Origin of the sequence: Paenibacillus sp. FSL K6-0108 (genome assembly GCF_045040695.1) — a bacterium.
Taxonomy (GTDB): Bacteria; Bacillota; Bacilli; order Paenibacillales; family Paenibacillaceae; genus Paenibacillus; species Paenibacillus pabuli_B.
The window spans coordinates 5,882,303-6,805,048 of the sequence record NZ_CP150288.1 but is presented as its reverse complement, the minus strand read 5'-3'; the positions used below and the strand labels follow the sequence as shown (position 1 = coordinate 6,805,048).

Sequence of the window (922,746 nt, the reverse complement as noted above, 5' to 3'; positions counted from 1 at the left end):
ATTACAGAAGCGATTAAGTTGAAAAATGATTTTTTACCCGTGATCGGAAAGTATTTTGAAATTGTAGAGAAAGCGGGGCTTCCTCAGGAAGAGGTATTTACAAGCGCCAACCATTTATTCTCAATAACTAGCAGCAAACAGATGGAGAAGGTACTAGAAGCACTTTATCAGCTAAGGCATCCGCTCTTGCAGAGATATCTGACCTTATATAAGATAACGGTTCAGGATCATGTCATGGCTGTTGCAAGTCAGTATGCGAAGAACTACAATCAAGCCCGGGAGCTATGGTTAGGTTTACATGAGCAAGAAGAGCAAAATGGAGTGGATATACTTTTATTAGCGATTCTTCTCAAAGATGAGGTGTTATTCAAGAAGGCTTCGCCATTACTTAATCTAAGTGAAAAAGAAAAAAAGTTCCTAGCCAGCGTTGTACAGAATGGATCAATTGATAAGGTAAGTTTAACAACTTATATGGAAAGTATTTTAGAGCGAATGCTGGTTCAACTAATCCGTTTACAAGAGTTCGAAGTAATGGAGACTATACTTGATTATTTATGGCATGGGTGTGTTGAAGTCAAGATTAAGGTGTGTGAGCATCTGGCAGCCTATGGTTTTAGTGAAATTTCTATTGACTTATTAATAGAGTTGTTTAAGCAACATCCAAGAAATATAAATATTATAAAGTTATTGGGTGATATCTGTCTCAGAACCAATTATATACAGGATGCGCAACTATTCTATAACAAACTGCTTGAAATAAATGAAGAATATAGTTCGTATGAACGGATTTATAACTTATATGATAAGTCCAATAATCAAACTGAGAAAATGAGTATAACCAGAGTAATACGGCAGAAATTTGACTTGTGTCTGTGGGTAAATTAGGTTTTCCTGAAATAGTTTGTTTTAACTTAAGGCTACTACAAGGGGTGCAAAGATGAATTATAACAGGGAGCAATATGAACAAGAAAAAAACTACATTAAGAGACAGATTGAAAGTCTCATTAATCAAGGTGACATTGATAATAGCAAAATTCTAATTAATGAATTTCAGGCGCTTCAGGGAATTGATGTAGACATTTTGAATATGAAAGCTATTGTTTCTATTATAGAAAATAATCTGGAAGATGCAGAAAAACTTCTCTGGGAAGCCATTGATTTGAGCTCGCATCATAGTGATGCTTTTGTTAATTTAGCATACGTATATGAAACTCAGGGAGAGAACACCAAGGCTTTTAATTTTTATTGTCTCGCTTATCACAAAACAACAGATGCACACCGGAAAGAGGAGTTGGGTTCCAAAATACAAAAAATCCAATTGACGGAAAATGGCGTATTCAGAAAATTTGTGGTGTTATCTTCATGTTTTTGGGGAGAGATGCTACATAGGCCCCATCATATATCAAAAGGATTATCTAGATTGGGCTATTCAGTTGAATATCTCCAACCAGTTGCTACAGCTACTCCTTCTAATAGTAATGTTTCTATTGCTAATTTGATGGAGTTTAGTAACAGCAATATTAGAAATATAGACTTAGTAAACATTATCTCTCCTATTTCTGTAAGAAGAATGGATAATTCAATCTTAGATAACTACTACGAGATCATTCAAAATATAATAGATCAGTCAGAAGAAGAGATTGTACTTATCTGTTACTTGCCATCTCAAATAAACATTATTGATAGATTAAGTGGTAATTTCAAAGTGGTTTATGATTGCATGGGTGATCATAGTGATTTGGAATATTCTTATCAAAGCAACAAGAAAGAACAAGAATATGAGAATTTGATGTTGAGAAGGGCAGAAGTTGTGACGGCAACTAGTTCGGCGCTATACCTAACAAAAAAAATCAATAATGACAACGTTTATTTGTTGAGGAACGCAGTTAACATTGAAGATTTTATGGATGTAGAAAAAAGTATGCCCTCTGAATTATTCCGTATTCCTGAGCCCCGGATTTGCTATATTGGTACTGTAGACGGGCGGTTTGATGAGGAGTTTTTTTACAAACTGGTAAGAAGCAATAAAGATAAATCATTTGTCGTTATAGGGAATACCGTAGAAGGCATGCTGACGAAAGCAGAAGACAATTTATATATTCTCGGCGTGAAAAAACATAGTGAGTTGAAATCATATTTGCAACACATGAACGTTGGAATTATACCTTATAAAGATGATACTGAAGTAAGCATAAACTGTGATCCGATAAAAATGTATGAATATGTAATAAATGATTTACCTGTGGTTGCAACTAATATGCCTGAATTAATACTTGAACTGAATTCCATCAAAGTAAGCAGAGGCTTTGAAGCATTTAATCAATTTTTAAATGAAGCATTGGAGTTGAAGATTGATTGGCAGTTACGAAATGAATTTGTTTCTTTAAATACTTGGGCTGTAAGATGTGAACAATTACTTAAGATTTTGAATGGAGAAGTGCAACAATATTCTGAGGAATTAGTATTGGCCGATCTGCGGGAAAGATGGCTCGAGAACATTAATGTAACACATAATCCTCTACTTGAATCCTTATTTTCACTTACATTCGCTAAAGCTGATGTTAAACAATATTTTAAATGGGCTAATGAATCTTATCAGAATTTGAAGATTCCGTTTACATTAAAGAATTATATTCAGTCTGCAATCTTGAATGGTCACATCGCAGAATGTGTGAACAATATTATAGAGGATACTAATGTAAGGGAAATAGACAGAGCTGAGCTTCGATATTTGTTTGAAAGTAATGAAATAAATTATTTGAAGATTCGTTTATTGCACATTGTAGGCAATTATTACGAAATTAGCAACTTAATGAATTCTTATCCTGTTGCCGACAATGAATATTTATATAATCTGGCTAATTATTGTTATGATATTGGACGTTATGATCAATCCATTGAAGAGTACAACAAAATTCCGAGTGATTTTTTATACGAAAGTCCAATTTATAATAAAAATATGAGTGAAATACTTATAAGTAAGGGGGAGATTTTAGAAAGCAGAAGATTCAAAGAGAAGGAAAAAATGGTCGTTTCTAGATATATACAACAATTTAATGTTCCGACTGAAAAGAAACGCCTGAGATTTAGTGTAGTTATACCTACAAGAAATAGCCCAAATGTATTGAAACATACATTGATGACTTGCTTGGATCAAAACTTTTACAATTATGAGATTGTTGTTGGAGATAATAGCAGCAATGATTTAACGAAGTTATTAATAGAAGAGTTAAATGATTCCAAAATTAGATATTATAAAACCGAAAGTGAATTAAAAATGACGGACAGTTTTAACTTTGCAATTAGTAAGGCAGAAGGAGAGTATATTCTAGTGCTTGGTTCTGATGATGGTATGCTGAAACATGCTCTAAAGACACTAGATGACATAATCTACTCAACAGATGTAAAGATACTACACTGGAATTCCGTTTTTTATTGCTGGCCTGACGTTAAGTTGGAAGGGCAGGAAAATTTAATTCATATTCCTAAAGTACCACCAGGGAAAGTGAATTTAAATACGATAAAATATAGTGAAGTTGTTAAATATGTTGGGAATTTTGAATTACCATACAACGCTATGCCAATGCTTTACTGCAATGCGGCTGTACACAGAGACCTAGTATTGGAATTGAAAGAGTTAACTGGTCAAGTTTTCAATGGACTAATACCTGACGTTTACTCTGGATTTGCACTGGCTTCCATTCAGAAAGAATATACTCATATAGATGCCCCCATTACTATTGGAGGATCTTCAGGGAAAAGTACAGGTATATCTTTTGTAAAACCGAATCTCGATAATGAATCTAAGAAAATTCATCAGGACTTTTTAACTCTGAATAATAATGGAGTAAATCGATATAGTATCATTCCTGATGTGCCAAGTGTTGCGGTAGCCGTTGCAGAGGCATGTTTAACAGCTCGTAGTTCATTTGGAGAGAAGAATCTGAAATATGATTTGAATAGAAAGAAGATGTTGGAACAATGTGCTGAAGAACTGAAGGCTTCTGGTTCTAACCTCCCTATTTATTTGCAAAAAATTTATGAAAGTCTAGCTGACGATACTCATCTCCAACAGTGGTTTGTCGAAAATTATATTGAGAATTATGACTATTATGAAAAGGCTGCTAAAAGATTGGATAGAACGTATCAAAAAGGATTCAGCCCAAACGGAGATCTTGTACTGGATTTGAGCGACTTTAACATAACCGACGTTTATGGTGCAGCGGTAATGTTTAGCCGTATTACCGGGTGGTAGATGTAATGAAGTTCTGGAAAATAGACTAGCATGGGAAGTGAAATAGATGAAGGCTGTCATTCTAGCGGGAGGTTACGGTACGCGAATTAGTGAAGAAACCCACCTAAAACCGAAGCCAATGATTGAAATTGGTGGGAAGCCTATTCTATGGCATATTATGAAAAACTATTCTCATTATGGTATAAGCGATTTTGTTATTTGTTTGGGATATAAGGGCTATTTAATAAAAGAGTATTTTGCTAATTATTACTTGCACATGTCGGATGTGACTTTTGATATGAAAAATAACGAAATGCAGGTACATCATAATACAAGTGAGCCTTGGAGGGTGACTCTTGTAGATACCGGATTAGAAACAATGACAGGAGGCCGCTTGAAAAAGGTAGAAAAGTATGTAGGAGATGAAACTTTTTGCTTTACGTATGGCGATGGTGTCAGTGACGTTAATATTACTGATGTTATTAATTTTCATCGAAATGCCGGAACCAAAGCTACTTTAACAGCAGTGCAACCCCCTGGACGTTTTGGTGCAATAGATATCTTAGATAATAGTAGAATAACAAGTTTTGAGGAAAAACCTCAAGGGGATGGGAACTGGATAAATGGAGGGTATTTTGTTCTCGAACCTGAGGTTTTTGATCTGATCGATGATCCTACAACAGTTTGGGAGCTTGGTCCGATGGAGAAGTTGGCAAATGATAATCAATTATCGGCATTCAAGCATAACGGTTTTTGGCAACCTATGGATACGCTAAGAGATAAAGTTAAACTGGAAGAATTATGGAGCTTGAGAAAAGCACCGTGGAAGGTGTGGGATTAAATGGTGTCTAGTTTCTGGGAGTCTAAGAAGGTATTAATCACAGGACATACAGGATTTAAGGGAAGTTGGCTAGCGTTATGGTTACAACATTTAGGGGCTGATGTATATGGTTATAGTAGCTTCCTTCCGGTTAGCCAGCCTAATCTATATGAAATTGCCCAAGTGTCCGAGAGTATGAATTCTATGTATGGTGACATTTTGGATTTCGAGAAATTGCAATCTTTTATTCTTAGAATTCAACCAGACATCATATTCCACCTTGCAGCGCAACCCCTGGTACGTGAATCGTATGCTGATCCAGTTGGAACATTCTCTACAAATGTTATGGGGACAGTGAATCTATTAGAGATTGCAAGGCATATTAATTCAGTAAGAGTTGTTATAAATGTAACAACTGATAAATGTTACCAGAATAATGGGGGTTCGCTTCTGGGTTTTGTAGAAAACAACCCATTGGGAGGACAAGATCCTTATAGTGCTAGTAAAGCATGCTCTGAACTTGTTACTTCTGCATATGAACAATCCTTCTATTCTAACAATGGAAAGTTATTGTCCTCTGTAAGAGCGGGGAATGTGATCGGCGGCGGTGATTGGGCTATTGATCGTATCATACCGGATATTATTCGCTCAGTAATAAATGGGGAAGTAATGGAAATTAGATATCCTCATGCTGTTCGACCTTGGCAACATGTGTTGGATTGCTTGGATGGGTATCTATTGCTTGCTCAAAACATGTGGAGGTCTGGAAATAAATTCACAGGTGCCTGGAATTTTGGCCCTGGGGAATCTTCAATTTTGTCAGTGGAGAAATTAATTGAACAATGTAACAGACATTTAGGAAATAGACTTAAATGGAATTGTGAATCTGAGATACAGTTGTATGAAGCTTCCCGTTTGGTTCTGAATATTGACAAGGCAAAGAAAATGTTACAGTGGGAGCCCAAACTAAACATAGATCAGACGATAGAATGGACTATGGACTGGTATTTGGGTTATATGAACAATAGTTTTGAGCACAAAACGCTACAGCAAATAAAGGATTTTGAAAAAATAAAAGAAAGAAAAATTGCCTTAGCTTAAGGAGAATGATTTAATGTCAATTGAGAATTGCCGTTGTTGTGGAGCTGCATTAAATACTGTTTTTCTAGATTTGGGGATTTCACCACTGGCTAATTCATATGTGAAGTCAGAAAATCAAATGGAGAATATGTATCCATTGAGAACGTATGTTTGTGAAGTCTGTTTCCTTGTTCAAGTGCAGGAGTATGAGTCACCTGAACATATATTTAGCGATTATGCATATTTCAGTAGCTATTCAGATACTTGGCTAAACCACTCTAAAAATTATGTTCAACACATGATGGATAAGTTCCATTATACAAACGAAACACAAGTGGTTGAAATCGCAAGTAATGACGGATATTTACTCCAATACTTCAAAGAAAAAGGGGTAGCGGTACTAGGCATCGAGCCTGCGGAAAACGTAGCAAAAGTCGCTGTTAGCAAAGGTATCGAGACTTCAGTGAATTTTTTTGGAACTTCAGTAGCAAAAGAATTAAAGAAAGAGGGAAAGGAAGCAGATCTGCTTCTGGGAAATAATGTACTTGCACATGTCCCTGATTTGAATGATTTTGTTGCAGGCATGAATATATTGTTAAAGCCTCAAGGCACTATTACAATGGAATTCCCTCATCTACTTCAACTTATAGAGCATAATCAATTTGATACGATATACCATGAGCATTATTCATATTTTTCACTCACTACAGTTATTCGACTTTTTAAGCAGCATCATCTAACTGTGTATGATGTCGAGCAATTGAGTACTCATGGTGGATCTATTCGTATCTACGCAACTCATTCAGAAAACCCAGACTTACTAATTCAACCGTCTGTTCATGCACTGCTTGCTAAAGAAGATGAGCTGGGGATGACAAATATCGAGATGTACAGAGGGTTTCAAACAAAAATTGTCCAGTTAAAGCGAAAAATCACAAAGTTTCTTATTGAACTGAAAGACGGAGGAAAAGTTATAGCAGGTTACGGTGCCCCTGCTAAAGGTAACACTTTACTCAACTACTGTGGTATTGATTGCGACATGATTGATTTCACTGTGGACCGAAGCCAATATAAACAAGGTACTTTTCTGCCTGGATCACGAATCCCAGTAATTTCTCCAGAGAAGTTGAAATTAGCTCAACCTGATTATGTATTAATTTTACCGTGGAATTTAAAGGACGAAATTATGGAACAAACTTCATTCATTCGTAAATGGGGAGGTAAGTGGATTTTACCTATACCAGATATACACATTGTCGAATAACTGAAAAGGGATGTGAGCACACATGGATAAAGAACGCTTCGAGTTAGAGAAAAAAGAGAATATGAAACGACAAGCTGCTGATACAAAGTTGAGGAATACTGTGCATGATTTTATTCTTCAGCAAACGGCACATAACTATACTTACAACTTCACATGGTTGGGACTGCCTATTATTCAGTTCCCGCAAGATATTATTGCTCTGCAAGAAATTATTTGGAAAGTGAAACCTGATGTAATTATTGAAACAGGTGTTGCACGTGGAGGTTCAATTATTTTCCATTCATCTATGCAAAGATTAATTGGCAAGGGCGGAATAGTCATAGGCATAGATATTGATATTAGATCTCATAATAGGGAAGCTATAGAGAATCATCCATTTTCGGATTGTGTCCATTTAATTGAGGGTGACTCTACTAGTGTTGAGGTTATAGATCAAGTAAAGGATATTATCTCTGAACGTAAATGTGTGATGGTCATACTAGATTCTAACCATACTCACGATCATGTTCTAAAAGAACTAGAAGTGTTTTCTCCATTAGTTTCCAATGGGAGTTATCTAGTGGTATTGGATACTATTGTTGATGACATGCCGGATCACTTTTTCAAAGACCGTCCGTGGAAAGCTGGAAACAGCCCCAAAAGCGCTGTAAGGCAATTCTTGCGGGAAAACAATCGCTTCATAAACGATAAAGATCTAGAAGATAAACTTTTAATAACTGTTGCTCCTGAGGGGTATCTGAAATGTATAGCTGACTAGTGAACATTCAACGGAGGAATACTGGATGAGATTTACAGAAACGGCTTTGCCCGGAGCTTATCTTATAGAATTAGAGTTACTGACAGATGTAAGGGGACATTTTGCTAGGGCTTGGTGCCAAGATGAGTTTAAGTTACATGGACTTGAGAGTGCATTTGTTCAGTGCAATATCTCATATAACGAGAAAAAGGGAACTCTGCGAGGATTACATTATCAGACTACTCCCTACGAAGAAGTCAAAATAGTTCGTTGTACGAAGGGGGCTATTTATGATGTTATCGTTGATCTGAGACCTGGTTCTCCCACCTATAGACAGTCGCTTTCTTTTGAATTATCGGATACAAATTACAAAATGCTTTACATCCCCAAAGGTTTCGCACATGGTTTTCAAACATTGTCTGATCATACGGAAGTTTTTTATCAGATGAGCCAGGTTCATAAAGCAGAGTATGCACGTGGAATCAGGTGGGACGATCCTGTGTTTAATATAGAATGGCCTAAAGTAGAAAAGAGAATCATGTCAGAAAAAGACCAGAATTATAACGAGTATCGCCCATGAAAAAAAAGATAATTGTGACGGGAGCAAATGGGTTTATCGGGAGCCATGTAATAGATGCATTGGGGATTACTGGGGACGAGGTGTATGCTATTTCCTCAAAAGTTGAACACAAAATAAATACCAGTAATGTTACATGGCTGAAAGCTGATTTGCTTGATGATAATCAAATTGAGAAAATCTTCTCTATTGTCAGTTCTCCCACCCATCTTCTGCATTTGGCATGGGACACCACACCAAATCAATATTGGAACTCATCTTCAAACTTCAAATGGGTTAGTGCAAGTCTTTCTCTATTTGATCGTTTTCGTGTAGCTGGAGGTAAAAGAATAGTAGGGGTAGGCTCTTGCGCAGAGTATGATTTAAGTCAAGGATTATGCAGAGAGTCTGAGACTCTCCTGAATTATAATACTGTCTATGGATCGAGTAAAAACTCACTACAGCATATGCTGATGACATATTCACAGCACTATGAAATTTCCAGTGCCTGGGCGCGGATCTTTTATCTATATGGCCCTCGTGAACATCAATTGCGTTTGGTTCCTTCGGTTATTTTATCTTTGCTGGATGGTAAGAAAGCGAAATGTTCACACGGACAACAGATTCGTGATTATATGTACGTTAAAGATGCGGCCCAGGCATTAGTGAAGTTACTAAGTGGTGAAAGTAATGGACCCGTTAATATTGGTTCTGGCAAGCCGATTAGCTTGTCTGAAATTATATATATAATTGCTGATATTCTTCAACATAGAGAATTAATCCAGTTAGGGGCAATCCCAACCTCAGTTGAAGAACCTAAGATCGTTCTGGCCGATATAACTAAGCTGATAGAAAATACGGGTTGGGCTCCATCCACGAAGATGGAAGATGGGTTATATGAAACTGTTCAGTGGTGGAAGTCTAGTCTGTTTGGAGGCAAGTAATGTTGAAAAAAAATCATTGTCCTATATGCCAGTCATCTAGTTTAAGCGACGTACTAAAACGTAGTAGTATTCCTGTTTACCAAAATGTCCTGATTAATAATTTTGAGGCTGCAAGACAAATTCCAAGAGGTGACTTGGAAATTTTGGAGTGCAAGGAATGCGGGTTTGTTTACAATAGTGTGTTTGATACTAACAAAGTTGTGTATGGTAGCGACTATGAAAATACACAGTCGTACTCGACATACTTTAATAGTTATTTAGATGAATTGGTAGAAACACTCGTGACCCAAAAAGGTGTCAGCAATCTCAATGTAGTAGAAGTTGGATGTGGAAAAGGCGGCTTCTTAAAGAAAATAGTTGAGGCTGGGAATAATTATGGATATGGGTTTGACCCAAGTTACATTGGACCCGAAGTAGATTGCGGAGGCAAATTGAGATTTGAAAAAAAGCTATACAATGAAGAGAGTGCTAGTTTTAAAGCCGATGTAGTTCTTTGCCGACATGTTATTGAACATATCTCTGAACCTGTAATTTTACTTAAATCTATTAGAAAAGCATTGGTTCACTCTCCCCAAGCCAGAGTGTTTTTCGAAACGCCCTGCGTTGACTGGATTTTCGAAAATAAAGTTATGTTTGATTTTTTCTATGAGCATTGTTCATATTTTAATGAGAAATCGATTTCCAAGGCATTTGAGTTTGCAGGGTTTGAGGTTGTGAGTATAGATCGTATATTTAATGGGCAATACATGTGGTTGGAAGCAAGACCTGTTGAAGATAATAGAGAATTGAAAAATTTGTCATACACAAAGTATGTTGACCCAAGAGGCCTCGGGTTTTCCAAAAATGAATTTGAGTGGAAGCGTAAGGCATTGGAGCAGGTTTCTATATATTCTTTAGGAGGAAAAGTTGCTCTTTGGGGAGCCGGCGCTAAGGGAGTAACGTTTTTGAATTTAATTGATCCAGGAGTGGAATATATTGATTGTGTCATAGATGTAAATCCCAACAAGGTAGGTAATTATATACCTGGAACTGGTCATGAAATAATTGGGATTGAAAGTTTAGATAATAGAGAGTTCTCAACGATTATTATAACGAATTCCAATTATCTAGATGAAATCAAAAAAATAGTTCAACAGAAGATACTTAATATAAACCTTGTCGATATTGAAACATGGTCTGCTCAACAAGAATGACGTTCCGGAAAAAGAACGGGAGCGAAGATATTTTATACAAATCTTAGTCTTCAATAATCTTTTTATGAGGAAGAGGCATTAAAAATTGAGTTCTATTATTCAATGTCGAACCTCACTAGCCGATAAATATAATAAATAATTCCATCGGAGGATGAACGATGAATCTACAATTTTCACTTTCGACGAATATGGTGAATGGAACGTCAGGTTCAATAAGTCAGCCAAGCGATATACCACAAAATCCAAACAGTAAACTTTTGCAGGCAGTCAGGAATGGAGTAGACCTGTCCAAACTTGAACAGCAAGGTGTTAGCATTCCATTTGGTGACGAGCAGCTTATCAAAGCGATTGACAGGGCGGTCAAAGCTCTTCAGGGCCCTACGACCACCTTGGAAATGAGCGTTCATGAGAAAACGCACCAAATTTTGGTGAAAGTGCTTAACAAGGAAACAGGTGAACTGATTCGTGAGATTCCGCCAGAAAAAACGTTGGACTTGGTAGCCAAGATGATGGAAATAGCAGGGATTTTAATAGATGAAAAGGTATAGGGGGCTGGAGTAGATGGTTTCTCGAATTAATGGGTTTTCAGGTATGAATATCGACGACATGGTTAAATCGCTTATGACAGTCAAGCGGGCTCCACTAGATAAGTTGAACCAGCAAAAACAAATCCTCGAATGGACGCGGGACAGCTATCGGGAAATAAACAGCAAAATTGTTCAGTTGAGTGATAAGTTGCAGAAAATGAGTTTTTCTGATGCCACAAACACTCAAAAATCAACGGTAAGTGGGAATACGGCAGCTGTTAGGGCAGAAGCAACAGCGGAGGCAAGTTCTGTTCCCTTTTCAGTTACAGACATTAAGTTGGCCAAGCAGGCTCAAATGCAAAACGATACCAGGCTGGAAATTGCAAATCAGCCTACTGCTAAGGTTACGCTTGGTACCACTTTAGCTGAAATTTCAGGGACAACCGATCCCACATACGATCTGAATATCAATGATAAATCTGTGACTTTCCTTAATACAGATTCTTTATCTGTAGTTATAGCGCGCATTAATTCAAGTATACCAACGGTAACAGCAAGTTTTGATGAAGTGAGCGGCAAACTTTCAATAACATCAAAAGAGTATGGTAAAGCCATTTCAGATACAGGGGCAGACCAAACTCCGCAATCTAGTTCACTGAGTACTTTATTGGGATTAACGAAATCCCCTCCAAAAACAGGTGAAGTTTCAATAACTAATGGTACAGATTCTGTGACCTATACACTAAATGATAACAAATTAAAGATTAATGGCATTAACTTGACTTTTTTAGAAGAGACAACGGCGGCTAATCCTTCTAAAATTACGACACAGTCCGATCCGACCAAGGCCGTAGAGACCATTAAATCGTTTGTGGACACATATAACGAATTACTTGGATTGTTGAACGGAAAAATATCAGAGCAAAAATTCCGCGATTTTCCACCTTTGACAGCGGATCAAAAGAAAGATATGAAGGAAGACGATATTAAAAATTGGGAAGAAAAAGCCAAGAGCGGACTGTTGAAGAATGATTCGATTCTAAGCGCGGCTGTAAACTCAATGAGAACGATTATCACAGGAAATCTAAAAGCGCTAAGTGAAGCGGGGATTACAACAGGGCAGTATTATGAAAAAGGCAAGCTGCAGATTGATGAAACCAAACTCAAAAACGCTCTTACGAACAATCCTGATAAAGTTCTAAGTATTTTCCGCGGTTCCGTTTCAGACATAAATAGTAAACCTTTGTTTAGTGAAATGCGTAGTGAACTTAATTCTACTCTAGACATGCTCGTGAAAAAAGTGGGTACGTCGAAATTGGACTCCAATGCCAGTATGACACTGAAGACGGAAAGTATCATGGGTGAGCAGTTGAAGCAATACAATAAAAGATTATCCGCTATGGAACGAAAAGTTTCAGATTGGGAAACACGATACTACAAGCAGTTTGCTGCTATGGAAAAAGCTATGAGTCAATTCCAGTCTCAGTCGTCCAGCTTAACGAGTTTTTTACAATAATTAATGAGGAGGAATAGCTTAGTATGATCTCATCTCCTTACGAGAAATATAAACAGTCTTCGGTACAAACCTCTACTCCAGGTCAATTGGTGATCATGTTGTATGATGGGGCCATCCGGTTTGCGAAAACGGGTCTGGAAGGAATTGAAGCTAGAGATTACTCCAAAGCGAATTTAAACCTAGGCAAAGCTCAGACTATTATCAGTGAGTTGATGTCTACCTTAAATCACTCCTACCCTGTAGCTAAAAATTTATTTTCGCTCTATGAATATATGAACTATTTACTGATTCAAGCGAACATCAAAAAAGAAGTTAAGCACGGAGAAGAGGTTTTGGGTTACTTGCAGGAACTGCGGGAAACTTGGGTTGTTGCTAGCAAACAAGTGCCAGGAACTCTATCGAATGAGTAGCCATAAGGCAGAGTTGGATACGGTTCTCAACCAACTTTCAGAACTAACCCTGAAGTTTACCAGCGAATTGGAAAGCAAAGTTTCTGAGGACGTAGAAAACTTTGTCGATGAGCGTCAAATTTTAGTGCAGAAATTGCAGAAAATTGTTAATGATCAAGAGATAAGTGATTTGCAAAAAGAAGAACTCAAGCTTATTTTGGCGTATGACGTGAAAATAGAGGAACGCATGTCGTCACTCAAAAATGCAGCGCAAGAATGGTTGCTTCAGCGAAATGTAGCGAAGACACAACGTAGCGTGTATGAAGCCAAGTATGCGACTGAAAGTTATCTTATGGATAAACGAAAGTAGTATAAAGTTAACCGATGATTATGACAAAGACCCGTACTGTACATTTGTGCAGTTTCGGGTCTTTGTTGTTAATGAGGTATGAAACTTGCAATGGACTATCAATAAATATTTGTAAAATCGATTAAATCGTCTTCTTCCTCATAATTAAACACTAATGTGTGTTTCCCCAGTCTGTAGGTCATTTCATATCCGCCAACCGCTTCGTTATAATATTCATAATTAGGTTTACCCAACCAGAGCCGCACATTTTGTGGAGCAAGGTTTTGTTTCTCGTTGTAAAGTTGTAGGATGGCTACCCGCGATTTGGCATTAAGTTCGTGCATATACGAATCAAAGCCTAAGCCAAATTGAGGGTAGTAATAAAAGGCTCCCCATTCCTCGTTTCCACGAGACTTAGGTTTATTTAGATTGTTTTGCACGGACTTGAGAGTCATTCCAATCTTGATGTCAGATCGACCTGGCAACATGCCCTTTGATGCTGCGGCCTTAAGACTCTCCAGATAAGCACGATCCCCCATCCCGGAGTTTGGCCAAGATGATTGATCCAAATAACGGGTATCGCTGAGACGCAGCTCCAGCTTGTTAACATTTAGCTTGAATGTATCGACTGCATACTTGAACTGCATATTGTTATAATATTTGAATTGTACTCTGGAGCCTGACAAACTGCGGATACCATTATTTCTGGAAGCCCAGTATGTGTCGGAAATCTTTTTGCCTTTATTGTCGGTGAATTTTATTGGTTGTAACACACCAGAACGGATTATATAAGTGTGCACCTCATTGAAGTTGGAAGTCCCCCAATCTGTAAGCATTAACATGTCAGGTGTTCCTGATTCTTTTCCTTTGATTGTATAATTCCAGGTCTGAGGCAAAATAATGGTTTCAATGGGTAACTTAGTTGTTTGAACGGTTCCATACTTAGCTCCTTTTTTTAGAAGCGCTGCACGATACGTTCCGGAATAACTTTTGTCGCCTATTTTATTGTTTGTCCAGTCATTAGACTCTGTAAGAGTATATTTCTGCTCATCATCCGCGAATAGATAAACGGTATAAGACGTTTGATTTGCATCCCGCAGTGTAAAGGAGATACGGCTTTTACTTTTGAGTTGATCGGCAGAGATTTGTTTTTCTTTTGCAGCGGCAGTTGTCGGTAGCATTAGTAATGTGCATAATGTGATACTTGCGAAAGTTAGTATTGCTAGTAAAGTCCACTTTCTGTAATACTTTGAATAAATCATCGTTGATTCTCCTCTGGCTATTGTAGTAAAAATATGTAATATGAAACTCTATGAATTGTATCATTTTTGCTGTTATCCGCACAGTAGAGGAATTCCAATTAATCAGTAATTAATATTTAAAAATAGTCTTATCATTCGTCTAGTAAACTGATATATTAGCAATACTCCATCGTTCAACAAAATCCCCAATTAACCTACAAAAAATTCCAAGAAAACATTTACTTTACCAATTGACAATGGATAACTTTGGATGGTATAGTCTGAATTGTGGGCAAGGGTCTTTGACACAACCTCACTTCATTTGATGACGAAGGGAATGTTAGTGCATGCAAGGTAAAGTAAAATGGTTCAACGCAGAAAAAGGTTACGGTTTCATTGAAACTGAAGACGGCGGCGACGTATTCGTACATTTCTCCGCAATTCAATCCGAAGGATTCAAAACTTTGGAAGAAGGTCAATCCGTAGAATTCGACATCGTCGAAGGCGCGCGTGGACCGCAAGCAGCTAACGTAATCAAATTATAATCATCCGGACAATCCGACCTACATATATGGTTAGATGGTTACCAATTGAATTATCGCTAGCATCAGACTCCGGTTTTTCCGGGGTCTTTTTTTGTTCTAATAGATTCGGGATTTGCGATCAGTTTGCGTGTTAATAGAGGGATGAATCTGATAGGTTCAAGGTGTAGTTTTAAGTTCATTTTACATAACAGATTGAGCAAGCTTAAAAACGGTTAATTACATCATCAAGTGCCTAATAAGACAATCCATATTAATGAGTGATTATGCTCTAAAATGCCGAAATATCGCGAAATATGGCGGTAATCCTATGTTGGCTGATGTGGCTTGAACAGATGTCATTATTCGGTCACCGGGAGTTTTTACATGGCGCTTACATTCGTGTTATAATGAAGTGGCAAAGGAAAAGGAGGAGTGCCCTATGAATTTAAGTATTCGAGGTCAACAAATCGAGGTTACCGATGCTTTGAAAGATTATGTCGACAAAAAGTTGAGTAGACTCGAGAAGTATTTCGATGCACCCCTTAACTCTGACGGTGCTGTTACTCTGAGCACAACGAGAGGCTTGCATACGGTAGAGGTGACGATCCCTTTGAAAGGCTTTGTGCTCCGCGCCGAGGATGAGAGTGACGATATGTACGCTTCCATTGACTCCGTGGTAGATAAGCTGGAACGTCAGATCCGTAAACACAAAACGAAAATTAACCGTAAGTTCCGTCAAGAAGGCAGCCTGAAAACGCTCTTCGTGGAAGATCCGACAGGCACAGTAGCTACTGCTGAACTGGACACGGATACGGACGATGATGACCTGGAAGTGGTACGGACGAAACGGTTTATGTTGAAACCAATGGACGTGGAAGAGGCGATCCTCCAAATGAACATGGTTGGCCACAATTTCTTCGTATTCTCCAATATTGAGAACGAAGAAGTCAGCGTTGTGTACAAACGGAACGATGGAAAATACGGTTTGATTGAACAAGGTTAATGGATTGATTAAAATACTTAGCCTAGTTTAATGACTGAACCAAATGAATTTAACTGTAAAATGATTTTTTAATGATAACGAATGAACACAGGGATGATTCTTTCCTGTATAGAATTAAACTAACAAGAGCCTCCAACCTTTATAGGATGGGGCTCTTTTGTGCGTAGTGGGGTTGGAAAAAAAGTCGCTGAAGCAAGATTGTGAAACTATTTCCCATGCTGCTGCGTCTAATAGATAGTAGGAATGGGACAGATCCGTGTTATGGATATATTAAATTTTCATAGGCACGAAGATGTCATGGTTGATATAATTCTCAGATGTATTCTTTTTCTCTATAATGAGATTTTCATCCAAATTTACCACCAAAACTCGTTAACATGGCTTATCTATCTGGAAAAAGAAACGGCATAATTTAAGGCTTCCGCTAACGACTATGATTTTTTGCACTTAAACTCCATCGGAGAGGCTTCGGAAGTTCAAAGAAGTGTGCCGTGGCGTGTTGCGGGGACCCTTACAAACTGTTACAATTTATACAAAGAGAATCATTGTCCTGATGAGGAATTGTCAACGAATGATCGCTAATCATAATCAATGACAGGCACAGCACCATGAACATGATTCATAAAGCTTGGTATTCGGCTTATTTCTAATAACCGGATCCGGTTGAATACCGAATCAGCTTCATGAGGAACCTTGGCAAGCCTGGAGTTGATTCATCTTATATTATTTATATCGTTTGTCACCCCCGGGCAAGTGGATACATATCCAATCCGATGGTGTCGCGCGGCGGCAGCAGGGGGTCTATTCTGTTTTGCACGAAAGGGGTATACCATGCTAGGACTTGTCAAAAAGATCTTCGGCGACATGAATGAACGTGATGTTAAACGTCTGATGAAGACAGTCGATGTGATCAATAAACTGGAACCACAATTTCAGGCTCTGTCTGATGAACAACTGAAATCCAAAACGGAGGAATTCCGTGCCCGCATTGAAAAGGGTGAAACCACGGATGAACTTCTTCCGGAAGCATTTGCAACCGTACGGGAGGCATCTCGCCGTGTACTGGGCAAACGTCACTATGACGTACAGATGCTTGGGGGCATTGCCCTTCATGAAGGCCGGATTTCAGAGATGAAAACGGGTGAAGGTAAGACACTGGTTGGAACACTCCCGGTATACCTGAATGCATTGATGTCCAAAGGTGTACACGTGGTAACGGTCAATGATTATTTGGCTCAACGGGATAGCCAGGAAATGGGACAGATTTATGAATTCATGGGCATGACTGTAGGGGTTAACCTGAGCGGTATGGACCATGCTTTGAAACAACATGCTTATGCATGTGATATTACGTACGGAACAAATAATGAATTTGGCTTTGACTATCTGCGTGACAACATGGTGTTGTACAAAGAGCAGATGGTACAACGTCCATTGTTCTTCTGTATCATTGATGAAGTGGACTCCATTTTGGTCGATGAGGCACGTACGCCTTTGATCATTTCCGGACAAGCTCAGAAATCGACAGACCTGTACTATGCAGCTGACCGTTTCGTGAAACGTTTGGTTCCAGAAGAAGACTTTACGGTGGACATCAAGGTGAAATCCGTAGCGCTGACTGAAGCTGGTGTGGCAAAGGCGGAGAAAGCATTTGGTATCGAAAACTTGTATGATCATGCGAATGTTACACTCAACCATCACATCGTACAAGGATTGAAAGCCAACGTAATCATGCGTCGTGACGTTGACTATGTGGTGAGTGATGAAGAAGTGCTGATCGTCGATGAATTCACAGGTCGTCTGATGGCAGGACGTCGTTATAGCGATGGATTGCACCAAGCGATTGAAGCCAAAGAAGGCATTGAAGTACAGAACGAGAGCATGACCCTTGCTACGATTACATTCCAGAACTATTTCCGTATGTATCGCAAGCTTGCGGGAATGACGGGTACCGCGAAGACCGAGGAAGAAGAATTCAAAAAAATCTACGGTCTCGAAGTATTGCAGATTCCAACCAACCGTCCGAACAAACGGAATGATATGGCTGATGTGGTGTACAAGAGCATCGACGGCAAGTTCAAAGCGGTTGTGGAAGAAATCGTGGAACGTCACAGCAAGAACCAGCCGGTTCTGGTTGGTACGGTATCGATTGAGAACTCCGAGCGTCTTTCGGACATGCTGAAACGCCGTGGAATCAGACATCAGGTATTGAATGCCAAATACCACGCTGAAGAAGCGGAAATCATCTCAGGTGCAGGTCAAGCAGGAGCGGTGACGATTGCAACCAACATGGCTGGACGGGGTACGGATATTATCCTGGGTGAAGGTGTCGCTGAGGTGGGAGGTCTTCACATCATTGGTACAGAGCGTCATGAATCTCGCCGGATTGATAACCAGCTGCGCGGACGTGCAGGACGTCAGGGTGACCCGGGTTCCACACAGTTCTACCTGTCGCTGGGTGATGAGCTGATGAAACGCTTCGGTGCAGATAATGTACTGAACATGATGGAGCGTCTTGGTTTTGAAGAAGACCAACCGATCGAGAGCCGGATGATCACCCGTGCGGTAGAGTCGGCACAAAAACGGGTTGAAGGTAATAACTTTGACGTACGTAAAGTCGTTCTCCAATATGATGATGTCATGAACCAACAACGTGAAATTATATATAAACAGCGCCGCGAGGTGCTTGAGTCCGAGAACATCAAACAGATCGTTATGGATATGATTAAGCCTTCCATTGAACGCATCGTGGAAGCTCATTGCAGTGACGATATTCCGGAAAACTGGGAGTTGCAGGAAGTTGCCGACTACATGAACAGCAAATTGCTGGATGAAGGCTCGGTAACGAAAGATGACCTGTGGGGCAAGGAAGCCGAAGAGATTGTCGAGTACCTGTTTGAGAAAGTTCAGAACAAGTACAATGCACGTGAAGAGCGCATCGGTGAAGAGATGGTTCGTGAGTTCGAGAAAGTGGTTGTGCTCCGTGCAGTAGACAGCAAATGGATGGATCATATTGATGCAATGGATCAATTGCGTCAAGGTATCCACCTTCGTGCTTACGGCGGTACAGATCCATTGCGTGAGTACCAGTTCGAAGGCTTCGAAATGTTCCATCAGATGATTGCTTCGATTCAGGAAGAAGTAGCAACTTATGTGATGAGAGCACAAATCGAAAGCAATCAGGAGCGTCAGGCGGTTGTGGACGAAAGTCAGATCTCAACTAGCGGCGAACCTACGGAGAAACGCCCGGTCAAAGTGTCTGACCAAATCGGTCGTAACGATGCTTGTCCATGTGGCAGCGGCAAAAAGTTTAAACACTGCCACGGCCAAGAGTAGTTAAACGACTCTCTTATATTACCCTGTGTATAAGTTGGATCTAAATTTTTTACACCATAACGGAGAGTGCAGAAGCAATCTGAAGAAGCGGAGCGTTCGCCTTTATCACCGGATTTTTCCCTTGTGAGAGGGAATCGAGAAAATCTGGGGATAAGAGCGATCGGAAGATGCTACTGCAATTGGAGTGGTAAGGTGTAACGAATGCTGGCTCAACTTAAATAGAATGACATGAACGGCTCCTTGCAGCCGGGTATTTCAAATGATCAAGTGTAGGATGCATAACCTGTAATTGGTGCATAGTTATAACTATGTGACCATGATCAAGGAGAGGAGGATTGCCGATATAAAGGTAATCGAGACTCCAAGGTGAAACATCGGAAACGTGATCTGGAGGAATGCCCTGGATGCGGGGAGCTTATCTTAATGAAAAGAGGAATTGCACATGATCGATCCAAGTGTGAAGCAGGACCTGCGTGAAATAGGCAAGAAACTAACAAATCTTAGGGGGTCTCTTTGACTTAGATCTGAAGCAAGAGATGATTGAGAACTTCGAAGTGAAGATGTCCGCCCCGGATTTCTGGGATGATAACGATAAGGCACAATCCGTAATCGCCGAGTTGAACGCGGTGAAGGGATCTGTGGATCAATACACCAAGCTGCAGCAGGATTACGACGATGCGGTCATGATGGCAGAATTGGCTGACGAAGAAGGCGACGATGATCTGGCCGTTGAGATCGCTAACAGCGTGACAGCCATCGTGAGCAAGGTAGAAGAGTTCGAGCTGCAACTTCTCCTGAATCAGCCGTATGACAAGATGAATGCGATTCTGGAGCTTCACCCGGGTGCTGGTGGTACCGAGTCACAGGACTGGGGACAGATGCTGATGCGGATGTATACACGCTGGGCCGAGAAACGTGGCTTCAAGGTTGAGGTGTTGGATTATCTGGCAGGAGATGAAGCAGGAATCAAGAGTGTTACACTTTCCATCAAGGGGCACAATGCTTATGGGTATCTGAAAGCCGAGAAGGGTGTTCACCGATTGGTGCGGATCTCACCTTTTGACTCCTCGGGACGCAGGCATACTTCCTTCGTATCGTGTGATGTGGTTCCTGAGATTGATGACACGATTGAACTGGACATTCGGACAGAAGACCTCAAGATCGATACGTACCGTGCGAGCGGCGCGGGTGGACAGCATATCAATACCACCGACTCAGCCGTACGGATTACTCACCTTCCAACAGGTGTGGTGGTAACGTGTCAGAATGAACGGTCACAGATCAAGAACCGTGAGCGAGCGATGACGATGCTTCGTTCCAAATTGTATGAACGTAAAATTGAAGAACAAAAACAACAGCTGGACGAAATCCGAGGAGAGCAGTCGGATATTGCGTGGGGTAGCCAGATTCGCTCCTATGTATTCCATCCCTATAGTATGGTAAAGGATCACCGTACGAGCGTAGAGACTGGAAACACAGGAGCAGTCATGGATGGCGACCTCGATGGATTCATCGATGGTTATTTGCGCAGCCAGATTAAAGTAGATACCGATTAATCAAAAGTTCCTGTATAGACCCGATACGTGTAGGCGTATGATGGTGTATACAGGGGCTTTTTTTTGAGCATATAAACAACAAAAGGAGAGCAAGATGACATGCAGCAGCAACAGCAATTACAAAATAATCGTAAAAAGAGGTTAATTAGCTTCATCCCCCTGAACGGACCCTGGAGAAATGTTGTAGACACCGTTTCTATCATTCTTGGTTCGTTTCTGATTGCTGTGGCCTTTAATTTATTTTTACTACCGAACCAGATTGCGTCAGGTGGGGTATCCGGGCTGTCGATATTGGGCAAACATTGGTTGGGGCTTGAACCGGCTTATACCCAATGGGCCATTAATATACCGCTATTGATCGCAGGTTTTCTTCTAATTGGCAAGCAGTATGGTATACGATCTGTACTCGGAAGCATTGTACTGCCATTGTTTGTCTATCTCACGAAAGACTGGGCCATTCCCACAACGAATCCACTGCTTGGTTCTCTTTATGGAGGGATTGGAGTTGGACTCGGCATTGGGATCGTATACCGGGGAAGAGGATCAACAGGCGGCATGAGCATCCTCGCCAGGATCGTGCAAAAGTACAGTGGGCTGAGTTACTCTCTTTGTGTGGTGATTATGGATGCGACAGTCATTATTATGGCTGCTTTTGTATTGTCATTGGAGCAGTCCCTTTATGCCCTGATTGGGTTGTATGTTACAGGGAAAGTCATTGACGCCGTCGAGATGGGGTTGGGTTACTCGAAGGTAGCCTATATTATCTCCAACCAGATTGAGCCGATTACGAAAGTAATTCTCGAAGATTTGGATCGTGGACTGACGAAGCTGGAGGCAAAAGGCGGCTACACCGACGACCAGCGAACCGTACTGATGGTGGTGGTTGGGCAAAATGAGGTGCCTAGACTGAAAGCCTTGATCCGGTCCGTAGACCCGGGGGCCTTTGTCATCATAAGTAATGCGCATGAAGTACTGGGTGAAGGCTTTAAGCGTGAGGAAGTGTAAGGAACAACAAGTAGAGTAACTAGTGGTTTACAGTAAAAATAGATCAATGTTCTAAATGGCTGCACTGTAGTGATATCCTTTCAAAGAATGATGAAAGATCAGATCGTAATCAACCACTAATTATGGTTTTTGAGCCAAAAAAAGCAGGTACTCCTTCCCCAGACATAACTGGAAAAAGGAAGCACCTGCTTTTTGTTTTAACTTTTGAATAAAAGTCACTTAATACTGTATCTACAGAATTGGAGACAGCAGGCGAGAGATTGCTTCCTTGAAGCGGATCTTCACACTGCGTTTATTATATTCCTCCAGCGTCATTTCACGGGATACGAGAAGATCATGCTCAAACGTCTGCACAAGAGTAGTCGCAATGGCCTCATCATACATAAAGGCATTAACCTCAAAGTTCAATCGGAAGCTGCGGTAATCAATATTAGCTGTTCCTACAGATGCGACCATACTGTCGATAATGAGCGTTTTGGCATGAATAAAGCCGTTATCGTAGATGAATACCGTTGCCCCTACTTTTAACAACTCACCGATGTAAGATAGCGTCGCCCAATATACAAAGGCATGATCCGGTTTATTTGGAATCATAATGCGAACATCAATCCCTGACAGGCACGCAAGACGAATGGCTTCGAGCACACTGGCATCTGGAATAAAATAAGGCGTTTGAATCAGAATCGAATGTTTGGCTCCATTAATCATTTTCAGATAACTGTTCTTGATGTGCTCCGTCTCTGCATCCGGTCCGCTGGATACAATCTGCATGGCTGTCGTTCCTGGTCCCTCAATATGAGGGAAATGTGCCGGAACATACGGGGTATCGTGCTGTTTGGACGCTTCATTCCAATCCAACAGAAAACGGGTCTGAAGCGCATGGACAGCATTACCCTGAATCCGCAAATGAGTATCACGCCAGTAACCGAACTTGGAATTTAAGCCGAGATATTCATCCCCTACATTAAACCCGCCTGTATATCCAAGGTTGCCGTCAATGATGACGATTTTACGGTGATTTCGGTAGTTCATACGCAGATTGATCAGACTGAATTTGGATGGGAAAAAGACTTCAACCAAACCGCCTGCTTCTCGCAGTTCTTTGAAAAAGCGTTTGGACACCCGCCGCGAACCGAGCGCGTCATACAGCAGACGAACTTTGATGCCTTCCCGAGCTTTGCGGATGAGGGCATCCCGGATTCTTTTACCGAGTCGGTCGCCTCTATAAATGTAATATTGCACGTGAACATGATCTTTCGCTGCTTCGATATCATCGAGCAAACGCTGAAATTTGTCTGTTCCGTCGGTAATAATCTCGACTGCATTATCTTCGGTCAAAAGAGCATCGTTTTGCTTCAGGTTCATATAGATCATGTCCTGACTACTCTCTGTCGCCTGATTACGGAAAGGTGTTCTATTGTCTTGCAGTTGTGCAAGCTGGGCAGCAATACGTTCTTCAAGCCCAAGCTTCTTGCGCTCTTTCCACTGGAAAAGTCGGTAGCGCGTCAGGTTTTGCCCTGTTAATAAGTAGAGTACAAACCCGAAAACCGGAATAAAGTTCAAGACGAGCAGCCAAGCCCAGGATGCACTGGCATCCTTTCGTTCGAAGAAAACGACCGCTGCTGCAAAAATAATATTCAGGCCCAGGAGTACAACAAGTAAAATGGATTCGATATGCACTGTAGTCCCCCATGTCTCATAATGACCATTATGAATCCATTCATAAACCCTTCAGCTTGTAGATTGATTATGAATTAGACCCTGGTTGTAATGTTTCCTATAATACGTATTTTAGCAGAAGTATACGGGTTCGTCCGCAGATGTTGGAAAGATATGTTCGGAAGCAATGAGAATCCATGTGAAATTGATGATAGAGTGTTGTATTTATATAACTAGAGTTGTATAATAATACACAAATATGCATAGAAGCGACGGAATTGCTGTATGAAAGCTCATTGGGAGCAGGAGAACAGTATAAGTAGCGCATACGACAAGATTGGGGGAGCGAGAGTGAATAACAAATTAAAAGTGGCAATCGTCGGTTCCACCGGCTACGGCGGGGTGGAACTGATTCGTTTTTTCCAGAATCATCCGCAGGTTGAAATTACTTCGGTAATCTCTTCATCCAGCAGTGGTGAGTCCATCGCAGATGGATTCCCGCATTTGACGGATGTGATTCAGAGGCCACTCGACGGCGTAGACCCGGCTGAGATTGCAAGTCGTGCAGATCTGGTGTTCACAGCGACCCCGTCTGGTGTAAGCGCAAAGCTCGTTCCAAGCCTGCTTGAAGCAGGTCTTAAGGTCATTGATTTGTCTGGAGATTTCAGACTGAAGGACGGAACGGTGTATGAAGAGTGGTATAAACATCCCGCACCATCTGCTTCATTGCTGGAACAGGCAGTATACGGCTTGGCAGAGGTGTATGGAGACGAAGTGAAGGGCAAGAACTTTATTTCCAACCCAGGCTGCTACCCAACGGCTACGTTACTCGGATTGATCCCAGCTGTTGAGGCAGGATGGATTGATCCTTCCAGCATCATCATTGATGCCAAATCTGGCGTATCGGGTGCAGGACGGGGAACAGCTCTAGCTTATCATTATGCAGAAATGAATGAGAATTTCAAAGCATACAAACTCAATAAACACCAACATATTCCCGAGATCGAACAAGTGCTGGGCAATATCACTGGAACAGCAGTCACAGTAACATTCACAACGCAGCTGGTGCCGATGACGCGTGGGATCATGAGTACGATGTATGCCAAACTAACTGGCGAACACAGTGACCGTGAAATCGTTGATCTGTACCGCAAATATTATGAGAATCGGCCGTTCGTGCGTGTACGCGAGCCCGGGATCTGGCCTTCAACGAAGGAAGTGTACGGATCGAACTATTGTGATATCGGATTTGCGGCTGATCCTCGTACAGGTCGTTTGACGATTATTTCAGTTATTGACAACCTGGTGAAAGGTGCATCCGGGCAAGCCATTCAAAATATGAACCTGATGATGGGATGGGAGGAGAACCTCGGGCTGAACATGACGCCGGTATATCCATAAGGTTTTGATTAGTTGGGAGAGCGTCTAGACGCAATTTCAAAATCATGTGGGAATGTCGGATCAGGCAAAGCAAGCGGACAATCGGCATGCAGCCGAACGCATAACGGGGGATAACATATGGGAACAAAAGTGGAGCAACAGGCTTTTACGATAGTTGAGAACGGAACGATTGTAACCCCGCGTGGGTTTACGGCTGGTGGATTGCATTGTGGTTTGAAAAAAACATCTCGCAATGACATCGGAGCAATCCGCTGTGATGTGCTGGCAACTGCAGCTGCGGTGTACACAACGAACGTATTCCAGGCAGCACCTTTGAAAGTCACACGCGAGAGCTTGAACAATGGACGTCTTCAGGCAGTCATCGTGAACAGCGGGAATGCCAATGCGTGTACCGGACAACAAGGGGAAGAGGATGCCTACGCCATGCGTACGGCGGCTGCACGTGAATTGGGCGTAGCGGAAGAGGATGTTGCTGTCGCTTCCACAGGAGTCATCGGTGAATTGCTGAAGATGAACGCTGTACACTCGGGAATTAGCGGACTTCCGGCACGCTTGGGCAAGGAAGCAGAAGAAGCGGAGCATTTTTCCCAAGCTATTCTGACCACCGATTTGGTGAAAAAAGAAGCCTGCGTCGCCGTTGAGGTGAACGGCAAGACGATCACCATTGCAGGTGCCGCCAAGGGATCGGGGATGATTCATCCGAATATGGCGACCATGCTGGCCTTTATGACCTCGGATGCGGTCATTAGTGCAGAAGCGTTGCAGCGCCTGCTGCGCCAGGCGACCAATCATACCTTTAACATGATTACAGTGGATGGAGATACAAGCACGAACGACATGCTGGTAGCAATGTCCAGCGGTCTGGCAGAGAACGAAGAACTGACCGTGGAACATCCGGATTGGGAAGCTTTTGCTGCCGGTTTTACTTATGTGTGCGAAGTGCTTGCCAAAGCCATTGCACGTGATGGTGAAGGAGCAACCAAGCTGGTAGAAGTACAGGTAACGGGTGCCGTAAGTGATGAATCCGCGCAAGCTATTGCAAAGACCGTCATTGGGTCCAGCCTGGTGAAATCCGCGATGTTTGGCGCTGATGCCAACTGGGGACGAATTATTGCAGCCGTAGGGCGAGCAGGACAGCCGGTGAACCCGGAGACGGTGGATATCCGTCTGGGAGACATCTCTGTACTTGAACAATCCCGTCCAGTTGTATTTGACGAAGAGGCGGCACTGGCCTACTTGCAGACCGATACCGTACGCATTGTAGTCGATCTGCACCACGGCGAGGGAACAGCTATCGCTTGGGGCTGTGATCTGACATATGACTATGTACGAATTAACGCGGCATACCGCACGTAATAAGCAACTATTTATATTTACACGTTAACGGAGAATGCTGCTTTCCTATGAGTAGCTGCTTCGTAAAATATGTTGAAAATGTATAAGGATTGAACTTTCTTTGGTGGTTGATAACTGCGAAGTTAGTGGAGAAGGCGGAATCGATTCTGTAGAAGCGAAGCGTTCGCCTTTGTCTCCGGGTTTTCCCCTCAAAAGAGGGGATTCAAAAAAAACCTGGAGACAACAGCGATCGAAAGAACGATCCGGATTCGGAACGTCAGCCGAAGAATATTGCATCAATGAAGTGTTAATCTCGTTAAAACATTTGAATTGAAAGGAGTGCCCTCATGAATTCAACATTGCAAAATGAGAGTACCGGAACTGAAGCAGGTGCCGAGAAGCAGACGTTTGTCATGAAATGCGGAGGCAGCACGCTGGCGGCATTGCCTGAATCCTTTTTTGCAGATCTGCGTGACTTGCAGTCCAAGGGAACTCAGCCTGTCATCGTGCATGGAGGCGGCCCTGCGATCTCGGACAATCTGGCGAAGCTCGGTATTGAGACCGAATTCGTAAACGGACTGCGTAAAACAACAGAACCCGTGCTGGATGTCGTGGAGATGGTTCTTGCGGGGAGTATTAATAAACAGATCGTTCGTCTTATCCAGCGTGTGGGTGGACGTGCGCTGGGCGTGTCGGGTGTGGACGGTGGTCTAATCCAAGCGAAACCGGTCAGTAACCATGCAGAGATTGGCTGGGTCGGTGATGTAACGGGCGTTAACGCAGAGATTATTCAAGGCATTGTGGAAATGGGCTATATGCCAGTGATCGCGCCAGTTGGTGTAGATGCATCTGGCCAGCGCTATAACATTAATGCGGATACAGCCGCAGGTGCGGTAGCTTCCCATCTTGGAGTTAGCCGAATGATCGTTGTGACCGATGTCCCTGGCATCATGAAGAATGTAGGCGGCGAGAAAAAAGTATTGGCAACTGTCTCCGTACAGGAGATTGAGGATATGATCCAAACTGGAGAAATCTATGGCGGCATGATTCCAAAGGTGCGTGCAGCGATCGCTTGTATTCACGGCAAAGTGCGTGAGGTCATTATCGTAGATGGCAGCGAACCACAGATCTTGAGCCGTGTGCTCGGCGGAGAAACGATCGGAACCCGCATTATCCGTATGCAATAATTTGCTCTCAATGCGCTAGAGTCTTAATAGTCTTATATTATATAAAAAAATATGTACACGATTTTTGTGAATCTGGCATAGCACGATAAGGAAGAGTGCAGAACCAATCTGAAGAAACAAAAATGCGAGAACGGAGAGGACAGAAATAACCTGAAGAAGCGTAGCGTGCGCCTTTATCACTGGATTTCCACCTTTAAAAATTAATTAAAGAAATCTGGGGATAACAGCGATCGGAAGGTTGTTCTGTCATCGAAGTGGGAGTATGCATATGTTCGGAAGGTGGACTGCAATCGAAGTGGTCTAGTGTTATGTTTTATTCACCTTAGAAGTGTACCAACGAATAAGGAGTGATAGGTGATGGCAAAAGGCAATGAACAGCCAGGTTCTGGCACAGCAGTAGCGGGCGTAGCAGCAACAGGTGCAGCGGTACAGACGGAAAGCTCTCTTTTCCAAACGTATGCGCGTTATCCAATCAGTCTGGTCAAGGGTAAAGGCAGCTGGTTATGGGATGATCAAGGCAATCGTTATCTTGATTTCATGTGCGGGTTGGCTGTAACGAGTCTGGGCCATGCACCGGAGAAAGTCGGGGCCAAGCTAAAAGCTCAGATTGATGAGCTGTGGCATGTATCCAACCTGTTCCAAATTCCAGGGCAGGAAAAAGCAGCGGCTTTGTTGACAGCAAATACATGTGCAGACGCTGTGTTCTTTTGTAACAGTGGTGCAGAAGCGAATGAAGCGGCAATTAAACTGGCTCGTCGCTACCACCAGAAGGTAAAAGGCACAGGTCGGTACGAAGTCATTACATTTGCCCAATCCTTCCACGGACGGACACTCGCAACATTGACAGCAACTGGACAGGATAAGGTGAAAGAAGGATTTTTGCCATTGCCAGCCGGATTTGTAACTGTACCATTGCATGACACAGCGGCTCTCGAAGCGGCGATTGGACCTAATACAGCAGCGATTATGCTGGAGATGGTGCAAGCCGAGGGCGGAGTACATCCAGTCAAACCAGATTTTGTCCATCACGTTCGGAAACTGTGTGAAGAGCACGGATTGCTGTTGATTGTGGACGAAGTACAGACCGGAATGGGACGTACAGGCAAACTGTTCGCGCATGAGCATTATGGCATTGAGCCGGACATTTTCACGGTAGCCAAAGGTATTGGTAGTGGATTCCCTGTAGGTGCGATGCTGGGTAAAGGTTATCTGAAGGATGCGTTTACTGCGGGCAGCCATGCAACGACGTTTGGCGGTACACCCCTCGCTTCCTCCGTGGTCATTGCAACGATTGAAACGATGCTCGAAGATCAATTGCCAGAACGTGCAGCTGAAATGGGCGAATACCTGATGAACTCTTTGCGGGAGCGTCTGGCTGGTAATTCGTTTGTAAAAGAAGTTCGGGGTATGGGGCTGCTTGTTGGAATCGAATGTGCTGAAGCAGTTGGCGATATCGTGCTTGCTGGTCAGAAGCGGGGCATCCTCTTTGTATCCGCAGGACCGAATGTCATTCGTCTGCTTCCAAACTTGTATGTGAGCAAGGAAGAGATCGATGAGGCAGTATCCTTGGTTGCTGCGTTGATTGAAGAGCATGTGGCGGCGAAGAACGCCTAATAAGACTTTATACAACCTTTCTGACTCGGGGCCTTTAGGGGCCTCGAAGCGGAACAAAAAGATGAATCATGAATCCCTGTAGCCGCGCGGTAAACAGCGGAAGATGAAAGTGAGCAGCTGAATGCTTAGAGCTCAACCTTCTACACTCTTCTGCCCATGCGGGTGCAGGGAACCGGAAATAAGGAGGACAACACTAACATGACACAAACGCAACAGACGGAGAAGGTACAGAAGGTCGATCTTAGAGGCCGTGATTTTATTGAATTTACAGACTATACAGCGGAAGAAATTCGCTATCTGTTGGATCTTGCGATCGAGATTAAAGGCAAACAAAAAAATGGTGTGCCGTATCAGCCTCTCCAAGGCAAAACGATCGGACTCATTTTTGAAAAATCATCTACACGTACGCGTGTATCTTTTGAAGTCGGCATGTTCCAACTGGGCGGTCACGCGCTCTTCCTGAGCAAAAATGATATCCAGCTTGGTCGCGGGGAAACGACACATGATACAGCCAAAGTCCTGTCTCGTTACCTGGACGGCATCATGATTCGAACCTTTGGACACCATAATGTGACTGAACTGGCACAACATGCGGATATTCCGGTGATTAACGGCCTGAGCGATGCAGCGCATCCATGCCAAGTACTTGCGGATTTCCAAACCGTGTTGGAGCATAAAGGCAAGCTGGAAGGTCTGAAAATGGCTTATGTCGGAGACGGCAATAACATGGCGCATTCCCTGATGCTTGGTGCAGCGAAGATGGGTATGCATGTTGCGGTAGCGACTCCGGAAGGATATGAGCCTGACAGCACCGTTGTAGAGCAGGCGCGCAGCATTGCACAGGAGAGCGGCTCACAGGTGATTGTGACTTACAGTGCACAGGAAGCTGTGAAAGATGCGGATATCGTGTATACGGATGTATGGGCGAGTATGGGTTTTGAAGAGGAGCAGAAAATTCGTGAACAAGCATTCGCTGCGTATCAGGTGGATGAGGAACTGATGAAAGGCGCCAAGCCGGATTACATGTTCCTGCACTGCCTGCCAGCTCACCGTGGAGAAGAAGTGAGTGCTGGGGTAATCGACGGTCCTAACTCCCTGATTTTTGATCAGGCGGAGAACCGACTGCATGCGCAGAAAGCATTGATGGCTGCGTTAATGAGCTAATAGACGCTGTTTGCCTGAATGGGTTGATTTTAGGCACAGATTTCGCGATGATAGATTAAAGTTTATAGCAACTGAACTTGGGGAGGACCATTGAACATGGCTAAGGAAAAAATCGTACTCGCTTATTCTGGCGGGTTGGACACATCTGTAATTTTGAAATGGTTGAAAGAAACATATGATGCAGAGATTATCGCATTTACGGCGGATATCGGACAAAAGGATGAACTGGACGGCCTGGAGGAAAAAGCACTCGCTACAGGCGCTTCGAAAGTGTATATCGATGATCTGCGCGACGAGTTCGCTAAAGATTTCATCTATCCCATGTTCCAGGCGGGTGCTCTTTATGAAGGACAGTATCTGCTTGGCACAAGTATCGCACGTCCATTGATCGCTAAACGTATGGTGGATATCGCTCGTGCAGAAGGCGCTACAGCGATTGCTCACGGCGCTACAGGTAAAGGGAATGACCAGGTTCGTTTTGAGTTGAACGCAGCTGCGCTGACACCAGACATTCAGGTCATCGCGCCTTGGCGTCTGGAAGAGTTCCGCAACCAGTTCCCAGGACGTGCGGAGATGATCGCTTACGCTGAGAAACATGGGATTCCGGTAACCGCATCGGCGGCGAAACCGTATTCCACTGACCGTAACCTTCTGCATATCAGCTATGAGAGCGGCGTGCTCGAAGACCCTTGGTTCGATCCGAGTACGGATGAGAACAAAGACATGTTCCTGCTTAGCAGTGCACCTGAAGATGCACCGGATCAAGCGGAATATGTTGAACTTGAATTCGAAAAAGGCGACTGTGTTGCACTAAATGGTGAGCGCTTGAGCCCACTGCAAGTGATGGAGCAATTGAATGAACTTGGTGGCAAACATGGTATCGGCCGTGTGGACATGGTAGAGAACCGCTTCGTCGGCATGAAGAGCCGTGGTGTATACGAGACACCAGGTGGAACAATTTTGTTCACGGCACACCGCAAAATGGAATCCATCACGATGGACCGTGAAGTTATGAACCTGCGTGACAGCTTGATCACACGTTACAGCACACTCGTATACAACGGTTTCTGGTTCGCACCAGAACGTTTGGCGCTGCAAGCACTGGTGACGGAAAGCCAGAAAAATGTAACAGGTACCGTTCGTGTGAAACTGTATAAAGGCAACGTTATTGGCGCAGGTGTGAAAAGTCCTGTCAGCCTGTACAACCCGGACATTGCCACAATGGAAGCTGATCCAACACAAGCATACGATCAAGGTGATGCAACGGGCTTTATCCGCCTGAATGCATTGCGTTTGAAAGTACATTCCGGTGTGGAACAAAACAAAAACTAATTCATCATGCATATAAAGCATCACGATAATAACTGACAAGGCGGGCCGTTCTTGCACATCTGGCAGGAGCGGCTTTGTCCATGAACGAAAGGGGAGTACTCACTGTGAGTAAGCTGTGGGGAGGACGTTTTACCAAACAAACCAATCACCTGGTTGAGGAATACACAGCGTCAATCAACTTTGACAAAGCGCTGGCCGAGGAAGATATTCAAGGAAGTCTGGCTCATGTAACGATGCTGGGCAAATGCGGTATTCTGCCGGCAGAGGATGTAGAGACGATCAAGGAAGGTTTGATCACCGTTCTGCACAAAATCCGTGCAGGCGAAGTGGAATTCTCCGTATCGGATGAAGACATCCACATGAACATTGAGAAAAACCTGATTGATACCATCGGCCCTGTAGGCGGCAAATTGCATACAGGACGCAGCCGGAATGACCAGGTAGCAACGGATATGCACTTGTACCTGCGTGAGCGCGTGGTTGGATTTGTTGGCATGCTGCACTCGCTCCAGGAAGCGCTGATCGGACAAGCTAAAGATAACCTCGACACGATTGTACCAGGATATACGCATCTTCAACGTGCGCAACCGATTCTGTTCGCCCATCACATGATGGCGTATGTCTCCATGTTCCAACGTGATGCGGAGCGTCTGATGGACAGCTACAAACGCATTAACGTGCTGCCACTGGGTGCAGGTGCGCTTGCGGGCACAACGTTCCCGATTGACCGTCATTTTGTGGCGGAACAACTGGGATTCGATGGGGTATATGAGAACAGTCTGGATGCGGTCAGCGACCGTGACTTTATTGTGGAGTTCCTGGCAGCCGCTTCGCTGATCATGACTCATTTGTCCCGCCTGAGTGAAGAACTGGTGCTGTGGAGCAGTACGGAGTTTGGTTTTGTTGAACTGGATGATGCATTCTGCACGGGCAGCAGCATTATGCCACAGAAGAAAAATCCGGATGTTCCGGAACTCGTTCGTGGTAAAACAGGACGTGTGTACGGCAACCTGATCGGTTTGCTGACTGTATTGAAATCTCTGCCGCTTGCTTACAACAAGGACATGCAGGAAGACAAGGAAGGCATGTTTGACACGGTAGCGACGCTGGAGGGTGCACTTCAACTGTTCGCTCCGATGATTGCGACGATGACGGTCAACAAAGGCCGGATGCGCCAAGCGGTCAATCAGGATTTCTCCAACGCTACAGATATTGCGGACTTCCTCGTGGGCGAAGGTTTGCCATTCCGCCAAGCGCACGAAGTTATCGGAAAAACAGTATTGTACTGTATCCAGAACGGCAAATATTTGCTGGATCTGACCATTGATGAATTCCGTCAGTTCTCCCCATTGTTCGATGAGCGTATTTACGACGTGCTGCAACCAGAAGCGGTTGTAAATGCTCGTAATGTGTACGGCGGAACAGCATCGAACCAGGTGGCTGAGGCGATTGCACGCAGTGAAAAGGTGCTGGAAGTGACAGAGCAATGGATCACCAATCGGGGTTAATGACGCATTTACTATAATGTAATAAAGATATACAACGCAAAAGCAGGCCGAGAATTTCTTCTCAAGGGCCTGCTTTTTTTTGTGTGTTACAACAATCTGGCTATGTTCAACTCAATATTTACACGATAACAGCGATTGGAGCTATTTTCGTTCACGCAAAGGCAACCATTTCAATACATTCTGAATCTTCTTATCCCAATAGCCCCACTCATGTTCACCGGGTTCCTCCTCATAGGTCAATTGGAGATCGGTCTGCGCACAGGCTTCACGGAAGGATTGGTTCTGATCATACAGGAAGTCTTCCGTACCACAGCATTGATAAAGCAATGGCCGAGGTCCACTGCTCGCTTGGTTATCCTTCAGTAGTTGGAGCAGGTCGTTCTCCGAGCCTGCAATCTTCGGCCCAAAGATCCGTTCCATTTCGGCCCGCCAGAGTGGGCTGGAATTTGTATTATCCAGATGCGCCGTCATGTCGAGTGCCCCGGATAAACTTGCTGCTGCGGCATATTGATCTGGTTTACGCAGAGCTAGCTTAAATGCACCGTAGCCCCCCATTGACAAGCCGGCAACGAAGTTATCCTCCCTTTGATGCGATAAGGGGAAGAATGAGCGGGCGATTGTGGGCAGTTCCTCACTGATGAAGGTCCAATAAGATCCACCCTCAACCATGTCCGTGTAGAAGCTGCGATGCACTTGAGGCATGACCACAGCAATCCCCAAGTCAGCGACGTAACGTTCAATGGATGTGCGGCGCAGCCAGATAGAGTCATCGTCCGATAGACCATGCAGCAGATACAGTGTGGGATGCAGTCCTTGGCCCGATACGTTCTCCATGCCAATCTGATTGTGGGTTTGTTGTGGCAGGATGACATGCATGCTGGTGCTTAAACCAAGCGTGTCCGAGTAAAAATTACATTGAATAAGTGCCATGTTTATAGTAACCCCTTTCATAATTCATTCTCAAAGTGTTTATAGTAAACAGGTTATACGTAAATCTCTTCCGATGCAAGAACAAGGTTCACTGTAGGGAGAAGGCAGTAAGCGCTTCCGAAAATATGTAGATTTTTTTATATGGGAGCAATAGATATGAATAGAAACGAAGGTTCGATTCACCATGTTTTTCGCCTTCTTTACAACGTAACAATGTTATGTTACACTGATTTCAACACAAAGGGGGGCCATATATGACGGATGATTTGATCTCCAAAAAAGAATTGCTGGACCTGACGGGGATCTCTTACGGCCAGTTGTACCGCTGGAAGCGGAAGAATCTCATTCCGGAGGAATGGTTTATTCGGAAGTCGTCCTATACAGGACAAGAAACTTTTTTTCCAAAACAACAGATTTTAATGCGGATTGACAAAATTCTCAATATGAAAGACGGCTTGTCGCTGGATGAACTGGCAGACGTGTTTTCACCAACGTTGGGTGAAGTGGAAATGTCCAATCAGCAGCTATTAGAGCGAAACATTGTTTCGAGCGTTTCGCTTGAGTTGTTGAAAGAAGCGGGCCAGGAGCGGTCGCTGTACGCTTTGGAGCAGATCATGATGCTCTATGTGCTCGATAAGCTGCTAATGAGCGGGGATATTACCCGCCAGGAGGGTTCGCTGCTGATCGATGTCATGTCCGAGCATTATTATCGTTTCACAGGGAAACCGAGCGAACTGGTGCTTATTCGCAAGATGGGTGTCCCTTCATTCATGCTGGTAACGGCAGGAACAGAGCTTTATTTTGACAATGGAGTGAAGGTTGTTCTCAGGCAGCCATTGGGGACGTTCATGGAAGAGTTAAAACTCAAATTGGGATAAGGAGAGGATCATATATGGAGGAACGTAATTTGCGCAATGATCTGAACGTAGCGGGCATGAGCCAAACGGCAGGCGGGAATTTTCATCGAGTATCCATTGATGGCATGGCTAAGGTAAACGGTAACCTGGACTGTACCTCCCTTAATGTGAATGGAACATTGAAGATGCACGGTGCTTTGAGCTCAGAGAGCGCAACGATCAACGGTATGTGTACGCTGAACGGCCCCTTGATTAGTTCTCGTGTTCGTGTGGATGGCTTAACAACCATTAATGGAGACCTCCAAAGCCCTGAGCTCGAAGTCAACGGGAAGTGTACTGTTCGCGGACGGGTAGATGGGGAACGAATTGATATTGGTGGTGTGATCGATATTGAAGGCGACGTACAATGTGAGTCTTTGAACGTACAGGGCAATATTAAAATTAGTGGCTTTCTGAATGCGGGAACGGTAGAGATCAAGCTGCATACATCTTCTTCGGCAAGAGAGATTGGCGGGGAACGCATTGATATTCGGCGTAAGGAACAGACTGGTTTTTGGAAAAGTATTGGCCTGGGCGGTACCCCATCCTTCAAGACATCCTTGATTGAGGGGGATGAAATCGTGCTGGAAGATACCGAGGCTGATATTGTTCGTGGCAGCAAGGTTCATATCGGTCGTGGCTGTAACATCAGGTTGGTCGAATATTCGGGTGAACTAGAGGTTGATCCAGATGCCAAGGTGGGCAGCAGTCAGCGGATTTAAGTTTTAATTTAGTTTTGACCTGGAGAGAAAGGGAAGTGATTGATATGAATAAGCATTTGGCTGGTTCATTGGATAAAAAACATGACATTAGCATTATCGGCGACGGCAGTTCTTCTGGCGGTGTGTACGGCAAGGTCAAGGTAGTGGGGGATTCGTCTTTTAACGATAATCTGATCTGTGATCAATTCAAATGCACCGGTACATCGGTCATATACGGATCTCTTGAATCAACCGATATCAAAATTACAGGAACACTTACCCTGAAGGAGCGGGCTGCTGCCAGCGACGAAGATCAGGAGAGCAATTATGCATCTAACCTGTATGCAAAAGCTGAGCATATGAAAGTAGTAGGTGAGCTGCATGTATCAGGTGATTGTCAGGTGGAACATATGAAGCTGAATGGCCGTTTTACGATAGCGGGTATGCTCAGTGCCGAAGACATGACACTCAGAATTATGGGTCCATCCGAGGTCAGGGAAATGGGCGGTTCCATCATTTCAGTGAAGAGCGGCAAGGGAAAACTGTTCGAAAGTTTATTTTCGGAGCAGAAGTCGGTACTCAAGGCAGAGTTGATCGAAGGCGATGATATTGAATTGGAGTATACAGAGGCAGAAGTTGTACGAGGAGATAAAATAAAAATTGGCCCAGGCTGCCGGATTGGTACAGTGGAATACCGATCTTCTCTGCTCATTCATCCGCAATCGGAAGTTTTGGTGCAAAGCAATCGGTCCTTGGACTGATTATCCGACGTAACTTTTCGGATATACTAATTCAGTCATATGAATCGGATGTGAATGGGAGAGATTGAGTAGAATGGTTGCAAGTAAAAATAATATTGGATTGGTGCTGGCAGGGCTGCTGCTGAGCATACTGATGGCTTCGATGGACAATACCATCGTGGCAACAGCTATGGGCGACATTGTCGGGAAGCTGGGTGGGCTCGACAAATTCGTATGGGTGACCTCCGCTTACATGGTGGCCGAGATGGCGGGTATGCCAATCTTCGGTAAGTTATCCGACATGTATGGACGGAAGAAATTTTTTGTTTTCGGCATACTGGTATTTATGCTCGGATCCGCGTTATGCGGAACGGCAACATCCATCGTTGAGCTGACGATGTACAGAGCTATACAGGGTATTGGCGCAGGTGCACTGGTGCCGATTGCCTTTACGATCATGTTTGATGTGGTCGCACCGGAATCACGAGGCAAATTGGGCGGTTTGTTCGGAGCCGTGTTTGGCTTGTCCAGCGTATTTGGGCCCCTATTGGGTGCTTACATTACGCAGTATGCGACATGGGAATGGGTATTTTATATTAACCTGCCGCTTGGTCTGATTGCGTTTGTGTTTATTGCATTTTTCTACAAGGAATCCCATCAGCATCAATCCCAACAGATTGACTGGCTGGGTGCCATCACACTGATTGGCGCGGTAGTCTGTCTTATCTTTGGGCTTGAATTGGGTGGCAAAACATATGCCTGGGGCTCGTGGCAGATCCTTGGTTTGTTTGCTGGATTTGTGGTATTAGCACTGCTCTTCCTGTTTGCAGAGACGAGAGCCAAGGAACCCATCATCTCCTTTGGCATGTTCCGCAACCGGGTGTACTGGTCCAGTAACGTTATTGGCATGTTCAGTGGTGCGGCTTTTATTACAGCATCCGTGTATATTCCAATCTTCATTCAGGGTGTGCTCGGCGGCAAAGCAACCAACTCGGGTCTTGTGTTATTGCCCATGATGCTGGGATCTGTCGTAACTGCCTCAATGGGTGGGGTACTGATGACCAAGATCAAATATCGCAACATTATGATTCCTACGCTGGCCTTGCTGGTGGTCGGTCTTGGCTTGCTGACGACGCTGGATGAAAGCTCGTCACTATGGACGATACGAATCTACATGGTGATGATTGGTCTCGGTGTCGGAGCATCATTCTCGGTACTCAGCAATGCAGCCATGAACGCGTTTGAACCGCAAAGACGCGGAGCGGCAAGTTCCACACTTAACTTCCTCCGTTCTCTTGGGATGACGATGGGCATTACGATCTTTGGTATCGTACAGAGCCAGGTGTTTACGCGCAAAATGAATGATGCCCTCGCCGGATCAGCGGCGGAAGCAGGGGGCGCTGGTGCTCCTGCAGGCGGCGTGCCTCAGGGAGTGAATCTGAGCGATCCACATGCATTGCTGTCGCCAGAACTAAGAAAGGCGATTCCGCCTCAGGTGCTGGATGCCATTACACATGCGTTGTCTTCATCTATCGTGCAGCTCTTTGCCTGGGCTGCGATCCCGGCTGCACTTGCGTTGATTGCTGCTTTCTTTATGGGTAAGGAGAAGATGGTTATAGGCGAAGGGCAGGGAGAGTACACAGGCGGACATTAAAAGGTTTTATTCTGATAAAATACACAAAATGAATCTGTACAGTTAACCAAAGACACATCTCCGAGGGACCCATTATGGGGAACGAGAGATGTGTCTTTTTTATTTAGGTTAAGTTTAAGGCTGCTTCGTGTCGCTGATACCGTCTTCTACAACAGAAGGCTCCTGAGGATCTGGCAGATTGGTTTGACCAGAGCGGGCAATTAGACGGTTCTGGGCTTTGTACGTGTCACGCGTAATGGTTTTGGATTCGACAATTTTGCCATCGACTTTTTTGGTACGGACCGTCTCCACAATATATCCGGGCTGACCGTTCTGGAGAACCTGCTGGGCGCCGGCAGGCAGCACATTGCTTGATACATATTTAACGGGAGCACTTAATGTCTCAATGGTACGGGATTCAACTGCATAACTGACATTTTCCGGGAAGGTGCCGAAGAATTTGACCGTTAAGCTTCCACCTTCCACTTTGGCATGAATGAGCAGGGACTTGCCAGTATTGTTTTTGAATCGAAAATTGATGGAACCTGAGGCAAACGTGGCATCCAGCCCCTTTGGCAAATATTTGACTGGCAGAGAATGATTGCGACGCTCCACGATGTCCAGCCCGGTCAACAATGCTGCGTTATAGACTGTGCTGGATACCTGGCAGATGCCGCCTCCAATACCGGGGGTCAGCCGTCCATTCACGATGACTGGAGCTTCCCGGAAGCCATAGTCTTCCTCCGCCTTGCGGATGACCTTCTCATAATCAAACGTACCATTCGGCGGCAAAATCATGCCGTTAACGGCTTGCGCTGCTGCACTGACGTTATGTATCCGCCCTTCACTGCTGTTGCCAAGGCCAGTGGAGAACTGGATGATTTTCCGGTCAATTCCCTCTTGGCGCAGCGAATCGAGAGTCACTTCAGGTTGCAGGGTATACAACGGCAGTTGAATCAGCAGCGGATCTGGCTCTGCATCATCGTCCAGTGCAGCGAAATTCCGGTGCAGTTTAGCCTGCATCAGGCTTGCAAGTTCATCCCAGGCGATCCGACGGACGCCTTTTTCCGGGATGTACTGGACTTTGTCGCTTGCGGTAATGCGGCGAACGGCGTTCGCGGGTGTACCGAAGGTCTCCTTTTCCCAGGCTGGGGTAAGCTGCTCTTTCAGCGATTTTGAATGATACGTCAGTTTCAGGGACCAGTCCTTGATGAAATGATACCGGGCATAAGCGCGCTCCCATAGATTGCCCTCATCCAGTTGCTGTACAGCAGTCCGGAAGTCGTCCGCACTGTAGCTTGCGCCTGTCTGGGCGGCGGTGAACGTCATCGCTTTTGGTGCAGGATCTTCAACCTCCAGGGTGATCGGCCACGCCTCCATTTGTTTTAATCGTTTATCCAATTCCGGTAGAACCTCTTTGCGATTCACGCCCTCTACCGACCATTCCCCAACACTTACGCCTTTGGGTAGGGCAGGCTGGTTCACGTACATATGCAGCAACCCATAAGACGCGGAACCGATCAAGAGGATGGAGAACAGCACAATGACCGTCAAATGTATTTTTTTCATATTCGTACGCTCCTTTGTACTTCTGTTGTTCCGCAATTCGTAACACTTTCCATATATATGATCCAATGATGGAAAACTTTCGGGTACTCAATAGGTAACAAATTTGTTACAATAAAATTCATATGAATCCATGCTTCACCATCGAAAAAGGGGTGAAATGGATTTTCCCTGATGAAATTCAGGTCTTTTTAAAGGAAATGCCGGGATTGTGTCGAAATGATAATGGCTAACTATGCAACGGGAAGTGATGATGTGATAGAAATGCAGGACGTGTGGAAGACCTACGCCAATGGGACCCACGCATTACAAGGGGTGTCGGTGAAGATCGACCGCAATGAATTTGTCTATATCGTTGGTCCGTCCGGCGCAGGCAAATCGACATTTATGAAATTGATGTATCGGGAAGAAATTCCGACCAAAGGACAAATATCCATTAACGGATTTAATATCGGGAAATTAAAACCACGCAAAATCCCTTATGTACGCCGAAATATCGGTGTTGTGTTTCAGGATTTTCGACTGTTGCCGAAGATGACTGCATTTGAGAATGTGGCTTTTGCCATGGAAGTTATTGAAGCACCGAAGCGTCACATTAAGAAGCGAGTGATGGAAGTTCTTGATCTGGTGGGGCTGCGCAGCAAGGCGAACCGTGAACCTTCACAGTTGTCGGGCGGGGAACAGCAGCGTATTGCCATCGCACGTGCCATCGTGAACAATCCGTCTGTCATTATTGCGGACGAGCCTACGGGCAACCTTGATCCGGAGACATCATGGGGCATTATGCAGCTGCTGGATGAAATTAATTTTCGCGGAACCACCATCGTTATGGCGACTCACAACAAAGATATTGTAAATACCATGCGCAAACGGGTCATCGCGATTGAGCGCGGGCAGATTGTACGGGATCAGATGAGAGGAGAATACGGTTATGAATTTTAGTACTCTCTTGCGCCATCTGCGGGAGGGATTCAAAAACGTATTCCGCAACGGCTGGATGTCCGTGGCCTCCATCATGTCCATTATCGTATCACTGCTCATTCTGGGCGTATTCATGCTTCTGGTGCTCAATGTGAATTCCATGGCTAACCAGGTGGACAGTCAGGTTGAGATCAGTACGTTTCTCGAGTTGAACGTGGATGAGAGCCTGCGTAACACGCTGGAGCAGGAAATCAGTGCCATGCCTGAAGTCAGTGAGATTCGTTTCGTCTCCAAAGAGGAAGGGCTCAAAGAGTTCCGTGAACGTCTTGGAGACAGTGCAGACAACGTGCTAAGCGGTTTCGATGTGGATAACAATCCACTGCCGGAGACCATTGAAGTAGAGGTCATTGAACCGGAAACCGTCACTTTTGTGGCGCAAAAAATCGAAGCATTGAACGATAAACACCCGGAGAAGCCAATCATGAAAGTGAATTACGGCAAGGAAACGGTGGAAGTGTTGTTCAAATTTACGAAGCTTGTCCGGAATATCGGATTTATTTTTGTCGGGGGACTGGGATTGATGTCCATGTTCCTGATCTCGAATACGATTCGCGTAACGATACTGGCACGGCGCCGGGAGATCGGCATCATGAAGCTGGTTGGAGCAACCAACACGTTCATCCGTTGGCCTTTCTTTATTGAAGGGGCATTGATTGGACTGATCGGTTCAGCAATTACAGTAGCGGTACTGTTCTTCGGTTACAGCCGCCTGATGGCTACGATTGGTCAGGATGTATTCATGCAGATGCTTAATTTGATTCCACTCGGTGATATTTGGCTGCTGTTTGGAACACTGTTGATCGGACTGGGTGTGCTGGTTGGTATTTTGGGAAGTACATTGTCCATCCGCAAATCGCTTAACGTTTAATCGACAAAGAATGGCAAAGCAGGTTCACAACTGAACGCTGTTTGACGATATGTAGTAAAGACGGAGTCTTTCGTGTAAAGAAAGCAAAAGAACATGCTGTTCACCACCTGTGCAGGTTGCTTTCTTGTGAATTCATAGGATGGGGGATCACATTTTGAAAAAAACAGCTTCGCTGCTGGCCTTAACGTTATTGGCCAGTTTGACGCTTCAACCTTCTGACGGATATGCCAAGAGTAGCATTAGCGACATTGATCAGCAGATTCAGCAACTGGAGAGCAAGGCGGCTTCGGCCAAAAAGGAGCAGCAAAAGGCTGCCAGCAACAAAAAGGAAGCTCAACATTACAAGAACAAGACCAATGCTTACTTGAAAGTCGTCATGGAGCAGATCAATGTAGTTAGTGATGAGCTGGCAAACGTATCCTTGCAGATTGAAAATACGGAAGAGGATCTCCGGACAACGAAAAAAGATCTGCAGGCCGCAGAAGAACGTATCGTTGCAAGAGAGAAATTACTTGAATCACGTGTACGGCTGATGTATACAGACGGTGCCGTTTCGTATCTTGATGTGTTATTAAGTTCCACAAGCTTCTCTGATTTCCTGACTCGTGCCGATTCACTGAAAACGATTGTGGATCAGGATCAGCATCTGCTGGATGAACACAAAAAGGACAAGCAGCTCGTCGTGGACAAAAAAGCAGAACTCGATGTGCAATACGCAGAAGCCAAGAGTCTGTATGCGCAGAAGAAACAGCGCAAGTCCCAATTGAATGAGAAGGAACAGGAGAAGCAAGTGCTTCTCGCTTCCTATGATGCTAAAATTGAAGAGTCGGAAGAGCTGACGCAAGAACAGGAAGACGTTCTGATGCAAATTGCCAGCAAGCGCTCGGCCCTTTTGCAAGAGAAAAACAAATTGCGTGAGCAGCAAGCGGCGGCGGCCGCCAAAGCAAAAGCAGCAGCTGCTGCTCGTGCGGCGGCTGCTGCGAAGGCGCCGACCAAGGTCAGCACAAGCGCCAGTGATGAGGTCACGTATTCATCGGGAAGTGGCATATTCTCAAGACCAGTATCCGGTGGGCGTATTTCTTCACCATTTGGTCGTCGAACACATCCGATTACGGGTGAAGTGGGCAAAATGCATAATGGTGTTGATTTCGCAGTGCCTGTGGGAACTTCTGTTCACGCTGCTTCTGGTGGCATTGTTATTATGGCCGAATGGTACAGTGGATATGGCTACACAGTCATTGTTGACCATGGTGGCGGTTTATGGACGTTATACGGTCATTTGCGTGAAGGCGGGTTCAAAGTCAGCAAGGGAGATACGGTAAGTAAAGGGGATACCATTGCGGAATCGGGCAATACCGGAAACTCCACTGGACCGCATTTGCATTTTGAAGTCCGTGATAATGGTACAGCTGTGAATCCAATGAACTATTTGTAGTTTTTAGCCAACAGTTGGAATGGAACAAACATATTCCGTACAAGCTAGGCATATACTAAGCTGGCATGTTCAGGGAATGATTCACAGAACAATTGAATCTGACACGCTTCAATACTAAAGGCGGTGACAAACGGATGATGAAGAAAAGATCGGCCCTGCTGCTTGTCATTGTAGCCCTTCTCGGAGGCAGCCTGCTTACGCTGGTGCTGATGAGCTCCCCAGGTCTGGCACAGACGACACCTGGCGAAGGATTGCTCGCCAGCGTTACTGGCAGTTCGCAGCAGAAGAACGATTTGAAAAAGATTGAAACCGCGATGGATTTGATCTCAAGCAACTACTATAAAGACGTGGATCGAACCAAACTGATTGATGGTGCGATCAACGGCATGATGGAATCTCTCGGTGATCCATACTCCAATTATATGGGGCAGGAAACAGCAGCCCAGTTCGAGGAGTCAATTGAAGGTTCGTTTACCGGAATTGGCGCAGAGGTATCCTCACAGGACGGTAATGTCGTAGTGGTATCACCGATCAAAGGATCGCCTGCCGAGAAAGCAGGTATTCGCGCCAAAGACATGATCATGTCCGTGAATGGTGAATCCCTGCAAGGTTTGGAATTGAACAAAGCCGTTAACAAAATCAGAGGTCCAAAAGGCAGTGAAGCGAAGGTACAGGTTAAACGAGCTGGATCTTCCGAGCTGATTGAATTCGTCATTGTGCGTGATGACATTGATTTGGAGACGGTGTACGCCCACATGGAGGATAACGGTGTTGGTGTGATTACGATCACCCAATTCTCGCTGAACACAGGAGATCGCTTTAAGGAAGAATTGGCGAAGCTGGAGAAGCAGAACATGAAGGGCCTAATCATTGATGTTCGTAATGACCCGGGTGGTGTTTTGCAGGTCGTTATTGATATTGCAGAGCAATTTGTTCCAAAAGGCAAGGTTATTGTTCAAGTCGAAGACAAGAACGGTAAAAAGGAACAAAGCAAATCGAACGGATCAGGCAAATCGTATCCCATTACGGTATTGATGAACAAGGGAAGCGCGAGTGCGTCGGAAATTTTGGCTGGTGCACTGCAACAGTCGGCAGGCGCAACGCTGGTTGGAGAAAATTCCTTTGGTAAAGGAACCGTACAGACGAGTTATGACAAGCAGATGGGTGATGGCAGCCTGCTGAAAATCACCATCGCGAAATGGCTGACTCCGAATGGAGATTGGATTCATGAAAAAGGCATTAAACCGGATATTGCGGTGAATCAGCCGGATTACTTCTCGGTGGCACCAATCAACAAAGAAAAATTACCTTTGAAATATGACAGCAATAGCACGGATGTGAAAAGTGCGCAGACGATGCTTAGAGGACTTGACTTTAAGCCGGATCGTGTGGATGGATACTATGACCAGAAGACAGAAGAAGCGGTCAAAGCATTCCAGAAACAAAAAGGCATTCAGGCAACAGGCCAGATTGACGAGAAAACCGCGGAATCACTGGAAGCGGCTCTGATTGAACGTATTGCCAATCCTCAATATGATGCACAGCTGAAGCGCGCGATCGAAAATGTCTCAAAGGATATTTCGTCCGCAGTGTCGAAGCCATAAAGAAGGCTGATTTTCAGCCTTCTTTTTTTCTGAACCGGCTGAAGGAGAGGAGTGACCGTCCACAATGGAATGGGTTTGGCCATGGTTAACCACATTAGGGGAAGCATTGTTGCAGTTGTTTATTCAGCCGTTTTATTATATTGCGGTAATTTTGATTGCTCTCGTTTATCATCGTCAACTCTTGCAGGAACGTAAGTTGTTCCACGTTCGTCTGCAAAGCTCGATAACACAGACCATCCGTGCAGTGCTTGGAGGTATTGTGATCGGTGTAATGGTCTCCGTCGTGTCGTTGTTTCTTGGGGCACATCTTACACTGGCCAGCCTGATCTGTATATGGGCAGCTACGTTATTCTTGGCATTATTCCGTATCCGATATCTATGTTTTGCTTATGCTGCAGGTTTGCTTGGTGTGTTGCAGTTTGGTTTAAATATGGCCTCCGGCTGGCAGCCGGAAGGATGGATTGGAAATGTCACAGAAGCATTACGTGCGCTGGATATGCCTGCACTTCTTGTGCTCGCAGCTGTATTACATATTGGTGAAGCACTGATGGTACGCATGCAAGGCGTATCCATGGCATCGCCTTTGCTCTTCGAGGGCAAACGCGGCAAGCTCGTTGGAGGGTACCAGCTGCAGCATTTTTGGCCGATTCCGTTACTGATTCTTGTTCCCGTTTCGGGCGGGGCAGCATTGCCATGGACCGCTTTGATCAGCGGAGGGAATGGCTACATGCTGGTTGCGCTGCCGATTATGTTGGGATTTGGAGAAGTTACGCAAAGCATGCTGCCAGGAAAAAAAGTGCAGATTTCCGCAAAGCGATTGCTGCTATATGGGACAGGCCTGCTTGTGCTCAGTCTCCTGGCTGCATGGTGGTCTCCGCTCATGGTTGTCGCAGCCTTGGCTGCTTTCATTGGGCATGAGTTCCTGGTGTGGTACAGTGGCTTCGAGGAACAAAACCGCAGCCCACTGTTTGTACACCCTGAGCACGGCTTGAAGGTGCTGGGTGTCATTCCTGACAGTCCTGCGGAAGAGCTGGGGATTGGAGCTGGGGAGACCTTGTACAAGGTGAATGGCGTAATGGTACATTCGCCTGAGCAATTACATCGCGCCTTGCGCATGAATCCGGCTTTTTGCAAGCTGGAGGTACGCAATCATCAGGGCGAGAGCAAGTTCATGCAGCGGGCGATCTATGAAGGCGAGCATCATCAGCTCGGGGTGCTCATGGCCCCTAACGATCATGAAGCTTGGGCGCTCCGCTTGCGTCCGCTAAACTTGTTTCATATCGTAAGTCTGAAGTTGTTCGCACGACGTCGGAAAGAGCAGCTTGATGGTGAAGCTCCACTTGCATTGCCGCCCGCCCCAGCGGGGGAGCAACGATCTATAGAGATGTAATGAAGAAAGGGTATTTCCTCCGCCATATCAGGCGAGGGAAATACCCTTTTTGCTACTTTTTCAACATAAAAATGGCGATTTGAGTCCGGTCGCGCAGACGAAGCTTGCCAAGGATGTCAGTAACATAGTTTTTGACCGTGCCTTCGCTCAGGAATAGTTTTGCAGCAATTTCTTTATTGGACAGCCCTTCCGATATAGCCTCTGCAACAGCCAGTTCCATGCGGGTTAATCCGTAAGAGTCAATGGGTTCATGTGTCTGAGGTACTGCAGCAGGGCGAAGCAGGGTCGCGAGTTTACGTGCAATATCAGGATGAATCAACATATCCCCGTTATGTACAGTTTTGATGCCCTGAATGATCCGGTCAGGTGGCACATTTTTGAGCAAATAACCGCTGGCCCCATTTTGCAAAGCCTGAATAATATACTCATCATCGTCAAACGTGGTAAGCATCAGTACGTGCACGTCAGGGAAGCGTGTCTTAATGATTCGGGTACCTTCAACTCCATCACAATCCGGCATGCGAATATCCATAAGTACAACATCGACAGTTATTCCTGACTCCAGCAGTTCCAGAGCTTCTCGTCCGTTTGAAGCTGTACCTGTAACGGTAATGCCGGGATCGAGTCCGAGAAGGACTTTGAGACTTTCACGGATAAAGGAATCATCATCCGCAAGCACAAGCCGAATGGACTGCGGGTGGACAGAATGGTCCGAGTTATTTAATTCATTCATGTCAGACATAGCAAATCACTTCCTTTTTCAGATGAGTTCAGCTTTGTTCGTCATGGGCAGGCGTGTGATTACCGTATAGGGATAATCCGGCTTGATCTCCAGTTTCCCGCCAATCAATTGTGTGCGCAGGCGCATTCCCTCAAGTCCCATGCCGAGTTCTGAAGACTCTGTCTTTACGCGCGGATTAGCACGAGATCCTTCATATTTTCCTTTCGTTTGTTCCTTGGTGGAAGGGGTGTGTATCTTCCCATCGTTGCTGATGGCCATACAGACTTCTCTTTCTCCAAATTCCAGTTCCACAGTAATCGTAGTGGCATTTCCATGACGGAGTGCATTGGTCAGTGCCTCTTTGGCATTTTTGTACAAGACCATCTGCATACTCGGATAGAGTACATGTGAATATCCACGCACTTCGTAATGTGTCTTCACACCCGTTTCCCGGCCAACGTCTTCAAGCAGACGATCTAGTGCGTAGGCATCGGATATATAAGAGGTAGGCCGCAATTTGTGAAGCGTGGTACGCATGTCATCCATACTGGCAGCCAATTGGTCCCGAATCTGTCTCACCATTTCCGTGCCCTGTTCCGGGTGTATAGGGAGGGTGAGGAGGGCTGCCTCAGACATCATTTTGGTGCGAATCAGGCGATGGCCAATATCATCATGAAGCTGCCGGGATATGCGGGTACGTTCCTCAACCTGTGCCGCTCCTTCAAGATGCTTCGTGAATTGAAGCAATTGTGCGCGTGCATCCTGAAGCTCGTAATGTTTACTGCGCAGCTTATCGTACACCTGCTCAAGCTGTTCCCGACTGTTCGCTGTCCTAGACCCCTGCCAAGAGAGCGCCACGGCGACGAGCAGGAGCAAGTTAACGGCAACCCGAGCGATTGTCTCTTGGGTGAAGGTGAAGGGAACGGCCGTGTTTGTGTGGAGTGTAAGCCATGGAAGAAGCCCCTGTGGTGGGGCGTAATACCAATGTAACGCGATATTGCTGGCGACAAGCTGAATTGCGAGCATTAACCAGCGCTGGGCCCCATCCAGTCTGTACATATACACATAGAGCGCAGATAAGGAGAGGAAAAACATAAATGGACCATATCGAGCGATCAGCCAGCAGCTGAAAAGGATTTCGGCCATGAGCAGCAAACGCTGCATAACTGATCGGGTGAAGTCTTTCCACACCGCGAGTCCTAGCGCAATGATAATATACAGCGTATAGCTATCTTCTTGTTCCATGGGTAGCACCAGAATGTACAGGACCGCGGGAACTAAGAGTAAACCGTATTGCAGCAACCGCATCGGCATATGTCAGAGACATCCTTTATTTTAGAAGTGAAGGTATACCTTCCGGTAATCTATGTCGATTATATCATAGGCAGTTTTTCCAACCGAAGATGACTTAAGTCACCTTTGTTTCATGACCTTTCGTACCTTCGCAGAAGATCACAATTCGATACAATACAGATATGAAATCCGGTCGCAGGAAGTTGGACGGAAGAGGAGTGTATAATCTATGGCTATGCTTGAAGTGGATCATGTAGTAAAACGATACGGCAGCAAGCTCTCGGTGGATCATTTAAATCTGAGTGTAGGCAAAGGCGAGATTTTTGGATTGCTTGGACCGAATGGAGCAGGGAAAAGTACCACTATTAGCATGATTGCCGGTCTGTTAAAGATGGATCAAGGTGAAATTCGGTTGGATGGCATATCGGTCAAGGAACGGCCACTTGAAGTGAAACGCAAAATCGGGCTGGTACCACAGGATCTGGCTCTATACGAAACGATGACTGCTGCGGAGAATGTAACTTTTTTTGCTCGGCTGTACGGACTGCGTGGAAAGATGCTTAAAGAAAGAGTGCAGGAATCCCTCGAATTTGTAGGTTTGCAGGACAAGGCGAAGGATGCCCCATCCACGTTCTCTGGTGGTATGAAACGCAGGCTGAACATTGCGTGTGCCATTATGCATCGCCCGGATTTAATCATTATGGATGAACCGACAGTGGGCATAGACCCGCAATCGCGCAATCATATTTTGGAGTCGGTGCGCACGCTTAACCGGATGGGATCAACCATCATTTATACAAGTCATTACATGGAGGAAGTTGCTGCAATCAGTCACCGGGTAGCAATTATGGATCAGGGGCACATCATTGCCTGTGGCACCGAAGCAGAACTGAGAGAACGAGTTGCATCTGAGGAAAAAATAGTGCTCACCACTTCGGGTATTGGTCTCGATGTTGTGGAGGAGTTAAAGCTTCACCCCCGTGTGCGGGCGGTAGAAGTAACAGACGATACATTGACCGTTACGCTGCCTTCTGCGCAGCAGGATCTTCAGGACATGCTTTTCATTTGCAGCAAACATGAAATCTCCATTCAATCGCTCAAGGTCGAAGAGCCTGATCTGGAAACGCTTTTCCTCAATCTGACCGGGCGTACGCTCCGGGACTAGGAGGATTCTCAGATGAACATATGGCATATTTGCATCTTTGAGTTGAGGCGGATTCTGAGAATTCGCTCGGTTCTGCTGAATCTGTTTATTCTGCCGCTGCTGCTCATCTTTATATTGGGTACTGCACTTTCCAGTACAATGGGGACGGCAAAAGAAGCCATACCTGGACCGGCGAGAGTAGGGATCATTCAAACTAAAGAAAATTCCGGTTCCGATGCGATCAGCAAAGCTTTAAATACATTTGTGACATCCCCGGCGGTAGCCGACATGATGAAGGTGCAGAACATTTCTACGGAGGAAGAGGCTGTAAGTGCACTGCGACGTGGTGACCTGGATTTTGCCGTAATCATCCCATCCAATCTGGAAGAGCAGATCATGAAAGGGGAAGAGGCAAGGTTGCAATGGATACTGGGGAAAGATGGCACACTCAACGTCGTGGGTCAGACTTTGTTTACGCGGTTTACGGATGAACTGAACAGACAGGTTGCTGCGGCGAAAGTGTTAGGGCCCGACGCAGTAGCTGCAATGGCTGAGTATTCACAGACTAATAGCGCCAGCACTTCATATATAGCCGTTAGCAGTCCCGGAAAAGTGGAAACCTCTTATAGTGCTTCACAATACTATGCGGCTTCCATGCTCGCCATGTTCATGCTTTACTCGGGCATGACAACCAGCAACAGCCTGTTTGGTGAAAGAGACAAAAAAACGCTAACCCGCCTGCAGGCAGCTCCGATTGGCAACGGAGTCATCTTTGCAGGGAAAATTGCAGGCAACAGCCTTCTTGCTTTCTTGCAGGCCATCCTCATCGTACTGATGACACATTGGTTATACGGTGTGAACTGGGGTACACATCCCTGGCTGATTGTTCTGATCTGTGTGCTGATTACGCTGGCTGCGATGACTCTTGGTGTAATTGTTGCTCTGGTCTGCAAAAATGCCACATCGGCAAGTGCCGCCCTTCAAGGCATCATTATTGCCATGACATTTATCAGCGGTGGTTTTACACCCATTGCCATTGGTTTTGTACAGAGGATAAGCGAATTTACGGTAAATCACTGGGCTTTGCAAAGTTTTCTTCGGATGATGCTGGATGCTCCCGTAAGTGAGATTATGTACAGCATCATGATGCTTGGTGCGGTATGTACGGTATTAGTAGCGGCAACGGCACTGATCTATAGAAAGGTGGGATACCGCTATGAATAGCCTGAATATTGCCTGGTTGATGATCCGACGAACGATATTGCGCAAACGGGGTTTCATTGCCTTCTTTCTTCTTCCTTGCCTTGTCGTCACAGGAACAGTTGCGCTGTTTGGGAGCGAGGAGGGGACACGTGCGGTCATTCCTTATGTAAACGAGGATCAGGGCGAAGCAGGCAGATGGATATTGGATGAGCTTGGTCACAAAGAGGAGTATCTCCTCAAACCCATGAACAACGTTGCGGAAGTTAAGGAGGCCATCGAGCAGCAAAGGGGGAGTTCCGGCCTCGTAATCCCGGCGCATTATACGGACCATTTACTGCAAGACAAACATCCTGAAATTCAGCTGGTAGAACTTCGTGTCAGTGAAAGCTCCTATACGCTGAGAGCTGCGATTGAAGGTTTGGCAGCGGGATTGAATCAATCTGCTTCAGCAGTATTGGAAGCCGGAGATACGGCTTCGGGTGAGACTCCCGATCCGGCTCAAGCTGAAGCAAAGTTTAAAGAGTTATTACTTGAACTGGGCAAACATCAAGTTTCAGGTCAAGCAACAGAGCTGCAGATTTATCCCAAACCGGGTCTGAACAACGTGACCGGATTTACAATCATGTTTATGATGGGTCTCTTGACCAGTACAGTTGCTGTTATTATGGAAGACCGCAGGCAGCGTACGATGGCAAGAATTTACACAGCTCCGGTTCGCGCCTATGAAATCGCACTGGGCAATTTTCTGGGAAGTTTTGCGATCGGTTTGATTCAGATTGTGTTGGTCCTGGGGATTAGCAGATGGGTGCTTCATTATGATGCGGGGATTCCATTTGGCATCCATCTTCTTATTTTGGCCGCTTTTATGCTGGTGTCCATGGGGATTGCGAGTACGGTAGCAGGTCTGATTCGTGAATCCAAAAATGCAAACATGCTGAATTCGCTGATTATCACACCGACGTGTATGATTGGCGGCTGTTTCTGGCCGCTGTCGATCATGCCGGACTATATGCAAAAACTCGCTAATTTTGTTCCGCAGAAATGGGCAATTCAAGCCGTGGAAACGATCTCTGCTGGCGGCACGCTGTCGGACATTGCACTACCGCTGCTGATTCTGTTTGGCATGGCAGCCATCCTGCTGACGGTGGGTTCTGCGATTCTTCGTCCCAGCCAGCCAGGCGTAGATGCATGATGTGTGAAATCGCTTGTATGGATGAAGGTAATCACATCGTGTTCCATTGCTGTAAAACGAAGAAAACAAGTGATCCGTTGCTTTAAGAATAGAACTACAGATGTATAAAACCAAAAGCACGTTCTGCTGAATCGAATTCAGTTAGAACGTGCTTTTTAAATTGATTTGATGCTGCTTTATGCGAAATAATACAATTTAAGGCTGGAGTTGACGCAAGACGGTGATTTCCACACGTCTATTTTTTTGCCGCCCTGCGGCGGTGGTATTATCCGCAGTTGGGCGGGTATCCGCGTATCCTGCATATTGAAAACCGTCTGGGTCAAGCTTTTCTTTATCGAGAAAAAATCGCAATACAGACAGTGCACGTTCCCCGGAAAGCTCCCAATTGTCCTTATAGGTAGCGTTTGCCCCGACAGGAACGTTATCCGTATGCCCTTCAATGCTGACAACAGTGCTCAGATCACGGAACAGGCTTGCCAATTTGCTCAGTGTGGGTGCAGCATCACTTTTGAGTGCGGCTTTGCCCTGATCAAACAGGAAGCGGTCGCTGAGTGTAATGGAGATGCCTTGCGGCTTGTCCGCAACAAAAATCTGGTTTTCCAGTTTATTGTCCTCGATATACTGGGTAATCACATTGAACAGATTTTGCAGTTCCTGCTCCTGTGATCTGAATTGCTCCTCCCGCTCCGTAAGTGGCTGATCGTCATCATCTGACGTACCTGTTTCGGAGCCGGAAGAGGATCCTTCGCCTTCTCCGAGATCTTCTCCCTGAATCTGGGAAGGTGGATTTTTGGTAATGGCTTGTCCCGCAGTACCAGCAATCCCTTCACCTTGGTCAAGCAGGGAATTGGATTGGTTAAATGTATTTTGCAACGATTGGGTAACCACATCGTATTTGCCAGAATCCAGATGGCTCATCGCATACATAATCACAAAAAAGATCAGCAGCAGGGTAATGAGATCGGCATAGGTAATCATCCAGCGATCTCGATGATCTCCAGGTTCACGTTTTCCGCGCCGTTTACTGCGCCGACTCATCCAATCCCTCCTTCACTACAGGGCGTGTGGACTGGCGGTGAGTAAGGGTGAAGGACTCCAGCCGTTTACGCACAAGTTGGGGGTTTTCCCCGTTCTGGATGGAAAGTACACCTTCGATCAGCATTTCCATTGTCTGAATTTCGTCTGCGCCACGGGATTTAATTTTGGATGCAATGGGTAAAAAGATAAGATTGGCGCTAGCGACCCCGTATAGGGTTGCCGTAAAGGCAACAGCAATCGCTGGTCCGAGTCCTGTAGGATCGGTCAGACTGCCGAGTACCTGAATAAGTCCCATCACGGTACCAATGATACCCATCGTTGGAGCATAACCGCCTGCTGATTCAAAAATTTTGGCGTAACCTTCATATTTTTGTTCGACGGAATCAATCTCCATCTCCATGATCTGGCGAACAACATCCTGATCTGTGCCATCGACAACCATCTGAATACCATCTTGCAAAAATGGATGCGGATGGTCCATTACTTTTCGTTCCAGTGCAAGCACGCCTGAGCGGCGGGCGATTGAAGACATATCTACAAGTTCTTCAACCCACTGGCTCGAGTCATTGTTGTTACGCCCAAAGGCCATGCGGAGGGCAGCAGGAATCGTACGCAGCCGATGTGCAGGAAAACTGGCAACAACTGCGGCAATCGTTCCACCAAATACAATTAGAGCAGCCGTCTTTTGCATCAGACCGGATAATTGACCACCTTCCCACAAAAAACCACTAATGACTGCGGCAATCCCGGCAATAATGCCGATAAGTGTCGCAATATCCATAAATTAACCCACTCCTATCTTTACTTCGCGATTGCATCACTTGCACAGACGAGGTATAATCAAACGGGAACAAATATTCTTATTACTATAAGTTTTCCCATATGTAAATTCGGGGAACTTCGACAATATATAGTGACTATTATTTTAGACGATAGGGTGAGATACGGCAATGAGCGATATTATAATGAGCGACAAAACGTTCGAAATCGAGTCAGAGTTTTCTCCCCAAGGTGATCAGCCAGTAGCCATAGAAGAATTGGTGAAGGGTGTTCAGGAGGGGAAGAGATATCAGACGCTGCTGGGTGCAACCGGTACGGGCAAGACGTTCACTATTGCACAGACGATTGCCAAGCTGCAACGTCCCACACTGATTATTGCCCACAATAAAACGCTGGCAGCACAGCTTGCAAGTGAGTTCAAAGACTTTTTTCCGAATAACATGGTTGAGTATTTTGTCAGTTACTACGACTACTATCAGCCAGAAGCCTACATTCCTTCATCCGATACGTATATCGAGAAGGATTCGAGCATTAATGAAGAGATTGACAAGCTGCGGCATGCGGCGACCAGCTCGTTGTTTGAGCGCAGGGATGTCATTATTGTAGCGAGTGTATCCTGCATCTATGGTTTGGGTTCGCCGCATGATTATTCCAGCATGCTGTTGTCACTGCGGGTAGGCATGGAGAAGCCGCGTAATCAGATTTTGTCTCGTCTGGTAGAGATTCAGTATCAGCGAAATGACATTAATTTTGTGCGTGGCACGTTCCGCGTTCGCGGTGACGTTATCGAGATTTTCCCGGCATCCAAGGGTGAACATGCGATTCGGGTGGAATTATTCGGTGATGAGATTGAGAAAATTACGGAGATTGACGTGTTAACCGGAGAACTGGTTGGCGAACGTGAACATATTGCCATCTTCCCGGCATCTCACTTCGTAACCCAGGAAGAGACGATGCGAGTGGCGCTGGTGAACATTGAGCGTGAACTGGAAGAACGTCTTGAAGTGCTGAGAGAACAGGGGAAACTGCTGGAGGCTCAGCGACTGGAGCAGCGTACACGTTACGATATCGAGATGATGAAGGAAGTCGGGTTCTGTTCAGGGATTGAGAACTACTCCGGACCATTGACGTTCCGCGAACGTGGCGATACACCATACACATTGTTGGACTATTTCCCGGATGACATGTTGATTGTGGTCGATGAGTCTCACGTAACTCTGCCACAGATTCGTGCCATGTATAACGGTGACCAAGCACGGAAGACTGTACTAGTTGATCACGGATTCCGTCTGCCATCTGCCCTGGATAACCGTCCGCTCAAATTCGAAGAGTTCGAAGAAAAGATGAATCAGATCATCTATGTCTCCGCGACACCGGGTCCTTACGAGATAGAGCATACGGATACGATGGTCCAACAGATCATTCGTCCAACCGGTTTGCTTGATCCAATTATTGAACTGCGTCCAACGAAGGGGCAGATTGATGACTTGATTGGTGAGATTAACGATCGGATTGCGAAAGATGAGCGGGTTCTGATCACCACATTAACGAAGAAGATGTCCGAGGATTTAACAGATTATCTGAAGGAGATCGGAATCAAGGTACGTTATTTGCACTCCGAGATCAAGACGTTGGAGCGTATGGCAATCCTGCGTGATCTAAGGCTGGGTACATTCCATGTGCTGATCGGAATCAACTTGCTCCGGGAAGGTCTGGATCTTCCGGAAGTTTCTCTGGTAGCCATTTTGGATGCCGACAAGGAAGGCTTCCTACGCTCAGAACGCTCACTGATCCAAACGATTGGTCGGGCAGCACGGAACAGCGAAGGTCGAGTCATTCTGTACGGTGACAAAGTGACGGATTCGATGGATAAAGCGATTAAGGAAACGGAACGCCGCCGTGCCATTCAAATCGCATATAACGAAGAGCATGGCATTACACCACAGACGATTCGCAAAAAAGTGCGTGATGTGATTGAAGCAACCAAAGTTGCTGAATCCAAGAAGGACTATCTTACAGGCGCTGCCGAGAAGATGTCGAAGAAGGACCGCCAGGCGCTTATTCAGCGCCTAGAAGCAGAGATGAAAGACGCAGCCAAAAACCTGCAGTTTGAGCGTGCTGCTGAACTTCGTGATGCATTGTTGGAGCTGCGCGCAGAATAGATCGTTAAGGCAGATAGCACAAGTTAAGATATAGGCACAGTAATGAGATCTGCAACAAGAGAACGGCCGGGTGGCCGTTCTCTTGTTGAGTAAAGAAATCAGTAGTATCTTCCGATAATTAGACATGTTGAAAACGGATAATCAGGTCTATACTGATAGAAAACTTGAAATTGGTTAAAAGGTTTATAGGAAAGCAATTGAAAGTTGTGTCCTTGGGAGCCGAGCCAAAGGCAATGGCGACCATCGCGAGCGAGGCGAAGCCGTGAGCGTCCTGGTGTTTAAGGGGAGCCGAGCCAAAGGCAATGGCGACCATCGCGAGCGAGGCGAAGCCGTGAGCGTCCTGGTGTTCAAGGGGAGCCGAGCCAAAGGCAATGGCGACCTTCGCGAGCGAGGCGAAGCCGTGAGCGGCGCTCTCGTGGTAGAGCAGTCATTCAGGATACCGGCCAAGAGGCCGGATCCTGGATGAAGCTGCGGGCACACAACAACCATTCACATAGCAAGACCCGACCAATCACAATTGCACCGCCTGTTTCGGGTGTCCAGAGGGCTGCGCCCTCTGGGGCCCTCCCTTGGAAGGGAGGGTTTGGGAGGGATCGAAAAGCCTTTAAAAAAGGTTGGAATGATAAGGTTGGAATTTCAACATTGAGAGGATGAATACCATTGGCGAGCGAGAACATTGTCATCAAAGGCGCACGAGCGCATAACCTCAAAAACATTGATATCACCATCCCGCGGGACCGTTTTGTTGTATTGACTGGTCTAAGTGGCTCAGGCAAGTCCTCGCTGGCTTTTGATACGATATATGCCGAAGGACAGCGACGTTACGTTGAATCATTATCGGCTTATGCACGGCAGTTCCTGGGACAGATGGAGAAACCGGATGTCGATTCGATTGAAGGGTTGTCACCGGCTATTTCCATAGATCAGAAAACGACAAGTCGTAACCCGCGTTCTACCGTCGGAACGGTTACTGAAATTTATGACTATCTGCGTCTGTTATTTGCGCGTATCGGACATCCTCATTGTCCGGATCATGGCGTGGAGATCACATCTCAGACCGTAGAGCAGATGGTAGACCGCGTGATGCAATATCCTGAGCGGACCCGGTTGCAGATTCTGGCACCGATTGTCTCGGGACGCAAAGGTGAACACAAAAGTGTGTTTTCCGATATCTCGAAACAAGGTTTTGTCCGTGTTCGGGTGAACGGGGAACTACGTGATCTGTCTGAAGATATTCAATTGGAGAAGAACAAAAAGCATACGATTGAAGTTGTTGTTGACCGGATCGTGATCAAGGAAGATGTGCAATCACGTTTGGCCGATTCGATTGAGACTGCACTTAATCTGTCCGGTGGACAACTACTGGTAGATATTATGGGTGAAGAAGAACTGCGTTTCAGTTCCAACTTTGCCTGCCCGGTGTGTGGATTCAGTATTGAAGAGCTGGCGCCGCGCATGTTTTCGTTCAACAGCCCATTTGGAGCCTGCCCGGACTGTGATGGATTAGGTGTCAAAATGATTGTTGATCCGGACTTACTGGTGCCGGATCGCAGCAAAACAATTGAAGACGGTGCGTTTGATGCGTGGACAGGTGGCACATCAACCTATTATCCACAGTTCCTCAAGTCGGTATGCGAACACTTTAACATCCCGCAAAACGTACCTGTAGAAGATCTCCCTGCTGACCAAATGAACAAGCTGTTGCAGGGTACAGGTACGGAGAAAATTCGTTTCCGGTACGAGAATGATTTTGGACAACGGAAAGAAGCACTGGTTACCTTTGAAGGTATTGTGAATAATCTGGAGCGTCGTTACCGTGAGACAGCATCCGAAGGTATCCGTGAATTCATTGAAGGTTATATGAGTGCCAAGCCGTGTGGATCATGTAAAGGACAGCGACTGAAACGTGAAAGCCTTGCTGTTACGATTAACGACCACAACATGGCTTATGTGACAAGTTTGTCCATTGGGGAAGCTGGCCGTTTCTTCGATTCGCTGCAATTGAGTGAGAAAGAGGAAATGATCTCCAAACTTATTTTAAAAGAAATCAACAGCCGTCTCGGCTTCCTGGTGAACGTAGGACTGGATTACCTGACCCTGAGCCGTGCTGCAGGAACGTTGTCTGGTGGTGAAGCTCAGCGGATCAGACTGGCAACACAAATTGGTTCCAGCCTGATGGGCGTGCTGTATATTCTGGATGAGCCGAGTATCGGCCTGCATCAACGGGATAATGATCGTCTGATCTCCACACTCGCTCACATGCGGGATATCGGTAACACACTGATCGTGGTTGAGCATGATGAGGATACAATGATGGCCGCCGATTATATTATCGATATTGGTCCGGGAGCAGGTATCCACGGTGGTACTATCATGTCGCAGGGCACACCTGAAGAAATCATGAATGACGAGAACTCGTTAACGGGTCAATATCTAAGCGGTCGCAAGTTTATTCCGGTACGTACCGAACGTCGTAGTGTCGGAGACCGCTGGCTGGAAGTGCGCGGAGCGAAGGAAAATAATCTGAAAAACCTGAATGTAAAAATTCCGGTTGGTGTATTTACCGCAGTAACGGGTGTATCCGGCTCGGGTAAATCGACGCTAATTAATGAGATTTTGTATAAAACGCTGGCTCGTGATTTGAATCGCGCACGTGTACGCCCAGGTCTGCATAAAGAGATTCGGGGACTGGAACATATCGATAAAGTCATTGATATTGACCAGTCGCCAATTGGACGGACACCACGCTCCAACCCGGCTACGTATACAGGCGTCTTTGATGACATCCGTGATCTGTTTGCACAGACCAATGAAGCCAAAGTGCGCGGATACAAAAAAGGTCGGTTCAGTTTTAATATTAAAGGTGGACGTTGTGAAGCATGTCGTGGGGACGGTATTATCAAAATTGAGATGCACTTCCTGCCAGATGTCTACGTGCCTTGTGAGGTCTGCAAAGGCAAACGGTACAATCGCGAAACCCTTGAAGTTAAATACAAAAACAAAAATATTGCAGATGTGCTGGAAATGACGGTAGAGGATGCAACGCAATTCTTCGAGAACATTCCGAAAATTCATCGCAAAATGCAAACCTTGCTCGACGTGGGTCTGGGCTACATTAATTTGGGCCAGCCTGCAACAACGTTGTCCGGCGGTGAAGCACAACGCGTGAAGCTCGCTTCCGAGCTGTATCGTCGCAGTACAGGCAAAACGATATATATTCTGGATGAGCCAACAACTGGTCTTCATGTGGATGATATTGATCGTCTGCTGAACGTCCTGCATCGTCTGGTCGATTCTGGTGAATCTGTACTGGTTATTGAGCATAACCTGGATGTTATCAAAACAGCCGATTATATCGTTGATCTGGGTCCGGAAGGTGGAAGTGGTGGCGGAACCATTGTTGCGACAGGTACGCCTGAGGATATTATTAAGGTGGAAGCTTCCTATACCGGTAAGTATTTGAAACCAGTGTTGGAGCGGGATACGGAACGAAGCAAGACGTTACAATTGACGGAGTAAATGCTCCAGTATACAGGTTGATTGTGAATATCTAACCCTTTTTTTCATGAAGTAGGCGGCATCGGTGTATGAGCTGATGTCCTCTTCTTCCGAGGAGAAGGGTTTTCTGATATTTTGCCGTTGTCTAAATCTCATTCAGACATTAGTGAAAGTGTTTACATATGCGGTAGAGCAAGCATTCCATCAATCTATTGCCTAACTGGATTTTTTTCATTTTTATGGATGATAGGGCTTGCATTACAAGCAGGGTACAGATAACATAGAGGAAGATATTAGGGTATGCGTTAGCATTCGGCATTTTGCATGACTTGAATCGGTTCAGGGTACAAGTTGTAAGTTGTAAGTTGGAAGTGATAGCCTTATTTCAATTTACTTCATGCTGATGGGGATTCAGTCATTGGATTTATGCAAAATGTATGTTCAACTATGGTGAGGAGGTCTGTCTATCCATGCTGTTTGCAGAAGCTGCCGCGGCGAGTACTTCGAATTTTAATGCGTTTGATATTTTTGTCATCTTGTTTACGATCCTGATTTTCATCGGAGTAGTTCGCCTGATTCGCGCACCGAAGAAGAATTTATTTGCTATCGGATTTGCAGTGGTCAGTCTGCTGGTATTCCTTTTGACGGATTACGCCATGATTACCGGTTGGTTTGGTTCGTAGAGACACCGCTGAACTTACATGAAAACAGTAGGTAGAAGAACAGACAAACACTTTCCAGGCAGTTAAGGAGGGTGTTTTTTTGTGTTTTGCAGAGTGGTTTGGATAATAGGGTCTTCTCTATGGAAATTAGGTCTTAAAGCAATTGTAGAGGAATAATTTGTATGTTAAATTGGAGGATACCGGTATTGCAAAGATAATAGAGAAAAAGATTCAACGATGGATCTTAACGTTTGGTTGCATAACGGAGGATATACAGAGAGGGTCAGGTGAGAGAATGAGAGTGTTGGGGAAAAAGGGCATAGCCATACTGGTGGCTGCTGTACTCTCGATCAGTGTTGCAGCAACGGCTGGAGCAGCGGAGTCTTCATCAAGTATGCAAGCCAAAGTGGTAGATGGACAAGTATATGTCAGTTCAAAGGATTTAGTCAAAGCGCTCGGAGGAAGTGGGCAATATGACGCCAAATCTGGAACGTTTCAGTATAAGGGCAGTGAAGCTGTTCCAAAAGTAATTGAAAAAGTATCTCCATCTGTTGTAGGCATCATCGGCAAATCTACTGAATCACAGGATGGTATCACATCGGATCGCTATAACCTGGCTCACGGTACTGGCGTGATCATACGCTCCAACGGCTGGATTGTGACGAATGCCCATGTGGTTGATGGATTAATCAATCCAGTGGTCGTGACGACCGATGGCAATACATATAAAATCACCAAAACATACAGTGACCCGTTAAGCGATATCGCTCTAATCAAAATTAATGCCAAATCTCTTAAACCGGCGACCTTCGCCAAAGCTTCAAAAACAACCGTTGGAGAAACCGTTATTGCCATCGGCACACCGATTTCCTTCTCTTTGCGCAACTCGGCGACAGTGGGCGTAATCAGTGGTCTTAATCGCGGAGTGGAGGCCACCTATCGCTTGATCCAAACAGATACGGCCATTAACCCAGGCAACAGCGGCGGACCGCTGGTCAACCTCAAAGGGGAAGTCGTCGGTATTAACTCTATGAAATTTTCAGCAGTGGGTATCGAGAGCATGGGATTTTCGATTCCAGTAGATACCGTTCAATATATTATTAATCAATTCTTTGAATACGGAAAAATCAAGCGTGCAAGCCTCGGATTGCAACTTGAAGAGAGCTGGTCAGCGATTGTAGGCCTGCCTACGGATGATCCTTTGACAATTACGGGCGTGCTGTCACCTCAAGCGAAGAAAGCCAAAATCAAAGAGGGAGATGTATTATACAGTGTGGCAGGCACACGTGTGTCCTCTGTGGTGGATATCAATGAGCTGCTCAAAACGTATGTGCCAGGACAGAAGGTCAAACTGCTGATGCAAACAGACGGCGATATTGTCACTCGGACGGTGGTCCTTGCTGATCGAGCGGATATCCAGGACGATGAAGATGAGCAGTTCCCTGTAGATGAAGATCAATAAAGCCCGGCGAGCCATCCGGATCCAGAGAGGACGAATGAACGGAATGAAAAAAACTTTTTTACGTGTGCTGAGCACAGGTGTGTTAGCCGGGATGCTGAGCATTGGAACGGCATTGCCTGCGTGGGCATCCGATCTTACGACGAGTGAGCTGCGGATCACAGCAGGAAGCACGAGCGCTTACATCAACGGCAGCAAACAGACAATCGCGAAACCATATAAGTTCAAAGGGGTTACGATGGTTCCTGTCGGTGTATTCAAGAAGGCGTTTGGCAGTGAAATTCGGCTGGAAAAGAATGATGTGGTCAAAGTTAAGGAAGGTCCGCATACGGTCACCTTAACGATTGGTAGTTCCATTGCCTGGGTGGATGGAGTCAAAAAAGAGATGGGTGCAGCTCCAAAAATGGTGAATGGGGTGCTTATGGTTCCACTCCGCCCGGTAGCTGCGGGGATCGGCGCTACACTTGCCCCAAGCAGCTCAGGAGAAATGGCCATTCGTTTATTGCAAACGGATGAATCGGCAGATGACGACGAGGGCGGCATTAATCTGGACGAAGGCAAAACGAGAATTGGTAACAGTTATTACGGCTGGTCTATTAATTACCCATCAGACCTCATGATTCTGCAAGCGGGTGACCAGGAGCGCATGATGACATTTGGCGCGGAGGACAGCAGTTATTATCTTGAAGTGTATGTGAGCGACCAGGAAGTGAGTCTGGATTCGGATGATTTGTTGCAACAACTGGTTCAGGAAGCAAAAGAGAGCGGAGATACAGTGCTCGATCGGGAATCAATTACCAAAGGGAAAACCCCTTATGCGCGGATTGTGGTTAAAGATGCGGACGGGGTGTTATGGGAAATGCGCCAATATATCCATGATGGTCGCCAATATGATGTATATCTTGCGGATTATGAAGCTCTGAATTATAAGGATCTGGGCAAACGTGCAGCGCTGCTCAATTCATTCCAGCCTACTTATGTTCAGTCAGATCGTACAATTAAGGATCTTTCGACTGTTGAAGAGGGGATGCGCTTGACCTGGAATGACGATTATGGCATCGAACTGAAGATTCCAGCAGGCTGGTCCATGGACAATACTCAGATGATATACGAAGCCAAGGATGGTGCATATCTGCAACTGCGTGTTACATCTGCACCGAAAGGTGCGACGGTCAAAGAGTGGAGCGGCCAACTGGACAAATGGATGCGTGAAACGTTCACACCGGAAAGTTATGAACCGATCGGTTCGTATACGATGGATGTATCAGGCGAGACTGCTGAGGTGAATGAGTTCCGTTATAACTTTGGCGATGGATGGCAGACGGAGTTCGATGTTCTTTTGCAGAAAAACGGCTATCGCTATTATGCAGAGTATACGTTCCCTGAGGAGCAGACGAAGGACCGTGAATGGTTTAAGAGTATCATGAAGAGCGTCGAGATTGATTTTGATACCGTATCTGATAATTTCGGACAGCTGGATGAAGACCCGTATTTGACGGATAAAACAAAAGCTGTGACACGAACGTCCAAACGTTATCATTACAGTGTGGATATTCCGCGGTACTGGACGCCGTACAATGATCGATTTGAGTATTCTCCCGTCGTGTATACCTTCACAGGTGGTCAGTTCTCCATTGCTGCGAGTGAGGACAAATCCATTGAAATGACCGTCAGTCAACTTCGAGAGGCTTATGCGGAAGCAACCAAAACGCGTAAAAACTTCAAATTGCTTAGCAGTGAGGAATTGACGTTTGCGGGTGTGCCTGCGTTTTCCTTCAACTATCATGAAGTGGATAATGGTGTGCCGTATACCGGACGTCAGATCGTGTTTGAACAGAACGGAACGACGTATACGATTACAAGCGGGCTGAATGACGCCAACAAGACGGAAGTTCAGGCAGCAGCGCTGGAAAAAGCCGTGAACTCATTTACTTTTATCAAATAATGCAAGTGCTGAAATAAATAGATTCATGTTGCCGGAGGGTCAAGAGACCTTCCGGTTTTTCATGTTGAGATGGAAATGAAAATGATAAACGGTTTTTTCAGGAAAGCGTAGAAGAGTCAGTGCAGAAGTGGTACAATATATTAGTTCAGGAGTTATGACTGCTGATCTGATAAATAAAGATGACTGTAGGCTTGGGAATCAGGCAATACAGACATAATGTATAGATATAGCGATACAGTGACAATGCAGACGTATGAAATTAAAGTACAGAATTTAGCGTACAGGATATACGGATCAAATCCGGCTATGCCGGTTATGGGGAGGATACACATGAAAACAGCAACAATACGAAGAGAAGACGTTGAGCTTCTGGCACCTGCAGGTGACTGGGACTGTATGCGTTCGGCGGTAGCCAACGGCGCGGATGCAATTTTCTTCGGAGTCGAAAAATTTAATGCACGGGCACGCGCGAACAATTTCCGTATGGACGAGCTGCCGGAGATTATGGCGTTTTTGCACAGTTATGGCGTAAAAGGCTTTTTGACCTTTAATATATTGATTTTTGAAAATGAATTGACGGATGCCAAAGAACTGATCGACGCTTGTGTTGATGCAGGTGTGGACGCCGTGATTGTACAGGATTTGGGTTTGGTCAAAATGATTCGCGAGATCTCACCGGATTTCCCGATCCACGGTTCCACCCAAATGACGATTACGTCACCGGAAGCGGTGGAGTTTACGAAGCCATTTGATATGGAACGTGTCGTTCTTGGACGGGAGAACAACCTGAAGCAGATTCAGAAGATCGGAGAACAGGCGAAGCTGCCGATGGAAGTATTTGTTCACGGTGCACTATGTGTGTCTTATTCCGGGCAATGTCTGACTTCTGAAATGTGGGGTGGACGCTCCGCCAATCGTGGGGAATGTGCACAGGCTTGTCGTCTGCCGTACGACCTGATGGTGGATGGCGAGCATAAACCGATGGGCGATGTGGCGTATCTGTTGTCTCCGAAGGATTTGGCTGCGATTGACTTGATGCCGGAACTGATCGAAGCAGGCGTAACTTCCTTCAAAATCGAAGGACGTCTCAAAACGCCGGAATACGTGGCCAACGTGGTTAGTAAATACCGCAAAGCGATCGACCGTTACTTTGATGGAGATAATACGCCTCCAAGCAAGGAAGAAGTTCGTGAATTGCAGCAAAGCTTCTCTCGTGGATTCACGCACGGTTTCCTGGAAGGAACGAACAATAAACAGCTGGTTGACGGCACGTTCCCGAAAAGCCGTGGCGTCTACCTGGGTCGTGTAGACCAAGTATTGCGTGATGGTGTCGTCCTGAAGCTCGATGCGCCAGTGAAACGTGGAGACGGCATCGTATTTGATGCCGGAGATCCGACCAAGAAGGAAGAGGGCGGACGTGTTTACGATGTACGTCGCAAAGGTGTGAAGCTTGAAGGCGAAGCCGAGGAAGGCTGGATCGTGGACGTTGTACCAGGCCGTAGTGACGTGGACCTGCGCCGCGTGAAAGTTGGCGACAAAGTATGGAAAACGAATGATCCGGCGCTGGACAAACGTCTGCGTCAGAGCTTTGAAACCGAGAAGCCTTATCGCATCTTCCCGGTAAACGTCAAAGTGATCGGCAGCCCAGGGCAGCCGCTTAGCACCTGGTGGACGGACGTGCAGAAGGGCACGACCGTCCGTGTGAATTCCGAGATGGAACTGGATATTGCCCAGAAGCGTCCAATGACGCACGAACTGCTCGAAGAGCAATTTGGACGTCTGGGCGGCACCGTGTTCCAGCTGGAAGAATTGGACGTCAACCTGCACGGTGACGTCATCATCCCGATGCGCGAGTTGAATAACATTCGCCGTCAGGCGGTGGAACAACTCGCGGGCGAGCGTCCTAAACCGCCCGTCTACGTGAAACGGGCGGTGGAAGTCTACGGCGATGCGGTTAAACCAGCAGCGCCAGTGGCTCGCGGTCATGCAGAGCTGACCGCGCTCTGCCGCAGCCTGCCACAAGTGGAGGCAGCGCTGGAAGCTGGTGTCGGCATGATCTACGCCGACTTCGAGTTTATCAAGCAGTTCCCGGCAGCGGTGGAAGCTGTTCGTGCCGCTGGCCGCAAGATTGCGTTGGCAACACCACGCATTCATATGCCTGGCGAGAACGGGTACCACAACAACATCCTGCGTTTGCAGCCGGATGCTGTGCTCGTACGGAATACGGGTGCATTGTACTTCTACTTGCGTCATCGGATGGAGAACCCGGAAGCGAAGCACCCGGAATTGATCGGCGACTTCTCGCTCAACATCGCCAATCACAAAGCAGTGGAACTGTTCCTGGAAGCGGGTTGTGACTGGATTACGCCTTCTTATGACCTGAACATTCAGCAAATGGTTGATTTGCTGGGACACTCCCGTACAAGTCAGACGGAAGTCGTTATTCATCAGCATCTGCCGATGTTCCATACCGAGCACTGTGTGTACTGTACGTTTATGAGTGAAGGAACGGACTATACGAACTGTGGGCGTCCTTGTGAAGATCACCGGGCTTCCTTGCAAGACCGGATCGGCATGTCCCACCCGGTACGTGTGGACGAAGGCTGCCGTAATACCGTGTATAATGCGGTGGAACAATCCGGTGCAGAATATCTGACCAACTTTATGGATCTGGGTGTATCCCGCTACCGTGTGGAATTCCTGGAGGAAACTCCAGAGCAGGTGCGCGAGGTTATTGATCTGTATAACCGTGCGCTGCGTGGCGAGATCAGTGGTACACAAGTTTGGAAAACACTGAAAGCAACCAACCAGCTTGGCGTAACGCGTGGTCAACTGGTAAAATAATAGAGCGATACAGAAATAAACTAGTAACCAGCAACAAGTATGAACGATGAACTATACTGCAACCCCAATCTCTGCTTTACGGAGCTCTTGGGGTTTTTTCTATAAAAGAGACTAGAACTACGCCGATATCAGATTCGTATGGGGTATCTTGGTTGTTAGAGAAATAGAGGAGGCGAAGAACCGTGGCGCCATTCACGATGATGGATATCAAATTGCTGTGCGGGGTCACGGCATTCAAACGGGGAGAAGCATATAACCAATCTGGCAGGGTGACCAATCTGGTCGCCAGTCAGGATGAACGTCATTACGAAGCTGTGGTTCGAGGTACAGAACGATACAAAGTAACGGTTGACCTGGATGATGCTGGTGAGGTTGTTGCCGGATGCAGTTGTCCGGGCGATGGGAGATATTATGACTATTGCAAACATGTGGCTGCCGTTTTATTGGCGATCCATGAATGGGGAGAACAGCGTGACACGGGCTCTCAAACATCGTCGAAGCTGGTGTCTAAACCTGATCGTGGCTCCAGTTCCAGAATAGGAACACTGGTAGAGGAGCATGAATGGGAGCGCCCCAATTCCATTTTAAATACCGACTCAGTAATGAATGCGGCTTCTCATTCAACTTCATCTGCTCAGGTCTTTGCATCCGAGCCACTGCCTTCCGATTCCAAGCTTGATGACCATGCGGACAGGGATCGTCCGTCTGTCCATTTCGCTCAAGCGGGTCGACCAAGCTCTGCTCCTGGATGGGGAAGATCAGCAGATAAACCTTCGTACCGAACAGCCGATCAGATTCTTTCCATGTTTGCCAAAGAACGCAGCCCTTTGCATGCAAATGATCGTAAATACACTGCGCCTGTAACCCGGTCTTCATTGCGGGAGGAGCTGCAGCTCCAATTTATATGCAAGCTTGTGCAGGTTCACAAAGGCGGAGCCAAACTCGCGCTTGAACTGAAGGTCGGAAATAAACGTCTGTATGTCGTTCAGAAAGTGAAGCAATTCCTGAACTGCATTGAGAATGGTGAGCCGATGTCGTTTACCAAGCTCTTCTTTTACGACCCTTCAATGCATTATTTTAATCCACAGGATCAGGCGATCCTGTCTATGCTTATCCGGATGAGGCAGAGTGAGGAAGCGTACCGCGAATCCATCTCCGGCTACTTGGGTGCTTCAGACGGAAGAGATATCTTGATTGCTCCTCTGGTCTGGAAGCCTCTATTGGATTTGCTGCTTCAGGCAGATAGCCGGATGGAGGGAACAGGGTTGGCGAATGGACCGCTCACTTTGGGCGAGGGGGCACTGCCTTTATTTTACCGTATTGCGCAGGGGACTAATGAAGGTTATCAGCTTGAGATTTCCGGATTGCGTGAGTTGATTCTTCTTCCAGCCTATGATGCTGCCGTGGTGGAAGGGCAATTGCATATGTTGGAGCCGATGCAGATGCGAAGTCTGGAGGATTTGAGCAGAGCGCTCACTTCTTACGGGATCAAGGAAAGTATCGATATTTCTGCTCAGCAGGTGGATGAATTTGTGCAGCATGTCGTGCCGGAACTGCGTACACTTGGACATCTGTCCATCGACTCCCAGGTGAGAGAACGAATTGCAGAGCCGGAGCTTGCGCCAAAGTTATATATTGATTTCTACCGGGAACGAATTACTGCGCGTCTGGAGTTTGATTATGGTGTAATGGTGATTAATCCGCTGGCCGAATATTTGATCGATGAGGAAGAGAAAAAGGTAATTTTGGTACGTGACCGCCATGCGGAGAGGAACCTAATTGACCGGCTGGATCACTCTTTCCTGGAACGGGAAGGCAGCGTGTGGGCGAGTGAACGTGAAGATGCTATCTATGATGTGATGTATCATTTACTGCCGGAGCTTGAGAAGAAGGTAGATATCTATATCCCGAATGCAGTGAAGGCCATGGTACAATCCTATCCGACACCACCGAAAGTTCGGGCAGATCTGGGCAAAGGCTTGGATTGGCTGGAGATCTCATTCGAGATGGAAGGGGTAGATGAGCTGGAGCTTCAGGAAATTATGCGCAGCATTGTGGAAAAGAAACCGTATTTCCGCTTGCGCAGCGGTGTGTTTGTCTCTCTCGAAAATGAAGGAGCCGACAGCTTCGCACACATGGCGGATTCGCTTGGACTTGCGTCGGGCGATATCAAGGACAGCCATATTCGGCTGCCGGCAGTCCGAGCGCTGCAGCTTCCAGGTCGGGACGAGGTTTCTGGACATGTGAAGTGGGGCGGTTCTCTGAAACGTTTCCTGGATGATCTTCGTGACCCCGAGCGGATGGATTTTGCCTTGCCGGATGCACTTGCTCCTGTGCTGCGTGATTATCAGGCCAGTGGGTACCAGTGGCTGCGTACACTCGCATTTTACCGATTTGGCGGCATTCTGGCAGATGATATGGGACTTGGAAAAACGCTGCAAAGTATCGCTTATATCGCGGCAGAACTGAAAGAAAATCCGAAACAGCACATTAGCAATCCAAGTGATGCTAGCCACACCGTCGATGAGGGAATTTTCGAGAGTAACATCCCAGATGAAGTACAGGCCGGATTGTTGCACCAACAACCTGCTCATCCTCCAGTACTCGTCGTTGCACCAGCTTCATTAACGTACAACTGGGCGAATGAATTTGCCCGATTTGCACCGCATTTGCGAGTATTGATTGCAGCGGGGCAGAAAGACGAACGAGCCAGTGTGCTCTCAGGCATGGATGACGCAGATGTTATTGTAACTTCCTACCCGCTATTGCGGCGTGATCTGGACACATATCTCGGAAGAACATTTCATACGCTTATTTTGGATGAAGCCCAAGCGATTAAGAACTCATCTTCGCAGACGGCACAGGCGGTTAAACAGATTCAGGCACCACGTCGCTTCGCTCTTACAGGAACACCCGTGGAAAACTCCTTGGATGAGCTGTGGTCGATCTTTGAAGCGGTTTTCCCGGGCCTATTTCCAAGCTATCGCAGATTCCGAGATCTGCCTCCTGAACGCATTGCCCGGATGGTCCGTCCTTTTATTCTCCGTCGTCTGAAGAAAGATGTACTGGAAGAACTGCCGGATCGTATTGAAACCGTACAGCGCTCCGAACTAAAGGACGAACAGAAGAAACTATATGCCGCCTACCTGTCCCAGCTTCAGGATGAGACATCCAAGGACATGGAAGAGAACGGTTTTCAGAAGAATCGGATCAAAATACTTGCTGGTATTACACGCCTGCGCCAGTTGTGCTGTCATCCCGCTCTCTTTGTGGAGGGTTATCAAGGGGATTCCGGGAAAATGGAACAGCTGCTGGAGACGGTCCAGGATTGTCTGGCTGCTGGCAAGCGGATTCTCATCTTCTCCCAGTTCGCAAGCATGCTGAATCTGATTCGACAGACGCTCGCTGCACAGGGGAGAGATTTGTTCTACCTGGATGGTCAGACACCTGCACAAAGTCGGGTAGACATGTGCCGCAGATTCAACGAAGGTGAAGCTGAGCTGTTCCTGATCTCCTTGAAAGCTGGCGGTACCGGATTGAATTTAACGGGTGCCGACACCGTAATTTTATATGACCTTTGGTGGAATCCCGCCGTAGAAGAACAGGCCATCGGGCGTGCCCATCGTATGGGGCAGAAACAAGTTGTACAGGTTATCCGTCTCGTTACGGAAGGTACGATTGAAGAGAAGATTCTGGAGCTGCAGCAGCGCAAAAAAGATCTGATTGCCGAAGTCATTGAACCGGGAGATCGAGGATCGACTACCTTATCCGAGCAGGATATCCGGGAGCTGTTGATGGTATAATGAAGTCCAATCACATTGGAGTTTGCCATCATTTAATATATTAAAATATGACTCTAGCAAAAAAAAGGAGTGGGGCTCAGCATGCGTATTCGCAAAGCAATTATTCCAGCGGCCGGGCTCGGTACCCGGTTTCTGCCTGCCACGAAGGCGATGCCCAAGGAAATGTTACCAATCGTTGATAAACCAACGATCCAGTACATTATTGAAGAAGCTGTGGCTTCAGGTATTGAGGATATCATTATCGTAACAGGTAAAGGTAAACGGGCCATTGAAGATCATTTTGACTACTCATTCGAGCTGGAGCAGAACCTGGCTGGTAAACAGAAGTGGGATCTGCTGAATGAAGTGCGCAAGCCCTCCGAGATGGCAGACATCCATTATATCCGTCAAAAGGAACCAAAAGGTCTTGGACACGCCATCTGGTGTGCCCGCAAGTTTATCGGAAATGAACCATTTGCTGTCCTGCTGGGAGATGACATTGTGGAGTCCAATCATCCTTGTCTTCAGCAAATGATTGAAGTCTATGATGAATTGCAATCTCCGATCGTAGGTGTACAGCCAGTGGATTGGAGCGAAGTGTCTCGTTACGGGATTGTGGACGGGGAATTACTCTCTCCGACTGACAATCGTGTATTCCGCGCCCGTCGTTTGATCGAGAAACCGAAGACCGAAGAATCACCTTCGAATCTGGCGATTATGGGACGTTATATTCTGACACCGGACATCTTCGATATCCTTGGTCAGCAGTCTGCTGGCGTGGGTGGAGAAATCCAGCTAACGGATGCCTTGTCCCGTCTGAATGACCAACGGCAGATTCTTGCCTATCACTTTGATGGTCTGCGTCATGACGTTGGGGAGAAGCTTGGTTTTATTGAAACCACGATTCATTATGCGCTCCAGCGCCCGGACTTGCGGGAGGATTTGTTGAAGTATTTGGAGCAGATTGTATCTTCGAACTTGCATAGGGATTAAATGCAAAAAAAGGTTTGCCCTGATAAGGGCAAACCTTTTTGCTGTGAAATTTATATTTGGATGAAATCGCTAGTGTATCTTGTTAATTAGAAGTTCAATTCAGCGATTTGTTTAATCTCATCTGCTTCGTTAGGGGCGATTGCAATGAGCTTATCATAGACAGCTTGATCCTGTTGTCCTTCTTTCGTCAGCGCTGCCAGATACCACCTTGCAATTTCACGGTTGGTTGCATCGGTTAAATCCTCTGCTATCCCACCTTTCAGGATGGCAGCAGCTCCGGCCGCGTCGTTTAACATATATTTCATTTTCCCTGAATTGAGGATCATGGTTGGAGTCAGCTCAAAGGCTTCTCCCTGCATTTGTCCTTCAGGCAGAGTCTTCAGATGTGCAATTCCGTCTACAACGTGCTGATAAGCATCCAGACCCGAAGCGAAGTACGATTCCTTCTTAGTTGTATCCCCTTGTCCAAGTACCTGATACCCAAGATTGAAGGAGCGACTGATCAACTGTTCATACCAGCTCATATCCCAGGCATAATTGTCAGCGTACTCTTTTTGGAGAGTATAGGCTTGGTCAGCCTCACCCTTCAATTCGTACAGATTGATGAGTTGCTTCACCATGCTCTTATTGAATGGCTCGGCTTCAAGACCATGCTTGAGCAACTGTACGGAGGCAGTATAGAACTGATCATCTTTTGTCTGCTCGTAGCCCTGTTGATAGAGGGAAGAAAGCATCAGCAATGAATCAAAATGTGTACTGCGAATAGATAAGTCCTTGTCCAGTGGAGCTTTGATCTCTTCAAAAGACTGACTGGTCTGTGCGACTTCTTTGGCCTCATATGCGTAATAATTGGCTTGTAGAAAACGAACAGATACAATGAGCAGAATGATTACAGCTACTCCGGCAATCACACTATAAATCCCACGAGCTGTGGAGTCACTAAGCTTCAATCGACGCATCGGCTTAGGATCCATCGCAGCAGCCATTCCCCCGACACCAAGGAATACCAAAATTCCAATAAAGACATAACTCATATTGAAATCGAGGATACTCAGTACCAGAATGGACATGGATAGAATGAAGTACACGAAATGAGATTCGCGCTCTTCCTCACTCCTTCTTACATAGGCACGTACATATTGATAGAAAACAAAGAGAATGAATGCCATAAACACAATAAATCCAATAACCCCGACCTCGACCAGATATTGCATGAAGAAGTTGTGCACTTGAGCACTGAGATACGGATTGTTCTGATATTTTTCATATAAAGAAATCCACGCACCACCACCTGCACCAATAATCGGATAGTCAGCGACGAGCTTCATGGCATCTTTATAAAACGTAATACGCTCCAGCACACTGTGCTGTTGGAAATTGATATTTTCAAGCCGCGTACTAATGCTGTCTGGCAAAATGTTGCGCACGCTGGTACTGAGCAGAAGCACGGCAACAATGACGGTGAGAACGACGGAGCCTAGTGGAATCCATAAACTGGACCCTTTCCGGTTTGACCAGGATTGAAGTCTGCCCTCGAGGCGAGGTGCAATCCAGCGCTGGATAACCCAACATAACAACGCCACAACTATGGATGCAACAATTAGATAAATCCAACCCTTGGCTGCGAGTGAGCCAGAGTATTGCTTTTGTACTTCTAGTCCAGCTGTATTTATCGGATTTAAAACGATAAGTGTACCGATTCCTGCTACTCCACAATAGATAAACCACAAAATTTGCTTTGCAGGTTTCAACAGCAACAAAAGAATAATAAACACAATCGGAAGCATGACAAGCCCCGTCCGGGAGAGTGTCAACAGTAGGGACAGGATGATCGGCACAAGCATGAAACCATGTAGAAGCTGCATGTACCCTTTTTTGGAACGGATCATACTAAAAATGGTAATAAACAGAAATGCCATCAGGAAAGCGGCGTATGTATTGGGATACTGAAACACCGATGCAAGCCGTGGACCGTTTGAATCGCTCCAGATGGCTTGATTATAGACGCCATTCACGACACCAGATGAGAACCACCCGACAAGCTTGCCTGCGAAACTAAAGGCCCCCAGCCAATTTAACAACCCAAATCCGACAATTACATATGCAATTCCTATTAAGGAAGATTGTATGATATGATTGGTTTTGTTGTTTTTGAGTAGGTACATAGTCATTACAAAGATCATGGCATAAATACATTGGATAAGGATCATGTTAACTGCCAGATATTTTGATGCTGCACTTACGAGTGACAAGATGTAGGTGAGTGGCAGTAATATCACCGCGATTTTAAGCCAATCTTGCTGTGTTTCTAGTTTCATGTGCTTGAAAGAGGCAGCTGCCCAAATAACGAATAGTAGGGTTGAAATTACAACTGCCCAATAAATGGGGCCATCGTATTGGAGCAATTGCCCATTAAATAACGCAACTTGGAAAGAGGACCAGAGTAAAAATAAGCTGAGTCCTATGGTCAATGTCCATAGCAGTGGCGTAGTCGAGTTGCTATTTGCTTTCCTCGACGTCTTATTAGATTTCCCGTATACTGGATTCGACAAGGTATGATTCTCCTTTTCTTGTAGATACGACAATATTCTAGCACAAGAAATCAAATTGTTAAAACATTGATAGATAAAGGATGGAAAGTTCTAATTACTTAGATACGATAGGATGTGGAATTTGTATTATGTTAATGAAATTATTGGGGGTTCGTAATTACGGTTTTCTACTTTCCCAACTGGTAGAACGTGATTTTAAAAACAAATACAGGAGATCCGCTTTGGGTGTTCTCTGGAGTTTGTTTAATCCCCTTCTTATAATGGCTGTACAATTTATGGTGTTTTCTACGATATTCCGCTTTGATATACCGAATTATGCAGTATATCTCTTAAGCGGAATTGTTATGTTTAACTATATGTCTGAAGCTACTTCGCAATCAATGACATGTATTATTCAAAATTCTTCTCTAATTAACAAAGTGTATGTGCCCAAATATATTTATCCTTTTTCTCGCGTGTTGTCTAGCGGGGTTAATTTTCTGTTTTCGTTATTAGCCCTTTATATAGTAATTATTTTTAGTGGAATGGATATTACTTATCATCACGTGGCTCTTTTATATGGATTTGTTTGTTTGTTTGTATTTACGTACGGAGTCTCTTTGTTCCTCGCTTCTGTAATGGTCTTCTTTAGGGATACTCAATTTTTGTACGGTGTAATTTTAACAGTTTGGACCTACTTAACTCCCATTTTTTATCCTGAAAGTATTTTACCTTCACAAATTTCGTCAGTCATAGAATTTAATCCTATGTACCATTTTATAAGATTTGTTCGAGTAATTATTTTAAATAACGGGTTCCCTGATCCTAAAGCGTGGCTTTTGTGTGCAGTATTTTCTATGATGAGTATTTTAATAGGCGCGTATGTCTTCAAGAAAACACAAAATAAATTTATTCATTATTTATAAGGTGAGGGTTCATTTTGATAAAAGTTGAGAATGTAACTATGAAGTTTCGTATGGCAAATGACAGAATTAACAGTCTGAAGGAATTTGTTGTAAAAAAAACATTGGGCAAAATAACATATAAAGAATTCACAGCACTTAAGAATGTTTCGTTCTCTATTCAAAAGGGTGAGGTAGTTGGAATAATAGGAAGTAATGGCGCGGGTAAAAGTACCCTTCTAAAGGTCATATCGGGAATTATGCAACCAACAACAGGCTCTGTTAAGGTCGAAGGTTCCATTGCTCCTATGCTGGAACTGGGAGCTGGTTTTGATGTCGACTTAACGGCTAGAGAAAATATTTTTCTTAATGGAGCTGTGCTGGGCTATTCTAAAAAATATCTAACAGAAAGATATGATGATATTGTTGAATTTTCAGAATTAGCTGAATTTATGGACGTGCCTATTCGGAATTTCTCTTCAGGCATGACCATGCGTCTTGCTTTTTCAATAGCAACACTTGTTAATCCTGATATTCTCATTGTAGATGAGATTTTATCTGTCGGGGATGGGAGTTTCCAGAAAAAAAGTGCGAAACGAATGGGTGAACTGATGAGCGGAGGAACAACAGTAATATTAGTTTCTCATAGTATTGAGCAAATTAAGGCGATGTGCTCAAAGGTTATATGGCTTGAAGATGGTTTAGTACAGATGGTAGGAGATACACGGGATGTATGTAAGGCTTACAACGATAAAATGAAAAACGATTATCTAATAAATGAACAGAAAACTATGAGTAAGAAGGAAGATAACACAGACTGGAAAACGAAATTGTATACACCAACATCAATTGAAAAAATAGAGGAACTATATTTTATAGTGGACTGTTGGCATCATCGTGTTATTTATAACGATAATTTAACAGATCCTATCAAAAATTGGAAAACTTTATCCAATAATATAGGTGATCCGCATTCTATAGTTAGTGACGGAATATTCTATCTCGTTGAAGATGCACAGCTTAATGAGGTCAAGGTATTTAAGAAAGAAAACAATAGTTTCAGACAAATACAGACTATAGAACAATTGGGACAAAGACCAAACAGATTGATATATGATAGTGATAACAAGAAATATTATGGCATTTCTGCAATGTCACAACATGTATTTGTATTAAGTAATGAAGAAGATGAGACGATAATTTGTGAAAAAGTTATAAGACTTGGCTATTTAAAAGAAGGCTCATATATAAGATCTATTAGTCTAATTGACAAAGAATTGTATTTCGTTTCGGGTCCGGGGAAAATAATAGTTGCAAACTATATGAACTCATCTTTTGATAAGCTCCGTGAGTATAAAGTTCCATTTGAACTACAAGGTATGAATGATATCACTAAGATCGACTCGTATTATTATATTAGCGTTTATCAAAATGGAGCAGGTGAAATTGCACCTAGATTAGTAAGGGTAAAAGACTTGGATGATTTGGCTCAGTCCAAGTATGAAGACATTTATGCTGAATTAGGACTAAGAGGGGTACCATATAACTTTTCATTTATTGAAGATCGGGTTTTCTTAACTGAGATTGACTCGTATTCTAGCATAATCTCCTTCAAAGTGGATGGAGACAAAATAGTAGATGTTTGTTCACATTACGAGGCAGGTGCTGCTGCTGATTCCTCTTTATGGAGACGCAATTCCTAGTGATCACGGTAAAGAAATCTAATCGAGGGAGAAAATATGGCTAATTTAAATATGGAATTTTATAAAGGTGAAAATGAATATACAGATGGGATTTCTGTTGAAAATGAAATTTTAGAAATTGTCCGTAATCAAGGTCATGTGAATCATGAGGTGTTAAAAAATGTTAGTTGGCCGATTTTCTATCATCTTTCTCCTTTGAGGGAGAATATTTTGAACTGGTATCCTTTTAAAGAGGGCTGTTCCATATTAGAAGTTGGATCCGGTTGTGGTGCCCTTACTGGGTTGCTATGTGAGAAAGCAAATTATGTTGCTTCAGTAGAACTCACCAAAACGAGAGCGACCATTAATTATGAGCGACATAAACATTGTGACAACCTGGATATTTTTGTTGGGAATTTAGAAAATATAACATTTGAAGGTCGTTTCGACTATATCATTGTAAATGGAGTTTTGGAGTACGCGGGATCCTTTATTTCAGGTACCAGTCCCTATGAAACTTTTCTTAGGAGATTATCAGCCTATTTAAATGATGATGGAAGTATTCTAGTTGGAATTGAGAATCGTTTAGGACTGAAATATTTTTCTGGCGCCAAGGAAGATCATACAGGAGAATTATTTGAGGGTTTAGATGGATACAAAACGGCGGACCGATCTGTAAAAACTTTTTCCAAGAATGAAATTATAAATTTGATGGATAGATCAGGATTGAAAACTGACCAATTTTACTATCCTTTTCCAGACTACAAATTTCCGGATTTTATTTATACGGATGATGGATTTGATAAAATTCCTTTATCTTATGATACTCATAGTTATGATGAAGATAGATATATGTTTTTCGAAGAAGTTCAAATGCAGAACCAACTTATTAATGAGAATGCAAAAGGTATATTTGCTAATTCGTTTTTAATTGTAGCAAGTAAGAGTTCGTCCGTGATGAAAGATGAAAACAATATACTTTTTGTTAAAGTCAATTCAAATAGAGACGATGCATATAAAATTTGTACTGTACTGTATACTGATGGTGATGTACTTAAAGTAAAGAAACGGCCACTTACTATAGAAGCGATCACGCATCTCAAAAATATGGAAAGTCACCACAAACAAATGGATGGACTCAAAAACATGACTTTACTGCCTGTGGAGATCATTGATAAAGATTTGGTCTATGATTTTGTGCAGCTCCCTACGGTCGAAGTTGTCCTTCTGGAAAAGAAAGCTGCGAATGATGTTCTAGGTTTCAAAACATTGTTAACTCAATTTTACCAGATGTTAGACTCTACAACTCATAAGGAAATCAATGATTACTCTAAGGGATTTCATTCAACCTTTGGCCAGCTTAGAGTAGAAGAAGATTTGGAATTTACTAATTTCAAAAATATTGATGTGTTGTTTGATAATGTTTTTTATGATGAGCATCAGAATTTTAAAATTTTCGATTATGAGTGGATCCTCGAATGTAAGTTGCCAGTAAAGTTTATATTCTGGCGCTCAGTTAAAGATTTTTTTGAGAAGTATGGTGAGCAAAAGTGGAGTGTAAGTGACATAGAAGTTTACGATTTTTTTGGGATTTCTAATGAAATGATTGACGTCTTTTACAAATGGGAGGCTCATTTCTCAGAGAATTATGTAAAGATGTTCAACAAAATCCCTTTCCAAAAAGAGACAATTAAGTTCCGTAAAGAAATGGATGTATTTAATGCCAACCATTGTAGTGCCAATTTATATTTGGATACTGGAAGTGGTTTTAATGATAATGAAAAAGAGCATGCGATTTATGATGCCACTTCTGAACGAATAGTCCTGACATTTGATTTGGCTGCCTACTCTAATATAAAGAATATAAGATTCGATCCTGTAGAGGGAAAGTTAAGCGTTTGTGACATTATAAGTGCTAAAGTCAATGGAGAACCTGTTGAGGCAACAGCATACAATAAGTATCCTTTTCATGCCAATGGGGATTTGTTCCTAACTACGGATCCGATGTATTTATTTACGTGTCCTCAATCACAAAGCGTAGTTTTTGAGATCGAATTTGCAATTCGTTTTTTGATTGCTAGTCAAATTAATGATGAAATTGAGAACAGCCTTGAAGTGGGAAAATCCGTGAACAAACAGTTAGAAATTTTCCGAGATGAAAATGAGAAATTGAAGCAAGTTAATCACAATCTAATAAACGAGACAGAGTCTCTGCATACCCGAGTTAGTGATCTTTTGACTCAACAGGTGGTAAAGGATTTAAAATTTGAGGCCATAACACTTGAAAAAAATAAGTTGTCAGATGATTATTATGCTTTAATTAACTCAACAACATGGAAGATAACCAAACCAGTTAGGGTGACCATGGATAAACTAAAGAAGTTCAAAACTAAAACGATAAATCTTAATAGAGAAAGTCTAAAACTATTGAGGAAAACGAAACAAAATATCAAGAGTTATGGATGGAAAAAAACAGTGCACAAGATTCGAACAAAAGGACATGAGTCACTTTCTAATGTTAAAAAATCCAACGAAATAGCGGAGAATATATCCAAAGATTCAACATGGAAAGTAATTGAAAAGTGGATTAATGAAACGCCGCATGAATTCATTGACATTTTCCATGTTCCGATGGGATGGAACACACCATTGTTCCAAAGATTCCAACATTTGTCTATACAAGCTGGAAACGTAGGGGGGATCTCCTTTTACGGAGCACACCCTTTAGTGGACAAGGATATTGAAGTATTCAAATTTATATCGCCAACCTTATGTATAGTGAATCTTGATAACTACGAAATAAAAAAGGGCTTATTTGAATTGTTGGATAGACAGAACTGCATGAGAATAATAAGGCTCCAATCCATTGATTTAGCAACCACAATTGAGGAACTGGAAGTATATCTCAGTAAAGGTTATCACATCGTTTATGAGTACATCGACGAAATTACTCCTCAAATTACAGGTGATATACCTAAGTTTGTAATGGAACGACATCAATATGTTTTGGCGAATGAACAGATAACTGTAGTCGCGACCTCAGATAAATTATATGGTCAAATAGAGCCCTATCGTAATAACAACATGGAAATGATCACAAATGGGGTAGATTTCGAGCATTGGAATATTGATCGGGGCGATATCCCTTGCCCTGCTGACGTTCAGTATATTTTGGATAAGAAAAAAATCATTGTCGGCTATCACGGTGCACTTGCACAGTGGATAGATTATAAGTTGTTAAACAGGATAGCAGATGATAAAAGATTTGAGCTATTACTAATAGGATATGAGCACGATGATTCACTTAAAGAAAGTAGAATACTTCTAAAAGATAACGTTCACTTCATAGGATCGAGACCCTATAGTGAACTTAGCAAATATAGTGCCTTTTATGATATAGCGATATTACCATTTGTGATGAATGATTTAACCAAATCCGTCTCACCTGTAAAAATATTTGAATATATGGCACAGAATAAACCGATTGTAACTTATGCTTTGCCAGAATGCCTAAAGTATAAATCTTGTATTATTTCGTATTCCGAGGATGAGTTTGTAAAAAATTTAGACAAGGCGTTATCTTTACGTTTTGATGAATCATATCTTGCCTTAATGAAAAGTGAAGCCTTGGGAAATACTTGGAAATCAATTATGGAGAAAACTATAGCATTGGTTAATTCTAACCATGTCCCATTAGTTGGTGTTGAACAAGACGTTGCAGTATATCAAAGTACGCCTAAATATGTACAGGAGACTAATTGGTATCGGAACATGAAAAAAGTTTTCTGGAAGACACCGTTTATGTCTAATAGTCTGAAAAGCAAATTCATTTATCGTGTCAAGAGAAAGTTCAAACCTGAATTGTTAAACTATGAGGTGGCTAACAACAAAGATAATACCGAGGATACTGAAATAAGAATGGCCGCAACACCTGAGAATACGTTCCAGTCAGATTATATTTCTCAGATTTTAGGTCTCCCTGAATCAGGAAGGGATTCATATGTTCCGATAACTGACGAATCCTATCAATTTAAAAAAGGTGATCCTAAAATTATTGCGTACTACCTGACACAGTTTCATCCGGATAAACATAATGAGGAGTGGTGGGGGAAAGGAGTAACAGAATGGAATAATGTTTGTAGAGCTGTTCCTCAGTTTGTTGGACATTACCAACCTAGATTGCCAGGAGAACTTGGCTTCTATGATTTAAGGATAAAAGAGAATATGTTAAGACAAATTGAATTAGCGAAAATGTATGGTGTTCACGGGTTTTCATTTTACTATTACTGGTTCGATGGAGAACGATTACTCGAAAAGCCAATTGAAATGTTCCTCTCGGATCAGAGTTTGGATTTTCCTTTTTCTATTTGTTGGGCTAACGAAAATTGGACAAGGCGTTTTGATGGGACAAACACTGATATTCTTATGGAACAGCCGAAAACGGTAGAAAGTTATCAAGAAGTTATGCATGATATGATACGTTTTCTAAAAGATGATCGCTATATTACTGTAGAAAACAAAAAGGTGATTACAGTATATAGACCTTCCCTTATACCTGAGCCCAAAAAAATCATTCAATACTGGAGAAAGTATTGTGCAGACAATGGTGCGGGAGAGCTATACATTATAGGTGTAAAAGAAAATATGGTTGAGATGAATCTGCTAGAAATAGGGTTTGATGCCATATCGGAATTTCATCCAGGAACAGTTTATCAGAATTCGAAAAATATTACGGAAGAGATAAATTATATAAGAAAAGATTTTTCCGGACAGGTGTTTGATTATAGAGACCTAGTAGAGAACCAGAGATACTTTGAGTACAATCTCCCTAAACTCTATCGGGCTGTTATGCCTATGTGGGACAATACTGCTAGGAGAAATAATAAAGGCATGATTTATCATGGCGCAACACCAGACTTATATAAAAGATGGCTCAAAGATGTTATAAATGAAGGGGCCAATAGAACTGACATCGAAGAACGAATGGTGTTCATCAACGCTTGGAATGAATGGGGAGAAGGGGCATACCTTGAGCCGGACAAAAAATATGGATACGCCTATTTACAGGCCACGAAGGAAGCGGTGGAGGAAACCAGAGGAGAATAAATCTCCTTTGGCTTCCTTGTATCTACTAAATTCATCGGAATGTGAAAATATTTATAGAATTGAATTGACAATGTTAGGAGTATGCTATGTTTGACTTGAAAGGGTTTAAAGCAGATGTTGCATTGGATTTTAAATGCTTCAAAGAATACGTTAAACAAAATTATTTTTTATTTTTTGTTGGCTTAATTCTAATTGGTATAGCCTATGGCATTCCTTTAACCCAATATACACTATCTATTGATGAAGAAAAGGCAATGTTCTCGACAACTGTAGATAAAGATTGGGGAGAACAAGGTAGATTTGGAATTGTACTGTTAAAGATGATATTTTTTAATTGGCACTCTAATTCAATAACAAGTACATTCCTTGCTATTGTATGTTTATTTTTTAGTAGTATTTTAGGCGCATTTATTTTTAGCTTTTTTTCTAATGAAACCCGAATTAATAGAAAAAATAGTTTAGGTTTTATTTTTATATTTTTGTTTATAACGTTTCCGTTTCATTCTGAAAATATCGGCTTCGCTATGATGAGTTTTGAGCTGTATGTAGGATGGATATTAGTTTTACTTTCACTTTTCTTTATTTGTTCAACAATCCTAATGAGAAAGAGTAATATATATTTTGTCTTAGGTGTTGTGTTGTTGACTTTTTCCATTTCAATTTACCAGTCATTTTTGTTTGTTTATGTAGGCGGAGTTTTCAGTGCAACATTTTTGTTTTTACTGAGTAGTGAGATGAATGCTATTAAACAGAATAATTTATTTTACGTATACTTAAAATATTTCTTTGGTGTAGTATTGGCTTACGGTCTTTACTTTTTTATAAATTTTATAGTGGAGCTATATTATCCTTCTACGGGTTATGTAGACAATTTTGTGGCTTGGGGTAAGTCTGATTTCAAGGAGATCGTTGGCAATCTATTGGCATATTTTTCAGGGATCTTCCTTGGAACGGCTCACGGTGGCATTATCATCACGATTTCGTATTTTATTGGTCTGATTGTTTGCATTTTACTTTTGATATCTTTATTACGCAATAGATATATGATTAGCACTTTTATTACTTTTGTCGGATTCCTTTTTACACCACTTCTCATGCCTATACTTCTTGGGAGTGCAGTTCCAATACGTACGAGTTTAACGTGGGCATTAGTTATCCCCGTGATCTGGATGGGATTAAATATTCTCATAAAAAGTAAATATTTAAAAGTTATTGTTTTTCTGGTTTTGATTACTCTTGCCGTATCTCAAGCGCTGGCACTTTCCAGGCTTTTTTATGGAGATTATATGAGGTATCAAAATGACGTCAGACTGGCGAATCAAATTGGAACAGTAATATCCAATCTAAATCAAGGAGAAGATCCTTCTTTACCGGTGCTCTTCGTGGGTAAATATCCTCAAAAACAAGATGAAAATGTTATTAAGCAAGAGGTTTTAGGATATTCTTTTTTTGAATGGGACGGTTCAGAAACAAAAAGAATTCGATTATTCATGAAATCTCTAGGTTATGATTATATTTCGCCAACAGAAGAGCAAAGAATAATCGGCAATGAATATGCTATACATATGCCTGCTTGGCCATATAAAGGATCGGTATCCATAAAAGATGATATTATTATCGTAAACCTTTCGGAAAATATGGAAAAATATAATTTAGGTATTATCCATGAGAGCGACAAAGTTCGATCTGCACTATCTGGATCTCAAGTTATCTATAATTTATTTAGAGAGCGAAAAGAAGTGGGTGTATTCGATATGAATCTTTTAAAGGACGATGTCAGCTTTGTGTCTTACAAAGCAGGGTCATATGATCCTCAAGTATCCTTTACTTTAGGTCAACCGTTGGAATCAACAGATTATGATTTTATAGAGATGGATTTTGAAAGCGATGTTGAAGGGGAGGGGTATATATTTTTGGCTCAACAAAATGAACAGTATTCAGGGAAATATAGTGGTAAGGTGGTCATTAAGAAGGGGGGGAATAAAATTCTTGTTAAGAAAAATGTATTGATGAAAAATGTCGCTTCTTTACGAATAGATCCACCTAATAATTCTAAATTCACCATTAGAGAAATTAGTTTTTTGATTAATAAGAATAAGTGATACTAGTCTCTTTCAACTTACTCCTATTCGGTTTACTTTGAGTAGCAGAAGTTAAAGTTAGAATAGTGCTCAGTTGTTGGATAGTTAATTACAATTTGAGTTGTTGATTTCAAACACTATGTTTCGTGTAGAGCCTTAAGAATGTTAAATTAAATTTTGATACGACTTTGGGAGGATTAAACGCAAGTGATTATTATCAAGAAGTGGAAGATCGGAATTATTCTTTTTTTCTCCGTAGCAATGTTTATTTATTACTTAAAAGCAAACTATAATATTAATTATTATGATGAATCCGGCTATATTCATCTGAGTAGAGGAATACTTGATAATGGACTGTTTAGTATGGTTAATGATTTAAGAACCTATTTATATCCACTCATTATCGCAATAATTAGTGTTTTCACTGATGGTGATATTTATGTGATTAAAATCGTAGTTAGTATTTTGCAGTATTTGCTATATTGTTACACCGTCATTAAGTTAGCAAAACATTCTGAAAACTATTTTAAGAGCAAATTAGTTTACTATTCAATCCTTTTATTTGGTTTGTTAAATCCATATCTTATTCATGCAACTACTTTGTTATTAACCGATATAACAGCTTCATGCTGTGCTCTATTAGCTTTGATCTCGTTGATGTTCGGTGACTTCAGAAAAAATAGAACCTATTTTATGATATTTGGATTTGTTTATGCAAGTGTAATGATTCGCCCTGCATCCATAATTTTCGTCCCAATCGTTATATTCTTATTATGTGTTAAAAATTATATGTTTAAAGATGTCCGAATGAAGATCAGTATAATAAGTCTTTTATCACTGTCTATTATATTCTTCCCCCAATTATATAATAATGTTAAAACTTATAATGATTGGACGCCTCTATTGCATGCCGATTTATATGAGTTTCAAAGTAATCTTGCGGCTTCAAATTTAAAATATGGGACCGTGGTTATTCCAGGTGAAAAGGCACAACTTTTTTTCAAGTCACCCTTTGTGGAAGGCACTGAAAGTGGGAGCATATATAGTTTGATATTTACTAATTTTTTTGCTTTTGTCATGACGTATTTCTCGCATCTGTTTGGCGTTTTGGATTGGGGATATATTCAGACCTATATATCTAATTTTTATCCTCCTAGTAGGATTCTAGGATCATTGTTTTTGTATATATTTTGGTTATTAGGTTTTCTCGGACTTGTTTTATTTCTGCAGAGATGTGTAAAAGGGAAAGAGGAAAAAAAAGGGGTGTTTATTGGTATCACCTTATTATCCTCTTTTATGATTTACTGGGCTTTTCTGGGGACGACCATTATAGAGTCAAGATTTGGCTACCCATTATATTTATTAATGATGTTTTTCGCTGCATTCGGGGTCAAAAGATTCGAAGTGTATGTTAAAAATAATGGTGCTGTAAACTTAAAAAGATTATCTATGATTTTAATAGCTGGTGTAATATTTATTTTGAGTATTTTTTATGTTTCTTTTCTACTGGACTATCAGACGGGGAGGATTAATTGGTTTCATTGGTTTGGATTGTGAAAAGTAAGTATCGAATTAGTTGTTAAAGTCGTTATAAAGGATGAAATGTTTTTATAGTGATGCTAGTTAGGCTTTGTAACGGAATATAGATTAGATTTTCAAATACTAAATTAATACGGAGTGGATGTGTATGTTGGCTAGCCATAGTAAAATTGTGGAGATAAGTGAGTTCGGTGATGAAAGAGGATTTTTAGCTGTGTTAGAACAAAATAAGTGGTTACCATTTGAAATTAATCGCGTTTTTTATATTTATAAGACGTTACATGGGGTGCGCAGAGGATTTCATGCACACTATAAAACACGACAGGCATTAGTATGTGTGTCAGGCTCGTGTAAAGTATACTTGGACAATACAATCAGAAAAACAGACGTGTTGCTGGATTCTCCCACTAAGATTCTTATACTCGAACCTAATGATTGGCATGAAATGTATGATTTCTCAGACGATTGTGTACTTTTAGTTTTGGCTTCACATTTGTATGATTCTGAGGATTATATTCGAGATTATAATCGGTTTTTGGAGGTGTATGGTGGTTGAATAAATATTTCGTTCATTCTCAGGCTATTGTTGAAACCAAAGATATCGGTGCCGATTCGCGGATATGGGCATTTGCTCATGTTTTGCCCAAAGCTAAGATTGGTTCTAATTGTAATATTAACGACCATACTTTTATTGAAAATGATGTAACTATAGGAAATAATGTTACGGTAAAATCAGGAGTTTATATTTGGGATGGAGTTACTATACAGGACAACGTTTTTATAGGACCTAATGTAACTTTCACTAATGATCTTAGACCTCGATCTAAACAGTACCCGCCCGAATTTCTTCAAACAATTCTTGAGGAATGGGCATCTATAGGAGCAAACTCTACTATAATAGCTGGAAATACTGTTGGTAAGTATGCCATGGTTGGAGCTGGTTCTGTTGTTACAAAAAATATTCCTAATAATACTTTATGGTATGGAAATCCAGCAGTGTTCAGAAGTTATATTTGTAATTGTGGAGAAAAATTAAACAAAATATTGAAATGTTCAGAATGTCAAAAGAAGTACTCTTTGGAAGATGGCTTCATTGTAGAAGATTAAAATTCTATAGAAAATAGGTGGCAAAGTTGATTCCTTTTTTGGACCTTAAAAAAATTAATTTGCGGCACGAAGAAGCCATTTTGGACGGAGTACATAAAGTTCTTCATTCAGGTTGGTACATTTTAGGCAATAACGTGACAGTTTTTGAGAGTAAGTTTGCTGAATATTGTGGTACTCAATATTGTGTAGGTGTTGCCAATGGCTTGGATGCTCTTGAACTTATTATTCATGCTTACAACATTGGACCTGGTGATGAGGTGATCGTGCCTTCCAATACCTACATTGCTTCTATATTATCAATTTCCGCCACCGGCGCTACTCCCATTTTAGTAGAGCCTGACTTGCTAACGTACAATCTGGATCCCTCTAAAATAGAAGAACATATCACTTCAAAAACAAAAGCAATTTTAGTAGTTCATTTGTATGGACAATCCTGTGATATGAATCCTATTCGAGAAATTGCAAATCGTTATGAATTGAAAATTATAGAAGATTGTGCCCAGGCACACGGAGCAATGTATAACGATCAAAGGGTTGGAAATCTCGGAGATGCAGCTGCCTTTAGTTTTTATCCAGGTAAAAATTTAGGCGCGCTTGGGGATGGTGGAGCAATCACAACAAATGATGGGACTTTGTTTAATAAACTAAACGCTCTTCGGAATTATGGTTCTCATAAAAAATATGAAAATTTATATAAGGGATACAACAGCAGACTGGATGAGATTCAAGCTCCCATCTTGAGTGAAAAATTAAAATGGCTTGATCAGGATAATGAACGTAGGAGAGAAATTTCTTTATATTACCTAAATAATATTACTAACTCAAGCATTGCTCTACCTACTGTACAGTCTGGTCCTGAATCTCATGTGTGGCATCTTTTTGTAATTCGCGTAAACCATCGGAATCACTTTATAGAATACATGAACAGGAATAATGTACAGACTATGATTCATTATCCGATTCCTCCTCATAAGCAGGAAGCCTATAAGGAATGGAACGATCTTGTATTCCCTATATCTGAGAGAATACATGCTGAAGTGGTTAGTCTTCCCATCAGTCCAGTTATGGAAATGGAGGATATCAAGAGAGTTGTGGAGGTTGTAAATGAGTACAGAACGAATTAAATTCTCTATTGTTGTGCCCATTTACTACAATGAGTTAAATATTCCCTTCACTATACCGCGACTGCAAAAACTGCAAAATCTTATGCCTGAGTGTGATTTGGAATTTGTATTTGTTGATGATGGGTCAAAAGATAAATCTTTGGAGTTACTGCTTGAAGCGAGGAAGCAAGATTCAAGAATTAAAGTGATAAAACTTAGTCGTAACTTTGGCTCCATGTCGGCTATTCAAGCCGGACTTAAATATACAACTGGAGAATGTGTTGGGGTTATTGCGGCTGATTTGCAAGATCCACCTGAGATGTTTAGGGAAATGCTGGATTACTGGAAAACAGGTAAAAAGATTGTGCTTGGAACTAGAGCGGATCGGGAAGAATCGTTTTCTCAGAAGTTATTTTCAAATACGTATTATTACTTTCTGGAGAAACTTGCCTTAAAGGATTATCCGAAAGGTGGATTTGATTTTTTATTAATTGATCGGCAGGTTGTTCAGGAAATTCTTCACATTGAAGAGAAAAACACAAATGTGATGAGCCTGATTTTCTGGCTGGGGCATGATCAAGCTCAAATTCCCTATATTAGACAAGAGCGGAAATTAGGTAAATCAAGATGGACGCTTGCGAAAAAAGTAAAGTTATTTGTAGACTCATTTGTAAGCTTTTCTTATGCGCCTATCCGTTTTATGTCTATGATAGGATTTTCTACGGCCATACTTAGCATATTATATGGCGTTTTTGTAGTAATAAGTACGTTATTTGGAATCATTGAATTACAAGGATGGACCACAATTATTGCATTAATCACTTTTTTGCTAGGTATCATAATGGTAATGCTAGGGATTATTGGAGAATACCTTTGGAGGATTCTGGATGAAAGCAGGAAACGGCCTTCCTATGTTATTGACGAAAAATTTGAATAAGGAATTTCTGAAATTTGTGATCAGTGGAGGAATAAATACGTTGGTCACATACCTGATGTATTTACTTTTGCTTCTGTTCTTTAATTATTCCTTATCTTACTCCGTATCTTATGCAATAGGCATATTTTTATCCTATTATCTGAACTCGGTATTTGTTTTTAAAGAAAAAGTATCATTCATTAAATTCCTTAAATTCCCAATTGTTTATTTGGTACAATACCTAGTCAATTTACTGCTTCTCTATATTTTAGTTGAGTACTTGCAATTATATGTTCAAATCGTGCCTTTAGTTGCCATGATCATTACAGTTCCGATCACCTTTCTCTTAACCAAAACGATTATAAAAAGCAAATAATGGAGGCTATACTTATGAAAGGTATAATTCTAGCAGGCGGTACAGGCTCACGTTTGTATCCCTTGACTAAAGTTACCAATAAACATCTTCTCCCTGTAGGGAAGTATCCTATGATTTTCCATTCTGTATACAAGCTTAAGCGAGCAGGTATAAAAGATATCTTGATCGTTACAGGGAAAGAACATATGGGAGATGTAGTCAACTTGCTTGGAAGTGGAAGTGACATGGGTGTTACTTTCACATATAAAGTGCAGGATGAGGCGGGTGGGATCGCACAAGCTCTTGATCTTGCTGAACATTTTGTAGGTGAAGACCAAATGGTGGTCATTTTGGGGGATAACGTATTTTCTGATGATATTGCCCCCTATGTTGAGAATTTTCGAATTCAAGGCACCGGGGCCAAAATACTAATTCAAAAAGTATCCGACCCCCAACGATTTGGAGTCCCCGAGATCGAAGGTTCACGTATTATATCGATCGAAGAGAAGCCGCAACAGCCTAAAAGCAATTATGCTGTAACTGGAATATATATGTTTGATAGCCAGGTATTTGATATTATTAAAACATTGAGACCATCGGCACGAGGAGAACTTGAAATAACAGATGTGAACAATGCATATATTCAAAATGAGCAGCTGACTTTTGATATATTGCAAGGCTGGTGGACAGATGCAGGGACTCATGCTTCTCTAGCCAGAGCAAACGAGCTATCTCAAGGGATTGTTTTTGGAGAAGAGTTTGGAAAATTAAAACTATAAAGGGGAGCTCAGTGATGAAAGTGACTTCCTCAAAGTTACAGGGGGCTGTTCTGCTCGAACCGGTGGTTCACGGAGATCACCGGGGTTTTTTTATGGAAAGCTACAACGACCAGCTTATGAAGAAGCACGGACTCCATTCTCATTTCATTCAGGATAACCAATCTTTGTCTGCCCAGCCGGGCGTATTGCGAGGTTTGCATTATCAACTCAGTCCTAAATCGCAAACGAAGCTGATTCGTGTCATATCCGGTGCAATCTATGATGTCATCGTAGACATTCGCCATAGCTCACCAACTTTTGGTGAATGGGAGGGCTTCATCCTAAGTGAGCACAATCACCGTCAGCTGCTGGTACCTAAAGGATTCGCCCACGGCTTTTGTACGTTGGTCCCGAACACCCAAGTCTTGTACAAAGTAGACGAATACTATTCCCCGGAGAACGATCGAGGCATATTATGGAGTGACTCGGCACTTGGAATTGACTGGCCCACATCGAATCCGACCTTATCAGATAAGGACCAAAGGCACCCGCTGCTGAAGGATGCGGAAATCAATTTCAATTTTGAAGTGAAGTAATTAGGAGGTTTCCAACATATGAAACTGCTCGTTACCGGCGGTGCCGGATTTATTGGAAGTAACTTTGTTATGTATATGCTTGAGCAGTACCCAGACTATGAGATTATCAACGTAGATGCCCTCACGTATGCGGGCAATCTGGAGAACTTGAAGTCGCTTGAAGACAACAAAAGGCATACCTTCGTCAAAGCAGATATCACTGATGCCAAGGAGATGGAACGCTTGATCGGTCAGGGTGTGGATGTGGTGGTTAACTTTGCTGCCGAATCTCATGTGGATCGTAGTATCCTGGAACCGGATGTGTTTGTGAGAACGAACGTCAATGGTACTCAGGTATTACTTGATGCTTCCAAGAAGCATAATGTGACCAAGTTTGTTCAAGTTTCAACGGATGAGGTGTACGGCTCTCTTGGACCTACAGGATTGTTTACGGAAGAGACCCCACTTCAGCCCAATAGCCCGTACTCCGCCTCCAAGGCTGGAGGAGATTTATTGGTACGTGCTTATCACGAAACCTTTGGTCTTCCTGTAAATATTACACGCTGTTCCAACAACTATGGACCGTTCCAGTTCCCGGAAAAACTTATTCCACTCATGATCTCACGTGCGTTGAATGATGAAGCTCTCCCTGTATATGGAGACGGGCTGAACATTCGAGATTGGCTATATGTAGAGGATCATTGCAGTGCGATTGATCTGGTTATTCACCAGGGACGCAATGGCGAGGTGTATAATATTGGTGGCAATAACGAACGAACCAACGTACACATTGTCCAAACCATCTTGGAGCAGCTTGGTAAACCCGAATCTCTGATCCAATACGTACAGGATCGACCTGGACATGATCGCAGATATGGTATCGACCCAACCAAAACGATGACCGAACTCGGCTGGAAGCCCAAGCATAACTTTGAGACGGGAATTAAGGAAACCATCCAGTGGTATCTCGATAATAAGGAATGGTGGACGCGTATCCAATCGGGCGACTATCAGGATTACTATGAGAAGCAATACGGTTCTCGTTTGGGAGACACAAAGGCATGAAGGTCCTTGTGACTGGATCCAACGGACAGCTGGGGCGCGATGTGGTGCTTCTTTTGGAAAAAGAGGGGCATTCCGTTCTGGCTTGTGCTCGCGATGAATTGGACATTACGGATCAGCATGAATGCAACAATGTTATATCGACATATCATCCAGAGGTGGTCATCCATTGTGCGGCTTATACCGCGGTGGATGCCGCCGAGACGGATGTAGACGGAGCATATCAAGTCAATGCCACAGGAACTCGAAATATTGCAGTAGCTGCTGAGCAGACTGGAGCCAAGCTCATCTATATCAGTACGGATTATGTATTCGACGGTACCTCCGAAGTACCTTACCAGGAATATGATAACACCAATCCGCAAAGTATCTATGGCAAATCCAAGCGCGCCGGAGAGGTGCTGGTACAATCGTTATCTTCACGATGGTTTATTGTCCGCACTTCGTGGGTGTATGGCGTTTACGGAAATAATTTTGTTAAAACCATGTTGAAACTTGGTCAGGAGAAACCCAAGCTTCAAGTTGTACACGACCAGAAGGGATCACCTACGTATACAGTTGATTTGGCCCATTTTTTGCTTGAATTAATGAGTACAGAAAAATACGGCGTCTACCACGCTTCCAACAGTGGGGCATGTACATGGTATGAGTTTACTCAAGCCATTTTTGAAGAGGCTCAGTTATTACCTGGTTTCCATATTCAAGCTGAAGTTGATCCTTGTGCTACAGATCAGTTTCCTCGTCCTGCCCCGCGCCCACAAAACTCAGTGATGGAGCATCTGTCAATCCGTACCAATCGTTTAAAAGACCTTAGACCTTGGCGAGAAGGATTGCGCGATTTCTTGAAAGAAATACACATAGAGCAGAATTGAGTATTTTAAATCTCCCGCCCAGTAACTTATGAGCGGGAGATTTCGTTTATAATAGAGAAAATCTCTATTAGGAGAAAGACGTAACCCTATTTAACAAAGAGGTGCGATGTGAAACAACCCAAGGTATTAATTATGATGTCCACCTACAATGGTGAGGACTATATCAATGAGCAGATGGACAGCTTGATGGCCCAAGTAAATGTGGAGACTCAAATTTATATAAGAGACGACGGCTCTACAGACGGTACAATAGAGAAGTTGACACCATATATTGAAGCATACCCGGACCGGATTCATATTCGTTCGGAGCAGAATCTGGGGGTCATTCGCAGTTTCTTTGAATTGATGCGTTCTTCACCATCCACGTTTGACTATTACGCTTTTTGCGATCAGGATGATGTGTGGGAACGAGATAAGCTCATTCGAGCAGTTACATTCCTTCAGACCAGAAGTGTAGCAATTCCATTACTCTATTGTTCTTCAACGCAGATGGTGGACCAGCACTTAAACGCTATTGGTGTATGGCCTAAGGTTCCTCAAAAACCACTTGAACTACACAATGCATTAGTGGAAAATTCGTGTGTTGGGTGTACGATGGTTATGAATAACAGTACGTTTAACCAAGTCAGAGCCAGTTTGCCGTCCGAAGTAAATCAGGTGATTATGCACGATTGGTGGATTTATCTGTATGTTACTTCATTCGGTGAAGTGCTCTTTGATGGACAACCAGGTATAAAGTATCGGCAGCATCAAGGTAATGTACTTGGTGGGGGGCGTGACGGATGGATTCAGAAATGGCGTAAGCGTTTGAATCGATTCGTGAACGGGAACAACCATTATATTTTAAGTAGTCAGGCTAGGTTATTTCTTGCTATGTATGAAGATCGCCTAACCCATACACAAATTGAAGAAATGAGAAACTTGCTTCATATCTTAGAAAAAAGAGTTATTCATAGAACCTGGTATGCGTTTAAGACACCCTTTTACAGACAGTCTTTTCTGGATAATATTGTTCTGAAATTTGTTATTATTGCAGGCAAACTCTAAAAAATGCATGCATTGCGATCTGCTTCCTCCATCCAAAATATGCTATACTCACGTTAAGTGGGTAATAGCCATGATAGGTGTATCATCATAACCTATTTTATTAATTCAAGATCGATTTATTATATAAAGCACTACAAGTCAGGAGTTTTACAAATGACCCGAGTATCAGAAGCCGTCCAGACGGTCGGTTTACAATCAACGGAAGCATCTCAAATGGTCGACGCCAGCATCATCATCGTTAACTACAATACTCGTCAGCTGACACTGGATTGTCTGGAATCTGTCTATGCCTCCATTACGTCATACAGCTACGAAATCATCGTCGTGGACAACGCTTCACGAGACGACTCTGTACAAGCGATCCGAAAGGCATATCCTCAAGTCCAACTTATTGCTAACCGTGATAATACAGGATTTGCTAAAGCGAACAATCAAGGCATGAAGGTAACCAAGGGGCGCTACATTTTACTGCTGAACACCGATACCATCGTACAGCAGGATACCCTCCATACAATGATTGGATTCATGGACCGTCATCCTGAGATGGGGGCATCGGGCTGCAAAGTCATTCTCCCGGATGGCTCACTGGATAAAGCATGCAAGCGTGGATTTCCTACGCCATCGGCATCCTTTTATTACGCATTCGGTATTTCTCGCCTCTTCCCGGATCAGCCGAAGTTTAATCAGTACCAATTGGGACATCTCAGCCCGGACGATGAATATCCGGTAGACTGTCTTGTTGGTGCGTTCATGCTGGTACGTCGTGAGACGATTGAGCAGGTTGGTGGGTTGGATGAGACGTTTTTTATGTATGGAGAAGATATCGACTGGTGTTATCGCATCAAAGAGGCGGGTTGGGGCATTTTTTATTATCCGCGTACATATATTGTGCACTACAAGGGCGGCAGTGCCCGTCGCAAACCTTTGAAAATTACGTATGAGTTTCATAGAGCGATGTGGGTGTTCCACCGCAAACATTATGCGAAGCAATACAATCTGTTTACGAATGCAGCCGTGTGGATGGGCATCTCGCTCAAATTCTCGTTGTCCCTGCTGCGCAGCAAGCTGTCTCTTCCTGCCCGCCCGGGGCAGACTGTAACCCGCATGAGAGCGGAGAATGAAGCTTCTTCCGAGGTGAACCCATGATTCGGCGTAATCAGCGATTTTTAACCCAACTGTATATTGCGGCTGACTTTGGCGTGATCCAGCTTTCGTTCCTGCTGGCCTGGTGGCTGAAATTTGAAAGTGATCTGTTAACACACCAGAGCCCCTTGCCTATAGAGAAATACATGTTATGGAGTCTGATTTACGGAGTTCTTGCGATCTTCGTTGGCATGATGTCCTCTCTATACACGCCCAAGCGCAAAAAGCGTTTTGCAGACGAATTTTGGAGAATTGTTCAATCTCATGGCGTGGCCTTCTTCATGCTGCTGAGCCTGATGTTCTTTTTCAAAGAAGTAAACATCTCTCGTGCGTATCTCGCCATGTACATGATTGGCAACGTATCTTTCACATTGTTTTATCGCTATGCTGTGAAATTACAACTGAAACGATTGCGTAAAAAAGGATTTAACCGCCAGTTCGTGCTGATTCTTGGTGCAGGTTCGTTAGGCAAAAGATTTTATGACAACCTTCGAAACTATCCTGAGCTTGGATATGAGGTGACCGGATTTCTGGACGATTACCGCCGCTGGGATCGGACGGAACAGGGGAGATACAAACCAATCCTCGGTCGTATTGACCAACTGGAAGAGTTTTTGTCCAACCAGTTCATAGACGAAGTCATTTTGGCGCTGCCCCTGGATGCTCACGATAAGTACTCGCACATTATTAATGTCTGTGAGAAGGCGGGAGTGCGGACGCTAATCATCCCAGACTTCTTTGATTATTTACCGGCCCGTCCTCATTTTGATAACTTCGCTGGTATGCCTATGATCAACGTGCGTGATATCCCGCTGGATATTGCGGTGAACAGACTGATGAAGCGGGCGTTCGACATCGTTTTTTCGTTAGCTGCGATAATACTGACTTCCCCAGTAATGGTCGTTGTTGCACTCGGCGTACGAATTACGTCATCCGGTCCTGTAATTTTCAAACAGGAACGTGTTGGGCTCAACCGACGCAACTTCATGATGTATAAATTCCGCTCCATGAAAGTCATTCCTGAAGGCACAATAGACACGGGTTGGTCAACGAAGAATGATCCGCGCCGAACGGCCTTTGGCACATTTATAAGACGTACGAGTCTGGATGAATTGCCTCAATTTTTCAATGTACTGCTGGGTCATATGAGTGTAGTCGGTCCAAGACCGGAACGTCCATACTACGTGAATCAATTCCGGGATGAAATCCCGAAGTATATGATTAAACATCATGTCCGCCCAGGAATTACCGGATTGGCGCAAAGTAAAGGGCTAAGAGGAGATACCTCTATCGAGGATCGGATCGAACAGGACATCTTTTATATTGAGAACTGGTCCTTATTATTTGATATCAAAATCATATGGGAAACCATTCGAAATGGTCTCAAGAATGCTTATTAGGCTTGAAACGCTAGATTGTCCACCATTGTGAGTAACAAATAATAGCACCATTTAACAGCCGCCTTCAGGCGGCTTTTTGTTTTACACCTCTCCAATCAGGGTAGTTAGCTATCAAAAAGGAAAAACCGCACATGCTTCGTCATCTCATCATAATCATACTCTTTTTCTCTTCCCTACCACCCTACTAAGGATGTGAACGCCATATGAAACGGATTGCCGCAGTCATTTCACTACTCATCGTAACCGTGGGCACACTCTTTTTTGCCTATGACAGTCAAAGTGAGGAGCAGCACGACGGGTTTACAGCCTACCGACTGATTGCCCATGCGATGGGCAGTATCCGTGAGCAGCCTTATACGAACGCCTATGAGGCGATGATTGCCAATTATGAGAAGGGCACACGTGTGTTTGAGATCGACTTTATGCTGACATCCGATCGTGTAGCTGTAGCAAGGCATGAATGGACCGCCAACATGAGCAAAATGCTGGGACAGGATGAGGAGCTGCCGGAGGACAAACAGGCTGAGGCGCTGACACATGATGAATTTATGAATACGCCCATTCTGGGTATGTACCAACCGATGGATGCGGACGACATTATGGATGTGTTGGCCAAGTACCCGGACATGTATATCGTGACCGATACCAAAGAACAGAAAGATGAGGATATTCAGCAGGTACTGAAATCACTCGTGGACGCAGCCAAGAAACATGACCCTGCAATTCTTAATCGGGTTGTGGTTCAGATCTATAACGAGCCGATGCTCGAAACCGTGAAAGAAATTTATGCTTTTCCTTCGATTATTTATACACTTTACGCTACGCAGGATTCGGAAGCTCAGGTGATTGATTTTGTACAAAAAAATGACATCGATGCCGTAACCATGCCGGAATATAAAGTAAACCAGAATTTCGTGGCCAAGCTGAAGCAGGCTGGAGCCGTCACCTACGTGCATACCATTAATGACACCGACCAGGTGGCTAACTATGAGAAATGGGGCGTGTACGGCGTGTATTCGGATGTATTGACCGAGCAGGAACTGGATGAGATGAACACACGTTTTGCCTGGAAGCCTTGAGACAATATACTGTGATTCGAATGGATTCAGTGCTCCTAGAAAGAATGTTGAGCTCTACCCATGATGTGGATGTTCGTAGTGGAACCTTGTGTCTATACCTGACTTAAATTCTGTAGCTTCACGATCTTGCCTTATTAAAATGACAGGCTTCTCCTGCAATTTCAGGGGAAAGTCTGTGATTTTTTGTTCCCCTTTTTATACGAACATTGACACTCACTCCCTGCTGACTTAGACTTAGTTTACAAGCTTTTTAGGATGCAGAAGAACCTCTGGAGGAATGTTCGTTGATAGACATGATTAAGCAGTGGAGACATGTATTTAAGCTGGACCCGGACCGGGAAATTACGGATGGAGCACTTGACCTGATCTGCATGTCGGGAACCGATGCTATTATTGTTGGCGGGTCTTCGGGAATTACCTATGACAACACGGTGGACCTGATGTCCAGAGTACGTCGTTATGAGCTGCCCTGTGTGCTTGAAGTATCCGATCTGGAGGCAGTTGTCCCCGGTTTTGACGGATATCTGATTCCGATGGTGCTGAATGCGACGGATAGCAAATGGATGATTGGACAGCATCAGCAAGCTATTGAGCGTTACGGTTATCTGATCCCTTGGGATCTGCTTATTGCAGAAGGCTATATAGTCCTCAATGCTGACTCTACTGTTGCCCGAATGACCGGAGCGGATACGGAATTGACGACGGATGCTGCAGTTGCTTACGCCCAGGCTGCGGAACGTCTGCTTAACCTGCCTATCGTATACATGGAGTACAGCGGAACGTTTGGAGATATGGAACTGGTTGGAGAGACACATAGACAACTCACCAAGACGCATCTCATCTATGGCGGCGGGATTGATAGTCCGGACAAAGCTGGACAGGCCGCTCAGGTAGCAGACACCGTAGTGGTTGGCAACATTGTGTACAGTGATCTGAACAAGGCGCTGGAGACGGTACAAGCTGTGAAACAATCCGTTTAATCGGTTTAGTTTACCATTCCCCCAATTTCCCCTCTTGATCTGTTAAAATAGAATTTTGACCTTACTAATTAAATAAGTTACATGAGCGCAATGTCGTTTACATGAGAACGAAGAGGACAGAAATAAGCTGGAGAAGCGGAGCGTTCGCCTTTATTACCGGATTTCCACCTTTGAAAAAGTGAATCAAAAAATCCGGGAATAACAGCGATCGGAAGATTATTCTGTCATCGGAGTGGCGAGTGTAACCTAATATTCTGCTCTATCGACCAACCAACGAAAGGAGCATGCATGCATGCAACCTGTAAATATACATGATGCCGTAGCACGGCTTAACACCCCCCAACGGCAAGCCGTCGAAGCGACGGATGGACCGCTGCTAATAATGGCCGGAGCGGGTAGTGGCAAGACCCGGGTGCTTACACACCGGATTGCCTATCTGATTGCAACACGAAAAGCACCACCGTGGGGTATTTTGGCTATTACCTTTACGAACAAAGCAGCACGCGAGATGCAAGACCGGGTATCCCAACTCGTTGGCGGCTCTCAGGGTCGTGACATTTGGGTATCCACGTTTCACTCCATGTGCGTGCGTATTTTGCGCCGTGACATTGAACGTATCGGATTCACCTCCAATTTCAGCATTTTGGACTCATCTGACCAATTATCTGTCATTCGTAGTTGTATGAAAGACCAGAACATCGACACCAAGAAGTTTGAACCAAAAGCTGTACAATCGATGATGAGCACGGCAAAGAATGAACTGATCAGCCCGGAGCAATATGAGAAGCAGGCTGCTGACTATTTTGAAGGCATTGTGGCGAAGGTATATAAGATGTACCAGAAACGGCTCAGAGCCAACAACTCGCTCGACTTTGACGATCTCATCATGGCGACTATTCAACTGTTCAAAGAGGTGCCGGAAGTTCTCGACTTTTACCAAAAGAAATTCCAATACATCCACGTCGATGAGTATCAGGATACCAACCGTGCGCAGTATATGCTGTGCCGCATGCTGGCTGACAGTCATCACCGGATCTGCGTCGTAGGGGATAGTGACCAATCGATCTATCGCTGGCGTGGAGCGGATATCAGCAATATCCTGAACTTTGAGAAAGACTATCCGGAGGCACAGACCATCTTGCTGGAGCAAAACTATCGTTCCACTTCGAATATCCTGAATGCAGCGAATGAGGTAATCGGCCTGAATACGGGACGCAAACCGAAAAAACTGTGGACGGACAAAGAGGGTGGCTCCAAGATCAAGGTGTACCGTGCGGATTCCGAACATGATGAGGGGTATTTTGTAACCTCTGAGATTAGTAAAAACGTGAAGAACGGCAAATCTTATCAGAATCACGCTATTTTGTACCGTACCAATGCCCAGTCCCGGGTTATAGAGGAAATTTTGATCAAGTCTGATATTCCGTATCAGATCGTTGGCGGCATCAAGTTCTATGATCGTAAAGAGATTAAGGACATTCTGGCGTATCTTCGCCTGCTTTCCAACCCTGATGATGACATCAGCCTTACTCGGATTATTAATGTACCGAAACGCAGCATTGGGGATACAACAGTTGCGAAACTGGCAGCTGCGGCAGGAGAACGGGGGATTTCAATATTCCGTGTGCTTCAGGTCGTGGATGATCTCGGTTTTGCCGGTCGAACGCGGAATGCGCTGGTGGAGTTCTATGACATGATTGCCGCGCTGCATCAGATGGTAGAATATCTGTCTGTGACCGAACTGACCGAGAAGATTCTCGAGATGAGCCAGTACCGACTAGAGATGCAAAATGAAAACACACTCGAATCCCGTGCACGACTGGAGAACATTGATGAGTTCCTGTCCGTTACGATGGAATTCGAGAAAAATAATGAAGACAAAACACTCGTTTCTTTCCTTACCGATCTCGCATTGATTGCGGATATCGACAGCATGAACGATGATGAAGAGGATCAGAGTGACGCAGTTACCCTGATGACGATGCACAGTGCCAAAGGTCTGGAATTCCCCGTCGTCTTTATCATTGGTATGGAGGAAGGGGTTTTCCCGCACAGCCGGGCCTTCATGGACAACGAGGAGTTGGAGGAAGAGCGCAGATTGGCTTATGTGGGCATCACGCGTGCTGAAGAACAACTCTTCCTGTCTTGCGCGCAAATGCGGACCTTGTTCGGGCGCACAACAGCGAACCCGCCTTCACGTTTCCTGGATGAAATTCCGGATGAGCTAAAAGAAGATACCTCCATCGCTCGTGACCGCTACCGTCGTGGCAGCAGCGCAGGTGGATCATATGGTGGCCGTGGACTGGGAGCCAGTGGCGGGAGCAACTTTGGTGGCGGCAGTTCGGCCAAGCTTTTTGAACAACAAAGTAGAGGTGGTTCTTCTGCCACCGCATCCACACCAACTTCGCGTGTGACTACAAGTACTTCCCGCCCAGCATATGCTACGCCAACATCTGTTTCCAAGCCCGCAGCTTCTAATGGTGAAGCAGGGTTCAAGGCCGGAGATAAAGTACAACATGGCAAATGGGGAACAGGTACGATTGTTGGGGTGAAAGGTACAGGTAATGACACAGAGCTTCAGATCGCGTTCCCGGCCCCGGTGGGCCTAAAACGTCTGCTTGCAGGCTTTGCTCCCATTACCAAAGTAGAATAGATTTAAGAACGAAACATTCATGTTGCACAAGCTGGTTCTATGATCTTAGTTCCAATGCAATATGAGTGTTCGTTCTACATAGATTCAAATTATAATAACGGAGGGATGGCCCTGTATGGACCCGATGCACCGGATGGAGCAGCTTGTTAACGAGCTGAACCAGCATAATTATCAGTACTACACGATGGATCAGCCGCAGATCAGCGACAAGGAGTATGATCTTCTGTACGACGAACTGGTTACGCTGGAACAGGAGAGTGGCATGGTTTTACCTGATTCTCCGACACAGCGTGTGGGTGGTGAACTGCTCAAAGGCTTTACACCGCATCGCCATTTATCCGCATTGTGGAGCTTGGACAAAGCCCAGAATATAGAGCAGCTGCGAAACTGGAATACGCGTGTGCTCAAGCTAATTAATGACTACAACACCAAAAATCCGGATAATCCGTTGCCCGAACCGGGTTATGTCATTGAGCTGAAGTTTGACGGTCTGACCCTGAATCTAACGTACACAAACGGTGAGTTGGTTCAAGCCTCTACGCGTGGGAACGGCACTGTAGGGGAGGGCATTTTGGCTCAGGTTAGAACGATTAAATCTGTTCCGCTCAAAATCCCGTATACAGGCGGTACGATTGAAGTCCAAGGTGAAGGCATCATGAACCTGTCTGTATTGAATCGATATAATGAAACGGCAGCAGAGCCCCTCAAAAACGCTCGGAATGCCGCAGCAGGAGCACTGCGCAATTTGAATCCGAAGACTACAGCTGAACGGCGGTTGAACGCCTATTTCTATAATGTAGGTTATTCGGGTGATATTCAGTTTGCCAACCATCAGGAGATGATGGACTTTCTCCGTGAGAATCGATTCAAAGTCAATCCATCCATTACATATTTCCATGAGTTTGATGATGTGATGGAGCAGCTTGCAGCGATACAAGAGAGCCGTGGTCAACTGGACTACCTGATCGATGGAGCTGTTATCAAAATTACAGACATGCGCACCCGTGAGGTATTGGGTTACACGGATAAGTTCCCCCGTTGGGCGGTAGCGTACAAATTCGAGGCGGAAGAAACCACGACCGTTCTGAACTCTGTTGTCTGGAATGTGGGTCGTACCGGCAAAGTGACTCCGCTTGCTCGTGTAGAACCGGTTGAGCTGGCTGGGGTAACGGTACAGAACTGTACATTGAATAACGTGGGTGACATTGAGCGTAAGAATTTGAAGTTCGCCTTGGGTACACGTGTCTTTATCCGTCGTTCCAACGATGTCATTCCTGAAATCTTGGGTAAAGTGACTGAAGAAAGTGACGGCGAGGAGATTGTATTCCCTGAGCAGTGTCCGGCATGTGGATTTCCTCTGGAACAGCGTGGAGCGCATTTATTTTGTAACAACAAACTGGCGTGCAAACCGCAGACGGTGGCCCGTATTTCTCATTTTGCTTCCCGTGATGCAATGGACATCGAGACGTTTAGCGAGAAAACGGCGATTCAGCTGTACGATGAATTGAACGTGCGTGAGCCGGCTGACCTGTATACGTTGCAATTTGATGATCTGGTCAAGCTCGAACGGTTTGGTGAAAAGAAGGCAAACAACCTTATTGCTGCCCTGGAGCAGAGCAAGGATCGTGACCTCGCTTCGTTCCTGTACTCACTGGGAATTCCGAATACAGGTAAATCAACTACACGCATGCTGGCTGATCATTACCGTGACCTGCATGCCATTATGAATGCAACGGCAGAGGAGCTCGTTGAACTTCCGGACGTAGGCGGCATTGTTGCCGAGAGCATTGTGAATTTCTTTGCCGATCCGTTTACCCAGGCGGCCATCGAGAAGATGCTGAATTTGGGCGTGAAAGCTCAAGCGCCTGAGGCACCAGCAGCGATTGTGGAAGATTCCTTCTTCAGTGGCAAAACGGTCGTGCTCACCGGAACGCTGCACCAACTCACGCGCGAAGAGGCAACGCAGCGGCTGGAAGCTCTAGGAGCGAAGGTAACGGGCAGTGTCTCCAAAAAGACAGACCTTGTTATTGCCGGAGAGAAGGCTGGCTCCAAACTGACCAAAGCCCATGATCTCGGCATTCCTACCATTGAGGATGAGGACGAACTTGTACGTCTTTTGAATCCACAAGGATAAATCCTGAGTGTGGGGTAGGCTATGATTTAGTTGTCAGTTTATCCAAGTAAGTAATAAATAACTTAAAGACCCCCATACCACGATTAAGTGGAATGAGGGTCTTTAAGTTACGCGTTTATTTAAACTTAACTGTATCTCGTAGTAATTTTGAATCAGTGGTTCAGATCAGGAACGTACCTGAGTAGCACCAGTAAGCCATGCATCCTTGTCGTATCCTCGTTCTTCCCAATAGCCGATATGTTCGCTGTCAATCAGTTCAATACGATTCAGCCATTTGACGGACTTATAGGCATACATCTGGGGAATGACCAAACGTACCGGACCGCCCAGGTCTGCTGGAATCGGTTTGCCATCATGCATGACAGCTATCATAATATCCTCCATCTGTGCCTGATCCATTGTAATGGCGTCTGTATATACACCATCTCCGGAATAGAACTTGACGCTGTGCGCTTCGGGTTTCACTCCGGCTTGGGTCAGTAATTGCTTAAGAGGTATGCCTTCCCAAGTGTTCTTGTATACAGACCAGCCTGTAACGCAGTGAAAATCACTGACTTGAACGGTACGTGCAAGCTTCACAAACTGCGCCCAGTTCCATACTTGCGCCCGTTCGACAAGTCCATCAATCTTGAATGACCAGTTTGCATTGGAAAAGGAAGGTATCGGTGTCACTGTATATACACGAAAATGACCTTCGGCTCCGCCTCCCATCGGTGGTGAAGAAGCAGGCAATGCTTGTGGTAAGGGTACCATGTGATTGGGATCGTTCTCCAGCATGCTATCAATACTGTTGTCTATATTGAGGTTTCGTCCAACCCATGATATAAAAGTAGGTCCCAAAGTCACAGCTAGCCCGACGCCTACAGCAGACCGAATAAATGCCCGCCGTGTATACACGGGTTGAGGTTTCTCTGATTGGTGGGGAGGACCTTCTGCGACAACTGTTGTTGCTTTTACTGCACGGCGTGCAGGATCTTTTAACCATCTCGTTCGCGTGATGGAGTGGTAGATAATATAAGGCAGGCCCACCCAAGTCAGCAAATCATGAATCAAAAGCGCGGCATTTGACCATCTCGGTCCAGCGAGCTTGAACTGCCACAACACAATACCAGATAACAGCCACCCTACCAGCAGTGCAAGAACAACGATTGTATTTGCTCTCTGCCAAGGCCTATTCCGAAGTTGTTTCCAGTGCTTTCCCGCCAAAAGTAAGTAATACACCACGGGTGCCAGCATGGCTAACCCGACAATAATATGTAGCCACTTTAACCATACGCGTCCAATCCCGAGTAATTCACGCCAGAAACCACCAACCAACATAAGACCTGATACCGCGAGGATGACAACAATCCAGGCATTCCAGGCATGAATGGAAACAAGCTTTTTACCGTAACCCTTTCGAATGTTCTTCAGCCATTGCTTCATATGCGTTCACCCCATATAGGTTATTCATCTGTGCACTTTCAATATAAATGAAGCCGATTGTAATCAGAAAGCGGGTGCTTGTGTAGGTGTCATTGAGAAATGATTGCCATAACTAATTAAACGGAGTATACATCCTCATTCTATATTATATATACCGTATTATATTGCCTTTGGATCACTTGAATCAAAAGGGGAGGGAAAACACTTCTTATATAGAAGTATCCTCTAAGTGGGTTATCTAATACTATTTGTCATAAGTAGATGTGCTCATCTACTTATAGTAATCAGAATTTATGTATTCAGTCACCCGAAGAATCTGTATGTATATAGAGCTGATCTTTCGATTGATGTTGTTGAGAGGATTCTTAGTTATCGGGGAGGTGGGTTAACAAACGTTTATATTAAGGTTATTATAAAGTGCTTGCTAAATGAATTAGATCATGATATATTATTTCTTGTCGCCTCAAACGAAAGATTGTCGAAACGCTTTGAACGCTGACAAAAAAAAGTTGACAGTAAGTTAGTCAACATGATAAGATGAAATTCCTGTCCGGTTGACAAGCATTAACACAAACGGACAACAAGTTCTTTGAAAACTGAACAAATGGATAGTAACTTTTGATTCATAATGAATCGTCAGATTCAAAATGAGCTCATCGCTCTTTTCAATACTTTATTGGAGAGTTTGATCCTGGCTCAGGACGAACGCTGGCGGCATGCCTAATACATGCAAGTCGAGCGGACTTGAAGAGAAGCTTGCTTCTCTGATGGTTAGCGGCGGACGGGTGAGTAACACGTAGGCAACCTGCCCTCAAGTTTGGGACAACTACCGGAAACGGTAGCTAATACCGAATAGTTGTTTTCTTCGCCTGAAGGAAACTGGAAAGACGGAGCAATCTGTCACTTGGGGATGGGCCTGCGGCGCATTAGCTAGTTGGTGGGGTAACGGCTCACCAAGGCGACGATGCGTAGCCGACCTGAGAGGGTGATCGGCCACACTGGGACTGAGACACGGCCCAGACTCCTACGGGAGGCAGCAGTAGGGAATCTTCCGCAATGGGCGAAAGCCTGACGGAGCAATGCCGCGTGAGTGATGAAGGTTTTCGGATCGTAAAGCTCTGTTGCCAGGGAAGAACGCTTGAGAGAGTAACTGCTCTCAAGGTGACGGTACCTGAGAAGAAAGCCCCGGCTAACTACGTGCCAGCAGCCGCGGTAATACGTAGGGGGCAAGCGTTGTCCGGAATTATTGGGCGTAAAGCGCGCGCAGGCGGTCATTTAAGTCTGGTGTTTAATCCCGGGGCTCAACCCCGGATCGCACTGGAAACTGGGTGACTTGAGTGCAGAAGAGGAGAGTGGAATTCCACGTGTAGCGGTGAAATGCGTAGATATGTGGAGGAACACCAGTGGCGAAGGCGACTCTCTGGGCTGTAACTGACGCTGAGGCGCGAAAGCGTGGGGAGCAAACAGGATTAGATACCCTGGTAGTCCACGCCGTAAACGATGAGTGCTAGGTGTTAGGGGTTTCGATACCCTTGGTGCCGAAGTTAACACATTAAGCACTCCGCCTGGGGAGTACGGTCGCAAGACTGAAACTCAAAGGAATTGACGGGGACCCGCACAAGCAGTGGAGTATGTGGTTTAATTCGAAGCAACGCGAAGAACCTTACCAGGTCTTGACATCCCTCTGACCGGTACAGAGATGTACCTTTCCTTCGGGACAGAGGAGACAGGTGGTGCATGGTTGTCGTCAGCTCGTGTCGTGAGATGTTGGGTTAAGTCCCGCAACGAGCGCAACCCTTGATCTTAGTTGCCAGCATTTCGGATGGGCACTCTAAGGTGACTGCCGGTGACAAACCGGAGGAAGGTGGGGATGACGTCAAATCATCATGCCCCTTATGACCTGGGCTACACACGTACTACAATGGCCGGTACAACGGGCCGCGAAGCCGCGAGGTGGAGCTAATCCTAAAAAGCCGGTCTCAGTTCGGATTGCAGGCTGCAACTCGCCTGCATGAAGTCGGAATTGCTAGTAATCGCGGATCAGCATGCCGCGGTGAATACGTTCCCGGGTCTTGTACACACCGCCCGTCACACCACGAGAGTTTATAACACCCGAAGTCGGTGGGGTAACCGCAAGGAGCCAGCCGCCGAAGGTGGGATAGATGATTGGGGTGAAGTCGTAACAAGGTAGCCGTATCGGAAGGTGCGGCTGGATCACCTCCTTTCTATGGAGAATCGTTTCCCGAGTGGAAACATTCAAATAGCAGACTAGATCTGCAACAGCAACACAGTTACATATCCATTTGTTCAGTTTTGATGGAATTTGAGGGGCCATAGCTCAGCTGGGAGAGCGCCTGCCTTGCAAGCAGGAGGTCAGCGGTTCGATCCCGCTTGGCTCCACCAAAGAATTTCGTCTATTTAGCTTGTTCTTTGAAAACTAGATATCGAAACGAAATATGCGAATTAGAACATTCCTTTAAGCTGATCTTGTGTAAACAAGTGAAGTGTTTATAAGGTAGACTGCTATTGCGATGGTATCGAATGGGGAGCGACTTTTGGCTTTGGAAGTAGTCCAAAACAAGCGGAGCGAGCCATCGAAACCGGAGCAACTGGTTAAGCTACTAAGAGCACACGGAGGATGCCTAGGCGCTAGGAGCCGATGAAGGACGTGGCGAACAACGAAACTGCCTCGGGGAGCTGTAAGCAAGCTTTGATCCGGGGGTGTCCGAATGGGGAAACCCAGCTGGGGTAATTTCCAGTTACTCGTAACTGAATACATAGGTTACGTAGAGGCATACCAGGGGAACTGAAACATCTAAGTACCCTGAGGAAGAGAAAACAATAGTGATTCCGTCAGTAGCGGCGAGCGAACGCGGAGAAGCCCAAACCAGAGAGCTTGCTCTCTGGGGTTGTGGGACGTCTCACATGGAGTTACAAAGGAGCCGGTTAAACGAAGAGGTCTGGAAAGGCCCGCCAAAGAAGGTAAAAGCCCTGTAGTTGAAAGTTGGCTCTCTCCGAGACGGATCCCGAGTAGTGCGGGGCACGTGAAACCCCGTATGAATCCGGCAGGACCATCTGCCAAGGCTAAATACTTCCTAGCGACCGATAGTGAAGCAGTACCGTGAGGGAAAGGTGAAAAGCACCCCGGAAGGGGAGTGAAATAGAACCTGAAACCGTGTGCTTACAAAAAGTCAGAGCCCGTTTTAGGGGTGATGGCGTGCCTTTTGTAGAATGAACCGGCGAGTTACGTTCCCGTGCAAGGTTAAGGTGAAGAGCCGGAGCCGCAGCGAAAGCGAGTCTGAATAGGGCGAATGAGTACGTGGACGTAGACCCGAAACCGGGTGATCTACCCCTGTCCAGGGTGAAGGTGCGGTAACACGCACTGGAGGCCCGAACCCACGCACGTTGAAAAGTGCGGGGATGAGGTGGGGGTAGCGGAGAAATTCCAATCGAACTCGGAGATAGCTGGTTCTCCCCGAAATAGCTTTAGGGCTAGCCTCGGAAAACAGAGTCGTGGAGGTAGAGCACTGATTGGGTGCGGGGCCCGCAAGGGTTACCAAGCTCAGTCAAACTCCGAATGCCATAGACTTACTTCCGGGAGTCAGACAGTGAGTGCTAAGATCCATTGTCAAAAGGGAAACAGCCCAGACCATCAGCTAAGGTCCCCAAGTGTGTGTTAAGTGGGAAAGGATGTGGAGTTGCACAGACAACCAGGATGTTGGCTTAGAAGCAGCCACCATTGAAAGAGTGCGTAATAGCTCACTGGTCGAGTGACTCTGCGCCGAAAATGTAACGGGGCTAAACACACCACCGAAGCTATGGCTTGATGCTTTGCATCAGGGGTAGGGGAGCGTTGTATAAGGGTTGAAGGTGTACCGTAAGGAGCGCTGGACATTATACAAGTGAGAATGCCGGTATGAGTAACGAAAAGATCAGTGAGAATCTGATCCGCCGAAAGCCTAAGGGTTCCTGAGGAAGGCTCGTCCGCTCAGGGTAAGTCGGGACCTAAGGCGAGGCCGAAAGGCGTAGTCGAAGGACAACAGGTCGAAATTCCTGTACCACCGTAAGCCGTTATGAGCAATGGGGGGACGCAGCAGGGTAGTGACGCGGACTGATGGATGTCCGTCTAAGCAGTGAGGCTGATGTGTAGGCAAATCCGCACATCGTTAAGGCTGGGCTGTAATGGGGAGCGAAAATTATAGTAGCGAAGGTCATGATCTCACACTGCCAAGAAAAGCCTCTAGCCAGGTGATGGTGCCCGTACCGCAAACCGACACAGGTAGGCGAGAAGAGAATTCTAAGGCGCGCGGAAGAACTCTCGTTAAGGAACTCGGCAAAATGACCCCGTAACTTCGGGAGAAGGGGTGCCCCGGTAGTGTGAATAGCACGAGGGGGCCGCAGTGAAAAGGCCCAAGCGACTGTTTAGCAAAAACACAGGTCTGTGCGAAGCCGTAAGGCGAAGTATACGGGCTGACGCCTGCCCGGTGCTGGAAGGTTAAGGGGAGCGGTTAGGGAGTAATCCCGAAGCTGTGAACCGAAGCCCCAGTAAACGGCGGCCGTAACTATAACGGTCCTAAGGTAGCGAAATTCCTTGTCAGGTAAATTCTGACCCGCACGAATGGCGTAACGACTTGGGCGCTGTCTCAACGAGAGATCCGGTGAAATTTTAATACCTGTGAAGATGCAGGTTACCCGCGACAAGACGGAAAGACCCCATGGAGCTTTACTGCAGCTTGATATTGAATTTGGGTACGATCTGTACAGGATAGGTGGGAGCCTTTGAAGCCGGAGCGCCAGCTTCGGTGGAGGCACCGTTGGGATACCACCCTGATCGTATCTAGGTTCTAACCTGGTACCGTAATCCGGTGCGGGGACAGTGTCAGGTGGGCAGTTTGACTGGGGCGGTCGCCTCCTAAAGAGTAACGGAGGCGCCCAAAGGTTCCCTCAGAATGGTTGGAAATCATTCGAAGAGTGCAAAGGCATAAGGGAGCTTGACTGCGAGACCTACAAGTCGAGCAGGGACGAAAGTCGGGCTTAGTGATCCGGTGGTACCGCATGGAAGGGCCATCGCTCAACGGATAAAAGCTACCCTGGGGATAACAGGCTTATCTCCCCCAAGAGTCCACATCGACGGGGAGGTTTGGCACCTCGATGTCGGCTCATCGCATCCTGGGGCTGAAGTAGGTCCCAAGGGTTGGGCTGTTCGCCCATTAAAGCGGTACGCGAGCTGGGTTCAGAACGTCGTGAGACAGTTCGGTCCCTATCTGTCGTGGGCGTAGGAAATTTGAGAGGAGCTGTCCTTAGTACGAGAGGACCGGGATGGACGTACCGCTGGTGTACCAGTTGTTCCGCCAGGAGCACCGCTGGGTAGCTATGTACGGACGGGATAAGCGCTGAAAGCATCTAAGCGTGAAGCCCCCCTCAAGATGAGATTTCCCAGTATGTAAGACCCCTTGAAGACGACGAGGTAGATAGGCTGGGGGTGGAAGTGCAGCAATGCATGGAGCTGACCAGTACTAATCGGTCGAGGGCTTATCCAAATATGCAAGTTGTAAGTCGCAGATTTCGTTTCGGATCTAGTTTTCAGAGAATAAACTCTGAAATGAAAATCGGTACATCACGGAAAGTGTGTATGATTTTCAGTTCCACAACCGCTGAACCATTCATCCACACAGCCGTGTCGGACCGAATGGAACGCGAACGCATTTGTTGCACAAATGCTCGTTTGGTGGCGATGGCGGAGGGGTTCCACACGTACCCATCCCGAACACGACCGTTAAGCCCTCTAGCGCCGATGGTACTTGGACCGCAGGGTCCTGGGAGAGTAGGAAGTCGCCAAGCAAAGAACCACTGCCGATGTAATTCGGTGGTGGTTTTTATTTGCGTGTTTTTACTAAATTACATGATAAAAAGTTAATCCCTGAGAGATGCTCGTGCATCTCTTGTTTGACTTTGTCCTGTTCCTCTGACACACTCATAAATGGATACATACATCACGTATCAGGCCATGATTTTGAAAGATATCATAACTTAGAGAACGGGGTGCAGGACGACATGCAAATTCAGAAATTAACCGCAGATGATTTTGAGCCAGCTATGGCACTCTCCGAGTATGCTTTTCAAATGGTAATGAGTGAAGAACAAACGGAGAAGCGACGGAGTCAATTTGATTCACAGGATATATGGGGTGTATTTGAAGAAGGACAATTGGGCGCCAAACTTCACATTATCCCTTTTCAAACCTATATTCATGGGAGATCGTTCGAGATGGGTGGTATTGCAGGAGTAGCCACATGGCCAGAATATAGACGCAAAGGCTGGGTAGCTGGGCTGTTGAAGCATGCGCTGGAGGAAATGAATCGTAACAAACAAAGTATATCGTTTTTGCATCCGTTCTCTTTTGCTTTTTATCGGAAGTATGGATGGGAAACGTATGTTGAGTTTAAACGATATAGAGTGCCTACAGCTCATTTGCCTGCGAAAAAGGTAACCTCTGGAACGATTCGGCGCGGAAATCCCGGCCTCAGCATTTTCAAGGAAGTATACGGTGCCTACGCTGAGCGCTATAACGGAACCTTGATCCGGGATGATGCGAGATGGGAGAATTCGGTTCTCACTAATGGAACAAGGCAGAAAGCCGTATATTATGATGAAGCTGGTAAAGCACAAGGCTATATTTTATATGAGGTTAAGGAAAGAAAGTTTACTATTAAAGAGATCATTTATCTGAATGAAGAGGCAAGACAAGGTTTATGGACCTTTATTGCTAACCATGATTCCATGATTGAGGAAGTCACTTTACAGGCACCAGCCAGTGATTTGCTTGCATTTCAATTGGACAATCCGCGGATTCAGCAGGAAATTGTACCTTTCTTTATGGCACGTATTGTGAGTGTAGAACAATTTATTTCGCAGTATCCTTTTACGAACCCAGATTCACCATTACAGATTACTCTCCAGGTAGAGGATGCCTATGCACCATGGAATGAAGGGGTGTGGCAGTTGAACGTGGCGATGAACGGTACAGCTTCCATTTGGAAGACATCTGAACCGGGAGCTCAAGATCATATTGTTAAAGTAGACATTCAGGCGCTCACCGCAATACTGATGGGGTATCGCAGACCAACCGAGATGGCTCAAATAGGTAGAATTGAAGGACCGACAGGAGCGATTAAGGCTTTGGAACAAGCGGTTCCTAAACGTGAAACGTATTTGCTTGATTTTTTCTGATCCTCATAGTGTCACGAAAGCGTTCGTATCAATTTCATAGACTTAACTTGTATAGCATTACGTTGCTAGTATGAGACAAATGGACTTCTCCAGCTCTTTTGGAGAGGTTTTTTTGTGTCAGCCGAATATTTCGTGTAAAATCGTAAAAAATGAATAGTGCTCCCTCTTGGCAAAACCACAAAATATGCTATAATGTATATAAAGTCAAAGAAAGTCAAAGTCAACTAAAGGTTAAATACTTATGTAGCTTTCTTTCTGCAATCCGGTGGTGGGAGCCATTTTAAAGGGAGTATACATCAACGGATAAAAGCAATATTAAAGGACCTTCGAGCGTCCTTCGCTCTCCTGTTAAGACCGTTGAAGATCAGTTTCGCTGTTTCCTTGATTGGTTAAATGGGTTGAGAAGGTGTACTCTGTAGGGGCGTGTGGGTCCTTATTGACTTAACGTTTCAGACAGTGGAGGATGAGTGGATGCGTAATATCTCTGATATTATCGAACAATATCTGAAGAGTATTTTGCATGAAAGTCCCGAAGGAATGGTTGAAATTCAACGTAATGATCTGGCTGACCAATTTTCATGTGTGCCTTCACAGATCAATTATGTCATCAGCACCCGATTTACACTCGAAAAAGGTTACCTTGTAGAGAGTAAACGTGGCGGAGGCGGTTATGTTCGCATACAGCGGATTGAATTGCCGGCTCACTCGGCTCTGCATAACCATTTGCACCATAGCATTGGTGATGAGATCGGGCAGACAGCTGCCGAAGGTCTGATCTATCAGCTGGAAGAAGCACGTTTCTTGAGTAAAAGGGAAGCCGGGTTGATGCGAGCAGCTGTATCAAGAGAGATTATATTGGTCAAACTTCCTTACCGGGATCAAATTCGTGCCAGAATGTTGAAGGCGATGTTAATATCTTTGCTCGGTAAATGAAAACTATCGGGATCAAGGGGGTACATCATTGTGCTGTGCCAAGAATGCAACAAACGTCCGGCAACACTCCATTTCACGAAGATCGTGAACGGAGAGAAGACGGAATTCCATATTTGTGAGTCATGTGCTCGTGAAAAAGGGGAAATGATTCCCGGAACAGCAGGCGGATTTTCCATTCACAACTTATTGTCAGGGCTGCTTGATTTTGAACCCTCAGGCAAGAATGGCAGTGCTGGAGCACCACCTGCGCAATCTCTTCGTTGTGAAGAATGCGGCATGACCTATTCACAGTTTAGTAAAATCGGCCGCTTTGGCTGTAGTTCTTGTTATAAATATTTTGACAGTCGTTTGGACCCGCTATTCAAACGGGTTCACGGCAGCACTTCCCACGTGGGTAAAGTGCCTGCGCGAGCTGGTGGTCGCATCAAGGTCAAAAGACAAATTGCTGATCTGAAACGGGATCTTCAGGAGAGCATAACGCAAGAGGAGTTTGAAGAAGCCGCTCAAATTCGTGATCAGATCAGGGAACTTGAAAAAGAAATAGCTGAGGAGTAAAGTTTGTGATGAGTAGGAGGGATGCGTAATGCCTAATCTGCGCTTTACAGAGAAAGCGCTTAGCGACTGGATGCGCAGTGATGCGGCTGATTCCGAAATCGTCATTAGCAGCCGGGTCCGGATCGCACGCAACCTGCAGCATTATCCGTTTCCGATGCTGGCTTCCAATGAGCAATCGGAAGAAGTGCTGAATAAGCTGAGCGAAGTACTTCAATACGATGACGTTCATGCCTTTGGAGATTTTCATACCCTGGATCTGATTGATATTGATGACCTTGACAAAAGGGTGCTGGTGGAGAAACATTTAATCAGTCCCAGTCTTGTGAACGAATCCAGAAATGGTGCTGTTATTCTCAGTGAGGATGAGTCGGTCAGTATTATGATTAATGAAGAAGATCATCTTCGTATCCAGTGCCTCTATCCGGGGTTCCAGGTGAAAGAAGCCTGGGAGAAAGCTTCCGCCATAGATGATGCTTTTGAAGCGCATGTGGATTATGCTTTTGATGACCGCAGAGGATATTTAACCAGTTGTCCTACGAATGTAGGTACAGGTGTAAGAGCATCTGTCATGATGCATCTTCCCGCTTTGGTGATGACACAGCAGATTGGCCGCATTCTAACCGCAGTCTCCCAAGTCGGACTGACTGTACGGGGAATTTACGGTGAAGGCAGTGAGGCCATGGGTAACCTGTTCCAAATTTCGAACCAGATCACACTGGGGCAGACGGAACAGGAAGTCATCGATAACCTGCATAGTGTTGTGTTACAGATGATTGGGCATGAGCGTACCGCCAGAGAACGGTTAATTACCGACTCCAGACTGCGGATTACCGACAGGGTTATGCGATCTTACGGCATTTTGTCCCATGCAGCCATTATGGATTCAAAGGAAGCTGCACAGCGACTGTCTGATGTTCGGCTTGGTGTGGATCTCGGCTTGTTGGACGGCTTGTCCATAACCGTGATGAACGAGTTGAATGTGATGACGCAGCCGGGCTTTTTACAGAAAACATTTGGGGAAGACATGCGGACAGATGAGCGTGACATATATCGGGCGCAGTTGATCCGTGATACGATCAATGCAGCCAATCAATCATAGGTTGTTTAAGAGTGGTGTATAAAGGTTTCACGCCGCATTTGCGGCTTTTATATAATAGAGCATTTTCAATCAATGAATGCTTAATGATTTTATTCGCAGCACGGCTGCAAACAAAAATGATATGAAGAATACGGTGGGATCCTTTTAACAGCCCCCGTTTTATCCAAAACCATGGAGGTGCAGGAGATATGATGTTTGGAAGATTTACGGAACGGGCCCAAAAGGTGCTCGCATTGGCACAGGAAGAAGCTGTCCGTCTTGGTCATAATAACATCGGTACAGAGCACATTCTGCTCGGCCTCATTCGTGAAGGCGAAGGCATCGCAGCCAAAGCGCTGATCGGCCTGGGACTCGGATTGGAAAAAATTCAAGATGAAGTAGAAACGCTGATTGGCCGTGGCCAAGAGCAACCTACGAACATTGCATATACGCCTCGTGCGAAAAAAGTAATTGAACTGTCTATGGATGAAGCTCGCAAATTGGGCCATACCTATGTAGGTACAGAGCATATTTTGCTCGGATTGATTCGAGAAGGCGAAGGGGTTGCGGCACGTGTGCTGAACAACCTGGGTATTAGTTTGAACAAAGCACGCCAACAAGTATTGCAACTGCTTGGCAGCAGTGAAGCCGTATCCAGTCATAACGGTACGCCTGCCAATGTCAGCACACCAACACTGGATAGTCTGGCGCGTGATCTCACGGCATATGCCAAAGAGAACAACCTGGACCCAGTGATTGGACGTAGCAAAGAAATCGAGCGTGTTATTCAGGTATTGAGCCGTCGTACCAAGAACAACCCAGTACTGATTGGTGAGCCTGGTGTGGGTAAAACAGCCATCGCTGAAGGACTTGCGCAAAAAATCATCGCCAACGAAATTCCGGAAACTTTGCGTGACAAACGTGTCATGACTTTGGATATGGGTTCCGTTGTTGCAGGTACAAAATATCGCGGTGAATTTGAAGATCGTCTGAAAAAAATTATGGATGAGATTCGTCAAGCGGGTAACATCGTCCTGTTCATCGACGAATTGCATACTCTGATCGGTGCAGGCGGTGCCGAAGGCGCAATTGATGCTTCGAACATTTTGAAACCGGCTTTGGCCCGTGGAGAATTGCAGTGCATCGGTGCGACAACACTGGATGAATACCGCAAATATATCGAGAAAGATGCTGCCCTGGAGCGTCGTTTCCAACCAATTACAGTGGATCAGCCTTCTCCTGAGGAAGCAATTCAGATTTTACACGGTTTGCGTGACCGTTATGAAGCGCATCACCGGGTGAAAATTACGGATGAAGCGATTGTTCAGGCGGTTAAACTGTCTGACCGGTACATTACAGACCGTTTCCTGCCAGACAAAGCGATTGACCTGATTGACGAGGCGGGTTCCAAAGTAAGATTGAACTCTTACACGATCCCACCAAACCTCAAACAGTTGGAAAGCCGTCTCGAAGATATCCGCAAGGAAAAAGACGCAGCGGTTCAAAGTCAGGAGTTCGAAAAAGCAGCTGCTCTGCGTGATACGGAACAAAAAATCCGTGAAGAGCTGGATGTAACGAAGAACCAATGGAAAGAAAAACAAGGTCGCACGGATTCTGAAGTAACCCCTGAGGATATCGCACAAGTGGTAGCCAACTGGACTGGAATTCCGGTAAACAAGCTGAAAGAAGAAGAAACACAACGCTTGATGAACCTGGAGTCTATCCTTCATGAACGTGTCATTGGCCAAGATGAGGCTGTGAAGTCCGTCAGTCGTGCAGTTCGTCGTGCTCGTGCTGGACTTAAAGATCCGAAACGTCCGATGGGTTCGTTTATCTTCCTGGGTCCTACCGGGGTAGGTAAAACCGAGCTGGCTCGTGCTCTTGCAGAAGCCATGTTCGGCGATGAAAATGCAGTCATCCGGATTGATATGTCCGAGTATGGTGAGAAGCATTCCACTTCAAGACTTGTCGGAGCGCCTCCGGGATATGTGGGCTATGAAGAAGGTGGACAGCTGACAGAGAAAGTTCGTCGTAAACCTTACTCCGTGGTCCTGCTCGATGAGATCGAGAAAGCACATCCGGAAGTATTCAACATCTTGCTGCAAGTGCTTGAGGATGGTCGTCTGACCGACTCCAAAGGTCGCGTCGTAGACTTCCGGAATACGCTGATCATTTTGACATCCAATGTGGGTGCAGAAGCGATCAAACGTAACTCTACACTGGGCTTTACAGCAGTAGTGGATGCAGGTGCGGATTACGATAACATGAAGGGGAAAGTAATGGATGAGCTGAAGAAAAGCTTCCGTCCTGAGTTCCTTAACCGGATTGATGAAATTATAGTGTTCCACTCTCTTGAAGAGAAACACATTGCTGAAATTGTCTCGCTTATGAGTGAAGAGCTACGCAAACGGCTGCGTGAGTATGAGGTTGACTTCGAGCTTACGGACAATGCCAAGGCTTTCCTTGCCAAAGCAGGCTTTGATCCAGCCTATGGTGCACGTCCGCTTCGTCGGGCGATCCAGAAGCATATCGAAGACAAATTGTCTGAAGAGTTGCTCACCGGTAACGTAACTAAAGGTGATTCGCTGCTCATCGATGAAGAGAACGGAGCGTTGTCTGTAACGAAAAAAGATGCTGTTGTTCCTTCCACTGAGGAAATCGAAACGAAATAACTGACACTAACTAGTGAATAGCTGGTGATACTGAGTTTAATGTATAAAACAAAAATCCTTCCTGGCTTTGTCGGGAAGGATTTTTGTGTTTTGGGCCAGTCATAGACCTAAAACAGATGTTTACCAGAAAACAAACGTTGAATTGGCTATGAACATGTGTAAAGTTTGCGATAATCCTTTACGAAAAATCTCAAACAATGGTAAACTTTTAGTAACCCTGCACGTCAGGGAGTTGAGGGCAAAATTCGTCGAAAAATGCAAAATGCTGTTATAAAATAAATCCTAGGAGTGCTGAAGTGGCCAAAGTTAAAACCAAGTTTCAGTGTACGGAATGCGGCTATGAAGCCCCCAAATGGTACGGCAAATGTCCGGGTTGTCAGTCTTGGAATTCAATGGTGGAAGAAATCGAAACGGTGGTCAAAACACAAGGGAGAAATTCACCTCTTTTTGAGAGTAAAGATAAGCCACTTCCCATCATAGATATAGATAGCGGTCAGGAACCGCGTGTACAGACTGGAATTGAAGAGCTGAACCGTGTTTTGGGCGGCGGAATTGTTCCAGGATCTCTCGTTCTGGTGGGCGGAGACCCCGGAATCGGAAAATCAACATTGATGTTGCAAACCTCTCATGCATTGACTCATTCAGGTTTGCGCGTGTTATATGTCTCAGGCGAGGAATCAGTTAAGCAAACAAAATTGCGGGCTGACCGTCTGGGTGCGCTGTCTCCTGAGTTATATGTACTATGTGAGACAAATATGGAGCGGGTCGAGGAAGCGGTGGAGCAGATCCAGCCGCATTTTCTTGTCATCGACTCGATTCAGACCGTATATCTGCCAGAAGTCACCAGTGCACCTGGCAGTGTAGCTCAGGTAAGGGAATGTACGTCACGGTTCATGCGGATCGCCAAAGGGCGAGGCATTGCAACTGTGCTTGTGGGGCATGTTACGAAAGAAGGCGCCATTGCCGGTCCACGTATGTTGGAACATATGGTGGACTGTGTTCTTTATTTTGAAGGAGAGCGGCATCATACGTATCGCCTTTTACGTGCGGTAAAGAACCGTTTTGGTTCGACCAATGAGATTGGCATTTTTGAAATGGGCGAAGATGGACTTCGTGAAGTAGGCAACCCTTCCGAGCTCTTTTTGTCAGAACGTCCACTGGGTGTAGCGGGTTCTACCGTAGTTGCCAGCATGGAGGGCACACGTCCTCTGCTTGTGGAATTGCAGGCATTGATTTCAACCACACATTTCCCTTCTCCCCGGCGTATGGCAACAGGGGTAGATCTCCATCGATTAAACCTGATTATTGCGGTACTGGAGAAACGGATGGGCATGTTCTTGCAAACGCAGGATGCTTATCTGAACGTAGCTGGTGGTGTGAGATTAGATGAGCCGGCAGTAGATTTGGCTGTTGCGATCAGCATCGCATCCAGTTTGAGAGACGTACCGACCAAGCCGGATGACGTCATCTTTGGCGAAATCGGTTTGACGGGTGAGGTTCGGGCCGTTTCACGGGCTGAACAACGTGTAAAAGAAGCCCAAAAGTTGGGTTTTAAGCGTGTTATTTTACCAGAAAAAAGCTTAAAGGGCTGGAAACATCCTCGCGGGATACAACTGATCGGTGTGAATACCGTGGCAGATGCACTAGCGGTTGCTTTAGATTAGGGGGCATAACAAGATGAAGGATTCGAGCCAACTGGATAATATGAACGAATTGTTAAGGCTGATCGCACCAGGTACACCTTTCCGCGAAGGTCTGGAGAACGTGCTGCGTGCTAAGACGGGTGCACTGCTGGTTGTAGGATACAGCCCTGAAGTGATGGAAGTGGTGGACGGAGGATTCTCAATTAACTGTGATTTCTCCCCGAACTATCTGTATGAACTCGCCAAAATGGACGGTGCCATTATCCTTAGCGAGGATTTAAAGCGTATTCTATATGCCAACACTCAGCTCATTCCTGACTCATCCATTTCTTCATCTGAGACAGGGATTCGTCACCGGACGGCAGAGCGTGTTGCGAAGCAAACGGGCAAATTGGTCGTATCCATATCGCAACGTCGGAATATTATTACCTTGTATCAGGGAACGCTTAGATATTCCCTCAAAGAAATCGGGGTTATTTTGACCAAAGCGAATCAAGCGATTCAAACCCTGGAGAAATACAAGGCAGTATTGACACAGTCCCTTACGAATCTAAGTGCTTCCGAGTTCGAGGAACTGGTGACAATTCCTGAGGTAGTCAATGTCATTCAGCGTACGGAAATGGTGATGCGTATCAAAACGGAAATCAAACGTTATATTCATGAACTCGGCAACGAGGGACGTCTGATCTCCATGCAGATGGAGGAACTCGTCGGTACAACGGAGGAAGAAGCCTGGTTGCTGTATAAGGACTATGCCCGTGATGATAGTGATGAGAAAATTCGCGAGATTATTGTAGGCCTGAAAAGATTGTCGGACGATGAATTGCTGGATGCACATCATATCGTACGTTTGCTGGGATATCCTTCTTCAGCTGCTACATCCGAAGATTCGGTTGCACCTCGCGGATATCGGGTATTAAATAAGATCCCCCGCTTGCCGAATGTCATTATCCATAACCTGGTGGATCAATTTGAGCAATTGCCTCATGTCATTATGGCTACAATTGAAGAGCTGGACGAAGTGGACGGGATTGGAGAGGTACGCGCCCGCACCATTAAGGAAGGTCTCAAGCGTTTGCAGGAACAGATGTTTATTGACAGACAAATGTAAGAGTTTTCCTATAACCGCATGAAAATAATGAGGTGAAACAACGATGTTAACCAGATTCATTCCGAATCTCTTTACCTTGGGTAATCTGTTTCTTGGAATGATGGCAATCCTGCTTGCAATTGATGAGAAATATAGTTTAGCTGCCATTTTGGTCATTGTTGCCATGTTGCTGGATGGTCTGGATGGCCGTGTGGCACGGGCACTGAATGCCCAAAGTGAGTTTGGTAAAGAGCTGGATTCCTTGTCTGACATGGTTTCATTTGGGGCAGCTCCAGCGTTGATTATATTCATGGTCTCGTTTCAGGATGCAACTCCGGTTCTTGCCTGGATCGCAACCGCAAGCTTTCCAATTTGCGGGGCCATCCGTCTTGCTCGGTTTAACGTTCGCCCCGGTATCCCCGGATACTTTACAGGTTTACCGATTCCAGCTGCGGGAGGGGTACTGGCTACTCTTTCCCTGTTTAACAAGGATATCGGTCCGGTGAGTATGATGATTGCCACGTTGCTGTTATCGTATCTGATGGTAAGTTCCCTGAAATATCCCAATTTCAAAAAGGTTGGTCTGCCGCGTAAAGCGATCTGGATTGCACCTTGGGTTATCATCTTTGCGGTAGTGGTGGCGGTCATGTTTCCAGAGCAACTGTCCAAATTGATCTTTATTCCACTTGTGTTATACGCTCTTTATGGGATGAAGCATAATATGCGGACAGCAGCCTCACGTAACCGGGCCAAAAAGCGTAAAGAAGAGAAGTCTTCCCGTCCTTCCGATCGATAGGTATTTCATTATTCCGGAAAATAGAAAGAAAGCACGTACGCTCCTGAACGGAGAATACGTGCTTATTTTTGTTTTCCAAATCTATACGGTAACTTAAAACCATTTGCAACGAAATACGTATTGTTTACGACAAGTTGAACATCCCTAACGTCGAACATTTCTGTGACTCGTGATTTACGACTTCTTCCATGTTGATGTCCAGCAGATTGCAGAGAGCCGACATATAAAACAGGTTTCGCCCCAGTTCAGAGCTGATTACCTCTTTACAATTCTCACACAATTCACCTTCCACATGCGTTTCCAGCAGCCCTTTGGATTGAGCAATATTGCTCTCCGGGGCATATTTCTGCTTGGTGGCGTGCAGCTCAATGCAGCCGCATTCGGTAATGGCCTTGGACACAGCACGGTTGACAGAAGCTCCGGCTTGTCCTGTTTTGGACAGTACATCAATCAAGCTGCGATGACGCAGCAACAGCTCGGAAACTTGATCCTGAAAAGCCTGTAAACTTAGCGTACTCATTTTTGCTACTCACCTCGGGATATGAATTGAATTCATTATATGCCAATAATTTACCTTCTTTCAACTGACGATTTCAATATTTCCAAAAAGTTCTTGTAAAGCGGGATTAGCAATCCGGGAATTGGATCATACTGGATATAAAGATGAAGATACATTGAAGGAGGTGCAGGGACTTATGTGGAAAAAAGGCATTTTAACTTTTACAGGATTGTGCGGTGCATGGTTCGGCTACACGGCATATCATCTGGCAGGAAAATCTGTCCCTTGGATGGCTGAATGGATTCAGTCAGCAGGATTACTGGGGGCTGGGGTATCCATCCTACTAGGAGCTGTATTGTTTATGTCCGTGTGTAACATCGGTGGAACGTTGATGGCAACCAGACTGCATAATAGTATTGATTCCTTGGCAAAAGTACCGATGAATGAATTGGCTGCAGGTACGGCAGGGACAGTTGCAGGGCTGCTGGTGGCTTTGCTGTTATATCCTTGTGTAGCATGGTTGGGTACGGCCGGAGAAGTGCTGCAGGTGGCGCTGACGGTCGTAAGTAGCTATACAGGCTACATGCTTGCAATGGCGAAGAAAGACGATCTGGCGGCCTTCTGGATGTCAGGACGCTGGGGTCATCCCGAGGTGGACGAGGACAGGCGGCTGGAAGAGCATAAAATTTTGGATACCAGTGTAATTATCGATGGTCGCATCGCAGATATATGCAAAACCGGATTTATCGAAGGAACGATTGTAATCCCGGAATTCGTTCTGGAGGAATTGCAGCACATTGCTGATTCATCGGACTTGCTCAAGCGGAACAGAGGACGGCGCGGGCTTGATATTCTGAATAAAATTCAGAAGGAATTGGACGTCAAAGTGCTCATCTACGAAGGGGATTTCGAGGAAATTTCCGAAGTGGACAGCAAGCTGGTCAAGCTCGCCAAGGTGCTTCAGGGCAAAGTTGTCACTAACGACTTCAACCTGAACAAGGTCTGTGAACTGCAAGGCGTATCCGTGCTGAACATCAATGATCTCGCCAATGCGGTTAAGCCGGTGGTATTGCCAGGTGAGGAGATTATGGTACAGATTATCAAGGATGGTAAGGAACATGGTCAAGGTGTAGCCTATCTGGATGATGGTACGATGATTGTGGTGGAAGGCGGACGTGAGTATATCGGCATGATGATGGAAGTGCTGGTGACCAGTGTGCTGCAGACGTCTGCAGGACGAATGATTTTTGCCAAGCCGAAACTGTTGGAAAAAGCCCAATAAAGCGGTATGATGGGTAGTGTATCGTTAGAGCTTATAATATAACTGTATTATATCTCTAAACGGTAAACTGACAGACAAGGCAGGGATTGCGGCATGGATAAAGAGTGGGGTGTTGTCATTGTGGCAGCAGGTCGGGGGACCCGGATGGGAACAGCCGAAAGTAAGCAGTTTCTGCTGCTGCAGGACAAGCCCGTTTTCATACATACGCTCGAAGTGTTTGCGGCTTTGGACGAGGTCAGCGAAATGGTGCTGGTCACAGGAGCTGTCGATGTTGAACGCTGCCAGGATTGGGTAAAAGAATACCGACTGGAATCACGTGTCCGTGTCATCCCCGGAGGGAAAGAGAGACAGCATTCAGTCCACGAAGGCCTTAAGGCACTAGGGACAGACTGGGTCCTCGTTCACGACGGGGTACGCCCTTTTATAAACTGTGAGCAGATTATGGGGTGTATGAAGGCTGCCATGTCGAGTGGAGCAGCTGTCCTGGCTGTTCCAGTGAAGGATACGATCAAACAAGTCAATGCGGATGGAATCGTTACAGCGACGCCGGACCGCAGCAGTCTGTGGAGCATTCAAACCCCGCAGGCTTTTCGTCTTTCTTCACTGCTGAATGCTTATGAATCGGCGGACCGGGACGGATTTCTAGGAACGGATGACGCAATGCTGGCTGAACGCCAGGGAATGTCGGTTAAGGTTGTGGAAGGCAGTTATACGAACATCAAATTAACGACGCCGGAAGATTTGAAATACGCCGCATTTTTGCTGGGGGGAGAGAAGAAGCGATGATACGTGTAGGACAGGGATTTGATGTACATCAACTGGTAGAGGGACGCCCATGCATTATTGGCGGAGTCACGATCCCTTATGAGAAAGGACTACTGGGTCACTCGGACGCAGACGTGCTGCTGCATGCTATCAGTGATGCCATTCTTGGCGCACTTGCACTTGGGGACATTGGCAAACACTTCCCGGATACCGATCCGGAATTCAAGGACGCCGACAGCCTGAAACTGCTGGAGCATGTGTGGCAGTTGGTGAAGGATCGCGGATACCGTCTGGGAAACATCGATTCAACCATTATTGCACAGAAACCGAAGATGGCACCTTACGTTCCGCAGATGGCCGAGGTGATTGCGAAGGCACTTGAAGCGGATGTAACTCAGGTGAATGTCAAAGCGACAACAACAGAGCAACTGGGATTCCCCGGACGGGGAGAGGGTATAGCTGCCCAATCGGTTGTTTGCCTTGTTCGCGTGTGATATCATCAACCAATTAGAGACGGAGGGGATATTATGAGCACTGAAGTTCGCGTGCGTTACGCGCCGAGTCCAACGGGACACTTGCATATCGGGAATGCCCGTACGGCGCTGTTTAACTATTTGTATGCCAAACATAATAACGGCAAATTCATTATTCGTATTGAGGATACGGACGTGAAACGCAATATTGCCGGTGGTGAGGAAAGTCAGCTGAAATATTTGAAATGGCTCGGAATCGAATGGGACGAAAGTATTGATGTCGGCGGCGAGTACGGACCATATCGTCAGACGGAACGTCTGGACATCTATCGCAAATATACGCAGGAACTGCTGGACAAAGGTCTGGCTTATCGTTGTTATTGCACGGAAGAAGAGCTGGAGCAAGAACGCGAAGAACAGACAGCACGTGGAGAAACCCCGCGTTATTCGGGCAAACACCGTGATCTGACACCGGAGCAGCAGAGTGCATTTGAAGCAGAAGGCCGTGTGGCGAGCATTCGTTTTCGTGTACCGGAAGAACGCATTTATACGTTTGATGACATGGTCAAAGGAACAATTTCATTCAACAGCAAGGAATCCGGCGACTTCGTCATTGTGAAAAAAGACGGCATTCCCACATACAACTATGCAGTTGCTGTGGATGATCACCTGATGAAGATCTCTCACGTTCTGCGTGGCGAGGATCACATCTCTAACACACCGCGTCAACTGATGATCTATGAAGCGCTTGGCTGGGAGCCGCCGCAATTCGGTCATATGACGTTGATCGTGAATGAAAACCACAAAAAGCTGAGTAAACGGGACGAATCCGTTATTCAGTTTATTGAACAATATGATCAGCTCGGCTATCTGCCTGAAGCGATGTTTAACTTCATCTCCCTGCTTGGCTGGTCCCCTGAAGGAGAAGAAGAGATCTTCTCGCAGGAGCAGTTAATCTCCATTTTTGACACGAAGCGTCTGTCCAAGAGCCCGGCGGTATTTGATACCCACAAGCTGGCTCACTTGAACAATCACTACATCAAAAATGCGGACCCGGATCGCATTGCTGAAATGGCGATTCCACATCTGCAAAAAGCGGGACGTATTGCTGCTGAGCTCTCACCTGAACAAAAAGAATGGGCATACACGCTTGTTCATCTCTACCAGGAGCAAATGAATTCTGCCTCTGATATCGTGGAATTGTCGGAAGTGTTCTTCCGTTCACACCTGGAGCTGGAAAGTGAAGGGGCTGCTGTACTCGCTGAGGAACAAGTACCAACCGTGCTGAAGGCATTTGCTGACAAAGTACAGGCCAGCGACGAATTTACACCAAGCAAAATGGCTGCGCTGATCAAAGAAGTTCAGAAGGAAACCGGATTTAAGGGTAAACAGCTGTTTATGCCGATCCGTGTAGCTCTTACAGGTCAGACCCATGGTCGTGATCTTAACCAAACGATTGTACTGCTTGGCCGCGATACGGTTATCAATCGATTGCATGCTCAGGTAAAAGGCGCGTAAGCAACGTCCTTGTTTAGTATACTTCGACTTAAGGATGGAACTTCGTTTATACCGATATGAAGGAAGATTGTTGTCAGTCCATGACCTTTTCGCTATAATAGCAACACAAAGGTTAAATGGCATGATTTTATCATTCATCATAAAAACAGCAAAGACCGGGAGAAGTAGGCTGAACCGGACAGATTCAGAGAGGATGGCCCCGCAGTAAAATGCGGTGGCTGTGAGCCATCCGCTGTCCAACAGTCGAAATGCACCCGTGAGCTGCACAGCCGAATCCGGCCCCGCCTCTTGTTATGTAGGAGAGAGGAAAACGTCAGGATAGGTTGTGACGGTTGGTTCCCGTTACGGAACTGTTGAGGGTTCATTCTTGTACAAGGATATGAGGCGGCTATAACAAGCTCCCCGGTTCTTGTATGTTATTAAGGCATGAACCGAGCAGAGTGGGACCGCGATAAACGCCTCTGCAGCTTAATAGCTGCAGGGGCGTTTTCTATTTAGGTCGAGTCAGAAGTACACTACCATGAGGGCCGCGCCATCCGGTAAGCCGGAGACGAAGACCTGAACAAGAGGGGAACGAGCATGTTCAAGAAGATCAGATCAGATATCCAGGCGGTGTTTGAAAACGATCCAGCGGCCCGGGGATGGTTTGAAGTTGTATTTACTTACTCGGGGCTGCATGCGATATGGGCGCACAGGGTGGCACACTTTTTATACAAGCGGAAATGGTTTTCTTTCGCCCGGTTCATTTCACAGGTCAGCCGTTTTATGACAGGCATCGAAATCCACCCTGGGGCTACGATCGGTAATCGGTTGTTTATAGACCATGGAATGGGCGTTGTGATTGGGGAAACATGTGAAATTGGCGACGATGTTGTCATCTATCAGGGGGTCACACTTGGCGGAACGGGTAAAGAAAAAGGGAAGAGACACCCGACAATTGGCAATAATGTGGTTATCTCATCTGGGGCCAAGGTGCTGGGTTCTTTCAGCGTGGGGGATCAATGTAATATTGGTGCGAACTCGGTTGTGCTGAAGGAAGTCCCTTCAAACAGCACGGTTGTAGGCATACCGGGCAGAATCGTGAAGCAGGACGGCCGCCGGGTGGACCGTCTGAACCAGCAGCTTCCCGATCCGGTCATCGATTCCCTGCGCAGTATGCAGCAAGAAATCGAACGATTGCGCGAAGAAGTGCGTACTCTGCAGAGTAGCCGTGAAAGTGAGTATTCCCGTGGTACAATAGAATAATGATGGAAACGGATGAAAGGAAAGTGACTATGACGCTTCAAATTTACAATACGATGAGTCGTACCAAAGAAAATTTTGTTCCCCAAGAGCCAGGGAAAGTGAAAATGTATGTGTGTGGACCAACAGTGTATGATTACATTCATATCGGGAATGCACGTCCAGTTATCTTTTTCGACACGGTTCGCGGATACCTGGAACAGACCGGTCATGAGGTGAACTATGTCGTGAACTTCACGGATGTCGATGACAAACTCATTCGCAAAGCCGAGCAGCTCGGCACGGATGTTCCTCATGTCGCCGAGAAATTTATTGCAGCTTACTACGAGGACCTTGAAGGGTTGGGTATTCCGAAAGCAAGCAGTAATCCAAGAGTGACGGAAAACATGCCGCTCATTATTGATTTTATCCGTGAGCTGGTGGAGAAGGACTTCGCCTATGAAAATGGCGGTGACGTATATTATCGCACAGGCAAATTCGCGGAGTACGGCAAATTGTCGAAGCAGAACCTTCAGGAATTACAGTTCGGTATTCGTATTGGGGTTGATGAACGCAAAGAGCATCCGGAAGACTTCGTACTCTGGAAAGCTGCAAAGCCAGGTGAGATTTTCTGGTCCAGTCCATGGGGCGATGGTCGTCCGGGCTGGCATATCGAGTGCTCTGCCATGGCACGGGAATACCTGGGGGATACGTTGGATATTCACGGCGGAGGACAGGATTTGCAGTTCCCGCACCATGAGTGCGAATGCGCTCAATCCGAGGTGTTGACTGGAAAACCACTGGCAAACTACTGGATGCATAACGGGTTTATCCGTATTGATAACGAGAAAATGTCGAAATCACTCGGCAACGGCGTGCTTGTTAAAGACCTTCGCAATCAATATAAACGCGAAGCCATTCGTTATTTCATGTTGTCTACTCACTATCGTAATCCGTTGAACTTTACGGAAGATACGATGGAACAGGCACAGAATAGTGTGGACCGGATTGCCAATGCCGTAGGTAATCTTAATCATCGCTTGCAGGCTGTAAGCGTGGATCAGGCTGTGTCAGCAGAGTTGGCAGCGAAACTGGAGCGGATTCGTCAGCAGTATCATGAGAAAATGCAGGACGACTTCAATACGCCTGATGCGATTACGGCACTGTTTGAATGGGCTGGGGAAGCTAATCAACTGCTGCAGCAAGATGTGGTAAACGCTGCAGACATTCGCGCTCTGCTGGAATTGTTCAGTGAGCTGAATGCGGTGCTTCGCATCTATACTGAGGCTGAACCGGAACTTTTGGACGAAGAAATTGAACGTCTGATTGAAGAACGTAACGAAGCGCGCAAGTCCAAAAACTGGGCGCGGGCTGATGAAATTCGGGATGAACTGTCTGCCCAGGGCATCTTGCTTGAGGATACCGCTCAAGGAATGAGATGGCGTCGCAAATGAGCGAAGAACAACTGAATAAGTTGTCTGAAACCGTCGAACATGCCGAGCAACTGGAGGAACAACAGACAGATGAACAATCTCTGAGCGTTGACCAGGGAGGGTGGTTTCCTTATCCGCCCTCTCGGCCTGCACGGTTGATTCCCCCTATCGCTCTCGCCTACATTGGTGATGCGGTATATGAGGTAGCCGTAAGGCAGTATCTGTTATCCAAAGCCAATATGCGTCCCAACCATCTGCACCGTAGTGCGACGGGTTTGGTATCGGCGAAGGCACAGAGCCGTATTCTCACAGGTATTGAGGCTGAGCTGACCGAGGAAGAACGTGACATTGTAAGACATGGTCGTAATGCCAAGTCTGGCAGTATTCCCAAAAACGCAGATGTTTTGGAATATAGACATGCCACAGCTCTGGAGTGTCTGATCGGTTACTTGTATAGCAGTGGTCGGCATGACCGCATGATTGAACTAATTCGCCGGGGCATCGAGCATGCGGAACAACATTCGCAATCACCGACAAAATAATATAAATTACAACAAAGCCGCTTCTGTAAGATGTGCCGAACAGGGTGCAGTGTATCACAGGGCGTTATAGAGAGGATCGAACAAAGATGGAAGAAGAATGGATCGCTGGTAAGCACTCCGTGACGGAGGCGCTGCGTTCAGGCCGGACCATTAATAAAATATGGATTGCAGATACAGCACAAAAACATCTGACACAGCCCATTATCGCGGAAGCAAAAAAACTAGGTATTGTTATTCAGCACGTAGATAAGCGTAAACTGGATCAAACCGTTCCAGGCGTTCAACACCAGGGTGTCGTGGCGCAAGCGGCTCCTTATGCTTATGTGGAGGTTGAAGATATTTTAGCTGCAGCGGCTGCAAAAAATGAACATCCATTTTTGATTTTGCTGGATGAGATTGAAGATCCACATAATCTTGGATCGATTTTGCGAACGGCTGACTGCACAGGTGCACATGGTGTCATTGTACCTAAACGGCGTTCAGCTGCAGTTACAGTAACTGTATCCAAAACTTCGGCAGGTGCGGTGGAGTATGTGCCAGTGGCTCGTGTAAGCAATCTGGGCCAAACCATTGACCGTCTCAAGGAAGAGGGCGTATGGGTTGTAGGTACTGATGTGGCTGCTCAGGAGAGCGTGTTTGGTAACGGAGTCTTTACAGGCCCGGTAGCTCTCGTGATCGGAAACGAAAACAAGGGGATGGGACGACTCATTCGTGAGAAATGCGATGTGTTGATCAAATTGCCGATGCAAGGTCAGATTAATTCCCTGAATGCTTCTGTGGCAGCGGGTGTTGTCATGTATGAAGTGCTCCGCTCGCGCCAAGCGCAGGACTAGAAGATATGGCTGATTCCCGTGATGTGCTTCTTGTAGACGGGTACAACATGATTGGTGACTGGCCGGAGCTATCCAGATTGGCGGAAAGTGGATTGGAGGAGGCCCGCAACAGGCTTCTCTCCCGACTAGCCGACTATCAGGCATTCTCCGGCCGGAGAGTCATTGTTGTTTTTGACGCCTACCTCGTGCCTGGACTCGGTAAATCCTTTACACAGAGCAAAGTGCAGATCTTTTTTACAAAGGAAAAAGAGACGGCAGACGAATGCATTGAGAGACTCGTTCGGGAACTGAGCACGCGAAGACGCCAAATCTATGTGGCTACAAGCGATATGGTAGAGCAGCATGTCATTTTTGGACAGGGAGCTCTGCGTGTATCCGCAAGGGAATTGCTGATCGAAGTAGAGCAGAACGAAAAAGAGTTACAGAAACGTCTGGAAGAAGATCAGGCTAAAACAACGCGAAATACACTCGGCGGCAAGTTAAGTCCGGATGTTTTGAAGCAGTTTGAGCGATGGCGCCGGGAATAACAATGCGGTTTTACAAAAATTAGAATTTTGAAACTCTTGACAATTATGTTATTGATGTTCTTTTTTAGGCAGAGCGTGGTTGACGGTGTGAGGTGCCATCATATATACTGGTCCTATATTTCATAGAGTAGAGTAACGGTGTACCTTGCGTTGCAGCCGGAGGGATTGTCTGTGAGTGTCGACCTCAAAGATATCATGTTATCCAAGTATGATTACCAAAGTGACGAAGACATTGTCGAATCGGTCCGTGAAGGTGAAAGCGAAGCGCTGGAGTTTTTGATTAACAAATATCGTAACTTTGTACGCGCCAAGGCAAGATCTTATTTTCTGATTGGGGCTGACCGGGAAGATATCATTCAAGAAGGAATGATTGGACTCTATAAATCCATCAGGGATTTCAAAGGGGACAAGCTCGCTTCTTTTAAAGCCTTCGCCGAGTTGTGTATTACACGACAGATTATTACGGCAATCAAGACAGCTACACGTCAGAAGCATATTCCGCTTAATTCTTATGTATCACTGGACAAACCTATTTATGACGAAGAGTCCGATCGTACGTTACTCGATGTGATTTGTGGAACACAGGTCAGCGATCCGGAAGAACTTATTATCAATCAGGAAGAGTTTGTGGGCCTGGAAGATAAGATGTCTGAGATTTTGAGTGATCTGGAACGTAAAGTATTGATGTTGTATCTGGACGGGAGATCTTATCAAGAGATTGCAGTGGATTTGGACAGACATGTGAAGTCTATTGACAATGCACTTCAGCGCGTGAAGCGCAAACTTGAAAAGTACCTGGAAGTTCGAGATAATTGAACACATGTTGTCGTTGACGGAAAAGGCTCGGGGTTTGAGTCTTTTTTTGCTGCCTCAAGTTTATAAAGTAAAAGAATGATTATACTAGTAATCGCTTGGTCCATGCAGGAGAAGAGAAAAAACAGAGATGCGAAACCAAATGTGTTGGCGAGGAACTATTACCCAATAATGAAAGGCTATTCTTTCATTGACAGGGTTATACCCATATGATAAAGTGTTTTAGGTAGGCCTAAATTCGCGGCTTTTTTTTAGGATCAATTTAGAGACTCCGCTTCAATGTGGAAGTCTTCGGGAGGTGTACATCATGCGGGTAATTATTACTTTGGCTTGTACAAACTGCAAACAAAGAAATTACACTACGACGAAAAACAAGCGTAATCACCCCGACCGCATGGAGATGAAGAAATTTTGCAAGTTTTGTAACGAGCAGACTTCTCATCGCGAAACCAGATAGTTTTTTGGAGGTGTAGTCGGCGTGAAACGTAGTTTCAAATCTCTGATTTCCTTTTTCTCTGAAAGCTGGGCTGAACTTAAAAAAGTTCGCTGGCCTAATCGTAAAGAGCTGACCAACTACACATTGATCGTTCTTGGTACTGTTGTGGTTATGACGCTGTTTTTTTGGGTCGTTGATATCGGCATCTCCGCTGTGATCGAAGCGATTATTTAAGAAGGGTCCCAGGTGGCTTGATATGGAAAAAAGATGGTACGTCGTTCATACCTATTCAGGGTATGAGAATAAGGTCAAAGCCAATTTGGAAAAACGCGTAGAGTCCATGGGCATGGAAGACAAGATTTTCCGCGTTCTTGTTCCTATGGAAGAAGAAGTGGTAAACAAAGACGGTAAGAAAAAAACCGTTATGCGTAAAGTTTACCCCGGATATGTCTTGGTGGAAATGGTCCAGACGGATGACTCTTGGTATGTTGTTCGTAACACGCCAGGTGTTACGGGATTTGTCGGTTCGACAGGTTCCGGGTCCAAACCAACAGCCTTGCTGCCTGAAGAAGTGGAACAAATTCTGAAGCACATGGGCATGGTTGAGCCGAAGCCTAAAATTGAATTCGATATTAAGGAATCCGTACGTATTAAAGTTGGTCCTTTTGCGAATTTTGTGGGCTCCGTGGAAGAAATTTTGGTAGACAAAAGCAAGTTGAAAGTGCACGTGAACATGTTTGGACGGGAAACGCCGCTTGAGTTGGAATATACGCAAGTGGAGAAGATATAGTCTCTTCAAGTTTCTTGTGGGAGGGCTGAGAGGCCCGTTAACCACTATTTTGCAAGGAGGTGTCAATCATGGCAAAAAAGGTAATCAAAATGGTAAAACTGCAAATTCCAGCAGGTAAAGCGAATCCAGCGCCTCCGGTAGGTCCAGCTTTGGGTCAAGCAGGTGTCAACATCATGGCATTCTGTAAAGAGTTCAACGCTCGTACAGCCGATCAAGCGGGATTGATTATTCCTGTTGAAATCACAGTATTCGAAGACCGTTCCTTTACTTTCATCACTAAAACTCCACCAGCAGCAGTTCTGTTGAAAGTGGCAGCTAAAGTAGAAAAAGGATCCGGCGAACCGAACAAGAAAAAAGTCGCTACCGTTAAACGTGATGCGGTACGTCAAATCGCGGAAACAAAAATGCCTGACCTGAATGCTGCTGACGTTGAGTCTGCAATGCGTATGGTCGAAGGTACTGCCCGCAGCATGGGTATCACCATCGAAGACTAATTTTTCATCTGAAACATGGCTTCGTAAAGCCGGCCGATTCGCGGCCGGTTGATGTGGGAGGTATATCCGCTAACACCACAAAGGAGGAATATAACATGGCTAAACACGGTAAAAAATACCTGGAAGCTGCTAAGCTGATTGACAGCGAAGCAACTTACGAGCCTTCAGAAGCTGTAGAGCTTGTGAAAAAGGCAGCCACTGCAAAATTCGATGAAACGATCGAAGCAGCAGTACGCTTGGGCGTTGACCCACGTAAACAAGACCAGGCAGTACGTGGTGTTGTTGTCTTGCCACACGGCACAGGTAAAACACAACGCGTATTGGTATTTGCAAAAGGTGACAAAGCGAAAGAAGCGGAAGCGGCTGGCGCGGACTATGTTGGTGATGCAGACATGATCAACAAAATCCAACAAGGCTGGTTCGAGTTCGACGTCTGCGTAGCGACACCGGACATGATGAGTGAAGTAGGTAAATTGGGCCGTCTGCTCGGCGGTAAAGGTCTGATGCCTAACCCTAAAGCCGGAACGGTAACTTTCGATGTATCCAAGGCTGTTCAAGAAATTAAAGCCGGTAAAATCGAATATCGTCTGGATCGTGCAGGTCAAATTCATGCACCGATCGGTAAAGCTTCTTTCTCGGCAGAGCAACTGAATGAGAACCTTAAAGCTCTCATGGATGCTTTGACTCGTGCTAAACCGGCGGCAGCAAAAGGTGTTTATCTGAAGAATGTAAGTCTTTCTTCCACGATGGGCCCTGGCGCACGCGTGAACGCAGCATCTTTTAGATAATATCACTTGACAGGCTTGTCCTGTTCTGATAATCTATAAAAGTTGTGAGTCCGAGTGACTGACCGTTGACATTTGAATATGCTTGCCGTAGACAGTAGGTGCCATTATGGCTTAATTTCCTGCCGAGGTGTGATTATAGAACTTAGAACGATGTAAATCGATTATGAGTATATATCAAGCCTTCGTGATTCTACGGAGGCTTTTCTTAATGGGATAAATTTGATCAGGAGGTGTACAGTTTGGCAAACGCAAAAGTGATTCAAGCAAAACAAGAGTCCGTTGATGCAGTAACAGCAAAATTGCGCGAGAGCGCTACTAGCGTTGTTGTTGACTATCGCGGTTTGAACGTTGCCCAAGTAACTGAGCTGCGTAAGCAGCTTCGTGAAGCCGGAATCGAATTCCAAGTGCTGAAAAACTCGTTGCTTCGCCGCGCAGCAGCTGCAGCAGAACTGACAGAACTTAACGAAGTACTGACAGGTCCTAGTGCAATTGCATTCAGCGTAGACGACGTAGTGGCTCCAGCCAAAATTCTGAACGACTTCGCGAAAAAGAACGATGCACTGGAATTGAAAGGTGCAGTTGTAGAAGGTCGCGTAATTGGAGTACAAGAAGTCAAAGCGTTGGCAGAATTGCCATCCCGCGAAGGTCTCCTTTCCATGCTCCTCAGCGTGCTTCAAGCGCCAGTGCGCAACTTCGCGCTTGCGGTTAAAGCTGTTGCTGATAAAGAAGAACAAGGCGCGTAAGCAACTTGATCTGAATGCTGCTTAGGCAGTGATGAATTACAAAAAAAATAATATTATATATGGAGGTTCAATCATGAGTAAAGAGCAAATCTTGGAAGCAATCAAAGGCATGACTGTACTGGAATTGAATGATCTCGTTAAAGCAATCGAAGAAGAATTCGGCGTAACTGCTGCAGCTCCAGTAGCTGTTGCAGGTGGCGGAGCTGCTGCAGCTGAAGCTGAGCAATCCGAGTTCGACGTAATCTTGGCAAGCGCTGGCGCTTCCAAAATCAACGTTATCAAAGCAGTTCGTGAAATCACAGGTCTTGGCCTGAAAGAAGCTAAAGAAGTAGTTGACAATGCTCCAAAAGCATTGAAAGAAAAAGTTAGCAAAGAAGAAGCTGAATCCATCAAAGCTAAATTGGAAGAAGCAGGCGCTTCGATCGAAGTTAAATAATTTGGCTTTTATAAGCTAAATGAACAAAACAACAAACCCCTTGACTTATATCAAGGGGTTTGTTGCTGTAATTGTATATGGAAAGTGAGTGAGGACATGTCCAATCATTATTATTCGGACAAACCGCAGGTGGCACATGACAGACGGGCTACAGAAGCGGAGCTACGCGGATGGAAATTACGACTCATTACGGATGCAGGGGTATTTTCCAAAAACGGAATCGATTACGGCAGCAGAGTGTTGATTGATGCTATGGATTTGCCTGCTAGAGCTCATGTATTGGATGTGGGCTGCGGGTATGGACCCATTGGTCTTACAGCAGCCAAACTTGTACCGAATGGACATGTCACCATGATCGATATCAATGAGAGAGCAGTTGAGCTCTCTAGGGAAAATGCAAAAGCGAACGGCATAACAAATGTAACGGTTATGCAAAGCAATCTTCTGGCTGAAGTTAAAAAGGAAGACTTTGACGCGATTCTGACCAATCCTCCGATCCGTGCCGGTAAGGAAACCGTGCATACAATCTTTGAACAGGCTTATGGTCATTTGAAGATGGGCGGAGCGTTATGGATTGTCATTCAGAAAAAGCAGGGAGCACCTTCGGCAAAAGCGAAGCTGGAATCTCTCTTTGGAAGAGTGGAGGAAGTAACGAAGGACAAAGGCTACCGGATTTTCAAAGCGACAAAGTTGGAAGAGACACCTTTAGGCTAAATCCTGATTTGTAAAGTAAGCAGGGTAGCATTTTTTTTGCAATAGGACTATTGACTTGAAATTCAGGTCGTGGTATTATTGTAAAATGTCAGTATTAAGATGCCCTATTTGGCTTTAGCTAACTAAAAATGTCAACCTTTTTTACGCCGAACGGGCTTATTATGCCTACGTTTGGCGTATAATATGTACATTTTGGGCAAACTGGGGATAAGTATGATTTTGGAAAGACATCCGCCGATCAAAGTTGCTCTTTTTTCGAACGACATTCGAGTAAGGGCTTTTCTTTATTTGTGGATGCATTGCTTTGCTCTGTATGTGTACCATTATAAGGTTACAAACAGAGGTTCGCAACGAAATTTTTAAAGTGAGTAGACATTGAGGGGTGAGTTTAAGTTGGCAGGACATCTTGTTCAATATGGTCGACGCACTCGGCGCAGTTATGCACGAATTAACGAGATACTCGAAGTTCCGAACCTGATTGAGATCCAACAAAAATCTTACGATTGGTTTTTGGAGGAAGGGTTGCGCGAAATGTTCCAGGATATCTCGCCGATCCAGGATTTTACAGGTAACTTGATTTTGGAATTTATCGATTACAGTCTCGGTGAACCGAAGTATACAGTAGACGACGCGAAAGAGCGTGACGTTACTTATGCAGCACCGCTTCGGGTCAAAGTCCGGCTCATTAATAAGGAAACCGGCGAAGTCAAAGAGCAGGAAGTATTCATGGGAGATTTCCCGCTGATGACCGACACCGGCACATTTATTATTAATGGTGCGGAACGGGTTATTGTCAGCCAGTTGGTTCGCTCTCCTAGCGTTTACTTCAGTACCAAAGTAGATAAAAACGCCAAAAAAACGTATACCGCTACAGTTATTCCTAACCGCGGCGCTTGGCTCGAACTGGAGATGGACGCGAAGGATGTTGTTTACGTCCGGATCGACCGCACACGTAAAATACCGGTGACGGTTCTCCTGCGTGCACTTGGTTTTGGCACAGACGCTGAGATTCTGGATCTGCTCGGTAATGACGAATATATTCGCAATACGCTGGACAAAGACAATACGGATTCCACGGAGAAAGCGCTGATTGAAATTTATGAGCGTCTTCGCCCGGGCGAGCCGCCAACGCTGGATAACGCGAAAAGCTTGCTTGTAGCCCGTTTCTTTGATCCAAAACGTTATGACCTGGCTAATGTGGGTCGTTACAAAATCAACAAAAAGCTTCACATCAAGAACCGTTTGTTCAACCAACGTTTGGCTGAGTCTCTTGTGGACACCGAAACTGGCGAAATTATCGCTGAAGCAGGTCAAATGATAGACCGTCGTTTGTTGGATGAAATTATGCCGCAACTGGAGAAGAGTGTTGGTTTCCGCACATATCACGTTGCTAACGGCGTTTTGGATGCCAATGATATCCCGATGCAAACGATTGATGTATTTTCACCGATTGAGGATGGTAAGGTCGTTAAACTGATTGCCAATGCTAATATTGATAAATCAGTGAAGAACGTTACACCGGCTGATATTATTTCCTCAATCAGTTACTTCATTAACCTTTTGCATGGAATCGGCAGCACAGATGATATCGATCACCTGGGTAACCGTCGTCTTCGTTCGGTTGGTGAACTCTTGCAAAACCAATTCCGTATCGGTTTATCCCGTATGGAACGTGTAGTTCGTGAGAGAATGTCTATTCAGGATGCTAACGTAATCACGCCTCAGGCTTTGATTAACATACGTCCTGTTATCGCATCCATTAAAGAGTTCTTCGGTAGCTCCCAATTGTCACAGTTTATGGATCAAACGAACCCGCTGGGTGAGTTGACGCATAAACGCCGTCTGTCCGCACTCGGACCGGGTGGTTTGACACGTGAGCGTGCCGGCATGGAAGTCCGTGACGTGCATCCATCCCACTATGGCCGGATGTGTCCAATCGAGACACCGGAGGGACCAAACATTGGTTTGATCAACTCCCTGTCGACATTTGCCCGTGTGAACGAATATGGATTCATTGAAGCTCCTTATCGCTGGGTAGATCCGAAGACTGGTGTCGTAACCGAGCAAATCGATTACCTGACAGCAGACGAAGAGGACAACTATGTCATCGCGCAAGCGAATGCGAAGCTGAATGAAGACAGCACTTTTGCCGAAGAAGCGATCATTGTACGTTACAACAAGCAGTCGGATAACATCCTTACGATGCCGAGTGAACGTGTTGACTACATGGACGTATCTCCTAAGCAGGTAGTATCTGTCGCTACGGCGCTCATTCCGTTCCTTGAGAACGATGACTCCAACCGTGCGCTTATGGGATCGAACATGCAGCGGCAAGCCGTTCCACTCTTGATTCCTAAAGCTCCGCTGGTGGGAACAGGTATGGAACACAAAGCCGCAAAAGATTCCGGTGTATGTATTGTCTCCAAATATGACGGGATTATTGAACGTTCTTCTGCGAATGAGATTTGGTTGCGTCGTGTTGAAGAAGTCGATGGTCAAGAAGTCAAAGGCGATATCGTTAAATATAAATTACACAAATTTATGCGTTCGAACCAAGGAACATGCATTAACCAACGTCCGATTGTCAAAAGAGGTGCTGTTGTCAAAGCTGGCGACATCCTTGCAGACGGTCCTTCGACGGAAATGGGTGAATTGGCACTGGGACGTAACGTCGTTGTTGCTTTCATGACTTGGGAAGGTTACAACTACGAGGATGCGATTCTACTCAGCGAAAAACTCGTCAAAGAAGATGTGTATACATCCATTCATATCGAGGAATATGAGTCTGAAGCGCGTGATACCAAGCTCGGGCCTGAAGAGATCACACGTGATATCCCTAACGTAGGGGAAGAAGCGCTGCGTAATCTGGATGAGCGTGGTATTATCCGTATCGGTGCAGAAATCAGTGCCGGTGACATTCTGGTTGGTAAAGTAACACCAAAAGGTGTAACAGAACTGACTGCAGAAGAACGTCTCCTGCATGCGATCTTTGGTGAGAAAGCGCGTGAAGTGCGTGACACTTCCTTGCGTGTACCTCACGGTACTGACGGTATCGTAGTAGATGTAAAAGTCTTTACCCGTGAAAACGGTGATGAACTGCCTCCAGGTGTTAACCAGCTCGTTCGTGTTTATATCGCTCAAAAACGGAAAATTTCCGAGGGTGATAAAATGGCCGGACGTCACGGTAACAAAGGGGTCGTGGCCCGTATCCTGCCGGAAGAAGATATGCCTTTCCTGCCGGACGGTACACCAGTTCAAATCGTTCTTAACCCACTGGGCGTACCTTCCCGGATGAACATTGGTCAAGTACTTGAAGTTCACTTGGGTATGGCAGCCATGCAGCTCGGTATTCACGTAGCTACTCCTGTATTCGACGGTGCGAAGGAGTATGACGTCTTCGATACGATGGAAGAAGCAGGTATGCAGCGTAATGGTAAAACCGTTCTGTACGATGGACGTACGGGAGAAGAATTCGAACGTGAAGTTACTGTCGGCGTCATGCATATGATCAAGCTGGCGCACATGGTTGATGATAAAATCCATGCTCGTTCCACAGGTCCTTACTCACTCGTTACGCAACAGCCTCTGGGTGGTAAAGCCCAGTTCGGTGGACAACGTTTCGGGGAGATGGAAGTATGGGCGCTTGAGGCTTATGGTGCGGCCTATACACTGCAAGAAATCTTGACCGTTAAGTCCGATGATGTTGTAGGTCGGGTGAAAACGTATGAGTCCATCGTCAAAGGCGAGAATGTTCCTGAACCAGGTGTTCCTGAATCATTCAAAGTATTGATCAAAGAGCTGCAAAGCTTGGGTATGGACGTTAAGATTTTGAGCGAAGATGAGCAAGAGATTGAAATGAAAGAAATGGACGATGAAGATGACGCTGCGAGCGATAAGCTCAGCCTCAACCTTGAGGGTACAGAGGTCGGAGCGGAGTAACCGCTTCGGGCGCATGATGACCGGCGTTTTTCATCAGGCTCGCGTCTTGCTCCGGCTTCGGCCGGAGGGGGCGTAACCTAGAATACAGGACTTGGTTAAGGAGGGTTGCTCCTTGTTGGACGTCAACAATTTCGAATACATGAAGATCGGGCTTGCTTCCCCAGAAAAAATTCGTTCTTGGTCCCGCGGAGAAGTGAAAAAACCGGAAACGATCAACTATCGTACGTTGAAACCGGAAAAAGAAGGGCTGTTCTGCGAAAAGATTTTTGGCCCTACAAAAGACTGGGAATGTCATTGCGGTAAATACAAACGCGTCCGTTATAAAGGCGTTGTCTGTGATCGTTGTGGCGTTGAAGTCACACGTGCGAAAGTACGCCGCGAACGGATGGGCCATATTGAGCTCGCTGCTCCGGTATCGCATATCTGGTACTTCAAAGGTATTCCGAGCCGTATGGGTCTCGCATTGGATATGTCTCCAAGATCTCTCGAGGAGATTATTTATTTTGCATCATATGTAGTAACTGATCCAGGAGAAACTCCACTGGAGAAAAAACAGCTGTTGTCCGAGAAAGAATACCGCAGCTACCGCGAAAAATACGGATACGGATTCCAAGCGGGCATGGGTGCAGAAGCGGTTAAGAAACTGCTTCAAGACCTGGATGTGGAAAAAGAGCTTGAGTTCCTGAAGGAAGAGCTCCGGACTGCACAAGGGCAACGTCGCAACCGTGCAATCAAACGTTTGGAAGTCATTGAGGCTTTCCGCAACTCGGGCAATAAACCTGAGTGGATGATCATGGATGTACTTCCTGTTATCCCGCCGGAACTTCGTCCAATGGTACAGCTGGATGGCGGACGTTTTGCAACGTCTGACTTGAATGACTTGTATCGTCGTGTAATTAACCGGAACAACCGTCTGAAACGCTTGCTTGACCTTGGCGCACCAGACATTATCGTGCAAAACGAAAAACGGATGCTGCAGGAAGCTGTTGATGCATTGATCGACAACGGCCGTCGTGGACGCCCTGTAACGGGTCCTGGTAACCGTCCTTTGAAATCCCTCAGCCACATGCTGAAAGGTAAACAAGGACGTTTCCGTCAGAACTTGCTCGGTAAACGGGTTGACTATTCGGGTCGTTCCGTTATCGTAGTTGGACCTTACCTGAAAATGTATCAGTGTGGTCTGCCTAAAGATATGGCACTTGAACTGTTCAAGCCTTTCGTTATGAAAGAGCTTGTAAATAAAGGGCTTGCCCACAACATCAAGAGCGCTAAACGTAAAGTTGAGCGTGTAAGTCCTGAAGTATGGGATGTTCTTGAAGAAGTAATTAAGGAGCACCCGGTTCTGTTGAACCGTGCCCCTACGCTTCACAGACTCGGTATTCAAGCATTTGAACCGATTCTCGTTGAAGGTAAAGCAATCCGTCTTCACCCGCTCGTATGTACAGCATACAATGCCGACTTTGACGGTGACCAAATGGCCGTGCACGTTCCGTTGTCTGCTGAAGCTCAAGCAGAAGCACGTATCCTGATGCTTGCATCAGGTAACATTTTGAACCCGAAAGACGGTAAACCGGTTGTTACCCCTTCCCAGGATATGGTGCTTGGTTCTTATTACCTGACCATGGACAACAAGGAAGAAAAAGGAACAGGTATGATTTTGCGCACGGTAAATGAAGCTGTATCCGCGTACCAACGTGGCACTGCAGGTTTGCATGCACGTGTAGCAATCCCGGTTAGAGCACTTGGCAAAACTAGCTTTACCGATGAACAGCAAGATGCAATGTTGCTGACTACTGTCGGCAAAATCATCTTTAATGAAATCTTCCCGGCAAGTTTCCCTTACATCAATGATGCAACTCGTGCGAACCTTTACCAAGGTACTGCCGAGCATTCATTTGTTTATGAGAAGGGTGCTGACCTTAGAGAAGCAATTTTGAATGCTCCTCAGGCTGGTGGTGTTGGTAAAGAATATCTCGGTTCAATCATCGCTCGTTGTTTCGAAATTTACCATACAACGGAAACAGCCGTTATATTGGATAAAATCAAACAACTCGGATTCACATACTCTACTCGTGCCGGTATTACGGTTGCAGTATCGGATGTTGTCGTTCCGGAAGAGAAAACCGAGATTCTTAAACAGTCGGAAGAAAAAGCACAAATCGTTACGAACCAGTACCGTCGTGGTCTGATTACGAACGAAGAGCGCTATGACCGCATCATTGATATCTGGTCGAAATCGAAAGATGATATCACCGAGATTCTGATGAAATCGATGGATCGTTACAACTCCATCATGATGATGGTTGACTCCAAAGCACGGGGTAACAAATCGCAAATCACCCAATTGGGCGGTATGCGTGGTCTGATGGCCAACCCATCCGGTCGAATCATTGAACTCCCAATCAAATCGAACTTCCGTGAAGGTCTGACGGTACTCGAGTACTTCATCTCGACTCACGGTGCCCGTAAAGGTTTGGCCGATACGGCCCTGCGTACAGCGGATTCAGGTTACCTGACTCGTCGTCTCGTAGACGTGGCACAAGACGTGATCGTGCGTGAAGATGATTGTGGTACAGATAAAGGCTTTACGGTAAGTCGTATCCAGGATGGTAAAGAGGTTATTGAGGATCTCTACGACCGTATTGAAGGCAGATACTGCTTCGAAACTGTTCGTCATCCGGAAACGAAAGAAGTTATTGCACACCGCAATGAGCTGATTGATTCCGATAAAGCAGAGGCAATCATCAAAGCTGGCGTAACCAAATTGCAAATCCGCTCCGTACTCAGCTGCCGTGCTCGTCACGGTGTCTGCAAGAAGTGTTATGGTCGTAACTTGGCGACTGGTAAACACGTGGAAATCGGTGAAGCAGTTGGTATTATCGCAGCACAATCCATTGGTGAGCCAGGAACACAGTTGACAATGCGTACGTTCCACACCGGTGGTGTAGCCGGAGACGATATTACGCAAGGTTTGCCGCGTATCCAGGAGTTGTTTGAGGCTCGTAATCCTAAGGGTCAAGCAACAATCAGTGAGATTGATGGTGTTGTCAAAGAGATTCGCGAAGCGAAAGATCGTCGCGAAATCGAAATTCAAGGTGAAGCAGAATCCAAAGTTTACTCTGTTACCTACGGTTCCCGTGTGCGCGTAAGCGAAGGCATGGAAATTGAAGCTGGTGACGAGTTGACAGACGGTTCTATCGATCCAAAAGAAATGCTGCGCATTAAAGGCGTACGTGGCGTACAGAACTACATTTTGCAGGAAGTACAGCGCGTATACCGTAACCAAGGCGTAGAAATCAATGACAAGCACGTTGAAGTTATGATCCGTCAAATGTTGCGTAAAATCCGTATCGTCGATGCAGGGGACACTACGTTGTTGCCAGGATCGTTCGTGGATACGCATGAGTACGAAAGAGCTAACAAAACAGCGATTCTGAGTGATAAAGAGCCAGCGGTTGCGAAACCAATCCTGCTCGGTATTACGAAGGCATCCCTGGAAACAGACTCCTTCCTCTCAGCGGCATCGTTCCAAGAGACTACACGTGTCCTGACAGATGCAGCGATCAAAGGTAAAGTCGATCAGTTGCTCGGTCTGAAAGAAAATGTAATCATCGGTAAATTGATTCCTGCAGGTACGGGTATGAACCGTTACCGCAGCATCAAATTTGCTGAACCAGAAGATGGCCAATCTTCAGTAGAAGAACTTGAGCCAGTTTCGGTTGATTAAATTGATTTGCTAACTTTATTCTGATTAATAGGATAAGTTGAGGTTTTGTATGCCAGGGGGCGGACGACTGTTTTATACAGACGGACGTTTCCCGGTATAGCAAAACTTGCAAATAAATGTTTTAGGATTAGCATTGACATTGCTTGCGCTAGATGCTAATATATCAAAGGTGCGTGGGCAGCTGATTGTATATGGTCCTATTCGGAGGAATGAACAATGTCTAATGAAAAAGGTCTGCAAGATGCTCATGTCAAAATTGGTACCAAACAGACCATGCGGATGGTCCAGTCAGGAATGGCTGCTGAAGTCTATGTGGCTGAAGATAGTGATCCGCAGCTCACTTCCAAAATCATTGCCTTGTGTGAACAACACAATGTGAAGTACACGAAAGTGGACACAATGAAAAATCTCGGCAAAGCTTGCGGGATTGGAGTGGGAGCAGCAATGGCTGCTGTCGCAAAATGATAGAGTAAGGAACGTTTTTGTCCGAGAACTTTTAAGGATTCTCCAAGGCAAAAACTTTTCATTTGTCTTTTTATGAACCGCCTGGGTCTGTGGACTTAGCGTAATGAGGTTTATAAAGAAACATGAACAATTGAGGAAGGGGGTGGCAATCACATGCCAACTATTAACCAACTGGTTCGTAAAGGACGTCAAGCTAAAGTTGACAAGTCCAAATCGCCAGCTTTGCAAAAAGGGTTCAACGCTTTGAAACGTGAATCTACTAACATCAGTGCCCCACAAAAACGTGGTGTCTGCACTCGTGTAGGTACAATGACTCCACGTAAACCAAACTCTGCACTTCGTAAGTATGCCCGTGTTCGTTTGACGAACCGTCTCGAGGTAACTGCTTATATCCCGGGAATCGGACATAACCTTCAAGAGCACAGTGTTGTGTTGATCCGTGGAGGTAAAGTTAAAGACCTTGCAGGGGTTCGTTATCACATCGTTCGTGGAGCTCTTGATACTGCAGGTGTAAACAACCGTATGCAAGCTCGTTCGAAATACGGTGCTAAACGTCCAAAAGCTAAAAAAGCCTAAAACATTATAAGTAGCCATCCTATATATCTTTTGGATTAATATCTGAAAGTGTTGGATTGGCTAAACAAGAAAGAAAGGGGGATATCCATGCCACGCAAAGGTCCAGTTACGAAAAGAGACGTGTTGCCAGATCCGGTATACAACTCCAAGTTGGTTACTCGTTTGATCAACCGCATCATGCTCGACGGAAAACGCGGTGTTGCTCAAAGCATTCTGTATAATGCGTTCAAGTTGATTCAAGAACGTACGGGTAATGACCCGATGGAAGTATTTGAAGCAGCAATCAAGAATATCATGCCAGTCCTGGAAGTTAAAGCTCGCCGTGTCGGCGGTGCCAACTACCAAGTACCAATCGAGGTAAAACCAGAGAGACGTACTTCTTTGGGATTACGTTGGCTCGTGAACTACTCCCGCAACCGCGGTGAGAAAACAATGGAAGAGCGTTTGGCGGCTGAGATCATCGACGCTTCCAACAACACAGGCGCTTCCGTTAAAAAACGTGAAGACACGCACAAAATGGCTGAAGCGAACAAAGCGTTTGCTCACTACCGTTGGTAGGATTCAGTTCACAATAATAACTTCAATTTTGAAGGGAGACCCAATTCATGGCAAGAGAGTTCTCCTTGAAAAATACACGTAATATCGGGATCATGGCTCATATTGACGCGGGTAAAACCACTACAACTGAGCGGATCTTGTTCTACACAGGCCGTACGCACAAAATCGGTGAAGTTCACGAAGGCGCTGCGACAATGGACTGGATGGAACAGGAACAGGAGCGCGGAATTACGATTACTTCCGCTGCGACTACCGCTGCTTGGAAGGGCCACCGCGTTAATATCATTGATACCCCGGGACACGTTGACTTCACTGTTGAAGTTGAACGTTCCCTTCGTGTATTGGACGGAGCAGTTGGTGTATTCAGTGCGAAAGAAGGCGTTGAGCCTCAGTCCGAAACCGTATGGAGACAGGCTGACAAGTACGGCGTACCTCGTATCGCTTACGTAAACAAAATGGATATCATCGGTGCTGACTTCCTGAACGTTGTATCTGACATGCGTGATCGCCTTCAAGCGAACGCTGTTGCGATTCAACTTCCAATCGGCGCTGAAAATGATTTCATCGGTATTATCGATATCGTTGAACAAAAGGCTCATATGTACAAAGATGACCTTGGTCAAAATATCGAAGAAACAGAAATTCCTGCGGAGTTCAAAGAGCAAGTTGAGGAACTTCGTAACGAATTGATCGAGCGTGTCGCAGAACTGGACGAAGAATTGACAATGAAATACCTGGAAGGCGAAGAGATCACTGTTGAAGAGATCAAAGCCGCTCTCCGTAAAGGTGTTGTAGATGTTAAGATCTTCCCTGTTATCTGTGGTTCCTCATACCGTAACAAAGGTGTTCAACTGATGTTGGATGCTGTTATCGACTACTTGCCAGCTCCAATCGATGTACCGGCTATCACTGGTCACCTCGAGGATGGAACTGAAGCAATTCGCAAGTCTTCCGATGAAGAGCCATTCTCTGCATTGGCCTTCAAAATCATGACTGACCCTTACGTTGGTAAGTTGACATTCTTCCGCGTATATTCCGGTGTTCTTCAATCCGGTTCTTACGTATTGAATGCCACTAAAGGCAAACGTGAGCGTATCGGTCGTATCCTTCAAATGCATGCGAACAGCCGTCAAGAGATCACTGAAGTTTACTCCGGTGACATTGCAGCTGCCGTAGGTTTGAAAGATACTGGTACAGGTGATACACTGTGTGATGAGAAAAACCCGGTTATCCTGGAGTCAATGAACTTCCCTGATCCGGTTATCGAAATCGCCGTTGAACCTAAAACCAAAGCTGACCAAGATAAAATGGGTGTTGCTCTCGGTAAGTTGACAGAAGAGGATCCAACTCTTCGTGCTCATACTGATGAAGAAACAGGTCAAACAATCTTGGCAGGTATGGGTGAGCTTCACCTTGATATCATCATTGACCGTATGCGTCGTGAGTTCAAGGTTGAAACTACTGTGGGTAAACCACAAGTAGCTTACCGTGAAACATTCCGTGCACCAGCGCGCGTTGAAGGTAAATTCGTTCGTCAATCCGGTGGTCGTGGTCAATACGGTCACGTATGGGTTGAGTTCGAACCTCTCGAGCCGGGTACAGGCAGCCAGTTCGAAAGTAAGGTTGTCGGTGGTTCCGTTCCAAGAGAATACATTCAACCAGCTCTTGCAGGTATCGAAGAGCAAATGAAAAACGGCGTTATCGCAGGCTTCCCGCTTGTTGACGTTAAGGCTACAATCGTAGACGGATCTTACCATGATGTCGATTCCAACGAGATGGCATTTAAAATTGCCGGATCAATGGCGCTGAAAGCTGCGAAAGACAAATGTAGTCCAGTTCTGCTTGAGCCAATCATGAAAGTAGAAGTAACCGTTCCAGAAGAGTACATGGGTGACGTTATGGGTATGCTTAACTCCCGTCGTGGCCGCATCGAAGGTATGGATTCCCGTAGTGGAGCCCAAATCATCCGTGCTAAAGTACCTTTGTCTGAAATGTTCGGATACTCTACAACTCTTCGTTCCGGTACTCAAGGACGCGGCGTATTCTCCATGGAGCTTTCTCACTATGAAGAAGTTCCTAAGAGCATCGCTGAAGAGATTGTTGCCAAAACAAAAGGAACCGAGTAGTTTTCTCTCATTGAATGAAAGTGCATAAGAGTCATGAATTCTTTGCACTTCATTTAGTGAAAAACATAAAATTATAATTTTAAGGAGGCCACGTTCAAATGGCAAAGGCTAAATACGAACGTAATAAACCCCACGTTAACATTGGTACTATCGGTCACGTCGACCATGGTAAAACAACTCTGACTGCTGCAATCACAACTGTATTGTCCAAAACTTACGGTGGTGCTGCTGTAGCATTCGACCAAATCGACAAAGCTCCAGAAGAGCGCGAGCGCGGTATCACAATCTCCACAGCTCACGTTGAGTACGAAACTGACACTCGTCACTACGCTCACGTAGACTGCCCAGGTCACGCCGACTATGTTAAAAACATGATCACTGGCGCGGCACAAATGGACGGAGCTATCTTGGTAGTATCCGCAGCTGACGGCCCAATGCCACAAACTCGTGAGCACATCTTGCTCTCCCGTCAAGTAGGCGTACCTTACATTGTTGTATTCTTGAACAAATGTGACATGGTTGAAGACGAAGAGTTGTTGGAATTGGTTGAGATGGAAGTTCGCGACCTTCTTAACGAATATGAGTTCCCAGGTGATGATACTCCAATCACTCGTGGATCCGCTCGTGAAGCTCTGCAAAACCCTGATGGTGAGTGGGCTCAAAAAATCGTTGAGATGTTCAAAGAAATCGATACTTACATCCCACTGCCTGAGCGTCAAACTGACAAACCTTTCTTGATGCCTGTCGAGGACGTATTCTCCATCACTGGTCGTGGTACTGTTGCTACAGGTCGTGTAGAGCGTGGTACTGTTAAAGTCGGCGAAGAGATCGAAATCGTTGGTATTACTGAAGAAACTAAAAAATCCGTAGTTACGGGCGTTGAAATGTTCCGTAAATTGCTGGATTCCGCTCAAGCGGGTGACAACATCGGCGCATTGCTGCGTGGTGTTGACCGTACTCAAATCGAGCGTGGACAAGTTTTGGCAAAACCGGGTTCTGTTAAGCCACACACAGAATTCTCTGCTCAAATCTACGTTTTGACTAAAGAAGAGGGTGGCCGTCATAAGCCTTTCTTCACTGGATACCGTCCACAGTTCTACTTCCGTACAACTGACGTAACTGGTATCATCAACTTGCCAGAAGGTACTGAAATGGTAATGCCTGGTGACAACATCACGGTTACTGTTCAACTGATCTCCCCAATCGCGATTGAAGAAGGAACTAAGTTCTCCATTCGTGAAGGTGGCCGTACAGTAGGTGCAGGTTCCGTAGCAACTATCCAAAAATAATTCAGCTATTCGCTGAGTAAGCATATGCAACAGTGTACTGGAACGAGTAACATTGTACTGTAACGAAGCTTCGGAAGAGTTCTTTATCCGACATCGGATAGAGAACTCTTTTATTATGTCTATGATTCGGAACCTGCGTCACAAGGTTTGAAGATCATTCGGAATTGTAAAGAAAGATTGGTTAAGGCAGCTAGTATAGAGTAGGGAAACTACATATTAAACGCAATCATTTCATGAGAAAAGATTAGTTTAAGTGTTTTTCTTAAATATGCTTGCAATACGCCCATCTTTTCTATATAATAATGAATGTTGTTCTGAGACGTTGCGATGATGTGAGAGGTTACTGGCACACCCGGCCCCTTTGCCATGGGACAGTGGCTAGAAAATTTTCACGGAGTATGTCCGATAAAAAATTGGGCGATAGAAGGAGGGACTAAAATGGCAAAGCAAAAAATTCGTATTCGTTTGAAAGCTTACGACCACAGAATTCTTGATCAATCCGCGGAGAAAATCGTTGAAACTGCAAAACGTTCGGGTGCTGGTGTATCCGGTCCGATTCCGCTTCCTACTGAAAAACAAATCATTACTATTCTTCGTGCGGTGCACAAGTACAAGGATTCTCGGGAACAATTCGAACAACGCACACATAAGCGTTTGATCGACATCGTTAACCCGACTCCACAAACTGTGGATGCCTTGATGCGCTTGGATCTGCCGTCCGGTGTAGATATCGAAATTAAATTGTAATTCAAGTTACAACAAAGACCATGTATAAAGGAAAAGAGGTGTCAACATGAAAGCAATCTTAGGAAAAAAACTCGGAATGACTCAAGTATTTACACCTGAGGGTAACGTTGTACCAGTAACGGTTATCGAAGCAGGCCCTTGTGTTGTTTTGCAAAAGAAAGACATTGAGAATGATGGCTACGAAGCAATTCAAATCGGTTACTCCGATAAGAAAGAGAAAAATGCTAACAAGCCAGAAGCAGGTCACGCTAAAAAAGCGAACACTGCCCCTAAGCGCTACGTTCGTGAAGTTCGCGGTATCAACATCGCAGAATATGAAGTTGGCCAAGAACTGAAAGCTGACATTTTCGCTGAAGGCGAATTCGTTGACGTAACGGGTGTTTCTAAAGGTAAAGGTTTTGCCGGCGTTATCAAACGTTGGGGACAAAGCACTGGACCTATGTCACACGGTTCGCGTTACCACCGTGGCCCTGGTTCAATGGGTTCGATCCAAGCTAACCGCGTTCCTAAAGGCAAACGCCTGCCAGGACACATGGGACATGATACTGTTACAATCCAACGTCTTGAAGTAGTTAAAGTAGACGCTGAACGTAACGTGTTGCTCGTGAAAGGTTCCATTCCTGGACCGAAAAACAGTCTCATTAAAGTTAAAGAAACGGTGAAAAAATAACCACTGAAGAAAGGAGGAACACAAAATGCCAAAAGTATCAGTTTACAATGTAGATGGTAGCCAAGTAGGCGAAGTTGAATTGAACGATGCGGTTTTCGGAATTGAGCCGAACCAACACGTTCTGTACGATGCAGTTCTTATGCAACGCGCTTCCCTTCGTCAAGGTACCCACAAAGTAAAAGGACGTTCTGAAGTACGTGGCGGTGGACGTAAACCTTGGAAACAAAAAGGTACAGGTCGCGCTCGTCAAGGTTCGATTCGTTCTCCACAATGGAAAGGCGGCGGTATCGTATTTGGTCCGACACCACGGAGCTATGCATACAAACTGCCTAAGAAAGTTCGCCGTTTGGCGATCAAATCAGCTCTTTCATCCAAAGTGATCGACAATGACATTATCGTTCTGGATGCTCTCACGTTGAGCACACCTAAAACAAAAGAATTTGCAGCCATCTTGAACAACTTGAAAGTTGGACGCAAAGCTTTGATCGTAGCTCCTAGCTATGATGATAATGTGGCTCTTTCCGCACGGAATATTCCTGGCGTGAAATTCGTAGCTGCTGACGGCATTAATGTTCTTGACGTGCTTTCGCACGACAAATTGATCATTACGAAAGAAGCAGTTCAGAAGGTAGAGGAGGTGCTCGCGTAATGAAGGATCCTCGTGATATTGTAAAACGTCCGATTATTACGGAACGTACTGCTGACATGATGAATGACTTGAAATATGTATTTGAAGTCGATATCCGTGCAAACAAAACCGAGATCAAAAAGGCCGTAGAAGCTATTTTCAACGTAAAAGTGAAAAACGTGAACACTCTGCGTGTTCCAGCTAAGCCTAAACGGTACGGACGTTATTCCGGATATACAAGCGAATGGAAAAAAGCGTTTGTAACGCTGACACAAGACAGCAAAACGCTTGAGTTCTTTGAAACTGTATAATTGAAATTTTTGAAGTAAGGAGGGAAACCTAGTGCCAATCAAAAAGTATAAACCAACATCCCCGGCAAGACGGAACATGTCCGTTTCTACATTTGAGGAAATCACCACAGATAAGCCGGAGAAATCGTTGTTGGCCCCTTTGAGCAAACAAGCAGGCCGCAACAACCAAGGTAAAATTACAGTTCGTCACCACGGTGGTGGACACAAACGTAAGTACCGTATCATTGACTTCAAACGTACTAAAGATGGAATACCGGGCCGCGTTGCTACGATTGAGTATGACCCGAACCGTACATCCAACATCGCTTTGATTCACTACGCTGATGGTGAGAAACGTTACATCATCGCTCCTAAAGGTCTGAAAGTTGGCGATCAAGTATTCTCCGGTCCTGACGCAGACATCAAAATCGGTAACGCACTGCCGCTTGAAAACATTCCAGTAGGTACCGTTATCCACAACATCGAGTTGAAACCAGGTAAAGGCGGACAATTGGTTCGTGCTGCTGGTACAGAAGCTCAATTGCTTGGTAAAGAAGAAAAATACGTTTCCGTTCGTCTCTCTTCCGGAGAAGTTCGTCGTATTCTGAAAGTTTGCCGCGCAACAATCGGATCTGTTGGTAACCAAGACCACGAGCTCATCAAAATCGGTAAAGCCGGTCGTAGCCGTTGGTTGGGACAACGTCCTGAAGTTCGTGGTGTAGTAATGAACCCTAACGATCACCCACACGGTGGTGGTGAAGGTCGTGCTCCAATCGGACGTAAATCGCCAATGTCACCATGGGGTAAACCTACTCTTGGTTACAAAACGCGTAAGAAAAATAAAGCTTCTGATAAATACATCATTCGCCGCCGCACGAAGTAATACACACTGTGCATAACTTCGTGCGGCATCTGCGGATGCATAATAGCTACGTTTGAAGGGAGGATCTCCACATGGGTCGCAGTTTGAAAAAAGGGCCATTCATTGATGGCTACATGCTGAAAAAGGTAGAAGAGATGGAAGCATCCGGTAAAAAGCTTGTTATTAAAACCTGGTCCCGTCGTTCTACAATTTTCCCGCAATTCATCGGACACACATTTGGCGTATATGACGGTCGTAAACACGTGCCAGTATACGTAACTGAGGACATGGTCGGACACAAACTGGGTGAGTTCGCTCCAACCCGTACGTACAAAGGCCATACTGATGATGATAAGAAAACAAGAAGATAAATGAACATCTTTAATGTTTGAGAGGAGGTTACACAATGGAAGCAAAAGCACATGCTAAGTTTATCCGGATTGCTCCTCGTAAAGTTCAACTCGTTGTTGACTTGATTCGCGGCAAGCAAGTTGGTGAGGCGGTTGCCATTCTCCGTCACACTCCGAAATCCGCTTCTCCGATTGTTGAGAAGTTGCTTAACTCCGCGATTGCAAATGCGGAACATAACTATTCTTTGGATGTTAATAACTTGGTCATTTCGCAAGCTTACGTGAACCAAGGACCGACAATGAAACGTTTCCGCCCTCGTGCAATGGGACGTGCAAGTCGTATTAACAAACGTACTAGCCACATCACTTTGGTGGTATCTGAAAAGTAGAAGGAGGGGAAATGTGTGGGCCAAAAGGTAAATCCAGTCGGACTCCGTGTCGGAATTATCCGTGACTGGGAATCTAAGTGGTATGCAGGTAAAGACTTCGGCGATCTTTTGATGGAAGACGTGAAAATTCGTGAATTCCTGAAAAATAAATTGAAAGACTCCGCTATGTCTCGTGTTGAAATCGAGAGAGCGGCTAACCGCGTAAACGTAACGATTCACACTGCGAAACCAGGTATGGTTATCGGTAAGGGTGGTTCTGAAGTTGAAAATCTTCGTAATCAAATTACGAAAATTGCTGGCGGTAAAAAAGTACACATCAACATTTCTGAAATTAAGAACCAAGACCTGGACGCAATCCTCGTAGCTGAAAGCATTGCACAACAATTGGAACGTCGTGTTTCTTTCCGTCGTGCTCTGAAACAAGCTATTCAAAGAACAATGCGCTCTGGTGCAAAAGGTATTAAAACTCAAGTGGGCGGACGTCTTGGCGGTGCTGAGATTGCTCGTTCGGAAGGCTACAGCGAAGGAACTGTTCCACTGCACACGCTTCGTGCCGACATCGACTACGGTACAGCAGAGGCTCATACTACTTACGGCCGTATCGGCGTAAAAGTATGGATCTATCGTGGAGAGGTTCTTCCTACGGCTAAGAAACAAGCTGCTAAGGAAGGAGGCAACTAATCATGTTGGTACCAAAACGTGTAAAACACCGTAAGCAACAACGCGGACACATGAAGGGTCAAGCTAAAGGCGGAACTACGCTGAACTTTGGCGAATACGGTCTGCAAGCTACGGAACCCGCTTGGATTACGAACCGTCAAATCGAAGCGGCTCGTATTGCGATGACTCGTTACATCAAACGTGGTGGTAAAGTTTGGATCAAAATCTTCCCAGACAAACCAATCACTCAAAAGCCTCTCGAGGTTCGGATGGGTAGCGGTAAAGGTAACGTAGAAAAATGGGTTGCAGTTGTGAAACCAGGTAAGATCATGTTTGAACTTGCTGGTGTACCGGAGGATGTTGCTCGCGAAGCAATGCGTCTTGCCGCTCACAAACTGCCAATCAAAACGAAGTTTGTGAAACGTGAAGAATTGGGTGGTGAAGCAAATGAAAGCTAGTGAATTTCGCAACCTAACCTCTGCTGAAATCGAGCAAAAGATTGCCGGATTTAAAGAAGAACTCTTTAACCTCCGCTTTCAACTCGCTACCGGTCAGCTGGATAACCCGACTCGAATCCGTGATGTGCGGAAAGAAATAGCTCGTGCTAAAACCATTATCCGTGAAAGAGAATTGGGAATCGGTTAATTAGGGATCGGATATCTAATCCGTCCGTAATCAGGAAGGAGGCCAACAATGAGCGAAGAACGTAACGCACGTAAAGTGCAAACAGGTAAAGTAGTCAGCGATAAAATGGATAAAACGATCGTTGTTGCTGTAGAAACTTACAAAAAACACGAATTGTACCATAAACGTATCAAGGTTACTAAAAAATTCAAAGCACATGACGAAGAAAACACTGCGAAAATCGGTGACACGGTGAAAATCATGGAGACTCGTCCGCTTTCGAAAGATAAACGCTGGAGACTTACTGAAATCGTAGAAAAAGCGATTATCATCTAATGCATCAGCAGCACAGCTGAAAGGAGGAATACTAAATGATTCAACCATTTACACGTTTGACTGTGGCCGACAACTCCGGTGCGAAGGAACTGATGTGTATCCGCGTACTCGGCGGTACGGGACGTCGTACAGCTCAAATCGGTGATCTGATCGTTTGTTCGGTAAAACAAGCAACACCAGGCGGCGTTGTCAAAAAAGGTGATGTAGTTAGAGCGGTTGTCGTTCGTACGAAACGTTCTGTACGTCGTAAAGACGGTTCCTACATCGGTTTTGATGAAAATGCAGCGGTTGTTGTAAAAGACGACAGAAGCCCGCGTGGAACACGTATTTTCGGACCTGTTGCTCGTGAACTCCGCGAGAAAGACTTCATGAAAATCGTTTCCTTGGCCCCAGAAGTTATCTAAAGCTTAATCTCGTGATGTTAGAAACAGGAGGTGTACGAAATGCCAAGAGTGAAAAAAGTTCTGGAATCCCATAACAATAAACTTCATGTTAAAAAAGAAGATACAGTTATGGTGATCAGCGGTAAAGACAAAGGTAAAAAAGGCCGTGTCATCGCTGCTTATCCTCGTGAGAACCGCGTCCTTGTGGAAGGTGTTAACATGATTAAAAAACACCAGAAGCCTAACCAGCAAAATCCGCAAGGCGGCATTATCGAGAAGGAAGCTCCAATTCACGTTTCCAACGTAATGCACATCGATCCGAAGAGCGGAAAAGTAACCCGTGTAGGTTACAAAGTGTTGGATAACGGAAAGAAAGTGCGCGTTGCAAAACGTTCCGGAGAAATTATCGACTAATTGAACCGAATGAGAAAGGAGGTCTATGATTCATGGCAGCAAGAATGAAAGAACGTTACCTGAACGAAATTGCTCCTGCTTTGATGCAGAAGTTTAACTATACAACGGTAATGCAAGTGCCGAAAATCGAGAAAATCGTTATCAACATGGGTGTGGGCGACGCAGTTCAAAACTCCAAAGTGTTGGATTCCGCAGTAAACGATTTGCAACTGATCGCAGGTCAAAAACCTGTAATCACTCGTGCTAAAAAATCTATCGCAGGTTTCAAACTGCGTGAGAACATGCCTATCGGTGTGAAAGTAACATTGCGCGGCGAGCGTATGTACTTCTTCCTCGATAAACTGTTCAACGTTACGCTTCCTCGTGTCCGCGACTTCCGCGGTGTATCGAGCAAAGCTTTCGACGGACGTGGTAACTACACACTGGGTCTGAAAGAGCAATTGATCTTCCCAGAGATCGAGTATGATAAAGTAGACAAAGTCCGCGGTATGGATATTGTCATCGTAACAACGGCGAAAACAGACGAAGAATCCCGTGAATTGCTCACGCAACTCGGAATGCCTTTCGTAAAATAATGTTGCTATAACGTTTCCGGGTGTCTGGAAAGACTCCCTTTTCTCCGAAATTATTTAGGAGGTGTCAGGCTAAGTGGCAAAAACTTCGATGAAAGTTAAACAACAACGTACACCAAAGTTTAAAGTACGTGCTTATACACGCTGTGAGCGTTGCGGACGTCCACATTCGGTACTGCAGAAGTTCAAAATTTGCAGAATTTGCTTCCGTGAATTAGCTTATAAAGGCCAGATCCCTGGCGTGAAAAAAGCAAGCTGGTAAAAAGTCCTGAACGGGAAGGAGGTTAACTCACAATGACTATGTCTGATCCAATTGCAGATATGCTTACTCGTATTCGTAACGCGAACACAGTTCGTCACGAAACGGTAGAAATGCCTGCTTCGACAATGAAAAAACAAATCGCCGACATCCTGAAGCGTGAAGGTTTTATCCGTGACGCTGAAGTTATCGATGATAACAAACAAGGGATTATCCGTGTTTTCCTGAAATACGGTCAAAATAACGAGCGTGTTATTACTGGTCTGAAAAGAATCAGTAAGCCTGGTCTTCGTGTTTACACGAAAAGCAACGAAGTACCTCGTGTACTTGGTGGTCTGGGTATCGCTATTATCTCGACATCCAAAGGTATCATGACGGACAAAGAAGCTCGTCAATCGAAATCCGGCGGAGAAGTCGTTTGCTACGTTTGGTAATATAACGTCACAAGATAGGAGGTGCAACATATGTCTCGTATTGGTCGCAAACCAATTACAGTACCAAGTGGTGTGGACATCACACTGGACAACACCGTTATTACGGTAAAAGGACCAAAAGGATCTTTGACTCGTGAACTTCATAAAGACATGAAGGTTACAGTTGAAAACAACGAAATTACAGTTGTGCGTCCTTCCGATAACAAAACTCACCGTTCTTTGCACGGCACAACGCGCAGCGTTGTAAACAACATGGTGAGTGGTGTTACTGAAGGATTCGCAAAATCTCTGGAGCTGGTTGGGGTCGGATATCGTGCAAGCAAATCCGGAGATAAAATCGTTCTGAACGTTGGCTACTCTCACCCGGTTGAAATTACACCGGAAGCGGGAATCGAATTCGAAGTTCCTTCGAATACGAAAATCATCGTTCGCGGAATTGACAAAGAGCGCGTAGGTGCTTACGCTGCTAAAATCCGTTCCGTTCGTGAACCTGAGCCGTACAAAGGTAAAGGTATCAAATATGAAGGCGAGCGTATCATCCGTAAGGAAGGTAAAGCCGGTAAGAAGAAATAAGATTTCTCTTACCGCCTTTGCGCGGCTTTCGGCTTGCTTGCTTCTTGTGTTTCTAATATACCCCGTGGCTTCCGGTTTGAAGCCAGCGAGGTAACCTGAAAGGAGTGAATCCCTGAGATGATTACGAAACAAGATAAAAACAAGGCTCGTCTGAAAAGACACCTGCGTGTTCGTAAGAAAATCCAAGGAACGGCTGCACGTCCTCGTTTGAACGTATTCCGTTCTGGTAAACATATGTATGCTCAAATCATCGATGACGTAGCTGGTGTTACGATCGCTTCAGCGTCTACTGTAGACAAAGAATTGAGCGGCGACATCAAAAACGGCGCATCTGTTGAATCTGCTCGTAAAGTTGGCGAACTCGTTGCTAAACGTGCTAAAGACAAAGGCGTTTCCAACATCGTATTTGACCGTAGCGGTTATCTGTACCATGGTCGTATCGCAGCATTGGCTGCAGCGGCTCGTGAAGCAGGACTTGAGTTTTAAGATATTTTTCAAAAGGAGGTTAACGACTTGCGTGTAGATCCGAATACTTTGGAACTGACTGAAAGAGTTGTAAATATTAATCGCGTAGCTAAAGTAGTAAAAGGCGGACGCCGTTTCAGCTTTAGCGCACTGGTTGTAGTCGGCGACGGCAACGGCTGGGTTGGAGCTGGTATCGGTAAAGCGGGCGAAGTACCTGATGCAATTCGCAAAGGTATTGAAGATGCTAAGAAAAACCTTGTACACGTTCCACTCGTAGGAACTTCGATTCCTCACTTGGTAACAGGTAAGTTCGGCGCAGGACGCGTTCTGTTGAAACCAGCATCTGAAGGTACTGGTGTTATCGCTGGTGGTCCTGTACGTGCGGTTCTCGAACTTGCTGGTGTAGGTGACATTTTGACAAAATCTCTGGGTTCTTCGAATTCCATGAACATGGTCAATGCGACTTTGGAAGGTTTGTCCCGTTTGAAGCGTGCTGAAGACGTGGCAAAACTGCGCGGCAAATCCGTCGAAGAGCTTCTGGGTTAAGGAGGGAATCTCATGGCTAAATTAGAAATTACCCTCGTCCGCAGCTTGATCGGACGTCCGGAGACGCAAAGAACAACTGTGAAAACATTGGGCTTGCGCAAAATCAACAGCAAAGTGGTTCAAAACGACAATCCTGCCATTCGTGGTATGATTAACAAAGTTAGCCACTTGGTCGCTGTTAAAGAAGTAGAAGCTTAAAAAAGGGTTAATCCCACAAATCTTTAAGGAGGTGCAACGAACGATGAAGTTACATGAGCTTTCACCATCTCCTGGATCCCGCAAAGAACGTAAACGTCTTGGTCGCGGTCCAAGTAGTGGTACAGGTAAAACATCAGGTCGCGGTCACAAAGGACAAAACGCTCGTTCTGGCGGTGGAGTACGTCCAGGCTTCGAAGGTGGACAAAATCCATTGTATCGTCGCTTGCCAAAACGTGGTTTTGTAAACCCAACTCGCAAAGAATATGCAGTTGTGAATACTGAAGACCTGAACAGTTTTGCTGCGGGTACTGAAGTAACTCCAGAATTCTTGATGACGAACGGCGTAGTTAAAAACGCTAAATCCGGAATCAAAATCCTGGGTAACGGTGATGTCACTGTGAAGCTGACTGTTAAAGCTAACAAGTTTTCTCAATCTGCTATTGAGAAAATTGAAGCTGCCGGCGGTACAACAGAGGTGATTTAATGTTCAAGACCCTAAAGAATATCTGGCGGGTTGAAGATCTGCGCAAAAGGGTATTATTTACCCTTTTTGTACTGATCATTTACCGCATCGGATCCTTTGTTCCCGTACCGGGAGTTAACAAAGATGTGTTCGAGGCGACAAATTCTGCGGGTAAAGAAGTTTTTGGACTTCTAAACACATTCTCGGGTGGAGCGCTCTTTCAGTTCTCGATATTTGCGCTCGGGATCGTGCCTTACATCACTGCGTCTATCATAGTACAGCTGCTTTCCATGGACGTTATTCCAAAATTAGCGGAGTGGGCAAAGCAGGGTGAACAAGGTAAGAAAAAATCTGCACAACTTACCCGTTATTTAACGGTAGGTCTGGCATTGATTCAAGCGTTTGGTACGTCGATCGGATTCAACCGCTTGTACAATACAGAAATGGTGCCTAATGCAACATTTGCAGATTATATCTTGATCGCGATTGTACTTACGGCCGGTACTTCATTCCTAATGTGGCTTGGTGAGCAGATCACCGAGAAGGGCATAGGAAACGGGATTTCGATTTTGATCTTTGCGGGTATCCTATCAACGGTGCCTAACATTATCAAACAAACGATCGAATCCGACTTCATCCAAGCTGACCAATTGTTCATGAACATTCTTAAAGGGGTAATCGTTGCAATTGTTATTGTGTTGATTATCATAGGTGTCATTTACATCCAGCAGGCGATTCGGAAAATTCCTGTACAGTACGCTAAACGCGTCGTAGGTAACAAAATGTACGGTGGACAGAACACACATATCCCGCTGAAGATTAATGCAGCAGGTGTTATCCCTGTCATCTTTGCTTCATCTCTGTTGATGTTCCCATCGATCATCGCAAACTTCTGGGCTGATCGCGCATGGGCACAGTGGATCGGAGCCAATCTCACTACTCATAAACCTCTGGGTATGTTACTGTATGTAGTGATGATTTTCGGGTTCACATTCTTCTATACTTTTGTACAGATGAATCCACAGCAGATGGCTGACAACATGAAAAAGAACGGCGGTTACATTCCAGGCATTCGTCCGGGTAAAGCAACCGAGAAATATCTGACCCGTGTCATGACTCGTTTGACAACGGCAGGTGCCATCTTCTTGGCAGTCATTTCCGTTCTGCCTGTAATTTTGGGGGCACTTTCTGGTTTGCCTCAATCTGCGCAAATTGGAGGAACATCTCTCCTGATCGTTATCGGTGTTGCGCTGGATACGATGAAGCAAATCGAAAGCCAATTGATCAAACGCCACTACAAAGGTTTTATCAATAAATAGGCAATAGGTACCGGTCGAGTGAAGATTTACTTGCCGGCACCTATTGTGCTGTTTGTTGATGTAGGGTAGTCTTGGAGGGAGTGACATAACGTGAACATCCTATTCATGGGCCCTCCGGGGGCAGGAAAAGGAACGCAAGCAGACGTCATTGTGAAAGAGTTCGGTATTCCCCACATTTCAACAGGCGATGCATTTCGTCTCGCGATTAAGCAGGGAACTCCCATTGGCCTGAAAGCCAAGGAATATATGGATCAAGGATTGCTCGTACCAGATGATGTAACGATCGGCATCGTTGAAGAACGATTGCAGCAGCCTGATTGCAGAGAAGGATTCCTCTTGGATGGTTTTCCAAGAACCCTGTCTCAAGCAGAAGCGCTCGATGGCATTCTGGATCGACTGAACTCAGGTCTCGATCATGTAATCAACCTGAAAGTGGACCGCAACAAACTGCTCGCCCGTCTGACGGGTCGTCGCATTTGTAAGAACTGTGGTGCCACCTATCATGTCGTGTTCAATCCGCCCAAGCAGGAAGGTATCTGTGATAAATGCGGCGGTGACTTGTACCAGCGCTCTGATGATAATGAAGAGAGCGTAGGCACACGTCTCGACGAATATATCAACAAAACAGCACCACTCCTCACATTTTATGAGAACAAAGGCCTTCTTCGTCAAATGGACGGAGAACAGGATATCGATCAAGTTTCTCATGATATCGTGTCCCTGCTGCGAGGTTAATTGATGATCATTGGTAAGTCCGAAACGGAACTGGGCTTGATGAGGGAAGCAGGGAGAATTGTTGCGGAAACGCATCGTCTCTTGGCAGAGCATATCGCTCCCGGTATTACGACTGGAGAACTTGACCAAATGGCCGATCAATACATCCGCAGTCAAGGAGCTGTGCCGTCTTTCAAAGGTTATAACGGTTTCCCTGCCAGTGTGTGCGCTTCAGTGAATGAAGAGTTGGTGCATGGATTTCCCGGCAAACGAAAGTTGAACGAGGGCGATATCGTTACGTTTGACATTGGCGCGCAGTACCAGGGGTATCACGGAGATTCCGCCTGGACTTATCCAGTCGGCCGTATTTCCGAAGAAGCCCGTCGTCTTCTGGACGTTACCGAGGCTTCGTTATACGCAGGTCTGGCGCTGGTTAAACCGGACGTTCGCTTGTTTACAATATCTCATGCGATTCAGAAATATATTGAAGATGAAGGGTTCTCGGTAGTACGTGAATATGTCGGTCACGGCATAGGAGCTGATCTCCACGAAGAACCACAGATTCCGAACTATGGTCTTCCTGATCGGGGACCACGGCTTAAAGCGGGCATGGTGCTGGCCATAGAGCCGATGGTTAACGCAGGCAGACGGTATGTGAAAACGTTGGAAGATAACTGGACTGTCGTCACTGTTGATGGATCGTTATGCGCCCACTTTGAACACACCGTAGCAGTTACACCAGAAGGCATGGAAATTTTCACAAAACTGAATGCGTAGGTGATAAGGCATGAACAATCAGTCTAATCCGCAGCTCGGTCAACTTGTGAAGATCCGTAAAGGCCGCAATGCGGACCAAGCCGCAGTAATTGTTGCTATAGCGGACAGCAGGTTCGTATATATTGCGGATGGAGACAAACGTAAGTTTGATCAACCCAAGAAGAAGAATATTCTTCATCTTGAACTCCAACCGATGATCAGCAGCGAGGTCGTAAACAGTTTAAACGAGAGTGGTCGGGTGACAAACGGAAAGCTCCGCTATGCGGTTCATTCGTTTCTGGAATCCACCAACATTCAAGCTGAAGAGAAAGGAGACTGACTAATGGCCAAGGAAGATGTCATTGAAGTGGAAGGTACGGTTCTCGAGCCGCTACCGAATGCAACGTTCAAGGTTGAGCTTGAGAACGGTCATCAAATTCTCGCTCACGTTTCCGGCAAGTTGCGGATGCACTTTATCCGTATCCTGACTGGAGACAAAGTGGTTGTTCAGTTATCACCTTATGATTTGACAAAAGGTCGTATAACTTACCGTAAATAGTAGTAGACAGTTGCAATGAACTGTGAAGCTTATGAAGCGGGTTTTGCCCGGCAAAACTTGCGAAAGCTTCGAAGCCGGTTTTACAATGGTAAAACGAGGTCAATGCTTACGAAGAGGGTTTTGCTAAGCAAAACTTTGAGGAGGTAATTCACATGAAGGTAAGACCTTCGGTCAAGCCGATTTGCGAAAAATGCAAAGTCATTCGCCGCAAAGGGAATGTTATGGTTATCTGTGAAAATCCGAAACACAAACAAAAACAAGGTTAAAGAAGGGGGTGTAGCGTAAAATGGCACGTATAGCTGGTGTGGATTTGCCACGTGATAAGCGCGTTGAGATCGCCTTGACTTATATTTTCGGAATCGGTAAAACGACTTCCCAGAAAATTCTGAGCACAACAGGCATCAATCCGGACACTCGTGTTCGTGATTTGACGGAAGATGAAGTCAGCAAATTGCGTGAAAGTATCGATAAAGAGGTCAAAGTAGAAGGTGACCTGCGTCGTGAAATCTCTTTGAATATTAAACGTTTGACGGAGATCGGTTGTTACCGTGGAGTTCGTCATCGTCGTGGTCTGCCTGTTCGTGGACAACGTACGAAAACGAATGCTCGTACTCGTAAAGGTCCTCGTCGTACTGTAGCGAACAAGAAGAAATAATAAGGGGGGATAAGAAAAAATGGCTAAACCGAAAAAAGTCGTACGTACTAAACGTCGTGACCGTAAAAATATTGAATCTGGCGTGGCGCATATCCGTTCCACTTTCAATAACACTATCGTTACCATTACGGATCCTCACGGAAATGCAATTTCGTGGGCAAGCTCCGGCGGCCTCGGATTCAGAGGTTCCCGTAAATCGACTCCGTTTGCTGCACAAATGGCTGCTGAGACTGCTGCCAAAGCAGCAATGGAACATGGGATGAAAGCCGTTGAGGTTATGGTTAAAGGACCAGGCGCAGGCCGTGAAGCAGCGATCCGCTCTTTGCAAGCTGCTGGTCTTGAAGTTAACCTGATCAAAGACGTAACTCCAGTCCCGCATAACGGATGCCGTCCTCCAAAACGTCGTCGTGTCTAATGAGATTTGCCCCTGCGTGTGGTATATTTCCAGCACAATCTGCTAATAATGGTTGTTTAGGCATACTACTACATGTTTTCGCAAGAGAAGGTAAATGTTTCATAGAGGACCGACGTTTTGAAGGAGGGGTATTGCAGTGATTGAAATCGAAAAGCCGAAAATTGAGACGGTAGACGTCAACGATGATGGCACCTATGGGAAATTCGTAGTAGAACCGCTGGAGCGCGGATACGGAACGACGCTTGGAAACTCGCTTCGCCGAATCTTGCTCTCGTCACTGCCGGGTGCGGCAGTGTCTTCGGTTCAAATCGATGGCGTTCTGCATGAATTTGCTACAGTTCCTGGCGTAATGGAAGATGTTACGGAGATTATTCTAAACCTGAAAGCTTTGTCGCTCAAAATTCATTCTGACGAGGAGAAAGTGCTCGAGATTGATGCTGAAGGTGAAGGAGCAATTACGGCTGGAGATATCCGTGCTGATTCCGATGTTGAAATCCTTAACCCGGATCTTCATATTGCTACGCTAGGACCAGGTTCGAGACTTCACATGCGTATTTTTGCCAATCGCGGTCGCGGCTACGTCCAGGCAGATCGGAATAAACGCGATGACCAGCCGATCGGCGTCATCCCTGTCGATTCCATCTTCACCCCGATTAGCCGCGTTAACTACGCTGTGGAAAATACGCGTGTTGGCCAAGTAACCAACTATGACAAGCTCACGTTGGAAGTTTGGACTGACGGAAGTATTCGTCCTGAAGAGGCTGTAAGCCTTGGCGCTAAAATTTTGACCGAGCATCTGATGCTCTTCGTAGGTCTTACAGACGAAGCGAAAGATGCAGAGATCATGGTCGAAAAAGAAGAAGACAAAAAAGAAAAAGTACTCGAAATGACGATCGAAGAGCTGGATCTCTCTGTTCGTTCCTACAACTGCCTCAAACGTGCCGGTATTAATACCGTGCAAGAGCTGACTACGAAAACGGAAGAAGACATGATGAAAGTCCGTAACCTCGGACGCAAGTCTTTGGAAGAAGTTCAAGAGAAGCTTGAGGAGCTCGGTTTGGGACTCCGTACAGAAGAATAGACAGCCGAGTGCTTGAAGTGAAGGAGGGAAAACAATGGCATACCAAAAGTTGGGCCGTAATTCCAGCGCACGTAAAGCTTTGTTCCGTGACCTGGTAACCGACCTGTTCTTATACGAACGCATTCAGACAACTGAAGCGAAAGCAAAAGAGGTTCGCTCCATTGCTGAAAAACTGATCACTAAAGCGAAAAAGGGAGATCTTCATGCCCGTCGTCAAGTGGCAGCTTATGTTCGCCGCGAAACTATTGATGGTGAGCAAGATGCAATCCAAAAACTGTTTAGCGAATTGTCCGGTCGTTACGCTGAGCGTCCAGGTGGATACACTCGTATCCTTAAACTGGGACCTCGTCGTGGTGACGCTGCGCCTATGGTTTACTTGGAACTGGTTGACCGCGCGTAGAACAGATGAGATGAGGAAAGGGGACAGAATCGTTGATTCTGGTTTAACCCTTTTTTTCTCTTCATTTCGGATTTCGTGCTGTAATAGAAGCTCCGGAAGGGGCTTCTTTTGCTGTTCGGGATAGGCACATGTATAGTATGGAACAAAGGTGTGGTATTGATGCGCAACTTGTGCATGACGTTAACTTATGATGGCACTGCCTATTACGGCTTTCAGGTTCAGCCAGGTGGGAACACCATTCAGGACCATCTTGAAGATGCCATTCGTGCCCTAACCGGTGAGAAGGTCAAAATTACTGGTTCAGGCAGAACGGATGCAGGCGTTCACGCACGCAGACAGATCTTCAATTTCCCTACGGAATCCCAGATCCCGATTGAACGATGGTGTATTGCGCTCAACGCCAGATTACCATCCGATATTATCGTTATTGATGTGGTTGAAGTACCTAACGATTTTCATTCTCGCTATGCAGCGAAAAAGAAAACCTATCGGTATACCATCAATGCGAATCAATTTCCGGATGTATTCAATCGGAGGCTGCAATATCATCACCATGCCAAGCTGGATATTGCTGCAATGCAGGAGGGTTTGCGTCATTTTATTGGTACGTATGATTTCACCTCCTTTGCTTCACGCAAGTCTCAGAAAGAAAATCATGTACGTTCGGTATACGAAGCATGGATAGAAGTGGACCGATCCATGTGTAGGGACCATCCGCGCGATCAGGGTGTCATTCACGTCTATGTGAGTGGTAACGGCTTTTTGCAGCATATGGTTCGTATCATTGTGGGTACACTGCTGGAGATCGGAGAGGGCAAACGGAAAGCCTCTGATGTACCGAATATGATTGCTGCTTGTAATCGTTCTGCTGCAGGACCTACTGCGGTTAGCTGCGGTTTAATGCTCTGGGACCTTGAATACAAAAAAGATTAAAATTGCGAAGTGAAATGCTTAATTAACACTTGCGATTTAATCTCCTATCATGTAATATAAAAGTTGTGTTTTCTTAATGGCTTTCCCACAGCCCCAATTAAGAGGTTCACATAGCAACAACTAATCCATCAACACCTAAAGTTATAACTTAATGAATGAAGATAAATGAAAATGATGATTTTGAACATTTTAAGGAGGAAATTTTCATGCGTACTACGTACATGGCGAAGCCTAACGAAGTTGAGCGCCAATGGCACATCATTGATGCTGAAGGCAAAACGCTCGGACGTTTGGCGAGCGAAGCAGCTGCTTTGATCCGCGGCAAACATAAGCCACAATTCACTCCACATGTGGACACTGGCGATTTCGTTGTTATCATCAATGCAGAGAAAATTGTATTGACTGGTAAAAAAATGCAAGGTAAAAAATACTACCGTCACTCGATGCACCCAGGTGGTTTGAAAGTAACTACTGCTGAAGAGATGGTTAAAAACAAACCGGAACGTATGTTGGAATTGGCTGTTCGCGGTATGCTTCCTAAAACTCGCATGGGCGAGAAAATGAAGCTGAGACTTAAAGCGTACAGAGGCACTGAGCATCCACATGCAGCACAAAAACCAGAAGTTTATGAACTTCGCGGTTAATTAAAAGGAGGACAGTTTCATGGCACAAGTACAATACTATGGGACAGGTCGTCGTAAACATTCGGTAGCTCGTGTTCGCCTTGTACCGGGTGAAGGACGCATTGTCATCAATAAACGTGATATTAATGAATACTTCGGTTTGGAAACACTCAAACTGATCGTAAAACAACCATTGAACCTGACAGAAACACTCAGCAACTATGATGTTCTTGTTATCGCTCATGGTGGCGGAATCTCCGGTCAAGCCGGCGCAATCCGTCATGGTATCTCCCGCGCTCTGTTGAAAGCAGATCCGGAATACCGTGCATCCCTGAAAAAAGCTGGATTCCTGACTCGTGACCCACGGATGAAAGAACGTAAAAAATACGGTCTCAAAGCCGCACGTCGCGCACCTCAGTTCTCCAAACGTTAATATGCATTACAAGCCTTTGGCCTCGGTCAAAGGCTTTTTTGTATTCTAGGGACCATCTAGACTATATTAGATTGCTCATTTCTCCATCTGAGTGCAGTGGGGTGGAATCAAGTTCCTTATAACTGTTAAAGTTTCTTCCTCTTGTTGAATACTCCAGACTCCAGTATAAACACCTCACCACTAACCTATTTAATTACAGTTTTGAACTTCACAGTGTTTGTAATCATATACCTTTCATCCTCAATTCTCATCAGTTTTTCTTATGGTTTTGATAAAGGTCCCTTACAATTAAAGAATGCGATTCCCGGATTTAATTCATTCGTATATCCTTCTTGTTAGTCTATTTTCGTTAAGTTCTATAGAGTTATTCTATACTCTGTTTTCTCAAACGAACACCGTAAACCCAGCAGTTGCAAAGGATTTCAGCCATCCCCAAATTGAGATAAGTTAAAAAAAGCTCATATTGCAAATGTATAATTTTATCCAAAAATCGCTTATGTGCGTAATGAAGACCAATTCATTTCAAAAATGAACAACATAAAAATGGGCTAAAACTGATGTATTTTACCATATGGAAGGCATTGACATCCCTCATGAAAGATTTATACTATACATAATTCATATTAGATTAGTCGGCTTTAGTATTTGTTGAATTGCAGAATGGGGGAAATGCAGAGATGAACTTGTTGGAGAAGGAAGAACTTGCACGGACGAAAGCTGAAGAGTTGGAAAACGCTAGTCCAGAGGATATTATTCGTTATGCGATTGAGACGTTTCCAAATATTACTTTTGCGTGCAGCTTCGGTGCAGAGGATGTTGTACTTGTAGATATGCTGCAAAAGATCAGTCCATCGACAGATATTTTTTATTTGGATACTGATTTTCATTTTAAAGAAACATATGAGACACGTGACAAAATGAAAGAGAAATACAATCTTGAGTTTGTACGTGTGGCACCAAAAATTACTCCAGAAGAGCAGGCAGCTCAACATGGGGATGAACTATGGAAGTTGGATCCTAATGCTTGTTGTAATATTCGGAAGGTTGAGCCGCTGACACGTATTCTTTCCCAATATGATGCATGGATTACCGGTATTCGGAGAGATCAGGCGCCGACGCGTGCAAATTCCAAGAAGGTCGAGTATGACGTCAAGTTTGGTCTAATGAAGTTTAACCCGATCGCTCACTGGACTTCTGAGGATGTATGGGACTACATCCGTGCCAATAATGTCGTGTACAATCCGTTGCATGATCAAAATTACCCGAGTATCGGTTGTGAGCACTGCACACGTCAGGTTATGCCTGGAGAAGATCCACGTGCGGGACGCTGGTCTGGGAATGAAAAAACGGAATGTGGCCTTCATAAATAATTGAGTGTGAGTAAGTGATGGATTTTATAACGCTCATGCATTGAATTTATTCTCGATAATATAAAAAATGGTGAAACAGGGAGCGACAAGATGACTTCGATTCTGCCTCATGGAGGTACGCTGATTCAGCGTGTCGTACAAGGAGAAGAACGGGAACAATTATTACGAGAGAGTGAAAAACTGTCCTCTTTACGTATTAGCAGCTGGACAATTTCGGATTTGGATCTCATTGGTGTGGGGGCATTCTCACCGCTTCAAGGTTTTATGACTGAAGAAGACTATCTTTCGGTTATATCTCGTATGCGTCTTGCTGACGGAACAGTGTGGAGCATACCCATTACCTTGGCTGTAGATGAGCAGCAGGCTGCATCACTACAGCTCGGTGAGACTGTGGCGCTTATTGGCGATGATGATGGAGTAACTTATGGATTGCTGGAAGTGAAGAGCTTATATAAAGTAAATCAGGGTGAAGAAGCGCATCGCGTCTTCAAGACCGATGATCCAGAACACCCGGGTGTGAAGAAACTGCTGGAACGACCTGCAACGTGTGTAGGAGGTCCAATACAAGTGCTGAATCGCCCCAAACCTGCTAGGTTCGAACAGTTCTATTATGATCCTGCTGAGACACGGAAAACGTTCCAGGATAAGGGCTGGAAGACGGTTGTCGGTTTTCAGACGCGTAATCCGGTCCATCGTGCCCATGAGTACATCCAGAAGAGTGCAATGGAGATTGTGGACGCCCTGTTCTTAAACCCGCTTGTAGGCGAAACGAAGTCTGATGACGTGCCTGCCGATGTACGAATGAAGAGTTATCTGGTTTTGCTGGAGAACTATTATCCGGGATAAAGAACACCATATGGCTCTGTCTGGCACCAAAGTACGTGGCTTGCTAAGAGATGGCCAATGTCCTCCACCTGAATTTACGCGCCCTGAGGTAGCTGAGGTGCTGATTGAAGGAATGGCGGAGCAAGTCCGGTCCTAACGGTATATTTGTCCATCTTGTCCCATATAGATGATTAGAGTCATTTATAGGGACGAGGTGGTTTTTTTATGCGTAAAAATATGGGGAAGCACTTTGTAATCTGGATTAGGTTACGTACAATGAAGAGAATCATGTTAAGCCTTTGTTTGCTTGCCATGTTTGTGGCAGTGGTGACGTATGAGCTGCCCTCCTCCAAAATGTCCGGTTACTGGGGATTGCCTCTAGCGGGTAAAGTCATAGCCATTGATGCAGGACATGGTGGACCAGATGGGGGAGCCGTGAGTAAGCAGGGAGTCATCGAGAAAGATATCAATCTGTCCATCGCGCTGTACGTACGAGATTATCTGCAGCAAGCAGGGGCTTTGGTTGTGATGACACGGGAAATAGACTCCGATCTGGCTGCTACAGATACCAAGGGTTACTCCAAACGCAAAACGGAAGACCTGAAACAAAGAGTAAGAAGAATCGAGGATAAGCAGGCAGATCTCTTTATCAGCATTCATATGAACAGTGTTCCTTCGAACCGCTGGAGTGGTGCTCAAGTTTTTTATACACCTAACCATCCTGATAATGAAGGGTTGGCCAATCTGCTTCAGCAAGAAATGATTCGTAATTTGGAAAATACAGATCGAATCGCGAAAACGGTAAATACCGTTTATTTGCTCCAGGCGTTAAAAATTCCTTCGGCACTTGTGGAGGTCGGTTTCCTTTCTCACCCGGAAGAGGCGCGTCTGCTGGCTAATGAGGCCTATCAGCGTAAAGTGGCTGCATCCATTTATAACGGAATTCTCCGTTATTCTTCAGGCGAACGTCCTAAAAGTTAGTCACAACGAGAAAGGTAATGATATAATTGGATTAGCATACCTAATTACATGCCAATAGATAAAGCTGAGGTGCTGTCTGATGTTATCAAAAGAACAGATACTTGAACTATTGCAGCCATTGCAGGAACCGCAATTGGGCGTAAGTTTGACTGAACTGCAGTGGGTCCGTGATGTCATGGTTAAAGAAACTCATGTTGCTCTTACTATGGTGACGCTGGAGAACCGCACAGAGGATACAACTGCTCTAAGTGATGCTGCGCGCAACCTGTTGTCCCAACACGGAGTGAGTGATGTACATATTCGGCTGCGTGCAGCGTCAGAGCATGAGCGTGAGAGTCTGAATATAGGACAAGCGGATCATGAGGAAGACCAGGACGAAGTGCTTGTTAAAGGCCATGCAGCAGGGCTGGATGGGCATGAGTTGTTAAGTCCTGAATCCGGCGTACGTTTTATTGCTGTTGCTAGTGGTAAAGGCGGCGTCGGCAAATCGACGGTAACCGTTAATTTGGCTGCGGCCCTGGCACGTCAAGGCAAGAAGGTTGGCCTAATCGATGCAGATATATATGGCTTCAGTGTACCTGATATGATGGGCATAGAAGAATATCCGGTCGTTGAGGACGGGGTGATCCAGCCTGTAGAACGTTTCGGCGTAAAGGTCATGTCGATGGGATTCTTTATTCGGGAGAATAACCCGGTGATCTGGCGTGGACCTATGTTGGGGCGGATGCTGCGCCAATTCTTTACCGATGTAAACTGGGGAGAGTTGGATTATATGCTGCTTGATCTACCTCCGGGTACGGGTGACGTGGCATTAGACGTTCATCAGATGCTGCCACACAGCAAAGAAATCATCGTTACAACCCCACATGCAACCGCTGCTTTTGTAGCTGCACGCGCAGGTGCCATGGCTATTCAGACCGAACATGAGCTACTTGGTGTCGTAGAGAATATGGCTTATTATGAATGCAGCAAATGTGGAGAGAAAGATTATGTATTTGGTCGGGGCGGCGGGGGGACTCTTGCCGAGAGCCTTCATACAGAGCTGCTTGCGCAGATTCCACTGGGAGCACCGGATAATCATATCTCGGAGCCGGATTTCTCCCCATCCGTGTATAAGGCAGATTCAAGCATCGGTGTGATCTATGACGAGGTTGCTCAGTCTGTTGATGCCAAATTTTAAATTTTTGAATAAGTAAAATGTAAAAACAAAAGCCCACATCTTCGAATGCGGGCTTTTGTGCGATCTATACTACATAACTGCTTTAATTCGAATCGTTTGAGGCGTTTTTATCATATTTTAAGCTCCTCCGCTACTTCCAGACTCTCCGCCGCTGCCGCCATCACCACCATTTCCACTTCCGCTGCCGCCATCTTCACCTTTACTTTTACCTTGTTGATCCCCTTGACCGCCTTGTTCTGTTTTGGGTTGCAGTTCGTCCTGAACTACCTTCTTCAGCAAAGTCAGAACTTCCATCCGGAATAAAGGATTCTGCATGACTTCCTGCATGACGGTCATCGTTTGTTTACGATATTCTGGCGTTTTGGTCATATCCATAAACATCTTGGATACTTCAGGAGATTTCATCACGTCTCCAATGGATTTTTGATACGTTGGGTCTTTGATTAACTGCATATGCAGTTGCTTGCTTTGAGAGTTAATTACCTTGGCGAACTCACCTGCAAACTGTGGATCCGTCATAATTTTCTCGAATTCCTTCTGATATTCGGGAGCCGTGATGGTATCTTTTACAGCTATACGTATTTGTTCTGAAGATTGCATAGGCATTAACATTTTCATACCCACTGTTCCAGATCCACCGCCTGAAGCTCCACTTTGGCCAGAAGCGCCACCTTCACCACCACCAGAAGAACTCTGTCCGGTGAGAGCTTCTTCAACCGCTTTTTTACCTTCGTCACTTTTGAGGATATCCACGACCATTGTTTTCATTTCTTTATAACCGCCCTGAGGAGGCGAGTAATTCTGATCTGAGCCACAGCCGGCAAGCATGACGGATAGTCCAAGTACGACACAGCATAACTGCCACAAAGGCCGTTTCATGTGCACAATCCCTCCTTGATTAGATACTGGATGTAGTATGTGATGGGAAACCGCTAAATATGTTGAAAGATGATGGTTTTTTGCTGTGAAGGTTGGTAAAATAAACTCTCGGGGGTGGAAAACATTTGAATTTACGTAAATGGTTTTTCCTATTTTGGTCAGCTTTGCTGATCGGGGCTGCTGGATCATTAGTGACGGGTCTAATTATGATGTTGGTTAATGGTGAGAAAACGAATGGAATGACCGATTTTTTATTTTATCTTCTGATCTTGTTTGGTTCCGGTATTATGATAAGCGTATATTCGCAAATGGGTTTTTTCGCATACTTGATATTAAACTATATGGGCAAAGGTGTATTTTCGAAACGCAGCTGGCAAATTGTACAGATCGTTCTAACCGTTTTGGCGCTACTTGATGTTATGTTTCTACGTTTGTTTGTCGGTGGGGAGCGAGAACGGCTATCTGATATTGTACTTGGAATCATTATTTTGGCAGCTGCAATTGTTACCGCTTACGTAAAGGTGAAGCAGACACATATTTCGGCACTAGTGCCTACACTCTTTTTCATGGTGGCTGTTACTGTGGTGGAGACGATTGGTGTTTTGCGAATTGATGTGAATGCGGCCACCATCTTTATTGTGGTTCCACTGTTACTCTGTAATGCATACCAAATGCTGATATTGCACAGGCTGGTAGATGGGGCTATGGAGCAACGAATGAGTGGTAAGACCGAGCAGGTACAAGAAAGCCATGCATAGCGATGATATCCCAAAAAAACGTCAAAAAGAGCTAACTTGGTTAGCTCTTTCATTTTTTTAGGGCGCTTCAGCGCCCTTTTACAGAGGAATTCTCCAAAGATAAAATATAGTTTGTGCAGCAATACTGTTTAATTGTTTAATTTAACGTTTTACTGTACACTGGCCTGGTCGCGAACTTCAGTACCTTTGACGCTTGAATGGTTAAGCAGCTCGGAAACCGTCACGAATTCATATCCTTGATTTTTCAACTTGTCGATAATGACGGGTAAAGCTTCATGTGTTTGTTTCGAGGAATCACTGGCATGCAGCAGCACGATATCACCCGGATGTGCCTTGCTAACTACACGATCAACAATGGTCTGTACACCAGGGTTCTTCCAATCCTGCGAATCGGTGTCCCACTGGACCACTTGATAATTGAGACTGTTCGCAACTTGAAGAACACGTTTGTCAAAGTCACCATTAGGGAGACGAAGCAATTTCGGTTCTTTTCCCGTTAAGTCGGTTAAAATGCTATGAGCTGTCAAAATTTCTTTGCGGATCTCTTCTTCCGTCAGACTACTGTAGTTATCATGCTTGTGACCATGGCTGCCAATTTCGTATCCTGCGTCTTTGATGGCTGTTACAATCTCGGGGTGTGTCTTACTCCAGGGGGAGGACAAGAAGAAAGTGGCCTTCTTTACTTTATTATCTTGAAGGACCTTCAGAATAGGCTCTGTCCTTTTATCTCCCCAGCTAATATCAAAGGTGAGTGCGATAACCTTCTTCTCGGTTGGAACGCTGTACACGGCGGATGGTGCATCCTCCGAGAATACAGAAATATTGCCGCTCTCCAGATAAATAATCCCGATAGCAAAGACGGCAGCAACCAGTACAATCAGGAAACGTTTGATCTTTTTGCCGCTAAATACATAGAACGAGTTCATTTCAATAAGCGCCCCTCTCCCATAAGAAATGCTTGTTTACTCTCCAATGTATGCTCGTACCTCGCAGTTATTCGTATCAGTCGTTTGTTTGTCCAACATCTTGATTACACAGGAGGATATTATGTTAAAATTCAGTACATTTCTTAGAGCTTTAGGTTCCATTCGTGGCGCATTAATTTGGTCGATCGTATTGTTTGTTGTTGGAATAGGAACAGGATGGGTGAGTACAGGACCACTCGAGGATATATTGTTGAATCAAATTGGGGGACTAAGAGAGATTAGTGAACGGCTGGAGCAGGGGAATAATGTGCAATGGAACTTCTTCCTCTTTATTTTTTTCAACAATGCGATCAAAAGTGTTCTCGTAATCTATGCCGGTATCTTTTTTGGCATTCTGCCAGTCGTGTTCCTGTTGATCAATGGAATGGTTATCGGTTTTCTGGTACACACCACAATGAACTATGGGGCAAGCTTCTTTGATATTGTTGTAAAAGGACTTCTTCCACATGGCATTATTGAAATTCCAGTCATTATAATCGCATGTGCATTCGGTTTAAGGTTAGGTGGTTTGGTTCTCAAAAGTTTTGTTCAATTGGGCGGGGAGAAGCGAAATATGATTGGAAGCCAGTGGAGTGCTTTTATGCGAACCACGGTGACTGCCTCCTTCTGGATTGTTATTTTGCTTTTTGTTGCAGCGATTATTGAAAGTACACTTACCTACAGCCTGGTGCGAGGATAAATTTGTATGGGACGACATTCATAAATTTTCAGAAAGTTGACCATAACAATAAAACGGGTTTCAGTAGCAACCACAAAAGGACAAACAAAGACGATCCTGGGTTTGCTACTAAAACCGGCGCTGTCCGATATATAGCCTGAATAAGGGGCATGAATATGACATACACTGGGACACGCCATTATCCATATGCAGAAAAAGGAGAACTCTAATGCTGGGTATGCTGTTTAACGAGAAGGAATGCAAGGAACTGGATTATGTATTGCGCAAAGAGCTCGATGAAATGTTGTTTGACTTAAGTGACAATCGTCTCGATCAAGAAATTAAATACGCTATAGCGAATCGCTATAAGACTGTGTTCCGTATGTATGCACGCTTTGCGCCACCCAAAGAGCTATCCAAATATGCTAGAGGTGGCAAATTAAAAAAATCCAAGCCATAATGACCGACAGTACTGAAGTTCACCTATATCAAAGAGGTGCGGCCCGTAAAGCCAGCGCTGTACCTCAGACATCATGAATCAGGGAATAGGTAGAATAGACAGCTTTGAAAATGGAGATGAAACAATTTGTCGAAAAAGGGTTGACCTTTTTTGTTCAATATGATAAATTAATTTTCGTTCCTTTTTTAAGGAAAAGTTAACCGAAACAAGCGCTGATAAAAACGAGTTGAAGTAAATCGAAAAAAAAAAGTGCTTGCAAAGTAAACTTAAACATGATACATTATAAAAGTCGCCGCTGAAAATACGGTGACGCGAAAAACTGAAACAATTTGAATGTTTGATCTTTGAAAACTGAACAACGAGTGAGTAATCATCCTGCTTTCAGGATGGATGTGAAAGTTTTTGGTACATGCCGTTTGGCTGTATGAAAACTGGAACATAAATGAGATTTTTAATCTCGTCAGATTCAAAATGAGCTTATCGCTCTTTTCAATACTTTATTGGAGAGTTTGATCCTGGCTCAGGACGAACGCTGGCGGCATGCCTAATACATGCAAGTCGAGCGGACTTGAAGAGAAGCTTGCTTCTCTGATAGTTAGCGGCGGACGGGTGAGTAACACGTAGGCAACCTGCCCTCAAGTTTGGGACAACTACCGGAAACGGTAGCTAATACCGAATAGTTGTTTTCTTCGCCTGAAGGAAACTGGAAAGACGGAGCAATCTGTCACTTGGGGATGGGCCTGCGGCGCATTAGCTAGTTGGTGGGGTAACGGCTCACCAAGGCGACGATGCGTAGCCGACCTGAGAGGGTGATCGGCCACACTGGGACTGAGACACGGCCCAGACTCCTACGGGAGGCAGCAGTAGGGAATCTTCCGCAATGGGCGAAAGCCTGACGGAGCAATGCCGCGTGAGTGATGAAGGTTTTCGGATCGTAAAGCTCTGTTGCCAGGGAAGAACGCTTGGGAGAGTAACTGCTCTCAAGGTGACGGTACCTGAGAAGAAAGCCCCGGCTAACTACGTGCCAGCAGCCGCGGTAATACGTAGGGGGCAAGCGTTGTCCGGAATTATTGGGCGTAAAGCGCGCGCAGGCGGTCATTTAAGTCTGGTGTTTAATCCCGGGGCTCAACCCCGGATCGCACTGGAAACTGGGTGACTTGAGTGCAGAAGAGGAGAGTGGAATTCCACGTGTAGCGGTGAAATGCGTAGATATGTGGAGGAACACCAGTGGCGAAGGCGACTCTCTGGGCTGTAACTGACGCTGAGGCGCGAAAGCGTGGGGAGCAAACAGGATTAGATACCCTGGTAGTCCACGCCGTAAACGATGAGTGCTAGGTGTTAGGGGTTTCGATACCCTTGGTGCCGAAGTTAACACATTAAGCACTCCGCCTGGGGAGTACGGTCGCAAGACTGAAACTCAAAGGAATTGACGGGGACCCGCACAAGCAGTGGAGTATGTGGTTTAATTCGAAGCAACGCGAAGAACCTTACCAGGTCTTGACATCCCTCTGACCGGTACAGAGATGTACCTTTCCTTCGGGACAGAGGAGACAGGTGGTGCATGGTTGTCGTCAGCTCGTGTCGTGAGATGTTGGGTTAAGTCCCGCAACGAGCGCAACCCTTGATCTTAGTTGCCAGCATTTCGGATGGGCACTCTAAGGTGACTGCCGGTGACAAACCGGAGGAAGGTGGGGATGACGTCAAATCATCATGCCCCTTATGACCTGGGCTACACACGTACTACAATGGCCGGTACAACGGGCCGCGAAGCCGCGAGGTGGAGCTAATCCTAAAAAGCCGGTCTCAGTTCGGATTGCAGGCTGCAACTCGCCTGCATGAAGTCGGAATTGCTAGTAATCGCGGATCAGCATGCCGCGGTGAATACGTTCCCGGGTCTTGTACACACCGCCCGTCACACCACGAGAGTTTATAACACCCGAAGTCGGTGGGGTAACCGCAAGGAGCCAGCCGCCGAAGGTGGGATAGATGATTGGGGTGAAGTCGTAACAAGGTAGCCGTATCGGAAGGTGCGGCTGGATCACCTCCTTTCTATGGAGAATCGTTTCCCGTAGCGGAAACATTCAAATCAAGTCTTCAGGAAGCATGCTTCCGAAGCGAGCTTTACTTCGTAAAGCTTTTAACTCACTCGTTGCTCAGTTTTGAGAGTTCAAACTCTCAAACGTTTGGTGGCGATAGCGAAGGGGTTCCACACGTTCCCATCCCGAACACGACCGTTAAGCCCTTCAGCGTCGATGGTACTTGGACCGCAGGGTCCTGGGAGAGTAGAACGCCGCCAAGCGTAAACCCATTACGGGTTTCAATATAATATATAATGTGGGCCCTTAGCTCAGTTGGTTAGAGCGCACCTCTGATAAGGGTGAGGCCGGTGGTTCGAGTCCACCAGGGCCCACCATTTAACTTCATAAGTATTTTGTACGCGGGGTTCCCGGAAAGTGATCGGAATCGACTTCGTAGGTAAACTTCACTTTTTGGGGTAAAATTTGGGGCCATAGCTCAGCTGGGAGAGCGCCTGCCTTGCAAGCAGGAGGTCAGCGGTTCGATCCCGCTTGGCTCCACCAATAAGATTTTACAAGCTTGTTCTTTGAAAACTAGATATCGAAACGAAATATGCGAATTAGAACATTCCTTTTTAGCTGAACTTGTGTTAAACAAGTTTCAATAAAAACGGTAGATTGCTGGAGCGAGTGATCGAAATGGAGCGACTTTTGGCTTTGGACGACGTCCAAAACAAGGGAAGCGACAGCTCGAACACGAGCGCAATGGTTAAGCTACTAAGAGCACACGGAGGATGCCTAGGCGCTAGGAGCCGATGAAGGACGTGGCGAACAACGAAACTGCCTCGGGGAGCTGTAAGCAAGCTTTGATCCGGGGGTGTCCGAATGGGGAAACCCAGCTGGGGTAATTTCCAGTTACTCGTAACTGAATACATAGGTTACGTAGAGGCATACCAGGGGAACTGAAACATCTAAGTACCCTGAGGAAGAGAAAACAATAGTGATTCCGTCAGTAGCGGCGAGCGAACGCGGAGAAGCCCAAACCAGAGAGCTTGCTCTCTGGGGTTGTGGGACGTCTCACATGGAGTTACAAAGGAGCCGGTTAAACGAAGAGGTCTGGAAAGGCCCGCCAAAGAAGGTAATAGCCCTGTAGTTGAAAGTTGGCTCTCTCCGAGACGGATCCCGAGTAGTGCGGGGCACGTGAAACCCCGTATGAATCCGGCAGGACCATCTGCCAAGGCTAAATACTTCCTAGCGACCGATAGTGAAGCAGTACCGTGAGGGAAAGGTGAAAAGCACCCCGGAAGGGGAGTGAAATAGAACCTGAAACCGTGTGCTTACAAAAAGTCAGAGCCCGTTTTAGGGGTGATGGCGTGCCTTTTGTAGAATGAACCGGCGAGTTACGTTCCCGTGCAAGGTTAAGGTGAAGAGCCGGAGCCGCAGCGAAAGCGAGTCTGAATAGGGCGAATGAGTACGTGGACGTAGACCCGAAACCGGGTGATCTACCCCTGTCCAGGGTGAAGGTGCGGTAACACGCACTGGAGGCCCGAACCCACGCACGTTGAAAAGTGCGGGGATGAGGTGGGGGTAGCGGAGAAATTCCAATCGAACTCGGAGATAGCTGGTTCTCCCCGAAATAGCTTTAGGGCTAGCCTCGGAAAACAGAGTCGTGGAGGTAGAGCACTGATTGGGTGCGGGGCCCGCAAGGGTTACCAAGCTCAGTCAAACTCCGAATGCCATAGACTTACTTCCGGGAGTCAGACAGTGAGTGCTAAGATCCATTGTCAAAAGGGAAACAGCCCAGACCATCAGCTAAGGTCCCCAAGTGTGTGTTAAGTGGGAAAGGATGTGGAGTTGCACAGACAACCAGGATGTTGGCTTAGAAGCAGCCACCATTGAAAGAGTGCGTAATAGCTCACTGGTCGAGTGACTCTGCGCCGAAAATGTAACGGGGCTAAACACACCACCGAAGCTATGGCTTGGATCGACTTCACTGCTTCTTTGAGGCGTGTTGTCCACAAGGACATTTTTGTCAGACAAGGATTGAAATCTTGGATGACCAAATGCTTCCCAGGGGATAAACACAGGGCTTCGAAGCTGGAGTGAAGTCGATCCAGGGGTAGGGGAGCGTTGTATAAGGGTTGAAGGTGTACCGTAAGGAGCGCTGGACATTATACAAGTGAGAATGCCGGTATGAGTAACGAAAAGATCAGTGAGAATCTGATCCGCCGAAAGCCTAAGGGTTCCTGAGGAAGGCTCGTCCGCTCAGGGTAAGTCGGGACCTAAGGCGAGGCCGAAAGGCGTAGTCGAAGGACAACAGGTCGAAATTCCTGTACCACCGTAAGCCGTTATGAGCAATGGGGGGACGCAGCAGGGTAGTGACGCGGACTGATGGATGTCCGTCTAAGCAGTGAGGCTGATGTGTAGGCAAATCCGCACATCGTAAGGCTGGGCTGTGATGGGGAGCGAAAATTATAGTAGCGAAGGTCATGATCTCACACTGCCAAGAAAAGCCTCTAGCCAGGTGATGGTGCCCGTACCGCAAACCGACACAGGTAGGCGAGAAGAGAATTCTAAGGCGCGCGGAAGAACTCTCGTTAAGGAACTCGGCAAAATGACCCCGTAACTTCGGGAGAAGGGGTGCCCCGGTAGTGTGAATAGCACGAGGGGGCCGCAGTGAAAAGGCCCAAGCGACTGTTTAGCAAAAACACAGGTCTGTGCGAAGCCGTAAGGCGAAGTATACGGGCTGACGCCTGCCCGGTGCTGGAAGGTTAAGGGGAGCGGTTAGGGAGTAATCCCGAAGCTGTGAACCGAAGCCCCAGTAAACGGCGGCCGTAACTATAACGGTCCTAAGGTAGCGAAATTCCTTGTCAGGTAAATTCTGACCCGCACGAATGGCGTAACGACTTGGGCGCTGTCTCAACGAGAGATCCGGTGAAATTTTAATACCTGTGAAGATGCAGGTTACCCGCGACAAGACGGAAAGACCCCATGGAGCTTTACTGCAGCTTGATATTGAATTTGGGTACGATCTGTACAGGATAGGTGGGAGCCTTTGAAGCCGGAGCGCCAGCTTCGGTGGAGGCACCGTTGGGATACCACCCTGATCGTATCTAGGTTCTAACCTGGTACCGTAATCCGGTGCGGGGACAGTGTCAGGTGGGCAGTTTGACTGGGGCGGTCGCCTCCTAAAGAGTAACGGAGGCGCCCAAAGGTTCCCTCAGAATGGTTGGAAATCATTCGAAGAGTGCAAAGGCATAAGGGAGCTTGACTGCGAGACCTACAAGTCGAGCAGGGACGAAAGTCGGGCTTAGTGATCCGGTGGTACCGCATGGAAGGGCCATCGCTCAACGGATAAAAGCTACCCTGGGGATAACAGGCTTATCTCCCCCAAGAGTCCACATCGACGGGGAGGTTTGGCACCTCGATGTCGGCTCATCGCATCCTGGGGCTGAAGTAGGTCCCAAGGGTTGGGCTGTTCGCCCATTAAAGCGGTACGCGAGCTGGGTTCAGAACGTCGTGAGACAGTTCGGTCCCTATCTGTCGTGGGCGTAGGAAATTTGAGAGGAGCTGTCCTTAGTACGAGAGGACCGGGATGGACGTACCGCTGGTGTACCAGTTGTTCCGCCAGGAGCACCGCTGGGTAGCTATGTACGGACGGGATAAGCGCTGAAAGCATCTAAGCGTGAAGCCCCCCTCAAGATGAGATTTCCCAGTATGTAAGACCCCTTGAAGACGACGAGGTAGATAGGCTGGGGGTGGAAGTGCAGCAATGCATGGAGCTGACCAGTACTAATCGGTCGAGGGCTTATCCAATATGCAAGTTGTAAGTCGCAGATTTCGTTTCGGATCTAGTTTTCAGAGAATAAACTCTGAAATGAAAATCGGTACATCACAGAAAGTGTGTATGATTTTCAGTTCCACAACCGCTGAACCATTCATCCACACAGCCGTGTCGGACCGAATGGAAAGCGAACGCATTTGTTGCACAAATGCTCGTTTGGTGGCGATGGCGGAGGGGTTCCACACGTACCCATCCCGAACACGACCGTTAAGCCCTCTAGCGCCGATGGTACTTGGACCGCAGGGTCCTGGGAGAGTAGGACGCCGCCAAGCGAACTCTTTCATCCTACATAGAAAACAGGCTCTGCATGTTAACGTTGTATGATGAATTGCATTTGCCCTGCAAATGCATATTATTCCCTGATAGCTCAGTTGGTAGAGCACTCGACTGTTAATCGAGTTGTCACAGGTTCGAGCCCTGTTCGGGGAGCCATTTGCTCTCATAGCTCAGTAGGTAGAGTGCATCCATGGTAAGGATGAGGTCACCGGTTCGATCCCGGTTGAGAGCTTTGGAAATGGGGCCCGTTGGTCAAGGGGTTAAGACACCTCCCTTTCACGGAGGTAACAGGGGTTCGAATCCCCTACGGGTCATAGCTATATTTATTAGCTTAAAAAAGGGATGAGAATCCCAAAGGTTCGTCGGAGGATAAACTTCGTTAGCATTGGCTTCGCAGTCTCGAACGAAGTGAGAGTATCCCCTACGGGTCATAGGATGGAGGCTTAGCTCAGCTGGGAGAGCATCTGCCTTACAAGCAGAGGGTCGGGGGTTCGATCCCCTCAGCCTCCACCACTTAATTTAATGGGGATTAGCCAAGCGGTAAGGCAACGGACTTTGACTCCGTCATGCATAGGTTCAAATCCTATATCCCCAGCCATTTTAGTTTGAGTCATTAGCTCAGTTGGTAGAGCACCTGACTTTTAATCAGGGTGTCGAAGGTTCGAGCCCTTCATGACTCACCATCATATGCGCGTGTGGCGGAATTGGCAGACGCACTAGACTTAGGATCTAGCGTCTTTGACGTGGGGGTTCAAGTCCCTCCACGCGCATCCTTTATAAGCGGACGTGGCTCAGCGGTAGAGCATCGCCTTGCCAAGGCGAGGGTCGCGGGTTCGATTCCCGTCGTCCGCTCCAATATTTGCGCCCTTAGCTCAGCTGGATAGAGCGTTTGACTACGAATCAAAAGGCCGGGAGTTCGAATCTCTCAGGGCGCGCCATTATTTCCATAAGTATCGGGATGTAGCTCAGCTTGGTAGAGCACCTGGTTTGGGACCAGGGGGTCGCATGTTCAAATCGTGTCATCCCGATTTTTATTTGCGGGTGTAGTTCAATGGTAGAACTTTAGCCTTCCAAGCTAATAGCGTGGGTTCGATTCCCATCACCCGCTTCATGATTTATTGAAAAGTCTCTGTAATTATAGAGGCTTTTCTTTTATTTATTGAAACAACACCTCTTTAAAATACCGATCTCCTCTATATTCAGATGATAAGTGAAATAATTCCTCGAACTTCTGCATTCATTTCTACTAAAAGAAACAAAAAATTATAAATACACTCTTTAATTTATTGCGTCAGTGTGATAAAGTATACAAAAGCTTGCTTTGCCGGTCATGTTTCTTTATGTTTCGTCTGGTTTGTAACAATGGAGATCATGCAGATACGAATTCATTTAGTGTACTGAACATTCCCAGTTTAACTGTATATTTATGAAAAATTAAGAATAGGTATTAGTTATTCGAATGATTAAAAGTACGTGAAAAAGGTATCATGCGACAGCATTTGACCATTAATCGAAGCAGAACAAGAAAATGAATAATAAAGCGTGTTTTTGTGCTGTAAATCAGGGTAAATCCCCATTTTTACTAGTAGAAAAATAAAGATTTTCGTACCATTTTATTGTATGATGTTATGAAGGTGTCAAATTTACGTGTACGAATGGAACGATCAGATGGGAGGATAAGCATGACTGAAACTATGGTAACCGCCAGCAAAAGCCAAACCAACAACCTGCTTCGGCGAGACGTGCGGTTCCTGGGCAATATACTCGGAGAAGTTCTTGTCCATCAAGGAGGCACGGAGCTTCTAGATATCGTTGAGAAGATTCGGGAAACGAGCAAATCGTTGCGTGCAGAGTTCTTGCCAGAACTTTATGCAGAGTTCAAAACGATGATCCAGGAATTAGACTCTGAAAATCGCCATCAGGTGATTCGAGCTTTTGCGATTTATTTTCAACTAGTTAACATTGCTGAACAAAACCATCGGATCCGGCGTAAACGGGATTATGAACGTTCTGCAGGGGACGCTGTGCAGCCAGGATCTATTGAGAAAGCAGTACAAGATCTGAAGGAACGTGGACTGTCTCATACGGAAGTAGAGGATATTCTAGACGAATTATCGCTGGAATTGGTGATGACAGCTCACCCAACCGAAGCCATGCGTCGGGTTATACTGGACATCCACAAACGGATATCCGAAGATGTCATGCTGCTTGACAATCCTACGCTGACGTTGCGTGAACGTGAACAGTTGCGGGAGAAGCTATTAAATGAAGTCATTACACTATGGCAGACTGATGAGCTTCGTGACCGTAAACCAACTGTACTTGATGAAGTACGGAATGGGATGTATTACTTTCATGAAACGTTATTCCATGTACTTCCGGATGTATACCAGGAGCTTGAACGCTGCCTGAATAAATTTTATCCTGACCATGACTGGCATGTGCCGACGTATTTGCGGTTCGGTTCCTGGATCGGTGGAGACCGGGATGGAAATCCTTCGGTAACTTCAGATGTAACATGGCAGACACTGTTGATGCAGCGTAAGCTCGCATTGCGTGAGTATCAACGCATTATGATTGAACTTATGGGACACCTCAGCTTCAGCACAAACATCATCCACGTATCGGATGAGCTGGTGCAGTCGATCGAGCAGGACCGTAGTTGTGTAACCTTGAAAAAAGTGGATATGTGGCGGAATGAAAAAGAGCCATATCGCATTAAATTGGCATATATGATCGCCAAGCTTAACAATGTATTGGATGAGAACAAAGTAGGGCACCCAGATCGCTATGACAGCGCTCAAGGACTGATGGATGATCTGATGATTATTGATCGCAGCCTGCGTCATCACTTTGCAGACTATGTAGCAGATACGACCATTCGCAAAATGATTCGTCAAGTGGAGCTGTTCGGTTTCCATACAGCTGCATTGGATGTGCGTCAGCACAGTAAAGAACATGAAAATGCGATGTCGGAGATTTTGGCCAAGATGAACATCGTAGAAGATTATGCTCGTCTGACGGAGGATGGCAAAATCGATTTGCTGGCTCGTTTGCTGGATGATCCTCGTCCGCTGACTTCCCCTTATCATCAGTACACAGAGGGGACCAAAGAATGTCTGGATGTATTCCGTACGATCAAACGTGCTCAGAGCGAGTTTGGGGCCGGTTGTATCACAAGCTACCTGATTAGTATGACCCAAGGCGCAAGTGATCTGCTTGAGGTTATGGTATTTGCCAAAGAAGTAGGTTTGTTCCGCAAAGAACATAACGGTGAAGTGGTATCTACGCTTCAAGCGGTTCCACTGTTTGAAACGATTGATGATCTTCATGCCGCTTCGGAAATTATGGAGAAACTGTTCAACCTTCCGGTATATCGCGCAAGTGTGAGCGGACGGAATGAACTGCATGAAATCATGTTGGGCTACTCGGACAGCAACAAGGATGGCGGAGTTGTTACAGCCAACTGGGAGCTGCGTGTGGCGATGAATGCCATCACCGATGTTGGTAATAAACACGGCGTTAAGCTGAAGTTCTTCCATGGTAGAGGTGGGGCGCTCGGACGTGGAGGCATGCCTCTCAACCGCAGTATTCTTGCTCAACCACCACATACCATTGGTGGGGGGATCAAGATTACAGAGCAGGGTGAGGTTATCTCTTCCCGTTATTCCCTTCAGGGAATTGCATACCGCAGTCTTGAGCAGGCTACATCGGCTTTGATTACAGCTGCACTTAACGGTCTGGAGCCGCAAGAGTCGGCATCAGAGCGTCATTGGGATAGCATCATCAAAGATATTTCCGAAGTTTCTCTGACCAAATACCAGGATCTCATTTTCCGTGATCCAGACTTCTTTACCTTCTTCAAGGAATCGACACCGCTGCCTGAGGTTGGGGAACTGAATATTGGTTCACGTCCATCCAAACGGAAAAACAGCGACAAGTTCGAGGATTTGAGAGCGATCCCTTGGGTATTTGCCTGGACCCAAAGTCGTTATTTGCTTCCCGCATGGTATGCGGCAGGAACGGGACTGCAAAGCTACTATCAGGATAAAGAAGAAAATCTGGTTGTCCTGAAAGAAATGTATGAAAACTTCCCATTCTTCCGTACACTAATTGATACCGTGCAGATGGCTGTTGCCAAAGCAGATCTGGTTATTGCGAAGGAATACTCAGCCATGACTTCCAATGAGGAAGCACGTGATCGCATCTATGGGCAAATTGAATCGGAATTCAAGCTCACCAAAGAGCTGATTCTGAAAATTACCGGAGAAGCTGAAATTCTGGATGATGTACCGGTGATTCAAGAGTCGATCCGGCTTCGTAATCCGTATGTTGATCCTTTGTCCTACATGCAGGTCCAACTTCTGAGTGAGCTCAGAGATATGCGTGAGCGTGGCGAGGATGACACGGAGTTACTGCGTGAAGTGTTGCTTACGATTAACGGCATTGCAGCAGGACTTCGGAATACGGGCTGATCATTAAGCTGCTTAACCATAAATGAAGTGAATTTTTCAACCAAACAGATCGCAAAAAGCTTAATTCTTTCCTCAGCATGAGTGAGAGATGAAACGGGACTCCTTTCAGGAGTTCCCGTTTTTACTGTTTTTGGCGGATATTTTCCGGCACAGTCTTGATTTTTGACCAAAGTTGATTTACGATTTGATTGGTGAATTACAAGTGTGGACGGGTATCAGAAGGCGGAAGACCCATCAGCATGTCTGGGGGAATAAGGGTGGACAATTTGGAGAACAGGCTTGTTAAGCTGGTACTGAAGGGTGACCAGCGGGCCTTTGCAGAAATCGTTGAATTATACAAGGACAAGCTGTTTCATCTGGCATACCGGATGCTGAACAATCGTCATGAAGCTGAAGACGTTGTACAGGAGACGTTTTTGCGTGTGTTTCGCAATATGGAAAAGTATGATCCGAATCAGAAGTTTTCAACCTGGATATACCGGATTGCAACTAATCTGTGTATTGACCGCTTACGGCGGAAAAAACCTTCTTATTCATTGGATGCAGAGCTGAATGATCAGGAAGGATCTGACGGTTATGCGATGCTTCCAAGCGATGATCGTACACCAGAGAGTGAAGCACTTTTGTCTGAAACACAGACACTAATCCGTGAAGCGATTGACAGTTTGCCGGCCAAGTATAAATCAGTCATGATTTTGAGATATTTACAGGACTTGTCGCTACAGGAAATCAGTGATGTGACAGGTATGCCCGTAACAACGATTAAGACTCGTGTTCATCGGGGTCGTGATTTTTTGCGTAAAAAACTGGAATATAAGTTGTAAATGGTTAACGTCTGTATTTTGGGCGAAATTATTTGAAACATATCCGAAACGGATGCGTATGTAATGTATGCAAGTCTTATGCGTGCTTTTTGGCGATGCAAGGACTAAGTGATCTAAGAAAGGATTGGCTCTCATATGGATTGCAACTCGGCCGTCTCTTTAATGCATGAATGTTTGGATGAGTCGTTGTCCCCGGCCCAGAAGGTTGAACTGAAAAGTCACCTTGTGACCTGTCCGGATTGTCGCATGCGCTTTAAAGAGTTGGAACAGACGGAAATGCTACTCTTTGCCATGAAACATTATTCACCGTCTGCCTCGGATGAGCTGACCAATCGAATTATGAATGCTCTGCCCCAGCCCAAGAGACAGCAAGTATGGCTCAAATGGGTCAAAGGACATCCCGCGCTGACGGCGGCAGCCTTCTTTTTGGTCGTGATGCTCTTTAGCGCCTGGAATTTCTGGAATCAGAATAACGAAATGGTCGTGAAGGGAAACAATCTGGACCAGATCGTGATTGAAGGAAACACGGTTATTGTTCCGGAGGGCAAGTCCATTGCTGGCGATCTTACGATAGAGAATGGAACTGCTCAGGTGTACGGTGATGTAAACGGTAATCTGACGGTCATCGACGGACAACTGTATCAGGCTTCAACGGCACATATTTCCGGTCAGGTGAAAAGTATTGATCAGGCGCTGGACTGGTTCTGGTACAAAATAACCAATATGGTAAATGAAGTGGCTTATCGCTAAAACAGGGTAAATTCTTCAATGGTATATACCAAGCAGGGTACCTCCAGATTGCTGGGGTACTCTTTTTTTATCTTTTTACTTTGTAATTTATGGGATTTGTGCTGTTTCCGCGCAGTTTGTGACTCTCGTAACTTGCAACCTGAACGTTAACGTTATAACCTAGATACTAAAGAGAACATACTACATATAGAAAAAGGATTAATTAAATCCTAATGGGTTAATATGAGATCAGGGTTTACTCATCAATGGGGATAGCGGGGGCTGGCTTATGAACTATTTTGCTGACTTAACGTGGAAAGAGTCCATTAAGGACGTTATCGATATATTGATTGTTACCTATATTATGTACAAATTGATTTTGCTTGTACGGGGTACCCGTGCTGTTCAACTGCTGAAAGGTATACTGTTTCTTGTGGTGATCTGGGCACTAAGTACGTGGCTAAACCTCTATACACTCAAATGGCTGATGAACCAGATGTTTACGTTTGGAGTCGTCGCGGTCTTCATTATCTTTCAGCCGGAACTGCGCCGTGGTCTGGAGCAATTGGGTCGTGGCAAACTGTTTGGACGCTCGGCAGCGGCAAGTGATGAGGAATTAACGGTGTTAATTGGTGAGATCATTAAGTCCGTCAATTATTTGTCTCGGCGAAAAATTGGTGCATTGGTTGTATTCGAACGGGAAACGGGTCTGAACGATTATACGGAGTCCGGGATCCAGATGCAATCACTGGTCAGTTCAGAGCTGATGATTAATATCTTTATTCCGAATACACCTCTCCATGATGGAGCCGTCATTATACAGGGCAAACAGATTTCGGCAGCAGCCTGTTATTTGCCTTTGTCCGAGAATCCTTTTATTAGCAAGGAGTTAGGAACGCGTCACCGTGCAGCAATCGGGATTACCGAGGTGGCAGACGCGATCTGTCTGGTTGTTTCAGAGGAGACAGGACAAGTGTCGCTTGCGATGAATGGACAAGTTGTTCGTGATATTAAAGAAGAATCGCTGATTGCTAAATTATATGAAGAACTGCGTCCAACATCCAATTTAACTAAAAAGAATGCTTGGGCTACCTTCTGGAAACGGAAGGGGGGACGTAAAAATGGATAAATGGTTCAATAACAACAATTTTGCCAAAATTCTTGCCCTAGCGGTGAGTCTGTTGCTCTGGTTCATGATCCATCTGGATGAAGTACCAACGACGCCAACGATTGCGACAGGCACGACCAATAAGGTTGTGGAGCGCACTGTGCCTGTTCAGCCCTATGGACTCGACAGCAACTCTTATGTGCTTACTTCATTAAGTACGGATGAGGTCCGTCTGGAGATTAAAGGACAGCGCTCGATGTTAACTTCGATTTTTACGAATGATGATTATAAAGTGTTAGTGGATCTTAGTCAGGTGAAGGATGGGTCCAACACGTTACCGCTAGTACCGGATCTGCCATCCGGGGTTGAAGTAGTCAGCATGGAGCCTTCCATGGTTACAGTCAACGTTGAAAAATTGGGCACCAAATCGTTCGATGTGAATATTGTACCCGAAGGAGAACCATCCACCGGATACAACGTTGGAACGCCCGTTGTTGAACCTTCAGGTCAAGTTAAGGTAACTCTGCCAGAAGGGCAGCTTGACGCCGTAGCGAAGGTTCAGGGCAGTGTGAGCGTGAAGGATGCGAAGGATGACGTAACACAGAAAAAAGTGAAGCTACAGGCATATGATGCCGAAGGCAAAGTCATTGAAAATGCGATTGTTACACCAGAAACGGTTGAAGTCCGTATTCCGGTCAGTCAGCCCTATACAACTGTACCCTTAAGAATCAAATATTCGGGACAGCTTCCAGAGGGAATGGTGCTCTCCACGGTTGAGCCAAGCGTGAAAGAAGTCTCGGTTTACGGCTCAGAGGATGCACTTGCGGGTATACGGTCCTACGACCAAGTAACCCTGGATCTTACACAGTTTGATGAACCAGGGACGTCGACAGTTAACGTGGACTTGACGCCGCCTTCCGGTTTTGAGAAAATCGAGCCTAGTTCGATTCAGCTTAAGGTGACGGTATCACCATACGATGAGCTTCAGGAGACGACCAAAGTCTTTCCGAACGTACCCATTACGCTTACTGGAGCTGGGAACGGACTGGAAGGTACACTGGTTACTCCCAAAAGTGGTGGCTTAAATATTACGCTTAGAGGTTCTTCAACAATGCTTGAAGGTCTAAGTAGCGATGATATCAAGCTGACTGCGGACCTTGCTGGACTTGCGGCAGGCACGCATGAAATAAAGCTTGAGGCTGACTTGCCTCGTTTTGCCAAACTGGATGAGTCATCAGATGGTCTGAGTGCTACCGTCAAGATTAGCGAAAAGGCTGATAATACGACGGTTCCTCCCGGCGACGATCCGAATGATGAAAGTACGGTCGGGCCTGAGCCTACGCCAGCCGAAGTTGAGAATGGGGATACCGAAACTGCTCCTGGAGAAGAAGAAACAGAATCGAATACGGACAATCCGGAGCAGAATCTACAGGGGAATTCCACTCGAGGTAACCCCAGTAACAGCGGCAGCAGCAATAGTGGCTCCAATCCGTAAAAAAATTGTTAGTGATCAGATCAAAATTTTAAAAATAACGTTTATGCTCTTATATGATGCGAATAGAAGGAGTTAGATCATGGGGAAATATTTTGGTACAGACGGCGTAAGAGGTGTTGCCAATAAAGAGCTAACGGCTGAGCTGGCTTACAGCATCGGACGTTGTGGTGGTTATGTGCTTGCAGGCGGTGTAGAAAGACCAAAAGTGGTTATCGGTATGGATACCCGAATCTCGGGGCTTATGCTGGAATCCGCACTGGTTGCAGGTTTGCTGTCCATTGGCGCTGATGTCATTCGTCTGGGCGTTGTATCCACTCCTGGAGTGGCGTATATTGCTCGTCTGCTAAAAGCCGATGCAGGGGTAATGATCTCGGCTTCTCACAATCCGGTTGAGGATAACGGCATCAAATTTTTCGGGGGAGACGGCTTCAAGCTGTCCGATGAGACGGAGAACCGGATCGAAGAACTGATGGATGCAGAAACGGATCAATTACCGCGCCCTGTGGGTGGTGGTTTGGGTACTGTAACTGTGGATGAGGAATCCCGTTACCGTTATTTGGACTACTTGAAAACAACGGTAAATGAATCGTTCTCAGGACTCAAAATTGTTCTGGACTGCGCTAACGGGGCAGCTTATGAGCTGGCACCCAAATTATTCAGAGAACTTGGTGCAGAAGTCATTGCCATTGGCGCTGAGCCTAACGGCCTGAATATCAATGAGCAATGCGGATCAACTCACCCGGAGCATTTGAAACAAGAGGTGCTGAAACATAAAGCGGACCTGGGCCTTGCTTTTGACGGGGATGCGGATCGTCTGATCGCTATTGATGAGACAGGCGCTGAGGTCGATGGTGACTTCATTCTGTGCATCTGTGGTGATGCGATGAATCGTGCAGGCAAGCTGAAAGACAGTACCGTGGTATCTACTGTAATGAGTAACATCGGATTCTACAAAGCAACGGAGAAACTGGCATTGAAAACAGCAAAGACTGCCGTTGGTGACCGTTATGTGATGGAAGAAATGCGCCGTGGAGGTTATAACTTGGGTGGAGAGCAATCCGGTCATGTTATTTTCCTGGATTACAACACAACAGGTGACGGCATGCTGACAGCAATTCAACTCGTGGACACAATGAAGGCTTCCGGCAAAAAACTGAGTGAACTTAAGGCGCTGATGACCCAGTACCCACAAGTGTTGGTGAACGTGCGTGTTGAAGATAAGAGCAAATATGAGGGCAATTCTGCGATTGAGCAAGCCATCGCAACAGTGGAGCAGCATCTGGGCGATAATGGACGTGTACTTGTTCGTGCGTCCGGGACCGAATCCTTGATCCGCGTTATGGCGGAAGGACCAGATAAGGATGAACTTGAGCAATTCGTATCTCAAATTGCAGATGTTGTGCAAAAAGAACTGGTATAGGACCTGATTGATAGGCCTTCCAAACTCAGTTGCCTCAAGGGAATCACTGTTATACAAGGCTTAATCTAACAGAGGTTATCCCATATAAACCCATATTCCTGCGTCCCGGCCTAGTGAGACCATGGTTCTGTTTATCTGGTCGGGATTGTGGGTAAATATGCCGAAATTGTCACAGGTACTTTGCTCCATTGCAAAATGAACCTGACGTGCATATAATGAGTGGAGTCGTCATTCAGACACAGAAAGTGAGGATCGTAAGGTACTAGTTACACAAGCGCCAGAGCTTGAAGTTGCGCGGGAAGGATTTTGATCGGTACAAATCTTGAATTATTAAGAGACTACTGAGCAGGATCGACGGCAATCAAGCTGACGAGGTGGAGGTGTTCGGATTGTTCGGCGGGGACCTCCCGGTGATGCACCAGAGCCGTAAACCGGATTGCGGAAAATGGATGGGTGACTGTCCACACAACGCGCCGGTAGGTGCAAGATTCAACTAAAAATTAAAATGAATGTGCGCGAAGAGCGTGAACAGTGCGCGGACGGGAAAATGATGTGCATTCATGATTGCATCTAATAACAGCTTATGACTGCGGGGCGGCAAGAGGCTGCTCTGATCATTGATAATTGAATAATTGAAAGTTTTCATGATACGTTAGGCAATCATTTTCATTTTTTCGATATGCCGTGCCAGCCTGTTTCTCTTCGTGACACAGTATTCATATACAATCGGAGGAACTAAACTATGTGCGGTATTGTTGGATATATTGGTAATAAGAACACTCAATCGGTATTGATCGAAGGTCTGAAAAAGCTTGAGTATCGTGGTTATGATTCTGCAGGTATTGCGGTATTTACACCGGAAGGTCTGCAAATTTCCAAAGCTCTGGGACGTCTTGCGAACCTTGAAGCCAAACTGGAGGGTGCTCCGCTGGTAGGTAATGCCGGAATTGGACACACTCGCTGGGCTACTCATGGTAAACCATCGGATGAAAACTCCCATCCACATACGGATGAGAGCCAGAAGTTCTCTGTTGTTCATAACGGAATTATCGAGAACTATCTGGATCTGAAAGACGAACTGATCGCTCAAGGCCATACCTTCACATCCGAGACAGACACTGAAGTCATCTCCCACCTGATTGCACGTGAATACGATGGAGATATCGTTAAAGCTGTGCAAAAAGTGATCACGTTGATGCGCGGAGCGTTCGCGCTGGGTGTTCTGACAGAGTATGAGCCTGAGAAACTGGTAGCTGTTCGTCAAGCAAGCCCACTGATTATCGGTATTGGTGAAGGCGAGAACTTTATCGGTTCCGATATCCCGGCCATTCTGGAACACACACGTAATGTGTACATTCTGAATGACGGTGAGATGGCTGTTTTGACACATGATGCTGTCGAATTGATGACGATTGAAGGCAACTTTATTTCTCGGGAAATGATTCATGTCGATTGGGATGCTGTAACCGCAGAAAAAGGCGGATTTGAGCACTTCATGCTGAAAGAAATTCATGAGCAACCAAAAGCATATCGTGATACAATGCTGGGTCGCATCGACAATGAAGGCAAAAAAGTTCAACTTCCTGAGTTGAAAATGACAGAAGAGCAAATTAAAAATATCCGTAACGTTCAAATCATCGCTTGTGGTACAGCGTACCATGCAGGTCTGGTTGGACGTACGGTTATCGAGCAATTGGTACGTATTCCGGTAGAAACGGATGTTGCTTCCGAATACCGCTATCGTTCCCCGATCGTAAGCAAAGATACTCTTGTGATCGTGGTAAGCCAATCTGGTGAAACGGCTGATACACTTGCTGCACTGCGCGAAGCACAGTCGAATGGTGCACATGTACTCGCCATCACGAACGTTGTAGGCAGCTCCATTGCACGTGATGCGGACGATGTGATTGCAACATTGGCAGGACCGGAAATTGCTGTAGCGTCCACCAAAGCGTACACTTCGCAATTGATCGCGTTCAACCTGCTGGGTCTGTACCTTGCACAAGTTCGTGGCACACAAACAGCAGAAGAGATTGCTCACACGCTCGCAGCAATGCAAGCTCTGCCTGAGCAAGTTGAATCCATGCTGGAGCAAGCGGAAGCCATTAAAGGATATGCAGAACAAATCTCCAAACATCAACATCTCTTCTTCATCGGCCGTGGTCTTGACTATGCAGTAGCCCAAGAAGGATCGTTGAAGCTGAAAGAGATCTCTTATATTCACTCCGAAGCGTACGCTGCGGGTGAGTTGAAACATGGTACGCTCGCATTGATCGAGGACGGTATCCCTGTCATTGCTCTGGCAACACAGGAGAACGTTCTGGAGAAAACCGTGAGCAACATTAAAGAAGTAAAAGCACGTGGTGCAGACGTACTGGCAATTACGTATGAAGAGCACGTAGCGCCATTGCTGAAGTCCGTTGACCAAGCGTTTGCGATTCCTAAGACGCTGCCACTGCTTAGCCCGGCTCTGTCCGTTGTAGCTTTGCAATTGCTTGCATACTACGCTTCCCTGGCACTGGGTCACGATGTGGATAAACCACGTAACTTGGCGAAAAGCGTAACGGTTGAGTAAGGGATTAATCTTTATTTTCAAAGGTGAATGCGTTAAATTTAGTATGTAACTGAAAAATTAAAACTGTAACTGATAAAAAAAGTATGTAACTGAAAAATATAGATTGTAACTTCTTAACCAACATACAAATGAGCTCAGATTAGTCTGAGCTCATTTGTTGTTTAATCAGGAAAATCAGGGGTCTTAATAAGATTAAAAACAAATTCCGTATTGGAGTGGCCGTTCTCGGGGCTTAAATTTCCTTTCAACAGCCTTTTTGTCGCTTTCCAAGGAAAATATATGTCTCCAACACATATGTCCCTCCTAAGGGCCATGAAATGGGCTAACGGCCAATCTAAGTATCTTATTGTACTTTGGGGTTCATAGAGCACCGTTGGTAGCTTGCCTAGGGGCTTAGGAAAAAGAGAAGGGATAATAAATGATGGTTTCTAATATGTGATTTTTAGCAGCAGTTTTTTAATAATAATTAGTATCTATTCTCGTTGTGCTTTCTTGATGAGATTCTAGAAATCAAAAAGATCAGTAAAAAGAAACCAAGAGCAGAAAATTGCTCTTGGTTTCTTTTAGCACCTTCGCGCGTACTTTCTTCAACGATCAACTTACAGGTTTCTAGATGATTAACTTTTCTTATGAAAAACTCATTCACTGAACCATCCCCCTGGATACACTTGCGTATTAGGCTTTACTGTGAAGGGTAACTAGGTAACCGTCTGGGTCGGCGAATGTAAAGGTTCGCCCGAATGGTCCATCTATTGGTGCGGATGTAATCTTTACGCCTCCTGCAATAAGCTTGTCGTGGATTTCTTGCGTATCAGGGGCATGAAGCCACAGAGCGACACCAAGTCCAGGCTGAGTACCTGAACCGAGTTCTATTCCTGGCATTAGGTCACAAAGAGCAAATGCAATAGGCTTTGTTTCAAAGACCACAGCATGAGGTGGTCCCGCCTGTGAGCGGACCAGTCCGAGATAGTTTTGATAGAATTCCGCAGAGCCTTCAAGATTGCTCACTTGAAGTGAAATGAAGTCCGATTGCCTGAATTCTTTGCTTCATTACAGAATTAGCTGAACTTGACAGATGAGCGTGATCTAACAGCAGGGCAAAAGAATCTCAAATTCCGTGCCTTGCCCAATTTTCGATTGGACCTTGATTTCGCCGCCGTGTGCTTCGACGATGGTTTTGGCGATGCTCATTCCGAGTCCGGAGCCGTCTGTTGATTCCTCGGTATTGGTTCCGCGGTAATAGCGATTGAACAAATGATGCAGTGTCTCCTCATCCATCCCGTTCCCATTATCGAGTACCCGTATGCAAGCTTGGCCGTTGACTCGGATAAGATTGACGGTAATGGTTGTGCCTGGCGGATTATGCTTGACCGCATTGGACAGCAAATTGTCCATCAGCCGCTGTAACCAGGTTACATCTCCCTGTATCAACGGGGAATCCTCTTCCCCGGTGTAGTGAAACAGATACTCAGACATGGTGGCATCGTTGACGTACTTCAACACGGAGCAGCGTACCAACTCTGCCAGATCGATGTCCCGGCGGACCATGATGGAATCGCTCTGCTTGAGCTGATGGATTAGAGAGAAGTCGGAGATCAGCTCAAGCATATAATCCCCTTTTTCCCGGATGGTCGCACCCATGATCCGCATTTCCTCTTGGCTCCATTGCTCAGGCAGCTTCTCCAGCATATATCCGTAGCCTTGAATCGTGGCCAGAGGTGTGCGCAGATCATGGGAGATCCCTGACATCCACTCCGCCTGCTCCTTCTCGAGCCTCTTGCGGTCCCTCTCGATTTGAGCCAATTGATGAGTCATTTGATAGAAGGCTTGAATGACTTCCTGATAGAGCCTATTGCGGGTTCGCATAGTGCCATTGCGGCGGAATACCTTACGTTTGTCCTTGGCGGTCAGCACCTCGTCGTACTGCCCTTGACCCATCTGTTCGAACCAGCCTGCGAACAGAATCAGAGGCCGCCCATAGCGGTAGCCATGCCAGATGGAGATCGACAGAGCGAGGATCAGGATCAGTACCGCAATCCAGATGAGTCTCGGCGTTGCGTTTTCCAATACAGGATGCTTCAGAGGGAGTCCGGCTGCATGGGGCGTATAGACGATCCAGGTCATTCCGCTCGGCTCGTCCCGGTGGGCCACAATACCCGCGTCATAGTTGTCTGGAGACTGCTGGATGGCCAGAATATCCAGCGGTCGATATGCCTTTTGTACATACGTTTGATCGCCAATGCCTTGTACGGTGTTACTCTCAGGGTCGATCACTTGCAGATAACTGCCAGTCTCTCGAAGCTGCTGTTCCAAGAGGGGAACCGCTTCACTTCTTACCATGCCCTGCTGTCCGTAAGCGTTGAACCACGCCGTGAGCTGGTCAAGGTCAGGGGTTGAATAGCCGAGTACATATAGAAGCGGGTCCTGGAACGAGAAATTCAGTTGCGTCTGCACAGCATAAGACCCCAGTCTCCGTGTCTCCTGGATATCGAGCAATTGAGCGGTGGAGTAGGAGGCAGGCAGTGCGGGGTAGGGAGTTGTATTAATGCTGTAGACTACGTCTCCTTCCGCACTAACCACCTGCAGCCACATCTCTTTCTCTTTGATAAGCTTGTTCCACTGGGAGAAGATGTGAATTTTTCCGTCTTTGTACTGGGCTTCTTGGGCAATCTGTTGCAGGACGCCAACCGGAAAGTTCCGGCGTATCTCATTACTGGTCATGTTCTGAAAGAACAGGATGCAGGCAACCAAAGCAATGGTCACAATTGCCAGAGCATAGAAAATCAACTGATACGTGAAGTGGAAAGCCATACGTTGCTGGATTTTCATCGCTCCTCCGGCTCCTTCACCAGCTTGTAGCCAAGTCCGCGTACCGTAAGCAGCAGCTTTGGATTGCCGGGATCGAGTTCAATCCTCTCCCGTATGCGGCGGATATGCACCATCACGGTCGAATCATCGCCCTGTCCGTTGATCCCCCAGACATTGTCGTAGAGCTGGGTTTTGGAGAATACGATTCCGGGATGTCTGCAGAAGTGCAGTAATAGCTGGAAAACCTGTGCAGGGCAAGGAACGGGCTGTCCCTCTACGGTCAGCTCGCCCTCCGCCTCGTTGATGGTAAAGCGGCCGAACCGGTAAATTCCCGCATCGGGATGCTTCGCAGAACCGGACGCCAGGGCTTCCGGGTCCAACCGGCGTATGCGCGCTTGTATTCTTGCGGCTACCTCCAGGGGGTTGAAGGGCTTGGTGATATAATCATCCCCACCCATGGCGAAGCCTTTTAGAATATCGAGATCGGACGCCTTGGCTGTCAGGAACAGTATATACGGGTTCCCGTATTCGCGGATCTTGGAGCAGAGCTCCAGTCCGCTGCCGTCGGGAAGCATAATGTCAAGCAGAACAATATCGGGGACCACGCGTTGCACTAGGCTGAGAGCTTCGGTACAAGTGGAAGCCCCGTACAGTTGATGAAAACCTTCCCGGCGAAGCACCATTTGCAGCATGGTGATCATCGAAGGTTCGTCGTCAACGATAGCGATTTTAATAGCGGATAGATTTGGCATTTTCTCACCCTTTTTTCAAAATAGCATATTTATCTTAACAGAACCTAAACACCGGGGACAAAATTAAGCAAAAATTCATCGGTTCGTTTAAGTTCTGTTCCAGCGGGGTTGGTAGGATAGGTCTGAGCAGCACATTCGAGCTTCGATGAGAGGAGTAGGAGGAAAAGGATGGCTGCATTCAATCTATTAAAGCGGAGGTTAATAGCATGAGTAAAAAATGGTCACTATCGGGAGGCTGGCAATGAGCAGTCCATCCATGTCTGAAATACCTCAAACCCGGCCCGGCTGGCCGGAGATCCTAACTGCACTGTTCCTCTATATGGTTGGCGTTGTTATCCTTGGTGTCTGGATGCTTCAACTTCCTGATGAGCAAGCCATCTTGCGGATTAATATCGGAGGTGCGGGCAATGGTCTGATTGGCTTCCTGGCTTTGTTTGCAGCCTACGCCTTGCGGATTCGCAATTTACGTGCTTTCGGGTTTCGGATGACTGAACGGAAATGGTTGCTGATGGCGGTCGTAATCGGCATTGCCGCGTTCGGGGGATGCTTTGTTATTGAAGGAATCTATTATCACTTTATTACCGAGATCAACACCCAGGCGGACTTCCAGACGGCAGCGCAAGGCGGTCCGCTCTCGCTCTTCATTCTGATTATCACCGGGGCCATCCTCACGCCACTCAGCGAGGAGTTTGTATTCCGCGGCGTAATTGCCAATGCACTGAACCGATATGGAGCATGGGCCGGGGTGGTAGGCAGCGCTGCAATCTTCGGCGTGATTCATGGATTCACCGTTATCCTGTTAGACGCATTCATGGTCGGCATCCTGGTGGGATACCTGTTCCGCAAGACAGGCTCCATCTGGCCGGGAGTCGTGGTGCATATCGTGTATAACGGCCTCAATCTTCTCTATTATTCTACGCTGTAGACGGAGGAGAATTTTGGAGCTGGAGGAGCGGTAGCGTCCGCCTTTGTCGCCGGATTTCTACTCCTAATATAGTTCAAATTAAGAAATCTGGGGACAACAGCGGCCGGAAGGCCAAACATTCTCTGTAGTCACGGCTATCCCGAAACGGACATTCTTAAGTTCAATCTATCTGCCAAACACCCAAGTCACAACAACAAGGAGAGAACCATGACCATCCAAATCATAAACGGCGATCTATTAGAAGCCAGTGAAAATATTCTTGGGCATCAGGTGAATTGTCAGGGGGTGATGGGGTCGGGGATTGCGAAGATTCTGCGGGACCGATATCCGAACTTATTTCCTGAGTATAAAAAGTACTGTGACCAGTACACGCCTGACGAGTTGCTTGGACACTGCCAGCTGGTGCAGACGGGCGCGAAGTATACGGCGAATCTGTTCGGCCAGCTTGATTATGGGAGGAGCAAAACCCGGTATACGGACTATGCTGCGCTGGAGCAAGCGTTAACCATCCTGAGGACAGAAGCGCAGGCCAAGGGACTGTCTGTCGCCCTCCCGTGCAACATTGGCTGCGGGCTGGCGAACGGGGAGTGGAGTGTGGTAGAGCAGATGATCGGAAGGTTTTTGCAGACTATGAAGTTACTTTGTATAAAATATAGACAGTTATACAAGGCACATCAGGCCAGACTGCTTACAAGCCGTCTGGCTTTATTTTGTGCTCCCTATACTGGACATCTTGTTGTAATGCGTGTTGCCGACTTCCTTCTGGGTGGAGTGAATCCGGTTGCTCAGCTTAATGAAGAATAAGCGCACAGAGAGCCTATAATTTCTTCATTAAAGAGTTATGAAAATATAAGATTTAATAGTTACAACAGATCAATACCGATCTTATGATTCGTGATGATGATGAAAGGTATAGTCGGGCTGAGAGCATAAAGTTACGAAATTCTAAGATGTGGGATAAATATTTTTTTGGAAACTGAATCAATAAACAGATCTACTGAAATGAACTACCCTGATATGAAGTTACAAAATTTATTTTCCTGTAAAGAAGATTCAGTTACAAACTTTAAATCGATCCTAAGACAAGGAAAGTTAGAAGTGGCATGGGTTTTCAGTTGCGAACTATTTTTAACTTCTTCAAAAAGAGATGACAGAAGAAAATAAAGTTCTATATAGACCGAGAGAATAAAATGTTAGACTGGCGATGCTTCATTTAGCTAGCAGGCAAGTTAGTGACATTAGAACGGGGCTGTCCCATAAGTCATAAAAATGGCTAGGGACAGCCCCGTTTTCTAAATTGTAAAACAAAAAGAAACCGTTCCTTGATAAAATGGAGGTACACCCAACCATTTGAAAAGCATGATGGAAAAGCACAAACGGGACGAAGCAGGATAGACCTTTGCTTCGTCCCGTTTGAACATATCGGGTTATTACTCTTCATCGATATGCATTTTTTAAGAGCTTGTGAGACATCTCATTTTCTAATTATTATAAAAGCCATTCCTTAGATCTATCTGCGAGTTCCTGAATAGAGTTCATAAACAATCCTGTATGATAACCATCACAAACCGAATGATGGACTTGTAATGACAACGGTAAATATATTGAATTGCCTTCACTAATGAATTTTCCTGCTGTAATAATGGGCAGAAGATAGTTACTGTTATTATTAATATTTAAGTTAAACCCAGTAAACGGAGTCCATGGAAGAATAGAAATGGAAAAAGTATATTCAGGTATAGGTGTTTTGGGAAACAATTTCCCAGAACCTTGATATTTCTCTACATCGGAGAGGTAAAAATCATAAAACTCTTTGAAGTCATTCTTTCCAGTAGTCCAAATACCAGAGAATGTTTCAGATACACTATCAAAAATCGTATAAAGTGGGTCTAACTTATCCCAATAACCTAAATCTCCCTCGCTATTGTAACCAGTTCTAAAAGCTGTATTAGAGTTTATCACACTTGTCACTAAGAAGATTAATGCAGGATAAAATTTATATCCTGTTTGTTTAATGTTTCGGTATAGAACACTAATATCAATTTCTGTGGTTATGCTAAAAGTCGTTTGTTGGTTCAAATAATGATTAAATATCTCTTTTCTATTCCAATTGTCTATATCAATTTTATTAAAGTTCATTTGATATGCCTCCTAATTTTTATCTAAAGTGAAATTAGGAGGCTGACTTGTCTGCTTTCTTCATTAGAATCAATCCTTTTTTAAGAGTCCCTATTATTCTATCATAAATATTTATTTGAAAAACAACACACTTCATCACAACACATGAATTTTGATTTAATTTGAAATAATAGAGTACACATCATTTTGTATCTGTATCCCCCCAGTCCGTCCAGTTTCAACTTTCACCTTAGTAGCAAATACCCCGGGCTTGCGTCCGTCGGGGAACCAGGGCTTCTCTTTGTCGATGACAATAAACATGCCTTCTGCGTCACCGATCGGGGCAAATTGTTTTCCGTCTCCGGCAAAGGGTTCAAGGTGATACTGTCCCTTCATTTTGCTTATGGTATCAGGAACATCATCGACAGGCAGACCAATCTCGCTAATGCATAGTAGCTGCCTGGAATCAAAGGCATCGTCGACTGCATTTTCCAACGAATGGTGAGCGATGAACTCCATCAAATTACCGCTTGGGTCATAGAAATAGGAAGCTGTTGCATCCCAGTAGGGAAAATAGAATTCATCCTTATCGTCCTTGGAAAGCAAAGAGATGTTTCGAGCTTGAATCCATTTCTTGGCTTCAGCGAGTTTATTCGTTGGAATCGTGAAAGCGACATGATAGAAGGGCTTTTCCTGATCAGAAGCCTCCTGTAATCCAAGGATTGAATCTCCTGCGCGGAACGATACCGACGATGTACTCTCCTCCAGCAGCGCCAACTCCAATAACGTACCGTAAAACTGCTTCATGGCCTCTAGTTGATCTGTGAACAAGTTAAGCTCTTTTATACGCATTCAAGTCACTCTCCTTCTAAACTTAATCTTGATTAAAATATTCAATGGTTTTCTCAATAAATGCTTTGGCAGATTGGGTCAGGTAACGGTCGGACCGATGAATGATCTCAAAGTGCCGGTAAGGAGCATCGTCCGAGATTCGGATGATGCGCAGTGCCGGTTCATTCATCGCCTTGATCAGTGGATATGGAAGCACGGTTCCGCCAACGTTAGCTTTGACCAGACTAATGATGGAGGTTGCCGAACTTGTCTCCATGATCGTATTCAGGGTAAAACCATATTTCCGGCAATAGCCATCCACCAGCTCTCTGCCAGTGAAACCTTCCGGGAACATCACCGTCTGGATATCATGCAGTTCCTTGATTCCAATCTCCTTTCGGTCGGCCCAAGCGTGGTTCTCGGAGACAACGAGTACGTATTCTTCACTGGACAAAGGAATACGGACAAGACGGTCATCAGGAGGAGAAGTTAGCTCAATTCCGATGTCTACTTCGTTATCCAGCACTTGATTTATTACGTAAATCGAAGAGACAACTTTTAATTTTACTTTGGGAAAACGGGCATGGAAATGAACAAGCAATGGAGTGAGACGGTAGTCCAAATCGGACGGTAGGACTCCAATCACCAGCTTGCCTCGCTGATCATTGCGGAATTCAGCTAATGCATCCTGGGTATTCTGTATATGCCGAACCATTTGTACACAATGCTCCAGGAACAGCGTTCCCGCCTGGGTCATTACAATTTTTTTGCCCACCCGGTCGAACAGGGGGACACCTAATTCATCCTCCAACGCTCGAATTTGCTGGCTCAAGGTAGGTTGAGAAATGCCAATTTTGTCTGCTGCACGTGTGAAATGGAGTTCCTCACAAACGACGATAAAGTTCTCCATTTGACGAATTTCCATCTGTATCTCCTCGAATCATTGGTTTTTATAATCATTTTAATAGAAATGATTGTATTGTTCAATCATTGGGATGCTTATATACTAATCTTGCACCACAAAAAAATCAACAGCCTGAATCATTAGTGAGTGCAACGATATAACCATACTTGAGGTGATCCATAGTGAAACTGTTATATGTCGTCCTGGCACTTATTCTGGCTTCGTTGAATTTGCGGCCACCTATTACATCCATTTCTCCCTTAATGAGTACGATACAAAGTGATCTGGGTATCAGCGGAATTACCGCTAGTTTGTTAACTACGCTTCCCGTATTATGTATGGGCTTATTCGCTCCATTTTCCGTAAAATTAAGCAGAAGATGGGGGAATGAGGGCGCAATTGTTTTGGCTTTAATCTTTATTGGGGGAGGTACGGCATTACGGTTGTTCGTGGGTGCCACGCCTCTGATGATGTTTACTTCATTTCTGTCCGGAGTAGGGATTGCCTTAGCCGGGCCGCTGTTGTCCAGCTTTATCAAGCAGTACTTCCCTACCCGAGTGGCTGTCATGGTGGGGATCTACTCTACAGCAATGGTCGTGGGAGCCAGTATTAGTGTTGGGTTATCAGTTCCTCTTCAAAATATTCTGGGTGGGTCGTAGAGGGGATCGTTAGCGATGTGGGCATTGCTCGCCGTCATTGCTTTGCCGATCTGGATGAAATTAGCCTTATCAGCACGAAAGGAACAACAATCGGGGCAGATTTCTGCTGTTAACGTTGAAGCTCTTCCAGTAAAAAATAGTCGAGCATGGGTGCTGACCTTGTTCTTTGGACTGATGGCAGCGATCTTCTATTCATTGACTGCATGGCTTGCACCGGCGATCCAAAGCCAGGGATATACGAAAGAGACTGCCGGAAGCATCCAAACGTTATTTACGTTGATTTCATTACCGTCTACGTTACTCATTCCAATACTCGTACACCGTTACCAAAGACGTGTATTCTGGCTTGTTGGATGTGCATTAATGGAGTTGATAGGAGTTTTAATGCTGAACTTGTCCGTCAGTCCCTGGCTGGCCGCGATCCCACTCGGTATTGGTGCCGGGGGACTGTTCCCAATCGCATTGATGCTGCCCATTGATGAGACGAATAACGCTCAGGAAGCCAGCGCATGGTCAGCGATGACTCAATCCGGCGGCTATATTCTGGGTGCCCTTGGTCCGCTGACGATCGGTTGGCTTCATGATGCCACGGGCAGCTTTGTCCAAGCATTCTATGGTCTGGCTATAATCATTGTGCTGCAAATCATCGTTCAGTTGGCGATAGGCAATAAAAAGAGCTCTCCAGCGAGCTATGATAAACCAGAGCCAGGTTTATAAAAATAAGATGTGATGAGATCACAAATATCAGCGGGACTAAATCAGGTGAACTAAAATAAGTGGACTAAAATCAAGTGAACTAAATGGATGCACGATAACAGGAACCGGAAGTTTTGACTGCCCGGTGATCCAGTGTAAAATCATTCATTCAACTGACTTATATAGTTGTAACGATTTTTAAACATGATCAAGTAAATCCCGATAGTGCTGTCTTAAGGATTCCTTTAATGTATCGGGTTCCAAGATCTTAATGGACTTACCAAAGCTTGCAAGATAGCGAACGATGAACTCAAGTTCAGGGGGTTCATAACAACCTGCAAGAATGGTCTGTCCGGGTTCGTTTTCTGATTCGTGAATGAGCCGCATGGATGGAAACGGTTCTTGCTGGAACAACTCCATCCCGGCTTCATTGATCAGACATTTGAAAGGGATAGCGTCTTCTGATGGTTTCCATAACGAGTGGGCATCCTGTAAATTAAGTTCATTAATATGCATTATAGGTTCGATATCTGTCGCCTCGCATGAGGTGATTCGGTCACATCGGAACACGCGGTACGCCTGTTTACCCAGATCATACGCCTGGCAATACCAGTAGCCTTTCATGGCATAGAGGGCGATTGGCTGAATGGTACGGATACTGCGCTTGGGTTTGTCGGGATTAGGGTTGTTATGTGGGTTACTGCCACTGCTGCGAATGTTCTGATACGTAATCTGTATCACTATATTTTGAACAGCGGCCATCAATAGAAACTCCAGATGCTCACTATCCCGAATTTGCTCGGTATGCCGGAAAGACACCCGATGCTGAATTTGTTCAATATCCTTTCTTTGATCTTCAGATAGGGCGCTTAGAAACTTCTCGTGAATGGAACGAAAAGAGATTTCAAAGGGCAGATTGGTAAAGCTTCGCAAAGCCTGCATGGCAAAGTAAAGGGCATGAAGCTCACTCGTATTAAACGAAATGGGCGGCAGCTGCATCTGCTGTAGCAAACGATATCCTCCATAACGTCCATACTCGGCATAAATGGGTGCACCAATCTCCTCCAATGAAGCGATGTCTCGTAATGCGGTTCTCTTGGATATCTGAAACTCCTGCATGAGATCTAGCAGGGTGAAGTGTTGTTTTTGATTGATAAAGCGCAGCATCTGGTTCATGCGTTCTGATTTTTTCATAAAAAAAACCTCTCAATGGTGCCATGGATTGGCATCTTTATTCGTTATAGTAAACAGTGTAATCCAATCCAACGAAGGAGGCAAACCAGATGAATGTTGAAGTGATCCCGTTTCTGTCGATGAATGGAGATGCTGCGGCAGCCATTGCTTTTTATGAGAAGTACCTGGGCGCTAACGTGTTATTTAAGAAAAATTACAAAGAGATGAAGGAAATGAATCCGGGGTTTGAGTATCCTGAAGGTCAGGATGAATATATTACACATTCGGTGCTGCAAATCGGGGTAAACAAATTGATGATTGCTGAGGAGGAAATGGATACGGAGCGGCCTTGGCAGCTGGGAAACAGCACGTCATTATGCATTCAATCGAAAGACAAAACTACGATGACGGAACTGTATCATTCGTTGGTACAACATGAAGAGGTAACGGTGCTGGTGCCGTATAAGCAAAACGAGTTTAGTCCGGGGTATGGAATTATCCGTGATCCGTTCGGAATCGTGATTCAGCTCTGTGTGACGGTGCATGATTTTTAATTAGGTAAAAATGAATCCGTAATGAGCCTGGAGGATGAACGTCCTTTGGGCTCATTTTGAATTCTTTAAAAAGTTGCAGTCTCCTCTAAACGCTCTGTAAACGGGCGTTCTCCAGCTTGGCCAGACGTTTCATTACTTTCTTGAGCATAACGGAGGCTTTGACACGGAGAGGAAGATCGTTGGAGATTTCAATCGTGTATGAACCGGCGAGAATCTGCTCTTTGAGCTCGGCAACCGATGCACATGGACGATCCAGCACATTGAATACACTACCGTATTGCAGACACTGGTGGGTATCGCTTCCGGCAGTGACGGGTTTACCGAGGGACTGGGCGAATGGTTCAACCTGCCCGCGGCACGTCTCGATGCCGTATTGGTACATATCCTTGGCGTTCAGATCAAAAGCATCCAAACGTCCCAAAAAATCACGGTCCAACTGATACAGCGGGGTGGACTCGCGGAAAGGGTGTGCGCCAATTTTGAGCAAAGGCCAGGCTTCGGCCATATTCAGCAACTCGGCAAAAGGAATGAATGAACCTTTAGCTGTGTATGGTTCCAGGCCGCTGCGGAGGGCAAGGATATGTTCTTTTTGGCCCACCAGCAAAATATGTCCTGTCTCCTGAATATCCACTTCCATGCCGGGAAAAATGCGCAGTCCATCTGCCTCGTAGTACTCTCCGTTGTATGGATAGAGACGATCCAGCGTCTCATAGACTTCGTAGAAGTTACGGGTGTTAAAATGTTCAGTGAGTGCGAGGGCTTCGAGCCCGCTGGCCTTGGCTTCGTTGAGCATTTCGGTGAAGTAATCAACCGAGAAATCAGAGTTTTTGGATAGTTTGCCGTGAGTATGAAGATCAATGCGCATAGAAGACACTCCTTTATATCATGAATGATTAATGAGTTGAATTTGAATTTACAGCTTCATTTCCAATTACAGAATTTCGTAATGCCCACCGAGCCAGAACAGCAGTACAACGTAGATTGCCGATCCGGCAAGAAATCCGAGATCACGCCGGGTGATCTTCAGATGGGCGAGCTTCAGGCGTTTGGATTCGGGATGCTTCATGCCGTATGAGAAACCGCGTGTCTCCAGTGCTTCCACGGTTGTGCGGGAACGTTTGGCGGTAGCCAGCATGAGCGGGAAGAAGGACACAACGAACAGCTTCATATAGTAGACAACGAGCCGCCAATAGAGCCATCCGTGCCGGGAAGGAACCTTACCCCGTAGTCTGTACGACAGCATGATGTTGCGGAATTCACCGAACAGCACCGGCAATATGCGGTAAGCATAAGAGAGGCTGAAGGAGAACGTTGCAGGCATGCCGAGCGCAAGCAACCCATCGCCAATCCGTTCAGGGTCCATGCCCGAAAAGACGGTGATACTCGCGAGCGATACGATCGACAGCTTCAGGGTAAGCAGCAGCAGGGGGAATGCAGATTCCAGATTGCCACCGAAGAACAGCGAGATGATAAACATCCATCCAACTTGACCGATCAACCCCAGGCAGAGAATGATAATGATAAAGGGAGCGGCTCTGGACAGTATGGTGGTCGTCACCATCAATAGAAACATGCCGAGCAGCACAGTCCCGTTATGAACAAACCAGGGAACAATGGCAAAAAAGAGATACCAGATCAGCATGGCACGGGGATCAATCCGAGACAGGCTGGCATGTCCGCTGCCATATACAGTATTCATCAGCTCAAGCTGAATGCGTTCAATGGATATTTTGTCAAACCAGTTGCGGACAAGCTGCATGATGCATATCCTCCTTGGTGAGTGAATGATTCAACAGGCTATCAACAAAAGCCTCGGTTGTTGATGAAAGTGTAGGCAGTCCCATAAGGTGGGAGAGCTCCATGATCTGTGTAAGCGCAAGTCCAGAGCGGCGCAGAAGGGATTCATCTGCAAACACGTCGGCAGGTGTGCCGTCTGCTTCCACCTGACCATTGTGAAGCACGATAACGCGACTTGCCCACTGGGTAACCAACTGCATGTCATGCGTGGCAATGACGGTTGTTCGCACATGCTGATCCAGCTCATCCAGCACACCTATCAGTTCCTCGCGAGTGGCAAGGTCCAGATTAGCGGTTGGCTCATCCAGCAGCATAAGTGAAGGCTTCATGGCTGCACCGATCGCAAGTGTGACACGCCGCTGTTGTCCACCACTGAGAAGTCGGGCATCCCGCTCTTGCAGCGAAGTAAGCCGGAAACGCTCCAGTACATGTGCAATTTGCTGGTCAGCATCCGGGATGCGACGGTTCTTCAGGAAATACGCGACTTCTTTGCGGACACTGTCCTCGATAAACATTTCGGAAGAGTTCTGAAAAATATAGGCGACTTTCCCCGCCAGCTGCTCCAAAGAGGAACGGTGCGTAACTTCACCCAGAACGCTAACGCTGCCTTCCTGAGGCAGGCTAATACCAGCCATCAGCTTCAGTAAGGAGGATTTGCCGGCACCATTGTTGCCAATCAAGGCAATCCGTTCTCCTTCATGGAGTGAAATATTAACACCACGAATGACTTCATGTTCTTTTTTGCCCAGTCCTCTGTAACGAAGCCGCGTTTGATGAAACTGTACAATAGGGATCAACGGTTCAGCAACCGAAGCAATCGTTAGGCGCTCGGAATTCACCATCTGATTGGGAACGTCGCGTGCCAAGTTCGAATGGGATGAAGGTTCATTTTGCAAAGAAACGGATGGAATGGATGGGTAATTGTCGGCAAAATAAACATTTGCTTCTTCCACCGTAATGGGGAAGCGTTGTCCTGGACTTGAGGGGTCCGCATTTGTTTTTATTCCCTGCGTTAACTCTGCAGCCTGGATAGCGGCACGTGTCACCTCAGGAGGTTGAATGCCCAGCCGCTCCAGATCGGTAATGCGATTCAAGCCTTCCTTGACGGGAAGGTTCCACAAGACCCGGCCTTTGTCCATGAGGACCACATCTGCGCAAAAGTCAGCGATAAATTCAGTATGGTGTTCGATGACGATAATCGTCTTGCCATACTCCGTATTCAATCTCGAAAGGCACTCATAGATGAGTCTTGCATGCTGCGGGTCAAGCTGTGAGACAGGTTCATCCACGATCAGGATATCCGGGTCGAGCGACAGAGCTCCGGCCAGGGCGAGCAGATGTTTCTGCCCACCACTCAATTCCCAGATGAATCGGTTATGAATGGCATCCAGACCACACATGGCAAGAGCTCGTTCACCGAGCTCCCGATAGTTGGACAGTCCGTAATTGAGCGGTGCGAAGCAAGCCTCGTCCAGGACGGTAGGCCGTACCAGTTGGTTATCAAAATCCTGATAGACGTAACCGATCTTTCTGGACAGGTCTGCAACACTTCGGCCTTCGGCAGGCAGGCCAAACACATGGACTTCACCGGAGAAGTCCCCCGTATAGAACTGAGGGATTAGGCCGTTGAACAGCTTGCACAGGGTGGATTTGCCGCACCCGTTGCCTCCGATAATGGCTGTAAAACTGCCTCGTGGGAGCTCAAGCGAAGCTCCGTTCAGGACAGGCTCTTCCGAGCCAGGATACGTAAAAATGACATTTTGAATAGAAATGGCGGTATTCGCTGCAGAAATAGAAACAGATGTGGACAGTTCATTATGCATAAGGACGGTTCTCCGTACCTGGTACCGTTTTGTTTTTACTCCGTTTAGCGCGCATGATCAGCAGGGTCACCACGGCAATCAATGCAGCCGCTCCGATACTGATCCATATTGAAGCCGAACCATATTGATCTGCATAGTCCGTCTCCCAAACCGCAAAGTTGATATCCATCTCGGACAAGGATTCCGCACCAAAGGCGAGCGCGAGCAGCAGCACTCCGATTAGGATTAGTTTCGGACGGAAGAAGCCGATGCCTTCATATTTCATTCCTGGATTACGAGGTTTGATACCGAGCAGCGGTTCAATTTTGCCGTAGAGTAGGGGGACGAGATACAGTGTAGGCAGCAGAGCGAACAGGATACCCGAGAACAGCACGTCATTTAGAAAGCCAACTCCTTCGATCAGTACAACACTTTCCGCAAGACCAGGGACGGCTTCCAGCTGCTCCACACCGATCCACACTTTACCGATATCCACCAGTGAACTGAGGAACTGATGAATGATGACTCCGGTCATGGCTGCAATGCCGACCTGCCTGCGATTGCGTGGATCACTGACCATACGTCCTGCGACATACATGGCAAAGGAAAAGGTAATGAATTTCTCCAGTTCGCCCAGTCCGCCGAATTGCCCTAACATCAGCTCACCGAAGATTACTTCGCCAAGAGCCGCACCAAGAGCAGCAATCATGGGGTGGAACAAAATGCAAAGTGTCAACGGAATGAAGGCAAAGTATTCAACAGACAATTCAATTGGTCCAAGCTGGAGCTTGGGAATAAGCTCTGTGAACATGTTGGACAAGCCGTACAGTGACATGGAAAGCACAAACACCATCATTTTCTGTGAAGACGTCAGCGTATAACGCTCAGTCATCTTCTTCATTGTTACATACCTCCCTGAAAGTTGGTGATCATCATAGCCACAGTCTAGGGGCAGAGTATTAACGGGAGAGAAGACATTTGTAAATCAAATGTAATTTTTATTACACAATCTGAAATTAATGAAAAAAATATTACATACATAACCCACTTCTTATTCTCTCAACTGATATACTGAGTGCAGAGCTATTTAGATTGAACTAAACATTTACACAAGAACGGAGAGGACAGAAATAACCTGAAGAAGCGGAGCTAAAAGCTTTCTGAAAGAAAGCTGCATCGGAAGCATACACCTCGCCTTTATCCCCGGATTGTCCCCTTTGAAAAAAGGGAAACCAAAAAAATCTGGGGATAACAGCGATCGGAAGGTTGTTCTGGCATCGAAGTGGCAAGTGTAAATATTCTTTAGTTCAATTGATATAGAAAAGGAGTGCATACGGAATGAATTTGTTTACTCATAAAGAACAGCTGTCACCAGGCCATCTGAAAATTGCTGATTTTGTTGAGCGGAATCCGGAAGAGATTCTGTTCATGACGGAACAGGAGATTGCCGACAGGCTGGGAGTCAGTATTGCGACCGTATCCCGTTTCTGGCGGGCGGTTGGATATGATAATGCCAAAGCGTTCAAAATCCGGCTTCGTACATCCGAAGACACTACACCTGCCCTCAAATTAAATAAAACCATATCCCGCATGGATACGGACAGCCTTCCTGTTCAGTCACTGGAGGCCTCTGTCAGCCATTTGCAGGAGACGTTGTCCCATATGAAGCAGGGGGATCTGGAGCACGCAGCATCCATCCTTGCTGAAGCACGAAGAGTATACGTATATGCTCCAGGGCCCTCCGCTGGTTTAGCGGAATTATTGTCCTTTCGGCTATCCCGATTCGGATTGACGGTCATCCATCTCGCCGGAGGTGGTCATGAATTATTGGAATCACTGATGCACATGCAGCGGGAGGATGTTGTGCTGCTGATGTGTTTTACAAGACTCTTGCCTGAAGCAGAAGTCATTTTGGATTATGCCAGAGACACAGGCAGCAAAGCCGTACTTGTAACAGATCGGGAAGACTTGTTATATGGATTGGCGACGGAGTTATCTTTTTATGTCAGCAGAGGGGAACTTGGCGAATTTCATTCCATGGTTACTCCGCTCCTGTTAATGGAGCAGCTGGTGCTGGCGGTGGGATTGAGACAGAAGGAGCAGGCGCTGTCCAAGCTGGAACGGCTGGCTGATCTGCGGAGTCGGTACGCTGACAAATTGCCGCGAGGCTGATAGATGAACAGGGTAGCTTAATGCACAGAGACGACTACAGATAACATCAAAGGTATGGAAGGTTATACCATAATAAGGGGCGGTTAAACCGTCCCTTTTTGTGTTAGCATTTGTTTATGAAATATAATGTTTAGACAGTTAGTTTATTGGGTATAAAAAGGCAAACCGTAACCGAATTGTTATAAATTGATTTGGGAGTGATCCAATTGACTGCAATTGGAGTATACAATAATAGAGTCGTCTCTATTCAGTTGAATACATAATTGCGATACAACAGGAACTGCCAAAATGAGAACGGTTTAATCATGGGAAGAAGTCAGGGAGTGGGGATTGCTTTGCCTATATTAGATGTGGAAAATAAAGACGTTGTCACCGATGCGTTGGTCATTAAGGCCATGGAGAAAAGTCTGGCTATCATTCGATTTGATCTGGATCGACGTGTTACGTATGTAAATGAAGTCTTTGCCCAGACGATGGGTTATACGGTAGACGAGATGTATGGCATGCAGCATGAGCAATTTTGTTTTGACGAATTCGTGAAAAGCCCTGACTATGATGCATTTTGGAGCAGTATACTGAATGGTATAAGCTTCCAGGACAAGGTTGAACGCAAGGATAGAAAGGGAAGTCCCGTATGGCTTGAGGCGACATATATGCCTGTATATGATGAGTTGAATCAGAACATATTGGGTGTGTCCAAAATAGCTACCAACATCACAAGCCGTCAAAACAATATTTCAGCTGTCGTAAACGAACTGAAGATGATGTCACATGATCTGAATGAACATGCGGATATCGGCATTGAGCGGAGCCGTGATTTGATGTCCAGCATCACGTATATATCTGAAGTCTCTGCCCTCAACCGAGCAACATTGAATCATTTGCAGGAACAGGCACGTTCGATCCAGGGAGTTGTCAAAACGATTCGTGAAATTGCCTCGCAGACCCAGCTTCTGGCCCTTAACGCTGCGATTGAGGCGGCACATGCTGGTGAATATGGGAGAGGGTTCGATGTTGTAGCCAAGGAAGTACGGAAACTTTCGGCCGTGGTCGAAGATTCCATTAATGAGATTCGAGATAGTGTGAATGGGATAACCAAAGAAATTACGAATATTTCTGACGGAACACAGAAGGTTGAAGGATATGTGGAGCGAAGCCAGCAGCAGATTGCGGTGGCGTTGAGTGATTTTACAACCATTGCATCGTCTGCACAACTGCTGGATGCCAAAGCGCAGCACGTAACCAAAATCGTATAGATATGATAAATTCCATAACCCTGTAGGGAAGCGGGTGCCAATAGAGGCATCTGCTTTTTTGTTGTTCAAAAAACGGGAATTATTGTGGGCAATCAAGGAAACAATACTCAGTGATACCAAGGAAGTCTAGATAATGGGGTGAGAGGGATGTGGTCGAAAATATTCTCTTATGTGCCGGAGTGGTCTACTTGGGGACAGGCCTTTTTATTATTTTTGATGCCAATCTTGTTCTTGAAAGGATTCCAGTGGGTTCGTTCATCCATAAAGAAAGGGACCTTTTCGAATAAAGATCAACAAAATCGGGATTCTGACTCCAATCCTTCTACGGGCGAAGAGACAGGGAGTTACGCAAATATAAGGCTTACCGGGAAGTATGCTACGGATCTGATTAGTGTAAAAGAAACGTTTGGTCAAAATGCAGATGTACATATAAGGGAATTTACGATAAGGGGAACCCATACGTCTGCGGCTGTCATGTATGTGGATGGTTTGGTAGATCATGATCTGATTGATACGCACCTCGTCACACCCCTTATGATTGAGGGGGTACCGGAAACAGAGCGAGAAACATTTCAACACCCCGAAAATGCAAATGAACTCAAAGCTTATATAAGCAGTCAGCTGCTGCCTGTTAGTGAAGTTCAGGAAGCGGAGACGTTGCAGCAAGCGGCACGGGCAGTTCTTATCGGCAAAAATGTACTATTGATTGACGGGATGCCAGGAGCTCTCCTTGTCGGATCAGCAAAAGGGAAAACCCGCAGCTTGGAAGAACCGCTATCTGAAGCCCTGCTTCGCGGGCCAAGAATCGGCTTCACCGAACGGCTAAGCGATAATACCGGAATACTACGGCTATTCGGAGGTAACGAGGCTTTATTTATGACCAAGCATCAGGTTGGTACCCGGATGAAAAAGGATCTCGTCATTGCATATATTCAAGATATTGCAAGCTCCGATCTTGTCGCCGAGGTGGAGAGACGAATCCAGAACCTGGACATGGATATGATGCTGGAATCCGGTTATGTGGAACAGCTTATTGAAGATGATGAGCTGAGCCCCTTCCAACAGGTGCAGAACACAGAGAGACCCGACCGTGTAATCAGCGGGTTGTTGGAAGGACGCGTAGCCATCTTACTGGATGGAACACCCTTTGCATTAATTGTGCCGTCGACCTTCAGCATGCTGCTTCAATCCCCCGAAGACTATTACGAACGCTGGATTCCGGGAACGTTTCTGCGTATGCTTCGTTTCCTGGCGGCCATGCTTGCGCTGTTCGCGCCTGCATTGTATATCTCTTTTATCTCTTTTCATCCGGGTCTGATTCCAACGAAGCTGGCTCTAACCATCATTCAAACCAGACAGGGCGTGCCTTTTCCCTCTGTTATCGAGGCACTGATTATGGAAGTCTCCATTGAAATTTTGCGGGAAGCTGGAATTCGGCTTCCGAAGCCGATCGGACCTGCGATGGGCATCGTTGGCGGTTTGATTATTGGGGAGGCCGCGGTGAAGGCTGGAATGGTCAGTCCATTTCTGGTTATAGTTGTGGCCGTTACTGCGATTTCTTCGTTCTCGATCCCTTCATATAGTGCGGGGATTACACTGCGTATATTACGTTTTTTTGGAATGCTCAGTGCGGCGGCCTTCGGATTGTTTGGGGTAGTCATGTTTTTCTTGCTGCTCTGCAGTCATCTGGTTCGGTTGAAAAGCTTTGGAGTTCCTTACGTCACCCCTGCGGTGCCATTCAGCCTGTCGGATTGGAAGGATTTCATTATTCGGGTACCCTTACGAATGATGAGGAAGCGCCCAAGTATGATGAATCCGAAAGACCCTGATCGTAAAAAGTAGGCATATCGGATATTCAGGAGGTGGATCATGAATCCTAAACAGGACCAGCTGACGACAGTTCAAGCCGCAGTCTTTATCATCAATTACATGCTCGGTGCAGGAATACTTACACTTCCCCGAACTACGGTATCGGCGGTCAAGACACCCGATGTGTGGATTTCAATTATATTGTCCGGTCTGTTGGTTATGCTGCTGGGTATAATCCTGGTGACCTTGTGCCGAAGATTCCCAGGGAAGACCGTTTTTCAATTCACTGAGGAAATCACAGGGAAGTGGATTGCTTATATTTTGGGAGCTGCGATCATCCTGTATTTCCTTGTCATCTCTGCCTTTGAAATCAGGGTGATGGCTGAAGTCACCCGATTATATTTATTGGAGGGAACCCCGGTGTGGGCCATTGTCATGGTATTTATGTGGATTGGCTTTTATTTGATCTCAGGAGGGATCAACTCCATGGCACGTTTGTATGAGATCATTTTACCCATTACGCTTATTCTTTTTGTACTGGCCATTTTTCTGAGCAGCAGTCTGTTTGAGATCAATAATTTGAGACCTGTGCTGGGAGAGGGGATCATGCCGGTGTTTAAAGGGGTGAAATCTTCGGTGCTTGCCTATACGGGTTATGAAGTCATGTTTGTGGTGATGGCATTTATGAAAAATCCAGAGAAGGGCAGGAAAGCCATGGTCTGGGGAATCCTTATCCCTATGGTGATCTACCTCATCACATTAGTTATGGTTGTTGGCAGTTTATCTATTGAAGGCATGAAAACAAGAACGTGGCCAACCCTTGATTTGATGCGCAGCTTTGAGATCGAGGGGTTGTTCTTTGAACGGTTCGAATCCCTGCTGCTGGTTATTTGGATTATGCAAATTTTCTCTACGTCTACGATCACGCATTATGCCGCTTCTCTTGGATGTTCGCAATTGTTCAAGAAAAAAATGCTGCCTTTTCTTATCATCCTGCTTCCGATCAGTTACATCACTGCTATGCTTCCGCAGAACGTGGACGAAACGTTCAAACTCGGAGATGCTTTGGGAAATGCATCTATTTATTTGTTTGGTGTTTTGCCACTATTGCTTCTCTTGTTGAGCATGTTACGAAAGAAAGGAGGCAAGTACAATTGAACAGGATCAGAAAGAAATTAATCATTTTGTCAACGGCGCTGCTGGTTTTTACCTCAGGGTGCTGGAGCAGCAAAGAGATCGAAGATTTAAGTGTTTATGTGGGTCTGGGACTGGACGTCGCTGAGGAATCGAAATTTGAACAGGACATTAATAAACAAGGAGGTCATTATCCCAAAAACAACGTATTTACAGCTACCGTACAGATTGTCCCACGAGTTGGGGGAAAACAGGAAAATCAAAACAGTTCCAGTGGTTCTTCCGGCGGACAAACCTTTTTGAATGAGCGGTTGACCGGAGATTCCCTTATTCAGATCTTTCGTCAATTTGCTCTAAGAAGAGACCGTCCGCTCATTGGTCATCATTTAAAGGTAATTGTCGTTTCCCAAGAGTTGTCGAAGAAATATAGCCTGGAGCAGCTGCTTGATTTTATTTTACGGGACAATGATATCCGACCCAGTTCCCTTGTTCTGGTGAGCAGAGGACGCGCTTTGGATGCTCTTAGCTCCAAGGAGCCAGGAGAAATCCCAGCCTTTTATTTGAGGGGGTTGGTGAATAATGCTTATCGTACCAATAAAATTCTTCCTCCTGTATCCCTCGCGAAACTTGATGGCAAGATGCAGTCAGGATCAAGCTTTTTGCTGCAAAATGTTCTTACTGCTGATGGGGAGCATAAATTCTCAGGTGCAGGCGTCTATAAAGGGAAAACGAAAAAGTGGATCGGCGCCTTAAATCAGGTGGACCTTCAAGGATTGTCCTGGATCACTGGGGAGGCTAAGGGAGGGGCATTAAAATCGTATGCACCAAAAAAGGGATATACGATAGTCTATGAAATCAAGTCTACTAAGAGCAAAATTGTGCCAAAAGTCCACGGAGATGACATTTCTTTTCATGTAAAAGTTGAATCAGAAGGTCAGCTCATGGAAGATTGGAGTTCACCGGAAATTCCTGCAACGGAAGACTACATTGATGAATTGGAGGCTAAGTTCGCTGATGCAGCCAAAGAACAAATGCAGCAGGTAATGAACAAAATGCAGCACACCTATCGGGTGGAAGTGGCCGGATTTGGAGAGCAGCTGCGGATCAAATATCCGAAAGTATGGAAAAAGGTCAAAAAAAATTGGGATGAAACCTTTAGTCAGATTCCCGTGACCTATGATGTGAAAATGAAGATCACAGATTATGGATCATCGACGGATTAAAGATGGAGTTGAAGATTTCCGTTATCCACAAATGAATGATGATATTTAATTGTTGACACAATCATGATAGATCGCTATATTTATAAAAAATCATTTTCTTATCCAGAGAGGTGGAGGGACTGGCCCTTAGAAGCCTCAGCAACAGATCTGAAGGATACTGTGCTAATTCCAGCGGGTGAACAGCCTGATAGATAGGAGCGTTTGTCTTTATTTGTCAGTTACGGCGCACTCTTCGGGAAGAGTGGGTCTTTTTGTTGTTCTGGATGAAGAAGTAGGGGAGCAGGCATGGATAACAACAAAGATACAGGGCATTTTCAGCGCAAAATGCAGGCACGGCATGTGGTCATGCTCTCACTTGGAGGAGTTATTGGTACAGGTTTGTTTCTTAGCTCAGGTTATACCATTCAGCAGGCAGGGCCGATCGGGACTATTCTATCTTACCTGATCGGAGCGATTGTCGTTTATCTGGTTATGCTTTGTTTAGGTGAACTGTCCGTTCATATGCCGGAGACTGGGGCGTTTCATAGCTATGCGGCAAAATACATTGGGCCGGCAACAGGATACACCGTAGCCTGGTTGTATTGGCTAACCTGGACGGTTGCCCTCGGTTCCGAATTTACAGCAGCAGGACTGCTGATGCAGCGCTGGTTTCCTTCCGTGAATGTATGGATCTGGAGTGCGCTCTTTGCGCTCATGATCTTCCTGTTCAACGCGCTGACGGTCAAATTTTTTGCAGAATCGGAATTCTGGTTCTCTTCGGTTAAAGTACTTACGATTGTGGTCTTTATTATTCTCGGTGCGGCAGCCATGTTCGGTATTATTCCAATGGCAGACTCGGAAACCGCCCCTTTTCTATCCAATATTACAGCATCAGGCTGGTTCCCGAATGGCGCTTCTGCGATACTGATGACGATGCTTGCCGTAAACTTTGCGTTCTCGGGCACAGAATTGATCGGAATTGCTGCCGGGGAGACGGAGAATCCGGAAAAGACGATTCCGAAAGCGATCCATACCACGCTGTGGCGTTTAATTATCTTTTTTATCGGAACGATTGTTATTCTCTCGGCCTTGCTGCCGATGTCGGATGCGAGCGTGCTCGAAAGTCCGTTTGTGGCGGTCATGGAGCGGGTGGGTGTACCCTATGCAGCAGACATTATGAACTTTGTTATTCTGACGGCGATTCTCTCTGCTGCTAATTCAGGCCTATATGCATCTTCACGGATGCTCTGGTCTCTGGCTGATAAAAAGACGATCTCTCCGTGGTTTGCCAAATTGACCAAACGTGGGGTGCCACTGAATGCACTCTTGATCAGTATGGTTGGGGGCGGTCTGGCTTTGCTGTCCAGCATCATTGCGCCAGGTACCGTGTATATTACACTGGTCTCCATTTCAGGTCTGGCTGTTGTTGCGGTATGGATGAGCATCAGTGCTTCACAGTATATGTTCCGCAGACAGTATGTTCGTGAGGGTCATTCCGTAAAAGATCTTGTCTATCGTACGCCACTATATCCAGTGGTGCCTATCATCTCGTTTATATTGTGCCTGGCTTCATGTGTAGGCATTGCTTTTGACCCGACACAGCGAATAGCACTGTATTGTGGGGTTCCGTTTATCGCAGTATGTTACGCAGCTTATTATCTGACAGAACGTGTGAATAAGAAAAGAGGACAAGTACATGACGCAAGCACAACAGACTAACCCCATAGAACAGATCCTACGTAAACATCCGATCATGATTCTGGATGGGGCGCTGGCAACGGAACTCGAACAGCATGGATGTGATCTGGATGACCCGCTCTGGTCTGCACGTGTCCTCCTGGAGAATCCGGAACTTATCGTTCAGGTGCATGCGGATTATTTCCGGGCGGGAGCCGACTGCGCCATTACATCCAGTTATCAGGCGACGGTGGAAGGCTTCGGCAAGAGGGGCATCGGAGAACAGGAGTCGCTGGAGCTGATTCGCAAGACGGTGGAGCTGGCTGCTCAGGCGCGTGATGATGTCTGGGCGGAGGTGCAAGGTGGAGCCACTGAGCATGTAACCGGCAATGATTTAAACGCTAAAAAACAAACGGCAGTTGCCATGGGAAAAAGGGCATCGGCTCGTCCAAAACCGATTGTTGCTGCCTCCGTTGGACCGTACGGCGCATATCTGGCAGATGGTTCGGAGTATGTCGGTCACTATGGTGTCTCGGACGAGACGTTGAGCGCGTTTCACCGTCCACGGATCACAGCCTTGCTGGAGGCAGGGGCGGATATTCTGGCCTTTGAGACGATCCCATCCTTGCAGGAAGCACAGGTATTGATCGCTTTATTAAAAGAATTTCCGAACGCCTATGCATGGCTCTCCTTCTCATTAAAAGACGGGACAGCAATCAGTGAAGGCACGCCATTGGAAGAGTGTGCACGATTGTTAGGAGCGGAATCTCAGATTGCTGCGATTGGGCTGAATTGTGCTCCCATGGAAGTGGTAACGGAGGCGGTTGGTATCCTGAGCCGTGCCAGCGATAAACCGATTATTGTATACCCGAACTCGGGTGAGATATACGATCCAGTAACAAAGACATGGAGTGGTCACGGTACCTGTGGCAGCATGAACGATGCTTCGGAGCAATGGGTGGCCGCTGGTGCGAAAATTATTGGTGGCTGTTGCCGCACTACGCCACATCAGATTGGCGAACTTGCGAAGAAGTGGCGGAGCTGAAGTCTGCTTAGCCGTCCAGATCTGCATGGAAAAGCCCTTTCGTATCCTATAAAGGATAGGAAAGGGCTTCTTTTGCATGAGCATACCTTCATTCTACACGTTATTCGACGACAAGAATACGCGGCGATGCCTGACGAATCACCTTGGACGATACCCAGGATCCTAGCGCTGCGGCTACAATACTCAGACAAGCAAAGAGTATAATGCCTCCCCAGTTCAGAATGAGAGGAATCTGTACGATACCGTATGCCGATAGGACTTTTTCAAGTAACAGGGGGAGAAGGTATACGCCTACAATGACTCCAAGCATTGAACCAATCAGAGCTAAAGCAGCTACTCCAATAGCAATGGAGAAACGGATTTTTCCAGATGTCATGCCAATCGACTTATATATGCCATACGTCTTGCTCTCTTTGCGAATGCTGATCCGGCAGGTGCTGAAGATGATAATAAATGTAACCAAAATGAACAGCAGACCAATGAGAGCCATGGGGTACACAAGAATGCTTGCAGCTTCTGCATAAACGGAATCCAGCAGTGTTTTTTGCGTGACGATGGCAGCAGAGTCTTTGAACCGCTCATTCAATTGGTTAGCAATGGCTCCCGCCTGTGAAGGATCGTTGACATTGATAAACGCGACATCTACATCTGCGTAATCCGGATTCACGCTTCGAACCGCTTGAGCTGTGATTCTTCCGGATACCGACAAGTCGGAGATGGCCTGATAGATGCCCGAAATCATGAACGTGCGCTTCTCTCCTTCAATGTAGAGATCAATGAGATCTCCCATATCCTTGTTAAACATCTTGGCAACACTAACCCCGATTGAAATTTCATTTTCGAGTTCCGGATTGTTTCCTCTCAACGTCTCAAAACCAAGATCTTGATAGCTTCCATCCAGTACTCTTAGATAAAGACTGGTAGACTGGCTGGCCACGTCGGTTGAATCATCTGGAAGGATAACTCCGGTGATGTTCCCTTGCCAGCCCACATTTTTGATGCCAGGGTCTTCTTCCAACACGTTCTGCAGCTCTGCTCTCGGAAACGTAGCTTTGTTTACAACGACTGCGGCAATGTTAGCATTGTCATAACCCCATTTGGCCGCCGTCTGATAGATTCCGGTAATGCTGGTCAGTACAACATACCCGAGGACAAGTACGGAAGCAGCCATCATTGTTAGCAATAACATCAGAACCGAGCTTTTAATGTTTTTGATCAGATTGCGTATGCCGATGACAAAAGATACGGGCAATCGTCCAAACAAGGCCCGGTTTGCGAGCGGTGAATTCATTCGTCGCGCCATGCGTACATTGTCACTCTCCGACATACCGTACCGAATGGCCTGAACAGGCTCGATCGTGCGAGCTTTTCTGGCGTATAACACGACAAATGCAATAACCATGACGAGTAATAGCAGCCCTACAACAATAGCTGCGCCAATGCCCTCTATTGGAAGATCACCCTGGCCAGTCCGCAGGGACGATACGGAGATATTGATGATGAATTTGGACACAAATACGCTCAGTACCAGCCCGGGAAGAACGGCGATGATGGACAGCAGGGCATATTGAATCACGTAAGTACCAATGGTCCCCCGGGAAGTGAGTCCGAGCGATTTAAGAATACCTATCGTTTTGTAGTTGGCCAGAATGGCATCGGATATGGTGAAGCCAATCGTAATGAGGGCAATAATCATCATGACGGCCCCTAAGAATATCATAATGAACCCGACGATCTGATTGATGATCAGATAAAAGGATGAGATACTTTCAAATTCCATTTTGGTTTCCAGAAATGGGGCACCCGTCTCGCTTGTATAACGATCCCAGTAGCTGGAGTTCGTACTGTAATCATCAAAATGGATGCCCATCATGTGAATATCTTTTCCTGCAAGCGTACTAAAATCATTTTGGTAATCCGTACTGTTCATCCAAATTCTTGCCGTATTGGTGAACGGGGCTCCATAAGGAACATCCACAACAATAGCTGAGACTGCGAGGTCAAGTGTGGTAGATCCGGTTTTGAATTGAATGGTATCACCGACAGCGATGTTATAGGCATTCGCCATGGAAGTTGGGATCCATACGCTTCCTTGTTCAGGAGCCGAATGCTGTGTACCACTTGCAAATACAAGTTCATCTACACTCCACGGCGGAGGCGGGGTATTCATCATGTACAGATACAGGTTAGGGATGTCAGTGCCGCCAAAAGTGATGCCCGACAAGATGCGGTAAGTAAGCAAAGGTGAGACTTGAACACCGTTCTGGGCAGCCCACCAGTCATGCACAGTTTGGGGATCATTCAGTCCATTGTCGAACGTCAAGATCTGATGGGACCCGTTGGTCCGACTATGCATTTCCTTGAACTGGTTACCCGTATTGGCCAGGATGATGACAGATGTGGACACCAGAAGGGTAGACAGCAAAATAAGCAGGGTGATGAACAGGTTTTGAATTTTATTTTTACTCAGATAAGAAAAACTCAGCTTTAGAATGGCGGCCATAGGTTACTCCTTCCCCGAAACGAAGGCGAAGACCATGGATTCCCGATTCTGAATCTGGGTTTCGTCATATTTATCGAACTCGAGAATACCTCCGACTTTACCATCTCGGACAAAGATCAGGCGGTCGGCCCGGCAAGCGGCCTTGATGTCATGTGTCACCATTACCACCGATTGTCCTTTCCGGTTAATATCTGTCAGGATGTCCAGCACCGCTTTCCCATGATCATAGTTCAAACTTCCGGTAGGTTCGTCGGCAAATATAATATCCGGTGAATTGATGAGCGCGCGTGCAATAGCCGCCCGCTGCTGCTGTCCCCCGGACGTTTGGGAGGGCAGGCGATTGTTCTGGTTGTCGATGTCCATGGCCTTCATAAGATGGGCCGCCCGAGCTTTTACTTCATGTTTTTTGTTCCCGGCAATATATCCGGGAAGAGCAATATTATCCTGAATGGAAAGGTCCGGAACAAGGTTGATGCTTTGATAGATGTAGCCAATTCGGCGGGTGCGGAAATCAGACATCTCCCGCTCACTATAGGCGTCAATACGCTGATCCTGAAAATAAACCTCGCCGGCTGTTACTTGGTCCAGTCCGCTTAACAGATAGAGCAGCGTTGATTTGCCTGATCCGGAATTACCCATGATGACGGTGAAATCCCCTTCATAAATATCAAGATCAACATTGCGTATGGCATGATATTGTTCGCTTCCAGTATTATATGTCTTGCATAAGTTTTGAGCGCGGATAATGCATGTTTTGGTCAAGCAGATCACTCCCCATGACAGTATACGATTCATTCTAATAGGGGGATGTTGAGAAAGACTTATCAAATTATGAATAAAGTATTACAGCCCTATTGGTAAATGGATTGAGATGAAAAGAAGGTTGGAAATGAACTTCTATGCTCAGCAGATTGGAAGAGTGAACTGAAACAGGGTGCCCTGACCCTCTTTGCTGGAAAAGGAAATATGTCCTCCATGGGCTTCAATAATACTTTTGCAGATGGACAAACCGAGACCGGTTCCCTCATGTATATTCCTTGCGGAAGGTGAGGCATTTCCCCTGAAATATCGTTCAAACACAAAAGGCACATCTAGAGCTCGGATTCCCTGCCCTGAATCGGCGATACTAATCCTCAATTTACCTAAGTCAAGTTCCGCGTTAATCCGAATAAAATCCCCCGGGACGGTATGTTTGAGGGCATTGGAAACCAGATTGGACAGAACCTGTTCAATTCGTATGGGGTCCATTCGGATAAGAACATTGGGAATGTGTTCCGGCTCCTCATAAATCAGACCGTTCATTCGTACGCTATGTCCAATAGGGTTCAACATCGCTTCAAATACGGATCGACTGTAAACCTCACGCGGCTCCACCGATATCTGGCCCAGCTCCTGCAGCGCATGAACAAGCAGGTCCTCGACAAGACGAGCTGTTTTGTCCGTATGTGTACGCATGATCTCCATATATTCTTTCAGCGTGTCCTCATCAGAGCACAGTCCTTCAAGAATGGCTTCTATGTATGCTTTTACCGTTGTAATCGGGGTTTTAAGTTCATGGGATATATTCGTAATCAGTTCTTTTTGTGCTTTTTCTTGTCTAATACGCTGCTCACTCAAATGCATGATCTCCGTACGCATCAAATCCAGCATGGCATAAAGTTCGCCCATCTCATCCATCCGGTTATACTGAATCTGGTCATTATACTGCCCTTTGAGAATGGTTTCCGCATGTTGTTTCAACTGATGGATGGGGGACAACATCCGTTTTCTGATCTTACGCTTCATGAATATGAGGAGGAATCCCAGGAGGATAGAGATGATAACCAGGGTTCCCAGGACGAACAAAGTGAATGTAGAGGACTTTTGGACGATGACAAGTGATTGTGGAATCGTAAAAATGGCATTGCCAATTTGCCCGCCACCCGGTCCATCCATCACAGGAAAGGCGATGTTCAGAGACTGGCTCCCGTTCATGGCCACCAATGCATGATTCAGATCATAATGCAAAGCAGATCGCAGATTGATCTGTGTTCCCTCGGAGGAAGGAGTGGAGGACAGTATCACCATTCCGTCCAATCCGACATAGGAAAGCTCAACCTCGTTTTCCTTGACGATAGAAAGAAGATGTTCCCGAACTACTGGTTCCTGCAGTAGATGAATGTTCTGCTCCAGGTCGAGCAGGATGGGGTTAACCCGGAGGCGGACTTGCTGGATGGACAGTGTAGACTCAGTAGAATTTCTGCTTTCAAGTTGATTAAGAAATAAAACCAGACCGCATCCGACCAGAATCAACAGGAGGAAGAATGATGTTTTCAGCCATCGTGCGGACCAGGTGTTCAGTGACATGTTGCCTCCTCCGATCTTTACCTATTCAACATTAAATTTGTATCCGACGCCCCACACCGTCTTCAGAACAGTCGGGTGGGAGGGATCTGCCTCAATTTTCTCTCTCAATCTGCGTATGTACACAGTAACGGTATTCTCATCGCCATAGGCGGCATATCCCCAGATCGCATCAAGCAATTGGGATTTGGAAAAAACCTGATTTTTGTGATTGGCCAGATGAAACAGCAATTCAAATTCCTTGGCGGAGAGAGAAACCTCATTCCCGTCGACGGTGACCTTATAGGCTTTCTTGTCAATCTGGAGGTTACCCAGACGCAGTATATGGGTGTGATCTTGTTCTGTGCTCACACTATCATATCGTCTGAAATGAGCATTGATGCGGGCCAGTAACTCGCTTAGGGAGAAAGGTTTGGTCATATAGTCATCCGCGCCAAATCCAAGCCCGAGCACCTTATCCGTATCACTTCCCCTCGCACTCAGAATGAGAATGGGGATGTTATTTCGTCTCCGAATTTCACGGCATACATCAATGCCATCCATATCCGGAAGCATGATGTCTAGAATGATATAATCCGGCTGCAGCATATCCATCATCCGCAGGCCGTCCTGACCATTAACGGCTACTGCCGCTTCATACTGATTCTTCGTCAAATAGTCTCGCAAAATGCGCGAAATATCGTGCTCATCCTCGATAATGAGAATTTTACGTTTAGAGTTCATGTTAATCGCTCCAGATAGTAGAGTGGTAGAGTTTAAAACTAACTATGTATGAATTTGTAAGAATACTATATTTTAACTATACAGGTTTGTTCCCATGAAGTCATGGGAAGTGAAAGAGGTTTTGGGAAGAAGTTTTGAAAAAAGAAAGCAGCCGATTGAAAATCAGCTGCTTTCATCCTGAAATAAGGAGAGAATTTGAAATTCAACGGCACCTAGACATGCTCCAAATCGATGGATTGATGGGCCTGGGATTTGAGATATTCAGCCGGGGACATTCCAAAATGGGATCGGAATACCCGATGAAAATAGGAATAGCTTGCAAAGCCGCATGTTTCGGCAATATGCTCCAAGGTCATATCGCTGTACTTCATACGCTCCAAGGCAGCGTTCAGTCGAATCTCAATCGCATACTGAATCATCGTTTGGCCGTAGTGCTCTTTGAATAATCGCACCGCACGAGACAGGCTGAGTCCTGCATAGCGGGCGGCTTCTTCAAGTTTGAAGGTCACGGTGGCATGCTCTTCAATGAAACGCTTCAGTTTCAGTGTCGAGGAAACTGAACGATCCGTCTGGATATTCTCCTTGATGGCCCGATCGATATACAAGCACAAGCCGCGCAGTAGTGCGTCACTCAGTTCTACATTTTCTTCCAACGGTCCGCGGCGTTTCTCCAGGAGCATATTGCGCCAAAGACTGATTAATTTATCGTCCAGTCCAATATGACTCACGGTGGAGCGATGATGGCGTTTCCACCAGCTGTCGATCCAGTCTCCTTCACAGAACAAGTAATAGTCCCCGCTGGACAACCTGCCCTCCTTATGAGGTTCTTCAACTACGAGATAATAGTCATCTCCGGGTTTGAGCAGGAGCAGGTCACCGCCAGTCATCTTAAATTCTTCATCCTGTACATATACCTTGCAAGAGCCTTCGGTTTGCAGACGGAACAGATACGTTTGCAACTCACCCTTCATATTGTGGTTAAACGCCTTGTAGTGATAGGAATAGTCACAGATCAGTACTGAGGTTTCCAAAAGATGTATCCTCCAAATTTAAAAATTTGATCAGATAGTTCATGTTCTGACGATATTGTATATGTTCATTCTAGCCTGTTTTGCGTTAGGATGATACCAGATAGAGCAATGAAAGCAAATTTGAGAGCAGAGGTGCATCTATTATGAAAAAACTTAATATTGGTTTGCAACTGTTTACACTCCGTGATGAAACGGCAGCAGATTTCCGTGGAACGTTGCGCAAGGTAGCAGAACTTGGTTATGAAGGTGTCGAATTTGCTGGATATGGTGACATTCCTGCCGAAGAAATGAAAGCGCTGTTGGATGAGCTTGGACTGAAAGGTTTTAGCAGCCACGTTTCATTGCATGCCATGCGTGAAGACTTGCAACAACAAATCGACTACCTCAAAACGATTGGGGCTCAATATATGATTTGCCCTTACCTGATGCCTGAAGATCGTCCAGAGAATGCAGAAGGCTGGACCAAACTGTTCAACGAATTGCAGCAATATGGTGCAGAAGCGACTAAACAAGGTCTGATCTTCGGTTATCATAACCATGATTTCGAATTCCACGGTCAGGTTGGCGACGAAAATGCCTTTGATGCGATGTTTGCTCAAACGACACCTGAAGCGGTTCAAGTGGAAATGGACGTATGTTGGGTACAATTTGCCGGACAAAATCCGATTGAGTACATCAATAAATATGCAGGCCGTCTGCCGCTGCTTCACTTGAAAGACTTCAGCAAAGATGAACAGGGCCAGATGAAGACATTGGAACTGGGACAAGGTTCCGTTAATCTGCCAGCTGTTATTGAAGCGGCTACAAGTGCAGGGGTAGAATGGCTGATCGTGGAACAGGACGTTTGCCAGAATCCACCGCTTGAAAGCGTAGCCAACAGCCATAACTGGCTGAAAGAAAACTACCTGAACCAATTTTAATCCGAGCATCTTGCACCGGTGAGCGATAAGAAACGAATTATGTAAAATGTAAATCTATTTGTTAAAGGAGAAATTTGTACATGAGTAAAATTAAAGTTGCTGTATTCGGCTGTGGTGCCATTGCCGAGCGCAGACATATTCCAGAGTACGCTGCCAATGAGAACGTAGAACTTGTCGCTTTTGCCGATCCGATCGTGGAGCGTGCGGAGAAGATGGCCGAAACTTACGGCGGTAAAGCATACTCCAACTATGAAGAACTGCTTGCAAGCGAAGAAGTGGATGCAGTCAGCGTTTGTACGCCGAATTATCTGCATGCCTCGATGGCCATTGCTGCTGCGAATGCCGGTAAACATGTACTGGTCGAAAAACCGATGGCGGTGACAACCGAAGAAGGCGAGCAAATGATCGAAGCTGCCAAGAAAAACGGTGTGTATCTGATGGTTGGACACAACCAGCGTTTGATGCCTCCACACGTGAAAGCCAAAGAAATTCTCGACTCCGGCAAACTCGGCAAAGTCCTGAATTTCCGTACTTCCTTTGGTCATCCGGGTCCGGAAGGCTGGAGCGTAGACGGTGCAGGGAGCTGGTTCTTCCGCAAAGAAGAAGCGATTATGGGTGCCATGGGTGACCTGGGCGTGCACAAATCGGACTTTATCCGTTATTTGCTGAATGATGAAGTGTCCGAAGTTGCTGGTTTCATCAGCACATTGCACAAGGAGAACACCAAAGTGGACGATAACGCAACATGCCTGCTTCGCATGAAGAGCGGTGCAATCGGTACGCTGGTAGCGAGCTGGACACAATACAGAGCAGGAGATAACAGTACGGTTCTGTGGTGTGAAAATGGTGTGATGAAGATCGGTACGGTAGAAGGCGACGAGGTTATCGTTGAGCTGACTAACGGTACGGTTGAAACATACAAAGTTGGCGCAATGGCTACCAACGAGAAACAAGTACCAAGCGGCGTTATTGACGCTTTTGTTGAATCGATTGTAACGCAAACACCGCCAAGCATTTCCGGTGAAGAAGGTCTGCGTTCCCTGCAAGTAATTTTGGCAGCATTTGAATCCGAGAAGACAGGCCAGATCGTGAAGTTGTAATCGTAACGATATCATCGTCATTACTTTAAAAGTTTGACTATGTAATATTAAAAAGGGGTTACCTCCAGAGAAATATTTCTGGTGGGTAGTCTCTTTTTGTTACTTCTTTCATGACTATCAAATTTACGAACGTTAACTGGCAATTCAAAAAGGACTGACCACCCCGCCACATCGCGGAAGAGTCAGTCCCTTAATCTTTAGACTTGATTCAAAGCGTATATATCTGTATTAGATACTAGGCTTCACATCACTGCCCAGGTCCAGCCATGCTACTTCTTCAGGAGATAGGGTGATGCGAGAACCTTCGTCACAGGAGAGCAGTTCTGCACGATTTTGAGCGCCAATCAGCGCACAGGTCGGAAACGGTTGGTTCAATACATAAGCAAGTGCAATCTGAATTGGCGTGGTATTTTTCGACTCGGCCAGCAGTTCAGCACGGTGCAAACGTTCCCAGTTGCCGTCACTGTAAAATACACGAACAAGATCTTCATTATCCCGCACTTCAGGTGTGAAACGTCCGGTAAAGAAGCCGCGAGCCTGGGATGACCAGGACAGCAATGGAAGCTTGGTGCGCTCATGCCATGCCAACGTTTCTTCATCTGCCGATACACATCCGGCCCAGAACGGTTCGTTCGCTTTGGCAAGACTGAGATTCGGACTGCTGAATGTAAAACCTTTCAGACCGTTAGCTGCAGCATAAGCGTTAGCTTCCTCCAGCCGCTGCCAGGTCCAGTTGGAGGCGCCAATCGCGCCGATTTTGCCGGATTCAATATGTTCATTCAACGCTTCGAGAATTACGCCAACCGGAATGTTGGGATCGTCCCGATGCAGGGCATATAGCTCCACATGTTCCGTTTGCAACCGTTCCAGACTGGTAAGAAGGTCGCTGCGGATAGCATCTGCGTTAACACGTGGGCCATTCTGGTCATGATGCGCACCTTTGGTCAAAATAACGATCTCGTTACGGTTACCCCGTTCCTGCATATAACGTCCGAGCACTTCTTCACTCTGCCCGCCACAATAAATATGCGCGGAGTCAACGGTATTACCGCCAATTGCCAGGAATGCATCCATGTTCGTAGCTGCTTTTTCATAGGCATCATGGTAGAAATAATCGGTTCCTTTAATCAATCGGGAGATAGGTTTGCCTGCACCAGCAATTTCAATGTATTCCATAATTCAGTTCATCCTCTCTTCTTATAGTGTAATGCGTGTACGTTCTTCTGCTGAACGAAGACAAGCTTCGAGTACTTTCATATTGGCTACAGCATCGGATGGAGCGAAGCGCAGAGCTTTACCTTGAAGTACAGCTCGTGCCATGTCGTCTCCCTGGAGGGAGTAGTGATTCACCTGTGGAACTTCAATCTCCTTACGCTCACCGTCAACCGTTACGAAGAAGTTGGAGCCGCGGTCTGGATTGCTGATGAAGGCAGAAGGAACCTCGATGATGCCATCCGATCCGAGTACTTCCAGCGTGTTGCGGAAGGCTGCCCACATGCTGCTGTCAAAGGTCACGCCAATATGATTGTCAAACTCAAGCAGACCGGAAGCCATCATATCCACATGACCATGCTCAGGGGAGAACATGCCAATGACGGTTGCCGCCGATGGCTCTTGGCCAAGGAGTAAGCGTGCTGCACTGATGGAATAACAGCCGATATCATACAGGGAACCACCGCCCCAATCACGCCGGAAACGAACGTTACCTTTCGAACCTGAACTGTTGAACGAAAATGTACTATGAATGCCGCGGATCTCACCAATTTCTCCGCTGGCGATAATATCTTTAATTTGATCATAACGTGGATGGTGTCGGTACATGAGTGCCTCAGCGAGATGCACACCAGCATCTTCGCAGGCTTGCACCATCTCTTGAGCTTCCTGCTCCGTCAGTGCAAGTGGCTTCTCACACAAAATATGTTTACCGGCTTCTGCGGCACGGAGTGTCCACTCCCGGTGCAGATGGTTCGGAAGCGGAATGTAGACCGCATCAATGGAATCGTCAGCAAGCAAAGCTTCATAGCTGCCATAGGCTTGGGAAATGCCGAGTTGATCAGCGGTTTGTTTCGCTTTTTCTTCGTTCCGGCTGGCAATGGCGGTTACTTCATTCAACTCGGATTGCTGCAAACCTGGAATAACGGATCGCACAGCAATGCTAGCGCTACCAATAATTCCCCAACGCAATTTTCGATCGGAATTCATTTGTTGTATCCTCCTATGAATGAATGTATATTGTGATTATAAGTAATAGATGAATGAATTAAAATGATAATATATTGAAATGAGTTGACACAATATTGTTTAGAAAAGAGAATGAACCATGATGAGACAGACGGTATTGCTAACCCTGCAGGATATTCCATATTTTTGTTATCCGGAGTCCGTTGGACTTTATGTTGATCACCCCGAGCATACCGTATTACGGGAAGCTGGAGCTCTTAATAACTTCAATATTCATTACGTTGCCTCAGGCAAGGGGTACGTGGAAGTGGATGGGGTTGTGCATGAGCTTCGTGCGGGTCAGGCTGTGCTATACTTCCCGCAGCAGCGGCAGCATTACTATAGCAGCGAGGACGATCCATGGGATGTGCGCTGGGTTCATTTTTACGGTGAACGACTGCATGATTATATGATTGAGCGGGGGCTGCACCGCAATCTGTTGTGGACGCTAAGGCAGCAGGCTCCCTGGGAAGAAGCACATATGGCCCTGTTGAATGAAGCCGAGCAGAACCGGATGCTGCGTCCCGCTCAACTATCTACCCTGACCTATGCTGTGCTGGCCGAGTTTGTGCAGCATGCTGTTCCACTGAAAAGCACACGCACAAGCAAGGCCGAGAGTCGTATCCTTGGAATGCTTCCACAGATGCAGCAGGAGGCATGCCAGCCATTTTTGTTACAGGATTGGGCGGATAAGGCGGGCGTTAGTTCGTATTATTTTTGCAAAATGTTCAAGAGTGCTGTGGAGATGACCCCGATGGAATTTATAACCCGCTCGCGGTTGCAGATGGCTAAGCAGTGGCTGCTGGAACGGCCGACGGCCAACATTGGACAGATCGCAGAGGAGGCAGGGTATCCCAATGCCAGTTATTTTAACCGTCAGTTCTTGGCTCATGAGGGCATGACACCAACGGAATATCGCGGTCTTTACCACATTTAAATGGAATGATGTTTATTGGTATATTGTGCGAGAATTCTGGCGTTTGACAGAGCGTTTAATCAAGTCTATTATAGATAAATTAAATCCGTATATAATGAGGTGCCCTCATGAAATATTCGAAAGCTACAAACTATGCCTTGCACACCATGCTTTTTCTGGTTGCGACTGAACCGGAACAGCTGGTTAGTGTCCATCAATTAGCTGAGAGGCAAAAAGTATCTCCAACCTATCTATCCAAAATTTTGACGAAGCTGGTGAAAGCCGGCATGATTGAATCTACTTCCGGTGCCAATGGTGGTTATCGGCTTAGCCGGAAGAATCCGGATCCTTCTTTTCTGGAGATTATCCATGCGATTGAAGGACAGGCTTCCCTGTTCGAATGCTCGCAGGATCATAACGAAGGCTGCCTGATTCAGCAGGTGATGGTCCGTGCGGAAGAAGAGATGGAGAGCTATTTGCACAATAAAAAAATGTCTGAGCTGGCTGCCCAGATGAAAGCTGCACATTCTTTATAACCTCAATTAAAGATACAGCCGATTCCGTTGCTGTGTCGGTTGAAGGACGAATATAAAATCTCTCCTCCCCGCTTAAGGGAAATGAGGAGGGATTTTTTTTTGCTATGCTCTAAGGAGGTCTTTTACAGCGGTAATATTGTAACTAATATAAGTGCAATGGTACAATAAGGAAGGGAATTGTTAATACATATTCGTATACATCTTAGATTTCTGGGGGGACAACACATGAGCCAATCAACCATCACAGGTCTGGAACAACTGCTTGCACTGGAGAACATTCGGAACACCAAAGCGCGTTATTGCCGTTATATTGATACAAAGCAATGGGATACATTGGGTGAGGTGTTCGCTCCGGATGCCGTAGCTGATTTCAGTACAGAAGGGAACCCAATACCGGTATTAACTGGCCGTGACACCATCGTTCAAGTATTCCGGGATTTGGTGGATGTTGCCGTAACCGTGCATCATGTACATAGCGCTGAAGTTGAATTTGTATCCGAAAATGAAGCCAAAGTCATCTCTCCAATGGAGGATTGGGTAACGTTCCCTGAAGGCAATGAGAATAAGTCTTTTCACGGATTTGGACACTACCATGAGACGTTTGTCAAAATAGACGGCCAATGGCTCATCCAGCATACCAGCCTGAAACGTCTTCGTCTGGACCTGTTTGAATAATGATTGTATTCATATAAGAATATTAAAACGATAATAACGAAAGCCCCAGGAGCGCTATTGCTGCGTCCTTGGGGCTTTGTTTTGTTTCAAGCCTTTACGTTCACTCGGCTATGCTCCAGATCTGATTAGAGGGAAACTGGCTGCCGCTTTTTATTTGAGAATTGTTGTGTAATAACAAGCATGCCTAACGAAAATAGAACAAGCAGCAGACATACCCAGTAGGCATTTCGATACCCCCACGCTCCAGCTGTCCAGCCCCCTACCAGACTGCCAAATAATCTTCCCAATGTGGAGGCATTCGAATAGAGTGTTGATGCATAACCTGGCATGGACGGAAGCAAATCCTGCATGTAACTGATGCCGATGGCAGAGATTACAGCGACGAAGAACGCGAGCAATAGTTGTGCTGCAAGCAGATGCCACATTTCAGTGGAGAACAGTACAACTACATAATATGCAGCACCGATTACGGAACCCCATAACATAAGGGAGCGGTTGGGATACTTGGAGGCAAGCAATCCCAATGCCAGCATAATGGGAATTTCAAGACCTGCACATAGACTGGAGACCCAGCCAACTTCCCGCGTTCCTCCGCCAAGATGGTGAATTATGAACAAGGAGGCATTCAGATTATTCATCCAATGTGCCGTATACAGGAGTGTGGTAATGAGAAAAGGCACATAGATTCTTGCATCTTGATGAAGCCTTACGGGCATACCCGCAGATAAATGAATGGCAGAAGTGGCGGGGGCCTTTTTTAACAGAAAGAAAAATAATAGTGCATTGATCAAAAAAATAAGACATGTGGAGCTAAAAATGCCGCTATATCCGATATACGCAATCAATAATGTTCCAATTAAAGGCCCCGTAATAAATCCCAGTGAAAAGGCCGAACGCAGGGTTGAATTGGCTAAAGCATGATCCACGCCCGAAACCGTATTGACGGCTTCTCTTGCGGCTGCAAACAACTGTGGCATGGCGGGAGCCCCCAATGCAGTCAGCACGGTCATATAGATAAATAATAAAGTGAACTCATGAATCCATAGATACCCGGCAAAAGCAAGAGCATTGCAAATCATTGCACCCACAAGAATGATTTTGCGAGATCCGGGTCGATCTGATCGTCTGGCGATCCACGAGCTGAAAAGCACACCCCCCATCAAAGTTATTGCAGTGAATAACCCAAAGGTTGCGATGGACACTTCAAGGCGAGTTGTAAAGTAGACCGCGAGGAAGGGAGCACTTATGGAAATAGCCATACCTTGCAGCAGCATACAAACCAGGAACAGACGGTATGCAGGAATACGAAATAGTGAATTAAACTGTTGAAGCTTCATATGTGATTAGACATCTCCTTGATAGTGCTTTTCTGATGTTACATCTACTATTTGGTTATCATATAGGAAAAACCGCAATAAAGTAATGCCATTTGATACGCGAGCTATATTATTAGGCTATGTTGATTCCTGATGTGATTCCGTTAATCCTGACAGAACAGAGAAAAGCCAGGGATCCGAACGAATCCCTGGCTTTTATATATGAAAAGTCTGCTAAAAGATGTTTGTGAAACTGCTTCATATTACGCGGACATTCTTTTCCGTGATTGTATTCTCAGATACACTTGGGAGAAAACAATAGATGCCAGAGCAACCACGGTCATGCCCCAGAAAATATTCGTGTACGCTGATGATAATGACAATTGCTGCATGGCTGTCAATGCCACACCAGTTACCGCCACGCTAAATGCCCCGCTAAAGAATTGGCTAAGCTGGAACAGCCCCATGCCTGCACCAACCTGCTCCTTCGTCAGATTGCCCGATAACTCATTGGAAACGCTCGTTGTCAGTGCTGAGAAACCTACGCTAAGCAAAATGTATACGGCCATAATGGCATAGATGCTGTCGGTTGCAAGAAGAGCAAACAATCCAGCAGCAGCGAGCAGCAGCCAAGGGGCAAACTTGAGCAGTTGTGTATTACCATGCCGGTCAATCATTCGTCCGATCCGATTGGATAACAGCATGGACACGATTGCTCCTGGGAAAATGACGAGTCCGGACTGGGCCGGAGTCAAGCTATACAGATGTGCCAGAATTTGCGGCAGCAGGAACAGCGTCGAGAAATTGTTGATATACGATACAATCCCGAGTGAGCTGAGCATCATATATTTTTTGTTTTTGAACAGGGCTGGTTGAACAAAGGGATCAGCCGCACGGCGTATACGTAACCAGAACAGAACCAGTGCAGCCGCACCAATAACAAGGGTTACCCATTCACGAGAAGTCAGAAATAGCAGGACGCCGGTTGTCCCGATCGCCAGTAACAGCGCGCCGAGCAGGTCGAAGGCCCCCTTTTGCGGCAACTCATTTGGAAGCAGTCTGAAAAATATAGGGATCAGGAACAAGGTTAGTCCGGTAACGATAAACAGATCATGCCATCCGAGAAACTGTGTAATACTGCCGCCAATCACAGGTCCGAGTCCAAGTCCTAGCGAGCTGGCCGACATGACAACAGCCATGGATTTACCCCGGCGATCATTCGGAATGTAACGAGTAATAAGAACGATGGCCAGCCCAGGTACAGAAGCTGCTCCCGCAGCCTGAATCAGACGTGCAATGAGCAGAATGATAAAGTGATTACTGAAGAAGCCAAGAACGGATGCCGCACCAAGCAGTGTAAGACCGGTCGTAAACAGGGTACGAATCGGCACAAAATCCGATAGGCGTGAGAACGTAATCGAGGAAATAGCAAAAACGATCGAATAACCAGTAACAATCCAGGAAGAAGAGACAGATGAGAGCATAAATTCGGCTGCAATTTTGGGCAGGGCCAGGTTGAACATCATCGTATTCATAACGACAAGCACAACCGTAAAACCAAGCAGACCTACGATTAAGCCCTCCTGTATTCCTGCTGTCCGTCCCCCAGATGATGCAGTTGCGGTGTTGTTCATAAAAACCTCCTTGATTGATGTGTATTTCGCAACATTTCAGAAACGGAGTGTAACATTTGCAAAATGTGGTATGATGTGAATCCCATGCTTGGCAGCAAGGGATACATAAACGAAATATGTTCGTAAGTTCGATTGGTATCGAACATTAGAAATATATCATGGAACTATGCTAAAATACAATGGATAGTCTGAAAAAAAGGAGACTACAACGATGAAAATTTTGCACCATCCCCAAGTGGAGGATATTGAACTTTCTTCCGTGTTGTACGCTTTAAGTGATCCCATCCGTCTTGGGATCGTAACCGAAGTTGCCAGAAATGGTGAACAGCCATGCAGTCATTTTCGTGCACCTGTTGTGAAATCCACGATGTCACACCATATTCGGACCCTACGGGAAGCTGGAGTCATTCGAGTGAGAATACAAGGAACACAGCATTTCCTGACGCTAAGATCCGAAGATCTGGAAGAGCGCTTTCCCGGTCTGTTACAGCCTTTGTTGCAAGCAGCAGCTCAGTCCGAAATGCATGATTCCTAGAAAATGTCCTTTCTTCAAGCTGAAGAGGGGATATTTTTTTAGGTTTGGCATGTTTCATACTGATGCGACATTCTATGTCGTACCGTCCCCTCTATAATAACGGTGAACACACAAACCATATCGAAAAGGGGTTCACAAACGTTGGCAAAAACAAAAAGAGGACGCGTCCTGTGGAATCTGCCATCCCGAGGAAGAGGAACATGCCCGGTGTGCAGCAGTACCCGGATTAAACTGTTGTATTCACAAACCAAAACAGATGGTACGAGTCTGAAAGTATGCAAGAAATGCTCCAAAGCCATTCAGTCCAGAGTGGACAAGGCTACCGTATAACATAACAGGCCTGTTCTTCGGAACGGGCTATGTCTTTTGGTATAATGAAATATAGTAAATGATGGGATTAAACAGGGGGCGGGAAAATGAGCAATATGCATCGTATTCACTGGTTTGACGAGCAGATTCGGAGTGGACGTTTTCCGAACAGCAGCTGGCTTGCACGTGAATTTGAAATATCCCGGCGCCAGGCCCAGCGTGATATTGAATATATGGCGATTTCTCTCCGTGCCCCCCTGGTGTATATGGCAAAATATCGGGGGTATTGTTACGAGGATCAGACCTATCGGCTGCCCCATTTATATATGACGGAAGAAGAACAGCGGGTGCTTAAGTATTTGGCACATCGTTATCGGCATTACAATTATGATCAATCGGATGCGGTGAAGCGTGTGGCACATTTGCTGGAGCGTTTTACGCTCGAGGAACAGCAGACGGGAAGCAGCCAGCTTCCTGTGTTTAAAGCAGATCCGCAGCAGCTTCAGTTTTTTGAGATTTTATCCCATGCGATCGCCGAATCGCGTAAAGTACATATTCATTACAGAGACCATGTCGGAGAACGGCAATTTACCTGGTGTCCATTGAAGATGCTATCCCAATTCAACGCGGATTACGTGGTTGGCTATGAAATGGACCCTTTACAGCAAACGGCCATCCGGCTGGAGGGCATGATTCATGTTCAGATGACGAACGAGACGTTTCAGTGCCAGACAGACGGATTGCTGGGTGCATGGGAAGAGGCGCTGCCTGTCCGTAAACCGTTTGTCGCTGAGATTAGACTGAAAGAAGTGCAGCAAACAGAGCTGTGGCAAGGATATCGGATTCGAGATAAGCAGGATCAGCTCCATTGGATTGAATTTTATGATACGGATGCTTTCCTACAGCATTTGTTCATTAGCGAGTGGGAGGAGCTCTTGTCCCCAACGTGGCTTAGACGAAAGCTTCAGCAGCGTACTGAGGGAATAATCGACAGACTCGCAATGAGCACAAGACAAACGTGAATTATAGCAACCATGGAGAGGAGATTCTTTTTGACTGAAGTGGTGTTAGAAAATCTGATCATGAAGCGGGAGTCCAAATCGTATGTGGATAGCCTGCACGCTGTATTGACCCATGCGGGTCTATTTCAGGGTTCCAAGTATGTGCTGGCTGGATATACGGGTATGGCATTCAAACTTTCAATACATCGCAGACTACTGCCCATGTCGGTTACAGCCTATGGCCAATGGGGAGAATCCCATCGCCCTGGAATCGATAACTTGGGGATATTCACGATCTGGGATGGGGGACGGACACGTCACCCGACATTCGGGTATTACCAGCGGGATGCGGTGAACTGGGTGAGACGAAGCTTGGATGAAGGTATCGGGGTGATCTACTGGATTCCGGAATTTGGTGTCATTCAAGGGTATGATGACCGTGATCGCATCTTTTATGTGCAGGATGGGTGGAATAAGGAACCACAGATTCTGTTGTATGACAATTTCGGACTAAACTTCACCGGGTTCTGGTATTGTCAGGTTTTTGGTGACCAGGTACATATTCCCGATCAACAGATGCTGTTGGAATCATTGAGATTGGCAATTGAGGATTGGGATATTCCTTATCGACTGCTGCCTGATCGGAATATCGCCTCGGGCAGACTGGCGTATGACGTGTGGGTAGAGGCCCTTCGGAGTGGAGATTACGATGAATCGGGTGCTGCGTATGTTTTGGAGTCCTATTGGCAGTCCCGAACTGAAATTCAGATGTACTTGCAGGATGCGAGGGAAATATGGAGCGAACTGGATCAGGCCTGTGCATGTTATGAACAGCTCGGAGCTTTGATTCTCCAGATGAAGAAATGCATGATTCAGGAACATAACAGATGGATCATACAGGCAGATGCAATAGAGGAGCTGGCACAGGTTTTATTGGAAGCGAAAGCATTGGAAGAGCAGGCAGTTGATCATTTTCGTTTGATATCGCTCAAGTATCCTGATCGCAAACGATCCACTGTGCCACGTTGGGGAGCGCACTCGGCGAGGTAGGGGAGGGAGAATAAGGTGATGGGGAGTAAAATACTGCCGGATTTGATTCGTTTTCCACAGACTCAGCGTATTAGGGATGAACATTTGTCATGGAACGGAACAGGCTCCTATATAGATGCGATGTACCGGATTCTGGTGCATCAACAGTGGACAGATTTACCTCGTCACATGATTGCGGGGATGACCGCAAGTGTGTTTCGATTGGTGGTGGATCGACGTTTGACGACAGAATCAATTTCGGCGTACAACTGGATGGCTGAGAACTTTGTAGCTGCGGATTTCATTGGCGTCACGACCGGACAACACGGGGGATTTTCGTTCCAGCCGACCTTCCCGCTCTATCAGAAGCAAGCCTTGCTGGATATCATGGCTTCCATTGATCGGGGGGTAGGCGCTATTCTGTGGCATGACGAGTTTGTCATTTGTGTCGGATATGATGATGGGGAGCAGGCGCTGTTCATTTGTGAAAGTAACGGAAATGACGTCATTCGTCTTCCCTATGCTTCTTTTGGTCGAAACAGTACACCATACTGGTACTATCAGGTGCTTGAATCTCATACAACCGTAGACGTATGGGAAGTGTGCAAAGAATCATTAATTCAGGCCGTGTACAAATGGGAGACCCATGATTATATGCTGCCACTCCAGGATTACGCCTGTGGAGCCGCTGCTTATGCAGCCATTGCTGCTGCCCTGCAATCGGGGGCATATGATACTAATCAAGCTGCCGTGGTATTGCGCTATTATGCCCAATCAAGAAAGGATATGGCCTCCTATGTTGCAGAGCTTGAGCATTTATCCAATCAGATGAATCATGTTGTGCAGGAGTATGTGTTACTCGCAGAACTACATGCTCAGATGATGGAGAAGGTTGAGGAATCATCAGCGTGGGATGCGAAGGAGCCAGGACATATGCTAAGGGTTGTCCATTTAATCAAGCAGGCGGGGGAAGCGGAACAGTGTGCCATCGATGCTATTAAACAAGCATTCCCGGAGACAATCAGCAATCGTTTTGAGGATATCGGATTAAGATAAGGAACATCGTATAGGCGAAAAAAATACCGGACAGGCGTGAGGGCCTATTCGGTATTTTTTTGCATTTTGCCACATCTTAATTCATGACTCATCCCTTATTTCAATCTGTACAAGAAAAAATAACCATAAATTCGATTTTGGGGTAATGTGCAGCTCCCTTTGTTCCGAATATTATAATAGATGGTCTTTTTTGGATGGAGTATATTGAAGGACAACAGGGGGCGGGAGTATGGTGCATAATCCGGAAACCATTCAGGAATGTATCGAAAAGGCACGACAGAGGCTCTACCAGATTGCAAATTCTCATAAAGAACTGTGGCATCCGGAGGTCATTCGTCAATCGATGGTTCTGGATGAACTCATTAATCAATATAACAATGCCATTCGCGGAAAATCATCCCGAAGTAAATAACGGCGCGTTATAAACCTCGGGATGAAATGATGCGAATGAATTCAGTTTTAGTATACAAATCCTATTCTTTTACAGCCCCAAGTACAATTCCTTTGACAAAGAATCGCTGCAAGAATGGATATACGAGCAGAATTGGCAGTGCCCCGATAAAGATCTGGGCTGCGTTAACGGTACGCTGCGACATGTTCTGTAGCTGAGTCGCATCGACGTTCATGTTGGAGAAGTCCTGCTGCACGATAATGGTTTGCATTAACGTAGCGAGCGGATATTTGGCTGCGTCATTCATATAGATCAGTCCATCGAACCAGGAATTCCACTGCCCCACCATGGTGAATAGGGAGATCGTCGCAATGGCCGGCATGGATACGGGCAGATAGATGCGGAACAATGTGGTGATATGGTTGGCACCATCGATGAACGCCGCTTCTTCGAGCTCCTTGGGCACGTTACGGAAGAAGTTCATCATGAGAATCAGGTTCCAGACCGCCACAGCCCCAGGCAAAATCAGAGCCCACAGGGTGTTGATCAGCCCCAGCTTTTGAATCAGAATATAGGACGGGATCAGTCCGCCGCTGAACAGCATCGTGAAGATGAAAAACCACGCATACAGCGAACGTCCCTTGAAATTCAGACTTTCCTTGGATAACGGATATGCCGTCAGGATGACCAGTACCATGCTGAGCAGTGTTCCGAACACGGTACGTTGTACCGAGATCCAGAGCGCGCTGAGAAAGTTGCTGTTACCAAACGTTTTGGTATAGGCATCGACTGTAAAATCAATTGGCCAGAGCGTTACCAGATTGGCAGAAGCTGCCGCTTTACCGCTGAAGGAAACCGCCAGAATGTGGATGAGCGGCAGCACACACAGCAGCGAGACGGCCGCGATGAAAAACAGGTTGAAGCCGTTAAATATACGGTATCCGGTCGTTTTGTGATACACCTTAATTCCTCCTTAGAAAATGCGGTAATTGGCGATTTTGTAAGCCATCCGGTAGGCAGTAATAACGAGGAACATGGCGACAAAGGATTTAAACAAACCAACCGCAGTCGCAAAGCTCATTTTGCCATTCAAAATACCCATCCGGTAAACAAACGTGTCAATAATATCGCCTTTATCATATACAAGTGGATTGTACAGGTTGAAAATCTGGTCAAATCCGGCATTAAGAATATTCCCCAGTGACAGCGTTCCCACCACAATAATCATCGGCACGAGTGCAGGCAGCGTAATGTGTAGGGTCTGCTTAAGTCGTGTTGCCCCGTCAACTTCGGAAGCTTCGTACAGAGCAGGGTTAATGCCCGCAAGGGCTGCAAGAAAGACAATGGTACCAAATCCGAACTCCTTCCATACATCACTGATAACCACGGTTACACGGAACCAGTCACCATCGCCCAGAAAGAAAATCGGTTCAATGCCAACGGCCGCCAGAACCTGGTTAATCAGTCCGCCTTCGGGGGAAAGCATGTCCAGCAGGATGCCGCCCAGCACAACCCAAGACAAGAAATGGGGCAGGTATACCAGCGTCTGCGAGAACCTTTTGAACGTGGAATTCCGTACTTCATTCAGCAAAATAGCAAATACAACCGGGGCCACGAGTCCGGCCACAATTTTCATGGCGGCAATCAGTACGGTGTTCCAGATGACCTGAACACTGTCCGGATATTCGAACATGAATCGGAAGTTATCCCATCCTACCCATTTGGAGCCAGTGAATCCCAGCCATGGTTTGAAATCCTGAAACGCAATAATAATGCCGCCCATAGGCACATAGGCGAACAGCAATGTGAGCAGTACCGAAGGCAGCAGCATCAGGTGCAGCGGCCAAGTGCGTTTGAAATTCCAGCGGGTACGTTTGCGTGGATGGTGTGTTGCCTGCCGCACCGGCGTATTGGTCGTTAGTGGTTGTTCCATAGCCATCAGGTCCCTCCTTTATATCGTCCAGCCTCTGCATCATGAGGCCAGTCAGCCTCTGCAAATAGTGGAGCAACTGAATTATAGCAATGGAAACGGGCTGGCTATAGAACAACATTTCAAGGCGGATGTTGATTTATTAACTTGTTAAAAACGGATACCGAATAGTGACTCATTTGAAATTCAGTATAGATATGTAAGGGGTTTCAATATAAAATAGGACTTCCATATGGTTCTTTACTTTAATCCGGGACAGGGTGAATCAATGAAATTTACAGTATTCTCAAAAACAGTTATGCTTCTGGTCTGCTTGCTGGTACCCATCTTGCTGCTCTATACCTACGCGAATCAGGCGAACGTGAACATGATCGTGGAGGAGAAGCAGCAGTCCAGCCTGAATCAATTTAACTATTTTAGCTCCCAGGTGGATAAAAATATTGAACAGCTCTCGCTCTACGGTCTTACTTTACTGCGTGATCCAAGCATTTTGCATTATCGCTACATGACAGATTCGACCAGCCAATATGAGAAAAACAGCATCTATCTCGACATTCTCGACAAATTGTCGCTGTATCAGTCCACCAGCCGCTGGAAGAACGATATTACCATTGTGCTCCCTCAGGCGGAGTTGGTTTTATCCACCAAGGCGAGTCGAACCGTTTACAATGAGAACATGTTGAAGTTCCCCCAGCCTGGACAGTGGCAATTGGATCGGGAAAGTTTCACTTATTTCTTCACGGATAACTATGAATGGAGTGCCAAACCGGTGGCTACGGGTGTTCGAACCGTGATGGAGATTAATTTTGATCCGATGAACATTGTAGCCATGCTGGACGACTTCAAGGAGGCCCAGGGGGGAGATCCTTTTCTTTTTGTACCAGGCAATGAACCGTTGTTAAACCGCAGTGCGGATCCTGAACTGATACAGGCCATTATGAAGGATATGCCTTTAAACGGATTGGGCAGCGAGGGTAACCATAAGCTGGAGGTGGGGGGCAAGCAGTACTTGGTCAGTTATGTGCTCTCGAAACAGCTGAATGGCATCTATGTTAACCCGGTTGTACTGGATGATTTGCTTACGCCGATGGACAAGAGCCGAAATATGTTCATTACTTCCATTTTGCTGCTGCTCGTGCTCAGTATTGGTGCTGCTCTGTTGTTATACCGAAAGGTACAGGTGCCGATACAACGTCTGATGAGAGGGCTGCAGCAGATTCGCAAAGGACAGCTGTCTACACGAATTCCGGTTGATCACTCCCGTGATGAATTTGCGTACCTGACGCAGAGCTTCAATCATATGGCCGAGCAGATTCAGGAGCTGATCGAAAAGGTATACGAGGAACGTATCCGTTCACGGGAAGCAACGTTGAAGCATCTGCAGTCACAGATCAATCCTCATTTCCTGTACAATTGCCTGTTTTATATTAAAAATATGACGCAGCTCGGCAACCGCGAAGCGGTTATTGCCATGTCGCTCAGTCTGGGAGATTACTACCGCTACATCACACGTGACGAGAATGATATGACGACCGTGGAAGAAGAGATCCGGCTGCTGGACAATTATTTGTCCATTCAACAGATGCGCACCAACCGTTTGTCGTATGAGATTGCCGTACCGCAGGAGTTAATGCAGCAGCACATCCCAAGGCTGCTGATCCAGCCTATCGTGGAGAATGCAGTCATTCACGGCATTGAACCGATGGAGGGCAGCGGTCACATCGTGGTTACAGGCATGGCAGCACAAGAGCAAATGGATGGCAGGCAATACACCCGATACAGTCTGTTTGTTGATAACGACGGTGTTACCTTGACCCCGGAAGAGATTGCGGGTCTTGAACGGGAAATCAATGAGCCCATGGGCGAAGAGATTGGTACAGGTACCTGGAATGTACACCAGCGGCTTGTCACGCGATATGGTCATTCTTCGGGGCTTCATTTTGGAGCTATCCCTTATGGGGGTCTCAGTGTAGAAATACGATGGTTTGAGGAGGAATATCCTAATGATGAATCTAATGGTCGTGGATGATGAACATTCAGCGGTGGAATCGATTGCAGCTTCCATACCGTGGAGGGAACATGGGATTGGACACGTATATAAGGCGTACTCGGTGAAAGAGGCATTACAGCAGATGGCGGCACATCAGGTGCATATTATCATCACCGATATTCGTATGCCGGGCTTGTCCGGTCTGGATCTGGTGAGCCATATTCGGCAAAAGTGGGAGCGGACCAAATGTATCATTTTATCCGGACACGCATCGTTTGATTATGCGAAGCAGGCTCTCCGTCACGGAACAGTAAGTTATCTGCTGAAGCCTGTGCGGGATGAGGAATTGATTGAAGCTGTGCAGCAGGCATCCGTCCAGATTCGGCTGGAGGGGGAGAAACAATTGATGCATCAGCGTGCCATGTATTCGGTGAGGGAGCATTTGCCGGAAAAGCGGGCGGGATTGATGAAGGATGTGCTGCTTGGACATAAATTTGCAGAAAATGAACTTGTGGAAAAGCTGGAGCAATTGGAGATTGGCTTTCGTCCCCAGGATAAAATGCAGCTGCTGCTCATCCGCTATGATGACCCACAGCCAACACACAAGGCATTCCGTCTGATGAAATACGCCATCTCCAACGTGGTGGAAGAGATCTTTGGCAGCAGTTATCATCTCTGCCATACGGATGATGCTTATGATGATCTCGTTTTCATGGCAAGCCCGAAGCAGACACAATCTGAACCGGAACTGCTGATGGGGCGGCTTGGAGAACGGCTGCTTCACAGTGTGAAGCAGTATTTAAACGCAACGATTTCACTGTCCGTCAGCCGGATAGGCCGTTTTCCAGAGCAGGTTCCACAATTGTATCATCAGGCTGTAAGTGCCTTGCGCAAGCAGGCGGAAGCGGGTAAAGGTCTGCATCTCAATGCGGCTGCCGGCTCCCATGGAGCAACATTGAAATCACTTGCGGCGCTCTATGAGCCACCCGGACTGACCGCACTGCTGGAAGCAGGACGGATGGAGGACGCGAGTCGCAAGATTGATTCGATTTTCGCCGAGTTATCGGATAGTGTGTTCCCGGAGCATGTGTATGTTGCTTTCCACTATCTCGCAGCAGCCTTCTCGTACATGGCTCATCGGGAAGGCAGACAGTTGTCCGATGTCCTCGGTGAGCAGTATCAGCAGCTATTGAAGGACGGTTACGGCGTGTCTCTTCGGAGTCTCGAAGCATGGACCCGGAGCGTGATGGAACAATGGGCTCAAAGCACAACCGACACGGGTCAGGAAAGTGGATCAAACATGATCCGGCAGGTTCAGCAATGGATTGACAACCATCTGGGCGAGGATCTTTCCTTGCAGGTTATTGCCGGGGAGGTACATCTGCACCCGGTGTATTTGTCCAAAATGTATAAACAATCGACCGGTGAAGGCATCAGTGATTACATTATCCGTTCCCGAATGGAACGTGCGGTTCACCTGCTGAAGCACACGGCTATGAAGATTTATGAAGTCGGCCAGGAAGTGGGATATAACAATACCCCTTATTTCATTCAAGTCTTCCGCAAACATTATGGCCTGACCCCGCAGGATTTTCGGAACGGTTAACAAATCAATATGAACATTGAAATTGTGATATATGTTTGCTTCCCCGGCTGCACTATCCTTTTCATGTAAGGGCATTCAAAGTGAATGAGGAGGGGTTTCATGTATAGAAAAATGATGACTGCATTGCTTGCACTGACGATGGTTGCCGTAACGGCATGCAGTTCGGGGGCAAAAGAAGAACCGTCCAAGGAAGCGGCTGCGCCACTTGCACTGCAAGACGGTAAGTATGAACCTGCGGTTCAGATGAGCTATTTAAGAGCCTGGAATGATGATACAAAGTTTAAGAACGGAGAGACAGCACAGAACAACGTGCACACCAAATGGGCGAAGGAACGGCTGGGCATCGACCTGACCACACCTTGGGCTGTGTCCGTGACCAATGATGCGTTCTACACGAAGCTGCGCCTCTCCCTGTCGGCGAACGAAGAGCTGCCGGATATCGTCTCCATCCGTGGTGACTATAATCTGGTTCGTGAGTTGATTGAGTCGGGTAAATTCGCCGATGCAGGCGAGCTGTTCGACAAGTATGCTTCAGATACATGGAAAGGTGCTGCAGAATCTGCACCGGAAGAGTGGTTCCCGTACATGTATGAAGGCAAACGCTATGGCATTCCGATCTTCGACTATGCCTACAATGGTGACCCAGTTATGTTTATCCGTGAAGACTGGCTGAAGAAGCTGGGACTGGAAGAACCCAAAACGATCGATGAGCTGGTAACGGTGATGGATGCATTCACGAATAAGGACCCGGATGGAAACGGTAAAAAGGATACGTACGGTCTGACGGTCGGCATGAAAAATGCTCTGAATACCTGGATGACCGAATCCGGCTGGATCTTCGGGATGTATAACACGATGCCGGGACAGTGGAATCTGAATGCAGAAGGGACACTGGAATACGGCTCGGTTCAACCGGGTGTGAAAGAAGGACTTGCAACGATGAAAGACTGGTTATCCAAAGGCTATCTGCCGAAGGAAGCCGGCGTATATGACGAGATCAAGGCAGCCGAACTGTTCACAGCAGGCAAAGCCGGAATCATTGTGGGACCACACTGGATGCCGAACTGGCCGATCGATGATGTGAAGAAAAATGTGGACGGTGCTACCTACAAAGCAATCGCTCTGCCAACCGGACCAACTGGTGAAAGCCATCACCACGGTTCAGGTGCCAGCAACGGGGTTGTGTTGATCAATAAAGATATGGCGAACCCGGAAATTTTCTTCACGTATCAGAACTATTTGTTCGATAACTTTGCCAACCCGGAAGTGGGTAGCGAATTCGAACACGGCTTTGCCCAAGGCTATGACTTTGATATTGTAGACGGCAAAGTGCTTGGTGAAGCTGAAGTGAAAGACGGCGTATCCCCGCTGAAATATACACTTACTTATGATGGTGCCCGTATTCCGAATCTGATGATGGATACACTGGCTGAGCTTGCTTCGGGCAAGGAGCCTGAAACACCATTTGAGAAGAATACAAGCATTGCAAACAAACCGGAAGTGTTCGCTGCGGCTCAAGTCGTGGTAGCTCATAAGGATGATGCAATCAAGAATAAATTCACGGGTGCACCTACGGATACGATGAAAATGAAAAAAGACGCACTCGACAAGCTGGAGAAAGATACGTTCAGCAAAATCATTTACGGTCAGGTTGGCATCGATGAATTTGACGCGTTCGTGACCAAGTGGAAATCCATGGGCGGCGATCAAATCACAACGGAAGTTAATGAATGGTTCAAAACAGTTAATTAAATCTGTGAATGATTCAACAGATGAATCATACTAAAGTAATAATAAGCATCGTATAATTTTCGTGAAAACACCGGATTTGGGCGGGGAATCGCCTGGAATCCGGTGTTTTTGTGTTTTTGTGCGAGAACTACAGACACAGGAAGAAAGAGGATGGTTCTTTTTACAGCGAACAACCGTGCGCAAGACTTATTGTTCCACAGATGCCTGAGGGAGTAAAATAATAGGTGGACTGCGAACGTAGATACGTATTTTATATAGATGGTTTGTGAAACGTGGAGCCTTTGGTTGATATATGTTTATGGACATTAGCAGACAGCAGCAGACATCAGATAAATGGGAAGGCGGTTGAAGCATGAGTACACTCTATGATCAGGCAATGGAAGAGATGATTGCGGTCATTCATGAATGGTTTGATGAACAGATGAAGCGGGATGACCTGGAACAGGCAGTGAAGCGAACCACGCTGCAAATGGGATCTTTAATGATATTTTGCTGGATTACAGACCTGGACGGACCACGGTAGACAGTGTGGATCTTGGATTGGATGAAGGATTGAAATCAAAGAATGCAGGTCCGTTTACGGAAGAAGAGGTGCGGAATGAGATCCAGCCCAAGCTTGTAGAAGTGATTCAAGAGAAATTGGACAAGCTGGCAGATACGCCGCTGATCGACTATCGATTTACCTTTCGCGGGAAATTCCCGACGACAGAAGGAAAGCTGCAAGTGACCATGCTCGAATATATCAACGAAGGGAAAAAGCAGCAGTTGCTTGAGCGCATTCATACATACGTAGACCAAAAGCTGCTGAAAGGTTCGTATCCAACAAAACCGTTGGAATCCTTTTTTCTGACGCGTCATCTGCTTGACCCAAAATTGTTTCCTGAACTGAACGTAGCTTGGACTATAGCGCAATACGACCGCATACAGGAGTTAAACAAAGGACGTCAGGAAGCCCTGGCGGAGCATCGTGGTGATATTATCCGTGCGATAACGTCATGGGCGGAGCATTATTTTTTGCCACGATACTTTGATGTGCAGTCCTCTGCGTACAGCGCCAATGTGTATACACTTAAGCCGGGTGTTTCTTTGGAGAAGGGTCAGCCTCAAAGTGAGCATGGGGAGCATGTGGCACAGCCTATCGATCTTCTGCTGTATGCTGCCGTAATGATTCTTCGTTATGAGCCTAGTTACAGTAAAGCACAAGGCCTTACTTTCTTGGAACTGGCCAAACAATTGGGCAGCAGCCGTGCGGTTCGCATGATGACTGAAGGTAGCGGAACCTATGCCAAGGAAGATATTCATGTGAAAAATGAGCAGGTGGAGTTCACCGCGAACGATGTGTTCTCGATCATTACCATCATTATTCGCAAGGAAGAAGCAGCTGCCTATGAACAGGCCCTTGCTTTTATTATCCGTTTATTGAAGCAGGGATTCCCAAAAAGCTACAAGATCAAGCTCAAATCCAGCCTGAAGCAGTATTTGCCTGTGAAGGGCCTTGCGAAGTCGGATACGCACCGTTTTTTTGCAAACGCGCTGGAGTACCCAGAGCTGCATCCGCTGCTTGAAGAATATGCACGTGCAGCGATTGAAGAGTTCGAATTTTATGCGGATACAGAGGGTGAAAAGAATTGTATGCCAGGCAGTTACGCAGCATTCGGACTTGGACTGGCAGATGAGCGGTATTTCCCATTGGTTGAATATTACATGGGTAAAGTGGATGATGAGCACCAGTCGGTACAGGACAAATTCACCGCTGCCTTGGCTGAGAAGCATGGTGTAACGTCCAGTTCCATACCTGTGCTGGTAGCTTGTTTGCGTCGTTCTACGGATAACCTGAAGCTGAAAATTCAGCCAGAGCTGGAGGATGAGGCGAAGCTTGAACTTCTGGTCCAATCGTTGCAAGGACTGAAATCCTATGAAGTGGAGCATGTGCTTTATCCGATCTGGGGCAAGGTAGAGAAGCTTGCAACAATGGCACGCAAGGCTGAGGGAAGACGGAAAGAATTGCTGTTAGAGCTGTTAAAGGCGGCTGGGAAATAAGGATATGCCCGTGAGGTATTTTCAAGGTTAATGTGAAGTATAAGGCAAAAGTGAAAGGTGGGGGAGTGCGTGGAAGCACTGAATCGGGATGCATGGGTAGGGCTGTCTGCTCAGCAAAAAGAGGAACTATTGCGTGGGATGGTCATTCATTTTCCCGCAGGTATGCAGTATAAAGGATTGGAGACATTTGAACGATTCGGTCAGCGAATGGAGACAGGTGTGTTTTCATATGAGGAGCAGAGATTTGTGTTTGTGCCTGGTGACTGGGTGACGCTTGGCTGGGATCGTTGGCAGGATGGAATGGACAAAGAAACGTCAGCCGATTTACTGGAGACGGTCAGTGAGTATGGCGTGGAAGACGTGGATTCTTTTTTGAGCAGCCAGATGTCTCCGGTTAGAGAAGTGTACATTGCTCCCATGCTGGTGGAATGCACCAACCGTTCACTTGGCTGGATTGAAGTGACGGAAGCTGAAGCGATAGCGCAGGAAAATGCCTATTTTGCAGAAGAGTTGGAGAAATTCAAGCTGTCTGATCTGAACCAATATGAACTGCATCAGGAATTCCGTCTGGTTCGTCAAGGGGAGGCAGTACAGATATTTTGGTTCAATGAAGATTTGACGCTGGAGTACTTAATTGAAAAAGAGATTGAAGCCGGCTTTGGATTGCTGACTGAAGATGAGTGGGAGTACTTATATGGAGGGGGCTGCCGAACATTATTTCCATGGGGGGACAGCTTTGACTACACGATGAAACTGAAGCATTTTGGAAGCCTCAAAGGCGTGGAGGGAATCGTGGATGTAGAGGCAGTGCCGGACCTTTCACTATTTGAAGAGGACGGCCGCCCATATGATCTGGAACTGCCCAACTTTTTTGGTGTCCAGTTTGCAGGAGATCCCTACAACTATGAGCTTACGCTTGATGCGTCTGGAAACATGATGCCCAAAGGTGGCGACGGTGGCGCGATGATCTGTGGCGGCTTGGGACCGCTGGTCGGTTTCCTGCCTGCTGCGGCCGTGTACTATCGTGACGGTAATGCAGGCGAGTTGGACTGGGAGGATATGATCGATTATATGAACTATCGGAGAGTGATTCGTTTAAACGATTTGGAGGTGTAAACGTTATTAAAAAATAGATCTTCGGCTGCGAACTGGAAGTAAATGTAATGAATATTTAGGTAGGAAGTTCTATACTTAACAGGTCACATAAAATATATATTACATAGAGAAGGAGTTAAGTATGTCCAGAATATCTATTTGTTTAGTTACTGTGTTGGCTTGCATTATGCTTTTTTCCTTACCCGGACTAACCGTTGCAGCTTCTAACCCTGGAACCGATAAGCAAAGCACGCAATCCGCAACCACTTCTTTAAAGGAACGGGTAAGGCATAGCATTAATTTTGCGATCAGGGAACATGAGGTTGTTGTAGAAACCATTCGAACGAGTTTTGATACAGGTGAAAGAAAGGTGAATGAATATCACTTTACCGAGAATGCAGTTCTCCCCCAAATGTATACTGGCTCAACGATGACTTCAGGACATTCTGATACGATTGTTTCCGATACACCACTAGGCTTAAAGGGATACATAACTTACTACGCTACTGATAACAATCAATATTATTACGTCTTATATGAGTATGATTACAATAGCAACTCTCTTCGCAAGGTACATGAGGGTGAAAATAGAATTTACCTGGAGCCACAATTAGGGATGTTTTATACGCTTTATGTAAAAGAAGAACATAAACCAATATATTATTCCATGACTACAGGCAAAAAGGTATATACTGGCGGACAAATTTTGCTTGAGAAGGATTTTACCGATACGAATTATGCCATCTCACCACTCCCGCAAACCCGCAACGTCGGTGTATACTGCACTAATAAGTACCAATGTAACTATATTGAATATGGCGGTGCCAAAGGAAAGACAGCCAAGGTGAATGAGCTTTGGATGAAGCCTGACATAAAGACAGGGCTGTCTACCAAAGCTTTTCAGGCAAGTACAGATGTTAATCTGAATATTTCACAAGCCAACACCAGAGACCGAAAATCCGATTGGACTGTTGTTGCGACCAAGAATGGAAAGAAAACAACGCTTTTGAAAGATCGTATTGGCTATGTTCATACGTCTGTTTCACCAGAAAGAAAAACGCTGATTCTGGTTACTGAGAATGGACTGGATAGCAAGATGGAATCGTCCACGGTTCATTTATATGACTTAAAGACCCTCAAACTGATTCGAACTTATGATTCTCCCTATCGTGCTCGTACACAGGGTGTTCAGTGGATAACAGAGGATGAATACATTATTGAGCAATATTTTTCAGCTCCAGGTTCATTTCCTCCCTCTCTGTATATCATTTCAGAGAATAAACATCTGAAACTGCAATATGATACATATCGGGAATGGAAGGGCTACTGGGATTCATTTCAATTTTCTGACATATTCTTTCCGTTGCAGCCAGTAGGAATCAAGTCGGGAGAAGGAGTGTTGAATTACAAGGGACAGCCTTCCTTTTATCTGGAGGGGCAACATTATGTTCCTTTAGAGGAATTTGCCAAGGCTTTTCATATTCAATATGTATTGGGTAAGGACCAAATCACATTCAGTCGTGGACAGCGTTCATCCAGTGTGGCTCGATCCTCAAGCAAATTGCTGACACTCTATAACCAAACCTTTATTCCTTTGGGACAATGGAACAAGGATTTGGGGCTCAAAGTGTCTGAAACGAAGGCTTACTGGAGTAACAAAGAATTACTAATTAGTGATGATGAGCGTAATACGAGTACAGCCATGACACCAGAAAGCCTTGCTTTTCATGCAAGTGCCCGTCGAATTGAAAAAGTAGGAGATATGTACAAGTTGGATCAAATCAATACAAAGCCATTGGAATCATTTGAACCGGATCGTATTAACGGTGTGGTTTTGAATTTTGACCGAAGTTTGACGTTATCAACTTCTACTCTCCATTACATGGATCTAACTAGAGAGTTGCTGTTTACCAATCAGGACTATACCCAGGTGCTTGGAACTCTATCCTTAACGGACATGGCAGAAGCGAGGTGGGGAATCAGTACGGCAAAGATTCCAGAGCAAGCGTTACAAGATGGTATTCTGACCATGATTATACCAACCAAGGAAGATGAATCAACATTGGTCTACACTTTGAAACTTCCAGACCCTTTTGACAAAAATAATTTCTAATCCTAGATGCTCGGAGGTACAGCTTAAATTTTATATTGCTGTGCTTCTGGGCATTTATTGGTTCAATATAATGAAATTTGTATTTGTTGTCTGAGCATCTTGAGAAGGGGGTACCGTAACAGATGATTTTTACATAAGACGGATTGTCAAGCTAAGTGCGACAGTTCCTCTGAAAAGGATTCGTGAGCGGTTCTCCAGCCCAAGCATTTTCGTGGTCTGTGGTTGATCAAGCGTAGAGCGGTCTCCAAGGATTCATCCGTAATTTGTGCAAAATCCGTCCCCTTGGGGAAAAACTCTCGCAAGAGGCCATTGGCATTTTCATTCGAGCCCCGTTGCCAGGAAGAATACGGATCTGCGAAATACACCTGTAGGCCATGAACTTTTTCCAGACTGGCATAACAAGCGAATTCCTTGCCACGATCGGCAGTAGCGGTTTGAAATGCACTAGGAGGATACTGCGAGGCTGCTACGCCAAAAGCAATTTCCATGGACAAAGCGGTACGGTCAGGCATGGGAATGGCGATGTACAGTCGAGTCTTGCGTTCGATGAATGTAGCTACGCAGCCCTTGCTTTTCCCACGGCCTGAGACGACCGTATCGAGTTCCCAATGACCGAAGGTTTTCCGGGAACGAACCTCTTTCGGACGCTGAGAGATGCTCTTACCCACAGCAAACTTGCCGCGCGTCTCTGCAGGCTTCTGCCGTTTCCCTTTGTGACGTAGGACGGCAAGCCCCCCTTTCACCAAACGGCCTGTATACAGCCAGCGATAGATGGTTTTAAAGCAGACTATAGGGTATCCCTCTTGACGGAGCCGTTCTACGATCTGTTCAGGAGACCACGTGGCATGCAGTTTTTCTTCTATAAGGACCGACTGCTGCGGTGTCCACTTCCCTGCGGAAACGGAGGACTTACGCCTTTGGACATAGCTCTCCTGAGATCGCTCGGCACAATAGGGCATTTGCATTTCGTTTCGACGAAGTTCACGGCAAATGGTGGCATGATGCCTGCCCAATTCATTGGCAATGGCTCGGGCACTTTTCCCTTGCTGGTGGAGGATTTCTAGCTTGCTGCGCTCGATTATGCTAAGATGTGTGTAGCTCATGGTGGATTCTCCTTGTGTGAATGTGTGTTGTGGTGACTTCATTCTACACGAATCCGGCCATGGGCCATTTTTTATTTATTTCCAGTAGGTGTCGCACTTCATATTACAATCCGTCATAAGAAAAAAACACATCGAAGTCTCTCATGTTTATAGAGAGCCTCAATGTGTTTTTGATATATATATTTATGTTTATGTTTATGGTAGTTGATTTGCTCATAATTGAGCTTTTATTTCACTTTTTGCACAGATACCGCCATTTGCTCCAGCTGTGTGTGAGTCAATGCGTTTTTTGGCGAGCTGAGCGTCACATAGCGATCATCCAGTTTGAACGTCAACATGTCGGTTTGATCCGGTGTATACCACTTGGCGGTAACGCCGTTAGGCAGTTTAACATTTTTGCCATCATAGCTGAAGGAATAGTCTTTAGGTGACACAGTGACATTCATGTGATTGAAGACAAAGTTCACACCATCACCGCCAGCAGCCACACTTTTGAATGTATCCCCGGCAATCATGTGTTGTGGTGCGTAAGCAGTCTCGATTCCTTGGAATTTCGCAAATGCTTTGCGGATAGCAGATGACTGTTCTTGGGTATATTTCACATCAGCGAAGCCCGTAACGCCCTGATCGTTGCCTTGAACCTTTTGTACAGATACAGCGACTTGCTGCAACTGGGCCTGAGACAGCTTATGGTCCGGTGAGCTTATTGTGACATAACGATCATCCAGTTTGAACGTAAGCATACCCGTTTGATCCGGTGTGTACCATTTGGCTGTGACACCATTGGACAGTTTAACGTCTTTACCATTGTAACCGTCCGAATAATCTCTTGGAGACACATCCACTTTCATATGGTTAAATGTAAAGCTTACTCCATCGCCGCCAGCACCTACACTTTTAAAAGTATCACCTGCAATCATCTGTTGAGGAGCGTATGCTGTCTCGAAGCCATCGAACTGTGCAAACGCTTTTTAAATGGCTTCTTTTTGCGCTGCGCTATACGTTACATTACTCAATGTGGAAGGATTGCTTGTAGCTTCTCCGATGATGACCTGTCCTTTTTTACCGTCATACGATACAGGTACATGCAGTGCATCAGCGATGGCACGTACAGGCAGATAAGTTGAATTGTTGTAAGTGATTGGAGCCAGTTTGTTGCCATTGCCATCCGTTGGTGAGTACGCCGCACCGTCTACATTGAAGCTGATCCCATGGTTGAGGTATGCCGAGATTTTCTCCAGCTGAGTGCCTGCGAACACGCCCGTTGCTCCTGTTAATGTCATGCCCAGTACCATCATCGTTGCTGCGGATTTCTTTAGGTTTTTTTTCATCATATCTCTCTCCTTTAAATTGTGTTATTTGTTATTTAAAATGGCTTGCTGTTCTTATGGCTTTATATTACCCGCTGAACATATCCAGAATAATTCCGAATTATCTCCAACTTGTAAACATGTGTAAGGATTTTGGCATTTGGAATTTGTTATTTAAAGAGGAGAGCATTCACATTATAGATGTTGAAGAAGCAAGGAGAGAAAAATGGGAGAGATTGCAGCTGACTTTAAGCAGGGATATATAAAGGAAGGTAAGTATTTCAGCAGGAAAAGTCTTTATGAACAGGTGCGTATGTGGGGGATACGTGGACTCTTGGCCATCATAAGAGAGAGGGGAATGGTTCGACAAACCATTCCATATGTACAACGAAACCTTGAACTACTGGAAAAGTCCAGACATGTACTTTGCTGAGAGTAGGGGCCATTCAGTTCACTAAATACAGGACGAAACCGCCTATGCCGAGAACGATGGCACCAACGTATACATAGGTAAGTTTGCTCAGATTTTGCCTGGTCCTGCGATCATACTCGGGGTTGCTGGTCTGATTTGCTTTTGAATTCCCGATGATCATGGTAGCAATTCCACCGAACAGAGCGATGCCAATAATTAAAATATAGGGCAGCCATGACATAAGTTGCTTTGACCTCCTTTATTTAAATCAATCGTTCTATTCATTGTACTTCAAGTTTACCTTTGATGTAAGCTTTTATTGATAAATAAAGGAAAATAAAGTCCTTCATTTACAATGTGTATGAGGTGCTGAATGGAGCAAAACACTATAATTTTAAAATTTTAAATTCGAAATAAACCTTGTTGTGGCGCGTATTTGCTGCTTTCCTGGACGGAGGCTGCAATTTTTTTTGCCCAGAGAGGTGATCCAGATTGAAGGACCCTGCGTTACACCCTATGAAGACGACGACGAGGAAACAAAGGATAAACAAAACTAACCGAGGAGTGAACACGTAATGAAAATGAAAATGAAAATGAAGAAATTTATCGCACCGATGTTGAGCTTGACGTTATTGATGCCGGGAATTGTCGGGGCTGCTGCAGCACCGCAGACAACGATGACTACTATGAAGGCAAGTGTCAGTACACCTGCTGCTGACCTGAGAGCGAGCCTGGATCACCTGTTATCCGAACACTTTGCACTCGCAGTAACCGCAATGGCGAAGGCATATGACGGAGCAAAAGATGCAGACGCAGCTTACAAAGCACTCGACCAAAATGCACTGGATATGCAGCCGGTCATCGCCTTCCTTTACGGTGAAGCAGGAGCCAAAGAATTCGAACGGATCTTCCGCGCTCATAACAAATATACAGATGATCTTGTGAAAGCAACAAAAATGGGTAACCAGGCTGGAATCAAACAGGCACAGAATAATATCAACGGTTTCGTAGAAGAATTCGCCACATTCCTGAGCACAGCAACGGAAGGCAAATTGCCAAAAGCAGCAGCCAAAAATGCTTTAAAAGTACATGAAGATCTCGTGCAAAATGTATTTGATGAATATGTCGCTGGTGACTATTCAGATGCATACAAAGCTTACCGTGAAGGTTTCAAAGAAATGTTCGACGTGAGTAAAGCACTTTCTACTGCAATCACAACACAAATGCCTGAGAAATTCGGAAACAGCAAAGCCGATACACCAGCAGCTGATCTGAGATCTGCACTGAACCACTTGGCTTCCGAACACTTTGCCCTGTCGGCTCTGCAAATGCAAGAGCAATATGATGGCCGCACAGCAGCATCCAATGCACTGGTTACGGCTGAAGCTGGAAACACAGCGGATTTCAAAGCAGCCATCGCTTCTATATACGGTAATGATGGTGCCAACGCGTTTGAGAAAATTTGGGTAACCAACCACGTGAATGCACAAAGCGACTATGTAACAGCGGTTAAAAACAATGATGCAACAGCTCGTGCAGCTGTCGAGAAACGTATTGATGGATTCACAACGGAGTTCGCGTCATTCCTGGATTCCGCTACAGCGGGTAACCTGCCAAAAGCTGCCGGACAACAAGCATTGACGACACATGAGAAGCAAGTACAACAAGTATTGGATCAATACGTTGCGGCTAACTACGAAGGTTCGTACGATACAAACCGTGAAGGATTCAAAGTCATGTTCGGTGTAGGTCAGGCCCTTGGTAATGCAATTGTGACCCAATTCAACGACAAATTCCAAGAGCAACCAACAACACCGACAATGCCTAAAACCAATACAACGACTGTATGGATGCAGCTGAACAGCAAAATGCTGAAAATCAATGACAAAACAACCAACATGGACACAACACCAATGCTCTGGAAAAACACAACCTACATTCCACTGCGCTTCCTGAGCGAAGGGATTGGTGCAACCGTGAAATGGGATAAAAAAGCACAGCAAGTAACTGTCATGGCTGGTAATGATACGCTGAAATTCTGGGTGAATAACAACGTTATGGAAGTGAACGGAGTGAAGAAAAACGTTGGTGCTACTGTATTTGTAAACAAAGATGGACGTACTCAAGTGCCACTGCGTTTCATCGCTGAGCTCCTTGGCTGGGATGTAAAATGGACCCAAAAAGATGGTTCCATCACACTGACTAAATCCATGTAATTACTATTTATAAAAGAAGAACGAAAAAAGCTGCCCCAACGGCAGTTTTTTTTGTCCTTTCAGCTGCTCCACCTCACCTTACTTGGTGAATCCTCAATCCAATCTGCATAACTTGGACGCAAAAAGGCCACATCAAAATATTCAAATATTTGGTATAATCAAGGGAGCCAGCAACCTCACTGCAGCATGTTATTTATTAGGATGCGGTGGGGACTGTACATAATTGTAAACACTAGCCCGTTGGAGTCATGTATGTTGTATTATTATTCGGTATGATCAAACAAGAAAAGGGGGTTCAAGCGGATGGACACAGCTTCAAAGCCTGAGCGACGGGCAAAACATATTGATACCCGTCTGTTTATTGCCTGGGCCGTATCAGTCATTGCGACTGGAGGCAGCCTTTATTTCAGTGAGATCAAGGGATACATCCCCTGTGATCTGTGCTGGTTCCAACGGATCTTCATGTATCCGTTAACGATTTTACTTGGCATTGCCTACTTCAAGGATGATGTGGGCATCACCAAATATGTTCTTCCGCTTAGTTTCATTGGGGGCGGAATCTCGTTATATCATGTAACGATTCAGCGTATCTTCTCGGCTACGGGAAATGCTGTGGCGTGCGGTAAAGTTCCGTGTTATACCGATTACTTGAACTGGTTTGGTTTTATCACCATTCCGTTACTTGCACTGATCGCATTTATCATCATTATTGTTATGCTGTGGGGAATTGGCAAAACACCAAAATCTTCTTCATAAGAAAGGACAGATGATTGATGAGCGGACAAGTCCGTTGGTTCATGCCCTTCATCATTCTGACCCTCCTGATTACGGGATGCTCCTATGAGGAGCAGTCCCAGTCTGGTGAGATGCCAGAGATGATCAAAGTACAGCTTGTGGTCCCTGACAAGGCTTCTCTCCATAAACCCGTGACCTTGCAGGTGAAGCTCACTCAGGGTGATGTCCCGGTAAGCAATGCGGATCAGGTTCAATTCCAGATCTGGGATGAGCTTGAGGATGCCCCAGCAGTGTCGCCTGAATTAGGAATGATGACAGAGGACAAGCTGGAGGAACAAGGTGCTTTGAAGGCAAACGAGGTTGAGAATGGTCTGTATGAGGTGCAGTATACTTTTGAGCAGTCAGGTACGTATGTGGTGCAGGCCCATGTGACACATGGGGCCATGCACAGTATGCCCAGAGCGAAGATCCAGGCGGAATAAAGGGAAGACGGGCGTGGGGATTGGTTCCGGGCTGGAAATACGTATATAATTATTAAAGATATGAAGAATGTTGTAGGAAAAGAGGTTGTTATGGCAACAATTCATGATGTTGCACTCAAAGCAGGCGTTTCCGTAACTACCGTCTCGCGTGTATTAAACAATCGGGGTTACATCAGTCAGAAGACCCGGGATAAAGTGTATCAGACCATGAACGAACTGAATTATCGTCCCAATGAAATTGCCCGTTCTCTGCTGCGTAAGCAGTCCAACGTCATCGGCTTGATTATTCCTGATGTGTCACATCCGTTTTTTGGTGAACTGGCGAATTATATTGAGTATCATGCATACCGGAACGGGTTAAAAATGATGCTGTGCAACTCACACATGGACCCTTCCAAAGAGCGAGAGTATGTGGAAATGCTCAAGGGTAACCGGGTCGACGGAATTATTATGGGAAGCCATACGCTCGAAGTGGATGAGTACATGAATCTGCATTCTCCCATTGTTACATTGGACCGGCAGATTGGTACCGACATCCCGTTCATCTCATCTGATAATTATCAGGGCGGGGTTATGGCAGCCGAATTACTGCTCTCCAAGGGCAGACGACACGTTGCGCATATCTGCGGCAATCTAGGGCTGCAAATGCTGTCCAATCGCAGAACGACAGGTTTCACGGACACACTGAAGGCACATGGAATTCAGCCGGTTATGATCCATGAAACCGACCTTAATGTGTTCAGTCAGCATCAGTACACCGAATTGGTCGGAAAATTGCTTGCTGAGCATCCCGAAGTGGATGGACTGTTCGTAACCAGTGATCTGATGGCCATTCATGCCTTGAAGCAGATCGTGCTTCAGGGTCGCAAAGTTCCCGAGGATATTGCAATTGTTGGTTATGACGACATCCAGGCGGCGGGTTATGCGATGCCAGGCATTACAACCATAAGGCAGCCAATGGAGGCTATGGCTGAGCTTGCAGTCGAATTGATCCGAAGCCAGATCGCTGAGGAAGAGATCGGGATGGAGCATATTTTACCAGTCACTCTGGTAGAGAGGGAGACGACCTGAGCAAGGTCGTTTTTTGCATGCTTTTATTCGTCTATTCGTCTATACATTGTAAAAATCGATAGGGAAGGAAATTTGTTTATTTTTATGTCAAACGATTGACATGTCAAACCTTTGACATTATAATCTGTTTTGTAAGCGTTTCCTTTTATAATAATGAACGGGGGCCATGACAGATGAAAAGAGAGCAGAAATGGATGAAATTATCGGTATTATCTTTAATTATGGTTGTGATGTTATCTGCATGTGGCAGTGCGAAGACAGAAACAGGCTCGGGATCATCCTCATCGGACGGTGATGTCAAAATCACGCTTCTGAATTCCAAAGCGGAGATTAACAGTCAGTTGGAACAGGCAGCCAAGGATTTTCAGTCCGAGAATCCCGGTATTACGCTGGAGATTGTGCCTGTAGGCAACGGTCAATCCCCATTTGAGAAAGCCTCGGCCCTGTATGCATCCGGTAACCCGACAACGATGATGATGCTGGATACAGGGGATGTTGAGAAATTCAAGGATCGCGTTCTGGACCTCACTTCAGAGAAGTGGATGAAGGACGCCGTCGAGAACAGCACATCGGCTACCACATTTGATGGCAAAAACTATGCATTTCCTTTCTCCATTGAGGGATACGGTTTCATCTACAATCAGCAAGTGCTGGATCAGGCTGTAGGTGGCACATTTGATCCTCAATCCGTACAGACCACTGCTCAGCTTGAGCAGCTGTTCCAAAAGATTGCAGCCACTGGAAAGTCACCTTTGATCGTCTCTCCGATGGATTGGTCGCTCGGTGCCCACTACCTTGGGCTTGCGTACGGTGGACAGTCCCCGGATCGCGCCAAGGTTGATCAATTCATTAGTGATCTCAAGGCTGGCAAGGTGGATTTGGCTTCCAACACCGTCTTCAATGGCCTGATGGATACGTTTGACCTGATGAAAACCTATAACATCGACAAAGCTTCCCCGTTATCCGGGACGTATGAGCGTGGACCCGAAGTGCTGGGCAAAGGGGAGGTTGGCATCTGGTTCCAGGGGAACTGGGCGTGGCCACAAATTCACAGCTTTGATACAGCGGATGGAAAATACGGCTTCCTGCCGGTTCCTGTGAGCAACAATCCGGACGATTTTGGCAACACGCAAATTTCGGCAGCCGTATCCAAACGCATTCTGATCGACAAGGAAAAGAGCACACCTGCGCAGCAGGAAGCTGCCAAGAAATTTCTGGACTGGATTGTCTATGAAGCCAAAGGTCAGGATTTCCTGGTGAATCAGGCGACCATTATTCCGGCATTCAGCAATATCACTCTTGAACCGGCTGATCCGCTCGGCAAGTCGATTGGCGATTACATTAAGGCAGGTAAAATCGAGGAATCCATGAGCACACTTCCAGCCGACCATTGGTCCAAACTGGGTGCTTCCATGCAGAAATATTTGGCTGATGTTATTGATCGGGGCGGACTTGCCAAGGAAATTCAAGACTATTGGACCAAGGTAAAATAAATTCAACGTCAACATAAACCAGAGTCGCTCAGGGCACAGGCGAGGAACATTCCATACCTGCTGCCCTCCGGGCTTCTGGTGTTGCACACAGAGAATGGATGGTATGCCGGGGACAAGAGGTGGGGCGATGAGGAGTTTCGAACTGCCATTCCGATCTCAGGCCAACCGGCAGTCAATACGTTTGGACAGAGTGGAGGATGACAATGCTGACCGAAAAAGGATTATGGACCCGTCTGCGTACCCGACTGATTTTTACCGGACCGACGCTGTTTGCGTTCGCTACCGTCATGATTATTCCGTTTTTGTACGGCATCTATTTGACGTTTACGAACTGGGATGGTATTGCTGTGAAGCAAAGTCTTGTGGGTTGGGACAACTATGTCGGCGTGTTCAAGGACACCGTGTTCTGGACATCATTCGGGATGACGCTTGAATACGTATTTATTACGGTTGTACTAACCAATGCGGTTGCATTCCTGCTTGCCTACGCGGTAACACGGGGCATGAAGGCGCAGGGCTGGTTCCGGGCGGGCTTCTTTCTGCCTAATCTCGTCGGTGGAATTGTGCTCGGCTTTATATGGCAGTTTATTTTTAATCAGGTGCTGGTATTTGCCGGACAGAAAATGAACATCCCGTTGTTCGCAGCCTCTTGGCTGTCAGACCCCGACAAAGCTTTCTGGGCCCTGATCGTCGTTACCGTATGGCAATATGCCGGGTATATGATGGTCATTTATATTGCAGGGCTGATGAATGTGCCCAAGGATGTGATGGAAGCGGCCAGTATTGACGGGGCAAGCAACCGCAAGATGCTCGTACGGATTGTATTGCCGCTGATGGTGCCGTCATTTATCGTGTGCGTGTTCCTGTCACTCCAGCGGGGCTTTATGGTCTATGATCTCAACGTCTCCCTAACCAGCGGCGGACCGTTCAAAAGCACGGAAATGGTGTCCATGCATGTATATGAACAGGCCTTTCTGGCTCGTGATTACGGGCTTGGCCAAGCAGAGGCGTTTGTCCTGTTTATCCTGGTGGCCACCATTACACTGCTCCAGGTGTACTTCAGCAAAAAACTGGAGGTGGAGGCATAATGGCTGGACAATCTCGAATCTTTGGATGGGCTAAGCTGCTTTCATTAATAGTAGCGCTGGTGTTGTTCATTTTTCCGTTTTTGCTGCTTATCACGAATTCGTTCAAGGCCAATCAAGCCATCACATCGGACCCCCTGGGTCTTCCAGCGTCCTTTCAATGGGATAACTACGTTAGCGCCTTTGATAAAATGGGATATATCTCGGCATTCGGAAATTCGTTGCTGATTACAGTGGCAGGTGTACTGCTGATCGCCCTGCTCGCAGCGATGACGGCTCATTATTTTGTACGGCATAACAGCAAGCTGAACCAATATCTTTTTTTTCTGATGGTAGCGGCCATGATTATTCCTTTTCAAGCCATTATGATCCCATTGGTGAAAATATACGGTTCACTCGGTCTGCTGGATAACAAATGGTCGCTCATCTACATGTACATCGGCTTTGGCAGTCCACTGGCTGTATTCATCTATCATGGTTTTATCAAGAGCATCCCGCTGGAACTGGAAGAAGCAGCATTAATGGACGGGTGCGGCAGAGTGCAGACCTTCTTTCGCATCGTATTGCCAGTGCTGCTGCCAACAAGCGTGACGATAGCCGTGCTAAACGTCTTGTGGATCTGGAATGATTTCTTGCTTCCTTCCCTGGTATTGACTTCTTCCGAGCAGCGTACGCTCCCGTTATCCACCTTTTATTTCTATGGGACCTATACAGTCGATTACGGCCCATTGATGGCTGGTCTCGTGCTGACTCTGCTGCCTGTGCTGGTGGTGTATCTGTTCGCGCAAAAGTATATCATTCAGGGTGTGATGCAAGGGTCCATTAAATAATCGGCTTGAAGCCAATTGCTGTAGAGAGACAGGAGTGATAGACATATGAATCAGGAACCGAACGTAAGACAGGGAACAAACATAAACAAACATTCAGACATAAAGCAGGGCCCACAAATTAAAACGGATTTAGACCTTGAACAAAAGTCGAATTACGATCAAGAGTCAGACGGCGCATTGCCAGATACACAGCATCAGACGCAGGAAAGCTATACACTTGCCCGGGCGGATGCTTACATCCAGGAACACCGGAAACAGGTTAATCCGACATACCGAATGGCGTATCATTTGATGCCTGAGGTAGGCTGGATGAACGATCCGAACGGTTTTGTATACTACAACGGAATGTATCACATGTTCTATCAGCATTATCCCTATGCCCCGGTATGGGGGCCCATGCACTGGGGTCATGCCGTCAGTCATGATCTGATCACGTGGTCGTATCTTCCGGTCGCACTCGCACCGGATCAGAGCTACGACAGCGGAGGATGTTTCTCTGGCAGTGCGATCATTCAGGATGGCAAGCTGCTGCTCATGTACACGGGACATGTCGTGACGGGACCGGACAAGGATAATGATTACCGACAGACGCAGAATATTGCTGCATCGGACAATGGAATGGATTTTGTCAAAAGCGCCCTGAACCCGGTTATCCGTCTGGATCAGATTCCGGAACACACGAGTCCGAAGGACTTCCGTGATCCCAAGGTGTTTGAACGCAATGGCGTCTACTATTGTGTACTGGGTTCCAATGATACGGAAGGCGGTGGCTTAATCCTTCTGTATCGTTCGACGGATCTGCAGCAGTGGAGCTATGTGAATATACTCGCTCAAAGTGACGGCACACTCGGGGACAACTGGGAATGTCCGGATTTGTTTTCTCTCGGCGGCCGGGATATTCTGATCATGTCTCCGCAGCGAATGCCGGCCCAGATGGACAACTATCGCAATCTACACTCTACCGTTTACATGATTGGCACACTGGATGAATCGCGGGGCGTATTGGATTATGAGCAATATCATCCGCTGGATTACGGATTTGATTTTTATGCGCCACAGACAACGGATGATGAGCAGGGACGCCGCATTATGGTAGCATGGATGGAGACATGGGAGACGGATATCCCAACCCAACAGGGTCACCACTGGGCAGGGGCGATGACGTTGCCGCGCGAGATTGTTCTGAAGGGGGAGCGATTGTTCTTCCTGCCAGTCCCAGAGCTGGAGCAATATCGTTCGCATGAGGTTGAGCAACATGACATCCGCTTGGACGGCACACGGGACTTGGGGATGGAAGGAGATCGATACGAGCTGTTTGCTGTCTTTGAAGCAGATCGGGCAGACCAATTCGGACTGAAGCTGCGTACAGGAGAAGGGGAAGAGACAGTCATCTCCTACCATGTAGGGCAGCGCAGACTTTGTCTCAATCGGGATCAGGCAGGAGCCGGGCCCGGGGGGGAACGTGCTGCTGAAGTGCAGCTGCATGATGGTAGACTGGAGCTGCGAATTTTTGTGGACGTCTCGTCGATTGAAGTATTTATTCAAGGTGGGGAGAAGGTCATGACAGCTCGTATTTACCCAGGGCCTGGATCCACCGGGATCACAGCGTTTTCCTCAGGAGAATGTACCTTGACTGAAGTTCGCAAGTGGGATTTGAAGGTATAGCCAATTTCCGACCTCTGCAAAAATGCTTGCTTAAATTTATGTTAGAAAGAGAAAGAACTGTTTAACTTGGATGTATTTGATCCAAAACAGTTCTTTTTGATTTGAACGAAATTTGTAAGTTTGTTTGATTTATCGAAATTCAGATCAAAATACCTTGACCTTGAAGTATACTTCAAGGTTTATCCTTGATGTATTAAAACGTGTTGGAGGTAAGATCAATGAGAATTTTGGAATGGATTTTGGTCATCGTAACGATTATTAACGCAGCAGTCATGTTGATTGCCCCCAAACGTCGGGCAGTGAGAATCGGTACGTTATCGGCACTGGCATTAGCTATACTGTTGCATGGGGTAATCGATCATTTTCGAGTGCAATTGCTGCCCACCTATATCGTGGCCCTTGTTTTACTGATTGGATTGGCGATTCAACTGTTGAATTCCAGACGCCGTATGCAGAACACACAAAAAACGAAACGTCGTTCGTGGTTCAAAACCATCTTGGCATCCATTATGGTGCTGGCTCTCAGTGCGGGTTCAATAGTGTTGACGTCTTTTTTTCCTGCGTTCACGATGCCTGAGCCAACAGGTTCATTCGCCATAGGCACCTTTTCGCAGCAGCTAACCGACGAATCCCGCGAAGAGACCAAGACGGCTGAAGCGGGTGATAGGCGGGAACTGATGATTAATGTCTGGTATCCTGTAGACCAGGAAGCGGCCAAAGAATTGCCGCTAGAACATTATCCGGCCGAGTTGGGGGAGGCGATCAGTCTCGTATTTGGAATTCCACCGATGGTGTTCAGTTACCTGGACACGATTCCCACACATGTTGTTCAAGGCGCTGAGGTATCTGCCGCACAGAGCCATTATCCAGTAGTGCTGTTCTCACCTGGAGTACGCTCAGCACGTTTTCAAAGTATGACCGCGATTGAGGAACTTGTAAGCCATGGCTACATTGTCGTTGGAATAGACCATCCATATACCTCTGCCCAAGTGGCATTCCCGGATGGACATGTCGCTTCTTATGCACCAGATCCCGACTATCCAACGTCAGAGGAACTATATCAACATAATATAGAAGGTGTTGGTATTCGTGCAGCTGACGCAAGTTTTGTACTGGATACACTCACCCTGTGGAATAAACATGATCCGAATCAACTGCTCGAAGGCAAGCTTGATCTGAATCATGTCGGTATCTTTGGTCACTCCTACGGTGGTGCGACAACAGCGGAAGCGCTGGCGCAGGATAGCCGTTTCAAAGCAGGACTCAGTTTAGAAGGCGGATTCTGGGGGACTGTATCCACGACAGCCTTGAAACAGCCGTTTATGTATATCATGTCGGGTGGAACCGCCAAAAGCTTGGACCCTGACGCCACGGAGAAGGATAAAGTATTCTATCCCGAGTTTGAACCGGATTTGGACCGGGTGATGACAAGCAGTCTCAACGACACGTATTATCTGACCGTGGATGGCTTCTTCCATCAGAGTTTTACCGATATTTCCTTAATCTCACCCAAGATGTTTGCCAAGGGCATGACGCCAGAGCATAATGTGGACATTACCAGATCGTATACATTGGCATTTTTTGATCGTTACTTGAAGGGGGAATCGGAGCAACCTTTGCTGGAAGGGCCATCAGCCCGTTTCCCTGAGGTCTCCTACGATGCAAAGTACACCAAGCTGCGCAGCAAGCAGACCGAATAATTCGGAGAAGGGTGGAGGAGCAGCATGGAAACCATGACAAGAGGAGAGTTAGCCAAACGTACGGGGGTGAGCATGGCAACGCTTCGGTATTACGAGGACAGCGGCATTCTGCCTGCTCCCCGTCGTTCGTCTAATGGATACCGTGTGTACACCGAGGATTATCTGGTTAAGATCAAATTCATTAAGGGTGCTCAGTCGTTAGGTTATTCTTTAAAGGAAATACAGGCTACATTGCAGCTGCTCAGTCAGGAGGACATGAAGAGTGAAGCACTAAAAACACTCGTACGTGACCGAATTGAAGAGATCCAGCTGCATATCGATAACCTGCAGCAGATGCAAACACTTCTTGCCGGGTTGCTCTTGACGCCAGAGCATGATATTCACAATTATATTCAATCTTTCCGAATCAATAAGGAAGATGGGAATTCGTAAGGTAGCTTCATAAAGGTAACCCTGTAACCAATAAACACCTTCAAAGAATCATCTCTGATGCGTCTAGCGAAAGAGAGATCTTTGAAGGTGTTTTTTATGTTTCCAGCTATTCATCACGATTCAAAACAAGCCTGCTTCGCGCAGGAAATGATGCACGATATCAGTCTGATACTTGATCCGTTCTGATCGGTTCAGACTCCAGCAGGTCTCTACGGTAACCGAACAGGCTTGAAGCAGGCGAGCTGCGGCTGTTCGTGCTGAACCGGGCAACTCGTGTTGCTTCAGATTGAAGTGCCTGTTACGAATGGGAATCGAACGATTCACTCGCCCTATAATTCGTTTGCATACCGGTACAGCCTTGCTGCCTGTATTGGTAATCAAGGTTTGTCCCAGTACCTGTGAGCTGTGTTGGGATAATCCGTTGGCTTCATGGAGGTCCAGCCACCAGGCAGGTCCATATTGACGGGCAAGCCGAAACACAGCGGAAGCAAGCGGATGTTTGGCTTTACCAGAAGTATGCCGCGGGAACGTGCGGTTTAAATCTGGTTTTCCTCGGCTTTTGTTTCGGTAAGCCTTCTGATTCACTCGTGGAATAATAATGAGGAGTCCACGAACCACGTTTCGCCGCCCTGCCATGCAGTCATTAGCCAGCTTCTGCGCAGCGGCCATGCTGGCGGTTTCATTTCCGTGAACGCCCGATGTAATCATGATGACGGGTCCGGGCTTCGTGCCTCGAACGAGGTAATAGGGAGTGGCGTGTGCACTGGATGCAGCAAGGGTGTGTTTGGTAACAAGCATGACACTTCACCTCCGCTATTACAGTACGCCATGTCCTCCCGGCATGTAACGGCATCTGAACAGGCCCTGATCCAGTTCTTATTAAATAGGCCAGTCAATACACCCGATGAATTATATCCTCGAAATCCGGTTCTTTCATCTCGACATCTTCAATCTCGCCCCATTGTTCGAGCTGCTTCAGAATGTCCATTGTGCTCCACTCTTTTCGGTTTACCTCCACAGTGATGATCTGGCCCTCTGTCCCTGTGATCTGAATGGCGGATGAAATAGCATCCGGGATATGGTACGAACCGCGATAGGTCACCCGGATAAGTGTTGGCAGACCGATGGTGTCGCGCAGAGAAGGGATTGAGCCGTCATACGTGAGTTGGCCGTGATTGATGACCATTACCCGACTGCATAGCTGCTCAATGTCGTCCATATCATGGGTAGTCAGCAAAATCGTTTTGCCAAACTCTTCATTTAATGTACGAAGGAATTGACGAATGTTCCGCTTTGCGTTCACATCCAGTCCAATCGTCGGTTCATCGAGAAAAAGCAGTTCCGGGTCATGCAGCATGGAAGCTGCCAAATCAGCGCGCATCCGCTGTCCAAGCGAGAGCTTACGGACAGGCGTAGCCCAGAATGATTCCAGATCCAGCAGTTCGGCGAACTGGGCTAATCGTTTCGTTTTGTCCTCGGCCCGAACTCCGTACATCTCGGCCAAAATATCATACGAATCCTTCACGGGCAGATCCCACCAGAGCTGGCTTCGCTGGCCGAACACGACACCAAGGCGTCCAACCGTGCGCCGTCTTTCCTGGTGCGGGTTCATGCCACCGAGCAAGACCTCTCCCGAGGTCGGATGAAGGATACCCGTCAGCATTTTGATTGTCGTGGATTTGCCAGCCCCATTGGGGCCGATATATCCAACAAACTCTCCTTTGCCAATATCAAAGCTAATGTCCCGAACGGCTTCCTTGGACAGATACTCACGTGAGAACAAGGTGCGAATCCCGGAGAACCGGCCCTCGCGTACCACAGGGGTTTTGAATTCCTTTTGCAGATGCCGCGCTGTAATCATAGTCATGACGATATTTTCCCTCCTTAGCTACCTGTACTTTGATATTTGGTTATACCGAATTTCCAGAACCGCAGGCTTGCGACCAGACTCAGGATGGCAACAACGACAATGGCAACAAGAACCCATGCACCTAATTCGCCCCGAAGCAGATAGAGTGACGGAACATAGTTGACGAAACCCACCGGGATCACAGTCAGCAGAATGCCAGACATCCATTTGGGATACAACGTCAGCGGATATTGGGCAGCCGTACGCGCCGCATCCTCGGTGATGGTTTGCAGCTCTTCAATGCGTGTGGTCCAGAATCCAAGCGTTGCCGTGGCAAGCCCGATCGAAAAGAGAATAACGGCTCCGGTCAGGATGACGAGCAGAGACAAGGGGATGACCGTCCAGCCAATCTGTCCGCTATGCATCATGCCTGCCAGAGACCAACAGAGAATAAACCCGCCTTGCAGCACTTCACCAGCCATGATGCGGAAATTTTGGGGCAGTAAGGCCAGCAATACGGGCATCGGACGGGTTAACAGTTGATCGAGTTCCCCGTCGACCAGATATTTTTCCAGATGATGCACTTCATTGCCAAACGTTCGATATAGCGTCTTGGATAAGGTCATGATGGCGAAGAGATAACCAATCTCATGAAGGGACCAGCCTTTAATCGCTCCGAATTTATGCAGTACCAGGGCAACCATCAGAAATTCGGAGATTTGAATCAATGCGGCCAGAACGGAGGCCATCATGAAGTTGAACTTGTATTGCATCCGACTGCGGATGCTTGTTCGAATGAGTATTTTATATAAAGTAAACCATGAAGTTGTTTTCATCCGCCCTGCACCTCCACTTTACGGCGCAGTATCTGTGTGATTGCCAGACAGACGAACGTCATGAGGACGCACCAAATCAAGGTTCCCCATAGCAAGGAGCCATTTGCATAACCGAGATAGATTCGGGTCGGAACATAGAGCAGGAAAGGATAGGGCGATAACCAGGCTATTCGTTCAAGCCAGTCTGGCAGCCATTCCAGCGGGATGAAGAAACCAGCGAGCAGATTCATCATGGCGTGATTGCCCCAATGCAGCCAGGAGGACTCCGTGGTCCACATCGCCGTGGCGCCAATAATGTAATTCATACAGATGGATAAATAGGATGCGCCGGCAAGTCCAATTGCGGCAAATAGCAGGGTTGAAGCTTCTGAGGGCCATTGCAGAGAAAATACGATGGAGAAGAGCAGGTAAATTGGGATGCTTTTGTACACGAACTGGTAGGCGATCTGCCCCCATTCACGTGCCATCAGGTGGGTAAACAGATGAACCGGCCTCATGAGATCAAGCGCGATCTGCCCTGTCCTGACCGTGAGTGGAATCCCAAGTCCATTGGTGAGAAAACCCGAGATCCAGAGAGAGGATTGCGTAAACGCAATGTAACTGACCATCCCCTGTGTCCCGTATTCTCCGAGAGAGTGGTCGGCCCCGATACCGATCCAGAGACAGGCATACATGTAACCGAACATAGCGCTTGCCAGGTTATGTACCATGTGGGCCCCGCGATATTGCAGGTTCCGGGAGTAGGCTTTGGAAGCCAGAGTGAAATAAAGCATGTGACACCTCCGATAAGTTGGTTGAACGGCGGTCCCGTTCACTTCAGTCAAGGCGAAAAGAGAGAAGGACAACAGCATACCAATAAATTCCTTCACAGGCAAGACATTTTTTTGGCATATACCGGAAGAAATGAGGCTGTTCAACAATGCGCCACAAGACAGCAGTTTGTCCATTCCTTTATAATTGGGAAGAAGAACGCAAACGTTTACAATATGAACTATTCAAATTTTAAATAATCCGCCGGGCATGTGCCTGACGATTGAGGATACAGCTTCAACAATCCGGCAAGAGAGAAGGTTGGAATGAGGAAAATTGCATGGGTCACGGACAGTACGAGCACACTCGACCCTCTGTTTGCTGAGCAAAATCATATTTACATCGTACCTCTACGCATCGTTTTTGGAGAGAAATGTTACCGGGAGACGGAGGACATCTCGTCGGAATTGTTCTATGAGAAACTTGATGGTGCTTTACGCGCATCCAGTTCACAGCCGCCCATCGGTGAATTTATTGAACTGTATGAGTCATTGAAAGGCCAGTACGATGAGATCATTACTATTCATTGCTCTACTGCGCTTAGCGGAACGCTTCACACATCGATGCAGGCTGCCGAGATCGCAGGCGTGACGGTTACCGCCATTGATTCCAGAGCAGGCGCTTATCCGCTGAGGCAGATGATTTTGCAAGGATTGGAATGGCAGAAGCAGGGCTGTACAGCATCCGAAATCAAAGTTCACATCGAGCAGATGATTGATAACATGTCATTTTACCTCATTCCGGCCAGTCTTCAGCATCTACACCGCAGTGGTCGTGTGTCGGGTACCCAGCTGATCCTTAGTCAATTGTTAAAAATTCATCTGCTCTTGCGTTTCGAAGAGGGCAAGGTGGTTGTAAATGAGAAAATCCGTACGTTCAAACGGGCCAAACAGCGCATGCTGGATGTGCTCAAGGTGGATATGGAGAAAGTAAAGCATGTATGCATCATGCATGCGAACAATCAGAAAGAAGCCGTAACAATCAAACAGCAGATTGCTGATCTGCTTCCTCGCTTGAAGACGGAAATTATGCCTTTTATCCCTGTGGTAGGCATTCATGCAGGTGCGGGAACGATTGGATTGTGCTGGATACGAAGCGAGACGATATAGGTTGTTAATGAGACCTGTCAGGAGGTTCACTTTGAAATATGAAGTGGCGGTCCTGCCGGGTTTTTCGTATTTCATTGCCAATTGATGCAAACTGTGAGGTAATAAAGGAAAACGTTCATGTTGGAGGGAATTTCGTGTCAAGTTATCGCTTGCTGCTTGTTGAAGATGATCGCTCAATTAGTGAAATGGTCGGTCCTTATTTGGAAAAAGAGGGTTACGACGTCTCTTATGCCTATGACGGCTTGGAGGCGGAACGTAAGTTCAGTCAATCACAATCAGGCTATGACTTGGTCATTCTAGATCTGATGCTGCCTCACAAAAATGGCATGGAAGTGCTCCAAACTATCCGGGCCACCAGTCTGGTGCCTGTGCTTATCCTGTCTGCAAAGGACGGGGAGGTGGACAAAGCCCTTGGACTTGGATTCGGCGCAGATGATTACTTAAGCAAACCATTCTCGCTGATCGAGTTGACTGCTCGTATTAAAGCGGCTATCCGTCGTGCCAACTATACCGCACAACCTGCAATTGCAGCCGTTCCGAAGACACAGCGGATACAAATTGGCGGACTTGTGGTCGATATGGATACGTATGAGGTCGAACGTGATGGCATGCCTGTAAAGCTTACCTCCAAGGAATTTGGCATTCTCAAAATGTTCGTCACCCACCCTGGCAAAGTATTTACCAAGGCTCAAATCTACGCTTCGGTCTGGAACGATCATTATTATGGAGACGAAAATATCATCAATGTTCATATGCGGCGTCTGCGCGAGAAGCTGGAATCGGACCCATCCAATCCACGATATATCAAAACATTGTGGGGCATCGGTTATAAGCTGGAGGTGGACCCCGCATGACGTTGATCTTGGCCTTTTCTACCGGAATATTAGCTTTTATCGTCATTCTGTTGACCGTAAGGTTACATAAACGCAGTACCCATCTCACCTACATACATGAGAAATTGGCCGCTATTATAGATAAAAGCACATTTGAGCGTCTGCTCGTCTTTGACAGTGACCCCCAAATCAGCCAACTGCTTGAGGACATGAATCAGCTGCTGGATCATACCCATCGGGCCATGGCTGGTTATGCCAATCAGGAGAAGGAGATGCGCAACATGCTCTCCAATATTTCACATGATCTGAAGACGCCGCTTACGGTTGTGCTCGGTTATAGTGAAACGCTGCTGCACAGCACTTCCCTAACAGATCAGGAACGGATAATCATGACTGGAAAAATCCAGGATAAGGCGCAGGAGGTACTGCGTCTGATTCACTCCTTTTTTGACCTGGCGAAGCTGGAGTCTGGAGATACCGAGCTTGCACTGACCAGGGTCAATGTGAGCGAATTATGCCGTGTGAAAATACTCTCTTTTTATGAAATGCTAACGAATCAGGGTCTGCAAGTGGAACTGTCGATTCCGGAAAATGATGTCTTCGTGAAAGGTAATGAGGAAGCACTGGATCGAGTGTTGGATAATCTGATCACCAATGCCATGAAATATGGAGCAGATGGCAAGGTACTTGGTCTTTCACTCGACTATTCAATAGGGGAGCAGGTGACACTTAGCATTTGGGACCGAGGCAAGGGCATTCCTGAACAGGAGCACAGCCGTGTATTTGAACGCATGTATACACTGGAGGATTCCCGTAATCGTCTCTATCAGGGCAGTGGTCTCGGGCTGACTATTACCAAGCGGCTGGTGGAGCGGATGAATGGAAGTATTGAGCTGCATAGTGTACCTTACGAACGGACTGTTTTCAAAGTTGCGCTAAACGCTTGTTAGGTCAATTGTATACCTTCACCTGATAAGCTTAAGGTTTTTGTAAGATTTGATTAATAAAAAAGAAGACTTTTCTCTTTACAATACAGATATAAGAACTCGTCAGGGACGAACGTAAAGGAGAACAAGAACATGACATATATTGCGCGGACGATAGATGTGACCAAGACATATGCAGGGACAGAGGTTGTATCGAACGTCAATATGAGTATCAAGCAAGGGGAGATTTACGGATTTCTTGGTCCGAATGGGGCGGGGAAAACGACCATGATGAAAATGTTGACCAATTTGGTGAAACCAACTGTAGGAGAGATTGAATTATTCGGTGAAAAGCTCACCCCTACCTCTTATGAATTGCTGAAACGAATGGGCAGCATCATTGAGTATCCTTTTTTCTACGATAAACTGTCCGCCAGGGAAAATCTGGAGCTCCATTGTGAATACATGGGATTCTATAACAAAAAGATCATTGACAACATGATGGAAAATGTGGGTTTGAAGGACACGGGCAAGAAGCCGGTTCGTAATTTTTCTCTGGGAATGAAACAGCGCTTGGGCATCGCTCGCGCGCTGATCACAACGCCTGAACTGCTCATTCTGGATGAACCGATTAATGGGCTCGATCCCGTAGGCATCAAGGAGATGCGCGATTTGTTCAAACGTCTCAGTTCCGAGTATCGAATTACCTTGTTAATCTCCAGCCACATTCTCGGGGAAATTGAACAGGTTGCGGACACCGTTGGAGTAATTCGGGATGGACGTTTGGTTGAGGAAGTATCGATGGATAGTATCCGTGGAAGCAACAGCGAGTACATTGAGCTGCAAGTACTGGATCCACGTAAAGCGGCCTATGTGATTGAACATCAGCTGGGGTTGAAAAATTATAAAATGGTCGATGACCACACGGTACGCATCTATGATTCGGGCATCGCTCCATCGCAATTGACAGGCAAACTAATCCAGCATGGTGTTGAGATCGAATCCATTTTCAAACGGGCACATTCATTGGAAGAACACTTCATGACCTTAATGAAAGGGGATGGAGACGTTGCTTAAACTGATCCAACTGGAGTTGCGCAAACATCGGTTTGACGGTTATATAGGAGGCGCGGCTATCGCCAATATTGCCATCCTGCTGTTTCTGATCATGATCGGGGTGGTGGACTTCGGAGCAGAGGACTACGCTTTCTTGAATTATTCGGTGTCCTTCATGTTAATAGATACGTTTGCCAGAGCCGTATTCATTATTTTTGGTGGTGCGCTGATAGGGAAACTGATTATCAGTGAGTATCGAAATAAAACGATGAACGTCATGTTCACCTATCCGATCAAGCGCCATAAAATCATTGCAGCCAAACTAATCATCATCTTTGTTTTTACGTTCATAATGATTTTGTTTACCGATGTGCTGATGGGGGCATTGTTAGTTGTGGCAAACCACTTCTATGACTTCATTCCCGACACATTGACGATTCGTGAAGCATTGGTACTGTTGATGAAGTACACCATTAGTTCCTTGTCCGCTGCGGGCATGGCCCTGATCCCTCTATTCTTTGGGATGCGCAAACATTCGGTCACGACTACACTGGTATCATCCATTCTGCTTGTTTCTGTAGTATGTTCAGGATTCAACGGGCCTACGTTTTCCATCAATACACTTATTGTGATTCCATTAACTCTCGGTGCCATCGGACTGTGGATTGCTTCGATGTCCATGATCAATCTGGAGACCAAAGATGTGAACTGAGTTCTCCTGCAAACCATACTCCGTATGGCTTCAGATGCCATTGACATCCGCTCGTACAAGGGATAGGATAATGTCAACTGAAGGATGAAGGAGAATGCAACTACCATGACGATTCCAAAAACATTAACAATCGCAGGTTCAGATACGAGTGGCGGTGCTGGGATTCAAGCAGATTTGAAAACTTTTCAGGAGCTTGGTGTGTATGGCATGACTGTGCTGACTACCGTTGTGGCGATGGAGCCTGACACGTGGGATCACCAGGTCTTTCCTGTAGAATTAAATGTTGTAGAGGCTCAGCTGCGCACCGTACTCGATGGTATCGGTTTTGATGCAATGAAGACGGGCATGCTGGGTTCTGTAGACATCATTGAATTGGTTGCGAAGCACATCCGTCGCAGTGGATTGCCACAGATCGTTATTGATCCGGTCATGGTCTGCAAAGGTACGGACGAAGTACTGCAGCCTGAAAATACAGAAGCAATGATTGAATTCCTGTTGCCGGGTGCTGATCTGGTTACCCCAAATCTGTTTGAAGCATCGCAGCTCGCGAAAAGCGGACTGATCCGCTCCAAGGAGCAGATGGAGGCTGCAGCAGCTGTCATTCATGATCATGGGGCGAAGCATGTCCTGATCAAGGACAGAGGCGTTATTAACCCGGGCAAAGCAATGGATCTTCTCTATGACGGAACGAACTACGAATGGTTTGAAGCTGATGTTGTTGGCTCCGGATATACACACGGTGCAGGCTGCACTACATCTGCGGCAATTACCGCAGGTTTGGCGCGCGGTCTTACCGTGAAAGAGGCTGTTCGTGAAGGTAAAGCCTTCGTGACCAAAGCGATTGCTGGTGGATTCCCGCTGAACCGCTTTGTTGGCCCAACGTTGCATATGGCACACCGTTTGGAGAATCAACGCTAAGCGGTGCATAATTGCAGTGTGTAATTGCGGAGAAAAACATGGTTTTAACCGGAAGTAGCCGTCAATGAGCAGCTGATTGCTCGTGGACGGCTTCTTTTTTGTGCGAAAACGTATGGAATTTAGTAACTTTTGGTATATATTAATCGTATATAAGATGGAGTTCATTCCAGAACATGGATGGACACACAGACGACACATGGAATCGTTATGTTAACAACAGAATGCTAAAAGGAGAGTCGGCCATGGTCAGAACAGTGCTTTTGGTTGAAGACGAAAGTCGCATTCGTGAGATTGTGGCCGATTATTTCATAAAAGAACAATGGAATGTCATAGAAGCAGAACATGGTGTAGAGGCGCTGGAACTATTGGCTCTGCATGAAGTGGATCTGGTCATTTTGGATGTGTTGATGCCGGAAATGGATGGATGGACGCTATGTGGGCATATTCGTTCCCAATCGACCGTACCTATTATAATGCTGACTGCCCGATCCGAAGATGATGACAAGATTCATGGTTTCCAGCTCGGCGTGGATGATTATGTGACGAAGCCATTCAGTCCTCGTGTACTGGTGGCACGAGCAGAAACATTAATGAAGCGGGTAGAGGGTGCTGTTAGCAAGGATCAGACCGTGATTCGATTTGGAGGAGCAGCACTTGATCCCTGGGCGCGACGGCTTGAGAAGGATGGAGTCGAAGTGGAGCTTGCTCCCAAAGAATATGATCTGCTGCTGTATCTAACTCGCAATCAGGGAATTGTACTGTCCCGCGATGCGATTCTGAATCGGGTATGGGGATATGATTTTGAGGGAGATTCGCGTGTGGTGGATACCCATATCAAAAAGCTTCGCAGCAAGCTTGGGGATGAAGCCAAATGCATCCGGACCGTTATCGGTACCGGTTATCGATTTGAGGCCGAGGCATGAGACGTAACGGTGTAACGATGAAACTGTTTTTGGTCATGGCCGGATTTCTGCTTCTTCTATATGGAACAACAGTGATTGCCCAATTAATCTGGTTCCCGGACTTTTATCAACATCAGAAAATCAGCAGCATTAAGAAGAAATTGACGAAGTTCGAACAACAATATTCCGCTGGACATTGGAACGATGTGCAGCTGGCCAAGGAAACCGGGAAGTTCATGCGGCAGAATCAATCGCATCTGGTCATCCTGACGAATACAGGCAAGCTGGTCAATGACCCATTCCACATTGTTCTTCTGCAAGAGGATGGCAAGCAGGTGAATATATCTCTGTCGTTGTTTATCAACAGCGAGAATGCAGGATGGCTTGCTTCACACTTGAAACATGGTCAGCAATTGACCGTTACAGGCTCGGCAAGTGGCATGAATGATCCTATGGTTTATCCGCTCAGGATAAAGGATCAAAGCTCTGTGGTCAGCGGAACGGAAGATTTTCAGGAGTTAACAGAGCCGGTAGAAGAATGGTCAGGAACCTTGAAGGAAGTTGTTCTTCCAAACCTGGGAACCTGGAGCCAGAGACAGGGTCTGCTCGTGCAGGCGCTGGATAGCCGTTTCCCGCTTTCTACGGAAGACCAGCTCAGACTTGCCAATGGAAAAATGATTAATGAGGAATGGACCGATAACTGGAGTGGAGTACGAAATGTGCTTACCATTGCCCCGGTGCACAGCCCCGGACCCCAGCAGCAGCTTATTTTTTCGCTGACGTCCCTGCAGGAGATGAGGGAGGCGAGTGAAGCTACACAACTATTTTATGCGTATTTCGGTATTGCTGCATTTGTGCTGATCGTGTTCCTTTCACTGCTTCTGTCCCGAATTGTCACCAAACCGTTGCTTGCTCTGAATCATGTTGCCAAAAAGATGTCCACCCTTGATTTCACAGTGAAATCGCCCATCCGCCGCAATGACGAGATTGGCAGTCTGTCCAATAGTCTCAATGCGCTGTCAACGACATTGGGTCAGACTCTGGAAGAATTAAGGCAGGCGAACAGTCAGATGCGTACCGACATGGAAATGAAGCAACGGATTGAGCAGCGTCAGCGGGAGTTTTTTGCCGATGCATCTCATGAGCTCAAAACGCCAATCAGCATCATTAAAGGGTACTCCGAAGGGTTGAAAGACGGGGTCAGTGAGGGGAAACGTGAGCGTTACATCGAGATCATTGCCGATGAAGCGGTCAAAATGGAAACGATGGTCGAAGAGATGCTGGATCTGGTACGGCTGGAATCCCAAGCGATTAAGCTGAACACTGATGCGGTGGCTCTTGGAGATATGATTGAAGACATTGCCGGACGTCTTGGTCCGCAATTGAAGGAAAAGGAACTGGAAGTCGTATTGGTCTCTACCACAGAGCAGACTGTTGAAGGAGACCGCAGCAAGTTGGAGCAAGTCATCTATAATATCATGATGAATGCAATACGTCATGCCGTTCCTAAGACCGATATTATGATTGAGATTAGCAGGCAGGAAGGTCAGGTTCGAATCTCCATTCAGAATCAGGGTGAGCATATTTCGGAAGCAGAGCGCCAGTACATCTGGGAAAGATTCTATCGGGTGGAACGCTCGCGTAATCGCAAAATGGGGGGAACCGGCCTCGGCCTGGCCATCGCGAAGCAGATTCTCGATTTGCATGGATGTAGTTATGGCGTGGAGAACACACCGGATGGAGTTCGTTTTTATATTATTTTTCCTAATGCTTAGTACGAAAGGGAGTCAAGTCTATGAAATCTTTACCGTCCATTCTAACGTTGGGCAACTTAACTTCAGGCATGCTGGCCGTCATTATGGCAATTCATGGCGAGTTTGCGCTCGCTGTGACAATGATCTGGGTAGCCATGTTCTTTGATTTGTTTGACGGATTTGCAGCACGCAAGCTGCATTGTGAGGGGGAATTCGGCAAAGCGCTGGATTCACTGGCTGATGTTGTTTCGTTTGGGACCGCACCTGTGCTAATCCTTTATTTGAACTCCATGAATGAGGTAAATGTACTGGGTATGGCACTGACGGCATTGTTCCCTGTCTGTGGTGCATTACGTCTCGCCCGTTACAATTGTCAGAAGACGACAAGCCATGGTTTTGTTGGTATGCCGATTACGTTTGCAGGTGGTCTGATGTCCTTTTTTGCACTTTGGAGTCCTTATTTCACTCATGGTGTAGCCTATCTTGTCATTATCGTATTATCTGGTCTAATGGTTAGCCAAATCCGATTCCCGTCTCTAAAACAGGTGCTAGCCCCCCATGAGAAGGATATTGTGGAACCGAAATAAGGAGCGAGTCAGTATGGAGTTTGCAAGAGAATTTATTGGTCAATATGGTTATTTCGCAATTTACGGTCTACTGGCTCTTGGCGTGATTGGCATGCCAATACCAGATGAGGTGATGATGACCTTTGTCGGTTATCTCGCCTCCATCTCGGTGCTGAATTATTCGGTATCCATCCTTGTCAGTTTTGGCGGAGCGTTTACCGGAGGACTTCTGAGTTACACGATTGGCAAGAAGGCTGGTCGGCCACTGGTTGAGAAGTATGGTAAATGGGTTGGGGTCAACGCCAAACGCTTGGGCAGAGTGGAGTCCTGGTTTTTGAAATATGGATACTGGTCTATCATACTGGGCTACTTCATTCCAGGCATTCGTCATTTGATGTGTTGCTTCTCCGGAATCAGCCGCATGGCTATTGGGCGATACGTAATTGTCTCCAGCATTGGGGCGTTTATATGGTGTGTTGTCTTTATATCGATCGGTTTTTACGTTGGTGTGTTAACTTAAAATGGGACAGCCTGTTACAACAGGCTAGGATAAAGACCTCTTGTTAATGGAGTGGTCTTTTTTTTGTTTGTGTGTTTGTGCAGGTCCTTAAAGAATATCGACTTAAACATCAACGAACAATCAAACGATCTGAAAGAATTTTAACGAACTGGAATGTGCTTATTTAGGAAATACGGGTAATGTTTAAAATCTAACGAATCCCATCATCCTTATTTCATGAAAAGTTTGATTTATAGCCGTAATTGAATCAATTTTGCATAAATAAGGTGGCTTGGATTCGTTAGATGACGGATCAGATGAATTTTGCTGAAATAGAGTGTCTCAGGTTCGTAACGCATATGTTCGATATCTTTGTTTGCCACTTGCGACGTGTAGTACCTGTTGAATGACCAAGTTGTGCAGAATTCTTCGAGCATGATGATCTGTTATTCCCAGGTGGGTTGCTAGTTCCGACGGAGTAAAAGGACGCAAGAGGCGTCTGGCATAACGTATGCACTCCGCTTCGAGCCAATTAAAGGATGACGGTGTATCCGTGGCAACGAATTTCCCCATAAAAGAAAGCACAAGCTGTTGGCAACGTTTAGGTTCTTCCTTGATGGAAAGATAAGCTATCGGCAAAAATGTCCAATCATCAAGTGTCAGCAAACAATGCCGCCAACAGAGATCCTTAAAGCGCCGCACATCAAGATCACGAGCGTGGGGCCCATATCCTTGTATCTCAATACCTCCCTTTACACCGTTACCCGGCAGAAAAGCCAGATCAAGATACCGATAGCCGTTATGGAAGTCTTGGACTTCCCATTCTGGATGCAAATGGTTGAAGTTCCTGATTACAGGGAACCAAACCGAACGTAGAAATTCCAAAGTAGCATGTTCGAGTCCATTTTCTATTCTTGAACGCACTCTTAAGTTAGTTTCCTTCTCCAGAAGTAGCCCCAGCCACGCCTCATAAGCCTTTTCAAATTCAATGTTCATCGTAATCATTTCCCCTAATGCAGGTCGAAACAAATATTAGATAAAGCAAAAAGCCGCTTTGAACATTTCCGACCTTCTGGAATTAGAGGGTGGGAATGTATCAAAGCGGCGTGTGCTTCACAACCTGAGTTCTTTATAAGGACAAGTATAACGTTAGAAGCAGGGTCATTTCAATACTTTAAAGAATTCCAAGAGAACCTGACTTTTCGCTTATCTGTTGATATTTTATCTAATGTCATTACCCGCTTAAATGTGATTCCTCAATCCCTTTTTCAACACGGGTCTCCCCTTTTTTGCGTGCAAAGGTGATTTTGAGCAGAGGTGGAGTAACCAGCGTTGTAACGATAACCATGATGACCACACTGGTGAAATACTCAGCATCGAGCAAGCCGGAAGCAAGTCCGGTTGAAGCGATAATAAGAGCAACCTCCCCTCGGGAGATCATCCCCGAACCAATAGCCAGAGAGGATGCCCGATCAAATCCAGTCAGTCGAGCACCTGCTCCGCCACCCAGAAGCTTGGTTACAATGGCAATGAGACTGATGACGATAATGAACCAGATCTGTGAACCCACCCCGTCAAAAGTCACATTCAAACCGATGCTTACAAAGAATACAGGGACAAAAATGCTGTAGGCGATCGGCTCAAGTTTGGTTTCGACCTCATGTTTGAAGTTCGTTTGAGAGATGGCGATACCCGCTGCAAAGGCCCCGATAATGCCTGCAACACCCATCCATTCCGCAAAGTACGAAAAGCCAAAACAGATGATTAATCCGGCTGTAATCACGGTTTCCGTGACCTTCAGCGGCGCCATCCACTTCATGATGCGTGGAACAAGGAACCAGCTGGCAGCGATAATAACTACAAAGAATAGCAGCTTCTTGCCAATAAGCAGCGAGATTGAAGTGTCCGTTGCGCCTGTTCCGAGCAAACTCATCATGACAGCGAGGATGACAACAACGAGTACATCATCGACGACAGCTGCTCCAAGAATTGTTGTACCCTCACGAGAGCTGAGTTGATTCATGTCTTTGAGCGTTTGGACCGAGATGCTGACCGAAGTGGCACAGAACAATAGTCCAAAGAACAAAGCATGTGTCTGCGACATGCCGAAAGCAGCGGCAGCTCCATATCCTCCGATGAATGGTAAAATGATACCACCCACGGCAACCGCAAAGGCTGCTTTCCAATTTTTCTTCAATTGCTCCAGATCCGTTTCGAGTCCGGCAATGAACATAAGCAGTAATACCCCGATTTCAGCCATGTAATGGATGAAATCACTTTGTTGTACCCAACCAAGCAGAGCGGGGCCGAGAATAACACCAACAATCAATTTGCCCAGAACCGAAGGCTGGCCGAGTCTTACGGACAAATCCCCAGCCAACTTGGTGAAAATCAAAATAAGTGCAAGAACCAAAATAAATTCCATAGGTGTACTCCTCTCCAGCAGTAGCGTTTATAGGATTACCAGTCCAAGGGGGAATCATTCCAGGCCTCAGGAACAGAAAAAGGCATAAAACGGCGCTTGTAATAGTGCCGCTTTATGCCTTGAAAAAAGACAAGGAGGGCCCTTGGTGACAGGCTCCTCCAGTTCAACGCGTATTTGATTAATTGCATTAATTATACCACAAATACAGGATGGGGTAAACCAGTGAAGGTGTGCTTTTAATGAGAATGGCCTTATGTGGGCATTTTAAGGGTACCTGACGAGGCTTTTTGTTCAGAGTGTTGTCACTTAACAGTCGAGAAATGGCAAGATATAATGAGATAGAACATAGAAGTTAGGATATGAGGAGGATTTTTCATTGGGCAAACAAGACAAAGGGGACCCGAACATTCAATCCAATCAGATTGCCCCGACCAGTAATAAAAATTTCGCAGGTCTCATTATTACCATTTCCATTCTCGCCAACGTCATTATTTTATTGTTGTTCTTTGCACCGTCGATCGGATACAAAGGCGATGTGGACTTTGACATTACAATCTTGCCGCGATTTAACGCCGTTTTCAACAGCTTCACCTTTATCTTTCTGCTGGCAGCCTTGATTGCCATTATCAAGCGGAATGTGAAATTGCATAAACGGTTTATCCTTGCTGCTTTCTCAACGACCCTTTTATTTCTTGTTACGTATCTTTCGTTCCACTATCTGTCTCCGGAAACGTCGAAATACGGCGGAGAAGGCATCATTCGTTCCATTTACTTCTTTATTCTGATCTCCCACAGCATACTGGCAGCCATTATTGTGCCGCTTGCTCTGTTCACTCTGGTATGGGGCTGGACGAATCAATTGAAGAAACACCGTAAAATTGCTCGCTGGACGATGCCGATCTGGCTCTATGTGAGTTCAACGGGTGTAGTTGTATACCTGATGATGGCGCCTTATTATTAATAAATTCATATATCATGAGCATATCCGGCTCGGCTTGCGGGTAATGGTTTCATGGAAGGAGGATTCACGCGTATGTACAGAGTCGTATTAATTCGCCATGGACAGAGTATGTGGAATGTGGAGAACCGTTTTACCGGTTGGACGGATGTGGATCTGACGACCGATGGATACGGAGAAGCGCGTAAAGCGGGAAAGATTCTGAAGGAACAGGGTTTTGATTTTGACTACGCTTATGCTTCGGTGCTCAAACGCTCCATTCGAACACTGGATATTGCACTTGATGAGATGGACCGGATGTGGATTCCGATCACGAAGACGTGGAAGCTGAACGAACGTCATTATGGTGCATTGCAAGGACTGAACAAACAGCAGACTGCGTTGAAGTACGGTGAGGAGCAGGTGAAGGAGTGGAGGCGCTCCGTTAGCGTATCTCCCCCGGCCCTGGACGAAACAGATGAGCGTTATGTTCAGGATCAGGACAAGTATGAGCGGCTGGGCTGCACCATCCCGCGTACCGAGAATTTGATGGATACATCGAAGCGGGTGCTGGAGTATTGGAATGCAGAGATCAAACCGGTTGTGTCAGCGGGCAAAAGGGTACTGATCTCCGCGCACGGCAATACGCTCCGTTCACTTGTCATGCATCTGGACCAAATGTCCGAAGCAGACGTAATGGCGCTTAATATCCCGACAGGCATTCCGCTCGTCTATGAATTGGACGAAGATCTGCATCCGATCGGTCATTTTTACCTGACAGCGGATGGCTCGACATACAAACATGAAGAAATGACTCATGTCGCACCACCATCCGATTGATCGGAAGCTAACGATTATGACGTTTCGTTTTTCTCCTACGGGGTAATCTCAAGCAAGACACGATGTAGATTAATCCTGAAGGAGGAACGACACATGTCTAAAAAAAGTGGAATTATCGTAACAGCCATTGGAGCAGGTGTGACTTATTTGATGAGAAACAAACAAGCAAGGGATAAACTGTTCAGCACGGTGTCAGGACTGATGAAAAATACAAGTTCATCTTCAAAACCGTCTTATGGAAGCAAAAAAGGTTCACGTGTGATTTAAAATAAATCTTGTTATACGAGAGTCAATTAGCATGAGCCCCGGAGCTGGTATGGTTCCGGGTTTTTGTGTGCGGCCATGGGTCAGATGCGATTTTTGCCAGCAAGAATGATACAATGGAAACTTGCAGAACGTATGAAAGGGGATGTGCATCATATGAAGAAAAATCGTCTGGGTTCATCCGAACTCATGGTTGGTGAAATTGGACTAGGCTGTATGTCACTTGGAACCGAAGTGAAACCAGCCGTAGCCCTGATCCATGAAGCATTGGATCATGGTGTTAACCTTCTGGATACCGCTGACCTGTACGATGCAGGATTAAACGAGGAAATCGTCGGCCAGGCCATCCAGGGACGCCGGGATCAGGTCATTGTGGCAACAAAGGTTGGCAATCGTCGTATACCGGGAAAAGAAGGCTGGTCATGGGACCCGTCCAAAGCCTATATCAAACAGGCTGTGCGAGACAGCCTGAAACGGCTGCAGACGGATTATATTGATCTGTATCAGCTGCATGGCGGCACAATGGACGATCCAATCGAAGAGACGATCGAAGCTTTTGAGGAATTGAAGCAGGAAGGTCTTATCCGATATTACGGCATATCCTCCATCCGGCCTAACGTGATTCGTGAATATGTGCAAAGGGCTTCCATTGTCAGCGTGATGAATCAATACAGCGTTGCAGATCGTCGGGCCGAAGAAGAAGTGCTGCCTTTATTGGAGCAAAAAGGGATTAGTGTGATCGCTCGTGGACCTGTGGCAAGCGGGGTTCTCGCCGATTCTGGTACTGCCAAGGCAGATAAGGGGTATCTGGATTATACATCTGAGGAGTTGCACATCATACGTGATGGACTGAGCCGTTTCATTACAGAAAATCGCAGCATGGCTCAAACGGCCATTCGTTATGCGCTGGCGCATCCAGCTGTTGCCGCAGTCGTGCCAGGCGCCAGTTCGAGAGAGCAGTTGTTGCATAATATCGCAGCTTCGGAATCCGTACCACTTACGGCTGCGGAGATTAACGTAATACGGGAGCTTAGCCCCGCCAATCTGTACAAGCAGCACCGTTAAACAATGGCAGCCTATTTTCAATTGTAACTATAAGAGGTACAATGAAGGTCAACCATAAAGAATCAAATAAGGGAGAGAAGACATATGGAAAGAATTCAAAGTGAACAACAATATCGCGATACAATCAATTCTGACGGACTGACCGTCATTAAATTTGATACAACCTGGTGTCCGGATTGCAAAAACCTGGATCGCTTTATCGGGGATGTTATCGACCAGCATGCGGATAAAACCTTCTATGCCCTGGATGCAGAGGAGTTCCTGCCGTTTGCAGAAGAGAACGGTGTACGCGGTATTCCAAGCCTGCTCGTATTCCAGAACGGCAAGAAAATTGCACATCTGCACAGCAAATGGGCTAAAACGCCTGCTCAAATCTCGGAGTACCTGCAGACTTTGGAGTCCAAAGTATAAACTTTGTTATTTCCATAGGCTTGATCTATCTGAACACCTTCTATCACATAGATGTGAAGGTGTTCTTTTGCTGTTAATTCGAAAAAAAACTCATAGAGAGCTTGTTTAGAATTTGTTCAGTCCATCTCAGTATAATGAGCAATAGAAACTGAATATTGGAGTGAAGAGAACATTATGAGTAAAGCGATTTTTGAAGAAATGCATCAACTCAGCCACAATGATGACCAAAGATACCGATTGTTAATGAGAGGAGTGAAAAAACGGCTGGAGGAGCAAAAACAGAGAAGATGCAATCTGATCGAAAAGATAAAATATCACCAGAGTTATAGAAATCAGTATAAAAACATTCAAGTTAAAGAGTGGTTCTGAGTTAGGTTTACTTTTATAGAGTGAAAAATCCAAGTCTTTCGTACATAATTCGTATTGCTTATTCCAAGGCACAAGAAAAAAACAAAGCCGATGGCAATCCAGTTCCAAAAGGAACTTGAGATTACTATTGGCTTTGGTTTACATGTCTTAAAGATGTGGTTACATCATTAAAATGATAAAGAATACAGCTGCCAGCACAAAGCGATACACTGCAAAGACGGTCAGACTCAGTTTTTTCAAAATGGACAGGAACGTCTTAATGGCAAGCATAGCTACAATAAATGCGGCAATGAAACCAATTGCAAAGATCGGAAAATCGCTCGTATTCAGGTGATCAATGCTTTTGTATAGATCATACCCTGTGGCTCCAATCATAATCGGCACGGATACAAGAAACGTAAATTCAGCTGCAGCAACTCGGCTTACCCCTGCGAACAATCCACCCGAGATCGTTGAACCGGAACGGGAGAAGCCTGGCCACAATGCGAAAATCTGAAAAAGCCCCACTACAAATGCCTGTTTATACGTAATATCGTCTACATCATGGGTTGTAATGCGCTCGCTGCGGTGGCTCCATCGTTCAGCGACAATCATCAGAATACCACCAATAACAAGACTGTACAGCACCGTTTGTGCTCCAAATAGATGTTCCTTAATCCAGTCCCGGAATACAAGTCCAATGACAACGGCTGGAACCATCGCCAAAAAGATATGCATGAGGTTCAGACGGGAGGTGTAGCTCCTTTTGCCACCAGTGAAACGGAACATGTCAATGAATTTGTTCCAGTACAGCACAACCACAGCAAGTACTGCTCCGAGCTGCACAACCACCTCAAACGTTTTGACTGACTCGTTGTCCTCCGATAATCCCAGCAAGTGGGCGGTCAGAATCATGTGTCCTGTCGAGGACACGGGCAAAAACTCAGTCAAACCTTCGATGATGCCCATAATAATCGATGATATAAAGTCCAATTCTCTTCCTCCTTGAAATGCAGATGACAGCATACAGGCTGTCCTGCGTGACAATGCCTTGCTCATTGGAACAAGGCTATCCTCTATTATGATCACAAATGCGCCCAACTTCAACTTATGCTTGTAATGAATTGTTTAAAACCATATTGACAAAAACCTAGTTATCCAATAGGATATACATTAACTGACTGACTGATCAATCGGGAGGGTAGAAGGATGTCTAAAAACAATCATTTGGAACCCGGAGAAGAACGAAGGGACCAAATTATACGCATAGCAATGGAGCGTTTTGCGACTCAAGGCTACCATCAGACAAAAATTTCCGATATCGTCCGGGAAGCTGGAGTCGCGCAAGGCACTTTTTACTGGCACTTCAAAAGTAAGGAAGCCATTGCCTCGGAGATGGTGTTAACCGGCAGAGAGAAGCTGCTTGAAGCGATCGGGCAAGGCTACCGCAAGGATGCCGGGTCGGTTGAAGATATGGTAAGAGCTTCGGAACGATTGTTTACCGACTTGTTCACCTTTGCAGCTGACAATCGCTATTTTATGGAGTTGTTGCTTAAAGGCATCGTGTCGGAGGATTCGGTACGCCATCTGGTCGAAGAGACACGGGGGGCGGTAGAACAAGCATTTCGCCACAACATGGAGCGGGCCATTGAACTGGGCATGCTGCCAAAGTCAATGGATGTGCCGCTCCGCGCTGCGCTGCTGGTTAGCATGATTGAAGGCATGATTACGCGCTGGTTGTTTGGTTCGGAGAAATTGCACAGCGAGTTCTCATCGATGACCGCAACAACGCTCGCAGCGGAGGCGGCAAGCTTTGAGTTTTACGGACTGCTAGGCACATAAAGGTGTGCTGGCCCTGGAGCTTTATTTTCAACAACTGGATTAATTATTCACATGATTAAGCCAGCAGCAGGGAATAATGGGTACAACTGCAGTACAGGAGTTTCAACAAGACATGACTACATGGATGAGAGGAAGTTAATGAGATGAATAAAACATATGGAATGAAATCCCGCAAAGGCTGGACTTTAACAGCCCTGCTGCTAATGACCGTGCTGGTGCTCAGCGCTTGTGGCAGTAAAGCTACGGACAATGGAAGCAGCAATGGAGCTCAGGCGAACAATGAACTGGAGCAGATCAAGTCTGCTGGCGTCATCAAAGTGGGCATGATGGGCACATACGCACCATATAACTTCCTGAACGATAAGAAAGAAATGGATGGCTTTGATGCGGATATTGCTCGTGAGGTTGCTAAGCGTCTTGGGGTGAAGGTTGAATTTGTATCCCAGGAGTTCTCCGGCCTGATTCCAAGTCTGCAATCCAAGAAAATCGATGCCGTGATCAGCCAGATGACGATTACCGATGAGCGGAAGCAGGCGCTTGACTTTAGTGAAGGCTACATCACAAACCAAGTCAAAATTATTGTGAAAAGTGATAATAACGATATTACCAAGCTCGAAGATTTCAAAGGAAAAACGATTGGTGTAGGTCTTGGAACGAATGATGAGACGTACCTGCGTAATGAAGTGCTGCCGAAAGTAGGAGACTTCACCATTAAGACGTATGACGATGTCATCTCTTCACTCAAAGACCTGAATGCTGGGCGGATTGATGCCACAATCAACAACATGTACGCGCTGAAACCAATTGTAGATGCTAATGGCTTCAACATCAAAGCAGTAGGAGAACCAATTAAGAGTGACCAGGCAGGTATTGCCGTACGCAAAGACAATCCGGAACTTGTTGCCGCATTGAATGATGCCCTCAAAGGCATGAAGGATGACGGTACGTACAATACCATTTTCAAAAAATGGTTTGGTGAAGAGCCTGCGCAATAATGAACTTGCAAGGCGAAGGGAAGAAATGATCCATGGAACTGGTATTTGAGAATATCCCCTTCTTTCTGAAGGGGGCCTATTATACGCTGTATGTCACGGTGATCTCCATGTTTTTTGCCTTTATCATCGGGGTGCTCGTCGCCATCGCACGGCTGAAGGGTCCGATGTGGCTAAGGCTGATCGCCAGATTCTATGTATCCATCATGCGGGGAACCCCGCTGCTGGTGCAATTATTTGTTATTTATTATGGGTTGGTTGATTATGGTGTAACTTTGGGTTCGCTCACGGCAGCCTGTCTCGGGCTTAGTCTCAATGCAGGTGCATTTTTGTCCGAGACGTTCCGTGGAGCGATTCAGGCTGTGCCGAAGGGGCAGACAGAGGCGGCATATGCTACAGGTATGACACCGGCTCAGACCATGAGAAGAATTATATTCCCTCAAGCGGTGCGTATTGCGATCCCGCCGATGGGGAACACGTTTATTGGGATGCTGAAAGAAACATCACTTGTGGCGGCTCTCGGGGTTACAGAGCTGCTTCGCTCGGCACAGCTCCTGGTCGCGCAATATTACGTGAATATGCCGTTTTATCTGGCAATCGGTGTGATCTACTGGATCATGAGTATCGGCTTCTCAGCCATTCTGGAACAAGTGGAGCGCCGGCTGGCCCGGGCTTACTGATAGGAGGGGAGAACCGGTGATTACAACAACAGGACTAACCAAACGTTTTGGAAAAAATGAAGTTCTCACAAATATAGATTTGCATGTTGATGCGAAAGATATTGTTGTATTGCTCGGACCGAGTGGTTCAGGAAAAAGTACCTTGCTGCGCTGTCTGAACGGTCTGGAAGAGCTCTCTGGCGGGAAGATTGAAGTCAATGGAGTTGTAGTGGACAGTGCCGACTCGCAGCGAATCCAGCGGGCACGGGTGTTAGAAATCCGTCGTCAGACCGGAATGGTATTCCAGCAGTTTAATCTGTATCCGCACAAGACGGTATTGGGCAATGTGATGGAAGGTCTCATTACAGTGAAAAAAATCAAGCGGGACGAAGCAGCCGAACGCGGCCGGATTCTGCTGGAGCGGGTCGGTCTGTCAGACAAGCAGGATGCATATCCATCCCGTTTGTCTGGTGGACAGCAGCAGCGCGTAGCGATCGCCCGCGCGCTTGCCATGGAGCCTGAAGTGATGCTGTTTGACGAGCCTACCTCAGCCCTTGATCCCGAATTGGTGGGAGAAGTGCTTTCCGTTATGAAGGAGCTGGCTCAGGAAGGCATGACGATGCTGGTGGTCACGCATGAATTGAAGTTTGCCCGGAATGTGGCGAACAAAATCGTCTTTATGGCGGATGGATCCATTGTGGAAGAAGCAAGTCCACAGGCCTTTTTTGAACACCCGACCCAGGAGCGGACACGCAGATTTTTGCAGCAAATTACTGAATTCTAAGAAAGAAGGATAAACATCATGAATGTAACAACGGTATGGAAAGGCAAACGCGCGTTTACTTCTGAAGGACCCTCTGGCTACGCGGTCGGCATGGATGCCACAGCTGCCTATGGTGGTGACAGCAAAGGTGCTACCCCGATGGAGCTGTTACTGGCCGGTCTCGGAGGTTGTATGGGGATCGATATCACGATGATTCTGGACGCTTTCCTGGACAAAATTACTGGCATTGAGATTGAAGCACAAGGTACACGCAGTGAAGGTATGCCGAAAGGTTTTACTGCTATTGACCTGATCTTCAAGGTGGACGGCGATATCCCGGATTACCGGATTTGGAAAGCGATCCAAATGGCTGAAGAGAAGTATTGTGCAGTTTCTGCTTCACTTAGCGCAGATATTCATCCCAAACTGATTCTGAATGGGGTAGAAACTCCGCGTCCATAACAGCATACAAGGACGCGAGTAAATTTTCATACTGAAAAGGCACTTCCAATCATGGGAGTGCCTTTTTTGGCTTTTTTAACACTTCAACGTTCAGTAAGAAACAATTAGTAACAGGTCAGGCCGGATGTTGAGAAAGGTCCCAGATGCCCATGATTTCGGTGATGGCCTGATCAAGCATTGCAAAAGGAATGCCATCCCGGGCTTGTGTGGAAATACCCTGCATAAAAGTATCAAAAACGGTGGTCAGCATCGAAACATCAGTGGAGGCAGGCAGTTCGCCGATGTCCACAGCACGTTGGATGCACGCCTGCAAACGGCTGCGAGTCAGCTTTCTTTTCTCGGCGGCAATGTCACGAATATGATTGTTTTTGGAAGAGCAAGTGCTGGCTGACAGCACAATTAAACAGCCGGATGGATGTGCGTTGTCTGTTTGCATTTTGGCGGTACTTCTTAAAGTTGTTTCAATCGCTTCTCTTGGAGACAGCGTAATATCCGAGAAGCTTTCTGTAACGCGTCCAAACGTACCCATATATCGTTCTACCGCTTCTTTATACAGAGCTTCTTTGGATTCAAAGGCTGCATAGAAGCTGGCTGCTGAAATATCCCCCATGGCCGCTCGAAGCTGAAGCAAAGAGGTGGCCTCGAAACCTTGTTCCCAAAAGAGCATCATTGCCTGCAAAAGAGCTTCATCCCGATTGAAAATGCGAGGACGTCCGGTTCTTGCCATAAGAGATTCCCCCTTGTTTTTCTTAATTATATACTAATCGATCCAAAAGTCATTGACAAGGCAGGAATGGGTGGATAATATAAGGAATGATCGATCCACAATTCGATGATATGTCCTATATTATATAAAAAGGAGCAGTACAGATGTCCGATAAATTTTCTCCCCGTTTCCCATGGTTGGGGCTGCTGGCCTTGGCTATGGCTGGTTTTATAGCCATTATGACTGAAACTCTTCCAGCAGGTTTGCTGCCGCAAATCAAGGAAGGGCTGCAGGTGTCTGAGGCAGGGGCAGGGCAGCTTGTCACATTTTATGCAGTGGGATCACTGATTGCCGCCATACCTGTGGCTGTGCTGACAAGGGGCTGGCGACGCCGCCCGCTTTTACTTCTAGCGATTATCGGTTTTCTGGTCTTTAACACCATTACAGCCCTCTCGTCAAACTATGTACTGACACTTGCTGCACGATTTTTTGCTGGTGTTGCAGCGGGTGTTTCCTGGGGACTGATCGGCAGTTATGCACTAAGGATGGTACCAGATCATCTCAAAGGAAGGGGAATGGCTGTCGCGATGATTGGAACACCGATTGCTTTATCATTCGGTGTTCCAGCAGGTACGCTGCTGGGTTCAGTTATGGGCTGGAGATCAGTATTCTGGCTCATGTCATTGCTGGCGTTTGTACTGATTTTCTGGGTACTCTGGAAAGTACCTGATTATCCGGGACAATCTGCTGAACAACGAATCTCTTCAATAAAAGTGCTGCTGACCCCTGGTGTAGTTCCCATTCTGGTTGTCGTTCTGGCCTGGATGCTGGCTCATAATATTTTGTACACCTATATTGCCCCTTTCCTCGCCGATGTCGGTCTGGAATCAAAGGTTGGACTCATGTTACTTGTGTTTGGCCTGATGGCATTGGTGGGCATCTGGATTACAGGTATTCTTATTGATCGGTGGTTACGTATGCTGGTTCTCATCAGTCTTGCGGGCTTTGCCCTGCTCTCTCTGGTTTTGGGACTTTGGAGTGAGCACGCTGCTGTAATCTTTACTTCTGTTGCGTTGTGGGGGCTGACCTTTGGTGGTGCGGCTACACTGTTGCAGACCTCACTTGCCCAAGCTGCCGGAGAGCAGGGAGTGGATATCGTTATGCCGATCAATACAACCGTGTGGAATCTCGCCATTGCCATTGGCGGATTGGCGGGAGGCGTCCTTCTGAATCAATGGGGGGCCTCGTCCTTTACCTGGGCCATCCTGCTTCTATCGCTTGTTGCTTTGTTTGTTGCATTGCGCGCCAAAGCCCATGGATTCCGCTCAGCACGGCAGTAGCTAAGCAAACTGTTTCCTTTCTAATATTGGCAATAGCTATACAAGCTTCATATTTTTTTTTATCAAACAGCCTTTTTTCCGAGCCCTCTTGCAGGGCTTTTGCTGTTATGTGGTATGATGAATTGGAAGGATAGGAGCAATATGTCCTGACCTGTATATGTAAGCGCTTATAAGCGACGGAAGGTGCAGATATGTTTAGAAGGCTTATACGAACATCCAACAATCTTAAAATGAAGCATAAATTGCTCATATCCTATGTACTTGTCGTTATGATTCCGGTACTGATAATAGGACTTGCTGTAACCGGATATTTTCGCAAGCAGGCGCTGGACAACGCAATTGGACAAACGATTAACAACGTGGACAAGGTCAAGAGTCAGACTACCACATTGCTGCGTGTGCCTACGGATATTTCCAACATTCTGATGTTCAATAATGATTTGAAAGAAATTGTGAACAAACAATACAAGAGCGTTGTGGAGCTAACCTCGGCATACCTCGAATATACAGATTTTCAGGAGTACAGGCGTCTCTACCGTGAAGTTGCGGGCATCCGTTTTTACTCCACCAATCCGACGCTGATCAACAATCTGGAGTTCATTCCGGTGGACAAGCAGACCGAGGAGAGCTACTGGTACCAGAAGGCGCTGAAAACGACGAGCATCGGTTGGTTCTACATTCCTGACAAGGGAGATAACCCTGTTCACAAGCTCAGTCTGGTGCGCAAAGTACCTTTTGCCGAATATCGGACCGAGGGTGTGCTGATGATTGTAATCAATCAGGATGAGCTGAATGGATTATTACGTCAGGAACCGTTCGAGACGTTGATTACGGATGAACAGGGTTATGTGGTTGCGGCCAAGAATACCGATCTGGTGGGTAAGACGCTGGATGAACTTGATTTTGGCGTAGATCTGCAAAATCAGGCCAAAGGCACAATAGAAGCGGATTTTCAGGGAGAGCCGTCCAACATTGTTATTGATGAGCTGCGTCCTGGATCGAGCATGAACAGCCTGAAGATCATTTCGGTTTTTGCCACCAAGAATATTGTCAAAGACGCCAATATGATTAGTATGATCGGTATGCTCTTTATTACGCTTGTGCTGGTCATTGCATTGCTGCTTGTATACATCATTTCATTCCTCACGTCGAACCGATTGTTACGTCTGAGCAAACATCTGAACAAGCTCGCCCTGGGCGATCTGAACGTGACTTCCCGCATTGACGGGAATGATGAGATTGGACAACTGTCGAGACAGTTCAATTATATGGTGAAGAGCATTAATGAACTGATGACTCAGGTGGTGGAGGCAACGGAACAGAACAATCAATTGGAAATTGCGCAGAAAGAGATTAAACTGAAAATGATGGCCAGCCAGATCAATCCTCATTTTTTGTTTAATGCTCTGGAGTCGATTCGTATGAAAGCCCATATCAAAGGTGAGGCGGAGATTGCCAATATCGTCAGGCTTCTGGGCAAGTTGATGCGCAAGAGTCTTGAGATTGGCAGCGGCAGAACGACTTTTAGAGCCGAACTGGAGATGGTACGTTCCTATCTGGAAATTCAGAAATTCCGTTACGGCGACCGACTTGCTTTCCAGATTCATATCGATCCGGAGGTGGAGAAGATGTACATCCCTCCTTTGATCATTCAGCCTCTGGTAGAGAATGCGATTGTGCATGGTTTGGAAAATAAAGAGGGCACGGTCCGTGTGTGTATAAATATTCGTTTGGTGGAGGATATTGTCCAGGTGCATGTCAATGACGATGGAGCAGGCATTACGCCGGAGCGTCTGGCTGAAGTGGTGCAGTTCATCTGCGGACCCGAAGAACAGGAGAAGAGCCGGATTGGCATGCGTAACGTACATCAACGTTTAACCTTGACTTACGGTGAGCCATATGGATTGCAGATTAAGAGTGTGTATGGGGAAGGAACAGAGGTTTCTTTCACCTTGCCAGCAGGAGGAGACCAGCATGTATAAAGTGTTATTGGTAGATGATGAACCGAGCATACGTGAAGGACTGACCACGATCATTGATTGGGAAAAGTACGGCTTTCAGGTGACTGGTACAGCTGCGAGCGGGCGTGAGGCCATTACCCGCTTCGAAGAACTGGAACCAGACCTGACGATCATTGATATTCGAATGCCTGGCATGACCGGGCTGGATGTCATTGAAGAAGTGCGGCAGCATCATCCGGGATCACATTTTCTAATTCTGAGTGGGTACGCCGATTTTGATTATGCCAAAAAAGCCATAAGCTTCGGCGTGGATGGGTATCTGCTCAAACCGGTGGATGAAGAAGAGATGATCAGTGAGCTGGAGAGGATCTCTATGGTGCTGACACGGGAGCGCGAGACGCTTGCCCGCCATGCTGGTGAAGATACAGCCTACCGGGAGCACCAGATTGAAGCATTGCTTTTCGATAGTCTGGAAAGTACGGAAACAATGGAAGCAAATGCTCTAGGATTGAATTGGACGCAGTATCAGATTGTGCTGCTGGAGCTGCATGCCGAACCTGATTTACAGCGTGGCAGTATGGTAAAACGCAGACTGGCGGAAGCTTTTGACCAGAAAGATCGGGGGATTGTATTTTCGTTCCATTCCGGACTGGGGCTGTTATGCAAAGAGCCTATTTTGAATGTACAATCTGCCCAAAGTTTATATGATGAGTTGGAAGGGCTGCTGGGGGAATGGGATATTCACATGTACGCAGCAGCAGGTCAGCCTGTGAGCTCCACAGCAGAAATTGCACATTCCTATCATCAGGCCAACGGTGTATTAGGTGGGCGGTTCCTGTTCGCTGAACAACGCGTTATGCTATGGGATGAAAAGAAGGGTGAAATTGTTTCTGGACCAGTTGTTTCGATTGGGGATGAAAGTGGTGAGCCGGATGAAGCAGAACTGGCGGACAAGCTGTATTATGCGCTTGACATTCGGAGCAGTGAATCCGTGATGCGTGTGTTGACTGAGATGGAAGAACTCCTGATTTCGCATCACCAGTCAGAACAGGCGATTAAGACGGCATTCTCCCAAGTATTTTCATTGGCTATCAACAAACTCGCGGCAACCAATCAACAGATGCAATCCATCATGCAGGAGCATTCCGTTCTCATTACGGAGGTATACCATCAATTAACGTTACTGGATCTCAAAGGGATGGCCGCCGAACACCTGAACCGGCTTATTCAGCGCATGGGTGGAGGCAGTAAGGATACGGTACTGAAACAGATGATTGAGTTTATTCGCCGGAATCCGGGTGAGAATCTCAAGCTGGAGGTACTTGCAGAGGTATTTAACTACAATAGCAGTTATCTCGGCAAACTGTTCAAAAATCATACCGGGGAATACTTCAATGCATTTCTCGATAAGGTTCGAATGGAAAAGGCGAAGGAGCTGCTAGATGAAGGATTAAAAGTGCATCAAGTTGCTGCCAGAGTAGGGTATGCCAACGTCGATTATTTCCACGGTAAATTCAAAAAGTATGTAGGGGAATCACCTTCCGCGTACAAACATGCTAGAGAGCTTGCCAGATCACAGTCCAAGGATGCCTCAGGAGAAACGGAACGATAGTAATCCAAGCTTTAGCTTTCAGAAGGTTACTTCTGTCGATGCATTTCTCCTGATTTGTCATAAAACGTTTTCGAGTTTCATTTTATTGAAAGGACCTTAGCGGTCCTTTTTTATTTCTGTTTTACATAAAGTAAACGATTTCTATAAAACGTTTTCGATCATTACCATTTTCAAATTGAATTGCCTTTAAATATCATTTATTAATAATAAGCGGCGTCATTATCACTAATTTTATAGATATAATGTCGGATTAAATAAGGACATATCTAATTTTTATATGATTTTCTCTAAAATCCAGATGGTATTTTGAAAACGCTCTATCAGGTATGATTATTTTATAAAACAGAGGAGGGGGAACGGAGATGGAAACGCTAACAGAAAAATCCGCTTCCGAGAAAAAGAGCAGTGACCCCAATCCGCCAACACAAAATCGGCGGAACAGAATTTGGGAGAGCATGAAACAGCAAAAGTATCTTTATCTCATGTCATTGCCATTCGTAGTTTGGGTTTTTGTATTTAACTATCTGCCACTATGGGGATGGACGATGGCTTTCCAAAACTATAAACCTGCCAGATCGTTCGGTGATCAAGAGTGGGTTGGTTTTAAACATTTTGTAGAGTTGTTCAGTGATGATCGCTTCTACCTGGTACTTCGAAATACGCTTGCAATGAGCTTGATGGGGCTGGTTGTCGGTTTTGTTGTGCCGATTTTCTTTGCGATTCTCTTGAATGAGATGAGAGGCATGTTTTTCAAACGTGCGGTGCAAACGGTATCATATCTGCCTCACTTTGTATCCTGGGTCGTTGTGGCAGGGATCATTACCAAGATGCTCTCCACCGATGGAGGGATTATCAATGACATTTTGGTAAACCTAAACATTATCGATCAACCAATCCAATTTATGGCGAAGGGGAACCTGTTCTGGTACATTGTAACCGCTTCAGATGTGTGGAAGGAAACCGGATGGAATGCGATTATCTATCTGGCAGCCATTACCGGTATTGACCAGGAACTTTATGAAGCTTCACGTGTAGACGGAGCCAACCGCTGGAGACAGATGTGGCATATTACATTGCCAGGAATTCGGACTACGATTTCCGTATTGTTAATCATGTCCATCGGGCATCTGGTGAGTATCGGAATGGAGAAACAGCTGTTGCTGGGTAACAGTCTGGTCACCGACTACGCTGAAGTCCTTGATCTATATGCGCTCAATTATGGTTTAAATATGGGACGATTCTCATATGGTACCGCCATAGGCATATTCAACTCCGTTGTCAGTATCATCCTTCTGTTTACAGCTAACGGCTTGTTCAAAAAAATCACCAAAGAAAGCATCATGTAGGGGGGAGACATTATGGCGAACAAAGCATTCAATGCTACTCGGGGCGATAAGCTGTTCGATATATTCAATATCCTCGCGATGACCCTGGTGCTGATTGTAACTTTATATCCATTCCTTAACGTACTAGCTATCTCGCTTAATAACTCGACGGATACCGTACGTGGTGGAATTTACTTGTGGCCTCGTGAATTCACATTGCAAAACTACAAAACGATTTTCCAATACGAAGGATTGCTGCAAGGTTTGCAAATTTCCATTTTGCGTACAATCGTAGGTACTGTGCTCGGATTGATCAGTTCTTCCATGATCGCCTTTACGCTGAGCAGACCTGACTTCGGGTTGAGAAAGTTCGTTTCTACGACGCTAGCACTCACGATGTACTTCTCCGGTGGATTGATTCCAGTGTACCTCTTGATGCGTGACTTGCACCTAATTGGTACCTTCTGGGTATATGTATTGCCGGGTATGATCAGTGCATTTAACGTGTTCATCATCCGCTCCTTCATTGATGGCCTGCCATATGCATTGCAGGAATCTGCCAAGCTGGATGGTGCCAACGATTTTACCATCTATTACAAAATCATTTTGCCGCTCTGTAAACCTGTACTTGCAACCATTGCTTTATTCCTGGCTGTAGGCCAATGGAATGCATGGCTGGATACGTACCTGTACAACGGCTCAAAAGCGCATCTGACTACGCTCCAGTACGAGCTCATGAAAGTATTGCAAAGTACACAGCAAGGCTCGGGTGCCGGACGTAACGCAAATGACATGGCACAGCAGATGACTCAGATTTCACCGGAATCCATCAAAATGGCGATCACGATCGTTGTTACGGTTCCAATCCTGATTGTGTATCCATTCCTGCAAAAGTATTTTGTAGGCGGTATGACACTGGGTGCAGTAAAAGCTTAAGCAAGTTTATGCAGGTCGCCACATAGATAGAGCGACCGTATAATAAAAAAGCATCAGGATGCCCGAAGCGCAGCCATTTGGTCTGCGCTTCACCGTATAGGGCTGCGGAGTGGCATTCATGAAGCTATAGACAGGGACAAAAAGTCCCGGCTAAGACAGACATATGAAACGGGAGGATTACCATTATGGCAAGGTTCAAAATGAAGATTGCACTGGCTCCAGTGCTTGCGATGTCTTTGCTCGCAGGTTGCGGTGGAGGCAACAGCGGCGAAACGTCGTTTAAGGATACAAGCGGTGATACATCTCCGATTACATTCAGCTTTTTTAGCGTGGATCCCAGTCCGAACTGGAACGGTATGAAAGATGAGGTAGGTCAGGTTCTAACGGAAAAAACAGGTGTAACCCTCAATGGTGAATTTGCCGTCAGCGGCGGTCAAGATAAGATATCTTTAATGGCAGCGAGCGGAGATTATCCGGATATCGTGTCACCCAAAGGAGAGCTAAGCAAGCTCGTGGATGCCGGAGCCATGTTGGATCTGACAGATCTGATCGATCAATATGCTCCCAATCTGAAGAAGCTGTATGGTAATTACATGGACCGGTTGAAGTACAGCAATGAGGACCAGGCAATTTATGTGCTGCCGACGTATTATGCGGTAGATCAGAAGTACTTTGATGCAGGCGGCGGATTTGGTATCCAGCATCGTGTATTGAAGGAACTGGGATACCCTGAAGTGCGTACGCTCCAAGATTATGAAAATGTGTTGAAGGCATATAAGGAGAAACATCCAACGATTGACGGTCAACCAACGATTCCGTTATCTCTCGACGCAGATGACTGGAGAATCATGATTACCGTAACGAATCCGGCCTTCCAGGCAACTGGTGCTCCGGATGACGGCGAATACTACATCAATCCAGAAACGTATGAAGCCATGCTGCACTATAAACGCCCAGAAGAAAAAGAGTACTTCCGCTGGTTGAACCATATGTACAGCGAGGGATTGCTTGATCAGGATAGCTTTGTACAGAAGACAGACCAATACAAATCCAAAATTGCAAGCGGACGTGTACTGGGTGTCATTGACCAGGATTGGGGATACTCTGATGCAGAGAATGCTTTGAAATCTGCTGGTAAAGATGAAGCGACCTATTCTCACTTCCCGGTAACTCTGTCTAAAGATATCAAGGATCAAACCTTCCAGGATCCTGGTTTTGTATCTGGATGGGGTGTAGGTATTTCTACCACGAATCCCGACCCGGTTCGTACAATCAAATTCTTTGATTACCTGGCTTCAGAAGAAGGACAAGTGCTGATGAACTGGGGTATTGAAGGCAAGCAGTACGAAGTGAAGGATGGCAAACGTGTCATTCCTGCCGATGTGCTGGATCAAAAGACAAACAATGCTGCCGTATTCCAGAAGGAAACAGGGATTGGCCTCTACACCAATTTGTCGGGCCACTACGGTGACGGTGTCAAAGATTCAACAGATAACTATTACACAACGAATTTCCCTGAACAGATTGTAGCCGCTTATTCCGATGCGGAGAAAGAAACACTCAAAGCATACGGAGCGACAACGTGGAAGGACCTGTTCCCTAGTGAAGATGAATTCCCGGTTAAAGCATGGGGGGCAGCGTATAATTTGCCGACTCCTGGTGATTCGGACTACAATGTCATTTTCCAAAAAACGCAGGATATTATCCGTAAACGCATTCCAGAAGCGATTCTCAGTTCCCCTGATCAGTTCGATGCCATCTATGACGGAATGATTGCCGAGCTGAATAAAGCCGGAGCGGAGAAAATGGAACAGCAATACACTGAACTTGTGCAAAACCGTGTTCAATTGTGGAACGGGGAAGCGAGCAAGTAATTCGTTTTAGTATGTGAAATTTTTCGAAGCGAAGAACCCAGAAAACTGGGTTCTTTTTTATGCCGAAAACGTTTTCCAAAAAACGTTTTCTTTTTTATAATTTCACTATTGACAAGGAGTTTTAGAGGGATTATTATTCAAGTATGAAAGCACTTTCATTATTGATTTACCAAGGCATATATACGCACACCTTAATCAACAAGAGTAAGAATTGCTCCCTCGAAATACTGAATAAATGAAGTGCTTTTCACTCCATTTAGAAAACGCTTTTTATGTTAGTAAATCAAACGTTTTACAATCAGAATCACCCGATCACGGTATGTGCAGGTTAACCTGTTCTACAATAGATAGCTTCATTTTATCCATAAGGGGGATTACACATGAAGGGCAAAACACCAAAAACATTCGCAATGCTTCTGTTAGCCAGCGCTCTTGCCATTACAGCAGGATGCAGCGGCAGCGGAGGAGGAACTACGGCTTCAGAGACACCAACGGACACAGGGGATACGACCAGTCCAATTACCTTTACGTTCTTTGGTGCTGACGCAAGTCCAAACTGGAACAACATGAAGGACGCAGTCGGCCAGGAAATTACTAAACAAACAGGTGTTACAATTGAAGCGGAGTATGATGTGAATAATGGTGGCGACCAGAAGATTCCTTTGATGGCTGCCAGCGGTGATTACCCTGATATTATCTATCCTAAAGGTAACTTGTCTAAGCTTGTGGATGCAGGCGCCATGCTTGATCTAACAGACCTGATTGACAAATACGCACCAAATCTGAAGAAAATCTACGGGGACCAGATGAACCGTCTGAAATACAGTTTGGAAGATCAGTCCATTTACACGATCCCAACAAACATGGGTGTAGATAATGTTGCGTTTGATGCTACAGGCGGATTTGAGATTCAACAGAAAGTATTGAAAGAACTTGGCTACCCGGAAGTAAAAACACTCGAAGATTATGAGAAAGTTCTCAAAGAGTATTATGCTAAACATCCAACCATTGACGGACAACCGACCATTCCGCTGACGCTGAATGCAGATGACTGGAAAATCATGATTACGGTAACGAATCCAGCCTTCCAGGCAACCGGTGGACCGGATGACGGTGAATATTATATTAACCCTGAAACCTATGAAGCAATGCTGCACTATAAACGTCCAGAGGAGAAAGAATACTTCCGCTGGCTGAACAAAATGTACAATGAAGGCATTCTGGACAAAGATACATTTGTACAGAAGGATGACCAATACAAATCCAAAATCGCAAGCGGTCGGGTACTGGGACTGATTGACCAGGAATGGAACTATGGTGAAGCTGAGAATGCTTTGAAATCAAAAAACAATGGTGAAAATACGTATGCTCACTTCTCTGTATCCCTCAACAAGGATATTGTGGATCATACGTTCCAACCAACCGGATTTGATGGATATGGTATCGGGATTTCGAAAACTGCGAAAGACCCTGTACGCATTATCAAATTTATGGATTGGCTCGCTTCGGATGAAGGTCAGGTGCTTAGAAACTGGGGGATTGAAGGCCAACACTACAATGTAGAAAACGGTCAACGCGTGATTCCTGCTGATGTGCAGGATCGCAAAGTTAATGACAATTCTGCCTTCACCAAAGAAACAGGGATCGGAATGTATAACATCTTCAGCGCCAGATATGGCGATGGTGTCAAAGATTCCACAGGTAACTACTACACCACGAACTTCCCTGAGCAAATCCAAGCAGGTTATACTGCCGCAGAGAAGGAAACTTTGAAAGCTTATGGTATTACAACGTGGAAAGATTTCTATCCTTCTGAAGATGATTTGAAGCTGAAAGATTGGGGCGCAGCATATAACATGCCAGTACCTTCGGATACGGATTATAACGTAGCATTCCAGAAAACACAGGATATTGTCCGCAAACGTATTCCTGAAGCCATCCTTGCCAAACCGGAGAATTTCGACAAAGTGTATGATGATCTCCTGGCAGAGCTTGATAAAGCAGGTGCGGTAGAAATGGAGAAACAATACACCGTTTGGATCAAGGAACGTGTATCGCTGTGGACAGGAAAAGACGTGAAATAATACTGAAAATAAGTCATAATATAAGATCATTTTCATTGCGAGAAAGGCTCCCTGAAAGGGGCCTTTTTTGTTGTTGACGTAAGGTTGAGGATAGCATATAATCGTTATTGTAAGCACTTTCAGTAAGCGTTTTAAAATATTTTTCGAAAACGTTTTATATAGTTTGATGGAAAGTTTCTATGAGTTAAGTTTTAAGAAAAAGAATACAAATTTATTTTTTTGGTAAGCGCATACAGAAATGTGTCTTACAGTGGTATCCTCAGGCTTAAAGCCTGTTATACAGATAAAACCTTCATAAATAATAGGGGGACTAGACAATGAGAGGCAAAATGAAAGGCAATACACCCAAGACGTTTGCAATGTTGATGCTCGCAAGTGCAATGCTGGTTACAGCGGGCTGCGGAAATTCGGGAAGCAAGGAAACCTCCGAGTCAAGCGGAACTGAACCAGTTACCATCACGTTCTTTGGAGCAGACGCAAGTCCAACCTGGAACAAGATGCAGGATGCAGTTGGTAAAGAAATTACCAAGCAAACAGGTGTTACGATCGAAGCTGAGTATGATGTGAACAATGGTGGCGAACAGAAGATTGCGCTTATGGCTGCCAGTGGTGATTTCCCGGATATCATTTTTCCAAAAGGTAACTTGTCTAAACTTGTCGATGCAGGCGCGATGCTGGACCTGACGGATCTGATTGAGGAACACGCTCCTAACCTGAAAAAAATCTATGGGGACCAGATGAACCGGCTGAAATACAGTTCGGAGGATCAGGCCATTTATACAATCCCAACGAATATGGGTGTAGATAATGTTGCGTTTGACGCAACAGGTGGATTCGAAATTCAGCAAAAGGTATTGAAAGAGCTCGGATACCCTGAAGTGAAAACACTAGAGGATTACGAGAATGTATTGAAAGAGTATGTGAAAAAACACCCGACGATTGACGGCCAACCAACCATCCCGTTGACACTGAATGCCGATGACTGGAAAATTATGATTACGGTAACAAACCCGGCCTTCCAGGCAACTGGCGCACCGGATGATGGAGAATACTATATCAACCCTGAGACGTATGAAGCAATGCTGCACTACAAACGTCCAGAGGAGAAGGAATACTTCCGCTGGTTGAACAAAATGTACAATGAAGGACTACTGGACAAAGATACATTTGTGCAAAAGGATGACCAATATAAATCCAAAATCGCAAGTGGTCGTGTACTCGGTCTGATTGACCAAGAGTGGAATTATCAGGAAGCGGAAAATGCTCTTAAATCTGCGGGTAAAGATGACAGCACATATGCTCACTTCTCTGTATCCCTGAACAAGGACATTGTAGACCATACGTTCCAGCCAACCGGATTTGACGGATACGGCATCGGAATCACAACTTCTGCCAAAGATCCGGTTCGCATTATCAAATTTATGGACTGGCTTGCTTCGGATGAAGGTCAAGTGTTGAGAAACTGGGGAATTGAAGGCGAGCACTATAATGTAGAAAACGGTCAACGGGTGATCCCTCAAGATATCCAGGATCGCAAAACCAATGACAACTCTAACTTCTCCAAAGAAACAGGAATCGGAATGTATAACATATTTAGTGCGAGATACGGTGATGGCGTGAAAGATTCCACAGATAACTATTACACAACGAACTTCCCTGAGCAGATCCAGGCTGGGTATACTGCAGCAGAGAAAGAAACGTTGAAAGCATATGGCATTACAACATGGAAAGACTTCTATCCTTCCGAGGATGATCTGAAGCTGAAAGACTGGGGCGCAGCATACAACATGCCAGTACCTTCAGGTACTGATTACAGCGTAACATTCCAGAAAACACAGGATATCGTGCGTAAGCGTATCCCTGAAGCAGTTCTGACTACAACTGCGAACTTTGATAAAGTATATGATGATTTCCTTGCCGAGTTGGATAAAGCCGGCGCAGTCGAAATGGAGAAACAGTACACTGTTTGGGTTAAGGACCGTGTATCTCTGTGGACAGGCAAAGACGTAAAATAACAATGATTAGATAAATAGTAAATATACAAAAAAAGGCCCTTAGCAAGGGTCTTTTTTTGCTGAGCATGTGATGTTTAACATTGACGCAAAATTCGAAATCCAATATAATTTTCTTACTGAAAGCACTTTCAGATAAAACCGATAGATCCATATAAGTAACAGGGGTTGGAGCAAGAAATATCAGTGTTTAATATTTATTTGAATTATCCGAAAACGTTTTAGTAATTGTATTGATTGAAAAATAGTTGATTCATGAACAGGAGTTATCTATGTCCCCATTTAATGAGAGAACAAAAGACAACCGACTGTGGTATCGTCAGCCCGCTACCCGTTGGGAGGAGGCGCTGCCTATCGGAAATGGGCGCCTTGGCGGTATGGTATACGGCGGAGCAGCGGACGAACAAATCCAGCTAAATGAAGATACATTGTGGTCCGGATTCCCACGTGACACCATTCAGTATAGCAGTCAGCGGTACCTGAAGCAGACCCGTGAACTGATTATGTCCGGGCAATATGGTGAAGCTGAAGAATTGCTGAACCGTGAAATGCTGGGACGTGACGTGGAAGCTTATCAGCCGATGGGTCACTTTAAGTTGCAGCATGAGGATCTGGATGGAATCCCGTTTGATGAATTTGAGCGGGAGCTTAATCTCCACAACGGGATTACAACGACGAAATATTCATATGGAGGCACACGTTATGTACGTGAAGTATATGCCAGTGCACCGGATGATCTCATGGTTTGTACCATCACTTCTGATCATGATGGAGCTGTGAACGTCAGTGTTACTTTGGATAGTCCACATCCATATCACGTTGAGGCTTCGGGCCATGCACTTACGTTGTTCAGTAGATGTCCGAGTCATGTTGAATCGAATTATTTCAGAGATCATCCAGAGTCTGTCATCTACGAAGAAGATCGAGGGACGGCTTATGCTGTGCGATTGGCCACAACTCTGACGGGAAAGAATGCCGAAATAGCGATTAGGGACGGGAAACTTCATGTTCAGGGAGCCGACCAGGTTGTTTTTTATCTGACCGCGGCGACTGCTTTTGAAGGTTATGATGTAGCGCCTGTAAAAGAAGGTGTGCTTCTGGAGCAGGAGTGCGTGGAGGTAATCACCAAAGCGATGGCTCATGGCATGAAAGCACTTCGGGAGCGACATGTGCTGGATCATGAGGCTTTATTTTCAAGAGTATCTATTGATCTCGGCGCATCAGCCAATGAAGAATTGCCTACAGATGAACGGCTGCAAGCTTATCAGGCTGGAGCCAATGATCCCGGCTTGGAGGCACTCTATTTTCAATATGGCAGATATCTGTTAATGGGTAGTTCGCGCAAAGGAAGTCAACCAGCCAATCTGCAGGGAATCTGGAATCATCAGGTGGAGCCGCCATGGCACAGTGATTACACAATTAATATCAATACCGAGATGAATTACTGGCCGGCAGAAGTATGCAACCTGAGTGAATGCCATGAGCCGCTGTTTGGCTTGTTGGAGGATCTAAGCGATACCGGGAGAAGAACAGCGCGCATTCTGTACGGAGCGCGCGGCTGGACAGCCCATCATAATGTAGATATCTGGAGGACTTCCACGCCTACAGGCGGAGACGCTAGTTGGGCGTTCTGGCCGATGGGCGGTGTGTGGCTGACTTCACACCTGTGGGAGCATTATTTGTTTACCCGTGATCAGCAATTCCTTGCGGAACGTGCGTATCCAATCATGAAGGAAGCGGCACTCTTCTGTCTCGACTGGCTGGTGGAGGGACCAGATGGATATCTGGTTACGGCTCCCTCAACCTCTCCAGAGAACAAGTTTCTCACCCAGGAAGGTGAAGCTCGCAGCATCTCCATGGCTTCGACGATGGATATGACATTGATCCGTGAATTGTTCGATCGATGTATTGAAGCAACGAAGCAGCTGGATGTGGACCAGGAGCTGGCGAAGGAGTGGAGTGAGGCACGCAGCAAGCTCTACCCATTCCGAATCGGAGGCGCGGGGCAGCTGCAGGAATGGTTTAAGGATTTTGCCGAATCCGAACCGGGCCATCGTCACGTTTCTCATCTGTATGGTCTGTATCCAGGTGAACAGATTAACCGATTGGATACGCCGGAACTGGTGGCAGCAGCACAAGTGTCATTGGAACGTCGGATCTCCCAAGGTGGCGGGCATACAGGCTGGAGCTGTGCCTGGTTGATTAATCTGTATGCGAGGCTGCTGGATAGCAAGCTGGCACATCAGTTTGTTCGTACGCTGCTGGCTCGATCCACCCATCCCAATCTGTTTGATGATCACCCGCCGTTTCAGATCGATGGCAACTTCGGTGGCACTGCTGGTATTGCGGAGATGCTGTTGCAAAGCCATTTGGGCGAACTGCATTTGCTGCCAGCGCTGTCTGATCACTGGGCCAATGGCAGCGTGAAAGGGCTTCGAGCACGTGGTGCATACACAGTGGCAATGGAGTGGGCAGATGGCAGACTCTCAGGCGCTGAGATTAAGGCCGATCACGAGGGTTCGGTTACCATACGTAGTGCATATCCATTACGTGTGGAAGGCAATGAGCAGGCTAAGGCGCAGCTCACGCCTCAAGGAGATTATGTAGTTATTTTAACCATGGCCGCAGGACAAATGACCCGCGTGTCATCATGAGACGGAGGACTAAACGATGACGATTTTTCAATTTCCACAAGATTTCCGCTGGGGAACAGCAACAGCTTCTTATCAAATCGAAGGGGCAGCGCAAGAAGGCGGGCGCGGGGTATCCATCTGGGATACGTTTGCCCGTACGCCCGGCAAAGTATTTAATGGAGACAATGGCGATGTGGCCTGTGACAGCTACCACCGTTACGAAGAAGATATTGAGCTGATGAAAAAGCTTGGGATTAACACCTACCGTTTCTCCATCGCCTGGCCGCGTATCATTCCGGATGGGGATGGTGAGATCAATCGGGAAGGGTTGGACTTCTATCACCGATTCGTCGATAAGCTGCTCGAAGCGGGAATTGAACCGTTTTGTACATTGTATCACTGGGATCTGCCACAGACACTTGAGGACATTGGGGGCTGGGGGAATCGCAGAACAGTGGATGCCTTTGTAAAATATGCCGAAGTCATTTTCAAGGAGTTTTCCGGTAAAATCCATTTCTGGCTGACGTTCAATGAACCATGGTGTATTGCGTTTCTGTCCAACCTGCTTGGTATTCATGCGCCAGGAAATAAGGACCTGCAAACATCCATTAATGTTGCTCACGGACTACTCGTTGCTCACGGTAAAGCCGTACAATCGTTCCGTCGCTTGGGTACAACAGGACAGATTGGTATTGCTCCCAATGTATGCTGGGCCGAGCCTTACAGCAAATCCCCGGAAGATCAGGCAGCATGTGATCGGGCGATTGCTCTGAATACGGACTGGTTCCTGGATCCGATCTACAAAGGCTCTTATCCACAATTTATGGTTGACTGGTTTGAAAAAGCAGGTGCCACAGTACCGATTCAGGAAGGTGATATGGAAATCATCTCGCAACCCATCGACCTTCTTGGAATTAACTATTACACCATGGGGATCAATCGTTTCAATCCAGAGGCGGGTGCATTGCAATCCGAAGAGGTTGATATGGGACTTACCAAGACCGACATTGGCTGGCCCGTGGAATCACGCGGATTGTATGAGTTCATGCACTATTTGCAAAAATACGGGAATGTGGATGTCTACATCACAGAAAATGGTGCTTGCATCAACGATGACTTGGAAAACGGCAAAATCAATGATGATCGCCGGATTGCATACTATGAGCAGCATTTGGCCCAAATTCATCGGATTATTAACGACGGAATCAATCTGAAAGGTTATATGGCTTGGTCTCTGATGGATAACTTTGAGTGGGCGGAAGGATACCGTATGCGCTTTGGTCTGGTGCATGTGGATTACCGTTCGCTGGTCAGAACACCTAAAGAGAGTTTTTACTGGTATCAAAATGTGATCAAAAATAATTGGTTGGAAACACGTGTTTAATCAGAAAAAAGACGGTGGCATCGAAAATCCGATGCCCCGTCTTTTTTTGTTATTTAATTTCAGCGAAGAGTGCACAAGTTCATAAAGGCTTCATAAGGTCCGGATATTTCATGTTATGAGGAGAGCGTTTTTGGGTTATAAGAAGTAAGAAGAAGTGTTCCGGTTCTTGTCAACAGTTAAAACACAAATAAAGTGTCCAAATTGCGAAATAAATTTGAACATTTGTTGACTAAAAATCATACTGATGTGGTATATTGGTATAAGGAAAGCACTTACAAAAAGGGAAAAGGAAGTGTTTACTATGGCATCGAAGACAGCAATGGTAAGCCAATTGGAGCGCAAAGATAAAAATATGCGGCGTGCAGTGCTAACGATGACAGTTCTGGCTTGGATTGCCCTTATTACGGGAGTGGTCATGTGCCTGATTAACCTGAATGACTTTAATGATCGTAACCTCGGATTAATGGTGGGAATCGGTTTCCTGGTTGGCAGTGTATTTATTTATGTCATTGCCAAATCCATTGGACTAGTTCATACACGCCGGGAAGACGAAGGTGCCGATTAAATATTTTTCCGTTTATTCGTTCATAATAAGACTGGATAAGTACTCGAAATCCCAGTCAATAAAGCCCTTTGCGGATTCGTTGATACTGTTCAACGGGACTGCAAAGGGTTTTATTTTGTGACTTGAAGTGTAAAGATTACAATGAGGAAATATCAAGTATGCAAGTGATTTGTGAGAAAAAATTCACACATTTAAGGTGCAAAATCGACAAATTTGTTAACATGAACAAAAAAGTTGCTCATTTCTGATATCTTTAGAAGGAAGAGAGTAGTATACTGTTTTTTCAGTATGAGCGAATTTAAGGAGAGGGGATCAAGATGAACAAGAAACCTAGGTCGCTAATTCGGATAATCATTCCGGTTGTCCTGACGTTGGTTACAATTGCATTGATTGTCTGGCCAATGCTGGCAGGCGGGCAGTACGTTGTTCTGGATCCGAAAGGGCCTATTGGCGCTTCGCAGAGAGATTTGATTGTCATTTCGACAATTCTGTGTGCAGTCGTTATTGTGCCTGTATTGATTTTGTCTGCTGTAATTGTATGGCGTTACCGCGACAAACCGGACAATAAATCTGCATATGAGCCTAACTGGGCTCATAGCACAAAAGCGGAGGCAATCTGGTGGACCATTCCAATTATTATTATTGGGTTGCTGGCGATCGTTACGATCCGCTACACCTATGATCTGGAACCTTCGAAACCAATGGCTTCCGAGAAAGCACCGGTGACCATTCAAGTATCTTCACTGGACTGGAAATGGTTGTTTATGTATCCGGAGCAAGGTATTGCAACGGTCAACACGTTGAATATCCCGGCAGACCGGCCCGTAAAATTTGAGCTCACTGCGGATTCACCGATGAACTCATTCTGGATTCCGCAATTGGGTGGACAAATTTATACAATGTCGGGTATGGCGATGACCTTGTACTTGCAAGCTGATCATGAAGGTCAATATTGGGGTTCAGGTGCCAACTTTACCGGGGAACATTTTGCCCAAATGCGTTTTGATGTTAATGCTACATCGGAAGAAGATTTCGACAAATGGGTAAATGAAGTGAAGCAGCAATCCCAACCGCTGACGCAAGAAATGTATAAAACACTGGCGGAACCGGGAACAAGCAATGTAGCTTATTATTCTTCCTTCCCTGAAGGGCTGTTCCAGGACATTGTGACCAAGTATGTTGTTGACGGTCAAAGTGCTCACAGCAAGCACGGTGAAGCTTCAGGTACCAAAGAGATTACTACACAAGACGTGGACAAGAGTGCTAACTAAAGATTCGAAAGGAGGCCCCCAATGTTAGAGAGACTTAAGGAGTTTGCATCGGAGTTTTTCGTTACCGGCGATCCGCTGATTTATGGTGCGGATGTGGCGATCGGAATTACGATGATTACCATCGTAGCGGTGCTGACTTATTTCAAAAAATGGGGCTGGCTCTGGCGTAACTGGTTAACTACCGTCGATCACAAAAAGATCGGTATTATGTATATTATTGCTTCCATTATCATGCTTTTCCGTGGTGGTGTGGATGCACTGATGATGCGTCTTCAGCTAGCTATGCCTAACATGGATTTCTTACATCCCGAGCATTATAATCAGGTCTTCACGACGCACGGTACGATCATGATCCTATTCATGGCGATGCCGTTTATGTTCGGTTTATTTAATGTTATTGTACCGCTTCAAATTGGGGCAAGGGACGTTGCGTTCCCATTCCTTAATGCACTAAGCTTCTGGTTATTCTTCCTGGGAGCAATGCTGTTCAACCTGTCCTTCGTTATCGGTGGTTCACCGGACGCAGGCTGGCTCAGTTATCCGCCTTTATCGGAGCTATCGCATAGCCCGGGGGTAGGACAAAACTTCTATATATGGGGTATTCAGATTTCGGGTATCGGTTCCCTGGCTACCGGTATCAACTTCCTGGTTACCATCATTAAAATGCGTGCGCCAGGCATGAAATGGATGAAAATGCCGATGTTTACATGGTCGGTATTCTCCACTTGTATTATCATTCTGTTTGCTTTCCCAATCTTGACAGTGACACTTGCATTGCTCTTCCTCGACAGGTTTGCCGGGGCGCATTTCTTCACACTTGATCTGGGCGGTAATCCGATGATGTATATCAACTTGATCTGGATGTGGGGTCACCCTGAGGTATATATCGTTGTCTTGCCGGCATTCGGTGTGTTCTCCGAGATTGTAAGTACATTCTCGAAGAAAAAATTGTTTGGTTACAAATCAATGGTATTTGCGATGCTGATCATTAGCTTCCTTTCCTTCTTTACATGGGCGCATCACTTCTTCACGATGGGTTCGGGAGCAGATGTCAATGCATTCTTCGCCGTAACCACGATGTTGATTGCTATTCCGACAGGGGTTAAGATCTTTAACTGGCTGTTTACGATGTATCGAGGCAGGATTTCAATGGCAACTCCGATGTTGTGGACAATTGCCTTTATACCGTGCTTTATTGTTGGGGGTATGACAGGGGTTATGCTATCTGTTGCACCAGCTGACTTTCAGTTCCACAACAGTTACTTCCTGATTGCCCACTTCCACCAAGTGTTAATCGGCGGTGTTGCCTTTGGTTATTTCGCTGGTCTGTATTACTGGTGGCCTAAAATGTTCGGTTTCAAACTGGAAGAGAAACTGGGCAAATGGGCATTCTGGTTATGGAATATCGGTTTCTATGTATGTTTCATGCCGCAATATGCTGTCGGCCTGATGGGGATGACCCGTCGTCTGAGCACATATGGATGGGATACTGGCTGGTGGGAATTAAACTTTGTATCCACAATCGGGGCGTTCCTGATGGGAGCAGGTTTCTTGTTCCAGGTTGCGCAAATCGCAGACGGTATTCGGAAATACAAAACACTCAAAGCATCTGGCGACCCTTGGGGTGGTCGTACGCTCGAGTGGTCAATCCCTTCACCTGCTCCTGAATATAACTTCGCCGTTACACCGCGCGGAGATGATATTGATGAGTGGTGGGAAGAGAAAGAACGTCGTGCTAAAGGGATCTATCCACCTGAACAGCCGCTTGAGCCGATTCATATGCCTAAAAATTCTGCGATCCCGTTCATCATGTCTATATTCTGGTTCATCGCCGGTTTCGGCTTTGTATTCGGATGGCTGTGGATGGCGATTCTTGGACTCGCTGGCGTAGGGATTTGCATGATTGCTCGTTCATTCTCATATGATACGGATTATTATATTCCGGTTGACGAAATTAAGCGTACCGAAGCGTCGTTAAGGGGGTCGGTATAAATGGCTCAAGCAGCCGCAAAGCACGGTCATGACCATGCACATGATCATGACCATGGTCACCATGACCCGCAAGAATTGAAAATACTCGGATTCTGGTTCTTCCTGATTTCCGACGTTATCCTGTTCTCCGTATTGTTCGCAACCTTTATTGTGTTGCGTGACAATACGGCGGGCGGACCTGTGTTGTCTGAATTGATCAAAATGCCTGGCGTTATTGCCGAGACATTTATCTTGCTCACAAGTTCATTTACAAGTGGACTTGCGGTTCTTGCCATGAATCAGGGCAAGGTGAAGCAATTGATCAGCTGGCTGGCAGTTACAGCCGTTCTGGGTGCGAGCTTTATCGCCCTGGAAGTAACGGAGTTTATTGAGTTGATTCATGAAGGGTTCAGTTATACAACTAGTGCAGCTTCTGGTGCATTCTTCACCCTTGTAGGTACTCACGGACTTCACGTATCGCTCGGTCTGATCTGGATGATCGGATTGATGCTGCAGCTGAAAAAACGTGGAATTACCGATGTAACTCGCGGTAAAATTAACGTAATCAGCTTGTACTGGCACTTCTTGGACGTCGTCTGGATTTTCCTCCTGTCGGTCGTCTATCTGATGGGGGTGATGTAGATGGCAGAACATAACTCACATGAATCCCATGGCCACGAGCAGCATGGTTCACTCAAGTCCTATGTCATCGGCTTCATTCTGTCCGTCGTCCTCACAATCATCCCACTTGTGGTGGTTCTGAATGATATGATGGGCAGAACAGCTACACTGGCTGTTGTTTTGGTAACAGCTGCACTTCAGTTCGTGGTTCAACTCTTCTTCTTCATGCATATCCGTGAATCGGAGAAACCACGCTGGAATGTAATGGCTCTGATTTTTGGTCTGTTGATCATGCTGACCATCGTCATTGGTTCTGTCTGGATCATGTTGAACAACACAGTTGCACATTAAGTTTTATGCAATAGCTTAAGGGATCTCCCGACTTTATTAAAAGGTCGGGAGATCTTTTTTCTACCTATTTGATTGAACGGAATGCGGGTAGAATATGTGCAGGAAGAGATGAGTTCCAAAAGGGCAAGAATAATGTCGAAAAAAGTTCTTGATTTTTTTCCTCGAATCCGTATACTCAGAACTATAAGTAATCCGAAACGTTTTGGAGGAAAGCAATTGGCTACAATTAAAGACATATCACAAATGACGGGATTTTCGATTACGACTGTATCCAGAGCTCTGAATGGGTACTCGGACGTCAGCGATAGTACGCGCAAACTGATCAAAGAAGCCGCCGAAACCCTGAACTATAGTCCAAATGGTCTAGCGAGAGGCCTGGTCATGAAGGAAACCAAAACGCTGGGGTTGCTCGTATCAGGCATGACGTACAAAAACATCGATAACAACTTTGTATTCGAAGTGCTTTGCGGTATTAATGACAGCGCTGCTAATTCAGATTATGATCTGATTTTGTTCAGCACGAATACAGCGAAGCAAAAGATGAAAACGTACACACAGCTGTGCAGGGAACGAAAAGTGGATGGTGTCATACTTCAGGGTGTAAAGACGGATGATCCTTATTTGCAGGAAGTATTGGATAGTGACATTCCTTGTGTATTAATTGATATCCCCATTCATAGTGAGTATGTTGGTTTTGTATCAACGAATCACAAACAAAGTGCACAGACTGCTGTAGAGCACCTGATTGGTTTGGGTCATCGGCAGATTGCCATGGTGAACGGTTACCCGGAAGCTTTTGTATCCAAGGAGCGCTATGAAGGATACTCGGATGCAATGAGCAACGCAGGATTGAACTTGAATCCTGAATGGATCGTAAACGGGAATTTTACAGAAGAGGAAGCACAGCAACAAGCTTCAAAGTTGTTGAAGGCTTATCCTGAAATTACCGCAATCTTTTGTGCAAGCGATATGATGGCTCTGGGTGTAATGAAGGCTGCGAATGAACTAAACATCTCAATTCCGGATAGATTATCTGTAGTGGGATTTGATGACATACCAACAGCTGCCTATTTTCATCCACCACTCACCACCATCGGACAGAACATGTATCAGTTGGGACATGAAGCTGCAAATCTGCTGATGGGCATGCTGAGATCGGAAGACAGCCCCAAATTTAATATTTTGCAAAATGAATTGGTTTTGAGATCCTCGACAGCCAAACCAGGTCGCTGAGTTTAGCTGAGAATACGGTTCACGAGGAATTGCAAAATGAACGAGATGAAGAGAGCACCGAAATGTTTTATTAAATCCGAAACGTTTCGGTATTATTTTCAATCAAATCCAAAACGTTTCGGATACCACATAAGATAGACATAGGGGGAATACACATTGCTGAAATACGATGCAGGACAAGGAGAATGGAGTAACTGGCTGGTAACTGAAACCGGGTTTGATCCGGCTCATCAAGGGAAAGGCGAAGCTGTTCTCTCACTTGGAAACGGCTACATGGGACTTCGCTCTGCAACGGACGAGAATTATGTTGGACAGGTGCGGAATTGGTTCGTAGCTGGAACCTTCAATAAGTTTGATGAACATGAAGTAACAGAACTCCCAAATGCAGCAGATGTGACGGAGCTTTCAATCACCCTGAACGGGGAAAACTTCAGCTTGGAAAAAGGAAGAACGATCAGCTACAGTCGTCAACTGAATCTCAAAAACGGTGAGCTCACTCGTAACGTGGTGTGGCAGAGCCCAACAGGAGAAAGCTTTGAACTTCAATTCCGTCGCTTTGTTTCCTTGAGCAACCGTCATCTGGTTGGTTCATCGGTGAGCATCAAGCCACTGGATGGTCAGGCACGTGTTCACATTGCATCCGGTATTAATGGACAATGGACGAACTCGGGTGCACAGCATTTCACGGAAGGCGAAAAACGGATATTTGAAAAGACTTATATTCAAATGACGTCAACGACGACACAATCGGCTATTGATTTTGTAACCAATACAGTGCATCACTGGCAGCTGAATGGTGAAAAGGTTGAGCCGGAATTGCGTCAAACGATGGGACGCCGCAAGGTTGGCATCGAAGGAACAGTGACCGTGGAAGCGGGACAATCGGTAACATTGGAAAAAATCTCGAACGTGCATACCAGCCGTGATCTGGTTTACAGAGACGGTGGATATTCACTGGAGCAGATGCGTGAATCGGCGCTGACGGAGCTGAAGCAAGAGGCTCAAAAAGGGTATAATCAGCTATTTCGTGAAAGCGCTAACGCTTGGGCAGACACCTGGTCCACGTACAACATTGAAGTGGACAGCACAAGTGGATATGACCAGCTTGCCATCCGTTTCGCCATCTATCACCTCGTCATTATGACACCGGCACATGATAATCGCATGGGAATCGGGGCGAAAGGGTTAAGTGGTGAAGGGTACAAGGGACATTCCTTTTGGGATACGGAAATCTTCATCCTTCCATTCTTCATCTACAGCAATCCCAAAATCGCAAGATCCTTACTGGAATATCGATATCAGGGGTTGGATGGAGCCAGAAGCAAGGCCAAGGAGAACGGATTCCAAGGAGCCATGTATCCGTGGGAAGCAGCATGGATCGAAGATGGCGAAGTTACACCGGTATGGGGAGATGTAGATATCGTAACCGGAGAACAGACGAAGATTTGGTCCGGCTTCATTGAACAGCACATTACTTCTGATATCGCTTATGCCGTTTGGCATTATGTGCAATCTACAGGTGATGAGGCGTTTATGGATCAATATGGTTACGAGATCATTTTTGATACAGCAACGTTCTGGGCAAGCCGTCTGGAGTGGGATGAGTCCAAAGGCCGCTATCACATCAATGAGGTTGTTGGACCGGATGAGTATAAGGAACATGTGGACAACAATGCGTTCACCAACCATATGGCTCACTTCAACATGGAGCTCGCCATTCAATATTATGAAAAGCTTCAGCAGGAGAAACCCGAGTTGCTTCAGGCATTGTCTGCGAAGCTTGACCTGACATCTGCTCGGGAAGCATGGAACAAGCTGGATCAAATGTATCTGCCAGGGCCGAATGAACAAGGACTTATTCCACAAGATGATACTTACTTGCAGAAGAAAGTCATTGATCTTACCCCTTATAAAAATCAGACGAAAGTCGCCAGCATCTTTAATGACTACAACCTGGATCAGGTTGGTGAAATGCAAATTTCGAAGCAGGCTGACATCATGATGCTGTTCTTCCTGCTTGAGAATAAATTCGAACCCGATATCAAACGTGCCAACTACGATTACTATGAGGAAAAAACATTGCATGATTCCTCATTGTCCCTGTCGACGCACAGTATTCTTGCCAGTGATTTCGGTGATCGTTCGCTCGCATATGATCTGTTCCGTCGTGCGTCCGAGATTGATCTGGGTCCGCACATGCACTCTTCGGATGCAGGCATCCATTCAGCTTCTCTGGGCGGAATATGGGAATGCGTTGTGATGGGATTCGCCGGAGTTCGCATGTTGGATGGCCAGCTGCATCTCGATCCGAAGCTGCCTGAGTCCTGGAGCAGTCTGAAATTCCCGCTCTACTGGCACAACCAGCTGCTGCATATCACTATCACGTCCGAGGGTATTCTAATTGATAGTGATGCAGAGGAAGAAATTTCTCTCCTGCTGTCCGGAAAGCAAGTTACTTTCAGCAAACGGTTTCAAACCTTGGTTTAATATAAATCCATGTGGGAGGTCAATCAAATGAAAAAAGGGTCTGCAAGTTTGGTCATGATGCTGATTTTGGTATTGGTATTATCTGCGTGTTCTTCATCAGGGGGAAACAACAATGCGGAAGGTGGAAAAGGAGAAAAGGTGAAACTAACCTTCTCCGTGTGGGGAGATGTCAACTCCGGTGCGGATGAAGTGAAGCTTGCGGAAGAGTTCAATGCTGCACACCCGGATATCGAAGTAAAGTTCGAACCTATTCCAAGTGAAGGTTATGGAACAAAACTCACCACATCCCTGGCGGCAGGTCAGGCACCAGACGTATTCCTGGTTGGTGAAGGCGACTACTACAAATACGTTGATAAAGGTGTCATTGAGCCGCTTGATGATTATTTGAGCAAAGACACTGCGTTTAATCTGGATATTTTCCAAAAGGATCTCATTGAAAATATGAAAATTGAAGGCAAACAATACTACTTGCCTAAAGATTTCAACCCACTTGCTCTGTGGTACAACAAACGCATGTTTGATGAAGCGGGAATCCCTTATCCAACAGATGAATGGACTTGGGATGACATGATTGCAACTGCACAAAAACTGACTAAAAAAGATGGCAATAAATATACTCAGTTCGGATTCAACGCAGGCAAATGGGAATATCCGATCTATACGTACCTGTGGGATAACGGTACAGACATCGCGAATGAGGATGGAACAGCTGCGGAAGGCTACATGAACAGTGAAAAAACGATCGCGGCAATGGATAAATACGTCTCTTGGTCTCAAGGAGATAGCCGTGTATCCCCGACGCCACTGGATTCCGAAACACTTGGCGGAGATTCATCAATGTTCATGACAGACAAGCTCGCTATGATGATTACAGGTCGCTGGATCAAAGGTGATCTCGACAAATCTGATGTTCAATATGGTTCTGCACTGATTCCACAAAATACGGACGGTACTCGTTCAAGCATTATCGCAAGTGCGGGTTGGGCGATCAACGCAGCCGGTAAAAATAAAGAAGCAGCTTACGAACTGGTGAAATGGCTCTCGGGTACAGATGCACAGAAGCTTCGCTCTGCAAACGGTAAAGTATTGCCAGCGACTGTGAAAGAACTGGACGAAGTCAAAGCCAAAGAAGTAGCAGACAAACCGGTCATCGAAATGATGGATTATGCTAAAAAACCGGTAACCATGCGTTCTACAAACGGACCTGTGTTTGTTGAAGAATTCACCAAGGCGCTGGAAAAAGTGCTGCTTGGCAAACAGGATGTCAAAGGCGCTCTGGATGAAGCTGCGAAGAACGTTGACAGCAAAATCAAGTAAAAACCATGCGGGTGAGTCGGCGGCCATGCTGATTCACCCTCTTCATCAAGGAGGCTGCTATGCGTAATTCTAAATCCGAGCGTGCCGGGTATTGGTTCATAATGCCCTGGCTTATAGGCTTGTTGCTCTTTACCATTGGTCCAATGTTATTTTCCCTGCTGCTCGCTTTTAGCAAATGGGATATTATTACCGGCGTACAATCGATTGAATGGGTCGGTCTGGATAACTTCAAAACGATGTTTCATGATGAGCTGTTCTATCAGTCGTTGAAAGTTACCTTCATTTTTGCTCTGGTGTCTGTACCGCTCTATCAAGTGGCGTCACTGTTGATCGCCTTGCTGCTGAATATGCGGAATAAAGGGATGAAATTTTTCCGATTGATTTATTTCATGCCATCCATCATTCCAGCTGTAGCAGCATCGATGATGTGGATTATGATTTTCAATCCGGAATACGGCATTCTGAACCGGGCGCTTGCCTTATTCGGCGTGCAGGGACCTGCTTGGCTTCAAGACCCCAGCTATGCGCTGGGCGCACTGATTGTCATGGGCTTGTGGGGCGTCGGCAACACAATCATCATTTATTTGTCCGGCTTGCAGGGGGTTCCCGAAGAGCTGTATGAAGCTGCCAATCTGGATGGCGCGGGACCGTTTCAACGGTTTTTCAACATCACATTGCCTATGATTTCTCCAACGGTATTCTTCAACGTGATTATGGGGATTATCGGCGGATTCCAGTATTTCACACAGGCATTTGTGATGACCAACGGGGGACCGCTGAACTCGACCTTGTTCTATAACCTGTATCTGTACAATAAAGCATTTACCGATTTCGAAATGGGTTATGCTTCGGCACTCTCCTGGGTATTGTTCATCATCATTCTGGCGTTTACGCTGCTGGTCATCCGCAGTTCTTCGATGTGGGTCTATTACCAGGGCGATAACGAAAAGGATTGAGAGGAGGACAAATGATGAATCAAGCAACGACACGGAAACCGGTATACTCGAAACTATTTTCTATGCTCATCCTTATTGCTGGTGCGGCCGTCGTGCTGATCCCGCTGTTATGGACGTTTGCAACGTCTCTTAAAACACCTGCCGAGGTGTTCAAAGATGATTTTTTCCCGGCTGTATGGATGTGGTCCAACTATAAAAATGCCGTTCTGGCCATCCCGTTTTTTACATTTTTGAAAAATACGCTGATTATTCTGATTCCGGTATTAGTCGGTACCGTATTCTCGTCTGCCCTATGTGCGTATGGTTTCGCCCGGTTTAACTTCCGCGGCAAACGCACACTGTTCCTGGTTCTGCTGGCGACGATGATGCTGCCTTCGCAGGTAACGATGATTCCGATGTTCATCATGTTCAAGGAAATCGGCTGGGTTGATACATTTTTACCACTCATTATCCCTGCATTTTTCGGGGGTGGAGCGTTTAACATCTTCCTGATCCGTCAGTTCATGCGCGGTATTCCGCGTGATCTCGATGAGTCCGCTTTCGTGGACGGAGCAAACAAAATGCAGATTTTCATGAGAATCATGCTGCCGCTGTCCATGCCGCCGCTGATTGCTGTTTCCATCTTTACCTTTATGGGCGTATGGAATGACTTCCAGGGACCGCTCATTTATTTGAACTCCAGTGAAAAGTATACGCTGGCTCTCGGATTGTCCATGTTCAAAGGGTTGTATAACGTGGAATGGAACATGTTAATGGCTGCAACAATGCTGATTATGCTTCCACCACTCATTGTATTCTTTGTTGCACAAAAATACTTTATTGAAGGCATTTCCATCTCTTCTGCAATCAAGGGCTAATCGTCCGTATTAGTAGAAGAGATAAGCGGTAAGCCAAACCGCAGAGGAGGACTACCATGGCCACATTAACAAGCAGACATCCTTTTAATTTGTATTATAACGCAGGTGAATATGTAAAAATTTGCGGTACTCAGGACGGATACTTTCCCGATTTTGGGCATCATATGGCTAACGAAATGGGCGGGGTATGGCTGCATCCGATCAAGCTGCTGGACGGCTTCTGGTTGAAGGTAACTGATCTGGATCGCAACATTGCCGTATGGGCAAGGGCCGACGGATTCACCAGCGAGTCGTGGGGAGGAAGCCGGTTCGACTATGATCACGGATTGAGCCACATTCCGGTATCTATCGAACGGAGTCAGTTTGCCCCTGATTATGAAAAAGGAATGGTCGCAGAATATGAGATCAGCGCTTACGGCAAAGGAACAACTCGGCTCAAGCTGGAGCTGCTGTCACGTACCGATCTCCGTCCAGTGTGGTATTCCGATGAGATCGGAATTATCCCAGGAGCGGGCGAAAAGGCAGAAGCCATTACTTCGCGCAAAGTCATCGTCAAAGATGATACCCAAGACTGGTACGCCATGATTGGAAGTGACCTGCCTGGAACGGAAACGACAGTTGGTCCTGAAATTTACGGACCGGAACTGACGGCAGGCAAGGGAATAGGCATTTCTTTTATAACCGAATGCACGCTGGAGGAGAAGGATGTGTTTCGCTTCCGGTTATTTGTTGCCGGTTCGGAGTCGTCCCGTGAAGCCTGTGAGCAGACTTATGCAACCATCGAACGTGACCACGTCAGTCTGAAAGAGCAGAAGCAGCAGCTCTACGACAAGTTGGATCAGCGCGCAGTACTGACTATTGAAGGCGAAGATGAGTTGAACGAGCAATTTGCCTGGGTGAAGCGCAATAATCAGTGGCTGGTGCAGCAAGTAGACGGAATCGGTCGCGGATTGACGGCAGGTGGACCCACGTATCCGTGGTGGTTCGGCTGTGACAGTACGTATGCACTTCAGGGTGTGCTTGCTACAGGAGACCATCAATTGGTGCGGGATACGCTTAATCTGTTGCTGGAGAAGTCCAAGGAAGCGAACGGTAATGGACGTTTTGTGCATGAAGTGACCACCATGGGAGCCGTATCTAATCGCGGCAACACGCAGGAAACGGCACACTATATCGCCTTTGTATGGGAAATGTTCCTGTGGACCGGAGACGATGCACTTCTGCGCGAGCATTATGACTACTGTGTCCAGGGAATCGACTGGCTGCTGGGTGAGATGGACCCGGATGGGGACCTGTTCCCTTCCGGTTACGGCATCATTGAGATTGCCGGATTGAATATGGAACTGATTGATAGTGCCGTATATACAGCGAAGGCTCTTCAGGCGCTGGAGCACATGAGTCTCTATTTGGGTGAAACGAAGCGGCACCAGACCTATCAAAAACTGGCCGAACAAGCGGTACGTGCGGTGAATGATGTGTATTGGTCTGAAAAAGACAGTCTCTATACGGATGCCGTTGCACCTATTTCCGATATTGTACCCAAGGTGGATTATATGGTTTCTCTCGCTGAAAAGCAAGGAATCACAGACTATCGGGAGTACGTGGAAGGATTGCTGGCCGATGCAGGCGAGAATCAGAAAGACCGCGGTTGGCTGCTGAACAAAAACTGGGTCATTGTCACTCCAATGGAAGCAGGAATTGCTGATCAGGACAAAGCACAGCGTGCGCTCGAAGCGATGCGAAATCGCGATTTCATCGGCGAATATGGTACGTATCTTGCTGCCATGTATCAACAGGGCACGATGACAATCTCTACGGGAGCACATGCGGTTGCAGAAGCGGCGTACGGGCATCCGGATCACGCACTCGATTTACTGCGCCGGATGGGGAAAAGCTTCTCACGTGTACTGCCGGGTTCATTCTCGGAGATGTCCCCGGACTACGGCTGTGTCGTGCAGGCGTGGACCATCTATGCACTGGCTGTACCTGTGGTACGACATTTCTTCGGCGTTCAACCGGAAGCACAGCATCGTCGTGTGATCTTATCACCTGATATGCCGCAGGCATGGGAACACAAAACATGCAGTCTGGAGCATCTAATGGTAGGCGATGCAGAGTTCGATATTCATTTTGAATCCCGTGAGGGCAAACGGGTTGCGAGCATTTCGAACCCTTCGGGCTGGACGGTTGTTCTGGACTGGAAGGGCGAAAGACGGGAAAGCAGCGAGAAACAAATTGAATGGCAACTGTAAATGTTTTTTGTTGAACTCATATAGAGCAATGACATGGGGAGGAACGGAAAGATGAAAGGGAACGGAGCACTTCAAGCCGTTATTTTTGATTTGGATGGTGTCATTACCGACACGGCGGAGTACCATTATGTAGCGTGGAAAAAGCTGGGGGAATCGCTGGATATTCCGTTTGATCGGGAGTTCAACGAGCAGTTAAAGGGCATTAGCCGCGGAGAGTCGCTGGCGCGCATTTTGCGTCTGGGTGGCAAGGAAGATGCGTTTTCGGCTGAGGAAAAGGAAGAATTCGCACAGCGTAAAAACAAACATTACGTTTCGCTGCTGGACTCGCTGACACCAGAGCACACTTACCCTGGAATTCGGGAATTGCTGATGGAACTGCAAGCCTCCGGTATTCCTGCGGTGATCGCTTCGGCGAGCAAAAATGCTCCTCAAATTCTGAAGGCGCTGGAGTTGGACTCACTGTTCAGCTATGTGGTTCATCCGGATTCCGTACCACACGGCAAACCAGCACCTGATCTGTTCCTGCGCGGCGCGGAAGAAGTGGGTGCTGACGTTAAAGCCTGCATCGGCATCGAGGATGCGCAAGCCGGTATTGAGGCCATCAAAGCCGCAGGCATGATCGCTGTGGGTATTGGCGAAGAAGCTGTGCTTAAAGGTTCAGGTGCGAATGTGGTGTTGAAGGATACGACACAGCTGACGTTATCTTTTCTGGAGAGCACGTTGAGAGAGAACTCGTTGAAAGAAGTTTAATAAACCAAAATATGCAAGAAAGGGGGAGATACAGCATGAACCGGGCATGGTGGAAAGAAGCTGTGGTGTATCAGGTTTACTGGCGAAGCTTCTTGGATGCGAATGGGGACGGCATCGGGGATTTGGAAGGTTTGATGCTCAAGCTCGACTATATCAAAAGTCTGGGGATAGATGTCATCTGGCTTAATCCCATTTATGAATCGCCGGACAAAGATAACGGATATGACATAGCGGATTATTACCGCATCATGGCGAAAGCCGGAACGATGGAGCAGTTCAGGCAGTTGCTGGACAAGGTCCATGCACTGGGCATGAAGCTCATTATGGATCTGGTGGTTAATCATACATCAGAGCAGCATGCATGGTTTGAAGAATCGCGTTCTTCTGTCGATCATCCGAAACGGGACTGGTATATCTGGAAGCCGGGTAAGACGGATGGACCGCCGAACAACTGGCGCTCCTATTTTGAACCGTCAACGTGGACTTTCGATGAGCGAACGGGAGAGTATTACTTCCATTCCTTTGCGAAGGAGCAGCCTGATCTGAATTGGGAAAATGCTGAACTGCGTCAGGAGATCTATCGGATGATGCGTTTCTGGCTGGATCAGGGCATTGACGGCTTCCGTATGGATGTCATTAATCTGCTCGCCAAGCTGGAAGGCTTCCCAGATGCGGAGCATCCGGAGCATATTGAATATCTGGGCAATAATCCGGGCATTCATGAATATTTGCAGGAAATGAATCGGGAGGTTCTCCAGCATTATGACATTATGACCGTGGGAGAAATTCCGTTTGTTACACCAGAGGATGGCCTTCTGTATGTGGGGGATAACCGGAAAGAGCTGCATACGTTATTCCATTTCCAGGTGGCGGATGACATGCCTACTTGGGATCTGGCACGGTACAAGGAAATTCAGGAGAGCTGGTATGAAGCGTTCCGTAATGAAGGTTGGAACTCCCAGTTCCTGAACAATCACGATCACACAAGGCAGGTTTCGAGGTACGGCAATGATGGACAATACCGCGTGGAATCGGCCAAACAACTGGCGACCATGATTCATACTCTTCCGGGAACACCGTATGTATTCCAGGGAGAGGAGATCGGCATGACGGGTGTCCGGTTCTCTTCCATTGATGAATATCACGATATTGCAATGAAGAACAAATATAAGGAAGAAATCGGTAAAGGCCGTGCTCCGGCTGAAGTGCTCCGAAGTCTTCAGCCGCTGAGCCGAGATAATTCCCGTACACCAATGCAGTGGAATGGCAGCAAGCACGCCGGTTTTACCGAAGGGCAGCCGTGGATGCAGGTGAACCCCAACTATGAAGAGCTTAATGTGGAGCGGGATTTGGCCGCGCAGGACTCCATATTTGCATATTACCAGCAGCTGATTGCCCTGCGTAAAACGCACGCGGTTATGGTCTATGGAGATTATCGCGACCAATCGGCAGGGGAAGAGCATGTATATGCATATAGCCGCAGTCTGGATGGAGAGACATGGCTTGTTATGCTCAATCATTCGGACCAGGAGCAGTCCTATCGTCTGCCTGCTTCCTTCGCTGATCGAACCACGAATGCCCGCTTAATTATTGGCAATCTGGATCGGTCAACCTCCGATGAGGTTAGAAACGGCACCGTTCGTTTGCGTCCTTATGAGGCGCTCATTTACTCCTTATAATACATCGCAAGTTACCTGAGCCTGGCGGGGATTTCCCGTCAGGTTCTTTGATTTATTTTTGTCGAAAAAAATCTAACGAAATACACAAAAGATAAAAAAAGTTGGTATACGTCATAATAAGTTGTTGCATGTAAAATATTCCAATGATATTGTTGTTTTGTACCAGTTTTCGCCAGTTAAACGAATTTCCACTACTCCCTCTTCAGTAAGCCGTGTTTTCCTACATAAATATAATTTCATTCGGTTGCATAGTTAAATCCATAATCCATAACTGAGAATCATGAACCATTTGCGTCACTTGTTATACTGTTTGGAATCGGACGCACCTTACTCCATGGGAGTAGCTTGTTCTTCATCAGAATGGTGTAAGTTCACTCAGCGTAGTTCTTCCTTCACTTTCTTGCGTTAGCTGGAATCCATTTTATGGCGTATCATGTTTATACTTCTATTGTTATCTATGAAAAAATGAATTCAGGAGTTGAAATAAAATAATGAAGGCCAAGGTTATACGTTATTATCGTTTTGGCGACCCGAGCGAAGTACTGTGCATAGAGGAGAAGGAGCTGGTGCCCCCCGGCCCCGGTGAATTATCGGTAAGGATGCGCGCTCGGCCCATTAATCCCTCAGATGTCATCCCCGTCCGAGGTGCATATCCGCACCGGACGGTATTGCCAGCTGTACCTGGGTTCGAGGGAGTTGGGGTAGTGGAGGCGGTAGGGCCGGGAGTATCCACTCAACTGTTGGGTCGACGCGTCTTGCCGCTGAAAGGCGAGAACACGTGGCAGGAAGTAGTGAAAACGTTGGATCGACATGCGATCTTCGTGCCCGATGAAATTAATGACGAGTCGGCAAGTCAGATCTACATTAACCCGATAACCGCTTGGCTGATTTGTATGGATATGCTTCAGCTTACGTACGGGGATACTTTAATCGTCAATGCGGGTGGTTCCGCAATCGGGCGAATTTTTGCACAGTTATCGAAAATTTTGGGATTCCGTATGATTGCGCTTACAAGGAATGATCGCCATACTGCTGAATTATATCGCCTCGGGGCATATTCTGTCCTGAATACGATGGAAGAGTTGTTGCAGGAGAGAATTGCAGAAATAACGGAGGGATGTGGTGCTAGTGCTGCTGTCGACTGCATCGGAGGGACAGACGGAGAGCGGCTCGTAAGTTTTCTAAGGCCTCATGGCACGGTAATAAGCGTCGGACTTCTCTCAGGCATCGCCCCGATATGGCATGAAGCCACTCAAGGAACGCAAGTTAAAGTTAAACTCTTTTGGCTGAAGCACTGGGTAGAGCGATGCTCGCAAGAACGGTGGGAACAGGTATTCAATGAAGTGATTGAGCTAGTTCGGAACGGCCGACTATTGATGGCAAACATTGGGCCGACGTATGAGCTTACCAATGTGAAACAGGCCATTGCAGCCGCTGAATCAAGCATCCTTGGAAAGGTTCTTTTATTAAGTTAATACATACTACACCACTGAATTGATATTCCAGAGATAACCATTCTATTAATATGGGAGGAATTTTTTGTGAAGATTAGAGAAATGATGTTTACGGCGATTATGGCAGCAGTTATCGCAGTACTGGGGCTCTTACCGCCTATTCCTCTTCCGTTTATTCCAGTGCCTATTACGGTGCAGACACTGGGCGTCATGCTGGCAGGCAGCATACTTGGCGCTAGATTGGGAGGATTAAGTCTCTTACTCTTTGTCATTCTCATTGGTTTGGGGGCACCGTTGTTATCGGGTGGCAGGGGAGGCTTATCCGTTCTGATTGGCCCTACAGGCGGATATGTTCTTAGCTATCCAGTAGCGGCATTCGTAATTGGATTCATGGTTCAACGCACATCCACTACAGGCATGAAATTCTGGAAGTTTCTCCTCAGCAACGTTGTTGGAGGAATCTTAGTTGTGTATGCTGTCGGCGTTCCATTCCTATCCATTATCACGGATGTACCGATTGCAAAGGCAGCAATAGGCAACCTTGTTTTCATTCCAGGAGATCTGCTCAAAGCCGTACTTGCTTCACTCATTGCCGTTAGAATCCTCAAGGTAAGTCCTACGATGATTCAGGAGACCAGGAGCCAAGCTCCAAGGGCTTAATCGACGTCCCAATATGAAGAACAAGATGTATCGGATTTAAGCAACCGTTTATTTAGATCAGGACTCGATTCCATAAGCGCTTCTCTGAGTAAATCGCGCTTTAGCGACGGAGGGACAATTGTGATCCAATTTTCAAATGTAACATTCGGCTATGCGAACCGTGCAACAATGTTGAATGAGATAAGCCTGAGAATTAATCCTGGGGAATATGTGGCTTTTGCCGGAAGGAACGGAGCAGGGAAATCCACCATTGCAAGGTTAATGAACGGACTGCTCCGCCCTACGGCGGGCCAAGTAACCTATAAAAATTATGCGACGTCCAATGAAGATGACTTAGGCATCATTCGCCAGAGGATCGGGATGATCTTTCAGAATCCTGAGAATCAGATTGTTGCCTCTACGGTGTTTGAAGATATTGCTTTTGGTTTGCAGAACGTTTGCGTTCCCACTGGCGATATCGAGCGTCGCGGAACAGAGGCGCTAAGACAGGTAAGCATGTTGGATTACCGTAATGCGGACATTTATTCGTTATCAGGCGGTCAAAAGCAGCGTATTGCTATTGCGGGTGTTCTTGCCATGGAGCCCGAAGTTATCGTTTTTGATGAATCAACCTCGATGCTGGATCCGGAAGGCAAGGAGCAGATCGCGCTTCTTATGAGGGAACTACACAAAGAAGGTATTACGATTGTAACGATCACGCACGACGTAGAGGAGATTGCAGCGGCATCAAGAGTCATTGTGCTAGACCAGGGTGCTATTTGTTACGATGGAACACCGGAAGAGTTGTTCCAGAACGAATACCGGCGAATTCCCGGTTTAGCTGCCCCGTTTGTCGTGGAGGCAAGAGAGACATTGCGCCGGGAAGGGCTCCAGCTTTCCTCATCACTAACTCTGGAAGATTTGGTGGTTGATTTATGCAAATTACGCTAAGAGAGGTTTCCTTTATGTATCATTCCGGGACGCCACTGCAAAATAATGTCTTGGACAATATCACACTCACTATGGGGAGTAACCGCATCATTGCTGTCGTCGGAAGAACAGGCTCAGGAAAATCGACCTTCGTACAGCTAATTAACGGGCTTCTGCAACCCACGGCCGGAACGGTCGAAATCGGATCAATTCGAATTACGAACGGCAAGAAGCGAGCACAGGTCCTCTACGACAAAGTAGGCATTGTATTTCAATTACCGGAGCATCAGCTGTTCGAGGATACGGTATTAAAGGATGTCTCGTTTGGGCCCAAAAATTTGGGTTGGCCTGCAGAAAAGGTTCGAAGTAAATGTTTAGAGGCGTTGAGCAAGGTTGGTCTAAACGAATCATTTTGCGAGCGCTCCCCCTTTGAACTCAGTGGTGGGGAGAAACGGAGAGTCGCCATTGCGAGCGTGTTGGCTATGGACCCGGAGGTTCTTATTCTCGACGAACCGACTGTTGGGCTGGATTCGGAAGGGAAAGAACAACTTATGGAACTGTTCCGCTCCTGGCAGCAGGAAAAGGAACGCACGATCATTATGGTGACACACGATATGGAGATTGTGGCTGAATATGCCGATGAGGTGGTTGTATTCGAACGAGGCCAGGTCCAAACCAAAACAGATCCGCTGACGTTATTCTCTGAATACCGAAACGAGCTGAATGATATGGGGCTGAAGTTACCCCAAGCGCTCCAACTCGTTGAAGCCTTAAACGCAAAATTGAACACCTCGTTGGAGCTGAAATCAACGAAGAAGGAATGGATTTTAAAGTATATCGCGGATTGCTTCCAAAGGAAGGAATTATAGTTATGTCCTTATCTCAATCATTTATCATTGGTCAGTATATTCATCGCGACTCCATCATTCACCGACTTGATCCGAGAGCCAAACTTACGATCGTTTTTCTCTTTATGCTGTCAGTCATGCTGCTAAAATCGTGGATTTCGTATGCACTGTCCGCGGCGTTGGTCGTGGGCGTGGTAACTGTATCACAAATTCCAGCCTCCTATATTATCAGGGGGTTAAAACCTGCGTGGCTGATCGTCCTGGTTACATCTTTGTTTCACATCTTCTTGACTCAAGGGGATCGATTGTTGTTTGAGGCTGGGGCAATTACGATCTACGAGGAAGGTGTCGTCAAAGCAGGCAGCATTGCCATTCGAATCATTCTTCTTCTTGTCATAGCCTCCTTGTTGACGCTCACAACGAAACTGAGCGATCTCACTCAGGCTATCGAAGAATTGTTGAATCCCGTGAAGCGGTTTGGTGTCCCTACACAGGAAATTGCAATGATGATCTCGTGGACTATTCGTTTTATCCCAATCCTTATCAATGAGACGGATACGATTATGAAGGCGCAGCGCGCAAGAGGTGTCAGCTTTAATTCCGGCAATATAGTAAGGCGGCTGCAGAGTTTTATTCCCATCGTGGTGCCCATTTTGCTGTTGTCGTTCCAGAAAGCCGAAAGTGCTTCGCTAGCAGTCGAGGCCCGCGGCTATAGCCCCGGAATGAATCGGACGCAGCTGAGAACGTTATCCCTCAAGAAGCTGGACTATAAGGTAATAGCTGTATCCATTCTTTGCTTCGCTTTGCTGTTTGTACTACGAAGGTGAGGTAATCTATGAGAATTTACCCGATGAATATCAATGAATATCGCAAACTTATTTCGGTATCTATGGGCGATCAACCTGCGACGGTGTGGCTGAAGCAGGTATCATACTTGAACGTATACACCGGGGAAGTCGAGCAAGCGAATATCTATCTGTCTGATAGTCGCATTGCCTACGTGGGACCGAAGGAACTGCCCATATCTTCTAACACCCAAGTAGTTGAACTGGAACGCGGCCATATTATCGTGCCTGGATATATTGAACCCCACGCCCATCCATGCCAAATGTATAATCCGTTTACTTGGGGAGAGGCTCTGCTTCGAGATGGCACAGTTCTGTCGATTAACGACAACTTGACTTTACTTATGCTTCTAGGGAATGATGCGTTGCAGTTCATCGAGAAGCTGGAGCAGGAGAGCAGTCATATGTTCCTGTGGTGGTGTAACATTGACAGGCCCGATCTGGTCGACCAATCGACCATGGAGGCGTGGTTGCAGCATAATCGAGTGATACAGTGCGGGGAGTTAACAGAATGGCCGAAGCTGCTCCAAGGCGATGAAGAATTAATTGAAAGGCTTTATCTTGCGAAGCGGCATCACCGGATGAGGGCGGAAGGTCATTTACCGGGGGTATCCTACGAAAAAATCAGCGCCATGGCTGCAGCAGGTATCGGGGCAGATCATGAATCACTCCATGCAGAAGATGTGCTCAAGCGGTTGCGAGCCGGACTTTACGTGGCCCTTCGATACTCTTCGATCCGTCCGGATTTACCTGACATCCTTAAGGGGATGGGCCATGATTCACGATTCAACTTGAATCGAATGATGCTTACCAGCGATGGTCCGTCACCGAACCTTGTGGAGAAAACGAGCTCCGCCAGCATGATCAAGATGTGCCTGGAAGCAGGAATACCCATGGCGGAGGCCTATCGTCTAGCTACTTTAAATCCCGCGGTCTATTATGGCTTGGAAGAAGACTTGGGTGGGATTGCGCCAGGCAGATTGGCTTGCTTGAACGTCCTGACCTCCATTAACGAACCTGTACCACTGCATGTCATGCAACGAGGGGAGTGGGTGGTCCGCAATTGGCGGCGAGTATCGGAGCCCGACGATACAGCGATATCCACATGGCTTCGCAAGGTCTTTCCATCCCGACGAACGTTCGTTAACTTAAGGCTGGAACAGATGGAAATCCAGACAGATACCGGGATCGAGCTTGTCAACGATGTCATTACGAAGCCATACCACTTTGATCTCCGTTCAGAATTGGAAACAGATGAAAACTGGATGACACTGCTGGATGCCAACGGTGATTGGATGATAAACACTCGAATTAAGGGCTTCGCAACCGGTGTTGAGGCATTGGCGAGCACGTACAACGCGTCGAACGACACGCTCCTGCTCGGACGCTCGCCGTCTGCAATGTGCGAAGCATCTCGGGAGCTTCAACTTCACGGGGAAGGCATCTTGGTGTATTTCGTTGATGGAGAGAAGGTGTACATCCCCCTTCCATTGAGTGGAGCTATGAGTTTAGAGAGGATGGAGTCGGTTGGTACTCGTGTGGATCAGCTTAACCAGAAGATGCGTGCCCACGGTTACCGCTTCACCGATCCTTTGTATTCCTTGCTATTTCTGACGGCTTCACATTTGCCACATATTCGCGTATCCGAAAAGGGGCTGTACCTGGTGAAAACAGGTGAAACGTTGTTTGCGGCTACACCGCTTAGTTAACCCATTAAGGAGGGTGAGATGATGTTACTAGCTGAAGCAGTACGGATGCACGCTGCCCAATATCCTGAGAAAATTGCAATTTTTGAGGATGTACGGCAGATTTCCTACGGGCAGTTATACAACGGTATAAAGGTAGCAGCCCATGAACTCCTTGCCCGCGAGGACGATTTTGGCAAGGGGAGCATGCCTCTTGTCGGTTTGTTGATGACCAATAGTTCCACGATGATCGAATTCTTCCTTGCAGCTACGAAGATCGGACTATGTGCAGCTGTGTTTGATCCCAACTGGAGCGATAAGAATTTGGCCGATGTTATCCGCGAATGCGAGCCTTGTGTGCTTGTAATAGATGTGGAGTTGCTCCCTAGAATACAAAATCTTCCGGTCTTATCGAGGGTGATACCTATAGATGTGAACAAGCCTCGTCCTCACTTGGGGGAAGTGGCTGAATCGCAGCGTTCTTCTGCGGAAGAGAGCTTATTCTATATGGGGTACACTTCGGGAACGACTGGGCGCCCCAAAGGATTTCTTCGTACTCAGAAGTCTTGGATCGATAGCTTCTCATATGCATGCGAGACGTTCGGACATGACGTGAAAGATCATGTATTTGCACCGGGGTCTTTAGTCTATTCCCTTACGTTGTATGCAGCCATCCAAACAATGTATATCGGTGGATCATTCCATCTGACAAGCAAGTTTCGAGCGGAGTTCGTCCTGGAGACGATAGCATCACATCCGATTACCCACCTCTACCTCGTGCCCACAATGTTTGAGGCCCTTTACAAAGAATTTACCACTCGTGGTTCAGTTTCTGTCTCACCGACAGTCAGATCGCTCATTACGTCCGGTGATAAATGGACGGCCGAATCGAAGCGGAAGGTAACGCAGCTCTTTGAACATGCAGGATTATACGAGTTTTATGGTGCATCCGAGCTAAGTTTCGTCACCGTGCTGGACCCGGAGGGCAACCGGAAAAAACCGGATTCCATCGGTAAGCCTTTTACCGGTGTGGAAATTTCACTTCGTAAGGTGGACAATACGGAAGCGGAAGAAGGCGAGGTAGGGCAAGTGTATGTGAAGAGTCCGATGATCTTTGCAGGTTATTACGGCAACGAAGAAGAGACAAAACAGGTCGTTCATGGGGAGTGGGCAACGGTAGGGGATCTCGCCAAACGTGACTCTGAAGGATATTTGTATCTGGTCGGTCGGAAGAAAAACATGATTATTAGCGGTGGGCTTAATATATATCCGGAGGAAATTGAGAAGGTGCTGTCAATGTATGATCCAATCGAGGAGGTTGCGGTCGTTGGAATAACGGATCCGTACTGGGGACAAAAGGTGACTGCCCTCGTAAAGCTCAGAGCGGGGGCCGAGGCTAGTGATGATGAAATAGTCTCGTTTTGCCGTCGCGAGCTTGCCAGCTACAAATGTCCAAAGGAAATTATTCGGGTGAAGGCTTTCCCATATACGACAAGTGGGAAAATCTCGCGAGCAAAGATTAGTGGATTACTGGGATTAGAAATATGAGCGAGATGTCGATCCCTGTGATTCTCTCGGCGAAGCGGACCGCAATAGGTAAATACGGCAGTGTGTTCAAGGAGACGCCGCCGGAGATGCTGGCGGCAGAAGTCATTCAGGCCATTTTAAGAGAAATTCCGATTCCCCCCGGAGACATCGATGACGTTCTACTGGGAAATGTGGTGGGTCCAGGAGGCAATATTGCCAGATTATCCGCTTTGCAAGCTAATCTTCCCGTAGAGGTACCCGGAGTGACTGTTGACCGTCAATGCGGATCGGGCCTCGAGGCAATTCATTTGGCGGCAAGGCTGATTCAATCAGGTGCTGGAGAAGTATATCTGGCGGGTGGTGTGGAGAGCACAAGCCGCGCCCCCTGGAAGCTGGAGAAACCGCTGTCCCTATACGGGAGTATGACACCTCAAGTGTTTACTCGTGCAAGGTTTAGTCCTGATTGTATAGGAGACCCCGATATGGGCACCGCAGCCAACAACGTTGCTAAAAAGTATGGTGTTACTAGAAGCGATCAGGACCAGTATGCTCTTGAGAGCCATAGAAAAGCGGTTGCTTCGATCCAAAGCGGGCGTTTCCAAGGCGAGATAGTTCCGTTTTCTATCATGGTGGATAGAAAGCTGAGAATCGTTGATACAGACGAATGCCCTCGCGAGAATACGACACTGGAGAAGCTTGCTGCGTTGCCTCCTGCTTTTGAACGGGACGGGACGGTGACGGCTGGAAATGCATGTCCATTAAATGATGGGGCTTCTATCGTCTTGATGATGTCCATGAGAAAAGCGATATCCTTGGGACTCCAACCCGTAATGAAATTTATCGACAGTGCGTCGGCTGGTGTTGATCCGAACTACTTGGGTATCGGTCCAGTTCCCGCAGTACGTAAGTTGTTGAGCCGCAATCAGATCGCAATGGATGACATTGATATAGTTGAATTTAATGAGGCATTTTCTTCGCAAGTTCTGGCATCTCTGAGAGAACTGCAAATACCAGTCGACATCGTCAACGTAGGAGGAGGGGCACTTGCACTGGGGCATCCGTTTGGGGCATCAGGAGCAATTCTGGTCACCCGCCTTTTCAGTGAGATGAAACAAACGCAGGTGTCTCGCGGAATCGCCACACTGGGCATCGGTGGTGGGATCGGGCTTGCGTCGTTGTGGGAGAAATGCGAATAGGAGGAATTGGCATTGTTGCTAGAGGGACAGGTCGTAGTCGTTACTGGCTCCAGCCGGGGCATTGGCCGGGCAGCCGCGATGCGGATGGCACAGGAAGGCGCCAAAGTTATCGTCAATGGCGTACAAGAGGGACGGGTTTGGGACGTTGTTCAGGCGATCCGGGATCAGGGCGGTACGGCTATCGGGGTCGTTGAGTCGGTTGAAACGATGGACGGTGGGAAACGCATCGTAACGGAGGCTCTTCGCGAATTCGGCAAGCTCGATATATTGGTGAATAACGCCGGGGTCGTTCACGATAAGATGGCCCATAAGATGAATGAAGCAGAGTGGGATCTTGTTTTGAATTCACATCTCAAGGGAGCCTTCGCTTGCATCCGATCAGCATTGCCAGGCATGAGGGAGCGAAGGGAAGGATGCATCATCAATATGGTCTCAGTGGCGGGTTTGACCGGAAAGGTCGGGCAGATGAATTACAGTGCCGCCAAGGCAGGAATGGTTGGCATGACATGGACGCTTGCGCTTGAGCTTAAGTCATACGGAATCAATGTGAACGCGGTAGCTCCGGCGGCCCTTACGGATATGACGTCGCCGCATATCGAGAGGGCAAAACATCTCTCCGAAACCACTGGTGAATTGTTTCCCGATTATTGGAAGGTGGGGTCGCCGGAGGAGGTGGCTGAGCTGATTCTCTCTTTATGCCTGCCACGCAGCCGCAAGATTACGGGTCAAATTTTCTCCGTTAATGGAGCGGAAATTGGTGTGTGGTCCCCTCCAGAGCATCGTGTTGCAGCCGTCGGGACTGACACGAGGCCGCGTTGGGATGCCGTTGAACTGTATGAGCAGGTGTTGGCAGCATATGCTCAGGCCTAGACATATTTCCCTAAATATATGAACTGATGGAGGATGCTTTGTTGAAGAAAAGACGTATTTTTATCGGCATGATGGCTGGCATGGGAAGAGTGAATCGTTGTCTTCCTATTGCTCTAAAGTTACGAGAGATGGGGCATGAAGTGGCATTCACAATCTGGGGTAATGCTGGAGCTGCAATGCAGCGGATGGGGTTTACTTTTATACCCATCCCGGAGATCCCTGCTCCTAGGGGAGTAGTGTTTCATCCGAACTTCACGGATTTGAATCACTTCTTGTCCATGATGGGGTACTCAGATCCTGATTATATGCGAAACGAGCTTGAAGCCCGTCTACGGGTGACTGCCAGCTTCAAACCGGACCTCGTCATTTCCGATTCCAGCGTCCCGGCAGCGTTCATTGCTCGCAAGTTAGGCATTCCACTTGTCTCAATTAATCAGTCCAGTACACTTCCAGGCGGAATGCCTTTCGCATCCAAAGACGGGTCGATTGGAGACGTGCCAGACGTCACAGGAGTGTTGAATGGTGTGTTGGACGATTATGGTCTGCAACGGGCTGACCATCTGCTTTCGTTTCTGGCTGGTGATCTAGCCCTCCTCCCCAGCATACCGAAGTTTGATCCGGTAGATCTCGATGAGGTGTCGATCCCAGTTGAATACGTCGGTCCCGTGGTATGGAAAGATACGAACGAAATGGGAATGCCGGCAAACTGGCTGACGAAGTCTAGTGCCGACAGGCTTCCTCGTGTATTCGTTTACACAAGTCGACTCGTGGAGTGGGGCGTGGAGAGTGGCAGCCATATCTTCAGGGAAGCAGTAAAAGCGCTGGGTGACACTTCGACTGAGCTTTTGATTGCTACGGGGTTTAATCCGTTAGAAGGGGATAAGATCCAAGTACCGCCCAATGTGCATTTCACTTCATATGTGTCAGGAGTGCTGGCCGCCGAATACAGCGATGTCATGATCCACCATGGTGGACATGGAAGCTGCATGACGACCATTTTGACGGGGACTCCATCACTGATAATTCCCACCTGGGCGGAACGGGAGTTTAACGCCCGACGGCTGCAAGAGGTCGGCGGTGGCCGAGTGATGCCCCCGGAAGAGGTTACGGGTTCTGCTCTGGCGGAAACCGTTCGTGCCATGATGACTAACGGCGATATGGACAAAGCTTCAGCGCTCAAGGAAAGCGTGTTTGCTACGCATTTGGGAGGCGCTGAGCGGGCAGCTGAGCTTATTCGCCAGCTGTTGTAAAGAGGGGGCGTATCTATTGAAAAGTATTTTGGTCGTAATGAGAAGCCCATCATTGCTTCTCATCTCCTTGTGCATTTTCTTTATTGGCTTGGGTTACGCCCTAACGATGCCGTTTATGCCGTTATTCGGAGTAGAACGTGTAGGTATGAGTCCCCTATCGTTGGGAATCTTTCTGGCCATTGGATCGTTAAGCGGAATCATCGTTAGCACACTGCTTAGTCGTTTATCCGATAGGATGCCTGTACGCAAGTGGATCATTATCGGGTCATCCGTGTCAGCTTCAGTAGGGTATGTTTGCTATGCGAACACGGACAGCTACGTTGTGCTAATGCTCGTTTCCTGTACGTTCATAGCCTTGTCATTCTCCGCTTTCCCGCAGTTATTTGCTCTTGCGAGGGAAGTTGTAGAGAGGGAGGCAAGCGAAGATGTCACGATTATTATGGCAATATTGCGAGCATTGGTGTCGTTGGCCTGGATTCTAGGTCCGGTGATGGCTTCTTTTACGATCTACCGATTTTCGTATACTGGCCTGTTTCTCGTCGTCTCGTTTATGTACATGCTCGTCGCAATCTTTGTGCTGGTTATTCGGGTGCATGAGATCCGGGAGCCGAGTAATGAGGCTGAGCCATTAACAGATTCGAGACGCAGTTTCAAACATCTGCTGATGGCTCCGCAGGTCGTGTTTTCTTTACTTGCATTTATGGCTTTCGAGTTGGCTAATACGATGGGGGCAATCGTTACTCCTTTGTATGTCACACAGGAGCTGGATGGAGGAAAATTGGACGTCGGATTGATCTCAGGTGTTAATGCAGCCTTGCAGGTTCCAAGCATGATCGTCTTGGGAATATTGGCCAAGCGGTTTGGCAGTATTCCGGTTATGCAAAGTGCGGGATTATTCGGAATAGCGTATTTTATCCTGTTTTGGTTCACGAATTCGGAGTGGCAAATCATTGCAATTCAAATATTTAGCGCAATTTTCATCGCTATCGTACTTGGAGTTGGAATGACATTCTTCCAGGACCTGGTGCCGAAAATGACTGGCACGGCGACCACGCTATACAACAATGCAAATATCATTGGTTCCATGGCGGGTGGTCTTTTGGCAGGGGCGGTGGGGAATTACTTGGGTTTTAAAGCGGTTATAGCCTCCTCGGCAGTATTGGCTTTCTTGGGTTTTGCATTGTTAATTGCATCAAATGCAAATAAAAAGACATTTCGGCATATGGAAGGAGATACTTATGAAGGCTAGCGTAATCATCCTATCATATAACCAGAGAGAAGTTATTAAGGCTTGTTTATCCTCCTTATCTCGTCAGCGCATAGATGATGGTGATCAATACGAGGTAGTCATCGTTGATAATGGGTCCCAGGACGGCACGGGAGAGATGATAGGCGGTTTAACGTTTGATTTTCCTATCCTGTATTATTATGTTCCAAGAACGGCAGAATCCAGCAGAGCTGCGGCGCGAAACAAGGGAATCACTAACGCTAGTGGAGATGTCGTTGTGTTTCTCGATGGAGATCAACTCGCCGAACCGAACTTTATCTACGAGCATTTGAGAGTGCATAAGCTGGCTAAAGGAAAGCTTGTTATCGGATTTAGAAGATATTTGTCTCAGAGCAGCATGGACTTAACCTCGTTAAAACCGGGATGGGTTAACACGGTATTGTCATCGTCAGAAGAGGATGAGAGATTCCTGCTCATGAAACGTTTTTCAGAAAATGGAAGCGCCTTCCGCACGGCATGGCATCTGTTCTTCAGTTGCAATTTTTCAGTCGACAGAGAACTGATGATCCAGTCTGGTATGTTTGATGAAGGGTTCAAAGGCTGGGGGCTTGAGGACAGCGAACTCGGTTATCGTCTGCAGAAGGATGGAGGAGCGTTCGTATTTAATAAAAATGCGTTAACATTTCACATCTATCATGCTTCCGAGTTTGATGAAAGCCGACACCTTGGTTGGAAAACCAATATGGATTACTTCCTGTCTCTTCATCCCACATTTGAAGTGCAGGCGCAATATATTTTAGAGGAATTCTTCAATCCGGAGATCAGAAATTCGTGGTGGGATTGCTACGTTCGCTTCGAGCAAGTCGTGAGAGTGTACCAGGGCTACGAAGGAGATAGATTACCTGTTAGTGTCATCGTCGTCTATGAGAGACGGCCTGAAGTGCTCCAAGCGATTGCGGCGGAAGCTGTATTCAGAGAAGTGGTAGTCATTGATAAGACGACGTCATCGGATCTGGATATCTTATGTCAATTCATTGAGAACGACTTTGATGTTCTGTATTACAAGCAACCTTCTGAAGATGATTTGATAGAGTTGTATCACAGGCTGGCAGTGAGGGGAATTGTGAAACATGAAATTTTTAAGTCAGAAGAAGCGATGGCGCGTAGTAACGGGAGGGAAACATGAATTTTGAGTTGACCGAGAAACAGAAACATATTCAACGTATTGCACGTACTTTTGTAGACGAGGAACTAATCCCTCTGGAGCCTCAGTTGTTGCGCAATGAGCGTGAGGGAAGACCGGGAATAGAACTGGCGCAGATCCGGCAACTTCAACAGAAGGCAAGAGCAATCGGCCTCTGGGGCATTGAGACGCCAGAGGCGTATGGAGGATCGAATCTTGGTACTGTCGCCAGTGCGCTGGTGAAAATGGAGCTGGGACGTACGTGTATTCCCTTTGTCTTCGGAGGGGAAGCAGACAACATCCTATTTCTGTGCAACAAGGCGCAGCAGGCCAAGTATTTGCTCCCTGTTATCGCAGGCGAGCGAAAATCCTGCTTCGCGATTACGGAGCGCTCAGCGGGGTCCGATGCAAGCCGGATTCAAATGCGGGCCGAGCGCGTGGCCGATGGATGGATTCTTGACGGGGAGAAAATGTTTATCACCAACGGGAACGAGGCGGATTTCGCAATCGTTTTCGCCGTGACTGATGCTCAGGCTGCGCCGGGGAAAGGGATCACTTGTTTCCTTGTTGATCGGGACATGGGGTGGAGATCGGATCCAATTCCTACCATGGGCGGGGACAAAAGCCCTTCTATACTTACATTTGACCAAGTATTCGTCCCGACCGAGAATGTGCTTGGGTTGGAGGGACAAGGGTTGACGACAGCCATGCAGTGGATCAGCAGAGGACGCTGGGTCATACCGGCTATTGCTGTTGGCGCTTCAGGACGACTGCTAAATATGGCAATTGATTATGTTAACGAACGGACCACATTCGGGGAACTGCTCGCAAACCGTCAGAGCATCCAATGGATGATCGCCGACTCTGCTGTTGAACTGGAGGCATTAAAATGGTTGGTGCTGTACACGGCCTGGCGGGTAGAGAAGGAGCTTGATGCTAGGCACCATGCAACGATGTCCAAGCTGTATGGTGCCGGCATAGCAAACGACATCGTGGATCGTGTCCTTCAGATTTTTGGTGGTATTGGTTATACGAAGGAACTACCAATTGAGCGCTGGTACCGGGAGATGCGAGTATGGAGAATCTATGAGGGCACGGACGAGATCCAGCGTCTGATTATTTCTCGTAATTTGCTCAAAGGCAACGTCCGGATTGGAGAATGGGATTAACGAGCCTCATAACATACCGAGCCTTCGTAGGCTAACACACTGGCATTGGCGCCCGTTGGATGTTCGACATATACCTCGATAGTGCATTCCAATTTTGGAAGGGTCTTAGACACGGCTACAACCCGTACGATGACACGAACCACATCCCCCTCCAGCACAGGAGTGCGAAAACGGTACTTTAAGTTCTTTACAGCCCAGTTGTCAAACTCCAGTGATTGTAGTCGATTCCCGATCATGCCCCCAATAAGCATACCTTGTACAATTCGCAGAGGCGCCCCTGCCACGCGAGCTTTAATAATATCCAGATGGATGGGGTTGGTATCGTTAGAGGCGTTTGCGTAATCGACCAGCATATCGCTTGTGATAGTTCCGAGGCAAACGTCTAACAACGCGGCACCGATTAGAGGAGGCTGCTTGCCATCCCACATATAATGTATTTTGGAGAAAAGCCGCGGGTACTCCTGTTCGGCGTTCGAGAAGGAAGTCTGGATTGCTGGCGGATTCATGAGCACTAGCGTTGTCTCTGCTGAGAGCACGGGGCGTCTCGAAATGTCTGTAACTTCCAGTACGCCACCAAGTAAATGAATGCTGCCTTGGGATCCTTTTGTCTGGCGGGCGTTTGCGAGTCTGATCTGGTAAAATAACTCCTCATCATATTGCAGCTCACGTTCGTAGGCGAAGGCTTGTTGACCGTGAATCATGATTTTATCGGGAATGTCCATCCAAGGTACCTGTTCCTGCTGCCACCATACGATCGGATAGGTGAGGGGGATATTTCGGGTGGCAGGGCGGAAAAGCTCCGGGAAGCCAAGCGAGAATAACCCAATCTGTTCCTTCGTGATGACAACCCGCTGTCGAGCGGTAGAGACTCCAATCCATGCGCTGTAATCCATAGCTTGCATCTCTCCTTTGAACTAACTACGACGATTATATCGAAGGCGGATCGGATCATCAACGTACAACGAGACTGTGAGAGTTACATATAAGTAAAGCGAGTGGAAATTAGAACATCCAGATAGCCCCTAATGAGAAGGCGGAGAAGTTTTGCAACCGTACTCGTTAGGGATTTTTATTCCAGAAGGGTCTTATTTTTTAAAAAAAAGGTACACAAAAGATAATAAATGAACTAAAATGAACTTATATGAACATTATCTGACTAACGAAAGGAATGGATTAAAGATGCAAAACCGTTATGCTGCACACCCAAATGAGGTAAAAACGTATGATACTGCCCGTCTGCGCGAGGAATTCCTGATGGAACAACTGTTTGCCACAGATGAATTGGTAACGGTATATTCCCATGTGGATCGTTATATTGTAGGAACGGCTGTACCTCAGAGCAAGGATATTGTACTTGAAGTGAACCTGAAAGATATCGGAACGAACTTTTTCCTGGAACGTCGTGAAATCGGTATCATTAATGTTGGAGGCCATGGAACCGTAACAGCTGACGGTCAAGGATACGAGATTGGTGCGAAAGAGTGCCTGTATATTGGCAGAGGTGTAAAAGAAGTTGTATTTAAGAGCAGCGGAAACGAACAGCCGGCTCAGTTTTATTTTGTATCCACACCGGCGCACCATACGTATCCTACGCAAAAGGCAACCCAGGAGCAGGCTCAGCCGAACCATCTCGGCAGCATCGAAAGCTCCAATGAACGGACGATTTATCGCTATATCCACCAGGGAGAAGGCGGAATCCAGAGCTGTCAGCTGGTGATGGGCATTACGGAACTCGACAAGGGCAACATGTGGAATACCATGCCTGCACATACCCACAACCGCCGTTCCGAAGTATACTTGTACTGGAACCTGCCGGAAGATGGCGTCGTATTCCACATGATGGGCGAGCCAAACGAAACACGGCATCTGGTTGTACGTGACCGCCAGGCTATCATCTCTCCAAGCTGGTCGATCCACAGTGGTGTCGGTACGAGCAGCTATACCTTCTGCTGGGCAATGGCTGGTGAAAACCAGACGTTCGAGGATATGGACGGCGTGGCGATGAAGGACCTGAAATAGGCGCGTAAATCCCAAAGAAACAGGAAGTTGATCTGTGATGAATCCATTGAAAAGACATGAAAAAATTATGGAGGCTCTGCTGGAACGGCAGGAAGTCACCGTCAGTGATCTGAGTGAACTGCTGCAGGTGACGGGCAAGACCGTACGGGAGGATCTCGATAAGCTGGAAGGCATGGGATTGCTCGTACGTGTCCACGGGGGAGCGATGCTGGCCCAGAACGACCAGTATGGCATTCTTACGAGTCGTGGAGCAGCGGAAAAACATCAATCCGAGAAAACGGAGATTGCCGAACGAGCCCTTGCGTATATCCGGCCAGGCGATATTGTTGCGCTGGACGGTGGAAGCACTACGTTGGAGATGGCGAAGCGTATGGACAATCAGCCCATTACCGTGGTTACCAACGATCTGTTCATCATTGCCGAACTGACCAAAAAGGAGCAGGTGCGACTGGTTGTCCCAGGCGGAGCAAGAGTTCGCAATATGCTGGTGGGAGACGATACGGCGGCTTTCATTTCCGATCTCAACATTCACAAAGCATTTATCTCAACAACGGCGCTTCATCCGGAATTTGGACTCTCCATATATACAGGAGATCTTGTGCCACTGAAAAAAGCGATGATCTCTGCCTCTCAGCAGGTATATGGCGTCGTGGATCATTATAAATTCGGACAATTTGCCCTTCGGACCTTTGCACACTGTTCGGAGCTGGACTGCATCATCAGCGACAGTCGCTTGGATGAGGAAACAGCAGCCTTGTACAGGCAAAATGGCATCGAAGTGGATTATCAGAGCTGACCTTCAGTTCCACAGTGTTACGTGACTGCCGGGGCTGGAATGTACGGTTTGCAACCCAATAACCATGCGGAGGAATCATTCATGAACCCATTTGATTTAAGCGGACAAGTTGCACTTGTCACTGGTACATCGGGAGGACTGGGGCAAGGAATGGCGATTGGCCTTGCTGAAGCTGGGGCAGATGTTGTGCTGGTGTCCTACTCCAATCCATCGGAAACAGCACGTGCCATTGAGGCTCTAGGACGCAAAGCGTATGTGATTGAAGCTGATTTGAGCCGTGAGGACGAATTGACTGGTGTGTTTGAAAAGGCATTAGCCTTTCAAGGGAGAATTGATATTCTGGTCAATAATGCAGGAATTATTCGTCGCACGCCTGCAGCTGACCACGGACAACAGGATTGGCATGATGTCATTGGCCTTAATCTGAATACGGTATTTTTCCTGAGCCAATTGGCTGGCAGACATATGATTGAACGCGGAAGCGGCAAGATCATAAACATTGCCTCCATGCTGTCCTATCAGGGGGGGATTAACGTACCGGGATACACGGCCAGTAAACATGGGGTAGCCGGTTTAACGAAAGCACTTGCGAATGAATGGGCAGGCAAAGGTGTTCAAATCAACGGGATAGCCCCAGGCTATATGGAAACAGACAATACGACTCAGATTCGCGCTGATGAAAATCGGTATCGTGACATCACGGCACGGATTCCGGCTGGTCGCTGGGGAACACCTGAGGACCTGAAAGGTCCGGTTGTTTTCCTGGCATCGGCGGCTTCGAATTATTTGAATGGTCACGTACTGAATGTGGATGGCGGCTGGATGGCTCGTTAAACCTGCAAGCGTCCGAATGCAAAGGAGGCAGTGACATGAAACTTGGTATTCTTGCGCATACGTTTGGCAAGCAGCCTACAGCGCAGCTTGCACAGACCATCGCGGATAACGGATTTAATTCGGTACAGCTGGCATTAGCCAAGGCTTTGTCGGATGTGGATTCTGCGAATGGCAAGCTGAGCCCTGGACTCGCGAATGAAATCGGAGATCAATTTGCACAGCGCGGAGTCAAGATTGCAGTACTGGGTTGCTACATTAACCCGATTGATCCTGACCCGGTGGCCCGTCGTGCAGACATTGATCGATTTAAGGAACATCTGCGTTATGCCCGGGATTTTGGTTGCAGCATGGTGGCAACGGAGACTGGCGGCCTGGATACGTATCGGGACACGCATCCGGACGGATATGAAGAAAAGGCGTGGACGGTGCTGCGGGAGACGGTGGAAGAACTGGCGGAAGAGGCGGAAAAGTGGGGCGTTCATGCGGCGATTGAGCCTGTGTCCACCCATACACTTCATACGCGTGAACATATGATTCGCCTGTTTGAAGAAATTCCTTCATCCAATCTGGGCATGCTGTTCGATCCTTGTAATTTGATCAAACAGCCACATGTGGCAGACCAGCCTGCATTCCTGCGTGAAGTGATGGAAACGCTGTATCAGCGGATCATTGTCATTCATGCCAAAGACGTGGCGTTCAATGCGCAGGGTGAGAAGTTCAATCCGGTGCCCGGTGAGGGCATTCTGGATTATCCGTTATTTTTTGAACTGTTGAAGACCTATAAACCGCACATTGATATTTCACTAGAAGGGGTAACGGCGGAAGAAGCTGTCCCGGCGGCCAAGCATTTACGTGAGATATGGAGTGGCGTTCGGGTATAAACGGTATAAAGCCGCGCAGAAGTTCAGAAGGTGATGTTGCAAAAAATCCGGAAAACCTTTGCGGGAGCAAAGGTTTTTTTTGGTGCAGCAGTCTTCATAATACATAATTAATATTTCTTATCGGAAAAATCGGAAATACTTCTTTTCAAAAGCGACATCTTGTGAGAGAATATGGAAAACATACGCCACCATGTCATGACATCTAGGTAAATCCAAACGTATAAGTTAAGGGAGGAAACAGTTTTATGTCAAACGAACGTGAGCTTTCATTTGAAACATTGGCAATCCATGCAGGCCAGGAGATTGATCCGACCACCCATGCACGCGCTGTACCGTTGTACCAAACAACATCCTACGGATTCCGTGATACGGAGCATGCAGCCAATCTGTTTGGATTGAAAGAGTTTGGCAACATCTATACACGTCTGATGAATCCGACTACGGATGTGTTCGAACAACGTATCGCTGCACTTGAGGGAGGCGCTGGTGCTTTGGCTACTGCTTCCGGTCAAGCAGCGATTACGTTCTCCCTCTTAAATATCGCAGGTGCGGGAGATGAGATTGTTTCCGCAGCAAGTTTGTACGGTGGAACGTACAATCTGTTCTCAACCACACTACCGAAACTTGGCTTGGATGTAAAGTTTGTAGATTCCAGCGATCCTGAAAATTTCCGGGCGGCGATTACGGAGAAAACCAAAGCATTGTACGCTGAAACGATTGGTAATCCGCAAGGCAACGTACTGGACATTGAAGCAGTAGCAGCGATCGCGCATGAACATGGCATTCCTTTGATTGTGGACAATACATTCCCGAGTCCTTATCTGCTTCGTCCAATCGAGCATGGAGCTGATATTGTTGTTCATTCGGCCACCAAGTTTATTGGCGGTCACGGTACATCCATTGGTGGTGTTATTGTGGACAGCGGCAAATTCGACTGGAAAGCAAGTGGCAAGTTCCCGGGATTGACAGAACCGGATGCCAGCTATCATGGTGTCGTATACACGGAAGCGGTTGGACCAATTGCTTATATTATCAAAGCTCGTGTGCAATTGCTGCGCGATTTGGGTGCAACGATCTCACCTTTCAATTCATGGTTGCTCATTCAAGGACTGGAGACACTGCATCTGCGAGTGGAACGTCATAGCAGCAACGCACTCGCAGTGGCGCAATATCTGGAGAAGCATGAGGATGTGGAATGGGTCAGCTACGCTGGTTTGCCGAGTCACCCTTCCTATGAACTGGCACAGAAGTATTTGCCAAGAGGCCAGGGAGCCATTCTGACCTTTGGTATCAAAGGCGGCGTGGATGCAGGACGCAAACTGATCGAGAATGTGAAGCTGTTCTCTCACCTTGCCAACGTGGGTGACTCCAAGTCACTGATTATTCATCCGGCAAGTACGACGCATCAACAGCTGACAGAAGATGAGCAGACCGCAGCAGGCGTTAATCCTGAATTAATCCGTTTATCTATAGGTACAGAGAATATTCAGGATATCCTCTACGATCTGGAGCAAGCCATTAAAGCTAGCCAGCAATCAAGTGTTAGTGTTTAATTTACAACGTTAATAAATTCATTATTACGAGCTGCTTGTCCTTATGGACGAGCGGCTTTTTTACTTTCTGCTTTATACCAGTTCCGGTGAAATACCCATTTACAAATGCAAAGCACAGGCATATAATAAAACAAAAGTTGTATTGGGTAAAAATAATTGCATAAGCACAAAAATGATTATCATTCTCATTCAAAATGATTTGAAAATCATTCAACAATCAATCAATAACCATGCTGCTGCGGGATTCCCGCAGCAGCATGTGTCATTTTTAGGGTATTAACAATGGCTCTCATTCTCAATACGACTTCAATACAGGAGACATGGAAGCAGTAAAATGCAGTCCATAACCTTACATTCAGAAAGGATTGTGATTCATATGCAAGCGATACACCAACCCGTTCAAACCCAAACGAAAGCGAAACAGCATCCAGCCAATACACCTGGCCCGGGTCGGGGGCGCAAACCGGACTTTCGAGCCATGCTGCGCAATAAGGAAATGCAAGCTGCTCTGGGCAGTGGACTTTTGATGCTTATAGCCTGGGCAACGGCATCGTGGTCCAACCCGCTATCCATACTGCTGTATATTGTTGCTTATGCCATAGGTGGATGGACCAAAGCCAAAGAAGGCATAGAGACACTGGTCAAGGATCGTGATCTCGATGTGAATCTGCTCATGATTGCCGCGTCGCTCGGAGCAGCAGCCATTGGCTACTGGAATGAAGGTGCCATGCTGATCTTTATTTTCGCGTTAAGTGGTGCACTGGAAAGTTACGCGACAGAGCGCAGTCACAAGGATATTTCATCGCTGCTGGCGCTCAAACCGGAAACGGCGCTGCGGATTGAGGACGGGAAGATGAATCTTGTATCCATCGATGATTTGCAGCCGGGGGATCTGTTGCTGGTCAAACCGGGCGAACTGGTTCCGGCGGATGGTGTCGTGTACCGGGGGAGCTCTTTTATCAATCAGGCCTCGATTACAGGAGAATCCTTACCGGTGGATAAAGCCGCTGGTGACGAAGTATATGCAGGCACCGTGAACGGCGAAGGTGCTTTATATGTAGAGGTAACTAAATCCGCTGAAGGTTCACTGTTTGGCAAAATCATTAAACTGGTGGAAGAAGCGCAGACAGAAGTGCCGGATTCCCAACGCTTCATTGAGCGATTTGAGGGGATATACGCCCGTATTGTTGTTGCTGTAACGTTGTTGGTCATTGGGGGGATGCCGTTACTGCTTGGTTGGACATGGAACGAGGCGTTTTACAAAGCAATGGTCTTCCTGGTGGTAGCTTCACCTTGTGCCCTCGTTTCTTCCATTATGCCAGTCATGTTATCAGCCATGTCCAGCAGTGCTCGTCGTGGTATTCTCTTCAAGGGTGGCGCTCATGTGGAGAACATGGCCCAGACCCGGGTGGTTGCTTTTGATAAAACGGGGACATTGACGATGGGTACACCACAGGTGACCGATATTATAACGGCAGACGGATATGAGCGGACACAGGTATTGGGTGCGGTAGCCGCCATCGAGAACCTTTCGATGCACCCATTAGCTCAGGCTATTGTGGAGCAGGCAAGCAAGGAGGACATCAACCTCCCGATTGCTGAACAGGTTCAAGCTCTGACAGGCTGGGGCATTGAGGGGAAAGTAAACGGTGTTCTTTGGAAAATTGGAAAAACGGATGAATTGGATACACATCATACGAATGAGGTAGAAGACACAAATGATGTAGAAGGGCAATGGGGTTCTTCTGATCTAAACAATCTGACTCTGTGGCATGGGATACGTGCCCAGCTTGAGAGTGAAGGCAAAACCGTGTCAGCTATAACAGCGAACGGGGAGATGGCCGGACTGATTGCAATGAGGGATACCGTACGCCCACAAGCGGCGGAAGCGGTGAAAAAGCTGGAAGCCATGGGCGTGAAGGTGGCGATGCTGACAGGTGATCGTCCCGAATCGGCAGCAGTGATCGCCCGCGAAACAGGCGTGAGCCTGGTATACGCAGGATTATTGCCCGAAGATAAAGTGAAACAGGTGCATCTGCTTCGTGAACAGTACGGCCAAGTGTTAATGGTTGGGGATGGCGTGAATGATGCGCCTGCACTTGCGGCGGCAACGGTTGGCATGGGCATGGGCGTATCAGGCAGCGGCACGGCACTGGAAGTGGCGGATGTGGTGCTGATGAACGACAATATTGAAGAGATCGCCTGGGTGATCAGGCAGGCTCGCCGGGCACAGCGGACTGTAAAGCAAAATATGTTTTTTGCCATCACAGTTATTCTGGCGTTGATCGCGGGCAATTTCCTGCAGGACGTTGCATTGCCATTGGGTGTAGTAGGCCATGAGGGCAGTACAATTCTGGTTATTCTGAATGGACTGAGACTTTTGCGATAATGAGAAGGAGTTCGCCGAAGAGATGCATAAAGGCATTGCCGGTTCGCAATTGATTGCTTTTGAAGAGAACGGTCACGGGGCATTCTATGATGAGTTGGAAAGATTCAATGCCGAGCTGATTCGATTTATCAAATCCGGCGTGTAATCGTCCTACGACCTTTACAGATCGTTCCAACTATTTCATTGAATCTTCATTTGTGAACAAAAAAAGAACCTGGAAGTTCAGCAAGCCGCTGTGTTTTCAGGTTCTTTTTGCCGTCCATCGTTGGTTCATGTGGGGCCTGTTCTCTGTTCTTTCCATTAAAAGAGTTCAGTCAGTCCAATCATCGTGATTAATCCGAGCAAAAAGGAAACTGTGGCCGCTCGTGCATTGCCGTCGCCGTGGCTTTCGGGAATCAGTTCTTTGTACACAATGAACATCATCGCACCCGCTGCAAAGGCGAGACCATAAGGGACCAGACCGGATACCAGACTGCTGAGGGTGTAACCAATCATGGCTGTAATAATCTCAACTGCACCCGTCAGCGTGGCGATTCCGAGCGCCTTGAAGCGACCGATGTTCTGATTGACAAGGAAGAGGGCGACCAGGAATCCTTCCGGTGCATTCTGCAGACCAATGGAAAAGGCAATCAGATTGCCAAGTCCTGCGTCACTGCTCGCGTAGCTGACACCTACCGATAATCCTTCGGGCAGGTTATGCATGGTGATGGCTGCAATAATCATGAAGGCTTTGGCTTCAATTTTGAAAGGCATCTTCTCGGGATTTTCCAGATCCACATGGGGAATCTTCATCTCCAGCACAAGCAGGACCATGCTGCCCAGCATAATACCAAGGGCAAGTACAAACAAATTGGATTGCCCGAGCGCTTCCGGAATGAGATTGTACACCGAGGCAGAGGTCATGATGCCTGCTGCGTAGGCAAGCAAAATATCACGCAGACGGTGGGTTACTTTGCGCATAAATAGAATAGGTATGGCCCCTAGGCCGGTAGACATGGCTGAGATAAAGCTGCCAATGAGTGCATCGTTCATGCTTCCATTTTCCCTCCTGATGAAGACTTCTTCATAATCGCTGCCGAGCATTGACACCGTACATAAAAGAGATCATAATGAACAACAGATTAGAATGATTATAAATTAGAATTCCGTTTCTGCATAGGTTAATTGTCATAACGGGCAGGTCATGTGGACATGATGTAGGCTTTCGTTCTAGTGTATGCAAAAGCGTTTGCTTTTGATGCCGGAGTGCCTGACCTTTTTGCAGAACCCGGGGGAGGAACTATACATGTATAAATCAATTATTATTGGAACAGGCCCTGCAGGGCTGACAGCAGCAATCTATCTGGCACGTGCCAACCTGAACCCACTCGTTATTGAAGGACCGCAACCTGGTGGTCAACTGACAACAACAACAGAAGTGGAGAACTTCCCAGGTTTCCCTGACGGCATAATGGGTCCTGAACTGATGGACAATATGCGCAAACAAGCAGAACGCTTCGGTGCAGAATTCCGTACAGGCTGGGTAAATAACATTGATATGAGCGAGCGTCCATTCAAAATTCAGGTTGAAGGCATGGGTGAACTCGTATCTGAAACCTTGATCCTGTCTACAGGCGCATCTGCTAAATACCTCGGTATTCCTGGAGAAGAAACGAATGTGGGCCGTGGTGTCAGCACTTGTGCGACATGTGACGGATTCTTCTTCCGCAACAAAGAAATCATCGTTATTGGCGGTGGAGACTCCGCGTTGGAAGAAGCGAGCTTCCTTTCCCGTTTCGGTTCCAAAGTAACTCTGGTACACCGTCGTGAAGAATTGCGTGGGTCCAAAATCATGCAGGATCGTGCACGCAGCAATGAGAAAGTGGAAATGGCATTGAATCGTACCCCACTCGAAGTAATCGCTGGTGATAACGGTGTAACTGGTCTGAAAGTATTAAACAATGCAACTGGGGAAGAAGAAATCATTCCTGCTAGTGGTGTATTCGTTGCCATTGGTCACACACCAAACACTGGATTCCTGGGCGGACAAATCACAACCGACGAACACGGTTATATTTTGACTACACCGGGCACATCCGAGACTAATATCCCAGGCGTATTTGCTTGTGGTGATGTACAGGATACTCGTTACAAACAAGCGATTACAGCAGCAGGCAGCGGATGTATGGCTGCGATGGATACAGAGAAATATATTGAAAGCTTGGAGCACAGCGCAGTAGTCCTGTAAGGGAAAAGCTGTTTATATCAATAAATTAGTCTATAAAAAACAATATGAGGTGAATAAACATGGAAAACGTAATTGTATACACATCAACCAACTGCCCAAACTGCAAATCAGTAAAAAGCTTCCTGGCTGACAAAGGCATCTCTTATGAAGAGCGCAATATCGAAACAAGCGATGAGTTTGCACAACAAGTATGGGATATGGGTGTACGTGCCGTACCGTTGACTGTCATTGGTGAACACCGCATTCTGGGTATGAACAAAACTCAATTTGCCAAAGTGCTGGACGCTTAAACTACGCTGTATAGAGTAAGTTCAAGTCACATGCAGCTATTCCGGTTCGCGCGAGCCGTTTGAATATATATTGGAGAAGCCTTAGTCCAGTTCAGGACTGAGGCTTCTTTGCATGAAAAATCCCCTTTCACAGCTACAACAGAGCACATGTTTATGAACTCTATTGTGGATGTAAAAGGGGATTTGACGTTCAAATCGAACATATTTTATCTAAAAAAAGATACTCATAATGGTCTGAAATACAACATACACCAGTACGCCTGACAGCATGTACATGAAACCAGCCTTCTTTTTGCTCTGAAACAATCGAAGTATGCCAAGGCTGAACAGCGGCGCAAGCACGATCAGGAACAGGAGTACGGTGACAAACATTTGCGCCGAGATATCTGAAGTATCCACGTAGGTCACGAATTTTCACTCCGTTTCGTCATCGGAATTAACACAGCGACATTCATGCCGCCATGACAAAAATCACATATCCCTATTATACCTCTGGATTTCTTTAACAAAAAGGGAGGAAATGGGGCAAAATGATGTCAATTTTCATCGGTTATTAGACGGACACTCTTATTTTTCCTAGAAATTGGGAAATTGCTGAGTAAGCGGCACCAACACGCGTGGAGCGGCTGCCCAATGCGGCCCATTCAATCTGCAAACTGCGGCGGTGGTAGGGCAACGTACGCTCCTCCACCACTTGTTTCAATGTCGTTTCAATCCATGGTCCTGCTTCGGAGAGGGGTCCGCCGATAATGATACGCTCCGGATTAAAGCTGTTGACGATGTTGGTGATACCAACCCCCAGTTTGCGGCCGATCGTTTGGTACAGGTCCAGGACAGCTTCGTGGCCTTTCTCGGCATAATCAATCAGTTCACGGGTCGTGTGCGCAGGTAAATGCAATTGATGATCCGGATGTTCATAGGCTTTTTCCGATGCGTATAACTCCCAACAGCCACGACTACCGCAAGAACAGGGCCGACCCTCCGCTTCAATGGACATATGGCCTGTTTCTCCTGCGTATCCCCAAGCTCCTTTGTATAGTTCACCGTCCACCATAATGCCTGAACCAATCCCCATGCCTGCACTGATATAGATCAAATGACGTACTCCAATACCGGCGCCAAAATTCAATTCTCCATGCGCACCTGCATTAGCTTCATTATCGATGGTCACGGGCAGCTCGAACGCTTCTTCCAGCATGGCACGCAGGGGAACCTTCTCCCACCCCAGGTTGGGTGCAAACAGTACCGTTCCTTCCTCGTCCACCATACCGGGTACTCCAATACCAATGCCAATTACACCATGAGGGGAGGCAGGGGCTGCCTGAATCAGATGTTCCGCTGCAAGTTTCAATTGTTCAAATACGGAGGATACATCATGATGCTCCAGCTTCATGGTGTACTCTGTGATGATATGACCTTCCAGATCGGTAAGCACACCCTTTAGGTGGGTCACGCTGAGCTCCAAACCTACGGCATATCCTGATGTACCGCGAAATAGCAGCATCAGAGGTTTACGCCCACCGCTGGATTCCCCAGGGCCAATTTCCTGCAGGAGCTCATCATTGATTAGATCGGCAACCAGATTGGACACCGTGGCTTTATTCAGCCCTGTAATCTCGGATACCCGAGCACGGGAGAGGGGAGCATGACGCCGAATCGTATCGAGCACGATCGACTTGTTTATTTTTTTGACCAGCATCTGGTCTCCAGTAATTTTCATATCAATAAGGCACTCCTATTCTTCTATAAAAGGGTTCAGACCCGCAATCCGTAAACAAGCTATTCGACTATTATAGCGTAAACAAACACGCAAAAAAAATTTTATTTTTACTTTGTTTAACCAATAGACAAAGTATAGCCGATGTGTTAGGATAACGTTGTAAACGATTACTTTTAAAACTATTGAGGAGGCATTTACCATGGCCTATTTTGAATCCGTTAATAAAATTTCATTCGAAGGTAAAGATTCCACGAATCCATTTGCTTTTAAACATTATAATCCGGAAGAAGTTGTAGCCGGCAAATCGATGGAAGAGCACTTCCGTTTCGGCATGGCTTACTGGCATACACTAACTGCAGGCGGCAGTGACCCGTTCGGTGCAGAGACAGCTGTTCGTTCTTGGGATAAATACTCCGGTCTGGACCTCGCGAAAGTACGCGTGGAAGCGGCATTTGAATTTTTGGAAAAAATGAATCTCCCGTTCTTCTGTTTCCACGATGTGGACATTGCACCAGAAGGCAACAGCCTGCGTGAGTTCTACAGCAACATCGACACGATCGTTGACCTGATTGAAGACCACATGAAATCCAGCGGCAAAAAACTGCTCTGGAATACAGCGAACATGTTCTCCAACCCACGCTTCATGTTTGGTGCAGCTTCTACTTGCAACGCAGACGTGTACGCTCATGCTGCAGCGCAAATCAAGAAAGGTCTGGAAGTGGGTAAACGTCTGGGCGCAGAAAACTATGTGTTCTGGGGCGGACGTGAGGGTTATGACACATTGCTCAACACAGACATGCAGCTGGAGCAAGACAACATTGCCCGCATGTTCCACATGGCAGTAGACTACGCGAAGGAAATTGGCTTTGATGCGCAATTCCTGATCGAGCCTAAACCGAAAGAGCCAACCAAGCACCAATATGACTATGATGCAGCAACTTCCATTGCCTTCTTGCAAAAATACGGTTTGGAGAAACACTTCAAACTGAACCTGGAAGCGAACCACGCTACACTGGCTGGTCACACATTCGATCACGAAATCCGCGTTGCCCGTACAAACGGCATGCTCGGTTCCCTCGATGCCAACCAAGGCGACATGCTGATCGGTTGGGATACGGATGAGTTCCCAGTTGATATGTACGATGCTACATTGACGATGTACGAAGTATTGAAAAACGGCGGTATCGGCCGTGGAGGTGTGAACTTTGACGCGAAAGTTCGTCGTGGTTCCTTCGAAGCAGACGATCTGTTCCTCGCACACATCGCGGGTATGGATACCTATGCGAAAGGTCTGAAAGTAGCTGCAAAACTGATCGAAGATCGTGTATTCGATGACTTCATCGAAAAACGTTACAGCAGCTTCAGCGAAGGGATCGGAGCAGATGTGGTTGCTGGTAAAGCAACACTGGCTTCCCTTGCAGAGTACGCGCTGAACAACGAAAGTCCACGCAAAAACCAATCCGGACGTCAGGAATTGCTGAGAGCGAAACTCAACCAATACATCCTGGCTGACTAATATCAGATTTCATCTGTGCAAGGCAGGCATGATGTGTACTATGCCTGCCCTGTACAAGCTTGTACCACGGAACGCCTGAACAAGCATGACATTCGGACCGTCCCCGACTTTCCCCTGGGAAGGCGGGGGCGGTTTTTTGACCCTTGAACCAATGATGCACGATTGACCTACAAACGTATCAAGGTTTCATTAATAACCAATGACGAATCAAGGTCAATGGATCAATCTTTCCGCTATAAGAACGAGTACGTTTTTATTGTTTTGATATAAATGTTTGTCTGAGATGGTGCATGCAGAACGAAGTGAGCAGAAAGGACCCGAGGAAACGGTAGTGTTCGCATTTATCCCCGGATTTTACCCTTGGAAAAGGGGATGAGAAAAATCCGGGGGTAACGGCGATCCGAGGGTTTTCTGATCACGGAGTGACCACATGAGCCTCAGGGTTTCATTTATACAATCCTGTTACAAACGAGAGGAGTTAACCCATGAGTTACGTAATTGGTGTCGATCTGGGAACTAGTGCAGTCAAAACGGTGCTGGTTAACCGTGAAGGAAAAGTGGCGTTTGAAGCATCCGAGGCTTATCCGCTGTACCAGCCCAAAGCTGGATATAGTGAACAGAATCCTGAGGATTGGGTAGAGCAGACCATTGTTTCGCTGCGCAAATTACTGGAGGTGTCCGGTGTACATCCTTCGGAGATCGAAGGATTGAGCTTCTCCGGACAGATGCATGGATTGGTGCTGGTGGATGCCGAGGGCAAACCGCTGCGCAATGCCATTCTGTGGAACGATACACGGACAACGGCTCAGTGCCGCCGCATCGAAAAAGTGCTGGATGGCAAATTGTTAAGTATTGCCCGCAACCGTGCGCTTGAAGGTTTTACCCTGCCGAAAATCCTGTGGGTACAGGAAAACGAGCCGGAATTGCTGCAACAAGCAGCCCTATTTCTGTTGCCGAAGGACTATGTGCGTTATCGCCTGACAGGTGATTATGCCATGGATTATTCGGATGCAGCAGGTACATTGCTGTTGGATGTTGCCGGCAAACAGTGGAGCACAGAAATCGCGGAAGCTTTTGAACTGCCAGTATCCTTGTGCCCACGTCTTGTGGAGTCATTTGAGGAAGTCGGCACATTGCTGCCTGAGATTGCGGATCAAACCGGACTTGCAGCGGCAACCAAAGTCTATGCAGGTGGTGCGGACAATGCATGCGGAGCCATCGGCGCAGGCATTCTGAGTGAAGGACAGACGATGTGCAGCATCGGAACGTCCGGGGTTGTGCTTTCCTATGAAGAGCGCAAGGATCTTGATTTCGAAGGCAAAGTGCACTTTTTTAACCATGGCGAGAAAGATGCCTTCTATATTATGGGGGTAACGCTTGCAGCAGGATACAGCCTGTCCTGGTTCAAAGATACGTTTGCAGCAGACAAATCATTTGATGTGCTTTTGCAGGGGATTGATCAGATTCCGGCGGGAAGCAACGGCTTGCTGTTCACACCTTATATCGTTGGCGAGCGTACACCGCATCCGGATGCAAACATTCGTGGCAGCTTTATCGGCATGGATGCCGGGCATAAGCTGGAGCATTTTGGACGTGCAGTGATGGAGGGCATTACATTCTCCTTGCGGGAGTCCATTGATATTCTGCGTAACGCTGGCAAAACAGTGAATGAAGTGATTTCCATTGGTGGCGGCGCCAAAAATGAAGCTTGGCTGCAAATGCAGGCCGATGTTTTCAATGCAACTATTGTGAAATTGGAAAGTGAGCAGGGCCCGGCGATGGGCGCTGCGATGTTGGCAGCCTATGGCTGTGGCTGGTTCCCATCTTTGCAGGAATGTGCAGCAGCGTTTATCCGTCCTGCCAAGTCCTATGCACCTAACCCGGAGACAGTTAAGGTGTATGATGGACTGTTTGCACTGTATCAGGAAGTGTATGGGCAAACACGCGGCCTGAATGACCGTCTGGCAGCATATCGTTAATTGTTCAGATCTCTGCTATATTGAGATCTCAATAGGTCATTAACTATTAAACCAATGAAGTATGACATTAGGAAGGCACCTGCGAAAGCGGGTGCCTTTTTTGTCGTTGTTCATGAAAAGAAGCATATCGTGTGTTCAAGGTTCCTAAACGTATTGAAAGGTTTCCCTGCCAGACATAACCCTGTTCAAGACACGCATAGATTAGATATTGAGGTTAAGAAACCAGCTAAACGACTCATGGTATGAAATCAAAATGACTATAGATATGTTCTACTACACGTGTGACAGACTCAGCCTGGAGGTGGGGATTTGGAAGATCAAAAAGCAACCAGGAGGCCGCATGTCACTTTGTCCATGATTGTTCGCAATGAGGAGCACAGGTATCTCGGGCAGGCGTTGGAGACACACCGGCCGTGGATTGATCGTGCGGTGATCATTGACGATGGAAGTACGGACCGTACCGTCGCCTTATGCCAGGAAATACTGGCGGACATCCCGCTTACATTGATCGTGAACCCCGCCTCCCTGTTTGCAGATGAAGTGAGTTTGCGTAAGCAGCAGTGGGAGACAACAGTAGCTACCGGGCCGGAATGGATTTTGAACCTGGACGCAGATGAAATTCTGACAACTGATTTTGGTATCGTCCGAAACCAACTGTTGAGTGGAACGGAGGATGCCATTTATTTCAGGTTGTTTGATATGTGGAGCGAGTCACATTACCGGGAAGATCAATACTGGCAGGCTCATACGTATTATCGGCCATTTCTGGTACGATACCGTGCAGATTGGAGCTATGAATGGAAGGAAACCCCGCAGCACTGCGGCCGTTTTCCACTAACAATTCAGCACTTTGCCTATGGATGCCATTCTCCTCGAGTGAAGCATTATGGATGGGCACGTGCAGAGGATCGGATTCATAAATACGAGCGCTATCAGGCACTGGACCCGGATGCGAGATATGGTTGGAAGGAGCAGTACGAATCCATTTTGGATGCAGAGCCAAGACTCCTGCAATGGACCGAATAAGGGAAGGAGGACAATGAATTTGAAAAAGGAAAAAGAACAGGGGAAAGAAGAGCAAAAGGAAAAGATTCTTATCGCAAGCCCTGTTCGGCAGACGGCTGCGGTACTCCGTGAATTCCTCCAGTCCCTGGAATCGCTTGAGCGAACGACGGTAACGACAGATTATCTGTTTGTGAACGACAATGAAGAAGAAGCGGCATCCAATATGCTCCATGAATTTGCACTTCAACATAAAGGCAAGCTTTTGGAAACCAACCCAGATAAGAGAGATGTCAGTCAGGGAAAAGGAATTTACAACAAGGACGAGGGTGGGCATTATTGGCGCGACGAACAGATCTGGCGGGTAGCGGAATTGAAAAATCGGATACTGGCATATGCCCGTGACCAGAAGTACGATGCCGTGTTCCTGGTTGATTCCGATCTCGTCCTGCATCCACGGACATTGGAACAGCTCGTATCCAACAGGAAGGAGATTGTCTCCAATATCTTCTGGACCAGATGGCAGCCGGGCACAAGGGAAATGCCACAAGTCTGGTTGCAGGATGAGTACGCCCTGTTTCGCAAGGGTGGCAAAAGCAATACAAGGGAGAAAGCAGAGGACGAGGGTACTCAAACAGATGCATTCCTGAGACAATTGCGTACCCCAGGCTGCTATGAGGTGGGGGGACTTGGGGCGTGTACTCTTATTCGCAGGAACGTATTGGAGGCCGGGGTCTCCTATGACCAGATTCCAAATGTGTCTTTCTGGGGGGAAGACCGCCATTTTTGCATCCGTGCTCAGGCTTTGGGCTTCCGTTTATACGTGGATACACATTTTCCAGCCTATCACATATATCGACTATCGGAATTGCAGGGAGTTGCTGCTTATAATCGCAGAGTCCTACGCGGAGATGAATCGATCCGTATTTCGCTATGTATGATTGTGAAAAATGAAGAGGCTTCGCTCGCCAGATGTCTGGACTCGGTTAACGGGATTGCTGACGAGATTGTAATCGTAGATACGGGTTCGACAGACCAGACGCGTCAGATCGCAGCTCGTTATACAGAGCGCATCATTGATTTTGAATGGGTGGATGATTTTGCGGCGGCAAGGAACTTTGCCTTTGAACAGGCAACAAGTGAATATATATTATGGCTGGATGCAGATGATGTGTTTGAACCGGACGACCGGATGAAGCTCATTGAACTGAAGCGTTCCTTGGACCCTGCTGTGGACAGTGTCACGATGGACTATCATCTATCCTTTACGGCGGAGGGTAAGGTTGCATACAGCCTGCGGCGGAACCGGCTGGTACGACGGGATCGGAATTATCGCTGGATTGGTGCAGTGCATGAATATCTGGAAGTAGCCGGTCATCTGCTGCATAGTGATGTGGCAGTCACACATAAGAAAGATAAGGAATACACGGATCGCAACCTAAAGATTTATCGCAAACGCGAACAGGCTGGGGAAGAATTCTCTCCGCGTGATTTATATTATTTTGGGAATGAACTGAGAGACCACGGGCATTTTGAAGAAGCAGTACAATATTATGGAAAGTTTCTGGACACCGGGCTGGGGTGGGTGGAGGATCAGATTACAGCATGCCAGAAGATAGCGGATTGCGAGGCAGCACTTGAACGTTCGGAAAAGGAAGTCTCGGCATTGCTGAGATCCTTTGCCTTTGACTTGCCAAGGGCAGAGATTTGCTGCCGATTGGGTGGATATTTTGCCGACCGTAACGATTATCGCAAAGCCTTATACTGGTATGAGCAGGCGACCCGCGCCGTTCGCCCGACCGATCCAATGGTAGTATTAAACGAAGCGGCATGGACATGGATGCCGCATCTACAATTGTGTGTGTGTTATGACCGGATGGGCAATCGGGCAAAAGCAAAAGAGCATAATGACATTGCTTTGATGTACCATCCGACACATCCCAGCATGTTGTATAATGATAAATATTTTAAGGATCTGGAGAAGGATAGCATGGTGGAGAAGGCATAAAGCAGCAGGTAAATTAAAAGTTAGTCGAAAAAAATAATCTAATGGACTTATCGTGATAGAACCTCTCTCACGGAATGGAGTGGGTGGATTACCCCCTGTTCCCTGGAGAGGTTTTTGCGATTCCATTTAACGGTATGCCGGAGAATTTGATGCACACTCTCTCACAAGAAATTGGATCAATTGATTACATCCAGGGGACGATATGCTTTACAATAGTCCTAACGGAAAAGCGGTGATAACGAATACTTGTCTTCGGCTGCCGAATCTATGAAACAAGGGGAAGTTGGCATGAATCTGACGGAAGTATTATTAGAATCGAGACTGGTGGCTATTGTTCGCGGGATTAGCCGGGAATCTGCTAAGGCAGCAGGACAGGGGATGACAGATGGGGGAATCCGTCTAATGGAAGTGACGCTAAACACACCTGGGGCACACGATATTATTGCAGACTGGCGCGAACGGCATGAGGGTAAGGCTTATATTGGGGCAGGTACGGTACTGAATGTGCAGATGGCCAAAGAAGCTGTTGCAGCAGGTGCTCAATTTCTCGTGTCTCCGAATGTCGATCTGTCCGTTATTGAATATGCTGTAGAACATGGAGTGGAGATCTGGCCTGGTGCGATGACTCCAACGGAGATTGTGGCTGCTCATGAATCAGGAGCAAAAGTGGTAAAGCTGTTCCCAATGGCGAGTCTGGGCATTCCATATTTACGTGAGATCAAGGCTCCACTGAATCATATCCCGCTGCTTGCAACAGGAGGAGCCACACTGGGTAACATTGCAGATTATTATGCTGCGGGTGCGGCAGCAGTGGGCCTTGGAAGTGCACTTTTACCAAAAGAGGCACTTGCAGCAGGGAATGATGAGCAGATTGCCACTTGCACACGTGCATTTGTGGATATCGCGAAAATTGAGGGTTGAACCATCAGATAATATAAGAAGTGATGTGGATTAACGTCCTGTTGATCTTGCTGTCGTATGATGGAGTCAGGCCAGAAAACGGAGAGGAGTGACACCAGTGAAAGCTAAAACGATGATTGGCGGGATGATTGCTGTTGCCGCGGTAACTGCGGGTGGTTTATGGAAAGCAGCGGTGAGGAGCCAGACCCCCAAAAAAATTCCGATTACGCTCACACCGCCCATGCCATTTGAGGATATAACCTTCGAGAGTGGAGGTGGGAGAGTGCATGGCTGGTTCATTCCGGCTGGAGCTCATATCCCGAAGCCTTGGCCGTTGGTTATTATCGCACATGGTTGGGGCTCCAACCGATCACGTGTCCTCCGTTATGCGCGCCCCATTTGGGAAGCAGGCTACGCACTCTTTATGTACGATGTTCGAAGCCATGGAGCCAGTGATCCGGTTAAAGCGGCTTCAGCCTACCTGTTCCGCGATGATCTGCTATCAGCGTTGCGATATACGTCGTCACGGCCAGAAATCGACCCTTCGGCGATCGGTGTACTGGGGCACTCCTTGGGTGGACTAGGGACGATCCTCGCTGTGACGGAAGGCATTCCTGTATCAGCGGTGATCACGGACTCCATGCCATCCCAATTCGAGGTTATCGTCAGTGCAGAGCTGAGACGGCGACATCTGCCTCTGTTTCCGCTGGCCCAGTTAATTCCGAGAATCTGGTTCTGGCGGCTTGGTGAATCGCTGAAAACGTATCGTCAGCGTGATCCAGTCATACTGCTGAACGAACGACGCAAAGGGATGCAGCTTCCGATGCTTATGGTACATTCCAAAGGGGATAACTTTATTCCACCAAGCGAACTTGAATATTTTATGTCCAAAGCTGATCCGCCCGTGGAGCATCTATGGGTCAATAGCGGTGGGCATAGCTGTTCAGAAGAAGACCCTGCGTTCTGGAACACGGTAATTCCTTTTTTGAAAAATCATGTCCATGTGCAGGCTCATACCGATGAATCTGTTATACCGGACATCAATATAGAGAAGATTCAGCCCATTTAATGCTTAGGCTGATCATTGAAACGCCAACCCGGTTGGCGTTTTTTTGCTTTTCTATATAATATGCAGAAATTCACAGTTGTAAAATTGTTGGGAAAATGACGATTAAAAAGGAAGCTTATGGTATCATAGAATAGACTGGCAATATTCATGCGAGGTTATTTTGCATGCATCCTTGTATGAAATTGAAGGGAGAGGTCCAGATTTGAGTTTTGATTGGAAATTTAATGTACGATTCAAAATGTTTACAGCCAAAGCGGCTACAGCAGCTATGGCAACATTGCTCCTGGCATATCAGACACCAGGGTTTGCAGGCACTGCATCTGCAGCGACAGCGGAACAGGTGACAGAATCCGCAGTGGGGGAAAAAGAACAACTAGGATTAACAGACAACGAGGTGCCTGAAGGAGCCAAAATCTCCTCCAAGCAAGCCAGCGAGAATATACTGAAATTATTTCCATTGTTAAAGAAGGCAACGATTTCGTCCGCACGATTTGATTCACCGAACTCTTTTCCACCGCCGGATTACAAGGCATGGGATATCAATTTTGAATTGCGTGAAGGGAACCGGTCTACGGGATTCAGCGCATCGGTACATGCGGTTACAGGGGAAGTGCTGAGTGTACATTTGCCTTCTGAGTTGCTGGAAAAGCAGGTTTCGGATGCGGAGACGAAATTAACGAAAACGGAAGCGAGAAAGCAGGCAGATGAGTTTTTGTACAAGGCCATCCCGAATCTGAAGGCAGATGGTTTTGTAGCCGTTGATGATCGATTGATCAACAATGCGCAGCAATCTCTGTTTGGCCGAACAGAATATACTTACAGCTATCAACTAAAACATGAAGGCTTGGTATCCGAGGCGGAAACAGCCTACATAAGTGTAGATCAGAGCGGTTTGGTGACTGGATATTCACGGACTACGACTGGAGCTGAATATCCATCATCGAAGGCAGCCATTTCAGCGGAGCAGGCTCAGCAGAAATTCGAGGAACAATTCGATGTTCAGCTGGCCTACATTAGCGAAGACCGTTATTCTTCTCGTAAAGGTCAGAAATACTACTTAGGGTATACGCCGAAGAACTCAAGTGTTACGCCACTTGATGCCAATACACTGGATCGAATTAACAGCCTGACAGGTGAAGCTCTTGCCCAGGAAGATTCCCAGGAGAACAAACCTCTGAAAGGCAGTGTAGCCGCTTTTACACCCAATACTGGATCGAAGCTGAATGCGCAGCAGGCAGAGAAGCTGGTCAAAAAGAATTTTACTATACCGGAAGGTTATCAATTGGATTACAGCCAGTTAACCAAAGGAAGTTTTGCGAGTCCAAATAATCAGGTCTGGAGCCTGAGCTGGAGCAACCGCAATGCAAGTGTGTCTTACATGTTTATGAGAGATATTTCTGCACAGGTGGATGCGGCAACCGGACAGATCTACAGTGTGAACATTTATCAGCGCATGATGCCGGGCGTGGAGCAGGAGAAGTCGGAGACGGAAGTGAAAGGCAAGACCGTGACCAAATCTCAGGCGGAGAAACTGGCTGTCAATACAGTCATCTCACTTGTGCCGGATGCAAGCGAGCAATTCCGACTTTCATCGGTGCTTGAATTGGACGATGCACGCACGTTTGTATTCCAGCGATATCTGAACGGGATTATGGTTAAGGATGATACGGTGCAGGTACAAGTTTCAAATGATGGAACAATCAATGAATATTATGCGCTGACTGCTGCAACACCTGAACAATTGCCGACAGATGCCAAACCGTCCATCAGCTATGAGAAAGCCAAAGCTACCTACCTTGAAGAATTCAAATTGGTACTGGCCTACTCGCGTTACGGAGGTTTCAGTATGGGCAACAGTGAACCGGTTCCTGTGGGTGCCAAGCTTGCTTATATGCCTACTCGAACTGACAGTACGTTGACTAGCATCTCGTATGATGTACTGGATGCCAACACGGGAGAATGGAAGTCGATGTACGGCAGTATGACGGGAGCAGTTCAAGTTACAACCAGCGATATTACGGGACATGCCGCTGAAACAGCTCTGCAGAACATGGTGCAGCATGGTGTGCTTCTGGCAGATGGACAGGGACGAGTTTTCCCGGATCGGGTTATCACCAAGGGAGATTGGTTCACTTATCTGGCAAGAGCAGTTAATCCAAATTTGGATGTGTATTATAGCGGGGATGGGGAGGGCAATCTATATGCTGATATTACCCCAGAGAGCCCTTATTACCAAGCGGTGCGGACATTGATCGATCAACGCTGGTTAGCAGGGGCCGACTCTGAAACGAAGCTAAATCCAGAAGAGGAGATGACTCGTGAAGAGTTGGCCGTATTGCTCGTGCGCATTCTGCGTTATGAGAAGCTGGCCGGATTCTACACGCTGCCATCGGATCTTCCCAACCTGGCAGATGCGAGTGCGGTCAATAACAAGGGAGCAGTTTCCCTCAGCATCAAGCTGGGATTGCTGCCGTCGATCGAAGGACGCTTCATGCCTGCACGCAAAGTGACGGTTGCCGAAGCGGCCCAGGTATTGGAGCGGCTGGCCAAGCTTCAGGGCAAGACGGATACATTTATGAGCGGTAATCGTTTATACTGATTGGAGTTTGTTGCATAATAATACCCGGGGGAGTCATATGATGAGGATAACGGGTAGGTTAGGTTTGTTTTGCTAAGGACAGGGGGACCTTCTGCGGAGGGTCTCTTTTGATGCTTTTCGACAAAACTAGAACCCTGCCGTCATCCCCTTTTGTGATACAATGAGGCATGAGAATTTTGCAAAGAGAGGTGGTATCCTTTCATGGGCAAGCATGGAAAACGAGTGATAACCCTACTTTTAGCTGGCTGTCTGGTTGCGGTGGCACTGCCGCATGCGATCGATCTGGATCAGCTATATGCGGCGTCGGGAACATCAGACATATCCACGAATACAGATCTTCGAGAGACTTTGCTTTCCGCGATGTCACAGCGAACGGAGGAACTTGTTTTTACATACAAAGGCAATGTGAAAGGCCTCAAGAAACAGTTGCAGAGTTCCATTGACGAAGCAATGACCAGCGATCCTTACATTCAATATACCGTCAAAAGTTACGCGTTTAACTATAAAGGCTCCAACGTATCCGCAGAGGTTCATGTGAAGCTGGCCTACCGGGAAACGAAGGAACAGACCGATTATGTGAACCGCAAGGTGACCAACGTGCTGAAAGAAATTATTGAGCCTGGCATGACCAATCATGAGAAGGTCAAAGCCATCCATGACTGGATTGTACTTAACCTTTCCTATGATACATCCTTGAAGAAATATACCGCGTACGACGGACTTGTTACCGGTAGCACCGTATGTCAGGGATATTCACTGCTGGCGTATCGCATGCTGGAGCAGGTGGGGATAGACAACCGGATCGTAGAAGGAACGGCTGGTGGGCAACTGCACGCCTGGAATCTCGTTAAACTGGATGGCAAGTGGTACCATATGGATACAACGTGGGATGATCCTACGCCTGACCGTAAGGGCAAGGTAAGTCACAGTTATTATTTGCTCAGTGATAATGAGATGGCACGCGACCATGTCTGGACAGCGAAAGGCAAATATCCTGCTGCATCTGCCCCTTATCGTGAAGCTTTGCAAACGTTGGTGAAGGCGGGGGGCAGCAAGGCAGCGGCTTATCAGAAGCTGTACCATACGTTGGAATACTCGCTCTATGACGAAAGTGATGCGGTTAGGGGACACTCCGCACTGAAAATCAAAGTTCAGAATGTGCTCAAAAATGGCGGAACTTCGTTGACTTTCAGATATAAAGGCACGGAGACGGGACTTGTAGAGGATTTGCAGGATTTGTATCAGCTTGGCATGAAGTCGATATCGTATTACGTGTCCAACATGGAGGATACCGTTGATCTGCGGGTGAAGATTACCTGGACCATGTGACAGCAGCTGGAATAATGAATTTAAACGTAGTTTAAGACAGGGACGCTTCATTGAGAAGCGTTCCTTTTTTGTGTTAGAAGAACATCAATTAGGGTGTTGTATATTTTTTGTATATGTCGCTTTGTTATTCTTCTTGTTGGTGTATGCCAACATTACGCAAGAGGAGGATATGCAAAAAATGATGAAAAAAGTGAGCGTTGCGATCATGGCTGTGTTGCTGATCACGCAAATGATGCAAGGATGGATATCGATGCCAACCATGCATGCTCAGGATGATATGACAGCAATTGTAACTACGGATACTGCGCCAGAAGAGGGTTCTGTTGAACCTGTAACGGGGAATGGTGATAATGGAGTGTCAATGGATTCTCTTGGGTCTAACGGGTCTGCGGAAGTCATAAAGGAAAATTTAATTACAAGTGTTCAAATGTATAATCAAATACCGGAGTATGATGGGAATGGAAATATTAATATAAAAGGGGAGCATATCGAGGATATACGACCCAGCATTAAAGATGAGGTAGCTGTGGTCTTCACATGGGGGCTTCCCAATAACACCCATGCTTATAGTGATGGTTCCACTTTCACTTTTCGTTTACCGGACAAATTCATCATTGGATCACAGCTAAAAGGAGATTTGGATGGCGGAGTTGGAGAATATGTCGTCGATCCAGATGGTGAGATCACGTTTACGTTTAATGATCGTATCGTAGGTGAACAGCTGGAGGGTAATTTCTACGTATGGATCAAGTTCAATGAGAGCAAGATGGATGGCGGCTTGAAACAGCCAATAGACTTTAGTTCGGTAGGACAAGGCATCATTAATGTGCATTTTAAGAATACAGCCATAGATAAACTTACGAAATCAGGGATTGCGAATAAAAATAACTTCAACTCGGATGAGATAGAATGGACTGTTGATTTCAACCAGGGTGAGAAGGAAATGAATAATGCCTTATTGGAGGATACCCTGGCGGCAGGGCCACTCAAGGGGAATATTGAAATTCGTGAACTGGATATTCAATTAGACGGATCTGTCAAAGAAGGAAATATAGTTAGAACAGAACCTCAGTTCCCAATCGCTCTGGGGAATATCGATAAGGCTTACCGCGTGAAATATACAACGAGCATCAAAGCACCAACAACTAAACCTTTTACAAACGTTTTGTATGAAAATAAGGTGGTTCTGACGGATAGTCAGAGCGAGCATAATGAAACTGGTATTGGTAACGTAAGGGTGAGTTTTAATGAGCCTTTACAAAAATCCGGACAAGAGAGTGCTTACAATCCAGTGACCCAGACGATCACATGGAAGGTGCAATACAATTACAATCAACAAGCGATTGCGAAGGCAAACGCATGGATTGAAGATCGTTTTGACACAACAAAACATGAGTTAGTTGACGGTTCAGTAACAGTACGTCAAGTAAACATTGATGGTAATGGCAAGCCAGCAGGTACAACTTTAGTGAATTCCAATGAATATACACTTACAGGAGTGGGCACAGGTTTTGATGAAGGCTTTAAATTACAATTTGAAAATGATATCACCAAGGCTTATGAAATTGAATATCAAACCAAAACGATAGATCGCGTCTATAAAGATGCTACAGTAACGAATACGGTGAACATGTATGATGGGACAGAGAAAGAAGGCAAAAAAGACATTAAAGAAGTTATCTTCGCCAAAAGTGTAAGCAAGGAAGACTTCAACATGAAGGAAATCGAGTGGAAGATCGTTCTGAACCGTGATCTGAAGGAGATGACGGACATCGTCATTACAGACAATTACGCTGGAAGGCATATGAAACTCATTCCGGGCAGCCTGCAAATTAGCGGCGATCAGAAGGATCAATTTGAACTTGAGCCAGTTGCAGATCCAGATGATATACAGTTTGAAAAAGGTTTCTCCATTCAGTTGAAGGCTGACGGTAAAATAAATAAAGAGCATGTGATTACGTATAAGACCAGCTTTGATCCAACAGCAGGTATGCCAACCAACAATGAATATCGTAACGAGGCTACTTTGAATTGGAATGAGTCAGATGTACCGCAAGCTTCCATTACTAAATCAGCCGTTGTAACACCGCAAGACTATACCATTCAAAATGGTAACAAGAAGGGCGAATACAGCGCCAAGGACAAAACGATTACCTGGACCATTGATGTGAATTACAATTTGTATGACATCCAAGACGCTATTCTTAAGGATGAATACTTGGGTAATCAATCGTTTGTAGAAGGTTCTTTAAAAGTAAATCAGCTTACTCTGGAGGGAGCAAATAACGTCATTGCCATTGGTAATGACGTTGCGCTAACGGCAGGGCAATTCCAATTGAACTCGGACGGTAAAGGTTTTGCATTAAACCTTGGAAACATTGGAAAGACAGCCTATCGTGTCGTGTATAAAACAAGTTTGGATGGGAATTTTGCAGTAGAGGGCACGTATTCCAATCATGCTGTCTTGACGGATGGTGAGGGGGGAGCGGTACGATTTGACAAATCAGCGTCGGTCATACCTGAACACGGTGGGGTCTACGTACACAAAACAGGACAGCAAATAGGTTCAAGTGATAAGGCTTCCTGGACTGTAAATGTCAACCCAAGTCAGTCGTATATAGCCGCAGGTTCCGTATTAACCGATACGTTATCAGATAATCAGATTTTGCTTGCAGATACGTTAAAGTTATATAAGACCGATCTGCCTGCGAACAACTCGGGGAATGTGTCCACCAAGGCTGGTTTGGTTGATCCTGATGAGTATGAACTGATTGTGGAAGGCAATACATTTACATTCACCTTTAAGAATGAAATGAAGACCGCTTTTATATTGGAGTACCAATCCTTTATAAATGCCGATAGCGGGGATAGAATCGGGAATAACGTTGAATTCGCAGGTCAGTCTTCGTCGGTAATTGGGTCAGACCACCAGACAGGTATTCGAGTTTCCATGGCTGGAGCAGGCGGAGGGGCATCTACAGGTGTTGGCAAAATCAAGATTTACAAAGTAGATGATACAGGTCTTCCGCTCGAAGGAGCGATATTCGCTATCTATAATGCGTCTGGAACGACGCTTCTGGAAACGTTGAAACCAACAGATGTCAATGGAGAGGTCGAGACCTCCAGAAAATACAGATTTAACAATCAAACCAATGGTCTGCCATACAAGTTAAAGGAAGTATCTGCACCGAATGGCTATTTGATTGATCCGGAGTATGGAGCCTCCACAGGGAAAACAATTGACTTCAAAGACCCTGATCAACCCTTTGAGATTAAGAATGAAAAAATTAGACAGGGCTTCGAATTAACGAAAGTAGATTCTGTGGATACATCAAAAACTTTGAAAGGTGCAACATTTGAACTGTATTTGAAGAATGGCCCGTCGCGAGATAAAATTGCCGAGTTAACCACAGGTGATGATGGAAGGATTGCCAAAGGAGATCTTGAGCCAGGAGACTACGAATTGGTAGAAACTGAAGCTCCGGCATATTATCAATTGGATGCAACACCAGTTACATTTACAATCGCAGCGAATCAAACTCAGATCCTCACTCTGTCTCATACAAATGTGCAGGGCACGGGTGGCAAGCTGGTTGTTACTAAAGTGAATGCCAAGGATCAGTCCGTATTAAGCGGAATTGAATTCGAACTGCGTGACAGTAACTCTGACGTCATCGCCACAAAAGTGACGGATCTTAACGGTGTGATCGAGTTTGACAGCTTGCCGTATGGCCCCTATACATTGGTAGAGACCAAGGCAGAAGGCTTCGTTATAGAACAACCTGAAACGGCTGTATCGATCACCAAACCAGAAACTCTATTAACGATTGAAAATAAAGAAAATGATCGTTCGGTAAAATTGATAAAATATAATTCCGGCAAATCGCAACATCTTCAAGGTGCTGTTTTTGAATTACGTGCTCAGAGTGCTCTGATGGATGCTAATGGAGGTTGGATATTCAATGTGGTTACAGGCATTGATGAAGCCCAACTCACTACCAATCTGATGGGGGAAATTGTTCTCAGTGATTTGGAACCAAATAAGTATCAGCTGATTGAAATAAAAGCACCTGCAGGGTATAAGTTGGACAAAACGCCGGTTGAATTCGAGATTACAGATAAACAGACGGAACCCGTGGTGGTGGAAAAGACGAATACCGCCATTCCCGTACCGGACGGGCCAAGTGAGCCTTATAATCCCGGAACGCCAAGTACAGGAACACCGGATCCTGGAACATCAACGCCAGATCCATCAACTCCAGGCACAACGGTTCCAGGTGCGGTGGTAACGCCTGAAGCTTCGGAACCAGAGGATGAAACCGAGCAGGGAACAGATCCGGATAAGGGAGAATCCCCTTCCGACTCAGGAGATTCGACTGTTGTTGATGATGAGGATCCCTCAGCTGTTGCCGATGCGGGCGATGCTATTAGCCCAGGAGTGGATCATACATCCTCCCCAGCAGATACGAATGTTGCAGGAGCAGAAGAAGGGAAGGACGCTTCTTTCGTGGGCATGCTGCCTAAAACAGGAGAAGAGAGCACATGGGGATACACTCTTGTAGGTACTCTTATGATTATTCTCGGCAGTATGGGATACTTGTATCTTCGTCGCAGACAACAGATGAATTCGTAGACAGGAACATGTAACCTCGGATACTTCTTTACATCTATAACCAAACACCCCTGGCAAGCGCTTCTGAGATTCAGAATGACTGCGCGCATGCCAGGGGTGTTTTTGGTTTTTTTACAGCAGGTTTAAGGCAGGTCACGCTGAACTACCTCTGAAGTCACTTGAACCGCTCTTATAATCAGCCGATGTGTCGGATTTACTAATGGATCACAGGTAATCAAGGTGAGCACCTGTCCCAGATGCGGGTCCTCAAGTACAGACAAGTCCGTAGGCTCCACAACGGATATCTGATCCACTTTGTATTGGATATGTGTCTGATCTGCCAGAGTGACTTTAATCCAATCACCAATCTCCAGTTCTCCCATTCGGTTGAACAGGCGTCCTTTTTTATGAGCACGATGGGCGGCTATCGCTGCATTTCCTTCAGTTCCGATGCGTGCCGTCTCCACAAGATGCGTTGCTGCGACCTTCATATTGCTTTCGGTTGCATCCTCCAGAATGGGCAATTGTACATCAATCTCATCAATGGTAATAACCCCCAGTGCATGGGGGTAATCTTCCTGCTCTTCATCGTCGCTTTCATTATCGATTATGGCAGGATTCTGTCTGGCTTGCTCAAAAGAATCATTGATTTTAGTTAGGCCGAGTTGCAGTTGTTCCAGCTCATCCATAACTTTGGCTTGCTGCCAGTCAAAATATTTCTCCTGCAGAAGAGGCAAGAAAAGAACTAAGATGCCGAGAACAACAAGCGTGGAAAAAAAGAATTTCATCGTACGAGTACCCCTTTTGTTCAAAAATAGTTTAATTGTTCTATTGTAAACATAGAGACATATACAAAACCTGAACAAATCAAACAGGCAGCCTTTTCTTTCGTAGAAAGAAGGGAGGCTGCCTGTTTATGGACATGAAGTAACCGATGTTGATCGATACCATTATGTGGAAATAATCATTCTGATGTTGTAAAATCACATTCCTGTAATGGTACGACTTTTGTTTTTTTGATGAATTTATAACCCAGCCATAAAATCAGGAATAACGGAACGCTTAAATATGCGACAAGGGCTCCGCTCCAATCAATTTGATCGCCCGTAAACGCCTGATAGTTCTGTCCAATAATGACGATGATACATAACACAAAAGCAAAAATCGGTCCGAATGGGAACCAGCGTGCACGGTAGGGCAGATCGTTCAAATCCCGGCCCTGGGCCACATAGGCACGGCGGAAGCGATAATGGCTGATGGCAATGCCAAGCCAGGTGATAAAGCCACACATACCGGATGCATTAAGCAGCCAAGTGTATACAATGCCATCACCGAAAAGGGAGGCTAGAAAAGCGAGCATACCCACCGCTGTAGTTAAGAGCAGGGCATTCATTGGAATGCCTTTTTTGTTTAGCCGACCCAGAAAACGAGGCGCTTTGCCATCCCGGGCAAGAGCATACAGTACACGACTTGAAGCATACATGCCCGAATTTCCGGCTGACAGTACAGAAGTCAGAATAACGGCATTCATGACGGAAGCAGCTATAGCCAGACCCGCCTTTTCAAAGACAAGTGTAAACGGACTGACTCCGATGTTGTTCAGATCACCTTTAAGCAGATTCGGATGTGTGTAAGGAATGATCAGACTGATCACTGTAATCGCCAGAATGTAGAAGATCAGAATACGCCAGAACACTTGCCGAATAGCACGAGGGACATTTTTACGCGGATTTTCGCTCTCACCGGCTGCAACGCCAATGAGCTCCGTTCCCTGGAAAGAGAACCCTGCAGCCATAAATACACCAAGAACCGCAAAGAATCCGCCATGGAACGGTGCGTCCCCAACAGTAAAGTTGCTGAATCCAACCGCTTCTCCGCCGATAATGCCGAAGATCATGAGCACACCAACGGTGAGAAAGATGATTACTGTGGCGACTTTGATAATGGCGAACCAGTATTCTGACTCTCCATAACCTTTAACGGACAACACATTCAGGGCAAAGATTAACACAAGAAATAACAGACTCCACAACATGGACGAACTGTCAGGGAACCAGTATTTGATGAGTACGGTTGCGGCAGCGAGCTCTGCCGCAATGGTGACGGCCCAGTTGTACCAGAAGTTCCAGCCCATGGCGAATCCGAGGGCCGGATCAACAAAGCGGGCAGCATACGTATTGAATGAACCGGAGTCAGGCATGAAGGTGGCAAGTTCTCCGAGACTGGTCATAAGAAAGAAGACCATGATGCCAACGGCAGCGTAAGCAATCAGTGCACCGCCGGGGCCTGCATTGGAAATAGCGGTGCCGCTCGCGAGGAACAGTCCCGTACCAATGGATCCACCGAGTGCAATCATGGTCATATGCCGTGCGCGTAGTCCTTTTTTCAGGGTGGGTCCTGTTGTGTTTTGCTTATTGAGGTCTTGCATGGAAACACTCCTTCTTTCAGCGTACTAATACTAATGGGTTCAGAACAATGGCAAATAACACAAAAGACCGCAGGCATTAGCCTACGGTCTTTATATCAATTGTCCGCACCTCGTCCCAAATGTTTAAGATAGCTCAACACAGAAGAAAACATACCTTCCGAGGATGGTATCCTTCATCTGTGACAGTTCTGCACCTTTCGGCAACAGCCCCAGCCGCACTGGACAACGTAAGGAACGTCCTGCGGGCTTCGGCGGGTGCACCTTTCGGCTGAATTCATAAGCGGCTCCTTAGCGCCTCCCTCAGCGTACTGATCGCACCCGCGACCTCTACCTCATCATCATGGATGAGGTGTATCTATTGTCTATGAAGTTATAAATCACAGAACGTAACGCTCCATGTTTTGTTTGGTAAACAGACAATCAGTATAACCCCCATGGTATTCCAGTGCAATAACAATTGTTGGATATGAATCGAAAGGACTATTCCGACGTCTTGTTACGTCCGGCCATCTGCTGCCATACGGTTCCGGCTGCCTGTTCCCCGGATTCAATCCGTTCAAGTGCCATTTTGGCTTGCAGGCTGACTTCAAACTCAGGGTCGTCGGCTGCCTTCCGCAGCGCTTGCTCTGCTTCTTCGGTTCCAACTTCGTACAGGAAGCGGGCTGCACGCCAGCGTACAAGTTTGCTTTTGTCAGATAACGTAGCTGTCATGGCTGCTGTTGCAGCAGGATCACCAATATCGGAGAGGGTATCTCCCGCAGTCCGACGTACAGCAGGCGAACTATCCTGCAGAGCTTCGTACAGCAGTTCCATTGCTTCCGGTGTACGAATATCACCGAGATATACAACAGCTAGCCGGCGTATCTGCATTTTATTATCATGAAGTGCATGGGCAATGAGTGGCAGTCGTTCTACTGTGGGTTCCATGCCATCAAATGCAGCGTAGCGAACATTCCAGTCTTCATGATGCAGGGCCTCTTCAAGCTCGGCACCATCCAGCTGGCGGCGACGCTCCACGAACTCTTCGGAATTGGTGCCGTGCTCAATGGCTTGTTGAATCACTCGTTCCAGACGCTCTGGCGGATATGCGGCTTCCAGTTCCTGTTCAACTTCCCTTGCAATATCAGGTAATTCTCCGTAGCGAACACCGTAATCACTCAGTTTCCGTTCCTTAATCAGTGTTGCACTGGCGACTTCAGTAACGGCTTTGACGAATCGATCCGAGAGCGAGATCCGCTCTTCCTTGGCGCCGGCCTTGACCCGAATCTGCATCGGCACACCTCTGAAGAATTGAACGAATACTTGTGCTTCACCAAAGTGTTCACCAGAGGCATCTTCAGATTCGATCCAATCCAGATCAATTCCTTGTTGACCGAGACGACTTTGAACTTCGCCAAGAATGACGGACCAATCTGCATTTCCCTTGCGGTCGAGCGCTACAAAGTCGGTCGTGTGAAATACACTTTTTACTCCGGGGATATGAAGCATCTGGCGAATAAACGCCGGAGCAGACCGTTCATTATCCAGTGTATATGTTCTGCGGATTCCGTCCTCCAGACGTTCGTCCAGATGCAGCATCATCGTATTGGGACTGGGTGTTGGTTCAATTGAAACAATATTCATCGGTTCATAACCTCCTGTACCGGATTAATTCTTAAAGTTCCCGCAATGGGCACGGGCATAACCCTATTTTACATGAATTTCCGCAAACTGCGAAATGGGTAATGAACCTTACACAGTTTGTTAAGAGGTACGAAGATAGTTAACACTTCTTTTATGTTCACACACGAACATTTTTAAATGAAGATTGGCACAATAAATAGAATAAATGAACTGGAGGTTATAACGATGGAACCCATTACCGTACTTTCGGACGGAAGTCGTGGTATTGATTATGACAATATGATTGAATTGTTGAATGAATGGATGACAGACGAAGACAGGGAGTCAGCATCGAAGAAAGAAAATAACGTAGAAAGCGATGCCAGCTCGAAATGGGGCACATCACGATATTGTATTGTGGATTATCAGGACGCAGGGCAAGCCGTTTCAGCAGCAAAAGCGATTCGGGCATTCATACCTCAGATTCCTTTACTGGTGATTACGGATTTTCAATCTCTGATTCGCAAGCGCCATCTGCAGCTTGTTACCGGAACAGGTCCGATGAAGATGATCCTATGGCATGAGAAAGAACCGGATAGGTTGATCATGGAAATCCAGCGGTGGATGTATTCTTTTGCATACAAAACAAAAACAGCTCTGCCCTCAACCCAGCTGATGAGACAATGACAGAGAGAGAGGACATAAGCCGTTATTAAAGTCGGTGTGTACTAAATGACGTATTTATATCCCGTTCCCCAAACCGTCTTGATATACCGTGGATTTTTGGGGTCGGGTTCAATTTTTTTACGCAGGCTGGAGATGTGCACATCAATTGTACGATCCAGATATGCCCGTTCTGAGCCTTTAATTCGATCCATGAGTTCATTACGAGTGAACACTTTGCCAGGATTCCGGTACAGCTCCTTCATAATTTCAAACTCAATATGAGTGACCTCAATTTCTATGCCATCCACAAATAAGGTTCTTCTGTAATCATTCACACTGACATGCCCGGCAACCTCAGTAGGTTTGTCCTCTTTTATTGGCTTGTCCGGGTAGGAGATGGCCGATCTGCGTAATAATGCCTTAATCCGCGCATCAAGCTCTTTCAGACTGAAGGGTTTACACAGAAAGTCATCGGCACCATTGTGTAATGCTCGGAGTCGATCATTCAGCATGGTGCTGGCCGAGATCATCAATATAGGTACAGTCGAGTGCTGGCGAAACGCATCAACCAGATCATTACCGTCTGTTTCTGGCAGCATCAAGTCAGTCACTACAATATCGGGCTGGAATCGTGGAAAAAGCTGAAGAGCTTCACGTGCATGATGAACCCGTTCAGTTATGTAACCCTCCTCCTCAAGAAAGAAAGCAATCATGTCAGCCAGATTTTTCTCATCTTCTATAAGAAGTACTTTGATAGACATTGAGGTCACACTCCTGATGAAATAAATTTGTTAAGAGATTTCTGAAAGAATGCTGTAATTTGTGTAGAAATGCTGCAAATTTTTTAATGTTTGTATTCCAGAATATAGGATGTATATGTAGTGAGTTCTATAGAGTTGCAGTCAAACCCCAGTATCTTACCATGAATTCAGCATCTTTGCCGATCATTCAAAATTTCCCAAAGCTACATGAAGCGTTAATTACAGTATAATGTATCGGAGCGATTAAAGGGAAAAAAGTAGGTTTTGAGGAGCATTTTATTAGAAGGAAGCGATGTCTTTGTTGAATGCAAACATAGAAATCAGTCTTGAGGGCAACCGCCTATGGACTACATAAAGACAAGCAAGGCATTGGAGTGGGTCGTGATCAAACTCCGTATTCCATGGTTGGGTACGGCCATACTTATTATCCTTGGTACACTGGGAACGATATTTCCGTTGACTCTGTTTTACGGGGTTCAGCTGTTGTTCGGAACAGCCGCAGCTTTTATTGCTTTGCGTTTGCATGGAGCCATATATGGATTCACGACCCTGATCGCAATTTGTGCTTTGAGTGTGTTATTCGAAGGCCTCGTCCCTGACAGTTTATTTATGATAGGTACTCATTTCATTGAACTAATCTGGATGCTGGGATGGCAAATACGCTGGAGAAATGGAAGCATCATTAAAGCCAATGCGGTATTCTGGGTCGTGATGCTGCTGCCAGTGATTTGTTACGGGTACTTTATGATGGGCATTAATCTTGAAGAATTGAAGTATGGATATATGCATATCGCTGTGACCAGCATGGTTAATGCGCTGATTGCAGGTATTGTAGTGGATTTCTGGATTACCACTGGCGAGGTGAAGTCGAAACGAACTGGAACCATTCCGCTCAGACGAATTGCTTTTAAATACGTCGTAGCTTTTGTAGTCTTTGTCTCTCTTGTTCTGTTATCGGCTGATAGCCGCAGACAGCTAGGTCAGATCAATAACAACATCTTAATGAATCTGAAACATGCGGCAAATGCTGTTGTAAGGGATATGAATGAACAATACTTAACGGATCAGAACATGCAGCAGAGTATGGAACGCTATCATCATCTACTGGATGTGAACGTCATCATTCTCGGCCCAAATGATAAGGTTATTGCATCAGGACTGGATGTGCTCCCGGTGGGAGAACGATTGGATATTAACAAATATCGTTTCCTCAAGCCAGGGGTGGACAGTATACAATTCCATTCCGGTGACGCTTATTATGGCGATGTGCTTACTCACTGGAAACAGGCATCGTTCTTGTATGGAGCGGATATGACTACAAGTACTCCTTACCGGGTATTTGTTGAGACCAACTCGGCCAACTATTACAATCGGATTGAGGCGATCTATCTGACCACACTTCAATCCCTGTTCATCATTTTTGTAGTTTCGATGATTGTGGCTGCTCCTCTAAGCCGTAAAGTGGTAAGTCCATTGAAGAGACTCACACGGATGACAGGCTCCCTTCCCAGACTATTATTTCGTAATGGTAAGATGGATTGGCCGACCAGCCACGTTACCGAAGTGCAGATTCTAATTGGCAATTTGCGCAAAATGGCGGATGTGCTTCTGGAACAATTCGAACAGATTCGTCAGGACAAACTCACCCTGGAGGACAGGGTAAGGGAACGAACCAAGGAGTTAAAGAATAGTGAGGAGATCAAACGAGCCATTATTGATTCATCCATCGATGCCATTATAGCTGTCGATTCCAACGGGTTAATCATAGAGTTTAATCCTGAAGCCGAAAGAATGTTTGGATTGAAACGAGAAGAGGTTGTATTAGAAAAAGAGGCCCCATCCCTTTTTCAGGGAGCGAGCTGTATGGAAATCAAGGAAATGCTGAACCAATGTGAGTATATTCGGGGGAAACGGCATGTCATCGTCGAAGAGATTTCAGGCATTCGCCGGGACGGTTCAGTTTTTCCGATTGAGTACAAAATTGTAGAAATTCAGCTGGGCAATAACGAAACGCTGTATAACTTATTTATCAAGGATATTACCGAGCGGACAAGAGCAGAAGAAGACCGTGTACGTCATGCGCTGGCTCTGGAGGAGCTGAATGCTGAGCTGTTTCATGAAAAAGTTGCCATTCAGGAACAGCGGGATATCAGTGAGCATTTTATTGAATCTGTTCGGGAAGGTCTGATCATGTCTGATCATTCTGGCACCATTACGATTGTTAATCGAAGGATTGAAGAAATGTTTGGCCTCGGAAACTTTTTGGGCAGATCCATCGAAGACTTGGCACAAGCCATTAATACACGGATATTAACCTCTGAATTCAATCTGGTAGAGCAGACTCGTGCTTTTCTGAACGGAGAGCGTGCTTTTGTTGAGACAGAGTTTATATTTAATGACGTGGGAAAAAGCGTGTTTTCCTTATATATGAAACAAATGGATGTTCCGGGTAAAAAGCATGGATTTCTGCTGGTGTTCCGCGATCGTACAGAGGAAGAACGCCTGAATCGGATGAAGAACGAACTGATCAGCGTGGTATCACATGAGCTTCGTACCCCTGTTGCAACCATTATGGGTTATGTGGAACTAATGATGATGTATGATCTTCCCGCTTCACAGCGTCAGGAGTTCATGGAAACTATCTCTTCGGAAGGTGCACGGCTGAGCAGTCTGCTGGATGATGTACTTGATATTCAACGATTAGACAATGAAGGCATGACGTACCACATGACGTATGTGCCGTTACTTGAACTGGTTGAGGGTGTAGCCGAACAATGGAACATGACATCCATTCAGCGCATCTATGTGCATGCGTTTAATGGAGATTTTTTTGCTTATGCAGATCAGAACCGGATGATTCAGGTATTGCACAACCTGATTGGTAATGCGGTCAAGTATTCACCTGGAGCGGACAGAATCGATATTACACTGTGGGAAGAAAAAGAATGGTTGTGCCTCGACGTGCGTGATTATGGAATAGGTATTCCAGAGAACGCGCAGGATATGCTGTTTAAGAAGTTTTATCGTGTAGATAATTCGGGTCATCGCCAGATTGGCGGAACAGGGCTGGGACTTTACATTTCTCGCAAAATTGTAGAGGATCACCAGGGTACGCTAACCTTTATATCCGCACAGGACAAAGGAAGTACGTTCAAGGTTCGATTGCCCAAGCAGGACGAACTCTTCTAAGGGAAGAGAAACCTTTATCTAATAGGATGCTTTCATCCTGAAATAGATAAAGGTTTTTTTGTTTTTCAAAATTTTCCGGATAAAAAAACAACTTCTTTTGCAAACTGTCTATAGAGCCATAATTTGCATGCCATGCAAAAGGAGGACGGCAGGTCTATGTTCCGTAAACAAGAGAAAACCCTTATTATTGTCTGCCTGGTTGCAGCGGTGATTGTGCTGTATGCCGTTGTCAAAAGTATTATCCGGATTATGAGTTATTGAGACATCGTCATACAGAAGATATAAGGTCGTACATAACGATTATGTGAAAGAGGAGTGTAACCCCATGTCATCCCTGGACCCTGTTCTGCTCAGCCGGATACTGACCGGTCTTACCCTGTTTGTACACATCATTTTTGCTTCCATCGGTGTTGGCGTTCCACTCATGATTGCTCTGGCTGAATGGCGCGGACTGCGCACGAATGATATCCATTACACCTTGCTGGCGCGCAGATGGGCGCGAGGTTTTGTCATTACGGTCGCCGTTGGTGTGGTCACAGGCACTTCAATCGGTTTACAGCTCAGCCTGCTGTGGCCGATGTTTATGCGAGTAGCGGGGCAAGCCATTGCCTTACCTCTGTTTATGGAGACATTCGCCTTTTTTGTAGAAGCCATCTTTCTTGGAATCTACCTTTATACATGGGACCGTTTCAAAAAGAAATATACGCATATGCTGCTGCTGATTCCGGTGGCGCTGGGATCCTCCGCCTCTGCGATATTCATTACAACGGTGAATTCCTTTATGAATCAGCCTCAGGGATTTACCCTGATCAATGGCATCATGAAGGACATCCACCCAATTGCCGCGATGCTGAATCCGGCTACCCCGACCAAGGTATCTCACGTGCTCGCCTCATCGTACACCCTAAGTGCAGGTATTCTGGCGGGTATAGCTGCGTTCAGTTTGCTTCGGGGACGGAATCATGTGTATTACAAAAAAGCACTTAAACTCACAACGGTATGTGCGCTCGTATTTGCAGTCAGCACCGTCATGATCGGAGATTCTTCCGGAAAATTTCTGGCGAAGTACCAGCCGGAGAAGCTGGCTGCCGCAGAGTGGCATTTCCAAACGATGACGAAGGCCCCGCTGGTCTACGGTGGAATTCTTGACGAGAACAATGAAGTAAAATACGCCATTGAGATACCCTATGCACTCAGCATACTGGCGGGAAACAGACCTGACACGGAAGTGAAGGGGCTGGAAGAATTTCCGGCGGATCTGAGGCCGCCGCTGTCCATTCACTATATGTTTGACCTGAAAGTGACGACAGGTGTGATCATACTGTTGATTCCGGTGCTCTATGTAATCCGCCGCTGGCTGCCAGGGCGTAAGCCTTATCCCAAGTGGCTTTTGCTCGGTATCGTCTTTCTTGGACCGCTGGCCATGATTGCCATTGAGCTCGGCTGGATGTTTGCCGAGGTAGGCAGACAGCCATGGATATTGCGCGGTTACATGAAGGTGTCGGAAGCAGCGACAACGTCTTCTTCGGTGGGCTGGATGCTGATTCTGTTTATTCTGCTGTACCTGATCCTTTGTTTTTCAGCGATTCGGGTACTCAGCAAGCTGTTCCGTAACAAGGAAGCAGAGAAGGAACTGGAATCTCTCGGCCTGGAAGGAGGGATCGTGCATTGAGCTTTGAAATTGCAGGCATCGCGATCCTATGGACGTTTCTGTTTGGATATCTGATCGTGGCTTCAATCGATTTTGGAGCTGGATTTTTCAGCTTTTACAGCATACTAACCGGACATGAGAACAAAATCCATAACATTATTCAGCGTTATCTCTCCCCCGTGTGGGAAGTGACGAATGTGTTTCTAATCTTTTTTGTTGTCGGTCTGGTCGGATTTTATCCGGATAGCGCTTTTTATTATGGGACAGCGCTGCTTGTTCCAGGTTCATTGGCGATTGTGCTGCTTGCGATTCGGGGGGTGTACTACGCCTATAACACCTACGGGAACCATGGGCAGAACAGCCGGATCTACATGGCATTGTACGGAGCGACGGGATTGCTGATTCCGGCGGTGTTTTCCACCATTTTGGCGATATCCGAAGGTGGAATTATTGAGCAGGTAGGAGATCAGGTCTTCTTTCGCTGGCGTGAGTTTCTGACGAATCCGTATACCTGGTCTGTTGTATTGCTTGCGCTAGTCAGTGTGCTGTATATCTCAGCGATGTTTCTTACCTACTATGCCAAGCGTGCGGAGGATGAGACTGCGTTTGAAGTCCTGCGGGAGTATGCGCTCTTATGGAGTCTGCCTACGATCTTTGCCAGCTTCCTGGCATTTCTGCAGATTAACAAACAGAACCCTGCACACTTTGAACAGATGTTGAATATTTCTTGGATGTTCATCGCATCTTTTATCTGTTTTGTGATTGCCGTCTCACTGGTATGGAAACGCAAATATCTGGGCTGGTGCTTTATCGCCGTTATGCTGCAGTTTGCCTTTGCCTGGTACGGCTATGGGCGCTCGCATCTCCCATACATTCTGTATCCGTACATTAATATTTACGACAGCTTTACGAACAAGACGATGGGTATTGCGCTCATTACGGCGTTCAGTCTTGGACTACTGGTGCTCATTCCTTCACTCGTGCTCATTATGAAGCTGTTTCTGTTTGATGCCAATTATGTGCGGGGTAATGCTGGCAAAAAGAAAGGATGAGTCCGTTCATGCTTCCAAACATGCTGTTCATTATGCTTCGACGGTTGCTTCTCAGCTCTGACGCAGGAGTGACGGGGATTCCCGGTATAACGGGATTGAGTTTTTTTGAGACCTTTACGATTATGTACGCCCCACCACTGATCATCGTGGCTGCAATTGCATTTTTGTTCATCTACTTGGCAAAGTGCAAAAATCCAAAGGATTGATTCGTTGGTACGTGCTTTCCAATTCGGGGTAATCTTTTGTTAAGATACGAGGAGGGGAGGAGGGCCCTTTCATGCCGAAAATCCGTTATAACAACATTGATAATGTAAGTACGGACAAAACGCTGAAGGAATTCAAGCAATGGAGGGAGCAACGGCGCAGCAAAGTTAAGGATTATTCCTACACCGTGCCCAAGCACCCACCTGAACTGGATTATCTGCACGCCAACCGGGCTGAAACCACGATTACCTGGATTGGGCATTCCACGTTTTTTATTCAATATCATGGATTAAACATCGTGACAGACCCGGTCTGGGCCGAAAAAATGGGATTTCAGCGCAGGCTCGGTGCCCCTGGCATTCCAATTCAGGACATTCCGCCTCTGGATGTCGTTCTGATCTCGCATTCCCATTATGATCATTTGCATCTTGCATCGCTGCGGAAGCTGGTCACGGCCAAGACGCTGCTCATCGTTCCGGATGGTCTAAAGCGCAAAATGGTACGCAAAGGATTCCATCGGTGTCATGAGATGAAATGGTGGGAGCATATTACGCTTGGCGGAATCAAAATAACCTTTGTACCTGCGCAGCACTGGACGCGCCGAACCTTATTCGATACCAACACGTCCCATTGGGGTGGTTATGTATTGGAAAAGAATCACCCGGCAGTCGTCCCGTCTGATGAGAGCGCCGCGACGAGGGAGGACTATGATTCGGAAAAGTCGAGAGCAGCCGGAACGAATACGCTTGAACGATCATCTGTTGATGATTCTCCTGGCGATCCACCAGTGATTTATTTTGTAGGGGATACGGGGTACTTCCAGGGATTCAAAACGATCGGTGAGCGCTTTGATATCGGTGTCACCCTTATGCCAATCGGTGCATACGAGCCGGAATGGTTCATGACCTCCCAGCATGTGACGCCGGAGGAAGCGCTGCAGGGATTTGTAGAAACAGGTTCTCAGCTTATGGTTCCCATGCATTATGGAACATTTAAGCTGGCGGATGACACACCCAAGGAAGCACTCGATCGAATGGAATTGGAACGAGAACGACTGGGTATCCAAGCCGAGCGCATTCGGGTATTGGGACATGGTGAGACGCTGCGTATCCGGCACGAAGGACAGAAAGAGGACTAACAAAAGTGAGCCGAATATGCTAATGTAGGAGTATACCCGCATGAACGGCACATTTACCAAATCTTTAACGATCAAAAAGCGGCCAATTTTCGAATTTGCCGCTTTTTTGTGTTATAATATGGTGCCAGAATAGGCTTCGGGATATTGAATCCAGATTTATGTTAGTCGCTATTCATGCAGTATGCAGAATATAAAATAAAAGGATGGTATGCTTAATGATTAGTACAAGCGGCATCACGCTCCGCTACGGAAAACGTGCACTTTTTGAAGATGTGAATATCAAGTTCACGCCAGGCAACTGTTATGGTCTGATCGGCGCCAATGGAGCCGGCAAATCAACGTTCCTTAAAATTTTGTCCGGTGAAATTGAAGCAAACTCGGGAGAGGTGCACATCACCCCGGGCGAACGTATGGCCGTTTTGAAGCAAAACCACTTTGAATATGATGAGTATCCAGTTCTCGAAACGGTAATCATGGGTCACGGTCGTCTCTACTCCATTATGAAGGAGAAGGACGCATTGTACGCCAAAGCGGACTTTACGGAAGAAGACGGCTTGCGCGCGGGTGAGCTTGAAGGTGAATTTGCCGAATTGAACGGCTGGGATGCAGAGCCGGATGCAGCGGCACTCCTGATTGGTCTCGGTATTGATCGTGACATGCATGAGAAGAAGATGGTTGATCTGAGCGGTAACGAAAAAGTTCGTGTCCTGCTTGCACAAGCCTTGTTTGGTCGTCCAAACAACCTGTTGCTCGATGAGCCTACCAACCACTTGGATCTCGAATCCATTCAATGGCTGGAGAACTTCCTCATGGATTATGAAGGTACCGTTATTGTGGTATCCCATGACCGTCACTTCCTGAACAAAGTATGTACACACATTGCCGATATCGATTTTGGTAAAATCCAGCTGTACGTAGGTAACTACGATTTCTGGTATGAATCCAGCCAATTGGCGCTTGCATTGCAACGTGATGCCAACAAGAAAAAAGAAGAGAAGATTAAAGAGCTGCAAGCCTTTATTCAACGTTTCTCTGCGAATGCTTCCAAATCGAAGCAAGCGACTTCGCGTAAGAAACAACTCGACAAAATCACGTTGGATGATCTTCGTCCATCGAACCGGAAATATCCGTTCATCAACTTCAAGCCTGAGCGTGAGGCTGGTAAACAGTTGCTGACTGTTGACCGCATCAGCAAAACAATTGATGGCGTGAACATGCTGAATGATCTCAGCTTTGTGGTGAACAAAGGCGATAAAATTGCTTTTGTTGGCCCGAATGGTAATGCCAAATCATTGTTGTTTGACATCCTTATGGGTGAAACAGAAGCGGATAGTGGCGAATACACTTGGGGGATTACGACAACTCAGGCTTATTTCCCGAAAGACAACTCCAAATACTTTGACGGTGTAGACATGACTCTCGTGGATTGGCTGCGTCAATACTCCAAGGATCAGGATGAAACATACCTGCGTGGATTCTTGGGACGTATGCTGTTCTCAGGCGAGGAATCCCTGAAAAAAGCAAGTGTACTGTCCGGGGGCGAGAAAGTTCGCTGTATGCTGGCGAAAATGATGCAAACGGGTGCCAACGCTCTGATTCTCGATGAGCCAACGAACCACTTGGATTTGGAGTCCATTACCGCGCTGAACAACGGTATGATTGATTTTGACGGCACCATGCTGTTTACATCCCATGACCATCAGTTCATTCAAACCATCGCTAACCGGATTATTGAAATCACACCAAATGGCATCATTGATCGCCAAATGAGCTACGATGAGTATTTGGAAAGTGACGAAATTAAAGAACTGCGTAACAAAATGTATCCGATAGAAGCTTAAGATAAGCTTAAGTGTCTTCACTGTGTATAGTTAAGATGATGAACGAACTATACGTTTTCCTAAAGAATAAAAAAGAACCGCAAGTTCTCCAGGAGGAGGCTTGCGGTTCTTTTTTCGTTACGTTATACCGGGTGATCCTATACCGTTAAAACTCTCTCATCAGAGCTGTTTGTGGTCTAGGATCCGCCAGTACGGCGGCGCTGATTGTTAGGCTTTTTGTTGTTTTGGCTCTTCATCGCTTTTGGTCCGCCTTCAAAATAGGCACTGGATTGGTTACCCGTGTTTGCCTGTTCTTTCTTCTGCGCCAATTTCTGGCGTATGGCATCCTGCAAACTGATCTTTTTCGGTTCAGTATTATCGCTCATCGTTATTCCCTCCCGGTCTTACAGTAAGCCGTCCGAATTGGACGGGATGTACTCATTTTATACGTTTTACAAAAGCCCCACAAGGGCAACCTGATAAAATGCTGAAATCCTTCAGTTTTTTTGACTGGAGCAACACTTTTTCTCTTCACCTACAGCCCTGCGGTCTGGCAACTTTGTTTCAGCTTTCCTACAGCAATGCAGCTTGGCAACACTGTTTCTATAGACCCACACGGTACGCATTTGGTAACATGGAACAACCGTAATACGATACGTTAAAGGAGTGTCGCCCGCTTTGAACGCCTATGAAGAAATACGCAAAGGAGAGCGCGGGGCTTGGGTCAGTATTGTGGCCTATCTAGTCTTGTCTGCTTTTAAATTGATCTGCGGATATTTGTTTGCTTCCAGTGCTTTGCTGGCAGACGGTTTTAATAACCTTACAGATATTGTTGCGTCTGTTGCTGTATTGATCGGACTACGCATATCCCAGAAGCCACCTGATTCCGATCATGCCTATGGTCACTTTAGAGCGGAAACAGTCGCTGCCCTGATTGCATCATTTATTATGGCCATGGTTGGTCTGCAGGTATTGGTTGAAGCAGCTCGTTCTTGGTATGAAGGGAACTTTGTAGCACCGAATCTTTGGTCAGCAGCGGTTGCGGTTGTCTGTGCGCTGGTCATGCTGGGCGTATATCGTTACAATCATCGTCTTGCCAAACAAATTAACAGTCAGGCCCTGATGGCTGCGGCCAAAGATAATCGTTCGGATGCTTGGGTCAGCATAGGGGCTGCGGTAGGAATCATCGGTGCGCAATTTGGCTTTCCCTGGTTGGACAAAGTCGCTGCAATTGCTGTAGGCCTGTTGATCTGTAAGACAGCTTGGGAAATCTTTCGTGATTCAACACATCGTCTGACAGACGGATTTGATCAGAAAGAACTGACAGACCTAAGATCATCTGTGGCGCGGGTTCCTGGAGTGGAAATGATCAAGGACGTGAAGGCACGTGTGCACGGCAGTCATGTACTGGTCGATGTAGTTATTGAAGTGGACGGAGGACTGAGCCTGATCGAAGGTCATCAGATCTGTGACCGGGTCGAAGAGCGCTTGAAACGTTCACATAATATTATGCATGTACATGTGCATGTGGAGCCGAAGATGGAAGTAGGCACGACGGGAAGCCCTTGAAATCGGGAGGGACAAACCTGAAGTCATGGCATTTAAAATGAAAAAGAGGACAGCCGCTGCCTGCGTGCTGTCCTCTTTACTTATCATTAGAACGATAATACGATACTATTGAATAGCGACGTGGATCCAGGCTTTACCTTTCCACGTATATACTTGTACCCATTGACCACCGTCGAATCCATCTACAACTTCACCTGTTGTATCGATGACTTGGGAGCCCAGTGCGCCGATTGGTTTGCCATTAGGTGCGTCATAGAACCATGTGCGCTCCAACAGGTTGAGCAGCATCGTAGGGACCAGCACCTCATCTCCTGCTTTCACAACAGGCTCATCAAAGATTTTGTCGTCCGTTGTTGATGTTGTTGTTTCAGCAGTCGTAGAAGTACCTTCTGTACCGGTTGTGTCTACGGTTGTGCCAGTTACGGTCTCAGCTGTGCCTTCTACAGTTTCTACAGCAGGTTTGTTCACTTCAACGGCCGGCGTTGTTGTGGTTGTGGGAGTTCCCGTTTCTGGAGCTACCGTTCCGGTAACCGCTTCCTCAGCACCTGCGGCAGCAGCCATGGAACCCATCAATGTCAGAGCAGCGGCAAAACTTACGATTTTTTTCATTTGTTTTTCCTCCTCGTTTAGTGTTGTCCTGTGTTAAAAGTAACCAAGCAAGCTTACTTATGAATCACAAATTATAACAATTTATTCTTGAATCCTCCAGTGTCAACTGGAGCATATGTGGGTATATGGGGAGGCTGTAAATATCATACTTCGGTGGGAGAAAACCGGGTTGGCTATATCATAATGGTCCTGTTTTTATGATGTAATCGGGGAGAAGCGATGGAATAGACCAGAAGGGAGCGTAATACATAATAGAGATACGTCGTAATGTGCTGGGAGAAGAATTGGTGCAAAAAAGAGATTATGAACGCACAAAAGCCTACCGGCTTTGGCAAGCGCGATAGGCTTTTGTATGTATCGAATGCTGTTTATAATTGGGAATCCCCATTCATCGCATTCGGCTGCGTCCCGTAATCAGGGAGATGACGAACAGTACGACAAAGATAAAGAAGAGTACTTTGGCAATGGAAGCAGCTGCCTCAACAATACCGAAGAATCCAAAAATACCTGCAACAAGAGCAATAATTAGAAACAGTACCGACCATTTCAACATGGGTATCATCCTTTCGTTTATAGAACTTTGGTAGCGAGAAGTGTTCGTCTCACTGCCGTGTGTAGTTGTTCTTTAACCGAGGTCATTCGGGTTGAAACATTGCGATATTTTACCAGGAGGAGTTGTTTTTACTGTACATATCCTATTTGTTTCGCCTCGGAATGGGTCGGGTAACTAAGCAATAACAAAACCGATTTATACTGGAAAGTGAGGTTCTTTTATGATCTATCAAATTAGTGTGGCTTTAATTGCAGTTGCATTTGCAGTACTTGTATTCTTCTTAATTCGTACCTTGAAGTCTGCTCAGGGTTCACTCGACAATGTGTCACAGACACTGCAGGAAGTTCAGAAGACCATTGATGAGCTTAGTTATGAAGTCAAACAGACCGTAAGACATGCCAATGATATTACAGTTGATGTGCAGCACAAAATGAAACAAATTGATCCCGTTATGGAATCTGTACAGAATCTGGGTGAAGTGCTGAACGAAGTGACGGAAGCAGCAAAGCAGGTGTCATCTACTTTGATGGCCAAGTTCCAGACGAAACGCAGCAGCACTGAACAGAGTAAACGTTCCGAAGTAGCGAAAGTAGTACAGACGCCGCCCGCTACACCGGCAGATCGTACACTGCAATCCTATGAAGCTACATATCATGATGATGCCAAAGGAAGCAAAAACTGGCTGAAATATGTGGATTTAGCGGCTAATGTATGGCAGCGTATGCGGAAATAGCATGACCGTTTTGTAACGAATAGAAGTCTTCAGAGCGGTGATGAACCTGATGAAAGGGTGAGAATCATGATGAAACTACTGCTTGTTATGTTTAGCGTAATTTCTCCCTTTTCCGTTCAACCGGCAGCGGTACCCGCTGCTCATGATATGCAATGGACGGCATTGGAAGAGGAGTCACCAGAGATCATTCTGGCTGCTGATCGATCCGGACCTGTCCAGCATTTTCGGACTCTGAATGACATATCTTTGGATGACAGCATCGATGATATTTTAGCTAATAAAGGCAAACCAGTTCATAAGGAACATGATCCATACCTGGGTTGCCCTGAGTATCAGTTCAAGGATGTAACGGTTGGGTTCTGCGAAGATACAGGAGTGGCCAATTATGTGCATATTGATGCTTCCGAGAAACGGCTGAAGATTAATCAGGATTGGATTGATATGAATATTGAAGCCATTCGAGATGTTTTGGGCAAGCCGTATTATGTAGCAGAGGATGGAGAAGTTTTTCTTCGAGGAAGTCAGGCGCTGAAGGTGTATATGAAGCCAGGTTCCAATCATATTGAAGGAATAGACCTCTTTGATGAATCGGTTTCCTAGGATTGTTAATTCAGAAGCGTTTCAACCCGATATCGTATGGTTATATACTAAGTAGCTCGATAAAGAAGATCAATCAGAGGAGAGTGGAAACGATGAATTCAACCAATGCGCAAGCTTATGCAAAAGTGGTAGAAAACGGAGTTCAAGCGGTAGAAGCGGTGAAAGAATTGCAGATTACCGGATACCTTGCTGATCATATCTTCGTTCTAGCCCATGAAAAGGATCGTACAGATCGGATTGCCGATACGGCAGATGCCAAAGAGATCGGAATTAAGGAAGAAGGCATATTTGATTCCATGGCGAATCTGTTCCGCTCCCGTGGGGATGAACTCCGGGCCAAAATTGTTTCGATGGGCTTCACCGAAGCTGAGGCGGATTTTTACGAGAGTGAACTCGATAAAGGCAAGGTGCTTGTAATTGCCAAAAAGAAAGAATAGCTTAGCTGATATACAGCATGTAAGCTGGACAAGCTCCAGACCTAGTATTTTGCATCAATCAAAAGAGCTTTCCAGTTGATGACGCAAAATGCTTAACCAAAAACATAGATAAGGAATGGGGATTTCCCCATTCCTTATCTATGTTTTTGCAAGTTTGGAAGCGGGATCAGATCGCAGCAAAAACAGGGTAACAAGCAGGTGGATTCTCCTGCGATGGTGCCATTTACTGATAGAAGTTTTCTGATAATACGATTATAGTTATACTAGGAATTATTATGTCTACCGCTGTGTTGTATGCGAAATTTGTATAATTAAGGTTGTTAGCTGACCTGATAAGAATCGACAAACCCGGACGCCACAGATAAGGAGATAGAAATGAGAATACTTATTGTTGACGACAATCCGACGAATGTCATTATCATTCGAGAAATTCTGAAAAAAGAAAACTATCGTGACATTGTAACGGCAAGTTCTGCCATGGAGATGTTTGAAGTCCTTGGGATTGGTGAGGAAAACAATGAACTTCGTCCCAAGCCGTCGGATATTGACCTGATTTTGCTAGATATGATGATGCCGGAGATGGATGGAATCGAAGCATGCAGTATTGTGCAGAAATTCGAAAATCTCAAGGATATACCTATTATTATGGTAACCGCGATCGGAGATTCCAAGAAATTGGCCGAGGCGCTCGATGCAGGTGCATCCGATTATGTGACCAAACCGATTAACAAAGTCGAACTGATGGCCAGAATTCGTCTTGCGCTGCGCCTAAAGCAGGAGAAGGACTGGCATAAAGAGAGGGATCAGCGGATTCAGGATGAACTGAAACTTGCGGCTATGGTGCAGAATGCTGTGTTAAGCCCAGCAATTGAAGATCCGTTGTTCCACGTTAATGCTATTTACAAACCTTCGTTTGAACTTGCGGGTGATCTGTATTCCTGGTACCCGCTTGGTGAAGGCAGATATGGAGTCCTGTTGCTGGATATGATGGGTCATGGCATATCTTCATCCCTATTTACCATGTTCATTGCTTCCGTGTTGAAAGACACGGTTACAACGTATGTGGACCCTGAAAAGGTTATTCAGGAGCTGAATCGGCGTTTTAATCAGTTGCATCTGGAAAAACAGCTGGTGCAGTACTATTTTACAGCAATATATCTGGTCGTAGATACACGCATGAAGCGAATTGATTATGTGAACGCAGGCCATCCGCCGGCACTCTTTTTCCGTCACGACGGAAGTGTGACAACGTTTGACAGCGTCTGCTGTCCTGTAGGACTGTTCGACAAGATGGATATTGAACCACAGACGGTTCACTATGAAGGTGATGGTCACATTGCACTTTATACGGATGGTTTGACTGAAGCTGTTCAAGGTGATCAGGAAATGCAGCAGGCTTTTCTGAAGGAACATCTGGCGGGTTCTCACCAGTGGGATGAAGCGGCCATGCAGGCGTTGTTCTTCAATGATGAAATTCCGCAGGAGCGGGATGATGATAAATGTTTGGTGTGGATTACCTTAAATAAGGGGGGCGAAGCTGAATGAAAATCAGAAATAAACTGCTGATTGGCTTTACCGCTCTGATGGCCATCATGATCGTGCTGACGTTTGTGAGTTACGAACGGCTGAATAGCAGCAATAAACAGATTGACCAAATGTATCAGGAGCGATATCTAAAGGTTAGATACACCTCGTCGGTACGTGGAGAGGTTAATGATATAGCGAAAGTGCTGGCTAACTTGTTGCTGAATCCCAATAATTCGATTAGTGCCGCAGACGGCGAACTGAAGGACATGCAGGAAAAGGGGGAACGTTACCTTGAGGAAGTGCGGGATCGGGCAGACAGCGCACCAGAGCACCAACTGGTAGATCGTGTGAATACGGCCTGGGAAGCTTACAATGCTTATGCCGCGAGACAGGTCAGTTTAATGTCCCAGAACCGGGTGGAAGATGCCAATAACTACCGGAATTCAACCGGCTTGGCGGTGCAGAAGGAAGCTGTAGACAGCTTGAATGCCCTGTCCCGTTTTCAGGATCAGGAGATAGATATCGAGATTAAGGATGCAAACACAGCCTATATGCGCGCGGTCCAGATTACAGTAGGCATTATGATTGCGGGGCTGCTGCTTGCACTTGGCGTTATCATGTGGGTACTACCGAGTATTACGCGGGGTCTGAATACCGTATCCATGATGATCACCAGCTTTGGAAAAGGCCGTTATCGAACCATTCGCCGCATACAGGTGAAGTCTACCGACGAAATTGGTCAGATTGCCAATGTGTTCAAGGATGTTTCCAGTGATTTGGAAGAAAAACTGGAAGTGGAGAAAGCTTATCTTCAAGCACAGCAAGATCAGAACTGGATGAGTTCGAACATAGCCAGAGTTCCGGAGTTGTTGCGAGGCATAGGTTCAATTCGCCAGATCTCACAGATGTTTATTAGCGAGTTCACGCCTGTGCTTGGAGCTCAATTGGGTGTTGTATACCTGATCGATGAAGAGAAACATCCGGATGAACTGAGACGGTATGGCGCCTACGCCTTTGAAGAGAATGAAGATGTCGGCAAAGAGGTTTACCGTATTGGCGAAGGATTAATTGGCCAAGCCGCATTGGATATGACCCCTATTATTATGGAAAAAACCCCGGACGATTATGTGAACATCGGATCAGCAACGGGATCATCGCGTGCTTCTGGTGTCATGATCTATCCTGTCGTATTTGAGGATGAACTGATTGGTGTTGTCGAACTGGCTTCGTTTGAAGGATTCACTAATCTGCATACACAGCTGTTCTCGCAGCTGATTATGAATCTGGGCGTTATTCTCAACAATGTTCGTCGCCGTTTGCGGGTGGAGGAGTTACTGCGGGAATCTCAGGCGCTCACAGAGGAATTACAGGTACAATCCGAAGAGCTTCAGACACAGCAAGAGGAGTTGCGCCGTTCCAATGAAAATCTGGAAGAGCAGACGGGAGCTCTCAAACGTTCTGAGGAGCTGCTTCAGCGTCAACAGGAAGAATTGGAGCACTTCAATACCGAACTGATTGCCAAGACTCGTGCACTGGAAGAACAGGTGCGTGAAGTGGAAGAGAAGAATGATGAGATTGAGCAAACCAAAACACAGCTGGAACAGCAAGCCATGCAATTGTCGATGACGAGCAAATACAAATCGGAATTTTTGGCAAATATGTCACATGAACTGCGTACACCACTGAACAGTCTTTTGATTCTGTCCCAATTGTTATCTGAGAACAAGGATGGAAATCTGAGTGTTAAACAGCAGGAATACGCCCAAACGATCTATATGTCCGGTGCGGACTTACTGAAAATGATTGATGAAATTTTGGATCTGTCCAAAGTGGATGCGGGCAAAATGGATATCAATTATGAAACGATGCGGATGGAAGAACTGACCAGCTTTGTTCAACAGAATTTTGGCCCAATGGCGAATAAAAAAGAACTCGATCTTAACATTGAATTCGACAGTAATTTGCCGGAATGGGTATATACCGACAGCCATCGCGTTAAACAGATTTTGCGGAATCTGTTGTCGAACGCGTTTAAGTTTACCAACCGGGGATCTGTAAGCTTGATTGGACAGAAGATGAAGAAAGAAGAGCTTCCTGGGTATCTAAATACGAATCAGGAATATGTAGGCTTCACCGTGAAGGATACCGGGATTGGAATTCCTTCCGACAAGACGGATCTGATCTTTGAAGCATTCCAGCAGGTGGACGGTACAACCAGCCGTAAATACGGTGGAACGGGTCTGGGCCTGTCCATAAGTCGCGAACTTGCCCGCCTGCTTGGGGGAGCTATTCAGGTAGAGTCTTCCGAAGGTGTGGGCAGCAGCTTTACCTTGTTCCTGCCGGATAATCACGAAGATGAGGTTCAGGTGGATGACGCGGTAAGAGAAGCCGCAATTGCTTCTGAGATTGAAAACTTCGGAAGAGACTCACAGACGATGCGTTCGGGTAGACAGACCGTGCTCACACCTGACCCGGATAGCACTTCGTTCATGGAGCTGCCTAAAACTGATTTACCTGTGCCTTCACAGCTGGAAGATGATCAGGAGAACCTATCGGAAGATGACAAGATTCTTCTTATTATTGAGGATGATGTGAATTTTGCACATATTTTGATGGATATGGCGAGAGGTAGAGGATTTAAGGCTATTGTGGCGCTTCAAGGAGACAAAGGACTCGAAATGGCCCGTCAATATTTGCCGGATGCGATCATCCTTGATATTCAGTTGCCTGTCATGGATGGCTGGGCGATTCTGGGTGAACTGAAAAGCAGCTCGGCGACACGTCATATCCCGGTACATGTCATCTCGGTTATTGATGATATGAAACAAGGTTTGATGATGGGAGCCATTGCTTATCTGAAAAAACCTTCCAGTAAAGATTCGCTGGATAAAGCTTTCTCGCATATCGAATCCTATACAGAGAATCAATTGAAACGTTTATTGATTGTAGAAGATGATGAAATACAGCGGAAAGCAATTATAGAACTGATTGGCCATGATGACGTTGCTATCACAGCAGTGTCCACTGGCAGTGAGGCCTTAAATGAATTGCACAGTCAACGCTATGATTGTATGGTTTTGGACTTGATGCTGACAGATATGACTGGATTCGAGCTGCTTGACCAGATTCGGGACGACCAGTATTTGAATGATCTTCCGATCATTATTTATACAGGTAAAGAGCTGGACAGCAAAGAAGAAATGAAACTTCGCAAATACGCGGAGTCCATTATCATCAAAGACGTGAAGTCACCTGAACGTCTGCTTGATGAGACGACCTTGTTCCTGCACCGCGTAGAAGCTAACCTGCCAGAAGATAAGCGTCGAATACTGCAGAAGCTGCATAACAAGGAAACCTTGTTTGAAGGGAAGAAAATACTGCTTGTGGATGACGACATCCGTAATGTATTTGCCCTTTCAAGTGTGCTTGAAGGCTATCGCATGGATGTGACCTTTGCGGAGAACGGCCGTGAAGCTCTGGAGATTCTGGACAAGAACCCGGAAATTGATCTGGTATTAATGGATATGATGATGCCGGAAATGGATGGTTATGAGGCGATGACACGGATCAGACAAATGCCGAAATTCGAGAAATTGCCAATTATCGCCTTGACCGCAAAAGCAATGAAAGATGATCGAGGCAAGTGTATAGAGGCCGGAGCATCCGATTATGTGAAAAAACCGATTCAAACGGATCAATTGTTATCCTTAATGCGCGTATGGCTGTATTCGTAACCCTATAGTTTGGGTAATGAAAGACAATACAACAATATGCAAGTAACAAATGAAGAAGTGGAGAGAAAATATGACACCGTGGGAACCTACCGAGGCGGAGGCAGAATCGATCCGCATGCCGCAAGATGAAGAGCGTGAACTGATCGAGATCGAGTTGCTGTTGGAAGGTATGCACCGTTTATATGGATATGATTTCAGGAACTATGCGTTACCGTCATTAAAACGCAGAATCTGGCATTATGTACATGCCGAAGGGTTGAAGACCATTTCAGGTTTACAGGAGAGAGTGCTTCATGACCGTTCTGTTTTTGATCGTTTTATACAGAATCTGTCCATCCCTGTAACAGAAATGTTTCGTGACCCAACCTTGTTTCGGTTCTTCCGGGAAGAGATTGTTCCTGTACTTAGGACTTATCCGTACATCCGGATATGGCATGCTGGCTGTTCTACAGGAGAAGAAGTCTATTCCATGGCGATTATGCTGCATGAGGAAGGACTGTACGACAAGGCCAGAATATACGCAACAGATATGAATGATCGTTCATTGCAGCAGGCCAAGGAAGGCGTATATGGCATTGAGAAAATGAAATTATATACTACAAATTATCTGGAAGCCGGGGGCACCCGCGCATTTTCGGAGTATTACACCGCGAAATATAATTCCGTTATATTTCATCCTTATCTACGGAAAAATATTATTTTTGCCGAACATAATTTGGCAACAGACCGGTCATTTAACGAGTTTAATGTAATCTTCTGCCGTAATGTCATGATTTATTTCAATGATGAACTGCGGAACCATGTGCACGGACTTTTTCATGAAAGTTTGAGCCACTTCGGCATCCTTGTTCTGGGGTCCAAAGAATCGATTCATTTTACAGAATTCAGCGATGCCTACGAGCCGTTAGACCGGACGGAAAAAATATACCGGAAGATTAAATAGGGGGTTAGGCTTAGTCATGGGGCTCAATGAACCAATCCATATATTATTGGTAGATGACCGCCCCGAGAACCTGCTCGCTCTCGAAGCGGTTCTGGAATCGGAACAGTACAAGCTCGTCAAGGCAACCTCCGGGGAAGAGGCACTTCGCTGTTTGTTGAAGGACGAATTTGCGGTCATTGTACTGGATGTGCAGATGCCTGGGATGGACGGAATTGAGACAGCAAAACTAATCAAGGCGCGTGACAAGTCCAAGGACGTGCCGATTATTTTCATCTCTGCAAACAGCAGAGAGGCTGAGCATTTATTTGCGGGTTATTCCGCAGGGGCCATTGATTATATGGTCAAGCCGTTTATCCCTCAGATTTTGAAATCCAAAATCGAGGGCTTTGTAGAAATGTTTATCACGAATAAACGTTTGAAAACACAGACGATGCTGCTGCATCAGAAGACGCAGGAACTGGAGAAAATGAACCAGCAGCTCGTTCAGGCCAAAGAGGAAGCGGAAATCGCTGCAAACGCGAAGACCGAGTTTCTTGCCATGATGAGTCATGAGATTCGTACGCCGATGAATGGTGTTATCGGTATGGTTGATCTGTTGATGGAAACCGATCTGAAAGAAGATCAGAAGGAATACGCGGACATTGTACGTCGCAGTGCCGACGCACTCGTTACGGTGATTAACGATATCCTTGATTTCACCAAAATGGAATCGGGCAAAATGGAGCTGGAAGAGCATCCGTTCGAACTTGTTTCCTGTATTCGTGAAGTACTGAGACTGTTCGCGGTTGAAGCTGGCAAAAAGAATATTGAGCTTGAATATTTCCTGGAAGATTCGGTACCCGAACTGATCTATGGAGATATGGCAAGGCTTCGCCAGGTTTTATTGAATCTGATTGCCAATGCCATCAAGTTTACGGACCACGGTGGCGTGTATCTGATCGTATCCGTTAATGAGGAAAAAGACGGGCGAATGACGCTGGAGTTTGCTGTAAAAGATACAGGAATAGGCATAGCGCCTGACAAAATAGATCGTCTATTCCAGCCGTTTTCCCAACTGGATACTTCCATGACGCGTAAATATGGTGGAACCGGTCTGGGGCTGGCTATATGCAAAACGCTTGTTGAGATGATGGGTGGAAAGATATATCTGGATACGTCGGAACTGCATGGTGCTACGTTTGTATTTACCATTCAGGCGCAGCGGTATGTCGAGACTGAGCTGACGAAAGGTATGGGGGAAGATCAGCTTACGGACATTAAAAAAAATTATGAAATGCATCCAAGTGTATTAATCGTTGATGATCACCCTATTAATCAGAAACTAATGTCTATTATGCTGGGCAAGCTAGGGCTGGCCTCAGATATCGCCGAAGATGGCAAGAAGGCGCTGGAAATGGTTTTGGCAAACCGCAATTATGATTATATATTTATGGATTTACAGATGCCCGTGATGGATGGATTGGAATGTACTCGCAGAATTCGTGAGAGCCTTCCTCAAGACCAACAGCCGGTTATTGTAGCGATGACCGCCAATGTCATGGATGGAATTCAGCAGCGGTGTTCAGCTGTGGGCATGGATGATTACATTAGTAAACCGGTCAAAATGGGACAGGTGAAGCAGAAATTATCCCGATTCCAGGAACAGAAGCAATTGTTCCAATCCAATTCATCGGCCATGAATCAGGCCAATTGAAATATCTGCTAATTCGATTAATGTTTCATATAGGCTGTAGATGGGTTATTAGGTAAAGAAACCATTGATCAGGAGAGAGATGTCTAATGAATACAAATAAAAATGAAAAATTCAATGCAAGAACAGAAACACATGACGGCGTATGCACGGTGTATCTGACTGGCGAACTGGATTTGTCAGTTGCTCCTGAATTCCGTTTGGTGATGGAGCCGTTAGTGGACAACAAGGAACAAGATTTAATCATTAACATGCAAGATTTGAAGTACATTGATAGTACAGGGATTGGTATCCTGTTATCTGTTCTGAAAGCACGGCATGGAATGGAAGCTCGCTTTGAAGTACAGGAAGTTCCTGCGCAAATTCAGAAACTTTTTGATATGACGGGTATTGCCAAATTCTTTGTCTCACAGAAGAATTCCCAATAGGAAAGGATCGAAAAAGGAATGAATGCAGAAGTTCAAAGAGTCACCCTTAACTTACCGGCGACAGCTGATTACGTTGATATTGTAAGGCTCAATTTATATGGTGTTGCGTCCAAAATGGGATTTTCTTATGAGGACATTGAGGATATGAAGGTTGCTGTATCCGAAGCTTGTAACAATTCTGTACTGTATGCTTACTCACACGAAGGCGGCATGGTTGAGGTTGTGTTCGAAGTGGATAGTGACACGCTGGCTATTACTGTCAAAGATGAAGGAGCCAGCTTTGAGAACATTAACCCGTCCGTATCCCGTGCAGGCCTTCACGACAAAGAGCTGACAGATGCCCAAATCGGTGGACTTGGATTTTACCTGATGCAAGCTCTGATGGACGATGTCAGTGTGGAAAGTGAGACGGGCAAAGGTACGAAAGTAGTACTCGTAAAACGTCTTGCAAGAAGTGAGGAGAAAGTATGAATGAAAAAGTGACTCCCCCAGAGTCCATGTCTGAAGCTATAGGTTTGATCTGGGAATACCAGCAAACCCAGGATAACGAAATTGCAACAGTTCTTATCCGCAAATATGAACCGATGGTGAAGATGGCAGCAGGTAAAATTGCTCGGAATCGACCCGATCTGTATGAGGATTTGTATCAGACCGGGCAGATGGCTCTGATTCGTTTGCTGAAGCAATACGATATCAATCTCGGAATTCCGTTTGAACCTTATGCCATGAAGAGCATGATCGGTCATATGAAAAATTATTTAAGGGACAAGTCTTGGTATATTCAGGTGCCCCGCAGAATTAAGGAAAAGGGAGCACTTGTCCAGCATGCCATTGATGAATTGACAGTGAAGCTGGAACGTTCACCAGGTGTGAACGAGATTGCTGAATACCTTGATTTAACCCCTGAGGAAACCATTGAAGTCTTGGCTGGTCGGGAATGTTATCACTATGTGTCACTGGATTCTCCGCTATCACAGGATGAGAGTGCAGCCACTTTGGGTGAGTTGATCAGTTCGGATGTAAATGACTTTGATTCGGTTGAGAAGCGGATGGACTTGCAGCAGGCATTGGGACAGTTGAAGGAACAAGAACAAAAGGTGCTTATTTTGGCATTTCAGGATGGTCAGTCACAGCGGGCCATTGCTCAGAAATTGGGAGTCTCCCAAATGAGTGTATCCCGTATCCAGAAGCGAGCCACCGAGAAATTAAAACAGATTATGTCGAATACTTCCTTGTTATGAGATGCAGATCGGTGATGATATTGAGCACGGCATAGAGAAGGACACGTGATTCCAATGGAATGCATACGTGTCCTTTTTGGGGATCAATGATTTTCTAATGAATAGCTGAATGCGGGAGTGGATGTTTGTGATTGTGAATAAAGTCAAGCTGAAAGCACGTCGGGACAAGGCCACCTACTCAGACCATTGGGATTGGTGGGATTGGGTGGCACCTGATCAGGAGAGCATGGCTGAAGCCTTGGAGGAACTAACGAGCGAATTTCCAGAAATGCAGTACTGGCTTCGCAAAATACCGGAGGTAGAGTCCAACTATCTGTCTGTCCGCTTCATGAATGGCACGGAGCCTGTGATATTCGGTTCTTTATTATATGCGGTTAAAAATGAAAGAAACGATCAACGTCAAGATAATCAGATGTTTTTCTATGTGGATCAAGAAAGATTGGTTACCCTGAACATAGATGATAATACTAGAGGGATTATGAATACTGGTGAGCGTGCGGCCATGTTACAACAATGCAATGAAGCACGGGACGGCATGTTTGTACTCTTTCGCGCCATATTGCATTATTACCATGTAGGTATGGATCACTTTGAGATGAATCTGCGAAATCTGGAGCGGACGATGGAGTCCCGCAATGCACGCACACTGATGGATCAGATTCTCGCGGCTAGATTCGAGCTGCTGTATTGGAGTAACCTGTTCATTCCGTATTCCGAATTAATGGCAGCCTCTAGGGAAGCCTACCTGGATGAATTGAAAGAGAATCGCTTTTTCCAACAGCTCCAGCACCGGATCGAACGAATGGAGCGGTTGTTCAAACATTATGAGACAGAGATTGATACACTGATCTCCATTGATAATGCCATTTCAGGAGTGCGTGGCAATGAAATCATGAAGACGCTGACCCTTGTAACCTCGGTATTCACACCCGCAACAGCTGCAGGAGCAATATGGGGAATGAACTTCGAGAATCTGCCGTGGATTGACAAAACATGGGGGGTAGTGCTGGTCCTTGCGCTTATAATCATTAGCATGATTGGCATGTATGTATGGATGATGATGAAAGGCTGGACAGGGGATCTGCTCAAGGTAAAGTCCTCCCAGCCGTCGGTGAAGAAAACAGAGAAGAGTGCTATTGGCAAGCGAAGGCGGTAAGTTTGCTGACCTTGGTCCGGTCATTTATTTTTTATAATCTTCAATGTACCCTAATAAGTCAGCAATATATTGCCCTACAATGGGCATGTTCACGAACTGACTGAGAATAAAGGCGAGCAGACCAAGAACGACGAAGGTTCCCACCGTCAAACCCAAACCACGTGCCATACCTGCGGTGAAGTTGGTAATGATGCGTTTTTTGGGACTGCTGTAGTTTTCAATAATATCCTTGATTTGAGATTTTTCCAGGCTGTCTGCAATCTGATCGAGTCGTGTGTTCAGACGTTTGACCTCATGACGTAATTCAAAAGGATGTTCACTGGTATCATACTGTTGTGCGGGTTTTCCTCCGGTAATGGGTGTATTGCCGTTCATTGTGACTTTACTCATGTTCTTCCTCCTTTAAATTTCGCAGTGTGGATAAAAAATAGCCAGCTGGAATACAGCTGGCTATTGGTCACTCGAACAACAAGCCTTACAGGCTGGTCGAGTTCAATTCTTTACGTGTATCTTCCTTCGCTTCTACAGAAGCGGCAGCCACTTCTTCCGATGCTTTGGATGCTTCATTCGCCACATCAGCGGAAGCCTTTTTCACGGAGTCCATAATGTCATTACGACCTTGGTTTACCGTTTTTGCAATATCAGAAGTTTTGGAAGAGACCGTTTTAGCCAGTTCGGAAGCTTTATCACCGACAACCGCTGCAACCTCTTTTGTGCGATCTGTAACGATTCCCACTATCTCGGAAAGATCGCCACGCAATTCGCGTCCTGGTTTAGGGGCAAAGAGCAGCGCTGCTGCAGCACCCAGCAAACCTCCGATGAAAATGCCTTTGGCGAAATTGGAACCGCTTTGTACAGGATATTGTTCTTCTGCTTTATTCATGTCAAATCACTCCTTCTTCAAATTTAAGAAACGGATACGAAACAACGAACACCTTGTTGGACCGATCAGGCAGCCTGTCTGAACAGTCTGGACACAAGCCCCAGCAAAAAGACAAAGACTGCTGTTCCAATGATGGCAGGAATTACGGCAAAGTTACCGATGACTGGTCCCCAGTTACCAAGCAACAGTGCTCCCAGCCAGGCTCCGGCAAATCCGGCAACCATTGCACCGATGATTCCTCCAGGCATGTTATGACCAGCAAGTGCATCACCGATTACACCGATAATGACTGCCATAACAATGCTGATAATGATACCCCACATACCAACCGCCTCCTTTATGCTTGATGTAGGATGGTGTCTGTTCGCGTTTGCTTACTTCGTATATAAACGCCGTGCTTCAAGGTGAAACAATCACTGTAGGATGAAATGTATTGGGGATTATAGGATATTCAATTCAGACGGCACGTTGAATCCCTTTATTCATACAAAGGATCCAAGCCAGTCCGGCAGCAAATCCGGTGAAAACATCGGTAGGAAAATGGACACCCAGCATGATACGGCTAAGACCGACCAAGAATATAAAAGTGATTCCGCAAAGGACAGGCAGAGCGATGCCGGACTCACGTTGATGTCGTTCAATCGCCCAGATGGCAAAGAGCATGCCATAAAACCCCATCGAAATCATCGCATGACCACTTGGGAAACTGTATCCATGAACAACCAGCAGATGTTCCAACTCAGGTCTGCTGCGTCTGAAAAGTTCTTTCAATAAGGTGTTCAGAATCCACATCATGGCAAAACTGCTAAGTAAAGCATATCCATATATGAGGAAACGGGGACGGCTCTGCCACACGAATAGAATAGAGAAACCGATAGCTGCCAAGGCAGAAAGTCTGAAAGAACCGAGCGCAGTGATGAATGAAATGAAGGGCAGCAGATGAAGACGTGAATCCGTGTTCAGATAAAACAACTGCTGAACCCGGTCATCCAATGAAAGGATTGCATCGTTACCGAGCAACGCCCCCAGAAACGCCAGCAAGAAGACGACCGAAGCGCTGGCTATCATTCCAACACCAGCCCAATTGACTAATGGACGTACCGAAGTTTTGCGGGCTAACCCGGAAGTGGGTGAATACTTTTTGCGCAGCATATAATGTATATCTCCTTCAGGGATGATAGTAGGCAGATAAGGATTAATAAAGGATTACCCGAAATGTCTGTCGAAAAAACTGTAAAAACGTCGCTTTTGTACTATACTATTTAAGATATCCCATGCGGCGTCGTGACGCAAAGCAGAGATGAATTCGGCAGTATAAAGGAGAGAACTCGCATGGAGAGTGCCCTGTTAATTAAAGAATACCGTGCGGGCGTTATGGAATGCGCCCATTACGGACACATAAGCATTACGGATGAGAACGGAAATGTTGTATATTCAGCCGGCGACCCTCATTTTAGAGCGTTTACCCGTTCATCCGCTAAGCCTTTCCAGGCCATTCCGGGGATTCGTGCCGGTATTGCCGGACAGTATGGTCTGACTGCTCAGGAGATTGCCATCATGGCTTCCTCGCACCGATCGGAACCGATGCATATTCAGGTGCTGGAGCAGTTGGAAAGCAAAATAGGATTGGGCGAAGAGTGCCTGATTTGCGCACCGAGTTATCCCCTAAATGAAGAAAGCAGGAATCAATGGCTGCGTGCCCAAGGAGAGAAGCGTCGTATCCTGCACAATTGTTCTGGTAAACATCTGGGCATTCTCGCATACACTCAGATGAAGCAGGCAGATTTGGGCAGTTATGCAGAGCCAGAACATCCGGTACAGCGTGAAATTCTGGAGACCTTGGCCTATATGGCAGGGATTGAACAGCAAGAGATTGAACTTGGGACGGATGGCTGCGGCTTTCCGGTATTTTCGTTGCCGTTGTCGGCATTATCGAACGCGTATCTGAAACTGGCTTGCCCGGATCTGATTGAGGACCTATCTACCCGCTCTGCGGTAGAGACGATTACTGGAGCCATGAACGAATATCCGTTAATGGTAGGAGGAACGCAGCGCGTGGACTCTGTACTGCTTGAAGACAGCAACATTGTAGCCAAGGGCGGTTTCAAGGGTGTATTTGGTTTTGCCCTGAAAAAGGAACGCCTTGGAATTACGTTTAAAGTGCTTGATGGTTCGGAAGAAGAATGGGCCCTTATTGCCCAATCTATTCTGGAACAGATTGGGTATAGCAATCGGAAAACCATCGAACGACTGGCAGAAGTATATCCACCAGACATTCGGAACGATGCCGGTAAAGTCGTAGGACGGGCAGACACTGAATTCAAGCTTTACTCACCTGAAGAAAGTGTTTAACCATAAGCAAGGGGCGTGATTAGAATACCCGGACCACGGGTAAAGATGACATACCAACTGGTATTGATTTATAGAATTCTAATATACACGCATGAACTGCTGCGATAGTGTGGCAGTTCTAAACCTTTGGAGGTGGATGAACATGATTAAAGTAGTGACATCGGAAGAAAGGCACACGTCGGATCGAGGTTGGATACACAGTGAATTCAGCTTTTCCTTTGCGGACTATGATGATCCAAGCAATGCCCATTTTGGTTGTCTTTTGGCTCATAATGACAACACACTGATGCCGCAGGAAGGCTTTAAGCGACATCCACATCATGACTTGGAGATTGTTAGTTATGTCATATCAGGTACGTTGAAACATACGGACAGCATCGGAACGGAGCAATTGTTGGAACCGGGAACGGTTCAGGTCATGAGTGCGGGTACCGGGGTAGAGCATTCAGAGACTAATCCGTCCGAGGATGAACCGGTACGCTTCCTACAGATGTGGTTTTTGCCATCTCAGCGCATGCTGAAGCCCTCTTATACCAATCGTCGTGTGGAAGACCAGGAGTATCTGAACCGTCTTTGTCCGATTGTATCGGGGCAAGGGGGAGAAGGAGCTGAGGGAGCATTGCCTATTTCACAGGATATAACTTGCTATCTATCCCGCTTGGAATCCAGTGAAAAATTAATGTACCCTCAACATGAAGACAGGCGTACACATCTCTTCCTGATTAGTGGCCATATTGAGATTGTATGTTCAGATGGCAACTTCAATCTCAAACCGGGTGATGCTGCACGAATCCGCAAAAGCTGTGATCTGCAAATTACATGTACAGGCAGCGAGGCTGCCGAATTTGTACTAGTGGATTTGCCTTGACGGTAAAGGAAGGCGTAAACGAATCATCGTATTATGGTTCAAAACATAAAGTAGGCTGTCCGAGGGACAGCCTTGAAATATAACTAACACCAAAGGACCTGTTCCACTATGTTGTGGGGACAGGTCCTTTGGTGTACGTGTTGCTTTAGAGCCCGGCTCATATGTCCGGAGGTAACGTCGTCCTAGGATTTACGGAGTTTACCCAATTCGGAAGCGACTGCTTCCACTTCAGAGATACTCAGATGTTCCTTGCCCAGAACCATCTCATACAGGTCATACAAATCTTCGTACTTGTCGAGTGGGAAAGCCGAAGCCTGCATGGCAGCTCCACTGGCCATCCGCAGCTTCGTCTTGATCGCCTCAATCATATATTCCATGTTGGCTGCGCTAGCTTGTGTTAAATCCATCGTTATGTCCATCCCTTCCGTATCGGAAACTGTTGTCATTGTATCATGATTGGACAGGCCCAGGCCAATGCTTTTGCGGCAAAATCAAGCATCGGGTAAAATGAGGGATATAACAATAGAACCTTAGGTAGGGAGTACATGTGTAAAGGAGGTAAGAGATTGGCGGTATATAAGCGAGAATTGGTTCGTCATCAAAGTAGGGAAGCCCGCCAAAATGTGCAGGGAGAAGACTTGGTAATGTTTTTTAAGCGCATCTACCAACTTCATTCACCGGATGAAATCACCTTTCTCTGTATTGGGACGGACCGATCCACCGGAGATGCACTGGGCCCACTGACAGGCAGTCTGCTGCAGGAGGCCGGAGTGAACCACGTTGTAGGGACGTTGGCTTCTCCTTGTGATGCTGATACGCTGGAGAAGAGGCTGGCGCTTGTCCCGTCACATCATGCCATTATCGCTATAGATGCTTGTCTGGGTCCAAAACAGGCAGCAGGTACATACTATCTTGCGGAACATGCACTTATTCCGGCAAAATCGGTTGGCGGCAAGCTGCCACCGGTTGGTCACTACAGCGTGGCTGCTGTAGTGAATGCTAATGGACCGAGACCTTATTCCATTCTACAGATGACCTCGCTTCATTTCGTTATGGGCATGTCCCGAACGATTGCAGAGGCGGTCGTCGAAGCAGTGAAATACAGATAAACGTTTCATTAATGATATGCAGGCTTAATAATATACAACTTGAATTAATTTAATTCGCGCAGAGAGAGGGATTTATATGGAAAAAGTGATGTGTGACGGAACGACGATTTGTTATGCCGAACAGGGTAAGGGAGAGGCACTCATTTTGCTCCACGGATACTGCGGCAGTTCATCCTACTGGGATGAAGTAGTGCCTGAGCTTGCACGCAGCTATCGTTGCATCGTACCCGATCTGCGTGGACATGGCAAAACGGACGCGCCTGTAGGTAGTTATACCATTGATCAGATGGGCAATGACGTATTGCAATTAATGGACGAGCTAAAGGTGGACAAGGCTGTCCTGTTTGGTCACTCCATGGGCGGATATATCGCACTTTCTATCGCACAGCGCCATCCAGAACGATTGAATGCCTTTGGCTTGATTCATTCGACAGCGTATCCGGATAGTGAAGAAGGCAAGGAAAAACGCCTTCGCGCAGTATCTACCATTCAGACGGAAGGCATTGTTCACTTTGTAGATGGTCTGGTTCCCGGTTTGTTTGCACCAGAACATGTGGAATCGCTATCGACACAAGTGACACGTGTGAAGGAAATTGGTTACCAGACTGCGCCGCAAGGGGCAACCGGAGCTGCGTTGGCTATGCGTGAACGGCCGGATCGCCGTGATGTATTGTCAGCTACACCGCTTCCCGTCCTGCTGGTTGCCGGCGAGAACGATGCCGTCATTCCACCGGAACGTACATTTACAAGTGATAAGCCGCATATTACACAAGCCGTGATTCCTGGAGCAGGACATATGAGCATGTACGAAGCTCCGGAAGAATTAATTCAGGTCATTAAATCATTTTTGACGGGATTATCGAAGTGATATTGATGGAACATGAATAGCGTATTAGATGATTCCGCCTCCTTGACGGATAGTCTGAACCTTGCTAACCCCCTACAACGTTCGTTCAAGAACGGTAGGGGTTTTATTTGCTTAGGGTCATGGTAGGGGAGAGCCCTTAGACTATGTTTTGGCTTTTTGTCATGGCATGAATTAAAATGATGAGAATAGATCATTTAAATGAAACTGGAATGTAAACGTTCGAATGATGAGGGGGCATATAGCATGTTCAGGAAAGATTATCTGCTCCGCATGATGGAGGAAATGACAGAAGCGATCGGTAAAGCATTTACACTCAAACAACAGCGGAAACACACGGAGGCTCTATCCGAGTTGGACGAGCTGCTGCGCAGACAGTTTGGCCTGAATTTATCGCTGCTGAACTCACTGCCTGCCGAAGATGTCATTGAGATGTTCCGCTTTCGTGGCATCATTGAAGTGGACAATCTGCAGCAAGCCGCCAGGCTGATCGAAGAAGAGGCGTACATTTATAGGGAGAAGGCCAAAGTTGAGGGCATAGATAACCATGAAAAAATGGAGTCAGAGGATGCAGCACTTATTCGTCTGATGAGATCACTTCATTTCTACCTGTACGCACTTAATAACGGGGCCAATCCGAAGCTGCTGGAGGCACCAGACCGTGTGGAGGACATATTGGAGCAGACAAAACCATACGAACTTCCCGCACGAACGGAAAAGCAGCTTGCCCTGTATCGTGAACAGCAGGGGCGGTATGATCAGGCCGAGAATAGCTGGTACAGACTGCTGCAGGTAGGCGACAGCCATCCCGTTCATTATCGGGGTGAGGTACAGGCTTTTTATGAAAGATTAAAACAACTGGAAGATGAGCAACTGCAACAAGGGGGCTTGCCTCGTGAGGAAGTGGAAGAGGGGCTTGCCGAACTAAATCGTTAAACCCCATGAATACGCACCTTAACTTGGAGAGGGAACGGAATTGTGGTATGGTAACGGTTGAAACCAAATCGAAAGTGAGATGTACCCCGTGGATTCATTGCGAAAGCTTATACAAGACATCTTTGAACAGAATTCGCTAATTACAGCGACCTGGAGCCAGCTGCGCAGACGGGACAATGTCTCGTATACCAAAGTGCAAGTCAAGCCGGTAACGCTCAAGAATCAGCTGCATTATCAATTCGCATTTCATTATACCAACAAAGTGCTGCACGAGAATTTGACTCCGGCTGAAGCGGTAGAACGCATGACTTTGTTATGCGAAGAGACGTTTCGTCAAGGACTGCTCTGTACGACAGACGCAGACTATCAAATTTTGATCAGCAAAAAATATAAAGTATCCATCTTGACCAAGTCTGCTTCCAAGACTGCTGTGGACCTCTCGCATAATCGTAAAAAGCAATATGTGCTGGAGGATGGGGTTCCCGTTTCATTCCTGGTCGAGTTGGGCATTATGAGCGAGGAAGGCCGAGTTTTGGCACGCAAGTATGATAAGTTTAGACAGATCAACCGTTTCCTCGAAATGGTACAGGATGTCATCCCGCATCTGCCGGAGGGGCGTCCACTGACCATTGTTGATTTTGGTTGCGGGAAGTCTTATTTGACTTTTGCTTTATATCATTATTTGTCCGTACAGCAGCGCAGATCGCTCAAAATTATTGGTTTGGACTTAAAAGCCGATGTTATTGAACACTGCAATGATCTGGCCAACAAACTGCATTACGGTGACCTGAAGTTCCTTGTTGGAGACATCGCTGACTATGACGAGCTGAATGAAGTTGATATGGTTGTGACGCTGCATGCCTGCGATACAGCTACCGATGCTGCTTTGGAGAAAGCCGTTCGTTGGGGCGCTTCCGTCATTCTATCTGTACCGTGCTGTCAGCACGAGCTGTTTGACCAGATTGAATCCACGGTGATGAACCCGTTGTTGTCACACGGCATTCTGAAGGAACGCTTCTCCGCTTTGGCAACGGATGCCATTCGGGCCAAGCTGCTCGATCTGATGGGATACAAAACGCAGTTGCTCGAATTTATCGACATGGAGCATACGCCGAAAAATATATTGATCCGAGCCGTACGCGGCCAGGCAGGCCAGAAGGCTGATATGTGGAACGAATATACCGCATTCCGTGATTTCATTCACGCAGATCCTTATTTGGAGCGGGCTTGTGCGGACTTGCTTCCAGGTGGCGGCAAGCTGAAAGAAGCTGCGGCGAACCATGGAGCAGATGCGAGCGAAGAGAATTCGGGCGGGGCCATCAAAGATGTCACCCAGGATCCTAGCCAATGTAATCACTGTTGAAGTTGATGCAGATCGTCTGTCATTGTCCTTGACAGGACATACTGGTAAGAGGGTCCCGCGAAAATAACATAATGTGCCAAAGGTTTGTAATTAGGCAGAAGACCCTAACGGGAGCTTCTGTCTTTTTTTTGTTTTGATTAACGAGTAGGATACGAGGATGGGAAAAAGGAGGGAGACGCAATGAAAGGGGAGAAATCGGATAACAAAGTGAAGTGGAGTAAGTCGAATGATTCAAATTGGCCGGACAGGGTGGGAAAGGTGGTGCAAGCAAATCAACGTATAGGGTTTTCCCGATTATCAGAAGCGGCACTGACCGTCGTTCTTGGATTAATGGCTGTGGTCTTACTATTGGCAGGATGTCTACGTGGGGGATTGTTTTATTTCTCGGACGTAAACCCCATGGTGCTGATGGCAACAGGCAGTGCATTTGTTTGGTTTATCCTGTTTATTATGGTTTTCAACGTACCCCATACGAGTGGACAACTAGGGATGGCTCTGTGGTTGAATTACCTCAAACGACTATATGTGGCCATTATGCAGTATGCTCATTTCCGCTGGATGTTTTGGCCCCTGGCTATGGCCGTCTGGTTTGGCCTGCATGTATGGATAGGCTCTGTCAGCGTACAGGGAAGCATGGATGAGATGCTACGCTGGAGCTTTCTGGCGATATTTGCGCTGCTAACCGTTACGTTGGCCGCACGCGCGAACGGAGCGCGCTGGTTTGCCTGGGGTTGGCAAATGGCAGGCGGCCTGCTTGTGCTAAGCGGAGTGCTTAACGCGTGCGGTGTGCTGCCACTGCCTTATGGGGTCATGCGAACCGCTGACCCCGAGATCAGCTCTGCCGGAGCCCGGCTCGGCGGATTGCTGCAGTACCCCAATGCGTACGGCGCCGTTGTTGGCATGTACGCATTGGAGCGGCTGGCTGCCGCCGCGAGAGTCATGGCCCGGCCCGCAGTGGCCGGGCGGCTCATCGCGGCAGCGCTGCCGCTCATGCCTGCGCAAGCCGCGCTCCTGCTGAGCGAGTCGCGCGGCGCTTGGCTGGCGACCGGCTGTGCCGCGGTCGCCGCCTTCGCTTTGCAGCGGCGCGGTGCCCGCCTGCCGCTGCTGCTGGCCACGGCCGCGCCTCTAGCGTGCGCGGCCTGGCTTTACCGCCAGCTGGCTGCTGCCCAGCTGGCGCCTGCACCTGTGCCCGGCCTGCTGGCACTGGCCGGGGCATGGGCAGCTGCGCTGCTCGGCACGCTGCTGCTGTGCCGTTTATGGCACAGCGGCGCTCGTGCGCGCGCCGCTGCCCATGCGGCCACAGTGCTGGCGGGAGTCATCGCCGCCACTGTGGCCGTGGGCTCCACCGCCGACCGTATGGCGGCTGGTGTCGGCACAGGGCTGTCCCGCCTCCAGATGTGGCGGGACGCCCTGAAGCTTTGGACCGAGGCCGCATGGCTGGGCCACGGGGGAGAGACATGGCGCAGCATGTTTCGCGCCATTCAATCCTCGCCTTATGTCGGAGGCGAGGTCCACAACGGACTCCTCGATCTTGCCCTTGATACGGGCCTGATCGGGTTGATGCTCATCGCCGGATGGTTCTTTTTCACCTTGCGAACGATGTGGGGGCGTGCACCTCAGCTGCTGCCTTCAGTTATTGTTTTTGTCCTCCATGGCGCAATGGACTTTGACTGGAGCTTCGCCTTTCTATGGATGATGTTCATTTGGCTGGCGGGCTGGGCCCTCTCGACTCCGACTCTACAGCACGGGACGGCTGACCTCAAACGGCCCTGCTTTTTCCGTCCATTAAACCCGTGGCCTCCACGGATATTCACGGGGCTGTTCATCATGTTATGGCTTGGCGGCACAGCCTGGCTTGCTGGACAACATCTAGCGGCAGAACATCAATATCGTCTGGCAATGTCAAAAGTTACAGGAGGTGATGAACGCAAGGTGCTGCTTACTGCGGCGTACAAGTTCAACCCCTACAGACCGGATATCGCCATCTCCCTGTCCCGTACGTTTCCAGCGAAAAAGGCTGAATCCATATTAGTGCAGAGCTTGTCCTTTTCCCCTGTTTCCCCCCAACTCTACGGAGAGCTGGGGCGGTTGGCCGCTCAATCGGGTAGAGGAGAGTTAGCTGGGAACTATTTTGAACAAGCCTTAGCCTTGAATCGTTTTGACACGTCCAGCCAGTCCCAGGCCTTGTATTGGATGGAACAGGCATCACGGAGGGAACGGGCGGCAGGATATACTGCACGAGGAAGGCAGACGGCTTCTGCTGGAGTAAGGATATACAAACGTTATAGAAAACTGGCTGAAGAAGTGGCGGCAGGGCAGGAGAGAAATGATCGGCGTTTTGAGCTTGGAGAAGACGCGTTACGTTACGGGAATAATTTGCGCCTCCTTGCTTTTGGTCCATTTGCTCCAGAGGTGACCAGAAAGAGCCCCTGAATATCTGACCTCATGTAACACCGAAGATGAACAAAATCTATGAGAATGAATGATTCTACATGTAACAGGATAAATGATTCCGCATCAATCTGAGGAAAGCACTGGCTCACACCTTAGTAGGTTCCATTCAAAATGAGGAAATATGCTGCTAAGTTCGCTGTTCGGCTAACGGTTCATTTATTTTCGAATCTACAGGCGATATCCACCAAATGCCTGCTTAAAGGCACCTTGCAGCGGTTCTACCTCCACACCCCATAGAGCTGCAATTTCGGCGCTGACATCCGTATTCCACCACTCGCATAACTTCTTGCGATTATCCCGATTTTCTCCGATCCAGAGCAGATTGGCGATCACTTTTCCAAAATACAAGTCTTCCGCCTGCTTCATCAGCTCGGGGGAGATGTATACCTTTAGCTTTTTAGCTGTTCGGTACAGCTCTTTGCTGCATGCTCTTCGGATACCTCGGGCAGAAGGCAGTTTCTGGCCTGGGGTGTTATGTTTTACTGGGGGAGTACCGGGTGCTGATTTGAATGACATCTTCTCACGCTCCTCTCCCGATACCATATGCAAAGGGCTGCCTTCGGGACACTATCCCAAACGGGTGAAGTAGCAACAGCTAGAGGCCTGTGATAAAATAGGGACGAACATCCATGGTGCTAAAGGCACTGCCAATCAGGATGAAGAAAGAGGGTCGAGATGGACGTTATTCATAACATTGTCAATCAATTATTCGATTGGATTCAGAGTCTTGGATACTTTGGAATCATGCTCGGACTAATGCTTGAAGTTATTCCGAGTGAAATTGTACTGGCATATGGAGGTTTTCTCGTTTCACAAGGCCATATTAATTTTTTCGGTGCATTGATTTTTGGTACCGTGGGCGGTGTCATAGCCCAGCTATTTATTTACTGGATTGGCCGTTATGGCGGAAGACCTGTACTTGAACGCTACGGAAAATACATACTGATCCAGAAAAAGCACATCGACCATTCCGAAGAGTGGTTCCGCAAGTATGGGACAGGGGTCATTTTCACGGCGCGTTTTGTTCCGGTCGTAAGACATGCCATATCGATTCCTGCCGGTATATCCAAAATGCATACGGGTCGATTTATTTTGCTGACAACCCTCGCTGTTATACCTTGGTCTGCATTGTTTATATATTTAGGGATGATACTTGGAGATCAATGGCAACATATCAACGAAAAGGCGGCACCTTATATTATGCCGATTCTGCTCGTTGCTCTGGCACTTATGATTGTTTATGTACTTATTAAATGGATGAATGCTCGTAAAAAGAAGGGAAGTGTCTAGTTATGGGAAAACCAAACTTGTCTCACAAATTCGGTAAAGGTCTGCCTCCGAAGGAATTCATTGAGAGTATGACGAAGAACCAAAGTGAGTTTCAGGCAAACTACGACAGCTTTACATGGCCAAGCGAGGATGATCGTGAATTTTTCGAAAGCCTGAATCACCGCGATGATTTGCGTGTGCTCATTTTGGCTGCTGACTGGTGTGGCGATGTAGTACGCAATATTCCGGTCGTGTTCCAGGCGCTGGAAATCTCGGGCATTCCGACAGAAGTTCTTATTATGGAAAATCACCCCGAAGTGATGGATGAGTTCCTTACGATGGGCGGACGCTCAGTCCCTGTCGTTATTTTTGCAGATACGGGTGGACATGTGCTGGGTCAATGGGGGCCTCGTCCGCAACATGTGCAGGAAGTGATGGTAGAATTCAAACGTCTCAACCCGGACCGTGAAGCAGCAGATTATCAGGATAATTTGGCCGTTGCACGTCAAGAGATTGGGAAACGTTATGGGGAAGGAACGGAGTCAAATGCAGCGATTATTCGTGAGCTGCGTGAACTGATTTCGGGTTACTGAGCCGATATGCTTAACATTCGTACATTTTCATTGGGACCGCTCCAGACCAATGCGTATCTGCTGCAGGGTGATGATCCAGGTAAAGCCGTGATTATTGATCCTGGAATGAATCCGGGGCCATTACTCAAAGCCATTCAGGACCTGGAGATTGAAGCGATCCTGCTCACTCATGCGCATTTTGATCATATGGGCGGCGTGGATGAAATTCGCAAGTTGAAAGGCTGTCCCGTTTATTTGCATGACTTGGAGAGTGATTGGCTCACGACGCCGAAATTAAATGGTTCTTTGAACTGGCCGCAGGCTACTCCACCGCTTTCGACAGATCCGGCTGAATATGCCATGGATGAAGGGCAGACACTGAACTTTATTGGTCATACGTTCAAAGTGTATCATACTCCAGGACACTCACCAGGCAGTGTAAGTCTGCTATGTGGTGACGACCTGTTTGCAGGTGATGTGCTGTTCCGCATGGGTGTAGGCAGGACGGATCTGACCGGAGGCCGTGAACGGGATCTGATTGATTCAATCCAGAATAAGTTGTATACCTTCGCTGATGAGGTCAAAGTGTATCCAGGTCATGGTCCCAAAACGACTATCGGATATGAGAAAAAGAACAATCCCTATGTATCTGCAAGATGATCCGACAATTTATGTGAAGAAAGTCTGGACAAGTGACAACTTTTTCATTAGAATAGCAATTAGTTGTTACAAGCAATAATGAACCATCTAACTGAAGCAATACAAAGAAACACCCTAACTTGCGAAGCACGCAGACTGTGGTCTATACCCGGTTTGCGTTCTTTTTTTGTTTTCAGTCTCTTTTTTACCCAAGTGACACCGTTTAACCCCTACATACAGATCGTTGACAAGAATCTACAGCAGATCGTTCTAGTCCATTTAGCAAGTCGATTTATAATAAGTTCGAGATGATAAATAGTTTGAAAAATTAGGGAAAATAGCTAATGGAAGCGAGGAAATAGAAGTGGAGAAAAAGCGAGTAATTCAGTTGGGACAGCGTGCCGAGCATCCGATTATCGAAGAAAGTCGTAGAGCAATGGAAAGTGGCAGAATAGAATCAGTTACCCAGCGTTCTCAACTACATAACTTTATGAATAATGAGATTTATCCAATCAAGGATCAACAGCAAAATATATGGAGAAGTCGTTTATTGAGCAGTGGAGCCCGCAGCCAACCGTGGTTCGACAAACTGCAAGATTACCGAAATGAAGTCTGATTGCCCGGGAAATTGTCGGCTTCAGATTTTTTTTGGATTGAATTGAACGTTTCTGCAGAGCCTGTCGTAATAACATAAGACTAAGCGGAGAGCAGGTGATGATTCAGATGGAGGCAGCCGAACTGGAAGAGGTACAGAGAGCGATGCAGGGAGATGACAGTGCACTGGCAGAACTGCTGCAGCGTCATTACGCTTTTGTATATAAGTATCTTGTCAAAGTAACGATGGATCCCAACGTCGCCGAGGAGACAGTGCAGGACACCATGATTCGATGTATGGAAAATATCCATAGGTACGATGGTTCGTCTGCCTTTTCGTCATGGATGATTACGATTGCCACCCGTATATATATCGACAAGACTAGACGCAGGAGAAGAGAGCAGATTTGGTTGGAAGCCATTCGTAATCAGGCTGTCCGAAAATTGCGATGGCAATTCGAGAGTCGGAATGAAGAATGGACAGATGTAATGGATGCCATGACAAGATTAACCCCGGAACATCGTATTGCCGTCCTGCTAAAGCATTATTATGGCTATGGATATGATGAAATGGGTGAAATGCTGGGTATTCCATCCGGAACGGCGAAGTCTAGAACAGCCTATGGGCTTCGTCAATTGAGAAAGGAGTTGGGATGAGCATGAGCAGATCTGAAGAACAGGATGAACAAGAAATTGTGATGCGTATACAACAACAGATGAGAGTGCTCGATGATGCGTATGAACCTGCCAATATTCCTTCGTTAGCCACCATTGAAGCCCAAGTAAAGGAACGAAGACAAATGAGACGACGAGCCAATCGAATCGAAATGATCCTGTTCTGGATTGCAGGATTGTTCATTATCTCATTTGGTGCCTTCTTGCTTCATTCAGCTCCAGCTCTATATCTGGGTATCCAAGCCATTAGCTTGTGTGCAGCAATAGTCGTGGCAGTTAGCTGGTCAGGGCGACGCCGGAAGGAGACCCGCCATGAATGATCTGCATTATTCATTGAATGAAATTCCTCTTGTATGGGTCATTCTGATTGCCATTCTTTTGCTCATTCAGGGAACATGGATTTTTCACGATGCACGAAGGCGTGGTCGTTTCCCCTGGTTATGGGGGTTATGGGGAATTACTGGATTTCCAACACCCCTAATCATCTATTGGTTCATTGTGGTGCGGGGAGATCGGAAGCCCCCTAGGCAAACATTAGGTAAATGATAGAATTATCGGAATGCAAAAAAAGATTTTGCACAAATGTTTTGTTTAATTCTAGTAATCGTAGACATCGCTATTCTTTTCTAGTAGACTATACAAATAATAAAAAGATAGACTACCAGGAGGTTAGACGATGCTGCGATTAGGAGAGAAGGTTGTCATCGTCGCGGATGCGTTTGAGCAGAATCTTCCTGTGGGGGAATATGGTTTCATCATCGCTTATGACCGGAATCCGGACAATGCGTTCGATTACGTGCTTCGAGTGCCGCAGGTGAATCGGAACTTTTTTGTTCCATCCGGCGACGTCGACTTGGAAGAGGTTCTGCTGAAGCAGGAAGCTGAGCGGGTCGAGCGAGAAGCGTTGATAGATTACGCCCTTGCGACACACAATGAGAAACTGTTTCATCATTTGATGAATGGAGATTTCGAAGCTGTGGAAGAGGAAGAAGAAACCGCGAACGATGTTATGTCACAGGCGGATTTTATAAAGCAGGTTAACCTGCGTGCATGGATTTAGAATTTGAAGAGTCGGCTGATGCCGGCTCTTTTTTGATTTTCCGAATCCTATTTCAGCACACCAAGTCATTATGTTCAGAATCGGTTCAGAGACAATTGATAAAATACCTTGCGATGTAGAAGGGATTGCACCCTTCAAATTTTACATAACAAGGAAGGTAGATATGAAGATGAGAAGGAGCTTTCGCAACGGTAAAAAATTCGTGATGATGTTGTTGGTCTGTCTGGTGATTATGGGAGGCAACCCGATCTTTCAGATATGGGATATAAACCGCGCTTACGCCTCTGTTGGCGAAGAGTGGACACTATTGGGGGAAGCCGGTTTCTCGGCTGGAGAAGCTTCTGCTCCCAAGCTGGCAGTGGATCAATTAGGAACAACATATGTTGCTTATTCAGATAGGGGCGCTGATTCTAAAGTAACGGTGATGAAGTATAGTGAGTCCGGTGATTGGCAACTGGTAGGTGATAGAGGCCTATCGGTTGGGTCAGCAAGCGGAATCACACTCGTGCTGGATCAAGCAGGCACTCCATATATTAGCTATCAGGATAGCGGCGTTAGTGGTAAGGCTACGGTCATGAAATATAGTGAATCAGACGGTTGGGAATTGGTAGGAGAGGCGGGCTTTACTCCAGACAGGGCAAACTACCCTTCGCTCGCGCTGGATCAGGCGGGTAATCCTTATATTGCTTTTAAGGATGGAGCCAGCGGGAAAGCAAACGTAATGAGATACATCGAGCCAACGGGCTGGGAGCTGGTGGGCAGTGCTGACTTCTCCGAGGGAGAAGCAATCTCTTCCTTTTCATTGGTTCTCGATCAAGCGGATACACCTTATGTGGCTTTTCAGGATGAAGCCTACAAAGCTACTGTCATGATGTACAGTTCCAACGAATGGAAGGTGGTAGGCCAAGCAGGCTTTACAGGAGGGTACGCAACCTCCCCATCACTTGTGATAAATCCATCAGGACAACTTTATATTGTGTTTCAAGATGATACGAATAAAATGACGGTCATGACATATCGTGATGAGATATCAAGTTGGGAGAGGGTAGGTCAAGCTGGTTTCTCTCCAGGTTCTGCAAATTCTCCTTCGCTGGTTATGGATCAGATGGGTACACCTTATGTGGCTTTCAAGGATAGCGCAAATGGAAACAAAGCAACCGTAATGAGATACAGCGAGCAAAATGGCTGGGAGTTTGTCGGTCAAGCCGGTTTCTCTGCTGGGGTGGTGTCTACACCTTCACTCGCATTGGATCAAAAAGGTACGCCGTATGTTGTTTATCAAGATGCATTCAATAGTTCAAAGGCGACGGTGATGAGGTTTGGAGCGAAAGCTTCGTACACAGTCTCCTATGATGGTAATGGAGCTCAGTTGGGTAATGCACCAGTGGATAATCAACAATACAATGATCAAGCGGGAGCAATCATTTTAGGCAATACAGGGAATTTGGAAAAAACAGGTTATACATTCGCTGGCTGGAATACGGAAGCAGATGGAAGCGGAACGAACTATAACGCAGGTGAGACGTTAATCATGAGTGCTGCTCATGTAACGTTGTATGCGAAGTGGACGCCATCCACGTCCAATGAGGATGAAACAGGAAAGTGGAAAGTTATTGGCAATACAGGTTTCTCAGAGGGAATGACTTTTGACCAGGATCTTGCCCTTGATGCCCATGGCACGCCGTATGTCGTATATCAAGATGTATCCAATGGCTTTAAAGCAACGGTCATGAAATATAGCGAAGTGAGTGGATGGTCGGCAGTCGGACAACCAGGTTTTACTGAGAGTTTTGCAACAAAAAACAAAATAGCAATAGACCAGAATGGAACAATATACGTTGCTTTTAGTGATGTAAATCATGTTGGCAGTGCAACCGTCATGAAGTATACGGAGCAGGATGGCTGGGATTTTGTAGGTTCTCCAGGTTTCTCTCCAGGTAATTTATCAAGTCTTGATTTGCAACTCGATGCAAACGGTGTGCCGTATGTTGCCTTAAATAGCAGTTATCGCCTCACAGTTATGAAATATAATGACCAGTCTGGAGAGTGGACGTCCATCGGCAAGACCGAAAATATTCTGGGAGGCGCGGGAGGAAGTATATTGGCTATAGGGCCAGACGGTGTCCCTTACGTTGCATTCAGCGATAATAGTGGAGGATTCAGATTGTCTGTCATCAGATATAACGAAGCGGATGATTCTTGGTCCTTCGTTGGCAATCGTGCTTTTTCACAAGAAAACGTAGCTGAGTTTGCGCTTGCAGTAGATCAGAACGAAACGGTATATATTGCTTATACCACTGGATTCAACGGACAAAAGGCAACAGTTATGAAATATACTGGCTCCGGAACATGGATAACGGTTGGGGATGCTGAGTTCTCTGACGGAGCGGCAAATTTCGTTTCGATGGTGCTTGATCAAGATGGAAGCCCGTATGTGGCATATATGGATTCAGCAAATATGAACAAAGCAACCGTCATGAAATATACCGAGGCGGATGGTTGGAATGCGATCGGTGGGACTGGTTTCTCAGAGGGAATTGCACAGAACACTACATTGGAAATTGACGCAGCAGGGAACCTTTACGTTTCTTTCAAAGATGGAAGTAACGGTAACAAAGCTACAGTCATGTCCTATGCACAACCGAAGAGATATCAGATCACTTACAACAGTAACGGAGCTACATTAGGAGACGTGCCCACAGACAACCAGGCGTATAAGCAACAAACGCTGGCTACAATTTTGGGTAACACAGGAAACCTGATGAGGACTGGTTATGATTTTGCAGGCTGGAATACGGCAGCGGACGGCAGCGGAGTAAACTATAGTGTGGGCGATACGCTCCTTATAGGCACCTCTAATGTGACATTGTTCGCGAAGTGGCTTGTGTCGAATAACGGCGGAACAAACCCTCCAGATGGTTCCGACAACTCCAGTGGTGGAAATGGCGGTAACGGTTCAAATCCTGGCGGTGGCAGTACTTCTGGGCCTGCAAGCGGAGCGGCAGGTACAGCGTCTTCGGGAGGAGGGGCGGTTAATTTCGGTGTTTCGATCTTGGTGAACGGGAAACCAGAAAAGGCCGGAACTCTAAGAACGGCTAATGTGAACGGACAGAGTGTATTGACTCTGACAGTTGACGAGCAGGCTGTCATGAAAAAGCTGGATACGGAAGGCATGAACGCCGTTGTCACCCTCACTATAAATGGTGGAAATAAAGATCGGTTTATCGGTGAACTCACTGGAAGATTGGTGAAGTTCATGGCAGACAAGGAAGCCGTACTTATGCTTCAAACGGACGCCGCTTCCTATTCTTTACCTTCCAGACTGGTGGAAATTAATACGCTGGCACAACAACTTGGTGCTGAAGATCACCTCGAGGATATGGTCCTCCATTTGGAGATCGCACCTGCTTCTGCTGAAACGATATATGCAGCGGAAAAGGTTGCTCATCAAAACGGTTTTGCCTTGATTGGTCCGCTTTTTGATTTCAACATAACGGCCACATATGAAGGCAGATCTGTAAGTGTGGACCGGTTTAACAAATACGTCGAACGAGCAATTACTTTATCCGGTGAGGTTGATCCTTCCAAGGTAACGACTGGAGTTGTGGTTGAGAAGGACGGCGGCGTGCGCCATGTTCCGACCAAAATCACGAAAGTCAATGGAGTGTATCATGCGCAAATCAACAGTTTGACGAATAGTGCGTATGGTCTCGTTTGGAATCCGCGGACATTTGCCGATGTTGCAGCACACTGGGCACAGACGGAAGTAAATGATATGGGGTCAAGAATGGTTATCCGTGGAATATCGGATACGATCTTTAATCCGGATGAAAGCATTACCCGCTCTGAATTTGCAGGTGTACTCGTGCGGGCACTGGGACTTCAAACTAATGAAGGAAACGTCCGATTCAGCGATGTAAGTTCGAGTGATTGGTATGCAGGCGAAGTAAGTGCCGCTTCCGACCTGGGTCTGATCGACGGTTATAAAGATGGCACATTCCGGCCAACACAGAAGATTACCCGTGAAGAAGCGATGATGATCATTAATCGGACGATGGAGCTTACCGGATTGGATCATAAGCTGGATATCGACACTGGCCAAGATCTCTCCCGCTATATAGATATGGATATGGTCTCGTATTGGGCGAGAGAAGCTGTCGAGTTCAGTCTTCAATCCGGGCTTGTATCTGGTCGGAGTAACGCGACCATTGCTCCAAAATCCATGATCACTCGGGCAGAGACTGCGGCGCTTATTCGTCGGTTACTGCAGCATTCGGGCTTGATCTAAAGAATAACTAGTAATGTATACAGCAAAAAGGCAGAGCGAATTCGCACTGTCTTTTTGCCAATTTAGACTAGGAGCAATCATTAATACAGTGAATTCTTAATAGCGATGAGGCACGCAGGAAGGATATCATTGCTCAGATGTCTAAAAAATCACTGGAACCCTTTTTCTACGTAATAGAAGTCAGTACAGTCCTATGCATTGAATTGTCGAACTATCTCACCTATAATGAAAAAAGTTATCTTGGGACTTTAGCCCGTTAAACGAACGATTCGTTTTCGGCGGTTTCGGGAATTAGAACGAATGAAGGAGGCATCCGGACATGAGTATTTCAAATAATGACGTTCAGCACGTGGCCAAGCTGGCTAGACTTAATTTGACTGCGGAAGAAGAACAGACCCTGACAGGACAGCTGAACGCGATTTTAAAATATGCTGAGAAGCTGAATGAGCTGGACACTGATGACATTGAACCTACCACTCACGTGCTGCACGTCAGCAACGTGATGCGTGATGATGAGACGAAGGAAAGCCTGTCAATTGAACAGGTTATGCGCAATGCACCAGAAGAAGAAGAAGGGCAATTCAAAGTGCCTGCTGTAATGGAATAACGGATAACCGGAAGGAGGACGAATTACGTGAGTTTATTTGAACAATCGTTGCCGGAGATACATAACAAGCTGCACGCCAAGGAGCTGTCGGTCAGCGATCTGGTGAATCAGGCATATCAGAACATTGGTGAACGGGATGAGAAGGTTAAGGCTTATCTGGCACTGGATGAAGAACAAGCACGTGCTCGTGCACGTCAACTGGATGATCGTCTCGTCAGCGGCGAGGAAAAAGGTTTGCTTTTTGGTCTGCCAGTTGGCATTAAGGATAACATCGTTACAAACGGACTGCGTACAACATGCGGCAGCCAGTTTCTGCGCAACTTCGACCCGGTGTATGATGCAACGGTTGTTGAGAAGTTGAAAGCAGCAGATACCGTCATGATAGGGAAGTTAAACATGGATGAATTCGCCATGGGCGGCTCCAATGAAAATTCAAGCTTTTACCCAGTACGTAACCCTTGGGCACTTGATCGTGTTCCAGGCGGTTCCAGTGGTGGGTCTGCTGCGGCTGTTGCGGCAGGAGAAGCTTATTTCACATTGGGATCAGATACAGGGGGCTCCATCAGACAGCCTGCTTCCTATTGCGGCGTTGTCGGTTTGAAACCTACCTACGGACTCGTATCCCGTTTTGGTCTGGTTGCATTCGCATCTTCCCTGGATCAGATTGGACCTTTGACGAAAAATGTCGAGGATTCTGCCTATGTGCTGCAAGCCATTGCTGGTTATGACGCCAAAGATTCGACATCCGCGAAAGTGGATATCCCGGATTACTTGAGCGGACTGACAGGGGATGTCAAAGGACTTCGCATTGCTGTTCCGAAGGAATACATTGGTGAAGGCGTTGATCCTCAAGTTAAAGAAACCGTCTTGTCTGCCCTGAAAGTCCTCGAAGGACTCGGCGCAACATGGGAGGAAGTATCCCTTCCGCATACCGAATATGCGGTAGCTACGTATTATCTGCTCGCTTCATCGGAAGCTTCTTCGAACCTGGCTCGTTTCGACGGCGTGCGTTATGGTGTTCGTGCAGACAACCCGGAAAACTTGCTGGATCTGTACCACCAGTCCCGTAGTCAAGGTTTTGGTCCCGAAGTGAAACGACGCATCATGCTTGGAACCTATGCGCTCAGCTCGGGATACTACGATGCGTATTATTTGAAAGCTCAAAAAGTACGTACGTTGATCAAACAGGATTTCGACGACGTATTTGCCAAATATGATGTCATCATCGGACCAACCGCGCCAACAACGGCATTTAAACTCGGTTCCCAGGTTGATGATCCACTTACGATGTATCTCAACGACATTTTGACTATCCCTGTCAGTCTTGCTGGTGTACCAGCAATCAGTATCCCTTGCGGATTCTCGGATGGACTGCCTGTCGGCATGCAGATAATCGGTAAAGCTTTTGATGAAACGACTGTACTGCGCGTAGCGCATGCGTTTGAACAAAATACGGAATTCCACAAGCAGCGTCCGCAGCTGTAGACTGCCCGGAACGGAGGAATATAGAAATGTCCGCATCTAAATATGAAACGGTCGTTGGACTTGAAGTCCATGTCGAGTTGCATACAAACTCCAAAATCTTTTGCGGCTGCTCCACTGCCTTTGGAGCTCCGCCCAATACTCACACGTGTCCGGTCTGTCTCGGACATCCAGGCGTATTGCCTGTATTGAATCGCCAGGCTGTAGATTATGCGATGAAAGCAGCCATGGCTCTTAACTGCACCATTGCTGATGTCAGCAAGTTTGACCGCAAAAACTACTTCTACCCCGATTCACCAAAAGCTTATCAGATTTCACAATTCGATCAACCGATCGGTGAGAACGGCTGGATCGATATTGAAGTCAACGGTGAAACGAAGCGAATCGGCATTACGCGTCTTCATTTGGAAGAAGATGCAGGGAAGCTTACCCACGTTGACGGCGGCTATGCTTCCTTGGTCGATTTCAACCGTGTGGGTACCCCGCTGGTGGAAATTGTGTCTGAACCTGAGATTTCTTCTCCGGAAGAAGCTCGTGCATACCTGGAAAAATTGCGTGCAATCATGCAGTACTGTGATGTATCCGACGTGAAGATGGAAGAGGGCTCACTGCGTTGTGATGCCAACATTAGTTTGCGTCCGCATGGACAGAAGAAGCTGGGAACAAGAGCGGAACTGAAGAACATGAACTCCTTCCGCGGCGTTCAGCGTGGTCTGGAATATGAGCAGTTCCGTCAGGCTGAGATCCTGGATGATGGCGGTGAAGTAGTTCAGGAAACTCGACGCTGGGATGAGGCTCAAGGGAAAACACTGTCGATGCGTGGTAAAGAGCAGGCGCATGACTATCGTTATTTCCCGGACCCGGACTTGGTGAAGCTGCATATCGATGCAGCCTGGAAAGAACGGATCAGAGCTTCCATACCGGAGCTTCCGGACGAGCGTAAAGCTCGTTATACTGCGGATTATGGATTGCCTAGTTACGATGCGGAGGTTATCACCTCTTCTAAAGCGGTAGCAGATCTTTTTGAAGACAGTCTGAAATACACCAAAGATGCAAAAGCCGTATCCAACTGGATCATGGGCGATTTGCTGGGATATTTGAACACCAGTAACCTGGAAGTAACTCAGGTGCCACTGACTGGACAAGGTCTTGGTGAGATGATTGGGCTGCTTGAAAAAGGTACAATTAATAGTAAAATCGCCAAAACGGTATTTAAGGAAATGCTGGAGAGCGGCAAGCTTCCTCAACAAATCGTTGAAGAAAAAGGTCTGGTCCAGATTAGTGACTCAGGTGCCATTCTTGCCATTGTGGAGCAGGTTGTTGCGAACAACCCTCAATCCGTGGAAGATTACAAGGCGGGCAAGCAGAAGGCCATTGGCTTCCTTGTTGGTCAAGTCATGAAAGAAAGCAAAGGTAAAGCCAATCCAGGCCTAGCCAATCAACTGCTTACAGATGTACTGAACCGCTAATCCATCCGGTGAGGCCGGACAGAAAGAGGCTCGTCCCTGTGACAGCCTCTTTTTGTGTTAGGGGTACAGATTTGATTTCGTTGTCCTGGTTCAGTGATGTACGAAGGAGATGAGGAAGGTATGGAGATTCAATCTTTGTCATTAAACGATGTGGAGATGGTAGGTCAGCTCTGGCGCTTACAGCATGTGGCCTATCGGCTTGAAGCGGAAATCATCGGGTTTCAGGAAATTCCACCTTTAATGGATACGATGGAGACACTGCAAAATTGTGGAGAGATCTTCTATGGCTATCTGGACACGGACGGTGAATTGCTTGGTGCGGTTGCCGTGGATGAGGAAGAGATTAATACATTAACAATCACGCGAATGATGGTACACCCAGACCATTTCCGTAAAGGAATTGCTGCTGCCTTGATGATGCATGTGTTTAAACAGCATCCCAATCTTCCGCGTTATATCGTTTCTACAGGAACGTTGAATCAACCAGCCGTGAAATTGTATACCAAATTTGGTTTTGAGCCCGTGGAAGTTGTACAAATTGCACCCGGAGTGGAATTAACGACATTTCATAAGAATAAAGATTAATGATGTGAACAACTTGGAGGAGGAATACCGGCTTTGGGCAATCCCTGGTTAATAGATGAGTGGCACATTTTATTGCGATTATTACTGGCTATGCTGCTTGGAGGGCTTGTAGGCCTGGAGCGGGAGCGTTCCAATCACGCCGCTGGTTTGCGTACCCATATTCTGGTATGTCTTGGATCTGCACTTATTATGATGCTGTCTGTTTATGGCTTTAAAGATTTTGCAAATGAATTAAACGTAAGGATTGATCCGGCACGTCTCGCTACAGCTGTTATTACCGGCGTTGGTTTTTTGGGAGCGGGCACGATTCTTTTTACAGGCAAGTCAATTACCGGACTCACAACGGCAGCTTCAATTTGGGTTGTGGCGGCCATCGGACTGGCCACAGGCGCGGGGTTCTTTTTTGCCTCCATCGTGTCAACGGCTTTGGTATTACTTAATCTCTGGGTATTCAATAAGCTGGAGCTCAGGTATATACGGGGAAACAAACTTCATGTGGTTACGCTTCACACCTTGTCTGATCCCGGTTTTCTGGAACAGGTATCTTCATTTATGGAGCAGGAGAAGATTAAAATACGTAAAATAACGGTGAATGAGCAGGATTTGGCTTATGCAGAAATGATATCCGTTGAACGCAAAATTGAAATTGTGCTGCATGTTTACATGCCACATGAGTTCAGTGCAGTGCAGCTTGTAACCAAGTTAAGACAGTGGGAACATGTAACGAAAGTGTCGGTCGAATAAATGAATTAAACCCTCTGAGGCCTTTAGTGCCGGAGGGTTTTTGCTCATAACCATATTTCTTCCAGTTACTCTCCCGGCTCTTTAGGGTACTATCTAACCAAATGCATGAAGAGCGGGAATGTTAACCCGGAAGGAAGGAGTCGTTTATGAAACGGAAACAGCAATCAAACAATAATTCCAGCGAAACGCGAGGAAAACCTGTCCGATATCGGACTCACAAGTTTATTGCCGGGTTACTAAGTGCGGTTATTCCTGGTCTGGGTCACGTCTACCTTCGATTATACATGAGAGGTCTGACCTTCATGATGCTTGTGCTTCTGGACCTGTCAGCACTCTTGTACTTCTCATCCATTGGAATACAGATCAATGTACCATTGCTTATCCTGCTGGCATTGTTTATTCCGGTAATATACTTTTACAATGTATTTGACGTATTACAATCTGCGGATTGGGTGATGATGCGCAGAAAAAGAGCGGTTACCCACAATAGCTTGGACAAGCCCACCCCTAATGAACGTTCGGCTGGGGAAGCCATGATGGTTTGGGAAAAAGGTATTTCGTTTGGACTGCTTCTGATTGTAGGAGGATCCTTGCTGGTATTGTTCTTTCGCAAACCGCGTTGGTTTAAAGAGCTAATCGCTGTGTACGGTGGATATACTTTTGCTGTTCTTATGATCGCAGGAGGACTAATCCTTTTCGGACGGGAAATTTGGGTCATGCTTCGGAAGAAGAAAATCTAGTTTGAACTATCAAGGAGGGATAGCCATGAACCGTAAAGTCCGGGTCGGCCGCTACACAGCTGCCGCTTTAATCATAGCTGTCGGTCTGCTGTTGATTTTGGATAAACGGTGGGGAACGGACTATGTATATGAGATGGTCGATTGGTGGCCCCTCTTGCTCGTTGTGTTAGGTGTGGAATACATACTGTTATTCTTAGTGACACGTAGAAGATGGACTGCAGCTCCAGACAACCAGAGTGAGAAAATTAAAATGCGTTTCAGACCCGATGCGAAAGGTATACTGTCAGCCCTTGTGCTGACGGCTTCTGTATTTATCGTTACGGAGCAGGATCACTACATGCATCTGTGGAACAGGGTAAGTCTTAATCTGGGAGCAGCATCCATGGACTATAGTCAGGCAGCAGGATACATGGAAGATAAGGGCACAATTCGGGTACCTGTGGGCATGGAGACCTCGGACCTTGTTGTTGAGGGAGTAAACGGGGATATCTCCGTACAGCGTGGGGATACGGAAGAGATTGAGGTACGCACCGTAGTTTGGGTAGATCAGACAACCGAAGTACAGGCCAAAGCAGTGGCGGACGCTTCGTTTGTTGAGACGGATGGTACAAAAGTGATTCATATTAAGACAACAGGCAAAACATATGGAGAGAACGAAAAAACACAGCCGCGGATGAATATCACCATAACGATTCCGGATGATCGTCGCTTCAATCTCGATATTCGTACATCCAATGGAGCCATATTGTTGAATCGTCCGGAAGCCATTAGTACCATTTTGGCCGAGACAGGAAACGGACGTATACGAATTACGAACGCCGTAGGTGATATTTCCGGTAAAACGCTGAATGGTGATGTCATTGTGGCAAATGCCATCGGAAATGTAGACTTGAACAGTAATCGAGGGGACATGAAGGCACGTGGGGTCTCCGGAAATGTGAATTTGACTACACAAGTCGGAAGTATTAGCATCACGGACTCCGTTGGAGAAATTACAGCGGACACCAGAAACGGAAATATCAATGTAGATGGCGCAAGTTTGGCACTCAAGGCTCAATCCCTCAATGGCAGTATAAGCATTGTATCTTCCAAAGTAGGCGGTGACTGGGACGTTTATAGCGCTGTAGGGGCTATTAACATTCTGCTTCCGGAGCGGGGAGATTATAGTCTAAGTGGCTCCAGCAGTTATGGAGATTTGCAAACGGATCTGCCGTTTACAGTGAAGAATAAAACGATTGAGGGCCAGCTTGGTGAAGGAGAGTATACGGTTAAAGTCGAGGGAAACAGCGACCTCACTATTGATCGTAATCCTGAAGTGCCTCCTGTTGGAACAAATTCACTGGAGTCGGAAGATACGGCTGATGGCTTGGAACAAATGACCGAAGACGGACAGAATTCCCAAGACCAAACATCCGAAGTTCCCTGACTGACGCGTTGACAATAAACTTGCAATCGCCGTACAATAAATATAAACTGGCAAGGTTAGACGGCAGGAATAATGTAAACACATTGTTCCAGTCCAGATCAACTCTGAATGAAGAGAACATGTGATCATACATTTTGTCTCTGCAGAGTAATGAAAGGTAAGGCGGTGGGTTTTATGGCAACACGTGTCCAACATGCGTTGGAGCATCTGAAAACGACCGGTGTCCGTATTACACCCCAGCGTCATGCCATATTGAACTATTTGATGGAATCCATGGGGCATCCGACAGCCGATGAAATTTACCGTGCGCTTGAACCCCAGTTTCCCAGTATGAGCGTGGCGACTGTATATAACAATTTGAAGATGTTTCTGGAAGCGGGCATGGTCCGGGAGTTGACATATGGAGATAACTCAAGTCGATTCGATGCCAATGTGACGGATCATTACCATGTTATCTGTGATAAATGCGGCAAAATTGAAGATTTTAGTTATCCTTCGCTAAAAAGCGTGGAGCTTCAGGCGGAGTCAAGTACAGGATTTGAAGTACATGGTCACCGATTGGAAGTTTATGGCGTTTGTAAAAGTTGCAGGGATTAAGAGAGTTGAATTACAATATTAACGTGCAGAATTCAGTTTGGATTCTTCACGTTTTTTGTTTTTAGGACGATAGAATGTATATAGTCTTAGCAGATTAGATATTTCATGATTCAGCATGATTAACGGAGGTAGACGTTTGAGTAGAAAAAGCAGATATACACGTCAGAAGCGTCGTTCATTCTGGCCTGGATTTTTGGCTGCCTGTGTTGTTGCAGGCGGTGCTTATTGGCTAATAACGAATGTTTGGCTTAATCAGATTCACGAAGACCCCGACTGGATTGGTATGAATCAACCTATTTTTGTGGACGGACAATTGATGGACGGCGAGGCGTCAGGAACGGGAGATCAGCTTAAATTTCCTGTATCGGTGCTGCAAGAGGCGATCGATCCCGGAATACGTTATGAAGCTGACACAGGTGATATCATTATTGCAACACCGCAGCGAGTGCTCCATATGAAGGAAGGCAGTACGAAGGCGGAACTTAATCATCGGGATTATCCCATGACGGTTAAACCGGAGGTGGTTGGGGGAGAAGCTTATATTCCGCTCAAACCATTGAAAGAGGTATATGGGATCGCTATACAGGAAGATGCTACAACGGGTGCGGTGCTGCTGATGCGTGGAGGTGACACCATTCAGTATGCGGAGATTAATACATTGTCTTCCAAGGCGGACAAGACAGTTCCGCTATACAAACGCGGGGGAGAATCTTCTCCCATCATTGCCGATATGGAGCAGAACACACGAGTAAGGGTTTGGCAGACAGGGGATGACCAGAGCTTTGTTCAGTTGGATAATGGGTATGCCGGTTATGTGGCTAATAAGTATGTCACTCTTACGGAGAAAAAGGAACTGGACAAGCCCAAATTCACAATGACTGCGGCGGAGAAAAAGTGGCAGAATAAACCGGTCAACCTGGTTTGGGAAGCCGTATACAATCGACAGCCTGATGTGTCTTCAATTGGCAAGATGCCTGGAGTTAATGTGGTCAGTCCCACGTGGTTCCATATTACAGATGGACAAGGCAATGTTAAAAGCAAAGGGGATAAAGCATACGTAAACTGGGCTCACCGTTCCGGCATGGAAGTGTGGGGCTTGATGGACAACAGCTTTGATCCGGATATTACGAAAGAAGCCGTGGCCTCATATGAGACACGTACGCATATTATCGAGCAGATGCTGGAGTATGCACAGACTTATCATTTGGACGGCATTAACATTGACTTTGAGAACGTCTATACAGACGATGGACCGAATATCACTCAATTTGTCCGCGAAATCAAAGCGATGGCGCGCATTCATGGTTTGATGCTCTCGGTTGATGTGACGCCGAAATCAAACAGTGAGATGTGGTCTGCTTTTCTGGATCGTCGCTCGTTAGGCTCTTTTGCCGATTATATTTTCGTTATGGCGTATGACGAGCATTGGGCGGCGAGTCCAAAGGCTGGTTCGGTTGCCTCGCTTCCTTGGACCGAGTCTTCTATGAGACGGATCCTGGAAGAGGATGAAGTACCATCGAACAAATTGATTATGGCTGTGCCGCTATATACTCGAATCTGGACGGAAGAGACCAATGATCAAGGAGAATTGAAAGTGTCTTCCAAAGCGGTAGGCATGAGCACCGTCACAGACCTGATCAAGGAAAAGAAACTTAAACCTGTTCTGGATAAACAAAGCGGACAGAATTATGTGGAGTATGCCGAAGATGGGGCAACCAAGAAAATCTGGATAGAAGATGCCGTTTCACTTCAGGCACGCGTTGATTTGGTTGCTTCGTTGAAATTGGGTGGAGTAGCTGCATGGAATCGAAGCTTCGCCGATGCATCGGCATGGGAGACGTTAAAACAGGCAGGGTATTCGAAATAAATATGAAATAGCTCTTTTGAACTTATATATTAATTAATTTAAAAGTCTATCTGAAATTCAAAAAAAGGTCCGGTGAAGATACCGGGCCTTTTTTCTGTCTCTGGGCTTGGATGAAAAGTTGATGAAAAGTACATCTAGCTGTTGGAACTTATGCCATGATCTGTGTCGGAAGGAGACGTGGAATGCGCTTTCAGTTGTGAACTGGTTGTATTGGCCTGATTAGGGTCCAGGGTAAGGATGGTGTGACAGAACATACAACGATCTGTCTTGCCGAGCATTTTGGTTAACTTGCCACATTCCGGACAGTCCACTTGTACTGCGCTTGTGGAAAGCATGCCAGCCCAGAAATAAATAGCCAGACTAGCCATCATGGCAATCAGGCCGATGACGAGTCCCACAGCGGCAAATACTTTGCCTGCGTGTCCCCAGAACACAATTCCGGCAGTTCCCAGTACCATTAGGCCCATGCCGAGCATGGTAAGCAGTAGTCCCCAAGTGCGAAAAGCATTAATTTTTGCTGATTTGAAAATCATGAAAAATGCTCCTATCGTATGAGTAGTATCGGACCTGGATAAGAAGGAAACTTCAGCCTGCATGTAGAATTACATTATAACTGACTTGGCGCTTATCTGCCATGAATTGTATGGAGGGAATCGTGGAACTAAAGAACCTTGCTTTTTTGTCCGAACAGTCGGAAGAGACAGGGGCAGTTGGGGCTATCGCTTATTCCCGCCCGGGAGAGCGATTCCACGGCTCCCTAATTCAGGATTTTGAATTGCTCGTACTTGTTGTTCATAATACCGACCAGTTGATATCCAAAGTTGGACACTACAAATATGGTGATCTTCGTTATCAAATGATCTATATCAGCCGTCATGAGCTGCAGAGCAGTGTAATTACGGGGGATAACAATAACATCATGCAGTGCCTGATTGAAGGTGAGATCATTTGGGAAGCGGGTAATGCCTTGAGCGCTTTGCGAGAGGAACTATCTGCTTTTGGAACCGAATTGCGTGAGCAAAAGCTTCTGCATGAATTCGCAAGTTTTTTAAGAATGTACGTGGAAGCCAAACGTTACATTCAAGAGGGCCATGTTGTTGATGCCTATTACAATGTACTTGAGGCTCTAGGGAACTGGGCTAGAATTGTACTTATTGAACAGGGGATTTACCCGGATCATGCCGTCTGGACACATGTGCAGAGTTTGGATCGTGCTTTGTGGAAGCTCTATCAGGAGCTTACAGTAAGTTCGGAGACACTGGAACAGAGAGTCGAGCTTGTACTGCTTGCATGTGAATTCTCAGTGATGTCCAAAATGGGCGATTGCTCCGGCTTGCTTCTGCGTGTGCTGGGAAGTCGAAGGGAACCGTGGAGTATGGATGAACTTGTCCACCATCCACAGTTGAGATTTGTACGGGAAGATCTGCCTCTCATCCTTCGTAAGCTGGTGTTTCGTTCTATAGTAAAAGAATCGGCAGGATGGCCATCCTTTATAGGAGGAGATGGACGGGAAATCCGCTATTGGATTGAGGCGTAATTACTCGTGAAGCCTGACCTTATGTGGATTATAAAGCGGGAGGGGAAACCTTCCTTTTTTGTTTGTTTAATAATTTATAAAAAGAGGTTGACTCATATTTAGTAAATATGATACATTATATTTCGTTCCTCTAACGAGCTTATCGTCAACAAACGATTAATTCTGCATAGGAACTAGTGAAGAACTAAAAGCTTCAAAAAAAGAAATTAAAAAAAGTTCTTGACGAAAACAAATGAAATGTGGTACATTATTTAAGTCGCCGCCGAAAACGCGGTTGAGACGAAAATGAGTAACACAAATCAAGTTTGATCTTTGAAAACTGAACAACGAGTGAGTAATCATCCTGCTTGCAGGATGAACGTGAAAGTTTTTGGTGCATGCCATTTGGCTGTATGAAAACTGGAACATAAATGAGATTTTTAATCTCGTCAGATTCAAAATGAGCTTATCGCTCTTTTCAATACTTTATTGGAGAGTTTGATCCTGGCTCAGGACGAACGCTGGCGGCATGCCTAATACATGCAAGTCGAGCGGACTTGAAGAGAAGCTTGCTTCTCTGATGGTTAGCGGCGGACGGGTGAGTAACACGTAGGCAACCTGCCCTCAAGTTTGGGACAACTACCGGAAACGGTAGCTAATACCGAATAGTTGTTTTCTTCGCCTGAAGGAAACTGGAAAGACGGAGCAATCTGTCACTTGGGGATGGGCCTGCGGCGCATTAGCTAGTTGGTGGGGTAACGGCTCACCAAGGCGACGATGCGTAGCCGACCTGAGAGGGTGATCGGCCACACTGGGACTGAGACACGGCCCAGACTCCTACGGGAGGCAGCAGTAGGGAATCTTCCGCAATGGGCGAAAGCCTGACGGAGCAATGCCGCGTGAGTGATGAAGGTTTTCGGATCGTAAAGCTCTGTTGCCAGGGAAGAACGCTTGGGAGAGTAACTGCTCTCAAGGTGACGGTACCTGAGAAGAAAGCCCCGGCTAACTACGTGCCAGCAGCCGCGGTAATACGTAGGGGGCAAGCGTTGTCCGGAATTATTGGGCGTAAAGCGCGCGCAGGCGGTCATTTAAGTCTGGTGTTTAATCCCGGGGCTCAACCCCGGATCGCACTGGAAACTGGGTGACTTGAGTGCAGAAGAGGAGAGTGGAATTCCACGTGTAGCGGTGAAATGCGTAGATATGTGGAGGAACACCAGTGGCGAAGGCGACTCTCTGGGCTGTAACTGACGCTGAGGCGCGAAAGCGTGGGGAGCAAACAGGATTAGATACCCTGGTAGTCCACGCCGTAAACGATGAGTGCTAGGTGTTAGGGGTTTCGATACCCTTGGTGCCGAAGTTAACACATTAAGCACTCCGCCTGGGGAGTACGGTCGCAAGACTGAAACTCAAAGGAATTGACGGGGACCCGCACAAGCAGTGGAGTATGTGGTTTAATTCGAAGCAACGCGAAGAACCTTACCAGGTCTTGACATCCCTCTGACCGGTACAGAGATGTACCTTTCCTTCGGGACAGAGGAGACAGGTGGTGCATGGTTGTCGTCAGCTCGTGTCGTGAGATGTTGGGTTAAGTCCCGCAACGAGCGCAACCCTTGATCTTAGTTGCCAGCATTTCGGATGGGCACTCTAAGGTGACTGCCGGTGACAAACCGGAGGAAGGTGGGGATGACGTCAAATCATCATGCCCCTTATGACCTGGGCTACACACGTACTACAATGGCCGGTACAACGGGCCGCGAAGCCGCGAGGTGGAGCTAATCCTAAAAAGCCGGTCTCAGTTCGGATTGCAGGCTGCAACTCGCCTGCATGAAGTCGGAATTGCTAGTAATCGCGGATCAGCATGCCGCGGTGAATACGTTCCCGGGTCTTGTACACACCGCCCGTCACACCACGAGAGTTTATAACACCCGAAGTCGGTGGGGTAACCGCAAGGAGCCAGCCGCCGAAGGTGGGATAGATGATTGGGGTGAAGTCGTAACAAGGTAGCCGTATCGGAAGGTGCGGCTGGATCACCTCCTTTCTATGGAGAATCGTTTCCCGCAGCGGAAACATTCAAATCAAGTCTTCAGGAAGCATGCTTCCGAAGCGAGCTTTACTTCGTAAAGCTTTTAGCTCACTCGTTGCTCAGTTTTGAGAGCTCAAACTCTCAAACAGCTTGCTTTTGCATGGAGCTTGTTCTTTGAAAACTAGATATCGAAACGAAATATGCGAATTAGAACATTCCTTTTTAGCTGAACTTGTGTTAAACAAGTTTCAATAAATTGGTACTTAATTGCTTTTGCGATGGTATTGAATGGGAGCGACTTTTGGCTTTGCGCAAGCAAAACAAGGGAAGCGAGCAGTCAAAACCGGAGCAATATGGTTAAGCTACTAAGAGCACACGGAGGATGCCTAGGCGCTAGGAGCCGATGAAGGACGTGGCGAACAACGAAACTGCCTCGGGGAGCTGTAAGCAAGCTTTGATCCGGGGGTGTCCGAATGGGGAAACCCAGCTGGGGTAATTTCCAGTTACTCGTAACTGAATACATAGGTTACGTAGAGGCATACCAGGGGAACTGAAACATCTAAGTACCCTGAGGAAGAGAAAACAATAGTGATTCCGTCAGTAGCGGCGAGCGAACGCGGAGAAGCCCAAACCAGAGAGCTTGCTCTCTGGGGTTGTGGGACGTCTCACATGGAGTTACAAAGGAGCCGGTTAAACGAAGAGGTCTGGAAAGGCCCGCCAAAGAAGGTAATAGCCCTGTAGTTGAAAGTTGGCTCTCTCCGAGACGGATCCCGAGTAGTGCGGGGCACGTGAAACCCCGTATGAATCCGGCAGGACCATCTGCCAAGGCTAAATACTTCCTAGCGACCGATAGTGAAGCAGTACCGTGAGGGAAAGGTGAAAAGCACCCCGGAAGGGGAGTGAAATAGAACCTGAAACCGTGTGCTTACAAAAAGTCAGAGCCCGTTTTAGGGGTGATGGCGTGCCTTTTGTAGAATGAACCGGCGAGTTACGTTCCCGTGCAAGGTTAAGGTGAAGAGCCGGAGCCGCAGCGAAAGCGAGTCTGAATAGGGCGAATGAGTACGTGGACGTAGACCCGAAACCGGGTGATCTACCCCTGTCCAGGGTGAAGGTGCGGTAACACGCACTGGAGGCCCGAACCCACGCACGTTGAAAAGTGCGGGGATGAGGTGGGGGTAGCGGAGAAATTCCAATCGAACTCGGAGATAGCTGGTTCTCCCCGAAATAGCTTTAGGGCTAGCCTCGGAAAACAGAGTCGTGGAGGTAGAGCACTGATTGGGTGCGGGGCCCGCAAGGGTTACCAAGCTCAGTCAAACTCCGAATGCCATAGACTTACTTCCGGGAGTCAGACAGTGAGTGCTAAGATCCATTGTCAAAAGGGAAACAGCCCAGACCATCAGCTAAGGTCCCCAAGTGTGTGTTAAGTGGGAAAGGATGTGGAGTTGCACAGACAACCAGGATGTTGGCTTAGAAGCAGCCACCATTGAAAGAGTGCGTAATAGCTCACTGGTCGAGTGACTCTGCGCCGAAAATGTAACGGGGCTAAACACACCACCGAAGCTATGGCTTGATGCTTTGCATCAGGGGTAGGGGAGCGTTGTATAAGGGTTGAAGGTGTACCGTAAGGAGCGCTGGACATTATACAAGTGAGAATGCCGGTATGAGTAACGAAAAGATCAGTGAGAATCTGATCCGCCGAAAGCCTAAGGGTTCCTGAGGAAGGCTCGTCCGCTCAGGGTAAGTCGGGACCTAAGGCGAGGCCGAAAGGCGTAGTCGAAGGACAACAGGTCGAAATTCCTGTACCACCGTAAGCCGTTATGAGCAATGGGGGGACGCAGCAGGGTAGTGACGCGGACTGATGGATGTCCGTCTAAGCAGTGAGGCTGATGTGTAGGCAAATCCGCACATCGTTAAGGCTGGGCTGTAATGGGGAGCGAAAATTATAGTAGCGAAGGTCATGATCTCACACTGCCAAGAAAAGCCTCTAGCCAGGTGATGGTGCCCGTACCGCAAACCGACACAGGTAGGCGAGAAGAGAATTCTAAGGCGCGCGGAAGAACTCTCGTTAAGGAACTCGGCAAAATGACCCCGTAACTTCGGGAGAAGGGGTGCCCCGGTAGTGTGAATAGCACGAGGGGGCCGCAGTGAAAAGGCCCAAGCGACTGTTTAGCAAAAACACAGGTCTGTGCGAAGCCGTAAGGCGAAGTATACGGGCTGACGCCTGCCCGGTGCTGGAAGGTTAAGGGGAGCGGTTAGGGAGTAATCCCGAAGCTGTGAACCGAAGCCCCAGTAAACGGCGGCCGTAACTATAACGGTCCTAAGGTAGCGAAATTCCTTGTCAGGTAAATTCTGACCCGCACGAATGGCGTAACGACTTGGGCGCTGTCTCAACGAGAGATCCGGTGAAATTTTAATACCTGTGAAGATGCAGGTTACCCGCGACAAGACGGAAAGACCCCATGGAGCTTTACTGCAGCTTGATATTGAATTTGGGTACGATCTGTACAGGATAGGTGGGAGCCTTTGAAGCCGGAGCGCCAGCTTCGGTGGAGGCACCGTTGGGATACCACCCTGATCGTATCTAGGTTCTAACCTGGTACCGTAATCCGGTGCGGGGACAGTGTCAGGTGGGCAGTTTGACTGGGGCGGTCGCCTCCTAAAGAGTAACGGAGGCGCCCAAAGGTTCCCTCAGAATGGTTGGAAATCATTCGAAGAGTGCAAAGGCATAAGGGAGCTTGACTGCGAGACCTACAAGTCGAGCAGGGACGAAAGTCGGGCTTAGTGATCCGGTGGTACCGCATGGAAGGGCCATCGCTCAACGGATAAAAGCTACCCTGGGGATAACAGGCTTATCTCCCCCAAGAGTCCACATCGACGGGGAGGTTTGGCACCTCGATGTCGGCTCATCGCATCCTGGGGCTGAAGTAGGTCCCAAGGGTTGGGCTGTTCGCCCATTAAAGCGGTACGCGAGCTGGGTTCAGAACGTCGTGAGACAGTTCGGTCCCTATCTGTCGTGGGCGTAGGAAATTTGAGAGGAGCTGTCCTTAGTACGAGAGGACCGGGATGGACGTACCGCTGGTGTACCAGTTGTTCCGCCAGGAGCACCGCTGGGTAGCTATGTACGGACGGGATAAGCGCTGAAAGCATCTAAGCGTGAAGCCCCCCTCAAGATGAGATTTCCCAGTATGTAAGACCCCTTGAAGACGACGAGGTAGATAGGCTGGGGGTGGAAGTGCAGCAATGCATGGAGCTGACCAGTACTAATCGGTCGAGGGCTTATCCAAATATGCAAGTTGTAAGTCGCACATTTCGTTTCGGATCTAGTTTTCAGAGAATAATCTCTGAAGAATATTCCCTGATAGCTCAGTTGGTAGAGCACTCGACTGTTAATCGAGTTGTCACAGGTTCGAGCCCTGTTCGGGGAGCCATATGGAGAGGTGTCCGAGTTGGCCGAAGGAGCACGATTGGAAATCGTGTAGGCGCCACAAGCGTCTCGAGGGTTCGAATCCCTCTCTCTCCGCCATTAGTAAGGCCCGTTGGTCAAGGGGTTAAGACACCTCCCTTTCACGGAGGTAACAGGGGTTCGAATCCCCTACGGGTCATAATTTAACTTCAAAAAAAAGAAGTTGATTTTCACAGCAGTTTTATGATAAGATCATAAATGTGTTGTTCGGAGGCTTAGCTCAGCTGGGAGAGCATCTGCCTTACAAGCAGAGGGTCGGGGGTTCGATCCCCTCAGCCTCCACCATATAACTTTTATAACGACGCGGGGTGGAGCAGCCCGGTAGCTCGTCGGGCTCATAACCCGAAGGCCGCAGGTTCAAATCCTGCCCCCGCAATTAACCTTTCTTTCAAGAAAGTGATCTGGAACCGTGGTGTAGTTGGCCTAACATGCCTGCCTGTCACGCAGGAGATCGCGGGTTCGAATCCCGTCGGTTCCGCCATTTTAATCTTTACATGAGGAAGCTGTTCACTAAATCTGCTATATGGCACCGAACGCCCTAGATAAAGTGTAACGTTTCAGGATTAAACTTTATTGTGGCTCGGTAGCTCAGTCGGTAGAGCAGAGGACTGAAAATCCTCGTGTCGGCGGTTCGATTCCGTCCCGAGCCACCATTTACGAAAACTTAATACGCCGGTGTAGCTCAACTGGTAGAGCAACTGACTTGTAATCAGTAGGTTGGGGGTTCAAGTCCTCTCGCCGGCACCACTTATGGAGGATTAGCGAAGTGGCCAAACGCATCAGACTGTAAATCTGCTCCCGTACGGGTTCGGTGGTTCGAATCCATCATCCTCCACCAGTTTTTAGGGGCATAGTTTAAAGGTAGAACAACGGTCTCCAAAACCGTTGGTGTGGGTTCAATTCCTGCTGCCCCTGCCAATTAACTTTCAAGACATATTGTATTATGGCGATCGTGGCGAAGTGGTTAACGCACCGGTTTGTGGATCCGGCATTCGGGGGTTCAATTCCCCTCGATCGCCCCTTTATTTTTTTTGGGGATTAGCCAAGCGGTAAGGCAACGGACTTTGACTCCGTCATGCATAGGTTCAAATCCTATATCCCCAGCCATTATGCGGACGTGGCTCAGCGGTAGAGCATCGCCTTGCCAAGGCGAGGGTCGCGGGTTCGATTCCCGTCGTCCGCTCCAAAATATGGCGCCATAGCCAAGTGGTAAGGCACAGCTCTGCAAAAGCTTTATCCCCAGTTCGAATCTGGGTGGCGCCTCCAGTAATTTTTCAAAACTTCATATGCCGGCGTGGCGGAATGGCAGACGCGCTCGACTCAAAATCGAGTGGGAAACCGTGGAGGTTCGAGTCCTCTCGCCGGTATTCAAGTAAGTAAAGCTCATTAGATGCATAATCTAATGAGCTTTTTTATTTTGACAGATACTATACGGAGTATGATTGGTAGAAGGAAATTAAATTATTTATTTATATGTATTGACGTACATCTTTAATGGGTATATTGTAGACATGTAAAGTCCTTAATGCTAATTCCTTTAATTGCGGATATTATAGCTCTTTTAAATTCATATAGAAGATGCTTTCATAAAAATAATAGTCCCGTTTAACTTTTTATATTTTCATACAAAGAAATGGAGTGAGTCATCGTGTCCAAGGAAAAACAGGTATCTAAGCAATCTGAACTTTTATTCAATCTATCTGTATGGGAAGAAGCTTGGAGAAATCAATCTATAGGTTCTACATCCAATATGAAAAACGCTGCATTCTACGCGACAGAAGCATTTGAACAATGGGCTACAAAATATCATCAGCAGTCGTTTACTGAAGAGGGAAGGCAGCGATCTGAACGCATCATAGGCTGGATCGAAAATCAGGGAGTGGATTTAAACGGTTTATCCATATTGGACATTGGAGCAGCGTCTGGAATTTTTACTATCCCTTTTGCCACCAAAGGAGCGACTGTTACAGCTGTAGAGCCATCAGAACTGTTCAATTCATTAATGAAAGAAACGATTCCTCCGTCCTTGCATTCCAGTATAGATATTGTGTCAGAACGGTTCGAGGAAATATCGATTAAGGAAAAGGGCTGGGAAAAGAGATATGACTTCGCATTTGCATCCATGTGCCCGGCAATGTCGGATTGGGAAACGATTGAACAAGCAATAAGCACTGCACGGAAGTATGTTTATATCAGCACGATGGCCGGGCCAAAAGAAGATACACTATTAGATGAGCTTAAAAAGGTACTGGGTGTCTACCCTCCAAACAATTATGGTGACATGGGTTATATACAACAGCTACTATACCTGAAAGACTATTCCTACACTACTTTGATCACTAAAGAAACAAGTTATTTTAAGATGTCAGTGGAAGAAGTCGTAGACAAACTTCAGGAATGGCTTGGCACGCATGAATTGCCAACGGATGAAGGTTCCCTTGCCCTGGCTGAGCACTACATCAGAGACACGTATAAGGAGGGTGAGGTTGCATTTTCACGCGGCGGGAAGTTCGGTAAAATTCTGATTCAATTGGAGCAACCGAATATGAAAGGGGTACGTACCAAAGCGCAGTAAATAATGTGACCAATATTAGAAAATTATATTTATTTCAAGTAATACGTAGTTACAAGGGAGTCGCTGTATTGACTCCCTTTTTGTATCGTCATATTTAGAACAACTTCTTTGGTTAAGTGTAAAGGGGTAGTTCTTCTGCAAAAGAGAAACGGACAAAGCTGTCGTACTTCAATCCTCTTAAGATCTCCCTACTGCTTCATGGACAATTCAGCCTTCTGCCTACGTTCTCGGTATTGTCCAGGAGTGATCCCTTCCCATTTTCGAAAAGAGCGGATAAAGTTCTGGGGGTTATTATAGCGCAGCCGCGCAGCGATGTCCTTGACCGTTAGCTCGCTCTCGTCCAGCCACTTTTTAGCTATACTGAAGCGGTACTTTGTCAGATACTCACTGAATGCACAGCCTGTTTCTTTGCGAAACACACTACTCAGGTAATTTGCATTGTAGTGGAGTCTGGATGCGCACTCCTCCAACGTCAGATCTTTATCGTATTCTTGCTGGATGATGGCAATCATTTTCTCGGAAATGTGCTGATATTGAGCGTACTGTCGTTCCTTCAGAATAAGAATGATCGGTATGATGATATGTTCGTTAAACCACTGCTCAACCTCAGCTGCGTACTGTAAAGCATGAAGTTCATTGAAAATAGATCCATGGCCTTTGGAGATCTGTCCCAGCCGTATACCGGATTCCTGCATCATCTGCAAAATATGTGTTAATAATCGGGTAAGTGCTACCTGATATTCTTCTGGTGTGCATTCCATGCCAAACAGTACTTCAAGCAACTGGTGGAGAAGAGAGGAGGCATGAGCCTCATCTGCATTTTGGATAGCCTGTAAGAGCGTATATTCCAGTGATTCGGGATAAGATAGCGCCCAATAGGATGTGCGATTATCGACTGCTTCAAATTGAAAGATGATGCCTGCTCCCAGCTTCATTCGATGTTTGAGCGCTTCAAGGGCCTCCGTATAAGCTTGCGGGATCTGAAACAGGGAGGCGCAAGGCTGACTAAAACCAATGCTAACCTGCAGACTAAGGATCTCTCTGATTTGATATTGAAGTTGTTCCGTTAATGTGGACAGATGTTTTGAAAAACGAACCCCGTCTTGCTCAGGAGAACCGATGATCGTAACGACAGTATGTTCATAGACCACAGGAAGCAGCTGTTGTTCTGCGTAAACACTCTCCTCCAGTATATTTTGAATGGCAAACAGCAGTAGATCACGATCTTTGGCATGATATTTGGTGTGATTTACGAGATCAGCCTGGACTGCAATGACGGCTATTTGTTGCCACTCTTGAAGCTGTGAATCATAACCATTCTCTCTGAGGTTGTCATGAAGAGTAGAGGGTGGATTTTTGCCAAGAAGCAGGTTGATTAAAAAATGAGTACGGAGCTGCAAGTTATATTGATTTAATTTGCTTTCAAGTTGGGATTGTGAAGCAGTTAGCTGAGAAATGCCGGTTCTGATTTGCTCGAATTCATCCATATGAAGTATAGAATGGGTTTTGGAATGACCTTTGGACAATGGCTTGTGACCGAGCTGTATAAGAAGTTTGCGGATGGGGATGTGCATTCGCCTCGATCCAATCCATGAGAGTAATAGAGAAAGCAGTAGCATAGCGGTACTGATATACATGGTGTGCAACCCAATCTGAACATACTCGTGGGTTAGAATGTTCCTAGGCGAAACGAGAATATATGTCCACCCTTTTAGAGCAGAATGCGTATAGGACAGCGAGTAGTCAGTGTCTGCAATACGTACCTCACGTTGACCTGAAGAGGCGGTGAACCCACGCTTAGATAACAATTCACTAAAGTTGGCCCCCGAATTGCTGTCCCATATTCCTGCTGCATCCAAAGGCTGTCCAATATAAAAAGGATCAGGATGAACCATAATACGTTGTTCACGATTCAGAATAATCAGCCCGGCGGCAAATTTGTCCGGAGAATTCTCTTCCATTGCTTTTTGCAGTGAACACGCGGGAATTCCTGCAATCAGTGCAGCATCAGAAGAAACATTTATATGGGGGATCGTTCTCGCAAGTGCAATGTGATACATGCAACCTGAATCCACTATACGCTCCTCATTGTTAAATATGGAGGATGGGGTGAGCTGCCAGCCGGATGTAAGTGTGTTTGATAACAAGTCTTTCATGGGCAGAGCCATTGGAAATTCAGTATTAAGGTACAGGCCAGCATGATTAATAAGCCAATCCTGTGTCTGATTTACGAGTGTAATATCCATTAGAGGCTCCCATGACCTCATATTATTAAATTCGTTCTGTAGCTTCTCAGCAAACAAAGGCCCAGTGTCTTGGATCGATGATGATGAAGTTAGCGAACGGAGCGTGTCTGGTGACCGAACGGCCTGATCGAGCATATAGCTTACGGTGGCAAGTTTGTGCTCCACATTGGTTTGCATTTGGATCAGCAGTTGTTTATTGGCTTGAATACGGTGCAGTTCCGATTGTTTCGAAGAATAGATAAAAGCAGCGATTCCGGTCAACAGAATGGGCAGCGTACTTAACAAGATTCCGAAGACTACCATCTTATGTAGATAGCTGAATGATCGCACAGTTCCACTCCTGACTTTGGATTAGTAACACTTTCTATATTAGTAAACGCTTACATATATAACAATCTAAATTTTGTTTATTTGGATAAAAAAGTAATAAAGATTCAATTCCAAAGTAAAGTGAAGAAATATTTAAGATCGTATTTCAGCTTTGTGGAGTTATTTGGAAGACAAAATGGGAAACTGCAGTCAAGGGAGGACGTAGATAAGAGATATGGACGCCATATTCATAAGGGGTGAGGGGATCTGGAAAAGGGCAATTAGGTATATGTGAGGCTTCTATTTGGTAGAGTGGTCAGCGGTCTGATCCAGGGACAGTCAAAGGTCCAACACGATCCCCGACCTGAGTCTAGGATGAAAAACCGTCCACGGTCTGTTTTGAAAAGTCGCAGTTTCCCCTAGAATAAGGACATAAGGTTAAACAAGAAACAAACAAACAAATACACACAAGCCAAAATTAACGAATCGAAAGGGTGGTGAACAACAATTATGAGATGGAATAAAGGAAATGGCTGGGCGATTGTACTGATTGCGCTGGGTGCTCTCCTCCTCTTCGGAAAGTTAACTCCTCTACTGGGACACTTAATGGGTTATCTGATTCCGATCCTGATGATTGCACTTGGATACTACGGAGTTAAACGAGGAAACGTACTGCTTGGATGGATTGTTCTCTTCATCGGTATCCTCTCCTTGCTAGGTAAACTGGCCTGGTTGATCGGACCGATCATCGCGATTGGGTTAATCATCTTCGGATTCTCCATGTTGAGTAATAATCGCAGTCGTCGTGGCCGTTACTAAACTTTCACGATTATGATAAGGAGGACAGAACAAAATGAGTGTATTTCGTCGAATGCGGGATATTACCGTAGCTACTCTAAACGAACATCTGGAGCAAAGTCAGGATCCGGTCAAACTGATTGATCAGTTTCTGGTCTCGACCCGCCAAGACATCGGTGAAGCCGAGAAGCTTCGTCATCAATATGCAAGCCATACCAGACAAATGAAACAACAAGCGGATCAGGCAGCAGGTATGGTACACAAACGGGAAGAACAGGCTTCCATGGCTTTGAAAGCAGGCGAGGAGCATTTGGCCAAACTTGCTTTACAGGAGAAAATTCTCCACGAGGAAAAAATGGAGCAATACAATGAATTGTACGCACAAAGCAATGCAGCATTACAGGAACTGGATGAACAGATCGACCAACTGAAAGTGGAGTATCAAAATGTATACAGCAAACGTCAATACTACTATGCTCGTATGCAGACGATCCAATTACAGCAACGAATGAATCAGAGAGGTCATTACAACGGTCAGAATGTGCCCCGTATGTTCAATCGGCTGGACGATCAGGTATCTGATCTCGAATATGAGGCACAAAGTCTTCGGGATTTGCGACGTATGAGTCAGGATGGGGCAGGAACGTCTGGCACCATGTCATCCTCTGCGCTGGACAAAGAACTGGAGCGACTGAAGCAAAAGCTTAACAATGACAGAAAGGAGTAGACGAATGAATAAACTTTACCGCTCATCGCGTAATCGTATGCTGACGGGGTTGATCGGCGGCATTTCTGAAAATCTCGGATTTAGTTCCACGCTGCTGCGTCTCATTTTCTTCATCAGTATTTTCGCTACGGGAGGTACTTCATTGCTGATCTACTTTATCGCTGCATTGGTAGTACCCAAAGAACCCTATCACGTTGATCCATACACTTATGGTGCTGATCACGGAAGAGGGTACAAGTAAACGAAAGGAGTAAGCACATGAGCAAATTATACCGCTCAACGCGTGACCGGATGCTGACAGGATTATGTGGTGGGATAGCCGAGTCGATCGGCATGGATTCAACCTTGCTGCGTATCATCTTCGTCATCAGTATCTTCGTAACTGGCGGCACGTCGTTGTTGATCTACTTTATCGCAGCACTGGTGGTACCCAAAGAGCCATATCCACCATATGATCCATACGGCTATGGTCCGGGACCCGGTCCTGGGGCTGGTAGAGGATACAATAACTTTGATCACGAGCCGCCAAGAGGTCCTTTTCAGAACAACCATCATCAAGGCCCAGGAAACTTCGGTCCCGGTCCGGGATACAACAGCAGACCTCAGTCTGGTCCACGTTCTTACGATAACAACACTTACGGAGCAGGGTCACAGCAAGAAAGTGAACTTGATTCCATGATGAAAGATATTGAGAAAAAAGCATTGAAAAAAGAAGTTGAAGAGCTTCGCCAAAAATTATCTCGTTACGAGAAGGGAGAAAAGTAAAATGGGAGTATTTAAACGGATTAAGGATATGACGAAAGCGTCGGTAAATGATATGTTGGATAAAGTGGAAGACCCGATTGTAATGTTGAACCAGTACTTGCGTGATATGGAGGCTGAAATTCATGAGGCAGAGGTAACAGTCGCCAAACAAATGGCGAACGAGCGTCGCATGAAACAGCGTCTGGACGAGGCAGAACGCACATCGGTACAACGTGAATCCCAAGCAGAAGCTGCACTGGCTAATGGACAGGAAGAAGTTGCACGCAAATTGCTGGAAGAGAAGATCTACTTCGATCAAAAAATTACGGAATACAGAGAACTTCATGCTCAGTCCGAAGCTCAAGCCAAAGATTTGCTGCAACAGCTGCATGACATGAAAGATGAGTTCTACAAAATGCGTAACAAACGTAATGAACTCGTATCCCGTGCACAAATGGCGAAAGCCAAAAAACAAATGTCCCAAATCAACAGCTTGCACTCGATCGAGAGTGGTGGCGCATCGCTTGGATTCCACCGCATGGAAGAGAAAATCATGCAAATGGAAGCGGAAGCTGATGTGATCCGCGCACCTTATCGTAATACACAATCCACGTACACTAATCCTGTAGATACTGAGAAGCAATTCAAAGTGGATCAACAACTGCAAGCTCTCAAAAATAAAATCGGCAATGGTGCCAAAAATGAAACGGGCGGTACTTCAAAAGAATAACTGTTCCCTCAGCAAACAATATGATATTCTATAAATCGTGAATAAAGAACGGTTTCTAGAACAAAGGTTAAGCCATACAGGTGTTCAATGCCTGATATGGCTTTTCCGACGAATTGGGAAGATCAACTTACAGAGGAGGTGCGGCAGAGATGAATAAGAAGGGTCAATGGCTTGCTGTTGTCATCATTGTCATCGGCATGCTGATGTTACTGAACCGAAGTATTAACCTGCTAACCGTCGCCGCACTGATTCTGTTAACGATAGGTATGGTACAAGTTCGTAAAGGTGACACACACAAAGGTTATCGATATCTAGGCATCGGTGCCGCTCTGTTATTGCTTGATAATTTAATGATTGTATTTCTGATTGTGTTGGCATCGCTGGCCTATTTTTATTCCAAAAACAAAAAGATTCATCTAGACAGGAATGTCATGCGCAAACAAAATTTCATGGCTCGCTACTATTGGGATCAGGCTCCTTGGACATTGCGCAGCATGAGCCTGTGGCATGCATTGGGTGAGGTTAACGCAGATCTGTCACTCTCTATTCCGGAGGATAAACAAACAATTGTGCTTCTGCAAGGGGTTATGGGAAATGTTCGTCTGACGATGCCTGAGGATTATGGTGTCGAAATTGAGGCATCTGTACTTTTTGGACGGATAAGTGTTAATGGAGAACAGGATAGTGGCATGATGAACAAATTGGTATGGAGAACCCCTGGATATGAGTCCAGTGAACATAAAGCAAAATTTGTCATTTCTTATATTGTTGGCGACCTAAACATCAGTAATCCGTAATAAGTTAAATAGGTGAAAAAGGAGGAGACCCGGATGAAGACAAAACGACATACCGACATGGTAACCCGAAGTATGGGTGAAGGGATCCTCCTTGTTTTCATTGTACTCGCCGTGATCTTGTATGTATTGTATACATATGGTTATCTTGCTCCGTTTACAGGATGGAGGCACCTGATTCAATCAGGGTCTGCATTACTATTGCTCTTGGTCGGTTTGGGTGCGGCCTTTGGATTTTATCAGAGTTATCGGGTCAAACGCAGGCTTGAACTGTTGCGAGAGACACTACTGCAATGGGAAAAGGGTTCACTCTCACGCACTGTGCCGGATCTCGGCATTGATGATGTCGGCCGATTAAGTGAGCAGCTTGGACGCATCGGCAAAAAGTGGGAAGATCAGGTCTCCTCACTGCAACGACTGTCTACGAATAACGCGCAGTTGGCTGAACAGGCCAGAATAACGGCCATTGTGGAGGAACGGCAGCGGCTGGCACGGGAATTGCATGACGCGGTATCGCAGCAGCTGTTCGCCATTTCTATGACCGCAACAGCGGTTGGACGAAGAATGGAAAAGGATTTTGCACGTGCCCAGCGGCAGGTGGCCCTGATTGAAGAGATGGCGTCGGTAGCTCAGTCCGAGATGCGCGCGCTGCTTTTGCATCTGCGACCTGTCTATCTGGAAGGTAAACATCTCGAACAAGGTCTGCGTGATCTGGTGATGGAGTTAAAAACAAAAGTACCTATGGATATCGTGCTTGAAATGGATGAAGACATTCATTTGATCAAAGGCATTGAGAATCATCTGTTCCGTATCATTCAGGAAGCGATGTCCAATACATTACGTCATGCGAAGGCAGAAAAGATGGAAATTCGGCTTCAGCGCCGAATGGATGCCATTCGGGTATTAATTCGCGATGATGGTCAGGGATTTGATCTTGACGATCAGAAACAGGCCTCCTATGGTCTGGCCAATATGCGTGAACGTGTGACTGAGATTGGGGGAGCCATTCAATTTGTAACGGCGCCGGGCAAAGGAACAAGAATTGAAATTACAATACCTTTGATGAACGATGAAAGCGAGGAAGAACATGTCAATGGAGACGGGAATAGAAACGGAGACGGAAGTGTCGATCAAAGTGTTGCTCGTGGATGATCATGAGATGGTACGCATTGGCCTCGCTGCGGTGCTGGATACGGAAGATGGTATTGAAGTGGTCGGGGAAGCGGGCAGCGGCGAGGAAGGCATTCGGTTGGCACAGGAATATAAGCCTGATGTGGTTCTGATGGACCTGGTCATGGAAGGGATGGACGGCATTGAAGCCACCCGGCAGCTGCTCAAAATGTATCCGGAATGCAAGGTCATTGTGCTGACTAGTTATCTGGATGATGAAAAGATGTATCCGGTTATTGAGGCAGGAGCCTTCAGTTATCTGCTGAAAACATCCAGAGCTAATGAGGTGGCGGATGCAATCCGCGCTGCAGCTCGTGGGCAATCGGTTCTGGAGTCTCAAGTGGCGTCCAAAATGATGAATCGTTTCCGACAGCCGCAGGCAGCCGCACCTGCGCATGAGGAATTGACCGATCGGGAAATGGATGTTCTGCGTTTGCTGGCCAAAGGAAAATCGAATCAGGACATCGCAGATGATCTGATTATCGGGATCAAAACGGTCAAATTCCACGTGACGAACATTCTTGCAAAACTTGGCGTAGACGACCGTACACAGGCAGCCATTTATGCATATAAGAATGGACTTGCGGAATAGAAAATGAAGCGTGTGAACGTTGAGGCGATAAGGTCCAATCAGCCATGAAGATGGTGGATGGGGCTTTTTTTGTTTGCCAAAAAGAAGTTTAGCAAATGAGCAATGGGGGCATGCTGTTGATAGATTCATAGAATGCAGGAAAGAGTGGAGGGTTCGAATGTTAAATCGATGGATGACAGCTGGCATACTGGCATTGGCAATCATTATACTTGTAGGCATGACTCATGTGTATGCTGAGAAGGCGGAATCCGAAGCAGGCAAGTTGGAACAATTGATGAAGACTGCAGATACAGCAATCGATCATGTGGAGCGTCTAGTCATTAAATGGCAAGGGGAAGGCCGTGGAGATGCAAAAGAGCAGGCAGAGCTGCTCGCTCATCGGCTGGGATTGCAACAGCCAGAACGCGGTGTTCAGACGGGGCATGAGGTGTATCGCAGTGAGATTGCTGTTGACGCTAAGCACGCTGGCATTCTGGTCAATGTTGTCGTTACGGGGAATAAGGAATACTACGCGATCGTCCAATTATCAGGCAATGAAGATACAGACCAACGTTTACTTATCACATTACATGAACAAGTTTCCCAGTTGCTCATCGATTCGGGAATGAAGGCTGCATGGAATTTCGCAGTGCAGGGCACAGGCGCAACTGAAGAAAGTGGCGCCAGCAGTCAATTGCAGCAAATCGAGGAACAGCTGTCTGGAGATATGAACATGCAAGCGATAGAACGTTATACGGACAAAAGCACTGCAAGCGTATCCTATGGGGCTTCGGCTCTGCCCTTAGCCATTAAGAGCGGTAAACATCACTTGAATATGCAGCTTGCGGTCCATCAGGACGATGAAAAGGGGACCAATCGGGTTACAGTAGGTTTCCCGGTGATCACGATCGAATATTAATGCATTATTCATGCAAATTTATAAGTCTGATCGTGAATTTGTATAGATGAAATTTCCATGAATTGTTGAAAAATAGGGATAACATTTCTTTGGAAAATTAGTGCAACCCATGGGGCTTTATGCTAAAATGGCATCACATCCAAGAGGGAAATTTGCTGGTAATTGACGGTTGTATGTTGCGTATATAACACCATTACATAGCTCGGGGAGAGTGTGGAGATGTCTTCCCGGAAAGAAAGAGGAGCCCATGGTCGAAAAACAAATGCAAGATGAAGTGCAGACACCAGGTGCAGTATTTTTCATTTTTGGAGCAACGGGTGATTTGGCCCGCCGGAAGCTGTTTCCGGCGATCTACAGTCTCTACCGCGAAGGCAAGTTAGCCGAAGATTTTGCGGTTATTGGTGTAGCGCGTCGTCCGAGGTCACCAGAAGAATTCCGGGAAGACATCTATGAATCCATTAAAGAGTTCTGCCGCTATCCAGCGGGGGAACCTGATGAATGGAATGCTTTTGTTGAACATTTTGAGTATAAATCACTAGATATCAATAACGTGGACGGTTTCAAAGAATTGCGTGAGCAGACAGAGAGTCTGGAAGCGAAGTTTAATACACCAGGTAACCGCCTGTTCTATCTGGCGCTGGCACCTGAGCTCTTTGGCAGCGTCTCCTATAGTCTGCGGGATGGCGGGATGCTGGAGAGTCGCGGGTGGAATCGACTTGTGATTGAGAAACCATTTGGATATGATCTACAATCTGCGGAGCATCTGAATGAGCAGATCCGTGAAGTGTTCCGTGAAGAAGAGATTTATCGGATTGACCACTATTTGGGCAAGGAAATGGTGCAGAATATCGAAGTCATTCGCTTTGGTAATGCCTTTTTCGAGCCGCTTTGGAACAATAAACATATTGCCAACGTTCAGATTACCCTGGGAGAGACGGTTGGTGTGGAAGAACGTGGTGGATACTACGATCACTCGGGAGCATTGCGCGATATGGGACAGAACCATATGCTGCAGATGCTGACGATGATTGCCATGGAGCCGCCAAGCCGTTTGTTCCCGGAGGACATCCGCGATGAGAAGGTTAAGGTACTGCGTTCGCTGCGTGCGTTCACCTCTAATGAAGAAGTGAGCACTAACGTTGTGCGCGGCCAGTATACGGAAGGCGAGTATCGTGGGAAGCAGCTTCCCGGTTACCGTCAGGAGGACAAGGTTGATCCGGAATCCAATACGGAGACATACTTTGCCGCACGTGTATTTGTAGATAATTTCCGCTGGGCAGGTGTGCCGTTCTATATTCGGACAGGCAAGCGCCTTCCGGTGAAAACGACCGAGATTGTGGTTGAATTCAAATCCATGCCGAGTAACGTTTATCTGGGGAAAAAGTACAAGCTGGAGCCGAATTTGCTCGTCATTCGGGTGAATCCGATGGAAGGCATTTATATTAAAATCAATGCCAAAAAGCCGGGTTCAGACTCCGAAATTCAGCCGCTGGCGATGGACTTCTGTCAGAGCTGCATGATTGGAATCAACTCGCCGGAGGCGTATGAACGATTGCTGCATGATGCAGCAGAAGGAGACTCCACCTACTTTACCCGTTGGGACGAAGTGGCTACAGCATGGTCCTTCGTTGACCGGATTGCGGCGGCTTGGGCGGAAAATCACGGAGAGCTGCACACGTATCCAGCAGGTACGTGGGGGCCGGAAGCAACAGGCAAACTGCTGGAGCAGGATGGGTTCCACTGGTGGCCGGTTAATGGTCAGGACGAAGACAGTGTCATCTGGCAAGTGAACAATTAATCGCGGGAGTATCACTCATTGAGTGGCAGCAATTTTTGAATAGAGCATAAGTCATTTTATTAGTGACAAGATTAACACTGTTAAAAATAAGACTTGGGAAGAACGCAGAGATGTGATCTTTCCAGGTCTTTTTTTGCGTTGGAGAAGTGGGGAATGTAAAAAGTTTCATATAATAAAATAAGTTATTGACAAAAAGTAAGTATGTAACTTATACTCAATTCATGAGATAAAGAGATTAAGCAAAGACATACGAAACCCGATGGTGAATCGGATACGTACATCATTCATGAGATAAAATGTGAACCAGGTGAAGGGGTTACGACATACATTCATGAAGAAAAAATTTTAGCATAATATCTTTAATCTAAGAATACTATTTTGTATATATTGAATGGAGGAAAAGAAAATGTTGGATGTAGGATTGTTGTTAATTCGTTTGGTGATTGGATTGTCGTTCATGGCGCACGGGGCTCAGAAATTGTTTGGATGGTTCGGGGGATATGGAATCAAGGGAACCGGCGGCTGGTTTGAATCGATGGGGATGAAACCTGGCGCATTGGTAGCGCTGCTGGCAGGGCTCGCTGAATTCGGCGGCGGATTGCTGCTGGCTCTGGGTCTGCTCACACCGGTAGGCGGCATTCTGATTGCACTGACTATGGTTATTGCCATTGTGAAGGTTCATGGTGCGAACGGATACTGGTCCACGCAAAACGGATTTGAATATAACCTTGCAATCCTGGTGGTTAGTGTAGCACTAGCTTTGACAGGTGGAGGACAATACGCTCTGGACGCATTCATTTTCTAAGGGCGGCAAGCGAAATGAATAATGAGTACCTGGATGCCATCATGATGGCGGAAGGGTGCTCTTTTTTTTGCAATCGGAAAAGTGAGCAATCTGCTGTACGTAACCGGTTATTTTCGGTAAAGATTATGGTACAATAGGAAAGTTGGATACTAAATCAGATCTACGGCATGAATGGAAGCACAATGCTTAGGGAGGATGAACTCCGTTGTAAATGTGTAAAATTAACATAGGATGCTTAATTGCCTAATATGCGAAATTGTGAATGTACAATCAACCGGCATAGCCGGACTTTATACAGATTGAATGGTCGACCGGCCTCGCCGGATTAACGTGAATGAACGGACGAAAGGGATAGAAGCTATGAGCAAAGCTGCAGATAACATTCTTCAACAGGAAGTGGACAAACGCCGGACGTTTGCCATTATCTCTCACCCGGATGCGGGTAAAACGACATTGACCGAGAAACTGCTGCTGTTCGGGGGCGCAATTCGTCTCGCCGGTACAGTCAAAGCTCGGAAAGCTAGCAAACATGCAACAAGTGACTGGATGGAAATTGAGAAACAACGGGGGATCTCGGTAACGTCTTCCGTCATGCAGTTTGATTACCTGGGTCATCGCATCAACATCCTGGATACACCGGGTCACCAGGACTTCAGTGAAGATACGTATCGTACACTGACAGCTGCCGATAGTGCAGTAATGTTGATTGACGTGGCCAAAGGTGTCGAGGCACAGACCATTAAATTGTTCCAGGTTTGTGCGAAGCGTGGTATTCCGATCTTTACATTCATCAACAAGCTGGACCGTGAAGGACAAAGTCCATTTGATCTGATGGAAGAACTCGAAAACGTACTGGGCATTCGCTCCGTACCGATGAACTGGCCGATTGGTACAGGTCGTGAACTTTGTGGTGTGTACGATCGGATGAAAAATCAGGTGGAATTGTTCCAAGGGGACGATCACTCGACGATTAAAGTGCAAAAAGTGGAAGGATACGAGGATCCGATCATTCGTGAGATGGCAGGCGATTATCTGCATGATCAGCTGTGTCAGGACCTGGAGCTTCTGGATGTTGCAGGAGATCCGTTCGATATGGAGAAGGTACAGCGCGGCGAACTGACACCTGTATTCTTCGGTAGTGCCATCAATAACTTCGGCGTGCAGACGTTCCTTGAGAACTTCCTGCAGCTCGCACCGAAGCCGGAACCACGTCGCAGTACAGCGGGTGAGATTGAGCCAACGAATGAGAAATTCAGCGGTTATGTCTTCAAAATTCAGGCAAATATGAACCCGGCACACCGGGATCGTATCGCATTCCTGCGGATTGTATCCGGTAAGTTCCAACGTGGTATGAGCGTGAAACATAATCGTGTGGGCAAAGAGATCAAACTATCACAGCCACAGCAATTCTTGGCACAGGATCGGGATATTGTGGAAGAGGCTTATGCAGGCGATATTATTGGTCTGTTCGATCCGGGTATCTTCCGGATTGGCGATTCATTGAGCCAAGGCAGCGAGGTTATTTTTGACGAACTGCCAACGTTCTCACCAGAGATTTTTGCCAAAGTTACAGTTAAAAATGCATTGAAACATAAACAATACCAAAAAGGGATTGACCAGTTGACCGAGGAAGGTACGATTCAGGTGTTCAACACCGTTAGCTTCGACGAGACATTGCTCGGCGTAGTGGGTCAGCTCCAATTCGAGGTATTTGAATACCGGATGAAAGGCGAGTATGGGGTAGATGTGCAGCTACAACGCATGCCTTATCAATTCGCTCGCTGGATCGTGGATGAGAATCTGGACCCAAGCAAATTCCGGATCAACTCCGCTCTGGTAAAAGATAAAAAAGGGAATTATGTGGTTCTGTTTGAAAATGAATACGCGATGAGAACCGCAATGGACAAAAACCCGACGGCCAAATTCCTGGAGACAGCTCCATAAGCTGTTTTTCCTAAAATAGTAAATACAGCAGAAACAAATGACCTAAATCCCTAATCAGAGGGGTTTAGGTCATTTTTGTCGTTCCCATCGTTTATATCTCATTGAAATCCTTGCTGATTGAGTTGCAAAGTCTTATTTCCAGCTCGGGATTAGAGGCAGAAGGCTTTTTTCTTTTCTAAACCAAGTATACACAAACAAGGTACAGCCTCCTGAGTGATGCTCAGTGGCTGTACCTTGTTTGGTTGGGGGACCTAATTAGTCTGCGGGGGATGTAACTGCCTTGCTCTTTGGAGCAGGGCACCATCCAGACCAATGAGCCAAAATCCCTCTTTGCAGACAGAACAACGTGATGATGGTACCTTTCCCTCCAAGGCTTCAGTTATCTGATGGGTTGAACGGGAATGGTGTGCAGATGCTCCTGCGCGATTTGAATTAATTCTTCCTGCTTGGCAGGTTCCGTGTTCTTCCAGATCATTTCGAAAATGGCGCCGAGTCCGGGTAATGCTGCTTCCGGTCCATCTACAGAACCTTCGATCATCTCCCGGAGCTGATCATCACTTTTATCATGAACTTTATGAACAATCGCTTCACGCAGGCTTAATGTAATTGGCATCGCAAGTCCCTCCTCGTATATTCGGCTGCTCTAATACTGTTCCCTGGGAAGCGTGAGCGCATTCAAGTTTATTGGGCTTTGTGGTATACTACGAAGGATATTTAAGTAAGCAGTTCACCCTTTAATTGAAAAATGGACTACCAATAGATGCGTAATGCTGAAGTGCAGCGGGAGGTTAGACCCTAATGGCAAAAAAACAATATGCGGTGATCGGTATGGGACGGTTCGGATCAAGTGTAGCGAATGCGCTGAGTGGCATGGGATTCGACGTACTGGCCATTGATGCGGACGAACAGCGGACCCAGGAGATGTCCAATGTGGTGACACATGCCGTATCGGCAGATTCAACGGATGAAGAAGCGCTGCGAGCGCTGGGCATACGGAATTTTGATGTCGTCGTTGTGGCGATCGGTGAAGATATTCAGTCGAGTATTCTCACGACCCTTATTCTGAAGGATATGGGTGTGCCTGTTCTGATTGTGAAAGCACAAAATGAGCTTCATGGTAAAGTATTGCAGAAGATCGGAGCGGACAAGGTCATTTATCCTGAGCGGGATATGGGACTGCGTGTAGCCCATCATCTGACCTCTCCAAACATTCTTGATTACATTGAGTTGTCTGAGGATTACAGTATTCTGGAGATGAGAGCTTCCGAGCAAATGATCGGTAAAAATCTGCTGGAGTTAAATATTCGTGCACGCTTTGGATGTAACGTAATGGCAATTCGCAGCGGGAATTCGATGAATATCTCTCCGTATGCAGAGGATCGGATTGCGGACGGGGATGTGCTGATCATCGTTGGTCACAAGGACCATTTGACGAAAATGGAGCTTGCGTATCCAAAGTGATTGGTACGATGATGAAGGGGACCTTTGTCGAAGATTTTCAATGTGTCTTTTACCATATTGATAAAAAATCCCGCAGACGGGAAGGATGGAAAGATGGATATTGTATCACCGCAAAATACACGTGTGAAGGAATGGGCACAGCTGCTGGAGAAAAAGCACCGTACCCGTCAACATAAATATATTATTGAAGGCATTCATCTCGTACAGGAAGCGCTGCGTGCCGGGGCAGACCTGGAATGTATCGTTTACGATGGGGAGCAGGGTGTACCCAAGGAACTGGCTGGACTGGAGGCTCCACTTCAGCGTGTGGAATGGATCAGTGTATCTCCTGCGGTTATCGCCAAGTGTACGGATACGATGACACCCCAACCTGTTTTTGCCGTTGTACATAAAGGTCGTGAACCGCTGCAAAGCTTGTTGTCTTCTTCCAGGGGGCTGGTTGTAGTGCTGGACAATGTTCAGGACCCCGGTAATGTGGGCACGATTATTCGCAGTGCGGATGCGGCGGGAGCGGCAGGTGTGGTGCTAGGTGCTGGTTGTGCGGATGTCTATAATCCGAAAACGATCCGTTCGACGATGGGGTCATTGTTTCATTTGCCGATTGTAGAAGGGCAGCTGGAATCGTTGCTGCCTGAAGCAAAGGCTGCGGGCATAAAGTTGGTTAGTACGTCTTTGCAGGCAGATTATTCGTGCTACAGCTATGATTTTACACAGTCGGTGTGGCTTGTCATTGGTAATGAGGGCAAGGGCATATCGGAGTCTACTGCACGACTGGTGGACGATGCGATTACGATTCCCATGCAGGGACAGGCAGAGTCACTTAATGCCGCGATGGCAGCGACGATTTTGTTGTTTGAAGCGATGAGACAGCGGATGGCTATGGCTTAATCAATAAATAATTCCTGTCCATTTCCCAATGAACTGTCCCTTTCCCTGAATAAAATAACTGTCCAGAACACTCAAAGACTGGTAGAAATGCAGCGTATTCAAGCGTACATTTCCCAGTCTTTTTCTCTCTCTTTTCTTCTCCTCAAGCTCTTTCCTCAAGCAAAATACAAGCGCAGTAAGGCTTTCATCCATGTACTCCTCAAACGTTTCCTCATTCTTTTCCCTGATCTTCAGCTTTTGCCCATCGATTTCTCAGCCTTTTTGGACAGTAATTATTATCTCGAAAGTAGGGGAGAAACCTTGTGGGGTAAGGGATTAGGGGATGTAGAGTGAGCGCAAGTTTTGGGACATTAATTTATTTTCAGATGGCTTGGCCGATGAATAGTATAGTCGATTTTTGTAGGACTGTAACTATCTCAGGGATTGATCAACAAAGGACATATTTGAATCCTTCGAGATAAAGTCAATTAACCTTTTGGCAGCGGGAGACAAGTAACGATCTTTTCTCCATTTTAATATGACTTCCCATTCCCATCCGCTTTCCTGAATGGGAATCCATACTAAGCCGTCTAACATAAGTCCCATTGTTTGAGGGAGTACAGACACTCCAAGACCGGCTTTAATAAAACCCGCGACTGTTATCAAATCCTCGGCGTCATAGGTGGAAGTGAGTTTGAAATTGGTATCTTTGAACCGTGAGGTTATAGTGGCCTTTAATCCACAGTTTTTTTTCAACCCTACGAAGGGTTCTCCAGATAATTCAAATAAGCTTAGACTCGATCGATCAGCCAAGTGATGTTTAGCTGAAACCACGATAAACAAAGGTAATTTACGAATGGCAATCCACTCATGATTATCCAATGTTGTTTCTTTAGAAGTAATTAGCATGTCAGATGTCCCTTTATCCAAGTATTCATTGATATCTCCGTGGTTACCCTGATACAAATCAAACCGCACCTTAGGATGGTGTGTTTGATAGTCTCTAATAATGGAAGGAACCAGATCCACTCCCAAAATATTAAGATAAGATATGTGAACAACGCCGGTTTCGGGATTAGACCACTCTTCAATTTCCTGAATGCCATTTTGAATGTTTTTTAATGCTTCTTCCACCCACTTGCTAAACATATGCCCGTACCGATTTAACTGAACATTCCGGCCATTACGTTCAAAAAGCGGGACACCGAGTTCATTTTCGAGTTTAGATATGGCGTGACTTAAAGCTGGTTGAGTAAGATTTAATGCCTTAGAAGCCATAGTCATATGTTGAAGTCTTGCTACGGTTAGAAAATATTCTAATTGTGTAAGCTCCATTTAAGCACCTTCTTACATTAATATTAGTAATTGATTTTATGAAAACTATAAATTAGACGCACATCTTAATCAAGCTTAAAATAAGATTGTGCTTAAAGACCGCTTAGCTAAATGTAAGAAAGCGGCTGCCCTCTCAGGGTGTCCTGTATTGAATCGCTGTAATGTTATGAAGGACAAAATCAGAAAGGAGTTGTTTATTAATGCCAGCATACGTTATTTTTATTCGCGAGCAAACTAATGATCCGGAGGAATTAAAAGTTTATTCTTCCAAAGCTCCCGCAGTACTTGATGGTCATCCAGTTAAACCGCTCGCCATGTATGGCACTCATGAAGTTATTGAAGGACAGCAGGTTGAAGGTGCAGCTCTGCTGGAATTTCCAAGCTTTGAAGAAGCCAAAGCTTGGTATTATAGTCCAGCTTACCAGGATGCAGTAAAACATCGCCTTAAAGGCGGGACATATAGAGGAATCATTATCGAGGGAATATCTAGTGGCAATTAATCATTAAGAGTTCTACAAAAATAAGTAATAGCAGATTTATAAAAATTAAATGCATTTTAGGAGGAAAAATAATGGCAATTACTTATGCAAACCCATTGACGGAATATGAAGGAAAAAAAGTACTGGTGACAGGCGGAACAAAAGGAATGGGCGAAGCGATCGCCAAAAGATTTGCCTCAGCTGGAGCGACAGTTTTAACGACTGCACGCTCGATGCCAACTGATCTGGCCGATCCAAATTTGTTTGTACAAGCAGATTTATCTACCAAAGAAGGCGTCGAGAAAGTTGTTCAAGCTGTTAAAGATCGCTTCGGTAGCATTGATATTGTGGTCAACAATGTTGGAGGAAATAATACACCTCCCGGCGGTTTTCTTGCAGCAAGTGACGAACATTGGATTGAATCTTTGAACTGGAACCTTCTAGCGGCCGTGCGGTTGGATCGTGGATTGATTCCATTGATGCTTGAACAAGGAAAGGGCGTCATTATTCACATTTCGTCAATCCAAAGAGTTTTACCCTTGATCGAGTCAACGATCCCTTATGCTGCAGCAAAAGCAGCTTTGAGTAACTACAGTAAGAGCTTATCTAAAGAATTTTCTCCAAAAGGAATCCGGGTTAACCGTGTATCGCCAGGGTTTATCCAAACGACAGCTGCTGACGCTATGATGGAGAATATTGCTCAGGTGACAGGAAGCTTTGAAAGTGCGCTCCAGTCGGTTATGGATGCCCTAGGAGGTATTCCAATTGGACGTCCTGGATATCCAGAAGAAGTTGGTGAGCTTGTGGCGTTCCTTGCTTCTGATCGTGCTGCATCGATTACCGGTGCCGAATATGTTATCGATGGAGGAACTGTCCCTACACTTTAACTTTACGAAGACATATTATTTATGACTAAGGCTTCAATTGATCAATTTGGATAATTAGGTTTAATTCATTATTTATTTTAATCATTTAAACGAAAATGTGAATTATAAAACGGAAATACTCGTTTTATATACTAAAAGCATGGACGATTAACAAGCCATGCTGAAAAAGGATAGGGGAGATATGTATGTTAACAGCATTAGCAAACCCGATTCAAAAATTTATTGAAGCTACAAATGATCACAATATGGAAGCCCTGTTGTCCGTTTTCAATGATTCTAGTGTTGTTAATGATCATGGCCGTGATTTTTCCGGCCTAAAAGAAATTAAAGAGTGGGCGGATACCTACCATATCGGCATGAATGTTACTCTTGAGATTAAAGAGGCTACTGGTACTGGTGATAACTACTTTGTAAGCACTGTGGTAACGGGGGATTTTGAGGGAGGGCCATTCCCTTTTGAGTTTCACTTCTCCGTAAACAATGATGTAATTGCAGCTTTAAAAATTATTGGATAATTCAAATTAGCAATTTCATTCACCGACAAAAAAGACTCGTAAAATAAGCTGACTCTCTTCTGGAAGTAGAGAGCCGGCTTATTTTATAGTTATAAAATATGTTTAAACCCAGGTTAAATTTCTGTTTTATTACTATTTCTTTCAAATAAATTTTAGTTGAATCACCATATACAGGGTGTTAAATATAAGTGCTTTGAGTTCTTCCACTCCCTCTGAAGTCCATTTATTTCAACTCGAACGATGAGTGAGGAATGGGCTTTTTTGCATGCGGTGAAAGTTGAAAAAAATAAATCGAACGATATGGAGCTGGTATGCCAATATATAGTGTAAGGAGAAAGGAGATGGATGATGAGTGAGACAGAAGAGTACATAAAACTTGTAGAATTAACCCGGGCTGGCGACTACGAAGCATACGGCGAGTTATATGAGCTAACGGTGATGGATGTGTATCGCACGGTTCGTTTTCTGATTCGTGACCCATCTGACGCGGAAGATCTGGTACAGGAAATCTATATTCAGGCATACCGGTCCTTAGAGCGATATGATTCGGAAAGAGCCTTTCGTCCTTGGTTAATGGGTGTGACAATGCGGCAGGTCCGAAGTTATCGGCGCAAACGATTGACGCAGTTTCGTTTTAGCAAACAGATGGAGAAGTCTGATATGGGACTGGAGTATGATTTTTCCGGTGACTTGATCAACAAACTGGCAAATCGTCCTCTGCTTGAGCAGGTGCACCGATTGCCATACAAGCTGCAGCAGGTGGTAACTCTTCACTATTTGAACGAGTACACGCAAGAAGAGATTTCATGCATATTGGAAATTCCATTAGGAACGGTGAAATCTCGTATTCATGCAGCACTAACCAAGTTGAGGCAGAATCAGAAGTTAAATGTGGGTATTCGGGGAAAGGTGGAGGATTTGCATGAATCTCGATGAACAGCTGCGAACAGCCTACCAGGAAGAGACCAAAGACTGGACAATTCATGAAAAAACAAAACATAAAATCATGAATGCTATTCGAAGTGAATCACGGCTCAAAGGACATCGGAAAAAATGGTTGGTTACTGTGCTGCTGGCTGCTGTGCTTATCATTCCTACTGGAGCTTATGCAGGGTATACCTATTTGGCTAACGAAATGTATGGTTCACAGGAAAATATATCAGCGGTGGGTGGAACACCGGAGGATTACATGAGACTGGATGAGAAGCTCCAGACAGCCAAAGCACATTTAAGTGAAGAGGAATTCATTCAATTTATGGGTCTGATGAAGCAAATGGGACAAATGGCTTTGAAGCATGCGGATCAACAGGGAGAGATGCACCCCGAGAACTGGAGTGCCACCGAACAGACGGAGTTTAATCGCCTTACTGCGGAACTGGAACCCTTTTTCAAAAAGCTGGAAGCAGCTAGTGGAGACTCTCCAAAAGAACCTATGGACCAGGAGCAATTTTGGGAGGAACAGCTGGCAATGGCAGAGACGAAGCTTTCCAAGGAGCAGTTTACCGAGTTCAAATCGTTGTATGAACAGATGAAGCAGTATGAGGGCATGGTGATGGATCTGGATGGGAACATCCATGAAGAACGGTTGTCTGCGAAGCAAAAGGAAGAACTGCAGCAGGCACGCGAGCGAATTTTTCCCTTCTTGGAGAAGCTGGGACTGGATGTACGCAAGCCGGGTGAATAACTTTAGGTAGTGTTCAGGAGCTAAGGAGCGAAAGGATGTCATTCCTTTTGCTCCTTTTCATTTCGTAGATAATCTTCTTATCTGCCTTGCATATTCAGCCGATACTGATGCGGCGTAGTGCCTGTTGCTTTGCGGAAGACTTTGCAAAAGTAGGATGGGCTGGACATGCCTACACGGTGGCCTATTTCCGGAACAGTATATGTGGTACTTGTGAGTAACACGCAAGCATGACGAATACGGGTAGCTTGGGCGTAACCAACGATGGTGGTGCCGGTAGCTTTTTTAAATATATGGGACAGATGATAAGGCGAGAGATGCAGTGTATCTGCGATATCCTCCAGACGAAACGCTTTATTGTAGTGCTCTTCAATCCACTGCATGACAGCCTCAGCATGAGGATGCAGAATGGGAGAACCCGCTGGGATTGTTTTAGAGCTGGAATAATGCTTGTCCTTCCAAAGATAACGAAGCTGTGCGAGCAGCCCAAGTAAAAAGAGTCGTGTATCTTCTTCCGCTTCATGTGGAAGCAACATAGGCAGAATATCGGCAAACTGCTCAATCATTTGAATCAGCGGTGACACAGCGGAAAGACGGATCGGTTGAAGCGGAAATGCTTGCCCCAGAAGGTCCAATATAAAACGATTCGAAACGGAAAATTGCCGAGAGTGCGGGTTCAGCAGATGCTGCTCATACATCAGTACGCTGCGGATAAAGGGATGCTCTTTCGTGACTTGAATCTGGATCTGATGCAGCTGAAAAGGGCGGAATATCATCAGTGTACCCGGTTCAAGGGGGAATGCCTGGCCTTCTGTTATGAGTTGTCCATATCCATCATGGATATATGTGATTTCAACCTGTGAATGAGCGTGAAAAACCTCTCGGAACGCAGTGGTGGAGGTGCGACGGCATGCCAGATTAAATTGGTCTCTGGTGATGATGGGCATTAGGAATGCCTCCCCTTCATGAGCGCAATATAGTTTCATTTTACCACAAGATGAACGCATAAAAGCGCTTTATTATTGTGTATTGTGAATGGAATAAGGGAGGTATGCATTCATGTTGAAAGTAGCCATTATTGGAGCAGGCGCGATCAGTGCAGCGCACATTACAGCATATTTGGCATTTCCTGAACGATGCGAGATCGTAGCTGTGGTGGATATGTTCACGGAAAAAGCACAGAAACGGATTAATGAATACGGGTTGGAAGGAGCACAAGCTTTTACCGATTATCATGAATTGCTGGATCAAAACATTGATTTGGTTTCGGTATGTACCCCTCCGTATACCCATGCACCAATTACATGTGATTTTTTGGATGCAGGTACACATGTGTTGGTCGAAAAACCAATGGCTTCTTCTTTAGAAGAGGCAGATATGATGCTCGAAGCGGCGCAAAAGAGTGGGAAGTTGCTGTCGGTTGTGGCTCAGAATCGTTTTACGACACCGATGATGAAACTGAAAGATGTGCTGGATAGCAAACTTGTGGGTCCCATTGTCCACGTACAGGTCGATTCATTCTGGTGGCGAGGCCATAATTATTATGATTTATGGTGGCGTGGCACATGGGAAAAAGAAGGTGGCGGCTGTACGCTTAATCATGCGGTTCATCATATTGATGCCATGTTATGGATGATGGGTCCCCCAGTGGAATTGCAGGCCATGATGGCGAATACAGCGCATGATAATGCCGAGGTAGAGGATATTTCCATGGCGATGCTTCGTTTCCAAGAAGGAGCACTTGGCATGATCACCAGCTCAGTAGTGCATCACGGAGAGGAGCAGCAGTTGATTTTTCAGGGTAAAGAGGCCAGGGTATCTGTGCCTTGGAAGATCGTTGCTTCTAAAGCACGAAATAATGGATTCCCAGAACCGAATTCAGATCTGGAACAACAGATTCAGAAAATTGCTGACGAATTACCGGATGTTATTCATGTGGGGCATGCCGGGCAAGTGGAAAATGTACTAAACGCCATTGAGACAGGATCACCACTTCTCGTGGATGGAATGAGTGGACGGAATACACTGGAACTCATTGTAGGTATCTATAAATCGGCCAGTACGGGGGAGAAGGTTACTTTTCCACTAGAGGCAGAGGATGCTTACTATACAAGGGAAGGGATTATGCAGCATGCGGTGCATTTTTATGAAAAAAAGACAGCCGTAGAGAATTTCGAGGATGTGGATATTACGTTAGGGAGAAATTTGGAGTCTTAGAGAAAATAGAATATTGATGCCATTCTCACATTCTATTACAGTGAGGTTGGTATCTTTTTTTAGTTGCAGCAGAGATTAAAGAATTAATACTCATACTTCGAAATTATATTCCATAATTATAACACATCCAGTTAGAATTTCTCTTTTGTTGCCATCATATGGGTAAGTATCACACGTAATAAATAATGGGCCTTTAATCATTTTAATGGAAGAAAAGATAAAAGAATGCAAAGGAATCGGATGTGAGTAACAAAGGATGGGTAACCTGCGGGGCTATCACACTTGGGCAAATCACATCCATTAAGACATGCGTAGAAGATGATGCATTGGATTGAAGAGCACCATGCGGATGAAATCAGACTGGAGCATATGTCGAACGATATTCATTTATCCGAGTCCTATGCTTCCTGTATCTTTCAAAAAGAAACAGGAAGCAGTATTAGGACTACGTCACAGCCCGAAGACTCAAGCAGGCTTATCTTATTTCATTCAATTATTTCGGGAATCAGCTGGGAACTACTCTGCTACAGTATCGGCAGCATTTTAAACGCAGCTGTAGACATTAAATCACATGAGTGTAACTGCTGATGTTATTAAAAGTAGCGTCAGTACATTATCGTGATGAAATTTAAAGTGTTATTTTATGCTACAGCCACTTATCGGCCCACCGTTCCACGGCGCTTAATGCGCGTCCCAGCTCTGTGCCTTTGCGGGACAACATATATTCTGTCCGAACAGGGCGTTCCGTAACCACATGACGCACGACAAGTCCCTCTTCCTCCAGTTCCTTCATTCGTTCATTAAGTACCCGTTTGCTCAGGTCCGGGATATAAGCGTGAATTTCACTGAATCGTTTGGGTTCTTCCATCAATGTATGAATAATGAGGGCTACCCATTTCCGGCCAATGATCTGATAAGACTGTTCCACCTTTTCGCATATTTGCTTGGCATTCTCATCCTCGCTCATAATTGTACTCCTTTGAATTAGTTATGCTTATTATAGCACTAGTATACTTATTGTAACCTGGATGTCTACAAGCATTATGTATAAAATATCACATACCAATTGTTTATAATCTTACCACATAAAGCGTTAACAATAAATAAAAACCCTGTAAACACTAGTGTTCACACGTTAGACACGATTGTTGACGAATTGTGACGACAGGTGTAATATGGGTAACGTCAATTCAATTGGTTACAATTTATAACCTTAATTAAGGTTGTGGAGAGAAGGAATGTTCCATGTTTAATTCAGGTCAGATACACAAGCGGAGGTAAGGCGGGGAACTCCCCCACTAATTCCGTCTTTTGTCATGCTTGGATTTGAACATTTTGCATCATCATATACTATACTGCACAGATCACAGGAGGCACTCCAATGGACGCAATGACATTTGTCCTCTTCGGGGCAACAGGCGATTTAGCCAAACGTAAGATTTATCCTGCATTATATAATTTGTACATTGATTCAAAAATGCCGAAATCCTTCTCCGTTATCGGTCTTGGACGGCGTGAATTGTCAGATCCTGACTTCCAGGCGAATGTTGAAAAGTCACTGCATACCTTCTCCCGTCAAACACCGAAAGAAGAAGCACAGGTTCGCGATTTCATTGGAGCTTTCCGTTATTGTTCCCTGAACAATACGAAGCTTGAGGATTACACCAAATTGCTGGAACTGGTTCAGAAACGTGAACAAGAGCTGAATATTCCTGAAAATCGCATGTTCTACATGTCGGTTGCACCGGAATTCTTTGAGCCAATCGCACTGAACATTCAAGAAAGCGGCTTGGGTAACACCAAAGGCTGGAAGAAACTTATCATCGAAAAACCATTTGGACACGATCTGCAATCTGCTCGTGAACTGAATGAGAAACTTAGCAATACCTTTGCGGAAGAAGAAATTTACCGTATTGACCATTTCCTTGGTAAACCGATGGTTCAAAATATTGAAACCCTGACCTACGCGAACCCGGTCATTCAGGCTTTGTGGTCCAACCGTTACATTGCCAATGTACAGATTACGGCAAGTGAAACAGTTGGTGTAGAAGAGCGTGCTGCGTATTATGACCAAAGCGGTGCTCTTCGTGACATGTTCCAAAACCATATGCTCCAGCTGCTGATGATGATTGCACTGCATCTGCCAAAACGCTGCACACCAGAAGAAATTCAATTCAAAAAACAGAAGATTGCTGAAGCTCTTCGTCCATTGACGAAAGAGAATATTTCTTCCGAAGTTGTTCGTGCCCAATATGGAGCAGGTGAACTGCAAGGTGCTTCTGTTGTTGGATATCTGGACGAGCCTGGTATTCCAGCTGGTTCTCAGAATGAGACTTATGTTGCCGCGAGACTGTGGATCGATGATCCATTCTGGAGCGAGGTTCCATTTTACATTCGTACAGGCAAACGCCTGGCTGAAAAATCAACCAGAATTGTTGTTGAATTCAAGGCACCACTGAAAACAGGTCATGAATCCGAAAATACAACGGAGCCTAACCTGCTGACGATTGAAATTGGTCCAAAAGAAAGCATTTCGCTTCAATTGAATTCAAAAAACCCACTCAACCAAGGCGAAGTGGAACCAATGCATATGAATTTCAACTCAGGTGAACGCAACATTCCGGAAGCTTATGAAAACCTGATCTTTGACGCGATGCGTGGAGATTCTACATTCTTTGCTCACTGGAACGAAGTTGAACTGGCTTGGCAATGGGTACAGCCGATTTTGGAAGCATTCCAGGAGGGCAGCGTGCCACTCGATACGTACAGCGCAGGTTCGCAAGGACCAGAGTCGGCAGATCGTCTGATTGCAGAGAACGGCTACCGTTGGTGGTAAATTCTGCTCGATAATATACAATTTTTTATGAATTACACCGTTCCAATTTTGCGTAAGTCCTTCCGGTAATACCCGGGAGGCCGCAAAAATTTTTAAATATAGATTACTTGGCTCAATTTAAATCAGTTCATAACAATTACGCGCGAGTAGTGAAGGGGACGAAATCGATTCTGAAGAAGCGTAGCGTGCGCCTTTGTCTCCATATTTTAACCATAAACATTATTAATCAAGAAAATTTGGAGACAACAGCGATCGAAAGAACGATTCGTAACCGGAACGGCTACTGCGCCAAGGTTAAGCACTTATTTTGGAATTGGCCAGATAAAAATTAGAAATGTTCATAACAGGAGGAACTAGCAATGAAACTTGGACTTATTGGATTAGGTAAAATGGGATTGAACCTGGGTAGAAACCTGATTGATCACAAACATGAAGTGGTTGCTTTTGACCTGAACGCTGAGGCTGTTAATGAAATGAAAGAATACGGCGCAACAGGCGTATCTTCTTATGCGGAAATGGTGGCTTCCCTTGAATCCCCACGTGTATTGTGGATCATGGTTCCTCACAACGTGGTTGACGCTGTATTGGCTGAAGTAAGCCCACTGTTGTCCAAAGGCGACATCATCATCGAAGCGGGTAACTCGCACTACAAAGAATCCATCCGTCGTTACGAGGAAATGAAAACTAAAGGCATTCACTACATGGATGCTGGTACATCTGGCGGTATGGAAGGCGCTCGTAATGGCGCATGTTACATGATCGGTGGCGATCCTGAAGCTTGGGCAGTCGTTGAGCCAGCGTTCAAGGATACTTCCGTTGAAAATGGTTACCTGTATGCAGGTAAAGCAGGTAGCGGTCACTTCCTGAAAATGGTCCACAATGGTATCGAGTACGGTATGATGGCTTCCATCGGTGAAGGCTTTGACGTATTGGAGAAAAGCGGCTTCGATTTCGACTTCGAACAAGTTGCTCGTGTATGGAACAACGGTTCCGTTATCCGTTCTTGGTTGATGGAATTGACAGAGCGTGCATTCTCCAAAGATGCTAACCTGGATGAAATCAAAGGGGTTATGCATTCTTCCGGTGAAGGACGTTGGACGGTTGAAACAGCATTTGACCTGCAAACTGCTACACCGGTTATCGCGTTGTCCCTGTTGATGCGTTACCGCTCCCTGGAAACAGACACGTTCACAGGTAAAGTTGTCGCAGCATTGCGTAATGAATTTGGCGGTCACGCTGTAGAAAAAAATTAAATCATATATAACTGTTAACATATGCGGATAATCGGGTAATGATGAGTATAGTTGTTTACAAAATTCATCAAGTGGAGGGAACATATCATGAAATTTTTCTTAGATACAGGTAATGTTGAAGAAATCAAACGGATCGAACGTCTTGGTCTGGTGGATGGAGTCACGACCAACCCGTCTTTGATTGCCAAAGAAGGTCGCGTATTTAAAGAAGTGATTCAGGAGATCTGTGGCGTTGTTAAAGGCCCGGTCAGTGCTGAAGTGATCGGACTGAAAGCCGAGGATATGTTGAAGGAAGCTTATGAAATTGCAGAGTGGGCACCGAATGTAGTAATTAAACTACCGATGACCGAAGATGGACTCTATGCTTGTCATGAACTGACGCAAAAAGGAATTAAAACCAATGTAACGCTGATCTTCTCCGCAGCACAGGGCCTGATGGCGGCGAAAGCCGGTGCAACGTACATCAGTCCATTTGTTGGCCGTCTGGATGATATTGCGGTGGATGGCATGAAGCTGATTCGCGATCTGCGTCTCATTCTCGATACGTATGATTTGCCTTCCGAAATTATTGCAGCAAGCATCCGTAATATCAAACACGTGGAAGATGCAGCACTTTCCGGTGCGCATATCGCGACCATTCCAGGTTCGCTCCTGCCAACATTGTGGAAACACCCGCTGACAGACAGCGGCATTGAGCGCTTCCTGAAAGATTGGGAGTCCGTTCCGAAATAATAAAATGAGGACAGTAGTCTGATTCCTCAGACCTGCGTTCCATGTAAAAGCCTTTCGTCTTGCAGATAAACAAATCTGCTGGCGGAAGGCTTTTTTAGTGCAGCATGATGATATCCCCGTACGAGCAGGTGCTGTCCTTCTTTTTCGGGACAACGGTGCATAAGGATAGTATATAGCCTATAGCTCATCCCGCAGGGGAGGGACGCCCGATGATGAGAAGACGATGGCGAAGCCGAAGACGCCGCAAGCCGCCAAGTGGCAGGCGCAAAATGTGGTTGATTATTTTATTGGTTACAGCGTTTTGTTTGATGCAGGGTTTTGCCTATGTCGATAAGAAGATGAAACCGCCCATTATGCATCTGGCCAAAATCAGAGTGAAGCAAATTGCAACGGAAGCGATCAACAAGGCGATTACCGCGCAGGTAGCCGAAGGCAAATCCACCGAAGGACTAATTGACTGGAAAACCGATACGGCTGGGAAAGTGTCCGGATTCATGCTGAATTACGATGAGCATATGCGGATCACCGCGAGTACGATGAATATCGTGCAATCCACTTTGCAGAACGTGCATATGTTAAAAGAAAAAATTCCGCTGGGGCAGGCGTTGGGCAGCCCGGTATTGGCATCCTTTGGTCCCAATATACCGGTTCGTATTGAGCCTCAGGGAGCCGTCAAGGTGGATCTGAATACCCGTCAGCAGAATGCCGGTATAAACATGATTCTGGTTGAAGTGTACATTCACATCATTGCCGAAGTTGCGGTAGTGGTGCCCTTTGACATGGAACCCGAGACTGTAGATACGGAAATTCCGATATCGTACCTGTTGGTGGTCGGGGATGTGCCCATGTACTACTATGATAATCAAGGCAAGCCGGTGGGCAGTAATGGCAGCAATGCACCTGCGATTGCCCTGCCATCGGGTCAGACGGGTGTGTCCAGTGGTCATGGAGGAATGCCTAATTCAAGCTCACCCAATCAACAGCAGGCTCCAGCAAACGGGCTGAACGGAAATGGACTGGAGGTTGAACCGGATTTGTCTGATCCAAACGGGGGAGTGCAGCTTGATGTGGATGTGAACCACTAAGGAGTCAAAGGCAAATATCGAATAAAAAACGGGGCCTCAATGATGAGGTCCCGCTTTGCATTAGAAGTCATTTCAATACAAACAAATATGAAATATGCTTCTTATTTTCTTTATTTCAACTTCATTCGCTCATTTGCTTTTGGCTTTTTTCTGTTTGCGTTCTTCCTGCTCCCAATGCTTCAGATGCGGGTAGGGGTCAAACGACCATTCGTGCAGTCCGCTGTCCCGATAGATGCCGTAATGCAAATGAGGAGGGAACTTACCCTGCGTACCCGGTTTTCCGTATCCTGAGCTGCCTACCCAGCCCAAAATCTGACCAGGGGTAACCACTTCGCCAATATGGGCGTTTTTGTCGAAACCGGATAGATGAGCGTAATAGTGGTAATGGTTGTTCAGATCACGAATACCGATACGCCAGCCGCCAAACGGATTCCAGCCTTTGATTTCCACGACACCGTAACAGGTACTGCGCACAGGCAGGCCATGCGGTGCAAAAATATCTGTGCCTTCATGAATACGGTATCCGCCCCAGCTGCGTTTGGTCCCCCAAGTGCTGCGGTACGAGTAGTTGGTCCCGAGAGGGACCGGAAAGGCGTGACCAAACAGATCAAGGTTGTCAAAATGCTCATATAATTTCGCGAATTGCTGAATGCGCTGCACAGCCCTGGAATTATGATAATATTCCCACAGGGCGATGTTGAAGTCCTCGGGTTTGTTCCCATAATTCTGAATAATGGAAGCCATGCTGTAAAGTACATCCAGATCATTATTGGCATCTGCAATACCATCCCCAGAGCCGTCACGACCATAACCATTGAAAAAGACAATGGACCTCGGATGTTGATCCGTCTCATCCGGATTTAGCCATCCTCTCCAGGCTGGGGGAGTCATAAATATACCGGTCAGCCGTTCCGGATGTTTACGATCTTTCGGATGTGCACGCGAGATGGTACGTTCATATTGATCAATCGCTGCGAGCCTGTACCAGGGAATGTGTGTCATTTGACCAATGCTTTCATATAAATGCCGACGTGAAGCGAAAATGTCCGCTGGTTTTTGCTCTGTAGCCTGAGGTTTGGAATCAGCGGCGGTGGGTTCACCGTGAACATCAACAGGCAAAAGTGGGAGAAGCAGTGTGCCTGCAAGCAATGTTTTGATCCAAAAGGAGTACGTTAACCGCGATGTAAAGCGATCTTGCACAGGGAAGCAGCCCCCTTTCCAATGAGATGATGCACATGAGTGCCCGGTGAACCAAGCTATAACCTAGCGTTCTTCAAAAGTCTTTATTTTATCCATGTAAGACATGAATGCACAAGATGTGACAAATGGGAGTTTTTCCAGCGCTTTCATGGTATAATATGTTCCGAGCAACAGCCTAACTTCAGTAGAAAGAAGGTTTATGCATTGGCTAAACGTGTTAAAGAACCGAAACCGGACTGGATTCGGATCAAATTGACAACCGGCGATAACTATCAGGAAATGAAAACGATGATGCGTTCCAAAACGCTGCATACAGTATGTGAGGAAGCACGGTGCCCGAATATTTACGAATGTTGGGCCAATCGGACGGCTACTTTTATGATTTTGGGCGACATTTGCACACGGGCATGCCGTTTTTGCGCGGTCAATACCGGCTTGCCGACGGAACTTGATTTGCAGGAACCAGAACGCGTGGCAGAAGCGGCAGAGCAGATGAATCTGCAGCACTGCGTAATTACGAGCGTGGCGCGTGACGACCTGAAGGATGGAGGGGCGACGATCTTTGCCGAGACAGTGAAGGCCGTTCGTCGTCGTTTGCCTTTATGCAGCGTAGAAGTACTGATTCCGGACTTTTTGGGTGACCGGGATTCCTTGCAGATTGTAATGGATGCCAAACCGGACATCCTGAATCATAACATCGAGACTGTAGAGCGGTTATCGGACAAAGTCCGTGCCAAGGCGAAATACAAGCGTTCACTCGAATTGCTTGCTCGTGCCAAGGAAATGCAGCCAAATATTCCGACGAAATCGAGCATCATGCTTGGTGTGGGTGAGGAATATCATGAAATCTTGCAAACGATGGATGATCTGCGCGCTGTGGATTGTGATATTATGACGATTGGTCAATATTTGCAGCCTTCAGAGAAACATCTTTTTGTGGAGAAGTATTATCCGCCAGAAGAGTTCGCATCATTGAAGCAGGAAGGACTGAAGCGAGGATTCAGCCACGTCGAATCCGGACCTATGGTCCGCAGCTCCTACCATGCCCATGAACAAGTGAAATCTGCTGCGAAAAATAGTGAAAAGGCGGCATCTCACGCATGATGGAGGAGACAGGTTTGGAAGAAGAAAAAAGTTCAGAACAGAATCAGGAATCGGTTCAGGAGCCTGTACAAGACAAACCCAAAGAACCGGTGATTGTTCAAATCGGCGGAAAAAATTATGAAATCGTTCAAAACCACAAAGAAGGCTGGAATCCTGAAGTTTTCCGTGATCGTTACAGCGAAGTGCTGGAGCGGTACGATTACATTATTGGGGACTGGGGTTACAGCCAGCTGCGGTTAAAAGGATTTTATCGGGACAATCATCCCAAAGCAACGAAGGATTCCACAATTTCCAGCATGGTGGATTATATCAATGAATATTGCAATTTTGGCTGTGCGTACTTTGTGCTTCAGAAGAGCAAAGACCAGCCTCAAGCCAAAGCAAAAAGCGGTTCCTGAGAAGGACCGCTTTTTTGTTGCGTGTATTTAGTCCAAAAAAGCTGTACGAACCCTGTTCCAGAACGGATAGGGCCGGAAACGGGCAAAGCTGACCTTGTGACGGGCCACTTGGCAGCGTACCGAAATGAGGTCTTCCACCATAATGTTTACGTGGTCAATGGTAAGCAGCAACCGCTGATCCTTGCGTGAGAATATATCACAATGATGATGCTTGGGCAAAATAACTGGTGAACCCAGCGTCCGATAGACGCGGTTATTGATTGAAGCGATCTCGGCGATTTGAATAGCTTCGATTGTGGGATGTACCATGGCGCCACCAAGCGCCTTATTGTATGCCGTACTCCCTGAAGGGGTCGACACACAGATACCGTCTCCCCGGAACATCTCAAACGTTACGTCATTAATGTCGACCTGAGCAACGACCGTACCGTCTACGCCTTTTAACGTAAATTCGTTCAGTGCAATATAAGAAGTATTGCCCGACTTTTTACGAATTTCAAGCTCCAGCAGCGGATACTCCACAATCCGGGGTTTGAGTCGTTCCGGGTCGCCTTTGCCGCTCATCAATCGAACCAATTCCCGTAATTCTTCCTTCTTCCAATCGGCATAGAAGCCGAGATGGCCTGTATGAACCCCAACAAAAGCAATGTCCGGGATGCGGTCGATGAAATTGTGAAATGCTTGCAGCATCGTACCATCGCCTCCGATGGAGATGACAATCTCCGGCGATTCTGCATCCAGCTTAAACCCTTCCTCTTTGGCCAGCGCATGAAACTGCTGACTGAGATCAATCGATAACTGGTCTCCGCGGTCTTGAACATAGTATCTCAAGATGAAAGCTCCTTTGTGGTCATTATACTACCGATGATAATCAATTCCACGGAATAACACAACGTTGGATTGATATTCAGTTGAATATAAACACACAGGATGGCTTATTTTTTCATACGTCGAGGTAAGAAAAAGGGACTCATCAGAGAAAGCATCAGCAGTAAAAGGATTACGCCTCCAAATATACCTATTCCCGAAAAAAGAATCTGTCCCCAGTCTGGTGTATACGAAAATAATTCGGGCGAGGCACCCGTTTGGAACAAAACAGGCCACTCGTAATGGCTCATCATCGGTATCCATAGCAATAATACAAGTATGGGTGCAATGAGAGCATGGACGGCTCTGGCAAACAGAAAGGGACCATATCTCATAGGAGTGTTGCTCAGGACACTCATGATCTGAGCATGAACAGATAACCCGCCCCAGGAGAGAACGAAAGCAGCAGCAGCAGCTTTGTACACGAGTGGAATGGATGTACCGGCTCCTCCTGCTTCTTTGGCTCCCAGAGTGACTTCGAATAATCCGCCTACGAGGCTGTGGGATAAGGCAGGGGGGAATCCCGTATATAAAAGCAGTTGTTCCGTAATGGCATATAACCCGCTTAGCCATCCGGTTTGAATAAGTAACTCCATCATTACTGAGAAGAATACAACTAACCCTCCTACGATAATAATAAGGCGAAGGGATGAGGAGACTGACTGGCGCAGCAATTCACCAAATGCCCGTCCATCAGCCTTTCTTGCCTCGTGCATTGCATAAATGGCTCGGAGCAGTCTGTTTTTGTGTATCTCTTTAGAGGCGGAAGGAGAGTCATGGACCAATTGTTTATCCTTACCGGAGACACCGCCATGAAACCGCATGAGCAGACCTACAAGAAATGCAGCACCGTAATGCGATGTGACTAATAGGGGAGCAATAGCGACATTATGAAAAAAACCAACCGATACGGCTCCAATCATGAAAATGGGATCGGATGATGTGGTGAAGGCAACAAGGCGTTCACCTTCTTCCCGAGTAACCAATTTTTGCTCCCACAACTGTGCGGTCAATTTGGCTCCAGTGGGATAACCAGAAGCACAACTGACAGCAAACACAAATCCGCCGCTTCCGGGAACGCGAAATAGCGGACGCATCAATGGATTTAAGAGAGTACCCAAAAAATGAACAATGCCGAAGCCGAGAAGCAGCTCGGAAAGCACCAAAAAGGGAAAAAGGGAGGGAAAAAGCACGTCCCACCAAATGGATAGTCCACGTACACCTGCATGCCAGGTTTCCACAGGAAACAGCACCATCAATACACACAGGATCAGGAGAGCTAATGGGATCAGGACATGGGTGATTCGTTGTGAAGCGGCCATGAATTCTTCTCCTTTATTTTTGGAATGGTCAGTGTGCAGCAGTTCGCTGGTGCTTTTGCCATCAATATATGAGACAAAGCGGACAAACAGTACAAATTAATGTTTGGAAAGCGCTTGCAAAAGTGGCTGTGTTTTTGAGTGATGTATGCTAAAATAATAAAAACGCTTGAACGTCACCTGATTACCTAGTAGGTGGAATTAAATCGGATGGAGTGATGATTATGAGTCTTGTCACCGGAATCCTGGTTTGTGCTTTTGTCTATGTTATACGTGCCTCGCTTGTGCGCTCTGAAGAAGAGGACTGGCGAAGTTATTAATGAAATATCTGGTGCGCCAAACCTCATGTTTGGCGCTTTTTTGTGCCTTCAGTATGAGGTGGACCCGTATGGGTCATGGCGATGTGGGACCATGATCCTTTCATGTTATATAGGACTTTTGGGATTTTTTTGATAGAATGAAGGTAAAGGTGTTCGTAGCCTTGTTCTTCAATCTCCTTTCATAATTAAGCATGGGAGTGTAATATATGTCAAAATTCGACACCAGAAAGGAGAGGGAAAGCGAAATGAATCCTAGTTTGAGCATCTATGACAATCTTGGCGGAGAGGCAGGCGTTCGCGCGCTGGTTGAAGCTTTTTATCCGATTGTTCAGCAGAATGAGAAGCTGGCACCTCTTTTTCCGGAGGATATTCAGCCCGTAATCGAAAAACAATACATGTTTTTGTCTCAGTTCTTCGGTGGTCCTGCATTGTTTTCCGAGGCTTTTGGTCATCCGATGATGCGTGCCCGCCATATGCACTTTGAAGTGACGGTTGAACGGGCAGAAGCTTGGCTTGCATGTATGGATCAGGCGTTGACACAAGTAGGTGTGGAAGAGCCGTTGCATTCTTTCATCCTGCAGCGATTGTCGGGGTCAGCACATCATTTTGTGAATACACCTTAGTTCCGATTACAAGCTTTTGGGAGAGGGATGGAATGAGTGGAATTAGAGCCTCTGTATAAGGTAAAAGTGAAGTGTCATTATTGTGAGGCGGAGTATGATACCTCACGCGTAAGACCAAGCTTGAAAAGGCCATACCGGACGGATTCCGACTTTTGTGCGTACTACAAACGGGAAAACCCGGATTTCTATGTTGTTCGAATTTGTCCGGAGTGTGGATTCGCTTCGACAGAGAATTCGACGGAACAATTAAACGATAAACAGCGCAAGGCTTTCAGGGAGCAAATTGGGAATCGTTGGGTGAAACGAGACTACAGCGGGGCGCGGACACTGGAACAGGCAATGGATTCATACAAGCTTGGTCTGCTATGTGCGCAGGTCATTCAGGAGAAAGACCGTGTCGTCGCTGGGCTGCTGCATCATATTGCCTGGCTGTATCGATACATGGAGGATCATACCCAGGAAAACCGTTTTCTTGAATTTAGCCTTGAAGCCTATGTCAAGGTTTTTGAACGGGAAGGTACCGGTGGAAATGAAGCCAAACTGCTGTATCTGCTCGGGGAGTTGAACCGCAGGGTAGGTCGATTCCATGAGGCTGTAAAATGGTTCGGCAGGGTTATTCATGACAAGCGCATTACCGATGCTGCCATGATTCGTTCTTCGCGCGAGCAGTGGGCATTGCTGCGGGAACAGATGATTTCGGGCCAGCTGGAGCTGCCAGCTGAGATGATTGAAGCAGACAAAGAGACTGCGAAACGCAGCCCCATCTGATCAATGACAGTTGTTCTCTAATTGCGGACAGGACGACTGGACAGCAGGTAATCACTATCGTTATCGATTACAGTCATGCTGGTGTTACAACAAGGAAAGACCAGCAATTTCTTCTTGCCTTCGCGAATGCGTACAAGCTCTTTTGGTTTGAGCGGCAGCAGTACATTGTTTGCATGGCAGTATGGACATTGCTGTACATAAATGTCCCCCATTACAATATCGTAAGGCCAGCTGTTCTCAAAGGGAATCATTCTTGCTCGCCTTCCGTAGAGGCAGGTTTAGCCGCTTCTTCTTTGGCCAATTCGGCGATTTTCTGCATCAGGATATGCTGCGGCATATGCATCAGGTGTTCAAGGGGAACACCCAGAGATTCTGCTAATTTGACGGCTGTGTCAGCCGAGACTTGTAAAGGTTTCATACGATGACCTCCTGAAAATAGCTTAAACTATTTCTCTAGTATAGAGATATCGCGCTTATAAAACCAGTTCTAATTCAAGGTTAATTATCCATTCTGCTGAGAGAGGTGCCTTATTTAAATGAAAACACCATTACAACCCGTCTGGGATCTGGAGTCCATTTTTAGTGGAGGTTCTGCCTCCGAGTCGTTCGCTGCATATTTGATTGAGCTGGAGCAGGATGTACGCAAGCTGCAAGCCCTTTTGAAAGAAACACCTGCACCGAAATCGCTGGAAGAAACGAATGCGTTCGATCCGATCCTGGAATTGCTTCAGAGCTGTTATATCCGAATTTCGGAAGGGTCCGCATTTGTCTCCTGTCTCTCTTCACAAAACCAAAATGATAAAAAGGCAGTTCAGCTTCAGGGCACCATCAGTTCTCTTGGTGCGATGTTGAACAGCAGCAAGTCCCAATTCGATAATACGCTTAGCCAGACGACAGACGCTGTATGGGAAGCATGGATTGCCCGGGAAGATATTCAGCCTCTTGCCTTTGTGCTAAACGAGAGCCGCACGCAAGCTCGTGAGAAGCTGTCCCCTGAACTTGAAGGTCTTGCGCTGGATCTTGGCGTAGATGGATACCATGGGTGGGGCAAATTCTATAACACGATTGTAAGCAAGGTTAACATCCCATTTGAACAAAATGGTGAAACGGTGATGTTATCCGCAGGTCAGGCTGCGAATAAGCTAAGCGACAGTGACCGAAATGTACGCGAGACGGTATTCGCTAACTGGGAACAGGCTTGGACTGATGTCGAAGACTTTTGTGCAGATACATTAAACCATCTCGCCGGTTTCCGTCTCAAATTGTATGAGAAACGTGGCTGGGATGACGTTCTCAAGGAACCATTGGCAATTAACCGAATGTCTCGTCAGACGCTTGATACGATGTGGAACGTAATTAACGATGCCAAACCTGCGTTAGTTCGTTATTTGGAGCGCAAGGCTAAACTGCTCGGTGTAGAGAAACTTAGCTGGAGTGACGTTGATGCGCCAGTAGGCAAGTCGGGTGGAAAAGTCACATATGACGAGGCGGCTATCAACATTGTTGATCAATTCGCCAAGTTCAGTCCCAAACTTTCCAAATTTGCAGAGATGGCTTTTGAGAATCGCTGGATCGAAGCTGAGGACCGTCCTGGCAAGCGTCCAGGGGGATTCTGTACGTCGTTGCCACTCAGCAAAGCAACACGTATTTTCATGACCTTCTCTGGGACGCCGTCGAATGTGTCGACACTTGCCCATGAACTTGGTCATGGATACCATCAGCACATTATGGAAGAACTGCCGGCCTTGAATCAACGCTATGCCATGAATGTGGCGGAGACGGCTTCTACCTTTGCCGAGCTGATTGTAGCCGATGCATTGGTTCAGGCAGCAACGGATGAGCAAGAGAGGCTTGCTCTGCTTGAAGACAAGATACAACGAAGCGTTGCGTTCTTCATGAATATTCACGCTCGTTTCCTGTTCGAAAATCGGTTCTATGAGCAGCGCAAAAAAGGCTTGGTGAATGCAGATGAGCTGTCCAAATTAATGGTGGAAGCACAGCAAGAAGCGTTCTGTGGTGCGCTTGCATCGGATCATCCGCATTTCTGGGCATCCAAGCTGCATTTCTATCTGACAGGTGTACCATTCTACAACTTCCCGTATACGTTCGGATATATGTTCAGTGCAGGCATCTACGCCAGAGCGCAGGAGGAAGGCACGGCATTTGCCGATAAATACGATGATTTGTTGCGGGATACGGGCCGAATGACGGTGGAAGAACTGGCTCAGAAGCATCTGGGTACAGATCTCACACAACCTGATTTCTGGCAAAATGCAGCGGACCTGGTCATTGCCGATATTGATCAATTTCTGGAGATGACAGAATCCGCAAAATAGTATTCCTATATATGTAATGGGACTGCAATTCTGTGTAAATGCACACAGGGTTGCGGTCTTTTTTTTTGTATTTTTTAAAGTCAGGCTTCTGCTAAATATTTTGTCGCAATTCAGAGAAATAACTCGCTAAAAGGACGCAAAATGGCAATTAATTGTGCAAATTATAGTTATAATTACCCAAGTTTGTTTTTCTTTGTTGAATGACCACATATGTTGTCATATAATGAGTCGTAAGTCCTTGTTTTGTAGGATGAAGTGCATAAAGGAGGAGCGTTATGGTAAAAATTGACCAGCTTTCATTAGCACGACAGTTGGATCTGGTGTTCAAAGAGCTTGATCATGAATTATCAGGGTTAGATTCAGGTGTAGTTTTTGTGCAAATACGAAATAATGTAATTGGAAAGTTCGGGATTCGACATAATCCGATAACCGGACGTGACGGTCAAATGGAAGTGGAGGACGGTGGACTAAACGAAATCCAGCGCTCTTCTTTCCGCGCAATGGCACTGGAGACTTTGAAATTCAAGCGAAATTGGACTCATGGAGAAATTGCATATGATTTTACAGTAAGACAAGGCATGATTCTCGTTGATGCCACGATGGAGTCCAACTATAATATGGCGAATCTGATGATTCGTTATCCAAGAACCAATACATACATGGATTCAGGCATGGAGTCGTCTTCATAATTGTGATGAGCCACACAGGAAAGCGGCACTTCCGAGGAAGGCCGCTTTTTGGTCTTTGCATATATGAGCACGAATTACGAGCTTACGAACGACCCGATAATTGCTGCTCAGCGATTTGCACCAGACGTTTAGTGATGTAACCACCCAGAGAACCTGTCTCACGGGAAGTGTAGTTACCGTAGTAACCATCTTGGGGAATTGTTACACCCAGCTCTTGTGCAGCTTCAATTTTCAATTGTTGCAATGCTGCCGTTGCTTGGGGAACAACCAGATTGTTGGAGCGGTTTCCGCTTCCTTGGTTTTGACCTCCGTACATGTGTGTCACCTCCTTATGGCTTGGTGATGTTAGTATGGTTAGAGAATGAGGAAATATGCATGATATGGCGTAAGGGAAAAATTGGACGAGGAAGAGGATATAATACATGAAAAAAGCCGATCCAGTATGGATCGGCTACATAGAATAAAAGGTAAATATAGGGCGGAGCTCCCATAGAAGGGCTCTGCGAGTGCAAGATTACTATTCGGTTGGCGGAATAATCTCAATACGTGTGTGAAGGTCAACGGGCTGTTCAGGTTCCAGACGAATTAGTCCCGTTTGCTCGTCTGTTAAGTTCAAATTAGGGGCATCAGGAAGCCAAGTATAGGGTTCAATGCATAGAAATTGATCGGATTCGCCCTTTGTAAAAAGGACCCAGTGTTTGAAATATGCTTCATCCGCTGAATATTTAAGCGTATATCCATCCTGCCTGCGTAAGTGAGCTGCCGCTGGCTGATCTTCGGAAGCTTTCAAAATCGTATCCCAGTTTCGTCCCTGCATGTTCATGCCTTGGTTCAAAGAGGACCATTCTCCAAGAGATTCAATCTTACCTGTAGGCAGTTGTTCTTCGTTCTGAGCATAAATTCCGGAAACAGGGAGTTGAAGTGACCATTCGGCAGGTTTGCCATCAAGCAGAAACCATGTATGATATCCCATTCCAAAAGGAGCAGGAGTGGAGCTCAGATTGGTCACACGCAGACGCTGGCTTAACACCGCGTTTTGTAATCTGAACGTCATCTCAAGCTTCAAGGGAATTGGAAATTGAGCCATCCAATGCTCTTCATTTTCAGTTAATAATTCCGTTGTAATTGCACAGCCATCCTCATCTTCTTCAATGTCGCTGACACACCAGGACTGGCTGCGGTGGAGGCCGTGAATATGGTTGTCATTGGCCGTATTCTGATCGAATTGGTAATGAACTCCCTCATATTCGAATTGTCCTCGATGAATGCGGCCTGGCGGAACAAGAAGCGGAACGCCGAAGTGATACGGCTTCTGCAAATAAAAGGCGAGTTCGTCTTCTTCCGGACTGCGAACGACATCACGGTCCTGCACCAGATCGCGAATCGAGATAATATTATTTCCAAGACGCGGCAGCAGGGTGATCTCCAATTCACGGCTATGTAGGATATACGTGTCGTAACCATTCCATTGGCCTTTGGTCACTTGTTTCATATCGATGCTCCTTTTCCCACTTGAAATCTGTCTGCAAACAGCCATGTCTATATGCCGTTGCAGGCGTGTCATTGTGTACATGCCACTTATCCCATCAGCAAACCGAATGAATGCTGGTGATGAAGATAAGCAATTCCATCATAACAGATTTCTGTGACGTGGGTAAAAAAAAGCTATTCCCATTTTGACATTCTGCTCCGTGCGGATTAAGATGGTATTCTGAACGATACATTTTATGCGATGAATGATAATTAAAGCGATGACAGGGACAAGTAAGCCAAGAGAATTCTCTTCAGAAAGCCGGTGGATGATGTGAACCGGTGTGAACTCTTTACCGAATGGACCCTTGAGTGCCGGTTTGAACAGGCAAAGTCTGATCTTGGACTGTCCTTAGTAGAATTGGACGTACCCTCCACGTTACGGAGAAATGAAGGCATTTCTTCTACATGATCTAATGAGGTCTGCAGGAATGAAGAAATGCGAATAAGGGTGGCACCACGGTCTCACGTCCCTTGCGGATGTGGGGCCTTTTTGCGTTCGCGGAGAATACGAAAGAACAAATAGGGAGGCGTTATGTGAAATGAAAACAGTACTTTCGGGAATTCAGCCGAGTGGCAAGCTCACGTTGGGCAACTACATCGGAGCAATTAAAAACTTTGTGAAATTGCAGCATGACTATCAATGTCACTTCATGGTGGTTGATCTTCACGCTGTAACAGTAGCTCAGGAGCCAGCAGCGTTGCGTGAGCAGTCTGAGGCAGTAGCAGCTCTGTTCATCGCAGCCGGAATCGATCCGACGAAATCCAATGTGTTTCTGCAATCCCATGTACCGCAGCACGCGGAATTGGGCTGGTTGATGACAACTCTGACATCGATGGGTGAACTCGAACGCATGACTCAGTTCAAGGACAAATCATCCGGTAAAGATTCCGTTGGTGCAGGACTGTTTGTCTATCCTTCATTAATGGCTGCTGATATTTTGCTGTATAATGCTGATCTTGTGCCTGTAGGTGAGGACCAAAAGCAGCATCTGGAATTGACGCGCGATCTGGCGGGACGTTTTAACCATCGTTATGGTGAGTATTTCACGATTCCAGACCCTTATATTCCACAGGTGGGTGCTCGGGTAATGTCACTGGACGACGCATCTTCCAAAATGAGCAAAAGTAATCCCAATGCGGGCAGCTACATTGCCTTGCTTGATCCGCCCGATGTGATCCGCAAAAAAATCAGCCGTGCCACAACGGATTCCGGTCGTGAAGTTGTATATGATCCGGCAAACAAACCTGAAGTCAGCAACCTGATGAGCATCTATGCTGAATGCGCAGGCCTAACATTGAATGAAGTAGCAGAACGTTATGAAGGCAAAATGTATGGTCCGTTCAAAAAAGAACTGGCTGAAGTGGTGGTATCTGTTATTGAACCTTTACAGGAACGATATCGTGAGATTCGTGAGTCTGGCGAATTGGCCGACATTCTGGAGACTTCAGCTCGTCGCGCAGAAGCAGTAGCTTCCCAGACACTTCATGCGGTTAAAGAGCGCATGGGGTTTGTTCCTAGACGTACGTTGTAATAGGACTTGGCCAAGTAACTTTAAAAAAAATGAATTGTTCACATAATAAAGAGGAGCCCTCATAGGCTCCTCTTTATCGTTTCAAACTAACTATGAAGTACACCGGGTCAAGAGGCAGTTTCTGAGGCGGTACGTGCTTCCTGGCGCTCTTTTTTTGCACGAATCACGAATCCCCAGCCGATGTTGGCAACGGACACGACAAACAACAGTGTAGCCAACCAGCCGGAGTAAGAGATCATAATCGCCGTAACCGCTAACAACATAATCGAAGAGAATGCAAACCATAGCGATAAACCTTTGCTCATTGGGAAAAACCTCCATATTGAAATTTGCTTAAATTCCGTATAACCTGAAGCGCACGAGCCATAATAATCTTGCAAGCTTGCAATTACATTACAGACACAGATTGAAGGGAGATTTTAAATATGGCTCAAGGATCTCGTTCTAACAACTTGGTGGTACCTCAAGCAAACTCAGCGCTGCAACAATTGAAAATGGAAGCTGCACAAGAACTGGGTGTAACGATCCCACAAGACGGTTACTACGGTAACTACACTTCCCGTGAGACAGGATCTCTGGGCGGGTACATCACCAAACGTCTGGTGCAAATCGCTGAGCAGTCTCTGGCTGGGTCTGGCAAATAATTATTATAATCAAACAGTAACAAGCAGAAGCCCGGAGCGGAAACGCTCCGGGCTTTCTCGCGCATTCGTTCCTATGTCTGATTGTGCCCTTCCATGCACTTTTCGTCAAGAGCGTGCAGATAAAAGTTTTTTATCCATTTTCTCGTCGCTTAACCAGCCTACATACGTATCGACCGTTTCGAAATTTCGATCCATAACGACTACAGCGACAAATGGGTACTGTTTGCGGTGTCGATAACGCACATCGGCCCAGCGAACCTTGTACCCTGCTGGTAATTCTTCCACCTCTGCGACAGCATAGGACGTGAAGTACAGAAATGCAGCGACTTCAGGAGCTTTGCGTGAAGCGGCTACGGCAGCGTGAGTGGACGATGAGGCATGGAGATTCCAGGATAGTACTGAATGATCCATTTTGCCAATTTCATAACTTCCATCTTCATGTCTTTTCACCACATGCCATCGATTCCAGGATATCGTCGGGATCACCATGTAATGAGCCTCAGAATTATTTTGATCGAGTTGCTTCACCTGTCTAACAGCCATAGCACGTGCCATGGTCCGCCATACATAATACAAGCCCATCAAAATATACAGTGAAACAAAGAGTGGTGCAGGGGCGATCAGATCGAAGGCCCATAACAAAATGGCCAGCACATGTGTGGTAAACAGAAACGGATCAAAAATATGAATGATGTTCCAGGCGATCCAGCGTTCTGTAAAAGGTCGTGCTGCCTGGGTTCCATAGGTATTGAACAAATCGGTAAAAACGTGTACGCCTACGGCGACAGCAGTCCAGGCCGCAACGTGTCCAATAGCGACACCAGGGAAGATCAGTGCGATGACACCAGTAATGAGCAGAACCCATAACAGGAGAAATGGCAGTGAATGTGACATGCCCCGGTGATTGCGGATGTAGAGCGAGTTGCTTTTGAGACGTAACGCAGTATCGATGTCAGGAGCCTGCGAGCCTACAATAGTGCCAACCATGACCGCAGCTGCGAGCATGGGACTCGTCGCGACAACAGGATCGACATAAGCCAGACCGGCCAAACCAATCCCCATGACAAAATGTGTAGAAGTATCCATAAACGTCTCCTTTGTGTGGTGTATCGTTATTGCGAGTTGCTTCTCTATCTAGGTGATACCCATATATAGTGTATATTATCCGCCTACCGAGAAGCAAAACATCCTAAATTCCAAAGATATGACAAGAACCTGCTCAATTGACAGCAATTGTACGAGCATTGTCAAACTCTTTTTCCTTTTCCTGTGATAAACTTTATATCGGAGGCCAAAGAGAGAAACCTCCACGAGATCAAGAACAAGGGGGATTCACAAGCGTGGACAATCCATTGAGATACCAGGCTTCTTCCGAATCGGCAACACGATCTGCGCCTCCAATGAAAACAGGGACGTGGAAAGATTTTATCCATATTACGAAACCGGGTATTCTTCGAACCAACCTTATTGCGGTTTTTGGTGGCTTTTGGCTTGCATCCCAGTGGGACATCAACTACGGCAAAATGCTGCTGACCCTGCTTGGAACGGTGCTGATTATGGCTTCTTCCTGTGTATTTAACAATTATTTTGACCGTGAACTTGATCTCAAAATGGAACGTACCCGCAACAGGTCCTTGCCAACAGGACGTTTAACACCCAAAGTCGTTCTATCCTATGCCATTATTTTGGGTGCGCTTGGATTATCCTTACTCTTTTCCTTTTCCGGAGTACTTGCAGGATTATGCGGCATTTTTGGCATGTTTGTCTATGTGATTATGTACACCCTTTGGTTAAAGCGTTCGTCGACATGGAGCACCTCCATTGGTGGGCTTTCAGGTGCAATGCCACCAGTCATCGGGTATGTCGCAGTAACCGGAAGGATGGATCTTGGTGCATGGCTGCTTCTGGCCATGTTGTTTCTATGGCAGCCTCCACACTTCTGGGCGCTCGCAATCCGCAGAGTGGAAGATTATCGGGCTGGCGGATTTCCGTTATTGCCGGTTGTGAAGGGGATTGAACGGACCAAGGTTCAGATGATTCCTTATCTGGTTTTGCAAATTTTTGTCCCGGTCCTCATGTATGCTTACGGGTACGCAGGAATCTTCTATCTTACCATTTCGCTAATACTTTCCGTGCTGTGGCTGTACTACGCACTTAAAGGCTTTCGTGCACACAATACAGATGCCTGGGCCAAAAAGGTATTCCTTTACTCCATTAACTATCTATCTTTGAGTTTTATCTTGATGATTCTGGATACAGTGCACAAATGAGCAGAAATGAGCAGTATGAATGCTGTAATAAACATTAGATGGGCACGGGTCCGTGGAACAGCTGCAATAACAAAGGAGCCCTTTGTCGGTTGGATTCTTGATATACATATGCATCAAAGTGGTGTTGGAATGAAGAAAAACCATTAAAAAACACGATCCAGAGTCCATGATATTTATCGAAAGCCGTTAAAATTTTATGTATGCGTATTCATATGATCTGATATCGGAAGGGACGAGAATGATGCTGAAAAAGTATAAATGGACATGGATGCTGCTGGGGCTCGCACTAATTATGGCTGTGTATTTGATGTGGGGCACCGTTTTTGCCAGCAAGGAAAAATTACCCGAGATTCGGGAGATTCAATCCTTTTCAATGGAAAATGTAGATGGAAGTACAGTATCTCTGGATGATACCAAAGGCAAGGTGCGTTTGTTCTACTTTTATTTCACCAGTTGTCCGGATGTGTGCCCAATTACGACGTTTACGTTATCCCAAGTGCAGGATCTGTTGAAAGAGGACGATACCTTTGGCAAGGATGTCTCGTTTGTGTCCATTTCGTTTGACCCGAAAGTGGATACCAAGGAAAAGATTAAGGAATTTGCAGATCGATTCCACGCGGATTATGATGGATGGTACTTCCTGCGGGGGGATATGGATCAAACAAAGCAGCTTGCCAAGGAATCATTCCAGATCCTCATTGAGGGTGAGAGTAAGGAAGATTTTGCCCATATGAACATGATTGGATTGGTGGATCGAAATAACCAGTTGCGCAAAGTATACAACGCGTTTAATACAGAGGATGTTGAACCAGCAATCATCGCAGAGGACATTCGCAATCTGATTAAGGAATAAAGATGTCTTCAAAATAACTCCGCAAATAAAGAGGCTGCTCCCTGGGTTGAATAAATACCCGGCGAGCAGCCTCTTATGGTTTAGAACGATGGGAGTTCAGGATATTGGATATACGATTCCAATCCGGCTTTCTCCAACTGGGCGATGATGTATTCGTCGGGAGTTCCCTCCACACCCGCATAACCGCGTCGTGTATACATCTGCACTGCATCCGGGAAGGCATCTCGCAGCACACCCCTGATTTTTTTACCCGAACTGTCATTATCCATAAATAAGTAGACCTCATCGTAACCAACCTGTTTGCGCAGCGACTCTAGTTTGAGGGAATTCAGTGTTCCAAACGTACACAAAATGTTGATTTCGGGCCCTACAAGACGTTTGAGTTTGCTGCGGTCATTTTTACCTTCCACAATGACATGAATAGGCATCATATTCACCTCTTGATCGAGAGCTTATGTCGACATTCCCCGGGAAATGTTGCAGCGAAAATCGACTGAATTATATAAAATGGAACCGTTCGTCCATTTTATATAGTTTAGCTGTAAATGGGGGAATGATGCAAAGCCAAGAAAAATACAAGCCTTTCGGCTGTCAAAGGGGTTGGATATAGAACATCCTGATAAGGTCAACCAAGTATGCTTTTAGGATCAGATAGGGAAGCTTCCCGTCTGGCTGTGAAGTAAGGGAGCAGCATAATGCCGATCATCAATAATACAAAGGCAATGAAATACGGCGATAACCCCATACGGAGCTGTCCTGCTGTGATTGGGCCGATGAAAGAACCGATGGAGGTAGCAATGGATTGTAATGAGAAGATACGACCCAGCTTGTTTCCGCCGCTTAAATGAATAAAGAGTGTTGCCATGGCTGGGAAAATAATGCCTTTGGACATCCCCAGAACGAAAAGCACGGAAGACAACGGAATTTGTGGTATCGCCGCCATAACAAAGAAACATAAAGACATCAGCAGCACACCTGCAATCAACCGCAGTTTGGGGGAATAGCGGTTGAGAAATAGCATGCTCAGGGTAAATAGTGCTCCAACACTGATAATGGAAAACAAAAGTCCGGTAGACATCATCGATGAATGTCCGCCTCCACGCAGAGGCAGTTCAAAAAAAAGAATTCCTTGAGCACAAGCAATGACAAGGGGCAGAGCAAAATATCGCCAGGATACGGGCAGGAATTTTCTTTTTTCTCCAGCCAGGTTGCTAGGCATGGCGGGCTCGGTCACTTTTTCGTGCTGAACCTCAGCGAGGCCTTTGGGCATGGATAACCATGCGATAACGCCGGACAGAATGAGCAGATAACCGAGACTCGCAAAGGTGGCGGAAAATCCTAAAGCTCCGACGATCAATGCGCCTGCGGCGGGGGACACCACGGATGCCAGCGTATGTACGACGCCATGACCTGACATATACTTGCCTTGCTTGATCGGATCATTTGATAATTGCGCAAGCAGTGCGAGACAGGCCGGAGACAGAAAAGCAAGTACAAACCCGCTGACGGAGCGCAGGGCGAGCAGCTGCCATGGCGTATGGATTTGAGCCTGGATTAGCAAAATGATGCCTGCACCCAGCAAACTGAATACAATGTAACGACGGCTGCCATGTTTGTCGATTTGGGTTCCGGCAATCAGATTGCCTGGGAGATGAGTCAAGGAATAGATGCCCATCATCCAGCCGATGAAGGTCGGGGCAGCCCCGAGCGAGATAGCGAAAGGGGTCAAGATTGGATACTGCGCGTGCAGATCAAAAACAGCAAGGAACAAAAATAGATATAGCCAGATGGCCGTTTTCACATAAGCCCCTCCTTGTTAAGCGATGCATGTTCAATTACTGGTCATGATGTGTTCCCCGTTCCTTGGACAGAACCTCATGGTACTACTTGTACGCCCGGCGGGACGAACTTAGACCGTTTATTTTTACATAGGAGGGCTTAGCTGACAGCAGCTTCGGAAATCATGTATAATATTCGGGAAGTGTTAATAATCAACTCTAATACGGAAGGTGTAGTCATGAACATAGAAGTAATCAAAGAGTTTGTGATGCAGAACTGGCTGGTGATTGTGGTTGCGTTGATCATTTTGTTCTTTGTTCTGAACGTGGTCAAAACCGTATTGAAATGGGCGATTGCCATCATCATTATTGCGGCTCTACTGATATACAGCGGCATCTCCATTGATCAGATCAAACAGACAGTTACTGACGTTCAATCAAGTACGATGGACACATTGAAGAAGGAAGCGACGAGCATGATGCTCAAAGAAGCTTCCAAAGCAACATACACCAAGGGACAGGATGGAGCATTTACCATCACAAGCCCCAATGTGGAGATTAAGGGTAGAACGAATTCGGATAAAGTCGATGTTACATTCCGGGGGATCTCAGTGGGTGAATGGAAGGTCGACAATGAAACGATACGAACTTTTGTCAAACAGGCACAGGAGAACGGAACAGCACCGTCTTCGTAGTAAAGGAGGAATGGATACGTGCTGCAAAGTTGGCTGGATAGTCTGAAAGAATTCAACGGCATAACGATTATGCTGCTGCTGATTGTGGCTGCTTCATTGCTTCAGGGGTGGTCCAGAGGTGCTTCGCGTTCGGCAGGAAGACTCTTTGGATTCCTCATGGATGGCATTATGGCGGTCATTGGTATTCTGTTATCCATCGGTTTAACCTTATGGCTTGCGCCATATGTTCAGCAATGGTTGTCTGTGCATGCGGCAGACATGCCAAACCGTGAATTGAACCGATGGGAGCAGATGTATTATACATTGATTACGGCGATTGCTGATTTTCCGCTGATGCGGTTTGCCGTGTTGTTTGTAATTAGTTATGGCTTCATCCGATTGGTTCTCGGATTGCTTTCTTCCCTTATTTTCAGCAGAAGATACAGTGCAGCAGAGCAAGAAAGCAGACCAAAAGGATTTTTCAGCCGCTTTACGGGTGCTGTGATTGGTACAGTTATCGGCTCCGTCCGCGGGATGATTGTGATTGCCGTGTTGTTCATGATTGTCAGTCTCTATCCGGGCAGCATGTTTAGTCGCTATGTAGAGGCTTCACCCATTTATATGCAAGGGGCCAAATCGGTTATAGAGCCATTATCAGGTACTTTCATCAAAGACAAGCTGCCTGTATTTACGCAAGCCGTGCAAAAGGAACTTGGCGCGATCCTGCAACGCAAATATGAAGTCATTGACCATAACATTCCGGCAGATATTGAATCTGCGGCAAAAGAAATTGTGAAAGGTCAAACGACAGATGAAGCGAAAGCCAGGGCATTATATGACTGGGTAGGTTCTCGCATTCAATATGACTATGGCAAAGTGGATGACTATGAGCAAAAGGGCATATGGCATGAGCAGACGCCACAGAATACATTTGATACACGTCAAGGCGTATGTATCGATTACGCGCGTCTATATGCGGTCATGGCTCGTTCACAGGGGCTGGAAGTCAAAGTGGTTACAGGTCTTGGTTATAACGGGCAGGGTGGTTATGGTCCGCATGCCTGGAATGAAATATATTTAAGTGATTCGGAAAGCTGGATTCCGCTTGACCCTACTTGGGCAATCAGTGGCGATTGGTTCAATCCTCCTAACTTTGCCGATACCCATCTGAAAGATCAATCAGCATAACATTACGCCGGACATGGGTCCGGGAGATGACGACGTTGCCAGGTTATCATGCCGAGGCTGTAAAGTCTGGACGGTATGCATCAAGTCATGAAAGAGGTAGGATGAATGAACAATCATTCAAAAGAGAAGGACGAACTTACGGACAAGCGGCGCTTCAGTTACCGAATGAACGTATTTTTCTTCGCTTCCTTTGTTATTTTTAGCGTTATTATTGTGCGGCTGGCATTTTTGCAATTCGTGGAAGGGCCTGAGCTCAGTCAGGAGGAAGCGAGTAACATTACCAAAGATGTACCGCTCGCTCCTGTGAGAGGAACCATCTATGATTCCACGGGTGAGGTGAAACTGGCTTACTCCAAGCCGATTCAATCCTTGTATCTGACTTTATACAAAAATTATGGGGATGTGGATGGCAAACCAAATCCGAATATAGCGGAAGTGGAGGACATCGCCACCCGGCTGCATGATGTTTTTGAGCAGTATAAGAAAAAGGATTCGGAGGCCCTTACGGTCGATAACATCTTAGAAGCAATGGACCTCAATTCGCGTAAAGCGAATGGGTTCATGCCACGTCTGATCAAGAGTGATCTGTCTGATGAAGAAGTGGCCTACTTTCTACAGCATAAGGACGAATTCAAGGGAATTCAGATTGTAGAGGAAAGTGTACGTTATTATGATCCGGATACGGTAGCCGTTCAGACGATTGGTTATCTCAAAAAGTTCAAAAGCTCCAAATCGTTGAAAAAGTACCAAGAGATTGATGAGGCTAATAAAAAGCAAACGGACCCCGGGCTTGTATATACCGAGAACGAGTTTGTTGGCTTTGATGGACTGGAACTGCAATATCAGGATGTTCTGCGGGGAAAAAGTGGTTATAACTCCGTGGACGTTGACTTGCGGAATTTGCCTGAAGGTGTAGCAGGCACTACCCCACCCGAAAAAGGGTATGACCTGATTACAACGATTAACAAAAATGTTCAGGTGAAGACAGAACAGGCGATACTGGATCAACTTAGCTGGCTGCATACACATCAGGTCTCCGGTAAGCTGCATCCGAATGCAAAAACAGGTTTTGCAGTCGCAATGGAAGTGGATACAGGGAAGATTGTTGCTGCTGCCAGTATGCCGGATTACGACACGAACGTGTGGAGAACTGGCGGTATAAGCACGGAAGATTACGATAAAATAAAATATATTTATCAAAATGGTACCATTCGTGGATTCCCGCCAGACGATTCAGGGAAACGGGCGGAATCGGTTGTATTGCTTGGTTCCACAATCAAACCACTTAGTGTATTGATTGGTTTGAAGGAAGGTTTTTTCACGACCAATTCCGTTTATTCGGACAGAGGTTCAACGACTTTCGGTGGAGATAACCGCAGAGTACAGAACTCCTCCGGTCACGTATATGGACTGTTGACTCCGCATGATGCGATTCGTCATTCTTCCAACGTGTTCATGATTGATGAAATCGGCAAGAAGCTGTACTCCAAGTATGGCGCCAAGGGAATTGGCGTATGGGATAAGTACATGGAGCAATTCGGTCTTGGTGTGTCTACAGGAGTAGACTTGCCTAATGAGAAATCTGGTCTCAAAGAATATGAGAATGAATTGGAGAGTTCTTTAACACGTCTGGTATATGCCTCCTTTGGACAACAAGGGAAATATACAACGATGCAGCTGGCACAGTATGCTACGATGCTAGCGAATAAAGGAAAACGAATGCAGCCTCAATTAGTCAGTGAGTTCCGTGATTCGGAAGGCAATGTGGTTGAGAAAATGAAACCGAAAGTGCTCAGCACAGTCGAATTTAATGATGCTTACTGGAATGAGGTACAGCGAGGCATGGCAACGGAGGTATCTTCATTTAGCGGTTTCCCTTATGACTTTGCCAGAAAAACAGGTACATCCACACAGTTAGTCGGAGGAAAATTGGTGGATAACGGGGTGTTTATTGCTTACGCACCGCGTAACAATCCGAAGCTGGCTGTAGCTGTGGTTATCCCGGAAGGGGGCTTCGGTTCCAGTAGTGCGGCACCAGTTGCACGTGCGATCTTCGATGCGTATGACGAGGAGTTTGGTCTGGACGGTGTACCGAAGAAAAAGCCGTAAGTTAATTTAAGGTTGATTTAATATACTCCCTAGAGTAGACATTATTAAGTAGTCTACTCTCTGGGAGTATTTTTCATTTATATTATGAAATATTCTTGATTGAGTGAGATAGAACTAAGTGTTAAGAATGAAAAAAAGTAGAATTCTATTAACGGGTTTAACTAGTGTTGAATATTTGGAGTTAAATAAAAGATAGGAATCATGACAATAAATTATCTTTTAATCTACTTGAAAATGATAGACATAATTATAAATATATGGTATTTTAAATCCATGTCGGCCGACTTTATTATTTTTACTAAAAAAGAAAAAGGTGGAATTGTATATTATGAAAAAAATATCTGTTCTATTTTCCTCTATACTAGCCTCGTCTCTTTTAATGGCTGTTCCAAGTTTTGCTGACTCTAGTAAAATTTTTACGGAGTCAAGCCAAAGCTCCGTGGATTTGATCCAAAGTTCAGTGGAATCTAACCCAACATCAATTTCTGACTCACTTATTATGCCTAGAGCAGTAAATGGATATTGGAATATTGATATTAAGCAAGATGAAGAAGTAAAACTATCGACATTCACAATTTCGGAAAAATCGACTGTTGCATTACTTGTTACCCAAAAAAGAACAGGTGGTAAAGCTCCATCGATTAATAAGCCTAGATTATATTATCATCTCACAAGTTCTAGTGGGAATAGTCTAACATTTAGAGATGTCTACGGTGACACTACTAATGAGCATGTTGCCTGGACTTATGTGTTGCCAGGTACATATACATTAAGCGTTTATTTCCCTGCAGGTGCAAGTGGTGAAATGACAGCTAGCACAACAGGTAACGTTTACACTACTCCGTCTAATTAATTAAATAAGTTAATGGATCTGTTGCAATGAACCTAAAACATTGGTAAAAACACTTCACTACCTTAACGGAACTGACCCCATAACGAGAGACAAGTTAAAACACCTTCAAGTGAATGAAACCTTGTCGTAAGATAAGGAGATCATCTTGGAGGTGTTTTTTGCATTGGCAACTAGGGTGAGTTATCCCGGAATGAAGAAGCAGGTACAGATTAATTCATAGCGTAAAGGAGAGGATCCAATCGGGTCCTCTTTTTGATATGGGAGAAGGAAGATGCTGCATTTTACAAAATACTGTGTAACTAAACGGAATGTATTACGTTTATACAGATGAATAACTATATAAATATATCAGAGTAATCTATAACGAATATATATCCCTAGTTTACGAAAATGTAACTATAATTAGGAAGATGTTACAAGCAACCTTTGGTAGACTTATATAAGTTATAACTATAATTTTATTCAGATTGTTAACTATACTTTTACATAAGAACGGAGAGGCTTATCCCATGTTTAACCGATTGAGGAAAAAGAAAATGTCCAATGAAGATACACCAGTCAACAACAAGCCGTCTAGTGTAAGAATGAATATGTTTTTTTTCGCTGCGTTTGTAATATTCAGTATCCTAATTTTTAGGTTGGCCTTTGTGCAATTTGTCGAGGGACCTGAACTGACCTATATGGAAACCAGCCGTAATACCAAAGATATTCCGCTCGCTCCTGTTCGGGGGCCAATCTATGATGCGACAGGGAAGGTCGCGCTGGCTTATTCGGAGCCTGTGCAGTCCCTCTATGTGTTGCTGTACGAGGATTATAGAAATGATGACCGCAAGCAGGAGGCGCAGGAACTTGCGGATGAACTGGCGGCTATATTTAAGCAGTTTAATCCGGGGGACAAAGAACAACCCGATGCAGAAGAGATCATGAAGCGACTGGATCTCGAATATCAGAAGACTTTTGGGTATGTACCTAGGTTGGTTAAATCCGATTTAACAACCAAAGAGATTGCCTATTTCATGGAGAAAAAAGCAGATTTTCCAGGCGTTATGGTCCTTGAGGAAAATGTCCGAAGATACGATCCAGATAGGGTAGCTGTTCAAGTGGTCGGCTATACAAGAGAATTCAAACGAGTGCCAACTACGTTGAAACAATATAAAACGATCTTGGAGTCTAATTCAACTCAGCGTGACCCAGGTCTTGTATATAATCAGGAGGAGAAGGTTGGCTTTGATGGATTGGAGCTCCAATATCAGGAAGAGCTTCGTGGACGAAGCGGCTACCAGTCCATCGATATTGATGCACGCAATTTACCAGACGGAACGATGAATCTGACCCCACCTGAAAAGGGGTATAGTATAATTACAACCATTAACAAGGAAATTCAGATGGTTGCACAACAAGCTATTACAGATGAATTGAGAAAGTTGCCTAATGCTATTACAGGATATGCTGTGGCAATGGAAATCGATACAGGTAACGTAGTAGCGATGGCAAGCATGCCGGATTATGATCCAAATGATAAATGGGATTACGACAAAATAAAGTATGTATTCCGCAACGGAACCGCGGAGTCTTTCCCTCCCAATGATTCGGGTAAAAAGGCTGAGTCCGTTGTTTTGTTGGGTTCCGTTATTAAGCCTCTTAGTGTACTAATTGGATTGAAAGAAGGTTTATTCAGTACAGGACAAACCTATTATGACCAAGGGTACGCCACTTTGGGGAAGGATGGGAGAAAGGTTCGAAACTCGCACTCGGCATTTAACGGCTCAATTACGGCGAGAAGAGCGATCGAGAAATCTTCCAACGCTTTTATGATCGATATGGTGGGTAAGGGTCTTTATAAAAAATATGGGGCGACCGAAGGTGTGGAAGTGTGGGACAGATATATGAAAAAGTTCGGTTTGGGCGTGTCTACAGGAGTGGATCTGCCGAAAGAGTATCTGGGCACGCTAGAATACAATTTTGATAATGATGAATCAGGCCTGACGCGGCTAGCGTTTGCTTCATTTGGCCAGCAAGCGAAGTATACAACACTTCAACTCGCACAATATACCACGATGCTTGCCAATAAGGGCAAACGTATGGAACCACATTTGGTGAAAGAAATCCGTGACGTCGAGGGCAATGTGGTCAAGAAAATCAAACCAAAAGTGTTAAACAAGGTTGATTTTGCCGATGCATACTGGAATGAAGTGCATAAGGGTATGGTCACCAAAGTAAGTTCGTTTGACGGTTTCCCCTACGATTATGCCAGAAAAACAGGAACCTCGGAGCAGGGTACAGGACCGAACAAGAAAGAGAATGGTGTATTTATAGCCTTTGCACCACGGGACAATCCGAAGCTTGCTGTAGCTGTCGTTGTACCGGAAGGTGGGTTCGGGTCAGTCAGTGCCTCGCCGATTGCACGGAAAATCTTCGATGCATACGATGAAGTGTATGGCCTCGATGGGACCCCAAAAGGGAAGAAAGATCAGGGGAAAGATACGGAGTAACGTGAATGAAGCAACGTGAATGAAGCAACGTAAAGGATAAAGAACAGAAGATAAGTGGAAAAGAAAACAGGCTAATTAAATCGCCAATATACTCTTTTGGACAGGCAGGGGAAATTATCCCTTGCCTTTTTATTTTTCATCGGCTAAAATTTGCACAAGGGAAACATTATTAGACGAGTATAAATTTTGATACCTTGTACAACAAAATTAGGCATGGACAATTATGTTAGGAGAGGGAAAGGGGCGATTGGAATTGTTGATGGTGAAGATGAGGAGCATACAGAGAGGATTAATGACGCTTGCAGCTGTTGTTTTGGTTATCGTGCTAACAGCATGCTCAGGTTCAGCGGAAACAGGAGGCAGTGAAGGGAAGGTACAAGTCACAGCCACAACAGGCATGATTGCGGATGTAGCACGTGAGGTCGGCGGGGCATATGTTGATGTGACCGGGCTGATGGGCCCAGGGGTTGATCCTCACTTGTACAAGGCTTCGCAGGGAGATATTCGGAAGCTGGAGCAAGCAAAGGTCATTTTCTATAACGGATTGCATCTTGAAGGCAAAATGACAGACATCTTGGAGAAAATGTCCAAGAGCAAAATAGTAACGGCTGTCTCGGAGAACATTCCGGTGGAGGAATTGCGTTCAGGAAAAGATACAGGCGGAACGGAATACGATCCACATGTCTGGTTTGACGTCAGCCACTGGATGCATGCCGCAGAGGCGGTGCGCGATACACTCGTGGAAGCGGATCCTGAACACGCAGAAGAATACAAGGTACAAGCGGAGCAGTACCTAACGAAACTGAAGGCATTGGATGCCGAGGTGCGGGAAAAAATCCAGGAGATACCGGAAGCCAGCCGGGTATTGGTTACGGCGCATGATGCCTTTGGATACTTCGGCCAAGCTTATGACATGAAAGTAATGGGGCTTCAAGGAATCAGTACAGCAGCAGAGTATGGTGCGAGGGATGTCAGTGAGTTGCGGGATTACCTTGTAGAAAACAATATCAAAGCGGTATTTGTAGAATCCAGCGTACCGGCAAAAGCGATGGAAGCGATTATTGCCGGGGCAGCCGAAAAAGGACACACCGTAAGCATTGGTGGCGAGCTGTTCTCGGATGCGATGGGTGCTGATGGAACAGAAGAAGGAACGTATATCGGCATGATCCGCCACAACACTCAGACAATTGTAGAGGCATTAAAATGAGAAACCTTATGAAGAAAGGAGAGGAAAGAGTATGAGTGAGACCATTTTATCTGAAAAATCTCAACCACAACCAAATGCTAACCATCTGAAGGGAACACAGCCTACATCAGCTCCTCTTAGTGTTCGGGATCTGGCGGTGGCTTACCATAAAAAACCGGTGCTCAGTGGGGTATCTTTTGACATCCCGGAAGGTCAGCTGATTGGCATTCTGGGTCCCAATGGGGCCGGGAAATCAACCTTAATCAAAGCCGTTCTGGGACTAGTGCCCAAAATGCACGGCGAAGTTAAAATTTTTGGTCAGTCCTACCGAGAACAGCGGCGCCGCATCGGCTACGTACCTCAGCGTGAATCCGTCGATTGGGATTTCCCGACCCACGCCCTCGATGTTGTCATGATGGGGCGTTATGGACATCTGGGCTGGTTCCGCCGTCCAGGTAAAAAAGAACGGGATCTGGCAGCTCACTGCCTGGAGCAAGTGGGCATGGGTGATTATATGTACCGCCAGATCAGTCAGCTGTCCGGTGGACAGCAGCAGCGTGTCTTTCTGGCACGGGCACTGGTACAGGATGCCGAATTGTATTTCATGGATGAGCCGTTTGCAGGTGTGGACGCCACAACAGAAAAAGCCATCATTTCATTATTGGAACAGTTAAAGAAGCAAGGGAAGACCGTACTGGTTGTTCACCATGATCTGGCGACAGTGGAGGAATATTTTGACCATGTCTTGCTGCTAAACGGACGGTTGGTTGCAGGTGGACCGACGAATGAAGTATTTGTACCGGATACGTTGCAAGAGACGTACGGAGGCCGGATAGCAATGATCGGAAGCCGGTCGGAGAAAGGCCAGGTGTAGTGCATGTGGAACTGGATAGCAGCCATTTTGTCCGATCCCAATACTCGCTGGATACTGCTTGGCTGCTTGCTGCTTGGATTCAGTAGTGGAATTATTGGCTCTTTTACATTTTTGCGTCGTCAGAGTCTTATGGGAGATACGCTGGCGCATGCAGCTCTACCGGGAATTTGTATCGCGTTTATGTTGACTGAAACCAAATCTGTTGGATTATTTCTGTTCGGTGCGCTCGTCGCTGGAATTGTGGCGACCTTCGGCATATCGTGGATTACACGGTATTCCCGGATCAAGCAGGATGCGGCGATGGGGATTGTACTGACTGTATTTTTCGGAATTGGCGTAGTGATGCTTACTCGTATTCAGCACGGAGCTAGTGGCAGTCAAAGCGGACTGGATAAATATTTGTTTGGTCAGGCCGCATCCATGGTGATGACGGATGTGTATGTCATGGGTGGTGTCTGTCTTGTATTATTGATTGCTTGTCTGGCATGGTTCAAGGAGTTCAAGTTGGTGAGTTTTGACCCGGGCTTTGCACGAGGCATGGGATTGCCGGTTGGCATGTTGGAACAGCTGATTCTGCTGTTGACCGTGATTGCGGTTGTTGCGGGGATTCAGGCGGTTGGCGTGGTGCTTGTCGCTGCTTTGCTGGTAACACCTGCAGCAGCAGCCCGCTGCTGGACGGACTCGCTCTCACTTATGGTACTGTTGGCTGGTGTATTTGGAGCACTAAGCGGTGCGACAGGTACAATCTTCAGTACATTGGTGCCTAATCTGCCGACAGGGCCAGTAACGGTACTGGCAGCGACAGTGCTATTTGCGGGTTCCGCGTTGCTTGCTCCACGACGTGGACTGCTGGCACGGCGCTTGCGAAGTATACAGGCGAAATCCGCTTATTTGAGAGAAGAGCATGCCACGCTCCAGACACTCTCTGCACAGCGGGCACAGCAGGAACGGGGTGAGTTGTAATGGCAACGTTTTGGATTATATTAACGGCCATTCTGGTATCCTCTGCCTGCGCCATTCTTGGCTGTTTTCTTATATTAAGGCGGATGGCACTGGTTGGAGATGCAATCAGTCACGCGGTGCTTCCGGGTATTGCGATTGCTTTCCTGTGGAGCGGCTCACGTGATTCGTTATGGATGCTGCTCGGCGCAACGGTATTTGGATTACTGACGGTGTTCTTCATTCAAAGCTTGCAGGCTGGTGGACTATCATCGGATGCTTCCATCGGAATAGTGTTTACGGCACTCTTCGCAGTGGGTGTCATTCTGATCAGTCTGAATGCCGCGCATATTGATCTGGATCTGGACTGCGTGCTGTTCGGTGAGATCGCCTATGTCCAGTGGGATACCCTAACACTTGGAGGGACGGATGTAGGCCCGAGGGCGGTCTGGATGCTGGGCATCACCTTGCTGGTCATTCTCCTTGTCATCGGCTTGTTCTACAAACAGTTCAAGTTGTGTGCTTTTGATCCGGCGTTGGCTGCGGCCTGTGGCATTCCGGTGGTACTGTTCCACTATCTGCTGATGGGGCTCGTTTCCATGACATCGGTGGCTTCATTTGAAAGCGTAGGGTCCATTCTCGTGGTAGGCATGCTGATTGTACCTGCGGCGACGGCGTACTTACTCACGGATCGATTGGGCAAAATGATTCTGTACAGCGTGCTCGTAGGAGCGGCTTCCTCGGTTGGAGGCTATATCATGGCTTACGCGCTGGATGCTTCCATTGCAGGTTGCATGGTGGCCGTAGCAGGCATTCTGTTTGTGCTGGCCCTGCTGCTGTCTCCAAAGCATGGTATTGTCTTCCGGTATGCTCGTCGCAAATTCGCGGCACGGTAATGAATAAAAAGTAGCAGCCGCCTGCATTTGCAGGCGGTTTTTTCATGGATTTGAGTAAGTTTGATCTCATACCAGACTCTTACACGAATTGGAATAGACATTTGTTGCCATGTTGCAAAGGTTCACCCTTATCGCGGGTTACTTTGTTGCAGGGCGATGATCTGTGGTAAAATGTCGTTAGCTGTGACGTCCGGAGCATCCGCCTACGCGAATGCCGGGCGATCTTTTTGTGAGAGTATGTTAGATAGATATAAAGAGCATATAAGTTGAACTGGAGATACATTGGGAAACGGAGAGGACAGAAGGGACCTGAAGAAGCGATTACTTGGTTTTATAAACTTTGTTTTTCCAAACAGGTATATTGGGTTTTATAAATAACAGGCGTAGTGGAGGGAACGGAATCGATCTGAAGAAGCGAAGCGTTCGCCTTTGTATCCAAATTACAACTATTAGAAAGTTGGTTCAAGAAAACTTGGATACAACAGCGATCGGAAGACGATCCGTCCCCGTAACGTTCACTCTGCAGACCCTTAGGAATACCAATGTTGTAGCTATAAAGGAAATATATAAAATCAAAGATAACAGCGATCGAAAGGTTTTCTGGCCACTTAGTGTCTAGATGTATATCCATGAGTTCAACTTGGAGAGAGACAACTGAGGAGGAAATACGGCATGAGTGAATTAAAATACAAATTGCTTGCATTGGATATGGATGGAACATTGCTTAACGATAATCATGAGATCACACAGGAAACCGCCAAATGGATTCAGATCGCCATTCGTCGGGGAGTGCATGTGTGCCTTTCGACCGGAAGAGCTGTTTTTCATGCAATGCCTTATGCGGTGCAGCTTGGGCTGGAGACCCCGATGGTTACGGTTAATGGCAGCGAAGTTTGGAAGGCTCCGCATGATCTGCATATGCGCCATCTGATGGACCCGGCATTGATCCGCAAAATGCAGGAGATTGGAGAAAAATATAATAGCTGGTACTGGGCATACTCCGTGGAAGAGCTGTTCAACCGTGATCGCTGGACGGACAATATTGAAGGTCTGGAATGGCTGAAATTCGGATTCAACACTGAAGTGGATGAAGTTCGTCACCAGATTATGATGGAGCTGCAGCAAATGGGTGGCTTGCAAATGACGAACTCCTCACCTGTTAATATTGAAATTAACCCTGGTGGTATATCCAAAGCGAGCGGCGTAGCTGAAGTCTGCAAGCTGCTGGGCATAGAGATGTCCGAAGTGGTTGCTGTTGGAGACAGCTTGAATGATTTGGCTGTTATTGAAGCTGTGGGTCTTGGTGTTGCGATGGGCAACGCGCAGGATCAAGTGAAGGAAGCAGCTGACCTGATCGTAGCGAGCAACAACGAAGATGGCATTGTCGAAGTTATTCGTGAACATATTTTGAAGGGGGAGTAACCTTTGCTCGCAACCGTTGGCTGGATTTTGATTGTACTGCTGTTTGCGGTGGGGATGGCGGGAACGGTATATCCCATACTGCCTGGTGCTATAGCGATTTTCTTCGCGTTTCTGGTCTATGGATGGTTCTTCAGCTTTGATCCGTTTGGTGTATGGTTCTGGATTATCCAGATATTGATCGTCGTGGTACTGTTTGTGGCTGATTACGTCGTCAGTGCCTGGGGTGTGAAGAAATTCGGCGGCTCCAAATTATCGACGACTCTCAGTACGATTGGTGTCATCATAGGCCCATTTGTCATTCCGGCATTCGGTCTCGTACTGGGACCATTTATCGGTGCTTTTATCGGGGAACTGATTGGAGGGTCTTCACCTGCCAAAGCTTCCAAAGTCGGATTTGGTTCGGTGGTGGGGCTATTTACAAGCACCGTCATGAAAATTATTTTGCAAATCGTCATGATTGTTCTGTTTATTATCTGGGTGGTAAGATTCGCATAGACGTTCGGGAGCGGCTTGATCTGGATACACGTCGGTGTGGGGGAAAGAAGGGGAATTGGCTTGTCTAAGAAGGAAACATTCATTAGGGGTACACTCATTTTGGCGGCAGCTGCGCTGATTGCGAGGGTACTCGGATTGGTTCAACGGGTACCGCTGGAGCACATCCTCGGCGATATCGGTAACGCATCGTTTACCATCTCCAACACGGTATATTTAATGCTGTTAACCGTAGCTACAGCAGGCATACCGAGTACACTTAGTAAAATGGTTTCGGAACGCTATGCACTGGGACGCGCAGGTGAAGCACAACAAATCTACCGCGCAGCCCTGATCTTTGCGGCTGTTGCCGGGGTAGTAATGTCTGCTTTACTATGGTTCGCTGCGCCTTATTATGCGACGTACGTATCCAAAGTTCCTGAATCGGTGAGCGCCATTCGGGCCTTGGCTCCAGCACTGCTGCTCTTTCCGGCGATAGCCATGATGCGTGGATATTTCCAGGGTCGCGGCAATATGACGGCAGGCGGCATTTCACAGATTGTGGAGCAGTTTGCACGTGTAGGTACAGCGATTATTGTGGCGTATGTTATGCTGCAATGGAATTATGATGATCAAACGATTGCTGCAGGGGCTTCATTTGGTGGCGTATTCGGGAGCATTGGCGCTTTTGCTGTTATGCTGTACTTCACCTTGAAACTGCGCAAAAATGACCGTGCAGCGCAATTGAATTACGAGCGTGCGGAGCAATTACCCATGCGGGGCATTTACAGCGATATATTCAAACTTTCGATTCCAATCGTATTATCCTCGCTCGCTGTTCCGGCGATTAACTTTATCGATTCATCGCTGGTAGTTCCGCTGCTCAGCGGACGGATCGGACTGGAGGAAGCGACAGGAGTACTTGCGATCCTGGGTGCCAAGGCCCAAAGTATCGCTGGTATTCCGCCCATTTTGGCTATCGCACTGAGTCAATCGCTTGTGCCAGTCATTTCAGCAGCTTTTGCTCGGAAGGATGAAGTTCATCTGAAAAATCAGGTGACGCTTGCTATGCGCATTTCGATTCTGACAGGAATGCCAATTGTTATCGCTTTGTGTGCGGCAGCGTATTCCGTTAACGGATTGCTGTTCACTAGTCCCGACGGGACACCAATCATTACATTGTTGACTTTCGGTACCATTTTCCAAATTACGATGATGACCACCAACTCCATTTTGCTCGGGGTAGGCAAACCACGGATCACAATGATCAGCGTGGCAGCAGGCATCATAGTCAAACTTGTAGCGAGTCTGATCTTGGCTCCGATCTTTGGCATATATGGAATCATTATCGCAACCGCATTATGTTTCCTGGTCATTACGTATCTGAACCTGCGGGTGCTTCGGAAAATTGTTGATTTCTCAATCATGGGTGATCGTTGGAAAGGATTCATCATTACTGTTCTGCTTGCAGCGGGTGTTGGTTTTGCAGCCAACTGGGCTGGTAACTCCATCTTTGATTTATTCCTGCCAGCACGTGTATCTTTCCTCGTTACTTGTCTGTTTGTGGGTGCGCTTGTGGTTGTCGTTTACCTGGTACTCATGGTTGTTCTACGTGTACTTCGTAAAGACGAACTAGGAAGTTATCCTCGTATTTTGCAAAAAATACTTCGTCCGCTTATGCGTCTACAACGTGGAGCCGGGCAACGAGGGTAATCGATTCAACACATAATACACATTTTCATTATATTGTTTGAAATAAGTACAAGCTCTGTCTGCTTTAATAGCGGACAGGGCTTTTTTATATGCAAAGATGGCTGAATCAAGAAGCCTTTGAAAGGGTACTCGCGTTTCAATTTCTAGACGATTTCCCTATAAGGCTGATCGCCCTTAATGCGTCAATGTTTTGGCATCATGCGCCAATGCAGTCTTCAGCATGCCATACCGATGTTCATGGCTCATCTCAAACAGCCAGGGGCGACGCGGGATTGTGAGATGACCGAGACAATCGCGATTTTGCAGCCAATCCTGCCTTGTTATCGGTTCATAGGGCGTATCACCCCATACGGCCAGCAATTCAGGACTATATAAGCGTTGTCCTTCTGCCAGGCATTCCTGATCCAGCATCTCCTGGGTATAGATCTCAGCTTTCCCGGCTTCATCTTCATGTGCGGTGAACAGACCGGGCCAGTATTCGGCACGTGAGCCGAGGTGGGGAACCGAGCGTGCAAACTCCAATACTTGTGTAAACACTTGTTCCACGCCAAAAAGCATCGCATATAAGCCTTTGCCAAACATAATCCGCTCATCCAGCTTGCCAAAATGTTCAATAACCCGGCCTGCAAGACCTTTTCCCGGTCCAAGCGGAAAAACGATATGATTCAGCCCAGCCAGGTTATGCAAATGGAATGCAGGTTTGGACAGCACTTGTTTTTGAAAATAAGGATGCTGCACCACCCGGCTCTCAATATAGTTCTGCTCATTAATAATTAATGCCACACTCAGCAGCGAGCTGCATCGCTCCAGCCAAAATCGTTCCCAGAACGGTGTCATGAACGCCGATACATGAAAATGGGGCAACAAATGAAAACAGCTCCGGCCGATCCGGCGGCTGTTCATATACAGCAGAAGCTGGGGATAGGCATCCTGGAAAATAAGTGCATTACACCGCTCCAGCAGTCGATACATGTGCTCACGGTCGGTTTGATTTTGCAGATTATGCATAAGGTCACTCTGAAGATCGGTCATGTGATATCCGCCGTTGCGGGATACCATATGGGCAAGCAGGGCCCAATGCAGCTCTGGATACTGTTCGTAACATTCCAGGTATGCTGCTGTGCGAGTGATGTTACTCCGGTTGTTTTCCTGCGTTAATGTCTTGATTTCTTCCAGAATGATACAGTCCTCTTCACAGACCAGTGCACTGAGCGTATTTCGGGCAAAAGCATTCTCGTTTCCAGGCAATAGCCGCTCCACCTCAGCTTGTAAGGCAGCAGCCATGTCAGAGTCCCAAGCCATATCACGCAAAGGATGACGAAGCTGTGCAGAGGCCTGCCAAGCTGCCTGTTTACCCCTCCACACTTCCCGGGCGGCGCCTGGGATCGATCGGACCATCTGCAATATCGACCCGTGATGGGCAGACTCGGAGGAATCCGTTTTAACGGGAGTCATGACATGACATCCTTTCCTGATATTCTGATTACGGGTTGAATCAAGAAGCTGTTGATATCAGTATGCGCTGAATATTTGACTTCCACTCTGCAATTTGCTTCACTTAGAGAATAAGACAAGGTATAGAAAGGAAGATGTTGTAATGGAAAAGATTACATCGAAACCGGAATTTGATGTGGCCCTCCAATCTCCGCGTTTGACCGTAGCTGTATTTAAGGCAGATTGGTGTGGTGATTGCAAGTACATCGATCCGTTTATGCCTGAAGTTGAAGAGAAGTTCGCTCGTGAGCTGAAGTTGATTGAGGTTGACGTAGATCAGGTGGGTACAGTGAGCGAAGAACAAAATATTCTCGGCATCCCCAGCTTTGTAGCTTACACAGATGGCCGGGAACTGGTTCGTTATGTGAACAAACTGCGCAAGTCGAGAGAAGAGATTGAGCAATTCCTGCAGCGTGCAGTTGAGGTGTATAACACGATTAATAAATAAAGCATGACAGGTTCAATATGTAAAAGGTTATAATTAAAGGAACGCCATTTCTCTTGAAATAGGGAAGTGGCGTTTGTATTTTTAGCATTTTTTGGGGAAGCTAATGAGGTATTTAATCCTTCTTAAACTGAAGGTCGACTTTTCGACAGACGTTAACATTTTGTCACAAAGCGCGGGCGTCAATGACACATTTATCCGGTATAATGAATCTAGTTGTGAAATAAGTGTCAAAGTATCGAATCAAGCGGAGAATGTCGTTCTTCGCCATCTTAAACCAACAGCGGGTGAGAAAAAAATTGAAGCACTTAACCTTGTTTAAATGGTTAACCTTATTAACCTGTCTTGTCATGTTTCTGGCCACATTTGGCGGAGGCGTTGTAACCCGAACGGAATCGGGTCTCGGCTGCGGTGCGGAATGGCCTTTATGTAACGGAAAACTTGTGCCTGCACACACCGTTGCCTCACTTATTGAATTTTCCCATCGCGCTGTAAGCGCACTGGCAGGACTGTTGTCCATTGCCTCTTTTGTAGCCTTTTTACGGTTTGGCAAATCACGCCGTGACCTGCAATTGTTTTCATTATTAACGCTGATCTTTGTGATTGTCCAGGGAATCATGGGGGCTTTTGCTGTCGTATTCTCTCAATCTTCCGCAGTCATGGCACTGCATTTCGGCTTTGCCTTGATCGCTTTTGCCAGCTCCTTGATGATGGCCCTTGGTATTCGGCAGGAGGCTCGTCACGGTGGATTGGAACGACTGAATCGATATCCGCGTGTCAGCAAAGGGTTTCGAAATCTGGTATGGTTTTCTACAATCTATACGTACCTCGTGGTATATACTGGAGCATTCGTGAGCCATACGGATTCGGCTGGAGGCTGTTCCGGCTTCCCGCTCTGTAACGGGCAGATTATTCCCGAGCTCTCGGGAGGTGTAGCTGTTGCTTTTGCTCACCGGGTAGCGGCTGTTTCATTAGTGATTGTCATTGCGATCCTCGGCCATTTTGCTTATCGCAAACATCCGGATAACACAGAATTAAGAGCACTCGGCGTCATTTCTGTGGTACTGGTTCTGTTGCAAGTGGTTATTGGTTTTGGACTGATGCTTACGATGAACCGGCCTGAAGTGTATATGTTTGTGGCGCTGGCACACATGCTCGATATTGCCATTTTGTTTGGTGTATTAACGTATATGAGCTTTCTGGTGTACAAGCTGCATCGGCCCGTTAACCGGTTCTAATCTATATCCGAATTATTGTAGTTCAGGGGATGAATCGTGAAGTTCACCATCCGATGATGTACATCATTGGACAGGTGAACTTTGTTTGGTGTCAGGCGTGTCAGGGCACCCTAAGGTAAGCAGAGTGGAAAGAGGAGGTTATATATGCTGCGAACGTTGCTGGGTGAAAAGCCGCGTAAAAACGAAGGGGTTCTCAAGGAAGCAATGGAGGCGATGGCGGATACGCTTGAGCTGTTTCAGCGACAGATGCATGTGGACCATGATCCTACCCATGATTATCGTAAATTGTATGTGTGGACCCAGGGACTGATCTCCTCGTTGGATGAACTGGAGCAAAGCTGTTTTGCTGCTTCCCATTTCCGTCTGAAAGTCAAAGCGGGCTTTACGGATGATATGACGATTCCAGAAAAAGCGGAGTATGCACGTTATGTGTATTTCTATAAGGATGGCTTCATCCGATGTTTTGCCATTCTGGATAAGTTAGGTACAGTGTTGAATGAAATATTTGAGCTGAACACAACCAATGTTAAAACGCATTATTCTTATTTTACCGTCTTAAGACAGTTCGGATATGATAAACTGCATCATACTCTTGCCAACCAACTGATACAGATCAAGGACTCCTACCGTGAGCCCATGAGTAAATTGCGTAAACGCCGAAACATGGAGATCCATTATATGAATTCGGAAATGCAGGATGATCTGTGGCAGCTGCACCAGACTTTGCAAGGGAAAGTGAAGCTGGAGGATCTGGATCAGCATCTTCTGGAACTCCGCCAAGGTGTGGATATGGTATGTGAGACGTTAAAAGCAGCGTATGGATACATCAATGAGAAGTGGCACAAGCCGGGAATAACCCAATCATCGAAGTAATTGGATTGTAATATTTCCCTTTGACAAATCGGAATACTTGGATTATACTGAGTTCCTGATCGACAGATAGATGGAATTAACATTTATGACATTAACATTATAACAACTGAACTTATAAATTAAATATTTCTTATCGAGAGCGGCGGAGGGACAGGCCCGATGAAGCCCGGCAACCGATTTATAATTGCATGACAGCTGTGTCATACTTTATAGATGTTAGGTGCTAATTCCTACAAAATGGTGCAAGGCACGATTTTGGCAGATGAGAAGGTATAATCTTTCACGTGAAGAGCCCTTTTTGTTTCTGCAAAAGGGGCTTTTTTTTTTATACGACAAGGGGAGTTTTCCTTTCATTCGGGTAAAGATACATGTAGGCAGTGGGAAGGAGCAGTAATTTTGATTGAATTAAAGGGTTTAACCAAAACGTACGGTAAAGGTTCAAAAAGTACGACGGCCTTGTCGGATTTGAATTTGAATATCCGCAAGGGTGAAATATTCGGAGTGATCGGTCATTCCGGTGCAGGCAAGAGTACATTGATCCGTTGTATCAATTTGCTCGAACGCCCCACGGCAGGCGAAGTTTGGGTTGATGGAATCAACCTAACCGATCTCAATAAGACCGATTTACAACAACAACGGCGCAAGATCGGCATGATCTTTCAGCACTTTAACTTGTTATCCTCGGCTACGGTGTACGACAATGTCGCTTTTCCTTTGAAGCTCGTTAATACACCCAAGGCTGCAATAGATCGCAAAGTGAAGGAAATGCTCGCATTGGTTGGATTGGAGGATCACAGCAATAAATATCCGGCTCAACTATCAGGCGGACAGAAGCAAAGGGTAGGTATTGCGAGAGCACTTGCGAGTGATCCGAACGTTCTGCTGTGTGATGAAGCCACATCTGCACTTGATCCCCAGACAACCGATTCGATTCTGAAGTTATTGCTGGATATCAATGAAAAGTACAATCTCACCATTGTTCTAATCACCCATGAAATGCACGTGATCCAGAATATCTGTGATCAGGTGGCGGTTATCCATCAGGGAGGCATCGTGGAACAAGGGCCGGTGACGGAAGTATTTCTTAAGCCGCAGCATGCCATTACGCGTGACTTTATGATGCGGGACCATGAAGTGGGGATTGCATTGGAAGAGACTGCTTTGGCGAATGCAGAATTGCAGACGAATGGTTCTTCTAAGCTTGTGAAAATATCCTTCCTGGGCAATAAAACCTATGAGGCGATTTTGTCCAGAACGGTTCGCAAGACAGGCGTGGATTTCGCCATTTTGCAAGGCACCATTTCAACCATCAAACAAGTTCCCTATGGACAACTGACCGTACGGTTTGAAGGGCAGTCGGATGAGATTAATCTCACCATTAAAGAGTTAATGGATCAGGGACTTGATGTGGAGGTGCTTCGTTAAATGGATTTTTCAACAGTGCGTTGGGAAGAGATCGGTAAGGCTTCCATTGAAACCCTGCAAATCCTGGGGGCATCAGGCCTGTTCACGATTATCATTGGTTTGCCGCTAGGCGTATTGCTGTTCATGACGGCAAGGTCGGCATCAATCCAGTCGCAAGTGGTCTACACGATACTATCGTTCATTGTAAACATTTTGCGATCAGTGCCATTTATCATTCTGATTGTTGCACTCATTCCGTTTACGCGTTCATTGGTCGGCACAGCTACAGGGGTGCTGGGTGTTATACCTCCGCTCGTCATTGCTGCAGCTCCATACTTTGCCCGGTTGGTGGAAACTACACTGCGTGAAGTGGATCGTGGCGTCATTGAAGCGGCACAGGCGATGGGAGCTTCAACCGCACAGATTGTACGGCGTGTGCTTTTGCCGGAGGCATTGCCGGGTCTGCTAGCTGGAATCACCATTACAATCGTTACCCTCGTTTCCTATACGGCGATGGCGGGAATGGTTGGTGGCGGAGGTCTGGGAACATTGGCAATCAATTATGGTTATTATCGTTATCAAAATGAGATTATGATTATTGCCGTTGTATTTATGATCATTCTGGTGCAGGTACTTCAGATGGCTGGCGATCGTTTAGTTAAATGGTTCACCAGGAAATAACACATATATAGCATTTGCCTGAATCGGTATCGACTTGGTGCAAAATGCAAAAAAAATTTATTGGAGAAGGGGTTTTACACATGAAAAAATGGTCTTTTGCTCTACTTAGCATTATGCTGATTGCGGTTCTAGCGGCTTGCGGAAACAACAAGGATTCCGACAGCGGCGCTGACAATGCTGGAGGCGCACCTCGCACCGTGGAATTGAAAGTGGGAGCATCACCAACACCGCATGCGGAAATTTTGGAAAGCATCAAGCCTGAACTCGAAGCAGAAGGCATCCGATTGCAAATCGTGACTTTTAATGATTATGTTCAACCAAACCAACAGCTTGAAGACAAACAACTGGATGCGAACTTTTTCCAACACCAGCCTTACCTGGATACAGAAAACAAAGAACGTGGTTTCCACCTCGTTGCTGTAACACCTGTGCATGTTGAGCCATTTGCTGGCTATTCCAAAAAAATCAAATCTTTGGATGAGCTGAAAGACGGCGCTAAAGTAGCCATCCCTAATGACCCATCCAACGGCGGTCGTGCATTGTTGCTGCTTGCAAAAGAAGGTCTTATCACGCTGAAAGATGACACAAATATCACTTCCAACATTCAAGATATCACAGCTAATCCGAAAAACCTGAATATCATCGAGCTGGATGCAGCCATGATGCCTCGTCAGCTGGATGAAGCAGACCTGGTATTCATCAACGCCAACTACGCGCTGGAAGCCAATCTGAACCCAGAGAAGGATTCGCTGCTGATTGAGGACCTGCAAGGTAACCCTTATGCAAACATCCTCGTATCCCGTGAAGATAACAAAGATGCAGATGCCATCCAAAAACTGGCTGCAGCCCTGCATTCCGAAGAGGTTAAAACATTCATCAAAGATCGTTATCAAGGTGCTGTAGAACCTGCGTTTTAAGCTAATTGATTAAAGCTGAAATTGAACGGCTCATGAAGCCACTAAAAAAGCTCTGCTTTCTCTTTTTAGAGAAGGCAGAGCTTTTTGTTTTGTGCAACATGTTATAGATTGTTTCGATGTAGGAGTACCTTAAGAATCTTATGCATTTTACTTTGTGGAATTTTACCGTTTATACGGGTCAGTATCCGGACGTCCATCTGTCTGATGGCTTTCAGAATCTGTGGACTCCTGTCCAGCAGCATGCTGTTGATAAGCTTCCTCGGCAGGAGAAAGCGGGTTCTGATCTCCCAGATCAGTATCCTTTTTACGGCCAGTCAGCTTGCGTCGAATCCATCCAAAAGCACCAACAATGGCGGCAACGATGACAAACCATCCTTTTTTCAGCAAAAGCAATAATCCAACTTTCTTGGCTACCGCTACACCAGCACCACCAAGAATCAGACTGGTCAGGCCGAGTTCTGATTTTTTGTCTACGGATGCATCAAACTCTTCATAGGTATTTCCTTTGATCACGTTGAGCTGGTTAAGCACAGAGCTTTCAAACTGTTTGCGATTTTCTTCAAAATTGGCACTATCCGTAACGAGGATAACACCGATGTATCCTTCACGGGTGAGTACGTTCACATTGTAATTGACGAGTTTTTCCCGCTCTGCATCCTCAAGACCAAGAGAATAGATCAATTGATGTTTGCTGCTGTCATAGGCTGGATCAATTTCCCATCCCGTGATAAACAGCTGGTTTTCGGGTGTCGTTTTCTCATTTTGCTCTTCTGTACCTCTTTTGTAGCTATCAAGCAGTTCATCGGCGTCCAGATCGTCTTTCTCACTGTCATCGACATGACCGGTATCATTATATTCAAAGATAACATACCAGTTGGAGTTTTCGCCGGCGCCATAGATACTTCCAATTTCCGTTCCATTGGGGAAGGATTCGGTGTCCTCCAAAAACCTTTGGGTGTTAGCTGCATCGAGATAGGATAGGTTTTCGGCTACGTTTAATGTTGCTTTGTTATCAAGTACTACGTTTGAAGGCCCATCAATCCATTCATAATCCTCGGTGGAGCTATTGCTTTCACTTTCTGCAGATGCTGTGGTCGAGAATGGAGCTTGAAATGAGGCGATAAGCAAAATTGCGAGTAGAGAGGCTAACCATCTTTTCATTTACGCTAAATTCCTTTCGAAGGTGTCATGAAATGTTGCCATTTACATGAACATATGTATTGTGTCGTTATATTCATAAGAAAATAAGGACTTATCGACATTAACATAGGCATCCAGACCAGACAAGGGAATTCTGGTGATAAAGGGTGTATTTTCCTCCAAAAGACCTAATCCATTTTATTTCAGATGTTTGAAAGCTAAGTATTTAGTCCTTAATTTACACTTTTTTGCAAATGGTACAGATTGGTGGGAAACGCGAGTTGTGGGGGGATGATAAATCTTTTATACTGGATGAGTGACTGCTCTTTGAAGAGGGGGATGAACGTGAAGGGAAAGATTGCCCTCATAACGGGAAGTGCCAAAGGTCTTGGTAAAATGACGGCCCTCAGTCTGGCGGATCAGGGTTGTCATATTGCTCTGAATTACGTACATAGCCGTACGGAAGCTGAGTCGTTACAGGCTCAGATTATCGCCAAGGGTGTGCGTTGTATTGCCGTTCAGGCCGATATTTCCAAGACAGAAGAGATCACCTTGCTCGTCGCACAGGTCGAAGAGAAATTGGGCAGCATTGATATTCTGGTGAACAACGCCGGTCCGTTTGTCCGTGAACGTCGACTGTTTGCCGAGTATTCCGAAGATGAGGTTCAGATGCTTGTGCAAGGAAACCTGCTTGGACCGATGCTGCTGGATCAGCGTGTATTGCCGGAGATGCGGCGCAAGCAGTGGGGGCGAATTATCCATTTTGGCTTCAGTCATGCGGGAGAAGCGAGGTCATGGCCTCATCGGGCGGTTTATGCTGCTGCGAAAGTAGGTCTGGTTTCATTTACAAAGACACTTGCTGTGGAGGAAGCTCCCTACGGCATTACGGTGAATATGGTATGTCCAGGTGATATTCGCGGTGCCAACAAAGAGAAAACGATTGATGAGATGGCAGGTATAACTGACGAGGAAACGCCGAGAGGACGTCCTGGGAGCGGTGAAGATATTGCGCGGGTGATCACTTATCTGTGTCTGGATCATTCCGATTTTATAACAGGTAACATTATGGATGTATCTGGAGGACTTGATCCGATTCGTCCTAACATACAGCGTGAGGATGCATAGCACAAAAAAAGAGCCCTCCGCTTCATGCAAGCGAAAGGCTCTTGAGGTTTATTTCGTGAAGGATTGATTAGAATACTTGTACGACTTCTTCGACACCGTCAACTTCTTCAAGAAGGGCACGTTCAATCCCGGCTTTTAAGGTAATGGTGGAGCTTGGGCAGCTGCCGCAGGCACCGACCAGTTTCAGCTTAACGATGCCATCCTCTACGTCGACCAGTTCCACGTCACCGCCATCGCGTTGCAGGAACGGACGAAGTTTGTCAAGCACGTCAGATACCTCATCATACATGGTGCTTTGTGCGTTTTCGCTCATTTTTTTTCAACTCCTTTCCTCACTATATTATATTACATTTGGCCCTAAATTAAAATGGTCAAACAAAGCAGGTGAACCTACATGAGACCGATTATTGAATTTTGTGCCAATAATATGCATTTTGGCACAGATGAAGTCATGGATCAACTGGAAGAAAATCCAGACTATGATGTGATAGAATACGGCTGCCTCAGCAATTGCGGCCAATGTTACATGACTCCATTTGCACTGGTGAATGGCGAGTTAGTCATCACCGACAAAGTGGAGGATTTATATAACGCCATCTTGGCCAAAATTGCCGAAGCCGATGCCTGGGATGAGTTGGATCTCGATTAACCGAGATGACGCTTGGACATCCAGAGCACGCCGCTTTTTAAAATACGTGGCACACGTCCCATCATGGACGTTTTGCCCATCAGCCCAAATCCAGCCTTCTTGCCGAGTGCACCGAGTGTGCCACGAAGCTTGAGTGGCTGCGGATTGGGCTTTTCGCCTTTCCAGAGGGCATGCTGAATATGGGCGATTTGTTCACCCTGTACTTCGGCAGCCTGACCGCTTGGTGCATAAGGCACGCTGGCGCAGTCACCTACTACATAGACATCGGTATATTGCGGAATTTGATAATATTCATTCAGTACGACACGACCTTGTGGATCCTTGGTCACATCGAGATCCTGTACAACTTTTACGGGCTGAATTCCGGCAGTCCAGACTACCGCATCCGTCAGAATTTCTTCATCCCGGTTGAAAATGGCATTGGGTTCAAGTCGGGAAATGGCAATATGTCCGCGTGTCTCGACCTGATGTTCGCCGAACCATTCATGAACATAAGCAGACAAGCGCTGCGGAAAAGCGGATAATACACGTTCACCACGGTCCAGTATACTGATGTTCAGGTCCGGTCTGCTCTCACGAAGTTCGGCAGCCATCTCGACGCCGCTCAATCCACCGCCGACGATATGCACATTACCATAAGCTTTAACTTCGTTTAGACGAAGGTAGGTTTCCCGTGTTTTGCTGAAGCTTTGAATTGTACAGCTATATTCCTCGGCTCCCGGCGTATTGTGGAACCGGTCTGTACATCCAAGACCAATAACAAGCTTGTCATACTCTAATGGGTCTTGGCCTTCAAATTCAATCTGACGCTGTTCCAGGTCAATCGAAGTTACTTCTCCGTAACGATAAGTGACTTTGTCGCTGACCGGGAATTGGATACGCAGGTCATAATCGGATACGGTCCCTGCTGCGAGTGCGTAATATTCGGTTTTCAATCCTTGGAAGGGACTGCGGTCCACTAACACGATTTGTGTATCTGACGGGATCTTACCTTCCAGAAGTTCCTTGATAATCGTGAGGCCACCGTAGCCGCCTCCGAGAATGACGAAATTTTTCATGACTCGGCTTCCTTTCTGCATCAGTCCCGTGTGAACGGGGCTGTAACCTGTGGAGCAGCTATGCAATAACATAGCTGCTCCACTTTTGTTTTTATTTGAAATGATTGAAAATGTGCATTTAAAATTACAGATATGCTTCAGCAATCTGCACCACTCCATGCCAAAACGCTCCCGGGTAGAATGAAAGTCGCTTATCTTATGGAAATGATGCTCATGCTACATGCTATTCGTACACTTGAATTTCATTGTAGAACGTATCACGTTCAACCGGAATGCGGCCTGCACCCTTAATTAACCATATAAGCTCTTTACGCGTGAGACCTTCAGGTGTTAGTGCGCCTGCTGCATGACTAATCCGTTCACGAACGATCGTGCCGTGTGCATCCGAAGCACCGAATCCAAGGGCGACTTGAGTCAGCTGTGGACCGATGTTAATGAAGTATGCTTTGATATGATCGATGTTATCCAGCATCAGACGGCTGATCGCAATCGTTTTGAGATCCTCGTATGCGGAGTTACGACGCATGATGCTCGCGTTTTTGCTTTTCGGCTGCATGGAAAGCGGGATAAAGACCATAAATCCGTTGGTTTCATCTTGTAATTCACGAATCTGTACCATATGGTTCACACGATCTTCATAGGACTCAATGGATCCATAAAGCATCGTGGTATGGGTACGCATGCCCAGATTATGAGCAGTACGGTGCACTTCCAGATAACGGTCAACGTTCGCTTTGTTTACACGCATTTTTTTGCGGTATTCATCGGACAGAATCTCAGCGCCGCCACCAGTCAGTGATTTCAAACCTGCTTTTTGCAGTTCTTGTAATACTTCCTTGATGCTGAGTCCACTGATGCGGGTGAAGAAATCAATCTCGGCAGCCGTGTAGGCTTTCAATGTAACGTCCGGATATTTCTCGTTTAAAGCACGCAAGGAATCGACATAATATTGAAAAGGAACATGGTTGTTATGTCCGCCTACAATATGGAACTCGCGTACACCTGGGTGAATATGCTGTTCTACGTAATCAATCATTTCCTGACCGGACAGTGTGTAAGAGCCATCTTCGCCCTGATCTTTACGGAAGTTACAGAATGCACAGTGGGCTTCGCATACGTTGGTAAAATAAAGGCTCATGTTTTCAATAAAATAAACTTTCTTGCCATTCTTACGCAGGTTGGCCTCATTGGCCAGTTGGCCCAAAGTCAGCAGATCATCCGATTCATACAGATAAACGCCGTCTTCTACGGTCAGCCTTACGCCGTTCTGTACTTTCTCAATGATTTCAGCCATTCTTTTGTCTGTGAACGGTGTTACCAATGTAGACATGTTGTATCCTCCTGTTCTTTACCGGATTTGAGTTGGTGTGTAGGACTTGCTTACAGAACTACATAGAAAAGATGCGGACATCAGCCGCCTCTCATTGAACTAACTCTTCATTACCCGGTGCAGCTTGTGCTGCGTACATAAAACTAATTTTTTCATTAAAATGAGTCTTGTGACTCTATATGCATTGGGGACTGCGAGCAGTCTCGAAATGTGAAAAAAATTACAACTCTAACCATCACCTGAAATAAGTCATGACAAAATATCGACATTTCAAAGCGATCACCTACCCATTATAAACCTCGTGTCCCGGGGGTTCAATACACTGGGAAGAAAAAGGAGTTCAGGGGGAACGCGGAAACAGGCAAAGATGACTTGAGCCCCTTGACGGGGTGGAGTATAATTTAAAGAAGAGTTAACGAAAGGTTGTTCAAAAAGTACGCTTTTGATTACGAAGGATGCCTAGCGGCATCTCAGCGTCGAATATGGGATTCAGCCAATCCCATCTTCTTGGTACTGAAAAGCGCCCTTTTTGAACATGATTTTATATGAAAAAGGAGAGTGACCTGGCATGATTAGCATCAGCGAAACAGCTGCAGACAGATTGAAAGAAATGCTGGCACAGCAAGAGACACCTGGTATGTTCTTGCGTCTTGGCGTAGCACCGGGCGGTTGTACCGGCTTTTCGTACGCCATGGGCTTTGACGATAAAGAGTCCGATGAGGACCTCTATATGGATATTCAGGATATGAAGGTAGTTGTGGAGAAAGAAAACCTGAAATATCTGAATGGCCTCGAAATTGATTTTGAAGAATCCGGCATGTCCGGCGGCTTTACCATCCACAACCCTAACGCAGTGGCAACATGCGGCTGCGGATCATCCTTCCGTACGAAGGAAGAGGCGGGCGTACCGGATAAGGATTGTTAATAGTGTAGATTACGACCTCTATAGCGGATTAGTCTTGTACTAATCTCGTTATGGGGGTCTTTTTTTATTACATGGATACCATTTCCAATTTTTGTATTGACATTTTGTTACATTCGAAGTTATATTGTTTTTGTGCAAACGTTTGCGCACTGCAAAAAGCACGAATATGGACGATGGTAAACACAAGAATAGGCGATGATGTCAGAGAGGAGGCAGGACAGGAAAACGTTCGGGAACAGGATTGAACAATAATCAAGCCGTCACTCCGTGAACTAAATGTCTGAATAGACGGCTTCATATCGAGGGAGGTAGGATATGAAAATAGCACGACGGATCGGCGCATTTCTTTTATCGTTGCCGCTCATTTTTTCATTGCAGACCACTGCTGCTTTTGCAGAAATTTCCGCTTCTCATGTGTATCATAATCATATGCCGAATTTTTGGGCTTACTATGACACTTCCCAATATGCTTCAGCTTCAGTCGGAACTCCAATCCGGTACACATACGATGGTCAGGTTATTAATTTGAAAAATAGCCCTCCTGCCGGATATCCTTATTATCTGCCCAGCGGGGCACCAATGCCGCATGACGATCTCGTATCATACTATACGCATCACGCCAAAACCGGAGCTTATTTGTCTTGGCCGTGGCAGGTGGCTGGCGATTTGAAGAACAACCATCCTGCTGCTGGTATGCAGGTGACGATGTCAGGCTCACTGCTTAACAACGTAGACAGCTTTATGTATACCAATAATGTAAACGGTTACAATAACAAAAATTGGGGCGCTCCTTGGAAGAACGCCTACAATAATCTCAAAACCGTCAATGGTGAACGAACGATGGATCTCATTCATTTCTCAGGTCATCATTCCATGGGGCCCCTGGCTGGAAACGAATATTTACTCAAGGATCTTATCTATCAGAATGCGGTGATGGCTCAGCCTTTTTTCCTGGGCGATTCGTTTAAATCCTCCAAAGGATTTTTCCCCACCGAGCTCGGGTTCTCGGAACGAATAATTCCGGTACTCGACAAGCTGGGCATTGAATGGTCAGTCATTGGAAACAATCATTTCTCACGTACATTGCAAGATTATCCCCTGTTGAATGACCCCGGAAAGGATACGATGGTGTCGCCGCCAAACCGCGCGGACTTACAGAATACCAGCAATGTGGGCTCGTGGGTATCTTCTCCGATGTTTAACGAGAAGCAGGTGGTATACAACAAATATCCTTTTGCCTCCACACCGCATTGGGTTCGATACGTCAATCCTGACACGGGTACAGAGAAACGTGTCGTTGGCATTCCTGTCGCTCAGGCTGAATCATGGGAGGAAGGTTATCAGGGCTCGGTCAAAGCTGATGCACTCAAGCCGTTCGAAGGCATGGTGGATCAGAAGCAGTTTTTTGTCATCGCACATGACGGAGATAACTCCTCGGGTCGAGCTGGTTCGGAGGATACGTGGCGTAATGCGGGTAATGTGACTTATTCCCAACAGGGAGTAAAAGGGGAAAGCATCAACGAATATTTGCGTACGAATACCCCGAAAACTGATGACGTTGTGCACGTGCAAGACGGATCGTGGATCGATACACGCGACTCGTCGTCCGATCCGACGTGGTATCATTGGCGTCTGCCTTTTGGCATATGGAAAGGACAATTCGATGCTTTTAACAAAGCCACAGGTCTCAATCTGGAACCGAAAAAAAATCTGGATGGTGTCCAGGAAGGCATGACGGTATCGTTCGAGTATGGCTATCATTATCTGGAGCGCAATTTCGCTCTGGAGCAGGCTGCACTCAATTATGCTAAGACAGCTGAGCAGATCTGGCTGGACAGTCATCCGAATTACTGGAAGCCGACAACGGCGCTTGATCGTGAGATTACGTATGAAGGCAACCAGCTTAATCCATGGATGATGGCTTATCCGGTCAAAGGGGATCCGTCCAACGACTACAAAGGTGGCGCCAATCCGGCCGAGTTAAGCTGGTATTTCCTTCTGCCGGCGCTGGATTCCGGCTTCGGCTATTACGATGAGAACGTAGATGATGGTGTGAAGCCGACCTTGTCGTTCAACCAGTCATTATTCTTTTCCAAGCCCTATGTAAACACCCAACTGGCAAAGGATCGTACGGGCCCATCGGTGTGGTGGCCTCAGCGTTATCCGTATAATCCCGGCAGTGCCAATGTCAGCAAGGCAGAAGGCTGGACGCTCCATTATTTTGACAATACCTTTGGCATTTACACCTATGCCTATGATGCAAACGGAATCAGTGATATCAAAGTGAAGGTGCGTACGCATCGCGACAAGCTGGCCGACGCCAAAGACAATACGTTCCGTGTGTATGATCCTGCAGATCTCAAGGCGAAGGGAGTAGCTAATATTGACCCAGCCAAGGTCAGCACATGGAAGGAATACCCGATGAATAAACGCGACTTGAAAGCGGATATCAACGGTGTCGCCTGGCAGCCAAGCAGTACGGATATGTTCAAACGGGTACCTGCTCAGGAGATCGGTGACCTGTATTATACGTATTTTGACGAATTCCAGGATCAAATGGTCGATTATTATATTGAAGCGGTTGATGCCAATGGCAATGTTACCCGGACTGACATTCAGACTGTCTATGTAGGTACAGGAAAGTACACCAAAGATTCATCTGGAAAAATAGTGGAGGATGCCAATGGCTCCATTAAAGGTACACATCCGTTCCTGATCGTAGACCGAACACCACCAGAAGCACCAACGGATGTGAAGACAGTGGGGGTCACGGACCGCAGTGTTACACTGGAATGGACCGAACCCACCGATGATGTCGGCGTGGAGGGTTATGACATTTACCGCGATGGTACCCAGGTGGGGAGTTCCAAGACAGCAAGTTATACGGACACCGGGCTCCAACCTGAAACCGAATATGAGTATACGATCAAGGCGAAGGACAAGGCGAATAATAGTTCAGCCGCGAGCGCTCCTTTGAAGGTGACGACGCTGGGGGCAGATACACAACCACCAACGGCACCTGCGAATGTGAAAGTCAAGGGGATGACTGCTTCGTCCGTGACACTTGAATGGACAGCCAGCAGCGACAATTACGGCGTGGCACGGTATGACATTTACCGGAATGGCAGCAAGGTAGGAGAAAGTGTGAAGCTATCGTTCACGAATGAATCTCTCACTCCTGCCACCAGCTACACCTATACGGTGAAGGCGGTGGATGCTGCGGGCAACATGTCTCCAGCCAGTGCACCCGTGACGGCGGAGACGGAAGAGGGCAATGTCGTTACGATTTATTACAAGCAGGGATACACGAATCCAAGTATTCATTACCGCCCGACAGGCGGAACGTGGACGACGCCTCCTGGGGTAGTGATGCCAGCGGCAGAAATGCCGGGTTACAACAAAATGACGATTGATGTAGGTGCGGCTACCGGTTTGGAGGCGGTGTTCAATAACGGCAGTGGCACATGGGATAACAACGGAGGGAAAAATTATCAGTTTCCTCTGGGCGTCAGTACTTACAGCGCAGGGAAAATCACCGAAGGTGCGCCGGTAGTGGATGTAACAGCACCAAGCGTGCCATCCGGATTAGCGGAAACATCCAAAGCGGCGGACCGTGTCACGCTGACATGGGAAGCTTCAAGCGATGATGTTGGTGTGGCCGGATATGAAATTTTCCGTGACGGAACGAAGGTGGGTACAAGTACAACGCCTGGTTACACAGACAGCGGCCTGAAGCCTTCAACCACTTACAGCTATACGATCAAATCCTATGATGCAGCGAACAACAAATCTGCCGCCAGTACCGAACTTGCGGTAACGACGGACGCTGCCCCGGACAGCAACAGTGTGACCATCTATTACAAACAGGGATACACAAGTCCGAATATTCATTACCGTCCGACGGGCGGAACGTGGACGACACCACCTGGCGTGGTGATGCCAGCAGCAGAAATGCCGGGTTACAACAAGATCACCATTGATGTAGGCATGGCAACCGGTCTGGAGGCGGTATTTAACAACGGCAGCGGTATGTGGGACAACAACGGCGGGAGAAACTATCAGTTTCCGCTGGGGGTTAGCACGTACAGTGCGGGAACCATTTCACCAGGTGCCCCTCCAGGGGCGCAGACTGCTTTGGAGATGGGGAAGAGAGAGGATTTACTCTCGGCTTTCAATAGGCAAGTTACTTTACAGGCAATACATCGAAAGAGCGCGTGATAGTGTAATATAGTCACAGACTTTAGGTCATGCCTTGGACCCCTGTTCATCTTTTGGGATGACAGGGGTTTTGAGTGGTAGTTGACAAGAATAATTGTAACAATTATAGTTACAACATAAAGTTTGAATTTACAAATCAAAGGAGAGATTATGATGAAAATTGGAATTATTGGTGCAACAGGCAAAGCGGGACAGTTGATCTTGAAAGAAGCTGCGGACAGAGGACATGAGGTTACAGCCATTGTTCGAAATGCATCCAAGGTGGAGGATAAGAGCCTGAATGTGCTCGAGAAAGATGTATTCGATCTTACAGGCGAAGATGTCAAATCATTCGACGTAATCGTCAATGCGTTCGGTGCACCGGCAGGTAAAGAAAACCTGCATGTTGAAGTGGGACAGGCCTTGATCAATGTCCTGAAGGACGCCCCTAATACACGTCTGATCGTTGTGGGTGGAGCGGGCAGTCTGTTCACGGATGAAACCAAAACCTTGCGCATTGTGGACTCCCCAGGATTCCCTGATGCTTACAAAGCAACAGCGACCAACCAAGGGCAAAACCTGCAGGATCTGCAAGCATCCTCCGGTATTCAATGGACTTTCCTAAGCCCAGCGGGATTCTTTAATCCGGAAGGCGTGCGTACTGGCAAATATCAAGCCGGCCATGACGTGATTATGATGAACAGTGAAGGCAACAGCTACATCAGCTATGCGGACTATGCCATTGCTTTGGTGGATGAGATCGAAAATCCGAAGCACATAAACGAACGCTTTACGGTTGTTGGCGAAGTGAAGTAATTGATTTAACATAATATCAGCAGATAAACGGACACTAATCACTATTCCTATAGTGATTAGTGTCCGTTTTGTGATGGTGATGGTGTTATGAGCTGTTTTCTATAATCCGGGTTATGCTGGACACAACCTACGCCACCTAATGAGGTGCAACGTCATGTGTAATCGTGTTATCTATGGATTCAGCTGCCGAATCCATACTATCAACACCATCTACAACCTCAACGAGCCCTACAGCCAATGTGGTGACTGCCGCAGCGGCAACCAGATGTTTTGCCCCGAGCTTTACTCTCTCCATATCTTCTTCTTTCATGCCAACGACAACATCTTTACCACCTTTATACACATACTTAGCTGATATGACTACACCTTTAGCTGTATTGGAAACAGCTCCTCCAATATCGGTAAGTCCCGTATCTAACGCTGTACTGTCCTTTCTGATCACACCACTCGCCATATCATATGTACCGCTGGCAAGTTGTCCTACCGTTTTCCCTGTATTAATCGTAGCTTTCTCTACACCATTACCAATTTCTTTAATGAATGGACTTCCTGTAAGTTCTCCAGCCACTCTAACGGTGCCGCCGAGTACTTTTCCGGTAACTTCTCCAGCAAACTGACCCAGTTCTTTTAAAAATCCCATATATATTCCCCACCTTTTGAAATAAGGTTGCACATGTGCTGTCTGAATCTTTTATCTTAATTATATAAGTATATGAGCGATAAGACTATTTACGTTCAGATTCATCAAGCGTTCCCACATTTTAGAAGTGTCTCAAGGAGCAGCGACGCAGTGGAGGGCACGGAATCGATTCTGTAGAAGCGAAGCGTGCGCCTTTGTATCCAAATTTCAACTAATGAAAAGTTGATTCAAGAAAATTTGGATACAACAGCGCTCGAAAGAAAGATCCGTACCCGTAACGCCACCTGCTGCTCATCAGTCACTTATTTCCGTGTTAGTCGATAAACCCTTCCAACATAACGGTCGGCAAGCCGTTAGATTGCCATGCACCTTTGCTGTAACCGCCGTTGTAGCCCGGCGTTGCTTCAGGCTCCCAATAGAACACGCCTTTACCTTTGCTGCTCGGCAGGTTGCGGAATTGCGTTTTCATTGCTGCGACAAAACTTTTACCAGCTGCCGGTTGGGTATTATCCATCCCGATTTCCGATACGATAATCTCTTTGCCGTATCTGTTGATCAGGTCCTTGGCATTGTTTACAGCATTGGTCACAGCTGTGTTCCAACCCGAAGCGGAAGGATAAAGGGACATGGCAATCATGTCAAAGTTGGCGCCGTTATTGATCAGACCACCGATATTCCATACATAAAGGGCATTGTCATCCCCACCTGCCAGGTGAACGATGGTTTTGGTGTTGGTGCTGATGGATTTCACGGCATTATGACCCGTGTTCACCAGCCACGCATAATTTTTCATGTTGGTGGATGCCTTTCCATCTTCCCATAACATGCCATTGCTTGTTTCGTTACCGATTTGAACCCAGTCTGGAGTTACGCCTTTGCTCTGCATAGCCGTCATGACTTCACGCGTATGGTTCCATACAGCATCCATTAACTGTTGGAATGTGTAGTTTTTCCAGGCCGCAGGTTTCGTTTGTTGACCTGGATCAGCCCAGGAATCGCTGTAGTGAAGTGTCAGCATGACACTCATGCCTGCATTTTTGGCACGCAGGGCCAGAGCCGCTGCACGGTCCTTGTTCATGTAACCGTTCCCATAATCATTCGAAGGATTAACAAAAACACGAATACGAACGGAGTTAATCTGGTAATCATTTTTCAAAATATCAATAATATCACGCTGTACGCCGTTCTTGTCTTTCCATTTGTAGCCTTGCGCTTCCATTCCCGGAACCCAACTGATGTCGGCTCCTTTAGCGAAGCTCGGTGCGGCATCGGCATGCTGGCCTGAGGGCAGGATAATGGAGGTGAACAATAAAACAAAGACCAGAGCGATGGATATTTTGAAACCCCTTACATTTTTGGGCATTACAATAGGCCTCCTCAAATATAGGTTGAATTGCAACCTAATTATAGCGGCCATCGTTTACTCAACTATAGGGTCCATTTCCAATATTCTGGTTGTTTTTTCAATCATTCTTCCGGTAAAAGACAAAACAAAAAGCCGTCCGAAGACGGCTTTTCTACCCGTGGCGCTTTTTGAAACCTTGATCCGTATCCCGCGCCTCCATCAGCATCAGTTAATTTGAGCTAGTGGATCGGGTAAGGGACACGTTCAACATGTCATTAGAAATGTTGACGCACCTCCTTTCCTTGTGCCAAGAGTATACACCACCCATTTTCGAAAAGCTAGTCTTTTTTTCGTATTAATGCAAAAATTATTTCTCGGTTTGGAACATCGTAATATCCCGATCATAATGACTCTTCGTACCGTTATCGTTGCGAATTCTTACGCTATCTTCGCTGATCTGCTCCACGATGCCACGGCCGACTTCACAGTATACGCCAGCCGGATCTTCCTGCCATGCAGTTACCGTACATTGGGATAGCGCAGCCGTGAAAAACTCAATATTTTTTTGTAAAGTTCTAGGTTTGTTCGATTTCATTATATACTCCTTTAACAAATGCAATTTTGGAATGTGAACAGCAGCCGGACAATTTACACTGTACATCACTTTACTCTGTCTCTTTCTCTTTGTAAAGGGATGGAAAAAGTTATCGCCATGAGTTATCATTTACATAAATTTTACACTGCATTTACACTGCGATGACGCTTGTATCCAATCACGAATAGTACAATTATATCATGTAAGCAAGGATAGAGATGCAATACATTCGGAGGCCATACATGCATAGAGATATTAAAACAGGCAATTACGTTAACCGTGACTTAAGTTGGGTAGAGTTCAATCGACGTGTGCTCCAGGAGGCGCAGGATCCAACCACACCTCTGCTGGAACGCATGAAGTTTCTTGGCATTGTCGCCAGTAATCTGGATGAGTTCGTAAGTGTCAGGCTAGCGGAGACAAAAGAAAAGATTAAGGCGGGATTTACGCAAAAGGATTTTACGGGGTACACACCCTCCGGCTTGTATCGGAGATTGATTAAGCGAACGGGGACGATGGTCGCCGAGCAATATAAAACGTATCGGGAACTCATTCGTCTGCTCGCCAAGAAGGGCGTGCATTTTCAGGAATATACAGATCTGAATATGACTCAGCAGCGCGCAATGGATCAATACTTTCATGACATTATTTTCCCCGTGCTGACACCAATGGCGATTGATCAGAGTCGTCCATTCCCTCTGGTACACAATAAGTCTGTATATCTGTCTGTGATGCTGCAGAAGGAAGAAGAGCAGGACGGTGAGCCATTTCTGGCTATTGTTCAGGTACCTTCCAATCTGCCACGCGTAGTTCAGGTGCCTCTTCGGGCGAATAGTAAAAAGAAAACATTCATTCTGATTGAGGATCTGATCAAACATCATATTCATACCTTATTCAGCGGATATGTTCCGCTGGCTGTGCAAGAGTTCAGGGTAACCCGCAATGCGGATCTTTCCATTAATGAAGAAGAGGCTGAGGATTTACTTGAAGCGATTGAGAAGGAGCTGCGGCGCAGACGCCGGGGAGCACCGGTGCGATTGGAAATCTGCAAGGATTTTCGCCCGGATGCATTGCTGGAGTTGCAGGAAGAGTTCGAAATTCAGGACCCTGTGTATGAGATCGATGGACCGCTGGATTTGAGTTTTTTGGCCGGGTTTGTGGATAGTCTGGAAGGGTTTACTCATCTGAAATACAGTCCGGTGCAGCCAGTGTATCCCTTGGAATTCCTTCCGCGGGAGAGTCACTTTGAATTGCTGCGCAAACGGGATGTGCTCGTTCATCATCCATACGAATCATTCGAACCGGTAACAGACTTTATTGTGGAAGCTTCGGAAGACCCACGCGTGATGGCGATCAAAATGACGTTATATCGGGTGAACGGAGATTCCCGTCTCATTCCCGCACTGGCTCATGCAGCCGAGAGTGGCAAACAGGTAACGGTTGTTGTTGAGTTGAAGGCCAGATTTGATGAAGAGCGGAATATTGCATGGGCACGCACGCTGGAAAAGGCAGGGTGTCATGTTGTATATGGATTGGTCGGATTAAAGACCCATGCCAAAATTATTCTTGTTGTACGCAGGGAACAGAGCGGTTTGAGAAGGTACGTACATGTTGGAACAGGTAACTATAATGAAAGTACAGCCAAAGTGTATACCGACGTGGGACTGTTCACTTCCAACCCCATCATTGGTGAAGATGCGTCGGAACTGTTTAACGAAATTACCGGATATTCAGGACCCAAAGCGCTGCAGGCATTTCGCGTCGCCCCAGACGGCATGAAGGACGAACTGTTCGCGCTCATTCGTCGGGAAACAGAGCATGCGCTGAAGGGCAGACCGTCCAGAATTATTGCCAAAATCAATTCCTTGTCCCATCAGGATATGATTGATGAATTGTATCTGGCATCTCAAGCCGGAGTACAGATCGATCTGATCGTACGTGGGGTATGCTGTTTGCGTCCAGGGGTGGAGGGACTTAGTGAGAATATTCGTGTAATCAGCATCGTGGATCGATTCCTGGAACACTCCAGACTGTTTTATTTTGAAAATAACGGGAACCCGGACGTGTATCTATCCAGCGCAGACTGGATGACCCGTAATTTGAAGCGGAGAATTGAACTGATGTGTCCCGTATTTGATCCGGAGCTGAAGAAGATGCTGGTCGACATATTGAATCTGTCGCTTATGGATAATGTGAAAGCAAGGGAGCTTATGCCTGGCGGCAATTATGTATTTGTACAAAATGAAAAGCCCCCGCTGAGAAGTCAGACGGAGGCGATGGGCATTATTCCCTGGAAGCCTGCTGAATGGAGTGCGATAACGTAACTCCCCAAGCTTCCTGCAAATCTTTGACGGCCTCTTCAAGGCCGCTCACTTCCAGTAACGGCTCGGCTGAACAGATGAATTGCATCTGCAGCGAGTCGTTTTCTTTTGCTGCCTTGATGGAAGTAATCCTCTCAGATCGATTAATCGCTTCAGTTACGCGCAGCAGAGAGCCCAAACGATGGGCGTGCCTTTCATCCGAATCCTTTAGAATGTCCCTGTGCTTATGCAGCAGCTGGGGCGTTCTTTTTTTTGGATGATAATCGGCTGCAATGGCGCTCAGGATCGTCTCCCGATGAGATAGTCCATAGATGCTTGCATTCATGATCCAATAAGCCGAGTGCTGCGGATACCGGAAGTAGTTAATCTGTTTGCCAGCCATGTGCAGCATGGAGACCGTGTACAGAATACGGGCATCTGCTGGATCAGGTGCACTACCTTGCAGAGCAGTATAAAGGGTAAGTGCATCATGGTGGATCCGATTCAGACGTTTCTGCGGAATGGGTGGACCAAAATGAATGAAGTTGCGAATGCTGTCCCGCAGCGCATCTGGCACGACCGGCTTGCCTTCGGCCAGGAGATCCCTTAGCAAACCATCGCGTAATCCCGCTCCACTCACGACATAACGGTCCCCCTGGATCATTCGGAAGACTGTCCGCAATATAAGTACACCTGGAACAATAATGTCCGCACGATCCTTGGCAAGTCCGGGTACTTTCTTGCGTTGTGCGGAGGTTAGATGTGGCAAAGAACGAGCGATATTTTCCATCTCTTCTGCACCAATTTCGTAATGATGCGTAACCGGTAATGAATACTGCGTTCTCTTCTGTTCGATTTTGGCCAGTGTTCGCATGGTACCACCAAGCCCTATGAGAGGGAGTCCGGGGTGCTGTCCGATCCAATCCTGATCACTTAATGCTTGTATAACTTCATTACAAAGTGCAGTCACACTCGTTTCAGTCCACTGATCTTCCCCGCCATAACGGGCGTGTGAGTTAACCGCGCCAATAGGCAGAGAGATGCTGTGTAGTCTTTTTCGATCACGGAATACAGTGATTTCGGTACTGCCGCCGCCAATATCCACGACGTAACCATCCGCCAGATCAATGGATTGAGTGACGCCAAGGAAACCGTAATAGGCTTCCTGGTCGCCAGATACACATTCGATGGTAAGTCGAGTCTCGGCTTCCAGCCAACCTATAATTTCTGAGGCATTGCCTGCATTCCGAATGGCAGCTGTAGCTGCAGCACGAATTAGTTTGGTTTGATAAGCTTCGCAAGTAGCCCTGAATTGTTGCAAAATGGTGATGGCCTTGTCCAGTGAAGGTCGCAGGATGGTTCCGTCTGGTTCAACCACATTGCTTAGACGAGCGGCATATTTGTCTTCATGAATGATGCGATAGGCCCCATCCTGATCGAGTTCATAAATAACCAGACGAATGGAATTGGAGCCGATATCGATGATTCCGATGATTTCGTTATGTGTCATAAGCATCTCCTTCTACAGAAGTAATCTACCCGATTTTCAGCAAGGCAGCCATGGCTTCCGGTGAACCCGGAGGCGTCGAGGAGAAGGGCGTGGTCAGCATGACTACAATGATGAAGACGATAAAGCAGGCAAACAGAATACAACTTACAGCAAAACCACGGTTGCTTTTCTTCATAAACAGTCGAATACCTGTCACGAATAGAAGTACCGTAATGGCTACCAGAACGATAGAAATTGCAAAATAGGCTACGCCATACAGTGATTTGAAAAATGATTCCATGTCTTCTGAACGCTCCTTAGATCCTCATTTTTAAGCCTCTCCAAATCATTCCTTAGTAGCATACGATAGATTGATGCGTTTGAAAAGCAAACTAGGCGCCTGTTACAGCCTTGAACCAAGCTGATAGACTTTATCCATGGAAAAGGGGCCCCTGCCTTGGACAGACATCCAAGAAAGCGCGGCTCCTGTTGAGTATGTATAAGGAAGGACTATTGTTCACGAAAGGAGATCAACCCATGTCGAGACAGCTTGCAAGCAAATGGCTGAAGACAGCGGCTCTGTTGAAATATCCGGCAGCTGCCGTCCACATTCCACAGACGAAGGCGTTCAACTCGGGGAATCTGCTAAACATGCTTAGTCAATATGGAATGGTGTATATCAAACCTGTTGTCGGTGGTGGAGGTTACGGTGTCATTAGGGTATCAGCAAGTGGAGGAGCCTATCATTATACTCATATGAAAGTAACCCGCTCTTTTTCTCATTTTAATCAAATGTACCGCTCCCTGATCCGTGTAAAAGCCAGAAGGAGATACCTGATCCAGCAAGGCATTCATCTGGCGACCATTCAAGGCAGACCCGTCGATTACAGAGTCAAGGTCGTCAAGACGGAAAGAGGCTGGGTATTCCGTGCTATGGTGGGACGGCTCGCGCGTCCGGGACTGGTTGTGACTAATCTTTGCAAAGGAGGAACGATGCTGTCCGGCCGGAGAGCGCTTGGTCTGTCCCTTCCACATATTTCGGGAAAACACAAACGTCGAGAGATGCGTTCACTGACACTCACCTGTACGCGAATTATGGAAAGTCAATTCCCGGGTGTGGGGCAGCTTGGCTTCGATTATGGACTGGATCATTCCGGCAAGATATGGATTTTGGAAGTGAACACCAGACCACAGTGAAAATAGTGAAAAAAAGCTAAAAAAATCCAAAGGGAATCCGATAATATTATAGAAGGAAACGAGATGGAAAACGTTTGAAATTCAGGAATTAAGGGTAATTTACTCGCATCAACTCTTGAAACTATGAATTTATTCTAAAAAAAATACTCTGATAATCGTTCTGTTTGATAAGCAGCGGTCCTGTGTATAAATACTGTCCACACTATCCACGTTGATCAATCAACATTTTTACCATTTATCAACAAACTATACACAGGATTTCCACATGATGTTGTGGATAACAAGAACGCTTGTTCTCTTTATGAATCTCTGATATGATAGTTTTGAGGAAAAAAAAGGAAAGGTTGTGGCGGGAAATGGCTATGTTATCCGATGAGATGTTGTTGGATTCTTACCATAAGGCGATTGAGTTGAATCTCGAACGAGATTTCATCGCACTGCTGTTGGAAGAAATCCATAAGCGCAAACTGGGTACCGACGTATCTGCCATTCTTCACTAGAGATCCTCATTGCAGGCAATGTTACAAGTATCCGGACATGTCCCATAGACTGACAAGCCATAGCGTGCTTGTCTGACAATGGTGACAGTACATCATATGATTGCAAACGTTTTCCGCTTCGTCTGCCGTGTCAGAGGAAGTGTGAATGGCGTAGGGGCTGTATGGTCCGGTGTAATCGTCCAATTTGCCGCATTCTGACAGTCCCTGAAGGCAGTGGGGACAAGCCTGCTCCGGTACAACCAGACCGTTACACAGCGGGCATATATAAGACAAGGGTATCCCTCCTGATGTTGAATTCACTCAGGAGTAAGATACCCTTTTTTGTGTCTTTTATGTTCTATAAGATTCCATAAGGAATTAGCGCTTCATGTTACTGCTGTGTCCCGGGGACAACTTGGCTTCTGGGTCGAAGTAAACCTTGGCATTGTTGACTGCGGTTGGCGCTTCACCGAATCCGACAGCAATCAGCTTCAGCTTGCCTGGATAAGTTGTAATATCTCCGGCAGCAAAGATACCCGGAATCGAAGTTTCCATGCGAGAATCGACCACGATGGAATTGCTATCAATCTCAATGCCCCATTCTGCGATGGGTCCCAGGGAAGAAACAAATCCAAAATTGACGATGACATCATCGACTTCAATTTCTTGTGTTTCCTTCGTTTTGACGTGAGCCAAAGTGACCTTGGTAATGCTGTCTTCACCGTGAAGTTCCGTAATTTCGGTAGGTGTAACGATGTTCACTTTGGAATTCATCAGATTTTCAACACTGTGCTCATGCGCGCGGAATTTGTCGCGGCGATGAATCAGGGTTACTTGCTCAGCGATCGGCTCGAGCATAAGCGCCCAGTCAACAGCGGAGTCACCGCCACCGCTAATCAGTACTTTTTTGCCGGCAAAGGCGTTCAGATCACTGATAAAGTAGTGCAGATTGGTTTTTTCGAATTTGGCCGCACCCTCAAGCTCTAGACGACGGGGTTCGAATGCACCCACGCCTGCAGTGATAATTACGGCTTTGGCGTGATATTCATTCACGTCGGTTTTAACGACGAAGTGACGTTCTTCTAATTTTTCTACCGATATAACCTTTTCCTCAAGACGGATGTTGGGGTTAAAGTGGCTCATTTGCTCCACCAGGTTATTCACCAGTTCCTGCGCGGTTACTTTTGGGAACCCGGCCACATCATAGATGAATTTTTCGGGATAGAGGGCGGCAAGTTGTCCACCAAGTTGAGGCATACTTTCAACCAGGGTAACAGATGCCTGACGCATTCCTCCGTAAAACGCGGCGAACAGACCCGCAGGGCCGCCACCAATAATAAGTAAATCGGTCATGTCATGACCGGCAGTTTGTGCAGTCAAGAATCAACAACACCTTTCATATTTTAATAGGTAGTTAACAGAAATAATGGAGCCGGGTACGCAGGGTAACCAGCGTTTGTTGCTGAACTGTCTTTCTCATTATAAACGGTGTAAACTGGGTTGCAAAGTTGGCAGTTTGATGAATCTGGGAACAATAGATGAAGATCAGGTGAGAATAGGATGAAATTGGAAATGAAAGGTTATGAAAAATAACAAAAAAAAACTTGATCTTTGCCAGAAATACAGATATCCTTGACCTGTACTATGTGTTTTTTTGTCTAATTTAGCCCCAATTTGTAATGTGAAGACAATACCCGCGTTTTGTTGAATCTTGTGTATAATTTCACAATTTTAAACGATAACTTGCATGCAAAAAGTTCAAATACATTCGCGAAGTTAACATTTGTCGTCATAATGGATAAGACCTCATCAATATGGGTAAGTAAGAGCCTTTTTACAACAAAACAATCGAATGGCTGATGCGAGCGAAACTGGAAGGGGTATAGACATGAGCAGTATTCCCAAAATCGTCATCCTCGGCGCGGGCTATGGCGGGATTCTGACAGCCCAGCGGCTGCAGAAGGAATTAAACTATAACGAGGCCGATGTCACGTTGGTGAACCGGCATGATTATCATTATATTACTACACACCTACATATGCCGGCAGCCGGCACAGATACCATTGAACATGCAAGGGTTCCGATTTCAAAGCTGATTGACGAGTTCAAGATTGATCTGGTCAAATCTTCGGTGAAGGAGATCCGCCTGCAGGATCGGAAGATTATTCTGGAGGATGGCACGTTATCCTATGATTATCTGATTATTGGACTGGGTGGAGAACCGGAGACCTTTGGCATTCCAGGTATGCTGGAGCATGCCATGACGATTCGCAGCATTAATTCGGTCAGAATGATTCGTGAGCATATCGAATATCAGTTTGCGATGTACAAAAACGATAATAAACGTAACCGCATTCGTTTTGTCGTAGGTGGGGCTGGCTTCAGTGGTGTCGAATTCGTGGCTGAACTTGCGGATCGCATTCCTCAGCTTTGCAAGGAATTCGACGTAAATCCCAAAAATGTGCACATCTATAATGTGGAAGCAGCGCCTTCAGCTCTGCCGGGTTTTGACCCGGAACTGGTTGAGCATGCAATGAACGTCTTGAAGAAGAAAGGCGTTACTTTCAAAATCGGCGTTCCGATCAAGCAATGTCTGCCGGACGGAGTTATTGTGGGTGAAGGAGAAAAACTCGATGCAGCAACGGTCGTATGGACCGGCGGTATTCGTGGGAACGCCCTGCTTGAGCAGGCTGGCCTTGAAGTGATGCGTGGACGGGTGAAGGTCGATGAATTCCTTCGCGCTCCAGGGCATGAGCATGTCTATGTCATCGGTGACAACTCACTGGTATTCAATAACGAAGGGCGCCCATATCCACCAACTGCTCAGATCGCGATGCAGCAGGGTGTTAACTGTGCCAAAAACGTTGTCGCTGCCATTCGCAAGAAGCAGCCACAGCCTTTTGTGTTTACAAGTAAAGGTACAGTTGCATCGCTGGGGAAAGGTGAAGCTATCGCCGTCGTAGGCGGTAAGAAATACAAGGGATGGAAGGCGGCCCAGCTGAAAAAGCTGGTGGATCTTCGGTACTTGTTTATCATCGGTGGCATTCCCCTGGTACTGAAGAAAGGGCGGTTTTTTGGATGAGACATTGCAGTGTCCAGGTCAGAGGCTTACTCACACGTGAAGAACTGGATCGTTACAACGCCCTGATGCAGGTTGGCGGTTATCTGGAGGAACAAGATCAGTATGATCTGGCTTATATCGTTCAGAAGGAAGTTGATATTCTCATTTTGCCTGCGATTGAACGGCTTAAAGAGAAGGGACGCGACCGTGACCGGGCAACAGCTGAATTTCTGGAGTCTTTGAAAGCGGTTGATGAAGAGGATCAGGATTAAGCAATCACAGCAATCACGTTATCCAAAAGAACCTGATTCATTCATTTAGTATTGAACATTTCATATTCATTGAAAACGTAAAAGCACCGCTGACCCTCTCCTTAATGGAGGTGTCGCGGTGCTTTTTGTGATTTATTCGATTTACAGCTTGAGCATCTCTTCCAATGTTGCTTCGTTCAGCAGACTTCCCACATAGAACGAGCCGAATTCGCCATAACGGGCACTGACTTCGTCAAAGCGCATCTCGTAAACGAGCTTCTTGAACTGAAGTGCATCATCCGCAAACAGCGTAACGCCCCATTCCCAGTCGTCAAAACCAACGGAACCGGTAATGATCTGTTTCACTTTGCCTGCGTAACTGCGGCCAATCATGCCGTGGCTGCGCATCATCGTGCGGCGCTCATCCATGGATAGCATGTACCAGTTGTCGTTCAGCTCGCGTTTTTTGTTCATCGGATAGAAGCAGATATATTGCCGTTGTGGCAGGATCGGTTTGAGACGGGCAATGATTTCCGGATTCTGCATCGGGTCTTCGCCCTCTTTGCCAAGATAGTTGCTCAGTTCCACTACACTGACATAGGAATATGACTTGGTGGTGTATTGGGCAAACATCGTTTTGTTAAACGCGTTCTCAACGGCCTTTAGGTCTTCCAGCGTTTCACGCAAGTGCATCATGACAAGGTCAGCCTTCTGTCCCACCACGGTATAAACGACTGTACTTCCTTTGGATGAATCCTCTACGGCTTTCCATTCCTTCCAGAATGCCTGGAGCTCGTCCAGAGCTACAGCGCGTTCCTCATCATCGGCTGCTTTCCAGGCGGCCCAGTTAATCGAGCGGAAGTCATGCAGGGCGTACCAGCCCTCCAGTGTTGATGCGGCTTCGTTCATTGAATTGATTCCTCCTGCAGGTTATATTTCCAAATCCCGGTAAGGGACGGTTGAGTGCTTTATCGTCTTCATTGTATCCCAACAGGAAGCAGAAGGGCAAATGAAGAGAAGGTGAATATAGGGAAAATTGTCCAGAAAGTTCGTTGCTTCGCCACATTTTTTGCGGTACACTATCTACTATCCGTAGTAAGAGAAACCGAGTCAGTGAAAGAAGAGGTGAACGTCACCCGATGCAGTTTATACCTGTGCTGGTATTGATGGTGTTATTTTTCGTTATGATGTTTGGTATCGGTTTCATTCTGAATATGCTGATGAAGACAACCTGGTTTCCTTCCTATCTGTTCATTATTGTCATTCTGCCTGTCGTTGTGTACTCTTTATGGGATCATACGGCATCGCTGATGTCGCATCTGGGATCTTTCCATATTGTAGACTATATGACAGGCGTAGCTGGACTTGCTGGCGCGGTCATCAGTGGCTGGGCTATTCGCAAACTTCGTCTGGGTGGGTACAAAATGTTTTAATCGGCTAGCCAAATCGGTAGCAACGCTGGACTGCATTTTCCTTAAAGGTCTTGCCTTTGTCGTAAACGCTTACGAGTGGCAAAGGGAAGGCTTTTTGGCATGCATCCAAAAAATGTGCATGATTATTCGGACATGTCTCATATATATTTGGATAACATTTCTCCATCGGTTCACTTGTTTTCTAAGGCCGTAGCTTTTATAGTAATCTAGCAACTCTGCGAAAACGTGAATGCTGTCGACCTAGGACGAAACGGAGCGAGAACAGGTCCGTTTTTTACCTGTTTTTGAGCATTTGAGGATCGGACATTTATGATAGAATAGATAAACAACCTTTTGGGGAGAAGGAGATCAAGCTATGCGCATGAACAATTTGCACCATTATACTGAACATCATCGCTACTGCGTATACAGGGAGTTTGGACTTAGTGCCCTGGATGACCGTATGCTTACCGGAGCGTATCAGCCCATGGTAGGTGCCTTTGCGGTTGGCTTGTATCGACTGCTTTTTCAGCATCTTCCCGGTGAACAGGTCGGTTACTCGGCACTTGAACAGCAACGCAGGCTGTTCATGACGCTTGGGCTTGAGCCAAGTGAGAAGGGGCGCAAGTATTTGGTGGAGCAGGCTTCTAAGCTGGAGGCTGTGGGACTGCTTCAGACTTCACGGCTCTATATTCCGGAAAATGATGATTACATTTATGAATACGAGCTCCAACCGCCGCTCTCACCGGCAGAATTTTTCCGTACACAGCATTTGACACTGCTGCTTCGTGACAAAATCGGCAAGTTCGCCGTACTCTCACTGCGTTCCGGTTTTTCAGCTATTGAGGGTGGGGAAGCACCTTATCCGGCTGCCAATAAAGAGAATATTTCCGTTCCTTTTTACGATATATTTGAATTGAACACCCATGTCATTGATTACGAACTTGAACAGGCGTTATCGGAAGTGTCGACTTCGGCCCAACGGAGTGGAACAACGGGTGCAGCCGAAGAGAACAGCTTGAATTATGCCGACATTATCTTGCGTTTTCCGCGTGAGTCGGTCAATCGTCGTCATGTGGAGCAATTGCGGTTCGATCACGAACAGCTTGGCATTGTGAATTATGTGGTGAACAAGTTCAATCTTAGCGTACAGGATGTATGTCGTTTGCTGGATGAAGATGATATCTTCAACCCACAAGGACAGCTCGTGCTCGATGATCTTCAACACAAGGCAAGCCTGCAGTTCAGACAGACCAAGAAGCGACATGAACAGCAGACGGTACAGGCAGCGAAGGTTGTTGCCCTCAGACAGCATATGGAGGAGCCTGAGCGGAAAGAGGATTCCGGGGAACCGCCTGTCGAACATGTGGTACAGATGGAATACTACGTCGAAGTGCCTCCGCAATTTTCGACCAAGTGTGACATTCATCAATACAATATGATGCTGCGCAATGAGCCTTACACAAGATTGCTTCAGACGTTCTTCCCTGGAGCGGTACCGGACAACCTGGTGGATATTTTTGAGAAAATCGATCTCAGCTACAAGTTGCCTGGTGAAGTAATCAATGTACTCATTCATTATTTGATGGCATTGCTTGTATCCGGCGGTGAGCAAAGAATTAACCGTAACTTTGTTGAGGCCATTGCCTCCAACATGCTGCTCAAGCAGGTGAATTCCTATGAGAAGGCGGTACAATACATTCGTGACCAAGCCAAGGTCAAAGGCAAACAGGCTGCTGGTGCAGCTGGAACCCGCTCCCGTACATACGGCAAAGGAACCAAAGCCAAACCCGAAATTCCGATTGTACAAGACATAGGCGCCGAAGGCGATGCAGTATCCGAAGAAGAATTCGAAGAGATGATGAGATTTGCCCAGCAGATGCAGGCAAGCAAACAAAAGGGAACTTCATAACTTTCATAATATTGACCCAAAAGACGAGTCACCTAAATCAAAGGAGACTCGTTTTTTATTCTTCCAAGGAAAAGAGGAGGGCTCTTGATGGCAAAATGGGATAACATGCTGTCCATGCTTTGGATGATGCGATCCGGAAGAAAGCTCACCGCCGCTCAGATCGCGGACAGTTTGGAGATTAGCGTCCGCACCGTGTATCGATATATCGACGCCTTATGCGCCAGTGGCGTGCCAGTTGTTGCGGAATCGGGCCATGATGGCGGTATTCGTATTTTGGAAAATTTCAAGGAAACACCATTGTTTTTCAACTCTGTGGAATTGAAGGCACTTGTGGATGCGTTTAAATTTGCCCAAGGTGCTGGTTATCCGTATGTGCAGGAGCTGGAGTATGCGTTGAAGAAGGTGGAGAACGGACTGCACGAGGAGCAGCGTCACGATCTGGCTCGCCAGCAGAGCAGCTTGGACGTCGTTTCTTCAGCGCGTGCACCATCTGTTGTTCCATTGTTGCGGGACTTGGAACAGGCGACGAAAGACGGTCGAACGGTCCGTATGGTCTATCGCAAAGCGTATGCGGAGCAGGCTGACAAACGTGAAATCGATCCATATGGGCTAGCGTATGACCGAAACGAATGGTACGTTGTCGCATTTTGCCATCAGTCGCAGGCGATGCGGACGTTTCGCGTCGAACGAATCGAACAGCTGGAGATAACCGAAGCGAGGTTTGACAAGCCGGAGTCTTTCTCTGCGTCTGCGTTTTTCTATGAGCAGTCCAACCAGAGAAGGGAGGCAGATGGACCGTTAATGGTTATCCGTATCGAGGGACAGCCTGACACGCTTAATGCGGTTTGCAACCACTGGCATCTGCGCCACTATTTGACGGAACGAACTGATCGGGAGGCACGGTTTCTGATCGATGCTCCGACAATGAACAAATACCTACCGACATATTTCCTGACGTTCGGCACAGCCATTCGCATCCGAGAACCACTGGAGTTGAAGCTGCGGATTCAGGAAAAGGCATACGGTATCGCCAAGCATTATGAAAACGATCCGAATTGAAGTTTGCTGACAACATTTGTCAGTGGACTTGTTATATGATAAAGACACAGCTGCGGCAGCCAAACCGTGCGAAGAAAGGAAAGGTGAATTTATCGATGTTTCAACAACCATACCAATTGTATGACTATCATGTTTGGGCAAATAATCGATTGTTTGCACACCTGGAGCAACTTCCAAAGGAAGTATTCCATGCGGAAGTGAGGAGTGTGTTCCCATCCGTATCACAAACATGTGCACACATGTACTTGTTTGAACAGCTCTATATGCTCGTGCTCGCGGAAGTTTCGAACGAGGAGATTTTCCCAAAAATCTCGGGCTGGACAGAGGAAGCACAGGGCAAAACCGTGAACGAGATGCGTGAGCTGTTTGGCAGCGTTGCCAAACGTTTCTGCGATTTACTGCGGCATACGCCTGACCCGGACAAAAAAATGACGATTGAGCATCCAAAATACGGTAAAATGGAAACACGTTTTTCCGACATTCTACAGCATGTTGTCAACCACGGGACGTATCACCGGGGCAATGTGACCGCGATGTTGAGACAGCAAGGTTACAGCGGTGTGCCAACCGATTATTTATTTTATTTGTTGGAACAGCAGAAAGTTCAAGGGTAAATGAATCAGATTAGAGTGAAGAGCGAGTCGACCACCAAACAAAAATTTGTATCGATAGGTTTTGCCATGCTGATCGGAGTTATCATGGGGGTGGCAGCCAAACTTGTTGATTCTCCGGGAATCAATCCTATATTTGATGATATTGGTGGACGTCTGGGCGTATGGGTATTTGCTGCAGCGCTTATATCGGTTTTTAGCTATTCTCCCAAATTGGCGGCAGTAAAAATATTCGTCTTTTTTGGGTCGATGCTGACTGTGTATTATGTTTACACCGTATTACTTCTACATTTTTCTCCAGAGAGAGCTATGGTTTTTTGGGGGATATGCGCGGTGGTGTCTCCGATCTGTGCTTATATTATGTGGTATGCACGTGGGAGTGGGCTGTTATCTATTGTTGTTGCAGCTCTCCCCGTTACATTATTACTGTCAGAAGGGTTTCAACTACGTCACGCTTACTTACCTATTCACACTCATTACTACTTAATTCCAGTTCTTATGATCATATATCTAATCATGATTGTTGTGTTGTTGCTGATCATACCGATAAATAAAAAACAAGTTTTACCCATCCTGTCGATAGCACTTATATTGTCATTTATTATGATCTATTTTAATGTTTTAGGTCGGATATTTGGTGGAATGAACGGCGTATTGTAGGGTTTAATTAAAAGTGCCAAACATGAATTCAGCCCTTCCGACTTCCTGTAGGGAAGCGAAAGGGCTGGATTTTTCTATTGTTTTTTCGAAGGCCTAGAAGTAGGTTAACCTTGTGAAACTTTTATCGCAGAATCGTCGTTGCTTTATTGCCAGCATAATCTTCGATAACGAGCTTCAGGGAGCTGCTGCTGGACACAGGGGTGAAAGTCAGTTCGCTCAGCTTCGTTCTGCCCCGAATAATATAAGGGAATTTTTGCGAGACGTAAGTCACCCCAAACTCCCGTGGGACCTCATTCTCATAGATATAAATCTTGTACCAATCCTCCAAGTCAGGCAATGCAAGGGTGTACTTACCATCTTTTACCGTAACCTTATCCTTGGCATATGGTGTAATCTGAGTATCTGCCAGTTGTCCGGTCGTTGTGACTGAATTCTGTTTGCCGATGGCAATATCCAGGACGTAATGTTCACCATTGGTCGGAAGGCCTGTCAGAACGGCAGATTGTTTTCCTTTTTTGACCTGAAGTGTCTTGGTGAAATGTTCCTTTGTATACTCTGTTTGGAGTGTAAGCTGGATGGGATCTTTACCTTTGTTTTTCTTCGGGTTTTTCCAACTGATAATAGCATCGCCATTGTGTTTGAATTTCACATCAATATCCGAAACAGCTGCATTCAGATCATAGGGCAGGACGGTTGCTTCACTCTCGGTCCCGTCTGCGCCTACAGCCCGAATGGACAGTTCACCCGCAGGTTGTTGGATCGATTTAATATAAAATGTGGAGTCGTACACACCACCGACATAGACACCATTCTCATACAGATTGTATTGTTTGACCTTTGAATAGTCTTCGATATCCCATTCGACAACCAACTCATCAGTGTTGGTCAGTGCCTTGGCAATATGGAATCCGGTTGGAGCATCCGGTTTGGCGGCAGAACCGTCGGAGATGCGAATTTCACCAATGTTCATCTGATAATTTTCAATCGTACTGCCATTAGGATCGAAGGATATACCAAAAGCTGCAACGGTCTTCCCTTGGTACCCACTCAGATCCAGTGAAGTAGTCTTCCAGCCTGACGTGTGCTGACCTGAATCTGGCACTTTGACTTTGACCACTTTGGTTGGTTCATCCTCGAAGATCAGTCCGACATACATGGAGGAAGCGTCGTTGACAGACGGTTTGTTATAGGTGAGTTCCAGTTTGGATTGAGCGTTGATCGACAGATCCGTCTTGTACAGGTGCAGGAAATTGTTCGTATTCAGACGTCCGTTCACGACCAGGGAACTGCCGCCAGTGAACGCACCAACGGAATCATATGTGTAGCGATCCCCTTTTTCATAGGTTGGACCATAGTCAAAATCAACAGTGAGCTTGTCACCCTGACTATCCATCCACCACTGCCAAGTGACCGGGATATCCTGAATATTGATATTGGCCCATTCGCTTTCATTGGAGATGGTTCCGTTCTCATAATATTTCAAGCCGTGGCCAGTATTGAAATTGGTTACAAAATTGGAGCCATGAATGACGGAGCGTTCGGTGAGGTAAGCGGCAATGCCGTCCCACTTTGCACCGGAAGCGTACACGTCAGACAGATCGACGGAGGTTGTTCGGCGCGCGTTGCTTGGGTCCTGATTCGGACCTGACCACCAGGCACGGTCGCGCACAAAGGTCATCCATTGGTACTCATCTTCGGCTCTATGATTGGTGCTGCCATCGCCCATTTCTTCATCCAGTGCATTGTGGGTAAAGTCGGCACCGAGTGTTGCAATACTGTTCATCGGCTGACCATTTTCGTCCAGATTGTTGCGCAGATCGTAGCGCTGCTTCCAGCGACCAAACTGGTCATTCCCACCTTCGACACCGGCAAATACCGTTTCCAGCGGATCAAGTCCCAAACCAATGGCATGGTCACGGGAGTCGCGCAGCATATCATGGTTCCACACGTAATTCAGGAAGATCGAATCCGAGACTCTGCCTAATGCAGAATCTTGCACAAAAGGACTGTTGAGTCCGTTAAACTGGTTCTGGTATTGAATTTTGCCTGTTGTATTGATGGTCGAATCATACCATTGAACATATAGTCCTTCGTCTCTTAAATACTTCATGAATTTCTTGTAGGAAGCAATGTCTTCAGGGGCAACACCTTTGGCGACTTCCTCCTGATTAAAGAAATATCCGTCGTAGTTATAATATTTAGCCATCTCGACCAGCTTTGCAGCGACTGGGAAATTCCCGTTTTCATCCTGAACAAGCATCTGCTTGTAGGTTTGTGGTCCGCGATCGTTGTCGGAGAAGAAGATGTTGGCGATGGACCGGACACCGTTTTTGTGTGCTGCATTGGTGTAGGCCGGATTCGGAATATTCAAAATGCCAAACTCAAAGTACTTTTCCGTCCATTCCTTATTGGGGTCATACAATTCCTCGGGTACGCCAGCTGAAGCCATACCATGCCAATAGCTATAATAGTCAGTATACTGCCAATAATTAAAGAGGTACTCGCTGAATTCATTCGTGTAAGGGGTGCTATCAAAGAATGCGTTGCCATAATCCCCACTCATTGTAAACAACTGAGTGTCCGGGCTGAGTTCAGGATAAGCTTGCGTGGCTGCAAAGGCATCATTACGTGGCTGCAAAGGTACACGAGCACGAAGCAGATCACCATGGATATCACTTTCGGGTGTCCAATTCAGAATCTGGGCAGCGGTGTAGCCATGCTGATACGGCTGGTTTACGCCTTTTGCACTGTCACCTGTGTAAGGGAGCGTGTCTCCTGCATAAACAGATGAGGCAATGACTTGTCCCAGTAGAGCAGACGTGAGAACCACTGCGGTTACTTTGGGGATAAGGCCTTTGGGTTTGTGTTTGCGTGTCATGTTGTTCCTCCTTCAAGTCGAATGAATGTAAGGTATTCTTTTACACAAAACTTAACTTATGGTTAACGATAGATCATGAAAGCATTTTCAAATAGGGTGAAATTAAAGAAATAGAGGTATAAACTAAAGAAAAGTTCCAGGTGACAAGTTAATGTCAGAAGGCAGATGATATAATTTACTCATGAAATCAGCAGCGGGGGGATCTTGCGATTTGAAAATTGTTAGCGTTTACAAAAATTTCTTCCAAAATAATATGTTTATGAAGATGCTGTTCATCTTCTCCTTGATTTCGATTGTAACGATTATTACCTTGTCTTATATCATCTTCCTGTCAGTGTCCGATGCTACGATTCGCCGAGAGCTGGCGATTCAGAAGGCAGCCATGGAGAGTGTCGACCGATATATTCATCAGCAGTATGAATCGGTGCAGAACATGGTAAGGGACATGCATCAGAATGAGGCGCTGTCAGCCAATATTACCTACTTGATGAATCACACGTACGCCGAATATGTACAGCATGTGACGAATGGTTATTATGCGAATCAGGATGATTACTCAGCGGATGTACTGAAACATTTTCAGAACATCATGGATCGCAATTCGGATATCAATCAAGTGATGTTATATAGTGCAGAACGGCAGGATCTGTCTACCTTCAACCAACATAAGCAGTTTAGAAAGCTGAACACCAATGTGGCCCATTCCTATATTCCTGACGTGATGGCGATGGAGACACCAAATATCAGTGCACCAAACTATTGGATCCGCAAAGAAATAAATCAGTGGGACCCTGCGCTGTATGCGATTCGTGTGCCCATCAACAATACACAGACCCTACGAAATTTGGGACAGTTCCTCGTTTTCTTTGACTCTGCGGGCATTGGCAATGCTCTCGACAGTTATGAAAGCAATCTCAAGGGAGAAATTGTGGTGCTGTCAGCCAAAGGTACGGTATTGTTCGATTCCAACAGTAACTATTACGGCAAAAAGTACCCGTATATCAATGTGGCCGATTCGTTGTTTGATCAGACGGATATGGATTCAATGAAGAAGGAAAAGAACATGTATGTGAACAAATTTGTCTCGGCGGATCAAGGATATGTGGTGGTTGGTACGGTTCCAGTGGATGAGATGGCGGAAGCCTATGCAGGTACACGCAATACAATCGTATCAATCAGCATTATATGTATTCTGTTTGCCGTGCTGGTCCCGGCGTTTTTCATTATCAATTTTGCCAAACGCACCCGCAGAATCATTCGTTTCACCCAAAAAGTTAAATATGGGAACCTGACAGCACGCATCGATGATGCCCGTGATGATGAGCTGGGACAAATCTCGCATAGTTTCAACGACATGCTGGATGAACTTAATCAGTATATTGAACGCGTCTACAAGGCAGAGATTAAACAAAAAGAGACGGAACTGGTTGCACTCCAGGCTCGGATTAATCCTCATTTTCTCTATAACACGCTTGAAGTCATTCGGATGAGGGCCATATCGCAGGGAGCGAAAGATGTCGGCGAGATGATCTATAGTTTATCTGTGTTATTCAAGAGCCTTGTTCAACAGAAGAAAAATTATACGCTGAAGGATGAGATGGAAGCTTGCCGCTTATATCTGGAGTTGTTCCGGATTCGTTATAAGGACATCTTCATGTATACAATTCAGTTGGACCCCGAGCATAACCAGCATCCGGTGGTTAAGCTGTCCCTGCAGCCGATTATTGAAAACTATGTGGTGCACGGCATTCAGACTGAACGTTCGGATAATCAATTAACGATCGTTGTGGAAGAACTGGGCGACGCTTTGCAGGTAGAGGTCAGAGATAACGGTAAAGGCATTGAGCCTGAGCGCCTGACTGAAATTTTAGAAGAACTGGAACGTCCGGAAGAGTCGGGTAAAATGTTCGGACTGCGCAGCGTACACACCCGTTTGCGTTTCCTGTATGGACCGGAATTCGGCATAACGATTGAGAGTACACTCGGAGAAGGAACCCTGATCAAGGTACGTTATCCTCATACAGAAGGGACAGTTATTTAATATGTACAAGGTATTTATTGTGGATGATGAACCGTTCATCATTGAAGGATTGTACGATATTTTGGATTGGTCGTCGTTTGATATGGAAATTGTAAGCCATGCCGGCAATGGACAGGCCGCATTAAACGCCTTGTCTGCGCAGCCTGTGGACATACTGATCACGGATATATCCATGCCATTCATGAATGGTCTGGATCTGATTCGGGAAGCAAGGCAATTGCAGCCTGACATCAAGGTGATTATTCTAAGTGGTTTTAATGAGTTTGAATATTTGAAAGAGGGCATGCAGCTGGGCATCGAAAATTACCTTCTCAAACCAATCAATGTGGAAGAACTGGAATCGACGCTTCGCAATACGGCTTCCAAGCTGGATCATGCGTTGTCTCCTCAAACGGATGATGCGTATGGTGTTCAGATTCTGAAAGACAACATCCTTCATCGATGGCTGACAGGACAAATCGCGGCTACGGAATTCGAGGAACGTGCACAGTTCTTGAATCTTTCGCTGGATGCACCTGATGTTGCAGTAGCTATACTGCGCACTAAAGGGGAAGTATCCGGCATGTTTGAGCGAGTGGAGGGTATGCTCAAGGAAAAGTCCTATGTGAACGTATTTCATGACATCGATGGAGATATCGTCATGGTTGCCAATGTGCATGCAGGCGAGGATGAGAAAGAGAAGTTTATGGAGTGCCTTCAGGCATTATCCGCTGCGCTGTGTGAAACACATCCTGCTGTTCTGATTGGAGTAGGAAGTCTGATGCGTGGACTTCACTATGCGCCGACAAGCTATCAAGAGGCGAAAAAGGCGCTCCAGTATGTGATGATCTATCCCGACCTTAAAGTGATTGATCATGCCATATTGGAGAAGGGTGGAAGCTCTGCTTCTTCCTTCTCGATCGATTGGAAGGAGTACGCGAAGCTCATTCTATCCCGTAATGCAGAGCTGCTTGCGGAGCGAATTCGGGCCGATTTTGAACAGCACCGCGACGGGGTTACTCCGGCTGAGTTGCAGAACATCGCATTGGAAGTGGTCATTCGCTTCAAGATGGAATTGGAGGGCATCAAACATTCGGATGAATCGGCTATTTACCAACGTGGCCTTCGCCTTGTATTGGACAGCGGAACCTTTGATGAGCTCGTGCAGGCGTTACAGCAGGTTGGTACGGAGACGATTCAGTCCCTGCTTCAGGATTTAAAGAATCCAATTGTTAACCAGGTACTTCAACATATTGACAAACATTACGCAGAAGAACTTTCCCTGAAGCTGCTGGGTGCCCACTATCATCTTCATCCGGTATATTTGGGACAACTGTTCCATAAGGAGACGGGGGAGACTTTTGCCGAATATATCAACAAATACCGGATTGAACGTGCCAAGGAACAGCTGCGCAATTCGAATCTGAAAGTGCATGAGATCGCAAGGAATGTAGGGTACTGGGAGACCGGATATTTCTATAAACAGTTTCGCAAGTATGTGGGAATTTCACCAACCGATTTTAAGGTTTTTGGATAATTTCCAGTGGATCACCGATTGGACCAGTGGACTGAAATAAATGAGACATTCTGGGGACAGGAGGGCATGCAATGGAGTTGGTGCCAAATGTTACTCAGCATGTCTTTTTTGTGTAAGCGATTTAATCAAATAGGTACAAATTAATGAATCGGTACTAATTTCTCTTTAATTTGTACCTCGAAATATTAAGTTTATCTTCTTTTTGAAAATGCTTTCATTCGATAAGGTTAAAACAGTTAGATTATAGAGTCTAAGGGAACACGAAAAGGGAGGATCAAGGAAATGAGTAAACAAAGAAAAAGTTTTTCTCTCGTACTTGCATTGTTGATGGCGGTTACACTCGTTCTTAGCGCCTGTGGAGGAAGCAAGGAAGCTTCAGAATCAGGGGAAGCAGGAGAGGCTCCTGTCGAGCTGATCTGGTACACCATTGGTACCCCTCAGAAAGATGTTAATAAAGTGATGGAAGAAGTCAGCAAGTACACGAAAGAAAAAATTAATGCCACAGTAACGATGAAAATGGTTGACTGGGGTGACTATCCGCAAAAGATGCAAGTTAACGTAGCATCCGGCGAGCCAATGGACATCCTGTTCACCTCTTCCGGCGGATTCGATTATGTTCAAAATGCCAGAAAGGGTGCATTCTTAGAGCTTGATGACCTGCTCCCTAAATATGGTCAGGATCTCATTAAAACCATTGATCCTGCATTCCTGAGTGGTTCGAAAGTAGACGGACACAATTACGGAATTCCAGCCAACAAAGAGCTGCCTCAACAAGAGGTATGGCGTTTCAACAAAACGCTGCTTGATAAATACAAAATGGACATCTCCAATGTTCGTTCGTTAGACAGCCTGGAGCCGCTGCTCAAAACGATCAAGGAAAATGAGCCAAGTGTGACTCCATTTGGAATGGATAAAAACTTCGTTCCTTATGTGCCTTATGACTATGTCATTCAGAACTTGCCAATGGCGATCAAACTGGATACGACGGATTACAAGATTGTGAACATTCTGGATACTCCGGAAATGAAAGAAGCTCTCAAAACGATGAGCAAATACTACAAAGCTGGTTATGTATCACCAGAGGCAGCAACAACAGGCTCCACCAATGACCTGACCACATCAGGCAACTGGTTCCTGGATCGTGCACAGACACAACCGCTCGCGGACAACCAGTGGTCAGCAAGCTACGGATACCCGGTCGTTTCCACACCAGCTAGTGACGCGATCATTACTAACACATCTGTACAAGGTTCGATCATGGCTATCTCAGCCAACTCCGAGTATCCGGAGAAAGCCATGGAGTTCCTGAACCTGCTGAACACAGATCCAGTGCTGCGCAATATGGTTGATTCCGGTATTGAGGGCGTTCACTACAAAAAAGTGGATGACACGCACATGGAAAATCTGGCTGAATCCAAGAACTACGATATGCCTTCTTACTCCCTCGGTAACAACATGTTGTTGTATCTGAACAACAATGACCCGGATAACAAATGGGATGAGTTCAAGAAATTTAATGCAGAGGGTGTAAATTCCCCAATTCTGAGCTTTAACTTTGACTCAAGCAAAGTGTCGTCGGAACTGACAGCAGTGCAGAATGTCAAAGAGCAATACTGGGCTGCATTGATGACAGGTACGCTGGACCCGGAGAACAATTTGGAGCAAGTGATTGAAAAGTTCAATCAAGCCGGACTTGAAAAAGTGATGGCTGAAGCCCAAACCCAGCTTGATGCCTGGAGAGCGGCAAATAAGTAAGGGTAAATTCAGGGATCGGGCCGCTGCTTGTTGCGCCCGATCCTTTTTCATTCAAGCCTGAAGGAGGATCTCCATATGACCGCATTTTTGAAAAATCTGATTAGAAACCGAGTCATGCTGTTCATGGTGCTGCCAGGCGCCATCTGGTTCTTCTTCTTCTCCTACTTGCCATTGGTGGGTACAGTAGCAGCATTCAAACAATATCGTTTCAGCCGCGAAGGCTTCTGGGCCAGTCTGATGAAGAGCGAATGGGTGGGTTGGGATAACTTTAAGTTCCTGTTCAGCACCAACGATGCTTGGCTTATTACTCGAAACACGCTTTTTTATAACCTCGCAATTATATTTCTGGGGCTGGTATTCGCTGTAGGTTTGGCGATTCTGCTCTCGGAGCTGGTCAATAAACGATTGGCCAAATTGTATCAAACAGGTATGTTCCTGCCGTATTTCCTATCCTGGGTTATTGTTGGTTATTTCGCGTTCAGCTTCCTGAGCATGGACCGGGGGATGTTGAACCAGATTATTGGGTGGTTCGGTGTTGAACCGATTCAATGGTATTCAGAAGCGAAGTATTGGCCGTATATCCTGGTGTTCGTAGCTTTGTGGAAAACGATCGGGTACAACAGCATTGTCTATCTCGCTTCCATTCTGGGGATTGATAAGTCGCTGTATGAGGCGGCAATGATCGATGGCGCCAATAAGTGGCAGCAGATTCGGAACATTACGATTCCATTGCTCTCCCCCATCATTATTATTATGACATTGCTGGCTGTGGGACGGATTTTCTATGCCGACTTTGGTCTCTTCTATCAGGTTCCAAGGGATTCGGGTACGCTGTATGCCGTTACGAATGTTATTGATACGTATGTATATCGTGGCTTGAAAACAAGTGGTGAGATCGGTATGAGTACCGCTGCCGGATTGTATCAATCCGTTGTAGGCTTCGTGCTTGTTATCATTTCCAATTATGTTGTGCGCAAAATCGATAAAGATAGCAGCCTATTCTAGGATAAGGGAAAGGAGTGAACCACTGTGGCTCAAATCGTAAAAAAACGTGACTTCCATCATGTATCCAATGGCTGGAACGTCATTATGAATATTTTGGCCGGACTATTCGCTTTAATCTGTGTATTTCCTTTCGTGTTTGTAGTGATCATCTCGTTCACGGACGAGAAAGCACTGGCCCGTGACGGATATCGACTGATTCCGAAGGAATGGAGTCTCGCAGCCTATCAGTTTGTGTGGCAGAGTGGAGACACGCTGCTGCGTGCTTATGGGGTAACCATTTTGGTGACGGTACTGGGTACCATCATCAGTCTGATCCTCATGTCACTGTATGCTTATGCGATATCCCGCAAGAGCTTCCGTTATCGGAGATTTTTCTCCATATTTGCCATACTGACCATGTTGTTTAACGGCGGGATGATTCCGACCTATATGGTCGTGTCCCAACTTCTTCATTTAAAAGATAGCATATGGGCATTGGTTTTGCCGCTCGCAATGAATGCCTTCTATATCATGATCCTGCGTACGTTCTATTCAACTAGTGTGCCGGATGCGGTCATAGAATCCGCGAAAATTGATGGAGCTGGAGAATTCTATACGTTTATGAAAATTGTCATTCCATTATCGCTGCCAGGGCTGGCGACAATCGGACTGTTCAGCACGCTCGGTTATTGGAACGATTGGTTCAATGCGCTGTTATATATCGATAATCCTAACCTTGTACCATTGCAATCCATGCTGATGCGGATCGAGTCCAGCATCCAGTTCATTCAGCAGAACTCGGCGAACAGCTCGATGAGTCTGGCGGCGATGCAATCCATTCCGCAGGATACTTCACGGATGGCTATGGTGGTTCTCGCCACATTACCGATTATTTTCGCTTATCCGTTCTTCCAGCGTTACTTTGTACAAGGTCTGACGGTCGGAGCTGTCAAAGAGTAACCGAATCACTTCTATAGGGTGGAGGTATCGAAGGATGATATACAAGGATAAAAGCAAAACCGTGGAAGAGCGAGTAGAACATCTGCTGAGCTTAATGACCACGGAGGAAAAGGCGGGTCAACTGATCCAGCCTTTTGGCTGGCAGACATATACAAATGATCAGGGGAACATCTCGCTGAATGAATCCTTTAAAGAACAAGTGGAAAACGGGGGCGTAGGCTCCCTGTACGGTGCGCTTCGTGCAGATCCATGGACGGGTGTTACGCTTGAAAATGGACTGTCCGCCAGAGAAGGGGCTGAAGCCGTAAACCTCATTCAGCGTCATGCTGTAGAGCATTCCAGACTGGGGATTCCCATTCTGATCGGAGAGGAATGCTCACACGGACATATGGCGATTGACGGTACAGTTTATCCGGTCCCCCTGCTCTTGGGAAGTACATGGAACGTGGATCTGTACCGTGATATGTGCCGGGCGGTTGCTCGCGAGACGCGTGCTCAAGGTGGTGCGGTAACGTATTCTCCGGTGCTGGATGTTGTACGAGATCCACGCTGGGGGCGTACCGAGGAGTGCTTTGGTGAAGACCCGTATCTCATTGGTGAGCTAGCTGTTGCTTCCGTGCAGGGACTTCAGGGTGAGCGTTTGGACCAAGAGGATGCGGTAGCGGCAACCCTGAAACACTTTGTCGGTTATGGCAGCTCGGAAGGTGGACGCAATGCGGGACCGGTGCATATGGGCTGGCGTGAACTGCTGGAAGTAGATCTGTATCCATTCCGCAAAGCGGTTGAAGCAGGCGCTCAATCCATTATGCCGGCATATAACGAAATCGACGGTATCCCTTGCACGGTTAATACGGAACTGCTGGATGATGTTCTGCGAAAGGACTGGGGCTTTGACGGTCTGGTAATTACGGACTGCGGTGCCATCAACATGCTCGCAAGTGGGCATGATGTGGCGGCAGATGGATTGGAAGCATCCGTACAGGCCATTCAGGCTGGGATTGATATGGAAATGTCCGGTGAGATGTTTGGACAATATCTGGTGCAGGCGATCTCGGAAGGAAAACTTGAAATGCATGTACTGGATCAGGCTGTCCGCCGTGTGCTGGCACTGAAATTCAAGCTGGGATTATTCGAGCAGCCTTATGTGGATGCCGATCGAGCTGCAAAAGTCATTGGCAGTGAAGAGCATATTCAACTGGCACGCCAATTGGCTGCAGAAGGTGTGGTCCTGCTCAAAAATGAAGCTGCAACGTTACCTCTGTCGACGGCAACAGCGGGCCGAATTGCTGTCATTGGTCCTAATGCGGACCAAGCCTACAACCAGTTGGGCGATTATACATCCCCCCAACCGAAGTCCAAAGTGGCTACGGTGCTGGATGGCATCCGCAGTAAGCTTGCCGTTAGTCATAGTGGGCACATGGAGGAAGGTTCAGATGCTCATTTGAATGATGAAGGCCAAGTGCTATATGCTCCGGGTTGCCGTATCAAAGGCGATTCCAGAGAAGGGTTCGAGCATGCGATAGAAACAGCGCGGCAGGCCGATACGGTCATTATGGTCGTTGGCGGCTCGAGTGCCCGTGATTTTGGTGAAGGAACGATTGATCTGAAGACAGGCGCTTCCAATGTGTCCGATAACTCATGGAATGACATGGAATGTGGAGAAGGCATTGACCGCATGACGCTTGGACTCGCCGGAGTTCAGTTGGAGCTGATTCAGGAGATTCACAAGCTTGGCAAAACACTTGTCATTGTTTATATCAACGGTCGTCCAATCACCGAGCCTTGGGTGGATGAACACGCCGATGCCATTCTCGAAGCATGGTATCCAGGCCAAGAAGGCGGACATGCCATTGCAGACATTTTGTTCGGCGATGTGAGTCCGTCCGGTAAACTGACAATCTCCATTCCGAAGCATGTAGGTCAATTACCGATCTACTACAATGGCAAACGTTCGCGCGGCAAGCGATATTTGGAGGAGGATTTGGAGCCTCGCTATCCATTCGGATATGGGCTTAGCTATACTACGTTTGATTACAGCGAACCGAAGCTGAGTACAGCATCAATGACAGCAGACGAGACGGTTACTGTATCCGTGGATGTCACCAATACAGGGGCCTGCAGAGGTGCAGAAGTCATTCAGATGTACGTATCCGATGTGGTCAGCCGAGTGGCTCGTCCAGCCAAGGAGCTGAAGGGATTTGCTAAAGTTAATTTGGAACCCGGAGAGACGCAGACGGTAACCTTCCATATTGCAGCGGAACAGCTGCAATATGTCGGACGTGATCTCAAGCCTGTCGTTGAGCCAGGACTATTCCATATTCATATCGGAAGCCATGTGAACGATACGCAGTTTGCCGAGTTGACGGTAGAGGAGGCGTAAGGAAATGGAACGCATCAGACGATTTATTCGCGAGTTATCTGAACGTCAGTGGTTGGAGCAAATGGAGCTGCGCAGCTGGAACATCACCCGCGCTTATTATAAAGTACCAGGACAATACGAGGATCAAAAGGCTTATCCAGAAGGTGAAGGGTTGAATCGTTTTCCGAGTGATCAGGGAACGACTTATTTCTTCCGTACACGTCTGGAAGTGCCAGCATCCTGGCAGCAGGAGCCATACGGACTTGTATTTGAATCCGGTGGGGAAGGCTTGCTTCGGGTCAATGGACATTCCTATCAGGGGCTGGATCGTAATCATACGTATGTAACGCTCGATCCTTCCAAAATAGGGGGACAGCCTGAGCTAGAGATTGAGTTATTTGATCCGGTGCCTGAGCCTGTTGATCCATTGAATCAGCAGGCGGTTATTCAACCACCGATTACATCCATCAGCAGTTTGTTGGTTCGACCGAATAAACCAGTCCGCAGCCTGATGTACACGGTCACGATTGTGCGTGATTCCGCGGTGCTGCTGCCGGAAAGTGATTTCCGCCGTGTACGCCTGCTGGAAGCGATCTATCGGGCGATGGACCAATTTGTGAGTTTAACAGAAGAGGCTGTCAAGCAGGGGAATGACATCCTCAGCATCGAAGAAAGATTGATCCATGAAGTGCGAGAGATTGGTGGAAACGCCGAAGGCTTGGAGCATATGGTGGGGCAATCGCACATCGATATTGCCTGGCTGTGGCCTGTACGTGAGACGGTGCGCAAGACCAGTCGTACATTCTCCACGGTGGATGCACTGATGAATGAATATCCCGATTATGTTTATTCCCAGAGTCAGCCTTTGTTATATGCTTTTCTGAAGGAACATGATCCCGAGCTGTATGAACGGGTGAAGAAACGCATTGCTGAAGGACGCTGGGAACTGGTTGGCGGTATGTGGGTTGAGCCGGATCTGAACATTCCGAGCGGGGAATCCCTGATTCGTCAGATGTTATATGGTCAACGCTTCTATATGGAGGAGTTCGGCAAAACATCACAGATTGAATGGCTGCCTGATACATTTGGTTATTGTGCTTCCCTGCCTCAGATTTTGAAGCATGGTAATGTCGAGTACTTCATGACGACCAAGCTCGGATGGAATGATACAAACGTGTTTCCATATGATCTTTTCCACTGGGTAGGCATTGATGGCACGTCCATCCTGTCTTATCTCAATCATGGTGTTAACGAGCATACGCTGCCGAAGGACATTCATGATCATTGGCAGTCTTACCGTGAGAAGGCGGCACATCCTGAGCATATGCTTCTGTACGGGCATGGTGATGGTGGCGGCGGAGTGACGCGAGAGATGTTGGAGTACGTGGATCGTTCGGAGTTAATGGTGGGCCAACCGAAGAATGGTTATAGTACCGCCGGAGCCTTTTTTGACGGAATCGAGAAGGCGCAGCCTGATCTTCCGAAGTGGCATGGCGACTTGTATTTGGAGCTTCACCGGGGTACCTATACGACCCATGGCCGCAATAAGCGCAACAACCGGAAGGCTGAAGTGCTTTATCGTGAAGCGGAGCTCTGGAATACCCTTGCGCTTTCAAATATGGATGCACAGCAGGAAGTGGAAGTACGCACTTCCCTCCATGATGGATGGAAGCTGATTTTGCTGAATCAATTCCATGATATTATCCCTGGTTCAGCTATTACGGAATCCTATGTCACTTCGGATGAAGAGTATGTTCGGGTATTTGAGTTAGGTAGAGCAGGCTTGAATCAAGGGATTGCGGCATTGACGAAGGAGATTAACACGCAGGGGCCAGAGGGTTCTGTTCCTTATGTTGTGTTCAACAGCCTTGGTTGGAATCGAAGTGAAGTTGTTCAACTTCCAATGCACGACGGATTGGATCGTTACGTCATCGATGAAGAAGGTCATCGTTTGCGAATGGATCGGGAAGATAGCCAAATCTCGGTTCTGGTAACGGACATTCCAGCATTTGGGCATAAGACGATTTGGCTTGTACCGGAAAATGCAAGGGAAACGAATGTACGGGCAATGGCGAGCATTGCCGGGCAAAAGAAATTTAAAGATACATGGGAAACCGCGTTCTATCAGGTACAGTTCAATGATCGTGGCGAGATATCCCGCTTGTGGGACAAGACAGCAGAACGCGAGATTCTGAAGCCGGGTGAACAAGGCAATCAATTTCACTTTTTCCATGACCGTCCAACGCTCTGGGATGCCTGGGATATCGACAGTCGTTATGAGGCTCAGGTTGCTGGAGAAGTGGAGCTCTTGGAGAAGAGGCTGGTTCTGGCGGGTACTACGAAGGATGTACTTCGCTTCCGCTGGAAGATTCATCAATCGGAAATCACACAGGACGTTATATTCTATCATGACAATCGACGGATCGATTTCAAGACTCATGTGAGCTGGAATGAAGATCATAAATTGCTCAAAGTAGGCTTCCCGATCGATGTAACGACTTCCAAAGCAACCTATGAAATTCCATTCGGTGCATTGGAGCGTCCGACCCATCGCAACACGAGTTGGGAGCAGGCTCAGTATGAAGTGTGCGGACACCGCTTCGCAGATGTCGCCGAGCACGGATATGGCGTCAGTCTGCTCAATGATTGCAAATATGGATACGACGTACAGGGAAGCACGATTCGCCTTTCCTTGCTGCGTGCACCGAGATGGCCTGACCGGACTGCGGATATTGGAGAACATGATTTCACCTATTCCCTGTATCCACATGAAGGCGACTGGAGAAGTGCACATACGGTACGTCAGGCAGCCGAATTGAATCATGAAGTGCCTGTGCATCAGGTGGAACAAATGCAATTGAGGCATCAAGTACAGCAGAGCGCAGGGGCTGAAGCAGGAACTGGAGCAAATTCGACTGCAACTGTGGGACCTGTACGTCAGGCAACCGGAGCATGGATTAATTTCGACAGCCAACATGTCATCCTGGACACGGTCAAACCGGCAGAGGATGGACACGGCACCGTACTTCGTTTCTACGAGTCATCAGGCAAACGCGAAAGCATCACATTACAATGGCCGCATGCCTTTGAGCAAGCATATCACTCCAACGCTCTGGAAAAACCGATCAAACCACTGGCCCATACCAATGGCCAGATTACATTATCTTTTAAACCTTACGAAATACAAACCGTGCTACTGCGGTAAACCTTTTTGAAATATTTTGAGCTATATAGGAGTAAACGTATTTACACGATAACGAAGAGGGCAGAAAGAATTCGAAGAAGTGAAGCTAAAAGCTTTCTGAAAGAAAGCTGCATCGAAAGCATATGCTTCGCCTTTATCCCCGGATTTTACCCTTTAGAAAAGGGAATCAAAAAATCTGGGGATAACAGCGATCGGAGGATATTTCTGACCGCGCAGTGGTCCCGTGTAAATTTTTTGTTTCATCCTCAATAGCTACACCATTCAATTTGTTTAAGGAGTGCACTCATTCATGGAACAATTCAGATTACCCAAAATACCAATGCCACCTGTTGCATTGCCACAAGCCATCCAGGCTGTAATGGAAGAAGCGGAGCAGAAGCTGGCACATCGACCGAAGCTGCTTCAATTATTCAAGAACTGTTTTCCGAATACGATTGAAACAACTACGAAATTAATGGATGACGGCACAACTTTTGTCATCACTGGTGATATTCCGGCTTCCTGGCTGCGGGATTCCGTGGAGCAAGTGGTGCATTACATTCCATTTGCCAAGGAAGATGCAGACCTGCAACGGATCATTGGCGGTCTGATCAAGCGCCATATCCAGTATGTTCATATTGATCCGTATGCCAATGCCTTCAATGAGACAGCGAATGATTGGCACTGGAACACAACCGACGTGACTGAGATGTCTCCTTGGGTATGGGAGCGCAAATTCGAGATTGACTCCCTGTGCTTTGTTATCCGTCTGGCTTATTTATATTGGAAAGAAACTGAATTGACGGATATTTTTGATTCCAGCTTCAAAGCCGCAATGCTCAAAATCGTGGATTTGTTCCGGGTGGAGCAGCATCACATGGAGAAATCACCATACAGCTTTACTCGCAATAACGGCATTGCTACGGATTCGATCCGCAATAATGGACGAGGCATGCCTGTCAATTATACAGGCATGATCTGGTCTGGATTCCGTTCCAGTGATGATGCTTGTGATTTCCACTACAACATTCCCGGCAATATGTTTGCCGTTGTTGCCTTGCGTCAGATGCAGGAGTTTGCGGAGTGGGTATTCCGTGACATGGCACTTCTACAGGAACTTAAGGATCTGGAAGCTGAAGTAGATCATGGTATTCAGCTTTATGGTATTTACCGACATCCTGAATTCGGACCGATCTATGCGTATGAGACCGATGGCTTCGGCAACTACTGCCTGATGGATGATGCGGGTACACCGGGACTGATGTCCATTCCGTACCTTGGCTACGTCACAGCGGATGATCCAATTTATCAGAATACGAGACGTTTTGCGCTGAGCAAAGAAAACCCGTTCTACTATGAGGGTAAAGTTGCCAAAGGAATCGGCAGCCCGCACACTCCGCCGGATTATATCTGGCATATGGGTCTGTCCATGCAGGGGTTAACGGCCCAGTCTGCTGAAGAGAAGCTCGAAATCATTGGGATGCTGGAAGCAACGGATGCGGATACAGGATATATGCATGAAGGTTTCCATGCCGATGATCCGACGATTTTTACGAGAAAATGGTTTGCTTGGTCCAACAGCCTGTTCTCCCAGTTGGTTTATAAATCCATGAAGGATGGTCTGCTATGAGCAGCGCACAGGTGAAGGGAACCAAACTGATTATTTTCTCTGATCCAACGTTTCCGGTGGAAGGCACTTTGCCAACGCAAGGTGCTCTTGAAGAATGGAAAGCATCCGAAGAGATCATTGTTGTGGGCGCGGATGAATTGGCTTCGGCATTGGGCAACTCGGCTGGTGAGGGATGTTTCTTGAACCTTCATGCGCCTTATTTTCCTAAATCTGCGTGGACCGAAATTGCAGCTTTCCTTCATAAGGGCGGAAGTCTGATCAGTGTCGGGGGTGCACCTTTCAAACGTCCTGTACGCAAAGAGAATGAGGCATGGGTAACCGAGTCGGAACAAACGGCGTATCACCAGGAACTTTATATTCATGAGGCGTTAAAGGTATCCGCAGCCAAAGTGGATGAACTAACTTCATCAGAAGATATTCCACTCCTTGCAGGTAAAGAAGGACTGTTCGAGAGTGCGGATACCTGGAATCTGGTCCCCCATACAACCAAAACAAGCGATTTGCCACACCAGATGGGTTCATCTGGTCCGATGAGCACGCAGATCTCTCCCTTGCTGCGAGGCCGCAGCAAGGATGGACGCAGCATCGCTGCCCCGATCGTATTGTGGGAAAACTCCCGCAGTACGTTTGCCGGTTCACGCTGGCTGTTTGTGCATCTGCCTTTGACAGCTACCTTCTGGGAACAGAACGGAGCAGCCGAAATGGTGAATTGGGCACGGTATTGCGCCAAAGGTGTGACCGAGCTATCTCTGAAGCCGAACTATGCTTCCTATGAACCGGGTGAACGAGTTTCACTGATCCTCCAAACCCAAATTCTACAGCGTGCAGGCAGCAGAAGAAGTGAGCCTGAGGTGTGGACGTTTGATTTGACGGTTGAACGGGAGAATCACACCAACGGCACGGTAGAGAAGGTATGGAATCATCAACTGGAGCTGGAACTTTCAGGCGAACAGCGTTTTGAACGTATTCTTCTTCCGGTTTCAATCGAGAGCGGGCTGTATCGAATCGTCGGTCGTGCTCAGGCACCTGATGGAGAAGTTCGCATACTGCGGCAGGGCTTCTGGGGTCAGGACGCAGCGTTGTTGGCAGAAGGAGAAGTCATTACACGCAGCAGAGATTATTTTATCAAAGACGGTCGTCCGCTGCCTGTTGTTGGTATGACCTACATGACCTCAGACGTGGCACGGAAATTCCTGTTCCTTCCCAATGCGGATGTTTGGGATCGGGATATGGCACAGATGGCGAAAGCCGGTATTAACTGGATTCGGACCGGAATTTGGACGGCCTATCGCAACATGATGCAGGTGGATGGTCACATGTCCGAGGATGTACTGCGCGCCATTGATGCGTTCCTGTTAACGGCCAAACGGCATGGCCTTCAAGTAACATTCACCTTTTTCTCCTTTACACCTGAGACGTGGGAAGGAACGAATCCGTATCTGGACCCGCAGAGCGTAGATGCACAGAAACGCTTCATCCGCAGCATTGTTAGTCGTCACAGACATTCCACACATGTGGACTGGGACTTGATTAATGAACCGTCGATGTTTGATCCTGTGCGCATATTCTCTGATGGGCCACGTTCGGCAAGAGATTCATATGAGCAGCAGGCGTTTATCGAGTGGCTTCAGCAGCGGCATCAGACGATTGAAGCGCTGCAGGAGGCATGGAACATGTCACCTAAACAGCTCCCGGACTTTACCGCAGCACTCATTCCAGAACCGGAAGAGATCAATTTCGATGTACAGGACATGCACAAGGCTAAAAAAGGTACAAGATGGCTGGATTACTGTCTCTTCTCGATGGAGATGCATAACGTTTGGGCTAGAGAACTTGTAGGCACGATCAAGGATCTCGTTCCTGATCATCTGGTTACCGTGGGACAGGATGAAGCTCTTGGGGCACAGCGGCCGTCGCCGTTCTTCTATGAACAGGAAGTGGATTATACAACCGTGCATTCCTGGTGGCTCAACGATGACCTGATCTGGGACGGCATTTTTGCGAAAACACCACATAAACCGAATCTCATTCAGGAGACAGGCATCATGTATGTGGAAACTCCGGATGGACGGGCTAAACGCACAGAGGAAGAGCTTCACAGCATTCTGGAGCGCAAATACGCCTATGCCTTCTCGACGGGTGGTGCCGGAGCTGTGCAGTGGATATGGAATACGAACTTCTACATGGATAATGCCAATGAATCTCATATCGGGGCGCTGCGGGCGGACGGTACGGAAAAACCAGAGGCTGATGTGTCTTATGACTATGGACGATTTATGGAACAAATTCGAGACCTGTTTACTGATCGTGAGCTGGAGGAAGTTGCAGTGGTCTTCCCGTATTCCAACGACTTCTCGAACCGTGCCCTGGCCTACGATGCAACCACAAAGTTGACCCGTGTGATGGCTTATGAGCTGAAGCAGCCATTCCGGGCTGTATCCGAGTATCATCTGGAAGCGTTGAAGCAGCAACCACCGAAGCTGATCATGGTTCCGAGTCCGCACAACATGGACAGCAATGCGTTAAGCGAGCTGCTGAACTTCGCGGAAAATGAAGGAGCAACGCTGCTTATCACTGGGCCGCTCGGGTTGGATGCTTATTGGAAGAGAAGTGATCGGGCAGATCATCTTGTCGGCCAGCGCAGTCTGGGCAACGTACAACGAGAAGAAATGCTGAATATTAACGGGGTGAATCACCGCGTCACGTATGGTCGTCGCCGGATTGCCGAGGTGGCGAAGGAATCGTTGCTTCATACAGAGAATCATACACCTGATGAAGTAGTAGTAATGCCATTAGACAAAGGCAAGTTGATCTGGAGCCCGCTGCCGCTGGAGCTGAACGGCCGGGATGAGCCGCTGGCTGACCTGTATCGATATGCGTCAGAAGTGGCTGGCATTGAGAATGAACTGGAATGGATATCTGGCGGTGACCTTGCAGGAATCTACGGCCGGAAGCTTTGCTTCCCGAAAGGAAATCTGTACGTATTTGTATCAGAGTTCGCTTGGGATCATGAGGTGAAAGTCAGAGATAAGCGGACCGGGGTTCTGTATACGTTCCTGTTGGAGAAAAATCGCTCTGTGCTGTTTGCCACAGATGCTGCCGGACAGCTGCAAGCCGTATATCGTCCGGATGAAGTAGAGATTGTACAACAAGAGGTAGAGGGGGAATAATACAATGACCAAACCAACAAGCAAATCGAAAAGAGCGCATATTATTTCTCATACGCACTGGGATCGGGAATGGTATCTTCCGTATGAGAAACACCATATGAGATTGGTGCAGCTGGTGGATTCATTACTGGATCAGCTCGATCAGGGCCCTGATTTCAAAAGCTTTTATCTGGACGGACAAACAATCATCATTGACGACTATCTCCAGGTTCGACCTGAGCAGAAGGAACGGCTGGAGAAACATATTCGTGATGGACGAATTGTCATTGGACCATGGTATATTTTGCAGGATGCCTTCCTGACCAGTGGTGAAGCGAATGTACGTAATATGCAGGTCGGACATCGGGATGCCAAACGATATGGAACACCTTCCAAGATTGGATACTTCCCAGATACCTTTGGACTGGTGGGACAGACACCACAGCTTATGCTGCAATCGGGTATCGATAATGTCTTCTTCGGGCGAGGCGTGAAGCCAACAGGCTTCAATAACACGGTGTCAGACGCTGGATACGAATCCAGTTTTTCAGAGCTGATGTGGGAAGGTCCGGATGGATCGAAAGTGCTTGGTGTTTTATTTGCCAACTGGTACTCCAACGGGAATGAGGTTCCGGTGGACGAAGCTTCGGCCCGCAAGTTCTGGGAGACCAAGCTTGCAGATGCGGAGAAATATGCATCGACCAATGAATTGCTGTACATGAACGGATGCGATCATCAGCCTATTCAGAAAGATCTGCCTGAAGCCATTCAAATGGCTGAACAATTGCATCCCGAAATCGAGTTTGTTCACTCCAACTTTCCGGACTACCTGTCAGCATTGAAAGAATCTGCGGTTCAGGAGCTGTCTGTTGTAAAAGGAGAGCTGCGCAGCCAGCGTACCGATGGCTGGGGAACCTTGGTGAACACGGCTTCGGCACGCGTTTATCTGAAACAGATGAACCAGCTGGGCCAAGCCATGTTGGAAAAGGTGGCTGAACCACTGGCTTCGTTCGCGCATCTGCTGGGTCATCCATATCCGCATGATCAATTTACCTATGCATGGAAAACGTTGATGCAGAATCATCCGCATGACAGCATATGTGGTTGTAGCGTAGACGAGGTGCATCGCGAGATGGTCACACGGTTTGATAAGAGCCGTCATGTCGCTGAGGCCCTGATTGAAGATAGCACCACCCAAATTGCCGCAGCGGTCGATACGTCAACCTTTGAACGATATGGTGAAGAAGCACGTCCTGTGGTTGTGTTTAACACATCGGGATGGGAGCGCAGCGGTGTGGTTCAGATTGAACTGGATGCGGCCCGTTTGTACTTCCGCGACGGTTTCTCATTGGAAGATATGGCAGCCAAAATGAACGCCATTGACCTGTCAGGTCGTAAATTGGTGGATGAAGAAGGCAAGCCGGTTCCATGTACGGTAGAGGATCTGGGGCTATCATTCGGCTATGATCTTCCGGATGATCGATTCCGTCAGCCATATAGCTGCCGTCGGGTGAGCATTACGTTTGAAGCAGGGAACGTGCCTGCACTTGGTCTGAAGACGTATGCCTTGGTTCGTATGGACAGCAATGCTGCGAGTAATTCAAATGCTGTTGCTGAAACGTCTGTAGGTACTGATGCGACTTCAACTACACTGCTGCGTGGTGAACGTGGCATGGAAAATGAATATTTTATCGTAAATATTGCAGACAACGGGTCTTTGGCACTCACGGATAAACGGACAGGCCGGACGTATAAGGATCTTGGCGTGTATGAAAATGTCGGTGATATCGGCAATGAGTACATGTTCAAGCAGCCGGAGAATGAAGTGGCATTGACGACGAAGGATATTCGGGCAGAAATTCGTGTGATTGAAGATGCGCCTTACAGAGCTTCGTACGAAATTGTTCATCATTGGGAGATTCCTGAATCCGCTGACGAAACGCTCGATCGTGAGCAGCGTGAACTCATCTATTACCCACATCGTAAAGCTCAACGTTCCAAACAAATGGTTACGCTCAAGATCCGAACCATTGTGTCGTTAAGCCGCAGTGGAAAAGGTATCAAGCTCGAAACAACCTTTAACAATCAGGCGAAGGATCATCGGGTACGGGCACTCTTTCCGACAGATCTGACAGCGGCTGTTCATCACGTGGACTCGATGTTCGAAGTTGCTACTCGTGATAATACCCCTGCACCGGAATGGCAGAATCCGAGCAATACCCAGCATCAGCAAAGTTTTGTTGATGTGAGCGAGGATCAGGCTGGATTGGTTGTAGCTAATCTGGGTCTGAATGAATATGAGGTGCTTAAGGATGGACGGAATACGATTGCTGTGACATTGCTTCGTGCTGTAGGAGAGCTTGGAGACTGGGGACTGTTCCCGACACCGGAAGCTCAGTGCCTTGGCGAACATTCCTTCCAGTTGGAGATTATCCCTCATGACGGGAACGGAGCAACATCCGGAGCGTACATTGAAGCTTACCAGTTCCAGATTCCATGGACTTTGACTCAGACGAACGTACACCCGGGATTCCTGACGCCAAGCAACACACCGTTTGAGTGGCAAGGGGACGGTCTTGCGTTTTCTTCACTGAAGGTGAACGAGGATTCGGGTGATCTGATGTTGCGTTGGTACAATATGAGATCCAATACAACTGAGTTGAAGTTTGCTGCTTCTGAGTCCATCCCGCAAGCATTGGAAGATGCATACCAGAGCAACATTCTGGAAGAAGAGACAGGCAAACTGAATGCTTCAATGATAAATGAATCTTCCACTGCCTTGATCAGCAAAGAATGGGCTCTTCAAGCGGGACCTTGTGAGATTGTTACGGTGGGGTTACGCCGTTAATTTTCCAAGCGTGATCGGATCAATTCTTTGTGTAGTGTCTAACCGAAGTTCTGCGTACTGTCATGGAATGGATAATGCTTTTTCCAGCTGAACATGTTGAGTTATTCCTCAAGTTTATATAGAATGAACAGTAGAATTACAAGCGATCGAAGGTTACCCTGCCATCATGATGGTCATCGTAAAATTCAATTGTTCATTCTATATTGATACTATTAAGGGGGCTTGAAGCCATGGAATCCTTGGGAGGACTGCTTCAGCAGCTGAATCCTTCCTTTCGTGAACAGTCGCGGCGGATTGCGGCGGATTTAATGGAAGATCCGTACGTACGCGAATTCCGCGCAGGTCATCCTGAACTGAAAGATGCACAGCTTATCACCGATCTGAGCAAGCTGTATCAGTATGCCAAAGATTCGAAGAACTGTGCGAACTGTCCGGGACTCGACAACTGTCCTAACGATTTCCAGGGTCACTTTTGCAAACTGGAAGTAGAGCATTTTAACGGTAAACCCGAAATTATAGATAAAAAAGCACCTTGTTCCAAACATATCGCCCGGCAAAATGAGCATATTATCAAACAGAGAATCCGCAGTTTCTATGTGGACGAGCGTGCGCTCAATGCAGGTTATAACGATGTTGAAATTATGGGCAAGGATCGGATGCGTGCTCCGGCAGTAAACCAGGTTCTGCGTTATATTAACGATACCAAGGAGAATGGATTATCTCCGCAAGGACTGTTTTTGGAAGGATCATTTGGAACGGGCAAGACGTTCCTGATGTGTTATATGCTGCATGAACTGGCTGTTGCGGGCCATACAGGTGTCATTATCTACATGCCTGATTTTGTGGAGGATCTGAAATCCATGATTAGCGAAGGAAACAAGCTGAAGGAAACGACGGATATTCTGAAAAGCTGTGATCTGCTCATCTTTGATGATATTGGGGCAGAGAATCTGAACCCTTGGGTTCGGGATCATGTGATGGGTTCCATTCTGAACTACCGTATGAATCGCAAACCTACATTTTACACGTCGAACTACAACTTGGATGGGCTGGAGAAACATCTTAGCTTCACCAGCAGGGACGGCGAGGAAATGAACAAAGGCCAACGTTTGATGGATCGGATTCGTCCGTTTGTGGATGTCATCTCGGTTCGGGGTGAGAATCAGCGGGGCAAACGTTAATTCCTATGATGCTATCGATCTGATCTGATTTATTTTTACTCATATATAGTCCCAAAAAAAGCCTGGCTTTCGCATTGTCGCGAAAACCGGGCTTTTTTGGCCTGCGTGCAGCCTGAAGTTCCTTATTCGGTGATAAATTTGAAAATAACCATTCCGAAAAAGATAACCGTCATCAGGCCGGCCATGCCAGCAACACCCGCTATCAGATCAAACAGATCATTACGGGGTTCCTCGTTCACATGTTCACGCGGGTCGTTGATCCGCACATTTGCATCCATGGTATTGCCTCCTTATGGGGATAACAGCTTGCCCTTACAGGGGGCTGAAGCCCGGAGTAATTTTAGTATACTTGGAAAAGAAAGCGTTTGTAAAGATTTTGCAGTGAACCTGCAAGTTCTTCGAATGTGAAGATTTGATGTTGGGAAGATGAACATTGATGCGTTCGTTTCACAAGTTTAGAGTACCTGTGTTATACTGGAAGTGTCGTTTACGACGTTACAGGTTAAAATAAACCGTAAGTATATATAAGGAGGACAATTTCATGGCTATTGTTAACGTATCCGATCAATCCTTCAACGCTGAAGTCGAAGGCGAAGGAACGGTTCTTGTTGATTTCTGGGCGCCTTGGTGTGGTCCTTGTAAAATGCTCGCTCCAATCCTGGAAGAGCTGTCCACCGAAGTTGGCGATGCAGTGAAAATTGCTAAAGTCAATGTGGACGAAAATCCGGAATCCGCTTCCCGCTTCGGCGTAATGAGCATTCCGACATTGATCTTCTTCAAAGATGGTCAACCGGTTGATAAAGTGGTTGGTTTGAACTCGAAAGATGCTCTCAAAGGAATCATCGAAAAACACCAATAATTAACCAAGATTTCACATACGCCTCCGGTTATGCGCCGGGGGCGTTTTGCGTCGAAACCTTTCATATAGGACAATATAAGATATACTATTTATTATAAGGTGAAACTGAAATTTACATGAACAACGGAGAGGGCAGAAATGACCTGTAGAAACGAAGTGGTCGCCTAAAAGCTTTCTGAAAGAAAGCTGCTTCGGAAGCATGCGCTATCCCCGGATTTATACGTTATAAGACAAGAATCAAAGAAATCTGGGGGTAACAGCGATCGAAAGGTCATTATGTCATCGGAGTGCCTCATGTAAGGTGAAGCTATCAGCTTTCTCAGTAATCGGGAAGGAGGACCCACCGAATTATGGATGAATTCATTACAAACGTGCAGGAACAGGAGAAGGCTCTGGAGCAGATCCGGCACAAGCTGGCTTTGCTGCCTGACATGTCCGGCTGTTACCTGATGAAAAACAGTGAAGGTACCATTATCTATGTAGGTAAAGCGAAAGTGCTGAAGAATCGCGTAAGATCCTATTTTATCGGCAGTCATAATGGGAAGACACAGCGCCTGGTGTCGGAAATCCGTGATTTCGAATATATCGTTACCGGCAGCAATATGGAAGCACTCATTCTGGAGTGTAACCTGATCAAGAAACATATGCCGCGGTATAACGTGCTGCTCAAGGATGACAAGACCTTTCCTTACCTTAAAATTACGAATGAAAAGCATCCCCGACTCGAAGTGACCCGGCGGGTGCTCAAAGATAAAGCCAAATACTTCGGACCTTATCCGAATTCATATGCGGCACACCAAACGAAAAAGCTGCTTGACCGGATGTATCCGCTACGCAAATGCGGCGTGATGCCGAAGGAAGTATGCCTGTATTATCATATGGGACAGTGCCTCGCTCCCTGTGTGCAGGAAGTGGGCAAGGAGCAGTATGATGAGATCTCCCAGGAGATCAGTTCATTTTTGAGTGGCGGGCATGAGGAGATCAAGAAGGATTTACAGCGCAAAATGCAGGAAGCGGCTGAGGATCTATATTTTGAACGTGCCAAGGAACTTCGGGATCAGGTCATTGCCATTGATGCGATGATGGAAAAACAGAAAATTACGATGGCGGATGCCAGAGACCGCGATGTGTTTGGTTTTGCCATTGATAAAGGCTGGATGTGTGTCCAGATTCTATATATGCGTCAGGGGAAAATGATCGAACGCCACGTGTCGACGTTCCCGTTTTATGGTGAGGCATACAGTGATTTTATGTCTTACGTGACCCAGTATTACAGTGATAATCCAGCATTGCCGCAGGAGATCTTATTGCCGGAAATGCCAAAGGATCTGGCGGCTGGTGGCGATAGTATGGATGATGTATCTGATGCTGATGGAGCGGTATCTGCTGCCGTGACGGCCGAATCAGAAGAGACAACACGATTGGCGCAAGATTCTACGATTGAGTTACGCGTTGCCGAGTCCCGTGCATCTTATGGAGATATTCAAGCAGAAGCAGTAGCTGAAGCGGGAGAAGCTGCAATGGTCATCCAGGACCACGCTGCTGCCTCTGAGGAGGCATCGGCTGATAAACAGCCTCCAGGCTTCGAAGACCCTTCTCAGATAGCTGCAGCCTTGCAGGAATGGCTGGAAATCAAAGTCCACATTCCACAGCGTGGGTTGAAACGGCAGATGATTACGATGGCTGTAGATAACGCGCGTGTAGCATTGGAGGAAAAGTTCCGTCTGATTGAGCGCAACGAAGAGCGGACCTCGAAGGCTTCAGAAGGTCTGGGACGTTTTATTGGTCTGGATCAACTGCGTAGGATTGAAGCATTTGATAACTCCAACATCCAGGGAACGAATCCGGTTTCTGCCATGATTGTATTCACCGATGGCAAACCGGATAAGAAAGAATACCGGAAATACAAGGTGCGTTCGGTCGAAGGACCAGATGACTATGAAACGATGAGAGAAGTCATTCGGCGCCGGTACGAACGGGTGTTGAAGGAAAACTTAACCCAGCCTGATCTGATTGTGGTCGATGGAGGTAAAGGTCAGATTTCGGCAGCCGTGGACATTTTGGAAAATGAATTGGGATTGTTTATTCCGGTATGTGGACTGGTGAAGGATGCGAAGCACAAGACCTCACAATTGATGATCGGCAACCCGCCGGAAGTCATCTCCTTGCCGCGTGACAGTCAGGAGTTCTACCTGCTGCAGCGAATTCAGGAAGAGGTCCACCGATTTGCGATTTCGTTCCACCGCGAGCAGCGTGGGAAATCGATGGTGACTTCCCGTCTGGATGCTATTCCAGGGATTGGAGAAAAGCGGCGCAAGCTGCTGCTGAAGCATTTTGGCTCTTTACGCAAAATAAAAGAGGCCAGCGTCGAAGACTTCCGGCCTCTATCTATTGGTGACAAGCTTGCGAAACAAATTATTGCAGCACTTCGGGATGAGGAGTCGTGACATACGGCTTCTCTTTTTGTTTTGGATTCATCTTGTAGATGACATAACCAACGATGGCCGGAAGCACAATCCAGAAGAGTCCAGCGGAAATGTTCAGAGCATCACCCATGAAGATCAGGCTTAGCCCCATCAACAGGCTGTCAAAGATAACATGTGCGAATACAACGGCGATGAAGCCGTGACGCAGCATAATCAGACTGAACAAGAGTCCGATGACTGTAAGCTCTATTGGACGTGTGATGACCGGATAGATCGGGTACAGGGTGTGTCCCAGAGCCCAGATCAATGTGGGGATGAGGCAGGCAATGAACGTATTGCGTACAACCTTCTGCATCATGCGAATTCCGAACAGACGATAGACTGTTTCCTCACCAATCCCGGCCATCCAGGCCATAATCGGGAAGATCCAGGCATAACTCATGTTATAAGTGGACTGGTCAGCCGATGTTGTTGACCAGCTTCCAATACTGCGCTCCAGAATAAAGAACAGTACGGATTGCACACCCAGCAGAATCAACGCCCATAAGTAACCTGTATACATACTGTGCAGCACATATTTGCCGTATCCGGGTTCTTTGGCCCGAGGCCAAGGATTCAGACCGATTTTGCGCCACATGCCGTCACCTGCAACGAGCGACAGATAGATGGTTGCACTCATGACTAACGTGATCCCAGCTTGCATCACCATCAGGAAGGTCAACATAAAGTTAGACAACCCTTGCGCCTGAAAGAGCGGAATCATGTTCAGTGTGCCAATCACGGAAGCCGCAAAGTATATCACAGACAGAACGATTCCGCGTTTGAATGACGTGTGTGCTCTGGTCAGAATGCTGTAGATAATCGCGAGCACGCCTAGCACAAAGGTCAGAAAAGCATAACCGCCGTAAGTCATCCAGTTGGCTTGCCTCGTCTGATTTTTTACATAATCGGTATGGGAGGCAGGGACCGAAAAGACCGATTCGAAGGAGCGAACGGCTCCGTTTTCAAACGTAAAGTTCAGTTCCAGCTTGGAATCCCCGATTTGCTTTTCATTATCCGTGTATTTCAGCCCCGCTTCTTCTTCACGGGTGTCCAGCTGTAGTTTTGGCACATTATACCCAAATTCGCCAAGTACGCCAGCGGCAAGCTGCTCTTTTTCAGTTAAGGAAAGGTTATCTTCAGCTAAACGTTGGGCAGCATTCACTTTGCTTTTGTCCTGCTCAGCCTCAATGGATGCATACAGGGAAGAAGGGAGTTCGCGCTTGAAACCGACAACTTTTCCTGTTCTCATATGTACGTCAACATTCAAATAACCGCCTTTGTCCTGATCGGGCAAACGAACGCGGTACACATCGTAAGGATAGGTTGTTTCCCATTTCTTGTTATAGGTTTCTAACTGTTTGGTTTTCGCCATATACCCATAGATATCGGAATGGGTTTGGTACGTCACAAGCTCGTTTCCGGTATTCGTCGGAAGGGTATAATCAGGTAGAGAAGCTGCAAAAGATCGTGCCGACTCCGCTGCTTTCTCCTTGCTTATGAAGGAAGTAGACTGGATATCAGTCGTTTGCGATGAGGTGGCAGGGAAGATTTGAAAAACGAAAAACAGAATCAGGCCAATCGCCGCAAGCAACCCTAAACGCTTGAAGTTAGCTTTGAGTACCAAAGGCTGCCCTAAGGGATTCATTTAATGTTGTTCCTCCTTTATTAATATGGATATTAAAGTAAAGATAGCACAGCCCAAGCCCCGAATGCCAATGGCGAAACGAGAAGCGGTGCAAATGCATGAAAACGAATGAAAATGATCGAAACAATCTGATCTATCCGTCGCCATATCTGAGTTTTTCCCTTTTTGACGGAATTCGATGCTATTTACACAAAAATCGTTTTGTATACAAACGTCGCAGCGCTTATAATTTTGAATCAAATGTCCAATATTCCGCATGTCTTTAGGCTATCAAGGGAACGAATAGAATGTATCAAAGGTATTCCAACCTAATGTATATGTATTACAGTGAAAATCATACATGTTTACGCTCCGAAATGGGCTTTCCAGGTGCTTGGCTATTCCGTCGAGTGATATGGAAAAGCGCTTCGGAGAAAGGCTCCACATCGTGGAGTCATTTTCTTTTTGGCAGAGGTGGATGATACTCAAGTGAAAATGAATGTTCAATGGATGCGTCTATCACCACCCCGAATTCTGGTCCTGGGGTTCGCGGGTATTATATTGCTCGGGACACTTCTGTTGATGCTCCCGGCATCCAGTCGAAGCGGAGTCAGCCTTCCTTTTATTGATGCACTCTTTACTGCGACTTCTGCAGTCTGTGTAACGGGGCTGGTTGTAGTGGATACAGGTACTCATTTTTCGACGTTGGGTCAGATCGTAATTGCAATCCTGATTCAAATTGGCGGGCTTGGCTTTATGACGATGTCGACACTGGTGGCGATTGCATTCAAACGCCGGATCTCTCTGCGTGAGCGGTTGATTTTGCAGGAAGCGATGAACCAGAGTACGATGGAGGGGATCGTCCGCCTTATTCGCAAGGTTGTGATGTACTCGCTCATATTGGAAGGCATATGTGGCACGTTGTTCGCCATTCGCTGGTCGTTCGATATGCCAATGGGGCAGGCTATCTATTATGGATATTGGCATGCGATCTCCATGTTCAACAATGCCGGGTTTGACATGTTCGGAGAATTCCGCAGCTTTACGGGGTATGTGTATGATCCGCTCGTGAATTTTACAGCCATGTTCCTGATTGTCTCTGGCGGGATCGGTTTTGTCGTTCTGTCCGATCTGGTGGAGTATCGGAGGACGAGAAAGCTGTCGCTGCATTCCAAAGTGGTGCTGTTGACAACCGGTTTGTTGATCGTCTTTGGAGCACTGGTGATCTTTGTGTTTGAATTCAGTAATCCCCGGACATTGGGAGGGCTGAACTGGGGAGGTAAAATTCTCGGTTCGTTCTTCCAGTCTATAACCCCGCGAACCGCAGGGGCCAATACGTTGGATATTGCCGGACTGAGGCAGGCAACGCAGTTTTTCATCATTATTTTGATGTTTATCGGGGCCTCTCCGGGTTCCACGGGAGGCGGGATCAAAACGACCACCTTTATGATTATGATCGGGGCTGTTGTCGCGATGATTCGTGGGAGAGAAGATATTGTCTTTTTCAGGTATCGACTCTTACAGGAACGGATTTTCAAAGCATTGACAATTACGTTCCTCGCACTGTTGCTGATTATCGCGGTCACGATGGTGCTCAGTACAACGGAAGACAGCAGTTTTCTGACGATTTTATTTGAGACAACATCAGCTTTTAGTACGGTCGGTTTATCGATGGGGCTTACACTGAAGCTGACCACGATCGGCAAGCTTTTGATCTGTTTCACCATGTTTGCAGGACGTCTTGGCCCGATTACGCTCGCGTATGCACTCGGACAGAAAAAGGGTAAAGAATTGTACAGGTATCCGGAAGGCAAAATGATTATTGGATAAGGGGTTCGTGAAGAACAATGAAAACACAGCAGTTTGCGGTAATTGGGCTTGGGCGCTTTGGCTCCAGTCTGGCACAGGAATTAATGGAGCTTGGGTATGAAGTGCTGGGTATCGATAAAAATGAAGAAGTCGTCGAAGACATGAGTGAATTGGTCACCCATGCCGTCGTCGCGGATTCTACGGATGAGGAAGTGCTTCGCTCCCTCGGCATCCGCAATTTTGACTGCTGTATCGTTGCCATCGGGGCTGATATCCAGACCAGCATTCTCACTGCTATTTTACTGAAGGAACTCGGTGTAAAAACTGTTGTGGCCAAAGCCATTTCGGTTCTTCACGGACGGGCACTGGATAAGCTGGGAATTGATCGTGTGGTTTATCCTGAGCGTGATATGGGAATCCGGGTTGCCCATCAGCTTGTTACCCCGAATCTGCTGGATTATATCGAATTATCCGATGATTACAGTATTGTGGAGATGAAGGTTCCAGCTTGTCTGCATAATAAAACGCTATCCACTCTGAATGCACGGGTACGCTTTGGCTGCAGCATTGTAGCCTTGCAAAAGGAAGCCGGGGTCATTATTGCCCCGACTGCACTGGACTCGCTTCAGATGGGTGATATCATGGTAATTATCGGCATGAATGATGACATTGACCGTTTTGAGGAAGAAGTGATCAGCCAGGAGAGCTAGATCTGAATCTATGAATTGGAACGCTGAGCATTGAACTCGGCTGATGAATATGAATGTTAAGGCGTCGTCGTCCTCCGTGAGGGCAGCGGCGCCTTTGCTGTAAAGAGCGCAGCCGTTTCCCTGACCCATTGTCTGGAGGTCTGGCTGAGGTTTTCCTTTTCCCCATAGATCATGCAGGTTGTTCGCCGGGTCTGTTGCAGCTGCGGCAGATATACCGAGACGAGATCATTGTCCGCAAGCAATTGAGGGCGGAGATACGACTTGGGCAGCAGGGCTGCGGCTTTGCAGGTGGGCAGAAGACGGACAATTGCTTCAAAGGAATCAATCTCCATGCGAATATCCGGCATCACGGCGCAGCGCTGGAACAGGTCGTCGGTTAATTTGCGATACCAGGTTCCCTTGGAGAACGTAATCATCGGCAGATCCTGCAAATGTTCCATTCCGGCTTCTTTACCCGACAGGGGATGCGTTAAAGGCACAACCAGCTCCAGATGATCATCAAAGAGTGGCACACAGTTTAGCCCGGCTTCACTTATAGAAGAGGCAACGATGCCTACATCAGCTTTTTTATCCCGCACAAAAGAGACAATTTCATGCGTTTTCCCCGTCACCAGTTTGATTTCCGCATTTGGATGTTTCTCCATAAAGGCATTTACCAGCGGCGGCAACGTGGTTTGAAGCGTTGTCAGACTTGCTCCAAGTGTGATGGAGCTTTGTTCTTCGTCCTTGTACTGGGCCAGCATGGTCAGAAATTTTTGTTGCTGCTGTTTCTGCTCTACCGCGAAAGTATAGGCAAACTGGCCTACGCTGGTTAATTCAAGTCGTTTACCACGGCGATGAAAGAGCGCTACGCCGAGTTCATCCTCCAATTTGGAGATCTTGCGAGACAGCGCCGGCTGTGAAAGATTCAGCAATTTCGATGCACGGTTCAGACTGGACTGCTCTACAACCGCCGCAAAAGCGTTTAATTCCTCAAACATGAGCACTAACCTCTTTTCTAATGAACGTACTTTGCGTGAGGCATCTCCTTGTCAAATATTTCTCCATGTTGTATGGCCTGCACGTCCGATGTTTATAACTTATACCTATAGGTTATAACATTTAATAATTATATTGCAATTCCATTATAAGAAAAAAAGGAGTAACATGAATCGTGACACAAGTTGTTCACACCTGAAGAAAACGGAACAATTTGTCGAACCTTTCCTTGGGAAAGGTTTGTGTCATGATAAGCGAATTTTATTTATGAAAACGTTGTATTTAGCGAAAGGGGATCGACATTTTATGAAAGGGTTTTACTCCAGAAAGCTGCACTCCTTGCTTGGCGTCATTCCGCTCAGTCTGTTTTTCATTGAGCACATGGTGACGAACTTCTCGGCAGTTGAAGGCGGCAAAGAAGGCTTTAACGATGCAGTTGCATTTCTGAATGGCCTGCCGCTCGTAATTGTACTTGAAACGCTTCTCATCTGGTTGCCGCTGTTCTATCACGGTGTATATGGTTTGTACATTGCCTATCAGGCCAAGCCTAACGTGGGACGCTTTGGCAATGAGCGCAACTGGCGTTATACGCTGCAGCGCGTCAGCGGTGTCATTACGTTTGTGTTTGTCATCTGGCATATTTGGGAGACTCGTTTCCAGGTTGCGTTGGGGAATGTCACACACGAAGAGCTTGGCGGGGTCATACACGGCATCGTGATGAATCCGGTAACGTTTATTTTATATCTGATCAGTGTGGTTGCGGCATCCTATCACTTTGCCAACGGCCTTTGGTCGTTTCTTGTTAGCTGGGGGATTACGGTCGGTCCTCGCGCACAGCGTGTATCTTCCTACGTCTGCATGAGCTTGTTTGCCATCGTTGCCCTCATGTTTATTGCATCCCTGCTTGCTTTCCGGAGCATGGATTTCCAGGTAGCAACTTCAATGATTGACGCAGTTAAGACAGTTCTGATTTAAGCATTTGGACTTTAAATGCTGACTTATAAGGGAGTGAACAGCAATGGCATCAACTAATGTAATTATTGTGGGCGGAGGTCTCGCGGGATTGATGGCGGCGATCAAATCGGCTGAAGCCGGAGTCCATGTTCATTTATTTTCACTGGTTCCCGTCAAAAGATCCCACTCCGTATGTGCCCAGGGCGGCATCAACGGTGCGGTAAATACCAAGGGTGAGGGCGACTCCCCATGGGTACACTTTGACGATACCGTATATGGCGGTGACTTCTTGGCGAATCAGCCTCCAGTCAAAGCAATGTGTGAAGCGGCACCAGGCATCATTCACCTGATGGACCGGATGGGTGTAATGTTTAACCGGACACCGGAAGGTTTGCTTGATTTCCGTCGTTTCGGCGGAACGAAGCATCACCGTACAGCGTTTGCCGGTGCAACGACAGGACAACAATTGCTCTACGCATTGGATGAGCAGGTGCGTCGCTGGGAAGCGGCCGGTCTCGTGACCAAGTATGAGAACTGGGAGTTCTTGCAGGCGGTTATTGATGACGAGGGCGTCTGCCGCGGCATCGTAGCCCAAGATCTGAAAACGATGAAGGTACAGACGTTCCCGGCAGAAGCAGTTATTCTGGCGAGCGGCGGCCCTGGCATTATTTTTGGTAAAACAACCAACTCGGTGATCAATACAGGTACTGCTGCAAGTGCGGTGTATCAGCAAGGTGTTAATTACGCGAACGGTGAGTTTATTCAGATCCACCCGACAGCGATTCCAGGCGATGACAAGCTGCGTCTGATGTCCGAATCGGCTCGTGGTGAAGGTGGACGGATCTGGACGTACAAAGACGGTAAGCCTTGGTACTTCCTCGAAGAAAAGTATCCGTCATACGGTAACCTGGTTCCGCGTGATATCGCGACGCGCGAAATTTTCAGCGTCTGCGTGGATATGGGCCTCGGCGTGAACGGCGAGAACATGGTATATCTCGACTTGTCCCACAAAGATCCGAAGGAGCTGGATGTGAAGCTCGGCGGAATCATTGAGATCTACGAGAAGTTCATGGGCGATGACCCGCGCAAAATCCCGATGAAAATCTTCCCGGCAGTCCATTATTCCATGGGCGGCATGTGGGTAGATTATAACCAAATGACCAACATTCCAGGACTGTTCGCAGCTGGTGAATGTGAATACCAATATCACGGTGCAAACCGTCTGGGAGCAAATTCCCTGGTATCTGCAATCTACGGTGGTATGGTGGCTGGACCGAAAGCGGTTGAATATATCAAAGGACTCAAAAAATCGTCCGCAGATATCAGTTCTTCCGTATTCGATGGTTATACCAAGCGCCAAACGGAGAAATACGAAGGCATCCTGAAAATGCAAGGTAACGAAAACGCCTATGTCATTCACAAAGAGCTTGGTGAGTGGATGACGGCGAATATGACGGTGGTACGCTACAACGATAAGCTGGAAGCAACCATCGGCAAAATCAAGGAATTGAAAGAGCGTTACGGCAAAATCAACATGTACGACACTTCCGGTTGGAACAACCCGGGTGCGGCATTTACCCGTCAGCTGTGGAACATGCTTGAACTGGCAGAAGCGATGACGTTGGGCGCGTTGCTGCGTAACGAAAGCCGTGGAGCGCATTACAAACCGGAATTCACCGAACGGAATGACGAGGAATTCCTGAAAACAACGATCGCAAGCTGGTCGAAGGAAGGTCCAAAAATTTCGTACGAGCCAGTCGACGTTTCCCTCATCCCACCACGGATCCGCGACTACTCGAAGGATTAAGTAAAGCGAAATTTCGGTCTATTAATAAAGTTAATGAATTAGCATCTTAACTGAAAAGCAGTAAACACATAGAGGCGAAGCGTTCGCGGAGCTTCTCTAAGTTACTGCGAGGAGTTTATTTTATATTTATAAGATTCAAAGTTAACACCTTAACGGAGCAGGCAGAAGAATACTGAAGAAGCAAAGCGTTCGCCTTTATCACCGGATTTTCACCCTTATAAAAGTGGATCAAAAAAATCTGGGGATAACAGCGATCGGAAGGATCTTCTGCCAGTGGAGTGACCATGTGTGAACATTGTGGTCTTATAACGATAGCAATCAATCATCGTCACCAAAGGAGGGGACAACGATATGGCGGACACAGCTACAGCCAAAAAAACCGTCAAGTTTATCATCACCCGTCAGGACAGCCCGGAGTCATCTTCGTACAACGAAGAGTTTGAGCTTCCATACCGTCCCGGCATGAACGTTATTAGCGCCCTGATGGAGATCCAGCGGAACCCGGTCAATACAGAAGGCAAGTCCATTGCCCCGGTCTGCTGGGAATCGAACTGTCTCGAAGAAGTTTGTGGAGCATGCTCCATGGTCATCAACGGCAAGCCGCGTCAAGCGTGTGCTGCCCTGATCGATAAGCTCGAACAGCCGGTTCGGATCGAACCGATGAAGACCTTCCCGGTGGTTCGTGACCTCGTCATCGACCGTACCCGGATGTTTAACGCCCTAAAACGGGTTAAAGCGTGGATTCCGATTGACGGTACCTATGACCTCGGTCCAGGTCCGCGGATGCCTGAGAAGAAACGTCAGTGGGCTTACGAGCTGTCCAAATGTATGACATGTGGTGTATGCCTCGAAGCATGCCCGAACGTGAATGAAAAAACAGACTTTATCGGTCCGGCTGCACTTTCTCAGGTACGTCTGTTCAACGCTCACCCAACTGGGGAGATGAACGCCGAGGACCGCCTGGAAGCGCTTATGGAAGATGGAGGCATCGAGGGCTGTGGGAACTCGCAGAACTGCGTGCGCTCTTGTCCAAAAGGTATTCCGTTGACTACCTCCATTGCCGAAATGAATAAACAAACGACCAAGCACATGTTCAAACGCTGGTTGGGTGTGTAATTTAATTGAATACGACGCAGACTTCGAATCTGCACCAATAAAAGAAGTCGTGATCCTGGGCGCATATGCCCTAAGATCCCGGCTTCTTTTTCCATAGGCAGAGGAACCGGGCTAGTCATGCAGAATATGGTATACTTAGAGGATCGATTGGAGCGGAAGAAGGAGGGGGACGAATGAGAGAAACACCGCATGAGGGCAGAAAGATCTCGCCGCCCCAGCGCTCACGGCATGAATCTGATTCGGAGAATTCCGTTTTTCCCGGAGAGGAAAAGGATCATGATCCCTCCCGGCGCAGTTTTTTGCTGCGCATGATTTTCATGACGGCGAGTGCCAGTTTGCTCACAGGAGGTTATGCCTGGTTATGGGAGCCACGTCATCTGGAGATCAAGCACGTTGAATTGAAACTGCCCAAGTTTCCAAAAGCATTCGAGGGACTGCGTGTCATTCAGTTCAGTGATGCTCATCTTGGATTCCATACCGGGCTGAAGCAAATGGAGAAGCTGGCTGAAACGATACGGGAGCAGCAGCCTGACCTGATTTGCTTTACCGGAGATATGGTTGAACGGGAAGCAGAACCGATGCGTGAATGTATTCCTGCACTGGCTTCTATGCAAGCGAAGTATGGCAAATATGCCGTATTGGGGAACCATGATTATCGAGGCCAGCAGCAGCGTGAAGTGGAGCTGATGTTCAAGGAGGCCGGGTTCACGTTGCTCCGAAACAGTCATGTTCTGATTGAACGAGGGGATTCACGTATTGCGATAGCAGGTCTGGATGACGCGCTTACAGGTAGGCCTGATCCTCTTGTAGCAATCAAGGGATTGAGTAGAGAGGTCTGGAAACTGCTGCTTATGCATGAGCCCGATTATGCAGACATTGCGGCACCATACGGTTTCGGACTGCAGCTCTCTGGACACAGTCATGGTGGTCAGGTGCGTTTTCCCTGGATTGGAGCATTGACTACCCCGAGAGGTTCGCTCAAGTATATTCAAGGGTTATATTACGCAGGGGATAAGCATATGCCAGTCTATGTGAACCGTGGCTTTGGCATGACCCAACTGCCGATTCGCTTTTTGTGCAGGCCGGAATTAACGGTTTTTGAACTAAAGGGTTAATAACATAAAGCATATAGAGCATAAAGGGAGGTTAGCCAGATGGAACGAATTGCGATTGTATCCGATATTCATGGCAACATGACTGCTTGGGAAGCGGTATTAAACGATATTCGGAGTCGCGGATTGGAGCGAATCTTTTGTCTTGGCGACCTCGTCGGCAAGGGGCCTGATCCGGTACAGGTTGTTGATCGGGTGAGAGAGACATGTGAGCAGGTTATCCGTGGCAACTGGGATGAGCTGGTTGCGGTTAATCAGGACAATGAGAATTTTACTTGGCAAGCGAAGCGGCTGGGTCAGGAGCGATTGGCATATCTGGAGAGCTTGCCGTTTAGCCACCAATTAGAGCTGAGTGGTCGTACGATCCGCTTGGTGCATGCCTCTCCCCAAAGTGTATATCACCGCGTACAGCCATGGGATGAGATCGAGAAGAGGTTAGCGATGTTCGATGCTCCGGCAGATGAACCTGAGCTTGGTGTGGCGGATATCGTGGGATATGGAGATGTACACAATGCATACTTGCAATTTCTAAATGGGAAAATGTTGTTCAATGCAGGCAGTGTGGGCAACCCGCTTGATTTTACCCAGGCTTCTTACTGTATTCTTGAAGGAGAGAACAGCAGCAATCGGAATTCACCGTTCAACCTTCAATTTGTAAGAGTACCGTATGATATTGAACAGGAAGTACAGGCCGCACAGCGGGCCCAGGTACCTTCGCTTGATTTTTATATCCGAGAGCTCCGTACAGGCGTTTATCGAGGTCTGCAAACGGATTAGTCAACATAGGAATAAACCCCTGTAATGAATTGGCATACTAATGTTCGGACTAATGCTACTGATTGTAGTGTTGTTGAGTATATTGATGCTTTATCGTTAATCCATGTATTCTATTTGCGCCGGATCATCCTGGAAGCATGCTTGTCTTACCGGACTCGAACCCGTTAGGCAAAAGGAGCGATTGTCATGCTGACCCGAAAAATGCTGGGCCAAGGATTGCCTGCTTTATGCACAGAGCGCCTTGTTCTTCGATCATTACGTCAGAGTGATTACAGCACGCTATCGGAGCTGTTTTCCGACCCGCAGGTAATCCGTTATGTGAACAGGGGAAGTCAGCCCACACCAATCCGGGCTCGGCGATTATTGAATCAGATCCGCAGCAGCAGTGCCAAGCTGGATTCACTGCATTACGGCATCTGCTGGAAAGGCAGCGAACAGATCATCGGCATCACTTCATTCCAGCATTGGAACGACCAGAACGGTACCGCACAGATCGGATATATTCTAAACAGGTCCTGCTGGGGTAAGGGGGTCGCGACTGAAGCAGTGCGGCGTTTGCTGGAGTTCGGTTTTGACGAGCTTCAGTTGTACAAAGTGGAAGCCCGCTGTTACGAGGCGAATGTATCATCCGAACGGGTACTTTGTAAAAGTGGCATGAGTTATGAACGAACCCTGCCTTCGTTTGTATTGAGTCATGAGGATGGAGAGACGCCGGATACCATGCTGGATGTTAAGGTGTATAGTTTGTATCGTGAACAGCATGTCCGTTTTCATTTGGAAAATTGCCTGCAACCGCTGGTATCCGACAAGCACGAGTAACATAGAATAGAGCATATTGCATATTTCCACGAGCGTCTTTCAATTAGTTAAAAATAGATCGATTTAATGAAACAGCAGAGGTTTGAAACGAACTTCAATCATTTGTTACACAATTGAAATATAGCTGCAATTGAACTCTAACAGACAGCGGGTAAACTTATCTCATGACCCCCTTTTTGATAAATAGATATGCTGTTGGGACCCGCTCTTAGCGGGTTCATTTTTTTTTATATAAGCATCCAGAAGCGCTTCAAGACGTGTTTATTTTGATTTCTCCAGTCTGCTTCTGAATTCCCTAAAACCTTTAGGTGTTTTTCCTTGGTCTTTTTTAAAGGTTTGTATGAAGTGATTCACATGATTGAAGCCCACATTGCGAGCGATCTCGGTAATCGTATTCTCCGAGGATACCAGTAGTTCGCAGCTTTTTTTAATTCGATATTTTATGAGGTACTCATATGGCGTCATATGAACTGTCTTTTTAAAACTTCGTAAACATTCCGAAATGCTCAAATGCGCAGTATCGGCAATCTCACGCAGCGTGATAGGACTCGAGTAGTTCTGATGGATAAAGCTTAGCATAAGCTGCAATCTTTCCTGCTGCCGTTTTGCGTGTTTTGGTGCTTCCTCTTGCGGTAGCGAAAGGTTGGATATTAGGATGAACCAAAGCTGTACGGTCTTGATCGAAATCTCATATTCCCATCCCCAGCTCTTGCTTCTATTAAATACTCGTTTCATGTTCCAAAGCATGTCCAATACTTGATTTTCCCACTCGACGTTAGCTGAAATAACGATAGAAACAAAAGAGGAACGGGTGTATGGCAGCACATACTTCTCTTCCATTGTACTGTCTGAGTGGAAAGCGAGCAGCTTTTCTGGGAAGTTAAAACTCACATATTCGCCATCATGACTTAGCTGTGTCGTGACATGAAGAATTCCCTTGTTGATTAGAATCGCCTGGCCGGTTTTTAACTCATGATCAATTCCATTGACTTGAATTACTAGTGTTCCTTTCGTTACTAGCGTGATCTGCAGTTCTTCATGCCAGTGCAGGTCGTTAAATCCCCGTCCTTCGGGAACGCTTGTATAGAGTGTATGGGTGTACATGATGTAAGGAAATGAACGATCTGGAAATGCAATGGTCTCATGTAGCGGTTTTGGCATGCCAAAAACCTTCTTTCTATGACGATATATCGATATTAAGTAGTGATATATTTGCACATTTTAAATAAAAACGATGATATTATTATATCATATCTATGGCTTATCATTAGAGCCTGTGCACAGATCGGATAAGACCTCTTGGAGGGTTTTAAGTGAAAGAACGCAAGGCGTCGTTATTGCTTCATCCTTATGTACTTCTTTTTATCGCCATTCTATCGGTTTCCGTTTCTTCAATTATGATTAAATCTTCAGATACGCCAACCGCTATAGCAGGTATGTATAGGCTTTATATTTCAGCGGTCATTATGCTTCCTTTTGTCTCTTGGAAAACAATCCGCTCCTTACATTTGACCGCCAAGGAGTGGGGGACGTTTTTCCTAGGTGGTCTGCTCCTGGGACTGTATCTCTTATTCTGGATGGAATCGCTCGTTTATACTTCGGTGGCAAGTTCCATGGTCATCTTAGCGCTGCAACCGTTGTTTGTCATGATCGGTTCGTATTTTATCTTCAGGGAACGGGCTGGCATTCTGAGCTTACTTTGTTTAGTGACCGCGCTGTTTGGTTCGATCATTATCGCTTGGGGAGATATCGGTGTTTCTAGAGAAGCACTTATTGGGGACGGATTATCTTTAATTGGAACCATACTTGTTTCAGCTTATATGCTAGTAGGGCAAAAGTTGAGTCAGAAAATCGATGCCAATTTGTATAGTGTCGTAGTTTTTTTTCTCGGGGGAAGTGTTCTGCTCATCTACAGCATATTAAGGGGCTTTTCCATAACCAACTATGATTCTTCGGACTGGACCTATTTCTTTCTACTTGCGATTGTTCCCACGATCTTCGGCCAGTATATTTTCAATCGACTGCTTAAAACCATTAGTGCTACAACGGTATCGGTAGGTATTATTGGAGAGCCCGTTCTGGCAATTATGCTAGCTTATCTCTTCCTGGGAGAAACCATTTCCATCTTCCAGTCTGTAGGCGGATTGATAACGCTGCTGGGTATGCTGATCTACTTCTGGCAGCAATCACTGCAGCATTCACCGTCGAAGCGCCTATCGTATTAAATGTGGGAGCCGTCAATGTCCCACTTCGCCGAAGCGCAGGATTCAACACAGCAAAAACGCATACAACTAACGGGAAACGACAGTTCCCAAACAAAAACCCTTACAGCGTGCTTGTTCACGTCGTAAGGGTTTACTGTGCTCTCTATGTTTAAAACGGTACAACTTGCATTTGTTTCTGCTTAAAATACACCCATTCCGTAAAACCGATCTCTTGCAGACGTGTGCGAACGTCATCCAATTCATCGGCAACCCGCTGCGGTTTGTGGGCGTCTGATCCAAAAGTCACCTTCACTCCATAATAATGCGCACGCTCCAGAATGGCATCGGACGGGTACCAACCACCACTGAGCTTGGTTTTACCCGACGTATTAATTTCAATAGCCACGTTCGATTCTGCAATGACCTGCAGCGTTTCATCAATGGCTTGATCCGCGATAATGTCCGAAAAGGGTGGATAGTTTCCTTTCATCGCATCAATATGTCCGAGAATCTGGAACATGCCGCTTTGGGCAGATTGCCGAATCAATGCATAGTAACTTTCTTTTACTTCAACTTTACGCGCATCGCTTAATCCATTCCAGCGGGTTTTGTTGAATATGCTGACATCCTCCGTATGATGAACTGAACCAATAATATAATCAAAAGGATATTGCCCCAGTGTACTACGATATAATTCGGCATGGACAGGGAAATAGTCGGATTCAATGCCAAGCAGCACATCGATTTTGCCCGCGTATTCTTCCTTCAGTGCTAGAACTTCTTCCACGTAATGACGCAATTCCGACTTGCCCATCGCGATCCGGGGGAAAGCCTGCTCTTCGTCACTGCCGAAGTAAGGGGTATGATCCGAGATACCGATGACCTGAAGTCCAGACTGGATACCTGCCTCAATATAGTCGCGAATATTGCCGTCTGCATGACCACAGCGAAAATGATGGGTGTGAAGATCAAATTTCATATGGAAATCCTTCCTTTCTCATGGCTCATTTATCATTCTGAACTGATGAACTGTGTCTCCGGCATGCCTTTGAGATCGCTCAGGAATTGCTGCATGGCTGAATTGACATAACGGCTTGATTTGTAAATGACTCCGACAGGGTGACTGACCTCCAGTTCACTTAAGGGGATCATGCGCAGTGTGCCTTGCCGCAACTCATGGGCAACGGATTGTTTGGATATCACGGCTGCCCCGAGGTTGATCTCAACCATCCGTTTTACTTCCTCGCTGCTCGACAACTCCATGACGATATTGGGCTCAATGTTATGTTTCTTGAAAATGCCTTCCGTAAAGCGGCGTCCCACCGTATCGGGAGACAGCAAAATCAGCGGTGTGCTGCGCAGGACATCCACCGCAGCATGCTTTTGCTTCGCCAGTGGATGGAATGGGGATACGACAAGTTCGAACGTATCGTAATACAGCACGGACGTATTCAGGTTGGGATTACGTTCCGTGAGATAACCGATCCCAATATCGACCATACCATTCTCAACCTGGGTATAGATTTGTGATGAAGGCAGGGATTGGATACTCGTCTTGATGAGTGGAAATTGATCCTGAAAGTAGGATAACACTCGTGGCAAAATCTGAATGGCAATGGATGTGGTTGTACCGAGCCTGATATGTCCCTGAGGAGTCTCATCGAGATCCATCAGTTTCTGTTTCAATTCTCCCACGATGTCCAGCATGCGTTCTGCATGTTGAAGAAACACCTGTCCGCGATCGGTGAGGGTGACCGGTTGGTTACGGTCGACAAGAACGGTGCTGAATTCGTCCTCCAGGCTCTTGATCTGGGCTGAGACGGCAGGCTGGGTCAGATTGAGAAGTTCCCCGGCTTTGCGGAAACTCATCGTTTTCGATATGGTAATCAGCGTCTCCAGTTGACTGATATTCATGTATGGCCTCCTTGCATGCAAAATTTCTTCTGTCTATCCATAGGTGGAATCCCGTAACTGGTCATTATTCCGTTCCTTAAATTATAGGTGATTCAGGACAGCAGGGCAATGAAGGGAACATCATGGATTTGGGGAGGTCCATTAGAACGAGAAATTAATTTTATTTCAAGAAATTAAAAATTTTAATATTTCAGAAACAGTAAAAAAGTCCTAAATACCTTTTGCCGTGCCTCTCCATGGCAATTGTTCCTGCAACAGATCCTAAAAGCCTCGTTTTTTCGCTAGAATCAGCTATAAACATTTGCCCCGTGAATGACGATAAATTATAGTACACATGCCTTACCGAATTCTTGGTGAATTCTTGTACGTGATAAAGTATAATAAATTTATTGAATATGGGACTTTTGGTGTGTGACCAATAACCCAGTGTAAGGGGGACATTAGACAGTGAAAGCGGAAGTGATTAATCCTTTCCTGGAATCCGCGCGGAACGTATTCGAACAGCTCATCCAGATTTCGCCTTCCACCGGGAGTCTTGGCGTGAAAAATGTGGAGTACATCGCAGACCATGTCTGGATCGTGATTGGAATGACTGGACAACTGAGCGGAAACATCGTGTTTGGAATACAAGAGTCGGTAGCATTGAAAATCGTTTCTGCCATGATGGGCGGCTTTGTCATTACAGAAATGGACGAAATGAGTAAAAGTGCTATTTCTGAACTTGGCAATATGATTAGCGGCAATGCAAGTACCATCCTGTCCAATCAAGGTGTCGTTGTTGATATTACACCTCCACAAGTGATGAATTCTGAATACGTGAGTTCTTTTAGTGCAACGAAGGCATTGAGTATTCCTTTGCTGATGGACGGAATCGGTGAGATGGATATTCAAGTGATGATCTCGTAGAATAGAACCATACGCCCTTGGGGCAATATGTGTTCAATACGGGAGGACGTCGGGGATGTTGAAAGATCAGGTTGTTTTTATCACAGGTGCGTCGAGCGGAATTGGTGCGCTCTGTGCACAGATGCTGATAGAAGAAGGAGCCATCCCGATTCTGGCTGCCCGCTCACGGGACAAGCTGGAAGAGATTGGTGCTTCGCTGAAAGGGCAACATGAACTACTCACGTTAGATGTAACGAATACTGAGCAAGTTCAGACAGCCGTGGATGCGATGTTGCAGAAATACGGACGAATCGATATTTTGCTGAATAACGCTGGTTACGGAAAATTTGCAGCGATGACGGATATGTCTGTGCAGGAATTCGATGAGATGATGGACGTTAATTACATGGGCATTGTTCGCTGCACCAAGGCAGTACTGCCGCAGATGTTACAACGAGGCAGAGGACAAATCGTGAATGTAGCTTCCATGGCTGGCAAGATCGGAACTGCCAAATCCGCCTCATATACGGCAACCAAACATGCCGTACTTGGCTTCAGCAATGCCCTGCGCCAGGAACTCCGCAAGACAGGAGTCACGGTAACAACCATTAATCCCGGACCTATTGATACACCGTTCTTCCAACGGGCGGATCCCTCTGGAAATTATGTAAATAATGTACGCTGGATGATGCTGAAACCGGAAGAGGTTGCGGGGCATATGATCCGGGCGATGAAGAAGCGCAAGGAAGAAGTGAATCTGCCCAGACTGGCTTCGGCTGGAATGTGGCTGTATCAGCTATTTCCACGTCTTGCTGACAGGCTCTCGCACGGTGTAATGAATCAGAAGTAAGATGCAACAATGGGCATCATATATCGGATGAAAGAAGGGCTCCGCCGAGGGGCTTTTCTTTTTTTTTGTGTGCAAAAACATGTATCCTGAATAAGATTTGGTCCGCAGGCTTTTTTCGCATATAATGAAAGGTAATGTGATGACAGGCTTCGGTTTTATTAGTACAAGCAGGGCTATATATGTTCAACTAAACATTTATTAATATTTATTAGATGAATGGATATAGCGTCATAACGAATAAATTTAAAGGATGGACATACATGACGAATCAAACATTTGCTTCAATTGGCGTAGAACAGGATCTTGAGGCTGTACTCGCCAGACATGGCATCACCGAACCTTCACCGGTACAGGCACAGACGATCCCGGTTATCTTGGAAGGTCGCGATGTGGTTTCGAAATCTCAGACGGGAACAGGCAAGACGCTCGCCTATTTGCTGCCACTGCTGCAATCCATCAAGAGTGATGTAAAGGGCACGCAGAAGCTTATCATAGCGCCTACACAAGAGCTGGCGATGCAGATTGTACGTGAGGCACAGCGGTATGGAGAAGAACGCAAAATTGGCGTTCTGGGGCTCATTGGCGGAGCAGCAGTAAAACGTCAGATCGAGAAGCTGCGTGAACACCCGGAACTGGTTGTGGGAACGCCAGGACGACTGAAGGAACTAATCACGCTGAAAAAGCTGAAAATGCATAATGTCTCCACGATCGTTATTGACGAGGCAGACCAGGTATTCCAGCTTGGCGGAGTAAGCGACGTGGACTTCGTATTGCGCAGTGCCCTGCGCGACCGTCAGCTTATTTTCCTGTCAGCGACAATTGATGAACATACTGCTGGACTCGCAAAGCGCGAGATGAAAGAGCCGGTACAGATCGGAATTGAACCGGACCGCGCAACGGCGGCGGGACTTGAGCATTTTTATTTTGTAGAAGAGAACCGTAACAAAATTGATATGCTGCGCCGTCTGGTGAGACAGTATAACCCGGATCGCGCCATCGTCTTTGTCAATGCGACCGAGGATATTGCCGAGGTTGAGGCGAAAATGAATCATCTGGGCTTGTCCGCAGCTGCGCTGTATGGAGATGCTGACAAGGTAACCCGGAGCAATGTACTATCCGCTTTCCGCAATGGCAAACTGCAACTGCTGATTGCGAGCGAGGTTGCAGCCAGGGGACTGGATATTGAAGGCTTGCCAATGGTCATTAACTATGATCCTGCATTTGATTCGGAACATTATGTTCACCGTGCAGGAAGAACAGGTCGTATGGGTCGCAGCGGTATCGTGTTGTCGATCGTGGACGAAACGCAAATTTTCATTATGCGCAAGTTTGCGCGGGAACTTGGAATCGAATTGCCGGAACGTGTATTGTTCGGGGGTAAAGTACTCGAGGCTGACCCGCGTCCGGATACGCGGCCTGAAGGGCATTCTTTCTCCAGAAAACCAGGGCAGTCTCGGGATCGTAAACCCGGTCAGGCCAACCGTAATGGTGGCGCCAGAGCTGCTGTATCAAATCAACGCCCGGCGGGAGGCAAACCAGCTGGCAATGCAGGCAGAACAGAACGGGACCAGGATCGCAAGAACAAGGGCGCTCCCAAATGGAGCAAAGGCAAAGAGCCACGCACTGAAGAATAAAACCTGACGAAAGAGGTGCAGGGATAGATGGAAAACGTTCAACCCCCCGTATTGAAAATCAACGGGCTAAGCGGAGGATATAGTGCCAAGCGGCCGGTTCTCCACGGCATCGATCTGGAAGTTGGACGCGGAGAAATGGTCGGACTGATCGGATTAAATGGTGCTGGAAAAAGTACAACGATGAAACATATTTTAGGATTAATGACTCCACAGCAGGGGGAGGTGCGAGTCATGGGCAAGAAGCGGGACGAGGATCCGCAGATATATCAATCCGCCATGGCCTTTGTACCGGAATCCCCCGAGCTGTACGACGAAATGACGGTCATGGAGCATTTGGAGTTTACAGCCAGAGCATACGGTGTTTCTGAGGCTGATTTCAAACAGCGCACGGAGAAACTGCTGAACTTGTTCCGCATGAATGAGAAAAGTACAAGTTTGTCAACCCACCTGTCTAAAGGTATGCGTCAAAAGGTTATGATCATGTGTGCTTTTGTGGCGGGGCCGCCACTCTATATCATTGATGAGCCTTTTCTGGGACTTGACCCGCTTGGAATCCGCTCTTTGCTTGATTTTATGCTCGAAATGAAGGCCTCTGGATCTTCCATTCTGCTCAGTTCACACATTCTGTCCACCATTGAAAATTACTGTGACCGTTTCATTGTCCTACACCGAGGACAGGTCATTGCTCAAGGGACGCTGAATGAGCTGCGTACTCAATTCGGGGAATCAAATGCCACGTTGGAGCATATGTTCTATTCCCTTGTACAAGGCAGGGATTAAGCATGGATCTCAAGCAGCTATGGAAGCAAAGACGCACGGGATTCTGGAATGGAATTCTTCCTTATCTGGGTTATGTCATTCAGAGCGGCGTAGCCATGGTTTTCTTATTTCTCGTCATTGCGTTCTCCGCCTGGTATACATCGTTTGTCCAACACATCCCGGCAGGATTCCCGATTCGCTGGATTGCGTTGCTGCTGCTGGCACCACTGGTACTGTTTAGCAGCTATCGTACATATCTGCACCCGGCAGACATCGTATTTTTACGTCCGCAGGAATATCGGATGCAAGAATATCTGAAAAACAGCTTCGCTCGCGGTATCATCTATAAAACTCTGGGCATGCTGCTCGTATTTGTTACGCTGTGGCCGCTCTATGTTCGTGCAGATCAGGATGCAAGACCATTCGGCTGGTTTATCCTGCTTCTGCTGTTATGGAAAGGGCTGTCCAGCTATGCGGCTTGGCAAGAAATGCGCATGGTGCAAATAGGCGCCGCAAGAGGATATCGCTTGCTCCGATGGGCACTGGCTGTACTGGCGATTGCGGCCTGGTTGTGGCAGCCTCCTCAGCGCAGTATCTGGTTCCTGCTGCTGCTGGCTGTCGTTTATATCGTTGCCCTGCGTATTCCTCTGAAACACCGGGTTTCATGGGACCGTCTCATCCAAGTGGAGAAGGGCCAGGCTGGAAGAGTGATGCGGACGCTGGGCTGGTTTGTGGATGTGCCTTCATCAGGTCAAAAAGTAAGTTCCCGGCGCTGGCTCAGCAAATGGGGGAGCGGCCTCCCATGGAATGCAGGGAAAGCCTATCGCTATCTGATTACCAAAACATTCATCCGAACTGAAGTGTTCTCTATCGTCGTGCGCTTGGTCGTACTGGGTATGCTGCTGTCCTGGTGGACGGCAGGCAGTTATTTCGGTATTGGTGTATACCTGTTCTTCCTGCTGCTTGTAGGTGTGCAGCTGGGTGCACTGCGTCGCAGTCATAGTGAATCGTTCTGGATTATGATTTATCCCATCTCGGGAGAGAGTCGTCGTTCCCAGGTGCTGGGATTCATCTCGAATCTGCATGCACTGGCTGCCTTGCTCATGTGGCTGCCAATGCTGGCTGCGGGAATGAGTGGATGGAGTATGACAGCAGCAGCATTGGTCCTTGGTGTGCTGGTCATCTACTTGATGCGACGTTCGCAAGGCAACAAGTGGTTGAAGGAAGAAGAGGATGAATGAACAGCCGAGCGTCTGACCAGTTAATGTTTCAATGGAAATGCGGCTAGAGATTCTTACGTAACCTCACCGAAGAAGGGTATTCCGAGCTGTATCCCGGAATACCCTTCTTTGTGCTGCAGTCAGCTGACCTTGTTCCGACTCCTGGTGAGGACGTATGGACTAACAGAGGAACGATTTTGTGATGATGACGAGCAAGATGAACAAAACGAGAATGGCACCGGTATTTGTAAATCCTCCGTAACCGTAACCGCCGCATCCATAACCGCCTCTAGTTTCTTCAACAACTCCAGACATGGTCATTCCCCTTTCAAGATGGTGTTGGGCACGCCCTTGCGTACATCGTATATTATGTGCCTTGGGGATAGGCTGATTGGGCCGCTGCCCGGTAGAGCCTGAAAATCATCGTTTTGGGCATTTGCCCGTCAAAATAGCCATATGTCCTCAAAACGGAACACAAAATACCCCTTTGTATCGAGAGACATTCGTCAGGATACAAAGGGGTATGTTTTTCAGAAATCAGACGTAAGTCCGTTTCTTACTTATTTATTGGATGCATTACTGCATATGAATATGAATTAAGTGGTCTGAAGATCCAAAACTCCACGATAGATCGTATCGAACAGATCTTCCAGTCCGGATTCTTCAATACAGGAGAAGGCAATTCGCAAATCGGCCTCACCCAGCGCGATGGTACCAACGCCGTATTTCTGCAGCAAATGGGTCCGGAGCTGCTCTGCGCCGACATCCTTCAGCTTCAGGCACATGAAGTAACCGGAGTTGAACGGATAGTAATCCCAAACCTCACCGTATTTACCACTATCGAGGATGGCCTTTACCTTGTTGGCACGGCCTTTCATGATTTCAAACTTCTCCAGCTTCTGTGCTTCGAACTCAGGTGCTTTCAACGCATCCAGTACAAAAGTTTGGGAAGGATGCGGGCCACTGGAGATGGTTGCCCGGATAATGCCGAGTGTTTTTTGCTCCAGAGCATGGAGAACCGCAGCATCTTCATGGGCGTACGTGATGAATCCAACGCGGAAGCCCCATACGAATTCTTCCTTCGTGGCACCGTCAACTTTGACAGTCAACACACGTGGATGGAGGTTCGCCAGTTTGCCAAACAGGGATTCATGAATGGAATCTTCGAAGAAGAGACCAAAGTAGGCATCATCTGTTACAGCAACAACATTCACTCCAGCCTCAGCCGCTTGACGAATCGCATCTACGATTGAATCTGCTTCTTCGGCGCCAGGTGTATAACCTGTCGGGTTGTTCGGGAAGTTCAGCAGCACGATGGCTTTGCCTTTGTCTTTCTGTGCAAGCAGCGCTTCGAGCAGACCTGCACTGTTGAAGTTCAATTGATCATCAAACAGGGGATAATGAACCAATTCGCCGTGACGACGAATTCCGAAGGTCAGCTCGTAATTCTCCCAGTTTTTATCCGGATATATAACAGCGTCCCCTTCTTCGGCGAACAGGTCGGCTACAATACTCAGTCCATGAGTTAATGCGTTAGTCACAATTGGGTTACCAAACGTTTTACCTTCGAGGGAAGGTGTTTCCTTCAGCATCTTGTCTCTCCATACGGTCCGCAACTCAGGCTTCCCTGCAGGAGGAGCGTAAGGGTACAAATCCTTCGGTTGGTATGCGGACAGCTTATCTTGGATAACAGCTAAGTGCATTGGCACACCGTCCTCCAGAGCAATACCAATCGTAGCATTGTAGGTTTTGGCCAGACTTGCTGCTTCAGCAGACTGACTCAAAATACCTTCTTTTGGAAAATAAATTTCTTTGCCGAGCTGCGACAGCATGGAGTAGACGTGACTGCTGCCTGCCTGAATACTTTCGTTCAACTGTTCAGCCAGTGGATTCATTCTTTTCATCCTTCCAAGTCTTTGGGATTCAACTGCCTAACATTATAACACCTTGCCTTGCCCCCGTCACGGAAATTACGCATAATGACAGTTTCATCACTTCACCGCGTTGTTGCAAGTGTTTTTGAGTTAGGTTAATGTTACTTCTCCCGTTTGATTATACCATGGAAAATGAATGTTATTTCTGATGGAAAGGACAATATTTCCGCATCATTTCGGCTGTTTCAGCATCTCGTCCTTCGTTACGCTGTTCCAGTTCGCCACTAATATGATCAAAGCGTTCAGTCGAGAGATTCTGTCCAAATTTGAACTTGGCACTGATCCGTTCAGGAACAATGCGGACCACAGCGACAGCTTTAAGCTGACCCGTATAGCGTGGATCGGTTGCATCAATGGGAACATATCCCCCTTGCGGCTGAAGTTTCTCCATGAAACGTTGCAGCACCTTGCCCTTGATGTCCAGATCCTTAACCGGCTCCGCCTGTCCGAATGCCATTACACTTTTGAAAAAAGAGGTCGCCGGACAAGCTAGCTCGGGATCACTGAAGTAAGATGGAATCAGGGAAAACTCTTCAGCAACTGTAAAGCTGACAGAGGAATCCTGTTTGATCTGCTTCATTTTTTCGCCTGCAAGACTACCATGAAAATAAAAACTCCCGTCCATATATACGAAGTTTAGTGGTGTCACCCTTGGCTGTCCATCTGGACTGACTGTTCCCAGAAAACCAAAGGAGCATTGGTCCAGAAATGCTATGATTTCCTGCTCTTCATTTACAGTGAATTCTTTTCTTCTCATCTATTTTTCCCCCTTGATCGATTATGAATTGGATCGTTGCACTCTAGCCATAACAATAAAACTCGCATTGACATAAAAAAAGATCCAATTTACATTCATTTTAGTAGTCCAATTTGAAAAGAGGTGCACGATGGAATTGTGGCTTCCTATGGATTCATACGAACGTCAACACCGATATAAGTATGAGGCAATGTACCATGCTTTGCGCGACGCCATCCATGCGGGGACACTGGCTGGAGGTACAAGGCTTCCTTCCACCCGAGAGTTGGCACGTCAATATGAAATGTCACGTGGTTCGGTAGCCCAAGTATATGACATGCTGCTCGCTGATGGGTATGTGAAGGCATATCGGGGGAAAGGGACTTTTGTTACCGATACGTTAACGGAACAGGAACAATTAGGTCAGGAAGCAGTCATTCAGCTTTCTCCATGGGGGGAACGGGTGAGTCTGCTGAATACACAGATTCAGAGGGATACACGATCTGCCATTGAACAGGATTCATCCCTGATCAATTTTCATGTGCATCGCATGCCTATCGAGCATTTTCCGCAAGCGGAATGGAAAAGTGCCCTGGCTGCCGTCCATCGGAGTGATCGGCGTGAACAAAGTGGTGTAGCTGGTGATCTGGAACTACGGGAGGCCATTGCGTCACATCTGAGGTGGACACGGGGCATCCAGGCGGATGCCTCGCAAATCGTGCTGTTCAGTGGTTCCATGCAGGGGATCACCTTGCTGACACAACTGCTTATCCCTGAAGGGGCTGCAGTTGTATTGGAAAACCCGGGTTATCAAGGAATTGCCCAGGCAGTGAAGTCCTGCGGAGGAACGATTATTCCAGCGGAAGTAGATACCGGGGGCATTATTCCGCAGTCATGGGAAGCACAGACATTATTTGTGACACCCACCCGCCAGTTTCCTACAGGAGCTGTTCTTGGTCTGGACAGACGAAGAGCCATACTTGAATGGGCCTCGGAGCGAAATGCCGTCATTATTGAAGATGATTATGACAGTGAGTTTCGCTGGGGTGGCAGACCGATTGAACCGCTCAAAGTGCTCGATCGTGAACAACGCGTGATCTATGTTGGTTCTTTTTCACAAACGATGATTGCGTCCTTCCGGCTTGGATATGTGGTGCTGCCACCTAGTCTGGTGAAGCCGCTGCTTGCTGCAAAAACGCTATACGAACCAGTACCCTCTGCTATTCTGGAGCAGCGTGCACTCGCAAAATTTATGGCCAGAGGCGGGTATTTGCGCCATCTACGACGATTGACCCGGCTCTACGGGGATCGGCATGCTTTTTTTGTCAGTGAGATGGAGCGGGAGTTACCGGAACCCTTTATCATGCAGCCCGGAGATGCAGGATTGCATATTTATGCTACATGGAAGGGAGACATCAGCAGTTATCGGCGGTTCAAGGCACTGGCTCGGGAAGAAGGTGTCATATACCGCGATGCGGTGCGTTATCGGCTGACTCCAGGGCCTCCGGCTGTGTGTTTTGGCTTTGCACATCTGGAGAAAGAGGAGATTCAAGAGGGCATACGGCGAATGCGCTTGGCATGGGAGAAGTGTACATTTTCGTTTCGGTGAATTCCGCTGTATAATGGAATAAGGCGTTTCGCTCCAGCAGGAGCAGAAATCATATATAAACACATATTGCATCATGATTGATGCAATATGCGAAGAGATTAACTTTCAAGGGGGAGTGGCGACATGCTGCAGGCATCGCCGTCATCTTTTGTTATTTTGCCCGCCGTCGCCAAAATTGTCTGCGAACCGGGATGGAAGTGGCAGAAGCGGGAAAAACCGATGCAAAACTATGACTTATTTTATGTATGGAGTGGTGAAGGGACCGTTGTGCTGAATGACCGGTCGTATGAAGTTGGCAAGGGTAGTTGCTTTCTGTTTAGACCAGGCGATCATCCTACTGCAACTCATAACAAGCAAAAACCGTTGGTACTTACCTATATTCATTTTGATGTAGATATACCCGTTAATGATGTTCCCCAGTCCTATCGTGAAGTACTGGAAACGGTGGAATTTGAGCATTTGCTGGCTCGGTATGTAAGGCTCTTTCTATCCGATGTATATGGACGGGATGAAGAGAGCCGGCTGATTCTGAAACAGCTGATGATTCATTTGCTGCGCGCGGATACGGAAGCTCCTGTGGAGAAAAAGGTGAGCAACCAGTTGTCTGATGTTATCCAGGAGGTTGCTAACTATGTACGCCAGCATCCGGGGATCACACATCGCGTGGAAGACCTCGCCGCCAGGGCGGGACTATCGCCTCGATATTTCTCGATCAAGTTTAAGGAATTGATTGGTTCGTCCGTGCAATCCTATATCATACGCATGCGCATTGAGCGGGCCGAGCATCTGTTGGTGCATACCGGCATGAATGTGACCGAAGTGGCAGATGCACTTGGATACCGGGATATCTTTTTCTTCAGTCGTCAGTTCAAGCAGTATACCGGCAAAAGTCCGTCCGAGATTCGATAGGATCTCTCTGACCGGTAGAATATGGCAACGTTTCAATTCTGGGAAGCAGGGGTAAGTATGTAGCATTCCAGACGATCGAAAGGGGGAACTTGTGATGAACGGAAAACGTCGGGTCCGCAACCGGGGATGCTCTATCAAGGGCTTTAATATTTTCCGGAACCGCCTGCGCCGCTCCAAACCGGCAGTTGAAATGCAGGACGTATGGTTTTAAGAAATGGCCAGAATACCAATATGACGAAGCATTGCTTCGTATTGCTCGTATACATGTCATGAGAACGGGAATGGAATCATCCTGATTTCTACATAGCTCTGAAGCAGATAATCGATTCTCTGATCAGCAAAAGGTACCCATAGCCTGACACTTTACCCTAAAAGTGTTCCGGCTACGGGTACCTTTTTATATCGAAAAAGGTTTATTTGGTCTTTTTCTTCCGATCGGAAATTAAAAAAGATGACTCCTGTTATTCAGGAATCATCTGCGTATTACTCATTGGATGGGTTTTAACCGACCGAGCAATTCTCCCATTTTGACGGAATCACCTGGCTGCAAGCCTGGTTTCGGTTCAAATGTACCGCTCTGCGTTAACAGTACGACGGTGGAACCAAATTCAAAATATGCGAGATCATCGCCTTGTGCCCATGAACTAACATCCACACCGGCGTACTGTATGCTGCTCACATTCATCGCGCCTACTTTCACGACAGCAACTTCTCCGAAATCATGAGCAATATACGTAATGAGCCGTTCGTTACGACTAAGCACCGATTTCATATGGGTCAGACCAAAATCATTGACAGGATAAACCTTGCCTTTAATATGTTCACTCTCGATTCGGCGACCGCTAACAGGGGCATGAATGCGGTGATAGTCGCGTGGGCTGAGATACAGGACAAAGGCATAACCATGCTTGTACTTCTCCAGATGTGGTGAGTGGTTTAATAATTCAGCAAGTGTATAATTCTGTCCCTTAACATTCAGGAGCGTGCCAGCAGATACAGGACCGGCTGCTGTAATTTTGGCATCTACCGGACTGATCAGCGCATGTTCTGAAAGTTCAAGCGGACGCATTCCTGGTTTAAGTTTACGGGTAAAGAAATCATTCAACGAACGATATTCCTTCCAGTCTTTCTCAGCCTCCTGAACAGGGATGTCGTAGGTCCGGACAAAATAAGGGATAAATGCCTTGCTTCCCCGGCTCTTGGAGAAGGCTCCCACAGTCCGGGAGATCCATTTGCGAGAAGAAAGCTCGGTCATTAACCGCAACAGCGTTTTTGCCATGAATATCCCCCTTAGGGTTAGTGCGAACTTCAAGGCCGGCAGGACCGGCCGTTCTGCATAATATTGACACAGAATGCCCACGAAATCAATATAGGCCCCTATCGTACGTCTGAGGTTGCCGTGGTATACGCGAATTCTGCTCCAGCAGCAGACGTCCATAAGCCATCGGTTGTCGGTAACTGGCTTTCCAGTGCTCCGTCATCCCGGCTTTTCGGAAACCGTAGCGTTGATCCCTTCCGTTGCATTCGATAAAATAAATCCGCCCGTTTTCTGTTATCCCCAGATCAAGTCCGAGGTCCGCAAGATGTGGCAAGCTCGAAGCCAGTGTCCGTGCGATTCGGAGCCCGACAGACCGGATTCTGGTCTCTAGTTCAAGTAAATGCCAGTCGGATGCTTCCACTTCAAGGGCTTCAGCCAAGGTCATGACTTTGCTGCCTTGAGCGATATTCGTGACAAACGTATGTCCTGGAGCCACCTTGGCGAATATGCCCGTGATCCCCCATAAACCGTCACTTCCCCGTTGCACGGAGACCCGCAGATCTACAGGTCTTCCTTCATAGCGAACCAGAGGTATTCGCTCTTCTATGAGATGAGCATGACGGAAAATACGGCGCAAGGTGGCTGATGGCAGTTGTCCCTTACTCAGTCGAAAGGTAGCCCATCCCTTGCGTGAAGTCCTTGTCTCACATGTCAGTTTCCACTGACCATCCTTTTGGAATATCCGCATAATGCCGTGACCAATGCTTCCGCTGCATGGCTTGATCACCAGATCATCGTAATGTTCCATCATATATGCCAAAGACTCAGGTGTAGCTTTGACCGCACGAGGGAGATGTTGCCTGAGACTGGGGTCTTGGTAAAGCATATCGTGAATGTGGTCTTTGCTGTATCGATTACGTACGTTATATACCTGTATGCCCTGCAACAGCAGTTTGGTCACCTGCTGCTGTTCCGAACGGCGAAGCTGGAGAGCACGGTTATGAATAACGGGAGGCAATGGCATCCTCTGACGAACGTATATGCCCTCTTTTTTTACATAAGCAATACAGGTTTTCGTGTCCGAATCCACGTCTTCCAGCCGCAAAAAACAAGGGGTTAATCCATAACAGGCCGCTGCCTGTTCATAATTCGCGAGTGATTCCTGCCCCGTCCTTCCAGTCGCTATCCCCCGGTACATGCGTGAATCGAACATAATACCGATCGTTTCTTGTAGCATGACCGTTCCTCCTTCAATGTTATCACGATCCTGGATCGTCTCATGGCATGCCGGCCTGTCACCACATAGATGGACATCACGATAACGCAGACCGGAATCATGATGCTTCGATATGCATCGACATGTACTTGTTAGCCTTCCGCTTCCATGCAATCCAGGTAAAGGTGGGTCGCTGTGCGGATGGGAAGTCATTTTACGGATTTATACAAATGCTTATAGATTATCGTATGACATTGCTGGATCAGGGGCGTGGACAGCCGCCTTTCATCTAAAGCCGTGCACAGCCTATTTCGCCATGGACAAGTCAATCACTCGTATGTTGACTCCTACACTCATCCAATGTTATTGGCAAAAGTCGTGATTTGAAGTGGCAGATGCCTATATCGAAGCATATGATGCCGGAGACGAACGTTAGAGGAAGGAGCTAGCTGCATGAGTAAAAAAGGCAATAAGAAGGTCCCTACGCCAAAACTGCGGCATGTGAGTCCCAAATTTAAGGAACTGGATCTGTCCAATCGACGGTCAGACACAATGGACTCAGGTTTCACTTCGAATAGGGAACGCTTGGATAGAAATAAACGGAATTCGAAGGCCATTCAGGCATCAGAAGAATTCCTATATGAATCAATTGAGCTACCTGCTTCAACGAACGAGCTGGAAGACCTGGAAGACCTGGAGATCGAAACCGAAGCCATCAAGCCGGAACCCGTAGAGTCTGATAGCGAGAAAGTTGTCGAGACGCAAGATAACCTGGAAAAGCAGATTCAGGTCAGCAGCGTGGCTCCGCTTGTTCTGGAAGAAGAGCTGGGTATAAACAAGCAAGAAACAGCAAGCAGGGAGCGGCTGCAAATCCTGAACCAGAACCAGATGCCAGGTCATACCGGACACTATATCTATACGGACGACCTGAGTGATTTTGCTGTTACGGAGAGCAAACTGGCTCCTTTCTCTGTGGATGCTTCCAAGCTGAAACCGGATGCGGTCGGCAGTGAAGCACTGCAGGATTATGCGGTGACCAGCATTCACATTGCAGACGGGGCCATTGTTTCTGCGAAACTTGCGGAAGCGTCTGTTTCTGAGGAGCACCTGATTGACGGCTCCGTGTCTGGTCACAAAATAAGAAATGCTTCTATTGCCGGTGAGAAAATCAGAGATGGCAGCATTACTTCTCAGAAGCTTGGCAACCAGGTAATCGATTCGGCCAAAATTGCCGACGGTTCCATCGGCACAAGACATCTCAGCCGCATGCTTGTAACGGAAGAATTAATCAAGAATCATGCCGTAACTGGAGACAAGATCGCGATTAGCGCCGTGGATACAAGGCATCTCACCGGAGGAGCTGTGCATACTTCCAAACTGGCTGACGATGCAGTGACTACATCCAAAATTCGTGAAGGTGCTGTCACAGGCAGCAAAATCGAAGAACTGTCCATCGAATCTCACCATATTCAGGCAGGTGCTGTTAAACAGACACATCTGGCAGAAGGGGCTGTTGGTCGTTCACAATTATCCAGTGGCAGTATTGGAAGTGACCAGATTGAGGATGGATCCATACAAACAAGACATTTGGCTGAAGGTTCACTAAGTGGAAGACATCTACTGGACGGTTCAATCGGTTCAAGCCAGATCCGCGCTCATGCCGTTGGCAAGGAGCAGATTGGCAATGGAGAAGTGTACAGTGAGCATTTGACGGAAGGTGCAGTAACCAGCAGCAAACTGGCAGACCAGTCTGTTGGAACAGCAAAATTGCTGGAGCAGTCCATTACGGCCTCCAAGATTGCTGATCAGAGCGTCATTTCTTCCAAAATTGCGGATGAAGCCGTACAGGGTAAACATCTTGCCAAAGGGTCCATCCGTGCGGAACACATTGCAAATCGGGGAATCACGCCAGTACATGTCGATAATTCCGCAATTCACTCCATTCACATTGCAAGTGGAAGCATCGAGGCAACTCATCTGTCTACCGGAAGTGTGTCCGGAGATGCTCTCGCAGATGGCGTGGTGTCAGAGCGGCATCTTGCAGAGTCGGCCGTAGGTACGTATGAATTGCAGGATGCTGCCGTTACAGCTGTTAAGATCGCGGATGGAAGTGTGACAACAGAAAAGCTTGGAACGGCATCGGTGAGCAGCAGAGTGCTTGCCCCGGGAAGTGTCATATCCTCGCATCTTGCGAACGGTGGAGTCACAGGTACACATCTGGCTCCAGGGAGTGTGGGTTCCGAGGCCCTGAGACCTTATGCAGTGAAATCAGATCACCTGACAGAACATGCCGTAGGAGCACCTCATCTTCAACCAGGTAGTGTTGAAACGGATGCTATCGCACGGGCGGCAGTCACAACAGACAAATTGGCTCCTGGTAGTATAACTTCAGCCCAGTTGGCTGGTGGGTCCATTTTTCCGCCTCATCTAACAGATCATGCGGTTACCTCCCCAAAGCTCTCACCTGAGAGTGTTGCCACAGATAAGCTGGCGGATTTTGCAGTTACTTCAGCTAAACTGGCAGACGGGAGTGTGACTTCTTCCAAAATTATGGCGGAAAGTATTAACGCCAAACATATTCCAGCAGGAACGATTCGCGGGTATCACTTGAAGCAGCATGCCGTTTCCCTGGAACATTTGTCGGAAGAAATACGCTCACCGGAATTATTTGCTGATGGCAGTATTACAGGCAACAAACTTCGGCACCGGTCCGTAAGTGCGGACCATTTGGCAGCAGACTCGGTATCCGGGACAGAACTGCAACAGGCTGCTGTAAGTAGTGAGCACTTGCAGCCATCCGCAGTACAATCCGTCCATCTGGCTGAAGGCAGCGTGAAATCTGAACATTTGGGAACTCAAATAGTGAGCTCACTGCATCTGAAGGCAGACATCATTCATGAGGAGCATATTGCTGAACAGGTGGTCACATCACATCACTTGGCACCTGGATCTGTGGGAACAGATCATCTGGCACCTTTATCTATTACAGCGGCTCATCTTCAGCCAGGTTTGATCAGTGGTTTGCATCTTCAGGCAGAGTCGACAAGTGCTGTTCACCTGCAGCAAGGAGCTGTACATTCCCGTCATATTCAAGATGGTGAAATTCTTCCTCATCATATCCATGAACGCAGCATCGGAACGTCTCATCTGGAAGAAGAAGCGGTAAGTACAATTATTTTGCAGGATGAATCTGTAACACGCTCCAAACTGGCGAGTGGTAGTGTTGATGGCAGCAAATTAGCCGCAGGGGCAGTATCGGCTACCCACATTGCCAACGAAAGTGTGCAAACCCGTCATATCCAAGAAGGAGCAATCCTTGCTGATCATATTCAAGAGTGCAGTATTGGCTCAATTCATTTGGATGAGAAGTCCGTAAGTGCAGTTCATTTGCAAAATGGATCTGTAACGAGTGCCAAACTGGCGGACGGCAGTATAAACGGAAGCAAGTTACTCGAAGGTACGGTATCGGGGATTCATATTGCATACGAAAGTGTGCAATCCGGGCATATTCAGGCAGACGCCATTCATGCTGACCATATTCAGGAGCGAAGCATCGGCACAACCCATCTGGAAGAGGAAGCAGTAAGTGCCATTCACCTGCAAAATGGGTCCGTCATCAGTACCAAACTGGCCGACGGCAGTGTAACCGGCAGCAAGTTGCTCGAAGATACGGTGTCGGGAATCCATATCGCATCTGAAAGTGTGCAATCCCGCCATATCCAGGCAGGAGCAATCCTTGCTGACCATATTCAGGAGCACAGCATCGGCATGTATCACTTGGAAGAGGAAGCAGTAAGTGCCATTCATCTGCAAAATGGATCTGTAACAAGTACCAAGTTGGCCGACGGCAGTGTAACCGGCGGCAAGTTGCTTGAAGGAGCGGTATCGGATATCCATATGGCAGACGATAGTGTGCAATCCCGTCATATTCAGAAGGGAACAATCCTTGCTGATCATATTCAAGAGCGCAGCATAGGCACAGCCCATTTGGAAGAAGAGTCGGTAAGTGCAATTCATTTGCAAAATGGATCTGTAACGAGTGCCAAACTGGCGGACGGCAGTATAACCGGCAGCAAGCTACTCGAAGGTACGGTATCCGGGATTCATATCGCATCGGAAAGTGTGCAATCCGGGCATATTCAGGCAGGAGCCATTCATGCTGATCATATTGAGGAGCGCAGCATAGGTACAGTCCATCTGGAAGAGGAAGCAGTAAGTGCAGTTCATCTGCAAAACGGGTCCGTAACAAGTGCCAAACTGGCCGATGGCAGCATAAACGGCAGCAAATTGCTCGAAAATACCGTATCGGGAATTCATATTGCATCGGAAAGTGTGCAAAGCCGGCATATCCAGGAAGGAGCGATCCTTGCTGACCATATTCAAGAGAATAGTATTGGCACGTCCCATCTGGAAGAGGAATCGGTCAGTGCGGTACATCTGCAAAATGGATCTGTAACGAGTGCCAAATTGGCTGATGGCAGCGTGAGCGGCAGCAAATTGCTTGAAGATACGGTGTCGGATGTCCATATCTCAAATGGAAGTATACAATCCCGCCATATCCAAGAGAGAGCCATCCAAGCTGACCATATTCAAGAGCGCAGTATTGGGATTTCCCACCTCAAAGCGGAATCGGTCAGTGCTATTCATCTGCACAATGGTTCCATAACAAGTGCCAAACTGGCCGACGGCAGTGTAAATGGCAGCAAGTTGCTTGAAGGATCGGTATCGGCGATCCACCTGGCAGATAAAAGTGTGGAATCTCGGCATATTCAGGAAGGAACGATCCTTGCTGATCATATTCAGGAACGCAGTATTCGCACAACTCATTTGGAAGAGGAGGCCGTGAGCGGAATCCATCTGCAGAATGGATCCGTCACAAGTACCAAATTGGCCGACGGCAGTGTAACCGGCAGCAAACTGAGTGAACAAAGCATTACCTCCAATCACTTGAATGCGGGAATTGTAGGTCCGGCCCATTTGAGCGAAGAGATATGGAATGCGATTCGTCAGTTCAGTGGAGAAACGCTCGAACAACTGGCAGCGATTAAAAAACAAGAGGCATTGCTTCAAGCAGGAAGTGAGGCTGAACCGCCATCACAACCGGCAATTGTCGTGGAACCCTCAAGTGTCGATCTGAAGGAAACGCAGTTTATCCAGACGTCGGGTCAGGAGCTGGGGCAACAACAAGAGCTTCCATCGCAAGCTAACCAGCTTGGAGATTCATTGACGACAGCTGGCACGGTCCAGCCACAGCTACCGCGACCACAGTCTGAATTTTCACATGAGATCGGTGGAATTAAGGAGTTCACGCTGAGTGAGCAAGCAGTTAAGCAGGAGCATTTGAGTGATGGAGCTGTTGGAAGCAGCCAGCTGCAGCATGGAGCTGTGGGTCCTGAACACCTGTCATTCCAACCCGTACGGAGTGTCGGCCGACAGCCTGTTGTGCAGCAGTTCGGTATGGAGGCCTTTCTATTGCCTGAGAATGAACAGAGCGTGGAGGTAATGGTAGCCTTTGAAGAGTCGTTTATATCAGAGCATTATGTCATTGTCGCCATGTGTAATGATCGGGGATTTCAGGTGTCGCTCCTCTCCCAGAGTGAAGATGAAGCCGTACTGGAAGTGTCACGTACTGAGGGCTCCACACACACCTACGGATTGTTGTCATGGATTGCTGCTGGTCCTTCCGCGTAAGCGTGCGAAATGATGTCTTTTCATTCAACATTCAAGATAACTGTAGGCGAATAATTTTCATGTTAAATAGACAAAAGCGGTTCCCGGATATGTCCGGGACACCGCTTTTTTCATATATAAGCTTGCTCCGTTCGGACGATGAGGGGTGCCTGAACGATTGAATATGAGTTCAACAACTAATGGATTTTTACAGTCCTACAGCTTGATAAGCTTTGGTAATCGCAGTAACCTCAGCGGAAGTTGTACCGTACAGATCTTTGGCTGCCTGGATGGTGGCTGTTTTTGCCGCGGCAAATTTGGATGTTGGCGTCAGATAGTTCACGAGTGTGCTGTAGAAGATTTGAATGGCTTTATCGCGCCCGATGCCAGTTACAGTCACACCGTTATGCGTGCCGCCTTGAACGGCAAGATAGTACGCTTTGTTGATGATGCCGCTGTTAGTATGAACGCCGCCGTTGTCAGCTGTTCCAGTATAACGGTCACTGTATTTGTCAGGTTGTCCATACAAGGTAGGGTTGGATAGGGAGCGCAGTGCATCGCCTGCAATGTTAGGTGTATAAATGTCATCACCGATCAACCAGTTTTTGCTTTGGATGGTGTTGCCGAAGATATCCGCGAAGGCTTCGTTCAATGCGCCCGGTTCATTGCGATATTCCAGGTTGGCTGTGTTTTCAATGACACCGTGAGTCAATTCGTGACCAACGACGTCAAGATCACCGGACAGGGAAGTGAAGGTTGTACCGTCTCCGTCACCAAATACAATCTGTACCCCGTTCCAGAACGCGTTATTGTAGTTGGAGCCGTAATGTACCGTGGATTTGATCAGCAAACCGTTGCCGTCCAGACCGTTACGGTTGAATTTGTTTTTGTAGAAATCATACGTGGCAGCAGCGTAGGCATGGGCATCTACTCCGGCACGATCGGTCCATACATTGTCGGAATCCGTCAGGAGAGCACCTGGAATGGTGGATCGATTGCTTGCGGTGTAGGTTTCGATTCCTTTGCCGCGAGTAGTATCTTTCAGTTGGAAGGTAGTGCCGGATTGAGTGGTTGTAAGGGTTTTGGTATCACCAAGTACACCTGTACCTGTTCCTGTTGCGAAGTTGATGATGTCATATTGAGATACGATACTGCCGTCAACGGCATTCACGAAATATTTGGTGCGCAATGGGGCTGGTTCAAGCACATTGACTTCGGTAATGTAAACAAGGTAGGTTTGGTTGTCCTCTTCATTGTGGTAAATATTCAATTCGGCTTCAGGGGTTTTCTGTGGTTCGCCAAGCTCTCCAACGCGGGAAATGGCTTCGTCCGATGCAATTTTGATCGCATCTTCTGCACTGATTTCGGCGACGCCGTCATTAGGGATGGCTTGTTCTTCAACTGGTGGGAGATCTCCAAGTGCAGATGAAACTTGGCCTGTTTTGTCTAAGTGGATCGTTTGCTCGGCACCGTAGACTGGAATTCCCTTAATGTATTGTTTCAGTCGGAAGTGTCGTACACCAGAGGTGTCGGTAGTTCTTTTAATAATTTTGAGTTGGGATTTCACGTCGGAATTCAGGAATTGTTCCTGTTGTCCAAGGAAATTGAAGATCGTTTCGTCAGAACCGCTGTTCAACTGGATACCCTCCTCGGAGGCATAAGGGGCCTGCAATGGAATGGACTGATCAGACAATGGAGCTGCAGCAGCAGAAGATACGGAAGCGAGCAAAAGAGCTCCTCCAAGAATTGTTGGCATAACTTTAGCAAATTTCATAGTAAACTCTCCCATTCTCAATATGATTTTTTGGAAAACACATGATTATGCCAATCTCGGTTGGAGTCCCGTCTGCAACTTGGGCAGCGCGGAGTGTGGGGCTGAATCTGAAACGTGGAATATGACAAAGAAACGATAAGGAACAAATTCGGCAGAGCCTGTAAGCCTGTGGTTGGGCGTGTCAAAGGAGTACCGTTTATCCAATTCAGCCATGAGGCTTAATCGTTCATTGTGGTTCCTATTTCAGAAGCCAGGGGTCTTGTCCACTTGCGAAGCAGAAGATGTTCTTACGGAGCCGGGGTGTTCGTTCCGGGTTCACATAATAAAACCTGAGTTACATATTGAACGGCATCACTCCTCTCAAGGTACATGCAACAAAGCAAATACAGTCTACTTTGCATCAGCCTGCATCCATAATCAACCTAAGGTCAATTAACTGAAATAAAAAAGATTAAAAGGGAACATATGTTCATCGTTAGGATTTTTTTGTAAATTCACTCTGCTTGCAACGTATATTATCACAATGTAAAAGTTTGGAAAAGATGCAATTTTAAATTTCTTTTGAAATTGTGTCTGAAGTAGGGGAGTCGTAGCAGATTTCACAAATGTTGACGAATTTTGTCTGAATAAATGGATTGACTGAGTCTGGTGGCAGACAGAACCTGCACGGTTCAAGGACATACGCCGTTTCCACTGCTCCATGAATACATAGAATAACGTGTACTCCCTTTGCATGGCGATGATGTACACCCGGGAGGTGACTGTGTTGCAAAAACGCGGCAATACAGCTTTTGTTGCAGCCAAATCGAAGCTGGTACAAAGAAAAGCGCAATTAAAGAAGCGTCGTTTGAAATCTGCTTACAAAAAGGGTACAAAGGCCTACAAGTACGTGATTCCACCCGTGGAGCAAACGGAATTGCCAGCATTCGAAGCTGAGCATGCGATGAGAGAGACACTCGCACAAGGTTCGACGGACTCGCATAACCCACTGCTTTCGGTCATTATACCTGCCATGAATGAAGAGCGAACTATCGGTGCAGTCGTCCGTCAGGCACTGCGGATATGCCGTGATGCTGAAGTGCTTGTTATTGTGAATGGTTCCACGGATGGGACGGCAGCAGCGGCAAAACGGGCGGGGGCACAGGTGCTTCGTTATACCGAAGCTTTGGGACATGATGGAGGCAGAAGAATCGGTGCAGCGGCAGCTCGTGGCAGGGTGCTGTTGTTCACGGATGCAGACATTCCAATTCCGGCAGAACATCTCGCGCCTTATGTGCGAGCGATTCTGGATGGGACGGATGTGGCGCTTAATGATTATAACGGACCGGTGGCACGTATCCCTGTTCACCCTGTGGTAGAGGCCAAACATGCGCTGAACAGCATGCTCGCCAGACCTGATCTGCAAGGCGCTTCCATGACAGCCATTCCGCATGCATTAAGTCGCAGGGCACTTGAAGTGATTGGTACGGACGCACTGGAGATTCCACCGTTGGCACATGCAAAGGCGGTTACCAGCGGGTTAAAGGTGCGTGCCGTTCATCATGTGCCAGTAGGCAAAATGAACGCAGTTCGAGTCAAGAAACGAAGCGGACCTGACCCGCTCAGTCAAGTGGTATGGAATGATCATCTGACAGCCGTCAGGTGGATTACCGATACACTTGGCCCACGCGGAGGACATTCCGATCTGCAGCGTGTTCGCAGCCTGACGAGGTGAGCATGTTGCCTAAAACAAGAAAGAAACCTCGTCAAAAGGGGCGACATGCTGGAGGTGAGGAAATGAAAAGGCGTTCAGGGGGCATCGGTCGTCAACGGACAGCAGGCAGACGAACCGCAATAACCACAAGAACCAGAACCATAACTACAGGCAGGAGAAACCTGACTAAATCACCGCTAAAGAGTTCAGCAGCGAGTAGGTCTGCAGCAAACAAGTCCGTATTGCATGAAGCATTCAGTGCAGGTCAACGAGCAGGACGCCATGCGTTGGAAAATGAACATTCCCTTGAACAACATGCACGTTCAACATGGCAGGTTCATGAGGCAGCGATCTCAGCGGAGCTAAGGGGTTATCCTGCTGTAATGCAGGCAGGAAAAGCATTCATGCAGGGTTATGCTCAAGCTGCGGGGCGTTCATTGAATATCATTCCACTTGCCCTGAATAAACCTGCCGCTGCAGTCGTCTGTGCCTGCAATGAGGAACTCACGCTGGGGCAAGTCCTTGTACAACTGAAACGGCTGCCGCTGACAGATATCGTTGTGGTATTGAATGGAACAACGGACAACAGTCTGGCACAGGTGCTTGAACATCCTGGTATCACGTTGGTATATGAACCTGACCGGACGGGACATGATGTAGGCCGCGCTTTGGGGGCCAAGATGACAGGGGCGGAGACACTTCTCTTTGTGGATGGGGATATGGTCGTCCCGGCAGAGCAGCTCGCCCCGTTTCTATATGCTGTCGATCGGGGGGATGATGTGGCACTGAACAATCTTTCATCCCTTTTACCTCCATTTGCCCGCCAGGATGAAGTAAGCCGGGTCAAAGCCTATCTCAACCGTGTGCTTAACCGTTCGGACCTGGGTTCCAATTCGTTGACAGCCGTACCTCACGCTCTCTCGCGTAACATGATCCAGATTGTAAAACCGGAGGCGCTGGCCGTTCCTCCCAAGGCGCAAAGTCTGGCCATTCAGCACGGATTAAAAGTGACTGCGCCCAGTCAAGTGGATGTCATCCGTTCCAATCGTTTGCGTTCCACCAATACGGGCAGCGGTAACGAAGTTGCCCGATTGATTATTGGAGACCATCTGGAGGCGATTGCGGCCTGGCTTGATATGGGCGGCAATTCGTCACAAGCAGGCCGAGCCATTTCCCGTGCTGAAGTGGCCTACAGGAGGAACGCCAGATGACACTGACCAGTATTATTATTCCCACGTACAACGGACTGGATCTATTGCAGCCATGTATCGATGCCATTCGAAAATATACCGATCCTCATATGTCCTATGAAATCATCGTTGTGGATAATGGTTCGGTTGACGGAACGGCAGCGTATTGTGCCCGGGAACGAATTCGTTTTGTCCGTTTACCCGACAATCGGGGTTTCCCTGCTGCATGCAATGCAGGACTCCGCGCAGCATGCGGTGATGAACTGCTGCTGCTGAATAATGATGTTACAGTTACCTCCCACTGGCTTGAAAATCTGCGATCAGCCCTCTACAGTAATGAAAACATTGGCATTACAGGACCAGTGACCAACTATGCAAGTGGCATCCAGCAGGTAGAGGTTGAGTTCCGGGACATGGCACATTTTCAGGAACTGGCTGCTGCCAACAATATAGTCGATTCCTCCAGATGGAAGGAAGTCAGACGGATTGTTGGCTTATGCATGCTCATGCGGCGAAGTGTGATGGATGACATTGGTGTGCTTGACGAAGTCTATTCGCCGGGACACTATGAAGATGACGATTATTGCTACAGGGCTTGCCAGAAAGGGTATCGTTTACTGGTCTGCGGGGATGTTCTGGTACATCATCGAGGCAGTGCGAGTTTTCTGAAGACCGATCCTGCAGCATGGAAACAGTTGCTTGAGCGTAATCGATCCATTTTTATCAGCAAATGGCATGTCGATCCCCTTAACTATATTGAGACATCTGATGAAGGAGGGATAGTGGAATGAAAGGTGTAATTCTTGCTGGCGGAACAGGAACACGGTTGTACCCTCTGACCCGGCTGATTAACAAGCATCTGATTCCAGTCGGCAAGCATCCGATGATTATGTATGGCATCGACAGACTCCGCCAGGCAGGCATTGAAGAGATATTGATCGTGATCAACAAACATTCCGCTGGGTTATACACGGAGTATTTGGGTAGTGGCGCAGATCATGGCGTCAAGCTCACGTATCGGATTCAGGAGAAGGCAGGAGGAATTGCCGAAGCATTGGATCTGGCGACTTCGTTTATCCTTCCCGGAGAGAAATTTGTTGTACTGCTGGGTGACAATCTGTTTAGCGACGATCTGAAGCCTTATGTGGATCGGTATTTGCAGCAGCCCGCGGGAACAGCTCGTGTTTTGCTTAAAGAAGTGGATGATGCACGGCGGTATGGGGTGCCGGTGTTTGATCCGAAGCATCCGGAACGAATCGCATACATTGAGGAAAAACCGAGTGATCCCAAGACCTCTTATTGTGTTACTGGCATATATATGTATGATGACCATGTATTCAATCTTATTCAAAACATTGCACCTTCTGCACGCGGCGAACTCGAAATTACGGACGTGAACAATCATTATGCAGCGGCTGGAGGACTGGAATACGATATTTTGCAAAAATATTGGAGTGATGCAGGGACGTTCCAATCGCTTCAGGAAGCAGCCATCCGCATGAAGGGTCAGTTGCCCTAAAATATATGCGCCTGATGCTGCCGCTGTGAAGGGTCCCATGAGAGCAGAACAATCTGCGCCGGAGCCGGAAGTATGCTCCGGCGCTTTGTGCAGCGGCGGCACTCCTCGTGCATGCCAAGGGAGGGAATGCCGTGAGAGTAGCAAAACGCAGCGATTTGGGAAGGAAGAAGACACCGGGCGGTCATGCCGATTCCTGGAAAATATTTATGGGGGTGCAGCCCAAAGCGAGTTCAAATCGTGATTGGGGAAACAAGGGTACGAAGCAGGAAGGTGTGGAACTTGCAGGAATGGAGCGCAACCTTCATACAGAGCCAAAAGGCAAATCCGGCGGACGCATCGGTAAAAGGCAAGTGGGGAGCACAGGAGCACGAACCAAAAAGGGAGCAAAAACTGGCGAAGGACGGGGCCGTTCAGGCATACGTGTGAAAGCAGGCGAGCGTGCAGGTATGAGCCGCGGCAGCAAAGGGGCGCGAGCCAAAGCGGGCAAGCGCGCCGCTGCAGGCCGCGGGCATGCTGCCCCGCGGGGCGGGCGGGCCGCAGGCGCCCGCGCCAAACAGCGCACGGCTGCGCAGCGTGCGCCTGGGCCAGCACCGCGAGCCGGCACGCCTCTGGCGCTGCCTGCCAGCGGTGCTGGCCCCGCCCCCGCAAGCGACACACCGGCACGGTGGTGTCGCGCCCGCGGGGCGGAGAAGCGCTGCCGCGCATGCTGGCAGCGCAAGGGCACTTGCGCCTGCGCAGCCGGCAGCAGCGCCCGAGGGCGGCTACGCCGAGGGCTTCCGCGACGGCGTATTCGCGGGCGGGGAGGCGCTGGTGGCGCAGCACATCCCGCCTGATCATATTCTGCCTGCCGTGGCGGCGGCAGATCTGATCGAGGCGGGATTCCGCCAGTATGCGCCCACCCTGACCCGGCTGGCCAGCCCGTATGAGATGGCTGGCCACATCCAGGGGGCGCTGGATGCGCAGCGCCCCCTGTCCGTCGTTCGCCTCGGAGATGGCGAACTGCTTACCCTGGCAGCCGATACGGTGCTGCCCGGCGAGCAAGTGCAGGAGCTGGCACCGTTTCTGCCTTATGCAGGGGTGCCGCGCTCCACCCCGGACATCCGCGCTGCGCTCGCGGAAGCCATTCGCGGCGCGGATTGGATCGGTGTTCCCATCTCGCGTGCGCCTACTTTTCAGGGGCTGTTATTTCCAGTGTTACGCCATTTCGGCATTGATTGGTCCCGTCTGAATCTGACCAGTTCCACAATTAACTACAGTCTTCACCATTCCGGTCTGTTGTTGCCTGTGGTACAGGGACGCCGGGTGCTGGTGATTGGAAGCCGCGCTGTTGAGCTCGGGGCGTTATTGAACAGCCGCGGCGTCCATGTGACAGGCATCATAGATGCAGTGGAGGGAGTTGCAGATATCCCGAGAGTGATGCAGCAGACTGCGGAGCACTTGTTCGATATCGCACTTGTAGCAGCAGGAATTCCGGCCGTCATTATATGTCGCCGAATCGCTGGTGAACTCGGTCGGGTTGCCATAGATTTCGGACATTTAGCGGACAAATTGGTTACAGGAGAGCTGCAACTCTAATGGATGGTCTGGTGCGTCGTAACGTATATCCAGACGAGGGGAAATGGAGGAAGCAACATGAGCACATCAGGCAGACGTTCAAAACAGCGAAAAGCATTGCCATCCGAAACTGTTGTTTTGCATTCAGCTCGAAGCCGTAGTGGAAGGAAGATTAGACGCCAAGGCTCAGGTAAACGGGCAGCTAAGAACGCAAAACTGTATAAGCAGGGCTACCATAAAGGCTATGATGAGGGCGTGCGACAGGGGGAGAGCTCATTCGGGCTGGTATTCGAAGGGGTAAGCATTATTATTCCGACGTACAACCAGCGCGAATATGCCCTCCAATGTGTGTCCAGTATTGAAAAGCATACACCGGCCCCTTTTGAAATTATTGTTGTGGATAACGCGTCAAAGGATGGCACGGCGGAAGCCATGCTTCGCAAAGGTGGTATGGTAAGGGTCGCTGCGCTGGATAAGAATCGTGGTTTTGCTGGCGGGGTCAATTATGGACTGATGATGGCAAGGGGTCGACATATCGTCGTGCTGAACAACGATACTCTGGTCACCCCGGGCTGGCTCGAAAACATGATGACCTGTCTTAACAGTCATCCTGAGATGGGCGTCGTGGGTCCGGTTACGAATTACATTGGCGGAGATCAGCAGATTGAAGTCCCGTACAGGGAAGTGGAGGACATGTGGTCATTTGCTGCCCGACATAATCGTCCGGATGCCAAGAAGCATCGTGAGACCGAAAGGCTGGTCGGATTTTGCTGGCTGTTCTCACGGGAATTGCTGGAGCGGGTAGGTTATCTCGATGAAGGTTATGCGGTGGGTAACTTTGAAGATGACGACTGGATCATTCGGGCGAAGCTGGCGGGATACAGGCTGGCGGTAGCCGGGGATGCTTTCATACATCACTACGGAAGTGTAAGCATGAAGGCACTGGGAGAACAGGATTATGTAGTCGTGAACAAGGATAACGAGCAGTTTTATACCCAAAAATGGGGAGATCCTCATGCGCTGGTTACGGAAACTGTCCGGCTCTCGCTGCATGTCAATGGGTCGCCCAGTCAGCAGGAGAACACGCCACCCCTTGGTAATATGGACTCACCAGACCTGCGACAGCGCATTTCCACCAAGGGCAGCAGCGATGTAGCGCATAAGCTGAGACGCAGCACGGACTTTTACCCGGAAGGCTGTTTCATCTCTGATATCAAGGGCGATGTTTATCGACTAATACGTGGACAGCGACGCAAGCTGAACATTCCCGTTCCACGCGGCATTTCTCCCGTTCTGGTTGCGAAACCAGATCTGCTCGGCGTACCTGCAGGTGAGCCACTGATATCTGCGGGTGAGGTACAGGGCTGGCCCCTGGAAAGAAGTCATGTTCATGCTCAACCCGTTCAGAGCAGCCGGGATGCGCTGGAGGAAGGCATGATTGTTGCCGCGACGAATGAGCGGGATATATGGTACCAGATCAGTGGAAGTAAACGCAGGAAGTTTGCAACCCCTTATGCTGCAGAACGATGGGGAGTGCAATTCGGGCATGTCGTTCATGTATCTGCGAACCAATTGCGTTCGATCGAAGAAGGCTGGCCCATTATTGCTCCTCCCCAGCTCTTGAACGAAGATTTGTAATGACCGGGTTCGGCTGCCTTGTATACCGGCACGACAGCATGATGCGGAATATGATGTACAGCGTATCGTAACGCTACACATTTTTCCGCATCCGAACTTTACATATATCACGAATTATGAGATGTAACGAGAGGTCATCCATCTGTTGCGGTGTCAGCTCCATGGTGAAGGCCCTGACATAGCATAAGATAAAAGCGTTATCGGAAGGATGCGGATTGAGTGAAGATGAGCTGGATCTGGCCAGGTATGTGTTGCTGTTAAAAGCCTTTGATACCCTCCGATGAGCTATGGATAAACAGCCGGACCAGCTTAACGATAATGCCGGTTCTGCCAAACTGGTCTTTAACATGGTTGAGATAGGTTCAAGAATTAGAGAGCTCTTGTAGAGCTCTTTTCAAATTTAAAATTTAATCTTTCTATCTTCTTATAGGTTTATTCTATTGGCGGAGCCATTGACGCTTGAAGAGGTGAGGAGTACATTTATAGCCATAATTCTTATTTAACAGATAGGAATTAATGGTCTGGGTGGTGATCCATCCCTGATCTGAGAATGAATCAATCAGGAGGTATGCCGATGTCTTCTACATCGAAAAAAGTAGTGCTTTGGAGCAAAACAGGCTGTCATTTCTGCGGGGAGGTTAAGGCATTCCTAACGGCTCGCAATCAGCCTTTTGAGAACATCGAAGTGCAAGGCAACGATGTGCTGAGGGATGTGCTTGAAGCCAAATATGGCATTCGCCATGTACCTGTCATTGAGGTGGGTGGAGACGGCAAGTATGAAGCATTGCTGGAGCCCGATCTGGAGAAACTGGCAGAACTTCTTGCCCTTCCCGATGAAGCAGCAGTCTGACCGGACGTGGCGGATCTCTTGAATCAAGTAGTTCCCGGCTGCTAAAGACTGTCATTTCAGTGAGCAGTCGGGACTTTTAAGTGATTATCCATCCTCGTATTCAGATATCCAATCCTTATATAGAAAAGTTCTATAAGTAACGCTGTTGACCGATGTACGGGGCAGTGATAAGATTTGTGGAATTAAAACATACCAAACTCATAGGAATAGTTAACTTTTGAATTTCCTTCATTCGTAATCCATATCAGAGCGGACTTTAGAAATTTCTTATAAATCCTAATCCAAGGAAGGCGGAATGTAATATGACGACTCAGCGCAGTTTGAAATTTGGAGCGATTGTCCACGGTGTCGGAGGCAGCATGACGACTTGGAGACACCCGGAGGTTCAGCCGGATGCCAGTGTGAATTTTGATTTTTACAAACGCCAGACGTTGAAAGCGGAGGAAGGAAAATTCGATCTCGTTTTTATCGCTGACGGTCTTTATATTACCGAGAAATCCATACCTCACTTCTTGAATCGATTTGAACCCATCAGCTTGTTGTCCGCTCTGGCCGCCATTACGTCACGAATCGGTCTGGTTGGAACACTCTCCACCTCCTACAGTGATCCATTCACAGTTGCCAGACAGTTCGGTTCCCTGGATCTGATCAGTAATGGCCGTGCGGGTTGGAATGTGGTTACATCCCCGCTTGAAGGTTCAGCCAAAAACTACAGTAAAAGCAATCATCCAACCCACCCGGAACGTTACCGGATTGCAACCGAATACTTACAGGTGACTAAGGGCTTGTGGGATTCATGGGAAGATGATGCCTTCGTAAGAGACAAAGAGAGCGGCGTTTTCTTCGATCCTTCCAAGCTGCACACACTCAATCATGAAGGAGAGTTCTTCTCCGTACAGGGCCCACTTAACATTGCACGTTCAAAGCAGGGGCAGCCGGTTATTTTCCAGGCAGGTTCTTCAGAAGATGGCAAGACCCTTGCTGCCAAAGAAGCGGATGCTGTTTTCACAGGACATGATTCTATTGAGGATGCACAGGCCTTCTACAAAGATGTCAAAACCCGCGCAGCAACCTATGGACGTTCCACACAAGATATCGTCATTTTGCCAGGAATCAATCCAATCATTGGACGGACAGAAGAGGAAGCAGAACAGAAATATCAGGAGATCGCCAGCCTGGTCACGATCGATAAAGCGCTGGACTACCTGGGACGTTTCTTCGAGCATCATGACTTCTCCCAATATCCGCTGGATGAACCATTCCCTGAATTGAATGGCATTGGAAGCAACAGCTTCCGCAGTGGTACGGACAAAATCAAGCGGGATGCCAAAGAGCAAGGATTGACGCTGCGTGAAGTAGCCCTGAGGGCAGCTACACCGAAGAGCAAATTCCTTGGCACACCGGAGCAGGTGGCTGACAAGATCCAGGAATGGTTCGAAGCCGAAGCAGCGGATGGATTCATTATTCATTCCGAACTGCCAAGTGGATTGGCTGATTTTGTGGAACTGGTTGTTCCGATTCTGCAAGAGCGTGGCATCTATCGCACCGAATACGAACATGACACATTGCGTGGCAATCTCGGTGTGCAAATTCCCGTGAATCGTTACACGGCTGCCCGTGAGCAAGTGGGAACCGAGGCTTAAGAAACTGGGAAGCTGAAATTCGGCACAGTCAAGGAATGAGGCGTCTGGATAAACTATTCAGATTGCATATGCGGAAAGTGCCGAATGATGCTGCAAAACCAAGTTAACAGATAGGTTATGTTGATAAAAAAATCTATGATTCATTAAATCATTAATTCAATGAATCAATGACACCTGTATACACAGAGGGGGAAGCTATATGAACAGGTCTATCTCATGGATGAAATATATGGCATTGGCGGCAGTATTGGTACTGGTATTATCCGGTTGCGGAGCGGTAGGTAACTCGAACAGTGCAGTTCAGGCTTCCGGTGGGGAGCAGGCGGCTGGGCAAGCAGAAGGTGGGAACCTGACCTACGCACTCGCCACCTCGCCGGATACGCTGGACCCGCATCGAAGCGGCCTTGCCGTAACCGTACGTGCGATTCGAACGATCTATGACAATCTGGTGGTACAGCTGCCGGATGGCTCCATCAAACCTTGGCTCGCCAAGGAGTGGAGTGTATCGGAGGATGGCAAAAGTTATACGTTCAAACTGCGTGAAGATGTGAAGTTCCATGATGGAACACCATTTAACGCGGAAGCCGTGAAGTTCAATCTGGATCGGGTGATCGATCCGGCCACCAAAGCCGCCAATTCCCTTGCCCTGATTAGACCTTATAGCTCCTCGGAGGTTATTGATGAATACACCATCAAGGTGAATCTGGAACAGCCTTCACAAGCTTTTCTCGGTAACTTGAGTCAGGCCCTGCTGGGGATTGTATCTCCTACGGCCGCCAAAAAGTATGGCGATCAACTGGGTAAAAATCCGGTAGGGACCGGTCCGTATACCTTCGTGAAATGGGATGAAAATGCGGATATCGTTGTCGCCAAAAACAAGGATTACAACTGGGCTCCTGCAACCGTTGAAAATGAAGGTGCCCCTCATATTGATACGATTACGTTCAAAATTGTACCGGAAGAAGCAACACGCATCGGCAGTGTACAGAGTAAGCAGGTGCTTGCCGCCGAGACCGTTCCGCCGCAAAATATTGCAGCCCTGAAGAACGATCCGAACCAGCAATTGCTGCAGGCCAATACCGTTGGTTTGCCATATACCCTCTTCTTCAATCTGCGCAAAGCGCCTTGGGATGATGTGAAAGTCAGACAGGCGGTGCAATCTGCAGTTGATGTGGAATCCATCGTGAAGACACTGTATCTGGGCAACTACGAACGAGCGTGGTCTGCGCTGTCTCCGGGAATCCTCGGTTATAATGCTTCTCTGGAAGGAAGTATCAATCCGGATGTCAACAAGGCCAATCAGCTGCTTGATGAGCAAGGTTGGATCAAGGGAGCAGATGGCATTCGTGAAAAAGAGGGTAAGAAGCTGACTCTGCATTATGTGGACGGTTCGCCGAACCGGGAGAAACGTAATGACATTGCAGCGATTATTCAGCAGCAGCTCAAGCAGGTGGGTATAGCTGTTGAGGTTGAAATTACGAAGGACGTTGCTACGGTCATCTATCAGAACTGGGATTATGATCTCTATGGCAACAGCCAGGTCAATTCTGATCCGAATGCGCTCTATGCCTTCTATCATACGAGTGCAGAAGGTGAACGTCCGACATTATCCGGTTTATCTGATCCGAAGATCGATAAACTGCTCGAACAGGGAGCGGTGGAGACTGATCAGGATAAACGCGTGGATATCTATAATCAGATTCAACAATATCTGATCGAGCAGGCTGTAATTCTACCGATCTATGTGTTCCCTTATACGGTGGCTGCATCCAAGTCGGTGCAGGGTATCAAGTTTGATTCACTTGGGTATCCGTTGTTCAACGATGTTCGGATTCAGCCATAACACGAAACGTCAATTATGCAGACAGGAAGGAGACGACCCGGTATGGTTCAAACGATACTGACAAGACTTGCTACATCGCTTCTGGTTATTTTGGGAGCTTCGGTGCTGGTGTACTGCATCATGTATCTGCTGCCGGGTGATCCGGTCCTGCTTATGCTGGACCCGTCATCGGCAACACCCGAGATGATTCAGAACCTGCGGGTTCAGCTCGGTCTGGATCAGCCGTTTTATATCCAGTTTGCCAACTATTTCGGAGACATGCTGCGTGGGGATTTCGGCAAATCCATGATTAATTCCGACCCGGTGCTGCCCAAAATTCTGGAACATTTCCCTGCCACACTGGCGCTGACCGCGCTCAGCTCAATCATTGCGATAACCATTGGCATTACGCTCGGCGTACTGTCTGCCATTCATCGTAATGGCGTGATTGATTTTATCGCCCGGCTTGTTGGATTGTTTGGCATCTCCATGCCGACCTTCTGGACCGGCATTCTGTTGATCCTGTTGTTCTCGGTTCAGCTCGGCTGGTTCCCGGCGATGGGCTCCGACGGATTCAGTTCATTGGTGCTTCCTGCTGCAACATTGGGTCTCGTCGGTGCAGGTTTCATCGTACGTATGGTACGTAACAGCATGCTGGAAGTGGTGAACGAACCGTTTATCGTGGCATTACGAGCAAAAGGTCTTTCACAGCGGACCATCATGTACGGTCATGCGCTGCGTAATGCACTGATTCCTGCGGTGACGGTCATCGGCATGTTGATTGGTGATTTGCTTGCAGGAACTGTCGTGGTGGAGACGGTCTTTTCCAGACAGGGTATCGGCAGAATTATCGCGGATGCATTGATGGCCAAAGACCTGCCTGTTGTGCAGGGCGTAGTCTTTTTCACAGCAATGATCTATGTCGTGTTGAATTTATTGGTGGATATCTCTTATGCGTACATTGATCCCAGAGTTAGGCGTGCAGTCCGAACGTGAGGACGGATGGAACAGTCTGAAACATCTGAACGCGTAGTGAGGAAGGAGGAGTCTTATGAGCATGAAACCATTGGTGGGTGACAAAAAAGGTTGGACCGCGAGAACAGGGCGTTTACGCCTGTGGAGCCGTCGTCCCCTGCGTCACCGCGTCTCATTCGCGGTATCCCGTTTATTCTTTTACGCAGCTTTGCTGGTCGTGGTGTTTACCGTCACTTGTGCGATTGTGCCGGGATGGATTGCCCCTTATGATCCAACTCAGATGATGACGGATGCCATCCTGCAGGCTCCCTCTGCTGCGCACCTGTTTGGCACCGATTATTTTGGCAGGGATATCTTCAGTGTGGTTGTACATGGCAGCAGGGATTCCCTGCTGATTGGATTTGCTTCGGTGCTGGTGGGTGGTCTTGTAGGCAGTGCCCTTGGCATTGTTGCCGGCTATGCAGGAGGGGTATTGGATACAATCACCATGCGTGCCGTCGATATTCTGATGGCTGTTCCAGGCGTATTACTGGCATTATCCGTCGCGGCAGCGTTGGGACCTGGACTGCTTAACATTGCACTGGCTGTTGCGGTATCCTCCATTCCGGGATATGCACGGGTGATGCGTGGGCAGGTTATGTCCGTTAAAGGTTTGCCTTTTATTACAGCTACACGTTCACTTGGGGGCTCCAATGCCCGGATTTTCTGGAAGCATGTACTGCCTCATTCGTTGTCACCGTTGCTGGTTATGGCGACGCTCGGCGTAGGTACCTCCATTCTGACAGGCTCGGGTCTCAGCTTTCTCGGACTTGGCGTGTTGAAGGAAATCCCGGACTGGGGAGCGCTGCTCTCGCAAGGGAGAGGTTATCTGACGGTTGCCTGGTGGATCTGTACCTTCCCGGGACTCGCAATTACCATGTTTGTACTTGCGGTTAATTTGATTGGAGACGATATTCGCGATCGGCTGGACCCCAAAGTAAATGGAGCGGCTTGACCGCTATTCCAAGGAGGAAGCATAATGTCACATATCGTTATTATTGCCGGAGCGCCTTCCAAACGTTCGCGTCTGACAGGCCTTACGGATTACAGCAGCAATAAATTAAAAGAGGCAGGCATTACCGTTGAGGTGATTCATGTAGCCGACCTGCCAGCGGAAGATCTGGTGCAGGCCAAGTTTGACAGCTCATTCATTCGTGATGCACTCGCTGTTGTTGAAGCCGCAGATGCAGTCATCGTGGCAACACCGGTATACAAAGCATCATACTCTGGCGTGCTGAAGCTGTTCCTGGATCTGATTCCACAGGAAGGACTGCGGGGCAAGCTGGCTCTTCCATTAGTCATCGGCGGCTCGATTGCCCATCTGCTCGCCATCGATTATGCTTTGAAGCCTGTTCTCGCAGCACTTGGTGGCAGACATATTCTTGGCGGAGTATACGCGGTTGACCAGGGAATTGATCGGCTCGATGACGGAAAATATGTGCTTTCGGCGGACATCACTACAAGATTGGATCGGTCCCTGGAAGAATTGATATTGACTCTGGAAAAGAATGGTATTACGATATCATAAAACCAAGTAAATTCATTGGATAAATAGATATAGATAACGTCTGCGGACGTAGATCAGGGGGCGCTTATGAATATTGAGAACATTGAAGCATTTGTATACATCAATCATTACGGAAGCTTCAATAAGGCTGCCGAGGTACTCTTTTTGTCCCAACCTTCTGTCACCGCTCGTATTCAGTCCCTTGAACGTGAACTCGGCTGCAAATTGTTTGACCGTCTTGGCAAACAGATTGTGCTCACGGAAGAGGGGAGAAAGTTCCTTCCCTACGCCCAGCAGGTGCTGCAAGTGATTCAGAAGGGCAGACAGAAGATACAGCAACGCCGTACAACGCCTGATGCACTTCGACTCGGCAGTACGGTATCCGTATCCAACTATGTCATTCCCGACTTTCTGCCCAAAATCAAGGAAGCTTACCCTGAGGTGAACATCAAACTGACTACAGCGACGACGGACCAACTGGTCGCCAAGCTGCTGGGTCAGGAAATCGATCTTGCTTTTGTGCGGAAGGTCATGCATCCTGCGATCCGTACGGTTGCTTTTTATGAAGATCCAATCCAGCTATACGTGTACAAAGGCCATCCATTTATTGAACGCGGGCATGTCAGCATGGAGGCGATCAGGAATGAGCAGCTGGTCTTTTTTGAATGTGGTTCACTGGACTGGCTGCGCATTCACCGGGCCTTTGACTCGCTGGAACACCCGCCGGATATTACATATCACGTTGATAATTCGGAAACGGCGAAGAAGCTGGTGAAGCAAGGAGCAGGTATTGCGTTTCTCCCAGGTCTGACAGTGCAAAAGGAAGTGCAGGATCAGGAGCTGTTCCCCATTCAGGTACATGAGGTTGCAGGTGTATCATTGCAGATCAGCGTCGTTACGTTAAAAGAAGAACATTCGCCTTTTGCAGAGCCTTTCGGGGAACTGCTGCGGCAGCTATAGAGACTTGTTAACGAAGTAAGAACGGATTTGAAAAGTCAGGTTCGGGATGATCGAAGGAGGAGAATGTGATGGGTATTCGTGTTGGCATATTGGATCAAACCCCGATCTACGAAGGGGAGTCGCCGATTGATGCTTTTCGGCATACGATTGAATTGGTACAGCGGGCGGAACAGCTTGGATTTCATCGTTTCTGGGTATCGGAACATCATGATTCAGGCCATGTTGCCGGCTCCTCACCGGAAGTGCTTATTTCCCACTTGCTGGCGCATACGGAGCGGATTCGTCTCGGTTCTGGCGGGGTGATGCTGCAACACTATAGTCCCTATAAAGTGGCTGAGAACTTCAATGTGCTCTCTGCACTAGGTCCAGGAAGAATCGATCTGGGTATTGGACGTGCACCTGGGGGGTTACCCCGCTCCACACAGGCTCTTCAACAAGGGATTCAGGAGGCTGCTTCACTAAAGGATAAAATTAATCAGGTGAAGCAGTTCATCCATAATGAACCGCATGAAGATGAAACACATCCTTTGGCAGGCTTGAGTGCTGCACCGGTATCCGCAATCCCGGCTGAGCTCTACGTGCTTGGGGCAAGTGTCGATAGCGCAGGCATGGCGGCGGAACTGGGATTGCCTTATGTATTTTCATTGTTTATTAATAGCAACACGGAAGTAGCACTGGAGGCTTTGCGTATTTACCGGGAACAATTTGACCGCTCACATGGACGGGAGCCATACGCCATCCTCGCTATATCATTAATTGTAGCGGAGAGTGCGGAAGAAGCCGAAGGACTGGCAAGTGAACATATGCTGGTCAAGATCCATCTGGAGAATGGCAAGGTATTAACCGTTGGTTCCGTGGAGCAGGCGGAAGAATTCGGTCGGCAGTCGAACGAGAAATATCGGATCGAGATTCTGGAGCCAAGTGTGACCAGAGGTACAAAGGAAACAGTCGGTCAGGCTCTGGCGAAGTTCCAGCAGGATTTTGCCGTGGATGAGCTGATTGTTACCACGGCCACACGTGATTTTGCCAAGCGCATTCGTTCGTTTGAATTGTTGCGTGAGGCGCTGGATGAGCAGGGACTGGGCGAATTTGCGAATGAGACTTCACCTGCGCAAGCGGTGATCGGTTAGGTATATACTTGGTATAGAGCATACCTGTTGAAGTTGAAGTTGAAGTGACCCGTGTATTATATTAATGGATCTTACATGGCACATCCGATGATAAAAGGAGGCAATGTCGTGAGCAGTGATCTGAAACAGCCTGAGCAACAGGCAGAGCAAGAGGAACAGATCCGCAAGCATGAACTTTACGCTGGGCAGGATGAAGCATTCGCAGAGCACTTAACCGCGATTCGGCGACATTTGCATCGTAACCCCGAGCTATCCGGAGAGGAACGGGAAACGACAGAAGCCATTCGCGGCTGGCTGGTGGAGGAAGGGGTACGGATTGCAGATGAATATTCACTGCGAACGGGCCTTATCGCTGAAATTGGGCAGGGCGATGGCCCGGTAGTGGCCTTGCGCGCAGATATTGATGCCCTTCCGATCCAGGAAGAAACGAAGCTGGAGTATGCCTCGCAAATCGCTGGCCGAATGCACGCCTGCGGTCATGATGCACACACCGCCATTCTGATCGGTGCTGCGCGATTGTTGAAACAGCGTGAGTCCCGGCTGCCGGGCAAGGTTCGTTTGATTTTCCAGCCTTCGGAGGAGAAAGCGACGGGGGCACGGCAGGTTATCCAGAGCGGCGCGTTATCCGAGGTCCAATCTATTTTTGGTTTGCATAACAAACCGGATCTGCAGGTTGGTACGGTAGGTATCCGAGAAGGAGCGCTGCTCGCAGCGGCAGATGGTTTTGTGGTCAAAGTGGAGGGTGTTGGAACCCATGCGGCAGTGCCGGAGGCGGGCATTGATCCGATTGTCGTTGCCTCTCATATTGTGACTGCATTACAGGCCATCGTGAGCCGTAATGTTGGAGCACAGGAGAGTGCCGTGATCAGTGTGACCAAAATAAACAGCGGCACTGCCTGGAATGTCATTCCCGAAGAAGCCATCTTAGATGGCACTGTGCGCACCTTTGACGAGAAGGTTCGTGCCCGGATTCGTGAGCGTTTCAACCAGGTGGTTGCCGGCGTCGCAGCAGCCTATGGGACACGGGCTACCGTGCGCTGGATTCAGGGACCACCTGCCGTGGTCAATGATGAGTCACTGGCTGCTGCGGCTGAGCAGGTCGCGAGTGAGGTGGGGTTGACCAGTATCCGGCCGATACCTTCCCCGGCGGGCGAAGATTTTTCCTTTTACCAAAAGGAGGTTCCGGGTCTGTTCCTCTTCCTCGGAACGTCAGGCCCACACGAATGGCATCATCCTGCATTCGATGTGGACGAACGGGCACTGCCGCTTGGAGCACACCTTCTGGCAGCGCTGGCTGAACAGTCATTGCAGAAGTTGCAGTCAAATGGCAAGTAACCGATAACCGTTACGTGAATAAGTGATTAATTTAATGGTTAATTAATAAGATAATATGCTAATACAATAGCGAATGGACGCAAAAAACGGTGACTCAATCAGGTGACCGTTTTTTGTTGTTTCCGTATTTTTAATTTCAGCATGAAATGAACATGACCTATCTCTTTGTTGCACATGATCTTCAAGCCGTGTCGAATCTGTGTGATCGGTAATTTTTCTGTATCGCCTTTTATTAATTGTCGCTGATGTATCTCTAATTTCAAACGTTGGGATAAACAGGGCTGACGCAAACACGTCATCTCTCTTCCCATTTGCATCTAAAATGACAGCCGTAATTTTCTGATTATGATATGGAAATATTTGTTGACGCTCCAAAGTAGGATGTGCTATATTTTTCTCGACTGATAATCGTAATCATTACTATTTAAATTATAGCTAAGTGAGCTCAGGCTAATTCCATATCAAGAATAGGAGTAGCGGCTGCGATGAAACAGGAGATTGATTTTATCAAGTTTAATCCCACTCAAAATATGACGGTTCTGGTGAAAACGAATCATCCAGCAGAGACATATCCACACATCGCCGCCCAAATTATGTCCTATGACAACGTATACGCCGAACAAGTGGGGTTCATTGCCGGAGCGATAAAACCGGAGGCGGCTGCCCATTTGGAAATGGCCGGTGGAGAGTTCTGCGGGAATGCCTGCATGGCCTTGGCTGCGTATATCGCATCCGAGAACGAGTTGAAATCCACCGATTTCACAGAAATCATCCTGGAGGTTTCCGGGACAGATCAATTAATCAGGTGTCAGGTGAAGCAGCAGCACAATCAATATTTTTGCCAGGTCACGATGCCCCTTCCTGAGCAGATTGAACAACGAACCGTGAAGTATGAGGGAATCGATATGGATATAGTGATCGTGCGATATCGGGAGTTCATTCATATCATCATTGAAGTGGAAGCGTTTGATGAAACGATGAGAAAGAGGGCTCAAGCGCTGGCGCGATTATTAGGCTTAACCTTGGGGGATAAGCTCATTGGCATCTTATTATACAACGCCCAATCGGAGGAGCTGGCACCGCTCATATTTGTCCCGCAGCTGGACAGTCTGATCTGGGAAAGGGGGTGCGGTTCAGGTACAGCCTCGGTGGGAGCCTATCTGGCATGGAGCAGGCAAAAGGAAATCGTTCAGCATATCAAGCAGCCTGGTGGTGCGATTAAAGTGATGGCTGAGTGGAATGGAGCAGAGCTTGAACGAATTACGATCGAAGGATCGGTTGGAATCGTGGCCCAGGGCAAAGCATTTATAGATGCATGACCATGACGAGTTAGAGGAGGAAAAGGAATGGAGACATTGATTGATTTTCAGACATGCTTGAGTGAATTTTCTGAGAAATTCGATGAGCTGGCAGGCAGATATGATCATACGGTTCAGCATAGCTCAGAGCTGGAGGCATTAATTGATGACTATTCCACGTTTATAACGGACAAGCAAAATGAACAAATCTGGGAACAACTCGCTCAAGAGGAATCAGGTAGCATGCACCAGCTGGTCCTTGATCTGCGAGATAAATCTGCACGGTGTGTGGCGGTCATGGAGAAATATCGCGCATTGAAGCTGCAAGACGGAGATGTAGAAATCGCGGATTATTTCAGAAATATAGAAGAATGTATTGAAAAAGAGTTTGGCAGCTTTCATGTCACCACGGACTCCAAAGTGCTGCTGGTAGGCTCCGGGTCATTTCCGATGACACCTCTGTTTATTGCCAAGCGAACAGGGGCAGAGGTGATGGGCATCGATATTGACGCAGAAGCCATTACACTCGGACAGCAGGTTGTGAAGAAGCTGGGTGCGGGCTTAAACATCCATTTGGAGCAAACATTGGTAGAGGATCTTGATTTTACGAGAAAAGCAACACATATCATTTTCAGCTCCACGGTGGCCAATAAATATGATCTGCTCGATCAATTGCACGCATTGACGAATGAACATGTGGTGGTGGCGATGAGGTACGGTAACCAGTTAAAGTCGTTATTCAACTATCCGATGAGAGAGACCGACAGCAGCAAGTGGAAAATGGTCGACAATATTCTGCGTCCGGATGATGTGTTCGATATTGCGTTATACCAAAAAGCATAGCTCGCTTGAGCTTGGGAAAGAGAGGTCCATATGAGCGGATTTCAACGAGTGCTGTTGCTCGGAACAGGCCCTGCATCCATTCAGCTGGCAGTAACGCTCAAACAGGAATTCAGTTGCACCGTAGGCATAGCGGGAAGAGAATCGGTGCGCTCACAATCTTTTTATGAAGCAGTTCGGCAAAGTGACGGATTCATTGGAGCAAGCATTCAAAATGAAAAACATCGACCGTTGGCAGGTGAATGCTTTGTCGATCAGGTGTTTCAGGGATATGAGGCCATTGAAGGCGAATGGGATACGCTCATTTTCGCTGTGACAACCGATGCTTATATCGATGTATTGAAGCAAATGAAGGATAACTTCATCAAACAAGTGAAATGCATGATTTTAGTCTCTCCAACCTTTGGCTCCAACCTGCTGGTAAGTCATTATGTGAGGCAGCTGCATGCGGATACGGAAGTGATCAGTTTCTCTACCTATTTGGGGGATACCCGATGGATGACTGACCAACCGTCCAACCATGTCATTACAACAGGTGTCAAGAAAAAGGTCTATATCGGTTCTACTTCAACGCCCTCTGAGCATGTGGGCAGACTGTGCAGGATGTACGAGCGATTGGGCATTGCCCTTGAAGTTATGCCATCTGCACTCGAGGCGGAAACGAGAAATATTTCTTTATATGTGCACCCGCCATTATTTATGAATGACTTCTCATTGGATGCGATCTTCGGAGTATCAGACACTCGGAAATATGTATATAAAATTTACCCCGAAGGCCCTGTAACGCAATATTTGATTCGGGACATGCGGACATTGTGGAACGAAATGATGACGATCACGGATAGGCTCCGTATCCAGGGTGTGAATCTGCTTCAATTCATGACGGATGATAATTATCCGGTGCGATTGGAGAGTTTATCACGCCATGATATAGAGAACTTCAATCAGTTGCAGGACATTCATCAAGAGTACTTATTATACATACGATACACCTCGTTGTTGATTGATCCCTTTTCGAAGCCCAACCCGGAGGGCAAGTATTTTGACTTTTCGGCGGTTCCCTTCAGGAAGATGTTTGTCAATCACGATGGAGCGTTGGACATTCCCAGAATGCCCAAGGAGGATTATTACCGCATCAAAATCATTCAGGGCATTGCGAGACATTTGCAGGTAAGCTGCCCAACCATCGATTCGTTTATTGCCACCTATGAGGCGAAAATTCAAGAGATCGCTCGCGCTCACCCGGATCAGCATTTATCCGATGCATTTGTCGTTCAAACCTTCGATGAGGACATTCGGATGATCTGCACAGGGCTGGCGAACAGCACGGTTTAATTACATCTCAATCTATATATCTTTCATCATCAGGAGGAAATGTTGTGAAAAAGGGTAGTGCTTTTGGTTTAATGTTGCTGTTATTGTCTGTTATTACCGTGCTCGCAGGATGCGGGCAGGATAAGGGGACAACAACGCAGTCTGCGAATAGCGAGGTCAAGCCGGAACTCATTTATGCATCCGCCAAGGATATTAATGATATGAATCCTCATTTATACACCGGCTCCATGCCCGCACAAGGAATGGTTTACGAATCCCTGGTCGAAAACACGGTCGATGGAATCAAGCCATTACTGGCAGAATCGTGGGATATTGCCGAAGACGGGAAAACGTATACGTTCCATTTGCGACAGGATGTGAAGTTCCATGATGGTGAACCGTTTAACGCCGAGGCGGTCAAACAGAATATTGACGCAGTTCAGGCGAATGCCGAAAAACATGCCTGGATTAAACTGTCCACCAAAATCGTAAGTACAAAAGTTATGGATGAATACACATTTGAACTGGTGCTTTCCGAGCCCTATTATCCAGCTCTGGTGGAGTTGTCCATGACCAGACCATACGTATTTATATCACCCAAGGATTTTACGAATGGTGGCACAAAGGACGGGGTAAGCGGCTATCACGGCACAGGGCCCTACAAGCTGACAGGACATAAAATCGATGAGAATGCGACATTTGAAGCCAATGAAGAATACTGGGGCGGCGCACCTGAGATCCAAAAAATCACGTCCAAGGTTCTCCCGGCAGGGGAAACGACATTGCTGGCATTACAGAAGGGCGAAATCAACTTTATATTCACCGATGATCGGGGTGCCGACAGCATTGATGTTGAAGCCATGAATCAATTGGCTGACTCGGGTGATTTTCAAGTGGTCCGAAGCGAAGCGATGAATACAAATATGATCGTAGCCAACAGCAGCAAGATGGATAATCCTGTCCACGAAACGGCTGTTCGTGAAGCGATATGGGTTGCCATTGATCGGGAAACGATCAGCAATGACATTTTTAACGGAACGCAGACCGTAGCGGACAGCTTATTTTCGTCGAACGTTAATTATGCCCATGTTGAATTGAAGAAGCGGGAGTATAATCCCGAGACCGCGAAAGAGCTTTTGGAGAAAGCAGGTTGGGCATTAACAAACGGTAAGACAGTGAGAACGAAGAACGGTCAGCCATTAGCTCTGACCTTGTATTATGACAGCAATTCATCTTCGCAAAAAACACAGGCGGAATTGATCCAGCATGCCTTAAAAGGATTAGGGATTCAGCTGGAGATTGTTGGTGAGGAATCCACTTCCATCGCGAATAGAAGGGCAACCGGGGAATATGATCTGCTGTTTAATCAAACCTGGGGACTGGCGTACGATCCACAGAGCACCATTTCAGCGTTTACCTCGGATTCCGCCTATAAACATACAACAAGCGGCATAGCTCAGGCGGATGAACTATATAAGAAAATTGATGAAGTCATGGTTTCTACAGATGAGGCATCCCGCCAATCCCTGTACGCCGACATTATGAAAATAGTCCATGATGAAGCGGTATTTATTCCGATCACCAATGGGCGGGTTACAGTCGTGGCTCCCAAAAACCTGGATGGCATCTCATTCAAACAGACGCAATATGAATTGCCATTTGAGCAAATGAAATTTAAATAGAGCGGGGATGGATATGGGAAGTTATATAGTCAAACGGATATTGCTCGCCATACCCTTGCTGTTCGTCATTTCATTGATAACGTTTGTACTCATTAATCTATCGCCCCTGGACCCCGCCGTAGTTGTATTACAGGCACAGGAGGTTCCTCAGATCACGGATGAATTAATCGCCCAAACGAATGAAGCATTGGGGTTTGATAAACCGTTCGTTATTCAGTATGTGAATTGGTTGATGGCCTGTATGCAGTTGGATTTTGGCAGCTCGTATGTATCCGGTGAACCGGTGTTGTCCCTGATTGGTCCTGCATTCCTGAACACATTAAAATTAACGCTGGTATCATCGGTGTTCATTATTGGATTCTCCATTCTGCTGGGTGTGATCTGTGCCATGAGAGAAGGGAAAGCCGTTGATAAATCGGTGAGAGGCCTCTCGTTTGTCCTGACCGCCATGCCATCTTACTGGCTCGCAGCCATCATGATCTCGACTTTTTCCGTCAAGCTGGACTTGCTGCCTACGAGCGGAATGGATTCGTTAAAAAGCTACATTTTGCCGGTGATTGTAATCACTGTGAGTTATACAGGCATTTATTTTAGAACGGTCCGGAGTTCCATGTTAAGCAACATGAATGAGGATTACGTGCTCTATGGAAGGGCAAGCGGCTTAACTGAGCGGAAGGTGACCCTGCATATTTTGCGAAATTCGCTGCAAGTGGCGGTATCCATATTTTGCATGGCGATCCCCATCGTGCTCGGCAGTACCGTTGTGATTGAAAATGTGTTCGCCTGGCCGGGACTTGGGAGGTTGAGCGTGCGGTCCATCCTCAATCGGGATTTCCCGATTATTCAGGCGTATGTTCTTATTTTGGCCGTAACCTTTGTGCTGTTTAATACGATTTCTGACGTGATCAATGCGGCGATGAATCCCCGATTAAGAAAGGATCTCTAATGCGATTATTAAGAAATTTGAGTAAAGACAAGCTTGCGATGACATCGCTCGCTGTTATTGTGATCATTATTGCTGTGGGCGTATTTGCCCCGTTGTGTGCACCCCATGACCCGGAGGAAGTGAATATGAAGCTTCGATATGCTTCCGCCTCCTGGAGTTATTGGCTAGGAAATGATCACTTGGGCAGATGTGTGTTATCCAGACTCATTTATGGTATTCGTCCCAGTGTGCTATGGGTTTTGGTTGCCCTGATGATATCTGTTCTGGTCGGAGCTGTTGTCGGATTTATCGCGGGGTACTTCAAGGGGAAGACAGATGCCTGGATCATGAGACTTTGTGATGTCATGCTGTCTTTCCCGGGATACGTCATGACACTGGCGGTGGTCGGTATTTTGGGTGCGGGACTTGAACATATTCTGATCGCGTTTGTAGTCATGAAATGGGCGTGGTTTGCCCGCGTCATTCGCACATCCGTGATGCAGTTCTCCGAGATGGAGTATGTGAAATTCGCCAAAGCCTCTGGCATTGGCAGCTTCAAAATTATAACCAAGCATATCGTTCCGGTAACATTTGCCGATATTGCGGTAATTGCCAGTGGTTCCATGTGTTCGATGATGCTGCAGATCTCGGGACTTTCTTTTCTGGGTTTGGGAATCCAGGCCCCTCATGCCGAATGGGGGATGATGTTGAATGAGACAAGGGAAGTCATGTTCTCCAGACCGGAGTTAATGCTGGCACCTGGACTAGCCATTGTGATTGTGGTGTCGGCCTTTAATTTTTTATCGGATGCACTTCAGGTCGCGTTGGACCCCAAATTAATGACTTCCCAAGGTAAGCTTCGTAAAAAAGAGGTGGGAAAAGCCGTTTATGAATATCGTAGAGGTTAAACATTTGAAGATCTGGGACGCCCATACGGACAAGGTCATTATTCATAACAGTTCATTTCAGGTCAAACAAGGAAGCTGTCTGGCGATTGTCGGAGAAAGCGGAAGTGGCAAGTCCGTCACATGCAGGTCCATTATGCGTTTGAATAAACCCTGGATTCGCCAATCCGGAACGATTCTCTTCAAAGGCGAGGACATGGGCCAGCTTTCTGAACAAGAGATGAGACGAAGAAGAGGCAAAAACCTGTGTATGATTCTGCAAAATGGCATGAGTGCGTTTGACCCTTCTTGTGTAATCGGTGTCCATATCCGGGAGACGCTACAGACGCATTTTGACTGGAGCAACAAAGAAAGCGAACGGAAGATCATGAGCGCCATGGAAAGTGTCATGTTAAAGAATCCGCAGGAAATCCTGAATCAATATCCACATCAGCTATCCGGGGGCATGTTGCAGCGCATTATGATTGCATTGGCACTTGTGCTGGAGCCGGATCTGATCATTGCGGATGAACCGACAACGGCGCTGGATACGATCTCTCAATATGAAGTGGTTGAACAATTGATTCGACTGCGCGAGCGAATGGGTTGTTCCATGCTGTTTATATCCCATGACCTCGGTGTGGTCCAGAAGATTGCAGATGAAGTGATGGTCATGAAAGACGGTGCCATTGTGGAAAGTGGGCATATTCGTTCTGTTTTTACGAAGCCAAAGCATGCCTATACGCAATATTTGGTTTCCACCAGGCTGGAGCTGAGCAATCATTTCAGGAAACTGATGCAGGGAGGGGATACAGATGCTCAAGGTGGATGGGATCGAAAAGTCCTATAAACAAGGCGGATTATTCTCCAAACAAAGACAGAAGATATTGAAAAAAGTTTCATTTGAATGCCAGCATGGCGAATGTCTCGGCATCATCGGCGAAAGTGGGAGCGGCAAGTCCACGTTGGGGCGTCTGATCCTGGGCATCGAGAAGCCGGATCGCGGGCGTATTTTATTTGAGGGGAAAAACGTGAATGATCGCCGCGTGAGAAGGGGCAGCATCAGTGCCGTATTTCAAAATTATACGTCCTCCATTAATCCGTTTCTTACGGTGGAGGAAGCCATTATGGAGCCTTTGAAGGCTCAAAAAAAAGTGGAGCCGGGTATGCAAATCAAGGTGGATACGCTGCTGCATCAAGTGGGATTAGACTCGTCCTACAGGCTCAAATATCCGCATGAACTATCCGGTGGAGAGGCTCAGAGAGTATGTATTGCGAGAGCCATATCGACTGAACCCCGATGCATTGTATTCGATGAAGCTATCAGTTCTCTGGACGTGTCTGTGCAGATTCAGGTGCTGCGATTGCTAAAAGAATTAAAGCAATTTTATCAGATGAGCTATGTGTTCATTACGCATGATATTCAGGCGGCAGCTTATATTTGCGACAGAGTTATTATTTTCAGGGACGGTCAGATTGAGGAAATGGTGCCTATTGAGCAGCTGAAGCATGTTCAGTCCGATTATGCGAGGAGATTATTAACCTATTTAATTACGTTTCAGGGGGAGGATCAGGGATGAGTGGAGCGATGTCATGGCCGTTTCTGCGTTTGTACATCCTGGTTCTTCTGTATTTTAGTGCAAATGCAATTCTTAATGTCATTATTCCTTTACAGGGTGAATCCCTGGGGGCGAGCAGTACAACCATCGGGCTGATTATGGGCGCCTATATGTTCACAACCATGTTTTTCAGACCATGGGCAGGTCACATCATTCAAAAGCGCGGACCGATCAAAGTCCTTCGTTTTATTCTGATTATCAATGGATTCGCCCTGATTTTATACACGTTTACAGGGCTTGGAGGCTATCTGCTCGCTCGTATTTTACAGGGGGTATCTACCGCTTTCTTTTCCATGGCGCTGCAGATTGGCATTATTGATGCCCTGCCGGAGAAAGACCGTTCCCAGGGCATTTCCTATTATTCGTTGTTCAGTTATATTCCCGGCATTGTGGGACCTGTCCTGGCGCTAGGGATTTGGCAGACAGGCGGGATGGATTATTTTACAGTGGTTCTGATCGGTATTGCGATCTGCACAGGCGTCTTCGGATATACCGCCAAAATGGACAAGAGCAAGGAGCAGCATCCTGCTGAAAATCCATCGGAGCAGCGCGTAAGCATGCTTCAATCCTTTCGTCAATTGGTGCAAAATCCATTCTTGTTTAGATGCAGTGTACTGATGCTAAGTGCTTCCATTGTGTTTGGTGCTATCACGACCTTTATTCCGCTGTACGCCAGTCAATTGCCAAGCGGCAATGCGGGTGTCTATCTGATGCTTCAGGCAGGAACTGTGGTGCTCACCCGGATATTGTTACGTAAAAAAATCCCCTCCGATGGCAGGTGGCACGCACCTTTTATCATGGGAACGATGCTGCTGTTGGCAATAGCCGCACTATGTGTAAGCTGGGCAATCACGGAAGGAGCTGTCCTTTTGTATGTGGGGGCCATCTTGATGGGCATTGCTCAATCCATCCTCTATCCAACGTTAACCACCTATTTATCCTTTGTGCTGCCGCAGTTGAATCGGAATGTGTTAATTGGTTTATTCATTGCGACAGCAGATCTGGGCGTATCTCTGGGCGGTGTATTGATGGGACCGGTCGCTGATTTATCCTCCTATTCGTATATGTACATGATTTGTGCTATCCTAGGGGCGGCAATGATTGCTTTTGCCTATCAACGAAGAAAACCCGTCACAGATATGTCTGTGGGTTAACTGCCAGAAGAAAGTGGGGTAACGGTTTGGAGTCATCTGTAACGGCGAACGGCAAATTAAACCCGGTATCCTTTTCATTTATCCGGTTTTATCTGTTGGCCTTTTTATTTTTTGCCGCCAATTCGGCTTTGACGATTATTCTCCCTTTGCGGAGTGAAGCCGCAGGATTGAACCAGGCCGAGATTGGCCTGATGATGGGGGCATACATGTTTACGTGTATGCTTCTAAGGCCTTTTGCAGCGCAGCTTCTGGGACGTTATGGCCCGCTGCGTGTGATGCAGTGGCTGTTGATTTTGCATGCCGCAACACTGCTGCTGTTTGTTGGTTTTGGTGTGGAGGCGTATTTGTGGCTGCGGCCGCTGCAAGGTGTAGCTACGGCGTTCTTTTCCATGACGATGCAGGCGGGCATTGTCGAAAAGCTGGAGGATAAGGACCGGGCTCAGGGATTGTCCATGTATACCCTTTTTACGATGGTGCCGTCTCTGGTCATTCCCATACTCGCTATCCAGATCTGGGAAAATGCCAGCGACATCTGGTTTACTATGCTAATGATCGGTTTGGCGGCTCTTCCACTCCTGATCGGCTATAACGTGGACTTGCCCCGAAGCACGGTACAGAATAAATCGTATACGCTCGGGGATATGGTGCGGTCATTCGGCGGCATCTGGCGCAGCACACCACTGTTGATTAGCAGCGTAGTTATGCTGTTTGCTTCATGTGTATTTGGAGCCACGGCGACCTTTCTTCCGCTGTATTTGGTATCGACCGGGAAGGCGAGCGCGGGGGTGTTCTTAACTATCCAGGGATTGGTCGTCATCTTGTGCAGATTCATTCTGCGTAAAAAAATCCCTTCCGACGGCAGCTGGAATACGTGGCTGATGGCGGGGCTGCTGTTATGTGCGGCACTGGGAACCCAGCTGCTTGCTCTGTCGGAGACGATCGGTCCGTTGGTATACCTGTCTGCGGTGTTCAGTGGGTTTGCCGTGGCCTTGCTGTACCCGACATTAACCACGTATTTGTCATTTGTGCTGCCGGCCGATTCCCGATATGTACTGATGGGCATTTTCATGTCCTCGTATGATCTGGGCTTCTCTCTGGGCGGGCTTGCGATGGGGCTAATTGTACAAATAAGCTCGTATTCAACCATGTTTACGATCTGTACGCTGCTATCCGTTGCCGCCATGATTCTCGTTGTAGCTCTCAGGCAAAGGATGGAAGCGGGCAATAGGGCTAAATCTGTGGTGGCAACCTAATTAATCCGACATCTATAAGAACAAAATTAAAGGCTTATGGACTGACTTTCTGGAATTGTATCATTATGATGCGAAGCTGCAGGAGGTTGGCCATAGGCCTTTTTTTTGCTGGGGTTTGCGGCAGTAGCGTAGGGAACGGAATCGATCTGAAGAAGCGGTAGCGTTCGCCTTTGTCTCCGAATTTCTAACCTTTGAGAGACTAAATTAAAGAAATTTGGAGACAACAGCGATCGGAAGACGATCCGTGACCAAAGCGGCCACCTCGCGCGAGAAAAACAAAAAAATGATTTGACAACAGCGTGCAACAGGATTATAGTCATTGTTGTTAATCGTAATAATTACTATTAAGGTCAGATCCATATGACCACAACCATAAGGAGTAGATACACATGACACAAAAGCAGGTTCCGGTAACTGTTCTTAGCGGTTACCTCGGTTCAGGTAAAACCACCGTTCTTAATCACGTACTGCACAATCGGCAGGGGCTCAAGGTCGCGGTCATCCTTAATGACATGAGTGAGGTCAACATCGATGCCGCTCTGGTGAAGGGTGAGGCGACATTGTCGCGCACCGAAGAAAAGCTGGTGGAGCTGTCCAATGGCTGCATCTGCTGCACCTTGCGAGATGATCTGATGCAGGAGATTGAGAAGCTGGTGAATGAAGGCAGGTTTGATTATATCCTGATTGAATCCACAGGCATTAGTGAACCTGTGCCGGTAGCGCAGACCTTTACATATGCCGACGAGGAGTCGGGTATTGATCTGACAAGTCTGGCAAAGCTGGATTGTCTGGTAACCGTTGTGGATGCCCATCGATTCTGGCATGATTTTGCCTCAGGGCAGAGCCTGCTGGATCGGAACCAGGCCACGGGTGAGGAAGATACCCGCGATGTTGTGGACCTGCTGATTGATCAGATTGAGACATGTGATGTCCTGCTGCTGAACAAATGTGATCTGGTCGATGATGTGGAGCTGAACAAGCTTGAAGGTGTCATCCGCAAGCTTCAGCCTAATGCCAAAATCATTCGGACTGTGAACGGACAGGTCAACCCGTCTGAAATTTTGAATACAGGTCTCTTTGACTTCGAGAAAGCAAGCATGTCCGCCGGATGGATTCAGGAGCTGGAGAAGGAATCACATACACCGGAGACCGAGGAATACGGTATTGGCTCCTTCGTGTATCGTCGTCGTAAACCATTCCACCCTTCTCGTCTGGCTGAATTCATGAGCTGCTGGCCGGAAGAAGTGGTGCGTGCCAAAGGGCTGGTCTGGCTCGCGGCTGAAGGGGATCTGGCTGCAAGTCTGAGTCAGGCGGGATCGTCGATTCAGTTTGGCCCTGCCGGGCATTGGGTTGCGGCATTACCGGATGCGGACAAGGAAGAAATTTTGCGTACAGAGCCTGATGTACTGGAAAAGTGGGATGCACAGTGGGGAGACCGTCAGACCGAGCTGGTCATGATCGGGATTGAAATGGAGCGCGCCATCATTGAAGAAGAACTGGACCAATGTCTGCTCAGTGATGAAGAAATGCAGGCCGACTGGGGACTTTTCGACAATCCTCTGCCGTGGCCAGTTGAAGCCGTATAAAAACTAATTTATAAAAGGAGCTGTAAACCGTGGCCAAAAAATCAAAAGTGGTACGTGAAAAACAACGTCAGGCCATCGTAGCCAAATATGCGGAGCTGCGCCGGGAACTGAAAGAAAAAGGGGATTATGAAGCGCTGCAGAAACTGCCGCGCAATGCTTCTCCGACCCGATTGAAAAATCGCTGCGAACTGACAGGCCGCCCGAGAGGATATTTGCGCAAGTTCAAGGTTTCGCGGATTGTATTCCGTGAGCTGGCTCATCAAGGGCAAATTCCGGGCGTCACGAAGTCAAGCTGGTAAGACGCATGCATGACGTATTTGATTATGATTGTGTAATTGTTGGAGGGGGGCCAGCCGGGATCGGCATGGCCTCTGTCCTGCAGGATCTGGGAATGCCTCGTTTTACCGTGCTGGAACGCAGTGAGGTGGGGGCAACTTTTCTGGCGTGGCCGGAGGAAATGCGTCTGATCACCCCTTCGTTCACAAGTAACGCCTACGGCATGATGGATCTGAACGCTGTGGCTTTGAATACGTCTCCGGCGTACACACTGGGAACAGAACATCCGACAGGCCTGGAGTACGCGAAATATTTGCAGGTGGTGAGCCAGTACAAGAAATTGCCTGTGCAAACGGGAGTAGATGTTTCGGAGGTTATTCCGGAGGAGAATGGCTTCCGGGTCGTGACATCCAATGGACAACTGCGCACACGCTATGTCATCTGGGCAGCAGGTGAATTTCAATATCCGAGACTGGACCTGTTTCCTGGGGCTGAGTATGGTGTGCACAGCAGTTTATTTTCCAGCTGGACGGCGGTTCAGGGAGAAGAATGTGTCATCGTTGGTGGCTATGAAAGCGGTGTGGATGCAGCCGTTCACCTGAGTAAACTGGGGAAAAACGTAACGGTAATCGACCGAAACGGACGAGGACTCGCCAAGGGCAGCAGTGATCCCAGTGTGGAGCTAAGCCCCTATACGAAGGATCGCCTGCGCGCGGCAATGATGGATGAGCGAATACACTTGATGCAAGGTTATGAGGTCAAATGGATTGAACCGGATGAACAGGACGGTTATGTCCTTTATTGCGAGAACGATTCAGGAGAGTCCCGCTTACTCAAGACGGGGCAGCCTCCTGTTCTGGCGACCGGGTTCCGCAGCAGTCTGCACCTGATTGAGAATATGGTCGAGCGCAGCAAGGAAGGTCAACTGCAATTGGGAGCGGCGGATGAATCGACGATTGCCCCCGGCCTGTTCATTACCGGACCCCAGGTCATGCATGGTCAACTCCAATTTTGCTTCATTTATAAATTCAGACAGCGCTTTGCGGTGGTGGCCCAGGCCATGGGTGAGAGACTTGGGCTGGATCTGGCTCCGCTGGAAACCTATCGCAAAGAAGGCATGTTTCTTGATGATCTGTCCTGCTGCGGTGAAGACTGCACATGCTGAATTCGGTTGTGGAGCAGCCCGAAGAACTTCGTAAAGTGGTGCTGGTTGGCTTCGAATCCGCGGGCAAATCGGCTCTGTTTCGGGGACTTTCGGGCAGAGATACAGGCGAGGAATCCAATGTTCGGGGCTCCACGGTAACCGTCCGCAGGGCGGAGCTGCTTGAGCACCAGCTTGAACTGCTCGATACACCTGGAATCCGGATGAAGGATGATAGTGTCACGACCATGCTGACGTTAAAACAGCTCGCAGCCGGTGATACAGTGATCTTGGTCGTCCGCGGCACGGATGTGGTGCAGGAACTGCCTTTACTGCTCGGCATGCTGGATGTCACAGGCAAAAATGCTGTATTGGTGCTTACGTTTGCCGACAAATGTGGTCCCGGATTATCGGCTCAGGTTGACTATTACCGCAAAGGTCTGGGCATTTCTGTTCTGCCGCTCAATACAAGGGAAATGGACGGAAACGCCCAAGATCTGATATGCCGAGCGATTGTTGCCGCCAGACCCATGAAGAGGCATCTGGAGCTCACATCACCTCCTGAATCGCCTGTGATCGAACCGCAGACAACGATGTTTGAGCATACGGTTTGGGGACGTTTTGTGGCTTTGGCCGCATTGATATTACTATTTGCAGCACCAGTGTATGTGGCCTATCTGTTCTCCGGCTGGATACAACCACTCGCAGATGCCTGGATTCTTGAACCGCTCTATCGCATGACTGCGGGATTATGGAATCCGCTGCAGGCGATAATGCTTGGAGATTACGGCATAATTAGTCTGGGCTTGTATTCGTTTATATGGGCATTTCCGGTCGTATTCCTGATTGGGGTCAGTGTGGCGGTGACGGAAGAAAGTGGACTGAAAGACCGGATAACCGACTCGCTGGATGGGTGGATGCGCAAAATCGGCATGAACGGCAAGGATCTGATTCCGGTCCTCAGTGGTTTTGGATGCAATGTCGTGGCTGTGTTCCAGAGCCGTACCTGCAGCTCCTGTACACGAAAGGCCTGTGTTTCAATGATCTCCTTCGGTTCTGCATGCAGCTACCAGATTGGAGCTTCTCTATCCATATTCAGTTCTGGCGGCAAGCCGTGGCTGTTCTTTCCTTATATGCTTGTACTGGTACTTGCGGGCGCAATTCATACACGTCTGTGGAATCGAAATCGACTGGATGACACGCTCCCGTTACATGCTAACCGTACATTTCTGCAAAAGCCATCATGGCACTCTGTAAGCTGGCGCGTTCGGTCTGTCATGAAACAGTTTCTTGTGCAGGCGATGCCTATTTTCATCGGTATTTGTGTGGTGGCCACGCTGCTGGAGCAGACGGGGGTACTCTCTGCCCTGACTGGCGCGTTGACGCCGGCACTTGCGATCTTTCATCTGCCGGGTGATGCCGCGGGCGGCATTTTGTTTTCCATTTTGCGAAAAGACGGGTTGTTGGTGCTGAATCAGGATCAGGGTTCCTTCGTTGAAGACTTGAGCGGCGGGCAGCTGTTTATTCTTGTGTACCTGGCTTCCACGTTAACGGCATGTCTGGTGACGATGTGGACCATTCGCAAGGAGTTGGGAGCAGTATTTGGCATGCAACTGGCAGGCAAACAGCTCGTAACGTCACTGGGCAGTGCATTAGTATTGGCGTGGCTGTGGAACTGGATTGCATAACGTTGTTGATGAAAGGGTGTGATCTCCATGCTGGACTCGTTTACCATTCGGAGAATTCAATCGGTGATGAACGGATATATCCATGAGAAGGTCCCGGCACCACTGCGCACTATGGTGAAATTAACGTATGAGATGAATGACAATGAACTGATTTTGACCGAGGAAAGGCCCGCTGAAGAACGATATCAGTGGGACAAACTGCATATTGCCCGATTTTACTGGGAAGAGAATCAGTGGAAGGTGTATGCCAAAGACGAACACAGCAGCTGGAATGTGGTAGACGTCATTGAGCCTTGTCCGGATTTTGAAGATCTGCTGGAGCAGGTTGAGCTGGACGAAGCGGGTCTGTTCTGGCGCTGAAATGCGCGGTTTTTAACGCAAATATGTGCTGGAGGGAGGGTTTGGAATGCAACAGGTACAGCAAAATAACAGGATTAGCCGAGTAGCGAGCGATTCTTTTATCATGCCGGATAAAGCCGAGCGCTTGCGGTTATTCGGCTCTGTTGATCCGATACAGGGAGATAAGCCTGTGCGGAAAGAAGAGATGCAGGATTTGCAGAATAGCAAAAATGATTTTCTGTTTGACCTGCAGCAAGTCGGTATTGATCAGGTGAAGTATCCCCTGGAGGTCATTTCGGCCAAAGATCCCGTGAGATTGTCCAGTATCGGAACATTTCGGCTGACAACTTCGCTGGATCGCGAATCCAAAGGTATTAACATGAGCCGCTTGATGGAGCAGCTTCAGCATAGTCGCGGTGAAGGGCTGACTGACCGGATTCCGGATCTGATTGCGCTGACGCAGCAGATGGCTGAACAGATGAATCAGCCAAAGGCAGAGCTGAAAGTGACCTATCCCTGGTTCTACGAACGAAGCGCCCCCGTAACGGGTTTGTCTGGATTAAATCATTCATTGGCTACGGTTCATGTGATCTGGGAAGCTGGTAAATCCCCTGTACTGAGAACGGGTTTACATATACAAATCACGACGTTATGTCCATGCTCGAAAGAAATCAGCGAATACAGTGCGCACAATCAGCGAGGAATATTGCGTATCCAGGTGCAAGGCAACCCGGGAGAAGCTTTGCCAGGCTATTGGAAAGAAGAACTGCTAAATGTGGCCGAATCCAATGCAAGCAGCAGCCTGTATCCCGTACTCAAAAGACCTGATGAGAAACGGGTTACGGAACGTGCATATGAGAACCCTAGGTTTGTGGAAGACATCGTCAGATTGGTAGCAGCAGATCTGTATGAGAAGCACTGGGTAAATAAATTTAAGGTAGACTGCAGAAATGAAGAGTCCATCCATCAGCATGATGCGGTAGCCCGCATTGTGTATGATAAGTCGAGATAGCAATGCCTGATTGATGGCTATGGAATTCATTTTATATCACAATTCTATATGAAGAAAAACAGAAGAAGCGCCGTCAGAGAGATTAGAGGCGTTTCTTCTGTTTTTTTGTGATTCTATGAGCGATTCAGGCACCATTACGCTAGACTTCGTACAAAATTTCACCCGTTCGGGATACATCATATCCCTCAAATGATTGCAGCTCGTGCCTAAATTCCGGTGATTGCAGAATGCGCAGTACCGATTCAATCCATGCTTCGTTCCCCTGTTTCTTCAGCATCACCAAATCATAACGTTCCTGAACAAGTGGAATAAAATCAACCTGTCCGACAAGTCGTGCAGCCTTCTCGCTGCCAATTCCTACATCGGCTTCACCGGAACTGACCTTGGCCGCTACACCCATATGACTGGTTTCTTCCACGTTATATCCAATCAGATGGGAAGCAGGGATACCATGCAGACGCAATTGTTCATCCAGCAATACACGTGCCCCCGAACCTTTCTCCCGGTTAGCGAGTCGCAGCTCAGGCTGCTTCAGATCTGTCCAGTTCTGCAAGCCGCGCGGATTACCACGTTGAACATACAGCCCGGCAGGTCGTGTCAGCAGATTCACGACGACATACGACCAGCCGATCAGGATTTTGCGTATATAAGGCAGATTATATTCACCTGTATCTCCGTCCAGCAGATGGGTACTGACCAGATCGGACTCCCCGCGGTACATGGAGATCAAGCCGTCGAGACTGCCCATGAAAGAACGCAGCGGACGAATATCTCGTGTTTGCTTCTCCATATAGCGCATCAAAATATCGAGGCTGACATCCTGTCCTGTTATGACCAGATGACGAGCCGAATGGGCGGCTGGAGTATTGCCCGTCATGGAAGTTGAAGCCGCCCATGCCCCTGTGGATAAAGAAGAAGCATCCGCAGCGGGAGGTACGGCATGAGTAGACGGATCGTTTCCCGTCCCGGGATTCGATAATTCAGAAGGGTGAACTGAATCCACCCGGTGCGCTGGCGATTGAAGCTGCTTGGAGCGCTGTTTATACGCTTCCAGATCGGTAGCGTCCACTCGCATTTGTTTACCAACGCGATACGCGACGAGGTCTCCCTTTTTGATTAGATCGTAAACGGTCAGTTTGGATATTTTGAGCAGCTTGGATATTTCTTCGGTGGTATAGGATTGCTCCTCCGTCATCAGTGAAGATCCTCCTTCAAGGTACAGATCATAACTATATAACCTCAACTAATGGATATTTACACTGGCACTCCAATGACAGAACAATCTTCCGATCGCTGTTATCCCCAGATTTCTTTGATCCCTTTATTAAAAGGGGAAATCCGGGGATAGCGTATGCTTCCGATGTAGCTTTCTTGCAGAAAGCTTTTAGGCGAAGTGTATGCTTTCGAAGTAGCTTTCTTGCAGAAAGCTTGTAGCTTCGCTTCTTCAGATTATTTCTGTCCTCTCCGTTATGGTGTAAATGTTAGTTGAACATATATATTCAGATTTTAAACTATATTCGTTCATCAACGCTCATCTTCCCGGATAAACGCTGGGGTCTCTTGTACTATACCATTAACAGCCAGAGGGGATAAACTCGTCCATCGGAATTTAGTCATCCATGCCTTGGCATTCAACGGGTGTACAAAAGACGATCTTCCTATTTCAATGATCTTATGTATAATGAAATATAATTAATTATATCTAGTTATAACTAAACATAACATCGGGGGAGAAGTGGATGAAAAAGGGTATTGGATATGTGTTGGGGAGTATGTCACTTGGACTGGCTCTCGTAGTAGCTGGTTGCGGTGCAAGTACGGACAGTAAAGATGCATCCACAGCAACAGAACAAACGGCTTCAACACCAGCGACATCAGGAGAGAGTTCAACGTCCGGGGCAACAGATCCTCAGGAAAAGGTGGAGCTAACGATCTCAGCGGCAGCCAGTCTCACGGATGCCATGAAAGAGATCGAAACGAATTTTGAAGCCGCGAATCCCAATGTGGAGCTTAACTTCAACTTTGGTGCATCCGGTGCATTGCAACAGCAGATAGAACAAGGTGCGCCAGCAGATGTATTTGTATCGGCTGCGACCAAAAATATGAATGCGCTCGTGGATGAGAAGCTGATTGCATCCGGTGATCAGAAGAATTTGCTGCAAAATTCATTGGTAGCCATTATTCCAGCGAATGGTTCAGATGCTGTCACAAGTGAGAAGGATCTGACGGCCGCTTCCATCAAGACCGTAGCGATTGGCATACCCGAAAGTGTACCAGCAGGAACCTATGCCAAGGAAGCATTGACCAATGCCAAACTATGGGATCAGCTGGAGGGTAAGCTTGTACAAGGCAAGGATGTCAGACAGGTTCTGCAATATGTAGAAACAGGCAATGCGGATGCGGGTTTTGTGTACAAAACCGATGCACTCACTTCGGATCAGGTGAAAATTGCATTTGAAGTAGACAAGAACAGCTATACACCAGCCAATTATCCAGTAGGGATTATTGAAGGTACGAAGTACCGCACAGAAGCAGAACAATTCTACACGTATTTGCAAACGCCTGAAGTGCTTGATGTATTTGCCAAGTACGGGTTCTCCATTCCGGAATGAATGTGAGCGCAATAGACTGGGCGTTATTCTGGCCACCGGTTCGCCTTTCTCTTCAGGTTGCACTGCTTTCCAGTGTGATCGCAGCCGTGTCTGGCATTGCAGTGGCCTGGAGGATGTCGCGTACCTCGTTCCGTGGGAAAGTTTTTCTGGAAACGGCATTTATGCTTCCGCTCGTGCTTCCGCCGACGGTGGTCGGGTTTATTTTACTCGTGTTATTGGGTCGTAAAAGCCTGCTGGGTCAGTGGATCGAAGCCATTTTCTCCGCACCTGTCATTTTCTCCTGGTGGGCTGCCGTGATTGCCTCGGCGGTGGTTGCGTTCCCATTGGTATATCAGACAATGAAATCCGGTTTTGGCGGAATTGATAAGGATCTGGAAGATGCGGGCCGCTCCATAGGAGCAAATGAATGGCAGGTATTTCGTCATATCTCACTTCCGCTTGCAGGGAGAGCGTTGATGACGGCGTTCATCCTGGGTTTCGCGCGTGCACTGGGGGAATTCGGGGCTACGCTCATGATCGCAGGTAATATTCCGGGCAAAACGCAAACCGTACCCACTGCGATCTATGTTGCAGTGGATTCGGGCAATCAGACGATGGCCTGGATGTGGACCGGCTCCATTATTCTCATTTCGTTTATGATGCTGCTTTTAACCAGACAGCCGCGTGAAAGTAAGGCATGATTTGGGCCGTTTAAAGTGAAAGAGATAAGGATTAGCATTCAAAAACCCGCTTAAGGAACGAACCTTTCCTCGGAGCGGGTTTTCATTTACGCATGTCACGTATATAGCAAATCATGTATGTTTGCGTTCATCCAAGCTGTTCTTTGTTTAGCTTGTTTGTACCGAAGGTGTCTTGTAGCGGGCAGGGTCCAGCGTTTTGATCATAAAAACAATCTCTTCCTGATGTTCAGGAGTCTGTACCGTTTTCAGGTGAAAAGGTTCATATCCCCGCCGTTCATACATGGGAGCAAGCCAGGGATGGCGCGTCGCGGTTGCCAGAAAAACGGCAGGGGCATCAAGTTTTTGCAGAATGATATGCTGCTCTACCCAGTCCAGCAGTTTGGATCCGTAACCCTGGCTTTTATGGGCCGGGCTTACCGCGAACCAGCGGATGAAGGGATAAGGGCTGATGGCTTTCCGCTGTGGATCTTCTGCTCGGTCAAGGGTAACCGTGGCAATGATCTCTCCCCCTTTTTCAAGAATATAGCATTCATGCTGTACAATATTGTTCTGGATAACTTCCAGTGTAGCGTGTCCGGCTGGAAAAGGAATGTTCAGGGTTCGAATTGTCTCATAGGCATCCACAGTAACAGCCAGCAATGATTCGGCATCTTCAAGCGTAGCCAATCGGTATTGTTCAGTCATAGTCGATCAATCCCTTCTATAAAAAATACTATTCCAACCTGTTAAGTTTGTTTAATATTTTGGTGTTATTTTATCATGAAATTCATATTTGGAATATAATTCCCAAATCAAATCTGTCTATAAGTCCATCGAAAGCTTCTATATGTAAAAATGACAAAACTTTTTCCAATTTTACTCGTTTCAGGACTCGCCTAAACCATGCTCTATCCTGTAAAATAGAACTAACTGATTCCAGCCAAGAACTGAAATAAGGAGAGACGACTAATGAATACGAAACCTGATTGCGGTATATCGTTGCAAATCGACGACTATCTGGATCTTTTGCATTTTGCCATCCAAATCGAGGATCAGGAATGGCAGCAGTCCCTTATCCACCAGCTCAAAATATTTCAGCCGGAAGCGGAGCAGCGCACACCTGAAGAAGAATTATGGATGAGATTTGATTATATCAACAGTAAACTAACAGGTCTCTGCCACCAGATTCACGCGGCCCATTCAACAGATGAACGCAAGAAGTTTGAAGAACGAATCGGACTTTTACAACTGCAGCGCATAGAAGTGGCTCGTAAAATTAAATGGGCCAGTCGCAGATAGATGTATATCTGAATTTAAAGTAGTCTGGATCTAAAGTGACTTTAATTGGTATTGATCTGAATTGAAGAAGCGATCCCCACCCAGTTGGAGGATCGCTTCTTTTGCTTTACTTTGGGATCATGCAGCTAGTGAAGCATAGAGAAGTTCTATAACGTTATCAGGATGTCCTATTAACATATATATTGCCTGAGCACGACAGACGGTGCTATTCTTTGTTCAACCTAATTCCGACTATACAAGTGTGAATGGTTAGTTAAATCGAAGATGAGGAATGGGAGTACACATCATATTGGCTGAGATGACAGCCTGTGGAGGAGATCGGGAATGGTTAATCAATGGGGGATTCAGAAATTCCGGACAGCATTGCTGTTCATTACGATGTTGGCGGTATTGGCGGGTTGCAGCTCGGGTAATGCATCGAATGAATCGGATACCGTATCTGCATCAGGCCAAGATAAAGTGAAGAAGATTATTGTGGGCACAGGTACTCAATTCCCGAATGTTTGCTTCATTGATGAGAATGGTAAACTGACGGGATACGATGTAGAACTGATCCGCGAGATTGATAAACGATTGCCTGAGTATGAATTTGAGTTCAGCACGATGGAATTCAAAAACCTGCTGCTCAGTCTGGAAACGAAAAAAATAGATCTGATCGCTCACCAGATGGAAGTGAATGAAGAGAGACAGGCCAAGTTCCTCTTTAATGATGAAGCATATAACATTTTCCCTAATAAAATCGTTGTAAGCGAGAAAAACCAGGATGTAAAGTCCATCGAGGATCTGAAAGGTAAAAAACTGATTGTTGGCGCTACGAGTAATGCGGCTGTACTGGCTGAGAAATGGAATGCAGCGAATGGCAAAGCCATCGACATTGTGTATTCTGGTGCAGGAGAAGATACGAATACCCAGATTAAAACAGGGCGGGTAGATGCAACCATCAGCACGCAGTTTGCCATCGATTATCAGAACAAAGTAGTGGATGCACAGCTAAAGACTGTAGGAGAGGCTCTTTCCAACTCCAAAGTATATTTCATTCTGAACAAGGATGAGGAGGAGCTCAAAACGAAAATTGATGAAGCGCTCAAATCCATCAAGGAAGATGGAACATTGAGCAAATTGAGCACGGAGTGGCTGGGAGCCGATTACACGGTTGAGGAATAGTTCGTTGAGAAAGGTGAGCGACGGTTATGGGTAAATCATTCGATCTGTCATTGGTTCTGGATTTTGTCCCTGAGCTGCTGAGATATTTGCATATTACACTGATTGTACTGAGCGGTTCGATTGTGCTTGGTCTGGTGGGCGGTGTGCTGCTGGCGGTTCCGAGATTATACCGGATTCCGGTGCTGAGCCAGCTCGCAACCCTGTACGTCTCTTTCATGCGGGGCACACCGATTCTCATCAAGCTGTTTCTGGTCTATTACGGGTTACCCGAACTGCTCAAGCCCATAGGTATGGATCTGTCCAGAACCGATCCTCTGGTATTTGTTATCGTAACCTACGCGCTGAGTGATGCAGCATCCTTTGCCGAAATTTTTCGCGGAGCTGTACGCAGTGTGGATAAGGGCCAGACAGAAGCAGCTTATGCTGCGGGCTTGACTACGTTTCAGTCGTTTCGGCGTATTGTGGTTCCGCAGGCACTCATTGTTGCTTTTCCGAACATGGCGAATACGTTGATTGGCTCGTTAAAGGATACGTCACTTGCTTTTTCGATTGGGGTCATGGACATGGTGGGCAGAGGGCAGACGCTGATCTCGGCTACATCGCATGCGCTTGAAGTGTATATCAGTCTATCAATTGTCTACTATGTTATCGTGCTTGTACTTGAAAAAGGGTTTGCTCTCGCAGAACGCAGACTCCAGCGTCACGAACGTAAGAAAGAAGTCCGCGGGCCAGCGGTAAGAGCTGAACGCCTGAAACGAATAGCGGGGTGAGCGAATGTCTATCGATTTCAACTTTATCTACACATCTTTTTTCCAGATTCTAAAGGCTTTGCCACTGACACTCGTCATTACGATTGTACCGTTGATCGCAGGCTTTGGCATAGGTCTGGTTACTGCTTTGGTGCGCATCTATAAGGTTCCCTGGGTCTACCGGATCGCTGATTTCTATGTTTCATTTTTTCGGGGGACACCGATGTTAATGCACTTGTTCCTAATCTATTACGGGATTCCGCTAATCATCGATAAACTTGCTGCCCGGTATGGCTGGGCCGTTCAGTCGTCTTCCATCCCGATTCTGGTGTTTGTGCTGATCGCCTTCTCTTTGACTGCTGGAGCTTATATGTCGGAGATTATCCGTTCCGGCATTCTGGCGGTAGATACCGGGCAGATGGAGGCTGCACATGCCGTGGGCATGAGTACTTCCCAAGCGTTGAGACGCATTATTTTGCCTCAGGCGGTTGGTGCGGTTCTGCCGAATCTGTGCAGCATGTTTGTTGGTTTCCTGCATGGATCAACGCTTGCGTTTACCGTGTCACAGATGGATATTCTCGGCAAAGCGGATGTGGTTGCTTCGGTTAGTCTGAAATTTCTTGAGGCTTTCATTGCTGCCGCATTGATTTATTGGGGGCTGACGGTGATTGCCGAACGGATTACAGCTTTGCTGGAACGCAGAGTTGCCGTTTACAGCAAAGGAGGGGTGTCATGATATCACTGACGAATATACACAAGTCTTTTGGCCAGCAGGAAGTGTTGAAAGGTATTGATCTGACTGTGGAGCAAGGGGACGTTGTTGCCATACTGGGACCGAGCGGGTCCGGCAAAACGACATTGCTGCGGTGTGTGAATTTTCTTGAACGTGCCGATGAGGGCAAGGTTCAGATCAGCGGATTAAGCGTAGACTGCAAGCATGCGCGTAAACATGACATTGTGCAGTTGCGGCGAAAAACGGCAATGGTATTCCAGCATTATAATCTGTTCAAACATAAAACGGTGCTGGACAACGTTACGGAAGGCTTAATCATCGCCCAGAAAATGTCCAAAACAGATGCACGTGAACGAGCCTTGCGTGTACTTGAACAAGTGGGTCTGTCCGCCAAAATTAATGAGTATCCCAGCATGCTGTCAGGTGGACAACAGCAGCGGGTGGGCATTGCTCGGGCACTGGCCTTGAATCCGGAGGTCATTCTGTTCGATGAACCTACCTCGGCGCTTGATCCTGAACTTGTAGGGGAGGTGCTGTCCGTCATTCGATCCATTGCCCAGGAAGGCATCACCATGATTGTGGTCACCCATGAAATGGGTTTTGCCCGTGAGGTGGCGAATCGAGTTGTATTCATGGATGGGGGCTCCGTCGTGGAAGAAGGAACACCGGAGGAAGTATTTGTACGGCCCAAACAGGATCGTACTCGCCAATTTCTTAGCCGTTACTCATCCGATTGGAGTTATGTCATCTGACGATATAGGCGCAAGCTGGAGTAACTGACGATCCCGGCCCGGCATATGCTGTAGCAGGCAAATGCTGATAGGCCGGGTTTTTCTATGGGTGAAGCAGGCCGTGACGGTAAGGAGGAGGACCATGCAGAGCAAAATCGATGAAATACTCACACATATTGCACATTCCCACCAGCAGGTTGCGCGTGTACTGGATGCCAAACGTCAAGTCGCTGTGCGCATGTCTGAAATCATCAATCATTTGCCGGATATCGAACCGGAGCTGGATGGCGTTGACGGTCTGCTGGATAGCTCGGGACAAATCAACAAAAGCATCATCTCCTATTTGGGAGGCCTGGCAGACCTGGAAGAAGCCGTAGCCGAAACGCTGACCCAGGTCATGCGGGAGATGGCGGATCAAGAGGAAGAATAAGCCCGGAAGGCGGGTGATTGGACATGAGCAGAGAACAAAGTCTCATCCTGATGCTGGATGCAGCCGCCAAGATGCAGTGGAATATTGCCCTGATTTTGGAGGCCAAGGCGATTGAAGCCGAGAAGGTAAGGAACTGGGCGCTAAATCATTTGAACGGTGAGGCTTTTCTGACGCATAGCGATCAGGTGGCAGAGCCACTCAAAATGCATGATCAGCTGGTGGAGATACTGGAAGGATTGACCCGGATGGAAACCGGATTATGCAACAACCTGAAGGCCATAATGGTGCAGAATGAGAGTGAAGAAGGCGGCATGGACGGTGGCATGTTTGGCGGCATGGATATGGGGGATCTCGGAAAATGAGTCTGTTGCGGCGTGAGCAGGAAGCGAAGCTGTCCCTCATTGAGTCCATTGCACACAGCCAGCAGGCGCTCGCCCGCATTCTGGACAGTGTGGCCAGTGTGTCTGCCCACTCGGAAGTATCCGCCCGCAGTCTGGCCGAGAACATTCGTTTGCTGAGCCGTTATCAAGAAGAGATGTCCCGGATGGTGACGGGAATTGAACTGGCTCAAATCAAGCATGGGGAGCCTGGTGTGCCATGGCTCAAAGACCCTGGATATGCGATCCGCATGGTCCGGAACATACAGGAGGAATGTTGACATGTTAAAGAAGAAAAAAATACGTCTTAGAACCAAAAGAGCCCTGCTTGTTCGCGGGGCACGTCTGCGGAAAATCCGTAAACTACGTGCGCTCAAAGGAAAACGTGTACTGCACAAACGTACCCTCAAAGGGCGCAGCGCGTGGCTCAAAAAAAAGAAACGTGCGGTACGACGGAACCGGAGTGTGAAACCTGCACAACCGTTCGTCCCGGCTACCCCTACCGATCCGAACCCGGACAGCGCCTACAGCCAAGGATACAACGAGGCGTACAACGAGGGATTCAACGCGGGTTTCGCCAAGGGATTCGAGGACGGACATCAGCTGGCTTACAAAGCGCAATAACAGAATAGATGTGCATTTTCGGATCACGATAGATGCATGTCCAGTGTATGACGATTGCCCGGGGGGACAGATCCCTCCGGGTTATTTGTATCGCCGCAAAAGCGGACATGCCCGTGCAGGCGAATGTGGAGGGCAGACGCCAATTTTGTGTCTTGCAGGACACCCGTCCATGATGCATCTGACCCCGGGGCATATCCTTTAGAGGGAACACCAATCTCGGGGAGAATCTGGAATGGGATCTCCTGAAGGAAGACAGGGTGAAGGATGTGGCAAAACGACGACACCGACCGCCTACAGAAGCGGAGATCGCTTACCGTGGCGGTTACGCAGAAGGCCGCAGATTTGGCGGCTGTCAGGCCATGATGGAGCGAGTGCAAATGTATGAGCCGACCGTGCGGAATATGAAAGTGCTGTACATTCCGCAAGGATTCGATGCCATCGATGAGGGCGTTATTGGAGCTTTGCAGCAATCTGTTCGTGAGTGTGTTGTCGGATCGCCGGCAAACATGCTGCAGGAAGCCAGCGAGCACAGGCCCGATCTGGTGCTGGTCATGAATGGATTGCACGTATTCCCCCCCAATCATCTGGAACAGGTGAATGGCATAAGAGGATTGGGAATACGAACAGCAGTATGGTTTGTGGATGACCCGTATTTTACCGAAGATACGACAAGTATTTGCCAGCATTATGATGTCGTGTTCACGCATGAGGAAGCGGCCGTGCCGTTCTATACTGCACATGGGGCCGGTCGGGTGATCTATATGCCGCTGGCAGTGAACCCGGGCATGTTTCAACCGAGGCGCACGGGGCCACAGCATCAGTATGACATTTGTTTTATCGGCACTGGATTCTGGAATCGAATTGCACTGTTCGACGAGCTGGCTCCTTTTCTGGCGGACAAAAAGGTATTCATTGCCGGCAGCCAATGGAACCGGCTGAAACGCTCCGACATCCTGGGCCGATTTATCCATGAAGGCTGGATTGATCCTGGAGCAACAGTGGATTATTACAATGGCGCCAAAATCGTCATTAACGTTCACCGGACTTGCGAGAATGGGGAAGACAATCGCAATACGCATCATCTGCAAGGTCATTCCATTAATCCGCGGACGTATGAGATCAGCGCCTGTGGCACGATGCAGATAACGGATGCACGCAATGATCTGCCACGCCACTACCGGCCTGGATACGATATCGAGACGTTTACAACGGCAGCCGAACTTCAGCACAAAATCAAATATTATCTGCACCATGAAGAGGAACGGCGAGCCCTAGCTTGGCGTGGGCTGCTTACCACACTGAACCAGCATACGTTCACCCGTCGAATTGCTCAGCTGCTGGAGCACGTGTAAGTCTCTTTCTGCAGGACAGCAGAGTTAGAGAACCCTATCCCAAAAATAAAGGAGTGGCGGTATGTCTCTCAAACACCGTAAAACGAGAAAGTTCCATGCACCAGTACTCAGTCTGGCTGACCAAGCACGCAAAAACGGTCAACATGCCGGATATGATGCGGGGAAGGAAGAGGGATATTTGCGCGGCCGTGCCAACTATATCGTCAATTGTGCACAGGAGCCATTGCCTTTCCGGCAGATCCACGTGCTGTACGTATCTTCAGGCAAAGGTTTTCCATACTCCCCGTTAGATGAGGCTATCATGGCCACTTTACAGGGGATGGTTGCACAAGTAACCCTTTCGGATCCACGTCAGCCAGTTTCTGAAATAGCGTTGCAAACCCGACCTGACCTGGTGCTTGTGCTGGATGGCATGGATATTCCAATGGAGCATCTGGATGCAATTCGGCAAGCAGGCATTAGGACGGCAATTTGGCTCACGGATGATCCGTACTATACGGATATGACACTTGAGACAGTACAGCATTTTGACCATGTGTTCACATTGGAACTGAACTGTGTCGAATTGTATCAACAAAATGGCTGCCCTTCTGTTCACTACCTGCCCTTTGCTGCATTCACCAACCATTACTTCCCGATCACTACTCCATCTCCATTGCACCGGGATGTCAGCTTTATCGGTTCGGCATACTGGAACCGGGTGTATTTCTTCAATCCGATCATGGCACAGCTGATGTCGCACAATACCGTATTTAATGGCATCTGGTGGGATCGACTGCCTGACTATGCTGCTTACGGTGAGAAGATCGAACTGGGTCGCTGGATGACCCCGCAGGAAACGAACGATGTCTATAACGGTACCAAAATTGTCATTAACCTTCACCGCTCCCACGAAGACGATTCCGTTAACAACAACCATGTTAAAATTTCACCTGCCTCTCCGAATCCGAGAACATTCGAAATTGCGGCTTCGACGACCCTTCAATTGACCGATGCGCGGGATGATTTGGCACGTTTCTATAAACCGGGCGTTGAGATCGAGACATACTCCTCCCCTCAGGAGCTGCTTGATAAAGTTGAATACTACCTCACTCATGAGAAAGAGCGGCGTGAGATTGCACTTCGAGGGTTGGAACGGACATTGAAGGATCACACGTATGGCAAACGAATCAACGAACTGCTGAGCATTATATTCCCTTAATCCTGTCCGGAAGGAGGTGTGCACAGAACCCTGCATATTCGTATTCAGGGTCCGTGCTGCCATGGCGACTAAACCCAAACTCATGTTGTTTTCCCATGTGTGCAACACCCGCAGCATTACGGGGGCGGAGAAGCTGCTGCTTCATTTTATGAGAGAGATGGGTTCCATCTTCGATTGTGTACTCGTGGTTCCTCAGGAAGGTAAGCTTGCCGGACTTGCACGGAGATTCGATATTCAGGTCAAAGTATGCTTCCTGCCGATGCTTCACGGTGTGTACACACCTTACCGAGGGATTGCAACGGATGCAGAACAGCTTCGCCATAAACCAGCTTATCAGGACGTGGTCTCCCTCATTCGGGAGACCGCCCCTGATCTGGTGTTAACGAATACCTGTGTCAATGTGATGCCAGCCGTAGCAGCGAAGTCTCTGCAAATTCCGGTGATCTGGAAGATTACCGAGATTATTCAGTTGAATGAACATGCAAACGAAGCTGTACAGATGATTGGGCGTTACTCCGATTGGATCATAGGTATATCCGAAACTGCAGTAGCACCATTCAAACAGGCCGGCATGAGCAGCAAGTTGACGGTGATCTCACCAACCTGGGACCCAGCCTTGCCGGATCCCGAGCGGTGGGTTCATTTGAGGGAACGCAAACGCAAAGAGCTTGGGTTCAAACCATCGCAGGTCTGTATCGGTTACATCTCTTCCTTTATATATGATGCCAAAGGTCTGAAACCTTTTATAGATATGGCTTTGCAATTGTGTGAAACCCATCCGCGCTGCCGTTTCTGGATCATTGGTACATCAGCGGATAAAAAGTACTATGACGAATGTGTATCCCGGGTGAAGAAATCCGGTTATTATCGCAGATTTACATTTACACCGTTTGAAGAGAACGTATCACTGGCCTATACGGCCATGGATATGGTAGTCATTCCGAGCATGGTCAAAGAAGGGTTCGGCATGACTGCGTTGGAGGGGCTTTATTTCGCCAAACCGGTTATTGCTTTTGCCCAGGGCGGACTCAAAGAATTGCTGGAATCGGTAGGCAGTGGTGCATTTTTGGCCCCGGCCGGGGATTCACAGGCGCTCGTCACCCTGGCAACAACCCTGCTGAATGATCCTGAACTGGCCTCCGACACCGGTTGGCGTAATCGGACAGAAGCGGAAAAGCTGTACGGAATTGAAACCTACAGGGCAAAGCTGCATACGATGATGACACAGTGGTTGATGCGTTTTCCCGGATGGTTTCCGTACATTCAGCCTCCGAATGGCCCAGTGTACGCCTGGGGGGAGGGCCGTTTACGAACCGTGCTGATTCTGGAACCGGCTTCGGTTCGGGCACGATTGTTCCCATTAGCGTTGATTCAGGCGCTGCCACTCTCGCCTTTGCCTCCGCTTGTCGTAGGCCAGCCTGTTCATGAAGAAACAGAACCTCGCTCAAGCCACAGAACTGGACGAAGTCGTTACCCGCTTTCAACCCCACGCAGTAGGGCTCGTGAACGAACAAAACGAGGAACGGGAACAGGCAGAAGGAAGCTGAGGTCTAGCAAAAAGAAGAAACAACGTGTGCGCGTAATGCAACCGACTGTTCGCAAACGTGCGACTGGCAAAACCAGACGAAGCCGGGTTCGACGGAGATTATCCAATAGACGATGAAGGCAGGGATTACGATGAAGATCATGACGGTGCTGGGTACGCGACCCGAAATCATACGGCTCAGCCTGATCATTTCCAAGCTGGACCAGTACGCGTCCAAACATATTCTGGTACACACGGGACAGAACTTCACGGAAAGTCTCAGCGGTCTTTTCTTCAAGGAAATGGGCTTGCGGGCGCCGGACTACGTTCTTCAGGATGAAGCGGCCTCGCTCGGTCGACAGTTATCCTCAATGTTTACGCAAATGGAGGATTTATTACATCAGGAGAAACCAGATAAAGTACTGCTGCTTGGTGATACAAACAGTGCATTATGTGCTGTTCTGGCTGAACGGATGGGCATACCCGTCATTCATATGGAAGCTGGCAATCGATGCTTTGACCTGGATGTGCCGGAAGAAAAAAATCGCAGAGTTATCGATGCCATTTCCACTATTAATATGCCGTATACCGAACAGAGTAAAAAACATCTGCTTAGTGAAGGGGTGCCCAGTCGCCGAATTGTGCTGACAGGCAACCCGATCTATGAAGTGATGCGTCACTATGATGCACAAGTAAGTTCCAGCAAAATACTGAAGAAATTGAAGCTGAAGTCTGGACAATATTTTTTGGTTACGGCCCATCGGGCGGAGAATGTGGATCACCCTCCTCATTTGCTGGAGATCATGAAAGGCTTGAACCAGGTCGCTGAAGAACATGCCCTGCGAGTCATATGCAGCATTCACCCTCGAACGGCTATTCGAATCGCCGAGCATCTGCAACTGGAGATGCACCCGCTGGTGGAGTTCCACGAACCATTCGGTTTTTTCGACTTCGTGATGCTGGAACGACATGCACGCTGTGCACTTACGGACAGTGGTACCGTACAGGAGGAGTGCTGCATTATGGGTGTGCCTACAGTAACCATGCGCCGCACAACAGAACGACCGGAGACAGTGGATTGCGGCAGCAACGTGGTCTCCGGTCTGAATGCGGAGCGTATTGCGGGCTGTGTGAAGGTAATGATCGAAATGTCAAACGACTGGGATTGTCCACAAGGCTACAAAGCGACTGATGTATCCAGTAAAGTGGTCAAATTTCTGCTTGGAGGGAAAATGCATGTTTGAAAATAAGCGTATACTCGTGACTGGTGGTACGGGATCATGGGGTTATGAACTTGTGGCTCAACTGCTGCCCCAGCAGCCCAAGGAGATTATCGTATACTCCCGGAATGAGTCCAGCCAAGTGGCGATGAGTCGTGAATTTGAAGACCCGCGTCTTCATTTTCGCATTGGTGATATTCGAGACAAGGAAGCCTTAACGGTGGCCTGTCAGCATGTGGATTATGTATTTCATCTTGCAGCGCTCAAGCATGTGCCGGTGTGTGAAGACCAACCTTATGAAGCACTCAAAACCAATGTAATCGGCACACAGAATGTCATTGAAGCAGCCATTGAAAATAAGGTGGAGAAGGTCATATATATATCAACCGACAAGGCCGCCAATCCATCCAATTTCTATGGCATGACAAAGGCGATCGGTGAGAAGTTGATCGTATATGCCAATCTGCTGCATAGCAATACGCGGTTTGTTACTGTTCGTGGTGGGAATGTCCTTGGAACGAACGGCAGTGTCGTACACTTATTCAAGAACCAGATTCGATCCAAAGGTCAGGTATCCATCACGGATATGAAAATGACCCGATTCTTTCTTACTCTGAAGGATGCAATCACATTGTTGTTCAAAGCTTCGGTGGAAAGTGTCGGTGGTGAGATTTTTGTCATGACGATGCCGACCTGCAAAATCGTGGATCTGGCAGAAGTACTGATTGAGGATTCGGGTGTGGAGAATGTATCGATTGTAGAGCGTGGTACTCGGCCTGGTGAGAAGATTCACGAAATTCTGATGAGTGAATTCGAGAGCATGACCACAGTGGTATACGATGAGCAATATCTGGTGATTTTGCCTACACTGGGTATACCGGGATTGAAAGAGCACTACACGAACTGTCCTCCAGTATCCTTCAGCAGCTTCAGTTCAGAGCATCAACTGATGACCAAAGAAGAGATTCGTGAAATTTTGCAACGCGGAGGATTTCTGTCATGAAACTGCTGATACTTGGGGGGAACGGAATGGCCGGCCATGTTTTGGTCGACTATTTCCGCCGTCAAGGCGTTCATAGCGTCTTCTACACGACCCGGGATGTCTCGGATCCCAACGGTCTTCTACTAGATGTAACTGACTGCTTTATGGTCGACCGCCTTGTGGAGATGGTTCATCCAGATGTTATCGTGAACGCGGTAGGTGTTTTGAACAGCTTTGCGGACGAAGATAAAATTACCGCATATCATATTAACGGATTTCTGCCGCATCGTTTGCGGCGGATCGCGGACACGATTGGTGCACGCCTGATTCACATCAGTACGGATTGTGTGTTTAGTGGGGATCGGGGGGCATACCGGGAAGATGATGTTACCGATGGAACATCTGCCTATGCGATCACGAAAGCACTGGGGGAAGTCCAGGATGCGGGACACCTAACAATTCGTACATCCATTATAGGACCTGAAATTCGGAAGGGTGGCATCGGTCTGATGCATTGGTTCATGTCCTGCACAGGTGAGGTTGGCGGTTATACACGCGTCTTCTGGAATGGGGTGACTACCCTTGAACTGGCCAAGTGGATAGATCATTATCTGGTGTCGCCAGTCAGCGGTCTAATCCATTTGGCACATCCGGTGCCTATCAGCAAGCATGATCTGCTTGTGCTGTTCCAACAGACATGGGATAAACAGGATGTTGTTATTGTACCCGATGATAGCGTTGTTCAGGACCGCACGTTGGTTTCCACACGTGAGGATGTGAAGACAGACCTTCCGGATTATTCAACAATGCTGAAGGAGCTGGCATTATGGATGGAGCAGAGCTAACAGGCAAAAAGGTGCTGATCACGGGTGCTTCTGGCTTCACTGGACGGCATGCGGTTGCCTATTTCAATGCTGTCGGTGCGGCGGTTGTAGCGGTGGTCAGGCGGACAGGTATACATTCGTTTGGCGATGGCGTGGCTGTACATGTATGTGATCTTAACGATAAACAGCAAGTCCGTCATCTGATAGATGAGGTGAAGCCGGATTATGTATTGCATCTTGCAGGCAAAAATTCCGTGCCCGATTCATGGTCCAATCCGCTGCTGGTGCTTGAGACCAATGTGATGGCTGTTCTGTATTTGCTGGATGCGCTAAGAAGCTGTCCTGAGGCACGGACCGTTATTGTGGGCTCCCGATTAAAATATACTCCCGCACCGGGTGTGCCACCACAGCCTCCACACCCGTACAGTCTCAGCAAAGCATTAGAGGAAATGGTATCTCTATCGTGGATGTCTCTCTTTGGACAGCAGATAATGCTGGCCGAGCCGGGAAATCTGATCGGGGCAGGACCTTCAACAGGCATATGTTCGCTGCTGGCGCGTCATATTGTTGCCTGTGAACAGGGCGGTAGGATGGAGGCCTTTCGTCTATCTGGCAGGGATAATACCCGTGACTTTCTGGATGTGCGAGACGCTGTCCGGGCCTATGCAGCTCTGCTTGTCCAGGGCACAACGGGTAACGTATATCCGGTTGTATCAGGCACGGAGCGCAGCCTGGGAGAGATTGCGGATACGCTGCTCACCATGACTGAAGCGGAGGTGCCTGTACGCTGGGACGGAGCTTCCTCCGGTCCCGACGGGGCTGGAGATCTGGAGGAGCTCTCGGCGCTGCGCAAGTTGGGCTGGCAGCCGCTGATTCCATTTACCCAATCTCTCCAAGACATTCTAAATGATGTTCGTACCCAGCAGGGGAGGTCTTCCACGTGAATCCGAGAGTGTCCATTGTCATTCCATTTTACAACTGTCCCTATGTAACTCAAGCGATTCAGAGTGCACTGAATCAGACATATACCGATGTGGAGATCATTATCGTCAATGATGGCTCTACCCGGCATGCGGAGCTGCTTCAGCCTTATCTTCCCTACATTAATGTTCTTGGCAAAAGCAACGGCGGTACTGCTTCGGCTCTGAATCACGGCATCCGTCATGCCTCCGGGGACTATGTCGCCTGGCTGAGTTCGGATGATATCTTATATCCGGATAAGATTCGTCATCAGGTTGAATTTATGCAACGGGAGAATGTGCTCATCTCCCATACCAACTTTAATTACATTAATGAGCACTCTGCGGTGACCAAGCTGAACGGAGGAGCAGAGCCGATGGCAGAACCGGATTGGCTGCGCCTTTTCGTAAACGGCAATCCGGTAAACGGCTGTACCGTAATGTTCCGCAGGGATCTGTTCAGTGGGGTGGGTCTGTTCAACGAATTGCTGCCATACACGCATGATCTGGATCTATGGCTGCGTATCCTGCTGAATGGTCATCGTTTTCCGTATTTAAACGAATCGCTTACTGCATATCGACGGCACGGAGAAATGGGAACGGTACGCCATGCGGATTCCATCAGCCGGGAGGCCTCCATGGTATGGTCCCGATACCGGGAGCCTTTGTTGCAGCGGATTGCGGCCATGGGAGGGTAAAGAAAGAACTTTGGTGGGGGTTATGAAGGCCGCAACTGGCCGAATAACACCCTCTTTATTTTAATGTGTGGAAATTATGCGAAGCTGTGCAACAGATGCCTGATACCTATAAGATCTATCCTCATATAATAGAGAGAATGGTGAATAGTTACCCGGAGAAAGGGGAGGACCGAATGGAGCCGAAAGTATCAATTGTCATTCCTTTTTATAATTGTGCGTATATTGATCAGGCTGTTCACAGTGCCATTCACCAGACGTATCCGCATATTGAGGTCATTGTGGTAGATGACGGTTCTACGAAACATGTGGAGCTGCTTCAGCCATTCATGGATCACATTCGCTACATTCGTAAAAAGAATGGTGGCACGGCAACCGCGTTAAACGAGGGAATCAAGCGGGCGACAGGTGATTACTTTGTCTGGCTCAGCTCCGATGATGTAATGCTGCTGGACCGGGTAGAGAAACAACTGAAGTTCATGCTTGACGTTAAGGCATCCTTCTGTCACGGGGCCTATCATTATGTAGATGCCAACAGCGAATGGTTGGACACGGTGAGACCAGAAGTAGGGAGTCGTCTGGAGATGCTGCAGGTGCTTACCGAAGGCTGTCCAATCAATGGTTGTACTGTGATGCTGGAAATGGATGCATTTCGGAAGTTCGGCATGTTTGACACCGATTTTCGCTACACGCATGACTATGAGATGTGGCTGAGACTGTTTCCGCTCTATGAGCTGTTCTATTACAATGAACCTCTGATGTGTTATCGGGTGCATGAATCCATGGGAACCAAGAAACACTTTAAGGCATTAAAAGCCGAGATGGAACTTGTTCAAGCGAAGCATCGGCCCGTATTACTCAATCTGCTGCAGATTGGCGGTTACTGGAAGTAAAGGCTAACAGACATGGAAACACAAATGCTAGATCGTGAACCGTAAGAAAAAGAGGGTATTCGGATGCCGTAAAGTGAGTGCGGTATCCGAATACCCTCTTGTTTGCTCCTGTACATAAAGTGACTTGATTCTAATTTTTCTCAGAAGTTAGAATGTGCATGGTTGCGGGATCAGGGAAAACGTACCCTTTAGGCAGTTTCCTTATTAATTCGTTCATTACAACGTAATCTACCTCGATATGCGTTGTCGACACAGGGATGGAGAACCAACGATTATACAAATCACTGGGGACGAGCAATGTCATATTCTCTGACCTCCCAACTGAATAGCTTCATGGTAGACATGCAGTGTACGCAATCCCATCTCTTCCAGTGATCGATGTTGTTCAGCCCAAGTTTTGGCTGCTGCTCCTACCCTTGCGCGGGTGGCATCATCCTGCAGAAGGGCATTTAACAGTGCGCTGAGGGCTTCGACGTCCTGCGGTGGCACGACCCAACCAGTATGTTCAGGCTGCACCATCTCAGGCATGCCTGCCGTACCGCTTACAATGACAGGCAGCCCGGCGAGCTGAGCCTCTGTGACCGAGAAAGGCTGTGTATCCTGCAAGCTGGGCTGCACATAAATGTCAGCATGACGCAGGAATGAAGGGATGTTGTCGAGTTTGCCCCAGAAAACGATGTCTGTACCCACGCCCAGATTATTGGCTAAGGAGCGTAAATCCTCCATCAGGTTGCCTTCTCCAGCAATCCAGCAGACCCAATCGGAGCGGGTCTTCTTCAGGCTGGAGAGTGCTTTGACCAGAATGTGCACCCCTTTGATGTGCTCCAGCCTGCCCGTAAAGGCGATCACCTTTTTACCTGCTGGCTTACGCTGACGGAACTTGGCCCTTGCTTGGGCACGGTAGGCTGGAATATCTACAGCATAAGGAATAATTCGGAATTTGGACTCGGGAACACGCAGGGCCGTAAGTGTGCTCTTAATCCAATGGCTGGAGACCAGAATAAGTTCGGATTGTTCAGCGCTTCGTTCTTCCAATGACAGGAAGTAGCGTCCGCGTTTGGATTGCAAATATTCGGAAAGCGTGAGCTGCGCGTTAGAGTTCTGAGCATCGTAAAAGGTTTCACGCGCAAGCGCTCCGTGATAACTCGTTACCATGGGTGTATTGCGGTTCAAAATCCGTCTCATCGCGACGGCTGCTACCGGGTCCTGCGCATGGATGACATCGTACTGATCAACCCCGAGATAGGCGGCTCCCATTTCAAAGGCATACCTGTTCAATTCATAATAAGCCACGAGAGAATCCGCAGTGAATTGAGGCAAATCTGTCGGATTAAGTTTGGCTTGGAGCATGGGCCATACCTTATCCTTGGGAAAGGAACGATTGAGATTGCGAATGTATACTTCATTTTTGGCTCCGTTGGTGCCCATAATATCCACCTCCACGCCAAGAGCCATCAGCCTGTCAGCCAGCTGTTTCACATATGTCCATATTCCACCCATCTGTGTAAGCTCCCAATAGGTCACGAGCAGAACTCTCATAGGTACCTCCTTGTCACGGCCTGCACAGGCCGATCTTCTATCCTGTTAGTCTATGAAAAAAAGCAGACGAAAGGGTGGGCATTTCCGTGGAATTAATTAAAATGGGTGATTGCAAATAGCAATGGATGAGAGCAGGCATACCATATCTAGAGAAAGGTTCAACTCTGCTCTACAGGAGGGATATACCGTGGCCGTATATGTACTGGAGATTCACGAAAACCTGCTGCAAACCTTTGTTCCGATGAGATATATGGACATTGAATTGTCATTTGTGGGGAATGACGATGTGGATATCTTTGTCGGAGGAATCAGTCACACGCACGGGGAGCTGTATCGCTATTTTTGTCGGATTGGCGCGGATACGGGAAATCACATTATTCATAATCTCGCAGTCTCATCCGATCCGTGCGAACTGCGCATCATTAGCAACAGTTCTACACCAAGTCATCTGGTTATTCGCATATACTGCAGAAGTGACCAAGGCCAAACCTTGGGTATACTTTCGGAGCATCAGATGATCAAGTTGGCAGATTAGCAAAGATCGCTTCCATCAGGCTTAGTTAACCAAAGAAGTGGGGCAGGAATAGACCTGGTCCATTTTTTGGCATACATACACTGATTCATTATCTAATAAAAAAATAGCTTGACAGCAAAGGTATTTTCATTAAAATTAACCTATGCTTAAACAAAAGTTTAAAACGACGGTTTAAAACAAAAGTTTGAAACGTCGTGAATATAAGGCCGATGGAGAGGCGGAACCAAAGAGAATGCCTCCAGGCCGGAAAAGAGAGTGGAGAGAGTGAAACAACAAACAGCAGTGCCCCAGGACCCGGCAGAATTTTCGATTAAAACGATTATCCTACCGCTACTGGCTATTATCGTCGGGATGATTATGGTCATCTTGGACAGCACGGTGGTTAACGTGGCGATTCCGAATCTGGTTCAATATTTTGAGACGGACCTGAAGACGATTCAATGGACCGTTACAGGTTATACGTTGGCCTTGTCGGCCGTCATTCCGCTGGCAGGATGGTTAACCGACCGTTTCGGGGCCAAAAGAGTATTTCTGTTCACGATTGCAATGTTTACTTTGGGCTCCGTATTATGCTCAATCGCACAGTCGCCTGAACAATTAATTATTTATCGTGTCATCCAGGGACTTGGTGGAGGCATGGTAGCGCCGATTGGTATGGCAATGGTATTCCGTCTGGCTCCTCCTGAGAGAAGAGGCTCTATCATGGGTATGCTTGGGATTCCCATGCTGCTGGCTCCTGCACTGGGTCCGGTATTATCCGGCTGGTTCATTGAATCACTCAGCTGGCACTGGATCTTCCTGATTAATCTGCCGATTGGTATTGCCGCTTTTATTCTATGTATCAAATTTCTGCCAGATACGGATCGTGGACGCACGCCTGCGCTCGATCTGCTTGGTATGATTCTGGCACCAATCGCATTCTCGATGCTCGCATACGGTGTAAGTGAAGGCGGAACAAGCTGGACGTCTGCAACAACACTGACAGGTGTGATTGTCGGAGGCGTGGCGCTGATCCTGTTCGTTATCGTGGAACTTCGTCACAAAAATCCGCTGTTGGAACTCCGGGTGTTCAAATCATCTGATTTCACACGGGGTATTATTCTGGCTTGGGTATCACAAGTCGCTTTGTTCGGTGCGATGATTTTGATCCCACTTTATCTGCAGCAAATCAAAGGTTACACTGCATTGGAAACAGGCCTGATTTTACTTCCACAAGCGCTGGCGTCGGGTGTGGGGATGCCGCTTGGAGGACGATTGTTTGATAAAATTGGTGCAAGACCACTGGCTTTTGTGGGTCTGGGTATTATCTCGGGTGCGCTGTTTATTCTGTCTTCGATTACCGCGGAATCGGGTCTTGGTCTGATCATTCTTAGTCTTGTCATGATGGGATTGGGGATGGGTTTTTCCATGATGCCACTCAATACGCATGTACTGAATGCTGCTCCACGTAAGCTGGTAGGTCGGGTTACCCCGCTTACTGCTGCTGCACAGCAAGTGGTTGTGTCTTTTGCAGTTGCTGGTCTGACCGGATTCCTTACATCTCATATTGCAAGCAATACAGCTGGAGCGACTGATAGCACAGGTATGGTTAATGGATTAGTCGCTGGTTTTAACGACACCTTCTTCCTGGCGGCTTGCATTGCTCTGTTTGGATGCTTGCTCAGTCTGATCCTGCGTAAACCAAAACGGTTGGAGGAAGATTCCCTTCAAACAGGAGAAAAGCCGGATCCAGCGATGATGATGGGACATTAATTCAAATAAGCTGATCTCATAAATTTAACGTAAGGCAGTTCAGAGCATTTTTCTGAACTGCCTTTTTGCTGTGCTCAAAAGAAAATGCTCAAGGCAGTCATCATTTCCCGAAATGAAATGGCGTATCGGTCAGGTGAGAAGGAGATGGTCATATGTTGCCTGCCCTGACTGCGTATATATTCCCGCAGTTTTTGGTCGCGCATAAGTTCTACAGCTTCGGATACCGCAGCGTTCACGTTGCCAATCGGATAGAATTTTCCTGTTTTGTTATGTGTAATAAAAGAACGTACACCATCCGAATCGGTACTGAGTACTGGGCAACCGCAGCAGATGGCTTCGGCAACGGCGTATCCAAAGCCTTCAAGCAGAGAAGTGGACAGCATGATTCCTCCCGATGCTGCAATCATGGAGTAGAATTTTGGCATCTCGGAATGGGGAACATTGATAAAGATGCCAATCCGATCTTCAAGCCCATACTCCGCAAGCATGTGTCGGAACATAACCTCGTCCTCTGGATTGGCCAAGGTGGGATCGTGAAACAGCCACAGTCTGGCTTCCGGGATTTTTTTAATGATTTCACTGGATATCGTCAAGTATTCCCGCCAGTTTTTGTTGTGTTCGAGTCTTCCCACCCAAGCTAGTACTGGATAAGGAGGGGCGTCCACCGAAATTGGGGCAAAAGTAGTGGTATCCAGCATATTGGGAATGACAAACCGATGAAGCCATGGGCACATATGGATGAACAGCTCCAGTAAATGATCCGTTGGAGGAATAACAGCAGCATTACAGTGGGCTTGCAGATAGGGCAGACCCATTTGGATGGTTTCCAGAGCAAGTTCACGCGTTCCCAATCCCTGAGCTTCAAAGATAATACGTCCATTATACCCGAGGGCTCTTAACCTGCCCGGCATGGCAATATCCGAGGTAACAATTATGGCGTCGTATTGATGATGATGAATTAAACTGTGAATCTGCTCATCACTGGAAGAAGTGAAGACCGGCGTGTTGTTATTGTTCTGCAGTCCCGAGCCAGGGTACAGATACAATACATGTGCTTCGATGCCATGGCGTTGCAGAACGGCTGTACGCAATCGGTTTAAAGTATCTACACCGCCGCTTGGAACATAAAATGTGAATAGTACTTTCACACGGTTCACCCTCTGACTTTTGTGCAGGCGCTCATGCTCCTGTACTGTATGGTACGTTACCCTAGAGTGCAGGGTGTGGGTGTATGAAGTGTTGTTCACATTTTAGACACATTTTTTTAAGCTCTCTTTTAAGTGACTTTAAGCTTCATTTAGGATACAGAACGTAAGATACAAGGAGCTTCCCGTGTTGACCATCTAAGGAAAGTAGGATGGCACACGGGTATTTTAACGGGAAAGGATGAATGATGTGCTCGAAGTGAAGCAGGTAAGCAAAGTTTTTGATGGACGGCGCGGCGTGCATCAACTGGATTTCACAATGGAGCGCGGTGAGATTGTAGGATTTTTGGGACCGAATGGTGCCGGGAAAACCACAACGATGCGAATGATTACGGGCTATTTGCATCCAACAGCAGGATCCATTGCAGTGGATGGCATATCGGTTCACGATCAGAGCAGGAGCGTTCGTTCCAAAATCGGTTATCTGCCGGAAACACCGCCACTTTATCCGGATATGACGGTGCAGTCGTATCTTAAATTCGTCGCTAATCTGAGAGATGTCCCGACACGTGAATTGAAACTACGGATTAGTGAGATGGTGAGCAGGCTGGGCCTTCAGGGCCGGGAAAAGCAACTGGTTCGCGGGCTGTCCAAAGGGTACAAGCAGCGTCTGGGTTTGGCGGGAGCCATTATTCACAAACCGGACTTGCTCGTGTTGGATGAGCCGACTTCAGGACTCGATCCGAATCAGATTATGGAGATACGGGATTTGATCCGTGAACTGGGTGAGAATCATACCGTGCTGCTCAGTACACATATTTTGCCGGAAGTGAGCGCACTTTGTAATCGCATGTTGATTATTAACCAGGGGCAGCTCGTTTTGGACGGTTCACCACAGCATTTTGGTTCAGCACTGGGGGATCAGTTCAAGGTATACATTGAAGTGAAGGCAACAGAGCAGCAATTACATAATGTGCTCGCACCATGGGAGAACGTTCGGAGCGAAGTCATTCCAGCAGCTGATGGACAAGCATCCATAGGGGCTGCGGATACGGTTAGAATGCTGCTAACCAGTGAATCTTCCAATGATTTTCGGGAAGAACTGTTCTACCTTCTGTCGGGTGCAGGCTTGCCGATCCTGGAGATGAAGCGTGAAAATCTAAGTCTGGAACAGATTTTCCTGAAGCTTACCACAACGGAATCTGAATCTGAATCGGATACCATTTCAGAACAGAAGCAATCGACAATGCCCGAGGACGCTCCAGGTGATTCCCGTACAGGGGAGGGATCCAAATGAGACGAATGATGGCGGTTTGCAATAAAGAACTGCAGGCATACTTCCTGTCACCTACGTCGTATTTTGCGTTTGCCGTATATGTACTGATGACGAGTTTGCTGTTCTATTCGAGTTTTGTGTACTACCAGCCGAGTATTGTGGATTATCGTCTGGTGCTGGGTGACACGTTATCCATGCTGCTGTTTGTGGTGCCGTTGCTGACGATGAGACTGGTAGCAGAGGAATTCCGGCAGGGAACAGACGAACTATTGTTGACTTCACCTGCACGGGTGACCGAGATTATTTTCGGTAAATATTTGGCATCACTTGCCATTCTTGTTGTACTTATTCTGTGCAGTCTCGTGTACCCGTTTATAATGTCCTTCTTTGGTGAACTGGATCTGACATCTGTATGGTTGTCTGCACTGGGTCTCTTTTTCCTGGGCGGAAGCATGATGGCGATTGGACTGTTTGCTTCCACGTTATCTCAGCACCAGATGGTATCTGCGGTAGCCGGTTTTATTATTTTGCTCGTATTCTGGATGCTTGATTCATTTGCAGGCAATACCGGATCTGCGTTACAGCAATGGCTGGACCCATTTGCGCTGACAAACCGGTTTGACAGCTTCACGAAGGGTGTACTTAGCGGCCCGGATATATTGTATTATGTAACGCTCTCAGGTGTGTTTCTGCTGTTAAGCATTCAAATTGTGGAACGGAAGCGGTGGAGGTGAGAAGATGAAAAAATGGTTGAGTCATACCAACAGTACCGTGCTGTCTGTAGCGGTGATTGGCATCTTTATTTTGCTGACCCTGTTTCTGAATTCACTTGGCGGCTTCCAGCTGGATCTGACTTCGAATAAACAGTACACCTTATCAGACCAGTCTCTTACCGCGATCAAAAATGTAAAAGAAGACGTCAACATTCTGGTGTTAACCGTTGAAAATGCCAATAATACAGTCTTGAACCGCGAAGTATCGGATATGGTTCAGGAATATACAAAACGCAACAGCAAACTGACGATGAAGCAGTACAACCTGACGCAGGAGCCTACGCTGGCCTCCAAATATGGCATCACAGGCAGTTCGATTGTATTGGAACAGGGCGATCAGCATAAAGTGATTGATATCGCCAGTCTATTCACGGCTGTAGGGGATGGAAGCGATGGATCATACCAGTTCACAGGTGAGGAAAAGTTGACACAAGCCTTAATGAATCTGTCTTCCACGGAGATGCACAAAATGGTCTTCCTGACAGGACATGAGGAGCTTGGCCTGGATCAGCTGACTACACTGCGCTCATCTCTGGAACAGAATAATATTACGACAGAAGAACTGCAGCTGAATCAGGCCGGTCAGGTTCCAGAAGATGCGGACGTACTTGCGATTATTGGGCCACAGCGGGATATTAGTGATACTGAACTAAAGGCTATTCGGACTTATCTCAGTAACGGGGGGAAATTACTGTTATCCCTCGGTTTTCACGAAGATATGAAATTGACCTGGAAAAATATTGATGCACTCATGACGGATTATGGCGTGGTGGATGAGCATGCAGTTATGGTGGACAATCAGCAAGCCAGCACAATGGGCCCACTGTGGGTCGTGCCAGAGTATGGCTCCCATGCCATCACGGATAAACTGTCAGAAAGCAAACTGTATCCGATGTTATCCCTGTCCATTGCTTTGACAAGCAAAGAGCAAAATAAATACACGTTGTCGCCGCTCATTCATTCATCAAATGACAGTTATGGCGAGACGAACATTGCAGGTTTATTGCAAAACGAAACATCCAACGATCCGGATCAGGACGTTCAAGGCCCGGTTGAGCTTGGATATGCGGCGGATACAACGGATGGCAAACCGAAGGCAGTTATTCTCGGCTCATCCATTTTCATGCAGGACTCGGAAATAGCGAACGGCGGAAATCGGGATTTTATTCTGAATACCGTCAATTATTTAAGTGGAAAAGAGGATGGGGTAACGATTCGGCCACGGGTACAATCCGGTTATCAAACGGCGTATTTGGATGGTGAACAAGCCAGAACCATTTTCTTCGTGGCGATTGTCGCATTCCCGCTTATCTTTGTTATGATAGGTGTACTCTTATGGTGGAGGCGCAGACGCGTATGAAAAAATGGGTCCCAACGATTCTAGTCTTAGTGGTCTTGTTGATCGGATGGGTCTATGCGGCCAATCAAAATTATTTTCGTGAAGAAGAAGCGGAGAAGGTAAAGTTGCTCGGTATGAAGTCTGCCGATATACAGTCGATCACGATTCATGATCACAATACAGACACATCAGGTGCTTCAAAACCCGCATCGTCACACTTGGAACAAAAGAATGGCGTATGGCATATGGTGGAACCAAAGGCTTATCCTTTGAATGGTTATACGGTCAGCAGTTGGCTTGATGCCTTAAGTGGTGCTGATCAGGAAATGGTTGTGGAGGAAGAGCCGAAGGATCTCGACAAGTATGGATTGGGTGCAGATGCAACGTTGCTGGATATCCAACTAAAGGATAATCGTGAGATCAAACTGAGCATAGGTGGACAGCTGCCAGCAGATGACGCCCGTTATGTGAGGGTGGACTCCGGGCCTGTTGTAGCCGTACAAACAGAATCGATCAGCAAGATAGAATTATCGCGGCAGGATTTGCTGGATACAACTCCGTTTAATATGGATGAAACCAACGTCACTTCGCTCGAATGGGAAGGCGAAGCAGCCACCTGGATGCTCAAATCTTCCTCCGAAGAGGGTGCAGCAGAGCAGACGTGGATGCTGAATGGCGAAGCAGTTGAAGCTACGGATGCCGTATCGCTGATTGGCAAAATTAAAAATCTGTCCACAGCCGACGATGTGCGCAAAGCTTCTGAAATGAAAGGCACTGTGCCGCGCTTTACGTTATCTGTTGAACAGACAGTTAACGGAGAAGCTGTAACGGATGTGTATCGGGGGCTTACTATTCCATCGGAACCAGATCAGATCTGGGTAATTACACCAGACGGTCAGTGGGCCTATCCCATGGATGCAGCTGGTCTGAAGGAAGCAGAGCAATTTCCGAATTCGATCCAAAAATCAGATGCAACTTCTTCGAGCGGACAAGACGCGGATGCGGCTTCCTCATCCAAGTAAGCATAAAGCTCTTTTAATAATGAAGGTTCAAAAAATGGAACAGGAAATACACGGTTAAATAGAGCGGTGCTGCACGTTGTGCAAGCATCGCTTTTTTGCATTTATACGTGGAAGAGACTTCGAGTGCACCCAGATATTAATCGGCTGATGTTCCATATCCTTTCAGCATATCGGTCCGTACAGAAGAGCATCCTATCCTTGTGACCAAAACCAACATAATTGGAGGATGAGACATGCCAGCAGCCAAAAAGGCGACAGCAATCAGCTTATCTTTGTCTACTGCAATCTTCGTAATGGCCGGATTGACGGGTTGTGGAACCAGCACAAAAGATAATAATCTGCACACCCAAAATGTTCGTCATGAAGTGAAAGGCATTAACCGTTATGGTGTTGAGTCCAACGGAATGGATGGTATTCGTGCGAAAAGCTATCGGACACATAACGTCACTAACCTGAAATCAAGTGACGAGCTGGCTAAACGCATTTCAGAAATGAAGGAAGTGAAGTCAGCACATGTCATGCTGACTGATCGTAACGCATATGTTGCAGTCCGTTTGACAGATGGTCACGCTGGCAAACTGGAAAGCAAATCTTTGCGTAACCGGGCTAATGGCACCATGCGTACCGAAAGCATGGGTCATGATATGGGCGGTGTGCGTGTAAATGGTGGTAATGGAACGATGTCTCCATACAGCACTAGTGGCATTGCGCCGGGGTTGAATACCAATGCAGCTACGGATCGCAGCCACATGGGCAATGACCGCAGCATCTATGGAACGATGGGTACAGGATCTTATGGCATGATGCGTGGTTTGACCAACAGTGGCAACGCACGTACAATGACCGATGGACACTACGGAATGAAGAGTGAAACATCGCGTATTGACAGCACGGATGACAACACACCTGAAGAGATTAAATCCAAAATCTCGGCGAAAATCAAACAATTTGCACCTCACGTGGAGAATGTATACGTATCCGCTAACCCGGACTTTGTACAACATGTTGAAGGTTATGCCACAGATATCCGTAACGGCAAACCGGTTAGCGGCATGCTTAACACGTTCCAATCGATGGTTGAACGTATTTTCCCAACGAATGCGTTGAACACGAATCACCGAAACGGTGTGCGTAATAATGGTATCATGAATCCTAACAACAACGATGGCATGACGAATCGCTTGAATCGGTAATCTGGGTTGAACAATATGCCTTTGCGCTGATGATCAACATTAGTCGCAGAGGCATGTTTGTTTTTTAGTTTGCACAAACATAGCGTTGATTCATTCAAATTGCAATTTGCTGCCCATTTTTTTGATAAAACTGAACCAACGCCCTTGACCTTACATAAGATGAGTTGACTGTATCCCCTTAACCTTGTTACACCAACACAACCCGAGCAAGGAGGGGTGAACATTGAAGGGTATCGATCATAAAAGCAAATTTCTGTTGACCCACCGTGAACGCGAAGTATTCGAATTACTGGTTCAGGACAAAACGACGCGTGACATCGCAGGGCAGTTATTCATCAGCGAGAAAACGGTGCGTAACCATATTTCGAATGTGATGCAGAAACTCAATGTTAAGGGTCGTTCGCAAGCAGTTGTAGAGCTGATTAAGCTCGGAGAACTGAAGATTTAGTTGCGATACTGCACAGTTGATTGAAGCAGCACGAAAGTCTTTTTCTATTCTTCATGATGAAGAATGGGGAAAGACTTTTTTGTTTAATGTTTGAAAGCGAAAACAAGCGAATCCTCAAAGTGAAGAAATCGCTTGTTTTAAATAGTCTAGAAATCTAAATTCAGAAACTGCTCATCGCAGTTCGCTATTCTGATTAGCTCAGATTTTGGATAGCCGATCCGCTTTGTCTTTTCGCAGCACCACCAGCAGGAACAATGTATCTTTCCTTTGGCAAAAATCCCTTCAAACTTGTAGGACCAACCGTACCGAATAGCAAGCTGTGTTTTACGTTGAATGACACGCCTTCTGTGATGCCTGTAATAGGCCTGATTTCTTTGCTGAGATTTCATGGATTATCACGCTCCCTTGGGAAAAGGCTCAGCCCGCAGAAATTCCAAGGGTACAGGTTGCTACGGGCAGAGCGTGATAGAAATCTTCGTCGTATATGGCATAAGGGTTCACCTACATATGGTTATTTGCATGCTCCTTAATAAAAGCTCTCCATTGTTTCTTCGAAAAAGGTTGATAGAAGAGCTGCTCCAATTCCCTATACTGTGTTTCATCCAGGTGAAGAGGGAGAGCCTTTTTCGCAATCTTGGCGGCAGGTTGGGAAGCGGATTTCGTACCGCCAGCTTTTCGTTTGATTGGAATATGAAACTGCAGCAAGTCTGCGAGGCTATTCCAACCTTCCCAGCTCAATCGTGCTCCGCGCTTCCAGTCGATGGCATAGAGGACATAGTATTTACGAGCTTCGGTCTGTTTTATGGCAATAATCCAGGTGGAAGGAATCATTTTTTGACGTTGTCGTTGATTCATCGAGTGTACTCCTTCCTTAGAAATGAAATGTGCACATTCGCTTCAAGGTTTATCTCCAATATAAGCGGAATCCCAATTCTTAATCAAGAAGATACCTTTTCAAAATTTTCATCATACATACCGCAAATACCTAGTTAATATCCTCTTGATTTGCCACAACGTATTGATTAAAATGAAGGTATAAAAATAATTTTCTTTATTTATTGTTTGTTCATAAAAATAATTTTCAAAAAAAGGAGTACTCATGGCGGCGATACTACATGCGTTGCAGCAAGAACTGAATGAACTTCCGTCTCAGGAACGGCGAATTGCAGAAGTGATTTTACAGTCCCCATCCGATATTCCGGGCTGGACCATTAACCATCTTGCGCAGCAAAGCGGAACAAGTGCGGCTACGGTAACCCGCTTTTGCAAATCATTTCATTTCAAAGGATTTCCCGATTTCAAAATGAAGCTGGCCGCAGAACTGTCTCATTCCACCAATGAAACAGCATATCAGGATATCGTGGCGGGCAATCCTTTATCCAAAATTGTGGAAGCCATCGAAGCCAATCATCTCGCATCCATTGCGGATACAACACGTTTGCTGGATCTGGGAAGGCTGGAGCATGCGGTTCAGTTACTATGTCATGCCCGCCGTATTGATCTCTACGGTGTTGCCACCTCTTCCATCGTTACGCAGGATTTCTATCAGAAACTTGTACGGATTGGCAAAAGCTGTACCGCTTTCTCGGATTCACATATGCAAATTACGTCAGCCTCTTCACTGAGCGAAGGAGATGTGGCGATGGCGGTATCCTATTCGGGTGAAACGCCGGAGACGATCGATGCTTTGCATTGTGCCAAACAGGCCGGAGCTTCTACGATTTCACTGACATCCTATGGCAATAACAAACTTGCTGCGGTGTCGGATATTCCGCTTTTTACATCTTCACTGGAAGAAGGTATGAGGCGGGGGGATATGGCTTCACGGATAGCTCTGCTGCATGTCGTCGATATTCTGTTCACGGGCATGGTGAGTGCCGACTTTGACCGTTTTATCCCCAAATTGGAACAATCGTATCACAATGTACAGTCTTATCGAGTTCAACATAACGGAGGTGCCTGACAAAGATGAATATACGTATTTTTGAAAATGAAGAAGATTTGAACGCAACGGGTGCAGGGGTGATTGCCAGTTTGCTGCAGACGAAACCCCGGGCTGTATTGGGACTCGCGACTGGCAGTTCTCCTGTGGGCATCTATAAACAGCTTATTGCTTTGTATCAGAAAGGTCTGGTCAGCTTCGCGCAGGCATCTTCCTTCAATCTGGATGAATATGTGGGTCTACCTGTAGAGCATCGCGAAAGCTACCGCAGCTTTATGAATGAACAACTGTTTTCCCATATTGATATCGATCTCGCCAGAACCCAAGTGCCGGATGGGCAGGCTTCGGATTTGGGACAAGAATGTGTTTCCTATGAACAGCGAATTGATGATCGCGGGCCTGTAGATCTGCAGCTGTTGGGTATTGGACATAATGGTCACATTGGCTTCAATGAACCGGGAACCGAGCTTACAGGACGAACACATGTGGTAGATCTCAAAGAAGAGACAAGAAAAGCAAACGCCCGCTTTTTTAATCATATTGATGAAGTTCCCACTCAGGCCATCACGATGGGTGTAGGTACCATTCTTAAAGCCAAACAAATCCTGCTGATCGCTCGTGGTGAGGAGAAAGCCGAAATTATTCGTGAAGCCTTTATGGGTCCGATTACAACACAATGTCCCGCTTCGCTGCTGCAATGTCATCCAAATGTAGTCGTATTGCTGGACCGTGCTGCCGGGAGGTTGGTGAAATGAATGTAGGGCATATGGAAATTCAAGAGCAAGAGAGTGAAAAAACCATTTCGCTTCTTCGAGGTAAAATCGTACTGCCCGATGGTGTAATGGAGGATGGTGTGCTTGTCTGGACGGAGGGGAAAATCCTTTATGCTGGTGAGCCTGAGGGACTCTCTGAACATATTCGCCGTGAAGCCATATCTGTGCCTGTATCCAAGCATGGTGTCATTGTCCCTGGGTTTATCGATATCCACGTACATGGTGGTAATGGAGAAGATTTCATGGATGCAAGCAAGGAAGTGTTGGATAAAATCACTTCATTCCACAGCACACAGGGGACTACTGCAATGCTCGCGACGTCCATGACAGCGCCCAAAGACAGTCTCGATCGGGTATTGTCTGAAGTGGACAGCTATCGTTCTGGTGACATGCCTTATGCACAGCTGGAAGGTGTACATCTGGAGGGCCCTTTTTTCAGTCCCAAATGGCCTGGCGCACAAAATCCGGAACATATTGTATTGCCTAATGTCTCCTGGCTCGAAGCTTGGGAAAAACAATATCCGGGCCTGATTCGTCAAGTTACCCTAGCACCTGAACGTGAGGGAGCGCTCGAAGTCATTTCATGGCTGCGCGAGCAGCGAATTACAGCAGCATTAGGACATACGGATGCGACTTATGAAGAGGTACAGCTCGCGGTTGAAGCTGGCTTGCATCATGCAGTGCATACCTTTAATGCGATGACACCGCTGCATCACCGGAATCCCGGAGCTGCCGGAGCAGTGCTCAGTGATTCCCGCATCAGTGCAGAGGTCATTGCAGACGGTATCCATGTGCATCCAGCGGCGATCTCGCTCATCGCACAATTGAAGCAATCTACCGATCAAATCGTATTAATCACGGACGCGATGTCTGCTGCAGGGCTGGATGATGGTGAATACAAAATTGGCGACCTGCCTGTGATTGTTAAGGAAGGTGTAGCCCGTTTGAAAGACGGAGGCGCACTAGCGGGAAGCACACTCACAATGATTCGCGGTTTTCGCTATCTGGTACAGGAAGTGGGCTTAAGTCTAAATGCGGCTTCACGTGCAGCCAGCCTGACGCCGGCACGTCTGCTCGGCATTGATCATCGTACGGGTTCCTTTGCTAAAGGAAAACAGGCAGATGTAGTTTTGCTGAATGGTGAGTTGGAAATTGAGGAAGTGTGGGTGAAGGGGAAAAGGCTGCAGCATTCGTCGATTACTCAATCGTGAGGCAATAGGATGCCGATCAACTGAATCCTGGATTACACTAAACAAGCGTTGCACTGCAGAATTTTTTCTGCTGTACAACGCTTGTTTATTTATTTCAGCATTTTGCATCATTCGATATTAACGCTCAATTTAAGATCATAGATTTTTTTTCACAACAGCAGGAACTCCTGCGGCCATGCAATATTCAGGAATATCGTCCTTCACAAAGGCACCGCCACCTACGACGGACCAGCTTCCAACCTTTATTTTTTCCCTGACTGATGCTCCGATACCAATATATGCTCCGGCTTCGATAGCCACGTTTCCTGCAAGGCAAACCCCGGGACCCAACGTAACATAGTCGCCGATAACTGAATCATGGCTGACACTCACGCTTCGATTCAAGATCACATGCTGTCCGATACGGATCTGTTCTGATATAACGGCACCTTCAAAGATCATGCTGCCTGCTCCAATCACATTTCTCCGCGACCAACGGACATTAGGGTGGATCAATGGAGGGGCAAATCGAAATCCTGAACTTGCGGTTGTAAGGGCAAAGCGCCGCTTCAACGCCGGATCTCCAACCCCTGCGCATACAATCCCCACTTCATCCCTCAGCAGTTCAATATCAGCTAATGTCCCGAGAATGGGGAGACCCTCCACGGTTAGTCCTTTCATATGTGGACGCTCGTCCAGAAGCCCAACGACTTTAATGTTTAATTCTTCACATAACCAAACAATTTCCCGTGCATGTCCTCCTGCCCCCCAAACAATTAGCTTCCGCATCAGCTTTGAACCCTTTCTAAGGTTGTGAGCGCACCAACAACTTTGCGTATATGATCTCTGTCCATTTCCTCCCATAAAGGCAGGCTGACAATATGCTTTGCCATATATTCAGTCATTTGGAGACTGGCATGGGGGCACGATTTGAACTGCTTTTGCTGGTGACATGCTGGCGAAAAGTACGTTCTGGCTTCAATGGATTTTTGATCAAGGCCATGAACCACCTTCCGGTTTTCCAGAGAGGCGGGACTGAGAACAGATATGAACTGGTGGACAACCGATCCCCGCAGCGTTTGCAGGGACCATCCATGTTCCAGCAAGCCTGCTAGATGAAACTCGTGAAGATAAAGCTCATGGATGGACTTGCGGTTGTGCTGAACTGTCCCAAAGTGATCCAGTGTGGCCAGGGCAATTGCAGCGGTGTATTCGGATATTTTGCTGTTCAATCCCGTAAAGACAGATTCCCGGCTTCGGGAGAAACCGAAATTGCCGGCCTGGCGAATCCGCTGGATCAGATCATGATCTGCACTGTACACGAGTCCTCCTTCACCCACAGCAAAGGATTTTGTCGCATGAAAACTGAAAACGACGGCTCCCGGGAATCCGGTGCCGAATTGCTCTCCTGTCTGTGTCTCCGTCGTGCCGAAGCTGGCAGCCGCATCGATAACAACCGGAATGCCATGCTGAACCAAATCATGATACGGAGACAAGTCCATGGCGTTGCCAAAGGTGGCATAGGGTACACATACGGCAATCTGGTCTCCGAGATGCCTGACGGCATGCTCCAGCTGATCACGATTTAACTCCCATGTATCGGGTTCAATATCAAGGAAGTAGGGCTCCAGTCCGCACCACTGCGCAGCTAGCGGCGTAGCAGCAAAAGTAAAACTTGGCATCAGCGCATACTTCCCTCCGGGACGCTTGCTCTGAGCGATCGCCAGCATCAGGCCAACGGTAGCGTTATGCACCGTTACCGCGGATCCTTTACCGCTAAAGTTCTCTTGGATGACCCGTTGCTCGAACTGTTGGTTCAGGGGCCCGTAATTGGAATATAGACGGGTTGCTTCTATGGAGTCAACATAGGGAAGGAAAGTTTCTTTTTTTACGAGCTTGGGTCTTAAAAAAGGGATATCATACATGTTTCATCTCCTTTCCTGGGCGGCAGAAATACAATTTTATTCATTTAACGATGACAAGAGGGCCTGGATTCGTTCCAAATCAGTATGGATTTGCGGACGCCCCTGAATGCTCAGTCGATACGCATGAAGAGCGCTTCGGAACAAGTCGTCCGAATGCAGATATCCCTGATCACGGGATGAGATCACGATATCGAGCCATTCCGTCATGGATGTCCGAGTCAGCTCCTGGTTATTTTGATTTTGATGTTTGCGAAGACTGCTTAGACTATCGGCAACATACACTGCTTTGCCTTTGGAGAGCAGGTTAAGCCAAGAGGCAACGTCGTTCAGCAGGCTGTACTGCCTTCCATTAAATGTTCCGAATGGGTGAATCAGATCCTTTTTGCGGAACAGGACGGTGGTGGGTTCACCAATCACGTTCAGGCAGCGGCTCAGCATATGGTTAGCCAGATCGTAACCGTCCAGGATTCGGGTCTCTTCATATAATTTTCGCGATGCATAAATCGGTGGAAGAATCTCACCTTGTTCATTTATGATGTTCCTGTAGGAAGTGACAAGAGAAATATTCTCAAAATTTTGATAATAATAAAGCATTCTTTCGATCTTTTCCTTGTGGAATACATCGTCATCCATCAGATAGTTGATAAATAAGCCTGAAGCCAGATTAAAACATTTGTGCCAGTTACCCAAATAGAGGTTTTTATCGTTTTTGAAGTATTTAATCCGGACATCTTCATGCAGATAAGGCATCAGCATCTTCTGGACTTCATGGTTCGTGCTGTCATCGCATATGATGATCTCTAGATTGGAGTATGTTTGTTCCAGTACGCTTTCAAGTGCAATCCGCAGCATGTCTGGGCGATTGTAAGCCGGGATGAGGATGCTTACGAGCGGGGAATTCATATTGATTCCACCTTTCTGGCGGTTGGTTAGGTCCTGAATGGGAAGGCAGGTTTCCTTGGCTGTTGTGACGGTTTCTCCAGCAGCGAATGATTCACCGGCACTACACATACATGTATATTACGTGGAAGATAAATGATGCAGGTCCGGGATATATTGCGCGCGATCTTGTCATTTTTGCAATGAATTTGTAAAGGAGGACGAACATGTTGGTAAACGAGATACCGATGCTGATGGTACATCTGTTTGTATCGGATGAGATGCCGAAAGAGGAAATCAGCAAGCTGACGGCAGAACTTGAAGCTGCCCACATCAAAGTGAAGCTCTATCAGGCAGACCAGTCTCCCGACGGGAAGCTGTTCCAGAAACCAAGGGTGTACGTATCACTTGGCAATAGCTGGGGACAATTTCCTGGTCTCTTCTCGCTGCCACCTCATGAGAAGAGGCGCTGGCTTCATTACGGCTCGGCTGATGAAGTCAGCGCCACTCAATTGATGTTTTGTTGGCTCAAAGCTACGGATCCGCTTCCCGAGAATAAAATCGTTCCTCCGTCCCAATTCTCTTCCGATACTCCGTTGATTTCCGTATTCACGGCAAGCTACCGATCCGGTGATAAAATTCAGCGGCCTTACCAATCATTGTTGAAGCAGACCTATAGCAATTGGGAATGGGTCATAGTAGATGATTCAAATGATCAGGAAGACAATTATAGCCGGTATCTTCTGCCACTGGAGGATGAACGTGTCCGGAGATATCGGCAGGATGCAAGTTACGGATATATTGGCTCGGTCAAGAGATATGCTGCAGGATTGTGTACAGGCGAAATTTTGGTAGAGGTGGATCACGATGATGAATTGCTGCCGGATTGTCTTGAGAAAATTGTAAGAGCTTTTCAACAACACCCGGAATGCGGCTTCGCCTATGGTGATTGTTCCGAGGTGTATGCAGGAAGCAATAAGGCCCATTGGTATGGGTGGGATTGTGGGTACGGGTACAGCGTTTATTATCGGGTATGGCTACATGAGATGGGTAGATGGCAAAATGTACAAAAGCATACGACCATTAACGGCAATACCATTCGTCATTTGGTCGGTCTGCCGAATCATCCGCGTGCATGGACACGGGATTGTTATCATCTGGTCGGAGGCCATCGGAGCGAACTTCTCGTATCGGATGACTATGATCTGCTTGTGCGTACATTTCTGTGCACCCGTTACCTCTACATCCCGGATTTACTGTACATCCAATACCGTAATGAGAACGGGAACAATACAACGTTTACCCGAAACAAGCAGATTCAGGTACTGGTCAGGGAATTGAACCGAAGTTACCGGCAAAGGATCGGATTGAGATTAACAGACCTGGATCTGCCGGAACTACTTCCATACAGCCGAATCTGGCAGACCTCTCCCCAGGATCCCGCCAGAAAGTCGGGAAATATCCTTCTGGAGGATGCTGCGAAGGTCTCCGTTATTTTCCCGCTCCCCTATTCTTGGACAGAGCCAGACTACACCCAGTTATACGGCACATTACAGAGGGGACTTGACAGTGGGTTCAAGGATATGGAAATCATTGTTGTCGGCCGAATACCCGAGGAACTGGAACAGCATGCTTCCATGGCTCCATCGGGAGCCATTCGCTGGTGGCCGATGGAACAACAAGATTCGTTGGACATCTGCATCCAATATGCCAAAATCATCGCCACATGCAAGGAAAAAGTCGTTGTTATGCCCTAAACCTACCAAGAACTAGAGAAAAGGGCACATGACCTGGCATGCTCGCAAGAAGCACCACGGTCATGCACCCTTTTCGGGAGATTGTTGTGTTCTAGTATTCAAAAATCAACAACATTTGAAGTTATTTTATATTGGGAGTTAGGCAGGTCCCTGGTCGCCCTGAGGCCCTTGATCGCCCTGAGGTCCTTGGTCACCCTGAGGTCCTTGGTCGCCCTGAGGTCCCTGATCGCCTTGAGGCCCTTGATCGCCCTGAGGTCCCTGATCGCCTTGAGGCCCTTGGTCGCCCTGAGGTCCTTGATCGCCCTGAGGTCCTTGGTCACCCTGAGGTCCTTGATCGCCCTGAGGTCCTTGGTTACCTTGAGGTCCTTGATCGCCCTGAGGCCCTTGATCGCCCTGAGGTCCTTGGTCACCCTGAGGTCCTTGATCGCCCTGAGGTCCTTGGTTACCTTGAGGTCCTTGATCGCCCTGAGGTCCTTGGTCACCCTGAGGTCCTTGGTCACCCTGAGGTCCTTGGTCGCCCTGAGGTCCTTGATCGCCCTGAGGTCCTTGGTCACCCTGAGGTCCTTGATCGCCCTGAGGTCCTTGGTTACCTTGAGGTCCTTGATCGCCCTGAGGCCCTTGATCGCCCTGAGGTCCTTGGTCACCCTGAGGTCCTTGATCGCCCTGAGGTCCTTGGTCACCCTGAGGTCCTTGATCGCCCTGAGGTCCTTGGTCACCCTGAGGTCCTTGGTCACCCTGAGGTCCTTGGTTACCTTGAGGTCCTTGATCGCCCTGAGGTCCTTGGTCACCCTGAGGTCCTTGGTCACCCTGAGGTCCTTGGTCGCCCTGAGGTCCTTGGTTACCTTGAGGTCCTTGATCGCCCTGAGGTCCTTGGTCACCCTGAGGTCCTTGATCGCCCTGAGGTCCTTGGTCACCCTGAGGTCCTTGATCGCCCTGAGGTCCTTGGTTACCTTGAGGTCCTTGATCGCCCTGAGGTCCTTGGTTACCCTGAGGTCCTTGGTCACCCTGAGGTCCTTGATCGCCCTGAGGTCCTTGGTCGCCCTGAGGTCCTTGATCGCCCTGAGGTCCTTGGTCACCCTGAGGTCCTTGGTCACCCTGAGGTCCTTGGTCACCCTGAGGTCCTTGATCGCCCTGAGGTCCTTGGTCGCCCTGAGGTCCTTGATCGCCCTGAGGTCCTTGGTCACCCTGAGGTCCTTGGTCACCCTGAGGTCCTTGATCGCCCTGAGGTCCTTGGTCACCCTGAGGTCCTTGATCGCCCTGAGGTCCTTGGTCACCCTGAGGTCCTTGATCGCCCTGAGGTCCTTGATCGCCTTGAGGCCCTTGATCGCCTTGAGGTCCTTGATCGCCCTGAGGTCCTTGATCGCCCTGAGGTCCTTGGTCGCCTTGAGGCCCTTGGTCACCCTGAGGCCCTTGGTCACCCTGAGGCCCTTGAGTACCTTGAGGTCCCTGAGTACCTTGAGGCCCTTGAGTACCTTGAGGTCCCTGAGTACCTTGAGGTCCCTGAGTACCTTGAGGTCCCTGAGTACCTTGAGGTCCCTGAGTACCTTGAGGTCCCTGAGTACCTTGAGGTCCCTGAGTACCTTGAGGCCCTTGAGTACCTTGAGGTCCCTGAGTACCTTGAGGCCCTTGAGTACCTTGAGGTCCCTGAGTACCTTGAGGTCCTTGGTTACCCAGTGGTCCTTGAGTACCCTGAGGCCCTTGATCACCCTGAGGTCCAACACTGGAACCCAGGAGCTCGTCGGACACGAGTCGGTGGGCTGGCACCAATTGTCCGCTTGCATTTTTGCCCCAAACGGAGATTTGGATGTCATTCTCTACCGGACCAGTCACTGTGAACACAAACTCGAATGCATCAAGATTGGCGAAGTAAGAGAGAGTCAAATCTGTGTTAGGAGCAATATTTCTGGATTCAAGTACATACAGTGTTCTGGTGCCTGTCAGAAAATAACCTTGGATCAACACTTGGGCGGAATCTACCTGATTACGATTATCGATAAGAACGGTGACAGTCTGCGTGGGTCTCACTCCGTTAACTGGAGCATTGGCAATGGGACCAGTTGAAAGAACCGCCATACATAAACACCTCCTTATAAAAAGTTTGTGAACATCGTTCTACAAAGAACAAGTTCTCTATAAGCTATGATTCAATGATATGTTGCGTTTATAAGTTTGCCTCTGTTTATTTGCTGATTTTTTCTCAATTATCCAACTGCTCATCCGCGACAATACGCTGTGTATTGACAAGATTACCCATATCGTCCTGGCCCCATATTGAAATTTCGACAAGACCTTCGGCAGGCCCGCTTGTCGTAAATACAAATTCGTACTCATCAATATTTACAGCATAATTTTTGGTAACAACCGCATTGGGTGCCAGCGAAAATTCTTCAAGCACAAATAACACGCGTACACCGGTCAAAGAGTAGCCCTGAATCAGAACTGTTGCGGAGTTTGCTTCATCTCTGTTGGTTAAAATGACAGTGATTTGCTGCACCGGCCTTGTGCCTGCAACAAGATTATTTTCAATGGGTCCTGACGATAGAATAGCCATGGAGTATCAACCTCCTTCATATTTGATTTGAACAGGGTTTACTAGGAAGAATAAGAGAGGGTTATTGGAATATTTTGTATCCTATTCTGTTTATTGAGGTGACGACAGTTTTTCTACCCATTAAGTTACTTAAGTTACAGTACAATTACGGATTGGTTCTTCAGGACTTCGAATTGACGGCGTTTTTCCGCTTCATCCCATAAGTAATGAAAACCCCAGCGATTGGCGGTGTCATCTTCACGAAGTCCCTGCTTCAGAGTGGAGTAGCGTGAGCTCAAGTATTCCAGGCCCAGATACTTATAGTGCAAAAGCAGCGCTTCACTCGAGTGAGGGCGGACGATTTCTCCGGCAGGCACAGCTTGATGTCGCCCGGGCCCGAAGTTCATCTCTTGGACAGCATTCGGGTTAAAGATTTGGGGCTTGTCAAACAGAGTACTCCTTACTCCTGTTCGTACGGATCGGCATAAAGTTTCACCGTCTCCAGGAAAGGAATCAGATACCATTTGATATCCTTGGGGAACAACCAGAGTAATGCCTTGCGAGGTACATTGCTGGAGGTATTGTCTGAGATTCGGGTGATAGAGATGTTCATCAATATCACAGACAATAATCCAGTCCGCCTTATTTCTGCTTGCTTTCCAAAATTGGTTGAACAGATTTTGTGCGGATCGTATAAGCGAGTTGTCCTGAATATCAAAACGTTTGAGATTCACCTTGGGATGGGACTTCAACAGAGAGAGGGATTGATCGGTGGAACCATTGTCGAAGATGAAATATTGATCTGCGATGTCATCATAGTGGCGAAAAAAGAACGGTAGCATCTTTTCTTCATTCCAGCATATGCAGTAGATGTGTACTATCATTGGTATTCTCCCTTCCATTCGAAAAAACAGGATGTGCTGGAACACTATATGTCGATTGGGAGTGCATCGTTCAGCATAATGCACGGGGTTCCTTTCTTTGATCGGATGGAAGCCTTTATCGTGGACGCAACACGGTCATGAAATTGATCGACGGCATGCTGAACACCACCCGTAGAACGCTGCGGGCCAATATGGCGATGGCAGGTACGGACACCTCCGAAGTTCAGCAGGAAATCACACATATGATGCAGCTTGTGCATATGTCAAATTTCACAACCTTCCGCTCATAAGTGGAGGATGCAGGAGTACATCCTTATTTTTGCCGTCGAATGCCTTTAACGTATTTTTCATCAAACAATTCATGGAGAGCAATATCCCTGACAAGATTATCGAATCAGCAGGTATAGACAGTGCGGGAGAATTCCTGACGTTCAATCAGATTGTACTGCCTATTCTCGGGCCGGCTATCTCCACACTTTTACACCGCTCGTGTTATTTATGTCTGGATAAGTATCCGCTTCCGGTTCTGGTCACGCTTGTTCACGGGTACTATAATTCGCCGTCTTCTCCGAACAAATTATCGGCAAAAGGATAGCCAGCATATTAATTGGATCGGAGTCGCTTATAGAGCGGCTCTTTTCGTGATGTCTGCCGTATATTTCACGGAGCGGAAGCAAATGATATCTTTTACTGAGAATAAATGGACGAGACGAGAGCAGACCAGGGAGGCAGATACGATGGACGCTACAACCAAACAGCAGGAATTGCCTTTGAGCGGTCGTCTTGTGATGGATGAGGAGACATTGCGCTCCGTGTTTGCCGATTGCGCAGATATCGTATTTCATCCGTTTGACACCGCGTGCTCGATCTCGGCACTTTGCGTGTACTGTGTGGGTTTATGCGACACGGAGCGGCTGGAACGTCAAGTGCTGACGCCTTTGCAGGAAGTCGGAATCGAGGCAGCCCAGGTTCCGATGGCATCAGTCAAAACGGTTGAAACCCCCTCTCAGGCTGTCCAAGCCATCTTGGAAGGGGAGGCGCTGCTGCTACTGGAAGGTTCAACTGTTGGCGTAACCTATCCGCTCTATAAAGCAGCCAATCGCTCTACGGAAGAGCCGCTCGCTGAATCAGCCGTCCGCGGTGCACGTGATGGGTTTACAGAATCTCTGCCCACGAATTTGTCTCTGCTCCGCAAACGCATCAAAACACCTGCGTTGAAACTTCTTACCCGCACGGTTGGGGAACGATCGAATACGAGTATCACTCTTGCTTATATGGAAGGCATTATTGATCCAAAGCTGGTGGAAGAGGTCCAAAAACGGCTTGATAAGCTAAGGGTCCGGGACATATTGGAGAGTCAATATATCGAAGAAGATATTGTGGATCAGCGATTGTCACCATTCCCGCAGATGATAGCCACAGAGCGTCCGGACGTAGTCGCTTCGAACCTGCTTGAAGGTCGTTTTGCCATATTGGTTGATGGGACCCCCTTTACGCTGATTGCTCCCGTAACCCTATTTTCCATGCTGCAGTCTCCGGAGGATTATTATCAATATGTGTTTATGAGCGTCTTCTTGCGCTGGTTGCGCTATCTGTTCTACGCCCTGTCCATGCTGCTTCCTTCAGCTTACGTAGCTATTACGACTTATCATCAGGAGATGATTCCGACGGTGCTGCTGCTCAGTATCGCCAAGGCCAGAGAGGAAATTCCTTTCCCTGCTTTGGTGGAGGCGTTCATTATGGAGATTGCTTTTGAAGCTTTGCGTGAAGCAGGCGTACGGTTGCCGAAGCAGGTTGGTTCTGCTGTAAGTATCGTCGGTGCCCTGATTATCGGCCAAGCGGCGACGACAGCCGGCATTGTATCAGCTCCGATGATTATCATCGTTGCCATTACCGGAATCGCATCCTTCATGATCCCGCGTTATGCTGCCAGCATCGCAACGCGTTTGCTTCGCTTCCCAATCATGATCCTCGCCGGTACGCTCGGACTGACAGGTGTTATGCTGGGAGTCATTCTAATTGTCATCCATCTGAGCAGTCTTCGCTCATTCGGCACACCTTATCTGTCACCGCTTGCACCCACGATAGCGAATGAAGTCAAAGATGTGTGGTGGCGTCCATCGCCATGGAACAAGCCGCGTTAATTTATGTTCAATCTCAAGCGATGAAGGAGGCAGGATTATCATGTTAACCGATCAAGGAAAAATATCTTTGACACAATTGGCTTACATGATTTTCCCGGCCATTCTGGCAACATCGATTTTGTCGGTACCCGGAATTACGATGCATTATGCAGGTCATGATATGTGGATGACTCCGATACTAGGATCGATCTTTGGAATTGCTGCAATAGGCATATCGTTTGGACTGCATCGGATGTATCCGGGAAAAACGCTTATTCAATCCAGCGTACTGATTGCCGGGAGAATCCCGGGAAAGGTATTGGGGCTGGTCTATCTCTTCTACTTGCCTCATATCACTGGTTTAATTATCCGAGAATATGGCGAGTTCATATCCAATAATGCTCTTCCGCGCACTCCGATGTTTGTTATCATGGGTACCATGGTTATTGTGTGTGCCATTAATGTCAGACTGGGCATCGAAGTGGTCGGACGAACCGCCCAGGTCTTTGTGACGTTGCTGATTGTACTTCTAGCACTCATTTTTATATTGCTGATTGGAGAGTTAAATCCCGCCGAACTGTTTCCGTTTATGGAAAACGGACCGCTGCCCGTTATTCAAGGAGGCTTGGCTCCCGCTGCATGGTTCAGTGAGTACATCGTGCTGGCCTTTCTGCTGCCCTATGTGAATCAGCAAAAGCGGACAGCTCGTGTTATGCTCGGCTCACTGCTTCTGACAACGATGGCCATGACGGTCACGAATGTATTTTGTCTGTTCCTGATTGGGGATCTGACAGATACTTTTGTATTTCCGGTGATGATAGCCGCAAGGTACATCACGATTGCGGATTTTCTACAACATATTGAATCGATCATTATTGCGATATGGATATTCGGTATCTTTGTCAAAATCTCCGTGTTTCTGTACATCTTCGCGACTTCGACTGCGGAATGGTGCGGTATGAAAGATTATAAACCTCTCGTTGGACCGCTGGCATTCATGTCTTTGATATTTGCTTACTGGGTAGCAACAGGCGGGTCGGGTATATCCAGTTTAATCACAGCTTCAGCCAACCTCTATACCCTCAATATACTGTTAATGCTTCCGGCCCTTACCTATGGGATTGCATGGCTCAAGAAGGGATGGTCACATGTTCGGAAGAAAAGGACGAATACCTGATCGGATGGTGGCAGGCTGATGCAAATCTGGCAGCGAATCTTGGTCACTGCACTCTGCTGTGTCCTGTTAAACGGGTGCTGGGACCGTACCGAGATTAATGATCTGGCCATCGTTTTGGCAACAGGCGTGGATTATAAAGATGATAAAGTTGAATTGACCGCACAAATCTTCATTCCTCGCAAAGGCGGTGGAGGAGACAGTACAAGTGGAGGCGGCAGTCCGAGCGGTGTCACATTAATTCGCACAGCAGAAGGGCGTACCATTGCAGAATCGCTTAACCGGCTGCAGCGTAAAGTTGCCCGAAATATGTTCTGGGGACATTGTGAAGTCATTGTGCTTAGTGAAGCTGCGGGCAAACACGGGATACGTGAATATATTGATTTTTTCCTCCGTTATCCGCAGATCAGGGAACATGCCTATGTATTTTCCACCACAGAAGCTGCGAAAGATATCCTTGCCTTGCTTGATCCGCTAGAGAGGAGTTCAGCCGAATCTCTGCGTGAAATGGCCAATATGAAACTGGGTACACGTACAACGTTGCTTGAGTTGGCCAAATCTATCGAAGGGCCCAGTGCTTCCGTCATCTTGTCGCGCATGTTGATTCTGCCACCGGAAGAAAATCAGGATAAATTGACAACGACGCCTTATATCAAGGGACTTAGTCTCTACAAAAATGATCGTTACATCAGAACCGTTACTGAACCGTTAACGGTTGGTGTACTATTGCTCGCCAAAGAATTGAACAACATCATCATGCCTGTAGATTTTGAGCAGTCCAAGGGTTCTTTTTCGATACGTCCTCTTGACATTCAAACGAAATATAAGCCGAAAATTTCGGGCGGACGCTGGAGCATGGCAGTTGACATTCAGACCCGGGGTGAAGTGGTGTTAAACACGACAGATGAGAACCTTACCGACCCTGCGGTGCTGAAAAAACTGGAACAGGCATGGTGCAAAAAACTCTCCGAAATGGCTGAAAATGCTTTGCGCATGTCCCAACAGGAGATGCATACCGATTTGTACAAATTTGCAGTGGAATTTCGCAGATATTACCCGAAGCAGTGGAAAGAACAAGAGAAAAACTGGGAAACGATCTATTCGGAACTAGACGTGAAGATAAAGGTGAAGGCCAAGGTGGTACGTACCGGCAAATCTACGGGACCGCAGGGCATCCCGGATGAGGAGGAGAATTGAACGGTCAAATTTTCAGGCACGTAAATACGCCAACGGAAGGAGACATTTTATGAAACTGGCGTCCGTTCTGGGCATACTGTTGCTCGCTGTAACAATCGTCTATGTGGAATGGAAATACAGTAAGGAGAAGAGAGCCAAGTGGCTTTCAGCAGGATTCACTTCTGTGAGTGCGTTAATTGGCATTGTGCTGCTTTTCGATTCGAACTTGCCAGGACCAAGCGATGTGGTTAAGTTTCTGTTTGGACGTGTGGATCAGATGATGAAATAACATAAGAAGAACCACACTCCGTTGCGGGGGAATGTGGTTCTTCGTTGTTCTGACATGTTGAATGCGAGAGAAACGAACCAATCTATTCCTTGTTGACGGAAGTATTAATGGCTTCTTCCATCTCGGCATCATACAAGCGGAAAATCCCTAATCTCCAGAAAGGCACATCCTTAAGACCATAACGTTTGGCCAGGCCAAGCTTATCGTTTACGTAGGACGAGATTTCACTGTTCAGACTGCCACGCAGGAGCTTTTGTTTAGGGACACCCATACTTAGCAAGTTGAATAGCCTCATGGACCATGTAGATTATATTCATGCACTGAATTGAGTTATTAACGCATTTAGACTTCCTGTTACTCCATTTAAAATACAATATTTCAAACTATAATCGCTGTATTTATACGTGAAACTCTGTAATGTGATAAAATAGATCTCAAAAAAGCCGGGATCTGCGGATCACGCATTACGGAGGCGTGAAACATGGAACGTAACGCTATGCTCGAATTCGACCCGTTCATCACAGAGCTGGCGGAGAAGCTGCACGTACACGGATATTATGCCTTTTATGGCGAGCACTACAATGAGACCGATATGGAGCATTATCGCAGACACCTGTTCACCTCATTCAGCAATATCGTGTGGGTAGAGCTGGATGCGCGCAAAAAGTATATGATTGTGGATCATCGTGGACGCAACACAGTGATGAAATTAATCGACGGCATGCTGAACACCCGCAGAACGCTGCGGGCTAATCAGGCGATGGCTGGCACGGATACTTCCAAAGTCCAGCAGGAAATCACGCACATGATGCAGCTTGTGCATATGTTAAATTTCACAACCTTCCGATCATAAGTGGAGGATTCAAGAGTAAAATCTGGAGGATGTCTCCGGAATTTGGTTTGCTTCTACTGGACACAACGCTAACGAATCAGTCACACCTTATTGTGAGGATTAGTCTGGATCGGAATGGCTAACGAACGTCAGCCACGTTAATTCAGTAAAAACCTGATGAATGACATGCAAAACAAGGGAATAAAGCGTCTACGATTCGTTAATTCGCCGAAACTGCGGAATTACCTCGAATAGCACGTGCTAGGTTTGTTAAAAGGTAAATAACGAGCCGTTGCGAATGTATCCAGATCTAACAATCACAAAAGGGGTGTGCCGTCCATATTTATGGCGGCACACCCCTTTTGTATATCTATAACTACTACCCATCATTTGTAAAGTAAGCTCAGTCTTAAAATAAGTTCATGGAAAAGCTGCAACATAGTGCAGGAGACGAAATCGATTCTGGAGAAGCGGAGCGTTCGCCTAAAAGCTTTCTGCAAGAAAGCTACTTCGGAAGCATATGCTATCCCCGGATTTCACCTTTGGAAAAGGTATTCAAAGAAATCCGGGGATAACAGCGATCGAAAGAACGATTCGTATCCGGAACGGCCACTTGCACGCTGACCAGCACTTATTTTTGAAATGAACTATACTTTACAAACTCTTCAAAAACTGAACAATCGTCAACAACCCTTTATCAAAGTTCTCCAGGTTGAAATGCTCATTCGGTGCATGCAGATTCTCGTCTGGCAAACCGAAGCCCATCATAACAGCCGGGATACCAAGCACACGTGAAAGTTTCTCCACGATCGGAATGGAGCCGCCGTCTTTTGTAAACAGGGCACGAACGCCGTACACTTGCTCATAAGCATCGGCTGCCTTTTGCAGGAATGGATTGGAAGGATCTGTATTGAAAGCGAAGGCTTTCTCAATCTGTTTTATATGCAGCGTTGCGCCTGGTTGAACGTGAGCGCGAAGATGTGCTTCGATACGGTCCAATACATGCTGAGGATCTTGGTCCGCAACGAGGCGGCATGTAATTTTGGCATGAGCTTCCTTTGGAATAACGGTTTTGGTGCCTTCACCTTGGAATCCACCCCATACGCCATTCAGCTCCAGCGTTGGACGTGCGCCTACACGTTCCACGAACGAGTAACCTTCTTCCCCGTACAATTGCTCCAGCCCGAGGTCTTGACGAAGCTGTTCTTCATTGAAGCCCTGCTTAACGAACTCTTCTCTCATCTCAGGAGAAAGCGGCAGAACGCCATCATAGAAACCGTCGACGCTCACGCGGCCTTGCTCATCATGAAGCGAAGCGAGCAGGGATACCAATGCGTGCAGTGCGTTCGGTACACCGCCTCCAAATGAACCGGAGTGCAGGTCCGTGTTGGCTGTATTCAGATCAACTTCAAGTGAGCAAAGACCACGCAGACCTGTGGAGATCGCCGGTTTTCCTTTTTCAAGCAGGGACGTATCCGAGATGAGTACCATGTCTGCACGCAGCTTGTCTGTATTGTCGTTCAGGTAGATCGGCAGGTTCGGGCTGGAGATTTCCTCTTCACCTTCGATGCAGAATTTCACATTTACGGGAAGTTCCTTGTTTTCGGCAAGCAGAGCTTCAACCGCCTTAATATGTAAGAAGATTTGACCTTTGTCATCCGTAGCACCACGTGCAAACAATTTGCCGTCCCGAACAGTAGGTTCGAATGGAGGTGTTTCCCACAGGTTAAGCGGATCGACAGGCTGTACATCATAGTGTCCATAGATCAGTGCGGTTGGTTTGCCGGGCGCATGCAGGTGATCTGCATAGACAATCGGATGTCCCGCTGTTGGAATAATCTCTACATTTTCCATACCTGCACGAGTGAGTGCATCTGCAGCCCATTGTGCGGCACGGTTAATATCCTCTTTATGCGCTGAAATGGCTGAAATACTTGGAATGGATAACCATTCATTCAATTCTGCCAGGTGTTTTTCTCTATTTTCTTGAAAATAAGTCTGTTCCTTCATTAAAAGGCCTCCTTCATGTTTTGCTTTACCCTATTGTAATCCATTTTGATGCGTTAATAAAACATTGGTTAAAAAATGATCTGCTGTGTACCGTTTCATTCCCCTGGATATTATGCGTATAATACAAGAAACGGATTTCATCCATATATTCTCATGTAAACCATTCCACAGGGGAGTTGAGGGAGTTCCCATGACAGTCAGAGCATACGCAAGCAGGCAGGTGAGCGCTGATGGAACCAGTTAGGAAGGTAAGACCCTCCAGCAGACTCATACGTTGGCCAGGCTTAACCAAAGGACGACATAAAGGGCGTTTTTACCGAAATAGTCTGATGCTTATTCTGCTTATTGCCAGCATTCCCGGACTGATTACAGGTGTTGTGATGTACCAGTTGGTCGTTGGCCGGATGGAAAATGAATTTAATCAGATGCACCAAAGCCAGATTGAGAACCGGGCACGTAACGTGGACGATCAGCTCGCTTATCTGGAGATGACCTTGTCCCATTGGGCTTTTGAACCCAGGTTTGGCAATGCGCTGCGAACGCTGGATTTTGTATATTATTTCAATGAGACACAGGAGGTTGTCACCACACTTTACGTGCTGCAAGGCTCCCATCCGCTGATCAAATCTGCGCAGCTTTATTTGCAGGAACCGAAACCGATTTTGTTTAACCGGGATTATAACGAGTTGAAGGATGATGCAAAAATACAGGCTTATGATCGCTATCTGACAATGGGCAACCATGTGTATTGGACAGACTGGATTGCGAGCCCACTTCCCGCGCAGAATGCCTTACTGCATACCGATCCGGGCAACGCACTGGTTCTTGTACATAAGATTCCGGGGGAGAGTGTTAATCCATTTGGTGCACTGATCATTACACTGGATAATGAGAAAGTCGCCAGTTTATTGAAAACGCTTACCCCTTATGATGAAGGCTCAACGTTCCTCATGGACCAGCAGGGCAATACACTGGTTACCGGTAATCCGGCAGCAGGGAAGGCAGACCTTACTTTTGAGCAGCAGCTTAAAGAAGAAGTTGGCCTGCATGCAGACAACCATTCATTTCTGTTCAAATATGAGGACGAGACCTATTCCGTATCCTATGGATCACTGAGTCGGATCGATTCAGACTGGACGTATGTCTCCGCAGCTCCGTTGACATCCGTGACATCGCCGGTGAAGCTCGTATCCAAAATCATCGTTATTGCGAGCGCAGGAAGTCTCATCCTGGGGCTGGTGTTATCATGGTTTGCTTCACGCAGAATATACTCCCCGGTAGCAAAGATGCTCCATTTATTGACACCGGCGAGGAATGAAGCGACAACAGACACCAGGCTGGATGAATTTCAACTGCTGGAGCAGCAGTGGAATGAACTGACTTCGCAGAGTATGACCGCACACCGTCAATTGCAGGAGCAGCTTCCCCATCTGCGGGACAGTTTTGTATTACAGCTGGTGCAGGGGCATCTATATGCCTATAACGAGCAGGATCTCCAGCAGCGGATGAGGAATCTTGGCTTTGAGGTGGAAGGCCAGCAGTTTTTGTTACTTCAGATGTATTTTACGGGCTATGCCCAGTTGCAGGGTCGATTTGGAAGCCAGGATACGGGGCTGGTTACCTTTGCAGCAGTTAATATCATTGAAGAAGTTGCCAAAAGTTATTTCAGTCAAATTAGTGTAATGAACTTTCACGACCTGTCTTCAGCCATGCTTGTGATTACACCCGAGGACGAGCCTGTGAAGTCACAAGCATTGTTATGGGGACAGGAGCTTGTGGAGGTCATTGGTCAGACTCTGAAAATGAACGTGACGGTGATGGTAAGCCGCCCTGCCGCTTCTCCGCAGGAATTGCCGGGATTATTCGTGGAGATGGAGCAGGCAGTTGCTTATCGCAGCGTGGAAGACGGAAGCCAGATTCTCGATCTGGAGGATGAGCAATGTTTCCGCAGAACGGAAGAAGCCTCGTATCCACTGGGGCTGGAAAGTGAGATCCTTCAGGCAATCAGAATTGGGAAGCAGGATGAGGCTGAGCGAGTTCTGGAGCAATTCATGACCGAGGTTACCCGGGCAGGGAGCAGCGAATTCCAGGTGCAGCAGATGATGCTTCAATTGCTGGGCAGTATTCAGCATATGATGCTGCAAACTGGAGTAACGCCATACAAGCTGTTTGGTGGCTGCAACATGTATGAGCGCTTGTCCGCGATTCGTGAACCTGCACAAATGAAGAAATGGATGATTGGAGAAGTATTGCTGCCATATGTGCAGAAGATCGAGATGCGAGCCCAAGAGCCACTGAAGCAGGTCGTGGAACGGACGATGTTGTTTATGGATGAGAATTATAGAAATGAAATTTCCCTGGAAGGCTGTGCAGATGCGGAGCAGATGACACCTTATGCATTAAGCAAAGCATTCAAACAAGTATCCGGAATGAATTTCATTGATTATTTAACACGGGTACGAATGGATGCGGCGAAGCAATTGCTGCGTGAGACCACGATGAAAATCAATGATATCGCAGGTGCTGTTGGATACCAGCACAGTTACTTTAATCGGATTTTCAAGAAACAGGAAGGCTTGACGCCGAGCCAGTACCGTGATCAATGGCAAGGCAAATAAACAAAATAAACCTGTTCTTCAGGCATTATTGCTAACCGGATTCCCGTTCAAGGGACTCCGGTTTTCCATGTTTCAGAAGGTAACATCTCGGAAACAAAGAAGGATAATGCTGCAAAAATGTGCAATCACATCTACCTAAATATGTCCAAATCGGAGTGAGAATGGCGTTATAGCGGGCTTTTGGATCACTTTGCGCAACCATGCAAAAAATGAAGGTTGCCGGAAATAGGACAGCTGTATAGTCTGAATAACAGAGAAATTGATAACGCTTACACAAATGGAAAGGGGAGACATGATGAACGGGAAGACGGACTGGAATGGTAATGGCGCCGCAGCAGCTCCAGTGGAAATGGCCGCAATGCCAATGAAGCGGGAGTCCAACTGGAAGAGGCAGATTAAACGAAATAAATGGCTGTACGTGCTTGTGCTTCCCGGATTTTTGTACTTTGTCATTTTTAAATACTTGCCCATGTGGGGGATCGTTATTGCCTTCCAGGACTATCAGCCTTTTCTGGGCATTCGCGACAGTCAATGGGTGGGCATGGAGAACTTTACGAATTTCTTCTCTAACCCGGACTTCTTCCGATTGCTGAGGAATACGCTCGTTCTTGCCCTATATGATCTGATATTCTTTTTTCCGGCACCGATTATTATCGCTTTATTACTCAATGAAATCCGGGTCGCTCTCTTCAAAAGAACCATTCAGACACTGGTTTACGTACCTCACTTTGTATCCATGGTCATAATCGCAAGTATTACTTATGTATTCCTGACTCCGCAAGGTGGGGTTTTATATGACCTGATCTCCTGGATCACTGGCAAACCGATCGATGTATTGGCGAGTCCGGGGTCATTCCGTCCACTCATTATTGTTCAGATGATGTGGAAGGAGATGGGCTGGGGAACGATCATCTTCCTGGCGGCACTGGCAGGTGTGGATACAGAGCAGTATGAAGCTTCGATTGTGGATGGTGCAGGTCGATTACGACGTATGTGGCATATCACGCTCCCGGCCATTCGCACAACCATTGTCATCTTGCTCATTCTCAGGCTGGGGAACTTTCTGGATACCGGTTTTGAACAGATCTATCTGATGACCAACTCGCTGAATCGTGATGTGGCAGATGTATTTGATACGTATGTATACACCGTCGGGATTACGCAAGGTGCATTCAGTTACAGTACCGCGGTTGGGTTATTCAAGTCTGTGGTCGGAATTATTCTGGTGCTGGGCAGCAACAAACTGGCCAAGAAATTCGGGCATCCCGGTATTTATTAATCTGGCATCAAGCGGGACAGCTGTTTTCACCATTTACCATTTCATAAGGAGGAGCGCCCATGAACAGCCGTCTATACAACAGCCCTGCCGGCAGAGTATTTGATATCTTCAATTACGTCATGCTGGGGATTCTGGGCATATTAACCGTCCTTCCTTTCCTGTATATTATAGGAAATTCATTTGCGACCGAAGCCGAGATTACCGAACGCAGTTTTTTCCTTATTCCGAAGGTGTTTTCGTTCAGTGCGTATGAGTATATTTTTTCTTCGTCCACCATCTTCCGCAGCATAGGGGTTTCCATATTTGTTACGGTTGCAGGGACATTGGTCAATCTCTTCTTCACGCTGACGATGGCTTACCCGCTCTCCCGGAGTGATTTCTGGGGACGGAATGTCATGATGAACATGGTGATTTTCTCCATGCTGTTCGGTGGAGGGATGATCCCGACCTATCTCGTCATTCGTGGACTTGGACTTCTGGATTCCTATTGGGCCCTCATGCTTCCTGGCGCGATTAGCGCTTTTAACTTAATTGTTGTCAAAAACTTTTTTCAGCAGATGCCGCCAGGGCTGGAGGAAGCGGCCCGCATCGACGGCTGTTCGGATCTGGGGGTACTGTGGCGCATTGTTCTGCCATTATCCAAACCGGTAATTGCCACATTTGCGTTATTCTACGCCGTAGGGCACTGGAACAACTTTTTCTCGGCACTCCTGTACATTTCGGACAGTGACAAATGGCCTTTGCAAGTCATGCTCAGACAGATCGTTTTGCTCTCGCAGGCCAGTGTCGGAGATATGGCGAACATGGACCCCAATTTTGTGCAGCCACCGGAGCAGTCCATTAAGATGGCGGTCATTGTCGTTGGCACCATTCCGATTTTGCTGGTGTATCCGTTTTTGCAGAAGCATTTTGCCAAGGGTGTCATGTTAGGTTCAATCAAAGGCTAAAGCCAAGGGGGAGAACGTATGGGACAAAAAACGGGATTCAAAAAAGGCGCATTGCTGCTCTCTGCATCATTAGTACTGAGCACGGTTCTGGGAGCTTGCTCGACGGACAAAGCGGGTTCCGGTTCGGGAGCAACTGCGGGAAGTGGAAGTACCGATCAGATTACGATCATGCTTCCGAACTTTGAAGCGGAGAATCCACCGGATAACAGCCCTGTGATTCAGAAACTTGAGGAACTGACCAAGATGGATGTGAATCTGCAATGGGTACCAAGCAGTTCCTATGAAGACAAGTTCAATATTACACTGGCTTCGGGCAAGCTGCCCGATGTTATGGTTGTGCTTGGCAAATCCCCAAGTTTCATTAATGCAGCTCGTACCGGAGCATTCTGGGAGCTTGGGCCTTATCTGAAAGATTATCCGAACCTGAGCCAGATGAATGAAATTATTACCAACAATGCTTCCATCGATGGCAAAACCTATGGCATCTACCGCGCACGAGCTCTGGGACGTAACGGAGTCACGATCCGCAAGGATTGGCTGGAGAAGCTTGGTCTGGAAGAGCCAAAGACCATTGACGAGTTCTACAATGTATTGAAAGCGTTCACGAAGGATGATCCAGACGGCAACGGTAAAGACGATACCTACGGTCTGGTGGCGAGCAAATTCACGGGCCCTTGGGATAATATGCAGATTTGGTTTGGTGCACCCAACAAGTGGGGCGATGATGGTAACGGAGGTTTGATGCCGGCACATGAGACGCCAGAATATATGGAAGCTCTGAAATTTTTCCGCCAAATCTATAGCGAAGGTCTGGTCAACAAGGACTTTGCCGTGATGGATGCAACGAAACTACCTGATCCTTTTGTAAACGGGCAAGCAGGTGTCATGGTGGATGTAGCGGATAACGCACAGCGGATGGATCAGAAGATACTGGAGAAAGATCCGTCAGCGACTGGACATGTGGATGTACTTCAAGCGATGGAAGGTCCAAAGGGATTACGCGATATGCCAACATCCGGCTATTCCGGTATGATTGCAATTTCCAAAAGCAGTGTCAAAACGGAAGAAGATTTGAAAAAGGTGCTGAGTTTCCTGGATCAACTGAATGAACCTGAATTGCAGGCGCTGCTAGGGAACGGTCTGGAAGGCAAGCAGTATGAGAAAAAAGAGGGTTACGTCATTCCGACGACTGACAAACTGGCACTGCGTGATGTACAGGGGCTGAACCAGATTCTGATGTTTATTCCAGAGGACAAAACGCTGCGCGTGCAGCAGACACCTGTTCGTGAAAAGGTTGCTCAGGTGCAGAAAGCGAATGAGGAGATCGTTATCGCAAATCCCGGTGAACCTTTAATCTCTGATGTATATGCCCAGAAAGGGCCGCAGCTGGATAACATCATTAATGATGCCCGTATCAAATTCATCGTGGGGCAAATTGATGAAAAAGGCTTCCAGGATGCTGTTGCATTGTGGAAAAGCAGTGGCGGCGACGACTATGTCAAAGAAGTGAATGAGCTGTACGCTGCACTGAAGTAGTTTGATGTTCCAGAGCCCGGCAGCCTTGCTTGTAGTGCAAAGGTGCAGCCGGGCATTTCCGTATATGCATAATTCAGGACAATTAAAACCATCTTCCTCTTTTTTTGTGAATTATAGCTTCCAGTCTTTGGATTTTGATGTATAATCATTGCAAAACAAACCTATTTGAACTTAAATGAACGTTATCGGTAAATGGACGACCACTCTTGCACATACAGGGAGGAAGCGACATGTGGAACAGGGATGCATTTGAAAATCCCGAGGCGCAGTACCGGGTTCATCCCTTTTGGTTTTGGAATGGGGATATGGAAGAAGGGCAAATCAAACGGCAAATAGCCGAAATGTCTGCACAGGGCGTAGGTGGTTTTTTCATCTGTCCACGTCAGGGGCTGGAGATTCCCTATCTGTCCGAAGCATGGTTTGACAAGGTACGGATTGCAGTGGAAGCGGCGGCCGCCTGCGGCATGCAGGTATGGTTATATGACGAGTATCCCTATCCAAGCGGGATGGCCGGCGGTGAGGTGACACTTGATTTTCCTGAGGCGAAGCAGCGCCAGCTTGTACATCATTCATTCCATGTTCATGGCGGAGAAGCTGTGGATCATGAGCTGCCATGGGGGAGAATTCTATTCGCAAAGGCAATTCCCAAAGATGCGAAGGGCAAACGATTGTGGCATGAATCCATTGATTTGCGCAGCAATATTGGTAATATTCAGACGGATCAGGTATATCAGGAGACAGGGCTCACGTCGTATAATCGCAAGCGGTTTTTTACATATCGAACGGCTTTTCGATTGTTATGGGAGGCTCCCGCTGGGGAATGGGACGTGATTATATTTCAGGAAGAAGAGATAGATGATTTCAAATATTACGGAAACTTTGTTGACCCGTGTCACAAGGAAGCGATGAGCCGTTTTATTGAACTGACCCATGACCGGTATAAGGGAGCAGTTGGTGAACAATTTGAAAGCGTAATCAAAGGCATGTTCTCCGATGAGATCGCGCCGCTTGGGCGTATCCCGTGGTCTCCACAGCTTCCCCTATATTTTGGTGAACGCTGCGGTTACAGTCTGGTTGAGTCGCTGCCTGCGCTGTTACATGGCGATGTTCCAGATGCAGAACGAATCCGGTATGACTATTATCAGTCACTGCATCTGCTGCTCAGGGAGTCGTATCACAAACAGGTACATGACTGGTGCGAAGACGCAGGAATTCAGTATGCGGCAGAAGTACCAGGAGTACGGATGACCACGCAGTTGTTCAGCCACATGCCAGGTGGAGATTCGGCACATGAGAAAATCGGACGCCCCTTATCCTGGATTCTGGAACGGTATGGCAAAAAAATGCGCGACAATCCGAAGATGGTCAGCTCGCTTGCCAGACAGCTTGGCCGAAGCCGTAATCTGATTGAGTGTTTCCACAGTGTAGGCTGGTCGATGACCTTACAGGATGCCAAATGGATGATTGACCGGATGGCAGCCATGGGCACCAACTTTTTTAACTTCCACGCCTTTTTCTATACCATCGGCGGACTTGCCAAGCATGATGCACCGCCATCCCAGTTTATACAGAACCCGTATTGGCGTCATTTCCGGCAACTGGGAGATTACACGGGACGTTTAAGCTATCTGATGAGCACCGGGACTGCGGACATTCGTATTGCTGTGCTTGATCCAACGACTACGTTCTGGAGCCTGATGGGTAATCCGCTTCACGGATTCGAATATGGCGGAGAAGACGAAGCAGAACGGGCGAAGCTGGATCGCTTAACGAACGACTGGATGCGAATCACCTCGCATCTGCTTGAAAACAGACGTGACTATGATCACTTGGACCCCGAGCTGTTAGCCGAAGCTGTACTGAACGAAGGGACGATTCAGATTGGCGTTGCACGTTATGAGGTGCTGCTTCTACCACCGATGCTGAACCTGGAAGCAGCAGCCTGGCAGCAGGTGAAGCAGTTCGTGGAACAGGGGGGGACTGCCATTTCCGTAGGTATGCCACCGCATGTATCCATCCAGTCGGGAAGTCCTGTGAGAGATGAGGCCGCCCAGTTTTTTGGGGCAGACAATCAGCCGCAAGAGGAGTACTGGGGTAATGTGGGAGAACCAGGACATGACGGCAGCGAATCGATGTGGCAGCAGGGGCAGGGAAATGCCTATTTTCTCCCCGCGGGAACAGGTCGTGGGGATGACTTCTCCCTGGAACTGATTTCCCTGCTGCTGGATCAGGTGCTGCCCGAACCGATCTGTTGGATCATGGAAGAAGAAAGTGCGTCGCTGCTCATGCAGACCCGTCAATTATCGGACGGAGAGTTTATGGTCTTTTTGTCCAATCAGGAAGGGGAGAGTCTTGAAGGGCAGTTGAAAATAGTAGCCAAGCGGTTATGGACGGAAGTGGATCTTTCAGCGGGTACAACTCTGCTGGCGGAACGGCTCAATCTGGAAACAGGACAGCATGAACCATTGCCGTTTACCAGCAGTGGTGGTGAGTGGTGCATTTCGCTAAAGGTTGCTCCCTATGAAGCGCATGCTGTGAGGCTTACTTTACAACATGCCCAAGATGTATCAGAGGCGAATTCTTTTGCTTTGAACCAAACAGGGGCGAAGTCTTGCGCTGATCGTTTAATTACCGAGAATACACCCTACACCATCAAACTTCCTGCGGAGGGGCCATGGCGTCTGGAAACCGTGCAGTCCAACACCCTTCGAATGGGACAGTTCAACGTAACAGCTTCTAATGACAACGGTGTAATTTTTGAACGTAATCATGTTGCAGTTAAACCGTTTATTGACCAGGCGGCTGAATTGTCGGAGAAATATCATCTTCCGCTCCAGTTTAATCAGGTATTTGGCACACCGAAGAAAGCTTCCGTTGCCTATCCAATTGAGTGTAAATATACGACTACATTTGAGCTGAGAACGGCATTGGCAGAATGTCTGTTATTTATGGACAGGGCAGCGATATCAGGTGACTGGACCATAGAAATCAATGGACAACAGATTGGACCCGATCAATTTGAGGCGATTGAAATTACCGATCATCAGAATATTGGCTGCAATATAACAGAGTTCCTACACAATGGTCTGAATGAATTAACGGTTACCGTTCAGGTCACGAGGGATGAAGAAGGTATCGTCGATCCGCTGTATCTGCAAGGACGATTTGGCGTGGAGTTCCATCATGAAGGCATGGTCTCTCTCATTCCCGAGCCGGAAACGGCGACCCGAATTGGTCTTGAGCCTCAGCCGCTTTATCCCCATTTTGCAGGGGAGATGAGTTACAAACGAAGCTTTTGGCTGGAACAATCTGCTGAAGAGGTCACGTCCTTTGAACTGGAATTCAGCGACTGGCAGGTACAGGATGTGGTAGAAGTACGGGTGAATGGTCATAGTCTGGGCGTTCGATGCTGGTCTCCATATCGTTGGACAGGAGAAGCCTCCTGGCTTCGATCAGGGGATAACGATATTGAAGTACGGGTTACCAATACCTTGATTGGACTGCTGGAAGGCACGTATTTTGACTCGGACAGCCACAGTTTGCAGGAAGCCGGTCATGTGCATAGTGTGAAGCATTCGTAATTGGTGAAAGCAAATGGGAGGAGAAACAAGATGGGACATCGTATCCAGTTTGACCGCTACCCGGGTGGCGTGATGAAGGCGCTAACACTCAGTTATGACGATGGCGTGGTGCATGATCGCAGACTGGTGGACATTTTCAATCAACATGGGTTGCGGGGTACATTCAATCTGAATTCCGGTACGCTGAGCAAGCCAGGCCGGATTGAGACGACGGAAGTTGCTGAATTATATGACGGGCATGAAGTGGCTGTACATACGGTCACCCATCCCACATTGCCCTATGTCCCGGATGAGCTGCTGACCGAAGAGATTATGGAAGATCGGAGAGCGCTGGAACAGCTTGTCGCTTATCCGGTACGAGGCATGGCTTACCCGAACGGGGGTTATGACCGATCTCTCAGTACCAAGCTCGAATGGCTCGGCATCGATTATGCACGGACGGTTGAATCCCATGGCAGGTACACGCTGCCTGAGCGGCCGCTGGAATGGCATCCAACCTGCCACCACAACCATGATTTGGCGGCTCACGCCGAACGATTTATCAAGCACACGAAGAAAGGTACGCCGCTTTTATTATATGTATGGGGCCACAGCTACGAATTCAATGATAACGACAATTGGCAGGTTATAGAACGGTTTGCTGAGCAGATCGGTGGCCGGGACGACATATGGTACGCCACAAACATCGAAGTGATAGCTTACTGGAAAGCGGTCAAACGTCTGGAGTGTTCAGCTGATCGGTCCATCATTCACAATCCGTCGGCCATCTCCATCTGGTTTACAGCGGATCAGCAGGTGGTTGAAGTGAAGGCTGGAGAGACATTGCGACTAACCGAACAAATCAAGGTATAGGAAGGGAGCTGACGATCATTCATTATTTTCATGAGAACGAGGCGATTGCAGGCAAGGTGTATGATTCCATTCCGGATATTCTGACCACGGTGGCCCAGCGATACATTGGTGACCATCCGAAGCACTCCTTTTTGTTCCGGGCGTACCATCGAGGAGGTTTCCGCAGACTTGGGGATTACCGTTATGATCTGAATCTGGATGCCAAGTGGAAGGAGGCACGTGCAGGACAGTACGTGTACGTATGGGGCAAGTTGTGGAGCCAGCAGGAGGCTACGCTGAATACGGGCCTGAACTGTTATAGTCCGGTGACGGTCTACGTGAATGGGGAAGAGATTTTCAAATCCGAACTGCTGCAGGAGCTGTTTCCCGAGCGCAGAACCCAAATTCCGATTTCCGTGAAATATGGCTGGAACGATGTGCTGCTTTGTTTTGTCAAAACAGAGGTCGGATTCGGCGGAATTTATGGCACGGCTTCATTCAAAAATTTCCCGCTTCACTTCCTCACACCTGGCGTGAATCGTCATGGCCAGGAGGGATGGTTGTACTCCGAACCTGTTGATGAACCTCTATCAGTACTGCCTCATGATGGCATGACAGAAGCAGAAACGGGCCTCTCCTGGTATCCGCGCAGAGAATGGACAGAAAAGGAACAGAACGTTGGAGCTTTCGCCAGAATCTTTGGTGTCGAGCAGTCCGCTGTGGCGTACGCATGGTCCAAACTGGATGTCATCCAACCGGGATCGTCACCTGTTCTTCTGCAAGGGAAACATGAGGGCGCACTCACCCTGTACGTTGATGGCAAGGAGATTTATTCCGCCGGGGAAAGCGGCAATTTCCGCATTGAGCTGCCTCGCCGCTTCGGTCCATCTGATCTGGTCGCAAAAGGTGAATCCAAAGCTGGGAGCAAGTTGTGGGGATTCACATTGGAGGATGTGGAAGATTCCACTGCGAAAGGCTGGAGATTAAGACCACCTCATCCGGTTGCAGGATGCTCCGATGCGTGGCTGTTTACGGGTGTATTTTCCCCAGGCTCTGAACCTTCTCCCGAAGACGTCGTGGTAACAGATACTGTTTTTGATGATGGAGCCCAAGGTGTGTACTGGCATGTAGATCTTCCCGACACGAGTGTTCGTCCCTATTTGGAAAATACCCATTATGGTAAATGGAATTATCCACTCGGTGTTACCCTGCTTGGACTTCTACAGATTGGACAGGAGTTGGGGCGTGAAGACTATGTTCAGTATGTGCGGGACCATATCAGCCTGAGTACGTCATTTGACCGTTACGGTCTATGGGATCGGGAAAGGTACGGCGCCGCGGGAATCAATAATCAGTTGTCTGCCATCGACAGTCTGGATGATTGCGGTTCATTTGGCTCTACGCTGCTAGCAGCGATGGAACTTGGCGACATTCGTGGAGGCAGGGATACAGCAGATCGTATTGCGGGTTATATTATGGATGAACAGGAACGTCTGGACGACGGAGCCTTTTACCGTGTTCGAGGCAGCGGAGAGATGCGCCAGGAAACGATGTGGTGTGATGATCTGTATATGAGCACACCTTTCCTGATGCGTTACGGGCAACTGACGGGAGATACGTCTTATTGGAATGATGCGATCAACCAATTCCTGATGTTCCGCAAATATCTCTACATTCCCGAACAACAGATCATGTCTCATGTGTATGATTTTGTGCGTGGACGGGCGACAGGCATACCATGGGGGCGAGGAAACGGATGGGTTCTGTTTTCGCTAACCGAATTGCTATCGATTCTGCCAAGCGATCACGTCAAACGGCCGGAACTGCTGAGCTTCTACCGGGATTTATGTCAGGGGTACCTGGCGCTGCAAGGTGAAAATGGTCTCTGGCATCAGGTGCTGAACCGTCCGGATTCGTATGAGGAAACCTCCTGCACATCGATGTTCATCTACGCCTATGCCCGCGGTATTCGTGAAGGCTGGTTGGAGCAGCCAGAAGCCTATCTGGATGCGGTGCGCAAAGGATGGGAAGGCATGACGCGCTTGTCAATTGACTACAAGGGCAATGTATATGGGGTATGCCGGGGTTCGGGTTATTCCTTTACCGCACTCTATTACCGGGATGATCTGGGCTGGATTCTGAACGATACGCACGGAATAGGCATTGTGCTCTTGGCCGGGATTGAAGCGTATAAAATGAACCAGCAGTTAAGTCAGAATTCGCTCGATTCTTCGGTCACAGCCGCACAACGCTAGTAAAGCAACAACCTTTAGTGCATCTGCATAGCCTAACGAAAAATATAGCGGCACAGCCTAAAGGCTTGCCGCTTTTTCCTTGTCATTAGACTTATTATTAGTAACATTATGTTCAGAATCCGAATTAGTCAGGTGTTTAGAACAGTTCCAGTTGCTCAGGTCCCTCTTCCTCCTCCGGCTCCGTACGGTCAGGGAAAGGCTTTACGGGCTGCTCCAGCAGCTCCATCATCATCTGAGCATTGGCAGCAGCGTCGCCGCCCGAGTTGTTGTTGAAAATCACATAAACATCCTTGCTCTGCTCTTGCAATTGCTCCAGATAGCCCTTCCACTCCAGCAGCTCTTCCTGGTTGTAGCGATACAGGTAACGGGTCTCGCGCCAATTGGGGGCACCATTTTGGTGCCAGCCGGATACATTGCGCCCGTGCATGCGCACCAGCGTCATCTCAGCATCGGTAGCTTCGGGTACAATAGGGATAGAGCCTGGGCCTGCTTGAGGTTCGTCACAGACGCTGTGAATCCAGCCTTGTTCCTTCAGAAATGCCAGCGTCCGTTCACGCATGCCCTCTTCATACCAGCTGCGATGACGAAATTCGAGGGCACATGGGATGCCTTCCATTCTCAGCTTTACCTCACGGAGTTCATTGACATTGTCCCGATTGCATTCAAACCACGGCGGGTACTGGAACAAGGCCGCTTGCATTTTGCCTGCTTCCATGACAGGCTCCAGGGATTCGCGAAAAGCCTTGTACATCTCCGAGGTGCTGGTGAAATAGGGCTTTCCCCGCAGATGTCCTGTCATTCCTTGATAGGCTTTAACGATAAAAGCAAAGGATTCGGGCGTCTCCGCTGCCCAGCGTGCCATCCGATCCCGAGGCTGAACGGCGTAGAAGGAACTGTCGACCTCCACGGTCGTAAAATATTGTCCATACAGACGGAGCTTGTCTTTCGCTTTGGTACGGCTCGGGTACAAATCCTCTTGATCTCCCCAGCCTGTAAGTCCAATCCGAATCATAATTAACACCTCCTGCTGCTGCTGTTTCTTATGTTAGACTGTAACACATCAATCTTCTATGTATAGTTAACCGATTCGCGGGTGCCTGACCATGTTTAACATTATATCGTGTGATTTTTGCTCATTCAATGCGGACAAATTTTGGGAATTTTTGAGTTTGAAGGATAAAGACGGTACAATGGCTAAAAGCTATAGAGATATGATCCGGCTGATATAACAGCGTATAGACAGTTGGGCCAGTGACCATGTGGAGGGCGATACGTAATGACGGAATGGTATGAAGAGAGTTTTGGAGAAGACTATCTCCTGGTGTACAAACATCGGGATGTACAAGGTGCATATCAGGAAGTACATAAAATGATAAACTGGTTAAAGCTTCAGCCGAAATCCAGAGTATTGGATCTGTGCTGTGGTATGGGCCGTCATTCTCTGGCCCTTGCTGACGCTGGTTTCCAGGTGACCGGAATCGACCTGTCTGATGTGCTTCTGCGTGAAGCACGTGAATTGGACACTGAACATCGTGTAGAGTGGTACCACGCCGATATGCGTGAGCTTCCGCTGAAAGGCGGATTTGACGCGGTGGTCAATCTGTTTACCTCATTTGGTTATTTTCGAGAGGATGGAGAGCAGCTAAGAGTGCTGCGCGCCATTCATCGGATGTTGAAGCCGGGGGGGAGTTATATTATTGATTTTATGAACACAGCTTATGTGACTCGCCATCTGGTGCAGCATTCAACACGTGAAAGCGAAGGACAGCATATTGAGGAGTATCGCAAGATTCAGGATGGATTTGTGCAAAAAGAAATACATATCACCGATACCGCATCGGGCCAAAAACCTCGAATCTATCAGGAACGCGTCAAACTGTACACTCGTGAACAACTACGTGATCTGCTTCACGAGGCAGGACTCGTGGTAGATCAGGTACATGGCGGTTATGATGAAGAGAAGTACGATGAGCAGACATCGCCCCGAATGATTTTTGTCGGCCATCGACCTGTGCAGTAGAGTTGGAGGAGAGTAATAATGAATCGAACGGAATCCATTTCCATGCCAGCAGGCATGCAGCGGGTCAAGATTACGATGGCTTTTCCCCTGCGTTGGGTGAACAGCTATGTGCTTCATGAACCGGATGGAACAATAACGATTGTTGATCCAGGACCACGCAGCGCTGAGACGGAGCAGGAGTGGCACGAAGCACTCGCTGATCACAATTTAACTTTTCAGGATATCCGTCAAATTGTACTGACCCACCATCATCCCGATCATCTGGGGTTGTCCGGCTGGATACAGCAGCAAACGGGTGTGCCTGTACGAATGTCCACACGATCTCGCCAGGAAGCGGATTACATGTGGGGAACGGAGGCGACCATAAATACGATTTTGCCTGAATATTATGGCCGCCATGGAATGCCGGAAGACAAAACGCAGCAGATCCGCGAACATATGGAGGGGTTCATCTCACAGATTACGCCACTCCCGGTAGTGACACCGATTGAAGATGGAGAATGGCTGGTTATGGGCGGGAAAAAGTGGCTTGCAGTGGAAACAGGTGGCCACGCGCCAGGGCATTTATCCTTCTATGCACCGGACTCCAGAGAGATCTTGTGTGGAGATGCCGTATTGCCTCAGATCTCGCCGAATATCAGCTTGCAGCCGGGAAGTGACGATCAGCCCCTGCTGTCTTACATGCAAGGGCTGCATCGACTGGGGGCTTTGGATGTAGAAGCGGCATATCCTGGGCATCGGAACCCGTTCGGCCACTTTGCTGATCGAACGGTCTATCTGCTTACTCATCATGAAGAGCGCCTTCAGAAGATGATGGAGAAAATCCTGGAAGTGCCGACGAGTGCGTATGATATCTGTGTATTTATGTTCGGAGACCGCTTGGAAACACATCAGCTTCGTTTTGCGATGAGTGAGACGTTGGCGCATCTGCAGGAATTGATCCGGCGGAAGCGTATTGTACAGGAGCAGCAGTTAGATGGTAAGTTCATCTTTAGGGAACATATTCAGGATTAAAGGGCTTTGAGCAGGAGAACATCCTGTTCAGGTCTTTTTTTGTATGTAATTTTTCCTGGAACATTCTATAAATGAAATAAAGCTTTAGTCTCTCTTAACCGTTCATTCATCTTCTTTTAAGCCAACACTTCTATGATAAATGCATGAACTTCGCCAGAGAAAGTAGGGAAGAGCGATGACACGAAAAAAAAGAAACCAATGGAGAAAATGGCAAGCCTCGGCGGCAGCAACGTTGACTGTGGCTGCACTCTTTCAATATGTAAGAACTTCTGATGCCTTTGATGCCGCTTATGCGGCGGCTAATGGTACCGATATAAGCAGTACAGCTTCTTCCACCCAGGTGGACACCCAGGATGATGTCATGAACGAATGGATGAACAGCACAGACAGCACAGACACAGATAGCAGTTCTAAAGTGTCGTCGAATGAAGGCTATAGCCTGGATGAGGGAACGACCGATGGAAGCAACGATCGTAGCCGTGCGATCGTTCCTAATCAAGGCAGATCGTCGGGCGGCTGGATAACAGATCAGAGCAGTAATCAGGATACTGACTCCGGGTATAGTCGTGGCAACTATCAGTCACGCACAGGTGCATCATGAGCCGCACGGAGCAAGTCTCCCGTCTGCTTAAGTTCCGCTTCCGTGCGATGAGTACCGACGTGGAAGTTCAGTTAGCAGCGGGACGGGAAGAGGCTGAGCATGCGGCAGCGCTGGTGAAGAACTGGTTCGAAACGCAGGAACAACGGTTCAGCCGATTTGTGGCAGACAGTGAATTGAACCGTCTGAACCGTTGCACGGGATGGATGCCGGTCTCCGCAGCAATGGATGAAGTGTTAAGTTTGGCATACGGATATATTGGTCAGACGGAAGGGATTTTTCAGCCAGGTATCTCTCAGGCTCTGCGGGCTTCCGGTTACGATGTCAGCTTCGAGCAGTTACAGCAAAGAGAACTGTGTCAATCAGGAACTGAACGCAAATTGGATATCCGACAATTGAATATAACAGATGTTCGGAATGACGACTATGAATATAGTCGCCCACGTTGGATTCAAAGGGAAGGCAGCCGAATGGTTCATAAGGACCCTGGGACGGAGCTGGACCTTGGGGGAATTGTTAAGGGCTGGGCCGTTGAGCGTATCGCTGATTGGCTGCAACGTACACTCCATATTCCAGCGGGATTAATTAATGCAGGTGGAGATATTCAGGCATGGGGGACAACACTTCATCCAATGTGGTCCGTACAAGTCACCGATCCCTATCAGGAGGAGCGTAATCTGATGGGCAGAATTCAATTCAGAAAAGGCGCGGTTGCCACTTCAGGAGTGATACGAAGACAATGGCACAATTCGGACGGAAGCCTTTCACATCATTTAATTGATCCCCGGACGATGAAGCCGGCGGATACCGATGTGCTGCAGTGTACCGTTTTGGGACAGCATGCGTCGCAATGCGAGATTATTGCCAAGACGGTCTGCATTATGGGGAGTGCCGAGGCCGTGGGCTGGTTAAACCGACATTATGATCGACATGACGTCCTGTGGATGACTCGGGATGGAAGCACTTACTTTAGAGGAAATACCGATACGCTTGCTGAATGCTGGCCCGGTTTTGATCCGGATCACCGTTTCAGTCTTTTATAAACGACAAGTCTAACAGATATGGGGGAGCCGGTTATGGCGCAATGGATTGTAGATTACCTGCCGACATGGAATATCATTCGAATTAGTGGGATAGCCGCATATTTGCTGCTCTTTGCGGGTGTGTTTCTGGGAATTGCCCAAGGGATGCCCATGGCCAAAGGCAAACCAAAAGCAGTCATGTTTAAATGGCATACCCGAACGACCTGGCTCGCCTTTGGACTTGGACTCGTACATGCGTTAACCCTGTATATTGATCATTATAGCCCTTTCACCTGGAGTGAATTGCTCATTCCGTTTACGGCTTCAGTGCATCCAATTGGTAGCGGACTGGGCACGTTATCGCTTTATGGTTTGGTGATCGTGCTGTTATCCAGTGACCTGCGTAACAAGCTTGGCCGCAAATGGTGGTTTATGTTCCACATGTTGTCTTACCCCGTATTTATCGGTTTATTGTTTCATGGCATGGTTACAGGCTCCGATTCAAGCCATGTGCTTATGCGTCTGATGTATGTATTCACCGGCTTGAGCATCATTGGTATCACGGTACTTCGTGGTTTGTTGCGAGAACGCAAAGGACCGGATATTACCATTGGACCCAGTCGTGTACAGCCTAAGCCGGTATCAGCCGAACAAAATTGGAGAGAGATGTATCGTTTGGCGGGAGCGGGAAGACAGGAACATCTGAAATAGCGTATTGCAAAAAAATGAATCCATACAAAAGAAGCGGCCTTCGTGGCCGCCTTTTTGTATGGACTAGATAACCAGTCTTATGCAAATTATACGATATCATCGCTTACTGGCTTATCTCCCAAAGCTTCTTCAAGCTCCGATTGTTTGCGATGCGCAATCCGGCTGCTGGCCGCCGAGGCGATAGCCCCCACGATATCATCCAGAAACGTATGCACAGGCCCGAGGCTCTTGTCGTTCAGACGTTCAAGAACACCGGGTTTTAGCTTGTCTACATAACCGTAATTCGTAAATCCGATACTGCCGTATACGTTGACGATGGAGAATGCGAGAATCTCATCCACGCCATATAACCCTTCATCATTCTCAATCATCTCCTGCAAGGGAGGTATGAGCTTGCCTTGTTCTGCCAGCAAATCGAGCTGAATGCCAGTCAGCACTGCGTTCTGTACCTCGCGTTTTTGGAGAACCTTCTCCACATTGTCGATACATTCTTCCATCGTCAGACCCGGGTAATATTTTTTCTGCAGCATCATGACCAGTTCTGCGATCTCAAGGATCGTAACGCCCCGCTTGTGCAGCCATTCCCTCGTTGCCTCTGCCACTTTGCGGCTGTTCAGGCTATAAGGGATTTTTTCTTGCTCAGGATGTTCCATGGGCGATTCCTCCTCTGAAGTTAGCAATGTCCCTACACATGTATCCTAATACGTAATTAACCGTTTTGGGTTTCTTTGCTATCCCTCGGTGGGGATGGAAAGCCTGTTTTCAGCTTTATGCATGATGAGCTTGTTTAAAAAGTAGTTATTTTTTGGGCAAAGGCTCGTATACATGGTAGTACAAACTGTAAAAATGATGAGGGGGAACGTGATCATGAGTAAGATCCGTTATTTGCGTACAGCTTCTGCAGCTGCGCTGTTGAGTATTCCTGTGGTGTTATCAGGATGTGGCATGTTTGGGGCACAGTCCTCCGAGGCCGTTGATCCACCGCCACCGATTCAGGAAGCGGCCATGATTCAGGCGGCCGAAGGCAATGGATCACTCGCCAAGCTGCCGCTTACAACCGTATATCTGCAGGACCAGCAAGGGTTGCTTGCTCCGGTATCCATGACGCTTCCGTCGGGAACCGATGTCAGCAGTCCCAAGACCGCTCTGGATACACTCGTGACGGGTGGTCCATATGCAGGGATGCTGCCTGAGGGATTTCAGGGCGTTCTCCCGCAGGGCACCGTTGTACAGAACGTAACGATTCATCCGGATGACAAGTTGGCAGTTGTGGAGTTCTCCGGCAACTTTGCCAAGTATGATGCCAAGAACGAGCGCAAAATGCTGGAGGCTGTAACTTGGACACTCACGGGTACACCGGATGTTCAGAACGTTCAGATCTGGGTGGACGGCAAAAAGCTGACTCAAATGCCAGTAAACAGCACGCCGCTGCCTGAGCCGTTGAATCGGGCCGTAGGCATTAATCTCGATCTGGGTGATACATTCACGACCAACAGCAGTCCGGTAACGGTTTATTTCTCAGCCGCTTCACCAGCAGGCATTCAGTATTATGTTCCGGTTACACGTCTTGTGGCACCAGGTGGGGACCGGGTGCAGGCCGCGTTAAATGAACTGATCAAAGGACCAGCCAAAGGCGGCGAACTGGAAGAAGTCATGACAGGTGGAACGCAGCTGCAATCGGTCAAAACGTCCGAGGATGGCACCGTAACGGTTGCGCTCAAAGACGACATGTTCACTGAGGGGGATGTGGTACCAAGTGAACTGCTGCAATCCGTCGTGTTGACCACGGCTGAGAACACTGCGGGCAAGGAAGCGAAAGTCCAGATCGAATGGAATGGGCAAAAAACAGTCATGAGTGATGATAATCGCGATTACAGTGCCCCCGTATCGAAGCCTGAATATATCAATGAAATTCCAATTTAAGTCACAAAGAGGGGTCTGATGTACGGTTGACAGAACTCTTTGGAGGACAGGGTGCTTTTAAGTGAACTCTTTGGTAAAATAGAAGGGATTAGTAAAAGTGTGAACAAGCTCGACATTACAGGATGCTTAAGTCGTAGGAGGCAGAAATGATGAGATCTAACGGACGAACCAGCGACCAGCTGCGCCCGATGAATTTAACAATTAACACGAATAAATACGCCGAAGGTTCTGTACTGATTGAAGTGGGAGATACCAAGGTTATTTGTACAGCTACGGTGGAGGAACGTGTTCCTCCCTTTATGAAAGGGCAGGGTAAAGGCTGGGTAACGGCTGAATACTCCATGCTGCCACGTGCAACACATACCCGGAATCAGCGTGAAGCGAACCGTGGCAAATTGACTGGACGCACGATGGAAATTCAGCGTCTGATTGGCCGGGCACTGCGCTCGGTCGTTAATTTGCAGGCGCTTGGTGAGCGTACGATTACACTGGACTGTGATGTTATACAAGCCGATGGAGGTACACGTACAACGTCCATTACCGGTTCGTTTGTAGCTCTGGCCCTCGCGGTGAACAAAATTGCCCAACAGCATAAATTGCAAGTATTCCCGATTACGGATTTCATTGCAGCGGTAAGTGTAGGTGTCGTTGGAGAACAGCCTGTGCTGGATCTGAACTACGATGAAGATTCCAAAGCCAAGGTAGATATGAACCTCGTAATGACAGGCGGCGGGAAATATGTGGAGCTTCAGGGAACAGGTGAAGAAGCGCCATTTGACCGTCGTGAGCTGAACGCAATGCTGGAGCTGGGTGAGCAGGGGATTCTGGAAATGATTGAGCGTCAAAAAGAAGTGCTCGGTCCCATTGCACTCAAGATCGGTGCTCGTGGATTAGGTGAAGCCTAAAATGAGTCTGGATAGCCCAATTATCATTGTCGCAACCCGCAATGCGGGGAAAGTACGTGAATTTGCTCATGCATTTGCTCCGCTGGGCAAAGAGGTCAAAAGCATGTTCGACTATCCGGAGCTGCCGGATGTCGTTGAAGATGGCGTAACCTTTGCAGAGAATGCCTGGAAGAAAGCCAAAGCGGTGGGCGATGCTCTTGGTTTGCCTGTCCTGGCTGACGATTCGGGATTGTGCGTGGATCTGCTGGGCGGTGACCCGGGAGTGTATTCTGCGAGATATGCAGGCGAGGGTGCAACCGATGCAAAGAACAATGCCAAACTGCTTGAGGCGCTGGAATCGCTCAAGTCCGGTGAGGATACGGAGCAACCGCTTCTGAGTCCAGCAAGCTTCGTCTGTGCATTGGTGCTGTATGATCCGGCAACCGGACACAAGTACGAAGCGGAAGGTACGGCTGAAGGCTGGATCACTGCTCAAGCAGCCGGTGCAGGCGGCTTTGGATATGACCCGCTCTTCTATGTGCCTGAATACGAGATGACGATGGCCGAGCTTACACTAGAGCAAAAGCAGGCGATCAGTCACCGCGGGAATGCCCTGAGAGCACTCGTATCCAGCCTGGAAGGCTGAGATTCAAACGAATCGGCTCATTGAATATGAATGTTATAAGGTGAATTATTGCCTTGCTTAAATATCAAAGCGTTAGTGGAAGGTAAGAGTCATTCCTGTGGAGTGTCTCACCGGCCATTAACGTTTTTTTATTTTATACAGGTGAGAATGATTGAGCCGGTCTCGGTGTTCCTAAAAGTCGGTACGGGGACCTATGCTGAATCCTGATTTTGTTTAGAAAATAAACAGGAACTTGTGTTCCTATACCTAGGAATGAAATAAGAAGATTTCACGTTTGAGCAGAGTGTTAGGACCGGGGTTGGAAGAAGTTGCAAGTCTTGCACCGTATGGGTTAACATTCAAGTTAACGAATCATCAATGAACTCAAACGGAGGGGATTTGCTTATGCAAGAAGTGAAGCTTACGGTGTCTTATGATGATTATGAGAACGGTATTCGAATGGAAACGTTGATTAGGGAACTGGCTGCCAAACCGGAGGCTGGTTCGCTGGAGAGCCTGATTATTGGAGACTGGGGACAGGCTTATGAAAATTCACCGGATGAATTCATGGGAACACTCACCGGATTGGCTTCAAGCTTTCCATCTTTGAAGAAATTGTTCATCGGAGATATGGGCTTTGAAGAATGTGAGGTTTCATGGATTATTCAGACGAATCTCACACCACTATTGGTTGCTTTTCCTGAATTGAAGTCATTCACAGTGAAGGGCAGCAGCGGACTAAGTCTGGAGCCAATCGAACATGCCAAACTTGAAGAATTAATCATTATTTGCGGTGGTCTTCCCAAAAGCGTGTTAGCTTCAATTTCCCGGGCTAAACTGCCTGAATTGCGTAAGCTTGAGCTGTATCTGGGTGTGGATAATTATGGTTTCGACGGTTCACTGGAAGATGTGCTGCCACTTTTGGAACAGGGCTTATTTCCAAAGCTCGTCTACCTGGGTCTGAAAGATAGTGAAATTCAGGATGAGATTGCGAAAGCTGCAGCTGAGGCTCCAATTTTGGATCAACTTGAAATCCTGGATCTGTCAGAGGGCACGTTGTCTGATGAAGGGGCAGAGGCGCTGCTTGCGAGTGACAAGATCAAAAAACTTAAACATCTGAATCTCAGTTATCACTACATGTCGGATGAAATGCTCATTCGCTGGAAACGTTCCGGTATATCTGTAGATGTCAGCGAGCAACAACAGAGCGATGAAGATGACTGGCGTTACCCGTCGTTAACGGAATAAATGATGTCAGGCATGACGGAAATGGAAGAAAATTTGCAACGCCCAGTTAAGAATTCTGAGCTGGAGCAGCCGTTATTGTTAATTGGCAACCCGAATAATCGCCGTACCCTTGGACTACAGGAGGCAAGACAGCGTCTTGGCTTACAGCCTGCACTTGTGCTGCCTTATGCCCGTTTGCTAAAGATTTGGAGACAGGGTGGAACTATTGCGAATGCCCTACAACAATGTCTGGAAGGGCGAGGGACTACATACACGCAGGGAGAGCCATGGGTTTCTTCACCGACATTGATGTCATATGCGAATCATGATTCAGCTCATGGAGTGAAAAGCGTACCTCTTATTCGGATTGATGCACCTGGTGAGGAGTGGGAAGTAGAGCGTGAGCTGCTCTTTCTTGGAGCTGTGAAGGAGATATCTCCATTAACCGATAGCCTTTCTGCGAGTATGATTCCAGCAGCACAGACACTCACTCTTGAACAGGAGTGGGGGCGGATCTACGCGCCCAACCAATGGTTTCGAGGCTGGAAGGCATGTTTGGAGCGAATTGCCCGTGAAGCTCAGGAATATTGGCCTAATGCCCGGTTCATGAATGACCCCCATGACATTGCGATCATGTTTGATAAAAGGAAATGCCAGCAGCATTTATCTGCTCATGGCGTTCACGTTCCCCCAACGCTCCAATCTTCGGAGTTGATCAGCAATTATGAAGACCTGCGCACAGCGATGAAAACAGCCGGGATGAATCGCGTTTTTGTAAAACTTGCGTGTGGCTCCGGGGCCTCAGGTGTTGTTGCCTATCAAATTAACCCGCAAACGGGTGCCGAAATCGCCATAACCACTGTAGGAATGGAACGGGTTCAGGGAGAGATTATTTTTTATAACGAAGGCCGAATGCGCAGATATACACGTACCTCGGAGATATCGGCGCTGATGGATTGGCTGTGTGCTGAGGGTGCCCAGATTGAACGCTGGATGGCTAAAGCAACTTATGGTTCAAGTGTGTTTGATATTCGCCAGCTTGTAGCAGGTGGACAAGCAGCTCATGCCGTCGTACGGCTTAGTCAGACACCGATCACCAATCTCCATCTGCGCAATGAACGGTTGCTGCCTGTAGAAGCGGGGCTGGATGAACATCAGATGGATGGGGTTCAGAAGGAAGCGAAAGCAGCAATGGCTGCCTTCCCCAACTCGTGGTCAGCAGGTATTGACGTGATGCTCAGTGCAGGTACTGAACAGCGTGCCTATATTTTGGATGTGAATCCGTTTGGAGATTTGTTGTACAGAGTACAGCATAACGGACTAGGAACGTATGAATGGGAAATGGAACTTTTGCGAAAGGAGCCTCACAACCATGCCGGATATGAACACCATCGTAGGCTCCCATGATCTATTAATGATTACGCTGGACACGTTAAGGTATGACGTGGCCAAGCTGGAGGAACAGTATTGCCCCAACCTGTGCGGTACGGGGCCTTGGGAGAAGCGTCATACTCCGGGAAGTTTCACCTATGCGGCGCATCATGCTTTTTTTGGTGGCTTCATGCCTACACCTGCCAATACGGACAAAGCCTCCCACGTACGACTTTTTCATTCCCGGAATACCGGATTAAAGACACATCCGCATACGTGGCTGTTCGACACACCGGATATCGTATCCGGATTCGCTGCTGAAGGGTACCGTACGATCTGTATTGGCGGCGTCATTTTCTTCACCAAGAAAAATCCGCTCGCCAAAGTGCTGCCGGGTTATTTTCAGCAGAGCTACTGGCGGATGAATTTTGGGGTAACCAACCCCAAATCGACTGAGCATCAGGTTAAGCACGCCTTGAAGCTGCTGGAGCAGAGCGCACCGGATGAGAAACTTTTTTTGTTCCTGAATGTGTCTGCCATCCATGGGCCCAATCGTTATTTTGTGGAAGGTGCAAGAGAGGACTCAGTAGAGACACAGCGTGCAGCGCTTCGTTATGTGGATCAGGCCCTTGGGCCATTGTTTGATGCAATGAGGCAGCGTTCGCGGCCTACGTTCTGTCTGGCTTTTTCCGATCATGGCACAGCTTATGGTGAGGATGGTTATCAGGGGCATAGGCTGGCGCATGATGTGGTCTGGAATGTACCATACCGTGAATTTGTTTTATAGAACAAATGATTCATATCATCAACAATTACAAACCGGATAGAGGGAGGAAACCGATGGACGATCAATCTCAACATACGACAGCAGGTCATTCCGCACAGTCCGGATCCAACACAGCTACAGATCTCAGAGAAGTACTTGCTTCTCCCTATCGCTCTTATTTATATTCGTATCCCCACAAGACAGCATATCGGGAGTTGAACCCACCTTTACCGCTCGGTCCATTGTGGGAACGTGAGAATACCGAAACGTATTTTTTATACATGCACATTCCGTTTTGTGCCGCTCGTTGCGGATTCTGCAATCTGTTTACGTTACCGGATCGTCGTGATGACACCCATGTGCGTTATGTGGATGCGCTTGAACGGCAAGCCAAGCAGTGGGCACCACTCACATCACGCAGACCCTATTCGAGGTTTGCCATCGGTGGTGGGACGCCCACATTATTAAATGAATTTCAGTTGAACCGCCTGTTCGATATTGCGGAAGATGTAATGGGGCTTGATCCGACACAGGCTTCAATTTCGGTAGAAACGTCACCGGATACCGTGACGGAAGCCAAATTGGCGATCATGAAGGAGAGAAGCGTGGACCGGGTAAGTATGGGCATTCAAAGCTTTATCGAAGCTGAAGCCTCAGCCATTTACCGTCCGCAGAAACCACAGGAAGTGGAACGTGCGCTTGAGAAGCTTACGCGGTTTGAATTCCCTTTGTTGAATCTGGATCTGATCTACGGTCTGCCGGGACAAACGGTGGAATCGTGGTTGTATTCGCTGGAACGTGTACTCTCATATGAACCGGGTGAGATTTTCATTTACCCACTCTACACCCGCGAGAATACCATTGTGAAACCCGATGATATTCAGCGTCAGGGACCGGATATTCGGATGGAGCTGTATAAGGCTGCGCGTGAGACTTTAAAAAGCAGAGGCTATATCCAGTATTCCATGCGCAGATTTGCCAAAGAACAATCATCTTCTGGAAGCAAAGTGGTTCTACCCTACAGCTGTCAGGAGGAAGGCATGGTTGGTCTGGGTTGCGGTGCACGCTCTTATACCAGTGAAGTACACTATGCTTCCAAGTATGGTGTTAGTTACAAAGCTACACAGAGCATCATCGCCGATTATGTGGCAACCGAGCGCTATGATGTGGCCAATTACGGCATTATACTCAGCCGGGAGGAGCAGAAGCGCCGCTTTATTCTGAAAGCTCTGCTGCATCGGGAAGGTTTGGCGCTGTCTGATTATAATCAGCGATTCGGTACGGAAGTCTTGTCAGACTACGGATGGTTAGGTGAATTGCTGTCAGAGGGCATGGCTGAGCTTGAGCAGGACGATCGGGGTAATCGGGTGCTGCGTTTGACAGAAGAAGGTTTGGGCTACTCGGATGCTATTGGAGATTGGCTTATCTCCGCTGAGGTTCGTGAACAAATGGAAGGGTTTGTATTCTCATGAGAGCAACCTTGTATTATCGGGGGAAGCTGTCGTCCTGTAATTACGACTGCCCATACTGCCCGTTTAGCAAAACGGTAGATTCCAAGGAGACGCTCGAAGTGGATGAACAACAACTGCGTCAATTTGTGAATTGGGTGAGAGATCAGGAGAGTGCTGGTCATCAATTTTCGATTTTCTTTAACCCGTATGGAGAAGCTCTGGTACGACGTTGGTATCGGGAAGCGATGATTGAACTATCGCATATGCCACATGTGGACAAAATTGCAGTCCAAACCAACTTGTCTGTCAAACTGGACTGGGCCCGCGAATTGAACCGGGATAAAGCGGCTTTCTGGGCGACCTATCACCCACGTGAGACGAAGGAGTCTTCTTTCGTCAAACAATGTTTGACTTTACGTGAGATGGGACTTGCTTTTAGTGTTGGGACGGTTGGATTGCGCAGTGCATTTCCTGCTATAGCATCGATGAGGCAGACGTTACCCGATGACGTGTATATGTGGATCAATGCATTTAAGGATCGACCCCAATATTACAGCGTGGAAGAGGTCGACTATTTACGGTCAATTGATCCGCTGTTCGAAGGGAATTTGCAGGATTATGAGAGTCTGGGCAAGCGCTGTTCGGCTGGTTCGGAGGTGTTTTATGTGCAAGGGTCAGGACATGTAAAGAGGTGTTACAAGGACCGTCGAATTATCGGGCATCTATACCGCGATGGTTTGGAGGCTTTAGCAGCGGATCGGCCGTGTGGCATGAAGAAGTGCGGCTGTTACATCGGTTATATTCATATGGAGGATTCACCGTTCAGGGATATCTTTGGCAGTGGATTACTTGAACGTAATCCGGTACTGATCAATCCATAAGGTTTCATTTAAAGTAGAATGAATGGTAACCATGATTTAGTCAGTATGACAAAAGGGGTGCCTGATGACAGTAGATATGCTGCTCATCGGCACCCCTTTTTAAAATGAAAAGATCGTCTTATTCATCGAATGGCCACTTTGTACGTACGGAGCCACGAGTTAATCTGTGTCAGATAAGCAAACAGCTGTGGACCAGACATTAACTGTCCAAACCAGGGCAGGTTCGATGAAGCATCCGGGGAGGAGGCCAATTTGCGAATTTGAGCTTTGTCGATCAAGGGCAGGATTGGAGAGCTTGCGTCATCCAGAATATCGAGCACCTGCTGTTTAACGGCAGCAAGATACTGCGGGTTATGTGTTTTCGGATACGGACTCTTTTTCCGGTACAATACATCATCAGGTAATACACCTTCCAGTGCCTTACGCAAAATACCTTTTTCTCGTCCGCCAGTCATTTTCATTTCCCAAGGCACGTTAAACACATATTGAATCAAACGATGGTCACAGTAAGGCACCCGAACTTCAAGCCCCGCTCCCATACTCATCCGATCCTTTCGATCCAGTAGAGTGGGCATAAATCGGGTGATGTTCAGATAGGACATGACTCGCATCTGGGCTGCCTTACCGGTCTCTCCATCGAGTAAAGGCACTTCAGCCACAGCATCCGAGTAGCGGTCCGCGAGATAATCGAGTGGCCTGATCCATTCCCGAATGTCCGGGGATAACAATCCAGCTCGCATGTCAGGGGCAACAGACCATGGGAATGTACCGGAGTTCAGCATCTCTTCCCGATGGAACCAAGGATAACCGCCAAATACTTCATCCGCTGCTTCGCCTGAAATGGCAACAGTGGCTCCTTTTTTGATTTCTTTACAGAATAGATAGAGAGAGGAATCTACATCCGCCATACCCGGCAAATCCCGTACGAGCATCGCCTGGGTCAGCGCATGGACGAGTTCTCCGTTTTCAATCTCAATCCAGTGATGATCTGTCTTCAGTTCCTCCACCATTCGCTGAATCCACGGTCCATCTGCACCAGGCTGAAAGGAATGTGCCTGAAAATGCTTTGCATTATCCACATAGTCAACAGAATACGTGCTGACCTGACCTTGACCTGTACGATTGTAGTAATCCACCGCTAGTGCAGATAGAGCACTTGAATCCAGTCCCCCTGACAAAAGGGAGCAGACCGGAACGTCCGAAGCCAATTGGCGCTCTAATGTATCCTGCAGCAGTCTGCGTACTTCGGCAGCTGTTTCCTCCAGATTATGTTCGTGATTATGACTTTCCAGCTTCCAGTAAGCATAGGTTTTAATGCCATTTCGGTTATAGATAAGCGCATGCGCAGGTTTGAGCTCGTTAAGGGAGGAGTATACGCCGTGTCCGGGTGTCCGGGCAGGACCGACTATAAATACTTCTGCCAAACCTTCAGGCCCAACAGCGGCTTCAACATCCGGGTGGATAAGCAGTGCTTTGGGTTCTGAGCCAAATACGAGTGCGTCCTTTGCATGACTGTAGAATAGGGGTTTGACGCCCAGCCGATCACGAGCCATAAAAACCTGTTCGCGCCCGCTATCCCAAATGGCAAAAGCAAAAATGCCGTTAAACCGGTCAACGCAGGCCGGTCCCCACTCAATATAAGAGGCGAGCAGTACTTCCGTATCACATTGTGTGCGGAAATGGTGTCCGCGCTGGAGCAATTCCTTTTTCAACTCGGGGGCATTGTATAGTTCTCCGTTATACACGACGGTATAGGAGGTGTCTCCCTGTAACGCATGCATGGGCTGTGCCCCGTTCTCCGGGTCCATAACACTGAGACGCCGATGTCCGAACGCACAAGGATTGGAGATCCATGTACCTGAAGCGTCGGGCCCCCGGTTCGACAAACTGTCCGTCATCCGGACCAGCAGCTCTGATTCCTGGGTCAAATCCCGATTCCACTGTATGAAGCCGGTTATACCGCACATGGTTTGTTCATCCTTTCTTAGTCGAGTCATTCATCCGTATGGCTGCTTGAATCGCTAACAGCAGCAAATGTTGTCTTTTTCGTCAGAAGTCGTAACAAATATATGCCGAAAGCAGGCATAAAATGTCTGTCCTCTTCGGAAACTAGTTCTAGGAACAACGGCCTTAACATGCCTGTGAAGGAGAGAACTTGCAAATGGACAGTATGACCTATTATGTATCTGTCATGGGGCGCTCCGTTATTCCAGACCAACACGCAACGTCGTATGAATGGGTTATTCAGGCGACGCCTCAGGAGGCGGAACAATTACTGGGGTTGCTTAATCTGATGCAGGAAAAAGAGGAAGAGGCCTTTCCAGGAATGGTATTCCCTTGGCCGGATTCTCCGGAAGAGTCTGTAAACCGAGCATATGAAGGTGTGTTACAGCAGGTGTATCAGGAGATTTATCGATTGGGAACACCGGAGACCCGATACCAGATTGAACAAAGTACATGAAATGGACAAAGGAGCGCGATAACAAATGTATGCCATTCAGGATGCCAAAATACGCAGATTAACTGAAGTGGATGGAATGTCTTGTGCAGAAGTTGAGGTACAACCTGGAAATACGGGTGATCCGTCTTTGCTTGTATACGTTGCAGCTACCCAGCCAGGGAATTCACTTGAAGTCGTTCGAATTGTACGCAATCATTCGGATGCAGTCCTGGATTGGTACAATAACAATATGCACACAGCGTTTGAAGATGCCACGGAAACGGCATTTGAGAACAGTGAAGGCATTACAGCAGGAGAAGATAAAGCCCGATTTCAGAGTGAGTTACTTGCTTTTGGATTGCTGGGGCCGACACTTCAACGCTATTTGGTGGGGCAGGCTTAAGAGGAATGTTCCAACAAATGGTGAGAGCAGAATAGGATAAGCCAAATAATCCTGAGTCATACTAAATGCAAGTTCCGGGGAGGTGATAGCAATGGCTTCCAAGTTCAAGAAAAACAAAGGGAACCTTTATGCGCATCATACCGAGTTTGCCGAGGAAGTGCTCGCCATTAACAGCAAGCGTCCTGCCCAGAAAAATCCGTGGCTTAAGGGAAACAAGTAACCGGAATGCAGAAACCCGCCCTTCTTTGGAAAGGCGGGTTTTTGAATTTTTCATTTAACATAATTTCTGACAATGCCTGCGCCCTTATAGAGCTTACGGTCAGGCATATTCACGCAGCACTTGAATACCTTTGACGATATTGTACACAAAACTTAATGCATAAATGATAAAAAACAGAATTACAAATCCGACTGCGGAACCCAGGCTGTGGGCTGTAACGAAGAAATAAAGCAGCGGGATTGCCGCAAGAAACGGAAAAATATGCGAAAATAAGGCCCGTTTAGCATGTCCCTCAATATAGTTGTCTTTGGCTACAATCCAAATAATAATGGGAAACAGGAACGGGGCAAAGAAAATACTAAAATAGGATAATGCTGATAAAAGCTGTCTCATAGCGTTTCTCTCCTTTATTTGGTTCAGTAGAATGTATGTATGCAAATGATTACCCAGCAAGCCTCGTCATGAATATGTGTCCAACCCATTTCTATATACACCTGAACTTAATACATTCAATATTGCCTGCCTAATGCATTCATATTCTGTATCTGTGCTGAGTATGAAAATAATACGTTCAAATATGAGGAATGATGCAGTTATTAATTTTTTTATAAAACTATTGAAAAATATAGAAATGAGAGTATAATAGTAATAGCGCGGTGTTTTTTATTATACATATTTGTCTCAGTAGCTCAGCAGGATAGAGCAACGGCCTTCTAAGCCGTCGGTCGGGGGTTCGAATCCCTCCTGGGACGTCAGAAAAAGCTTCCTTCGGGAAGCTTTTTCGCGTACAGGGGAAGAGAACCCCCAAGGTTCGTCGGAGGTTGTGAATGATATATAGGCATAACCTATCAGAAGTATAGAATTTATATATTTAAATAATAAGTCGTCTTGTGCCACAATGAAGATATCAATCATGAAAGCGATGGTGGTATCCATGCAATCGATTAATCAATGGCAAGCGAATGAGTATGATAACAAACTGGCTTTTGTATCGGGTTACGGTAAAAGTTTAATCTCATGGCTTCAACCTCAAAAAGGGGAGTACATCCTTGACTTGGGCTGTGGGACGGGAGACTTAACGTACGAAATTTCTGCAGCGCAGGCAGAAGTGGTGGGCATGGACGCATCGCTGGACATGATTCGACGTGCAAGAGAGAAGTTTCCCGATATCGAGTTCATGGAGGGGGACGGCCATCAGTTTTCGACGAACAAACTCTATGATGCCGTCTTTTCCAATGCAGCTTTGCATTGGATGCGAAGCCCACGACTTGTAGTGGATAGTATATGGAAGTCATTGAAGCCAGGAGGACGCTTTGTGGCAGAATTCGGAGGCAAAGGAAATGTGCAGATCATTGTAGATGCACTAGAGGAAGTGTTTGAACGACACACTGGCATTCGTGGATCAGAGCGCAACCCTTGGTATTTCCCGACGATCGGGCAATATAGCAATATTTTGGAACAATGCGGATTTCTGGTGCGACAGGCCTACCACTATGACCGTCCTACCAGACTGGCGGATGGTGAACAGGGTATAGAGGGCTGGTTGTCCCATTTTGGAGGGGACTATTTTGATGGCTTGAATCAGGAACAGATCCAGGAAATCTGTCGTGAAACTAGCAAAATCGTTGTGCCGAAGCTCTGGAAAGAAGATGCCATCTATGCCGATTATAAGCGTCTTCGGATTGAAGCTGTGAAGCCGGATTGTTAAATAATCAAATGATATTTCTTTGTTAAAAGAATTAAATTAATTTTTTTTATGCATTCCATCGATCACATACAGGCTGGGAATCTCTTCAAGGGGAAGAGGCTCCCGGCCTTTTCTCCTAGGATGCATTTATAATTTGAAATTTTTAATCGACAAATAAATATAATTTCGGACTTTTCTCCGACTCAAGAACCATATAAGTAATTTTTATATCATATTTGTAATTTATTTGAAGGAAAATATGTTATTTTAGTAGAATAATTTACCAAGGGTCAATCTTCTTGCGGATAGGGCGGTGAGTTGTCACAGGTATTGCAGTGCTTGTCATAGCAGGACCCAAGCGATTGGTGAGGTGCTTTCATATTGAGAAGGAGGGGCATAGCCTTGAATAAACGATGGATATCCATATTGTTAAGTATTCTAATGACTTTTTCTATTATCATGCCAGCGGCCGGAGCCGCTCCTGCAGACGTTCAGCTTGAGAACTCGCTAAGCAAGGCCGAAGCCACACAATGGAGAGAAATTCTTGCCCAGCGTGAAGGAAAGCTTGCAGCAGATCCATTTTTGGACAAGAGTCTGGAAGGTCTTGGGGGAGAGAAAACAAGAGTCATTGTTGAGCTCTCCAATAAGCCAGTTGCTGTTGCGCAAGGTGAATCTACCCTCTCAGGAAAATCTTTTACCTCCTCTATGGAAACAAAGGCTGTGACTCAGGTCGAGCAACAACAACAGTCATTTGTACATAGCCTCACTCAGAATAAAATCAAACATGAAGTGTTGGAAAAGTATGCATATGCCCTGAATGGTGTAGCCATCGAACTTAAGGGCAACCAATTGGGACAGTTGCTTCGCATACCGGGTGTTGTCAGTGTATACCCTGACCTTGAAATCACCGTAGCCCCGGATACAGATGAAGTGAATCCTTATATGAAAGATACCGCACCATTTATTGGCGCCCCTGAAGTATGGAATCTGGGATACAAAGGAAAAGGCATCAAAGTGGGTGTTATTGATACAGGAATTGATTATGAGCATCCTAATTTGCAAGACGCCTACAAAGGTGGATGGGATTTCGTTGGGAATGACGATGACCCTTATGAAACAACACGTGAAGAATGGAAAGGTTCTGGCGCACCTGAATTTAATGCCAATGGAAGCGCCTATTACACATCCCATGGTACTCACGTAGCCGGTACCATTGCTGCTCGTGAAGCTGGAGATTACGGGATTGTCGGGGTTGCTCCTGAAGCCGATATTTATGCATATCGTGTTCTTGGGCCCTACGGAAGTGGTCAAACTTCATGGGTGCTTGGTGGAATTGACCGTTCCGTTGCCGATGGCATGGACGTAATCAATCTATCGTTGGGTAACGCTGCCAATGATCCTAGCTATATCACTTCAGTTGCACTTAATAATGCCATGCTTTCTGGCGTGACTGCAGTTGTGGCAAGTGGTAATGATGGCCCGAATCGTTATACATTGGGTTCTCCAGGAGCATCGGCTATGGCAATCACTGTAGGTAACTCCACAGGGCCTAGCCAAACCATTACAGCCAACACTCATTTCTGGATTGGTGGGCAAGGTCAAGGTACGCCTCCTGAAGAACAGCCTGTCCCAGAAGTTGATCCATCTCCTGAACTGGGAACAGCACCGGGAACCGATACTCCTGAAGTTCCGGCTCAAGGTGAACCATCAACCACACCGGATGATGATTCATCTGTATCAGCTTCCGAGGTAAGTGCGACAGGTGAAGAAGCAGCATCAACCAATGAAGCTGCTTTGTCTGAGTCAGTGTCTACCAATACTGCAGTTATGGATGTGGAAGACAGCCAATCCGAAGAGAGTGCTCAACCAGCCTCGCCTTCTGCGCCAATCGAAACATCTCCAGAGGTTGCACCTGATCAGGAAGAGCCTGCTGTTGCTCCAACTGAAACGGAGCCAAATCCACTGGCTGTTACCGAATCGGTGTATCGCCTGGATGTGATGGGCTGGAACCTCTCAGCAGATCCGGAATCTATTTTGACGGGTCAATATGAGCTCGTATTCGCAGGCTTGGGTAAACCAACGGATTTTGAAGGCAAGGATTTTACAGGCAAAGTGGCTTTTGTACAGCGTGGTGAACTGGCATTTGTGGAGAAAGTAGCCAATGCGAAAGCTGCGGGTGCAGTGGCTGTTATCGTATATAACAATATTCCAGGTCCGATTGGAGTGAGTTTGGGAGATAATTTTGAACTCATTCCAACCTTGAGCATGTCGAAGGAAGATGGAGAAAGTATCAAAGCAGAGCTGGACGCCGATCAAAATGTTGAAGTGAGCTTTAGTGAATTCATTAAAGGTCAGACGGCTGGCGATGAAATGAATCCATCCAGTTCCCGCGGACCAGCCAAGGTAACGCTGGATATCAAACCGGATGTGGTTGCACCGGGTACCAGCATCTTGTCTACTGTTCCTGCCTATGGCAAGGACGAACCAGAAGCGGATTATTCACAGGCTTATGATCGTAAATCAGGTACAAGCATGGCCACACCTCATGTTGCTGGACTGGTTGCCCTGTTGATTGAGAAGCACAGTGACTGGACACCTTTTGATATTAAAGTTGCACTCATGAACAATGGTAAAGTGCTTGACACGACCAAATATGATGTGTTTGATCAAGGTGCAGGACGTATTCAAGCAGTGAACACAATTGATCCTGCTGCATTTGTTAAAGTATTGGATGTAACGAAATACACAGAGAATGGCGTGACTGTCGAGAAACCTAATGTTACAGGTAGCGTCAATTTTGGGAATTTCCTGAGCACGGACGAAAAAACCGCCAGCAAAACGATCAAAGTGGAGTCGCTGAATGGCAACGGTGGAAATTATACAGTAAACGTAAATCCAACACGTACGGTACCTGGCGTATCGGTAGCGGTGGACAAGAACTCTTTTACACTGAATGGTGAGGAAGAGCTGCAGGTTACCATTACAGTTCCAAAAGGGGTAACTGCTTCAACAGAAGCGCAGGGATACCTCCAGTTTTCTAATGGAACGGACACATTTACTGTGCCATATGTCGCTCATTTCAACCTTACACTGGCAGGCGTTAAATACATTGAGACCGTAAAAGGGACAGAGAAGAACCCGTTCCATTATCCATTGAAGTCTGATGGTACACTGGATACTCTTAATGTAGCTATGGAATTCTACAATCCCATGAATTTTGCTCTGATTGAGATCTTCGATGGCCTTAACCCGGATGGGGGCTATTATGGAGATGGATATATTGGATCTATTTTTGGCAACTACTACAATTTTGCTGCCAACACAAGATATAATCTGGCTTGGGATGGACAGTATGCAGATTATACTACCGATGAGGTAACGACGATTCCAGATGGTCTTTACACGGTTGACATTACTACAATCGGTGTTGATGGCAAAACCTATAAGGAAGATACTTCTCCATTTTTGGTGAAAAAAGAAGGTCCGAGTGTCACAGCACCAGAAAAGTTGGAATTTAAGCAAGATGAAGCTGTTGTTATTAACGGTAGCGTAGAGGATTTGTATTTCCGTGTCGCTCCAGCACTTAGAGATGGCTGGAACATTGAGTTTGATCCGGCGGCTTCTTTGGAAGCAACATATGTCGTGAAAAAAGAGGATGGTTTGAATTACAAGGAGGGTAACTTTGAAGTACAGCCTGATGGCAGCTTCAGTCTTCCTTTGGAGAGCATCCAAGCGGGTGAATATGACCTTGAACTTACGGTTAAAGACCAACAGGGACTTTCAGGTAAGGCCACTACGGCGCTAAGTTTGAAATCCAAAGAGACTGAGCCGGAAACTCCAGCTGTCAAAGCACCTGGAACACCTGTGTTGTCTCACAATAACGGGGGTGTTAATGGCCTTCTTGAAGGATCATATACCGTATCCATGAACCTGTGGTGGGGTGAGAATGCCACCAGCTACAAGCTTTATGAGGACGGGGTTCTGATCGACACGCAGAAGCTGACATACAACGCACCTTTGGCACAATTTGCGCAAACGAAGATCACAGGTAAAACCAATGGCACTTATACGTACGTAGCCGAGTTAACGAATGACAAGGGGACTACGCGTAGTCAGACGTTGACAGTCCGGGTTACCAATGCTTCGCCAGGCAAGGCAGTTCTCTCTCAGGATAACTGGGATGGCGACGGCAATTATAAGGTTACTATGAACCTGTGGTGGGGAACTAATGCTACGGAGTACCGCCTCTACGAAAATGATAAGTTGATCGACACCCAAGTACTCAATGCGGTTACGCCTAATGCGCAAAGCGCTGTCACTTCGCTGACTGGGCGCACTTCGGGCACGTATACGTACCGGGCTGAGTTACTCAACGCAGCTGGTGTCACCAGCACAGACAAGATCACAGTTAAGGTGAAGTAAGTTCTTCTGCACGGAATAATTGAAGGAATGGGTATTTGCATAAACGGCCTCCATCTCGGTTTCGCGGATGGAGGCCGTTTAATTTTGTTATTTTTCATGTAGGGAATAGTTGGTTTTGAAACTAACCGATCACTCGATTCTTGCTGGCCTTGATTCCTGCAATCAGTAAAACTACTGCAAGGAGCACCTGTACCAGTAGTGGGATCGTCCATCCTTTTGTCCAATCATGAAGCAAGCCGAACAGCAAAGGTCCCACGGCTGCCAGCATGTACCCAAAGGATTGAGCCATACCTGAAAGCCCTGCAGCCTGTCTTGCATCCGACGTGCGCAGTACAAAAAACATGGTTACAAGTCCGAACGAAGCCCCGGCTCCAACGCCGGCCAAAGCAACACCGACGGTTACGAGAGAGGATATACCGCTTAATAGGAACGCGTATCCCATGATCAGGCATGAGCAGGTGATTGCTGTCAGCCCACGTTGATCTTTCATTCGCCCAGCCAAAATGGGAACGATGAACGTTACCGGAACACTAACCATTTGCATCAGGGATAGCATCCAACCTGCTGAAGATGAACTGAAACCCTGATCAGATAGAACCTCGGGCAGCCAAGTAATTGTAGTGTAAAAAATTAAAGATTGCAGCCCCATGAATAGTGTGACATACCAAGCTAAGGAAGATGTCATCAGACGAACCGGCTTCGCTTCGGTTCTCGAAGCAACATAAACTTCCCCGCGTCGGCCAGAACGGACGTGAGGCAGCCAGAGAATCAGGGCCAGAATGGACAGTACAGCCCACATGCCCAGTGAGGCGTGCCATCCCATGGCGGTCAGGCCTGCGGCTGGAACACTGATTCCTGAGGCGATAGCGCCCCATATGTTCATGGACACGGAATATAGGCCGGTAACGAGTCCCACTCGCAATGGGAAATCCCGTTTGATCAGACTGGGCAGAAGTACGTTGCTCAGAGCGATGCCGCATCCAAGGATTGCTGTTCCGACGAAGAGAACGGGAACAGAGGGCATAAACCGGAGGGCAACGCCTATGGTTACCAGGATTATGGCAGTTAACAGGGCGGTCTCTAGTCCGAATCTTCGAGCCAATTGTGGGGCGAACGGAGAGATTGCCGCGAAGGCAAGCAATGGAAGAGAGGTCAGTAAGCCTGCTAATGTATGACTTATTCCTGTATCTGTACGGATCAGCTCCACAATTGGACCTGCTGCCGTGATCGGTGAGCGCATTGTCGCTGCGATAACAATAATACCTGCCAGCAAGAGTCCAAGTTTCATGGATGCCGGCGATGAATTATCAACCGTAGAGCGGTCAGGCGAGTTTTGATGTAAAGATGAGGGCATGGTAAATCTCCTATAGTTTATTTGTCTAATATGTATACATTGATACATACATATACACAAACAAGCATAACATCCCGTGTCAACATCAGACAATGAACGTATCCGATCATCCCCTGAACGCAAAAAAAGCTTCCCGAAGGAAGCTTTTTTTAATACGTCCCAGGAGGGATACTCTCCTTACAGTCGAGACTGCGAAGTAATGCTCCCGAAGCTTATGCTCCGACGAACCATGGGGTTCTCATCCCCTGAACGCAAAAAAGGCTTCCCGAAGGAAGCTTTCTTTAATACGTCCCAGGAGGGATTCGAACCCCCGACCGACGGCTTAGAAGGCCGTTGCTCTATCCTGCTGAGCTACTGAGACATGAAATTTTCAAGCAAAAATGATTTTATCACAAATAATGATGAATATCAAACGTTTTATTTTAAACTAATTTTCATATATGATATTTGGCGGCAGCAACGTTTTTTTCATTATAATTAAGGTTATGTTAGAATATCAGAAGAACTCAAAAAATAGATCGACTTTCGTTTAATATACATCTACTTATGGTTGATTGCGACTGGAGATTCAGGATACAGAGGAGGTGCTCCTATTAAGGAATCCACGACCCCGGAAGCCGAGCACAGCAACAATATCGTGCTGTTTCCTAAGACGCTGGACTATTACCAGATTCAATTGACGGTTATGCTAGAAAATGAACGATACGGTGAAGCGATGGATCTGCTTCGCTTTTTACTGCAATGCCAAGGTCAGGAAGAACGGCATTATGACGAATGGCGAGCGTTGCTCGAATGGCTTCAAGCGGCTTTCCCTCATTACGGGGAAGATTCACCAGTGATTCGTGAAGAGGGTGAAGAAGAGGATATCAGTGAAGAGGACATGGCGCGCCAACATGCCCGGTCCAAGCTTGAGCAAGACGATGGTTATGCCGAGAAAATGCTTCGTACCGTGATGGAAGAACCTTTATCCGAACAAACGATGCTGGCGCTGGAGCAGCTTGCGTATCTTGATCGGCCAGAAATTGATGATTCGCTTACCGGTTGGCTCAAGGACAAGACACTGCATCCTTTGCTTCAATTCCGTGTGCTTCAGACATTACGCCGCCGAGGTGTCCAAGGCGTTATTGCGTTCACTCGTGGGGAAGAGCCGGTTGAAGTGGAGATTGATACCGTACCACTAAGACCTGAGGACTTCCCGCTTCAGATTGTTCAGATTCTTGAAAGGGTAGCAGATCAGACGGAGGTTCATGAACCTACACTCTTTTATTTTGCACAAGAACTGTGGATTCAATATGTCATGGCCGTATATGGAACCCGTGATTATATGTCCATGCTGGAAGAAAATGATTCCATGACAGATATATGGGCAGCCGCTCTACATATGACCGTTGCAGATAGTCTGGGCGGTTCGCATGACGAGGAAGATACTCGCTCAATGTATGCTGTGACTGGGGCGATGCGCTTTCGTCTGGAGCAGGCATATCGATCGATGAAGCAGTTTGTTTCTGCCGGTTTGGATGGCCAGTAGGGGCCGGAAACGTTTTCCTCAAACCGTATCAAGGGATTCCCCTTGAAAAAGAATCTAATCTTGTTTATACTAAAATGGTTATTTTGTACGTGATTGCCTACGTGAACATGTGAATTTTGGAGGGGAAAGTATACAATGAAAGCAACTTGGGAAAAGATAGAGAAGAACCTTGGGGTTCTTGAGGTTGAAGTGGGTGCAGATCGTGTAACTGCAGCACTCGACAAAGCTTTTAATAAAGTAGTTAAACAAGCAAACGTACCTGGATTCCGTAAAGGTAAAGTTCCACGTCCAATCTTCGAAGCTCGTTTTGGTGTGGAAAGCTTGTATCAAGAAGCAATCGACATTTTGCTTCCTGAAGCTTACACAGAAGCAATCGACCAAACGGATATCTTCCCGGTTGATCGTCCTGATGTAGATATCGAACAATTCGCTAAAGGACAAGTATTCAAGTTCAAAGCGAAAGTAACCGTTAAACCTGAAGTTACACTGGGTGACTACAAAGGCGTTGAAGTTGCTGTAGCCAAACATGAAGTAACGGATGTAGAAGTGACTGAAGAGCTCGAGCGTCTTCAACAACGTCACGCAGAACTCGTTGTAATCGACGAAGGCGCTGCACAAAACGGCGATGTTGCTGTAATCGACTTTGACGGTTCCGTTGATGGTGTACCGTTCGAAGGCGGAAAAGCTGAGCGTTATTCCTTGGAACTTGGTTCCAACACGTTCATCCCAGGATTTGAAGAGCAAGTTGTGGGTCTGTCCACTGGCGACTTCAAAGACGTTGAAGTGACTTTCCCAGAGAGCTACCATGCAGCTGAACTGGCTGGCAAACAAGCGGTATTCAAAGTGAAAGTGCATGAAATCAAACGTAAACAACTTCCTGAATTGGATGACGAGTTTGCTAAAGATGTTAGTGAATTCGATACACTTGAAGAGTACAAAGCTGATCTGAAAAAACAATTGGAATCCCGCAAAGCAGACGAAGCCAAAGCAGCTCAAGAAAATGCTGTTGTAGAAAAAGTGGCTGAAAATGCTGAAGTGGACATTCCTTCTGCAATGGTTGACAGCGAAGTACAAAACATGATGCGTGATTTCGACAACCGTCTGCGCAACCAAGGTATGAACCTGGAAATGTTCCTGAGCTTCTCCGGTCAAACACAAGCTGACCTGAGAGGACAAATGCAGGAAGATGCTTCCAAACGTGTTCGCAACAATCTGGTTCTTGAAGCAGTTGGTAAAGCGGAAAACATTGAAGTGTCTGACGAAGAAGTTAACCAAGAACTCGAAAAAATGGCTGAGTCTTACAAGCGTCCTGCTGAAGAGATTCGTGGCATTCTCGAGGGTAATGGTTCCCTGGACAGCCTTCGTGATGAAGTGAAACTGCGTAAAACGATCGATGTTCTCGTTGAGAACAGCAAAGTCGTTGAAGCTGTTGAAGCTCCAGCTGAAGAAGTTGCTGCAGAAGCTGACGAAAAATAAGACAAGCTGTTATGTAATGAACAGCTGAATAAACGATAAGGCACGTGAATCATTGCGTGCCTTATTTTTAAATTGTGGCATCCATTTTATAGGTGAATCAGTAATAATATGGATGGATTTGTTGCAATATTGTTTGCATCTCCAACGTCCTATGGTTCTCCTTCAAATAAAATAAGGGTAAACGGCATAGGATTGCTCCGATTTGCACATACATAGAAAACATGGTTAAATATGATCAGGCAAAAAAGTAAATCGCTCCGTCTTGACACCACTTGTGAAAAATGACATTGTCACAGGAACGTGTTAGAATGAATTTGGGTTTGCTTTACAGGTAGCCTATGTCTAATTACATGTAGAAAAGAGGTTGGTCTCATGAGTCTGGTGCCAATGGTTGTTGAACAAACCAATCGAGGCGAGCGGTCTTACGATATATATTCGCGTTTGCTGAAGGATCGCATTATCTTTTTAACCAGTGCGATTGATGACGATGTAGCCAATCTTGTCATAGCGCAGCTTTTGTTTTTGGCAGCCGATGATCCTGAGAAAGATATCAGCTTGTACATTAATTCACCTGGTGGTTCTGTCACCGCAGGGATGGGTATATACGATACGATGCAATATATCAAGCCGGATGTATCGACCATTTGCGTAGGTATGGCAGCAAGCATGGGCTCGTTATTGCTGACAGCCGGTGCTCCTGGCAAACGATATGCGCTGACGAACAGCGAAGTGATGATTCATCAGCCGCTTGGCGGCGTTCAAGGACAGGCTGCGGATATCAAAATTCACGCCGAATGGATTATTAAAACACGTCAGAAACTGAATCAAATATACGTCGATCGTACAGGTCAACCTCTTGAGAAAATCGAGCGGGACACAGACCGTGACTTCTTTATGAGTGCTGAGGAAGCCAAAACGTACGGCATTATTGACCAGGTGCTCAGCAGACCGATCAATTCCTAAAGGGGTGGTTTCATGTTTAAATTTAACGATGAGAAAGGGCAATTGAAATGCTCTTTTTGCGGTAAATCTCAGGAACAGGTGCGCAAGCTGGTCGCTGGACCAGGCGTTTACATTTGCGATGAATGTATCGAACTGTGCACTGAAATCGTAGAGGAAGAGCTTGGTCATGACGAAGAACTGGACCTCAAAGATATTCCAAAACCGAAAGAAATCCGCGATATTCTTGACCAGTATGTCATTGGACAGGATCAGGCGAAGAAATCTTTGTCTGTAGCGGTTTATAACCACTATAAACGGATCAACACGCAAAGCAAGATTGAGGATGTTGAATTGCAAAAAAGTAACATTTTGCTGTTAGGACCTACGGGTTCTGGTAAAACGTTGCTTGCGCAAACGATGGCCAAAATCCTTAATGTTCCTTTTGCTATTGCTGATGCGACTTCATTGACAGAAGCTGGTTATGTCGGCGAAGATGTAGAGAATATTCTGCTCAAGCTGATTCAAGCTGCTGATTATGATGTTGAAAAAGCAGAGCGCGGCATTATTTATATTGATGAAATTGATAAAGTAGCGCGTAAATCCGAGAACCCATCCATTACACGTGATGTATCGGGTGAAGGTGTTCAACAGGCGCTTCTGAAAATTCTGGAAGGAACTGTAGCTTCTGTACCACCACAAGGTGGACGTAAGCATCCTCATCAGGAATTCATCCAAATTGATACCACTAACATCCTGTTCATTTGCGGCGGTGCCTTCGATGGTCTGGAACAAATGATCAAACGCCGGATCGGTAAAAAAGTCATCGGCTTTAACACCGTTGCGGAACAAAAAGATCTTAAACCAGGTGAATATCTGGGTATGGTATTGCCGGAAGACTTGCTGAAATTCGGTCTGATTCCGGAGTTTGTAGGCCGTTTGCCAGTCATCTCCACTTTGGAACCGCTGGATGAAGACACATTGGTACGGATTCTTTCCGAGCCAAAAAATGCGCTTACGAAACAATACCAAAAATTGCTTGAGCTGGATAATGTGAATCTGGTGTTTGAACCAGGAGCATTGCTTGCGATTGCGAAGGAAGCCATTAAACGTAACACGGGTGCACGTGGACTGCGCGCAATTATCGAGGGCATTATGCTTGAGATTATGTACGAAGTGCCTTCCCGTGATGATGTTACGAACTGTGTCATTACCGAAGAGGTCGTTGAGAAGAGAGTCGTGCCTGAACTGAGCCAATCCAAGGACGACAAGCAGGAAGAAAGTGCCTAACTAAAGGCGAATATTCCGTTTCAACACTGAAATATAGACTTGTCAGTTCTCCACTCCTGGCAGAAGGCGAATTCATGTCTCTGTCAGGGTGGAGCTTTGACGTTGTGGGGAGAGAAATCACTCATGTTTTTAAGACAAGATACACGACCCGTAAAAGTGGGGAACTTAACGATTGGTGGCAGCAACGAGGTCATCATCCAGAGCATGTGTACAACAAAAACGGCAGACGTTGAGGCAACCGTGGCAGAGATTTTGCGTTTGGAAGAAGCGGGTTGTCAAGTGGTGCGTGTAACGGTGAATAATGAGGAAGCTGCCGCAGCCATCAAGGAAATCAAGAAACGGATCAATATTCCGCTTGTAGCGGATATCCATTTTAATTATAAGCTGGCTCTTCTTGCGATTGAGAACGGCATCGATAAAGTACGGATTAATCCCGGCAATATCGGTAAACGTGCCAAAGTAGAAGAAGTCGTCAAAGCTTGTAAAGAAAAAGGTATTCCGATTCGGATCGGGGTAAACGCAGGTTCTTTGGAAAATCATTTGCTCGAAAAGTATGGCTATCCAACGGCAGATGCTATGGTAGAAAGTGCACTTTATCACATTGGTATTTTGGAAGAGCTGGATTTCCACGATATTATCGTGTCTCTCAAAGCATCGGATGTACCGATGGCCATTGAAGCGTATACCAAAGCTGCTCAAATCATTCAATATCCTTTGCATTTGGGCATTACCGAAGCGGGTACGTTGTTCTCTGGCACAATCAAAAGTTCAGCCGGTATGGGTGCCTTGTTATCCATGGGTATTGGTTCCACAATGCGGATATCGCTTAGTGCGGATCCGGTTGAAGAGATCAAGGTAGCGCGTGACCTGCTCAAAACCTTTGGTCTGATTTCCAATGCAGCTACACTGATTTCTTGTCCTACCTGTGGCCGTTTGGATATCGATCTGTTCTCCATTGCAAATGAAGTGGAAGAGTATATCTCCAAGCTTAAGGTGCCGATCAAAGTATCCGTGCTGGGTTGTGCTGTTAACGGTCCAGGGGAAGCGAAGGAAGCGGATATCGGTATTGCCGGTGCACGCGGAGAAGGCTTGTTGTTCCGTCATGGTAAAATGATCCGTAAAGTGCCGGAAGAAATCATGGTTGAAGAATTGAAAAAAGAGATCGACAAAATCGTGGAGTCTTATGAAACGACAGGAGTTATTCCTGGCCGCTCGCACTGATTCATTTATATATCGTTTTGTGAACAGTCCGTCAGCAATGACGGGCTGTTTTTTTGCTCTTAAACATACAATTTCCCGACCACCCGTTTACGTCTCAGTGAAAAGGCTATACTACCAAGTATTAGCATGATCTCATATGAGAATGGGACAGAACAGGAGGGAATTGAGACATGGGTGATTTTGGTATGATCATCATGATGATCCAGTTATTTTTTGGTGTGGTGATCGGTTTGTATTTCTGGAATTTGCTTCGTGGCCAGAAAACAAATCGCAGTGCGGTAGAACGTGAATCCCGCAAGGAACTGGAAAAGCTGCGGAAGTTGCGCTCCATTTCACTCACCAAGCCTCTGGCTGAGAAGACACGTCCAGCAACCATTAATGACATTGTGGGGCAAAAAGATGGACTCCGTGCCCTTAAAGCCGCGTTGTGCAGTGCTAACCCACAGCACGTCATTATATATGGACCCCCAGGAGTAGGGAAAACAGCTGCTGCAAGGGTGGTTTTGGAAGAAGCCAAAAAGAATCCGTCATCTCCCTTTAAGGCCGATGCCAAATTCACGGAACTCGATGCCACGACGGCGCGTTTTGATGAACGGGGTATTGCAGATCCTTTGATTGGTTCAGTGCATGATCCGATCTATCAGGGAGCTGGAGCGATGGGTGTAGCAGGCATTCCTCAGCCCAAACCTGGTGCGGTTACAAAAGCACACGGGGGGATGCTCTTTATTGATGAAATCGGTGAACTGCATTCCATCCAGATGAATAAATTGCTGAAAGTATTGGAGGACCGCAAGGTCTTTTTGGAAAGTGCGTACTATAACTCGGAAGACACGCATACTCCTGCTTATATCCACGATATTTTTCAAAATGGTCTGCCAGCCGATTTTCGTCTGGTTGGTGCAACAACTCGTTCGCCCCATGAACTGCCTCCAGCCTTGCGGTCTCGCTGCATGGAGGTCTATTTCCGTCCATTGCTGCCCGAAGAGATCGGGCAAATTGCAGAAGATGCCGTGCAGAAAATCGGTTTCAGTCCATGTCCAGAAGCAGTTGATGTGGTCAAGCGGTATGCAACCAATGGCCGTGAAGCGGTCAATATTATTCAGCTCGCTGCTGGGCTGGCCTTGACTGAAAAACGTGAAACGCTGCAGGCATCGGATGTGGAGTGGGTGGCTGGCAGTAGTCAAATTCAACCTCGTCCAGACCGCAAGGTGCCTCAGCGGCCGCAGATTGGTTTTGTAAACGGCTTGGCCGTATATGGCCCCAATATGGGCACCATTCTGGAGATCGAAGTATCTGCTGTTCCGGCTCTTAAAGATCAGGGGCGAATCAACATTACGGGGGTTGTGGATGAAGAAGAGATTGGAGGCGGTTCACGTACGCTCCGGAGAAAAAGCATGGCTAAAGGCTCGGTTGAAAATGTGTTAACCGTATTAAAAGCCATGGGCATTCGCCCTAACGACTATGATTTACACATTAACTTCCCAGGTGGAACACCAATTGATGGTCCGTCTGCGGGTATTGCGATGGCTACAGCCATTACATCTGCGATCCAGAGGCGTCCCATTGATCATGAGACGGCGATGACTGGGGAGATCAGTATTCATGGCAGGGTAAAACCGATCGGTGGTGTATTAGCTAAGGTAGAGGCTGCATTCCAGGCGGGTGCTAAAACAGTCATTATTCCGGCAGAGAACTGGCAGTCTATCTTTGAAAATCTGGATGGTTTACGTGTTGTTCCGGTCGATACCGTTGAAGATGTGTTCCGGGAAGTATTTGACTGGGTACCTAATGAGGAGCAAGCCAAACAAATCAACCTTGCGGAGGAGACGGCGATACCTGGACCGGAGGTTTTCCCGCCAGCAACCGCATCCTATTTGCGTGCTGACCTGCCCCGTCCAAGACAGGTTACAGATTCGGGAAGCTGCTAAGCCTTTCCTCTCATTGGTTTTTTATGTGAACATTTGATAGAATAATGAATGACTACAACCTGAGAGCCATTGGAGGTGCGAAAGCGATGGGACCGAGCAAAACGAAAGGTCGTCGTTTTCCTTTACTGCCTTTAAGAGGACTTCTCGTCTACCCGAGTATGGTACTGCATCTCGATGTGGGCCGGGAGAAATCGGTCAAGGCTTTAGAAAAAGCGATGGTAGAAGAACATTTGATTCTCCTATGTTCCCAAGCCGAGGTAAATATTGAAGAACCAACACAAGATGACATTTTCAGAATCGGAACCGTTGCCAAGGTCAGACAGATGCTGAAGCTTCCAAACGGAACGATTCGTGTACTTGTGGAAGGCTTGGAACGGGCTGAAATCATTGAATATACGGACAACGAGGAATACTATGAGGTTCTGGCTCAAGAGCTTCCTGAAGAGGAGAACAGTCATCCGGAAACAGATGCACTGATGCGTACAGTTCTGAACCAGTTCGAAAATTATATTAATCTGTCCAAAAAAGTTACACCCGAGACACTTGCAGCCGTGTCAGATATCGAAGAACCAGGTCGCTTGGCCGATGTTATCACCAGTCACCTGTCCTTGAAGATTAAGGACAAACAGGAGATTTTGGAGACCATCGACGTCCGTGAACGGTTGGAGAAGCTGCTGGACATCCTGAACAATGAGCGGGAAGTACTGGAGCTTGAACGCAAAATCAGCCAGCGCGTGAAGAAACAAATGGAAAAAACCCAGAAAGAATACTATCTGCGTGAGCAGATGAAGGCAATTCAGAAAGAGCTGGGTGAGAAAGAGGGCCGTGCCGGCGAGGTGGAGGAACTCCGCAATCAGATGGAGGCCCTTGGCTTGCCGGACAAGGTGAAGGAAAAGGTTGAGAAAGAAATTGATCGACTGGAGAAAATGCCATCCAGTTCTGCTGAAGGCGGCGTAATTCGCAACTATGTGGATTGGCTGCTGGGACTGCCTTGGACGCAGATGACAGACGATGATCTGGATATCCAAAAGGCTGAAGATGTGCTAAATGCAGATCACTACGGTTTGGAAAAACCGAAAGAGCGTGTGCTTGAATATCTGGCTGTTCAGAAGCTGGTGAAAAAGCTTAAAGGACCGATCCTCTGTCTGGTTGGACCTCCAGGGGTCGGCAAAACATCGCTTGCCCGCTCCATCGCCAGATCGCTTGGACGCGAATTCGTCAGAATATCGCTTGGCGGTGTAAGGGATGAAGCCGAAATTCGCGGTCATCGTCGTACCTATGTGGGTGCAATGCCAGGCCGTATCATTCAGGGTATGAAAACGGCGGGTTCACTCAATCCGGTGTTCCTGCTGGACGAGATCGATAAAATGGCTTCAGACTTCCGTGGAGACCCTTCCGCAGCGTTGCTTGAAGTACTTGATCCTGAACAGAACAACACGTTCAGTGACCATTTTGTAGAATTGCCGTTTGACTTATCTAACGTTATGTTTATTACAACGGCCAACACCGTGCATAACATTCCACGTCCACTTCTGGACCGGATGGAGATGCTCAATATTCCGGGGTATACCGAACTGGAGAAGCTGCAAATTGCCAAAAACTATTTGCTGCCGAAACAGAAACAGGACCATGGCCTGGAAGAAGATCAGCTCAATATCGGGGATGACAGCTTGCTGCGTGTCATTCGTGAATATACACGAGAGTCCGGCGTACGGAATCTGGAACAACAGATGGCTTCGTTGTGCCGGAAAGCGGCCAAAAATATCGTGTCCGGTACGGAAGGTCAGATTAACATTACACCGGATGAAGTGAAGGATTACCTTGGTCCTGGTAAATTCCGCTATGGTATGGCTGAACTGGAAGATCAGATTGGTACTGTGACGGGACTGGCGTGGACTGAAGTGGGTGGAGATACCCTTGTGATCGAGGTTACCGTTGTGCCTGGAACAGGCAAGCTGACGCTGACAGGTAAACTGGGCGATGTCATGAAGGAATCGGCTCAGGCGGCATTCAGCTACACCCGCTCCAAAGCTGCACAGCTTGGCATTCCGTCTGACTTCCACGAGAAAAACGATATCCATATTCACGTTCCGGAAGGAGCCATTCCAAAAGATGGACCATCTGCCGGGATTACGATGGCGACAGCGTTAATCTCTGCTTTGACGAACAAACATGTCTCCAAAGACATTGCCATGACTGGCGAAATAACGCTGCGTGGCCGCGTGTTGCCGATTGGCGGACTGAAGGAAAAATCACTGGCAGCCCACCGCGCCGGTTACAAAAAAATATTATTGCCCAAGGATAACGAACGGGACCTGCGAGATATTCCGGACAGCATCAAGGAAGATGTGGAATTTGTCCCTGTAGCCCATATGGATCAGGTGCTGCAACATGCGCTTGTAGAACAGGCAGGAATGCATCTGTAGCCCGTTAAACGAGGGATCGTATGAAGAGTAAACCGTTCTGCGGAAGCTTTGGCGTCCGCTGGAACGGTTTTTTTGGTATGATAGAACAATCCATGGCATAATACCAACAGCAGCTATAAGTAAGAGCACAGGTGTTCAAGAGAGGACAGATACATTATGAAAGTAAATCAATCCGAATTTATTATCAGCGCCGTTCGGCCTGAACAATACCCCGAGGACGGCCTGCCCGAGATTGCCTTGGCGGGACGATCCAATGTAGGGAAATCATCTTTGATCAACCGTTTGATTAATCGCAAAAACTTGGCACGGACAAGTTCCACCCCTGGTAAGACACAGCAACTGAACTATTATAAAATCAATCAGGATCTCTATTTTGTGGATTTCCCGGGTTATGGCTATGCCAAGGTATCGAAAGAGCAGCGTTTTGCCTGGGGTAAGATGATGGAGAAGTACCTATTGCAGCGCAAGGAATTGAAGCTCGTTATGCAGATGGTGGATATCAGACACGAACCATCCAAGGATGACAAGATGATGAATGAGTGGCTGCGTCATCATGGGCTTCCTCTCGTTGTAGTAGCAACCAAACTGGACAAGATTCCCAAAACACGTCGACCAAAACATATCAAAATCATCAAGCAAGGGCTGGATCTTCGTTCAGGTGATCTGTTTGTACCGTTTTCATCGGAAGAAGGTTTGGGGAAAGAAGAATTATGGGAGATCATCACCCGTTATGCTGGAATCGGTCAGGCTACAGACGAAGATGAGCCACAAGCTGAAGAAAGTCACGAAGACCACGAAATGAACAAATAACCAGGGATTGTGCCATTTTATTTAGGAAAGTGAGCAACTTGGGGTTATGTTTGATAAGATCAAGAATTAATCCATATTTCATGGGTTTTCGGTGAAATATCATTGTTTTCTTTTGGAGCGAAATAGCTATGCGGTAGTGTATAATGAGCATAGGTGCATATGTGCCAATCGTATCCAAGAACCGGTATTGCCGGCCTGAACAATTTTGAGATCACTGCACATGTGCAGGAAGACAAAATAATCGGGAAAGAATTGAGGAGATTTTTATGGCTCAGCGATTAGCCACAGAGTATGTTAAAGCCACTTTGAAATTGTCAGAACCCCAGATGCATCAGTTTTTGCGCATGACAGACGATGGCCGGATTCATCAACGTGTGAAGGTGATGGAGAATGGCTGTCAGGAGATTGTGTTAGAAGATGTGAGTGGAGAACAAGTTCATTTCCCATTTGACCGTATGGAAGGGTTTTACATCTGTGAGTTATCTTGCCGCCTGGTAAACCATCATCTGACGAACGTAGTTCGGAAGCTCTTTATGAACTTTAAGGGTGACGGCGTTATCCATCGTATTTATGAAGAGTTCACCATGACGTATGTTTATGCTCAAGGCGTTGTCCGTAAAATCGTGGAGCAGACCGGTGAGAATATCCGAGTCATCTACGAATACAAAAATACATTGCTTGAATTGCAGCATGTATTCCATGCTCGGGATGTTGAACGCGAGATAAACCGGATTTACGTCGAGACTGATTTATTACTCGATACAAGAAGGGGTGCTTCTACTCCTGAACAAATCCAACAGATTGATGAAAAGCTTGCTCGTAACCAGAAACGGCTGTTTGAGCTTGAAGCCTATTAACCTGAAGTATGGAATACATGATTGAATTACGACAGCATGAATAATGTTTAGATATCTTGGGATGGTCCAAAAATCATCCCAAACCTGAATAGTCATGGGGCCTTCCATGGCTATTTGTTTTATATGAAATTTTCATGAATCTTTATCTTTAAAACAAGGGTTTAACGTATAACGGTGAAGATTGGTGAGACACTACAATAAATGACAATGCATAGGATGATTTACATGGGGATTTCATAAACATTTCATAAAAATAGCCCGGTCAATGTATGGATGTGTGATATAATTAACCATGTCAATCATAAATGGATGAACATATGTAGAAAACACTTTGATTGGAAATTTATTAGGCAGGTGAACTTGCAATGCACATCGTTGTCGTTGGTTTGAACTATCGCACGGCGCCTGTAGAGGTTAGGGAACGATTCACATTTGCAGAAAAGGATTTGTCTGAAGCGCTGCAGCAGCTCAAGCTGACCAAGAGTGTATTGGAAGGTGTAATCGTAGCCACATGTAACCGTACCGAGTTGTATGTTGTGGTAGACCGTCTTCACATGTGTGGTTATTTTATTCGGACATTCATGGAACAATGGTTTAATGTTCCACGGGAAGAATTCACGCAACACTTATATATATATGAAGATGATCAAGCCATGCGCCATTTGTTCCGTGTCATCTGTGGGCTGGACTCAATGGTTATTGGCGAGACTCAGATTCTTGGACAGGTGAAACAGGCTTTTTTCAAAGCCCAAGAAGAGAAAGTTACGGGGACCTGGTTTAACATGCTGTTCAAACAGGCTGTTACATTGGGCAAACGCGCGCATTCAGAGACTTCAATCGGAGAGAGTGCGGTATCTGTAAGTTATGCTGCTGTAGAACTGGGCAAGCGTATCTTTGGTATGTTTACGGATAAAAAGGTGCTGATTCTGGGTGCCGGCAAAATGAGTGAACTTACCGTAAAACATCTGTACACCAACGGAGCTTCCGAAGTCATTGTGGCGAATCGCACACTGGCGCGAGCTGAGGAACTGGCAGCGAAGTTTCGGGGAACCCCTTGCACGATGGAGCAGGCATTGGCGAGACTGAACGAGGTTGATATTGTCATCAGTTCGACGGGGGCCGAAAGATATGTACTGGATGCCACTGTTGTTCGAGAGAGCATGAAGCGTCGTCAAGCGCGTCCGCTGTTTCTGATTGATATTGCTGTTCCGCGGGATATTGATCCGGCGATCGGCGAGTTATCCAATGTATTCCTTTATGATATTGATGATTTGGAAGGAATCGTGGAGAGCAATCTGGAGATGCGTAAGGTGGAAGCTGCCAAAATCGAGGGAATGATTGAATTGGAGATGGAAGATTATTATCACTGGCTCAAAACGTTGGGCGTTCGTCCTGTGATTCGTGCCTTGCAGGAGAAAGGTGCTTCCATTCATGAAGAAACGATGGATAGTCTATTTAATAAATTGCCTGAACTGGACGAACATCAGCGCAAAGTGATCCGTCGTCTGACGAAAAGCATCGTGAATCAAATGACCACAGATCCAATTAACCGGATTAAGGAAATGGCAGGTTCCAAGCACGGTGATGAAGCGCTGCGCATGTTTACTCAGATCTTTGCTCTGGAGGATGCAGTAGAGGTGGCCGCTGAGAAAGTGAATCAGAGTGATGCCTCCGCTCTGCGCAAACCGGATGCCGTTCAACTTAATGATTCCCGGCAAGACCCCGTGCCGGCTTATGCTCCGGCAGGCGTATAAGGCGGGTGGGCAGCTTGACCCTGGCTGAACAAATCTATGAAGCTTTAATCTATATGTATGCCCTGAGCCTACTGTTCTATTTCTCGGACTGCATTCGACGCAATGCGGGGGCGAAGCGGACAGGCACAGGGTTTCTTGTTATTGTATGGGCGCTTCAGGTGTTCCACGTCATTTTACGTATGTTAACCGAAAGGCATTTCCCAATCTACACCACGTTTGATTTTTTGTTTATCTTTTCATTTAGCATCGTGCTGGTGTCTCTGGTAATGACACGGATCCAGCGATCCGAATTTGTCATTCTGTTGCTGAACGTGGTGGGTTTCTTCGTTACGGTGTTGAACCGTTTGTGGTTTACCGCAGGTGAGATATCTCTCCATAACTGGCAGACTGTGCACGGATTGCTTATTATGCATATCACCTTGGCGAATCTTGGTTTTGCGGCGCTGACGGTGGGTGCTGTATTTGCCATGTTATATCTGTTTCTGCACCGCAAGCTGAAGAATAAGAAATGGAATGATACCGTACGTCGTTTGCCAAGTCTCGAAGTGATCGGCAAATACATGGATGGGGCTACACTGATCGGCACACCTCTTCTTGGTGTTTCAATCATGCTCGCGGTATTGTCTATTGTGGCCGAGACGCGCTGGGGCCTGCTTCTGGATCTCAAGGTTATTGCCACGGGGCTTGCCATAGCGATCTATGTGGGGTACTTCGTCTTCAAAAGAAGGAAGCAGTTCTCCACAGTCATTATGGCGAGATGGACGCTGATTGGATATGCTTTTGTCATTATCAGTTTTTTATCCAATGCGTATTCAGCGTTTCATCGTTGGACGGGAGAGTGAATGGGATGGAACGGTACACGCCAATATTTGTAGATATATCAGGAAGATCCTGCTGCATCGTTGGAGGCGGACGTGTTGCTGAACGTAAAATAAAAGGTTTGCTTCATGCGGAAGCGCAAATCAAGGTGATTAGTCCGGAAATTACGCCAACGTTACAACAATTGCATCATGATTCCCGAATTCAATGGCTGGCCCGGTCCTACCGCAATGGAGATTTGCGGGGGGCCTTTCTCGTATATGCGGCAACGGACCATAGTGAAGTGAACACAGCTGTTGTCCAAGAAGCTGAAGATGCGGGTATACTGGTGAATGACGCCATATCTTCTGAGCGAAGCACCTTTATTACACCAAGTGTAGTCAGGCGTGGCAGACTGAGCATTGCGATATCGACGGCTGGAGCAGGGCCTCTGGCTGCCGCAGAAATTCGTGCTACCTTGGAACAGCAATTCGGAGATGAGTATGAGACATATATTGAATTTTTGTATCAGATGAGGATGGAAGTAAAGGCACGTGTATCTACTCCAGGTGTCAGAGCTAAATTATTCCGTCGTTTAACCGAAATGAATGTGCTTGAGAATATCCGTACAGGTCAGTTTAAGTGGTGGACCGAAGAACAAATTGGGGACTGGATATCCCATAATCAGGAGGACGTGTAGACATGCGGACAATTAAAGTGGGAAGCAGACAAAGCGCACTTGCTTTAACCCAGACTGGCCATGTAATTCAAGATTTACGTGATATTTGTGAACGGGAGGGATTAGCTTTTGATTTTGAAGTACATAAAATCGTTACAAAAGGAGATTTGATTCTTGACGTAACCTTGTCCAAAGTCGGAGGCAAAGGACTGTTTGTCAAAGAGATTGAACAGGCGATGATGGATCATACGATTGATATGGCTGTCCACAGCATGAAGGATATGCCTTCCGAGCTGCCTGAAGGGTTGACGAACGGAGCTGTTCCACGCCGTGCAGATCCCCGTGATGCACTGATTTCGAATGGTGGACTCACATTGGATCAATTGCCGAAAGGTGCAAGAGTAGGGACGAGCAGTCTGCGTCGATCCAGTCAATTGAAAGCATACCGTCCTGATTTGCAACTCGAATCGCTCCGTGGCAATATTGATTCCCGTCTGCGCAAGCTGGAGACAGAGGGGTTGGATGCCATTATTTTGGCTGCTGCTGGTTTGTATCGAATGGGCTGGCAGGATCGGATTACGGAATATCTGTCAGAAGAGGCTTGTCTTCCTGCAGTAGGTCAGGGTGCGCTTGGCATTGAATGCCGTGAAGATGATGCGGAACTTCTCCATCTGTTGCAATTGTATAACGATCCGGAAACCGCATTTCCTGTGTTGGCTGAACGTCGCTTCCTTAGTGTATTAAATGGGGGCTGTCAGGTTCCGATTGGAGCTCATGCGGTATGGGTGCCGCAGCAAGATGCAGATTCCCCGAATGGACAAAACGCGTTACAATTAACAGGTATGGTCGGCACGCCAGACGGTGGACTGATTCTTAAAGAAGCTTTGACAGGCAAAGATCCGGTTCGTCTTGGAGAAGAAGTGGCTTGGAGATTGATTGAACGGGGAGCAGAGCAGATACTGGCAGAAGTTAGGGGATGAAGACATGGTGGGAAAGGTCTTTTTGGTAGGTGCAGGTCCAGGGGATGCCAAGCTGATTACAGTGAAGGGTTGGGAATCAATCGGTAAGGCGGATGCTGTCGTATATGATCGGCTGGCTAGTCCAAGATTACTTAAACAAATGAAGCCTGGTGCAGTTAAGATATATGTAGGTAAACGACCGGATCGACATACGATGAAGCAGGAAGAAATCAACCAGCTGCTGGTTGATCTTGCCCTGGAAGGCAAGGTTGTGGTCCGGCTTAAAGGGGGCGACCCCACGATATTTGGCCGTGTAGGTGAAGAGGCGGATTTGTTGCGCAAAAACGGGGTTCCTTTTGAAATTGTCCCTGGGGTAACTGCAGCAATAAGTGTACCTGCTTACGCCGGAATACCCGTGACCCATCGTGACTATGCTTCATCCATCTCCATTATTACGGGACATGAAAGTCCGGACAAGCTTGATCGCAGCATTCATTGGGATAAGGTGACGAATGCAACGGGTACACTTGTTTTCATGATGGGTGTTGCCAAAATTGGATATATTAGCGAACAGTTGATACGTCACGGACGCCCGGCCCAAACACCAGTCGCATTGGTTCGTTGGGGTACGAGAGCCGAGCAGGATACGATTACAGGCACGCTTGAAGATATCGAAGCCAAAGTCATCGCTGCGAACTTTCAACCCCCCGCTGTCATTGTGGTTGGTGAGGTAGTAAACCAGCGTGAACAGTTGAAATGGGCAGAAGCCTTACCGCTGTTTGGCAAACGAATCCTGGTGACGCGGGCACGCAGTCAGGCTAGTGAATTGGTGAATCGCATTGAGGAACTTGGCGGTGAGCCTTATGAATTTCCGGTAATCGAGACTGTGATGCCTTCAGGGGAGTCGGCACTTGAAAGTGTCAAACAGGCCTATGGTGTGTTAGATACATTTGACTGGATATTTTTCACAAGTGTAAACGGAGTGGAGTTTTTCTTCCGTCATTTGGAGCAGCAGGGGAAAGATATTCGATCCATTCATCAAGCGAGAGTGGCGGCGGTAGGGCCTTCCACTGGGGAAGCTTTGCGTAAGTATGGTATCGTAGCCGAGGTCATTCAAGGGCCATTTCAGGCAGAAGGCATGCTTGAAGCTTTTGAAAGTGAACTAAAGGAAGGTCAGAGGGTTCTGTTACCGCATGGAGACCTTGCGCGCTCCTGGCTGCCTGAACAGTTGAGAGAACGGGGACTTTTGGTCACCGAGGCCATTATATATGACACCATTTTGGCTGGCGAGGATGACGACGAACTGCTGAAGCTGCTTGAAGAGGGCGGCATTCATGCGATGACCTTCACGAGTTCATCTACCGTAACCAATTTCATGAACATTCTGAAACGTATGGGATTGCAGGACCCCTTGTCTTTATTGAAAAATGTTGAGGTTGCGTGTATCGGGCCTGTTACTGCGAAGACGGCGGAAGCAGCAGGCTTGAAGGTCACCATGATGGCTGAAGAAGCAACCATTGAGAGTCTGATTTCTGTGTTGTCCGAGTGGAAACGAAAGCCTGCGACAGAAGCTGTATTTCCCCGTTAAACATAAATTGAACCGCAATCGATAGATGAAGCGTGCTGAATTCGATACGATACCGGCGCGCTTCGCTTTTTGCTCCACATTACTATTCAGGGAGGTTTTACACGAATGAGTTTTCCAATTGTACGGCATCGCCGTTTACGTCAGTCCACAGGTATTCGCAATATGGTGAGAGAGACCCATTTGACTGTGGATGACTTTATCCAACCCATCTATGTCACTTATGGTGAAAATGTAAAATCCGAGATCAAATCCATGCCGGGTGTATTCCGCTTCTCGCTGGATCGTCTGCAGGAAGAAGTAAAGGAGATTGCGGATCTGGGTATTCCGGCTGTGCTCTTATTCGGCATTCCCGAAACCAAAGATAGTGTTGGATCGTCTGGATTCGCAGAAGATGGCATTGTACAGGAAGCAACCAAGCTGATTAAGTCCTGGTACCCTAATCTGTTGGTCGTTGCGGATACCTGTCTATGCGAATTCACCGATCACGGTCATTGTGGCATGGTGCACACCGTTGAAGTGGACGGTCACATTTGTGGAGATGTTCTTAATGACGAATCGCTGGATCTGCTCGTGAAAACAGCGGTATCCCAGGCCAAAGCTGGAGCGGACATCATTGCACCATCCAATATGATGGATGGATTTGTCCAAGCGATCCGTGCCGGACTGGATGAGAATGGCTTTAGCCATATTCCGATCATGTCCTACTCCGTAAAATATGCGTCGGCGTTCTATGGTCCATTCCGTGAAGCAGCGGATTCCACGCCACAATTCGGAGATCGCAAGTCGTATCAGATGGACCCGGCGAACGCTCGTGAAGCATTGCGTGAAGCCGAAACCGATGTGCTGGAAGGAGCGGACATGTTGATGGTGAAACCTTCACTGTCCTATCTTGATGTTATGCGTACGATTAAGGATCAATTTGATCTTCCACTGGTAGCTTACAACGTAAGTGGTGAGTATGCCATGGTGAAGGCAGCGGCGATTCAAGGCTGGATTGATGAGAAGAAAGTGGCCATGGAAATTCTGCTGAGCATGAAACGTGCGGGTGCTGATATGATTATTACCTACTACGGAAAAGACGCCTCACGCTGGTTGGCCGAGAAATAATAGCTTGCTTCCATAACAGCCAGGATGAGATTAACGTTTATCAAAAATATATAAAGGTCCCTTCCAATAAGGTTTGGAGGGGCCTCATCACTAAGGAGGATGTTCATGACTGCACAACAAGGAACTCGTCGCAATGATGAGCGCTCACGCAGCGCATTTGAAGAAGCAAAGCAGTACATACCTGGGGGAGTGAACAGCCCGGTTAGGGCGTTCAAATCGGTGGGGCTTACCCCGATCTATGCAGAGCGTGGAGAAGGCTCCAAAATCTATGATATTGACGGCAATGCTTTTATTGATTATGTCGGATCCTGGGGTCCGCTCATTATGGGACATGCGCATCCTGACGTGGTAGAAGCTTTGCGGGAGACAGCTCTTAAAGGAACAAGTTTTGGTGCGCCAACGCTGCTGGAGACAGAGATGGCTAAACTGGTCTGTGAGCGTGTGCCTTCGATCGATATTGTACGAATGGTGAATTCCGGTACGGAAGCAACCATGAGTGCGATTCGGCTGGCACGTGGCGTAACAGGACGCAGTAAAATTTTGAAATTTGAAGGGTCATACCACGGGCATGCTGACAGCCTACTAATCAAAGCGGGATCTGGTGTGGCAACACTAGGCCTGCCTGACAGCCCTGGTGTTCCAGAAGGTGTAGCCCTTAATACGATTACAGTTCCATACAATGACCTGGAATCGGTGAAGCTTGCTTTTGAACGTTATGGGGAAGAACTGGCAGCCGTCATTGTGGAACCTGTTGCAGGAAATATGGGCGTTGTTCCGCCCGTTCCGGGTTTCCTTGAAGGCTTGCGCAGTTTGACGTCTCAATACGGCAGTCTGCTCATTTTTGACGAAGTCATGACCGGTTTCCGTGTAGGTTTAAACTGTGCACAGGGGCGATTTGGTGTCACACCTGACCTGACTTGTTTGGGTAAAGTCATCGGTGGAGGGCTTCCGGTAGGCGCTTATGGCGGCAGACGTGATCTGATGGAACAGATAGCTCCGACAGGACCGATCTATCAGGCTGGTACGCTGAGCGGTAATCCGCTTGCTATGGCAGCAGGATACACCACGCTCAAATTGTTGACACCGGAGGTCTATGATCGTCTGGAGGCGCTGTCCGCACGCTTGCAGGCCGGGTTTGAAAAGAATGCAGCAGAGACAGGTGTAGCCATAACAATTAACCGTGTTGGTTCGATGGTTTGTCCATTTTTCAGTGCTGTTCCGGTTACGAATTATGATATTGCTAAAGAAAGCAATCTGGATCAATTCCGCCGTTATTTTGCGGCCATGATTGATCAGGGTGTAAGTGTTGCACCTTCCCAATACGAAGGCATGTTTGTCTCTGGTGTGCATACGGAGCAGGATATTGACGATACAATCGAGGCGAATCGTATGGCTCTTCAATCATTATGACCATTAAAAGTTGGAAACGCCGTGGGGAATGGCTTGAGCTGATGCCAGGCAAAGCGGTGACAGGCAGTTCAGACAGGCAAACGGCTGCAGAGCAATGGCTCTTGTCTGAACTTCGTTTACCAGAGAAAATGTTGCGCCAGCTAAAGACGAATCAGGGCATACAACTGGCAGGGGACCGGCTTCGGCTGGCCCTTTTTGCGTCTCAGCCGATTGATGTTGAACCGCGTTGGGCGGAAATCGATGTCCTGTATGAGGATGACTTCTGTCTGGTCGTGCATAAACCGGCCGGAATGAAGCTTCATCCCGATGGGAGCCGTAAGGATCAATCGATTACCCTGGATCATGCGGTTGCCTCCTACTACGAAATGAATGGGATTCAGGCAAATGTACGTCATGTTCACCGTCTGGATGAGGACACGACTGGGCCTGTATTATATGCCAAAAATGCTTTTGCCCTCACCAAACTGGATGAAGGGATGCGACGTAAAGATATTGGACGCCATTACGTCGCCATAGCTGATGGTCAGATATCCACGGAGTTGAATACAATTGATGCTCCAATTGGGAAGGACAGACATCACAAGCAACGCAGGCGTGTATCTGAAGGTGGGCAGGAAGCTGTAACCCATGTGGAGATTGTGGAGGTGTGGGATAGGTCTACCCTTATCCGGCTAACACTGGATACAGGACGTACGCACCAGATTCGGGTACATTTAAGTTATGTAGGCCATCCCCTAGTTGGAGATGAGTTATATGGAGGCAGAAGGGATTCTATTGGTCGGCAGGCGCTTCATGGGGAGACACTGAGTTTTAGTCATCCGCTCACAGGGGCACGAATTGAGGTGGCTGACCCTTGGCCGCCGGATTTCGAACAACTGGCAGGGCGGGAAAGCAAGGACCAATAAACTGGGAAGGTTTGCATAAAAGGTGGCATGCTCTTCTCATTCAAGGCATATAGATGGGGTAACGAAGGATTTGGACCATGGATCAGTCCCATGAGAAGGATCATGGTGAACATATGCCGAAAGGAGGACGCCACCTTTGTTGAATCAACCTTATGGTTTACGGTTCGATATTTATGAGCGCGTTCATTTGTCAGAGGGAGTCCCTGCAATTGAGGAGCTGGAGGAAATTGAGTTATATCCCCGCATTCAGGTGATAGGTCAGGATGATCATGCAACATTGCGAGGCCATCTTTTGTTAACAGGTGCGTATCGGGGAGAGAACGAAATCTCGGAGGAACTCAAACATTTTATCCCGGTGGAGATCACGGTACCCCTGAACCGGGTAAGATCGCTTGAGGATATTTCCATTGAGATCGAGAATTTTGATGTCGATTTATTATCCAACCGAAGTCTGAACATTACAGGCGTATTGTCGCTTCGGGGTATAGAGGGATTTCCGGTGGAGGAACCGCAGGCTTGGTCAGCGGATGAGTTTACCGTTGTACACTCACCCGACCCTCGGCAGGGCGACCGTTACGTTGAAACAGAGCAGACAGCCAGCTCTCCCAATGTATTTGCTCAGGAATATCTGCTCCAACGGAGCGAAGAGGAGTTACAGCGGGAGCATCTATTTCAGGCTTCTCCCGAACAGTTTCAATCCTGGCAGCAAGGGGATGGGAATGCAGAGCAAAGCCAAATATTAGCTGAAAACGAAGAGTCCTCGTCCTTGAGGGACCAGGAGGATGAAGCGCAAGCGAATGAGTTGTCCGATTCCCCTTCTCCAGTTTCGTCTTTTTTGGCGGAGACAGCCGACAGGTTGGCTTCTTACCCTGAGTCTGAGTCTTTGCTTCCTCTGGCTGAAGAGTCGTCTGTTTGGTCCGAGCCTTCTGTCGAGACCTTACATACGAACTTAAGGAATTCGGATCATGCCGATTCAAAGCTGGACGCACAGCCTTCAGATGAACCGGCAGCACCGGAAGTATGGCATTTTGAATCTGCCCGATCGGAACCAAAGCTGGAGGATCAGGCGTTAGCAGATGCCCAGACAAGTTCGCAGTCAGAGAACTGGCAGGATGTATTTGCAGCATCGGAACCGGAAGTTTCGAAAGAAGACATCCCTCCACTTGAATCATCGGACACGAATGAGTCTGCCGAAAATGAAGCTTTTATCCCTGAACCTGTGGCAGAGACGGAAGACAAGCCGGAGCTCAAGGTTGCTTTTGGCAGTAAGAAAGAGTCTGCACCCAAACAGCAAGAGGGCGTGGGCATCTCCTCCTTGTTATCATCGGGCAGAGTGACACGAGAGGCGGAAACAGAACGGGAGCAAGAGGCGCTTGCCGGAGTCCCACAGGAAGAAACATTCCAACCTGATGATGTAGAGTGGAAGAATCTGTTTCTCGGCACCATTGTAGATCAGACCCCGTTCCGCAAGGTGAAATTATGTATTGTACAACGTGAAGAGACTTTGGATACCATTGCAGATCGATATCAGTTAAGTACCAGAGAGCTCCAGTTATATAACCGGTTATCGGAACAGGTTGTGGAAGAAGGGCAGATCCTATATATCCCTTAATCTGTACGAAGCTTCAATGTCCATTTCGACCCGTGATCCCTTGAGGATGGCGGGTTTTTGCTTTGTTCGCCCACAACATGCATTGCAGCGCGCTTTTTCCGCTGTTGTCAGGTTGACTATCGGGCACGGGCAGGGTATGATGTGTTTAGGTTTTTTGAAGAACAACGTGGAACGGGAGTAGTAGACAGTATGACCTTTCAGAGAGCGGGATTGTAGCGCTGGGAAATTCCGTAGGAACCAACTGATCGAAGTCGCCCGGGAGTTGCCTGTTTGAATACAAGGGATGAGTAAGCTTTATTGTCATTCATACCTGAGGTAGGATGGGCCGGTCGCAGCCGTTATCTGCTTGAAGTGTCACGTAAGTACAGAAGGGGCAGTCTGTCTTTCTATCTGCGTGAAACAAAGGTGGTACCGCGAAAGCTAACCTTTCGTCCTTTGATGGATGAAAGGTTTTTTTGTTTTTTGGCGATGATGAATAAGTAACGGAGGAATGACACATGTCTGAACAAAAAAATTCAGCTGCAACAGAAATGCCAACCACATATGATCCGAAAGCTGCGGAACAAAAATGGTATTCCACTTGGATGGAAAATGGATATTTCAAGGCGGGTCAGCGTAAAGATGCTGAACCTTATACGATTGTAATCCCACCTCCAAATGTAACCGGAATGCTTCATATCGGGCATGCGCTCGATTTCACACTGCAGGATATTCTGATTCGTACCAAGCGGATGCAGGGCTATGATGCACTGTGGCTGCCGGGCTCCGACCATGCAGGTATTGCTACCCAAACCAAAGTGGAGCAAAAATTGCGTGAAGAAGGCCAGACTCGTTATGATTTGGGACGCGAAAAGTTCTTGGAGAAGGTCTGGGACTGGAAAGAACAATATGCAACAACCATTCGTCAGCAATGGGGCAAAATGGGATTATCGCTCGACTACTCTCGTGAACGTTTTACACTGGACGAAGGCCTGTCCCAGGCTGTACGTAAAGTGTTTGTTCAATTGTATGAAAAAGGCCTCATCTACCGAGGCAAACGAATTATTAACTGGGACCCGGTGAACCGGACTGCACTGTCCGACATTGAGGTTGAATATAAAGAAGTTCAGGGTCATTTGTACCATCTTCGCTACCCACTCAAAGACGGAAGTGGTTATGTTACAGTAGCGACAACTCGCCCAGAGACGATGCTGGGAGATACAGCAGTTGCTGTTCATCCGAAGGATGAGCGTTACGCAGACATGATTGGCAAGGTGCTTGTTCTGCCTATTATCGGCCGTGAGATTCCGGTTATTGCAGATGAGTATGTAGATAAAGATTTCGGAAGTGGGGCCGTGAAAATTACGCCTGCTCATGATCCGAATGACTTCGAAGTGGGTCTCCGCCATGATCTGCCACAGATTACGGTGATGGATGAGACGGGTACGATGAATGCCGAAGCAGGCAAATATCAGGGACTGGATCGCAGCGACTGCCGCAAGCAAATTGTTGCAGACCTGAAAGAACTGGGCGTATTGATCAACATCGAGGATCATACGCATCAGGTTGGACACAGCGAACGGACGGGAGCTGTCGTTGAGCCGTATTTATCAACACAGTGGTTTGTTGAGATGAAGCCGCTCGCGGAGAAAGCGATTGAGAAGCAACAAAGCGGTGAAGGAGTTCGTTTTGTTCCGGATCGTTTCGAGAGAACGTATCTGAACTGGATCGAAAATGTTCGTGACTGGTGTATCTCTCGTCAATTGTGGTGGGGTCATCGTATTCCTGCCTGGTATGACGAGGAGACTGGAGAAATTATTGTATCTGCTGAAGATCCGACAACATTGCCAGAATACGCTGGACGCAAGCTGAGACAGGATGAAGACGTTCTGGATACATGGTTCAGCTCCGCATTATGGCCGTTCTCTACATTAGGCTGGCCGGAAGACACGGAAGATCTGAAACGTTATTACCCGACAAGTGTACTCGTAACAGGGTATGACATTATTTATTTCTGGGTGGCGCGCATGATCTTTACCGCTCTGGAGTTCACGGAAGAGGTTCCGTTCAAGGATGTGCTGATGCACGGTCTGGTTCGTGATGCAGACGGACGCAAGATGTCCAAATCGCTAGGTAATGGTGTTGACCCACTGGATGTTATTGAGAAATATGGCGCGGATGCGATGCGTTATATGATTTCGACCAGCAGCACTCCGGGACAGGATCTTCGTTTCCGTTGGGAACGGGTGGAACAGGCTCGTAACTTTGCGAATAAAATCTGGAATGCTTCTCGCTTCGCCCTGATGAATCTGGAAGGGTTCACCTATGAAGAACGTGATATTAGTGGGGACCTCGGAACTGCGGATTACTGGATTTTGCACCGCCTGAACGAAACTTCTCGCGATATTACGCGTCTAATCGAAGCGTATGAATTTGGAGAAACAGGCCGTTTGCTGTATAACTTTATTTGGGATGACCTTTGTGACTGGTATATTGAATTTGCGAAGTTGTCCTTCTATGGGGAAGATCCGGTTGCCAAGAAGAAAACACAATCCGTGCTTGCTTATGTGCTGGATCAGACCATGCGCCTGATTCATCCGTTCATGCCTTACATTTCGGAAGAGATCTGGCAGCATCTGCCGCATGAAGGCGAGACGATCACGTTGGCTTCCTGGCCGGTGTATGACCCTGCACTGGAGAACCCAGAAGCGGTTGCCGAGATGAACCTGCTTATGGACACCATTCGTGCAGTGCGAAACATCCGTGCAGAAGTAAACGTACCCATGAGCAAGAAAATTGAATTGATGGTGAAAGCGAACAACGCAGAGACGTCCAGCATCATTGAACGCAACAGCCATTACATCAAACGTTTCTGTAATACGTCCGAGTTCGACAGCGGCCTGGATCTGAGCTCACCGGATAAAGCTATGACTGCTGTCATTACTGGGGCTGAGCTGTACTTGCCGCTGGCGGGTCTTATTGATATTGATCAGGAAGTGGCTCGTCTGGAGAAAGAGTTGCAGAACCTTGAGGGCGAAGTACTCCGTGTGGAGAAAAAGCTGGCGAACGAAGGCTTTGTTGCCAAGGCTCCTGCCAAGGTTATTGAGGAAGAGCGCGCCAAGCAAGCAGATTATTCCGATAAACGGGATAAGGTGATTGCACGAATCAAGGAACTGAAAGGTTAATATATTCGGGTCGGATGGAGTGTTTATGCGCCATCCGGCCGCTTTTTTCAACCAAACTCAAACCGAAGGTGAATCATATGACGGAACTTAACGGGACAGAAATAGCATCTCCTTTACTTACCTATGACGAGGCAGTGAACTGGATCAATGGTCTTATTCCTTTTGGCATCCGACCTGGATTGGAACGAATAGAGGGATTAATGTCATTGCTGGGCAATCCTCACCAGCGTCTCAAATTTATTCATGTCGCGGGAACGAACGGCAAAGGTTCGACTTGCGCTTTTTTGACGTCAGTGCTTCTTCAGGCGGGATATGATGTTGGAACGTTCACATCGCCGTATATCACCAAATTCACAAACCGTTTTCAGTACAACGGTGAGGATATCCCGGAAGAGATATTGCTCAAACTCTCGAACCGCCTGTATCCCTTGGTTCAAGAGATGGCTTCGACTCCCCTTGGATCACCTACGATGTTTGAGGTATCTACGGCACTCGCCCTTCTGTATTATGCGGAAGAGTGTTACCCGGACATTGTGGTATGGGAGACAGGGCTCGGGGGAAGGATGGACGTAACGAATATTGTTACACCCGTGGTATCGGTCATTACCAATATCGGTATGGACCATACGGATGTACTGGGAGATACGATTGAGGCGATTGCTGGAGAGAAAGCAGGCATTATTAAGGCGGGGGTACCCGTTGTTACCTGTGCCACACAGCCAAGAGCTGTGAAGGTGATCCAGGAGACGGCAGAGCGGCTGCGTTCAACCGTGTATCTGGCGGGAGATCGTTTCTCCTATCATAGACTCGACAGTGATGAGAACGGACAATCTTTTCATTTTACAGGACCGTTCCGTGATCTGGACGTTCGTATTCGCATGCAGGGTGCACATCAATGCGACAATGCAGCGGGCGCACTTATGGCACTGGAGTTGCTTCGCCAATACATGGCATTTATGCTGGATGATGAAGATATTGCACTTGGACTGGAACATGCCTTCTGGGCAGGAAGGTTCGAGAAAGTGGTTGATCAGCCCCGCATTGTTCTGGATGGAGCTCATAATCCGGAGGGGGCTGAATCGCTGGCCAAGAGCATTATCGACGTATATCCTCACAACAAGTTAATTTTGATGATGGGCATGCTGGCGAATAAGCATCATGAAGCGTATTTGCAGCATATACTGCCACTAGTGGATACGCTGATCCTGACCGAGCCAGATTTCCGACGCAAAATGGATGCAGCCGAATTGCTGCAGATCGTCGAACGGGTACGTCCCTCCATTGCGAAACCGGAGCTGGAAATCATCGTCGAGCCCGAATGGGCAAAGGCACTTGATCTATTGAAGTCACGGACGGAAGCGGAGGATCTGGGGGTGGTGTCCGGCACATTGTACCTGATTGCAGATGTGCGGGCAGCCCTTTTGCATCAAACCGATTCTGAAAAAGGTTGGTGAAAGTTTTGTTAAATACATCGGAACACGTTCATTTTATAGGGATTGGCGGATATGGCATGAGTGCCATCGCGAGAGTTATGCTTGAGATGGGATACACCGTTACCGGATCGGATGTTGCTTCACAGGAGTTAACTGAGAAGTTGGCAGCCAAGGGAGCGAAAATATATATCGGACATACGGCAGAGCACGTAAATGGGGCAGATCTGGTAGTCTACTCTACAGCAGCTCCTGCTGATAATGTGGAGCGGGTGGCAGCCGAGCAGCTGAACATCCCGATTCTGCATCGCGCACAGATGCTCGCACGTTTGCTTAATGAGCGCAAGGGTGTGGCTGTAGCCGGGGCTCATGGGAAAACAACCACGTCATCCATGATTGCACTCGTTATGGATAAATGTGATACAGACCCGACATACATCATTGGCGGGGAAATCATGAATGTAGGTACCAACGCCAAGGCAGGCCAAGGCGATTGGGTCGTTGCCGAGGCAGACGAGAGCGACGGCTCATTTTTGCAGTATCACCCTTGGCTTGGTATTGTGACGAATATTGAAGCGGATCATCTGGAGAACTATAACGGTGATTTTGAGGAGCTTAAAAAAGCTTATGTGCAATTCCTGAGTCAGATTCGTCCAGAAGGCACGGCCATTGTGTGTGCTGACGATGAGAATGTTCAAGCCATTTTGCCAGAGCTGAAATCACGGGTGACCACATATGGCATTGATTATGCTGCTGATTATACGGCAACAGATATCGTGCTTGGCGACCGCCGAATTTCCTTTACAATGAGCCATCAGGGCAATGTGCTGGGTACGGTGGAGTTGTCTGTTCCAGGTAAACATAACGTTTATAATGCGATGGCTACAGTCATTACCTGTCTGGAAGCAGGTATTCCATTTGAGAAAATTACGGCTGCCATTATCCAGTTCCATGGGGCGAAACGCAGATTTCAGGTACTGGGCGAGGCGCGTGATATATTGATTATTGATGACTATGCGCATCATCCGACCGAGATTGAAGCTACCATCAGTGCGGCCAAAGCAACGGGGAAACGTATCATTGCGGTATTCCAGCCCCAACGTTATACACGTACGTTCTTCCTGCTGGATGCGTTCAGTCGTGCCTTTGCAGAAGCGGATGAGGTTCTCATTACCGACATCTATTCTCCTGCGGGCGAAAAACAGATTGAAGGTGTTCACTCGGCTAGACTGGTTGAACTCATCGTTCAAAACAGCAATGCTTCTGCGCGTTATCTGCCGACAAAGGAAGAAGTTGTTGCAGATTTGCAGAACCGTCTTCAACCAGGCGATCTTGTGCTCACGATGGGCGCAGGTGATATCTGGAAAGTTGGCGATACACTTGCCAAAGGGTTGAAATAAATACATTCATGAACCGTCTGACTTCATTTCGAAGCAGGCGGTTTTTTTGTTTGAGATGGAATGTTTCAGGTTCTCTCCGCATATAGCTGTTATAAATGGGACAAAGGAGAGGGTACGGGGTGAGCAATGCTAGAATGACGTTTCGCTTTGGGGATAACGAGTCGGACAAGCCTGAAAACAAGGGGATAAACACATCGAGCACATTTGCCGCTTTGAGTGAAGATATTTCGCAAAGTCCAATGCCAACACCAACGCAGTTGAATACAACGCCTTCATGGACACCAGAGGATATTCCCGGTGACTGGGGAGAGACGACGCTAACAGGCTCCACTGTACCTGAACCTTACCAAAGAACGGACAAGGATTCGAAACTTGATGAGCCGGGATACAGTTATAATCAGTTTACTGCATATCCGGGAGATGAGGACGAGAACAGGATAGACGAGCATTATGGTGGTCATGATTGGCTTGCAGAAAGTGCAAACTACTCTTATAAGCGAAATCGTCCCCCGAGGGGGTGGAAAATGATTGGTTCAGTAACGGGTGCGCTTGTAACCGGGGCCCTCTTCGGCATGGTTATTCTTTCTTTTTTTAATCGGGAAGGGGCGGTAGATCCTGGAGGCAAGATTCCCGCGAATCAGGCGGTTTCTGCTGTAACAGGTCAAGAGGGAGTGGCTGGTTCGGAACAACAGCCCGTGGCAACGACTACAGGCGGCAGCTATTATGCACTGCAATATGGTGTATTCAGTTCTCCTGAACGCGCTGAACAGGCGAAGGTGGAACTGTCTCAGGCAGGCATTGCCGCAGGTTCTGATCCGGAGGATGGTAATCGGGTATACGCAGGTATTTCGGCTGACCGTGAGGAGGCCAAGCTGCTCAGCTCAAGGCTTAAGGCCGAAGGTGTGGAACTGTACGTCAAGGAAATCGTCAACCCAGAAGTGAACCCGACAGTATTTGGCGGAAAAGCAGAGGATGTGCAGCATTTCTTTGCGAGCGGATCAGCTCTGGTTGAGCAACTGTCTACCCTTTCGATCCAGCAACTCGGCCAGTCTGTTCCTGAAGCGGTCTCAACCGAAACGATGACCGCACTACAGAACCAACATGAACTCTGGCTGAACAGTTTAAATAGTATTGCACCCGGTCTGGGTACAGACGTACAACCGTATGTATCGGCGATGGAGAAATCAATGAACAGTGCGGTAACCGCACTCGCCGAATACAACAAAAATCCCGCTAATGTGCATATGTGGTCTGTGCAGTCTGATCTGATGGAATATGTATTACAGCAAAAAAAATGGCTTGAAGCGATAAAACAGTAATCCGCCCTTTCCCATAACACAGCCTTGAAATCCCTATCCGGCAAGGAACTGGAAATAGTTCCCCTTGCCGGATTTGTGTTTGTATTGACGTACAAAACCCCGTATAATAATGTGGGTGTCAAAAAATGGCGAGGGAAGATCACCGATGAAAAAAAACTTCGGCATGTTATTGCTGTTTCTGCTGCTCGGCTGGCTGGCCGGTGCGTGGATCGCCAAGGCACTGCAGCCTGTAAAGGCCGTTGCCTTTCTAACAAAAGCCACGACCATTCGTTGGTCTCCGCAGGCTGATCTGGATATTATCAGTTATGATATTTCACTTCAATTTCAAATGAGCCTCCTAAGTCTGATTGGTATTATTGCTGCTGTATGGCTGTATCGCAGGTTATAGGAGAATGACGAATTTTGACGAAGAAACTAAAAAAATGATATCTACTAGCGTGATCCGATAGGATGTCGCCGTAGCATAAGGGGCCGGTTATTTTGGATAGAACACAACAACGTCGCATTATTCTGGCTTCCACTTCGCCACGGCGTAAAGAACTGATCGCATCACTCCATCTAGCTTTTGAAGTAATACCAAGTCACGCCGATGAAGATACACCGCCGGAATGGACTCCTGAACAGACGGTACAGGAACTTGCGATGCGTAAGGCGCTAGCCGTTTATCGCGGACTGGAAGGCCGTGAACAGGATGCTGTTATTGTTGGTAGTGATACTGTTGTCGTTCTGGACGGCGATATTCTCGGTAAACCCGTAGACGAAGCGGACGCTGAACGTATGTTAACCCGTCTACAGGGTCGTGTACACCGTGTTTTCACGGGAGTAGCTTGTATTGATGCAAGTAATGGACAATCAATGGTTCAGTATCGGAAGACTGATGTAACGATGAAGGAATTGTCTGAAGCTACGATTCGTGCGTATGTTCAGACCGGGGAGCCTTCGGACAAGGCAGGATCATATGCCATTCAGGGCATTGGTGCTTCATTGATAGAACGTGTTGAAGGATGTTATTTCAACGTGGTTGGCTTACCGCTGTCCTTGCTTAGCGATATGTTGGATGGATTCGGCATACATGTACTGCCACGTACATGAAATTCTGCAATTGACGATCTGAAAAGAGGGAATATATGGAGTCGCCTCAATATATGATGCGCGACATCCCCCAGGAAGAACGCCCGAGAGAACGCATGATGGAATATGGGGCGGGCGCCTTAAGCCATGCTGAATTGCTGGCGATCTTACTTCGAACAGGTACAAGACAGGAATCCGCAGTGCATATGGCACAGCGGATTCTGACTGAAGCGGGTGGAATTCGCTCGTTGATGGATTTCAGCCTGGAAGAACTGACTTCGATGAAGGGAATCGGCATGGCCAAGGCTGTACAGCTAAAAGCGAGCATAGAGCTTGGTCATCGGATTGCGAAGAGCAGACTTACACAGTCAACTTCAATCCGTACTCCTCGTGATGCTGCCGATATTCTTACCGAACAACTGCGTTACTTGCAGAAGGAACACTTTGTGTGTCTTTTCCTGAATAGCAAAAACCACATTATTGCCCAGGAAACACTCTCCATGGGTAGCCTTAACGCTTCGATAGTACATCCGCGTGAAGTGTTCCGAGCTGCCATCAAATGCAGCAGTGCCTCTATTGTGTGCGCACACAACCATCCCAGTGGTGATCCTACGCCTAGTCCAGAGGACATTCAAATAACCAAAAGACTGATTGAGGCCGGTGCAATTGTTGGCATAGATGTGCTGGATCACATTATTATTGGAGATGGAACGTACGTAAGTTTGAAGGAGAAGGGCCTAGTATAATATAATGGTTGGCGTTGATGTTTTCCTATGAATGTTGACGGCGTTGTCCGTAGAAGATAGGTTCACTTTACAAATGCAAAACAATGCAACACAAAACAAATGCGAATATTAGCTCCGCCATTGTGGTGGGAATGAAAATGAAACGCTCTTGTTTAACAGGGCAGCTATATGAGGCAGAAAAGGAGATTACGTCATGTTTGGTGGTTTTACGAAAGATTTGGGTATTGATTTGGGGACAGCGAATACGCTGGTTTATGTACGTGGAAAAGGAATTGTGGTGCGCGAACCTTCGGTTGTCGCTATACGGACAGATACAAAAAGCATTGAGGCAGTAGGTGAAGCCGCCAAAAAAATGATTGGACGTACACCAGGTAACATTCGTGCCATTCGTCCAATGAAAGATGGCGTTATTGCCGATTTTGATACAACGGCAACGATGATCAAATATTTCATCCGTGAGGCGCAGAAACAACGCTCCATGTTCCAACGTCATCCGAACGTGATGGTATGTGTACCATCTGGGATTACTGCAGTAGAACAACGCGCGGTTGAAGATGCAACCAAACAGGCTGGAGCGCGTGAAGCCTATACGATTGAAGAGCCTTTTGCAGCTGCCATTGGTGCAGATCTGCCTGTATGGGAACCGACAGGTAGTATGGTTGTCGATATTGGTGGCGGTACAACGGAAGTGGCTGTCATCTCTCTTGGTGGTATTGTAACAAGCCGTTCGGTTCGTGTAGCGGGTGATGAGATGGATGAATCCGTGATTCAATACATTAAACGCCAGTATAATCTTATGATTGGTGAACGTACGTCCGAGCAGTTAAAGATGGATATCGGATCAGCTATGCCGCTTGAGCAAGTGGAAACCATGGAAATTCGTGGACGCGACCTCGTTACAGGCCTGCCGAAGACGATTACAATTACATCGGATGAAATCAGCGAAGCTTTGGCGGATACGGTGAATGCCATTGTTGAAGCTGTAAAAGTAACCTTGGAGAAATGTCCTCCTGAGCTGGCAGCGGATATTATGGACCGCGGTATTGTTCTCACAGGTGGCGGTGCATTGCTTCGCAATCTGGACAAGCTGCTTGCTGGTGAAACTGGAATGCCAGTTATCGTAGCAGAGAACCCGCTCGATTGCGTTGCAATCGGAACAGGTAAGGCACTTGAGAATATTCATTTGTTCAAGAGCAGAAGCAGTTCGGCAGTTCGTTCCAAACGTTAATTGATATAGGCTAAGCTTGGCTCGCTTATCGACCAAGGGGCATGATATCAACGAAGAGGACCCGGTTAATCCCGGGAGAGCTATTACCCGCATACCCGGGGAGAATCGGCTGATATTCTCGATGGGACTATAAGTCTGACAGTCTCCCCGCCGGGCATGGCTCGGAAGAGAATAATGGATGTTAGAGGGTGGTCGAACTGTTTAAACTGCTGGGTAACAAAAGACTTTTTGTTTTGCTGGTGGGCCTTGTTACATTTATCGCGTTAATGGGCTTTACGCTCGGTCCGCGAACCGCTCTATCCTGGCCGGAGAAATTCCTGAAGGATTCAGTCGGATTTGTACAATACGTATTTTACAAGCCCGCTTCTTCTGTAGCGGGCTTTTTCAAAGATTTGGCGAACATGCGTACGGTATATCAAGAAAATGAAGAGCTTCGTATTGCGATGGGTCACTATACCCGTGATCGGCTGAAGTACAATGATATGGAGCAAGTGAATGAACAGCTCCAGAAAGCGCTCAATTTTACCGAGGAACAAAAGAATCGGTATAACTACGGTTCACGAATTGCTCAAGTCATCAGTGCCAACTCCGACCCGAACAGCAGAACGATTAATATCGACATTGGTGAAAATGCGGGAATCAAGGCCGGGATGGCTGTTACTTCGCAGGAGGGGCTGGTTGGGGTGGTCAGTCATGTCAGTTCATACACGTCAACGGTTAATCTGTTAACATCCATGGATGCGAATGATCCTACTTCCAATGCCATTGCAGCTACAGCGGTTGGTAAAGAAAAAGTGTTTGGCATGATCGAGAGTTATGATCCGAAGACTGGCATGCTCAAAATGACCAAGATTTCTGAAGATTCAGATATCAAAAAGGGTGATGAAATCATCTCTTCCGGGATCATCAATAACTTTCCGAAGTACATGCGAATCGGGGAAGTGAAGAGTGTTGAGAAAAGCGAATATGGGTTAACAAAAACAGCTACAATTAAGCCATATGCAAGTTTTCTGGACTGGAAAGAGCTGATTGTGATTATCCCGCCTGAGGTAAAAGAATAATGATAACGCGCAAGCAAGTCTTATTCCTGTTACTGTTCGTTTTGTTCATTGTTGAAGGAACGATCCTTCCGCTGCTCATTCCTTCGGGCTGGCAAATGCGCATTTCTGCCAATCTGGTTTACATCGTGATTTTGTTTATCGCTGTATATCATCATCGGCACACGGCGTTGGTGCTTGGCATATTATTTGGACTATTGCACGACGTCGTATTCTACGGCGAAATGATTGGACCATACGGATTCTCTATGGGATTATCGGCATATATGATGGGACTTATTTTTCAAGCGCCGCGTGCACCACTGCCAGTGATGGTTTCCGTCGTCCTTTTGGGAAGTCTGCTTAATGACACCATGTTATTCTTTCTTTACAAGCTCTTCCAACTTAATCACGTTACATTTGACTGGGCTTTGCTTGAATACATGATTCCCAATTTGTTCATTCATTTTGTGTTCGCGCTGATCATTTATGTTCCTCTTCGGAAACAACTTGAGCGGATTGGTAAGAGAAAGAGCAAAGCACAAGAAGCTGCTTAAACCATTTTTGGAGTGAGAAGCAGGAACTTGGGGACCCGGGCACGAAATGTAATGAGATGGGAGGGACAGGCTTATGACGGTAAAATCGAATCACGTAACGATTAAAGGCATCCGAGACGGCCTGGTTTTCCTGTTGGACGATCAATGTGAATTCGAGGAATTGCTCTATGAGCTCCGCTATAAGCTGGAACACAGCCATCAAAATATTTTGACCGGACCGATTGTTCATGTGGATATCAAACTGGGCAGCAGGGAAGTGACGGAGGACCAGAAAGAAGCAATTCTTGATATACTGAAACAAAAAGGGAATTTGCTTATTCGCTCCATCGACACACCAGCCCTTAAACCGGAGATTAAAGGGCCGCCGCCGATTGTGACCATGTGTGGCATGGTACGTTCGGGTCAGGTGCTTCATCATGAAGGGAATCTACTGTTTCTTGGAGATATCAATCCGGGGGGCACAGTAACGTGTACCGGAGATATATATGTTTTGGGTTCACTAAGAGGCATGGCTCACGCTGGGATTGGCGGGGACGAAGATTCAATTATTGCTGCATCGGTGTTTGCGCCAACGCAGCTGCGGATCGCTGACATCATCAGTCGTCCCCCTGATGAGTGGGAAAGCCGAGAGACCGGAATGGAATTTGCTTATTTACAGGATAATCAGATGCAGATCGACAAGATGAGCAATATCGTTCGGTTGCGCCGAGATTTTAATGTGTTTAAAGGAGTGTAGCTCATGGGAGAGGCGATCGTGATCACTTCGGGTAAAGGCGGCGTGGGTAAAACAACCACCTCGGCAAACATCGGGACAGCGCTGGCGCTGCTCGGCAAAAAGGTTTGTCTGGTAGATACCGATATCGGCCTTCGCAATCTGGATGTCGTGATGGGACTCGAAAACCGGATCATTTATGATCTGTGTGACGTTGCAGACGGCCGCTGCCGACTGAATCAGGCTTTGGTCAAAGATAAGCGTTTTGAAGAATTATATATGCTGCCTGCAGCACAAACGAGAGATAAGAACTCTGTGTCACCGGAACAGGTGAAGGACATTATCCTCGAATTGAAAAAAGATTTTGAATACGTCATTATTGATTGTCCAGCCGGAATTGAGCAGGGGTTCAAAAATGCGGTTGCAGGAGCTGACCAGGCAATTGTGGTCACTACACCTGAAAATGCGGCTGTCCGTGATGCGGACCGTGTCATTGGTTTGCTGGAGAGCTCACACATTCAATCACCAAAACTGGTCGTGAACCGAATCCGTAACAATATGGTTAAATCAGGCGATATGCTCGACATTGACGGCATTTTACAAGTACTTAACATTGATCTGATCGGGATCGTTCCTGATGATGAGCTTGTCATTAAGGCAGCCAACTCGGGAGAGCCTACAGTAATGAATCCGGATTCACTTGCGGCCATTGCCTATCGTAATATTGCTCGTCGTATTCTGGGAGATACCGTTCCCTTGATGCAATTGGAGCAAAAAAAGGGTGCTTTCTCACGCTTCAAGAAATTTTTTGGAATGGGTTAACTTGCTCTTCTCATCACAATCATGTTTGACAGCCGTGGCCCTCAAGCCCGGCTTTTTGAATATGATGAAGCATTTCATTAAAGGTATCTTATCTAGAACAGGATATGCGTCTAAAAGGAGGACTCCACGTTGTGGGGTTATTTTTGCTTCCAGCCGAAGCATGTTCATATTATGAACAAGCCCCTCATAGGATGTAGTAAACAAGCCTCGGCGGGAGGACATTCCATGAATACGAAACTCAGAATCAAGCAGAGAAGAGAAGAGCGCATTCGGCGATTAATGGATGGTGCTACGGAAGAAATGATGCAGCAGCGAGAATCGGTCCCGATATCCGATAAGCGTACATCTGCGCAACGTAATCCGTTCTCGGCTATGGATATACAAGAAAATCTACGAACAGCAAGATCTTCACTGGTAGAACAGGAAAGAGACCCAGAATGGCTGTGGAAAAAAGAGAACGGGCATTATGGTCCTGGTGGCTACCCACGCTTCAGTCTGATGAAGTCATTCGTGGGACGAACGGTGGTTAGTGTTTTATTATTTGGCGGCATCTGGGGAATGTTCCAGTTGAACACGTCATGGACGGCACCTGCCAAAACCGTAATCGCTGATGTGCTGCACCGGGATATGGATTTTGCCTATGCCGCTGCATGGTATGAGAGACATTTTGGCGGAACCCCATCATTCCTGCCTGTTCTTGAACATACCACGGATCCTGTGAACGGGTCGGGGATTCGGCATCTGCTGGGCAAACCGATCTCGGGAACGGTCGTTCAGCCTTTTGCAATGAGTATGAAAGGCATTGAAATTGTTCCCGAAGCTGGCAGTACAGGACTCGTTCAAGTTGTCAGCTCAGGTACTGGACGAGTACTTCAAGTATTGGATGATCCCGAAAATGGAACTACGGTTGTCATCCAGCACTCTGGCCAAGTCACAGCCATATATGGACGCTTGAACGAGAGTGAAGTCCAGATGAATGATTGGGTAGAAGCGGGGGACGCTGTCGGCAGCCTAAAGGAGACAGGAGATGATCAACCTGCCACATTATATTTCGCTGTAAAAGAGGGCGAGCAGTACGTAGACCCAGCGGAAGTGGTTGCCCTTGATTAGGTTGTGGGGGGTACGGATCTCGTTTCATCCTTTTTTTGTGATTATCATGATGGCTTCCCTGTTGACCGGGAACTTTATCGAACTCATCACACTTTTTGCTATCGTTTTTATTCATGAATGTGGACATGCTGCAGCGGCAGCCCTTCTGGGCTGCCGTGTCCTTTCGATACAGATGCTTCCTTTTGGTGGCGTCGCCGTTATTGAGGACGCCGGAAATATTACAGCCCGTCGGGAGATCATTATCGCTTTGGCAGGTCCTTTTCAAAATATGCTCATGGTTGGAGTTGTTTTGTTGCTGAAGTACGGGGGCCTGGGAGACCCGATATTTTTGGATTATATTATACAGGGGAATCTGTTAATTGCCCTATTTAACCTGCTGCCCGTGCTGCCACTGGACGGAGGTAAAATTGTACAGGCACTTGTCAGTCTTGCTGCTCCCTACTATACAACATTGATGTGGACCTACAGAATCAGCATTCTGTGCAGCGCAGGGGTGATTTTGGTTGCTATTGGTCGTTGGTTTATAGGCGATTACGGGCTGCCGTTAAATATCCTGCTGATCGGGATTTTTCTGTTCTACTCCAATGTGATCGATTACCGAAATATTCCCTACCGATTTATCCGATTTCTGATGAATCGTGAAGGTGCATTCACCCGACATGCAGCTGCAGGCAGTTTGGCGCAGCCGATAATCTCATTTCCGGCGAAACCTTTGGAGACTATTTTGCGTCTATTAAAGAGAGAAAGATACCATATGATATATGTGATGAATAGACAGGGAAGAATCATGGCCGTTTTGCCTGAGCAGCGAATCATCGGTTCTTATTTCAAACAAGATACGGATAAGTTATAACATCTTGATGGATCTGTCCTGAATTTGGTTAATACATGTACAATGAGTATGGCGAAGATATAGAATGGATGTGGATGAATTGAATTGTCTTCTAGAGGTGAAGCCATGAAACAAATGATTGTACATAATGAACATAACCTCATGCAAATGGCGCTTCTGGAAGAAGGCAAAGCTGTAGAATTCATGGCAGAGCGTACACGCGAGCGTGGACTGCTGGGTTCGTATTTCAAAGGACGGGTAGTGAACGTGTTACCAGGTATGCAAGCTGCTTTTGTGGATATCGGTCAGAAAAAGAATGCTTTTCTGTATGTGGACGATGTATTGCATCCCAATCTGGAGAAACAACCCAAAGTGAAGCCCTCGATCGCGGAGCTGCTTCGTCCAGGTCAAGATGTAATCGTTCAGGTCCTGAAGGAGCCAGTAGGAAGCAAAGGAGCCCGGGTGACGACTCATTATTCGCTGCCGGGCCGCTGGCTTGTCTACATGCCTTTAGCGGATTATGTAGCTGTCTCCAAGAAAATTGCCCGTGAGGGGGATCGATCCCGCCTCAAGATCCTGGGTGAACAACTGAGACGGGACGAAGAGGGGCTTATCATACGAACCGTATCCGCAGAGGAACAGAGGGAAGCCATTCAGGCCGACCTGGAAACATTACGTGAGCACTGGCGTCTGATTCGTGAAAAAGCGGATAGTTTGCCTTCACCAAGCCTGCTGCACCGGGATCATAGTATGGTTCAGCGGATCATTCGTGATGTGTATACGCCTGGCATCGATGAAGTGATTACGGATAATGATGTACAAGCTCGTGAATTGAGTGCTTTGCTGGAGGAAATCTGTCCAGGCCATCAACCTAAAGTACAGGTGTACAGGGGAGAAGAATCGATTTTTGCTGCTTATCAAGTGCAGGAGCAGTTGAATAAGGATTTTGCCCGCAAGGTATGGCTGCCTGGAGGCGGATATATTGTCATTGATCATACCGAGGCACTCACTGTAGTTGATGTCAATACAGGCAAGTACACGGGAGCAGGCGGCGACAGTCTGGAAGAGACAGTAACGGAGACGAACATGCAGGCAGCGGTTGAGATCGCCCGTTTAATGCGTCTTCGGGATATCGGCGGCATGATCATTGTGGACTTCATTGATATGGAGCAAGCGATGAATCGGCATGAAGTTGCGGCAACGCTGGAAAATGAACTCAAGAAGGATCGAACCAAGGCTTTTGTCATAGGTTGGACCAAGCTGGGCTTGCTCGAACTTACCCGTAAGAAGGTACGGGAGGAGAGCACGCTCCCTTACGTGGAGCCGTGTTCTTCCTGTCATGGGACAGGTAAAAGATATATTTCGCCTTTGCATTGATTTTTAGTATAGTTGGTGGTATAATCATCAGGTATGTGTTTAGCCTATTGGTCTTGCACATGCTGTAACCGCACTGGCCGGGTACAAGAACAGTTCCGCAAGGACACTGTCACCTGAGACCGGGCGAGTCTGAGACATGAGGAGGTGCAAGGCAAATGTACGCAATTATTGAAACAGGTGGCAAACAGTACAAAGTCCAAGAGGGCGATGTTCTGTTCATCGAGAAATTGACTGCGAACGATGGCGAAAGCGTAACGTTCGACCGTGTCCTGGCTGTATCTAACGATCAAGGTTTGACAGCAGGTACACCATTGGTTTCCGGAGCAACTGTAACGGCTAAAGTGGAGAAACATGGCAAAGGACAAAAGGTTGTTGTATACAAATACAAACCTAAAAAGAACTACCATGTGAAGCAAGGTCACCGTCAACCGTATACAAAAGTAACTATCGAAGCAATCAAAGCGTAAGAAGGTGCGATAAGTGATTATCGTTCAAGTCTTTCGTAATGATGACGGGAGCATCGATCGTTTCTCCATCAAAGGGCATGCTAATTTTGCCAAGCGAGGAGAAGACATCGTATGTGCCGGGGTATCCGCTGTTACAGTAGGTACGGTGAACTCGATCGAAACATTGACTGGTGTCGAAATGGACGCCAAGATGAAGAATGGCTTTTTAAGCGCTTCTTTACCGGTGTTGGAGAAAGACGGAACCTGGTCCCAGGTACAATTGCTGCTCGAATCCATGGTGCTTATGCTCACTGATATTGCAGAGTCATACGGAAAGTATATTCAGATAGAGCAAGTCAAATAATTAAAGAAGGAGGACAACCAATCATGTTGAAATTAAATCTTCAGTTATTCGCATCGAAAAAAGGTGTAGGTTCCACGAAGAATGGTCGTGACAGTAACGCACAACGCCTTGGCGTTAAACGTGCTGACGGACAAACAGTAACTGGTGGTAGCATTCTCGTTCGCCAACGCGGTACGAAAATTCACCCAGGTACTAACGTGGGTATCGGTAAAGATGACACTTTGTTTGCGAAAGTTGACGGCGTTGTGAAATTCGAACGTTGGGGACGCGATCGTAAAAAAGTAAGCATCTACCCTGTGAATGTTGCTCCAGTAGCAGCTGCAGTAGAAGCATAATATCGGCATTCCGCCTAAGGAGCCTTCGGCATTTTTGCCGGAGGCTTTTTGTATTTATAGGTTATTTCGATAATGAACTGGCAGAAAAGACATGTTATACTTGGATACGGTGGGAATTAACCAACCGAGTTTTGTAGAACGGGGAGAAGCCATGAAATCTTGGAAAAGAGTGCCGTGGATTGCGGCATGTTCACTTCTGATTCCTTTGGTTTTCGTTATGCTGTATCCAGCTGTTATTGCAATTGCTGTGTACGCATTGTGGTCCGTCGCGGTGCTTTTTGTTTCTGTGAACGTGATGAAGAGACAGGCAGAGGCGGAACGCAGAACCATCATACAATCTATGGAAAAGACAGCAATTGCATCATTAAATCATCATAGGCATGATTGGATGAACGACCTTCAGGTGTTGTATGGATATCTTCGGCTAGGCAAACTTGATAAATCAGTGCAATGTGTGGAAAGAATAGTAGAGCGGGTTAACGAAGAAAGCCGAATCTCCAGATTGGGTATTCCTTCACTCGTATTTTATCTCCAATCTTTCCGGGCCAGTGGAGTCGCTCTGGAATTGCACGTGGTTGTAGAGGAAGAGTTGCAGCTTAGTGCTCTGGTCTCTCCCGAGGATGGCGAGTCGCTTACGGGGGCGATTGCCGATGCGATTCGAGCCTATCAATATGGCGGCGGCCGGTCGTCTTGGGGAGAGGTTCGCAAACTGACCTTGAATTTCGGACAGGATCACGGAGATGTAGTTGTCCGGCTGGATGGGGATCAAACACCCGATCCGGAAACATTACGGCAGCTCAATGCCGTACTCAAAGGAAAAAAAGTCAGAACGGAGCAGCTTCCGTCTGAGGATACGTTTATACAATTCAGAATGCCTTGCGGAATATAGGAAGAAGGGGTTAACCAATGTTTGTAGATAAAGCTAAGATTTACGTAAAAGCCGGAGACGGAGGGGACGGAATTATTTCGTTTCGTCGTGAGAAGTATGTACCGAACGGCGGACCTGCCGGGGGGGATGGAGGCAGAGGAGCCGACATCATTTTCCGTGTGGATGAAGGCCTGCGTACGTTGATGGATTTCCGTTACCAGCGTCACTTCAAGGCCCCTCGTGGTGAGAAGGGACGCAATAAAAGTCAGCATGGCGCAAACGCTGAGAACATGATTGTACGTATTCCACCAGGAACTGTGATTTTGGATGAAGACAGTGGAGAAGTGCTGGCTGATTTGACACGTCATGGTCAACAGGTTGTCGTTGCTCGAGGTGGTCGAGGCGGACGGGGAAACATTCGTTTTGCCACGCCTAACAATCCAGCGCCAGAACTGGCCGAAAATGGTGAAGAGGGCGAAGAACGTTACATCGTACTTGAGCTTAAGGTCATGGCAGATGTCGGTTTGGTTGGTTTCCCGAGTGTCGGAAAATCTACGCTGTTGTCTGTTGTTTCGGCAGCCAAGCCTAAGATTGGAGCATATCATTTTACAACCATTACGCCTAACCTGGGTGTTGTTGGTGTGAGTGAAGGTCGCAGCTTTGTTATGGCCGACTTGCCGGGCCTGATTGAAGGTGCTCACGAAGGTATTGGGCTTGGACATGAGTTCTTGCGTCACGTAGAGCGTACACGTATTATCATTCATGTCGTTGACATGTCGGGTTCTGAAGGACGCGATCCCTTCGAAGACTGGCAGAAAATCAACGAGGAACTGAAATTGTACAATCCTGTACTCGCTGAAAGACCACAGGTTGTAGCAGCTAATAAAATGGACATGCCGGATTCCGAAGCTAATCTGGAACAATTTTTGCAGAAGGCTCGTGAAGTTCAACCGGATATTGAAGTTATGCCTATTTCATCTCTGACACGGAAAGGGATTCAAGAGCTTTTGTATCGTGCGGCTGATCTGCTCGATCAAATTCCGGACGAGCCAGTGGTTGAAGAAGTCGCAGACTTATCCGAACGTAAAGTGTACAGCCTGGACAAAAAAGAGGACGAAGGCTTCCGTATTGTGCGGGAGAATGAAATCTTCGTTGTTGAAAGTGCCAAGATTGAACGTATGATGAAACGAATGCAGCTGAATTCGCATGAAGCTATTCTCAAATTGGCGCGTACATTGCGACATATGGGTGTGGATGCCGAACTGCGTAAACGCGGAGCTGAAGAAGGCACCATTGTGCGCATTGGCGATTTTGAGTTCGAATTTGTGGAAGGCAGCAGCTATTATTAAGATAGCAGGCCACCGTATACAGACAGGCTAAAACAAAACGCAGAGAAGTGGGATACCCCGCTGCTCTGCGTTTTTTTATCTTCCCTTACCTGCGCGTAGGATAAACTTGTATACGGTTAGGAATAGTTTTTCAAAAATAGACATGTAATGTATTGCCCTTTTGGAATAGATCCTTTATAATGTCCACTATATGAAAACATGAGTCTTTGAGGAGAGGACGTTCTGTGAATGAACGCTATTACTTAGTACGGGAAGACATTTTGCCAGAGGCGGTTGTGAAGACCATGCAGGTAAAAGAACTGCTGGCTTCCGGGGATGTCAAAACAGTTCATGAGGCGGTTGAACAGGTTGGATTAAGCCGAAGTGCCTTTTATAAGTACAAGGATGGTATCCATTTGATCAATCAGCTTGAACGGGAGAGAATTGTAACGATCTCCATTGATTTGGAGCATCAGTCAGGAATATTGTCTCGTGTGCTCGGACATGTAGCCGGTTATGGAGCCAACGTGCTCACTATTAATCAAAGTATCCCGCTCCAGGGAAGAGCCAACGTTGTCATTTCAGTGGAGACGTCGCATCTTCATGGAGAAATCGGAGAAATGCTCGATCGCATGCAGGATATGCCCGGGGTTCGACGCACGCGCATCGTAGGTCAAGGTTAATTAGACGTTTTTGTAAAACGTTCAGAAATAAGTTGCATGTATGGTACAAATTGTACAGGGGTGAAGGAGAAAGAAAGACATTGGGGGGAGATCGTTAGTGAAACCGGTAAAAGTGGGATTGTTGGGTCTGGGAACGGTGGGGACTGGGGTCGTTCGCATCGTGGAAGGAAATCAGGAGGATCTGAGCAGTCAGGTTGGATCACCAATCATCATTGAGAAAATTGCAGTGAAGAATACAGAGAAGGATCGTGTTATTGCTGTAGACCGTGCGAAGCTCACTGAAGATCCATGGGAAGTCATTCGTCACCCGGATATTGATGTTATCGTGGAAGTTATGGGTGGCATTGATCAGACCAAAGAGTATATTCTTGAAGCACTGGAGCGGGGCAAGCATATCGTAACCGCGAACAAGGATTTAATGGCTCTGCACGGTTCCGAGATCTTGGCCAAGGCACAGGAAAAGCAATGTGATGTATTCTATGAAGCGAGTGTTGCCGGAGGCATTCCGATCATCCGCACACTGATTGAAGGCTTCTCATCCGACCGGATTACACGCATTATGGGGATTGTGAACGGAACAACGAACTTTATTTTGACCAAAATGAGCCAGGAAGGCGCCTCGTATGAAGAGGTTCTTGCAGAGGCTCAAGCACTCGGATATGCAGAAACTGATCCGACTTCGGATGTCGAAGGACTCGATGCAGCTCGCAAAATGGCGATTCTGGGTACTTTGGGCTTCCGTACCAATGTGGAACTGAAAGATGTAGCTGTTAAGGGGATTACATCTGTAACACGTGACGATATTACGTATGCCAAAAGACTAGGTTACGAGATGAAGCTACTGGGTATCGCAGATCGTCGGGATGATGAGATCACCATTAGCGTTCAGCCGACGATGGTAAGACAGAATCATCCGATTGCATCCGTCAATGGGGTGTTCAACGCAGTGTATGTACATGGCGAAGCTGTGGGTGAGACGATGTTCTACGGTGCGGGCGCAGGCGAGCTTCCGACGGCAACTTCTGTAGTAGCGGATATCGTGGCTGTGATCAAAAACCTGAAGCTGGGTGTGAATGGTCTCAAAGCGATTGTGCCTTATAAACAGAAGCGCCTGCAAAGTGATGAGCACATTATGTCGAAAAACTTTATTTTGCTGCATGTGGATGACAAGGCAGGGGTACTGGCGCAAATCACACAAATCTTCGCTGAATACGAAGTCAGCCTCGCTTCCGTTGTGCAACAGCCGAACGAGCACAACCCGGATGCTGAGATCATCATCGTTACACATAACGCCAGCAAGGCAAGCATGGATAAAGTATTGAAACACTTTGAATCCCTTGCCGTCATTCGTCGCATTAAGAGTGTGTATCGGGTGGAAGGATAATACGTCCCAAAATTCCGGTTTGAGATTTCAAGTCTAGGTCCAGGTTTAAGGTACACGTTTAACCATATAGATGTATGCAATCATATTAATCATATTCGGATTATTAACGACAAAGGAGTTTACCCACAATGAGATATCAAGGATTACTGCAAACGTATAGAGAGCACCTTCCGGTTAATGAAAACACGCCGCTGCTTACACTTCACGAAGGAAACACCCCTCTGGTTCATGCGGAGAATCTGTCCGAGGAACTCGGATTGAATTTATATTTCAAATATGAAGGTCTGAATCCGACCGGATCATTTAAAGACCGTGGCATGGTTATGGCTGTTGCCAAAGCAGTGGAAGAAGGCAGCCGTACGATCATGTGTGCATCGACAGGTAACACTTCGGCGGCAGCAGCAGCGTATGCGGCTCGTGCTGGTCTGAACTGTATCGTTTTGATCCCGAATAACAACATTGCGCTGGGTAAACTAGCTCAAGCCATGATTTATGGAGCTAAGGTGATTGCGATTAATGGCAACTTTGACCGTGCATTGGAAATTGTGCGTGAAATTACTGCCAAACATCCAATTACGCTCGTGAACTCCGTGAATCCGTTCCGGATTGAAGGACAGAAAACGGCTGCATTTGAAGTTATTGAACAGCTTGGTCAAGCACCTGATGTACTCGCAATTCCAGTGGGTAACGCAGGAAACATCTCGGCTTACTGGAAAGGGTTCAAAGAGTATAAAGAAGCAGGCAAATCAAACTCCCTGCCTCGTATGGTCGGTTTTGAAGCGGAAGGCGCCATGGCGATTGTCAAAGGTGAACCGATCCTTGAGCCTGAAACTGTAGCAACAGCTATTCGGATTGGTAATCCGGCAAGCTGGAAAACCGCTGTAGCTGCAGCTGAGGAGTCTGGCGGACAGATTAACTATGTTACTGATGAAGAAATTCTGACAGCATATCGTACGATCGCCGCTCGTGAAGGGATTTTTGCTGAACCAGCATCCGCTGCATCTGTTGCTGGTGTATATAAACTGAAGAGTGAAGGGTATTTTAAAGGCGGAGAGACTGTAGTTTGCGTACTGACAGGACATGGTCTCAAAGATCCTAATATTGCAATCAAAACGGTAGCGACTGAGCCGCTTGTTGTGGAAGATTCCGAAGAAGCGGTTATGGCGGCAATTGCACAGCTGGAGCAGCAATCCGTATGAGTTTGCAGAAAAAGGTAACTGTAAAGGTACCTGCAAGTACAGCCAATCTGGGTCCAGGGTTTGATACCCTGGGCATGGCATTGTCTCTGTATGCATGGCTTGAGATGAAACCGGCTGAACAGACAACATTCCATTTACATGGAGATCATCTGACAGGCTTGCCAACAGATAAATCCAATTTGATATATGAAGTCGCACAGATGGTATTCAGCGAAGCCGGAATCTCCGTGCCAGAGCTGGAGATTTCCATGTATTCCGATATTCCGCTTACTCGGGGACTGGGAAGCAGTGCATCCGCCATCGTGGGCGCGTTGGCTGCTGCTAATGTTTTAATTGGCACTCCTTTATCTGATTCCAAACTTTTGGATATGGCTACGTCGCTGGAGAAACATCCGGATAATGTAGGGGCCTCACTATATGGGGGTATCATTACAGCAGCGTGGGATGGCAGTCGGGTAGACCATATTCGCATTGAGCCGCATCAGGATTTGCAGACTTTGGTCATCGTACCGGACTTCGAGTTGTCCACTTCGAAAGCAAGAAATGTAATTCCACAGCAGTTTGACAAGTCTGATGTCATTCACAACATAAGCAGATCATCCTTACTCGTTGCGGCTTTGGCAAGTGGGAGATTGGACATGATTCAAAAGGCGATGTCTGACCGGATTCATCAACCCTACAGGGCATCATTGGTACCCGGAATGGCTGAGATCCTGGAACACGCAGTCAGTCATGGAGCCTTGGGGGCTGCATTGAGTGGAGCGGGACCTACCCTTTTGACGATGGTAGACCGTCATGATACTCGCAAGCTTGAACTAGAGCAATATTTGATAGATACGATGAGCCGTGAAGGCATCACTGCATCTGCATTGTGGCTGGATCCGGACCTGAACGGTGTTACCGTACTGCCTGATCAAGATGAAAGTCCATTTATGGACAGAGTTAAAGGGGAAGTTAACGCATGAAACGAATTGCAGTATTACCTGAAGGTTCAGTTTCCCATGAAGCCGTAGATTTTCTGTTTAATGGGGAGCCTTTGGAATTGCTTCATTCCAAGCTGATTTCTGATGTTTTCCGGGCTACGGATAGTGGGAAGTCCCAATACAGTGTTATACCCATCGAGAATACGATTGAAGGCTCCGTTAGTTTGCATATGGACTGGCTGGTTAATGAAGTGGATATTCCGATGCAAGCAGAATGGGTTTATCCATCCATCCAGAATGTCATTGGGCATGGATCCGAGTTCAGGACAGAGAGTGGTGAATATGATTTCGGTAAAATTACGAAGATCATGTCCCATCCCGTAGCGATTCCGCAGTGCCAGAATTTTATTCGCCTGCATTCACCTGGAGCAGACCTTGAGGGTGTAAACAGTACAGCGGAAGCTGTAGAAATTGTGAAAAAAAACCCTGGAAAAGGTTGGGCTGCGATTGGCACAAGACTGGCTGCACAGAAGCATGGTTTGGATATTATGGCTGAACGGGTTACCGACCATGATAACAACTATACTCGTTTTGTGCTGATAGGCCATGAGCCTGTTCAGATTCCACGAGAGCCTGATCATGTGAAAACCAGTCTGCTGGTTACATTGCCTGAAGATGCACCGGGTGCATTGCATCAGGTGCTGTCGGCTTTTGCCTGGCGGAAGCTGAATTTGACCCGACTGGAATCTCGTCCAACGAAAAAAAGGTTGGGGAGTTATTATTTTTACATTGATGTAGAGGAAAGTGCAGATTCGGTATTGCTTACCGCAGCGATGGCTGAGATTGAGGCATTGAATTGTCAGGTGCGCGTTCTTGGCAGCTATCCGTGTTATACATATCCTTCGCTTAAAACGACCTGAATCCGGGCGTACAATGTTGAAGGTTGTCATAAGACTGGGTAAAATGAGCAAGAAATAGCTTGTCATTTGTTGTACAATGAACGAGATAAATGTAGTTTCGGAATCTGGGAATGGAAATTTTATGGAGGTGCAGTCATCGGTGTCAGAACAATGGATTTATTTGGATGGTCAATATGTGACCAAGGAGAACGCAACCGTTTCGGTATATGATCATGGATTTTTGTATGGAGACGGTATTTTCGAAGGTATTCGGATTTATAACGGTAACATTTTCAGATGCAAAGCGCATTTGGATCGTTTGTACGATTCAGCCAAATCCATCAGTCTGAACATTCCGCTGTCTTATGATGAGATGCTGGAAGTGATGGCTGAAACGGTACGTCGCAATGATATGCGTAACGGTTATATTCGTCTGATCGTTTCACGCGGACCTGGTAATTTGGGTCTTGATCCTCTGCGCTGCCCTAAAGCATCCGTTATCATTATTGTAGAGCAATTGGCGATCTATCCGGAGGAAGCGTATCTTACCGGGCTCAAAGCCGTATCTGTATCCCAGCGCCGGAACATCCCGGACGCATTGAATCCAAAAATTAAATCATTGAATTATCTAAATAACATCCTCGTTAAAATTCAGTCTAACTATTCAAATGCTGGTGAAGCAATTATGCTGAACTCCCAAGGATATGTTACTGAAGGTTCCAGTGATAACATCTTTATTGTTAAAAATGGTGTAGTTTATACGCCACCTTGCTATCTTGGCGCGCTGGAAGGAATTACACGTCAGGCCATTATCGATCTGTGCGGTGAGCTGGATCTTGAATTAAAAGAAGTTCCATTTACGCTACATGATGTGTATATTGCCGACGAAGTCTTCTTCACTGGAACAGCTGCGGAAGTTATTGCTGCTTGTGAGGTTGACGGCAGAACGATTGGAACGGGCGTCGCAGGTCCTGTAACCTTGAGACTGCTGGAAGCGTTCCGTCAAATTGTCGACAAAGACGGTTACAAAGTTTGGGAAGATTAAATAGAACAGACTGAATAGTGAAGCAGGAAATCCTTCTTGTCTCAGAATCTCAGCATACCTGGAGTATGCGATTTTTGGGGCGGGAAGGATTTTTTTTGCTTAGTTGATGTCATTGGCCCAATTTCTGCATAGGATGTAGTAACGGTATGGGCGAATGCACTGCCCAAGTATCACGTCTAGGAGGTTAGTTCCAAGTGAAAATACACATGGTGAAAAAAGGCGACACATTATATCTGCTGTCCCAAAAATATAATGTAGCGTTGGACAAAATTATCGCAGCTAATCCGCAAATTGCTGATCCCGACAAGTTGGAGATTGGTATGAAGGTCAAAATTCCTGCGGAACCTGTAACACCAAAGCCGGAAGGCATGTTGCACAGCCATAAAGTTCAGCAAGGAGATTCATTGTGGAAGTTGTCACAGGCTTGGGGAGTTCCGTTAAAAGATATGATTAATGCGAACCCACAATTGAAAAACCCTAATGCTCTTCTAGTAGGGGAGACCGTGTACATCCCATCAGCGAGTGCACCGGGAAATGGGGCTTCTGAGAATGATGCTTCATCCAATATTGCTCATGAAAAACTGTCGCCTGAAGGGAAGGAGTACACGGGAGTTAAAGAAGAAACGGCTCCAGTTGTACCGGCAGTTCCAGTACCTGAAGCAGCACCTGTACCTGAAGTATCTAATTTAGTTCAGGCTCCTGAACCTGCAAACCCGGTCATACCTAATATCAAGCCGGAAGTGGAAGTGTTACCACAGTTACCTGAAATTTCTGAAGAAGAGCCGCAGAAGGAAACATACAAAAAAGAAGACGTCAAATCGGAAGTGCAAGTAAAACCGATAACTGAAGCCCCGACATATACGATGCCTAATCTTTCACCTGAAGTCATGCCTTTACCTGTAATACCTAACAACACGACATGGCCTACAGAAGTGGCGTCTGCAACCAAGGCACCATGTGGTTGCGGTAGTAAAATGCTTCATGCTCCTGTTGAGCATCCGTACGCCCAGGTTCCTGTACCCGCACAAGAGGTATATACCTCTCCACAAAACATGTATACAGTTGGAGCGATTAACAATACTACATTCCCAGGTATACCTGAAGTAAGTCCGTATTCCATAGGTAATACATCGAATACGCCATGGACCGGCACAGAGTATAATCATAACAACGTTATGCCGAACGTATCTGCTGAGATGCAGAACTATTCATATCCGATCGCTCCAGCAGCTCAGGTGAATAGTCCATTTCCTCCATTTGCAGCCAATGAGCATATGAACCACCAGCCGCCTAATATTTCTCCTTACTCGATGCTTCCATATCCGCCATGCGGATGTGGCAACCATCATATGCCCAACCAACAATACGCATATCCCTCACATAACTACCAGAACCCAGCATGGGGCACATACAATCCTTATGGGGTACAACCTGAAATGACTACATCGATGATGCCTAATCAGCCATTGGAGTATGCATATCAGAATCCATACCCTACTCAGAACATGGTGCCGCCGTCTCCGTTGGGGGCATTTGGTGAAATATATCCTCCACAAGGCAAGGGGGAAGGTAAAAAGGGCGGACGTGACGAGGCTAACTTAAGCCAATCCTCTACAGAGAATGAGGCTGAGTTCAATCTTGAAGCGAATCCTAAACAAGCAGCCAAAACAGGAACCGCGAAACGCAGAACATCCAAACCAGCTTCCAAATCCAAATCGAAAGTATCTGTATCCGGGAAACAAACAAGAGCGCGCACAGGGATAAGCACTAAACGTGATAACAAAAAGCGTAGAAACCCCTGGATACAACAATAACACTGTAAAGTAACTAAATATCGTTAATCTTCAGAAGGTCGACTCTGAGTAGAGCCGACCTTCTGAGTTTTGTATGGGAGCAGCGGAATATACAAACGTATAAAATTGATGCGCTTGAAAGGTTCTGTAGCAGATTAAGAAGCACCTGAATGGGACGTGATAGTTGGGGAGCAGTGTCTTAAATTCACTATCGTTTTAGAAGAGGTATCAAGAGGTTAGAATCTATTAAATGTTTTTTTAGAAAAACTATTGCATTGGTCTCGTCAGTGTGATATATTATTTAAGTCGCCGCTGAAACAAAGCGCTGACAACAAAAAAAGTAACATAAACAAGTTTGATCTTTGAAAACTGAACAACGAGTGAGTAATCATCCTGCTTGCAGGATGAACGTGAAAATTTTTGGTACATGCCATTTGGCTGTATGAAAACTGGAACATAAATGAGATTTTTAATCTCGTCAGATTCAAAATGAGCTTATCGCTCTTTTCAATACTTTATTGGAGAGTTTGATCCTGGCTCAGGACGAACGCTGGCGGCATGCCTAATACATGCAAGTCGAGCGGACTTGAAGAGAAGCTTGCTTCTCTGATAGTTAGCGGCGGACGGGTGAGTAACACGTAGGCAACCTGCCCTCAAGTTTGGGACAACTACCGGAAACGGTAGCTAATACCGAATAGTTGTTTTCTTCGCCTGAAGGAAACTGGAAAGACGGAGCAATCTGTCACTTGGGGATGGGCCTGCGGCGCATTAGCTAGTTGGTGGGGTAACGGCTCACCAAGGCGACGATGCGTAGCCGACCTGAGAGGGTGATCGGCCACACTGGGACTGAGACACGGCCCAGACTCCTACGGGAGGCAGCAGTAGGGAATCTTCCGCAATGGGCGAAAGCCTGACGGAGCAATGCCGCGTGAGTGATGAAGGTTTTCGGATCGTAAAGCTCTGTTGCCAGGGAAGAACGCTTGAGAGAGTAACTGCTCTCAAGGTGACGGTACCTGAGAAGAAAGCCCCGGCTAACTACGTGCCAGCAGCCGCGGTAATACGTAGGGGGCAAGCGTTGTCCGGAATTATTGGGCGTAAAGCGCGCGCAGGCGGTCATTTAAGTCTGGTGTTTAATCCCGGGGCTCAACCCCGGATCGCACTGGAAACTGGGTGACTTGAGTGCAGAAGAGGAGAGTGGAATTCCACGTGTAGCGGTGAAATGCGTAGATATGTGGAGGAACACCAGTGGCGAAGGCGACTCTCTGGGCTGTAACTGACGCTGAGGCGCGAAAGCGTGGGGAGCAAACAGGATTAGATACCCTGGTAGTCCACGCCGTAAACGATGAGTGCTAGGTGTTAGGGGTTTCGATACCCTTGGTGCCGAAGTTAACACATTAAGCACTCCGCCTGGGGAGTACGGTCGCAAGACTGAAACTCAAAGGAATTGACGGGGACCCGCACAAGCAGTGGAGTATGTGGTTTAATTCGAAGCAACGCGAAGAACCTTACCAGGTCTTGACATCCCTCTGACCGGTACAGAGATGTACCTTTCCTTCGGGACAGAGGAGACAGGTGGTGCATGGTTGTCGTCAGCTCGTGTCGTGAGATGTTGGGTTAAGTCCCGCAACGAGCGCAACCCTTGATCTTAGTTGCCAGCATTTCGGATGGGCACTCTAAGGTGACTGCCGGTGACAAACCGGAGGAAGGTGGGGATGACGTCAAATCATCATGCCCCTTATGACCTGGGCTACACACGTACTACAATGGCCGGTACAACGGGCTGCGAAGCCGCGAGGTGGAGCTAATCCTAAAAAGCCGGTCTCAGTTCGGATTGCAGGCTGCAACTCGCCTGCATGAAGTCGGAATTGCTAGTAATCGCGGATCAGCATGCCGCGGTGAATACGTTCCCGGGTCTTGTACACACCGCCCGTCACACCACGAGAGTTTATAACACCCGAAGTCGGTGGGGTAACCGCAAGGAGCCAGCCGCCGAAGGTGGGATAGATGATTGGGGTGAAGTCGTAACAAGGTAGCCGTATCGGAAGGTGCGGCTGGATCACCTCCTTTCTATGGAGAATCGTTTCCCGCAGCGGAAACATTCAAATCAAGTCTTCAGGAAGCATGCTTCCGAAGCGAGCTTTACTTCGTAAAGCTTTTAGCTCACTCGTTGCTCAGTTTTGAGAGCTCAAACTCTCAAACAGCTTGCTTTTGCATGGAGCTTGTTCTTTGAAAACTAGATATCGAAACGAAATATGCGAATTAGAACATTCCTTTTTAGCTGAACTTGTGTATAACAAGTTTAATAAATTGGTACTTAATTGCTTTTGCGATGGTATTGAATGGGAGCGACTTTTGGCTTTGCGCAAGCAAAACAAGGGAAGCGAGCAGTCAAAACCGGAGCAATATGGTTAAGCTACTAAGAGCACACGGAGGATGCCTAGGCGCTAGGAGCCGATGAAGGACGTGGCGAACAACGAAACTGCCTCGGGGAGCTGTAAGCAAGCTTTGATCCGGGGGTGTCCGAATGGGGAAACCCAGCTGGGGTAATTTCCAGTTACTCGTAACTGAATACATAGGTTACGTAGAGGCATACCAGGGGAACTGAAACATCTAAGTACCCTGAGGAAGAGAAAACAATAGTGATTCCGTCAGTAGCGGCGAGCGAACGCGGAGAAGCCCAAACCAGAGAGCTTGCTCTCTGGGGTTGTGGGACGTCTCACATGGAGTTACAAAGGAGCCGGTTAAACGAAGAGGTCTGGAAAGGCCCGCCAAAGAAGGTAATAGCCCTGTAGTTGAAAGTTGGCTCTCTCCGAGACGGATCCCGAGTAGTGCGGGGCACGTGAAACCCCGTATGAATCCGGCAGGACCATCTGCCAAGGCTAAATACTTCCTAGCGACCGATAGTGAAGCAGTACCGTGAGGGAAAGGTGAAAAGCACCCCGGAAGGGGAGTGAAATAGAACCTGAAACCGTGTGCTTACAAAAAGTCAGAGCCCGTTTTAGGGGTGATGGCGTGCCTTTTGTAGAATGAACCGGCGAGTTACGTTCCCGTGCAAGGTTAAGGTGAAGAGCCGGAGCCGCAGCGAAAGCGAGTCTGAATAGGGCGAATGAGTACGTGGACGTAGACCCGAAACCGGGTGATCTACCCCTGTCCAGGGTGAAGGTGCGGTAACACGCACTGGAGGCCCGAACCCACGCACGTTGAAAAGTGCGGGGATGAGGTGGGGGTAGCGGAGAAATTCCAATCGAACTCGGAGATAGCTGGTTCTCCCCGAAATAGCTTTAGGGCTAGCCTCGGAAAACAGAGTCGTGGAGGTAGAGCACTGATTGGGTGCGGGGCCCGCAAGGGTTACCAAGCTCAGTCAAACTCCGAATGCCATAGACTTACTTCCGGGAGTCAGACAGTGAGTGCTAAGATCCATTGTCAAAAGGGAAACAGCCCAGACCATCAGCTAAGGTCCCCAAGTGTGTGTTAAGTGGGAAAGGATGTGGAGTTGCACAGACAACCAGGATGTTGGCTTAGAAGCAGCCACCATTGAAAGAGTGCGTAATAGCTCACTGGTCGAGTGACTCTGCGCCGAAAATGTAACGGGGCTAAACACACCACCGAAGCTATGGCTTGGATCGACTTCACTGCTTCTTTGAGGCGTGTTGTCCACAAGGACATTTTTGTCAGACAAGGATTGAAATCTTGGATGACCAAATGCTTCCCAGGGGATAAACACAGGGCTTCGAAGCTGGAGTGAAGTCGATCCAGGGGTAGGGGAGCGTTGTATAAGGGTTGAAGGTGTACCGTAAGGAGCGCTGGACATTATACAAGTGAGAATGCCGGTATGAGTAACGAAAAGATCAGTGAGAATCTGATCCGCCGAAAGCCTAAGGGTTCCTGAGGAAGGCTCGTCCGCTCAGGGTAAGTCGGGACCTAAGGCGAGGCCGAAAGGCGTAGTCGAAGGACAACAGGTCGAAATTCCTGTACCACCGTAAGCCGTTATGAGCAATGGGGGGACGCAGCAGGGTAGTGACGCGGACTGATGGATGTCCGTCTAAGCAGTGAGGCTGATGTGTAGGCAAATCCGCACATCGTTAAGGCTGGGCTGTAATGGGGAGCGAAAATTATAGTAGCGAAGGTCATGATCTCACACTGCCAAGAAAAGCCTCTAGCCAGGTGATGGTGCCCGTACCGCAAACCGACACAGGTAGGCGAGAAGAGAATTCTAAGGCGCGCGGAAGAACTCTCGTTAAGGAACTCGGCAAAATGACCCCGTAACTTCGGGAGAAGGGGTGCCCCGGTAGTGTGAATAGCACGAGGGGGCCGCAGTGAAAAGGCCCAAGCGACTGTTTAGCAAAAACACAGGTCTGTGCGAAGCCGTAAGGCGAAGTATACGGGCTGACGCCTGCCCGGTGCTGGAAGGTTAAGGGGAGCGGTTAGGGAGTAATCCCGAAGCTGTGAACCGAAGCCCCAGTAAACGGCGGCCGTAACTATAACGGTCCTAAGGTAGCGAAATTCCTTGTCAGGTAAATTCTGACCCGCACGAATGGCGTAACGACTTGGGCGCTGTCTCAACGAGAGATCCGGTGAAATTTTAATACCTGTGAAGATGCAGGTTACCCGCGACAAGACGGAAAGACCCCATGGAGCTTTACTGCAGCTTGATATTGAATTTGGGTACGATCTGTACAGGATAGGTGGGAGCCTTTGAAGCCGGAGCGCCAGCTTCGGTGGAGGCACCGTTGGGATACCACCCTGATCGTATCTAGGTTCTAACCTGGTACCGTAATCCGGTGCGGGGACAGTGTCAGGTGGGCAGTTTGACTGGGGCGGTCGCCTCCTAAAGAGTAACGGAGGCGCCCAAAGGTTCCCTCAGAATGGTTGGAAATCATTCGAAGAGTGCAAAGGCATAAGGGAGCTTGACTGCGAGACCTACAAGTCGAGCAGGGACGAAAGTCGGGCTTAGTGATCCGGTGGTACCGCATGGAAGGGCCATCGCTCAACGGATAAAAGCTACCCTGGGGATAACAGGCTTATCTCCCCCAAGAGTCCACATCGACGGGGAGGTTTGGCACCTCGATGTCGGCTCATCGCATCCTGGGGCTGAAGTAGGTCCCAAGGGTTGGGCTGTTCGCCCATTAAAGCGGTACGCGAGCTGGGTTCAGAACGTCGTGAGACAGTTCGGTCCCTATCTGTCGTGGGCGTAGGAAATTTGAGAGGAGCTGTCCTTAGTACGAGAGGACCGGGATGGACGTACCGCTGGTGTACCAGTTGTTCCGCCAGGAGCACCGCTGGGTAGCTATGTACGGACGGGATAAGCGCTGAAAGCATCTAAGCGTGAAGCCCCCCTCAAGATGAGATTTCCCAGTATGTAAGACCCCTTGAAGACGACGAGGTAGATAGGCTGGGGGTGGAAGTGCAGCAATGCATGGAGCTGACCAGTACTAATCGGTCGAGGGCTTATCCAAATATGCAAGTTGTAAGTCGCAGATTTCGTTTCGGATCTAGTTTTCAGAGAATAAACTCTGAAATAAAATGAAAATCGGTACATCACAGAAAGTGTATATGATTTTCAGTTCCAACTTTGATTTCAAGAAGCTATGCTTCGACAAATCGCGTTTGGTGGCGATGGCGGAGGGGTTCCACACGTACCCATCCCGAACACGACCGTTAAGCCCTCTAGCGCCGATGGTACTTGGACCGCAGGGTCCTGGGAGAGTAGGACGCCGCCAAGCGAAACCCCTTTGGGGTATTTTTTTTCGATATGGGCCCTTAGCTCAGTTGGTTAGAGCGCACCTCTGATAAGGGTGAGGCCGGTGGTTCGAGTCCACCAGGGCCCATAGTAATACCAGATATACTAAAAGTATATGGGGCCATAGCTCAGCTGGGAGAGCGCCTGCCTTGCAAGCAGGAGGTCAGCGGTTCGATCCCGCTTGGCTCCACCATTCCCTGATAGCTCAGTTGGTAGAGCACTCGACTGTTAATCGAGTTGTCACAGGTTCGAGCCCTGTTCGGGGAGCCATATGGAGAGGTGTCCGAGCTGGCCGAAGGAGCACGATTGGAAATCGTGTAGGCGTCACAAGCGTCTCGAGGGTTCGAATCCCTCTCTCTCCGCCAGATAATTTTTTAGTGAGGCCCGTTGGTCAAGGGGTTAAGACACCTCCCTTTCACGGAGGTAACAGGGGTTCGAATCCCCTACGGGTCATTGTTTTATTTTTAGGGGATGAGAATCCCAAAGGTTCGTCGGAGGATAAGCTTCGTTAGCAATGGCTTCGCAGTCTCGAACGAAGTGAGAGTATCCCCTACGGGTCATTTATGGAGGCTTAGCTCAGCTGGGAGAGCATCTGCCTTACAAGCAGAGGGTCGGGGGTTCGATCCCCTCAGCCTCCACCATATAAACTTTTAATAACGACGCGGGGTGGAGCAGCCCGGTAGCTCGTCGGGCTCATAACCCGAAGGCCGCAGGTTCAAATCCTGCCCCCGCAATTAACCTTTCTTTTAAGAAAAGTGATCTGGAACCGTGGTGTAGTTGGCCTAACATGCCTGCCTGTCACGCAGGAGATCGCGGGTTCGAATCCCGTCGGTTCCGCCATTTTTTATTTTATTTACTGCTTGCGGACGTGGCTCAGCGGTAGAGCATCGCCTTGCCAAGGCGAGGGTCGCGGGTTCGATTCCCGTCGTCCGCTCCAATATTATTTGCGCCCTTAGCTCAGCTGGATAGAGCGTTTGACTACGAATCAAAAGGCCGGGAGTTCGAATCTCTCAGGGCGCGCCATTATAACTTCATATGCCGGCGTGGCGGAATGGCAGACGCGCTCGACTCAAAATCGAGTGGGAAACCGTGGAGGTTCGAGTCCTCTCGCCGGTATAACATAACGGGATGTAGCTCAGCTTGGTAGAGCACCTGGTTTGGGACCAGGGGGTCGCATGTTCAAATCGTGTCATCCCGATCTCAAAAAAGACGGATTATCTATTTATAGATGATTCGTCTTTTTATTTATGTTTAAAAGGTGGCCATATTCTAAGCAATGATAATCTCTAAGTTCGTGACATCCATTAATAAGGAATTAATATAGCTTTTTTCTGCTTATCTCTCAGTCATAGCGCATTGTGGATGCCATAGGTAACTTTGCATAAACCCCAGTTCTTTCGGTCACAATAGGTTTAAAAAGGGATAGAAGGGGTTCATGTGAACACGTTTAACTTCAAAAAACAATTCAAAAGACGCTGGCGCCGCTGGAAAAGAACAGTATGGATGACTTCAGCGTTGGTTGCCGTGGCCATACTGGCTTATAGCGGTTTGCCGATTTCTTCTGCAATTGAGCGTTTGCTCACAACCAATTTCAGTGAGGCTGTATCTGTAATGGGACCTGCCACGAGTGAACCAAGGTCTGATCAGGAAATCCAAACTTTGATGGGACAACTGGAATCGGATCCGGATCATTTAACCAGTGTTGTGTTGGAAACTCAATATATCTGTGGAGTAGAAACGGAACAATTGGGTAAGATGGCAATTCCTCAATTAAAGATGCTGCTCACACAACATCCGGATTGGGATGCTCAGGTTGACTCAACAGAAGTGTTACGGATCAAGCAGCATGTGGATGACCTCTCTCCAGTATGTAAAGAGCAGGCTTATATTAGCATAGATGCTGTGGGAAATCTTAACCTTTATGAAGGACGACCTGAAGAAGAGAAAGTTATCCGTACTTTTTTTCAGATGGACGTAGGCACATTGGAGACCTCACTGCCTGAAGGTGTGTTGGAGCAATTGCAGCAAGGTATCCGTATTCAGGACAAGGATGAGTATGACAGTGTGATCTCCACGTTCAGCGATTATGCAGTGGATGAGGCCAGTAAAGAAATTCGTAATGGTGGATAAAGAACAGGCGGATCTACATGCATTAAACGTATTGTTAGCATCCGATGGAGGAGAAGTACTTGGTTGAAGGACACCACCATTAGGTCTTACAACATATGAAGTGAACGAAGAGCATTCACTGGTTATATAAATATGAATTGAAATGAAGGACATCGAAAGGTGTCCTTTTTGTCGTTTCATGACCGATACACCGTAATATAGGGAATAACGATTGTAGGTTATTTACGAATTCAGGCGAGTATATGAAAGGACAAAGTTTTTCCTGCCGCAGGGTCTATCTTTTGTTATAATGAAATGAACGATACATATGTTCGCTTTTGTAAGGGAGAGATGGATTTGCGTTTTTTGGGAATTGACCCGGGGATTGCGATTGTCGGTTTTGGTTTTGTGGATAAAATCGGCAGTAAGGTAACACCTGTTCAATATGGCTGTATTCAGACAGAAGCTCATACCCCTGAAGAGGAACGGTTGCTTCATGTATATGAGGGCATGGTGCAGCTGATTGATAAATATAAACCGGATGCGGTAGCGCTGGAGAAACTTTTTTTCAATCGTAACGTCACAACAGCGATGTCTGTCAGTCAGGCGAGAGGTGTCATGGTACTGGCTGCTGCCCAGAAGGGACTGCCGATTGCCGAATATACACCGATGCAGATTAAGCAGGCGATTGTTGGATACGGAAAAGCGGAGAAGCGGCAAGTGCAGGAGATGGTCAAGATGTTTTTGCGTTTGCAGGCGATTCCGAAGCCGGATGACGTAGCAGATGCTTTGGCTGTAGCGGTGTGTCATGCACACTCATATACATTAAATTCCAAGTTGAATGAGGTTTTGCGAAAATGATTGATTTTCTAAGAGGACAGTTCGTACATCTGGAGAATGAATATATTGTGCTGGATGTGCATGGGGTTGGTTATCGTGTATTCTGTCCAAATCCTTTTGCATTTGCGAAGCAAGAAGGCGAAATTATGGTATATACCCATCACCATGTACGTGAAGATGCGATGTTGCTGTTTGGTTTTGCCACTCGTGAGGAACAGAAATTATTTCGCAAGCTTATCGAGGTATCAGGTATTGGGCCCAAAGTTGCTCTAGGTATACTCGCTGGAGGTACGCCGGACCATGTTGTGACTGCCATTTATCAAGAGAATCTGACGTTTCTGACCAAGCTGCCGGGGATTGGCAAGAAAACAGCGCAGCGTATGATACTGGATCTTAAGGACAAATTGGATGGTTTCGGTGCTGCCACGTATGCAACAGGTTTGTTTGCCCCTCCTTCGGAAGAAGCAGGAAGCGGCTCTGCCTGGGATGAGGCTCGTGAAGGGCTGAAAGCGCTGGGGTATACCGACAGTGAACTGGATAAAGTGTGGCTCAAACTGAAGAAAGATGTTACGTCGGCCGATTCTGTCGATGTGTTGATGAAACGGGCACTGCAAATGCTGTTTACGGGATAATTAATTTTGCCTCTATAATAGAGCAGTAAGCCGCATAAAAAAGGTAGGGATGAACATGGATGACCGGATTATTTCCGCGAACCTGATGATGGAGGATCAAGCTGTCGAGCTCAGCCTTCGTCCCCGGTATTTGAATGAATATATTGGGCAGAACCAGGTCAAGGAGAATTTGAAAATATACATTGAAGCCGCCAAGATGCGCAATGAGGCGCTTGACCATGTGTTGTTATATGGCCCGCCCGGACTTGGTAAAACAACACTTGCCAATATCATTGCCAATGAATTGGGTGTTAACTTGCGCACAACATCCGGACCGGCGATTGAACGTCCAGGTGATCTGGCTGCGTTGCTCACAAACCTGCAAGAAGGAGATGTCCTGTTCATTGACGAAATTCATCGCCTTCATCGTACGGTAGAAGAAGTGATGTATCCCGCCATGGAAGACTTTGCGTTGGATATCATGATTGGAAAAGGCCCAAGTGCCCGCTCTGTACGTCTTGATCTGCCATCGTTTACGCTGATTGGGGCTACAACCCGTGCAGGCTTGCTGTCTGCGCCTCTCAGAGACAGGTTTGGTGTTATTAGTCGGCTGGAGTTCTACACGGTGGATGAGCTGGCCTACATCGTCTCACGAGCCTCAGAGATTCTAGGGGTGGAGATTGTTGGTAATGCTGCCGAAGAGATTGCATTGCGCTCCCGCGGGACACCAAGGATTGCCAACCGTTTGCTAAAAAGAGTGCGTGACTTTGCCCAGGTTCGGGGTGATGGTATTATCACACAGGCTCTGGCGGAAGAAGCACTGCAGCGTCTGCAGATTGATCCGCGTGGTCTGGACGAGATCGATCACAAGATGCTCAAATCCATGATTAACAGTTTCCGTGGAGGCCCGGTGGGCCTGGATACAATTGCCGCTACGATTGGTGAAGAGAGTCAGACCATTGAGGATGTGTACGAGCCCTATTTACTGCAGATTGGCATGCTTCAACGTACGCCGAGGGGCAGAATTGTAACGGACTTGGCCTATCACCATCTGGGTCTGCCGGTTCCACCGAGAGACGCCAAATAATTGTGACTATAAATCAATGAAGTTCATTTTAATTTACAACTTGGGACAAACATGGAGAGGAGACTGATCGTGGGGAAAGTAATACAAAAAAAGAAGTGGAGTCGTCGTTTGAAGGTGTTGGCCGCAGCTCTGTTGACGGTAGGATGCCTGCAAGTGCCTGTTTATGCTGCTGAAAGTGACGGGCAGATGATCCGGGTAGCCATGTTTGCGAACCTGGGAAGCACCTATAAATCGACTACTCCACTGATTACGCTTGAGTCAGGTGGAAAATGGAATATTGGTTCCGAAAGCGGGGCAAGTATAACTCTTCCAGCAGGACAAATCCGTTTCAGCGCAGATGGGTTCCGCGTAAAGGTATTGGAAACAGGGGATTTCAAAACAGCGGCAGCAGCTGCAAAATTGTTGCAGGCAACCAGCGATAAGCCATTGTTATTTACCACGTCTTTAAGTGGGAAAGCCACTTATCAGCTCTACACGGGTAACTATGCAACAGAGGCGTTGGCTGGACAAGCGGTTGCACGTGTACAAAAAGTGGCTGCAGCCCAGTTGGGTGGACAACAACCAGTGGTGACGGGCAGCAAGCGTTTATCTACAGGAGTCTACAGTTCGCTCCAAGAGGCAGAAGCGGTACAAGCATCTCTTTCATCGGCAGGAGTTAGTTCTTATACCGTTCTTCAACTGGATGGAGGGAGTCAAGGGTATACCGTATGGGTGGGTGAAGCCTCATCAGATGCTGATTTGTCTGCATTCAAAAAGAGTGTGGAAGCCAGTGTTCCAGGAGTAAACCTGTCTCCGGTAAACAGTAATAGTGCTGCGCTTATTATCCGGCAGGATGCCGGGTTAAGCACTGATGCACTTAAAACAGCCCCGCATTACACCATTGCCGGCAGTGAAGCTAAGGCTTTCGTACAAGGAGATGGCAGTGGGATCAAAGTGGTGGAGCGTTCCGGGCGGACGTATCGCGGTGACATGGAAATAAGCATTGTAAGCGGCGACTTGGCTTTGGTTAATGTTGTTCCACTGGAGCAATATTTATACTCTGTTGTTGGTGCAGAAGTTTATTCTTCCTGGCCAGCAGAGGCACTGAAAGTACAGGCTGTCGCTGCACGCTCTTATGCGCTTCAGCAGGGGGATCGTTTTAAAATTGCCAATGTCGTGGATACCACACTCAGTCAGGCATACAACGGAATGGGTTCAGAAAATGATAAAGTCTCCAGTGCGGTTGATGCCACCTCTGGTGAAGTCATCAAGAGCGGTGGTAAAATTGTTGAAGCTGTATTCTCTTCCAATGCAGGAGGACAGACTGCACATCCATCCGAAGTATGGAACGGAGGCGAGGGTGTGTTCATTAATGTGGATAGCCCTGGAGATACATCAGCTCAAGCTGGATTACAGACATGGTATCATGTGCTGTTGAGTACAGGAGTCAGCGGCTATATCCGCGAGGATAATGTCAAAGAATTAACGACCAAAACGGATGCGGGTTTAGCCAAAGTGACGGTTACTGCCCAAAATACCAATGTGCGTCCCGTTCCGTTAATTCAATCGAATGTTGATCCGGTAGCGAAAATGAACCCAGGCAACGAAGCTGTTGTTCTGGCCAAAGTGCCGCAATCCAATGATTATGCATGGGTTAGAGGGCCGTTCACGTCAGCCCAATTGGTTAAAACCCTGCAGGGTAAAACGACTTCTGCTGTTCCATCCTCAATCTCAACGCTCGAAGTGACCAAGCGCGGGCCATCAGGAAGAGCACTTGAAGTTACAGCCAACGGCCAGCCCATGACGGTAAAATATGCAGATACATACCGTTCTGCTTTAGGTGGATTACCGAGTACTTTATTTGATATTGCAGGGACCGGAAGTTATACTGTATTAGGCGCTGACGGCAAAACAGCAAGCAAAACCGGCTCACAGGGGGCTGCTGTACTATCTGCGTCGGGCACAGGAACTTCATCCAGTAATGCTCTTGTAGTTATGAGCGGTGATGGTCAAGCCCGAGCTGTAACTCAGGGCCAAAGCTTCATGTTCATCGGTCAGGGAAATGGGCACGGATTGGGCTTATCCCAATGGGGTGCAAAAGGTATGGCAGATGAAGGGTATGATTACCAGGCAATATTGAAACACTATTATCAAAATGCGACTATTGTTAAGGAATGAATTTACTATGAATGTGAACTTATATGATTTTGAATTGCCGGAGCAATTGATTGCACAGACACCACTGCTTGACCGCACGGCGTCTCGATTGCTTACCTTAAACAAGGAGAGCGGTGAGGTTAACCATCACACGTTCCCTGATATTATCGACTTCCTTCAGCCTGGAGATACACTAGTTCTGAATGATACACGTGTTCTTCCAGCACGGTTGTTCGGAACCAAAGCGGATACGGGAGCGAAGGCGGAAGTGCTTTTGCTCAAAAACGTGGAGGGCGATCGTTGGGAGGCTCTGGTTAAACCAGGCAAAAAGCTGAAAGCCGGTTCGGTCATCGTTTTTAGTGACGAGCTCAGGGCAGTCATTGATGAAGAAGGCGATATGGGTGCGCGTTTGCTTACGTTCTCCTATGAGGGAATCTTTCAAGAGATTCTGGATCGTCTGGGTGAAATGCCGCTGCCTCCTTATATTAGAGAAACACTGGATGACCGGGAAAGGTATCAAACCGTATATGCGAAACATGAAGGATCGGCCGCTGCTCCGACAGCGGGTTTACATTTTACAGATGAACTGCTGAACCGAATTCGGGATAAAGGCGTTAATGTAGCTTTCATCACACTTCACGTGGGACTCGGAACATTTCGGCCCATGTCGGTTGACAATGTGGAAGAGCATGTCATGCATGAGGAATACTACTCTCTGTCTCAAGAGACGGCGGATCTCATTAATGAAACGAAAAAACGCGGCAACCGTATATTTGCTGTAGGAACAACAAGTTGTCGAACCCTTGAAACGGTCGGGAGCAAGTTTGAAGACGGGCAGTTGCAAGAAAGCAGCGGCTGGACCAAAATTTTTATCTATCCGGGATATACGTTCAAAGTGATTGACGGGATGCTTACGAATTTTCATCTACCCAAATCCACATTGGTCATGTTGGTCAGTGCGCTTGCGGGCAGAGAACAAATCATGCATGCATATGAGGAAGCGATTAAAGAACAGTACCGTTTCTTCAGCTTTGGCGATGCCATGTTAATCTATTAAGATGTGAAGGTATTACGATTAATTTTTAGAGGATGATTAAAACCAATGGCAGCAATTACGTACGAACATATTAAAACGTGTAAACAATCCGGAGCCCGTTTGGGACGTGTACATACACCTCACGGTATTATTGAGACACCAACCTTCATGCCTGTAGGTACACAGGCGACGGTGAAAACGATGAGTCCAGAAGAGCTGAAAGAGATGGATGCTCAGATCATTCTGAGTAATACCTATCATCTGTTCCTGAGACCTGGACACGAGATTATTCGTCAGGCAGGCGGCCTGCACAAATTTATGAACTGGGATCGTCCGATTTTGACTGATAGCGGCGGGTTCCAAGTGTTTTCTCTTAGTGAGATGCGCAAAATTACGGAGGAAGGCGTTAACTTCCGCTCCCATCTAAACGGGGATAAAAAATTCCTTTCGCCTGAAGTGGCAATGGAAATTCAGAATGCACTGGGCTCCGATATCATGATGGCATTTGATGAGTGCCCACCGTATCCGGCTGAGTATGAATATGTGAAAAAATCACTTGAAAGAACGAGCCGCTGGGCAGAACGTTGTCTGGAAAGTCATGCTCGTCCGAACGATCAAGGGCTGTTTGCCATCGTTCAGGGAGGCATGCACGAAGATCTTCGTCGCCAAAGCGCAGCAGATTTGACTTCCATGGATTTCCCGGGTTATGCTATTGGTGGACTGAGTGTTGGAGAACCGAAACATTTGATGTATGGCGTATTGGACTACACTGTTCCTTTGTTGCCGTCCAATAAACCACGCTATCTAATGGGTGTTGGTTCACCCGATGCATTGATTGAGGGATCGATTCGCGGAGTGGACATGTTCGATTGTGTTCTGCCTACCCGAATTGCCCGTAACGGAACAACGATGACCAGCCAAGGACGACTGGTAGTTCGTAATGCCAAGTTTGCAACCGATTTTGGGCCACTGGACCCTGAGTGCGATTGTTATACTTGTCGAAACTATTCAAGAGCCTATTTGCGTCATTTAATCAAAGCGGATGAAACGTTTGGCTTGCGATTGACGACCATCCACAATCTTCATTTCTTGCAGAATTTGATGCGCAATGTGCGTAAAGCCATAATGGAAGATCGTTTGCTTGATTTCCGGGATGAATTTTTCGATCAATATGGTCTTCATGACAATGACAAAGGTTTCTGATCAGGTTTTTGCGGAACCGAAGTAACAAGCATTATTTGTACGCATAGTCGATAAGGGGGAGTTTGAATGTTCCAAGCATTACCAGCTACAACCGCTAATGCTGGCGGTGGAATTGTATCTTTGATTGTACCTTTGGTACTCATGGTTGCAATTTTTTACTTCTTGATGATTCGTCCACAGAACAAAAAACAAAAGCAACGTAATTCTATGTTAAGCCAATTGAAAAAAGGCGATAAAATTGTTACTATCGGTGGTCTTCACGGAACGATTGCTGAAATCACAGATGATGTGGTTGTATTGCGTGTAAACGATGTTACTAAACTGACTTTTGATCGTAATGCGATTAGCAGTGCAGTTGCACGTGAAACGGCTGAATAAAATATAGATGTTCTAAAAGCCTGTAAGGCTATGAGTACGTTTGCAGCGTATTCATTATTGCCAGAGAACTGGATCTCCATGGGGACCCGGTTCTCTTTTTCTTTTTATCAATTAACCGGTTACTCCGATCTGCTATGATCTTCGTGTGTTGACTCCAAATATGCCGCCTAGCGCAGAAATCAGGAATGCACTTGCAAGCTGCAAACTGTCTTTCCAATTGAACGAGGCATCGAGGGCCAGAAATCCGATCAGTAATACGATTAATCCATAAACGATTCCGGTAATACCTCCGTGATACCAGCCACGTTCACCCGACCTCTTACCAGATACAAATCCACCAACCAGCAAGGACAAGCCATGAACAACGTACGTATACAGGGAAAGATCCTGTTCCCGCATTCCGGTCATCCAGAGAAAGAAGGATAGAATCAATGCGCCTAACATCATCCACACAAAAGCATGACAGAGTCCCGAAAGAATTGGGTTAGACACTCGAAATGAAGCCATTCGGCGAATCAACTGCATGAAGCAACCCCCTTGTACAAGTTTGAAATTAATACAGTGTATGGTCAAGCCTTCCGACTTATGAACCGAATTTTCCATTAAATGAACAGATTAGATTTGCATGGACATGTAAGCTTCAGGTCAAAATAGGGATTACGCTTCAGGAACCTGTATAAAATTCAGATCCGAAGGAGGAACCTTGTTGTGAATTTCTCAGATGTCGGAGCACATATCTTTCGAACCATCTTGATGTACTTTATTGTCTATGCATCTATCCGGATAATGGGAAAACGAGAGATTGGGAAGCTGTCCATGTTTGATCTGGTCGTATCCATTATGCTTGCAGAAATTGCGGCATTTGTCATTGAAGACACCAATAAGCCGTTATTTCATGGTATTGTCCCGATGCTAACGGTGCTTGTAGTCCAAATTGCCATGGCTTTTCTCAGTCTCAAGAGCCGTAAGTTACGGCTAATGATTGATGGAAAACCCACTGTATTGATATCTAAAGGAACATTGCATCGGGATGAGATGCGCAAGCAGCGATATAACCTGGATGATCTTTTGCTTCAGTTGCGCGAACAGAATATCGACAGCATCGGTGAAGTGGAATTTGCCATTTTGGAGACGACAGGCAAGTTAACCGTTTTTCCCAAAAATCAGTCCTCCTCCAGTGGTAATAACGCCTCTGGCGGCAAAGATGGAACTATAAATAGCATTCAAAAAGCGAGAAAAGAAAAGGTCGATGGATTCCAAAATATCAAATATGAAGGGCTGCCCCTGCCCCTGATCATGGATGGTAAAGTGCAAGACCAGAACCTTGAGCTGATTCAGAAAACACGGTTTTGGCTTAAAAATCAGATGCAGGGAAAGGGCATTCTTGATTTCAAAGATGTATTTTTATGTTCCATTGACCATAACGGAAAAGTATACGTAAGTTTAAAAGATGAAAAGTGAATTTATTTACGTGAACGATGCTTAAACCAGGAACCGATGATGGGAGCTCGGGAAAGATCGTGAAAATCAATCATTTTGGTCCAACCCATAACGAGAAAATAAACAATTAAACCGACCATGGGCGCAAGAATCATTCTGAACCAAAAAGGAAGCACGGCCGCAGTCTGTTCGTATATGACCAGAGTAGCGGCGCCCATGATGAACATACCCGTCCCTGTCTTGACCCAGTCCATGATTTTGAATCGGAACTGAAGCAAGCTGCGCACACTTCTTGCATGTAGAAGAGTAACAACCGTTGAATTAACACAAATGGCAATGACCGCTCCAAAAATGCCGTATTCCGGCCGGGATGCGAGCACCAAAATCAACGTAATTTTGATAACAGCACCAATAAACGTATTAAGTAGTGCCTTTCCTGGACGATCTAGCGCCTGAAGAGCCGCTTGAAGTGGAGCCTGGATATAGATAAACAAAGCAAAAGGAGCCATAAGCTTAAGCATGCTTCCAATCGATGCATCGTTGTATAGTACGAGACACATCGGTTCGGCAAGCACATACATAAACACGGAAAATGGAGCACCAGTTACGAGTGCCAGCCGCAAAGCCTGATGCATCCGTTTATGAATAAGCGCACGGTCACCTCGAGCTGAAGCTTCAGATAATGATGGAACAAGTGATGTGGCTAATGAGGAAGTTAATGCTCCAGGCAGTAACAGCAGTGGAATAATCATGCCTTGTAATGCACCATACTGTGCCGTAGCGAGTCCTTTGGCGATACCTGCAATAGCTAGACTCTGTGCGGTGACAATCGTCTCGGCGAGATAGGATAAGGAACCCACTAACCGACCGGCAGTTACCGGTACGGAAATCGCGAGTAAACGACGAAGAAGTCCGGGCTCTGATCCATTTGAGTTTTGTAAAACAGCAGGTTGGGCCTCAATTGGAGAATTGAGCATCATTTGATGTTGAGTATGATCAAGATACTTTTTCTGTCTAGCATAGTTCCACAGCAAGACGAGCATACCGACAAATTCACCGACAAGTGCTCCCAGCATGGCTCCTGCAGCAGCTTGAGCAATTCCATGGGGCAAGAGGAGCCAGGAAAACCAGATCACACAGATAATGCGAATGACTGTTTCAACGATCGACGAAACTGCTGTAGGCATCATGTTTTGCTTTCCCTGGAAATAACCTCTGTAGACCGCAGACACAGCGATGATTGCAATCATAGGGCTCATGCTGACAAACGTGTGATAGACCCTCTCATCAGTCAGCACATAACGGGTGACCCATGGAGCAAAGACAATGCACAAAAACATAAACACAACACCAAGGGTCAGTGTGAAGCTAAGGCTGATTTGCAAAATCCGTTGGGGCGAGTAACGGTTGGCGCCTGTATCCGCTTCGGCTACGAGCTTGGCTACTGCCAATGGAATACCGCCAGTGATTAGTGTGACGAGTACGATGAAAAAGGGATAGCTCAGTTGGTAGATGCCAACACCTTCTGCACCGATAACCCGTGGCAGCGCAATGCGCGGGATGAACCCGAGAATCCGATTAATGATGCCTGCGGCGAGCAGGATCATGGCTCCCTGGATAAATGTCTGTTTCTTCAAGACTACCCCTCTTTCCCGGTTGGAGTACAGATATTCATAAACGGGACAAAGCCGTCGTTCTTCATCTTATGCCAGTCCAATATCTTCTCATGACAACTTGGACACGATTAACAAAAAGATCCATCTCCGGCAAGAAGGAATATGATCGGGTAAAGTCGAATGTTGTAATATTGATGCCGCGTAAAGGCTTGGATGTATGAAGGGAGGCTCCCCGTTGGAAGAAATGAATGATGTGGAGTTGGAACAGTCTATAGAGATGCTCTGCCGTAGCAAAGCAGAGGAACTAAGGCTTGTCGGTTACGAATATGTCACCAGCAAAGATGTCTGGAATTGCATCAGTCATAAATATGAAAAGCAGGGCATTCCACCGCTTCACCAACTGGTGAACGACATATTGTCACTGAAAGCAACAAGCTTTATGAACTTTATGACCGTGTCTGCATACCGGGGGTCCTCTTTCTAGCGAAAGGGATCTTTTTTGTTGGAAATTGACTGCTTTTTACGGCATCGCTATAATAGGAATATTGAGAACGAAAGGGGATCTAGGAACGGCATGAAAAGAATTATCAGTTTCATTCTGGTCGTGCTTGTCACCACAGGGGTTATGGTGGGTACAAGCCCGGAGCTGCTCAAAAATATACGCTTGGGCCTTGATTTAAAAGGAGGCTACGAGATCTTATATGAAGCAGAGCCGCTCGAAGCAGGGCAGCAAGTCAGCAAAGCCTCTCTGGTGCAAACAGCCAAAAGCCTCGAAAGCCGTGCCAATGCGCTCGGAACCAGTGAGCCTGAAGTAACTACGGAGGGAACCAACCGGATTCGATTGAAACTGGCAGGGGTTACGGATGAGGCCGAGGTTAGAGCCAAAATGAAAGAACCTGCTGTTCTGACCTTCCGGAGTAAAGCTCCGAATGACAAGGAAGGAGAATACTCCAAAATTGAGCTTCGCGGTAATGAGTTTGTCGAAAATGCGGCTAAGGTTGTCTTCACTCAATTAAATGAGCCGATGATCGACATTAAAGTAAAAGATAAAGCCAAATTTTCTGAAATCACAAAACGTTTGATCAATCAACCTTTAGCAATCTATCTGGATGATCAATTGCTTTCAGCACCAGAAGTTAGACAACAATTGACTGATGGGTCTGCTCAAATCTCAGGTTCGTATACTCGTGAGGAAGCCAATCAGCTTCGCGATACCATTAATTTGGGTGCGTTGCCTCTGAAACTGACAGAGAAGTACTCTCAAAGCGTTGGTGCAACGCTTGGTAAACTATCTCTGGACCAGACGATTAAAGCGGGATTAATTGGTTCCGTAATTATCCTGGTGTTCATGATTGGTCTGTACCGTATTCCGGGGATTATCGCGAGCTTTGCCCTGATCACACATACATGGCTTGTGCTTGCAATCTTCTATATGGGAGAATTCGTACTTACCCTTCCGGGGATCGCGGCATTTATCCTGGGTATAGGGATGGCCGTGGATGCCAACATCATCACGTACGAGCGGATCAAGGAAGAAATGCGCAGTGGTAAGTCGATATTGTCTTCAGTAAGAGCTGGTGGTAAAAGTTCGTTCCGTACAATTATTGACTCTAACATTACAACGATCATTGCTGCAGCAGTTATGTTCTTCTTGGGTACGGGTGCGGTTAAAGGCTTCGCACTGGTACTGATTTTTGATATCGTGACCAGCATTATTACGAATATTTTCTTCTCCCGCTTCCTGTTGACCCTGCTTGTGCGGGCTAACGTATTGAAGAAGCCTAAGTACTTCGGAGTGAAGGAGAGTGAAATTCGTGCGCTTTAATTGGAATTTTGATTATGTTAAAGGCAGTAAAATTGCCTATGCCTTTTCCATCATTTTAACGATTGCAGGGATCATCAGCATTTTGGCTCTGGGTTTGAATTATGCGGTTGATTTCCGTTCAGGTTCAAATGTGGATATTACGGTGTCTAAAGCAATCACCGCAGATCAAATTAAGCCCATCGTCAGTGACCTAGGTGTTGACACCAAGGATGTTCATATTACACCTGGTGCTGATCGGGTTAACGTTCGTTTCTCGAATGTACTGGATGAAAATCAGGAAAGCAAGTTTAAGCAAGAGTTCACCAAACTGGATTCAACCGCTTCTTATGAAGTCAACACGGTTGACCCGGAAATGGCTAAAGAGCTTGAACGTAATGCCATATACGCGGTTCTTATCGCAAGTATCGGGATAATGATCTATGTAGCCATCCGATTTGAATGGCGCTTCGCTGTGGCAGCGGTGGTTTCACTGTTCCATGATGCATTTGTGGTAATAAGTGTATTTTCCATTTTCCGACTGGAAGTGAATCTGACCTTCATTACGGCTGTACTGACCATTGTCGGTTTCTCGATCAATGATACAATCGTTATCTTTGACCGGATTCGTGAGAATATGCGTTTTGCTAAAAAGACTACGAAAGCCGATTTGCGTGAAGTAGTCAACCGCAGTTTGGCGCAAACGATGACACGTTCCCTGAATACAACATTCACCGTGTTTGTCGCTTCGCTCTGCTTGTTTATTTTTGGTGGAGAATCCATTCGCATGTTCTCTCTTGCTATGGTCATCGGAACATTGTTCGGTGCATATTCTTCGATCTTCATCGCCGCTCCATTGTGGCTGGCGCTTAAAGGTAAACAAACAGAGAAACCTAAAGCAGCTGTCAAAGCATCCAACTAAACATTGTATTGTGAAGCCGCGTCTGCCAGGCGCGGTTTTGCAACTTTAGGTAGAGTATTAAGGGGGGCATCGCCATGACCAGAGAACGTTTCCCTTCTGTTCACGCTGCCACGTGGAGCGGGATCGCCGGGAATTTGACACTTGCAGTAATCAAGGCTGGGTTCGGTTATATGGCAAACAGCAAATCGTTGCTTGCAGACGGCCTTCACTCTGCTTCAGAAGCTGCTTCTTCATTGTCCGGCCTCTTTCCCTCGAAGTCTGTACAAACAAAAAGAAAGGCTCGTAGGGAGCGGTCAAAGGAACATTCACGTATCGCGAGACCTGGAATTTCGGTATTATTATCTGTGCTTATCCTTATGGGAGGTTTGCAGATCGCCATCTCCGCTTTGGGTAGTCTGTCTGGAGAGGAACCAGAATCCTTAGAAAAATATACCCATGCACTTGTAGTAGCTTTTGCAGCACTGGCTGTGAAAGAAGCAATCTTTCAATATCAATACCGGTATTTCCGTAAACGAAATCAATCGCAGGCTCTGGCTTATGCACAGCAGCATCGTCGGGCACTCTACTGTTCACTTATCGTCCTGGTCGGCATTGTTGGTTCCATGACAGGAGAAACGATGGGGTGGAGTATTCTTCGATATATGGACCCCGCAGCTGCATTGATCGCTTCCTGTTTTGTGCTGCACAAAGGGTACAGAATGATTGTGGATACCGTATATGGTTCACTTGTTCAGGAATTGGAACAGGAAGAAGCAATTGACTTCAAAGAAACGGTGCAGCGTGTATATGGCATTATTACGATTGAACATCTGGTAGCACGTGAACAGGAACATGATGTTACGATTGAACTGGTCATTAGTGTAAACCCTAGAATTTCTGTGCTCGAGGCACAGGAGATTTCTAATCGGGCGAAGACACTTCTCTTAACTCGTTTCAGTCATGTGAAAGAAGTACAGATCCAGGCTGTACCTTATGATCCTGGGTATCCTTATAAATCCAATCATGAACTGCCAGATCCTGAAGCGACATTAATTCAGTAATGAAGCTTGGTCCAGTAGATCAGGAAAGGAGCGTTATCATTGCTTTATTCGCAATACCGGTGGAACACACCGAATATCGATCTGGAGGCGGCTGCGGGACTCTCGCAGGCGCTTTCCGTTTCATCACTTGTTGGACGTTTGCTGGTTAGTCGGGGGGTTCATAATGAAACAGAGGCAGAACAATTTCTGCATCCTGATCTGAATCAGATGCATGATCCATATCTGCTTCTAGGTATGAAAGAAGCTGTGCCCCGAATCCAGCAGGCCATTGAGCGTGAAGAACATATTTTAATATATGGGGACTACGACGCGGACGGAGTATCCAGTACATCCCTGATGATCCATCTGATGCGTCATCTCGGTGCTTCTTATGATATCTATATCCCTCATCGTTCCAATGAAGGTTACGGGTTACACAATCATGCCTTGGATTGGGCTCATCAACAAGGAGTCACGCTGGTGATTACGGTAGATACCGGAATCAGTGCGGTAGAGCAGATTGCTTATGCTGCAACGCTGGGAATGGAAGTCATTGTGACGGATCACCATGAACCACCTGAAGTTTTGCCAGAGGCCTATACGCTCATTAATCCAAAGCTTCCGGGCTGTCCTTACCCTTTTAAAGGGTTAGCTGGTGCGGGTGTAGCGTTGAAGCTCGCTCAGGCATTGATCGGAGAAGTGCCTGGAGCATGGATGGAAATTGCCGCTATTGGAACGGTTGCCGATTTGATGCCATTGGAAGGCGAGAATCGGGTTATCGTCAGTTATGGTGTTGAGTCCATGCGAGGTACACGTCTGCCTGGTGTAAGTGCTCTGCTTGAAATTAGTGGCGTAGATCAAAGTCAGGTCACGTCAATTAATATTGCCTTTGCAATGGCACCGCGTATCAATGCAAGTGGACGTTTGGATCATGCTGGTCGAGCTGTATCGCTGCTTACAACCGAGGATCTGGATGAGGCACATACTCTGGCAGGCCAACTGGACTTGCTGAATCGTGAAAGGCAGCAGGTTGTTGAGGGCATACTTTTGGAAGCGACAGCCCAGTTGGAGCAGAAGATTCAGCTTAACTCCGGAGCAGTGCCAGACGTCATCGTTTTGGCGGGAGAAGGCTGGAATGTTGGCGTTGTGGGTATTGTGGCTTCCAAGTTACTTGAACGGTATTATCGGCCAACGCTAATTCTGGGCATCGACCCGGAGAGCGGTGCGTGTAAAGGCTCAGCGCGCTCTATAGAGGGGCTGGACATCTATGAGGCATTAACGGCTTGTAAACACACGATGGACCATTATGGTGGTCACCCGGCTGCAGCAGGCATGAGCCTTCATCGTGATCAGCTAAAAGAGCTGGAGGCCGGATTGAATGAGTTTGCTGCATCCGTACTGACAGAGGAGGACTTTGTTCCCCATCGCCTTGCGGATGACGAGTGCAGAATCAGTGATGTGCCACTGCAGGTCATTCAAGAAATTGACAGACTCCAGCCATTTGGCATGAGTAATCCTTCTCCTCGTTTTGTATTGCGCGATGTGACTGTAAAAGAAACGCGAACGATGGGACGGGAAAAACGTCATCTGAAATTGGTTCTGGAGCAGGATGGCCAGCAGCTGGAGACGGTCGCTTTTGGCAAGGGGGCACTGGCTGAGTTCCTGCCTCCAGGCTCCATCATTGATGTTATGGGCGAGTTGTCGGTCAATGAGTGGAACGGGATGAGGAAACCACAATTGATGCTGCAAGACATTCAGGTTCCCCATGCACAAGTTTTTGATTTGCGGGGAAGTACGGAGCCTCTGAATGCGATGAAGCAGTTCTTGAGTTCGCTTGAAATACATTTACGATACAAGTCAGGCTCTATTGGCGCCATCGTTCGGAAAGAAACAAATGTTTCCGAGGGAAATTCATTGTATGAACCGTGCCTTTGGGTATATGATAGAAAGGTCGGTTTGTTTCCGTGCAATGCTGCCGCGCAGCATTATGGGCAGGAACAGGTCCGGACGTTATTTGTGTTTGATACGCCGGAAACCCCGGAACAACTTGATGCAATGCTGGCTTTATTCAGCGGAGCCGAGAATATCATCCTTCTGCACGGATCAGGCAACCGCCAAGATCGCCTTCAGATGCCTTCCAGAGAACTCTTCAAGCGTATTTATATGCTGGTGTCCAAATGGAGAGCTGAACCGGTGGAGGAACAAGAGATCACTCCTGTGCTCAGTCGTCAGTGTGGCTGCTCGCCGCGCATGATTACCATGATGTTGGATGTTTTTGAGGAGTTATCGTTCATTACCCGAGAAGATGGAAAGATTGTGTTTGTGGATAACCCGCCCAAGCGTGAGCTAACCGCTTCGCGTCATTATCAGGCGCTTGAGAGCATGGCCGAGACAGAGCAGGTGATGCTGGATGCATCGACCCCTCAACTGACACAATGGATGATATCCCGGATGAAGGGCGTATCTTAGATGGAAGTTGTGCTATTTATTTTAGGAGGAGATTATTTTGGATTTTAAAGATTATATTCGTGTCATTCCTGACTTTCCACAACCGGGAATCAGCTTCAAAGACATTACGACATTGTTGAAGGATGGAGAAATGTACCGCAAGGCGATCAATGAGCTGAAAGTAATGGTTTCGGATCTCAAAATTGACGTTATTGCTGGACCTGAAGCACGTGGATTCGTTGTGGGCGCTCCTCTGGCGTACGCTCTGGGTGTCGGTTTTGCTCCGATCCGTAAAAGTGGAAAATTGCCTGGAGAGACGATCGAAGTCGGTTATGATCTTGAATATGGCAAAGATACGCTTGCTATGCATACAGATGCGATCGAAAAAGGACAAAATGTCCTGATTGCGGATGATCTGCTGGCGACAGGCGGAACGATTGCTACCTCCATTAACCTGATTGAACAATTGGGTGGCAAGATTGTAGGTGCAGCATTCCTGATTGAGCTGTCTGATTTAAATGGACGTGCAAAATTGCCGGGTATTGATGTATTTACATTGATGAACTACTAGAATTCTGGCATTTATTGCTGTTAAATCACGTGAACTGGATCTCCCGTTTCCCGGGAAATAATATACAGCATTAACTATTTGCAAAAAAGCCTGTCTCTCAACCCGTTAAGGTTAGAGAGCAGGCTTTTTGCATTGTACGATGTATAAGATGAAGAATGAATAAACATTGTTCGTTCAAAATTAGTCGGCAAGAAATCAATCCGGAGTTTTCTCGGTTAAAGGCTGTTTCTCCGTTTGATCATTCGACCAACCCAGTACTTCAAATAATTTAAACAACAAGCTCAGCAGAATTCCGACGATGGTTGCCAGAGCCATTCCCTTGAGATGAATACCATAAAATGTGATCTCAGTACCACTGAGTCCGATGACGAGTACAAGGGTAGTTAGCAACAAGTTGGTAGGTTTGGCAAAATCCACTTTCTGTTCGACCAGAATACGCAAACCGGATGCCGCAATTACTCCGAACAGAAGCAAAGACACACCACCCATAACCGGAACGGGAATGTTAGCTATAAGTGCCGAGAACGTACCTGAGAACGAAAGCACGATCGCGATAACGGCAGCGCCGCCAATAACATACGTCGAGTAAACCCGTGTCAGAGCCATAACACCAATATTCTCACCATAAGTTGTATTCGGTGTGGATCCTACAAAACCGGAAAGAATAGTTGAAACGCCGTTCCCAAGCAGGGAGCGATGCAGACCTGGGTCCTTGGACAGATCTTTGCCCACAATGCTGCTCGTTACAAGCAGATGTCCGATGTGTTCAACAATGACAACAAGGGCGACAGGCAAAATGGTAAAGATGACTGACCAGTCAAATGTCGGTGTCGTTACAGTAGGCAGCGAGATAAAGTCCGCGTTTGCTATATTCTCGGTTTTTACCTCACCCATAAAATATCCAAGCACGTAACCGGATACAATCCCGATTAGAATGTGAATGATCTTGGGGAACCCACGGAAGGTTACTGCACCAATAACAGTGATACCAAGAGTCACTAGGGCTAAAATAATCGGTTTGGCTTGAGGTACCCAGTCGGGGTTCTCAGCAGGGCTTGAATTGATCAGACCAGCCATTCCGGCTGCCACAGGTACAAGTTCGAGACCAATCAGGGCAACAATGGCGCCCATAACCGCTGGCGGGAATACCACGTTAATCCAGCCTGTCCCTGCATACTTGATAATAAGAGCAACAATGCAGAATACAACTCCTGTTACGATGAATGCTCCCAGTGCCATAGAGTAACCATTATCAGGATGTTCGAGTAACACAGAAGAAACAGGTGCGATAAAAGCAAAGCTTGACCCAAGATAGGCCGGGATCTTTCCTTTACACATGAGTATGTACAACAATGTTCCAATACCGTTCATAAGCAAGATCATACTTGGATCGACACCGAACAGGTTCGGCACAAGTACCGTGCTGCCAAACATGGCGAACAAATGCTGGAGACTCAGCAGCGATCCTGAGCCAAGCGGCATTTTTTGATTAACCTGAATTTCACGTTGCAATGAATGTTCATCTCCTTTTTTTCCGAAACACAAATCTTCAATATAGTACAGAGTTTCTCTTCATTTAGCAATAACATTTTTCAACTAAGCACAGCCAAACCATTTTTATTTTGCGAATTGATCCTTCTATTTCGGTAGATAACGGTAATAATTAGGTAATAATACATAGTAAATAAGGATGATTTCCGAACTCTGTTAAATATCGGGCAACATCTTTGGGGAATGACACATAACGTATAAAAAATTGGATATGTACTCTTATTCGTCAGTAGTTGACGGGAAACGGGCGAAGCGTCATAATTATAGGAAATTACTTTTACGGGGAACCTGTGTTGATATCATGTCACGGGTTCCATTTTGTATAGAAAGGACACGGAACAGATCAGAATGGGCATAGAGCAATTACTCGAGAAGGCCGGGGCATATATCAAAGAACCCGATCTGGTGCGCATACGAGAAGCTTACGAATTTGCTGATCAGGCCCACCATGGACAGACGCGAAAATCGGGAGAACCGTATATTCTGCATCCGCTTGCGGTTGCCGATATTGTTGTAAACATGCAGATGGACACCATCTCCATAATTGCAGCGCTTCTTCATGATGTAGTAGAAGATACTACGGTTTCACTTGAAGAAATCCGCAATCATTTCGGCAATACGTGTGCCATGCTTGTTGACGGCTTGACGAAGCTGGAACGTATTCAGTTCCGCTCCAAGGAAGAACAGCAGAACGAGAACTACCGCAAAATGTTCATCGCCATGGCGCAGGACATCCGTGTCATCGTGATCAAATTGGCTGACCGTCTGCATAATATGCGGACACTCAAGTTTCAGTCGGAAGAAAGCCAGCGTCGGATTTCATACGAAACGCTGGAGATTTTCTGTCCGATTGCGAACCGTCTGGGTATCTCTGCGATCAAATGGGAAATGGAGGACATCGCCCTCCGTTATTTGAATCCGCAGCAATACTACCGAATTGCCAACCTGATGCACAAAAAGCGTGCGGAACGTGAGCAATATATTGATACCGTTATGGACGGCATTACAAGCAAGCTGGATGAGATGGGAATTCAGGCAGATCTGTCGGGACGTCCCAAGCACATCTACAGCGTGTTCAAAAAAATGACAACGAAAAACAAACAGTTTAACGAAATTTATGATCTGCTTGCGATTCGTATTATTGTGGATAACATCAAGGATTGTTATGCTACGCTCGGCATTATACACACGTTATGGAAACCGATGCCTGGACGTTTCAAGGACTATATAGCAATGCCGAAGGCGAATATGTATCAATCGCTGCATACCACGGTCGTAGGTCCGAATGGAGAACCGACTGAAGTACAAATCCGGACATGGGATATGCACCGCACCGCTGAATTCGGTATTGCTGCCCACTGGGCCTACAAGGAAGGCGCTGCGAACGGAAACGGAAATAATTTTGAAGATAAAATTACGTTTTTCCGCGAGATTCTTGAACTTCAAAATGAAGCCCAGGATGCGTCTGAATTTGTAGAATCGCTTAAAATGGATTTTTTCTCGGATCTGGTGTTTGTATTCACGCCTAAAGGTGAAGTTATCGAATTGCCTACTGGATCTGTTCCATTGGATTTTGCATATAGAATCCATACAGAGGTGGGTAACCGGACGATTGGTGCCAAAGTTAATGGTCGTATCGTTCCGCTCGATTATCATCTCAAAACCGGCGATATTATTGAAATTTTGACGTCCAAACATTCTTACGGACCGAGTCAGGACTGGCTTAAAATTGCAAAATCCTCTCACGCACGAGCGAAGATCAAGCAGTGGTTCAAGAAGGAACGCCGCGAAGAAAACGTTGAAAAAGGCCGCGAAAGCTGTGAGCGCGAGTTGAAACGTATGGGGCTTGATCCATCTGCGTGGATGACGGATGACAAATTGATGGAAGCATGCAAAAAATATGCGTTTAACGATATTGATGACATGCTCGCAGCGGTTGGATTCGGTGGCATTACGGCTGCACAGATCGTGACCAAAGCAACGGAGAAACTGCGCAAGGAGCAGGAAGAATCCAGCTTGCTTGAACTGAACTCCGAAATGCGTGAACTGAAGCCTGCACCTGAGCGCAAAAACCGTCCGACGAATGGCATCCGTGTCAAGGGTATAGACAATTTGCTGGTTCGTTTTGCACGCTGCTGTAACCCTGTACCAGGGGATGCTATTATCGGGTATGTTACACGTGGACGCGGGGTTTCGGTACATCGCAGTGACTGTCCGAATATTCCGTCCAGTACGGATGGGGAAGAAGCAGCTCGCGTCATTGAAGTCGAGTGGGAAGAGAACATTGAAGCCAACTACAGTGTGGATATTGAGATTACGGGCCATGATCGCAATGGTCTGCTCAATGAAGTGCTTCAGGCTGTCTCCGAAAGTAAAACCAATATATCTGCCGTCACCGGACGAACAGATAAAAATAAATTAGCATTGGTGCACGTCACAATTCTGATTCGCAATACAGAGCATCTGCATTCGGTTGTGGAACGGATCAAACGAGTGAAAGATGTCTATTCTGTGCATCGAATTATGCAGTAAGGAGCCTGTAAGATGAGGGTGCTTGTACAACGCTGTAAAGAGGCTCAGGTGACCGTTGGAGAAGAGCTGACGGGGAGAATTGAATCCGGATTGATGTTGCTCGTGGGAATTACACATGAGGACACGGAGAAGGATGCCATCTATCTGGCAGATAAAATCGCTGGACTTCGAATCTTTGAGGATGAGCAGGAAAAGATGAATCTTAGTCTGGTCGATGTGGGCGGGGCAGTATTATCAGTCTCCCAATTTACATTGTACGGGGATTGTCGCAAAGGAAAACGGCCAAGCTTTGCAGCTGCAGCCAGACCTGAAGCGGCAGAATTGTTGTATGAAACGTTTAATCAGCTGTTACGTCATAAAGGGATTCAGGTTGAAACCGGACGTTTCGGAGCGATGATGGATGTCACTTTCACGAATTGGGGACCGGTTACTTTAATGCTCGAAAGTCCTGTTCGTCAAGAAACACACGCATAATTGGTTGGGGAACAGGCCATAATAAGGGATAATTCGGTTCATTAACACAAGATGATCAAAGGAGTATCCCACCCATTATGCGCCAATCCGTCAAGGAAACACGTTCCCGAGTAGAACCTCTGCTTCTGCCTGGAAACCTGAGTGAGTCGCTGAAGCTTGCTCGCGTTGCTGCCGAATGTGCAACAACGATATGGGCGCTTCAGGATTTGGACAAAAGGGAGCAGAGCCGTCTTCCGCGTGACTGAGTGCTAACCATTTGGAATGAATGAAAAGTCTTGATTCGATTATCGGATCAGGGCTTTTTTGTTATGGAACTAACCGTTGCTGAATCGAATGGCCTGAATAAAGTCAAAATAATACAGGTTAGTGATGTTATAAACGACTTTGGTTAGGGTAATAACAGAACGAGGCACGATAGCGTGCCAGGTTCAGTATTTATTACGGGCAATGAACAAGAAATGATATACCAACAATTTCTGCGAATACCCGATTTCAAGAAATTTCGAACACGGAAAGGAGAACATACGTTATGAGTAAAGTTGCTTTTTTATTGGCGAATGATTTTGAAGATTCGGAAATGCAGGTTCCATATGATGAGGTGAAAAAAGCCGGGCACGACGTGGAAATTATCGGCTTGAAAGCAGGAGAGACACTGAAAGGTAAAGGTGGCAAAGCCTCCTATACTTCAGATAAATCGATCGCTGAAGTCTCGGCTTCGGATTACGACGCGGTTGTCATTCCTGGTGGATCTTCTCCTGAAAATTTGCGTACGGATGCACATATCCTGAAATTCGTAACAGAGATCAACAGTGCAAAGAAACCAATCGCTGCGATCTGCCATGGTCCGCAAATTCTGGCGAGCGCGAATCTGTTAAAAGGCCGTACGATTACATCCTATCCACCGCTTAAGGATGACATGGTGAACGCGGGAGCAGAATTTAAGGACCATGAGGCGGTTGTCGAAGGCAATTTTATTACATCAAGAACGCCTGCCGATGAACCGGCATTTGTTCGAGAGTTGTTAAAAGTAATCTAATGACGTCGAACGGGCGTACGTTAAATTCAATCATGTTGTAAGGTGAACTTGAATCTTCTACGTTTCATTTTACAAAACGTTTATTCCGATAAAGGAGGGTTTGACATGACAAAACATATTCAGGCTTATTTTCGGACCGAGGACGAGGCGGAGGGAGCGAGAACTTCCCTTCAGACGTTCCGTACTGAGCATTTGGAAGTAGGGCAGCTGGACAGTGCGGTTGGTAGAGACAAACGGATTATGGTACCTCTGGTGCCGTATAACACAGCAGGTGGCGTAGGAACCAATGGTGCCATGGGTGTGGGTGCTGCACCCGGGGTTCCCGCCAGTGAAAATGTAATTCCTGTCGTCAGCAATGTGGACCGCGATACGGATAGAGGTTCCCGGGATAATGTCAATGAGGATGGCGATCTGTTGAATGCTGCCGATGTGTCCTCGGCTGACTATGACGATCTGCGTTATGTTTTGTCTGCCAAAGTAAGGGATGAGGATTATGAGGAAATCGTTCATAAACTTCGTTCCAACCAAGCCTATGTGGAAGAATTGAATTAACATGTATATCGAAGCCCTTGCAGGGTCTGACTTCCATGTCAGACCCCTTTGTAAGGGCTTTTTGTAATGGAAAAAATAATAAAATATAAAGCGCTATCATTTTTGTAATATTACTGTAATATTAGTTACATAAGCCTTTAACATAGCCCGTTTATAATAACACACATGACCCCCTTTTTTTATATATCCTTTGAGCCTGCACACCGTGTGCAGGTTTTTTTTTTGAGATGAGAATTGATATGTTTTGGGCCGAAGCTTACCCCGTATTTAAATTTTTGATAGAATAGAGAAATGGATTGAAACGGCTCTGCCCTTATGTAAGAGTGGGGAGCCGTTTCTGTTTGATCGATGGAGATTGTCAATTATATAGAATGCCTCGTTTGAGAAATGACACTTTTAATGCTAAAGCAAAGGTGTTCTCATGCGAATGGCTAGTGAAAGATTTGAGGGGGAATTAGTTTTGAGTAAGGTAGGAAGAAATGATTTATGCCCATGCGGAAGCGGAAAAAAATATAAGAAATGCTGTCTGGGCAAGGAGCCCTCTGCGGTAGAATCCGTACTGCAGCTGATATCAACGGAGCAGCCTGTTCAAGAAGCCTCGATTCAGCCTGAGAGCAAACTGACCCTGACCAAGCTGAAAAAGATGGTGGAGCGCGAACTGGAATGGGAGCATCAGGCTCATGAACAGCTGGCCCTGCAGCTTATTGAGAACATGAGGAACCAATACGAGCGGGAAGTGATTTTGGAAGCTCTGGTGCTATGGAATGGCTATTCCCGTCAGAACCGCCCTACTGTGAAGAAGACAGGCTCGTTCTGTGCCGCAATCGAGTATTTACTGTCCGAGGAATATGGCTTCAATGTTTCGAAGGTTGAGCTGGCCGTAAAATATGAGGTAACAGCAGCAACGATCTCCCGAAAGGTGAAGGAGATGTTCGATTACATCGAAGAATACGGCATGGGCGGCGAAACGGACGAGCTGATGATTCTGAACAGCCCGGGCACATCGAAGGACAAAGCGCAGGCTCTGCTGCATAAGGCGATGGAAGCCAGTTCTTCCAAGCGCAGAATAAAGCTGGCGGAAACGGCGCTGGAGATGTACTCTGACAGCTCTGATGCCTATCTTATTCTGGCTGAGGAATCGGAAAATGAGACTGAGGCACGAGCTTACCTCAAGGCCGGAATCGCTGCTGGCAAACGCGAACTGGGCGAACTGTTTTTTGAGAAGAACAAAGGGGACTTCTGGGGGCTTCATGAAACTCGTCCATATATCCGAATATGCAAAAGCTACGCCGAATCCTGCTGGTTTGGCGGAGATGCCAATGAAGCGGCACAAATCCTGGAGCATATTTTGGAGCTTAATACGGAAGACAATACCGGAGCGCGTTACCTGCTCGGTGCTGTGTATTTATACAGCAACCAATTGGAGCAGGCAGAGCAGCTGCTGGAGAAGTATGGAAAAGGTGACGCTGCAGCCGCCTTTGCCTATGACCAGATCATTTTGGAGTATAAGAAGAACGGAATCACCTCTCAGCTCAAAAAGCTGTACCGTGTGGCCCGAGGTGTGAACAAGCATGTGCCTGATTACCTGCTGGGTTTGAAGCGGCTGCCGCATAACCTTCCTGATTTCGTCGGAATGGGCGATTCCGACGAAGCGATTGAATATGTCATTATGCACTCCCGTTTATGGGCGAATGTGCCGGATCTGCTGAAGTGGATGCTGAAACAATAGAGGTAGGAGAAGGCAATAGAAGTTGGAATTCATTTGATGAATCCAGCTTCTATTAGCTTTGATTTCTGTGGACTCCGCCTCCCGTACAGCGTGTGAGAATTTTTTTAATGCTATCTTTTTGTGTTAGCCCTTGACTTTAGTACTGCGGTTCATTACAATCAGAAAATAAATTAAGATTATAAAATAACACTTTTCAAACCATATAACTTGATGATTTGATGACGGGACCAAGTACTCCGTGCCCACATGAACAGAGAGGAATCCCTTGGCTGTAAGGATTCTCTTGATGAGCGGACGAATGACTTCCCCGAGAACAGACGGCGAACACATTAGATTTTATATCTGATGGTCATTAGCTGGCCTGCGCAGGGCGTGCGTTATACGTAGAGCGGAATGATTTGTTTGATCGGATTGCCTGAAGCAATTTTGGATCATCATATGATCACCTGAACGGCGAAAGTGTCAGGGATTCCGGAATGTGGGTGGTACCACGGGTGAATGTGTAAACACAATCCCTCGTCCCTTTGTTTGCTGTGTATACAGCGACAGGGCGAGGGATTTTTTTATTATACAGAGAAAATAGATGCTGGAGGGATGAAAGATGGCTTTTCAAAAACCGACTGGAACGCAGGACTTGCTGCCTGGTGTTGTGGAAAAGTGGCAGTTCGTAGAGGAAAAAGCGCGTGATCTGTGCCGCCGTTTTAATTACCGCGAGATTCGCACACCGATCTTCGAACAGACTTCTTTATTTGTACGTGGCGTTGGTGAGACAACCGACATTGTTGAAAAAGAAATGTACACCTTCAATGATAAAGGAGACCGGAGCATGACCCTTCGTCCGGAGGGTACAGCGGGAGTTGTCCGCGCTTATGTGGAAAATAAAATCTATGGTGAACCGGATGTGAGCAAACTCTATTACATCGGTCCGATGTTCCGGTACGAACGTCCGCAAGCAGGTCGCCAGCGTCAGTTCCACCAGTTCGGTGTTGAAGCCATCGGAGCCCTTGACCCAGCGATCGATGCTGAAGTCATTGCGCTTGGGTATCAACTGTGTGTAGAACTCGGATTGAAAGATGTCAAAGTCGAGATCAACTCGGTGGGTAATCCAACCAGCCGTGCTGAATATCGCGAAAAATTGCTTGGGTTCCTCAGACCGATGAAAGACAGCCTGTGCAAGGACTGTCAATCCCGGATGGAACGTAATCCGCTGCGTGTGCTCGACTGCAAAGTCGATCAGGACAAATTCGTAGGGGCACCGTCCATACTGGATAGTCTGGATGAAGAATCATTGAACCACTTTGCCAAACTGAAAGCGTATCTGGATGATTTCGGCGTAGATTACGCAGTGAACAATCGTTTGGTACGTGGACTGGATTACTACACATTGACTGCTTTTGAACTGAAAGCTCAAGGCATTGGCGCAATTGATACAGTCGGCGGTGGTGGTAGATACAACGGCCTCGTTGGAGATATCGGTGGACCGGATCAGCCTGGTATTGGTTTCGGTATCGGTCTGGAGCGTATTCAACTGATTCTGGAACACCAGAACATTGATGTTAGTTCCCTTGCCCCACTGGACGTATATTTTGTTGCTCTTGGTGAAGCAGCCGATCGTGAAGTCAATCGTCAGCTGTTCAAGCTCCGTCAATCCGGTCTGTCTGGTGAACGCGACTATCTCGGTCGCAAGATGAAAGCCCAGATGAAATCAGCCGACCGATTCAAAGCCCGTTACACTGCCATTCTTGGTGATGACGAGCTGGAGCGCGGGGAAATTGCCCTGAAGTCCATGGATACAGGTGAACAACAAACGGTGAAGCTCGATGATCTGGTAGCAGCTATACAGGGAAGTAAATAAGAACGAGTTTGAAACTGCAAAATAGCAACAATTGATCCGGCAAAATTACTGAGGTTGACCCATGTTTCCGATTAATCGGAAGTTGGCGAGTCAGAGGTAACCTGCCTTTTCGAATAAAGTTGTCTTCACGCAACCGCACTGTTGAATAGCGGGCTCTGCCCGCCCATACAGAACGGAAATTCACATATGAGGAGTTTGGTTATGAAAAGAAGTCATCATTGCGGCGCATTAACACCCGCACACATCGGTGAAACCGTAACATTGAACGGCTGGGTACAGACCCGCCGTGACCTGGGGGGCGTACTGTTTATCGATCTGCGTGACCGCAGCGGAATTGTACAAGTTGTTTTCAACCCGGCTTACTCTGGCGAAGCATTGCAAATCGCTGACAGAGTGCGGAGCGAGTATGTTATCGCGGTAACGGGTAAAGTCGTTAAACGTGACGAAGAGACTGTAAACAAAAACCTGCCTACAGGCGAAATTGAAGTCCAAATTACCGAGATTGAAGTGCTGAACGCGGCAAAAACACCTCCATTCTTCATCGAAGATGGTGTGGAAGTGGACGAATCCCTTCGTTTGAAATATCGTTACCTGGACCTGCGTCGTCCGGAAATGTTTGAAACATTGAAATTGCGTTCCAAAGCATCCAAAGTGTTCCGTGATTATCTGGATGGCGAAGAATTCGTTGAAGTCGAAACACCAATCCTGACCAAGAGCTCCCCGGAAGGTGCGCGTGACTATCTCGTACCAAGCCGTGTGCACGAAGGTGAATTCTTTGCCCTGCCGCAATCCCCACAAATTTACAAACAATTGCTGATGGTCGGCGGACTTGAGCGTTACTATCAGATCGCTCGTTGTTTCCGTGATGAAGATTTGCGTGCAGACCGTCAACCGGAATTCACCCAAGTCGACATCGAGACTTCCTTCCTGCAACAGGATGACCTGCTGCCAATGATGGAAGAGCTGATGGCAAAATTGCTGCGTGAGACAAAAGGAATTGAGCTGGAACTGCCTTTCCAACGGATTACGTATGCAGATGCCATGGGTAAATATGGTTCGGACAAACCGGATCTTCGTTTCGGCATGGAACTGGTAGAAATGAACGATATCGTAGCGAATAGTGGTGTGAAAGTATTTGCTTCTGTCATTGAAAAAGGTGGCGAAGTAAAAGTGCTGAACGCCAAAGGTTGTGGCACATGGAGTCGTAAAGAGATCGATGACCTCGGACCATTCGCAGCGCGTTACGGTGCAAAAGGACTGGCATGGATTCAAGTGAAAGATGGCGAGTTCAAAGGGCCAATCGTGAAGTTCTTTACGCCGGAAGAGATGGAAGCTGTCAAAGAACGTACGGGTGCTGAAGAAGGCGACTTGCTGCTATTCTCCGCTGACACCAAAAAAGTGGTTGCTGATGTACTTGGCGCACTTCGTCTGAAAATCGGCCGTCAACTGGGCCTGATCGATGACAGCAAATTCAAATTTGCATGGGTTGTGGACTTCCCATTGCTCGGGTACGATGAAGATGCGAAACGTTATGTCGCAGAGCACCATCCGTTCACACGTCCAAAAGACGAAGATGTACATCTGTTTGACACAGATCCGGGTTCAATTCGTGCTCAAGCCTATGACCTTGTTCTGAATGGTTATGAAGTAGGCGGCGGTTCGATGCGTATCTACAAACGTGACGTTCAGGAAAAAATGTTTGCTGCCCTGGGACTTTCCCCAGAAGTAGCCAACGAAAAATTCGGATACCTGCTTGAAGCATTCGAATACGGAACGCCACCACACGGCGGAATTGCCTTTGGTCTTGACCGTCTGGTGATGCTGCTGGCAGGCCGCACGAATCTGCGTGAAACGATTGCCTTCCCGAAAACGGCAAGTGCAACGGATCTGCTCATGAATGCACCTTCTGAAGTGGATAACTCCCAATTGGAACAACTTCACATCCGCGTAGCCCGTAAACCGGTGGCGGAAAAGAAATAAAGGAGGCATCGATTCTCAATGCTCCATCAATTTTCAAGAACAGAACTGGCTATCGGACCTGAAGGTCTGAACGCCTTGAAAAATAGTACAGTCGCTGTGCTTGGCATCGGCGGCGTGGGCGGTATTGCAGTGGAAGCTCTCGCCCGCAGCGGCGTTGGACGTATCATTCTGATTGATAAAGACGTAGTGGATATCACCAACATCAATCGTCAGATTCATGCTTTGACCACGACCGTGGGTCAGAAAAAAGCAGATCTGATGGTGGAACGGGTGAAGCTCATCAATCCGGAGTGCGACGCGATTGCACTGAATATGTTTTACACGGAAGAAACGTATGAGGAATTGTTCAAGTATGAGCTGGATTATGTGCTGGATGCGTCCGACACGATTATTTACAAAATTCACCTCATCAAGGAATGCCTAAAACGCAAGATTCCGGTGATCTCCAGCATGGGCGCGGCAAATAAAATGGATCCGACGAAATTCCAGGTTGCAGACATTTCGAAAACGACCATGGACCCGATTGCCCGTGTTGTCCGCACAAAACTGCGGAAAGAAGGCATCAAAAAAGGTGTGAAAGTGGTCTTCTCCACCGAAGAACCATTGAAACCTCGCGCAGACGTAACGCAGAAAATCGTTCCTGAGAATGCGCCGGAAATTCGCAAGGCGAAACAGCCACCAGCGAGTAACGCCTTTGTTCCTCCGGTAGCCGGACTGATTATGGTCAGTGTGGCTGTCAAGGAACTGATCGAAATTGCAGAGAACAAGCAGCAGTAATCTGCTGTGAATGGAAAGCGCAGGTACCGTCAAGGGTACCTGCGCTTTTTTCATGCGCAAAACCTTAACAAATGTCAGGGTTACGTGATGTACTTCAATCTAAAAAGCGTGTATGATATGTGGTGCTGCGCGAAATGATGATAAATACTTTTGTTCGGCTTACATAGAGAGAGGGGAAAGGAACGAATGAAACAAGGATGGATGACCAGACGACTTGGCCTAGAGCCGGGAGACCAGTGGAAGCGGGAAATTGTGGCGGGAGCCATTTCCTATTTTGCCGTGGTGTATATCGTAATGGTCAATGCAACAATTCTGTCTGATGCCGGAATGCCGTTACAGGCAGCTATGGTGGGTACACTGCTGACATCCATTGCAGGGTGTTTGCTGATGGCATTTGGCGGAAAGTCGCCGATTATCGTTGTACCTGGCATGGGCATCAATGCATTTTTCACTTACACACTCGTACATTCGATGAAATTGAGCTGGCAGGAAGCCTTGGCGGTTGTATCCGTCACTGGTGTGCTGTTTGCGGTCGTAGCCTTTACATCGTTATATAAACTGATTAGTGAGGCCATTCCGAAAAACCTGCAGCATGGCATAACGGTGGGGATTGGCTTATTTCTGACGTTTATCGGTTTGCAAAAAAGTGGAATCGTCATCGCACATCAGACCACATTTGTGGCTATTGGACATTTTAATGATCCTGGAGTGATCACTGCCTGTGTTACTCTTGTAGTCGCCTTAATTCTTTTTATACGCAATGTACAGGGCGGGCTTCTGATTAGTATTTTGGCGGGAACAGGACTAGCTTATGTGCTTGGTGCTGTAAAACCGGGTGATCCTGTATCTGCCATAGAGGCATTGCATCAATACGGCGGTCTGTTTGCCGAGTTGTCATTCATGAATCTGGTGGATCTATCGTTCTGGATTGCAGTATTTCTGTTGCTGCTGATCGTTGTATTTGAAAATATTGGCCTGATTACAGCTCAAACCCATCTCATTGGTCGACCCCAGCGCTTTAAGGGGAGCTTGCGTGCATTATCCATCAGTACCGTATTGGCAGGTGTATTCGGAAGTAGTCCTCCTGTGGCTGCGGCGGAGACGACTGCAGGGATTGCTGCTGGCGGACGCTCGGGGTTGACTCCACTCGTTACAGCTGTGCTGTTCGGAGCAACGTTCTTCTTTATTCCACTGCTCGGTTATATTCCGGACAGTGCCATCGCACCGATTTTGATCATTATTGGCGGCTTGATGGTACAAAGTGTGAAGGATATGGATTTCAGTGATTTCACGGAGGCCTTTCCGGCTTTTCTGATCATGGTCATGATTCCATTTACGTATAGCATCGTGGACGGTATGGCATTTGGATTCATTGCGTATCCGGTGGCGAAGCTGGCGGCGGGCCAGGGCAAACAGGTGCCTAAAGTCATGTATGGCATTGCCATCCTGTTTTTGGCCAATTTTGTGCTGCATGGGATATTGTAAAAGACAGGAAACGTAGTGTAAGTTCATACGTATGATCTCTGGTGAACAAGGGGAGAACGGGGGAACGGTAATGGAAGAGCAACAACAGGCAGGTCAAGCTGAATCGAAAATAGGAAAAAAAGGATTCAAGGATTTTGTGAAGCTGATTGCTGCGACAAATCCACCAAAACTAATTCTGATCATCGCGTTGATCCTGACACTTATTCAGACGACAGCCGGACTGATTGTCCCATTGATGACCAAAGGCCTGATTGATGGGCTTACAATGTCTGCGCTGAACAAGTCCGTTATTTTCCTGCTGCTGGGGGCATTTGTTATTCAAGCCATCGCTTCAGGCATCAGCATCTATATGTTGAACTATGCAGGTCAACGGGTGGTTGCGACATTGCGAACGAAGCTGTGGAACAAGGTATTATCCCTACCGATGCCATATTTCGACCGGAATCGTACAGGGGATACGATGAGTCGAATTACGAATGATACAAGTCAGATTATGACGCTAATTGCGGATTATCTCGTCTCTTTTGTGTCCAATATCGTTGCGGTTGTGGGCGGTGTAGCGTTGCTTTTCTATCTGGATTGGGTTATGTCACTCATCATTTTGAGCCTAGTGCCGCTAACCTTGCTGATCCTGCTGCCTGTTGGTCGTAAAATGTACAAAATCTCCAAAAAGCAGCAGGACGAAATGGCAGGTCTTACTTCGGTGCTCAGCCAAGTCATTGGCGAGATTCGTTTGGTGAAAGCGTATGGAACGGAGAAACAGGAGGCGGAAGCAGGCGATTCCCGTATAGGGAAGATGTTTGCTTTTGGATTACAGGAAGCTCGGATTTTGGCGTTGATCGGTCCACTCTTTACGTTTGTCATGACGGCTGTGCTGGTTGTTATTCTGGGTGTTGGCGGCATGCGGGTAGCTTCTGGATTGCTGTCTCCGGGCGAACTGGTTGCCTTCATTCTGTTGTTGTTCCAAGTGATTATGCCGATGGGGCAATTTACGACACTGTATTCACGTCTGCAAAAGGTTGTCGGTGCGACAGAACGCATTCAGGCTATTCTGGCACATGAAGAAGAACCGCGCCATAGCACAGCAATTGCTCCCAAGGGCAATGAGACGATTACATTTAACAATCTCCATTTCTCTTATGTAACAGGGGAAGAAGTACTGCATGGAATTAATCTGACCGTTCCTGCCCGTAAAGTGACGGCCATTGTGGGGCCAAGCGGCAGCGGGAAATCAACGCTGTTCTCCCTGTTGGAGCAGTTCTATCTTCCAGAGTCGGGTAGTATATCGTATGGTGGACAAGCCATAACCGATTATTCATTAGCCTCTTGGCGAAGCAAGATTGGATATGTATCCCAGGAGAGCCCTCTGATGGCGGGCACGATTAAAGAAAACATGACATACGGGCTGGGCCGTGAGGCGAGTATGGATGAAATTAGACAGGCGGCAGAAATGGCGTATTCCTCCGCTTTTATTGATAAACTGCCTCAGGGCTACGACACGGAAGTGGGAGAACGCGGGATCAAGCTCTCCGGTGGTCAACGCCAACGGATTGCCATTGCTCGTGCACTGCTGCGCAGCCCGGATATTCTGCTGCTGGATGAAGCTACGTCCAGTCTGGACAGCACCTCTGAACATGAAGTGCAGCAAGCCCTGTCCAATCTGATGGAAGGACGAACAACGGTTGTTATTGCACACCGATTGTCCACCGTTGTCGACTCTGATCAGATTGTTGTTCTGGAACAGGGACATGTGACGGGAACCGGAACACATGCGGAGCTAATTAGCAACCACCCGGTATACCGTGAACTGGCACAGAAACAGTTTGTGGCACAGGATGGAAAGCCGGATTCAGAACCGAAATGATGGAATAGGAAGACCGTTGTTCATCTGTTCTTTGCGAACAGGAACAGCGGTTTCTTTCATTTTGCTATCCAGGTTGCTGTAGCTTTTTGTACATCAATATGATATAGTGGGTATCCTTTTGTGTCGTCAGTGTTGACTATGCAGAAAAACATATTCTTAGGAGGTAACTGAAACATGTCAGACAGCTTTCAAAGTGCCTATCAAGAAGAAGAGTACAGGTTAGAGCGAACGATGAAGGAAGTGGACAGTCAGCTGGAACGGCTGCAAAACATTCCGGTGTATACCGGCCACGACTTCACAGAGCAAGTGCTGGAGGCCGGACGTGAAGAGCGCCGCACCGCCTTGTCCAAGAGCGCGCAGCAACCCTATTTCGGACGCTTGGATTTCGAAGAACAGGGCAGTGGTGCACGGAAACCGCTGTATATTGGCAAAATCGGCGTAGACCGCGAAGAGGTGGGAGAGCATCCGCTCGTCATCGATTGGCGTGCTCCTGTCGCAAGCCTGTTTTACTCATTTACCGGAGGGGAAGCCTCCGCAACGTACGAAGCCCCAGAGGGACTCATTGAGGGTCTGGTTTATCTGAAACGAAACGTAGTCATTCGCCAGCGTATATTGGAACGTGTAGCAGATACGTACAATCGGGACAGCGACCAGCCAGCCGTATCGGATGAATTTCTCGTGTATCGATTGGGTGAGAACAAGGACAACAAGCTCCGTGATATCGTATCCACCATTCAGGCGGAGCAGGATCAGATCATTCGTGCGGCGAGAAACACCGCATTGATCATTCAAGGTGTGGCCGGTTCGGGAAAAACAACCGTCGCACTGCATCGCCTCGCCTTTTTACTCTATCAGTACAAGGAGCAGGTATCCGCAGAGAAAATGGTTATTTTCGCACCCAACCACATGTTCCTGGATTACATATCGGATGTACTCCCGGAGCTCGGTGTAGGGGATATTCAGCAGCGTACATTCCCGGATTGGGCGATGAACCTGCTGGGATTGGAGCTGCCTTTGGCAGACACGTCAGATACATTGAACACCTGGTTTGAAACGCCGGATGCACGTCCTGAACTCAATGACGATGTACCTGGGCGTTATAAAGGCTCAATCCGGTTCATGGAATTGATTCGGGAGTGGCTGTCCGGGATGGAAGATGAATCTGTACCTGATATGGATTTCAGTCCATGGGATGGTGCAGTGCTCGGCAAAGCCGAGATTGAGAACTGGTTCGGGGAGGAATACAAACATTATCCGCTGGCGAAACGCAAAGAACGGGTGATGGCGCGTATTCACCGCTGGATTGAGATGGAGCTCAAGAAACCTTGCCCGGAAGCCGTTCGCAAAGATCGTAAAAAGAAAGCGGCAACCCGTGAGAAGGCCTATGCCAAAAAATGGCCTCAATATGAACCGCTTACGCTGTACAAACAGCTGTTCAAGGTTGTTAAAGGCGGTTCGGTACCTGCCTCGCTCAGCGGGCTTATTCCCAAATTGGTGATGAAGCAAACGGCTGCAGATTTGAAGCAGGATATCATCCGTGAAGAGGATCTGCCTGCATTGGTGTACATTCATACCTTGGTTCATGATATTGAAGGTTCCGAGCGATTCGATCACGTTGTCATTGATGAAGCGCAGGACTTTTCTCCTTTTCATGTGGCGTTATTGGATCAGTTTGTCAAAGGGCATTCCTTCACCATACTGGGGGATCTGTCCCAAGGTATTCATGAGTATCGTGGTGTTCATGCGTGGGAAGAGATGAGCTCCCTGTTTCCCGAAGAACAGAATGCATACTTTGCCTTGACCCGAAGTTATCGCTCGACGATGGAAATTATCGATTACGCCAATACGATTCTGGAGCGGGGCGTCAAGAGCGGCATTACGGCGATTCCAGTGTTCCGGAGTGGTGATCCCGTGCGGACTTTGTCCTATGGGAAAAAGGGACGTACAGCAAGCCTCGAACAGGCTTTGAAGCTGTTAACGGTCAAAGACTATCGCACCGTCTCCATTCTGACTCGTACCCTGCATGAGGCAAAGGAGCTTCACCAGGAACTCCAGGCAGCAGGCTGGGAGCTAAACTTGATTGACGGCGGCAAAAAACAGTACACAGGCGGTCACTCCGTTTTACCTGTCTATTTGTCGAAAGGCTTGGAGTTTGATGCAGTAATTGTAGCGGACGCGGATGAGAATCACTATTTGCCCAATGCGGGTGATGCGAAGCTGTTATACGTTGGCTGTACACGGGCATTGCACGAACTGTGGTTATTCCACGACGGCCAATTGCCAGACTATGCATCTGCAACCCACAATCCGGAAGGCGAGTCTGTTGCCATTCAGGGTTGGCCTGTTAGCGAGGCAGAGTGAATCTTTGTTGTTGAACATAGCATCAATATAGAAAGAGCATGGCGCTGTTCAAGCACCATGCTCTTTTGTACGTTCTCAATAGATGTGTGTTGGTTCCCAAAGGATATTTGTAGTTTGGTTGCTGATTATCTGCTGGTTAACTTGCAGGGGGGCGTTGGGTCAAACCCGGTTTATCCAAAGCTGACTTATGACCGGCGGGATGGCGGTTAACCAGGAAAATGCCCAGACAGATCATTATACCGCCTGCACCTACAATCCAGCCGACATGCTCTTTCAACAAGACGAAGCTCGACAGCAGTCCAAACAGTGGCGCCAGAAAAAGAAAGGAACTGGTTTTGGCCGGATCCGTGTTTTGCAGCAAATAAAACCAGAGGGTGAACTGAATGATGGAACAGAAAATCGTCAGCCATACCAGGACAACGATGGACGTTGTATTTACGATAAAATGAAGCTCCTCTGTAAACACACTCAGTAGAAGCAGTACTGCGCCTCCAGCGAGCATTTGGTAAGCGGTAAGTACAAATGTATCATGAGCAGCTCCCCAGCGTTTAATGAGCAACGTAGATACAGCAAACAAGACAGCGCCGCCAAAGCCAATCCACGTCCCAGGACTCATGCTCAGATGGAATCCAAAGGTTAACGCCACTCCGACAAATCCGAGAACCACACCGGTCCATTGGCTAAAACGATAGGACACACCATATAGCGCAGCACTCAGGATGATGACAAGCAGCGGATTCGTAAACGTGATAATGGCCGATTCTCCCGAGCTAATCCAGTTCATGCTGTAGTAGGCACAGCCCATCACTCCCGCCGACTGGAACAGACCGATTATGGCGATTTGCATCCACTGTTTCCACCCCACAGGCATGGGACGTTTTCTGATGATCCACGCTAGTAATGCTCCTGCCAATATATAGCGAAGCCCCATTAACAAAAAGGGAGGAGCATACATCATGCCGATTTTGCCTACGGGAAACGAGGTTCCCATGATGAAAGTTGTAACCAAGATCAGGAGCGTATATTTTAAAGGTTTCATCAGAATACCTCCCTTTCGCTTCCTATGCTCATAACGTCTGACCGCTATCTACTGTAATTAGTTGCCCGGTCATGGATGGTTGCTCCAACGCGGAGCATATCATATGTGCAATGTCTTCGCTTGCCGCTATTCGCTGCAACAATAATTCACCGCCCAGACGATGCATCTGTTCTTCCTTTCCTGCCCACCAACGGGTCGCGACTGCACCCGGAATGATGGCGTTAACCCGAATATCGGGGGATAATGCATGTGCCAAAGACTTCGTCAGACCGTGAACTGCTGCTTTGGAAACGGCGTAAGGAAGGGAGGACCCTGATCCTGTACTGCCAGCTATACTACCAAGGTTAACGATCGCGCCTTGGCCTGCTTGCAGCATTCCTTTCGACACAGCTCGTGCACAGTAAAACATGCCTTTAACATTGACGTCATACAGTTCATTCCATATTTCATCCGTTACGGATCCCAGATCCTTCATTGGGATATGATGCGTAATGCTGGCGTTATTTACGAGTGCAGTCACAGGTCCAATTTTTTCAGTGATAGAGGCCACCATTTGGCGAACCTCGACATCGGAGCCAACATTAGCCTGAATTGCAAAAGCGTGACCTCCCGCATTCAGAATATGTTGCACCGTTTCTTCCGCTTCATTTTGGGAACGGGAGTAATTCACAGCGACGGTGGCTCCACGATTAGCTAACAATATACTGGTAGCTCGCCCTATGCCCGTACCCCCTCCGGTTACCAAAGCTACGGTGTTTGTCCAGTTCATCATCATTAACACTCCTTAAGTGAACTCAGCGAACAGGAAGTTGCTGTGTTCTGATCTACCCCGATTGTAGCTCGAAGCAGCTATACTGTATAATGATTGTTAATGTGCTGGATATCATTTTTAATGATGTCTGGATAGATATAGACATTGCAGGGAGGTTTACAATGGAGAGTGGGGATTTAAGGATATTTCAATGTGTCGCACAGGAAGGAAGTCTAACCCGAGCTGCAGCGCGACTCGGTTATGTTCAGTCCAATGTCACAGCAAGGATACGACATTTGGAATCCGAAGTAGGGACACTGCTGTTCATCCGTCATAATCGGGGGATGACATTATCTCCAGCAGGGGAGATGCTGCTGACGTATGCGGATAAAATTGTAGGCCTGCTCGATGAGGCGGTTAAAGCGTTGAGCTCTACCATTGAACCTTCTGGACCACTGCGCATTGGCTCCACGCAGACGGCCGCAGCGGTACGTTTACCTGAGCTTTTTGCAAAATATTATAAACAGCATCCGGCTGTCTCCTTATCTTTGACTACTGGTAACTCCCAAGTGCTTATGGATCAGGTTATTGGGTATGAATTGGAAGGGGCGTTTATTGGTTGTTCATGTGACCACCCCGATATTGCTTCTACTCCCGTATTCGATGAAGAATTATTCGTTGTTTCCTCCGGTATGGGACCGGAAGACGAAGAACTTACCAGTAAACCGATTCTGGTCTACAGCATGGGATGTTCATATCGTCAGATTTTGGAGAAATGGTTATCAGTTAGCGGTGTAACTCGTCCGGTCATTATGGAATTTGGAACCCTTGAGGCTATTATTAGTGGGGTTACATCCGGAATGGGAATTTCACTTTTACCCGAAATCGTCATTCGGCATCAGATCGAAAATGGATCACTGCGCAAGCACACACTCCCGGCAGGCATGAATCGGATGATGACTCATTTTATTACGCGCAAGGATGCCTTTGTCAGCAGTGCACTTGGCGCTTTTATGGGGATGCTGCCGCGGGAGTATGATATGATAGAGAATAGCAATTAATCAGGATTTCGTAAGAATTAAGTATCAAGTAAAGGTAATCCGTTAAGGAAGTGATGAGCAATGGATTTATTTTCGTTTCAGCAGGATTCAGAACCTCAAGCAAGGCTGCTCGCTGACCGCATGCGGCCAGAGCGGCTTGATGAATATATTGGGCAAGAGCACATTATTGGACCGGGAAAATTGCTTCGGCGCGCCATTGAAGCAGATCAGATCTCGTCCATTTTGCTTTACGGTCCTCCGGGATGCGGCAAGACGACCCTCGCACATATTATTTCCCAGCATACGCAGGGACAGTTTGTTCGTCTGAATGCGGTAGATGCCTCGGTCAAGGACGTGCGTGAGGTCATCGAGCAGGCGCAAACGAACAAGCAGTTGTACGGAACAAAAACCATTTTGTTCCTAGATGAAGTACACCGTTTTAATAGCTCTCGTCAGGATGCACTGCTGCCTGCAGTAGAGAAGGGCACGATCATTTTTATTGGCGCTACAACGGAGAATCCGTTTCATTATGTAAATGGGGCCTTGATGAGCCGTTCCACGCTGTTTCAGCTGGAGTCTCTGAACAAAGAGCATTCTCTCATTGCGATGCGTCGTGCACTTGCAGATGCAGATAAAGGATTGGGATTCATGGATCTGCATGCCGACGATGAGGCATTGGAGCATATTGCGACAATGGCGAATGGCGATATTCGGCGAGCGCTGAACGCGTTGGAACTTGCTGCACTGACCACACCACCAGAGAAAGACGGCTCAATTCACATTACGCTTGCTGTAGCTGAAGAGTCTATTCGTCGTCCGATTGTGAAGGCAGATGAATCGACACAATATGATGTTTTGTCGGCATTCCATAAAAGCATTCGGGGTTCCAGTGATGCGGCACTGTTCTGGTTTTTGTATGCAGTAGAGAAGCTGGGCATGGACCCGATGACGTTTATCCGTCGTCTGATTGCAGCGAGCAGTGAAGATATCGGACTTGCGAATCCGCAAGCGATGACCCAGGCGATAGGGGCACTGGATGCTTATCGCAATAACGGCTGGCCTGAAGCCAAGCTGAACATCGCCCAAGCGATCCTGTTTGCTGTTGAAAGTCCGAAGTCCAATGCGGTGTACACCGCGATCTCGAAAGCGATGAATGCCATCGATGAGGTGAAATCTGCTGAGGTCCCTCTGCATCTGAGGGATACCCATTATTCCGGTGCAGTGAAGCTCGGACACGAAGGCTACCAATACCCGCATAATTATCCGGGCCATTATGTGAAGCAGGAATATTTACCGAAACAACTTTCACGTCGTGTTTTCTATGAAGCAACGGAACAAGGCAATGAATCGAAGATTCGTCTAAACCAACAGCGGCGCAGAGAGCTGTAAGATCGATGACGCGGGAGATGCTTGAACGATGAAAGAAATTATATTTATTGGAATCGGTGGAATTATCGGTACGTTAAGTCGATATGGGATACAGTTATGGATGCCGGCAGCCAATGAAGGTTTCCCTTGGGCAGTACTGCTGATCAATGCCATGGGGAGCTTATTTTTGGGTTGGTTCTTCACTATAGCGGTTCCAGGCAAAATAACGCCTCAGCTTCGTCTTGCGATTGGTACGGGCTTTACCGGGGCATTCACCACATTCTCCACCTTTACTCTCGATATGGTCCGTTTATCTGAAGGAGGAATGTGGGGGAAGGCTGTTATATACCTCGTTGTGAGTTTACTTGCAGGGTTATTACTCTGTGCATTGGGGGTTAAGGTTGGACAGCGAATGCTGGGTAAACCGGCGCAGGATGGTGCTGCATCATGATCATCTGGATTGGTCTTGCAGGAATGTTGGGTGCAGTGCTTCGCTACAGTTTGGGTCGATGGATATCCGGTTCGCTCGGAACGGCCTTCCCATGGGGGACATGGGTGATTAACATCAGTGGTTCCCTGGTACTTGGATTGCTCTATGGAGGGCATCAGTCAGCTTCAATTCCAGATGAAGTCTGGGTGATAGGGGGTACTGGATTTTGCGGAGCGTACACCACATTCTCTACATTTGGATATGAAACCCTGGGTTTGATGGGGCAGGAACGTTACTCAAGAGCATTTTTATACGTCATCAGTTCGGTACTGCTGGGGCTTGCGGCTTCTTTTGCAGGAGTGTGGCTAACTGCATAAGTGAAAATAATTATTTTTTTTGCAGGGAAAAGAAGGAAAAAAGCCATCCGTCATGGTATACATGAAAGATGGCTTTTGTTATAGGAATACAGGGTATTGTGCAAAATCATATGGGGATGGATTCATTTCGGTTATTGAATTTATTACAGCGCCGGTACAGGCACTTTTTGAACCTGATCAATCGTGCCGCCGCCAAGACACACATCTCCATCATAAAACACAACGGCTTGACCGGGCGTAATCGCTTTTTGCTGTTGATCAAACTGAACATCCACGCTGCCATCTTCCTGCCATGTCAGGGTTACACCTTGATCCGGCTGACGATAGCGGAATTTGGCGGTACAACGGAAGGGCACGTTAGGCATGTGTGCTGCACCTGCGATCCAGTTTACACCGGTTGCAGTCAGACCTGTTGAATACAGGCTTGCATGCGCATCGCCTTGGACAACAAGCAGCTGATTTTTCTCCAGATCCTTGTCTGCCACGAACCAGGGCTCACCATTACCGGAACCGCCAATGCCAAGACCTTGACGCTGTCCAAGCGTATAGTACATCAGACCGTCATGACGGCCCTTTACTTCTCCGGTTGCAATATCAACCATGTCTCCGCCTTTGGCAGGTAGATAGTTGCTTAGGAACTCTTTGAAGTTGCGCTCACCGATGAAGCAGACACCTGTGCTGTCTTTTTTCTTTGCAGTGTACAGGCCAGCCGCTTCTGCAATCTTGCGCACTTCCGGTTTTGGAAGATGACCAATCGGGAACATGGCTTTGGACAGCTGATTCTGATTCAGTGCATTGAGGAAGTACGTTTGGTCTTTGTTGCTGTCCACACCGCGCAGCAGTTTGAACGTTCCATCTTCTTCAATAAGGCGAGCATAGTGGCCTGTAGCCACATAATCAGCGCCGAGATCCAGTGCTTTGTTCAGGAATTCGCCGAATTTGATCTCACGATTACACATGACATCAGGATTCGGTGTTCGACCCGACTTATATTCATCAAGGAAATAGGAAAATACTTTATCAAAGTACTCTTTCTCGAAGTTGACAGTGTAGTAAGGAATGCCGATCTGTTCGCACACCCGGCGTACGTCCTCTGAATCTTCTTCAGCGGTACAGTGGCCGAACTCGTCCGTGTCATCCCAGTTTTTCATGAAAATGCCGATGACATCGTAACCCTGCTCTTTCAGCAGCAGTGCGGTGACGGAAGAATCGACACCTCCGGACATGCCAACGACGACCCGTGTATTTTCAATTGTTTTGGACATCGTTATCACCATTTCTCTATATAAATGTGTTTCGCTTCTTATTCTAGCATAACCGGACTCAAGTTACGATACACCCGGCCAATTTTGGATAGTGTCCACCACAGGCGCACATTTTGGAATTTCGTCAATCTTTTTTTTCCATAAAGCATGCAGATATGTTAACATTAGCTGAGGGTTATGATCGGAATACGGAGGATTAGCAGGACAAGGCCTGTATTTTTCATATCCCGCTGTGGCGGATCCTAGAAAGACGGTCTTGGACCACATCCTGTTATTTTATGTTTCACAACTTGTTTTCCCGAAAATTGAAAGAGGTGACTCCTTTGAAAATATCGACAAAGGGCCGTTATGGGCTCACAATCATGATGGAGCTGGCAGCCAGAACAGGCGAAGGCCCTACATCTTTGAAAAGTATTGCCGAGCGCAATCAGCTCTCGGAGCATTATCTGGAGCAATTGATTGCTCCCCTGCGTAATGCAGGACTGGTCAAAAGTATCCGTGGCGCTTACGGCGGTTATATTCTGGCAGGCGATCCGGCTACCGTAACCGCAGGGGATGTTATTCGTGTACTGGAAGGTCCAATCTCTCCAGTGGATTTCACGGAGGAAGATGATCCGGCGAAGCGCGACTTGTGGTTGCGCATCCGTGACAGCATCGCAGAAGTACTGGATTCAACAACGTTGAAGGATCTGATTACATTCCAGGATCAGGAACAAAAAGATTCCTACATGTTCTATATCTAAAATATAGTTGATGATGAGCATCACAGATGACACACTAAAGCCCCCATATTTGGGGGCTTTAGCCGTGCAACAAGCTATATGGTGATTCTTCCATTTCTACGATAGCCTGTGATGAACAGGAATTATGTAACCTTGTTTGCTGAAGAAGACATTGTTCTTGAGGTTGCCCTTCCGAAACGATGTAGTCAGAAGTCCGAGAATCTAGCGACGCTTGAGTGCTTCTATATCAGCTTCCATACGCAATTGACGACGGTTCAATATATCAATGCTGTGCTGATGGGTGTTTAATTCGGTGGATACTTTACGTTCAAACGTGATTTGAGAAGCTTCGAGGCGTTTGGTAACTTCCAGTGTCTCCAGTACGGCCTGCTGAAGCAAAGGAATGTTTCTGGTTTGTTCCTCGATGGCGTCAAGTCTGCCATCCATGGTATCAAGTCTGCTATCCATGGTATCAAGTCTGCTATCCATTGTACCAAGTCTGTCTTCGATCTTTTCAAGATGTCCATCAATGTTGTCGAAACGTTTGTCCATTTGTTGAAGCTGATTCAGAATTTGACTGAGAACCTGATCGCTCATGCCGATCTCTCCTTTTTGAATGGATATTAAACATTATACACGAAGATATGACACAATAGCATTTGTTTAAATTTTCAATTACGCATCATAAAAATATGGAAGTCCAACATATCACGGGGTGAAATCAATGAACAGAATATATTTGGATCACGCCGCATCGACACCTATGCATCCACAAGTCGCGGAAGCGATGATGAAAGTGATGACGGGGCAATATGGCAATGCATCGAGTATCCACGCCTTTGGGCGGGAAGCCAAACGGACCGTCAGTGGGGCAAGGGATGTCATTGCGGCATCTTTGGGTTGTTTCCCAGATGAACTTGTATTTACCGGAGGCGGCACGGAAAGTGACAATCTGGCGATATTTGGCGCAGTTTCAGCGAGACAAGAACGGGGACGGCACATTATTACAACCGCCATTGAACATCATGCGGTATTGCATACGTGTCATGAGCTGGAGCGACAAGGCTATGACGTGACCTATTTGCCTGTAGATGAATACGGAAGAATACGTCTGGAAGAGCTGAAAGATGCCATCCGGCCAGATACCGTGCTGATTACCATGATGTATGCCAATAATGAAGTTGGTACGATTCAACCTATCCGCGAAATTGGTGAACTGGCTCGTCAGCATGATATTTTGTTCCATACCGATGCAGTTCAGGCACTTGGCACCCAGGAAATTTCCTGCAAGGAACTGCCTGTGGATCTGATGAGCTTCTCTGCTCATAAAATTAATGGCCCCCAAGGCGTGGGAGCGCTCTACGTACGGCGCGGAATTGTGTTGGAAGCAAGATCACATGGGGGTCTTCAGGAGCGGCAGCGACGGGCAGGTACTGAGAATATAGCGGGTATCGCTGGCTTTGCGGAGGCGTTGAAACTGTCAGGAGAACAAGCGGAGGTACGCCGTGAACATGACCTGGCATTGCGATCATTGCTGTTGGAACAACTGGGGCAGCAGGTAGGGGCGGAGCATTTTCACGTCAACGGACATCCGGAACATACACTGCCCAATATTCTGAACATCAGCTTTCCGGAAGTATCCACAGAGACGATGCTCATGAATTTGGATATGGAAGGTATTGCTGTTGCAAGCGGTTCGGCGTGTACTTCCGGCTCCCTCGAAGTATCTCATGTGCTGAAAGCGATGAAGCTGCCGGAGCCATTTTTGCATTCCGCGATTCGTTTTAGCTGGGGATTGGGTAATACTACGGAAGAAATCATGATAACCGCCGAAAAAATTGGAACCATTCTTGGGCGCCTGCGTAATAGAGCCTAAGGGGCTCTTTGCACATGGAACAGAAGGAGGGAAGAAGTTCCATTTCATCGGTTGGATAGAAGCGGTTTTGATGATTCGGCGTCTGATTGCCACTCATCAACTTTGGGCATACCTAGCAATAGCGCCGCAGCTATTTAATGATAAGAAGATGAGGGGGACCCTGCGATGAAGCTTCAGGAAATGATCGGACTTGCCGTTTTTGACGTTGAGGACGGGAAGCAGGTCGGTAAAATCCAGGATTTCATTGTGAATGACGATTGGAAAATTGAAGGCATTGAACTTGAAAACAAAGGCCTGTTTACCAGTCATGTCAAAATCGTGCAGTGGCAAGATATCGTTGCCTACGGCGAAGATGCCGTCATGATCCGTAATCAACAGGCTGTCCGCAAAACGGGAGCCGACGACATAAAACACACGTACCTCCTCGGCCAGTCTAAATTGAAAGAGATGTCCGTGCTTACCGAAGAAGGTTTGCTGCTTGGACGTGTCTCTGATGTTTATTTTGACCAGGAGTTGGGAAATACAATAATAGGGATTGAAATTACGGACGGTTTTGTGTCCGATTTGATTGAGGGCCGCAAATGGCTGCCATGTACAAGCGATATGTCTATTGGGGAAAGTGCCATCATGGTGCCGCCACTGAGTGAACAGCGCTTGGAAAATGCCATTCATTCTGTTAATGGATAGGTGAATGAATATGAAATGTCCAAACTGTAGTTCCAAAGATATTGGGAAAATCGGTTCCCACCAGTTTTATTGCTGGGGATGCTTTATCGAATTGACAGTGAACGGTGAGAAAATGTCTGTATATCAAGTGGAAGAAGACGGCACGCTCAGTTCCCTCGATGATTTGTTCTTCGGGGAAGAGCTGCCGCAAGACTTCCCTCATCTTCATGCTTCTTCTTAATAAGAAGCTTAACTTCTTCTATATGCGGTTTCATGACAAACATTGTCATTGAATGCTGTCATGAAATGATGACAGATGTATATAGCTGCGGTTACATAGAGGTTCAATGGGACTTGTATGAATATATGAGATCCCGGCTCACAAGATGCGTCTTCTTCATCATGAAGGGGGCGCTTTTTTGTTTTTGATGAAATGGTTGGTCTGCATTTCTGTGCGGCGATAATAAATATTCTCTTCCTTACATATACTGACTTTCAGAGCCAGTCCAAAAGGGAGAGATGCAAGTGGAGCAATTAACCAAAAACAAGCTGTTCCGTTATGCCATCTGGCTGTTACTCGGATTGATTATTCTGTATTTTATCTGGCTGCTGCGTCCATTGCTGCTTCATATATATGGATTTCTGAAAACCGTACTGGCACCATTTATCGTGGCCCTCATCATTTCGTATGTCCTCAATCCGATTGTAAGCATGCTGGGAGGACGCAAGGTCCCTCGAACCATTGCTGTGTTGTTAATCTATGCTTTTTTCCTCACCTGTATCGGGGTCATCCTGATGAATGTCATTCCGGTGTTGATTGAACAGCTGGAGGAATTGAACGAACATATGCCGGAGCTGTCGATGCGTGCCCAGAGTCTGATGAACAATATGGATCACAAATTAATGCCGCCAAGTGTGCGTACGGGTATGAACAGCTGGTTTTTTCAGATGGAGGATCGGCTGACCCAGGGCATAACAAAGCTGATGGATAATATCGGGACAACCATTAATGTGTTGTTCAACGTATTTATCGTGCCATTCCTCATTTTCTATATGTTAAAAGATTTTGAGGTGTTTGAGCGTACGATTGTGGCGTACCTGCCTCGCTCACGGCGCAAGGCCATTGTTTCGGTCATGAAAGAGATTGACACGGCCTTGGGAAATTATATACGAGGACAGTTTATCGTTTGTGTTATTGTAGGCATCTTTGCCTACATCGGTTATATCATTATTGATATGCCTTACGCACTGCTGCTCGCCAGCATTGTCGCTGTATTTAACATCGTGCCTTATCTTGGCCCGTTTCTTGGAGCTGCTCCTGCGGTGGTGATGGCTTCTACGGTATCGTTTAAAATGGTTCTTTTTGTTGTCATCGTGAACACATTATGCCAGGTGCTGGAAAGCAACGTTGTTTCCCCCCAGGTGGTGGGGCGAACATTGCATTTGCATCCATTGTCGATTATCTTCGCGCTCCTTGTAGGAGGTGAACTGGTAGGCATAGTGGGTCTCATTCTGGCGGTGCCCGTCTTTGCTGTTCTGAAAGTGATTGTGCAGCACTTTTTTGCATATTACATCAAACGAAGAACGGATTGACCGTAGCAACGGTCTGCTCCCAAGGGGTGCGTTGACACCATATAGGCATATCGATATAATAAAGGTGTATGTTTAAGAATAAGAAATCGATGATGAAATGAAGTACGCCGAGGGTTCCTTTTCTCAGAGAATAGACTTCTTCGGATCAGATGTAATCTGAGCCCGATGGCTGGAAGAGTCTTGAAAGTTGAAGCGGCGGAAAGCTGATTTCGGAGTGCAGGACAACCCTGCCGGAAGCGACCGTTATTTCGCATCAACGAGGAGATTGTTTGTTTCATCTGCGGATGAACAGCAATAACCAGGGTGGTACCGCGATTACGATCGTCCCTGACTATTCAGGGGCGTTTTTTGTGTTTGTTTTTACCTGTTAACAACCCGGAGCGAATATGCACCGGACTATTATAATTAATTGGGGGCACTCTGTATGAAAGCCAGTGAAATCCGGTCCAAATGGATAGAGTTTTTTGCAAGTAAAGGTCACAAAATCGAGCCAAGCGCATCACTTGTACCTCACAATGATCCATCCCTTCTGTGGATTAATGCGGGCATGGCACCATTAAAACCATATTTTGACGGTCGGGAGAAACCGGAGAATCCGCGTCTTGCCAACTCTCAAAAATGTATTCGTACGAACGATATTGAAAATGTTGGTAAAACTCGCCGTCACCATACGTTCTTCGAAATGCTTGGTAATTTCTCCATTGGAGACTACTTCAAGGAAGAGACGATTACTTGGGCATGGGAATTTCTCACAAGCAAAGAATGGATCGGTTTCGATCCGGAACGTCTCTCTGTAACGGTATATCCTGAGGACGAAGAGGCCTTCAAATTGTGGAATGAAAAAGTAGGCTTGCCTGCTGAACGTATTATCAAACTGGATGAAAACTTCTGGGATATTGGCGAAGGCCCGTGTGGACCTTGTACCGAAATTTTCTATGACCGCGGCGAAGCTTATGGCAATGACATGAGTGATCCCGAGATGTATCCAGGCGGAGAAAATGAACGTTACCTGGAAGTATGGAACCTGGTATTCTCCCAGTTCAATCACAACAAGGACGGCAGCTACACACCGCTTCCGAACAAAAATATTGATACAGGTGCAGGACTTGAACGCTTTGCTTCCATTCTGCAAAATGTAGATTCCAACTTTGACACAGATCTATTCCAACCGATGATTCAAAGAACAGCGGCTCTTGCCGGTGTGAAATATAATGACAGCGTAGAGATTGACGTTGCCCTAAAGGTCATTGCCGACCACATTCGGACCGTTGCCTTTGCTGTAGGTGATGGCGTTCTGCCAAGCAATGAAGGTCGCGGATATGTCATTCGCCGTTTGCTCCGTCGTGCCGTACGCTACGGAAAAGTGCTGGGACTCGACCGTCCATTCCTGTATGAACTGACAACAACAGTCGGTGAAGTGATGGGAGTGTATTACCCAGAGGTGGTAGACAAGCAAGAATTTATCGCCAAAGTGATCAAAACCGAGGAAGAACGTTTCCACGAAACACTTAGCGACGGATTGGCTATTCTGGCAGACATCAGTGCTGGAGCTAAATCCGAAGGTCGCACGGTAATCAATGGTCCGGAAGCATTTAAACTGTATGATACGTACGGTTTCCCGTTTGACCTGACCGAAGACTATGCGGCAGAGCATGGCATGACTGTTGACCGTGAAGGATTCGATGCCTCGATGCAGGAGCAGCGTGATCGTGCACGTGCAGGACGCCAGGAAAGCGAGAGCATGAAGGTTCAAGGCGGACCGCTTGCTGATCTGGAGGTTAAAAGCGAGTTTGTTGGTTATAATGACCTGTTGACGGAAGCAAAAGTGGTAGCCATCGTTGCTGGTGATGCACTGGTAGACTCCGTAAGCGAAGGACAGACATGCCAGGTCATCCTTGACAAGACTCCGTTCTATGCGGAAAGCGGTGGACAAGTAAGTGATCAGGGCTTGCTACGCGGTGCAAGCGTAACAGCGAAAGTGCAAGGCCTGTTCAAAGCTCCGCTCGGACAACACGTGCATCTGGTGACGGTAGAATCCGGTGAACTGCGTGTAGGTGAAGTGATTAAAGCGGAAGTCGATGCTTCCAAACGCGGCGATATTATCAAAAATCATACCGCAACCCATTTGCTGCACAAAGCGCTCAAAGATGTGCTCGGAACACATGTAAATCAGGCAGGATCACTCGTAGAGCCTCAACGTCTGCGTTTTGACTTCTCACACTTCGGCAGCATTACGCCGGAAGAATTAACGGAGATCGAGCGTCAGGTGAACGAACAGATCTGGAATCGTCTGAACGTAAACATTGAACTGAAAGCTATTGATGAAGCCAAAGAAATGGGCGCAATGGCATTGTTTGGTGAAAAATACGGCGATATCGTACGTGTGGTACAAGTCGGAGATTATAGTTTGGAACTTTGTGGCGGCTGTCACGTAAATAATACATCAGAGATCGGTATCTTCAAGCTGGTGAGCGAGAGCGGAATCGGCTCCGGCGTACGTCGGATTGAAGCTGTGACTGGCCGCGGCGCGTATCTGTACGTAGAAAGTCAGCTTGAATTGCTCAAACAATCCGCATCCCTGCTCAAAGCCAATGTGGCGGACGTGCCTAAACGCATTGAGGGTCTGAATCAGCAATTGAAAGAAGCTGCCAGAGAGACTGAATCACTGCAAAGCAAGCTGAGTGCCATGGAAGCAGGCTCATTAACAGATCAAGTGGTACAAGCAGGAAATAAACAATTGCTTGCAGCTCGTGTGGATGCTCCGAACATGGATGCACTGCGCACAATAGCTGATGAATTGAAAGTAAAACTGCCTGATGCAGTGCTCGTACTGGGCGCTCCAGCTGATGGCAAAGTGAATTTTGTTGTAGCTGTCCCTGCTGAACAGGTAAAACAAGGATTGCATGCAGGTAAAATCGTCAAGGAAGTTGCGGCAGTGTGCGGCGGCGGAGGTGGCGGACGTCCTGATATGGCACAAGCCGGAGGCAAGGATGCGAGCAAGCTGGATGAAGCGTTGAAACTGGCGGTTTCACTGGTTAGTGAGCATACTGCATAAATCGAACGAGTGGCTTTCAAACGCCAAAATATAGTTCGAAGGGGTTCTGTTCGTTTATACGGAGGTTGGATCGGGATGCTTCTTCCCGTCCAACTTTTGTACCCGAGAGCGAGTGGAATCGAATGATGCAATATGCTGAAGCCAGTAAAGGACAAGCAAAAAACACATTTGGCTTATCCTTTGTTTACTTGTGGCAGTCAGAATATGTTATTATATAAGCAGAAATCAATTCGGCAGGACATGGTCCCCATGTTCATGCAGGAGCGAGGTGTCATCAATGGACTCCATGGATAAGACGGTTAAATTTAATGTGAAAGCCGACGAGCAGGAAGCATCCTCCAAAGAGATTCTTCTCACGGTATATGATGCACTGGTGGATAAGGAGTATAATCCTATTAACCAGATTGTCGGGTATCTGATTTCTGGAGACCCCGCATACATCCCTCGTCACAACAATGCACGCAGTCTGGTCCGTAAAAAAGAACGTGATGAGCTGATTGAAGAGCTTGTTCGTTCTTATCTGGCCAATCACCGGTAATGTACATCGCTTCCGCTGTGATGCAGCCTTGCGGGCAGCGGGAAATGAACCGACAGAAGACAGCCTGAAGCTTGAGAAGGCGAAAATTGTTCGACCTGAGCAGGCTTGAGGATGGGAGAGCATGGATGAAAATATTAGGTTTGGACTATGGGGACCGGAGAATCGGAGTTGCCGCTAGTGACGCCTTCGGTTGGACTGCCCAGGGATTGGAAGTACTTGAACGCCGCCGGGATGAAGGTGAGTTCGCTCGGATTGCGGAGCTTGTGCGTGAGCATGAGATCGGTGAGATTGTTGTCGGACTTCCCAAAAACATGAACGGCACCGTAGGGCCGCGTGGTGAAATATGCATTGCTTTTGCCGAACGCCTGCGGGGCGAACTGAATTTACCTGTTCACCTTTGGGATGAACGGCTGACAACCATGGCAGCAGAACGAACATTGCTTGAAGCGGATGTCAGTCGCAAAAAACGCAAGCAGGTTGTGGACAAAATGGCCGCAAGCCTGATTTTGCAAAATTATTTGGATGCCAATAGTAAAAGGTGAGGGGGATCAACAATGGCTGAAGATCAACTGGGTATGGAAGAAGAATCGGAGATTATTTACATTGCGGATGACGAGGGTAATGAAGAGGAATTCGAAGTCATCATGAAATTCGAAGTGGACGGTTCGGAGGCCAAGTACATGATGGTTGCTCCGGTTGAACCCGAAGATGGAGAGACGGATGTTTATGCATTCCGTTATGAAGAAGAGGGCGACGATATTAAACTTTTCGTCATCCAAGATGATGCCGAATGGGATATCGTCGAGGAGACGTTTAATACATTTCTTGCAGAAGATGAAGAGGAAGCGAACTAAATGACAGAATACAGCCGCGAAGACTTGAAATGGACAGATTCGCTGCGTCTGGCTTTTGGTGCTCACGTTGAGCTGGAAGAAGAGAACGGTAAATCGCATCCGTATGACCTGCTGGCTGAGTTTGAAGTGAAGGGCCAACAGTATGCAGTGCTCCGCAGTTCATTGCGTCCTTATGACGAAGTTGAACTTCTGCGGGTTTTACCGGGAAGTGAAGGCCAGATCATGCCGGAGTTAGTTACGATTGACGATGATGATGAGTGGGAGAACATCTCTGAATTGTATGATGAGTGCACACTCCCCATTGACGAGGATTGATTATCAGCTTCAAATTGAAGAAACCGGAAGGGCGGAGAAGTCCGCTCTTTTTGGTTGTGTAAAGGAGTTGTATCTTTTTTGAAAGGAAAAGAGATTTTAGTCTTTCTGCTTATCATCGTGGTTGTTGCCGGAGGCGCAGGTGCATATGTCTGGAACATGATGCGTCCGGTACAAGCATCCACAGAACCGATCGTTTTCGAGATCAAGAGCGGGTCGGGAACTTCCAAAATTGCGGACCAGTTGGAGCAGGAAGGTCTGATTCGGAGTGGTTTAGCCTTTAAGGGATACCTGAAATGGAAGAAACAAGGGTCGAATTTTATGGCAGGTACATACTCCATAAATCCAGGCGTATCATACGATGAGATTATTAATAAGTTGAATAATGGTGAAGTTGTGCCCGAATCCATGATCAAGTTTACTATTCCTGAGGGATATACGGTGTTACAAATGGCAGACAAACTGTCTGCTGAGGGAATTGTGGATCGGGAGGAATTTATCAAACTTGCCGATGATCCATCTGCTTTTGATATTGACATTCTTAAGGACATTCCAGTGGATGAAGAAATGCGATATGTGCTGGAGGGATATCTGTTCCCAGAGACGTATGAGCTGAAAGAAGGAAGTTCTACTCATGAGGTCATGCAGCGAATGATTGAGGAATTCCAGACCAAGGTTGATTCTATCCCTGATTTGGCCTCCAAACTCAAGGAGAGAAATTTGTCTTTGCATCAAGTGTTAACGATCGCATCGCTTGTTGAGAGAGAAGTCGTGGTGGATCAGGAACGCGCGCTTGTGGCAGGTGTAATCTATAATCGGATTAACCAGGATATGAAACTGGAGATCGATGCTACAGTTCAGTATTTACTTGATAAGCCGAAGGCCAGATTGCTTTACAAGGATCTGAAGGTGCAAAGCCCCTATAATACGTATCTGAACAAAGGGCTGCCACCTGGACCGATTGCAAGTCCAAGTCTGGCCTCTATTGAGGCAGCGTTGGAACCGGAATCTTCGGATTACCTGTTCTATGTGACCAAGAAGGACGGTACATTTGGACATCTTTTTGCCAAAACATATAGGGAACATCAGCAAAATATAGCCAAAAGTAAGGCTGCGCAATAAGCGGAGGGGATGTATATGAGTACGAAACATGAACTGCTCGTTACGGCGGCAAATGTGAAAGAGGCAGAAGTGCTGCTCCAAGCAGGAGCAGATGCTTTGTTAATTGGGGATGATCGCTTCGGCATGCGTCTTCCCGGCAGCTTCAGTGTGGAAGAAACAGCAGAGGTTGTTGCCGTTGCAGCGAAACATCAGGCTCGTGTATATGTGTCTATGAACAATCTGATGTCCAACGAACTGCTAAAGGAATTGCCTGAATATGTTCAAGCACTGGGGAAAATCGGTGTTCATGGTGTTGAATTCAACGACCCGTCTGTGCTAGCTGCTATTAAGGAGTATGCTCCGCATATCCAGCTGCACTGGAACGCTGAGATGACATCAACCAACTATGCAACGGCCAACTATTGGGGGACCAAAGGCGCGAGTCGTGTCGTGCTTGCTCGGGAGCTTAATATGGACGAGCTGACAGAGATGGTCCCATTTCTGAAGGTGGAGGCCCAGGTTCAGGTGCATGGCATGACGAACATATATCATTCCAAACGAAATCTGGTGCAAAGTTATATGTCCCATCAAGGTCGTCCTGTAGAGGGACACTTGGGTAAAGAGCGTGGTTTGTTTCTGATCGAGGCTGAACGCCGGGATGAGAAGTTCCCGATCTATGAAGATGTGAACGGGACTCATATTATGAGTTCGGAGGATATCTGTATTCTCGAAGATCTCCATCTGTTAATGGAGGCCGGGGTACACAGCTTCAAAATCGAAGGCATGTTAAAACCGCTTGCGTATAACGAAGCTGTTGTACGTGCATACCGTATAGCTCTGGATAGTTATGCGGCAGATGCCGATGCTTATGCATTTTGTGAAGAATGGCTGGACGAAGTTCGTCAATTGCAGGACCCTGAACGGGAGTTGTCGTTTGGATTTTTCTATAAAGAACAGGTGTATTAATAGACGAGGTGAACAACATGGAAACAGTGGCGGTACAGCGGAAGTTCTCGGGTAAACGTAACCGTCTGGACAAACCGGAGCTGCTTGCTCCGGCGGGCAATCTGGAAAAACTTAAATTTGCAATCCACTATGGTGCAGATGCTGTGTATATCGGTGGACAGGCTTATGGACTCCGTTCCAACGCGGATAACTTTAGCTTTGAAGAAATGCGTGAAGGTGTGGAATTTGCCAAAAAATATGGAGCCAAAGTTTTCGTGGCCACTAATATTTACGCGCACAATGAAGATATTGAAGGAATTCAAGCGTATTTGCAAAACTTGTATGATGCAGGAATTGCAGCTATTATCGTAGCAGATCCAGCAATTATTGAAGTGGCTCAACGTGCCGTACCAGGTTTGGAAGTGCATTTGAGTACACAACAATCCACTCTGAACTGGCAAGCTGTGAAGTTCTGGAAGGATGAAGGGCTCCCACGCGTCGTTCTCGGACGTGAGACAAGCTTTGAAGAAATTGAAGAAATCAAGGCCAATGTGGATATCGAGATCGAAGCATTTATTCATGGAGCGATGTGCTCATCATATTCCGGACGTTGTGTGTTGTCCAACCATTTTACGGATCGGGACTCCAACCGGGGGGGCTGCTGTCAATCCTGCCGCTGGAAGTATGATCTGTTTGAAGATGCCCGGGAAGATACCGTGTGGGTCAGCGAAGAAGAAATGCAAATGCAGGCACCTGCACCATTTAAATTGGGAGAGAACCAGATTCCCCTATTCCAGGAGCAGGACAATTCTTTTTCCATGGGTTCGAAGGATCTGTGCATGATTGGGCATATTCCTGAGCTGATTGATGTCGGTGTGGATAGTTTCAAAATCGAGGGACGCATGAAGTCCATTCACTATGTGGCAACTGTAGTTAACGTATATCGTCAGGCCATCGATTCTTATATGGCTGATCCGGAGAATTATGTATTGAAGCCTGAGTGGGTAGAGGAAATGAACAAGGCAGCGAATCGTCCGCTCAATACCGGATTTTTCTATGATACACCGGATCATGAGGATCACATCTATGAACCGGAAGAAAAAGCGGTACCTTACGACTTTGCCGGATTGGTTATGGACTATGATGCGACTACAGGAATGGCGACCATTCAACAGCGCAATCATTTCAAACCGGGACAGGAGATTGAATTTTTCGGTCCGGGAGGCACCTTTTTCAAGCAGGTTGTTGGAGAACTGCAGGATGAAGCTGGAAATATCCTAGATGCAGCCCGTCACCCGTTACAGCGTGTAAAAATGAAGGTAGATCAACCTGTTTCCTACTTTGATATGATGAGAAAAAAGAAGTAGGTGCAAATACCTATATTTTAACAAAATAATGCTATGATTTAGCAATATAGTGTTATAAAATTTACAAATTTGACCTCCGTATATCGGCACATGGGGGTCTTTTTTTTATAGAAAAATAGGAAAAAAGTTGTAATTAATTTCGAAAAAACGAAAGGGGAAAAGAGAAAGTTGTCGAATACTACATATTTATAGGGGAGAGAAAGAAAAATCCAACAAGTAAATTACTGGCAGGTGAATGGGATTGGTTCAAAAGAAGCAGAAAGACAGTGGGGAAGAATTGACAACACCCGAGAAGGTTAAGCCCGAGAAAGTTCAGAAAGTGAAGAAAGAAAAAGTTGTTAAAAGCAAGACAGGGGATGCTCCAGGCCATAAACCCTCTAAATTGGGCGGGAGTAAGCTGAAGTTGGGATGGAATAAAGCAAAAAACCAATTGAAACAGCAGAACTGGAAAAATGTTGGGGGAACAACGTTTACACAGATTAAAAAGGCTAATCCGGTTAAATCGGTAGGCGTTAAACTGTTTTTGATCTTTTTTGTAGGAATCATGTTTTTTGTCATTGGTTTAGGCCTATTATCCTATGCTAAAGCCAAAGATACGATTGAGAAGAATGCATCCCGATCAAATCAGGAAACCATTGAACAGACTAAACAAAAAATGGACATTATTCTGGAGCGGTTTGTAGATACATCCACACAAATTTTCTTCGATCCGGAAATGCAGTCCTTGCTTCAGAAGATGTCTGATAAGAATTTGTCCGCATATGATACGTTTGTGAATTCAAGCTCCATCAACAAACAATTATCGAATATTGCTTTTACGAATAAATCAATGGAAGCGATTTATCTTGTGCCTACAGACGAAACAAGGTCTACCATGGGTACAGGTGGCAGCAGTTCTTCCATGGGCGATATTCGTAATGAGGCCTGGTACGATGAGTTGGTTCAAGCAGGCGGATACCGCTGGCTTCCAACAGAAGTCAAAGAGGATGGCAGCGCATCAACGTTCCGAATTGCCCGTTCAATGAAGAATCTGCAAGGGACAACCCAGTCCTATGTGTTAATCATTGAATTAAAATTGGAAGTGCTGGAGCAGCAATTGAAGTCTCTCGACTTGGGTGAAGGCGCAATCCTCCAACTCATTGCTCCGGACAATAAGGTTGTAGCTTCAACGATTGCTGATCGTACAGGGAAAGATACGGATTTGGGATTTATAAAAGAGTTAAAAGAAAAATCCGGCAGCATGAATACAGAGTATACGATGGATGGAAATTCAACCAATATGCTGGCGTCATACAGCACCATGGATACATCCGATTGGAAACTGATCGGGATGGTTCCAACTTCTATCCTGGTGAAAGATGCCAAGGGTATTCTGACATTGACTTTATGGATGGCATTGATCGATGCCGCTATTGCGATACTGATCGGTATTTGGATGGTTCGCATGATTGCCCGCCCAATGGGCAAATTGAAAGATCTGATGCAGGAAGGGGCAAAAGGGAACCTCAAGGTGCGTACACCCTATAGCTCCCAGGATGAGATTGGTCAATTATCGGCTGCATTCAATCTCATGATGGAGCAAATTACGAAGCTGGTGGAGCAAACCAACCGTTCTGCACAGGAGGTATTGGATACCGCTTCTGAGCTGAGCAGTGCATCCAAGAAAACTGCAGTTTCCGCTTCCGAGATTGCAGTAGCCACGGAAGAAATTGCAGGTGGAGCGAGCAGTCTGGCAACAGAAGCGGAGCGCGGTAATGAATTGACTGACAACATCTCCCGTCAGATGGAGAGTGTGGTTAACGCGAACGAACAAATGGGTGATTCAGCCCGTCACGTAGAGAAGTCCAGTCAGACAGGTACACAGCATCTGAATCAGTTGATGACTAAAACACAGAAGACTGAAGAAATGATCGGTGCGTTGGTAAACAAGGTAGATTCCTTGAAGGAGAGTACGTCTTCCGTTCTTAAGGTGCTTGATGTTATGCAGAATATTACCAAACAAACGAACATTCTCTCCTTGAATGCAACTATTGAAGCCGCTCGTGCCGGTACGGCTGGACGCGGATTCATGGTGGTAGCGAATGAGGTTCGCCAGTTGGCTGAACAATCCAGACAGTCCATTGATATGGTCGGCGACATTACAGACAAAATTATGACCGAAATGAATGAGACGGTGGATCAATTGTCTGCAGCTTATCCGTTATTTAAAGAACAAATGGATGCCGTGAAAGATACCAACGTCATATTTGCTTCAGTACAGCAGCAAATGGGTGCGTTTGTTGAGAGCCTGAGCATGGTTACTGGTTCCATCGGAGAATTGAATCAATCTCAAGGCACGTTGTCGGAAGCGATGAGTAATGTCAGCGCAGTAGCTGAACAGTCTTCTGCAACGTCCCAGGAAGTTGCCTCCTTAAGCAGTGAACAACAAAATATCAGCAACCAACTGGTGAATTTGTCTGCTAAACTGGAGAATGTGTCGACAGAATTGAAAGATACTTTGTCTCGCTTTACAGTCTAATTCGAGTCTATTTGATTCAGTCGAGAAGCCTGTCCCTAATAAGGGACAGGCTTTCTTGTTGTTACCGAATAATTCCATTGTGAATGAAGAATACTATGCCAAAATGCTGAACGGAGTGGCCTGATGCATGTACAACTGAAGCGGCGGATTTACGTTGCATGTATTTTTCTTACAGGTTTATTTGTTTTGCTGATGATTCGTTTGGCTTGGGTTCAGGTCATTCAAATCGACCGTACGATGCCAGGATTTCAACGTACCGTTCGTGAGATGTCCGTGTTGCAGCGAGAGCGAGGAGTGGTGCTGGATACGGGACGAGGACAGTTTGCCGATTATAAGGGGCGGCCCTTGACAGGCAAGCTGGAGTGGGGGTTGGTCCTTTTCCCGCATCTGGATCAATCAAGTCATTCATATCCATCCACGATGGCGAATTCGGAAGTTAAGGAATTGGCAGCCCTCTTGCATACCGATGTGAAATCGTTACAAAAGGAATGGAATCAAGGGAACGCACCCCATTTCTGGACAGCAGGTGCCCACCAGCCAATCACGTTGACTGATTCTCAGATTGCTCGCCTTCGTAAATTGAAGGCAGAGGGAGCAAGTGTATATCCCCTTATGACACGGTATGAACAAGCCGTTACGGGCATGCAATGGCTGGGTTATATTGCTGAACAGCCTGGATTTATGAATGCACAATTGGCTCACAAAAATGAGGTGAAGCAGCCTTTTGCGATGAAAACTGGAGCAGCCGGGCTGGAAAGAACATTGGAACCTTTATTAATGGGCATTGGGCCTACCCTCGTAACACGTATGGTCACAGGTTCAGGTGAGGTTATTCCAGAAATTCAGCCGCGCGTCATTGCACCTTCCAATACACACTATCCATTGCAGGTGGAGACGACAATCAATATCGATTTACAGCAAGGGATAGAGCAGATGGTGAAGAAGTCTGGAATGAAGGAAGGAGCAATCGTTGTCCTGGATGCAGCCAGTGCAGACGTACGTGCGATGGTTTCGGCGCCGTTCTATGATCCCCAGCATGTAGACCCTAAGCAAACGGCTTGGGCGAATCGTGCCGTGCAGGGAGCAGTACCAGGTTCCATATTCAAAATCGTTACAGCAGCGGCCGCGCTGGAATATGAAGCTGTATCTAAAGGGGAGACGTTCCATTGTGGTGGCGAGTGGGGGAAATATGGCCTGTCCTGCTGGAAGGAGCATGGGCATGGGACATTGAATCTGGAGCAAGGGTTTGCCGAGTCCTGCAATATTGTATTCGCAGAAACTGCTCGTCGTCTTAGTATGGATCAGCTGGAACGTACGGCAGATGTTTTGGGATTGGCACGTCCGATTGGCTGGGAGGGAGAGCAGGTCGCAGGAATACCGATTCTGCAACATTTTGATCATGAGGACGCAGGAAGAGTAAGATTGCCATTCATTTCTCCACACGATGAAGGGGCCAAGATACAGACGGCTATCGGTCAGCGGGACGTTCTGGTGACTCCATTGCAAGCGGCCAATCTGCTCGTTACTCTCTTGCATGATGGGAAGGTGAGTGCTCCACGACTCGTTCAGCGTATCAGGTATGCCGACGGTGATACGATGTTGAATATGCCGCTGCATGATTCACCTTCGTCAGCGGGACGAATATCACCAGCTACAGCCCATCAGTTGTTGTCCTGGATGAAGAAAGTGGTCCGTGATGGAACGGGAAAATCCCTGCAACATGCGCGGTGGCAGTTGGCAGGGAAGTCAGGTACAGCACAGGTACAGCAGCACGGAGAGAAACGCAACCATCAATGGTTCATCGGATATGGTCCTGCGGAACAACCCCAATATGCTGTAGCAGTCCTTGTCCAAAACGTTGCTCCAAGCAGCCGTCATCAAGCGACGGAGATGTTCAGGAAAGTGATGGATTACTTGGCTGAATTGTCATGAACCCCGGGTGGAGCAGGTTCCTGCACCGATGGCTCAGTGTTCCGACCGGGCGCTGAGCCGACCGGTGTGTCCATGACCAAAGGCGAGGATTCAAATTCATCTTTCGGCAAATGAATCCATTGTTGGAGGTAGCCTTGCTGCAGTAGTTCCTTAAGCAGAATCAGCAGTACCGGAGACAATACTACACCAGCCAGACCAAAGACAGACAGCGAGATCAGCATAAAGGAAAGCATCAAGTAAGCGGAAGAGACTCCGATCGAATTACCCGATATTTTGGGCTCCAGCAGCTGGCGTGTCAGCATGGTTACAGCCAGGACTATAATTAATCCTATCGCAAGGCTGCTATTCCCCACAATGAACAGATACACAATCCACGGAATGAATATAACAGGAACACCCAACAAAGGTACAAGGTCAAAAACGGCGCAGATCGCTGCGATGGTGAAGGCATTGGCAGTTCCCAGAATCAACAAGCCTGCATAAATCAATACAAAAGTGATTAACATCATAATCATCTGGGCCTTCAAATATGAACGAATCGTCTTGAATACATGATTACGCATAAATTCAAGAGCCAGTTTCAACGTTTTTGGTGTTTTGGCCCGTGCAAACTTCCGCCAGGATTCAATCTCAATACTGAGAAAGAACGCGAGAATAATGGCAATCCCGAAATTAGTAATAAAGGAAGAAAATGAACTGAGAAAACCGATAACGATTTGCGCACCACTGGTCACCCATTTGGACAGGAATCCGGTCAGAGTCGCAAAATAGTCATTAACCTTCTCGGTTATTCCGTCAGGTAAAGCATCGGACTTGTCCTGAATGAAATAAACCAGATTGGTGAATTCACGCTGAATCATCTCGATATAATAAGGGAAGTTATCCTGCAAATTAGAAATTTGGGATACGATAATTAATCCCAATCCAAAGAAGGCAGCAACAATAACCGCAAGAAACAATAACACCGAAATGGCAGCGCCCAAGGTTTTGGGTAATCCTTTGCGGTGCAGAAATCTTGCCAGAGGTTCGATCATCCAATACACTATAAATGAAAGAAAAACTGGCGCAGCCAATTGATATAATCGACTGAAACCGTACATGATAAAATACACGGTTAATACGAGCAGCGCAATGTCAAAGACGGTGCGCCCGTATTTTTTATAAAGCGGCAGCATGGGCAGGGCTCCTTTGCACGTCATTAAGGTAATAATTAGGATATATTTATTGTACACGATCGCTATCTTTTTGGGAAAAGAGGATTCAAGAAAAGGCTGAATTATGATAAAATTAAAGGCGGTTTATTTTGGTTAGTGCTATATTATGGCACGGTAATTCAGCAAGAGAAGCGGGGAGTTTGTAGCATGACAAATTTACTTCAGAGCATATTACTTTGGTTATTGTACATTTCATCTTTTTATGCCTTTATTCCGAGTTTGGTTAGCAGACTTTTCGGTTTTCGTGTGTTCAGGCGCGGGAAAAGTGAGACGGAGTTTTCCTTAACCTTTGATGATGGGCCAGATCCGGAATATACACCCAGATTGCTGGATTTATTGCGTCAGTATGAGGCAAAGGCAACTTTCTTTGTAGTCGGAGAGCATGCCGCCCGTCATCCCGAACTTATTCAGCGCATACATGAGGAAGGCCATCTTCTCGGAATTCATAATTATATTCACAAAACCAATTGGTTAATGCGTCCACGGACGGTTAAGAATCAGATTCAGCGGACGGGTCAAATTATACAAGAGGTTACAGGGGTTAAAACTTGTTATTATCGTCCACCATGGGGAATTATGAATCTGTTTGATTTTTTTAGTAAAAAAGATCGCCGGATCATACTATGGTCGTCCATGTTTGAGGACTGGAGAAGTAGTGTTGGCGTTGAGAAATTGACCGAACGAATGTTGAAGGAGCTAAGGGGTGGGGAGGTCATGTTACTGCATGACCGAGGGACTACTCTCGGCGCTGATGCACATGCGCCGGAGCATATGCTCCAGGCGCTCGAAGTCGTATTGCGGGAGGCGAACAGACAGCAGTTGCACAGTGTACGCATCGATACGTTGATGGGAGGCGTTACGGTGAGTGAATCTAAAAGCACGATTCAACCACAAACACAGTTATCACTTTGGAAACGGGTGGTCGTTGCGTTATGGTTAGGCTGGGAAAAGCTGTTTCATTGGTTATACCATTTGCATACAGCGTCACCAGAGGACCCCATGCTGCACTACCGCTCCCGTGTATATCATGGAGCGTTGGTTGAAATGGATGACGGCCATGTGATTCGTAATGGAGATCCGGTTATTGAACTTCATTTTGATAATAAAAAACTTTTCGATCTTGGCATGACTTCACGCTCAAGCATGCATCTGGCCATTCGCATGATTCGGGCTATGGAACAGCAACTTCCTGATTTGGCCCGGCAGGTCGCACTTGAACCTGAACTTCGTTCAGCCAAGGCTCTATATGGTGTGAGTATGATTAACCGGGGACCTGAGAAATTCGGGTTTACGGTTCGGGAGTTGGCTCCTGGGCCGTTCAGTTTTGCATCCAAAGTGTATCTGAAACTTCTGCTAAGCGTCATTCATCCGGCTGGAACGAAACGTCTGAAGCAGCGTTCTGAACAATTGGTTCCAAAAATGATTGCGATGCCGCTTGATGTGCTGCTGGATCGATATGGTCAGCACGCATTGGTGGCAGCGACATCGGAACAGTCCTCAGAGGAATTGTTGGTTCCTGAACAGGATCTTGTACCTGAACGAAACTGATTGCGAAATGAATAAAGAAAAGGGTTGCCCTTCGCCGAAGTCGGCTGAAGAGCAACCCTTTATTTATGTTTCCAGGTATAGAAATTCACCGGATATTGCTTGAATTAGATACTCAGTACGCCGCCGTTGCTTGCATTCGTTACCAGTTTGGAATAACGAGCGAGGTAACCGGTTTTTACTTTCGGTTCAAAGCCCTTCCAACCTGCGCGACGACGTTCGAATTCTTCGTCACTGATATGCAATTCGATGATGCGGTTATTCAGATCAAGTTCAATGATGTCTCCTTCTTCAACAAAAGCGATTGGACCGCCTTCAGCAGCTTCCGGAGAGATATGTCCGATACTGATTCCGCGGGATGCGCCAGAGAAGCGTCCGTCGGTGATCAGACCTACTTTGGCACCAAGGCCCATACCTACGATCTGGGAAGTAGGAGCGAGCATCTCAGGCATTCCTGGTCCGCCTTTTGGTCCTTCATAACGGATAACAACAACATGTCCTTCTTTTACTTTCCCGTTTGCAATGCCTTCAAGCGCTTGTTCTTGGGAGTCGAAGCAAATAGCAGGACCTTTGTGGTATCCGCCAACCGAAGCGTCAACAGCACCAACCTTGATGATGGCGCCTTGCGGTGCAAGGTTACCAAACAAAACAGCCAGTCCGCCTTTTTCTGAATGCGGGTTGTCCAGATGGTGGATGACATTAGCATCCTGAATTTCTCTTCCTTCAACGTTCTCACGGATTGTTTTACCCGTTACTGTAATGCAGTCACCATGAATCGCACCTGGTTTCTTGAGCAATTCGTTCAGAACTGCACTTACGCCACCCGCATTGTGTACGTCTTCGATGTGAAGATCGGAAGCAGGTGCAAGCTTCGCCAGATGAGGAACGCGGTTAGCCACTTCATTGATGCGCTCAATTGGGTACTCGATACCTGCCTCATGAGCCAGTGCGAGCGTATGAAGTACCGTATTCGTGGAACCACCCATAGCCATATCCAGTGCAAAAGCGTTGTCGATCGCTTCTACAGTAACGATATCGCGTGGTTTCAGATCCATTTTGATGAGTTCCATCAGTTGTTTAGCGGATTGTTTAACAAACTCACGACGCTCAGGAGCAACAGCAAGGATGGTTCCGTTGCCAGGCATAGCCAGTCCCATTGCTTCAGCGAGGCAGTTCATGGAATTCGCTGTGAACATGCCGGAGCATGATCCACATGTTGGACAACCAAACTGTTCAAGTTCAAGCAAGCTCTTATCATCAATTTTACCAGCTTGATAAGCACCTACGCCTTCAAATACGGAAGTCAGGGACAGAGCTTTACCATTGCTGTCACGACCTGCCTTCATTGGACCGCCGCTGACAAACACGGTAGGGATATTACAGCGGAGTGCGCCCATCATCATGCCTGGTGTGATTTTGTCACAGTTCGGGATACATACCATGCCGTCGAACCAGTGTGCAGATACAACAGTTTCCACGGAATCCGCGATAATGTCACGGCTCGGCAGCGAGTAACGCATACCAATGTGTCCCATGGCGATTCCGTCGTCAACTCCGATGGTGTTGAATTCGAATGGAACGCCACCGGCTTCACGAATAGCTTCCTTTACAATTTTACCGAATTCCTGCAGGTGGACATGGCCGGGCACGATATCGATGTAAGAGTTACAAACGGCAATAAATGGTTTGCCAAAGTCCTCTTCTTTAACGCCCGCTGCGCGGAGCAAACTGCGGTGCGGTGCACGGTCAAAACCTTTTTTGATCATATCGGAACGCATCTTCTTGGCTGACATGGTTTATTTCCCCCCAAATTTAAATATTGAGCAACATGAATGGAAATATAAATGGCAGTACATCTGTCGTTTAATTTCATCCGTACTCTAAAAAAATTGACCAGTGATACTGGTTTCGAGCTTCCCGTAGTTTGTGAAGTTCTTTGCTGCTTTAAACCCGTGAACAACCCGGTTTTTCTATAGAGTCTATCACAACCGTCGTCATATTTCTACAATTCAATAGAAAGAAGCTTCAATCCATTAGTGGAATGAAGCTTTCTTGATTTGATGCAATGCCTCAGGTGATTTTTCACCGCTACCCATGAGGATTGGTTAACTACTCCCGCCTTTACGGCCAATCTTCCGATAGAATTCTTTATTATGAGTTTCGGAAGTTGCTTCTCCACCCTTGCGTCCAATTTCCTTATAAAATTGAGAATCGTGCGCATCTGAAGTCGCTTCTCCACCTTTTTTACCTATCATTTGGTAGAAGCTCTGATCATGTTTTTTGGCTGTAGCCAAGCCTCCTAGTCGGCCTGCTTCTTCGCGACTCATTTTGTGTTCAGACGTCTGTGGACGTGCCATTACAAATCACTCCTTATATTATAAGTAGATTGTTGCAGCGCGTATTCCTACTTACCACAACATTTCCAGCCTGAAACAAATCGATCTTCAAGGAGACAGAGCAGGATGCAGTTTCATCTGAACCAGGATGCTGAACGTTTTAATGTCCCCTGACGATTGAAGTGAAAGCGGGAAGTATCGGGCTCAATGAGAGGCTTAAAGGTGTGACGGACGGCTGGGTGCGCCAGGGTTATAGCGAACAGTAAGGCTATAGCTACAATCACCGGAATGTACAAGCTGGTCTCCATATAATTGTAAACCCCTGACCAGATCGCTAGGCGAACGAGAAATCCATGTAAAAGGAACATATACAGAGTACGTCGTCCCAAATCGGTCAATTTCGATGTTAATGCAGGAACCCAGGCGAGAAATAATGCTCCAGAGCCGATCTCAAGTGCATAGATTCCGAGTCGGTACATTCCTGCAAACCACTCATGGTGGCCAAGCTCTGCGTAAGTCATGCTGCCCAGTAACCAGCCTGGTGTAATGTTAAGTCCTCCGAGTAAGATCCAACCAAGAAGAGCAGCAGACAACGTAGCTGCAATTCTGCGGCCCCATCCGGATTGCAAACGGGAGCGGATGGATGCTCCATAGTCATACCCAATAACAAAGAAAGGAAGAAATACAAACGTTCGGCTGAAGCTCAGCCAAAAACCGTCAATGGGTAAATATCCGGCACATACCCCCAGTATCACGGCACCGAGTAGTCGGTATATTGGTTTCCAGGAAAGTGTGAGACGAAGCAGCAGCCGCCAACAGAAATGACTTGCCAGAAACCAGAGCAATAAATAAGGTGCAAAGAAAGACAAACGCATATGCGGTGTGTGGAATACGGTGAAATCCATTATTGCATACAAGGACTGAAACAAAAGGTACTGTAATGCAATCTGCTTAAGCACAATACGGCCAGATGTACCTTTGAGTGAATGTCTGGCAAAGTAGCCAGTTACCCATACGAACAGCGGCATGTGAAACGTATATATCCACAGAAACAGAGCCTCTGCTCCTGCAAAACGTGTAATGATTGGTTCAAGAGCATTGCCTGCTAATACACAGACAATGAGCATAAAGCGCAGGTTGTAAAAAAAAGCATCCTGATCTTCGTGAATAATGGTCGGTTTGTTCATGTTGTAGCCCCCTCTGATAACCCTTGACGAATACTATCGTGTTCTGTATTAAGGGTAATATGGATGTGTATTCTTCATTGTGATGTAATTCACATAGGAAAGCGCTATCCTTTCCAGAAGCTGTGACAACAAAATGAACGCTCCGGGATTGACAACGGTTGCATAGAGGCTGACAATGGGGAAAGAAGATGAGTAATTGTAAATATAAGGAGGGGAGAATTTATGTCGACGAATACCCGCCGAAGCCCTGAAATTGTTACGTTTGGCGAGAGCATGGGTTTGCTGACAGCAAAGGATACAAGAGGTCTCGAATATGCGGCGACATTAGACAAATCATTTGGGGGCGCAGAGAGTAATCTGGCGATAGGTGTATCCCGGCTTGGGCATACCAGCGGATGGTTTGGTCGCCTGGGCAATGATCCGATCGGTAACATGATCATCAAGGCTATTCGTGGTGAAGGTGTAGATGTATCCAGAGCAAGGTTGAGCGACAAAGAGCCCACCGGTTTGATGATTCGTGAGAACGCTTCCGGGAAATCCTCGGTGCACTATTATAGGAAGCTATCCGCAGCAAGTGCGATTACTCCTGAAGATCTGGATATGGATTATATTGCGGGTGCGCAAATCCTTCACGTTACAGGTATCACTGCAGCGATAAGCGCGTCGGGACTTGCTACTGTTGAAGCTGCTATACATATAGCCAAGCAGGCTGGTGTAAAAGTAAGTTTTGATCCGAATCTGCGCCTTAAACTGTGGTCGGCTGAAGAAGCGCGTCCTGTCCTGCTTCGTCTCGCTGAGCAGGCGGATTATTTCCTGCCGGGTCTGGACGAGATGAAACTTCTGTATAACGAAGAAGACGATCAAAAAGTACTTGAGCGTTTGTCCGCCTTGAATGCAGTCAGTATCGTGAAGGGCGGCCCTGATTTGACCTACGTATTGGTGAATGGTACCCTAACGGAAGTTCCGTACTTCAAGGCAGATCATGTCCTGGATACAGTCGGGGCAGGAGATGGATTCTGTGCGGGCTTTTTGTCCGGCCTTATTAAAGGATATTCTCCGCAGGAGGCGACCCGTCTTGGGAATTTGACCGGTTCCATGGTTATACAGGCTGTTGGCGATTGGGAGGCGCTCCCGACATGGGAGCAGGTCGAGGCGAAGCTGAACAATGTAGCTCATGTTGAGCGCTAGTTGCAGCTGATATCATATATGTCTCATCTTCGTTCATGAATGTAAGGCTTGTAATAGACAACCACATTGACAAGGGAGAGAATGAAATGAAGAAGCTTCAGCTGCTGCAAAAAATAACGGACAGTGGGGTTGTTGCGGTTCTGCGTGCAGATTCTGCTGACCAGGTGATCGCCATGGCCGAGCAAGCCATCGCGGGAGGCATCAAGATTATTGAAATTACGATGACGGTACCTGGTGCCCTCAAAGCCATTGAGAAATTAAGCCGTGTATACCATTGGAACACACAAGATCCCGAGAAATTTGCCATAATCGGAGCTGGGACCGTACTTGAACCTCAGACAGCGCGTGCCGCGATCATGTCAGGCGCAGAGTTTGTTGTGGGTCCTTCCCTGAACCCGGACACTGTGAAAATTTGCAACCTGTACCGTATTCCGATTCTCCCAGGGGTGATGACCATTGCCGATGTACAGTGTGCATTGGAACTGGGCGTGGATATTGTGAAGTTGTTCCCAGGTAATCTCTACGATCCTTCCATTATCAAAACGATGAAGGGGCCTATGCCGCAAGCAAATTTCATGCCGACCGGTGGGGTATCCTTGTCCAATCTGGGCGACTGGATCAAGGGAGGCGCCGTAGCTGTTGGTATCGGCTCGGATCTTACTGCGGAAGCAGTGAAGACGGGGGACTTGAGTCATGTTCGCCGCAAAGCGGAACAATACATGGATGCTTACCGCAAGGCCAAGGCTGAATAGCGGTGAAATGGGAGCCTCAGGAATGAAGGCTCCTATTCTGCAAGCCGCGGCACCTGCGGGAGTGCAGAAAGGTGATGAAGGTTGAGAAATCGATATAATACAGGGCGTAAGAAGAGGGGCATCGGCAAGTTCCTGCTTGTTCTTTTGGCGCTCATTATCATTGGGTGTGGGTTTGTGGCCTGGAAGTTGTTTACGCCTTATGGACCACAGGAGATGGCGCAGACAGCCATGGAAACTGCAAATCAGGTGACTGTAACTGAAAAAGACAACTGGATTGATTTTGTGCCGGAGAAATCGGTTGGGATGAGTGTTATTTTTTATCCAGGTGGGTTGGTTAAACCGGAAAGTTATGCCCCTCTTGCCCATGAACTTGCGGCAGCAGGACATCATACCATTATTGCAAAAATGCCGGTTAATCTGGCGGTACTCAAGCAGAATCTTGCGGATGATATTATTAAAGCCTATCCGGAGGAACAATTTGTCATGGGAGGGCATTCTCTTGGTGGATCAATGGCGGCGCGTTACGCGGCTTCCCATCCGGATGCACTTCAGGGTATCTTTTTTCTCGCATCCTATCCAGATGAAAAAGGCAGTGTGAAGTCACTGGGGATACCAGCTTTATCTATACTGGGTACTAATGATGAAGTTGTAAATGCCACAAAGTATCAGAATGGTCGAGCATATTTGCCAGAAGATACGGTGTATTACACCATTGAAGGTGGTAACCATTCGCAGTTTGGTGACTATGGTCACCAGAGCGGTGACGGCGAAGCTAAGGTAAGTGAACAGGAACAACTGTCCCAAACGGTTAAAACGACTGTGGGCTGGCTGAATACAATCAAGTAAGCTGCCGGTTCAATGGTGAATGGTACCAATCCACAGCAGACGGGAACTGGAGGTGATACGGATGTCCATGCTTCAAATCCATGGTAAGCGAGTTACCTGCCGAGGCATTCTATTCGATAAGGATGGAACGCTGCTGGATTTCTTACAGCTATGGGGGCCGTGGGCGGAGTCTTTGCTGAATCAGCTGGAATCACAACTGTTAGAGCTTGGAGCCTCGTTCACGGTGGAGCGTGAGCAAGTGCTGGGTACGGTCCGTAATCGTGAAGGTCATCTGACTGGATATGATCTTCAAGGGCCACTAGCTATTGCCACGGTAGACGAGAGCAACGGTTTGCTTGCTGGACAGTTGTATGCAGCAGGCATGCCTTGGAATGAAGCCATCACGACGATCCGCCGTTTTTCCAGTGTAGCTATGGGTGAGGTTAGGCAGAGAAAAACGGCCAAATCACTGCCCGGATTAAATGCATTTTTGCAGAGGTGCCAGGAAGCATCGATTCCCATGGCAGTCGTCACTTCGGACAGCACAGCTGCTGCGGAAGAACATATGGAGTGGATGGGAATCCGGTCTTATTTTACATCAATCGTAGGCGGCGACCGGGTGGTTCGGGGCAAACCGGATGGAGAGGCAGCGGTTCTGGCTTGCAGAGAACTACATATTCTTCCTGAGGAAGCTGTAGTTATTGGTGACAGCAATGGGGATATGCAGATGGGGCGGAACGCAGGGGCCTCATATATGATTGGTTTCTGTCCACAAGTCGAGCGCAGTGACTATTTGCATGATGCCGATGTCATTATTCAGGACTATCATGAGCTAAAGATCATCTCTGAACGTTCTTCATAGGGGTGATCTCGTAAAGGAGGAGAGAGGATGAACGCAACAGAACAACTGGCTGCCTGGATTAAGGAAAGTTCAAACATTGTTTTTTTCGGAGGGGCCGGAACTTCAACGGAAAGCGGGATTCCCGACTTCCGCTCTGCCGCTGGCTTGTACCAGACGGAGCAGCATTCACCCTATCCACCGGAAGAGCTGCTCAGCAGACATTTTTTTGATCAGCATGCTGATATTTTTTATGATTTTTATCGAGGCAAAATGCTTCATCCCGATGCGATGCCCAACGGCTGCCATCGACTTCTCGCCAGATTGGAGCAGGAAGGAAAACTTCAGGCGGTTATCACGCAAAATATCGACGGATTGCACCAGAAGGCGGGCAGCAGCAATGTTCTGGAGCTTCATGGTTCGATCCATCGAAACGCTTGTATGGATTGCAAGAGATTTTATGGGTTGGATGATATTATTACGGCAAAAGATACAGTTCCTCGTTGCACGGCATGTGATGGCGTGATCAAGCCGGATGTTGTTCTGTATGAAGAGGAACTGGACCAGACGATAATATATCGTTCGGTTGACGCATTGTCTTCGGCGGATTTGCTGCTGGTAGGTGGAACTTCACTAACGGTGTATCCAGCCGCTCAATTGATTACGTATTTCCAAGGGAAACATACGGTCTTGCTTAACGCTACACCTACGGCTTACGACAGGCAGGCTGATTTGCTAATTACAGACCCTATTGGCGAGGTAATGAATAAGGTGGACCAGCTTCTTGGTTAAACGTAAGTCAACATTGTCCGAATAACCGCATTCTCCGGCATACGGACCGGGTATTAGAGGGCGGAACCTGGGGAAAGAAGGGATTCATGATGGTCTACGTAGCCAGCGATGCACGCTACGAAACAATGAAATACAACCGCGTTGGACGTTCAGGTTTGAAACTGCCAGCGATTTCACTTGGGTTATGGCATAATTTTGGTGGCATTAATAATGCGGAGAACGGCCGAAATATGATTACCCGTTCGTTTGATCTGGGCATTACGCATTTTGATCTTGCCAACAATTATGGTCCGCCGGCAGGTTCGGCAGAGCAGTTATTCGGTCAGGTATTGGCACAGGATCTGAAGCCATATCGAGATGAACTCGTCATCTCGACCAAAGCCGGGTACTATATGTGGCCAGGGCCTTACGGCGAATGGGGTTCTCGTAAAAATCTTGTTTCCAGTCTCAATCAGAGCTTGAAGCGCATGGGTCTCGATTACGTAGACATCTTTTATTCTCATCGTTATGATCCCGAAACACCTCTGGAAGAAACGATGATGGCGCTCGATCACATTGTTCGTTCAGGCAAAGCATTATATGTCGGCATCTCCAATTATCCTGCAGAACAGACAAAACAGGCGGCCGAGATTCTCAAAGGCCTGGGTACACCTCTGTTGATTCATCAGCCTAGATATTCAATGCTCGATCGCTGGATTGAAGATGGGCTTCAGGATGTACTTGATGAATATGGAACAGGCAGCATCGCGTTTTGTCCATTGGCACAAGGCGTGCTCACCAACAAGTATCTGAACGGTATTCCAGAGGATTCACGTGCTAAGGGCCCGTCTGTATTTCTGAATGAGAACAACATCTCGCCAGAGACATTGCGCAAAGTACGTGCGCTGAACCAGATTGCAGCATCGCGCGGTCAGAGTTTGGCCCAATTTGCGCTTGCTTGGGTACTGCGTGATGGCAAGGTAACTTCTGCACTGATTGGTGCAAGTCGACCTTCGCAGATTGAAGAGAACGTGGCTGCTCTTAGCCAGTTGGAATTCTCCACAGAGGAATTGGAGCGCATTGAATCGATTCTACGTCCGGAACCGGATCATAAATAAAGTTCAAAAGGTGCATCTTAGCCATAATGGCTGGATGCACCTTTTTTGTCTCTTATTATTTATGCTGACCTACGGGGATAGAAGATCCTGCTTTAGATTACAGGTTTATCGCTGGTTCGGTGGTGCTTGGCGTGTCCCTTGAGGCAAGGGCCTATTAAGAATATTTTCCCGGTACAGGCTAGGGGCCTCCCCATGGAATCGCTTGAACTGTTTGGAGAAATACAGCGCATCTGGCAAACCCACAGAGGCTGATACCTGTTCGATGGACAGATCCGGACGTTCCCGCAGCAGCTGGCGCGATTTGTCGATCCTCAGTTTAAGCAAGTAGGTTACTGGGGATAGTCCGGTTTCCTGTTTGAAAATGCGGGACAGATACGCACGGTTATAGCCAAGACTGGCAGACATTTGCTCAATCGAGACAGGATAGGCATATTGGGTAGACATGTATTGAATCATCTGTTTTACCGTTCGTCGTACGGAAGATTCACCTGGTATTAAGGTCTGACCCTGAGAAAGGTGATTTTGTGCCTCGGCTAGAATCATATATAACGTACCCAGCGATGTAAAATGAGAGCTTTCTTTCCGCTCGGCAAAAGCCGTCTGCATCACGGATAACCAGTCTGAAATACCACAGGAGGGTCCGGCATGAAAGACGGATTTCTCCGGACGGAAGCCTGCCTCCTCTGTATGTTTTGCAGCCTGGCTGCCGGTAAAGGCCATCCATCGATATTGCCAGGGATTCCGGGCATGGGATTGGTAGCTTACAAGCTGCCCCGGTTGAATGAGGAAACAATCCCCTGCGGATAGTTCGTAGGTATGCAGTTCAGTGCGGAACGTACCGGCTCCTTTTTCTACATAATGCAATAGATAATAATCGTATAGCTTCGGTCCAAGGGCGTGACCGGGAAGAGTTTGGCTTGCACCTGCAAAGAGGACATGCAGTGCCCCTTTTTCATAATAAACAGGATTGGAGGCGACCGAGTAGCTGAGTGCTCCACTTTTGCCGGAGGTTTCCGGAATTTGTTTTGTCGGATCCCCCGTTGCTTCTGTTGGACCTTCCTTACGTTGTTCAGTCATGATGATATTCCTTTCCTTCCTGGATGTTCCATTCATTATACGTCGAAAGGTCACATTTATCCATATGGAAAACACATGGTTGCATTTCAAGAGGAACCGCCTTCTTGTATAATAACATTAAGAAAACCAACAACATTGAGATGGGGTGCAGCAGCAATGAACATAAATGAATTGAAACAAAAGTTTATTGACAAGTACGGAGAGAGTGGAGCGGACATCCGTGTATTCCATGCCCCAGGGCGGGTGAATCTGATCGGTGAGCACATTGACTATAATGGTGGATACGTGCTTCCGGCAGCGCTTGAATTCGGCACCACTTTGATTATCCGTGAGCGTGAGGACAACAAGTTGCAGTTGGCTTCCACAAATATGTCCTATGAAGGAACGCTGGATACGTCCTCCATCGGCAAAGAGAAAACAGGGGAATGGACGGATTACCCGGTAGGCGTCATGGTTGAACTGCAAGGCAAAGGCGTAAAAGTAACCAAAGGTTATGACTTTCTCTATCATGGAGAAATTCCGAACGGCGCAGGACTTTCCTCTTCCGCATCGCTGGAGGTACTCACTGGGTATGCCATCCAATCGCTTGAAGGTGTTAAGGATATTGATACGGTTCAACTGGCGCTGCTGTCCCAAAAGGCAGAGAACGAATTCGTCGGCGTCAACTGTGGCATCATGGATCAGTTCGCTGTAGCCAATGGCGCAGAGGATCATGCGATCCTACTGATGTGTGACACCCTTGAATATGAAAAAGTACCTTTCCGTACCGGCGCCTACAAGCTGGTCATTGGTAACACGAACAAACGCCGCGGCTTGGTGGACTCGGCTTATAACGAACGCCGCTCCCAATGTGAGCAGGCACTTGCTATTTTGAAAGAACAACTGCCTGCGCTGAACTATCTGGCGCAGCTTACACCAGAACAGTTCGGCACACTGCAGGATCACATCAAGGATGAGAAGGTAAGACAGCGCGCACAGCACGTCGTGGAAGAGAATGCACGTGTACTTGCATCCGTGGAAGCACTGCGTGATAACGATCTGGAAACCTTCGGCAAGCTGATGAATGCTTCTCATGAATCGCTTCGTTATCTGTATGAAGTGAGCTGCGAGGAACTGGACGTGATGGTTGAAGAGGCTCAACGGATTCCAGGCACTCTGGGTGCACGCATGACCGGAGCTGGATTCGGCGGATGTACAGTTTCCCTTGTGCATGAGGACGATGTAGAGCGTTTTGTAAGCGAAGTTGGAGCGGCATATGAAGCACGTACCAGTCTCAAGGGCGATTTCTATGTATGTGGAGTAGGCGACGGTGTTAAAGAATTGAAGGAGGCGAAGTAAGATGGCGATTTTGGTGACAGGTGGAGCAGGATATATTGGTTCTCATACGGTAGCAGCTTTGTTGGAGCGTGGAGAAGAGGTCGTTGTACTGGATAACTTGCAGACAGGGCATCGTGAAGCTCTGCTGGGCGGGAAATTGTATGAAGGTGATCTGCGTGACAAGGCATTTCTGGCGAAGCTGTTCGCAGAGAACTCTATCGATGCAGTCATTCACTTTGCAGCCAATTCACTGGTTGGCGAGAGCATGAAAGATCCTGTGAAATATTATGACAACAACGTATTTGGCACACTGTGCCTGCTGGAAGCGATGAATGCAGCGAATGTACGTCGCATCGTCTTTTCTTCCACGGCTGCTACTTATGGCGAACCGGAAAAAGTGCCGATTGAAGAGAGCGACCGCACGGAGCCGACGAACGTTTACGGTGAAACCAAGCTGATGATGGAGCGCATGATGTCCTGGTTCGATAAAGTACAGGATATCAAATACGTCTCCCTGCGTTACTTCAATGCTGCTGGAGCCCATGATAGCGGCAAAATTGGTGAAGATCACCAGCCGGAGAGCCATCTTATTCCACTCGTACTGCAAACCGCGTTAAAACAACGTCCACACATCGCCGTGTTTGGTGACGACTACGCGACAGAAGACGGAACTTGTGTACGTGATTACATCCATGTAAGTGATTTGGCGGATGCCCATCTACGGGCCGTAGACTACCTCCGTAAAGGGGAGAACAGCAACGTGTTCAACCTGGGCAACGGTCAAGGCTTCTCTGTTAAACAGGTTATTGAGACGGCTAAGAAAGTAACCGGACTGGATATTCCGGTTGTTCAGGAACCACGTCGTGCGGGTGATCCGGCTGTACTGGTAGCATCGTCTGCCAAAGCAAGATCCGTACTGGGCTGGAATCCAAAATGGACGAATCTCGAAGATGTTATTCAAAGTGCATGGAGCTGGCACCAGTCCCACCCTGACGGCTACGGAAAAAACTAGGAGGCGAACATCGATATGTCACAGACTCATATTGCAGCAGGCGCCACAGAGCGGACACCGGAGCAGCAGGAAGCACTGCATGCCATTGAACGTCTGGTAGCATTTGCCTTGCAGAACAAATTGATTGAAGAAGCGGATCGGGATTACAGTCGTAATCTGCTGCTGGAGCAGTTCGGGTTTTCTGAGCCATATGCCGGAGTATTGAACGAGACGGTGTTGGATGGACCCCAACCATTGCTGGATACGCTGATTGACTATGGTTTTGAAATCGGACTTATCCCTGAAAATACGGATACGTACCGTGATTTGCTTGATGCAAAAATTATGGGTCAATTAATGGCCCGTCCATCCGAGGTGGTACGCGCATTCCGCTATACGGAGCAGACCGAAGGTATCGAAGCGGCTACCTCCCAATTTTATGAGCTTTCAATTCACTCCAACTACATTCGGATGGACCGCATCTCCAAGAATGTGTATTGGACACAGGATACAGCTTATGGCGACATGGAGATTACGATCAACCTGTCCAAGCCGGAGAAAAGCCCAAAGGAAATCGCGATGGCCAAGCTGCTCCCGCCTCCGGTATATCCGAAATGCCAACTTTGTCGTGAAAATGTGGGCTATGCCGGTCGGGTCAACCACCCGGCCCGTCAAAACCTCCGTGTCATTCCATTGGAATTAAACGGCGAACCTTGGTTCTTCCAATACTCGCCATATGTGTACTATAACGAGCACTGCATTATTTTCCACCACGATCATGTGCCGATGAAATTGACCAAAGATACACTGCGCAGGCTGCTGGCCTTCGTGGGAGAGTATCCGCATTACTTTATCGGTTCCAATGCCGATCTGCCAATCGTTGGCGGCTCTATCCTGACCCATGACCATTTCCAGGGTGGGCGTCATACCTTTGCCATTCAAAATGCGAAGCCAGAGGCGGTATTCCGTCACGCAGGTTCACCGGGACTAACGCTCAGTCTCGTGAAATGGCCAATGTCCGTACTGCGGCTGGCATCACAGGATCCGGCTGAATTGCTCGAAGCGGGTAATGCCGTCTATGAAGCGTGGAAGGGGTATAGCGATTCTGCGGTGGAGATTGAGGCATTCAGTGAGGTCGACGGAGAACAGATTCCGCACAATACAGTGACTCCAATCGTTCGTCGCAGTGCGGACGGAGGATATGAGATGGACCTCGTTCTGCGGAACAATCGTACGAATGATGAACATCCCGAAGGGATTTTCCACCCGCACCGCGAGATGCATCATCTGAAGAAGGAGAACATTGGACTCATCGAAGTGATGGGCCTTGCCATCCTGCCAGGTCGTTTGAAAGAAGAACTGGACAGCATCGCGGATATTCTCGCTGGGGATATCAAGCTTGCCGAGGCAGCCAAAGCTCCCGAACATGTGTTGAACAAACACCTGAGCTGGGCAAATGAACTGATTGAACGTTTCGGTCCCAACCTGAACAAGGAGCAAGCCGTTGCGCTTGTACAACAGGAAGTCGGTTTGAAATTCGCCGAGATTCTGGAACATGCGGGTGTATACAAATATGATGAAGCAGGACGCCGAGCCTTCCGTCGTTTTGTGACCAGCATGGGATACACCGAATAAACATGTATAACGAGGAATGGGATGTCCCATAAGTCATAAATATGACAGGGGACATCCTTTGTTCGTGTTATTTTGTTTTAATGAACATGAGACACGCTATTCGCTCCCATTTGCCCAGATCTGAGAGCTAACGAATCACAGAGATGTTATTTTGTCGATTCGTTCGATTTTTTAGGTTTTAACAACGTTTTATGACGAATTAGCGATACTGAGGTTCGTTAAATCTTGCAAGCGTTGATGATCCGCCTTTTAAGGGTCGGTAGGTTCGTTAGCGCTTGAGCGAGGCGGAATTCCTTTTGAGACAGCCCCTTTTTGGTGCTTCTTTTCTATGCACACATGTATAATGTTAGAAGAAAAGTCATGGACATTCCTTAGCATTTAAAGAGAAAAGGGGATACGAAAATGGAAAAAAAGGCTTTGAATGTACCATTGGTTACCGATGCAGAGGAATTGCAGACTATGGTAGGAAAACCAAGCGAACAAGTACTCAACAAGGTGATTTCCTTTGTGGATACACATGTACAGCACTTTCTGTCCATGTCCCCATTATTCTTTCTGTCCACTTCAGACAGTTTAAGTAAAAGGGATGTATCCCCTCGCGGCGATGAGGCAGGCTTTGTGAAAGTTCTGGATCAATATCGGCTTGTCTATCCTGAACGTCCGGGTAATCGTCGTATCGATTCGTTGCTGAACATCCTGTCCAACCCTGGAGTTGGCATGATTTTTCTAATTCCGGGTATGAATGAAGTGCTGCGCATCAACGGGAGGGCCTCCATTACGAAGGATGAGGAATTTATCGCGAGCATGGGGTGGAGCGGCAAAACCATCGGGGCTGCTGTCATTGTGGATGTGGAAGAATGTTTCATTCATTGTCCAAGAGCGTTTAAACAGGCAGGAATATGGTCTTCTGAGACATGGGTGGATAAGGAAAATCTGCCTTCGACCAGTGAAATGTTCCGTGCACATTTGCAAATCAATGGATTGATATAAAGTGAGTGGCTATCGATTTGTTTTTGTACAATCGGGGTACTATAATGGGAGTTGCACTAAAATATGAATCTCCATTGGAGGCGACATAGAACATGAAATCTTTTCAATTTTATAATCCAACCCGATTGATTTTCGGTAAAGGTCAGCTGGAAGCACTGAAAACCGAAGTGCCGAAATACGGCAAACGGGTTCTGCTTGTATATGGTGGCGGCAGTATCAAACGCAGCGGTTTGTACGATCAGGTGATCGGACTGCTCAAGGAAGTCGGAGCTGAAGTAACGGAACTGGCTGGTGTAGAGCCGAACCCGCGTCTTTCGACGGTGCACAAAGGTGTAGACCTTTGCAAAACGAAAAACATCGACTTGATCCTCGCTGTAGGCGGCGGCAGTGTACTGGACTGTGCCAAAGCAATCGCGGTAGGCGCCAAGTATGATGGCGACATGTGGGACTTTGCACAGCGTAAAGCCGTTGCACAGGATGCTCTTCCGCTCGGTACCGTTCTGACAATGGCTGCTACCGGTTCGGAAATGAACTCCGGCTCAGTTATTACGAATCAGGAAACACAGGAGAAATTGGGCTGGGGCAGCGCGTATTCATTCCCTGCGTTCTCAATCCTTGATCCGGTAAATACATATACCGTTCCTCTGGACCAAACGGTTTATGGCATGGTTGATATGATGTCCCACGTACTGGAGCATTACTTCCATCTGGATGCCAACACACCGGTCCAACTCGGATTCTGTGAGACGATTCTGCGCACAGTTATGGATGCAGCGCCTCGTCTGGTTGAAGACCTGGAGAACTATGAACTGCGTGAAACGATTCTGTATTGCGGAACGATGGCATTGAACGGCGTACTGAACATGGGTCTCGCTGGTGACTGGGCTACTCACAATATTGAACACGCGGTATCCGCAGTGTATGATATTCCGCATGGCGGAGGGCTCGCAATTCTGTTCCCGCACTGGATGAAACACAATGTGGACGTCAATGTGGATCGTTTCAAACGTCTGGCGATCAATGTGTTCGAAGTTAACCCTGAAGGTAAATCGGACAGACAGATTGCTGAAGAAGGCATCGATGCATTGAGCAAATTCTGGACATCCATTGGTGCCCCTAACCGTCTGGCTGATTATGATATCGATGACAGCCAAATCGAAGTTATGGCTGATAAAGCCATGCTCTTCGGCCCATTTGGTAACTTCAAAAAATTGCAGCGTGAAGATGTTGTATCCATTTACAAGGCTTCTCTGTAAAAACGAAACACATAGTCACTGCAATGTATTCCAGAACCGTAAATCTCCTTTGAGGAGATTTGCGGTTTTTTGTTGTGAATAAGAGCGAATCGGAGCATGTTCCAGCAACGCGGACATATGAAGATGAGAATAACCATTATCGGGTCTCCAATACAAATGAGGAAAGATTTTGAAACATAACGGCACCTTGCTACGTATTTATTTACATGAGGAATGCCCAGTTGGATGGAATTGCGGCAGAAGAGAGGAGGAACGGGGAATGGAGTCAATCTATTGGGGGTGTCTAATCGGAGGAGCCATATTTGCAGTTGTCAGCCTTGTGCTAGGTGACTTGATTGATGGCTTGCTGGACGGGGCCTTTGAAATGCCAGGCCTTGATTTTTTCAAACCTGTTGTGCTGGCTGGTTCCATAACAACCTTTGGCGGAGCCGGTATTATGCTGACACGTTATAGCTCGTTAAGTGCAATTTCGGCATTGATACTATCCCTGCTTATAGGTATTGCTGCAGCCATGCTGGTATTCTTCGCATATATCAAGCCGATGCGTAACAGTGACGTCTCCATAGCGTTTTCCATGAAAGAGCTATCCGGGAAAATTGGAGAAATTACCATTCCGGTACCGGAAAAAGGTTTTGGTGAGGTTATGATCAAGATTTCTTCCGGTAATACGGTGCACACGGCATCCAGCTTTGAACATCGTCCCATTGCGGCGGGAGCGCGTGTTGTAGTAGTGGATGTAACCGAAGGTGTGCTGCGTGTATCGGAATGGGATGAAGATGTACTTAAAGATATTTAAGGCAGTTTCGCTGTTAGCAGTGTAAGCACTCATGTATGAATAAGGGGAGAGATGTGGAATGAATTTTGATTTGGATATGGATGTATTGTTGATTCCTGCAATCGTTGTCGGTGTTATTCTGATTCTTGGTTTGGCGTTCTGGGCGAGGTACAAAACGGTTGGGCCGGATGAAGCCATGATCGTTACGGGTTCATTCCTGGGAAGCAAAAATATATCCGACGATGACTCCGGACGCAAAATTAAAATAGTTCGTGGAGGCGGCGCATTTATCTTGCCAGTGTTCCAGCAGTCAGAGTTTATCTCGCTGTTGTCCCATAAGCTGGACGTTTCCACGCCGGAAGTCTACACGGAACAAGGTGTACCGGTCATTGCCGATGGTGTCGCCATTATCAAGGTCGGAAGCTCTGTAGAAGACGTGGCTACTGCAGCCGAGCAATTTATCGGTAAGCCGGTAGAATCGTTAAGAGGCGAAGCACAGGAAGTTCTGGAAGGGCACTTGCGGGCCATCCTCGGAACGATGACGGTGGAAGAAGTATACCGTAACCGCGATCGCTTCGCGCAAGAGGTTCAAGGTGTTGCTGCCAGGGATCTGAAAAAAATGGGACTGCAAATTGTCTCTTTTACCATCAAAGATGTTCGTGACAAACAAGGCTATCTGGATGCCCTCGGTAAACCGAGAATAGCAGCCGTCAAGCGGGATGCTGAAATTGCGGAAGCGGAAGCGATGCGGGATGCACGTATTCAGAAGGCTAATGCCGAAGAGCAAGGGCAAAAAGCCGAGTTGCTGCGTGATACAAATATCGCTGAAGCTGCAAAAGAGAAGGAATTGAAAGTAGCGACATTTAAGCGGGATCAGGATACTGCTAAAGCGGAAGCGGATCAGGCGTACCATATCCACGAAGCGCGTGCGAGACAAACCGTGGTGGAAGAAGAGATGAAGGTTGAGCTCGTTCGTAAAGAACGTGAGATCGATCTGCAAGAGAAAGAAATTATCGTACGTGAGAAGCAATATGATGCTGAAGTGAAGAAAAAGGCAGAAGCAGATCGTTATGCGGTGGAGCAGGCTGCCGAAGCGGATAAAGCCAAAAGAATGCGTGAAGCCGATGCGGTACAGTACTCCATTGAAACGCATGCAAAAGCTACTGCTGAGCAGAAGCGTCTCGAAGGTCAGGCGATGGCAGATGCCGAACGCGCCAAAGGTACAGCAGATGCAGAGGTTATTCGCCTCCGGGGTCTGGCGGAAGCAGAAGCGAAGGAAAAACTGGCCGAGGCGTTCCAAAAGTTCGGCGAAGCTGCCGTGCTCGACATTATCGTCAAAATGCTGCCTGAACTTGCTGGCAAAATTGCGGAGCCGATCTCGGCGATTGATAAGCTGACCGTTGTGGACACAGGGAAGGGTGAAGGCGCAGCACGTGTAAGCAACTACGTAACCGAGCTCATGGCTACGGCTCCCGAGATGCTCAAAAGTGTCTCCGGCATTGATGTGGAGCAGTTAATTAAAGGTCTCACCAAACCTAAAACAACAGCACCGGTTGCTATTCAACAGAGTGAACCTGTAACGACTCCCTCTATAATTGATAAGATTGTGGAAAAGGCTGGGGTTGATGAGTAAGACAAAGAATCATTAAGCACTCATGCTCTATTGACCTTAAGGCGAATTTTTGTTACTTTTTAAGCGAGACGTCCGGCGCGGTTTGCCCGCTTCCGGATGTCTTTTCTTTCTTACTAGGGTGTGACTGAATCACACCTAAGATGGTGTGAAAAAGAGGTGCAAACATTGAGTAGCCTGCAAGTAGCCAAAGCGCTAAATAATAATGTAATTATTGCACAGCATCCTGAACATGGAGAAGTTGTCGTGATTGGTAAAGGCATTGGCTTTAACCGGAGAACGAATGATATTATTCCACTGATGGCTGTGGAGAAGATGTTCATTTTGAGAAACCAGCAGGAGCAGGAGCAGTATAAACAGCTTCTTCCGCAAGTGGATGAAGCATTGATCGAAATTATTAACGAAGTCATTACGTATATTGCAGAACATACGGACGTGCCTTTAAACGAACATATTCATATCGCATTGACTGATCATATTTCTTTTGCGCTGAAACGGAAAGAACAAGGGATTGTCATACAAAATCCTTTTCTATATGAGACCCGTGAAATTTATCCTGACGAATATCGCATGGGTGATTATGCGGTACGTTTGATTAAAGAAAAATTGGGCGTAGATCTGGGAATGGATGAAATCGGTTTTATTGCGCTTCACATCTACAGTGCCATGACCAACCAAAATATTTCTCAAGTTCGAGAGCATTCTCAACTGATTACCGATTTGGTGAGCCTGGTGTCCACCCAACTGGACTATTCATTTGAGACCGAGTCGCTGGATTACTCCCGGTTACTGACTCATCTTCGATTCGCCTTGGAGCGTATACGTCGGGGAGACAAAGTGGAAGAACTTCATAAATTGGATTCCCTGTTGAAGTTGGAATATCCTGAAATGTACTCGCTTGCATGGAAGCTAACGAAGGTGATGGAAAAAAGGTTGAATCTCCCTGTTTATCCGGCAGAAGTGGGATATTTGACCATTCATTTGCAGCGACTGAATCAAAGGAAAGAAGAAGAGAACAAGTGAAATATTCCCACAAGTGGAAGTCTGGTTTGAGAAATTTTGTGTAAAGGCTTGCATCGTCTATGAAGTGGTGCTACAATGGTCTCCGTAATCAAGCAACTGAATAAACACAAACGACGTGTTACTGATTCGATCAGGCATGAGTTAATTAGAGTGTGATTGTTCTTACCTTTATCCGGGTATGCTATACCCAAAGGTTGGTACAGTTCACTTTATTAATTCATGCCTTTTTTGTTTTCCCCTTGCTTGCATCACGATATACAAACTTAGACGAAAGGGTGGATACAACGCAATGTTTAAAAAGCTTTTTGGTGTATTGCAAAGAGTAGGTAAAGCTCTCATGTTGCCCGTAGCGATTCTGCCAGCAGCAGGTTTGTTGCTTGGGATCGGCAACATGCTTGTCAATCCAGATTTTTTGCAATATGCAACGGTGCTTGACACCCCTTGGGTAAATTCAATAGCGACGATTATGATGAATGCGGGTCAGATCGTATTTGATAATCTGGCATTGCTGTTCGCTGTCGGTGTAGCCGTCGGGCTGGCTGGAGGCGAAGGTGTCGCAGGTCTTGCGGCCATCATTGGTTACTTGGTCATGAACGTGACTCTGGGTACGGCTGTTGGTGTTACACCAGCCATGATCGGTGAAGTACCAGGTTATGCGAGCATCTTGGGTATCCCCACATTGAGTACAGGCGTGTTCGGAGGTATTATCATTGGTATTGCCGCCGCGCTATGTTACAATCGATTTTTCAAAATCGAACTGCCGTCTTACCTCGGTTTCTTTGCAGGTAAACGATTTGTCCCAATTGTCACTTCAGTCGTTTCCCTCTTGATCGGGTTGCTTCTGGTGATCATCTGGCCGCCGATTCAAAATGGCCTGAATGCTGTATCTCACTTCATGGTAGATACAAGTCCGACATTATCGGCATTCATTTTCGGAGTGGTAGAACGGTCACTTATTCCGTTCGGTCTGCATCACATTTTCTATTCACCATTCTGGTTTGAGTTCGGTGAATATGTGAACAAAGCTGGAGATGTCATTCGTGGAGACCAGCAAATCTTCTTCAATCAACTGCGAGATGGTGTGAATCTCACAGCAGGAACGTTTCAAGTTGGTAAATTCCCGTTCATGATGTTCGGTTTGCCAGCTGCGGCGCTTGCGATGTACCATGAAGCAAGACCAGAGCACAAAAAGTATGTTGCAGGGATCATGGGATCAGCTGCGCTGACTTCGTTCCTCACCGGGATTACAGAGCCACTTGAGTTCTCATTCCTGTTTGTAGCGCCAATCCTGTTTGCAGTACACTGTATCTTTGCAGGTTTGTCTTTCATGACGATGCAAATTCTTGGAGTCAAAATCGGGATGACATTTTCCGGTGGATTCATTGACTTCCTGATCTTCGGGATTATCCCGAACCGCACGCCTTGGTGGGATGTTATCATCGTAGGTTTGATTCTTGCAGTGATCTACTATTTCGGATTCCGATTGATCATTCGCAAATTCAACCTCAAAACACCAGGTCGTGAAGAGGCGACACCTGAAACAGCTTCGGGTGGTGGAGGCTCAGGTTCAACGGATGATTTGCCTCACAATATTCTTGCTGCCTTCGGCGGACAAGAAAATATCAAACATCTGGATGCCTGCATTACTCGTTTGCGGATTGAAGTAAATGAGAAATCCAGTGTAAATAAAGATCGTTTGAAACAATTGGGTGCATCTGGCGTACTTGAAGTGGGTAATAATGTACAGGCCATCTTCGGTACACGTTCAGATACGATCAAATCTCAAATGCAGGATATCATTGCAGGACGGACACCGGCACCAGCAGCTGTGGCTAAGCCAGCTCCTGAACAGGAAAAGGCGCAAGGTGAAGAAGGCGAACGAATTATTGCGGAAGACATCGTTATGCCAGTGAATGGCGAATTGATGGACATCACAAACGTTCCTGATCCAGTCTTTGCCGAGAAAATGACAGGCGACGGCTTTGCTGTTCTGCCTCATGATGGCAAGATTACTTCTCCTGTATATGGTAAGGTGTTTAACGTATTTCCAAGCAAACATGCCGTGGGCATTATGTCTGACGGGGGCAAGGAAGTGCTTGTTCATATAGGTGTCAATACGGTGAAGCTGAAAGGTCAGGGCTTTAACGTGCTTGTGCAGGAAGGCGACCTCGTATCGGCAGGACAGCCGATTATGGAAGTAGATCTGGAGTATGTGAAAGCTAACGCACCTTCAATTATTTCTCCAGTGATTTTCACCAACCTTCCAGAAGGCTCCACAGTAACGCTTACGAAAAGTGGGGTACTGAAAATTGGCGATCAGCCGATTATTGAGATAAAATAAGAAGTGTTACGACGATGGCAAGCAAGTGTAAATATATGCAATGCCTAAACTAAATTATTGAAAGTGAGATGATTGTAATGCAACAAACATTCAGAATTACAGACGAAGATGGTATCCACGCACGTCCGGCGACAGCCCTGGTTAATACAGCAAACAAATTCAAAGGTGCAGAATCTTTTGCAGAAGCTAACGGTAAAAAAGTAACATTGAAATCCATCCTGGGCGTACTTTCCCTTGGTCTGGAACAAGGCGACACCATCAGCATCATCGTTGAAGGCGAAGGAGAAGCTGAAGCTCTTCAAGCTCTGACAGACGTTATGGTTAACGAAGGGCTGGGCGAAATTAATGCTTAATGTTTCCGGGATCGCGGCTTCGGCGGGTATTGCTATCGCCAAGGCGTTTATCTTGGAGCATCCCAACTACTCTGTAGAAAAACGCGAAATCAACGACGTTGACGCAGAGATCGCGAAACTCGACTCGGCACTGGGCAAGTCCCAGGCTGAGCTTGAGGCGATCAAAGAGCGTACTTTACAAGAGCTTGGCGAGAAAAAAGCTGAGATTTTTGCTTCGCATTTGCTCATTCTGAATGACCCGGAACTGATTGATCCGGTTAAAGCGAAAATTGCAGATGATAAGGTTAATGCGGAATTCGCATTGAACGAAACAGCAACGCAATTTATCGAAATGTTTGAAAACATGAAGAGTGCTTACCTGCAGGAACGTGCTGCAGATATGCGTGATGTAACCAAACGTGTGCTGAATCACTTGCTTGGTATCGAATTCATGAGTCCGGCTGAGATCAGTGAAGAAGTGATCGTGCTTGCGGAGGATCTAACGCCTTCCGACACGGCTCAACTGAACCGTCAATATGTTAAAGGTTTTGCAACGAATATTGGTGGACGTACTTCTCACTCCGCGATTATGGCTCGTTCGCTTGAAATCCCGGCTGTCGTTGGAACCAAGGACATTCTGGCTCAAGCGAAACAAGGCGATATGATTATCGTTGACGGTCTGGATGGTCATGTTTTGGTTAATCCAACGGATGAGGTCATTGCGGAGTATCGTTCCAAACAGGAGCAGTATGATGCACAACGTGCCGAGTGGAGAAAACTGCGTGACGAACCAACCGTAACAGTGGACAACGTTCATGTTGAACTTGCAGCCAACATCGGTACACCGAATGATGTAACTGGTGTTCTGGAGAACGGCGGCGAGGCTGTAGGTCTGTACCGTACCGAATTCCTGTACATGGGCAGAGACAAGCTCCCTTCCGAAGACATTCAGTACAATGCTTACAAAGCGGTACTGGAAAAAATGGAGGGCAAACCTGTTGTAGTTCGTACACTCGACATCGGTGGAGACAAAGAGCTTCCATATCTGGATCTGCCAAAAGAAATGAATCCATTCCTCGGCTTCCGCGCAATTCGTCTGTGCCTGGACCGTCAGGATATTTTCCGTACACAATTGCGTGCCTTGTTGCGTGCAAGCGTACATGGTAACCTGCGTGTCATGTTCCCAATGATCGCAACACTGGGCGAATTCCGTGAAGCGAAGGCAGTCCTGCTCGAAGAGAAGGAAAAACTGGTAGCTGAAGGTATTGCGGTATCAGACAGCATCCAACTGGGCATCATGGTCGAAATTCCTTCGACTGCAGTTCTTGCGGATCAATTCGCCAAAGAAGTTGATTTCTTCAGTATCGGAACGAACGATCTGATTCAATACACCATGGCTGCTGACCGTATGAATGAGCGTGTCTCCTATCTGTACCAACCTTACAACCCTGCCATTTTGCGTTTGGTTAAGATGGTAATCGATGCAGCGCATCGTGAAGGGAAGTGGGCTGGCATGTGCGGAGAGATGGCTGGAGACGCAACAGCAATTCCATTGCTGCTCGGTCTCGGATTGGATGAGTTCAGTATGAGCGCAACCTCCATTCTGCCAGCTCGTAGTCAGATCACCAAGCTGTCCCGTGCGGACATGCAGGAACTGGCTGCAAAAGCTCTGGATATGCAAACGGCTGAACAAGTTGTTGAATTGGTTCAAAGTATTCAAGCGTAATTTTGCCGGGGTTTCCTCCGGATTTGAGGTTTTTCTTTTTCCGATAATAAGCTGCATTGATGTAGCGATTTTGCCGGTATCCGCGATTCATTGTGGGTATCGGCTTTTTTTGTTATAAACAGGACATTGTGATTCGGACTCTAGTGTGTAATCAAACCTTCTTCAAACCTCGGTCTGAGAACTGAAGGGCGCTTGAACGTGGCTAAGGCAGACAAGCGCGTTGTATTCTGAATTGCCAGAGCGCTCAGTGCTGCTAAGGAATCTGAGACATCTTATTCCGGGATTTGAAGCACCCGCAGAAATCTAAAGAACCTGAGACACGCTATGTCGGAATATACAGCCATTCTTAGCATTTTTGTGAGGAGATTTAGAGAAATAACGTGTCTGATGTTCCTAAGAATTAAAAAAGTGGGCTTGGAGGTCAAATAAGACATCCTGGATTCGTTAGAATATCTTCTGGCTCGGTACTATCCGTCACAGGCATACGAAACTCTGGGCTTCCAGACCAGGACGCTGGTATACATCGGAGCATAGCTTGCCTGCGTTTGAGACATGCTCTAACAGGATGATGTTGAGCAGCAACAGTGGCATCAGTAAAAGGGAAGGCAACGCGAAAGCTCTTGCTGATTGAAACATCAGCAAGAGCTTTCGCGATAACAATGATTTAATTAACTGCAAGCGCAGTTCAGTACAGGTTTGCGGGCGGCGTTGGTTTCATCCAGACGGGTAACTGGTGTGCCATAAGGGGCATTGAGTACCAGTTCAGGTGTCTCTTCTGCTTCCTTGGCAATGCGAATCATCGTATCGATGAACCCATCAAGGGTTTCTTTGCTCTCGGTTTCTGTCGGCTCGATCATGATGCACTCTTCAACGTTCAGCGGGAAGTACACGGTTGGCGGGTGATATCCAAAATCAAGCAATCGTTTGGCAACATCCAGTGTGCGTACACCGTACTGTTTCAATCCCCGTCCAGACATTACAAATTCATGTTTGCACACGCCAGGATATGGAATCTCGTAGTAAGGTGCGAGACGAGCCATCATGTAGTTGGCGTTGAGCACCGCACATTCAGATACCCGGCGCAAACCTTCAGGTCCGTAGGTACGGATGTAGGCATAGGCGCGGACCAGTATACCAAAGTTGCCATAGTACGCTTTGACCCGGCCAATGGATTGATCGCCTTCGCGATCCAACGCATATTTGCCCTCATCATTTTTGATGACCATCGGTTTAGGCAGAAACGGAATCAAGCGGCTCTTCACGCCAACCGGGCCGGCACCAGGTCCACCTCCGCCGTGCGGAGTACTCATCGTTTTATGCAAGTTCAGATGCACCACGTCAAAGCCCATATCGCCAGGCCGGGTGATGCCCATAATGGCATTGGAGTTGGCTCCATCGTAGTACAGCAAGCCACCTGCCTGGTGCACAATGGAGGCAATCTCCTGAATGTCTTTTTCAAAAAGTCCGAGTGTGTTCGGGTTAGTCAGCATGAGCGCTGCGGTGTCCGAACCAACAGCTGCGCGAAGTGCGTCCAGATCCACCAGCCCGTCTGCGCGGGAAGGGATCGTTACCGTTTCGAAACCTGCTACGGTTGCACTTGCCGGATTGGTCCCGTGAGAAGAGTCCGGTACGATGACTTTCGTACGCTGTTCGCCACGACTTTCGTGGTAGGCACGAATCATCATAAGCCCGGTCCATTCGCCATGTGCACCAGCGGCCGGTTGCAGTGTAACGGCGTCCATACCGGTTAGTCCTGCAAGGTCATTTTGCAACGTGTAGAGCAGTTCAAGTGCACCTTGAATGCTGGATTCATGCTGATATGGATGAATTTTGGCAAACCCGTTGTAACGGGCCACATCCTCATTAATCTTCGGATTATATTTCATCGTACAAGAGCCCAGTGGATAGAATCCGTTATCTACCCCGAAATTACGACGAGACAGGGCAGTGTAATGGCGAATGACGTCAACTTCAAAAACCTCAGGCAATGCTGCTGCTTCCGACCGAAGCATTTCCCGGGGAATTAGTGAATCCACAGCTTGATGGGGAACATCGCATTCAGGCAAGGAATAAGCGACCCGACCCGGACTGCTGAGTTCAAAAATCAACGATTGCTCCGGTGCTGGAGAGGCAGCCTGGTTAGTAACTGTTGTGATGGTTTCAGGTTGGCCCGATGTGGAGATAGAGGTTACCGTTTCCGATTGTCCTTGTGCTGATGTCGTCGTTGTTGTTTTTGTTGTCGTTTCCTGAGTCACAGCGATCCCTCCAATACACGTGCGAATTCGTCGATCTCTTCCTTGCTTCGTCGTTCCGTAACCGCAATCAGCATATGTCCGGCGAGCTCGGGATAATCACGTCCAAGTTCATACCCGCCAATGAAACCTTCATCGAGCAATTTCAGCTGCAGTGTCTCCACATTTGTTCCTTCAGGCAGTTGGATAACAAACTCATTGAACGTCGGTGCGGTAAACGTAAGAGCGACGCCTGGAATTGCGGTAAGTGTGTTAAGGGCATAATGGCTCTTTTGCAAATTCAAATCAGCGACGTCGATCATGCCTTGTTTACCCATAATAGACATATAGACAGAGGCGCTTAGCGCGAGTAACGCCTGGTTGGAACAGATGTTGGACGTCGCCTTTTCCCGGCGGATATGCTGTTCACGTGCTTGCAACGTGAGTACAAAACCACGCTTGCCGTTGCGGTCCGTTGTCTGGCCTACAATTCGGCCAGGAATTCGGCGCATATGAGCCTGGGATACGGCGAAGTATCCGCATGTTGGGCCGCCGAGTGAAGCGGCGATGCCAAGGGGCTGTGCGTCGCCAACGACGATGTCAGCACCCAGCTTGCCTGGGGCTTCCAGCAGACCCAGCGATAGCGGGTTGGCGCTGACCACGAGCAGGCTCTTGTGCGCATGCGCAAGATCTGCGGCCTGTTTTACATTTTCCACGGCGCCGAAGAAGTTCGGACTCTGGATCATGACGGCTGCGGTGTCATCGGACACGGCAGCTTGCAGGGCATCCCAGTCGGTTACACCATTTTGATATCCAATCTCAACAATCTCCAGATTGAGGCCGTGTGCGTAAGCTTGCAATACCTGACGGGACTCAGGGTGCACGGTACGTGACACAATCAGCTGTTTGCGGCGGGTTGCCGCTGCGGCCAGATTGCCTGCTTCCGCAAATGCAGTTGCACCATCGTACATGCTGGCATTGGCTACAGCCATGCCTGTCAACTCACAGATGTAGGATTGAAACTCGAAAATCGCCTGCAATTCTCCTTGGCTGATCTCGGGTTGATAAGGTGTATAGGCGGTGTAGAACTCGGAACGGGAGATGACATGATTAATGACGGAAGGAACGTGGTGATCATAAATGCCTGCACCCAGGAAACTGGCGTGTGTCTCGAAGTTGGCATTCGCTCCCGCTTGCTTCGACATATGACGTGTCAGTGCATATTCATCGAGTTTGGAGGAAACAGGCAGTTCACCCTGATAGCGAATCTCCTGTGGAATGTCATGGAACAGGTCCTCAATCGTTTCCACGCCGATGGTTGCCAGCATGGCACTCTGATCCTGCTCGGTCATGGGGATGTAGCGATGCTTGCTCATGCTTGATCAGCTCCTTGAGTAGATGTCTTTGGCGCACGTATCCGTTTATGAAAAGGGGTCTTCACAACCTCGGTTTTCAGTTTCTTGCCACGAATTTCAATCTCCAGCGGGGTACCCAGTGCAGCATATTTGCTGTCAATCAAGGCCAGCCCCAGATTACGTTTCAACGTAGGTGATTGGGTTCCTGTGGTCACTTCACCAATCTGCATGCCATCGGCGTAAATTGGATAATGGGGGCGGGGAATGCCGCGCTCCAGCACTTCGATGCCGACCAGCTTGCGGGCAGGCCCATCATTTTTTTGCTGCAACAGGGCTTCATGTCCGATAAACGGTCCGGCATTCAGCTTCACGAACATGCCAACGCCAGCCTCCAGCGGTGAGATGGTTGCAGACAATTCCTGTCCATACAGGGGCAGCTTGGCTTCAAAGCGCAGCGTATCCCGGGCACCCAGTCCTGCCGGAACGAGTCCGTGACCTTCTCCGGCTTGCATCAATCCGTTCCACACCGCAGCGGCCTGTTCCGCAGAAACGTAGAGCTCGAAACCATCTTCACCCGTATATCCGGTGCGGGATAACAGCAATGTAACGCCACAGACCGTCGCATTTGCCACAAAGCGGAAAGGCTCAATCGATGACACATCGGTGTCTGTCACCGTTCTGAGAATATCCACTGCCAGCGGACCTTGCAGCGCAAGCAGCGCCGTTTGATCCGAATCATTGGTCATCGTTACGCCTGGCGTCATGTGCTGCTGCAGCCATGCCCAGTCCTTGTCGATGTTGGAGGCGTTAACCACCAGCATATAATGCTGATCTTTCAGTTTATAAATCAACAGATCATCGACCACGCCGCCATCCGGATAACACATTAACGTGTATTGAGCCTGACCGGGAACGAGTGTTGTTACATCATTGGTGGTCATGTGCTGTAAAAAAGCTTCTGCGTGTTCACCTTGTACGGTGAATTCGCCCATGTGGGATACATCAAATAATCCGGCACGTTCTCGCACCGCTTCATGCTCTTTCTGAATTCCGCTGAATTGTACCGGGAGCTCCCAGCCACCAAAATCAATGCATCGTACGCCTTCATATTGCTGATAGAGTGGAAAGAGTGGGGTTCTAAGCAAATCGGACATCCAATCACCTCGTCATGGGCCGTCAACCGGCCGAGTGTATAACCATGGATCAATGAAACGGGCATCAACTTTTAATATAAAAGTAAGGTAAGGACGCGATAGGCAGCGCCGCTCTATAACCTGTTTTCGTTTTTTTGGGAAAAAGGAAAAGGACAGGCCAAAGAATCGGCATGCCAGAAGCACGCTGTATTCTTAGGCTCTGTCCTTGGTACCTGAGAGTTACCCCGCCGCCTGATGCAGCAGGTTTCCCCTTGGGTGATCATAACGCCCACACCGGGCGAATAGATGCTCTCCAGAGTTGCGTCCCGTAAAAGTCCTTTTGCCTGAGAGATTCACCTCCGCTTGTCGGTGGTTTACTCCTTCGGCGTTACCGCATGTACACCCTGAGTCGGTGTCAAGGGTAATCTCTCCCTTTACATTCATCCGCGGGTATTGCATAGACCAATTAAACACATTTACTACTCTCATTAAAGCCTGAATCGACTAATGATGTCAAGAACGATATCATAGAAATTAATAAAAATCCGAATAATATTCTAAATTTAATTTATAACGTTCGTCTATTTATAAAGAGTGCGCTTACTTTTCTAATATTCACCATTATATGTAGGGAGTGTTCATTTGAGTTACAGGCATATAAGAAAGAAAATCAAATAATTTGTGAGGTATCTTGACATTTGATTGGGAAATATCATACGCTATGTTCTGGGAAAAAGGTTAAGGTCAAAGAAGCGCATGCACTCATTAATGAAAAGCGAGGCGGATATCGATGAGCGAATTGAAAAGTGATTTCCTGTACAGTGAAGAGCACGAATGGGTGCAGACCGTAGGGGAGGATACCGTACGTATTGGCATTACCGAGTTCGCGCAGCATCAGCTGGGTGACATTGTGTTTGTGGAATTGCCTGACCTTGAATCGGATGTAAAGGCAGAAGACAGCATTGGAACGATTGAATCCGTCAAAACCGTTTCAGATTTGTTTTCTCCTGTAAGTGGAACCATTGTGGCTGTAAATGAGGCATTGCAGGATTCACCGGAGCTGGTTAACAACTCTCCATATGAGGAAGGCTGGATGATCGAGATTCGTGTTGAGGGCGACCTGACAGCAGCACTATCCACATTGATGAATGCGGATGCGTATCGTAAACATACGGAATAATATGAAGGTATAATTCACCGGTTGGATCGAGAGCTATAGCTTGATGTAAAAGTCCGTTTAGCGTGAAAAAAATGAAATGATTGTTTATAGATCCGGATGGTGATACTGCTTATTCGGAGAATACTTGGGCGCAATGGCCTCACCTGGGACAGGGTGAGGTGATTGCGTTTTTTTTCGTTGTTAAATGATGAATTGGATGGAGTGTGTATCACTCTAACGTGTTCCAATATCATTTCGAAATTGAATAGAGATGGCTCGTTTAAATAGAATAAATTTACAATTTCATTTGTCATTAAAATGAGGCAATTCGTGGGTATGATACATGAAAGGGAATAAAAGGTTTCGATCCATTTACAGGTTTAAATATGGAACAATCCTTTAAATTTAAATCTTGTCATCAACGTTCATGACGGAAGTAGGTTTTCATTTCGTTGTAGAAGATACCGTTTTCATTTACGATATGTTTGTGAAATCAAGATTTATTTCTGATTTGTACCTTTGTTCGTCTGGATCATTGTTGTCAAAATTCAGTGGAATCAAGGTTTAATATGTTGAGGAGGTTTTCAGTATGAGTTCAGTGGGCGCAAAGTCCGAAAAAAGTGGAGGAATACGGGTCGGCGTTCAGAAGTTTGGACGTTTCCTGAGTGGTATGGTTATGCCGAACATGGGTGCATTTATCGCCTGGGGTTTAATTACGGCATTGTTCATTCCAAAAGGATGGTTCCCTAACGCAGATTTTGCAATGCTGGTTGATCCAATGATCAAATATTTGCTGCCTTTGCTTATCGGTTACACAGGCGGTACCATGGTGCACGGCCAACGTGGTGGTGTAGTCGGTGCAATTATGACCATCGGGGTTATTGTCGGCAGTGACATTCCAATGTTCCTTGGTGCCATGATTGCCGGACCATTGGCAGCCTGGATCATTAAGCAATTTGACAAGGCAGTCGAAGGCAAAATCAAATCAGGGTTTGAGATGCTCGTTAACAACTTCTCCGCTGGTATTATTGGCGGGATTTTGGCCCTACTAGCCCTTAAAGGCATCGGGCCTTTCGTTGAAGCAATTAGCAAGGTGTTATCGGCCGGGGTAGAAGCTTTGATGAATGCTGGACTTCTCCCGCTGGTCAATTTGATCATTGAGCCAGGAAAAGTATTATTCCTGAACAATGCCATCAACCATGGGATTTTGACGCCAATTGGTACGGAACAAGCAAGAGAACTGGGTCAATCTGTATTATTTATGCTTGAATCCAATCCAGGACCTGGACTCGGCATTTTGCTGGCATACTGCTTCTTCGGTCGCGGATCAGCCAAGTCTTCCGCTCCAGGTGCTGTAATCATCCATTTCTTTGGCGGGATTCACGAGATTTATTTCCCTTACATTCTGATGAGACCGATACTGATTCTGGCTGCGATGGCTGGTGGTGTAGCGGGTACATTGACCTTCATGCTGACTGGAGCTGGTTTGGTATCGGCACCGTCACCGGGAAGTATCATTGCCTACTCGTTGTTAACACCTAAGGGTGGATATCTTGGCATGTTTGCAGGGGTAGCCGTAGCTGCAATCATCTCGTTCCTCGTAGCATCCATACTGCTCAAAACAGGTAAACAGAAGGACAACGAAGATCTGGACAGTGCGTCCAACCGCATGAAGGATATGAAAAATCAGGGCAAAACGGGCAACCTCACCGTTGATAAAGACAATCGTGAAGCTGACCGTGCAGCTGATATTGCTTCTTCGGCAGTAAAAACGGATATCAATAAAATTGTATTCTCCTGTGATGCAGGGATGGGTTCGAGTGCCATGGGGGCCTCCATTCTGCGCAAGAAAATGAAGGCAGCCGGTGTGGATGTTGCTGTAACCAATACGGCGATTAGTGAGATTCCACAAGATGCCGACATCGTCATCACACAGAAAACATTGACTGACCGGGCCAAATCCGTGGCTCCAAATGCAGAGCATATTTCCATCGATAACTTCCTGAAGAGTCCTGAATATGAGGCACTGGTGGAGCGCCTCAAATCCGACTCCTGATGAGTAATATTACAAGGAGACAGCGTGAGATCGTGGAGTTCCTACTGGAGCATCCGCATGAGGTAACTGCTGGCGATATAGCTGTTGCGGTCAAAGTAAGCACTCGTACCGTGCATCGGGAGTTGCAGATGATTGAACAATGGCTTGAGCCCCTTGGTATGAGATTGGAAAAAAAATCGGGAACCGGGGTTCGAATTGATCCCGGTTCCGATGATTTGGCCGTATTGCGCCAACAACTTGAGCTTAACGAATATGTGGAGTTTACGCCCGAAGAGCGTAAACTCTTCATGCTTTGTATTTTGCTGGATGAAGCCGAGCCTGTGAAGCTGCTTGCGCTGGCCTCAGATCTGAAGGTAACCGTGTCGACAGCAAGCAATGATCTGGACGATCTGGAGCCGCGCATTCAGCTGGCGGGCTTGAAGTTGGTTCGTAGGCGTGGATATGGGGTCAAGATCAATGGAAGTGAGTTGGCTTATCGCATGGCTATTTCCGCGCTTGCTCTTGAATATCTGGATGAATCCGATTTGTTCGGTAGACAAGCGGAGCAGGGCGTTTCCAAAGTAAGCAGCAAGCTTCTGGAAATGATAGGACATGAGGATGTACTTACGGTCGAGAACGCGTTATGGCAGCCGGATATTGAGTGGTTGGAAAATATACCCGAGCGTCAATACATGAAGCTGTTGATCCAATTGTCTGTAGCCGTTGTGCGGATTCGCAAAGGCTTTGGCATAGGTCGGAGCACTCAACAGGACAAAAAAGACGTTGTAATGCCTCTGCAAGACGAGCGGAAAGTGCCGGAATATTTGGCTTCCCGTTTGTGCGGTGTTCTATCCGCCCAGCTCGGATTGGAGTTTGTGAGCGAGGAGCAGGCCTATTTTCACAGGCTGTTGATTGAAATTGAGCAATCGATACATTCCTCGCGTCTGCTGCCCGTAGACGATCTGGTCTTACTGGATATGGTTCGTTCCCTCACCGATCAGATGCAGGAGAAAACCCATTTTTCGTTCCATGAGGATCGTCTGCTTCGTGAAGGTCTGATTGCCCATATGGAGCCGGTGCTGGAACGAATGGATGGGCGGCAGATCATCCGTAATCCGCTGCTTCAGCAGATCCGTAAGGACTATGAATCATTGTTTGAGGATGTAAAGTCGGCGGTACGAGAGGCTTGGCCAAATACGGATGTGCCTGATGAAGAGATCGGATTTTTGGTGATGCATTTCGGTGCTTCCATCGAACGGCTGCGAACGCTAAAACGTGAAATCAGGGCTGTCGTTGTCTGTACGAGCGGGATCGGATCATCACGGATGTTATCGAGCCGTCTGTCCAAGGAAATTCCCGAAATCCGGATCGTGGACAACGTGTCATGGTATGAGGCCGCACGTATACCGAAGACGGAATATGATCTGGTTCTCTCTACTGTCGATCTGCCAATGGATAAACATCAATATTACAAGGTGAGTCCACTGCTGACGGCAGAAGAAAGTGAACGTTTAAGGCACTTCATCAGGACAACGACGCTTCAGCGGGAACATAGTCCCCCATCTGAAGATTCAAAGGCAACTGCACGGATTTCCGATCCTGTTGGACTGGAAGCCACCCTTATTGAAATCGTGCAGATTATTGGCAAGTTTCAGGTGTATCCACTGGATAATCAGGATATCGGATTTTTTGAAACGGCCTATGCCATGTGCAGCGTTTTGCATCAATCCGGTGTGTTGAATAATCCAGAAGAGATTGCCAGGCTGCTGGAGGAGCGTGAAGCGGTGGGAAGCCAGAAAATTCCCGGTACTTCCCTCGCGCTGTTTCATACACGCAGTGATGGCATCTACAGTCCTTCAATCACGCTGTTCCAATTGACAAAGCCGCTTCTGCGTACGCCGGAAGACCCTGCGGGCGTCAGCCATGTGCTCTTGATGCTTGGACCCAGACGATTATCGAAGGAAAGCTTGGAAGTACTAAGTGAGATCAGTGCGCTATTATTGCAGGAAGAAATGGTTATATTACTTGAAAAAGGAAATCGGGATAATCTTATTCATTACTTATCCCAAGAGCTCGCGGGATTTTACCGCAGCAAAACCGAAATTGGAGGTATACAAACATGAGTGTGTTAACTAAAGATAAAGTCATCATGAATGCAACGGCTCAGGACAAATACGAAGCCATTCGTATGGCAGGTCAGATTTTGAAAGACGCGGGACATATCACCGCTGAATACATTGACAAAATGCTGGAGCGTGAAGAGATTGTCTCCACGTATGTCGGCAATGGACTAGCGATTCCACACGGCACGAAGGAATCCAAATCATTCATTTTGTCCACAGGCATATCGGTTATTCAGTTCCCGCAAGGTGTTGATTTTGGGGAAGAGAAAGCGTATATGGTAATTGGTATCGCCGCTCAGGGTGGAGAGCATATGGAGATTCTGACCAGCATTGCAGTCATCTGCGCAGAGGAAGAGAACATGGAAGCTTTGCGTCATGCTCAAACCGCTGAAGAAGTCATCACTATTTTGGAAAGTGAAATGGAACTATGAAGGCCCTTCACTTTGGAGCAGGCAATATTGGACGTGGCTTTATCGGGTTGATTCTGTCCCGTGCAGGCTACAATGTCGTTTTCTCGGACGTTAACCAAGAGCTGGTTACGGCTCTGGAGCAGCGTGGAGAGTACACGGTTGAACTGGCTAACGAGGCCAAGGACCTGGAGACAGTTACCGGTGTGAGTGCAATTGATGGCACCAACCTGGATACCGTTGCCCAGAACGTTGCAGAAGCTGAACTGATCACAACTGCAGTGGGTGTAAACATTCTGAAACATATTGCTCCCGGTATTGCCAAAGGACTTACGTCCAGACTGGGAACGGGTGATGTCTTCCAGCCCCTTCACATTATTGCCTGTGAAAATGCAATTGGAGCCAGTACTCAGCTGAAAGAACATGTATATGGTCTGCTGGATGAGCGCACTCGCCTGCTTGCGGATCAGTACGTGTATTTCCCGGATTCTGCCGTAGACCGGATTGTGCCGATTCAGCATCATGAAGATCCATTGCATGTACAGGTAGAGCCGTTCTACGAATGGGTTGTTGACCGTTCACAAACGGCTCCTGCATTCAAACCGGTTGAGGGTGTAATGTATGTGGATGATCTGGAGCCTTATATCGAACGCAAGCTGTTTACCGTAAACACCGGACACTGTATTGCCGCTTATATTGGATATGTGAACGGGTTTGATACGATTCAGAAGGCTATTGCCGATGAAAAAGTCAAATCCATCGTATATGGGGCCTTGCAGGAAACTGGTGCAGTTTTGGTGAAGCGCTTTGGATTCAATGCGGATGACCACCAGCTGTACATTGCCAAAATATTGGAACGCTTCGTTAACCCGCATCTGACGGATGAAGTAACTCGTGTAGGACGTTCTCCGCTGCGGAAATTGTCCCCGAATGACCGTCTGGTTCGCCCGGCTCTCCAGGCTTACGAGTATGGAACGGAGACAACATATCTGGCGATGGGAATGGCCGCTGCCTGCAAGTTTAACATTTCGGAAGACCCGGAAGCGGTGGAACTTCAGACTACGATCCAGCAAAAAGGAATTGAAGCAGCACTCAGCCAGTATACGGGGATGGACGAGAGTCATCCTGTACTGAAGCAGGCTGTAGCGCATTACCAACAAATACAGAAGTAACGTTTTCATTTAATATAACGTGATATCTACAGAGGAAGAGCCTCACAGGATTAACTGTGGGGCTCTTTATTTTGCTCTGCCTTCTTTTTGTACATATCCAGACAAGCCTCGCAGATGCAGGACTTCCTGCGCTGTTCTGCCGGAATGGGGTCAAATACCTCCGGGAACACAGCCTGGTTGCACCAGCATTCTGAATGAGGTCGGCCAGCGGCATAAGAGCAGCCATTGGCCTCGCCGCACAAAGGACATACAAGAACTTCTGGAGTGACCTTCTTTATATCCTGCTCAACAGACATACGAGTCTTCCTTCCCCGATAAATTTCTAACCACGAACGATCGACAGGTTTATTCAAGTATAGCAACTCAATCCATTATATCAATCCTCAGGTTATTCTTCAGGGGGCAATTCAATCTTCAATCCTTCCACATGCTTGCGACTCATCAGTTTGCGTTTCTTGCGGTTCTCTTTGGTCTCCAGCACGATGTCGAGGTCATAGTCGTCGCCCGGATAAAGTTCCTGTGCAGAAATATGCAAAGTCAGGCGTTTCTTGTGAATTTTGACTTTGCGTCCACGCAGCATGACTCCGATATTTCCGCGACTGTCCTCCACATCACAGACGATCCCTGACTGATTCAGATAAGCTGCATAGACGCGATCCCCTTTTCGGAATGCTTTAACAGGGGCAGCGGGTTCTAATGTTTCAGGCCGATCAGCAGATTGCTTTTTCGTTCCAGTCTGTACGGACGGACTGACAGGTTTCGTCATGTTCCTTGTTTCGTTCCATTTTTCTTGTTCAACCGTGCTGTTTGTTTGCGATGACGTTGAACTTACATTAGGCACGAATGGAGAGGAGATGGAAGAGACACTTTGCGGGACACCCTGGTCTGATATGAGCTTGGAGCGCTCAATAATACGCTGTGGCATTCCCAATTTCAGTGCAATGGAATAGGCATAACTTTCCCCGGCTTCTCCAATCCGCAATCGATAGAGTGGCTGAAGAGAGACCGTATCAAATTCCATTCGTGCATTCTCAAAGCCGGGCGTGGCTGCTGCAAAATGTTTGATTTCACCAAAATGGGTTGTGGCGACAACGGTAGCGCCGCGGCTGTGCAGCTCCTCCAGCATAGCGATCGAGAGTCCGACCCCCTCACCGGGGTCAGTACCTGACGCCATCTCATCAATAAGCACAAGCGTCGATGAATCGGCTTGCTCCAGGATGCCAATCATGTTGCGAATATGTGCAGAAAAGGTACTGAGTGCTTGCTCCAGGCTCTGTCCATCGCCAATATCGACAGCTATTTCATGATAAACGGCCATCTCACCCTCTTCAGCGACAGGCACAAGCAGACCGGATTGCATCATTAAGGTGAGCAGACCCAATGTTTTGAGTGCAACCGTTTTGCCACCCGTATTCGGCCCTGTAATGATTAGTGAGGAGTACGTCTGACCAATTGCAAAATCAAGCGGAACCATGGATGCACCCATAAACGGATGGCGGGCATGATGAAGCCGAACCCGTCCATTGGCATTGACACGTACAGTCCGTCCGTCCATGGTCGCCGCATATTTCGCTTTGGCGAACAGGAAATCCAGAATTCCTACCGTTTCCGTGTTTAGTGAGATTTCTCGATTATAAGACTCTGCAAGAGAGGTTAAGTCACCGAGAATTTTCATCTCCTCCCGTGATTCCTCGGCTTGCAGTGAAGCCAGCTCCATTTGCAGACCTACTAATTCAGCAGGCTCAATATATACGGTTTGGCCACTTCCCGATTCATCCAGGACACTGCCCTTAACGTGTTTACGGAATTCTTTCTTGATGGGCAGCACGGTTCTTCCGCCACGCTGACTAATCACATTTTCCTGCATGATGGAGCGGTGTTTGCTTATTAGCGAATCCAGCTTGCGCTTCATGCGTTCCTCATTGACCGTCATTTTTTTACGAATACGTATCAGCTCTTTGCTCGCCTGATCCTGAATGCGTCCACTATGGATACAGCGTTCAATCTCGCTCAGCAGGGATTCCATCCATATCATGGATGAAGCGTAGCGACTAACTGTGGGGGCCACTTCGGATTTGCCCTCCATGTATTTCATCAGCTGTGCGCAGCTGCGCAGAAACTGGGCAAGATGGCTGAAATCACGTTCCGTAAATAAATAACCGGTACCCAGCAGATCCATAATGGTCTCCATGCCATCGAGTGATGGAATAGGCACACTGGCGCCGTTACGAATCAAAGCAGCCGCTTCAGCGGTCTCTTCCAGCCGCATTTTAATCAGAGAAGCGTCCACCATTGGCTTCATGTCTCTTGCGTAACGTTTGCCCAAATAGGATAGGGCACAGGCGGCAACGTTTTTTTGAATTTGGGGATAACCCAGACTGGTTAACGTTTTTTCATTCATGCATGATCTCTCCTTGGATATAAAATGGAATTTCGGTTAAAGCGATGGAACATGGAACATATTCCCGGAAAACGCAAAAAGGGCGGAGAATGAACAAACGTCATTCTCCGCCCTTAACGTACGGGAAAGCAGGGTCCATTATAGGTCTATACAAAAAAATCCACGCTGAACACAGCGCGGAAATAGACCCGGACACGTACAATCCCGGAGGCGATTTATGATATCCGCTGTTCTTAACTAAGTACAGGGTAATGGCGCATCAAGAAATACACGTATGCCGCAAGGCACAAGTGAATTGAAGACCAAACTCCTGAATATGAAACTTGTTAGTTAAGAACGCTCACCGACATCAAAATCTCTCCTTTGATTGAGGAATATGAAACCAATATAAACTGTAAATTGCCTTAAAGTCAACCTTCAAGAATAAATAGTGGACTTGAATAACAATGGGTTTTAAAATAACAATAGTAAATTAATCCAATGAAAGCGATATTATACATACGTTTTGCATTAGTTCGGGAAGTGATTCCGAAATCGTTCTCGTCCAAATCACGCAAAATGCACAAAGGAGGATGCTCTTTTTGCCTAAATACCTGCTGCGTTTGCTCTGTTTTACGATGATTCTCGGAGCCCTTCCAGTCATTGTTATTGGTTCGGTCTCCTATTCGATTGCTTCACGTGACATTGAACAGAAGGTGCGGGAGAGTAATTTGCAGATTCTGCATCAGACCCAAATGCGGGTAGAGCAAGTATTGCGCAGCCTGCAATTATCGTCCATCCAATATGTGAATTCTCCACTGGTATTACAAGCGATGAAAAAACCGCTGGACAGCAGCGAATTTCAGGAAATTCGTGATCTGACTTCCGGATTTAATAATTTGCAATCGGTTACAAATATTGACCAGGCCTATCTCGTGAATCTGGATGAAGACTGGGTTGTATCGATGCGATCCTTTGGGAAATTGGATGATTTCAGCATTCGGGACCGGATTGGCTCCTATTTGAAATATACCAACAGCCTGTTCTGGGTGACGCAAAATGTGAGTTCATCCAAAGAGAGTACACCGGTATCGGCCGGAGTCGGTGAAGCGGCACAAGAACCTGCACCTACCCTTATTTCATCCGACAATGTGGTCAGTATGGTATTCAAGATACCGATGATACCAACGAATGTGAAACCCAAGGGATTTCTGGTTATAGACATCGCCGATACAGAGCTAAGTACATTTCTAAGCCGAAATCCGAATTCAGGGGATATGTACGTTCTTGATCGGGAGCAGAAATATTTTCTCAACGATACAGAACAAGACGGAAAATACAACACGCTGAATCAGGAAATCCACGAAAAGGTACAAACGACGGGACAGTCGGAGGGTTTCTTCAGCGCAGAGGTGGAAGGAAGCCAGGTGGCGGTTAGCTACAGGCAGTCCCCACTTAATGGCTGGTTGTATGTTTCCGTTGTATCGCTGAGTCAGATAACCGCCCAGTCTCAGAAAATTGCATTGGTTACAGGTGTGGCTACACTGGTCATGTTATGTTTGACGGGACTAGTAGCCTTTTATGGTAGTCGCAAGATGTATTCTCCCATTTCCAGACTTCTGCAGTTTACAAAAGGGTTGGATTCTCCATTGGCTCCGTCGGGACGCCGTCAGGATGAATTTATATACATTGAAGAGCGATTATCCACCTTATTCAGCTCGGAGAAAACGATGCGCGAGCAGATGAAGGGACAGCATGTTCATTTGCAGGAATTTTTTATGACCAAACTGCTTACAGGCAAAATATCGGAAGATGACTTCAGGTATCAGGGTCAGTTATACGATTTTCCAACCTCATGGTCCAGACTTGGGGTACTTACACTTCAGATTGATACCCTTGAAGGGACAAGATATGAAGAGCAGGACCGGGATCTCCTGCTGTTCGCGTTAAACAATATGGTCGGTGAGCTGCTGCCCTCTGAGATTCGGTTTGCACCTGTCATGATTGATGACGCCCAAGTTACGATATTGGCATCTGTGTTGGATGATGAAGTACAGCTCAAAGAATGGATGCACACCCAAGCTGAATTGATCCGAGAACGGGTTGTGACCTACCTGAATTTGCCTGTGAGTATCGGTGTTAGTCGCTCCTACACTGCTATAGGTGATTCACCAAGAGCTTACCAGGAGAGTCGTGAGGCGCTGCAAGGCAGGGTAAGTTTGGGCAGCCGGATTATTTTGCATTATGAAGATATTCAGCCGCGCGGACAGACAGAGGCAGCATTATATACACAGCTCAGAATGATTGAAGACCAGTTGGCTTCTGCGCTCAAGCAAGGAGACGAAGAGAAAACCGATGAGTACTTTAAGAAATACCTCGGTTTGCTTGCGGACAAGAAGCTGCACTTCAGCGAATACCCCGTTATCATGGTTCAACTGTTGTCCCGTGTGTATCAGCTTGTGCAGGAGCAGGGTGGAAATGTGGCGGAAGTATTGGGCGAAAAGGCCTCCATGGCTCGACTGCTCAAGTTGTCCACATTGGATGAAATGACGACCTGGTACCGCAAATGTTTATTTCAACCTGTGATTCAATTCTGGCGCGAACAGGAAGAGTCTCAATATTTGAATATTGCCCGGCGCATGATTCGGCTGATCGAGGAGCGATATGATCGTGAATTGTCGCTGGAAGCTTGTGCAGAAGAACTGAATTTTCATCCCGTCTATCTGAGCCGTGTGTTCAAGAAAGAGGCTGGTGTGAACTTTACGGAATACCTCGCCGAATACCGGATGGAAAAAGCGAAAACCTGGCTGCAGACGACCAACCTGAAAATATCGGAGATTGCCGAGAAACTCAATTATACGAACCCTACTGCTTTTATCCGTACGTTTCGTAAAATTACTGGAACCACCCCCGGAAAATACCGGGAGCAGCAGCGATAAAGCAACCTGCTCTGCCTGCCATGGCAGGCAGGTTTTTCTTTGTTTCAGAGTCAGTCTTTATTCTGTGATTGGAGCAGAGTTAAGACAGGAATATCGAAGGTTAAATGTGGTTCATTAAGGGGAGCACTCCACCATTACAAATGCCTTAAACCCTTGCTGCATAAGGGGAAAAAAAAAGCTAAAACGAGACGATAGCCAGTTACCCGATTATCCTCCACAATGAAGACATGAATTCAGGAAGTGATATTTTGTAATCGTTTCCAATGTGGGGAGGAAGACACTATGAAAGCTGAAACGGCGGCTCGGACACGACCCGCTACCCGCAGTGACAAAAACCTGCTGTGGAGGGATATCATCAAAAACCGGTGGCTCTATATTATGTTGATACCGGGCGTGCTTTACTTTGTTATTTTCAAATACATACCCATGTACGGCATTACGATGGCTTTTCAGGATTACACGCCTTACAAGGGCATTCTGGGCAGTGACTGGGTAGGGTTCAAGCACTTCCAGCGTTTCTTCGGGGAACCGCAGTTCTGGACTTTGTTCCGGAATACGTTTTTGCTAGCGATTTATAATATGGTGTTCTTCTTCCCGCTGCCAATTGTATTGGCACTCATGATGAATGAAGTTCGCCGTGAACGGTTCAAACGATTTGTACAGACGCTGGTATATGTTCCGCACTTTGTTTCCTGGGTTGTTGTGGTTGGTGTGTTCTACATGCTATTCACAACCGAGGGTGGCGCTATTAACGAATTACTTTATAACCTGACGGGACAAAAAGTGGCTTTCCTGCTTGAGCCTGGCTGGTTTCGAACGATGATTGTTGGACAATCCATCTGGAAAGAGGTAGGCTGGGGCACGATTATTTTCCTGGCGGCACTTTCCGGTGTAGATACACAGCTCTATGAAGCTGCACGGATGGATGGTGCCAATCGCTGGCGCCAGACTTGGCATATTACGCTGCCTGCCATTCGCAGTACAATCATTATTTTGCTCATTCTGCGTCTGGGGAACTTCCTGGATACAGGCTTTGAACAGATCTTCCTGATGCTCACGCCGACGAACCGGGATGTGGGTGAGGTATTTGATACCTACGTCTACACCAAAGGTCTCACACAGGCACAGTACAGTTATAGTGCTGCTGTTGGTTTGTTCAAGTCGGTGGTCGGACTGGCGCTTGTACTGGGTGCCAACACGATGGCCAAAAAATTCGGGGAGGAAGGCGTCTACTAACACAAGGCAGCAGACGTTCTTCACCAGACAGGAGTGAACATTAAGATGCAACAGGATAAAACATGGGGCAATCGGATCTTTGATATCCTCAATCATGGCTTGCTGTTATTGATCGGAATCGTGACCGTTATCCCGTTCATTTATATTTTGGCCGTCTCGTTTACGAGTCCGCATGAAGTGGCCAAGGGAGGATTCATTCTTTTCCCAAAAGAATTCTCCCTCGCTGCTTACCGTTACATCTTCTCCACAGACACATTGATTCGCAGTCTGGGTGTATCAATCTACATCACCGTCATCGGAACACTGCTTAACCTGTTGTTCACATCGCTTATGGCGTATCCACTCTCCAGAAAATACTTGCGTGGACGTCAGCCCATCCTGCTGGGTGTACTGTTCACGATGCTGTTCAGCGGCGGGATGATTCCAACTTACTTTGTCGTAAAATCATTGCACCTGACCGATACATTATGGTCTTTGATGCTGCCAACCGCCATTAGTGCGTTCAACCTGATCGTACTCAAAAACTTCTTTCAGGCCATCCCGGACGAACTGGAGGATGCCGCTAAAATCGATGGATGTAACGATGTGGGTGTATTGTTCCGCATTGTTCTGCCTTTGTCGATGCCGGCAATGGCTACATTTTCACTCTTTTACGCGGTGGCTCACTGGAACAGCTTCTTCAACGCCGTAATCTATATCAACGATAGTGAAAAGTGGCCCGTACAGGTATGGCTTCGTGAAATTGTTATCCTGGCTCAGAGCCGGATCGGGGATACCAGTATCGAAGAGACCGAGATTCAGCCGCTCACCATTCGCATGGCCGTTATCGTGTTCTCCACGATTCCAATCATGCTGGTATATCCGTTTCTGCAAAAGCACTTTGCCAAAGGAGTGATGCTGGGATCGGTAAAAGGTTGAAATTGCGCATGGTTGAACATCAGAACTGGTTCATGACTGTATAAAAAGGGGAGGTTTTCGTTTGATGAAAGCAACAAAAAAGAAAGCCGTAGCTGTCTTAAGCACACTGGCATTGGTGACAGGTCTGCTGGCAGGATGCGGATCGGATGAAGGTCAGGCTGCCGAGGGCGGCGTACAGAACGTGTCCATTGCAATAGCCCAGGTGGGTGATGTACCGAGCAAAGGCAATGAGGTGCAGCAGAAGATTGAGGCGTATACAAATACCAAACTGGACATTCAGTGGATTCCGGCTTCGGCTTACAATGACAAAATTAATGTCATGATTGCATCCAGCGATATGCCCAAAATTGTAAAAGTGCAGTATAACCCAACCGTGACGAGTGCGATGCGTAACGATGTATTCTGGGAAGTTGGTCCATTGTTGAAGGATTATAAAAATCTGTCTGCACAGAATGAGCGTTTCTTTAACAATATCAAAGTGGAAGGCAAAATCTACGGGGTACCCGTATTCTCTGATATTGCCCGTGCAACGGTGATTTACCGTAAAGACTGGTTTGACAAGTTGAATCTCAAGGTACCAACGACACCGGATGAATGGTATGAAACGATCAAGACGCTGGCAACCTCCGATCCGGATGGAGACGGTCAGGATAATACGTATGGACTGATGCTTTTCAAAAAGTATAACGAGGATCAATATTCCTTCACGACACGTCTTGGCGTAAGTTTTGGTGCACCAAACAAGTGGAAGGTGGAAGATGACGGCAGTTTTACGCCGGAATTCATGACACCGGAATATATGCAGGTGCTGGATTTGCTGAAACGTTTGTATAGCGAGAAACTGCTGAATCAGGACTTTGCCGTATTCGACTCTACCGAGGCGGAGAAAAAATACGATTCAGGCGTCGTGGGCATACGTGTTGGTGTCGCCCAAAATGGGAAGAGCCAGCAAGAGCGTCTGTCCAAGAATGACCCGGATGGCGTAGTAGACATTGCCGGTTTGCTTGGCGTGAGTGGGGACCGTGTGGCTGGCCAAACGGGTAACTCCGGTATTCTGGCCTTCCCAAAAGCGACGGTTAAATCGGAAGAAGAGTTGAAAAACCTGTTGTCTTTCCTGGATAAATTGATGGACCCGGAGATGGCGACGCTGCTGATGCGTGGTATTGAAGACAAACATTACAAGAAGGCTGGCGAAGACCAGGTGGAGATGAGCGACTTCGATGCGTTCCAGCGGGAAGTGAAGCCATATCGTGATAACTTGCCTTACGTAGAAGGATACAATGTGCCGAAATTGAAAGATACCGAACTGGGTGAGAAGGGGACGGAACTTGCCAAAGAGCTGGCAGAACATGCTGTACCAAACCCTGCATTAACTTTGTATTCGCCTACTTATGGCGATCGTGGGGCAGATCTGGATCAGATGATTGCAGATGCGCAGACCAAATATATTATGGGCAAAATCGATGAAAATGGCTGGAAGCAGGAGATCGAGAATTGGGGCAATGCGGGCGGTACCAAAATTCGTGAGGAATATGCCGAAGACTACAAAAAACAGGCTAAATAAAAAGCCGGAAGCGGAGGAACATCATGAAAGAAACACTGCAATTCACACCGGTACGGATGGCCGAACAGTTCATGGAAAGTTATCGCAATCATGAGTTGTATCCGACCTGGCATTATGAAAATGGTTGTCTGCTAAAAGCGCTGGAAGAGCTGTACACCCATACCGGAGAACAGAAATATTTTGACTACATCCGTGAACTGATGGATAACTTCATTCAGGAAGATGGCTCGATTCGATCGTATGCGGTCGAGGAATATAACCTGGACCAGATTAACCAGGGGAAATCGCTGTTCCTGTTGCTGGACAAAACGGGTGAAGAGAAGTACCGTAAAGCCGCCGATTTGCTCATGGTACAGCTTAAGGGACAGCCCCGTACGAGTGAAGGCGGATTCTGGCACAAAAAAATCTATCCGTTCCAGATGTGGCTGGATGGGCTGTATATGGCCACGCCGTTTCTAACGCAGTATGGTGCGGTTACTGGCGAGGAGAAGTGGTTTGACAAGGCGGCGTTACAGCTGCTGCTGGTGGAGAAACGTACACGTGATCCACGCAGCGGTCTGCTGTACCATGCATGGGATGAGAGCAGGGAACAGCGCTGGAGCTCGGGAGAAACGGGGTGTTCTCCGCATGTATGGAGCCGGGCGATGGGCTGGTATGTGATGGCGGTAGTGGATACACTGGATCATCTGCCTGTCGATCATGAGCAGAGAGGTCAGATTGTAGGGATTTTCGAACGTGTAGCAAATGCGCTTGTACATGTACAGGACCAACAGTCCGGGTTATGGCCTCACTTGCTCGATCAACCGGGGCGTGAGCGTAATTATTTGGAGGCATCGGGAACCTCTATGTTTGTGTATGCACTGGCGAAGGGCGTACGTAAGGGTTATCTGAGTGGCAAGTTTAAAGCGATCGCAGAAAAGGGTTATCAGGGACTGCTGCTGCATCTGCTGCAAACGGACCGTGAAGGTGTACTGTCCCTGACGCAGTGTAACGGCGGTGCAGGGTTGGGCGGTACCCCGTATCGTGACGGGTCGTACGAGTATTATGTGACTGAATCCATTCGAATCAATGATCCGAAATCGGTAGCTCCATTTATTTTGGCAGGAGTGGAGATGGAACTGGCGACACGCTAGTTCTTTCTTCAGACTTATTTATGATAGCGCATTCATTGAGCGTACCCTGAACAATTTGGTTATCTAAAGGAGAGATGGTTGATGAGTCCAAAAGGTCGGATGTCCCGTTTAGGTGGATTGGTCGTGGTTGGTGCAATGTCCGCCGGACTGCTTGCAGGCTGCGGGGGAGAGAAATCACCTGCGGCAGGGGAAGGCAAGCTTCCCATTTCAATTTCTTTGATGCAGGTAGGTGATGTGCCAGCCAAGGAGAACGGGATTGAACAAAAGATTGAGGAATATACCAATACGGATGTCAGTGTACAGTGGATTCCGCAGTCTGCTTTTGATGATAAAGTGAATGTCATGGTAGCTTCGGGCGAGATGCCGACCATCATGCGCGTGAATTATGTGCCCACAACATTTAACGCAGCCAAAACAGGGCTGTTCTGGGAAATTGGACCTTACCTGAAGGATTACAAAAACCTGTCTGCTCAATCCGAGGCTTATTTTGACAATATCAAGATCGAAGGAAAGGTCTACGGGGTACCCAACTTTCGCGATATCGGGCGTACAGCCATCGTGTACCGCAAGGACTGGTTCGACAAGCTGAAGCTGGATGTACCCAAAACGCTGGATGACTGGTACGAAGTGATGCGCTCCATTCGCAAGGATGATCCTGATGGTAACGGCAAGGAAGATACGTATGGAACGGTGCTGTTCAAAAAGTATAACGAAGGTGTATCCTCTCCGCTAACACGGATCGCCGTAAGTATTGGTGGGGTGAACAAGTGGGGTGTGGACGATGAGGGTAAACTTACCCCTGAGTTCTTGACCACAGAATATGTGGATACAATGAAGCTGTTCAAGCGCTTGTTCAGTGAGGGATTGATCAACAGTGACTTTCCCGCGCTGGACCCTTCCGATGCGGACAAAAAAATCGACTCCGGTCTCGTAGCCATGAAACTGAACGGTGTTGCTCAGAACGGAAAGTCGTTCCAGCAGCGGCTGACACCAAATGTGCCTGATGGCGAGATTGATGTGGCCCCGTTCCAGGGACCGGATGGCATTCGAATTGCCGGGGAACCGGGGAACTATGGCATGCTTGTCATTCCCAAAGCTTCCGTACCGGACGAAGAACAGTTAAAACAGGTGTTAACGTTCCTGGATCAACTGATGGACGAACCGCTGAGTACGCTTCAGCTGCGAGGTCTGGAAGATGTGCACTATACGAAGACTGCGGATGGCAAAACCGAGTTCAAGGACTTCGATGGATACCAGCGTGAAGTGAAGCCTTATCGTGATAATCTGCTAAGCGTTGAAGGTTATAACGTGCCTGAGCTTGTCGATGTACCAATCGGTATGAAGGGGACGAAGATGGCACGAGAAAATGAGCAGTATGCCATTCCAAATCCGGCGCTGACCTTGTCTTCTGCCATTTATACTGAGCGCGGACAGGAGCTGGACCAGATGATCTGGGATGCACAGACCAAGTATATTATGGGTAAAATCGATGATGCTGGATGGGAGCAGGAAGTAGCGAACTGGAGAAAATCCGGTGGCGACCAGCTTATTTCCGAATTTGAGGCCTCTTATGCCGAGCTGAACGGGAAGTAATTGTCACTGGTTAGAAAAAAGAGTGGTCAAATGGCATGAAATCATTTATTCTGTAAGTGAGTACATTTTTACAAAATTAAACAGTAATTACACCTTAAAGAATAAGGCTATGAATCTGCGGATTCGTGGCCTTTTTTGTGCTTTAAGAGAGAAAGTGGGTCTTAGGGAGGGGCAGGGGTGTTTTGAAGGAAGCGGATCGCTGAAAAATAATACCAATCGCCTAGATTGACATGGTAGAATATTGATTATTATGACAAATTTAGGTTTTGGTTTGAAAAGAAATACGAGAGTGTTGAACAAGCAACATTAAGCGAAGTTTACCCATATTAAGGTACATAGGAGGAAAGAAAATGAAAAAAGTAATATTAACAGGTGTGGCTGCGCTAACTCTATTTTCCGCACAAGCATCTATCGGTCCACAACCCGCAAAAGCTGCAATTACCGACGAGATCAAAGGTATACAGAAATTCAAAGATATTACTGACCATTGGGCAGAATCCAGCATCATGCAGGCTATTAATCGAGGATATGTCGATGGTTTCCCAGATGGAAAATTCCTTCCGAATAATACAGTTACCAGGGCCGAATTCGTGAAGATGACGGTATCTGCTCTAGCTCTGAAGGTTGATTCAACATCTGGAAGTTGGTATACCCCGTACGTCAGCGCTGCCCAGTCAGCAGGGATCTATAAAACAGGCGACTTTGCAAATTCGGATTGGACAAAGCCAATGTCTCGAGAAGAAATGTCGAAAATTGCTGTCCGAGCGCTTGGGGTTACTGACGTAGAAGACAAGCAATGGATGTACTTGGCCACGAAGAACGGTATTATCACAGGCACGGCACCAGGTGAAATCTCGCCAGAGGGAACTACAACTCGCGCTCAAGCAATTGCTGTTATTGAACGGGTTTTGTCGATAAAGGATGGTAAAACATTAGCATCCGATAAGTATGCTGTCGCGGCTGCGGAACTGTACTGGCACAAGACCAATATTTTCACTGTTGCAGAAGAAATCTTTAATGGTCCGAAAAACTCCAATCACAGATTTGGTATTACATCGTGGAAACAGTCCAACCTTACCGTTTCAGCCCCTAACGGCTCTGTTCAGGGTCGCGTAAACAGTCTGATTGCAATTGATTGGAATGACCCGAAAGACCCTAATCGAAAGCTGCTCCCATCCAAAGATAAGTTCTTCTGGCTCTACGGGGGACAAGAAATGAAATTCGCTGATAACGCTGAATGTTATATCTTGTTGCTTGACTCTGAATTGACAGTTAATAAGAATCCACAAGGATATAGAACGAACCGACTTGCCCTTTCTGTTCGAGGATATGATGGAGCACCAAGTAAAGATAAAATTAATCAAGCAATGCCTATTCTCTCTACCGATCCCAAAAAAGAAGTATACGGCTTAGTAATTCCTAAAAAGGCTCTTTATTACAATGGTTCGTTGCAAGTTCGTGTAGAAACAATTACTGCTGGGGCTCCTGTTTACCAAAAAAGATTAGCAGTATCTGAGCTTTAAGAAGTTAGGAAGTGGTTCTTTGATGAACAGAATTCTTCCACTTGTGTTGTTAATGGTTCTCCTTGCGCAGTTGCTGCCACCAAGCATTCTTTTTAATACTGTATCAGCTGCAGGGGAAATTACAGAGATCATAGCGTATGAGATGAAAGGGGACGCTGACGATTATCTTTATGGCGGACTTTATTTCTCGGATAAACCTACTTTACCAACCGTTCCAATCGTGGTGCCCTCAAAGCCTGGAAAAATCATTAAAAAGATGGAGTGGACAGCCAAGGACGGTAAAGTACTTCGTTCACTTTCCATCCCCACAGGTAAAGCGGAATTTAAAGCATCTGATAATCTGAAAGATACTTTAAACGGGACGAGGTACATTGTTCGTTCTGAAAATAATTCTAATTACGGTGGAATCTACTATTGGGACAGATGGACAGCGGGTGACTCAGGAAACTTTAATGGTAAGTATTGGCGCGCCGGGGGCGGACAGGTAAGTGTATATACTAGTGAACCCGGCCCAAACTGTCCAGGTGGTGTGCCAACTGAAAACAAAAACCCTAACACAGGGCAGAGTTTCAATGGGAATCTGCCACGTTATCCTGGGTGTACAGACCCTAACTTGGCGGCCAATATACCACGAACAGAAGGATACTATATTGTCGCTAATGGAGATTCTCTTCATGGTTTATGGATTAAAGATGGAGGGATTTCTAAGACTGATGTAAAAGCATCAAGAACTGAAATTGATTCAACCACTCGAATTGACGATGTGCATGGGTCTCAGGGTTATACTGACCCAAGTACAGTCGCAGGCCAAGTAATCGACGTACCAAACTTGAATTTGATTACGATCAGCTTTAAACAAACATTTAACAATGATACGTATAGGAAATACTGGGCGAATCCAGGAGCAAAACAAGTATGGTACTTTTCGAAATTCATAGCCGATTTTGATTCCTATACCTACGTATACAAGGATAAGAAATTGAAAGTTACGTATGCGGATGGGACATCGGGACTCGAGATCAGCGGTAATATTTGCGTAGCGCCAAACGGAACAACTCAGTTAACAGCAACTTTGACAAAGATAGATGGGAGTGTTTGGCCTTTACAGAGCCATGCCAAGCTCACATGGTCAAGTTCCGACACATCTACAATGACAGTCACTAGTTCTGGATTAGTAGCAGCGGTCGCCCCAACTGGCACAGCAACGATTACTGCCCACTTTGTTGACGCTACTCAAGCGCTTGATGAAAAGGATACCTTTGAGATGACAGTTGGCACAGGGGCTTCATGCACCGACAGTGGCGGAGGAGGTAACCAACCTGAGATTCCTGAAGGTAATGGATCGGGGCAATGCAGTTGGACGATTGGAAGTCCATCTCCAGGAACAGTTATGAGGCAAAGTGACATGGACCCGGGTGCCAATGGAGTTATTCGAGCTGATGATAGGGATTCTGAAAAATTCGATGTTCTTAAGGGGATTCCAACATCTGAATCTCTTTATATCAACGCGTTAGCAGATGAATATCTGTTCAAACAGGATTGGGGGAAAATGTCTGGAAAGACCACATATGACTGTACCGTTGAAGTTACGTATGCTCGTCAATGGACAGTACCCGGTCCTCAAGTATGTACTGAAACGGGTTGTACTCCAGGGCCTCCGGTGACAAAAACGGATACTCAGTCCAAAACATATACATTCCAATTATTCAGGGACTACTCGTACTGGCAAATAAATAATTTGGAAGTATACAAGATAAATCAGGCTGAAATGAGTAACTATGCCTTGCCTGGCGGGAAGGTCAACATGACACCTTCAGGGTATACGCCACCATCACTTGATTCGAGTAATGATCTGGATGTTAATAGTCACGTTAGACCAGCTAATACATCATCAATCACTTTTACTCCACCACTTCTAACAGGGGGATTGAACTCACCACCGTCTCTTCCGGATCACACATCCACGCTTAAAGGGATGGCTGAAAGCAATACACCCCAAAGTAAAGTGAGTAACGATATGGTTAATTTTAATGGCTCAACACTCATGAGTTCTTCAGAAACGACAAAGGATGGCCCAATTCCGTCTAATATTCCTCATCCGACTACTATTAACCGTGATGTCCTGTATAAGCCTAATAACATGATCAGCAATACGCTCATAAATAAGGCAAATACCACGAGTTCCGGTGAAATCTATTACGAATTGTTGCCAGGTAATGTAAATGGGGGAATCAACAAAGTTTTTCCAATCAACGGCATAAATACGGTTACGGTACATACGCCTGTCGTAAACTACGCCTGGGTATCGGATGACCAGCCGCATAACCAGAAGACGGTACCGAATGCAAACCGAGCAGCACTTATCCTGGAGCGTCCGTTTATCGTACGAATTCCGACCTCCGGTCAGCATCTGGATGCTGCGAGTTACCCCGGTTATGGCAACCGGGACTACGCCAAGTATTTTCGCATTAAGCAGGTTCGGTTCCCATTTGATGTCTATAACGAAGGCCGCAGCCAGTTCATCCCGGCTAAGACGTGGGTGGATATTCCGGTGAATCAGCTGGATACCCCCTTTTATCTTCCGGTTTGGGTGGATGAGGGGGACTATGAAGTCGAGTTCCGCAATGTCGCTGAAAATGCACCTGCGAACTTTACTGAACAGCAGGATGCCAATACGAATCTGGCGCATCATACAGCCTCAGATACGGTACCCGTGGAAGTCATTGGACGGTTGTATGATTTTCACGTGACTGATATTTCCGACTATAACTGGGAGAATGTATTCCGTAAGCAAATGGGCCGACCAGAGCCTACGGGAGCTAGCTACTGGACAGGCCTTAACAGTATAGATGGGGACCCCAGAGGGAACTTAGCCCCGTTTATTTTACCGATTCGTCCAGGCAGTCATCCGGTGCAGGGCTTCAAAAATGTGGCAGTCAAGACGGGATACCATATTAAGTTTGACCTCAAAACGAAGGGGAATATGTTTAGCAAGCAGGATGGTATACGAATTACCCCGAGTTTTCATTTTGTGAGTCGGGATGGTTCATCCCGCCAGGAAGTGGATCTGTACTATCACCGGGGCCAGGAAAATCTGATTCGCATCGGATCGGCGCAGGACCTGGAGAAACGCTTTGTTGTTCTGAACGCGCGGCTGCGGAATGTTCCCAGTACGGAGCTGGGGGATACAGCTAGGTATCGGTATTCCTACGAGCTGACACCACAGGAGCAGAGCCAGAGCAGCATTGCGGAATATATGGTCCGTTTCGTGGATCAGACTTCTCACCAGAAAATATGGGTGGGCCGTTATGACTGGCTGATCCTGTCCTCGCCCATCCGCACACTGATTGGACCAAAGACGGACATCCCACCTGGCGTCAATGTGGATCGGGCTAATGCAGCCATCCAGCGCTGGTATGGGGAATACAGTCTGCCAGCCGATGTGTACGCCGTGCAGAAAGGAACAGATCTCGAAACACTCGCCAGACAACATCCTCTGGATGAGAAGTCGGCGATCTTCCTGAAGGATGGGTATATTGTGGTCAACTTCAATATTGAGAGTTTGCGAGGTGGCAATACGGATGCCCCGCACCTGCAATATATTCATGCCCCATTGATGAATCAGTGGCAGATGGAGGGATTCAACCGGAGTCCGGCAAACAGCCAAGGCAGTAACTGGCCGCTGAGGGATGGTGATGTTGTGTTTTACCATGCGGATCAGTCCAGTCGGAACGATTTTCAGTCCCAGGTGCCGCATTAGAGAAAAGGGCAAATCCCACCAAAAGAGCTATGTTTTACGTGAAATAACGTGAAGCATGGCTTGTTTTTGTATGGTCTTTTTCACCTCTAGGATTATGGTTAGGTAACAGAAGGGGTATAAAAGGTAAGGAGCATTTGTTCACATCCATTTTATTGCTCATCGAGAGGGGAATATACACATGATTGATGACCATCACAAGTTAGACATATTGAATGTAGTGGATACATATCGAGGAAGAGATCTGGGTGTCACGATGGAACCACGAGCCTGTAGCTTCAAAGTTTGGGTGCCTGCGGCAAAGCGGGTGGATGTGCTGTTATACCCGCCTTCAACAGGGGGAAGTGCCAATGAACAGAAGAATCAGGAAGTAGAGAAAGAAGTACCTATGAACCAAGAGGATCAAGGCATCTGGTCCCTGAAGCTCGAAGGCGAGTGGAACGGTTATCGTTATATGTACAGGGTTACCTTTGAGGACGGACGTCAGGAAACTGCGGTTGATCCATATGCACGGGCTGTGACCATGAATGGTGAAATGGGTGTCATCGTCAGACTGGAACAGACCCACCCGAATGGCTGGATTGAGGATAAACGTCCCGAACTGGCGAGCCCGGTAGATGCGGTCTTATATGAGCTGCATGTGCGCGATTTCTCGATCCATGAGTCATCCGGCATGGAGCATAAAGGAAAATATCTGGCTTTTACCGAGACAGGTCTGCGCGATTCAAACGGGAATACACTGGGGATCGATCATTTGGCTGAGCTGGGAATCACTCATGTACATCTGCTTCCGGTATTTGATTTTGCAACAGTGGACGAATCGAAGGCATATGACAGGAATTCCGATTGTTCACATTATAACTGGGGCTATGATCCGCTTCACTACAATGTTCCAGAAGGTTCCTATGCTTCACGTGCAGATGAGCCGGAGACCAGAATTCGGGAATTCAAATCCATGGTGCTCGCCCTTCATGAGAAGGGAATCGGGGTCATTATGGATGTGGTATACAATCATACGTTTGATACGGCTGCCAGTTCATTTGAGAAGCTTGTTCCAGGATATTACTACCGTCAGAATCCGGATGGCACGTACAGCAACGGATCAGGTACAGGCAATGAAGTGGCTACGGAGCGCCCCATGGTGCGCAAGTTTATTATCGACTCCGTGCGTTACTGGGCAGAAGAATACCATGTGGACGGGTTTCGTTTTGACCTGATGGGTCTGATCGATACGACAACGATGAAAGAGCTCGCAGCAGAGCTGCATGCCGAGGTCTCTCCGTCTATCCTCTTATACGGTGAACCTTGGGGGGCGCTGGAATCACCACTTGGAGATCAAATGACACTTAAAGGATCGCAGCGCGAAGCTGGATTTGCTGTATTTAACGATAATTTCCGTGGAACGATCAAAGGTGATAGCGATGGAACGGGAACCGGATTTGCTACAGGAGCGGAGGGTAAGGAAGACGATATATGGACAGGTGTACGGGGAGCCATTACCGATTTTACCGCTGGCCCATCTGAGACGATTAATTATGTAACTGTACATGATAATCTCAACCTGTGGGACAAAGTCGCCCAGACACAAGGATTGCACGATACGCTGGGATTTATCACCTATAGCGAGGATGGGCGTGTGAAAGGCAGTGCCAACGTGGAAGAGGCTGTACAGCAGGCGAAGCCATATTTGCACGTTGACCCGGATCGCATACTGGAGAACGAAACGGTTCGGCGCTGTCTGCTTGCTAATGGCATCGTGTTGACTTCCCAGGGGGTTCCTTTGATTGCGGCTGGAGATGAATTTCTGCGAAGCAAATATGGCGATGCCAATAGTCATGAGAGTGGGGATTCAGTCAACGCCATCCGGTGGGAGCAAAAGCAGGCGTTCAAGCCTGTTTATGATTACTATCGTGGATTGATCCGTCTTCGGTGCGAGCACCCGGTCTTTCGTCTTCGCACCAAGGAAGAGATTGAGAAGCATGTTCGATTGCTTGAAAAAGAAAAAGGGTTGCTGGCCTATGAATTGTCGGGAACAGCTGTCGGAGATTCATGGGGACGGATAATCATTATCTATAATGCTTCCAAAGAAACCCGTACAACCTCCGTTCCTTCAGGTACATGGAATGTGGTTGTAGAGCAAGGGCAAGCCGCCACCGAGACGCTGCGTACAGCCAAGGATGGTCAGGTCAGCGTTCCGCCTATATCCATGACGGTTATCTATGCAAGTGAGTGAACCTCATGTACCCTTTCACCAATTTGGAGAGAGGGTATTTGCTTTTCTCCCTCTTTTTTCATCAGGACAGGTACAAATGCTGTCAATCTATGACGATTGTTTACATATGCTGTATCTTGAAAGCGATTGCCGAGAAGATTTGCATCATATTCAATATGCTAATTGAAAGCCTCTGTTTAACCGATATGTTGAGTACAGACAACCCCGGGTTGACAAATGACGTCCCGCTCCGTAACATCGGGACAACACGAAATCAATGGATATAAAGGCGGTGGGAACGATGCCGGAATGGACATCTTTTCGTTATGAAGGCAACGATCTTGGCTTAACATATACGCGTACAGCAAGCACATTCAAGCTGTGGGCACCTACAGCACAGCAGGTTTCCGTACTCATTTTTGATGATGAGGGACATTACGATGCAAATGGTAAAGTAACCGAACATGAGGACGGACAGAAACAGTCGATGACCCGTGACCCGGATGGAGTATGGAGTGCGCAGCTTGAAGGGGATTGGGCAGGACATTATTATATGTATCACATTACGCATGATGATCAGCATATTGCCGTGGCACCCGATCCTTACGCTCGTGCTGTATCGGCGAATGGACAGCGAACAGCCATAATTGACTTGGATACAACCGATCCGGTGGATTGGGAAGAGGATGTGAAGCCTGTATTTCTGCGTCCGGCAGATGCAGTTCTATATGAATTACATGTGCGTGACTTCTCTTCCGACCCCCATGCCGATATTCCTTATAAGGGCAAATATTTGGCATTTACGGCTTCCGGATTGACGGACAGAGGCGGAAACTCCATCGGGGTAGACCATCTTGTCGAACTTGGCATTACGCATGTGCATCTTCTGCCTGTAGCGGATTATCAGACCATTGATGAACTGGCAGCGACGATTGACGCTGGTTCGAACGCAAGAATGCCATACAACTGGGGATATGATCCGCAGCACTATAACGTGCCGGAAGGTTCCTATGCGACCAACCCGCGTGACCCTGAGGTTCGAATCAGGGAGTTCAAGGCGCTCATTCATTCCTTGCATCGACAAGGCATTCGTGTCGTGCTTGATGTGGTATATAACCATACGTATAGTGTGGATGATGGACCTTTTGAACGAATTGTACCGGGTTACTATTATCGTTATCGTGAGGACGGAACACTGAGCAATGGTTCCGGTGTAGGCAATGAGCTGGCTACAGAACGGCCAATGGTGCGAAAATATATATTGGATTCCCTCCTGTATTGGGCAGAGGAATATCATGTGGACGGATTTCGCTTTGACCTTATGGGTCTAATCGATACGGACACGATGAACGAATTGACCCGCGAGCTGAGAGAACAGATTGATTCGGCTTTTCTGATTTACGGGGAGCCATGGACAGGCGGAGATTCACCTCTGGAACGGAAAACATTAAAAGGAACACAGCGTGGTCAGGGATTTTCCGTATTTAACGATCATTTTCGCAGTGCCATCAAAGGGGACAGTGACGGCTTCGGCAAAGGCTTTGTTACCGGAGCGGATGGTAAGGAATACGAAATTGCAATGGGTGTAGCCGGAGCGCTGGATGATTTCACATCTTCACCTGTGGAATCCGTCAATTATGTAACGGCACATGATAATCTCAACCTGTGGGACAAAATTGCAACAACGATGTACCTCAGGCATGATCTCGGTTACCCGGTATGGAGGGACGGACAGCCTGTGGAAGGAGGCAGTGCGGAATCTGCAGTTAAGGCGGCAGACCCTTATCGTTATGTCAATTCGGATGATGTACTGGATAATGAAATGGTCCGTCGTTCCTTGCTCTCAACAGGAATTTTGCTTACTTCGCAGGGAATTCCATTTCTCCACGCAGGGGATGAAATGCTGAGATCCAAAGCAGGAGATCACAATAGCTATCGCAGCGGGGACGCCGTAAATACGATCACTTGGGCTAACAAAGCTCGATTCAGACCTGTATTTGACTATTATCGCGGTCTGATTCATCTACGCCGCACACATCCGGCCTTTCGCATGATTAACGCCGAGCAGGTACGAAATCATCTTCGCATAATGCGTGCAGAAGGAAATGTGGTTGCATTTACACTGGATCACGGAGCGAATCAGGATACCTGGAATCAGATTGTGGTGATATATAACGGAACGGGTCAGCAGCAGAAAGTGAGTCTGCCGGAGGGTGACTGGCATATCGTGGTGAATGACCATCAGGCAGGTACAGACCGCATTGAGACGGTGAGCGGAACTGCAAGGGTAGAACGGTGGTCATTGATGGTACTGTATGACACGGAGTATCCTGGCGGTGTTGAACCGGCTGTGATTGAGATTCATTCGCCGCGTCTAGTATACAGTGTCGGAGAGATTGCTGGCTTGCGAGCATCGGTGAGAGACCGTTTTGGTAATGTGGTGGAGAATGCATCTGTGACTTGGAGCTCTTCGAATCCGCACGTGATTGCGATTCAATCCGATGGAATCATTCATACGGGGGAAACAACTGGAGAAGCGACGATTAGCGTCCATTGTGGCTCGATTACCGCAGAGTGTGCGCTGCAGGTGGACCACCTCCATCCGGAGCGTATTGAAATTGTTGGGGAATCCGTGATGTACTCCACACGTGTCAGTCGATTCCGCGCTTTGGTTCTGGATCAGTTTGGCCAGCCTTTGCAAGGGATGAATATACGGTGGAGTTCGTCTCATCCCGATCATGCAGCAGTCAGTACAGCAGGAATTGTTCGCGCTCTAACACCCGGGTCCACCCAGATTATCGCGGAGGCTGGAGGGATTCAGGCGTCATTCCATATCAAAATTCATAAACCTGTTTCGCGAATTGTCACGCTCCGATATGAACGGGAAGATCAGCGTTATGAGGGATGGGATGTCTGGGTGTGGGGCACAGGCATGGAAGATGGAGCTGTCCCGCTTGAGCGTGTGGGCAAAGCAGCCGAAGCACGTTTTCGGGTGGCTGCAGGACTGCATCATCTGGGCTTAATTATTCGGCTTAATGAATGGGAAGCCAAAGATACCTGTGGAGATCGTTATGTTGATATCGGTCCTGAAGACGGAGATGTGCAGATCATCGTTCAAAGTGGGTCAGATCAGATGCAGGTTATCCGTGAAAGTGATGACGAGGATGATCGTAACAGCGCATAACTGGCCAGGTTATAACGTTCATACAATTGGTTTAAAATATATGCTTAACAAGCGGTCGGAGGGTATTCCGGCTGCTTTTTTATTTATCAAAAAGATCCACTTCACCCGGAAAATAAAAAAAACTGTACAAGTTAGTGTTTGAGATGGTCATTCATTGGGGTAAATATAGATATGGCCCCAGATTCGGCCACGCATGAAAAGGCCATTCTGGTCTAGGATAGAAGCTTATGGCTTCTAACAAATATGAAGTAAGGATCCCTTGAAGGAGGATGTTCAATCATGAAATCCAACGGAAAAATGGCTCAACTTACGGCAACACCAAGAACTGAAAAGAAAGGTGCAGCTTTGCGCCTGTTAAGACAAGGCGGACGAGTTCCGGCTGTCGTTTATGGCCCGGGATTGGAAGGTGCCGCGATACATGTAGATGAAAAAGAAATGCTGAAAGTAGCACGCACAGGTCGTTCCGAGATGTTCAACCTCAATCTGGAGGGTGGCAAAACGGTTCCAGTGCTGATCAAGGATCAGCAGGAACGCAATGGGCGTCTGCTGCACGTGGACTTCCTGCAAATTTCGAAGAACAAGCCGATCAGCGTTAGTGTATCCATCGACTTCCAAGGTACCGCAGCCGGCTCCAAGGCAGGCGGTGTGTTCCAGACACAGGAAACTCAACTGGAGGTCGAAGGACTTCCGGCTGATCTGCCAACCTCTATTGAGGTGGATGTCAGCGGACTGGAAATTGGTGATCGTTTGACAGCCGCAGATATCAAGTTGGATAAAGGTCTGACTCTGGTGACTCCAGGCGATTCCATCATCGCTTCCGTGATGCCGCCACAAGCGGCTGAGGAAGAGCCTACGGCTTCTGCTGATGAAGCGGAACCGGCAGCATCAGAAGAACCAGCCAAAGAAGAATAGGAGTCAGATATCAAATAATCTGAACCTTAACCAAGCCCGGTCGTGATGACCGGGCTTTTTTTATGTTGGAAAGGGCCAAACTTGGAATTGGAGAAGATGCGCGATAACGAATGCCGTTTTGACTCATGACATATTGCCACATGGTTATGGTTGATTAGGATGCTGACGAGGGTCTGTTTGCGTGGAACAGCGTTACAGTATACTATGATTTCGAAGTAAACCATTTACTTCGATAGAAGTGGAAGCCGTTTAACCGTAGAGAAGCCGAGCAATCGGGTATAATTTGAACAAGAAAGCAGGTTTCACATCATGTTTGATCCGACGATTTATGACAATTTAAAAGTAGGTTTCGAAAATCACCTGTATGATCTGGATAATTTGGATGAACTTATCTCCATAACGGATCGGAAGGATCAACTTGAGATGGCTCGTATGTCCAGAGAGTTCGTGCTGCAATTCAGCCTGAGAGATTGCCCTGACGTGACAGGTGAAGTGGTACTGAGCACATCGCTTGAGGATCTCGCGGCTGAGATTATGGAGACACCAGGAAGTTCATCGGGCTGCCGTCTGCGACTGCGATTCAGGCTGGTAGTTAATGATCCTGAGGTTCAATGCCCTTCCATCAGCTCCATATTACAACAAAGCTGGCCGGAACAACGAAAGTTGCAGCATATTCATTATATCTTTGAAGATCAGCCAGCAACTTATTCTATCACAGCTGAAGTACATTTTGACCGCAATGTAAATGAAGATCAGATGGGAGATATTCCTGATCTATGCGACCATATGGTCAATGTACTGACTCAATTATCGCAGATGCACAATTAAACAAATGGAAAAGTCTTGTCTCTGATTAAAGAGACAAGATTTTTTTGATTTTTTTGAATTCCCAATAGGCTATCAGGCGTAGGTATAAGGACTTGTGGTTAATATTTTACGCAAGCAAGTAAGAGAATGTATATTTAATAAGCTGAATAAGTGCGATTGAACTATATACATAAGGTGAAATTGCGAAAAAAAGTTTGGGACTAAAGATTTAGTACCGGACTAAAGGAACTAGTTTTCCTTGCCGATAAAATATCGAAGGGGAGAAACTACATGACAGAGAAATTAATTCGTCTTCTGCGTATACTTCAGGCTATACAAGCGAATCCCGGAATTTCCGCCAAAGAATTGGCGTTGAAATGCGGTACAACTGTGCGCACGATCTATCGCGATCTCCGAATTTTGGACAGGGTTGCCCCTATCATGAATGAAGGTTATGGCAAAGGGTATCGATTCATTGGTGAATTTGCCATGTATCCTCTGGATTTTACCGAACAGGAAGCGATGGTGTTCTCCATGCTTCCATCCGTGGTGGATACTTCGCAGCTCCCGGCTGAATTCGATTCAGCCTTTGACAAGGTAATGACAGCCCATACCAAAATGAAATCGAGAAATAGTGACATTGTAGAAAATATCGCAGGTATTATTCGTATGGGCACACCTGCATACCGGGAAGAAGGGAAGTATCCCAATTTGCTTATTCCAGTGATTGAAGCCATTCTGGATCAACAAACGATTCGAACCCAATATCACACACTTACGAAAAATGAAATAACGGTTCGGGACATTGACCCCTATTACCTCATTCCGCGCGATCAGCGTTTCTACCTGATTGGTTATTGTCACTTGCTGAAGAAAGTCCGTTTGTTTCGGATCAGTCGCTTTCTGGACGTTATACAGACCAATACCCGTTTTGTTATGGGTGATTTCAACATAACGCAATTCATGAAAAACACATGGTCCATTGATCGTGGGGATCAACTTATCCATTTCAAAGTAAGATTCACTGAGAAAGTGGCCCCCTACATAAAAGAAGAAGAGATGTTTGTTCGCCCACGAATGACGGATTTGCCTGATGGCGGATTGTTATTTGAAGTAACGCTGAACAGTAGTCGTGAATTCCTCAAATGGTTATATCAATTTGGCCCCGAAGCGGAGGTCCTTGAACCCCGCGAATATCGTAAAGAAATTCGTAAACAACTCATAGAATGGATGAAGCATTATGAGGAAGATCAATAATTTCAACCTTTCTAAATTAATAAATGTGTAAAAGGAGATTTTGTGATGAGTACCAAATTATTTGTTGCCATGTATGGAATGGAAAATTTTCATGGTGTGGAAGCTTTAAACGTAGGCGATACCCTGTTTCTGGTCAAGGACCCCGATAATCGGGTAGACCCCCAAGCCATCAAGGTAGTGGTGCCCCCCATTGGAACAGTGGGATATATTGTTAATAATCCGCTGCTCGCTCCTCACGGCTGCTGGACAGGCTCAGGAATTTATGATGCTTTCCGCCAACAGACCTGCGCTAAAGTGAGATTTACCATGAAAGATATGATTATTGTGGAATTAATTGAGATGTTGTATGTTCCTGTTCCACATATGGAGAACTTTATTGCAGATTGGCAGTCGCGTGAAAAAGCCTGACCGACGCAAGGGTATAACAGGATTTATTCGCGGATAAGTCTTGTGTAGGCTGCTTCAAGATGTAGGGCTGTCTGGACCCAACTGAAATGTTCCACAGCACTGGCACGACCAGCTTCTCCAAGAGAACGGGCGAGAGAAGGATTGTCTGCCAGTTTATACAGGTAAGCAGCGAAACTTCGGGGGTTGCGATACTGTCTCACTAGGTATCCATTACTCCCGGATTCAATGATTTCACGAATGCCTCCATTGTCTGAAGCGATGACAGGGATTCCCGAAGCCATAGCTTCAACGTTAACCAGTCCGAAGGCTTCATGTTCTTGGGAAGGGCATACCAGGCAGTCCGCAGCCCGGTACAAACGGTCAATGCGTTCATGGGAGATCTGACCTCGAAAGGCTGCATTAACCTTTAATTTCCGGGCAAGCTGCCGCAGTTTGCGGACATATACTGGAGGTCCTTTCCCTGCAATGATCAGCTGCACAGTTACCTGTTGTTGAAGAATAGCTACGGACCGAATAAGTACATCCACACCTTTCCCGGGAATCAGTCGGCCCACATACAGAATGACGAATGGCTCTGTAATACCGAACTGTTTCCGCAGAAGCTGCTTCTCTCCTTTTATTGCAGGCAAAAAGCGGCTTAAGTCTGCGCCAAGTGGCACAACACCCATCCGTCCTTTCAGGGATGGGAATCGTCGACCCAGCCTTTGCCTGAGGGATCGACTGTTAACGGCAATCCAATTGGCTTTTTTTAAGAGTGCTAATCTTGCAGGCCCGGGTTGTGCAAAGGTTAATGAGTGAAGATAGAGTACCACGGGCAGCAAAGGAAAAGCGCGTTTAATTGCAGCCATACTATGTGGTCGGTTGTCTACCTGGATAAGGTCGAAAGGTTGAATTTTCAGAAATCGAATCACTGCCTTTGTATACTCGGTGGGGTTGGTTGCTGGCATACGACGGATGGTAATGCCATCTATTTGCTCTGTAATGGCAAGGTCGGGCATCTGACGGCTTATGATCGTCACCTGGTGCCGGAGTGCAAGTTCACGAGCAATGCCCAAAATGCAGATTTCGACTGATCCGTTCCCTGGGACTGGCAATTTTTCCGGTGCGATCAGGGCTATTTTCATTAACAGGCTCCTCCTTGTCCATATTCGCAGCAATCTTGGTCATATATCTTATGTGCATAGGATGAATTTGGCTCCTGTGGAACAAGGGTGATTTTCGTTTTTGTGATATACTGTACGAGGTGCAGTAAATTTGTTGCGCGTATTTAGAAGCAGGAGGAAAAAAATGTTACATTCAACATTCGGCCGCTTTCGACTGTTGTTGTGGTTGCAGGGGCTTTCATATTTGCTGCTGTTATTTGTTGCTTTTCCATTGCGGGATTCTGGCATCATGCCTCAGGCAGTCACGTGGTTTGGCAACATTTATGGCTTTTTATTTCTGATGTATTTATTATTTATGGTGAGTCTTTATACCACGCAAAAATGGCGTTTACGGCGTCCAATTGTGTTGTTTTTTGTCTCCTTTATCCCACTGGGCAATTTTATCTATGATCTGCTGGTCTTCCGCAAGCTGATCCATAGCCAGTCAAATAAAGCTTGACTTTGATTACCGTTATGAATATGATGAAAACAGTTATTGAACCCGTTTCAACTTAAAACTAAATATTCCTGATGTTAAAGGGGAGTAGCTTTCACAGTAAAGTCGTCAGTTCGGGATTCCATCCCCGGCTTTATTGGCAGCAATTTTGTTGTTAGCGAGACCTTTACCAAGTTTTCATACTGGGTAAAGGTCTCTTTTTGTGGATAAAAAGGACCTTACCAGTAATGGTAAAGGTCCTTTTTTTTGTACATCATAAGGATACTAAGGAGGAATCAGTTTTGGATTTGTCATTATTATTGGAGTATGGGTGGGTTCTCGTCGTATTAGTAGTCTTGGAAGGATTGCTTGCAGCGGATAATGCATTAGTTCTCGCGATTATGGTTAAACACCTACCTGATGATAAACGCAAAAAAGCGTTATTTTATGGGTTAATGGGTGCGTTCATTTTCCGATTGGGTTCGTTGTTCCTGATCTCTTTCCTGGTGGATGTATGGCAGGTTCAAGCGATTGGGGCCCTGTATCTCTTGTACATCTCGATTAACCACATTATCAAGAAGGTTATGGGTAGCCGAAACAAAACAGATGAAGCGGCTGATACAGCGCCTAAAAAACCCAAAAAACAATCCGGGTTCTGGATGACTGTATTCAAGGTAGAAGTGGCGGATATCGCGTTCGCGGTCGATTCCATCCTCGCAGCTGTGGCGCTGGCTGTTGCTTTGCCGCCAAGTGGTCTGCCTCCGATCGGCGGACTTGACGGTGGACAATTTATCGTGATCTTCCTCGGCGGATTTATCGGTCTTGTCATCATGAGATTTGCGGCTTCCTTCTTCGTTAAGCTGCTTCATTCTCGTCCAGGTCTTGAAGTTGCAGCCTTCGTTATCGTCGGCTGGGTTGGGGTTAAGTTGGCGGTTATTACACTAGCACACCCTTCTTTGGGCGTTCTGGATGAGCATTTCCCGGAAAATAAAATTTGGAAATTTGGATTTTACATTGTGCTGATTACGATTGCCGTCTGTGGTTGGTTCCTGTCTTCCAAGGTGCCTGAGAAAGAAGATGAAAATCCGGTGGAAGAGCTGGAAAAACAAGCAGGGAAATAAAAAAATAAAATTCAAATCGCTCGAAACAGATAACAACAATAATCGTTATCTAACATCATGATATGCATGAGTACACAGGGTCTGTTCCTTACAGGCCCTGCTTTTTTTATATAAGTTATTGGCACGATATTAAAACTAATGCATATGCAAACAGGGTATTTTCCAAGAAAAGGGTTGACACATCGAAACGAGTCCGCTTAATATAAACGTAATATTAATGAAGGGAGGCCGAGAGACATGATGGTTGGTTACGATTTGAAATTCACAATGACACTCCATAGCACAGACACAATTGTATATCCAGTTCATCGTCTCTTTGGCCTCATGCGGGCGACATAGGGGAAGATGCATATCGATCGTTTACCTTGGAACATGATTAATCGATATGCTACTCTCGGCGTATATAGCAATGGAGAACAGATGCGGCATGTTTATGTTGCTTTTGTTTTACGTTATTGTCATGAAGAAGTCACGGGCGAACTGTCCGCGGCTTCTTTTTTTGTTGTATTGAATATGAATATGAAAATGAATATGAATTTGGAAGAACTTAGGTCCAACTTTTGAAATGAACCGAATTAGCTGAACGTACAGGAAGGAATAATAAACATTTATGAATACACAACCTAATTTATTTATGAGTCAAAATGAACTCACAGATGGCTATCGACATGAAGTCAAATTGCCTGCCGGGGACTTAACAGTATATGCGGCACAACAACTGTTCTCCTCGTTGGATTATAAAGTGTTCGAGATGGCAAATAACAATCTTCAAATTCCCGGTATTTCCTACATGAGCTATACGCCTGACGTGCATGTCGGTGTAGGCACCTGTATCGGCACAACAGCGGTATGGGATGCCAAGAGTGGATATGTATCCCCATCGATTGTAGGCAGTGATATCGGCTGCGGTATGCGAGTGCATATGACCAACTTGCACAAGGACGATCTGAAAGATGTGAAGCTGCGCCGTAAAATCGTGAAAGCCATTGAGAAAGTGCTGCCGATGGAGGCAAATCAGCGCGGTCATTACTCGGATATTCGTTTGGAGCATATTGTGCGCAAAGGCCTGCATGGCCTACCCAAAAAATATATCCCGGACAGCTATACACCGAAGAAATCAACTTCCATCACTCATGTAGAGAGCAGTAAGTTTGCCTTTGATGAGGAAGTGTTGAATCTGGTACCGGATATGACTTGGCATCGGGCTCATCGCCAGTTGGGAACTTTGGGCGGAGGCAATCATTTTGCCGAGATTCAAGCGATTGAGATTGCCGAGGAAAACCGGGAGATTGCGGAAGCCTGGGGTCTGTATGATGGCCAAATTGTTGTCATGATTCATTCCGGTTCCCGTGCCTGGGGCGGGTATGTAAGCCAAACCAGTTCAACGGCGATCGCTAAAGTGATGCAGCGAAATGGTGTGGGAACATCCGATCCAAGACTGGTTTTTGCTCCGCTCGAACATGCGGAAGGTCGCCATTACGTCAATATGATGTATTCTGCGTTGAATTATGCCGTAGTGAATCGCCATCTGATTGCATATGCAATTCGCGAAGCTTTTCGGGATGTGTTTGGTCCAAAATGTGAATTCCGCACCCTCTATGATCTGATGCACAACTATGCCTGGGAGGAATCACATGAGGATCAGGGTTCCGTCTTTGTACACCGTAAAGGAGCTACTCGTGCATTGCCTGCAGGTCATTCCGATAATCCAAAGCCATACCTAGCAACAGGTCATCCCGCGCTTATTCCCGGTTCAATGGGGACTGCTTCGTATATCATGGTAGGTCAACCCGAGGGGAAGGATAACTATTATTCGATCTGTCATGGAGCAGGACGTATTCGTTCGCGGACAGCAACGAAGCGCCTGGTTACCATAGAGGACTTTGCCTCTGCGCTTGGCGTGGGAACTGAAGACGAGATTGTGGTGAACCAGCGTTCACTTGAATCAATTATTGATGAATCACCGCAAGCGTATAAAAATGTCGATGAAATTATTGATAGTGTTACCGGCGCAGGTCTGGCTCAAGTTGTAGCCAAATGTAAGCCACTTGCCGCTGTGAAGGGAGCTAAGTAATGACGATAGAGAAAGAACAATTGAATCATGATAGAGTCATCTATTCTTATGAAGAGCAACTAGACAGTCAAATCCGAAACGAAGGCTATGCCATATATGCCCGCTTGATTCGGGGCATCATTGAAGTGCTTGGCAATCGATACGGCGTTCGTTATGAACTCTATGCCAGCGATGATCCGAACAGTGAATACTGGGATCTGCTAAAAGAAGATCTGCAAAGCAACAGCACGGAAGTGGAATTGGTTGCCCGGATTTTCGAAGATCTGGAGATGCGTACTCTGCACTATGAAGATGATGGCGATGCACCAACCTATGGTGTGCATTATTCGATTCGCAACAATGTTTTTGCCTATCCCCAGTGGGGCGTGGCTCTCGTCCGGATTCCATTCTTTCGGGAGAATGGGATCTACAATGAAGATTTCGTTTTTGCTACAGGAGAAGTGGAATTGAAGCAGTTTTTGGGCAGTGTGAGAGAACGGGAACGGCAGCAAAATATGAAAAAGGTAACGGTGTACACGGATGCCCGCAATGGCAGTGACCGTCATGTCGAATCTATTACCCGCTCTGTGGGGAGAGATGAGGTCGTGCTTTCCCCGCAAATTAAACAGGATATCTTCCGTTCGTTGGACCAGTTTTTTGAGGCGGATCGCTCCTTTTATCGAGAGTACAATATTCCGTATAAGCGTGGAATTCTGCTCTACGGTCATCCCGGGAACGGCAAGACTACCCTTGTAAAATCGATTGCCGGGAGCATTCCGGGGCCTGCGGCCTACTGGCAAATTACCGAATACACAAACAGTGAATCGGTGCGTGAAGTGTTTGAAGCAGCCAAACGATTGGCCCCAATGGTGCTGATTATTGAGGATATCGATTCCATGCCGGATGAAGTTCGTTCCTTTTTCCTGAATACATTGGATGGGGCAACGTCCAAAGAAGGCATTTTCCTCATTGGCACAACGAATTATCCGGAGAAGATAGATCCGGGGCTTATGAACCGTGCCGGACGGTTTGATCGGGCTTATGAAATACCACTACCGGACGAAGGGCTGCGCCTGCAATATTTAAACCAACGAGGCTTTGCTGTCTTTGCAGGGGAAGAAGGCACGTTTGAAGCTGCACGATTAACGGATACCTTCTCTCTTGCCCAGCTTGGAGAGCTATATGTCAGTGCAGCGCTGGAATGGCACCAGAATGGAAAGACGGACATTGTGCGGATTATTCAGGCGATGCGAGGAGAACTGGACAAGAGTCATAAACACAACTGGCTGACCCAGCCAGGCAAGGGTCGTGCAGGTTTTTATTAATATCTAAATCATTTTTAGGATTTAAAAAATTTTTGGACAGATAAGGATAATGTAGTGGAGGTTACGAAATCGATTCTGAAGAAGCGAAGCGTGCGCCTTTATCAACGGATTTTCCCTTCTATAAAGGGAATGCAAAAAAATCCGGGGATAACAGCGATCGTAAGAACGATTCGTAACCGGAACGGCTGCTTTGCTGAACGACAAATTTTTAAAATAGACCTAAAAATATTCTCACCTCAATTGGTTATACTAAGGCTGTCTGAATCAACATACAATGACTTTCGGGAGGTACATAACGCAGTCTTGAACTGTGTAAGATGCCCGGAAGTGACGCACTCTGTTTATAATTCCTTGTTATAGGCTGTTGAACAGAGGGAAGGGCATATGAACAAAAGGTAATATACAACAATTTTCATGCTAATTGTTTAAATGCTTCTGTAGCGGTTAATAGTAGACAGACAACAACAAAAACTTTAATTAGAGGTGAATGATATGGGTTGGTTATGGTCATTAATTATCGGTGGTATCATTGGATGGTTGGCAGGTCTGATTGTTGGTCGTGACATTCCCGGCGGCGTTATCGGTAACATCATTGCCGGTTTTATCGGCGGATGGTTAGGCGGAGTGATTCTGGGAGACATGGGTCCAGAAATGGGCGGATTCTACATTGTACCAGCATTAATCGGTGCCATCGTACTTGTAGCGATCGTGAGCTTGATCTTCCGTTCTATGGGTCGCAGCCGCGGGTAACGAATTCAACATCTCTTGAATTTACAGTGATGCGTCAACAAGCAGTTTGAATAACTGTTAATATAACAGATGCTTCTGAAGAGGTTGATGGAAGTCCACAGACGTGGCTTTCCATCAACCTCTTTTTGTTTTAAGATATAGGTATATAAGAAAGGGATGAGTATGCATGGAAAAGGCTACATTTGCCGGTGGATGCTTCTGGTGTATGGTTACACCATTTGAAGAGCAGCCAGGCATTCATGGTATTGTATCTGGCTATACCGGCGGTCACGTCGATAATCCAACATATGAGCAGGTCAAAACCGGGGAGACCGGTCATGTCGAGGTTGTTGAAATTACATTTGATCCAGAGGTATTTCCGTATGAACGTCTGCTGGAGCTATACTGGCCTCAGACAGACCCAACCGATGACGGAGGGCAATTTCAGGATCGCGGGAGCCAGTACCGGACAGCGATCTTTGTCCATAACGAACGTCAGCGTGAACTCGCTGAACAGTCCAAGCAGGAGCTGGCAGCAAGTGGGCGATTCAATCAACCGATTGTGACGGAGATTCGGGATGCAGTTGTATTCTATCCGGCAGAAGATTATCATCAGGATTACCATAAGAAAAATGAGAAGCATTATAAAGAAGACCGTGCCATTTCCGGACGGGACGAATTTATTGAAGAGAACTGGAAAAAGTAATTCTGTTATATTAGACCCGCTCACACAATTCACATGAGGGCACATTGAAGAAGCCGGGAGAGTTCCAACAGGAACTTTCCCGGCTTTTTGATTCAACGCTTAAGAGAATGCTACCTCAGAGGTTACAGAACTGATCTTCGGTTTCCCACCAGTATTTCCAAGTCAATTGTAATCTGCGACAAGGACTCTTGAACGCTGGTTATGGCTGATTCCTTCCCATGCCAGGAGAGTGGTGTCATATGAATGAGTGAATCCAGCATGACCTTCGTAACAGGCAGAGTGTATGTTAGCGGAATGCAGTCTACGAGATGATGATGCTGGGCAAATCGGTATAATACCCGCTCTCTACCGTCTGGCTGATGAGATCGGCCCCGAAACAAAAGCTCTCTCATTTCCATTAGATATTGGTCCCGAGGAATCACTTTGATGATCCAGCCATCCTTTTTCATCACTCGCCCGAACTCTTCATAATTCGAAGGGGAGAGGATATTCAGGATCACGTCCAGTTGTTCCTCTGCAAAGGGACTACAAGCAAGATCACCAACAAACCAGATTTGCTGGTCGTAGGCAGAAGAAGCCATGGCAATGCCCTCTTTGGCGATGTCGATCCCCCAGCCCACAGCTGGAGTATTCTGCGTGATCTGCTGCAAGAGAGATCCCTCTCCTGCACCTGCGTCCAGAATATGCAAGGGCTGACTCCTACTATGGCAGTACCCTTCGATGTAATTGCGAATAATATCGGTCAGAGGCGTATAGATCTCGGTTTGAGATAAAATATCCCTTTTGGCCGTAAATAAACGTTTGTCATAGTTGCCCTTGAAAAAACGTGTCATGAAATTGATATAACCTTGTTTGGCCAAATCAAACGTATGTCGGGACATACATTGAATACTGTGTGGACTAATCGTTGTCATTGAGCCATGACAGATGGGACATTTCAGCATATGGATGTATGGATAAATAAGCGCAGCACTACGTTCTCTGCGTTGGATTGACATGGAATAGCACCCCATTCATTCAGATCTGGATAACTGAAGAAAAGGGCATAACAAATAAACCTCTGTTGTACATTTTGAAAAAAAGAGGTTTAGGTTATGCCCCAAGTTATCTGTATCGAATGAATTGAATGATCATGGGAGGACTCGCTCCTTTGGGTCAACCAAGAATAAATGAAAAAGGTAACGATACTATTATAACAGTTAGACCAGAGAGGATAAACGATGGGGGACTCGACTCTACATAGTTGTGTGAAATAACAGAGCGCCCTGTTAACCGTTAGTCGGTCAACCAGAGCGCTCCATTTACTATTTAGCTGAGCCTGTCTTCAATCCATACTTGGACAATGCATCGTCATTAATCTGATAAATAATATGATCGTTGTACGTTGAATATCCATCGAGCAATCCAGGAGAGGATGCAAAGGTATATTCATGAACCGTATCCAATGTTTGCGGATCGAGTATATAACCCTTTTTAGCGAAATCAAGTTTGTACTGCCCGTCCTGTGTACGATCAACCTGCATGAGAATAGGCTGCTCTTCCTTGAAAGTACGTTCAGTCACTTTGCCTTTCATGGTGTACAGTTCCAGCTTTTGGCCTGTAAACAGGGTATAACTGCTGCCTGCGGTCTGAACATAGGCATCACCTGCAATAGCACGGCCCCAGGCCAGTTTGCCATCGGTGCCAAAGCCCATCAGCTTGTTGCCTGTATTCGCAAAATTGGCGCGCATGATCACGGAGCCATCCTCCAGAATGGCCAGCGATTCACCGCCACCGTCTCCGAGGGTGTTGGCATTGCTCGGGAACTGATAGAAGGAAAGACGATTCAGCGTACGATCGTAAATCTCGACTTTGGGATTAGCGGCAGGCTGCCAGAAGCTGCCGACTTTGGTTTGTTTGCTGGCATCCACTACGATTCGATCACTGCCTGCTTTGAGTACAGCACCGTTGATTGTTTTTTCCGTAATCAGTTTTCCTTTTTTGTCATACAGCGAGATGGCTGAACGAACGGAACCGTTCGATTGAACACCAGGGCTCGAAGCGATCAATAACGTATCGTCGTCCAGAAGGTACATGGATGCTGAATTACTCACGTTTTTGACCCAGTTGGTTTTGCCGGAAGTGTTGTACGAGTAAACTTTCTTGGTTCCATCCGAATATTCCATATATACATAGGCTGTGCCGTTGCTGGTATATAGTGAATTGGAGTAGGTTGTATAAGGCCCGCTTTTCTCATGGAAAATAACATTCCATTTCAATTGTCCAGTTGTGGCATCCAGTGCCTGAAGCGAATCCAGCTGCCAGTCCAGCTTGGTATTGCTGCTTGTTTTGGTCACGGGCTGGGAAGAATGCACATAAACCAGATTTTTTGCAGGTACTGCGTTCACTTCGTTGACGATAACGTCTTTTTCCGTATTCACTTGTGTGAGTGACAGTGAAGATGATGTCCATGCAGGTTTGGGCAATGGTGTACTTTGCTCTGCCGCCGCGTAGCTTGGTGTATGCAGGCTGAAGAGGAGCGTGCCACTGAGAAGAAGCGCAGCCCATGTTTTGGACTTTCGTTTGTTGGATGTATGCAAGTTATAAACCACCTTTCTTCGATTCAAAATAGAACCGATTGTTGAATTCTACCATTTCATACATGTGAAATTCAACCAGCGTGTCTGTAACCTTTTACAATTGAGATGTACTATTATTGTTGTTTGGTGAAATTAGAGGGTTACAGGGAATTCATCTTCTTTCTGTTGCGAGAGAAGTCTGATATATTTAGTCGGGTGACGAGGGCTAACAGGGTTACAAGCCTGTCAGATTAGAGGAACGACAAGGAGAACAGACATGAACTGGAATGAAAATATGACCACTGTGGGCATAGGCATCATTGTCCTTCTGCTGCTTATCGCCTGGATCATTCGACGTGTGATTCGGCGGGGGCAACGTATAAGAAGCGAGGCTAATCCACGTAAGATTACGATTAAGGATATCGATAAAATGCAGGATGGATCGGAATTTGAGCTGTATCTGTATCATTTATTCCAACAACTCGGCTATGCCAAAGTGCATAAGACCACAAGCAGCCGTGATTTTGGTGCGGATCTTGTATTTGTGGATAGAGCAGGCAGACGTAATGTCATTCAGGCCAAGCGGTACGGAGCCAATCATCCGGTTGGACTCAGCGCTGTTCAGGAAATATACACGTCCATGCGTTATTATGAGGCAGATCGATCCATCGTGCTCACCTCAGGCAGATATACGGAAGCATGCCGGACGCTGGCAGCAGTCAACGGGGTGAAGCTGCTGGACCGGGAAGATCTGTTGGATCTGATCATGCTGTTTAAATCCAGAAGAATGGAGGAAGCACTGGAATTGATTGAGGAAGACGATCAGGAACCTGTGGAAACATGGCAATCACGGCGTAAAAAAGTTCCTCATTTGTGAATGAACGGCTTTAAGTCCACGTATAGCACCTTCACTTGTCTGCTTGCACATGATATATTGAGGGCATACCAACCAAGGGAGTGTGTTCAATTTATGGCACGTACACAAACGCAAAAAGCATTGCGCAAAGCAGAGCGGTCGGGACAATGGTGTCCGGAGCAAAGTCGGAGAGTAAACGGAGATTATGGAGCGTTATCCCAGCATGTTCGAATCATGCCCACGAAGCAGGAAAAATTGCAAAAGGTCAAACACAAGAAGCGGACCCAGGATGGTGGTGCTTCTTTTTATTTTGTCTACGATGTGCGGAATGTTGCATAAGCATCAACATTTTTAAAATAACTCTTCCTTCAATTGGTAAGACATCCCTTGGACTGTTAAAATCAATGTATCTCTTTTGAATTGGATCATTATAGCTATACATCCTCCTATCTTCGATGAAGGGAAGAATTGTACATATGACAACAGCGTTTCGTATGAATAAAAAAATCGTTCGGCGTTTCTTGCTGCAGACGCAATCTTTATTGGGACGTTGGCCCGCTGCTACCTTGCCTTCAGGACCTGAGCAGGTGATGCAGTTAATTCGCTCCCTTGGCTGCGTACAGATTGATCCTGTCGCTGCCGTAACCGGAAATCAGCATTTGGTGCTGGGTGCTCGTGATCCGGGCTATACCTCTGAGTATTTACATACCTTGCTAAGTGAACATAAAGTATTTGAATATTTTGCCAATGCCGCATGTGTCATTCCGATGGAGGATTATGCTCTGTTTGAACCTGTACGTGCCCGATTACGGGAGCGTCTGGCTCCTTCCCTGCAAGGGCTGGAGAGTACAGTGCAGCATGTGCTGAAGCGTTTGGAAGAAGAGGGACCGCTCCCTTCAAGAGCTTTCCGTGGCGTCGAACGGGTAAGTGGATATTGGGACAGTGCGGATGTACCAAAAACGAAGGATACCACGCTGGCGTTAAACCTGCTGCTGGATTCGGCTGCCATTCGTGTCGTGGCAAGGCAGGGGAATGAACGCTATTTTCATATTACTGAATCCGGACTGCTGGAGCAGGGCCAATCCATGACTGCGGAGATCGATATGTTGGCTCAGAGGCAAGCTTTGATGGACAAGTACATTTATGCATATCGAGTCGTGGACCCTCGGGATCCACGGTTAGGCTGGGTGAAATCCACCGCTGCTGAACGCCGAAGTGAGATGGCTGCACGTGTCGCAGCTGGGCGCATGGTCCCACTGGAGGTAGAGGACGTTGCGACGCCGTATTACATCCGTGCAGAAGATGAAGATTTGTTGCGTGAGATGGAAAGGGAAGAAGATCATTATGATCCATCAGGTCCGGTACGATTCCTGCCTCCGCTGGACAACCTGCTGTGGAGACGGGAACGAATTGTGGATTTATTTGATTTCCATTATAAGTGGGAGATTTACACACCAGAGGTGAAACGAACCTACGGATATTACGCCATGCCCATTCTTCACGGAGATCGGCTGATTGGACGCATGGACCCGCGACTTGATCGCAAAACGGGCGTGTTAACGGTTCGGTTATTATCAATGGAAGAGGCTGCTCCGCCAGTAGAGGAATGGATTGCGGACTTTCGGGAGGGACTCCGTTTCTTTGCAACGATGCACGGGGCGCGATCCATTACGGTAGAGAAGACAGTGCCGAAAGAACTGAAAAAACAGCTCAAGTCCATCTTATAGAATCGGTAGACATCAAAAAGGGAGCGATAACTCGCTCCCCTAAGGCTGGATCGGACCTGTAATAAGTTTGTTACACCAGTCCCACAGCAACATTCGTTTTCTATTAACGCTGATGCGGTACTTCAACGTTTGGATCAACATCTGCTTCATAATCCACACCGTCGGTTTCAAAACCAAATAGTTGGAAGAACTCCTTACGGTACCCTTCCAGATCGGACAGATCATAGATGTTTTCGGTGGTCAGCTCGTTCCAAAGCTTCGCTACTTCTTCCTGAACGTCCTCTCTCATCTCCCAATCATCGATACGAATACGCCCTGCTTTGTCCGTCGGAACTTCTCCTCCTGCATACAGGCGTTCAGCGAACAAGCGTTGCAATTGCTCGATGCAGCCTTCATGCAAGCCTTTTTCCTTCATGACTTTGTACAATGCAGAGATATACAGAGGCACCACTGGAATTGCGGAGCTGGATTGGGTCACCAGCGCTTTGGCTACGGTGAGGTAAGCACGTCCACCCTTTGCACTCAGACGGTCATTCAGCTTATGGGCTGTCGCTTCCAGATGGTTTTTGGCCTGACCGATGGATCCATCACGATAGATCGCATGTGTAAGTTCAGGACCGATATAAGAAAAAGCAATGGTTGTTGCATTGTCCGCGAGAACGCCGCCTTGCTGCAAGGCATCCATCCACAGTTCCCAGTCATCTCCGCCCATTACGGCGACGGTCTGGCGAATTTCTTCATCGGTTGCCGGATCAATCGTAACAGACGTCACTTCTCCCGTATGGAAATTGACTGTTTTGTTCGTGTACGATTGTCCAATCGGTTTGAGCACGGAGTTGAATACTTCACCAGTATTCGGATCGGTACGGCGTGCTGACGCTACGCTGTAAACAACCAAATCAACCTGACCGAGTTCACTGCGAATCAGCTCCACAGTCTTTTCTCTGGTTTCGTTGGCAAAGGCATCACCCGTAATGCTGTATGATTTCAATCCTGCTTCTTCGGCAGCTTTCTCAAATGCAGCGGAGTTGTACCAGCCTGCTGAAGCCGTACGTTTTTCAGTGGAGCTGCTTGGGCGGTAAATGCCGATGGTATTGGCTCCAGCACCAAATGCGGATACGACGCGAGAAGCGAGTCCATATCCAGTAGAAGCTCCGATGACGAGTACATTACGGGGTCCATTCAATTTTGGTTGGGATTTTACATAATCAATTTGTTCCTGTACTTGTGCGGCACAGCCTACCGGATGGGAAGTTGTACAAATAAAACCACGTGTTCTTGGTTTAATAATCATTCATTTGCATCCTTTCATCGTCAACTCTTGTTCATCATTAATGAATCTTGCTCTAGTACATGCCTCCTTATTGTAAAACAATTGCTTCCGAAACGGAAACCGTTTCGATGGATTTGGCCAAAAGACGGTATCCGGCTCTGCATCCGGGATGATATTATATAATTTGAACTAAACATTTACATGATAACGGGGAGGACAGAACGGATCTGGAGAAGCGAAGCGTTCGCCTTTATCCCGAAAGGAGGAATAGCCATGCTGAAGGAACGAATTGAATTTCTGAGCAAAAGAAAGCAAATCTCCCGCAAAGATCTCGTGGAAGGTCTGGTCACGCAGGCTCATTTCGCCAATATTCTAGCCGATCGTTATCCACTCCCTGAAGATCTGGCAGAGGCTATTGCGTCACGCCTTGGCGTTAATTCTTCCTATCTGTTAAATGCTGCTGCACAAGATGAGGAAACACTGGGGCGGGCAGAGGCCATTTTTGAACAAATGTCAGTACCAGCTTCCCAGATATCCGAAGAAACGGTTCACGCACTAGAAGATCGGGATGATACGCTGACTGTAGAGCTAACCACGGCCTTAATGAAGGCAGTTTATTATCAGCAACTAAATGATGCAGCAGTTCATGAATATATACATACGTCCTATTTAAATTTTTACCTGGAGAAATACGGCCGGCCTGACGATGTTGATTTGCCGCGTCCGTTAGTAAAGGCGTTATTATTTTACAAAGTGCAATACTATCGTTCCAAGCTTGCTTACGTGGATGTGTTAACGCATGCAACCAGGCTCAGTGAATTGGCCCCTCCTGGAAGTGAATTCTGGCTGTCTGTGCAAAATATCAAGATGGAAGCCTACATCCAGGTCAAACAGTATGAAGAGGCCAAGCAGGTATTCGATCTCACGATGCGCCATGTTTATGATCAGCGGCTGTTTCATCGGTTGTCCGGGTTATACGTGGCGCACAGCGGATATTGTTTTGCCATGGGACTTGTACAAGAGGCACTTTCGGCATTGACGATGGCAGAGGCGAATCTGGTATATGCCGGCAATCAGGGCGACCTGGTCACAGCCATTGCGAACAATCGGATTGTCATGTTAACCATGACGGGTGAACTGGATCAGGCGCAGTCGGAGATCGAGCGATTCGAATCCCTGTTGCAGCAGGAACCCGAAGAAACCCAGCAGGCCATGAAGCCTTTAGTGAGTGTGTATCGCTGTGAAGTGGCACTGGCACGAAAGAACTGGGGGGTACTCGCGCAGAGTGTGGATCAACTGTTGAATAGTGCAACGACTCAGGATCAGCAGATGAGTGCAACCTTCTACCAAAGCCATCTGGCCCTTGCACATGGAGATCGTGAAGTGTTCATGGAGCGTGCGCTCGCGTGTCTGCCTTATTTTGAGTCCGTGCAGCATGTCATGCGTCTTGAACCTTTATATGAGGGAATGGCCGTGGTGTCCGAGGATCAGCGAAAATATAAGGAAGCCGCCATGTATTATCGGAAGCTGGTCTACCTGTTACGCAAAAAATAGTCGAAAATCGGCGTGGAACCGCCGTTTTTTTTGCAAGATTTTGTTCAATATCAGTGCGATAGGCACAAAAAATGCCTCACAGCCTTTCATTTAAGAGTCGTTTTACGGCTCTTTTTTGCGAAATCAACCAAAAAACATGTTAAAGAAACGAAAATCCAGTGGTTCAATTGCCGGAAGTTTCGTTTCTTTTGTATGCAGCCAGAAGGGTATTCAAGGACAAGCCGTCCTGTTTATACTTTAACTATAACCAAAAACAAAAAAACGAGGTGTTCATTATGGGATGGTTTGGTAAAAAGAACAAGCAGAAAGATGCGATTGCCATGGCGGATAAAATGATGAATAAAGGACTTACCGGCATGATGATGAAAGGTTTTGTATCGAAGGAGCATCGGGAAGCCATTAACCAGAGTCTGGATACAGCGAAGCAGGCACAACTGGCGGCAAATGGTTCCCTTCCCTTAACCGCAACAGCCACGGTAATCACGATCACCGATACGGGCAAGCTGATCAATTTTGATCCGATTGTTGTGCTTGTGCTGGATGTAACAGAGACGAATGGCAGTCAGTATCAGCGAACATTGGAAACACTGGTGTCCAAGATGCAGATTCCGCGCGTGGGAGATCGGGTGGGTCTGGGGCAAAATCCAGCCAATCCGACAGAGTTGATCTACATGGGGCTGTTGTCCGTCTAGAAGGTGTTCGAACTGCAAAAGGGCAGGTTATTATGTATTGAATACAACTAACAACGAATAATAGAGATATAGAGAGGGTGGGGAAGATGGTAGGTTTCCTGAGATTGGTCGGTATGTTGACCGTGTTTGGGGTGGGATTCTCCCCATTTCTGGCACAGCAGCTGTGGAATGATCCTTTTATCATTATGCAGGCATGGTGGTATACACCAGCGATTTTTGCCGGATTTGGGTTGATCTTTATTCCCTCCATTTTGGCTAATATCTTCGGTGTTGGGAGAGTGAAGTCAGGATTACCAGCGGTTGGTGTCATTAAAAGCATCCAGCAGACGGGTACGTACATTAATGAGCAGCCGGAAGTAAGATTGGGTCTGACCGTTTCCCTTAAAGGGCGTGAGAAATATGATACCGAGTTGAGAACGATCATACCGTTGACTTCAATGTCTCAATTCCAGCCGGGCAGCTTAATTCCCTTAGTGGTCTCTGTGAAGGATGAACACAAGGTAGGGCTTGATCTGAAGGGGAGGCTATCGCAGGAAGATATACAGCAATTGCTGGATGAGAAGATGGTGCAGCATGGCGTGGCACCTGAGATGATGGATATTGCACGAACGGGCGAGAAAGCGATGGCTAAGATTTTGGATGTTACGCCGCTTGGAAGTGGAGGCCATAATAAAATCAAGCTTCAGCTTAAGCTCAGTATCACGAAGTCGAATGGAGAAACCTTTACTGTTACGACACAAAAAGAGATCTTGCCATCTGCCCTGCCTCAGGTTCAGCAAGGTCATATCATTAACGTCATTTATTCGAAGCAGGATCCATCAAAATTGGTGCTGGCATTAAATGTTCAGGAAGATCAACTAAATCATTTGTTCTCATCCTGATCCATATATAAACACAAAACCTGCTGCATCACTGTGTTCGTGATGGGCAGGTTTCCTTGTGCGTATGATGTGCGGTCGAGAAAGGAACAGAGATCCCACTCCCCATTACTTCCGAAGAATTGTGGACGAGCTCAGTTTTAAGATCAGACGATGCCCAGGCGCATCCGATAAGAAAACAGAACTTGTCTCGATTCTCCATCAAATATGCGGGTAGCCAGTTGTCTGAATTCGTCTGCTACATCGAGCAGATCAGTGGCTCCGAGTTTTACAGCCGTTTGCAGACCTCCCTGACTGAGGGCGAGATTGACGTAACGATCGGCATCGAAGATCTCACAATGATGAAACACAATTTCACGCGAATAACGGAACAATCCGGACTGCTGAATCTGCTGCAAATGTCCGTCTTTACTCCATTTATGTGCCTGATTTTCCTGGGGAGCCATACTCGCAGCTCGATGATCTGCCTCGGTATTCAAATGCAGATAGGCTTGTTCCAGCTGCCAATCGACCACTGGTGGCCAGTCACAGTCGTAGGCGGCAAATATGCCTCCAGGGCGAAGTACACGCGCGAACTCGCGCAGTGTAGATTCAGGCTCCATCCAGTGGAACGACTGTGAGCAGGTTACGATGTCCACACTGCCGTCAGGCAGTCCCAGTTCGTGGGACAGGCCGGATACAAAGCGAATATGGTCCGGCTTGCCTGCCGCCTCCCATTTGGATTCCGCGACAGCTCTCATATCATCACTTGGCTCGATGCCCATAACTCGTTCTGCCTCATTCAGCCAAATCCATGACGATAAGCCGGTACCACAGCCAACATCCGCGACCATGCGAGGTTTGCTGCCCAAATAATTCGTCAAAATATCCACGACCTCGGTGGGCGCAGCAGGCCTATTCTGGTCATATAACGTACCAAAACCTTTGAATCGTTCTACATTGTTACGTCTAATGTCTTGCATGGACAAACCTCCTTCATGAAATGGATAGATTGCAAAGCAAAAGAATCAACTGATGATCATGGCTTCATTATATCATTCATTTTCCAGCTCATGGTTAACGACCTGCTGCAAATGTTCTACTGCTTTGATATGTCGTCTGAGCAGTTCCTGTCCAATGTGTGGAGGCTTGATGACGGTCAGGTCTGATCCAAACGACATCAGGAAGGAGTACAGCCATTCTCCCTCATTGAGTTCTAGGGCAACACGCAGTCTGCCGTCGGGTTCTTTTTCAATGCGGGAAGGTTCAAAAAAATCATACACCCTATACGCAATAGCATTGGAGAACGACAGTTCCAGAGCGATTTGATTGATAGCGACTTGAGTCTCATTTTCCGGTGATCCGATGTTCATGTTGTTTCGGGGAACCCTTGGCAGAAATTTTAGGTCGGTAATGCGTTTCATTTTGAATGTCTGGAATTCGTTCCGGTCGTGCTCGCCGTGAATATATCCCTTGAAATACCAGGTACTGTTCTTGAACAAAAGTTTGAGAGGTTCAACCGTCGGAGTACTCTTCTCTCCATCCGAATTAACATAGTGAAACGTGATCCACTGATTGGTAAAAATCGCTTGTTTGACCTGATTAAACAGTTCCCTCTCTTGCAGTGGAATGCTGCCCCATGGTGAAAAATCGAATTCAATCCAATCCAGCTTGTGATCAAACAGGGCGGTTAAACGTTTGAGCATATGGGCAGTGTTAAGGTGAGGGATGGCGCTGACGCTATATAATCCAAGCAGAATTTCATTCTGATCATCTTCGGACAACAGGGATTTGTCCATGACAAAGTTGTCCATCAGATGGATGCCGCCATGCTTTCCTGTTGTGGTATAAACAGGAATCCCGGCCGCGCTCAGTCTGTCGATATCACGGTACACCGTGCGCACGGATATCTCAAACAAATGCGCGAGCTCGGGGGCGGTCGTTTTCTTTTTCTCCAATAACAGCAGTAGCATTCTGAATAATCGGTTATTTTCCATGCCGACATTATACCATGACAATAGGTGTCAGGGTATGGGTGTTACACTGGATGTACAGTGTTAGTAAGATCATGAAGGAGGAATTGATGATGGCAATGAAAGAAGGATTTTTCTGGGGCGGCGCCACGGCTGCCAATCAGTTTGAAGGCGGATGGGACAAGGGCGGCAAAGGTCCAAGTACTTCCGATATGATGACAGGCGGAACGCATACGACACCGCGCCGAATTACGCCTGTACTGGAAGAGGGAACCTACTATCCGAGCCATGAAGCAGTTGATTTTTATGGTCATTATAAAGAGGATATTGCCCTGATGGCAGAAATGGGCTTCAAAATGTTCCGCATGTCCATCAACTGGTCCAGAATCTATCCGAACGGTTATGATCTTGAGCCGAACGAAGAGGGATTGCAGTTCTATGACAACGTCTTTGCCGAGTTGAAAAAGCACAACATTGAGCCTCTCGTGACCATTTCGCATTACGAGACACCTTTCGGTCTGACCCAGAAGTATAACGGCTGGGCTTCCCGCGAAGTCATTGATTGTTATATTCGATATTGTACAACCCTCTTCACCCGTTACAAAGACCAGGTGAAATATTGGTTGACCTTCAACGAAATCAACTGTTTGACGATGCCAATGGGCGCTTATATGGCTGCAGGCATCCTGTTTGAAGGCAAAGAGACTTTGATCGATGGTGTAGATGATCCACAGACCCGCTTCCAGGCGCTGCATCACCAATTTGTTGCAAGCGCAAAAGCGGTGAAGCTGGGACATGAAATCAATCCTGATTTCCAAATCGGCTGTATGGTTGCATTCATGACAACATATCCGAATACATGCAACCCGGACGATATTTTGCTCGCCCAGAAGAAGGACCAGCTGTCCAACATGATCTGTGGAGACGTACAGGTTCGTGGAGCATACCCTGGATTCGCCAAACGTTTCTTCGCCGAAGAAGGCATCCAGATCGAGATGCAGCCAGAAGATGCACAGACTCTGAGTGAAGGCTGCGTAGACTTCTATTCCTTCAGCTATTACATGTCTTTGGTCGAGAGTGCGGATGAGTCGTTCGAGAGAGCAGAGGGAAATCTGCTGGGCGGCATCAAAAATCCGTATCTGGAAGCATCCGATTGGGGCTGGCAGATCGATCCGAAAGGATTGCGTTACACACTGAACCACCTGTATGACCGTTATCAGATTCCATTGATGGTCGTGGAGAACGGGTTGGGTGCAGTGGATGTGGTGGAGGAAGATGGCTCCATTCAGGATGACTACCGCATTGATTATTTGCGAGGTCACATTGAACAAATGAAAGAAGCTGTTGCCGATGGCGTGGAGCTTATCGCTTACACAATGTGGGGATGTATCGACCTGGTCAGCGCATCCACGGGTGAGATGAAAAAGCGCTACGGATTCATTCATGTGAACAAGGACAATGATGGCAATGGTGATCTGAGCAGAACACCGAAAAAGAGTTTCCACTGGTACAAAAAAGTCATTGAATCCAATGGCGAGGAGCTTTAAGTTGCCACTATAAAATGGAATCATAATGACGTAAAAGAACCTCACGGGTGCAGGGTGCACCCGTGAGGTTCTTTGTATTCGACAAGAGCGTAATCAAGGATGTGCGCTGGCGGATTAGCGTAAAACCTCCTGAAAAGTGCTTGTGAAAAGAGACAATGTCTACGCCAGCTTCTTGGACTGTAGCAGGGAGATTCGTTCCAAATAGCGCTGGTAGAACCATATGCATGTGGCAAGCCAGCATCCACTTAAAAAGTAACCTCCGACTACATCACTAGGATAATGCACGCCCAGATAAATACGGCTCATGCCAATGGTCAGGATGAAAGTTGCACTCACAATGATCATGAATACGCGCCCGGCTGCTGTAGGTATATGCTTCCAGATCAGAAAGGCCAGTCCCCCGTACAGGCTGAACGCTGCCATGGAGTGTCCGCTGGGGAAGCTGTATCCGGTTACTTCAATGATACGGTGAATGGTTGGTCGCGCACGTTGAAACATGAGCTTCAGCAGGGTGTTCAGTATCGTTGAACCTGCGATGACACAGCCCAGAAACAGAAGTTCCCGTCGGTGCCTCAAAAAAACATACAATATGATCATTGAAATGATTGTAATAACGATGACGGGCAAGCCGCTGCCAATCCAGGTAAAGAACTCCATCCACCGGGTCATGCTGGGGGATTCCATGCCCTGAATCAACGTAATCAGAGAATCGTCAAATTGATGGATCTGGTTATCGCTGATAGACAGGGCAATGATTGCAAATACAGCAAGGCTCAGTGCTGCGGCGAGCAGTGGGATGGAAATGGTCTTTTTCAAATTTTGCATCAGTAGTAATGTTCCTCCAGGGTGTCTTTTTTCTTATCGTTCTCTAATCTCCCCTTAAAGCTGTTCCCAGAAAAGAGGGTTATGATCAAAAGCAGTTCTTTAAATTGGGAAAAGGGGATTGCCTATGTCTTTTATATTAATAGATTACCA

Annotated in this window: 792 protein-coding genes, 43 tRNA genes, 12 rRNA genes, 3 pseudogenes, 4 riboswitches and 4 other annotated features (2 of these 858 only partly in view); of the genes and pseudogenes, 699 read left to right on the top strand and 151 right to left on the bottom strand. The window is 46.9% G+C overall.

Features of this window, described 5'->3' with window-relative positions:
- The 13 genes from MHB49_RS31015 to MHB49_RS30955 all read left to right on the top strand — a co-directional run.
- Positions 1-885 carry the 3' end of a glycosyltransferase gene (locus MHB49_RS31015; RefSeq protein ID WP_405154139.1) on the top strand. 990 nt of this gene lie to the left of the window's left edge, so 885 of the gene's 1,875 nt are visible here — the last part of the coding sequence; its start codon lies off the left edge, out of view; the stop codon is at positions 883-885.
- 52 nt (positions 886-937) lie between these two features.
- On the top strand, positions 938-4,255 hold the full coding sequence (locus tag MHB49_RS31010; RefSeq protein ID WP_405154138.1) for a glycosyltransferase: 3,318 nt from the start codon (positions 938-940) through the stop codon (positions 4,253-4,255).
- Between the two features lie 46 nt (positions 4,256-4,301).
- On the top strand, positions 4,302-5,075 hold the full coding sequence (rfbF, locus tag MHB49_RS31005; protein WP_405154137.1) for a glucose-1-phosphate cytidylyltransferase: 774 nt from the start codon (positions 4,302-4,304) through the stop codon (positions 5,073-5,075).
- Positions 5,076-6,155, top strand: a complete 1,080-nt coding sequence (rfbG, locus tag MHB49_RS31000; RefSeq protein WP_405154136.1) for a CDP-glucose 4,6-dehydratase — start codon at positions 5,076-5,078, stop codon at positions 6,153-6,155.
- 13 nt (positions 6,156-6,168) lie between these two features.
- Complete coding sequence (locus tag MHB49_RS30995; protein WP_405154135.1) at positions 6,169-7,398, top strand: methyltransferase domain-containing protein; 1,230 nt, start codon at positions 6,169-6,171, stop codon at positions 7,396-7,398.
- Positions 7,399-7,420: 22 nt separating this feature from the next.
- Positions 7,421-8,155: a cephalosporin hydroxylase family protein gene (locus tag MHB49_RS30990; RefSeq protein ID WP_405154134.1), complete on the top strand. Its 735-nt coding sequence runs from the start codon at positions 7,421-7,423 to the stop codon at positions 8,153-8,155.
- A gap of 25 nt (positions 8,156-8,180) precedes the next feature.
- The gene (gene rfbC / locus MHB49_RS30985; RefSeq protein WP_405154133.1) at positions 8,181-8,714 is read left to right on the top strand and encodes a dTDP-4-dehydrorhamnose 3,5-epimerase; all 534 of its coding nucleotides are present in this window, start codon (positions 8,181-8,183) and stop codon (positions 8,712-8,714) included.
- Positions 8,711-9,634: an NAD-dependent epimerase/dehydratase family protein gene (locus MHB49_RS30980; RefSeq protein WP_405154132.1), complete on the top strand. Its 924-nt coding sequence runs from the start codon at positions 8,711-8,713 to the stop codon at positions 9,632-9,634. Before rfbC (MHB49_RS30985) ends, MHB49_RS30980 begins: the two co-directional genes overlap by 4 nt.
- On the top strand, positions 9,634-10,827 hold the full coding sequence (locus MHB49_RS30975; RefSeq protein WP_405154131.1) for a class I SAM-dependent methyltransferase: 1,194 nt from the start codon (positions 9,634-9,636) through the stop codon (positions 10,825-10,827). Before MHB49_RS30980 ends, MHB49_RS30975 begins: the two co-directional genes overlap by 1 nt.
- Positions 10,828-10,985: 158 nt before the next feature.
- A complete protein-coding gene (locus tag MHB49_RS30970) occupies positions 10,986-11,375 on the top strand; it encodes a flagellar protein FlaG (RefSeq protein WP_405154130.1) in 390 nt (129 codons plus the stop codon).
- A 13-nt stretch (positions 11,376-11,388) separates the two neighbouring features.
- A complete protein-coding gene (gene fliD / locus MHB49_RS30965) occupies positions 11,389-12,870 on the top strand; it encodes a flagellar filament capping protein FliD (protein WP_405154129.1) in 1,482 nt (493 codons plus the stop codon).
- Positions 12,871-12,893: 23 nt separating this feature from the next.
- Positions 12,894-13,280 (top strand): flagellar export chaperone FliS, encoded by a 387-nt coding sequence (gene fliS / locus MHB49_RS30960; protein WP_405154128.1) that lies wholly within the window; start codon positions 12,894-12,896, stop codon positions 13,278-13,280.
- Entirely contained in the window at positions 13,273-13,629 is a 357-nt protein-coding gene (locus MHB49_RS30955) for a hypothetical protein (protein WP_405154127.1), read from the top strand. Before fliS ends, MHB49_RS30955 begins: the two co-directional genes overlap by 8 nt.
- 98 nt (positions 13,630-13,727) lie before the next feature.
- Here the strand turns inward: MHB49_RS30955 and MHB49_RS30950 are convergent, their stop codons facing one another.
- Complete coding sequence (locus tag MHB49_RS30950; RefSeq protein WP_405154126.1) at positions 13,728-14,870, bottom strand: hypothetical protein; 1,143 nt, start codon at positions 14,868-14,870, stop codon at positions 13,728-13,730.
- Positions 14,871-15,196: 326 nt separating this feature from the next.
- On the opposite strand from MHB49_RS30950, the gene MHB49_RS30945 reads away from it, so the two are divergent.
- The 5 genes from MHB49_RS30945 to MHB49_RS30925 all read left to right on the top strand — a co-directional run bounded on the left by MHB49_RS30945 (position 15,197) and on the right by MHB49_RS30925 (position 22,273).
- Positions 15,197-15,394, top strand: coding sequence for a cold shock domain-containing protein (locus tag MHB49_RS30945; protein ID WP_024631599.1), 198 nt, complete (start codon positions 15,197-15,199; stop codon positions 15,392-15,394).
- Positions 15,395-15,812: 418 nt separating this feature from the next.
- Positions 15,813-16,376: a ribosome hibernation-promoting factor, HPF/YfiA family gene (hpf, locus tag MHB49_RS30940; protein ID WP_247899579.1), complete on the top strand. Its 564-nt coding sequence runs from the start codon at positions 15,813-15,815 to the stop codon at positions 16,374-16,376.
- An 831-nt stretch (positions 16,377-17,207) separates the two neighbouring features.
- On the top strand, positions 17,208-19,712 hold the full coding sequence (gene secA, locus MHB49_RS30935; protein WP_405154125.1) for a preprotein translocase subunit SecA: 2,505 nt from the start codon (positions 17,208-17,210) through the stop codon (positions 19,710-19,712).
- Positions 19,713-20,154: 442 nt separating this feature from the next.
- Positions 20,155-21,268, top strand: a protein-coding gene (prfB, locus tag MHB49_RS30930) for a peptide chain release factor 2 (protein WP_247899578.1) whose coding sequence is annotated in 2 segments (ribosomal slippage) — positions 20,155-20,226 and positions 20,228-21,268 — 1,113 coding nt in all. Because the reading frame shifts where the segments join, the coding sequence is not laid out codon by codon here.
- A gap of 99 nt (positions 21,269-21,367) precedes the next feature.
- Positions 21,368-22,273, top strand: coding sequence for a YitT family protein (locus MHB49_RS30925; protein WP_247899577.1), 906 nt, complete (start codon positions 21,368-21,370; stop codon positions 22,271-22,273).
- Positions 22,274-22,504: 231 nt separating this feature from the next.
- Here the strand turns inward: MHB49_RS30925 and cls are convergent, their stop codons facing one another.
- Positions 22,505-23,953, bottom strand: a complete 1,449-nt coding sequence (gene cls / locus MHB49_RS30920) for a cardiolipin synthase (protein WP_405154124.1) — start codon at positions 23,951-23,953, stop codon at positions 22,505-22,507.
- Between the two features lie 330 nt (positions 23,954-24,283).
- On the opposite strand from cls, the gene argC reads away from it, so the two are divergent.
- The 7 genes from argC to argH all read left to right on the top strand — a co-directional run bounded on the left by argC (position 24,284) and on the right by argH (position 33,473).
- Positions 24,284-25,333, top strand: coding sequence for an N-acetyl-gamma-glutamyl-phosphate reductase (gene argC, locus MHB49_RS30915; protein WP_405154123.1), 1,050 nt, complete (start codon positions 24,284-24,286; stop codon positions 25,331-25,333).
- Positions 25,334-25,450: 117 nt separating this feature from the next.
- A complete protein-coding gene (gene argJ / locus MHB49_RS30910) occupies positions 25,451-26,689 on the top strand; it encodes a bifunctional glutamate N-acetyltransferase/amino-acid acetyltransferase ArgJ (protein ID WP_405154122.1) in 1,239 nt (412 codons plus the stop codon).
- Positions 26,690-27,015: 326 nt separating this feature from the next.
- Positions 27,016-27,855: an acetylglutamate kinase gene (gene argB / locus MHB49_RS30905; RefSeq protein ID WP_405154121.1), complete on the top strand. Its 840-nt coding sequence runs from the start codon at positions 27,016-27,018 to the stop codon at positions 27,853-27,855.
- Positions 27,856-28,212: 357 nt separating this feature from the next.
- Positions 28,213-29,469, top strand: a complete 1,257-nt coding sequence (locus MHB49_RS30900) for an acetylornithine transaminase (protein ID WP_405154120.1) — start codon at positions 28,213-28,215, stop codon at positions 29,467-29,469.
- Between the two features lie 198 nt (positions 29,470-29,667).
- Positions 29,668-30,633, top strand: a complete 966-nt coding sequence (gene argF / locus MHB49_RS30895; RefSeq protein ID WP_405154119.1) for an ornithine carbamoyltransferase — start codon at positions 29,668-29,670, stop codon at positions 30,631-30,633.
- Positions 30,634-30,729: 96 nt separating this feature from the next.
- Positions 30,730-31,965 (top strand): argininosuccinate synthase, encoded by a 1,236-nt coding sequence (locus MHB49_RS30890; RefSeq protein WP_405154118.1) that lies wholly within the window; start codon positions 30,730-30,732, stop codon positions 31,963-31,965.
- Positions 31,966-32,069: 104 nt separating this feature from the next.
- Positions 32,070-33,473 (top strand): argininosuccinate lyase, encoded by a 1,404-nt coding sequence (gene argH / locus MHB49_RS30885; protein ID WP_405157277.1) that lies wholly within the window; start codon positions 32,070-32,072, stop codon positions 33,471-33,473.
- A 141-nt stretch (positions 33,474-33,614) separates the two neighbouring features.
- Here the strand turns inward: argH and MHB49_RS30880 are convergent, their stop codons facing one another.
- A complete protein-coding gene (locus MHB49_RS30880; protein WP_405154117.1) occupies positions 33,615-34,403 on the bottom strand; it encodes an alpha/beta hydrolase in 789 nt (262 codons plus the stop codon).
- 254 nt (positions 34,404-34,657) lie between these two features.
- On the opposite strand from MHB49_RS30880, the gene MHB49_RS30875 reads away from it, so the two are divergent.
- The 4 genes from MHB49_RS30875 to MHB49_RS30860 all read left to right on the top strand — a co-directional run bounded on the left by MHB49_RS30875 (position 34,658) and on the right by MHB49_RS30860 (position 38,394).
- A complete protein-coding gene (locus MHB49_RS30875; RefSeq protein ID WP_405154116.1) occupies positions 34,658-35,281 on the top strand; it encodes a YhbD family protein in 624 nt (207 codons plus the stop codon).
- A 14-nt stretch (positions 35,282-35,295) separates the two neighbouring features.
- Entirely contained in the window at positions 35,296-36,021 is a 726-nt protein-coding gene (locus MHB49_RS30870) for a polymer-forming cytoskeletal protein (RefSeq protein ID WP_405154115.1), read from the top strand.
- 44 nt (positions 36,022-36,065) lie between these two features.
- Positions 36,066-36,761, top strand: coding sequence for a hypothetical protein (locus MHB49_RS30865; protein ID WP_405154114.1), 696 nt, complete (start codon positions 36,066-36,068; stop codon positions 36,759-36,761).
- 73 nt (positions 36,762-36,834) lie between these two features.
- A complete protein-coding gene (locus MHB49_RS30860) occupies positions 36,835-38,394 on the top strand; it encodes a DHA2 family efflux MFS transporter permease subunit (RefSeq protein WP_405154113.1) in 1,560 nt (519 codons plus the stop codon).
- 114 nt (positions 38,395-38,508) lie between these two features.
- Here the strand turns inward: MHB49_RS30860 and MHB49_RS30855 are convergent, their stop codons facing one another.
- The gene (locus tag MHB49_RS30855) at positions 38,509-39,942 is read right to left on the bottom strand and encodes a VanW family protein (RefSeq protein ID WP_405154112.1); all 1,434 of its coding nucleotides are present in this window, start codon (positions 39,940-39,942) and stop codon (positions 38,509-38,511) included.
- Between the two features lie 252 nt (positions 39,943-40,194).
- Between MHB49_RS30855 and ftsE the strand changes: the two genes are divergently transcribed.
- The 5 genes from ftsE (at position 40,195) to MHB49_RS30830 (ending at position 46,217) form a co-directional block, all read left to right on the top strand.
- Complete coding sequence (gene ftsE / locus MHB49_RS30850; RefSeq protein ID WP_095291427.1) at positions 40,195-40,881, top strand: cell division ATP-binding protein FtsE; 687 nt, start codon at positions 40,195-40,197, stop codon at positions 40,879-40,881.
- Positions 40,871-41,788 carry a permease-like cell division protein FtsX gene (gene ftsX, locus MHB49_RS30845; protein WP_405154111.1) on the top strand — a complete coding sequence of 306 codons (918 nt, stop codon included), beginning with the start codon at positions 40,871-40,873 and terminating at the stop codon, positions 41,786-41,788. The genes ftsE and ftsX overlap by 11 nt, the downstream gene beginning before the upstream one ends.
- 154 nt (positions 41,789-41,942) lie before the next feature.
- On the top strand, positions 41,943-43,223 hold the full coding sequence (locus tag MHB49_RS30840; RefSeq protein ID WP_405154110.1) for a murein hydrolase activator EnvC family protein: 1,281 nt from the start codon (positions 41,943-41,945) through the stop codon (positions 43,221-43,223).
- Positions 43,224-43,357: 134 nt separating this feature from the next.
- On the top strand, positions 43,358-44,827 hold the full coding sequence (locus MHB49_RS30835; protein ID WP_076287642.1) for a S41 family peptidase: 1,470 nt from the start codon (positions 43,358-43,360) through the stop codon (positions 44,825-44,827).
- 64 nt (positions 44,828-44,891) lie between these two features.
- Positions 44,892-46,217, top strand: a complete 1,326-nt coding sequence (locus MHB49_RS30830) for a PDZ domain-containing protein (protein ID WP_405154109.1) — start codon at positions 44,892-44,894, stop codon at positions 46,215-46,217.
- A 52-nt stretch (positions 46,218-46,269) separates the two neighbouring features.
- Here MHB49_RS30830 and MHB49_RS30825 read toward each other — a convergent pair whose 3' ends face one another.
- Both MHB49_RS30825 and MHB49_RS30820 read right to left on the bottom strand, forming a co-directional pair.
- Positions 46,270-46,959, bottom strand: a complete 690-nt coding sequence (locus MHB49_RS30825) for a response regulator (RefSeq protein ID WP_405154108.1) — start codon at positions 46,957-46,959, stop codon at positions 46,270-46,272.
- Between the two features lie 18 nt (positions 46,960-46,977).
- Positions 46,978-48,252: a sensor histidine kinase gene (locus MHB49_RS30820; RefSeq protein ID WP_405154107.1), complete on the bottom strand. Its 1,275-nt coding sequence runs from the start codon at positions 48,250-48,252 to the stop codon at positions 46,978-46,980.
- Positions 48,253-48,460: 208 nt separating this feature from the next.
- Here MHB49_RS30820 and MHB49_RS30815 point away from each other — a divergent pair, with 208 nt between their 5' ends.
- From MHB49_RS30815 to MHB49_RS30805, 3 genes are read left to right on the top strand one after another with little or no spacing between them, the layout of a single operon-like run.
- Positions 48,461-49,396 carry an ABC transporter ATP-binding protein gene (locus MHB49_RS30815; protein ID WP_405154106.1) on the top strand — a complete coding sequence of 312 codons (936 nt, stop codon included), beginning with the start codon at positions 48,461-48,463 and terminating at the stop codon, positions 49,394-49,396.
- A gap of 12 nt (positions 49,397-49,408) precedes the next feature.
- Positions 49,409-50,599, top strand: a complete 1,191-nt coding sequence (locus tag MHB49_RS30810) for an ABC transporter permease (RefSeq protein WP_405154105.1) — start codon at positions 49,409-49,411, stop codon at positions 50,597-50,599.
- Positions 50,592-51,770 carry an ABC transporter permease gene (locus MHB49_RS30805; protein WP_405154104.1) on the top strand — a complete coding sequence of 393 codons (1,179 nt, stop codon included), beginning with the start codon at positions 50,592-50,594 and terminating at the stop codon, positions 51,768-51,770. The genes MHB49_RS30810 and MHB49_RS30805 overlap by 8 nt, the downstream gene beginning before the upstream one ends.
- Before the next feature lie 195 nt (positions 51,771-51,965).
- Here MHB49_RS30805 and MHB49_RS30800 read toward each other — a convergent pair whose 3' ends face one another.
- Positions 51,966-52,808 carry a flagellar motor protein MotB gene (locus MHB49_RS30800; protein WP_405154103.1) on the bottom strand — a complete coding sequence of 281 codons (843 nt, stop codon included), beginning with the start codon at positions 52,806-52,808 and terminating at the stop codon, positions 51,966-51,968.
- Complete coding sequence (locus MHB49_RS30795; RefSeq protein WP_247899555.1) at positions 52,792-53,589, bottom strand: flagellar motor protein; 798 nt, start codon at positions 53,587-53,589, stop codon at positions 52,792-52,794. Before MHB49_RS30795 ends, MHB49_RS30800 begins: the two co-directional genes overlap by 17 nt.
- A 169-nt stretch (positions 53,590-53,758) precedes the next feature.
- Between MHB49_RS30795 and uvrB the strand changes: the two genes are divergently transcribed.
- The 8 genes from uvrB (at position 53,759) to galU (ending at position 70,933) form a co-directional block, all read left to right on the top strand.
- A complete protein-coding gene (gene uvrB / locus MHB49_RS30790; RefSeq protein ID WP_405154102.1) occupies positions 53,759-55,750 on the top strand; it encodes an excinuclease ABC subunit UvrB in 1,992 nt (663 codons plus the stop codon).
- 660 nt (positions 55,751-56,410) lie between these two features.
- A complete protein-coding gene (gene uvrA, locus MHB49_RS30785) occupies positions 56,411-59,269 on the top strand; it encodes an excinuclease ABC subunit UvrA (RefSeq protein WP_405154101.1) in 2,859 nt (952 codons plus the stop codon).
- Between the two features lie 449 nt (positions 59,270-59,718).
- Positions 59,719-59,931 carry a hypothetical protein gene (locus MHB49_RS30780; protein ID WP_090903589.1) on the top strand — a complete coding sequence of 71 codons (213 nt, stop codon included), beginning with the start codon at positions 59,719-59,721 and terminating at the stop codon, positions 59,929-59,931.
- A gap of 274 nt (positions 59,932-60,205) precedes the next feature.
- Positions 60,206-61,372, top strand: a complete 1,167-nt coding sequence (locus MHB49_RS30775) for a S1C family serine protease (RefSeq protein WP_405154100.1) — start codon at positions 60,206-60,208, stop codon at positions 61,370-61,372.
- Positions 61,373-61,415: 43 nt separating this feature from the next.
- Positions 61,416-63,314 carry a stalk domain-containing protein gene (locus tag MHB49_RS30770; protein WP_405154099.1) on the top strand — a complete coding sequence of 633 codons (1,899 nt, stop codon included), beginning with the start codon at positions 61,416-61,418 and terminating at the stop codon, positions 63,312-63,314.
- Positions 63,315-63,644: 330 nt separating this feature from the next.
- The gene (locus MHB49_RS30765; RefSeq protein WP_405154098.1) at positions 63,645-66,158 is read left to right on the top strand and encodes a DUF3656 domain-containing protein; all 2,514 of its coding nucleotides are present in this window, start codon (positions 63,645-63,647) and stop codon (positions 66,156-66,158) included.
- 182 nt (positions 66,159-66,340) lie between these two features.
- The gene (locus MHB49_RS30760) at positions 66,341-69,961 is read left to right on the top strand and encodes an SNF2 helicase associated domain-containing protein (RefSeq protein WP_405154097.1); all 3,621 of its coding nucleotides are present in this window, start codon (positions 66,341-66,343) and stop codon (positions 69,959-69,961) included.
- An 81-nt stretch (positions 69,962-70,042) separates the two neighbouring features.
- Positions 70,043-70,933 (top strand): UTP--glucose-1-phosphate uridylyltransferase GalU, encoded by an 891-nt coding sequence (gene galU, locus MHB49_RS30755; RefSeq protein ID WP_405154096.1) that lies wholly within the window; start codon positions 70,043-70,045, stop codon positions 70,931-70,933.
- An 86-nt stretch (positions 70,934-71,019) separates the two neighbouring features.
- Here galU and MHB49_RS30750 read toward each other — a convergent pair whose 3' ends face one another.
- On the bottom strand, positions 71,020-73,251 hold the full coding sequence (locus MHB49_RS30750; protein WP_405154095.1) for an O-antigen ligase family protein: 2,232 nt from the start codon (positions 73,249-73,251) through the stop codon (positions 71,020-71,022).
- Positions 73,252-73,613: 362 nt separating this feature from the next.
- Here MHB49_RS30750 and MHB49_RS30745 point away from each other — a divergent pair, with 362 nt between their 5' ends.
- The 21 genes from MHB49_RS30745 (at position 73,614) to ligA (ending at position 101,958) form a co-directional block, all read left to right on the top strand.
- A complete protein-coding gene (locus tag MHB49_RS30745) occupies positions 73,614-74,390 on the top strand; it encodes an ABC transporter permease (protein WP_405154094.1) in 777 nt (258 codons plus the stop codon).
- Between the two features lie 14 nt (positions 74,391-74,404).
- The gene (locus MHB49_RS30740) at positions 74,405-76,069 is read left to right on the top strand and encodes an ABC transporter ATP-binding protein (RefSeq protein WP_405154093.1); all 1,665 of its coding nucleotides are present in this window, start codon (positions 74,405-74,407) and stop codon (positions 76,067-76,069) included.
- Positions 76,070-76,105: 36 nt separating this feature from the next.
- Positions 76,106-81,154 (top strand): glycoside hydrolase family 99-like domain-containing protein, encoded by a 5,049-nt coding sequence (locus MHB49_RS30735; RefSeq protein WP_405154092.1) that lies wholly within the window; start codon positions 76,106-76,108, stop codon positions 81,152-81,154.
- 86 nt (positions 81,155-81,240) lie between these two features.
- Positions 81,241-83,256 carry a glucosyltransferase domain-containing protein gene (locus MHB49_RS30730; RefSeq protein WP_405154091.1) on the top strand — a complete coding sequence of 672 codons (2,016 nt, stop codon included), beginning with the start codon at positions 81,241-81,243 and terminating at the stop codon, positions 83,254-83,256.
- Positions 83,257-83,442: 186 nt separating this feature from the next.
- Entirely contained in the window at positions 83,443-84,792 is a 1,350-nt protein-coding gene (locus tag MHB49_RS30725; RefSeq protein WP_405154090.1) for a hypothetical protein, read from the top strand.
- A 130-nt stretch (positions 84,793-84,922) separates the two neighbouring features.
- Positions 84,923-85,330 (top strand): sugar 3,4-ketoisomerase, encoded by a 408-nt coding sequence (locus tag MHB49_RS30720; RefSeq protein WP_405154089.1) that lies wholly within the window; start codon positions 84,923-84,925, stop codon positions 85,328-85,330.
- Positions 85,327-85,881: an acyltransferase gene (locus tag MHB49_RS30715; RefSeq protein ID WP_405154088.1), complete on the top strand. Its 555-nt coding sequence runs from the start codon at positions 85,327-85,329 to the stop codon at positions 85,879-85,881. Before MHB49_RS30720 ends, MHB49_RS30715 begins: the two co-directional genes overlap by 4 nt.
- 17 nt (positions 85,882-85,898) lie before the next feature.
- Entirely contained in the window at positions 85,899-87,005 is a 1,107-nt protein-coding gene (locus MHB49_RS30710) for a DegT/DnrJ/EryC1/StrS family aminotransferase (protein ID WP_405154087.1), read from the top strand.
- A complete protein-coding gene (locus MHB49_RS30705; RefSeq protein ID WP_405154086.1) occupies positions 86,986-87,921 on the top strand; it encodes a glycosyltransferase family 2 protein in 936 nt (311 codons plus the stop codon). The genes MHB49_RS30710 and MHB49_RS30705 overlap by 20 nt, the downstream gene beginning before the upstream one ends.
- Positions 87,872-88,276, top strand: a complete 405-nt coding sequence (locus MHB49_RS30700; RefSeq protein WP_405154085.1) for a GtrA family protein — start codon at positions 87,872-87,874, stop codon at positions 88,274-88,276. The genes MHB49_RS30705 and MHB49_RS30700 overlap by 50 nt, the downstream gene beginning before the upstream one ends.
- Positions 88,277-88,290: 14 nt before the next feature.
- Complete coding sequence (locus tag MHB49_RS30695; protein WP_405154084.1) at positions 88,291-89,034, top strand: sugar phosphate nucleotidyltransferase; 744 nt, start codon at positions 88,291-88,293, stop codon at positions 89,032-89,034.
- A 14-nt stretch (positions 89,035-89,048) separates the two neighbouring features.
- Complete coding sequence (gene rfbC / locus MHB49_RS30690; RefSeq protein ID WP_405154083.1) at positions 89,049-89,609, top strand: dTDP-4-dehydrorhamnose 3,5-epimerase; 561 nt, start codon at positions 89,049-89,051, stop codon at positions 89,607-89,609.
- An 18-nt stretch (positions 89,610-89,627) separates the two neighbouring features.
- Positions 89,628-90,653, top strand: a complete 1,026-nt coding sequence (gene rfbB / locus MHB49_RS30685) for a dTDP-glucose 4,6-dehydratase (RefSeq protein ID WP_405154082.1) — start codon at positions 89,628-89,630, stop codon at positions 90,651-90,653.
- Positions 90,650-91,522, top strand: a complete 873-nt coding sequence (gene rfbD / locus MHB49_RS30680; RefSeq protein WP_405154081.1) for a dTDP-4-dehydrorhamnose reductase — start codon at positions 90,650-90,652, stop codon at positions 91,520-91,522. Before rfbB ends, rfbD begins: the two co-directional genes overlap by 4 nt.
- Positions 91,523-91,630: 108 nt before the next feature.
- Positions 91,631-92,569 carry a glycosyltransferase family 2 protein gene (locus MHB49_RS30675; RefSeq protein ID WP_405154080.1) on the top strand — a complete coding sequence of 313 codons (939 nt, stop codon included), beginning with the start codon at positions 91,631-91,633 and terminating at the stop codon, positions 92,567-92,569.
- A gap of 213 nt (positions 92,570-92,782) precedes the next feature.
- Positions 92,783-93,715 (top strand): glycosyltransferase family 2 protein, encoded by a 933-nt coding sequence (locus MHB49_RS30670; RefSeq protein WP_405157276.1) that lies wholly within the window; start codon positions 92,783-92,785, stop codon positions 93,713-93,715.
- Entirely contained in the window at positions 93,712-95,112 is a 1,401-nt protein-coding gene (locus MHB49_RS30665) for an undecaprenyl-phosphate glucose phosphotransferase (protein ID WP_405154079.1), read from the top strand. The genes MHB49_RS30670 and MHB49_RS30665 overlap by 4 nt, the downstream gene beginning before the upstream one ends.
- Before the next feature lie 203 nt (positions 95,113-95,315).
- A complete protein-coding gene (locus MHB49_RS30660) occupies positions 95,316-96,191 on the top strand; it encodes a phosphatidylinositol-specific phospholipase C/glycerophosphodiester phosphodiesterase family protein (RefSeq protein ID WP_405154078.1) in 876 nt (291 codons plus the stop codon).
- Between the two features lie 293 nt (positions 96,192-96,484).
- Entirely contained in the window at positions 96,485-97,171 is a 687-nt protein-coding gene (locus tag MHB49_RS30655) for a heptaprenylglyceryl phosphate synthase (RefSeq protein ID WP_405157275.1), read from the top strand.
- Positions 97,172-97,463: 292 nt separating this feature from the next.
- Positions 97,464-99,824 carry a DNA helicase PcrA gene (gene pcrA / locus MHB49_RS30650; protein WP_405154077.1) on the top strand — a complete coding sequence of 787 codons (2,361 nt, stop codon included), beginning with the start codon at positions 97,464-97,466 and terminating at the stop codon, positions 99,822-99,824.
- 115 nt (positions 99,825-99,939) lie between these two features.
- On the top strand, positions 99,940-101,958 hold the full coding sequence (gene ligA, locus MHB49_RS30645; RefSeq protein ID WP_405154076.1) for an NAD-dependent DNA ligase LigA: 2,019 nt from the start codon (positions 99,940-99,942) through the stop codon (positions 101,956-101,958).
- A 165-nt stretch (positions 101,959-102,123) separates the two neighbouring features.
- Here ligA and MHB49_RS30640 read toward each other — a convergent pair whose 3' ends face one another.
- Positions 102,124-103,383, bottom strand: coding sequence for a molybdopterin-dependent oxidoreductase (locus MHB49_RS30640; protein WP_405154075.1), 1,260 nt, complete (start codon positions 103,381-103,383; stop codon positions 102,124-102,126).
- Positions 103,384-104,056: 673 nt separating this feature from the next.
- Between MHB49_RS30640 and MHB49_RS30635 the strand changes: the two genes are divergently transcribed.
- From MHB49_RS30635 to pssA (MHB49_RS30580), 12 genes are all read left to right on the top strand, one after another.
- Positions 104,057-105,608, top strand: a 16S ribosomal RNA gene (locus MHB49_RS30635).
- 102 nt (positions 105,609-105,710) lie between these two features.
- Positions 105,711-105,786, top strand: a tRNA-Ala gene (locus tag MHB49_RS30630).
- A 208-nt stretch (positions 105,787-105,994) separates the two neighbouring features.
- Positions 105,995-108,923, top strand: a 23S ribosomal RNA gene (locus tag MHB49_RS30625).
- A gap of 184 nt (positions 108,924-109,107) precedes the next feature.
- Positions 109,108-109,224: ribosomal RNA gene (rrf, locus tag MHB49_RS30620) — 5S ribosomal RNA — on the top strand.
- Together the 16S, 23S and 5S rRNA genes with 1 tRNA gene alongside form the textbook arrangement of a ribosomal RNA operon.
- 213 nt (positions 109,225-109,437) lie before the next feature.
- Entirely contained in the window at positions 109,438-110,613 is a 1,176-nt protein-coding gene (eis, locus tag MHB49_RS30615; protein WP_405154074.1) for an enhanced intracellular survival protein Eis, read from the top strand.
- A gap of 471 nt (positions 110,614-111,084) precedes the next feature.
- Complete coding sequence (locus MHB49_RS30610; RefSeq protein ID WP_024633618.1) at positions 111,085-111,546, top strand: CtsR family transcriptional regulator; 462 nt, start codon at positions 111,085-111,087, stop codon at positions 111,544-111,546.
- Positions 111,547-111,576: 30 nt separating this feature from the next.
- Positions 111,577-112,101, top strand: a complete 525-nt coding sequence (locus MHB49_RS30605; protein WP_405154073.1) for a UvrB/UvrC motif-containing protein — start codon at positions 111,577-111,579, stop codon at positions 112,099-112,101.
- 28 nt (positions 112,102-112,129) lie between these two features.
- Positions 112,130-113,200 carry a protein arginine kinase gene (locus MHB49_RS30600; RefSeq protein WP_405154072.1) on the top strand — a complete coding sequence of 357 codons (1,071 nt, stop codon included), beginning with the start codon at positions 112,130-112,132 and terminating at the stop codon, positions 113,198-113,200.
- Positions 113,201-113,388: 188 nt separating this feature from the next.
- On the top strand, positions 113,389-115,851 hold the full coding sequence (gene clpC, locus MHB49_RS30595) for an ATP-dependent protease ATP-binding subunit ClpC (RefSeq protein ID WP_247899535.1): 2,463 nt from the start codon (positions 113,389-113,391) through the stop codon (positions 115,849-115,851).
- 296 nt (positions 115,852-116,147) lie between these two features.
- Entirely contained in the window at positions 116,148-117,515 is a 1,368-nt protein-coding gene (gene radA / locus MHB49_RS30590) for a DNA repair protein RadA (protein WP_405154071.1), read from the top strand.
- 13 nt (positions 117,516-117,528) lie between these two features.
- The gene (gene disA, locus MHB49_RS30585; protein ID WP_127540919.1) at positions 117,529-118,605 is read left to right on the top strand and encodes a DNA integrity scanning diadenylate cyclase DisA; all 1,077 of its coding nucleotides are present in this window, start codon (positions 117,529-117,531) and stop codon (positions 118,603-118,605) included.
- Between the two features lie 43 nt (positions 118,606-118,648).
- Positions 118,649-119,380: a CDP-diacylglycerol--serine O-phosphatidyltransferase gene (gene pssA, locus MHB49_RS30580; RefSeq protein ID WP_405154070.1), complete on the top strand. Its 732-nt coding sequence runs from the start codon at positions 118,649-118,651 to the stop codon at positions 119,378-119,380.
- A 124-nt stretch (positions 119,381-119,504) separates the two neighbouring features.
- On the opposite strand, the gene MHB49_RS30575 is transcribed toward pssA (MHB49_RS30580), so the two are convergent.
- Positions 119,505-119,900 (bottom strand): DUF1573 domain-containing protein, encoded by a 396-nt coding sequence (locus MHB49_RS30575; protein WP_247899533.1) that lies wholly within the window; start codon positions 119,898-119,900, stop codon positions 119,505-119,507.
- 175 nt (positions 119,901-120,075) lie between these two features.
- Between MHB49_RS30575 and MHB49_RS30570 the strand changes: the two genes are divergently transcribed.
- The 63 genes and pseudogenes from MHB49_RS30570 to MHB49_RS30260 all read left to right on the top strand — a co-directional run bounded on the left by MHB49_RS30570 (position 120,076) and on the right by MHB49_RS30260 (position 168,474).
- Complete coding sequence (locus MHB49_RS30570; protein WP_405154069.1) at positions 120,076-121,161, top strand: PIN/TRAM domain-containing protein; 1,086 nt, start codon at positions 120,076-120,078, stop codon at positions 121,159-121,161.
- Positions 121,162-121,254: 93 nt separating this feature from the next.
- A complete protein-coding gene (ispD, locus tag MHB49_RS30565; protein ID WP_405154068.1) occupies positions 121,255-121,947 on the top strand; it encodes a 2-C-methyl-D-erythritol 4-phosphate cytidylyltransferase in 693 nt (230 codons plus the stop codon).
- A complete protein-coding gene (gene ispF, locus MHB49_RS30560) occupies positions 121,944-122,420 on the top strand; it encodes a 2-C-methyl-D-erythritol 2,4-cyclodiphosphate synthase (RefSeq protein ID WP_053779226.1) in 477 nt (158 codons plus the stop codon). The genes ispD and ispF overlap by 4 nt, the downstream gene beginning before the upstream one ends.
- Before the next feature lie 33 nt (positions 122,421-122,453).
- Positions 122,454-123,917: a glutamate--tRNA ligase gene (gene gltX, locus MHB49_RS30555; protein ID WP_405154067.1), complete on the top strand. Its 1,464-nt coding sequence runs from the start codon at positions 122,454-122,456 to the stop codon at positions 123,915-123,917.
- A 579-nt stretch (positions 123,918-124,496) separates the two neighbouring features.
- Positions 124,497-125,162 carry a serine O-acetyltransferase gene (cysE, locus tag MHB49_RS30550; protein WP_247899529.1) on the top strand — a complete coding sequence of 222 codons (666 nt, stop codon included), beginning with the start codon at positions 124,497-124,499 and terminating at the stop codon, positions 125,160-125,162.
- A 29-nt stretch (positions 125,163-125,191) separates the two neighbouring features.
- Positions 125,192-126,592, top strand: a complete 1,401-nt coding sequence (cysS, locus tag MHB49_RS30545; RefSeq protein WP_405154066.1) for a cysteine--tRNA ligase — start codon at positions 125,192-125,194, stop codon at positions 126,590-126,592.
- Entirely contained in the window at positions 126,589-127,113 is a 525-nt protein-coding gene (locus MHB49_RS30540) for a Mini-ribonuclease 3 (RefSeq protein ID WP_405154065.1), read from the top strand. The genes cysS and MHB49_RS30540 overlap by 4 nt, the downstream gene beginning before the upstream one ends.
- An 86-nt stretch (positions 127,114-127,199) precedes the next feature.
- Positions 127,200-127,946, top strand: a complete 747-nt coding sequence (gene rlmB / locus MHB49_RS30535; RefSeq protein WP_110002409.1) for a 23S rRNA (guanosine(2251)-2'-O)-methyltransferase RlmB — start codon at positions 127,200-127,202, stop codon at positions 127,944-127,946.
- A gap of 5 nt (positions 127,947-127,951) precedes the next feature.
- Positions 127,952-128,473: an NYN domain-containing protein gene (locus tag MHB49_RS30530; RefSeq protein WP_113055845.1), complete on the top strand. Its 522-nt coding sequence runs from the start codon at positions 127,952-127,954 to the stop codon at positions 128,471-128,473.
- Between the two features lie 171 nt (positions 128,474-128,644).
- A complete protein-coding gene (gene sigH, locus MHB49_RS30525; protein WP_247899527.1) occupies positions 128,645-129,289 on the top strand; it encodes an RNA polymerase sporulation sigma factor SigH in 645 nt (214 codons plus the stop codon).
- Positions 129,290-129,593: 304 nt separating this feature from the next.
- On the top strand, positions 129,594-129,743 hold the full coding sequence (gene rpmG / locus MHB49_RS30520) for a 50S ribosomal protein L33 (protein ID WP_072735843.1): 150 nt from the start codon (positions 129,594-129,596) through the stop codon (positions 129,741-129,743).
- A 21-nt stretch (positions 129,744-129,764) separates the two neighbouring features.
- Positions 129,765-129,956: a preprotein translocase subunit SecE gene (gene secE / locus MHB49_RS30515; protein ID WP_024633600.1), complete on the top strand. Its 192-nt coding sequence runs from the start codon at positions 129,765-129,767 to the stop codon at positions 129,954-129,956.
- Between the two features lie 22 nt (positions 129,957-129,978).
- Positions 129,979-130,512, top strand: a complete 534-nt coding sequence (gene nusG / locus MHB49_RS30510; RefSeq protein ID WP_024633599.1) for a transcription termination/antitermination protein NusG — start codon at positions 129,979-129,981, stop codon at positions 130,510-130,512.
- Between the two features lie 68 nt (positions 130,513-130,580).
- Entirely contained in the window at positions 130,581-131,006 is a 426-nt protein-coding gene (gene rplK / locus MHB49_RS30505; RefSeq protein WP_076292159.1) for a 50S ribosomal protein L11, read from the top strand.
- Positions 131,007-131,101: 95 nt separating this feature from the next.
- Positions 131,102-131,794 carry a 50S ribosomal protein L1 gene (gene rplA, locus MHB49_RS30500; protein WP_024633597.1) on the top strand — a complete coding sequence of 231 codons (693 nt, stop codon included), beginning with the start codon at positions 131,102-131,104 and terminating at the stop codon, positions 131,792-131,794.
- A gap of 67 nt (positions 131,795-131,861) precedes the next feature.
- Positions 131,862-132,010 (top strand) — a sequence feature (ribosomal protein L10 leader region).
- A gap of 23 nt (positions 132,011-132,033) precedes the next feature.
- Positions 132,034-132,537, top strand: a complete 504-nt coding sequence (gene rplJ, locus MHB49_RS30495) for a 50S ribosomal protein L10 (protein WP_405154064.1) — start codon at positions 132,034-132,036, stop codon at positions 132,535-132,537.
- 73 nt (positions 132,538-132,610) lie between these two features.
- The gene (gene rplL, locus MHB49_RS30490) at positions 132,611-132,973 is read left to right on the top strand and encodes a 50S ribosomal protein L7/L12 (protein WP_175394102.1); all 363 of its coding nucleotides are present in this window, start codon (positions 132,611-132,613) and stop codon (positions 132,971-132,973) included.
- Positions 132,974-133,069: 96 nt separating this feature from the next.
- Positions 133,070-133,687 carry a class I SAM-dependent methyltransferase gene (locus tag MHB49_RS30485; RefSeq protein ID WP_405157274.1) on the top strand — a complete coding sequence of 206 codons (618 nt, stop codon included), beginning with the start codon at positions 133,070-133,072 and terminating at the stop codon, positions 133,685-133,687.
- Positions 133,688-134,080: 393 nt separating this feature from the next.
- Complete coding sequence (rpoB, locus tag MHB49_RS30480) at positions 134,081-137,626, top strand: DNA-directed RNA polymerase subunit beta (RefSeq protein ID WP_076292163.1); 3,546 nt, start codon at positions 134,081-134,083, stop codon at positions 137,624-137,626.
- Between the two features lie 112 nt (positions 137,627-137,738).
- Positions 137,739-141,353 (top strand): DNA-directed RNA polymerase subunit beta', encoded by a 3,615-nt coding sequence (rpoC, locus tag MHB49_RS30475; RefSeq protein WP_247899526.1) that lies wholly within the window; start codon positions 137,739-137,741, stop codon positions 141,351-141,353.
- Positions 141,354-141,569: 216 nt separating this feature from the next.
- The gene (locus MHB49_RS30470; protein WP_076292165.1) at positions 141,570-141,818 is read left to right on the top strand and encodes a ribosomal L7Ae/L30e/S12e/Gadd45 family protein; all 249 of its coding nucleotides are present in this window, start codon (positions 141,570-141,572) and stop codon (positions 141,816-141,818) included.
- A gap of 153 nt (positions 141,819-141,971) precedes the next feature.
- A complete protein-coding gene (gene rpsL, locus MHB49_RS30465) occupies positions 141,972-142,394 on the top strand; it encodes a 30S ribosomal protein S12 (protein WP_056697677.1) in 423 nt (140 codons plus the stop codon).
- Between the two features lie 87 nt (positions 142,395-142,481).
- Positions 142,482-142,952 (top strand): 30S ribosomal protein S7, encoded by a 471-nt coding sequence (rpsG, locus tag MHB49_RS30460; RefSeq protein ID WP_007432586.1) that lies wholly within the window; start codon positions 142,482-142,484, stop codon positions 142,950-142,952.
- A 47-nt stretch (positions 142,953-142,999) separates the two neighbouring features.
- A complete protein-coding gene (fusA, locus tag MHB49_RS30455) occupies positions 143,000-145,078 on the top strand; it encodes an elongation factor G (protein ID WP_405154063.1) in 2,079 nt (692 codons plus the stop codon).
- Between the two features lie 98 nt (positions 145,079-145,176).
- Positions 145,177-146,367 carry an elongation factor Tu gene (gene tuf / locus MHB49_RS30450; protein ID WP_076292167.1) on the top strand — a complete coding sequence of 397 codons (1,191 nt, stop codon included), beginning with the start codon at positions 145,177-145,179 and terminating at the stop codon, positions 146,365-146,367.
- 438 nt (positions 146,368-146,805) lie between these two features.
- Positions 146,806-147,114 carry a 30S ribosomal protein S10 gene (gene rpsJ, locus MHB49_RS30445; RefSeq protein WP_017692074.1) on the top strand — a complete coding sequence of 103 codons (309 nt, stop codon included), beginning with the start codon at positions 146,806-146,808 and terminating at the stop codon, positions 147,112-147,114.
- A 46-nt stretch (positions 147,115-147,160) separates the two neighbouring features.
- On the top strand, positions 147,161-147,784 hold the full coding sequence (gene rplC / locus MHB49_RS30440; RefSeq protein WP_053779208.1) for a 50S ribosomal protein L3: 624 nt from the start codon (positions 147,161-147,163) through the stop codon (positions 147,782-147,784).
- 25 nt (positions 147,785-147,809) lie between these two features.
- Positions 147,810-148,433 (top strand): 50S ribosomal protein L4, encoded by a 624-nt coding sequence (gene rplD / locus MHB49_RS30435; RefSeq protein WP_062329471.1) that lies wholly within the window; start codon positions 147,810-147,812, stop codon positions 148,431-148,433.
- The gene (gene rplW, locus MHB49_RS30430; protein WP_024633586.1) at positions 148,433-148,723 is read left to right on the top strand and encodes a 50S ribosomal protein L23; all 291 of its coding nucleotides are present in this window, start codon (positions 148,433-148,435) and stop codon (positions 148,721-148,723) included. The genes rplD and rplW overlap by 1 nt, the downstream gene beginning before the upstream one ends.
- Positions 148,724-148,754: 31 nt before the next feature.
- Positions 148,755-149,585 (top strand): 50S ribosomal protein L2, encoded by an 831-nt coding sequence (gene rplB, locus MHB49_RS30425; RefSeq protein ID WP_076292169.1) that lies wholly within the window; start codon positions 148,755-148,757, stop codon positions 149,583-149,585.
- A 71-nt stretch (positions 149,586-149,656) separates the two neighbouring features.
- A complete protein-coding gene (rpsS, locus tag MHB49_RS30420) occupies positions 149,657-149,935 on the top strand; it encodes a 30S ribosomal protein S19 (protein ID WP_024633584.1) in 279 nt (92 codons plus the stop codon).
- A 35-nt stretch (positions 149,936-149,970) separates the two neighbouring features.
- Positions 149,971-150,303, top strand: coding sequence for a 50S ribosomal protein L22 (rplV, locus tag MHB49_RS30415; protein WP_024633583.1), 333 nt, complete (start codon positions 149,971-149,973; stop codon positions 150,301-150,303).
- 15 nt (positions 150,304-150,318) lie between these two features.
- Positions 150,319-150,984: a 30S ribosomal protein S3 gene (gene rpsC / locus MHB49_RS30410; protein ID WP_024633582.1), complete on the top strand. Its 666-nt coding sequence runs from the start codon at positions 150,319-150,321 to the stop codon at positions 150,982-150,984.
- A 2-nt stretch (positions 150,985-150,986) separates the two neighbouring features.
- On the top strand, positions 150,987-151,421 hold the full coding sequence (gene rplP, locus MHB49_RS30405; protein WP_024633581.1) for a 50S ribosomal protein L16: 435 nt from the start codon (positions 150,987-150,989) through the stop codon (positions 151,419-151,421).
- The gene (gene rpmC / locus MHB49_RS30400; protein ID WP_017692083.1) at positions 151,411-151,608 is read left to right on the top strand and encodes a 50S ribosomal protein L29; all 198 of its coding nucleotides are present in this window, start codon (positions 151,411-151,413) and stop codon (positions 151,606-151,608) included. Before rplP ends, rpmC begins: the two co-directional genes overlap by 11 nt.
- A gap of 48 nt (positions 151,609-151,656) precedes the next feature.
- Entirely contained in the window at positions 151,657-151,923 is a 267-nt protein-coding gene (gene rpsQ, locus MHB49_RS30395) for a 30S ribosomal protein S17 (RefSeq protein ID WP_405154062.1), read from the top strand.
- A 35-nt stretch (positions 151,924-151,958) separates the two neighbouring features.
- Complete coding sequence (rplN, locus tag MHB49_RS30390; RefSeq protein WP_024633579.1) at positions 151,959-152,327, top strand: 50S ribosomal protein L14; 369 nt, start codon at positions 151,959-151,961, stop codon at positions 152,325-152,327.
- Between the two features lie 39 nt (positions 152,328-152,366).
- Entirely contained in the window at positions 152,367-152,720 is a 354-nt protein-coding gene (gene rplX / locus MHB49_RS30385) for a 50S ribosomal protein L24 (protein WP_024633578.1), read from the top strand.
- 32 nt (positions 152,721-152,752) lie between these two features.
- On the top strand, positions 152,753-153,295 hold the full coding sequence (gene rplE, locus MHB49_RS30380) for a 50S ribosomal protein L5 (RefSeq protein ID WP_062329467.1): 543 nt from the start codon (positions 152,753-152,755) through the stop codon (positions 153,293-153,295).
- A gap of 73 nt (positions 153,296-153,368) precedes the next feature.
- Positions 153,369-153,554 (top strand): type Z 30S ribosomal protein S14, encoded by a 186-nt coding sequence (locus tag MHB49_RS30375; RefSeq protein ID WP_013312154.1) that lies wholly within the window; start codon positions 153,369-153,371, stop codon positions 153,552-153,554.
- A gap of 32 nt (positions 153,555-153,586) precedes the next feature.
- Positions 153,587-153,985, top strand: a complete 399-nt coding sequence (rpsH, locus tag MHB49_RS30370) for a 30S ribosomal protein S8 (protein WP_017692088.1) — start codon at positions 153,587-153,589, stop codon at positions 153,983-153,985.
- 30 nt (positions 153,986-154,015) lie between these two features.
- Complete coding sequence (gene rplF, locus MHB49_RS30365) at positions 154,016-154,558, top strand: 50S ribosomal protein L6 (RefSeq protein ID WP_024633576.1); 543 nt, start codon at positions 154,016-154,018, stop codon at positions 154,556-154,558.
- A 117-nt stretch (positions 154,559-154,675) separates the two neighbouring features.
- Entirely contained in the window at positions 154,676-155,044 is a 369-nt protein-coding gene (gene rplR / locus MHB49_RS30360) for a 50S ribosomal protein L18 (protein WP_062329465.1), read from the top strand.
- 27 nt (positions 155,045-155,071) lie between these two features.
- Positions 155,072-155,569: a 30S ribosomal protein S5 gene (gene rpsE, locus MHB49_RS30355; protein WP_017692091.1), complete on the top strand. Its 498-nt coding sequence runs from the start codon at positions 155,072-155,074 to the stop codon at positions 155,567-155,569.
- Positions 155,570-155,581: 12 nt separating this feature from the next.
- Positions 155,582-155,767 carry a 50S ribosomal protein L30 gene (gene rpmD, locus MHB49_RS30350; RefSeq protein WP_017692092.1) on the top strand — a complete coding sequence of 62 codons (186 nt, stop codon included), beginning with the start codon at positions 155,582-155,584 and terminating at the stop codon, positions 155,765-155,767.
- A 43-nt stretch (positions 155,768-155,810) separates the two neighbouring features.
- The gene (gene rplO, locus MHB49_RS30345) at positions 155,811-156,251 is read left to right on the top strand and encodes a 50S ribosomal protein L15 (RefSeq protein WP_062836188.1); all 441 of its coding nucleotides are present in this window, start codon (positions 155,811-155,813) and stop codon (positions 156,249-156,251) included.
- Complete coding sequence (secY, locus tag MHB49_RS30340) at positions 156,251-157,549, top strand: preprotein translocase subunit SecY (protein WP_062329461.1); 1,299 nt, start codon at positions 156,251-156,253, stop codon at positions 157,547-157,549. Before rplO ends, secY begins: the two co-directional genes overlap by 1 nt.
- A 90-nt stretch (positions 157,550-157,639) precedes the next feature.
- Positions 157,640-158,284 (top strand): adenylate kinase, encoded by a 645-nt coding sequence (locus MHB49_RS30335; RefSeq protein ID WP_247899523.1) that lies wholly within the window; start codon positions 157,640-157,642, stop codon positions 158,282-158,284.
- Positions 158,285-158,287: 3 nt separating this feature from the next.
- Positions 158,288-159,040: a type I methionyl aminopeptidase gene (gene map / locus MHB49_RS30330; protein WP_247899522.1), complete on the top strand. Its 753-nt coding sequence runs from the start codon at positions 158,288-158,290 to the stop codon at positions 159,038-159,040.
- Between the two features lie 10 nt (positions 159,041-159,050).
- Positions 159,051-159,359, top strand: coding sequence for a KOW domain-containing RNA-binding protein (locus MHB49_RS30325; RefSeq protein ID WP_095293407.1), 309 nt, complete (start codon positions 159,051-159,053; stop codon positions 159,357-159,359).
- Positions 159,360-159,362: 3 nt separating this feature from the next.
- Positions 159,363-159,578, top strand: coding sequence for a translation initiation factor IF-1 (infA, locus tag MHB49_RS30320; RefSeq protein WP_017692098.1), 216 nt, complete (start codon positions 159,363-159,365; stop codon positions 159,576-159,578).
- A gap of 152 nt (positions 159,579-159,730) precedes the next feature.
- Complete coding sequence (rpmJ, locus tag MHB49_RS30315; RefSeq protein ID WP_003333770.1) at positions 159,731-159,844, top strand: 50S ribosomal protein L36; 114 nt, start codon at positions 159,731-159,733, stop codon at positions 159,842-159,844.
- Between the two features lie 20 nt (positions 159,845-159,864).
- Positions 159,865-160,233 (top strand): 30S ribosomal protein S13, encoded by a 369-nt coding sequence (rpsM, locus tag MHB49_RS30310; RefSeq protein ID WP_062329455.1) that lies wholly within the window; start codon positions 159,865-159,867, stop codon positions 160,231-160,233.
- A 19-nt stretch (positions 160,234-160,252) separates the two neighbouring features.
- Positions 160,253-160,648, top strand: coding sequence for a 30S ribosomal protein S11 (gene rpsK / locus MHB49_RS30305; RefSeq protein ID WP_017692100.1), 396 nt, complete (start codon positions 160,253-160,255; stop codon positions 160,646-160,648).
- Between the two features lie 136 nt (positions 160,649-160,784).
- On the top strand, positions 160,785-161,729 hold the full coding sequence (locus MHB49_RS30300) for a DNA-directed RNA polymerase subunit alpha (RefSeq protein WP_024633566.1): 945 nt from the start codon (positions 160,785-160,787) through the stop codon (positions 161,727-161,729).
- Between the two features lie 34 nt (positions 161,730-161,763).
- The gene (gene rplQ / locus MHB49_RS30295; protein WP_017692102.1) at positions 161,764-162,129 is read left to right on the top strand and encodes a 50S ribosomal protein L17; all 366 of its coding nucleotides are present in this window, start codon (positions 161,764-161,766) and stop codon (positions 162,127-162,129) included.
- Positions 162,130-162,288: 159 nt separating this feature from the next.
- Complete coding sequence (gene truA, locus MHB49_RS30290) at positions 162,289-163,062, top strand: tRNA pseudouridine(38-40) synthase TruA (RefSeq protein WP_405154061.1); 774 nt, start codon at positions 162,289-162,291, stop codon at positions 163,060-163,062.
- Between the two features lie 206 nt (positions 163,063-163,268).
- Positions 163,269-163,706 carry a 50S ribosomal protein L13 gene (rplM, locus tag MHB49_RS30285; protein ID WP_024633564.1) on the top strand — a complete coding sequence of 146 codons (438 nt, stop codon included), beginning with the start codon at positions 163,269-163,271 and terminating at the stop codon, positions 163,704-163,706.
- Positions 163,707-163,725: 19 nt separating this feature from the next.
- Positions 163,726-164,118, top strand: coding sequence for a 30S ribosomal protein S9 (rpsI, locus tag MHB49_RS30280; RefSeq protein WP_024633563.1), 393 nt, complete (start codon positions 163,726-163,728; stop codon positions 164,116-164,118).
- A 677-nt stretch (positions 164,119-164,795) separates the two neighbouring features.
- Positions 164,796-165,488, top strand: coding sequence for a phosphoadenylyl-sulfate reductase (locus MHB49_RS30275; RefSeq protein ID WP_405154060.1), 693 nt, complete (start codon positions 164,796-164,798; stop codon positions 165,486-165,488).
- A gap of 90 nt (positions 165,489-165,578) precedes the next feature.
- Positions 165,579-166,470: pseudogene (locus tag MHB49_RS30270) on the top strand (hypothetical protein).
- 68 nt (positions 166,471-166,538) lie between these two features.
- A complete protein-coding gene (gene cwlD / locus MHB49_RS30265) occupies positions 166,539-167,294 on the top strand; it encodes an N-acetylmuramoyl-L-alanine amidase CwlD (protein WP_405154059.1) in 756 nt (251 codons plus the stop codon).
- A gap of 79 nt (positions 167,295-167,373) precedes the next feature.
- Positions 167,374-168,474, top strand: coding sequence for a P-loop NTPase (locus MHB49_RS30260; RefSeq protein ID WP_405154058.1), 1,101 nt, complete (start codon positions 167,374-167,376; stop codon positions 168,472-168,474).
- A 117-nt stretch (positions 168,475-168,591) separates the two neighbouring features.
- Here MHB49_RS30260 and gerD read toward each other — a convergent pair whose 3' ends face one another.
- Positions 168,592-169,353, bottom strand: a complete 762-nt coding sequence (gene gerD, locus MHB49_RS30255) for a spore germination lipoprotein GerD (RefSeq protein WP_405154057.1) — start codon at positions 169,351-169,353, stop codon at positions 168,592-168,594.
- A gap of 125 nt (positions 169,354-169,478) precedes the next feature.
- On the opposite strand from gerD, the gene MHB49_RS30250 reads away from it, so the two are divergent.
- Positions 169,479-170,111, top strand: coding sequence for a KinB-signaling pathway activation protein (locus MHB49_RS30250; protein ID WP_247899516.1), 633 nt, complete (start codon positions 169,479-169,481; stop codon positions 170,109-170,111).
- A gap of 149 nt (positions 170,112-170,260) precedes the next feature.
- Here MHB49_RS30250 and pdaB read toward each other — a convergent pair whose 3' ends face one another.
- The gene (pdaB, locus tag MHB49_RS30245; RefSeq protein WP_405154056.1) at positions 170,261-171,037 is read right to left on the bottom strand and encodes a polysaccharide deacetylase family sporulation protein PdaB; all 777 of its coding nucleotides are present in this window, start codon (positions 171,035-171,037) and stop codon (positions 170,261-170,263) included.
- Between the two features lie 121 nt (positions 171,038-171,158).
- On the opposite strand from pdaB, the gene MHB49_RS30240 reads away from it, so the two are divergent.
- The 26 genes from MHB49_RS30240 to glmS all read left to right on the top strand — a co-directional run bounded on the left by MHB49_RS30240 (position 171,159) and on the right by glmS (position 190,976).
- Positions 171,159-171,776 carry a stage II sporulation protein M gene (locus MHB49_RS30240; protein ID WP_247899514.1) on the top strand — a complete coding sequence of 206 codons (618 nt, stop codon included), beginning with the start codon at positions 171,159-171,161 and terminating at the stop codon, positions 171,774-171,776.
- Positions 171,777-171,984: 208 nt separating this feature from the next.
- Entirely contained in the window at positions 171,985-172,215 is a 231-nt protein-coding gene (locus MHB49_RS30235; RefSeq protein WP_247899513.1) for a hypothetical protein, read from the top strand.
- A 497-nt stretch (positions 172,216-172,712) separates the two neighbouring features.
- Positions 172,713-174,264, top strand: a 16S ribosomal RNA gene (locus tag MHB49_RS30230).
- Positions 174,265-174,397: 133 nt separating this feature from the next.
- A 5S ribosomal RNA gene (rrf, locus tag MHB49_RS30225) occupies positions 174,398-174,514 on the top strand.
- A 37-nt stretch (positions 174,515-174,551) separates the two neighbouring features.
- A tRNA-Ile gene (locus tag MHB49_RS30220) sits at positions 174,552-174,628 on the top strand.
- Positions 174,629-174,718: 90 nt separating this feature from the next.
- A tRNA-Ala gene (locus MHB49_RS30215) sits at positions 174,719-174,794 on the top strand.
- A gap of 203 nt (positions 174,795-174,997) precedes the next feature.
- A 23S ribosomal RNA gene (locus MHB49_RS30210) occupies positions 174,998-178,046 on the top strand.
- 183 nt (positions 178,047-178,229) lie between these two features.
- Positions 178,230-178,346: ribosomal RNA gene (rrf, locus tag MHB49_RS30205) — 5S ribosomal RNA — on the top strand.
- A gap of 84 nt (positions 178,347-178,430) precedes the next feature.
- Positions 178,431-178,506, top strand: a tRNA-Asn gene (locus tag MHB49_RS30200).
- A 3-nt stretch (positions 178,507-178,509) separates the two neighbouring features.
- Positions 178,510-178,582 (top strand) — tRNA-Thr (locus MHB49_RS30195).
- 10 nt (positions 178,583-178,592) lie between these two features.
- Positions 178,593-178,664, top strand: a tRNA-Glu gene (locus MHB49_RS30190).
- A gap of 123 nt (positions 178,665-178,787) precedes the next feature.
- Positions 178,788-178,863 (top strand) — tRNA-Val (locus tag MHB49_RS30185).
- Between the two features lie 10 nt (positions 178,864-178,873).
- Positions 178,874-178,948 (top strand) — tRNA-Gln (locus MHB49_RS30180).
- Between the two features lie 9 nt (positions 178,949-178,957).
- Positions 178,958-179,033: transfer RNA gene (locus tag MHB49_RS30175), tRNA-Lys, on the top strand.
- A gap of 6 nt (positions 179,034-179,039) precedes the next feature.
- Positions 179,040-179,120 (top strand) — tRNA-Leu (locus tag MHB49_RS30170).
- Positions 179,121-179,130: 10 nt separating this feature from the next.
- A tRNA-Gly gene (locus MHB49_RS30165) sits at positions 179,131-179,205 on the top strand.
- A 6-nt stretch (positions 179,206-179,211) separates the two neighbouring features.
- A tRNA-Arg gene (locus MHB49_RS30160) sits at positions 179,212-179,288 on the top strand.
- Between the two features lie 16 nt (positions 179,289-179,304).
- Positions 179,305-179,378, top strand: a tRNA-Pro gene (locus MHB49_RS30155).
- A gap of 9 nt (positions 179,379-179,387) precedes the next feature.
- Positions 179,388-179,458 (top strand) — tRNA-Gly (locus MHB49_RS30150).
- 574 nt (positions 179,459-180,032) lie between these two features.
- Complete coding sequence (ppc, locus tag MHB49_RS30145; protein WP_405154055.1) at positions 180,033-182,825, top strand: phosphoenolpyruvate carboxylase; 2,793 nt, start codon at positions 180,033-180,035, stop codon at positions 182,823-182,825.
- 257 nt (positions 182,826-183,082) lie between these two features.
- On the top strand, positions 183,083-183,649 hold the full coding sequence (gene sigW, locus MHB49_RS30140; protein WP_017692117.1) for an RNA polymerase sigma factor SigW: 567 nt from the start codon (positions 183,083-183,085) through the stop codon (positions 183,647-183,649).
- 135 nt (positions 183,650-183,784) lie between these two features.
- Positions 183,785-184,399, top strand: a complete 615-nt coding sequence (locus MHB49_RS30135) for a zf-HC2 domain-containing protein (protein ID WP_062329949.1) — start codon at positions 183,785-183,787, stop codon at positions 184,397-184,399.
- Between the two features lie 268 nt (positions 184,400-184,667).
- On the top strand, positions 184,668-185,507 hold the full coding sequence (gene cdaA, locus MHB49_RS30130) for a diadenylate cyclase CdaA (protein WP_247899511.1): 840 nt from the start codon (positions 184,668-184,670) through the stop codon (positions 185,505-185,507).
- Positions 185,500-186,981 (top strand): YbbR-like domain-containing protein, encoded by a 1,482-nt coding sequence (locus MHB49_RS30125; RefSeq protein ID WP_405154054.1) that lies wholly within the window; start codon positions 185,500-185,502, stop codon positions 186,979-186,981. Before cdaA ends, MHB49_RS30125 begins: the two co-directional genes overlap by 8 nt.
- A gap of 79 nt (positions 186,982-187,060) precedes the next feature.
- Positions 187,061-188,401: a phosphoglucosamine mutase gene (gene glmM / locus MHB49_RS30120; RefSeq protein ID WP_090904594.1), complete on the top strand. Its 1,341-nt coding sequence runs from the start codon at positions 187,061-187,063 to the stop codon at positions 188,399-188,401.
- Between the two features lie 742 nt (positions 188,402-189,143).
- Positions 189,144-190,976: a glutamine--fructose-6-phosphate transaminase (isomerizing) gene (glmS, locus tag MHB49_RS30115; RefSeq protein ID WP_405154053.1), complete on the top strand. Its 1,833-nt coding sequence runs from the start codon at positions 189,144-189,146 to the stop codon at positions 190,974-190,976.
- A gap of 675 nt (positions 190,977-191,651) precedes the next feature.
- On the opposite strand, the gene MHB49_RS30110 is transcribed toward glmS, so the two are convergent.
- The 3 genes from MHB49_RS30110 to MHB49_RS30100 all read right to left on the bottom strand — a co-directional run bounded on the left by MHB49_RS30110 (position 191,652) and on the right by MHB49_RS30100 (position 194,536).
- Positions 191,652-191,996: a VOC family protein gene (locus MHB49_RS30110; RefSeq protein WP_405157273.1), complete on the bottom strand. Its 345-nt coding sequence runs from the start codon at positions 191,994-191,996 to the stop codon at positions 191,652-191,654.
- A gap of 66 nt (positions 191,997-192,062) precedes the next feature.
- Positions 192,063-193,805, bottom strand: coding sequence for a sensor histidine kinase (locus tag MHB49_RS30105; RefSeq protein WP_405154052.1), 1,743 nt, complete (start codon positions 193,803-193,805; stop codon positions 192,063-192,065).
- On the bottom strand, positions 193,802-194,536 hold the full coding sequence (locus MHB49_RS30100; RefSeq protein WP_405154051.1) for a response regulator: 735 nt from the start codon (positions 194,534-194,536) through the stop codon (positions 193,802-193,804). The genes MHB49_RS30105 and MHB49_RS30100 overlap by 4 nt, the downstream gene beginning before the upstream one ends.
- A 241-nt stretch (positions 194,537-194,777) precedes the next feature.
- Between MHB49_RS30100 and MHB49_RS30095 the strand changes: the two genes are divergently transcribed.
- Together MHB49_RS30095 and MHB49_RS30090 are read left to right on the top strand one after the other, a co-directional pair.
- Complete coding sequence (locus MHB49_RS30095; RefSeq protein ID WP_405154050.1) at positions 194,778-195,461, top strand: CPBP family intramembrane glutamic endopeptidase; 684 nt, start codon at positions 194,778-194,780, stop codon at positions 195,459-195,461.
- Between the two features lie 207 nt (positions 195,462-195,668).
- Entirely contained in the window at positions 195,669-196,265 is a 597-nt protein-coding gene (locus tag MHB49_RS30090; RefSeq protein WP_405154049.1) for a macro domain-containing protein, read from the top strand.
- Positions 196,266-196,948: 683 nt separating this feature from the next.
- Here the strand turns inward: MHB49_RS30090 and catA are convergent.
- From catA to MHB49_RS30075, 3 genes and pseudogenes are all read right to left on the bottom strand, one after another.
- Positions 196,949-197,600, bottom strand: a pseudogene (gene catA / locus MHB49_RS30085) (type A chloramphenicol O-acetyltransferase); the annotation flags it as partial.
- Between the two features lie 156 nt (positions 197,601-197,756).
- Complete coding sequence (locus MHB49_RS30080) at positions 197,757-198,431, bottom strand: VOC family protein (protein ID WP_405154048.1); 675 nt, start codon at positions 198,429-198,431, stop codon at positions 197,757-197,759.
- 22 nt (positions 198,432-198,453) lie between these two features.
- The gene (locus tag MHB49_RS30075; RefSeq protein ID WP_405154047.1) at positions 198,454-199,335 is read right to left on the bottom strand and encodes a LysR family transcriptional regulator; all 882 of its coding nucleotides are present in this window, start codon (positions 199,333-199,335) and stop codon (positions 198,454-198,456) included.
- Between the two features lie 161 nt (positions 199,336-199,496).
- Here MHB49_RS30075 and MHB49_RS30070 point away from each other — a divergent pair.
- Positions 199,497-200,690 (top strand): annotated as a pseudogene (locus MHB49_RS30070) (MFS transporter).
- A 177-nt stretch (positions 200,691-200,867) separates the two neighbouring features.
- On the opposite strand, the gene MHB49_RS30065 reads toward MHB49_RS30070, so the two are convergent.
- Entirely contained in the window at positions 200,868-201,863 is a 996-nt protein-coding gene (locus tag MHB49_RS30065) for a helix-turn-helix transcriptional regulator (RefSeq protein WP_405154046.1), read from the bottom strand.
- A gap of 89 nt (positions 201,864-201,952) precedes the next feature.
- On the opposite strand from MHB49_RS30065, the gene MHB49_RS30060 reads away from it, so the two are divergent.
- Positions 201,953-202,396, top strand: a complete 444-nt coding sequence (locus MHB49_RS30060; RefSeq protein ID WP_405154045.1) for a VOC family protein — start codon at positions 201,953-201,955, stop codon at positions 202,394-202,396.
- Between the two features lie 85 nt (positions 202,397-202,481).
- Here MHB49_RS30060 and MHB49_RS30055 read toward each other — a convergent pair whose 3' ends face one another.
- The 4 genes from MHB49_RS30055 to MHB49_RS30040 form a co-directional block, all read right to left on the bottom strand.
- Positions 202,482-203,261: a PHP domain-containing protein gene (locus MHB49_RS30055; RefSeq protein ID WP_405154044.1), complete on the bottom strand. Its 780-nt coding sequence runs from the start codon at positions 203,259-203,261 to the stop codon at positions 202,482-202,484.
- 66 nt (positions 203,262-203,327) lie between these two features.
- The gene (locus MHB49_RS30050; protein ID WP_405154043.1) at positions 203,328-204,155 is read right to left on the bottom strand and encodes an energy-coupling factor transporter transmembrane component T family protein; all 828 of its coding nucleotides are present in this window, start codon (positions 204,153-204,155) and stop codon (positions 203,328-203,330) included.
- On the bottom strand, positions 204,130-206,016 hold the full coding sequence (locus tag MHB49_RS30045) for an ABC transporter ATP-binding protein (RefSeq protein ID WP_405154042.1): 1,887 nt from the start codon (positions 206,014-206,016) through the stop codon (positions 204,130-204,132). Before MHB49_RS30045 ends, MHB49_RS30050 begins: the two co-directional genes overlap by 26 nt.
- Positions 206,009-206,896: a cell division protein FtsQ gene (locus MHB49_RS30040; protein WP_247899497.1), complete on the bottom strand. Its 888-nt coding sequence runs from the start codon at positions 206,894-206,896 to the stop codon at positions 206,009-206,011. The genes MHB49_RS30045 and MHB49_RS30040 overlap by 8 nt, the downstream gene beginning before the upstream one ends.
- A gap of 437 nt (positions 206,897-207,333) precedes the next feature.
- Here MHB49_RS30040 and MHB49_RS30035 point away from each other — a divergent pair, with 437 nt between their 5' ends.
- The 7 genes from MHB49_RS30035 to mmuM all read left to right on the top strand — a co-directional run bounded on the left by MHB49_RS30035 (position 207,334) and on the right by mmuM (position 216,290).
- Complete coding sequence (locus MHB49_RS30035; protein ID WP_405154041.1) at positions 207,334-208,167, top strand: MurR/RpiR family transcriptional regulator; 834 nt, start codon at positions 207,334-207,336, stop codon at positions 208,165-208,167.
- A gap of 305 nt (positions 208,168-208,472) precedes the next feature.
- Complete coding sequence (locus tag MHB49_RS30030; protein ID WP_405154040.1) at positions 208,473-209,423, top strand: methyl-accepting chemotaxis protein; 951 nt, start codon at positions 208,473-208,475, stop codon at positions 209,421-209,423.
- 147 nt (positions 209,424-209,570) lie between these two features.
- Positions 209,571-211,265, top strand: coding sequence for a spore germination protein (locus tag MHB49_RS30025; protein ID WP_405154039.1), 1,695 nt, complete (start codon positions 209,571-209,573; stop codon positions 211,263-211,265).
- 27 nt (positions 211,266-211,292) lie between these two features.
- Positions 211,293-212,390 carry a spore germination protein gene (locus MHB49_RS30020; protein ID WP_405154038.1) on the top strand — a complete coding sequence of 366 codons (1,098 nt, stop codon included), beginning with the start codon at positions 211,293-211,295 and terminating at the stop codon, positions 212,388-212,390.
- Positions 212,387-213,589 carry a Ger(x)C family spore germination protein gene (locus MHB49_RS30015; protein ID WP_405154037.1) on the top strand — a complete coding sequence of 401 codons (1,203 nt, stop codon included), beginning with the start codon at positions 212,387-212,389 and terminating at the stop codon, positions 213,587-213,589. The genes MHB49_RS30020 and MHB49_RS30015 overlap by 4 nt, the downstream gene beginning before the upstream one ends.
- 95 nt (positions 213,590-213,684) lie before the next feature.
- Positions 213,685-213,787, top strand: a riboswitch (SAM riboswitch).
- 87 nt (positions 213,788-213,874) lie between these two features.
- Complete coding sequence (mmuP, locus tag MHB49_RS30010; RefSeq protein ID WP_405154036.1) at positions 213,875-215,287, top strand: S-methylmethionine permease; 1,413 nt, start codon at positions 213,875-213,877, stop codon at positions 215,285-215,287.
- Positions 215,265-216,290 carry a homocysteine S-methyltransferase gene (gene mmuM / locus MHB49_RS30005; RefSeq protein WP_405154035.1) on the top strand — a complete coding sequence of 342 codons (1,026 nt, stop codon included), beginning with the start codon at positions 215,265-215,267 and terminating at the stop codon, positions 216,288-216,290. Before mmuP ends, mmuM begins: the two co-directional genes overlap by 23 nt.
- Before the next feature lie 100 nt (positions 216,291-216,390).
- Here the strand turns inward: mmuM and MHB49_RS30000 are convergent, their stop codons facing one another.
- From MHB49_RS30000 to MHB49_RS29980, 5 genes are all read right to left on the bottom strand, one after another.
- Positions 216,391-218,793 carry an ABC transporter permease gene (locus tag MHB49_RS30000; protein ID WP_405154034.1) on the bottom strand — a complete coding sequence of 801 codons (2,403 nt, stop codon included), beginning with the start codon at positions 218,791-218,793 and terminating at the stop codon, positions 216,391-216,393.
- A gap of 3 nt (positions 218,794-218,796) precedes the next feature.
- Complete coding sequence (locus MHB49_RS29995) at positions 218,797-219,555, bottom strand: ABC transporter ATP-binding protein (protein WP_405154033.1); 759 nt, start codon at positions 219,553-219,555, stop codon at positions 218,797-218,799.
- 141 nt (positions 219,556-219,696) lie between these two features.
- On the bottom strand, positions 219,697-221,139 hold the full coding sequence (locus MHB49_RS29990; protein WP_405154032.1) for a sensor histidine kinase: 1,443 nt from the start codon (positions 221,137-221,139) through the stop codon (positions 219,697-219,699).
- 21 nt (positions 221,140-221,160) lie between these two features.
- Complete coding sequence (locus MHB49_RS29985) at positions 221,161-221,859, bottom strand: response regulator transcription factor (RefSeq protein ID WP_405154031.1); 699 nt, start codon at positions 221,857-221,859, stop codon at positions 221,161-221,163.
- A gap of 212 nt (positions 221,860-222,071) precedes the next feature.
- A complete protein-coding gene (locus MHB49_RS29980) occupies positions 222,072-222,890 on the bottom strand; it encodes a helix-turn-helix domain-containing protein (RefSeq protein ID WP_405154030.1) in 819 nt (272 codons plus the stop codon).
- 143 nt (positions 222,891-223,033) lie between these two features.
- Here MHB49_RS29980 and MHB49_RS29975 point away from each other — a divergent pair, with 143 nt between their 5' ends.
- Both MHB49_RS29975 and MHB49_RS29970 read left to right on the top strand, forming a co-directional pair.
- Positions 223,034-223,810: a sugar phosphate isomerase/epimerase gene (locus MHB49_RS29975; RefSeq protein ID WP_247899486.1), complete on the top strand. Its 777-nt coding sequence runs from the start codon at positions 223,034-223,036 to the stop codon at positions 223,808-223,810.
- An 80-nt stretch (positions 223,811-223,890) separates the two neighbouring features.
- On the top strand, positions 223,891-224,910 hold the full coding sequence (locus MHB49_RS29970) for a Gfo/Idh/MocA family protein (RefSeq protein WP_247899485.1): 1,020 nt from the start codon (positions 223,891-223,893) through the stop codon (positions 224,908-224,910).
- A 228-nt stretch (positions 224,911-225,138) separates the two neighbouring features.
- On the opposite strand, the gene MHB49_RS29965 is transcribed toward MHB49_RS29970, so the two are convergent.
- Both MHB49_RS29965 and MHB49_RS29960 read right to left on the bottom strand, forming a co-directional pair.
- The gene (locus MHB49_RS29965; protein WP_405154029.1) at positions 225,139-226,086 is read right to left on the bottom strand and encodes an aldo/keto reductase; all 948 of its coding nucleotides are present in this window, start codon (positions 226,084-226,086) and stop codon (positions 225,139-225,141) included.
- A 21-nt stretch (positions 226,087-226,107) separates the two neighbouring features.
- A complete protein-coding gene (locus tag MHB49_RS29960; protein ID WP_405154028.1) occupies positions 226,108-227,112 on the bottom strand; it encodes a Gfo/Idh/MocA family protein in 1,005 nt (334 codons plus the stop codon).
- A gap of 118 nt (positions 227,113-227,230) precedes the next feature.
- On the opposite strand from MHB49_RS29960, the gene MHB49_RS29955 reads away from it, so the two are divergent.
- The 3 genes from MHB49_RS29955 (at position 227,231) to MHB49_RS29945 (ending at position 229,257) form a co-directional block, all read left to right on the top strand.
- Positions 227,231-228,067, top strand: a complete 837-nt coding sequence (locus MHB49_RS29955) for an AraC family transcriptional regulator (RefSeq protein ID WP_405154027.1) — start codon at positions 227,231-227,233, stop codon at positions 228,065-228,067.
- Positions 228,068-228,174: 107 nt separating this feature from the next.
- Positions 228,175-228,582, top strand: a complete 408-nt coding sequence (locus MHB49_RS29950; protein WP_247899482.1) for an Rrf2 family transcriptional regulator — start codon at positions 228,175-228,177, stop codon at positions 228,580-228,582.
- Positions 228,583-228,807: 225 nt separating this feature from the next.
- Positions 228,808-229,257 carry a nuclear transport factor 2 family protein gene (locus tag MHB49_RS29945; RefSeq protein WP_247899481.1) on the top strand — a complete coding sequence of 150 codons (450 nt, stop codon included), beginning with the start codon at positions 228,808-228,810 and terminating at the stop codon, positions 229,255-229,257.
- Positions 229,258-229,382: 125 nt separating this feature from the next.
- Here the strand turns inward: MHB49_RS29945 and MHB49_RS29940 are convergent, their stop codons facing one another.
- Positions 229,383-230,594, bottom strand: a complete 1,212-nt coding sequence (locus MHB49_RS29940) for a sugar efflux transporter (RefSeq protein ID WP_405154026.1) — start codon at positions 230,592-230,594, stop codon at positions 229,383-229,385.
- 242 nt (positions 230,595-230,836) lie between these two features.
- Positions 230,837-232,207: an MFS transporter gene (locus tag MHB49_RS29935; RefSeq protein ID WP_405154025.1), complete on the bottom strand. Its 1,371-nt coding sequence runs from the start codon at positions 232,205-232,207 to the stop codon at positions 230,837-230,839.
- A gap of 211 nt (positions 232,208-232,418) precedes the next feature.
- Between MHB49_RS29935 and MHB49_RS29930 the strand changes: the two genes are divergently transcribed.
- The 6 genes from MHB49_RS29930 to MHB49_RS29905 all read left to right on the top strand — a co-directional run bounded on the left by MHB49_RS29930 (position 232,419) and on the right by MHB49_RS29905 (position 236,549).
- Positions 232,419-232,742: an ArsR/SmtB family transcription factor gene (locus tag MHB49_RS29930; RefSeq protein WP_405154024.1), complete on the top strand. Its 324-nt coding sequence runs from the start codon at positions 232,419-232,421 to the stop codon at positions 232,740-232,742.
- 141 nt (positions 232,743-232,883) lie between these two features.
- Entirely contained in the window at positions 232,884-233,072 is a 189-nt protein-coding gene (locus MHB49_RS29925; RefSeq protein WP_405154023.1) for a hypothetical protein, read from the top strand.
- A gap of 86 nt (positions 233,073-233,158) precedes the next feature.
- A complete protein-coding gene (locus tag MHB49_RS29920) occupies positions 233,159-234,073 on the top strand; it encodes a helix-turn-helix transcriptional regulator (protein WP_405154022.1) in 915 nt (304 codons plus the stop codon).
- A 39-nt stretch (positions 234,074-234,112) separates the two neighbouring features.
- Positions 234,113-235,102 carry a hypothetical protein gene (locus MHB49_RS29915; RefSeq protein WP_405157272.1) on the top strand — a complete coding sequence of 330 codons (990 nt, stop codon included), beginning with the start codon at positions 234,113-234,115 and terminating at the stop codon, positions 235,100-235,102.
- Between the two features lie 18 nt (positions 235,103-235,120).
- On the top strand, positions 235,121-236,137 hold the full coding sequence (locus MHB49_RS29910; protein WP_405154021.1) for a hypothetical protein: 1,017 nt from the start codon (positions 235,121-235,123) through the stop codon (positions 236,135-236,137).
- A 229-nt stretch (positions 236,138-236,366) separates the two neighbouring features.
- The gene (locus MHB49_RS29905) at positions 236,367-236,549 is read left to right on the top strand and encodes an aspartyl-phosphate phosphatase Spo0E family protein (RefSeq protein WP_163761597.1); all 183 of its coding nucleotides are present in this window, start codon (positions 236,367-236,369) and stop codon (positions 236,547-236,549) included.
- A 61-nt stretch (positions 236,550-236,610) separates the two neighbouring features.
- On the opposite strand, the gene MHB49_RS29900 is transcribed toward MHB49_RS29905, so the two are convergent.
- Both MHB49_RS29900 and MHB49_RS29895 read right to left on the bottom strand, forming a co-directional pair.
- Complete coding sequence (locus tag MHB49_RS29900; RefSeq protein WP_090904632.1) at positions 236,611-237,489, bottom strand: carbohydrate ABC transporter permease; 879 nt, start codon at positions 237,487-237,489, stop codon at positions 236,611-236,613.
- 12 nt (positions 237,490-237,501) lie between these two features.
- The gene (locus MHB49_RS29895) at positions 237,502-238,467 is read right to left on the bottom strand and encodes an ABC transporter permease (protein ID WP_405154020.1); all 966 of its coding nucleotides are present in this window, start codon (positions 238,465-238,467) and stop codon (positions 237,502-237,504) included.
- 259 nt (positions 238,468-238,726) lie between these two features.
- Here MHB49_RS29895 and MHB49_RS29890 point away from each other — a divergent pair, with 259 nt between their 5' ends.
- The 7 genes from MHB49_RS29890 (at position 238,727) to MHB49_RS29860 (ending at position 249,054) form a co-directional block, all read left to right on the top strand.
- Positions 238,727-240,487, top strand: coding sequence for a sensor histidine kinase (locus MHB49_RS29890; protein ID WP_405154019.1), 1,761 nt, complete (start codon positions 238,727-238,729; stop codon positions 240,485-240,487).
- Positions 240,462-242,054, top strand: a complete 1,593-nt coding sequence (locus MHB49_RS29885) for a response regulator (RefSeq protein ID WP_405154018.1) — start codon at positions 240,462-240,464, stop codon at positions 242,052-242,054. The genes MHB49_RS29890 and MHB49_RS29885 overlap by 26 nt, the downstream gene beginning before the upstream one ends.
- A gap of 99 nt (positions 242,055-242,153) precedes the next feature.
- Positions 242,154-243,806, top strand: coding sequence for an extracellular solute-binding protein (locus MHB49_RS29880; protein WP_247899473.1), 1,653 nt, complete (start codon positions 242,154-242,156; stop codon positions 243,804-243,806).
- Between the two features lie 352 nt (positions 243,807-244,158).
- Positions 244,159-244,329: a hypothetical protein gene (locus MHB49_RS29875; protein ID WP_405154017.1), complete on the top strand. Its 171-nt coding sequence runs from the start codon at positions 244,159-244,161 to the stop codon at positions 244,327-244,329.
- The gene (locus MHB49_RS29870; protein ID WP_405154016.1) at positions 244,296-245,846 is read left to right on the top strand and encodes a DUF6138 family protein; all 1,551 of its coding nucleotides are present in this window, start codon (positions 244,296-244,298) and stop codon (positions 245,844-245,846) included. Before MHB49_RS29875 ends, MHB49_RS29870 begins: the two co-directional genes overlap by 34 nt.
- Before the next feature lie 69 nt (positions 245,847-245,915).
- Positions 245,916-246,962 carry a hypothetical protein gene (locus tag MHB49_RS29865; protein WP_405154015.1) on the top strand — a complete coding sequence of 349 codons (1,047 nt, stop codon included), beginning with the start codon at positions 245,916-245,918 and terminating at the stop codon, positions 246,960-246,962.
- Between the two features lie 121 nt (positions 246,963-247,083).
- Positions 247,084-249,054: a hypothetical protein gene (locus MHB49_RS29860; protein ID WP_405154014.1), complete on the top strand. Its 1,971-nt coding sequence runs from the start codon at positions 247,084-247,086 to the stop codon at positions 249,052-249,054.
- 146 nt (positions 249,055-249,200) lie between these two features.
- On the opposite strand, the gene MHB49_RS29855 is transcribed toward MHB49_RS29860, so the two are convergent.
- The 4 genes from MHB49_RS29855 to MHB49_RS29840 form a co-directional block, all read right to left on the bottom strand.
- Positions 249,201-250,157: an IS30 family transposase gene (locus MHB49_RS29855; protein WP_405152478.1), complete on the bottom strand. Its 957-nt coding sequence runs from the start codon at positions 250,155-250,157 to the stop codon at positions 249,201-249,203.
- A 227-nt stretch (positions 250,158-250,384) separates the two neighbouring features.
- Entirely contained in the window at positions 250,385-251,077 is a 693-nt protein-coding gene (locus tag MHB49_RS29850; protein ID WP_405154013.1) for a hypothetical protein, read from the bottom strand.
- Positions 251,078-251,128: 51 nt separating this feature from the next.
- The gene (locus MHB49_RS29845) at positions 251,129-251,491 is read right to left on the bottom strand and encodes a stalk domain-containing protein (RefSeq protein WP_405154012.1); all 363 of its coding nucleotides are present in this window, start codon (positions 251,489-251,491) and stop codon (positions 251,129-251,131) included.
- Positions 251,492-251,913: 422 nt separating this feature from the next.
- Entirely contained in the window at positions 251,914-252,120 is a 207-nt protein-coding gene (locus MHB49_RS29840) for a hypothetical protein (protein WP_405154011.1), read from the bottom strand.
- A 334-nt stretch (positions 252,121-252,454) separates the two neighbouring features.
- On the opposite strand from MHB49_RS29840, the gene MHB49_RS29835 reads away from it, so the two are divergent.
- The 11 genes from MHB49_RS29835 (at position 252,455) to MHB49_RS29785 (ending at position 263,588) form a co-directional block, all read left to right on the top strand.
- Positions 252,455-254,095, top strand: coding sequence for a copper amine oxidase N-terminal domain-containing protein (locus MHB49_RS29835; RefSeq protein ID WP_405154010.1), 1,641 nt, complete (start codon positions 252,455-252,457; stop codon positions 254,093-254,095).
- A gap of 303 nt (positions 254,096-254,398) precedes the next feature.
- A complete protein-coding gene (locus tag MHB49_RS29830) occupies positions 254,399-254,851 on the top strand; it encodes a disulfide oxidoreductase (protein ID WP_405154009.1) in 453 nt (150 codons plus the stop codon).
- A 17-nt stretch (positions 254,852-254,868) separates the two neighbouring features.
- Positions 254,869-255,312 carry a FixH family protein gene (locus MHB49_RS29825; RefSeq protein ID WP_405154008.1) on the top strand — a complete coding sequence of 148 codons (444 nt, stop codon included), beginning with the start codon at positions 254,869-254,871 and terminating at the stop codon, positions 255,310-255,312.
- 90 nt (positions 255,313-255,402) lie between these two features.
- Complete coding sequence (locus MHB49_RS29820) at positions 255,403-256,383, top strand: LacI family DNA-binding transcriptional regulator (RefSeq protein WP_247899466.1); 981 nt, start codon at positions 255,403-255,405, stop codon at positions 256,381-256,383.
- Positions 256,384-256,556: 173 nt separating this feature from the next.
- Complete coding sequence (locus MHB49_RS29815; protein WP_247899465.1) at positions 256,557-257,876, top strand: ABC transporter substrate-binding protein; 1,320 nt, start codon at positions 256,557-256,559, stop codon at positions 257,874-257,876.
- A gap of 78 nt (positions 257,877-257,954) precedes the next feature.
- A complete protein-coding gene (locus MHB49_RS29810) occupies positions 257,955-258,077 on the top strand; it encodes a hypothetical protein (protein ID WP_405154007.1) in 123 nt (40 codons plus the stop codon).
- Positions 258,078-258,079: 2 nt separating this feature from the next.
- Entirely contained in the window at positions 258,080-258,964 is an 885-nt protein-coding gene (locus tag MHB49_RS29805; RefSeq protein ID WP_247899464.1) for a carbohydrate ABC transporter permease, read from the top strand.
- Positions 258,964-259,791, top strand: coding sequence for a carbohydrate ABC transporter permease (locus MHB49_RS29800; protein ID WP_247899463.1), 828 nt, complete (start codon positions 258,964-258,966; stop codon positions 259,789-259,791). Before MHB49_RS29805 ends, MHB49_RS29800 begins: the two co-directional genes overlap by 1 nt.
- A gap of 45 nt (positions 259,792-259,836) precedes the next feature.
- Complete coding sequence (locus tag MHB49_RS29795) at positions 259,837-261,456, top strand: glycoside hydrolase family 32 protein (RefSeq protein WP_405154006.1); 1,620 nt, start codon at positions 259,837-259,839, stop codon at positions 261,454-261,456.
- A 218-nt stretch (positions 261,457-261,674) separates the two neighbouring features.
- Positions 261,675-263,156: an alpha/beta hydrolase family protein gene (locus tag MHB49_RS29790; protein WP_405154005.1), complete on the top strand. Its 1,482-nt coding sequence runs from the start codon at positions 261,675-261,677 to the stop codon at positions 263,154-263,156.
- Positions 263,157-263,180: 24 nt separating this feature from the next.
- Positions 263,181-263,588 carry a MerR family transcriptional regulator gene (locus tag MHB49_RS29785; RefSeq protein WP_405154004.1) on the top strand — a complete coding sequence of 136 codons (408 nt, stop codon included), beginning with the start codon at positions 263,181-263,183 and terminating at the stop codon, positions 263,586-263,588.
- Between the two features lie 120 nt (positions 263,589-263,708).
- Here MHB49_RS29785 and MHB49_RS29780 read toward each other — a convergent pair whose 3' ends face one another.
- From MHB49_RS29780 to MHB49_RS29765, 4 genes are all read right to left on the bottom strand, one after another.
- Positions 263,709-264,386 carry a succinylglutamate desuccinylase/aspartoacylase family protein gene (locus MHB49_RS29780; RefSeq protein WP_405154003.1) on the bottom strand — a complete coding sequence of 226 codons (678 nt, stop codon included), beginning with the start codon at positions 264,384-264,386 and terminating at the stop codon, positions 263,709-263,711.
- A 94-nt stretch (positions 264,387-264,480) separates the two neighbouring features.
- The gene (locus tag MHB49_RS29775) at positions 264,481-265,449 is read right to left on the bottom strand and encodes an ATP-binding cassette domain-containing protein (protein WP_405157271.1); all 969 of its coding nucleotides are present in this window, start codon (positions 265,447-265,449) and stop codon (positions 264,481-264,483) included.
- Positions 265,450-265,472: 23 nt separating this feature from the next.
- Positions 265,473-266,273: an ABC transporter permease gene (locus tag MHB49_RS29770; protein ID WP_405154002.1), complete on the bottom strand. Its 801-nt coding sequence runs from the start codon at positions 266,271-266,273 to the stop codon at positions 265,473-265,475.
- Positions 266,270-267,046, bottom strand: coding sequence for an ABC transporter permease (locus MHB49_RS29765; protein WP_405154001.1), 777 nt, complete (start codon positions 267,044-267,046; stop codon positions 266,270-266,272). The genes MHB49_RS29770 and MHB49_RS29765 overlap by 4 nt, the downstream gene beginning before the upstream one ends.
- A 303-nt stretch (positions 267,047-267,349) precedes the next feature.
- Between MHB49_RS29765 and MHB49_RS29760 the strand changes: the two genes are divergently transcribed.
- The 10 genes from MHB49_RS29760 (at position 267,350) to MHB49_RS29715 (ending at position 276,379) form a co-directional block, all read left to right on the top strand.
- The gene (locus tag MHB49_RS29760) at positions 267,350-268,192 is read left to right on the top strand and encodes a DegV family protein (RefSeq protein ID WP_405154000.1); all 843 of its coding nucleotides are present in this window, start codon (positions 267,350-267,352) and stop codon (positions 268,190-268,192) included.
- A 134-nt stretch (positions 268,193-268,326) separates the two neighbouring features.
- Positions 268,327-269,046 (top strand): response regulator transcription factor, encoded by a 720-nt coding sequence (locus MHB49_RS29755; protein WP_405153999.1) that lies wholly within the window; start codon positions 268,327-268,329, stop codon positions 269,044-269,046.
- Positions 269,043-269,975: a sensor histidine kinase gene (locus MHB49_RS29750; RefSeq protein ID WP_405153998.1), complete on the top strand. Its 933-nt coding sequence runs from the start codon at positions 269,043-269,045 to the stop codon at positions 269,973-269,975. The genes MHB49_RS29755 and MHB49_RS29750 overlap by 4 nt, the downstream gene beginning before the upstream one ends.
- Before the next feature lie 129 nt (positions 269,976-270,104).
- A complete protein-coding gene (locus tag MHB49_RS29745) occupies positions 270,105-271,028 on the top strand; it encodes an ABC transporter ATP-binding protein (RefSeq protein WP_405153997.1) in 924 nt (307 codons plus the stop codon).
- On the top strand, positions 271,012-271,719 hold the full coding sequence (locus MHB49_RS29740) for an ABC transporter permease (protein ID WP_405153996.1): 708 nt from the start codon (positions 271,012-271,014) through the stop codon (positions 271,717-271,719). The genes MHB49_RS29745 and MHB49_RS29740 overlap by 17 nt, the downstream gene beginning before the upstream one ends.
- 105 nt (positions 271,720-271,824) lie before the next feature.
- The gene (thiD, locus tag MHB49_RS29735) at positions 271,825-272,637 is read left to right on the top strand and encodes a bifunctional hydroxymethylpyrimidine kinase/phosphomethylpyrimidine kinase (protein ID WP_405153995.1); all 813 of its coding nucleotides are present in this window, start codon (positions 271,825-271,827) and stop codon (positions 272,635-272,637) included.
- Between the two features lie 242 nt (positions 272,638-272,879).
- A complete protein-coding gene (locus MHB49_RS29730; protein ID WP_405153994.1) occupies positions 272,880-273,560 on the top strand; it encodes a response regulator transcription factor in 681 nt (226 codons plus the stop codon).
- Positions 273,557-275,314 carry a sensor histidine kinase gene (locus MHB49_RS29725; protein WP_405153993.1) on the top strand — a complete coding sequence of 586 codons (1,758 nt, stop codon included), beginning with the start codon at positions 273,557-273,559 and terminating at the stop codon, positions 275,312-275,314. The genes MHB49_RS29730 and MHB49_RS29725 overlap by 4 nt, the downstream gene beginning before the upstream one ends.
- 20 nt (positions 275,315-275,334) lie before the next feature.
- Complete coding sequence (pssA, locus tag MHB49_RS29720; protein ID WP_247899450.1) at positions 275,335-275,880, top strand: CDP-diacylglycerol--serine O-phosphatidyltransferase; 546 nt, start codon at positions 275,335-275,337, stop codon at positions 275,878-275,880.
- 13 nt (positions 275,881-275,893) lie between these two features.
- Complete coding sequence (locus MHB49_RS29715) at positions 275,894-276,379, top strand: DedA family protein (protein WP_247899449.1); 486 nt, start codon at positions 275,894-275,896, stop codon at positions 276,377-276,379.
- 321 nt (positions 276,380-276,700) lie between these two features.
- Here MHB49_RS29715 and MHB49_RS29710 read toward each other — a convergent pair whose 3' ends face one another.
- Together MHB49_RS29710 and MHB49_RS29705 are read right to left on the bottom strand one after the other, a co-directional pair.
- Complete coding sequence (locus MHB49_RS29710; RefSeq protein ID WP_405153992.1) at positions 276,701-277,354, bottom strand: transcriptional regulator; 654 nt, start codon at positions 277,352-277,354, stop codon at positions 276,701-276,703.
- A gap of 238 nt (positions 277,355-277,592) precedes the next feature.
- Positions 277,593-278,783 (bottom strand): cation:proton antiporter, encoded by a 1,191-nt coding sequence (locus tag MHB49_RS29705; RefSeq protein ID WP_405153991.1) that lies wholly within the window; start codon positions 278,781-278,783, stop codon positions 277,593-277,595.
- 376 nt (positions 278,784-279,159) lie between these two features.
- Between MHB49_RS29705 and MHB49_RS29700 the strand changes: the two genes are divergently transcribed.
- From MHB49_RS29700 to MHB49_RS29675, 6 genes are all read left to right on the top strand, one after another.
- Positions 279,160-279,744 (top strand): DUF420 domain-containing protein, encoded by a 585-nt coding sequence (locus tag MHB49_RS29700; protein ID WP_405153990.1) that lies wholly within the window; start codon positions 279,160-279,162, stop codon positions 279,742-279,744.
- Between the two features lie 72 nt (positions 279,745-279,816).
- Entirely contained in the window at positions 279,817-280,560 is a 744-nt protein-coding gene (gpmA, locus tag MHB49_RS29695) for a 2,3-diphosphoglycerate-dependent phosphoglycerate mutase (protein WP_179262951.1), read from the top strand.
- 93 nt (positions 280,561-280,653) lie between these two features.
- Positions 280,654-280,827: a hypothetical protein gene (locus MHB49_RS29690; RefSeq protein ID WP_247899445.1), complete on the top strand. Its 174-nt coding sequence runs from the start codon at positions 280,654-280,656 to the stop codon at positions 280,825-280,827.
- A 153-nt stretch (positions 280,828-280,980) separates the two neighbouring features.
- Positions 280,981-281,889, top strand: coding sequence for an aldo/keto reductase (locus MHB49_RS29685; RefSeq protein WP_405153989.1), 909 nt, complete (start codon positions 280,981-280,983; stop codon positions 281,887-281,889).
- Between the two features lie 84 nt (positions 281,890-281,973).
- Complete coding sequence (locus MHB49_RS29680; RefSeq protein WP_024631432.1) at positions 281,974-282,300, top strand: thioredoxin family protein; 327 nt, start codon at positions 281,974-281,976, stop codon at positions 282,298-282,300.
- A gap of 174 nt (positions 282,301-282,474) precedes the next feature.
- A complete protein-coding gene (locus MHB49_RS29675; protein WP_405153988.1) occupies positions 282,475-282,669 on the top strand; it encodes a hypothetical protein in 195 nt (64 codons plus the stop codon).
- 159 nt (positions 282,670-282,828) lie between these two features.
- Here the strand turns inward: MHB49_RS29675 and MHB49_RS29670 are convergent, their stop codons facing one another.
- Complete coding sequence (locus MHB49_RS29670; RefSeq protein ID WP_405157270.1) at positions 282,829-283,617, bottom strand: undecaprenyl-diphosphate phosphatase; 789 nt, start codon at positions 283,615-283,617, stop codon at positions 282,829-282,831.
- Positions 283,618-283,857: 240 nt separating this feature from the next.
- On the opposite strand from MHB49_RS29670, the gene MHB49_RS29665 reads away from it, so the two are divergent.
- From MHB49_RS29665 to MHB49_RS29645, 5 genes are all read left to right on the top strand, one after another.
- The gene (locus tag MHB49_RS29665) at positions 283,858-284,490 is read left to right on the top strand and encodes a TetR/AcrR family transcriptional regulator (RefSeq protein ID WP_405153987.1); all 633 of its coding nucleotides are present in this window, start codon (positions 283,858-283,860) and stop codon (positions 284,488-284,490) included.
- 161 nt (positions 284,491-284,651) lie between these two features.
- Positions 284,652-285,485, top strand: coding sequence for an ABC transporter substrate-binding protein (locus MHB49_RS29660; RefSeq protein ID WP_247903310.1), 834 nt, complete (start codon positions 284,652-284,654; stop codon positions 285,483-285,485).
- A gap of 32 nt (positions 285,486-285,517) precedes the next feature.
- Positions 285,518-286,162: an amino acid ABC transporter permease gene (locus tag MHB49_RS29655; RefSeq protein WP_247899440.1), complete on the top strand. Its 645-nt coding sequence runs from the start codon at positions 285,518-285,520 to the stop codon at positions 286,160-286,162.
- A 16-nt stretch (positions 286,163-286,178) separates the two neighbouring features.
- Positions 286,179-286,925: an amino acid ABC transporter ATP-binding protein gene (locus tag MHB49_RS29650; protein WP_405153986.1), complete on the top strand. Its 747-nt coding sequence runs from the start codon at positions 286,179-286,181 to the stop codon at positions 286,923-286,925.
- An 18-nt stretch (positions 286,926-286,943) separates the two neighbouring features.
- Positions 286,944-287,366: an OsmC family protein gene (locus MHB49_RS29645; RefSeq protein WP_247899438.1), complete on the top strand. Its 423-nt coding sequence runs from the start codon at positions 286,944-286,946 to the stop codon at positions 287,364-287,366.
- Between the two features lie 115 nt (positions 287,367-287,481).
- Here the strand turns inward: MHB49_RS29645 and MHB49_RS29640 are convergent, their stop codons facing one another.
- Entirely contained in the window at positions 287,482-288,093 is a 612-nt protein-coding gene (locus MHB49_RS29640) for a TetR/AcrR family transcriptional regulator (protein ID WP_405153985.1), read from the bottom strand.
- A gap of 143 nt (positions 288,094-288,236) precedes the next feature.
- Here MHB49_RS29640 and MHB49_RS29635 point away from each other — a divergent pair, with 143 nt between their 5' ends.
- The 36 genes from MHB49_RS29635 (at position 288,237) to MHB49_RS29460 (ending at position 336,367) form a co-directional block, all read left to right on the top strand.
- On the top strand, positions 288,237-289,412 hold the full coding sequence (locus MHB49_RS29635) for an MFS transporter (RefSeq protein ID WP_405153984.1): 1,176 nt from the start codon (positions 288,237-288,239) through the stop codon (positions 289,410-289,412).
- Between the two features lie 191 nt (positions 289,413-289,603).
- Complete coding sequence (locus MHB49_RS29630; protein WP_405153983.1) at positions 289,604-291,394, top strand: sensor histidine kinase; 1,791 nt, start codon at positions 289,604-289,606, stop codon at positions 291,392-291,394.
- Entirely contained in the window at positions 291,387-292,985 is a 1,599-nt protein-coding gene (locus MHB49_RS29625) for a response regulator (RefSeq protein WP_405153982.1), read from the top strand. Before MHB49_RS29630 ends, MHB49_RS29625 begins: the two co-directional genes overlap by 8 nt.
- Positions 292,986-293,347: 362 nt before the next feature.
- A complete protein-coding gene (locus tag MHB49_RS29620) occupies positions 293,348-294,331 on the top strand; it encodes an ABC transporter permease (RefSeq protein WP_405153981.1) in 984 nt (327 codons plus the stop codon).
- A 12-nt stretch (positions 294,332-294,343) separates the two neighbouring features.
- The gene (locus MHB49_RS29615; protein ID WP_247899432.1) at positions 294,344-295,246 is read left to right on the top strand and encodes a carbohydrate ABC transporter permease; all 903 of its coding nucleotides are present in this window, start codon (positions 294,344-294,346) and stop codon (positions 295,244-295,246) included.
- Between the two features lie 185 nt (positions 295,247-295,431).
- Positions 295,432-297,120 (top strand): ABC transporter substrate-binding protein, encoded by a 1,689-nt coding sequence (locus tag MHB49_RS29610; RefSeq protein ID WP_405153980.1) that lies wholly within the window; start codon positions 295,432-295,434, stop codon positions 297,118-297,120.
- Between the two features lie 380 nt (positions 297,121-297,500).
- Complete coding sequence (locus MHB49_RS29605; protein WP_405153979.1) at positions 297,501-299,204, top strand: ABC transporter substrate-binding protein; 1,704 nt, start codon at positions 297,501-297,503, stop codon at positions 299,202-299,204.
- Between the two features lie 317 nt (positions 299,205-299,521).
- Positions 299,522-301,219, top strand: coding sequence for an ABC transporter substrate-binding protein (locus MHB49_RS29600; protein WP_405153978.1), 1,698 nt, complete (start codon positions 299,522-299,524; stop codon positions 301,217-301,219).
- Between the two features lie 269 nt (positions 301,220-301,488).
- Positions 301,489-303,870 carry a glycosyl hydrolase family 95 catalytic domain-containing protein gene (locus tag MHB49_RS29595; RefSeq protein WP_405153977.1) on the top strand — a complete coding sequence of 794 codons (2,382 nt, stop codon included), beginning with the start codon at positions 301,489-301,491 and terminating at the stop codon, positions 303,868-303,870.
- A gap of 16 nt (positions 303,871-303,886) precedes the next feature.
- Positions 303,887-305,233 (top strand): GH1 family beta-glucosidase, encoded by a 1,347-nt coding sequence (locus MHB49_RS29590; protein WP_247899427.1) that lies wholly within the window; start codon positions 303,887-303,889, stop codon positions 305,231-305,233.
- Between the two features lie 301 nt (positions 305,234-305,534).
- Complete coding sequence (locus MHB49_RS29585) at positions 305,535-305,798, top strand: hypothetical protein (protein ID WP_024631414.1); 264 nt, start codon at positions 305,535-305,537, stop codon at positions 305,796-305,798.
- 317 nt (positions 305,799-306,115) lie between these two features.
- Entirely contained in the window at positions 306,116-307,069 is a 954-nt protein-coding gene (gene cyoA / locus MHB49_RS29580; protein WP_405153976.1) for a ubiquinol oxidase subunit II, read from the top strand.
- Positions 307,070-307,090: 21 nt separating this feature from the next.
- The gene (locus tag MHB49_RS29575; RefSeq protein ID WP_247899425.1) at positions 307,091-309,061 is read left to right on the top strand and encodes a cbb3-type cytochrome c oxidase subunit I; all 1,971 of its coding nucleotides are present in this window, start codon (positions 307,091-307,093) and stop codon (positions 309,059-309,061) included.
- A complete protein-coding gene (cyoC, locus tag MHB49_RS29570; protein WP_247899424.1) occupies positions 309,062-309,682 on the top strand; it encodes a cytochrome o ubiquinol oxidase subunit III in 621 nt (206 codons plus the stop codon).
- A complete protein-coding gene (cyoD, locus tag MHB49_RS29565; protein ID WP_090904683.1) occupies positions 309,683-310,012 on the top strand; it encodes a cytochrome o ubiquinol oxidase subunit IV in 330 nt (109 codons plus the stop codon).
- Between the two features lie 216 nt (positions 310,013-310,228).
- Positions 310,229-311,245, top strand: a complete 1,017-nt coding sequence (locus MHB49_RS29560; protein ID WP_405153975.1) for a LacI family DNA-binding transcriptional regulator — start codon at positions 310,229-310,231, stop codon at positions 311,243-311,245.
- A 156-nt stretch (positions 311,246-311,401) separates the two neighbouring features.
- Entirely contained in the window at positions 311,402-313,732 is a 2,331-nt protein-coding gene (locus MHB49_RS29555) for a glycoside hydrolase family 65 protein (protein ID WP_405153974.1), read from the top strand.
- A 27-nt stretch (positions 313,733-313,759) separates the two neighbouring features.
- Positions 313,760-315,049, top strand: coding sequence for a sugar ABC transporter substrate-binding protein (locus MHB49_RS29550; protein WP_247899421.1), 1,290 nt, complete (start codon positions 313,760-313,762; stop codon positions 315,047-315,049).
- A 59-nt stretch (positions 315,050-315,108) separates the two neighbouring features.
- Positions 315,109-316,005: a carbohydrate ABC transporter permease gene (locus tag MHB49_RS29545; protein ID WP_247899420.1), complete on the top strand. Its 897-nt coding sequence runs from the start codon at positions 315,109-315,111 to the stop codon at positions 316,003-316,005.
- Positions 316,006-316,019: 14 nt separating this feature from the next.
- Positions 316,020-316,862, top strand: coding sequence for a carbohydrate ABC transporter permease (locus tag MHB49_RS29540; RefSeq protein ID WP_179265769.1), 843 nt, complete (start codon positions 316,020-316,022; stop codon positions 316,860-316,862).
- A 56-nt stretch (positions 316,863-316,918) separates the two neighbouring features.
- A complete protein-coding gene (locus MHB49_RS29535; RefSeq protein ID WP_405153973.1) occupies positions 316,919-319,114 on the top strand; it encodes a glycogen debranching protein in 2,196 nt (731 codons plus the stop codon).
- A 51-nt stretch (positions 319,115-319,165) separates the two neighbouring features.
- The gene (pgmB, locus tag MHB49_RS29530) at positions 319,166-319,864 is read left to right on the top strand and encodes a beta-phosphoglucomutase (RefSeq protein ID WP_405153972.1); all 699 of its coding nucleotides are present in this window, start codon (positions 319,166-319,168) and stop codon (positions 319,862-319,864) included.
- A gap of 35 nt (positions 319,865-319,899) precedes the next feature.
- Entirely contained in the window at positions 319,900-321,543 is a 1,644-nt protein-coding gene (locus MHB49_RS29525) for an alpha-glucosidase (RefSeq protein WP_405153971.1), read from the top strand.
- A 491-nt stretch (positions 321,544-322,034) separates the two neighbouring features.
- Positions 322,035-323,018: a zinc-dependent alcohol dehydrogenase family protein gene (locus MHB49_RS29520; RefSeq protein ID WP_405153970.1), complete on the top strand. Its 984-nt coding sequence runs from the start codon at positions 322,035-322,037 to the stop codon at positions 323,016-323,018.
- A gap of 66 nt (positions 323,019-323,084) precedes the next feature.
- Complete coding sequence (locus MHB49_RS29515; RefSeq protein WP_405153969.1) at positions 323,085-323,657, top strand: biotin transporter BioY; 573 nt, start codon at positions 323,085-323,087, stop codon at positions 323,655-323,657.
- 120 nt (positions 323,658-323,777) lie between these two features.
- Positions 323,778-324,587, top strand: coding sequence for an energy-coupling factor transporter ATPase (locus MHB49_RS29510; protein WP_405153968.1), 810 nt, complete (start codon positions 323,778-323,780; stop codon positions 324,585-324,587).
- On the top strand, positions 324,572-325,435 hold the full coding sequence (locus MHB49_RS29505) for an energy-coupling factor transporter ATPase (RefSeq protein WP_247899413.1): 864 nt from the start codon (positions 324,572-324,574) through the stop codon (positions 325,433-325,435). Before MHB49_RS29510 ends, MHB49_RS29505 begins: the two co-directional genes overlap by 16 nt.
- A 2-nt stretch (positions 325,436-325,437) precedes the next feature.
- On the top strand, positions 325,438-326,241 hold the full coding sequence (locus MHB49_RS29500) for an energy-coupling factor transporter transmembrane component T family protein (protein WP_405153967.1): 804 nt from the start codon (positions 325,438-325,440) through the stop codon (positions 326,239-326,241).
- A gap of 23 nt (positions 326,242-326,264) precedes the next feature.
- A complete protein-coding gene (locus MHB49_RS29495; RefSeq protein WP_405153966.1) occupies positions 326,265-327,968 on the top strand; it encodes an adenine deaminase C-terminal domain-containing protein in 1,704 nt (567 codons plus the stop codon).
- An 18-nt stretch (positions 327,969-327,986) separates the two neighbouring features.
- Positions 327,987-329,492, top strand: a complete 1,506-nt coding sequence (locus MHB49_RS29490) for an AMP-binding protein (RefSeq protein WP_405153965.1) — start codon at positions 327,987-327,989, stop codon at positions 329,490-329,492.
- Between the two features lie 5 nt (positions 329,493-329,497).
- Positions 329,498-330,667 carry a thiolase family protein gene (locus tag MHB49_RS29485; RefSeq protein WP_405157269.1) on the top strand — a complete coding sequence of 390 codons (1,170 nt, stop codon included), beginning with the start codon at positions 329,498-329,500 and terminating at the stop codon, positions 330,665-330,667.
- Positions 330,668-330,679: 12 nt separating this feature from the next.
- Positions 330,680-331,537 carry an SDR family NAD(P)-dependent oxidoreductase gene (locus tag MHB49_RS29480; protein ID WP_405153964.1) on the top strand — a complete coding sequence of 286 codons (858 nt, stop codon included), beginning with the start codon at positions 330,680-330,682 and terminating at the stop codon, positions 331,535-331,537.
- 41 nt (positions 331,538-331,578) lie between these two features.
- A complete protein-coding gene (locus MHB49_RS29475; protein ID WP_405153963.1) occupies positions 331,579-332,787 on the top strand; it encodes a glycosyltransferase in 1,209 nt (402 codons plus the stop codon).
- A 16-nt stretch (positions 332,788-332,803) separates the two neighbouring features.
- Entirely contained in the window at positions 332,804-334,036 is a 1,233-nt protein-coding gene (locus MHB49_RS29470) for a sugar efflux transporter (protein ID WP_405153962.1), read from the top strand.
- Entirely contained in the window at positions 334,026-335,201 is a 1,176-nt protein-coding gene (locus tag MHB49_RS29465; protein ID WP_405153961.1) for a glycosyltransferase, read from the top strand. The genes MHB49_RS29470 and MHB49_RS29465 overlap by 11 nt, the downstream gene beginning before the upstream one ends.
- Positions 335,198-336,367 carry an acyl-CoA dehydrogenase family protein gene (locus MHB49_RS29460; RefSeq protein WP_405153960.1) on the top strand — a complete coding sequence of 390 codons (1,170 nt, stop codon included), beginning with the start codon at positions 335,198-335,200 and terminating at the stop codon, positions 336,365-336,367. The genes MHB49_RS29465 and MHB49_RS29460 overlap by 4 nt, the downstream gene beginning before the upstream one ends.
- Here the strand turns inward: MHB49_RS29460 and MHB49_RS29455 are convergent.
- On the bottom strand, positions 336,364-337,260 hold the full coding sequence (locus tag MHB49_RS29455; protein ID WP_405153959.1) for a MaoC/PaaZ C-terminal domain-containing protein: 897 nt from the start codon (positions 337,258-337,260) through the stop codon (positions 336,364-336,366). The genes MHB49_RS29460 and MHB49_RS29455 overlap by 4 nt on opposite strands.
- 286 nt (positions 337,261-337,546) lie before the next feature.
- Here MHB49_RS29455 and kduI point away from each other — a divergent pair, with 286 nt between their 5' ends.
- The 7 genes from kduI (at position 337,547) to MHB49_RS29420 (ending at position 344,984) form a co-directional block, all read left to right on the top strand.
- A complete protein-coding gene (gene kduI, locus MHB49_RS29450; RefSeq protein WP_405153958.1) occupies positions 337,547-338,386 on the top strand; it encodes a 5-dehydro-4-deoxy-D-glucuronate isomerase in 840 nt (279 codons plus the stop codon).
- 37 nt (positions 338,387-338,423) lie between these two features.
- Positions 338,424-339,182 carry a DeoR/GlpR family DNA-binding transcription regulator gene (locus MHB49_RS29445; protein ID WP_247899402.1) on the top strand — a complete coding sequence of 253 codons (759 nt, stop codon included), beginning with the start codon at positions 338,424-338,426 and terminating at the stop codon, positions 339,180-339,182.
- Between the two features lie 81 nt (positions 339,183-339,263).
- Positions 339,264-340,016 (top strand): 2-dehydro-3-deoxy-D-gluconate 5-dehydrogenase KduD, encoded by a 753-nt coding sequence (gene kduD, locus MHB49_RS29440; RefSeq protein ID WP_405153957.1) that lies wholly within the window; start codon positions 339,264-339,266, stop codon positions 340,014-340,016.
- 35 nt (positions 340,017-340,051) lie between these two features.
- Entirely contained in the window at positions 340,052-340,897 is an 846-nt protein-coding gene (locus tag MHB49_RS29435; RefSeq protein ID WP_405153956.1) for a sugar phosphate isomerase/epimerase family protein, read from the top strand.
- Between the two features lie 245 nt (positions 340,898-341,142).
- Positions 341,143-342,450: a homocysteine synthase gene (locus MHB49_RS29430; RefSeq protein WP_405153955.1), complete on the top strand. Its 1,308-nt coding sequence runs from the start codon at positions 341,143-341,145 to the stop codon at positions 342,448-342,450.
- Positions 342,451-342,826: 376 nt separating this feature from the next.
- Positions 342,827-344,839 (top strand): heavy metal translocating P-type ATPase, encoded by a 2,013-nt coding sequence (locus MHB49_RS29425; RefSeq protein ID WP_405153954.1) that lies wholly within the window; start codon positions 342,827-342,829, stop codon positions 344,837-344,839.
- Positions 344,840-344,861: 22 nt separating this feature from the next.
- Positions 344,862-344,984 carry a hypothetical protein gene (locus MHB49_RS29420; RefSeq protein WP_405157313.1) on the top strand — a complete coding sequence of 41 codons (123 nt, stop codon included), beginning with the start codon at positions 344,862-344,864 and terminating at the stop codon, positions 344,982-344,984.
- Positions 344,985-345,139: 155 nt separating this feature from the next.
- Here MHB49_RS29420 and MHB49_RS29415 read toward each other — a convergent pair whose 3' ends face one another.
- A complete protein-coding gene (locus MHB49_RS29415; protein ID WP_062325905.1) occupies positions 345,140-345,871 on the bottom strand; it encodes a ZIP family metal transporter in 732 nt (243 codons plus the stop codon).
- A gap of 253 nt (positions 345,872-346,124) precedes the next feature.
- Here MHB49_RS29415 and trxB point away from each other — a divergent pair, with 253 nt between their 5' ends.
- Positions 346,125-347,066 carry a thioredoxin-disulfide reductase gene (trxB, locus tag MHB49_RS29410; protein WP_247899373.1) on the top strand — a complete coding sequence of 314 codons (942 nt, stop codon included), beginning with the start codon at positions 346,125-346,127 and terminating at the stop codon, positions 347,064-347,066.
- Between the two features lie 59 nt (positions 347,067-347,125).
- A complete protein-coding gene (locus tag MHB49_RS29405; RefSeq protein ID WP_113055408.1) occupies positions 347,126-347,356 on the top strand; it encodes a glutaredoxin family protein in 231 nt (76 codons plus the stop codon).
- Positions 347,357-347,566: 210 nt separating this feature from the next.
- On the opposite strand, the gene MHB49_RS29400 is transcribed toward MHB49_RS29405, so the two are convergent.
- Together MHB49_RS29400 and MHB49_RS29395 are read right to left on the bottom strand one after the other, a co-directional pair.
- Positions 347,567-347,764: a hypothetical protein gene (locus tag MHB49_RS29400; protein WP_024631390.1), complete on the bottom strand. Its 198-nt coding sequence runs from the start codon at positions 347,762-347,764 to the stop codon at positions 347,567-347,569.
- A 145-nt stretch (positions 347,765-347,909) separates the two neighbouring features.
- Positions 347,910-349,076 (bottom strand): ROK family protein, encoded by a 1,167-nt coding sequence (locus MHB49_RS29395; RefSeq protein ID WP_405153953.1) that lies wholly within the window; start codon positions 349,074-349,076, stop codon positions 347,910-347,912.
- Between the two features lie 199 nt (positions 349,077-349,275).
- Between MHB49_RS29395 and xylA the strand changes: the two genes are divergently transcribed.
- From xylA to MHB49_RS29350, 9 genes are all read left to right on the top strand, one after another.
- Positions 349,276-350,592 (top strand): xylose isomerase, encoded by a 1,317-nt coding sequence (xylA, locus tag MHB49_RS29390; RefSeq protein ID WP_247899371.1) that lies wholly within the window; start codon positions 349,276-349,278, stop codon positions 350,590-350,592.
- 485 nt (positions 350,593-351,077) lie between these two features.
- Positions 351,078-352,571, top strand: a complete 1,494-nt coding sequence (gene xylB, locus MHB49_RS29385) for a xylulokinase (protein WP_405153952.1) — start codon at positions 351,078-351,080, stop codon at positions 352,569-352,571.
- A 309-nt stretch (positions 352,572-352,880) separates the two neighbouring features.
- On the top strand, positions 352,881-353,597 hold the full coding sequence (locus MHB49_RS29380; RefSeq protein ID WP_405153951.1) for a glycosyltransferase family 2 protein: 717 nt from the start codon (positions 352,881-352,883) through the stop codon (positions 353,595-353,597).
- Positions 353,598-354,510: 913 nt separating this feature from the next.
- Positions 354,511-355,581, top strand: coding sequence for a glycosyltransferase (locus tag MHB49_RS29375; protein ID WP_405157268.1), 1,071 nt, complete (start codon positions 354,511-354,513; stop codon positions 355,579-355,581).
- Between the two features lie 288 nt (positions 355,582-355,869).
- Positions 355,870-356,502 (top strand): bifunctional 4-hydroxy-2-oxoglutarate aldolase/2-dehydro-3-deoxy-phosphogluconate aldolase, encoded by a 633-nt coding sequence (locus MHB49_RS29370; RefSeq protein WP_405157267.1) that lies wholly within the window; start codon positions 355,870-355,872, stop codon positions 356,500-356,502.
- Positions 356,503-356,599: 97 nt separating this feature from the next.
- Entirely contained in the window at positions 356,600-357,550 is a 951-nt protein-coding gene (locus tag MHB49_RS29365; RefSeq protein ID WP_405153950.1) for an alpha/beta hydrolase, read from the top strand.
- A gap of 202 nt (positions 357,551-357,752) precedes the next feature.
- Complete coding sequence (locus tag MHB49_RS29360) at positions 357,753-360,149, top strand: YcdB/YcdC domain-containing protein (protein WP_405153949.1); 2,397 nt, start codon at positions 357,753-357,755, stop codon at positions 360,147-360,149.
- Between the two features lie 201 nt (positions 360,150-360,350).
- Complete coding sequence (locus MHB49_RS29355) at positions 360,351-361,478, top strand: transglutaminase domain-containing protein (RefSeq protein ID WP_405153948.1); 1,128 nt, start codon at positions 360,351-360,353, stop codon at positions 361,476-361,478.
- Positions 361,479-361,656: 178 nt separating this feature from the next.
- Positions 361,657-366,111, top strand: coding sequence for a SpaA isopeptide-forming pilin-related protein (locus MHB49_RS29350; RefSeq protein ID WP_405153947.1), 4,455 nt, complete (start codon positions 361,657-361,659; stop codon positions 366,109-366,111).
- A gap of 122 nt (positions 366,112-366,233) precedes the next feature.
- Here MHB49_RS29350 and MHB49_RS29345 read toward each other — a convergent pair whose 3' ends face one another.
- The 3 genes from MHB49_RS29345 to MHB49_RS29335 form a co-directional block, all read right to left on the bottom strand.
- Positions 366,234-366,878, bottom strand: coding sequence for a class D sortase (locus MHB49_RS29345; protein ID WP_405153946.1), 645 nt, complete (start codon positions 366,876-366,878; stop codon positions 366,234-366,236).
- Between the two features lie 176 nt (positions 366,879-367,054).
- Positions 367,055-368,518 carry an amino acid permease gene (locus tag MHB49_RS29340; RefSeq protein WP_405153945.1) on the bottom strand — a complete coding sequence of 488 codons (1,464 nt, stop codon included), beginning with the start codon at positions 368,516-368,518 and terminating at the stop codon, positions 367,055-367,057.
- Between the two features lie 121 nt (positions 368,519-368,639).
- Positions 368,640-368,856: riboswitch (Lysine riboswitch) on the bottom strand.
- Between the two features lie 142 nt (positions 368,857-368,998).
- Complete coding sequence (locus tag MHB49_RS29335) at positions 368,999-370,141, bottom strand: virulence factor (RefSeq protein WP_247899360.1); 1,143 nt, start codon at positions 370,139-370,141, stop codon at positions 368,999-369,001.
- Positions 370,142-370,366: 225 nt separating this feature from the next.
- On the opposite strand from MHB49_RS29335, the gene MHB49_RS29330 reads away from it, so the two are divergent.
- Positions 370,367-370,807 (top strand): hypothetical protein, encoded by a 441-nt coding sequence (locus tag MHB49_RS29330; RefSeq protein ID WP_247899359.1) that lies wholly within the window; start codon positions 370,367-370,369, stop codon positions 370,805-370,807.
- Between the two features lie 41 nt (positions 370,808-370,848).
- On the opposite strand, the gene MHB49_RS29325 is transcribed toward MHB49_RS29330, so the two are convergent.
- On the bottom strand, positions 370,849-371,547 hold the full coding sequence (locus tag MHB49_RS29325) for a response regulator transcription factor (RefSeq protein ID WP_247899358.1): 699 nt from the start codon (positions 371,545-371,547) through the stop codon (positions 370,849-370,851).
- Positions 371,548-371,889: 342 nt separating this feature from the next.
- Here MHB49_RS29325 and MHB49_RS29320 point away from each other — a divergent pair, with 342 nt between their 5' ends.
- The 6 genes from MHB49_RS29320 (at position 371,890) to MHB49_RS29295 (ending at position 380,622) form a co-directional block, all read left to right on the top strand.
- On the top strand, positions 371,890-374,736 hold the full coding sequence (locus MHB49_RS29320; protein ID WP_405153944.1) for an ATP-binding protein: 2,847 nt from the start codon (positions 371,890-371,892) through the stop codon (positions 374,734-374,736).
- Between the two features lie 325 nt (positions 374,737-375,061).
- The gene (locus MHB49_RS29315; RefSeq protein WP_247899356.1) at positions 375,062-376,408 is read left to right on the top strand and encodes a cytochrome ubiquinol oxidase subunit I; all 1,347 of its coding nucleotides are present in this window, start codon (positions 375,062-375,064) and stop codon (positions 376,406-376,408) included.
- A complete protein-coding gene (locus MHB49_RS29310; RefSeq protein WP_405153943.1) occupies positions 376,405-377,439 on the top strand; it encodes a cytochrome d ubiquinol oxidase subunit II in 1,035 nt (344 codons plus the stop codon). The genes MHB49_RS29315 and MHB49_RS29310 overlap by 4 nt, the downstream gene beginning before the upstream one ends.
- Positions 377,440-377,447: 8 nt before the next feature.
- Positions 377,448-377,645 (top strand): cytochrome bd oxidase small subunit CydS, encoded by a 198-nt coding sequence (cydS, locus tag MHB49_RS29305; protein ID WP_247899354.1) that lies wholly within the window; start codon positions 377,448-377,450, stop codon positions 377,643-377,645.
- Positions 377,646-377,716: 71 nt separating this feature from the next.
- The gene (locus MHB49_RS29300) at positions 377,717-378,781 is read left to right on the top strand and encodes an MBL fold metallo-hydrolase (RefSeq protein ID WP_247899353.1); all 1,065 of its coding nucleotides are present in this window, start codon (positions 377,717-377,719) and stop codon (positions 378,779-378,781) included.
- Between the two features lie 215 nt (positions 378,782-378,996).
- Positions 378,997-380,622: an ABC-F family ATP-binding cassette domain-containing protein gene (locus tag MHB49_RS29295; protein ID WP_405153942.1), complete on the top strand. Its 1,626-nt coding sequence runs from the start codon at positions 378,997-378,999 to the stop codon at positions 380,620-380,622.
- A 176-nt stretch (positions 380,623-380,798) separates the two neighbouring features.
- Here MHB49_RS29295 and MHB49_RS29290 read toward each other — a convergent pair whose 3' ends face one another.
- Complete coding sequence (locus MHB49_RS29290; protein ID WP_062325854.1) at positions 380,799-380,987, bottom strand: hypothetical protein; 189 nt, start codon at positions 380,985-380,987, stop codon at positions 380,799-380,801.
- A gap of 292 nt (positions 380,988-381,279) precedes the next feature.
- On the opposite strand from MHB49_RS29290, the gene MHB49_RS29285 reads away from it, so the two are divergent.
- A complete protein-coding gene (locus MHB49_RS29285) occupies positions 381,280-382,170 on the top strand; it encodes a cation diffusion facilitator family transporter (RefSeq protein ID WP_405153941.1) in 891 nt (296 codons plus the stop codon).
- A gap of 105 nt (positions 382,171-382,275) precedes the next feature.
- Here the strand turns inward: MHB49_RS29285 and MHB49_RS29280 are convergent, their stop codons facing one another.
- Positions 382,276-382,779: a hypothetical protein gene (locus MHB49_RS29280; protein ID WP_405153940.1), complete on the bottom strand. Its 504-nt coding sequence runs from the start codon at positions 382,777-382,779 to the stop codon at positions 382,276-382,278.
- A 388-nt stretch (positions 382,780-383,167) separates the two neighbouring features.
- The gene (locus tag MHB49_RS29275; protein ID WP_017692264.1) at positions 383,168-383,332 is read right to left on the bottom strand and encodes a DUF1328 domain-containing protein; all 165 of its coding nucleotides are present in this window, start codon (positions 383,330-383,332) and stop codon (positions 383,168-383,170) included.
- Between the two features lie 220 nt (positions 383,333-383,552).
- Between MHB49_RS29275 and MHB49_RS29270 the strand changes: the two genes are divergently transcribed.
- The 11 genes from MHB49_RS29270 to MHB49_RS29220 all read left to right on the top strand — a co-directional run bounded on the left by MHB49_RS29270 (position 383,553) and on the right by MHB49_RS29220 (position 395,821).
- On the top strand, positions 383,553-384,065 hold the full coding sequence (locus MHB49_RS29270; protein WP_405153939.1) for a DUF948 domain-containing protein: 513 nt from the start codon (positions 383,553-383,555) through the stop codon (positions 384,063-384,065).
- A gap of 66 nt (positions 384,066-384,131) precedes the next feature.
- Entirely contained in the window at positions 384,132-384,665 is a 534-nt protein-coding gene (locus MHB49_RS29265) for a hypothetical protein (RefSeq protein WP_405153938.1), read from the top strand.
- A gap of 92 nt (positions 384,666-384,757) precedes the next feature.
- Positions 384,758-385,102 (top strand): general stress protein, encoded by a 345-nt coding sequence (locus tag MHB49_RS29260; RefSeq protein WP_247899347.1) that lies wholly within the window; start codon positions 384,758-384,760, stop codon positions 385,100-385,102.
- A 375-nt stretch (positions 385,103-385,477) separates the two neighbouring features.
- Positions 385,478-386,647: a PP2C family protein-serine/threonine phosphatase gene (locus tag MHB49_RS29255; RefSeq protein WP_247899346.1), complete on the top strand. Its 1,170-nt coding sequence runs from the start codon at positions 385,478-385,480 to the stop codon at positions 386,645-386,647.
- Positions 386,644-390,363: a response regulator gene (locus MHB49_RS29250; RefSeq protein ID WP_405153937.1), complete on the top strand. Its 3,720-nt coding sequence runs from the start codon at positions 386,644-386,646 to the stop codon at positions 390,361-390,363. The genes MHB49_RS29255 and MHB49_RS29250 overlap by 4 nt, the downstream gene beginning before the upstream one ends.
- A gap of 70 nt (positions 390,364-390,433) precedes the next feature.
- Positions 390,434-391,306, top strand: coding sequence for a CheR family methyltransferase (locus MHB49_RS29245; protein ID WP_405153936.1), 873 nt, complete (start codon positions 390,434-390,436; stop codon positions 391,304-391,306).
- 16 nt (positions 391,307-391,322) lie between these two features.
- The gene (locus MHB49_RS29240; RefSeq protein WP_247899343.1) at positions 391,323-392,999 is read left to right on the top strand and encodes a response regulator; all 1,677 of its coding nucleotides are present in this window, start codon (positions 391,323-391,325) and stop codon (positions 392,997-392,999) included.
- Positions 393,000-393,085: 86 nt separating this feature from the next.
- Positions 393,086-393,424: an STAS domain-containing protein gene (locus MHB49_RS29235; RefSeq protein WP_053778980.1), complete on the top strand. Its 339-nt coding sequence runs from the start codon at positions 393,086-393,088 to the stop codon at positions 393,422-393,424.
- Positions 393,425-393,442: 18 nt separating this feature from the next.
- A complete protein-coding gene (gene rsbW / locus MHB49_RS29230; RefSeq protein ID WP_405153935.1) occupies positions 393,443-393,895 on the top strand; it encodes an anti-sigma B factor RsbW in 453 nt (150 codons plus the stop codon).
- Complete coding sequence (locus MHB49_RS29225; RefSeq protein WP_405153934.1) at positions 393,892-394,665, top strand: sigma-70 family RNA polymerase sigma factor; 774 nt, start codon at positions 393,892-393,894, stop codon at positions 394,663-394,665. The genes rsbW and MHB49_RS29225 overlap by 4 nt, the downstream gene beginning before the upstream one ends.
- A gap of 127 nt (positions 394,666-394,792) precedes the next feature.
- Positions 394,793-395,821 carry a magnesium transporter CorA family protein gene (locus tag MHB49_RS29220; protein ID WP_405153933.1) on the top strand — a complete coding sequence of 343 codons (1,029 nt, stop codon included), beginning with the start codon at positions 394,793-394,795 and terminating at the stop codon, positions 395,819-395,821.
- Positions 395,822-395,845: 24 nt separating this feature from the next.
- On the opposite strand, the gene MHB49_RS29215 is transcribed toward MHB49_RS29220, so the two are convergent.
- The 4 genes from MHB49_RS29215 to MHB49_RS29200 all read right to left on the bottom strand — a co-directional run bounded on the left by MHB49_RS29215 (position 395,846) and on the right by MHB49_RS29200 (position 397,856).
- The gene (locus tag MHB49_RS29215) at positions 395,846-396,211 is read right to left on the bottom strand and encodes a DUF5665 domain-containing protein (protein WP_024631356.1); all 366 of its coding nucleotides are present in this window, start codon (positions 396,209-396,211) and stop codon (positions 395,846-395,848) included.
- 85 nt (positions 396,212-396,296) lie between these two features.
- Entirely contained in the window at positions 396,297-396,704 is a 408-nt protein-coding gene (locus MHB49_RS29210; RefSeq protein ID WP_405153932.1) for a YtxH domain-containing protein, read from the bottom strand.
- Positions 396,705-396,769: 65 nt separating this feature from the next.
- Entirely contained in the window at positions 396,770-397,027 is a 258-nt protein-coding gene (locus MHB49_RS29205; protein ID WP_063566604.1) for a GlsB/YeaQ/YmgE family stress response membrane protein, read from the bottom strand.
- A gap of 133 nt (positions 397,028-397,160) precedes the next feature.
- Positions 397,161-397,856, bottom strand: coding sequence for a phosphatase PAP2 family protein (locus tag MHB49_RS29200; protein WP_247899340.1), 696 nt, complete (start codon positions 397,854-397,856; stop codon positions 397,161-397,163).
- Between the two features lie 180 nt (positions 397,857-398,036).
- Between MHB49_RS29200 and MHB49_RS29195 the strand changes: the two genes are divergently transcribed.
- Positions 398,037-399,056 carry an asparaginase gene (locus tag MHB49_RS29195; RefSeq protein ID WP_405153931.1) on the top strand — a complete coding sequence of 340 codons (1,020 nt, stop codon included), beginning with the start codon at positions 398,037-398,039 and terminating at the stop codon, positions 399,054-399,056.
- A gap of 142 nt (positions 399,057-399,198) precedes the next feature.
- The gene (locus MHB49_RS29190) at positions 399,199-399,924 is read left to right on the top strand and encodes a pirin family protein (RefSeq protein WP_405153930.1); all 726 of its coding nucleotides are present in this window, start codon (positions 399,199-399,201) and stop codon (positions 399,922-399,924) included.
- Positions 399,925-400,106: 182 nt separating this feature from the next.
- On the opposite strand, the gene MHB49_RS29185 is transcribed toward MHB49_RS29190, so the two are convergent.
- The gene (locus MHB49_RS29185) at positions 400,107-400,331 is read right to left on the bottom strand and encodes a DUF1128 domain-containing protein (RefSeq protein ID WP_405153929.1); all 225 of its coding nucleotides are present in this window, start codon (positions 400,329-400,331) and stop codon (positions 400,107-400,109) included.
- A gap of 159 nt (positions 400,332-400,490) precedes the next feature.
- Here MHB49_RS29185 and yyaC point away from each other — a divergent pair, with 159 nt between their 5' ends.
- The 5 genes from yyaC (at position 400,491) to MHB49_RS29160 (ending at position 406,630) form a co-directional block, all read left to right on the top strand.
- Complete coding sequence (gene yyaC, locus MHB49_RS29180) at positions 400,491-401,033, top strand: spore protease YyaC (protein ID WP_405153928.1); 543 nt, start codon at positions 400,491-400,493, stop codon at positions 401,031-401,033.
- 76 nt (positions 401,034-401,109) lie between these two features.
- The gene (locus MHB49_RS29175; RefSeq protein WP_405153927.1) at positions 401,110-401,901 is read left to right on the top strand and encodes an alpha/beta fold hydrolase; all 792 of its coding nucleotides are present in this window, start codon (positions 401,110-401,112) and stop codon (positions 401,899-401,901) included.
- 243 nt (positions 401,902-402,144) lie between these two features.
- Positions 402,145-402,834 (top strand): DUF6483 family protein, encoded by a 690-nt coding sequence (locus tag MHB49_RS29170; RefSeq protein ID WP_405153926.1) that lies wholly within the window; start codon positions 402,145-402,147, stop codon positions 402,832-402,834.
- A gap of 79 nt (positions 402,835-402,913) precedes the next feature.
- The gene (locus MHB49_RS29165; protein WP_405153925.1) at positions 402,914-404,197 is read left to right on the top strand and encodes a class I SAM-dependent methyltransferase; all 1,284 of its coding nucleotides are present in this window, start codon (positions 402,914-402,916) and stop codon (positions 404,195-404,197) included.
- A 180-nt stretch (positions 404,198-404,377) separates the two neighbouring features.
- On the top strand, positions 404,378-406,630 hold the full coding sequence (locus tag MHB49_RS29160; protein ID WP_405153924.1) for an O-antigen ligase family protein: 2,253 nt from the start codon (positions 404,378-404,380) through the stop codon (positions 406,628-406,630).
- Between the two features lie 189 nt (positions 406,631-406,819).
- Here MHB49_RS29160 and MHB49_RS29155 read toward each other — a convergent pair whose 3' ends face one another.
- The gene (locus tag MHB49_RS29155) at positions 406,820-407,167 is read right to left on the bottom strand and encodes a dehydrogenase (RefSeq protein WP_405153923.1); all 348 of its coding nucleotides are present in this window, start codon (positions 407,165-407,167) and stop codon (positions 406,820-406,822) included.
- A gap of 159 nt (positions 407,168-407,326) precedes the next feature.
- Between MHB49_RS29155 and MHB49_RS29150 the strand changes: the two genes are divergently transcribed.
- The 18 genes from MHB49_RS29150 to MHB49_RS29065 all read left to right on the top strand — a co-directional run bounded on the left by MHB49_RS29150 (position 407,327) and on the right by MHB49_RS29065 (position 425,265).
- On the top strand, positions 407,327-407,941 hold the full coding sequence (locus tag MHB49_RS29150; protein WP_063566612.1) for a DedA family protein: 615 nt from the start codon (positions 407,327-407,329) through the stop codon (positions 407,939-407,941).
- 2 nt (positions 407,942-407,943) lie between these two features.
- A complete protein-coding gene (locus tag MHB49_RS29145) occupies positions 407,944-408,513 on the top strand; it encodes a thioredoxin family protein (RefSeq protein ID WP_405153922.1) in 570 nt (189 codons plus the stop codon).
- A 6-nt stretch (positions 408,514-408,519) separates the two neighbouring features.
- Entirely contained in the window at positions 408,520-409,152 is a 633-nt protein-coding gene (locus tag MHB49_RS29140) for an MBL fold metallo-hydrolase (RefSeq protein WP_247899331.1), read from the top strand.
- Positions 409,153-409,495: 343 nt separating this feature from the next.
- Entirely contained in the window at positions 409,496-409,747 is a 252-nt protein-coding gene (locus MHB49_RS29135; RefSeq protein WP_405153921.1) for a hypothetical protein, read from the top strand.
- 98 nt (positions 409,748-409,845) lie between these two features.
- The gene (sigY, locus tag MHB49_RS29130; protein ID WP_247899329.1) at positions 409,846-410,382 is read left to right on the top strand and encodes an RNA polymerase sigma factor SigY; all 537 of its coding nucleotides are present in this window, start codon (positions 409,846-409,848) and stop codon (positions 410,380-410,382) included.
- Between the two features lie 2 nt (positions 410,383-410,384).
- Complete coding sequence (locus tag MHB49_RS29125) at positions 410,385-410,720, top strand: YxlC family protein (protein ID WP_405153920.1); 336 nt, start codon at positions 410,385-410,387, stop codon at positions 410,718-410,720.
- Complete coding sequence (locus MHB49_RS29120; protein WP_405153919.1) at positions 410,713-410,946, top strand: sigmaY antisigma factor component; 234 nt, start codon at positions 410,713-410,715, stop codon at positions 410,944-410,946. Before MHB49_RS29125 ends, MHB49_RS29120 begins: the two co-directional genes overlap by 8 nt.
- Before the next feature lie 130 nt (positions 410,947-411,076).
- Positions 411,077-411,460 (top strand): ATPase, encoded by a 384-nt coding sequence (locus MHB49_RS29115; RefSeq protein ID WP_192270741.1) that lies wholly within the window; start codon positions 411,077-411,079, stop codon positions 411,458-411,460.
- Between the two features lie 163 nt (positions 411,461-411,623).
- Complete coding sequence (locus MHB49_RS29110) at positions 411,624-415,748, top strand: S-layer homology domain-containing protein (RefSeq protein ID WP_405153918.1); 4,125 nt, start codon at positions 411,624-411,626, stop codon at positions 415,746-415,748.
- Positions 415,749-416,067: 319 nt separating this feature from the next.
- Complete coding sequence (gene gatC / locus MHB49_RS29105; RefSeq protein ID WP_247899326.1) at positions 416,068-416,355, top strand: Asp-tRNA(Asn)/Glu-tRNA(Gln) amidotransferase subunit GatC; 288 nt, start codon at positions 416,068-416,070, stop codon at positions 416,353-416,355.
- 27 nt (positions 416,356-416,382) lie between these two features.
- Complete coding sequence (gene gatA / locus MHB49_RS29100) at positions 416,383-417,840, top strand: Asp-tRNA(Asn)/Glu-tRNA(Gln) amidotransferase subunit GatA (RefSeq protein WP_405153917.1); 1,458 nt, start codon at positions 416,383-416,385, stop codon at positions 417,838-417,840.
- A 26-nt stretch (positions 417,841-417,866) separates the two neighbouring features.
- Positions 417,867-419,306, top strand: coding sequence for an Asp-tRNA(Asn)/Glu-tRNA(Gln) amidotransferase subunit GatB (gatB, locus tag MHB49_RS29095; RefSeq protein WP_405153916.1), 1,440 nt, complete (start codon positions 417,867-417,869; stop codon positions 419,304-419,306).
- A gap of 96 nt (positions 419,307-419,402) precedes the next feature.
- Entirely contained in the window at positions 419,403-419,891 is a 489-nt protein-coding gene (locus tag MHB49_RS29090) for a GNAT family N-acetyltransferase (RefSeq protein ID WP_405157266.1), read from the top strand.
- 33 nt (positions 419,892-419,924) lie between these two features.
- On the top strand, positions 419,925-420,635 hold the full coding sequence (locus tag MHB49_RS29085; protein ID WP_247899322.1) for an MgtC/SapB family protein: 711 nt from the start codon (positions 419,925-419,927) through the stop codon (positions 420,633-420,635).
- 146 nt (positions 420,636-420,781) lie between these two features.
- On the top strand, positions 420,782-421,375 hold the full coding sequence (locus MHB49_RS29080; protein WP_405153915.1) for a hypothetical protein: 594 nt from the start codon (positions 420,782-420,784) through the stop codon (positions 421,373-421,375).
- A 25-nt stretch (positions 421,376-421,400) separates the two neighbouring features.
- A complete protein-coding gene (locus MHB49_RS29075) occupies positions 421,401-422,801 on the top strand; it encodes a DUF4097 family beta strand repeat-containing protein (RefSeq protein ID WP_405153914.1) in 1,401 nt (466 codons plus the stop codon).
- 174 nt (positions 422,802-422,975) lie between these two features.
- Positions 422,976-423,398 carry a peroxide-responsive transcriptional repressor PerR gene (perR, locus tag MHB49_RS29070; protein ID WP_024631328.1) on the top strand — a complete coding sequence of 141 codons (423 nt, stop codon included), beginning with the start codon at positions 422,976-422,978 and terminating at the stop codon, positions 423,396-423,398.
- Positions 423,399-423,534: 136 nt separating this feature from the next.
- Positions 423,535-425,265: a glycosyl hydrolase family 18 protein gene (locus tag MHB49_RS29065; protein ID WP_405153913.1), complete on the top strand. Its 1,731-nt coding sequence runs from the start codon at positions 423,535-423,537 to the stop codon at positions 425,263-425,265.
- A gap of 134 nt (positions 425,266-425,399) precedes the next feature.
- On the opposite strand, the gene MHB49_RS29060 is transcribed toward MHB49_RS29065, so the two are convergent.
- Entirely contained in the window at positions 425,400-425,798 is a 399-nt protein-coding gene (locus tag MHB49_RS29060) for a YgzB family protein (protein ID WP_247899318.1), read from the bottom strand.
- A gap of 122 nt (positions 425,799-425,920) precedes the next feature.
- Between MHB49_RS29060 and MHB49_RS29055 the strand changes: the two genes are divergently transcribed.
- The 19 genes from MHB49_RS29055 (at position 425,921) to MHB49_RS28965 (ending at position 434,842) form a co-directional block, all read left to right on the top strand.
- Positions 425,921-426,802, top strand: coding sequence for a nucleotidyltransferase-like protein (locus MHB49_RS29055; RefSeq protein ID WP_405153912.1), 882 nt, complete (start codon positions 425,921-425,923; stop codon positions 426,800-426,802).
- A gap of 465 nt (positions 426,803-427,267) precedes the next feature.
- A 16S ribosomal RNA gene (locus tag MHB49_RS29050) occupies positions 427,268-428,819 on the top strand.
- Positions 428,820-429,159: 340 nt separating this feature from the next.
- Positions 429,160-432,088: ribosomal RNA gene (locus MHB49_RS29045) — 23S ribosomal RNA — on the top strand.
- Positions 432,089-432,156: 68 nt separating this feature from the next.
- Positions 432,157-432,232 (top strand) — tRNA-Asn (locus tag MHB49_RS29040).
- Positions 432,233-432,235: 3 nt separating this feature from the next.
- Positions 432,236-432,327: transfer RNA gene (locus MHB49_RS29035), tRNA-Ser, on the top strand.
- A 7-nt stretch (positions 432,328-432,334) separates the two neighbouring features.
- A tRNA-Glu gene (locus tag MHB49_RS29030) sits at positions 432,335-432,406 on the top strand.
- Positions 432,407-432,476: 70 nt separating this feature from the next.
- Positions 432,477-432,552: transfer RNA gene (locus MHB49_RS29025), tRNA-Val, on the top strand.
- A gap of 17 nt (positions 432,553-432,569) precedes the next feature.
- Positions 432,570-432,643 (top strand) — tRNA-Met (locus tag MHB49_RS29020).
- Between the two features lie 27 nt (positions 432,644-432,670).
- Positions 432,671-432,748: transfer RNA gene (locus MHB49_RS29015), tRNA-Asp, on the top strand.
- A 96-nt stretch (positions 432,749-432,844) separates the two neighbouring features.
- A tRNA-Phe gene (locus MHB49_RS29010) sits at positions 432,845-432,920 on the top strand.
- Positions 432,921-432,938: 18 nt separating this feature from the next.
- A tRNA-Thr gene (locus MHB49_RS29005) sits at positions 432,939-433,014 on the top strand.
- Between the two features lie 5 nt (positions 433,015-433,019).
- Positions 433,020-433,105, top strand: a tRNA-Tyr gene (locus MHB49_RS29000).
- Between the two features lie 6 nt (positions 433,106-433,111).
- Positions 433,112-433,185: transfer RNA gene (locus tag MHB49_RS28995), tRNA-Trp, on the top strand.
- A gap of 28 nt (positions 433,186-433,213) precedes the next feature.
- A tRNA-His gene (locus MHB49_RS28990) sits at positions 433,214-433,286 on the top strand.
- 13 nt (positions 433,287-433,299) lie between these two features.
- A tRNA-Gln gene (locus tag MHB49_RS28985) sits at positions 433,300-433,374 on the top strand.
- A 4-nt stretch (positions 433,375-433,378) separates the two neighbouring features.
- Positions 433,379-433,453, top strand: a tRNA-Gly gene (locus MHB49_RS28980).
- 6 nt (positions 433,454-433,459) lie between these two features.
- Positions 433,460-433,533, top strand: a tRNA-Cys gene (locus tag MHB49_RS28975).
- 22 nt (positions 433,534-433,555) lie between these two features.
- Positions 433,556-433,634 (top strand) — tRNA-Leu (locus MHB49_RS28970).
- Positions 433,635-433,915: 281 nt separating this feature from the next.
- Entirely contained in the window at positions 433,916-434,842 is a 927-nt protein-coding gene (locus tag MHB49_RS28965) for a class I SAM-dependent methyltransferase (RefSeq protein ID WP_405153911.1), read from the top strand.
- A gap of 188 nt (positions 434,843-435,030) precedes the next feature.
- Here MHB49_RS28965 and MHB49_RS28960 read toward each other — a convergent pair whose 3' ends face one another.
- The gene (locus MHB49_RS28960) at positions 435,031-437,418 is read right to left on the bottom strand and encodes a helix-turn-helix domain-containing protein (RefSeq protein ID WP_405153910.1); all 2,388 of its coding nucleotides are present in this window, start codon (positions 437,416-437,418) and stop codon (positions 435,031-435,033) included.
- A 489-nt stretch (positions 437,419-437,907) separates the two neighbouring features.
- On the opposite strand from MHB49_RS28960, the gene MHB49_RS28955 reads away from it, so the two are divergent.
- The 12 genes from MHB49_RS28955 (at position 437,908) to MHB49_RS28900 (ending at position 448,397) form a co-directional block, all read left to right on the top strand.
- A complete protein-coding gene (locus MHB49_RS28955) occupies positions 437,908-438,216 on the top strand; it encodes a LiaF transmembrane domain-containing protein (RefSeq protein ID WP_024634156.1) in 309 nt (102 codons plus the stop codon).
- 34 nt (positions 438,217-438,250) lie between these two features.
- On the top strand, positions 438,251-438,922 hold the full coding sequence (locus MHB49_RS28950; RefSeq protein WP_192270719.1) for a PspA/IM30 family protein: 672 nt from the start codon (positions 438,251-438,253) through the stop codon (positions 438,920-438,922).
- 4 nt (positions 438,923-438,926) lie between these two features.
- Positions 438,927-439,163: a PspC domain-containing protein gene (locus tag MHB49_RS28945; protein WP_405153909.1), complete on the top strand. Its 237-nt coding sequence runs from the start codon at positions 438,927-438,929 to the stop codon at positions 439,161-439,163.
- Positions 439,164-439,180: 17 nt separating this feature from the next.
- Positions 439,181-439,687, top strand: a complete 507-nt coding sequence (locus MHB49_RS28940; protein ID WP_247899313.1) for a PspC domain-containing protein — start codon at positions 439,181-439,183, stop codon at positions 439,685-439,687.
- 1 nt (position 439,688) lies between these two features.
- Entirely contained in the window at positions 439,689-440,396 is a 708-nt protein-coding gene (locus MHB49_RS28935; RefSeq protein ID WP_024634152.1) for a PspA/IM30 family protein, read from the top strand.
- 149 nt (positions 440,397-440,545) lie between these two features.
- Positions 440,546-441,193 (top strand): cell wall-active antibiotics response protein LiaF, encoded by a 648-nt coding sequence (gene liaF, locus MHB49_RS28930; protein WP_247899311.1) that lies wholly within the window; start codon positions 440,546-440,548, stop codon positions 441,191-441,193.
- A 33-nt stretch (positions 441,194-441,226) separates the two neighbouring features.
- Positions 441,227-442,342: a sensor histidine kinase gene (locus tag MHB49_RS28925; RefSeq protein WP_247899310.1), complete on the top strand. Its 1,116-nt coding sequence runs from the start codon at positions 441,227-441,229 to the stop codon at positions 442,340-442,342.
- Complete coding sequence (locus MHB49_RS28920; RefSeq protein WP_247899309.1) at positions 442,284-442,952, top strand: response regulator transcription factor; 669 nt, start codon at positions 442,284-442,286, stop codon at positions 442,950-442,952. The genes MHB49_RS28925 and MHB49_RS28920 overlap by 59 nt, the downstream gene beginning before the upstream one ends.
- A 157-nt stretch (positions 442,953-443,109) precedes the next feature.
- Positions 443,110-443,850 carry a YwmB family TATA-box binding protein gene (locus tag MHB49_RS28915; RefSeq protein ID WP_405153908.1) on the top strand — a complete coding sequence of 247 codons (741 nt, stop codon included), beginning with the start codon at positions 443,110-443,112 and terminating at the stop codon, positions 443,848-443,850.
- A 247-nt stretch (positions 443,851-444,097) separates the two neighbouring features.
- Positions 444,098-445,648 carry a glucose-6-phosphate dehydrogenase gene (zwf, locus tag MHB49_RS28910; protein WP_076290949.1) on the top strand — a complete coding sequence of 517 codons (1,551 nt, stop codon included), beginning with the start codon at positions 444,098-444,100 and terminating at the stop codon, positions 445,646-445,648.
- A gap of 406 nt (positions 445,649-446,054) precedes the next feature.
- The gene (locus MHB49_RS28905) at positions 446,055-446,453 is read left to right on the top strand and encodes a DoxX family protein (protein WP_405153907.1); all 399 of its coding nucleotides are present in this window, start codon (positions 446,055-446,057) and stop codon (positions 446,451-446,453) included.
- A gap of 360 nt (positions 446,454-446,813) precedes the next feature.
- Positions 446,814-448,397 carry a peptide chain release factor 3 gene (locus MHB49_RS28900; protein WP_247903304.1) on the top strand — a complete coding sequence of 528 codons (1,584 nt, stop codon included), beginning with the start codon at positions 446,814-446,816 and terminating at the stop codon, positions 448,395-448,397.
- Between the two features lie 379 nt (positions 448,398-448,776).
- Here the strand turns inward: MHB49_RS28900 and sspI are convergent, their stop codons facing one another.
- Positions 448,777-449,010, bottom strand: a complete 234-nt coding sequence (sspI, locus tag MHB49_RS28895) for a small acid-soluble spore protein SspI (protein ID WP_062324046.1) — start codon at positions 449,008-449,010, stop codon at positions 448,777-448,779.
- 185 nt (positions 449,011-449,195) lie between these two features.
- Here sspI and MHB49_RS28890 point away from each other — a divergent pair, with 185 nt between their 5' ends.
- Positions 449,196-449,858, top strand: coding sequence for a TrkA family potassium uptake protein (locus tag MHB49_RS28890; protein ID WP_064635682.1), 663 nt, complete (start codon positions 449,196-449,198; stop codon positions 449,856-449,858).
- Positions 449,859-449,951: 93 nt separating this feature from the next.
- A complete protein-coding gene (locus MHB49_RS28885; protein WP_405153906.1) occupies positions 449,952-450,746 on the top strand; it encodes a TrmH family RNA methyltransferase in 795 nt (264 codons plus the stop codon).
- On the opposite strand, the gene MHB49_RS28880 is transcribed toward MHB49_RS28885, so the two are convergent.
- A complete protein-coding gene (locus tag MHB49_RS28880; protein WP_405153905.1) occupies positions 450,747-450,938 on the bottom strand; it encodes a hypothetical protein in 192 nt (63 codons plus the stop codon).
- A gap of 219 nt (positions 450,939-451,157) precedes the next feature.
- Positions 451,158-452,060, bottom strand: coding sequence for a LysR family transcriptional regulator (locus MHB49_RS28875; RefSeq protein ID WP_405153904.1), 903 nt, complete (start codon positions 452,058-452,060; stop codon positions 451,158-451,160).
- A 200-nt stretch (positions 452,061-452,260) separates the two neighbouring features.
- Between MHB49_RS28875 and MHB49_RS28870 the strand changes: the two genes are divergently transcribed.
- From MHB49_RS28870 to MHB49_RS28850, 5 genes are all read left to right on the top strand, one after another.
- Entirely contained in the window at positions 452,261-452,560 is a 300-nt protein-coding gene (locus MHB49_RS28870) for a DUF1330 domain-containing protein (RefSeq protein ID WP_405153903.1), read from the top strand.
- 71 nt (positions 452,561-452,631) lie between these two features.
- The gene (locus MHB49_RS28865; RefSeq protein ID WP_405153902.1) at positions 452,632-453,426 is read left to right on the top strand and encodes an SDR family oxidoreductase; all 795 of its coding nucleotides are present in this window, start codon (positions 452,632-452,634) and stop codon (positions 453,424-453,426) included.
- Positions 453,427-453,611: 185 nt separating this feature from the next.
- Positions 453,612-453,941, top strand: a complete 330-nt coding sequence (locus tag MHB49_RS28860; protein ID WP_405153901.1) for a nuclear transport factor 2 family protein — start codon at positions 453,612-453,614, stop codon at positions 453,939-453,941.
- A gap of 348 nt (positions 453,942-454,289) precedes the next feature.
- A complete protein-coding gene (locus MHB49_RS28855; RefSeq protein WP_405157265.1) occupies positions 454,290-454,877 on the top strand; it encodes a sigma-70 family RNA polymerase sigma factor in 588 nt (195 codons plus the stop codon).
- Positions 454,864-455,625 carry a DUF3600 domain-containing protein gene (locus tag MHB49_RS28850; protein ID WP_405153900.1) on the top strand — a complete coding sequence of 254 codons (762 nt, stop codon included), beginning with the start codon at positions 454,864-454,866 and terminating at the stop codon, positions 455,623-455,625. The genes MHB49_RS28855 and MHB49_RS28850 overlap by 14 nt, the downstream gene beginning before the upstream one ends.
- Before the next feature lie 77 nt (positions 455,626-455,702).
- Here MHB49_RS28850 and MHB49_RS28845 read toward each other — a convergent pair whose 3' ends face one another.
- Positions 455,703-456,569 (bottom strand): AraC family transcriptional regulator, encoded by an 867-nt coding sequence (locus tag MHB49_RS28845; protein WP_405153899.1) that lies wholly within the window; start codon positions 456,567-456,569, stop codon positions 455,703-455,705.
- 112 nt (positions 456,570-456,681) lie between these two features.
- On the opposite strand from MHB49_RS28845, the gene MHB49_RS28840 reads away from it, so the two are divergent.
- Positions 456,682-457,839 (top strand): Gfo/Idh/MocA family protein, encoded by a 1,158-nt coding sequence (locus MHB49_RS28840; protein WP_405153898.1) that lies wholly within the window; start codon positions 456,682-456,684, stop codon positions 457,837-457,839.
- Positions 457,840-458,485: 646 nt separating this feature from the next.
- On the opposite strand, the gene MHB49_RS28835 is transcribed toward MHB49_RS28840, so the two are convergent.
- Positions 458,486-458,806 (bottom strand): winged helix-turn-helix transcriptional regulator, encoded by a 321-nt coding sequence (locus tag MHB49_RS28835; RefSeq protein WP_405153897.1) that lies wholly within the window; start codon positions 458,804-458,806, stop codon positions 458,486-458,488.
- Between the two features lie 414 nt (positions 458,807-459,220).
- On the opposite strand from MHB49_RS28835, the gene zwf (MHB49_RS28830) reads away from it, so the two are divergent.
- From zwf (MHB49_RS28830) to yunB, 4 genes are all read left to right on the top strand, one after another.
- Positions 459,221-460,675: a glucose-6-phosphate dehydrogenase gene (gene zwf, locus MHB49_RS28830; RefSeq protein ID WP_405153896.1), complete on the top strand. Its 1,455-nt coding sequence runs from the start codon at positions 459,221-459,223 to the stop codon at positions 460,673-460,675.
- A gap of 359 nt (positions 460,676-461,034) precedes the next feature.
- A complete protein-coding gene (gene gnd, locus MHB49_RS28825) occupies positions 461,035-461,928 on the top strand; it encodes a phosphogluconate dehydrogenase (NAD(+)-dependent, decarboxylating) (RefSeq protein ID WP_179263025.1) in 894 nt (297 codons plus the stop codon).
- A gap of 87 nt (positions 461,929-462,015) precedes the next feature.
- Positions 462,016-462,660 carry a fructose-6-phosphate aldolase gene (fsa, locus tag MHB49_RS28820; protein WP_024632668.1) on the top strand — a complete coding sequence of 215 codons (645 nt, stop codon included), beginning with the start codon at positions 462,016-462,018 and terminating at the stop codon, positions 462,658-462,660.
- A 209-nt stretch (positions 462,661-462,869) separates the two neighbouring features.
- Positions 462,870-463,745 carry a sporulation protein YunB gene (gene yunB, locus MHB49_RS28815; protein ID WP_247899297.1) on the top strand — a complete coding sequence of 292 codons (876 nt, stop codon included), beginning with the start codon at positions 462,870-462,872 and terminating at the stop codon, positions 463,743-463,745.
- Between the two features lie 129 nt (positions 463,746-463,874).
- Here the strand turns inward: yunB and MHB49_RS28810 are convergent, their stop codons facing one another.
- Positions 463,875-464,945 (bottom strand): M23 family metallopeptidase, encoded by a 1,071-nt coding sequence (locus MHB49_RS28810; RefSeq protein ID WP_405153895.1) that lies wholly within the window; start codon positions 464,943-464,945, stop codon positions 463,875-463,877.
- 204 nt (positions 464,946-465,149) lie between these two features.
- Here MHB49_RS28810 and lipA point away from each other — a divergent pair, with 204 nt between their 5' ends.
- Both lipA and MHB49_RS28800 read left to right on the top strand, forming a co-directional pair.
- Complete coding sequence (gene lipA, locus MHB49_RS28805; protein ID WP_076290937.1) at positions 465,150-466,049, top strand: lipoyl synthase; 900 nt, start codon at positions 465,150-465,152, stop codon at positions 466,047-466,049.
- Positions 466,046-466,447, top strand: a complete 402-nt coding sequence (locus MHB49_RS28800; RefSeq protein WP_247899295.1) for a YutD family protein — start codon at positions 466,046-466,048, stop codon at positions 466,445-466,447. Before lipA ends, MHB49_RS28800 begins: the two co-directional genes overlap by 4 nt.
- A gap of 27 nt (positions 466,448-466,474) precedes the next feature.
- On the opposite strand, the gene MHB49_RS28795 is transcribed toward MHB49_RS28800, so the two are convergent.
- Both MHB49_RS28795 and ylbJ read right to left on the bottom strand, forming a co-directional pair.
- Positions 466,475-467,278, bottom strand: coding sequence for an NAD kinase (locus tag MHB49_RS28795; RefSeq protein WP_090904546.1), 804 nt, complete (start codon positions 467,276-467,278; stop codon positions 466,475-466,477).
- Positions 467,279-467,382: 104 nt separating this feature from the next.
- Positions 467,383-468,636: a sporulation integral membrane protein YlbJ gene (gene ylbJ, locus MHB49_RS28790; protein ID WP_405153894.1), complete on the bottom strand. Its 1,254-nt coding sequence runs from the start codon at positions 468,634-468,636 to the stop codon at positions 467,383-467,385.
- A gap of 562 nt (positions 468,637-469,198) precedes the next feature.
- Between ylbJ and MHB49_RS28785 the strand changes: the two genes are divergently transcribed.
- Together MHB49_RS28785 and MHB49_RS28780 are read left to right on the top strand one after the other, a co-directional pair.
- Complete coding sequence (locus tag MHB49_RS28785; RefSeq protein ID WP_405153893.1) at positions 469,199-469,576, top strand: globin; 378 nt, start codon at positions 469,199-469,201, stop codon at positions 469,574-469,576.
- 36 nt (positions 469,577-469,612) lie between these two features.
- Positions 469,613-470,344, top strand: a complete 732-nt coding sequence (locus tag MHB49_RS28780) for a DUF2225 domain-containing protein (protein ID WP_405153892.1) — start codon at positions 469,613-469,615, stop codon at positions 470,342-470,344.
- 17 nt (positions 470,345-470,361) lie between these two features.
- Here MHB49_RS28780 and MHB49_RS28775 read toward each other — a convergent pair whose 3' ends face one another.
- Together MHB49_RS28775 and MHB49_RS28770 are read right to left on the bottom strand one after the other, a co-directional pair.
- Entirely contained in the window at positions 470,362-470,595 is a 234-nt protein-coding gene (locus tag MHB49_RS28775; RefSeq protein ID WP_110002373.1) for a hypothetical protein, read from the bottom strand.
- On the bottom strand, positions 470,592-470,762 hold the full coding sequence (locus MHB49_RS28770) for a YycC family protein (protein ID WP_064506463.1): 171 nt from the start codon (positions 470,760-470,762) through the stop codon (positions 470,592-470,594). Before MHB49_RS28770 ends, MHB49_RS28775 begins: the two co-directional genes overlap by 4 nt.
- A 118-nt stretch (positions 470,763-470,880) precedes the next feature.
- On the opposite strand from MHB49_RS28770, the gene MHB49_RS28765 reads away from it, so the two are divergent.
- Positions 470,881-472,680 (top strand): M3 family oligoendopeptidase, encoded by a 1,800-nt coding sequence (locus MHB49_RS28765; protein WP_405153891.1) that lies wholly within the window; start codon positions 470,881-470,883, stop codon positions 472,678-472,680.
- A gap of 275 nt (positions 472,681-472,955) precedes the next feature.
- A complete protein-coding gene (locus tag MHB49_RS28760) occupies positions 472,956-473,369 on the top strand; it encodes an O-methyltransferase (RefSeq protein ID WP_113056014.1) in 414 nt (137 codons plus the stop codon).
- Positions 473,370-473,451: 82 nt separating this feature from the next.
- On the opposite strand, the gene MHB49_RS28755 is transcribed toward MHB49_RS28760, so the two are convergent.
- Both MHB49_RS28755 and MHB49_RS28750 read right to left on the bottom strand, forming a co-directional pair.
- Entirely contained in the window at positions 473,452-473,685 is a 234-nt protein-coding gene (locus MHB49_RS28755; protein ID WP_247899289.1) for an alpha/beta-type small acid-soluble spore protein, read from the bottom strand.
- A 201-nt stretch (positions 473,686-473,886) separates the two neighbouring features.
- The gene (locus tag MHB49_RS28750; RefSeq protein WP_247899288.1) at positions 473,887-474,861 is read right to left on the bottom strand and encodes an aldose 1-epimerase; all 975 of its coding nucleotides are present in this window, start codon (positions 474,859-474,861) and stop codon (positions 473,887-473,889) included.
- A 250-nt stretch (positions 474,862-475,111) separates the two neighbouring features.
- Positions 475,112-475,377 (top strand) — a binding site (T-box leader).
- 64 nt (positions 475,378-475,441) lie between these two features.
- On the opposite strand from MHB49_RS28750, the gene trpS reads away from it, so the two are divergent.
- On the top strand, positions 475,442-476,434 hold the full coding sequence (trpS, locus tag MHB49_RS28745) for a tryptophan--tRNA ligase (protein WP_247899287.1): 993 nt from the start codon (positions 475,442-475,444) through the stop codon (positions 476,432-476,434).
- A 107-nt stretch (positions 476,435-476,541) separates the two neighbouring features.
- On the opposite strand, the gene MHB49_RS28740 is transcribed toward trpS, so the two are convergent.
- Positions 476,542-476,739 (bottom strand): hypothetical protein, encoded by a 198-nt coding sequence (locus tag MHB49_RS28740; protein ID WP_247899286.1) that lies wholly within the window; start codon positions 476,737-476,739, stop codon positions 476,542-476,544.
- Between the two features lie 120 nt (positions 476,740-476,859).
- Here MHB49_RS28740 and MHB49_RS28735 point away from each other — a divergent pair, with 120 nt between their 5' ends.
- A complete protein-coding gene (locus tag MHB49_RS28735; protein ID WP_024634589.1) occupies positions 476,860-477,078 on the top strand; it encodes an alpha/beta-type small acid-soluble spore protein in 219 nt (72 codons plus the stop codon).
- Positions 477,079-477,183: 105 nt separating this feature from the next.
- Here MHB49_RS28735 and MHB49_RS28730 read toward each other — a convergent pair whose 3' ends face one another.
- On the bottom strand, positions 477,184-478,164 hold the full coding sequence (locus MHB49_RS28730; protein WP_405153890.1) for a metal-dependent hydrolase: 981 nt from the start codon (positions 478,162-478,164) through the stop codon (positions 477,184-477,186).
- Positions 478,165-478,418: 254 nt separating this feature from the next.
- On the opposite strand from MHB49_RS28730, the gene cyoE reads away from it, so the two are divergent.
- Both cyoE and MHB49_RS28720 read left to right on the top strand, forming a co-directional pair.
- Positions 478,419-479,348, top strand: coding sequence for a heme o synthase (gene cyoE, locus MHB49_RS28725; protein ID WP_405153889.1), 930 nt, complete (start codon positions 478,419-478,421; stop codon positions 479,346-479,348).
- Between the two features lie 241 nt (positions 479,349-479,589).
- On the top strand, positions 479,590-480,201 hold the full coding sequence (locus tag MHB49_RS28720; protein WP_405157264.1) for an SCO family protein: 612 nt from the start codon (positions 479,590-479,592) through the stop codon (positions 480,199-480,201).
- Between the two features lie 80 nt (positions 480,202-480,281).
- Here MHB49_RS28720 and MHB49_RS28715 read toward each other — a convergent pair whose 3' ends face one another.
- Both MHB49_RS28715 and MHB49_RS28710 read right to left on the bottom strand, forming a co-directional pair.
- A complete protein-coding gene (locus MHB49_RS28715; RefSeq protein WP_090904536.1) occupies positions 480,282-480,629 on the bottom strand; it encodes a toprim domain-containing protein in 348 nt (115 codons plus the stop codon).
- Between the two features lie 197 nt (positions 480,630-480,826).
- Positions 480,827-482,002 carry an MFS transporter gene (locus MHB49_RS28710; protein ID WP_405153888.1) on the bottom strand — a complete coding sequence of 392 codons (1,176 nt, stop codon included), beginning with the start codon at positions 482,000-482,002 and terminating at the stop codon, positions 480,827-480,829.
- A gap of 216 nt (positions 482,003-482,218) precedes the next feature.
- Between MHB49_RS28710 and MHB49_RS28705 the strand changes: the two genes are divergently transcribed.
- The 12 genes from MHB49_RS28705 to MHB49_RS28650 all read left to right on the top strand — a co-directional run bounded on the left by MHB49_RS28705 (position 482,219) and on the right by MHB49_RS28650 (position 496,796).
- Entirely contained in the window at positions 482,219-482,674 is a 456-nt protein-coding gene (locus MHB49_RS28705; RefSeq protein ID WP_090904588.1) for an ATPase, read from the top strand.
- A gap of 69 nt (positions 482,675-482,743) precedes the next feature.
- Positions 482,744-483,841: a transglutaminase domain-containing protein gene (locus MHB49_RS28700; protein WP_079696716.1), complete on the top strand. Its 1,098-nt coding sequence runs from the start codon at positions 482,744-482,746 to the stop codon at positions 483,839-483,841.
- A gap of 105 nt (positions 483,842-483,946) precedes the next feature.
- On the top strand, positions 483,947-485,950 hold the full coding sequence (locus MHB49_RS28695) for a peptidoglycan D,D-transpeptidase FtsI family protein (protein WP_405153887.1): 2,004 nt from the start codon (positions 483,947-483,949) through the stop codon (positions 485,948-485,950).
- Between the two features lie 328 nt (positions 485,951-486,278).
- The gene (locus tag MHB49_RS28690) at positions 486,279-486,803 is read left to right on the top strand and encodes a hypothetical protein (RefSeq protein WP_405153886.1); all 525 of its coding nucleotides are present in this window, start codon (positions 486,279-486,281) and stop codon (positions 486,801-486,803) included.
- Between the two features lie 509 nt (positions 486,804-487,312).
- Positions 487,313-489,295 carry a peptidoglycan D,D-transpeptidase FtsI family protein gene (locus MHB49_RS28685; RefSeq protein ID WP_405153885.1) on the top strand — a complete coding sequence of 661 codons (1,983 nt, stop codon included), beginning with the start codon at positions 487,313-487,315 and terminating at the stop codon, positions 489,293-489,295.
- A 259-nt stretch (positions 489,296-489,554) separates the two neighbouring features.
- Positions 489,555-490,502: a metal ABC transporter solute-binding protein, Zn/Mn family gene (locus MHB49_RS28680; protein ID WP_405157263.1), complete on the top strand. Its 948-nt coding sequence runs from the start codon at positions 489,555-489,557 to the stop codon at positions 490,500-490,502.
- 31 nt (positions 490,503-490,533) lie between these two features.
- Positions 490,534-491,355 (top strand): metal ABC transporter ATP-binding protein, encoded by an 822-nt coding sequence (locus tag MHB49_RS28675; protein WP_405153884.1) that lies wholly within the window; start codon positions 490,534-490,536, stop codon positions 491,353-491,355.
- A 3-nt stretch (positions 491,356-491,358) separates the two neighbouring features.
- Entirely contained in the window at positions 491,359-492,318 is a 960-nt protein-coding gene (locus MHB49_RS28670; RefSeq protein WP_405153883.1) for a metal ABC transporter permease, read from the top strand.
- The gene (locus MHB49_RS28665) at positions 492,318-493,190 is read left to right on the top strand and encodes a metal ABC transporter permease (RefSeq protein WP_339846131.1); all 873 of its coding nucleotides are present in this window, start codon (positions 492,318-492,320) and stop codon (positions 493,188-493,190) included. The genes MHB49_RS28670 and MHB49_RS28665 overlap by 1 nt, the downstream gene beginning before the upstream one ends.
- Positions 493,191-493,862: 672 nt before the next feature.
- Positions 493,863-494,612 (top strand): Cof-type HAD-IIB family hydrolase, encoded by a 750-nt coding sequence (locus MHB49_RS28660; protein WP_247899275.1) that lies wholly within the window; start codon positions 493,863-493,865, stop codon positions 494,610-494,612.
- Between the two features lie 54 nt (positions 494,613-494,666).
- A complete protein-coding gene (locus MHB49_RS28655) occupies positions 494,667-495,107 on the top strand; it encodes a DUF456 domain-containing protein (protein ID WP_090904586.1) in 441 nt (146 codons plus the stop codon).
- A gap of 60 nt (positions 495,108-495,167) precedes the next feature.
- On the top strand, positions 495,168-496,796 hold the full coding sequence (locus MHB49_RS28650; RefSeq protein ID WP_405153882.1) for a polysaccharide biosynthesis C-terminal domain-containing protein: 1,629 nt from the start codon (positions 495,168-495,170) through the stop codon (positions 496,794-496,796).
- A gap of 174 nt (positions 496,797-496,970) precedes the next feature.
- On the opposite strand, the gene MHB49_RS28645 is transcribed toward MHB49_RS28650, so the two are convergent.
- Positions 496,971-498,251: a DUF2515 family protein gene (locus MHB49_RS28645; protein ID WP_405153881.1), complete on the bottom strand. Its 1,281-nt coding sequence runs from the start codon at positions 498,249-498,251 to the stop codon at positions 496,971-496,973.
- Positions 498,252-498,393: 142 nt separating this feature from the next.
- Here MHB49_RS28645 and MHB49_RS28640 point away from each other — a divergent pair, with 142 nt between their 5' ends.
- The 6 genes from MHB49_RS28640 (at position 498,394) to MHB49_RS28615 (ending at position 503,848) form a co-directional block, all read left to right on the top strand.
- Positions 498,394-498,738 (top strand): thioredoxin family protein, encoded by a 345-nt coding sequence (locus MHB49_RS28640; protein WP_405153880.1) that lies wholly within the window; start codon positions 498,394-498,396, stop codon positions 498,736-498,738.
- Between the two features lie 284 nt (positions 498,739-499,022).
- Positions 499,023-499,973, top strand: coding sequence for a COX15/CtaA family protein (locus tag MHB49_RS28635; RefSeq protein ID WP_405153879.1), 951 nt, complete (start codon positions 499,023-499,025; stop codon positions 499,971-499,973).
- Between the two features lie 144 nt (positions 499,974-500,117).
- Positions 500,118-500,846 (top strand): Cthe_2314 family HEPN domain-containing protein, encoded by a 729-nt coding sequence (locus MHB49_RS28630; RefSeq protein WP_405153878.1) that lies wholly within the window; start codon positions 500,118-500,120, stop codon positions 500,844-500,846.
- A 127-nt stretch (positions 500,847-500,973) separates the two neighbouring features.
- A riboswitch (SAM riboswitch) is annotated at positions 500,974-501,115 on the top strand.
- Between the two features lie 127 nt (positions 501,116-501,242).
- Complete coding sequence (locus tag MHB49_RS28625; RefSeq protein WP_405153877.1) at positions 501,243-502,271, top strand: methionine ABC transporter ATP-binding protein; 1,029 nt, start codon at positions 501,243-501,245, stop codon at positions 502,269-502,271.
- The gene (locus MHB49_RS28620) at positions 502,272-502,931 is read left to right on the top strand and encodes a methionine ABC transporter permease (protein WP_247899269.1); all 660 of its coding nucleotides are present in this window, start codon (positions 502,272-502,274) and stop codon (positions 502,929-502,931) included.
- A gap of 80 nt (positions 502,932-503,011) precedes the next feature.
- Positions 503,012-503,848 (top strand): MetQ/NlpA family ABC transporter substrate-binding protein, encoded by an 837-nt coding sequence (locus tag MHB49_RS28615; RefSeq protein WP_405153876.1) that lies wholly within the window; start codon positions 503,012-503,014, stop codon positions 503,846-503,848.
- A 162-nt stretch (positions 503,849-504,010) separates the two neighbouring features.
- Here the strand turns inward: MHB49_RS28615 and MHB49_RS28610 are convergent, their stop codons facing one another.
- Positions 504,011-505,009: a DUF2167 domain-containing protein gene (locus tag MHB49_RS28610; protein WP_405153875.1), complete on the bottom strand. Its 999-nt coding sequence runs from the start codon at positions 505,007-505,009 to the stop codon at positions 504,011-504,013.
- A gap of 324 nt (positions 505,010-505,333) precedes the next feature.
- Here MHB49_RS28610 and MHB49_RS28605 point away from each other — a divergent pair, with 324 nt between their 5' ends.
- A complete protein-coding gene (locus MHB49_RS28605; protein WP_405153874.1) occupies positions 505,334-506,113 on the top strand; it encodes an SDR family oxidoreductase in 780 nt (259 codons plus the stop codon).
- Positions 506,114-506,180: 67 nt separating this feature from the next.
- Here MHB49_RS28605 and MHB49_RS28600 read toward each other — a convergent pair whose 3' ends face one another.
- On the bottom strand, positions 506,181-506,426 hold the full coding sequence (locus MHB49_RS28600; protein WP_062324083.1) for a NifU family protein: 246 nt from the start codon (positions 506,424-506,426) through the stop codon (positions 506,181-506,183).
- An 81-nt stretch (positions 506,427-506,507) separates the two neighbouring features.
- On the opposite strand from MHB49_RS28600, the gene MHB49_RS28595 reads away from it, so the two are divergent.
- The gene (locus MHB49_RS28595) at positions 506,508-506,762 is read left to right on the top strand and encodes a YuzB family protein (protein WP_063566116.1); all 255 of its coding nucleotides are present in this window, start codon (positions 506,508-506,510) and stop codon (positions 506,760-506,762) included.
- On the opposite strand, the gene MHB49_RS28590 is transcribed toward MHB49_RS28595, so the two are convergent.
- The gene (locus tag MHB49_RS28590) at positions 506,759-507,820 is read right to left on the bottom strand and encodes an NAD(P)/FAD-dependent oxidoreductase (RefSeq protein ID WP_247899265.1); all 1,062 of its coding nucleotides are present in this window, start codon (positions 507,818-507,820) and stop codon (positions 506,759-506,761) included. The genes MHB49_RS28595 and MHB49_RS28590 overlap by 4 nt on opposite strands.
- Positions 507,821-508,043: 223 nt before the next feature.
- A complete protein-coding gene (mqnE, locus tag MHB49_RS28585) occupies positions 508,044-509,150 on the bottom strand; it encodes an aminofutalosine synthase MqnE (protein WP_247899264.1) in 1,107 nt (368 codons plus the stop codon).
- Positions 509,151-509,718: 568 nt separating this feature from the next.
- Between mqnE and MHB49_RS28580 the strand changes: the two genes are divergently transcribed.
- The 3 genes from MHB49_RS28580 to MHB49_RS28570 all read left to right on the top strand — a co-directional run bounded on the left by MHB49_RS28580 (position 509,719) and on the right by MHB49_RS28570 (position 515,088).
- Positions 509,719-510,075: a HesB/IscA family protein gene (locus MHB49_RS28580; RefSeq protein ID WP_405153873.1), complete on the top strand. Its 357-nt coding sequence runs from the start codon at positions 509,719-509,721 to the stop codon at positions 510,073-510,075.
- Positions 510,076-510,390: 315 nt separating this feature from the next.
- Entirely contained in the window at positions 510,391-514,293 is a 3,903-nt protein-coding gene (locus tag MHB49_RS28575) for a carbohydrate binding domain-containing protein (protein WP_405153872.1), read from the top strand.
- Positions 514,294-514,446: 153 nt separating this feature from the next.
- Positions 514,447-515,088: an NAD(P)-dependent oxidoreductase gene (locus tag MHB49_RS28570; protein WP_405157262.1), complete on the top strand. Its 642-nt coding sequence runs from the start codon at positions 514,447-514,449 to the stop codon at positions 515,086-515,088.
- Positions 515,089-515,224: 136 nt separating this feature from the next.
- Here the strand turns inward: MHB49_RS28570 and MHB49_RS28565 are convergent, their stop codons facing one another.
- From MHB49_RS28565 to MHB49_RS28555, 3 genes are all read right to left on the bottom strand, one after another.
- Positions 515,225-515,728 (bottom strand): hypothetical protein, encoded by a 504-nt coding sequence (locus MHB49_RS28565; protein ID WP_247899261.1) that lies wholly within the window; start codon positions 515,726-515,728, stop codon positions 515,225-515,227.
- Positions 515,729-516,041: 313 nt separating this feature from the next.
- Positions 516,042-517,091 (bottom strand): arabinogalactan endo-beta-1,4-galactanase, encoded by a 1,050-nt coding sequence (locus MHB49_RS28560; protein WP_405153871.1) that lies wholly within the window; start codon positions 517,089-517,091, stop codon positions 516,042-516,044.
- A gap of 349 nt (positions 517,092-517,440) precedes the next feature.
- Positions 517,441-517,668 carry a hypothetical protein gene (locus MHB49_RS28555; RefSeq protein ID WP_072735535.1) on the bottom strand — a complete coding sequence of 76 codons (228 nt, stop codon included), beginning with the start codon at positions 517,666-517,668 and terminating at the stop codon, positions 517,441-517,443.
- Positions 517,669-517,910: 242 nt separating this feature from the next.
- Here MHB49_RS28555 and ppk1 point away from each other — a divergent pair, with 242 nt between their 5' ends.
- Positions 517,911-519,992 carry a polyphosphate kinase 1 gene (ppk1, locus tag MHB49_RS28550; RefSeq protein ID WP_247899260.1) on the top strand — a complete coding sequence of 694 codons (2,082 nt, stop codon included), beginning with the start codon at positions 517,911-517,913 and terminating at the stop codon, positions 519,990-519,992.
- Here ppk1 and MHB49_RS28545 read toward each other — a convergent pair.
- Together MHB49_RS28545 and MHB49_RS28540 are read right to left on the bottom strand one after the other, a co-directional pair.
- On the bottom strand, positions 519,952-521,478 hold the full coding sequence (locus MHB49_RS28545; protein WP_405153870.1) for a Ppx/GppA family phosphatase: 1,527 nt from the start codon (positions 521,476-521,478) through the stop codon (positions 519,952-519,954). The two genes, ppk1 and MHB49_RS28545, sit on opposite strands and share 41 nt — an antisense overlap.
- A gap of 25 nt (positions 521,479-521,503) precedes the next feature.
- Positions 521,504-521,758: a hypothetical protein gene (locus MHB49_RS28540; RefSeq protein ID WP_090904514.1), complete on the bottom strand. Its 255-nt coding sequence runs from the start codon at positions 521,756-521,758 to the stop codon at positions 521,504-521,506.
- A 236-nt stretch (positions 521,759-521,994) separates the two neighbouring features.
- Between MHB49_RS28540 and MHB49_RS28535 the strand changes: the two genes are divergently transcribed.
- Both MHB49_RS28535 and MHB49_RS28530 read left to right on the top strand, forming a co-directional pair.
- On the top strand, positions 521,995-522,654 hold the full coding sequence (locus tag MHB49_RS28535) for a YheC/YheD family protein (protein WP_247899258.1): 660 nt from the start codon (positions 521,995-521,997) through the stop codon (positions 522,652-522,654).
- 356 nt (positions 522,655-523,010) lie between these two features.
- Positions 523,011-523,154 carry a sporulation histidine kinase inhibitor Sda gene (locus MHB49_RS28530; protein ID WP_247899257.1) on the top strand — a complete coding sequence of 48 codons (144 nt, stop codon included), beginning with the start codon at positions 523,011-523,013 and terminating at the stop codon, positions 523,152-523,154.
- Positions 523,155-523,175: 21 nt separating this feature from the next.
- Here the strand turns inward: MHB49_RS28530 and MHB49_RS28525 are convergent, their stop codons facing one another.
- Together MHB49_RS28525 and MHB49_RS28520 are read right to left on the bottom strand one after the other, a co-directional pair.
- The gene (locus tag MHB49_RS28525) at positions 523,176-523,427 is read right to left on the bottom strand and encodes a hypothetical protein (RefSeq protein WP_405153869.1); all 252 of its coding nucleotides are present in this window, start codon (positions 523,425-523,427) and stop codon (positions 523,176-523,178) included.
- An 84-nt stretch (positions 523,428-523,511) separates the two neighbouring features.
- Positions 523,512-524,486, bottom strand: a complete 975-nt coding sequence (locus MHB49_RS28520; RefSeq protein WP_247903294.1) for an NAD(P)/FAD-dependent oxidoreductase — start codon at positions 524,484-524,486, stop codon at positions 523,512-523,514.
- Between the two features lie 535 nt (positions 524,487-525,021).
- Here MHB49_RS28520 and MHB49_RS28515 point away from each other — a divergent pair.
- Both MHB49_RS28515 and MHB49_RS28510 read left to right on the top strand, forming a co-directional pair.
- Positions 525,022-526,215 carry an NAD(P)/FAD-dependent oxidoreductase gene (locus tag MHB49_RS28515; RefSeq protein ID WP_247899255.1) on the top strand — a complete coding sequence of 398 codons (1,194 nt, stop codon included), beginning with the start codon at positions 525,022-525,024 and terminating at the stop codon, positions 526,213-526,215.
- Positions 526,212-526,466 carry a hypothetical protein gene (locus MHB49_RS28510; protein ID WP_024632648.1) on the top strand — a complete coding sequence of 85 codons (255 nt, stop codon included), beginning with the start codon at positions 526,212-526,214 and terminating at the stop codon, positions 526,464-526,466. Before MHB49_RS28515 ends, MHB49_RS28510 begins: the two co-directional genes overlap by 4 nt.
- Positions 526,467-526,607: 141 nt before the next feature.
- Here MHB49_RS28510 and hemQ read toward each other — a convergent pair whose 3' ends face one another.
- Entirely contained in the window at positions 526,608-527,354 is a 747-nt protein-coding gene (gene hemQ, locus MHB49_RS28505; RefSeq protein ID WP_405153868.1) for a hydrogen peroxide-dependent heme synthase, read from the bottom strand.
- Positions 527,355-527,584: 230 nt separating this feature from the next.
- Here hemQ and MHB49_RS28500 point away from each other — a divergent pair, with 230 nt between their 5' ends.
- The 5 genes from MHB49_RS28500 to MHB49_RS28480 all read left to right on the top strand — a co-directional run bounded on the left by MHB49_RS28500 (position 527,585) and on the right by MHB49_RS28480 (position 532,099).
- Positions 527,585-527,878, top strand: coding sequence for a YuiB family protein (locus tag MHB49_RS28500; RefSeq protein WP_053783239.1), 294 nt, complete (start codon positions 527,585-527,587; stop codon positions 527,876-527,878).
- A gap of 355 nt (positions 527,879-528,233) precedes the next feature.
- On the top strand, positions 528,234-529,769 hold the full coding sequence (locus tag MHB49_RS28495; RefSeq protein ID WP_405153867.1) for a helicase DnaB: 1,536 nt from the start codon (positions 528,234-528,236) through the stop codon (positions 529,767-529,769).
- 87 nt (positions 529,770-529,856) lie between these two features.
- Positions 529,857-530,828, top strand: a complete 972-nt coding sequence (locus MHB49_RS28490) for a helix-turn-helix transcriptional regulator (RefSeq protein WP_405153866.1) — start codon at positions 529,857-529,859, stop codon at positions 530,826-530,828.
- Between the two features lie 95 nt (positions 530,829-530,923).
- Positions 530,924-531,442 carry a DinB family protein gene (locus MHB49_RS28485; RefSeq protein ID WP_405153865.1) on the top strand — a complete coding sequence of 173 codons (519 nt, stop codon included), beginning with the start codon at positions 530,924-530,926 and terminating at the stop codon, positions 531,440-531,442.
- Positions 531,443-532,099 carry a hypothetical protein gene (locus MHB49_RS28480; RefSeq protein WP_405153864.1) on the top strand — a complete coding sequence of 219 codons (657 nt, stop codon included), beginning with the start codon at positions 531,443-531,445 and terminating at the stop codon, positions 532,097-532,099.
- 121 nt (positions 532,100-532,220) lie between these two features.
- Here the strand turns inward: MHB49_RS28480 and MHB49_RS28475 are convergent, their stop codons facing one another.
- Entirely contained in the window at positions 532,221-534,977 is a 2,757-nt protein-coding gene (locus tag MHB49_RS28475; protein ID WP_405153863.1) for an endo-beta-N-acetylglucosaminidase, read from the bottom strand.
- 211 nt (positions 534,978-535,188) lie between these two features.
- Here MHB49_RS28475 and MHB49_RS28470 point away from each other — a divergent pair, with 211 nt between their 5' ends.
- The 11 genes from MHB49_RS28470 to dnaI all read left to right on the top strand — a co-directional run bounded on the left by MHB49_RS28470 (position 535,189) and on the right by dnaI (position 556,584).
- Complete coding sequence (locus MHB49_RS28470) at positions 535,189-537,018, top strand: sensor histidine kinase (protein WP_405153862.1); 1,830 nt, start codon at positions 535,189-535,191, stop codon at positions 537,016-537,018.
- 1 nt (position 537,019) lies between these two features.
- The gene (locus MHB49_RS28465) at positions 537,020-538,534 is read left to right on the top strand and encodes a response regulator (RefSeq protein ID WP_405153861.1); all 1,515 of its coding nucleotides are present in this window, start codon (positions 537,020-537,022) and stop codon (positions 538,532-538,534) included.
- 282 nt (positions 538,535-538,816) lie between these two features.
- Entirely contained in the window at positions 538,817-540,289 is a 1,473-nt protein-coding gene (locus MHB49_RS28460) for an ABC transporter substrate-binding protein (protein ID WP_405153860.1), read from the top strand.
- 75 nt (positions 540,290-540,364) lie between these two features.
- Complete coding sequence (locus MHB49_RS28455) at positions 540,365-541,294, top strand: sugar ABC transporter permease (protein ID WP_247899245.1); 930 nt, start codon at positions 540,365-540,367, stop codon at positions 541,292-541,294.
- 84 nt (positions 541,295-541,378) lie between these two features.
- Entirely contained in the window at positions 541,379-542,233 is an 855-nt protein-coding gene (locus MHB49_RS28450) for a carbohydrate ABC transporter permease (protein WP_205525065.1), read from the top strand.
- A 34-nt stretch (positions 542,234-542,267) separates the two neighbouring features.
- Entirely contained in the window at positions 542,268-544,613 is a 2,346-nt protein-coding gene (locus MHB49_RS28445; protein ID WP_405153859.1) for a glycoside hydrolase family 3 N-terminal domain-containing protein, read from the top strand.
- Between the two features lie 4 nt (positions 544,614-544,617).
- Positions 544,618-547,797 carry an alpha-mannosidase gene (locus MHB49_RS28440; protein WP_405153858.1) on the top strand — a complete coding sequence of 1,060 codons (3,180 nt, stop codon included), beginning with the start codon at positions 544,618-544,620 and terminating at the stop codon, positions 547,795-547,797.
- A gap of 289 nt (positions 547,798-548,086) precedes the next feature.
- On the top strand, positions 548,087-549,406 hold the full coding sequence (locus MHB49_RS28435) for a glycoside hydrolase family 125 protein (RefSeq protein WP_405153857.1): 1,320 nt from the start codon (positions 548,087-548,089) through the stop codon (positions 549,404-549,406).
- Complete coding sequence (locus MHB49_RS28430) at positions 549,403-552,576, top strand: beta-galactosidase (RefSeq protein WP_405153856.1); 3,174 nt, start codon at positions 549,403-549,405, stop codon at positions 552,574-552,576. Before MHB49_RS28435 ends, MHB49_RS28430 begins: the two co-directional genes overlap by 4 nt.
- A 4-nt stretch (positions 552,577-552,580) precedes the next feature.
- Entirely contained in the window at positions 552,581-555,403 is a 2,823-nt protein-coding gene (locus tag MHB49_RS28425) for an alpha-mannosidase (RefSeq protein WP_405153855.1), read from the top strand.
- Between the two features lie 230 nt (positions 555,404-555,633).
- A complete protein-coding gene (gene dnaI, locus MHB49_RS28420; RefSeq protein ID WP_247899239.1) occupies positions 555,634-556,584 on the top strand; it encodes a primosomal protein DnaI in 951 nt (316 codons plus the stop codon).
- 122 nt (positions 556,585-556,706) lie between these two features.
- On the opposite strand, the gene MHB49_RS28415 is transcribed toward dnaI, so the two are convergent.
- Positions 556,707-556,862, bottom strand: a complete 156-nt coding sequence (locus MHB49_RS28415) for a YqzM family protein (protein WP_090810527.1) — start codon at positions 556,860-556,862, stop codon at positions 556,707-556,709.
- A 263-nt stretch (positions 556,863-557,125) separates the two neighbouring features.
- Between MHB49_RS28415 and trxA the strand changes: the two genes are divergently transcribed.
- Complete coding sequence (trxA, locus tag MHB49_RS28410) at positions 557,126-557,443, top strand: thioredoxin (protein WP_036605788.1); 318 nt, start codon at positions 557,126-557,128, stop codon at positions 557,441-557,443.
- Positions 557,444-557,793: 350 nt separating this feature from the next.
- A complete protein-coding gene (gene uvrC, locus MHB49_RS28405; protein ID WP_405153854.1) occupies positions 557,794-559,890 on the top strand; it encodes an excinuclease ABC subunit UvrC in 2,097 nt (698 codons plus the stop codon).
- Here uvrC and MHB49_RS28400 read toward each other — a convergent pair.
- Positions 559,859-561,556: a CPBP family intramembrane glutamic endopeptidase gene (locus MHB49_RS28400; protein WP_405153853.1), complete on the bottom strand. Its 1,698-nt coding sequence runs from the start codon at positions 561,554-561,556 to the stop codon at positions 559,859-559,861. The genes uvrC and MHB49_RS28400 overlap by 32 nt on opposite strands.
- A gap of 474 nt (positions 561,557-562,030) precedes the next feature.
- Here MHB49_RS28400 and MHB49_RS28395 point away from each other — a divergent pair, with 474 nt between their 5' ends.
- The gene (locus tag MHB49_RS28395) at positions 562,031-563,365 is read left to right on the top strand and encodes a TrkH family potassium uptake protein (RefSeq protein ID WP_405157261.1); all 1,335 of its coding nucleotides are present in this window, start codon (positions 562,031-562,033) and stop codon (positions 563,363-563,365) included.
- 17 nt (positions 563,366-563,382) lie between these two features.
- Positions 563,383-564,054, top strand: a complete 672-nt coding sequence (locus MHB49_RS28390) for a TrkA family potassium uptake protein (RefSeq protein ID WP_076290888.1) — start codon at positions 563,383-563,385, stop codon at positions 564,052-564,054.
- A gap of 56 nt (positions 564,055-564,110) precedes the next feature.
- On the opposite strand, the gene MHB49_RS28385 is transcribed toward MHB49_RS28390, so the two are convergent.
- On the bottom strand, positions 564,111-565,034 hold the full coding sequence (locus MHB49_RS28385; protein ID WP_090904496.1) for a LysR family transcriptional regulator: 924 nt from the start codon (positions 565,032-565,034) through the stop codon (positions 564,111-564,113).
- A 304-nt stretch (positions 565,035-565,338) separates the two neighbouring features.
- On the opposite strand from MHB49_RS28385, the gene MHB49_RS28380 reads away from it, so the two are divergent.
- The 6 genes from MHB49_RS28380 (at position 565,339) to MHB49_RS28355 (ending at position 571,617) form a co-directional block, all read left to right on the top strand.
- The gene (locus MHB49_RS28380; RefSeq protein WP_247903293.1) at positions 565,339-566,007 is read left to right on the top strand and encodes a succinate dehydrogenase cytochrome b558 subunit; all 669 of its coding nucleotides are present in this window, start codon (positions 565,339-565,341) and stop codon (positions 566,005-566,007) included.
- 43 nt (positions 566,008-566,050) lie between these two features.
- A complete protein-coding gene (sdhA, locus tag MHB49_RS28375; RefSeq protein ID WP_405153852.1) occupies positions 566,051-567,793 on the top strand; it encodes a succinate dehydrogenase flavoprotein subunit in 1,743 nt (580 codons plus the stop codon).
- 351 nt (positions 567,794-568,144) lie between these two features.
- Positions 568,145-568,909, top strand: coding sequence for a succinate dehydrogenase iron-sulfur subunit (sdhB, locus tag MHB49_RS28370; RefSeq protein ID WP_024632624.1), 765 nt, complete (start codon positions 568,145-568,147; stop codon positions 568,907-568,909).
- 173 nt (positions 568,910-569,082) lie between these two features.
- Positions 569,083-570,024, top strand: coding sequence for a metallophosphoesterase (locus tag MHB49_RS28365; protein ID WP_405153851.1), 942 nt, complete (start codon positions 569,083-569,085; stop codon positions 570,022-570,024).
- 39 nt (positions 570,025-570,063) lie between these two features.
- Positions 570,064-570,798, top strand: coding sequence for a metallophosphoesterase family protein (locus MHB49_RS28360; RefSeq protein ID WP_405153850.1), 735 nt, complete (start codon positions 570,064-570,066; stop codon positions 570,796-570,798).
- Between the two features lie 186 nt (positions 570,799-570,984).
- Positions 570,985-571,617, top strand: a complete 633-nt coding sequence (locus MHB49_RS28355) for a GNAT family N-acetyltransferase (protein ID WP_247899231.1) — start codon at positions 570,985-570,987, stop codon at positions 571,615-571,617.
- 261 nt (positions 571,618-571,878) lie between these two features.
- Here the strand turns inward: MHB49_RS28355 and MHB49_RS28350 are convergent, their stop codons facing one another.
- A complete protein-coding gene (locus tag MHB49_RS28350; RefSeq protein ID WP_405153849.1) occupies positions 571,879-572,778 on the bottom strand; it encodes a helix-turn-helix domain-containing protein in 900 nt (299 codons plus the stop codon).
- Positions 572,779-572,930: 152 nt separating this feature from the next.
- Here MHB49_RS28350 and MHB49_RS28345 point away from each other — a divergent pair, with 152 nt between their 5' ends.
- Positions 572,931-573,842 carry a DMT family transporter gene (locus tag MHB49_RS28345; RefSeq protein WP_405153848.1) on the top strand — a complete coding sequence of 304 codons (912 nt, stop codon included), beginning with the start codon at positions 572,931-572,933 and terminating at the stop codon, positions 573,840-573,842.
- A 148-nt stretch (positions 573,843-573,990) separates the two neighbouring features.
- On the opposite strand, the gene MHB49_RS28340 is transcribed toward MHB49_RS28345, so the two are convergent.
- Both MHB49_RS28340 and MHB49_RS28335 read right to left on the bottom strand, forming a co-directional pair.
- Positions 573,991-574,800 carry a histidinol-phosphatase gene (locus MHB49_RS28340; protein ID WP_405153847.1) on the bottom strand — a complete coding sequence of 270 codons (810 nt, stop codon included), beginning with the start codon at positions 574,798-574,800 and terminating at the stop codon, positions 573,991-573,993.
- A 32-nt stretch (positions 574,801-574,832) separates the two neighbouring features.
- Positions 574,833-575,735 (bottom strand): LysR family transcriptional regulator, encoded by a 903-nt coding sequence (locus MHB49_RS28335; protein ID WP_053783212.1) that lies wholly within the window; start codon positions 575,733-575,735, stop codon positions 574,833-574,835.
- Between the two features lie 447 nt (positions 575,736-576,182).
- On the opposite strand from MHB49_RS28335, the gene MHB49_RS28330 reads away from it, so the two are divergent.
- The 5 genes from MHB49_RS28330 to MHB49_RS28310 all read left to right on the top strand — a co-directional run bounded on the left by MHB49_RS28330 (position 576,183) and on the right by MHB49_RS28310 (position 581,104).
- Positions 576,183-576,641, top strand: coding sequence for a chemotaxis protein CheX (locus tag MHB49_RS28330; RefSeq protein WP_405153846.1), 459 nt, complete (start codon positions 576,183-576,185; stop codon positions 576,639-576,641).
- A gap of 55 nt (positions 576,642-576,696) precedes the next feature.
- Positions 576,697-577,470 (top strand): SDR family NAD(P)-dependent oxidoreductase, encoded by a 774-nt coding sequence (locus MHB49_RS28325; protein WP_405153845.1) that lies wholly within the window; start codon positions 576,697-576,699, stop codon positions 577,468-577,470.
- Positions 577,471-577,730: 260 nt separating this feature from the next.
- Positions 577,731-579,104, top strand: a complete 1,374-nt coding sequence (locus MHB49_RS28320; RefSeq protein ID WP_247899225.1) for a DEAD/DEAH box helicase — start codon at positions 577,731-577,733, stop codon at positions 579,102-579,104.
- A gap of 27 nt (positions 579,105-579,131) precedes the next feature.
- A complete protein-coding gene (locus MHB49_RS28315; RefSeq protein WP_247899224.1) occupies positions 579,132-579,884 on the top strand; it encodes an ABC transporter ATP-binding protein in 753 nt (250 codons plus the stop codon).
- A 2-nt stretch (positions 579,885-579,886) separates the two neighbouring features.
- Positions 579,887-581,104, top strand: coding sequence for an ABC transporter permease (locus MHB49_RS28310; protein ID WP_405153844.1), 1,218 nt, complete (start codon positions 579,887-579,889; stop codon positions 581,102-581,104).
- Between the two features lie 159 nt (positions 581,105-581,263).
- Here MHB49_RS28310 and MHB49_RS28305 read toward each other — a convergent pair whose 3' ends face one another.
- The 3 genes from MHB49_RS28305 to MHB49_RS28295 all read right to left on the bottom strand — a co-directional run bounded on the left by MHB49_RS28305 (position 581,264) and on the right by MHB49_RS28295 (position 583,774).
- The gene (locus tag MHB49_RS28305) at positions 581,264-581,398 is read right to left on the bottom strand and encodes a YjcZ family sporulation protein (RefSeq protein WP_208642755.1); all 135 of its coding nucleotides are present in this window, start codon (positions 581,396-581,398) and stop codon (positions 581,264-581,266) included.
- Positions 581,399-581,679: 281 nt separating this feature from the next.
- Positions 581,680-582,978: an aminotransferase class I/II-fold pyridoxal phosphate-dependent enzyme gene (locus MHB49_RS28300; protein WP_247899222.1), complete on the bottom strand. Its 1,299-nt coding sequence runs from the start codon at positions 582,976-582,978 to the stop codon at positions 581,680-581,682.
- Between the two features lie 178 nt (positions 582,979-583,156).
- Positions 583,157-583,774, bottom strand: a complete 618-nt coding sequence (locus MHB49_RS28295; protein ID WP_405153843.1) for a pyridoxamine 5'-phosphate oxidase family protein — start codon at positions 583,772-583,774, stop codon at positions 583,157-583,159.
- A gap of 130 nt (positions 583,775-583,904) precedes the next feature.
- On the opposite strand from MHB49_RS28295, the gene MHB49_RS28290 reads away from it, so the two are divergent.
- Both MHB49_RS28290 and MHB49_RS28285 read left to right on the top strand, forming a co-directional pair.
- On the top strand, positions 583,905-585,362 hold the full coding sequence (locus MHB49_RS28290) for a PLP-dependent aminotransferase family protein (protein WP_405153842.1): 1,458 nt from the start codon (positions 583,905-583,907) through the stop codon (positions 585,360-585,362).
- A 123-nt stretch (positions 585,363-585,485) separates the two neighbouring features.
- A complete protein-coding gene (locus MHB49_RS28285; RefSeq protein WP_053783204.1) occupies positions 585,486-586,271 on the top strand; it encodes an AraC family transcriptional regulator in 786 nt (261 codons plus the stop codon).
- 487 nt (positions 586,272-586,758) lie between these two features.
- Here the strand turns inward: MHB49_RS28285 and asd are convergent, their stop codons facing one another.
- Positions 586,759-587,550, bottom strand: coding sequence for an archaetidylserine decarboxylase (gene asd, locus MHB49_RS28280; protein WP_405153841.1), 792 nt, complete (start codon positions 587,548-587,550; stop codon positions 586,759-586,761).
- Positions 587,551-587,635: 85 nt separating this feature from the next.
- Positions 587,636-588,766, bottom strand: a complete 1,131-nt coding sequence (locus tag MHB49_RS28275; RefSeq protein WP_247899218.1) for a YheC/YheD family protein — start codon at positions 588,764-588,766, stop codon at positions 587,636-587,638.
- A gap of 432 nt (positions 588,767-589,198) precedes the next feature.
- On the opposite strand from MHB49_RS28275, the gene MHB49_RS28270 reads away from it, so the two are divergent.
- Positions 589,199-594,436 (top strand): WIAG-tail domain, encoded by a 5,238-nt coding sequence (locus MHB49_RS28270; RefSeq protein WP_405153840.1) that lies wholly within the window; start codon positions 589,199-589,201, stop codon positions 594,434-594,436.
- A 187-nt stretch (positions 594,437-594,623) separates the two neighbouring features.
- Here the strand turns inward: MHB49_RS28270 and MHB49_RS28265 are convergent, their stop codons facing one another.
- Positions 594,624-596,189: a M4 family metallopeptidase gene (locus MHB49_RS28265; RefSeq protein WP_405153839.1), complete on the bottom strand. Its 1,566-nt coding sequence runs from the start codon at positions 596,187-596,189 to the stop codon at positions 594,624-594,626.
- 763 nt (positions 596,190-596,952) lie between these two features.
- Between MHB49_RS28265 and MHB49_RS28260 the strand changes: the two genes are divergently transcribed.
- The 32 genes from MHB49_RS28260 to folE2 all read left to right on the top strand — a co-directional run bounded on the left by MHB49_RS28260 (position 596,953) and on the right by folE2 (position 631,055).
- A complete protein-coding gene (locus MHB49_RS28260; protein ID WP_405153838.1) occupies positions 596,953-597,903 on the top strand; it encodes a glycosyltransferase family 2 protein in 951 nt (316 codons plus the stop codon).
- Positions 597,904-597,965: 62 nt separating this feature from the next.
- Positions 597,966-599,093 (top strand): glycosyltransferase, encoded by a 1,128-nt coding sequence (locus tag MHB49_RS28255; protein WP_405153837.1) that lies wholly within the window; start codon positions 597,966-597,968, stop codon positions 599,091-599,093.
- Positions 599,090-599,863: a glycosyltransferase family 2 protein gene (locus MHB49_RS28250; protein ID WP_405153836.1), complete on the top strand. Its 774-nt coding sequence runs from the start codon at positions 599,090-599,092 to the stop codon at positions 599,861-599,863. Before MHB49_RS28255 ends, MHB49_RS28250 begins: the two co-directional genes overlap by 4 nt.
- On the top strand, positions 599,860-600,591 hold the full coding sequence (locus MHB49_RS28245) for a sugar phosphate nucleotidyltransferase (RefSeq protein WP_247899211.1): 732 nt from the start codon (positions 599,860-599,862) through the stop codon (positions 600,589-600,591). Before MHB49_RS28250 ends, MHB49_RS28245 begins: the two co-directional genes overlap by 4 nt.
- Positions 600,592-600,870: 279 nt before the next feature.
- Positions 600,871-601,017 (top strand): hypothetical protein, encoded by a 147-nt coding sequence (locus MHB49_RS28240; protein ID WP_405153835.1) that lies wholly within the window; start codon positions 600,871-600,873, stop codon positions 601,015-601,017.
- A 384-nt stretch (positions 601,018-601,401) separates the two neighbouring features.
- Positions 601,402-602,166, top strand: coding sequence for a GT-D fold domain-containing glycosyltransferase (locus MHB49_RS28235; protein ID WP_405153834.1), 765 nt, complete (start codon positions 601,402-601,404; stop codon positions 602,164-602,166).
- Between the two features lie 57 nt (positions 602,167-602,223).
- Entirely contained in the window at positions 602,224-603,783 is a 1,560-nt protein-coding gene (locus MHB49_RS28230) for a glycosyltransferase family 2 protein (RefSeq protein WP_405153833.1), read from the top strand.
- Positions 603,784-604,357: 574 nt separating this feature from the next.
- The gene (locus tag MHB49_RS28225; RefSeq protein ID WP_247899207.1) at positions 604,358-604,633 is read left to right on the top strand and encodes a glutaredoxin family protein; all 276 of its coding nucleotides are present in this window, start codon (positions 604,358-604,360) and stop codon (positions 604,631-604,633) included.
- A 302-nt stretch (positions 604,634-604,935) separates the two neighbouring features.
- Entirely contained in the window at positions 604,936-606,276 is a 1,341-nt protein-coding gene (locus MHB49_RS28220; RefSeq protein ID WP_405153832.1) for an LLM class flavin-dependent oxidoreductase, read from the top strand.
- A 199-nt stretch (positions 606,277-606,475) separates the two neighbouring features.
- Positions 606,476-608,119 carry an ABC transporter substrate-binding protein gene (locus MHB49_RS28215; protein WP_405153831.1) on the top strand — a complete coding sequence of 548 codons (1,644 nt, stop codon included), beginning with the start codon at positions 606,476-606,478 and terminating at the stop codon, positions 608,117-608,119.
- 42 nt (positions 608,120-608,161) lie between these two features.
- The gene (locus tag MHB49_RS28210; RefSeq protein WP_405153830.1) at positions 608,162-609,094 is read left to right on the top strand and encodes an ABC transporter permease; all 933 of its coding nucleotides are present in this window, start codon (positions 608,162-608,164) and stop codon (positions 609,092-609,094) included.
- Positions 609,095-609,149: 55 nt separating this feature from the next.
- On the top strand, positions 609,150-610,067 hold the full coding sequence (locus MHB49_RS28205) for an ABC transporter permease (RefSeq protein WP_247899203.1): 918 nt from the start codon (positions 609,150-609,152) through the stop codon (positions 610,065-610,067).
- 24 nt (positions 610,068-610,091) lie between these two features.
- Positions 610,092-610,640, top strand: a complete 549-nt coding sequence (gene ssuE, locus MHB49_RS28200; protein WP_405153829.1) for an NADPH-dependent FMN reductase — start codon at positions 610,092-610,094, stop codon at positions 610,638-610,640.
- Positions 610,641-610,706: 66 nt separating this feature from the next.
- Positions 610,707-611,579: a LysR family transcriptional regulator gene (locus tag MHB49_RS28195; RefSeq protein WP_063566647.1), complete on the top strand. Its 873-nt coding sequence runs from the start codon at positions 610,707-610,709 to the stop codon at positions 611,577-611,579.
- A 68-nt stretch (positions 611,580-611,647) separates the two neighbouring features.
- Positions 611,648-612,709 carry an LLM class flavin-dependent oxidoreductase gene (locus MHB49_RS28190; RefSeq protein WP_405153828.1) on the top strand — a complete coding sequence of 354 codons (1,062 nt, stop codon included), beginning with the start codon at positions 611,648-611,650 and terminating at the stop codon, positions 612,707-612,709.
- A gap of 159 nt (positions 612,710-612,868) precedes the next feature.
- The gene (locus tag MHB49_RS28185) at positions 612,869-614,044 is read left to right on the top strand and encodes an amidohydrolase (RefSeq protein WP_405157260.1); all 1,176 of its coding nucleotides are present in this window, start codon (positions 612,869-612,871) and stop codon (positions 614,042-614,044) included.
- Between the two features lie 485 nt (positions 614,045-614,529).
- Entirely contained in the window at positions 614,530-615,363 is an 834-nt protein-coding gene (locus MHB49_RS28180; RefSeq protein ID WP_405153827.1) for a diaminopimelate epimerase, read from the top strand.
- A 27-nt stretch (positions 615,364-615,390) separates the two neighbouring features.
- Positions 615,391-616,185: a nicotianamine synthase family protein gene (locus MHB49_RS28175; RefSeq protein ID WP_405153826.1), complete on the top strand. Its 795-nt coding sequence runs from the start codon at positions 615,391-615,393 to the stop codon at positions 616,183-616,185.
- 30 nt (positions 616,186-616,215) lie between these two features.
- Positions 616,216-617,517, top strand: a complete 1,302-nt coding sequence (locus MHB49_RS28170) for an opine metallophore biosynthesis dehydrogenase (protein WP_405153825.1) — start codon at positions 616,216-616,218, stop codon at positions 617,515-617,517.
- Positions 617,518-617,588: 71 nt separating this feature from the next.
- Positions 617,589-619,178, top strand: coding sequence for a staphylopine-dependent metal ABC transporter substrate-binding lipoprotein (gene cntA / locus MHB49_RS28165; protein WP_405157259.1), 1,590 nt, complete (start codon positions 617,589-617,591; stop codon positions 619,176-619,178).
- Positions 619,179-619,191: 13 nt separating this feature from the next.
- Complete coding sequence (gene opp1B / locus MHB49_RS28160) at positions 619,192-620,124, top strand: nickel/cobalt ABC transporter permease (RefSeq protein ID WP_405153824.1); 933 nt, start codon at positions 619,192-619,194, stop codon at positions 620,122-620,124.
- Positions 620,124-621,011, top strand: coding sequence for a staphylopine uptake ABC transporter permease subunit CntC (cntC, locus tag MHB49_RS28155; RefSeq protein WP_405153823.1), 888 nt, complete (start codon positions 620,124-620,126; stop codon positions 621,009-621,011). The genes opp1B and cntC overlap by 1 nt, the downstream gene beginning before the upstream one ends.
- Entirely contained in the window at positions 620,992-621,837 is an 846-nt protein-coding gene (gene cntD / locus MHB49_RS28150; RefSeq protein WP_405153822.1) for a staphylopine uptake ABC transporter ATP-binding protein CntD, read from the top strand. Before cntC ends, cntD begins: the two co-directional genes overlap by 20 nt.
- Positions 621,803-622,567: an ABC transporter ATP-binding protein gene (locus MHB49_RS28145; RefSeq protein WP_179263134.1), complete on the top strand. Its 765-nt coding sequence runs from the start codon at positions 621,803-621,805 to the stop codon at positions 622,565-622,567. Before cntD ends, MHB49_RS28145 begins: the two co-directional genes overlap by 35 nt.
- Positions 622,564-623,760 carry a staphylopine family metallophore export MFS transporter CntE gene (cntE, locus tag MHB49_RS28140; RefSeq protein ID WP_405153821.1) on the top strand — a complete coding sequence of 399 codons (1,197 nt, stop codon included), beginning with the start codon at positions 622,564-622,566 and terminating at the stop codon, positions 623,758-623,760. The genes MHB49_RS28145 and cntE (MHB49_RS28140) overlap by 4 nt, the downstream gene beginning before the upstream one ends.
- A 26-nt stretch (positions 623,761-623,786) precedes the next feature.
- Positions 623,787-625,013, top strand: a complete 1,227-nt coding sequence (gene cntE / locus MHB49_RS28135; protein ID WP_405153820.1) for a staphylopine family metallophore export MFS transporter CntE — start codon at positions 623,787-623,789, stop codon at positions 625,011-625,013.
- Positions 625,014-625,402: 389 nt separating this feature from the next.
- On the top strand, positions 625,403-626,599 hold the full coding sequence (locus MHB49_RS28130) for a GTP-binding protein (protein ID WP_405153819.1): 1,197 nt from the start codon (positions 625,403-625,405) through the stop codon (positions 626,597-626,599).
- 29 nt (positions 626,600-626,628) lie between these two features.
- Complete coding sequence (rpsN, locus tag MHB49_RS28125) at positions 626,629-626,898, top strand: 30S ribosomal protein S14 (RefSeq protein WP_090904459.1); 270 nt, start codon at positions 626,629-626,631, stop codon at positions 626,896-626,898.
- Between the two features lie 5 nt (positions 626,899-626,903).
- Complete coding sequence (locus tag MHB49_RS28120) at positions 626,904-628,040, top strand: NAD(P)/FAD-dependent oxidoreductase (protein ID WP_405153818.1); 1,137 nt, start codon at positions 626,904-626,906, stop codon at positions 628,038-628,040.
- Positions 628,034-629,704, top strand: a complete 1,671-nt coding sequence (locus MHB49_RS28115; protein ID WP_405153817.1) for a nucleoside recognition domain-containing protein — start codon at positions 628,034-628,036, stop codon at positions 629,702-629,704. The genes MHB49_RS28120 and MHB49_RS28115 overlap by 7 nt, the downstream gene beginning before the upstream one ends.
- Before the next feature lie 27 nt (positions 629,705-629,731).
- Positions 629,732-630,064, top strand: coding sequence for a DUF3024 domain-containing protein (locus tag MHB49_RS28110; protein WP_405153816.1), 333 nt, complete (start codon positions 629,732-629,734; stop codon positions 630,062-630,064).
- Between the two features lie 46 nt (positions 630,065-630,110).
- Positions 630,111-631,055: a GTP cyclohydrolase FolE2 gene (folE2, locus tag MHB49_RS28105; RefSeq protein WP_405153815.1), complete on the top strand. Its 945-nt coding sequence runs from the start codon at positions 630,111-630,113 to the stop codon at positions 631,053-631,055.
- Between the two features lie 139 nt (positions 631,056-631,194).
- Here folE2 and MHB49_RS28100 read toward each other — a convergent pair whose 3' ends face one another.
- Positions 631,195-632,250 (bottom strand): helix-turn-helix transcriptional regulator, encoded by a 1,056-nt coding sequence (locus MHB49_RS28100; protein WP_247903290.1) that lies wholly within the window; start codon positions 632,248-632,250, stop codon positions 631,195-631,197.
- A 544-nt stretch (positions 632,251-632,794) separates the two neighbouring features.
- Here MHB49_RS28100 and modA point away from each other — a divergent pair.
- Together modA and modB are read left to right on the top strand one after the other, a co-directional pair.
- Entirely contained in the window at positions 632,795-633,667 is an 873-nt protein-coding gene (modA, locus tag MHB49_RS28095; protein ID WP_405153814.1) for a molybdate ABC transporter substrate-binding protein, read from the top strand.
- On the top strand, positions 633,664-634,347 hold the full coding sequence (gene modB, locus MHB49_RS28090) for a molybdate ABC transporter permease subunit (RefSeq protein ID WP_405153813.1): 684 nt from the start codon (positions 633,664-633,666) through the stop codon (positions 634,345-634,347). The genes modA and modB overlap by 4 nt, the downstream gene beginning before the upstream one ends.
- 147 nt (positions 634,348-634,494) lie before the next feature.
- Here modB and MHB49_RS28085 read toward each other — a convergent pair whose 3' ends face one another.
- Entirely contained in the window at positions 634,495-635,031 is a 537-nt protein-coding gene (locus tag MHB49_RS28085) for a GNAT family N-acetyltransferase (protein ID WP_405153812.1), read from the bottom strand.
- A 264-nt stretch (positions 635,032-635,295) separates the two neighbouring features.
- Between MHB49_RS28085 and MHB49_RS28080 the strand changes: the two genes are divergently transcribed.
- The 19 genes from MHB49_RS28080 (at position 635,296) to MHB49_RS27990 (ending at position 650,084) form a co-directional block, all read left to right on the top strand.
- Positions 635,296-635,625 (top strand): hypothetical protein, encoded by a 330-nt coding sequence (locus MHB49_RS28080; RefSeq protein WP_063566659.1) that lies wholly within the window; start codon positions 635,296-635,298, stop codon positions 635,623-635,625.
- 324 nt (positions 635,626-635,949) lie between these two features.
- Positions 635,950-636,789 (top strand): transporter substrate-binding domain-containing protein, encoded by an 840-nt coding sequence (locus MHB49_RS28075; protein ID WP_247899180.1) that lies wholly within the window; start codon positions 635,950-635,952, stop codon positions 636,787-636,789.
- Positions 636,790-636,815: 26 nt separating this feature from the next.
- The gene (locus MHB49_RS28070) at positions 636,816-637,559 is read left to right on the top strand and encodes an amino acid ABC transporter permease (RefSeq protein ID WP_247899179.1); all 744 of its coding nucleotides are present in this window, start codon (positions 636,816-636,818) and stop codon (positions 637,557-637,559) included.
- Between the two features lie 4 nt (positions 637,560-637,563).
- Positions 637,564-638,274 carry an amino acid ABC transporter permease gene (locus tag MHB49_RS28065; RefSeq protein ID WP_405153811.1) on the top strand — a complete coding sequence of 237 codons (711 nt, stop codon included), beginning with the start codon at positions 637,564-637,566 and terminating at the stop codon, positions 638,272-638,274.
- Positions 638,271-639,023, top strand: a complete 753-nt coding sequence (locus MHB49_RS28060; protein ID WP_247899177.1) for an amino acid ABC transporter ATP-binding protein — start codon at positions 638,271-638,273, stop codon at positions 639,021-639,023. Before MHB49_RS28065 ends, MHB49_RS28060 begins: the two co-directional genes overlap by 4 nt.
- Positions 639,024-639,144: 121 nt before the next feature.
- Positions 639,145-639,432 carry a hypothetical protein gene (locus MHB49_RS28055; protein ID WP_024632560.1) on the top strand — a complete coding sequence of 96 codons (288 nt, stop codon included), beginning with the start codon at positions 639,145-639,147 and terminating at the stop codon, positions 639,430-639,432.
- Positions 639,433-639,455: 23 nt separating this feature from the next.
- A complete protein-coding gene (locus tag MHB49_RS28050) occupies positions 639,456-639,794 on the top strand; it encodes a restriction endonuclease subunit S (protein WP_247899176.1) in 339 nt (112 codons plus the stop codon).
- Entirely contained in the window at positions 639,791-640,090 is a 300-nt protein-coding gene (locus MHB49_RS28045) for a hypothetical protein (RefSeq protein WP_247899175.1), read from the top strand. The genes MHB49_RS28050 and MHB49_RS28045 overlap by 4 nt, the downstream gene beginning before the upstream one ends.
- A gap of 1 nt (position 640,091) precedes the next feature.
- Positions 640,092-640,433: a hypothetical protein gene (locus MHB49_RS28040; RefSeq protein ID WP_405153810.1), complete on the top strand. Its 342-nt coding sequence runs from the start codon at positions 640,092-640,094 to the stop codon at positions 640,431-640,433.
- A 10-nt stretch (positions 640,434-640,443) separates the two neighbouring features.
- Positions 640,444-640,635 carry a hypothetical protein gene (locus MHB49_RS28035; protein ID WP_405153809.1) on the top strand — a complete coding sequence of 64 codons (192 nt, stop codon included), beginning with the start codon at positions 640,444-640,446 and terminating at the stop codon, positions 640,633-640,635.
- A gap of 55 nt (positions 640,636-640,690) precedes the next feature.
- Positions 640,691-641,785, top strand: a complete 1,095-nt coding sequence (locus MHB49_RS28030) for a glycosyltransferase (protein WP_247899172.1) — start codon at positions 640,691-640,693, stop codon at positions 641,783-641,785.
- Between the two features lie 61 nt (positions 641,786-641,846).
- Entirely contained in the window at positions 641,847-642,986 is a 1,140-nt protein-coding gene (locus MHB49_RS28025) for a glycosyltransferase (RefSeq protein WP_405153808.1), read from the top strand.
- 61 nt (positions 642,987-643,047) lie between these two features.
- Positions 643,048-644,649 (top strand): glycosyltransferase family 4 protein, encoded by a 1,602-nt coding sequence (locus MHB49_RS28020; protein WP_405153807.1) that lies wholly within the window; start codon positions 643,048-643,050, stop codon positions 644,647-644,649.
- Positions 644,650-644,663: 14 nt separating this feature from the next.
- Entirely contained in the window at positions 644,664-645,755 is a 1,092-nt protein-coding gene (gene wecB / locus MHB49_RS28015; protein ID WP_247903289.1) for a non-hydrolyzing UDP-N-acetylglucosamine 2-epimerase, read from the top strand.
- Positions 645,748-646,734: a polysaccharide biosynthesis protein gene (locus MHB49_RS28010; RefSeq protein ID WP_247899169.1), complete on the top strand. Its 987-nt coding sequence runs from the start codon at positions 645,748-645,750 to the stop codon at positions 646,732-646,734. The genes wecB and MHB49_RS28010 overlap by 8 nt, the downstream gene beginning before the upstream one ends.
- On the top strand, positions 646,731-647,558 hold the full coding sequence (locus tag MHB49_RS28005) for an SDR family oxidoreductase (RefSeq protein WP_247899168.1): 828 nt from the start codon (positions 646,731-646,733) through the stop codon (positions 647,556-647,558). The genes MHB49_RS28010 and MHB49_RS28005 overlap by 4 nt, the downstream gene beginning before the upstream one ends.
- Positions 647,540-648,481 (top strand): NAD-dependent epimerase/dehydratase family protein, encoded by a 942-nt coding sequence (locus MHB49_RS28000; protein WP_247899167.1) that lies wholly within the window; start codon positions 647,540-647,542, stop codon positions 648,479-648,481. The genes MHB49_RS28005 and MHB49_RS28000 overlap by 19 nt, the downstream gene beginning before the upstream one ends.
- Complete coding sequence (locus tag MHB49_RS27995; RefSeq protein WP_247899166.1) at positions 648,478-649,194, top strand: glycosyltransferase; 717 nt, start codon at positions 648,478-648,480, stop codon at positions 649,192-649,194. The genes MHB49_RS28000 and MHB49_RS27995 overlap by 4 nt, the downstream gene beginning before the upstream one ends.
- Positions 649,195-649,367: 173 nt before the next feature.
- Positions 649,368-650,084 carry a glycosyltransferase gene (locus tag MHB49_RS27990; protein WP_405153806.1) on the top strand — a complete coding sequence of 239 codons (717 nt, stop codon included), beginning with the start codon at positions 649,368-649,370 and terminating at the stop codon, positions 650,082-650,084.
- A 300-nt stretch (positions 650,085-650,384) separates the two neighbouring features.
- Here MHB49_RS27990 and MHB49_RS27985 read toward each other — a convergent pair whose 3' ends face one another.
- The gene (locus MHB49_RS27985; RefSeq protein WP_405153805.1) at positions 650,385-651,623 is read right to left on the bottom strand and encodes a glycosyltransferase family 4 protein; all 1,239 of its coding nucleotides are present in this window, start codon (positions 651,621-651,623) and stop codon (positions 650,385-650,387) included.
- A 187-nt stretch (positions 651,624-651,810) separates the two neighbouring features.
- Here MHB49_RS27985 and MHB49_RS27980 point away from each other — a divergent pair, with 187 nt between their 5' ends.
- Positions 651,811-652,158: a hypothetical protein gene (locus MHB49_RS27980; RefSeq protein ID WP_405153804.1), complete on the top strand. Its 348-nt coding sequence runs from the start codon at positions 651,811-651,813 to the stop codon at positions 652,156-652,158.
- Between the two features lie 264 nt (positions 652,159-652,422).
- Positions 652,423-653,910, top strand: a complete 1,488-nt coding sequence (locus tag MHB49_RS27975) for a DHA2 family efflux MFS transporter permease subunit (RefSeq protein WP_405153803.1) — start codon at positions 652,423-652,425, stop codon at positions 653,908-653,910.
- A gap of 74 nt (positions 653,911-653,984) precedes the next feature.
- Here the strand turns inward: MHB49_RS27975 and MHB49_RS27970 are convergent, their stop codons facing one another.
- Positions 653,985-655,058 (bottom strand): glycosyltransferase family 4 protein, encoded by a 1,074-nt coding sequence (locus tag MHB49_RS27970; RefSeq protein ID WP_405153802.1) that lies wholly within the window; start codon positions 655,056-655,058, stop codon positions 653,985-653,987.
- Between the two features lie 247 nt (positions 655,059-655,305).
- On the opposite strand from MHB49_RS27970, the gene MHB49_RS27965 reads away from it, so the two are divergent.
- The 6 genes from MHB49_RS27965 (at position 655,306) to MHB49_RS27940 (ending at position 661,106) form a co-directional block, all read left to right on the top strand.
- The gene (locus MHB49_RS27965; RefSeq protein WP_405157258.1) at positions 655,306-656,352 is read left to right on the top strand and encodes an ABC transporter ATP-binding protein; all 1,047 of its coding nucleotides are present in this window, start codon (positions 655,306-655,308) and stop codon (positions 656,350-656,352) included.
- Positions 656,349-657,065, top strand: a complete 717-nt coding sequence (locus MHB49_RS27960) for an ABC transporter permease subunit (protein WP_247899159.1) — start codon at positions 656,349-656,351, stop codon at positions 657,063-657,065. Before MHB49_RS27965 ends, MHB49_RS27960 begins: the two co-directional genes overlap by 4 nt.
- A 4-nt stretch (positions 657,066-657,069) precedes the next feature.
- Positions 657,070-658,464, top strand: a complete 1,395-nt coding sequence (locus MHB49_RS27955; protein WP_405153801.1) for a GldG family protein — start codon at positions 657,070-657,072, stop codon at positions 658,462-658,464.
- Positions 658,461-659,465 carry a DUF4340 domain-containing protein gene (locus MHB49_RS27950; protein ID WP_405153800.1) on the top strand — a complete coding sequence of 335 codons (1,005 nt, stop codon included), beginning with the start codon at positions 658,461-658,463 and terminating at the stop codon, positions 659,463-659,465. Before MHB49_RS27955 ends, MHB49_RS27950 begins: the two co-directional genes overlap by 4 nt.
- Before the next feature lie 233 nt (positions 659,466-659,698).
- Positions 659,699-660,658: a YhcN/YlaJ family sporulation lipoprotein gene (locus MHB49_RS27945; RefSeq protein WP_405153799.1), complete on the top strand. Its 960-nt coding sequence runs from the start codon at positions 659,699-659,701 to the stop codon at positions 660,656-660,658.
- A 223-nt stretch (positions 660,659-660,881) separates the two neighbouring features.
- Complete coding sequence (locus tag MHB49_RS27940) at positions 660,882-661,106, top strand: helix-turn-helix transcriptional regulator (RefSeq protein WP_017692532.1); 225 nt, start codon at positions 660,882-660,884, stop codon at positions 661,104-661,106.
- A gap of 501 nt (positions 661,107-661,607) precedes the next feature.
- Here MHB49_RS27940 and MHB49_RS27935 read toward each other — a convergent pair.
- Complete coding sequence (locus tag MHB49_RS27935) at positions 661,608-661,961, bottom strand: hypothetical protein (protein ID WP_405153798.1); 354 nt, start codon at positions 661,959-661,961, stop codon at positions 661,608-661,610.
- A gap of 244 nt (positions 661,962-662,205) precedes the next feature.
- Between MHB49_RS27935 and MHB49_RS27930 the strand changes: the two genes are divergently transcribed.
- The 3 genes from MHB49_RS27930 to nagA are packed head-to-tail and all read left to right on the top strand — an operon-like array spanning position 662,206 to position 665,032.
- Positions 662,206-663,069 (top strand): MurR/RpiR family transcriptional regulator, encoded by an 864-nt coding sequence (locus MHB49_RS27930; protein WP_247899154.1) that lies wholly within the window; start codon positions 662,206-662,208, stop codon positions 663,067-663,069.
- A gap of 5 nt (positions 663,070-663,074) precedes the next feature.
- Positions 663,075-663,803, top strand: coding sequence for a glucosamine-6-phosphate deaminase (gene nagB, locus MHB49_RS27925; RefSeq protein WP_110001420.1), 729 nt, complete (start codon positions 663,075-663,077; stop codon positions 663,801-663,803).
- Positions 663,800-665,032, top strand: a complete 1,233-nt coding sequence (nagA, locus tag MHB49_RS27920; protein WP_405153797.1) for an N-acetylglucosamine-6-phosphate deacetylase — start codon at positions 663,800-663,802, stop codon at positions 665,030-665,032. Before nagB ends, nagA begins: the two co-directional genes overlap by 4 nt.
- 135 nt (positions 665,033-665,167) lie before the next feature.
- Here the strand turns inward: nagA and MHB49_RS27915 are convergent, their stop codons facing one another.
- The 3 genes from MHB49_RS27915 to MHB49_RS27905 are packed head-to-tail and all read right to left on the bottom strand — an operon-like array spanning position 665,168 to position 667,947.
- Complete coding sequence (locus tag MHB49_RS27915; RefSeq protein WP_405153796.1) at positions 665,168-665,800, bottom strand: acetyltransferase; 633 nt, start codon at positions 665,798-665,800, stop codon at positions 665,168-665,170.
- Positions 665,800-666,936: a DegT/DnrJ/EryC1/StrS family aminotransferase gene (locus MHB49_RS27910; RefSeq protein ID WP_405153795.1), complete on the bottom strand. Its 1,137-nt coding sequence runs from the start codon at positions 666,934-666,936 to the stop codon at positions 665,800-665,802. The genes MHB49_RS27915 and MHB49_RS27910 overlap by 1 nt, the downstream gene beginning before the upstream one ends.
- 36 nt (positions 666,937-666,972) lie before the next feature.
- The gene (locus MHB49_RS27905; RefSeq protein ID WP_405153794.1) at positions 666,973-667,947 is read right to left on the bottom strand and encodes a glycosyltransferase family 2 protein; all 975 of its coding nucleotides are present in this window, start codon (positions 667,945-667,947) and stop codon (positions 666,973-666,975) included.
- A gap of 95 nt (positions 667,948-668,042) precedes the next feature.
- On the opposite strand from MHB49_RS27905, the gene MHB49_RS27900 reads away from it, so the two are divergent.
- Positions 668,043-669,572 (top strand): glycosyltransferase, encoded by a 1,530-nt coding sequence (locus MHB49_RS27900; RefSeq protein ID WP_405153793.1) that lies wholly within the window; start codon positions 668,043-668,045, stop codon positions 669,570-669,572.
- Positions 669,573-669,670: 98 nt separating this feature from the next.
- Here MHB49_RS27900 and MHB49_RS27895 read toward each other — a convergent pair whose 3' ends face one another.
- The 3 genes from MHB49_RS27895 to MHB49_RS27885 form a co-directional block, all read right to left on the bottom strand.
- Positions 669,671-671,353 carry a hypothetical protein gene (locus MHB49_RS27895; RefSeq protein WP_405153792.1) on the bottom strand — a complete coding sequence of 561 codons (1,683 nt, stop codon included), beginning with the start codon at positions 671,351-671,353 and terminating at the stop codon, positions 669,671-669,673.
- 416 nt (positions 671,354-671,769) lie between these two features.
- Positions 671,770-672,123 (bottom strand): hypothetical protein, encoded by a 354-nt coding sequence (locus MHB49_RS27890; protein ID WP_405153791.1) that lies wholly within the window; start codon positions 672,121-672,123, stop codon positions 671,770-671,772.
- A gap of 134 nt (positions 672,124-672,257) precedes the next feature.
- Positions 672,258-672,986, bottom strand: a complete 729-nt coding sequence (locus MHB49_RS27885) for a glycosyltransferase family 2 protein (RefSeq protein WP_405153790.1) — start codon at positions 672,984-672,986, stop codon at positions 672,258-672,260.
- Positions 672,987-673,123: 137 nt separating this feature from the next.
- On the opposite strand from MHB49_RS27885, the gene MHB49_RS27880 reads away from it, so the two are divergent.
- The 6 genes from MHB49_RS27880 (at position 673,124) to MHB49_RS27855 (ending at position 677,748) form a co-directional block, all read left to right on the top strand.
- Positions 673,124-673,276: a hypothetical protein gene (locus MHB49_RS27880; protein ID WP_405153789.1), complete on the top strand. Its 153-nt coding sequence runs from the start codon at positions 673,124-673,126 to the stop codon at positions 673,274-673,276.
- A 29-nt stretch (positions 673,277-673,305) separates the two neighbouring features.
- Positions 673,306-673,581, top strand: a complete 276-nt coding sequence (locus MHB49_RS27875) for a hypothetical protein (RefSeq protein ID WP_405153788.1) — start codon at positions 673,306-673,308, stop codon at positions 673,579-673,581.
- A 142-nt stretch (positions 673,582-673,723) separates the two neighbouring features.
- On the top strand, positions 673,724-675,130 hold the full coding sequence (locus MHB49_RS27870) for a spore germination protein (protein ID WP_405153787.1): 1,407 nt from the start codon (positions 673,724-673,726) through the stop codon (positions 675,128-675,130).
- Between the two features lie 40 nt (positions 675,131-675,170).
- A complete protein-coding gene (locus tag MHB49_RS27865; protein ID WP_405153786.1) occupies positions 675,171-676,286 on the top strand; it encodes an endospore germination permease in 1,116 nt (371 codons plus the stop codon).
- 18 nt (positions 676,287-676,304) lie between these two features.
- Complete coding sequence (locus MHB49_RS27860) at positions 676,305-677,480, top strand: Ger(x)C family spore germination protein (RefSeq protein ID WP_405153785.1); 1,176 nt, start codon at positions 676,305-676,307, stop codon at positions 677,478-677,480.
- Between the two features lie 49 nt (positions 677,481-677,529).
- On the top strand, positions 677,530-677,748 hold the full coding sequence (locus MHB49_RS27855) for a hypothetical protein (protein ID WP_405153784.1): 219 nt from the start codon (positions 677,530-677,532) through the stop codon (positions 677,746-677,748).
- An 82-nt stretch (positions 677,749-677,830) separates the two neighbouring features.
- Here the strand turns inward: MHB49_RS27855 and MHB49_RS27850 are convergent, their stop codons facing one another.
- Positions 677,831-678,028, bottom strand: coding sequence for a hypothetical protein (locus MHB49_RS27850; RefSeq protein WP_405153783.1), 198 nt, complete (start codon positions 678,026-678,028; stop codon positions 677,831-677,833).
- Between the two features lie 201 nt (positions 678,029-678,229).
- Here MHB49_RS27850 and MHB49_RS27845 point away from each other — a divergent pair, with 201 nt between their 5' ends.
- Positions 678,230-678,601, top strand: a complete 372-nt coding sequence (locus tag MHB49_RS27845) for a hypothetical protein (protein WP_247899148.1) — start codon at positions 678,230-678,232, stop codon at positions 678,599-678,601.
- Between the two features lie 633 nt (positions 678,602-679,234).
- Here MHB49_RS27845 and MHB49_RS27840 read toward each other — a convergent pair.
- Positions 679,235-680,590: a dipeptidase gene (locus MHB49_RS27840; RefSeq protein WP_405153782.1), complete on the bottom strand. Its 1,356-nt coding sequence runs from the start codon at positions 680,588-680,590 to the stop codon at positions 679,235-679,237.
- A gap of 230 nt (positions 680,591-680,820) precedes the next feature.
- On the opposite strand from MHB49_RS27840, the gene MHB49_RS27835 reads away from it, so the two are divergent.
- From MHB49_RS27835 to MHB49_RS27805, 7 genes are all read left to right on the top strand, one after another.
- Entirely contained in the window at positions 680,821-683,208 is a 2,388-nt protein-coding gene (locus tag MHB49_RS27835; protein ID WP_405153781.1) for an AraC family transcriptional regulator, read from the top strand.
- Between the two features lie 349 nt (positions 683,209-683,557).
- Positions 683,558-684,487, top strand: a complete 930-nt coding sequence (locus MHB49_RS27830; RefSeq protein ID WP_405157257.1) for an ABC transporter permease — start codon at positions 683,558-683,560, stop codon at positions 684,485-684,487.
- Positions 684,488-684,546: 59 nt separating this feature from the next.
- Positions 684,547-685,434, top strand: a complete 888-nt coding sequence (locus tag MHB49_RS27825) for a carbohydrate ABC transporter permease (protein ID WP_024632531.1) — start codon at positions 684,547-684,549, stop codon at positions 685,432-685,434.
- Between the two features lie 18 nt (positions 685,435-685,452).
- Positions 685,453-686,970 (top strand): extracellular solute-binding protein, encoded by a 1,518-nt coding sequence (locus tag MHB49_RS27820; protein WP_405153780.1) that lies wholly within the window; start codon positions 685,453-685,455, stop codon positions 686,968-686,970.
- A gap of 230 nt (positions 686,971-687,200) precedes the next feature.
- Positions 687,201-690,551 (top strand): glycosyl hydrolase, encoded by a 3,351-nt coding sequence (locus tag MHB49_RS27815; RefSeq protein WP_405153779.1) that lies wholly within the window; start codon positions 687,201-687,203, stop codon positions 690,549-690,551.
- 30 nt (positions 690,552-690,581) lie between these two features.
- Complete coding sequence (locus tag MHB49_RS27810; RefSeq protein ID WP_405153778.1) at positions 690,582-691,403, top strand: polysaccharide deacetylase family protein; 822 nt, start codon at positions 690,582-690,584, stop codon at positions 691,401-691,403.
- A gap of 56 nt (positions 691,404-691,459) precedes the next feature.
- Positions 691,460-693,637, top strand: a complete 2,178-nt coding sequence (locus MHB49_RS27805; RefSeq protein ID WP_405153777.1) for a glycoside hydrolase family 105 protein — start codon at positions 691,460-691,462, stop codon at positions 693,635-693,637.
- Positions 693,638-693,773: 136 nt separating this feature from the next.
- Here the strand turns inward: MHB49_RS27805 and MHB49_RS27800 are convergent, their stop codons facing one another.
- Positions 693,774-694,649 carry a DUF72 domain-containing protein gene (locus MHB49_RS27800; RefSeq protein WP_405153776.1) on the bottom strand — a complete coding sequence of 292 codons (876 nt, stop codon included), beginning with the start codon at positions 694,647-694,649 and terminating at the stop codon, positions 693,774-693,776.
- A 264-nt stretch (positions 694,650-694,913) separates the two neighbouring features.
- Between MHB49_RS27800 and MHB49_RS27795 the strand changes: the two genes are divergently transcribed.
- The 5 genes from MHB49_RS27795 to MHB49_RS27775 all read left to right on the top strand — a co-directional run bounded on the left by MHB49_RS27795 (position 694,914) and on the right by MHB49_RS27775 (position 699,002).
- Complete coding sequence (locus MHB49_RS27795) at positions 694,914-695,657, top strand: class I SAM-dependent methyltransferase (protein WP_247899140.1); 744 nt, start codon at positions 694,914-694,916, stop codon at positions 695,655-695,657.
- A gap of 18 nt (positions 695,658-695,675) precedes the next feature.
- A complete protein-coding gene (locus tag MHB49_RS27790) occupies positions 695,676-696,671 on the top strand; it encodes an MBL fold metallo-hydrolase (protein ID WP_405153775.1) in 996 nt (331 codons plus the stop codon).
- Positions 696,672-696,846: 175 nt separating this feature from the next.
- A complete protein-coding gene (locus tag MHB49_RS27785; RefSeq protein WP_405153774.1) occupies positions 696,847-697,272 on the top strand; it encodes a hypothetical protein in 426 nt (141 codons plus the stop codon).
- On the top strand, positions 697,269-698,312 hold the full coding sequence (locus MHB49_RS27780) for an FAD:protein FMN transferase (protein WP_405153773.1): 1,044 nt from the start codon (positions 697,269-697,271) through the stop codon (positions 698,310-698,312). The genes MHB49_RS27785 and MHB49_RS27780 overlap by 4 nt, the downstream gene beginning before the upstream one ends.
- Before the next feature lie 33 nt (positions 698,313-698,345).
- Positions 698,346-699,002: a ferric reductase-like transmembrane domain-containing protein gene (locus MHB49_RS27775; RefSeq protein WP_405153772.1), complete on the top strand. Its 657-nt coding sequence runs from the start codon at positions 698,346-698,348 to the stop codon at positions 699,000-699,002.
- Positions 699,003-699,088: 86 nt separating this feature from the next.
- On the opposite strand, the gene MHB49_RS27770 is transcribed toward MHB49_RS27775, so the two are convergent.
- Positions 699,089-699,655 (bottom strand): phosphatidylglycerophosphatase A, encoded by a 567-nt coding sequence (locus tag MHB49_RS27770; protein WP_405153771.1) that lies wholly within the window; start codon positions 699,653-699,655, stop codon positions 699,089-699,091.
- A 214-nt stretch (positions 699,656-699,869) separates the two neighbouring features.
- Between MHB49_RS27770 and MHB49_RS27765 the strand changes: the two genes are divergently transcribed.
- From MHB49_RS27765 to MHB49_RS27730, 8 genes are all read left to right on the top strand, one after another.
- Entirely contained in the window at positions 699,870-700,925 is a 1,056-nt protein-coding gene (locus MHB49_RS27765; protein WP_405153770.1) for a GerMN domain-containing protein, read from the top strand.
- Between the two features lie 146 nt (positions 700,926-701,071).
- Positions 701,072-701,830 carry a ribonuclease PH gene (gene rph / locus MHB49_RS27760; protein ID WP_053783129.1) on the top strand — a complete coding sequence of 253 codons (759 nt, stop codon included), beginning with the start codon at positions 701,072-701,074 and terminating at the stop codon, positions 701,828-701,830.
- A gap of 1 nt (position 701,831) precedes the next feature.
- Complete coding sequence (locus MHB49_RS27755; protein ID WP_405153769.1) at positions 701,832-702,455, top strand: XTP/dITP diphosphatase; 624 nt, start codon at positions 701,832-701,834, stop codon at positions 702,453-702,455.
- A gap of 384 nt (positions 702,456-702,839) precedes the next feature.
- Positions 702,840-703,682 carry an STM4015 family protein gene (locus MHB49_RS27750; RefSeq protein WP_405153768.1) on the top strand — a complete coding sequence of 281 codons (843 nt, stop codon included), beginning with the start codon at positions 702,840-702,842 and terminating at the stop codon, positions 703,680-703,682.
- Complete coding sequence (locus MHB49_RS27745; protein ID WP_405153767.1) at positions 703,683-705,068, top strand: STM4014 family protein; 1,386 nt, start codon at positions 703,683-703,685, stop codon at positions 705,066-705,068. It begins immediately after the preceding gene.
- On the top strand, positions 705,034-705,819 hold the full coding sequence (locus MHB49_RS27740; protein WP_405153766.1) for an STM4013/SEN3800 family hydrolase: 786 nt from the start codon (positions 705,034-705,036) through the stop codon (positions 705,817-705,819). Before MHB49_RS27745 ends, MHB49_RS27740 begins: the two co-directional genes overlap by 35 nt.
- Positions 705,820-705,872: 53 nt before the next feature.
- Positions 705,873-707,270, top strand: a complete 1,398-nt coding sequence (locus MHB49_RS27735) for an STM4012 family radical SAM protein (RefSeq protein WP_405153765.1) — start codon at positions 705,873-705,875, stop codon at positions 707,268-707,270.
- Positions 707,267-708,130: an STM4011 family radical SAM protein gene (locus MHB49_RS27730; RefSeq protein ID WP_405153764.1), complete on the top strand. Its 864-nt coding sequence runs from the start codon at positions 707,267-707,269 to the stop codon at positions 708,128-708,130. The genes MHB49_RS27735 and MHB49_RS27730 overlap by 4 nt, the downstream gene beginning before the upstream one ends.
- 122 nt (positions 708,131-708,252) lie before the next feature.
- Here the strand turns inward: MHB49_RS27730 and asnB are convergent, their stop codons facing one another.
- Positions 708,253-710,097 (bottom strand): asparagine synthase (glutamine-hydrolyzing), encoded by a 1,845-nt coding sequence (gene asnB, locus MHB49_RS27725; protein ID WP_405157256.1) that lies wholly within the window; start codon positions 710,095-710,097, stop codon positions 708,253-708,255.
- 194 nt (positions 710,098-710,291) lie between these two features.
- On the opposite strand from asnB, the gene MHB49_RS27720 reads away from it, so the two are divergent.
- The 3 genes from MHB49_RS27720 (at position 710,292) to MHB49_RS27710 (ending at position 711,193) form a co-directional block, all read left to right on the top strand.
- Positions 710,292-710,591, top strand: coding sequence for a hypothetical protein (locus MHB49_RS27720; protein WP_247899127.1), 300 nt, complete (start codon positions 710,292-710,294; stop codon positions 710,589-710,591).
- A gap of 25 nt (positions 710,592-710,616) precedes the next feature.
- On the top strand, positions 710,617-710,973 hold the full coding sequence (locus MHB49_RS27715; RefSeq protein WP_247899126.1) for a hypothetical protein: 357 nt from the start codon (positions 710,617-710,619) through the stop codon (positions 710,971-710,973).
- 91 nt (positions 710,974-711,064) lie between these two features.
- Positions 711,065-711,193, top strand: coding sequence for a hypothetical protein (locus MHB49_RS27710; protein WP_256222456.1), 129 nt, complete (start codon positions 711,065-711,067; stop codon positions 711,191-711,193).
- Between the two features lie 99 nt (positions 711,194-711,292).
- Here the strand turns inward: MHB49_RS27710 and MHB49_RS27705 are convergent, their stop codons facing one another.
- Positions 711,293-711,586 carry a DUF4870 domain-containing protein gene (locus MHB49_RS27705; RefSeq protein ID WP_405153763.1) on the bottom strand — a complete coding sequence of 98 codons (294 nt, stop codon included), beginning with the start codon at positions 711,584-711,586 and terminating at the stop codon, positions 711,293-711,295.
- Between the two features lie 285 nt (positions 711,587-711,871).
- Between MHB49_RS27705 and MHB49_RS27700 the strand changes: the two genes are divergently transcribed.
- From MHB49_RS27700 to MHB49_RS27690, 3 genes are all read left to right on the top strand, one after another.
- Positions 711,872-711,945: transfer RNA gene (locus tag MHB49_RS27700), tRNA-Arg, on the top strand.
- 161 nt (positions 711,946-712,106) lie between these two features.
- On the top strand, positions 712,107-712,901 hold the full coding sequence (locus tag MHB49_RS27695; RefSeq protein ID WP_405153762.1) for a class I SAM-dependent methyltransferase: 795 nt from the start codon (positions 712,107-712,109) through the stop codon (positions 712,899-712,901).
- A gap of 381 nt (positions 712,902-713,282) precedes the next feature.
- Positions 713,283-717,302, top strand: coding sequence for a S8 family serine peptidase (locus MHB49_RS27690; protein WP_405153761.1), 4,020 nt, complete (start codon positions 713,283-713,285; stop codon positions 717,300-717,302).
- A gap of 121 nt (positions 717,303-717,423) precedes the next feature.
- Here MHB49_RS27690 and MHB49_RS27685 read toward each other — a convergent pair whose 3' ends face one another.
- On the bottom strand, positions 717,424-718,656 hold the full coding sequence (locus MHB49_RS27685; protein WP_405153760.1) for a CynX/NimT family MFS transporter: 1,233 nt from the start codon (positions 718,654-718,656) through the stop codon (positions 717,424-717,426).
- Positions 718,657-718,943: 287 nt separating this feature from the next.
- Positions 718,944-719,017 (bottom strand) — tRNA-Arg (locus tag MHB49_RS27680).
- A gap of 324 nt (positions 719,018-719,341) precedes the next feature.
- On the opposite strand from MHB49_RS27680, the gene MHB49_RS27675 reads away from it, so the two are divergent.
- The 68 genes from MHB49_RS27675 to yajC all read left to right on the top strand — a co-directional run bounded on the left by MHB49_RS27675 (position 719,342) and on the right by yajC (position 785,155).
- Positions 719,342-720,184: a hypothetical protein gene (locus MHB49_RS27675; RefSeq protein WP_247903284.1), complete on the top strand. Its 843-nt coding sequence runs from the start codon at positions 719,342-719,344 to the stop codon at positions 720,182-720,184.
- A 135-nt stretch (positions 720,185-720,319) separates the two neighbouring features.
- Positions 720,320-721,660, top strand: a complete 1,341-nt coding sequence (gene tig, locus MHB49_RS27670) for a trigger factor (RefSeq protein WP_247899123.1) — start codon at positions 720,320-720,322, stop codon at positions 721,658-721,660.
- Positions 721,661-722,032: 372 nt separating this feature from the next.
- On the top strand, positions 722,033-722,623 hold the full coding sequence (clpP, locus tag MHB49_RS27665; RefSeq protein ID WP_024633993.1) for an ATP-dependent Clp endopeptidase proteolytic subunit ClpP: 591 nt from the start codon (positions 722,033-722,035) through the stop codon (positions 722,621-722,623).
- Positions 722,624-722,635: 12 nt separating this feature from the next.
- Positions 722,636-723,889 carry an ATP-dependent protease ATP-binding subunit ClpX gene (gene clpX / locus MHB49_RS27660; protein ID WP_063566713.1) on the top strand — a complete coding sequence of 418 codons (1,254 nt, stop codon included), beginning with the start codon at positions 722,636-722,638 and terminating at the stop codon, positions 723,887-723,889.
- A 123-nt stretch (positions 723,890-724,012) separates the two neighbouring features.
- A complete protein-coding gene (gene ispG, locus MHB49_RS27655; protein ID WP_247899122.1) occupies positions 724,013-725,110 on the top strand; it encodes a flavodoxin-dependent (E)-4-hydroxy-3-methylbut-2-enyl-diphosphate synthase in 1,098 nt (365 codons plus the stop codon).
- Positions 725,111-725,280: 170 nt separating this feature from the next.
- Positions 725,281-727,038 (top strand): ATP-dependent protease LonB, encoded by a 1,758-nt coding sequence (gene lonB, locus MHB49_RS27650; RefSeq protein ID WP_405153759.1) that lies wholly within the window; start codon positions 725,281-725,283, stop codon positions 727,036-727,038.
- Between the two features lie 86 nt (positions 727,039-727,124).
- Positions 727,125-729,464, top strand: coding sequence for an endopeptidase La (lon, locus tag MHB49_RS27645; RefSeq protein ID WP_405153758.1), 2,340 nt, complete (start codon positions 727,125-727,127; stop codon positions 729,462-729,464).
- 156 nt (positions 729,465-729,620) lie between these two features.
- Complete coding sequence (gene yihA, locus MHB49_RS27640; RefSeq protein WP_405153757.1) at positions 729,621-730,274, top strand: ribosome biogenesis GTP-binding protein YihA/YsxC; 654 nt, start codon at positions 729,621-729,623, stop codon at positions 730,272-730,274.
- A gap of 266 nt (positions 730,275-730,540) precedes the next feature.
- A complete protein-coding gene (locus MHB49_RS27635; protein ID WP_247899118.1) occupies positions 730,541-731,131 on the top strand; it encodes a non-ribosomal peptide synthetase module in 591 nt (196 codons plus the stop codon).
- A 365-nt stretch (positions 731,132-731,496) separates the two neighbouring features.
- Positions 731,497-732,885 carry a glutamyl-tRNA reductase gene (hemA, locus tag MHB49_RS27630; protein ID WP_405153756.1) on the top strand — a complete coding sequence of 463 codons (1,389 nt, stop codon included), beginning with the start codon at positions 731,497-731,499 and terminating at the stop codon, positions 732,883-732,885.
- 14 nt (positions 732,886-732,899) lie between these two features.
- Positions 732,900-733,727: a cytochrome c biogenesis protein CcsA gene (gene ccsA / locus MHB49_RS27625; RefSeq protein WP_405157255.1), complete on the top strand. Its 828-nt coding sequence runs from the start codon at positions 732,900-732,902 to the stop codon at positions 733,725-733,727.
- Positions 733,728-733,732: 5 nt separating this feature from the next.
- Positions 733,733-734,383 (top strand): bifunctional precorrin-2 dehydrogenase/sirohydrochlorin ferrochelatase, encoded by a 651-nt coding sequence (locus MHB49_RS27620; protein WP_405153755.1) that lies wholly within the window; start codon positions 733,733-733,735, stop codon positions 734,381-734,383.
- Between the two features lie 2 nt (positions 734,384-734,385).
- A complete protein-coding gene (gene hemC, locus MHB49_RS27615; protein ID WP_405153754.1) occupies positions 734,386-735,342 on the top strand; it encodes a hydroxymethylbilane synthase in 957 nt (318 codons plus the stop codon).
- A 4-nt stretch (positions 735,343-735,346) separates the two neighbouring features.
- Complete coding sequence (gene cobA, locus MHB49_RS27610; RefSeq protein ID WP_247899114.1) at positions 735,347-736,909, top strand: uroporphyrinogen-III C-methyltransferase; 1,563 nt, start codon at positions 735,347-735,349, stop codon at positions 736,907-736,909.
- Between the two features lie 105 nt (positions 736,910-737,014).
- Positions 737,015-738,016 (top strand): porphobilinogen synthase, encoded by a 1,002-nt coding sequence (hemB, locus tag MHB49_RS27605; RefSeq protein WP_405153753.1) that lies wholly within the window; start codon positions 737,015-737,017, stop codon positions 738,014-738,016.
- Positions 738,017-738,121: 105 nt separating this feature from the next.
- Positions 738,122-739,426 carry a glutamate-1-semialdehyde 2,1-aminomutase gene (gene hemL, locus MHB49_RS27600; RefSeq protein ID WP_405153752.1) on the top strand — a complete coding sequence of 435 codons (1,305 nt, stop codon included), beginning with the start codon at positions 738,122-738,124 and terminating at the stop codon, positions 739,424-739,426.
- On the top strand, positions 739,423-740,331 hold the full coding sequence (locus tag MHB49_RS27595; RefSeq protein WP_405153751.1) for an RluA family pseudouridine synthase: 909 nt from the start codon (positions 739,423-739,425) through the stop codon (positions 740,329-740,331). Before hemL ends, MHB49_RS27595 begins: the two co-directional genes overlap by 4 nt.
- Before the next feature lie 136 nt (positions 740,332-740,467).
- Positions 740,468-741,943: a LysM peptidoglycan-binding domain-containing protein gene (locus MHB49_RS27590; protein ID WP_405153750.1), complete on the top strand. Its 1,476-nt coding sequence runs from the start codon at positions 740,468-740,470 to the stop codon at positions 741,941-741,943.
- Between the two features lie 158 nt (positions 741,944-742,101).
- Positions 742,102-742,382 (top strand) — a binding site (T-box leader).
- Positions 742,383-742,440: 58 nt separating this feature from the next.
- Positions 742,441-745,107, top strand: a complete 2,667-nt coding sequence (locus MHB49_RS27585; protein WP_405153749.1) for a valine--tRNA ligase — start codon at positions 742,441-742,443, stop codon at positions 745,105-745,107.
- A 77-nt stretch (positions 745,108-745,184) separates the two neighbouring features.
- Complete coding sequence (locus MHB49_RS27580) at positions 745,185-746,561, top strand: bifunctional folylpolyglutamate synthase/dihydrofolate synthase (protein WP_405153748.1); 1,377 nt, start codon at positions 745,185-745,187, stop codon at positions 746,559-746,561.
- A 56-nt stretch (positions 746,562-746,617) separates the two neighbouring features.
- Positions 746,618-747,937: a UDP-N-acetylmuramate--L-alanine ligase gene (gene murC / locus MHB49_RS27575; protein ID WP_405157254.1), complete on the top strand. Its 1,320-nt coding sequence runs from the start codon at positions 746,618-746,620 to the stop codon at positions 747,935-747,937.
- Between the two features lie 119 nt (positions 747,938-748,056).
- Positions 748,057-749,256 (top strand): SPOR domain-containing protein, encoded by a 1,200-nt coding sequence (locus tag MHB49_RS27570; RefSeq protein WP_405153747.1) that lies wholly within the window; start codon positions 748,057-748,059, stop codon positions 749,254-749,256.
- 145 nt (positions 749,257-749,401) lie between these two features.
- Entirely contained in the window at positions 749,402-749,644 is a 243-nt protein-coding gene (locus tag MHB49_RS27565; protein WP_024633972.1) for a DUF4321 domain-containing protein, read from the top strand.
- Between the two features lie 92 nt (positions 749,645-749,736).
- Positions 749,737-750,348 (top strand): Maf family protein, encoded by a 612-nt coding sequence (locus MHB49_RS27560; protein WP_405153746.1) that lies wholly within the window; start codon positions 749,737-749,739, stop codon positions 750,346-750,348.
- A 35-nt stretch (positions 750,349-750,383) separates the two neighbouring features.
- Complete coding sequence (gene radC, locus MHB49_RS27555; RefSeq protein WP_247899105.1) at positions 750,384-751,073, top strand: DNA repair protein RadC; 690 nt, start codon at positions 750,384-750,386, stop codon at positions 751,071-751,073.
- 193 nt (positions 751,074-751,266) lie between these two features.
- Complete coding sequence (locus MHB49_RS27550; RefSeq protein WP_024633969.1) at positions 751,267-752,301, top strand: rod shape-determining protein; 1,035 nt, start codon at positions 751,267-751,269, stop codon at positions 752,299-752,301.
- Positions 752,302-752,489: 188 nt separating this feature from the next.
- Positions 752,490-753,362 carry a rod shape-determining protein MreC gene (gene mreC, locus MHB49_RS27545; RefSeq protein WP_405153745.1) on the top strand — a complete coding sequence of 291 codons (873 nt, stop codon included), beginning with the start codon at positions 752,490-752,492 and terminating at the stop codon, positions 753,360-753,362.
- Complete coding sequence (gene mreD, locus MHB49_RS27540) at positions 753,362-753,895, top strand: rod shape-determining protein MreD (RefSeq protein ID WP_247899103.1); 534 nt, start codon at positions 753,362-753,364, stop codon at positions 753,893-753,895. Before mreC ends, mreD begins: the two co-directional genes overlap by 1 nt.
- Before the next feature lie 73 nt (positions 753,896-753,968).
- Positions 753,969-754,631, top strand: a complete 663-nt coding sequence (minC, locus tag MHB49_RS27535) for a septum site-determining protein MinC (RefSeq protein ID WP_247899102.1) — start codon at positions 753,969-753,971, stop codon at positions 754,629-754,631.
- A 3-nt stretch (positions 754,632-754,634) separates the two neighbouring features.
- Complete coding sequence (gene minD, locus MHB49_RS27530) at positions 754,635-755,429, top strand: septum site-determining protein MinD (protein ID WP_024633965.1); 795 nt, start codon at positions 754,635-754,637, stop codon at positions 755,427-755,429.
- A 225-nt stretch (positions 755,430-755,654) separates the two neighbouring features.
- Positions 755,655-756,539 (top strand): peptidoglycan DD-metalloendopeptidase family protein, encoded by an 885-nt coding sequence (locus MHB49_RS27525; protein ID WP_405153744.1) that lies wholly within the window; start codon positions 755,655-755,657, stop codon positions 756,537-756,539.
- Positions 756,532-757,392, top strand: a complete 861-nt coding sequence (locus tag MHB49_RS27520) for a M50 family metallopeptidase (RefSeq protein ID WP_405153743.1) — start codon at positions 756,532-756,534, stop codon at positions 757,390-757,392. The genes MHB49_RS27525 and MHB49_RS27520 overlap by 8 nt, the downstream gene beginning before the upstream one ends.
- A gap of 105 nt (positions 757,393-757,497) precedes the next feature.
- On the top strand, positions 757,498-758,748 hold the full coding sequence (locus MHB49_RS27515; protein ID WP_405153742.1) for an Rne/Rng family ribonuclease: 1,251 nt from the start codon (positions 757,498-757,500) through the stop codon (positions 758,746-758,748).
- A 56-nt stretch (positions 758,749-758,804) separates the two neighbouring features.
- Positions 758,805-758,889, top strand: a sequence feature (ribosomal protein L21 leader region).
- A 14-nt stretch (positions 758,890-758,903) separates the two neighbouring features.
- Positions 758,904-759,215 (top strand): 50S ribosomal protein L21, encoded by a 312-nt coding sequence (rplU, locus tag MHB49_RS27510; protein WP_062328098.1) that lies wholly within the window; start codon positions 758,904-758,906, stop codon positions 759,213-759,215.
- 13 nt (positions 759,216-759,228) lie between these two features.
- Positions 759,229-759,558 carry a ribosomal-processing cysteine protease Prp gene (locus tag MHB49_RS27505; RefSeq protein ID WP_079347324.1) on the top strand — a complete coding sequence of 110 codons (330 nt, stop codon included), beginning with the start codon at positions 759,229-759,231 and terminating at the stop codon, positions 759,556-759,558.
- 23 nt (positions 759,559-759,581) lie between these two features.
- The gene (gene rpmA / locus MHB49_RS27500; RefSeq protein WP_024633959.1) at positions 759,582-759,893 is read left to right on the top strand and encodes a 50S ribosomal protein L27; all 312 of its coding nucleotides are present in this window, start codon (positions 759,582-759,584) and stop codon (positions 759,891-759,893) included.
- 91 nt (positions 759,894-759,984) lie between these two features.
- Positions 759,985-760,782, top strand: a complete 798-nt coding sequence (locus MHB49_RS27495; protein ID WP_405153741.1) for a Spo0B domain-containing protein — start codon at positions 759,985-759,987, stop codon at positions 760,780-760,782.
- Between the two features lie 17 nt (positions 760,783-760,799).
- Positions 760,800-762,110, top strand: a complete 1,311-nt coding sequence (obgE, locus tag MHB49_RS27490) for a GTPase ObgE (RefSeq protein ID WP_405153740.1) — start codon at positions 760,800-760,802, stop codon at positions 762,108-762,110.
- Positions 762,111-762,334: 224 nt separating this feature from the next.
- Positions 762,335-762,772 (top strand): ACT domain-containing protein, encoded by a 438-nt coding sequence (locus tag MHB49_RS27485; RefSeq protein WP_024633956.1) that lies wholly within the window; start codon positions 762,335-762,337, stop codon positions 762,770-762,772.
- Between the two features lie 97 nt (positions 762,773-762,869).
- The gene (locus MHB49_RS27480) at positions 762,870-764,156 is read left to right on the top strand and encodes a homoserine dehydrogenase (RefSeq protein WP_405153739.1); all 1,287 of its coding nucleotides are present in this window, start codon (positions 762,870-762,872) and stop codon (positions 764,154-764,156) included.
- A gap of 128 nt (positions 764,157-764,284) precedes the next feature.
- Entirely contained in the window at positions 764,285-765,355 is a 1,071-nt protein-coding gene (gene thrC / locus MHB49_RS27475) for a threonine synthase (RefSeq protein WP_405153738.1), read from the top strand.
- A complete protein-coding gene (gene thrB, locus MHB49_RS27470; RefSeq protein WP_405153737.1) occupies positions 765,352-766,320 on the top strand; it encodes a homoserine kinase in 969 nt (322 codons plus the stop codon). Before thrC ends, thrB begins: the two co-directional genes overlap by 4 nt.
- Positions 766,317-767,198, top strand: a complete 882-nt coding sequence (pheA, locus tag MHB49_RS27465) for a prephenate dehydratase (RefSeq protein WP_247899094.1) — start codon at positions 766,317-766,319, stop codon at positions 767,196-767,198. The genes thrB and pheA overlap by 4 nt, the downstream gene beginning before the upstream one ends.
- Positions 767,199-767,337: 139 nt before the next feature.
- Positions 767,338-768,222, top strand: coding sequence for a branched-chain-amino-acid transaminase (gene ilvE, locus MHB49_RS27460; protein ID WP_247899093.1), 885 nt, complete (start codon positions 767,338-767,340; stop codon positions 768,220-768,222).
- A 194-nt stretch (positions 768,223-768,416) separates the two neighbouring features.
- On the top strand, positions 768,417-770,036 hold the full coding sequence (locus MHB49_RS27455) for a LysM peptidoglycan-binding domain-containing protein (protein ID WP_247899092.1): 1,620 nt from the start codon (positions 768,417-768,419) through the stop codon (positions 770,034-770,036).
- A gap of 494 nt (positions 770,037-770,530) precedes the next feature.
- Positions 770,531-772,082 (top strand): 16S ribosomal RNA (locus MHB49_RS27450).
- 339 nt (positions 772,083-772,421) lie between these two features.
- Positions 772,422-775,471: ribosomal RNA gene (locus tag MHB49_RS27445) — 23S ribosomal RNA — on the top strand.
- Between the two features lie 150 nt (positions 775,472-775,621).
- A 5S ribosomal RNA gene (rrf, locus tag MHB49_RS27440) occupies positions 775,622-775,738 on the top strand.
- Positions 775,739-775,769: 31 nt separating this feature from the next.
- Positions 775,770-775,843 (top strand) — tRNA-Ile (locus tag MHB49_RS27435).
- Between the two features lie 29 nt (positions 775,844-775,872).
- Positions 775,873-775,948: transfer RNA gene (locus MHB49_RS27430), tRNA-Ala, on the top strand.
- 1 nt (position 775,949) lies between these two features.
- A tRNA-Asn gene (locus MHB49_RS27425) sits at positions 775,950-776,025 on the top strand.
- Between the two features lie 3 nt (positions 776,026-776,028).
- Positions 776,029-776,120, top strand: a tRNA-Ser gene (locus tag MHB49_RS27420).
- Between the two features lie 16 nt (positions 776,121-776,136).
- Positions 776,137-776,208, top strand: a tRNA-Glu gene (locus MHB49_RS27415).
- Between the two features lie 112 nt (positions 776,209-776,320).
- Positions 776,321-776,396 (top strand) — tRNA-Val (locus MHB49_RS27410).
- Positions 776,397-776,415: 19 nt separating this feature from the next.
- Positions 776,416-776,489: transfer RNA gene (locus tag MHB49_RS27405), tRNA-Met, on the top strand.
- Between the two features lie 28 nt (positions 776,490-776,517).
- A tRNA-Asp gene (locus MHB49_RS27400) sits at positions 776,518-776,595 on the top strand.
- Positions 776,596-776,617: 22 nt separating this feature from the next.
- Positions 776,618-776,692, top strand: a tRNA-Gly gene (locus MHB49_RS27395).
- Between the two features lie 9 nt (positions 776,693-776,701).
- Positions 776,702-776,778: transfer RNA gene (locus tag MHB49_RS27390), tRNA-Arg, on the top strand.
- Between the two features lie 14 nt (positions 776,779-776,792).
- A tRNA-Leu gene (locus MHB49_RS27385) sits at positions 776,793-776,871 on the top strand.
- A gap of 8 nt (positions 776,872-776,879) precedes the next feature.
- Positions 776,880-776,953 (top strand) — tRNA-Pro (locus tag MHB49_RS27380).
- 239 nt (positions 776,954-777,192) lie between these two features.
- Positions 777,193-777,885 (top strand): BofC C-terminal domain-containing protein, encoded by a 693-nt coding sequence (locus MHB49_RS27375; RefSeq protein ID WP_405153736.1) that lies wholly within the window; start codon positions 777,193-777,195, stop codon positions 777,883-777,885.
- Positions 777,886-778,221: 336 nt separating this feature from the next.
- Entirely contained in the window at positions 778,222-778,725 is a 504-nt protein-coding gene (gene ruvC, locus MHB49_RS27370; RefSeq protein WP_024633031.1) for a crossover junction endodeoxyribonuclease RuvC, read from the top strand.
- Positions 778,722-779,336 carry a Holliday junction branch migration protein RuvA gene (gene ruvA / locus MHB49_RS27365; protein WP_076287741.1) on the top strand — a complete coding sequence of 205 codons (615 nt, stop codon included), beginning with the start codon at positions 778,722-778,724 and terminating at the stop codon, positions 779,334-779,336. The genes ruvC and ruvA overlap by 4 nt, the downstream gene beginning before the upstream one ends.
- A gap of 55 nt (positions 779,337-779,391) precedes the next feature.
- Positions 779,392-780,402, top strand: coding sequence for a Holliday junction branch migration DNA helicase RuvB (ruvB, locus tag MHB49_RS27360; protein ID WP_053779099.1), 1,011 nt, complete (start codon positions 779,392-779,394; stop codon positions 780,400-780,402).
- A gap of 69 nt (positions 780,403-780,471) precedes the next feature.
- The gene (locus MHB49_RS27355; protein ID WP_405153735.1) at positions 780,472-782,559 is read left to right on the top strand and encodes a SpoIID/LytB domain-containing protein; all 2,088 of its coding nucleotides are present in this window, start codon (positions 780,472-780,474) and stop codon (positions 782,557-782,559) included.
- Between the two features lie 7 nt (positions 782,560-782,566).
- Positions 782,567-783,595 (top strand): tRNA preQ1(34) S-adenosylmethionine ribosyltransferase-isomerase QueA, encoded by a 1,029-nt coding sequence (gene queA, locus MHB49_RS27350; RefSeq protein WP_405153734.1) that lies wholly within the window; start codon positions 782,567-782,569, stop codon positions 783,593-783,595.
- 45 nt (positions 783,596-783,640) lie between these two features.
- Positions 783,641-784,777, top strand: a complete 1,137-nt coding sequence (gene tgt / locus MHB49_RS27345) for a tRNA guanosine(34) transglycosylase Tgt (protein ID WP_062325081.1) — start codon at positions 783,641-783,643, stop codon at positions 784,775-784,777.
- Positions 784,778-784,843: 66 nt separating this feature from the next.
- The gene (gene yajC / locus MHB49_RS27340; protein ID WP_110002009.1) at positions 784,844-785,155 is read left to right on the top strand and encodes a preprotein translocase subunit YajC; all 312 of its coding nucleotides are present in this window, start codon (positions 784,844-784,846) and stop codon (positions 785,153-785,155) included.
- A gap of 132 nt (positions 785,156-785,287) precedes the next feature.
- Here yajC and MHB49_RS27335 read toward each other — a convergent pair whose 3' ends face one another.
- On the bottom strand, positions 785,288-785,680 hold the full coding sequence (locus MHB49_RS27335) for a TIGR04086 family membrane protein (RefSeq protein ID WP_405153733.1): 393 nt from the start codon (positions 785,678-785,680) through the stop codon (positions 785,288-785,290).
- A gap of 228 nt (positions 785,681-785,908) precedes the next feature.
- Here MHB49_RS27335 and MHB49_RS27330 point away from each other — a divergent pair, with 228 nt between their 5' ends.
- On the top strand, positions 785,909-786,616 hold the full coding sequence (locus tag MHB49_RS27330; protein ID WP_405157253.1) for a YetF domain-containing protein: 708 nt from the start codon (positions 785,909-785,911) through the stop codon (positions 786,614-786,616).
- A gap of 2 nt (positions 786,617-786,618) precedes the next feature.
- Here MHB49_RS27330 and spoVB read toward each other — a convergent pair whose 3' ends face one another.
- Entirely contained in the window at positions 786,619-788,232 is a 1,614-nt protein-coding gene (gene spoVB / locus MHB49_RS27325; protein ID WP_405153732.1) for a stage V sporulation protein B, read from the bottom strand.
- Between the two features lie 223 nt (positions 788,233-788,455).
- On the opposite strand from spoVB, the gene MHB49_RS27320 reads away from it, so the two are divergent.
- The 6 genes from MHB49_RS27320 to MHB49_RS27295 all read left to right on the top strand — a co-directional run bounded on the left by MHB49_RS27320 (position 788,456) and on the right by MHB49_RS27295 (position 794,972).
- Complete coding sequence (locus tag MHB49_RS27320; RefSeq protein WP_175383441.1) at positions 788,456-788,695, top strand: post-transcriptional regulator; 240 nt, start codon at positions 788,456-788,458, stop codon at positions 788,693-788,695.
- Positions 788,696-788,785: 90 nt separating this feature from the next.
- Complete coding sequence (gene secD, locus MHB49_RS27315) at positions 788,786-790,036, top strand: protein translocase subunit SecD (RefSeq protein ID WP_405153731.1); 1,251 nt, start codon at positions 788,786-788,788, stop codon at positions 790,034-790,036.
- Positions 790,026-790,934, top strand: a complete 909-nt coding sequence (gene secF / locus MHB49_RS27310) for a protein translocase subunit SecF (RefSeq protein WP_405153730.1) — start codon at positions 790,026-790,028, stop codon at positions 790,932-790,934. Before secD ends, secF begins: the two co-directional genes overlap by 11 nt.
- Positions 790,935-791,008: 74 nt before the next feature.
- Positions 791,009-791,974: a cation diffusion facilitator family transporter gene (locus MHB49_RS27305; RefSeq protein ID WP_405153729.1), complete on the top strand. Its 966-nt coding sequence runs from the start codon at positions 791,009-791,011 to the stop codon at positions 791,972-791,974.
- Positions 791,975-792,013: 39 nt separating this feature from the next.
- Positions 792,014-794,422 (top strand): single-stranded-DNA-specific exonuclease RecJ, encoded by a 2,409-nt coding sequence (gene recJ / locus MHB49_RS27300; protein ID WP_405153728.1) that lies wholly within the window; start codon positions 792,014-792,016, stop codon positions 794,420-794,422.
- Positions 794,423-794,459: 37 nt separating this feature from the next.
- The gene (locus MHB49_RS27295; RefSeq protein ID WP_024633046.1) at positions 794,460-794,972 is read left to right on the top strand and encodes an adenine phosphoribosyltransferase; all 513 of its coding nucleotides are present in this window, start codon (positions 794,460-794,462) and stop codon (positions 794,970-794,972) included.
- Positions 794,973-795,167: 195 nt separating this feature from the next.
- Here the strand turns inward: MHB49_RS27295 and uraA are convergent, their stop codons facing one another.
- Positions 795,168-796,484, bottom strand: a complete 1,317-nt coding sequence (gene uraA / locus MHB49_RS27290; protein ID WP_405153727.1) for a uracil permease — start codon at positions 796,482-796,484, stop codon at positions 795,168-795,170.
- Positions 796,485-796,871: 387 nt separating this feature from the next.
- On the opposite strand from uraA, the gene MHB49_RS27285 reads away from it, so the two are divergent.
- The 12 genes from MHB49_RS27285 (at position 796,872) to MHB49_RS27230 (ending at position 813,168) form a co-directional block, all read left to right on the top strand.
- The gene (locus tag MHB49_RS27285) at positions 796,872-799,055 is read left to right on the top strand and encodes a bifunctional (p)ppGpp synthetase/guanosine-3',5'-bis(diphosphate) 3'-pyrophosphohydrolase (protein WP_247903281.1); all 2,184 of its coding nucleotides are present in this window, start codon (positions 796,872-796,874) and stop codon (positions 799,053-799,055) included.
- Positions 799,056-799,067: 12 nt separating this feature from the next.
- On the top strand, positions 799,068-799,529 hold the full coding sequence (gene dtd / locus MHB49_RS27280; protein WP_405153726.1) for a D-aminoacyl-tRNA deacylase: 462 nt from the start codon (positions 799,068-799,070) through the stop codon (positions 799,527-799,529).
- Positions 799,530-799,606: 77 nt separating this feature from the next.
- Entirely contained in the window at positions 799,607-799,774 is a 168-nt protein-coding gene (locus MHB49_RS27275; protein ID WP_405153725.1) for a hypothetical protein, read from the top strand.
- A 284-nt stretch (positions 799,775-800,058) separates the two neighbouring features.
- Positions 800,059-800,565: a type 1 glutamine amidotransferase domain-containing protein gene (locus MHB49_RS27270; RefSeq protein ID WP_405153724.1), complete on the top strand. Its 507-nt coding sequence runs from the start codon at positions 800,059-800,061 to the stop codon at positions 800,563-800,565.
- 105 nt (positions 800,566-800,670) lie between these two features.
- The gene (locus MHB49_RS27265) at positions 800,671-801,117 is read left to right on the top strand and encodes a hypothetical protein (protein ID WP_405153723.1); all 447 of its coding nucleotides are present in this window, start codon (positions 800,671-800,673) and stop codon (positions 801,115-801,117) included.
- A 460-nt stretch (positions 801,118-801,577) separates the two neighbouring features.
- On the top strand, positions 801,578-802,846 hold the full coding sequence (locus MHB49_RS27260; RefSeq protein ID WP_405153722.1) for an SEC-C metal-binding domain-containing protein: 1,269 nt from the start codon (positions 801,578-801,580) through the stop codon (positions 802,844-802,846).
- A gap of 601 nt (positions 802,847-803,447) precedes the next feature.
- Positions 803,448-804,701 (top strand): histidine--tRNA ligase, encoded by a 1,254-nt coding sequence (gene hisS, locus MHB49_RS27255; RefSeq protein ID WP_405153721.1) that lies wholly within the window; start codon positions 803,448-803,450, stop codon positions 804,699-804,701.
- 201 nt (positions 804,702-804,902) lie between these two features.
- On the top strand, positions 804,903-806,681 hold the full coding sequence (aspS, locus tag MHB49_RS27250; RefSeq protein WP_405153720.1) for an aspartate--tRNA ligase: 1,779 nt from the start codon (positions 804,903-804,905) through the stop codon (positions 806,679-806,681).
- Positions 806,682-806,699: 18 nt separating this feature from the next.
- On the top strand, positions 806,700-807,458 hold the full coding sequence (locus MHB49_RS27245; RefSeq protein WP_076287755.1) for a ThiF family adenylyltransferase: 759 nt from the start codon (positions 806,700-806,702) through the stop codon (positions 807,456-807,458).
- A 186-nt stretch (positions 807,459-807,644) separates the two neighbouring features.
- Positions 807,645-808,943, top strand: coding sequence for an NCS2 family permease (locus tag MHB49_RS27240; RefSeq protein ID WP_405153719.1), 1,299 nt, complete (start codon positions 807,645-807,647; stop codon positions 808,941-808,943).
- Between the two features lie 70 nt (positions 808,944-809,013).
- Positions 809,014-810,807: an ABC transporter ATP-binding protein gene (locus MHB49_RS27235; protein ID WP_405153718.1), complete on the top strand. Its 1,794-nt coding sequence runs from the start codon at positions 809,014-809,016 to the stop codon at positions 810,805-810,807.
- Positions 810,808-810,981: 174 nt separating this feature from the next.
- The gene (locus MHB49_RS27230; RefSeq protein ID WP_405153717.1) at positions 810,982-813,168 is read left to right on the top strand and encodes a HelD family protein; all 2,187 of its coding nucleotides are present in this window, start codon (positions 810,982-810,984) and stop codon (positions 813,166-813,168) included.
- A 136-nt stretch (positions 813,169-813,304) separates the two neighbouring features.
- On the opposite strand, the gene MHB49_RS27225 is transcribed toward MHB49_RS27230, so the two are convergent.
- Together MHB49_RS27225 and MHB49_RS27220 are read right to left on the bottom strand one after the other, a co-directional pair.
- A complete protein-coding gene (locus MHB49_RS27225; protein WP_405153716.1) occupies positions 813,305-814,207 on the bottom strand; it encodes a DMT family transporter in 903 nt (300 codons plus the stop codon).
- Between the two features lie 28 nt (positions 814,208-814,235).
- Positions 814,236-814,976, bottom strand: a complete 741-nt coding sequence (locus MHB49_RS27220) for an SDR family NAD(P)-dependent oxidoreductase (RefSeq protein ID WP_405157252.1) — start codon at positions 814,974-814,976, stop codon at positions 814,236-814,238.
- Positions 814,977-815,140: 164 nt separating this feature from the next.
- On the opposite strand from MHB49_RS27220, the gene MHB49_RS27215 reads away from it, so the two are divergent.
- The 4 genes from MHB49_RS27215 to crcB (MHB49_RS27200) are packed head-to-tail and all read left to right on the top strand — an operon-like array spanning position 815,141 to position 818,173.
- A complete protein-coding gene (locus tag MHB49_RS27215) occupies positions 815,141-816,019 on the top strand; it encodes a LysR family transcriptional regulator (RefSeq protein WP_405153715.1) in 879 nt (292 codons plus the stop codon).
- A gap of 60 nt (positions 816,020-816,079) precedes the next feature.
- Positions 816,080-817,387, top strand: a complete 1,308-nt coding sequence (locus MHB49_RS27210; RefSeq protein WP_405153714.1) for a replication-associated recombination protein A — start codon at positions 816,080-816,082, stop codon at positions 817,385-817,387.
- 28 nt (positions 817,388-817,415) lie between these two features.
- Positions 817,416-817,817 carry a fluoride efflux transporter CrcB gene (gene crcB, locus MHB49_RS27205; protein ID WP_405153713.1) on the top strand — a complete coding sequence of 134 codons (402 nt, stop codon included), beginning with the start codon at positions 817,416-817,418 and terminating at the stop codon, positions 817,815-817,817.
- Positions 817,814-818,173 carry a fluoride efflux transporter CrcB gene (crcB, locus tag MHB49_RS27200; RefSeq protein WP_247899067.1) on the top strand — a complete coding sequence of 120 codons (360 nt, stop codon included), beginning with the start codon at positions 817,814-817,816 and terminating at the stop codon, positions 818,171-818,173. Before crcB (MHB49_RS27205) ends, crcB (MHB49_RS27200) begins: the two co-directional genes overlap by 4 nt.
- Before the next feature lie 143 nt (positions 818,174-818,316).
- Here crcB (MHB49_RS27200) and mnmA read toward each other — a convergent pair whose 3' ends face one another.
- On the bottom strand, positions 818,317-819,438 hold the full coding sequence (mnmA, locus tag MHB49_RS27195) for a tRNA 2-thiouridine(34) synthase MnmA (protein WP_076287764.1): 1,122 nt from the start codon (positions 819,436-819,438) through the stop codon (positions 818,317-818,319).
- Positions 819,439-819,761: 323 nt separating this feature from the next.
- Between mnmA and cymR the strand changes: the two genes are divergently transcribed.
- Positions 819,762-820,181 (top strand): cysteine metabolism transcriptional regulator CymR, encoded by a 420-nt coding sequence (gene cymR / locus MHB49_RS27190; protein ID WP_076287765.1) that lies wholly within the window; start codon positions 819,762-819,764, stop codon positions 820,179-820,181.
- Between the two features lie 201 nt (positions 820,182-820,382).
- Here the strand turns inward: cymR and MHB49_RS27185 are convergent, their stop codons facing one another.
- A complete protein-coding gene (locus MHB49_RS27185; RefSeq protein ID WP_405153712.1) occupies positions 820,383-820,757 on the bottom strand; it encodes a hypothetical protein in 375 nt (124 codons plus the stop codon).
- Positions 820,758-820,884: 127 nt separating this feature from the next.
- Here MHB49_RS27185 and MHB49_RS27180 point away from each other — a divergent pair, with 127 nt between their 5' ends.
- The 14 genes from MHB49_RS27180 to MHB49_RS27115 all read left to right on the top strand — a co-directional run bounded on the left by MHB49_RS27180 (position 820,885) and on the right by MHB49_RS27115 (position 836,917).
- Positions 820,885-822,036 (top strand): cysteine desulfurase family protein, encoded by a 1,152-nt coding sequence (locus MHB49_RS27180; RefSeq protein ID WP_247899065.1) that lies wholly within the window; start codon positions 820,885-820,887, stop codon positions 822,034-822,036.
- Between the two features lie 165 nt (positions 822,037-822,201).
- A complete protein-coding gene (locus MHB49_RS27175) occupies positions 822,202-822,723 on the top strand; it encodes a PRC-barrel domain-containing protein (protein WP_024633069.1) in 522 nt (173 codons plus the stop codon).
- Between the two features lie 10 nt (positions 822,724-822,733).
- Positions 822,734-822,943: a hypothetical protein gene (locus MHB49_RS27170; RefSeq protein WP_024633070.1), complete on the top strand. Its 210-nt coding sequence runs from the start codon at positions 822,734-822,736 to the stop codon at positions 822,941-822,943.
- 284 nt (positions 822,944-823,227) lie between these two features.
- On the top strand, positions 823,228-824,295 hold the full coding sequence (locus MHB49_RS27165) for an AI-2E family transporter (protein ID WP_405153711.1): 1,068 nt from the start codon (positions 823,228-823,230) through the stop codon (positions 824,293-824,295).
- A 424-nt stretch (positions 824,296-824,719) separates the two neighbouring features.
- Positions 824,720-827,350: an alanine--tRNA ligase gene (gene alaS / locus MHB49_RS27160; RefSeq protein WP_405153710.1), complete on the top strand. Its 2,631-nt coding sequence runs from the start codon at positions 824,720-824,722 to the stop codon at positions 827,348-827,350.
- Positions 827,351-827,627: 277 nt separating this feature from the next.
- Complete coding sequence (locus MHB49_RS27155; protein ID WP_024633073.1) at positions 827,628-827,888, top strand: IreB family regulatory phosphoprotein; 261 nt, start codon at positions 827,628-827,630, stop codon at positions 827,886-827,888.
- 125 nt (positions 827,889-828,013) lie between these two features.
- Entirely contained in the window at positions 828,014-828,430 is a 417-nt protein-coding gene (gene ruvX / locus MHB49_RS27150; protein ID WP_076287768.1) for a Holliday junction resolvase RuvX, read from the top strand.
- Between the two features lie 12 nt (positions 828,431-828,442).
- A complete protein-coding gene (locus tag MHB49_RS27145) occupies positions 828,443-828,742 on the top strand; it encodes a DUF1292 domain-containing protein (RefSeq protein ID WP_024633075.1) in 300 nt (99 codons plus the stop codon).
- On the top strand, positions 828,743-829,057 hold the full coding sequence (locus MHB49_RS27140; protein ID WP_024633076.1) for a DUF1292 domain-containing protein: 315 nt from the start codon (positions 828,743-828,745) through the stop codon (positions 829,055-829,057).
- A 78-nt stretch (positions 829,058-829,135) separates the two neighbouring features.
- Positions 829,136-830,176 (top strand): endolytic transglycosylase MltG, encoded by a 1,041-nt coding sequence (gene mltG, locus MHB49_RS27135; protein WP_405153709.1) that lies wholly within the window; start codon positions 829,136-829,138, stop codon positions 830,174-830,176.
- Positions 830,177-830,191: 15 nt separating this feature from the next.
- A complete protein-coding gene (locus MHB49_RS27130; RefSeq protein ID WP_247899061.1) occupies positions 830,192-831,121 on the top strand; it encodes a peptidase U32 family protein in 930 nt (309 codons plus the stop codon).
- 17 nt (positions 831,122-831,138) lie between these two features.
- Positions 831,139-832,467: a U32 family peptidase gene (locus MHB49_RS27125; protein WP_405153708.1), complete on the top strand. Its 1,329-nt coding sequence runs from the start codon at positions 831,139-831,141 to the stop codon at positions 832,465-832,467.
- Positions 832,468-832,702: 235 nt separating this feature from the next.
- Positions 832,703-834,985, top strand: a complete 2,283-nt coding sequence (locus tag MHB49_RS27120; protein WP_405153707.1) for a methyl-accepting chemotaxis protein — start codon at positions 832,703-832,705, stop codon at positions 834,983-834,985.
- A 123-nt stretch (positions 834,986-835,108) separates the two neighbouring features.
- Positions 835,109-836,917: a peptidoglycan D,D-transpeptidase FtsI family protein gene (locus tag MHB49_RS27115; protein WP_405153706.1), complete on the top strand. Its 1,809-nt coding sequence runs from the start codon at positions 835,109-835,111 to the stop codon at positions 836,915-836,917.
- On the opposite strand, the gene MHB49_RS27110 is transcribed toward MHB49_RS27115, so the two are convergent.
- On the bottom strand, positions 836,896-838,092 hold the full coding sequence (locus MHB49_RS27110; protein ID WP_405157251.1) for an AI-2E family transporter: 1,197 nt from the start codon (positions 838,090-838,092) through the stop codon (positions 836,896-836,898). The genes MHB49_RS27115 and MHB49_RS27110 overlap by 22 nt on opposite strands.
- 186 nt (positions 838,093-838,278) lie before the next feature.
- On the opposite strand from MHB49_RS27110, the gene MHB49_RS27105 reads away from it, so the two are divergent.
- The gene (locus MHB49_RS27105; protein WP_405153705.1) at positions 838,279-839,679 is read left to right on the top strand and encodes a polysaccharide deacetylase family protein; all 1,401 of its coding nucleotides are present in this window, start codon (positions 838,279-838,281) and stop codon (positions 839,677-839,679) included.
- A gap of 104 nt (positions 839,680-839,783) precedes the next feature.
- Here the strand turns inward: MHB49_RS27105 and ilvD are convergent, their stop codons facing one another.
- The 3 genes from ilvD to MHB49_RS27090 form a co-directional block, all read right to left on the bottom strand.
- Positions 839,784-841,469, bottom strand: coding sequence for a dihydroxy-acid dehydratase (ilvD, locus tag MHB49_RS27100; RefSeq protein WP_247899056.1), 1,686 nt, complete (start codon positions 841,467-841,469; stop codon positions 839,784-839,786).
- Between the two features lie 312 nt (positions 841,470-841,781).
- Positions 841,782-842,033 (bottom strand): KGG domain-containing protein, encoded by a 252-nt coding sequence (locus tag MHB49_RS27095; RefSeq protein ID WP_282189418.1) that lies wholly within the window; start codon positions 842,031-842,033, stop codon positions 841,782-841,784.
- Positions 842,034-842,146: 113 nt separating this feature from the next.
- Positions 842,147-843,199, bottom strand: coding sequence for an acyltransferase family protein (locus MHB49_RS27090; protein WP_405153704.1), 1,053 nt, complete (start codon positions 843,197-843,199; stop codon positions 842,147-842,149).
- A 222-nt stretch (positions 843,200-843,421) separates the two neighbouring features.
- Between MHB49_RS27090 and MHB49_RS27085 the strand changes: the two genes are divergently transcribed.
- The 6 genes from MHB49_RS27085 (at position 843,422) to mgrA (ending at position 848,691) form a co-directional block, all read left to right on the top strand.
- A complete protein-coding gene (locus MHB49_RS27085) occupies positions 843,422-844,387 on the top strand; it encodes a sugar kinase (protein WP_405153703.1) in 966 nt (321 codons plus the stop codon).
- An 86-nt stretch (positions 844,388-844,473) separates the two neighbouring features.
- Positions 844,474-845,139 (top strand): bifunctional 2-keto-4-hydroxyglutarate aldolase/2-keto-3-deoxy-6-phosphogluconate aldolase, encoded by a 666-nt coding sequence (locus MHB49_RS27080; protein ID WP_247899053.1) that lies wholly within the window; start codon positions 844,474-844,476, stop codon positions 845,137-845,139.
- An 81-nt stretch (positions 845,140-845,220) separates the two neighbouring features.
- The gene (locus MHB49_RS27075) at positions 845,221-845,985 is read left to right on the top strand and encodes an alpha/beta fold hydrolase (RefSeq protein WP_405153702.1); all 765 of its coding nucleotides are present in this window, start codon (positions 845,221-845,223) and stop codon (positions 845,983-845,985) included.
- Between the two features lie 61 nt (positions 845,986-846,046).
- Positions 846,047-846,826: an HAD family hydrolase gene (locus MHB49_RS27070; RefSeq protein ID WP_405153701.1), complete on the top strand. Its 780-nt coding sequence runs from the start codon at positions 846,047-846,049 to the stop codon at positions 846,824-846,826.
- A 27-nt stretch (positions 846,827-846,853) separates the two neighbouring features.
- Positions 846,854-847,594 (top strand): NAD-dependent protein deacylase, encoded by a 741-nt coding sequence (locus tag MHB49_RS27065; protein WP_405153700.1) that lies wholly within the window; start codon positions 846,854-846,856, stop codon positions 847,592-847,594.
- 89 nt (positions 847,595-847,683) lie between these two features.
- A complete protein-coding gene (gene mgrA, locus MHB49_RS27060; protein ID WP_247903278.1) occupies positions 847,684-848,691 on the top strand; it encodes an L-glyceraldehyde 3-phosphate reductase in 1,008 nt (335 codons plus the stop codon).
- A gap of 105 nt (positions 848,692-848,796) precedes the next feature.
- On the opposite strand, the gene MHB49_RS27055 is transcribed toward mgrA, so the two are convergent.
- On the bottom strand, positions 848,797-849,768 hold the full coding sequence (locus tag MHB49_RS27055; RefSeq protein ID WP_247899049.1) for an AraC family transcriptional regulator: 972 nt from the start codon (positions 849,766-849,768) through the stop codon (positions 848,797-848,799).
- A gap of 156 nt (positions 849,769-849,924) precedes the next feature.
- On the opposite strand from MHB49_RS27055, the gene MHB49_RS27050 reads away from it, so the two are divergent.
- The 11 genes from MHB49_RS27050 to ptsP all read left to right on the top strand — a co-directional run bounded on the left by MHB49_RS27050 (position 849,925) and on the right by ptsP (position 863,784).
- A complete protein-coding gene (locus MHB49_RS27050; RefSeq protein ID WP_405153699.1) occupies positions 849,925-851,106 on the top strand; it encodes a galactokinase in 1,182 nt (393 codons plus the stop codon).
- Position 851,107: 1 nt separating this feature from the next.
- On the top strand, positions 851,108-852,097 hold the full coding sequence (galE, locus tag MHB49_RS27045; protein ID WP_247899047.1) for a UDP-glucose 4-epimerase GalE: 990 nt from the start codon (positions 851,108-851,110) through the stop codon (positions 852,095-852,097).
- 15 nt (positions 852,098-852,112) lie between these two features.
- Positions 852,113-853,711 carry a UDP-glucose--hexose-1-phosphate uridylyltransferase gene (locus MHB49_RS27040; protein WP_405153698.1) on the top strand — a complete coding sequence of 533 codons (1,599 nt, stop codon included), beginning with the start codon at positions 852,113-852,115 and terminating at the stop codon, positions 853,709-853,711.
- A gap of 402 nt (positions 853,712-854,113) precedes the next feature.
- Positions 854,114-854,701: an MSMEG_1061 family FMN-dependent PPOX-type flavoprotein gene (locus tag MHB49_RS27035; protein ID WP_247899045.1), complete on the top strand. Its 588-nt coding sequence runs from the start codon at positions 854,114-854,116 to the stop codon at positions 854,699-854,701.
- A gap of 92 nt (positions 854,702-854,793) precedes the next feature.
- A complete protein-coding gene (locus tag MHB49_RS27030) occupies positions 854,794-855,957 on the top strand; it encodes an iron-containing alcohol dehydrogenase (protein ID WP_405153697.1) in 1,164 nt (387 codons plus the stop codon).
- Positions 855,958-856,216: 259 nt separating this feature from the next.
- Positions 856,217-856,753 carry a protease gene (locus tag MHB49_RS27025; protein ID WP_405153696.1) on the top strand — a complete coding sequence of 179 codons (537 nt, stop codon included), beginning with the start codon at positions 856,217-856,219 and terminating at the stop codon, positions 856,751-856,753.
- Between the two features lie 58 nt (positions 856,754-856,811).
- Positions 856,812-858,365, top strand: a complete 1,554-nt coding sequence (locus MHB49_RS27020; protein WP_405153695.1) for a flotillin family protein — start codon at positions 856,812-856,814, stop codon at positions 858,363-858,365.
- A gap of 165 nt (positions 858,366-858,530) precedes the next feature.
- Positions 858,531-859,385, top strand: a complete 855-nt coding sequence (gene glcT / locus MHB49_RS27015) for a glucose PTS transporter transcription antiterminator GlcT (protein ID WP_405153694.1) — start codon at positions 858,531-858,533, stop codon at positions 859,383-859,385.
- Positions 859,386-859,674: 289 nt separating this feature from the next.
- A complete protein-coding gene (gene ptsG, locus MHB49_RS27010; protein ID WP_405153693.1) occupies positions 859,675-861,726 on the top strand; it encodes a glucose-specific PTS transporter subunit IIBC in 2,052 nt (683 codons plus the stop codon).
- Between the two features lie 77 nt (positions 861,727-861,803).
- Complete coding sequence (locus MHB49_RS27005; RefSeq protein ID WP_036617010.1) at positions 861,804-862,079, top strand: HPr family phosphocarrier protein; 276 nt, start codon at positions 861,804-861,806, stop codon at positions 862,077-862,079.
- On the top strand, positions 862,072-863,784 hold the full coding sequence (gene ptsP, locus MHB49_RS27000; protein ID WP_247899040.1) for a phosphoenolpyruvate--protein phosphotransferase: 1,713 nt from the start codon (positions 862,072-862,074) through the stop codon (positions 863,782-863,784). Before MHB49_RS27005 ends, ptsP begins: the two co-directional genes overlap by 8 nt.
- Positions 863,785-864,452: 668 nt before the next feature.
- Here the strand turns inward: ptsP and gcvPB are convergent.
- The 3 genes from gcvPB to gcvT form a co-directional block, all read right to left on the bottom strand.
- The gene (gene gcvPB, locus MHB49_RS26995) at positions 864,453-865,940 is read right to left on the bottom strand and encodes an aminomethyl-transferring glycine dehydrogenase subunit GcvPB (protein ID WP_405157250.1); all 1,488 of its coding nucleotides are present in this window, start codon (positions 865,938-865,940) and stop codon (positions 864,453-864,455) included.
- A 95-nt stretch (positions 865,941-866,035) separates the two neighbouring features.
- Positions 866,036-867,391 (bottom strand): aminomethyl-transferring glycine dehydrogenase subunit GcvPA, encoded by a 1,356-nt coding sequence (gene gcvPA / locus MHB49_RS26990; protein WP_405153692.1) that lies wholly within the window; start codon positions 867,389-867,391, stop codon positions 866,036-866,038.
- Positions 867,388-868,524, bottom strand: a complete 1,137-nt coding sequence (gcvT, locus tag MHB49_RS26985) for a glycine cleavage system aminomethyltransferase GcvT (protein ID WP_405153691.1) — start codon at positions 868,522-868,524, stop codon at positions 867,388-867,390. Before gcvT ends, gcvPA begins: the two co-directional genes overlap by 4 nt.
- Before the next feature lie 301 nt (positions 868,525-868,825).
- Positions 868,826-868,947, bottom strand: a riboswitch (glycine riboswitch).
- Positions 868,948-869,293: 346 nt separating this feature from the next.
- Between gcvT and gcvH the strand changes: the two genes are divergently transcribed.
- The 5 genes from gcvH (at position 869,294) to MHB49_RS26960 (ending at position 875,399) form a co-directional block, all read left to right on the top strand.
- A complete protein-coding gene (gcvH, locus tag MHB49_RS26980) occupies positions 869,294-869,683 on the top strand; it encodes a glycine cleavage system protein GcvH (protein ID WP_024633107.1) in 390 nt (129 codons plus the stop codon).
- 568 nt (positions 869,684-870,251) lie between these two features.
- Positions 870,252-871,718, top strand: a complete 1,467-nt coding sequence (locus MHB49_RS26975; protein WP_110001958.1) for a PTS mannitol transporter subunit IICB — start codon at positions 870,252-870,254, stop codon at positions 871,716-871,718.
- The gene (locus tag MHB49_RS26970) at positions 871,718-873,820 is read left to right on the top strand and encodes a BglG family transcription antiterminator (RefSeq protein WP_405153690.1); all 2,103 of its coding nucleotides are present in this window, start codon (positions 871,718-871,720) and stop codon (positions 873,818-873,820) included. The genes MHB49_RS26975 and MHB49_RS26970 overlap by 1 nt, the downstream gene beginning before the upstream one ends.
- The gene (locus MHB49_RS26965) at positions 873,817-874,251 is read left to right on the top strand and encodes a PTS sugar transporter subunit IIA (RefSeq protein ID WP_024633110.1); all 435 of its coding nucleotides are present in this window, start codon (positions 873,817-873,819) and stop codon (positions 874,249-874,251) included. Before MHB49_RS26970 ends, MHB49_RS26965 begins: the two co-directional genes overlap by 4 nt.
- Positions 874,248-875,399 carry a mannitol-1-phosphate 5-dehydrogenase gene (locus MHB49_RS26960; RefSeq protein WP_405153689.1) on the top strand — a complete coding sequence of 384 codons (1,152 nt, stop codon included), beginning with the start codon at positions 874,248-874,250 and terminating at the stop codon, positions 875,397-875,399. The genes MHB49_RS26965 and MHB49_RS26960 overlap by 4 nt, the downstream gene beginning before the upstream one ends.
- Positions 875,400-875,449: 50 nt before the next feature.
- Here MHB49_RS26960 and MHB49_RS26955 read toward each other — a convergent pair whose 3' ends face one another.
- Both MHB49_RS26955 and MHB49_RS26950 read right to left on the bottom strand, forming a co-directional pair.
- Positions 875,450-875,695, bottom strand: a complete 246-nt coding sequence (locus tag MHB49_RS26955; protein ID WP_405153688.1) for a cysteine-rich CWC family protein — start codon at positions 875,693-875,695, stop codon at positions 875,450-875,452.
- Between the two features lie 92 nt (positions 875,696-875,787).
- On the bottom strand, positions 875,788-877,800 hold the full coding sequence (locus tag MHB49_RS26950; protein WP_405153687.1) for an endonuclease MutS2: 2,013 nt from the start codon (positions 877,798-877,800) through the stop codon (positions 875,788-875,790).
- Positions 877,801-878,381: 581 nt separating this feature from the next.
- On the opposite strand from MHB49_RS26950, the gene MHB49_RS26945 reads away from it, so the two are divergent.
- The 14 genes from MHB49_RS26945 to MHB49_RS26880 all read left to right on the top strand — a co-directional run bounded on the left by MHB49_RS26945 (position 878,382) and on the right by MHB49_RS26880 (position 901,222).
- Positions 878,382-880,718, top strand: coding sequence for a helix-turn-helix domain-containing protein (locus tag MHB49_RS26945; RefSeq protein WP_405153686.1), 2,337 nt, complete (start codon positions 878,382-878,384; stop codon positions 880,716-880,718).
- A 282-nt stretch (positions 880,719-881,000) separates the two neighbouring features.
- The gene (locus MHB49_RS26940) at positions 881,001-881,954 is read left to right on the top strand and encodes a sugar ABC transporter permease (RefSeq protein ID WP_063566889.1); all 954 of its coding nucleotides are present in this window, start codon (positions 881,001-881,003) and stop codon (positions 881,952-881,954) included.
- Positions 881,955-881,999: 45 nt separating this feature from the next.
- The gene (locus tag MHB49_RS26935) at positions 882,000-882,872 is read left to right on the top strand and encodes a carbohydrate ABC transporter permease (RefSeq protein ID WP_247899031.1); all 873 of its coding nucleotides are present in this window, start codon (positions 882,000-882,002) and stop codon (positions 882,870-882,872) included.
- Positions 882,873-882,936: 64 nt separating this feature from the next.
- Positions 882,937-884,436: an extracellular solute-binding protein gene (locus tag MHB49_RS26930; RefSeq protein WP_247899030.1), complete on the top strand. Its 1,500-nt coding sequence runs from the start codon at positions 882,937-882,939 to the stop codon at positions 884,434-884,436.
- A 23-nt stretch (positions 884,437-884,459) separates the two neighbouring features.
- Positions 884,460-885,569 (top strand): glycoside hydrolase family 105 protein, encoded by a 1,110-nt coding sequence (locus tag MHB49_RS26925; protein ID WP_405153685.1) that lies wholly within the window; start codon positions 884,460-884,462, stop codon positions 885,567-885,569.
- A gap of 81 nt (positions 885,570-885,650) precedes the next feature.
- Complete coding sequence (locus MHB49_RS26920; protein WP_405153684.1) at positions 885,651-887,162, top strand: extracellular solute-binding protein; 1,512 nt, start codon at positions 885,651-885,653, stop codon at positions 887,160-887,162.
- 350 nt (positions 887,163-887,512) lie between these two features.
- Positions 887,513-888,685, top strand: coding sequence for an S-layer homology domain-containing protein (locus tag MHB49_RS26915; protein ID WP_405153683.1), 1,173 nt, complete (start codon positions 887,513-887,515; stop codon positions 888,683-888,685).
- A gap of 22 nt (positions 888,686-888,707) precedes the next feature.
- Positions 888,708-892,445, top strand: a complete 3,738-nt coding sequence (locus MHB49_RS26910) for a DUF5704 domain-containing protein (RefSeq protein ID WP_405153682.1) — start codon at positions 888,708-888,710, stop codon at positions 892,443-892,445.
- A 178-nt stretch (positions 892,446-892,623) separates the two neighbouring features.
- Positions 892,624-894,675, top strand: coding sequence for a type I pullulanase (pulA, locus tag MHB49_RS26905; protein WP_405153681.1), 2,052 nt, complete (start codon positions 892,624-892,626; stop codon positions 894,673-894,675).
- 280 nt (positions 894,676-894,955) lie between these two features.
- Positions 894,956-897,838, top strand: coding sequence for a type I pullulanase (gene pulA / locus MHB49_RS26900; protein ID WP_405153680.1), 2,883 nt, complete (start codon positions 894,956-894,958; stop codon positions 897,836-897,838).
- Positions 897,839-898,117: 279 nt separating this feature from the next.
- On the top strand, positions 898,118-898,750 hold the full coding sequence (locus tag MHB49_RS26895; RefSeq protein ID WP_405153679.1) for a 50S ribosomal protein L25: 633 nt from the start codon (positions 898,118-898,120) through the stop codon (positions 898,748-898,750).
- A 309-nt stretch (positions 898,751-899,059) separates the two neighbouring features.
- A complete protein-coding gene (locus tag MHB49_RS26890; RefSeq protein ID WP_405153678.1) occupies positions 899,060-899,578 on the top strand; it encodes a hypothetical protein in 519 nt (172 codons plus the stop codon).
- Between the two features lie 270 nt (positions 899,579-899,848).
- On the top strand, positions 899,849-900,814 hold the full coding sequence (locus MHB49_RS26885) for a YafY family protein (protein WP_090903915.1): 966 nt from the start codon (positions 899,849-899,851) through the stop codon (positions 900,812-900,814).
- Positions 900,815-900,859: 45 nt separating this feature from the next.
- Positions 900,860-901,222 carry an HIRAN domain-containing protein gene (locus MHB49_RS26880; protein ID WP_405153677.1) on the top strand — a complete coding sequence of 121 codons (363 nt, stop codon included), beginning with the start codon at positions 900,860-900,862 and terminating at the stop codon, positions 901,220-901,222.
- 23 nt (positions 901,223-901,245) lie between these two features.
- On the opposite strand, the gene MHB49_RS26875 is transcribed toward MHB49_RS26880, so the two are convergent.
- Positions 901,246-902,346, bottom strand: coding sequence for a glycosyltransferase family 4 protein (locus MHB49_RS26875; RefSeq protein ID WP_405153676.1), 1,101 nt, complete (start codon positions 902,344-902,346; stop codon positions 901,246-901,248).
- A 163-nt stretch (positions 902,347-902,509) separates the two neighbouring features.
- On the opposite strand from MHB49_RS26875, the gene MHB49_RS26870 reads away from it, so the two are divergent.
- The 7 genes from MHB49_RS26870 to msrA all read left to right on the top strand — a co-directional run bounded on the left by MHB49_RS26870 (position 902,510) and on the right by msrA (position 908,734).
- A complete protein-coding gene (locus tag MHB49_RS26870) occupies positions 902,510-902,824 on the top strand; it encodes a DUF3817 domain-containing protein (protein ID WP_247899018.1) in 315 nt (104 codons plus the stop codon).
- Between the two features lie 278 nt (positions 902,825-903,102).
- Positions 903,103-903,921, top strand: a complete 819-nt coding sequence (locus MHB49_RS26865; protein ID WP_405153675.1) for a TerC family protein — start codon at positions 903,103-903,105, stop codon at positions 903,919-903,921.
- Positions 903,922-904,293: 372 nt separating this feature from the next.
- The gene (locus tag MHB49_RS26860) at positions 904,294-904,485 is read left to right on the top strand and encodes a hypothetical protein (protein ID WP_405153674.1); all 192 of its coding nucleotides are present in this window, start codon (positions 904,294-904,296) and stop codon (positions 904,483-904,485) included.
- Positions 904,486-904,555: 70 nt separating this feature from the next.
- The gene (locus tag MHB49_RS26855; RefSeq protein ID WP_405153673.1) at positions 904,556-905,995 is read left to right on the top strand and encodes an RtcB family protein; all 1,440 of its coding nucleotides are present in this window, start codon (positions 904,556-904,558) and stop codon (positions 905,993-905,995) included.
- On the top strand, positions 905,995-907,299 hold the full coding sequence (locus MHB49_RS26850; protein WP_405153672.1) for an AAA family ATPase: 1,305 nt from the start codon (positions 905,995-905,997) through the stop codon (positions 907,297-907,299). The genes MHB49_RS26855 and MHB49_RS26850 overlap by 1 nt, the downstream gene beginning before the upstream one ends.
- Before the next feature lie 492 nt (positions 907,300-907,791).
- Complete coding sequence (locus tag MHB49_RS26845) at positions 907,792-908,049, top strand: GlsB/YeaQ/YmgE family stress response membrane protein (protein ID WP_017686880.1); 258 nt, start codon at positions 907,792-907,794, stop codon at positions 908,047-908,049.
- A gap of 166 nt (positions 908,050-908,215) precedes the next feature.
- On the top strand, positions 908,216-908,734 hold the full coding sequence (gene msrA, locus MHB49_RS26840) for a peptide-methionine (S)-S-oxide reductase MsrA (RefSeq protein WP_405153671.1): 519 nt from the start codon (positions 908,216-908,218) through the stop codon (positions 908,732-908,734).
- A 122-nt stretch (positions 908,735-908,856) separates the two neighbouring features.
- On the opposite strand, the gene MHB49_RS26835 is transcribed toward msrA, so the two are convergent.
- Positions 908,857-909,678: a putative RNA methyltransferase gene (locus MHB49_RS26835; RefSeq protein ID WP_405157249.1), complete on the bottom strand. Its 822-nt coding sequence runs from the start codon at positions 909,676-909,678 to the stop codon at positions 908,857-908,859.
- A 360-nt stretch (positions 909,679-910,038) separates the two neighbouring features.
- Complete coding sequence (locus MHB49_RS26830) at positions 910,039-911,313, bottom strand: hypothetical protein (RefSeq protein WP_405153670.1); 1,275 nt, start codon at positions 911,311-911,313, stop codon at positions 910,039-910,041.
- Between the two features lie 256 nt (positions 911,314-911,569).
- On the opposite strand from MHB49_RS26830, the gene MHB49_RS26825 reads away from it, so the two are divergent.
- The 3 genes from MHB49_RS26825 (at position 911,570) to MHB49_RS26815 (ending at position 913,875) form a co-directional block, all read left to right on the top strand.
- Entirely contained in the window at positions 911,570-912,169 is a 600-nt protein-coding gene (locus MHB49_RS26825; RefSeq protein ID WP_405153669.1) for a restriction endonuclease, read from the top strand.
- Between the two features lie 93 nt (positions 912,170-912,262).
- On the top strand, positions 912,263-912,487 hold the full coding sequence (locus MHB49_RS26820; RefSeq protein WP_405153668.1) for a hypothetical protein: 225 nt from the start codon (positions 912,263-912,265) through the stop codon (positions 912,485-912,487).
- Positions 912,488-912,642: 155 nt separating this feature from the next.
- Positions 912,643-913,875, top strand: a complete 1,233-nt coding sequence (locus MHB49_RS26815) for a DNA glycosylase AlkZ-like family protein (protein WP_405153667.1) — start codon at positions 912,643-912,645, stop codon at positions 913,873-913,875.
- A 103-nt stretch (positions 913,876-913,978) separates the two neighbouring features.
- Here the strand turns inward: MHB49_RS26815 and fabV are convergent, their stop codons facing one another.
- Positions 913,979-915,169, bottom strand: coding sequence for an enoyl-ACP reductase FabV (fabV, locus tag MHB49_RS26810; RefSeq protein WP_405153666.1), 1,191 nt, complete (start codon positions 915,167-915,169; stop codon positions 913,979-913,981).
- Positions 915,170-915,421: 252 nt separating this feature from the next.
- On the opposite strand from fabV, the gene MHB49_RS26805 reads away from it, so the two are divergent.
- The 3 genes from MHB49_RS26805 to MHB49_RS26795 all read left to right on the top strand — a co-directional run bounded on the left by MHB49_RS26805 (position 915,422) and on the right by MHB49_RS26795 (position 918,275).
- Positions 915,422-916,702, top strand: a complete 1,281-nt coding sequence (locus MHB49_RS26805) for an XRE family transcriptional regulator (RefSeq protein WP_405153665.1) — start codon at positions 915,422-915,424, stop codon at positions 916,700-916,702.
- A gap of 275 nt (positions 916,703-916,977) precedes the next feature.
- Positions 916,978-917,394, top strand: a complete 417-nt coding sequence (locus MHB49_RS26800; protein WP_405153664.1) for a hypothetical protein — start codon at positions 916,978-916,980, stop codon at positions 917,392-917,394.
- A gap of 113 nt (positions 917,395-917,507) precedes the next feature.
- Positions 917,508-918,275, top strand: coding sequence for a hypothetical protein (locus MHB49_RS26795; protein WP_405153663.1), 768 nt, complete (start codon positions 917,508-917,510; stop codon positions 918,273-918,275).
- Between the two features lie 143 nt (positions 918,276-918,418).
- On the opposite strand, the gene MHB49_RS26790 is transcribed toward MHB49_RS26795, so the two are convergent.
- Positions 918,419-919,234: a class I SAM-dependent methyltransferase gene (locus tag MHB49_RS26790; RefSeq protein ID WP_405153662.1), complete on the bottom strand. Its 816-nt coding sequence runs from the start codon at positions 919,232-919,234 to the stop codon at positions 918,419-918,421.
- Between the two features lie 72 nt (positions 919,235-919,306).
- Positions 919,307-920,224: a helix-turn-helix transcriptional regulator gene (locus tag MHB49_RS26785; protein WP_405153661.1), complete on the bottom strand. Its 918-nt coding sequence runs from the start codon at positions 920,222-920,224 to the stop codon at positions 919,307-919,309.
- Positions 920,225-920,337: 113 nt separating this feature from the next.
- Between MHB49_RS26785 and MHB49_RS26780 the strand changes: the two genes are divergently transcribed.
- On the top strand, positions 920,338-921,771 hold the full coding sequence (locus tag MHB49_RS26780) for a glycoside hydrolase family 1 protein (protein WP_405157248.1): 1,434 nt from the start codon (positions 920,338-920,340) through the stop codon (positions 921,769-921,771).
- A 159-nt stretch (positions 921,772-921,930) separates the two neighbouring features.
- On the opposite strand, the gene MHB49_RS26775 is transcribed toward MHB49_RS26780, so the two are convergent.
- A complete protein-coding gene (locus tag MHB49_RS26775) occupies positions 921,931-922,596 on the bottom strand; it encodes a phosphatase PAP2 family protein (RefSeq protein ID WP_405153660.1) in 666 nt (221 codons plus the stop codon).
- Positions 922,597-922,720: 124 nt separating this feature from the next.
- Here MHB49_RS26775 and MHB49_RS26770 point away from each other — a divergent pair, with 124 nt between their 5' ends.
- Positions 922,721-922,746, top strand: partial view of an undecaprenyl-diphosphatase gene (locus MHB49_RS26770; protein WP_405153659.1) — the beginning only. The gene runs 550 nt beyond the window's last position; 26 of the gene's 576 nt are visible here — the first part of the coding sequence; its start codon is at positions 922,721-922,723; its stop codon lies beyond the right edge, outside the window.

Excerpts from the sequence above, each read along its gene's own strand:
- MHB49_RS28170 (WP_405153825.1), top strand. The coding sequence starts at position 616,216 with ATGAGCGGATTTCAACGAGTGCTGTTGCTCGGAACAGGCCCTGCATCC.
- MHB49_RS28145 (WP_179263134.1), top strand. The coding sequence starts at position 621,803 with ATGCTCAAGGTGGATGGGATCGAAAAGTCCTATAAACAAGGCGGATTA.
- MHB49_RS29490 (WP_405153965.1), top strand. The coding sequence starts at position 327,987 with ATGATGTTACTAGCTGAAGCAGTACGGATGCACGCTGCCCAATATCCT.
- MHB49_RS29960 (WP_405154028.1), bottom strand. The coding sequence starts at position 227,112 with ATGAATTCCGATCGAAAATTGCGTTGGGGAATTATTGGTAGCGCTAGC.
- MHB49_RS27080 (WP_247899053.1), top strand. The coding sequence starts at position 844,474 with ATGAAGAAGCTTCAGCTGCTGCAAAAAATAACGGACAGTGGGGTTGTT.
- MHB49_RS27030 (WP_405153697.1), top strand. The coding sequence starts at position 854,794 with ATGAAATCTTTTCAATTTTATAATCCAACCCGATTGATTTTCGGTAAA.
- MHB49_RS30600 (WP_405154072.1), top strand. The coding sequence starts at position 112,130 with ATGCCTAATCTGCGCTTTACAGAGAAAGCGCTTAGCGACTGGATGCGC.
- MHB49_RS28845 (WP_405153899.1), bottom strand. The coding sequence starts at position 456,569 with ATGCCCATCATCACCAGAGACCAATTTAATCTGGCATGCCGTCGCACC.
- xylA (WP_247899371.1), top strand. The coding sequence starts at position 349,276 with ATGGCCTATTTTGAATCCGTTAATAAAATTTCATTCGAAGGTAAAGAT.
- rplL (WP_175394102.1), top strand. The coding sequence starts at position 132,611 with ATGAGTAAAGAGCAAATCTTGGAAGCAATCAAAGGCATGACTGTACTG.
- MHB49_RS28475 (WP_405153863.1), bottom strand. The coding sequence starts at position 534,977 with ATGACACGCAAACACAAACCCAAAGGCCTTATCCCCAAAGTAACCGCA.
- MHB49_RS27055 (WP_247899049.1), bottom strand. The coding sequence starts at position 849,768 with ATGACTGAACAACGTAAGGAAGGTCCAACAGAAGCAACGGGGGATCCG.
- crcB (WP_247899067.1), top strand. The coding sequence starts at position 817,814 with ATGATCATCTGGATTGGTCTTGCAGGAATGTTGGGTGCAGTGCTTCGC.
- MHB49_RS26800 (WP_405153664.1), top strand. The coding sequence starts at position 916,978 with ATGGGATGGTTTGGTAAAAAGAACAAGCAGAAAGATGCGATTGCCATG.
- cntE (WP_405153821.1), top strand. The coding sequence starts at position 622,564 with ATGAGTGGAGCGATGTCATGGCCGTTTCTGCGTTTGTACATCCTGGTT.
- MHB49_RS27210 (WP_405153714.1), top strand. The coding sequence starts at position 816,080 with ATGGATTTATTTTCGTTTCAGCAGGATTCAGAACCTCAAGCAAGGCTG.
- MHB49_RS28460 (WP_405153860.1), top strand. The coding sequence starts at position 538,817 with ATGAGTAAACAAAGAAAAAGTTTTTCTCTCGTACTTGCATTGTTGATG.
- MHB49_RS29435 (WP_405153956.1), top strand. The coding sequence starts at position 340,052 with ATGAAACTTGGTATTCTTGCGCATACGTTTGGCAAGCAGCCTACAGCG.
- MHB49_RS29705 (WP_405153991.1), bottom strand. The coding sequence starts at position 278,783 with ATGGAATTTATTTTGGTTCTTGCACTTATTTTGATTTTCACCAAGTTG.
- rplN (WP_024633579.1), top strand. The coding sequence starts at position 151,959 with ATGATTCAACCATTTACACGTTTGACTGTGGCCGACAACTCCGGTGCG.
- pdaB (WP_405154056.1), bottom strand. The coding sequence starts at position 171,037 with ATGAACTCGTTCTATGTATTTAGCGGCAAAAAGATCAAACGTTTCCTG.
- MHB49_RS26955 (WP_405153688.1), bottom strand. The coding sequence starts at position 875,695 with ATGTCTGTTGAGCAGGATATAAAGAAGGTCACTCCAGAAGTTCTTGTA.
- MHB49_RS28050 (WP_247899176.1), top strand. The coding sequence starts at position 639,456 with ATGAGCAGAGAACAAAGTCTCATCCTGATGCTGGATGCAGCCGCCAAG.
- MHB49_RS26780 (WP_405157248.1), top strand. The coding sequence starts at position 920,338 with ATGGCAATGAAAGAAGGATTTTTCTGGGGCGGCGCCACGGCTGCCAAT.
- rplF (WP_024633576.1), top strand. The coding sequence starts at position 154,016 with ATGTCTCGTATTGGTCGCAAACCAATTACAGTACCAAGTGGTGTGGAC.
- minD (WP_024633965.1), top strand. The coding sequence starts at position 754,635 with ATGGGAGAGGCGATCGTGATCACTTCGGGTAAAGGCGGCGTGGGTAAA.
- MHB49_RS30695 (WP_405154084.1), top strand. The coding sequence starts at position 88,291 with ATGAAAGGTATAATTCTAGCAGGCGGTACAGGCTCACGTTTGTATCCC.
- MHB49_RS27185 (WP_405153712.1), bottom strand. The coding sequence starts at position 820,757 with ATGAGCGATCAGGTTCTCAGTCAAATTCTGAATCAGCTTCAACAAATG.
- tuf (WP_076292167.1), top strand. The coding sequence starts at position 145,177 with ATGGCAAAGGCTAAATACGAACGTAATAAACCCCACGTTAACATTGGT.
- MHB49_RS27065 (WP_405153700.1), top strand. The coding sequence starts at position 846,854 with ATGAACGCAACAGAACAACTGGCTGCCTGGATTAAGGAAAGTTCAAAC.
- MHB49_RS30945 (WP_024631599.1), top strand. The coding sequence starts at position 15,197 with ATGCAAGGTAAAGTAAAATGGTTCAACGCAGAAAAAGGTTACGGTTTC.
- MHB49_RS26855 (WP_405153673.1), top strand. The coding sequence starts at position 904,556 with ATGAGTCAAAATGAACTCACAGATGGCTATCGACATGAAGTCAAATTG.
- MHB49_RS28400 (WP_405153853.1), bottom strand. The coding sequence starts at position 561,556 with ATGAATCCCTTAGGGCAGCCTTTGGTACTCAAAGCTAACTTCAAGCGT.
- MHB49_RS29195 (WP_405153931.1), top strand. The coding sequence starts at position 398,037 with ATGGAGAGTGCCCTGTTAATTAAAGAATACCGTGCGGGCGTTATGGAA.
- MHB49_RS27915 (WP_405153796.1), bottom strand. The coding sequence starts at position 665,800 with ATGCGGAAGCTAATTGTTTGGGGGGCAGGAGGACATGCACGGGAAATT.
- MHB49_RS28565 (WP_247899261.1), bottom strand. The coding sequence starts at position 515,728 with ATGGGATTTTTAAAAGAACTGGGTCAGTTTGCTGGAGAAGTTACCGGA.
- MHB49_RS28675 (WP_405153884.1), top strand. The coding sequence starts at position 490,534 with ATGAGTGAGACCATTTTATCTGAAAAATCTCAACCACAACCAAATGCT.
- MHB49_RS27035 (WP_247899045.1), top strand. The coding sequence starts at position 854,114 with ATGGAAAAAAAGGCTTTGAATGTACCATTGGTTACCGATGCAGAGGAA.
- MHB49_RS28705 (WP_090904588.1), top strand. The coding sequence starts at position 482,219 with ATGAACATAGAAGTAATCAAAGAGTTTGTGATGCAGAACTGGCTGGTG.
- MHB49_RS28700 (WP_079696716.1), top strand. The coding sequence starts at position 482,744 with ATGCTGCTGCTGATTGTGGCTGCTTCATTGCTTCAGGGGTGGTCCAGA.
- asd (WP_405153841.1), bottom strand. The coding sequence starts at position 587,550 with ATGGCAAAAACGCTGTTGCGGTTAATGACCGAGCTTTCTTCTCGCAAA.
- MHB49_RS30640 (WP_405154075.1), bottom strand. The coding sequence starts at position 103,383 with ATGAAGCAATGGCTGAAGAACATTCGAAAGGGTTACGGTAAAAAGCTT.
- MHB49_RS29740 (WP_405153996.1), top strand. The coding sequence starts at position 271,012 with ATGGAGACGTTGCTTAAACTGATCCAACTGGAGTTGCGCAAACATCGG.
- MHB49_RS30765 (WP_405154098.1), top strand. The coding sequence starts at position 63,645 with ATGAAAACAGCAACAATACGAAGAGAAGACGTTGAGCTTCTGGCACCT.
- MHB49_RS26815 (WP_405153667.1), top strand. The coding sequence starts at position 912,643 with ATGAATAAAAAAATCGTTCGGCGTTTCTTGCTGCAGACGCAATCTTTA.
- MHB49_RS29815 (WP_247899465.1), top strand. The coding sequence starts at position 256,557 with ATGAAAAGAGAGCAGAAATGGATGAAATTATCGGTATTATCTTTAATT.
- MHB49_RS29325 (WP_247899358.1), bottom strand. The coding sequence starts at position 371,547 with ATGTCTATCAAAGTACTTCTTATAGAAGATGAGAAAAATCTGGCTGAC.
- ispG (WP_247899122.1), top strand. The coding sequence starts at position 724,013 with ATGTTTTTAAGACAAGATACACGACCCGTAAAAGTGGGGAACTTAACG.
- MHB49_RS29615 (WP_247899432.1), top strand. The coding sequence starts at position 294,344 with ATGGCGAACAAAGCATTCAATGCTACTCGGGGCGATAAGCTGTTCGAT.
- MHB49_RS27900 (WP_405153793.1), top strand. The coding sequence starts at position 668,043 with ATGTTGGTAAACGAGATACCGATGCTGATGGTACATCTGTTTGTATCG.
- MHB49_RS29550 (WP_247899421.1), top strand. The coding sequence starts at position 313,760 with ATGAAAAAAGGGTCTGCAAGTTTGGTCATGATGCTGATTTTGGTATTG.
- glmM (WP_090904594.1), top strand. The coding sequence starts at position 187,061 with ATGGGGAAATATTTTGGTACAGACGGCGTAAGAGGTGTTGCCAATAAA.
- trpS (WP_247899287.1), top strand. The coding sequence starts at position 475,442 with ATGAAAACAGTACTTTCGGGAATTCAGCCGAGTGGCAAGCTCACGTTG.
- MHB49_RS28590 (WP_247899265.1), bottom strand. The coding sequence starts at position 507,820 with ATGAAAAATTTCGTCATTCTCGGAGGCGGCTACGGTGGCCTCACGATT.
- MHB49_RS30800 (WP_405154103.1), bottom strand. The coding sequence starts at position 52,808 with ATGAGTCGGCGCAGTAAACGGCGCGGAAAACGTGAACCTGGAGATCAT.
- MHB49_RS27880 (WP_405153789.1), top strand. The coding sequence starts at position 673,124 with ATGAAATTGATCGACGGCATGCTGAACACCACCCGTAGAACGCTGCGG.
- MHB49_RS29405 (WP_113055408.1), top strand. The coding sequence starts at position 347,126 with ATGGAAAACGTAATTGTATACACATCAACCAACTGCCCAAACTGCAAA.
- MHB49_RS27775 (WP_405153772.1), top strand. The coding sequence starts at position 698,346 with ATGGCGCAATGGATTGTAGATTACCTGCCGACATGGAATATCATTCGA.
- MHB49_RS27720 (WP_247899127.1), top strand. The coding sequence starts at position 710,292 with ATGGACAGTATGACCTATTATGTATCTGTCATGGGGCGCTCCGTTATT.
- minC (WP_247899102.1), top strand. The coding sequence starts at position 753,969 with ATGACGGTAAAATCGAATCACGTAACGATTAAAGGCATCCGAGACGGC.
- MHB49_RS26820 (WP_405153668.1), top strand. The coding sequence starts at position 912,263 with ATGGCACGTACACAAACGCAAAAAGCATTGCGCAAAGCAGAGCGGTCG.
- MHB49_RS30105 (WP_405154052.1), bottom strand. The coding sequence starts at position 193,805 with ATGAAAATCCAGCAACGTATGGCTTTCCACTTCACGTATCAGTTGATT.
- MHB49_RS29125 (WP_405153920.1), top strand. The coding sequence starts at position 410,385 with ATGAGCAGATCTGAAGAACAGGATGAACAAGAAATTGTGATGCGTATA.
- MHB49_RS29330 (WP_247899359.1), top strand. The coding sequence starts at position 370,367 with ATGGAACCCATTACCGTACTTTCGGACGGAAGTCGTGGTATTGATTAT.
- rfbB (WP_405154082.1), top strand. The coding sequence starts at position 89,628 with ATGAAACTGCTCGTTACCGGCGGTGCCGGATTTATTGGAAGTAACTTT.
- rpsQ (WP_405154062.1), top strand. The coding sequence starts at position 151,657 with ATGAGCGAAGAACGTAACGCACGTAAAGTGCAAACAGGTAAAGTAGTC.
- MHB49_RS29660 (WP_247903310.1), top strand. The coding sequence starts at position 284,652 with ATGAAATCCCGCAAAGGCTGGACTTTAACAGCCCTGCTGCTAATGACC.
- MHB49_RS29175 (WP_405153927.1), top strand. The coding sequence starts at position 401,110 with ATGGAAAAAGTGATGTGTGACGGAACGACGATTTGTTATGCCGAACAG.
- MHB49_RS27830 (WP_405157257.1), top strand. The coding sequence starts at position 683,558 with ATGGCCGCAATGCCAATGAAGCGGGAGTCCAACTGGAAGAGGCAGATT.
- cwlD (WP_405154059.1), top strand. The coding sequence starts at position 166,539 with ATGCGTAAAAATATGGGGAAGCACTTTGTAATCTGGATTAGGTTACGT.
- MHB49_RS27335 (WP_405153733.1), bottom strand. The coding sequence starts at position 785,680 with ATGCAGTTGATTCGCCGAATGGCTTCATTTCGAGTGTCTAACCCAATT.
- MHB49_RS29275 (WP_017692264.1), bottom strand. The coding sequence starts at position 383,332 with ATGTTGAAATGGTCGGTACTGTTTCTAATTATTGCTCTTGTTGCAGGT.
- MHB49_RS27990 (WP_405153806.1), top strand. The coding sequence starts at position 649,368 with ATGGAGCCGAAAGTATCAATTGTCATTCCTTTTTATAATTGTGCGTAT.
- MHB49_RS30770 (WP_405154099.1), top strand. The coding sequence starts at position 61,416 with ATGAAAAAAACTTTTTTACGTGTGCTGAGCACAGGTGTGTTAGCCGGG.
- MHB49_RS26835 (WP_405157249.1), bottom strand. The coding sequence starts at position 909,678 with ATGCTGAAATGTCCCATCTGTCATGGCTCAATGACAACGATTAGTCCA.
- MHB49_RS26950 (WP_405153687.1), bottom strand. The coding sequence starts at position 877,800 with ATGAATGAAAAAACGTTAACCAGTCTGGGTTATCCCCAAATTCAAAAA.
- MHB49_RS28270 (WP_405153840.1), top strand. The coding sequence starts at position 589,199 with ATGAGTAAAAAAGGCAATAAGAAGGTCCCTACGCCAAAACTGCGGCAT.
- MHB49_RS30925 (WP_247899577.1), top strand. The coding sequence starts at position 21,368 with ATGCAGCAGCAACAGCAATTACAAAATAATCGTAAAAAGAGGTTAATT.
- MHB49_RS29335 (WP_247899360.1), bottom strand. The coding sequence starts at position 370,141 with ATGAATATTGTTTCAATTGAACCAACACCCAGTCCCAATACGATGATG.
- MHB49_RS29775 (WP_405157271.1), bottom strand. The coding sequence starts at position 265,449 with ATGATTACAGCGCGGCATCTGCAAAAGGAATTCAAAACCCCTGTGGTA.
- MHB49_RS29970 (WP_247899485.1), top strand. The coding sequence starts at position 223,891 with ATGAGTAAAATTAAAGTTGCTGTATTCGGCTGTGGTGCCATTGCCGAG.
- MHB49_RS27705 (WP_405153763.1), bottom strand. The coding sequence starts at position 711,586 with ATGAGACAGCTTTTATCAGCATTATCCTATTTTAGTATTTTCTTTGCC.
- fliS (WP_405154128.1), top strand. The coding sequence starts at position 12,894 with ATGATCTCATCTCCTTACGAGAAATATAAACAGTCTTCGGTACAAACC.
- MHB49_RS30825 (WP_405154108.1), bottom strand. The coding sequence starts at position 46,959 with ATGTCTGACATGAATGAATTAAATAACTCGGACCATTCTGTCCACCCG.
- MHB49_RS27910 (WP_405153795.1), bottom strand. The coding sequence starts at position 666,936 with ATGTATGATATCCCTTTTTTAAGACCCAAGCTCGTAAAAAAAGAAACT.
- MHB49_RS29290 (WP_062325854.1), bottom strand. The coding sequence starts at position 380,987 with ATGAGCGATAATACTGAACCGAAAAAGATCAGTTTGCAGGATGCCATA.
- MHB49_RS30325 (WP_095293407.1), top strand. The coding sequence starts at position 159,051 with ATGAACAATCAGTCTAATCCGCAGCTCGGTCAACTTGTGAAGATCCGT.
- hisS (WP_405153721.1), top strand. The coding sequence starts at position 803,448 with ATGGCTTTTCAAAAACCGACTGGAACGCAGGACTTGCTGCCTGGTGTT.
- MHB49_RS27565 (WP_024633972.1), top strand. The coding sequence starts at position 749,402 with ATGAAAAAAAACTTCGGCATGTTATTGCTGTTTCTGCTGCTCGGCTGG.
- MHB49_RS29395 (WP_405153953.1), bottom strand. The coding sequence starts at position 349,076 with ATGAAAATTACTGGAGACCAGATGCTGGTCAAAAAAATAAACAAGTCG.
- fliD (WP_405154129.1), top strand. The coding sequence starts at position 11,389 with ATGGTTTCTCGAATTAATGGGTTTTCAGGTATGAATATCGACGACATG.
- MHB49_RS29665 (WP_405153987.1), top strand. The coding sequence starts at position 283,858 with ATGTCTAAAAACAATCATTTGGAACCCGGAGAAGAACGAAGGGACCAA.
- MHB49_RS26970 (WP_405153690.1), top strand. The coding sequence starts at position 871,718 with ATGAGTAATATTACAAGGAGACAGCGTGAGATCGTGGAGTTCCTACTG.
- galE (WP_247899047.1), top strand. The coding sequence starts at position 851,108 with ATGGCGATTTTGGTGACAGGTGGAGCAGGATATATTGGTTCTCATACG.
- MHB49_RS27840 (WP_405153782.1), bottom strand. The coding sequence starts at position 680,590 with ATGAAGGAACAGACTTATTTTCAAGAAAATAGAGAAAAACACCTGGCA.
- rsbW (WP_405153935.1), top strand. The coding sequence starts at position 393,443 with ATGAATGCAGAAGTTCAAAGAGTCACCCTTAACTTACCGGCGACAGCT.
- MHB49_RS30570 (WP_405154069.1), top strand. The coding sequence starts at position 120,076 with ATGTGGAAAAAAGGCATTTTAACTTTTACAGGATTGTGCGGTGCATGG.
- MHB49_RS29270 (WP_405153939.1), top strand. The coding sequence starts at position 383,553 with ATGATCTATCAAATTAGTGTGGCTTTAATTGCAGTTGCATTTGCAGTA.
- MHB49_RS30000 (WP_405154034.1), bottom strand. The coding sequence starts at position 218,793 with ATGGCCGCCATTCTAAAGCTGAGTTTTTCTTATCTGAGTAAAAATAAA.
- MHB49_RS27270 (WP_405153724.1), top strand. The coding sequence starts at position 800,059 with ATGAGTAAAGTTGCTTTTTTATTGGCGAATGATTTTGAAGATTCGGAA.
- MHB49_RS28665 (WP_339846131.1), top strand. The coding sequence starts at position 492,318 with ATGGCAACGTTTTGGATTATATTAACGGCCATTCTGGTATCCTCTGCC.
- MHB49_RS26870 (WP_247899018.1), top strand. The coding sequence starts at position 902,510 with ATGTTACATTCAACATTCGGCCGCTTTCGACTGTTGTTGTGGTTGCAG.
- MHB49_RS27865 (WP_405153786.1), top strand. The coding sequence starts at position 675,171 with ATGTTAACCGATCAAGGAAAAATATCTTTGACACAATTGGCTTACATG.
- MHB49_RS29315 (WP_247899356.1), top strand. The coding sequence starts at position 375,062 with ATGTCATCCCTGGACCCTGTTCTGCTCAGCCGGATACTGACCGGTCTT.
- eis (WP_405154074.1), top strand. The coding sequence starts at position 109,438 with ATGCAAATTCAGAAATTAACCGCAGATGATTTTGAGCCAGCTATGGCA.
- MHB49_RS29110 (WP_405153918.1), top strand. The coding sequence starts at position 411,624 with ATGAAGATGAGAAGGAGCTTTCGCAACGGTAAAAAATTCGTGATGATG.
- rpsH (WP_017692088.1), top strand. The coding sequence starts at position 153,587 with ATGACTATGTCTGATCCAATTGCAGATATGCTTACTCGTATTCGTAAC.
- rfbD (WP_405154081.1), top strand. The coding sequence starts at position 90,650 with ATGAAGGTCCTTGTGACTGGATCCAACGGACAGCTGGGGCGCGATGTG.
- MHB49_RS29670 (WP_405157270.1), bottom strand. The coding sequence starts at position 283,617 with ATGGGCATCATCGAAGGTTTGACTGAGTTTTTGCCCGTGTCCTCGACA.
- rpmC (WP_017692083.1), top strand. The coding sequence starts at position 151,411 with ATGAAAGCTAGTGAATTTCGCAACCTAACCTCTGCTGAAATCGAGCAA.
- MHB49_RS26790 (WP_405153662.1), bottom strand. The coding sequence starts at position 919,234 with ATGCAAGACATTAGACGTAACAATGTAGAACGATTCAAAGGTTTTGGT.
- rlmB (WP_110002409.1), top strand. The coding sequence starts at position 127,200 with ATGGAAGAAGAATGGATCGCTGGTAAGCACTCCGTGACGGAGGCGCTG.
- MHB49_RS28220 (WP_405153832.1), top strand. The coding sequence starts at position 604,936 with ATGACGACTCAGCGCAGTTTGAAATTTGGAGCGATTGTCCACGGTGTC.
- MHB49_RS27005 (WP_036617010.1), top strand. The coding sequence starts at position 861,804 with ATGCAACAAACATTCAGAATTACAGACGAAGATGGTATCCACGCACGT.
- cntC (WP_405153823.1), top strand. The coding sequence starts at position 620,124 with ATGCGATTATTAAGAAATTTGAGTAAAGACAAGCTTGCGATGACATCG.
- MHB49_RS26850 (WP_405153672.1), top strand. The coding sequence starts at position 905,995 with ATGACGATAGAGAAAGAACAATTGAATCATGATAGAGTCATCTATTCT.
- MHB49_RS28100 (WP_247903290.1), bottom strand. The coding sequence starts at position 632,250 with ATGACGGAGGAGCAATCCTATACCACCGAAGAAATATCCAAGCTGCTC.
- MHB49_RS28490 (WP_405153866.1), top strand. The coding sequence starts at position 529,857 with ATGGCAAAATGGGATAACATGCTGTCCATGCTTTGGATGATGCGATCC.
- MHB49_RS30890 (WP_405154118.1), top strand. The coding sequence starts at position 30,730 with ATGGCTAAGGAAAAAATCGTACTCGCTTATTCTGGCGGGTTGGACACA.
- MHB49_RS28580 (WP_405153873.1), top strand. The coding sequence starts at position 509,719 with ATGATTAGCATCAGCGAAACAGCTGCAGACAGATTGAAAGAAATGCTG.
- nagB (WP_110001420.1), top strand. The coding sequence starts at position 663,075 with ATGAATATACGTATTTTTGAAAATGAAGAAGATTTGAACGCAACGGGT.
- MHB49_RS27040 (WP_405153698.1), top strand. The coding sequence starts at position 852,113 with ATGTCACAGACTCATATTGCAGCAGGCGCCACAGAGCGGACACCGGAG.
- rplQ (WP_017692102.1), top strand. The coding sequence starts at position 161,764 with ATGGCATACCAAAAGTTGGGCCGTAATTCCAGCGCACGTAAAGCTTTG.
- MHB49_RS29245 (WP_405153936.1), top strand. The coding sequence starts at position 390,434 with ATGACACCGTGGGAACCTACCGAGGCGGAGGCAGAATCGATCCGCATG.
- MHB49_RS29190 (WP_405153930.1), top strand. The coding sequence starts at position 399,199 with ATGATTAAAGTAGTGACATCGGAAGAAAGGCACACGTCGGATCGAGGT.
- MHB49_RS29210 (WP_405153932.1), bottom strand. The coding sequence starts at position 396,704 with ATGAATAAAGCAGAAGAACAATATCCTGTACAAAGCGGTTCCAATTTC.
- gatC (WP_247899326.1), top strand. The coding sequence starts at position 416,068 with ATGAGTATTTCAAATAATGACGTTCAGCACGTGGCCAAGCTGGCTAGA.
- MHB49_RS26935 (WP_247899031.1), top strand. The coding sequence starts at position 882,000 with ATGCAACAGGATAAAACATGGGGCAATCGGATCTTTGATATCCTCAAT.
- rplU (WP_062328098.1), top strand. The coding sequence starts at position 758,904 with ATGTACGCAATTATTGAAACAGGTGGCAAACAGTACAAAGTCCAAGAG.
- MHB49_RS30075 (WP_405154047.1), bottom strand. The coding sequence starts at position 199,335 with ATGGAAATTCGTCAAATGGAGAACTTTATCGTCGTTTGTGAGGAACTC.
- trxB (WP_247899373.1), top strand. The coding sequence starts at position 346,125 with ATGTATAAATCAATTATTATTGGAACAGGCCCTGCAGGGCTGACAGCA.
- MHB49_RS28395 (WP_405157261.1), top strand. The coding sequence starts at position 562,031 with ATGAATGTTCAATGGATGCGTCTATCACCACCCCGAATTCTGGTCCTG.
- ligA (WP_405154076.1), top strand. The coding sequence starts at position 99,940 with ATGGACCCGATGCACCGGATGGAGCAGCTTGTTAACGAGCTGAACCAG.
- liaF (WP_247899311.1), top strand. The coding sequence starts at position 440,546 with ATGAATAAGAAGGGTCAATGGCTTGCTGTTGTCATCATTGTCATCGGC.
- MHB49_RS27245 (WP_076287755.1), top strand. The coding sequence starts at position 806,700 with ATGCTCCATCAATTTTCAAGAACAGAACTGGCTATCGGACCTGAAGGT.
- dtd (WP_405153726.1), top strand. The coding sequence starts at position 799,068 with ATGAGGGTGCTTGTACAACGCTGTAAAGAGGCTCAGGTGACCGTTGGA.
- MHB49_RS27770 (WP_405153771.1), bottom strand. The coding sequence starts at position 699,655 with ATGGAACATCCTGAGCAAGAAAAAATCCCTTATAGCCTGAACAGCCGC.
- MHB49_RS28730 (WP_405153890.1), bottom strand. The coding sequence starts at position 478,164 with ATGGATACTTCTACACATTTTGTCATGGGGATTGGTTTGGCCGGTCTG.
- MHB49_RS27595 (WP_405153751.1), top strand. The coding sequence starts at position 739,423 with ATGACCATTAAAAGTTGGAAACGCCGTGGGGAATGGCTTGAGCTGATG.
- rfbC (WP_405154133.1), top strand. The coding sequence starts at position 8,181 with ATGAGATTTACAGAAACGGCTTTGCCCGGAGCTTATCTTATAGAATTA.
- hemC (WP_405153754.1), top strand. The coding sequence starts at position 734,386 with ATGCGGACAATTAAAGTGGGAAGCAGACAAAGCGCACTTGCTTTAACC.
- tig (WP_247899123.1), top strand. The coding sequence starts at position 720,320 with ATGAAAGCAACTTGGGAAAAGATAGAGAAGAACCTTGGGGTTCTTGAG.
- MHB49_RS27050 (WP_405153699.1), top strand. The coding sequence starts at position 849,925 with ATGAACATAAATGAATTGAAACAAAAGTTTATTGACAAGTACGGAGAG.
- MHB49_RS30030 (WP_405154040.1), top strand. The coding sequence starts at position 208,473 with ATGGGAAGAAGTCAGGGAGTGGGGATTGCTTTGCCTATATTAGATGTG.
- MHB49_RS28255 (WP_405153837.1), top strand. The coding sequence starts at position 597,966 with ATGAAAAGGCGTTCAGGGGGCATCGGTCGTCAACGGACAGCAGGCAGA.
- MHB49_RS28085 (WP_405153812.1), bottom strand. The coding sequence starts at position 635,031 with ATGACTGAACAATACCGATTGGCTACGCTTGAAGATGCCGAATCATTG.
- hemA (WP_405153756.1), top strand. The coding sequence starts at position 731,497 with ATGCACATCGTTGTCGTTGGTTTGAACTATCGCACGGCGCCTGTAGAG.
- MHB49_RS30060 (WP_405154045.1), top strand. The coding sequence starts at position 201,953 with ATGAATGTTGAAGTGATCCCGTTTCTGTCGATGAATGGAGATGCTGCG.
- MHB49_RS30240 (WP_247899514.1), top strand. The coding sequence starts at position 171,159 with ATGTTAAAATTCAGTACATTTCTTAGAGCTTTAGGTTCCATTCGTGGC.
- mreD (WP_247899103.1), top strand. The coding sequence starts at position 753,362 with ATGATAACGCGCAAGCAAGTCTTATTCCTGTTACTGTTCGTTTTGTTC.
- MHB49_RS29495 (WP_405153966.1), top strand. The coding sequence starts at position 326,265 with ATGAATATCAATGAATATCGCAAACTTATTTCGGTATCTATGGGCGAT.
- ilvD (WP_247899056.1), bottom strand. The coding sequence starts at position 841,469 with ATGTCAGCCAAGAAGATGCGTTCCGATATGATCAAAAAAGGTTTTGAC.
- MHB49_RS27095 (WP_282189418.1), bottom strand. The coding sequence starts at position 842,033 with ATGGCACGTCCACAGACGTCTGAACACAAAATGAGTCGCGAAGAAGCA.
- MHB49_RS29500 (WP_405153967.1), top strand. The coding sequence starts at position 325,438 with ATGTCCTTATCTCAATCATTTATCATTGGTCAGTATATTCATCGCGAC.
- MHB49_RS27320 (WP_175383441.1), top strand. The coding sequence starts at position 788,456 with ATGAATGATGTGGAGTTGGAACAGTCTATAGAGATGCTCTGCCGTAGC.
- MHB49_RS27275 (WP_405153725.1), top strand. The coding sequence starts at position 799,607 with ATGCGCCAATCCGTCAAGGAAACACGTTCCCGAGTAGAACCTCTGCTT.
- aspS (WP_405153720.1), top strand. The coding sequence starts at position 804,903 with ATGAAAAGAAGTCATCATTGCGGCGCATTAACACCCGCACACATCGGT.
- MHB49_RS28385 (WP_090904496.1), bottom strand. The coding sequence starts at position 565,034 with ATGTTTGAGGAATTAAACGCTTTTGCGGCGGTTGTAGAGCAGTCCAGT.
- obgE (WP_405153740.1), top strand. The coding sequence starts at position 760,800 with ATGTTTGTAGATAAAGCTAAGATTTACGTAAAAGCCGGAGACGGAGGG.
- MHB49_RS29225 (WP_405153934.1), top strand. The coding sequence starts at position 393,892 with ATGAATGAAAAAGTGACTCCCCCAGAGTCCATGTCTGAAGCTATAGGT.
- MHB49_RS26890 (WP_405153678.1), top strand. The coding sequence starts at position 899,060 with ATGTTTGATCCGACGATTTATGACAATTTAAAAGTAGGTTTCGAAAAT.
- MHB49_RS29355 (WP_405153948.1), top strand. The coding sequence starts at position 360,351 with ATGGGCAAGCATGGAAAACGAGTGATAACCCTACTTTTAGCTGGCTGT.
- MHB49_RS30025 (WP_405154039.1), top strand. The coding sequence starts at position 209,571 with ATGTGGTCGAAAATATTCTCTTATGTGCCGGAGTGGTCTACTTGGGGA.
- MHB49_RS28455 (WP_247899245.1), top strand. The coding sequence starts at position 540,365 with ATGACCGCATTTTTGAAAAATCTGATTAGAAACCGAGTCATGCTGTTC.
- MHB49_RS29540 (WP_179265769.1), top strand. The coding sequence starts at position 316,020 with ATGAATCAAGCAACGACACGGAAACCGGTATACTCGAAACTATTTTCT.
- MHB49_RS29520 (WP_405153970.1), top strand. The coding sequence starts at position 322,035 with ATGAAGGCCAAGGTTATACGTTATTATCGTTTTGGCGACCCGAGCGAA.
- MHB49_RS28535 (WP_247899258.1), top strand. The coding sequence starts at position 521,995 with ATGTCGAGACAGCTTGCAAGCAAATGGCTGAAGACAGCGGCTCTGTTG.
- MHB49_RS28465 (WP_405153861.1), top strand. The coding sequence starts at position 537,020 with ATGTACAAGGTATTTATTGTGGATGATGAACCGTTCATCATTGAAGGA.
- MHB49_RS29415 (WP_062325905.1), bottom strand. The coding sequence starts at position 345,871 with ATGAACGATGCACTCATTGGCAGCTTTATCTCAGCCATGTCTACCGGC.
- MHB49_RS27145 (WP_024633075.1), top strand. The coding sequence starts at position 828,443 with ATGGCTGAAGATCAACTGGGTATGGAAGAAGAATCGGAGATTATTTAC.
- MHB49_RS27235 (WP_405153718.1), top strand. The coding sequence starts at position 809,014 with ATGGAAGAGCAACAACAGGCAGGTCAAGCTGAATCGAAAATAGGAAAA.
- MHB49_RS27025 (WP_405153696.1), top strand. The coding sequence starts at position 856,217 with ATGGAGTCAATCTATTGGGGGTGTCTAATCGGAGGAGCCATATTTGCA.
- MHB49_RS28935 (WP_024634152.1), top strand. The coding sequence starts at position 439,689 with ATGGGAGTATTTAAACGGATTAAGGATATGACGAAAGCGTCGGTAAAT.
- cntA (WP_405157259.1), top strand. The coding sequence starts at position 617,589 with ATGTTGCTGTTATTGTCTGTTATTACCGTGCTCGCAGGATGCGGGCAG.
- MHB49_RS28445 (WP_405153859.1), top strand. The coding sequence starts at position 542,268 with ATGATATACAAGGATAAAAGCAAAACCGTGGAAGAGCGAGTAGAACAT.
- cysS (WP_405154066.1), top strand. The coding sequence starts at position 125,192 with ATGACGCTTCAAATTTACAATACGATGAGTCGTACCAAAGAAAATTTT.
- MHB49_RS29620 (WP_405153981.1), top strand. The coding sequence starts at position 293,348 with ATGGAAACGCTAACAGAAAAATCCGCTTCCGAGAAAAAGAGCAGTGAC.
- secY (WP_062329461.1), top strand. The coding sequence starts at position 156,251 with ATGTTCAAGACCCTAAAGAATATCTGGCGGGTTGAAGATCTGCGCAAA.
- gcvPA (WP_405153692.1), bottom strand. The coding sequence starts at position 867,391 with ATGAGCAAGCATCGCTACATCCCCATGACCGAGCAGGATCAGAGTGCC.
- MHB49_RS29340 (WP_405153945.1), bottom strand. The coding sequence starts at position 368,518 with ATGCAAGACCTCAATAAGCAAAACACAACAGGACCCACCCTGAAAAAA.
- MHB49_RS27945 (WP_405153799.1), top strand. The coding sequence starts at position 659,699 with ATGCCAGCAGCCAAAAAGGCGACAGCAATCAGCTTATCTTTGTCTACT.
- MHB49_RS29205 (WP_063566604.1), bottom strand. The coding sequence starts at position 397,027 with ATGTGGGGTATCATTATCAGCATTGTTATGGCAGTCATTATCGGTGTA.
- MHB49_RS27750 (WP_405153768.1), top strand. The coding sequence starts at position 702,840 with ATGCAAGAAGTGAAGCTTACGGTGTCTTATGATGATTATGAGAACGGT.
- MHB49_RS28120 (WP_405153818.1), top strand. The coding sequence starts at position 626,904 with ATGCATGACGTATTTGATTATGATTGTGTAATTGTTGGAGGGGGGCCA.
- MHB49_RS29975 (WP_247899486.1), top strand. The coding sequence starts at position 223,034 with ATGAAAAAACTTAATATTGGTTTGCAACTGTTTACACTCCGTGATGAA.
- MHB49_RS29260 (WP_247899347.1), top strand. The coding sequence starts at position 384,758 with ATGAATTCAACCAATGCGCAAGCTTATGCAAAAGTGGTAGAAAACGGA.
- MHB49_RS29265 (WP_405153938.1), top strand. The coding sequence starts at position 384,132 with ATGATGAAACTACTGCTTGTTATGTTTAGCGTAATTTCTCCCTTTTCC.
- MHB49_RS28365 (WP_405153851.1), top strand. The coding sequence starts at position 569,083 with ATGAGAGAAACACCGCATGAGGGCAGAAAGATCTCGCCGCCCCAGCGC.
- MHB49_RS29795 (WP_405154006.1), top strand. The coding sequence starts at position 259,837 with ATGAATCAGGAACCGAACGTAAGACAGGGAACAAACATAAACAAACAT.
- MHB49_RS29955 (WP_405154027.1), top strand. The coding sequence starts at position 227,231 with ATGATGAGACAGACGGTATTGCTAACCCTGCAGGATATTCCATATTTT.
- MHB49_RS28080 (WP_063566659.1), top strand. The coding sequence starts at position 635,296 with ATGAATACGAAACCTGATTGCGGTATATCGTTGCAAATCGACGACTAT.
- MHB49_RS30750 (WP_405154095.1), bottom strand. The coding sequence starts at position 73,251 with ATGAAACTAGAAACACAGCAAGATTGGCTTAAAATCGCGGTGATATTA.
- ruvX (WP_076287768.1), top strand. The coding sequence starts at position 828,014 with ATGAAAATATTAGGTTTGGACTATGGGGACCGGAGAATCGGAGTTGCC.
- MHB49_RS28540 (WP_090904514.1), bottom strand. The coding sequence starts at position 521,758 with ATGGAATCATTTTTCAAATCACTGTATGGCGTAGCCTATTTTGCAATT.
- MHB49_RS27580 (WP_405153748.1), top strand. The coding sequence starts at position 745,185 with ATGACGGAACTTAACGGGACAGAAATAGCATCTCCTTTACTTACCTAT.
- MHB49_RS29060 (WP_247899318.1), bottom strand. The coding sequence starts at position 425,798 with ATGATTTTCAAATCAGCAAAAATTAATGCTTTTCGCACTTGGGGACTA.
- MHB49_RS29545 (WP_247899420.1), top strand. The coding sequence starts at position 315,109 with ATGCGTAATTCTAAATCCGAGCGTGCCGGGTATTGGTTCATAATGCCC.
- MHB49_RS29625 (WP_405153982.1), top strand. The coding sequence starts at position 291,387 with ATGTATAAAGTGTTATTGGTAGATGATGAACCGAGCATACGTGAAGGA.
- MHB49_RS28940 (WP_247899313.1), top strand. The coding sequence starts at position 439,181 with ATGAGCAAATTATACCGCTCAACGCGTGACCGGATGCTGACAGGATTA.
- MHB49_RS28070 (WP_247899179.1), top strand. The coding sequence starts at position 636,816 with ATGGGTAAATCATTCGATCTGTCATTGGTTCTGGATTTTGTCCCTGAG.
- MHB49_RS27890 (WP_405153791.1), bottom strand. The coding sequence starts at position 672,123 with ATGGCTATTCTATCGTCAGGACCCATTGAAAATAATCTTGTTGCAGGC.
- MHB49_RS30795 (WP_247899555.1), bottom strand. The coding sequence starts at position 53,589 with ATGGATATTGCGACACTTATCGGCATTATTGCCGGGATTGCCGCAGTC.
- MHB49_RS29170 (WP_405153926.1), top strand. The coding sequence starts at position 402,145 with ATGTTCAGGAAAGATTATCTGCTCCGCATGATGGAGGAAATGACAGAA.
- radC (WP_247899105.1), top strand. The coding sequence starts at position 750,384 with ATGGAGTCGCCTCAATATATGATGCGCGACATCCCCCAGGAAGAACGC.
- MHB49_RS29910 (WP_405154021.1), top strand. The coding sequence starts at position 235,121 with ATGGGGAGTAAAATACTGCCGGATTTGATTCGTTTTCCACAGACTCAG.
- gcvH (WP_024633107.1), top strand. The coding sequence starts at position 869,294 with ATGAGCGAATTGAAAAGTGATTTCCTGTACAGTGAAGAGCACGAATGG.
- MHB49_RS28025 (WP_405153808.1), top strand. The coding sequence starts at position 641,847 with ATGTCTCTCAAACACCGTAAAACGAGAAAGTTCCATGCACCAGTACTC.
- MHB49_RS29145 (WP_405153922.1), top strand. The coding sequence starts at position 407,944 with ATGGGAAAACCAAACTTGTCTCACAAATTCGGTAAAGGTCTGCCTCCG.
- rplC (WP_053779208.1), top strand. The coding sequence starts at position 147,161 with ATGAAAGCAATCTTAGGAAAAAAACTCGGAATGACTCAAGTATTTACA.
- MHB49_RS27955 (WP_405153801.1), top strand. The coding sequence starts at position 657,070 with ATGAAAAAATGGTTGAGTCATACCAACAGTACCGTGCTGTCTGTAGCG.
- MHB49_RS29075 (WP_405153914.1), top strand. The coding sequence starts at position 421,401 with ATGAACCGTAAAGTCCGGGTCGGCCGCTACACAGCTGCCGCTTTAATC.
- MHB49_RS27120 (WP_405153707.1), top strand. The coding sequence starts at position 832,703 with ATGGGATTGGTTCAAAAGAAGCAGAAAGACAGTGGGGAAGAATTGACA.
- MHB49_RS27740 (WP_405153766.1), top strand. The coding sequence starts at position 705,034 with ATGCCGGATATGAACACCATCGTAGGCTCCCATGATCTATTAATGATT.
- MHB49_RS29160 (WP_405153924.1), top strand. The coding sequence starts at position 404,378 with ATGAAAGGGGAGAAATCGGATAACAAAGTGAAGTGGAGTAAGTCGAAT.
- MHB49_RS26915 (WP_405153683.1), top strand. The coding sequence starts at position 887,513 with ATGAAAAAAGTAATATTAACAGGTGTGGCTGCGCTAACTCTATTTTCC.
- MHB49_RS26910 (WP_405153682.1), top strand. The coding sequence starts at position 888,708 with ATGAACAGAATTCTTCCACTTGTGTTGTTAATGGTTCTCCTTGCGCAG.
- MHB49_RS29120 (WP_405153919.1), top strand. The coding sequence starts at position 410,713 with ATGAATGATCTGCATTATTCATTGAATGAAATTCCTCTTGTATGGGTC.
- hemQ (WP_405153868.1), bottom strand. The coding sequence starts at position 527,354 with ATGAACGAAGCCGCATCAACACTGGAGGGCTGGTACGCCCTGCATGAC.
- cydS (WP_247899354.1), top strand. The coding sequence starts at position 377,448 with ATGCTTCCAAACATGCTGTTCATTATGCTTCGACGGTTGCTTCTCAGC.
- MHB49_RS28615 (WP_405153876.1), top strand. The coding sequence starts at position 503,012 with ATGAAAAAATGGTCTTTTGCTCTACTTAGCATTATGCTGATTGCGGTT.
- MHB49_RS28450 (WP_205525065.1), top strand. The coding sequence starts at position 541,379 with ATGAATATTTTGGCCGGACTATTCGCTTTAATCTGTGTATTTCCTTTC.
- sdhB (WP_024632624.1), top strand. The coding sequence starts at position 568,145 with ATGGCGGACACAGCTACAGCCAAAAAAACCGTCAAGTTTATCATCACC.
- MHB49_RS28925 (WP_247899310.1), top strand. The coding sequence starts at position 441,227 with ATGAAGACAAAACGACATACCGACATGGTAACCCGAAGTATGGGTGAA.
- ispF (WP_053779226.1), top strand. The coding sequence starts at position 121,944 with ATGATACGTGTAGGACAGGGATTTGATGTACATCAACTGGTAGAGGGA.
- rpmD (WP_017692092.1), top strand. The coding sequence starts at position 155,582 with ATGGCTAAATTAGAAATTACCCTCGTCCGCAGCTTGATCGGACGTCCG.
- MHB49_RS29830 (WP_405154009.1), top strand. The coding sequence starts at position 254,399 with ATGGACACAGCTTCAAAGCCTGAGCGACGGGCAAAACATATTGATACC.
- MHB49_RS29255 (WP_247899346.1), top strand. The coding sequence starts at position 385,478 with ATGAGAATACTTATTGTTGACGACAATCCGACGAATGTCATTATCATT.
- MHB49_RS26975 (WP_110001958.1), top strand. The coding sequence starts at position 870,252 with ATGAGTTCAGTGGGCGCAAAGTCCGAAAAAAGTGGAGGAATACGGGTC.
- MHB49_RS28285 (WP_053783204.1), top strand. The coding sequence starts at position 585,486 with ATGCTGCAGGCATCGCCGTCATCTTTTGTTATTTTGCCCGCCGTCGCC.
- MHB49_RS28835 (WP_405153897.1), bottom strand. The coding sequence starts at position 458,806 with ATGAGCGAGGATGAGAATGCCAAGCAAATATGCGAAAAGGTGGAACAG.
- argB (WP_405154121.1), top strand. The coding sequence starts at position 27,016 with ATGAATTCAACATTGCAAAATGAGAGTACCGGAACTGAAGCAGGTGCC.
- MHB49_RS27825 (WP_024632531.1), top strand. The coding sequence starts at position 684,547 with ATGAACAGCCGTCTATACAACAGCCCTGCCGGCAGAGTATTTGATATC.
- MHB49_RS27685 (WP_405153760.1), bottom strand. The coding sequence starts at position 718,656 with ATGCCCTCATCTTTACATCAAAACTCGCCTGACCGCTCTACGGTTGAT.
- MHB49_RS29730 (WP_405153994.1), top strand. The coding sequence starts at position 272,880 with ATGGTCAGAACAGTGCTTTTGGTTGAAGACGAAAGTCGCATTCGTGAG.
- modB (WP_405153813.1), top strand. The coding sequence starts at position 633,664 with ATGAATGTGAGCGCAATAGACTGGGCGTTATTCTGGCCACCGGTTCGC.
- MHB49_RS30855 (WP_405154112.1), bottom strand. The coding sequence starts at position 39,942 with ATGAAAAAAATACATTTGACGGTCATTGTGCTGTTCTCCATCCTCTTG.
- MHB49_RS30730 (WP_405154091.1), top strand. The coding sequence starts at position 81,241 with ATGTTTGACTTGAAAGGGTTTAAAGCAGATGTTGCATTGGATTTTAAA.
- MHB49_RS27710 (WP_256222456.1), top strand. The coding sequence starts at position 711,065 with ATGGCTTCCAAGTTCAAGAAAAACAAAGGGAACCTTTATGCGCATCAT.
- disA (WP_127540919.1), top strand. The coding sequence starts at position 117,529 with ATGAAGGATTCGAGCCAACTGGATAATATGAACGAATTGTTAAGGCTG.
- fsa (WP_024632668.1), top strand. The coding sequence starts at position 462,016 with ATGAAATTTTTCTTAGATACAGGTAATGTTGAAGAAATCAAACGGATC.
- MHB49_RS27745 (WP_405153767.1), top strand. The coding sequence starts at position 703,683 with ATGATGTCAGGCATGACGGAAATGGAAGAAAATTTGCAACGCCCAGTT.
- cdaA (WP_247899511.1), top strand. The coding sequence starts at position 184,668 with ATGAACTATTTTGCTGACTTAACGTGGAAAGAGTCCATTAAGGACGTT.
- MHB49_RS29835 (WP_405154010.1), top strand. The coding sequence starts at position 252,455 with ATGAAAATGAAAATGAAAATGAAGAAATTTATCGCACCGATGTTGAGC.
- MHB49_RS28310 (WP_405153844.1), top strand. The coding sequence starts at position 579,887 with ATGGATCTCAAGCAGCTATGGAAGCAAAGACGCACGGGATTCTGGAAT.
- MHB49_RS29790 (WP_405154005.1), top strand. The coding sequence starts at position 261,675 with ATGAGAATTTTGGAATGGATTTTGGTCATCGTAACGATTATTAACGCA.
- MHB49_RS30670 (WP_405157276.1), top strand. The coding sequence starts at position 92,783 with ATGGTCGACGCCAGCATCATCATCGTTAACTACAATACTCGTCAGCTG.
- rplV (WP_024633583.1), top strand. The coding sequence starts at position 149,971 with ATGGAAGCAAAAGCACATGCTAAGTTTATCCGGATTGCTCCTCGTAAA.
- MHB49_RS28950 (WP_192270719.1), top strand. The coding sequence starts at position 438,251 with ATGAGTGTATTTCGTCGAATGCGGGATATTACCGTAGCTACTCTAAAC.
- MHB49_RS28600 (WP_062324083.1), bottom strand. The coding sequence starts at position 506,426 with ATGAGCGAAAACGCACAAAGCACCATGTATGATGAGGTATCTGACGTG.
- MHB49_RS28485 (WP_405153865.1), top strand. The coding sequence starts at position 530,924 with ATGTTTCAACAACCATACCAATTGTATGACTATCATGTTTGGGCAAAT.
- MHB49_RS29930 (WP_405154024.1), top strand. The coding sequence starts at position 232,419 with ATGAAAATTTTGCACCATCCCCAAGTGGAGGATATTGAACTTTCTTCC.
- MHB49_RS28855 (WP_405157265.1), top strand. The coding sequence starts at position 454,290 with ATGAGTGAGACAGAAGAGTACATAAAACTTGTAGAATTAACCCGGGCT.
- MHB49_RS28955 (WP_024634156.1), top strand. The coding sequence starts at position 437,908 with ATGAGATGGAATAAAGGAAATGGCTGGGCGATTGTACTGATTGCGCTG.
- MHB49_RS30980 (WP_405154132.1), top strand. The coding sequence starts at position 8,711 with ATGAAAAAAAAGATAATTGTGACGGGAGCAAATGGGTTTATCGGGAGC.
- MHB49_RS26920 (WP_405153684.1), top strand. The coding sequence starts at position 885,651 with ATGAGTCCAAAAGGTCGGATGTCCCGTTTAGGTGGATTGGTCGTGGTT.
- MHB49_RS29820 (WP_247899466.1), top strand. The coding sequence starts at position 255,403 with ATGGCAACAATTCATGATGTTGCACTCAAAGCAGGCGTTTCCGTAACT.
- mgrA (WP_247903278.1), top strand. The coding sequence starts at position 847,684 with ATGGTCTACGTAGCCAGCGATGCACGCTACGAAACAATGAAATACAAC.
- uvrB (WP_405154102.1), top strand. The coding sequence starts at position 53,759 with ATGAGCGATATTATAATGAGCGACAAAACGTTCGAAATCGAGTCAGAG.
- rfbG (WP_405154136.1), top strand. The coding sequence starts at position 5,076 with ATGGTGTCTAGTTTCTGGGAGTCTAAGAAGGTATTAATCACAGGACAT.
- ftsX (WP_405154111.1), top strand. The coding sequence starts at position 40,871 with ATGAATTTTAGTACTCTCTTGCGCCATCTGCGGGAGGGATTCAAAAAC.
- MHB49_RS29880 (WP_247899473.1), top strand. The coding sequence starts at position 242,154 with ATGTATAGAAAAATGATGACTGCATTGCTTGCACTGACGATGGTTGCC.
- MHB49_RS27730 (WP_405153764.1), top strand. The coding sequence starts at position 707,267 with ATGAGAGCAACCTTGTATTATCGGGGGAAGCTGTCGTCCTGTAATTAC.
- MHB49_RS28750 (WP_247899288.1), bottom strand. The coding sequence starts at position 474,861 with ATGAAACAAGTGACCAAAGGCCAATGGAATGGTTACGACACGTATATC.
- MHB49_RS27330 (WP_405157253.1), top strand. The coding sequence starts at position 785,909 with ATGTACTTTATTGTCTATGCATCTATCCGGATAATGGGAAAACGAGAG.
- MHB49_RS29850 (WP_405154013.1), bottom strand. The coding sequence starts at position 251,077 with ATGATTGCAGGTGATACTTTTAAAAGTGTAGGTGCTGGCGGCGATGGA.
- MHB49_RS29965 (WP_405154029.1), bottom strand. The coding sequence starts at position 226,086 with ATGGAATACATTGAAATTGCTGGTGCAGGCAAACCTATCTCCCGATTG.
- MHB49_RS27115 (WP_405153706.1), top strand. The coding sequence starts at position 835,109 with ATGCATGTACAACTGAAGCGGCGGATTTACGTTGCATGTATTTTTCTT.
- MHB49_RS27105 (WP_405153705.1), top strand. The coding sequence starts at position 838,279 with ATGACAAATTTACTTCAGAGCATATTACTTTGGTTATTGTACATTTCA.
- mmuM (WP_405154035.1), top strand. The coding sequence starts at position 215,265 with ATGACGCAAGCACAACAGACTAACCCCATAGAACAGATCCTACGTAAA.
- MHB49_RS29610 (WP_405153980.1), top strand. The coding sequence starts at position 295,432 with ATGGCAAGGTTCAAAATGAAGATTGCACTGGCTCCAGTGCTTGCGATG.
- MHB49_RS28765 (WP_405153891.1), top strand. The coding sequence starts at position 470,881 with ATGAAAACACCATTACAACCCGTCTGGGATCTGGAGTCCATTTTTAGT.
- MHB49_RS28610 (WP_405153875.1), bottom strand. The coding sequence starts at position 505,009 with ATGAAAAGATGGTTAGCCTCTCTACTCGCAATTTTGCTTATCGCCTCA.
- MHB49_RS28275 (WP_247899218.1), bottom strand. The coding sequence starts at position 588,766 with ATGCTACAAGAAACGATCGGTATTATGTTCGATTCACGCATGTACCGG.
- MHB49_RS28315 (WP_247899224.1), top strand. The coding sequence starts at position 579,132 with ATGGAAAACGTTCAACCCCCCGTATTGAAAATCAACGGGCTAAGCGGA.
- hpf (WP_247899579.1), top strand. The coding sequence starts at position 15,813 with ATGAATTTAAGTATTCGAGGTCAACAAATCGAGGTTACCGATGCTTTG.
- kduI (WP_405153958.1), top strand. The coding sequence starts at position 337,547 with ATGCAAAACCGTTATGCTGCACACCCAAATGAGGTAAAAACGTATGAT.
- pheA (WP_247899094.1), top strand. The coding sequence starts at position 766,317 with ATGAAACGAATTGCAGTATTACCTGAAGGTTCAGTTTCCCATGAAGCC.
- sigY (WP_247899329.1), top strand. The coding sequence starts at position 409,846 with ATGATTCAGATGGAGGCAGCCGAACTGGAAGAGGTACAGAGAGCGATG.
- rpsM (WP_062329455.1), top strand. The coding sequence starts at position 159,865 with ATGGCACGTATAGCTGGTGTGGATTTGCCACGTGATAAGCGCGTTGAG.
- MHB49_RS28245 (WP_247899211.1), top strand. The coding sequence starts at position 599,860 with ATGAAAGGTGTAATTCTTGCTGGCGGAACAGGAACACGGTTGTACCCT.
- MHB49_RS29425 (WP_405153954.1), top strand. The coding sequence starts at position 342,827 with ATGCAAGCGATACACCAACCCGTTCAAACCCAAACGAAAGCGAAACAG.
- MHB49_RS26805 (WP_405153665.1), top strand. The coding sequence starts at position 915,422 with ATGCTGAAGGAACGAATTGAATTTCTGAGCAAAAGAAAGCAAATCTCC.
- MHB49_RS30900 (WP_405154120.1), top strand. The coding sequence starts at position 28,213 with ATGGCAAAAGGCAATGAACAGCCAGGTTCTGGCACAGCAGTAGCGGGC.
- MHB49_RS27180 (WP_247899065.1), top strand. The coding sequence starts at position 820,885 with ATGAACAGAATATATTTGGATCACGCCGCATCGACACCTATGCATCCA.
- MHB49_RS29945 (WP_247899481.1), top strand. The coding sequence starts at position 228,808 with ATGAGCCAATCAACCATCACAGGTCTGGAACAACTGCTTGCACTGGAG.
- rpsS (WP_024633584.1), top strand. The coding sequence starts at position 149,657 with ATGGGTCGCAGTTTGAAAAAAGGGCCATTCATTGATGGCTACATGCTG.
- MHB49_RS28890 (WP_064635682.1), top strand. The coding sequence starts at position 449,196 with ATGGCAAAAAAACAATATGCGGTGATCGGTATGGGACGGTTCGGATCA.
- MHB49_RS29320 (WP_405153944.1), top strand. The coding sequence starts at position 371,890 with ATGGACTACATAAAGACAAGCAAGGCATTGGAGTGGGTCGTGATCAAA.
- pcrA (WP_405154077.1), top strand. The coding sequence starts at position 97,464 with ATGCAACCTGTAAATATACATGATGCCGTAGCACGGCTTAACACCCCC.
- asnB (WP_405157256.1), bottom strand. The coding sequence starts at position 710,097 with ATGTGCGGTATAACCGGCTTCATACAGTGGAATCGGGATTTGACCCAG.
- thrC (WP_405153738.1), top strand. The coding sequence starts at position 764,285 with ATGAGATATCAAGGATTACTGCAAACGTATAGAGAGCACCTTCCGGTT.
- MHB49_RS29240 (WP_247899343.1), top strand. The coding sequence starts at position 391,323 with ATGGGGCTCAATGAACCAATCCATATATTATTGGTAGATGACCGCCCC.
- MHB49_RS28010 (WP_247899169.1), top strand. The coding sequence starts at position 645,748 with ATGTTTGAAAATAAGCGTATACTCGTGACTGGTGGTACGGGATCATGG.
- MHB49_RS27885 (WP_405153790.1), bottom strand. The coding sequence starts at position 672,986 with ATGATAGTACACATCTACTGCATATGCTGGAATGAAGAAAAGATGCTA.
- MHB49_RS29300 (WP_247899353.1), top strand. The coding sequence starts at position 377,717 with ATGCCGAAAATCCGTTATAACAACATTGATAATGTAAGTACGGACAAA.
- MHB49_RS28210 (WP_405153830.1), top strand. The coding sequence starts at position 608,162 with ATGGTTCAAACGATACTGACAAGACTTGCTACATCGCTTCTGGTTATT.
- ruvA (WP_076287741.1), top strand. The coding sequence starts at position 778,722 with ATGATTGATTTTCTAAGAGGACAGTTCGTACATCTGGAGAATGAATAT.
- MHB49_RS28640 (WP_405153880.1), top strand. The coding sequence starts at position 498,394 with ATGGAAAAGATTACATCGAAACCGGAATTTGATGTGGCCCTCCAATCT.
- MHB49_RS28630 (WP_405153878.1), top strand. The coding sequence starts at position 500,118 with ATGCTGCGAACGTTGCTGGGTGAAAAGCCGCGTAAAAACGAAGGGGTT.
- MHB49_RS28720 (WP_405157264.1), top strand. The coding sequence starts at position 479,590 with ATGCTGAAAAAGTATAAATGGACATGGATGCTGCTGGGGCTCGCACTA.
- MHB49_RS30065 (WP_405154046.1), bottom strand. The coding sequence starts at position 201,863 with ATGAAAAAATCAGAACGCATGAACCAGATGCTGCGCTTTATCAATCAA.
- MHB49_RS29845 (WP_405154012.1), bottom strand. The coding sequence starts at position 251,491 with ATGATGAAAAAAAACCTAAAGAAATCCGCAGCAACGATGATGGTACTG.
- MHB49_RS28875 (WP_405153904.1), bottom strand. The coding sequence starts at position 452,060 with ATGGAGCTTACACAATTAGAATATTTTCTAACCGTAGCAAGACTTCAA.
- MHB49_RS28230 (WP_405153833.1), top strand. The coding sequence starts at position 602,224 with ATGAGCACATCAGGCAGACGTTCAAAACAGCGAAAAGCATTGCCATCC.
- MHB49_RS28020 (WP_405153807.1), top strand. The coding sequence starts at position 643,048 with ATGGCGACTAAACCCAAACTCATGTTGTTTTCCCATGTGTGCAACACC.
- rpsG (WP_007432586.1), top strand. The coding sequence starts at position 142,482 with ATGCCACGCAAAGGTCCAGTTACGAAAAGAGACGTGTTGCCAGATCCG.
- MHB49_RS28695 (WP_405153887.1), top strand. The coding sequence starts at position 483,947 with ATGAACAATCATTCAAAAGAGAAGGACGAACTTACGGACAAGCGGCGC.
- MHB49_RS29690 (WP_247899445.1), top strand. The coding sequence starts at position 280,654 with ATGTCTAAAAAAAGTGGAATTATCGTAACAGCCATTGGAGCAGGTGTG.
- MHB49_RS27175 (WP_024633069.1), top strand. The coding sequence starts at position 822,202 with ATGAAGCTTCAGGAAATGATCGGACTTGCCGTTTTTGACGTTGAGGAC.
- MHB49_RS27305 (WP_405153729.1), top strand. The coding sequence starts at position 791,009 with ATGACCAGAGAACGTTTCCCTTCTGTTCACGCTGCCACGTGGAGCGGG.
- MHB49_RS30975 (WP_405154131.1), top strand. The coding sequence starts at position 9,634 with ATGTTGAAAAAAAATCATTGTCCTATATGCCAGTCATCTAGTTTAAGC.
- MHB49_RS28495 (WP_405153867.1), top strand. The coding sequence starts at position 528,234 with ATGCGCATGAACAATTTGCACCATTATACTGAACATCATCGCTACTGC.
- perR (WP_024631328.1), top strand. The coding sequence starts at position 422,976 with ATGGCAACACGTGTCCAACATGCGTTGGAGCATCTGAAAACGACCGGT.
- rpmG (WP_072735843.1), top strand. The coding sequence starts at position 129,594 with ATGCGGGTAATTATTACTTTGGCTTGTACAAACTGCAAACAAAGAAAT.
- MHB49_RS29635 (WP_405153984.1), top strand. The coding sequence starts at position 288,237 with ATGTCCGATAAATTTTCTCCCCGTTTCCCATGGTTGGGGCTGCTGGCC.
- MHB49_RS28075 (WP_247899180.1), top strand. The coding sequence starts at position 635,950 with ATGGTTAATCAATGGGGGATTCAGAAATTCCGGACAGCATTGCTGTTC.
- MHB49_RS29750 (WP_405153998.1), top strand. The coding sequence starts at position 269,043 with ATGACGTTGATCTTGGCCTTTTCTACCGGAATATTAGCTTTTATCGTC.
- MHB49_RS29600 (WP_405153978.1), top strand. The coding sequence starts at position 299,522 with ATGAGAGGCAAAATGAAAGGCAATACACCCAAGACGTTTGCAATGTTG.
- MHB49_RS28335 (WP_053783212.1), bottom strand. The coding sequence starts at position 575,735 with ATGAATATCAGTCAACTGGAGACGCTGATTACCATATCGAAAACGATG.
- MHB49_RS27860 (WP_405153785.1), top strand. The coding sequence starts at position 676,305 with ATGCAAATCTGGCAGCGAATCTTGGTCACTGCACTCTGCTGTGTCCTG.
- MHB49_RS27790 (WP_405153775.1), top strand. The coding sequence starts at position 695,676 with ATGAATCGAACGGAATCCATTTCCATGCCAGCAGGCATGCAGCGGGTC.
- MHB49_RS26960 (WP_405153689.1), top strand. The coding sequence starts at position 874,248 with ATGAAGGCCCTTCACTTTGGAGCAGGCAATATTGGACGTGGCTTTATC.
- MHB49_RS29140 (WP_247899331.1), top strand. The coding sequence starts at position 408,520 with ATGCTTAACATTCGTACATTTTCATTGGGACCGCTCCAGACCAATGCG.
- MHB49_RS28205 (WP_247899203.1), top strand. The coding sequence starts at position 609,150 with ATGAGCATGAAACCATTGGTGGGTGACAAAAAAGGTTGGACCGCGAGA.
- opp1B (WP_405153824.1), top strand. The coding sequence starts at position 619,192 with ATGGGAAGTTATATAGTCAAACGGATATTGCTCGCCATACCCTTGCTG.
- MHB49_RS29165 (WP_405153925.1), top strand. The coding sequence starts at position 402,914 with ATGTACCCCGTGGATTCATTGCGAAAGCTTATACAAGACATCTTTGAA.
- MHB49_RS28645 (WP_405153881.1), bottom strand. The coding sequence starts at position 498,251 with ATGACTCCCGTTAAAACGGATTCCTCCGAGTCTGCCCATCACGGGTCG.
- MHB49_RS28040 (WP_405153810.1), top strand. The coding sequence starts at position 640,092 with ATGTTAAAGAAGAAAAAAATACGTCTTAGAACCAAAAGAGCCCTGCTT.
- MHB49_RS29350 (WP_405153947.1), top strand. The coding sequence starts at position 361,657 with ATGATGAAAAAAGTGAGCGTTGCGATCATGGCTGTGTTGCTGATCACG.
- MHB49_RS30470 (WP_076292165.1), top strand. The coding sequence starts at position 141,570 with ATGTCTAATGAAAAAGGTCTGCAAGATGCTCATGTCAAAATTGGTACC.
- ylbJ (WP_405153894.1), bottom strand. The coding sequence starts at position 468,636 with ATGGCCGCTTCACAACGAATCACCCATGTCCTGATCCCATTAGCTCTC.
- MHB49_RS26845 (WP_017686880.1), top strand. The coding sequence starts at position 907,792 with ATGGGTTGGTTATGGTCATTAATTATCGGTGGTATCATTGGATGGTTG.
- MHB49_RS28350 (WP_405153849.1), bottom strand. The coding sequence starts at position 572,778 with ATGCCAAAACCGCTACATGAGACCATTGCATTTCCAGATCGTTCATTT.
- MHB49_RS28225 (WP_247899207.1), top strand. The coding sequence starts at position 604,358 with ATGTCTTCTACATCGAAAAAAGTAGTGCTTTGGAGCAAAACAGGCTGT.
- MHB49_RS30080 (WP_405154048.1), bottom strand. The coding sequence starts at position 198,431 with ATGCGTATAAAAGAGCTTAACTTGTTCACAGATCAACTAGAGGCCATG.
- msrA (WP_405153671.1), top strand. The coding sequence starts at position 908,216 with ATGGAAAAGGCTACATTTGCCGGTGGATGCTTCTGGTGTATGGTTACA.
- MHB49_RS28760 (WP_113056014.1), top strand. The coding sequence starts at position 472,956 with ATGGTAAAAATTGACCAGCTTTCATTAGCACGACAGTTGGATCTGGTG.
- MHB49_RS30045 (WP_405154042.1), bottom strand. The coding sequence starts at position 206,016 with ATGCATAATGAACTGTCCACATCTGTTTCTATTTCTGCAGCGAATACC.
- MHB49_RS27155 (WP_024633073.1), top strand. The coding sequence starts at position 827,628 with ATGGACTCCATGGATAAGACGGTTAAATTTAATGTGAAAGCCGACGAG.
- rpmJ (WP_003333770.1), top strand. The coding sequence starts at position 159,731 with ATGAAGGTAAGACCTTCGGTCAAGCCGATTTGCGAAAAATGCAAAGTC.
- lon (WP_405153758.1), top strand. The coding sequence starts at position 727,125 with ATGGGACCGAGCAAAACGAAAGGTCGTCGTTTTCCTTTACTGCCTTTA.
- cyoD (WP_090904683.1), top strand. The coding sequence starts at position 309,683 with ATGGCAGAACATAACTCACATGAATCCCATGGCCACGAGCAGCATGGT.
- MHB49_RS30955 (WP_405154127.1), top strand. The coding sequence starts at position 13,273 with ATGAGTAGCCATAAGGCAGAGTTGGATACGGTTCTCAACCAACTTTCA.
- mqnE (WP_247899264.1), bottom strand. The coding sequence starts at position 509,150 with ATGTCTACATTGGTAACACCGTTCACAGACAAAAGAATGGCTGAAATC.
- MHB49_RS27525 (WP_405153744.1), top strand. The coding sequence starts at position 755,655 with ATGAATACGAAACTCAGAATCAAGCAGAGAAGAGAAGAGCGCATTCGG.
- MHB49_RS30260 (WP_405154058.1), top strand. The coding sequence starts at position 167,374 with ATGTTATCAAAAGAACAGATACTTGAACTATTGCAGCCATTGCAGGAA.
- MHB49_RS30780 (WP_090903589.1), top strand. The coding sequence starts at position 59,719 with ATGCTGTTTGCAGAAGCTGCCGCGGCGAGTACTTCGAATTTTAATGCG.
- MHB49_RS28290 (WP_405153842.1), top strand. The coding sequence starts at position 583,905 with ATGGAATTGTGGCTTCCTATGGATTCATACGAACGTCAACACCGATAT.
- rplW (WP_024633586.1), top strand. The coding sequence starts at position 148,433 with ATGAAGGATCCTCGTGATATTGTAAAACGTCCGATTATTACGGAACGT.
- MHB49_RS28265 (WP_405153839.1), bottom strand. The coding sequence starts at position 596,189 with ATGAAATTTGCTAAAGTTATGCCAACAATTCTTGGAGGAGCTCTTTTG.
- pssA (WP_405154070.1), top strand. The coding sequence starts at position 118,649 with ATGTTAACCAGATTCATTCCGAATCTCTTTACCTTGGGTAATCTGTTT.
- MHB49_RS30095 (WP_405154050.1), top strand. The coding sequence starts at position 194,778 with ATGAGCAGTCCATCCATGTCTGAAATACCTCAAACCCGGCCCGGCTGG.
- MHB49_RS27265 (WP_405153723.1), top strand. The coding sequence starts at position 800,671 with ATGACAAAACATATTCAGGCTTATTTTCGGACCGAGGACGAGGCGGAG.
- MHB49_RS30870 (WP_405154115.1), top strand. The coding sequence starts at position 35,296 with ATGGAGGAACGTAATTTGCGCAATGATCTGAACGTAGCGGGCATGAGC.
- wecB (WP_247903289.1), top strand. The coding sequence starts at position 644,664 with ATGAAGATCATGACGGTGCTGGGTACGCGACCCGAAATCATACGGCTC.
- MHB49_RS28250 (WP_405153836.1), top strand. The coding sequence starts at position 599,090 with ATGACACTGACCAGTATTATTATTCCCACGTACAACGGACTGGATCTA.
- MHB49_RS27845 (WP_247899148.1), top strand. The coding sequence starts at position 678,230 with ATGGAACGTAACGCTATGCTCGAATTCGACCCGTTCATCACAGAGCTG.
- MHB49_RS28390 (WP_076290888.1), top strand. The coding sequence starts at position 563,383 with ATGAAAACACAGCAGTTTGCGGTAATTGGGCTTGGGCGCTTTGGCTCC.
- cntD (WP_405153822.1), top strand. The coding sequence starts at position 620,992 with ATGAATATCGTAGAGGTTAAACATTTGAAGATCTGGGACGCCCATACG.
- MHB49_RS28055 (WP_024632560.1), top strand. The coding sequence starts at position 639,145 with ATGCAGAGCAAAATCGATGAAATACTCACACATATTGCACATTCCCAC.
- MHB49_RS27285 (WP_247903281.1), top strand. The coding sequence starts at position 796,872 with ATGGGCATAGAGCAATTACTCGAGAAGGCCGGGGCATATATCAAAGAA.
- MHB49_RS27140 (WP_024633076.1), top strand. The coding sequence starts at position 828,743 with ATGACAGAATACAGCCGCGAAGACTTGAAATGGACAGATTCGCTGCGT.
- MHB49_RS29985 (WP_405154031.1), bottom strand. The coding sequence starts at position 221,859 with ATGAACTCTAAACGTAAAATTCTCATTATCGAGGATGAGCACGATATT.
- MHB49_RS30745 (WP_405154094.1), top strand. The coding sequence starts at position 73,614 with ATGTTAATGAAATTATTGGGGGTTCGTAATTACGGTTTTCTACTTTCC.
- MHB49_RS29420 (WP_405157313.1), top strand. The coding sequence starts at position 344,862 with ATGCATAAAGGCATTGCCGGTTCGCAATTGATTGCTTTTGAAGAGAAC.
- MHB49_RS28560 (WP_405153871.1), bottom strand. The coding sequence starts at position 517,091 with ATGCCCAAAAATGTAAGGGGTTTCAAAATATCCATCGCTCTGGTCTTT.
- MHB49_RS29215 (WP_024631356.1), bottom strand. The coding sequence starts at position 396,211 with ATGAGTAAAGTCACAATGAACGGCAATACACCCATTACCGGAGGAAAA.
- argF (WP_405154119.1), top strand. The coding sequence starts at position 29,668 with ATGACACAAACGCAACAGACGGAGAAGGTACAGAAGGTCGATCTTAGA.
- MHB49_RS30720 (WP_405154089.1), top strand. The coding sequence starts at position 84,923 with ATGTTGGCTAGCCATAGTAAAATTGTGGAGATAAGTGAGTTCGGTGAT.
- gatB (WP_405153916.1), top strand. The coding sequence starts at position 417,867 with ATGTCCGCATCTAAATATGAAACGGTCGTTGGACTTGAAGTCCATGTC.
- tgt (WP_062325081.1), top strand. The coding sequence starts at position 783,641 with ATGGCAGCAATTACGTACGAACATATTAAAACGTGTAAACAATCCGGA.
- rfbF (WP_405154137.1), top strand. The coding sequence starts at position 4,302 with ATGAAGGCTGTCATTCTAGCGGGAGGTTACGGTACGCGAATTAGTGAA.
- MHB49_RS30810 (WP_405154105.1), top strand. The coding sequence starts at position 49,409 with ATGAACATATGGCATATTTGCATCTTTGAGTTGAGGCGGATTCTGAGA.
- MHB49_RS26860 (WP_405153674.1), top strand. The coding sequence starts at position 904,294 with ATGATTAATCGATATGCTACTCTCGGCGTATATAGCAATGGAGAACAG.
- MHB49_RS30660 (WP_405154078.1), top strand. The coding sequence starts at position 95,316 with ATGAAACGGATTGCCGCAGTCATTTCACTACTCATCGTAACCGTGGGC.
- modA (WP_405153814.1), top strand. The coding sequence starts at position 632,795 with ATGAAAAAGGGTATTGGATATGTGTTGGGGAGTATGTCACTTGGACTG.
- MHB49_RS28060 (WP_247899177.1), top strand. The coding sequence starts at position 638,271 with ATGATATCACTGACGAATATACACAAGTCTTTTGGCCAGCAGGAAGTG.
- MHB49_RS27220 (WP_405157252.1), bottom strand. The coding sequence starts at position 814,976 with ATGAACTGGACAAACACCGTAGCTTTGGTAACCGGAGGGGGTACGGGC.
- sspI (WP_062324046.1), bottom strand. The coding sequence starts at position 449,010 with ATGCCAATTACATTAAGCCTGCGTGAAGCGATTGTTCATAAAGTTCAT.
- MHB49_RS30990 (WP_405154134.1), top strand. The coding sequence starts at position 7,421 with ATGGATAAAGAACGCTTCGAGTTAGAGAAAAAAGAGAATATGAAACGA.
- MHB49_RS30665 (WP_405154079.1), top strand. The coding sequence starts at position 93,712 with ATGATTCGGCGTAATCAGCGATTTTTAACCCAACTGTATATTGCGGCT.
- rplK (WP_076292159.1), top strand. The coding sequence starts at position 130,581 with ATGGCAAAAAAGGTAATCAAAATGGTAAAACTGCAAATTCCAGCAGGT.
- MHB49_RS29935 (WP_405154025.1), bottom strand. The coding sequence starts at position 232,207 with ATGAACAACACCGCAACTGCATCATCTGGGGGACGGACAGCAGGAATA.
- MHB49_RS30805 (WP_405154104.1), top strand. The coding sequence starts at position 50,592 with ATGAATAGCCTGAATATTGCCTGGTTGATGATCCGACGAACGATATTG.
- MHB49_RS28415 (WP_090810527.1), bottom strand. The coding sequence starts at position 556,862 with ATGGATGCAAATGTGCGGATCAACGACCCGCGTGAACATGTGAACGAG.
- MHB49_RS29675 (WP_405153988.1), top strand. The coding sequence starts at position 282,475 with ATGAGTAAAGCGATTTTTGAAGAAATGCATCAACTCAGCCACAATGAT.
- MHB49_RS27635 (WP_247899118.1), top strand. The coding sequence starts at position 730,541 with ATGGCTCAGCGATTAGCCACAGAGTATGTTAAAGCCACTTTGAAATTG.
- MHB49_RS30275 (WP_405154060.1), top strand. The coding sequence starts at position 164,796 with ATGAACTTGTTGGAGAAGGAAGAACTTGCACGGACGAAAGCTGAAGAG.
- MHB49_RS27170 (WP_024633070.1), top strand. The coding sequence starts at position 822,734 with ATGAAATGTCCAAACTGTAGTTCCAAAGATATTGGGAAAATCGGTTCC.
- MHB49_RS30235 (WP_247899513.1), top strand. The coding sequence starts at position 171,985 with ATGCTGGGTATGCTGTTTAACGAGAAGGAATGCAAGGAACTGGATTAT.
- mmuP (WP_405154036.1), top strand. The coding sequence starts at position 213,875 with ATGGATAACAACAAAGATACAGGGCATTTTCAGCGCAAAATGCAGGCA.
- rplR (WP_062329465.1), top strand. The coding sequence starts at position 154,676 with ATGATTACGAAACAAGATAAAAACAAGGCTCGTCTGAAAAGACACCTG.
- MHB49_RS30835 (WP_076287642.1), top strand. The coding sequence starts at position 43,358 with ATGATGAAGAAAAGATCGGCCCTGCTGCTTGTCATTGTAGCCCTTCTC.
- MHB49_RS27225 (WP_405153716.1), bottom strand. The coding sequence starts at position 814,207 with ATGAAACCTTTAAAATATACGCTCCTGATCTTGGTTACAACTTTCATC.
- MHB49_RS27620 (WP_405153755.1), top strand. The coding sequence starts at position 733,733 with ATGGAACGGTACACGCCAATATTTGTAGATATATCAGGAAGATCCTGC.
- MHB49_RS30125 (WP_405154054.1), top strand. The coding sequence starts at position 185,500 with ATGGATAAATGGTTCAATAACAACAATTTTGCCAAAATTCTTGCCCTA.
- galU (WP_405154096.1), top strand. The coding sequence starts at position 70,043 with ATGCGTATTCGCAAAGCAATTATTCCAGCGGCCGGGCTCGGTACCCGG.
- MHB49_RS28510 (WP_024632648.1), top strand. The coding sequence starts at position 526,212 with ATGAGACATTGCAGTGTCCAGGTCAGAGGCTTACTCACACGTGAAGAA.
- infA (WP_017692098.1), top strand. The coding sequence starts at position 159,363 with ATGGCCAAGGAAGATGTCATTGAAGTGGAAGGTACGGTTCTCGAGCCG.
- MHB49_RS29715 (WP_247899449.1), top strand. The coding sequence starts at position 275,894 with ATGGAGTTTGCAAGAGAATTTATTGGTCAATATGGTTATTTCGCAATT.
- MHB49_RS30100 (WP_405154051.1), bottom strand. The coding sequence starts at position 194,536 with ATGCCAAATCTATCCGCTATTAAAATCGCTATCGTTGACGACGAACCT.
- MHB49_RS27785 (WP_405153774.1), top strand. The coding sequence starts at position 696,847 with ATGACACGAAAAAAAAGAAACCAATGGAGAAAATGGCAAGCCTCGGCG.
- MHB49_RS28295 (WP_405153843.1), bottom strand. The coding sequence starts at position 583,774 with ATGAGAAGAAAAGAATTCACTGTAAATGAAGAGCAGGAAATCATAGCA.
- alaS (WP_405153710.1), top strand. The coding sequence starts at position 824,720 with ATGAAAGCCAGTGAAATCCGGTCCAAATGGATAGAGTTTTTTGCAAGT.
- MHB49_RS30090 (WP_405154049.1), top strand. The coding sequence starts at position 195,669 with ATGACCATCCAAATCATAAACGGCGATCTATTAGAAGCCAGTGAAAAT.
- MHB49_RS30610 (WP_024633618.1), top strand. The coding sequence starts at position 111,085 with ATGCGTAATATCTCTGATATTATCGAACAATATCTGAAGAGTATTTTG.
- fabV (WP_405153666.1), bottom strand. The coding sequence starts at position 915,169 with ATGATTATTAAACCAAGAACACGTGGTTTTATTTGTACAACTTCCCAT.
- MHB49_RS28880 (WP_405153905.1), bottom strand. The coding sequence starts at position 450,938 with ATGGATGAAAGCCTTACTGCGCTTGTATTTTGCTTGAGGAAAGAGCTT.
- MHB49_RS28435 (WP_405153857.1), top strand. The coding sequence starts at position 548,087 with ATGGAACAATTCAGATTACCCAAAATACCAATGCCACCTGTTGCATTG.
- MHB49_RS28440 (WP_405153858.1), top strand. The coding sequence starts at position 544,618 with ATGGAACGCATCAGACGATTTATTCGCGAGTTATCTGAACGTCAGTGG.
- MHB49_RS30860 (WP_405154113.1), top strand. The coding sequence starts at position 36,835 with ATGGTTGCAAGTAAAAATAATATTGGATTGGTGCTGGCAGGGCTGCTG.
- MHB49_RS30830 (WP_405154109.1), top strand. The coding sequence starts at position 44,892 with ATGGAATGGGTTTGGCCATGGTTAACCACATTAGGGGAAGCATTGTTG.
- MHB49_RS27870 (WP_405153787.1), top strand. The coding sequence starts at position 673,724 with ATGGACGCTACAACCAAACAGCAGGAATTGCCTTTGAGCGGTCGTCTT.
- pssA (WP_247899450.1), top strand. The coding sequence starts at position 275,335 with ATGAAATCTTTACCGTCCATTCTAACGTTGGGCAACTTAACTTCAGGC.
- MHB49_RS29445 (WP_247899402.1), top strand. The coding sequence starts at position 338,424 with ATGAATCCATTGAAAAGACATGAAAAAATTATGGAGGCTCTGCTGGAA.
- MHB49_RS28905 (WP_405153907.1), top strand. The coding sequence starts at position 446,055 with ATGTTGGATGTAGGATTGTTGTTAATTCGTTTGGTGATTGGATTGTCG.
- MHB49_RS29745 (WP_405153997.1), top strand. The coding sequence starts at position 270,105 with ATGACATATATTGCGCGGACGATAGATGTGACCAAGACATATGCAGGG.
- MHB49_RS27835 (WP_405153781.1), top strand. The coding sequence starts at position 680,821 with ATGGAACCAGTTAGGAAGGTAAGACCCTCCAGCAGACTCATACGTTGG.
- MHB49_RS27090 (WP_405153704.1), bottom strand. The coding sequence starts at position 843,199 with ATGAACAAACCGACCATTATTCACGAAGATCAGGATGCTTTTTTTTAC.
- MHB49_RS29185 (WP_405153929.1), bottom strand. The coding sequence starts at position 400,331 with ATGGATTTAACACAAGCTAGCGCAGCCAACATGGAATATATGATTGAG.
- MHB49_RS28430 (WP_405153856.1), top strand. The coding sequence starts at position 549,403 with ATGAGCAGCGCACAGGTGAAGGGAACCAAACTGATTATTTTCTCTGAT.
- MHB49_RS28320 (WP_247899225.1), top strand. The coding sequence starts at position 577,731 with ATGACGAATCAAACATTTGCTTCAATTGGCGTAGAACAGGATCTTGAG.
- lonB (WP_405153759.1), top strand. The coding sequence starts at position 725,281 with ATGGGTGATTTTGGTATGATCATCATGATGATCCAGTTATTTTTTGGT.
- MHB49_RS27085 (WP_405153703.1), top strand. The coding sequence starts at position 843,422 with ATGTCGACGAATACCCGCCGAAGCCCTGAAATTGTTACGTTTGGCGAG.
- MHB49_RS28900 (WP_247903304.1), top strand. The coding sequence starts at position 446,814 with ATGAGCAAAGCTGCAGATAACATTCTTCAACAGGAAGTGGACAAACGC.
- MHB49_RS27800 (WP_405153776.1), bottom strand. The coding sequence starts at position 694,649 with ATGATTCGGATTGGACTTACAGGCTGGGGAGATCAAGAGGATTTGTAC.
- MHB49_RS28575 (WP_405153872.1), top strand. The coding sequence starts at position 510,391 with ATGAAAATAGCACGACGGATCGGCGCATTTCTTTTATCGTTGCCGCTC.
- MHB49_RS26785 (WP_405153661.1), bottom strand. The coding sequence starts at position 920,224 with ATGCTACTGCTGTTATTGGAGAAAAAGAAAACGACCGCCCCCGAGCTC.
- MHB49_RS30055 (WP_405154044.1), bottom strand. The coding sequence starts at position 203,261 with ATGCGCATTGATCTTCATACTCACGGCAAACTATCCAAAAACTCTGAT.
- MHB49_RS28190 (WP_405153828.1), top strand. The coding sequence starts at position 611,648 with ATGGGTATTCGTGTTGGCATATTGGATCAAACCCCGATCTACGAAGGG.
- MHB49_RS29770 (WP_405154002.1), bottom strand. The coding sequence starts at position 266,273 with ATGAAAACAACTTCATGGTTTACTTTATATAAAATACTCATTCGAACA.
- MHB49_RS28480 (WP_405153864.1), top strand. The coding sequence starts at position 531,443 with ATGAATCAGATTAGAGTGAAGAGCGAGTCGACCACCAAACAAAAATTT.
- MHB49_RS29150 (WP_063566612.1), top strand. The coding sequence starts at position 407,327 with ATGGACGTTATTCATAACATTGTCAATCAATTATTCGATTGGATTCAG.
- MHB49_RS29765 (WP_405154001.1), bottom strand. The coding sequence starts at position 267,046 with ATGCTTTATTTCACTCTGGCTTCCAAAGCCTACTCCCGGAACCTGCAA.
- MHB49_RS29630 (WP_405153983.1), top strand. The coding sequence starts at position 289,604 with ATGTTTAGAAGGCTTATACGAACATCCAACAATCTTAAAATGAAGCAT.
- rplX (WP_024633578.1), top strand. The coding sequence starts at position 152,367 with ATGCCAAGAGTGAAAAAAGTTCTGGAATCCCATAACAATAAACTTCAT.
- MHB49_RS29455 (WP_405153959.1), bottom strand. The coding sequence starts at position 337,260 with ATGGATTACAGCGCATGGATTGGAGTCTCTACCGCTCGACAGCGGGTT.
- MHB49_RS28865 (WP_405153902.1), top strand. The coding sequence starts at position 452,632 with ATGGCAATTACTTATGCAAACCCATTGACGGAATATGAAGGAAAAAAA.
- MHB49_RS26940 (WP_063566889.1), top strand. The coding sequence starts at position 881,001 with ATGAAAGCTGAAACGGCGGCTCGGACACGACCCGCTACCCGCAGTGAC.
- MHB49_RS28595 (WP_063566116.1), top strand. The coding sequence starts at position 506,508 with ATGAGACCGATTATTGAATTTTGTGCCAATAATATGCATTTTGGCACA.
- gerD (WP_405154057.1), bottom strand. The coding sequence starts at position 169,353 with ATGAAACGGCCTTTGTGGCAGTTATGCTGTGTCGTACTTGGACTATCC.
- MHB49_RS27855 (WP_405153784.1), top strand. The coding sequence starts at position 677,530 with ATGAAACTGGCGTCCGTTCTGGGCATACTGTTGCTCGCTGTAACAATC.
- MHB49_RS27020 (WP_405153695.1), top strand. The coding sequence starts at position 856,812 with ATGAATTTTGATTTGGATATGGATGTATTGTTGATTCCTGCAATCGTT.
- MHB49_RS29760 (WP_405154000.1), top strand. The coding sequence starts at position 267,350 with ATGAGGAAAATTGCATGGGTCACGGACAGTACGAGCACACTCGACCCT.
- dnaI (WP_247899239.1), top strand. The coding sequence starts at position 555,634 with ATGGAATCCTTGGGAGGACTGCTTCAGCAGCTGAATCCTTCCTTTCGT.
- MHB49_RS27935 (WP_405153798.1), bottom strand. The coding sequence starts at position 661,961 with ATGAATCAACGACAACGTCAAAAAATGATTCCTTCCACCTGGATTATT.
- MHB49_RS27815 (WP_405153779.1), top strand. The coding sequence starts at position 687,201 with ATGTGGAACAGGGATGCATTTGAAAATCCCGAGGCGCAGTACCGGGTT.
- truA (WP_405154061.1), top strand. The coding sequence starts at position 162,289 with ATGCGCAACTTGTGCATGACGTTAACTTATGATGGCACTGCCTATTAC.
- MHB49_RS27515 (WP_405153742.1), top strand. The coding sequence starts at position 757,498 with ATGAAACAAATGATTGTACATAATGAACATAACCTCATGCAAATGGCG.
- MHB49_RS29905 (WP_163761597.1), top strand. The coding sequence starts at position 236,367 with ATGGTGCATAATCCGGAAACCATTCAGGAATGTATCGAAAAGGCACGA.
- MHB49_RS30775 (WP_405154100.1), top strand. The coding sequence starts at position 60,206 with ATGAGAGTGTTGGGGAAAAAGGGCATAGCCATACTGGTGGCTGCTGTA.
- MHB49_RS28545 (WP_405153870.1), bottom strand. The coding sequence starts at position 521,478 with ATGACACATAACGAAATCATCGGAATCATCGATATCGGCTCCAATTCC.
- MHB49_RS30995 (WP_405154135.1), top strand. The coding sequence starts at position 6,169 with ATGTCAATTGAGAATTGCCGTTGTTGTGGAGCTGCATTAAATACTGTT.
- MHB49_RS28680 (WP_405157263.1), top strand. The coding sequence starts at position 489,555 with ATGGTGAAGATGAGGAGCATACAGAGAGGATTAATGACGCTTGCAGCT.
- nagA (WP_405153797.1), top strand. The coding sequence starts at position 663,800 with ATGAATGTAGGGCATATGGAAATTCAAGAGCAAGAGAGTGAAAAAACC.
- rplP (WP_024633581.1), top strand. The coding sequence starts at position 150,987 with ATGTTGGTACCAAAACGTGTAAAACACCGTAAGCAACAACGCGGACAC.
- sdhA (WP_405153852.1), top strand. The coding sequence starts at position 566,051 with ATGGCATCAACTAATGTAATTATTGTGGGCGGAGGTCTCGCGGGATTG.
- MHB49_RS28920 (WP_247899309.1), top strand. The coding sequence starts at position 442,284 with ATGGAGACGGGAATAGAAACGGAGACGGAAGTGTCGATCAAAGTGTTG.
- map (WP_247899522.1), top strand. The coding sequence starts at position 158,288 with ATGATCATTGGTAAGTCCGAAACGGAACTGGGCTTGATGAGGGAAGCA.
- clpC (WP_247899535.1), top strand. The coding sequence starts at position 113,389 with ATGATGTTTGGAAGATTTACGGAACGGGCCCAAAAGGTGCTCGCATTG.
- MHB49_RS29800 (WP_247899463.1), top strand. The coding sequence starts at position 258,964 with ATGGCTGGACAATCTCGAATCTTTGGATGGGCTAAGCTGCTTTCATTA.
- MHB49_RS27550 (WP_024633969.1), top strand. The coding sequence starts at position 751,267 with ATGTTTGGTGGTTTTACGAAAGATTTGGGTATTGATTTGGGGACAGCG.
- MHB49_RS29655 (WP_247899440.1), top strand. The coding sequence starts at position 285,518 with ATGGAACTGGTATTTGAGAATATCCCCTTCTTTCTGAAGGGGGCCTAT.
- MHB49_RS28915 (WP_405153908.1), top strand. The coding sequence starts at position 443,110 with ATGTTAAATCGATGGATGACAGCTGGCATACTGGCATTGGCAATCATT.
- MHB49_RS30050 (WP_405154043.1), bottom strand. The coding sequence starts at position 204,155 with ATGCAGCTTGTCCGCAACTGGTTTGACAAAATATCCATTGAACGCATT.
- secD (WP_405153731.1), top strand. The coding sequence starts at position 788,786 with ATGAAAAGAATTATCAGTTTCATTCTGGTCGTGCTTGTCACCACAGGG.
- MHB49_RS30700 (WP_405154085.1), top strand. The coding sequence starts at position 87,872 with ATGAAAGCAGGAAACGGCCTTCCTATGTTATTGACGAAAAATTTGAAT.
- MHB49_RS30540 (WP_405154065.1), top strand. The coding sequence starts at position 126,589 with ATGAGCGAAGAACAACTGAATAAGTTGTCTGAAACCGTCGAACATGCC.
- MHB49_RS28065 (WP_405153811.1), top strand. The coding sequence starts at position 637,564 with ATGTCTATCGATTTCAACTTTATCTACACATCTTTTTTCCAGATTCTA.
- MHB49_RS30865 (WP_405154114.1), top strand. The coding sequence starts at position 36,066 with ATGAATAAGCATTTGGCTGGTTCATTGGATAAAAAACATGACATTAGC.
- MHB49_RS27715 (WP_247899126.1), top strand. The coding sequence starts at position 710,617 with ATGTATGCCATTCAGGATGCCAAAATACGCAGATTAACTGAAGTGGAT.
- MHB49_RS29640 (WP_405153985.1), bottom strand. The coding sequence starts at position 288,093 with ATGGCAAGAACCGGACGTCCTCGCATTTTCAATCGGGATGAAGCTCTT.
- MHB49_RS28005 (WP_247899168.1), top strand. The coding sequence starts at position 646,731 with ATGAAACTGCTGATACTTGGGGGGAACGGAATGGCCGGCCATGTTTTG.
- MHB49_RS30035 (WP_405154041.1), top strand. The coding sequence starts at position 207,334 with ATGAATTTGTTTACTCATAAAGAACAGCTGTCACCAGGCCATCTGAAA.
- clpP (WP_024633993.1), top strand. The coding sequence starts at position 722,033 with ATGAGTCTGGTGCCAATGGTTGTTGAACAAACCAATCGAGGCGAGCGG.
- MHB49_RS29375 (WP_405157268.1), top strand. The coding sequence starts at position 354,511 with ATGATTGTGAAAAATGAAGAGGCTTCGCTCGCCAGATGTCTGGACTCG.
- MHB49_RS28620 (WP_247899269.1), top strand. The coding sequence starts at position 502,272 with ATGGATTTTTCAACAGTGCGTTGGGAAGAGATCGGTAAGGCTTCCATT.
- mnmA (WP_076287764.1), bottom strand. The coding sequence starts at position 819,438 with ATGTCCAAAACAATTGAAAATACACGGGTCGTCGTTGGCATGTCCGGA.
- MHB49_RS28570 (WP_405157262.1), top strand. The coding sequence starts at position 514,447 with ATGAAAATTGGAATTATTGGTGCAACAGGCAAAGCGGGACAGTTGATC.
- MHB49_RS30815 (WP_405154106.1), top strand. The coding sequence starts at position 48,461 with ATGGCTATGCTTGAAGTGGATCATGTAGTAAAACGATACGGCAGCAAG.
- MHB49_RS29080 (WP_405153915.1), top strand. The coding sequence starts at position 420,782 with ATGAAACGGAAACAGCAATCAAACAATAATTCCAGCGAAACGCGAGGA.
- MHB49_RS27985 (WP_405153805.1), bottom strand. The coding sequence starts at position 651,623 with ATGAGAGTTCTGCTCGTGACCTATTGGGAGCTTACACAGATGGGTGGA.
- MHB49_RS28115 (WP_405153817.1), top strand. The coding sequence starts at position 628,034 with ATGCTGAATTCGGTTGTGGAGCAGCCCGAAGAACTTCGTAAAGTGGTG.
- gltX (WP_405154067.1), top strand. The coding sequence starts at position 122,454 with ATGAGCACTGAAGTTCGCGTGCGTTACGCGCCGAGTCCAACGGGACAC.
- MHB49_RS29685 (WP_405153989.1), top strand. The coding sequence starts at position 280,981 with ATGAAGAAAAATCGTCTGGGTTCATCCGAACTCATGGTTGGTGAAATT.
- MHB49_RS27755 (WP_405153769.1), top strand. The coding sequence starts at position 701,832 with ATGAGTCTGGATAGCCCAATTATCATTGTCGCAACCCGCAATGCGGGG.
- MHB49_RS30135 (WP_062329949.1), top strand. The coding sequence starts at position 183,785 with ATGGATTGCAACTCGGCCGTCTCTTTAATGCATGAATGTTTGGATGAG.
- ptsP (WP_247899040.1), top strand. The coding sequence starts at position 862,072 with ATGCTTAATGTTTCCGGGATCGCGGCTTCGGCGGGTATTGCTATCGCC.
- MHB49_RS29875 (WP_405154017.1), top strand. The coding sequence starts at position 244,159 with ATGAGTACACTCTATGATCAGGCAATGGAAGAGATGATTGCGGTCATT.
- MHB49_RS28740 (WP_247899286.1), bottom strand. The coding sequence starts at position 476,739 with ATGAGCAAAGGTTTATCGCTATGGTTTGCATTCTCTTCGATTATGTTG.
- MHB49_RS31010 (WP_405154138.1), top strand. The coding sequence starts at position 938 with ATGAATTATAACAGGGAGCAATATGAACAAGAAAAAAACTACATTAAG.
- MHB49_RS27810 (WP_405153778.1), top strand. The coding sequence starts at position 690,582 with ATGGGACATCGTATCCAGTTTGACCGCTACCCGGGTGGCGTGATGAAG.
- MHB49_RS28515 (WP_247899255.1), top strand. The coding sequence starts at position 525,022 with ATGAGCAGTATTCCCAAAATCGTCATCCTCGGCGCGGGCTATGGCGGG.
- zwf (WP_076290949.1), top strand. The coding sequence starts at position 444,098 with ATGGTCGAAAAACAAATGCAAGATGAAGTGCAGACACCAGGTGCAGTA.
- MHB49_RS28305 (WP_208642755.1), bottom strand. The coding sequence starts at position 581,398 with ATGTCTGGAGTTGTTGAAGAAACTAGAGGCGGTTATGGATGCGGCGGT.
- MHB49_RS30820 (WP_405154107.1), bottom strand. The coding sequence starts at position 48,252 with ATGCCGATGCGGTTGCTGCAATACGGTTTACTCTTAGTTCCCGCGGTC.
- MHB49_RS30485 (WP_405157274.1), top strand. The coding sequence starts at position 133,070 with ATGTCCAATCATTATTATTCGGACAAACCGCAGGTGGCACATGACAGA.
- rplM (WP_024633564.1), top strand. The coding sequence starts at position 163,269 with ATGCGTACTACGTACATGGCGAAGCCTAACGAAGTTGAGCGCCAATGG.
- clpX (WP_063566713.1), top strand. The coding sequence starts at position 722,636 with ATGTTTAAATTTAACGATGAGAAAGGGCAATTGAAATGCTCTTTTTGC.
- MHB49_RS29805 (WP_247899464.1), top strand. The coding sequence starts at position 258,080 with ATGCTGACCGAAAAAGGATTATGGACCCGTCTGCGTACCCGACTGATT.
- cysE (WP_247899529.1), top strand. The coding sequence starts at position 124,497 with ATGTTCAAGAAGATCAGATCAGATATCCAGGCGGTGTTTGAAAACGAT.
- MHB49_RS28690 (WP_405153886.1), top strand. The coding sequence starts at position 486,279 with ATGAAAAAAATATCTGTTCTATTTTCCTCTATACTAGCCTCGTCTCTT.
- fusA (WP_405154063.1), top strand. The coding sequence starts at position 143,000 with ATGGCAAGAGAGTTCTCCTTGAAAAATACACGTAATATCGGGATCATG.
- yihA (WP_405153757.1), top strand. The coding sequence starts at position 729,621 with ATGAAAGTAAATCAATCCGAATTTATTATCAGCGCCGTTCGGCCTGAA.
- MHB49_RS27070 (WP_405153701.1), top strand. The coding sequence starts at position 846,047 with ATGTCCATGCTTCAAATCCATGGTAAGCGAGTTACCTGCCGAGGCATT.
- MHB49_RS28655 (WP_090904586.1), top strand. The coding sequence starts at position 494,667 with ATGGCGGGAACGGTATATCCCATACTGCCTGGTGCTATAGCGATTTTC.
- MHB49_RS27735 (WP_405153765.1), top strand. The coding sequence starts at position 705,873 with ATGGACGATCAATCTCAACATACGACAGCAGGTCATTCCGCACAGTCC.
- MHB49_RS29535 (WP_405153973.1), top strand. The coding sequence starts at position 316,919 with ATGGCCACATTAACAAGCAGACATCCTTTTAATTTGTATTATAACGCA.
- nusG (WP_024633599.1), top strand. The coding sequence starts at position 129,979 with ATGGAAAAAAGATGGTACGTCGTTCATACCTATTCAGGGTATGAGAAT.
- MHB49_RS28045 (WP_247899175.1), top strand. The coding sequence starts at position 639,791 with ATGAGTCTGTTGCGGCGTGAGCAGGAAGCGAAGCTGTCCCTCATTGAG.
- MHB49_RS29890 (WP_405154019.1), top strand. The coding sequence starts at position 238,727 with ATGAAATTTACAGTATTCTCAAAAACAGTTATGCTTCTGGTCTGCTTG.
- MHB49_RS27795 (WP_247899140.1), top strand. The coding sequence starts at position 694,914 with ATGACGGAATGGTATGAAGAGAGTTTTGGAGAAGACTATCTCCTGGTG.
- rph (WP_053783129.1), top strand. The coding sequence starts at position 701,072 with ATGATGAGATCTAACGGACGAACCAGCGACCAGCTGCGCCCGATGAAT.
- MHB49_RS29595 (WP_405153977.1), top strand. The coding sequence starts at position 301,489 with ATGTCCCCATTTAATGAGAGAACAAAAGACAACCGACTGTGGTATCGT.
- MHB49_RS26965 (WP_024633110.1), top strand. The coding sequence starts at position 873,817 with ATGAGTGTGTTAACTAAAGATAAAGTCATCATGAATGCAACGGCTCAG.
- MHB49_RS28180 (WP_405153827.1), top strand. The coding sequence starts at position 614,530 with ATGAAACAGGAGATTGATTTTATCAAGTTTAATCCCACTCAAAATATG.
- MHB49_RS30950 (WP_405154126.1), bottom strand. The coding sequence starts at position 14,870 with ATGATTTATTCAAAGTATTACAGAAAGTGGACTTTACTAGCAATACTA.
- MHB49_RS28770 (WP_064506463.1), bottom strand. The coding sequence starts at position 470,762 with ATGAAACCTTTACAAGTCTCGGCTGACACAGCCGTCAAATTAGCAGAA.
- MHB49_RS28520 (WP_247903294.1), bottom strand. The coding sequence starts at position 524,486 with ATGACCGATTTACTTATTATTGGTGGCGGCCCTGCGGGTCTGTTCGCC.
- MHB49_RS28850 (WP_405153900.1), top strand. The coding sequence starts at position 454,864 with ATGAATCTCGATGAACAGCTGCGAACAGCCTACCAGGAAGAGACCAAA.
- murC (WP_405157254.1), top strand. The coding sequence starts at position 746,618 with ATGAGTGCCATCGCGAGAGTTATGCTTGAGATGGGATACACCGTTACC.
- MHB49_RS28670 (WP_405153883.1), top strand. The coding sequence starts at position 491,359 with ATGTGGAACTGGATAGCAGCCATTTTGTCCGATCCCAATACTCGCTGG.
- MHB49_RS28860 (WP_405153901.1), top strand. The coding sequence starts at position 453,612 with ATGTTAACAGCATTAGCAAACCCGATTCAAAAATTTATTGAAGCTACA.
- gnd (WP_179263025.1), top strand. The coding sequence starts at position 461,035 with ATGAAACTTGGACTTATTGGATTAGGTAAAATGGGATTGAACCTGGGT.
- rpsI (WP_024633563.1), top strand. The coding sequence starts at position 163,726 with ATGGCACAAGTACAATACTATGGGACAGGTCGTCGTAAACATTCGGTA.
- gpmA (WP_179262951.1), top strand. The coding sequence starts at position 279,817 with ATGTACAGAGTCGTATTAATTCGCCATGGACAGAGTATGTGGAATGTG.
- ppc (WP_405154055.1), top strand. The coding sequence starts at position 180,033 with ATGACTGAAACTATGGTAACCGCCAGCAAAAGCCAAACCAACAACCTG.
- MHB49_RS28355 (WP_247899231.1), top strand. The coding sequence starts at position 570,985 with ATGCTGACCCGAAAAATGCTGGGCCAAGGATTGCCTGCTTTATGCACA.
- MHB49_RS29895 (WP_405154020.1), bottom strand. The coding sequence starts at position 238,467 with ATGGCTATGGAACAACCACTAACGACCAATACGCCGGTGCGGCAGGCA.
- zwf (WP_405153896.1), top strand. The coding sequence starts at position 459,221 with ATGGACGCAATGACATTTGTCCTCTTCGGGGCAACAGGCGATTTAGCC.
- MHB49_RS27905 (WP_405153794.1), bottom strand. The coding sequence starts at position 667,947 with ATGTGTAGTGCCGGTGAATCATTCGCTGCTGGAGAAACCGTCACAACA.
- MHB49_RS27695 (WP_405153762.1), top strand. The coding sequence starts at position 712,107 with ATGAAAGCGATGGTGGTATCCATGCAATCGATTAATCAATGGCAAGCG.
- MHB49_RS27110 (WP_405157251.1), bottom strand. The coding sequence starts at position 838,092 with ATGCTGCCGCTTTATAAAAAATACGGGCGCACCGTCTTTGACATTGCG.
- MHB49_RS30655 (WP_405157275.1), top strand. The coding sequence starts at position 96,485 with ATGATTAAGCAGTGGAGACATGTATTTAAGCTGGACCCGGACCGGGAA.
- MHB49_RS27215 (WP_405153715.1), top strand. The coding sequence starts at position 815,141 with ATGGAGAGTGGGGATTTAAGGATATTTCAATGTGTCGCACAGGAAGGA.
- MHB49_RS28340 (WP_405153847.1), bottom strand. The coding sequence starts at position 574,800 with ATGAAATTTGATCTTCACACCCATCATTTTCGCTGTGGTCATGCAGAC.
- ssuE (WP_405153829.1), top strand. The coding sequence starts at position 610,092 with ATGTCACATATCGTTATTATTGCCGGAGCGCCTTCCAAACGTTCGCGT.
- ispD (WP_405154068.1), top strand. The coding sequence starts at position 121,255 with ATGGATAAAGAGTGGGGTGTTGTCATTGTGGCAGCAGGTCGGGGGACC.
- MHB49_RS30040 (WP_247899497.1), bottom strand. The coding sequence starts at position 206,896 with ATGAAGAAGATGACTGAGCGTTATACGCTGACGTCTTCACAGAAAATG.
- MHB49_RS29680 (WP_024631432.1), top strand. The coding sequence starts at position 281,974 with ATGGAAAGAATTCAAAGTGAACAACAATATCGCGATACAATCAATTCT.
- MHB49_RS29645 (WP_247899438.1), top strand. The coding sequence starts at position 286,944 with ATGAATGTAACAACGGTATGGAAAGGCAAACGCGCGTTTACTTCTGAA.
- MHB49_RS29155 (WP_405153923.1), bottom strand. The coding sequence starts at position 407,167 with ATGTCATTCAAATCAGCACCCGGTACTCCCCCAGTAAAACATAACACC.
- MHB49_RS30575 (WP_247899533.1), bottom strand. The coding sequence starts at position 119,900 with ATGAGTACGCTAAGTTTACAGGCTTTTCAGGATCAAGTTTCCGAGCTG.
- MHB49_RS28530 (WP_247899257.1), top strand. The coding sequence starts at position 523,011 with ATGGCTATGTTATCCGATGAGATGTTGTTGGATTCTTACCATAAGGCG.
- pulA (WP_405153680.1), top strand. The coding sequence starts at position 894,956 with ATGCCGGAATGGACATCTTTTCGTTATGAAGGCAACGATCTTGGCTTA.
- MHB49_RS29485 (WP_405157269.1), top strand. The coding sequence starts at position 329,498 with ATGTCGATCCCTGTGATTCTCTCGGCGAAGCGGACCGCAATAGGTAAA.
- MHB49_RS26775 (WP_405153660.1), bottom strand. The coding sequence starts at position 922,596 with ATGCAAAATTTGAAAAAGACCATTTCCATCCCACTGCTCGCCGCAGCA.
- pulA (WP_405153681.1), top strand. The coding sequence starts at position 892,624 with ATGATTGATGACCATCACAAGTTAGACATATTGAATGTAGTGGATACA.
- MHB49_RS29785 (WP_405154004.1), top strand. The coding sequence starts at position 263,181 with ATGGAAACCATGACAAGAGGAGAGTTAGCCAAACGTACGGGGGTGAGC.
- MHB49_RS28945 (WP_405153909.1), top strand. The coding sequence starts at position 438,927 with ATGAATAAACTTTACCGCTCATCGCGTAATCGTATGCTGACGGGGTTG.
- trxA (WP_036605788.1), top strand. The coding sequence starts at position 557,126 with ATGGCTATTGTTAACGTATCCGATCAATCCTTCAACGCTGAAGTCGAA.
- MHB49_RS29605 (WP_405153979.1), top strand. The coding sequence starts at position 297,501 with ATGAAGGGCAAAACACCAAAAACATTCGCAATGCTTCTGTTAGCCAGC.
- MHB49_RS28715 (WP_090904536.1), bottom strand. The coding sequence starts at position 480,629 with ATGCCTATTCATGTCATTGTGGAAGGTAAAAATGACCGCAGCAAACTC.
- MHB49_RS29590 (WP_247899427.1), top strand. The coding sequence starts at position 303,887 with ATGACGATTTTTCAATTTCCACAAGATTTCCGCTGGGGAACAGCAACA.
- MHB49_RS29115 (WP_192270741.1), top strand. The coding sequence starts at position 411,077 with ATGCTGCGATTAGGAGAGAAGGTTGTCATCGTCGCGGATGCGTTTGAG.
- MHB49_RS26925 (WP_405153685.1), top strand. The coding sequence starts at position 884,460 with ATGAAAGAAACACTGCAATTCACACCGGTACGGATGGCCGAACAGTTC.
- ruvB (WP_053779099.1), top strand. The coding sequence starts at position 779,392 with ATGGATGACCGGATTATTTCCGCGAACCTGATGATGGAGGATCAAGCT.
- MHB49_RS29465 (WP_405153961.1), top strand. The coding sequence starts at position 334,026 with ATGAAGGCTAGCGTAATCATCCTATCATATAACCAGAGAGAAGTTATT.
- MHB49_RS27930 (WP_247899154.1), top strand. The coding sequence starts at position 662,206 with ATGGCGGCGATACTACATGCGTTGCAGCAAGAACTGAATGAACTTCCG.
- MHB49_RS28660 (WP_247899275.1), top strand. The coding sequence starts at position 493,863 with ATGAGTGAATTAAAATACAAATTGCTTGCATTGGATATGGATGGAACA.
- MHB49_RS27765 (WP_405153770.1), top strand. The coding sequence starts at position 699,870 with ATGAGTAAGATCCGTTATTTGCGTACAGCTTCTGCAGCTGCGCTGTTG.
- MHB49_RS29235 (WP_053778980.1), top strand. The coding sequence starts at position 393,086 with ATGAATACAAATAAAAATGAAAAATTCAATGCAAGAACAGAAACACAT.
- MHB49_RS27125 (WP_405153708.1), top strand. The coding sequence starts at position 831,139 with ATGGAAACAGTGGCGGTACAGCGGAAGTTCTCGGGTAAACGTAACCGT.
- MHB49_RS28360 (WP_405153850.1), top strand. The coding sequence starts at position 570,064 with ATGGAACGAATTGCGATTGTATCCGATATTCATGGCAACATGACTGCT.
- cyoC (WP_247899424.1), top strand. The coding sequence starts at position 309,062 with ATGGCTCAAGCAGCCGCAAAGCACGGTCATGACCATGCACATGATCAT.
- MHB49_RS29585 (WP_024631414.1), top strand. The coding sequence starts at position 305,535 with ATGGCATCGAAGACAGCAATGGTAAGCCAATTGGAGCGCAAAGATAAA.
- MHB49_RS28110 (WP_405153816.1), top strand. The coding sequence starts at position 629,732 with ATGCTGGACTCGTTTACCATTCGGAGAATTCAATCGGTGATGAACGGA.
- MHB49_RS27240 (WP_405153719.1), top strand. The coding sequence starts at position 807,645 with ATGAAACAAGGATGGATGACCAGACGACTTGGCCTAGAGCCGGGAGAC.
- MHB49_RS28785 (WP_405153893.1), top strand. The coding sequence starts at position 469,199 with ATGAATCCTAGTTTGAGCATCTATGACAATCTTGGCGGAGAGGCAGGC.
- hemL (WP_405153752.1), top strand. The coding sequence starts at position 738,122 with ATGACTGCACAACAAGGAACTCGTCGCAATGATGAGCGCTCACGCAGC.
- rpsK (WP_017692100.1), top strand. The coding sequence starts at position 160,253 with ATGGCTAAACCGAAAAAAGTCGTACGTACTAAACGTCGTGACCGTAAA.
- cyoA (WP_405153976.1), top strand. The coding sequence starts at position 306,116 with ATGAACAAGAAACCTAGGTCGCTAATTCGGATAATCATTCCGGTTGTC.
- MHB49_RS29430 (WP_405153955.1), top strand. The coding sequence starts at position 341,143 with ATGTCAAACGAACGTGAGCTTTCATTTGAAACATTGGCAATCCATGCA.
- MHB49_RS26875 (WP_405153676.1), bottom strand. The coding sequence starts at position 902,346 with ATGAAAATAGCCCTGATCGCACCGGAAAAATTGCCAGTCCCAGGGAAC.
- MHB49_RS29090 (WP_405157266.1), top strand. The coding sequence starts at position 419,403 with ATGTACGAAGGAGATGAGGAAGGTATGGAGATTCAATCTTTGTCATTA.
- rpsJ (WP_017692074.1), top strand. The coding sequence starts at position 146,806 with ATGGCAAAGCAAAAAATTCGTATTCGTTTGAAAGCTTACGACCACAGA.
- MHB49_RS29710 (WP_405153992.1), bottom strand. The coding sequence starts at position 277,354 with ATGAACATTGAATTTGAAAAGGCTTATGAGGCGTGGCTGGGGCTACTT.
- MHB49_RS28840 (WP_405153898.1), top strand. The coding sequence starts at position 456,682 with ATGTTGAAAGTAGCCATTATTGGAGCAGGCGCGATCAGTGCAGCGCAC.
- MHB49_RS29200 (WP_247899340.1), bottom strand. The coding sequence starts at position 397,856 with ATGCTGCGCAAAAAGTATTCACCCACTTCCGGGTTAGCCCGCAAAACT.
- MHB49_RS29950 (WP_247899482.1), top strand. The coding sequence starts at position 228,175 with ATGAAATATTCGAAAGCTACAAACTATGCCTTGCACACCATGCTTTTT.
- MHB49_RS30020 (WP_405154038.1), top strand. The coding sequence starts at position 211,293 with ATGAATCCTAAACAGGACCAGCTGACGACAGTTCAAGCCGCAGTCTTT.
- kduD (WP_405153957.1), top strand. The coding sequence starts at position 339,264 with ATGAACCCATTTGATTTAAGCGGACAAGTTGCACTTGTCACTGGTACA.
- MHB49_RS30530 (WP_113055845.1), top strand. The coding sequence starts at position 127,952 with ATGGCTGATTCCCGTGATGTGCTTCTTGTAGACGGGTACAACATGATT.
- thrB (WP_405153737.1), top strand. The coding sequence starts at position 765,352 with ATGAGTTTGCAGAAAAAGGTAACTGTAAAGGTACCTGCAAGTACAGCC.
- MHB49_RS28130 (WP_405153819.1), top strand. The coding sequence starts at position 625,403 with ATGACACAAAAGCAGGTTCCGGTAACTGTTCTTAGCGGTTACCTCGGT.
- MHB49_RS29840 (WP_405154011.1), bottom strand. The coding sequence starts at position 252,120 with ATGTCATGGCTGCCCTATATTTTAATTATTGGCATCGCTCTGTTCGGT.
- MHB49_RS28175 (WP_405153826.1), top strand. The coding sequence starts at position 615,391 with ATGGAGACATTGATTGATTTTCAGACATGCTTGAGTGAATTTTCTGAG.
- MHB49_RS29940 (WP_405154026.1), bottom strand. The coding sequence starts at position 230,594 with ATGAAGCTTCAACAGTTTAATTCACTATTTCGTATTCCTGCATACCGT.
- uvrC (WP_405153854.1), top strand. The coding sequence starts at position 557,794 with ATGGATGAATTCATTACAAACGTGCAGGAACAGGAGAAGGCTCTGGAG.
- MHB49_RS28425 (WP_405153855.1), top strand. The coding sequence starts at position 552,581 with ATGACCAAACCAACAAGCAAATCGAAAAGAGCGCATATTATTTCTCAT.
- MHB49_RS28685 (WP_405153885.1), top strand. The coding sequence starts at position 487,313 with ATGTTTAACCGATTGAGGAAAAAGAAAATGTCCAATGAAGATACACCA.
- cobA (WP_247899114.1), top strand. The coding sequence starts at position 735,347 with ATGGTGGGAAAGGTCTTTTTGGTAGGTGCAGGTCCAGGGGATGCCAAG.
- rplD (WP_062329471.1), top strand. The coding sequence starts at position 147,810 with ATGCCAAAAGTATCAGTTTACAATGTAGATGGTAGCCAAGTAGGCGAA.
- MHB49_RS30875 (WP_405154116.1), top strand. The coding sequence starts at position 34,658 with ATGACGGATGATTTGATCTCCAAAAAAGAATTGCTGGACCTGACGGGG.
- MHB49_RS29885 (WP_405154018.1), top strand. The coding sequence starts at position 240,462 with ATGATGAATCTAATGGTCGTGGATGATGAACATTCAGCGGTGGAATCG.
- thiD (WP_405153995.1), top strand. The coding sequence starts at position 271,825 with ATGACGATTCCAAAAACATTAACAATCGCAGGTTCAGATACGAGTGGC.
- MHB49_RS30735 (WP_405154092.1), top strand. The coding sequence starts at position 76,106 with ATGGCTAATTTAAATATGGAATTTTATAAAGGTGAAAATGAATATACA.
- MHB49_RS29345 (WP_405153946.1), bottom strand. The coding sequence starts at position 366,878 with ATGAAATTCTTTTTTTCCACGCTTGTTGTTCTCGGCATCTTAGTTCTT.
- MHB49_RS27495 (WP_405153741.1), top strand. The coding sequence starts at position 759,985 with ATGTTATACTTGGATACGGTGGGAATTAACCAACCGAGTTTTGTAGAA.
- queA (WP_405153734.1), top strand. The coding sequence starts at position 782,567 with ATGAATGTGAACTTATATGATTTTGAATTGCCGGAGCAATTGATTGCA.
- pgmB (WP_405153972.1), top strand. The coding sequence starts at position 319,166 with ATGAAAGGGAACGGAGCACTTCAAGCCGTTATTTTTGATTTGGATGGT.
- glmS (WP_405154053.1), top strand. The coding sequence starts at position 189,144 with ATGTGCGGTATTGTTGGATATATTGGTAATAAGAACACTCAATCGGTA.
- xylB (WP_405153952.1), top strand. The coding sequence starts at position 351,078 with ATGAGTTACGTAATTGGTGTCGATCTGGGAACTAGTGCAGTCAAAACG.
- ppk1 (WP_247899260.1), top strand. The coding sequence starts at position 517,911 with ATGCATAGAGATATTAAAACAGGCAATTACGTTAACCGTGACTTAAGT.
- MHB49_RS26895 (WP_405153679.1), top strand. The coding sequence starts at position 898,118 with ATGAAATCCAACGGAAAAATGGCTCAACTTACGGCAACACCAAGAACT.
- MHB49_RS26885 (WP_090903915.1), top strand. The coding sequence starts at position 899,849 with ATGACAGAGAAATTAATTCGTCTTCTGCGTATACTTCAGGCTATACAA.
- MHB49_RS28735 (WP_024634589.1), top strand. The coding sequence starts at position 476,860 with ATGGCTCAAGGATCTCGTTCTAACAACTTGGTGGTACCTCAAGCAAAC.
- folE2 (WP_405153815.1), top strand. The coding sequence starts at position 630,111 with ATGCAACAGGTACAGCAAAATAACAGGATTAGCCGAGTAGCGAGCGAT.
- MHB49_RS27585 (WP_405153749.1), top strand. The coding sequence starts at position 742,441 with ATGTCTGAACAAAAAAATTCAGCTGCAACAGAAATGCCAACCACATAT.
- MHB49_RS29855 (WP_405152478.1), bottom strand. The coding sequence starts at position 250,157 with ATGAGCTACACACATCTTAGCATAATCGAGCGCAGCAAGCTAGAAATC.
- MHB49_RS26930 (WP_247899030.1), top strand. The coding sequence starts at position 882,937 with ATGAAAGCAACAAAAAAGAAAGCCGTAGCTGTCTTAAGCACACTGGCA.
- MHB49_RS28500 (WP_053783239.1), top strand. The coding sequence starts at position 527,585 with ATGCAGTTTATACCTGTGCTGGTATTGATGGTGTTATTTTTCGTTATG.
- rplO (WP_062836188.1), top strand. The coding sequence starts at position 155,811 with ATGAAGTTACATGAGCTTTCACCATCTCCTGGATCCCGCAAAGAACGT.
- MHB49_RS26825 (WP_405153669.1), top strand. The coding sequence starts at position 911,570 with ATGAACTGGAATGAAAATATGACCACTGTGGGCATAGGCATCATTGTC.
- MHB49_RS27960 (WP_247899159.1), top strand. The coding sequence starts at position 656,349 with ATGAGACGAATGATGGCGGTTTGCAATAAAGAACTGCAGGCATACTTC.
- MHB49_RS29525 (WP_405153971.1), top strand. The coding sequence starts at position 319,900 with ATGAACCGGGCATGGTGGAAAGAAGCTGTGGTGTATCAGGTTTACTGG.
- crcB (WP_405153713.1), top strand. The coding sequence starts at position 817,416 with ATGAAAGAAATTATATTTATTGGAATCGGTGGAATTATCGGTACGTTA.
- MHB49_RS28325 (WP_405153845.1), top strand. The coding sequence starts at position 576,697 with ATGTTGAAAGATCAGGTTGTTTTTATCACAGGTGCGTCGAGCGGAATT.
- MHB49_RS28215 (WP_405153831.1), top strand. The coding sequence starts at position 606,476 with ATGAACAGGTCTATCTCATGGATGAAATATATGGCATTGGCGGCAGTA.
- argJ (WP_405154122.1), top strand. The coding sequence starts at position 25,451 with ATGGGAACAAAAGTGGAGCAACAGGCTTTTACGATAGTTGAGAACGGA.
- MHB49_RS28195 (WP_063566647.1), top strand. The coding sequence starts at position 610,707 with ATGAATATTGAGAACATTGAAGCATTTGTATACATCAATCATTACGGA.
- MHB49_RS29295 (WP_405153942.1), top strand. The coding sequence starts at position 378,997 with ATGATTAGTACAAGCGGCATCACGCTCCGCTACGGAAAACGTGCACTT.
- yunB (WP_247899297.1), top strand. The coding sequence starts at position 462,870 with ATGATGAGAAGACGATGGCGAAGCCGAAGACGCCGCAAGCCGCCAAGT.
- MHB49_RS29990 (WP_405154032.1), bottom strand. The coding sequence starts at position 221,139 with ATGTCACTGAACACCTGGTCCGCACGATGGCTGAAAACATCATTCTTC.
- rplE (WP_062329467.1), top strand. The coding sequence starts at position 152,753 with ATGGCAGCAAGAATGAAAGAACGTTACCTGAACGAAATTGCTCCTGCT.
- MHB49_RS28000 (WP_247899167.1), top strand. The coding sequence starts at position 647,540 with ATGGATGGAGCAGAGCTAACAGGCAAAAAGGTGCTGATCACGGGTGCT.
- rpmA (WP_024633959.1), top strand. The coding sequence starts at position 759,582 with ATGTTGAAATTAAATCTTCAGTTATTCGCATCGAAAAAAGGTGTAGGT.
- rpsL (WP_056697677.1), top strand. The coding sequence starts at position 141,972 with ATGCCAACTATTAACCAACTGGTTCGTAAAGGACGTCAAGCTAAAGTT.
- MHB49_RS26880 (WP_405153677.1), top strand. The coding sequence starts at position 900,860 with ATGAGTACCAAATTATTTGTTGCCATGTATGGAATGGAAAATTTTCAT.
- MHB49_RS29825 (WP_405154008.1), top strand. The coding sequence starts at position 254,869 with ATGAGCGGACAAGTCCGTTGGTTCATGCCCTTCATCATTCTGACCCTC.
- MHB49_RS30705 (WP_405154086.1), top strand. The coding sequence starts at position 86,986 with ATGAGTACAGAACGAATTAAATTCTCTATTGTTGTGCCCATTTACTAC.
- MHB49_RS26795 (WP_405153663.1), top strand. The coding sequence starts at position 917,508 with ATGTTGACCGTGTTTGGGGTGGGATTCTCCCCATTTCTGGCACAGCAG.
- MHB49_RS29250 (WP_405153937.1), top strand. The coding sequence starts at position 386,644 with ATGAAAATCAGAAATAAACTGCTGATTGGCTTTACCGCTCTGATGGCC.
- MHB49_RS27130 (WP_247899061.1), top strand. The coding sequence starts at position 830,192 with ATGAGTACGAAACATGAACTGCTCGTTACGGCGGCAAATGTGAAAGAG.
- yajC (WP_110002009.1), top strand. The coding sequence starts at position 784,844 with ATGTTCCAAGCATTACCAGCTACAACCGCTAATGCTGGCGGTGGAATT.
- ptsG (WP_405153693.1), top strand. The coding sequence starts at position 859,675 with ATGTTTAAAAAGCTTTTTGGTGTATTGCAAAGAGTAGGTAAAGCTCTC.
- MHB49_RS28300 (WP_247899222.1), bottom strand. The coding sequence starts at position 582,978 with ATGAATCCACTGGCTGAACAGTTGAACGAAAGTATTCAGGCAGGCAGC.
- MHB49_RS29575 (WP_247899425.1), top strand. The coding sequence starts at position 307,091 with ATGTTAGAGAGACTTAAGGAGTTTGCATCGGAGTTTTTCGTTACCGGC.
- MHB49_RS29370 (WP_405157267.1), top strand. The coding sequence starts at position 355,870 with ATGAATCTGACGGAAGTATTATTAGAATCGAGACTGGTGGCTATTGTT.
- MHB49_RS29505 (WP_247899413.1), top strand. The coding sequence starts at position 324,572 with ATGCAAATTACGCTAAGAGAGGTTTCCTTTATGTATCATTCCGGGACG.
- MHB49_RS28380 (WP_247903293.1), top strand. The coding sequence starts at position 565,339 with ATGAAAGGGTTTTACTCCAGAAAGCTGCACTCCTTGCTTGGCGTCATT.
- secA (WP_405154125.1), top strand. The coding sequence starts at position 17,208 with ATGCTAGGACTTGTCAAAAAGATCTTCGGCGACATGAATGAACGTGAT.
- MHB49_RS27895 (WP_405153792.1), bottom strand. The coding sequence starts at position 671,353 with ATGCAAGCGGACAATTGGTGCCAGCCCACCGACTCGTGTCCGACGAGC.
- rfbC (WP_405154083.1), top strand. The coding sequence starts at position 89,049 with ATGAAAGTGACTTCCTCAAAGTTACAGGGGGCTGTTCTGCTCGAACCG.
- MHB49_RS28885 (WP_405153906.1), top strand. The coding sequence starts at position 449,952 with ATGGATATTGTATCACCGCAAAATACACGTGTGAAGGAATGGGCACAG.
- MHB49_RS27820 (WP_405153780.1), top strand. The coding sequence starts at position 685,453 with ATGGGACAAAAAACGGGATTCAAAAAAGGCGCATTGCTGCTCTCTGCA.
- MHB49_RS27780 (WP_405153773.1), top strand. The coding sequence starts at position 697,269 with ATGAGCCGCACGGAGCAAGTCTCCCGTCTGCTTAAGTTCCGCTTCCGT.
- gcvT (WP_405153691.1), bottom strand. The coding sequence starts at position 868,524 with ATGTCCGATTTGCTTAGAACCCCACTCTTTCCACTCTATCAGCAATAT.
- MHB49_RS29780 (WP_405154003.1), bottom strand. The coding sequence starts at position 264,386 with ATGCTTGTTACCAAACACACCCTTGCTGCATCCAGTGCACACGCCACT.
- hemB (WP_405153753.1), top strand. The coding sequence starts at position 737,015 with ATGAGTTTTCCAATTGTACGGCATCGCCGTTTACGTCAGTCCACAGGT.
- MHB49_RS29725 (WP_405153993.1), top strand. The coding sequence starts at position 273,557 with ATGAGACGTAACGGTGTAACGATGAAACTGTTTTTGGTCATGGCCGGA.
- MHB49_RS29860 (WP_405154014.1), top strand. The coding sequence starts at position 247,084 with ATGTCCAGAATATCTATTTGTTTAGTTACTGTGTTGGCTTGCATTATG.
- MHB49_RS30880 (WP_405154117.1), bottom strand. The coding sequence starts at position 34,403 with ATGGCACTTATTCAATGTAATTTTTACTCGGACACGCTTGGTTTAAGC.
- MHB49_RS27675 (WP_247903284.1), top strand. The coding sequence starts at position 719,342 with ATGCTAGAAAATGAACGATACGGTGAAGCGATGGATCTGCTTCGCTTT.
- MHB49_RS29460 (WP_405153960.1), top strand. The coding sequence starts at position 335,198 with ATGAATTTTGAGTTGACCGAGAAACAGAAACATATTCAACGTATTGCA.
- MHB49_RS28800 (WP_247899295.1), top strand. The coding sequence starts at position 466,046 with ATGATGGAGGAGACAGGTTTGGAAGAAGAAAAAAGTTCAGAACAGAAT.
- MHB49_RS29280 (WP_405153940.1), bottom strand. The coding sequence starts at position 382,779 with ATGAAAAAAATCGTAAGTTTTGCCGCTGCTCTGACATTGATGGGTTCC.
- MHB49_RS27950 (WP_405153800.1), top strand. The coding sequence starts at position 658,461 with ATGAAAAAATGGGTCCCAACGATTCTAGTCTTAGTGGTCTTGTTGATC.
- MHB49_RS29920 (WP_405154022.1), top strand. The coding sequence starts at position 233,159 with ATGAGCAATATGCATCGTATTCACTGGTTTGACGAGCAGATTCGGAGT.
- MHB49_RS28755 (WP_247899289.1), bottom strand. The coding sequence starts at position 473,685 with ATGTACGGAGGTCAAAACCAAGGAAGCGGAAACCGCTCCAACAATCTG.
- MHB49_RS28555 (WP_072735535.1), bottom strand. The coding sequence starts at position 517,668 with ATGAAATCGAACAAACCTAGAACTTTACAAAAAAATATTGAGTTTTTC.
- rplA (WP_024633597.1), top strand. The coding sequence starts at position 131,102 with ATGGCTAAACACGGTAAAAAATACCTGGAAGCTGCTAAGCTGATTGAC.
- MHB49_RS28775 (WP_110002373.1), bottom strand. The coding sequence starts at position 470,595 with ATGATTCCCTTTGAGAACAGCTGGCCTTACGATATTGTAATGGGGGAC.
- MHB49_RS28870 (WP_405153903.1), top strand. The coding sequence starts at position 452,261 with ATGCCAGCATACGTTATTTTTATTCGCGAGCAAACTAATGATCCGGAG.
- MHB49_RS30970 (WP_405154130.1), top strand. The coding sequence starts at position 10,986 with ATGAATCTACAATTTTCACTTTCGACGAATATGGTGAATGGAACGTCA.
- MHB49_RS27230 (WP_405153717.1), top strand. The coding sequence starts at position 810,982 with ATGTCAGACAGCTTTCAAAGTGCCTATCAAGAAGAAGAGTACAGGTTA.